Source organism: Brevundimonas sp. LM2 (assembly GCF_002002865.1).
GTDB lineage: Bacteria > Pseudomonadota > Alphaproteobacteria > Caulobacterales > Caulobacteraceae > Brevundimonas.
The window spans coordinates 1,959,731-2,851,829 of the sequence record NZ_CP019508.1 but is presented as its reverse complement, the minus strand read 5'-3'; the positions used below and the strand labels follow the sequence as shown (position 1 = coordinate 2,851,829).

882 protein-coding genes, 22 tRNA genes, 1 other RNA gene, 5 pseudogenes and 2 riboswitches (2 of these 912 cut by a window edge) are annotated in these 892,099 nt (G+C 68.7%); of the genes and pseudogenes, 523 read left to right on the top strand and 387 right to left on the bottom strand.

The window, feature by feature from the left end:
- The 7 genes from BZG35_RS14135 to BZG35_RS14105 form a co-directional block, all read left to right on the top strand.
- Window positions 1–517: the end of a GH3 auxin-responsive promoter family protein gene (locus BZG35_RS14135; RefSeq protein ID WP_077356475.1), read on the top strand. It extends 1,181 nt beyond the left edge of the window; only the last 517 of its 1,698 coding nucleotides appear in the window; its start codon lies beyond the left edge, outside the window; its stop codon occupies window positions 515–517.
- Window positions 489–1,562, top strand: a complete 1,074-nt coding sequence (locus tag BZG35_RS14130; RefSeq protein WP_077356473.1) for an enolase C-terminal domain-like protein — start codon at window positions 489–491, stop codon at window positions 1,560–1,562. Before BZG35_RS14135 ends, BZG35_RS14130 begins: the two co-directional genes overlap by 29 nt.
- A gap of 68 nt (window positions 1,563–1,630) precedes the next feature.
- The gene (locus BZG35_RS14125; protein ID WP_077356471.1) at window positions 1,631–2,017 is read left to right on the top strand and encodes a Uma2 family endonuclease; all 387 of its coding nucleotides are present in this window, start codon (window positions 1,631–1,633) and stop codon (window positions 2,015–2,017) included.
- On the top strand, window positions 2,004–2,204 hold the full coding sequence (locus BZG35_RS14120; RefSeq protein WP_371454806.1) for a hypothetical protein: 201 nt from the start codon (window positions 2,004–2,006) through the stop codon (window positions 2,202–2,204). The genes BZG35_RS14125 and BZG35_RS14120 overlap by 14 nt, the downstream gene beginning before the upstream one ends.
- Entirely contained in the window at window positions 2,201–2,773 is a 573-nt protein-coding gene (locus BZG35_RS14115; protein ID WP_150126053.1) for a Uma2 family endonuclease, read from the top strand. Before BZG35_RS14120 ends, BZG35_RS14115 begins: the two co-directional genes overlap by 4 nt.
- Before the next feature lie 90 nt (window positions 2,774–2,863).
- Window positions 2,864–3,880 (top strand): LacI family DNA-binding transcriptional regulator, encoded by a 1,017-nt coding sequence (locus BZG35_RS14110; RefSeq protein ID WP_077356465.1) that lies wholly within the window; start codon window positions 2,864–2,866, stop codon window positions 3,878–3,880.
- A gap of 104 nt (window positions 3,881–3,984) precedes the next feature.
- Complete coding sequence (locus tag BZG35_RS14105; protein ID WP_077356463.1) at window positions 3,985–6,366, top strand: TonB-dependent receptor; 2,382 nt, start codon at window positions 3,985–3,987, stop codon at window positions 6,364–6,366.
- A gap of 46 nt (window positions 6,367–6,412) precedes the next feature.
- Here BZG35_RS14105 and BZG35_RS14100 read toward each other — a convergent pair whose 3' ends face one another.
- Window positions 6,413–7,162 carry a M48 family metallopeptidase gene (locus BZG35_RS14100; protein ID WP_077358166.1) on the bottom strand — a complete coding sequence of 250 codons (750 nt, stop codon included), beginning with the start codon at window positions 7,160–7,162 and terminating at the stop codon, window positions 6,413–6,415.
- 71 nt (window positions 7,163–7,233) lie between these two features.
- Entirely contained in the window at window positions 7,234–10,464 is a 3,231-nt protein-coding gene (locus BZG35_RS14095; protein WP_253189186.1) for a PAS domain S-box protein, read from the bottom strand.
- 280 nt (window positions 10,465–10,744) lie between these two features.
- On the opposite strand from BZG35_RS14095, the gene cysK reads away from it, so the two are divergent.
- From cysK to BZG35_RS14080, 3 genes are all read left to right on the top strand, one after another.
- Window positions 10,745–11,731: a cysteine synthase A gene (gene cysK / locus BZG35_RS14090; protein WP_077356461.1), complete on the top strand. Its 987-nt coding sequence runs from the start codon at window positions 10,745–10,747 to the stop codon at window positions 11,729–11,731.
- 38 nt (window positions 11,732–11,769) lie between these two features.
- Window positions 11,770–13,002, top strand: a complete 1,233-nt coding sequence (locus BZG35_RS14085; RefSeq protein WP_077356459.1) for a DUF2336 domain-containing protein — start codon at window positions 11,770–11,772, stop codon at window positions 13,000–13,002.
- A 170-nt stretch (window positions 13,003–13,172) separates the two neighbouring features.
- Window positions 13,173–13,607 carry a MucR family transcriptional regulator gene (locus tag BZG35_RS14080; RefSeq protein WP_077356457.1) on the top strand — a complete coding sequence of 145 codons (435 nt, stop codon included), beginning with the start codon at window positions 13,173–13,175 and terminating at the stop codon, window positions 13,605–13,607.
- Between the two features lie 55 nt (window positions 13,608–13,662).
- Here BZG35_RS14080 and BZG35_RS14075 read toward each other — a convergent pair whose 3' ends face one another.
- The 8 genes from BZG35_RS14075 to BZG35_RS14040 all read right to left on the bottom strand — a co-directional run bounded on the left by BZG35_RS14075 (window position 13,663) and on the right by BZG35_RS14040 (window position 22,808).
- The gene (locus BZG35_RS14075; protein ID WP_077356455.1) at window positions 13,663–14,784 is read right to left on the bottom strand and encodes a DUF2336 domain-containing protein; all 1,122 of its coding nucleotides are present in this window, start codon (window positions 14,782–14,784) and stop codon (window positions 13,663–13,665) included.
- Window positions 14,781–15,680, bottom strand: coding sequence for a hypothetical protein (locus tag BZG35_RS14070; protein WP_077356453.1), 900 nt, complete (start codon window positions 15,678–15,680; stop codon window positions 14,781–14,783). The genes BZG35_RS14075 and BZG35_RS14070 overlap by 4 nt, the downstream gene beginning before the upstream one ends.
- A gap of 76 nt (window positions 15,681–15,756) precedes the next feature.
- The gene (locus tag BZG35_RS14065) at window positions 15,757–16,518 is read right to left on the bottom strand and encodes an ABC transporter permease (RefSeq protein ID WP_150126052.1); all 762 of its coding nucleotides are present in this window, start codon (window positions 16,516–16,518) and stop codon (window positions 15,757–15,759) included.
- On the bottom strand, window positions 16,515–17,288 hold the full coding sequence (locus BZG35_RS14060) for an ABC transporter ATP-binding protein (RefSeq protein WP_077356451.1): 774 nt from the start codon (window positions 17,286–17,288) through the stop codon (window positions 16,515–16,517). Before BZG35_RS14060 ends, BZG35_RS14065 begins: the two co-directional genes overlap by 4 nt.
- A 67-nt stretch (window positions 17,289–17,355) precedes the next feature.
- Complete coding sequence (locus BZG35_RS14055; protein ID WP_077356449.1) at window positions 17,356–18,396, bottom strand: ABC transporter substrate-binding protein; 1,041 nt, start codon at window positions 18,394–18,396, stop codon at window positions 17,356–17,358.
- Between the two features lie 39 nt (window positions 18,397–18,435).
- Entirely contained in the window at window positions 18,436–19,518 is a 1,083-nt protein-coding gene (locus BZG35_RS14050) for an energy transducer TonB (protein WP_171981967.1), read from the bottom strand.
- A gap of 659 nt (window positions 19,519–20,177) precedes the next feature.
- A complete protein-coding gene (locus tag BZG35_RS14045) occupies window positions 20,178–20,828 on the bottom strand; it encodes a DUF4760 domain-containing protein (RefSeq protein ID WP_077356445.1) in 651 nt (216 codons plus the stop codon).
- Window positions 20,829–20,987: 159 nt separating this feature from the next.
- Window positions 20,988–22,808, bottom strand: coding sequence for an ABC-F family ATP-binding cassette domain-containing protein (locus BZG35_RS14040; RefSeq protein ID WP_077356443.1), 1,821 nt, complete (start codon window positions 22,806–22,808; stop codon window positions 20,988–20,990).
- A gap of 144 nt (window positions 22,809–22,952) precedes the next feature.
- Between BZG35_RS14040 and BZG35_RS14035 the strand changes: the two genes are divergently transcribed.
- The 9 genes from BZG35_RS14035 (at window position 22,953) to BZG35_RS14000 (ending at window position 31,261) form a co-directional block, all read left to right on the top strand.
- Window positions 22,953–23,741 (top strand): AraC family transcriptional regulator, encoded by a 789-nt coding sequence (locus BZG35_RS14035; RefSeq protein WP_077356441.1) that lies wholly within the window; start codon window positions 22,953–22,955, stop codon window positions 23,739–23,741.
- Window positions 23,742–23,812: 71 nt separating this feature from the next.
- Window positions 23,813–24,385 (top strand): DUF1579 domain-containing protein, encoded by a 573-nt coding sequence (locus tag BZG35_RS14030; protein ID WP_150126050.1) that lies wholly within the window; start codon window positions 23,813–23,815, stop codon window positions 24,383–24,385.
- 46 nt (window positions 24,386–24,431) lie between these two features.
- Window positions 24,432–24,896: a YcgN family cysteine cluster protein gene (locus BZG35_RS14025; RefSeq protein ID WP_077356437.1), complete on the top strand. Its 465-nt coding sequence runs from the start codon at window positions 24,432–24,434 to the stop codon at window positions 24,894–24,896.
- Window positions 24,897–24,961: 65 nt separating this feature from the next.
- Window positions 24,962–27,709, top strand: coding sequence for a PAS domain-containing protein (locus BZG35_RS14020; protein WP_171981966.1), 2,748 nt, complete (start codon window positions 24,962–24,964; stop codon window positions 27,707–27,709).
- Between the two features lie 142 nt (window positions 27,710–27,851).
- Window positions 27,852–28,271 carry a hypothetical protein gene (locus BZG35_RS14015; RefSeq protein WP_077356433.1) on the top strand — a complete coding sequence of 140 codons (420 nt, stop codon included), beginning with the start codon at window positions 27,852–27,854 and terminating at the stop codon, window positions 28,269–28,271.
- 55 nt (window positions 28,272–28,326) lie between these two features.
- A complete protein-coding gene (locus BZG35_RS14010) occupies window positions 28,327–29,445 on the top strand; it encodes a DNA-packaging protein (protein ID WP_253189185.1) in 1,119 nt (372 codons plus the stop codon).
- Between the two features lie 21 nt (window positions 29,446–29,466).
- Window positions 29,467–29,748 carry a hypothetical protein gene (locus BZG35_RS14005; protein ID WP_077356430.1) on the top strand — a complete coding sequence of 94 codons (282 nt, stop codon included), beginning with the start codon at window positions 29,467–29,469 and terminating at the stop codon, window positions 29,746–29,748.
- A 25-nt stretch (window positions 29,749–29,773) separates the two neighbouring features.
- A complete protein-coding gene (locus tag BZG35_RS18000; RefSeq protein ID WP_171981965.1) occupies window positions 29,774–29,911 on the top strand; it encodes a hypothetical protein in 138 nt (45 codons plus the stop codon).
- Window positions 29,912–31,261, top strand: a complete 1,350-nt coding sequence (locus BZG35_RS14000) for an SGNH/GDSL hydrolase family protein (RefSeq protein WP_077356428.1) — start codon at window positions 29,912–29,914, stop codon at window positions 31,259–31,261.
- A 447-nt stretch (window positions 31,262–31,708) separates the two neighbouring features.
- Here BZG35_RS14000 and BZG35_RS18335 read toward each other — a convergent pair whose 3' ends face one another.
- The 3 genes from BZG35_RS18335 to BZG35_RS13990 all read right to left on the bottom strand — a co-directional run bounded on the left by BZG35_RS18335 (window position 31,709) and on the right by BZG35_RS13990 (window position 33,206).
- Complete coding sequence (locus tag BZG35_RS18335) at window positions 31,709–31,837, bottom strand: hypothetical protein (RefSeq protein WP_256364115.1); 129 nt, start codon at window positions 31,835–31,837, stop codon at window positions 31,709–31,711.
- A gap of 206 nt (window positions 31,838–32,043) precedes the next feature.
- On the bottom strand, window positions 32,044–32,703 hold the full coding sequence (locus BZG35_RS13995; protein WP_150126049.1) for an SGNH/GDSL hydrolase family protein: 660 nt from the start codon (window positions 32,701–32,703) through the stop codon (window positions 32,044–32,046).
- 197 nt (window positions 32,704–32,900) lie between these two features.
- Window positions 32,901–33,206, bottom strand: coding sequence for a hypothetical protein (locus BZG35_RS13990; RefSeq protein WP_150126048.1), 306 nt, complete (start codon window positions 33,204–33,206; stop codon window positions 32,901–32,903).
- A gap of 3 nt (window positions 33,207–33,209) precedes the next feature.
- Here BZG35_RS13990 and BZG35_RS13985 point away from each other — a divergent pair, with 3 nt between their 5' ends.
- The 8 genes from BZG35_RS13985 to BZG35_RS13950 all read left to right on the top strand — a co-directional run bounded on the left by BZG35_RS13985 (window position 33,210) and on the right by BZG35_RS13950 (window position 38,547).
- Window positions 33,210–34,382 (top strand): phage portal protein, encoded by a 1,173-nt coding sequence (locus BZG35_RS13985; protein ID WP_077356422.1) that lies wholly within the window; start codon window positions 33,210–33,212, stop codon window positions 34,380–34,382.
- A 151-nt stretch (window positions 34,383–34,533) separates the two neighbouring features.
- The gene (locus BZG35_RS13980) at window positions 34,534–34,761 is read left to right on the top strand and encodes a hypothetical protein (protein WP_077356420.1); all 228 of its coding nucleotides are present in this window, start codon (window positions 34,534–34,536) and stop codon (window positions 34,759–34,761) included.
- 113 nt (window positions 34,762–34,874) lie between these two features.
- Window positions 34,875–35,354, top strand: a complete 480-nt coding sequence (locus tag BZG35_RS13975) for an HK97 family phage prohead protease (RefSeq protein WP_253189184.1) — start codon at window positions 34,875–34,877, stop codon at window positions 35,352–35,354.
- A 175-nt stretch (window positions 35,355–35,529) separates the two neighbouring features.
- Entirely contained in the window at window positions 35,530–36,792 is a 1,263-nt protein-coding gene (locus BZG35_RS13970) for a phage major capsid protein (protein ID WP_077356418.1), read from the top strand.
- A gap of 189 nt (window positions 36,793–36,981) precedes the next feature.
- Complete coding sequence (locus BZG35_RS13965) at window positions 36,982–37,248, top strand: head-tail connector protein (RefSeq protein ID WP_077356416.1); 267 nt, start codon at window positions 36,982–36,984, stop codon at window positions 37,246–37,248.
- Between the two features lie 32 nt (window positions 37,249–37,280).
- Window positions 37,281–37,589, top strand: a complete 309-nt coding sequence (locus BZG35_RS13960) for a head-tail adaptor protein (protein ID WP_077356414.1) — start codon at window positions 37,281–37,283, stop codon at window positions 37,587–37,589.
- Window positions 37,586–37,993 carry a DUF3168 domain-containing protein gene (locus BZG35_RS13955; RefSeq protein WP_077356412.1) on the top strand — a complete coding sequence of 136 codons (408 nt, stop codon included), beginning with the start codon at window positions 37,586–37,588 and terminating at the stop codon, window positions 37,991–37,993. The genes BZG35_RS13960 and BZG35_RS13955 overlap by 4 nt, the downstream gene beginning before the upstream one ends.
- Before the next feature lie 143 nt (window positions 37,994–38,136).
- Window positions 38,137–38,547: a phage major tail protein, TP901-1 family gene (locus BZG35_RS13950; RefSeq protein WP_077356410.1), complete on the top strand. Its 411-nt coding sequence runs from the start codon at window positions 38,137–38,139 to the stop codon at window positions 38,545–38,547.
- On the opposite strand, the gene BZG35_RS13945 is transcribed toward BZG35_RS13950, so the two are convergent.
- Window positions 38,534–38,881: a hypothetical protein gene (locus BZG35_RS13945; protein WP_150126047.1), complete on the bottom strand. Its 348-nt coding sequence runs from the start codon at window positions 38,879–38,881 to the stop codon at window positions 38,534–38,536. The genes BZG35_RS13950 and BZG35_RS13945 overlap by 14 nt on opposite strands.
- A gap of 22 nt (window positions 38,882–38,903) precedes the next feature.
- Between BZG35_RS13945 and BZG35_RS13940 the strand changes: the two genes are divergently transcribed.
- The 11 genes from BZG35_RS13940 (at window position 38,904) to BZG35_RS13890 (ending at window position 50,467) form a co-directional block, all read left to right on the top strand.
- Entirely contained in the window at window positions 38,904–39,218 is a 315-nt protein-coding gene (locus tag BZG35_RS13940; protein WP_077356406.1) for a GTA-gp10 family protein, read from the top strand.
- Entirely contained in the window at window positions 39,211–39,390 is a 180-nt protein-coding gene (locus BZG35_RS13935) for a phage tail assembly chaperone (RefSeq protein WP_371454800.1), read from the top strand. The genes BZG35_RS13940 and BZG35_RS13935 overlap by 8 nt, the downstream gene beginning before the upstream one ends.
- A gap of 166 nt (window positions 39,391–39,556) precedes the next feature.
- Entirely contained in the window at window positions 39,557–40,087 is a 531-nt protein-coding gene (locus tag BZG35_RS13930) for a phage tail tape measure protein (RefSeq protein ID WP_077356402.1), read from the top strand.
- A 77-nt stretch (window positions 40,088–40,164) separates the two neighbouring features.
- Window positions 40,165–40,782: a DUF2460 domain-containing protein gene (locus BZG35_RS13925; protein ID WP_077356400.1), complete on the top strand. Its 618-nt coding sequence runs from the start codon at window positions 40,165–40,167 to the stop codon at window positions 40,780–40,782.
- Between the two features lie 85 nt (window positions 40,783–40,867).
- Window positions 40,868–41,509: a DUF2163 domain-containing protein gene (locus tag BZG35_RS13920; protein WP_077356398.1), complete on the top strand. Its 642-nt coding sequence runs from the start codon at window positions 40,868–40,870 to the stop codon at window positions 41,507–41,509.
- A gap of 203 nt (window positions 41,510–41,712) precedes the next feature.
- The gene (locus BZG35_RS13915) at window positions 41,713–42,138 is read left to right on the top strand and encodes an NlpC/P60 family protein (RefSeq protein WP_150126046.1); all 426 of its coding nucleotides are present in this window, start codon (window positions 41,713–41,715) and stop codon (window positions 42,136–42,138) included.
- A 156-nt stretch (window positions 42,139–42,294) separates the two neighbouring features.
- A complete protein-coding gene (locus BZG35_RS13910) occupies window positions 42,295–46,029 on the top strand; it encodes a glycoside hydrolase/phage tail family protein (protein ID WP_077356396.1) in 3,735 nt (1,244 codons plus the stop codon).
- 99 nt (window positions 46,030–46,128) lie between these two features.
- Window positions 46,129–47,049: a DnaJ C-terminal domain-containing protein gene (locus BZG35_RS13905; protein ID WP_077356394.1), complete on the top strand. Its 921-nt coding sequence runs from the start codon at window positions 46,129–46,131 to the stop codon at window positions 47,047–47,049.
- A gap of 1 nt (window position 47,050) precedes the next feature.
- Window positions 47,051–48,205, top strand: coding sequence for a phosphoserine transaminase (locus BZG35_RS13900; protein WP_077356392.1), 1,155 nt, complete (start codon window positions 47,051–47,053; stop codon window positions 48,203–48,205).
- A 78-nt stretch (window positions 48,206–48,283) separates the two neighbouring features.
- Window positions 48,284–49,579 (top strand): adenylosuccinate synthase, encoded by a 1,296-nt coding sequence (locus tag BZG35_RS13895; RefSeq protein ID WP_150126045.1) that lies wholly within the window; start codon window positions 48,284–48,286, stop codon window positions 49,577–49,579.
- 81 nt (window positions 49,580–49,660) lie between these two features.
- Window positions 49,661–50,467 carry a PleD family two-component system response regulator gene (locus tag BZG35_RS13890; protein ID WP_077356390.1) on the top strand — a complete coding sequence of 269 codons (807 nt, stop codon included), beginning with the start codon at window positions 49,661–49,663 and terminating at the stop codon, window positions 50,465–50,467.
- A gap of 19 nt (window positions 50,468–50,486) precedes the next feature.
- On the opposite strand, the gene rpoH is transcribed toward BZG35_RS13890, so the two are convergent.
- The 10 genes from rpoH to tkt form a co-directional block, all read right to left on the bottom strand.
- Window positions 50,487–51,374 carry an RNA polymerase sigma factor RpoH gene (gene rpoH / locus BZG35_RS13885; protein ID WP_077356388.1) on the bottom strand — a complete coding sequence of 296 codons (888 nt, stop codon included), beginning with the start codon at window positions 51,372–51,374 and terminating at the stop codon, window positions 50,487–50,489.
- 245 nt (window positions 51,375–51,619) lie between these two features.
- Complete coding sequence (locus tag BZG35_RS13880) at window positions 51,620–52,597, bottom strand: RluA family pseudouridine synthase (RefSeq protein WP_253189354.1); 978 nt, start codon at window positions 52,595–52,597, stop codon at window positions 51,620–51,622.
- 29 nt (window positions 52,598–52,626) lie between these two features.
- Complete coding sequence (fba, locus tag BZG35_RS13875; RefSeq protein WP_077356384.1) at window positions 52,627–53,712, bottom strand: class II fructose-bisphosphate aldolase; 1,086 nt, start codon at window positions 53,710–53,712, stop codon at window positions 52,627–52,629.
- 57 nt (window positions 53,713–53,769) lie between these two features.
- Window positions 53,770–55,596: a response regulator gene (locus BZG35_RS13870; protein ID WP_077356382.1), complete on the bottom strand. Its 1,827-nt coding sequence runs from the start codon at window positions 55,594–55,596 to the stop codon at window positions 53,770–53,772.
- Window positions 55,593–56,162 carry a heme NO-binding domain-containing protein gene (locus BZG35_RS13865; RefSeq protein WP_077356377.1) on the bottom strand — a complete coding sequence of 190 codons (570 nt, stop codon included), beginning with the start codon at window positions 56,160–56,162 and terminating at the stop codon, window positions 55,593–55,595. Before BZG35_RS13865 ends, BZG35_RS13870 begins: the two co-directional genes overlap by 4 nt.
- A 111-nt stretch (window positions 56,163–56,273) precedes the next feature.
- On the bottom strand, window positions 56,274–57,473 hold the full coding sequence (gene pgk / locus BZG35_RS13860; protein ID WP_077356375.1) for a phosphoglycerate kinase: 1,200 nt from the start codon (window positions 57,471–57,473) through the stop codon (window positions 56,274–56,276).
- A gap of 13 nt (window positions 57,474–57,486) precedes the next feature.
- Window positions 57,487–57,876 carry a hypothetical protein gene (locus tag BZG35_RS13855; RefSeq protein WP_077356373.1) on the bottom strand — a complete coding sequence of 130 codons (390 nt, stop codon included), beginning with the start codon at window positions 57,874–57,876 and terminating at the stop codon, window positions 57,487–57,489.
- 77 nt (window positions 57,877–57,953) lie between these two features.
- On the bottom strand, window positions 57,954–58,961 hold the full coding sequence (gene gap, locus BZG35_RS13850; RefSeq protein WP_077356371.1) for a type I glyceraldehyde-3-phosphate dehydrogenase: 1,008 nt from the start codon (window positions 58,959–58,961) through the stop codon (window positions 57,954–57,956).
- A 115-nt stretch (window positions 58,962–59,076) separates the two neighbouring features.
- The gene (locus BZG35_RS13845) at window positions 59,077–59,550 is read right to left on the bottom strand and encodes a group II truncated hemoglobin (RefSeq protein WP_077356369.1); all 474 of its coding nucleotides are present in this window, start codon (window positions 59,548–59,550) and stop codon (window positions 59,077–59,079) included.
- Window positions 59,551–59,598: 48 nt separating this feature from the next.
- Window positions 59,599–61,548 carry a transketolase gene (tkt, locus tag BZG35_RS13840; protein ID WP_216351929.1) on the bottom strand — a complete coding sequence of 650 codons (1,950 nt, stop codon included), beginning with the start codon at window positions 61,546–61,548 and terminating at the stop codon, window positions 59,599–59,601.
- Between the two features lie 141 nt (window positions 61,549–61,689).
- On the opposite strand from tkt, the gene BZG35_RS13835 reads away from it, so the two are divergent.
- The 4 genes from BZG35_RS13835 to BZG35_RS13820 all read left to right on the top strand — a co-directional run bounded on the left by BZG35_RS13835 (window position 61,690) and on the right by BZG35_RS13820 (window position 63,964).
- Window positions 61,690–61,944, top strand: coding sequence for a hypothetical protein (locus BZG35_RS13835; RefSeq protein WP_077356364.1), 255 nt, complete (start codon window positions 61,690–61,692; stop codon window positions 61,942–61,944).
- Window positions 61,944–62,270, top strand: coding sequence for a cell division protein ZapA (locus BZG35_RS13830; RefSeq protein WP_077356362.1), 327 nt, complete (start codon window positions 61,944–61,946; stop codon window positions 62,268–62,270). Before BZG35_RS13835 ends, BZG35_RS13830 begins: the two co-directional genes overlap by 1 nt.
- A gap of 302 nt (window positions 62,271–62,572) precedes the next feature.
- The gene (locus tag BZG35_RS13825) at window positions 62,573–63,133 is read left to right on the top strand and encodes a 5-formyltetrahydrofolate cyclo-ligase (RefSeq protein ID WP_077356360.1); all 561 of its coding nucleotides are present in this window, start codon (window positions 62,573–62,575) and stop codon (window positions 63,131–63,133) included.
- Between the two features lie 6 nt (window positions 63,134–63,139).
- A complete protein-coding gene (locus BZG35_RS13820) occupies window positions 63,140–63,964 on the top strand; it encodes a TIGR00282 family metallophosphoesterase (protein WP_077356358.1) in 825 nt (274 codons plus the stop codon).
- Window positions 63,965–63,967: 3 nt separating this feature from the next.
- On the opposite strand, the gene BZG35_RS13815 is transcribed toward BZG35_RS13820, so the two are convergent.
- The 5 genes from BZG35_RS13815 to purL all read right to left on the bottom strand — a co-directional run bounded on the left by BZG35_RS13815 (window position 63,968) and on the right by purL (window position 71,727).
- The gene (locus BZG35_RS13815; RefSeq protein WP_150126043.1) at window positions 63,968–66,142 is read right to left on the bottom strand and encodes a prolyl oligopeptidase family serine peptidase; all 2,175 of its coding nucleotides are present in this window, start codon (window positions 66,140–66,142) and stop codon (window positions 63,968–63,970) included.
- A gap of 79 nt (window positions 66,143–66,221) precedes the next feature.
- Window positions 66,222–66,647 carry a DUF305 domain-containing protein gene (locus BZG35_RS13810; RefSeq protein ID WP_077356354.1) on the bottom strand — a complete coding sequence of 142 codons (426 nt, stop codon included), beginning with the start codon at window positions 66,645–66,647 and terminating at the stop codon, window positions 66,222–66,224.
- Between the two features lie 109 nt (window positions 66,648–66,756).
- Complete coding sequence (locus tag BZG35_RS13805) at window positions 66,757–68,322, bottom strand: alkaline phosphatase (RefSeq protein ID WP_077356352.1); 1,566 nt, start codon at window positions 68,320–68,322, stop codon at window positions 66,757–66,759.
- A gap of 80 nt (window positions 68,323–68,402) precedes the next feature.
- Window positions 68,403–69,491, bottom strand: coding sequence for a glycosyltransferase family 4 protein (locus BZG35_RS13800; protein ID WP_253189183.1), 1,089 nt, complete (start codon window positions 69,489–69,491; stop codon window positions 68,403–68,405).
- Window positions 69,492–69,528: 37 nt separating this feature from the next.
- Window positions 69,529–71,727, bottom strand: coding sequence for a phosphoribosylformylglycinamidine synthase subunit PurL (gene purL / locus BZG35_RS13795; protein ID WP_077356350.1), 2,199 nt, complete (start codon window positions 71,725–71,727; stop codon window positions 69,529–69,531).
- 105 nt (window positions 71,728–71,832) lie between these two features.
- Between purL and BZG35_RS13790 the strand changes: the two genes are divergently transcribed.
- Window positions 71,833–72,012, top strand: a complete 180-nt coding sequence (locus BZG35_RS13790; RefSeq protein WP_077356348.1) for a hypothetical protein — start codon at window positions 71,833–71,835, stop codon at window positions 72,010–72,012.
- Here BZG35_RS13790 and BZG35_RS18265 read toward each other — a convergent pair.
- Together BZG35_RS18265 and BZG35_RS13785 are read right to left on the bottom strand one after the other, a co-directional pair.
- Window positions 72,009–72,233, bottom strand: a complete 225-nt coding sequence (locus tag BZG35_RS18265) for a hypothetical protein (RefSeq protein WP_253189182.1) — start codon at window positions 72,231–72,233, stop codon at window positions 72,009–72,011. The genes BZG35_RS13790 and BZG35_RS18265 overlap by 4 nt on opposite strands.
- A complete protein-coding gene (locus BZG35_RS13785) occupies window positions 72,215–72,820 on the bottom strand; it encodes a hypothetical protein (RefSeq protein WP_253189181.1) in 606 nt (201 codons plus the stop codon). The genes BZG35_RS18265 and BZG35_RS13785 overlap by 19 nt, the downstream gene beginning before the upstream one ends.
- Before the next feature lie 136 nt (window positions 72,821–72,956).
- Between BZG35_RS13785 and BZG35_RS13780 the strand changes: the two genes are divergently transcribed.
- Complete coding sequence (locus BZG35_RS13780; protein ID WP_077356346.1) at window positions 72,957–73,217, top strand: hypothetical protein; 261 nt, start codon at window positions 72,957–72,959, stop codon at window positions 73,215–73,217.
- Here the strand turns inward: BZG35_RS13780 and purQ are convergent.
- The gene (gene purQ, locus BZG35_RS13775; RefSeq protein ID WP_077356344.1) at window positions 73,214–73,876 is read right to left on the bottom strand and encodes a phosphoribosylformylglycinamidine synthase subunit PurQ; all 663 of its coding nucleotides are present in this window, start codon (window positions 73,874–73,876) and stop codon (window positions 73,214–73,216) included. The genes BZG35_RS13780 and purQ overlap by 4 nt on opposite strands.
- Window positions 73,877–74,136: 260 nt before the next feature.
- On the opposite strand from purQ, the gene BZG35_RS13770 reads away from it, so the two are divergent.
- Both BZG35_RS13770 and BZG35_RS13765 read left to right on the top strand, forming a co-directional pair.
- A complete protein-coding gene (locus tag BZG35_RS13770; RefSeq protein WP_171981963.1) occupies window positions 74,137–74,676 on the top strand; it encodes a DUF4142 domain-containing protein in 540 nt (179 codons plus the stop codon).
- 34 nt (window positions 74,677–74,710) lie between these two features.
- Window positions 74,711–75,805 (top strand): alpha/beta hydrolase, encoded by a 1,095-nt coding sequence (locus BZG35_RS13765; protein WP_150126042.1) that lies wholly within the window; start codon window positions 74,711–74,713, stop codon window positions 75,803–75,805.
- 55 nt (window positions 75,806–75,860) lie between these two features.
- Here BZG35_RS13765 and BZG35_RS13760 read toward each other — a convergent pair whose 3' ends face one another.
- Both BZG35_RS13760 and BZG35_RS13755 read right to left on the bottom strand, forming a co-directional pair.
- Complete coding sequence (locus tag BZG35_RS13760; RefSeq protein WP_077356340.1) at window positions 75,861–77,078, bottom strand: MFS transporter; 1,218 nt, start codon at window positions 77,076–77,078, stop codon at window positions 75,861–75,863.
- Window positions 77,079–77,186: 108 nt separating this feature from the next.
- Complete coding sequence (locus BZG35_RS13755) at window positions 77,187–79,058, bottom strand: methyl-accepting chemotaxis protein (RefSeq protein ID WP_171981962.1); 1,872 nt, start codon at window positions 79,056–79,058, stop codon at window positions 77,187–77,189.
- Between the two features lie 188 nt (window positions 79,059–79,246).
- On the opposite strand from BZG35_RS13755, the gene BZG35_RS13750 reads away from it, so the two are divergent.
- Window positions 79,247–80,440 carry a carbohydrate porin gene (locus tag BZG35_RS13750; RefSeq protein WP_077358151.1) on the top strand — a complete coding sequence of 398 codons (1,194 nt, stop codon included), beginning with the start codon at window positions 79,247–79,249 and terminating at the stop codon, window positions 80,438–80,440.
- Between the two features lie 3 nt (window positions 80,441–80,443).
- Here the strand turns inward: BZG35_RS13750 and BZG35_RS13745 are convergent, their stop codons facing one another.
- Genes BZG35_RS13745 through purC form a run of 5 tightly spaced genes read right to left on the bottom strand, consistent with a single transcriptional unit; the run spans window position 80,444 to window position 82,451 of the window.
- Complete coding sequence (locus BZG35_RS13745; RefSeq protein ID WP_077356333.1) at window positions 80,444–80,908, bottom strand: YbhB/YbcL family Raf kinase inhibitor-like protein; 465 nt, start codon at window positions 80,906–80,908, stop codon at window positions 80,444–80,446.
- Window positions 80,909–80,963: 55 nt separating this feature from the next.
- Window positions 80,964–81,197 carry a phosphoribosylformylglycinamidine synthase subunit PurS gene (purS, locus tag BZG35_RS13740; protein WP_077356332.1) on the bottom strand — a complete coding sequence of 78 codons (234 nt, stop codon included), beginning with the start codon at window positions 81,195–81,197 and terminating at the stop codon, window positions 80,964–80,966.
- Window positions 81,194–81,478 (bottom strand): virulence factor, encoded by a 285-nt coding sequence (locus BZG35_RS13735; RefSeq protein ID WP_077356330.1) that lies wholly within the window; start codon window positions 81,476–81,478, stop codon window positions 81,194–81,196. Before BZG35_RS13735 ends, purS begins: the two co-directional genes overlap by 4 nt.
- Window positions 81,478–81,672: a hypothetical protein gene (locus tag BZG35_RS13730; protein ID WP_077356328.1), complete on the bottom strand. Its 195-nt coding sequence runs from the start codon at window positions 81,670–81,672 to the stop codon at window positions 81,478–81,480. Before BZG35_RS13730 ends, BZG35_RS13735 begins: the two co-directional genes overlap by 1 nt.
- Window positions 81,673–81,692: 20 nt before the next feature.
- A complete protein-coding gene (gene purC / locus BZG35_RS13725; protein WP_077356325.1) occupies window positions 81,693–82,451 on the bottom strand; it encodes a phosphoribosylaminoimidazolesuccinocarboxamide synthase in 759 nt (252 codons plus the stop codon).
- Between the two features lie 304 nt (window positions 82,452–82,755).
- Here purC and BZG35_RS13720 point away from each other — a divergent pair, with 304 nt between their 5' ends.
- Window positions 82,756–83,079: a DUF1476 domain-containing protein gene (locus BZG35_RS13720; protein WP_077356323.1), complete on the top strand. Its 324-nt coding sequence runs from the start codon at window positions 82,756–82,758 to the stop codon at window positions 83,077–83,079.
- A gap of 135 nt (window positions 83,080–83,214) precedes the next feature.
- Here the strand turns inward: BZG35_RS13720 and BZG35_RS13715 are convergent, their stop codons facing one another.
- The 3 genes from BZG35_RS13715 to purB all read right to left on the bottom strand — a co-directional run bounded on the left by BZG35_RS13715 (window position 83,215) and on the right by purB (window position 85,741).
- Window positions 83,215–83,832 (bottom strand): fasciclin domain-containing protein, encoded by a 618-nt coding sequence (locus BZG35_RS13715; RefSeq protein WP_077356321.1) that lies wholly within the window; start codon window positions 83,830–83,832, stop codon window positions 83,215–83,217.
- Between the two features lie 105 nt (window positions 83,833–83,937).
- Window positions 83,938–84,426 carry a DNA-deoxyinosine glycosylase gene (locus tag BZG35_RS13710; protein ID WP_077356319.1) on the bottom strand — a complete coding sequence of 163 codons (489 nt, stop codon included), beginning with the start codon at window positions 84,424–84,426 and terminating at the stop codon, window positions 83,938–83,940.
- Between the two features lie 7 nt (window positions 84,427–84,433).
- On the bottom strand, window positions 84,434–85,741 hold the full coding sequence (gene purB / locus BZG35_RS13705) for an adenylosuccinate lyase (RefSeq protein WP_077356317.1): 1,308 nt from the start codon (window positions 85,739–85,741) through the stop codon (window positions 84,434–84,436).
- A gap of 154 nt (window positions 85,742–85,895) precedes the next feature.
- Between purB and BZG35_RS13700 the strand changes: the two genes are divergently transcribed.
- Window positions 85,896–86,564, top strand: a complete 669-nt coding sequence (locus BZG35_RS13700) for a glutathione S-transferase (protein WP_077356315.1) — start codon at window positions 85,896–85,898, stop codon at window positions 86,562–86,564.
- A gap of 77 nt (window positions 86,565–86,641) precedes the next feature.
- Complete coding sequence (locus BZG35_RS18330) at window positions 86,642–86,776, top strand: hypothetical protein (RefSeq protein ID WP_256364114.1); 135 nt, start codon at window positions 86,642–86,644, stop codon at window positions 86,774–86,776.
- A gap of 13 nt (window positions 86,777–86,789) precedes the next feature.
- Here the strand turns inward: BZG35_RS18330 and BZG35_RS13695 are convergent, their stop codons facing one another.
- The gene (locus BZG35_RS13695; protein WP_253189180.1) at window positions 86,790–88,556 is read right to left on the bottom strand and encodes a lytic transglycosylase domain-containing protein; all 1,767 of its coding nucleotides are present in this window, start codon (window positions 88,554–88,556) and stop codon (window positions 86,790–86,792) included.
- A 97-nt stretch (window positions 88,557–88,653) separates the two neighbouring features.
- Entirely contained in the window at window positions 88,654–89,436 is a 783-nt protein-coding gene (locus BZG35_RS13690; protein WP_077356313.1) for a uracil-DNA glycosylase, read from the bottom strand.
- Between the two features lie 192 nt (window positions 89,437–89,628).
- Between BZG35_RS13690 and BZG35_RS13685 the strand changes: the two genes are divergently transcribed.
- From BZG35_RS13685 to BZG35_RS13675, 3 genes are all read left to right on the top strand, one after another.
- Window positions 89,629–91,281, top strand: a complete 1,653-nt coding sequence (locus tag BZG35_RS13685; RefSeq protein ID WP_150126148.1) for an electron transfer flavoprotein-ubiquinone oxidoreductase — start codon at window positions 89,629–89,631, stop codon at window positions 91,279–91,281.
- A gap of 101 nt (window positions 91,282–91,382) precedes the next feature.
- The gene (locus BZG35_RS13680) at window positions 91,383–91,808 is read left to right on the top strand and encodes a hypothetical protein (RefSeq protein WP_077356309.1); all 426 of its coding nucleotides are present in this window, start codon (window positions 91,383–91,385) and stop codon (window positions 91,806–91,808) included.
- A 40-nt stretch (window positions 91,809–91,848) separates the two neighbouring features.
- A complete protein-coding gene (locus BZG35_RS13675; protein ID WP_077358147.1) occupies window positions 91,849–92,979 on the top strand; it encodes a mechanosensitive ion channel family protein in 1,131 nt (376 codons plus the stop codon).
- 26 nt (window positions 92,980–93,005) lie between these two features.
- Here the strand turns inward: BZG35_RS13675 and BZG35_RS13670 are convergent, their stop codons facing one another.
- From BZG35_RS13670 to BZG35_RS13645, 6 genes are all read right to left on the bottom strand, one after another.
- The gene (locus tag BZG35_RS13670; RefSeq protein ID WP_077358145.1) at window positions 93,006–93,392 is read right to left on the bottom strand and encodes an endonuclease domain-containing protein; all 387 of its coding nucleotides are present in this window, start codon (window positions 93,390–93,392) and stop codon (window positions 93,006–93,008) included.
- A gap of 68 nt (window positions 93,393–93,460) precedes the next feature.
- The gene (locus BZG35_RS13665; RefSeq protein WP_077356305.1) at window positions 93,461–93,880 is read right to left on the bottom strand and encodes a hypothetical protein; all 420 of its coding nucleotides are present in this window, start codon (window positions 93,878–93,880) and stop codon (window positions 93,461–93,463) included.
- Window positions 93,877–97,314, bottom strand: a complete 3,438-nt coding sequence (smc, locus tag BZG35_RS13660; RefSeq protein WP_077356303.1) for a chromosome segregation protein SMC — start codon at window positions 97,312–97,314, stop codon at window positions 93,877–93,879. The genes BZG35_RS13665 and smc overlap by 4 nt, the downstream gene beginning before the upstream one ends.
- Window positions 97,315–97,321: 7 nt before the next feature.
- Window positions 97,322–97,942 (bottom strand): thioredoxin domain-containing protein, encoded by a 621-nt coding sequence (locus tag BZG35_RS13655; RefSeq protein WP_077356301.1) that lies wholly within the window; start codon window positions 97,940–97,942, stop codon window positions 97,322–97,324.
- A gap of 19 nt (window positions 97,943–97,961) precedes the next feature.
- Window positions 97,962–98,603: a DsbA family protein gene (locus BZG35_RS13650; RefSeq protein WP_077358143.1), complete on the bottom strand. Its 642-nt coding sequence runs from the start codon at window positions 98,601–98,603 to the stop codon at window positions 97,962–97,964.
- Between the two features lie 698 nt (window positions 98,604–99,301).
- On the bottom strand, window positions 99,302–99,613 hold the full coding sequence (locus BZG35_RS13645) for a hypothetical protein (protein ID WP_077356299.1): 312 nt from the start codon (window positions 99,611–99,613) through the stop codon (window positions 99,302–99,304).
- 420 nt (window positions 99,614–100,033) lie between these two features.
- On the opposite strand from BZG35_RS13645, the gene BZG35_RS13640 reads away from it, so the two are divergent.
- Window positions 100,034–100,696: a hypothetical protein gene (locus BZG35_RS13640; RefSeq protein WP_077356297.1), complete on the top strand. Its 663-nt coding sequence runs from the start codon at window positions 100,034–100,036 to the stop codon at window positions 100,694–100,696.
- A gap of 19 nt (window positions 100,697–100,715) precedes the next feature.
- On the opposite strand, the gene BZG35_RS13635 is transcribed toward BZG35_RS13640, so the two are convergent.
- The gene (locus BZG35_RS13635; RefSeq protein ID WP_077356295.1) at window positions 100,716–101,273 is read right to left on the bottom strand and encodes a DUF721 domain-containing protein; all 558 of its coding nucleotides are present in this window, start codon (window positions 101,271–101,273) and stop codon (window positions 100,716–100,718) included.
- A gap of 201 nt (window positions 101,274–101,474) precedes the next feature.
- Here BZG35_RS13635 and mutY point away from each other — a divergent pair, with 201 nt between their 5' ends.
- From mutY to BZG35_RS13620, 3 genes are read left to right on the top strand one after another with little or no spacing between them, the layout of a single operon-like run.
- Window positions 101,475–102,500: an A/G-specific adenine glycosylase gene (gene mutY, locus BZG35_RS13630; protein ID WP_077356293.1), complete on the top strand. Its 1,026-nt coding sequence runs from the start codon at window positions 101,475–101,477 to the stop codon at window positions 102,498–102,500.
- A gap of 31 nt (window positions 102,501–102,531) precedes the next feature.
- Window positions 102,532–102,804, top strand: coding sequence for a BrnT family toxin (locus tag BZG35_RS13625; protein WP_077356291.1), 273 nt, complete (start codon window positions 102,532–102,534; stop codon window positions 102,802–102,804).
- Window positions 102,764–103,033: a BrnA antitoxin family protein gene (locus tag BZG35_RS13620; RefSeq protein WP_077356289.1), complete on the top strand. Its 270-nt coding sequence runs from the start codon at window positions 102,764–102,766 to the stop codon at window positions 103,031–103,033. Before BZG35_RS13625 ends, BZG35_RS13620 begins: the two co-directional genes overlap by 41 nt.
- 258 nt (window positions 103,034–103,291) lie before the next feature.
- Here BZG35_RS13620 and BZG35_RS13615 read toward each other — a convergent pair whose 3' ends face one another.
- From BZG35_RS13615 to BZG35_RS13605, 3 genes are all read right to left on the bottom strand, one after another.
- Window positions 103,292–105,439 (bottom strand): amylo-alpha-1,6-glucosidase, encoded by a 2,148-nt coding sequence (locus tag BZG35_RS13615; RefSeq protein ID WP_077356287.1) that lies wholly within the window; start codon window positions 105,437–105,439, stop codon window positions 103,292–103,294.
- Window positions 105,440–105,517: 78 nt separating this feature from the next.
- On the bottom strand, window positions 105,518–106,624 hold the full coding sequence (locus BZG35_RS13610; protein WP_077356284.1) for a glycosyltransferase family 4 protein: 1,107 nt from the start codon (window positions 106,622–106,624) through the stop codon (window positions 105,518–105,520).
- A gap of 133 nt (window positions 106,625–106,757) precedes the next feature.
- A complete protein-coding gene (locus BZG35_RS13605; protein WP_150126041.1) occupies window positions 106,758–107,837 on the bottom strand; it encodes a site-specific DNA-methyltransferase in 1,080 nt (359 codons plus the stop codon).
- A 116-nt stretch (window positions 107,838–107,953) separates the two neighbouring features.
- Here BZG35_RS13605 and murC point away from each other — a divergent pair, with 116 nt between their 5' ends.
- The 10 genes from murC (at window position 107,954) to BZG35_RS13555 (ending at window position 118,467) form a co-directional block, all read left to right on the top strand.
- The gene (gene murC, locus BZG35_RS13600) at window positions 107,954–109,399 is read left to right on the top strand and encodes a UDP-N-acetylmuramate--L-alanine ligase (RefSeq protein ID WP_077356280.1); all 1,446 of its coding nucleotides are present in this window, start codon (window positions 107,954–107,956) and stop codon (window positions 109,397–109,399) included.
- Window positions 109,396–109,842 carry a GFA family protein gene (locus tag BZG35_RS13595; RefSeq protein WP_216351854.1) on the top strand — a complete coding sequence of 149 codons (447 nt, stop codon included), beginning with the start codon at window positions 109,396–109,398 and terminating at the stop codon, window positions 109,840–109,842. Before murC ends, BZG35_RS13595 begins: the two co-directional genes overlap by 4 nt.
- Window positions 109,839–110,756, top strand: a complete 918-nt coding sequence (murB, locus tag BZG35_RS13590) for a UDP-N-acetylmuramate dehydrogenase (protein WP_077356276.1) — start codon at window positions 109,839–109,841, stop codon at window positions 110,754–110,756. Before BZG35_RS13595 ends, murB begins: the two co-directional genes overlap by 4 nt.
- Before the next feature lie 20 nt (window positions 110,757–110,776).
- Window positions 110,777–111,712: a D-alanine--D-alanine ligase gene (locus BZG35_RS13585; RefSeq protein WP_077356274.1), complete on the top strand. Its 936-nt coding sequence runs from the start codon at window positions 110,777–110,779 to the stop codon at window positions 111,710–111,712.
- Complete coding sequence (locus BZG35_RS13580; RefSeq protein WP_077356271.1) at window positions 111,700–112,581, top strand: cell division protein FtsQ/DivIB; 882 nt, start codon at window positions 111,700–111,702, stop codon at window positions 112,579–112,581. The genes BZG35_RS13585 and BZG35_RS13580 overlap by 13 nt, the downstream gene beginning before the upstream one ends.
- A 32-nt stretch (window positions 112,582–112,613) precedes the next feature.
- On the top strand, window positions 112,614–113,954 hold the full coding sequence (ftsA, locus tag BZG35_RS13575) for a cell division protein FtsA (protein WP_077356269.1): 1,341 nt from the start codon (window positions 112,614–112,616) through the stop codon (window positions 113,952–113,954).
- Window positions 113,955–114,165: 211 nt separating this feature from the next.
- Window positions 114,166–115,728: a cell division protein FtsZ gene (gene ftsZ, locus BZG35_RS13570; RefSeq protein ID WP_077356267.1), complete on the top strand. Its 1,563-nt coding sequence runs from the start codon at window positions 114,166–114,168 to the stop codon at window positions 115,726–115,728.
- A gap of 237 nt (window positions 115,729–115,965) precedes the next feature.
- Entirely contained in the window at window positions 115,966–116,865 is a 900-nt protein-coding gene (gene lpxC, locus BZG35_RS13565) for a UDP-3-O-acyl-N-acetylglucosamine deacetylase (protein WP_150126040.1), read from the top strand.
- A 64-nt stretch (window positions 116,866–116,929) separates the two neighbouring features.
- Window positions 116,930–118,372 (top strand): M28 family peptidase, encoded by a 1,443-nt coding sequence (locus tag BZG35_RS13560; RefSeq protein ID WP_077356263.1) that lies wholly within the window; start codon window positions 116,930–116,932, stop codon window positions 118,370–118,372.
- 10 nt (window positions 118,373–118,382) lie between these two features.
- Window positions 118,383–118,467 (top strand) — tRNA-Leu (locus BZG35_RS13555).
- Window positions 118,468–118,671: 204 nt separating this feature from the next.
- Here the strand turns inward: BZG35_RS13555 and BZG35_RS17715 are convergent.
- The 19 genes from BZG35_RS17715 to ispH all read right to left on the bottom strand — a co-directional run bounded on the left by BZG35_RS17715 (window position 118,672) and on the right by ispH (window position 135,620).
- Entirely contained in the window at window positions 118,672–119,010 is a 339-nt protein-coding gene (locus BZG35_RS17715; protein ID WP_150126039.1) for a hypothetical protein, read from the bottom strand.
- Between the two features lie 185 nt (window positions 119,011–119,195).
- Window positions 119,196–119,687 carry a hypothetical protein gene (locus tag BZG35_RS13550; protein ID WP_077356261.1) on the bottom strand — a complete coding sequence of 164 codons (492 nt, stop codon included), beginning with the start codon at window positions 119,685–119,687 and terminating at the stop codon, window positions 119,196–119,198.
- The gene (locus tag BZG35_RS13545; RefSeq protein WP_253189177.1) at window positions 119,684–120,298 is read right to left on the bottom strand and encodes a response regulator; all 615 of its coding nucleotides are present in this window, start codon (window positions 120,296–120,298) and stop codon (window positions 119,684–119,686) included. The genes BZG35_RS13550 and BZG35_RS13545 overlap by 4 nt, the downstream gene beginning before the upstream one ends.
- Window positions 120,295–120,654, bottom strand: coding sequence for a hypothetical protein (locus BZG35_RS13540; RefSeq protein ID WP_077356255.1), 360 nt, complete (start codon window positions 120,652–120,654; stop codon window positions 120,295–120,297). Before BZG35_RS13540 ends, BZG35_RS13545 begins: the two co-directional genes overlap by 4 nt.
- A gap of 7 nt (window positions 120,655–120,661) precedes the next feature.
- Window positions 120,662–121,210 carry a chemotaxis protein CheD gene (locus BZG35_RS13535; RefSeq protein ID WP_077356253.1) on the bottom strand — a complete coding sequence of 183 codons (549 nt, stop codon included), beginning with the start codon at window positions 121,208–121,210 and terminating at the stop codon, window positions 120,662–120,664.
- Window positions 121,210–121,599, bottom strand: coding sequence for a response regulator (locus BZG35_RS13530; RefSeq protein ID WP_077356251.1), 390 nt, complete (start codon window positions 121,597–121,599; stop codon window positions 121,210–121,212). Before BZG35_RS13530 ends, BZG35_RS13535 begins: the two co-directional genes overlap by 1 nt.
- On the bottom strand, window positions 121,600–122,631 hold the full coding sequence (locus tag BZG35_RS13525; protein WP_077356249.1) for a chemotaxis response regulator protein-glutamate methylesterase: 1,032 nt from the start codon (window positions 122,629–122,631) through the stop codon (window positions 121,600–121,602).
- Window positions 122,628–123,485: a protein-glutamate O-methyltransferase CheR gene (locus BZG35_RS13520; RefSeq protein ID WP_077356246.1), complete on the bottom strand. Its 858-nt coding sequence runs from the start codon at window positions 123,483–123,485 to the stop codon at window positions 122,628–122,630. The genes BZG35_RS13525 and BZG35_RS13520 overlap by 4 nt, the downstream gene beginning before the upstream one ends.
- Window positions 123,482–123,970 carry a chemotaxis protein CheW gene (locus BZG35_RS13515; protein ID WP_077356244.1) on the bottom strand — a complete coding sequence of 163 codons (489 nt, stop codon included), beginning with the start codon at window positions 123,968–123,970 and terminating at the stop codon, window positions 123,482–123,484. The genes BZG35_RS13520 and BZG35_RS13515 overlap by 4 nt, the downstream gene beginning before the upstream one ends.
- A gap of 3 nt (window positions 123,971–123,973) precedes the next feature.
- Complete coding sequence (locus BZG35_RS13510) at window positions 123,974–126,166, bottom strand: chemotaxis protein CheA (RefSeq protein ID WP_077356241.1); 2,193 nt, start codon at window positions 126,164–126,166, stop codon at window positions 123,974–123,976.
- A gap of 10 nt (window positions 126,167–126,176) precedes the next feature.
- Entirely contained in the window at window positions 126,177–126,542 is a 366-nt protein-coding gene (locus BZG35_RS13505; RefSeq protein ID WP_077356239.1) for a response regulator, read from the bottom strand.
- Complete coding sequence (locus BZG35_RS13500) at window positions 126,539–126,832, bottom strand: STAS domain-containing protein (RefSeq protein ID WP_171981961.1); 294 nt, start codon at window positions 126,830–126,832, stop codon at window positions 126,539–126,541. Before BZG35_RS13500 ends, BZG35_RS13505 begins: the two co-directional genes overlap by 4 nt.
- Window positions 126,832–129,138, bottom strand: a complete 2,307-nt coding sequence (locus BZG35_RS13495; protein WP_077356233.1) for a methyl-accepting chemotaxis protein — start codon at window positions 129,136–129,138, stop codon at window positions 126,832–126,834. The genes BZG35_RS13500 and BZG35_RS13495 overlap by 1 nt, the downstream gene beginning before the upstream one ends.
- Window positions 129,139–129,165: 27 nt before the next feature.
- Window positions 129,166–129,837: a TorF family putative porin gene (locus BZG35_RS13490; protein WP_171981960.1), complete on the bottom strand. Its 672-nt coding sequence runs from the start codon at window positions 129,835–129,837 to the stop codon at window positions 129,166–129,168.
- Between the two features lie 371 nt (window positions 129,838–130,208).
- Window positions 130,209–130,820: a response regulator transcription factor gene (locus tag BZG35_RS13485; protein ID WP_077356229.1), complete on the bottom strand. Its 612-nt coding sequence runs from the start codon at window positions 130,818–130,820 to the stop codon at window positions 130,209–130,211.
- Window positions 130,813–131,901, bottom strand: a complete 1,089-nt coding sequence (locus BZG35_RS13480; RefSeq protein WP_253189176.1) for a sensor histidine kinase — start codon at window positions 131,899–131,901, stop codon at window positions 130,813–130,815. Before BZG35_RS13480 ends, BZG35_RS13485 begins: the two co-directional genes overlap by 8 nt.
- A 188-nt stretch (window positions 131,902–132,089) precedes the next feature.
- A complete protein-coding gene (locus BZG35_RS13475) occupies window positions 132,090–133,847 on the bottom strand; it encodes a response regulator (protein WP_171981959.1) in 1,758 nt (585 codons plus the stop codon).
- Between the two features lie 167 nt (window positions 133,848–134,014).
- Window positions 134,015–134,422, bottom strand: coding sequence for a response regulator transcription factor (locus tag BZG35_RS13470; protein ID WP_077356225.1), 408 nt, complete (start codon window positions 134,420–134,422; stop codon window positions 134,015–134,017).
- A gap of 217 nt (window positions 134,423–134,639) precedes the next feature.
- Window positions 134,640–135,620 (bottom strand): 4-hydroxy-3-methylbut-2-enyl diphosphate reductase, encoded by a 981-nt coding sequence (gene ispH / locus BZG35_RS13465; protein ID WP_077356223.1) that lies wholly within the window; start codon window positions 135,618–135,620, stop codon window positions 134,640–134,642.
- Window positions 135,621–135,754: 134 nt separating this feature from the next.
- On the opposite strand from ispH, the gene BZG35_RS13460 reads away from it, so the two are divergent.
- The 6 genes from BZG35_RS13460 to BZG35_RS13435 all read left to right on the top strand — a co-directional run bounded on the left by BZG35_RS13460 (window position 135,755) and on the right by BZG35_RS13435 (window position 140,768).
- On the top strand, window positions 135,755–136,423 hold the full coding sequence (locus BZG35_RS13460; protein ID WP_077356221.1) for a Tat pathway signal sequence domain protein: 669 nt from the start codon (window positions 135,755–135,757) through the stop codon (window positions 136,421–136,423).
- Window positions 136,420–138,222, top strand: a complete 1,803-nt coding sequence (gene argS / locus BZG35_RS13455) for an arginine--tRNA ligase (protein WP_077356219.1) — start codon at window positions 136,420–136,422, stop codon at window positions 138,220–138,222. Before BZG35_RS13460 ends, argS begins: the two co-directional genes overlap by 4 nt.
- A gap of 130 nt (window positions 138,223–138,352) precedes the next feature.
- The gene (locus BZG35_RS13450) at window positions 138,353–139,066 is read left to right on the top strand and encodes an NYN domain-containing protein (RefSeq protein ID WP_253189175.1); all 714 of its coding nucleotides are present in this window, start codon (window positions 138,353–138,355) and stop codon (window positions 139,064–139,066) included.
- Between the two features lie 27 nt (window positions 139,067–139,093).
- Window positions 139,094–139,333, top strand: coding sequence for a hypothetical protein (locus BZG35_RS13445; RefSeq protein WP_077356215.1), 240 nt, complete (start codon window positions 139,094–139,096; stop codon window positions 139,331–139,333).
- Window positions 139,330–139,764 (top strand): type II toxin-antitoxin system VapC family toxin, encoded by a 435-nt coding sequence (locus BZG35_RS13440; protein ID WP_077356213.1) that lies wholly within the window; start codon window positions 139,330–139,332, stop codon window positions 139,762–139,764. The genes BZG35_RS13445 and BZG35_RS13440 overlap by 4 nt, the downstream gene beginning before the upstream one ends.
- Window positions 139,761–140,768, top strand: a complete 1,008-nt coding sequence (locus BZG35_RS13435) for an adenosine deaminase (protein ID WP_077356211.1) — start codon at window positions 139,761–139,763, stop codon at window positions 140,766–140,768. The genes BZG35_RS13440 and BZG35_RS13435 overlap by 4 nt, the downstream gene beginning before the upstream one ends.
- Window positions 140,769–140,981: 213 nt before the next feature.
- On the opposite strand, the gene BZG35_RS13430 is transcribed toward BZG35_RS13435, so the two are convergent.
- Window positions 140,982–142,019, bottom strand: coding sequence for an alpha/beta hydrolase (locus tag BZG35_RS13430; protein WP_077356209.1), 1,038 nt, complete (start codon window positions 142,017–142,019; stop codon window positions 140,982–140,984).
- A gap of 121 nt (window positions 142,020–142,140) precedes the next feature.
- Window positions 142,141–142,251: riboswitch (glycine riboswitch) on the top strand.
- Between the two features lie 4 nt (window positions 142,252–142,255).
- Window positions 142,256–142,357: riboswitch (glycine riboswitch) on the top strand.
- A 59-nt stretch (window positions 142,358–142,416) separates the two neighbouring features.
- Here BZG35_RS13430 and gcvT point away from each other — a divergent pair.
- The 5 genes from gcvT to BZG35_RS13405 all read left to right on the top strand — a co-directional run bounded on the left by gcvT (window position 142,417) and on the right by BZG35_RS13405 (window position 147,937).
- Complete coding sequence (gene gcvT, locus BZG35_RS13425; RefSeq protein ID WP_077356207.1) at window positions 142,417–143,532, top strand: glycine cleavage system aminomethyltransferase GcvT; 1,116 nt, start codon at window positions 142,417–142,419, stop codon at window positions 143,530–143,532.
- An 8-nt stretch (window positions 143,533–143,540) separates the two neighbouring features.
- A complete protein-coding gene (gene gcvH / locus BZG35_RS13420) occupies window positions 143,541–143,906 on the top strand; it encodes a glycine cleavage system protein GcvH (protein ID WP_077356205.1) in 366 nt (121 codons plus the stop codon).
- A gap of 122 nt (window positions 143,907–144,028) precedes the next feature.
- Window positions 144,029–145,381, top strand: a complete 1,353-nt coding sequence (gene gcvPA / locus BZG35_RS13415) for an aminomethyl-transferring glycine dehydrogenase subunit GcvPA (RefSeq protein WP_077356203.1) — start codon at window positions 144,029–144,031, stop codon at window positions 145,379–145,381.
- Window positions 145,378–146,955, top strand: a complete 1,578-nt coding sequence (gene gcvPB, locus BZG35_RS13410; RefSeq protein ID WP_077356201.1) for an aminomethyl-transferring glycine dehydrogenase subunit GcvPB — start codon at window positions 145,378–145,380, stop codon at window positions 146,953–146,955. Before gcvPA ends, gcvPB begins: the two co-directional genes overlap by 4 nt.
- A gap of 46 nt (window positions 146,956–147,001) precedes the next feature.
- The gene (locus BZG35_RS13405) at window positions 147,002–147,937 is read left to right on the top strand and encodes an SDR family oxidoreductase (protein WP_077356199.1); all 936 of its coding nucleotides are present in this window, start codon (window positions 147,002–147,004) and stop codon (window positions 147,935–147,937) included.
- Between the two features lie 28 nt (window positions 147,938–147,965).
- Here the strand turns inward: BZG35_RS13405 and BZG35_RS13400 are convergent, their stop codons facing one another.
- The 3 genes from BZG35_RS13400 to BZG35_RS13390 form a co-directional block, all read right to left on the bottom strand.
- A complete protein-coding gene (locus BZG35_RS13400; RefSeq protein ID WP_077356197.1) occupies window positions 147,966–148,553 on the bottom strand; it encodes a hypothetical protein in 588 nt (195 codons plus the stop codon).
- 155 nt (window positions 148,554–148,708) lie between these two features.
- Entirely contained in the window at window positions 148,709–149,110 is a 402-nt protein-coding gene (locus tag BZG35_RS13395; RefSeq protein WP_077356195.1) for a hypothetical protein, read from the bottom strand.
- 142 nt (window positions 149,111–149,252) lie between these two features.
- Window positions 149,253–150,785: a class I SAM-dependent methyltransferase gene (locus BZG35_RS13390; protein WP_171981958.1), complete on the bottom strand. Its 1,533-nt coding sequence runs from the start codon at window positions 150,783–150,785 to the stop codon at window positions 149,253–149,255.
- Window positions 150,786–151,128: 343 nt separating this feature from the next.
- Here BZG35_RS13390 and BZG35_RS13385 point away from each other — a divergent pair, with 343 nt between their 5' ends.
- Complete coding sequence (locus tag BZG35_RS13385) at window positions 151,129–153,120, top strand: ATP-binding protein (RefSeq protein ID WP_077356190.1); 1,992 nt, start codon at window positions 151,129–151,131, stop codon at window positions 153,118–153,120.
- 61 nt (window positions 153,121–153,181) lie between these two features.
- On the opposite strand, the gene BZG35_RS13380 is transcribed toward BZG35_RS13385, so the two are convergent.
- Window positions 153,182–154,147 carry a glutathione S-transferase family protein gene (locus BZG35_RS13380; RefSeq protein ID WP_077356188.1) on the bottom strand — a complete coding sequence of 322 codons (966 nt, stop codon included), beginning with the start codon at window positions 154,145–154,147 and terminating at the stop codon, window positions 153,182–153,184.
- 199 nt (window positions 154,148–154,346) lie between these two features.
- Between BZG35_RS13380 and BZG35_RS13375 the strand changes: the two genes are divergently transcribed.
- Window positions 154,347–154,817 carry a DUF6789 family protein gene (locus tag BZG35_RS13375; RefSeq protein ID WP_253189174.1) on the top strand — a complete coding sequence of 157 codons (471 nt, stop codon included), beginning with the start codon at window positions 154,347–154,349 and terminating at the stop codon, window positions 154,815–154,817.
- A gap of 37 nt (window positions 154,818–154,854) precedes the next feature.
- On the opposite strand, the gene BZG35_RS13370 is transcribed toward BZG35_RS13375, so the two are convergent.
- The 6 genes from BZG35_RS13370 to BZG35_RS13345 form a co-directional block, all read right to left on the bottom strand.
- On the bottom strand, window positions 154,855–155,325 hold the full coding sequence (locus tag BZG35_RS13370) for a chemotaxis protein CheW (RefSeq protein ID WP_077356184.1): 471 nt from the start codon (window positions 155,323–155,325) through the stop codon (window positions 154,855–154,857).
- A 277-nt stretch (window positions 155,326–155,602) separates the two neighbouring features.
- Window positions 155,603–156,115, bottom strand: a complete 513-nt coding sequence (locus tag BZG35_RS13365) for a F0F1 ATP synthase subunit B (protein ID WP_077356182.1) — start codon at window positions 156,113–156,115, stop codon at window positions 155,603–155,605.
- Window positions 156,115–156,678 carry a hypothetical protein gene (locus BZG35_RS13360; protein WP_077356180.1) on the bottom strand — a complete coding sequence of 188 codons (564 nt, stop codon included), beginning with the start codon at window positions 156,676–156,678 and terminating at the stop codon, window positions 156,115–156,117. The genes BZG35_RS13365 and BZG35_RS13360 overlap by 1 nt, the downstream gene beginning before the upstream one ends.
- A gap of 79 nt (window positions 156,679–156,757) precedes the next feature.
- Entirely contained in the window at window positions 156,758–156,982 is a 225-nt protein-coding gene (locus tag BZG35_RS13355; RefSeq protein ID WP_077356178.1) for a F0F1 ATP synthase subunit C, read from the bottom strand.
- 59 nt (window positions 156,983–157,041) lie between these two features.
- Window positions 157,042–157,830, bottom strand: a complete 789-nt coding sequence (locus BZG35_RS13350) for a F0F1 ATP synthase subunit A (RefSeq protein WP_077356176.1) — start codon at window positions 157,828–157,830, stop codon at window positions 157,042–157,044.
- 3 nt (window positions 157,831–157,833) lie between these two features.
- Complete coding sequence (locus BZG35_RS13345) at window positions 157,834–158,193, bottom strand: AtpZ/AtpI family protein (protein ID WP_077356175.1); 360 nt, start codon at window positions 158,191–158,193, stop codon at window positions 157,834–157,836.
- A 405-nt stretch (window positions 158,194–158,598) separates the two neighbouring features.
- Here BZG35_RS13345 and tgt point away from each other — a divergent pair, with 405 nt between their 5' ends.
- The 4 genes from tgt (at window position 158,599) to BZG35_RS13325 (ending at window position 162,777) form a co-directional block, all read left to right on the top strand.
- On the top strand, window positions 158,599–159,711 hold the full coding sequence (gene tgt, locus BZG35_RS13340) for a tRNA guanosine(34) transglycosylase Tgt (RefSeq protein WP_077356173.1): 1,113 nt from the start codon (window positions 158,599–158,601) through the stop codon (window positions 159,709–159,711).
- 2 nt (window positions 159,712–159,713) lie between these two features.
- Complete coding sequence (locus BZG35_RS13335) at window positions 159,714–160,001, top strand: hypothetical protein (RefSeq protein WP_077356171.1); 288 nt, start codon at window positions 159,714–159,716, stop codon at window positions 159,999–160,001.
- Window positions 160,002–160,126: 125 nt separating this feature from the next.
- Entirely contained in the window at window positions 160,127–161,617 is a 1,491-nt protein-coding gene (locus BZG35_RS13330) for a DUF1800 family protein (protein ID WP_077356169.1), read from the top strand.
- Window positions 161,614–162,777 carry a DUF1501 domain-containing protein gene (locus tag BZG35_RS13325; RefSeq protein WP_077356167.1) on the top strand — a complete coding sequence of 388 codons (1,164 nt, stop codon included), beginning with the start codon at window positions 161,614–161,616 and terminating at the stop codon, window positions 162,775–162,777. Before BZG35_RS13330 ends, BZG35_RS13325 begins: the two co-directional genes overlap by 4 nt.
- A gap of 79 nt (window positions 162,778–162,856) precedes the next feature.
- Here the strand turns inward: BZG35_RS13325 and BZG35_RS13320 are convergent, their stop codons facing one another.
- Window positions 162,857–163,030 (bottom strand): YdcH family protein, encoded by a 174-nt coding sequence (locus BZG35_RS13320; protein ID WP_077358139.1) that lies wholly within the window; start codon window positions 163,028–163,030, stop codon window positions 162,857–162,859.
- A gap of 125 nt (window positions 163,031–163,155) precedes the next feature.
- Here BZG35_RS13320 and BZG35_RS13315 point away from each other — a divergent pair, with 125 nt between their 5' ends.
- The 3 genes from BZG35_RS13315 to BZG35_RS13305 are packed head-to-tail and all read left to right on the top strand — an operon-like array spanning window position 163,156 to window position 164,555.
- A complete protein-coding gene (locus BZG35_RS13315) occupies window positions 163,156–163,776 on the top strand; it encodes a UbiX family flavin prenyltransferase (RefSeq protein WP_077356165.1) in 621 nt (206 codons plus the stop codon).
- Window positions 163,773–164,291 (top strand): TIGR02444 family protein, encoded by a 519-nt coding sequence (locus BZG35_RS13310; RefSeq protein WP_077356163.1) that lies wholly within the window; start codon window positions 163,773–163,775, stop codon window positions 164,289–164,291. Before BZG35_RS13315 ends, BZG35_RS13310 begins: the two co-directional genes overlap by 4 nt.
- Window positions 164,292–164,330: 39 nt before the next feature.
- Window positions 164,331–164,555: a YdcH family protein gene (locus tag BZG35_RS13305; RefSeq protein WP_077356161.1), complete on the top strand. Its 225-nt coding sequence runs from the start codon at window positions 164,331–164,333 to the stop codon at window positions 164,553–164,555.
- 179 nt (window positions 164,556–164,734) lie between these two features.
- Here BZG35_RS13305 and BZG35_RS13300 read toward each other — a convergent pair whose 3' ends face one another.
- Entirely contained in the window at window positions 164,735–165,310 is a 576-nt protein-coding gene (locus tag BZG35_RS13300; RefSeq protein ID WP_077356159.1) for a GGDEF domain-containing protein, read from the bottom strand.
- A 125-nt stretch (window positions 165,311–165,435) separates the two neighbouring features.
- Between BZG35_RS13300 and purE the strand changes: the two genes are divergently transcribed.
- The 5 genes from purE to BZG35_RS13275 all read left to right on the top strand — a co-directional run bounded on the left by purE (window position 165,436) and on the right by BZG35_RS13275 (window position 169,519).
- Window positions 165,436–165,927 (top strand): 5-(carboxyamino)imidazole ribonucleotide mutase, encoded by a 492-nt coding sequence (gene purE, locus BZG35_RS13295; RefSeq protein WP_077356157.1) that lies wholly within the window; start codon window positions 165,436–165,438, stop codon window positions 165,925–165,927.
- Between the two features lie 9 nt (window positions 165,928–165,936).
- Window positions 165,937–167,022 (top strand): 5-(carboxyamino)imidazole ribonucleotide synthase, encoded by a 1,086-nt coding sequence (locus tag BZG35_RS13290; RefSeq protein WP_077358137.1) that lies wholly within the window; start codon window positions 165,937–165,939, stop codon window positions 167,020–167,022.
- A gap of 233 nt (window positions 167,023–167,255) precedes the next feature.
- Window positions 167,256–167,738: a pantetheine-phosphate adenylyltransferase gene (gene coaD / locus BZG35_RS13285; protein WP_077356155.1), complete on the top strand. Its 483-nt coding sequence runs from the start codon at window positions 167,256–167,258 to the stop codon at window positions 167,736–167,738.
- A 6-nt stretch (window positions 167,739–167,744) separates the two neighbouring features.
- Window positions 167,745–168,626, top strand: coding sequence for a peptidylprolyl isomerase (locus tag BZG35_RS13280; RefSeq protein ID WP_150126037.1), 882 nt, complete (start codon window positions 167,745–167,747; stop codon window positions 168,624–168,626).
- On the top strand, window positions 168,626–169,519 hold the full coding sequence (locus BZG35_RS13275) for a peptidylprolyl isomerase (RefSeq protein WP_150126147.1): 894 nt from the start codon (window positions 168,626–168,628) through the stop codon (window positions 169,517–169,519). Before BZG35_RS13280 ends, BZG35_RS13275 begins: the two co-directional genes overlap by 1 nt.
- Here BZG35_RS13275 and BZG35_RS13270 read toward each other — a convergent pair.
- Window positions 169,486–170,601 (bottom strand): Ppx/GppA phosphatase family protein, encoded by a 1,116-nt coding sequence (locus tag BZG35_RS13270; RefSeq protein ID WP_077356151.1) that lies wholly within the window; start codon window positions 170,599–170,601, stop codon window positions 169,486–169,488. The two genes, BZG35_RS13275 and BZG35_RS13270, sit on opposite strands and share 34 nt — an antisense overlap.
- 149 nt (window positions 170,602–170,750) lie before the next feature.
- Between BZG35_RS13270 and hspQ the strand changes: the two genes are divergently transcribed.
- Genes hspQ through BZG35_RS13255 form a run of 3 tightly spaced genes read left to right on the top strand, consistent with a single transcriptional unit; the run spans window position 170,751 to window position 172,348 of the window.
- Entirely contained in the window at window positions 170,751–171,065 is a 315-nt protein-coding gene (gene hspQ, locus BZG35_RS13265) for a heat shock protein HspQ (protein ID WP_077356149.1), read from the top strand.
- 57 nt (window positions 171,066–171,122) lie between these two features.
- The gene (gene phhA / locus BZG35_RS13260; RefSeq protein ID WP_077356147.1) at window positions 171,123–171,998 is read left to right on the top strand and encodes a phenylalanine 4-monooxygenase; all 876 of its coding nucleotides are present in this window, start codon (window positions 171,123–171,125) and stop codon (window positions 171,996–171,998) included.
- A complete protein-coding gene (locus BZG35_RS13255; protein ID WP_253189173.1) occupies window positions 171,995–172,348 on the top strand; it encodes a hypothetical protein in 354 nt (117 codons plus the stop codon). Before phhA ends, BZG35_RS13255 begins: the two co-directional genes overlap by 4 nt.
- On the opposite strand, the gene BZG35_RS13250 is transcribed toward BZG35_RS13255, so the two are convergent.
- Window positions 172,345–173,568 carry an acyltransferase family protein gene (locus BZG35_RS13250; protein ID WP_077356145.1) on the bottom strand — a complete coding sequence of 408 codons (1,224 nt, stop codon included), beginning with the start codon at window positions 173,566–173,568 and terminating at the stop codon, window positions 172,345–172,347. The genes BZG35_RS13255 and BZG35_RS13250 overlap by 4 nt on opposite strands.
- 11 nt (window positions 173,569–173,579) lie before the next feature.
- Here BZG35_RS13250 and BZG35_RS13245 point away from each other — a divergent pair, with 11 nt between their 5' ends.
- Window positions 173,580–174,539, top strand: a complete 960-nt coding sequence (locus tag BZG35_RS13245) for a LytTR family DNA-binding domain-containing protein (protein ID WP_253189172.1) — start codon at window positions 173,580–173,582, stop codon at window positions 174,537–174,539.
- On the opposite strand, the gene BZG35_RS13240 is transcribed toward BZG35_RS13245, so the two are convergent.
- Window positions 174,540–175,814, bottom strand: a complete 1,275-nt coding sequence (locus BZG35_RS13240; RefSeq protein WP_305764354.1) for an MFS transporter — start codon at window positions 175,812–175,814, stop codon at window positions 174,540–174,542.
- 287 nt (window positions 175,815–176,101) lie between these two features.
- Here BZG35_RS13240 and BZG35_RS13235 point away from each other — a divergent pair, with 287 nt between their 5' ends.
- Window positions 176,102–177,304: an acyltransferase family protein gene (locus tag BZG35_RS13235; RefSeq protein ID WP_077356143.1), complete on the top strand. Its 1,203-nt coding sequence runs from the start codon at window positions 176,102–176,104 to the stop codon at window positions 177,302–177,304.
- A 16-nt stretch (window positions 177,305–177,320) separates the two neighbouring features.
- Here BZG35_RS13235 and BZG35_RS13230 read toward each other — a convergent pair whose 3' ends face one another.
- The 9 genes from BZG35_RS13230 to BZG35_RS13190 form a co-directional block, all read right to left on the bottom strand.
- Window positions 177,321–177,884: a GNAT family N-acetyltransferase gene (locus BZG35_RS13230; RefSeq protein WP_077356141.1), complete on the bottom strand. Its 564-nt coding sequence runs from the start codon at window positions 177,882–177,884 to the stop codon at window positions 177,321–177,323.
- Window positions 177,885–178,234: 350 nt separating this feature from the next.
- Window positions 178,235–179,569, bottom strand: coding sequence for an N-succinylarginine dihydrolase (astB, locus tag BZG35_RS13225; protein ID WP_077356139.1), 1,335 nt, complete (start codon window positions 179,567–179,569; stop codon window positions 178,235–178,237).
- A gap of 151 nt (window positions 179,570–179,720) precedes the next feature.
- On the bottom strand, window positions 179,721–181,187 hold the full coding sequence (gene astD / locus BZG35_RS13220; RefSeq protein ID WP_077356137.1) for a succinylglutamate-semialdehyde dehydrogenase: 1,467 nt from the start codon (window positions 181,185–181,187) through the stop codon (window positions 179,721–179,723).
- Window positions 181,188–181,398: 211 nt separating this feature from the next.
- The gene (locus tag BZG35_RS13215) at window positions 181,399–182,406 is read right to left on the bottom strand and encodes an arginine N-succinyltransferase (protein WP_077356136.1); all 1,008 of its coding nucleotides are present in this window, start codon (window positions 182,404–182,406) and stop codon (window positions 181,399–181,401) included.
- Window positions 182,406–183,656, bottom strand: coding sequence for a hydrolase (locus BZG35_RS13210; protein ID WP_077356134.1), 1,251 nt, complete (start codon window positions 183,654–183,656; stop codon window positions 182,406–182,408). The genes BZG35_RS13215 and BZG35_RS13210 overlap by 1 nt, the downstream gene beginning before the upstream one ends.
- Before the next feature lie 61 nt (window positions 183,657–183,717).
- Window positions 183,718–187,968, bottom strand: coding sequence for a translocation/assembly module TamB domain-containing protein (locus tag BZG35_RS13205; RefSeq protein ID WP_077356132.1), 4,251 nt, complete (start codon window positions 187,966–187,968; stop codon window positions 183,718–183,720).
- The gene (locus tag BZG35_RS13200; protein ID WP_253189171.1) at window positions 187,965–189,776 is read right to left on the bottom strand and encodes an autotransporter assembly complex family protein; all 1,812 of its coding nucleotides are present in this window, start codon (window positions 189,774–189,776) and stop codon (window positions 187,965–187,967) included. The genes BZG35_RS13205 and BZG35_RS13200 overlap by 4 nt, the downstream gene beginning before the upstream one ends.
- A gap of 81 nt (window positions 189,777–189,857) precedes the next feature.
- Window positions 189,858–190,112: a hypothetical protein gene (locus BZG35_RS13195; protein WP_077356128.1), complete on the bottom strand. Its 255-nt coding sequence runs from the start codon at window positions 190,110–190,112 to the stop codon at window positions 189,858–189,860.
- A 125-nt stretch (window positions 190,113–190,237) separates the two neighbouring features.
- Window positions 190,238–191,314, bottom strand: a complete 1,077-nt coding sequence (locus BZG35_RS13190) for a CaiB/BaiF CoA-transferase family protein (RefSeq protein ID WP_077356126.1) — start codon at window positions 191,312–191,314, stop codon at window positions 190,238–190,240.
- A 113-nt stretch (window positions 191,315–191,427) separates the two neighbouring features.
- Between BZG35_RS13190 and BZG35_RS13185 the strand changes: the two genes are divergently transcribed.
- Window positions 191,428–191,504, top strand: a tRNA-Lys gene (locus BZG35_RS13185).
- Between the two features lie 240 nt (window positions 191,505–191,744).
- A complete protein-coding gene (locus tag BZG35_RS13180) occupies window positions 191,745–192,428 on the top strand; it encodes an FkbM family methyltransferase (RefSeq protein ID WP_077356125.1) in 684 nt (227 codons plus the stop codon).
- A gap of 15 nt (window positions 192,429–192,443) precedes the next feature.
- Here BZG35_RS13180 and BZG35_RS13175 read toward each other — a convergent pair whose 3' ends face one another.
- The 3 genes from BZG35_RS13175 to BZG35_RS13165 all read right to left on the bottom strand — a co-directional run bounded on the left by BZG35_RS13175 (window position 192,444) and on the right by BZG35_RS13165 (window position 194,331).
- Window positions 192,444–193,016 (bottom strand): hypothetical protein, encoded by a 573-nt coding sequence (locus tag BZG35_RS13175; RefSeq protein ID WP_077356123.1) that lies wholly within the window; start codon window positions 193,014–193,016, stop codon window positions 192,444–192,446.
- Window positions 193,016–193,669 carry an SGNH/GDSL hydrolase family protein gene (locus BZG35_RS13170; RefSeq protein WP_077356121.1) on the bottom strand — a complete coding sequence of 218 codons (654 nt, stop codon included), beginning with the start codon at window positions 193,667–193,669 and terminating at the stop codon, window positions 193,016–193,018. Before BZG35_RS13170 ends, BZG35_RS13175 begins: the two co-directional genes overlap by 1 nt.
- A 209-nt stretch (window positions 193,670–193,878) precedes the next feature.
- Window positions 193,879–194,331 (bottom strand): hypothetical protein, encoded by a 453-nt coding sequence (locus tag BZG35_RS13165; RefSeq protein WP_077356119.1) that lies wholly within the window; start codon window positions 194,329–194,331, stop codon window positions 193,879–193,881.
- Window positions 194,332–194,438: 107 nt separating this feature from the next.
- Between BZG35_RS13165 and BZG35_RS13160 the strand changes: the two genes are divergently transcribed.
- The 3 genes from BZG35_RS13160 (at window position 194,439) to BZG35_RS13150 (ending at window position 197,925) form a co-directional block, all read left to right on the top strand.
- Window positions 194,439–195,347, top strand: a complete 909-nt coding sequence (locus BZG35_RS13160) for a LysR family transcriptional regulator (RefSeq protein WP_077356117.1) — start codon at window positions 194,439–194,441, stop codon at window positions 195,345–195,347.
- A gap of 209 nt (window positions 195,348–195,556) precedes the next feature.
- Entirely contained in the window at window positions 195,557–196,534 is a 978-nt protein-coding gene (locus tag BZG35_RS13155) for an MBL fold metallo-hydrolase (protein WP_253189170.1), read from the top strand.
- Window positions 196,535–196,551: 17 nt separating this feature from the next.
- Window positions 196,552–197,925, top strand: coding sequence for a M20/M25/M40 family metallo-hydrolase (locus BZG35_RS13150; RefSeq protein ID WP_150126036.1), 1,374 nt, complete (start codon window positions 196,552–196,554; stop codon window positions 197,923–197,925).
- Here the strand turns inward: BZG35_RS13150 and BZG35_RS13145 are convergent.
- Window positions 197,906–198,907, bottom strand: coding sequence for a LysR family transcriptional regulator (locus BZG35_RS13145; RefSeq protein ID WP_253189169.1), 1,002 nt, complete (start codon window positions 198,905–198,907; stop codon window positions 197,906–197,908). The two genes, BZG35_RS13150 and BZG35_RS13145, sit on opposite strands and share 20 nt — an antisense overlap.
- Window positions 198,908–199,087: 180 nt before the next feature.
- Between BZG35_RS13145 and BZG35_RS13140 the strand changes: the two genes are divergently transcribed.
- Genes BZG35_RS13140 through BZG35_RS13110 form a run of 7 tightly spaced genes read left to right on the top strand, consistent with a single transcriptional unit; the run spans window position 199,088 to window position 205,422 of the window.
- Complete coding sequence (locus tag BZG35_RS13140) at window positions 199,088–200,473, top strand: acyclic terpene utilization AtuA family protein (protein ID WP_077356111.1); 1,386 nt, start codon at window positions 199,088–199,090, stop codon at window positions 200,471–200,473.
- Entirely contained in the window at window positions 200,473–200,796 is a 324-nt protein-coding gene (locus BZG35_RS13135) for a DUF4387 domain-containing protein (protein ID WP_077356109.1), read from the top strand. Before BZG35_RS13140 ends, BZG35_RS13135 begins: the two co-directional genes overlap by 1 nt.
- A complete protein-coding gene (locus BZG35_RS13130; protein WP_077356107.1) occupies window positions 200,793–201,200 on the top strand; it encodes a thioesterase family protein in 408 nt (135 codons plus the stop codon). The genes BZG35_RS13135 and BZG35_RS13130 overlap by 4 nt, the downstream gene beginning before the upstream one ends.
- Before the next feature lie 13 nt (window positions 201,201–201,213).
- Window positions 201,214–202,227 (top strand): phosphoglycerate dehydrogenase, encoded by a 1,014-nt coding sequence (locus BZG35_RS13125; protein ID WP_077356105.1) that lies wholly within the window; start codon window positions 201,214–201,216, stop codon window positions 202,225–202,227.
- Window positions 202,224–203,531 (top strand): glycerate kinase, encoded by a 1,308-nt coding sequence (locus tag BZG35_RS13120; RefSeq protein ID WP_077356103.1) that lies wholly within the window; start codon window positions 202,224–202,226, stop codon window positions 203,529–203,531. Before BZG35_RS13125 ends, BZG35_RS13120 begins: the two co-directional genes overlap by 4 nt.
- On the top strand, window positions 203,528–204,637 hold the full coding sequence (locus tag BZG35_RS13115) for a tartrate dehydrogenase (protein WP_077356102.1): 1,110 nt from the start codon (window positions 203,528–203,530) through the stop codon (window positions 204,635–204,637). Before BZG35_RS13120 ends, BZG35_RS13115 begins: the two co-directional genes overlap by 4 nt.
- Complete coding sequence (locus BZG35_RS13110; protein WP_077356100.1) at window positions 204,637–205,422, top strand: class II aldolase/adducin family protein; 786 nt, start codon at window positions 204,637–204,639, stop codon at window positions 205,420–205,422. Before BZG35_RS13115 ends, BZG35_RS13110 begins: the two co-directional genes overlap by 1 nt.
- A 40-nt stretch (window positions 205,423–205,462) precedes the next feature.
- Here BZG35_RS13110 and BZG35_RS13105 read toward each other — a convergent pair whose 3' ends face one another.
- From BZG35_RS13105 to BZG35_RS13080, 6 genes are all read right to left on the bottom strand, one after another.
- Window positions 205,463–206,605, bottom strand: a complete 1,143-nt coding sequence (locus BZG35_RS13105) for an AMP-binding protein (protein WP_150126035.1) — start codon at window positions 206,603–206,605, stop codon at window positions 205,463–205,465.
- Complete coding sequence (locus BZG35_RS13100; protein WP_077358128.1) at window positions 206,602–207,261, bottom strand: AMP-binding protein; 660 nt, start codon at window positions 207,259–207,261, stop codon at window positions 206,602–206,604. The genes BZG35_RS13105 and BZG35_RS13100 overlap by 4 nt, the downstream gene beginning before the upstream one ends.
- Complete coding sequence (locus BZG35_RS13095; RefSeq protein ID WP_077356096.1) at window positions 207,258–208,391, bottom strand: AbrB family transcriptional regulator; 1,134 nt, start codon at window positions 208,389–208,391, stop codon at window positions 207,258–207,260. The genes BZG35_RS13100 and BZG35_RS13095 overlap by 4 nt, the downstream gene beginning before the upstream one ends.
- Before the next feature lie 9 nt (window positions 208,392–208,400).
- Window positions 208,401–209,750 carry a CitMHS family transporter gene (locus BZG35_RS13090; protein ID WP_077356094.1) on the bottom strand — a complete coding sequence of 450 codons (1,350 nt, stop codon included), beginning with the start codon at window positions 209,748–209,750 and terminating at the stop codon, window positions 208,401–208,403.
- Window positions 209,751–209,844: 94 nt separating this feature from the next.
- Window positions 209,845–211,953 carry a TonB-dependent receptor gene (locus BZG35_RS13085; protein WP_253189168.1) on the bottom strand — a complete coding sequence of 703 codons (2,109 nt, stop codon included), beginning with the start codon at window positions 211,951–211,953 and terminating at the stop codon, window positions 209,845–209,847.
- A gap of 186 nt (window positions 211,954–212,139) precedes the next feature.
- Window positions 212,140–212,901: a GntR family transcriptional regulator gene (locus BZG35_RS13080; protein WP_077356090.1), complete on the bottom strand. Its 762-nt coding sequence runs from the start codon at window positions 212,899–212,901 to the stop codon at window positions 212,140–212,142.
- 90 nt (window positions 212,902–212,991) lie between these two features.
- On the opposite strand from BZG35_RS13080, the gene BZG35_RS17995 reads away from it, so the two are divergent.
- A complete protein-coding gene (locus tag BZG35_RS17995) occupies window positions 212,992–213,165 on the top strand; it encodes a hypothetical protein (RefSeq protein ID WP_171981957.1) in 174 nt (57 codons plus the stop codon).
- A gap of 192 nt (window positions 213,166–213,357) precedes the next feature.
- Here BZG35_RS17995 and BZG35_RS13075 read toward each other — a convergent pair whose 3' ends face one another.
- A complete protein-coding gene (locus BZG35_RS13075) occupies window positions 213,358–214,041 on the bottom strand; it encodes an isoprenylcysteine carboxylmethyltransferase family protein (RefSeq protein ID WP_077356088.1) in 684 nt (227 codons plus the stop codon).
- A gap of 48 nt (window positions 214,042–214,089) precedes the next feature.
- Window positions 214,090–214,938 carry a DUF3313 family protein gene (locus BZG35_RS13070; RefSeq protein WP_077356086.1) on the bottom strand — a complete coding sequence of 283 codons (849 nt, stop codon included), beginning with the start codon at window positions 214,936–214,938 and terminating at the stop codon, window positions 214,090–214,092.
- 190 nt (window positions 214,939–215,128) lie between these two features.
- Between BZG35_RS13070 and BZG35_RS13065 the strand changes: the two genes are divergently transcribed.
- From BZG35_RS13065 to BZG35_RS13055, 3 genes are all read left to right on the top strand, one after another.
- Window positions 215,129–215,662, top strand: coding sequence for an RNA polymerase sigma factor (locus BZG35_RS13065; protein ID WP_077356084.1), 534 nt, complete (start codon window positions 215,129–215,131; stop codon window positions 215,660–215,662).
- A gap of 91 nt (window positions 215,663–215,753) precedes the next feature.
- The gene (locus tag BZG35_RS13060; protein WP_077356082.1) at window positions 215,754–216,725 is read left to right on the top strand and encodes a FecR domain-containing protein; all 972 of its coding nucleotides are present in this window, start codon (window positions 215,754–215,756) and stop codon (window positions 216,723–216,725) included.
- A 38-nt stretch (window positions 216,726–216,763) separates the two neighbouring features.
- Window positions 216,764–219,127 carry a TonB-dependent receptor gene (locus tag BZG35_RS13055; protein WP_216351853.1) on the top strand — a complete coding sequence of 788 codons (2,364 nt, stop codon included), beginning with the start codon at window positions 216,764–216,766 and terminating at the stop codon, window positions 219,125–219,127.
- A 343-nt stretch (window positions 219,128–219,470) separates the two neighbouring features.
- On the opposite strand, the gene BZG35_RS17710 is transcribed toward BZG35_RS13055, so the two are convergent.
- Window positions 219,471–219,803 (bottom strand): hypothetical protein, encoded by a 333-nt coding sequence (locus BZG35_RS17710; protein WP_150126033.1) that lies wholly within the window; start codon window positions 219,801–219,803, stop codon window positions 219,471–219,473.
- A 697-nt stretch (window positions 219,804–220,500) separates the two neighbouring features.
- Between BZG35_RS17710 and BZG35_RS13050 the strand changes: the two genes are divergently transcribed.
- Window positions 220,501–220,857, top strand: coding sequence for a helix-turn-helix transcriptional regulator (locus BZG35_RS13050; protein WP_077356078.1), 357 nt, complete (start codon window positions 220,501–220,503; stop codon window positions 220,855–220,857).
- Window positions 220,858–221,041: 184 nt separating this feature from the next.
- On the opposite strand, the gene BZG35_RS13045 is transcribed toward BZG35_RS13050, so the two are convergent.
- Together BZG35_RS13045 and BZG35_RS13040 are read right to left on the bottom strand one after the other, a co-directional pair.
- Window positions 221,042–222,217, bottom strand: a complete 1,176-nt coding sequence (locus BZG35_RS13045) for a zinc-dependent alcohol dehydrogenase (RefSeq protein ID WP_077356076.1) — start codon at window positions 222,215–222,217, stop codon at window positions 221,042–221,044.
- A 46-nt stretch (window positions 222,218–222,263) separates the two neighbouring features.
- Window positions 222,264–222,833 carry an SRPBCC family protein gene (locus tag BZG35_RS13040; protein WP_077356074.1) on the bottom strand — a complete coding sequence of 190 codons (570 nt, stop codon included), beginning with the start codon at window positions 222,831–222,833 and terminating at the stop codon, window positions 222,264–222,266.
- 112 nt (window positions 222,834–222,945) lie between these two features.
- Between BZG35_RS13040 and BZG35_RS13035 the strand changes: the two genes are divergently transcribed.
- Entirely contained in the window at window positions 222,946–223,752 is an 807-nt protein-coding gene (locus tag BZG35_RS13035) for an SDR family oxidoreductase (RefSeq protein ID WP_077356072.1), read from the top strand.
- A gap of 148 nt (window positions 223,753–223,900) precedes the next feature.
- Window positions 223,901–224,434 (top strand): hypothetical protein, encoded by a 534-nt coding sequence (locus tag BZG35_RS13030; RefSeq protein ID WP_253189167.1) that lies wholly within the window; start codon window positions 223,901–223,903, stop codon window positions 224,432–224,434.
- A 4-nt stretch (window positions 224,435–224,438) separates the two neighbouring features.
- On the opposite strand, the gene BZG35_RS13025 is transcribed toward BZG35_RS13030, so the two are convergent.
- On the bottom strand, window positions 224,439–225,104 hold the full coding sequence (locus tag BZG35_RS13025) for a DUF1013 domain-containing protein (protein ID WP_077356070.1): 666 nt from the start codon (window positions 225,102–225,104) through the stop codon (window positions 224,439–224,441).
- A 213-nt stretch (window positions 225,105–225,317) separates the two neighbouring features.
- Here BZG35_RS13025 and BZG35_RS13020 point away from each other — a divergent pair, with 213 nt between their 5' ends.
- Window positions 225,318–225,980 (top strand): beta/gamma crystallin-related protein, encoded by a 663-nt coding sequence (locus BZG35_RS13020; protein WP_077356068.1) that lies wholly within the window; start codon window positions 225,318–225,320, stop codon window positions 225,978–225,980.
- A 3-nt stretch (window positions 225,981–225,983) separates the two neighbouring features.
- On the opposite strand, the gene BZG35_RS13015 is transcribed toward BZG35_RS13020, so the two are convergent.
- Window positions 225,984–226,955: an NAD(P)H-quinone oxidoreductase gene (locus BZG35_RS13015; protein ID WP_077356066.1), complete on the bottom strand. Its 972-nt coding sequence runs from the start codon at window positions 226,953–226,955 to the stop codon at window positions 225,984–225,986.
- Between the two features lie 79 nt (window positions 226,956–227,034).
- On the opposite strand from BZG35_RS13015, the gene BZG35_RS13010 reads away from it, so the two are divergent.
- Window positions 227,035–227,241, top strand: coding sequence for a DUF1192 domain-containing protein (locus tag BZG35_RS13010; protein ID WP_371454795.1), 207 nt, complete (start codon window positions 227,035–227,037; stop codon window positions 227,239–227,241).
- A 97-nt stretch (window positions 227,242–227,338) separates the two neighbouring features.
- Window positions 227,339–227,866: a DUF1465 family protein gene (locus BZG35_RS13005; RefSeq protein WP_150126032.1), complete on the top strand. Its 528-nt coding sequence runs from the start codon at window positions 227,339–227,341 to the stop codon at window positions 227,864–227,866.
- 11 nt (window positions 227,867–227,877) lie between these two features.
- Here the strand turns inward: BZG35_RS13005 and BZG35_RS13000 are convergent, their stop codons facing one another.
- Together BZG35_RS13000 and rpmE are read right to left on the bottom strand one after the other, a co-directional pair.
- Window positions 227,878–229,422: a murein L,D-transpeptidase gene (locus tag BZG35_RS13000; protein WP_077356062.1), complete on the bottom strand. Its 1,545-nt coding sequence runs from the start codon at window positions 229,420–229,422 to the stop codon at window positions 227,878–227,880.
- A 146-nt stretch (window positions 229,423–229,568) separates the two neighbouring features.
- Entirely contained in the window at window positions 229,569–229,793 is a 225-nt protein-coding gene (gene rpmE / locus BZG35_RS12995) for a 50S ribosomal protein L31 (protein WP_077356060.1), read from the bottom strand.
- A gap of 136 nt (window positions 229,794–229,929) precedes the next feature.
- Between rpmE and BZG35_RS12990 the strand changes: the two genes are divergently transcribed.
- On the top strand, window positions 229,930–231,792 hold the full coding sequence (locus BZG35_RS12990; protein ID WP_077356058.1) for an ABC transporter transmembrane domain-containing protein: 1,863 nt from the start codon (window positions 229,930–229,932) through the stop codon (window positions 231,790–231,792).
- Window positions 231,793–231,841: 49 nt separating this feature from the next.
- Window positions 231,842–232,189, top strand: a complete 348-nt coding sequence (locus tag BZG35_RS12985) for a hypothetical protein (protein WP_077356056.1) — start codon at window positions 231,842–231,844, stop codon at window positions 232,187–232,189.
- On the opposite strand, the gene BZG35_RS12980 is transcribed toward BZG35_RS12985, so the two are convergent.
- From BZG35_RS12980 to BZG35_RS12955, 6 genes are all read right to left on the bottom strand, one after another.
- Window positions 232,186–233,205: a glycerophosphodiester phosphodiesterase gene (locus BZG35_RS12980; protein WP_077356054.1), complete on the bottom strand. Its 1,020-nt coding sequence runs from the start codon at window positions 233,203–233,205 to the stop codon at window positions 232,186–232,188. The genes BZG35_RS12985 and BZG35_RS12980 overlap by 4 nt on opposite strands.
- Window positions 233,206–233,395: 190 nt before the next feature.
- Window positions 233,396–234,199, bottom strand: a complete 804-nt coding sequence (locus BZG35_RS12975; RefSeq protein ID WP_077356052.1) for an inositol monophosphatase family protein — start codon at window positions 234,197–234,199, stop codon at window positions 233,396–233,398.
- A gap of 127 nt (window positions 234,200–234,326) precedes the next feature.
- Window positions 234,327–234,896 carry an elongation factor P gene (gene efp / locus BZG35_RS12970; protein WP_077356050.1) on the bottom strand — a complete coding sequence of 190 codons (570 nt, stop codon included), beginning with the start codon at window positions 234,894–234,896 and terminating at the stop codon, window positions 234,327–234,329.
- Window positions 234,897–234,988: 92 nt separating this feature from the next.
- Window positions 234,989–235,546 (bottom strand): tryptophan-rich sensory protein, encoded by a 558-nt coding sequence (locus tag BZG35_RS12965; RefSeq protein WP_077356048.1) that lies wholly within the window; start codon window positions 235,544–235,546, stop codon window positions 234,989–234,991.
- A 52-nt stretch (window positions 235,547–235,598) separates the two neighbouring features.
- Entirely contained in the window at window positions 235,599–235,844 is a 246-nt protein-coding gene (locus BZG35_RS12960; RefSeq protein WP_077356046.1) for a helix-turn-helix transcriptional regulator, read from the bottom strand.
- Entirely contained in the window at window positions 235,844–236,350 is a 507-nt protein-coding gene (locus BZG35_RS12955; RefSeq protein WP_077356044.1) for a DUF2975 domain-containing protein, read from the bottom strand. The genes BZG35_RS12960 and BZG35_RS12955 overlap by 1 nt, the downstream gene beginning before the upstream one ends.
- Window positions 236,351–236,440: 90 nt before the next feature.
- Between BZG35_RS12955 and BZG35_RS12950 the strand changes: the two genes are divergently transcribed.
- Window positions 236,441–237,376, top strand: a complete 936-nt coding sequence (locus BZG35_RS12950; RefSeq protein WP_077356042.1) for an ABC transporter ATP-binding protein — start codon at window positions 236,441–236,443, stop codon at window positions 237,374–237,376.
- Window positions 237,376–238,101: an ABC transporter permease gene (locus BZG35_RS12945; RefSeq protein ID WP_077356040.1), complete on the top strand. Its 726-nt coding sequence runs from the start codon at window positions 237,376–237,378 to the stop codon at window positions 238,099–238,101. Before BZG35_RS12950 ends, BZG35_RS12945 begins: the two co-directional genes overlap by 1 nt.
- A gap of 4 nt (window positions 238,102–238,105) precedes the next feature.
- Here the strand turns inward: BZG35_RS12945 and bfr are convergent, their stop codons facing one another.
- Window positions 238,106–238,606, bottom strand: coding sequence for a bacterioferritin (gene bfr, locus BZG35_RS12940; protein ID WP_077356038.1), 501 nt, complete (start codon window positions 238,604–238,606; stop codon window positions 238,106–238,108).
- Between the two features lie 30 nt (window positions 238,607–238,636).
- Window positions 238,637–238,822, bottom strand: a complete 186-nt coding sequence (locus BZG35_RS12935; RefSeq protein ID WP_077356036.1) for a bacterioferritin-associated ferredoxin — start codon at window positions 238,820–238,822, stop codon at window positions 238,637–238,639.
- 119 nt (window positions 238,823–238,941) lie between these two features.
- Between BZG35_RS12935 and thiE the strand changes: the two genes are divergently transcribed.
- The 5 genes from thiE to BZG35_RS17990 all read left to right on the top strand — a co-directional run bounded on the left by thiE (window position 238,942) and on the right by BZG35_RS17990 (window position 244,864).
- Window positions 238,942–239,580: a thiamine phosphate synthase gene (gene thiE, locus BZG35_RS12930; RefSeq protein WP_077356034.1), complete on the top strand. Its 639-nt coding sequence runs from the start codon at window positions 238,942–238,944 to the stop codon at window positions 239,578–239,580.
- 64 nt (window positions 239,581–239,644) lie between these two features.
- Window positions 239,645–241,330, top strand: coding sequence for an ATP-binding protein (locus BZG35_RS12925; protein ID WP_077356032.1), 1,686 nt, complete (start codon window positions 239,645–239,647; stop codon window positions 241,328–241,330).
- Between the two features lie 120 nt (window positions 241,331–241,450).
- The gene (locus BZG35_RS12920; RefSeq protein WP_077356030.1) at window positions 241,451–242,920 is read left to right on the top strand and encodes a cytochrome ubiquinol oxidase subunit I; all 1,470 of its coding nucleotides are present in this window, start codon (window positions 241,451–241,453) and stop codon (window positions 242,918–242,920) included.
- A complete protein-coding gene (gene cydB / locus BZG35_RS12915) occupies window positions 242,917–243,954 on the top strand; it encodes a cytochrome d ubiquinol oxidase subunit II (protein WP_077356028.1) in 1,038 nt (345 codons plus the stop codon). The genes BZG35_RS12920 and cydB overlap by 4 nt, the downstream gene beginning before the upstream one ends.
- Before the next feature lie 160 nt (window positions 243,955–244,114).
- On the top strand, window positions 244,115–244,864 hold the full coding sequence (locus BZG35_RS17990) for a hypothetical protein (protein ID WP_171981955.1): 750 nt from the start codon (window positions 244,115–244,117) through the stop codon (window positions 244,862–244,864).
- Between the two features lie 3 nt (window positions 244,865–244,867).
- Here BZG35_RS17990 and BZG35_RS12900 read toward each other — a convergent pair whose 3' ends face one another.
- The 5 genes from BZG35_RS12900 to BZG35_RS12880 all read right to left on the bottom strand — a co-directional run bounded on the left by BZG35_RS12900 (window position 244,868) and on the right by BZG35_RS12880 (window position 248,808).
- Entirely contained in the window at window positions 244,868–245,272 is a 405-nt protein-coding gene (locus BZG35_RS12900; protein WP_077356022.1) for a YkgJ family cysteine cluster protein, read from the bottom strand.
- Entirely contained in the window at window positions 245,269–245,613 is a 345-nt protein-coding gene (locus BZG35_RS12895) for a VOC family protein (RefSeq protein ID WP_077356021.1), read from the bottom strand. The genes BZG35_RS12900 and BZG35_RS12895 overlap by 4 nt, the downstream gene beginning before the upstream one ends.
- A 165-nt stretch (window positions 245,614–245,778) precedes the next feature.
- A complete protein-coding gene (locus tag BZG35_RS12890; protein WP_077356020.1) occupies window positions 245,779–246,792 on the bottom strand; it encodes an alpha/beta hydrolase in 1,014 nt (337 codons plus the stop codon).
- A 4-nt stretch (window positions 246,793–246,796) separates the two neighbouring features.
- The gene (locus BZG35_RS12885) at window positions 246,797–247,978 is read right to left on the bottom strand and encodes an acetyl-CoA C-acyltransferase (RefSeq protein WP_077356019.1); all 1,182 of its coding nucleotides are present in this window, start codon (window positions 247,976–247,978) and stop codon (window positions 246,797–246,799) included.
- 251 nt (window positions 247,979–248,229) lie between these two features.
- A complete protein-coding gene (locus BZG35_RS12880) occupies window positions 248,230–248,808 on the bottom strand; it encodes an SOS response-associated peptidase (protein WP_077356018.1) in 579 nt (192 codons plus the stop codon).
- A gap of 171 nt (window positions 248,809–248,979) precedes the next feature.
- Between BZG35_RS12880 and BZG35_RS12875 the strand changes: the two genes are divergently transcribed.
- Window positions 248,980–249,483, top strand: a complete 504-nt coding sequence (locus BZG35_RS12875; RefSeq protein WP_077356017.1) for a helix-turn-helix domain-containing protein — start codon at window positions 248,980–248,982, stop codon at window positions 249,481–249,483.
- Here the strand turns inward: BZG35_RS12875 and BZG35_RS12870 are convergent.
- The 6 genes from BZG35_RS12870 to BZG35_RS18260 all read right to left on the bottom strand — a co-directional run bounded on the left by BZG35_RS12870 (window position 249,480) and on the right by BZG35_RS18260 (window position 255,346).
- A complete protein-coding gene (locus tag BZG35_RS12870; RefSeq protein ID WP_077356016.1) occupies window positions 249,480–250,046 on the bottom strand; it encodes a hemerythrin domain-containing protein in 567 nt (188 codons plus the stop codon). The genes BZG35_RS12875 and BZG35_RS12870 overlap by 4 nt on opposite strands.
- Complete coding sequence (gene mnmA / locus BZG35_RS12865; RefSeq protein ID WP_077356015.1) at window positions 250,039–251,271, bottom strand: tRNA 2-thiouridine(34) synthase MnmA; 1,233 nt, start codon at window positions 251,269–251,271, stop codon at window positions 250,039–250,041. Before mnmA ends, BZG35_RS12870 begins: the two co-directional genes overlap by 8 nt.
- Window positions 251,272–251,371: 100 nt before the next feature.
- On the bottom strand, window positions 251,372–251,656 hold the full coding sequence (locus BZG35_RS12860) for a DUF1153 domain-containing protein (protein WP_077356014.1): 285 nt from the start codon (window positions 251,654–251,656) through the stop codon (window positions 251,372–251,374).
- A gap of 173 nt (window positions 251,657–251,829) precedes the next feature.
- Window positions 251,830–253,266 carry a flagellar hook protein FlgE gene (locus BZG35_RS12855; RefSeq protein ID WP_077356013.1) on the bottom strand — a complete coding sequence of 479 codons (1,437 nt, stop codon included), beginning with the start codon at window positions 253,264–253,266 and terminating at the stop codon, window positions 251,830–251,832.
- Between the two features lie 46 nt (window positions 253,267–253,312).
- The gene (locus BZG35_RS12850; protein ID WP_077356012.1) at window positions 253,313–253,981 is read right to left on the bottom strand and encodes a flagellar hook assembly protein FlgD; all 669 of its coding nucleotides are present in this window, start codon (window positions 253,979–253,981) and stop codon (window positions 253,313–253,315) included.
- 3 nt (window positions 253,982–253,984) lie between these two features.
- Window positions 253,985–255,346, bottom strand: a complete 1,362-nt coding sequence (locus BZG35_RS18260) for a flagellar hook-length control protein FliK (RefSeq protein ID WP_253189166.1) — start codon at window positions 255,344–255,346, stop codon at window positions 253,985–253,987.
- 372 nt (window positions 255,347–255,718) lie between these two features.
- On the opposite strand from BZG35_RS18260, the gene flgK reads away from it, so the two are divergent.
- From flgK to BZG35_RS12805, 8 genes are all read left to right on the top strand, one after another.
- Window positions 255,719–257,842, top strand: coding sequence for a flagellar hook-associated protein FlgK (gene flgK / locus BZG35_RS12840; protein WP_077356011.1), 2,124 nt, complete (start codon window positions 255,719–255,721; stop codon window positions 257,840–257,842).
- The gene (locus tag BZG35_RS12835; protein ID WP_077356010.1) at window positions 257,839–258,813 is read left to right on the top strand and encodes a flagellin; all 975 of its coding nucleotides are present in this window, start codon (window positions 257,839–257,841) and stop codon (window positions 258,811–258,813) included. Before flgK ends, BZG35_RS12835 begins: the two co-directional genes overlap by 4 nt.
- A gap of 56 nt (window positions 258,814–258,869) precedes the next feature.
- Complete coding sequence (locus tag BZG35_RS12830) at window positions 258,870–260,111, top strand: putative DNA modification/repair radical SAM protein (protein WP_077356009.1); 1,242 nt, start codon at window positions 258,870–258,872, stop codon at window positions 260,109–260,111.
- Window position 260,112: 1 nt separating this feature from the next.
- Window positions 260,113–261,555 (top strand): UdgX family uracil-DNA binding protein, encoded by a 1,443-nt coding sequence (locus BZG35_RS12825; RefSeq protein ID WP_077356008.1) that lies wholly within the window; start codon window positions 260,113–260,115, stop codon window positions 261,553–261,555.
- Window positions 261,556–261,654: 99 nt separating this feature from the next.
- A complete protein-coding gene (locus BZG35_RS12820; protein WP_077358120.1) occupies window positions 261,655–262,773 on the top strand; it encodes an ABC transporter permease in 1,119 nt (372 codons plus the stop codon).
- On the top strand, window positions 262,770–263,579 hold the full coding sequence (locus tag BZG35_RS12815) for an ABC transporter ATP-binding protein (protein ID WP_077356007.1): 810 nt from the start codon (window positions 262,770–262,772) through the stop codon (window positions 263,577–263,579). The genes BZG35_RS12820 and BZG35_RS12815 overlap by 4 nt, the downstream gene beginning before the upstream one ends.
- Window positions 263,580–263,589: 10 nt before the next feature.
- Window positions 263,590–264,528 (top strand): MlaD family protein, encoded by a 939-nt coding sequence (locus tag BZG35_RS12810; protein ID WP_077356006.1) that lies wholly within the window; start codon window positions 263,590–263,592, stop codon window positions 264,526–264,528.
- The gene (locus BZG35_RS12805) at window positions 264,525–265,133 is read left to right on the top strand and encodes an ABC-type transport auxiliary lipoprotein family protein (protein WP_077356005.1); all 609 of its coding nucleotides are present in this window, start codon (window positions 264,525–264,527) and stop codon (window positions 265,131–265,133) included. The genes BZG35_RS12810 and BZG35_RS12805 overlap by 4 nt, the downstream gene beginning before the upstream one ends.
- A gap of 15 nt (window positions 265,134–265,148) precedes the next feature.
- Here BZG35_RS12805 and BZG35_RS12800 read toward each other — a convergent pair whose 3' ends face one another.
- Window positions 265,149–266,936: a patatin-like phospholipase family protein gene (locus BZG35_RS12800; protein WP_077356004.1), complete on the bottom strand. Its 1,788-nt coding sequence runs from the start codon at window positions 266,934–266,936 to the stop codon at window positions 265,149–265,151.
- Between the two features lie 21 nt (window positions 266,937–266,957).
- Complete coding sequence (locus BZG35_RS12795; protein WP_253189165.1) at window positions 266,958–268,523, bottom strand: D-alanyl-D-alanine carboxypeptidase family protein; 1,566 nt, start codon at window positions 268,521–268,523, stop codon at window positions 266,958–266,960.
- Between the two features lie 283 nt (window positions 268,524–268,806).
- On the opposite strand from BZG35_RS12795, the gene BZG35_RS12790 reads away from it, so the two are divergent.
- The 3 genes from BZG35_RS12790 to clpA all read left to right on the top strand — a co-directional run bounded on the left by BZG35_RS12790 (window position 268,807) and on the right by clpA (window position 272,189).
- Window positions 268,807–269,331: a phasin family protein gene (locus BZG35_RS12790; RefSeq protein WP_077356003.1), complete on the top strand. Its 525-nt coding sequence runs from the start codon at window positions 268,807–268,809 to the stop codon at window positions 269,329–269,331.
- A 193-nt stretch (window positions 269,332–269,524) separates the two neighbouring features.
- Window positions 269,525–269,857, top strand: coding sequence for an ATP-dependent Clp protease adapter ClpS (clpS, locus tag BZG35_RS12785; RefSeq protein WP_077356002.1), 333 nt, complete (start codon window positions 269,525–269,527; stop codon window positions 269,855–269,857).
- Between the two features lie 13 nt (window positions 269,858–269,870).
- A complete protein-coding gene (clpA, locus tag BZG35_RS12780) occupies window positions 269,871–272,189 on the top strand; it encodes an ATP-dependent Clp protease ATP-binding subunit ClpA (RefSeq protein WP_077356001.1) in 2,319 nt (772 codons plus the stop codon).
- Window positions 272,190–272,421: 232 nt separating this feature from the next.
- Here the strand turns inward: clpA and BZG35_RS12775 are convergent, their stop codons facing one another.
- Window positions 272,422–272,730 (bottom strand): CsbD family protein, encoded by a 309-nt coding sequence (locus tag BZG35_RS12775; protein ID WP_077356000.1) that lies wholly within the window; start codon window positions 272,728–272,730, stop codon window positions 272,422–272,424.
- A gap of 90 nt (window positions 272,731–272,820) precedes the next feature.
- On the opposite strand from BZG35_RS12775, the gene BZG35_RS12770 reads away from it, so the two are divergent.
- Window positions 272,821–273,186 carry a phage holin family protein gene (locus tag BZG35_RS12770; protein ID WP_077355999.1) on the top strand — a complete coding sequence of 122 codons (366 nt, stop codon included), beginning with the start codon at window positions 272,821–272,823 and terminating at the stop codon, window positions 273,184–273,186.
- Window positions 273,187–273,192: 6 nt separating this feature from the next.
- On the opposite strand, the gene BZG35_RS12765 is transcribed toward BZG35_RS12770, so the two are convergent.
- Window positions 273,193–275,319 (bottom strand): DEAD/DEAH box helicase, encoded by a 2,127-nt coding sequence (locus tag BZG35_RS12765; RefSeq protein ID WP_077355998.1) that lies wholly within the window; start codon window positions 275,317–275,319, stop codon window positions 273,193–273,195.
- 233 nt (window positions 275,320–275,552) lie between these two features.
- Between BZG35_RS12765 and BZG35_RS12760 the strand changes: the two genes are divergently transcribed.
- From BZG35_RS12760 to BZG35_RS17985, 3 genes are read left to right on the top strand one after another with little or no spacing between them, the layout of a single operon-like run.
- A complete protein-coding gene (locus BZG35_RS12760) occupies window positions 275,553–276,698 on the top strand; it encodes a zinc-dependent alcohol dehydrogenase (protein WP_077355997.1) in 1,146 nt (381 codons plus the stop codon).
- Entirely contained in the window at window positions 276,695–277,243 is a 549-nt protein-coding gene (locus tag BZG35_RS12755; protein WP_216351852.1) for a hypothetical protein, read from the top strand. Before BZG35_RS12760 ends, BZG35_RS12755 begins: the two co-directional genes overlap by 4 nt.
- 58 nt (window positions 277,244–277,301) lie before the next feature.
- Window positions 277,302–277,469, top strand: coding sequence for a hypothetical protein (locus tag BZG35_RS17985; protein ID WP_171981954.1), 168 nt, complete (start codon window positions 277,302–277,304; stop codon window positions 277,467–277,469).
- 160 nt (window positions 277,470–277,629) lie between these two features.
- Here BZG35_RS17985 and BZG35_RS12750 read toward each other — a convergent pair.
- From BZG35_RS12750 to BZG35_RS12740, 3 genes are all read right to left on the bottom strand, one after another.
- Window positions 277,630–277,704: transfer RNA gene (locus BZG35_RS12750), tRNA-Val, on the bottom strand.
- 73 nt (window positions 277,705–277,777) lie between these two features.
- On the bottom strand, window positions 277,778–279,067 hold the full coding sequence (locus tag BZG35_RS12745; RefSeq protein WP_077355996.1) for a dicarboxylate/amino acid:cation symporter: 1,290 nt from the start codon (window positions 279,065–279,067) through the stop codon (window positions 277,778–277,780).
- Window positions 279,068–279,193: 126 nt separating this feature from the next.
- On the bottom strand, window positions 279,194–279,940 hold the full coding sequence (locus tag BZG35_RS12740; RefSeq protein ID WP_077355995.1) for an SDR family oxidoreductase: 747 nt from the start codon (window positions 279,938–279,940) through the stop codon (window positions 279,194–279,196).
- Between the two features lie 106 nt (window positions 279,941–280,046).
- Between BZG35_RS12740 and BZG35_RS12735 the strand changes: the two genes are divergently transcribed.
- On the top strand, window positions 280,047–280,460 hold the full coding sequence (locus BZG35_RS12735) for a helix-turn-helix domain-containing protein (RefSeq protein WP_077355994.1): 414 nt from the start codon (window positions 280,047–280,049) through the stop codon (window positions 280,458–280,460).
- A gap of 778 nt (window positions 280,461–281,238) precedes the next feature.
- Here the strand turns inward: BZG35_RS12735 and BZG35_RS12730 are convergent.
- Window positions 281,239–281,955: an HAD-IA family hydrolase gene (locus BZG35_RS12730; RefSeq protein WP_077355993.1), complete on the bottom strand. Its 717-nt coding sequence runs from the start codon at window positions 281,953–281,955 to the stop codon at window positions 281,239–281,241.
- 69 nt (window positions 281,956–282,024) lie between these two features.
- Here BZG35_RS12730 and glmU point away from each other — a divergent pair, with 69 nt between their 5' ends.
- From glmU to gor, 3 genes are all read left to right on the top strand, one after another.
- Window positions 282,025–283,377 (top strand): bifunctional UDP-N-acetylglucosamine diphosphorylase/glucosamine-1-phosphate N-acetyltransferase GlmU, encoded by a 1,353-nt coding sequence (gene glmU / locus BZG35_RS12725; RefSeq protein WP_077355992.1) that lies wholly within the window; start codon window positions 282,025–282,027, stop codon window positions 283,375–283,377.
- Between the two features lie 198 nt (window positions 283,378–283,575).
- Window positions 283,576–284,259 carry a ribose-5-phosphate isomerase RpiA gene (rpiA, locus tag BZG35_RS12720; protein ID WP_077355991.1) on the top strand — a complete coding sequence of 228 codons (684 nt, stop codon included), beginning with the start codon at window positions 283,576–283,578 and terminating at the stop codon, window positions 284,257–284,259.
- A gap of 145 nt (window positions 284,260–284,404) precedes the next feature.
- Window positions 284,405–285,799, top strand: a complete 1,395-nt coding sequence (gene gor, locus BZG35_RS12715; protein ID WP_077355990.1) for a glutathione-disulfide reductase — start codon at window positions 284,405–284,407, stop codon at window positions 285,797–285,799.
- Between the two features lie 4 nt (window positions 285,800–285,803).
- Here the strand turns inward: gor and BZG35_RS18325 are convergent, their stop codons facing one another.
- Window positions 285,804–286,133, bottom strand: coding sequence for a DUF5615 family PIN-like protein (locus tag BZG35_RS18325; protein WP_077355989.1), 330 nt, complete (start codon window positions 286,131–286,133; stop codon window positions 285,804–285,806).
- Window positions 286,130–286,357 (bottom strand): DUF433 domain-containing protein, encoded by a 228-nt coding sequence (locus BZG35_RS12705; protein WP_077355988.1) that lies wholly within the window; start codon window positions 286,355–286,357, stop codon window positions 286,130–286,132. The genes BZG35_RS18325 and BZG35_RS12705 overlap by 4 nt, the downstream gene beginning before the upstream one ends.
- Before the next feature lie 75 nt (window positions 286,358–286,432).
- On the opposite strand from BZG35_RS12705, the gene BZG35_RS12700 reads away from it, so the two are divergent.
- On the top strand, window positions 286,433–287,803 hold the full coding sequence (locus BZG35_RS12700; protein WP_077355987.1) for a class II 3-deoxy-7-phosphoheptulonate synthase: 1,371 nt from the start codon (window positions 286,433–286,435) through the stop codon (window positions 287,801–287,803).
- Window positions 287,804–287,806: 3 nt separating this feature from the next.
- Here the strand turns inward: BZG35_RS12700 and BZG35_RS12695 are convergent, their stop codons facing one another.
- Window positions 287,807–289,036 (bottom strand): FAD-dependent oxidoreductase, encoded by a 1,230-nt coding sequence (locus BZG35_RS12695; protein WP_077355986.1) that lies wholly within the window; start codon window positions 289,034–289,036, stop codon window positions 287,807–287,809.
- Window positions 289,037–289,163: 127 nt separating this feature from the next.
- Between BZG35_RS12695 and BZG35_RS12690 the strand changes: the two genes are divergently transcribed.
- Both BZG35_RS12690 and BZG35_RS12685 read left to right on the top strand, forming a co-directional pair.
- Window positions 289,164–289,745, top strand: coding sequence for a prephenate dehydratase domain-containing protein (locus BZG35_RS12690; protein WP_077355985.1), 582 nt, complete (start codon window positions 289,164–289,166; stop codon window positions 289,743–289,745).
- A 273-nt stretch (window positions 289,746–290,018) separates the two neighbouring features.
- Complete coding sequence (locus BZG35_RS12685) at window positions 290,019–290,789, top strand: chorismate mutase (RefSeq protein ID WP_077355984.1); 771 nt, start codon at window positions 290,019–290,021, stop codon at window positions 290,787–290,789.
- Here BZG35_RS12685 and BZG35_RS12680 read toward each other — a convergent pair whose 3' ends face one another.
- Both BZG35_RS12680 and panC read right to left on the bottom strand, forming a co-directional pair.
- On the bottom strand, window positions 290,790–291,305 hold the full coding sequence (locus BZG35_RS12680) for a c-type cytochrome (protein ID WP_077355983.1): 516 nt from the start codon (window positions 291,303–291,305) through the stop codon (window positions 290,790–290,792).
- Window positions 291,306–291,373: 68 nt separating this feature from the next.
- A complete protein-coding gene (gene panC, locus BZG35_RS12675; RefSeq protein WP_077355982.1) occupies window positions 291,374–292,237 on the bottom strand; it encodes a pantoate--beta-alanine ligase in 864 nt (287 codons plus the stop codon).
- A gap of 193 nt (window positions 292,238–292,430) precedes the next feature.
- Between panC and BZG35_RS12670 the strand changes: the two genes are divergently transcribed.
- From BZG35_RS12670 to metG, 13 genes are all read left to right on the top strand, one after another.
- Complete coding sequence (locus tag BZG35_RS12670) at window positions 292,431–292,979, top strand: SPOR domain-containing protein (protein ID WP_171981953.1); 549 nt, start codon at window positions 292,431–292,433, stop codon at window positions 292,977–292,979.
- 114 nt (window positions 292,980–293,093) lie between these two features.
- Window positions 293,094–293,948, top strand: coding sequence for a division plane positioning ATPase MipZ (locus tag BZG35_RS12665; protein ID WP_077355980.1), 855 nt, complete (start codon window positions 293,094–293,096; stop codon window positions 293,946–293,948).
- A 13-nt stretch (window positions 293,949–293,961) separates the two neighbouring features.
- The gene (locus BZG35_RS12660; RefSeq protein ID WP_077355979.1) at window positions 293,962–294,381 is read left to right on the top strand and encodes a molecular chaperone DnaJ; all 420 of its coding nucleotides are present in this window, start codon (window positions 293,962–293,964) and stop codon (window positions 294,379–294,381) included.
- Between the two features lie 219 nt (window positions 294,382–294,600).
- A complete protein-coding gene (locus tag BZG35_RS12655; protein ID WP_077355978.1) occupies window positions 294,601–296,193 on the top strand; it encodes a carboxyl transferase domain-containing protein in 1,593 nt (530 codons plus the stop codon).
- 4 nt (window positions 296,194–296,197) lie between these two features.
- Window positions 296,198–296,869, top strand: coding sequence for a nucleotidyl transferase AbiEii/AbiGii toxin family protein (locus BZG35_RS12650; RefSeq protein ID WP_077355977.1), 672 nt, complete (start codon window positions 296,198–296,200; stop codon window positions 296,867–296,869).
- Window positions 296,869–297,153, top strand: a complete 285-nt coding sequence (locus tag BZG35_RS12645; protein WP_077355976.1) for a hypothetical protein — start codon at window positions 296,869–296,871, stop codon at window positions 297,151–297,153. The genes BZG35_RS12650 and BZG35_RS12645 overlap by 1 nt, the downstream gene beginning before the upstream one ends.
- A gap of 50 nt (window positions 297,154–297,203) precedes the next feature.
- The gene (locus tag BZG35_RS12640) at window positions 297,204–298,100 is read left to right on the top strand and encodes an enoyl-CoA hydratase-related protein (protein ID WP_077355975.1); all 897 of its coding nucleotides are present in this window, start codon (window positions 297,204–297,206) and stop codon (window positions 298,098–298,100) included.
- A gap of 31 nt (window positions 298,101–298,131) precedes the next feature.
- Window positions 298,132–298,494: a hypothetical protein gene (locus tag BZG35_RS12635; RefSeq protein ID WP_077355974.1), complete on the top strand. Its 363-nt coding sequence runs from the start codon at window positions 298,132–298,134 to the stop codon at window positions 298,492–298,494.
- A gap of 52 nt (window positions 298,495–298,546) precedes the next feature.
- Window positions 298,547–300,553: a biotin carboxylase N-terminal domain-containing protein gene (locus BZG35_RS12630; protein ID WP_077355973.1), complete on the top strand. Its 2,007-nt coding sequence runs from the start codon at window positions 298,547–298,549 to the stop codon at window positions 300,551–300,553.
- Window positions 300,553–300,918, top strand: coding sequence for a hypothetical protein (locus BZG35_RS12625; RefSeq protein WP_077355972.1), 366 nt, complete (start codon window positions 300,553–300,555; stop codon window positions 300,916–300,918). Before BZG35_RS12630 ends, BZG35_RS12625 begins: the two co-directional genes overlap by 1 nt.
- A gap of 243 nt (window positions 300,919–301,161) precedes the next feature.
- Window positions 301,162–301,560: a DUF1489 family protein gene (locus tag BZG35_RS12620; RefSeq protein ID WP_077355971.1), complete on the top strand. Its 399-nt coding sequence runs from the start codon at window positions 301,162–301,164 to the stop codon at window positions 301,558–301,560.
- 110 nt (window positions 301,561–301,670) lie between these two features.
- Entirely contained in the window at window positions 301,671–303,011 is a 1,341-nt protein-coding gene (locus BZG35_RS12615; protein WP_077355970.1) for an MATE family efflux transporter, read from the top strand.
- A 98-nt stretch (window positions 303,012–303,109) separates the two neighbouring features.
- Window positions 303,110–304,813 (top strand): methionine--tRNA ligase, encoded by a 1,704-nt coding sequence (metG, locus tag BZG35_RS12610; RefSeq protein WP_077355969.1) that lies wholly within the window; start codon window positions 303,110–303,112, stop codon window positions 304,811–304,813.
- On the opposite strand, the gene BZG35_RS12605 is transcribed toward metG, so the two are convergent.
- From BZG35_RS12605 to rlmB, 4 genes are all read right to left on the bottom strand, one after another.
- Complete coding sequence (locus BZG35_RS12605) at window positions 304,814–305,044, bottom strand: type II toxin-antitoxin system HicB family antitoxin (protein WP_077355968.1); 231 nt, start codon at window positions 305,042–305,044, stop codon at window positions 304,814–304,816.
- A complete protein-coding gene (locus BZG35_RS12600) occupies window positions 305,041–305,292 on the bottom strand; it encodes a hypothetical protein (RefSeq protein ID WP_253189162.1) in 252 nt (83 codons plus the stop codon). The genes BZG35_RS12605 and BZG35_RS12600 overlap by 4 nt, the downstream gene beginning before the upstream one ends.
- An 87-nt stretch (window positions 305,293–305,379) precedes the next feature.
- The gene (locus BZG35_RS12595; protein ID WP_077355967.1) at window positions 305,380–306,222 is read right to left on the bottom strand and encodes a TerC family protein; all 843 of its coding nucleotides are present in this window, start codon (window positions 306,220–306,222) and stop codon (window positions 305,380–305,382) included.
- A gap of 75 nt (window positions 306,223–306,297) precedes the next feature.
- The gene (gene rlmB, locus BZG35_RS12590) at window positions 306,298–307,215 is read right to left on the bottom strand and encodes a 23S rRNA (guanosine(2251)-2'-O)-methyltransferase RlmB (RefSeq protein WP_077355966.1); all 918 of its coding nucleotides are present in this window, start codon (window positions 307,213–307,215) and stop codon (window positions 306,298–306,300) included.
- A 146-nt stretch (window positions 307,216–307,361) separates the two neighbouring features.
- On the opposite strand from rlmB, the gene BZG35_RS12585 reads away from it, so the two are divergent.
- The 3 genes from BZG35_RS12585 (at window position 307,362) to tuf (ending at window position 308,850) form a co-directional block, all read left to right on the top strand.
- A tRNA-Tyr gene (locus BZG35_RS12585) sits at window positions 307,362–307,445 on the top strand.
- An 88-nt stretch (window positions 307,446–307,533) separates the two neighbouring features.
- Window positions 307,534–307,607: transfer RNA gene (locus tag BZG35_RS12580), tRNA-Gly, on the top strand.
- Between the two features lie 52 nt (window positions 307,608–307,659).
- On the top strand, window positions 307,660–308,850 hold the full coding sequence (tuf, locus tag BZG35_RS12575) for an elongation factor Tu (RefSeq protein WP_077358114.1): 1,191 nt from the start codon (window positions 307,660–307,662) through the stop codon (window positions 308,848–308,850).
- A 190-nt stretch (window positions 308,851–309,040) separates the two neighbouring features.
- Here tuf and BZG35_RS17980 read toward each other — a convergent pair whose 3' ends face one another.
- Window positions 309,041–309,205, bottom strand: a complete 165-nt coding sequence (locus BZG35_RS17980) for a hypothetical protein (protein ID WP_171981952.1) — start codon at window positions 309,203–309,205, stop codon at window positions 309,041–309,043.
- Between the two features lie 143 nt (window positions 309,206–309,348).
- Between BZG35_RS17980 and BZG35_RS18395 the strand changes: the two genes are divergently transcribed.
- The 4 genes from BZG35_RS18395 (at window position 309,349) to rpoC (ending at window position 320,200) form a co-directional block, all read left to right on the top strand.
- Complete coding sequence (locus tag BZG35_RS18395; protein ID WP_077355965.1) at window positions 309,349–310,503, top strand: GNAT family N-acetyltransferase; 1,155 nt, start codon at window positions 309,349–309,351, stop codon at window positions 310,501–310,503.
- A gap of 11 nt (window positions 310,504–310,514) precedes the next feature.
- Window positions 310,515–311,444, top strand: a complete 930-nt coding sequence (locus tag BZG35_RS12565; RefSeq protein WP_077358112.1) for a cupin-like domain-containing protein — start codon at window positions 310,515–310,517, stop codon at window positions 311,442–311,444.
- A gap of 303 nt (window positions 311,445–311,747) precedes the next feature.
- Complete coding sequence (gene rpoB / locus BZG35_RS12560; protein ID WP_077355964.1) at window positions 311,748–315,863, top strand: DNA-directed RNA polymerase subunit beta; 4,116 nt, start codon at window positions 311,748–311,750, stop codon at window positions 315,861–315,863.
- A gap of 143 nt (window positions 315,864–316,006) precedes the next feature.
- A complete protein-coding gene (gene rpoC / locus BZG35_RS12555; RefSeq protein ID WP_077355963.1) occupies window positions 316,007–320,200 on the top strand; it encodes a DNA-directed RNA polymerase subunit beta' in 4,194 nt (1,397 codons plus the stop codon).
- Window positions 320,201–320,327: 127 nt separating this feature from the next.
- Here the strand turns inward: rpoC and BZG35_RS17695 are convergent, their stop codons facing one another.
- Genes BZG35_RS17695 through BZG35_RS12525 form a run of 5 tightly spaced genes read right to left on the bottom strand, consistent with a single transcriptional unit; the run spans window position 320,328 to window position 324,604 of the window.
- Complete coding sequence (locus BZG35_RS17695) at window positions 320,328–321,164, bottom strand: hypothetical protein (RefSeq protein ID WP_150126029.1); 837 nt, start codon at window positions 321,162–321,164, stop codon at window positions 320,328–320,330.
- Window positions 321,165–321,223: 59 nt separating this feature from the next.
- Entirely contained in the window at window positions 321,224–321,628 is a 405-nt protein-coding gene (locus BZG35_RS12540) for a DUF5990 family protein (RefSeq protein WP_077355961.1), read from the bottom strand.
- Window positions 321,621–322,337 carry an NUDIX hydrolase gene (locus BZG35_RS12535; protein WP_077355960.1) on the bottom strand — a complete coding sequence of 239 codons (717 nt, stop codon included), beginning with the start codon at window positions 322,335–322,337 and terminating at the stop codon, window positions 321,621–321,623. The genes BZG35_RS12540 and BZG35_RS12535 overlap by 8 nt, the downstream gene beginning before the upstream one ends.
- 44 nt (window positions 322,338–322,381) lie before the next feature.
- A complete protein-coding gene (locus BZG35_RS12530; RefSeq protein ID WP_077355959.1) occupies window positions 322,382–323,557 on the bottom strand; it encodes an MFS transporter in 1,176 nt (391 codons plus the stop codon).
- Between the two features lie 12 nt (window positions 323,558–323,569).
- Window positions 323,570–324,604, bottom strand: a complete 1,035-nt coding sequence (locus BZG35_RS12525; RefSeq protein WP_077358110.1) for an aldo/keto reductase — start codon at window positions 324,602–324,604, stop codon at window positions 323,570–323,572.
- Window positions 324,605–324,692: 88 nt separating this feature from the next.
- Here BZG35_RS12525 and BZG35_RS12520 point away from each other — a divergent pair, with 88 nt between their 5' ends.
- Window positions 324,693–325,604 carry a LysR family transcriptional regulator gene (locus tag BZG35_RS12520; protein WP_305764352.1) on the top strand — a complete coding sequence of 304 codons (912 nt, stop codon included), beginning with the start codon at window positions 324,693–324,695 and terminating at the stop codon, window positions 325,602–325,604.
- A 6-nt stretch (window positions 325,605–325,610) separates the two neighbouring features.
- Here the strand turns inward: BZG35_RS12520 and BZG35_RS12515 are convergent, their stop codons facing one another.
- The 4 genes from BZG35_RS12515 to BZG35_RS12500 all read right to left on the bottom strand — a co-directional run bounded on the left by BZG35_RS12515 (window position 325,611) and on the right by BZG35_RS12500 (window position 329,156).
- The gene (locus BZG35_RS12515) at window positions 325,611–326,027 is read right to left on the bottom strand and encodes a hypothetical protein (protein WP_150126028.1); all 417 of its coding nucleotides are present in this window, start codon (window positions 326,025–326,027) and stop codon (window positions 325,611–325,613) included.
- 85 nt (window positions 326,028–326,112) lie between these two features.
- On the bottom strand, window positions 326,113–328,455 hold the full coding sequence (gene rnr, locus BZG35_RS12510; protein ID WP_077355956.1) for a ribonuclease R: 2,343 nt from the start codon (window positions 328,453–328,455) through the stop codon (window positions 326,113–326,115).
- Window positions 328,456–328,911, bottom strand: a complete 456-nt coding sequence (locus tag BZG35_RS12505) for a type II toxin-antitoxin system VapC family toxin (RefSeq protein WP_077355955.1) — start codon at window positions 328,909–328,911, stop codon at window positions 328,456–328,458.
- Window positions 328,908–329,156 (bottom strand): type II toxin-antitoxin system Phd/YefM family antitoxin, encoded by a 249-nt coding sequence (locus tag BZG35_RS12500; protein WP_077355954.1) that lies wholly within the window; start codon window positions 329,154–329,156, stop codon window positions 328,908–328,910. The genes BZG35_RS12505 and BZG35_RS12500 overlap by 4 nt, the downstream gene beginning before the upstream one ends.
- Before the next feature lie 113 nt (window positions 329,157–329,269).
- On the opposite strand from BZG35_RS12500, the gene BZG35_RS12495 reads away from it, so the two are divergent.
- The 4 genes from BZG35_RS12495 to BZG35_RS12480 are packed head-to-tail and all read left to right on the top strand — an operon-like array spanning window position 329,270 to window position 332,525.
- Window positions 329,270–330,673, top strand: coding sequence for a cystathionine beta-synthase (locus BZG35_RS12495; protein ID WP_077355953.1), 1,404 nt, complete (start codon window positions 329,270–329,272; stop codon window positions 330,671–330,673).
- 34 nt (window positions 330,674–330,707) lie between these two features.
- The gene (locus BZG35_RS12490; protein ID WP_077355952.1) at window positions 330,708–330,935 is read left to right on the top strand and encodes a DUF4160 domain-containing protein; all 228 of its coding nucleotides are present in this window, start codon (window positions 330,708–330,710) and stop codon (window positions 330,933–330,935) included.
- A complete protein-coding gene (locus BZG35_RS12485) occupies window positions 330,932–331,363 on the top strand; it encodes a DUF2442 domain-containing protein (protein WP_077355951.1) in 432 nt (143 codons plus the stop codon). The genes BZG35_RS12490 and BZG35_RS12485 overlap by 4 nt, the downstream gene beginning before the upstream one ends.
- Before the next feature lie 4 nt (window positions 331,364–331,367).
- Window positions 331,368–332,525 carry a cystathionine gamma-synthase gene (locus BZG35_RS12480; RefSeq protein WP_077355950.1) on the top strand — a complete coding sequence of 386 codons (1,158 nt, stop codon included), beginning with the start codon at window positions 331,368–331,370 and terminating at the stop codon, window positions 332,523–332,525.
- Here BZG35_RS12480 and BZG35_RS12475 read toward each other — a convergent pair.
- The 5 genes from BZG35_RS12475 to BZG35_RS12455 form a co-directional block, all read right to left on the bottom strand.
- On the bottom strand, window positions 332,510–332,893 hold the full coding sequence (locus tag BZG35_RS12475) for a DUF1622 domain-containing protein (protein WP_077355949.1): 384 nt from the start codon (window positions 332,891–332,893) through the stop codon (window positions 332,510–332,512). The two genes, BZG35_RS12480 and BZG35_RS12475, sit on opposite strands and share 16 nt — an antisense overlap.
- A gap of 102 nt (window positions 332,894–332,995) precedes the next feature.
- Window positions 332,996–333,421: a fasciclin domain-containing protein gene (locus BZG35_RS12470; protein WP_077355948.1), complete on the bottom strand. Its 426-nt coding sequence runs from the start codon at window positions 333,419–333,421 to the stop codon at window positions 332,996–332,998.
- Window positions 333,422–333,586: 165 nt separating this feature from the next.
- The gene (locus BZG35_RS12465; protein ID WP_077355947.1) at window positions 333,587–334,180 is read right to left on the bottom strand and encodes a fasciclin domain-containing protein; all 594 of its coding nucleotides are present in this window, start codon (window positions 334,178–334,180) and stop codon (window positions 333,587–333,589) included.
- A gap of 117 nt (window positions 334,181–334,297) precedes the next feature.
- Window positions 334,298–335,008, bottom strand: a complete 711-nt coding sequence (locus tag BZG35_RS12460; protein ID WP_077355946.1) for a TorF family putative porin — start codon at window positions 335,006–335,008, stop codon at window positions 334,298–334,300.
- A gap of 10 nt (window positions 335,009–335,018) precedes the next feature.
- The gene (locus tag BZG35_RS12455) at window positions 335,019–335,951 is read right to left on the bottom strand and encodes a nitronate monooxygenase family protein (protein ID WP_077355945.1); all 933 of its coding nucleotides are present in this window, start codon (window positions 335,949–335,951) and stop codon (window positions 335,019–335,021) included.
- A 102-nt stretch (window positions 335,952–336,053) separates the two neighbouring features.
- Here BZG35_RS12455 and queF point away from each other — a divergent pair, with 102 nt between their 5' ends.
- Genes queF through BZG35_RS12440 form a run of 3 tightly spaced genes read left to right on the top strand, consistent with a single transcriptional unit; the run spans window position 336,054 to window position 338,649 of the window.
- Window positions 336,054–336,515, top strand: coding sequence for a preQ(1) synthase (queF, locus tag BZG35_RS12450; RefSeq protein WP_077355944.1), 462 nt, complete (start codon window positions 336,054–336,056; stop codon window positions 336,513–336,515).
- 5 nt (window positions 336,516–336,520) lie between these two features.
- On the top strand, window positions 336,521–336,949 hold the full coding sequence (locus tag BZG35_RS12445; RefSeq protein WP_077355943.1) for a thiol-disulfide oxidoreductase DCC family protein: 429 nt from the start codon (window positions 336,521–336,523) through the stop codon (window positions 336,947–336,949).
- Window positions 336,946–338,649: an SDR family oxidoreductase gene (locus BZG35_RS12440; protein WP_216351851.1), complete on the top strand. Its 1,704-nt coding sequence runs from the start codon at window positions 336,946–336,948 to the stop codon at window positions 338,647–338,649. Before BZG35_RS12445 ends, BZG35_RS12440 begins: the two co-directional genes overlap by 4 nt.
- Before the next feature lie 10 nt (window positions 338,650–338,659).
- Here the strand turns inward: BZG35_RS12440 and BZG35_RS12435 are convergent, their stop codons facing one another.
- Window positions 338,660–339,544 carry an oxidoreductase gene (locus tag BZG35_RS12435; protein ID WP_077355942.1) on the bottom strand — a complete coding sequence of 295 codons (885 nt, stop codon included), beginning with the start codon at window positions 339,542–339,544 and terminating at the stop codon, window positions 338,660–338,662.
- A gap of 142 nt (window positions 339,545–339,686) precedes the next feature.
- On the opposite strand from BZG35_RS12435, the gene BZG35_RS12430 reads away from it, so the two are divergent.
- Window positions 339,687–340,574 carry an AraC family transcriptional regulator gene (locus BZG35_RS12430; protein WP_077355941.1) on the top strand — a complete coding sequence of 296 codons (888 nt, stop codon included), beginning with the start codon at window positions 339,687–339,689 and terminating at the stop codon, window positions 340,572–340,574.
- A 48-nt stretch (window positions 340,575–340,622) separates the two neighbouring features.
- Here BZG35_RS12430 and BZG35_RS12425 read toward each other — a convergent pair whose 3' ends face one another.
- On the bottom strand, window positions 340,623–341,231 hold the full coding sequence (locus BZG35_RS12425; protein ID WP_077355940.1) for a nitroreductase: 609 nt from the start codon (window positions 341,229–341,231) through the stop codon (window positions 340,623–340,625).
- A 45-nt stretch (window positions 341,232–341,276) separates the two neighbouring features.
- On the opposite strand from BZG35_RS12425, the gene BZG35_RS12420 reads away from it, so the two are divergent.
- The 3 genes from BZG35_RS12420 to BZG35_RS12410 all read left to right on the top strand — a co-directional run bounded on the left by BZG35_RS12420 (window position 341,277) and on the right by BZG35_RS12410 (window position 343,049).
- Window positions 341,277–341,924 carry an NUDIX hydrolase gene (locus BZG35_RS12420; RefSeq protein ID WP_077355939.1) on the top strand — a complete coding sequence of 216 codons (648 nt, stop codon included), beginning with the start codon at window positions 341,277–341,279 and terminating at the stop codon, window positions 341,922–341,924.
- Window positions 341,925–341,944: 20 nt separating this feature from the next.
- A complete protein-coding gene (gene cysE, locus BZG35_RS12415; protein ID WP_077358106.1) occupies window positions 341,945–342,766 on the top strand; it encodes a serine O-acetyltransferase in 822 nt (273 codons plus the stop codon).
- A gap of 70 nt (window positions 342,767–342,836) precedes the next feature.
- Complete coding sequence (locus BZG35_RS12410) at window positions 342,837–343,049, top strand: DUF3126 family protein (protein WP_077355938.1); 213 nt, start codon at window positions 342,837–342,839, stop codon at window positions 343,047–343,049.
- A gap of 73 nt (window positions 343,050–343,122) precedes the next feature.
- On the opposite strand, the gene BZG35_RS12405 is transcribed toward BZG35_RS12410, so the two are convergent.
- A complete protein-coding gene (locus BZG35_RS12405) occupies window positions 343,123–343,587 on the bottom strand; it encodes a hypothetical protein (protein ID WP_150126026.1) in 465 nt (154 codons plus the stop codon).
- 10 nt (window positions 343,588–343,597) lie between these two features.
- On the opposite strand from BZG35_RS12405, the gene BZG35_RS17690 reads away from it, so the two are divergent.
- The 7 genes from BZG35_RS17690 to BZG35_RS12370 all read left to right on the top strand — a co-directional run bounded on the left by BZG35_RS17690 (window position 343,598) and on the right by BZG35_RS12370 (window position 348,841).
- The gene (locus tag BZG35_RS17690) at window positions 343,598–343,828 is read left to right on the top strand and encodes a hypothetical protein (protein ID WP_150126025.1); all 231 of its coding nucleotides are present in this window, start codon (window positions 343,598–343,600) and stop codon (window positions 343,826–343,828) included.
- 5 nt (window positions 343,829–343,833) lie between these two features.
- Window positions 343,834–344,703 carry a 50S ribosomal protein L11 methyltransferase gene (locus tag BZG35_RS12395; RefSeq protein WP_077355935.1) on the top strand — a complete coding sequence of 290 codons (870 nt, stop codon included), beginning with the start codon at window positions 343,834–343,836 and terminating at the stop codon, window positions 344,701–344,703.
- Between the two features lie 52 nt (window positions 344,704–344,755).
- On the top strand, window positions 344,756–345,238 hold the full coding sequence (locus BZG35_RS17685; RefSeq protein WP_150126024.1) for a hypothetical protein: 483 nt from the start codon (window positions 344,756–344,758) through the stop codon (window positions 345,236–345,238).
- Between the two features lie 50 nt (window positions 345,239–345,288).
- Entirely contained in the window at window positions 345,289–347,100 is a 1,812-nt protein-coding gene (locus tag BZG35_RS12385) for an aminopeptidase P family protein (protein WP_077355933.1), read from the top strand.
- 34 nt (window positions 347,101–347,134) lie between these two features.
- Window positions 347,135–347,392, top strand: coding sequence for a type II toxin-antitoxin system VapB family antitoxin (locus BZG35_RS12380; RefSeq protein WP_077355932.1), 258 nt, complete (start codon window positions 347,135–347,137; stop codon window positions 347,390–347,392).
- Window positions 347,389–347,790, top strand: a complete 402-nt coding sequence (locus BZG35_RS12375) for a type II toxin-antitoxin system VapC family toxin (protein ID WP_077355931.1) — start codon at window positions 347,389–347,391, stop codon at window positions 347,788–347,790. The genes BZG35_RS12380 and BZG35_RS12375 overlap by 4 nt, the downstream gene beginning before the upstream one ends.
- 61 nt (window positions 347,791–347,851) lie before the next feature.
- Complete coding sequence (locus BZG35_RS12370; protein ID WP_077355930.1) at window positions 347,852–348,841, top strand: aldo/keto reductase; 990 nt, start codon at window positions 347,852–347,854, stop codon at window positions 348,839–348,841.
- An 86-nt stretch (window positions 348,842–348,927) separates the two neighbouring features.
- Here BZG35_RS12370 and BZG35_RS12365 read toward each other — a convergent pair whose 3' ends face one another.
- From BZG35_RS12365 to ligA, 3 genes are all read right to left on the bottom strand, one after another.
- Complete coding sequence (locus BZG35_RS12365; RefSeq protein WP_077355929.1) at window positions 348,928–351,693, bottom strand: TonB-dependent receptor; 2,766 nt, start codon at window positions 351,691–351,693, stop codon at window positions 348,928–348,930.
- 250 nt (window positions 351,694–351,943) lie between these two features.
- On the bottom strand, window positions 351,944–352,369 hold the full coding sequence (locus BZG35_RS12360) for a DUF2147 domain-containing protein (protein WP_077355928.1): 426 nt from the start codon (window positions 352,367–352,369) through the stop codon (window positions 351,944–351,946).
- A gap of 64 nt (window positions 352,370–352,433) precedes the next feature.
- On the bottom strand, window positions 352,434–354,752 hold the full coding sequence (ligA, locus tag BZG35_RS12355; protein ID WP_077355927.1) for an NAD-dependent DNA ligase LigA: 2,319 nt from the start codon (window positions 354,750–354,752) through the stop codon (window positions 352,434–352,436).
- A 115-nt stretch (window positions 354,753–354,867) separates the two neighbouring features.
- Between ligA and BZG35_RS12350 the strand changes: the two genes are divergently transcribed.
- The 3 genes from BZG35_RS12350 to BZG35_RS12340 all read left to right on the top strand — a co-directional run bounded on the left by BZG35_RS12350 (window position 354,868) and on the right by BZG35_RS12340 (window position 357,132).
- A complete protein-coding gene (locus BZG35_RS12350; RefSeq protein ID WP_077355926.1) occupies window positions 354,868–355,821 on the top strand; it encodes a M20/M25/M40 family metallo-hydrolase in 954 nt (317 codons plus the stop codon).
- Window positions 355,822–355,907: 86 nt separating this feature from the next.
- The gene (locus BZG35_RS12345; protein ID WP_077355925.1) at window positions 355,908–356,498 is read left to right on the top strand and encodes an isoprenylcysteine carboxylmethyltransferase family protein; all 591 of its coding nucleotides are present in this window, start codon (window positions 355,908–355,910) and stop codon (window positions 356,496–356,498) included.
- Window positions 356,499–356,604: 106 nt separating this feature from the next.
- Window positions 356,605–357,132 carry a hypothetical protein gene (locus BZG35_RS12340; protein ID WP_077355924.1) on the top strand — a complete coding sequence of 176 codons (528 nt, stop codon included), beginning with the start codon at window positions 356,605–356,607 and terminating at the stop codon, window positions 357,130–357,132.
- Window positions 357,133–357,312: 180 nt separating this feature from the next.
- Here BZG35_RS12340 and BZG35_RS12335 read toward each other — a convergent pair whose 3' ends face one another.
- Window positions 357,313–357,762: a peptidylprolyl isomerase gene (locus BZG35_RS12335; protein ID WP_077355923.1), complete on the bottom strand. Its 450-nt coding sequence runs from the start codon at window positions 357,760–357,762 to the stop codon at window positions 357,313–357,315.
- 72 nt (window positions 357,763–357,834) lie between these two features.
- On the opposite strand from BZG35_RS12335, the gene BZG35_RS12330 reads away from it, so the two are divergent.
- A complete protein-coding gene (locus BZG35_RS12330; protein WP_077355922.1) occupies window positions 357,835–358,575 on the top strand; it encodes an RlmE family RNA methyltransferase in 741 nt (246 codons plus the stop codon).
- An 11-nt stretch (window positions 358,576–358,586) separates the two neighbouring features.
- Window positions 358,587–359,642, top strand: coding sequence for a DUF2332 domain-containing protein (locus tag BZG35_RS12325; protein ID WP_077355921.1), 1,056 nt, complete (start codon window positions 358,587–358,589; stop codon window positions 359,640–359,642).
- On the opposite strand, the gene BZG35_RS12320 is transcribed toward BZG35_RS12325, so the two are convergent.
- Window positions 359,643–360,179 carry a DUF2061 domain-containing protein gene (locus BZG35_RS12320; protein WP_077355920.1) on the bottom strand — a complete coding sequence of 179 codons (537 nt, stop codon included), beginning with the start codon at window positions 360,177–360,179 and terminating at the stop codon, window positions 359,643–359,645.
- A gap of 138 nt (window positions 360,180–360,317) precedes the next feature.
- On the opposite strand from BZG35_RS12320, the gene guaB reads away from it, so the two are divergent.
- The 7 genes from guaB (at window position 360,318) to BZG35_RS12285 (ending at window position 367,353) form a co-directional block, all read left to right on the top strand.
- Entirely contained in the window at window positions 360,318–361,775 is a 1,458-nt protein-coding gene (gene guaB / locus BZG35_RS12315; RefSeq protein ID WP_077355919.1) for an IMP dehydrogenase, read from the top strand.
- Window positions 361,776–361,779: 4 nt separating this feature from the next.
- Window positions 361,780–362,196: an MAPEG family protein gene (locus BZG35_RS12310; protein WP_077355918.1), complete on the top strand. Its 417-nt coding sequence runs from the start codon at window positions 361,780–361,782 to the stop codon at window positions 362,194–362,196.
- 24 nt (window positions 362,197–362,220) lie between these two features.
- A complete protein-coding gene (locus tag BZG35_RS12305; RefSeq protein WP_077355917.1) occupies window positions 362,221–363,636 on the top strand; it encodes an RsmB/NOP family class I SAM-dependent RNA methyltransferase in 1,416 nt (471 codons plus the stop codon).
- Window positions 363,633–364,289: a 5'-methylthioadenosine/S-adenosylhomocysteine nucleosidase gene (locus tag BZG35_RS12300; RefSeq protein ID WP_077355916.1), complete on the top strand. Its 657-nt coding sequence runs from the start codon at window positions 363,633–363,635 to the stop codon at window positions 364,287–364,289. The genes BZG35_RS12305 and BZG35_RS12300 overlap by 4 nt, the downstream gene beginning before the upstream one ends.
- Window positions 364,289–365,851, top strand: coding sequence for a glutamine-hydrolyzing GMP synthase (gene guaA, locus BZG35_RS12295; protein ID WP_077355915.1), 1,563 nt, complete (start codon window positions 364,289–364,291; stop codon window positions 365,849–365,851). The genes BZG35_RS12300 and guaA overlap by 1 nt, the downstream gene beginning before the upstream one ends.
- A gap of 154 nt (window positions 365,852–366,005) precedes the next feature.
- Complete coding sequence (locus BZG35_RS12290) at window positions 366,006–366,272, top strand: helix-turn-helix domain-containing protein (RefSeq protein WP_077355914.1); 267 nt, start codon at window positions 366,006–366,008, stop codon at window positions 366,270–366,272.
- Between the two features lie 145 nt (window positions 366,273–366,417).
- Entirely contained in the window at window positions 366,418–367,353 is a 936-nt protein-coding gene (locus tag BZG35_RS12285) for a Gfo/Idh/MocA family protein (protein ID WP_077355913.1), read from the top strand.
- Window positions 367,354–367,395: 42 nt separating this feature from the next.
- On the opposite strand, the gene BZG35_RS12280 is transcribed toward BZG35_RS12285, so the two are convergent.
- The gene (locus BZG35_RS12280) at window positions 367,396–368,382 is read right to left on the bottom strand and encodes a glycoside hydrolase family 43 protein (protein WP_077355912.1); all 987 of its coding nucleotides are present in this window, start codon (window positions 368,380–368,382) and stop codon (window positions 367,396–367,398) included.
- Window positions 368,383–368,482: 100 nt separating this feature from the next.
- Between BZG35_RS12280 and BZG35_RS12275 the strand changes: the two genes are divergently transcribed.
- The 3 genes from BZG35_RS12275 (at window position 368,483) to BZG35_RS12265 (ending at window position 373,604) form a co-directional block, all read left to right on the top strand.
- Window positions 368,483–369,628 (top strand): aldose epimerase family protein, encoded by a 1,146-nt coding sequence (locus BZG35_RS12275; RefSeq protein ID WP_077355911.1) that lies wholly within the window; start codon window positions 368,483–368,485, stop codon window positions 369,626–369,628.
- Window positions 369,629–369,660: 32 nt separating this feature from the next.
- The gene (locus BZG35_RS12270; protein ID WP_077355910.1) at window positions 369,661–370,854 is read left to right on the top strand and encodes a cellulase family glycosylhydrolase; all 1,194 of its coding nucleotides are present in this window, start codon (window positions 369,661–369,663) and stop codon (window positions 370,852–370,854) included.
- A gap of 62 nt (window positions 370,855–370,916) precedes the next feature.
- Window positions 370,917–373,604: a TonB-dependent receptor gene (locus BZG35_RS12265; protein WP_077355909.1), complete on the top strand. Its 2,688-nt coding sequence runs from the start codon at window positions 370,917–370,919 to the stop codon at window positions 373,602–373,604.
- A gap of 192 nt (window positions 373,605–373,796) precedes the next feature.
- Here BZG35_RS12265 and BZG35_RS12260 read toward each other — a convergent pair whose 3' ends face one another.
- Both BZG35_RS12260 and BZG35_RS12255 read right to left on the bottom strand, forming a co-directional pair.
- Complete coding sequence (locus BZG35_RS12260) at window positions 373,797–375,641, bottom strand: IlvD/Edd family dehydratase (protein ID WP_077355908.1); 1,845 nt, start codon at window positions 375,639–375,641, stop codon at window positions 373,797–373,799.
- 124 nt (window positions 375,642–375,765) lie between these two features.
- Window positions 375,766–376,539 carry an IclR family transcriptional regulator gene (locus tag BZG35_RS12255; RefSeq protein WP_077355907.1) on the bottom strand — a complete coding sequence of 258 codons (774 nt, stop codon included), beginning with the start codon at window positions 376,537–376,539 and terminating at the stop codon, window positions 375,766–375,768.
- A 178-nt stretch (window positions 376,540–376,717) separates the two neighbouring features.
- Between BZG35_RS12255 and BZG35_RS12250 the strand changes: the two genes are divergently transcribed.
- From BZG35_RS12250 to BZG35_RS12240, 3 genes are read left to right on the top strand one after another with little or no spacing between them, the layout of a single operon-like run.
- Window positions 376,718–378,292 (top strand): sodium/sugar symporter, encoded by a 1,575-nt coding sequence (locus BZG35_RS12250; RefSeq protein WP_077355906.1) that lies wholly within the window; start codon window positions 376,718–376,720, stop codon window positions 378,290–378,292.
- 1 nt (window position 378,293) lies between these two features.
- The gene (locus BZG35_RS12245) at window positions 378,294–379,199 is read left to right on the top strand and encodes a 2-dehydro-3-deoxygalactonokinase (RefSeq protein WP_077355905.1); all 906 of its coding nucleotides are present in this window, start codon (window positions 378,294–378,296) and stop codon (window positions 379,197–379,199) included.
- Entirely contained in the window at window positions 379,196–379,825 is a 630-nt protein-coding gene (locus BZG35_RS12240; protein ID WP_077355904.1) for a 2-dehydro-3-deoxy-6-phosphogalactonate aldolase, read from the top strand. Before BZG35_RS12245 ends, BZG35_RS12240 begins: the two co-directional genes overlap by 4 nt.
- 73 nt (window positions 379,826–379,898) lie before the next feature.
- Here the strand turns inward: BZG35_RS12240 and BZG35_RS12235 are convergent, their stop codons facing one another.
- The gene (locus tag BZG35_RS12235; RefSeq protein WP_077355903.1) at window positions 379,899–380,414 is read right to left on the bottom strand and encodes a 2'-5' RNA ligase family protein; all 516 of its coding nucleotides are present in this window, start codon (window positions 380,412–380,414) and stop codon (window positions 379,899–379,901) included.
- A gap of 3 nt (window positions 380,415–380,417) precedes the next feature.
- On the bottom strand, window positions 380,418–381,356 hold the full coding sequence (locus BZG35_RS12230; protein ID WP_150126141.1) for a histone deacetylase: 939 nt from the start codon (window positions 381,354–381,356) through the stop codon (window positions 380,418–380,420).
- Window positions 381,357–381,612: 256 nt separating this feature from the next.
- On the opposite strand from BZG35_RS12230, the gene galE reads away from it, so the two are divergent.
- Together galE and BZG35_RS12220 are read left to right on the top strand one after the other, a co-directional pair.
- Window positions 381,613–382,605: a UDP-glucose 4-epimerase GalE gene (galE, locus tag BZG35_RS12225; RefSeq protein WP_077355901.1), complete on the top strand. Its 993-nt coding sequence runs from the start codon at window positions 381,613–381,615 to the stop codon at window positions 382,603–382,605.
- A 29-nt stretch (window positions 382,606–382,634) separates the two neighbouring features.
- Entirely contained in the window at window positions 382,635–384,854 is a 2,220-nt protein-coding gene (locus BZG35_RS12220) for an AGE family epimerase/isomerase (protein ID WP_077355900.1), read from the top strand.
- 173 nt (window positions 384,855–385,027) lie between these two features.
- Here BZG35_RS12220 and BZG35_RS12215 read toward each other — a convergent pair whose 3' ends face one another.
- Together BZG35_RS12215 and folE are read right to left on the bottom strand one after the other, a co-directional pair.
- Window positions 385,028–385,462 carry a biopolymer transporter ExbD gene (locus BZG35_RS12215; protein ID WP_077355899.1) on the bottom strand — a complete coding sequence of 145 codons (435 nt, stop codon included), beginning with the start codon at window positions 385,460–385,462 and terminating at the stop codon, window positions 385,028–385,030.
- 145 nt (window positions 385,463–385,607) lie between these two features.
- Complete coding sequence (gene folE, locus BZG35_RS12210) at window positions 385,608–386,222, bottom strand: GTP cyclohydrolase I FolE (RefSeq protein WP_077355898.1); 615 nt, start codon at window positions 386,220–386,222, stop codon at window positions 385,608–385,610.
- A gap of 155 nt (window positions 386,223–386,377) precedes the next feature.
- On the opposite strand from folE, the gene cysS reads away from it, so the two are divergent.
- Window positions 386,378–387,787 (top strand): cysteine--tRNA ligase, encoded by a 1,410-nt coding sequence (gene cysS, locus BZG35_RS12205; RefSeq protein ID WP_077355897.1) that lies wholly within the window; start codon window positions 386,378–386,380, stop codon window positions 387,785–387,787.
- Window positions 387,788–387,957: 170 nt separating this feature from the next.
- Here cysS and BZG35_RS12200 read toward each other — a convergent pair whose 3' ends face one another.
- Entirely contained in the window at window positions 387,958–389,229 is a 1,272-nt protein-coding gene (locus BZG35_RS12200) for a lytic murein transglycosylase (RefSeq protein ID WP_077355896.1), read from the bottom strand.
- A gap of 174 nt (window positions 389,230–389,403) precedes the next feature.
- On the opposite strand from BZG35_RS12200, the gene BZG35_RS12195 reads away from it, so the two are divergent.
- The 3 genes from BZG35_RS12195 to BZG35_RS12185 are packed head-to-tail and all read left to right on the top strand — an operon-like array spanning window position 389,404 to window position 391,423.
- On the top strand, window positions 389,404–389,826 hold the full coding sequence (locus BZG35_RS12195) for a cupin domain-containing protein (RefSeq protein WP_171981951.1): 423 nt from the start codon (window positions 389,404–389,406) through the stop codon (window positions 389,824–389,826).
- A 45-nt stretch (window positions 389,827–389,871) separates the two neighbouring features.
- Window positions 389,872–390,987 (top strand): acyltransferase, encoded by a 1,116-nt coding sequence (locus tag BZG35_RS12190; protein WP_253189161.1) that lies wholly within the window; start codon window positions 389,872–389,874, stop codon window positions 390,985–390,987.
- Between the two features lie 16 nt (window positions 390,988–391,003).
- Window positions 391,004–391,423: a DUF1801 domain-containing protein gene (locus tag BZG35_RS12185; RefSeq protein ID WP_077355895.1), complete on the top strand. Its 420-nt coding sequence runs from the start codon at window positions 391,004–391,006 to the stop codon at window positions 391,421–391,423.
- Here the strand turns inward: BZG35_RS12185 and BZG35_RS12180 are convergent, their stop codons facing one another.
- Entirely contained in the window at window positions 391,424–391,684 is a 261-nt protein-coding gene (locus BZG35_RS12180) for a hypothetical protein (RefSeq protein ID WP_171981950.1), read from the bottom strand.
- Between the two features lie 90 nt (window positions 391,685–391,774).
- Between BZG35_RS12180 and BZG35_RS12175 the strand changes: the two genes are divergently transcribed.
- Together BZG35_RS12175 and BZG35_RS12170 are read left to right on the top strand one after the other, a co-directional pair.
- Window positions 391,775–392,758 carry a YafY family protein gene (locus tag BZG35_RS12175; RefSeq protein WP_077355894.1) on the top strand — a complete coding sequence of 328 codons (984 nt, stop codon included), beginning with the start codon at window positions 391,775–391,777 and terminating at the stop codon, window positions 392,756–392,758.
- 81 nt (window positions 392,759–392,839) lie between these two features.
- Window positions 392,840–394,297, top strand: coding sequence for a hypothetical protein (locus tag BZG35_RS12170; protein WP_077355893.1), 1,458 nt, complete (start codon window positions 392,840–392,842; stop codon window positions 394,295–394,297).
- A gap of 78 nt (window positions 394,298–394,375) precedes the next feature.
- On the opposite strand, the pseudogene BZG35_RS18440 reads toward BZG35_RS12170, so the two are convergent.
- From BZG35_RS18440 to BZG35_RS12155, 3 genes and pseudogenes are all read right to left on the bottom strand, one after another.
- A pseudogene (locus tag BZG35_RS18440) lies at window positions 394,376–394,609 on the bottom strand (type II toxin-antitoxin system RelE/ParE family toxin); the annotation flags it as partial.
- A 38-nt stretch (window positions 394,610–394,647) separates the two neighbouring features.
- Window positions 394,648–394,992, bottom strand: a complete 345-nt coding sequence (locus tag BZG35_RS17975) for a hypothetical protein (RefSeq protein WP_077355891.1) — start codon at window positions 394,990–394,992, stop codon at window positions 394,648–394,650.
- Between the two features lie 40 nt (window positions 394,993–395,032).
- Window positions 395,033–396,460: a short-chain fatty acyl-CoA regulator family protein gene (locus tag BZG35_RS12155; RefSeq protein WP_077355890.1), complete on the bottom strand. Its 1,428-nt coding sequence runs from the start codon at window positions 396,458–396,460 to the stop codon at window positions 395,033–395,035.
- Window positions 396,461–396,616: 156 nt separating this feature from the next.
- Between BZG35_RS12155 and aceA the strand changes: the two genes are divergently transcribed.
- Together aceA and BZG35_RS12145 are read left to right on the top strand one after the other, a co-directional pair.
- Window positions 396,617–397,897 carry an isocitrate lyase gene (aceA, locus tag BZG35_RS12150; RefSeq protein ID WP_077355889.1) on the top strand — a complete coding sequence of 427 codons (1,281 nt, stop codon included), beginning with the start codon at window positions 396,617–396,619 and terminating at the stop codon, window positions 397,895–397,897.
- Between the two features lie 11 nt (window positions 397,898–397,908).
- Window positions 397,909–398,118, top strand: coding sequence for a hypothetical protein (locus BZG35_RS12145; protein WP_077355888.1), 210 nt, complete (start codon window positions 397,909–397,911; stop codon window positions 398,116–398,118).
- A 5-nt stretch (window positions 398,119–398,123) separates the two neighbouring features.
- On the opposite strand, the gene BZG35_RS12140 is transcribed toward BZG35_RS12145, so the two are convergent.
- A complete protein-coding gene (locus tag BZG35_RS12140) occupies window positions 398,124–400,418 on the bottom strand; it encodes an ATP-binding protein (protein WP_253189160.1) in 2,295 nt (764 codons plus the stop codon).
- A 174-nt stretch (window positions 400,419–400,592) separates the two neighbouring features.
- Between BZG35_RS12140 and BZG35_RS12135 the strand changes: the two genes are divergently transcribed.
- The 6 genes from BZG35_RS12135 (at window position 400,593) to phoB (ending at window position 407,309) form a co-directional block, all read left to right on the top strand.
- Window positions 400,593–401,990 (top strand): cell wall metabolism sensor histidine kinase WalK, encoded by a 1,398-nt coding sequence (locus tag BZG35_RS12135; protein ID WP_077355886.1) that lies wholly within the window; start codon window positions 400,593–400,595, stop codon window positions 401,988–401,990.
- 157 nt (window positions 401,991–402,147) lie between these two features.
- Window positions 402,148–403,590, top strand: coding sequence for a phosphate ABC transporter permease subunit PstC (pstC, locus tag BZG35_RS12130; protein ID WP_077355885.1), 1,443 nt, complete (start codon window positions 402,148–402,150; stop codon window positions 403,588–403,590).
- On the top strand, window positions 403,583–404,878 hold the full coding sequence (gene pstA, locus BZG35_RS12125) for a phosphate ABC transporter permease PstA (protein WP_077355884.1): 1,296 nt from the start codon (window positions 403,583–403,585) through the stop codon (window positions 404,876–404,878). Before pstC ends, pstA begins: the two co-directional genes overlap by 8 nt.
- A gap of 142 nt (window positions 404,879–405,020) precedes the next feature.
- Window positions 405,021–405,857, top strand: coding sequence for a phosphate ABC transporter ATP-binding protein PstB (gene pstB / locus BZG35_RS12120; protein ID WP_150126139.1), 837 nt, complete (start codon window positions 405,021–405,023; stop codon window positions 405,855–405,857).
- The gene (phoU, locus tag BZG35_RS12115; protein ID WP_077355883.1) at window positions 405,854–406,594 is read left to right on the top strand and encodes a phosphate signaling complex protein PhoU; all 741 of its coding nucleotides are present in this window, start codon (window positions 405,854–405,856) and stop codon (window positions 406,592–406,594) included. Before pstB ends, phoU begins: the two co-directional genes overlap by 4 nt.
- A 25-nt stretch (window positions 406,595–406,619) precedes the next feature.
- Entirely contained in the window at window positions 406,620–407,309 is a 690-nt protein-coding gene (gene phoB, locus BZG35_RS12110; RefSeq protein WP_077355882.1) for a phosphate regulon transcriptional regulator PhoB, read from the top strand.
- 298 nt (window positions 407,310–407,607) lie between these two features.
- Here phoB and BZG35_RS12100 read toward each other — a convergent pair whose 3' ends face one another.
- Window positions 407,608–407,853 (bottom strand): hypothetical protein, encoded by a 246-nt coding sequence (locus tag BZG35_RS12100; RefSeq protein ID WP_077355881.1) that lies wholly within the window; start codon window positions 407,851–407,853, stop codon window positions 407,608–407,610.
- A gap of 41 nt (window positions 407,854–407,894) precedes the next feature.
- The gene (locus BZG35_RS12095) at window positions 407,895–408,803 is read right to left on the bottom strand and encodes an Hsp33 family molecular chaperone (protein WP_253189347.1); all 909 of its coding nucleotides are present in this window, start codon (window positions 408,801–408,803) and stop codon (window positions 407,895–407,897) included.
- Window positions 408,804–409,007: 204 nt separating this feature from the next.
- Between BZG35_RS12095 and BZG35_RS12090 the strand changes: the two genes are divergently transcribed.
- From BZG35_RS12090 to BZG35_RS12035, 13 genes and pseudogenes are all read left to right on the top strand, one after another.
- A complete protein-coding gene (locus tag BZG35_RS12090; protein ID WP_077355879.1) occupies window positions 409,008–410,453 on the top strand; it encodes an SDR family oxidoreductase in 1,446 nt (481 codons plus the stop codon).
- A gap of 51 nt (window positions 410,454–410,504) precedes the next feature.
- A pseudogene (locus BZG35_RS18435) lies at window positions 410,505–411,029 on the top strand (HAD-IB family phosphatase); the annotation flags it as partial.
- Window positions 411,030–411,137: 108 nt separating this feature from the next.
- On the top strand, window positions 411,138–412,394 hold the full coding sequence (gene serA, locus BZG35_RS12085) for a phosphoglycerate dehydrogenase (RefSeq protein WP_371454844.1): 1,257 nt from the start codon (window positions 411,138–411,140) through the stop codon (window positions 412,392–412,394).
- Between the two features lie 89 nt (window positions 412,395–412,483).
- Window positions 412,484–414,304 (top strand): autotransporter domain-containing protein, encoded by a 1,821-nt coding sequence (locus BZG35_RS12080; protein WP_077355877.1) that lies wholly within the window; start codon window positions 412,484–412,486, stop codon window positions 414,302–414,304.
- A 147-nt stretch (window positions 414,305–414,451) separates the two neighbouring features.
- On the top strand, window positions 414,452–414,673 hold the full coding sequence (gene infA / locus BZG35_RS12075; protein WP_013269122.1) for a translation initiation factor IF-1: 222 nt from the start codon (window positions 414,452–414,454) through the stop codon (window positions 414,671–414,673).
- 7 nt (window positions 414,674–414,680) lie between these two features.
- Window positions 414,681–415,271 carry a nucleoside triphosphate pyrophosphatase gene (locus tag BZG35_RS12070; RefSeq protein ID WP_077355876.1) on the top strand — a complete coding sequence of 197 codons (591 nt, stop codon included), beginning with the start codon at window positions 414,681–414,683 and terminating at the stop codon, window positions 415,269–415,271.
- Complete coding sequence (locus tag BZG35_RS12065) at window positions 415,268–416,296, top strand: hypothetical protein (protein ID WP_077355875.1); 1,029 nt, start codon at window positions 415,268–415,270, stop codon at window positions 416,294–416,296. The genes BZG35_RS12070 and BZG35_RS12065 overlap by 4 nt, the downstream gene beginning before the upstream one ends.
- A gap of 5 nt (window positions 416,297–416,301) precedes the next feature.
- Window positions 416,302–416,469: a DNA gyrase inhibitor YacG gene (locus BZG35_RS12060; protein ID WP_077355874.1), complete on the top strand. Its 168-nt coding sequence runs from the start codon at window positions 416,302–416,304 to the stop codon at window positions 416,467–416,469.
- A gap of 62 nt (window positions 416,470–416,531) precedes the next feature.
- Window positions 416,532–416,607, top strand: a tRNA-Phe gene (locus BZG35_RS12055).
- 407 nt (window positions 416,608–417,014) lie between these two features.
- Window positions 417,015–417,902: a MotA/TolQ/ExbB proton channel family protein gene (locus BZG35_RS12050; RefSeq protein ID WP_077355873.1), complete on the top strand. Its 888-nt coding sequence runs from the start codon at window positions 417,015–417,017 to the stop codon at window positions 417,900–417,902.
- 5 nt (window positions 417,903–417,907) lie between these two features.
- Window positions 417,908–418,345 (top strand): biopolymer transporter ExbD, encoded by a 438-nt coding sequence (locus tag BZG35_RS12045; RefSeq protein WP_077355872.1) that lies wholly within the window; start codon window positions 417,908–417,910, stop codon window positions 418,343–418,345.
- 14 nt (window positions 418,346–418,359) lie between these two features.
- Window positions 418,360–419,067 (top strand): TonB family protein, encoded by a 708-nt coding sequence (locus BZG35_RS18390; protein ID WP_077355871.1) that lies wholly within the window; start codon window positions 418,360–418,362, stop codon window positions 419,065–419,067.
- Window positions 419,068–419,217: 150 nt separating this feature from the next.
- Window positions 419,218–419,294, top strand: a tRNA-His gene (locus BZG35_RS12035).
- On the opposite strand, the gene BZG35_RS12030 is transcribed toward BZG35_RS12035, so the two are convergent.
- From BZG35_RS12030 to BZG35_RS12005, 6 genes are all read right to left on the bottom strand, one after another.
- On the bottom strand, window positions 419,273–420,166 hold the full coding sequence (locus tag BZG35_RS12030; RefSeq protein ID WP_077355870.1) for a hypothetical protein: 894 nt from the start codon (window positions 420,164–420,166) through the stop codon (window positions 419,273–419,275). The two genes, BZG35_RS12035 and BZG35_RS12030, sit on opposite strands and share 22 nt — an antisense overlap.
- A gap of 51 nt (window positions 420,167–420,217) precedes the next feature.
- Window positions 420,218–420,877: a 3-oxoacid CoA-transferase subunit B gene (locus tag BZG35_RS12025; protein ID WP_077355869.1), complete on the bottom strand. Its 660-nt coding sequence runs from the start codon at window positions 420,875–420,877 to the stop codon at window positions 420,218–420,220.
- On the bottom strand, window positions 420,877–421,281 hold the full coding sequence (locus BZG35_RS12020) for a carboxymuconolactone decarboxylase family protein (protein WP_077355868.1): 405 nt from the start codon (window positions 421,279–421,281) through the stop codon (window positions 420,877–420,879). Before BZG35_RS12020 ends, BZG35_RS12025 begins: the two co-directional genes overlap by 1 nt.
- Before the next feature lies 1 nt (window position 421,282).
- The gene (locus tag BZG35_RS12015) at window positions 421,283–421,987 is read right to left on the bottom strand and encodes a CoA transferase subunit A (protein WP_077355867.1); all 705 of its coding nucleotides are present in this window, start codon (window positions 421,985–421,987) and stop codon (window positions 421,283–421,285) included.
- 220 nt (window positions 421,988–422,207) lie between these two features.
- Window positions 422,208–423,077, bottom strand: a complete 870-nt coding sequence (locus tag BZG35_RS12010) for a DUF1365 domain-containing protein (protein ID WP_253189158.1) — start codon at window positions 423,075–423,077, stop codon at window positions 422,208–422,210.
- Window positions 423,078–423,160: 83 nt separating this feature from the next.
- Window positions 423,161–424,522, bottom strand: coding sequence for an NAD(P)/FAD-dependent oxidoreductase (locus BZG35_RS12005; RefSeq protein ID WP_077355866.1), 1,362 nt, complete (start codon window positions 424,520–424,522; stop codon window positions 423,161–423,163).
- 175 nt (window positions 424,523–424,697) lie between these two features.
- Between BZG35_RS12005 and BZG35_RS12000 the strand changes: the two genes are divergently transcribed.
- The 7 genes from BZG35_RS12000 to BZG35_RS11970 all read left to right on the top strand — a co-directional run bounded on the left by BZG35_RS12000 (window position 424,698) and on the right by BZG35_RS11970 (window position 430,870).
- Window positions 424,698–425,732: a cyclopropane-fatty-acyl-phospholipid synthase family protein gene (locus BZG35_RS12000; protein WP_077355865.1), complete on the top strand. Its 1,035-nt coding sequence runs from the start codon at window positions 424,698–424,700 to the stop codon at window positions 425,730–425,732.
- Between the two features lie 12 nt (window positions 425,733–425,744).
- A complete protein-coding gene (locus BZG35_RS11995; RefSeq protein WP_077355864.1) occupies window positions 425,745–426,155 on the top strand; it encodes a DUF2177 family protein in 411 nt (136 codons plus the stop codon).
- Window positions 426,156–426,247: 92 nt separating this feature from the next.
- Window positions 426,248–427,147 carry a peptidase gene (locus BZG35_RS11990; RefSeq protein WP_077355863.1) on the top strand — a complete coding sequence of 300 codons (900 nt, stop codon included), beginning with the start codon at window positions 426,248–426,250 and terminating at the stop codon, window positions 427,145–427,147.
- A gap of 113 nt (window positions 427,148–427,260) precedes the next feature.
- Window positions 427,261–428,124, top strand: a complete 864-nt coding sequence (locus BZG35_RS11985; RefSeq protein ID WP_253189157.1) for a DUF459 domain-containing protein — start codon at window positions 427,261–427,263, stop codon at window positions 428,122–428,124.
- A gap of 14 nt (window positions 428,125–428,138) precedes the next feature.
- Window positions 428,139–428,927, top strand: a complete 789-nt coding sequence (locus BZG35_RS11980; RefSeq protein WP_150126022.1) for a GDSL-type esterase/lipase family protein — start codon at window positions 428,139–428,141, stop codon at window positions 428,925–428,927.
- A 1-nt stretch (window position 428,928) separates the two neighbouring features.
- Window positions 428,929–430,332, top strand: coding sequence for an MBOAT family protein (locus BZG35_RS11975; protein WP_077355860.1), 1,404 nt, complete (start codon window positions 428,929–428,931; stop codon window positions 430,330–430,332).
- A 13-nt stretch (window positions 430,333–430,345) separates the two neighbouring features.
- On the top strand, window positions 430,346–430,870 hold the full coding sequence (locus tag BZG35_RS11970; protein WP_077355859.1) for a hypothetical protein: 525 nt from the start codon (window positions 430,346–430,348) through the stop codon (window positions 430,868–430,870).
- Between the two features lie 28 nt (window positions 430,871–430,898).
- Here BZG35_RS11970 and BZG35_RS11965 read toward each other — a convergent pair whose 3' ends face one another.
- The 6 genes from BZG35_RS11965 to BZG35_RS11940 all read right to left on the bottom strand — a co-directional run bounded on the left by BZG35_RS11965 (window position 430,899) and on the right by BZG35_RS11940 (window position 439,197).
- Window positions 430,899–432,593 (bottom strand): alkaline phosphatase, encoded by a 1,695-nt coding sequence (locus BZG35_RS11965; RefSeq protein WP_077355858.1) that lies wholly within the window; start codon window positions 432,591–432,593, stop codon window positions 430,899–430,901.
- A gap of 28 nt (window positions 432,594–432,621) precedes the next feature.
- Complete coding sequence (locus BZG35_RS11960) at window positions 432,622–435,189, bottom strand: TonB-dependent receptor (protein ID WP_150126021.1); 2,568 nt, start codon at window positions 435,187–435,189, stop codon at window positions 432,622–432,624.
- A 104-nt stretch (window positions 435,190–435,293) separates the two neighbouring features.
- On the bottom strand, window positions 435,294–436,847 hold the full coding sequence (locus BZG35_RS11955) for a DUF1501 domain-containing protein (protein ID WP_077355857.1): 1,554 nt from the start codon (window positions 436,845–436,847) through the stop codon (window positions 435,294–435,296).
- A 10-nt stretch (window positions 436,848–436,857) separates the two neighbouring features.
- Window positions 436,858–438,606, bottom strand: coding sequence for a DUF1800 family protein (locus BZG35_RS11950; protein WP_253189156.1), 1,749 nt, complete (start codon window positions 438,604–438,606; stop codon window positions 436,858–436,860).
- Between the two features lie 145 nt (window positions 438,607–438,751).
- Entirely contained in the window at window positions 438,752–439,033 is a 282-nt protein-coding gene (locus BZG35_RS11945; RefSeq protein WP_077355855.1) for a hypothetical protein, read from the bottom strand.
- An 88-nt stretch (window positions 439,034–439,121) separates the two neighbouring features.
- Window positions 439,122–439,197: transfer RNA gene (locus tag BZG35_RS11940), tRNA-Lys, on the bottom strand.
- A gap of 158 nt (window positions 439,198–439,355) precedes the next feature.
- Between BZG35_RS11940 and BZG35_RS11935 the strand changes: the two genes are divergently transcribed.
- Together BZG35_RS11935 and BZG35_RS11930 are read left to right on the top strand one after the other, a co-directional pair.
- Complete coding sequence (locus tag BZG35_RS11935; protein ID WP_077355854.1) at window positions 439,356–440,771, top strand: amino acid permease; 1,416 nt, start codon at window positions 439,356–439,358, stop codon at window positions 440,769–440,771.
- On the top strand, window positions 440,771–441,124 hold the full coding sequence (locus BZG35_RS11930) for an Hpt domain-containing protein (protein WP_077355853.1): 354 nt from the start codon (window positions 440,771–440,773) through the stop codon (window positions 441,122–441,124). The genes BZG35_RS11935 and BZG35_RS11930 overlap by 1 nt, the downstream gene beginning before the upstream one ends.
- On the opposite strand, the gene BZG35_RS11925 is transcribed toward BZG35_RS11930, so the two are convergent.
- From BZG35_RS11925 to BZG35_RS11915, 3 genes are read right to left on the bottom strand one after another with little or no spacing between them, the layout of a single operon-like run.
- A complete protein-coding gene (locus BZG35_RS11925; protein WP_077355852.1) occupies window positions 441,121–441,426 on the bottom strand; it encodes a DUF1330 domain-containing protein in 306 nt (101 codons plus the stop codon). The two genes, BZG35_RS11930 and BZG35_RS11925, sit on opposite strands and share 4 nt — an antisense overlap.
- A gap of 15 nt (window positions 441,427–441,441) precedes the next feature.
- The gene (locus BZG35_RS11920) at window positions 441,442–441,807 is read right to left on the bottom strand and encodes a chorismate mutase (protein ID WP_077355851.1); all 366 of its coding nucleotides are present in this window, start codon (window positions 441,805–441,807) and stop codon (window positions 441,442–441,444) included.
- Complete coding sequence (locus tag BZG35_RS11915) at window positions 441,779–442,594, bottom strand: ferredoxin--NADP reductase (RefSeq protein ID WP_077355850.1); 816 nt, start codon at window positions 442,592–442,594, stop codon at window positions 441,779–441,781. The genes BZG35_RS11920 and BZG35_RS11915 overlap by 29 nt, the downstream gene beginning before the upstream one ends.
- 268 nt (window positions 442,595–442,862) lie before the next feature.
- On the opposite strand from BZG35_RS11915, the gene BZG35_RS11910 reads away from it, so the two are divergent.
- From BZG35_RS11910 to BZG35_RS11890, 5 genes are all read left to right on the top strand, one after another.
- Entirely contained in the window at window positions 442,863–445,103 is a 2,241-nt protein-coding gene (locus tag BZG35_RS11910; protein ID WP_150126020.1) for a S9 family peptidase, read from the top strand.
- A 224-nt stretch (window positions 445,104–445,327) separates the two neighbouring features.
- On the top strand, window positions 445,328–446,908 hold the full coding sequence (locus BZG35_RS11905) for an amidase (protein ID WP_077355848.1): 1,581 nt from the start codon (window positions 445,328–445,330) through the stop codon (window positions 446,906–446,908).
- 147 nt (window positions 446,909–447,055) lie between these two features.
- Complete coding sequence (locus BZG35_RS11900) at window positions 447,056–447,892, top strand: N-acetylmuramoyl-L-alanine amidase (protein WP_077355847.1); 837 nt, start codon at window positions 447,056–447,058, stop codon at window positions 447,890–447,892.
- Between the two features lie 118 nt (window positions 447,893–448,010).
- Window positions 448,011–448,298, top strand: coding sequence for a SemiSWEET family sugar transporter (locus tag BZG35_RS11895; protein ID WP_077355846.1), 288 nt, complete (start codon window positions 448,011–448,013; stop codon window positions 448,296–448,298).
- 308 nt (window positions 448,299–448,606) lie between these two features.
- Complete coding sequence (locus BZG35_RS11890) at window positions 448,607–451,576, top strand: TonB-dependent receptor (RefSeq protein WP_077355845.1); 2,970 nt, start codon at window positions 448,607–448,609, stop codon at window positions 451,574–451,576.
- Window positions 451,577–451,646: 70 nt separating this feature from the next.
- On the opposite strand, the gene BZG35_RS11885 is transcribed toward BZG35_RS11890, so the two are convergent.
- Window positions 451,647–452,273 (bottom strand): type II secretion system protein J, encoded by a 627-nt coding sequence (locus tag BZG35_RS11885; protein ID WP_171981948.1) that lies wholly within the window; start codon window positions 452,271–452,273, stop codon window positions 451,647–451,649.
- A 32-nt stretch (window positions 452,274–452,305) separates the two neighbouring features.
- Here BZG35_RS11885 and BZG35_RS11880 point away from each other — a divergent pair, with 32 nt between their 5' ends.
- Window positions 452,306–453,061 (top strand): hypothetical protein, encoded by a 756-nt coding sequence (locus tag BZG35_RS11880; RefSeq protein ID WP_171981947.1) that lies wholly within the window; start codon window positions 452,306–452,308, stop codon window positions 453,059–453,061.
- A 193-nt stretch (window positions 453,062–453,254) separates the two neighbouring features.
- Here the strand turns inward: BZG35_RS11880 and BZG35_RS11875 are convergent, their stop codons facing one another.
- Genes BZG35_RS11875 through gspL form a run of 4 tightly spaced genes read right to left on the bottom strand, consistent with a single transcriptional unit; the run spans window position 453,255 to window position 457,508 of the window.
- On the bottom strand, window positions 453,255–454,478 hold the full coding sequence (locus BZG35_RS11875; protein ID WP_077355842.1) for a type II secretion system F family protein: 1,224 nt from the start codon (window positions 454,476–454,478) through the stop codon (window positions 453,255–453,257).
- Entirely contained in the window at window positions 454,478–455,965 is a 1,488-nt protein-coding gene (gene gspE, locus BZG35_RS11870; RefSeq protein WP_077355841.1) for a type II secretion system ATPase GspE, read from the bottom strand. Before gspE ends, BZG35_RS11875 begins: the two co-directional genes overlap by 1 nt.
- On the bottom strand, window positions 455,962–456,453 hold the full coding sequence (gene gspM, locus BZG35_RS11865) for a type II secretion system protein GspM (protein ID WP_077355840.1): 492 nt from the start codon (window positions 456,451–456,453) through the stop codon (window positions 455,962–455,964). The genes gspE and gspM overlap by 4 nt, the downstream gene beginning before the upstream one ends.
- Window positions 456,450–457,508, bottom strand: a complete 1,059-nt coding sequence (gene gspL / locus BZG35_RS11860; RefSeq protein ID WP_171981946.1) for a type II secretion system protein GspL — start codon at window positions 457,506–457,508, stop codon at window positions 456,450–456,452. The genes gspM and gspL overlap by 4 nt, the downstream gene beginning before the upstream one ends.
- Before the next feature lie 176 nt (window positions 457,509–457,684).
- Here gspL and gspG point away from each other — a divergent pair, with 176 nt between their 5' ends.
- The 5 genes from gspG to gspD are packed head-to-tail and all read left to right on the top strand — an operon-like array spanning window position 457,685 to window position 461,971.
- Entirely contained in the window at window positions 457,685–458,149 is a 465-nt protein-coding gene (gene gspG / locus BZG35_RS11855; RefSeq protein ID WP_077355838.1) for a type II secretion system major pseudopilin GspG, read from the top strand.
- Window positions 458,149–458,640 (top strand): prepilin-type N-terminal cleavage/methylation domain-containing protein, encoded by a 492-nt coding sequence (locus tag BZG35_RS11850; protein ID WP_077355837.1) that lies wholly within the window; start codon window positions 458,149–458,151, stop codon window positions 458,638–458,640. Before gspG ends, BZG35_RS11850 begins: the two co-directional genes overlap by 1 nt.
- Complete coding sequence (gene gspI / locus BZG35_RS11845; protein WP_077355836.1) at window positions 458,637–459,020, top strand: type II secretion system minor pseudopilin GspI; 384 nt, start codon at window positions 458,637–458,639, stop codon at window positions 459,018–459,020. Before BZG35_RS11850 ends, gspI begins: the two co-directional genes overlap by 4 nt.
- Entirely contained in the window at window positions 459,017–459,910 is an 894-nt protein-coding gene (locus BZG35_RS11840; protein ID WP_077355835.1) for a type II secretion system protein N, read from the top strand. The genes gspI and BZG35_RS11840 overlap by 4 nt, the downstream gene beginning before the upstream one ends.
- A 9-nt stretch (window positions 459,911–459,919) precedes the next feature.
- Window positions 459,920–461,971, top strand: a complete 2,052-nt coding sequence (gspD, locus tag BZG35_RS11835; RefSeq protein WP_077355834.1) for a type II secretion system secretin GspD — start codon at window positions 459,920–459,922, stop codon at window positions 461,969–461,971.
- On the opposite strand, the gene BZG35_RS11830 is transcribed toward gspD, so the two are convergent.
- Window positions 461,968–462,693 (bottom strand): hypothetical protein, encoded by a 726-nt coding sequence (locus BZG35_RS11830; RefSeq protein ID WP_077355833.1) that lies wholly within the window; start codon window positions 462,691–462,693, stop codon window positions 461,968–461,970. The two genes, gspD and BZG35_RS11830, sit on opposite strands and share 4 nt — an antisense overlap.
- 133 nt (window positions 462,694–462,826) lie before the next feature.
- On the opposite strand from BZG35_RS11830, the gene mntR reads away from it, so the two are divergent.
- Window positions 462,827–463,261: a manganese-binding transcriptional regulator MntR gene (mntR, locus tag BZG35_RS11825; protein WP_216351849.1), complete on the top strand. Its 435-nt coding sequence runs from the start codon at window positions 462,827–462,829 to the stop codon at window positions 463,259–463,261.
- A gap of 5 nt (window positions 463,262–463,266) precedes the next feature.
- On the opposite strand, the gene BZG35_RS11820 is transcribed toward mntR, so the two are convergent.
- The 3 genes from BZG35_RS11820 to BZG35_RS11810 all read right to left on the bottom strand — a co-directional run bounded on the left by BZG35_RS11820 (window position 463,267) and on the right by BZG35_RS11810 (window position 466,009).
- Window positions 463,267–464,796, bottom strand: coding sequence for a glycosyltransferase family 39 protein (locus tag BZG35_RS11820; RefSeq protein WP_171981945.1), 1,530 nt, complete (start codon window positions 464,794–464,796; stop codon window positions 463,267–463,269).
- A gap of 1 nt (window position 464,797) precedes the next feature.
- Window positions 464,798–465,904 (bottom strand): glycosyltransferase family 2 protein, encoded by a 1,107-nt coding sequence (locus tag BZG35_RS11815; protein WP_150126017.1) that lies wholly within the window; start codon window positions 465,902–465,904, stop codon window positions 464,798–464,800.
- Window positions 465,905–465,933: 29 nt separating this feature from the next.
- Window positions 465,934–466,009 (bottom strand) — tRNA-Thr (locus BZG35_RS11810).
- A gap of 65 nt (window positions 466,010–466,074) precedes the next feature.
- Between BZG35_RS11810 and BZG35_RS11805 the strand changes: the two genes are divergently transcribed.
- Window positions 466,075–466,425, top strand: coding sequence for a DMT family protein (locus BZG35_RS11805; RefSeq protein ID WP_077355829.1), 351 nt, complete (start codon window positions 466,075–466,077; stop codon window positions 466,423–466,425).
- Here BZG35_RS11805 and BZG35_RS11800 read toward each other — a convergent pair.
- Window positions 466,422–466,859 (bottom strand): HIT family protein, encoded by a 438-nt coding sequence (locus BZG35_RS11800; RefSeq protein WP_077355828.1) that lies wholly within the window; start codon window positions 466,857–466,859, stop codon window positions 466,422–466,424. The genes BZG35_RS11805 and BZG35_RS11800 overlap by 4 nt on opposite strands.
- Before the next feature lie 245 nt (window positions 466,860–467,104).
- Here BZG35_RS11800 and serS point away from each other — a divergent pair, with 245 nt between their 5' ends.
- The 9 genes from serS to BZG35_RS11755 all read left to right on the top strand — a co-directional run bounded on the left by serS (window position 467,105) and on the right by BZG35_RS11755 (window position 475,699).
- Window positions 467,105–468,385, top strand: coding sequence for a serine--tRNA ligase (gene serS / locus BZG35_RS11795; protein ID WP_077355827.1), 1,281 nt, complete (start codon window positions 467,105–467,107; stop codon window positions 468,383–468,385).
- A gap of 177 nt (window positions 468,386–468,562) precedes the next feature.
- Window positions 468,563–469,351: a 5'/3'-nucleotidase SurE gene (gene surE / locus BZG35_RS11790; RefSeq protein ID WP_077355826.1), complete on the top strand. Its 789-nt coding sequence runs from the start codon at window positions 468,563–468,565 to the stop codon at window positions 469,349–469,351.
- Window positions 469,348–469,992, top strand: coding sequence for a protein-L-isoaspartate(D-aspartate) O-methyltransferase (locus BZG35_RS11785; protein WP_077355825.1), 645 nt, complete (start codon window positions 469,348–469,350; stop codon window positions 469,990–469,992). The genes surE and BZG35_RS11785 overlap by 4 nt, the downstream gene beginning before the upstream one ends.
- Before the next feature lie 187 nt (window positions 469,993–470,179).
- On the top strand, window positions 470,180–471,268 hold the full coding sequence (locus tag BZG35_RS11780) for a peptidoglycan DD-metalloendopeptidase family protein (RefSeq protein ID WP_077355824.1): 1,089 nt from the start codon (window positions 470,180–470,182) through the stop codon (window positions 471,266–471,268).
- Between the two features lie 93 nt (window positions 471,269–471,361).
- Window positions 471,362–471,703, top strand: coding sequence for a preprotein translocase subunit YajC (gene yajC, locus BZG35_RS11775; protein WP_077355823.1), 342 nt, complete (start codon window positions 471,362–471,364; stop codon window positions 471,701–471,703).
- A gap of 30 nt (window positions 471,704–471,733) precedes the next feature.
- A complete protein-coding gene (secD, locus tag BZG35_RS11770; RefSeq protein WP_077355822.1) occupies window positions 471,734–473,338 on the top strand; it encodes a protein translocase subunit SecD in 1,605 nt (534 codons plus the stop codon).
- Window positions 473,335–474,297, top strand: coding sequence for a protein translocase subunit SecF (gene secF / locus BZG35_RS11765; RefSeq protein WP_077355821.1), 963 nt, complete (start codon window positions 473,335–473,337; stop codon window positions 474,295–474,297). The genes secD and secF overlap by 4 nt, the downstream gene beginning before the upstream one ends.
- Window positions 474,298–474,441: 144 nt before the next feature.
- Window positions 474,442–475,059, top strand: coding sequence for a hypothetical protein (locus BZG35_RS11760; RefSeq protein WP_077355820.1), 618 nt, complete (start codon window positions 474,442–474,444; stop codon window positions 475,057–475,059).
- A 7-nt stretch (window positions 475,060–475,066) separates the two neighbouring features.
- Window positions 475,067–475,699 (top strand): squalene/phytoene synthase family protein, encoded by a 633-nt coding sequence (locus tag BZG35_RS11755; protein ID WP_077355819.1) that lies wholly within the window; start codon window positions 475,067–475,069, stop codon window positions 475,697–475,699.
- Window positions 475,700–475,711: 12 nt separating this feature from the next.
- Here BZG35_RS11755 and BZG35_RS11750 read toward each other — a convergent pair whose 3' ends face one another.
- The 3 genes from BZG35_RS11750 to trmFO all read right to left on the bottom strand — a co-directional run bounded on the left by BZG35_RS11750 (window position 475,712) and on the right by trmFO (window position 477,960).
- On the bottom strand, window positions 475,712–476,281 hold the full coding sequence (locus BZG35_RS11750; protein WP_077355818.1) for a DUF1353 domain-containing protein: 570 nt from the start codon (window positions 476,279–476,281) through the stop codon (window positions 475,712–475,714).
- A gap of 69 nt (window positions 476,282–476,350) precedes the next feature.
- Window positions 476,351–476,551 (bottom strand): hypothetical protein, encoded by a 201-nt coding sequence (locus BZG35_RS11745; protein ID WP_077355817.1) that lies wholly within the window; start codon window positions 476,549–476,551, stop codon window positions 476,351–476,353.
- The gene (gene trmFO, locus BZG35_RS11740) at window positions 476,551–477,960 is read right to left on the bottom strand and encodes a methylenetetrahydrofolate--tRNA-(uracil(54)-C(5))-methyltransferase (FADH(2)-oxidizing) TrmFO (protein ID WP_077355816.1); all 1,410 of its coding nucleotides are present in this window, start codon (window positions 477,958–477,960) and stop codon (window positions 476,551–476,553) included. The genes BZG35_RS11745 and trmFO overlap by 1 nt, the downstream gene beginning before the upstream one ends.
- A 97-nt stretch (window positions 477,961–478,057) precedes the next feature.
- Here trmFO and BZG35_RS11735 point away from each other — a divergent pair, with 97 nt between their 5' ends.
- The 3 genes from BZG35_RS11735 (at window position 478,058) to BZG35_RS11725 (ending at window position 480,775) form a co-directional block, all read left to right on the top strand.
- Window positions 478,058–478,861, top strand: coding sequence for a hypothetical protein (locus BZG35_RS11735; protein WP_077355815.1), 804 nt, complete (start codon window positions 478,058–478,060; stop codon window positions 478,859–478,861).
- A gap of 136 nt (window positions 478,862–478,997) precedes the next feature.
- Window positions 478,998–479,771 carry a hypothetical protein gene (locus BZG35_RS11730; protein ID WP_150126016.1) on the top strand — a complete coding sequence of 258 codons (774 nt, stop codon included), beginning with the start codon at window positions 478,998–479,000 and terminating at the stop codon, window positions 479,769–479,771.
- A gap of 80 nt (window positions 479,772–479,851) precedes the next feature.
- Window positions 479,852–480,775 (top strand): CPBP family intramembrane glutamic endopeptidase, encoded by a 924-nt coding sequence (locus tag BZG35_RS11725; RefSeq protein ID WP_077355813.1) that lies wholly within the window; start codon window positions 479,852–479,854, stop codon window positions 480,773–480,775.
- 22 nt (window positions 480,776–480,797) lie between these two features.
- Here the strand turns inward: BZG35_RS11725 and uvrA are convergent, their stop codons facing one another.
- From uvrA to BZG35_RS11700, 5 genes are all read right to left on the bottom strand, one after another.
- Window positions 480,798–483,737: an excinuclease ABC subunit UvrA gene (gene uvrA, locus BZG35_RS11720; RefSeq protein ID WP_077355812.1), complete on the bottom strand. Its 2,940-nt coding sequence runs from the start codon at window positions 483,735–483,737 to the stop codon at window positions 480,798–480,800.
- A 146-nt stretch (window positions 483,738–483,883) separates the two neighbouring features.
- Entirely contained in the window at window positions 483,884–485,479 is a 1,596-nt protein-coding gene (locus BZG35_RS11715; RefSeq protein ID WP_077355811.1) for an EAL domain-containing protein, read from the bottom strand.
- Window positions 485,480–485,586: 107 nt separating this feature from the next.
- Window positions 485,587–486,027, bottom strand: a complete 441-nt coding sequence (locus BZG35_RS11710; protein ID WP_077355810.1) for a flagellar basal-body protein FlbY — start codon at window positions 486,025–486,027, stop codon at window positions 485,587–485,589.
- The gene (locus tag BZG35_RS11705; RefSeq protein WP_077355809.1) at window positions 486,024–486,338 is read right to left on the bottom strand and encodes a rod-binding protein; all 315 of its coding nucleotides are present in this window, start codon (window positions 486,336–486,338) and stop codon (window positions 486,024–486,026) included. The genes BZG35_RS11710 and BZG35_RS11705 overlap by 4 nt, the downstream gene beginning before the upstream one ends.
- Window positions 486,338–487,444 (bottom strand): flagellar basal body P-ring protein FlgI, encoded by a 1,107-nt coding sequence (locus tag BZG35_RS11700; RefSeq protein WP_077355808.1) that lies wholly within the window; start codon window positions 487,442–487,444, stop codon window positions 486,338–486,340. The genes BZG35_RS11705 and BZG35_RS11700 overlap by 1 nt, the downstream gene beginning before the upstream one ends.
- 183 nt (window positions 487,445–487,627) lie before the next feature.
- Between BZG35_RS11700 and BZG35_RS11695 the strand changes: the two genes are divergently transcribed.
- Window positions 487,628–488,053, top strand: a complete 426-nt coding sequence (locus BZG35_RS11695) for a flagellar assembly protein FliX (RefSeq protein ID WP_077355807.1) — start codon at window positions 487,628–487,630, stop codon at window positions 488,051–488,053.
- Window positions 488,054–488,233: 180 nt separating this feature from the next.
- Window positions 488,234–488,668 (top strand): RNA polymerase-binding protein DksA, encoded by a 435-nt coding sequence (gene dksA / locus BZG35_RS11690; protein WP_077355806.1) that lies wholly within the window; start codon window positions 488,234–488,236, stop codon window positions 488,666–488,668.
- A 201-nt stretch (window positions 488,669–488,869) separates the two neighbouring features.
- Here dksA and BZG35_RS11685 read toward each other — a convergent pair whose 3' ends face one another.
- From BZG35_RS11685 to rpsF, 6 genes are all read right to left on the bottom strand, one after another.
- On the bottom strand, window positions 488,870–490,357 hold the full coding sequence (locus BZG35_RS11685; RefSeq protein WP_077355805.1) for a replicative DNA helicase: 1,488 nt from the start codon (window positions 490,355–490,357) through the stop codon (window positions 488,870–488,872).
- A gap of 162 nt (window positions 490,358–490,519) precedes the next feature.
- Complete coding sequence (locus BZG35_RS11680; protein ID WP_077355804.1) at window positions 490,520–490,900, bottom strand: hypothetical protein; 381 nt, start codon at window positions 490,898–490,900, stop codon at window positions 490,520–490,522.
- A 209-nt stretch (window positions 490,901–491,109) separates the two neighbouring features.
- Window positions 491,110–493,521, bottom strand: coding sequence for a TonB-dependent siderophore receptor (locus BZG35_RS11675; protein ID WP_077358090.1), 2,412 nt, complete (start codon window positions 493,519–493,521; stop codon window positions 491,110–491,112).
- Between the two features lie 181 nt (window positions 493,522–493,702).
- Complete coding sequence (rplI, locus tag BZG35_RS11670) at window positions 493,703–494,287, bottom strand: 50S ribosomal protein L9 (protein ID WP_077355803.1); 585 nt, start codon at window positions 494,285–494,287, stop codon at window positions 493,703–493,705.
- A 1-nt stretch (window position 494,288) separates the two neighbouring features.
- A complete protein-coding gene (gene rpsR, locus BZG35_RS11665) occupies window positions 494,289–494,573 on the bottom strand; it encodes a 30S ribosomal protein S18 (RefSeq protein ID WP_077355802.1) in 285 nt (94 codons plus the stop codon).
- 15 nt (window positions 494,574–494,588) lie between these two features.
- Window positions 494,589–494,972 (bottom strand): 30S ribosomal protein S6, encoded by a 384-nt coding sequence (rpsF, locus tag BZG35_RS11660; RefSeq protein ID WP_077355801.1) that lies wholly within the window; start codon window positions 494,970–494,972, stop codon window positions 494,589–494,591.
- Window positions 494,973–495,217: 245 nt separating this feature from the next.
- On the opposite strand from rpsF, the gene fabD reads away from it, so the two are divergent.
- From fabD to BZG35_RS11615, 9 genes are all read left to right on the top strand, one after another.
- Complete coding sequence (gene fabD, locus BZG35_RS11655) at window positions 495,218–496,168, top strand: ACP S-malonyltransferase (protein WP_077355800.1); 951 nt, start codon at window positions 495,218–495,220, stop codon at window positions 496,166–496,168.
- Between the two features lie 10 nt (window positions 496,169–496,178).
- On the top strand, window positions 496,179–496,919 hold the full coding sequence (gene fabG / locus BZG35_RS11650) for a 3-oxoacyl-[acyl-carrier-protein] reductase (protein ID WP_077355799.1): 741 nt from the start codon (window positions 496,179–496,181) through the stop codon (window positions 496,917–496,919).
- Between the two features lie 16 nt (window positions 496,920–496,935).
- Complete coding sequence (locus tag BZG35_RS11645) at window positions 496,936–497,133, top strand: hypothetical protein (protein WP_216351848.1); 198 nt, start codon at window positions 496,936–496,938, stop codon at window positions 497,131–497,133.
- Window positions 497,134–497,293: 160 nt separating this feature from the next.
- Window positions 497,294–497,533 (top strand): acyl carrier protein, encoded by a 240-nt coding sequence (locus BZG35_RS11640; RefSeq protein ID WP_013270001.1) that lies wholly within the window; start codon window positions 497,294–497,296, stop codon window positions 497,531–497,533.
- A 105-nt stretch (window positions 497,534–497,638) separates the two neighbouring features.
- Window positions 497,639–498,919: a beta-ketoacyl-ACP synthase II gene (gene fabF, locus BZG35_RS11635; protein WP_077355798.1), complete on the top strand. Its 1,281-nt coding sequence runs from the start codon at window positions 497,639–497,641 to the stop codon at window positions 498,917–498,919.
- A gap of 1 nt (window position 498,920) precedes the next feature.
- Window positions 498,921–500,117, top strand: a complete 1,197-nt coding sequence (gene mltG, locus BZG35_RS11630; protein ID WP_077355797.1) for an endolytic transglycosylase MltG — start codon at window positions 498,921–498,923, stop codon at window positions 500,115–500,117.
- Window positions 500,114–501,013, top strand: coding sequence for a YicC/YloC family endoribonuclease (locus BZG35_RS11625; protein WP_077355796.1), 900 nt, complete (start codon window positions 500,114–500,116; stop codon window positions 501,011–501,013). The genes mltG and BZG35_RS11625 overlap by 4 nt, the downstream gene beginning before the upstream one ends.
- Complete coding sequence (gmk, locus tag BZG35_RS11620; RefSeq protein ID WP_077355795.1) at window positions 501,003–501,644, top strand: guanylate kinase; 642 nt, start codon at window positions 501,003–501,005, stop codon at window positions 501,642–501,644. Before BZG35_RS11625 ends, gmk begins: the two co-directional genes overlap by 11 nt.
- 3 nt (window positions 501,645–501,647) lie before the next feature.
- Entirely contained in the window at window positions 501,648–503,324 is a 1,677-nt protein-coding gene (locus tag BZG35_RS11615) for a formate--tetrahydrofolate ligase (RefSeq protein WP_077355794.1), read from the top strand.
- Window positions 503,325–503,327: 3 nt separating this feature from the next.
- On the opposite strand, the gene BZG35_RS11610 is transcribed toward BZG35_RS11615, so the two are convergent.
- The 7 genes from BZG35_RS11610 to BZG35_RS11580 all read right to left on the bottom strand — a co-directional run bounded on the left by BZG35_RS11610 (window position 503,328) and on the right by BZG35_RS11580 (window position 512,556).
- The gene (locus BZG35_RS11610) at window positions 503,328–504,458 is read right to left on the bottom strand and encodes a pyridoxal phosphate-dependent aminotransferase (protein ID WP_077355793.1); all 1,131 of its coding nucleotides are present in this window, start codon (window positions 504,456–504,458) and stop codon (window positions 503,328–503,330) included.
- On the bottom strand, window positions 504,455–505,264 hold the full coding sequence (gene rsmA, locus BZG35_RS11605; RefSeq protein ID WP_077355792.1) for a 16S rRNA (adenine(1518)-N(6)/adenine(1519)-N(6))-dimethyltransferase RsmA: 810 nt from the start codon (window positions 505,262–505,264) through the stop codon (window positions 504,455–504,457). The genes BZG35_RS11610 and rsmA overlap by 4 nt, the downstream gene beginning before the upstream one ends.
- A gap of 9 nt (window positions 505,265–505,273) precedes the next feature.
- Complete coding sequence (gene pdxA / locus BZG35_RS11600) at window positions 505,274–506,269, bottom strand: 4-hydroxythreonine-4-phosphate dehydrogenase PdxA (RefSeq protein WP_077355791.1); 996 nt, start codon at window positions 506,267–506,269, stop codon at window positions 505,274–505,276.
- Between the two features lie 4 nt (window positions 506,270–506,273).
- Window positions 506,274–507,617, bottom strand: coding sequence for a peptidylprolyl isomerase (locus BZG35_RS11595; protein WP_253189155.1), 1,344 nt, complete (start codon window positions 507,615–507,617; stop codon window positions 506,274–506,276).
- Between the two features lie 83 nt (window positions 507,618–507,700).
- The gene (locus BZG35_RS11590; protein WP_077355790.1) at window positions 507,701–510,190 is read right to left on the bottom strand and encodes an LPS-assembly protein LptD; all 2,490 of its coding nucleotides are present in this window, start codon (window positions 510,188–510,190) and stop codon (window positions 507,701–507,703) included.
- Between the two features lie 45 nt (window positions 510,191–510,235).
- Window positions 510,236–511,381 (bottom strand): LPS export ABC transporter permease LptG, encoded by a 1,146-nt coding sequence (gene lptG / locus BZG35_RS11585; RefSeq protein ID WP_077355789.1) that lies wholly within the window; start codon window positions 511,379–511,381, stop codon window positions 510,236–510,238.
- Window positions 511,378–512,556, bottom strand: coding sequence for an LptF/LptG family permease (locus BZG35_RS11580; protein WP_253189154.1), 1,179 nt, complete (start codon window positions 512,554–512,556; stop codon window positions 511,378–511,380). The genes lptG and BZG35_RS11580 overlap by 4 nt, the downstream gene beginning before the upstream one ends.
- 96 nt (window positions 512,557–512,652) lie before the next feature.
- Here BZG35_RS11580 and BZG35_RS11575 point away from each other — a divergent pair, with 96 nt between their 5' ends.
- The 4 genes from BZG35_RS11575 to BZG35_RS11560 all read left to right on the top strand — a co-directional run bounded on the left by BZG35_RS11575 (window position 512,653) and on the right by BZG35_RS11560 (window position 515,170).
- Window positions 512,653–514,125, top strand: a complete 1,473-nt coding sequence (locus tag BZG35_RS11575; protein ID WP_077355788.1) for a leucyl aminopeptidase — start codon at window positions 512,653–512,655, stop codon at window positions 514,123–514,125.
- Between the two features lie 3 nt (window positions 514,126–514,128).
- Window positions 514,129–514,590 (top strand): DNA polymerase III subunit chi, encoded by a 462-nt coding sequence (locus tag BZG35_RS11570; protein WP_077355787.1) that lies wholly within the window; start codon window positions 514,129–514,131, stop codon window positions 514,588–514,590.
- Window positions 514,591–514,652: 62 nt separating this feature from the next.
- Window positions 514,653–514,904, top strand: coding sequence for a hypothetical protein (locus tag BZG35_RS17970; protein ID WP_253189153.1), 252 nt, complete (start codon window positions 514,653–514,655; stop codon window positions 514,902–514,904).
- Window positions 514,895–515,170: a hypothetical protein gene (locus tag BZG35_RS11560; RefSeq protein ID WP_077355786.1), complete on the top strand. Its 276-nt coding sequence runs from the start codon at window positions 514,895–514,897 to the stop codon at window positions 515,168–515,170. Before BZG35_RS17970 ends, BZG35_RS11560 begins: the two co-directional genes overlap by 10 nt.
- A 42-nt stretch (window positions 515,171–515,212) precedes the next feature.
- Here BZG35_RS11560 and BZG35_RS18230 read toward each other — a convergent pair whose 3' ends face one another.
- Window positions 515,213–516,205: an RcnB family protein gene (locus BZG35_RS18230; RefSeq protein WP_253189152.1), complete on the bottom strand. Its 993-nt coding sequence runs from the start codon at window positions 516,203–516,205 to the stop codon at window positions 515,213–515,215.
- A gap of 154 nt (window positions 516,206–516,359) precedes the next feature.
- On the opposite strand from BZG35_RS18230, the gene BZG35_RS11550 reads away from it, so the two are divergent.
- Both BZG35_RS11550 and BZG35_RS11545 read left to right on the top strand, forming a co-directional pair.
- On the top strand, window positions 516,360–517,112 hold the full coding sequence (locus tag BZG35_RS11550; protein WP_077355785.1) for a glutathione S-transferase family protein: 753 nt from the start codon (window positions 516,360–516,362) through the stop codon (window positions 517,110–517,112).
- 152 nt (window positions 517,113–517,264) lie between these two features.
- The gene (locus BZG35_RS11545; protein ID WP_077355784.1) at window positions 517,265–517,573 is read left to right on the top strand and encodes a hypothetical protein; all 309 of its coding nucleotides are present in this window, start codon (window positions 517,265–517,267) and stop codon (window positions 517,571–517,573) included.
- A 173-nt stretch (window positions 517,574–517,746) separates the two neighbouring features.
- On the opposite strand, the gene BZG35_RS11540 is transcribed toward BZG35_RS11545, so the two are convergent.
- Window positions 517,747–518,472 (bottom strand): polysaccharide biosynthesis/export family protein, encoded by a 726-nt coding sequence (locus BZG35_RS11540; RefSeq protein WP_077355783.1) that lies wholly within the window; start codon window positions 518,470–518,472, stop codon window positions 517,747–517,749.
- Window positions 518,473–518,566: 94 nt separating this feature from the next.
- On the opposite strand from BZG35_RS11540, the gene BZG35_RS11535 reads away from it, so the two are divergent.
- Together BZG35_RS11535 and BZG35_RS11530 are read left to right on the top strand one after the other, a co-directional pair.
- Window positions 518,567–520,024: a chain-length determining protein gene (locus BZG35_RS11535; RefSeq protein ID WP_077355782.1), complete on the top strand. Its 1,458-nt coding sequence runs from the start codon at window positions 518,567–518,569 to the stop codon at window positions 520,022–520,024.
- 37 nt (window positions 520,025–520,061) lie between these two features.
- Window positions 520,062–520,763, top strand: coding sequence for a hfsB (locus BZG35_RS11530; protein WP_077355781.1), 702 nt, complete (start codon window positions 520,062–520,064; stop codon window positions 520,761–520,763).
- Window positions 520,764–520,838: 75 nt separating this feature from the next.
- Here the strand turns inward: BZG35_RS11530 and BZG35_RS11525 are convergent, their stop codons facing one another.
- The gene (locus BZG35_RS11525; protein WP_077355780.1) at window positions 520,839–522,620 is read right to left on the bottom strand and encodes an acyl-CoA dehydrogenase; all 1,782 of its coding nucleotides are present in this window, start codon (window positions 522,618–522,620) and stop codon (window positions 520,839–520,841) included.
- A 146-nt stretch (window positions 522,621–522,766) separates the two neighbouring features.
- On the opposite strand from BZG35_RS11525, the gene BZG35_RS11520 reads away from it, so the two are divergent.
- The 3 genes from BZG35_RS11520 to BZG35_RS17670 are packed head-to-tail and all read left to right on the top strand — an operon-like array spanning window position 522,767 to window position 524,818.
- Entirely contained in the window at window positions 522,767–523,318 is a 552-nt protein-coding gene (locus tag BZG35_RS11520; RefSeq protein WP_077355779.1) for a cytochrome b, read from the top strand.
- A 7-nt stretch (window positions 523,319–523,325) separates the two neighbouring features.
- Window positions 523,326–523,904: a YceI family protein gene (locus tag BZG35_RS17675; RefSeq protein WP_150126015.1), complete on the top strand. Its 579-nt coding sequence runs from the start codon at window positions 523,326–523,328 to the stop codon at window positions 523,902–523,904.
- Window positions 523,901–524,818, top strand: coding sequence for an L-threonylcarbamoyladenylate synthase (locus BZG35_RS17670; RefSeq protein WP_150126137.1), 918 nt, complete (start codon window positions 523,901–523,903; stop codon window positions 524,816–524,818). The genes BZG35_RS17675 and BZG35_RS17670 overlap by 4 nt, the downstream gene beginning before the upstream one ends.
- Before the next feature lie 200 nt (window positions 524,819–525,018).
- Here BZG35_RS17670 and BZG35_RS11510 read toward each other — a convergent pair whose 3' ends face one another.
- From BZG35_RS11510 to BZG35_RS11495, 4 genes are all read right to left on the bottom strand, one after another.
- A complete protein-coding gene (locus tag BZG35_RS11510; protein ID WP_150126014.1) occupies window positions 525,019–526,104 on the bottom strand; it encodes a patatin-like phospholipase family protein in 1,086 nt (361 codons plus the stop codon).
- 21 nt (window positions 526,105–526,125) lie between these two features.
- Complete coding sequence (locus tag BZG35_RS11505) at window positions 526,126–526,974, bottom strand: 3-hydroxybutyrate dehydrogenase (RefSeq protein ID WP_253189151.1); 849 nt, start codon at window positions 526,972–526,974, stop codon at window positions 526,126–526,128.
- Window positions 526,975–527,081: 107 nt separating this feature from the next.
- The gene (gene yaaA, locus BZG35_RS11500; protein WP_077355777.1) at window positions 527,082–527,846 is read right to left on the bottom strand and encodes a peroxide stress protein YaaA; all 765 of its coding nucleotides are present in this window, start codon (window positions 527,844–527,846) and stop codon (window positions 527,082–527,084) included.
- Window positions 527,847–527,917: 71 nt separating this feature from the next.
- On the bottom strand, window positions 527,918–529,324 hold the full coding sequence (locus BZG35_RS11495) for an FAD-binding oxidoreductase (protein WP_077355776.1): 1,407 nt from the start codon (window positions 529,322–529,324) through the stop codon (window positions 527,918–527,920).
- A gap of 67 nt (window positions 529,325–529,391) precedes the next feature.
- Between BZG35_RS11495 and BZG35_RS11490 the strand changes: the two genes are divergently transcribed.
- The 3 genes from BZG35_RS11490 to BZG35_RS11480 all read left to right on the top strand — a co-directional run bounded on the left by BZG35_RS11490 (window position 529,392) and on the right by BZG35_RS11480 (window position 531,407).
- Complete coding sequence (locus BZG35_RS11490; RefSeq protein WP_077355775.1) at window positions 529,392–529,832, top strand: NUDIX hydrolase; 441 nt, start codon at window positions 529,392–529,394, stop codon at window positions 529,830–529,832.
- A gap of 127 nt (window positions 529,833–529,959) precedes the next feature.
- Window positions 529,960–530,934: an SPFH domain-containing protein gene (locus tag BZG35_RS11485; RefSeq protein ID WP_077355774.1), complete on the top strand. Its 975-nt coding sequence runs from the start codon at window positions 529,960–529,962 to the stop codon at window positions 530,932–530,934.
- A gap of 14 nt (window positions 530,935–530,948) precedes the next feature.
- Window positions 530,949–531,407 (top strand): NfeD family protein, encoded by a 459-nt coding sequence (locus BZG35_RS11480; protein ID WP_077355773.1) that lies wholly within the window; start codon window positions 530,949–530,951, stop codon window positions 531,405–531,407.
- A gap of 1 nt (window position 531,408) precedes the next feature.
- Here BZG35_RS11480 and rnhA read toward each other — a convergent pair whose 3' ends face one another.
- Window positions 531,409–531,864: a ribonuclease HI gene (rnhA, locus tag BZG35_RS11475; RefSeq protein ID WP_077355772.1), complete on the bottom strand. Its 456-nt coding sequence runs from the start codon at window positions 531,862–531,864 to the stop codon at window positions 531,409–531,411.
- Between the two features lie 102 nt (window positions 531,865–531,966).
- Here rnhA and BZG35_RS11470 point away from each other — a divergent pair, with 102 nt between their 5' ends.
- The 4 genes from BZG35_RS11470 to BZG35_RS11455 all read left to right on the top strand — a co-directional run bounded on the left by BZG35_RS11470 (window position 531,967) and on the right by BZG35_RS11455 (window position 534,739).
- Complete coding sequence (locus BZG35_RS11470) at window positions 531,967–532,185, top strand: twin-arginine translocase TatA/TatE family subunit (protein WP_077355771.1); 219 nt, start codon at window positions 531,967–531,969, stop codon at window positions 532,183–532,185.
- A 26-nt stretch (window positions 532,186–532,211) separates the two neighbouring features.
- Complete coding sequence (gene tatB, locus BZG35_RS11465) at window positions 532,212–532,742, top strand: Sec-independent protein translocase protein TatB (protein WP_077355770.1); 531 nt, start codon at window positions 532,212–532,214, stop codon at window positions 532,740–532,742.
- 44 nt (window positions 532,743–532,786) lie between these two features.
- Entirely contained in the window at window positions 532,787–533,626 is an 840-nt protein-coding gene (gene tatC / locus BZG35_RS11460) for a twin-arginine translocase subunit TatC (RefSeq protein WP_171982033.1), read from the top strand.
- Window positions 533,627–533,719: 93 nt separating this feature from the next.
- Complete coding sequence (locus BZG35_RS11455; RefSeq protein WP_077355768.1) at window positions 533,720–534,739, top strand: amidohydrolase family protein; 1,020 nt, start codon at window positions 533,720–533,722, stop codon at window positions 534,737–534,739.
- Between the two features lie 120 nt (window positions 534,740–534,859).
- Here BZG35_RS11455 and glnA read toward each other — a convergent pair whose 3' ends face one another.
- Complete coding sequence (gene glnA / locus BZG35_RS11450) at window positions 534,860–536,269, bottom strand: type I glutamate--ammonia ligase (RefSeq protein ID WP_077355767.1); 1,410 nt, start codon at window positions 536,267–536,269, stop codon at window positions 534,860–534,862.
- Window positions 536,270–536,319: 50 nt separating this feature from the next.
- A complete protein-coding gene (locus tag BZG35_RS11445) occupies window positions 536,320–536,658 on the bottom strand; it encodes a P-II family nitrogen regulator (RefSeq protein ID WP_077355766.1) in 339 nt (112 codons plus the stop codon).
- A 118-nt stretch (window positions 536,659–536,776) separates the two neighbouring features.
- Here BZG35_RS11445 and BZG35_RS11440 point away from each other — a divergent pair, with 118 nt between their 5' ends.
- Together BZG35_RS11440 and BZG35_RS11435 are read left to right on the top strand one after the other, a co-directional pair.
- Window positions 536,777–537,595, top strand: a complete 819-nt coding sequence (locus BZG35_RS11440) for an NAD(P)H-hydrate dehydratase (RefSeq protein WP_077355765.1) — start codon at window positions 536,777–536,779, stop codon at window positions 537,593–537,595.
- The gene (locus BZG35_RS11435) at window positions 537,592–537,942 is read left to right on the top strand and encodes an arsenate reductase (RefSeq protein ID WP_077355764.1); all 351 of its coding nucleotides are present in this window, start codon (window positions 537,592–537,594) and stop codon (window positions 537,940–537,942) included. Before BZG35_RS11440 ends, BZG35_RS11435 begins: the two co-directional genes overlap by 4 nt.
- A 345-nt stretch (window positions 537,943–538,287) precedes the next feature.
- Here the strand turns inward: BZG35_RS11435 and BZG35_RS11430 are convergent, their stop codons facing one another.
- A complete protein-coding gene (locus tag BZG35_RS11430; RefSeq protein WP_077355763.1) occupies window positions 538,288–538,530 on the bottom strand; it encodes a hypothetical protein in 243 nt (80 codons plus the stop codon).
- Between the two features lie 84 nt (window positions 538,531–538,614).
- The gene (locus BZG35_RS11425) at window positions 538,615–539,106 is read right to left on the bottom strand and encodes a hypothetical protein (protein ID WP_077355762.1); all 492 of its coding nucleotides are present in this window, start codon (window positions 539,104–539,106) and stop codon (window positions 538,615–538,617) included.
- Window positions 539,107–539,262: 156 nt separating this feature from the next.
- Between BZG35_RS11425 and BZG35_RS11420 the strand changes: the two genes are divergently transcribed.
- The 8 genes from BZG35_RS11420 to BZG35_RS11385 all read left to right on the top strand — a co-directional run bounded on the left by BZG35_RS11420 (window position 539,263) and on the right by BZG35_RS11385 (window position 546,494).
- A complete protein-coding gene (locus BZG35_RS11420) occupies window positions 539,263–539,646 on the top strand; it encodes a DUF6249 domain-containing protein (RefSeq protein ID WP_077355761.1) in 384 nt (127 codons plus the stop codon).
- Between the two features lie 25 nt (window positions 539,647–539,671).
- Window positions 539,672–540,235: an RNA polymerase sigma factor gene (locus BZG35_RS11415; RefSeq protein ID WP_077355760.1), complete on the top strand. Its 564-nt coding sequence runs from the start codon at window positions 539,672–539,674 to the stop codon at window positions 540,233–540,235.
- Window positions 540,225–540,644, top strand: a complete 420-nt coding sequence (locus BZG35_RS11410) for a hypothetical protein (protein WP_077355759.1) — start codon at window positions 540,225–540,227, stop codon at window positions 540,642–540,644. The genes BZG35_RS11415 and BZG35_RS11410 overlap by 11 nt, the downstream gene beginning before the upstream one ends.
- A gap of 124 nt (window positions 540,645–540,768) precedes the next feature.
- Window positions 540,769–541,605 (top strand): 3-methyl-2-oxobutanoate hydroxymethyltransferase, encoded by an 837-nt coding sequence (gene panB, locus BZG35_RS11405; RefSeq protein WP_077355758.1) that lies wholly within the window; start codon window positions 540,769–540,771, stop codon window positions 541,603–541,605.
- 98 nt (window positions 541,606–541,703) lie between these two features.
- A complete protein-coding gene (locus BZG35_RS11400) occupies window positions 541,704–542,504 on the top strand; it encodes a tetratricopeptide repeat protein (RefSeq protein ID WP_077355757.1) in 801 nt (266 codons plus the stop codon).
- Between the two features lie 35 nt (window positions 542,505–542,539).
- Window positions 542,540–543,994 carry a PQQ-binding-like beta-propeller repeat protein gene (locus tag BZG35_RS11395; protein WP_077355756.1) on the top strand — a complete coding sequence of 485 codons (1,455 nt, stop codon included), beginning with the start codon at window positions 542,540–542,542 and terminating at the stop codon, window positions 543,992–543,994.
- A 32-nt stretch (window positions 543,995–544,026) separates the two neighbouring features.
- Entirely contained in the window at window positions 544,027–545,640 is a 1,614-nt protein-coding gene (gene der / locus BZG35_RS11390; RefSeq protein ID WP_077355755.1) for a ribosome biogenesis GTPase Der, read from the top strand.
- Window positions 545,641–545,768: 128 nt separating this feature from the next.
- Complete coding sequence (locus tag BZG35_RS11385) at window positions 545,769–546,494, top strand: hypothetical protein (RefSeq protein ID WP_077355754.1); 726 nt, start codon at window positions 545,769–545,771, stop codon at window positions 546,492–546,494.
- Window positions 546,495–546,534: 40 nt separating this feature from the next.
- Here BZG35_RS11385 and BZG35_RS11380 read toward each other — a convergent pair whose 3' ends face one another.
- The gene (locus BZG35_RS11380) at window positions 546,535–547,266 is read right to left on the bottom strand and encodes an SDR family NAD(P)-dependent oxidoreductase (protein ID WP_077358074.1); all 732 of its coding nucleotides are present in this window, start codon (window positions 547,264–547,266) and stop codon (window positions 546,535–546,537) included.
- A gap of 81 nt (window positions 547,267–547,347) precedes the next feature.
- On the opposite strand from BZG35_RS11380, the gene BZG35_RS11375 reads away from it, so the two are divergent.
- The 4 genes from BZG35_RS11375 (at window position 547,348) to eno (ending at window position 550,448) form a co-directional block, all read left to right on the top strand.
- Complete coding sequence (locus BZG35_RS11375; protein ID WP_077355753.1) at window positions 547,348–547,737, top strand: helix-turn-helix domain-containing protein; 390 nt, start codon at window positions 547,348–547,350, stop codon at window positions 547,735–547,737.
- Between the two features lie 367 nt (window positions 547,738–548,104).
- Window positions 548,105–548,287: a 50S ribosomal protein L32 gene (rpmF, locus tag BZG35_RS11370; protein ID WP_013269941.1), complete on the top strand. Its 183-nt coding sequence runs from the start codon at window positions 548,105–548,107 to the stop codon at window positions 548,285–548,287.
- A gap of 149 nt (window positions 548,288–548,436) precedes the next feature.
- Complete coding sequence (locus tag BZG35_RS11365; RefSeq protein ID WP_077355752.1) at window positions 548,437–549,063, top strand: hypothetical protein; 627 nt, start codon at window positions 548,437–548,439, stop codon at window positions 549,061–549,063.
- A 107-nt stretch (window positions 549,064–549,170) separates the two neighbouring features.
- The gene (gene eno / locus BZG35_RS11360; protein ID WP_077355751.1) at window positions 549,171–550,448 is read left to right on the top strand and encodes a phosphopyruvate hydratase; all 1,278 of its coding nucleotides are present in this window, start codon (window positions 549,171–549,173) and stop codon (window positions 550,446–550,448) included.
- Between the two features lie 55 nt (window positions 550,449–550,503).
- Here eno and BZG35_RS11355 read toward each other — a convergent pair.
- A pseudogene (locus BZG35_RS11355) lies at window positions 550,504–551,266 on the bottom strand (arginyltransferase); the annotation flags it as partial.
- 121 nt (window positions 551,267–551,387) lie between these two features.
- Complete coding sequence (locus BZG35_RS11350) at window positions 551,388–552,293, bottom strand: flagellar motor protein MotB (protein WP_077355749.1); 906 nt, start codon at window positions 552,291–552,293, stop codon at window positions 551,388–551,390.
- A 111-nt stretch (window positions 552,294–552,404) separates the two neighbouring features.
- On the opposite strand from BZG35_RS11350, the gene BZG35_RS11345 reads away from it, so the two are divergent.
- Window positions 552,405–552,489 (top strand) — tRNA-Leu (locus BZG35_RS11345).
- Window positions 552,490–552,545: 56 nt separating this feature from the next.
- Here BZG35_RS11345 and BZG35_RS11340 read toward each other — a convergent pair.
- The gene (locus BZG35_RS11340; protein ID WP_077355748.1) at window positions 552,546–554,204 is read right to left on the bottom strand and encodes an amino acid permease; all 1,659 of its coding nucleotides are present in this window, start codon (window positions 554,202–554,204) and stop codon (window positions 552,546–552,548) included.
- Between the two features lie 192 nt (window positions 554,205–554,396).
- Here BZG35_RS11340 and hrpB point away from each other — a divergent pair, with 192 nt between their 5' ends.
- On the top strand, window positions 554,397–556,850 hold the full coding sequence (hrpB, locus tag BZG35_RS11335) for an ATP-dependent helicase HrpB (RefSeq protein ID WP_253189150.1): 2,454 nt from the start codon (window positions 554,397–554,399) through the stop codon (window positions 556,848–556,850).
- Between the two features lie 54 nt (window positions 556,851–556,904).
- Window positions 556,905–558,194, top strand: a complete 1,290-nt coding sequence (locus BZG35_RS11330) for an MFS transporter (RefSeq protein ID WP_077355747.1) — start codon at window positions 556,905–556,907, stop codon at window positions 558,192–558,194.
- Window position 558,195: 1 nt separating this feature from the next.
- Here the strand turns inward: BZG35_RS11330 and BZG35_RS11325 are convergent, their stop codons facing one another.
- From BZG35_RS11325 to BZG35_RS11315, 3 genes are read right to left on the bottom strand one after another with little or no spacing between them, the layout of a single operon-like run.
- Window positions 558,196–558,996: an RNA methyltransferase gene (locus tag BZG35_RS11325; protein WP_077355746.1), complete on the bottom strand. Its 801-nt coding sequence runs from the start codon at window positions 558,994–558,996 to the stop codon at window positions 558,196–558,198.
- A complete protein-coding gene (locus BZG35_RS11320; protein ID WP_077355745.1) occupies window positions 558,993–559,898 on the bottom strand; it encodes a class I SAM-dependent methyltransferase in 906 nt (301 codons plus the stop codon). The genes BZG35_RS11325 and BZG35_RS11320 overlap by 4 nt, the downstream gene beginning before the upstream one ends.
- Window positions 559,899–559,916: 18 nt before the next feature.
- On the bottom strand, window positions 559,917–561,308 hold the full coding sequence (locus tag BZG35_RS11315) for a glycosyltransferase family 2 protein (RefSeq protein WP_253189149.1): 1,392 nt from the start codon (window positions 561,306–561,308) through the stop codon (window positions 559,917–559,919).
- A 131-nt stretch (window positions 561,309–561,439) separates the two neighbouring features.
- Between BZG35_RS11315 and BZG35_RS11310 the strand changes: the two genes are divergently transcribed.
- Genes BZG35_RS11310 through BZG35_RS11295 form a run of 4 tightly spaced genes read left to right on the top strand, consistent with a single transcriptional unit; the run spans window position 561,440 to window position 564,625 of the window.
- Window positions 561,440–562,084: a TetR/AcrR family transcriptional regulator gene (locus BZG35_RS11310; protein WP_077355743.1), complete on the top strand. Its 645-nt coding sequence runs from the start codon at window positions 561,440–561,442 to the stop codon at window positions 562,082–562,084.
- Window positions 562,081–562,881 (top strand): ABC transporter substrate-binding protein, encoded by an 801-nt coding sequence (locus BZG35_RS11305; RefSeq protein WP_077355742.1) that lies wholly within the window; start codon window positions 562,081–562,083, stop codon window positions 562,879–562,881. Before BZG35_RS11310 ends, BZG35_RS11305 begins: the two co-directional genes overlap by 4 nt.
- Window positions 562,878–563,873 carry an iron ABC transporter permease gene (locus BZG35_RS11300; RefSeq protein WP_150126012.1) on the top strand — a complete coding sequence of 332 codons (996 nt, stop codon included), beginning with the start codon at window positions 562,878–562,880 and terminating at the stop codon, window positions 563,871–563,873. The genes BZG35_RS11305 and BZG35_RS11300 overlap by 4 nt, the downstream gene beginning before the upstream one ends.
- A complete protein-coding gene (locus BZG35_RS11295; protein WP_077355740.1) occupies window positions 563,861–564,625 on the top strand; it encodes an ABC transporter ATP-binding protein in 765 nt (254 codons plus the stop codon). Before BZG35_RS11300 ends, BZG35_RS11295 begins: the two co-directional genes overlap by 13 nt.
- On the opposite strand, the gene BZG35_RS11290 is transcribed toward BZG35_RS11295, so the two are convergent.
- Window positions 564,619–566,661, bottom strand: coding sequence for a lytic transglycosylase domain-containing protein (locus tag BZG35_RS11290; RefSeq protein WP_216351847.1), 2,043 nt, complete (start codon window positions 566,659–566,661; stop codon window positions 564,619–564,621). The two genes, BZG35_RS11295 and BZG35_RS11290, sit on opposite strands and share 7 nt — an antisense overlap.
- A 114-nt stretch (window positions 566,662–566,775) precedes the next feature.
- Between BZG35_RS11290 and dapA the strand changes: the two genes are divergently transcribed.
- Together dapA and smpB are read left to right on the top strand one after the other, a co-directional pair.
- A complete protein-coding gene (dapA, locus tag BZG35_RS11285; RefSeq protein ID WP_077355738.1) occupies window positions 566,776–567,660 on the top strand; it encodes a 4-hydroxy-tetrahydrodipicolinate synthase in 885 nt (294 codons plus the stop codon).
- Entirely contained in the window at window positions 567,660–568,163 is a 504-nt protein-coding gene (gene smpB / locus BZG35_RS11280) for an SsrA-binding protein SmpB (protein ID WP_077355737.1), read from the top strand. Before dapA ends, smpB begins: the two co-directional genes overlap by 1 nt.
- A gap of 12 nt (window positions 568,164–568,175) precedes the next feature.
- Here the strand turns inward: smpB and BZG35_RS11275 are convergent, their stop codons facing one another.
- Window positions 568,176–568,382, bottom strand: a complete 207-nt coding sequence (locus BZG35_RS11275; RefSeq protein WP_077355736.1) for a hypothetical protein — start codon at window positions 568,380–568,382, stop codon at window positions 568,176–568,178.
- Window positions 568,383–568,510: 128 nt separating this feature from the next.
- Complete coding sequence (locus BZG35_RS11270) at window positions 568,511–569,158, bottom strand: uracil-DNA glycosylase (RefSeq protein ID WP_077355735.1); 648 nt, start codon at window positions 569,156–569,158, stop codon at window positions 568,511–568,513.
- Between the two features lie 114 nt (window positions 569,159–569,272).
- Here BZG35_RS11270 and folK point away from each other — a divergent pair, with 114 nt between their 5' ends.
- From folK to BZG35_RS11255, 3 genes are all read left to right on the top strand, one after another.
- Window positions 569,273–569,842, top strand: coding sequence for a 2-amino-4-hydroxy-6-hydroxymethyldihydropteridine diphosphokinase (gene folK, locus BZG35_RS11265; protein ID WP_077355734.1), 570 nt, complete (start codon window positions 569,273–569,275; stop codon window positions 569,840–569,842).
- Window positions 569,843–569,928: 86 nt separating this feature from the next.
- A complete protein-coding gene (gene rpoZ, locus BZG35_RS11260; protein WP_077355733.1) occupies window positions 569,929–570,288 on the top strand; it encodes a DNA-directed RNA polymerase subunit omega in 360 nt (119 codons plus the stop codon).
- Between the two features lie 119 nt (window positions 570,289–570,407).
- On the top strand, window positions 570,408–572,570 hold the full coding sequence (locus BZG35_RS11255; protein WP_371454843.1) for a bifunctional (p)ppGpp synthetase/guanosine-3',5'-bis(diphosphate) 3'-pyrophosphohydrolase: 2,163 nt from the start codon (window positions 570,408–570,410) through the stop codon (window positions 572,568–572,570).
- A gap of 21 nt (window positions 572,571–572,591) precedes the next feature.
- Here the strand turns inward: BZG35_RS11255 and BZG35_RS18225 are convergent, their stop codons facing one another.
- Entirely contained in the window at window positions 572,592–572,708 is a 117-nt protein-coding gene (locus BZG35_RS18225; protein WP_150126011.1) for a hypothetical protein, read from the bottom strand.
- Window positions 572,709–572,986: 278 nt separating this feature from the next.
- On the opposite strand from BZG35_RS18225, the gene dnaE reads away from it, so the two are divergent.
- Together dnaE and BZG35_RS11245 are read left to right on the top strand one after the other, a co-directional pair.
- Entirely contained in the window at window positions 572,987–576,439 is a 3,453-nt protein-coding gene (gene dnaE, locus BZG35_RS11250) for a DNA polymerase III subunit alpha (protein ID WP_253189345.1), read from the top strand.
- A 71-nt stretch (window positions 576,440–576,510) separates the two neighbouring features.
- Window positions 576,511–577,101, top strand: a complete 591-nt coding sequence (locus BZG35_RS11245; protein ID WP_077355731.1) for a DUF4142 domain-containing protein — start codon at window positions 576,511–576,513, stop codon at window positions 577,099–577,101.
- Window positions 577,102–577,179: 78 nt separating this feature from the next.
- Here BZG35_RS11245 and BZG35_RS11240 read toward each other — a convergent pair whose 3' ends face one another.
- Window positions 577,180–577,989, bottom strand: a complete 810-nt coding sequence (locus BZG35_RS11240; protein ID WP_077355730.1) for a M23 family metallopeptidase — start codon at window positions 577,987–577,989, stop codon at window positions 577,180–577,182.
- Complete coding sequence (locus BZG35_RS11235) at window positions 577,989–578,657, bottom strand: hypothetical protein (protein WP_077355729.1); 669 nt, start codon at window positions 578,655–578,657, stop codon at window positions 577,989–577,991. The genes BZG35_RS11240 and BZG35_RS11235 overlap by 1 nt, the downstream gene beginning before the upstream one ends.
- Window positions 578,658–578,895: 238 nt before the next feature.
- Here BZG35_RS11235 and rpsB point away from each other — a divergent pair, with 238 nt between their 5' ends.
- From rpsB to BZG35_RS11155, 16 genes are all read left to right on the top strand, one after another.
- Complete coding sequence (gene rpsB / locus BZG35_RS11230) at window positions 578,896–579,783, top strand: 30S ribosomal protein S2 (RefSeq protein WP_077355728.1); 888 nt, start codon at window positions 578,896–578,898, stop codon at window positions 579,781–579,783.
- A 235-nt stretch (window positions 579,784–580,018) separates the two neighbouring features.
- Window positions 580,019–580,963, top strand: a complete 945-nt coding sequence (gene tsf / locus BZG35_RS11225) for a translation elongation factor Ts (RefSeq protein ID WP_077355727.1) — start codon at window positions 580,019–580,021, stop codon at window positions 580,961–580,963.
- 98 nt (window positions 580,964–581,061) lie between these two features.
- Entirely contained in the window at window positions 581,062–581,832 is a 771-nt protein-coding gene (pyrH, locus tag BZG35_RS11220) for a UMP kinase (protein ID WP_077355726.1), read from the top strand.
- Window positions 581,833–582,390 carry a ribosome recycling factor gene (gene frr, locus BZG35_RS11215; protein ID WP_077355725.1) on the top strand — a complete coding sequence of 186 codons (558 nt, stop codon included), beginning with the start codon at window positions 581,833–581,835 and terminating at the stop codon, window positions 582,388–582,390. It abuts the gene before it with no gap.
- Between the two features lie 35 nt (window positions 582,391–582,425).
- Entirely contained in the window at window positions 582,426–583,181 is a 756-nt protein-coding gene (uppS, locus tag BZG35_RS11210; RefSeq protein ID WP_077355724.1) for a polyprenyl diphosphate synthase, read from the top strand.
- A gap of 5 nt (window positions 583,182–583,186) precedes the next feature.
- Entirely contained in the window at window positions 583,187–584,005 is an 819-nt protein-coding gene (locus BZG35_RS11205) for a phosphatidate cytidylyltransferase (protein WP_371454787.1), read from the top strand.
- Window positions 584,002–585,198: a 1-deoxy-D-xylulose-5-phosphate reductoisomerase gene (gene dxr, locus BZG35_RS11200; protein WP_077355722.1), complete on the top strand. Its 1,197-nt coding sequence runs from the start codon at window positions 584,002–584,004 to the stop codon at window positions 585,196–585,198. The genes BZG35_RS11205 and dxr overlap by 4 nt, the downstream gene beginning before the upstream one ends.
- Window positions 585,199–585,234: 36 nt before the next feature.
- Window positions 585,235–586,452 (top strand): RIP metalloprotease, encoded by a 1,218-nt coding sequence (locus tag BZG35_RS11195; RefSeq protein WP_077355721.1) that lies wholly within the window; start codon window positions 585,235–585,237, stop codon window positions 586,450–586,452.
- A 29-nt stretch (window positions 586,453–586,481) separates the two neighbouring features.
- A complete protein-coding gene (gene bamA, locus BZG35_RS11190; protein ID WP_150126010.1) occupies window positions 586,482–588,950 on the top strand; it encodes an outer membrane protein assembly factor BamA in 2,469 nt (822 codons plus the stop codon).
- 32 nt (window positions 588,951–588,982) lie between these two features.
- Window positions 588,983–589,561 (top strand): OmpH family outer membrane protein, encoded by a 579-nt coding sequence (locus BZG35_RS11185; RefSeq protein WP_077355720.1) that lies wholly within the window; start codon window positions 588,983–588,985, stop codon window positions 589,559–589,561.
- 7 nt (window positions 589,562–589,568) lie between these two features.
- On the top strand, window positions 589,569–590,570 hold the full coding sequence (gene lpxD / locus BZG35_RS11180) for a UDP-3-O-(3-hydroxymyristoyl)glucosamine N-acyltransferase (RefSeq protein ID WP_077355719.1): 1,002 nt from the start codon (window positions 589,569–589,571) through the stop codon (window positions 590,568–590,570).
- A 3-nt stretch (window positions 590,571–590,573) separates the two neighbouring features.
- Complete coding sequence (fabZ, locus tag BZG35_RS11175) at window positions 590,574–591,056, top strand: 3-hydroxyacyl-ACP dehydratase FabZ (RefSeq protein ID WP_077355718.1); 483 nt, start codon at window positions 590,574–590,576, stop codon at window positions 591,054–591,056.
- Window positions 591,053–591,835, top strand: coding sequence for an acyl-ACP--UDP-N-acetylglucosamine O-acyltransferase (lpxA, locus tag BZG35_RS11170; protein ID WP_077355717.1), 783 nt, complete (start codon window positions 591,053–591,055; stop codon window positions 591,833–591,835). The genes fabZ and lpxA overlap by 4 nt, the downstream gene beginning before the upstream one ends.
- Window positions 591,832–592,689, top strand: coding sequence for an LpxI family protein (locus BZG35_RS11165; protein ID WP_077355716.1), 858 nt, complete (start codon window positions 591,832–591,834; stop codon window positions 592,687–592,689). Before lpxA ends, BZG35_RS11165 begins: the two co-directional genes overlap by 4 nt.
- The gene (gene lpxB, locus BZG35_RS11160; RefSeq protein ID WP_077355715.1) at window positions 592,686–593,831 is read left to right on the top strand and encodes a lipid-A-disaccharide synthase; all 1,146 of its coding nucleotides are present in this window, start codon (window positions 592,686–592,688) and stop codon (window positions 593,829–593,831) included. The genes BZG35_RS11165 and lpxB overlap by 4 nt, the downstream gene beginning before the upstream one ends.
- Window positions 593,832–593,863: 32 nt before the next feature.
- Entirely contained in the window at window positions 593,864–594,316 is a 453-nt protein-coding gene (locus BZG35_RS11155; RefSeq protein WP_077355714.1) for a nuclear transport factor 2 family protein, read from the top strand.
- Window positions 594,317–594,322: 6 nt separating this feature from the next.
- Here BZG35_RS11155 and miaA read toward each other — a convergent pair whose 3' ends face one another.
- The gene (gene miaA / locus BZG35_RS11150; RefSeq protein WP_077355713.1) at window positions 594,323–595,192 is read right to left on the bottom strand and encodes a tRNA (adenosine(37)-N6)-dimethylallyltransferase MiaA; all 870 of its coding nucleotides are present in this window, start codon (window positions 595,190–595,192) and stop codon (window positions 594,323–594,325) included.
- 73 nt (window positions 595,193–595,265) lie between these two features.
- On the opposite strand from miaA, the gene BZG35_RS11145 reads away from it, so the two are divergent.
- Together BZG35_RS11145 and BZG35_RS11140 are read left to right on the top strand one after the other, a co-directional pair.
- On the top strand, window positions 595,266–596,333 hold the full coding sequence (locus BZG35_RS11145; protein ID WP_077355712.1) for an Mrp/NBP35 family ATP-binding protein: 1,068 nt from the start codon (window positions 595,266–595,268) through the stop codon (window positions 596,331–596,333).
- Between the two features lie 98 nt (window positions 596,334–596,431).
- Window positions 596,432–596,806, top strand: coding sequence for a hypothetical protein (locus BZG35_RS11140; protein ID WP_077355711.1), 375 nt, complete (start codon window positions 596,432–596,434; stop codon window positions 596,804–596,806).
- A gap of 93 nt (window positions 596,807–596,899) precedes the next feature.
- Here the strand turns inward: BZG35_RS11140 and BZG35_RS11135 are convergent, their stop codons facing one another.
- Complete coding sequence (locus BZG35_RS11135) at window positions 596,900–597,244, bottom strand: YciI family protein (RefSeq protein ID WP_077355710.1); 345 nt, start codon at window positions 597,242–597,244, stop codon at window positions 596,900–596,902.
- Window positions 597,245–597,437: 193 nt separating this feature from the next.
- On the opposite strand from BZG35_RS11135, the gene BZG35_RS11130 reads away from it, so the two are divergent.
- Entirely contained in the window at window positions 597,438–598,535 is a 1,098-nt protein-coding gene (locus BZG35_RS11130) for an NADH:flavin oxidoreductase (protein WP_077355709.1), read from the top strand.
- Between the two features lie 82 nt (window positions 598,536–598,617).
- Window positions 598,618–599,352, top strand: coding sequence for a sterol desaturase family protein (locus tag BZG35_RS11125; RefSeq protein WP_077355708.1), 735 nt, complete (start codon window positions 598,618–598,620; stop codon window positions 599,350–599,352).
- An 80-nt stretch (window positions 599,353–599,432) separates the two neighbouring features.
- Here BZG35_RS11125 and BZG35_RS11120 read toward each other — a convergent pair whose 3' ends face one another.
- From BZG35_RS11120 to BZG35_RS11100, 6 genes are all read right to left on the bottom strand, one after another.
- Window positions 599,433–599,759, bottom strand: coding sequence for a YbjQ family protein (locus tag BZG35_RS11120; protein ID WP_077355707.1), 327 nt, complete (start codon window positions 599,757–599,759; stop codon window positions 599,433–599,435).
- A 16-nt stretch (window positions 599,760–599,775) separates the two neighbouring features.
- Window positions 599,776–600,303, bottom strand: a complete 528-nt coding sequence (locus BZG35_RS11115; RefSeq protein ID WP_077355706.1) for a dihydrofolate reductase — start codon at window positions 600,301–600,303, stop codon at window positions 599,776–599,778.
- 9 nt (window positions 600,304–600,312) lie between these two features.
- Window positions 600,313–600,696 (bottom strand): hypothetical protein, encoded by a 384-nt coding sequence (locus BZG35_RS11110; protein ID WP_077355705.1) that lies wholly within the window; start codon window positions 600,694–600,696, stop codon window positions 600,313–600,315.
- Window positions 600,675–601,097 (bottom strand): DNA-binding protein, encoded by a 423-nt coding sequence (locus BZG35_RS17660; RefSeq protein ID WP_150126009.1) that lies wholly within the window; start codon window positions 601,095–601,097, stop codon window positions 600,675–600,677. The genes BZG35_RS11110 and BZG35_RS17660 overlap by 22 nt, the downstream gene beginning before the upstream one ends.
- 3 nt (window positions 601,098–601,100) lie before the next feature.
- Complete coding sequence (locus BZG35_RS11105) at window positions 601,101–601,961, bottom strand: thymidylate synthase (RefSeq protein WP_077355704.1); 861 nt, start codon at window positions 601,959–601,961, stop codon at window positions 601,101–601,103.
- Window positions 601,962–602,041: 80 nt separating this feature from the next.
- Window positions 602,042–602,764, bottom strand: coding sequence for a sterol desaturase family protein (locus BZG35_RS11100; RefSeq protein ID WP_077355703.1), 723 nt, complete (start codon window positions 602,762–602,764; stop codon window positions 602,042–602,044).
- 263 nt (window positions 602,765–603,027) lie between these two features.
- On the opposite strand from BZG35_RS11100, the gene BZG35_RS11095 reads away from it, so the two are divergent.
- Window positions 603,028–603,600, top strand: coding sequence for a TetR/AcrR family transcriptional regulator (locus tag BZG35_RS11095; RefSeq protein ID WP_216351846.1), 573 nt, complete (start codon window positions 603,028–603,030; stop codon window positions 603,598–603,600).
- 7 nt (window positions 603,601–603,607) lie between these two features.
- Here the strand turns inward: BZG35_RS11095 and BZG35_RS11090 are convergent, their stop codons facing one another.
- Window positions 603,608–604,153, bottom strand: a complete 546-nt coding sequence (locus BZG35_RS11090; RefSeq protein WP_077355701.1) for a DUF924 family protein — start codon at window positions 604,151–604,153, stop codon at window positions 603,608–603,610.
- A 22-nt stretch (window positions 604,154–604,175) separates the two neighbouring features.
- Here BZG35_RS11090 and ilvC point away from each other — a divergent pair, with 22 nt between their 5' ends.
- Window positions 604,176–605,177, top strand: coding sequence for a ketol-acid reductoisomerase (gene ilvC / locus BZG35_RS11085; protein WP_371454842.1), 1,002 nt, complete (start codon window positions 604,176–604,178; stop codon window positions 605,175–605,177).
- Here the strand turns inward: ilvC and BZG35_RS11080 are convergent.
- Together BZG35_RS11080 and BZG35_RS11075 are read right to left on the bottom strand one after the other, a co-directional pair.
- A complete protein-coding gene (locus BZG35_RS11080) occupies window positions 605,174–605,365 on the bottom strand; it encodes a hypothetical protein (protein WP_077355700.1) in 192 nt (63 codons plus the stop codon). The two genes, ilvC and BZG35_RS11080, sit on opposite strands and share 4 nt — an antisense overlap.
- A 49-nt stretch (window positions 605,366–605,414) precedes the next feature.
- A tRNA-Pro gene (locus BZG35_RS11075) sits at window positions 605,415–605,491 on the bottom strand.
- 157 nt (window positions 605,492–605,648) lie between these two features.
- Between BZG35_RS11075 and BZG35_RS11070 the strand changes: the two genes are divergently transcribed.
- Window positions 605,649–605,722 (top strand) — tRNA-Gln (locus BZG35_RS11070).
- Between the two features lie 47 nt (window positions 605,723–605,769).
- Here BZG35_RS11070 and BZG35_RS11065 read toward each other — a convergent pair.
- Window positions 605,770–606,372: a sensor histidine kinase gene (locus BZG35_RS11065; RefSeq protein WP_171981941.1), complete on the bottom strand. Its 603-nt coding sequence runs from the start codon at window positions 606,370–606,372 to the stop codon at window positions 605,770–605,772.
- 157 nt (window positions 606,373–606,529) lie between these two features.
- Here BZG35_RS11065 and BZG35_RS11060 point away from each other — a divergent pair, with 157 nt between their 5' ends.
- A complete protein-coding gene (locus BZG35_RS11060) occupies window positions 606,530–606,958 on the top strand; it encodes a response regulator (RefSeq protein ID WP_077355698.1) in 429 nt (142 codons plus the stop codon).
- Between the two features lie 4 nt (window positions 606,959–606,962).
- Here the strand turns inward: BZG35_RS11060 and BZG35_RS11055 are convergent, their stop codons facing one another.
- The 4 genes from BZG35_RS11055 to BZG35_RS11040 all read right to left on the bottom strand — a co-directional run bounded on the left by BZG35_RS11055 (window position 606,963) and on the right by BZG35_RS11040 (window position 611,526).
- Entirely contained in the window at window positions 606,963–608,384 is a 1,422-nt protein-coding gene (locus BZG35_RS11055; protein WP_077355697.1) for a hypothetical protein, read from the bottom strand.
- A 65-nt stretch (window positions 608,385–608,449) separates the two neighbouring features.
- Complete coding sequence (locus tag BZG35_RS11050; protein WP_077355696.1) at window positions 608,450–608,776, bottom strand: hypothetical protein; 327 nt, start codon at window positions 608,774–608,776, stop codon at window positions 608,450–608,452.
- 30 nt (window positions 608,777–608,806) lie between these two features.
- On the bottom strand, window positions 608,807–609,355 hold the full coding sequence (locus BZG35_RS11045; RefSeq protein WP_171981839.1) for a GNAT family N-acetyltransferase: 549 nt from the start codon (window positions 609,353–609,355) through the stop codon (window positions 608,807–608,809).
- Window positions 609,352–611,526, bottom strand: coding sequence for a S9 family peptidase (locus BZG35_RS11040; RefSeq protein WP_077355695.1), 2,175 nt, complete (start codon window positions 611,524–611,526; stop codon window positions 609,352–609,354). The genes BZG35_RS11045 and BZG35_RS11040 overlap by 4 nt, the downstream gene beginning before the upstream one ends.
- 83 nt (window positions 611,527–611,609) lie before the next feature.
- Here BZG35_RS11040 and BZG35_RS11035 point away from each other — a divergent pair, with 83 nt between their 5' ends.
- Window positions 611,610–612,419 carry a serine protease gene (locus BZG35_RS11035; protein ID WP_077355694.1) on the top strand — a complete coding sequence of 270 codons (810 nt, stop codon included), beginning with the start codon at window positions 611,610–611,612 and terminating at the stop codon, window positions 612,417–612,419.
- On the opposite strand, the gene BZG35_RS11030 is transcribed toward BZG35_RS11035, so the two are convergent.
- Genes BZG35_RS11030 through BZG35_RS11015 form a run of 4 tightly spaced genes read right to left on the bottom strand, consistent with a single transcriptional unit; the run spans window position 612,403 to window position 617,309 of the window.
- Window positions 612,403–613,350, bottom strand: a complete 948-nt coding sequence (locus tag BZG35_RS11030) for a glycosyltransferase family 2 protein (RefSeq protein ID WP_077355693.1) — start codon at window positions 613,348–613,350, stop codon at window positions 612,403–612,405. The two genes, BZG35_RS11035 and BZG35_RS11030, sit on opposite strands and share 17 nt — an antisense overlap.
- Window positions 613,350–614,285 (bottom strand): glycosyltransferase family 2 protein, encoded by a 936-nt coding sequence (locus BZG35_RS11025; RefSeq protein ID WP_077355692.1) that lies wholly within the window; start codon window positions 614,283–614,285, stop codon window positions 613,350–613,352. Before BZG35_RS11025 ends, BZG35_RS11030 begins: the two co-directional genes overlap by 1 nt.
- Entirely contained in the window at window positions 614,282–615,730 is a 1,449-nt protein-coding gene (locus BZG35_RS11020) for a lipopolysaccharide biosynthesis protein (RefSeq protein WP_077355691.1), read from the bottom strand. The genes BZG35_RS11025 and BZG35_RS11020 overlap by 4 nt, the downstream gene beginning before the upstream one ends.
- 13 nt (window positions 615,731–615,743) lie before the next feature.
- A complete protein-coding gene (locus tag BZG35_RS11015) occupies window positions 615,744–617,309 on the bottom strand; it encodes an exopolysaccharide biosynthesis polyprenyl glycosylphosphotransferase (protein ID WP_077358062.1) in 1,566 nt (521 codons plus the stop codon).
- 100 nt (window positions 617,310–617,409) lie between these two features.
- On the opposite strand from BZG35_RS11015, the gene BZG35_RS11010 reads away from it, so the two are divergent.
- The 4 genes from BZG35_RS11010 (at window position 617,410) to egtB (ending at window position 621,581) form a co-directional block, all read left to right on the top strand.
- Window positions 617,410–617,501, top strand: a tRNA-Ser gene (locus tag BZG35_RS11010).
- Window positions 617,502–617,687: 186 nt separating this feature from the next.
- Window positions 617,688–617,993, top strand: coding sequence for an SCP2 sterol-binding domain-containing protein (locus BZG35_RS11005; protein WP_077355690.1), 306 nt, complete (start codon window positions 617,688–617,690; stop codon window positions 617,991–617,993).
- A gap of 81 nt (window positions 617,994–618,074) precedes the next feature.
- Complete coding sequence (locus BZG35_RS11000) at window positions 618,075–619,289, top strand: acyl-CoA dehydrogenase family protein (protein WP_077355689.1); 1,215 nt, start codon at window positions 618,075–618,077, stop codon at window positions 619,287–619,289.
- 126 nt (window positions 619,290–619,415) lie between these two features.
- Window positions 619,416–621,581, top strand: coding sequence for an ergothioneine biosynthesis protein EgtB (egtB, locus tag BZG35_RS10995; protein WP_077355688.1), 2,166 nt, complete (start codon window positions 619,416–619,418; stop codon window positions 621,579–621,581).
- A 78-nt stretch (window positions 621,582–621,659) separates the two neighbouring features.
- Here the strand turns inward: egtB and BZG35_RS10990 are convergent, their stop codons facing one another.
- Entirely contained in the window at window positions 621,660–621,887 is a 228-nt protein-coding gene (locus BZG35_RS10990) for a general stress protein (RefSeq protein WP_077355687.1), read from the bottom strand.
- 99 nt (window positions 621,888–621,986) lie between these two features.
- On the bottom strand, window positions 621,987–622,133 hold the full coding sequence (locus BZG35_RS17965; protein ID WP_171981940.1) for a hypothetical protein: 147 nt from the start codon (window positions 622,131–622,133) through the stop codon (window positions 621,987–621,989).
- A 96-nt stretch (window positions 622,134–622,229) separates the two neighbouring features.
- Here BZG35_RS17965 and BZG35_RS10985 point away from each other — a divergent pair, with 96 nt between their 5' ends.
- Window positions 622,230–622,520, top strand: a complete 291-nt coding sequence (locus BZG35_RS10985; RefSeq protein WP_077355686.1) for a hypothetical protein — start codon at window positions 622,230–622,232, stop codon at window positions 622,518–622,520.
- Window position 622,521: 1 nt separating this feature from the next.
- On the opposite strand, the gene BZG35_RS10980 is transcribed toward BZG35_RS10985, so the two are convergent.
- Window positions 622,522–623,223: an MBL fold metallo-hydrolase gene (locus BZG35_RS10980; RefSeq protein ID WP_077355685.1), complete on the bottom strand. Its 702-nt coding sequence runs from the start codon at window positions 623,221–623,223 to the stop codon at window positions 622,522–622,524.
- A 90-nt stretch (window positions 623,224–623,313) separates the two neighbouring features.
- Between BZG35_RS10980 and BZG35_RS10975 the strand changes: the two genes are divergently transcribed.
- From BZG35_RS10975 to BZG35_RS10955, 5 genes are all read left to right on the top strand, one after another.
- Window positions 623,314–624,249 (top strand): polysaccharide deacetylase family protein, encoded by a 936-nt coding sequence (locus BZG35_RS10975; protein WP_077355684.1) that lies wholly within the window; start codon window positions 623,314–623,316, stop codon window positions 624,247–624,249.
- A 144-nt stretch (window positions 624,250–624,393) separates the two neighbouring features.
- Window positions 624,394–625,737 carry a trigger factor gene (gene tig, locus BZG35_RS10970; protein ID WP_077355683.1) on the top strand — a complete coding sequence of 448 codons (1,344 nt, stop codon included), beginning with the start codon at window positions 624,394–624,396 and terminating at the stop codon, window positions 625,735–625,737.
- A 48-nt stretch (window positions 625,738–625,785) separates the two neighbouring features.
- On the top strand, window positions 625,786–626,694 hold the full coding sequence (locus BZG35_RS10965) for a hypothetical protein (RefSeq protein ID WP_077355682.1): 909 nt from the start codon (window positions 625,786–625,788) through the stop codon (window positions 626,692–626,694).
- 84 nt (window positions 626,695–626,778) lie between these two features.
- The gene (locus tag BZG35_RS10960) at window positions 626,779–627,420 is read left to right on the top strand and encodes an ATP-dependent Clp protease proteolytic subunit (protein ID WP_077355681.1); all 642 of its coding nucleotides are present in this window, start codon (window positions 626,779–626,781) and stop codon (window positions 627,418–627,420) included.
- Window positions 627,421–627,492: 72 nt separating this feature from the next.
- The gene (locus tag BZG35_RS10955) at window positions 627,493–627,813 is read left to right on the top strand and encodes a hypothetical protein (protein ID WP_077355680.1); all 321 of its coding nucleotides are present in this window, start codon (window positions 627,493–627,495) and stop codon (window positions 627,811–627,813) included.
- Here the strand turns inward: BZG35_RS10955 and BZG35_RS10950 are convergent.
- Window positions 627,810–628,457, bottom strand: coding sequence for an HAD-IB family hydrolase (locus tag BZG35_RS10950; protein WP_371454786.1), 648 nt, complete (start codon window positions 628,455–628,457; stop codon window positions 627,810–627,812). The two genes, BZG35_RS10955 and BZG35_RS10950, sit on opposite strands and share 4 nt — an antisense overlap.
- A gap of 192 nt (window positions 628,458–628,649) precedes the next feature.
- Here BZG35_RS10950 and clpX point away from each other — a divergent pair, with 192 nt between their 5' ends.
- The 3 genes from clpX to BZG35_RS10935 all read left to right on the top strand — a co-directional run bounded on the left by clpX (window position 628,650) and on the right by BZG35_RS10935 (window position 632,795).
- Window positions 628,650–629,912 (top strand): ATP-dependent Clp protease ATP-binding subunit ClpX, encoded by a 1,263-nt coding sequence (gene clpX, locus BZG35_RS10945; RefSeq protein ID WP_013269160.1) that lies wholly within the window; start codon window positions 628,650–628,652, stop codon window positions 629,910–629,912.
- 286 nt (window positions 629,913–630,198) lie between these two features.
- On the top strand, window positions 630,199–632,601 hold the full coding sequence (lon, locus tag BZG35_RS10940) for an endopeptidase La (RefSeq protein ID WP_077358060.1): 2,403 nt from the start codon (window positions 630,199–630,201) through the stop codon (window positions 632,599–632,601).
- Between the two features lie 117 nt (window positions 632,602–632,718).
- Window positions 632,719–632,795, top strand: a tRNA-Val gene (locus BZG35_RS10935).
- Between the two features lie 66 nt (window positions 632,796–632,861).
- On the opposite strand, the gene BZG35_RS10930 is transcribed toward BZG35_RS10935, so the two are convergent.
- The gene (locus BZG35_RS10930) at window positions 632,862–636,041 is read right to left on the bottom strand and encodes an autotransporter domain-containing protein (protein WP_077355678.1); all 3,180 of its coding nucleotides are present in this window, start codon (window positions 636,039–636,041) and stop codon (window positions 632,862–632,864) included.
- 308 nt (window positions 636,042–636,349) lie between these two features.
- On the opposite strand from BZG35_RS10930, the gene BZG35_RS10925 reads away from it, so the two are divergent.
- The gene (locus BZG35_RS10925) at window positions 636,350–637,600 is read left to right on the top strand and encodes a glycosyltransferase (protein ID WP_077355677.1); all 1,251 of its coding nucleotides are present in this window, start codon (window positions 636,350–636,352) and stop codon (window positions 637,598–637,600) included.
- Window positions 637,601–637,611: 11 nt separating this feature from the next.
- On the opposite strand, the gene BZG35_RS10920 is transcribed toward BZG35_RS10925, so the two are convergent.
- Entirely contained in the window at window positions 637,612–638,910 is a 1,299-nt protein-coding gene (locus tag BZG35_RS10920; RefSeq protein ID WP_150126133.1) for a diguanylate cyclase domain-containing protein, read from the bottom strand.
- A 265-nt stretch (window positions 638,911–639,175) separates the two neighbouring features.
- Here BZG35_RS10920 and BZG35_RS10915 point away from each other — a divergent pair, with 265 nt between their 5' ends.
- On the top strand, window positions 639,176–640,048 hold the full coding sequence (locus BZG35_RS10915) for a YihY/virulence factor BrkB family protein (RefSeq protein ID WP_171981939.1): 873 nt from the start codon (window positions 639,176–639,178) through the stop codon (window positions 640,046–640,048).
- On the opposite strand, the gene BZG35_RS10910 is transcribed toward BZG35_RS10915, so the two are convergent.
- A complete protein-coding gene (locus tag BZG35_RS10910) occupies window positions 640,014–640,259 on the bottom strand; it encodes a sulfurtransferase TusA family protein (protein ID WP_077355674.1) in 246 nt (81 codons plus the stop codon). The genes BZG35_RS10915 and BZG35_RS10910 overlap by 35 nt on opposite strands.
- The gene (locus tag BZG35_RS10905) at window positions 640,256–640,750 is read right to left on the bottom strand and encodes a CinA family protein (RefSeq protein WP_077355673.1); all 495 of its coding nucleotides are present in this window, start codon (window positions 640,748–640,750) and stop codon (window positions 640,256–640,258) included. The genes BZG35_RS10910 and BZG35_RS10905 overlap by 4 nt, the downstream gene beginning before the upstream one ends.
- Window positions 640,751–640,838: 88 nt before the next feature.
- On the opposite strand from BZG35_RS10905, the gene BZG35_RS10900 reads away from it, so the two are divergent.
- On the top strand, window positions 640,839–643,139 hold the full coding sequence (locus BZG35_RS10900) for a fused MFS/spermidine synthase (protein WP_077358058.1): 2,301 nt from the start codon (window positions 640,839–640,841) through the stop codon (window positions 643,137–643,139).
- Window positions 643,140–643,147: 8 nt separating this feature from the next.
- Here BZG35_RS10900 and BZG35_RS10895 read toward each other — a convergent pair whose 3' ends face one another.
- Entirely contained in the window at window positions 643,148–644,284 is a 1,137-nt protein-coding gene (locus BZG35_RS10895) for a bifunctional 2-C-methyl-D-erythritol 4-phosphate cytidylyltransferase/2-C-methyl-D-erythritol 2,4-cyclodiphosphate synthase (protein WP_077355672.1), read from the bottom strand.
- 64 nt (window positions 644,285–644,348) lie between these two features.
- On the opposite strand from BZG35_RS10895, the gene dusB reads away from it, so the two are divergent.
- The 7 genes from dusB to BZG35_RS17960 all read left to right on the top strand — a co-directional run bounded on the left by dusB (window position 644,349) and on the right by BZG35_RS17960 (window position 652,465).
- Window positions 644,349–645,407, top strand: coding sequence for a tRNA dihydrouridine synthase DusB (dusB, locus tag BZG35_RS10890; protein ID WP_077355671.1), 1,059 nt, complete (start codon window positions 644,349–644,351; stop codon window positions 645,405–645,407).
- Entirely contained in the window at window positions 645,404–647,665 is a 2,262-nt protein-coding gene (locus BZG35_RS10885; RefSeq protein WP_077355670.1) for a PAS domain-containing sensor histidine kinase, read from the top strand. The genes dusB and BZG35_RS10885 overlap by 4 nt, the downstream gene beginning before the upstream one ends.
- Window positions 647,666–647,674: 9 nt before the next feature.
- Window positions 647,675–649,081 (top strand): sigma-54 dependent transcriptional regulator, encoded by a 1,407-nt coding sequence (locus BZG35_RS10880; RefSeq protein WP_077355669.1) that lies wholly within the window; start codon window positions 647,675–647,677, stop codon window positions 649,079–649,081.
- Window positions 649,081–649,944 carry a D-amino-acid transaminase gene (locus tag BZG35_RS10875; protein WP_077355668.1) on the top strand — a complete coding sequence of 288 codons (864 nt, stop codon included), beginning with the start codon at window positions 649,081–649,083 and terminating at the stop codon, window positions 649,942–649,944. The genes BZG35_RS10880 and BZG35_RS10875 overlap by 1 nt, the downstream gene beginning before the upstream one ends.
- A 186-nt stretch (window positions 649,945–650,130) precedes the next feature.
- A complete protein-coding gene (hfq, locus tag BZG35_RS10870) occupies window positions 650,131–650,376 on the top strand; it encodes an RNA chaperone Hfq (RefSeq protein ID WP_013269198.1) in 246 nt (81 codons plus the stop codon).
- A gap of 142 nt (window positions 650,377–650,518) precedes the next feature.
- On the top strand, window positions 650,519–651,814 hold the full coding sequence (hflX, locus tag BZG35_RS10865) for a GTPase HflX (protein ID WP_077355667.1): 1,296 nt from the start codon (window positions 650,519–650,521) through the stop codon (window positions 651,812–651,814).
- A gap of 378 nt (window positions 651,815–652,192) precedes the next feature.
- Entirely contained in the window at window positions 652,193–652,465 is a 273-nt protein-coding gene (locus tag BZG35_RS17960; protein ID WP_171981938.1) for a hypothetical protein, read from the top strand.
- A 99-nt stretch (window positions 652,466–652,564) separates the two neighbouring features.
- Here the strand turns inward: BZG35_RS17960 and BZG35_RS10855 are convergent, their stop codons facing one another.
- The 3 genes from BZG35_RS10855 to BZG35_RS10845 all read right to left on the bottom strand — a co-directional run bounded on the left by BZG35_RS10855 (window position 652,565) and on the right by BZG35_RS10845 (window position 655,437).
- Complete coding sequence (locus BZG35_RS10855) at window positions 652,565–653,218, bottom strand: hypothetical protein (RefSeq protein WP_077355665.1); 654 nt, start codon at window positions 653,216–653,218, stop codon at window positions 652,565–652,567.
- Window positions 653,219–653,296: 78 nt separating this feature from the next.
- The gene (mazG, locus tag BZG35_RS10850) at window positions 653,297–654,082 is read right to left on the bottom strand and encodes a nucleoside triphosphate pyrophosphohydrolase (RefSeq protein WP_077355664.1); all 786 of its coding nucleotides are present in this window, start codon (window positions 654,080–654,082) and stop codon (window positions 653,297–653,299) included.
- Window positions 654,079–655,437: an MFS transporter gene (locus tag BZG35_RS10845; RefSeq protein WP_077355663.1), complete on the bottom strand. Its 1,359-nt coding sequence runs from the start codon at window positions 655,435–655,437 to the stop codon at window positions 654,079–654,081. Before BZG35_RS10845 ends, mazG begins: the two co-directional genes overlap by 4 nt.
- A 96-nt stretch (window positions 655,438–655,533) precedes the next feature.
- Here BZG35_RS10845 and BZG35_RS10840 point away from each other — a divergent pair, with 96 nt between their 5' ends.
- The 4 genes from BZG35_RS10840 (at window position 655,534) to ygiD (ending at window position 658,303) form a co-directional block, all read left to right on the top strand.
- Window positions 655,534–656,406, top strand: coding sequence for a M15 family metallopeptidase (locus tag BZG35_RS10840; RefSeq protein ID WP_077355662.1), 873 nt, complete (start codon window positions 655,534–655,536; stop codon window positions 656,404–656,406).
- Window positions 656,403–656,864, top strand: coding sequence for a hypothetical protein (locus BZG35_RS10835; RefSeq protein ID WP_150126008.1), 462 nt, complete (start codon window positions 656,403–656,405; stop codon window positions 656,862–656,864). The genes BZG35_RS10840 and BZG35_RS10835 overlap by 4 nt, the downstream gene beginning before the upstream one ends.
- A 77-nt stretch (window positions 656,865–656,941) precedes the next feature.
- A complete protein-coding gene (gene wrbA, locus BZG35_RS10830) occupies window positions 656,942–657,544 on the top strand; it encodes an NAD(P)H:quinone oxidoreductase (RefSeq protein ID WP_077355660.1) in 603 nt (200 codons plus the stop codon).
- A gap of 3 nt (window positions 657,545–657,547) precedes the next feature.
- Window positions 657,548–658,303, top strand: a complete 756-nt coding sequence (gene ygiD, locus BZG35_RS10825) for a 4,5-DOPA dioxygenase extradiol (protein ID WP_077355659.1) — start codon at window positions 657,548–657,550, stop codon at window positions 658,301–658,303.
- A gap of 114 nt (window positions 658,304–658,417) precedes the next feature.
- Here the strand turns inward: ygiD and BZG35_RS10820 are convergent, their stop codons facing one another.
- The gene (locus tag BZG35_RS10820; RefSeq protein WP_077355658.1) at window positions 658,418–659,974 is read right to left on the bottom strand and encodes an AMP-binding protein; all 1,557 of its coding nucleotides are present in this window, start codon (window positions 659,972–659,974) and stop codon (window positions 658,418–658,420) included.
- 185 nt (window positions 659,975–660,159) lie between these two features.
- On the opposite strand from BZG35_RS10820, the gene lipA reads away from it, so the two are divergent.
- The 3 genes from lipA to BZG35_RS10805 are packed head-to-tail and all read left to right on the top strand — an operon-like array spanning window position 660,160 to window position 662,694.
- Window positions 660,160–661,122, top strand: coding sequence for a lipoyl synthase (gene lipA / locus BZG35_RS10815; RefSeq protein WP_077355657.1), 963 nt, complete (start codon window positions 660,160–660,162; stop codon window positions 661,120–661,122).
- A gap of 7 nt (window positions 661,123–661,129) precedes the next feature.
- The gene (locus tag BZG35_RS10810) at window positions 661,130–661,585 is read left to right on the top strand and encodes a type II toxin-antitoxin system RatA family toxin (RefSeq protein ID WP_077355656.1); all 456 of its coding nucleotides are present in this window, start codon (window positions 661,130–661,132) and stop codon (window positions 661,583–661,585) included.
- The gene (locus tag BZG35_RS10805; protein WP_077355655.1) at window positions 661,582–662,694 is read left to right on the top strand and encodes an NAD(P)/FAD-dependent oxidoreductase; all 1,113 of its coding nucleotides are present in this window, start codon (window positions 661,582–661,584) and stop codon (window positions 662,692–662,694) included. The genes BZG35_RS10810 and BZG35_RS10805 overlap by 4 nt, the downstream gene beginning before the upstream one ends.
- Here the strand turns inward: BZG35_RS10805 and BZG35_RS10800 are convergent.
- The 6 genes from BZG35_RS10800 to alr all read right to left on the bottom strand — a co-directional run bounded on the left by BZG35_RS10800 (window position 662,691) and on the right by alr (window position 668,631).
- A complete protein-coding gene (locus tag BZG35_RS10800; RefSeq protein ID WP_077355654.1) occupies window positions 662,691–663,446 on the bottom strand; it encodes an SDR family NAD(P)-dependent oxidoreductase in 756 nt (251 codons plus the stop codon). The two genes, BZG35_RS10805 and BZG35_RS10800, sit on opposite strands and share 4 nt — an antisense overlap.
- 39 nt (window positions 663,447–663,485) lie before the next feature.
- Entirely contained in the window at window positions 663,486–663,848 is a 363-nt protein-coding gene (locus tag BZG35_RS10795) for a VOC family protein (RefSeq protein WP_077355653.1), read from the bottom strand.
- Window positions 663,845–665,371 (bottom strand): amidophosphoribosyltransferase, encoded by a 1,527-nt coding sequence (purF, locus tag BZG35_RS10790; RefSeq protein WP_077355652.1) that lies wholly within the window; start codon window positions 665,369–665,371, stop codon window positions 663,845–663,847. The genes BZG35_RS10795 and purF overlap by 4 nt, the downstream gene beginning before the upstream one ends.
- 31 nt (window positions 665,372–665,402) lie before the next feature.
- A complete protein-coding gene (locus BZG35_RS10785; protein ID WP_077355651.1) occupies window positions 665,403–665,996 on the bottom strand; it encodes a CvpA family protein in 594 nt (197 codons plus the stop codon).
- 26 nt (window positions 665,997–666,022) lie between these two features.
- Window positions 666,023–667,387, bottom strand: a complete 1,365-nt coding sequence (gene radA / locus BZG35_RS10780) for a DNA repair protein RadA (protein WP_077355650.1) — start codon at window positions 667,385–667,387, stop codon at window positions 666,023–666,025.
- Between the two features lie 206 nt (window positions 667,388–667,593).
- Window positions 667,594–668,631, bottom strand: a complete 1,038-nt coding sequence (gene alr / locus BZG35_RS10775) for an alanine racemase (protein ID WP_077355649.1) — start codon at window positions 668,629–668,631, stop codon at window positions 667,594–667,596.
- Between the two features lie 128 nt (window positions 668,632–668,759).
- Here alr and gltX (BZG35_RS10770) point away from each other — a divergent pair, with 128 nt between their 5' ends.
- Complete coding sequence (gltX, locus tag BZG35_RS10770) at window positions 668,760–670,109, top strand: glutamate--tRNA ligase (RefSeq protein ID WP_077358056.1); 1,350 nt, start codon at window positions 668,760–668,762, stop codon at window positions 670,107–670,109.
- 46 nt (window positions 670,110–670,155) lie between these two features.
- On the opposite strand, the gene BZG35_RS10765 is transcribed toward gltX (BZG35_RS10770), so the two are convergent.
- Together BZG35_RS10765 and BZG35_RS10760 are read right to left on the bottom strand one after the other, a co-directional pair.
- Window positions 670,156–670,473: a hypothetical protein gene (locus tag BZG35_RS10765; RefSeq protein WP_077355648.1), complete on the bottom strand. Its 318-nt coding sequence runs from the start codon at window positions 670,471–670,473 to the stop codon at window positions 670,156–670,158.
- Between the two features lie 145 nt (window positions 670,474–670,618).
- Window positions 670,619–671,236 (bottom strand): TIGR00730 family Rossman fold protein, encoded by a 618-nt coding sequence (locus BZG35_RS10760; RefSeq protein ID WP_077355647.1) that lies wholly within the window; start codon window positions 671,234–671,236, stop codon window positions 670,619–670,621.
- Window positions 671,237–671,416: 180 nt separating this feature from the next.
- On the opposite strand from BZG35_RS10760, the gene BZG35_RS10755 reads away from it, so the two are divergent.
- From BZG35_RS10755 to paoC, 4 genes are all read left to right on the top strand, one after another.
- Complete coding sequence (locus BZG35_RS10755; protein ID WP_077355646.1) at window positions 671,417–672,052, top strand: hypothetical protein; 636 nt, start codon at window positions 671,417–671,419, stop codon at window positions 672,050–672,052.
- Between the two features lie 270 nt (window positions 672,053–672,322).
- Window positions 672,323–672,952, top strand: a complete 630-nt coding sequence (paoA, locus tag BZG35_RS10750) for an aldehyde dehydrogenase iron-sulfur subunit PaoA (protein ID WP_077355645.1) — start codon at window positions 672,323–672,325, stop codon at window positions 672,950–672,952.
- Window positions 672,949–673,899, top strand: coding sequence for a xanthine dehydrogenase family protein subunit M (locus BZG35_RS10745; protein WP_077355644.1), 951 nt, complete (start codon window positions 672,949–672,951; stop codon window positions 673,897–673,899). Before paoA ends, BZG35_RS10745 begins: the two co-directional genes overlap by 4 nt.
- Window positions 673,900–673,903: 4 nt before the next feature.
- A complete protein-coding gene (paoC, locus tag BZG35_RS10740; protein ID WP_077355643.1) occupies window positions 673,904–676,099 on the top strand; it encodes an aldehyde oxidoreductase molybdenum-binding subunit PaoC in 2,196 nt (731 codons plus the stop codon).
- A gap of 37 nt (window positions 676,100–676,136) precedes the next feature.
- Here paoC and BZG35_RS10735 read toward each other — a convergent pair whose 3' ends face one another.
- The 4 genes from BZG35_RS10735 to BZG35_RS10720 all read right to left on the bottom strand — a co-directional run bounded on the left by BZG35_RS10735 (window position 676,137) and on the right by BZG35_RS10720 (window position 679,236).
- Window positions 676,137–676,724, bottom strand: a complete 588-nt coding sequence (locus BZG35_RS10735; RefSeq protein WP_077355642.1) for an NTP transferase domain-containing protein — start codon at window positions 676,722–676,724, stop codon at window positions 676,137–676,139.
- Window positions 676,721–677,635 carry an XdhC family protein gene (locus BZG35_RS10730; protein ID WP_077355641.1) on the bottom strand — a complete coding sequence of 305 codons (915 nt, stop codon included), beginning with the start codon at window positions 677,633–677,635 and terminating at the stop codon, window positions 676,721–676,723. The genes BZG35_RS10735 and BZG35_RS10730 overlap by 4 nt, the downstream gene beginning before the upstream one ends.
- Window positions 677,636–677,750: 115 nt before the next feature.
- Entirely contained in the window at window positions 677,751–678,143 is a 393-nt protein-coding gene (locus tag BZG35_RS10725; RefSeq protein WP_216351845.1) for a LysR family transcriptional regulator, read from the bottom strand.
- Between the two features lie 109 nt (window positions 678,144–678,252).
- On the bottom strand, window positions 678,253–679,236 hold the full coding sequence (locus BZG35_RS10720; RefSeq protein ID WP_216351844.1) for an NmrA/HSCARG family protein: 984 nt from the start codon (window positions 679,234–679,236) through the stop codon (window positions 678,253–678,255).
- A 21-nt stretch (window positions 679,237–679,257) separates the two neighbouring features.
- Here BZG35_RS10720 and BZG35_RS10715 point away from each other — a divergent pair, with 21 nt between their 5' ends.
- Complete coding sequence (locus BZG35_RS10715) at window positions 679,258–679,671, top strand: helix-turn-helix domain-containing protein (RefSeq protein ID WP_077355638.1); 414 nt, start codon at window positions 679,258–679,260, stop codon at window positions 679,669–679,671.
- A gap of 66 nt (window positions 679,672–679,737) precedes the next feature.
- Here BZG35_RS10715 and glp read toward each other — a convergent pair whose 3' ends face one another.
- Genes glp through moaA form a run of 6 tightly spaced genes read right to left on the bottom strand, consistent with a single transcriptional unit; the run spans window position 679,738 to window position 683,767 of the window.
- Complete coding sequence (gene glp / locus BZG35_RS10710) at window positions 679,738–680,937, bottom strand: gephyrin-like molybdotransferase Glp (RefSeq protein ID WP_077355637.1); 1,200 nt, start codon at window positions 680,935–680,937, stop codon at window positions 679,738–679,740.
- Window positions 680,934–681,434 carry a cyclic pyranopterin monophosphate synthase MoaC gene (gene moaC / locus BZG35_RS10705; protein WP_077355636.1) on the bottom strand — a complete coding sequence of 167 codons (501 nt, stop codon included), beginning with the start codon at window positions 681,432–681,434 and terminating at the stop codon, window positions 680,934–680,936. Before moaC ends, glp begins: the two co-directional genes overlap by 4 nt.
- Complete coding sequence (gene moaB / locus BZG35_RS10700) at window positions 681,434–682,000, bottom strand: molybdenum cofactor biosynthesis protein B (RefSeq protein ID WP_077355635.1); 567 nt, start codon at window positions 681,998–682,000, stop codon at window positions 681,434–681,436. Before moaB ends, moaC begins: the two co-directional genes overlap by 1 nt.
- The gene (locus tag BZG35_RS10695) at window positions 681,997–682,455 is read right to left on the bottom strand and encodes a molybdenum cofactor biosynthesis protein MoaE (protein ID WP_077355634.1); all 459 of its coding nucleotides are present in this window, start codon (window positions 682,453–682,455) and stop codon (window positions 681,997–681,999) included. The genes moaB and BZG35_RS10695 overlap by 4 nt, the downstream gene beginning before the upstream one ends.
- Window positions 682,456–682,458: 3 nt before the next feature.
- On the bottom strand, window positions 682,459–682,713 hold the full coding sequence (locus BZG35_RS10690; RefSeq protein WP_077355633.1) for a MoaD/ThiS family protein: 255 nt from the start codon (window positions 682,711–682,713) through the stop codon (window positions 682,459–682,461).
- A 1-nt stretch (window position 682,714) separates the two neighbouring features.
- Window positions 682,715–683,767, bottom strand: a complete 1,053-nt coding sequence (moaA, locus tag BZG35_RS10685; protein WP_077355632.1) for a GTP 3',8-cyclase MoaA — start codon at window positions 683,765–683,767, stop codon at window positions 682,715–682,717.
- Between the two features lie 49 nt (window positions 683,768–683,816).
- On the opposite strand from moaA, the gene modA reads away from it, so the two are divergent.
- From modA to BZG35_RS10660, 5 genes are all read left to right on the top strand, one after another.
- Entirely contained in the window at window positions 683,817–684,578 is a 762-nt protein-coding gene (modA, locus tag BZG35_RS10680) for a molybdate ABC transporter substrate-binding protein (protein WP_077358054.1), read from the top strand.
- Window positions 684,579–685,274: a molybdate ABC transporter permease subunit gene (gene modB / locus BZG35_RS10675; protein WP_077355631.1), complete on the top strand. Its 696-nt coding sequence runs from the start codon at window positions 684,579–684,581 to the stop codon at window positions 685,272–685,274.
- Complete coding sequence (locus BZG35_RS10670; protein WP_077355630.1) at window positions 685,271–685,945, top strand: ATP-binding cassette domain-containing protein; 675 nt, start codon at window positions 685,271–685,273, stop codon at window positions 685,943–685,945. Before modB ends, BZG35_RS10670 begins: the two co-directional genes overlap by 4 nt.
- A 103-nt stretch (window positions 685,946–686,048) precedes the next feature.
- Window positions 686,049–687,434, top strand: a complete 1,386-nt coding sequence (locus BZG35_RS10665; RefSeq protein ID WP_077358052.1) for an Hsp70 family protein — start codon at window positions 686,049–686,051, stop codon at window positions 687,432–687,434.
- A 629-nt stretch (window positions 687,435–688,063) separates the two neighbouring features.
- On the top strand, window positions 688,064–689,329 hold the full coding sequence (locus BZG35_RS10660) for an integrase arm-type DNA-binding domain-containing protein (RefSeq protein ID WP_171981936.1): 1,266 nt from the start codon (window positions 688,064–688,066) through the stop codon (window positions 689,327–689,329).
- 47 nt (window positions 689,330–689,376) lie between these two features.
- Here the strand turns inward: BZG35_RS10660 and BZG35_RS10655 are convergent, their stop codons facing one another.
- A complete protein-coding gene (locus BZG35_RS10655) occupies window positions 689,377–689,592 on the bottom strand; it encodes a hypothetical protein (RefSeq protein WP_077355628.1) in 216 nt (71 codons plus the stop codon).
- A gap of 223 nt (window positions 689,593–689,815) precedes the next feature.
- Here BZG35_RS10655 and BZG35_RS10650 point away from each other — a divergent pair, with 223 nt between their 5' ends.
- From BZG35_RS10650 to BZG35_RS10635, 4 genes are all read left to right on the top strand, one after another.
- Entirely contained in the window at window positions 689,816–690,154 is a 339-nt protein-coding gene (locus tag BZG35_RS10650; protein WP_171981935.1) for a helix-turn-helix transcriptional regulator, read from the top strand.
- On the top strand, window positions 690,144–691,463 hold the full coding sequence (locus BZG35_RS10645; protein WP_077355626.1) for a type II toxin-antitoxin system HipA family toxin: 1,320 nt from the start codon (window positions 690,144–690,146) through the stop codon (window positions 691,461–691,463). Before BZG35_RS10650 ends, BZG35_RS10645 begins: the two co-directional genes overlap by 11 nt.
- 266 nt (window positions 691,464–691,729) lie before the next feature.
- Window positions 691,730–692,653 carry an alpha/beta hydrolase gene (locus tag BZG35_RS10640; protein ID WP_077355625.1) on the top strand — a complete coding sequence of 308 codons (924 nt, stop codon included), beginning with the start codon at window positions 691,730–691,732 and terminating at the stop codon, window positions 692,651–692,653.
- A gap of 346 nt (window positions 692,654–692,999) precedes the next feature.
- Window positions 693,000–693,581, top strand: coding sequence for a hypothetical protein (locus tag BZG35_RS10635; protein ID WP_150126007.1), 582 nt, complete (start codon window positions 693,000–693,002; stop codon window positions 693,579–693,581).
- A gap of 344 nt (window positions 693,582–693,925) precedes the next feature.
- Here the strand turns inward: BZG35_RS10635 and BZG35_RS10630 are convergent, their stop codons facing one another.
- From BZG35_RS10630 to BZG35_RS10580, 11 genes and pseudogenes are all read right to left on the bottom strand, one after another.
- Window positions 693,926–695,554 carry an MFS transporter gene (locus BZG35_RS10630; RefSeq protein ID WP_171981934.1) on the bottom strand — a complete coding sequence of 543 codons (1,629 nt, stop codon included), beginning with the start codon at window positions 695,552–695,554 and terminating at the stop codon, window positions 693,926–693,928.
- Entirely contained in the window at window positions 695,551–696,447 is an 897-nt protein-coding gene (locus BZG35_RS10625) for a phosphate ABC transporter substrate-binding protein (RefSeq protein ID WP_077358050.1), read from the bottom strand. The genes BZG35_RS10630 and BZG35_RS10625 overlap by 4 nt, the downstream gene beginning before the upstream one ends.
- A 24-nt stretch (window positions 696,448–696,471) precedes the next feature.
- A complete protein-coding gene (locus BZG35_RS10620) occupies window positions 696,472–698,019 on the bottom strand; it encodes an acetolactate synthase large subunit (protein WP_077355622.1) in 1,548 nt (515 codons plus the stop codon).
- Window positions 698,019–698,876 (bottom strand): HpcH/HpaI aldolase/citrate lyase family protein, encoded by an 858-nt coding sequence (locus BZG35_RS10615; protein WP_077355621.1) that lies wholly within the window; start codon window positions 698,874–698,876, stop codon window positions 698,019–698,021. Before BZG35_RS10615 ends, BZG35_RS10620 begins: the two co-directional genes overlap by 1 nt.
- A 64-nt stretch (window positions 698,877–698,940) precedes the next feature.
- Complete coding sequence (locus tag BZG35_RS10610) at window positions 698,941–699,801, bottom strand: amidohydrolase (RefSeq protein ID WP_077355620.1); 861 nt, start codon at window positions 699,799–699,801, stop codon at window positions 698,941–698,943.
- Between the two features lie 65 nt (window positions 699,802–699,866).
- Window positions 699,867–700,892 carry an amidohydrolase family protein gene (locus BZG35_RS10605; RefSeq protein ID WP_077355619.1) on the bottom strand — a complete coding sequence of 342 codons (1,026 nt, stop codon included), beginning with the start codon at window positions 700,890–700,892 and terminating at the stop codon, window positions 699,867–699,869.
- A 10-nt stretch (window positions 700,893–700,902) separates the two neighbouring features.
- Window positions 700,903–701,859 (bottom strand): ABC transporter substrate-binding protein, encoded by a 957-nt coding sequence (locus BZG35_RS10600; protein WP_216351843.1) that lies wholly within the window; start codon window positions 701,857–701,859, stop codon window positions 700,903–700,905.
- Between the two features lie 167 nt (window positions 701,860–702,026).
- The gene (locus BZG35_RS10595; RefSeq protein ID WP_077355617.1) at window positions 702,027–702,809 is read right to left on the bottom strand and encodes a LysR substrate-binding domain-containing protein; all 783 of its coding nucleotides are present in this window, start codon (window positions 702,807–702,809) and stop codon (window positions 702,027–702,029) included.
- Window positions 702,810–702,848: 39 nt separating this feature from the next.
- Window positions 702,849–703,445, bottom strand: a complete 597-nt coding sequence (locus tag BZG35_RS10590) for a zeta toxin family protein (protein WP_077355616.1) — start codon at window positions 703,443–703,445, stop codon at window positions 702,849–702,851.
- A gap of 64 nt (window positions 703,446–703,509) precedes the next feature.
- Window positions 703,510–703,926 (bottom strand): annotated as a pseudogene (locus BZG35_RS10585) (GcrA family cell cycle regulator); the annotation flags it as partial.
- Between the two features lie 345 nt (window positions 703,927–704,271).
- Window positions 704,272–704,346: transfer RNA gene (locus BZG35_RS10580), tRNA-Asn, on the bottom strand.
- 56 nt (window positions 704,347–704,402) lie between these two features.
- Here BZG35_RS10580 and BZG35_RS10575 point away from each other — a divergent pair.
- Window positions 704,403–705,224, top strand: a complete 822-nt coding sequence (locus BZG35_RS10575; RefSeq protein ID WP_371454785.1) for a TrmH family RNA methyltransferase — start codon at window positions 704,403–704,405, stop codon at window positions 705,222–705,224.
- 243 nt (window positions 705,225–705,467) lie between these two features.
- Here BZG35_RS10575 and BZG35_RS10570 read toward each other — a convergent pair.
- Window positions 705,468–705,541 (bottom strand) — tRNA-Cys (locus tag BZG35_RS10570).
- Between the two features lie 143 nt (window positions 705,542–705,684).
- On the opposite strand from BZG35_RS10570, the gene BZG35_RS10565 reads away from it, so the two are divergent.
- The 5 genes from BZG35_RS10565 to BZG35_RS10545 all read left to right on the top strand — a co-directional run bounded on the left by BZG35_RS10565 (window position 705,685) and on the right by BZG35_RS10545 (window position 712,410).
- Window positions 705,685–706,314 carry a protein-L-isoaspartate O-methyltransferase gene (locus tag BZG35_RS10565; protein WP_077355614.1) on the top strand — a complete coding sequence of 210 codons (630 nt, stop codon included), beginning with the start codon at window positions 705,685–705,687 and terminating at the stop codon, window positions 706,312–706,314.
- Between the two features lie 128 nt (window positions 706,315–706,442).
- The gene (locus tag BZG35_RS10560; RefSeq protein ID WP_077358046.1) at window positions 706,443–707,987 is read left to right on the top strand and encodes a TolC family outer membrane protein; all 1,545 of its coding nucleotides are present in this window, start codon (window positions 706,443–706,445) and stop codon (window positions 707,985–707,987) included.
- A gap of 120 nt (window positions 707,988–708,107) precedes the next feature.
- Window positions 708,108–708,725 carry a DUF2497 domain-containing protein gene (locus BZG35_RS10555; protein ID WP_077355613.1) on the top strand — a complete coding sequence of 206 codons (618 nt, stop codon included), beginning with the start codon at window positions 708,108–708,110 and terminating at the stop codon, window positions 708,723–708,725.
- A 77-nt stretch (window positions 708,726–708,802) separates the two neighbouring features.
- Window positions 708,803–711,679 (top strand): valine--tRNA ligase, encoded by a 2,877-nt coding sequence (locus BZG35_RS10550; protein ID WP_077355612.1) that lies wholly within the window; start codon window positions 708,803–708,805, stop codon window positions 711,677–711,679.
- A complete protein-coding gene (locus BZG35_RS10545; protein ID WP_077355611.1) occupies window positions 711,676–712,410 on the top strand; it encodes a TlyA family RNA methyltransferase in 735 nt (244 codons plus the stop codon). Before BZG35_RS10550 ends, BZG35_RS10545 begins: the two co-directional genes overlap by 4 nt.
- 311 nt (window positions 712,411–712,721) lie before the next feature.
- On the opposite strand, the gene BZG35_RS10540 is transcribed toward BZG35_RS10545, so the two are convergent.
- Complete coding sequence (locus BZG35_RS10540) at window positions 712,722–713,351, bottom strand: glycine zipper 2TM domain-containing protein (protein WP_150126006.1); 630 nt, start codon at window positions 713,349–713,351, stop codon at window positions 712,722–712,724.
- A gap of 146 nt (window positions 713,352–713,497) precedes the next feature.
- On the opposite strand from BZG35_RS10540, the gene BZG35_RS10535 reads away from it, so the two are divergent.
- Window positions 713,498–714,742 (top strand): class I SAM-dependent RNA methyltransferase, encoded by a 1,245-nt coding sequence (locus BZG35_RS10535; protein ID WP_077355610.1) that lies wholly within the window; start codon window positions 713,498–713,500, stop codon window positions 714,740–714,742.
- 3 nt (window positions 714,743–714,745) lie between these two features.
- On the opposite strand, the gene BZG35_RS10530 is transcribed toward BZG35_RS10535, so the two are convergent.
- Together BZG35_RS10530 and BZG35_RS10525 are read right to left on the bottom strand one after the other, a co-directional pair.
- Window positions 714,746–715,591, bottom strand: coding sequence for a S9 family peptidase (locus BZG35_RS10530; RefSeq protein ID WP_077355609.1), 846 nt, complete (start codon window positions 715,589–715,591; stop codon window positions 714,746–714,748).
- Between the two features lie 96 nt (window positions 715,592–715,687).
- On the bottom strand, window positions 715,688–715,864 hold the full coding sequence (locus tag BZG35_RS10525) for a DUF4169 family protein (protein WP_077355608.1): 177 nt from the start codon (window positions 715,862–715,864) through the stop codon (window positions 715,688–715,690).
- Window positions 715,865–715,990: 126 nt separating this feature from the next.
- Here BZG35_RS10525 and BZG35_RS10520 point away from each other — a divergent pair, with 126 nt between their 5' ends.
- The 3 genes from BZG35_RS10520 to BZG35_RS10510 all read left to right on the top strand — a co-directional run bounded on the left by BZG35_RS10520 (window position 715,991) and on the right by BZG35_RS10510 (window position 717,668).
- Entirely contained in the window at window positions 715,991–716,236 is a 246-nt protein-coding gene (locus tag BZG35_RS10520; protein ID WP_077355607.1) for a DUF2171 domain-containing protein, read from the top strand.
- 104 nt (window positions 716,237–716,340) lie between these two features.
- Window positions 716,341–716,736 (top strand): YccF domain-containing protein, encoded by a 396-nt coding sequence (locus tag BZG35_RS10515; protein ID WP_077355606.1) that lies wholly within the window; start codon window positions 716,341–716,343, stop codon window positions 716,734–716,736.
- Window positions 716,737–716,843: 107 nt separating this feature from the next.
- Entirely contained in the window at window positions 716,844–717,668 is an 825-nt protein-coding gene (locus BZG35_RS10510; protein ID WP_077355605.1) for an alpha/beta fold hydrolase, read from the top strand.
- A gap of 9 nt (window positions 717,669–717,677) precedes the next feature.
- Here BZG35_RS10510 and BZG35_RS18220 read toward each other — a convergent pair whose 3' ends face one another.
- From BZG35_RS18220 to fumC, 3 genes are all read right to left on the bottom strand, one after another.
- Entirely contained in the window at window positions 717,678–717,848 is a 171-nt protein-coding gene (locus BZG35_RS18220) for a hypothetical protein (protein WP_253189147.1), read from the bottom strand.
- Between the two features lie 124 nt (window positions 717,849–717,972).
- On the bottom strand, window positions 717,973–718,215 hold the full coding sequence (locus BZG35_RS10500; protein WP_077355603.1) for a type II toxin-antitoxin system CcdA family antitoxin: 243 nt from the start codon (window positions 718,213–718,215) through the stop codon (window positions 717,973–717,975).
- 37 nt (window positions 718,216–718,252) lie between these two features.
- Window positions 718,253–719,644 (bottom strand): class II fumarate hydratase, encoded by a 1,392-nt coding sequence (gene fumC / locus BZG35_RS10495; protein ID WP_077355602.1) that lies wholly within the window; start codon window positions 719,642–719,644, stop codon window positions 718,253–718,255.
- Between the two features lie 84 nt (window positions 719,645–719,728).
- On the opposite strand from fumC, the gene BZG35_RS10490 reads away from it, so the two are divergent.
- Together BZG35_RS10490 and BZG35_RS10485 are read left to right on the top strand one after the other, a co-directional pair.
- The gene (locus BZG35_RS10490) at window positions 719,729–720,343 is read left to right on the top strand and encodes a peptidylprolyl isomerase (RefSeq protein ID WP_077355601.1); all 615 of its coding nucleotides are present in this window, start codon (window positions 719,729–719,731) and stop codon (window positions 720,341–720,343) included.
- Entirely contained in the window at window positions 720,340–720,699 is a 360-nt protein-coding gene (locus BZG35_RS10485; RefSeq protein ID WP_077355600.1) for a RusA family crossover junction endodeoxyribonuclease, read from the top strand. Before BZG35_RS10490 ends, BZG35_RS10485 begins: the two co-directional genes overlap by 4 nt.
- Here BZG35_RS10485 and BZG35_RS10480 read toward each other — a convergent pair.
- The 3 genes from BZG35_RS10480 to ssrA form a co-directional block, all read right to left on the bottom strand.
- On the bottom strand, window positions 720,696–721,439 hold the full coding sequence (locus tag BZG35_RS10480; protein ID WP_077355599.1) for a C13 family peptidase: 744 nt from the start codon (window positions 721,437–721,439) through the stop codon (window positions 720,696–720,698). The genes BZG35_RS10485 and BZG35_RS10480 overlap by 4 nt on opposite strands.
- A 55-nt stretch (window positions 721,440–721,494) precedes the next feature.
- On the bottom strand, window positions 721,495–721,980 hold the full coding sequence (locus BZG35_RS10475) for an SspB family protein (protein WP_077355598.1): 486 nt from the start codon (window positions 721,978–721,980) through the stop codon (window positions 721,495–721,497).
- Window positions 721,981–722,047: 67 nt separating this feature from the next.
- Window positions 722,048–722,414: a transfer-messenger RNA gene (gene ssrA, locus BZG35_RS10470) on the bottom strand.
- 38 nt (window positions 722,415–722,452) lie between these two features.
- On the opposite strand from ssrA, the gene BZG35_RS10465 reads away from it, so the two are divergent.
- Window positions 722,453–724,147 carry a bifunctional protein-serine/threonine kinase/phosphatase gene (locus tag BZG35_RS10465; protein ID WP_077355597.1) on the top strand — a complete coding sequence of 565 codons (1,695 nt, stop codon included), beginning with the start codon at window positions 722,453–722,455 and terminating at the stop codon, window positions 724,145–724,147.
- Window positions 724,148–724,184: 37 nt separating this feature from the next.
- Here the strand turns inward: BZG35_RS10465 and gltA are convergent, their stop codons facing one another.
- Both gltA and gltX (BZG35_RS10455) read right to left on the bottom strand, forming a co-directional pair.
- On the bottom strand, window positions 724,185–725,486 hold the full coding sequence (gltA, locus tag BZG35_RS10460) for a citrate synthase (protein WP_077355596.1): 1,302 nt from the start codon (window positions 725,484–725,486) through the stop codon (window positions 724,185–724,187).
- 64 nt (window positions 725,487–725,550) lie between these two features.
- Window positions 725,551–726,969 (bottom strand): glutamate--tRNA ligase, encoded by a 1,419-nt coding sequence (gltX, locus tag BZG35_RS10455; protein WP_077355595.1) that lies wholly within the window; start codon window positions 726,967–726,969, stop codon window positions 725,551–725,553.
- Here gltX (BZG35_RS10455) and BZG35_RS10450 point away from each other — a divergent pair.
- The gene (locus tag BZG35_RS10450) at window positions 726,968–729,139 is read left to right on the top strand and encodes a ComEC/Rec2 family competence protein (protein ID WP_171981932.1); all 2,172 of its coding nucleotides are present in this window, start codon (window positions 726,968–726,970) and stop codon (window positions 729,137–729,139) included. The genes gltX (BZG35_RS10455) and BZG35_RS10450 overlap by 2 nt on opposite strands.
- A 213-nt stretch (window positions 729,140–729,352) precedes the next feature.
- Here BZG35_RS10450 and lexA read toward each other — a convergent pair whose 3' ends face one another.
- Window positions 729,353–730,045, bottom strand: coding sequence for a transcriptional repressor LexA (gene lexA / locus BZG35_RS10445; protein ID WP_077355594.1), 693 nt, complete (start codon window positions 730,043–730,045; stop codon window positions 729,353–729,355).
- 180 nt (window positions 730,046–730,225) lie between these two features.
- Between lexA and BZG35_RS10440 the strand changes: the two genes are divergently transcribed.
- Window positions 730,226–730,840 (top strand): DJ-1/PfpI family protein, encoded by a 615-nt coding sequence (locus BZG35_RS10440; protein ID WP_077358033.1) that lies wholly within the window; start codon window positions 730,226–730,228, stop codon window positions 730,838–730,840.
- Between the two features lie 2 nt (window positions 730,841–730,842).
- Here the strand turns inward: BZG35_RS10440 and trpC are convergent, their stop codons facing one another.
- The 3 genes from trpC to BZG35_RS10425 are packed head-to-tail and all read right to left on the bottom strand — an operon-like array spanning window position 730,843 to window position 733,257.
- Window positions 730,843–731,631 carry an indole-3-glycerol phosphate synthase TrpC gene (gene trpC, locus BZG35_RS10435; protein WP_077355593.1) on the bottom strand — a complete coding sequence of 263 codons (789 nt, stop codon included), beginning with the start codon at window positions 731,629–731,631 and terminating at the stop codon, window positions 730,843–730,845.
- The gene (trpD, locus tag BZG35_RS10430) at window positions 731,628–732,662 is read right to left on the bottom strand and encodes an anthranilate phosphoribosyltransferase (protein ID WP_077355592.1); all 1,035 of its coding nucleotides are present in this window, start codon (window positions 732,660–732,662) and stop codon (window positions 731,628–731,630) included. The genes trpC and trpD overlap by 4 nt, the downstream gene beginning before the upstream one ends.
- 4 nt (window positions 732,663–732,666) lie before the next feature.
- Window positions 732,667–733,257 carry an aminodeoxychorismate/anthranilate synthase component II gene (locus BZG35_RS10425; protein WP_077355591.1) on the bottom strand — a complete coding sequence of 197 codons (591 nt, stop codon included), beginning with the start codon at window positions 733,255–733,257 and terminating at the stop codon, window positions 732,667–732,669.
- Window positions 733,258–733,361: 104 nt separating this feature from the next.
- Here BZG35_RS10425 and BZG35_RS10420 point away from each other — a divergent pair, with 104 nt between their 5' ends.
- Window positions 733,362–733,553, top strand: a complete 192-nt coding sequence (locus BZG35_RS10420) for a peptidoglycan-binding protein (protein WP_077355590.1) — start codon at window positions 733,362–733,364, stop codon at window positions 733,551–733,553.
- Here BZG35_RS10420 and trpE read toward each other — a convergent pair.
- Window positions 733,550–735,070 carry an anthranilate synthase component I gene (gene trpE, locus BZG35_RS10415; protein WP_077355589.1) on the bottom strand — a complete coding sequence of 507 codons (1,521 nt, stop codon included), beginning with the start codon at window positions 735,068–735,070 and terminating at the stop codon, window positions 733,550–733,552. The two genes, BZG35_RS10420 and trpE, sit on opposite strands and share 4 nt — an antisense overlap.
- Window positions 735,067–736,986, bottom strand: coding sequence for a peptidylprolyl isomerase (locus BZG35_RS10410; RefSeq protein WP_077355588.1), 1,920 nt, complete (start codon window positions 736,984–736,986; stop codon window positions 735,067–735,069). The genes trpE and BZG35_RS10410 overlap by 4 nt, the downstream gene beginning before the upstream one ends.
- A 136-nt stretch (window positions 736,987–737,122) precedes the next feature.
- Here BZG35_RS10410 and tpiA point away from each other — a divergent pair, with 136 nt between their 5' ends.
- The 3 genes from tpiA (at window position 737,123) to BZG35_RS10395 (ending at window position 740,169) form a co-directional block, all read left to right on the top strand.
- Entirely contained in the window at window positions 737,123–737,905 is a 783-nt protein-coding gene (gene tpiA / locus BZG35_RS10405) for a triose-phosphate isomerase (protein ID WP_077355587.1), read from the top strand.
- Window positions 737,906–737,956: 51 nt separating this feature from the next.
- Window positions 737,957–738,376, top strand: coding sequence for a preprotein translocase subunit SecG (secG, locus tag BZG35_RS10400; RefSeq protein WP_077355586.1), 420 nt, complete (start codon window positions 737,957–737,959; stop codon window positions 738,374–738,376).
- Window positions 738,377–738,519: 143 nt separating this feature from the next.
- The gene (locus BZG35_RS10395) at window positions 738,520–740,169 is read left to right on the top strand and encodes a CTP synthase (RefSeq protein ID WP_077355585.1); all 1,650 of its coding nucleotides are present in this window, start codon (window positions 738,520–738,522) and stop codon (window positions 740,167–740,169) included.
- An 18-nt stretch (window positions 740,170–740,187) separates the two neighbouring features.
- Here BZG35_RS10395 and BZG35_RS10390 read toward each other — a convergent pair whose 3' ends face one another.
- From BZG35_RS10390 to BZG35_RS10380, 3 genes are read right to left on the bottom strand one after another with little or no spacing between them, the layout of a single operon-like run.
- On the bottom strand, window positions 740,188–741,411 hold the full coding sequence (locus BZG35_RS10390) for an NAD(P)/FAD-dependent oxidoreductase (protein ID WP_077355584.1): 1,224 nt from the start codon (window positions 741,409–741,411) through the stop codon (window positions 740,188–740,190).
- A 9-nt stretch (window positions 741,412–741,420) separates the two neighbouring features.
- Window positions 741,421–742,050, bottom strand: a complete 630-nt coding sequence (gene maiA, locus BZG35_RS10385; protein ID WP_077355583.1) for a maleylacetoacetate isomerase — start codon at window positions 742,048–742,050, stop codon at window positions 741,421–741,423.
- A gap of 8 nt (window positions 742,051–742,058) precedes the next feature.
- Window positions 742,059–742,751, bottom strand: coding sequence for a fumarylacetoacetate hydrolase family protein (locus tag BZG35_RS10380; protein WP_077355582.1), 693 nt, complete (start codon window positions 742,749–742,751; stop codon window positions 742,059–742,061).
- Between the two features lie 182 nt (window positions 742,752–742,933).
- On the opposite strand from BZG35_RS10380, the gene BZG35_RS10375 reads away from it, so the two are divergent.
- The 11 genes from BZG35_RS10375 (at window position 742,934) to BZG35_RS10325 (ending at window position 752,087) form a co-directional block, all read left to right on the top strand.
- Entirely contained in the window at window positions 742,934–743,119 is a 186-nt protein-coding gene (locus tag BZG35_RS10375) for a hypothetical protein (protein WP_253189146.1), read from the top strand.
- Between the two features lie 64 nt (window positions 743,120–743,183).
- The gene (gene glyA / locus BZG35_RS10370) at window positions 743,184–744,479 is read left to right on the top strand and encodes a serine hydroxymethyltransferase (protein ID WP_150126131.1); all 1,296 of its coding nucleotides are present in this window, start codon (window positions 743,184–743,186) and stop codon (window positions 744,477–744,479) included.
- 8 nt (window positions 744,480–744,487) lie between these two features.
- Window positions 744,488–744,964: a transcriptional regulator NrdR gene (gene nrdR, locus BZG35_RS10365; RefSeq protein WP_077355581.1), complete on the top strand. Its 477-nt coding sequence runs from the start codon at window positions 744,488–744,490 to the stop codon at window positions 744,962–744,964.
- Window positions 744,964–745,596 carry a RibD family protein gene (locus tag BZG35_RS10360; RefSeq protein ID WP_077355580.1) on the top strand — a complete coding sequence of 211 codons (633 nt, stop codon included), beginning with the start codon at window positions 744,964–744,966 and terminating at the stop codon, window positions 745,594–745,596. The genes nrdR and BZG35_RS10360 overlap by 1 nt, the downstream gene beginning before the upstream one ends.
- A 3-nt stretch (window positions 745,597–745,599) precedes the next feature.
- Window positions 745,600–746,190 carry a riboflavin synthase gene (locus BZG35_RS10355; protein ID WP_077355579.1) on the top strand — a complete coding sequence of 197 codons (591 nt, stop codon included), beginning with the start codon at window positions 745,600–745,602 and terminating at the stop codon, window positions 746,188–746,190.
- Window positions 746,187–747,323, top strand: a complete 1,137-nt coding sequence (ribB, locus tag BZG35_RS10350) for a 3,4-dihydroxy-2-butanone-4-phosphate synthase (RefSeq protein WP_077355578.1) — start codon at window positions 746,187–746,189, stop codon at window positions 747,321–747,323. Before BZG35_RS10355 ends, ribB begins: the two co-directional genes overlap by 4 nt.
- Window positions 747,320–747,781, top strand: a complete 462-nt coding sequence (ribH, locus tag BZG35_RS10345) for a 6,7-dimethyl-8-ribityllumazine synthase (protein ID WP_077355577.1) — start codon at window positions 747,320–747,322, stop codon at window positions 747,779–747,781. Before ribB ends, ribH begins: the two co-directional genes overlap by 4 nt.
- The gene (nusB, locus tag BZG35_RS10340) at window positions 747,778–748,308 is read left to right on the top strand and encodes a transcription antitermination factor NusB (RefSeq protein WP_077355576.1); all 531 of its coding nucleotides are present in this window, start codon (window positions 747,778–747,780) and stop codon (window positions 748,306–748,308) included. The genes ribH and nusB overlap by 4 nt, the downstream gene beginning before the upstream one ends.
- Window positions 748,309–748,312: 4 nt before the next feature.
- Window positions 748,313–749,302 (top strand): thiamine-phosphate kinase, encoded by a 990-nt coding sequence (gene thiL / locus BZG35_RS10335; protein WP_077355575.1) that lies wholly within the window; start codon window positions 748,313–748,315, stop codon window positions 749,300–749,302.
- A gap of 36 nt (window positions 749,303–749,338) precedes the next feature.
- Window positions 749,339–749,764 carry a hypothetical protein gene (locus BZG35_RS10330; RefSeq protein ID WP_077355574.1) on the top strand — a complete coding sequence of 142 codons (426 nt, stop codon included), beginning with the start codon at window positions 749,339–749,341 and terminating at the stop codon, window positions 749,762–749,764.
- Window positions 749,765–749,939: 175 nt separating this feature from the next.
- Window positions 749,940–752,087 (top strand): sodium-translocating pyrophosphatase, encoded by a 2,148-nt coding sequence (locus BZG35_RS10325; RefSeq protein ID WP_077355573.1) that lies wholly within the window; start codon window positions 749,940–749,942, stop codon window positions 752,085–752,087.
- 160 nt (window positions 752,088–752,247) lie between these two features.
- Here BZG35_RS10325 and BZG35_RS10320 read toward each other — a convergent pair whose 3' ends face one another.
- The gene (locus tag BZG35_RS10320) at window positions 752,248–752,727 is read right to left on the bottom strand and encodes an outer membrane protein assembly factor BamE (RefSeq protein WP_077355572.1); all 480 of its coding nucleotides are present in this window, start codon (window positions 752,725–752,727) and stop codon (window positions 752,248–752,250) included.
- Window positions 752,728–752,816: 89 nt separating this feature from the next.
- Between BZG35_RS10320 and BZG35_RS10315 the strand changes: the two genes are divergently transcribed.
- The 7 genes from BZG35_RS10315 (at window position 752,817) to BZG35_RS10285 (ending at window position 757,005) form a co-directional block, all read left to right on the top strand.
- On the top strand, window positions 752,817–753,356 hold the full coding sequence (locus tag BZG35_RS10315; RefSeq protein WP_077355571.1) for a ubiquinol-cytochrome C chaperone family protein: 540 nt from the start codon (window positions 752,817–752,819) through the stop codon (window positions 753,354–753,356).
- A complete protein-coding gene (locus BZG35_RS10310) occupies window positions 753,353–753,883 on the top strand; it encodes a DUF177 domain-containing protein (protein ID WP_077355570.1) in 531 nt (176 codons plus the stop codon). The genes BZG35_RS10315 and BZG35_RS10310 overlap by 4 nt, the downstream gene beginning before the upstream one ends.
- 56 nt (window positions 753,884–753,939) lie before the next feature.
- Window positions 753,940–755,061: a phosphate acyltransferase PlsX gene (gene plsX, locus BZG35_RS10305; protein WP_077355569.1), complete on the top strand. Its 1,122-nt coding sequence runs from the start codon at window positions 753,940–753,942 to the stop codon at window positions 755,059–755,061.
- Window positions 755,058–756,035, top strand: coding sequence for a beta-ketoacyl-ACP synthase III (locus tag BZG35_RS10300; protein WP_077355568.1), 978 nt, complete (start codon window positions 755,058–755,060; stop codon window positions 756,033–756,035). Before plsX ends, BZG35_RS10300 begins: the two co-directional genes overlap by 4 nt.
- A gap of 94 nt (window positions 756,036–756,129) precedes the next feature.
- Window positions 756,130–756,438 (top strand): integration host factor subunit alpha, encoded by a 309-nt coding sequence (locus tag BZG35_RS10295; RefSeq protein WP_077355567.1) that lies wholly within the window; start codon window positions 756,130–756,132, stop codon window positions 756,436–756,438.
- A complete protein-coding gene (locus BZG35_RS10290) occupies window positions 756,438–756,866 on the top strand; it encodes a MerR family transcriptional regulator (protein ID WP_077355566.1) in 429 nt (142 codons plus the stop codon). Before BZG35_RS10295 ends, BZG35_RS10290 begins: the two co-directional genes overlap by 1 nt.
- Before the next feature lie 62 nt (window positions 756,867–756,928).
- Window positions 756,929–757,005, top strand: a tRNA-Pro gene (locus BZG35_RS10285).
- Window positions 757,006–757,112: 107 nt separating this feature from the next.
- Here the strand turns inward: BZG35_RS10285 and BZG35_RS10280 are convergent.
- On the bottom strand, window positions 757,113–757,337 hold the full coding sequence (locus BZG35_RS10280; RefSeq protein WP_077355565.1) for a DUF2842 domain-containing protein: 225 nt from the start codon (window positions 757,335–757,337) through the stop codon (window positions 757,113–757,115).
- Window positions 757,337–757,594, bottom strand: coding sequence for a transglycosylase (locus BZG35_RS10275; protein WP_253189145.1), 258 nt, complete (start codon window positions 757,592–757,594; stop codon window positions 757,337–757,339). The genes BZG35_RS10280 and BZG35_RS10275 overlap by 1 nt, the downstream gene beginning before the upstream one ends.
- 141 nt (window positions 757,595–757,735) lie before the next feature.
- Between BZG35_RS10275 and BZG35_RS10270 the strand changes: the two genes are divergently transcribed.
- From BZG35_RS10270 to msrB, 6 genes are all read left to right on the top strand, one after another.
- Window positions 757,736–758,827, top strand: a complete 1,092-nt coding sequence (locus BZG35_RS10270; RefSeq protein WP_077355564.1) for a COX15/CtaA family protein — start codon at window positions 757,736–757,738, stop codon at window positions 758,825–758,827.
- Window positions 758,828–759,009: 182 nt separating this feature from the next.
- Window positions 759,010–759,486 (top strand): 50S ribosomal protein L13, encoded by a 477-nt coding sequence (gene rplM, locus BZG35_RS10265; protein WP_077355563.1) that lies wholly within the window; start codon window positions 759,010–759,012, stop codon window positions 759,484–759,486.
- 47 nt (window positions 759,487–759,533) lie between these two features.
- Window positions 759,534–760,013 carry a 30S ribosomal protein S9 gene (rpsI, locus tag BZG35_RS10260; protein ID WP_150126129.1) on the top strand — a complete coding sequence of 160 codons (480 nt, stop codon included), beginning with the start codon at window positions 759,534–759,536 and terminating at the stop codon, window positions 760,011–760,013.
- A gap of 72 nt (window positions 760,014–760,085) precedes the next feature.
- The gene (locus BZG35_RS10255; RefSeq protein WP_077355561.1) at window positions 760,086–760,337 is read left to right on the top strand and encodes a hypothetical protein; all 252 of its coding nucleotides are present in this window, start codon (window positions 760,086–760,088) and stop codon (window positions 760,335–760,337) included.
- Window positions 760,334–761,272 carry an N-acetyl-gamma-glutamyl-phosphate reductase gene (gene argC, locus BZG35_RS10250; protein WP_077355560.1) on the top strand — a complete coding sequence of 313 codons (939 nt, stop codon included), beginning with the start codon at window positions 760,334–760,336 and terminating at the stop codon, window positions 761,270–761,272. The genes BZG35_RS10255 and argC overlap by 4 nt, the downstream gene beginning before the upstream one ends.
- A gap of 55 nt (window positions 761,273–761,327) precedes the next feature.
- Window positions 761,328–761,834 (top strand): peptide-methionine (R)-S-oxide reductase MsrB, encoded by a 507-nt coding sequence (gene msrB, locus BZG35_RS10245; RefSeq protein ID WP_077355559.1) that lies wholly within the window; start codon window positions 761,328–761,330, stop codon window positions 761,832–761,834.
- Here the strand turns inward: msrB and BZG35_RS10240 are convergent.
- Together BZG35_RS10240 and phaC are read right to left on the bottom strand one after the other, a co-directional pair.
- Window positions 761,815–762,189: a hypothetical protein gene (locus tag BZG35_RS10240; RefSeq protein ID WP_077355558.1), complete on the bottom strand. Its 375-nt coding sequence runs from the start codon at window positions 762,187–762,189 to the stop codon at window positions 761,815–761,817. The two genes, msrB and BZG35_RS10240, sit on opposite strands and share 20 nt — an antisense overlap.
- Window positions 762,186–764,198 carry a class I poly(R)-hydroxyalkanoic acid synthase gene (phaC, locus tag BZG35_RS10235; RefSeq protein WP_150126128.1) on the bottom strand — a complete coding sequence of 671 codons (2,013 nt, stop codon included), beginning with the start codon at window positions 764,196–764,198 and terminating at the stop codon, window positions 762,186–762,188. The genes BZG35_RS10240 and phaC overlap by 4 nt, the downstream gene beginning before the upstream one ends.
- Window positions 764,199–764,269: 71 nt before the next feature.
- On the opposite strand from phaC, the gene BZG35_RS10230 reads away from it, so the two are divergent.
- The 10 genes and pseudogenes from BZG35_RS10230 to BZG35_RS10185 all read left to right on the top strand — a co-directional run bounded on the left by BZG35_RS10230 (window position 764,270) and on the right by BZG35_RS10185 (window position 769,996).
- Window positions 764,270–764,740, top strand: coding sequence for a hypothetical protein (locus tag BZG35_RS10230; protein ID WP_253189144.1), 471 nt, complete (start codon window positions 764,270–764,272; stop codon window positions 764,738–764,740).
- A 62-nt stretch (window positions 764,741–764,802) separates the two neighbouring features.
- The gene (gene glpX / locus BZG35_RS10225) at window positions 764,803–765,774 is read left to right on the top strand and encodes a class II fructose-bisphosphatase (protein ID WP_077355557.1); all 972 of its coding nucleotides are present in this window, start codon (window positions 764,803–764,805) and stop codon (window positions 765,772–765,774) included.
- A gap of 13 nt (window positions 765,775–765,787) precedes the next feature.
- A complete protein-coding gene (gene recJ / locus BZG35_RS10220; protein ID WP_077355556.1) occupies window positions 765,788–767,605 on the top strand; it encodes a single-stranded-DNA-specific exonuclease RecJ in 1,818 nt (605 codons plus the stop codon).
- Window positions 767,606–767,664: 59 nt separating this feature from the next.
- Window positions 767,665–767,739 (top strand) — tRNA-Glu (locus tag BZG35_RS10215).
- A gap of 200 nt (window positions 767,740–767,939) precedes the next feature.
- Window positions 767,940–768,497: pseudogene (locus tag BZG35_RS10210) on the top strand (cold-shock protein); the annotation flags it as partial.
- Between the two features lie 142 nt (window positions 768,498–768,639).
- Entirely contained in the window at window positions 768,640–768,996 is a 357-nt protein-coding gene (locus tag BZG35_RS10205) for a DUF192 domain-containing protein (protein ID WP_253189143.1), read from the top strand.
- Window positions 768,997–769,044: 48 nt separating this feature from the next.
- A tRNA-Pro gene (locus tag BZG35_RS10200) sits at window positions 769,045–769,121 on the top strand.
- A gap of 103 nt (window positions 769,122–769,224) precedes the next feature.
- The gene (locus tag BZG35_RS10195; protein ID WP_077355554.1) at window positions 769,225–769,530 is read left to right on the top strand and encodes an ETC complex I subunit; all 306 of its coding nucleotides are present in this window, start codon (window positions 769,225–769,227) and stop codon (window positions 769,528–769,530) included.
- 105 nt (window positions 769,531–769,635) lie between these two features.
- Window positions 769,636–769,712: transfer RNA gene (locus BZG35_RS10190), tRNA-Arg, on the top strand.
- Between the two features lie 23 nt (window positions 769,713–769,735).
- Window positions 769,736–769,996, top strand: a complete 261-nt coding sequence (locus tag BZG35_RS10185; RefSeq protein ID WP_077355553.1) for a hypothetical protein — start codon at window positions 769,736–769,738, stop codon at window positions 769,994–769,996.
- Here the strand turns inward: BZG35_RS10185 and metC are convergent.
- Window positions 769,993–771,159 (bottom strand): cystathionine beta-lyase, encoded by a 1,167-nt coding sequence (gene metC, locus BZG35_RS10180; RefSeq protein ID WP_077355552.1) that lies wholly within the window; start codon window positions 771,157–771,159, stop codon window positions 769,993–769,995. The genes BZG35_RS10185 and metC overlap by 4 nt on opposite strands.
- Before the next feature lie 100 nt (window positions 771,160–771,259).
- Here metC and BZG35_RS10175 point away from each other — a divergent pair, with 100 nt between their 5' ends.
- Window positions 771,260–772,372 (top strand): amino acid ABC transporter substrate-binding protein, encoded by a 1,113-nt coding sequence (locus BZG35_RS10175; protein WP_077355551.1) that lies wholly within the window; start codon window positions 771,260–771,262, stop codon window positions 772,370–772,372.
- A 47-nt stretch (window positions 772,373–772,419) separates the two neighbouring features.
- On the top strand, window positions 772,420–773,742 hold the full coding sequence (locus BZG35_RS10170; RefSeq protein WP_077355550.1) for a dicarboxylate/amino acid:cation symporter: 1,323 nt from the start codon (window positions 772,420–772,422) through the stop codon (window positions 773,740–773,742).
- A gap of 4 nt (window positions 773,743–773,746) precedes the next feature.
- On the opposite strand, the gene sseA is transcribed toward BZG35_RS10170, so the two are convergent.
- Entirely contained in the window at window positions 773,747–774,583 is an 837-nt protein-coding gene (sseA, locus tag BZG35_RS10165; protein ID WP_077355549.1) for a 3-mercaptopyruvate sulfurtransferase, read from the bottom strand.
- Between sseA and BZG35_RS10160 the strand changes: the two genes are divergently transcribed.
- On the top strand, window positions 774,582–776,159 hold the full coding sequence (locus tag BZG35_RS10160) for a cryptochrome/photolyase family protein (protein WP_077355548.1): 1,578 nt from the start codon (window positions 774,582–774,584) through the stop codon (window positions 776,157–776,159). The genes sseA and BZG35_RS10160 overlap by 2 nt on opposite strands.
- On the opposite strand, the gene BZG35_RS10155 is transcribed toward BZG35_RS10160, so the two are convergent.
- On the bottom strand, window positions 776,146–777,366 hold the full coding sequence (locus BZG35_RS10155; RefSeq protein ID WP_077355547.1) for a cyclopropane-fatty-acyl-phospholipid synthase family protein: 1,221 nt from the start codon (window positions 777,364–777,366) through the stop codon (window positions 776,146–776,148). The two genes, BZG35_RS10160 and BZG35_RS10155, sit on opposite strands and share 14 nt — an antisense overlap.
- A 33-nt stretch (window positions 777,367–777,399) precedes the next feature.
- Entirely contained in the window at window positions 777,400–778,863 is a 1,464-nt protein-coding gene (locus BZG35_RS10150; RefSeq protein WP_253189142.1) for a deoxyribodipyrimidine photo-lyase, read from the bottom strand.
- A gap of 116 nt (window positions 778,864–778,979) precedes the next feature.
- Here BZG35_RS10150 and kdsA point away from each other — a divergent pair, with 116 nt between their 5' ends.
- From kdsA to BZG35_RS10125, 5 genes are read left to right on the top strand one after another with little or no spacing between them, the layout of a single operon-like run.
- Entirely contained in the window at window positions 778,980–779,846 is an 867-nt protein-coding gene (kdsA, locus tag BZG35_RS10145) for a 3-deoxy-8-phosphooctulonate synthase (RefSeq protein ID WP_077355545.1), read from the top strand.
- Window positions 779,847–779,894: 48 nt separating this feature from the next.
- The gene (rfaE2, locus tag BZG35_RS10140; RefSeq protein ID WP_077355544.1) at window positions 779,895–781,355 is read left to right on the top strand and encodes a D-glycero-beta-D-manno-heptose 1-phosphate adenylyltransferase; all 1,461 of its coding nucleotides are present in this window, start codon (window positions 779,895–779,897) and stop codon (window positions 781,353–781,355) included.
- 8 nt (window positions 781,356–781,363) lie between these two features.
- Complete coding sequence (rfaD, locus tag BZG35_RS10135; protein ID WP_077358027.1) at window positions 781,364–782,353, top strand: ADP-glyceromanno-heptose 6-epimerase; 990 nt, start codon at window positions 781,364–781,366, stop codon at window positions 782,351–782,353.
- Complete coding sequence (locus BZG35_RS10130; protein WP_077355543.1) at window positions 782,350–783,462, top strand: DUF3089 domain-containing protein; 1,113 nt, start codon at window positions 782,350–782,352, stop codon at window positions 783,460–783,462. The genes rfaD and BZG35_RS10130 overlap by 4 nt, the downstream gene beginning before the upstream one ends.
- Window positions 783,462–784,220: a glycosyl transferase gene (locus BZG35_RS10125; protein ID WP_150126005.1), complete on the top strand. Its 759-nt coding sequence runs from the start codon at window positions 783,462–783,464 to the stop codon at window positions 784,218–784,220. Before BZG35_RS10130 ends, BZG35_RS10125 begins: the two co-directional genes overlap by 1 nt.
- Before the next feature lie 4 nt (window positions 784,221–784,224).
- Here the strand turns inward: BZG35_RS10125 and recG are convergent, their stop codons facing one another.
- Window positions 784,225–786,318 (bottom strand): ATP-dependent DNA helicase RecG, encoded by a 2,094-nt coding sequence (recG, locus tag BZG35_RS10120; RefSeq protein WP_077355541.1) that lies wholly within the window; start codon window positions 786,316–786,318, stop codon window positions 784,225–784,227.
- A gap of 99 nt (window positions 786,319–786,417) precedes the next feature.
- Between recG and BZG35_RS10115 the strand changes: the two genes are divergently transcribed.
- Genes BZG35_RS10115 through BZG35_RS10105 form a run of 3 tightly spaced genes read left to right on the top strand, consistent with a single transcriptional unit; the run spans window position 786,418 to window position 790,681 of the window.
- Window positions 786,418–786,738: a succinate dehydrogenase assembly factor 2 gene (locus tag BZG35_RS10115; RefSeq protein ID WP_077355540.1), complete on the top strand. Its 321-nt coding sequence runs from the start codon at window positions 786,418–786,420 to the stop codon at window positions 786,736–786,738.
- Entirely contained in the window at window positions 786,738–790,190 is a 3,453-nt protein-coding gene (gene mfd / locus BZG35_RS10110) for a transcription-repair coupling factor (RefSeq protein WP_077355539.1), read from the top strand. Before BZG35_RS10115 ends, mfd begins: the two co-directional genes overlap by 1 nt.
- Entirely contained in the window at window positions 790,187–790,681 is a 495-nt protein-coding gene (locus tag BZG35_RS10105; RefSeq protein ID WP_216351842.1) for a GNAT family N-acetyltransferase, read from the top strand. The genes mfd and BZG35_RS10105 overlap by 4 nt, the downstream gene beginning before the upstream one ends.
- Here the strand turns inward: BZG35_RS10105 and BZG35_RS10100 are convergent.
- The 3 genes from BZG35_RS10100 to BZG35_RS10090 all read right to left on the bottom strand — a co-directional run bounded on the left by BZG35_RS10100 (window position 790,662) and on the right by BZG35_RS10090 (window position 793,916).
- Entirely contained in the window at window positions 790,662–791,936 is a 1,275-nt protein-coding gene (locus tag BZG35_RS10100; protein ID WP_077355538.1) for a Coenzyme F420 hydrogenase/dehydrogenase, beta subunit C-terminal domain, read from the bottom strand. The genes BZG35_RS10105 and BZG35_RS10100 overlap by 20 nt on opposite strands.
- A 219-nt stretch (window positions 791,937–792,155) precedes the next feature.
- Window positions 792,156–792,232 (bottom strand) — tRNA-Asp (locus BZG35_RS10095).
- Window positions 792,233–792,329: 97 nt separating this feature from the next.
- Complete coding sequence (locus BZG35_RS10090; protein WP_077355537.1) at window positions 792,330–793,916, bottom strand: AbgT family transporter; 1,587 nt, start codon at window positions 793,914–793,916, stop codon at window positions 792,330–792,332.
- A gap of 198 nt (window positions 793,917–794,114) precedes the next feature.
- Here BZG35_RS10090 and BZG35_RS10085 point away from each other — a divergent pair, with 198 nt between their 5' ends.
- From BZG35_RS10085 to BZG35_RS09900, 38 genes are all read left to right on the top strand, one after another.
- Window positions 794,115–794,492, top strand: coding sequence for an NADH-quinone oxidoreductase subunit A (locus tag BZG35_RS10085; protein WP_077355536.1), 378 nt, complete (start codon window positions 794,115–794,117; stop codon window positions 794,490–794,492).
- Window positions 794,462–795,100, top strand: a complete 639-nt coding sequence (locus BZG35_RS10080; RefSeq protein ID WP_150126004.1) for an NADH-quinone oxidoreductase subunit B family protein — start codon at window positions 794,462–794,464, stop codon at window positions 795,098–795,100. Before BZG35_RS10085 ends, BZG35_RS10080 begins: the two co-directional genes overlap by 31 nt.
- 86 nt (window positions 795,101–795,186) lie before the next feature.
- Window positions 795,187–795,792 carry an NADH-quinone oxidoreductase subunit C gene (locus tag BZG35_RS10075; protein WP_216351922.1) on the top strand — a complete coding sequence of 202 codons (606 nt, stop codon included), beginning with the start codon at window positions 795,187–795,189 and terminating at the stop codon, window positions 795,790–795,792.
- 116 nt (window positions 795,793–795,908) lie between these two features.
- Complete coding sequence (locus BZG35_RS10070; protein ID WP_371454841.1) at window positions 795,909–797,087, top strand: NADH-quinone oxidoreductase subunit D; 1,179 nt, start codon at window positions 795,909–795,911, stop codon at window positions 797,085–797,087.
- Entirely contained in the window at window positions 797,084–797,482 is a 399-nt protein-coding gene (locus BZG35_RS10065) for a hypothetical protein (RefSeq protein WP_077355532.1), read from the top strand. The genes BZG35_RS10070 and BZG35_RS10065 overlap by 4 nt, the downstream gene beginning before the upstream one ends.
- On the top strand, window positions 797,479–798,141 hold the full coding sequence (gene nuoE, locus BZG35_RS10060; protein WP_077355531.1) for an NADH-quinone oxidoreductase subunit NuoE: 663 nt from the start codon (window positions 797,479–797,481) through the stop codon (window positions 798,139–798,141). The genes BZG35_RS10065 and nuoE overlap by 4 nt, the downstream gene beginning before the upstream one ends.
- Entirely contained in the window at window positions 798,138–798,437 is a 300-nt protein-coding gene (locus tag BZG35_RS10055; RefSeq protein ID WP_077355530.1) for a hypothetical protein, read from the top strand. The genes nuoE and BZG35_RS10055 overlap by 4 nt, the downstream gene beginning before the upstream one ends.
- Window positions 798,438–798,854: 417 nt before the next feature.
- A complete protein-coding gene (nuoF, locus tag BZG35_RS10050; RefSeq protein WP_077355529.1) occupies window positions 798,855–800,168 on the top strand; it encodes an NADH-quinone oxidoreductase subunit NuoF in 1,314 nt (437 codons plus the stop codon).
- Window positions 800,169–800,171: 3 nt separating this feature from the next.
- The gene (locus BZG35_RS10045; RefSeq protein WP_077355528.1) at window positions 800,172–800,945 is read left to right on the top strand and encodes a GDSL-type esterase/lipase family protein; all 774 of its coding nucleotides are present in this window, start codon (window positions 800,172–800,174) and stop codon (window positions 800,943–800,945) included.
- Window positions 800,942–801,436, top strand: coding sequence for a hypothetical protein (locus BZG35_RS10040; protein WP_150126003.1), 495 nt, complete (start codon window positions 800,942–800,944; stop codon window positions 801,434–801,436). Before BZG35_RS10045 ends, BZG35_RS10040 begins: the two co-directional genes overlap by 4 nt.
- Window positions 801,436–803,481, top strand: a complete 2,046-nt coding sequence (nuoG, locus tag BZG35_RS10035) for an NADH-quinone oxidoreductase subunit NuoG (RefSeq protein ID WP_077355526.1) — start codon at window positions 801,436–801,438, stop codon at window positions 803,479–803,481. The genes BZG35_RS10040 and nuoG overlap by 1 nt, the downstream gene beginning before the upstream one ends.
- A 3-nt stretch (window positions 803,482–803,484) precedes the next feature.
- On the top strand, window positions 803,485–804,555 hold the full coding sequence (gene nuoH, locus BZG35_RS10030; RefSeq protein WP_077355525.1) for an NADH-quinone oxidoreductase subunit NuoH: 1,071 nt from the start codon (window positions 803,485–803,487) through the stop codon (window positions 804,553–804,555).
- The gene (locus BZG35_RS10025; RefSeq protein ID WP_077355524.1) at window positions 804,552–804,770 is read left to right on the top strand and encodes a hypothetical protein; all 219 of its coding nucleotides are present in this window, start codon (window positions 804,552–804,554) and stop codon (window positions 804,768–804,770) included. The genes nuoH and BZG35_RS10025 overlap by 4 nt, the downstream gene beginning before the upstream one ends.
- Window positions 804,767–805,258 carry an NADH-quinone oxidoreductase subunit NuoI gene (gene nuoI, locus BZG35_RS10020; protein WP_077355523.1) on the top strand — a complete coding sequence of 164 codons (492 nt, stop codon included), beginning with the start codon at window positions 804,767–804,769 and terminating at the stop codon, window positions 805,256–805,258. Before BZG35_RS10025 ends, nuoI begins: the two co-directional genes overlap by 4 nt.
- Before the next feature lie 147 nt (window positions 805,259–805,405).
- The gene (locus BZG35_RS10015; RefSeq protein ID WP_077355522.1) at window positions 805,406–806,032 is read left to right on the top strand and encodes an NADH-quinone oxidoreductase subunit J; all 627 of its coding nucleotides are present in this window, start codon (window positions 805,406–805,408) and stop codon (window positions 806,030–806,032) included.
- Window positions 806,032–806,340 carry an NADH-quinone oxidoreductase subunit NuoK gene (gene nuoK, locus BZG35_RS10010; RefSeq protein WP_077355521.1) on the top strand — a complete coding sequence of 103 codons (309 nt, stop codon included), beginning with the start codon at window positions 806,032–806,034 and terminating at the stop codon, window positions 806,338–806,340. The genes BZG35_RS10015 and nuoK overlap by 1 nt, the downstream gene beginning before the upstream one ends.
- A 5-nt stretch (window positions 806,341–806,345) precedes the next feature.
- Window positions 806,346–808,451: an NADH-quinone oxidoreductase subunit L gene (nuoL, locus tag BZG35_RS10005; protein ID WP_077355520.1), complete on the top strand. Its 2,106-nt coding sequence runs from the start codon at window positions 806,346–806,348 to the stop codon at window positions 808,449–808,451.
- 1 nt (window position 808,452) lies between these two features.
- Window positions 808,453–809,940 (top strand): NADH-quinone oxidoreductase subunit M, encoded by a 1,488-nt coding sequence (locus BZG35_RS10000; protein ID WP_171981931.1) that lies wholly within the window; start codon window positions 808,453–808,455, stop codon window positions 809,938–809,940.
- Between the two features lie 7 nt (window positions 809,941–809,947).
- Complete coding sequence (nuoN, locus tag BZG35_RS09995) at window positions 809,948–811,393, top strand: NADH-quinone oxidoreductase subunit NuoN (protein WP_077355519.1); 1,446 nt, start codon at window positions 809,948–809,950, stop codon at window positions 811,391–811,393.
- Between the two features lie 4 nt (window positions 811,394–811,397).
- Window positions 811,398–812,144, top strand: coding sequence for a biotin--[acetyl-CoA-carboxylase] ligase (locus BZG35_RS09990; protein ID WP_077355518.1), 747 nt, complete (start codon window positions 811,398–811,400; stop codon window positions 812,142–812,144).
- 66 nt (window positions 812,145–812,210) lie between these two features.
- Entirely contained in the window at window positions 812,211–812,423 is a 213-nt protein-coding gene (locus BZG35_RS09985) for an AbrB/MazE/SpoVT family DNA-binding domain-containing protein (protein ID WP_077358014.1), read from the top strand.
- Window positions 812,423–812,794, top strand: a complete 372-nt coding sequence (locus BZG35_RS09980) for a type II toxin-antitoxin system VapC family toxin (RefSeq protein WP_077355517.1) — start codon at window positions 812,423–812,425, stop codon at window positions 812,792–812,794. Before BZG35_RS09985 ends, BZG35_RS09980 begins: the two co-directional genes overlap by 1 nt.
- Window positions 812,795–812,815: 21 nt before the next feature.
- Window positions 812,816–813,598, top strand: coding sequence for a type III pantothenate kinase (locus tag BZG35_RS09975; protein WP_077355516.1), 783 nt, complete (start codon window positions 812,816–812,818; stop codon window positions 813,596–813,598).
- Complete coding sequence (locus BZG35_RS09970) at window positions 813,595–815,274, top strand: ribonuclease J (protein WP_077355515.1); 1,680 nt, start codon at window positions 813,595–813,597, stop codon at window positions 815,272–815,274. The genes BZG35_RS09975 and BZG35_RS09970 overlap by 4 nt, the downstream gene beginning before the upstream one ends.
- Before the next feature lie 4 nt (window positions 815,275–815,278).
- Window positions 815,279–816,223 carry a hypothetical protein gene (locus BZG35_RS09965; protein WP_077355514.1) on the top strand — a complete coding sequence of 315 codons (945 nt, stop codon included), beginning with the start codon at window positions 815,279–815,281 and terminating at the stop codon, window positions 816,221–816,223.
- A gap of 7 nt (window positions 816,224–816,230) precedes the next feature.
- Entirely contained in the window at window positions 816,231–816,653 is a 423-nt protein-coding gene (gene mce / locus BZG35_RS09960; RefSeq protein ID WP_077355513.1) for a methylmalonyl-CoA epimerase, read from the top strand.
- Window positions 816,653–816,916 (top strand): DUF1467 family protein, encoded by a 264-nt coding sequence (locus tag BZG35_RS09955; protein WP_077355512.1) that lies wholly within the window; start codon window positions 816,653–816,655, stop codon window positions 816,914–816,916. Before mce ends, BZG35_RS09955 begins: the two co-directional genes overlap by 1 nt.
- A gap of 69 nt (window positions 816,917–816,985) precedes the next feature.
- Window positions 816,986–818,299, top strand: a complete 1,314-nt coding sequence (gene proS, locus BZG35_RS09950; RefSeq protein WP_077355511.1) for a proline--tRNA ligase — start codon at window positions 816,986–816,988, stop codon at window positions 818,297–818,299.
- Complete coding sequence (locus BZG35_RS09945; RefSeq protein WP_077355510.1) at window positions 818,296–819,597, top strand: lipoprotein-releasing ABC transporter permease subunit; 1,302 nt, start codon at window positions 818,296–818,298, stop codon at window positions 819,595–819,597. Before proS ends, BZG35_RS09945 begins: the two co-directional genes overlap by 4 nt.
- Window positions 819,590–820,291, top strand: coding sequence for an ABC transporter ATP-binding protein (locus BZG35_RS09940; protein WP_077355509.1), 702 nt, complete (start codon window positions 819,590–819,592; stop codon window positions 820,289–820,291). Before BZG35_RS09945 ends, BZG35_RS09940 begins: the two co-directional genes overlap by 8 nt.
- 20 nt (window positions 820,292–820,311) lie before the next feature.
- Complete coding sequence (locus tag BZG35_RS09935) at window positions 820,312–820,602, top strand: hypothetical protein (protein ID WP_077355508.1); 291 nt, start codon at window positions 820,312–820,314, stop codon at window positions 820,600–820,602.
- Between the two features lie 38 nt (window positions 820,603–820,640).
- Complete coding sequence (gene pyrE, locus BZG35_RS09930) at window positions 820,641–821,225, top strand: orotate phosphoribosyltransferase (protein ID WP_077355507.1); 585 nt, start codon at window positions 820,641–820,643, stop codon at window positions 821,223–821,225.
- Window positions 821,222–821,992: a pyridoxine 5'-phosphate synthase gene (locus BZG35_RS09925; RefSeq protein ID WP_077355506.1), complete on the top strand. Its 771-nt coding sequence runs from the start codon at window positions 821,222–821,224 to the stop codon at window positions 821,990–821,992. Before pyrE ends, BZG35_RS09925 begins: the two co-directional genes overlap by 4 nt.
- Complete coding sequence (gene acpS, locus BZG35_RS09920; RefSeq protein ID WP_077355505.1) at window positions 821,989–822,390, top strand: holo-ACP synthase; 402 nt, start codon at window positions 821,989–821,991, stop codon at window positions 822,388–822,390. Before BZG35_RS09925 ends, acpS begins: the two co-directional genes overlap by 4 nt.
- A gap of 214 nt (window positions 822,391–822,604) precedes the next feature.
- Complete coding sequence (lepB, locus tag BZG35_RS09915; RefSeq protein WP_077358012.1) at window positions 822,605–823,555, top strand: signal peptidase I; 951 nt, start codon at window positions 822,605–822,607, stop codon at window positions 823,553–823,555.
- Window positions 823,555–824,268 (top strand): ribonuclease III, encoded by a 714-nt coding sequence (gene rnc / locus BZG35_RS09910; protein ID WP_077355504.1) that lies wholly within the window; start codon window positions 823,555–823,557, stop codon window positions 824,266–824,268. Before lepB ends, rnc begins: the two co-directional genes overlap by 1 nt.
- On the top strand, window positions 824,265–825,212 hold the full coding sequence (gene era, locus BZG35_RS09905; RefSeq protein WP_077355503.1) for a GTPase Era: 948 nt from the start codon (window positions 824,265–824,267) through the stop codon (window positions 825,210–825,212). Before rnc ends, era begins: the two co-directional genes overlap by 4 nt.
- Window positions 825,213–825,286: 74 nt before the next feature.
- Window positions 825,287–826,525 carry a serine hydrolase gene (locus tag BZG35_RS09900; protein ID WP_077355502.1) on the top strand — a complete coding sequence of 413 codons (1,239 nt, stop codon included), beginning with the start codon at window positions 825,287–825,289 and terminating at the stop codon, window positions 826,523–826,525.
- A gap of 19 nt (window positions 826,526–826,544) precedes the next feature.
- On the opposite strand, the gene BZG35_RS09895 is transcribed toward BZG35_RS09900, so the two are convergent.
- Genes BZG35_RS09895 through BZG35_RS09880 form a run of 4 tightly spaced genes read right to left on the bottom strand, consistent with a single transcriptional unit; the run spans window position 826,545 to window position 828,352 of the window.
- Window positions 826,545–827,003, bottom strand: coding sequence for a VOC family protein (locus BZG35_RS09895; RefSeq protein ID WP_077355501.1), 459 nt, complete (start codon window positions 827,001–827,003; stop codon window positions 826,545–826,547).
- 14 nt (window positions 827,004–827,017) lie between these two features.
- Window positions 827,018–827,512 carry an SRPBCC domain-containing protein gene (locus BZG35_RS09890; RefSeq protein ID WP_077355500.1) on the bottom strand — a complete coding sequence of 165 codons (495 nt, stop codon included), beginning with the start codon at window positions 827,510–827,512 and terminating at the stop codon, window positions 827,018–827,020.
- Window positions 827,513–827,520: 8 nt separating this feature from the next.
- A complete protein-coding gene (locus BZG35_RS09885; protein WP_077355499.1) occupies window positions 827,521–828,021 on the bottom strand; it encodes an SRPBCC family protein in 501 nt (166 codons plus the stop codon).
- Window positions 828,005–828,352, bottom strand: coding sequence for a helix-turn-helix transcriptional regulator (locus BZG35_RS09880; RefSeq protein ID WP_077355498.1), 348 nt, complete (start codon window positions 828,350–828,352; stop codon window positions 828,005–828,007). Before BZG35_RS09880 ends, BZG35_RS09885 begins: the two co-directional genes overlap by 17 nt.
- A gap of 132 nt (window positions 828,353–828,484) precedes the next feature.
- Between BZG35_RS09880 and BZG35_RS09875 the strand changes: the two genes are divergently transcribed.
- The 11 genes from BZG35_RS09875 (at window position 828,485) to lpdA (ending at window position 839,334) form a co-directional block, all read left to right on the top strand.
- Entirely contained in the window at window positions 828,485–829,096 is a 612-nt protein-coding gene (locus BZG35_RS09875; protein WP_077355497.1) for a flavodoxin family protein, read from the top strand.
- 139 nt (window positions 829,097–829,235) lie between these two features.
- Window positions 829,236–829,730, top strand: a complete 495-nt coding sequence (locus BZG35_RS09870; protein WP_077355496.1) for a nuclear transport factor 2 family protein — start codon at window positions 829,236–829,238, stop codon at window positions 829,728–829,730.
- Window positions 829,730–830,461 carry a DNA repair protein RecO gene (gene recO / locus BZG35_RS09865; protein ID WP_077355495.1) on the top strand — a complete coding sequence of 244 codons (732 nt, stop codon included), beginning with the start codon at window positions 829,730–829,732 and terminating at the stop codon, window positions 830,459–830,461. The genes BZG35_RS09870 and recO overlap by 1 nt, the downstream gene beginning before the upstream one ends.
- 93 nt (window positions 830,462–830,554) lie before the next feature.
- Window positions 830,555–832,756 (top strand): DNA topoisomerase IV subunit A, encoded by a 2,202-nt coding sequence (gene parC / locus BZG35_RS09860; RefSeq protein ID WP_077355494.1) that lies wholly within the window; start codon window positions 830,555–830,557, stop codon window positions 832,754–832,756.
- Window positions 832,757–832,893: 137 nt separating this feature from the next.
- A complete protein-coding gene (locus BZG35_RS09855) occupies window positions 832,894–833,211 on the top strand; it encodes a septum formation initiator family protein (RefSeq protein WP_150126126.1) in 318 nt (105 codons plus the stop codon).
- A gap of 127 nt (window positions 833,212–833,338) precedes the next feature.
- The gene (gene pdhA / locus BZG35_RS09850; RefSeq protein ID WP_077355492.1) at window positions 833,339–834,403 is read left to right on the top strand and encodes a pyruvate dehydrogenase (acetyl-transferring) E1 component subunit alpha; all 1,065 of its coding nucleotides are present in this window, start codon (window positions 833,339–833,341) and stop codon (window positions 834,401–834,403) included.
- Entirely contained in the window at window positions 834,400–835,794 is a 1,395-nt protein-coding gene (locus BZG35_RS09845) for a pyruvate dehydrogenase complex E1 component subunit beta (RefSeq protein ID WP_077355491.1), read from the top strand. Before pdhA ends, BZG35_RS09845 begins: the two co-directional genes overlap by 4 nt.
- The gene (locus BZG35_RS09840) at window positions 835,791–836,093 is read left to right on the top strand and encodes a DUF5076 domain-containing protein (RefSeq protein WP_077355490.1); all 303 of its coding nucleotides are present in this window, start codon (window positions 835,791–835,793) and stop codon (window positions 836,091–836,093) included. Before BZG35_RS09845 ends, BZG35_RS09840 begins: the two co-directional genes overlap by 4 nt.
- Window positions 836,090–837,436, top strand: a complete 1,347-nt coding sequence (locus BZG35_RS09835; RefSeq protein WP_077355489.1) for a pyruvate dehydrogenase complex dihydrolipoamide acetyltransferase — start codon at window positions 836,090–836,092, stop codon at window positions 837,434–837,436. The genes BZG35_RS09840 and BZG35_RS09835 overlap by 4 nt, the downstream gene beginning before the upstream one ends.
- A gap of 10 nt (window positions 837,437–837,446) precedes the next feature.
- A complete protein-coding gene (locus BZG35_RS09830) occupies window positions 837,447–837,926 on the top strand; it encodes a glutathione peroxidase (protein WP_077355488.1) in 480 nt (159 codons plus the stop codon).
- A 1-nt stretch (window position 837,927) separates the two neighbouring features.
- The gene (gene lpdA / locus BZG35_RS09825; protein WP_077355487.1) at window positions 837,928–839,334 is read left to right on the top strand and encodes a dihydrolipoyl dehydrogenase; all 1,407 of its coding nucleotides are present in this window, start codon (window positions 837,928–837,930) and stop codon (window positions 839,332–839,334) included.
- 10 nt (window positions 839,335–839,344) lie between these two features.
- Here lpdA and BZG35_RS09820 read toward each other — a convergent pair whose 3' ends face one another.
- The 6 genes from BZG35_RS09820 to BZG35_RS09795 are packed head-to-tail and all read right to left on the bottom strand — an operon-like array spanning window position 839,345 to window position 843,643.
- On the bottom strand, window positions 839,345–839,527 hold the full coding sequence (locus tag BZG35_RS09820) for a DUF3606 domain-containing protein (RefSeq protein WP_077355486.1): 183 nt from the start codon (window positions 839,525–839,527) through the stop codon (window positions 839,345–839,347).
- A 52-nt stretch (window positions 839,528–839,579) separates the two neighbouring features.
- Entirely contained in the window at window positions 839,580–840,383 is an 804-nt protein-coding gene (locus BZG35_RS09815) for an MBL fold metallo-hydrolase (protein WP_077355485.1), read from the bottom strand.
- Entirely contained in the window at window positions 840,380–841,165 is a 786-nt protein-coding gene (locus tag BZG35_RS09810; protein ID WP_077355484.1) for a TatD family hydrolase, read from the bottom strand. The genes BZG35_RS09815 and BZG35_RS09810 overlap by 4 nt, the downstream gene beginning before the upstream one ends.
- A gap of 7 nt (window positions 841,166–841,172) precedes the next feature.
- Window positions 841,173–842,153, bottom strand: a complete 981-nt coding sequence (locus BZG35_RS09805) for a DNA polymerase III subunit delta' (protein ID WP_077355483.1) — start codon at window positions 842,151–842,153, stop codon at window positions 841,173–841,175.
- The gene (gene tmk, locus BZG35_RS09800) at window positions 842,150–842,776 is read right to left on the bottom strand and encodes a dTMP kinase (protein WP_077355482.1); all 627 of its coding nucleotides are present in this window, start codon (window positions 842,774–842,776) and stop codon (window positions 842,150–842,152) included. Before tmk ends, BZG35_RS09805 begins: the two co-directional genes overlap by 4 nt.
- 48 nt (window positions 842,777–842,824) lie before the next feature.
- Window positions 842,825–843,643, bottom strand: a complete 819-nt coding sequence (locus tag BZG35_RS09795; protein WP_077355481.1) for a septal ring lytic transglycosylase RlpA family protein — start codon at window positions 843,641–843,643, stop codon at window positions 842,825–842,827.
- A 70-nt stretch (window positions 843,644–843,713) separates the two neighbouring features.
- Here BZG35_RS09795 and BZG35_RS09790 point away from each other — a divergent pair.
- From BZG35_RS09790 to pelA, 4 genes are all read left to right on the top strand, one after another.
- Window positions 843,714–843,803: transfer RNA gene (locus BZG35_RS09790), tRNA-Ser, on the top strand.
- Between the two features lie 292 nt (window positions 843,804–844,095).
- The gene (locus BZG35_RS09785; RefSeq protein ID WP_077355480.1) at window positions 844,096–847,560 is read left to right on the top strand and encodes a TonB-dependent receptor domain-containing protein; all 3,465 of its coding nucleotides are present in this window, start codon (window positions 844,096–844,098) and stop codon (window positions 847,558–847,560) included.
- 89 nt (window positions 847,561–847,649) lie between these two features.
- On the top strand, window positions 847,650–849,284 hold the full coding sequence (locus BZG35_RS09780) for a family 43 glycosylhydrolase (RefSeq protein ID WP_077355479.1): 1,635 nt from the start codon (window positions 847,650–847,652) through the stop codon (window positions 849,282–849,284).
- On the top strand, window positions 849,281–850,342 hold the full coding sequence (gene pelA / locus BZG35_RS09775; RefSeq protein ID WP_077355478.1) for a pectate lyase: 1,062 nt from the start codon (window positions 849,281–849,283) through the stop codon (window positions 850,340–850,342). The genes BZG35_RS09780 and pelA overlap by 4 nt, the downstream gene beginning before the upstream one ends.
- Before the next feature lie 15 nt (window positions 850,343–850,357).
- Here the strand turns inward: pelA and BZG35_RS09770 are convergent, their stop codons facing one another.
- Together BZG35_RS09770 and bglX are read right to left on the bottom strand one after the other, a co-directional pair.
- Entirely contained in the window at window positions 850,358–851,389 is a 1,032-nt protein-coding gene (locus BZG35_RS09770; protein ID WP_253189141.1) for an SMP-30/gluconolactonase/LRE family protein, read from the bottom strand.
- Window positions 851,386–853,743 (bottom strand): beta-glucosidase BglX, encoded by a 2,358-nt coding sequence (bglX, locus tag BZG35_RS09765; RefSeq protein WP_077355477.1) that lies wholly within the window; start codon window positions 853,741–853,743, stop codon window positions 851,386–851,388. The genes BZG35_RS09770 and bglX overlap by 4 nt, the downstream gene beginning before the upstream one ends.
- Window positions 853,744–853,860: 117 nt before the next feature.
- Between bglX and BZG35_RS09760 the strand changes: the two genes are divergently transcribed.
- From BZG35_RS09760 to BZG35_RS09740, 5 genes are all read left to right on the top strand, one after another.
- A complete protein-coding gene (locus tag BZG35_RS09760) occupies window positions 853,861–855,168 on the top strand; it encodes an MFS transporter (protein WP_077355476.1) in 1,308 nt (435 codons plus the stop codon).
- A gap of 167 nt (window positions 855,169–855,335) precedes the next feature.
- The gene (locus BZG35_RS09755; protein WP_253189140.1) at window positions 855,336–855,899 is read left to right on the top strand and encodes an RNA polymerase sigma factor; all 564 of its coding nucleotides are present in this window, start codon (window positions 855,336–855,338) and stop codon (window positions 855,897–855,899) included.
- On the top strand, window positions 855,899–856,924 hold the full coding sequence (locus BZG35_RS09750; RefSeq protein WP_077355474.1) for a FecR domain-containing protein: 1,026 nt from the start codon (window positions 855,899–855,901) through the stop codon (window positions 856,922–856,924). The genes BZG35_RS09755 and BZG35_RS09750 overlap by 1 nt, the downstream gene beginning before the upstream one ends.
- Window positions 856,925–857,016: 92 nt before the next feature.
- Window positions 857,017–859,518 (top strand): TonB-dependent receptor, encoded by a 2,502-nt coding sequence (locus tag BZG35_RS09745; RefSeq protein ID WP_077355473.1) that lies wholly within the window; start codon window positions 857,017–857,019, stop codon window positions 859,516–859,518.
- A 71-nt stretch (window positions 859,519–859,589) separates the two neighbouring features.
- Window positions 859,590–861,002 carry an alkaline phosphatase gene (locus BZG35_RS09740; RefSeq protein WP_077355472.1) on the top strand — a complete coding sequence of 471 codons (1,413 nt, stop codon included), beginning with the start codon at window positions 859,590–859,592 and terminating at the stop codon, window positions 861,000–861,002.
- A 73-nt stretch (window positions 861,003–861,075) separates the two neighbouring features.
- Here the strand turns inward: BZG35_RS09740 and BZG35_RS09735 are convergent, their stop codons facing one another.
- On the bottom strand, window positions 861,076–861,486 hold the full coding sequence (locus BZG35_RS09735; RefSeq protein WP_150126002.1) for a hypothetical protein: 411 nt from the start codon (window positions 861,484–861,486) through the stop codon (window positions 861,076–861,078).
- 114 nt (window positions 861,487–861,600) lie between these two features.
- Between BZG35_RS09735 and BZG35_RS09730 the strand changes: the two genes are divergently transcribed.
- Both BZG35_RS09730 and BZG35_RS09725 read left to right on the top strand, forming a co-directional pair.
- The gene (locus tag BZG35_RS09730) at window positions 861,601–862,338 is read left to right on the top strand and encodes a Crp/Fnr family transcriptional regulator (protein WP_171981930.1); all 738 of its coding nucleotides are present in this window, start codon (window positions 861,601–861,603) and stop codon (window positions 862,336–862,338) included.
- Window positions 862,339–862,432: 94 nt separating this feature from the next.
- The gene (locus tag BZG35_RS09725; RefSeq protein WP_253189139.1) at window positions 862,433–862,819 is read left to right on the top strand and encodes a hypothetical protein; all 387 of its coding nucleotides are present in this window, start codon (window positions 862,433–862,435) and stop codon (window positions 862,817–862,819) included.
- 221 nt (window positions 862,820–863,040) lie between these two features.
- Here BZG35_RS09725 and BZG35_RS09720 read toward each other — a convergent pair whose 3' ends face one another.
- The 13 genes from BZG35_RS09720 to BZG35_RS09660 all read right to left on the bottom strand — a co-directional run bounded on the left by BZG35_RS09720 (window position 863,041) and on the right by BZG35_RS09660 (window position 889,339).
- On the bottom strand, window positions 863,041–866,073 hold the full coding sequence (locus BZG35_RS09720; RefSeq protein ID WP_077355469.1) for a hybrid sensor histidine kinase/response regulator: 3,033 nt from the start codon (window positions 866,071–866,073) through the stop codon (window positions 863,041–863,043).
- Window positions 866,073–866,993: a response regulator gene (locus BZG35_RS09715; RefSeq protein ID WP_077355468.1), complete on the bottom strand. Its 921-nt coding sequence runs from the start codon at window positions 866,991–866,993 to the stop codon at window positions 866,073–866,075. The genes BZG35_RS09720 and BZG35_RS09715 overlap by 1 nt, the downstream gene beginning before the upstream one ends.
- 2 nt (window positions 866,994–866,995) lie before the next feature.
- Window positions 866,996–868,333, bottom strand: a complete 1,338-nt coding sequence (locus BZG35_RS09710; RefSeq protein ID WP_077355467.1) for an HlyD family type I secretion periplasmic adaptor subunit — start codon at window positions 868,331–868,333, stop codon at window positions 866,996–866,998.
- Window positions 868,330–870,462, bottom strand: a complete 2,133-nt coding sequence (locus BZG35_RS09705; RefSeq protein ID WP_077355466.1) for an ATP-binding cassette domain-containing protein — start codon at window positions 870,460–870,462, stop codon at window positions 868,330–868,332. Before BZG35_RS09705 ends, BZG35_RS09710 begins: the two co-directional genes overlap by 4 nt.
- The gene (locus BZG35_RS09700) at window positions 870,459–872,144 is read right to left on the bottom strand and encodes an ATP-binding cassette domain-containing protein (protein WP_077355465.1); all 1,686 of its coding nucleotides are present in this window, start codon (window positions 872,142–872,144) and stop codon (window positions 870,459–870,461) included. Before BZG35_RS09700 ends, BZG35_RS09705 begins: the two co-directional genes overlap by 4 nt.
- A 10-nt stretch (window positions 872,145–872,154) precedes the next feature.
- Entirely contained in the window at window positions 872,155–877,320 is a 5,166-nt protein-coding gene (locus BZG35_RS17955; RefSeq protein WP_171981929.1) for a hypothetical protein, read from the bottom strand.
- Between the two features lie 1,414 nt (window positions 877,321–878,734).
- Window positions 878,735–880,168: an efflux transporter outer membrane subunit gene (locus BZG35_RS09690; RefSeq protein WP_077355463.1), complete on the bottom strand. Its 1,434-nt coding sequence runs from the start codon at window positions 880,166–880,168 to the stop codon at window positions 878,735–878,737.
- A 595-nt stretch (window positions 880,169–880,763) separates the two neighbouring features.
- A complete protein-coding gene (locus tag BZG35_RS09685) occupies window positions 880,764–882,026 on the bottom strand; it encodes a ComEC/Rec2 family competence protein (RefSeq protein WP_077355462.1) in 1,263 nt (420 codons plus the stop codon).
- An 86-nt stretch (window positions 882,027–882,112) separates the two neighbouring features.
- A complete protein-coding gene (locus BZG35_RS09680) occupies window positions 882,113–885,316 on the bottom strand; it encodes a TonB-dependent receptor domain-containing protein (RefSeq protein WP_171981928.1) in 3,204 nt (1,067 codons plus the stop codon).
- A gap of 239 nt (window positions 885,317–885,555) precedes the next feature.
- Window positions 885,556–886,566: a FecR domain-containing protein gene (locus BZG35_RS09675; RefSeq protein WP_077355460.1), complete on the bottom strand. Its 1,011-nt coding sequence runs from the start codon at window positions 886,564–886,566 to the stop codon at window positions 885,556–885,558.
- Window positions 886,535–887,137, bottom strand: a complete 603-nt coding sequence (locus BZG35_RS09670) for an RNA polymerase sigma factor (RefSeq protein ID WP_077355459.1) — start codon at window positions 887,135–887,137, stop codon at window positions 886,535–886,537. Before BZG35_RS09670 ends, BZG35_RS09675 begins: the two co-directional genes overlap by 32 nt.
- 358 nt (window positions 887,138–887,495) lie before the next feature.
- A complete protein-coding gene (locus tag BZG35_RS09665) occupies window positions 887,496–888,458 on the bottom strand; it encodes an NmrA family NAD(P)-binding protein (protein ID WP_216351841.1) in 963 nt (320 codons plus the stop codon).
- 26 nt (window positions 888,459–888,484) lie between these two features.
- Entirely contained in the window at window positions 888,485–889,339 is an 855-nt protein-coding gene (locus BZG35_RS09660) for an NmrA/HSCARG family protein (RefSeq protein WP_077355458.1), read from the bottom strand.
- A gap of 100 nt (window positions 889,340–889,439) precedes the next feature.
- On the opposite strand from BZG35_RS09660, the gene BZG35_RS09655 reads away from it, so the two are divergent.
- Complete coding sequence (locus BZG35_RS09655) at window positions 889,440–890,339, top strand: LysR family transcriptional regulator (protein WP_077355457.1); 900 nt, start codon at window positions 889,440–889,442, stop codon at window positions 890,337–890,339.
- Between the two features lie 440 nt (window positions 890,340–890,779).
- Here the strand turns inward: BZG35_RS09655 and BZG35_RS09650 are convergent, their stop codons facing one another.
- Entirely contained in the window at window positions 890,780–891,907 is a 1,128-nt protein-coding gene (locus tag BZG35_RS09650; protein ID WP_077355456.1) for an alpha/beta hydrolase, read from the bottom strand.
- Window positions 891,907–892,099: the 3' portion of a hypothetical protein gene (locus BZG35_RS09645; RefSeq protein WP_150126001.1), read on the bottom strand. The gene runs 155 nt beyond the window's last position; the window shows 193 of its 348 coding nt (coding positions 156–348); the start codon falls outside the window, past its right edge; it ends in the stop codon at window positions 891,907–891,909. The genes BZG35_RS09650 and BZG35_RS09645 overlap by 1 nt, the downstream gene beginning before the upstream one ends.

The following is an 892,099-nucleotide window of genomic DNA, read 5'->3' as shown; positions in this document are numbered from 1 at the left end:
GGCCCGCTATCAGCTGAACGACGTCCTGGCCGTCGGGCCGCGGATCGGGGCGACGCCCAGTCTGAAGTTCCTGCGCAAGGGGCGGGGCACCACCAGCATCACCGGCGAGAAGCTGACCGAGGACCAGGTCATGGGCGGCGTGGCCCGGCTGGCCCGGGCGCTGTCGGTGCAGGTGCCGTTCCACATGGTGCTGGCGGACGAGGCGACCGCCACCTACACGGCCTATCTGGAACTGGACGGTGAACCGGACACCCGCGATGCGGCGGCGGCGCTGGACCGGGCGCTGGCCGAGCTGAACATCGAATACGCGGCCAAACGGGCGACGGGGCGGCTGGGGCCGGTGCGGGTGGCGGTGCTGCGACCGGGGGCGGGGGCCGCCTATCGCTCGGCCTGCGTGGCGGCCGGTCAGAGGGACGCCCAGTTCAAGGTCCTGGCCCTGCAGCACGCCCGGGACTGCGCGTTCGACTTCACGGCATGGAGGCTGCCGGATGCGGGCCACCCGTCTGACCACGGCTAGTCTGCCGATCCCCTTCCGCGTCGCCTTCGCCCATGCCGCCGCCCGGCGCGGCGAGGCTGAGAACATCCTGGTCCAGGCGCGGGACGCGGATGGCGAGGCGGGATACGGCGAGGGGTGTCCGCGACTGTATGTGACCGGGGAGACGCCCCAGACGGCCGAGGCCTTTCTGGGCCGCCGGCGCGACGCCCTGCTGGCGCTGGATGGGCTGGATGCGCTGCGCGGCTGGCTGGAGACGCACCGGTCGGACATCGACGCCAATCCGTCGGCCGCCTGCGCGGCCGAGCTCGCCTTGCTCGACCTGTTCGCCCGCCAGCAGGCCGTGCCGCTCGATGCCCTGATGGGACAAAAGGCGGGGCCGGTCGTGGTCAGCGCCGTCTACGGCCTGGCGCCGGGCCCGGTGTTCGCTCTGCAGCGCCTGAGGTTTCGGCTGAACGGGATGACGGACGCCAAGCTCAAGCTGGGTGGGCCGCACGACCTGGCGCGGGCGCGCCGGCTGGCGAAAGGCGGACGCCTGCGGCTGGACGCCAACAATCTGTGGTCCGATCCGGACGTCGCCATCGCGGCCCTGAGGCCGCTCTTGGGTCACGCCTGGGCGGTCGAGGAACCCCTGGCGGCGCGCGATGTCGCCGGGATGCGGCGCGTGGCGGACGCGACGGGTCTGCGGATCGTCCTGGACGAAAGCCTGTGCACCCGGGCGGATCTGGACGCCGTGGCGGGAGATGACCGCTTCGTGCTGAACCTCAGGGTGTCCAAACAGGGGGGGCTGATCCGGACCCTGGCCCTGATCGCGGCCGCTCGCGCGGCCGGGCACCGCATTATCGTGGGGGCCCAGGTGGGGGAGACCAGTCTGCTGGCGCGCGCGGGTCTGATCGCATGCGCCGCGGCGGGGCCGTCCCTGGCGGCGGCCGAGATCGGCTATGGGCTGCATCTGCTGCGCCGGGACACCTGCGAGCCGTCTCTGACCTTCCGGGCCGGCGGCCGGCTGGCCGCGCCCGCCGCCGGCTTCGGCCCCTCGCGGCACCTGTGGAGCCTGTTCCCGGACTGAGGGCGGGCACCGATCCGGGCGAGACGGGGGCGTTCCAGCCCGGCCAAGGCTGGTGTACAAGAGAGGACATGAACGCCGCGCTCAAGCTGATGACGCCCGACGCCTTCCTGGACTGGTGCCAGTCCCAGGAGGATCGTTGGGAACTGGTCGACGGCATGCCTCGGATGATGACCGGGGCGACGCGTCGGCACGACCGGATCGTGGTCAACCTGATCGCCGACCTGCACAGTAAGCTGCGCGGCAAGCCCTGCCAGCCCAACACCGCCGATGTCGCGGCGCTGATGCTGCACGGCAATGTCCGGCGACCGGACGTAACAGTCGATTGCGCGAGCGCGCCCCGACAAATCCCTGAGCAGCACGGCGCCGACGGTCTTTTTCGAAGTGCTGTCGCCCTCGACCCGCACCATCGACCTGATGCGCAAGGCCGAGGAGTTCAAGCTGATGCCGACCCTTAGGCACATCGTGATCATCGAACCGGATCGGCCCCAGGTGCTGCTTTGGAGCCGGGCTGAGGAAACAGCCCCTTGGGTGGATCAGGACATCGAGCGCCTGGACGGGGTCGTGCCCCTGACGGCGATTCAGGTCAGCCTGCCGATGACGGCCATCTATGACAGCATCACGTTCGACGCGGACGCGGCGTGAACGTTGCGCTCAATTTAATGACGGCGGACGAGTTCCTGGTCTGGTGCCTGGATCAGGAGGACCGCTGGGAACTGGTCAACGGCATGCCGATCCGCATGATGACCGGGGCCACCCATGCCCACGACGACGTGGTGCTGAACCTGATCGTCGAACTCGGCAATCAGTTGAAGGGCAAACGCTGCAAGCCGAAGACAGCGAACATCGCCGCCCGGATGCCGGAGGGCAATGTCCGGCGGCCCGGCGTGACGGTCGATTGCGGGCCGGCCGATCGGACGGCGCTGGAAAGCGCGGCCCCGACGGCATTCTTCGAGGTGCTTTCGAAATCGACCCGCGCCTTCGACATCGCCCGCAAGCCCGAGGAATACAAAAGGGTGCCGAGCCTGCGTTCCATCGTGCTGATCGACCCCAACCTGCCGCGCGTGATGGTGTGGGAGCGGGCGGACGAGGCGACGCCCTGGACCTATCGGGACGTCGACGGTCTGGAGGGCCGAATCGAGCTGCCGGCGATCGAGGTCAGCCTGACGACGGCCGCCCTCTATGACGGCATCACGTTTGAGGCGGACTCCTGAGCCGACGCCGGTCGGCCTTGCCGAGTTGAACGTTTCACTTCGCCTTGTTAGTCCGGGGTCGGACAACGCCTTCCGACCCGAGGACCTTTTATGCCGGACCCATCCCTTCGCGCACGCCCTACGCTCAAGGAGGTCGCGCGCCTGGCCGGAGTCTCGATCGCCTCGGCCTCCTATGCCCTGCACAACCGCGGCTCCGTCGGGGAGGCCACCCGACAACGGGTGCGCGAGGCGGCCGAGACCCTGGGCTACCGGCCGAACGCGATCGCTCAGGCGATGAAGACCGGCAAGTCCGGGGCGCTCGGGCTGATCGTGCCGGACCTCAGCAACCCCCTGTTTCCCGCCCTGGCCCAGACGGTCGTCCATGCGGCGCGCGAGGCGGGGCACCGCGTGCTGATCGCCGACAGCCAGGGCTCGCATGCGGCCGAGATCGAGGCGGCGCGGGACCTGGCGGCCTTCGGGGCCGACGGCCTGATCTGGTTTCCGGTCAACGACACGGACTCTCTGGCCGGGGTGACGGCGGGTCTGCCGACGGTGGTGATCGACCGCGACGTGCCCGGATACGACCAGGTCCAGCCCGACTATCGGGCGGGCGGCCTGATGGGGGCGCGGCTGCTGACCAGCCTGGGGCACCGCGCCATCGGCATCGTGGCCGGGCCTGTGGATGTGCAGAACTCGCGTGTGCGGGCCGATGCGGCGGCGATGGAGCTGCAGGGCGAGGTCCGCCTGGCCTGGCGGGTGGTCAATCCCTATGCCCTGGATCTGGAGCCCGAGGTGATCGCGGCGCTGGAGTCCCGGACCGCCACGGCGATCCTGTGCGGGGCCGACATCATCGCCCTGGGGGTCATGCAGGCCCTGCGTGGCCTGGGGCTGGACGTGCCGGGCGATGTGTCGGTGCTGGGCTTCGACGACATCCATTGGTGCGAGCTGACGACCCCCACGCTCAGCAGCGTGCGGATTCCGATCGAGGAGATCGGCGCCGAGGCTGTGTCGCTCCTGCTTCAGCGGATCGCCGCGCCCCGGGATCCCCGCCGCCGGGTCTCGTTCGATGTCCGCATCGTGGAGCGGGGATCGGTGGCGGCCCCGGCCAAGGTCGTCGTCGAAGCCTGACGCGGGCGTCGCCAAACCGTAATCATCCGTCGATATGAAACGTTTCACTAGATTGCACCCGAGGGGGTGGATCGGGCTGCAACGGCTTCATTGGGGGATTTGCTATGGGTTATCGGGGATGGCTGCTGTCGAGCGCGATGGGCTCGATCCTGGGGCTGGTGAGCGGGGGGGCGCAGGCACAGAACGTGGACACCGCGCCGCAGGCCGCCGCGGCGGTGGACGAGGTGGTCGTCACCGGTCAGCGGTTCGGCTCCGGCCTCAGCCGCGCCACCTTCTCCCTGGGGCGCGAGGACCTGGACGACCGGCCGCTGGGGGCCGAGATCACCCAGAGCCTGCAGAAGATCCCCGGCGTCCAGGTCTCGACCGGCGACAGCCGGGGCGGCAGCTTCTCCTATGAGATCGCCCTGCGCGGGCTCAGCGACGAGCAGATCGGTCTGACCATCGACGGCATTCCGACGGGCGACTCGCGCTTCAACGGCGGTTCGCCGCCGATGCGGTTCATCGAGCCCAGCAACATCGGCCGGATCGACGTGTCGCAGAGCTCCGGCGACATCGGTGCGCCGTCGCGCTTCGCCCTCGGCGGCTTCATCGACTTCGTCACCGACGATCCGGCGGCCACGCCCGGGGCGAGCTTCGAGGGCGGGATCGGGTCGTTCGACTTCCGCCGCGCCTCGGTCCGCCTCGACAGCGGCGAGGTGGCTGACGGGCTCAGCGCCTATGTGTCGGCGTCCAGCCAGGACTATGACGTCTGGGCCGGCGAGGACAGCCGTTCGGCCAGCCGCGACCACTATGAGGTGAAGGCCGTCAAACGCTTCGCCAACGGATCTCGGGTCCAGGCCCGGGTGGCCTACAACGACCAGACCGACAACGATTTCAACGTCGTCACCCTGCAGGAGTTCGAGGCCGATCCCGACACCGACCGGGCGACGGACGCGATCTCGGGCATTCCCTCGCGCGACGTCGACTATGGCGGGGCCCTGGGCGGGACGCGCGAGGACCTGTTGGCCTATGTCAACATCGACCTGGCGCTGAGCCCGTCGGCGACCCTGTCGCTGAACCCCTACTACCAGACGCTGGACGGCGAATCCTTCCGCTATCAGGACCGCGCCCGCGACCTGACGGGTTCGGATCCCCGGGCGGTGACCGGCTACAACGCGAATGGCGGGGCGGTGCGCCCGGTGCTGGTAACGGCCCGGAACAGCAATGTCGTCGGCGGGCCGGCCGACATGCGGGTGACCCCGCGCGACCGCGAACGCTATGGCGTCACCGGCGAGTTCCGGGTGGAGGACCTGTTCGCCGGCCACACGCTGCGCGTCGGCGGCTGGTGGGAGGGCGGGGACTCCACCGAGCGCCGCAACTTCTATCGCATCACGGATTCGGCGACGAGCATCGCCTATGACCGGGCGGCCCTGAACTATGTCGAATACGAGCGCTCGGCCGAGGTCGAGACCACCATGCTGTATGTGCAGGACGCGATGGTCTTCCTGGACGGGCGGCTGAAGATCGATGCCGGCCTGACCTGGTTCGACATCGACTATGCCGCGCGCTCGCCGCTGGAATACCGGGCCGAGGTCGCCTTCTCGCAGCCCTCGGACGTCAATCCCAAGCTGGGCGCGGTCTATTCCCTGAGCGACGCTTGGGAGGTGTTCGGGGGCTATGCCCAGAATTTCGCCGGCATCCCCGAGGACGCCTTCCTGGGGTCGACCGCCGTCATCAATCCGGGCGACCTGGAGCCGGTCGAGACCGAGAATTTCGACCTCGGCCTGCGGTTCGTGCGCGACACGATGGCCCTGTCGATCCAGGCCTATAGCGTCGATCTGGCCAACAACGTCGGCATCGTGCCGCGCGATCCGGCCGCCCCGGTCGATCCGGACGAGGTGGTGCGCGGCAACGTCGCCACCCGGGCGGCCAACACCGCCGGGATCACCACGCGCGGGATCGAACTGACCGGCTTCACCGACTTGGGATCGGTGTCGCTGTATGGCTCCTACGCCTACCAGGACGCCAAGCATGACGATCCGGCGGTGGGCAGCCGGGCACGGCTCGACCTGGCCTCGGTCGGGGTCATCGGTGGGGCCCGGGTGCGGGACATCCCCGAACACTCGGCCTATGGCGAGATCAACTGGACCCCGCTGCCCCGGCTGAAGCTCCAGGCCAGCGCCCGTTACATCGGCGACCGGGTCGGGGGCCACATCCTGCGCTCGGGGACCTTCGAGGAGGTCGCGGTCGACGAGCTGGAGGCCTACACCCTGGTCGGGCTGAGCGGGCAGTACGACCTGGACTGCGGCGGCCTGTGCCAGGACGTGCGGCTGCAGCTCAACGTCGATAACCTGTTCGACGAGGACTATATCGCCTCGGTCTCGAGCGCGACGGCGACCCAGCCGGAGTTTGGCCTGACCGCCGGCAGCACCACGGGCCGGACCCTGGACCGCTATTTCATCGGCGCGCCGCGCACGGTGACGCTGTCGCTGCGGGCCCGGTTCTAGGTTTGAGGGGCGGGGTTCGGACGATCGGTCCGGACCCCGCGTCCGGTCAGGCCCAGCCGCGCTGCGCGATATAGCCTTCCAGCGCCTGGATTCGGGTCGCGTCCGACGGGTGGGTGGAGGCGAACTCGGGCTGGCCGGACTGGCGTTGCTGCGCCATCAACCGCCACAGGGCGATGGCCTGCGACGGGCGGAAGCCCGCGGCGGCCAGGTAGTCGACGCCCAGGCGGTCGGCCTCCAGCTCGTCGCGGCGCGAGTGGGGCAGGAGCAGGCCGTACTGGGCCGCGATGTTGCCGAAGGACCCGACCGCCTCGCCGCGCGAACCGGCCACGCCCTGGGCCACCGACAGGCCGATGCCGGCCAGGGCCGTGGAGGACGCCCGCTCGGCGGCGTGCTGGGCCACGACGTGGCCGATCTCGTGACCGATGACGGTGGCCAGCTGATCGTCGTTCTGCACGAGCGCCAGCAGGCCGCTGCTCACGCCGATCTTGCCGGACGGAAGGACGAAGGCGTTGGGGCTCTGGCTGTTGAAGACGGCGTAGTCCCAGGCGCGGTTGGTCAGGCCGGCGGCGCGCACCAGACGGTCGCCGACGGTACGGATCCGCTCGACCTGAGGTCCGCTGCGGGTCGGGCTCTGCGTCCGCAGCAGCTCGGCCCAGGCCGCGTCGGACTGCTGGTTGATCGCGGCCGGATCGCCCAGGATCAGCTGGTTGCGGCCGAGCGTGTCGTTGTAGGCGCAGGCGGCCAGGCTCGAGGTGGCGAGGAGGGCGGCGGCGAGGGCGGTCAGGCGGCGGGTCATGGCGGCTCCGGGGCAGGTTTGGCGGGTTGAACGGGGAAACTCGGCAGCGTCGCGGGCGGTTTCGGCCTTCGTCACCCCTCGATCATGTCGTGGACCTTGGCGGCCAGGTCGCCCATGACGAAGGGCTTGGTCAAGACCTCCATGCCGGGGGCCAGCAGGCCGTTGCCGACGGCGGCGTTCTCGGCATAGCCGGTGATGAACAGCACCTTCAGCTCGGGCCGGGTCACGCGGGCGGCGTCGGCGACCTGGCGACCGTTCAGGCCGCCGGGCAGGCCGACGTCGGAGACCAGCAGGTCGATGCGGCGGTCGCTGCGCAGGATCTCCAGACCCGACGGGCCGTCGGGCGCCTCGATGACGTTGTAGCCGGCCTCGCCCAGGACCTCTGCGACCAGCATGCGCACGGTTTCCTCGTCGTCGATGATCAGGACCGTCTCGCCGTGGCCGCCCTCCGCCACCGCGGTCGGGGCGACGTCCTCGCCCTCCTCGACGCCGGCCTGGTCGCGGGGCAGGTACAGGCACAGGGTCGTGCCCTTGCCGAGCTCGGAATAGATCCGGACCTGGCCGCCCGACTGGCGCACGAAGCCGTGGATCATCGACAGCCCCAGACCTGTGCCCTGGCCCTGGGGCTTGGTGGTGAAGAAGGGGTCGAAGGCCTGGGCCTGGACCTCGGGCGTCATGCCGGAGCCGGTGTCGGTGACGCAGAGCGAGATGTACTGCCCGGGGGCCAGGTCGCGCTCCGCGGCGGCGCGCTCGTCCAGCCATTTGTTGGCCGTCTCGATGGTCAGGCGGCCGCCGTCCGGGGCCATGGCGTCGCGGCCGTTGATGCACAGGTTCAGCAGGGCGTTCTCGAGCTGGGACGGGTCGACGCGCGTCGCCCACAGACCGCCGGCGCCGACGACCTCGACCTCGACATCCGGCCCGACGCTGCGCCGGATCAGGTCCTCCATGCCCGCGATCAGACGGTTCACGTCGGTGGGCTTGGGATCGAGGGTCTGGCGGCGCGAGAAGGCCAGGAGGCGCTGGGTCAGGGAGGCGGCGCGCTGGGCCGAGCCCTGGGCGGCGTCGATATAGCGCTCCATGCCGTTCAGCCGGCCTTCGGACAGGCGGCGCGACAGCAGCTCCAGCGAGCCCGAGATACCGGCCAGCAGGTTGTTGAAGTCGTGGGCGATGCCGCCGGTCAGCTGGCCCACCGCCTCCATCTTCTGGGACTGGCGCAAGGCCTCCTGGGCCAGAGCCAGCTGGCGCTCGCGGGCCTTGTCCTCGGTCAGGTCGCGGCCGACGGCGATGAAATGCACGCCGTCCGGCTCGGGCGAGACGGTCCAGCCCATCGGGGTCCAGACACCGGATTTGGACAGGATATTGTTCTCGTATCGCACCGCCTGGCCGGTCTCGCCCATCCGGGTCAGGGCCGCGACCGTGGCTTCCAGGTCGTCCGGATGGATGATGTCGGCATAGGGGTTGGTCAACAGCTCCTGTTCGCTCCAGCCCAGGATGGCCGTCCAGGCCGGGTTCACCGCCAGCAGGCCCCCGGCGTAGTCGGCGCGGGCGAGGGCGTCGGCGGACAGGGTCCAAAGCCGGTCGCGCTCGGCCTTGCTGCCCGCGAGCAGGATTTCGAGCTGCGCGTTAAGACGGCGGATGTCGTCGATGTCGCTGTTCGCCCCGACCCATCCCGTGATCCGGCCCTCGGCGTCCCGCACCGGCTCGGCCTGGACCCCGAACCAGCGCCAGGCGCCATCGGCGCGGCGGGCGCGGAACTCGGTGCGGTAGACCTCCCCGGTCTCCAGCGATCGGGCCCAGGCCGCGGCCGCGGCCGGCAGGTCGTCGGGGTGGACGATGTTCGCCCAGCCTTCCCGCCCGTCAAGCGCGCCTTCCGACAGGCCAACGTAGTGGTAGATCTGGCTGTTGAACCAGTAGAGGTGGCCGTCCGGCCGACTGGCCCAGACATGGTTGGGCACGGCCTCGGCGAAGGCCCGGAACTGAGCCTCGCTCTGGCGCAGGGCGGTCTCGGCGCGCTTCCGCTCGGTCAGGTCCTTGAACAGCACGGCAACCTGCCGGCGCGCGGCCGGCTCGAGGCGAAAGGCGGCGACCTCGAGCCAGCGCCCCGTGGACTGCAGCTCCCGCTCCAGGCGCAGCGGCTGGCCGGTCTGGAGCACAGGGCGATACAGCTCGACCCAGTCGCGGCCCTCGTCGCCCAGCATCTCTCTCACGCTGCGGCCGTCGAGATCGGAAAGGCCCGCCTGTTCGGCGGCGACGCGATTGACCTCGACATGGATGTAGTCGCTGTCGGGTCCCTCCGGGCCGTCCGTGAACTCGATGATGCAGAAGCCTTCGTCGATGGCATCGAACAGGGTGCGGTAGCGGCTTTCGCTGTCGGCGAGCTCGGCCGAGGCGCGGGCGCGCTCGGTCGCGGTGCGGACCCGGACGGTGAACTCGCGGATCAGGCTCAGCTCGGGCGAGGTCCAGTGGCGGGGGCGATCATTGCCGACGTACATCAGCGCGACGAGTTCGCCCTGCTCGAGCAGCGGAAGGTTCACGGTGGCGGCCACGTCCAGATGACGCATCGCCTCGATCGCCTCGGTGGTGCGGGGGTCCAGGGCGACGTCGTCGACGGCCACGACCCGGCCCTGCAGCAGGTCCGGGAACATGGCGCCATAGTCGGCGAAGGCCACGCTGCCGGTCAGGCTGATGCCGCCGGGTGGCGCATGGTCCTTCTGGATCTCGATGGTCGCCGTGGCGGCATCGATCAGACCATAGCCGGCCCGCGAGACCCCAAGGGCCCTGGCCAGGATGCTGGCCCCGGCGTGGGCGATCTCTCCGGCATCGGTCAGGTCCTGCAGCGTATCGTTCAGGTCGAGCAGGGCCTCCTTTCGGGCCCGCATGTGATGGCGGTCGGTGGTCTCGATGACGGTGCAGATGACGCCGGCCGGCCGGCCGTCCTCGTCCGCCACAGGCCAGTAGTTGAGGTCCATCCAGACCTGCTCCGGCCGTCCATGGCGATGCAGGGTCAGTTCCTGATCGCGATAGGCCAGGGTGCCGCCGGCCAGGCCCACCTTCATGACGTTGTCGTTGAAGTCGGCGACCTCGGGCCAGCCCTCGCGCACGTTCGAGCCGAGCAGCTGCGGATGACGCCCGCCCGCGAAGACCGAATAGGCGTCGTTGTAGATCATCACGCCCGCCGGACCCCACAGCATGACCATGGGCACGGGTGAAGCCACCAGCAGAGCCGTGGCCGTGCGCAGGCTCTGCGGCCAGAGGTCGATCGGCCCGAGCGACGTCGACGCCCAGTCGAAGGCGCGGATCAATCCGGCCAGCTCTCCATTTCCGCCGGGAAAGGCGGACGGAGGAGGGGCGTTGTAGGCTTGCTCAGTCAGTGGTCCGCTCCCCCAGCGCCGCGCCGGCGCGGTCCAGTGTGACCGAACGCGGTCAAGGTTCAAGGGTTTCACATGTCGGATCGCGCGACGCCAGACCCGGTGAAGCGTCTGGATCGACGACCGAATCTCGGGGCGGGGCGCAGCAAAGATGTCTTGTGCGGCCGGTCCCGGAGCCTATGTCTGAGGGCCCCGACCGAGACCGGAGCGCCCCATGTCCGACCTGCCGACCGCCTACGACACCGTCCGCCACGCGACCCACGGCCGCGGCAAGGTCTATGACAGCATCATCGACACCATCGGCGACACTCCGATCGTCGGCCTGCCGCGCCTGTCGGCCGAGCACCAGCCCAAGGCCCGCGTCCTGGCCAAGCTGGAGTTCTTCAACCCCACGTCGTCGGTCAAGGACCGCATCGGCGTGTCGATGATCGAGGCGCTGGAGGCGGCGGGCCGTCTGACGCCGGACAGCGTCATCATCGAGCCGACCAGCGGCAATACGGGGATCGGCCTGGCCTTCGTGGCGGCGGCGAAAGGCTATCGGCTGATCCTGGTCATGCCGGAAAGCATGTCGATCGAGCGGCGCAAGATGCTGGCCCTGCTGGGGGCCGAACTGATGCTGACCCCGGCCGAGAAAGGCATGAAGGGCGCCATCGCCATGGCGAGCGAGCTGCTGGAGCGCACCCCGGGCGCGGTTACGCCGTCGCAGTTCGAGAACCCCGCCAATCCTTCGATCCACCGCGTCACGACGGCCGAGGAAATCTGGAACGACACGGGCGGCACGGTGGACATCGTCGTGTCCGGCGTCGGCACCGGCGGGACCATCACCGGCGTCGGCCAGGGTCTGAAGGCCAAGAAGCCCTCCGTCCGCATGATCGCGGTCGAGCCGACGGCATCGCCCGTGCTGTCGGGAGGCGAGCCGGGTCCGCACAAGATCCAGGGGATCGGGGCCGGCTTCATCCCCGCCATCGTCGACCGGTCCGTCATCGACGGGGTCGAGCAGGTCTCCAACGAGGACAGTTTCGAGATGGCCCGCAAGGTCGCGCGGGTCGAGGGGATCCCGGTCGGCATCAGTTCGGGCGCGGCCCTGGTCGCGGCCTTCCGCCTGGCCGCCCTGGACGAGAACGCGGGCAAGACCATCGTGGTGATCATTCCCAGCTTCGCCGAACGCTACCTGTCGACCGCCCTGTTCGAGGGGCTGTAAGGTCTCGGTTAACCGGATCGGCCCTAGGTTGAGCGCCCATGTCCGAACCGGCCCTCGCCCAGACTTCAGAGCCTCTGGTGCCCGACGCCCCGCCGCCGGTCTTCCGCGCGCGCCATGCGTTGCTGAAGCGACTGGCGGACGTGGTGTCGCTGCCGGCCAGTCGGGTCAATGCGTTCGAGCGCTCCGTCGTCGGCGACCTGCTGGTCGAGATGCTGCGGCTGGCCGCGCCGCGAGAGCGCCACCGGGTGGCGCAGCGGCTGACCCCTTTGAGCGAACTGCCCAACAGCCTGGCGCGGATGCTGCTGCGCGATGATCCCACCATCGCCGGTCTGCTCATCGAGGGGTGCGCGTCATTGAGCGACGCCGATCTGGTCGCCTGCGCTCGCGATACGACCTTCGAACACCGCTTCCTGATGGCCAGCCGGCGCGGCCTGTCCGAGGTCGTGACCGAGACCCTGATCGCCTATGACGAGACGCCGGTCATCGAGGCGATCCTGCGCAACACCACCGCGCGGCTGTCGCAGTGCGGCGTCGAAGCCGTCGTCAATCTCAGCCGATCCTCGCCGACGCTGTGCGGCCATCTGCTGCGCCGGTCGGAACTGCGACCGTCCGGGGCCTATGTGATGTTCTGGTGGTGCGGCGCCGACGACCGCAAGACCATCCTGCAGCGTTTCGCCGTCTCGCGCGAAGTCATGCAGGAGGTGGTCGAGGACGTCTTCATCATGGCGGCGGCCGAGGGCTGGCAGGACCCCGTCGCGCGCAAGGCGCTGCAGTTCATCGAGCGTCGCCAGAGAAACCGCGCGGCGATCGAGAAGAGTCCGTACAAAAGTCTCGAACATGCGGTGAGCGAGGCGGCCAAGGAGGGACTGGACCGCGAGGTCGCGGCCGAGATCGCCTATCTGGCCGGCATCAAACCTCTGACCGGGGCCAAGATCCTGGGGGACGTCTGCGGCGAGCCTCTGGCCATCCTGTGCAAGGCCACCGGTCTTTCGCGCGTCGACCTTCAGAACCTCTGGCGCTCGATGCGACGGCCGGAAACAACCGTCGGTGGCGGCGTGCACCCGGACTGGGAGCGGGTCCAGATCACCTACGAGATGCTGGCCGTCGACCGCGCCCAGACGGTGCTGCGCTACTGGAACTGGTCCCTCTCCTCGGCGATGTCGCCGGCCTTGCTGAAGGCCATCCGCGAAGGCGAGGAGGAGGCGTTGGACGACTATTCGGCCCCCGAACGGGCGGCCAGGTTGATGCTGGCCGAGAACTTCGGACGCTGATCATAGACTGCCGTCCTAAGGACTATAGTCGCGCTGACCTTTGCCGTCGGCTGGATTGAAGAAGACATGACGATGCATTGCTTTCGTCACCGAATATCCTTATTCCCCAGACTCACAAGCGCGATAGTGCGAAAAGTCTAGGTAAGGAAAACCCCGTGGACGCGACAAGAGTGGACGACCGGTCTGAGCTTCTGGAAATGACCGCGGACATCGTATCAGCCTATGTCGGCAACAACAGCGTGTCGGCCAACGACCTGCCCTCGCTGATTTCCAATATCCATGCCGCGCTGAGCCAGGTCTCGACCGGCGTCGTGGAAGTCGAGCCGGAGGTCAAGGAACCGGCGGTGCCGATCCGCAAGTCGATCAGCCCCGACTTCCTGATCTGTCTGGAAGACGGCCGCAAGTTCAAGTCGTTGAAGCGCCACCTACGCACCAAGTACGACATGAGCCCCGAGGAATACCGCGCCAAATGGGGTCTGCCCAAAGACTATCCGATGGTCGCCCCGAACTATGCCAAGGCGCGTTCGGATCTGGCCAAGCAGATGGGTCTGGGCCAGGGCGGTCGCAAGCCGGCCCGCGCCCCGCGCGTCGCCGCCAAGAAATAGGCGTCACGCCAACTCTGAAGTCGAACAAACCCTCTCCCGACGGGAGAGGGTTTTTCTATGCCGCGGCCGAGCTGCGGCGCATGCGCCAGAAGCGCAGGGTGCGCAGGGCGGCGTCCCGGGTGAGCTCGGCATACATGCGGGCATAGCTGTGGGCCTTGCCCATGGCGTCGCCGTCGGTGTTCAGGATCACCACGGCGAAGGTCAGGAACAGGGCCCTATCCAGGTCGGCGGCCTTGCAGATCACCGCCAGGGCATCCAGCTCCCGGCGCTCGACGATCTGGTCGGCGGTGTGGAACTGCACGTCCGCCAACTGGGCCAGGGCGATCAGGAACGAGGTCTTGCTGCCCGAGCGCAGGAACCGGGCCAACATGGTCGGCGTGAGCTGATTGGCCGCGCGCAGTTCGTTCACATAGGCGAGGCATTTCGCATAGTCAGGCGGAAGGGTGCCGTCGTCGGCGGCCACGCGGGCGCGACCGGCGGCCAGGGCGCTTTCCAGCAGGACCGGGTCCATGGCGGCGTTCTGTTCCAGAATCCGCTGGCGCAGCCGGGCCTCGACCACGAAATACATGTCGTTCAGCAGGTCGGCGGGCAGCTCCTTGCGCTCGACGGTGGCGGCATGGAGGGTCGGATTGGCCTTGGCGCGCTCGACGGCGGTTTCGGACGCCGTCCGCGACAGTCGGGCGCCGTCATTGCGCAGGAGGGTGCCGAGGGTCTCGTCGTCGCCGCGTTCCACGATCACGTCGGAGACGGCTTCGGACACGCTGGCGCGTACCGAGACGGCGCGAAGGTGGCCCTGGCCCTGCGAGCGGACCACGCCCAGCAGATCTTCGTCGGTCAGGACGGTGGAGGCGCGCAGCACCGCATCGGCCACGGCGACCTCGTCATTGGCCAGTCGGCGGATGAGGCCGCGCGGGGCGTCCGGCGCCGAAGCGAAGCGCTCCGACAGCTCGGCCCGGACGGCGACCTCCATCTCGACGGTCAGGTCCGTGAGCACGGAATCGTAGAGGGCGTTCTCGGTCGACGTCCGCACGCCGCCACCGAAGAAATGGTCGGTCAGCTCGCGGAGCAGGGCGCGGCGCTTCTCGCTGGACGGCTCGTGCGCCAGGGCGATCAGGTCGGGCAAGCGCGAGCCGAGCTCGGCGGGTTCGCGGCGCGGGGGGACCAGGGTCTCGCTCATGGACGTTCCGGATCTTCGTCGCGGACGGGCGGCCGCAGGCGGCCCTGGGCATCCCGCTGAGGGAGCTCGGTCTCGGGCGGTTCGGCCAGGTCCAGGGCGACGCTGTCGTAGAACACGGCCTCGGGCAGGGGCGTGCGGTCCGGAGCGTGACCGGCCTCGCGGTGGACCGAATAGTAGCGGCTGGTCTGCTGCCCAGGGCGAGCGAGCGCCGGGACGGGCGCAGCCGCCTCGGCATAGACCTGAGGCGCCGCCGGGTCCGACGCCGCCGCGGGCTGCGGCTGCGGCAGCGCGGCCTGGGGGCGAAGGCGGAAGATCGGGGCGTCGGCGCGGGGGGCCATGGGATCGGCCACCGCCGCTGGGTCTGCGGGTCGCGGGGCGGCCGGGGCCGCAGACGGTACCGCCTGCGGACGATCTTCGGGCTGCGGCTGCAAGACCGGCGCGGAAGACCAGACCGGCTGGGTCGTGCTGTCCGCGGCGGCGGCCGGGGCGGGCGTCTCGCGGGTGTAGGCCAGCGGATCCGGAGCGCCAAGGGCGAAGGCGGGCACCGGCTGAGGATCCAGCCAGACGCTGGCGGGCGTCGGTCCGCGTGACACCCGCTGGGGCGTCGGGGTCGGCTGAAGCGCCGGACGCGAGACCGCCTGGGTCGGCGCGACCTGGCGCGGAATCATCGCTCTGCGGGTCGGGGCCGGGGCCGGCTCGGGCTCCGTTTGCGCCTTCGTCTCTGCCTCGGCGGCAATGACGCCGGCTGGTGTCGTGGTGGTGGGCCGGCCGGCCCAGGTCATGTAGCGGGGACCCGGACCCGCCGCGGTCGTCTGGGCCTGGACCGTGTCCATCAGCCCGCCGGCTACGCCCGTGGCCGCCAGCAGGATCGCGAATCGTGTGGCGCGGCTCGGCAAGGTGCGGCTCCGGTAAATCATATCGGCGCCAGCCTAGGTAGGGCGACTTAACCCGGGGCTAACGACGCCCGCGGTTTCACGTCAGGGCCGCGAGGACGCGCCGCTGGATCGCCGTCGTCAGGGCATTCAGCGCCAGCCCCATGGCGGCCAGACAGGCGAGGGCGGCGAGCAGGTCGGGCGTGCGCAGCCGGTTGCCGGCTTCCAGCAGGCGCCAGGCGAGACCCTGTGTGGCACCGGAGCCGGACACGAACTCGGCCACCACGGCCCCGACGATCGACAGGCCGGCCGCGACGCGGACGCCTTCCAGCACGAACGGCAGGGCCGACGGCAGGCGCAGACGAAACAGCCGCTGCAGGGGGGAGGCCCCGTGCAGGTCGAACAGGCGCTCCAGGTCGGGATCGGCGGACTTCAGCCCGGTCAGGACGCCGGAGAAGACCGGGAAGAAGGCCACCGCGGCCGCCAGGGCCGTCACCGCCCGATCGGCATGGTCCAGTCCGGCCCAGATCAACACCAGCGGAGCGATGGCCACGACCGGCGTGACCTGAAGCGTGACGGCCAGGGGTGCCACCGCACGCTCGGCCGTGCGGTTCAGCGACACCAGGACGGCGAGGCCGCCACCCAGGGCGACGGCGAGGACCAGGGCCTTGAACGCCATCCAGAAGGTCTGCCAGGCCGATCCGGCCAGGACGGGGGCGTTGTCGATCAGGGCCAGGATCACGGCGCTGGGCGGCGGCAGGACATAGACGGGGACATCGAACAGGCGGCTGGCGGCCTCCCATCCCGCCATCAGCAGGGCGGTGAGGAGCAGGGCGGGAAGGGTCTGGGTCAGGCGGGTCATGCCGTCTGTCCCATGCTGGCGGCGAGGGCGTCGGCGACCGTCTCGACGGCCGCGCGGAAGGCCGGATCGCCGCGCCATCCGGCCGGGCGGGGCAGGGGGCCGGGCAGGGCGAGATCGGCGACCGCATGGCCGTCGGCGGCGGACAGGACGACCACCCGCCCGGCCAGGTAGGCGGCCTCCTCCACGTCATGGGTCACGAAGACGATGGCGAGGGGGCGGCGGGTGGCGATGCGATGCAGATCCTCGATCAGGGCGCGGCGGGTGATCGAGTCCAGGGCGGCGAAGGGCTCGTCGAGCAGCAGCAGGTCGGGCTCCACGACCAGGGCGCGGGCCAGGGACACGCGCATGGCCATGCCGCCGGACAGCTGGCGCGGGCGCGCCGTGGTGCGGTCGCCCAGGCCCACGGCAGCGAGGGCGATGTCCGCGCGGCGGCGCGCCTCGGTCGCTGGGGTGCCGGACAGTTCCAGCGGCAGGGCGACATTGGTGCGGGCGTCGGCCCAGGGCATCAGGGTCGGAGCCTGGAAGACGAAGGCGGTCCGGCCGCCGGCCGGGCGGAGGGCCCGGCCGGACGCGGGCGGCTCCAGGCCGGCCAGCAGTCGCAGGGCGGTGGACTTGCCGGCCCCCGACGCCCCGACCAGGGCGACGATCTGACCCGAGGTCACCGTCAGGTCGAGCGGTCCGAGCCGGGGGCGGCCGGGGTAGCGGACGGTGACGCCCTGGAGCGCGAATACAGCCTCCGCGCCTACGGGCTCCGGTTGGGGGGCATCCATGCGGCCCGCCTCCCGCCGCTACGCGGCCTGTCTCCGCCCAGGGGGCGGAGAGCGATGCGGTTGCGACCTAGCCACGGCCGGGGAGGAAGTTGTCGGTGAAGGCGTCGCGCCAGTTCAGGTTGGGCGGATAGACGCCGGCCTGGCTGGTGACCTCGAAGAAGGCCTGCCAGCGTTCATCGGTCATGGCGCCAAGGCCGTACAGCGCCGCGTCGCCGGCATCGACGACGCCGTATTCGCTGAGCCGGGCCCGGGCCTGATCCAGGATGTCCTGGGTCATGTCGGGGTTCGCCGCCTTGATCAGGGCGTCGGCGGGCTTGGGGTCGCCGCGGATGTAGTCGCGCCAGCCCTCGGCCGAGGCGGCGATGAAGGCGCGCAAGGCCGTCGCGTTATCGCGGGCGAACCCGTCGGGCGACAGCACCATGGTGGCGTAGGAGGGATAGCCCTCGTCGGCCAGCAGGAAGACGCGCGGCTCGAACCCGCCGACCTTCTCGATCGTATAGGGCTCGGAGGTCAGATAGCCCTGCTGCACCGCCCGCTCGTCGGCCAGGAAGGGGGCGGGGTTGAAGGTGTATTTGCGCACCTGGTCGTCGGTGAAGCCGTATTTGGCCTTTAGCCAGACCCAGAAGGCGGTGATCGAGGCGTCGGCCAGAAGGAAGGGCCGGTCGGCCAGGTCGGCGATGCCGGTCAGGGTGTCGTCCGGGTGGGCGATCAGGACCTGGGGATCCTTCTGGAAGAAGGCGGCCACGGCCTTCACCGGAGCCCCCTCCGCGACGAGGTTCAGCGGGATGAAGCTGTTGGAGCCCATGCCAAGTTCGACGGCCCCGGCGGCCAGCAGCTGGGGCACGTTCACGCCCGGGCCGCCCTGGATGATCTGGACGTTCAGGTTGCGCCGTTCGTAGGCCCCCGAGGCCAGGGCCTGGTAGAAGCCGCCGTGCTCGGCCTGGGCCAGCCAGTCGGTCGCGAAGCGGATGCGGACCCGGCCCTGGTCGTCGACTGGGGCTTCGGAATTACCGCATGCGGCGAGCGCACCGGCCGACACGACCGCACCGGCACCGACGAGCAGCGTCCGGCGATCAAGGGTGGACGGACGAATCCAAGGCTCAGCCATGGCCGAGGTTTAAGTCGCGCGCTGACGCTTGGGAAGCGTTCAGAATGGCGCGGGAGGCGGCGTGTCGCCGTTGGAGGGAGCGTCCGTCGCGGTGGGCATGCGGAACTGCACCACCGAGACGCAGCGGATCGCTGCCTTGAAGGCTCCATCGCTCCGCCCCTGGGCAACGATCGCGTGCGCCGCGTCGCCGAAGACGGCCGACGGCTGGGCGTCGATGACCGCGACGTTTCCGACCTGCCCCCAGGGCGCGAGATCGTAGCGGACCCTGGCCCAACCCTCCACGCCGCGGGACTGCATGATGGTCGGGTAGTTCAGTCGACCGGGGCGGAACGCCTGTTCAATCTCCGAAGGACAGTCCTGCAGGGGGTCGGTCGGAAGGGGCGGCATGGCTGGGGCCGCAAGGGTGGCGCCGTGGCGGCCGAACCTGGTGAAGCAACCGGTGTCGGAGCCGCCCTCGAAGAAGCGGGTCTCGCCCACGGCCCTTCGGGTTTCGGCGTCGAAGGCGGGATCCCCGCTGGAGCCGGCCGTCTCCACGCGCGCCGTGGCACCGTCGGGGCCGATGTCGAACCGGGTCACGGACCACACCCTCTGTCCCGGGGTGGGAGATCCCGCGCGAGGGTCGGGATAGCTGGCCAGTCGAGGCCTGCGCCGCGTCGAGCAGTCCCCCCACTGCCCCACCAAGGCCGAACGAACGGCCTGGGTGCCCGGATCCTGACCTGACGAAGGACCGAAGGCCTGGACGAGCTGGGCGGGGGTGGCCTCGCTGATCGGCAGGAAATCGCGCTGGACCACCATGCGACAGTTCGCGCGCGCCTCGGCGGGAAAGCGCGACACCGCCAAGGCGGCCTGGGCTTCCTGGACAGAGGCCCGATCGCGGAAGTCGGACAAGGCGCGGCCGTCGTTCAGGGGGCGCAGATCGACCGGCCGGCCGTCCGGATCGATCGAGAACTGGATCGTGCGCTCGGCCTCGAACCGGGCCTGCGGGGAGGACGAAGACCCGTTCGAAACGAAACCCGGCGCGATGGGCTCCAGGGTCAGGGTCTCGACCGGTCCATCGGCGCAGACCACCGATCCCGTCGCGCGTAGGATCGCGAGGACACCCGGCGTTCCAGGAACGATCACGGGCGGCAACGGCGGCTCCAATTGGGCTCGCGCCTGCGCGGAGACTGTCAGCGCGACACAGACGACAGTCGAAAAAATCCGCATGATCCACCCCCGGCACAGCCGGACAGTGGAAGTCGGTGATCGGTCCGTCCATCCCGGATGTGTGAAATCTCGCGCCAGAATTGAGCGAGGGGACGCAAGTCCGGGCGAACCGGTGCTGGCGTCCCCCCACCAAGTCCGGGTTGGGACTTGGCCATTGAGGTGTCGGACCCTGGCGTCAGCGCCGGCGGGCGAACCCGGCGACGGTCGGCTGTATCCTGGCGGCTCCTGGTCCGTGGCGTTGCGTCCGGGCTTTTGACCCTTCCCTCGTCCACCGATCCCAGTCCGGTTCCCCGCGACCTTTCCCGCCGTAGCGTTCCGTGTCGGGAGCCTGGACCCTGCCCGGTCTTTCCAGGCCACCGAAGCGGCGTGGACCCCTTGGTCAGAGAGCCGGACCGACCCGCTTGAAACCCTGGTCTCCCTGGATTTCCGCGCCGCCGTGTCCCTCGGCCTGTTGACGTTCGCGCCAAATCGGTTAGACGGCAAGCGCCCCCTTCAGGCCCGCTGTGCATGACGCCAGGGGCCTCGGTGGACAAGCCTGTTAACCTCTGTGGACGGAGCGGATTTGCGGTTGCAGATCAGCGTTCTGGGTTTTCCACAGAATCTGCACCGTCTGGTTCGATGGGCTTGTCGAGCGGGGGGAGCGGGTCGTCCTCTCGACCGGGAGCGACAGTAGGGGGTGGACCAGAGCCGTCGGACAGGCGGATTGCTGAGCTGCTCCAGCTACAGGCCAGCCCTTCCAAGGCTTGAAGCAGGCTGGGGTCGTAGACCCACGTTCGTGTGTGCGGATCCCAGCCCCATCGTTCCCTTTGGACAAAGGTGGAAGCCGCGTTCCAGTCCCGTACCAAGGTCCCAATGATCCAATCCCTATAGGTCGGACCGTCGAGCACGCTCTTGCGGATGAACAGGGCGATCGTCTCGTAGTGGTTGAGGTAGCCCAGCACAGCGAACCGATCGCTTCTCAACGCATCGGGCGGATCGACCAGATCAAGGAAGGCCTCGCGACGACGATAGTCGGAGAATACACGCGTTACGCCAATGTAGTGCTCGGAGGATTCGGCCTTTTCGATCAGGTCCAAAGTAGCGCGCATCCGGGCAATGCCGCGCGCGGTCGACAACTGGGTCAAAGCGAGGCCCAAGGCGATGGATGCGGAGATCGATACGGAGACGACAGTCGCGATCGCGCCGACGTAGGGAGCCCAAGGCCCGGGATCTGGCGGGAAGGCCATCAGGACCGCGCCTGCGTCGAGGATCGCAAGGGCGTCACGATGATCAGGTCAGTCTCGGATGATGCCGCGCATGTCTCTCACCTTCGCGTTTTCAAATACGAGATAGGGACTCGAAAATCAAGATGGCAGGGTTCGACGGCGACTGGATACGGTCTCTCGTCACCCCACCATGGCCTCGCGCTTGCCTTCCAGTTCCAGCCATTCCTCTTCGGCGGCCGCGAGCTTCGCCCGTGCGCCGTCGAGCGCCTTCATGGTGCTGGCGAAGCCCGAAGGGTCGCGGGCGTAGAAGTTGACGTCCGCGAGGGTGGCTTCGTGGGCGGCGATGTCGGCGGGGAGGGCGTGGATCAGGGCGTCCAGTTCCTTCAGCCGGTGCTGGTCCTTGAAGGAGAGCTTGCCGGGCTTGGCGGCGGGCGCGGCCGGTTGCGGGGCGGGCTCAGGCACCTTTGCGGCCGGGGCCGAACCGGCGGCCTGGGGCTTCAGGAATCCAGGATTTTGGCGGATGAAGTCGGTCCAGCCGCCGGGGGTCTCGACGATGTCGCCGCGGCCGTTCATGCCGATGGTCGAGGTGGCCAGGCGGTCGACGAAGTCACGGTCGTGGCTGACCAGGATCAGGGTGCCGTCATAGGCCTCCAGCAGCTCCTCCAGCTTGTCGAGCGTGTCCATGTCGAGGTCGTTGGTCGGTTCGTCGAGGACCAGCATGTTGGCGGGCTTGGCCAGGGCGATGGCCAGCAGCAGGCGGTTGCGCTCGCCGCCCGACAGGGTCGAGATCGGCTGGCGCAGTTGGCCCTCCTGGAACAGGAAGTCCTTGGCGTAGGCGGCCACGTGTTTGGAGATGCCGCGCACGATGATGCTGTCGCCGCCGCCGGGGGTCAGGGCGTCCCACAGGGTCGTGTCGGACTTCAGGCCGTCGCGGGACTGGTCGAGGTAGACGGTCTCGAGGCTGGCACCCAGTTTGACGGTGCCTTCGGTCGGGGCCAGTTCGCCCAGCATGATCTTGACCAGGGTGGTCTTGCCCGCGCCGTTCGGGCCGACGATGGCGAGCCGGTCGCCGCGCAGGATGCGGCTGGTGAAGGGCTTGATGACCATGCGGTCGCCGAAGGACTTGGAGACGCCCTTCAGGTCGGCGACCAGCTTGCCAGAGGTGCCGCCGGAATCGACGCCGAGCTGCAACTCGCGCGGGCGGTCCTTGGCCTGTTCGGCGCGTTCGGCGCGCAGAGCGTCGAGCGACCGGGCGCGGCCCTCGTTGCGGCTGCGGCGGGCGGTGATGGAGCTGTAGAAGGTCGCCGTCTCGCGCTCGATGGTCTTGGTCAGCTTCTGGAAGGCGATGGCCTCCTCTTCCAGCTGTTTGGCGGCCCATTCGTCGAAGTCGTTGAAGCCCTTGTTCAGGGTACGGACGCGGCGGCCCTCCAGCCAGTGGCAGGACTGGGTCACGCGGTTCAGGAAGGCGCGATCGTGGGAGACGATCAGGGCGGCGCATTTGGCGTTGATGATCTCGGTCTCGAGAAGCTCGATCGCCAGGATGTCCATGTGGTTGGTCGGCTCGTCCAGCAGAAGCAGGTCGGGCTCCTCGGCGAAGGCCTTGGCCAGGGCGGCGCGGCGGATCTCGCCGCCCGACAGGCCCTTGGTGGACTTGTTGGGGTCCATGCCGAAGGTCTCGAGCCAGGCCTCGGCGGTCCAGCTCTCGGCGTCATTGGAGGTGGCGTAGTCCAGCAGGGTATCGCCGGCGATCAGCGGCTCCTGCGGCACATAGGCGAAGCGGACCGCGCCCTGGATGCTCCGGGTGCCCGAGTCCGGCTCGATCAGGCCCATGACCATCTTCATCAGGGTGGACTTGCCGGCCCCGTTGCGGCCGACCAGGCAAGAGCGGGTGCGCGGCTCGAGCGCGAGGTCGACGCCCTCGAACAGGGGGCGGGTGCCGTCCTGAAGACGGACGTCTTTCAAGGCGACGAGCGGGGGGCGGGGGGAGGAGCGGGGAGCCATGGGCCGGCGATATAGACCGCCGGACCCCGCTTCACCATGGCAGGGCGCACTTTGTGCACTGCACGGGCTGCCCGGCGCGAGCCTGGCGGTCGCCGAGGAGGATGGCGAGTCGCCAGGCCGGTGACAGCCGGCTCGCGGCGGGGCATGGTTCCGGTCGCCATGATCTATGAGGAATATACGCCAACCGCGGCGCTTCAGGGCGATGTGGAAGCCTTCTGGCGATTTCGCCTGGAGGCGCACGAACCCGAGCGGCTGAGGCATGTGATCCCGCCGGACGGGGCCGTGAACCTGGTCCTGGTCAAGCGCGGCGACGGGATGCTGACCGCAGGCGTGGCGGGGCCCAGCGAGACCGCCCATGTGGCTGAAGTGACGCGGGGGGCGGTGTCCGTCGGGGTCCGGTTGAGACCGGGAGGGCGGTTGAGGATCCCGGGAGCCGATCCGACGGCCCTGGCCAACGCCGGACGCTTGGAGGCGGCTCTGGATCCCGCGCTTGCAGCCTGGATCAAGGTCGCCTTGATGCCCCTGACCGACGGCCAGGTCGCGGGGGTCGATGCCGCCATGGCGGCCTGGCCGTTCACTCGTGTGGCGGAAGATTCAACGGTGGCCGCGGTGGCGGACCGGATCATCGCCACGCACGGGCGGGTGCGGATCGACCAGGCCGCGGCCGAGGCCGGGATCAGCGAACGCACGCTGAGACGGCGCTTCGCCATGGCGGTAGGCCTGTCGCCCAAGACCTTCGCCCGCGTTCGGCGGCTGCGTCGGGCCTGCGTGCTGAGCCTGGAGGCCGGGGCGCGGTTGGCCCCGGTCTCGGCCGAGGCGGGCTATGCCGACCAGGCGCATCTGTCGCGCGAGGCGCTGGTCAGCTTCGGGGCTCCGCCCACGGCCGTGACCGCCTACCTGCGCCAGATCCGCCACGCCTTCGCCGCGGGGTGAGGGCTGGCCGAAACGTTCAAGACCGACGCGCCGCGGCGGCGGATGGTACGCGCAGGGACAGGGAGGACGGCATGGGGATTCGAGGCAAGGGCCTGATAGCAATGGTGGCCGCGGCGCTGCTGGCGGGAACGGCGGCAGCCCAGGACGGGCCGGCGCGCGCCCCGCGACCGGAGATCACCGCGCCCTTGGCCATGTTCGACGGGGTCTGGATCGGGCCGGCGCGGATGACCCTGCCCGATGGGTCGGTCAGGACCTTCGAGCAGATGGAGCGGATCGGACCCATGCTGGGCGGGGAGATCCGGGTCATGGAGGGCAAGGCGCGCGGTTCGGACGGGGCCACCCTGTTCAATGCCTTCACGGTCTTCTCGGAGGGGACCGGGGGCGGGATCGAGATGCGTTCGCACGTCTGGGGCGACGAGTCGGCGCGGGCGATCACGATGAAGCCGGACGGCTATGTCTGGCGCATGGACACCCCGGGCGGGCCGATCACCTACGACATCACGGTGCGCGACGGGGTGTGGCACGAGACGGGGGTGATCACCCTGGCCAGCGGGGCCCAGGCCGCGTTTTTCGAGATGACCCTGACGCGTAAAGGCGACAGCGACTGGCCGGCGGCCAACGCCGCCTTCCCGACGACGGACTGATACGGCTGCGGTGGACGTCGGAGCCGGTGGGGCGTAGAGGCGCCCCATGGCACCGCCGACCCCGCCCTTCTGGCAGACCAAGCGTCTGGAGCAGATGACCGCGCCCGAATGGGAGAGCCTGTGCGACGGGTGCGGGCTGTGCTGTCTGATCCGGTTCGAGGACGAGGATACGGGCGACGTCTTCCCGACCAAGGTCCATTGCCAGTTGTTCGACGGGCAGCTGTGCGCCTGCACCGACTATGCGAACCGCAAGGATCATGTGCCGGACTGCATCAAGCTGACCCCCTGGAACATCGAGGCCTTGGGGTGGATGCCGCTGTCGTGCGCCTATCGCCGGATCCACGAGGGACGGGGGCTGGCGAACTGGCACCACCTGATTTCCGGGGACCGGGAAACCGTGCACACGGCCGGGGTGTCGATCCGGGGACAGACGATCAACGAGCTCGAACTGGACAAGCCCGAGGACGCGGTGGCGTACGAGGCACCGGAGTGGCTGGCCGAACGAGGGTGAAGCTTGGCTGTAACGCTTTGTTTGGGCTGGAGCATTAACGCTGCTGGCCTGAATGGAGTATGTTCGTGTCCGACAGTGCCGCGTTTGATCGTCTGACGGAGCTCGCCGCCGCGCTGTTTCAGGCACCGGTCGCCGCGATCACCGCCCAGGACGGGGACCGCGTGTGGTTCCGCTCCAACCGAGGCTTCGGCGACAAGGACGCGACCGTCGAGGAGTCGTTCTGCCGCCATCTGATCGGCACGGAGCCCGGTTCAACACTCGTGGTCGAGGACGCGACCAAAGATCCCCTGTTCGCGCAAAATCGCTGGGTGACCGACGAAGGCGTGAGGTTCTACGCCGGGGCCGTGATCACTACACGGGACGGGGGGCAGGACGGGGCCATCTGCGTGATCGACACGATCGCCCGTGGTACGCCCACCGAAAGCCAGATGCAGAGCCTGAGGCTGCTGGCCCAGCTGGTGGGTCAGGAGATCGACCAGGCGCGATCGCTACGCCGTCAGGCCGAACACCTGGCCATGCTGGAGATGTCCGAGGCCATGGCCGGGGTCGGGCACTGGAGCTGCGACCTGAAGACGGGCGTGATCACCTGGTCGGACGAGGTCTTCCGGATACACGGGATGGAGCCTGGGTCGGTCAATCCGAATTTCCAGAGCATCGGCGGACATTATCATCCGGACGATCGGGCGGTCGTCTGGGAGCTAATCCAGCGCGCTCGGCATACCGGCGAGGGCTATGACCTGCGTCTGAGGTTGATCCGGAACGGCGAGGAACGGGTGACGCGCACCCAGGCCCGGGCCGAGCGCGACGCGACCGGGACCGTGGTGTCCCTGTTCGGCGTGTTCCAGGACATCACCGACAGCGTCCGACTGGAGCGGGGCCAGGCCGAAATGGTCGAGACCCTGAGCATGGCGGAGGCCCTGGCCGGCGTCGGGTCCTGGCGTCTGGACGTCGCCACGGGGCGGGTGACCTGGTCGGACGAAGTCTATCGGATCCACGGCAAGACGCGGGAAACCTTCGATCCCAATCTGGGTAATGCGATCCTCTGCTATCATCCGGATGATCGCGCGGCGGTCGAGGCGTCGTGCGACCGATCGATCCGCACCGGCGATGCAGCCGAGTTCCAACTGCGGATCATCCGCGACGACGGGGAAGAGCGGATCGTCCGATCCCGCTGCCGGCCCGAGCGCCAGGCCGGCGTGACCACCGCCGTCTTCGGCGTCTTTCAGGACGTCACCGACAACGTGCTCAGCCGGGCGCGGATCGAGGCCAGCGAGGCCCGCTATCGCCTGCTGGCGGATCGGGCCAGCGACATCATCGTCACCTATGGGGTCGACGGGCGCATCCTGTACATCTCGCCCAGTATCGAGGCCGCGACGGGCCTTTCGCCCGAGGCCCTGAAAGGCACCCCCGTCACGGACCTGATCTTGAACGAGGACCTCCCGGGCCTGGCCGCGCGGTTCCGCGAGATGGTCAAGGCCGCGCCCGGGGAGGTCATGCCGGGCGTGACCAATCGCGCCCGGCTGGCCTCGGGCGAACTGCGCTGGATGGAGGCGCGGACGACGCTGGTCCGGGACCCCGACGGCAGGGTCGTCGAATTCCACGACGTCGTGCGCGACATCACCGAGACCAAACAGCTCGAGGACGATCTGATCGCGGCGCGCGATGTCGCCGAAGCGGCCGCCAGGGCCAAGGCGGAGTTCCTGGCCAACATGTCCCACGAACTGCGGACGCCGCTGACCAGCGTGATCGGCTTCGCCGGCCTGCTGCGGGAAAGCGCGGCCCTGCCCGAGGCGGAGCGGCGCTATGCCGACCGGATCGCGACCGCCAGCGACGCCCTGCTGGGCGTCATCAACGACATCCTGGACTATTCCAAGCTGGAGGCCGAGGCGGTCGACCTGGACCCGGTGGCCTTCGACCCCGCCGCCATGGCGCGCGCGGCGGCCGAGATCATCGAGACCCAGTGCGAGGCCAAGGGGCTGAGCCTGGCGGTCGACATCGCCTCCGACCTGCCGGCCGCCATCATGGGCGACGAGGGGCGGCTGCGGCAGGTCGCGCTGAACTTCCTGTCGAACGCGATGAAATTCACCGCCAGCGGCCAGATCCGACTGGACGTCGGCGCCGTCGGCGCGCGTCTGCGGGTGGCCGTGACCGACAGCGGCATCGGCATCGCGGCGGACAAGATCGACGGACTGTTCGATCGGTTCACCCAGGCGGACGCCTCCACCACCCGGGTGTATGGGGGAACAGGGCTGGGGCTGGCCATCTGCCAGCGGCTGATCGAGATGATGGGCGGCGAGATCGGGGTGACCAGCCGGCCGGGCGAGGGCTCGACCTTCTGGTTCGAGGTGCCGCTGATCGCGGCCGAGGCGGCCGATGCGCAGACGATCCAGACGGCCGGGGATCTGCCCGCCGGGCTGAAGGTGCTGATGGCCGACGATGCGCCGGCCAATCGGGAACTGGTCCGGATCCTGCTGCAGGCCTGGGGCGTGGACCTGCATACGGTGTGCGACGGGGCCGAGGCGGTGCAGGCCGCGGCGCGCGGGAGCTACGACCTGATCCTGATGGACGTCCACATGCCGGTGATGGACGGGATGAACGCGACCCGCGCCATCCGGGCCCTGGGCGGCACCGTGGGGGCCACCCCGATCCTGGCCCTGACGGCCAATGTCCAGCCGGAACAGGTCGCGGCCTGCCGGGCGGCGGGGATGGACGGCCATGTCGGCAAGCCGATCCAGATCGCCCAGCTGATCGGACAGATGACCGATCTGCTGAGCCGACCCGAGGACATGGTCCTGGCGCGGCGCGCGGTCTGAGGCGCGTCCGCAGCCCCGCCGTGTCGAACATCCATGCGCGAGTTGTCCGCACTCACGCTGGAAACCCCATAGAAATCAGGCATCGCTGGTTCGTTCGAGGCGTCGAACTCGCCTTGTGACGCTGGTGCCCTATAGTTTGGGCATGGCGGGAAAAGGGGATGAGGCGCGGGGCGCGGTGGCGGTTCAGGCCGCCTGGGTCGAGGCCCGGCTGCAGGACCTGCGCTCCATGATCGACGGGGCTTTCTCGGCCGTGGCGGCCTGGCCGGTGCCCGAGGGCGACCTGACGGCCATCGACAAGAAGACCCGCGCCATCACCAACCTGGCCCGCGCGGTGGCGGCCGTCGAGAGCGCCGCGCGACGGCTGATGGCCGCGGTCGGCTGCGAGGGCGACAGCGCAGAGGATGAGATGAACGACGGTGACAGACCCGATCCCGAGACGGTCGAGCGGTACAAGGCCGAACTGCTCGATCGACTGGAGCACAATCACGCGCTTGTTGAAGCCAAACGCCTCGCGGCAGATGCCCGCGACGGAGGGGGAGTGGAAACGGCTCTTCCACGCTAATCCCAAGCTGATCGACCATCAGATACCGCCCGTCCGAGCGTGGCGGACCTGGGTCATGCTGGGCGGTCGAGGCTCCGGCAAGACGTTCGCCGGGGCACACTGGCTGCATGGTCTGGCGGAGGCTTCGGACTTCACCTTCGCCCTGGTCGGGCCCGCGCTGCATGATGTGCGCGAGGTGATGGTCGAGGGCCCCTCCGGGCTGAAGGCCATGGCCTTGGGACGGGATCGGCCCCGCTGGGAGGCGGGGCGCAAGCGGCTGGTCTGGACAAGCGGGGCGGTGGCCTATGCCTTTTCGGCGGAGGATCCCGACAGTCTGAGAGGGCCGCAGTTCCATGGCGCATGGGCCGACGAATTCTGCGCCTGGCGCGAGCCGGGCCGGGTGCTGTCCAATCTGAGGTTCGGGCTGCGGCGGGGAGACAACCCGCAGCTGGTGATCACCACCACGCCCCGACCGATCGCGGCGCTGCGGACGCTGCTGGCCGAGCCGGGGACGGAGGAGTCGCGCGGGGCGACCCATGCCAACGCCGCCAATCTGCCGAAACTGTATCTGGAGCATCTGCGCGCCCTCTATGCCGGGACGCGGCTGGAGGCCCAAGAGATGGAGGGGCTGGTCGTCGAGGGCGAGGGGGCCCTTTTCCGGGCCGAGGACATCGCGGCGGCGCGGGGTGAGCGGCCCGAGCATCTGGAGCGGACGGTGGTGGCGGTCGATCCGCCGATCACGACCACGGGCGACGCCTGCGGGATCGTGGCGGCGGGACGCGCCGAGGGCCGCGCCTATGTGCTGGCCGACCGGTCGATCCGCGGGCTGACGCCCCTGGCCTGGGCCCGGCGCGTGGTCGAGACGGCGCGGATGGTCGAGGCCGACCAGATCGTGGCCGAGTCGAACCAGGGCGGCGAGATGGTGCGCACGGTGCTGCAGCAGGCCGGGTGCGACACGCCGATCCGGCTGGTGCAGGCGACGCGGGCCAAGCGAGCAAGGGCCGAGCCGGTGGCGGCGCTGTATGAACGCGGCAAGGTCGTCCACTGCGGCCGGTTCAACGCGCTGGAAGAAGAGTTGATGGGGCTGGGCAGCGAAGCGCCGGGACACAGTCCGGACCGGGCCGACGCCCTGGTCTGGGCCATCTCCCAGCTGCTGCTGGACCGGTCCGCCGGACCGCGCATCCGACTGATCTGAGCTGACAACCAGGAGGCCTTCATGCCCAACCCGACCGACGCCTATGCGTCGCGCGATCCCTCGCCCGCGTCGCCCGCGCGCCGCGCCGAGGCCGTGACGCCCAGCGATACGACCGACCTGACCGCCGTCGCCAAGGCGCTGTACCTCGGCGTGGCCGGGCATGTGCGGGTGGTGCCGGTCGCCGCGCCCGGCGGGGCGGCCGTGACCTTTTCCAACCATCCGGTCGGCTATCTGCCGATCCAGTGTAGCCGCGTGCTGCAGACGGGGACGACGGCGCAGAGCCTGGTCGCGCTGTTCGATTGACCGGGCACGAGACGGAGGCAGCGCCATGGGACTGAGCCTCGGACAGGCGCTGGGCTATGCGTCGCGGACGCTGACGCCCGGCCAGGGCGCGACCGTCCCCCGCGCCGACAGCACCGCGGTGCGCGCGGACACCACCACCTTCACCGCAGACAGGACGCTGTAGATGCCTCTTTCCCAAATCGCGTTGGGCTCGGTCGCCGACGACGGCACGGGCGACACCCTGCGCGCGGCCTTCGGCAAGGTGAACGCGGGCCTGTCCGCCATCGACGCCCTGCCGACCGATCCTCAGACGCGGGCGCGGCGGCTGCTGGCGCGCGCCGTGTCGGGGGTGCCGGCCAGCGTCATGACCTCGGCTCCCACGATCACGCAGGGCGCGCTGGGCGCGGCCTCCACGGTCAACGGCGCGACCACGACGACGCCGTCCATCCTGCCCAACTCGCCCAGGCTGCGATCCGTCGGCGGGTTCCAGTCGCAGGACGGCGGCGGCAACTGGTCGGCGCGGAGCGTGACCTATACGGCCACCCCGACCTATGGGGCGCATGCGGGCTTCGGCGTCCGGTTCGTGACCGATGCGCCTCGGTTCGACTACGCGACCTTCGCTCCCAGCTATGGGTCCAACGGCGGGTTCGTCGAGATCCGGGTCAACGGCCAGAAGGCGTCGGGCAGCGATCCCTTCTATGCCGCCAATGCGGGATCGGAGACCGGCCACGGGCGCTTCCGCTACACCGCGGTGGATTTCGGGTCATCGGCGGTGCGGACCGTCGAGCTGTATTTCGGCGGGCTGTCCGGGGGGCTGCCCCAGCTGCGCGGGCTGAACGTGCCCGCCCTCTATTCAGTGTGGCCCGCCGCCGCCCAGGACATGCCCCGGGCCCTGATCGTGGGCGACAGCTATGTGGCGGGGTCGGGCATGACCAACGCGCGCGGGGGATGGGCTTTCCAGTTCGGGGACCTGGCCGGATTCGGCGAGATGATCGGCGGCGGCATCGGCGGCACCGGCTACGTGGCCAACGGGACGGCCGGCTATCTGAACTTCGCCGAGCGCGACGCCTTTGGCGACTATGACCGGGACGGACAGGTCGATTGCGTGGTGATCGCGGGCGGGATCAACGACGGCGCGGCCCAGACGGCCGGCACCCTGAGCGCCGCCGTGACCGCCTTCATCCAGACGATCCGCGCCCGCCAGCCCAAGGCGTTGATCGCCGTCGTCGGCCCGTGGACCGCGCCGGGGTCGGTGGTCAACCAGGCCCGGTTCGACCTGATCAAGGCGGGCTTCGTCGCAGCGGCGGATCCGTTCTCGATCTATCTGGATCCTTCAGCGACCAATGCCCAGTCGGTCGCCTGGCAGTCGGGCACCGGTCGGATCGGGGCGACCAACGGAACGGGCAACTCGGACCTGTATATCTCGAGCGACACCCTTCACCCGTCGCCGGCCGGGCACGACTATCTGGCGCGTCGGGTGACGGACGAATACACGCGGCAGCTCAGGGCCCTGACGGGGCTGGCGTATGGGTGAGGGGAGCGGTGCTCTTGCGCGCCGTCCGCCGCGAGGCGATCACCAGGCGCGAGAGTCGATCCGAGCCTGTTCGTCTTCCAATTGTCGATCGGCGTCCGTCATCGCTGCGAGGCGACGACTTTCCTGGACCACAGGCCAAAAGATACCGGCAACCAACGCACCGACCAGCGTAACAGCGAAAACCCCGAACAACATTAAATTCCTCCGTCCGCGATCTATGTCGCGTGGCGGAGCTACGCACGACAACAGCGTTAGGTTGCAGCTCGTTCGCATAAAAAGGCAGAACTAAGCCGTCACACGCGGCGCGGCCGCTTCGGCCCCGACGTGGAGACCGGCAGCGGGTCGGGGTGTGCCACGGTACGGTAGTTTAGACCTGTGCAGGATCAATCTGATCCAGGGGTCCGGGGTCCGGGGAATGGAAGTCAGACAGGCGAAGCCGCGGCCGGCTCAGTCGATATAGCGGGGGTGTACGCGGCGGCGGCCATGCAGTTTTCGCGCGATCCAGCTTCGGGCCAGCCGGGTGGCGCGGCCCAGGGCGTCGAGCGTGGCGTTGGCGAACAGGTGCAGACGCGTCATCGGGGAGGCCTCTGGGATCGAACTCCACGGCCCTCCCGTGTGTGTCCTGACCGCAGAAACCTGTCACGCGCCAGCTTCACGGTAAATCGAGTCGGGCGTCTCGGCATGGCTTTCCTAACGAATATTAACCATAGTTTCCTTCATGCCACGGGGATGCCTGCGCGCGCCGGCCGGCACCCACTTTCCAGCTGTCGGCGTCTTCAGGATCAGCGCGCTGCGGCACCCAGATAGGCGCCGAACCGGTCGTGTTCGGCCGGGGTCAGGTGAACGCCGTCCACATAGCGGTCCTCATGGCCCGCGTAGGAGGGCAGGAAGGCGTCGAAGTCGATGTCCGTGCGCACCGCCTGGCGGTAACGCGTCGTGACGTCGGTTCGGCCCTGGTCGTTCCATAAGCGATGGGCCAGTCGCTTGGCCCAGCTGAGGGGGGTCCTGGCCCTGGGCGTGGGGGTGGTCCAAGGGATCTCGACGACGCGCACGTCATCGCTGATCGTGCGGGCGGCGGCGCGAAGATCGGCCATCCCGGCGGCGTACCGATCGGCGCCGACATGCTGCATGACGTCGTTGACCCCCGCGAGAAGGATGATCGTGCGCGGGGCCCCTGCGGCCGCCAGGGCCGTGGGCGGGAGCGTCCGTATCGTGTCGGCGATCTGGCGGGACGTACGGCCACGAAAGCCGATGCTGCAGAACCGCGCGCCGACGGCCGCCGCTCCGCTGCGGTCCAGAGCGCCCATCGAGGCCCAGGAATCGCCGATCACCAGCACGGCGGTCGGGCCGCTGCCCGCGCAGGTCGCCACCACGGGCTCCGAAGGCCTCGAAGCGCAGGCCGCCACGGCGCAGAGGGTGGCGAGCGGCCATAGTCTTTTCACGTGAGCCCCCGGACCGAGCCCCCATCATGCCGATCGGGCCGCGGGCTGTCCATCACGCCGCCCCGCCGCCGGAGCCTCGGGGCCCGAACGACCCTAGGGGTGGATGACGGTGGCGGCCATGCGGCCGACAGCCAGCAGCAGGACCAGGCCGGTGGCCAGGCGACGGTGGCGGTGCGCGAAGGCGATGAATTCGCCCATCACGCGGGCTCCGCGACGCGGAGGGTTCGCGACAGCGTGCGGGCCCGGGTGAGGGCATGGCACCGGGCCTCGGTCTGGTCCTGACCCCGGCCGCGCGCGATGACGGCGCCGTCCCGGTCGATGACCGACCAGTGCCAGGAGCCCAGGTCGGTGCGGCCGACCTGCACCGCAAATTGATCGAAGTCCGTCATGTCGCCGCCCTCCGCCATGCCTCGTTTCGAGACACCCGCGTTTCGCGCCGCAAGGTCCACGCCGTTCTTTCCCGCAGCCCGCCCGTGCCGGCGGCGCTGCCAACCCAGGATCATTCGATGGCAATTTCCAGCTGGTGGAAGCCGGGCCGGTCGCGGGCGGCCGCCACGGCGGGCGCGGACGAGACCAAGGCCAGCCGCGCGGGCCCCCTGATCGCCCTGACCGGCGCGGGGCGGCCCCGGTGGACGCCGCGCGACTATGGCAGTCTGGCGCGCGAGGGGTTCGCCAGGAACGCCGTGGCCTATCGCTGCGTGCGGATGATCGCCGAGGCCTGCGCGGCGACGCCCCTGGTGGTGTTCGCCGACGGGGCGCGGGACGACGACCATCCGGCCGCGCGGCTGCTGCGTCAGCCCAATCCCGAGCAGTCGGGGGCCGAGTGGTTGGAGGGCCTGTATGGCGCGCTGCAGACGGCGGGCAATGCCTATGTCGAGGCGGTGGGGGAGACCGAGCCCGAAGAGCTGTGGTCGCTGCGGCCCGACCGGGTGCAGGTGGTGCCCGGCCGGGCCGGGTGGCCGGACGCCTATGACTATGCGGTCGGCGGGCGGTCGGTGCGGATCGGGCGGGCGGCCGACGGCTGGATGCCGGTGATGCAGCTGAAGCTGTGGAACCCGACCGACGACCATTACGGATTTTCGCCGCTGGAGGCGGCGGCGGCGGCCATCGACGTGCACAATGCCTCGGGGGCCTGGAACAAGGCGCTGCTGGACAATGCGGCGCGGCCCAGCGGGGCCCTGGTGTTCAAGGGGGCGGACGGGGAGCGGCTGACCGAGGCGCAGTTCGCCCTGCTGAAGGCCGAGCTGGGCGAGGCGCACGCCGGGGCGGGCAATGCCGGCCGGCCCATGGTGCTGGAGGGCGGGCTGGACTGGAAGCCGATGTCGATGAGCCCGGCCGACATGGACTTCATCGCCGGCAAACACGCGGCGGCGCGCGAGATCGCCCTGGCCTTCGGGGTGCCGCCGCAGCTGCTGGGGATCCCCGGCGACGCGACCTACGCCAACTATCGCGAGGCCAATGCCGCCTTCTGGCGCGGGACGGTGGTGCCGCTGGCGCGGAAGACGGCCGGGGCGCTGAGCGGGTGGCTGGGCGGGCGGTTTTCGGGCGTGCGGATCGAGCCGGACCTGGACGCGGTGCCGGCGCTGCAGCCCGAGCGCGATGCCCTGTGGGCGCGGCTGTCGGGGGCGGGGTTCCTGACGGACGAGGAGCGGCGGCGGATGGCGGGGGTGGCTGGGTAGGGGTGGTTGGGTCAGGGGGTGGCTGGTGGCTGGTGGCTGGTGACTGCCTGTACGGCGACCGGCCTTGACGCCTGGCACCGCGGATGACGCGGACAGCCACCAGCCACCAGCCACCAGCCACCAGCCACCAGCCACCCGAGCGGAGCGAGACATGGACGACCTACGAAAACTCGCGACCGGCCTGGCCGTGGCGTTGGCGGTGCAGACGATCGGCGGCCTGGTCTGGGCCGGCGGGGCGGCGGCGCGGATCGCGTCGCTGGAGGAGCGCGTCGGGGAGCAGAGGCTGGTGGCTGAGCGGCTGACGCGGCTGGAGGAGCAGGGGATCGCGACGCGGGCGGCGGTCGAGCGGATCGAGAAGCGGCTGGAGGCGGGGGAATGAGGGATGCGGCGCGGTTTTCTCCCTCCCCCTCGGGGGCGCGGGCCGATCGTATACGATCGGCTCCGCACAGGTCGCGAAGCGACCGGGTGGGGGCGGCCGGGAAAGGCCGCACGATGGATCGCCGGGCCGTTCCCACCCGGTCTTCGCTGCGCTTCGACCACCCTCCCCCGAGGGGGAGGGAGAGCGACGGTGCCCTCCTGATCCAGGGCTACGCCTCCCTGTGGGGCGTGGCGGATCTGAACGGGGATGTGGTGGCCGCGGGGGCGTTCACGGACAGTCTGAGGCGCACCGGCGCGGCGGGGGTGCGGATGCTGCACCAGCACGAGAGCCGGGCGGTGGTCGGGGTCTGGGACGCGGTCGTCGAGGACGGGCGCGGGCTGTTCGTGCGCGGGCGCATCGCCGACTGGTCGGCTGAGGCGCGGTACGCGCAGGCGCTGAGCCGGGCAGGGGGGCTGGACGGGCTGTCGATCGGGTTCCGGGCGGCGAGGGCGCGGCGGGACGGGCGGCTGCGGGTGCTGTCGGGCGTCGAGCTGTGGGAGGTGTCGCTGGTGACGTTTCCGATGCTGCCGGGGGCGCGGTTCGAGGTGGTTTGATCACAGATTTTATCCCTCCCCCTCCGGGGGAGGGCGGCTCGCGAAGCGAGCGGGTGGGGGCGGCCCGGCGAGGCCGGACGAGGGGGTGCCGGCCGTTCTTACCCGGTCTTCGCTCCGCTTCGACCCCCCTCCCCCAAGGGGGAGGGAGAGGACTTCCTTTTATCCAGGAGACATCATGAAAGAGACCAAGACTGCATCCGGTTCGCCGGAAGCGCGCAGCGCCATGCACGAGATGATGGCGGCGTTCGAGGCGTTCAAAGGGGCGAACGACGCCCGGCTGGACGAGATCGAGAAGAAGGCCAGCGCCGACACGCTGCTGGAGGAGAAGGTGGCGCGAATCGATCAGGCGGTGGGGCAGGCGCAGGCGCGGCTGGACCGGGCGCTGAGCGAGGCGCGGCGGCCCAAGGTCGAGGGCGGAGTCGCCCCCTCCTGGTCGGCCAGGGCCGACCTGTCCTCCCCATCGCCCTTCGGCGATGGGGAGGTGAAAGCGGCCTTTGACGGCTATGTGCGGACCGGGCGGGAGCTGGGGCTGGAGATCAAGGCGGGGCTGTCGTCGGCGCCGACCTCGGGCGGCTATGTGGTGCCGGCCGAGACCGAGCGGGCGATCGAGCGGCGGCTGATGGCGACCAGTCCGATGCGCGAGATCGCCACCGTGCGGACCGTGGCCTCGGGCGTGTTCAGGAAGCCGGTGTCGACGGCGGGGATCGCTTCGGGCTGGGTGGCGGAGACGGCGGCGCGGCCAGAGACGGATCCGGCGACCCTGGCCCTGCTCGAGTTCCCGGCGGCCGACCTGTACGCCAATCCGGCGGCGACCCAGACCCTGCTGGACGACGCCCTGGTCGACCTGGACGAATGGCTGGCCGGGGAGGTCGAGGACGCCTTCGCGGCGCAGGAGACCACGGCCTTCGTCAGCGGCGACGGGGTCAACAAGCCCAAGGGGTTCCTGGCCTATCCGATCGTGGCCGACGCCAGCCAGGTGTGGGGCAATATCGGCTATGTCGCGGCGGGGGGTGCGGGGGCGTTCACGGCGACCAGCCCGACCGACCGGCTGCTGGATCTGATCTATGCACCCAAGGCCCAGTTCCGGCCGAACGGGCGGTTCGTGATGAACCGCAAGACGGTCTCAACCGTGCGCAAATTCAAGGATGCGGACGGCAACTACATCTGGGCCCCGGCGACGCGCCCGGGGGAGACGGCGTCGCTGCTGGGTTATCCGGTGACCGAGATCGAGACCATGCCGGACATCGCGGCCAACAGCCATGCGATCGCGTTCGGGGACTTCCAGCGGGGGTATCTGATCGTCGACCGGGCGGGGGTGCGTGTGTTGCGGGACCCGTATTCGGCCAAGCCCTATGTGCTGTTCTACACGACCAAGCGGGTCGGGGGCGGGGTGCAGAACTTCGATGCGATCAAGGTGATGAAGTTCAGCGTGAGCTGATGGCCTGACGACGACGATCTCCCTCCCCCTCGGGGGAGGGCAGGCGCGAAGCGCCGGGTGGGGGCGGCAAGGCAAGGCCGCACGATGGGTCGCCGGCCGTCCCCACCCGGTCTCCGCTGCGCTCCGACCACCCTCCCCCGAGGGGGAGGGAGAAGGGCGTGCGCAATCCCTGAAAATCGGAGAGTTCCCATGACCGCACCCGTGAGCCTCACGGAGGCGAAGCTGTTCCTGCGCGTCGCGCATGAGGCGGAGGACGGGCTGATCCAGACGCTGATCGATGCGGCCCGGGCGCGGGTCGAGGGGGAGGTGGGGCTTGCCCTGACCTCGACCTCGGCGGCGCCGCTGCGGCTGGCGATCCTGATGCTGGCGCTGAGGGCCTATGAGCGGGGCGAGGTGGAGATGTCGATCCGGCCCGTGGAGGCGTGGATCGCGCCGTATCGCGTGGTGCGGTTGTGACCTCCTCGTTACGCTACCCCCCTGCGGGCTACTTGAGCGCGCGCACGCTGGCGCAGCTGCTGGAGCCGGTCGCGGCGGAGACGCCCTATGGCGGGCGGGCGGTGTCGTTCGAGGCCCTGGGGTCGGTCTGGCTGAGGCTGGACGGGCGTCGGCGGCGGGAGCGGACGGAGGCCGGCGTCACCGCGTCGATTGAGACGGCGACAGCGGAGACACGGGCGGATCCGCGGCTGGGCGAGGGCCGGGTGGTCCGGTTCGGCGGGGCCGACTGGACGATCGCGGCGGTCGACGGGGATCCGGACCGGCCGGGACGCGTGAGCCTGAGCCTGGAGCGAAGCCGATGAGGGATCATGAGAGCGCGCTGCAGAAGGCGCTGATCGCGCACCTGCGGGCGGATGCGGCGGTGCGGGCCCTGCTGGGGGAGCCGGCCAGGGTCTGGGACGAGGCCCCCCGGGGGGCGATCTGGCCCTATCTGAGCGTCGGGCGGTGCGAGAGCCGGCCGGTGGCGGCGGACGGGTGCGGGGTGGAGCACACCCTGAGCCTGCGCTGCGCCTCGCGGTTCCTGGGCACGGAGGAGGCCAAGGCCATCCTGGCGGCGGTGCGGGCGGCGATCCACGAGGCGGCGCTGGAAGCGGACGGGGTCCGCACCGTGTCGATCCGGGCGACCTATGCCGACGTGTTCCGCTCGGCCGACCAGAAGCGGGTCTGGGGGCTGCTGCGGGTGCGGGCGGTGACGGAAGAAGTCTAGGCAGTAGGCAGTAGGCAGTAGGCAGTAGGCAGTAGGCAGTAGGGCGCAGTATCAGCCGGCACTTGGTCCCCGTTGACGCGCAGCGGGGAGGCATCGGCCACTACTGCCTACTGCCTACTGCCTCCAATCACGGGAGAACCAACATGGCGGCTCAACGCGGCAAGGATATCCTGCTGAAGATCGAGGGCGCGCCGGGCGTGTTCACGACGGTGGCGGGACTGAGGGCGCGGACGATCTCGCTGAACGCCCGGACGGTGGATGCGACCGATGCGGACTCGGCCGGGCGGTGGCGCGAGCTGCTGGGCGGGGCCGGGGTCAAGTCGGCGGCGGTGTCGGGGCAGGGCATCTTTCGCGATGCGGCCTCGGACGCGGCGATCCGCGAGGCCTTCTTCGATCAGGCGCTGAAGACCTGGCAGCTGATCGTGCCGGACTTCGGTGTGCTGCAGGGGGCGTTCCTGGTGGCGGCACTGGAATATGCCGGCGACCACGAGGGCGAGGCGACCTTCGCCATCAGCCTGGCCAGCGGCGGGGCGGTCGGGTTCAGCGCGCTGTAGCCAGCATGGCGGTGTTCCACCGCTCGGCGAAGGCATAGGCGCGGTCGGCGCGTTCGCGCTGGGCGTCGGTGGTGAAGCTGTCGCCGCCGGCGTCGATGACGCGGTAGCCGAGGCGGTCGGCGGCGACGGCGTCGGCCCCGGGGAAGACCAGCACGATGCCGATGAAGCCGATCAGGCGATGGTCGCCCCAGGCCGCGGCCTGGCGCGCGAGCGCGGGGGCCTCGGCGGGAAGTAGGTCGGCCAGGGCGTAGCCGTCCGGGCTGGATCCGCCGGTGTCGGGCGCCGGCGGGGTGGCGCAGGCGGCCAGGCTGAGGACGGCAAGGCAGGCGGTCAAGGTGCGGATCATGAGGGACAGGATGCCCGAGAACGGGATCGGTTGGAATGGCGCACGGGGCGAGGCGGTCGCCGTGCTGGCGGGAATCGAGCGGCGGCTGTGCCTGACCCTGGGGGCGCTGGCCGAGATCGAGACGGCGCTGGGGGTGTCGGGGGTCGAGGGGCTGGCGGCGCGGATGCGGAGCCTGTCGGCGCGGGACCTGACGGCGGTGCTGGCGGCCCTGCTGCGCGGCGGCGGCGAGGGGGCGCTGGCGGAGGGGCTGGACCGGTCGGCGGTGTCGCCGGTTGAGGCGGCAGAGGCGGTGGCGGCGGCGTTCGTGGCCGCGTCCGGTGACTGAGGCCACAGGCTGGGCGGCGATGCTGCGGACGGCGGTGTCGCTGGGGGTGTCGCCGGAGGGGTTCTGGCGGCTGTCGCTGAAGGAGTGGCGGATGCTGACGGCGCGGGGGCCGGAGGTCACGCCGATGGGGCGTGGCGAGGTCGAGGCGCTGATGCGGGCGTGGCCGGACTAGCATTTTTCTCCCTCCCCCTCGGGGGAGGGTCGTCATTGCGAAGCGATGACGGGGTGGGCAGGGCGCGCGATGCAGACACGGGTCTGTGGGGCCTGGCCTTGCCGCCCCCACCCGGCTTCGCTGCGCTCAGCCACCCTCCCCCGAGGGGGAGGGAGAAAGGGAATTGATGACCGACGAACCCTTGGACACCTTGCCCATGCGGGCGGCGGAGGCCGCCGTGGCGCTGGAGGCGTTGCGGGAGCCGGCGGAGCGGGCGGCGGCGAGCATCGAGGACGCCTTCGCGCGCGCGGGGGCCAGTCTGACCCAGTCGTTGGCGCGGGCGGCGGCGGACGGGGAGGTGTCTCTTTCGGAACTGGCGCGGGCGGTGCTGGGGGCGGCGGGGTCTGGTGTGGGCGGGTCCACCGGCTTGGGCGAGGCGATCGCCAGGGCGGTCTCGGGGGCAGTCTCGGGCGCGGCGGGGTTCGGCGGGGCGCGGGCGGATGGCGGCGGCGTGCGGGGCGGCGGGGCCTATCTGGTCGGCGAGCGCGGGCCCGAGGTATTTCGGCCGGCGGGGTCCGGGGCGATCGAGCCGGGCGGCGGCGGGGGCGTGACGGTCAATGTCAGCGTCGACGGCGGGGCTCCGGCCCTGCTGCGGTCCGAGGCGCAGATCGCCCAGATGCTGGCGCGTGCGACCGCGCTCGGCGCGCGAAGGCTTTGAAGGGAATGATCGATGAGCTTTCACGAAGTGCGTCCCCGCTTTCGCGGGGATGACAAGGGCGCGGATCGGGGGCGTCGATGAGCTTTCATGAGGTGCGCCTGCCCGCGCGGCTGGCGTTCGGGTCGACCGGTGGGGTCGAGCGGCGGACCGAGATCGTCACCCTGGCGTCCGGCCATGAGCGGCGAAACAGCCCGTGGGTCATGGGGCGCAGGCGCTATCTGATCGGGGCGAACCTGAGGTCGCTGGCCGACATGGCCGAGCTGACGGCCTTCTTCGAGGCGCGGCGGGGGCGGCTGTACGGGTTCCGGTTCCGGGACTTCGCCGACTTCGCCTCGTGTGCCCCGGGCGGGACGCCGGCGGCGACGGACCAGGACCTGGGGGTCGGGGACGGGGTGCGGGCGACGTTCGCCCTGGTGAAGGCCTATGGCGATCTGGAACGCCCGATCACCAAGCCGGTCGAGGGATCGGTGCGGGTGGCGGTCGGGGGCGTGGATCTGGCGGCCGGCGCGTTTGCTGTGGATGCGGCGACCGGGGCGGTAACGCTGGCGACGGCGCCTGCGGCGGGCGCGGCGGTGACCGCGGGCTTCCTGTTCGACACGCCGGTGCGGTTCGACGCGGACCGGCTGGAGATGACGCTGGAGAGCTTCGACGCGGGCCGGATGGCGGCGGTGCCGCTGATTGAAGTGAGGGCTTAGGGCTTAGGGAGTAGGGTCGAGGGTCGGCCGCGAGGCCACCGCTAAGCCCTAAGCCCCAAGACCTAAGCCCTCCAGAGGGCGGATCATGAGACACATTCCAGACGACCTGGCCGCCCGCATCGAGCGCGGGGCGGCGACGCTGTGTCATGCCTGGATCGTCACGCGGGCGGACGGGGGGCGGTTCGGGTTCACCGACCACGACCGGGATCTGACCGTGGACGGTGTGCTCTGTGTCGCCGGCAGCGGGTGGACGCAAGGGGCGATGGAGGGGGCGACAGGGCTGGCGGGCGGGACGCTGGCGGTCTCCGGCGTGCTCGAGGACGACCGGATCGCCGAGGACGATGTGGTGGCCGGGCTGTGGGACCGGGCGCGGGTGACGGTCTGGCGGGTGGACTGGATGCGGTCGGATCTGAAGGTGCGGCTGGGGGGCGGGACCCTGGCGCGGATCCGGCGTGAAGGGGCCGGGTTCATGGCGGAGGTCGAGGGCCCGCTGGCGGCGCTGGAGCGGGTGGTCGGGCGGACCTATGGGCGCGGCTGTGACGCCGTGCTGGGGGATGGACGGTGCCGGGGCGAGCCGATGGGTCGGACTTGCGACAAGCGGTGGGAAACCTGCGTCGGGGTGTTCGGCAACGGGATCAATTTCCAGGGTTTTCCGGGGATACCGGGGGACGACTTCCTGATGGCGCGGCCGGTGACCGGCGGGCGGCATGACGGGGGGGCGCGGTGAGGGGGGAGGCACGCTCGGTCGTCTCCCTCCCCCTCGGGGGCGCGGACCGATCGTATACGATCGGCTCCCCACAGGTCGCGAAGCGACCGGGCGAGGGCGGCCGGGCGATAGAGGGCAGGTCTGCGTCCGGGTTGCCGGGCCGGCCCCACCCGGTCTCCGCTGCGCTCCGACCACCCTCCCCGGACGGGGAGGGAGAAGCGGCGGTGGTGGTCGCTGCCGCCCGGGCCTGGCTGGGGACGCCTTATCGGCATCAGGCCAGCGTGCGGGGCGTGGGGGCGGACTGTCTGGGGCTGGTGCGGGGGGTGTGGCGCGAGGTCGTGGGCCAGGAGCCGGAGGGGCTGCCGGCCTATGCGCCGGACTGGGCCGAGGTCGGCGGCGAAGAGCGGCTGCTGACGGCGGCGGGGCGGTGGCTGGTCCAGAAGCCGGTGGCGCGGATGCAGCCGGGGGATGTGCTGCTGTTCCGCATGGCGGAGGGGGCGGTGGTCAAGCACTGCGCCATTCTGAGCGAGATGGGCCCGCCGGAGCCGAGGATCATCCACGCCTATTGGGGGCGGGCGGTGATCGAGAGCTGGATGGGGCCATGGTGGCAGAGGCGGCTGGTGGCGGCGTTCGGGTGGCCGGGGGCGTGAGGGGTGGATGAGGGGTGGCTGGTGACTGGTGACTGGTGACTGGTGACTGGTGGGGCGTGCGTGGGAATGACCGGTGTGGACGGTGACGACGGAATAGCCACCAGCCACCAGCCACCAGCCACCAAAACCCACCAACGAACTTTGGAGACCTAGATCATGGCGCAGGTGATCCTGAGCGGCGTCGGCGAGGCGATCGGGGGCGGGGTCGGGCAGGCGATCGGGGCGGCGCTGGGCAGCGCGGTGGATCGCAGTCTGGTGAACGCCCTGTCGCCGGCGCGGCAGGTCGGGCCCCGGCTGGAGACGCTGAAGCTGCAGTCGACGGCGGAAGGGTCGCCGATGGCCTGTGTGTTCGGGCGGGCGCGGGTGACGGGCCAGGTCATCTGGGCGGCGCGGTTCCGGGAGCGCAAGACCGGGGGCGGGGCGTCCAAGAGCGGACCCCGGACGGTCGACTACGGTTATTCGCTGAGCTTCGCCGTGGCCCTGTGCGAGGGGCCGATCGACGGCATCGGCCGAGTCTGGGCCGACGGTCAGCCGATGGATCAGGCGGGCGTGGCCATGCGGGTCTATCGCGGCACCGAGGATCAGACGCCGGATCCGCTGATCGAGGCGGTGGAGGGGGCGGCCCCGGCCTATCGCGGCACCGCCTATGTGGTGTTTGAGGATCTGGCGCTGGGGCCGTATGGCGATCGGCTGCCGCAGCTGTCTTTCGAGGTGTTCCGGCGGCCAGAGGCGGAGGGGCTGGAGGCGCGGCTGGAGGGGGTTTGTCTGATCCCCGGGGCGGGGGAGTTCGTGCTGGCGACCGAGCCGGTGATGCGGCGCGAGGGGCTGACAAGGACGGCGGCGGAGAATGTCCATCTGGGCGACGGGCGGACCGACCTGATCGCCTCGCTGGATCAGCTGGCGGCGCAGCTGCCGAACCTAAAACGGGTCAGTCTGGTGATCGGCTGGTTCGGGACCGACCTGAGGGCCGGCCACTGCGTCGTCCGGCCGGGGGTGGAGCGGCGCGACAAGCCGACGGAGCCCCTGACCTGGTCGGTGGCGGGGCTGGATCGAGGGAGCGCGCATCTGATTTCCGAGGTGGACGGGGCCTCCGCCTATGGGGGCACGCCGTCGGACGCGAGTGTGCGGCAGGCGGTGGCGGCGTTGAAGGCGCGGGGCTGGGCGGTGACCCTGTATCCCTTCGTCTTCATGGATGTGCCGGCGGACAATGCTTTGCCCGATCCTTACGGCGGGCTGCGGCAGGCGGCCTATCCCTGGCGGGGCCGGATCAAGGGCGCGGACGGGGCGGGGGCGGCGGCCGAGGTGGAGGCCCTGTTCGGGACGGCGGACGGCTGGGGGCTGAGGCGGCTGGCGCGCCACTATGCGGCCCTGGCGGCCGAGACCGGGTGCGACGGGCTGCTGATCGGGTCGGAGATGCGGGGACTGACCTGGACCCGCGACGCGGCGGGTGGCTATCCGGCGGTGGCGCGATATCGGACGCTGGCGGGCGAGTGCCGGGCGCTGGTCGGCCCGGACGTCACCCTGTCCTATGCGGCCGACTGGTCGGAATATGCGGGGCACCGGCCAAACGACGGGTCAGGGGATGTGATCTTTCATCTGGATCCGCTGTGGGCCGATGCGGCGATCGATTACGTGGGGATCGACTGGTATCCGCCGCTGGGGGACTGGCGCAGCGGTGCCGGCGGGGTGGATGGCGCGCGCTTCGCCGGGCCGGACGATGCAGCCTATCTGGCCGGTCAGGTCGCGGGCGGGGAGGGGTTCGCCTGGTTCTATGCCAGCGACGCCGACCGCGCGGCCCAGACGCGGACGCCAATCGTGGATACGGCGCATGGCGAGGACTGGGTGTTCCGGGCCAAGGACCTGAAGGGCTGGTGGGCAAACGCCCACCATGATCGGCCGGGCGGGGTGCGGGCGGCGACGCCGACGGCCTGGGCGCCGGGAATGAAGCCGATCCGGCTGACAGAGTTCGGCTGCGCGGCGGTCGACCGGGGCGGCAATGCGCCGAACCTGTTCCAGGACCCCAAGTCGAGCGAGAGCTTCCTGCCGCCCCATTCGACCGGGGCGCGGGACGATACGATGCAGCGGCGGGCGCTGGAGGCGGTGCTGGGGCATTTCGCGGTGGCGGAGCACAACCCGGTGTCGGCGGTCTATGGCGGGCCGATGCTGGAAGGGGCGGATGCGTGGTGCTGGGATGCGCGGCCCTATCCGGCGTTTCCGGGGCTGAGCGGCGTCTGGGCCGATGCCGGGGCGTGGCGGGCCGGGCACTGGCTGAACGGGCGGTTGGGCGGGGATGCGACGGGGCTGCTGGGAGCCATGCTGAGACGCGGGGGCCTGGCAGACGATGATGTCGAGATCGGGCAGCCGGTCGGGCGCGTCGCCGGCTATGTGATCGACCGGCCGATGCGGACGCGTGATGCGCTGGAGCCGCTGCTGGGGGCGTTCAACCTCGTGGCGGCCGAACGGGATGGGCGGGTGGCGCTGATTGCGGCCGAGGCGGCGGGCGTGGCGCTGACGCTGGACGGGCTGGCGCTCGGCGAGGCGGCGTCCGGGCCGCTGCGGGAGCGGGCGCTGGAGGCGCGGCCGGAGACGGCGCGGGTCCGCTTCATTGACGATGGGGCGGACTATCAGACCGGGGCTGTGGTCGTGCGCGCGGAGGCGGACGCGGGCGGGGGTGGAATCGATCTGGACCTGGCGGCGGTGTGCGGGGCGGGGCTGGCGCGGGCGCTGGCTGAGCGGACCCTGGCGACGGAGGGGGCGGATCAACTGACACTGCGGCTGGGGCCGCTGGAGTCGCTGCGGCTGGAGCCGGGAGATACGGTCACGGTCGAGGGCGAGGCCGGCGCGTGGCGGATCGGGCGAATCGCGCTGGACGAGGCTCCGACGGCGTCGCTGATCCGCCGGATCGACGTCGGCGCGCCGGAAGAAGACGGCCCGTCCCGCCCGGTGGGCGGGGTGGACCCGGTGGGTCGGCCGTTCGTGCGGGTGCTGGACCTGCCGGCGCTCCCAGGCGCCGAGGCCGAGACGCGGCCGATCGTGGCGGTGGCGGTCGATCCCTGGCGGCCGATGGCGATCCATGTCGGCGAGACGACGGGCGGGCTGACCCAGAGGGGGATCGTCGATACCCCCGCGACGGTCGGGCGCTTGGTCCAGCACCTTGGGGCGGGGCCAGTCGACCGGTGGGACGCGGTCAATACGGTGATGGTGGCGATGGAGGGCGCGGCCCCCGTTTCGGTCGATCCCGAGACGGCTCTGGGCGGCAGGACCCTGCTGGCGGTTGAGACGGCCGTGGGCTGGGAGCTGCTGTCCTTCGCCGAGGCGGCGGAAGTGACGCCGGGTCTGTGGCGGCTGAGGCGTCTGCTGCGCGGGCGTCAGGGCACCGAGTCGGAGGCGGCGGTCGGCGCGGCCGCCGGTGCGGTCGTGGTGGTCCTGGACGATCGCACGGCGCGTTTCGATCTGGGCCCGGCGGAGCGACACCTGGGACGCCTGGCGCGGGTGGGACCCGCTGGCTCGTCACCGGGCGGGGCCGGGTTCACGGAGGTTGGATTCCGGTTCGAGGGCGTCTTCGCGCGGCCGTGGAGCCCGACGGGGCTGAGCGCGGTGGCGGGCGAGGCGGGGATCACGCTGCGCTGGCTGCCGCGATCCCGCCTGGGCGGAGACGGCTGGGAGCTCGAGCCGGTCGAGGTCGATCCCCGCCGGTTCCGCGTCAGGATCCTGGACGGGATCGTCGAACGGCGCGTGTTCGAGGTCGAGGGCCTGGAGGGCGTCTATGCCGCAGCCGACGTGACGGCCGACTTTCCGGGCGGGCCGGGGGCGGGGGCGCGGGTCGCCGTGGCGCAATACGGGGCCGAATGGGGCTGGGGTCGGGAGGCGGTTCGCCCGCTGGCGGCCTGAAAAACATTGCGCCACGCGGTGCATGCCCTAACTGACAGGACAACGGCCCGGCTTGTTCAGCGCGGGGCCGACTGACCTGTTGATGGAGCGGCGAACGGCGTGGCGGGCGATCCCTATAAGGAACTGGGCGTGTCCCGTGGGGCGAACGCCGCCGACATCAAGGCGGCCTTCCGCAAGCTGGCCAAGGAACTGCATCCCGACAAGAACCCGGGCGACGCCAAGGCCGAGGAGCGGTTCAAGCGGGCTTCGGCGGCGTTCGACATCCTGAGCGATCCCGACAAGAAGGCTCAGTACGACGCGGGCCACATCGATGCCGACGGCCAGCAGAAATACGGCGGCGGCTATGGTGCCGGAACCCAGGGTGGCGGATCGACGGGCGGGTTCGGGGGCTTCGGCACCGGTGGCCCCGGCGGACGTGCGGCGTTCGACGATCTGGATCTGGAAGAGATCTTCGGCCGCTTCGGCGGGGCCGGCACGGCGCGGGGGCCCGGCCGGGGGATCGGTCGCGGGCAGGACGTGCGGGCGACTCTGGAGATCAGCCTGGAAGATGCCATCGGCGGAGCGACGCGGCGGATCCAGTTCTCGGACGGGCGGACGCTCGACGTCACCATCCCCAAGGGCGCGACGAGCGGCCAGGTGATCCGGCTGCGGGGCCAGGGCTCGCCCGGACGGACCGAAGCGGGCGACGCCCTGATCGAGCTGAAACTGGCGACCCACCCGATCTATAGGGTCGAGGGGGCGGATCTGATCATGGACCTGCCGATCTCGGTTCCCGACGCGGTCCTGGGCGGCAAGGTGGAGTGCCCGACGCCGGACGGGACCGTATCGGTGACGGTGCCCAAGGGGTCGAACTCGGGCCAGACCCTGCGTCTCAAAGGCCGGGGTGCCTTCGTCGGCGGCGCGCGGGGCGATCTGAAGGCGCGACTGATCGTGACCTTGCCCGAGACCGTCGATCCGATATTGCAGCGGATCGCGGAGGACTGGCGCTCGAGCCGGCCCTACAAGCCCGGGAAGAGCTGAAATGGACAAGCCGAGCGTCAAACCGGAGCGGCCGTGGTTCTCGGCCGGGCCGACGGCCAAGCGGCCGGGCTGGTCCTCGGAAGGCCTGCCGCAGGACCTGCTGGGGCGAGGCATCCGCGCGCCAGAGGTGGTGGAGCGGTTCGCCCATGGCCTGCGCCTGACCCAGGCCGTGCTGGAAGTGCCCGAGGACTGGGTGCTGGCCTATCTGCCCGGGTCGGACACCGGGGCGGTCGAGGCGGCGATGTGGAACATGCTCGGCCAGCGGCCGGTCCAGGTCATGGCGTTCGAGAATTTCGGCAAGCAGTGGGCGGTGGACGCGAGGGACCATCTGAAGCTGGAGGGTCTGGAGCTGCTGGAGGCGCCGTGGGGCGAGCTGCCGGACCTGGCGCGGGTCGATCCGGACAAGGATCTGGTGTTTCCGTGGAACGGGACGACGTCGGGCGTGCGGGTGCCCAATGCGGACTTCATCTCAAAGGACCGGACCGGGCTGGCGATCTGCGACGCGACCTCGGCCGCCTTCGCCATGCCGATCGATTTCTCGCGGCTGGATGTGGTGACCTTCAGCTTCCAGAAGGCGCTGGGGGGCGAGGCCGGGATCGGGGTGGCGGCGATGTCGCCGCGCGCGGTCGAGCGGCTGGACTCCTTCGTGCCGCCCCGGCCCGTGCCCAAGGTTTTGCGGCTGCGGGACGGCAAGGGGTTCGATCGGGCCCTGGCCACCGGGACGATGATCAACACCTTCTCGCTGTGGACGCTGGAGGACTGGATCGACGCCCTGGAGTGGGCGCAGTCGGTGGGCGGCCTGAGCGAGCTGATCCGGCGCACGGACGCCAATGCGGCGGCGCTGCAGGCCTGGGTCGAGCGGACCGACTGGATCGAAAGCCTGGCGGTCGATCCGGCGACGCGGTCGACGACCTCGGTCTGTCTGAAGATCGTCGATCCGCGCGTGACGGCGCTGGACGAGGCGGGGCGGCAGGGGTTCGTCAAGCGGATGAAGGGGCTGCTGGAGGCCGAGGGCGCGGCCTTCGACGTCGAGAGCCACCGCAATGCGCCGGCGGGCCTGCGGCTGTGGTGCGGCTGCACGGTCGAGACCGAGGACGTGGTGGCGGCGACGCCGTGGCTGGACTGGGCGTTTGGCGTGGCGGTCGGCGAGCTGTGACGCTTTAATCGTCCCGGTCGGGACGACATTCGTCCATTCCCCCGCTATAGCCCTCCCGCATTCAGCGGAGACGAAACTTTGGCGAACGTGGCGGTGGTCGGAGCCCAGTGGGGCGACGAGGGCAAGGGCAAGATCGTGGACTGGCTGTCCAACCGCGCCGACATGGTCGTGCGGTTCCAGGGCGGCCACAACGCGGGACATACGCTGGTCGTGGACGGCAAGGTCTACAAACTGGCCTTGCTGCCCAGCGGCGTGGTGCAGGGCAAGCCCTCGATCATCGGCAATGGCGTGGTCGTCGATCCCTGGCATCTGGTCGGCGAGATCGAGAAGATCGAGGCGCAGGGCGTTTCGATCAATCCGGATATCCTGACCATCGCCGACAATGCGTGTCTGATCCTGCCGATTCATCCTGCGCTGGACGTGGCGCGCGAAGCCGCCGCCAGCGCGCCGGGGGCCAAGATCGGCACGACCGGGCGGGGCATCGGCCCGGCCTATGAGGACAAGGTCGGGCGGCGCGCGATCCGGGTCTGCGACCTGGCGAACGCCGACGACCTGACCGTCAAGATCGAGCGGCTGCGGTCGCACCATGATCCGCTGCGCGCGGGCCTGGGGCTGGATCCGATCGATCCGGAGGCGCTGCTGGCGCAGCTGCTGGAGATCGCGCCCAAGATCCTGCCCTATGTGAAGCCGGCCTGGCGGGTGCTGGACCAGGCGCAGAAGGCCGGCAAGCGGGTGCTGTTCGAGGGTGCCCAGGGGGCCTTCCTGGACGTCGACCACGGCACCTATCCCTATGTCACGTCGTCGAACACGGTGGCCGGACAGGCGGCGGCGGGATCCGGCATCGGGCCGCGCGGGGTCGGCTATGTGCTCGGGATCGTCAAGGCCTATACCACCCGGGTCGGCGAGGGGCCCTTCGCCTGCGAGCTGAAGGACGAGATCGGGCAGCATCTGGCGACCGTAGGGCGCGAGGTCGGGGTCAACACCGGGCGGGCGCGGCGCTGCGGCTGGTTCGACGCCGTTCTGGTGCGCCAGTCGGTGGCCATCAACGGCATCGACGGCATCGCCCTGACCAAGCTCGACGTCCTGGACGGGCTGAAGACGCTGAAAATCTGCGTCGGTTATCGGGTCGGGGACGAGGTGCTGGACTATCTGCCGTCCAGCCTGAACGCCCAGGCGGCGGCCGAGCCGGTCTTCGAGGAGCTGGAGGGCTGGAGCGAGACGACGGCGGGCGCGCGCAGCTTCAAGGACCTGAATGCCAATGCGATCAAATACGTGCGCCGCATCGAGGAGCTGATCGGGGCACCGGTGGCCCTGCTGTCCACCAGCCCCGAACGCGACGACACCATCCTGATCCGGGATCCCTTCCTCGGCTGAGCCGAAGAATCCCGTTTCGGTTCAACGCGGCCTTAACCGGGTCTGGTCTAAGCAAGGGGTTCAGACTTCCCGGAGCCCCGCGTGTTCGCTGCCGATGCCAAGACCCTGAGCCGTATAGAGCCCGTCGTAAGACGGGTCCTGATCGCTGACCCCAACCAGGCGTCGGCGCGCCTTCTGCTCGACATCATGAAGAGCCTCGGCGCGCGCGAAGTGGTGACCGAGTCCGACGAGCACCGGGTCATGGAATATGCGCGCGAGATGGAGCCGGGCCTGATCTTCACCGAACGGGCCGGGCTGAAACTGGACGGCGAACAGTTGGCGCGCCGGATCCGTCGCTCCAACCTGGCCTGCCGCGGGGTGCCCATCATCATGATGACCGCGGACGCGACCGCCAGCTCCATCAAGGGCGCGAGAGACGCCGGTATCCACGAGTTCCTGCGCAAGCCGTTCACGACGGCCGACCTTTTCCGGCGGATCGAGAACGTGGCTCTGAAGCCGCGCGACTGGATCGAGGCAGTCGGCTATGTCGGTCCGGATCGGCGGCGCTTCAACTCGGGCGAATATGCCGGTCCGCAGAAGCGCACCGCCGACAAGCCGGCCACGCCGGCGGAGGCGGCTGTCGCCGTCAAGGATCAGGCGATGCGGATCCTGGCCTCATCGCTGGCTCAGTTCGACAAGGATCCCATGCAGGCCGTGCGGGCCATCAAACAGCAGGCCCAGACCCTGAAGGCCCTGGCGATGAAGACCTCGGACGCGCGTCTGGCGGTGGCGACCGCCGGACTGGAGGGTGTTCTGGCCCAGGGCGCACCCACGAAGGTCAGCCTGGACGCTCCGATCAACGCTCTGCTGGCCCTGGCCCCGCCCGAGCTCCTGGGGCGGACGGGATAGCCCTCCCAGCGCGGCGCCGTCAGGCGTCGACCAGGTTCCGCTCTTCGGCCGCGGCGCGCATGGCTTTCTGCAGCTTTTCGAACGCCCGCACCTCGATCTGACGGACGCGTTCGCGGCTGACGCCGTATTGGCCGGCCAGCTCTTCGAGCGTGACCGGGTCGTCCTTGAGGCGACGCTCGGTCAGGATGTGCTTCTCGCGCTCGGTCAGCTCGCCCATGGCTTCCTGCAGCAGGCCCATGCGCAGGGACTTCTCTTCTGAATCCGCCAGGGCGGTTTCCTGCGACACGGCCGTGTCATCCGACAGCCAGTCCTGCCACTCGCTCTCGCCGTCGACGCGCAGCGGCGCGTTCAGCGAGGCGTCGCCGCCGAGACGGCGGTTCATGTTCGTGACCTCCTCCTCGGACACGCCCAGCTTGGTCGCGATGGCCGAGAGGTGCTCGGGGTGCAGGTCGCCTTCCTCGAAGGCCGAGATCTGGCTCTTGGCCTTGCGCAGGTTGAAGAACAGCTTCTTCTGCGCCGCCGTGGTGCCCATCTTCACGAGCGACCAGCTGCGCAGGATGTATTCCTGGATCGAGGCGCGGATCCACCACATGGCGTAGGTCGCCAGGCGGAAGCCCTTGTCCGGATCGAATTTCTTGACGGCCTGCATCAGGCCGACGTTGCCCTCGGAGATGACCTCGCCGATCGGCAGGCCGTAGCCGCGATAGCCCATAGCGATCTTGGCCACGAGGCGCAGGTGGGACGTGACCAGGCGGTGCGCGCTCTCGGAGTCCTGATGCTCGGACCAGCGCTTGGCGAGCATGAACTCCTCGTCCTTGGTCAACATCGGAAACTTGCGGATTTCCGTCAGGTATCGCGACAGTCCCTGTTCAGGCGACATCACCGCGAGTGATTTCATTACAGCCATATTGGTCCCTCCGAACCTAGATAGAGCAGGCTCGACGCAGGCGGCCGCCGAACGCGCACCGTCTCCTCACCCCTCAACCGGACAAGTAGCGATGGGTTGCCGTCTTTGTCAGAGGCGGATCGTCACACAGATGCGTGACCGTGACCCCGGCGCCACTCGCACCGTTCTCGAGGATGTATAGCAGTCAGTGCGTAGTTAATCAATACGCACTATCGCCGAGGCGGGGCGGGGTTGCGGCCGAGGGGTCAGAGGTCGGCCAGCAAAGACGCCAGGCGGGCCATGTCGGGCGGCAGATCGGTCTCGAAGCGCAGGGCCTGGCCCGTCACCGGATGCACAAATCCCAGGACGGACGCATGCAGGGCCTGACGGATCAAGCCGGCTTCCGCGATGGCTTCGCGGACCGCGACGGCGGGGCTGCCGGAGCCATAGGTGGCGTCGCCCAGGATCGGGGCGCCTTTCGAGGCCATATGCACCCGGATCTGATGGGTGCGGCCGGTGTGCAGCGTGCAGGCGACGCGGGCGGCCAGGGGGGCGGCCCCGGACTTGGCCGGAACGGCGTAGCGGGCCTGGACGACATAGTCGGTGATGGCGGTGCGCCCGCCGGACTTCAGCACCGCCATCTTCTTGCGGTCGGACGACGACCGGCCGATCAGGGTCTCGATCCGCCCGATGGCCGGAGCGGGGGCCCCGCGCGTCAGGGCGGTATAGGTGCGCTCGATATCGTGGGCGGCGAACAGTTTGGACAGGCCGGCGTGGGCGCGATCGGACTTGGCGGCGACCATCACGCCGGAGGTGTCCTTGTCCAGGCGATGGACGATCCCCGGTCGGGCGACGCCGCCGATGCCGGACAGGGACGCGCCGCAGTGGTGCAGCAGGGCGTTGACCAGGGTGCCGTCGGGGGTGCCCGGGGCCGGGTGGGCGGCCATGCCTGCGGGCTTGTCGACGACGATCAGGTCGGCGTCCTCGAACAGGACGGCAAGGGGAATGGCCTGGGGCAGGGGCGTCGCTGAGGCCAGGGGGGGGATCAGGATGGCGTAGCTGCCGGCCTGGGCCTTGGCCGAGCCGCCGGTGAGCGGTCGGCCGTTCAGGCTGACGGCCCCCTCGGCGATCAGGGCCTGGAGCCGGGCGCGCGACAGGGTCGGCGCGGCGTCGGCCAGGGCCTTGTCCAGACGCGCGCCGGAAGCCTCGAGGACGATCTCGATGAGATCGCCCTCGTCGTCGATGTCTTCGACCGGAGACTCGATCGGCTCGATCAGGAGGCCGCTTTCAGCTCACGCCCGTAGACCGGATCGAGCGCACCCGAGGCATAGCGTTTGGCCATCTGGGCGGTGGACATCGGACGGATCTTGGACGCCTGACCCTCACAGCCGAACTGCTGGAAGCGTTCGGCGCAGAGTTTGCGCATGGCCTCCTTGGCGGGCTTCATCCAGTAACGGGGATCGAATTCGCCGGGCTTCTCGGCCAGAGCCTTCCGCACCGCGCCGGTCATGGCCATGCGGTTGTCGGTGTCGATGTTGACCTTGCGCACACCGTGCCGGATGCCGCGCTGGATCTCCTCGACCGGCACGCCCCAGGTCTGGGGCATCTGGCCGCCGTATTCGTTGATGATGTCCTGCAGGTCCTGCGGCACCGACGAGGAGCCGTGCATCACCAGGTGGGTGTCGGGCAGGCGGCGGTGGATCTCCTCGATGACGTTCATGGCCAGCACCTCGCCGTCCGGCTTGCGGGTGAACTTGTAGGCCCCGTGCGAGGTGCCCATGGCGATGGCCAGGGCATCGACCTTGGTGCGGCTGACGAAGTCGACGGCCTGGTCCGGATCGGTCAGCAGGTCGGCGTGGTCCAGCTTGCCCTCGAAGCCGTGGCCGTCCTCGGCCTCGCCCATGCCGGTTTCAAGGCTGCCCAGCACGCCCAGCTCGCCCTCGACCGAGACGCCGCAGCTGTGGGCCATCTCGACCACGCGGCGGGTGACGTCGACGTTGTAGTCGTAGTCGGCGGGGGTCTTGGCGTCTTCCTTCAGGCTGCCGTCCATCATCACCGAGGTGAAGCCGTACTGAATGGCGGTGGCGCAGGTCGCCGGGCCGTTGCCGTGGTCCTGGTGCATGCAGACCGGGATGTGCGGGTACAGCTCGGCCAAGGCGTCGATCAGCTTGGCCAGGACGATGTCGTTGGCGTAGCTGCGGGCCCCCCGGCTGGCCTGGATGATGACCGGGGCGTTGACCGCCTCGGCCGCCTCCATAATCGCCAGACCCTGCTCCATATTGTTGATGTTGTAGGCCGGCAGGCCGTAGTCGTTCTCGGCCGCGTGGTCGAGAAGCTGTCGCAGCGTGATGCGCGCCATGGGGTATCTCCTGAGCCCGATTGTTTAGCGGTGGTCTAGCGTCCGAGCTGCGCGAAGTCACGCAGTGTTACAGGACGAGGCCCCGGTCTCGGAGGTGGAAGCCTCTCCGCATCCGGCGAGAACCGCGAACAGCTGCGGCAACTGGATGGGTTTGGTCAGGACCCCGTCGGCACCGGCGGCCAGGTATTTACGCACATCGTCTTCAAAAGCATTGGCCGTCAGCATGTGGACCGGGGTTTCACCGGCCAGATTGCCCGCGCGGATGCGCGAGACCGCTTCGACCCCGTCCATGACCGGCATGTTGGCGTCCATCAGCACGAGGTCGAAGCGGGCGCGCTCCAGCGCTTCCAGCGCCTCTTGCCCGTTCTCCGCGAACGTCAATTCGACGCCGGCCGGGGCCAGCAAGACCGTCAGGACGCGCCGGTTGGCGGCGTTGTCCTCGGCCGCCAGGACCTTCAGGCCCGGTGCCAAGGGGAGGGACGGGGCCAAGGCGGTTGCGTCGTCCAGCGCCGTACCGACCGGACATTCGAACCAGAACCGGTTCCTTCCGTCGCGACACCGGTCACTTCCCATGTCCCCGGACAAAAGGCGCACGTTGCCGACGCAGATCGCCAGACCCAGGCCTGCGCCGCCTGCCGCGCGGCCGGCGGCGGTCTGTTCGAACGGCTGGAAGACGCGCTCGCGGTCCTCGTCGGCGAGGCCCGGTCCGCCGTCGATGACTTCAAGCCGCAACCGGTCGCCGACGCTGGACGCGCAGACCCTTACCTCGCCTCCCGCCGGGGTGAACTTGAGCGCATTCGAAATGAGATTGACCAGAGTCTGCTCGATCCGCCCCTCGTCGGAGCGCAGGCGTCGAAGCTCGAGGCCCGAGGTGTCGAGGGAGAGGGTCAGTCCCATTTCTACCGCTCGGGGGGTCCAGATCATGACCACGTCCAGAACCTTGGCCCCGATGTCGAACTCCGTCATCAGGGCGGTGGCCTGATCCGCCTCGATCTTGGACATGTCCAGCACGGCGTTGAGCAGCCGGAGCAACATGGCGCCCGAAGCCAGCACGCCGTCATTCAGTTCGTGCTGGGCGGGAGTGAGCGGCTCCCGCCGCAGGGCCTCGGCCAGGCCCAGCACCGCGTTCAGTGGGGTACGGACCTCGTGACTGGTGACCGCAAGGAAGGCCGATTTGGCGCGACTGGCGGCCTCGGCGGCGTCGCGTTCCACCTGCAGACGCTGGGCGTTGCGATAGCGTTCGACGACCCGGCCCAGCTGGATCCCGATCTGGCTCAGCGTGTCCAGGAGCTCAGCGTCCGGCGCGGCCGGCTGATGCTGGAAGAACTCGAGGACGGCCCCCACCTCGTCTCCGATCAGGGCGGGAAAGGCGAAGCCTGCTCTCAGGCCGCTGGCCTGGGCCGCCGCCGCACGGGGGAAGTTGACCTCGACTGTGACGTCCTCGAGCCACAGGGCCGCGCGGGACTCGAGCACACGGCCCGGCAGACCGACCCCCGATTCGAAGATGGTTTCGGCCGACGCGGCGCGGAAGGGCGCGTAGCGTTCGGGGTCGGCCCCAAACCAGATGCCCGATGAACTCAGGACGCGCCGCTCGCCGTCTGCGAAATTATACACATGTCCGGTCGGCCAGCCCGTGAACTCGCAGATGCGGGCCAGGGCCAGACGGAAGGCCTCTTCGGGTCGATCCGCCGAGTTCGCGGTCGTCGCGATGCTCTGCAGCAGTTCGAGGCGCTGTTGCTGCCGATAGAGGTTCAGGGTGCCCTGTTCGGCGATCGCCTCGGCCGCCGCACGGGCCTGACGCTCGCGCGCCAGTCGGCTCTCGAGCCGGGCGATGCGCGCGGCTGGGTCCTCCGGATCAGAAAAGGGGGCCGGCGCGGGAGTCACGCCGCCTGGGCCCGCCCGTCATCGACCTCTGCCGTCCACAGAATTTCGAAACGGCAATGCGCGTCCCCCTTGGTCTTGCAGGCGACATGACGAAATTCGACCCGCTCGCCGAACTGCGCCGCCGCGCCTTCCACAAAGCCCTGGGCGAGGGCGCACATGTTGCGGGACGACAGATAGTCCATCACCAGCCCGCCGTCCGAAGCGTCCCGCAAGCGGAAATGTGGACAGGCCGCGTCCGGGTACAGTTTGCGGACCTCGGAATGGATGATCGTATTGATGCCGGCGGTGAACGCCCGCGCCGATGACGGCCCGTCGAAGAAGGCGGGATAAAGCTCGTTCAGCACCGGAATGGCCTGCTGGCCGAACCACCGCAGAACCTGGTCGCGATCCAGCGAGAGGGCCTGCATCGCGGCGGCGACCAGTGCCTCGATCTCATCGTCCGGATAGTTGCCGAGCGAGGTGTAGGCGCCATGTACGCCGGACGTCTCGACCAGATGGTCCCAGGTGTCGGCCCCGAACGCCCGGGTCACCGTCTCTTCCAGGAGATTGAAAACCACGCCCTTCATCACGTCCCCCGCTGCTCGCGCGCACGTGTATCGACGTAATGCCAACAGCGTCTTAACGGGGTCGGTAAATCTGTGATGCGGCGCGGACGAGCGGGCGACGCGCCCCTCGTGTCAACCGACGTCCAGGGCCTCGACCCCCGGCAGGGGCTTGCCCTCCATCCACTCCAGGAAGGCGCCGCCGGCGGTGCTGACGAAGGTCATGTCGTCGACGACGCCCGCGTGATGCAGGGCCGAGACCGTGTCGCCGCCACCGCCGACCGCGACCAGGACCCCGGCCTTGGCGAGGGCCGCAGCATGATGCGCCACGGCGACCGTGGCGGTGTCGAAGGGCGGGACCTCGAACACGCCGAGCGGGCCGTTCCAGATCAGGGTCTTGGAGGCGGTCAGGGCCTCGACCAGACGGGCGACGGTGGCGGGGCCGGCGTCGAGGATCTTGTCGTCGGCCGACAGGGCTTCACCGGCCGTGACCGGCCGGCTGGCCGCGCCGGGCTTGACCTCGGTGGCGACGACGAAGTCGACGGGGAGCAGGATCTCGCAGCCTTTGGATTTCGCCTCGGCGATGATCTCCAGCGCGGTGTCGGCCATGTCGCGTTCGGCCAGGGAGCCGCCGATGTCGATCCCCTGGGCGAACAGGAAGGTGTTGGCCATGCCGCCGCCGATGGCCAGTCGGTCCAGCTTGCCGACCAGGTTCTTCAGCAGGTCCAGCTTGGTCGAGACCTTGGCCCCGCCGACGATGCCGATGACAGGCTTTTTCGGATTGCCGAGCGCCGCGTCGAGCGCGTCGAGCTCACGCCGCATGGACTCGCCGGCATAGGCGGGCAGGTGGTGGGCGATGCCCTCGGTCGAGGCGTGGGCGCGGTGGGCGGCGGAGAAGGCGTCGTTGACGTAGAGGTCGCCGAGGTCGGCCAGCTTCTGCGCGAAGACGGGGTCGTTGGCCTCCTCGGCGGCGTGGAAGCGGACGTTCTCAAGCAGGACGACTCCGCCGGCGTCGAGGTCGGCGATGGCGGCCACGGCATCGGGGCCGATGCAGTCGTCGGCGAAGCGGACGGGCGCGCCCAGCAGGTCGGACAGGGGCTGGACGACGGGGCGCAGGCTCATCGACGGCACGACCTGGCCCTTGGGTCGCTCGAAATGGGCCAGCAGGGCGACCTTGGCCCCGGCGTCGCGCAGCTTCTGGATGGTGGGAATGGCGACGCGCAGGCGGGTGTCGTCGGTGATCCGGCCATCCTCCATCGGGACGTTGAAGTCCACGCGGACGAGGGCGGTCTTGCCGACCAGAGAACCGGCGTCGTCTAGGGTGCGGAAGGTCAAATCGGTATCCAGCTCACGATGTGTGGGTGATGAAGGCGTAGGCGAAGAGCAGGTAGACGATGGGCGGAACTGCGAGTTGGATCGCTCCCAGAAACGATCGTCGCGTCCGGAATTGGGGCGATATCTTTTCCCGCTGCTGACGACACGTCGTGGCAATCCACCACGCTAGCGCGCCGACAACGAATCCACCCAATATGCATAGAGCAGCAACGGCAGGCCAGAAGACCGCTGTCCCGAGGCTTGGTCCGGTGTTCGAGGCAATCGTCACGACGGCGACAAACGTTGCAGCGGCGAGGGCTAGGGCCAGCAGACAAAGCAAAAGCAACGCTGCCAACTGAGTGGCAAAGACCAAACCTAGACCGAGAAACTCGCGGCGAACGGCGGTGTCGATTGCGCCGGCCATGTTTCCAACTCCGTTTCGTCGATCCGGCTTCGCGGTCCACCTCCCCATCGCCAAGCGGCGATGGGGAGGAGCGCGATCTACATCAGCTTCGCCATCACCATCGCGGTGTCGGCCATGCGCGTGGCGAAGCCCCATTCGTTGTCGTACCAGCTCAGCACGCGGGCCAGCTTGCCGTCGACGACCTGGGTCTGGGCCAGGGCGGCGGTGGAGGACGCCGCGATGTGGTTCAGGTCGCTGGAGACCAGGGGCTCGTCCGTGGTGAACAGGACGCCCTTCATCGGGCCGTCGGCGGCGGCCTGCAGGGCGGCGTTGATCTCCTCGACGGTGACCTCGCGGCCGGGCACGACCTTCAAGTCGATGACCGAGACGTTCGGCGTCGGGACGCGGATCGACGACCCGTCCAGCTTGCCCTTCAGCTCCGGCAGGACCAGGCCCAGGGCCTTGGCGGCGCCGGTCGAGGTCGGGATCATCGACAGGGCGGCGGCGCGGCCCCGGTACAGATCCTTGTGCATCGTATCCAGCGTCGGCTGGTCGCCGGTGTAGGAGTGGATCGTCGTCATATAGCCGCGCTCGATCCCGAACAGATCGTGCAGGACCTTGGCGACGGGGGCCAGGGCGTTGGTGGTGCAGCTGCCGTTGGAGACGATGATGTCGTCGGCGGTCAGGGTGTCGTGGTTGACCTTGTAGACGATGGTCTTGTCCGCGCCGTCGGCGGGGGCCGAGACCAGCACCCGCTTGGCGCCGGCCTTCAGGTGGGCCGAGGCCTTGTCCTTGGAAGTGAAGATCCCGGTGCATTCGAAGGCGATGTCGACCTTCAGCTCGGCGTGCGGCAGGTTGGCCGGGTCGCGCTCGGCCGTGACCTTGATCTTGCCCAGGCCCACGTCGATCCAGTCGTCGCCGTGCTCGATGGTGCCGGGGAAGCGGCCGTGGACGCTGTCGTATTTCAGCAGGTGGGCGTTGGTGGACACCGGCCCCAGGTCGTTGATCGCCACCACCTCGATGTCGCGGCGGCCGTGCTCGACGATGGAACGCAGCACAAGGCGGCCGATGCGGCCGAAGCCGTTGATGGCGACGCGGACAGTCATGATGGCTGATCTCCTGAAGCGGTGTTTTTCTGGTTGGCGCTTCAATGGAACCGAGAGCCGCAGGGATCAACCCCGCGTCTGTCACAAGCCGTGATCGAATGTGACGTGCGACCCGTCAGGTCTCCGCCGGTTGATAGGGACCGCCCGGCGCGCCCCAGGTCCATTGCGGCATCGGCGACGACGGCGGCAGAGCCACGCCGGGCTGTGAGTTGATCACCGCGAGACGCGAGCCCCACTCAAGATAGCCGACGAAGGCCGAACGGAACTCCGGGTCGTCGGCCAGACCGACGGCGTCGGCCGTGGTCAGCAGCAGGTCGAACCAGCGCCGGCGCTGGGTCTCGGTCAGATGGCGGTTCAGATGATGGCCGATCATCCGGACGTGGCCGTCCCCGGACGGATCGTAGAGGGTCGGGCCGCCCAGGATCTCGCCGATGAACTCCGCCACATGGGCCGGATGCTCCGGGTCCATATGGCCGAACACGGGGGCCAGGATCTCGTCCAAAGCCACCCGCCGGTAGAATTCGGTCGTAAGCCGCAGCAAGGCCTCGCGGCCGCCGAGCCAGTCGTACAGGGTTGGAACCTCGGTCACGCCATCACACTCCGCCCGGGGGCGAAGTGTAATCGCATTATTCCAGGATCAAAGCCGGGCCTTAGCCGCCGCCACCACGGCGTCGGCGGTGATGCCGAACTCGCGGTACAGGACGTCGGCGGGGGCCGAGGCGCCGAAGCCGGTCATGCCGACGAAGGCTCCATCCTCGCCGATGAACCGCTCCCAGCCCTGCTGGATGGCGGCCTCGACCGCCACCCGCACCGTGCCCCGGCCGATGACCGAGGCCTGGTAGGCGGCGTCCTGCTGTTCGAACAGTTCGAAACAGGGGGCCGAGACGACGCGGGTCGGGGTGCCTTCGGCCTCCAGGGTCGCGGCGGCCTTCAGGGCGATCGGGACCTCGGTGCCGGTGGCGAACAGGGTGACCCGGGCCTCGCCCGAGGCGGCTTTCAGCTCATAGGCCCCGCGACCCGACAGGTTCTCGTCCGCGGCGGTCAGGCGGACGGCGGCGGTCTTCTGGCGCGACAGGCACAGGGCCGACGGGGTGCCCTTGTGCTGCAAGGCCAGCTGCCAGCATTCGAAGGCCTCGACCGTGTCGGCGGGGCGGAAGACCAGCAGGTTGGGGATGGCGCGCAGGGCGGCCAGATGCTCGACCGGCTGGTGGGTCGGGCCGTCCTCGCCCAGGCCGATGGAGTCGTGGGTCAGGACGTGGATGACGCGGATGCCCATCAGGGCCGCCATGCGGATGGCCGGGCGGCTGTAGTCCGAGAACACCATGAAGGTGCCGCCGTAGGGGATGACCCCGCCGTGCAGGGCCATGCCGCTCATGGCCGCCGCCATGCCGAACTCGCGGATGCCGTAGTTGACGTAGCGACCCTCATAGGTCGGGGCGTCGAAGATCGGCGTGCCCTTGACGAAGGTGTTGTTGGAGCCGGTCAGGTCGGCCGAGCCGCCGATCATCTCGGGCACGGCGGCGAACAGAGTCTCCAGCGCGGCGCCGGAGGCCTGGCGGGTGGCCTGGGCCGGCTGGTCGACCAGCAGCTGGGCGATGCCGGCGTTCAGGGCGTCGAAGGCGCGTTCCGGCAGGTCGCCGGACATGGAGCGGGTGAACTCCAGCGCCTGGGGCGAGGATGCGAGGCGGTCTTCCCAGGCCTTGCGGTCCTTGCCGCCGCGCTTGCCGACCTTGCGCCAGGCCTTTTCGATCGGCTCGGGGATGACGAAGGGTTCGTGATCCCAGGCCAGGCCCAGGCGGGTGGCGGCGATCTCGGCCGCCCCCAGGGCCGCGCCGTGGGTCTTGTGGCTGCCCTCCAGGGTGGCCGCGCCGCGACCGATCTTGGTCTTGCAGGCGATGAGGGTGGGCCTGTCCTGTCTGGTCGCCCATTGCAGGGCGGACTTGATGGCCTTGACGTCGTGACCGTCGATCGCCTTGACGGCCCAGCCGGCGGCCTTGAAGCGAGCCTTCTGGTCGGTGGCGTCGGACAGGGATACCGCGCCGTCGATGGTGATGGCGTTGTCGTCCCACAGGACGGTCAGCTTGTTCAGCCTGTAACGGCCGGCCAGGGCGATGGCCTCCTGCGAGACCCCCTCCATCAGGCAGCCGTCGCCGGCGATGACCCAGGTGCGGTGGTCGACCAGGTCGTCGCCGTATTTCGCCGCCAGATGGCGCTCGGCCATGGCGAACCCGACGGAGTTGGCCAGGCCCTGGCCCAGCGGGCCGGTCGTGGTCTCGACGCCGGGCATGTGCCCGAACTCGGGGTGGCCGGCGGTCTTGGAACCCCACTGACGGAAGTTCGACAGCTCCTCGGTGCTGGCGGCCTTGTAGCCGGTCAGGTGCAACAGGGCGTAGATCAGCATCGAGCCGTGGCCCGCCGACAGGATGAAGCGGTCGCGGTCGGCCCAGTCGGGGCGGCTGGCGTCGAACTTCAGAAACTTCGAGAACAGCACCGTGGCCACGTCGGCCATGCCCATCGGCATGCCGGGGTGGCCGCTGTTGGCCTTTTCCACCCCGTCCATGGCCAGAACGCGGATGGCGTCCGCCATCTGTTTCACGGTGGCCTTGTTGGAGGCGATCTTGGCGTCGGCCACGGGCAAATCTTTCGTCTTGGGGCGGAAAAGGCAGGCGGCGCCGCTTTACCGCGCGACGCGGGCGGGTTCTATACGAAATCTGGAGGGATACGATCGATGGCCGATGCCACTACCGCCGCGCGCGACCGGATCGACCAGGCCCTGGCCCTGCTGGAGAAGCGGATCGACGACCTGAAGGGGGCGCCCGCCGCGCCTGACGACGACCTGTTCGCCCTGCCCACCTCGCCGGGCAGCCCGTCGGCCGAGAAGGCGCGGATCGCCGAGCTGGAGGCGGCGGGGCGAGAGGCCTCCGCGGCGCTGGCCCGGGCGGCCGAGGCGCTGCGCACCATCCTTGCCGGGACCGCCGACTGATGGCGACGGTGACGGTCGAGATCAACGGGCGCCCCTATGCGGTGGGCTGCGCCGACGGGCAGGAGGACCGGGTCCGCGTCCTGGCCCGACAATTCGACAACCATGTCCGCCAGGTCGCCGCCGATGTGGGCCATGTGGGGGATCTCCGGCTGTTCCTGATGGCGGCGCTGGTCCTGGCCGACGAACTGCACGAGGCGCGGCTGGCCGTGGGGGGCGAGATCACCCTGACCGCTTCAGCAGGCGCCGCTCCGTCGGCGGAGGCCGGTGTGGCCGAAGCGCTGAACGCGGTCGCGGCCCGGATCGAGAAGATCACGCGCAGTCTCTGATCGCAGGCCTTGATCGACGGGGACCCGCCAGCCATTGCCGAGCGGCCGCTCCGCGCCTATCTTGATCAGCGGCGGGTCCTGCTGTGGCTCACGTCGAAGGCAACACATCCTCGCGGCCTTAATTCACTCGAAGGGATCTGTCCCTGTCTGACCTCGTGGGGTCGGGTACACGGAGCCCACCTGGCTACCCAGGCTCGAGAGGATTTAAACCGTCCTTCACGGCTCTTATGGCGCCGCCAACCTCTTCCCTGTTCAGGGCGCTACCGCTCGCGATGCGGTCGCTCGCTGCTTGAGCCCTGCCCGTGGCCCCCTCGACCGACAAGGCTGCCCTTCGCGCCGAGGCCCGCGCCCGACGTCGAGGTCTGGCGGTTTCAGCTCCCGATGCGGCCTATCAAGCGGCCCTTTTCTCCGATGATCTTCCGCCCGGATCCCTGGTGGCCCTCTATCGCGCCATGGGCACCGAGTTCGATCCCGAGCCTCTGGCCGAGGCCGTGATCGTTGGCGGCCGGGCGCTGTGCCTGCCGGTGGTGCTGCGGACCGACGCTCCCATGGTCTTTCGGCGCTGGTCGCCGGGCGATCCGCTGGAGCCGGACGCCGCCGGTTGTCCGGCACCGCTGCCCCTGGCCGGGGTCGTCGATCCCGATCTGATCCTGACGCCGCTGCTGGCCTTCGACGATCTCGGGGGGCGACTGGGGCAGGGGGGCGGCTACTATGACCGGACCTTCGCCGCTCGACCGGAGGCCGTGCGCATCGGCCTGGCCTATGCGGGCCAGAGGGTCGAGCGCCTGCCCATGGAGTCGCATGACATCCGCCTGCATGGTGTTCTGACCGAGGTCGGCTATACCGCCGCCCGAAAGGTCTAACTCCTCATGCGTCTTGCCTTCTTCGGCGATGTGATCGGCAAGTCCGGTCGCGATGGCCTGTCCGACCACCTGCCGGGGCTGAAGCGGGTCCTGAAGCTCGACTTCGTCGTGGTCAATGCCGAGAACGCCGCCGGCGGGTTCGGCATCACCGAAAACACGGCCAAGGAGCTGTTCATGGCGGGGGCCGACTGCCTGACCCTGGGCAATCACTCCTGGGACCAGCGCGAAGCCCTGACCTATATCGTGCGCGAGCCGCGCCTGATCCGCCCGGCCAACTATCCCCGGCTGATGGACGCGCCGGGGGCGGGGGCCAATCTGTTCGAGACGCCGTCGGGCAAGACCGTCCTGGTCATGAACGTGCTGGGCCGGATCCATATGGACGCCGTCGACGATCCGTTCGGCGCGGTGGACCGCGAACTGAACGCCGCCCCCCTGGGCCATGTCGCCGACGCCGTGATCGTCGACATGCACTGCGAGGCGACGTCGGAGAAGATGGCCATGGGCCATTTCTGCGACGGGCGGGCCTCTCTGGTGATCGGCACCCACACCCATGTCCCGACCGCCGATGCCCAGATCCTGCCGGGCGGCACGGCCTATCAGACCGACGCCGGCGGCTGCTGCGACTACGACAGCGTCATCGGCAACGAGAAGGAAGAGCCGCTGCGGCGCTTCACCACCCGGATCTCGCAGGGACGTTACTCCCCCGCCCACGGACCGGCGACCGTCTGCGGCGTCTATGTCGAGACCGACGACAAGACCGGCCTGGCGGTCCGCATCGAGCCGATCCGCGTCGGTGGACGATTGAAGCAGACGATCCCCGAGGCGGCCTGAACGTCAGGCCGGCGCGAACTCGGGGTGATTGGTCCGCTGCAGGAAAAAGGCGTAGACGTCGGCGGTTTCCTGGTCCTGCTGGGTCCGCGTGGAGCCGAGGCCATGGCCGGCGTCGAAATCCACCCGCAGCAGGATCGGGCCGCTGTCGGTAGATGCCGCGGCTCGCAAACGCGCCGCCATCTTGCCCGAGTTCCAGGGCTCGACCCGGGGGTCGGTCATGCCGTGGGTCAGCAGGACGGCCGGATAGCGGGTGCCGTCGACGACATGATGCAGGGAATCCATCTCATACAGCCCCCGGAAACCCTCCTCGGTCGTCACGGTGCCGAACTCCTCGATGTTCGGCGGACCATTCTGGCTGAACTCGATGCGCAGAGTATTCAGGCATCCGACGGCCGGTACGACGAGGGCGAACAGGTCGGGCCGTTCCGTCAGGGCGCGACCCATGGTGATCCCGCCGGCTGACCCCCCGATGGCACCGAGTTTGGCGGGCGAGGTCCATCCCTGCGCCACCAGGTGTTCGCAGACATCGATCAGGTCGCGCCAGGTGTTGGGCTTGGTCAGCTTGCGGCCCGCCCGCCACCAGCGCTTGCCATACTCGCCGCCGCCCCTGACATGGGCGACCGCCTGGACGCCGCCCTTTTCCAGAAAGGCGATGCCGCGTGTGTCGAAACCGGGCGACGACACGGATTGATAGGCCCCGTAGGCCTCGACCATCGTCGGGTTCGAGCCGTCGCGCGGCGCGCCCTTCTTGGAGATGATCGAGACCGGCACGCGCGTGCCGTCCCGAGCGACGGCGAAGTCACGGGTCAGTTCGTAAGGCGTGGTGTCGATGTCCGGCTTGGGTGCCAGGCCGGTGTCGGTCACCCGCCCGTCGGCATCCAGATGCCATACGCCTGACGGCTCGAGCCAACTGGTAAGCCGAAGATAGGCTCCCGGCTGGTCGGTCGTGACGCTCAACTGCTGGATGCTCCCTTCGAAGGGGAGGGGGATCGGTTCCAACGCCCCACCGTCCTGGCTCCTGAAGAGCGTCTGATAGCCGCCATCGAGTTGGGTGACATACAGCGCATCGGCGGCGGCCCCCAGGTTCTCGATGACCAAGTCGCCTTGGGGCATCACCACGACGGCGCCCACCAGATCCGGTTCGGACATGCGGGTGCGCAACAGCTTGCCGTTGTCGGCGTCCTTCGTCGTCAGCAGCCAGAGGTCGTCGCCCTTGAAAGCAAAGTTGATGACTTCATCCGCAACGGTGGCGACAGGCTGCCATTTTGGCTGGCCGGCCAGCAGGTCGTCCAGTCGCGCGGTCCAGAGGGGGTTCTCGCGCCGGACCCCGCCGATCATGGCGACCAAGACATGGTCGGAACTTGGATCGATCACGACGAAGGGAAAGTCCGTCGGATCGCTCGGGACATCCGCATACTGGCCCCGTTGCAGGATGCGGACGTCGTCGTCGGCCGGCGTGTTCAGCCGATGCAGCCAGCAGACGCTGTCGAGGTAGTATTCGCGCGATCCCGGGGCCGCACCCGCGAGACGGATGTACAGGAAGCCCGATCCATCGGGCAGCCAGAAGGGAGAGGCGTACTGGGTGCGGTCGATCCGCTCGGGAAGGATCTCCCCGGTATCGACGACCATGATCTGGAGGACCGAGTTCTCGGACCCCGCCGGCGACAGGCCATAGACGACATGGCGGCCGTCGGGCGACGCTGACCACCAGTCCAGAGACACATGAGTTCCCCCCGCCTTCAGGGAGTCGGGATCGACCAGTACGCGATCGGCGGCGTCGAGGTGTTCGCGCACGAACAGGGCTGCGGTATCCTTTCCCTCTTCGCGCTTCTGATAGAACAGCCGGCCCCCCGCCACGGTCGGCGCGCCCGCGTTCGCGTTCGATCCGGTCAATCCCGAAATGCGCACTGCCAGCGCTTCGCGGCCTGGGATGGCGTCCAGAATGGCGCGGGCGTGGGCGGCGTTGCCGCGCATATAGGGTTCCCAGTCGGGATCGGTCGGTGTCTCCATCCAGCGGTACGGGTCCGTGACCGATCGGCCGAAGAAGGTCTCGGTCACCGGTTCGACCCGCGCCGTCGGTGGAACCGGACCATCAGCGGCGCTTGCAAGCACCCGATGACCCGAGGCGGCGACCAGCGCCAGGCCGGCCACGCCGCTGAGAAAGCTCCTCCGCCGCATTTTCATTGGCATCCTCCCAGGAAGGGATGAGCCCATGGCCGAGACTTCTTGTCAAACCGCGATACGCGAATTCATCGCGTCAGGTCCCGTTCGACGGCGACCAGGCGCGCATCTCGGCGATCTCGCGCGTCTGGGCCTCGATGACCGCCTGGGCCATGCGGCGGATCTCCGGGTCGGTGCTCTCGGCGAGCGCCACCTCGGCCATCGCCACCGCGCCCTGGTGGTGCGCGATCATCTTGGCGACATAGGCCTGGTCCACCGTCTCGCCGCTGGCGGCCGTCATCAACCGGTGCATCTCGGCCTCGGATTCGGCGAAGGCCGCGTTGCCGGCCATGGCGCCGTGGCCGGCGTGATCCTGAGGGCCGGACACCTCGCCCTCGACGACCGTCGCGGCGTGGTTCTTGGACGAGGTTTCCAGCAGGGCCTGCTGCACCGGATCTCCGCCCCCGTCGCACGCGGCGAGCAGAAACGGCAGGGTGAGGAGAGCGAGGCGCGGAAGGGTCATGCGAAGGCCTATAAATGCAGCGGTCGAGCCCGGTTTGCCTCAGGCGGACTCAGCTGTCCGCAGGAAACGGTGCCGCAGGCCGCGATTGAAGCGGCTGACGGCTTCGGGGTCAGGCGCTGACCAGCCGCGCATTCCCTGCCTCGATGGCGAACTTCGCTCGGGTGGTCAGCACGCCGTTGCGGTCGTGGATCTGGTCCAGCACCTTGAACTCGGTCTGCCAGCGCTCCGGCGTCACGTCGCAGATCACATAGCCGCGCTGGGCGTTGTTGAACTTGAGGATCGGGTTGACCGACTGGATGCGGGCCATGTCCGGGCGCTGATCGACGCCGTCGCCGCCGGAGCTGATCGAGGTCGAGACGAACTCCGTGGCGATGGGATCGCCCTCCGGATTGCGGCCGTCGATGAACAGCTCCCCGGCATAGTTCTGGTGCTCGTCGCCGGTTAGCACCACGACGTTGTCGATGCGCCGATCCTTGATGTGCTGCAGCAGGCGGGCGCGGGGCACGCGATAGCCGGCCCAGCTGTCGGTGTTGACGCCATAGTCCTCGCTGGGATTGCGATCCAGGTCCATGACCATGATCTGCTGCGCCAGCGCCTTCCAGGTGGTCTGCGAACGGTTCAGACCGTCGAACAGCCAGGCCTCCTGCGCCGAACCCAGAACCTGGGCCTCGCGGTCATTGATGCCGTCGCAGCCGGCGTTGAACTTGTCGTCACAGGGCTGGTTCGACCGGAACTGGCGGGTGTCCAGCAGGTCGATGTCCAACAGGTCGCCATAGGTCGCCTTGCGATACAGCTGCATGGCCGACCCGCGCGGGAACGCCGAGCGGCGCAGCGGCATGTGCTCGTAATAGGCCTGCATGGCCGCGGCCTTGCGCAGCATGAAGACTTCCGGCGGGGTGTTGTCCTGGTCCGTGTCGCTGACCCAGTTGTTGTCGATCTCGTGGTCGTCCCAGACGGTGAACCAGGCGGCCGAGGCGTGGCTGGCCTGCAGGTCCGTGTCCATCTTGTACTGGGCATAGCGCTGGCGGTAGTCGACCAGGGAATAGATCTCGCCGCCGACGTGCTGGCGCGGGTTCTCCTGCGGGCCGGCGGCGCTGTTGAAGACCCGGTTGCCCCGGCCCTCATAGATGTAGTCGCCGTAGCAGAAGATGAAGTCCAGATCCTCGCCCGCGATCTTGCGGTGGGCGGTGTAATAGCCCTGCTCATAGGCCTGGCAGCCGACGATCCCGAACTTGACCTGGGCGATAGAGGACCCGACCAGCGGCGTGGTCTTGGCCCGGCCGACGGCGCTGCGCTCCTTGCCGGCCGTGAAACGGTAGAAATAGGGGCGGGCGGCCTCCAGTCCCTCGACCTCGACATGCACCGCGTGTCCCAGCTCCGGACGGGCGACGACCTCGCCGGTGCGGACGATGGTCGCAAAGCCGGCGTCGGCCGCGACCTCCCAGGTCACGGCCATGGGCTGGGACGGCATGCCGTGGTCGGGCTCGAGCGGGCGGGGGGCCAGACGGGTCCAGATCACGAAGCCATCCGGCAGGGGGTCGCCGGCCGCCACGCCCAGCTGGAAGGGATTGGTCTCGAAGATCGCCTGGGCGAGGGCCGGACGCCCGAGGGCCACGGTGGCCCCGCCGAATCCGGCGACGGCGAGGAGGGAGCGGCGGGAGAGAAACAGCGACATCGGAAATCCTCGGAGCGACGCTCCCTACTAGGGTCGGCATGTAACAGTTCGGCAAAGCTCGCCCGGCGTATCCCCAGGTTTCAGGGCGGCGACGCAGCGCCCTCCACGATCCGGCGACGCAGCGCGTCCAGCTCGGCGGCGCGCCGGGCGGGGGTATGTTCCCGCGCCACATAGGCCTGCCCCTCGCGCGCCAGGGCGAGGCGACGCGCCGGGTCCGCGATCAGGGCGTCCATGGCCTCGCCCAGGGCCTCGGGCGTCAGCGGATCGACATAGAGGGCGTGCGGGCCCGAGGCGAGCCGGAGCCCGCCCCGGCCCGAGGAGATGACGGCGGCGCCGGCGGCATGCGCCTCCACCGCCGACAGGCCGAACGGCTCCTGCCAGACCGAGGGGACGACCGCGATGGCGGCGGCCTGCAGGCTTTGGCGCACCACCGACATCGGCTGGTTGGTCAGGACCTCGACCCGCGCCCCGAATTGCTGCAGCGGCACTAGATGGGGGGCGGCCCAGGCGCCGTGCATGTGCCAGTCGTTCAGCAGAAGGCGGACGCGCCAGTCGGGGCGACGCTCCAGCACGGCGGGCAGGGCCTGGCACAGCAGGTCCAGGCCCTTTTCGGGAAGGGCCCGGCCCGAGAAGACGATCAACGGCGCGCGCACCGCCGGATCCGCCGACCACGGGGCGACGTCGATGGGGTTGAGGACGGCGTGGGCGCGTTCGGCCAGGGCCGGGTAGTCGATCGCGAATTGATCCCGGACGACGTCGCTGACGAAGACCAATCCGGCCAGGGGACGGTAGCGGGCGTCGTAGCGCGCCCGCTGCCGCGCGGTCTTCGGGGCCGGCGTCGCATTGTGGCGATAGAGCACGGTCGGGATGTCGGCCATGGCCCGGGCGATGGCGGGGGCGCTGTGCGCGTGCTGATGCACCTCGACGTAGTCGGGGGCCCAGTCCCTGAGCGCGCGGATCACGCGCCAGGTCCGCAGCCAGCGTAGACGGCTGGGCTGGACCGTGCGCACGTCGAACGGCCCATGGTCGTCGGCCCCCGCGTCGCAGACGATCAGGGTCGTGTCCCGGTCGGCGCTCGCCTGGGTCATGGCCCGGACCACGGCCTCGATCGAGATCGGCCGGGCCTCCGAGAACAGGTAGCCGGCCGGCAGGACGACGGCGACCTTCATGCCACGCCTCGCCGGACCGGCTCGGCGCGGCGCATGGTCAGCCCTCGATCCAGCCGGGCATCCAGCCCTCGTGGATTTCGCGCAGGTGCTTGAGCGGGAGGCTGAAGAGGTCGGTGGAGGCGAAGGCCTCGCCCCTGGCATAGCCGACGACCGAGGCATGGAGCCCGGCCTCGCGCGCGGCGGCCAGCACCTCCTGAGGATTGGGCACGGCGACCAGGTAGCGGGCCTGGTCCTCGCCGAACAGAAAGACGTGAGCGTGTGCGGCGCTGGAGGCGTCCAGCACCACGCCGGTGTCCGAGGCCAAAGCCATGTCCGCCGCCGCCCCGATCAGGCCGCCGTCCGACAGGTCGTGGACGCAGGTCAGCCGCCCGGCCTCGATCTCGCCGCGGATGAAGTCGCCGGTCTTGCGTTCCAGCGCCAGGTCGACCGGCGGCGGGGCGCCGTCCTCGCGGCCCAGGACTTCGCGCAGATACAGCGACGCCCCCAGTTCGCCGACCGTGTCCCCGATCAGGATCAGGGAGTCGCCTTCGGCCATGGTCGAGAAGCCGGCCACGACGTCGTAGTTGGGCAGCAGGCCGACGCCGCCGACGGTCGGGGTGGGCGGGATCGCCGCCCCATTGGTCTCGTTGTACAGGCTGACGTTCCCGCTCACGACCGGGAAGTCCAGGACGCGGCAGGCCTCGGCCATGCCGTCGATGGCGCGGACGATCTGGCCCATGATCTCGGGCCGCTGCGGGTTGCCGAAGTTGAGGTTGTCGGTGATGGCGATCGGCCGGCTGCCGACGGCGGTCAGGTTGCGCCAGGCCTCGGCCACGCACTGTTTGCCGCCCTCATAGGGATCGTTCAGCACATAGCGGGGCGTGCAGTCCGAGGTGACCGCCAGACCCTTGTCCGTGCCGTGCACCCGGACGACGCCGGCGTCCGCCCCCGTCGACGAATCCTGCAGGGTGTCGGCCATGACGTGGCGGTCGTACTGCTCCCAGATCCAGCGCTTGGACGCCATGTCCGGGCAGGTCAGCACCTTCAGCACCGCATCGGGCCAGCTCTCGGGGGCGGGCACGTCGCCGGGCGACAGGCGCGGATGCAGCGCGGGCTGGACCCAGGGCCGGTCGTACAGCGGCGCGTCGTCGAACAGCGGCGCGAGCGGCACGTCGCAGACGACCGCGCCATGGTGGTTCAGCACCAGTCGGCCGGTCTCGGTGGTCATGCCGATCACGGCGGCATCCAGGCCCCATTTCTCGAAGATGCGGTGGCCGTCGGCCTCGCGGCCCGGCTTCAGCACCGCCAGCATCCGCTCCTGGCTTTCCGACAGCATCATCTCATAGGCGCTCATGCCCTCCTCGCGCTGGGGCACGGCGTCCATGTTCAGTTCGATGCCGACGCCGCCCTTGCCGGCCATCTCGACCGAAGACGAGGTCAGGCCCGCGGCCCCCATGTCCTGGATGGCGGCCACGGCCCCCGAGGCCATCAGCTCCAGCGTGGCCTCGATCAGCAGCTTCTCGGCGAACGGATCGCCGACCTGGACGGTGGGACGTTTCTCGTCCGAATCCTCGTCGAACTCGGCCGAGGCCATGGTCGCGCCGTGGATGCCGTCGCGCCCGGTCTTGGAGCCGAAATAGACCACCGACATGCCCGGCCCCGGCGCGGCCGAGTAGAAGATGGCGTCCGACTTGGCCAGGCCGACGCACATGGCGTTGACCAGGATGTTGCCGTTGTAGCCGGCGTGGAAGTTTGTCTCGCCCGCCACCGTCGGCACCCCGACGCAGTTGCCGTAGCCGCCGATGCCGCTGACCACGCCCTTGACCAGGCGTTTGGTCTTCTCGTGCCCGATGTCGCCGAAGCGCAGGGCGTTCAGCAGGGCCACCGGCCGCGCGCCCATGGTGAAGACGTCGCGCATGATGCCGCCCACGCCGGTCGCCGCGCCCTGATAGGGCTCGATGAAGGACGGGTGGTTGTGGCTCTCCATCTTGAAGATGCAGGCGTCGCCGTCGTCGATGTCGATGACGCCCGCGTTCTCGCCCGGGCCGCAGATCACGCGGGGTCCGGTGGTCGGGAACTTGCCCAGGTGGATCTTGGACGACTTGTACGAGCAGTGCTCGGACCACATGACCGAAAACACGCCCAGTTCCAGCTGGTTGGGCTCGCGCCCCAGCCGGTCCAGGATGACCTGATATTCATTGGGGGCCAGGCCGTATTCGACGGCGAGGTCGGCGGTGGACTTGTGTGGGGCGCTCATGGCGGGCTTCTAGCCGCGATCGGCGGGACTGTCAGCCCGGTCGCGTCGTGGGAACGCATCGGCGGCATGGTCGCTGTTCAGGCACACCCCTCACAGGAGCCTCCCATGACCGACCAGCCCATCGATCCCGCCGCCACCCCCGAGGACGACGACGCCCCCGAAATCGCCGCCGATGACGCCGGAGCCTCGGCCCTCGCCGAGCGGATGGGCAATACCGAGAGCCCCATCATGGCCGACCCGGTGGAAGACGAGGAAGAAGAAGGCCTGGACGGCGAGGGCGTCTAGCCCCCGCCGTGGATCACGCTGGGGTGGCGCTGCCGCAGCCCCAGCGTGATCAGCAGCGCCAGAGCCAGCAGAATGCCGCTGGCCGCCAGGGCCCCATAGGCCAGGGTCTCATTGCCCTTGGCGCGCTCGGCCACGAACACCCCCAGCAGCCCCCAGGACACGGGCAGAGGATAGGCCAGCAGACTGGTCCGCCAGGTCACGATCAGGGCGAACGCCACCACGCCGGCGATGGCCAGCAGGGCCCAGACGGTCGGGGGGAGGTCGCGGGCAGGTCACCGTTTCCGGTCGCCACGGTCAGCAGATTGACCGGCGAGGCGATGGTCAGCCATCCCGCCAACGCAGCCAGGGGCCAGATCACCAGCCACCGATCGCGGTCCTGACTCCCCAGGGCCCGAACGGCTGCGGCATTCTGCAGCAACGGGATCACCAAGACGCTCAGCGCGCCGAAGATCAGCACGATGGTCATCACCTCTGCGTCCACGGCCGCCGCCAGGATCCAGCCGCCGATCCCGAACAGCGCCAGCACCGAGGGCCATCCGAAGCGGCGGAGCGTCTCGCTCTCCGGGGTCCGGGGCAGGGCCTGACGGACCGCATAGGCCATCAGACCCAGATAGATCGGCCCCCAGATGGCGAAGGCCCAGCCCACGACACGCAAGGTGGCGTCGCTGTCGGCGGCGAACTCGGCCGGCGTCTGGCCGATACTGCCGAACTGCTGCAGCTGGCCGGCCACGACCGCGAAGACCGTCGCCAGAACGACCATCAGGCGGCGGAGGGTCGGGCGCGCAGCGCTTTGGGTATCGGCGGGCATGGGGGTCTCGCAAGGCTGACGCCGTAGCCAGCGCTGCCGCACCTTACGCGCGGCTTGCCGTTTCGTTCACCCCCTCGCCGGCGGAACCGCGCCGCCGGCCCCGGGTTGATCTGGCTCACCCCCTCAGGAGGCTCCAATGACCGACCAACCGATCAACGACGACGACCAGCCGCATTTCGAGACCAGCGACGTCGAGGCCAATGTGGCCATGGAACAGGGCCTGGGCGTCGGCGCCCGCGAACTGGCCGCACAGCGCGACGCCGGCGGCGTGGTGACCGCGGACGTGGATGACTCCGACGGCGAAGTCTATGGCGACGAAGACGAGGACGAAGAGGACGACGAGGTCGAGCCCATCGACCGCAACACCTCCGTTCTCGGCGAAGACCCCGAGGCCTAGGCCGCCGCGTAGATCGAGCGGAACAGGACCGCGCCGTCGGCCGAGCCCAGCTCGGCCTCGAAGGCCCGGTCCGGGTGCGGCATCATCCCGAGCACATTGCCGCGTGCGTTCTGCAGGCCGGCGATGTCGCCGACCGAGCCGTTCGGATTGTCGACATAGCGAAACACGACCTGACCCTCGCCCTCGACCCGGGCGAGGGTTTCGGCGTCGGCGAAATAGTTTCCGTCGCCATTGCCCTGGGTCATGATGACCTCGCGCTGCCCCTGGAAGCCCGCCGTGAACCGGGTCTGGCCATTGGTGACCTCCAGGCTGATCGGCTTGCAGACGTATTTCAGCCCGGCGTTCTTCAGCAGCGCCCCCGGCAGCATCCCGGCCTCGCACAGGATCTGGAAGCCGTTGCAGATGCCCAGCACGGCCACCCCGTCGTCGGCGGCCTTCTTTACCGCCTGCATGATCGGCGATTGCACCGCCATGGCCCCGCAGCGCAGATAGTCGCCGTAGGAGAAGCCGCCGGGCAGGACGATCAGGTCGAGGCCGTCGGGCAGCGTCGTCTCCTGATGCCAGACCATCTCGACCCGCTCGTTCGTCGAGCGTTCGATGGCGACCTTGCAGTCGCGATCACAGTTGGAACCGGGGAAGACGATGACGGCTGCGCTCATGGCGCGGGCGTTTAGCAGGGTTCGGACGGCTTGTCAGGGTGCAGGTTCCAAGACCTCCTCTGACTGGGCCGGTAGCTGCCACCACCGTTCGCCACAGCGGCCGCTCTCCCCCAAGCGACGCCCATCCTGCCGCGTCGGCCGCGCTTGCGGAAGCCGTTCCTGCGACCCGTGCTCACGGCTTTGTACCTGTGCCGTTTGGAACAACGACGATCGACGCTGGTTTGCACCGCCGGATGGGTTGCACTCTCAGGATCAAAAGTATGAAAACCAATATGATAACCGCCGTCGCGGTCGCGGTGATGGGCCTCGCCGGCGCGGCGCAGGCGCAGGACTATGCCTTCAACTGGACGCCGGCGGGGACGGTAAGTCCGACGCCGCCGGCCCCGGCCTTCCTCATGCTGGCGGGCGGGAGCGACCTCTATGAGATCGAGTCCAGCCGCGCCGTCCTTGAGACCACGGCCGACGCCGGTATCCGGACCTTCGCCGAGATGATGATCGCGCACCACACCAAGACAAGCGCCGACGCGACGGCCGCCGCCCAAGCCGCCGGTCTGACGCCGCCCGCGCCGATGCTCAGCGCGCCCCAGGCCGCCATGGTCGCGGCCCTGCGCGGCTATGAGGGCGTCGAGCGGGACCGTCTGTACCTGACCCAGCAGATGATGGCCCACAAGGAAGCCCTGGGTGTGATGCGCACCTATTCGGAGACCGGGGACACGCCGCAGCTGCGGACGGCCGCCGGGGCCACCGTGCCGATCGTCCAGCGCCACCTCTCCGAGGTCGAGCGCCTGGCCCGCCGCTGATCCGCACCCTCCTATTTTACAGAAAGACAAACCCATGAAATCGTTTCGACTGACGGCGCTCTGCGCCTCCACGGCCGCTGCCGTTCTGCTCTCCGGCTGCGGACCCACGATGATGGCGGACATGGGCGGCGCCAACCCGCCGTCCCCCCTGGCCCCCCGCGGCATGAGCGATCGGCCCGACGCCGACATGCAGGCCGTGCTCGACGCCCATGCGGCGCTGGGCGCCCGTCCGATCGAGTCCCTGACCGTGCCCCAGGCCCGGACCCAGCCCTCGCCCGCCGACGCCGTCATGCGGGTCAAGCAGATGCGCAATCTGCCGACCACGCCCGACGCCTCGGTCACCACCCAGGACCTGATGTATCCGGCCGGCATGGGCCAGCAGCCCGTCCGCGTCTACAAGCCCGCCAACGCCTCGGCCCGCGACCTGCCGGTGGTGGTCTATTATCACGGCGGCGGCTGGGTCATCGCCGACCTGGACGTCTATGACGCCACGCCGCGCGCCATGGCCAAGGCCCTGAACGCGATCGTGGTCTCGGTCGAGTATCGCAAGGGGCCGGAGAACAAGTTCCCCGCCGCCCACGAGGACGCCAATGCCGCCTGGCAGTGGGTGATTCAGAACGCCGCCTCCTGGGGCGGAAATCCGCAGAACATCGCGGTCTCCGGCGAAAGCGCCGGCGGCAACTTGGCCCTGAACGTCGCCATCGCGGCGCGCGACAACGGCTGGACCGCGCCCAAGGCCATCCTGGCCGTCTATCCGATCGCCAACGCCGATCCGATGCTGGCCTCCAAGACGATGAACACCGACAGTCTGCCGCTGCGCACGGCGACACTGGCGTGGTTCGGCCAGCACGCCCTGCGCGGGCCGGCCGACATGCAGGACCCCCGCTTCAATCTGGTGGCGGCAAATCTGCGTGGGCTGGCGCCGGTGACGATCGTCAACGCCGACATCGACCCGCTGCGCGACGATGGATCGACGCTGGAGACGGCCCTGCGTTCGGCCGGGGTCCAGGTTGCGCGCCGCAACTGGGAGGGCGCGGTGCACGAGTTCTTCTCGATGGGCGACGTCGTGGCCGATGCGCGCGAGGCTCAGGCCTGGTCGTTCGGCCGCCTGCGCACCGCTCTCCGCTAAGGACGACCGCCACCGAAGCAGAAGGCCCGCGAGCGATCGCGGGCCTTTTTGTCGTTCAGACGCCGCCGCTGCGTTTGGCGTCCCACATCGCCCAGACCCAGATCAGCAGGCCGCCGAAGGCCAGGGCCGCCCCGACCAGACCGGTCGAGGGCAGGCCGAATCCAGCCAGGATGGCCAGGCCGCTCAGGAACGGGCCCAGGGCGTTGGCCGTGTTGAAGGCCGAATGGTTCAGCGCCGCCGCCAGGGTCTGGGCGTCGCCGGCCACGTCCATCAGCCGGGTCTGCAGCAGCGGCCCGAGGCCCATGCCGGTCCCGATCAGCACGATGACCGCCAGCACGGCCCACAGGTGGGGAGCGGCGAAGGCATAGGCGATCAGGGCGAAGACGCTCCACACCAGCATGACGGCCCCGGCCTTCATGCCGAAACGGTCGGCCGCCCAGCCCCCGATCAGATTGCCCGCCAGCATGCCGCAGCCGAACACCGCGAACACCCAGGGGATCAGGCCGGGCCCCACGCCGGTGACCTCGGTCAGGGTCGAGGCCAGATAGGCGTAGACCGCGAACATGCCGCCGAAGCCGATCGCGCCGATGCCCAGCGTCAGCCACACCTGCCGACGCTTGAGCGCCCCCAATTCCCGCAGCGGGCTGGCCTCCGCGTGGGCGGGATCGCGCGGGGCGAACAGGGCGACCAGGGCCATGGTCACAAGGGCGAGAACCGACACGATGGCGAAGGTCCAGCGCCAGCCGAAGTCGTGGCTGATGGCCGTGGCCACGGGCACACCGATGACGGTCGCCACGGTCAGGCCGAGCAGGATCGAGGACACGGCCCGGGTCCGCCAGGCCAGGGGCACGATCGAGGCCGCGACCAGGGCCGCCACGCCGAAATAGGCCCCATGGGGCAGACCGCTGAGAAACCGGAACACCAGCATCCACTGGAAGTTCGGCGACAGGGCGCTGAGGCCGTTGCCGATGGCGAACAGGGCCATGAAGCCGATCAGCAGCTTCCAGCGTGCCACCCGCGCGCCCAGCACCGCCAGGACCGGGGCACCGATGACCACGCCCAGGGCGTAGGCGCTGATCGCATGGCCGGCGGTCGGCGTGTCGACGCCCAGGTCGGCGGCGAAGTCCGGCAGCACGCTCATGGCGGCGAACTCCGTCACCCCGATGGCGAAGCCCCCCATGGCCAGGGCGAGCAGCACCAGCGGAACGGCCTTGGGGGCGCGGATCGCCACTGCGGGCGTGGGCCCGGCGGGGCAGGTCGTGTCGGTCGGCATACAGAACTCGAATGGGTACAGAATTGCTGCACCGCAATATAAGTGATCGACCGTCACCTTCAACCGCAACGCCGCCGGTGCCCGATCACGCTTTGCTAACGCGCCTTCTCAGGCGGCGATCTTGTTCATCGCTTGGCGCGCGCGGGGCGCGCGCTGGCCGGTGCGATCCGACAGTTGAAACTGGCCGACCGAGCGGCTCAGCGTCTCGGTTTCCTGCGCCAGGGCGTGGCTGGCGGCGGTCGTCTCCTCGACCATGGCGGCGTTCTGCTGGGTCACCTGATCCATCTGGCCGATGGCGGTGTTGACCTCGCGCAGGGCCGTGGACTGCTCCTCGCTGGCGGCGGCCATTTCGTTGATGAGCGACCCGACGTCCACGACACGGCGGGCGATCCGGTCCAGGGTCGAGCCGGCCTCGCGCACCCGGTCGACGCCCAGCGTCACCTGGCGGCCCGAGTCCGAAATCAGGGTGTTGATCTCCTTGGCCGCCTCGGCCGAACGCTGGGCCAGGGCCCGGACCTCGGAGGCGACGACCGCGAAGCCGCGACCCGCATCCCCCGCCCGGGCGGCCTCGACCCCGGCGTTCAGCGCCAGCAGGTTGGTCTGGAAGGCGATCTCGTCGATCACGCTGATGATCTGGCTCATCTGGTTGGACGCCGCATGGATGGCATCCATGGCCGAGACGGCTTCGGCGACGACCCGCCCGCTCTTCTCGGTCTCCTTGCGGGTTTCTCCCACGGCATCGGCGGCGGCGCGGGCCCCCTCGGCGGAGCGGAGGACGGTGGCGGTGATCTCCTCCAGGGCCGCCGCCGTTTCCTCCAGACTGGCCGCCTGTTGTTCGGTGCGGCGCGACAGGTCGTCGGCGGCCTGGGCCACCTCTCCGGCTCCGCCCCGGATCGCCACGGCATTGGCGTCGACCGAGGACAGGGTCTGCTCCAGACCGGTCAGCGCCGCGTTGAAATCGTCCTTCAGCTTCTCATAGCCGTCGGGGAAGGCCTCGGCGATGCGATAGGTCAGGTCGCCGCGCATCAGGCGGTCCAGGCCTTCGGCCATGGCGGTCACCACCACGGCCGGTTGCTGGGCCGCGGCCTGCTGGGTCAGTTCGGCCAGCTGGCGCTGTTCCTCCTGCGCGGCCAGTTCGGCCTGCTCGCGTTCGGCCGTCGCCGCGCGCGCCTGGTTCTGCAACTCGGCTTCCTTGTGCGCCCGCTCGACGATCAGGGCCTGAAGGGCCACGACCGACCGGCCAACGGCCCCGATCTCGTCGGCCCGGTCCGCGCTGGTCAGGGCGACATCGGTCCGGCCCTCGGCCAGGGCCGCCATCTCGTCGTCCAGGGCGGCGATGGGGGCCGTGATCGCGCGCGCCGAAGCCCGCATCATCAGCAGGCTCATCACCACGCCCAGAACGATGACCCCGCCCATGACCACCATACCGCCAACGGCCATGAAGTCCGCTCTTGCCTTGGTCGACTTGAGGACAGTCTCGACCTCTTCCGAAATCTCGCCCATCCGGCCTTCCAGTTCGCTGAAGCGGGCGGTGAAGCCGGGCAGGGCCGCCGTGGCCGCCGCCGGGTCGGTGGCGGCGAGAGCAACGATGCTTTGCGCCGTGACGATATACTGCTCCAGGGGGCCGGCGACGGCGCCCAGGGCGCGGACGGTGGCGGGGTCGGCCGCCGTTTCCTTATTTCTGGCGACTGCGGCGCGGAAGTTTTCGGAATGCTCCTCGAGATCGGCCTGGATGGCCGGCATCTGGTCCGGACGGCCCTGTTGGGCGGCCAGCAGGGCGGCCAGCACGTCGCTGCGCAGCGCGTCATGCATCATGTCGGCCTCCATATGGTTGCGCATGACCGACGCGCCGATCGTCGACTTCGCCATGGCGCGGCCCAGGGCCCCGGCCACCAACAAGCCCGCGACCGGGCCCAAGGTACAAAGGATCACCATGAAAAGCCCGGCGAATTTCACCTTGGATCGGATTGTCAAAAGCATCTGTCGCCCCCGTTTCAAGAACATCTTGGAGTATCGATGTTAACAACGTTGTTATGTGGATTATAAGTGGTAATACCTACGCCGTTACAGGGCTGATGTTGATTGTATGTTCAACATTACTTGCAATACCGAACCTCTAATCGAAGAGGCGCAGCAAACGCCGCCTCAGGCCGGGGGAGGCGATGCCGATGGTCAGTCTCAAGGAATTTCGACAGTCGATCCAGGCCGTCCTGGCCTTGGCCGCGCTGGGGGTGAATGCGAGCCCCGCCGCGAGCCAGGACGCGACCACCGATCCGGCCTGGGTCTGGCAGGCCGCCTATACCGCCGATGTGATCGGGGTGGTGGCCGGAGACGCGCCGCGTGCCGGGCGCTATCTCGACGATCTCTCGGTCGGGCTCGACGGCGACCTGGAACGACAGTTCGGCTGGGCCGGCACGCGCGCGCATATCAGCCTGCTGGCCAATCACGGCGGTGAGCCGAACGCGGTGGGCGGCACCCTGCAGGGGTATGACAATATCGAGGTCGCCGCCCAGGGCGTGCGGTTGTACGAGGCCTGGGTCGAGACGGCTTTTGCCGGCGGTCGGGCTTCGGTGTTGGCGGGCTTGTATGACGTCAATGGCGAGTTCTATGCCACGGGCGCGTCGGATCTCCTGCTGTCTCCGCCGTTCGGCATCGGATCGGAGCTGGCGTCGACCGGGCCGAACGGGCCCGCGATTTTCCCTTCGACGTCGCTCGCAATGCGTCTGCGCATCGGGACACCCGAAACTACCTATGTCCAGGTCGCTGCGGTCAATGCCCGGGCGGGAACGATCGGGGACGTCGATGGCGTCGATGCGACGCTCGACGACGGAATCCTCTACCTGGCCGAGGCGGGCCGGTCGGGCCCGGTGCGGATCGCCGCCGGGGTCTGGCGCTATGGCGAGACCCAGGAGGACATCCGCCGCCTTTCTCTCTCGGGCGACCCCGCACGCAGCCGCGCCCAGGGCGCCTATCTGCTCGCCGAGGGCACGGTCCTGACCCTATCGGGGGGCGGCACCCTGGCGGCCTTCGGCCGCTTCGGCGTGTCGGACGGCGACACCACCGACTTCGAAGGGGGCTGGCAGGCCGGTCTGCGGCTGGACTCGGTCGTTTCGGGCCGGCCCGACAGCGCCCTGTCGCTGGGCATGCATCAGGGCCTTCTGTCCGACAAGGCCCGCGCCAACGCGATCGACGCGGGCACCCCCTTCGCCACGGCGGAGAGCGGCATCGAACTGACCTATGCCGACACCCTGGGGCCCTTCACGATCCAGCCCGACCTGCAGTGGATCCATCATCCGGGCGGCGAGCGCGACCGCGACCCCATCCTGATCGCGGGCGTTCGCCTGGTCTGGACGATCCGTTAGGCCTCAGCCCTTGTTCTCGTAGGTCGCGGTGATCGAGGCCTTGGCCAGGGTGTGGAAGAACAGGTTGAAGCCGTATTTGGCCCCCGAGTCCTCGGACGTGACCTCCAGCCGGTCGGTATCGACGGCGAAGACGGTGAAGACATAGCGGTGGGGCCCGTGGCCGGGCGGCGGGGCGGCCCCGCCGAAGCCGGGCTCGCCATAATCGGTCCGACCCTCGACCGCCCCGGCCGGCACGGGACCGCCGGCGAGGATTTCGCTGACCTCGGCCGGGATATTGGCCACGGTCCAGTGCCAGAAGCCCGAACCCGTCGGCGCATCCGGGTCGAACACGGTGATGGCGAAGGACCGGGTTCCCTCGGGCGCGCCGGACCAGGCCAGATGCGGTGAGGTGTTGCCCAGGGCCTGGACGTGGGCGTCCGGCAGGGTGTCGCCGTCGCTGAAGGCGTTCGAGGTCAGGGTGAAGGTCATGTTGGCTCCTCTGGGGTTGGATCCGAAACGACAGCCCACTGCGGCGGTTGCGCCCTCAGGCCAGCTCGACCCGGTAGCTTTCGATCACCGTATTGGCCAGCAGGCTCTCGCACATCTTCTTGGCCTCGGCGGCGGGATCCTCCACGCCCTCCAGGTCCAGTTCGATCAACTTGCCGACCCGGGCATTGGACACGCCGGTCCAGCCCAGGCCTTTCAGAGCGCCTTCGACGGCCTTGCCCTGGACGTCCAGAACGCCGGGCTTAAGGAATATGTGGACGCGGACTTTCATCGATTGCTCTTCATTAGGGGTGTGAAATCGGACCAGTCCTCGACCCGGAAGCCTCGGATGTCGGTAACGCACTCGGGAAACCACGGCATGGCCTTGAGGGCCGACATTGCCGCGAACAGATTGGTCAGATCGCCTTCCTCGGTCACATACACGCTCTGCTGAACGCGATGGAAGCCGTAGCGCCCCACCGTACGTTCGACATCGCGATAGGCCTCCCTCAGGCTTTTCAGGTGCAGCAGCGCCGTCTGGTGCCAGTCCAGATCCAAAGCGATCGCGAACATCAGGCGACGGGATCGCTCTCAACGTCGGCGAGGGCGAACTCGAACACATCGTCCTCGTCGACCTTCCGCGCGCGGACGACTTCGCCCTGAATGGATAGGACTTCATAGACGGGACCGATGCCGGCGATGCGGCGGAAACGGCTAGACGTCGTCAGGTCGACCGGCCGGCGAAAGCCGACGGCCTCTTCTTCCATTCCCACCGTCCCGCTCGCCATCAGTGCAGGCCGCCCTGAATCACGGTCGGCATGTCCTTCATGATGCCCAGGCGACGCGCGACCTCGGCATAGTTCTCGATCACCTGGCCCAGGTCGCGGCGGAACCGGTCCTTGTCCATCTTCTCGCCCGTGGCGGTGTCCCACAGCCGGCAGCTGTCGGGGCTGATCTCGTCGGCCAGGATGACGCGGCTGAAGTCGTTCTCCCAGATGCGGCCGAACTCGATCTTGAAGTCCACCAGGGTGATGCCGACGGCGCCGAACATGCCGCACAAATAGTCGTTGACCCGCACGGTCGTGGCCAGGATGTCGTCGATCTCCTGGGTCGAGGCCCAGTTGAAGGCGGTGATGTGCTCTTCGGTCACCATCGGGTCGTTGAGCTCATCCTTCTTGTAGTAGAATTCGATGATCGAGCGGGGCAGGGGTGTGCCCTCTTCCTGGCCCAGGCGCGTGGCCAGGGATCCCGCGACGATGTTGCGGCACACCACCTCCAGCGGGATGATCTCGACTTCGCGGATCAGCTGCTCGCGAAGGTTCAGTCGCTTGATGAAGTGGTTGGTGACGCCGATCCCGTTCAGACGTGTCATCACGAACTCGCTGATGCGGTTGTTGATGACGCCCTTGCCTTCCAGCGTCGCCTTCTTCTGGGCGTTGAAGGCGGTGGCGTCGTCCTTGAAATACTGGATCAGGGTGCCCGGCTCGGGCCCCTCGTACAGGATCTTGGCCTTGCCTTCGTAGATCTTCTTGCGCTTCGAATTCATTGTCTCGGTCCCTGACGGGATTTGGGCGTCGCCGGAAACGCCAATCACGCTGCCAGAGGGACGTCTGGGCGGCGCGATTCGGTCTCAAGCGAAGCTGGGATTTGGTCGTCCGTCCCATAGAGGAAATCGACATGCGACACAAACGGCCGAGGGATCCCCCCGGAGCGAGGGGCGAGTCGGCAAGGCCGGGCTCTCCGTTCACCACCCATGCGAGGCGATAGCCGTTGCGTCCGAACCCGGGGCGGCTGTAGATCACCCATGCGGGCCACCCCCACTCATCCCGCGACGGAGCGATTGACGACTGATGACGACCTTCAACGATCGGGAAAAGGGCTTCGAGTCCAAGTTCGCCCTCGATCAGGACCAGGAATTCCGCGCCATGGCCCGCCGCAACAAGCTGCTGGGTCTGTGGGCGGCCGAAAAGATGGGCCTCAGCGCCGAGTCCTCGGAGGACTATGCCAAGGCCGTGGTCCGCGCCGATTTCGAGCAGCCGGGCGAGGAAGACGTGTTCCGCAAGGTGGCGGGTGATTTCAAGGGCTCCGGTCTGACCGTGTCCGAGGGCGAGATCCGCTCCAAGATGGACGAGCTGGCCTCGATGGCCCGCGACCAGGTTCGCGCCGGCGATTAGGCAAAGGAAAAGGGCCGCAGTGGGGGAACTGCGGCCCTTCCTTATCGGGGGCTGGGGGGAATAGCCTCACCCGACGGTTTTGCGTGTTGAGCGCCCCATCCAAATGCGGGACCACGCAAAAGGTTCACCTTAAAATCAGCCCGGCATCACGACGGTGTCGATGACATGGACGACGCCGTTCGACTGCAGGACGTCGGCTTGGGTGACGCGCGACGTGCCGCCCTTTTCGTCGGTCAGGGTGACCGAACCGTCCGCGTTGACGGCGACCGTCAGCGCGTCGCCCTCGACGGTGGTCAGTTCGACCTTGCCGTTGTTGGCCTGGGCCTGGGTGGCCAGGTCGGCCGCGGTCAGACGACCCGGAACCACGTGATAGGTCAGGATCTCGGTCAGATCGGCCTTACCGGCCGGGGCCATCAGGCTTTCGCGCGTGGCGACCGGGATCTTCTCGAACGCGGCGTTGTCGGGCGCGAACACCGTGAACGGACCGGTGCCCGAAAGGGTCTCGGCCAGGCCGGCGGCCTGGACGGCGCTGACCAGGGTGGTCAGGTTCGAGGCCTTGGCGGCATTGGTCACGATCGTGTCGTTGGGGCTCATCGAGGCTCCGCCGACGACGGGGTCGGTGGTGGCGGGGGCCATGGCGGCCGTTTCGGTGGCGGGGGCGGCGGGTGCCTCGGTCTCGGCACCGCTGTTGCAGGCGGCCAGGCCCAGCAGGGCGGCCGAGGCGACGGTAAGGGTGAGGATGCGGGTGTTCATGGCGTCTTCTCCTGTGGGACCACCGCTTGAGACGCGGCGCCTCAGACAAAGACGGCTGACGCACATAAAGGATGCCTCCGCGATCACGTTTCGCGGCGCGACAGGTTACCGCAGCGTGATCGAAAGCTGGTCCCAGACGTCGGCCTTGGTCGCGAACGGCCGGGCATGAGCGGGGCTCGAAGAGGGCAGGTCGATCACGGTCAGTCCGCAGTCTTCACCCAGCAGACGCCGCCCGGTGCGGGCCGCCAGGGCCCCGTTGAAGGCGATGGCGCGGAGCTCCGGCAGGGTGGCGACCAGGGCGAGCAGGTCGGCCGCCTCGGCCCGTCGGATGGCGGCGTCCAGACTGCCGCGCCGCTCGCCGCTGACGATGACATCCCACAGCCCGACCCTCGCCATCCGCAGGGCGGCCAGACGCTCAGGGTAGGGCAGGCCGACCAGATCCACGGCCACGACCCGCCCGACCAGCCGCCAGAAGGCGTTCTGTGGGTGCGCATAATATTCCTGAGCCGCCAGCGAGGCATCGCCGGGCAAACTCCCCAGGATCAGCAGCCGGGTGCGGGCATCGACGACCGGGGCGAAGGCCCGCTTGGTCACCGCGCGATCAGGTCTGGGCCGGGCCGAACACGCGGGCGAAAACGGTGTCCACGTGTTTGGTGTGGTAGCCGAGGTCGAACAGGGCCTCCAGTTCGGCGTCCGGCACGATGACCTCCGGGTCTTCCTTCAGGAAGTCGAGGAAATTGCCCTCGCCGCGCCAGACCTTCATCGCATTGCGCTGGACCGCCGCGTAGCTGTCCTCGCGCGACTGACCCAGCTGGGTCAGGGCCAGCAGAACGCGCTGCGAGTGGACTAGGCCGCCGAGCTTATCCAGGTTCTTCTGCATGTTGTCCGGATAGACCAGCAGTCGCTCGATCACCCCGGCCAGGCGGTTCAGGGCGAAGTCCAGGTGGACGGTGGCGTCCGGCCCGATGCCGCGCTCGACCGAGGAATGGCTGATGTCCCGCTCGTGCCACAGGGCGACGTTCTCCATCGCCGGAGTCACGGCCGAGCGGACCAGACGGGCCAGGCCGGTCAGGTTCTCGGTCAGGATCGGATTGCGCTTGTGCGGCATGGCCGACGAGCCCTTCTGGCCCTTGTCGAAGAACTCCTCGGCCTCCAGCACCTCGGTGCGCTGCAGGTGGCGGATCTCGACCGCCAGCCGCTCGATCGACGAGGCGACCACGCCCAGGGCGGCGAAGAAGGCGGCGTGGCGATCGCGTGGGATGACCTGGGTCGAGACCGGCTCGACCTGCAGGCCCATCTTTTCCGCGACGTATTCCTCCACCGCCGGATCGACGTTGGCGAAGGTGCCCACGGCCCCGGAGATGGCGCAGGTGGCGATCTCGTCCTTGGCGGTGACCAGACGGCGGCGCGCCCGCTGGAACTCGGCGTGATAGCCGGCCAGCTTCAGGCCGAAGGTCACCGGCTCGGCGTGGATGCCGTGCGAACGGCCGACGGTCGGGGTGTATTTGTGCTCCTTGGCCCGCGCCTCGAGCGCCGCCAGCACCCGGTCGACCCCGGCGATCAGCAGGTCCGACGCCCGCGCCAGCTGCACGGCGAAACAGGTGTCCAGCACGTCGGAGGAGGTCATCCCCTGGTGCAGGAAGCGGGCCTCCTCGCCGACCGTCTCCGACACGTGGGTCAGGAAGGCGATGACGTCGTGCTTGGTCGTCCGCTCGATCTCGTCGATCCGGTCGCTGTCCCAGGCCGCGTGCTCGCCCTTGGCCCAGATGGCCTCGGCGGCCTCGGTCGGGATGACGCCCAGCTCGGCCATCTTGGTGGCGGCATGGGCCTCGATCTCGAACCAGATCTTGTATTTGGTCTCGTTGGACCACAGGGCGACGGCTTCGGGGCGGGAATAGCGGGTGATCATGGGCCGTGCGTGTCGGTCCATGGCCCGGCGGAGTCAAGGCGGCAGACCGGACGTCGTGTCCGCATGATCCTGGCTTATGCGTCCACAAGGGGGCTCCCCCTCGACCTCGGCCATGGCTGGGGCGCACCCTGCGCCGACTCAAGAGGAGGCGTGCGTGGAACTGATCGTCGGCAACATGGCCTTCTCGACCTGGTCGCTGCGGCCCTGGCTAGTGCTGAAGCGCTGCGGGGCGGACTTCACCACGACCGAGATCCCGCTCTACGGCCCCGACTCGGCGCGTCTGCTGGCCGAGCATTCGCCGACGGGACAGGTGCCGGTGCTCAAGGTCGAGGGCGAGACGATCTGGGACTCGATGGCGATCTCGGTCTGGGCGTCCGAGCGGTATCCCGACGCCGGTCTGTGGCCCGCCGACGCGCACGCGCGCTGGCTGGCCCGGTCGGTGACCTGCGAGATGCACGGCTCGTTCACGGCGCTGCGGACCCAGTGCAGCATGGGCCCGGACGCCGCCGGGGTGGTTCACACCCTGGTCGGACCGGACCGCGCACCGACGCCGACCTCGGACGCCGTCGCGCGCGATGTCCGCCGCCTGGTCGAGATCATGCGGACGATGCGGGCGCGGTTCGGCGGCGGGGGCCCCTACCTGTTCGGAGCCTGGTCGATGGCCGACGCCTTTCTGACCCCCGTCGCCGCGCGGTTCCGCCACTATCAGTTCGACCTCGCCGACTACGGAGATGATGGCACCGCTGCAACATATGTGGCGGAACTGCTGCGGCAGCCGGATTTCCTGGCCTGGTCAGACGAGGCGGTCACGAAGCTGCCTTAAGCGCCCCATTAACGAGACCCGCGAACCCGGCCTTAAGTGAACGCTGCTATCTTCCGTCGCGCAACGAGACCTCCGCCATGACCGCCCCGCCCGCCACCGTTCAGCCCGCCAGCCCGCCGGTCGGTCCGCGTCGCCCGTCGCTGATGAGCTATGGCGTCTTCATCCTGGTCGGTTGCTGCTTGTGCGCCTCGCTGGTCGCCAGTCTGCTGTAGGCCGTCTGCGGCGTCAGCGGGTGCCGGTCGGCTGGGCGGCCGAGGCCACCAGGATGGCCTCCAGCGTCATCGGCTGGGCCGGCATCGGTTGCGCCGGCATCGGCGGCGGCGCGACGTAGTCCAGGCTGATCGGAATCAGGGTCTGACCCCCGGCCACGGCGTCCAGCGTGTTCAGCGGTGCGCCCGTCATGCGCTGATAGATCCAGTAGGCGGCCACGACCTTTTCGACATATTCGCGCGCCTGGGGCACGTCGATCGTCTCGATCAGCAGCAGGGGATCGGCCCCCGGCCCCAGGCGGCGCAGCGCGCCCAGCATCGGACCCGGTCCGGCGTTGTAGCTGGACACCGCCCGCAGCAGGTCGCCCTCGAACTCCGGGCGCGCCAGCATGCGGTTCACATAGGTCTGTCCCAGACGGACGTTGGTCGAAGGCTGGAACAGGCGCTGGGGGTTGGCGATGAAGTCGCGCTCGCCGGTCATCTCGGCCGCCGTGGCCGGCATCACCTGCATCAGCCCATAGGCCCCCACCGGTGAGCGCGCCTCGGCGTTGAAGCTGCTTTCCTTGCGCGCGATCGCATAGACCAGCGACCGTTCCAGCGTCCAGCCACCCTCGGGGACGATCTCGGGCATGGGATAGCCGGCGGCATCGATGCGGCTGACGTCACCGCCGTTCGATCCCATGATCCGGGGCGCCAGGACCCTCGCCAGCCCGGTCCACAGGCGTCGCGTGTTGTCCGTGGCCGTGCGCAGGCCGTTGCGCAGTTCGTCCCGGGCATCGGCGCGGCGCCCGACCTCGAAGAAGGCCACGGTCCGCCGGGCGCGGGGATCGTTCTGGATGAAGGTGTCCAGCTCGCGCTGGTTGACCCCGGCGGGCTCGTCCGAAACGGCGACCGTCGGAACCATGGTGCCATAGGCCACCGGTCCGCCGCCCATGACCGGCGGCTCCTGACCAAGCTGCCGCAGGGCGATCTGGCCGTAGAAGGTGGCGGGCCAGCGCCCGGCCAAAGTCAGGAACTCCTGCACCCGGTCCTGTCGGCCCGAGCGGCTGGCGGCCCGTGCCGACCAGACCCCCGCCCCGGCGCGGGTCCAGGCGTCCTCGGTCGGATCGTTGGCCACCCGCTCAAAAGCAGACAGGGCGCGGGTGTAGTCCTCGGTCCGCCAGGCGGCGAGGCCGACCGTCCACCAGTCGCCGATCTGCTCGCCCAGGGTCAGGGCCGTCTGAAGGTCGTCGCGGTTCAGGGCGACGCGCGCGGCCTTGGCCGGGTCGGCCTCCGAGTTGCCGCCGCCGGCGGCCACCGCGTCCCAGGTCCGGCTGAAGAAGGTCCCGACCGGACGTCGCGGCTCTTCTGCGCCGTCGGGGCGGCGGCGCATGGCCAGGGCATAGACCCTCTGGGCGCTGGGCAGGTCGGCATAGACCTGCAGCCAGCCGGCCAGCTCGTCATAGGTGGCGGCATAGTCGGCGTGGAACAGGCGTTCGAACTCGACCTGTCCCATCAGAACCCGGTCACCGGCCCGTTGGGCCGACTCGCGCGCCAGGGCCAGGTCGCCGCGCCGCAGGGCGTCGAAGGCCTCCGTATAGCTCAGCCGGTCGGCGTTCGAGAGGGCCGTGGGGGTCAGGCGGCGACCCTCCTCGCTCTCGTCTCCGGCCAAGGCCGGGCCGACAACGCCCGAAACGACGGCCAGCACCAGGGCAAGGGTCGGCCCCAGATGGGCGCGGCTGCGGAAACTGAACAAGGCGGCGGCCCCCTCGTGCAACGCGTCCCCCGTTTCGGTCGGGATCAAACGCGCGGTCTGCGATCGGTCGTCAAGCCCGGACTATGCCGGAATCTTCGCACCGCATCAATCACATCGGCGTCAGAGCGTCGATAGCGTCGTTGCCTCAGTCAGCGTCCAGCCGCGCGGCGAGGGTCAGCATGTCGGCCCAGGCCGCGCGCTTGGCCTGCGGCTGTTTCAGCAGGAAGGCCGGATGCAGGGTCGCGATCACCGGGGCGCTGACGTCGCCCTCGGTCAGCCGCCAGTCCTGCCAGCGGCCCCGCACCTTCATGATGCCCTCCTCGGTCCGCAGCACCGACCGCGCGGCGGCGGCCCCCAGCAGCAGAACGGCGCGGGGTTTCATCAGGAACAGGGCGCGCTCGACGAAGGGAGCGCAGACGGCCTGTTCCTGCGGCGTCGGGGTCCGGTTGCCCGGGGGGCGCCAGAAGACGGTGTTGGTGATGAACACCCGGTCGGTCAGGCCCGCGGCCGCCAGCATGCGGTCGAACAGCTTGCCCGCCTGGCCCACGAAGGGCTGGCCCGCCGCGTCCTCCTCGGCCCCCGGGGCCTCGCCGATCACCAGGATCGGGGCCCGGGGATCGCCCCGCCCGAAGACGCAGCCCCGCGCCCCCATGCCGACGAGCTCACATCCCTTGAAGGCGGCCGCCGCCTCGGCCAGGGCCTCCACCGTGTCGGCCGCCCCGGCCATGCGCCGGGCGTCGGCCGTGGCGTCGCCCAGGTCCACCACCGGCATCACGGATTCCGTGGCCTTGGCGACGGCCTTCAGGGCCGGGGCGACGACGATCGTCCGGTCCTGGGGGGCCTCCTCGAAACAGGCGTCGACCCCCGCGTCGCGCCAGAAGGCGAGCAGGCTTTCGATCGCAGCGATATCGTGGGGCTGGGCGTTCATGGTCGGATGCGTCAGGGATAGGCCTTGACCGCCCTCGCGTCACCTTCCGATAAGCGGGGCACAGACAAAACCAGGGATTCCCGATCTATGGCCGAACAAGCCGTCGAAGGCGGCGCCGAAACGCAGGCGCAGGAAGCCATCCTCGACAACCTGCCCCCGCTGGAGGCCCTGCAGGGCGTCGAGCGCGAGGTCATGGAATACGACGTCGTCATCGTCGGCGGCGGCCCCGCCGGCCTGTCCGCCGCCATCCGGCTGAAACAGCGGGCCGAGAAGGACGGCCAGGAGATCACCGTCGCCGTGCTCGAGAAATCGGCCGAGATCGGGGGTCACATCCTGTCCGGCGCGGTGATCGATCCCCGGGCGCTGAAGGAGCTGTTCCCTGACTGGAAGGAACGCGGCGCGCCGCTGGAGACGCCCGTGACCAAGGACCGGTTCCTGATCCTGGGACCGCACGGCCAGGCCTCGCTGCCGATGTTCGCCCTGCCGCCGATGATGCACAACGACGGCTGCTACATCGCCTCCCTGGCCAATGTGTCGCGCTGGCTCGGCGAGCAGGCCGAGGCCCTGCGCGTCGAGGTCTATCCCGGCATGGCCGCCAGCCACGTCGTCTGGGACGAGCCCACCGGCCGGGTGAAGGGCGTCGTCGCGGGGGTCTTCGGCATCGACAAGCACGGCCAGCCGACCGGCGACTTCCAGCCCGGCATCGAGCTGCACGGCAAATACGTCTTCATCGCCGAGGGCGTGCGCGGCTCGCTGGCCAAGACCATCATCGCCCGCCACAAGCTGCAGGACGGCAAGGAGCCGCAGAAATACGGCATCGGCCTGAAGGAGCTGTGGCAGGTGCCGGCCGAGAAGCACCAGCCCGGCCTGGCCCAGCACACCACCGGCTGGCCGCTCGACGAGCACACCGGCGGCGGCAGCTTCATGTACCATTTCGGCGATAACTACGTGGCCATCGGCTACGTCGTGCACCTGAACTACAAGAACCCGTTCCTGTCGCCGTTCGACGAGTTCCAGCGCTTCAAACACCACCCCGCCATCGCCGAACATCTGGAGGGCGGCACCCGCATCTCCTACGGGGCGCGGGCCATCACCGAGGGCGGCTGGCAGTCGGTCCCCAAGCTGGCCTTCCCCGGCGGGGCCCTGATCGGCTGTTCGGCCGGCTTCGTGAACGTGCCGCGCATCAAGGGCAGCCACAACGCCATGAAGACCGGCATGCTGGCCGCCGACGCCGCCTATGAGGCCGTGATCGCGGGCCGGTCCGGCGACGAACTGGTTGAGTATCAGGCCGCCTATGAAGCCAGCTGGGTGTTCAAGGAGCTGAAGGCCGTCCGCAACGCCAAGCCGCTGCTGTCCAAGCTGGGCACGACCCTGGGCGGGGCTCTCGGCCTGTTCGACCTGTGGACCAACCACCTGACGGGCCTGTCGCTGTTCGGCACCCAGAAGCACGGCAAGACCGACGCCGCCTCGACCGAGCTGGCGGCGAAGCACAAGCCCATCGTCTATCCCAAGCCGGACGGGAAGCTGTCGTTCGACAAGCTGTCGTCGGTCTTCATCTCCAACACCAACCACGCCGAGGAGCAGCCCGCGCACCTCAAGCTGCTGGATCCGACGGTACCGATCCGGGTCAACCTGCCCAAATACGGCGAGCCCGCGCGCCTCTACTGCCCGGCGGGTGTCTATGAGGTGCTGTACGCGGACGAAGCGACCAAGTCGGAGCCGCGCTTCCAGATCAACGCCCAGAACTGCGTCCACTGCAAAACCTGCGACATCAAGGATCCGTCGCAGAACATCGTCTGGGTCACGCCCGAGGGTGGCGGCGGCCCGAACTATCCGAACATGTAGCGGGCGGCCGAGGTCGTGCCCCGCCCCGGTTTGGCCATAAGGGGACCCAATCCTCTCTCACGATCGCCAAGGCGCATCCTGGCGGATAGGAGGAAGGGGCCGTGAAGCTTCGGCAGCTGTCGGGGTACGTCGCCCTTTTCTCGGGCCTGGCGCTGGCGTCGTGCGTTCCCCCGCTCAGGACCGTCGTCGCGAACGAGAGCGGCTCGGCCGTGGTCATCCGGCCGCTGAGTGCCCAACCTGTTCCCGTGGCGCATGGGATGCAGTCCGGGCCTGTCATGTTCGCCGCCTATGTCGACCAGCAGGCCCTGATCGAGAAGCAGGGCTGCCTCTTCACCTATCCTGCTCCCAAGCCGGCACCCCGCGGGCTTCGATCCATATCGCCCCGAATACTCGTGGTCGTCGACCCCGACATGGTGCTGCACGTCCACGCGATGAACGCGGAAGGTGAGCGCGGCATAGAGATGACCGGGCCCGGGCTACCCCTCGTGCCGCAACGGTTCTGCGGCACTCCCGGTCCTGGGAGCTGATCGGCTCGAACCAACTTGGCCGTAAGGCGTTAGGATGCCGATGCCCCCCGAAATCCTAGAACTGACACATCGCATCGCCGAGTTGTGGCGGCAATTCTATTGGCTGCCGGAGTGGGCGGTGGTGGTCCTCGTGGTCGCCGTCTTCACCGGGGCCGGCTGGCTCGCGCATGGGATTGTCTTCGCGGTCCTGCGACGCATCGTGCGGGGACGAGACCTGTTCTGGCGCGGCGTCGTCGAGCGGGCCCGCGCGAAGCTGCGCATCCTGATCATCCTGATCGCGATCGGCTTTTCGATCACCGTCTCGCCGCTGGACCCTGACCCGTCCGCCAGCATTCGCGCCGTCATCCTGTTTTTGACCATCCTGGTGATCGGCTGGATCATCGCGGGCTCGGTCGAGATGTGGGCCGTCGTCTATCTGCGCAAATTCAACATGGCGGCCGAGGACAACCTCGTCGCCAGGAAGCACGTCACCCAGACTCGCATCCTGCAGCGCGCCGCCGTGATCCTGATCGGGGCGGTGACCGTGGCCCTGGCCCTGATGACCATCGGGGCGGTGCGGCAGTGGGGCGTGTCGCTCCTGGCTTCGGCGGGCGTGGTCGGCATCATCGCGGGCCTGGCGCTGCAGCCCGTGCTCAAGAACCTGATCGCCGGCATCCAGATCGCCACCGCCCAGCCGATCCGCATCGACGATGCCGTGATCGTCGAGAACGAGTGGGGCACGATCGAGGAGATCACCTCGACCTATGTGGTGGTCAAGCTGTGGGACTGGCGGCGCATGATCCTGCCGCTCAGCTATTTCATCGAAAAGCCCTTCCAGAACTGGACCCGCGAGACCTCCAGCCTGATCGGCACGGCCATGCTGTACGTCGATTACGAGGCGCCGATGGACCGGCTGCGGGCCGAGCTGGAGCGGATCTGCAAGGCCTCGCCGCTGTGGGACGGCGATGTCGTCAATCTGCAGGTCACCGACATCACCGAACGCGTCGCCCAGGTCCGCTGCCTCGCCAGCGCCCGCAGCGCCCCGGTCGCCTTCGACCTGCGCTGCGAGATCCGCGAGAAGATGCTCGCCTTCATGCGCGACGAATGCCCCGAGGCCCTGCCGCAGGACCGGCTGTCGCTGGAGCGGAATTCGGTCTCTCCCTCCCCTTCAGGGGAGGGTGGTCGAGCGTAGCGAGACCGGGTGGGGGCGGCCGCCACTCAATCTCCCTCCCCGTCCCGGGGAGGGGGGCCGCGCAGCGGCCGGGTGGGAACGGCCGCCTCTAGCTCTCGCAGGATGAATTCCATCACGTCTGGCAAATTGTCCCGCACGCTCGTGGCCGATATACGCAACGTCTTCAGCCCATATCGCGCCAGAGCCGCGTCCCGCTGTCGATCCCAAGCAGCGCGGCCCTCATGCGACCCGCCATCGACTTCCACAACCAGCGCGCGCGAGAGACAGACGAAATCCAGATAGTAGCCCAGCAGGGGATGCTGACGACGAAAGTGAAAGCCCTGCTCCCGTAGGCGGCGCAGCGATAGCCACAGCCGCGCCTCGGGCGGGCTCATGGCTTTCCGCATGGCTCTGGCCTTCGCGATCCTGGCCATTTTGAGCCGCCCCCACCCGGTCTCGCTCCGCTCGACCACCCTCCCCTGAAGGGGAGGGAGAGGCAAGATCACTCCCCCAACGCCGCCCGCCCGATCCTGACAGCCTCAGCCACCGTCGCCACGGCCCCCGCCGGTGCCCCCGTCCCGCAGGCCACCGCCAGCAGCTCTGCCGCATCCCCGCCCGGGGCCGCCGGATAGGCCGGCTGTCCCTCGGCCATCGCCGGCCCCTCGGTCCCCCCGACCACGACCGAGGCGAAGTCCAGCCGGTCGGCCAGCCCGGCCGCGCAGTCGAACCGCCACCACGACCAGCCGCCCCAGTAGCGGGTCGTGCCGACGGTGAAGTCGTCCTCCACCACCTGCAGCGACCGCATCCGCACCGCGTCGGGCCCTCGTTCGATCGTCGCCGCATCGGCGAAGAGGGCGAACCGGCCGACGCCGGTCAGGACCAGCTGATGCGGCGGCGGGGCGGGGGCGTCGGCCTGGATCATGCGACCAGGGTCTCCGCCTGTTTCAGGTCGACGCTGACCAGTTGCGACACCCCCCGCTCGGGCATGGTCACGCCGTACAGGCGATCCATCCGGCTCATGGTCACCGGGTTGTGGGTGATGACGATGAAGCGCGTGTCGGTGCGGTTGCGCATCTCGTTCAGCATCCGGCAGAAGCGGTCGACATTGGCGTCGTCCAGCGGCGCATCGACCTCGTCGAGGAAACAGACCGGGGCCGGATTGGCCAGGAAGACGGCGAAGATCAGCGCCGCCGCGGTCAGGGCCTGCTCGCCGCCGCTCATCAGGCTCATGACCGCCAGCCGCTTGCCGGGCGGGCAGGCGAAGATCTCCAGCCCCGCCTCCAGCGGATCGTCGGACTCGACCAGTTTCAGCTCGGCCTGGCCGCCGCCGAACAGGGCCTCGAACAGGCTCTTGAAGTTGTCGTTGATGACGTCGAAGGCGGCGGTCAGCCGCTCGCGACCCTCGGCGTTCAGCTCGTCGATGCCGTCGCGCAGTTTGGCGATGGCCCCGGTCAGGTCCGACCGTTCGATCCGCATGGTGTTCAGCCGCTCGCCGTATTCGGCGGCCTCGTCCTCGGCGCGCAGGTTGACGGCCCCCAGGGCCTCGCGCTCGCGCTCCAGGCCGAACAGCAGGCTCTCGGCCCCGGCGGCGTCCGGCGGGCGGGCGATGGCGTCGTCGGTCAGCTTCTGGCCCAGGTCCTGGGGCGACATCTGGGCCGTCTCGCGCAGATGGGCCTCGGCCTCGGCCAATTTCTCGGTCGCGGCCTCGGCCCGGGCGGACAGGCCGGCGCGGGCCTCGCGGGCCGAGGCGGCGGCGGTGTCGGCGGCGCGGGCGGCCCGGTCGGCCTCGGTCGCTGCGCCCTCCGCCACCGCCAGGGCGTCCGCGGCGGCCTTGCGTCGGGTCTCGGCGGCGGTCAGGGCATCCATCAGCGTCGCGCGCTGCGCCGCCAGGGCCTCCGGCGCACGGCGGGCCTGCAGCAACAGGGCGGCGACGCGCGCCGCGTCAGCCTCCAGCCCGGTCAGACGGCCCGTGCTGTCCTTTTGCCGCGTCGTCCAGCCGTCGCGTTCGCGCGTCAGGGCGGCCAGGCGCTGGTCACGGCCGACGCGGTCGCGGGCCTCGGCGTCGCGGTCGGCGCGGGCTGCGGCGGCGGCGGCGCGGGCCTGGTCGGCGGCGGCGCGGGCGGCGGTCAGGTCGGCCTTCAGCGTCTGCAGGGTCTCGGACGGGGCATCGACGGCGGCGGCCTCGGCGAGGGCCGCCTCGGCCGCCGCGACCTCGGTCGCCTGGCGCGCCAGGGTCTCGTCCAGGGCCTGGGCCCGCGCCTCGCGCCGCGCCTGGTCCCGACCCAGGGCCTCGACCCGGTCCCGCGCCGCCGTGACCGCCTTGTCGGCGGCGAAGGGCTGCAGCCGGGCCGCCTTCACCGCCTCTTCGGAAGCCCGGAAGGCATCGGTGGTGGCCTTGAGCGCCGCCTGGGCCTCGGCCAGGGCCGGCTTGCCGGCGTCGATCTCGGCCTCCAGCTCCGACAGGCGCGAGCGCTGGGCCAGGCGGAGGGCGGCGGGGCGAGGGGCCTCGGCCCGGCTGACGAAGCCGTCCCAGCGGAACAGGTCGCCCTCGCGCGTCACCAGCCGCGCCCCCGGCGGCAGGCCGGTGGCCAGACGCGGGGCCTCCGCCCGCTCGACGATGCCGCAGAAGGCCAGCCGCGCCGCCAGGGCCTGCGGGGCCTCGACCCGGTCGGCCAAGGGTTCGATCTCCGCGGGCCAGACCGGCGCGGTCGCCTCGGCCCCGCCCCAGTGCGCCGCGGCCTTCGGGTCCAGCGCCGCGTCCAGATCCTCGCCCAGGGCCGCCGCCAGCGCCGCCTCATAGCCCCGGTCGGCCGACACGCGGTCCAGCGCCGGCGCATGCTCGCGGCGGGTGGAGACGAGCAGCGACGCCAGCCCCCGCGCCTCGGTCTGCAGCCGCCCCAGCCGGTCCTCGGCCGCCCGCGCCGCCGTGCGCGCCGCCTGCTCGGCCCGGGCCAAATCACCTCGCCGCGCTTCCGCCGCCTCGACCGCCGCCCGCGCCTCGGTCAAGGCCGTCGTCGCGGTCTCAAGCGCCACGCGCGCCTGAGCCAGCTCGGGTGTTTCCAGCGGCCCCAAGGCCTCGCGTTCGCGCCGGGCGGCGTCCAGCGCCCCGTTCGCCCGCGCCACCCGGGCCTCGGCGTCGCGGCGGCGCGCGCTCTCGGCCTGGGCCCGGGCCTCGACCGCCGCCAGGGTGCCCGCCACGCGTTCGACCTCGGCATCGGCGGCGCGGCGCGCCTCCTCGGCCGTCGTCAGAGCCCGGTCCAGCTCCGGCCCGCGTTCGGGGGCCGCCGCGATCTCGCCCGTCAGGGCCTCCAGCGCCGCCCCGATCCGCGCCAGCTCGGCCCCGGCGTCTCCGGCCATGGCGATCTCGCGCCCGGTATCATTTTCGATCCGCTGCGTTTCGGCGCTCAGCCGGTCGACCTCGGCCCGGGCCTGCTGTTCGGCCATGTCCAGGCGGTCGCGTTCGAGACTGGCGCGGTGCAGCAGGGCCGCCGCCACCGCGTCCTCCTCGCGCGCGGGCTTCAGCCCCTCCTGCGCCGCCAGGGCCGCCGTCTGGGCCCGGGCGGCCGCGCCCGTCGCCTCGCTCACCGCCCGGTCCGCCCCGGCCAGCTCCGCCGCCGCCGTCTCCGCCGCCAGACGGGCGTCGTTCCAGCGCACGAACAGCAGGGCCGCCTGCAGGGCCCGGATCTCGGCCGAGATCTTCTTGTACTTCTCCGCCTGCCGCGCCTCGCGCCTCAGCCGGTTCAGCGCCGTCTCCAGCTCGCGGCCGATGTCCTCCAGCCGCTCCAGATTGGCCTCGGCCGCGCGCAGCCTCAGCTCGGCCTCGTGCCGACGCGTATGCAGGCCGGCGACCCCGCCCGCCTCTTCCAGGATCCGCCGCCGGTTCTGCGGCTTGGCGGCGATCAGCTCGCTGATCTGACCCTGACGCACCAGGGCGGGCGAGTTGGCCCCGGTCGAGGCGTCGGCGAACAGCAGCTGGACATCGCGCGCCCGCACCTCCTTGCCGTTGATGCGATAGGTCGAGCCCTGGCCCCGGTCGATGCGGCGCGAGACCTCCAGCAGCGGACTGTCGGTGAACGGCTGGGGGGCCTTCCGCTGGGCATTGTCGATGGTCAGGGAGACCTCGGCGTGATTGCGCGGCGGCCGGTCGGAGGCCCCGGCGAAGATCACGTCGTCCATGCCGGTGCCGCGCATGGCCTTGGCGGAGTTGGCCCCCATGACCCAGCGCATGGACTCCAGCACGTTCGACTTGCCGCAGCCGTTCGGTCCGACGACCCCCGTCAGTCCCGGCTCGATCTGCACCTCGGCCGCGTCGACGAAGGACTTGAAGCCGACGAGCCGAAGGCGCTGGAACTGCATCCCGTCGTCAGCGGCGGGGCAGGAGCGGGGTGATGGCCGCCGTCAGACCCTCGATCGAGCGATCGGGCGCGGCGCGCCCGTTGACGAAGAAGCTCGGCGTTCCCTCCACGCCGGCGGCGGTGGCGCCCGTCATCGAGGCCCGCAAACCGTTCAGCGTCGCGGGATCGGCCAGGCAGGCGTCGATCTCGGCCTGGGTCTTGCCGCTGGCGGCGACCCCGGACGCCAGCCAGGCCGGCACCGGGCCCCCCGCGAACAGAGCCTCATGGCCGTCGAAGAACGTGCCGATGACGGCATAGAAGCGGTCCGGCGCGGCGCAGCGGGCGATGCCGGCGGCGCGGGCGGCCACGGGGGCCGGACTGGTCGGATAGTCGCGGAACACCAGCCGGACCTGCCCCGTGTCGATGAAGCGCCGCTTCAGCTCCGGATAGACCGTGCGGTGCCAGTCGCCGCAGTGCGAGCAGACCAGGGAGGCGTATTCGATCACCGTCACCGGGGCGTCGGCGCGTCCCATCACCCGATCCCCGGCCGAGACGGCAGGCGGGCCGGCGCTTTCGGCCGGGACCGGAGTTTGGGCCGGGGCCGACAGGGGGGCCAGCAGCAGGCCGATGCTCAGGATCAGGGCGCGCATCGTCGGCTCGGCCTCGGCCTCAGCCCGCGGCCAGGGCCGCGTCGATCGCCTGGGACAGTCCGGCCATCGAGCTGTCGGCCACCTTCTCGCCGTTGACCATGAAGGTCGGGGTGCCGTTGACCCCGGCGTCCAGGGCCGTCTTGATCCGGGCGTCCATGGCCTTGATCGAGTTCTCGTCGGTCACGCAGGCCTGGAACTGCTCCTCGCTCAGGCCGGCCCCGTTGGCGATGCGCAGCAGGACCGCGCGCGGGGCCCCCGTGAACAGCTCCTGCTGGCTGGCCATGATCTCGTGGATGACGGGGAAATACTGGTCCGGTCCGGCGCAGCGGGCGACCAGGAAGCCGGCCACCGCCAGGGGAGCAGGGGCGGTCGGGAACTCGCGGAAGACGTAGCGGACCTGGTTGGTGTCGATGTATTTGGCCTTGAACGCCGGATAGACCTCTTCCTGCCAGGTGGCGCAGTGGCTGCAGGTGACCGAGGCGTATTCGACCACGGTGACCTTGGCCCCCTCGGGCGCGCCCAAGGCCATGTCGCCGTCCGCGGCCGCTCCCCCGCTCGCCCCGGAACACCCCGCCATGGTCAGCATGGCCATCAGGGCCGCGCCGGTCGTGGCCGCGCGGCGGCTCAGCAGGGCGTATTTGGACGAACGATCGGCGCGCATGGCGGCTTCCTTCAAGAACACGGGTCGGATCATCGCGCGATTCCTCGAACCGCACGATGTCCATGGTTGTCGAGAACAGGTGCGGCGAAGTTTTGTCAACCGGCCCGAGCCCCGATCGAGCGGTGGCGGGCGGCGCACAGCGCGGAGCCGCCTAAAGCGGACGCGGCGAACGTCCGCTATGGGTGGGAAGCGGACTCTGCGGGGACATCATCTCCTCCCCGTCGCCGCTTGGCGATGGGGAGGGGGACCGCGAAGCGGTGGAGGGGCTCTTGAGGCAGCACGGAGTCTGGGTTGAAGAACCCCTCCGTCACGGCGCAAGTGCGCCGCGCCACCTCCCCATCGCATCGCGACGGGGAGGAGACCCCGTGATCGTCTCCTATGGGTCGAGATCGGTCATAGCCTTCCGGGCGCACAACGGACCTTTTGGTCCGCCGCCGGGGGTCTCTGCGGACAAGGCTCGCCGGCTGACACCATCATTTCCTATTCAATCTTCGCCGTTAGGCATGGGCGCTCCGCGAAATACCCAAGCAGGCTCTACCGTTCCTGAACACTGGCCCGCGCGTCTCGACGATCTCGCTCAGTGTCGCCGACAGGTGCGGTCTCGCTAGGGGCGGTGAGCGGACAATTTCTCGACGTCGTATGAAGGGTAACCGCCATGAGCCACTGGTCTTGCACTCGCTCTATTGTTGAACCGCCACCTACAAGCTGGAGAAGATGTACAGGGTGATCAGGCCCGCGACTGGCAGCGCCGCCACGACAAGGATCAATACGGCCAAGATAAAGGCGACCCGCCTGTCGAAAAGCCACGTCACCCACGTCGCGATAGGCGCGCCTGCGAAGAACACTCCCCAGCAGGTCATGAACAGCACGATCCCGTCCCGCTCGTCCTGCGTCGCATTCCCCGAAAGCGCATAGGCCAAGAACATCGGTCCCAGCAGCATCAGAGCGAGTAGCGAGACGCCGGTGGCGGCGATAAAGATCGGCAAGCGATGCGCGTGAGGTCGGACCATAACGAATGCTCCAATCGCGCCTCTTTCAAGGCCATTAACGGTCCAGCTGCTACCTCCGCAATTGGTCGGAAGCGGGCCGTCTCGTCTAGCGGCAAACCGACACCCGACCCAGGAACGCGAGGTCTTCGCAGCGAGTGCGACGATGACCCTCAGGCCTTCCGGATCGTCATCAGCCGGCTCACGCGGCGGCGCAAGCCTCGGGGCAATGCCGCCATTGATGGTGGAACTCCGGGACATCGGGGCGGTTAGTGCGACCCTCACGCCCTTCGGCGATCCGTGTTAGGGTAAAACGTCCAGGCGGCAGACGGTACCCCGGGGGTCAGAGATGACGGCGGCAGCACATCCGGCGGGGGTTTCGGAACCTCCTGGGTCGGGGGATTTGTCGAACGGCATCCGGCCGACGCCGTCTTCTTTCCGGCCATGGTCGGGATCATCTGGCTGCTGATGTTGCTGGGCTTCGTGCCGGAGGTCATCCAGCGCGGCCTGTCCGACGCGCCGCCGTACCCGCTCATCATCCACGTCCATGCCGTCGTCTATTTCGGCTGGCTGGTCTTTCTGGCGCTGCAGGTGGGGCTGATCCGGACCCGGCGCGTCGACTGGCATATGCGGATGGGACTGGTCGGCCTCGCCCTGGCCCTGGCCGTCATCTTGGTCGGGCCCGCCGCGGGATTGACGATGCAGATCAACGGCCAGGCCAGACAACCGCCGCAGTTCCTGGCGATCCAGTTCGCCAGCGTGCTCGGCTTCACCGTCATGATCGCCGCCGGCCTGATGCTCCGCCGTCATGCCGCGGCGCACAAGCGGCTGATGCTGATCGGGACGCTCGCCCTGATCGGGGCCGGCTTTGGCCGCGTCATCCGGATGGTGACGGCGGCCCCGCCGCCGTGGACCCTGATCCCGGCGGTCTATCTCGCCGCCGACGTCCTGCTGGTGGCGATGGCGATCCACGATCTGAGGACGCGCGGACGGCTGCACCCGGTCTTCCTGCCGGCCGCCGTCGTGCTGCTTCTGACCCAGCTGTCGGCCGGCCTGCTGCTCCGTTCGCCGGCCTGGATCGACTTCACGACGCGACTGGTGAACTGAAGACGCCGGCGTTCGCCGCTCAGCGCCGTCGCTTCGCCTCATCCGACAGCACCGCCCGGCCCAGCCCGGCCAGGGCGGCTTTCAACGCATCCGGGGCCGTCTCGACCGACCGGGCCAGTTCCGCCTCCGCCGCCGCGTCGAGGGGGTCGATCCGGCGGCGCGCCCCGCGCGTCGAGGCGGCGGGGGTGGGCAGGGGCTTCACCGGGCCCTGGGCGATGCGCAGCTTGTCCACCGCCCCGGCGCCCAGGAACAGGTTCACCCGCGCCAGAATGTCGGCTGACTGATGCTGCACCAGCAGGGCGGCGGGGCCGGCGACGCGCAGCTCCAGGGTGCCGCCCGCGCCGGCCCGGCCCTTGGTCAGCTTCTGCGGCCGGGTGACGCGGGCCAGCTGGTCGCCGACGATCTCGCGCCAGCGCGGCTCCAGCGCCCCGGCCCCGCGTCCGAATTTCTCGTCCAGCTCCTTGATGAAGGGGGCCAGCGAACGGCCGGCCGGAGGTGTCGGCCGCGGCATCGGCCGGGTCCGTCGCCGCGACAGGATCTCGCGGGTCTCAGCGTCGGTGGGGAGGTCGCGCTTCACGGGGGGGAGGATAGCGCAGATGGCGTCCAACTTCACGCTCTCCCTCCCCCTCGGGGGAGGGCAGGTCGCGAAGCGACCGGGTGGGGGCGGCACGGCGACAGGGCACCGCCTGAGTCTGGCTTGCCTGGCCCTCCCCACCCGGTCTCCGCTTCGCTCCGACCACCCTCCCCCGAGGGGGAGGGAGAGGGTAAGGAACGCCCCATGTCTCCCCCTGACACGACAACTCTGCGGCAGACGCTGCTGGACTGGTACGACGCCCATGCCCGCACCCTCCCGTGGCGCGCGGCGCGCGGCGCAGTGAAGCGCACCGACCCCTACCGGGTCTGGCTGTCCGAAGTGATGCTGCAGCAGACGACCGTTCCGCACGCCACCCCTTATTTCGAGCGGTTCATCGCCCGCTGGCCGACCGTCAACGACCTGGCGGCGGTGGAGGATGGAGATCTGATGGCCGCGTGGGCGGGGCTCGGCTACTACGCCCGGGCCCGTAACCTTAAGGCCTGCGCCCGGGCGGTGGCCGGGGATCACGGCGGAGTCTTTCCGGACACGGAGGCGGGGCTGCTGGCCCTGCCCGGCGTGGGGGCCTATACGGCCGCCGCCGTCGCCGCCATCGCCTTCGACCGGCCCGCCAATGTGGTCGACGGCAATGTCGAGCGGGTGGTCTCGCGCCTGTTCGCGGTCCAGACCCCGCTGCCCGCCGCCCGGCCGGAGCTGAAGCGGCTGGCGGGCACCCTGGTCGCCGACGACCGGCCGGGAGATTGGGCCCAGGCCCTGATGGACCTCGGTTCCACCGTCTGCCGCCCGAAATCGCCCCTGTGCCTGATGTGCCCCGTCAGCGGCTTCTGCGCCGCGCGGGCCGAAGGCCAGCCGGACCTCTATCCGATCAAGGCGGCCAAGGCGGCCCGGCCGCATCGGCAGGGCATCGCCTGGGTGCTGCGGGACGGGCTGGGCCGTGTCGCCCTGGTCCGCCGTCCGGACAAGGGCCTGCTGGGCGGAATGGTCGGCCTGCCGACCGGCGACTGGCGCGAAGGCGAGCCGGACGCCACGCCGCCGGTCGCCGCCGATTGGGTCGACGCCGGGGCCGTCGAGCATGTGTTCACGCACTTCTCGCTGACGTTGGGGGTCCGGGTCGCCCAGGGCAGCGGCGACTTCCTCTGGACGTCCGAGGCCGAGGCGCTGAGTGCTCTGCCGACCGTGTTCGCCAAGGCGCTCATCCGGGCCTGTGGTTGAACGCAGGAACTTTTTGTAGTAACAGATCGGCGTGCGCATCACGTTCGATCCGGCCAAGCGTGATCGCACGCTCGCAGAGCGAGGACTGGACTTCACCCTGGCCGCCGAGGTGTTCGCCGCCCCGTTCTACACGGAGCAGGACAGTCGACAGGACTACGGCGAAACGCGTTGGATCAGCGCGGGTTGGCTACGCGGACGGATGGTGATGGTGGTCTGGACCGAGCGCGGCGACGCGGTGCACGTGATCTCCATGAGGAAGGCCAATGCCAGAGAGCAGAGACGATACGCAAAGTACCTGGGTTGATCCGGACGACGCGCCCGAACTCGACGACGCCTGGTTCGAGCGCGCGGAGCTCAGGATCGGCGATACCGTGGTTCGACCCGGTCGCGCCAAGGCGGGCGCAACCAAGGTGTCGACCACGGTGCGGTTCGACGCCGACATCATCGAAGCCTTCCGCGCGGACGGACCTGGCTGGCAGACGCGGATGAACCTTGCGCTGCGTCACTGGCTTGCAGCCCGAAAGGCCGCCTGACCGCATCGCGTGTCCCCGCTTCCGCCGGAGTCCCCAGGCATTGCCGCCACCTCTGGCCACAAGCAAGGCGGATGGAAGGAATCTATTCCTCACTTGGCCTTGCGATGGCGAGCGCCGCTCTCCACCTGATCGGGCGGGTCTTTGACATTGCTGCAGACCTCCCCCGCACGCGGCGATCGCGCAAACAGGTCGGACGGGTCGGTCGGGTCGGACGGTGTTTTTCAGACCGGGTCCGCCTATCCCTCCGTCCCCACGCCGTCAGCGCGTCGTGACGATCCTCAGGTCGCCGACCCGGTTTCGGGGCATGACCACGACTTGGTCGCCCAGCCGCTGGAAGGCCAGGTCGACGCTGGCCTCGCCGACCTGCAGGCGGCTGACGGTCAGGCGTTCGATGCCGTCGGGCAGGGTCGGGGCGTGGATGGTGATCGTCCGCGTCAGGGCGTCGATCGACAGGCCCAGCGCGGCCTGAAGCATCAGGAACACCGAGCCGGCGGCCCAGGCCTGGGGCAGGCAGGCGACCGGATAGGCGATGGGGCCTTCGCCGGCCTGGCGCTCGAAGCCGCAGAACAGTTCCGGCAGGCGCATGTTGAAATGGCTGGCGGCGGCATAGATCTCGCCCAGGATCATGGCGACGGCGTCGCGCTCTCCATAGTGGGCCATGCCCGCCACCCCCAGGGAGGTGTCGTGCGGCCAGACCGAGCCGTTGTGGTAGCTCATCGGGTTGAACCGCGGCTGGTCCCGCGCCAGGGTCCGGATGCCCCATCCGGAGCGGAACTCGGCCCCCAGCAGCCGCCGCGACACGGCCTCGGCGCGGGCGGCGGTCGGCAGGCCGGTGAACAGCAGGTGGCCGGCGTTGGAGCCAATGGCCTCGCAGGGGTTGCCGTCGCCGTCGAGGGCGATAGCGTAGAACTGTTCGTCCTCCATCCAGAACCGTTCCTCGACAAGCTGGCGGACCTCCTCGGCCCGCCTGTGCCAGGCCTTGGCCCGGCCGTCGGTCAGGATTTCGCCCAGTTCGGACATCGCGTGCCAGGCGGCATAGGCATAGCCCTGGACCTCCAGCAGGGCGATCGGCCCCTTGGGGAACCGCCCGTCGGCGTGGAAGATGGAGTCCTCGGAATCCTTCCAGCCCTGGTTCGACAGGCCGGTCTCGGCGGCGCGCGCATAGTCGATCAGACCGTCGCCGTTGGAGTCGCCGTAGTCGCGCATCCATTCGGTCGCGGCGACCAGATTGGGCCACAGCTGACGGATCAGGTCCAGATCGCCGGTCCGGCGCGCATAGGCCCCGGCCAGGGCCACGAACAGGCAGGTGGTGTCGACCCCGCCGTAGTACAGGCCGAACGGGACCTCGCGCAGGGCGCTCATCTCGCCCCCCCGGGTCTCGTGCATGATCTTGCCGGGCTGCGAGTCCTGGAAGGCCGAGGTCTCGGTGGCCTGTCGCGCCGCCAGATAGGTCAGGACGCCCTTGGCCAGGGACGGGTCCAGCCACAGCATCTGCCAGGCGCTGATGATCCCGTCCCGCCCGAACGGGGTCGAGAACCAGGGCGTGCCGGCATAGGGATAGGGGCCGGTCGGCAGGTCGGTGGTCAGCAGCGCGATGTCGGCGCGCGACTGGTCCAGCCAGGCGTTGAAGCGCGGGCTGCGCGGACCCCGCAGCGAGGCCCCCCGGCGACGGCGGCGGCGCATCGCCAGGCGCGCGGCCACGGCGTTCTGTCGCCAGCGCGCGGCCTCGGGCGTCGAACAGGCCTCGGCCCCGCACTCGATATAGAGCTCGAGCCGCTTGCCCATCGGCAGGCTGAACATGAACTCGGCGCGATTGGCGGTCAGGCGGGCAGGGGGCTCGGAAAAGGCCAGGCAGCTGGTGCGGACCACGTCGTCCAGGCCAGTGTAGCGGAAGGTGACCCGGCGGCCGTCGTGGGTCGGGGCCTCGCCCGTCCCGCGCTTCTCGCGCAGCGTGCCGCGCACCTGGAAAATGTCGGCGAAATCGGCCCCGAAGTCGAAGGCTAGCGGCAGCAGGACGTCTTCGATGCCGTGGTTGACCATGCAGACCCGCTCGAACATCCGGCGATCCCAGATGAAGCGCCGACGCTCGATGTGCAGCACGCCGGCGGGGGCCGAGCGCCCGCCCATCGGGGGCAGGGGACGGTTGGTCGTGTGGGCGGTGAAGAAGACGTTGTCGCGCGACACCCCGGAGCTCAGCCGCGACGGCCGGGCCAGGCCGACGGTCATGGTGAAGCGCGACAGGATTCGGGTGTCGTGGTCGAACAGCCCGTCCGCCCCGCCCTTCAGGTCGCCCCAGCTGTCGGCCACCAGAAAGGTGTCGCCGTCCTTCAGCGCCTGGAGGTTGTCCAGGCCGCCGACCTCGGCGCTCTCCGCCGCGGTTGTCTGCACAGAATAGCCGTCGTCCATGAAGCCTCGCTTCCCACCGTTCGCGAGCGCCGTCTAGCGATCGAATGCGAAGGGAAAATGGCCCTCGCGTCGTTTCCTTCAGGCGAGGGCGGCGAAGGTCCGGTCTTCGCGGAGCGGCACGACGACGTCGTCGAGCACCGTCTCGGCATAGGGCCGGTGGGCCAGCAGGTCGCCGTAGACGTCCAGATAGCGGCGCGCCATGGCCGTGGCCGAGAAGCGCAGCTCGAAGCGGGCGCGGATCGCCTCGCGGTCCAGCAGGCCGACGCGGTCGGCGGCGGCGATAGCCTGTTCCATGGTGTCGACCAGGAAGCCGGTGGCCCCGTCCTCGATCACCTCGGTGGTCGAGCCGCATCTGAAGGCGACGACCGGCGTGCCGCAGGCCATGGCCTCGATCATCACCAGGCCGAAGGGCTCGGGCCAGTCGATCGGGAACAGCAGGGCCTCGGCTCCGCCCAGGAAGGCGGACTTCTGATGGTCGCCGATCTCGCCGATGAACTCGATGAGCGGGTTGCCCTCGATCATCGGCTTGATCTTGGTCTCGAAATAGACCCGGTCGGCGGCGTCGACCTTGGCCGCCATCTTCAGCTGCTTGCCCAGTTTGGTGGCGATCTCGATGGCGCGGTCGGGCCGTTTCTCGGGCGAGATGCGGCCGAGGAAGGCTAGATAGCCTTCGGATTTCGGCGCGAACTTGTACTGTTCGGCGGGCATGCCGTGGTGGACCGTCGCCTTCCAGTTGGCGAAGGCCAGCGGGCGGCGCTGGTCGTCGGAGATCGAAACCAGGCCGAACTGGGGCCAGCGCTCATAGACCTCCGGCAGATCCTTCATGTCGAGGCGGCCGTGCAGGGTCGTGATCGTCTTGTCCGACATCCGCTCGAAGAACGGGAAGTGGATCATGTCGGTGTGGAAATGGATCACGTCGAAATCGTCGGCGCGGCGCAGGACCTCGGACAGCATCGACATGTGGGCGGCGAGGTCGGACTTGAACGGCGCGGGATCCAGCCGGATCGCCTGATCGCGGACCGGCACCAGCCGGGCCTTGGTCCGCGCCTCGGCCGAGGCGAACAGGGTGACGTCGTGGCCGAGCTCGACCAGGGCGTCGGTCAGGTGGGCGACGACGCGCTCGGTTCCGCCATAAAGCTTCGGCGGCACAGCTTCATACAGAGGCGTAACCTGAGCGATCTTCATGACGGTGTTCCCTCGCCCTCAACGGAAGGGGCGCAGGATCACAACCTTCGCCGTGGCGAATGGTTCCGCTTTGAAAGATCGATTTCTGGCTGTGTTTTCGGACGCTTACGTGCGCTGAACTGTACGCTGGCGCTCACTGCATGCCCGCGCGGACCTCCGCCCGCAAGGCATCGATCGACCGCAGGCCCGTGTCGCTGCGGAAACGCCAATAGGTCCAGCCGTTGCAGGCCGGGGCGTTCTCGAACAGGGCCCCCAGCTTGTGGATCGAGCCGCTGAGCGAACCGGAAACCAGCGACCCGTCGGCCCGGACGCGCGCCTCGCGCTCGCCCTTGGGGCAGTACAGGACGTCGCCGGGCGACAGCAGGCCGGCCTCGACCAGGGCTCCGAACGGCACCTTGACCTCGGCGCGCTTGGATCCGGTGACCACCACGTCCTCGGGGCGTGCGGCGATGACGGCCTTGATCCGGGTGGCGGCGACCTTGGCGTATTCGGGATCGCGCTCGATGCCGATGTAGTGACGCCCCAGACGCTTGGCGGCGGCGCCGGTCGTGCCGGTGCCGAAGAAGGGGTCCAGGATCACGTCGCCGGGACGGGTGGCGGCCAGGATGACCCGGTGCAGCAGGGCCTCGGGCTTCTGGGTCGGATGGGCCTTCTTGCCGTCCTCGCCCTTGATCCGCTCCTCGCCGGTGCACAGGGCGAAGGTCCAGTCCGAGCGCATCTGGGTGTCTTCGTTGAAGGCCTTCAGCGCGTCGTAGTTGAAGGTGTAGCGCTTCTGCTCGCGTGACTTGGCGGCCCAGATCAGGGTCTCGTGGGCATTGGTGAACCGGGTGCCCTTGAAGTTCGGCATCGGATTGGTCTTGCGCCAGACGATGTCGTTCAGGATCCAGTAGCCGATGTCCTGGATCGCCGTGCCGAGGCGGAAGATGTTGTGATAGCTGCCGATCACCCACAGCGAGCCCTCGTCCTTCAGCACGCGTCGGCATTGCTTCAGCCAGTCGCGGCAGAAGGCATCATAGGCGGCGAAGCTGTCGAACTTGTCCCAGTCGTCGTCGACGGCATCGACCTTGGAGTTGTCGGGCCGCAGCAGGTCGCCGCCCAGCTGCAGGTTATAGGGCGGATCGGCGAAGACCATGTCGACCGACTTGTCCGGCAGACCGCGCAGGATCTCGAGGCAGTCGCCCAGATGGATGATGTCGGTCTTCAGATCGGTCACGAACGCGGCCCCGCACAGCTTGAAGGCTGAACCGTGAATCATTGCGGTTAAGGGGCCGTAACCATGCCGATAAAGAGCGGGGTGCATTCCGATTTGACCCTCGCTATGACGCTGGGATGATCGCTCGCCTTCGCCCCGTTCCGTTCGACCTCGGTCCCGTCCACTTCGTCGGCATAGGCGGCATCGGCATGAGCGGCATCGCCGAGATCATGCTCAAGATCGGCTATTCGGTGCAGGGATCCGACGCCAAGTCGTCGGCCAATACCGAGCGGCTGATCGGCCTGGGGGCCAAGATCTTTATCGGCCACGACGCCGCCCACGTCAGCGAGGGCGTGTCGGCGGTGGTCTATTCGACGGCGGTCAAGCCGACCAATCCCGAGATGATGATCGCTCGCGAGCGGCGCATTCCGCTGGTCCGGCGGGCCGAGATGCTGGCCGAGCTGATGCGGCTGCAGTTCTCGATCGCGGTCGGGGGCACCCATGGCAAGACCACCACGACCTCGATGGTCGCGGCCCTGCTGGACGCGGCCGGGTTCGATCCGACCGTGGTCAACGGCGGGATCATCAATGCCTACGGGACCAACGCCAAGGTCGGGGACGGCGACTGGATCGTGGTCGAGGCGGACGAATCCGACGGCAGCTTCCTGCGGCTGAAGTCCACGGTCGCCATCGTGACCAATATCGATCCCGAGCATCTGGACCACTACGGCGACTTCGACGCGGTGCGGAAGGCGTTCTGCGACTTCGTCGAAAACATCCCCTTCTACGGCTTCGCCGCCGTCTGCCTCGACCATCCGGAGGTCCAGAAGCTGGTCGCGCAGATCGATAACCGCCGCATCGTCACCTATGGCATGAACCCCCAGGCGATGGTCCGGGCCGACAACTGCGAGATGAGCCCGGACGGGTGCCGTTTCGACGTGCTGATCCAGGGACGGGGCCTGGCCGCGCTCGACGAGCCGGTGCGGATCAAGGATCTGCACCTGCCGATGGCCGGCTGGCACAATGTGGCCAACGCCCTGGCCGCCATCGCCGTGGCGCGCGAGCTGGATGTGTCCGACGAGGCGATCCGCAGCGGCCTGGCCGCCTTCGCCGGGGTCAAGCGGCGGTTCACGACCACGGGCGTGGTCCGGGGCGTGCGGATCGTCGACGACTATGGCCACCACCCGGTCGAGATCGCCGCCGTGCTGAAGGCCGCCCGCCAGGTGGCGCATACGGCCGAGGGCGGGGGCCGGGTCATCGCCGTGGTCCAGCCGCACCGGTTCACCCGCCTGCGCGACCTGATGGACGAGTTCTCGACCAGTTTCTCGGACGCCGACAGCGTCTTCGTCGCCGACGTCTATGCGGCGGGCGAGGCTCCGATCGAGGGCGTGGACAAACAGGCCTTGGTCGACGGCATCCGCCGCTACGGCCATCTGCGGGTGTCGCCGCTGGAGAATGCGGCGGTCCTGCCGCGCGTGATCGCGGAGGAGGCGAAAGCGGGCGACGTGGTCGTGCTGCTGGGGGCGGGGGACATCACCGCCTGGGCTTATGCCTTGCCGGCGCAGCTGGAGGCGTTGGGGTGACCCCGCTGACGGGCGGCTGCCAGTGCGGCGCGGTGCGCTATTCCTTGTCGGCCGCGCCCTACACGGAATTTTGCCATTGCCGAATGTGCCGGCGGGCGACTGGCGGCGTGTTCGCAGCGCTGTCCGGGGTCCGCAAGGATCAGATCACTTGGACCCGGGGAGAACCGACCTATTTTCGCAGCTCGACGCTGTCGAAACGCGGCTTCTGCCCCTCCTGCGGAACGCCCCTGACCTTCGACTATGATCACAAGGAGACGATCGAGGTCACGACCGGCAGTCTGGACGATCCGGAGCAGGCCCCTGTCCAGTCGCACTTCGGCGTGGAATCCAAACTGTCCTGGCTTCGGCTCGGCGATGGCCTGCCTGAAAAGCGGACCGGTGAGAGCCCCGAGTCGCCCGTCAACCGTCCTGACTTTGAACCGCGGCAGGATCCTGATCGATGAACCGGGCCTGGTGTGACACCCTTCCATCCGTGCGCGGCAAGCTGCTGCGCAACGAACCGCTGGCCCCCTTCACCTGGTTCCGTGTGGGCGGGGCTGCGGACGTGCTGTTCATTCCCGCCGACGCCGACGACCTCGCCGACTTCCTGAAGACGCTGGACCCGGCCGTGCCGGTGACGGTGCTGGGGGTCGGCTCCAACGTCATCGTCCGCGACGGCGGGGTCGAAGGCGTTGTGATCCGGCTGGCGGGGCGGGCCTTCGCCGGGATTACGAGCGAGGGGCAGACGATCACGGCCGGCACCGGCGCGCTGGACGCCATGGTGGCCCGGGCCTCGGCCAAGGCCGGACTGGCGGGGCTGGAGTTCTATGCGGGTATCCCCGGCACCATCGGCGGGGCCCTGACCATGAACGCCGGGTGCTATGGGGCGGAGACGAAGGACGTCCTGGTCTCGGCCTGGGGGCTGACGCGGGCGGGCGAGCGGGTCGACTATGCTCTGGCCGACTTCGGCTACACCTATCGCCATTCCGAAGCCCCGGCCGACATCCTGTGGATCGAGGCCACCTATCGCGGCACGCCCGATGCGCCCGAAGCCGTCGCGGCCCGCATCGCCGAGATCACCGCGCGGCGAGAGACGACCCAGCCGATCCGCGAGAAGACCGGCGGCTCGACCTTCAAGAACCCGCCCGGCCATTCGTCATGGAAACTGGTCGACGAGGCGGGCTGGCGTGGGCGGCTGCACGCGGTCACCGGCGGCGGGGCGATGTTCTCCGACCTGCATTCCAATTTCATGATCAATCCGGGCGAGGCGACCGCCGCCGATATCGAGGATCTGGGCGAAACCGTCCGCGCCGAGGTACAAAGTAAACTCGGCGTAAACCTTGATTGGGAGATCAAGAGGATCGGCCGCCCCCTGTAGTCCACCGCCCCGAAGGCATCATGTCCCGACCCCTGTCAGAACTGCACGTCGCCGTCCTGATGGGCGGGCTGTCCTCCGAGCGCGAGGTGTCCCTGTCGTCCGGGCGGGAGTGCGCGAAGGCGCTGGACGGGCAGGTGGCCCGGGTCACCGCCATCGACGCCGGACGCGACCTGGCCCAGGTTCTGGCGGAGTTGAGGCCCGATGTCGTGCTGAACGCCCTGCACGGCGAATGGGGCGAGGACGGCTGCGTCCAGGGCATCCTGGAGACCCTGCAGATTCCCTATACCCACTCCGGCGTCCTGACCTCGGCCCTGACCATGGACAAGGACAAGACCAAGGCCGTCCTGAACGCCGCGGGCGTCGCGGTGCCGGGCGGAGGACTGTTCGACCGGCGCGCGGTCTCGGCAGGCCACGTGATCCCGCCGCCCTATGTGATCAAGCCGAACGCCGAGGGCTCTTCGGTCGGGGTCTATCTGGTGCGCGAGGGCGAGGCGCCGCGGCCGGAGCCGGGGTCTGAGGCCTGGACCTACGGCGAGCAGGTGATGGTCGAGCCCTATATCGCCGGCAAGGAACTTTGCGTCACCGTGCTGGGCGAGCCGACGGGGCCGCGCGCCCTGACCGTCACCGACATCACCCCGGTCAAGGGCTTCTACGACTACGAAGCCAAATACGCGCCGGGCGGATCCGTCCACAAGTTACCGGCCGACCTGCCGGCCCCCGTTTTCGAGGCGGCGCTGCGGGAATCCGAGCGGGCGCACACTGCCCTGGGGTGCCGGGGGGTGTCGCGATCGGACTTTCGTTATGACGATGTTAAGGACGTTCTCGTCTTGCTGGAGGTGAATACGCAACCCGGCATGACGCCGACCTCGCTCGTCCCCGAGCAGGCCGCCTACGTCGGGATGTCGTACCGGGATCTGGTCCGGTGGATGGTGGAGGACGCCTCATGCCCGCGGTAGTTCGCGGCGGTCGGCGCGCGAATGTCGCGTCGGCTCCCAAACGCAACGCGGGTCCCAAGGGGCAGGGGCGGGGCCGCGCCCCCGCGCGCAATGTCGGCGGCGTGCCGGGCAAGGTCGCGGCCCTGGGCCGTCTGGACCTGACGCCGCGCGCCGTGGTGATCTCGATCTGCGCCGGCGTCGCGGTGCTGGCCCTGGTGCTGGCCACCGGGGCACGGGCCGAGCGGATCGGCCAGTCGTTCGGCCGGGGCATGGACGGCCTGACCACCGCCATGGGGCTGACCCTCGACCGCGTGCACATCAGCGGGGCCTCGGCCGAGGCGACGCCGGCAATCCAGCGGGCGCTGGCGGTCCAGGCGGGCCAGCCGATCACATCGCTGGATCTCGACGCGCTGCGGGCCAATGTCGAACAGGTCGGCTGGGTCAAGTCGGCGCGGGTCGTCCGTCTGCTGCCCGATACCCTGATCGTCGACGTGGTCGAGCATGACCGCCTGGCCGTGTGGCAGACGAAGGGACAGGTCTTCGTCATCGACGGCGACGGCAAGGCGATCCCCGGGGCGGACGCGGGCCGTTATCCCGGCCTGCCTCTGGTCGTGGGCGCGGGGGCCGATACGGCGGCGGCGGCCATCCTGCCGCTGCTGGCCGAGCGGCCGCGCCTGATGAGCCGGATCGACGCCCTGGTGCGCGTCGACGAGCGACGCTGGGACCTGCGGCTGAAGGACGGCAGCCTGATCCAGCTGCCGGCGACCCAGCAGGAAGCCGCCCTGATCCAGCTGGACGCGCTGGACCAGCGCAAGCGGCTGCTGGAACTGGGTTTCACGCGCATCGACCTGCGCACGGAGGGCCAGGTCGCGGTGCGGCCCGGCACCTGACACGACAGTCTGAGTAGGGAAGCGGCGAGCGTATGGCGATCAAGAAGGGGGACACCTCCACGGACACCGGGCGGGGCGAGGCCGGACGCGCGGCGACGCGCGCGCCGGTCGTGGCCGCCCTGGACCTGGGCCAGTCGAAGGTCGCCTGTTTCATCATGAAGCCGGACGGCGTGCGACACGCCGACCGCACCATTCGCGTGGCCGGGGCCAGCCACGTCCAGTCCAAGGGCATCCGCGGCGGCTCCATCGTCAATATGGACGAGGCGGCCCAGGCCATCGGCCATGCGGTCGAGCGCGCCGAGCGCACGGCGGGGGCCCCCGTGTCCGGCGTCATCGTCACCACCGCCATCGGCCAGATGGCCAGCCACCGGGTCCAGGCCCGGGTCTCACTGGGAGCCAATCCCGTCGGCGACGCCGACCTGGCCCGCGCCATCGGCATGGCCCTGGCCCAGATCCGGCTGCCGAACCGGCGACCCATCCATGTCCTGCCCATCGCCTGGTCGGTGGATGGGGCCAAGGGCGTGCACGATCCGCGCTCCATGCGGGGTGGGTCGCTGGGCCTGGACCTGCTGGTCGTGTCGATGTCCGAGGGGGCGTTCGGTTCGTTGAGCCACTGTCTGGAGCTGGCGCACCTGGACCTGCAGGGCGTGGCGGCGGCCCCGGTGGTGTCGTCCCTGGCGGCGCTGGAAGAAGACGAGATGGACCTGGGCTGCGTCTGTATCGACATGGGCGGGGGCTCGACCAGCGCCGCCGTGTGGGGCGGGCGGTCGTTGCTGCATATCGAGTCGCTGAACGTCGGCGGCGACCACGTCACGGCCGACATCGCGCGCGGCCTGTCGACGTCCAAGATCGGGGCCGAGCGGCTGAAGACCCTGCACGGCTCGGCCATGGCCGGGGCCCATGAGGACCGCGAGATGCTGGAGGCCCCGCCGCGCGGCGAGGACGCCTCGGCCGGGCCCGTGATCGTCCCCCGCGCCATGTTGAAGACCGTCATCGCCCCCCGGGTCGAGGAGACGCTGGAACTGCTGCGCGATCGACTGCGGGCCGCCGGCGTTGGGCTGGAGCCGGGCACCGGCCTGGTCCTGACGGGCGGGGCCAGCCAGCTGAACGGCGTGCGCGAACTGGCCGTGCGCGTGTTCGACCGGCCGGTGCGCCTGGGCCGGCCGCAGCGCGCCCCCCACCTGGCCGACGCGGCTTCGGGACCCGCCTTCTGCTCGGCGGCCGGGGTCCTACTGCGCGCGGCCTATGGCCCCCGAGAGGCGGTCTCGGCCAGGAAGCTGATGTCGCGGCAGGTGACGGCGGCGGATGCGCCGAAGGTGCATCAGGGCAATCTGATCGGCCGGGCGGCCGGATGGTTGAGGGACAACCTCTAACCGCTCGCGGATCCGCGCTCCGTCCTCGCCCCACTAAGTATTTCTGCGGCTACGCTGTCGGAAAGCGGTTGGCTGCGTTCCGACTCACGCTATCCGGTAACCTTCTCTTAAGAGCGTTGGGTGATCCTTAACGCGCTCATAACCAATGCGGATCTGCGGGGACTTCGCGCTGGAGACTTAAGAGCAGGGTCGGAAGAAGGTCGGAAATTACATGTCTCTCTCGCTTGTGCGGCCCTCGGCCACGGAACTGAAGCCCCGGATCGTCGTGTTCGGCGTCGGAGGCGCGGGCGGCAACGCGGTTAACAACATGATCGACGCCGGCCTCGAAGGGGTCGAGTTCGTCGTCGCCAACACCGACGCCCAGCACCTGTCGTTCGCCAAGACCGACCGCCGCATCCAGCTGGGCGAGACGATCACCCAGGGCCTGGGCGCCGGAGCCCACCCCGAGGTCGGCATGAACGCCGCCGAGGAGAGCGCCGACGAGATCCATGCGCACCTGGAAGGCGCGCACATGGTCTTCATCACCGCAGGCATGGGTGGCGGCACCGGCACCGGCGCCGCGCCGATCATCGCCAAATGCGCGCGCGATCGCGGCATCCTGACCGTCGGCGTCGTGACCAAGCCCTTCACCTTCGAGGGCCGTCACCGCATGCGCCTGGCCGATGCGGGCATCGCCGAGCTGCAGCGCTACGTCGACACCCTGATCGTCATCCCGAACCAGAACCTGTTCCGCGTCGCCAACGAGCGCACCACCTTCGCCGACGCCTTCGGCATGGCCGACCAGGTCCTGCACTCGGGCGTCCGCTCGATCACCGACCTGATGATCCTGCCAGGCCTGATCAACCTCGACTTCGCCGACGTCCGCGCCGTCATGTCCGAGATGGGCAAGGCGATGATGGGCACGGGCGAGGCCTCGGGCGACGACCGCGCCCTGCTGGCGGCCCAGAACGCCATCGCCAACCCCCTGCTGGACGAGACCAGCCTGAAGGGCGCCAAGGCCGTGCTGGTCAACATCACCGGCGGTCTGGACATGACCCTGCTGGAAGTCGACGAGGCGGCCAACGCCATCTCGGCCGAGGTCGACGGCGACGCCAACATCATCTTCGGGGCCGCCTTCGACCCCGCCCTGGACGGCAAGATCCGCGTCTCGGTCGTGGCCACCGGCATGGACGAGGTCGGGGCCGCCCGCATCGAGCCGGTCGCCCCCGCCCAGTCCCCGCTGCACGACCCGCGCCGGAACGCGCCCCCCGCGCCGGCGTCGCGCGCGCCCGAGCCCACCTATCGCGAGACCGTTTCGCGCGAAGCCCCCCGCGCGGAGGCCTATCGCGCGCCCGAGCCCGCCCCGGTGGTGCCGAGCTTCCAGACGCCGACCTATCAGGCCGCCGCCACACAGCCGGTCGCTCGGGCCCCGGAACCCGTCATTCACGTGGCCGAAGAGCGGACCCTGGCTCCGATCATCGATCCCTGGGTCGAGGAGTTCGAAGCCGCGCCGGCGCGTCCCGTCGCCCAGGACCAGGGCGACCTCTATATGGACGCCGCTCCCCAGGCCCCCCGCGAATACGACGAGCCGGCCTATGACGACCGCGACCATCGCAAGTCGGGCTGGAGCCTGTTCGGCAAGAAGCCACGCGCCCAGACCGCCTACGCCCCGGTCCAGCCGACCACGACGCGCGGCCAGCCCCAGATGCGCGCCACGGCCCAGCCGGCGCCCGAAGCCAACGCGGCGGAGGATGATCTGGAAATCCCTTCGTTTCTTCGCCGGCTGGCGAACTAAGCCTAGGCAGTAGGCAGTCGGTAGTAGACAGGGGGCGGCCTTCAAGGTCGCCCCTTTTTCGTGGTGCCATGACGCCTGGGCCCGCACTGCCTGCCTACTGCCTACTGCCTACTGCCTTTGCCTCCGCGACCGAAACAATCCGAAACCCGACTTTGGTTTATGGTTTCCGAAGGGTTCGCTAGGACGGCATCGTCCCGGCCTGCGCGATCGATGCGCGGGTCTCCCTCGAGGTCTTTCTTGCCCCCACGCCACGATCATCGCGAACGGACCCTGGTCGCCCCGGCGATCTGTGCCGGCGTGGGCGTGCACACGGGCCAGCGGGTGCGGCTGGCCATCCGTCCGGCCCCGACCGGGACGGGCATCGTCTTCGTGCGCACCGACGTCACCGACCGCGACAACCGAATTGTCGTCTCGGGCGAGGCCGTGGTCGATGCGCGGCTGAACACCATGATCGAGAACGCGGCGGGCGTGCGCCTGTCGACGATCGAGCACCTGATGGCCGCCTTCTGCGCCCTCGGCATCTCCAACGTCGTGGTCGAGGTCGACGGGCCCGAACTGCCGATCCTGGACGGGTCGGCCCTGCCGTTCGTCCGGCTGCTGGACCGGGCCGGCTTCCGGCGTCAGGAAGCCCCCGTCCGCTACATCGAGATCCTGGAGCCGATCCACGTCACCGAGGGCGACAAGCACGCCGCCCTGTACCCCTGCGACCGCTACGAGATGCGGTTCGAGATCGACTTCAGCTCGCCCGTCGTCGGCAATCAGGTGATCGATTTCGTGGTCGACGAACAGACCTTCCGCGACGAGATCATGTCCGCCCGCACCTTCGGCTTCGCCCATGAGGTCGAGGCCCTGCGCCAGGCGGGCCTGGCCCGGGGCGGCAGTCTGGACAACGCGGTCGTGATCGACGGCGACGACATCCTGAACCCCGGCGGCCTGCGGATGGAACGCGAATTCGTGCGCCATAAAGCGCTGGACGCCATCGGCGACCTGTATGTCCTGGGGGCCCCGCTGCTGGGCCGGTACGAAGGCTACAAGGCCGGTCACGCGGTCAACAACGCCCTGGTGCGCGCCCTGCTGGCCGCCCCCCACGCCTGGCGCGAAATCGTGCTGGAGCCGGAACTGGCCCGCGTCGGCTAGGGGTTCCGGGCTTCTCCCGGGCGGGCGCAGCCTCTAGGGTCGATTCCTTTCCTGGAGCCTGCCCATGTCGCTATCCGCCCGCGTCTCGACCCTCTGCGCCCTGTCCGCCCTCGCTTTGGGGCTGGCGCTGCCGGGCGGGGCCCAGGCCCAGGACGAGGCGGCGATCGTCGGGGCCGAGAAGGCGCGCGACGCGGCGCTGGCCGCCAATATCGCGCTCGACTACGTCACCCAGTTGACCACCCGGTTCGGCCCGCGTCCGGCGGGATCGGCCAGCGAGACGGCGGCGGCCGAATGGGCGGCCGGCTACATGCGCGACCACGGCTTCCGCAATGTCCGCATCCAGGAATTTCCGCTGGTCGGCTGGGAACGGGGACAGGAGAGCGCCGCCATCGTCGGGGCCAACCCCCAGCCCCTGGTCGCCGCCGCCCTCGGCCATTCGCCGGCCACGCCCGAAGGCGGGATCGAGGCCGAGGTGGTGCGCTTCGCCACGCTGGAGGCCTTCCAGGCGGTTCCGGACGGCTCGCTGGCGGGCAAGGTCGCCTATGTCGACGCCGGCCAGCTGGTGCCGATGCAGACGGGGGCGGGCTACAGCCCCCTGAGCCGCATCCGCAGCGTCGGCCCGGGCGTGGCGGGGCGGAAGGGGGCCGTTGCCTTCATCATGCGCTCGGCCGGATCGGACGAACACCGGATGCCCCACACCGGGACCACCCGTTATGTGGACGGCGTCGTGCCGGTGCCCGCCTTCGCGTTGAGCGCGCCCGACGCGGATCAGCTGAGCCGCCTGGTCGGCTACGGCGCGCCCGTGCGGGTGCGGCTGAGCTCGACCGCCCGGACCTATCAGACCACCTCGCGCAACGTGATCGGCGACCTGCCGGGTCGGACGCGGCCGGACGAGATCATCGTCCTGGGGTCGCATATGGACAGCTGGGACCTGGGCACGGGGGCCATCGACGATGGAGCCGGCGGTGCCATCACCCTGGCCGCGGCCCGGGTCATCGCCGACCAGGGTCGCACCGCGCGGACCCTTCGCGTGATCCTGTACGGGTCGGAGGAGGTCTCCCAGCCGGTCGAGACCGGGAACGGCGGCGGCGCCTATCTGCGCAGCCTGTCGCCGGAGGACCTGGCCAACCACGTCTTCACCGGCGAGAGCGATTTCGGGGCGGACCGCGTGCATACGCTGCAACTGCCGGTCGGAGTCCAGACGGGGGCCTTCGCCGATGCCGCCAACCGGGTGCTGTATCCGATCGGTGTGCTGCGATCGGCCCAGCCGGAGCGGGAGGGCGGGGTCGACATCGGGCCGATCGTCCAGGCCGGGGTGCCCGTGTTCGGGCTAAAGCAGGACGGCCTGCGTTATTTCGACCTGCATCACACGGCCGATGATACCCTGGACAAGATCGATCCGGAGCAGTTGACCCAGAACGTGGCCGCCTGGGCCGGTCTGGTGTCGCTGGTGGCGAACTCGGACGTCGATTTCCGGGCCATGGCGCCGGCGACCCCGGCTCCCTGACCCCGAGACTGCGAGCGTGGCGAAACTGGTAGACGCAAGGGACTTAAAATCCCTCGGCCTCGGTCATGCGGGTTCGATCCCCGCCGCTCGCACCACCCATTTTTTCAGAGGGTTAGATAGCTGAAACCGCCTGAAAACCCAGGCGCGGCGTCTTTGGTCATTGACGTCGATTTTTCACAGCCAATCCCCCTCTCTGGCTCACTTCCCCACAAGCTCCGAGCTTCGCATGAGCGCCGCAAGGTTCCGATTTGGTTCCTGTCCGCTACACCCCCGCCGACCTGCTACGTCGGTTTGCGGACCTAGGAACTGGTGGCCGCATCGGACGCTGAAACTTCTTCAATGGAGGAAAGTTTTATGAAGACGATCGCAATCACAACCATGACCGCCGTTGCGGTCTTGGCACTGGCCGCCTGTGGCAATGCAAACGAAGCAGCTCCGGCAGCGAACGAAAGCGGCGTCGATGCCGCCGCTTCGGCCCCGGCTGAGGGGAGTGCTATGGCACCTGCTGCTCCTGTGGCTTCGGCCCCTGCTGAAAGTGCTGGGTCCGCCAGCAGTACTTCCGACGGTACAATGTCGGGCGGATCGACCGGTGCAGCCGTCTCCGGCTCATCGTCCAGAAGCTCCGGCGCGATGTCCACCGGGCAGGTCAGTCAGGGCGGTATGAACAACAGCTCGACGAGTGCGGGTTCGACGCCTTCCACTGAGCAGGTGCCCGGAGGGGCAGTTGCCCCTGGAACGCCTGTGCCGCCCGATCGCGGATATGCGCAGGCTGGGCCCCGCTCCAACTAGGCCTACAAGTTGGGCTTCGTACTGGGCCGCTGCCTCAAGGTAGCGGCCCTCGCTCCACTTGACGGGCGTGGGCGCTGATCTTGGCGGCGCACTGATCGATGCCCGTGATCAGGGCCGCGAGGTCTTGGGGGGCGATCGCGCCGCGTCGGACCAGGCGCAGCAGATTGACGGCGGGAGTCAGCGCCCCCTCGAGCCAGGACGCCGTCGCCATGAGCGCGCCGACGAGCCGACCGACGGCGTAAAGGGTCTCGACCAACCCATCGATTTGGAAGGTCGCGCAGCAGGCCAGCATCTCGTTGACCAGGGCATGGATCATGCGAAGTTCGGTCATCGATGGGCGCCGGCCAGGGTCGACTGTCATGTCCGCGATCAGCTCGAGGCAGGTGTCGATCCGCTCCAGGCATTCCGCCGCTAGACCCTCGAGGTTTTCGTCCGCCCTGGCGATCGCATCCTCGATCAGAATGCCTCCGGCCTTGCGGTACTCCCGCTGCAGGGTTGTTTTGATCCTGCGGATGACGACGCTCATATCGACAACCTCTGCGGCTTGACCAGGCCGTCGAGCTCTTCCTGACTCATATTGGCCCCGCTCGGCTCGCCCAGGGTGCTGCCGCCGTCGCTCTTGCGCCGCCCTTTCGCGAGCTCGGTCGGGACCCCCTCGAATTTGAAGCGCCGGTCGGGTCCGGTGTAGGTGTCGCACTCGACGAACGGACGGTCCGAACCCGCGACCCATAGGATGCGCTGCATCAGGACGGCCGGGGACAGGGGTTTGGTGATCACGAAACTGGAGCCGCAGTCGCGGGCGTTGATCACATCGGGTTCGAGTGCGTGTCCGGTGATGACGAACACCGGCGCATGGCAGTTGGGTTCCATCTGCGACAGCCTTAGCCAGCGGACGAAGTCGTGGCCGCTTTCCTCGCCGAGTTGGGCGTCGCACAGCACCAGGTCGATCGTGTCCTTCTTCAGGATGGCCTTGGCTTCGGTGACATTGGGCGCCCGGAAAATGCGATCGACGCCGAAGCCGAGCAGGGTCTGGCTAAGTATATCGAGGCCCTGGGGGTTCGAATCCACGCACAGGGCCTTCATCGTCCGCAGGTTGATGCGAACGGGCGTCGAGGCTGCACCGGGCGCCGTGGTCACCACAGCTCGCATTCCCCCGTCGATGCGGGCGCCATGGGGCGGCCTCCGGCATGGAAACGCTGGCTCAGGCCGCTGAGCGTCGACGCCTCGGCCGCCATCCTGACGCGACCGATATCCAGGACGCCGCCGTTGGCGGCGGCGGCCTCGGACAGTCGCCCGCAGAGGACCGCCATCTGCTCGATGTGCTGGACCAGGGCGTCCAGCTGTTGCACCTCGACCAGGGCATCCAGAGAGTTCGGATGACTGGACAGCAACTGGCCCGCCAGATGCTGCAGGCCTTCGCCGGCGAGGGCCCAGCAGGCCAGCTCGTCCGACAGTCCCAGGAACAGGTTTTCGAGTGTGCGGTCCGTGATCATGATGCTCTCAATCGAACAGTTCGACGGCGCCGGTGTCGCGCACGGGTGCGGCCACGATCACGCGTTCGCGGGCGACGACGGCGGCGTCCTGCACCAGATGCTGGGCGGCGGCCCCCGTCGACGGGGTGAAGTGGATGCGACGGGCCAGGGTCCCGCCCAGGCTGTGACTGACGATCGGGATCCCGTCTTCCTGCAGGAAGCGACGGACGAACTCGGCGTTCTTGCCGCCGATGTCGTTGAAGCTGGCGATCATGCGGGCACCGCCGAAGACCTTGGCCTCCAGCCGGTCGCGCCGCGCGCCGATCGCCAGCAGGCCGTTGATCAACAGCTCCATCGCCTGGGCGCCGTAGCGCCTGTCGCCGGCCCCGCCGCCGGGGGCTTCGGGCAGCAGGAAATGGTTCATGCCCCCGATCCCCGTGACAGGGTCGCGGATACAGGCGGCCACGCAGGACCCCAGGATCGTCGAAAAGACGACCGACCGGTCGCCCGTCACCTGATGCGAGCCCTGGCCGACGTGAACGCGGCGTTCGGGAAGTTCGAGCCGATCTCCGTTCATCAGGTCAACGCTCCGTAGACCGCCTCGATCTTCTGACGCAGGGTCGTCACGGTGAAGGGCTTGACCAGGTAGTTGTTGACGCCGAACTGCTGGGCGCGCTGCACCAGGTCCGAATCCGCGCGCCCGGTCAGCATGATGAAGCCGGTGTTCTTCAGCGCCGGCGTCGCACGCACGGCGCGCAGGAAGTTGAGCCCGTCCAGCTTGGGCATGTTGTAGTCCGAGATGACCAGATGGCTCTTGTGGACGAGCAGGGCGCGCAGTCCGTCCTCGCCGTCGACGGCGTCCTCGACATCGACGATGCCGATCTCCTTCAGTCCGATGCGGACCAGCGAGCGGATGGTTTGCTGATCGTCGACGACGAGGACGCGCAGGCTGGCGGCGGCGGGCATCTAGCGAGCTCCAGGAGTTGTCGAGGCGGCGGTGAGCGTCGCGGCGGCGATACGGGGGAGGGCGAGCTGACGCTGGACGGCACCGATCTCGAAGGCGGCGCGCGGCATGCCGAACACCACGGAGGTGTCCTGGTCCTGACCGATGGTGGCCGCGCCGGCCTCGCGCATCGACAGCAGGCCGGCCGCGCCGTCCTTGCCCATTCCGGTCAGGATCACGCCGACGGCCTTGGCCCCGACGGCCGCCGCGACCGAGGCGAACAGGGCGTCGACCGAGGGCTTGTGGCCGCTGATCGGGCCGTCGTCGGCCAGGGCGCACCGCAGGACGCGGCCGCCGTTGACCCGAAGGTGCCGGTCGCCCGGGGCCAGATAGACATGGCCGACCCGCAGCTCGTCGTCGTCCTGCGCCACGGACACCGAGGGGGCGCTGAGGCGGTCCAGGCGGGCGGCCAGGCTGGCGGTGAAGGTCACCGGCATATGCTGGGTGATCACGGTCGGCGGGCAGTTGGCGGGGAAGGTCGAGATGATCTTGATCAGCGCCTCCACGCCGCCGGTCGAGGCACCAATGGCCACGACGGCGCCGGAAGGCCGATAATCGGAGGCCGGGGGCGCCGGCGGCGCGGCGGCGGCGGCCGGTTGCATGCGGGCCTGGGCCGCGGCCTTGACCTTGGCGGCCAGCTCGCGGAAGCCCTCGCCGCCGCCGACGACCGGCTTGCCGATGCAGTCGATCGCGCCCAGCGCCAGGGCCGCGACCGAAATGTCCGCGCCGCGTTGGGTCAGGGTGGAGACCATGACCACGGGAATGGGCCGAAGCCGCATCAGCCGTTCGAGGAACTCCAGCCCATTCATGTTGGGCATCTCGATATCGAGCGTCACGACGTCGGGATTCAGTTCCTTGATGGCGGTGCGGGCCTCGATCGGATCGGCGGCCTGGCCGATGACCTGAAGGTCGGGATCGGAGCGCAGCACGTCGATGATGAGGGCGCGCATGGTCGCGGAATCGTCGACCACGAGGACACGGATGGGACGGCTCATGCGGCACCTTTCAGACGGTAGATCGTCAGCCCGGCCGACGTCAGTTGCGGGATCAGCGATCGCTCGGAATGGCCGATGTACAGGCGGCCGTCCGGCGTCAGGCGCTCGGCGAAGCGGGTGAACAGGCGCGTCTGGGTCGGCTCGTCGAAATAGATGGCGACGTTGCGGCAGAAGATGGCGTCGAACTTGCCGCGCATCGGCCAGTCTTCCATCAGGTTCAGCGAGCCGAAGCTGAGCAACTCCGTCAGGGCGGGCGCGACCTGCCAGCCGCTTCCGGCCCGGTTCATGAATTTCGAGCGCAGCGGCGCGGCGATCGGCTCGACGTCGCCGTCGTTGTACAGGCCGCGCCGGGCGTGTTCGACGACCAGGGGGTCGATGTCGGTGGCCAGGATCCGGATGTCGTGTCGGGCGGCCTCGGGGAAGGCGTCCAGCAGGGTCATGGCCATCGAATAGGGTTCGTGACCCGCCGAACAGCCGGCCGACCACAGCCGCACGCGTCCGCCGGCCCTGGCCTTGGCGATCAGCGGGGGCAGCAGGTCCGACGTCATGTGCTCGAAATGATGCGGCTCGCGGAAGAAGCGCGTCACATTGGTGGTGAGGGCGCTGAGCATGGCGGCGTGCTCCGGATGATCCGGGTCCGAGCGCAGCAGGTCACAATAGGCGCGAAAGCTTTCCAGGCGCAGTTTCCGCACCCGTTTGGCGATGCGCGAATAGACGAGCGTCGCCTTGGCGTCGGCGAGGTGGATGCCCGACGCCGCGTACAGAAGATCCGCGATCGCGCGAAAGTCCGCCGTGGTGAACGGGAATTCTCCGTCGTTGGTGGACTCTTCCGGGCTCCGGTGCGCCGCCGTCATGCCGCCTCCTGCACGATTTCCTCGGGCAGCAGGCCGTCGAGCGAGATCAGGCTGATCATCTCGCCGTCGATGGCGATGATGCCTTTGACGAAGGCGCGGACCGTCTCGCACGAGATGTCGGGCGTGGGCTGGATCAGCTCCTCGCCGACCGTGAGGATATCGGAGACGGCCTCGACCAGCAGACCGACGGTCTTGAGCCCGATGCGGGCGACGATGATGACGTGACGCGCCGAGGGCGGGGTCACGGGCAGGCCGAGCCGGGCCCCCAGGTCGATGATCGGCAGCACCGTGCCGCGCAGGTTGATGACGCCGCGGACGTAGGAGGGCGACTGGGGCAGGGGCGTGGCCGGGGCCCAGCCGCGGATCTCGAGCACCGACTGGATGTCGACGCAGTATTCCTGCTCGCCCATGCGGAAGGCGACGAGTTCACGTTCGGTGTTCGAGGAGGTCAGGCTCGAGGAGACCAGGGTCGAGGTGGCGGACATCGTTCAGCTCGCTATGGCAAGTTGGAAGGAGGGCGGCGGCGCTGTGCGCTTCCGAAGGCTGATGAGCGCGTCGACGTCGAGGATCAGCGCCACCCGGCCATCGCCGAGGATGGTGGCGGCGGCGATGCCCTCGACCTGCTGATAATTCAGTTCCAGGCTCTTGATGACGACCTGGCGCTGGCCCTGGATGGCGTCGACGCGCAGGGCGGCGAGACCGCCCGTGCCGCTCTCGACGAGCAGGGTCACGCCCGGCCCCGTCAGGTCCGGACTGGTCCAGCCCATGGATTCGGACACGTCGATCAGCGGGACGTAGGCCCCCCGGACCGACAGGACATGGCCCTCGGGGCCGAGCGCCTGGATGTCGCCGGGCTTGGGCTGCAGCGACTCGACGATGGCGGTGATGGGCACCACCAGGGTCTGCTCGCCCACCGTCACCACCATGCCGTCCAGCACCGCCAGCGTCAGCGGCAGGCTCATGGTGAAGGTCGAGCCGTGGCCCGGCTTGGACACGATGGTGATACGGCCGCCCAGGGCCTGGATCGAGCGTTTGACCACATCCATGCCGACGCCGCGGCCGGACACATCCGAAATGGTGGCCGCGGTCGAGAAGCCGGGCGCGAAGATCAGGTTGTCGATCTCCTCGTCGCTCAGGGACGCATCGGCCTCGATCAGGCCGCGCTTGATGGCGATCTCGCGCACGCGTTCGCGGTTGATGCCCTTCCCGTCATCGGAGATCTCGATGACGATCCGGCCGGACCGGTGCATGGCGGCCAGCTTGACCACGCCCTCTTCGGGCTTGCCGACGGCGCGGCGCTCTTCGGGGGTCTCCAGACCATGGTCGATCGAGTTGCGCAGCATGTGCGTCAGGGGTTCGGCGAGGCGCTCGATCACGGTCTTGTCGACCTCGGTGCCTTCGCCTTCGGTGACCAGGCGGACGCGCTTGCCGGTCATGGCGGCGACCTCGCGGGCCAGCCGCGGCATGCGCTGGAACACCGACTTCACCGGCTGGGCGCGGATGGCCATGACGCTATCCTGGATCTCGCGGGTCAGCTGTTCCAGGTCGTCGAGGCCCAGGGCGATGTTGGACGACCGGGCGACGCCGGACTCCATCACGCGCTGCGCCAGCATGGCCTGGTTGATGACCAGCTCGCCGACCAGGTCGATCAGGCGGTCGACGCGGTCGAGGTCGACGCGGATGGTCGGGGCGGCGGCCTCGCTGGCCCGACCATCGGCCGACGGCGCGTCGGCGGCACCAGCCGCGGCAGCCGCAGCCGGGGCGGCCGCGGCGACGGCAGGGGGAGCCGCAGCGTCAATGGGGGCCAGCGCCGGCTCCGCCAGCAGGGCCGGTTCCGGCTCGTCCGGAGCGGTCGGAATCAGGGGTTCGAGATCCGGCAGCACGAAAGACAGGTCGGGCAGCTCGGCCTGCACGGGCTCGACGCTGAACAGGCAGTCGCCGTCGACGAATTCGAAGACATCGAGGATGCGCTCGCGGGCCACGTCGGGGGCCGTCAGGATCACGTTCCAGGTCAGATAGGCTCCGAGCGGATCCAGAGCATCGAGCAGCGGGACCTGATCGACGTCGCACGAGACCACGACCGGCCCGAGCCGGGTCAGTTCGCGCATCAGCGGCAGGGCGTCGTTGGCATTGCGGTACATCACGTCCTTGGGCGTGAAGCTGACCGACCAGTCCGGGACGCCGGCGGGCGCTTCGTCCGGACCGTCGTCGATCGAGATCATCATCGGACTGAAACCGAAGTCCGGTTCGTCGTTCGCAGCCGCGGCAATCGAGGGAACCGGCGCGTCGCCGGTGCCGGCCCCGGACGACAGGGCCTCCAGTTCGGCCACCAGACCGTCTTCTCCGCCCAGGGCCGTGTCATTGCCCTTGGCCACGCTGACATGGTCCGCCAGATGGTCGGCGGCGCGCAGAAGCACCTTGATGACATCGGGATCCGGCGCCAGCGCACCGCTGCGCACCATGTCCATGGTGGTTTCGAAGACGTGGGCGAACCGGACCAGCGGCTCCAGGCCAAAGGCCCCCGCTCCGCCCTTGACCGAGTGCACGGCCCGGAACACGGCGTTGACCGTCTCCAGGTCGCCGTCGCCGGTCTCCAGCGTCAGCAGGCCGGCTTCCAGGTCGCCGAGCAGCTCGTCGCATTCCTGAAAGAAGGTGGCCTTGATGGCTTCCATCGGATCCATGACGCGATCCTCAGGCCGCGACGCGACGGATGGCGTCGATCAGCTTGACCGGGTCGAATGGCTTGACGATCCAGCCCGTCGCGCCGGAGTCGCGCGCCCGCTGCTTCTTCACGCTGTCGCTCTCCGTGGTCAGGACCAGGATCGGCGTCGAGCGGTGACGCTCGGTCCGGCGCACGCCCTCGATGAAGCCGAAGCCGTCGAGGTTGGGCATGTTGATGTCGGTGATGATGACGTCGGGCTCGTTGCGGCCCAGGACCTCCAGCCCGTCCAGGCCGTCGACCGCCTGGACCACCTCGAACTCGTCACCGGCCAGGGCCAGTCTCAGCATGTCCCGCATGGTGCGAGAGTCGTCGACCGTCAGGATACACATGGTCATGCGGCTATTTCCTCTTGCTGATCCAGGACAGGGGCGCAGCCCAGCTGGTCGAAGGCCGTCTTCACGGCGGGGCTGGGGTCCAGCAGGCGCAGACGGAAGCCGTCCTCGCGCCAGGTGGCGAAGCTGGACAGCATCAGCTGCAGGGCCTGGGCCCCGAAACGGTCCACCTGAGAGGCTTCGAGATCCAGATCCGCCCCCCGACGCCGCAGGAGATCGGCGTGGGTCTCCGTCAGCGTCGAGGCGTCCATCCGGCCGGGCAGGGCCAGGACGTCAGTGGCGTCGAGCGTCATCAGAACTGCTCCCATTGGGGTTCGTTGCTGAGGGCCATGGCGGCGCTGGCGCCCCCGCCGGCGGCGCGGCGAGCCGGGGCCGGGGTCGGGGCGGGGCTGGACTGCCGGGCGAAGTCGGCGATCCGGGACTGGGCCTGACGCACCGGATTGGGCTTGGCCTTGGCCGACCGGGCCGGGGCCCGGCCGTCCTCGGAGACGTGGAACTTGCCGACCAGGACGGCCAGCTCCTCGGCTTCCTGGGACAGGTTGTGGCTGGCCGCGGTCGACTGCTCGACCATGGCCGCGTTCTGCTGGGTCGTCTGGTCCATCTGGTTGACGGCCGTGTTGACCTGACTCAGCGCCGTGGCCTGTTCATGGGCGGAGGCGGTGATCTCGGCCATCAGGCCGTTGATCTCGGACACCCGCTCGACGATGGCGGTCAGGGCCTGGCCCGTCTCGCCGACCAGGCCGACGCCGTCCTTCACGTGGCCACTGCTGGCCGCGATCAGTCCCTTGATCTCCTTGGCGGCCTCGGCCGAGCGCTGGGCCAGGGCCCGGACCTCGGAGGCGACGACCGCGAAGCCGCGACCGGCATCGCCCGCCCGGGCGGCCTCGACGCCGGCGTTCAGGGCCAGCAGATTGGTCTGGAAGGCGATCTCGTCGATCACGCCGATGATCTGGCTGATCTGGTCCGAGGACCGTTCGATCTCGCCCATGGCGGCGACGGCGCGGCCGACGACGACCCCGCTCTGTTCGGCGGCGGCCTTGGCCCCCACCACGACGCTGCCGGCGCGCTCCGCGCCTTCAGCGGTGCGTTTGACCGTGGCGGTGATCTCGTCCAGCGCCGCGGCCGTTTCCTCAAGCGTGGCGGCCTGCTGCTCGGTGCGGCGCGACAGGTCGTCGGCGGCCTGGCTGATCTCGCCGGCCCCGGACTGCATGGCCGAGGCGTTGGTGCCGATGACGGCCATCGCCTCTTCCAGCTTGTCCATCGCCGCGTTGAAGTCGACCTGCAGGCGAGCATAGTCGCCGGGGAAGGTCCGCGTGATGCGATGAGCCAGGTCGCCGGCGGCCAGGGCGCTGAGGCCGGCGGCGGTTTCGTTGACGACTTCGGCCTGTTCACGGGCCGCAGCGGCATCGGTCTCGGCGCGCTTTTCGCGCTCCAGCTCGAGGGCGGTCTGATCCGAGGCGAACTTGACGATTTTGTAAGGCTTCCCGTCGGCTCCCACGATGGGGTTGTAGCGCCCATCCAGGATCACCTTGGTGCCGCCTCGGGCATAGCGCGTGAAGCGGTCGGAGAAGCCTTCGCCGGCCGCCAGCCTGCGCCACATCTCCGCGTATTCGGGCGAGGCCGCATAGTCGCGGTCGCAGAACATCCGGTGATGATGTCCTTGGACCTCGGCCAGGGAGTACCCCATGACATTCAGGAAATTCTCGTTCGCTCTCAGGACGTTGCCGGTCAGATCGAACTCGACGATGCCCATGGCGCGATCCGCGCCGACCATCATGTTCTTCCCGTCGACAACGGCGGCGGAGGAGGCCTCAAGGGCGATGGCCTGGTCCTTGAAGGTCTGGACCGCGCCGCTCATGGCCCCGATCTCATCCTTGCGGTCGCGGTTGCCGATCTCGACCGAGAGATCTCCGGCCGCCAGGCGTTCCATGATCCGGGTGAGGACGACGATGGGTTTGCTGATGGAGCCCGTCATAAGCCAGGCGGCCAAACCCGCTGCCAGCACAGAAGCGAGCGCGCCCAATAGAATATAAAGGCTCGCCGCCTTCACCGAGTCGGCCAGATCGAGACTGGTGACGTCACGCCGCGTCAGGGCGCTGTCGGTCAAGGCACCGATGGCATCCTCGGCCGGTCCGATGGCCTTATCGGCCACGCCGTCGTTGCCAACCAAGACGGCGGCGGCGCTCGTTTCGCCGCCCGCGATGATGGCCTTTCCGGCGTCTTCGACCAGGGTGTGCCAGGCCGTGGCCGCGGTCTTGGCGGTCTCGATCTGGGCCAGGGCGGCCGGGTCGCCGGCATAGGCCGCGCCAGCTTCGGCCATCTCCTTCTCGAAGTTCACGCGGTGGCTGTCCAGCCGCTCCAGATAATAAGGATCGCCGGTGACGAGATAGCCGCGGAAGCTGTTCTCCTGGCGTGCAAGATAGAATTTGGCGTCGCGCAGGGCGGATACCCCGGCCTGCACGTTATCGAGCGACGATCGGGCGGACTCGATCTGCCGCAACTCGACCATGATGAAGGCGTCGATGCATGCGGTGACCACCACCAGGGTTCCGAAGGCGGCGGCGAGCTTGTGCCCGATTTTCCAGTTGGCGAAGTTCATGGTGCTGATCCTGATGCGCGGCGTGGGCTAGAAGCTGAAGGCGATGGAGGCGACGAGGCGGCCGTCGTAGCGGCTGCCGAATTCGTGGCCGTCGGTGTCGTACCAGCGCAGGTCGCCCGACACGGCGGGGCTGAACTTGTGCTTCACGCCGATGTTCCAGGCGTCGTAGTCATTGCCGTTGTCGATGCGGCGCAGGCCGTAGGCGACGCTGAGCTTGTCCTTGGGCGTCAGCTTCAGGGTGCCCTGCGCCTCGGTCCACCAGGCCTCTTCGCCCGCCCCGTAGGTGTCGGCCGAATAGTTGACGCGGACGCGGGCGGACAGATGATCGGTCAGGTCGCGCGAGACGTCGCCCTGGTATTCGAAATATCCGCTATCGACGCCATTGGTCTCGTTCAGCATCTCGCGATACATGACCTGGCCGTCCAGGCCCCAGTCACCGATCTCACGCGCGTAGCCGCCGGTCAGGACCAGCTCGGCGTTCGCGCCCTTGGACGATGCCGCCTCGGAATAGAAGGCGTTGGCATAGGCACCGTTGGCTTCCCAGCGGACCGCGCCGAACAGGGCCGCATCCTCGTCGCTCTTGCCCAGGCCCTTGCCCAGGTATTCGGTGGCGACGCCGACCTGTCCCGTGACGGGATCGGCCAAGGCCTCGACCGACATGGAAGAGGCGGCCGCCAGCAGAAGCAAACAGCCAGCCATTCCGAAGCGGGCCGGATCTTTGCAAGTAGAAACGATCATTTTTATTAACCCCGAGCTCGCGGTCTGCCAGAGTTCTTCTGGCGACTCCGCGTCTGACCCGAGGTTTAGTGGCTATTGGTCACCAGGATGTTGATATTGCTGGGCTTTATACTAAGCGCTAATGCCTAGAGCCTGTCAGCGAAAGGCCTGCCCGGCTAAGCTTCATAGGGGCTAATACCTAGGTTGAATGCGTCGGGACGCGCGAATGCGTTGCACGTTCGCATTGGCGCGATGACGGGCCTGGCGCGGCTCGCGTGTCCGCGTCGTCGAACGATCGTCTTCCCCGGTGCCTTGGCCATCGCCGCGTGCGAGCGGAGAGGCGGGAACGGCGCTCAGGCGGCCAGGCCGCGTCCGACCAGGGTCGCGATCGCCGCGACATTGGGGGCCTGCATCTTGCGCAGGATATTGCCCCGGAAGACGTCGACCGTTCGGGGACTGATGCCCATGACCAGGGCGGTCACCTTGCTGCTGGCACCGTTGACCAGATGCGACAGAACCTCCCGCTCGCGGGGCGACAGGGTCTGATAGCGGCGGCGGGCCTCGTCGAAATCGGGGCTGGTGGGATCGACCGGCTGGGTCACCAGGAAGGCGTCGGAAATGGCCTGCACCAGGGCCCCGGACGCGAACGGCTTCTCGAGGAAGTTGGCGGCGCCGGCCTTCATGGCCTGAACCGCCATAGGGATGTCTCCATGGCCGCTCATCACGATCAGGGGCCAGTCCTGGCGACCGCTCTGCCCCAGACGCTCAACCAGGGCCAGGCCGGACATTTCCGGCATGCGGACGTCGGTCACGACGCAGCCGAAGGGCAGGGTCTCCAGGGCGGCGAAGAACAGCATGGGGGAGGCGAACAGCGTGACCTCGAACTCCGCGACCGTCAGCATGGCCTCGATCGAGTCCAGCACGGCGGCGTCGTCATCGATGACGATGACATGACCCTTAGACATTCGTTCTCCCGTCGTTCAGCGTGAAAGCGAAGGCGGCACCGCCGAGAGCGCTTCTCGAATAGGCGATCGTGCCGTTGTGGGCTTCGACGATGGTTTTGCAGATCGAGAGCCCCAGCCCCATGCCGCCGGGCTTGCTGCTGGACAGGGGATCGAACAGGCCGGCGGCGACGGTCTCCGCCACCCCGGGTCCGTTGTCCTCGACCACGATGCGATAGCCGTCGGGGGTCGGGCCGCCCGAAACCACGACCTGGCGACGCTCGTGATGCGTCGGCGCATCCAGGGCGTTGCGGACCAGGTTGAAGATGATCTGCTGGATCTGGACCCGGTCGCAACAGGTCACGTCATCGGGTGGGATCCGCACCGTGATGGCGGCGTCGTGCTCGCGGGCGCTCATGTGCAGGATCGGCACGATCTCGTCGATCACCTCGGCCACGTGGACCTGGGTGTGGAATCCCGTGTCACGGGCCATCAGGGTGCGTAGGCGGCGAATGACGTCGCCCGCCCGCTCGGCCTGTCCTCCGGCCGACTCGATGAATTTCAGGACCTTGGCCCGATCGATCTCGGGGCGGTCGACCAGGGTCCTGGCGGCGTCGAGGAAATTCAGGATGGCCGAGAGGGGCTGATTCAGCTCATGCGCCACCATCGAGGCCATCTCGCCCAGCGAGTTCAGTCGCCAGTTGTAGATGATCTGCTGCCGCAGATCCTGAACGGCCGCCTCGGCGGCCACCACGCTCGTCACGTCCTGGATGAACAGGGTCAGGAAGTCTTCGCCCCTGGCCGAGAAGCGGGCCGCCTGGACGTCGACCAGCCCGGGCGGGCGATCGTTCCGATTGGCCTGCAGGTGAACGCGATCGCCCGCGCTGCGGCTGAGGGCATTGAAGGCCTCAAGCCCTGGCCCCGTTTCCAGCGCCGCGACGTCAAGGCCCGGCAGCAGGGTCGAGATCTGAACGCCCCCGGAAAGGGGCTGCCCGAAATAGGCATCGGCCGTACAGTTGGAACTTCGAACCGTTCCGGCGGCATCGACCGCGACAACCGCCATGGGCGCGTCGACCAGGATGCTCCTGGCGAACGATGCTTCCAACGTCTCGTCCTCCCCGACGACTGACCTTCACATATTCCACTCGGTCCGTTCCGTTTCTCAGGCTGAATGGCGGCATTCAGCATTCGTCGGACAAAGTTCGCGTAACACTACAACTACAAATATACGAATTCAAACCCCTAATCTAGAAGACGGAGAGGAGCTTGCGAGCGAAATGCAATCGCAACTTATCACAGATCAGGTTTGGAGTGATTGACCGTGAAGCTTTGCACGCTCTTGTTCAGCGCCGCATGCATCGTCTCGAAGAGATTCGTCCCCTCCACGGGTTTGGGCACGCACAGCGTCATCCCCGCCTCGGCGTAGACCTGCAGCTGATGCGCCATCACATTGGCCGTGACGGCGATGATGGGCGGAGCGATGCGGCCCGCGGCCGCCGCCTCGTCTCGGATCCTGCGCGCGGCGGCGACGCCGCCCAGCACGGGCATCTGGATGTCCATGAGAACGAGGTCCCAATCCTCCTTGCGGCAGGCCTCGACGGCCTCGAGCCCGTTCTCGACCATGGTCGGGGCCACGTCGATCTGTTCCAGCAGCAGAGCCAGAACCCTGCGGTTCACGGGATGATCCTCGGCGACCAGGACGCGCATGGATCCCGGAAGCTGGACAGGCCGGGGCAGGGAAGGCGGAAGCGCGACCAGCGGTTCAGCGATCGCCAGGGGCAGGGTCGCGGTCAGACACAGGCCGTGCGGAATCCTGTGGGTGGCCGCGATGGAGCCCGCCATCCGCTCGACCAGCTTGTTGGCGATGAACAGGCTCAGGCCCAGACTTTCGGTGCCCCCCGGGGTTTGAAGGTCCGGCGCGAACTGCCTGTCGAAGACCCTGGCCAGCAGAGCGTCAGGCATGCCCGGCCCGGAATCGCAGACCGAAAGCCGGACGCCCTCGACATCGCGCGAAGCGGACACCAGGATCCCGCCGACTTGGGTCAGCTGCATGGCGTTCGACACGAGATTGTGGACCACCTGACGGATCCGCACGGGGTCGCCGATGTAGGCGGAGGCCAGACCGGGGCAGAGGCTGACGTCGATATCCAGTCCCTTGTCGTGGGCGACCGCCCGGAACGGTTCGATCGAACGCTGGACGAGGTCGCGCAGGTTGAAGGCCGTGGCCTGCAAGCTCAGCTGGTCGGATTCGATCCGACCCAGGTCCAGAACCTCGTCGAGCAATTCCTGGAGCCCGTTGCCCGAGCTGATGAGCGTATCGAGGCGATCGCTCTGGCTCGCGGTCAGCGCATCGTTCGCGAGCGACTGGGCCATGCCCATCACGCCGTTCAGGGGCGTGCGGATCTCATGGCTGATCATGGTCAGGAAGTCGCTCTTGGCCTGGCTGGCGTGGTCCGCCGCCCGCCGGGCGATGTGCAGGGCGCACATATCCTCCGCCACCCTGTGCCAGGCCCTGTAGGCCGCGGCGCACAGCAGCAGACCGGCGACGGTGACGACGAAGATACTGTACGGCGGGAGCCCGGTCGCGAGCATGATGGGTGGGAAGGCCGCGAGGACGATCAACGGCGGCAAGGCGGCGGCCCCGGCCATGAACCGCGACGACCCGGTGATGACCACGGCGTGGATCAGGGCTCCGGAAATGATCATCATGCCGACGGTGATGCCCAGCAGTCCGCCGTAGACGGCGATGGGCACGGCGAACAGGGCGAAGGTCAATTTGTTGGACAGAAACAGGGCGAGGGCCAGGCGACCGTCCTTCTCGCTACGAACCGCACCGTCGGGAAAGAGCAGGATCTCGATCCCCTGCAGGAGCAGGAACGCGGCCAGCCAGACCACGGTCATCGGCACGCCGGCCAGTCCCCCGAACGCCAGGGCGGTGGCGAAGGCGAAAAGGAAACGGGACAGGCGCTGCCCGACCCTGAGGGTCATCGTCGCCCCGACCGCGACCGCCAGCGATTTCCGGTCGTTGGGGCACGCCTCCTGAATGGTCATTGTCGGCTCCCGAGAGCGCAGTTCTGCGCGACGGACAAGACAGAAAAGTCTCATCCGTAGCAGAAGAACGCCGTTCGCGGTTGAAGGCGTGTTAACTAGTTGTCAGTACCTAGGCCGGCCTGGCGCGGACGTCCCATGAAGGTTGCGCGGGACGGTGTCACTAAGCGCTAATGCGCGCTTCCGGCCCCCTGGGGTTGGGGCCCGGGCGATGTCTCGCCGGACAAAAGGCCCCGGACGATGGTCAGCAGGCGTTGCGGCGCAAAGGGTTTGACCAGAAAATCGGCGGCCCCGGCCATCCGCGCCGCCTCCGCCTGGGCGGAATCGCCGTGACCGCTGATGACGACGACCGGCCATGGCAAGCCGCCGTTGGCCGTCAGATGATTGAGCAGAGCCAGGCCGTCCATGCCCGGCATCTTCAGGTCCGTGACGATGCAGGTCGGACCCGGAACAGCCGGTGTCATCAGGAAGTCCTTCGCCGACGCAAAGGCATGGACATCATAGTTCGACGACGTGAACAGAGCATCCAGCGACGCCAGGACCGCAGGGTCGTCGTCAATCACCACGACCGTGTCCATAGGGGCGATCTCCGGTCGTGATGACGCTGGGTAACGAGCGTTTTTCAACTCCGTTCTTGTACCTAGTCATTGCCGCCCCCTGCGAACAAGTAAGCACAAACACCTAGGGTTCAGCCGAGCGGACGGGCCCGCGCGACGCCGGCGGCCGGGCTTCACACAGGCAGGTTCGCCCGATCGCGAGGGTGGTGACTCAGGGCCTGGGGCTCGACCGCCGGGATCAGGCCGTCAGGGCGCGGGGGAGCTTGAAGGTAACGGTCTCGGGCTCTCCAGGATCATTGGCCAGGGTCACGGCGAAGCGGGCCTGGATCGCGCTCACGACCGACTGGACCAGAGGCTCGGGGGCGGAGGCCCCGGCGGTGAGGCCGACCACCTGGACGCCGTCGAACCAGGACCAGTCGATCTGGGTCGCATCGTCGATCAGACGGGCGTCGCGGGCCCCGGCGCGCAGGGCGACCTCGACCAACCGGACCGAGTTGGAGGAGTTCCTGGATCCCACCACCAGCACCAGGTCGGACCCGTCGGCCAGCTGTTTGACCGCTTCCTGGCGGTTGGTGGTGGCGTAGCAGATGTCTTCCTTGTGCGGGTCCGGCAGCTCGGGGAAGCGGGCCTTCAGCACGGCGAGAATCTCGGCGGTGTCGTCCAGCGACAGGGTGGTCTGGGTCGCATAGGCCAGGGGCATGGTGCCGGGACGCTGGACAGTGGCGGCATCCTCGACCGTCTCGATCAGGCTGATGGCCCCCTCCGGTAGTTGGCCCAGGGTGCCGACGACCTCGGGGTGGCCGGCGTGGCCGATCAGCAGGATGTGCTTGCCCTGGGCATGGTGGCGCTCGGCCTCGACATGGACCTTGGACACCAGAGGACAGGTGGCGTCGAGGAACAACAACTGGCGCGCCCGGGCCGTGGCCGGCACGGATTTCGGCACGCCGTGGGCGGAGAAGACCACCGGCCGGTCGTCCGGGCACTCGTCCAGGTCCTTGACGAAGACGGCGCCGAGCCCCTTGAGCCGGTCGACCACATGTTTGTTGTGCACGATCTCGTGGCGGACATAGACGGGTGCCCCGAACCGCTCGATGGCGCGCTCGACGATCTGGATGGCCCGGTCGACCCCGGCACAGAAGCCGCGCGGCGTCGCCATGCGCACCGTCAGGGCGCGCAGGGCGGGTACGGTGAGGGAAGGCGAGGGGGCGAGGGCGTCCATGGCGACAACCTAATCCTTCTGCGTCTTCATCGCCACTGCGCGGACGGTCACGGTTTGCGACGCCTCGCTTTAGCCGCTATCAGGCAGGAAGCCTGACCGCGTTCCGTCAGCGCCTAGATTTCCGGATTCCCTCCATGCGTCTTGCGACCCTCGCCCTCGCCACCCTGGCGGTCCTCGCCTCCGAGGGTGCCGCGTCCGCCCAGAGCAGCGGCTCGGATCGGTCCCAGCGCGGTCGCAGCCCGCAGGAACAGCAGGAGGAGAACGGCGGCCAAACCCGGGCCCCGCGCATCGCGCCACTGCGTTCCCGCCCGAACGCCGGACCGTGCCCGTTCGTGAAGGTGCTTTACGACGCGGCCCGCTACGTCGAGCTGGACGGCGGACGCGCGGCGGCCAGCGCCGTCGGATACACCGGCGAAATCCAGGGCGTGAACGCCGACTGCCGCTATCTGAACGACGACCCGATCACGGTGCAGATGAACATCCTGTTCGACCTGGGGCGCGGACCGCAGGCCCCGGACGGTCAGCATACCTATCGCTATTGGATCGCCGTCACCGAGCGGAACCAGGCCGTTCTGGCCAAGGAATATTTCGACCTTCCGGTGAATTTCGAAGGATCGAGCACCGCCTCGGTGACCGAGGAGCAGTCCGTGATCATTCCGCGCGCCGAGGACACGACCAGCGGCGGCAATTTCGAAGTCCTGATCGGGTTCGAGGTCACGTCTGAGATGGCCGAGTTCAACCGGTCCGGCAGCCGGTTCCGGGTCACGGCCGGCGCGGCGGCGGCGGCCCCCCCGGCCCAATGACCGATCTGAGAACCGCCCTGGGCGAAGCGGTCGCGACCGCCTTCGCCGCCGAAGGCGTGGACGCGGCCCTGGCCCGCGTCACGACCTCGGACCGGCCCGACCTGGCCGATTTCCAGTCCAACGGCGCCCTGGCCGCCGCCAAGGCGTTGAAGACCAATCCGCGCGAGCTGGCCGGCCGCGTCGCCGAGCGGCTGGGTGCCGATCCGCGTCTGTCCGCGGTCGAGGTGGCCGGGCCAGGCTTCATCAATCTGAAGGTCGCCGATGCCGCCCTTTCGGCGCGGGCCGCCGAGGTGGCGTCGGACGCCGACCATGCCGGAGCTTCGCCGGTCGCGACGCCGCGCAAGGTGGTGATCGACTTCGGCGGGCCGAACGTGGCCAAGCCGATGCACGTCGGCCACCTGCGCAGCGCCATCATCGGCGAGAGCCTGAAGCGGCTGTTCCGCTTCCGGGGCGACACCGTCTGGGGCGACGCCCATTTCGGCGACTGGGGCTTCCAGATGGGGCTGCTGATCGTGGCCTGCGGCGACGAAGGGCTGGCCGAACCCTTCATGGCCGAGGGCGAGGGGCCGTTCCCGGATCAGAGCCCGGTGACCCTGGCGGATCTGGACCGGATGTATCCGCTGGCGGCGGGCCGGGCCAAGGAAGATCCGGCGTTCCGCGACCGGGCGCGCAAGGCGACGGCCGAGCTGCAGGGCGGACGGCCCGGCTATCTGGCGCTGTGGCGACATTTCGTGGCGGTCAGCCGCGAGGCCCTGGTGCGGGAATACGGGACGCTGGCGGTCGATTTCGACCTGTGGAACGGCGAAAGCGATGCCGATTCCCTGATCGCCGGCATGGTCGCGGACCTGAAGACCAAGGGACTGCTGGTGGAGGACGACGGGGCCCAGGTGGTCCATGTCGCCAGGCCCGGCGAGACCCGCAAGAAGAAGCTGGCCGATGGATCGGTGGTCGAGGCCCCCAGCCCGCCGCCGCTGCTGGTGGTCAGCTCGGAAGGCTCGGCCATGTACGGCACGACCGACCTGGCGACGATCCTGATGCGGCGCAACGACATCGATCCGGACCTGATCCTGTACGTCGTCGACGAGCGCCAGGCCGAGCATTTTGAACAGGTGTTCCGCGCCGCCTATCTGGCGGACTATGCCCAGCCAGGCACGCTGGAGCATCTGGGCTTCGGCACCATGAACGGCACCGACGGCAAGCCCTTCAAGACCCGGGCGGGCGGGGTGCTGAAGCTGAACGACCTGATCACCCAGGCCACCGACAAGGCCCGCGAACGCCTGCGCGAGGCCGAGCTGGGGGCCGATCTGGACGAGACGACCTTCGAGGACACAGCGCGCAAGGTGGCGATCGCGGCGCTGAAGTTCGCCGACCTGTCGAACGGCCGGACCACCAGCTACGTCTTCGACCTGGACCGGTTCATGAGCTTCGAGGGCAAGACCGGGCCCTATCTGCTGTACCAGGTGGTGCGGATCAAATCCCTGTTACGCCGGGCGGGCGAGCAGGGGGCCGCGGCCGTTCCGGTCGCGGTCTCCGAGCTGGCGGAGCGGGATCTGGTGCTGACGCTGGACGCCTTTGACCAGGCGGTGGGCGAGGCCTATGACAAGCGCAGCCCGCATGTGATCGCCGAACACGCCTATCGGCTGGCGCAGGCGTTCTCGAAATTCTACGCCGCCTGTCCGGTGCTGGCGGCGGCCGATCCGGCCACGGTCGGGTCGCGCCTGACGCTGTCGAAGGCGGCGCTGGATCAACTGGTCATCGCCCTGGGCCTGCTCGGGATCGATTCACCCGAGCGTATGTAGCCTGAACGACACGGACTCCGCTGTTCTGCGAGGTTAACTGTTCTGCTTAAGGGCAGGACAAGGCCACCGGATGGCGCGGTCGGGAACGAAGGCGGGGCAGGTCGCTGCGATAGTCCGCGACGGCGTTCGCATGCCGCTGTTCCGCAAGCGGGCCCGGCTGTATGTCGACGGCTTCAACCTGCATCACGCCATCCTGGACCTGAAGCGGCGCGAACTGCTGTGGCTGGATCTGATGGCCCTGGGGCGGGCCCTGCTGCCCCCGCGCGAGCGCCTGACCGGCACCGTCTGGGTCAGCGCCCATCGTCCGCAGCGCAAGGACCGGATGCAGGCGCTGATGGCCTATGAGGCGGCACTCGGCGCGCGCGGGGTGCGCTGTCTGATGGGGCATTTCGTGGTGCACGGCGACCACTGCCACGCCTGCGGCCACAGCTGGATGGACGCCACGGAGAAACAGAGCGACGTCAACCTGGCCCTGTCGATCGCCGCCGACGCCGCCGCCGACCGGTTCGACACCGCCTATATCGTGACGACGGACGGCGACCATGCCGCCACGACCCGGTTCGTGCGCGAGAGCTATCCCGACAAGCGGATCGTCAGCGTCGCCCCGCCGGGTCGGGGCCACAACCGCCAGCTGCTGGAATGGGCCCACGCCCGGACCGAGATCGAGATCGCCATGCTGGAGCGCTGCGGCCTGCCGGATCGGATCCTGACGCGCTCGGGCTATGTCGAGCGACCGTCCGGATGGCGGGGCGGTGGGGAGGGGCCGCCACCACCGGATCCCGGGTCGCCGCCGGCGGACATCCAGCGCGGACACCTGCGGCTGGTCGTATCCAACGGCGGCTGATATATTTGCTAGCAGAGGAGACGGCCGATGCCTGTGAATCTGCATGTGCGCAACGTTGACGACGCAATCGCTATGGCGCTGAAGAAGCGCGCTGCCGAGAATGGCCGATCCGCGGAGGCGGAGCATCGTTACATTCTCGAACGCGCACTGATCGACAATCGACGCGCCGAAGCCATTCGGGCCATGGATGAGCTTCGCCGCGCGACCGCCGGAGTGCGACACACGCCAGCGGAAGTCCTCGTGCGCGAAACGCGTGACGAAAATTGAGGCTGGTTGTCGACAGCAGCGTCGCGGTCAAATGGTTCGTCACCGAGGCGCAATCCGACGAAGCGCAGGCCGTTCTCGATCACGAACTGATCGCCCCGCAGCTTCTCGTCGCGGAGTGCGCCAATGTCTTTTGGAAGAAGGCCCGGAAGCATGAAATGACGCCGGGGCAGGCCATGATCGCGGCCGCCAACGTTTCCGGGGTGGTCGAGCTGATGGGTCTGTCGAACCTGGTCATGAGGGCGGTCGATCTGGCAAACCGACTTCCGCATCCCGCCTACGACTGCTTCTATCTCGCTTTGGCTGAGATGGAGCGTTGCCCGCTCGTGACCGCCGATGACCGGCTGCGCCGGAAGTTGGATGAGGCAGGGGACATCTGTGCCGCAGAGATACTGACCCTGGACACGCCAATGTTCGCCAGAGGAATGCCATGACCGACCTGAACGCCTTCATCGACGGCCTGCCCAAGGCGGAGCTGCATCTGCATATCGAGGGCAGTCTGGAGCCGGAGCTGATGTTCGCCCTGGCCCAGCGGAACGGCGTCGCGATCCCGTTCGACAGCGTCGAGGCGGTGCGGGCGGCCTACGACTTTTCCAACCTGCAGGACTTCCTCGACATCTATTACGCCGGGGCCAATGTGCTGCTGACGCGGCAGGATTTCGAGGATCTGGCCTTTGCCTATTTCCAGCGGGCGGCGGCGGACAACGTCCGGCACGCGGAGATCTTCTTCGATCCCCAGACCCATACCGACCGCGGCGTCGACTTCGGCGTGGTGGTCGAGGGGCTGATCGCGGGCATGGACCGGGCGCGCGACGAACTGGGCGTGACCTCGGGCCTGATCCTCAGCTTCCTGCGCCATCTGTCGGAAGAAGAGGCCTTCGCCACTTTGGAGAGGGCCAAACCCTATCTCGACCATTTCATCGGGGTCGGGCTGGACTCGTCGGAGGTCGGGCATCCGCCGTCCAAGTTCGTGCGCGTCTTCGCGGCGGCGCGGGACCTGGGGCTGAAGCTGTGCGCCCATGCGGGGGAGGAGGGGCCGCCCGCCTATGTGCACGAGGCGCTGGACCTGCTGCATATCGACCGGATGGATCACGGCAACCGCGCGATGGAGGACGAGGGCCTGATCCAGCGGCTGGCGGCCGAGCAGATGACGCTGACGGTGTGTCCGCTGTCGAACCTGAAGCTGTGCGTGGTCGGAGATCTGAAGGACCACCCGGTGCCGGAGATGCTGCGCCGGGGGCTGCATGTGACCCTGAACTCGGACGATCCCGCCTATTTCGGCGGCTATGTGAACGAGAACTATCGCCAGCTGGCGGCGGCGGTGGAGCTGACGCGTGAGCAGGTCACCCTGCTGGCGCGCAACAGTTTCGAAGGATCGTTCCTGCCCGACGCGGACAAGGCGGCGCGGATCGCCGAGGTCGAGGCCTACGCCGGCTGAGGAGGTCTTGTCATCCCGGCCGCAGCGCAGCGGAGAGCCGGGACGGTCAAGCGTCTAGTTTCAGATGTCCCGGTCAGCGCAAGCTGAACCGGGACAAATGGAGAAGCATCGGCGGTGTCCCGGGTGAGCTGCGCTCTCCGGGACAATCTGTTTCTGCCTCTTGCGTCCCGGCTCTCCGCTTCGCTGCGGCCGGGATGACAAGAGGGACCGCCTCTAGATCGGCAGGATGGCCGTGCCGAAGGCGCGCTTCAGCTCATGGGCGGCGAAGGTCTGGGCGGCGGCGGCGTCGGGGACGACCAGGGCCATGCCGAAGAACTCGTGCGTCGAGCCGTGGAAGGTCTTGTGGCGGACATCCACGCCGGCCTGTTCCAGACGTTCGGCCAGGAGCTCGCCTTCCGAGCGCAGCGGGTCGATTTCGGCCAGGATCACCGTCGCCGAGGGCAGGCCGATCAGGTCGGCCTCGACCAGATTGATGCGCGGGTCCGAGGATTCCGACGGGTCGTTGAAGATGTGCTTCACGAACCATTCCATCATCGGCTTGTTCAGCGGCTTGGCGGTGGCGTTCTCGACGTAGGAGGGCGTGGTCATGTCGTTGCCGGCGACCGGATACACCAGGACCATATGGCTCGGGGCCTGGACGCCCTCGTCGCGGATGCGGATCGAGGTTGCGGCGGCCAGGTTGCCCCCGGCGCTTTCGCCCATGATGGCGATCCGCTGGGGGTCGCCGCCGAAGGTCTGGGCATTGGCGAGGGCCCACTGCCAGGCCGCGAAGGCGTCGTCGTGGGCGGCGGGGAATTTGTGCTCGGGAGCCTGGCGGTAGTGGACCGACAGGACGATGACGTCGGCGAAGCGGGCGACGCCGCGCGGGCCGCCGTCATAGACGTCCATGTCGGCGATGACGAAGCCGCCGCCGTGGAAGTAAACCACCACGGGCTTCAGCTTGTCCGACGTCTCGTCGAGGTCAGCAGCGTATAGGCGGGCCTGCAGCGGGCCCGCGGCGCCGTCGATGGTGATGTCGCGGGTCTGGATGCCCAGGCTGGGATCCTGGTCCTTGACCGTCTCGCGCAGGATCGCCTTGACCGCGTCGGTCGGCGTGGGCTGGAGGCGGGCCTCCTGCGGCGACAGGGTCTCGATCGGGGTGGGGTTCAGGGCCGCGAAATGGTCGAGCACGTTCTGCATCGGCATGTCGGGCTTGGCGGGGGAGGTCTTCGGCGCGTCGGACTGGCCGAGGATCTTGTCGAGGATGGACATGGGAAAGAGGGCCTTGCTGATTGAGAGAATAGGCGATGCGGTCCTGATGCTCTGATACGTCCCGGGGCGTTGCGCGGTTCCGGCGCACTTGACTTGACCGGGGAGTCGAGGCCTAGGTCATCGCGCTCTCGCGGGAGAGATCGGGCCGTCCAGCCTCCCACTTTCGGACGGACCCGGAGCCGAAGGCGCAACCGCCCCGGAAACGCTCAGGCAAACGGACCGCGAGGACATTCGGACGCTGGAAAGTCACCCCAGGAACGCAGGTTTCGAGGGGTGCGCCGACGGAGCAAGTCCTGGATCAGTTCCAGGGCGGAATCTCTCAGGCTCCACAGACAGCGGGGGCGCAGACGGCGGCGGAGCTCTCCGTGCCGAAACGCGACCCTCGAAAGCCGACCGCATGACCGATCAGACCCTCAAGACCACCGTCCTGAACGCCGCGCACCGGGCGCTGGGCGCGCGCATGGTCGGGTTCGGCGGCTACGACATGCCGGTGCAGTACGAGGGCGTACTGGCCGAGCACCGCTGGACCCGCGAGCACGCCGGCCTGTTCGACGTGTCGCACATGGGCCAGGCCCGGATCACGGGCACCGACGCCATCGCCCAGTTCGAACGGTTCGTGCCCGGCGACTATGCGGCGCTGAAGGCCGGCCGTCAGAAATACAGCCTGCTGCTGAACGAAGACGGCGGGATTATCGACGACCTGATGGCGGGCAAGCCGGATCACGACGGCCTGTATGTGGTCGTCAACGCCGGCAACAAGGACGAGGATTTCGCCTTCTGGCGCGCGCACCTGTCGGGTGACGCCATCCTGACCGTGCTGGACGACCGGGCCCTGATCGCCATCCAGGGGCCGGAGGCGGCCGAGGTCATGATCGCCCACGAGCCGGTGCTGGCCGAGTTCGGCTTCATGGACTGCGCCCGGCTGATGCTGTTCGGGGTGGACTGTTTCATCTCCCGCTCGGGCTATACGGGCGAAGACGGCTACGAGCTCTCGGTGCCGGTCGCGGACGCCGAGCGGGTCTGGAACACCATCCTGCAGGACGCCCGGGTCAAGCCGATCGGGCTGGGGGCGCGGGACTCGCTTCGCCTGGAAGCCGGCCTGCCGCTGCATGGCCACGACATCGACGCGACGACCAGCCCGGTCGAGGGGGCGCTGACCTTTGCCCTGTCCAAGTCGCGCCTGGAGGCGGCTGATTTCAACGGGGCCGAGCGTATCCTGAAGGAACGGGCCGAGGGTCCGGCGCGGGTGCGCGTGGGCCTGAGCGTCAAGGAAGGCGCACCGGCCCGCGAGGGGGCCGAGATCGCCGACGCCGACGGAAACGTCATCGGCACGGTCACCTCGGGCGGGCCGTCGCCGACCCTGGGGCGCAACATCGCCATGGGCTATGTGCCGCCGTCGCACGCCGCCCTGGGCACCGATCTGAAGGTCATCGTGCGCGGCAAGCCCGCCGCCGCCGAGGTCATCGACACGCCCTTCGTCCCCCAACGCTATTACCGCAAACCCAAGGCCTGAGGACCACCATGCATTTCACCAAGGATCACGAATGGGTCCGGCTGGACGGCGATGTCGCCACCGTCGGCATCACCAAACACGCCGCAGACCAGCTGGGCGACGTGGTGTTCGTCGAGACGCCGGAAGCCGGCAAGACCTTCGCCCAGAAGGACAGTTTCGCCGTCGTCGAGAGCGTCAAGGCGGCCTCGGACGTCTATGCGCCGGTGTCGGGCGAGGTGATCGAGGGCAATGCCGTCCTGGCCAGCGCCCCCGAGACCGTCAACGCCGACCCGGAAGGCGAGGGCTGGTTCGCCAAGATCAAGGTGTCGGATGCGTCGCAGCTCGAGGCCCTGATGGACAAGGCCGCCTACGACGCGTTTCTGACCACCCTCTGAATGTTATCCCGGTTCAGCCCAGCGGCTGACCGGGACAGACAATACCCCTTCCACCCCGTCCCGGCTCTCCGCTTCGCGGCGGCCGGGATGACAAGGCCTCCCCGCCGCCAGGTGAACTGACCATGCGCTACCTGCCCCTGACCCCCGACGATCGCACGGCGATGCTGGCCGCGATCGGCGTCCAGTCCATCGACGACCTGTTCGTGGACGTGCCCCAGCCGGCGCAGCGCGACGGCTTCGTCGACCTGCCGCGCGTGATGGGCGAGCTGGAGGTCGAGCGGGCGCTGAAGCATCTGGCCGGCAAGAACACGGCGGCGGGGGACGTGCCCTTCTTCTGCGGGGCCGGGGCCTATCGCCACCATGTGCCGGCGACGGTCGACCACATCATCCAGCGGTCGGAGTTCCTGACCAGCTACACGCCCTACCAGCCGGAGATCGCCCAGGGGACGCTGCAGTATCTGTACGAGTTCCAGACCCAGGTGGCGAACCTGACCGGGATGGAGGTGGCCAATGCCTCGCTCTATGACGGCTCGACCGCCACGGCCGAGGGCGTGCTGATGGCGACGCGGGTCACGCGCCGGAACAAGGCGGTCTTCTCGGGCGGGGTGCATCCCCACTATGTCCGGGCGTCGGAGACGGTGGTCCACGCCGTCGGCGTCGAGACCGTCAGCCTGCCGGCCGCGATCGACGCGGAAGACGCCGTGATCGCCGCCATCGACAAGGACACGGCCTGCGTCGTGGTCCAGACCCCGAACGTGTTCGGGACCGCCACCGACGTGACCAAGATCGCCGAGGCCGCCAAGGCCGCCGGAGCCCTGCTGATCGTCGTGGTCACCGAGGCGGTGTCGATGGGCCTGCTGAAGTCGCCGGGCGAGATGGGGGCCGATATCGTCGCCGCCGAGGGCCAGTCGATCGGCAATGCCCTGAACTATGGCGGTCCCTATGTCGGCCTGTTCGCCTGCCGCCAGGGCCTGATCCGCCAGATGCCGGGCCGGCTGTGCGGCGAGACGGTGGACGCGGATGGCGAGCGGGGCTTCGTCCTGACGCTGTCGACCCGCGAACAGCATATCCGACGCGACAAGGCGACGTCGAACATCTGCACCAACTCCGGCCTGTGCTGCCTGGCGTTCAGCATCCACATGAGCTTGCTGGGTGAGACGGGGCTGCGCAAACTGGCCCTGCTGAACCACGAGAAGGCGCTGGCCACGCGGGATGCCCTGGCCGCCGTGCCGGGGGTCGAGATCCTGACGCCGCGCTTCTTCAACGAGTTCGCCATCCGCTTGCCGAAACCCGCCGCCGAGGTGGTCGAGGCCCTGGGCAACCACCGCATCCTGGCGGGCGTGCCCTACAGCCGGCTGGCCCCCGGCGTCGGAATGGACGACGTCCTGCTGATCGCCGTCACCGAGACCACGCTGGATGCGGACATCCAGATCCTGGTCAAGTCACTGACCAAGGTCCTGGGAGCCGACCAATGAGCACGATGAACACCGTCGGCCGCCCGACCGCCCCCACGCCGGTCGATCACGACTACAAGCATCCGACCCTGACCGGCGGGCGCGGCCTGCTGCAGGACGAGGCGCTGATCTTCGAGACCGACGGCTGGTTCAAGACCGGGGTCGATCTGCCCGAGCCGGCGTCGGACGGCGGCGACCTGGGGGCCCTGGTGCGACGCGACCCGATCGGCCTGCCGGGACTCAGCGAGCCCGAGGCGATGCGCCACTACGTCCGGCTGAGCCAGAAGAACCATGCCATCGACCTGGCCCTGTATCCGCTGGGCTCATGCACGATGAAGCACAATCCGCGCCTGAACGAGAAGATGGCGCGCCTGCCCGGGTTCTCCGACATCCATCCGCTGCAGCCGATCTCGACGGTCCAGGGCGCGCTGGAGCTGATGGACACCCTGGCCCACTGGCTGAAGACCCTGACCGGCATGCCGGCGGTGGCCCTGTCGCCCAAGGCGGGGGCGCACGGAGAGTTGTGCGGCCTGATGGCCATCCGCGCCGCGCATGAGGCGTCCGGCGAGCACGCCCGGCGCCGCAAGGTGCTGGTCCCGACCTCGGCGCACGGGACCAATCCGGCCACGGCGGCCTTCGTCGGCTATACGGTGGTCGAGGTGGCCCAGACGGACGACGGCCGCGTGGACGTGGCCGACCTGGCCGCCAAGCTGGGCGACGACGTGGCGGCCATCATGGTGACCAACCCCAACACCTGCGGCCTGTTCGAGCGGGATATCCTGGAGATCAGCCGCCTGACCCATGAGGCCGGGGCCTATTTCTACTGCGACGGGGCCAACTTCAACGCCATCGTCGGGCGGGTGCGGCCGGGCGACCTGGGCGTCGACGCCATGCACATCAACCTGCACAAGACCTTCTCCACGCCGCACGGCGGGGGTGGCCCCGGCTCCGGTCCGGTGGTGCTGTCGGCCGCCCTGGCCCCGTTCGCCCCGGCCCCCTGGGTCGTGGCCGACGGCGACGGCTTCAAACTGCTGGAGCGCGCGGAGGACGAGGCGGCCCAGGCCTTCGGCCGGATGTGCGCCTTCAACGGCCAGATGGGCATGTTCGTCCGCGCGCTCAGCTACATGATGAGCCACGGCGCGGACGGGCTGCGCCAGGTCGCCGAGGACGCGGTGCTGAATGCCAACTACATCAAGGCGCGGCTGTCCGACGTGATGAGCGCGGCCTTCCCCGACGGCCCCTGCATGCACGAGGCCCTGTTCGACGACACCTGGCTGAAGGGCACGGACATCACCACGCTGGACTTCGCCAAGGCGATGATCGACGAGGGCTTCCACCCGATGACCATGTATTTCCCCCTGGTCGTCCACGGGGCCATGCTGATCGAGCCGACCGAGACGGAGTCCAAGGCCGAGCTGGACCGGTTCATCCACGCCCTGCGCCTGCTGGCCCAGGCGGCGAAGGCCGGCGAGGTCGAGCGGTTCAAGGGCGCGCCCTTCCACGCCCCGCTGCGGCGCCTGGACGAGACCCGGGCGGCGCGCTCGCCGAAACTGCGCTGGACCGCCCCCGAGGGCGCGAACATGGCGGCTGAGTAGAAGCGCCGCACTTGTGAAAGTCTGGAGGCCATGCCGATAAGTCGGCATGGCCTTTTTCACGACCGATGACATTCCCGATCTGACCGGCAAGCTCGCCATCGTCACGGGGGCCAACAGCGGCACCGGGTTCGAGACGGCGCTGGAACTGGCGCGCAAGGGGGCGGAGGTGGTGCTGGCCACGCGCAGTGCCGCGCGGGCCGAGGACGCCATCCGGCGGATCCTCGCGGCCGTGCCCGGAGCCAAGCTCAGGTTCGAGGCGCTGGATCTGGCGGACCAGGCCTCGGTGAATGCCTGCGCCGACCGGTTGCTGTCCCAGGGGCGGGCGATCGACGTTCTGGTCAACAATGCCGGGGTCATGGCGCTGCCGACCCGCGAGGTCACCATTGATGGGTTCGAGCGGCAGCTGGCCACCAACTATCTGGGCCATTTCGCCCTGACCGCGCGGCTGCTGCCCCTGCTGAGCGCCGGGCGGGCGCGGGTGGTCCAGCTGTCCAGCATCGCCCACCGGCAGGGCCGGGTCCGGTTCGACGATCTGAACTACACCACGGGCTACAGGGCCTGGCCCGTCTATGCCCAGTCCAAACTGGCCATGCTGATGTTCGCTCTGGAGCTGGACCGGCGCAGCACGGCTGGCGGATGGGGCCTGACCAGCGTCGCGGCGCATCCGGGCTATGCGCGGACCGGGCTGATCGCCAACGGGCCGCTGGTGAAGTCCCCGATCGCCCGGGCCGGTCTGAACCTGATCTTCCGGCCCTTGATCGAGCCCCTGGTCAGCCATTCGGCGGCAGCGGGGGCCCTGCCGATCCTGATGGCGGCGACGGACCCGTCCGTGGCCGGCGGGGCCTATGTCGGGCCGACGCGGATGCAGGAGCTGAAGGGGCCGCCGGGACCGGCCAAGGCCGAACCGCAGGCCCTCGACGCGGCGGCGGCGGCGCGGCTGTGGGATGCGACGGAGGCGATGCTGGGGGTCCGGTTCGGCTAGGGGAGGAGGCCTGGGGCGGCCCCGGGGCTCACGGCGGGCCGGTCTTGCGGGCCCGGGCGGCTTGGCGGCAGCGTTCGGCGCGGGACAGGGGCGAAACCGACTGCACATCCTGGACTTCCTGCACTTCTCGCGCTGAAGGCGGGTGCTCGGCCAGGTCGGCGACGTGGCCGACGACGCGGGCCGAGTGGACGATCGAGCGGGCGGTGGCGTTGATCTCGTTCAGTCTGTCGATCGAGGCGCGCGAGGCGGCCTGGGCGATCCGGGCCTCGAGCCGGGCGCGGTCGGCGATCTGGCGCAGGGCCATGTCGCGCAGCCGACCCCAGGCCAGGGCGCGGTTCAGACGGCCGCGGCGCGCCTCCACGCTCATCCGGCGAAAGGCGAGGTCGGCCAGGGCCGCGTCGTCGATGTCGGGCAGGTCGTCGTCGGGGGCCGGGTCTTCGGGGGGCGGATCGTCCTGATCGGCCCGCCGCCAGCCCTCCTCGCGCTTGCGCTTGTGAAAGGCGGATTCGCCCAGGTCGAAGCGGGCGCAGACCTCTTCGGCGGTCAGGCCGCCGAGATAGGCGCCGCGGGCGGCGGTCCAGGTCTCGGGCGACCGTTTGCGGTAGGGTTGGCTCATGGCGGGAGCCTGACACGCCGTTACGTCAAAAGCGGACGCAGCGGCGGGTCGGGTGTCGGGCGGGCTGTCTGCTCCCAGCCGGCGACCGAGAGTGTCTGCTTTGGGGTGGGGTGCGCACTTCGCACATCGACCCGTTTCAGACATGGGCTAGGTTCTCAAAAGATGGTCTGCATCGGCTTGCAGCCTAGTTCATCGTCCAAGGCTCCGCGCACTTCTAGCCTGTTGTTGTGTTGATTGATGGCCTCCATAAGAGCCCGGTTAACGACGATGGCGTCGCCGTCTAGAATAACCTGGACGAACTCATCCTTGGAACTGTCGCAACTCAGGCCCGGTATGGTCCACGCCCATCCCTCACTCGTCGCGGCGAGAAGTCCAATGGGTCGGCCCCGCCAATCCCCGCTCAGGGCAGCGTCCAGCGTCTCGATGTTAGGGATTGATGCCGCGCCAGCAATCTCTGGATCGTCGACGCCCGTATAGGTCGGAATGACGATGGCGGGCACGCGATTAGAGAACGGAGCGCCGCTCGCGGCTAGAAGCAGCAGCGTCAGGGTGATCAAGGCTGAGTATTTTCTTGCCATCACCCCACACCTTCGCATCAAAGCCGCATGCTATCTATCGGACGGCCTAGCCAACGTCCGCTTCCCACCCTTTAGCGGACGTCAGCACCGTCCGCTTCCCCCGCGCCTCTACCCCACCGGTTCAGACGATCGCCAGGGCGCGGAACAGCGGCAGGGTCTGGTCGAGGAACCGCTGGGCCATGGGGCCGAGGGCGTCGAGATTGTCGTCTTCCGACGTCAGGGTCTGGCCCCTGGCGACGGCGCGTTCCCCGGTCGTCTGGAAGACCGTCCAGACCGAGCGGGCGATGGCCTGGGGCGTGCGGTCGCCGGCCGTCCAGGCGCGCAGGAACAGCTGGGTCGAGCGGGGGGTGAGGACGGCCCCGCCCGTGACGGGGGAGGCAAGATGCATCAGATGCGGTCCGGTCAGGGCCCGGTCGAGCACCAGGCGGTTGTAGGCGTCGCAGCGGTGGCGCGCCTCGGTCGAAAAGGGCTGGGCGGGTCGCACGACGCCCATGCCCACCAGATTGATCAGGGCCGCGATCACGTCGCCGCGCCGGAGCGATGAGACGCCGGGGGCGGCCATGACCTCGGCGCCGGTTTTCGCGACGAAGCCGTCGGCGGCCAGGGCCAGGGCGATCGGACGGTAGGTCGCCTCGGGCAGGAGCAGGTCGCCCTGGGCCCCGGTCAGCTGGAAATCGATCTCGTCCAGGCCGCAGATCAGGCCGAAGGCCTGGGCCTCGAACCGCGCCGTGCGGTCGGCGTCCGACAGCCGGGGGGCCGGGCGGACGAAGACGTCGGGGCGGAACTGCTGATTGACCAGGAAGTCGCGGATCGACTCGCGCCGGACCGGATCGGTCTCGCGGTCCATCAGGGCCACCCCGGCCGGTGGCAGCTGGAGGGCGTTGACCCGGTCCAGCAGGCGGGCGGAACTCACGAACGCCAGATCCGCCCCGGCCATCGCCTCCGCCACGTCGGAGAACCAGGGGATGTGCCAGTCGGCGTTCAGATATTCGTGGCCAAGATACTGGGGCGTGGTCTTGCGCAGGGAGGCCAGATGGCTGGCCGCCGGCCGGTTGTCGGCGAAGAAGCGGCCGTCGGCGGCGGCGACCTCCTCGGCGAAGGCGAGGGCGGAGCGGACGCGGGCCTCGGGATCGCCCGGAGGGCTGGCGGCGTGGCCCAGCTTCATCAGGTGGCGGACCGGGCCGCGCGAGGCCCAGCCCGGCTGACAGTTGTAACTGACGTAGACCACGCCGCCCGGGGCCAGCCGGTCGCGCAGGATCTCGACGATGGAGCGACGGCTGGCGTCCGAGACCCAGCTCCAGACGCCGTGCAGGGTGATGACGTCGAACAGGGGAAGGTCGGTCCGGGCGGCGAAATCGGCGAAGGACGCCTCGACCAGGGTCAGGGGCGTGGCCACGGCCTCGGCCAGGGCGCGGGCGTTGGCGACGTGGGCGGGGTTGAGGTCGACGCCCCAGAAGTCCCCGTCATTGGCCGCCGCATGCGCCGCCAGCGACACGCCCTGACCCATGCCGAGCTCGAGATAGACCGGCTGGGCCGGGGCGGGCCGATCGATGCCGGCCACCAGGGCGCAGAAGGCCAGATGGGCCGGGCCGAGCTCGTGATAGTAGCCGGCGGTGTACTCCAGCTCGGAATAGGGCCTTTCGGTCACGCTCATCTGCCTGCCCTTGCGCGCGCAAGGGGGAGGGGACAAGCCCCCGGGGAACATTCATTCGGTCCGCCGAGGTGGCGGCCGGCTGGTGATCATCCCGGTTTCGGACGTCTCCCCAGCGCCGGCCGAGGCTTTTCGGCAGGACCAGACAAGACATCAGCATATCAACGGCCCAAACGTGGTTGGCACCCGTTAACAATGTCGCGCGCTGAAAATGGACCCTGCTGTGTTCGACTTCGCACAAACAGTATCCGTTCGACGCGCCGTATTGACGCGGCACTAAAGATTGTCGCTTTAAGCGCGATGAAACTTTTGGGTGGCATCAACGCGGTGCGCTCAGGAAGCCAGCATGATTATCGCGTCCCGTCCATCTGAGGAAGCCGCACGGCTGGAGGCGCTAGAGAGTCTTCGGATCCTCGATACCTCGCCCGAGGCCTTCTTCGATGAGATCACGGACCTCGCCCGTGCGCTTACAGGGGTAAAGGTCGCCATGATCGCCATGATCGACGGCGAGCGGAAATGGCTGAAGTCCTGCAGCGGCGGCGGGCTGGGTGAATCCCAGCGGGACGTCTCCTTCTGCTCGCACACCATCCTGCAAGACGATGTGATGTGGGTGGAGGACTCGCGCCTGGACGACCGCTTCTGGGACAATCCCCTGGTCACCGGGCCCAAACAACTGAACTTCTACGCCGGCGCTCCGATCATCGTCGGCGGGTACAAGGTCGGCACGCTTTGCCTGAACGACGAAACGCCCCGACCGCACGACGCGCACACCGCCGGCATCCTGACCCGTCTGGCGACGCTGGTCGGAAACCAGCTGGCCGGCCGTCGGATGGAACTGATGAGCGCAGGCATCCTCGCCGCTACGGGCGATGCCATCGTCAGTCTCGACTCGGATCAGCGCATCATCTTCTGGAATCCGGCGGCGGAAGCGCTGTTCGGGTACGCCGCGGTCGAGGCCGTCGGCCGAGCCGTCGATTTCATCGACGCGTCGACTTTGGCCGCCCTGACTGATCAGCGAACCTGCGAGACCACCGCCGTCCACAAGGACGGACGCTCTCTGATGCTAGAGATCACGGCGGCCGACTGGTTGGACGGCAACGCAATCGGGCTCAGCCTGATGATCCGTGACGCGTCGGATCGCCACCGTGCAGCCGAGGCGTTGCAGGTCGCCCTCGAGCGCGCCGAAGCCGCCAATACGGCGAAATCGGAGTTTCTGGCGGTGATGAGCCACGAAATCCGGACGCCCCTCAACGGCGTCCTAGGGATGGCGCAGGCCATGGAGGCCGGGGATCTCAGCCAAGCGCAGTCGGAGCGGCTCAAGGTCCTTAAGGATTCGGGAAAGATCCTGCTTGGGTTGCTCAACAACCTGCTTGATCTGTCCCGCATCGAAGCGGGAAGGGTTGAGCTCGAACTCGGCGATCTCGATATCCGCCGGCTGGCCGGTGAAGTGATCGCAGGTCTCGAAGGTGCCGCCCTGGCGAAAGGCATTCGCCTGGACCTAGCCGTCCAGGCCGACACGGATGGCGCGCTCCGCGGCGACGCCCTGCGACTGCGACAGATTCTCGGCAACCTCGTCTCGAACGCCATCAAATTCACCGAGCGCGGCCATGTGCGGATCGACATCGCGCATGGTGACGATCAGCTGTCGTTCCGCGTGGCCGATACCGGCGTCGGCATCGCGCAGGATCGCATCGGCGACGTGTTCGGCCGGTTCGTGCAGGCCGACGCCTCGACCACCCGGCGCTTCGGAGGGTCCGGACTGGGTCTTTCGATCTGCAAGGAACTGGTGGAGCTGATGGGGGGCTCCATCTCCGTGCAGAGTGCGCCCGCCAACGGCGCCGTGTTCACCGTCATCCTGCCGATGGCGGCTGTCCCGGTCCGGCAGCCGCAGATCGCCGAGGCGGGATCGTCCGTTGAGGCGCTTGTCGAGGACACGATCAGGGTGCTCGCCGCCGAAGACAACGCGGTCAACCAACTCGTCCTGAAAGCGCTGCTGGAACAGACGGGCGTCGAGCTGACGATCGTCGAGAACGGAGCCCTGGCGGTTCAGTTCTGGGACGAACAGTCCTGGGATCTGATCCTCATGGACATTCAGATGCCCGAGATGGACGGCGTGGCCGCGACCCGTGCCATTCGTTCCGGTGAGCGCGCGACCCTGCGGGACCGGACGCCGATCCTCGCGGTGACCGCCAATGCGATGGAGCATCAGCAGGCCGAGTACCGAAGCGCGGGCATGGACGGCATCGTCACCAAACCCATCGACGCCCACCAGTTGTTCGAGGCCATGAGCCGGGTTCTGGCCAGCCAGGATGACCCGGCGCTCTCTGCCTCAGCCTAGTCTCAGGTGGCCCGCAGCGGAGGACGACGGGATCTGCCCCGCCCCGTTTTCTCCAAGCCGATCAGGCGTCCGGGCGGCCCCAGGGCGGGATCGGGCCGGCGGGGACGATCCCCGACGGGTTGAGATCGCGGTGGCTGGCGTAATAGTGGGTCTTGATCGGGCCGAAGTGGACGGTGCCGGCGATGGCGGGGATGTCCATCATGCGCTTCAGGAACCGCGACAGGGCCGGGTAGTCGGCGATGCGGCGCAGGTTGCATTTGAAATGGGTGGCATAGACGGCGTCGAAGCGGATCAGGGTGGTGAACAGGCGGATGTCGGCCTCGGTCATCCGGTCGCCGACCAGCCAGTCGGCGGGGGTCAGCTGTGTTTCCAGCCCGTCGAGCGCTTCGAACAGGGGGAACACGGCGGCCTCATAGGCCTGCTGCGTCGTCGCGAACCCGGCCTTGTAGACCCCGTTGTTGACGGCGTCATAGACGCGCGCATTGACCCGATCGATCTCGACCCTGAGCATCAGCGGATACAGATCCAGATCCGTCGCGCCCAGACCGTCGAAGGCCCGGTTGAGGATGCGGAGGATTTCCGATGACTCATTGTTGACGATCCGGCCGTCCTTTCGGTCCCACAGCACCGGAACGGTCACCTTGCCGGAGTAGTCCGGTCGCGCCCGGGCGTAGACCTGCCACAGGAAGTCGAAGCCGTTTTCGAGGTCGCCGGTCGACTCGTCGTCCGTCTGGAAGGTCCAGCCGTCGTCCCGCATCAGGGGGTGGACCACGGAGACCGGCAGCAGGGGCTCCAGGTGTTTGAGCGCGCGGACGATCAGGGTGCGGTGCGCCCAGGGGCAGGCGTGGCTGATGTAGAGGTGGAACCGGTCGGCCTCGGCGCGGACCGCCGGCCGGCCCTCGGGACCGGGCGCGCCGTCCGCGGTGATCCAGTCGCGGAAGCCGCTGTCCTGCCGCTTGAAGTCGCCGCCCTTGCTGGCTTCGGTGGCTTCCCCCGCGTGCCACCGTCCGTCGATCATCTGTCCCATGGGCGTTCCTTACGTCTGCTCGGTTCAACGGGCGGGGGCCCCAGGTGATCCCGGGCGCGTCTGACTCAAAAGGCGGTTCTTCCGCAGTTGCGAAGCACGCCAATGTGAACGGCGGTCGGTGAATTCGTCGCCGAACAGGCGTATCCTGCCCTTGCGTTATCAAAGAACCATCAATGCGTTGGGAGGCGCTAAGGTCATGATGTCACGCGTACAAAAGGGCATGGTCGCGGGTTTCGCCGCCACCGTCGCCGTCTCGCTGATCGAGGCGGTCAATCTGTTCGCCGGCCCCTGGGTCGAGCCGTTCCCCCTCTTTCTCGCCGCCCTGATCGGTCAACCGGACAATCTGATGCTGGGCTGGGGCCTCCATCTGGTGGCGGGGACGGTGGTGCTCGGCGGCCTTTTCGGCCTGCTCTACCAGAGGCTTCCGGGAGCCACGCCCGAAAGCCGGGGCATCATCTTCGCCGTCGGGGCCTGGTCGGCCCTGATGGTCGCGGTCTTCCTGTTCGGCAGCTACCGGACGTTCAGCGGCACGGGCGGGTTCGGTCTGGTCGGCTGGATGCTGGTCAGCCACGCCGTGTTCGGGATCGTGCTGGGCAATGTCCACGCCCGGCTGCTCGGCCGCGAGAAGCGGGCGATGCGCAGCCTGGCCGGGACGATGCCCGCGCACTGAGGTCGGAGGAACGGCCGAACCCTGGCCGTTCCATCGCCTAAGCCGGCTCGAGCGCCTCGAACACCTGGAGCACCTCGGCCGGGAACAGGGAACCGACGACGAGCCGGCTCAGCATCCGGTGCTCGAGCGGGATGACGGCGTCGACCAGCCGGTCCTGGGGGGAACCGCCCATGGTGGGGGCCGCCTGCAGCAGGCCGGCGTCGACCTGGAAGGTTTCCTGCACGGCATCGACCAGAAGCCCGGCCGTCCGGGCGTCGTGCTCGATCACCACGATGACATGGCGCGCCGAGGGCTCGGTCGGGCCCAGACCGAGGCGGCAGCGCAGGTCCAGCACGGGGATCACCGTGCCGCGCAGGTTGATGACGCCCAGCATGTAGTCGGGCGTCTGAGGCATGGCCGTGGTCGGGCTCCAGCCGCGGATCTCACGCACCGACCGAACGTCGATGCAGTATTCCTGTTCGCCGATCTCGAAGGAGATCAGCTCGATCTGTTCGGCGGCGCCGCTCATCAGAGCGGCTTCCGCGCTTCGATGCCCAACGCCCTGGTGGGCGGGCGGCTTGGAAAGAAAACTCACGGGAGCGCGTCCTTTGGCTGGTCGTCGGACCCGCGAGGGGGTCCGATCCACCAGACGCGCAGATCGCGGTGAGTCGCCGATTAAGAAGCGAGTGGGTGCGCTCTATTGTCTCACCGGCGCGGATGACCGTGCGTCGACCGACGCGGCGGCCGGCGTGTTCCCAGCGCGGCTTGGCACCGGGCGCGCGGGGTGCCCGGGCCCGACCGTGGAATTAGTTCAGACGGGTGCCGATCTGGCCGATGGCGGCGTCGAGGAGGGGGTCGGACCCCTGGCCGGCCAGGCGGGCGGCCAGGATGGTCTCGGCGGCCTGGGCGGCGACGTCGGCGGCGGCGGCCTTGACGTCGGCGGAGGCCTGGGCCTCGGCCGAGGCGATGCGGCGTTCGGCCAGGGCCTGGCGACGGGCCAGGGTCTCTTCCAGCTTGGCCTTGGCTTCCGTTTCCAGGATGCGGGCGTCGGCCTCGGCGGCGGCCAGCATGTCGCGCGCCTGGATGTCGGCGGCGGCCTTCTCGGCGCGGATCTGGGTCAGCAGGGCCTCGGCCTCGGCGCGCAGACGCTGGGCCTCGTCCAGCTCGCCCTGGATCTTGGCGGCCTTGGCGTCGAGCGTGCCCGCGACCAGTTTCGGCACGCCGACGAAGGCCAGGATGGCGAAGAAGATGCCCAGACCGATGGCAACCCACAGCTCGGGGTTGGCGAAGTCGTAGAGATGCGAGTTGAAGAATTCCATCAGACGGCTCCTCCGGTGCGGGCCTGGGCCGTGGCGGCGTCGGCCTCGGCCTGGGTCGCGGCCACGCCGGTCAGGCGTTCGACGATCGCGCGGGCGGTGTCGGAGGCGATCGTGGCGACATTGGTCATGGCGGCGTCGCGGGTGCGGGCGATGGCGGTCTCGGCCTCGGCGATGCGGGCGTTGACGACGGCCTCTTCCTCGGCGGCGCGGCGGTTGGTCTCTTCGGTGATCCGGGCCTTGGCGGCGACGGAGGCGGCGCGAGCGTCGGCGCGGGCCTTGTCGACCTCGGCCTTGGCGGCGGCGGCCTGTTCGGCGGCCTCGGCCTGGACCTGGCGGGCGGTGGCGATGGCGGTGCCGATCGAGCCCTCGCGCTCATCCATCACGCGACGGATGCGGGGGGCGAAGACCTTGGAAATCAGCAGGTAGAGGGCGAAGAACAGGATCAGCAGATAGACGATCTGTCCGGCCCAGACGGTGGTGTCGAACTGGGGCAGGCCGCCCGACGCGGCTTCGGTCGAGGCGTGGGTCTCGCCGTGCGTTTCGGTGGTGGTGGGCTCGGCCATGGTGTCCGTCTTCGAAGTTTCAGCAAAGAGGCGACGCCCCCGTTTCCGGGGACGTCGCCGCTGTGACGCCTAGAAAGTCTTAGGCGTTGAGGATCAGGATGCCGAGCACGAAGGCCAGGATGCCCAGGGCTTCGGCCAGAGCCGCGCCCACGAACAGGTTGCCGACTTGCGAGCCAGCGGCCGACGGGTTGCGCAGGGCCCCGTTGAGGAAGTTGGCGAAGATGTTGCCCACGCCGATGGCGGAGCCGATCATGCCGAGGGTGGCCAGGCCGGCGCCGATGTACTTGGCGGCTTCAGCTTCCATGATTATATTCCTAGTTTTCTGAGGGGTTCAGGGTTGGGGTGAAAGGACTGGGACCGGCCTTAGTGGCCATGGCCCAGGTTGACCACATCATTGAGATAGATGGCGGCCAAAACGGCGAACACGAAGGCCTGCAGGAAGGCCACGAGGAACTCCAGGGCGGTCAGGGCGACGACCATGGTCATCGACAGGGCCGCGATCGGCAGGGCGAACAGGCCCAGGCCCTCGCCGGCGAAGGCCATGGCCCCCAGGCTGACGACGAAGCCGGCGAAGATCTTCAGCGCCACGTGGCCGCCCAGCATGTTGCCGAACAGACGCAGCGCCAGGGTCACCGGGCGGAGCAGGAAGGACAGGAACTCGATCGCGCCGACCACGGGGCGCAGCACCAGGGGCGCGCTGGACGGCCAGAACAGCAGGAAGAACTTCAGCCCGTGCTTGCCGATGCCGATGCCGACGACCAGCAGGATGGTCAGCAGGGCGAAGGTCATGGTCACGGCCAGCTGCGAGGTGGCGGTGAAGGACAGGAACATGCCCAGCAGGTTCATGCCCAGGATCAGGGTGAACAGGGTGAAGACGAAGGGGAAATATTTGCGGCCCTCATGGCCGATGATGGAGTCGGTGACGCCGTCGATCATGCCGAACATCTGTTCGCCCACGGCCTGGAGCCGGCCCGGGACGACCTTGGCCCCGGCGGTCACGACCTGCAGGAACAGGACCACGGCCACGAAGGCGATCGTCATCGCCAGGTGCGAATTGGTGAAGGCGATCTGCTGGGTGCCGATGAACGGCAGGGTGACCTGGCCGAAATCGACCAGAGGCACGACCTGGAACTGGTGGATCGGATCAGCCATGCGTCAGTCTTCTTCATCCTCGTCGAAGGGCACCGACTTCGGTTCCGCTCCGCCTGCCTTCGCCTTGGCCATGATCCGCTGAGCGGTGCGCCAGGCCATCCAAATCGAAATGGCGAAGCCCAGAAGGACCCCGCCGATCAAACCCCAGGGATTGGTCTTGAAGTACCAATCCACCACGGCTCCGAGCGCCAGCCCGACGAACACGCCGCCCAGAAGGTCGGCGATGATCCGCCACGCCTCACTGGCCGCCGCATGACCCGCCGTCTCCTGAGAAAACTCGCGGGTGGTCCTCGCCTCCAGAGCGGATGCGCTTTCGGTGAGGCGTTTGATCGCCTCTTCGCGCGATTCCGGGGGCAGGGACATGGGCTTTTTTTGACGTTCGACCCCGGCTCGGCCACGCATGGATTTGCGGGCCCCGACGGGGTCTGAATTCGGCGCGGAACCTATAGGCGAGGGGCGAGAAGGTCAAGGCGGGAGGACGGATTGCTAGCGCATTGAATTTGTGAAGTTTTATGCATGTCCAAGCGCGCGGGAGCGCGCGGCGTTTCATCACAGCGGACACGGCGAGGCACAACGAACACGGCGAGGACGTCGTTGCATCCGCAAACGGGCTCCCGCTGTGCCTTGCGTTGTGCTCGTTGTGATGAACCGGTGCACGCACAGCGTCAGATGGTTTGCCTTCGGCGCTGCGAAGCTGGGATGGTCGCGCCCGCTTTCCAGGCCCGAGCGCCAGGCCTATATGCGCCCCCTTTGCCGGAGCCGCCCGCCTTGCCCTTTCCCTTCACCCTGACGGCGACCGAAGGTCGCGCCCGCACCGGGGTGCTGACCACGGCGCGCGGCGACATCCGGACCCCCGCCTTCATGCCCGTGGGCACGGCGGCGACGGTCAAGGCGATGAGCGTGGACCAGGTCAAGGCGACCGGGGCCGACATCATCCTGGGCAACACCTATCACCTGATGCTGCGCCCGGGGCCCGAGCGGATGGAGCGGCTGGGCGGGCTGCACGCCTTCATGGGGTGGGACAAGCCGATCCTGACCGATTCGGGCGGGTTCCAGGTCATGTCCCTGGCCGGGATCTCCAAGGTGAAGGAGGAGGCGGTGACCTTCTCCAGCCATATCGACGGGTCCAAACACGTGCTGTCGCCCGAGCGGTCGATCGAGATCCAGGCCGACCGGATCGGGGCCGACATCTCCATGCAGCTGGACGAATGCGTCGCCTGGCCGGCCGAGGAGCCGCGCGCCCGTGCGGCGATGGAGCTGTCGGCCCGCTGGGGCGCGCGGTCCAAGGCGGCGTTCGGGACGCGGGAGACGCAGGGCCTGTTCGGCATCCAGCAGGGCTCGACGTTCGAGAACCTCCGCCGCGAGTCGTCCGAGCGGCTGATCGAGATCGGCTTCGACGGCTATGCCATCGGCGGCCTGGCGGTGGGGGAGGGGCATGCGGCCATGTGCGAGGTGCTGGACTATGCGCCCGACATGCTGCCCGCCGACCGGCCGCGCTATCTGATGGGGGTGGGCAAGCCGGTCGACCTGGTCGAGGCGGTGTGGCGCGGCGTCGACATGTTCGACTGCGTGCTGCCGACGCGGGCGGGGCGGCATGGCCAGGCCTGGACCTGGGACGGGCCGATCAATCTGAAGAACGCGAAATTCGCCGAGGACCGGACGCCGCTGGACCCGACGATCGACTGTCCGGCGTCGTCGCAGACGTCCAAGGCCTATCTGCACCACCTGATCCGGGCCGACGAGATCCTGGGCAAGACCCTGCTGAGCTGGCACAACATCGCCTTCTACCAGGCCCTGACGGCGGCCATGCGCCATGCGATCACCCAAGGCCGGTTCGAGGCCTGGCGGACCGAGTTTCACGCCCGGCACGTGTCGAACTGACCATGCGGATCGAGAAATCGGGCTTCCACGCCTACAATACCTATCTCGAGGAACCCCCCCGACCGGACGGCAACGAGACCGCGCTGCATCGGCACGTGATCATCATCGGCGGCGACAAATATTCGTTCTTCGCCCACTGGTCCGGCAAGTTCGCCCACAAGGGCGAGCGGGTCTCGTTCGACTGGGACTGGGACCGGACCGGCGAGTTCCGGAACATCGACAAGCCGTCGTTCGAGGCCCTGTCGAAGGATGGCACGGTGCACAGACGGGGCGATCGCACCGGCCGCTAGCGGTCGTCGGTGAGCCCGATGGCGGCTCCCTCCATGGGTCCGGGGAGCATCGCCTGATCCGGGCGGGCGACGGATTCCGGAAGGCGCGCCGTTGGAGGAGGCGGGGCGCAGATCGGACACGAGACATGTCGCAGGACTCCAAGACCCTGAACGCCGCCATCGCCGTGACGCGGTTCGGGATGGGCGCGCGGCCGGGCGAGATCGACCGTGTCGGCGCTGACCCGCGCGGGTGGCTGGAGGCGCAGATCCGGCCGTCGGGCGCGCCGGTCGCCGAGGGGCCCTTCCCCTCGTCGGACGATCAGGTGCGGGCCTATCTGGCCTATCGCCAGGTCAGCCAGGATCGGCGCATCCCCCGGCGCGAGGCCGGGGCCGCGTCGCAGCCCGAGGCGCCGGAGGCGCTGGAGGGCATGGCGATGCAGGGGCCGGCGGAGCCCTCACCGGCCGATCCGCGTCGTGAAAGCCGTCAGGCCCTGACCCGGACCGCCAACGCGGCCTTTCTGGCGCGGGCGCGGCTGGGGGCCACGACACCCGACGGGTTCGCCGAGCGCTGGGCCCTGTTCTGGGCCAATCACTTCACCGCGTCGGCGACCAAGTTCCAGTCGGCGATCTTTCTGGACGCCTATGAGCGCGAGGCGATCCGCCCGCATGTGTTCGGACGGTTCGAGACCCTGACCCTGGCGGCCGAACAGCATCCGGCCATGCTGCTGTACCTGGACCAGGCCCAGTCGATCGGGCCGAACAGCCTCGCGGGGCAGCGGCGCAACGCCGGGCTGAACGAGAACCTGGCCCGCGAGATCCTGGAGCTGCACACCGTGGGGTCGGCGGCCGGCTACAGCCAGGCCGATGTGACGGAGTTCGCGCGCGCCCTGACCGGCTGGTCGATCCCGGCGCCGCGGGACGGCGCGGGTGCCGGGCCGGGCCGGGGCCGGGCGCGCGTTGGTGCGGTGGCAGCGGGGCGCAACGGCTTCGTCTACCGCCCGGCGGTGCATGAGCCCGGCGCGCGGACGGTGCTCGGCCGGCCCTATCCGGAGACCGGTCTCGGGCAGGGCGAGGCGATCCTGAAGGACCTGGCCAACCACCCGGAGACCGGACGTCGTCTGGCGCGCAAGATCGCCGTCCATTTCGTCGCCGATGACCCGCCGCCGGGGCTGGTGACGGCGCTGGAGCGGGCGTGGACGACCTCCGGCGGCGACCTGGCGGGGGTCGCGCGCGCCCTCGTCGCGGCCCCCGAGGCCTGGGGGCCCGCGCCGGCCAAGATCAAGACCCCCTATGAGTTCGTCGTCTCGGCCCATCGCGCCTTCGGCAGCGAGCCCCGTCAGCCGCAACCCCTGCGTCAGGCCCTGGTCGCGATGGGTCAGGTGCCCCTGAGCCCGCCCTCGCCCGAGGGTTGGCCGGACACCGCCGCCGACTGGGCGGGGCCCGATGCCCTGGTCAAGCGGCTGGACTGGGCGCGGACGGCGGCCGCCCTGGTTCCGGACGTCGGCCCCAGCGACGTCGCCCTGTCCGCCCTGGGGCCGCGTCTGGGCGAGCGGACCCGCCTGGCCGTGGCCCGGGCCGAGAGCCGCCCCGAAGCCCTCACCCTGTTCCTCATGTCGCCGGAGTTCCAGCGCCGATGACCCGTTCCCTCGATCTCACCCGTCGTCTTCTGCTGGGGGCTTCGGCCGCCGGCGTCAGCCTGGCCTTCGCCGGGCGGGCCGGGGCGCAGAGCGCCGCCGGTCCCAGAAACAAGCTGGTGGTCGTCATCGCCCGGGGGGCCATGGACGGGCTGTCCGTCGTGGTGCCGACCAACGACCCCGACTATCGCCCCCTGCGCGCCGCCCTGGCGATCGAGGACAGCCTGGCCCTGTCCGACGGGTTCGGCCTGCACCCCGCCCTGGCCGGGCTGCACGCCCTGCATGGCCAGGGCCAGATGCGGTTCGCCCCGGCGGTCGCCATCCCGGTCCGCGTCCGCTCCCATTTCGACGCCCAGGATGTTCTGGAGAACGGCGGGGAGGGGCTGAGGTCGCAGACCGACGGCTGGCTGAACCGGGCGCTGGCGGCCACCGGCGGGCTGAAGGGCCTTTCGATCGGGGCGCAGACCCCCCTGATCCTGCGCGGGGCGTCGCCGACGTCCAGCTGGTCGCCGGGCGGCAGGACCGGCGCCGAGGATCGGCTCGCCTCCCTTCTGCAGGACCTCTACGTCGAGGACCCCCTGCTGGCCGGCAATCTGGCGGCGGGCCTGCAGACGGAGGCCCAGGCCATGGCGACGGGCGGCGAGACCCGCCTGGGTCGCAACGACGTCGCCGGTCTGGGCCAGGCGGTCGCCCGGCTGATGACGGGGCCGGACGGCGCCGATGTCGTCGCCCTGTCGATCGACGGCTGGGACACCCATGTGCGTCAGGTCGGCCAGCTGCAGGCGCGTCTGACCGGGCTGGATCAGGTGGTGTCGGGCCTGCGCACCGGTCTGGGCGAGAGCTGGAGCCGGACGGTGATGGTGATCGCCACCGAGTTCGGCCGCACCGCCCGGGCCAACGGCACCGCCGGCACCGACCATGGCACGGGCTCGGCCCTGCTGCTGGCCGGCGGGGCGCTGAAACCCGGCGGCATGATCGGCGACTGGCCGACCCTGGCCGAGCCGCGTCTGTTCGAGGGGCGGGACCTGGCCCCTACGCTGGATGTGCGCTCGGTGTTCAAGGGCGTGCTGCGCGATCACCTGGGGGTCGACCGGGCGGCGCTGGACGACCGGGTCTTCCCGACCAGCGGGGCCGAGGCCCCGACCCTGTCAGGGCTCGTTTGAGCCGGGCCGGGGCAGGTGTCGATATGAGAACGGCCCCGGATCGCTCCGGGGCCGTTCGACTTTCGGGTGGAGACCGGGGCTAGCCAGCCCGGGCCTCCAGGCTGGTGATTTCCTCCTTCAGGCGGAGCTTTCGTCGTTTGAGCTCCCTGACCTGCAACTCATCCACGGCCGGCCGTCCGAACTCCCGCTGGATGATCTCGTCCAGCTGGCGGTGACGATTTCCCAGTTCGCGGATACGAGCTTCGATGGTCATGGCTTGCGCCTCCATGTCTAAGGGACCACACAGTGAGCGCCCGGATTTGCGGTCTGTGAAATCACGGTTCGGTGACGTCAACGGACCGTTAAGATCCTCCGGACCTGCTCAGCCTGACCCCCAATATGGACCATGATGTGAACGGAGCCGTACAGGATCACCCTCGTCGCCTGGTGGTGGGAATTTCGGGGGCCTCGGGCGTCATCTATGGCGCGCGGGTGCTGGATGCCCTGAGCGAACTGGGGGTCGAGAGCCATCTGGTGGTGACCCGCGCGGCCCTGCTGACCCTGTCGCAGGAAACCGACCTGACGCCGGATCAGCTGACGGCCAAGGCCACCGTGCTGCACAGGCTGAACGACGTGGGGGCGACCATCGCCTCGGGCTCGTTCCGGACGTTGGGGATGATCGTGGCCCCCTGTTCGGTGCGGACCATGAGCGAGATCGCCACGGGCGTGACCTCGACCCTGCTGACCCGCGCCGCCGACGTGGTGCTGAAGGAGCGGCGGCCCCTGGTGCTGATGGTGCGCGAGACGCCGTTCCACCTGGGGCATCTGCGGACCATGACGGCCCTGACCGAGATGGGGGCGATCATCGCCCCGCCGCTGCCGGCCTTCTACGCCCGGCCAGAGACCATCGGCGACATCGTCGACCAGTCGGTGGGGCGGGCGCTGGACCTGTTCGGCCTGGACTGGGGCGCGGTGCGGCGCTGGGACGGGCTGAAGGGTCCGGCAGGCGAGGACGCATGACCAACGGCGCTCAAGCAGCGAGCGACCGCGTCGTGAGCGATAGCGCACCAAAGGGCCTCTGGGACTGGGCCCTGACGACCTATCGTGCCGAGGGCGTGTCGGAGGCCTGTCTGACGCTTCAGGACCAGTTCGGGCAGAACGTGCCGCTCCTGCTGTGGGGGGCCTGGGCGGCGGTGACGGGGCGGTCGCTGGACGAGGACACGGTGGAGGCCGGGTGCGACGCGGCGCGGGCCTGGGACTCGGTGGCGGTCACGCAACTGCGGGCCATGCGGCGGACGCTGAAACTGCCGGTGCCGGACATCGACGATGCGGCGCGGCTGGCGCTGCGGGACCAGATCAAGGCGGTGGAGCTGGCGGCGGAACGGTCGCTGCTGGCCGGGCTGGAGGCGCTGGTGCCCGTGCAGGGCGGAGTGCCCCGGCCGGCGATCGAGGGTCTGGTGGCGGTAGCGCGCGGCTGGAGCCGGGTGGTGCCGCGACCGGCGCTGATCGCCCTCGCCGAACGGCTTCCGGCCTGAGCGACGACGGGGTATAAGCCGCGTCCGCGGGGCCGCACCATGAACGACGATCAACCTTTTCTGAGCGACGAAGAGCGGGCGCTGCACGCCGAGGTCAAGGCCTTGCGCCTGGAGCATTCGGACCTCGACGCCTCGATCGAGGCCCTGTCGCACATGCCGATCCCGGACCAGCTGCTGATCGCCCGGCTGAAGCGCAAGAAGCTGCTGCTGCGCGACGAGATCGTGAAGATCGAGAGCCGGATCCTGCCGGATATCATCGCGTAGGGTTCCCTTCCCCCGCGCTTGCGGGGGAAAGCCGTCCGTCTTCGAGCGCAGCGAGAACAGGACGGATGGGGGAACTTGATCTTCTCAGCGCCAAGGCAAGCGAGACTTCCCCCATCGGCCCTGGATCGCTGCGCGATCGACGGGCCGCTTTCCCCCATGAAGGATGGGGAAGGGCTTTGCTACCGCCCCCGCTTCCTCACCCACATCGCCGCGTCGGCCTCGGCGAGCCAGGTCTCGACGTCGGGCTGGCCGGTGAAGGCGCGGACGCCGAAGGAGCCGCCCAGGGTCGCAGACTGGCCGTCCCAGGTGAAGTCGACCTCGGCCAGGGCGGCCGACAGGCTGAGGGCCTTTTCGCGGCCTTCCTCGAGGCCGGCGTTGAGCAGCAGCAGGGCGAACTCGTCGCCGCCCATGCGGCCGACGGCGTCGGTGACGCGGACATTGTCGAGCAGCAGCCGGCCGACGCGGACCAGGGCGGCGTCGCCGGCGGCGTGGCCGAGGCGGTCGTTGACGCCCTTGAACCCGTCCAGGTCCAGATACAGCAGGACGGCGGGCTCCTTGGACCGGGTGCAATAGGCCACGGCGCGGTGCAGGGCGGCGACGAAGCCGCGCCGGTTGAGGACCGGAGTCAGGACGTCGTGGTCGGCCGCCGCCTCGGCGGCTTCCGCCCGGATGCGCAGGGCCTCGACCTCGGCGCGGAGGCGCGCGATCTCGGCCTGGGGATCGGTCCCGATGGACAGTTCAGCCGTGTCGGTCACTGGGGCGGTGCCTCCGGGCGCGCGCGACTCAGGACGCCGCCGCACGGCACAGGCTAACGCCGTCAGTTGCGGGCGCAACGTGCGTGCTGTAACCGGCCGCTTTCGCGATCAAGGGCCCCCCGATCATGACGACGACGACCCCGCCGGTGGCGATCATCATGGGCAGCCGCTCGGACTGGCCGACCATGAAACACGCGGCCGACGCGCTGGACCGGCTGGGCCTGGCCTGGGAGGCGCGGGTGGTCTCGGCGCACCGGACCCCGAAACGCCTTTACGATTTCGCCACGGGGGCCAAGGCCGCCGGGATCAAGGTCATCATCGCCGGCGCCGGCGGGGCGGCGCACCTGCCGGGCATGGCGGCGTCGATGACGCCCCTGCCGGTGCTGGGGGTGCCGGTGGAATCCAAGGCGCTGAAGGGCATGGATAGTCTGCTGTCCATCGTGCAGATGCCGGGCGGGGTGCCGGTGGCGACCCTGGCCATCGGCGAGGCGGGGGCAAAGAACGCGGGCATCCTGGCGGCGCAGATCCTGGCCCTGTCGGACGAGGCGCTGGCCGGGCGGCTGGAGGCCTTCCTGGAGGCCCAGACCGAGGCCGTGCATCAGACGGTCGAGGACTGATTGAGCGCCGTGGCGGACTTCAAGCCTCTCGCTCCCGGGGCGACGATCGGCATTCTGGGAGGCGGTCAGCTGGGGCGGATGCTGTCGCAGGCGGCCTCGCGGCTGGGCTTCGACGTGGTCATCCTGGATCCGGAAGAGAACAGCCCGGCCGGGCGGGTGTCGCGCGGCCAGATCGTGGCTCCCTATGACGACCCGACGGCGCTGAGCGTGTTCGGTGACGTCTGCGACGTGGTCACCTTCGAGTTCGAGAACGTGCCGGCCGCCTCGGTCGAATTGCTGGCCGAGGCGGGGGCCCTGGTGGCCCCGGGGCCGACGGGCCTGGCGGTGGCGCAGGACCGGGTGGACGAGAAGACCTTTCTGAACGCCGTGGGCGCGCCGACGGTGGACTTCGTGGCGGTGGACGGGCTGGACGACCTGATGGCCGGGCTGGAGACGCTGGGGACGCCGGCCCTGCTGAAGACGCGACGCGACGGCTACGACGGCAAGGGCCAGGTCTGGATCAGGTCGGCGAAGGAGGCCGCGGCCGCCCTGGCCTCGCTGGGTGGGCAGCCGGCCATCCTGGAGGCGCGGGCCGATTTCACGCGGGAACTGTCGATCATCGCCGCGCGCGGGCGCGACGGGACGATCGCCGTCTATCCGCTGGGCGAGAACAGGCACGCAGGAGGCGTGCTGCGGACGACGCTGGCCCCGGCCGAGATCAGCCCCGCGATCGAGCGGCGCGCGCATGCCATCGCCACGGCGGTGCTGGACGGCCTGGCCTATGTCGGGGTGATAGGGATCGAGCTGTTCGATCTGGGAGACGGCGACCTGTTGGTCAACGAGATCGCGCCGCGCGTGCACAACACCGGCCACTGGACCCAGGACGGCTGCGTCTGCGACCAGTTCGAACAGCATATCCGGGCCATCGCCGGCTGGCCTCTGGGCCCCACGGCGGCGCACGCCCGGATCGAGATGACCAACCTGCTGGGCGACGAGGTCGGCCAGTGGGCCGGCGTCGTGGCCGAGCCGGATCAGCGCCTGCACCTGTACGGCAAGTCGGACGCCCGGCCGGGCCGCAAGATGGGTCACGTCAACACGGTGCGGCCGCTGAAATAAGCCTTCCCCCATCCTTCATGGGGGAAAGCCGTCCGTCTTCGAGCGCAGCTCGAACAGGACGGATGGGGGAACTTAATCTTCGCTTCTCAAAAGCGAACACGACTTCCCCCATCGGCCCTGGATCGCTGCGCGATCAACGGGCCGCTTTCCCCCGCAAGCGGGGGAAGGGCTGTTCGACTGGACCGCATCGGCGGACGGATGCTAGATCAGCCGGGCCGGGGAGAGACACACGTATGCGCATCGGGCTCTATCCGGGGACCTTCGACCCGGTCACGAACGGGCATCTGGACATCATCGGACGGGCGGTGAAGCTGGTGGACCGGCTGGTCATCGGCGTGGCCCAGAACGACGACAAGGGCCCGCTGTTCACCACGGCCGAACGCGTCGAGATGGTGCGGGCCGAGGTCGCGCGGCTGGACGCCGACATCGAGGTGCAGCCCTTCTCGACCCTGCTCATGCATTTCGCCGAACATCTGAACGCCAACGTCATCGTGCGCGGTCTGCGGGCCGTGGCGGACTTCGAATACGAGTTCCAGATGACGGCCATGAACCAGCGCCTCAATGACGACATCGAGACCGTGTTCCTGATGGCCGATCCGCGCCACCAGGCGATCGCCTCGCGGCTGGTCAAGGAGATCGCGCGGCTGGACGGCAATATCGACAGCTTCGTCAGCCCCGCCGTCGCCGCCGCCGTGCGCGACCGGGTCAAACGCTAACCCAGGATGCCCCGCTTGACGCTCACCCGCTTCGCCCTCGCCGCCGCCCTGTCGGTCCTGCCCGCGCTGGCGGTGGGCCAGACCGCGCCCGCTCCGGCGCCCGTTCCCGCCGCGGGCGACTGGCGCACGGTGGCTCCCGAGAACCTGCTGGTCATCGACACGTCCAAGGGTCGGGTGCTGGTCGAGATAGAGCCCCTGGCGGCCCCCAACCACGTCGAGCGCGTCCGCACCCTGGCGGACCAGGGCTTCTACGACGGCCTGACGTTTCACCGGGTCCTGACCGGCTTCATGGCCCAGACCGGCGACCCGCTGGGCACCGGGGCCGGCGGGTCCGAACTGCCGGACATCGCGGGGGAGTTCAGCTTCCGGCGCGGACGCGACGCCGGGTTCGCCCCGGTGCCGAATGGCGGCGAGGGCCTGGTCGGCTTCGTCCGTTCCATTCCGGTGGTGACCCAGCCCGACGCCCAGATGATGGTCACGGCGGACTTCAAGACGCCGGCCACCGGCCTGTTCTGCGGCGGTGTGGTCGGCATGGCCCGCGCCGGCAGCCCGGACAGCGCCAACAGCCAGTTCTTTCTGATGATGGCCCGCAACGACGTGCTGAACGGCAACTACACCGTCTTCGGTCGGGTGCTGTCCGGGCTGGAGGTCGTCACGTCGCTGAAGGCCGGGCCGGAAAGCGCGGACGGCAAGGTCGCCGAAAACCCCGATACCATGACGCGCGTGCGAACCGCCGCCGCCACGCCCGCCGCCGAGCGGCCATCGGTCCGGGTGCTGGACCCGCGCTCCGCCGCCTTCCAGGCCCATGTGGCCGAGGTGCGCGCGGACAAGGGCATGGCCTTCAGCGTCTGCGACGTGATGCCGGTCGCCGAGGTCGTCGCCCCGTGATCCGGTCGCTGACCCGGACCCTGGTTCTGTCGCTGTCTTTGGCGACGCCGGCCTTCGCGGCGGCGGCGCAGGACGCGGGCCCGGCCGCGGCCCCTATGGCCGTCGCCACCGACTGGCGGACGGTGCCGGCCGACAATCTGCTGGTGATCGACACCAACCGGGGACGGATTCTGGTCGAGATGACGCCGGACGTCGCCCCGTTGCATGTCGAGCGCATGCGGGTGCTGGCCCGGCGCGGCTTCTTTGACGGCTTGGTGTTCCACCGCGTCATCGACGGCTTCATGGCCCAGACCGGGGATCCGCTGGGCACGGGCGAGGGCCAGAGCCCCTATCCCGACCTGAAGGCCGAGTTCACCTTCCGGCGCGGGCCGGAGATGCCCTTCGCCCCGGTCGCGGCCCCGGCCGGGTCGGCGATGGGCTTTCTCAACAGCCTGCCGATCCAGACCCAGCCCACGGCCCTGATGGCGACGACCGCCGACGGCAAGGTGCACGGCTGGGGCACCTATTGCCCCGGTGTCGCCGGCATGGCGCGCGACGAGGCCAACGACAGCGCCAACAGCCAGTTCTTCCTGATGCGCCAGCCCTATCCGGCGCTGGACAAACGCTACACGATCTGGGGCCGGGTGGTGTCGGGGCTGGAGGTGGTGCGGGCGATCAAGGTCGGGGACGGCGACAACGGCATGGTCACGGCGGCCCCGGACCGGATGACGCGGGTGCGGATCGCCTCGGACCTGGCGACGACCGAGCGACCGGTGGTCCAGATCCTGGACGCGTCGTCGGCCGCCTTCCGCACCCTGGTGGACGGCGTGCGCACGGCGCGGGGCGCCGACTTCTCGGTCTGCGACGTGGATCTGCCGGTTCAGGTCTCGGGGCCGCCGGCTCCGCCCGCCTGAGACCGGCCCCGGTGGCGGCGACGCCGCACCGGCTTGCGCGCCTGACGCATCTGCTGAAGCAATAATCCTTCGCGCAGGCCGCGGTCGGCGACGCGCACCCGCTCGCTGGGCCAGGCGCGCTGGACCGCGTCCAGGATCGCGGCCCCCGCCAGCACCAGGTCGGCGCGGTCCGGTCCGATGCAGGACTCGGCCGCCCGGCCTTTCGGACCCAGGGCCTTCAGCCGCTCCGCCGCCGTCTCGCACTCGGCCCGGGTCATCCACAGGCCGTCGACGCGGTCGCGCTGATAGCGCCGCAGATTGAGGTGGACCCCGGCCAGGGAGGTGATGGCCCCCGAGGTGCCGACCAGATGGCCCTTGCCGCTCGAGAACAGGCGGCGGAACTCCGCGTCCTCGAACGGGCTGACCGCCAGGGCCGCGGTCATATCGGCGACCATGGCCTCGTACCAGGCCTCGCCGGAGATCGCGGGTTCGGGATGCCGCTCGGCCAGGGTGACGACGCCCAGGGGGGCCGACATCCAGGCGACGGTCTTCATCTCGGCCCCGGACTTGCGCAGCCAGGACAGTTCGGTCGAGCCGCCGCCCACGTCGATGACCAGCACCGCCTCGGCATCGGGGTCGAACAGGTTCAGACAGCCCTCGACCGACAGACGCGCCTCCTCGGCCGGGTCGATGATCCGGAGGTTCAGGCCCGTGCCGCGCCGGACGCGCTCGATGAAACCGGCCCCGTTCTCGGCCTGACGACACGCCTGGGTGGCGACGGCGCTCAGCCGGGCCGAATCGACTCCGCGTCGGACCACGCGTTCGGCGCACAGGGCCAGGGCTTCATAGGCCCGGTCCATGGCGGCGTCGTCGAGCCGACCCGTCCGCGACAGGCCTTCGCCCAGGCGGACGATCCGGCTGAAGCTGTCGACCACGCGAAAGCCGTCGCGCGCCGGACGGGCGATCAGCAGGCGGCAGTTGTTGGTCCCCAGATCCAGCGCGCCATAGACGGGACCGTCGCGACCCGACGTCTCCCCGCCCGATACCCGCTGCACCCGGGACCGTTCGTCGCGCCGTCGAGGCGCGCCGTCGGGTGCCGGCATGGGCCGAACTCTTCGCATGGGCGCAACCGAGACGGGCGCCCGTCGCGGACAACCTAGTGTGCGTTGATGATCCGCGCCAAGCCTATCTGACGCCAGGATGAACAGGTCGGACAGCGTCCAGGTCAGGCGCCGTCGCGTAGATTGGGTTCATGACCCAGTCCCTGACCGCCAAATTCGGCCTCGGCCAGATCGTCCGGCACCGCGAGGACTCCTTTCGCGGCGTGGTCGTCGATGTCGACGCCACCTATGCCGGACCCGCCAACGAGCCGGGCCCCGATCAGCGCGATCAACCCTTCTATCGGGTCCTGGCCATGGGCGAGGACAGCGGCTACCTGGTCTATGCCGCCGAGGCGGTGCTGGAGCACGACCCGGACATCGCGCCCATGGCACCGGCCGACCGGGCCCTGTGGTTCACCATCGACGAGGCCGGCCACCACGCCCCGAAGGCCACGCCGATCCACTGAGGTTCAGACTTGGACGCGCGGCGGACCGGCTCTAGGTTGAGCGCGAGGAGTATCGCCATGGCCGATTTCGAACACGTCTTTGAGCGCCCGCCCGAGGGGGCGGCCGCCGACTGGACCATCAGCCAGAACTGGCGCGCCTATACCCAGGTCGAGCACGACACCTGGGACACGCTGTATGCGCGACAAATGGAGATCCTGCCCGGCCGGGCCGCCGAGCCGTTCCTGAAAGGGCTGAAGGCACTCGATCTCAACACGGGCGGGATCCCGGACTTCGCCCTGATGAACGCCAAGCTGAAGGCCCTGACCGGCTGGACGGTGGTCTGCGTGCCCGGCCTGGTGCCGGACGCGGTGTTCTTCGACCACCTGGCCAACCGCCGCTTCCCGTCTGGTCAGTTCATCCGCAAGCCCGACCAGCTGGACTATCTGCAGGAGCCGGACATCTTCCACGACGTGTTCGGCCACGTCCCCATGCTGACCGACCCCGATTTCGCCGACTACATGCAGGCCTATGGCAGGGGCGGGCAGAGGGCCCAATCGCTGGGCATGCTGAAGAACCTGGCGCGACTGTACTGGTACACGGTCGAGTTCGGCCTGATGGATCAGGGCGACGGCCTGCGCATCTATGGGGCGGGCATCGTGTCATCGGCGTCCGAGAGCGTGTTCGCGGTGGAGGATCCCTCGCCCAACCGCATCGTCTTCGACCTCGAGCGCATCATGCGGACCGACTACCGCATCGACGACTTCCAGCAGGTCTATTTCGTCATCCCCTCGATCGAGGCGCTGAACGACGCCACGCTGGAGGATTTCGGCCCGATCTACGACCGGCTGAGGGGGCAGACCGACATCGGCATAACGGCGATCCAGCCGTATGACCGGGTCATCACGCGAGGCACGCAGGCCTATGCGGACAAGGGCGGGAGATTCGCGGCATGACGCGTCCGGGTCTGACGGTGGCGATGGCCGGGGTGGCGCTGGCCGCGGGGGCCTGTACCGACTCCAAACAGGCGGCGCGGGAGGCGACCTGGGGCGACAAGCCCGCCGACATCACCTGCTGGACCTATGGGACGCAGAACTATGCCGGACGGTCGACGGGCAAGGTCGAGTACGACGACGGCGGCCGCCTGTCCTTCGTCGACGCCGCCAGCGGCCGCTACACCACGATCGAGGGGGACTGCCGCGTGGTCTATGTGGGCGAGGGGGATGACGAGGCAACGGCGGCGGCCCCGGCACCGGGCGACGCGGGCGGCCCCGTCGCGCCGCCCGCCGCCGTGCCGGAAGCCTAGCCCTCGGTCTTTCGGGCGCGCGGACGCACCCCCAGCAGCAGGCCGAACCAGCCGATTCGCCGCGCGATCTCGTAGGTGGCGAAACAGGCGGCGAAGGTCGCGCCGATGATCAGTCCGCCTTCGAGCGGCAGCGGCAGGCGCAGCGGCATCAGATACCAGGCCGCCACGATGATCGCCGTCTGGTGGACGATGTAGAAGGGGAAGACGCCGACGCTGAGATAGCGGAGGACCGGCCCGCCTCGGTTCAGATAGCGCGCGCCATAGCCCAGGATGGCGGCGATCCAGGCCCATTGATCGATGGCATAGACGATCCGCATCGCATTGCGCAGCGTCTCGGACGGCATCGCGTCGTCGGCGCGATAGATCCAGGCATAGGCCGCCCATCCCGCCCAGGCCAGCAGGGCCAGAGCGGCGGCAGGCCGCCTCAGGCGGATGAATGTGGCTTTCAGCGTCTCCGAACGCGCGATCAGGAAGCCGAACAGATAGGCGCCGAACGACAGGGCGTGGTTGTACCAGTCGCCGGTGAGGTCGTGGGTGATCTCGAACAGGGGGGCGAGGGTGAAGCGCAGCAGAGCGAAGAACAGGATCGGCCAGACCAGCAGGCCCCATCCGGCGCAGGCGCGTTCCGTCCAGCGGCCGAGCGCGGCGAGAGGCTTGCCGGGAAGACCGACCAGCCCCGCGACGATCAGGCCATAGACCAGCAGATAGGCCACGAACCACAGGTGGTTCCAGGTCGGCGTCGTCACACACCCGTCCGCGTCGCACCAGTGGCCCGAGGCCGTCGCGTACTTGACCCAGAAGTCCTGCAGCACCCACGACTGGGCGGGATCCGCGACGCCCATGCCCTGAAGCGCCTGGAAGATTTCATAGTAGGTCTGGGGCGGGACGATCGCGAACATGCCGAACACCAGGGCAGGCAGAAGCCGCAGCGCCCGCGATCCGGCCAGCCGCCGTCCCGCCTTGCCGCCCTCCGCCGCGAAGCCATCGGTCAGGAACCGGGTCGCCGCGCCGGACACCAGGAACAGCAGGGTCAGCCGCCAGGGATTGGTGATCATCATCACCGGCTGCAGCGCCTCGACGATGCGCGGGCTTTTGATGTGAAAGTCCCAGGACACGTAGAGCATGCCCACGTGGTAGAGGATCAGCAGGAAGAAGGCGCCGACACGGATCCAGTCCAGGTCGTGGCGGCGGGCAAGGGGCGACAGGGTGGCATCCGACATGGGCGAACTCCGTGAGCAGTGAGGATGGGGCCACCGTCAGGGCCACGGGGCCGGGCGCGCAATCGCCCGGGGCCGCGCCGCGCGCCGGACGGGACGGCGGCTGCGTGGCCGGGACCAGTGGCGCGCAATCCGTGACGAGCGGGGTCCGCCAGCGATGGCGCGAGCGGGTCGGGCGCGCCGATGCGCGCGATCTGCGGACGGCCGGCCTGCTGATCATCCCCGTGACCGCGCTCGTCGTGGTCGTGAACGCCCTGACCAATCTGGCCGACATCCCCGACATCGCGGCCTGGGAGCCATGGAGCTGGGAGATCACCAGCGCGATCTCGATGATCGCCGCCCTGTGGATCCCGTGGCTGGCCCTCGCCCTGGCCCCGCCGGAGGAGGCGCTGGGCGCGGGTTGGCGACCCAAGCTCCGGTTCGCCGCGGTCCACGCGGTCAGCCTGCTGGCCCTGTCCGCCCTGCACGTCGCGGGGTTCGTGCTGCTGCGCCATTATATCTATGGGGTCATGGAGGCCGGTCCGTATGCATTCGGCGACCGGTTCATCTACGAGCTGCGCAAGGACGGCATCAGCTATCTGAACCTGCTCGGCGTCTTCTGGGCGGTGGGCTATCTGCGCCGGCGGCGCGACGAGCCGGTCCGTCCGGTCAGCTTCGACATCCGCGACGGCGTCCGCATCATCCGGGCCCCCCTGGCGGACATCGTCGCGGTGTCCTCGGCCGGCAACTATGTCGAGTTCTGGCTGGCCGACGGCCGGCGACCCCTGATGCGGGCGACGCTGGCGGCGATCGAGGTCGAGCTGGCGCGGTTCGGCTTCGTCCGCGCCCACCGGTCCTGGCTGGTCAATGCCGGTCGCGTCACCGGGCTTCGACCGGAAGGGTCCGGCGACTGGACGGTCGAACTCGGCGGGCTGGAAGCGCCCGTGTCGCGCCGCTATCCGCAGGCGCTGGACCGGCTGAGGGCCGGGGTCTGATCAGTCCTCGACGATCAGACTTTTCGTCCGCGTGTCGCGCATGAGGACATAGGTGATCAGCGACACCCCGATCATCCCGGTGACGTACCAGAAATACAGGCTCTCGCGGCCGTCCAGCTTGAACCACAGGGCAACATACTCGGCCGTGCCGCCGAATACGGCATTGGCGATGGCGTAGGGCAGGGCGACGCCCAGGGCGCGGATGTGGGCGGGAAACAGCTCGGCCTTCACCACGGCGTTGATGGCGGTGTAGCCCGAGACGATGACCAGGGCCGACAGGGACAGGGCGAAGGCGGTGAAGGCATCGGTCGTGACGGCCAGGGTGCTCATGATGGGAACTGTAAGAAGCAGACCCATTACCCCGAAGGCGATCATGACCGGTTTTCGACCGATCCGATCCGAAAGCGCCCCCACGGCGGGCTGCAGCAGCATGAACAGGAACAGGGCCGCCGCGCTGATCTCGGTCGCCTGGGCCTTTGAGAAGCCCGAGGTGTTGGTCAGGAATTTCTGCAGGTAGGTGGTGTAGGTATAGAAGGCGAGCGTGCCGCCGGCGGTCAGGCCGATGACGATCAGGGCCTCCTTGGGATGGCGCAGAACCAGCTCAAGGGCGCTGGACTTGGGCGCGGCGCGGGTGGCCGGATCGTTGAAGGCGCGGGTCTCGTCCAGGCCGCGACGCAGCCAGAAGACCACGACCGCCAGCCCGGCCCCGACGAAGAAGGGGATGCGCCAGGCCCAGTCGGACAGGGCCGCCTCGCCCAGGGCCCGCTGCAGCACGATCAGCAGCATCAGGGCCAGAAGCTGGCCCGAGATCAGGGTGACGTACTGGAAGCTGGACCAGAAGCCGCGGTGCCTGGGCGTCGCCATCTCGGACAGGTAGGTGGCGCTGGAGCCGTATTCGCCGCCGACGCTGAGGCCCTGCATCATGCGGGCCAGGAGCAGCAGGGCGGGGGCGGCGATGCCGATGGTGGCATAGCCGGGGGTACAGGCGATCAGCAGCGAGCCCGCGCACATCAGGCTGACCGACAGGGTCAGCCCGGCCTTGCGCCCCTTGCGGTCGGAATAGACCCCCATGACCCAGGCCCCGACTGGCCGCATCAGGAAGCCGACCGCGAAGATGGCGGCGGTGCTGAGCAGCTGGGCCGTCGTCTCGCCCGCCGGGAAGAAGACCGGGGCGAAATAGACGGTGAAGGCGGCATAGGCGAACCAGTCGAACCACTCGACCAGATTGCCGGCCGAGCCACCGACGATGTTCCTGAGGCGGCGGGCGGGGGTCATGGGCAGGGACTCCATACGATTGACTAACCCTCCGCTCATCCCGGCGAAAGCCGGGATCCAGGTCTTTCGCAGAAGATCGCGTTGGACCGGCATCATGAACGACGCCCGGCATTCGTCGCCCAAAGCACTGGGTTCCGGCTTTCGCCGGGATGAGCGGTCCGGGGAGGATGGGCATGCCCATGCGGATCAGGGGCACGGGGACGCCGCCGTCCGAGCCCCATCGCGCTTTGACTCCTGATATCCCATCCCCCATACGGAAATGACAGCGCTGTCAATTGGAGTGGGCGATGGGTGCCGCGCGGCCGAGACTGTTGTCGCTCGACGTCCTGCGCGGACTCGCCGTCGCGGGCATGATCGTGGTGACCAGCCCCGGCGACTGGAACCAGACCTATGGTCCGCTGCAGCACGCGGCCTGGCACGGCTGGACCCTGACCGACCTGATCTTCCCGACCTTCCTGTTCGCGGTCGGGCTGGCTCTGGGGCTGTCGTTTCCCCGCGTGATGCAAACGCGCGCGGATCGGACCGCCGCCTGGCGAACCGTGGCGCGGCGGGTCGTCCTGCTGATCGCTCTGGGGCTGGCGCTGGAGCTGATCTACACCGGGCTTCGGACCCTGGGCGCGCCGGGCGTGGGGCCCGGCGACCTGGCGCATCTGAGACTCCCCGGCGTGCTGCAGCGGATCGGCCTGTGCTACGGCCTGGTCGCCGCCCTGATCCTGGCGACCGGTGGGGACGCCGACAGCCGCTCCGTCCGGATTCGGCCGGGCGTGGTCCTCGCCGCCGTTGTCGCGATCCTGATGGCCTATGCCGCGCTGATGCTCACCGTTCCGGTGCCGGGGTTCGGGCCCGGGCAGCTCGATCCCGAGGGCAATCTGGCCGCCTGGATCGACCGGGCGGTGTTCACGCCCGACCACCTGTGGCCGCTGGGCTCGGTGGAATGGGGCGGGCCGGTGGTCTATGATCCGGAAGGGCTGCTCTCGACCCTGCCGGCCTGCGTCAACGTCTGCGCCGGTGTCCTGACGGCCTGGGTCTGGACCCGGGAGGGCGCGCGGTCGCTGCTCAAGGTCGCCCTGGTCGGCGCGGGGCTGATGCTGCTGGGCGGGACGCTGGACCCCCTGTGTCCGATCAACAAACGGCTGTGGACCAGCAGCTTCGCCCTGCTGAGCAGCGGGGCCTCGGCGCTGATCTTCGTCGCCGTCACGCTGCTGTTGCGAGGGGAGGTCGCGCACCGACTGTCCTGGCCCCTCCGGGTGCTCGGGGCCAATGCGATCGTCGCCTTCGTGCTCTCCATCCTGTTCGGCTATGTGCGCGACGTCCCGATCATCGCCGCCGAAAGCGGTCCGGTCGGTTTCCGGGCCTGGTCCAACGCGCTGACGGTCGGATTGATCGGGGACCCGAAGCTGGCGTCGCTGGCCGTGGCCCTGGCGGCGCTCGTCGCCATCGTCCTGATCGTCTGGCCGCTGCACCGACGCGGATGGCACCTGCGGCTCTGAGCGGGCGGCCCCTGGATCAGGCCGACAGCGGCTTGCCCATCCGGATCAGGGGCACCGGGACGCCGCCGCGGTCGTCCTCGAAGGCTTCGATGTCGGTGTAGCCGGCGGCGCGGTACAGGGGCTCGCCCCCCATTGTCGCGACCAGCTCGACCCGGTCGAAGCCGGCGTCGCGGGCGGCGCTCTCGCACAGGTCCAGGATCATCCGGCCGATGCCGCGCCGCAGGAAGGCGGGGTGGGTGTACATGGCGCGGACCCGGGCGGCGTCGACGCCGGGGGTCAGTCGGGCGGGCTCGCGGCCCGGGGTGTGGTCGCCGCCGTAGCTGGTGATCCGGTAGGACCAGCCGCCGCAGCCGGCCGGGACGCCGTCCGCCTCGATCAGGAAATAGGTGCGGTCGGTCACCAGCTGGCTATCCACGCCCATGATGGTCCGGCTCGCCTCGACCTGGGCCGGGGTCAGGAAGGCGGCGAGGGGGCCGGTGATGGCGGCCTCCATCAGGGCGTGGAGGGCGGGGATGTCGGCCTCGGTGGCGAGGCGGTGGGTCAGGGTCGCCGGCGCGTCGTCTAGCTGTGGATTTTGCATTGTCGCCTCCCCTTCAATGGCAGCCTAGACCGTTCGTCCGTCGAGTGAAATCGTCCGAGCACGGGGGCTGGAAGGTTCATCACAAAGGACACGAAGGACACAACGGGACCGATGCGGCGTCGGCACCGGTATCTCCCTCCGGGTTGCGAGATCGCGGCTTCGGCGCCTTGGTCTTTCGATCTCAACTGCTTTTACTGCGTCGGCGTCGGAATCCGTCACACGCACAAAAGCTGTCGTGTTCTCTGTGGATTCCTTCGTGTCCTTTGTGATGAACCTTCCAAGGCCGGGATCGGGCCTCTGAAAGTGGGTCTTCCCAGGCGACGATGCCGTTCGCAGGGTTCCGGGCCGCGTCAGCCCCGCTGGAACGGATAGAAGCCGGGCCCGAGATCCAGGATACCGGTCAGTTCGTCCAGGGCCCCGCGCGTTTCCGCGATCAGGGCGGGATCGGCCAGGTCGGCGGGGGGCAGGGCGTCGCGGTACCACTGGTTGGCCCAGTCGGACAGGCGGGCGTGCAGGGCGTCGGTCAGGCGCATGGCGGGGTTGGTGGCGGCCAGCTCGGCCTCCGTCAGGACGACGCGCAGGCGCAGGCAGGCGGGGCCGCCGCCGTTGCGCATCGACTGGCGCACGTCGACGTATTCGACCCGGCCGATGGGGCCGTTGGAGGCGGTCAGGCCCTGCGCCACGGCGTGGGCGCGGGGGTTGTCGCGGGTCTCGGTCGGGCAGATCAGGGTCAGGCGGTCCTCGCCGGGAATCTGCACCAGCATGGAGTTGAACAGATAGCTGGAGATGGCGTCGGCCAGGGGCAGGTCGGCGGTCGAGACCTCGACGAAAATGGGGTCGAAGCCTCGGGCCGCCGCGCGGATGGCGGCGTGGGTGGCGTCGGTGTCCTCGAAGGCCAGTTCGTGGTGGAACAGGGTGTCCAGCGCGCCGACGCAGACGACGTCATTGTGGAAGGTGCCGCCGGCGATGGCGGCGCGGGACTGCTGGGCCAGGACGGCGCCGCTCGCGGCGTGGCGGCGGGGCACGGCCTCGCTGGCCTGACGCGTCTGGCGGGCGGGGTAGGGGCCGTCCCAGGCCTCGAAGGCGTCGCGGCCCCAGACCAGCAGGTTGACGCCGGGCGCGCCATGCTCGGCGCACAGGCGGACGTGGTTGGCGGCGCCCTCGTCGGCCAGATGGGCGACCGCGGGCAGGGCGTCGTGGACCGCGAAATGCGCGAGGTCGGGGAAGAGGGCGCTCAGGGACCGCCGGGTCTGGGCGTGCTCCAGGCTGCGGTGCAGGTTGGTGTGCAGGTTGGCGGGGGTGAAGTGGACGCGGCCGTCGGCGGCGTCGGCTGAGGGCGTCACCGTCGCGGCATTGGCGGCCCACATCGGGCTGGCGGACAGGGCGGCGGCGGCGAAGGCGGGGGCATCCTTCCAGGCCATTTCCAGCACCCGGGCGTCGGAGCCGGTGAAGCCGAGGCTGCGCAGGAAGGCGATGTCGGGGCGCTCGTGCGGGGGCAGGACGAACTGGGGCAGGCCGAGATCGGCGAGCCGCTTCATCTTGTCGAGGCCCTGCAGGACGGCGGCGCGCGGGTTGGAGGTGTTCCCGGCATTGCCCATGGCGGCCAGATTGCCGGGGCTGAGCCCGGCATAGGAATGGGTCGGGCCGATCAGGCCGTCGGCATTGGCTTCGACGGCGAGGGTCATTTTTCTCCCTCCCCTTTATGGGGAGGGACGCCGGAGCGCAGCGAAGGCTGGGTGGGGCCGTGTGAAGGGTGCGCACTCACGACACTACCCCACCCGGATCGCTGCGCGATCGTCCCTCCCCATGAAGGGGAGGGAGAGGCGCCGTGCGCCATCACGCCCGCAGCCCCTTGATCTCGCCCTCGATATTCTTGACCGACCCGGCCTCGAAGCTGGCGACCGGATAGGCGCAGTAGTCGGCGGCGTAGTAGGCGCTCGGCCGGTGGTTTCCGCTGGCGCCGAGGCCGCCGAAGGGCATGTCGCCGGCGGCACCGGTGGTCGGGCGGTTGAAGTTGACCACCCCAGCACGAATGCGGCGGATGAAATGATCCCAGTGCGCGGGGTCGTCGCTGACCAGGCCGGCGGACAGGCCGTAGCGGGTGGCGTTGGCGGCGGCGAGGGCGGCCTCGAAGGTCGGGACGCGGGTGACGGACAGGAAAGGGGCGAACATTTCCTCGTCGGGGACGTCGACGCCGGTGACGTCGAGGATCGCGGGCTTGACGAAGGCGGCGGGCAGGTTGTCGACGGGGCCCGAGGCGCGGATGACCTTGGCTCCCATGTTGATCCGCTGCTGCAGGGCGGCCAGGGCCTGTTCGGCGGCGCGCTGCGAGATCAGGGGGCCGCCATAGGGTTCGGGGGTCGAGTCCCAGGGGGCGAAGATCAGGCGTTCGACCAGGGCGTCGACGGCCGCGATGATCGCGTCGCCCGCCGGGCCCTCGGGCACGATCAGGCGGCGGGCGCAGGAGCATCGCTGGCCGGTGGTGACGAAGGCGGACTGAACGACGAGGCCGGCCACGGCCTCGGCATCGGCGGCGTCCCAAACGACCAGCGGATTGTTGCCGCCGAGCTCCAGCGCCAGGATGACGTGGGGATCGTCGGCGAACTTCCTGCGGAAATGGGCCCCCGCCGCGCCCGAGCCGGTGAACATCAGGGCGTCGATCGGCTGGTCCAGGAGGGCGGCGCCGACGTCGCGGCCGCCCTGGACCAGGTTGAACACGCCGGCGGGCAGGCCGGCTTCCTGCAGGCATTCGGCCATCAGCTGGCCGGTGTGGGGCGTCTCTTCCGACGGCTTGAAGACCACGGTGTCGCCGGCCAGCAGGGCGGGGACGATGTGGCCATTGGGCAGGTGGCCGGGGAAGTTGAACGGGCCCAGCACCGCCGCCATGCCGTGCGGGCGGTGGCGCAGGGTGGCGTGGCCGAAGGCGGTCTCAGCGGTGCGCTCGCCGGTGCGCTCGTCATAGGCGCGGATCGACAGGTCGACCTTGCCCGCCATGGAGCCCAGTTCGGCGGTGGTCTCCCACAGGGCCTTGCCGGTTTCGCGGCTGATGGCCTCGGCGAAGGCGGGGGCGCGGGCCTTGAGCGCGGCCTGATAGCGTTTCATCGCGTCGATGCGGTCGGCGCGGGGACGGTCGGCCCAGTCGGGGAAGGCGGCGCGGGCGGCCTCGACGGCGGCCCCGACCTGTTGGGTCGAGGCTTCGTGGCCACGCCAGACGGCAGCCTCGGTGGCCGGATCGAAGGAGGCGAGGGCATCGCCGGAGCCCTCGGTCCAACGGCCGTCGATGTAGAGTTTTCCGTCAGTCATGATCGTTTCACGATGCTGCTCCCTTTCCCTGGAGGGGGAAGGGCCGGGGATGGGGTGGAGGCAACCGATTGAAGAGAGGCTTCGACACCCGGTCTCTCTTCGATCCGCGCGGAGACCGGGTGAACGTGGGAACCGGCAGCAGCGTGCCTCCACCCCATCCCAACCCTTCCCCCTCCAGGGGAAGGGCTCTGGTTTGCGACCCCGGGAGTGCTCAAGACTTCACCCTGACGACATCGCCCGTCCGCACCTTCAGGGCATCCGCGACCTCGGGGGTCAGGTGGACGGTGTCGCCGGCGATGGCGGCCCTGGCGCGGACGGCGCGGAAAGCCTGGACGCTGTCGGTGGAGACCAGGGAGGGCAGTTCGGCCTCGACCGTATCAACGATCTCGACCGTCAGACGGCGCGCGTCGCGGACGGTGCGGATATGGTCGCGGGGGCAGCTGACCGTGGGGCCGGCGTCGAAGATGTCGATCAGGCCGTTGGGACGGAAACCCTCGCTTTCCAGCAGGGCCATGGCGGCGACGCCCTGGGGGTGGACCTTGCCGATCACGGCGCGGGCGGCCTCGGGCAGCAGTTCGACATAGATCGGATGGCGGGGGGCGAGGTCGAGGATGAACTGTTTGTCGGTCGAGCCGGTCATCATGTCGGCCTGGTCGAACTCCATCGGGAAGAATTTGTGCGCGACATGGTCCCAGAAGGGGCAGGCCCCGTCGGGGGTGAAGACGCCACGCAGCTCGGCCAGGACGGTCTCGGCGAACAGGTCGGGCTGGGCCCCGATCAGCATGTAGCGAGACTGCGACAGCAGACGGCCGGCCCCGCCCTTCCTCCGGTCGGCCTTGAGGAACAGGGAGCCGACCTCGGACCAGCCGGTGCATTCGTTGACCAGCTGCAGGGTCTGATGCTCGAGCCGGATCTTCAGCGACGGCGACGACGAGGCGTTGTTGACCACTCGGAAGGAGAAGAAGGGGCGGTTCAGCCCGACCGCCGCCTTGACCGAGGCGATGCCGTCGACGTCGCCGGTGTCGGTCTCCTCCATCATCAGGGTGTACCAGCGGGCCTGGGGGTCGAGGGCGCCGGCGAAGCTGTCGCGGCTGAGGTCCAGGCGTTCGGACAGCTGGTCCGGGTCCTCGGGCAGGCTGGTGAAGCCCGGGCCGGACAAGATGGCCAGCTCCAGCAGATGGTCGAGGTCGTCGGGACCGGCGGGGCGGATGACGAGCATTACATCGTCTCCTGACGCAGCCGCTTGAGCGCGAACGCATCGATCTCGCCCGAGGCGATCTTGCACAGCATCAGGCAGGACAGCTGGGCGCGCTCGACGAAGCTTTCGGGCCAGGCGAACTCGTCCTGGGAGTGGATCAGGCCGCCGCGCACGCCCAAGGTGTCGATGTTGGGCAGGCCGGCGGCGTGCAGGTTGTTGCCCTCGCAGACCCCGCCGGACGGCGACCAGGCGATGGCCTGGCCCAGCAGGGCGCCGGTTTCGCGCACGGCCTCGAACAGGGCGGTCTGGGAGGCGTCCATCGGCTTGGGCGCGCGGGTCATGCCGCCGTGCAGGGCCAGGGTCAGGCCCTCGAACGGCGGCGTGGCGGCGAGGTCGGCGACGGCCTCGGTGATCCAGGCGGAGGCTTGGGCATCGGGGACGCGGACGTTGAATCGGACCACGGCCCTGTCGGCGACGACGTTCAGTGCCCCGCCGCCGCTGATCCGGGCGACGTTGACGGTGACGCCCTCGCGCTGGCCGTTCAGGCCGTGCAGGGCAGCGGCGATCATGGCGGCCCCGGCGACGGCGTTGCGGCCCTGGTCGAAGGCGCGGCCGGCGTGGGCGGCGCGGCCGGTGACGATCAGGTGGAAGTTTCCGCTGCCCTTGCGCGCCCCGGCCAGGGTGCCGTCAGCCAGGGCGGGCTCATAGGTCATGCCGACATGGCCGCGCCCGCCCAGTTCGGCCAGCAGGGGGGCGGAGGCGGGCGAGCCGATCTCCTCGTCCGGGGACAGCAGGACGGTCCAGCCGACGCCGTGGCGCTCGGGGTGGGTCTCGAACGCCGCCAGGGCGCCCAGCATGACCGAGATGCCGCCCTTCATGTCGGCGATGCCGGGTCCGTTCAGGGCCCCGTCGGCCCGGGTCCGGACGCTCTGGAACGGGCTGTCGGCGGGATAGACGGTGTCGTAGTGGCCGGTCAGGACGACCTGGATCGGGGCCTCGGGCCGGGCGGTGACCTTCAGGGCGTCGGCGCGGGCCTGGGGGCGGACGGTGCCGTCGTCGGCGACGGTGGAAAAGCCCTGGGTCGGCACCCGGGTGACTTCGGCCGGCAGGCGGCCCGCCTCAGCCTCCAGCCGGGTCAGGACCGTGTCGAGGCCCTCGGCATGGTCGCTGCCGGAGTTGATGTTCGACCAGGTGATGGCGCGATCGATCAGGACCGCCGCCCCCCGCCCGACCAGGTCGAGGGCGGCCTGATCCTGTTGAAGAATCCGCATCGGCAGACCTTAGCCGGGCCCACCGAAAAGGTGAAGGCTTCCGCGCCTTCACCCCATTTCGTCAGGGCCGGGCGCGGCTGTTGGGGCGGCGGTCGTCGTCGCCGGCGGCCGCGCCCGGGACCCGGGACTGTCGGCGCCAGCGGATCGACAGGGTGGCGTTGCCCTGTCCGCCGAACTCCGAGCTGATCGCCAGGTTGCGGCGCACCTGCCACTCGACGTTGACGGTCGCGCCCTCTTCGCCGCCACCGATGATCTCCAGATAGACATCGTCGGTGATGTAGCGGCCCCCCGCGACGGTCAGGGCCGAGGCCTCGCCGCCGAACGACAGCCGGTCGAGGCCGGCCAGCTCGCGCAGGTTGCCGATGACGTCGAAGCCGCCGCCGCCGGCCAGGGAGGCGACGCCCGCCGCCAGCTGGGCCGCCTCGAACGGCGACAGCTGGGAGGCGGAGCGCCCGAACAGCACCTGGGACAGGATCTCGTCCTGGGGCAGCTGGGGCGTGGAGGTCAGTTCGATGATCGGCAGGGCGGCGGTGCCGGTGACCCGGATGGTGGCGGTCAGGGCCGGGTCCTCGCGCACCGCCGTCAGGTTCAGCCGGATCGCCGCGGGGTCGGTGGACAGGGCGATGGAGCCCCGGTCGTCGAACACGAACCGCTTGCCCGCGAACTCATAGTCGCCGCGCACGATGCGGGCGTGGCCGCCGAGCAGCGGCTGGGCCACCGTGCCGCGCACCCGGGCATTGACGCTGAGCGAGACGTTAAGGCCGCGCCCGACGACGCGGACGTTGTCGCCCTGGGAGCGTAGGGCGATGTCGAGACCGATCTGCGGCCCGCGATGGACCGCGTCCTCGTCTTCGAGCACGGGATCGCCGCCGGGGCGATTGATCTCGACCACATCCATGGCGACGACGCCGTTGGCACCGGGGGGATTGGCCTCGATCCGGGCCTCGTCGATGATCATCTGGCCGGCCAGCTGGATATTGCCGTCGGCGGCGCGGGTGACGGTCAGGGGCCCCGAGGCCCGTCCCTGGGCGATGTCGTTGTCGATGATCTGGAAATTGCTCAGGGCCAGTTCGAAGCTGGAGCCCGAGCCCTGGCGCAGGCCGATGCGGCCGTCGCCCGACACCCGCCCGGCCCCGCCGTCGGTGGCGGTGAAGGTCTGGATCAGGGCCGTGGTGTCATCGAACCGGCTGGCCAGGGTGACGTCGTTCAGTACCAGACCCGTGCCGTTGTCGCGGAATCGTCCCTGGGCCAGGTTCAGCCGCCCGTTGATCAGGGGGGCGTTCAGCGTGCCGCTGAGGGTGGCGCGACCGTCGACCTGACCGGCCAGGGTCCGTTCGCCGCCGAAGAAGACGTCCCAGATCGGCTGGATCTGGCCCTGGACGACGACCTCGCCCGACATCGGCCGGGTGCGGGCGACGGCCAGGCGCAAGGGGGCGGCCGAGGCCTCGACCGGCAGGGTGACGTCGGCCGTGGCCTGGACCGCGTCGGTGCCGGCGGCATTGGCCTGGATCCGCAGGGTGTTGTTGACGAGCGTCGCATTGACCGCACCGTCGACCGAGAGGCCGCGCGGGGCGTCGACGCTGCGCAGACCGGCCAGGGTGACATTCGCCGAACCGGACAGATCGTCGCCCGCGCCCCGCAGCGAGACGCGACCCGTCACCCGTCCGCGCAGGTCGGGCGCGAGGGAGCCGAGCTCGACGCTGGTCAGATCGGCCTGGATCACGGCGGCGTCGGCGTCCTGGCGCATCTCGCCCATCAGCACCCCGCCGCCGACGTTCAGATCGACGCGAACCACGCGGCCGTCGCCGGCCAGTGCGATCACGGCCGGGCTGCGGGTGTCGAAGGCGATCTCGCGGACGCGGCCGTCGCCCGACAGGGTCACGCTCTGAGCCTCGCCACGGCGGGCGTAGACGCCGCTGCCGTCGAACGAGACCGGCGTCGGGCCGCCGACGTCGCCGACGACGGTGAAGGGCAGGCGCTCCAGCGTGCCGCGTCCGTCCAGCGCGATCCGACGGATGACGTACGGCGATCCGGCGAAGCGCAGGTCTCTGCCGGTGACGTCCAGGATGGCGCTCTCGCTGCCGGCCCCGTCGGTCAGGCGAACGCGGCCGTCGGCCGTGCCGGAGGTCAGGAAGGCCCCCGGGCGGGCCGTGAAGGTCAGGTCGGCGCTCGAGGGCGTGTTGTTGTTCAGGGCCAGCGACCCCTGGGCCGTGATTCCGCCGGCGTTCAGGTCGACGTCGGTCAGGCGCAGGCGGTTGCCGCCGAGGAAGAACTCGCCCGACGCCCGGGCCGGGCCGTAGTTGGAGCCGGCGGTCAGGACGACCGAGCCGTCCGAGGCATTGGCGCCCTTGCGGAAGCTGAGGACCAGACGGCTGTCGGTCAGGGTCAGGGGCCCGGCCGCGACGCGGGCGAAGCTGGCGATCAGGTCGGCGCGCGGCTGGGCCAGGGTGCCGGTCAGGGCCCCGTTGCCGCTCATGGCCCCGTCGATGGCCACCGGGCCGACGCCGAACGGCCCCTGGGCGTTCCAGTCGAGGGCCAGCCGAAGCCGGCCCGCGGGCTCGATCAGGCCCTTGGCGCTCGCGCGCCCGGCGGCTCCGGTCAGCAGACCCTGTTCGACCTCGATCCGGCCGCCGTTCAGCGCGCCGGCCAGCTGCAGGCGCGGCGTGGGGCCCAGCAGCCGGTCCAGCTCGGCCATGCCGGTCACCAGGCGCGCGGCGCGGCCGTCGAAGGCCAGACGCCAGGGCGCGCCGGCGCGGGCGGACGAGGCCTGGATCGGACCGCCGAAGGTGCCGCGGGCCCCGGGGCGGATGCGGCCGACGTCGGTGATCTCGGCCCGGCCGCGGAAGCCCAGGCCGCCCAGCAGGTTGCGACCGCCCGAGCCGGTCAGGGTCAGGGCCTGACCCCGCGCGTCGAGACGTTCGAGCAACAGGGCCCCGTCCCGGGCGCGGGCGGCGGCGAACTGGACCCTCGGCCGGGCCCCTAGCAGGGCCCCGACGATCCCCTCGCTGCGACCCCCGGCCACCGACAGGTCGCCGGTCAGTTCGTAGCGGCCGTCGCGGGCGGCGATGTCGAGCGGGCCGGACACGAGGCCGGCGGCGTAGCTGGCCAGGTCGGCATTGGCCAGCCGGACATCGCCGTCCAGGCCCCAGATCCTGGCGTCGCCTTTAAAGACACCGGAATAGGTCGCCCCGGCCCCGACCGGGGTGCCAACCAGTCGCGTCAAGGAGCCGGTCGAGACGGTCAGGGCCACGCCCGCATCCTCGACCGCCTGGGTCTTGATGTTGATCAGGCCCTGGGCGCTGGAGGTCAGATTGTCCGAGACCAGCCGCCAGGCCAGCCCCTGAACGTCCTCGTCATCGCGGCTGGGCACGGAGGCGAAGCCGAAGCGGGCGGTGCGGCCGATGCGCTGGACGAACGGCTCGAGCAGGTCCGAGCCGCTGAAGTCGAAATAGCCGGAGATGCGCGAGCCGGCCGCGCCGTAACGGCCCTGGATGGTCAGGGGGGTGAAGGTGCCGGTGCGGACGCGGGCGTTGACGATCTCGCCATTGACCAGGGCGACGGCCGAGAAGGGCTGGTCGGGGGAATAGCCGAGCGAACCGGCCAGGGGACCGCCCTGGGCCTCGTTGGCGCGCAGATCCAGGCGCAGGGCGTCGATCTGGTCGCCGAAGGTCCCCTTGATGCGCAAATAGTCGCCGGGGCGGTTCAGGCTGTTGGCGTTGACGGTCGCCGTCTTGTCGCCACGCCGCGGGATCAGGGCCTCGCCGGTCAGGCCCCAGCGGCCGTATTCCTTGGAGAAGCCTTCCAGAAGTTCGACATTGGCCGAGAAGCGGTCGATGTCGACGCTGATCGGGCTGGGCTGCGGCGGCTTGCCGTCGGGCGGGTCCAGGGTCGGGCGGCGCAGCAGGCGGATGGTCTCGGCGCTGATGTCGGTGGCGTGGAAGCGGCGGGTGATCAGGGGCCAGTAGTCCCAGTCGACGCGGACGTTGCGCGCCTCCAGCCAAACCCCGTCCACGTCGGTGACGGTGACGCGAGCCAGGGTGAAGTCGTCGAACAGGTCGCCCGACAAGCCCTCGACATTGATGCGGCCATAGCGGCTGATCTTCTTGCCGGCGACGAAGCTGGTGACCAGGTCGCGGCCGGGGCCGGAGACCAGATACATCCGGCCGCCGACCGCCAGGACCAGGGCCAGGGCGGCCAGGCCGGCCACGACCATGCCGGCGAAGAAGCCGAAGGCCTGCAGCCGCGTGCGACGGCGCTTCTCGGCCTTGGCCGGGGTCTCGACCTCGGGCGTGTCGGGGGTCGGATCGGTCAAAAGGCCTGGCCGATGCTGACATAGACCTGGAAGCTGGCGTCACCCTCGCGCTTGTCCAGCGGGATGGCGATGTCGGCCCGGATCGGCCCGAACGACAGATTATAGCGCGCCCCGATGCCGACGGAATAGCGCAGGTTGGAGAAGTCAGGAGCCTCGTCGAAGCCGATGGCCCCGGCGTCGACGAAGGCCACGGCCCCGAAATTGTTGCCCAGGTCGCGCCGCACCTCGGCCGAGACCTCGAACAGGGAGATGCCGCCGCGCGGCGTGTTGTCGGGCAGGCGCGGCCCGACGCCCTGATACTGGTAGCCGCGCACGGAGCCGCCGCCGCCGGAGTAGAACAGGCGGTCCGACGGGACGCTGATCTCGCCGCCGCCGACGATCGAACCCAGCCGCAGCCGCCCGGCGACCACCGTCTTGGCCAGCGAGTCGAGCGGCGTGTAGCCGGTCACCTGGGCCTCGGTGCGCAGGAACAGGATGTTGTCCTCGCCGGTCACGGCGGTCGGCTGGATGTTGACGGTCAGGCGATAGCCCTGGGTCGGATTCAGCGGGTCGTTCGACCGGTCGATATAGGCGCTGGCCCGGCCGGTCAGGATGGCCAGGTCGCGGTCGAGCGCGACCGGGGCCTGGGTGACGGGGTCGAACCGGTTCTCGCTGTAGCGACCCGCGTCCAGGCCGACGCCGTAGCTGTACCAGGAGGTCTTGCCCAGCCGCTGGCGCAGGTCGGCGGACAGGACGCCCGCGGTGCGGATATAGGCGTCGGTGTCCTCGTTCACGACGGCGGCGGACAGGGCCAGGGTCTGGCCCGGGGTGCGCCAGTGCGGCAGGGACAGGTCGGCCCCGATGCGGCTGTCGATCGTGGCGATCCGCGCCTGGAACCGCAGGGTGTCGGCGCGGCCGAAGCGGTTGTACCAGGTCCACAGCCCCTCGATGCCCGAGCCCTCGGCGGTCGAGAAGGAGGCACCAGCCTCGAGGATGCGGCGCGGCCGGTCGGTCAGGGTCACGACGATCGGGCGGTTGCCGTCGGGGGTCGCCTGGTCGGGCCCGGTCAGGGCCACGGCGATCCCGTCATAGACGCCGGTCTCCAGCAGCCGCAGCTCCAGCTCGGCGACCAGCTCCGGATCGTAGCGCGCGCCTTCCTGCCAGGGGGCGAGGTCGGCGACCCAGGCGGGATTGGTCGGGCCGCGCGTCTCGACCCGCACCCCGTCCAGCCGGACCAGGGACCCGGAGTTGATGTTGAAGGTGGGCTGTACCGTCAGGGCGGCGTGATCGACGACGACGCGGCGGGGCTGGGTCACCGCATCGGGATAGCCCTCGCGGCTGAGGCTGGCGATGATGCGACCCTCGGCGGCGATCACTTCGGCGGCGCGGCCCGGATCGCCCGGTGTCAGGTCCAGCTCCGCCTCGGCCGTGCGGATGACCCCGGCCTCGGGTTGGGGGGCGACCCACTGGATCGTCGCCGGCGCCAGGACGAAGCGGGGGCCGGGCCGGACGTCGACGATGGCGACCGGCGTCTCCTCGCCCTCGACCAGATCCTCGAGCATCGGCTGGTAATAGCCCTCGGAGCGCAGCAGGGCCTCGGCCGCCTCCATCGCCGTCCGGGCCCGACGACGCGCGTCGAACCGGTTGGTCGGGGGCGCGTCGGTCTCGCCGATGGCCTGGACCAGGCGGGTGCGCAGATCGGCCGGCAGATCACCGCGCACCTCGGCGCGTGGGTCGGCATGGGCCACGGTCGCGCCGGCCAGCCACAGGCCGCCGACCGCGATCGCGGCCAGGCTCAGCGGGACGGGGGAGAAGCGCAGAGACCTCAAGCTCGATCCTTCATCGACGCGCGCGGCGGTCGTGCAGCCGCGGCCCATGCCGTTGAATCAAGACGAGGATGGGGCAGCCGATCAATAGAACAGGGTTTCGCTTTCGGGCTGCACCGACTGCTCCGACGTCGGTTCTTCGGGCGGAGGCGGCACGGTCGTCGCGGTCTCATCCGGGGCGGCGGCGTCCACGACGGGCGCGGTCTGGTCGGTGGCGGCGGGCGCCACCGGGGCTTCCGTCTCGGCGGGGACGGTCTCGGCCTCTTCGCGATACGGCTCGTCGCACCCGGTCAGGGCCAGGGCGAGGCCGGCGGCGGCCAGGATCAGGATCGTTCTCATGGAGGGCCCCCGGGGTTCGGCGTCGAAACGCGCTGTGTTCAGAGCGGTTCCATAACGCGCCGACGCCGCGGGGTCACGCGCTTCAACCCCATACGGTGCGGCGGCGGTGGCGGACCGGGCGCCGTCTAGCGGTGGCCCCAGCGGCCCAGCATCTCCGCCAGGGAGGCGGTGGGGGCGGCCTCCGGCGCGACGACGGCACCGTCGAATCGCGGGGCGGGCGAGGGCTGGGGCGGCTGGCCCGCGATCGTCCGCCGGGCGGTGTTGTGCGGGTGCGCCGCCGCCTCGGCGAAGCTGAGCACCGGGGTGACGCAGGCCTCGGTGCCGGCGAAATGCGCGGCCCAGGCGTCGCGGGTGCGGGTCGCGAACAGGGCCTCGAACCGGGCGTGCAGGGCCGGCCATTCGCTGGCCGGAAACTGGGGCGCCTCGTCCGCCCCGATCGCCAGCCCGGCCAGCAGGGCGGCATAGAAACGCGGTTCCAGCGCCCCCACGGCGACGAAGCCGCCGTCCGCGCAGGCGTAGCAGCGATAGAAGGGGGCCCCGCCGTCCAGCAGGTTCGCGCCCCGCTCCGCCGACCACAATCCGCCGGCCGCCAGGGCGAAGAACAGGCTGGAGAGCAGGGCCGTGCCGTCGGTCATGGCGGCGTCCACCACCCGGCCCCGGCCGGTGCCCCGCGCCTCGATCACCCCCGCCAGCACGCCGACCACCAGCAGCATGGCCCCGCCGCCATAGTCGCCGACCAGGTTCAGCGGCGGGCGCGGCGGCCGGTCCGGCTCCCCCATCGCCAGCAGTGCGCCGCTCAGGGCGATGTAGTTCAGGTCGTGCCCGACCGTCGGCGCCAGCGGCCCGGTCTGGCCCCAGCCGGTGACCCGGCCGTAGACCAGCCGCGGGTTGCGCGCGGCGCAGACCTCGGGCCCCAGGCCCAGCCGTTCCATCACCCCCGGGCGAAACCCCTCGATCAGGGCGTCGGCCCCGGCGATCAGGTCCAGCACAGGGCCGCGATCGCTGTCGGCCTTCAGGTCCACCGGCACGGCGGCCCGGCCTCGGTGCAGCACCGCGCCGCCGACGTCGCCGAACGCGCCCGCGCCGTCGGACCGCGTCAGCCGCACGACCTCGGCCCCCAGATCGGCCAGCATCATGCCCGCGAAAGTGACGGGCCCCAGACCGTCGAATTCGAGGACACGCACGCCGGAAAGGGGTTTCATAAGTCCTGCCTAGAGCGAATGCCGCCTTCGGTCGAGCATCCGCCCTTGACCCGCGCGGCCCGATGCACCAGAAGGCGCAACCGCGAAACGGCCAGCCCGTTTCGCTGCGGTGCGCGTCCTTAGCTCAGTTGGTTAGAGCATCTGACTTTTAATCAGAGGGTCCTCGGTTCGAGCCCGAGAGGACGTACCACTTTTTCCCCGCCACCACTGGCTTTTCCCGGCAGTTCCGCGGAACCGATCAGGAACATTGGTGACTTTCCCGAAGTCACCATGGTGACTTTGCGCGTGGGCGGTTGATGATGTTCCTTCTCTGTTCCTGCAGCGTCGCGGCTGTCGCGGTCAGACCAGTCTCGCGCAACCGCACGTCATCTGGCTCGACAACCCGATACAGTCGTGGTGAGCTTGTCCCATATTTTACAGGGCTGAAATCATGCGAACGCCAACCAAGAAGTACGCGTTAAAACACCTGCAGCAGCGGGGTATCCCCGTCGGAACTGTGCTCGATGTCGGCGTGCTACACGGGACGCCCGAACTGGTCGACGCCTTCCCTGGCCATCACCACGTTCTGTTCGAGCCCGTCCGCGAGTTTTACCCGTTCATCGCGCGAGCGTACGAGTATGTGGAGCACACCCTCGTTGAGGTCGCCGTTTCGGACACGACTGGAACAGTGACCTTGAGCCTCGCCACCGTCATCGACGGTATGGACGTATCTCACGCACGCGTCGCCGAAGCTGGCAAAGAAGGACAGCGGGAAGTCGCCGCAACCACGCTGGACGACTATCTTGCAGGCAACACCACGCTCGCCAAGCCTTACCTATTAAAGGTCGATGTCGACGGCCACGAACTCAGCATCTTAAAGGGAGCGCGGCAATCGCTCGCGGATTGCTCGGTTATCATCGTCGAGGTGCAGCTCGATAACCTCAAAGCTCGAACTGACTTCCTGATCGCGAACGGCTTCCAGATCTACGACGTGGTCGACCTCTGCTACTACGGCGGCCAGTTGGCTCAGTTCGACGTGGTCTTCGTCAACGTCGAGGCCGCCAAGGCTGCGAAGGCTAACCTCTATGAGGACGGGCCGTTCGACTATTCGAAATGGGTGACCTACGAGGGGTAGCAGCCTCGTGTGATGTCAGGGTGTGGGGGTGACGATCAGGTTTTGGACGCGGGTGCGTAGGGTCTCGGGTGCCGGGGCGCGATAGATCCCGTTCTTCCAGTGCCCCGTCAGACCCGGCCAGCCCAGCGGACCGGCAAAGGTGACGATCTCGACGTTGTCACGCAACACCCGCAGGTGGCCCTTCTCGCCGGGATCGATGACCAGTTTGAGCCAGGCCCAGCGGTCGCGATCGAATGCCCCGTCATAGTGGCGGGTGTAAGCGCGCCGATTGCGCGACACCACGCGCAATCTGTCACCGGCCAGTTCTAGGGCGACAGTCGGTTCGCCCTGTTGCTGATATTGTCCAAGCACGACGAACTTGGACGTGTTCGGCCCCGCCTCGACAAGCTGGTCGAACTCAACGGTGAAGGCCGACAGCTTCTCGACAGTGCAGACCTCCGACCGCTCGTTCGAGGGCATGGTTGGCCAGACGTCGCCCGGCCTGACATCGAACCGCAGCTCTCCGTCGACCTGACGCAGCGCGCGAGGGTTGCCGCCGTTGTGCGCCCAGAAGGCACGGCCGTTGATGTCGAGTGTAGGGTTGGTCATCAGTTGAACAGCGCGGAACGGCCCGGGCAGGTCTCGCCGATGAGGCGATAGGCCCGGCCGGTGGGGTGGACGTCGGGATCGCCAGCGTCGCTGCAGAAGCCATGAGCCCACTTCTCCTCGTTGAGCGGGTGCTGAACGACGTTGCGGGCATCCAGAACCCCCGTGATCGTCGGCCCCGGCGTCTTGCCCGCAGACGCCACGATCAGCCCAGCACGGATCAGGCCGTTCAGGGTCGTGGCGATGGTTCCGGGCGTCCCCACCGTCTGGTCGCTGCCGTCCGCCAAAACCGTCGCGCCCGTCACGACGGGCAGCATGGTCATCTGATAGAAAGGCAGGGTCGGGAACAGGTTGCGGATGCGGATAAGCTCGGTCGCCGTGGACGCGGCGGCGGCGCTGCTGAGGCAATCGTTGACGCCGAAGTTCGATTTTACCCGGCTGGCGTACTGGGCAAGCGCAATGGTTCGGGGGCGGTTGGCCGCCGTGAACTGCGTCGCCAGAGTCGACGATCGGCCTGCATTGATCCCGCCAAAGCGACCGCGCGTCAGCCGCGCCAGAACGCCGAAATGGCCGCCGATGTCTCGCTGATCCGTGCCCGAGCCCTGCGCGATGCTGTCGCCGATGTCGAGATCGGAATGCTGATAGATCGTGTCCACGGTGCCGAGATAGCCGTGCCCAACCGCGCCCGGCGTGGCCGATCCGACCGTCAGATACGATGTGTCGAGTATTCGATCACGCCTCTAGGTCGTTCCTTGCAGACCCCGTGTCTGGCGTTCGCGCACTGGGTCGCCGAGCACTCCCTAGCCGTGTCGGAGGCCCAGGCGGAGTTCGACAGGCTGAAGCAGTCTGGGTGAAGCGACGGAGCTCACGATGATTGTGTAGAGCGGTCTGAGGTCCACGCACGCCATCCCTTGGCGAGGACGTATGCGATCAGCGTGACCACGACGAGCAGAAAGTCGTTCAACACGATGTTCAGGATCGTCTCGGCGGCCGACGCCCCCGCGTCTGCGTCGACGCCGATGTACTGGATCAGAAACGTGGCCGTCGCAGCCTTGTGGAAGAGGATCAATTCCCACACCCCCTTCATGCGTCTGGGAAACAGACCGACGAGCGTGAAGAGCCCCGCGAAGACGGCGTAGCCGAACATGCGCCAGGCCTCGACGGCCACGGCGGCCGGGGGAACCGAGCCGAAAGTCAGAGCCGCCTCGACACAGACGGCGACGCTTCCCGCCGCTAGGAGCAGCATCAGTACCATCGCGATGCGGTCGCGAAGCAGCGTGGCAGGCTTGGGCGGGATCGAGCGATCAAGAGCGGTCATCGTGTTTGGTCCTTTCGAGAAGCGGTCGTCTATCGCCGCACCGAAAGGATCGCAGATCGGTTACTGTAAGAAATTGGCAGCCTGCCTACAGCAGCTGGAGAAATCCTATGAGCAACGCCGTGTCCTGGGACGATCAACGCATCTTCCTAGCCGTATTGGAGGAAGGCAGCCTGTCCGGAGCCGGTCGTCGGCTGGGCCTTTCGCACCCGACCGTCCGCAGCCGACTGGAGGGCCTCGAGGCCGCGCTGGGAACATCGCTGTTCACAAGATCGGCCCGCGGCCTGACGCCGACCGATCTCGCCGAGTCGCTCCGTGAGCCGGCAAGGGCTATGGCGCTGTCGTCCGATGTCTTCATTCGCCAGGCCTCGGCACCGATCGGCGAGATCGCCGGAACCGTGCGGGTTAGCGTTTCCGACTTCATGGGCGTCGAGATGTTGCCGGGCATGCTGAGTGACGTGCGCGCGCTCCATCCCGATATCCAGATCGAGCTGTCGCTCGCCAACACGCCGGCGGATGTGCTGGGACAGGAGGTCGACATCGCGGTTCGCAGCTTCTTTCCCAAACAGGAGGCCTTAATCGCTCGAAAGGTGGCCGCCGTTGAAACCGGACTATTCGCGTCGCCGGCTTATCTGGAGGCGCGCGGCGTGCCCGCGACACTGGAAGACCTAGCGCAGCATGATCTGATCGGACCGGATCGTAGCCTCGCGGATCTGGCGATCGCTGACAGCCTGGGTCCCATGTTCGCGCGGTCGCGGTTCGCCATCCGAACCGATAGCCATCCCGCGCAACTGGCCTTGGCACGCGCCGGCGCCGGCATCGCAGTGTCCCAGGTTCCGCTGAGCGCTGCCGACCCACGGGTCGCGCGGGTGCTGCCGGACCTTGTGGTGGGGATGCTGGAGACCTGGATCGTCACTCACGAAAATCTGGCCCGCGTGCCGCGGGTACGCGCCGTCTTCGACGGTCTGGTGCGAGGCTTCGTGTCGATGGAGCCGAAAGCCGCGTCCCTACCCAGGTAGAGACCCTGAGAGCCGCTTGCCAGACGAGGGTAAGCCCCGTTGTTCTCTGGGCTCTTGTCCCTGGCCACCTTCCAAAATCACCGCGCATCGACCGCGGCCGTCCGCCGAGGCACCATCAACGACATCGATACCTGCCATGAATCCCAGAACGCTCCGCACACAAGGCTCCGGGCGCTAGATGAGGAGCCTTGAACGATCAGGAGCCTATCGTGCCCAAACCCCGTCTCGCCTTGGCGATCGCCGCTCTGCTGTTTGCATCGGTACCCCCGTCCTTCGCCCAGCCCGGCGAAAGCAGCCCCAGCATCGCCTTACAGGGCGCGGACTTCTACCGCTTTCAGATCGGGCACATAACGGTCACGGCGCTGTCTGATGGTACTGTTCCGCAGGATCTGCACCAACTGCTGACCGCGACGACGCCCACCCGAACCGATGGGCTTCTGGCCGCGGGCTTTCTCCGCAACCCGGTCGAGGCCTCGATCAACGCGTTCCTCATCGCGCTGCCGGATCGCCTTGTGCTGGTCGATACCGGTTCGGGAGAGCTGTTCGGCCCCGGGAACGGAGGCAAGCTCATCGATAGCCTGGCCGCAGCGGGTTACAGGCCGGATCAAATCACCGACGTGCTGATCACCCACGTGCACACCGATCACTCAGGCGGGCTTGTGGCCGATGGCCGTCGCGTCTTCGAGAATGCCACCGTCCATGTCGGCCAGCCGGACGTCGACTTCTTCCTCGATGCCGAAAACGCCGAGAGGGGCCAATACGATCGGCGCTATTTCGATGAAGCCGTCAAGACGCTGAAGCCCTATGTCGATGCCGATCGCGTTGAAGGTTTCGACGCCTCCAGCGAAGTCGTGCCCGGTATCACCGGCACCCTACACCCCGGTCACACCCCCGGCAGCGCGTTCTACACCCTGGTCAGCGACGGCGAACGCCTGGTCTTCGTCGGCGACATCATTCACGTCGCTGCCGTGCAGTTCCCCGAGCCCAGTGTAACCATCGTCTACGACGTCGATCCATCGGCTGCCGCCGAGACGCGGACGGAAGCCTTTTCCGAGTTTGCCGATGGGCGGGTCCTGATCGCGGCTCCGCATCTGTCATTTCCGGGCGTCGGACATGTCCGTCGCGATGGCGCGGGATTTCGGTGGGTTCCGATCGACTACGGCAACAGAGCCGGCGCGAGTCGATGAGGGGGCCGCGATGTCTCATGGGGATCGCTGCGTTCGCCTGCGTGGCAGGCGCGCAAGCTCCCCCCGCCGCTGATAACGCGGCGCGGGCGGCGGAGACTTGCGCGACAGGAGAGGCGACCGGCGCCTTTCCGCTGCTCCAGACGCTCGTCAGGCGGTTCGGCGCGCGTCCCACCGGCTCTCAAACGGAGCGCGATGCGGCTGAATGGATCGCCGGTCATCTCACGGCCCTCGGGTTCGAACAGGTGGCGATCGAGCCGTTCCCGATCCGGCTCTGGTCGCCCGGCCGATCGAGCGTGACAATGGCGGACCCCGAGCGCCGCACTTTGGTCGCGGTACCCCTTGGGGGGCTCGTCTCGGGGCCGGTCGTTGAAGCGCCGGTCGCGGCATTCGCGACCTACGACGCCTTTTTGCGCGCCCCGGAAGACGCGGTCCGCGACCGGATCGTCGCGATCCTCGAGCCGCTGCCACGAACGGTCGACGGCAGTGCTTATGTGCGCATGGTGACCATCCGTAATGCGGGGCCCGGCGAGGCGATGAAGCGGGGGGCGGTCGGCTTCGTCCTGCGATCATTGGCGACACATGATCTTGCCATGGCCAGCTCCGGGGGAACCGCTGTTCTGGATCGTCCCTTCTCCGCCTTCGCAGTGTCCCCGCCTGACAGCGAGCGTCTCGCGGAGCTTGCCGCGCGCGGACCGGTCATCCTGCGGCTCGAATCTTCGGCGGGCTGGACGGGGTGGGGGGCTTCGCAGAACGTCGTCGCGACCCTGCCGGGCCGAGACTCCGATGCTCCGGCCATTCTGATCGGCGCTCATCTGGATAGCTGGGAGCAGGGGACGGGGGCCATCGACGACGGCTTCGGGCTGGCCACGGTGATCGCCGCCGCTGAACAGGTCGCGCGTTCGGGGCCGCGGCCGCTCCGCTCGATCCGCCTCGTTCTCTTCGGGGCCGAGGAAGTGACCCAGCCGAGCCCCGTGAAAAACTTCGCGGGCGCGCGCGCCTATGTCGCGCAACACAGGCATGAACTGGGGACCATTGCCATGGCCAGCGAGAGCGACTGGGGCGGCGGTCGTGTGGTTCGGATGCTTTATCCGGCGTCTGCCAGCGACGCCGGCCTTCACGCGCGCCTCACGTACGCGCTCGCGCCGCTCGGCGTCGAGGTGGCGGTTGAGGCGCAACCGCCCGCTGGCCCCGATGTTGGAATCCTCAACCAGGCCGGCGTGCCGCTATTCCGGCTCGATCAGGACGCCGCCGATCTGTTCGACACCCATCACAATTCGGACGACACGCTGGAGCGGGTGGACCGCGCGGCGCTCAAGCAGAATGTCGCGGCCTGGACCGCTGCCCTACGCGTGCTGGCCGACGCCGATCCGGTCAGCGCCCCGTCGCGCTAGCCGCGGCGAAGACCCGCTCGCGCAGCCAACGATGCGCGAGATCTTCCTGTACGCGCGGATGCCAGTAGGCCGTCAGCTCGGCGGTTCCCAGGTTAAGCGGCGGCGCGAACAGATCCAGTCCAGCCTCAAAGCGTCGCAGGAAACGGCCGGGCAGGGTGCACAGATAGTCGGTGGCGCCGACGATGATGGGAGCCAGGCCATAGTTCTGGATCGACATGGCCACGCGGCGCTCGCGACCGATCGCGGCAAGCGCGGCGTCCACCTGACCGAAGAACCCGCCGCCATCGGCCGACACCAGCAGATGGTCGGCCGCGCAGAACGTGTCCAGGTCGATCTCGCCCGAGCCCCTCGGATGGCCCTTCCGCTGCGCGGTGAGGAAGGCATCCTGGAACAGGGAGCGGCTCATCCAGGCGTCTCGTTCCAGCGCGCGATTGCTTATGCAGAGGTCGATGGTCCCGTGTTCCATACTGGCGGCGATCGCCTCGGGACTTGGCGCCACGAAGACTAGGCGGACCGAGGGCGCCGAGGCGGCGATGCTGGGCACGAGGTCCGCGGCGAGCATGACGGCGGGGATTTCATGCAGCGCCACGACGAAGTTGCGCCGGGAGGTGGCCGGATCGAACTCTACCGCCGGTCGCGTCATCCGGGCGAGCAGGCCGAGCGCCTGGGCCAGATCCGGCTGAAGCGCCAGGGCACGTGGCGTGGCGATCATGCCTCGACCGTCCGGCGAGGGTACGAACAGACGGTCTTCAAAGATCCGTCGCAAACGCGTCAGTCGGGCGGACAGCGCAGACTGGTTGATCCCAAGTCGCCGCGCCGCATGGGTCACATTCCGATCTATCAGCAGGGCGTCCAGCGTATAGAGCAGGCTGGCGTCGAGACGCGGAATGGGATCACGGGCAGGAGCGGTGTGGCTTGTCATCGACGGTCGAAATGGGGATCCGGCTCTGTCGCGGCAACGTGAGCCGGTGCGATCGGGCACCCCGAGCGTCGCGACACGGCTTGTCTCCCTCACGAGCTATTTGGGTCGCGGTAGAGCCACCAACCACGCCCGACGCCAAGGCGCATTCTGCATCCAATTTGTTGACTGATTGCATTCAACCGATCTAAGCAAGGGGTCAGACGTCGCTCGAAAGCGGCGCGTGTGGTGCGAGGATCCAGGATGTCAGCCGGCCCGATCAAAATCATTGTACCTACGGGTTCGCTCGGCGCCGGCGCGCTTGAGGAGGAGGTCCGTTATGGCGTCGCCAGAGGTGCCCACGCCATCGCCACCGATGCAGGCTCCACCGACAGCGGCGCGGCGTATCTGGCGCTCGGGATTTCCAAGAACAACAAGGGGTCGGTCAAGCGCGACCTGAAGATCCTTATGAGAGCCGGCGCCGAGGCGGGCATTCCCGTCATCGTCGGCACCTGCGGCCAGGCCGGCGGCGACAAGAACCTGGACTGGACGCGCGACATCGCCGTCGAGGTGGCGGCAGAACTCGGCATCTCGCCGCGCATAGCCCTGCTTTATTCAGAGCAGGACAAGACGACCCTCAAGGTGCTGAACGCCGGCGGCAAGATCACGCCGCTGGCCCCCCTCGGCCCGCTGGACGACGCCACGATCGATGCCTGCGATCACATCGTCGCCGCCATGGGGCCTGAGCCCTACATGGCCGCCCTGCAAGGCGGGGCAGACATCATCCTGGGCGGGCGCACGACCGATACGGCGGTCCTGGCCTGTTTCGCCCTGTTGCACGGCGCGCCCGTGGGACCATCCTGGCATGCCGGCAAGGTCGCTGAATGCGGGGCCCAGTGCACCGTCTACCGCGATCGTGGATCCGGTGTGTTGATCTCAATCGGCCAGGACGGCTTCGAGGTCGAGCCGCTGACGCAGAACAACCGCTGCGACCCCGAAAGCGTCTCGGCCCACATGCTGTACGAGAACAGCGACCCGTTCCGACTGACCGAGCCCGGCGGCGTGCTGGACGTCACTGACGCGGTCTATACGCCGATCGACGACCGCACGGTCAAGGTGACTGGTTCGGTCTGGGAGCCCAAGCCCTATACGATGAAGCTGGAAGGGGCCGCCGCCAGCCGGTTCCAGACCGTCATGCTGATCGGCATCCAGGACCCGGAGGTCCTGGCGCGCGTGGACGAGTTCCACGACAGGATGCTGGGCGCTCTCTATCACCGCGTCCACAGCACCATCGGCGAGGCGGCGGGCGACTTCCATATCTCGCTTCGCATGTATGGCTGGAACGCGGTCTCGGGCGACAAGCCGCCGGAAGACACGCCGGCGCCGCGCGAGATCGGCGTTCTGTTCGTGGCCACGGCCGACAGCCAGGAGATGGCTTCGCAGATCGCCAAGGCCTGCAACCCCTATTTCTTCCACTTCCCGCTTTCGATGGACAAGGAGCTGCCGAGCTACGGCTTCGCCTTCACACCAGCTGATATCGACCGGGGTCCCGTCTATGAGTTCAAGCTGAACCACGTTGTCCACGTCGACGATCCGATGGAACTGGTCCGCACCGAATGGATCGACCTTCGCAAGGTGGAGGCCGCCTGATGCCGACCGTCAAGGATGTCTGCCACCACGTGCGCTCCAAGAACGCCGGACCCTACTGGGTCACTTTTGACCTCTTCTTCAAGGACGCGGAACAGTTCGCGCGTCACGCCGACAGCCCGGCTCTAGGGCCGCAGTTGATCGAGCGGTTGTTCGGAGCCGATCCGGCCCTGGTCAAGCGGTTCGCGGTGCCCAGCCTGCATGTGGTCAAAATCTCCTACGCCCGGTCCTCACCCCAGGGCGGGATGGTCGAGCGCGACATGCATTGCGGTCAGCAGTTCGTCCGGCTCCTGGATGTCGAGCTGGACGCTTCGGTCACCGCATGATCCCGGTGGCTGGGCTGAGCGGTGACTATGAGATCGGTGTCCGGCCCGCCGACATCGATCACATGGGTCATGTGAACAACGCCGTCTACTTGACCTGGGTCCAGGACGCGGTCGTCAGGCACTGGGAACGGTTCGCCGACGCCGACGCGGTGGCCCGCCATCTTTGGGTCGCGCTGAAGCATGAGATCACCTACCGCCGTCCGGCCTTTCTCGAAGACGGCATCACCGCCTCGGTGACGCTGGAGGCGGCGGCTGGTTCCCGCGCCCGGTTCCGCACCCTGATCCTGCGAGGCGAGGAGTTGATCGCCGAGGTCATCTCCGTCTGGTGCGCCCTGGACGCGGCCAGTCGCCGACCGATCCGCCTGCCGCCCGCGACCGTCGCCCGCTTCGCCGGCACCGCCTGAGCCAGGAGATCCAATGTCCGCCCCTAACCGCCGTGTCGTCGTCACCCAGCGCTTCTTCGACGCCGCGACCATCGCCTGGCTGGAAGAGAACGGTTGCGAGGTGATCGTCGCCGATCTGCCTCCGGGCAGGGCTGACGGCGATTTGAGCCCGTCCGAGCTGGAATCCCTGCTGGCCGGGGCGGCCGGCTGGATCGTCGGTCACGCCCGCGTCACGCGCGACCTGCTGACGGCGCTTCCGGATCTGCGCGTCATCTCGCGGCGCGGCGTGGGTTATGAGCGGGTCGATACGGTCGCCGTTCGCGATCTGGGCCGCGTCGCCTGTATCGCGGTGGGCGGCAACGATGCCTCGGTGGCCGACCATACGATCGCGATGATGCTCGCGCTGGGACGCCGCTTCCGGGAAAGCCAGGACAGGATGCTGGCCGGGGACTGGTCGATCCTGATGGGGACGGACCTCTTTCGAAAAACGGTGGGGATCATCGGCCTGGGCCGGATCGGCCGCAGTCTGGTCCAGCGGCTCCAGGGGTTCGAGGCCAGAATTCTTGTCCTGGACCGGATGGCGGACCGCGACTACGCGGACGCCCATCACCTGACCTGTCTCACCCTTCCCGAACTGCTGGGCCAGTCCGACTATGTCAGCCTCCACGCTCCCTTGACGCCGGAGACCCGGTTCCTCATCGACGCGGATGCCCTGGGCCGAATGAAGCCGACGTCCTTCCTGATCAACGCGGCGCGGGGCGGGCTGGTCGACGACATGGCCCTCCTTGAGGCGCTGCGTTCCGGAACCATCGCGGGGGCGGGTCTGGACACCTTCGTCAGCGAAAGCGATCCAGGCTATCGACCGACCTCCGACGCCCTTCTGGCGCTGCCCAATGTGGTCGCCACACCCCACGCCGCGGCCTCGTCGCGCGAGGGCCTGGACCGGACGAACCGGGTCGCAGCGATGTCTGTCGTCGATGTTCTGGACGGGCGAACGCCGCCGGCCGCCTGTGTGATCGCCGACGGGCGGGTTCGGACCCCGGCATGACCGAGGCGCGGCTCCGGACGTCCGGGAACCCGGAGACCGTCCTGCGGCAGCTGTTCGACGCCGCCGTCGCGTCTGCTCTGCCCGCCAGCTGCGTGGCAGCTCACCTTCCGGACATACCGCGCGGCCGGACCGTGATCGTCGGCGCCGGCAAGGCCGCAGCGGCAATGGCCCGGGCGGTCGAGGATGTCTGGTCAGGGCCTGTGTCGGGCCTTGTCATCGTTCCCTACGGACACGGCGTTTCGTGCCGCCATGTCCAGGTGGTCGAAGCGTCCCATCCGGTCCTTGACGAAGCCGGGCTCAAAGCCACCGAAACATTGATCGGCCATCTCGAGGGCCTGGCCGCCGACGACCTGGTGCTGTGCCTGCTATCGGGCGGAGCCTCGGCCCTGCTCGCGGCTCCGGTGCAGGGCGTGACGCTCGCGGACAAACAGGCTGTGACGCGAGCGCTGCTTCGCAGCGGGGCGACGATCGCGGAGATCAACTGCGTACGGAAGCACCTGTCGGCCGTGAAAGGCGGCCGCCTCGCCCGGCTCGCGGCTCCGGCCCGGGTCGTGACTCTCGCCCTCTCCGACGTGCCCGACGACGATCCCTCGACGATCGGTTCCGGTCCGACCGTGCCCGATCCGACGACCCGGGAGGCCGCCCTGACGATCCTGGAGCGCGATGTCCCGGAAATTCCTGACGTGATCCGGGACCATCTTCTGGATCCGGCGTCGGAAACCCCCAAGCCCGATCCGGACCATCCCCCGGACGTCCGCATCATCGCCACGCCGGCAAAGGCCATCGCCGCAGCGGCTGACCTGGCCCGCATCCTGGGCTATGAACCGCTTGTCCTCGGCAGCGATCTGGAGGGCGAGGCCGCCGTCGTCGCGCAGGACCACGCCGTCCTCGTTCGCGCCATCCTGGCGGGTGACGGCCTGATCTCTCCGCCCTGCGCCCTGCTGTCCGGCGGCGAGACGACGGTCAAGGTTCGGGGGTCAGGCCGGGGCGGTCGCAACGGCGAGTTCCTGCTGGCTCTCGCCATCGCCCTGGACGGGGCGCCCGGCGTGCACGCCCTGGCCGCCGATACGGACGGGATCGACGGATCGGACGACAATGCGGGCGCGGTCATCGGACCAGACGTTCTGGACGCCGCGGCCCGCCTGGGCATGTCGGCATTCGAACGGCTGGCAGACAACGACGCCTACGGCTTTTTCACGCGTGTCGGCGGCCTGATCGTGACCGGACCCACGCGCACCAACGTCAATGATTTCCGGGCTATCCTGATCGACCGGCCCGACGTCTCAAGTCAGGACCCCGCATGACCCAGGAACGCCATTACCGCATCGCCGTCATCCCCGGCGACGGCATCGGCAAGGAGGTCGTGCCGGAGGGGCTGCGCGCCCTGGAGGTTGTTGCGGCCGTGTACGGCTTCACCCTCGCCTTCGACCATTTCGATTTCGCCTGCTGTGACTACTACCTTGTCCACGGCCAGATGATGCCGGACGACTGGAAGGCCCGGATCGGCGGCCACGACGCCATCTTCTTTGGCGCGGTCGGCTGGCCCGAGACGGTACCGGACCACATCAGCCTATGGGGCTCGCTGATCCAGTTCCGGCGCGAATTCGACCAGTACGTGAACCTGCGGCCGGTCAAGCTGATGCCCGGCGTGCCGAGCCCGCTCGCCGGCCGCGAACCCGGCAACATCGATTTCTATGTCGTGCGCGAGAATACCGAAGGCGAATACTCCTCCATCGGCGGCCGGATGTTTCCCGGCACCGACCGCGAGATCGTCATGCAAGAAACGGTGATGACCCGCACCGGCGTGGACCGGATCCTGAGATACGCTTTCGACCTAGCCCGGCGGCGCGACAAGAAACACCTGACCTCGGCGACCAAGTCGAACGGCATCTCGATCACCATGCCGTATTGGGACGAGAGGGTTGAGGCGATGGCGGCCGCCTATCCCGAGGTGCGCTGGGATAAATACCACATCGATATTCTGACGGCCCATTTCGTCCAGCACCCGGACTGGTTCGATGTGGTCGTCGCATCGAACCTGTTCGGCGACATCCTGTCCGATCTCGGTCCCGCCTGCACCGGCACGATCGGCATCGCACCTGCGGGCAACATCAATCCCGAACGAACCTTTCCCTCGCTGTTCGAACCCGTGCACGGCTCGGCGCCCGACATCGCCGGCCAGGGCGTCGCCAATCCCGTCGGTCAGATCTGGTCCGCCGCCCTGATGCTCGACCACCTCGGCGAACACGAGGCGTCGGCCGCCATCGTCGCGGCGATCGAACGGGTGCTGGCGCAGCAATCTCTTCGCACACGCGATCTCGGCGGCCCTCTAGGCACCCGGGCCTGCGGCGAGGCCATCGCGGCCGCCCTGCTGGCGGCCGCTCCCCAGAATTCTCAAGGAGATCGATGATGACCATGACCATGTCCGCTGAAACAAAAACGGCCGCGCCGGGCGGCGTGTTGCCGGAGGAGTGGGCGTTGCGGGTGGACCTCGCGGCGGCCTACCGACTGGTCGCCCTCCATGGCTGGGACGACCTGATTTTCACGCATCTGTCGGCCCGCGTGCCCGGGCCCGAGCACTATTTCCTGATCAACGACTACACCCTGATGTTCGAGGAGATCACCGCCTCCAACCTGGTCAAGATCGACCTCGACGGGAACAAGGTCGGAGACGCTCCCGGCGCCGTGAACCGCGCGGGCTTCGTCATCCATTCCGCCATCCACGCCGCGCGCGAGGATGCCCAGGCGGTCATCCACCTGCACACCCCGCACGGTCAGGCCGTCTCCGCGATGAAGGAGGGGCTCCTGCCCCACACCCAGACGGCGATGATCGCCCATCATGACGTCGCCTATCATGACCATGAGGGCATCGCCGACGCCCTGGACGAGCGCGAGCGCATCGTCGCCGATCTGGGCGAGCGGAACGCCCTAATCCTCAGGAACCACGGCACATTGACGGTCGGATCCAGCGTTGCCGAGGCCTTCCTGCGCATGTATTTCCTGGAGCGCGCCTGCGAAGCCCAAGTGCTGATGCTGAGCGCCGGCCGTGGCGCTCTCAACGAGCCGCCCGCCGAGGCGGTGGAAACGGTCAAGGCCCAGGCGCGGTCGCCCCAGGCTAGAATGATCGCCGAACACGTCGCCTGGCCGGCCCTGCGGCGCAAGCTCGACCGGATCGACCCGAGCTACCGCGACTGACGCCGCCCGCAGACCCGCCGAACGTGGCGCGTCTGCGGGGTCAGGGCTCCGCGCCGCGCCCACCGTCTCTCGCGTCATCGATCCGGCGCAGCGACGGTTTGTGCACCTTGCCCACGGCCGTCAGCGGCATGACGTCGATCAGGTGCACGGCCTTGGGGCGGGCCGCCCGTTCATGAATTCGGCCTTCTGCATGTGCCGCCAGTTCGGCCGGCTCGGCGCTCGCTCCGGGTTTCAGCTGCACATAGACCACAGGCACTTCGCCGGCATGGGCGTCGGGTCGGCCGATGGCGGCGCACAGCTCGACCGCTGCATGACTGTAGAAGGCGTCTTCGATCATCGCCGGATCGATGTTGTGACCGCCGCGGATGATCACATCCTTTGAGCGTCCCTTTAGCCAGAGGAAGCCATCGGCGTCGACGAGACCAAGATCGCCCGTATCGAGCCAGCGTTCGCCCGCCAGTTCGATCCAGAGCCCCGCATCGTGGCGGACATCCGTATAGCCTTGGAAGATGTTGGGTCCGTTGAGCAGCACGGCGCCGATCTCATCGGCAGCGGCCGTTCGCTCGAAGCCGCCCCGCTCGTCCAGGATCGCGATCCTCACCGCCTGGAAGGGCAGCGGGATTCCGACCGATCCGATCTTCTGGACGCCGTCCAGGGCGTGGACCGAGGCGACGCAGGTGGCCTCGGTCAGGCCATAGCCCTCGAGCACCTTGACGCCGGTCGTCCGCTGGAACTGGTCCAGGAGCTCGGGCGACATCGGCGCCGCCCCACAGATTCCGAAGGCCAGACGGCTAAGGTCGTGTCCGGCGACCGGGCGCTGCAAAAGGGCCGAGAACAGTGTCGGCACGCCGCTGAAGGCGCTGACACGATGGTGGGCCGCGATCTCCCAGAACCGGTCGATCACACCCGCCCCGCGGAAGCCCTGAGGCGTGCCGATCAGGACATGGGTTCCCAAGAGGAAGGCCGAGAGGCCCGTCACCATGGCGCCGTTGACATGGAACAGCGGCAGTCCGGAAAAGAAGGTCGATCCGGCGCCGAGGCCCGAGACGATCATCCGCGACGCCATCCAGGCGTTCGCGACCTCATTGGCGTGGGTTCGTCGCGCTAGTTTGGGGGATCCCGTGGTGCCGCCCGTGCCGAAGATCGAGGCGATGTCCTGGGGCTGCGGGATGCGGCCGCTCACCAGTCGATCCGTCTTCGCGCGTCTGAGCGCGCGGCCGAAGTCGACGACCTTGAGGCCGGCGCGCACCGGGGCGGCCCTATGGCCCTTCCTGTACTGGATAACCTTCGCTGCCCAGCGCTTCGGCCCTCGCACGTACGGTGCGAGATCGACCAGCACGAGCGTCTCGACATTGGGGGCGCGTTGAGGGCGGCGACCACCTTGTCGTAGAGGTCTGCCCCGGGGAACGGTGCCAGGGTGACCACGGCCCTGGCCTGCGATCCCCGCAGGAGATCGGCGATGGCGTTGCCATCCATCAGAGGGTTGATCGGGAAGGCCACACCGGCTGCCTCTCCGCCCCAGAGACAGAGGTGGGTTTCGATCAGATTGGGCAGGACCAGGGCGACCACCTCAGTGGAGCCGACACCGAGGCCGTGGAACAGGTTGGCCGCGCCGGTCACCTTGGCCAACAGGTCACGATAGCTCAGGCTGTGGGGCCTGCGATGGCCGGAAGTCTCCAGAAAGAAGGACAACGCCGGCGCTTCGCCGAAGCGTTCTGCGGCGCTCTGCAGCAGGGCCCAGGTCGATCCGGGCAGATCGGTCGGCCAGCCGGCAGCCTCGAGGGCGTGGATATCGGACACGGACGCCAGCGGCGCCGGCTGAAGCAGGGGAGAGGTCATGGAGGACTGTCCGAAAGGGAGGAGTAAGGGGGAGACCCGTCGGGCGGGCTGGAGCGAAGCGGTTGGGCCGCGCGTCCGGCGAGCCAACACGCCAGCACCGGTCCCACCGCCAGGACCATCAGGAATCGCACCAGCTGCCCGCCGAGGATGAAAGGCAGATCGACGGGCGTCGAGGTGGCGATGATCAGGATGGTGTCGGTTCCGCCGGGGCTGGTCGCGAGCCAGGCCGACAGCAGGTCCACGCCGGTGATCGCGCTGACCGCTAGCGCGAGGAGGCCGCAGCAGACCAGCAGCGCCACGAGCGCCGCCAGGATTCGGGGCAGCATCCGGGCGCTGTAGAGGATCGCGGCCCGGGTGAAGCCCAGGCCGATGCTCCACCCGACCACGGCATAGGCCAGGGCGGTGATGAGGACCGGCAGTTCAAACCGCACCAGGCCCGAACCGTGCAGGGCCGATCCCAGCAGCATGGGGACGAGGAAGATCCCGGCAGGGATCCGCGAGACTTTTCCCACCCAGCCGGCGGCGGCGGTGAAGACCAGGGTCAAGGCGATGGCGCCCGGGCTTCCGAACGCCAGCCAGTCGGTCGGCGGGTGGCCGGGCACGGCGCCCTTCAGCTGGGCCAGGCCCATGGCGATCAGCGCGACCAGCAGGACGCGCAGATACTGGATCATTGCGACCAGGCGGCGATCCCCGCCGAAGGCCTCCGACATCAGGACCATGGCGGTCGAAGCCCCGGGTGCCAGGCCCCAGATCGCGGTGGTGCCGGGCAGCCAGCCCCGCGTCGTCAACGCCCATCCGAACCCCATGGTGAGGGCCAGGGTCGAGGCGGCCAGCCCCAGATAGACCGGCAGCTGACCCACGACGCCGGCGTAGAAACCGGGCGTGGCCGACAGGGCGATGACGCAGCCGACCAGGGCCTGCGCGCCACCGAACATCAGCGGAGCCGGCCGGATCGTCGCGCCCTTCAGACCGAAGGCGATACCCACGGCCATAGGCCCGAGCAGGAGGGCCGCGGGCGCGTGGATCGCCTGAAGCAGCAGAACCAGAAGGGCGGAACCCGCCACCAGGGCCGCCCATTGGCCCGGCGCGGCCAGCCTCATCGGGCCGCCGGCGACATCCTCGATCCGCACGGCCCTGGATCAGCCGACGCGGAACGGGAAGGCGCCAGACGCCAGGGCCGCGGCGATCAGCACCAGACAGGCCAGCACCGCCCATTTGAGCGAGAACCGCTGGGCGGCGCCGACATCGACCTTGAGCAGACCGCAGACCAGATAGATGGCGGCGATCAATGGGCTCATGGCGTGCACCGGGAGGGCGGTGAGGGAGGCGCGGGCGATCGCCTCGGGCGCGACGCCGTAGTGGGACGCGGTCTCGGCGATCACCGGCAGGATGCCGAAATAGAAGGCGTCGTTGGACATGAAGAAGGTCAGGGGCATGCTGACCAGGGCGGTGATGGGAGCGAAGTAGGGGCCCAGTTGCGGGGGAATGGCGGCGACCAGGGCCGTGGCCATGGCATCGACCATGCCCGTCCCCTGCAGTATGCCCGTGAACGCTCCGGCGGCGAATATCAGCAGGACGATGTTGACGACATTGTCGGCGTGGGCGGCGATGCGACGACGCTGTGACCTCAGGCTGGGGTAGTTGACGATCAGGGCGACGGCGAAGGCGCTCATCATCAGGACGGGCAGCGGCGCCAGGCCCAGCAGAAGTCCCGCCATCAGGGCCAGGGTGAGCGCCAGGTTGAAGAAGAAGAGCTTGGGGCGGCGGACGTCCGCATGGGGATCGGGATCGCCTTCGGCGGCGGCGACCTCGGTCTCTGGCGCCGGACCGAGCGGCAGGGGTTGCAGAGCCAGGACGCCCAGTCGTCGACGCTCGCCGAGGCCCAGCCGCCAGGCCACGAAGACGGCGAAACCGATGCCGGCCAACATGGTCGGCATCATCGGCAGGAACAGAAGCGCCGGATCGATGTTCAGGGCCGTTGCCGCGCGCGCGGTCGGTCCGCCCCACGGGATCAGATTGGTCGAGGCGGTGGCCAGACCAAGCAGGAGAGCCAGGATCAGGGGATTGAGGCCCAGGCGTCTATAGACCGGCAACATGGCCGAGATGGTCACCAGGGCGGTCGTCGCGCCGTCGCCGTCCAGAGAGACGATCGTGGCCAGCAGCGCCGTGCCGATGGTGACCCGCACGGGATCGTCCCCGACAGTCCTCAGCACGAACCGCACCAGGGGATCGAACAGCCCGGCATCGATCATGACGCCGAAGTAGAGCACCGCGAACGCCAGCATCAGGGCCGTCGGCGTCAGGGCCGTGACGCCTTCCAGCATCATCTCGCCCAACCCCGCCCCCGCCCCAGCCAGAAGGCCGAAGATCACCGGCACTAGGATCAGGGCGGTGATGGCCGACATCCGCTTGGTCATGATCAGGATCATGAAGGTCAGGATCATGCCCGCGCCGAGCACGGCCGGGGATTGCAGAGCGGCTAGGGTCACGAGGCGGCTTTCAAAAAGGCCGGCCTGCCGAGGCGTCGGCAGGCCGGTGATGGAACAACATGTTTCGTCCGGGGAGCGTCGGACGATCGGTCCGTCAGAGTGTCCAGTTCAGGGAAAGCCCATAGGTTCGGGGCGGGGCATAGGCCCCGAAATTGGCTCCCAGGAAGGCGCCCTGGAAGCTACGCGTGACTTCGTCGCTAAGGTTCTTGCCCCACAGCGACACGGACCAGCGGTCCGAGGCGTCCGTGTAGATCAGGCGAGCGTCATAAATATTTGTCGGCTCGCGACGCTCGGGCCCGGTGTTGGAGTTGTCTTCATAGATCAGACTTTCGTAGCGATAGTCCGCCGCAACGCGGATCGTGGCGCCGTTCGCCAAGGCCCAGTCATAGGAGGGTGACAGCACCAGCTTGTGCTCGGGCGCGCGCGCGATCCGGTTGCCGGCGTAGTTGGTCGTGTCATCGACGCGGTAGTCATCGAAGGTCGCGTCCGTATAGCCATAACCCGCGACGAGACGCGCGCCGTCAAAGGGCCGCCAGCTCAGATAGGTCTCATAGCCCTTGATCGTCGCGGCGCCGGCGTTGTCGGTCACCACCGCGCCGCTCGGAAGCGTCCGGCGCGTTTGCAGATCGGCATAGTCCAACAGGTAGACGGTGTTGTTCCAGGTCAATCGGCCCTCGAGCAAGACGCTCTTGTGGCCGATCTCGTACTGGGTGGCGTATTCCGGATCGAAGGGATCGGCGGCCTCGGCTGCGGTCGCGGGAATGTCCTGGAAGCCGCCGCTCTTGAAGCCTCGCGACACCATCGCATAGAGCAGGTGATCCTCGGACAGTTTGTAGTCGCCCCCGATGCGCCAGGTCAGGGCGTCGAACGACGCCGATGCCGTGACGTCGAACTCCTCTTCCGCCCGGAAGATCGTGTTCCCCGCGGTGTCCGAGACCCGATAGTCCTTTTCGTCATCGGAATAGCGCAGGCCGGCGATCAAGGAGAAACGCTCGCCGACCGGCACGGTGACATCGCCAAACACCGCATAGCTCGTCAGTTGGGCATCCTGGGTGAACACCTCGGTTCCCTCGCCTCCGATGTCGAGGATCAGCGTGTCGAGACGAAGGGTGTCCGCGCTGTAGTTGAACACGCCAGCGACCCATTGGACCGGGCTATCGGGCAGGGAAGACAGTCTGATTTCGTGGCTCGAGGTCTCGCTCTGCTCGTCATTGCCGCCCGAGATCTGGATGAAGTTGGTCGTCTCGTTGCCGCCGTCGAAGTCATAGGCGGTGCTGTAGTCGAGGTCGCGATACCCCCCGAGATAGGTCAGGGTCGCGAACGGCAGATCGACCTGGGCCTCGACGCGAGCGCCCCAGGTGTCCCGGTCCTGGAAGCCATCGGTCGAGCCGGCGAACTGCACACGATCGGGATTGGGCTCCCAGAACATCGACATCGGATCGCTTTCGTCCAGATCCAGGACCCGGTTCGCTGGACCGGCCGCCCGATCGCGGGTGGCGTCGACGGCGAGCGACAGGCGGACGGAATCCGACGGTTCGACGGCCAGCTGCAACCGGCCGCTACGGGTGTCCTGATCATCGACCTCGCCGCCGGTGAAACTGTTCTCGGTGTAGCCGTCATGGGTTCGCCAGCTGCCGCTGGCGCGGAATGCCGCCCGGCCGTCGGCGAAAGGGGCGTTCACGACGGCCGCCCCCTCCAACCGCCCGTAGTTGCCGATGGTGGCCTCGGTCGAGGCACCGAAGGCGTCCAAATCCGGCTTTTGGGTCACGATATTGATGGCCCCGCCGACGACATTCCGGCCATAGAGCGTGCCCTGAGGTCCCTTCAGGACCTCGATCCGTTCGACGTCGAAGGCGTCGAACGCGATCATCGCAGGGCGACCCAAGTAAATTTCGTCCAGGAACACCGCCGCGCTGGGGTCGCCGGCCGCGCCGCGATCGGTGGAGCCGATGCCGCGGATGGCGATGCGGGGTTGGGAGGCCGGGAAGGCGTCGAACTGCAGGCCCGGCGTGCGGGTGGCGACGTCGTCGATCTCCTTGATGCGAGCCTCCTCCAGTTCCTGGGCGTCGAAGGCGGTAACCGTGACAGGCACGTCTTGCAGATTTTGAGCCCGCCTCTGAGCCGTGACGATCACTTCATCGAGTCGAGCGACCTGCTCGTTCGGATTGGGCGTCGTCTGCGCCCAGGCCGATGCCGCAGTCATCAGCGCGGCCATCGCTACGACGGTTCTCAGCGCCCTTCGGCTGTTCGTATCCATTTCGCCCTCCCTGGGTCGTTTTTTTTCGCCGGTCAGACCGGTCAGCAGGGAAGTTATCCAGACTGGATGCGAGAGGTCAATCGATTGGATGCAATATGACTGGTTATTGGATACGAATTCTCGTCATCGTGGTTACCTGAGAGTCGCCATGGCGTGGACGCGCGCCTTCGTCGCCAGGACGTGAGCCGCCATCAGCCTTTCGGCAGCCGCCCCATCCTCCGATCTGATCGCTTCTACGATCGACTCATGGTCAGACTGCGACAGCCGTATGTGCTGCGGCGTCGTTGTCGGAATCTGACGCTGGCGTTGGGGTACATGAGCGGCGACGACGGGGGACGTGTGAATGACGTCTCCCATCACAGGACTTAGGATCGTCATCCGCATCGCATTGCGCAGCACCGGATTGCGCGCGGCGATATTGATCGCACGGTGGAAAACCCAGTTTAGTTCGTACCATTCGGCCTCGATCTCGACCGACCACGCGCCCCGATCGACGATCACCCGCCCCTTTGTCGCGCAGTCCTGCAGCAGTTCGAACTCGGACGCCGACCAGCCATGATCCACCGACAGACGCGCCGCCGTGCCTTCAAGGGCCGCGCGCACCTCGATGGAGGCGAGGATGTCGCCGATCGTCACCGAACGGACGGTATAGCCCCGGTTGACGCTGTACTGGACGACTCCCTCGGCCGACAGAACGGCCAGGGCGCTACGGATCGGCGTGCGCGAGACGTTCATTTCGGTCGCAAGCGCCTCGGCTCGAAGTCGTGCGCCTGGCGCGATCTGCCCGGTCAGGATGCGCTCGCGCAAAGAAGAGAGGACAGTATGCGTGGCGGGCTCGGTGCTGGGCGGATCGTTCAGGAATGCGGTCTGATCGGCGGAGGCAGCCTTGGGCATCTATGGAAACTCGGCAACGGATTCCTCCATCGTGGCGATTTGGGACCGCGGTGACAACCGCTCGAGCAAGATAGAAACTGCGGGCCGCAGGTGCGCTGCGTCGAGGATCCGATCGAAACTGTTGCGCTGCGCGGGACGACGCTGCCCGTCCAAGGTCAGACGGTCGACGACCTGGACATGGCCTCCGGTATCCCAAATCTCGGCGACGAGGTCGTTGCCGACGGCGTTGTTCCCAGCGGCTTTGTCCTCGCCGAATTCAAGTGATACGGACCAGCCCAGAGCTGCGTACTGTCGGGCGATATACGGACCGCAGGCGCAACTCGCGTTTCGGATCAGGACCCGACGCCTGCGGCCTTTATCCATTTGGACCTGCTCTTGATCGAAAATATAAACGCGACTTGACCATGGACACCGGGCAACCGAGGACACGAAAGCGCATGTCTTCGCCACGAGGGATCAGGGCCACCGCAGCAGCACCGGTAGCAAGCCGCCGCTTTGCAACGCGTCGATGCCCCCGAACAGCGGCCAAGCCAGGATAAAAGGCAGGCCGTCCGAAAGGGTCCTGAGGAACAGGGACGGGCGGACCGTAAGCTCCTCCGGAGTTCGCCACAGCGACGGGCGAGGCCATAGCAGGGGCGTCGCCCGTCGGTAGGCGTCGAACCGGCGCGGCATGGCGTAGTCCAGGAAACTCTCCTCACGGGCGATGAGAGGAAGGAAGATCGCCATCGCCGCCAACAGGAAAACCAGGCCGAGCAAAAGGCTGCCCGATTGCAGGCCGACGCCGAGCGATCCCATGAAACTGAAGCCGTATAGCGGGTTGCGGGAGATGGAATACGGCCCGGTGGTGACGAGTTCGGTCGCCTTGCGACCACCGATGTAAAGAGAACACCAGCCCCTCCCTACGATTGCGATTACGATCAGCACCAAGCCGATCGTTTCGATGGGGAGACGCGGCCAGCTGCCTTCACCCCAATGCGACCCCGTGAACAGGGCCAGGCCCAGCAAAACCGAAAGCCCCACGGCCACCGAACGACGACGACGATGTTGGAGGGCGCTGAGCGCCGCACGGCTGGAAACCCCTACGGGGCGCGGGTCCGCGGCCTGTTGTCGGGCAGTCGTCGATTTTAGATCCAGATGCATGCGGTCCCGTAGGTCTTGAAGATGGAAGGAGGGGCTGAGGCGCTCGGCTCAGGGTTGGGGTGCGCGCCGGCGCGCACCCTCGCCGGAGGCTTCCGGCGCATAGAGGTTGGTCGCCTGGCCAAAAATGAAACCGGCCGCGGTTCGTCCGAGGTTGCGACGCGGTCCGAATACGGCGCAGGGGTCGGGATTGGGGATGTCGTTGACCTTGCGCGCCTCGCTTGAGAAGGCGTCGCCGACCGCATCGCCCATTGGTTCGGCCATTTGAAGCGCGTCGCCGACACGGGACAGCGAAGCCGAGTCACGACCGACGTACTGGGCATTCCGCGCCCAGGCGATGGCGGCGATCTGACGACCGGTGCCGGCCTCCAGCAGTTCCGATTCGACCGCCAGGCCACCGGTGCTGGTCGGCGGGCGCAGGCTTACGACGGGGACGAAGTAACCCGCCGCTGCGCTCATCAGCGAGCCGATCCGGCCGGTCGGCTGAAGGCGTACGATTGCGGTTCGGATCGTCGCGGCGTCCTGGGAAGGCTCGGGCGTGACAGTGAAACGTTCGCTGACCTCGAAGCAGATTTGGCGATCCACCTCGGTCTGGACCATGGCGCGCTCGTTTTCGGACAGCCGGTCGCCGACTTGTGGCGCGAAGGCCGCGGGTTCGATATAGACAGCCCGCACCGCGTCCGAGGCCGCGTCGTCGCGTCGTCTTTGCAAAGCGACGACAGGGTTGCGACCCGCCCGGGCCATGCCGTCATAGCTGCTCAAATAGCCCGAGTTGGCTGCGGGCGTGGTTTGGCAGGCTCCGAGCGCGGACGCTGCCAAGATTGAGGCGATCGTCAACGATCGTCCGGCTTGCCCGGGGCGAAGAGCGCCATGAGCGCGGACTTGGGAAGGGTTGTGCATCGCTGAGGCCTCGACCTGACCGCGCCGAGATTGGCGCTCGGACAACGACGCCGCCGACGGCAGTACCTCCCAATCGATCCTCGATTTTTTTCTGCAGGCGGTGGAACAAGTTCTTGCTCCTTGTACGTCCGCGGCGGACAAGGCCGCGCGGCGTCGGATCGGCGCCCGTTCAACCGGGGACCTTCACGACGTGGCGGCGAGCGCGAAAGATGAGCTACTCGCGATCTATCTGGAACGCCGCCCGGCCCTCGTCCGTTCATTCGCCGCCCGGACCGGCTCGCAGGACCGAGCCGAAGACATCGTTCAGGACATCTATGTCCGGCTCCACGCCCTGTCCGACGCCAACGCCGCCGAGGTCCAGAACCCGATCGCCTTCCTCTATCGCATCGGAGGCAACTTGGTCTTGGACGCGGTCCGGCAGGGCAAGCGGATGACGGCGCGGGACCAGGCCTGGACGGAAACGTCCGGCGCCTCGCTGGACGGCGTCTCGATCGCCGACCAACCCTCGCCTGAAGAGGCCGCATGGGCGCGGCTCAAGCTCGACCAGGTGGCCCGCGCCCTGGAAGGCGTCCCTCCAAAGGCTCGGCAGGCCTTTCGACTGCATCGCCTGGACGGCCTGACCCATGGTCAGATCGCCGCCCGCCTGGGCGTGTCTACCAGTTCGGTCGAGAAGTATCTGAGCGCAGTGCTGGCCAGGCTGCTGGTCGAGGTGGGCTGGCCATGAGGACGAGATTTCGCCATTTTTACTTGTGGACGGCCCGCCTCGGCGGCGTCTCCTCATCTGGACGGCGTTTCGTGCGCCGGATCGAAACCCCATGACCCTGTCCGGCACTCCTTCCCAGTCGCTCATCGACCAGGCTTCGGCCTGGGTCGTCAGGCTGGGCGGTGATGACGTCACCGATGTCGACTATGAGGCGCTGGAGGCTTGGCTGAAGGTGTCGCCCGATCATCGCCCTGCCTTTGAACGGGCCCAGGGCCTGTGGGCCGCTCTCGATCAGGATCGCGCCGCCCTGGACGCCGCCCTGACCCGCGCCGCGCCACGCCTTGTCGCCACAGATCGCCGGTCCTTAGTCCGGCGTTGGCCTTGGGGCGTCGGCGGCTTGGCGGTCGCGGCTTTGGCCTGCGCCCTCTTGATAGGCCCGATCCTCTCGTCCAGGCCCGTGACCTATGTGACAGCGCCGGGAGAACAGAAGACCGTTAACCTGGCCGACGGCTCGGTGATTGTAATGAATGGCGACTCCACTCTGTCCATCCGTCTGTCGGGCGCTGAACGGCGGGTAGAGATGGGACATGCAGAAGCTGCCTTTGATATCACACATGACGTCGACCGTCCCTTCCGAATTACAGTCGGCGAAAGTCGGATCGAGGTGCTCGGCACCGCATTCGACGTCCGCCGCGACGCCGACAGCACCCGCGTGAATGTTGCTCGCGGCCTTGTCCGCGTGTCCGATCTGGCCGACGCGACGCACAACGTCCGTCTAGCTGCCGGCCAATCGGTTACTCGGCCAGATGCTACGGACGCGCTAACAGTGGCACCCGGGTCGACCGAGCCGCCCGGCTGGCGCGCCGGCCAACTGGTTTACGACGACCGGCCGTTGTCAGAGGTGGTCGACGATCTCAATCGCGCCTATCCGACACCGATCCGCGCGATTGGCGGCGCGGGCGCGCTTCGCTTCAGCGGGGTCCTGGCCCTGGACGGCCAGGACGAGACCTTGCGCCGCCTGGAAGCCTTTCTGCCGATCGTGGTCGCGCGGCGCGAGGGCGTCATCGAACTGCGCCCGCGCTGACGCCGAGAATGGCACGGCCATACCGTCATCGCCACTTGTTGGCTTTCCTGGCCTGGCTGGTGGGGGCCACCAGCGCCTCGGCTCAGGCCGCGCGGTACGTGTCCATTCCGGCGCAGCCCACTACCGCGGCGGTCCTTCGGCTCGGCGCGCAGATGGGGGTGTCGATCGGCGCGACCGAGGCCGCCGGCTGTGGTCGGTCCCGGGCCGTGGTCGGAACATACGATGTCGAAACCGCCTTGCGACTTATACTGGCCGACAGTCCATGTGGCTTTCGCCGCATCGATCGGCGCACCTATCTGATCACGCGACGAAGCGCGCCGCCCGCGCCCCGACGCCTGGACCCGCCGCCGCCCTTGGAAATCAACCGTCTGGACGACATCGTCGTCACGGCCACGCGGCGTGAGCAGAGCCTGGCCGACGCGCCCTATTCGCTCTCCGCGATTGAGGGCGCGGCCTTCGACGCCTCGGCCAGGCGAGACACCGCCGCCCTGGCGACGCGCCTGGCCGGACTGACCGTCACAAACCTGGGCTCGGGCCGTAACAAGCTGTTCGTCCGAGGCCTGGCGGACAGTCCGCTGACGGGTCAGACCCAGGCGATGGTGGGGCTCTATCTCGACGAGACCCGCCTGACCTACGATGCGCCGGATCCTGATCTGCGGCTGGTCGACCTGGAGCGGGTCGAGCTTCTGCGCGGACCACAGTCCACGCTTTACGGCGCGGGCACCCTCGGAGGGGTGCTGAAGTTGATCAGCCGTCCTCCGGTGCTTGACGACTATCAGGCGGAGATCGCGGCCGGCACGACGGTCGCGAATGATGCCGCGCCGGGACACTCGATCGACCTCGTCTTCAACACCCCTCTGGTTCGAGACCGGCTGGCGCTTCGGGCCGTTCTTTACGAGGAGGTCATCGAAGGGGCCGTCGACGATCCGGGACTTGGCTTGGCAAACACGGGGGGCACTGTCAGGAACGGCGTCCGGGCCTCGGTGCTGTGGCGCATCAACGATGTCTGGGACGCCCGGCTCGCGAGCGTTTTCCAAGTCCTGCATATCGACGACAGCCAGTACGCTTTCGAGTCCCTGCCTGCCTACGAAAGGTCGCTTGCGATACGAGAGCCCAGCAACAACGATTTCAACGGCGTGTCTTTGACAGGAGTCGGGACCTACGAGTGGGGCGTTGTGAAGTTAAGTGGTGTCTACCAGGGTCATGATCTGGATCGCCGATATGACGCTACCCGCGCCTCATTGGAATTGGGCGGCCAAGGCGCTCCGCTGGCCTATGATGAGGCGGACGATATTCGAGCCTTCGCGCTGGAAGGCTCGATCATCTCGCCCTCGCAACCACCTTTCACTTGGCTGGCCGGTCTGACCTTCTCGCACTATAGCCACGCGCGGACGAGCCGGATCGGGACTCTGGAGGCGGGGGCCCCCCTCTTTGTAACAATCAAGGATGACGACACGAACGAGGCGGCGATATTTGGCGAGCTCGCCTGGGCTCGCGACGACCTGAAAATCACCATCGGTGGCCGATACTTTAGAGCCGTCACCGAATCCGCCACGGAGGCGCGTCGGTCTGGCCAGCTGTCCGACGAATTTCAGGGCCAGTTGGATGATGACGATTTTTCGACCAAGGCGGTGATCGAATACGCCTATCGCGACGACGTCCTCGTCTATGCCCAGACCAGCCTGGGTTATCGAAAGGGCGGCTTCAACGGCGGGTCCGTGCTGGACGGCGTCTATGGCGTTCCCGGTGGCGCTCAACCCTATCGGACCTTCCGGCCCGATGACCTCCTGAGCCACGAGATCGGGCTGCGCTGGCGGACCGCAGATGAGCGAATGAGCCTGCGGGCCGCCGCATACCGGGTCGACTGGCGATCCGTGCAGTCGGACCGGATATCGCGTGACGGTCTGCCCTTTACGGCGAACATCGGGTCGGCCGACACGCGCGGAATCGAGGTGGAGGGCGTGTGGCGCGATGGTCCCTGGCGCATCGATGTCAACCTCACGGCGAACGATCCGCGGCTGACGGAAGAGGACGAGAGCTATCCATTAGGAAACGGCAGCGATCTTCCCGGGGTGCCGAGAATCCTTGGCGCGGTGACCGCCCGACGAGACGGTCTACTGTTCGGCCTTCCTGGATGGCTCAGCGGAACCGTTGGCTATGTCGGCCCCTCCAACCAACGGCTCACGCAAACGACGATTACGCAGATGGGCGACTATGTCACCTCCGAACTGGCGGGCTATCTTGTGCTTGGCTCCTGGACAGGCACCGTCAGGATCGACAACCTCCTTGGATCAGACGGCGATACTTTTGGGTACGGCAACCCTTTTCTGGTCGGTCGCGAGACCGTCATCACGCCCCAACGGCCTCGGGGCCTTTCGATCTCACTGGCAAGACGGTTTTAGGCCTCACGCTTCAGCGCAACGTTTGGAGAACATCGCCTAGGCGAAAGCGGCGAGGGCACATCAGCTCCTGATCTAGAATGTTGCAAAACTCTGATGCAACTGCCCAAAAATGGCCATCGCGTCCAAGTTGAAAGAGCGGTTCGCACCCCGTCCGGGGTGTGGGCGATTTGGCGAAAGCCGGTCACTGACGGACGCGTGTTGTGAGCTTGGGTTTAAAGCTTGCGGCCGGCAGTCTGGGCGTTCTCGCCGGGCTACAGGCCGCGACGCAATACATCGGCTGGACCTTTCAATGGGCTAGCATCCTGGGGGCTGGCTGGCGGTTAGGCCCCGATTGGGTCTTCTATCACCCCTGGTCAATCTTCGAGTGGCGTGCTCTGTTCGGTGCCGAAGAACCCCAGGCCTTTGCTGCGAGCACCGTCGTCTTGACCAGTGCCATGCTGCATCCTTGGAGAGTCTGCAGCGAAAGCTCGACCAAACGGCCTGCCCGGGAAACAGAAGAGAGGGTCAGCGCGATGCCGCCGCATCTTTTGCGATGCATGCTTCCCGGCACGCAATGGCCGCTTTCCGGCGCGGGGGTAGAGTCCGGTTTTGGCGCAATCCCGACCTGGTTCGAAAGCGTTGCAACTGAATCAACGACAGTGAAATTCTCAAATGGGTGAATCAGGGCCAGCGACATGCTTCATGATTCACGGAGAAACGCGGCTTCAAGATGCACAGCGTTTTCAGGCAAGTGGCTGCTAGAGTGAATCAGGCTTGGTGAAGCCCAACACAGCGGGGTCGGGTTTCACCGATAGCGATTCGGGTTTCACTCACGTGATCTGATCGCCGGCCATTCCAGGCTGAAATCGGCCGAACGGATCAGCTGTTGGACGCACCGATACCAAAGCGTGGATGCCCAACGCGATCTTACCCCGACCTTGATTGGGATAAGATCCATCCGCTCGATCAGTGAGCGCACGCCTGACGGGCGTCATCGTCGTCGCGCCGCGTCCCGGCTTCGGGTTCAACCATGTAGCGACGTTGCTTGAAAAGGGCTTTGGACACGTTAGAGGACGGTGTCATGTCGTCCGCTCACCCCCTCGCTTCCGATCGATGGCTGCCGGGCTTCAGCGGACAGACGCTAACCTGGCTGGAAGCGGATCGGCGGATCGACTGCGACACGCCTGAAACCTGGTCCGAAGCGATCAGCGCCCACTTCGTCCGACTGGCCCCGTCGGCGATCGAAGGCATGGCCTTCGCGGGCCGGCTTCAGCAGGTCACGCGCGGAGCACTTCGTCTGACGCGGGTCTCGGGATCGGCGCAGACCGTCTGTCGCGGTCCCCGACAGCGCCGTCGCGATCGTCTCGGCGCGCTCGGACGCGCATTCCGTCTCGATGGCCAGAGCCTTCGGCGTGAACGCCTACCTGTCCAAGGCGCAGCCGGTCGAAACCCTGGTCAATGCCGTCGGCGGCATTCTAAGGGGGGAATCGCTGTTCCCGGAAAACGCCCCCTCTGACCCTGTGGCGGTCGATTTCCACCGCCGCATCGCCAGTCTGTCGGCGGCCCAGCTCCGGGTCATGCGAGCCCTGGTCGACGGAAAGCTGAACAAGCAGATCGCGGGCGAGATGAACCTGACCGAAGGCACGGTGAAACAGCATGTCTCGGCCATCTTGCGCAAGCTGGAGGTCAACAACCGCAGCCAGGCCATCATCGCCGCCGCTCCGGCCTTGAAGAACGCCGCCGGAGGCTGACCCGGCCCGTCCGGCTGGGTCCTCCGTGGGTCTCGCCCGATGCGACCCCTGAGCGGCGTGAGCTCCGTGCCCTCGGTCGAGGCATCGGGACCGCGCAGGTTCGGGCAGGGCGCAAACATGCCGATGCCGGCGTCATTCACATGACGCCGGCATCGGTCGAAAGGACGGGGGCCGGGGCCCGCCGTCAGTGGGGCAGCAGAACGACCTTGGTCCATTCGTTCTGGTTGTCCTTGAAGTTCTTGTAGCCCTCGGCGGCCTGTTCCAGCGGCAGGCGGTGCGAGATCATGTCGGTGGTGTCGATCTTGCCGTCGAGGATCAGCTGCAGCAGGTCGGGCAGGTAGTTCTGCACGTGGGTCTGGCCGGTCTTCAGGGTCAGGCCCTTCTCCATGAAGGCCCCGACCGGGAACTTGTCGGCGAAGCCGCCGTAGACGCCAGGCACCGAGACCGTGCCTCCCTTGCGGACCGCCATGATGGTCTCGCGCAGGACGTGGGTGCGGTCGGTGCCGAGGCGGACGGTGGTCTTGATCGCGTCGACCACGTTGTCGGGCGAGAAGCCGTGGCTTTCCATGCCGACGGCGTCGATGCAGCTGTCGGGACCGATGCCGGCGGTCATCTCGGTCAGGGCCTCGCGGATCTTGACCTCATGATAGTTGAGGACCTCGGCGCCGTTGGCCTTGGCCAGTTCGAGACGGCGGGGGTGGTGGTCGATGGCGATGACCCGGCCCGCGCCCTGCAAGATGGCGCTCTTGATGGCGAACAGGCCGACGGGGCCGCAGCCCCAGATGGCCACGGTGTCGCCGGGCTGGATCTGGCAGTTCTCGGCCGCCTGCCAGCCGGTCGGGAAGATGTCGGACAGGAACAGCACCCGCTCGTCCTCGATCCCGTCGGGAATCTTGATCGGGCCGTAGTCGGAATAGGGCACGCGAGCGTATTCCGCCTGGCCGCCGGCATAGCCGCCCGTCAGGTGGGAATAGCCGAAGGCGCCGGTCATGGCGTAGCCGTAGGCGATCTCCGACGCGTCGGCCTTTTCGGCCGGGTTGGAGTTGTCGCAGGCGGCCGGCATCTTGTGGTCGCAGAAGAAGCATTTGCCGCAGGCGATGACGAAGGGGACGACGACGCGGTCGCCGACCTTCAGCGTCGTGTTCTCCTTGCCGACCTCCTCGACCACGCCCATGAATTCATGGCCCAGGACGTCGCCGTTGGACATGCCGGGGATGTAGCTGTCGTACAGGTGCAGGTCCGAGCCGCAGATGGCGGTGGCGGTGATCTTGATGATGGCGTCCCGGGGATTGACGATCTGGGGATCGGGGACCGTGTCCACCTTGACGTTGTGTTTTCCGTGCCAGGTCAGCGCGCGCATGAATAATCTCGTGAATTGAAGAGGGGGAGGGGGATCGGGGGACGGATCAGAAGTGGCGGTCGCCGCGAGGCGCGGCGTCGGGGGCCTTCGAGGTCGAGACCTCGCCCGTTTCCATCAGCTGTTTGAAGCGGCGCAGTTCGCGGCGGGCCTGGACGCGCGGCTCTCGCTGCAGGACCTTGGCCACCACCTTGCCGATCGCGCCGGCGGGCGGGTCGTAGCTGACGAAGACCCGCACCTCGGTGCCGCGTCCGAAGGCATTGTCCTTGAACTCGACGAAGCCCTCATGGTCGATGTCCGACCCTTCGCTGGAGGTCCAGGCGATCTTTTCGCCGGGGACGTCCTCGGTGATGTCCGAGACCAGCTCGACATCCTTTCCGGCCGGTCCGGCGATATGCCAGCGGGTCCGTCCCGACTCCAGGATCTCGACCGATTTCACGTTCTCCATGAAGCGCGGAAGGTTGGAAAAGTCCCGCCAGAAATCATACAGTTCCTGGCGCGGGCGGTTGATCATGACGGCCCGGATACTGGACGCGGCGTGGTCGCCCTCGACGTTGTCCTTATCCACGAATGCGGGTGAGGCCACATCCGCATCGGTTGAAAGTTGGTGATCGGACATAGGGTTAACTCCTCTGACGGTGTGTCCCGGAAAAGCCGCTGGCCGGGCTTCGTTCCGTCGGAACAGGATGGCGCGGCCCGCATTTTCAGCCCGACCCCCATGGAGCTGAGACATGTCCGACACCGACTTTCCCACCGCCGCCGAGACCGCCCGGCCGCTCGCCGTCGTCACCGGCGCCTCGACCGGGATCGGCTATGAGCTGGCCCGGCTTTTCGCCGATGACGGCTTCGATCTGATCGTCGCGGCCGACACGTCGCTGGCTGAGGCGCAGCAGACCTTCGAGGGCCTCGGCGCGCGGGTCGAGACCCTGCAGGCGGACCTGTCGACCGAGGACGGCGTGCAGTCCCTGTACGACCTGATCGGCGGTCGCCCCGTCGACGCCCTGGCCGCCAACGCGGGTCACGGGCTGGGCGAGGGCTTCCTGGATCAGGATTTCGCCGACATCCGCCACGTCATCGACACCAACATCACCGGCACCACCCAGCTGCTGCACCTGGTCGGCCGCGACATGCGCGAGCGCGGCCGCGGGCAGATCCTGCTGACCGGGTCCATCGCCGGCCTGATGCCGGGCACGTTCCAGGCCGTCTACAACGCCTCCAAGGCCTATGTGGACAGCTTCTCCTTCGCCCTGCGCAACGAGCTGAAAGACACGGGCGTCAGCGTCACCGTGCTGATGCCGGGGCCGACCGAGACGGAGTTCTTCGAGCGCGCCGGCATGGAAGACACAGCCGTCGGTCAGGGCAAGAAGATGGAGGCCAGCAAGGTCGCCGAGATCGGCTATGCGGCCATGAAACGCGGCGACGGCGACGTGGTCGCGGGGCTGATGAACAAGCTTCAGGCCGCGACCGCCGCGGTCACGCCGCAGACGGTGCTGGCGGAGATGCATCGCAAACAGGCCGAGCCGGGCAGCGGCACCTGAACCGGCTCAGGCGATCGAGAGGCCACGCGGCCGCCGTCCCCCCGGGGGCGGCGGCCGAAGCCTTTTGCGGGGCCGGGCCGCGCCGCGTGGACATCGCGGTGCGCGCCTTTATGGTCCCGGATCGAGGCGACAGAGGAGGCGGACGATCTTGATCAAGCGCAGCGTTGCCCTGCTGCTGGTCGGCCTGGGGCTGGCGGGCTGTTCGACCGCGTCCCAGGTCCGCGACGGGATGGGGGCGGCGGTGTCGGGTCCGCTGGACGACTTCAACGTGCGGCGGGAGGTCATCCCCACGGTCCTGCTTCAGGCGCAGGCCAATCCCTACGACATGCGCAATCTGAACCACTGCATGACGATCGGGGCCGAGGTGATCCGGCTGAACGAGGCGTTGGGTCCCGACAGCGACGAACCGGCGCATGACGACGGCACGCGGCTGAGCGAGCGGGCCCAGGACGCGGCCGCGCGGGCGATGCTGGACGCGATCCGTGACAGCGTGGCGGACTTCATCCCGGGCCGCAGCTGGATCCGGCGGCTGTCCGGGGCCGATCAGCACAGCAAGGCGGTGCAGTCCGCCATCCAGGCCGGCCGGCTGCGGCGCGCCTATCTGAAGGGGCTGGGGATGCAGCGGAACTGCGCGCCCCCGGCGGCACCGGCCTGGTATCGTCCAGGCCGGGCGGCGACGTAGAAACCTACTCGCGGTTGCCGAACACCGAGGCGGCGGTCGGTTCGGCGGAGCGGCGCTCGCGCTCCTCGGGCACGAACTCCGGCTCGACCGGCTCGGCGGCGATCGGCTCGAGGGCGGCGCCGCCCTTCTTGGCGTCGTCGCGGTTCTTCTTGTCGGCGGCCTTGGAGATCAGGTCGTCGAGCACCAGCTGGCCCACCAGTCCCAGCGTCACCGGGTCGACCGGCTTGATCTGGGGGCTGTTCCAGTGGGTGCGGTTGCGCACGCTGTCGATGGTGGACTTGGTGGTCCCCAGCAGTTTGGCGATCTGGGCGTCGGTGACCTCGGGGTGGTTCTTGACGAACCACATGATGGCGTCCGGACGGTCCTGACGGCGCGAGACCGGCGTATATTTCGGCGCGGGCTTGTGCGCCTTCATCAGCTCGGCGTGGCGGCTGACGATGGCCTTCATCCGGTAGTCGGCATTGTCCTGGGCCTTGTCCAGCTCGGCCCGGTCCAGCTGGCCGCCGGTGATGGGGTCGACGCCGCGGATGTCGCGTGCCACGTCGCCGTCGGCGATGCCGCGCACTTCCAGCGGGTGCAGGCCGCAGAAGTCGGCGATCTGCTCGAACGTCAGGGAGGTGTTGTCCACCAGCCAGACGGCGGTCGCCTTGGGCATCAGGATGTCGGTCATGGGTGTGGTCCCGGTCAGGCTTGGGCCCGGGCGTGTCGCCGGGCTCTGGATACGACGGCGCCCGACCTTTCGGCCGGGCGCTGATGATCTCGATATAGGCCGTTTCGCGCAAAAAGAAAACGCCGTCTAGCGGTGGCATACAGCTACGGTTCATCCAGGATGGGGAACACTGTCATTTCGGATGCGTCGGGCATCCTTTCGGGAGGAGAACTCATGAGAACGCTCGCGCTTTTCGCGGCCGGCACCCTTTTGGCGACGGTCGGCTCGACGTCCATCCCCGGGCCGGCCGAGGCCCAGTCGCGCGGCGTGCCGAACGGCAGCTATGCCCAGTCCTGTTCCAATGCCCGGGTGAACCAGGGCCGGCTGTATGCACAATGCCTGGATATCCGCAGACGGGCGCGCGCGACCTCGATCGCCCTGTCCGCCTGTTCGTCGGGCGACATCGGCAACGACAACGGCCTTCTGGTCTGCACGGGCGGTCGCGGCCAGTTCGAGAACGACAATGGCGGCGGTGGGAACAACGGCGGCTGGAACGGCGGTGGCAACAATGGTGGCGGCTGGGGCGGGAACAACGGCGGGGGCCAGAACGGCGGCTGGAATGGCGGCGGCGGTCGCAACAGCGTCACCGTCTTCACGGCCCGGGACTATCGCGGCGATTTCCAGACGTTTCGGGGCGAGGTCTACAACCTCGACAATACCCATCTGAACGACCAGATCAGCTCCATCCAGGTCAATGGGCCGTGGGAAGTCTGTTCGGACTCCGGCTTCCGCGGCGAATGTCAGATCATCGACGGCAACATCCGCAATCTGTCCAGCACGGGTCTGAACGATCGCATCTCGTCGATGCGACCGGTGCGCGGCGGCGGGCGCTGGTAGGCGTCAGAGCGTCAGGATGATCTTGCCGACGTGATCGCCCGCCTCCAGCCGGAGGTGGGCGCGCGCGGCCTGGTCCAGGGGGAAGGTGGCGTCGATTGGCGGCCGGACCTGGCCGGAGGCAACCCAGGGCCAGGCCCGGGCTTCGATGGCGGCGGTCAGCCGGGCCTTCTCGTCCGCCGGGCGGCGACGCAGGGTCGAGCCCGTCAGGGTCGCCTGTTTCATCATCACCCGGCCCAGGTCGACCTGGGCCAGGCCGCCGGTCAGGGTGGCGATGACGACCCAGCGGCCGGAGGGCTTCAGGGCGTTCAGGTTCAGCTCGGCATAGGCGGCCCCGACCATGTCGAGGATGACGTCGGCCCCGCCCGCCTCGGCGATGCCGTGGGCCAGGTCGCCTGCGGTCGCGTCCAGACTGACGTCGGCCCCCAGGGCCAGGGCCGCCGCCGCCTTGGCCGCGCCGCGCGAGGTGGCGATGACGCGGGCCCCGGCGGCCTTGGCGGTCTGGATGGCCATGACCCCGATGCCCGAGGTCGCGCCATGGATCAGCAGGGTCTCGCCCGCGCTCAGCCGGCCGGCCTCGAACACATTGGCGAAGACGGTGAACAGGGTCTCGGGCAGGGCGGCGGCCTGGATGAAGTCCAGGCTGTCGGGGACGGGCAGGGCGTGGCGGGCGTCGACCACGGCATGGTCGGCATAGCCGCCACCGCCCAGCAGGGCGCAGACCCGATCTCCGATCGACCAGCGGCTCACGCCATCGCCGACCTGATCGATCTCGCCGGCGACCTCCAGTCCCAGGACGTCCGAGGCTCCCGGCGGGGGTGGATAGGCCCCGAGGCGCTGCAGCAGGTCGGGGCGGTTGACCCCGGCCGCGCGCACCCGGATGCGGATCTCGCCCGGACCGGCCACGGGGTCGGGGCGCTCGCCCGGACGCAGGGCCTCAGCGGGGCCTGAGCCGCCCTCGATCTCGATCACCCGCATCCGAAGTCTCCCGTCTTGCAATCGTCCGTGTCCGGGCGTTCAGATGGGCTGTTTTCCGACCCCGGCCAAGGAGGCGACCGTGAGTTTCGACGATCTGGATCCGCGGCCCCAGCGCGGGGCCATGCTGAGCGCCCTCGGCCGGGAGGATCTCGACCTGTATTCGGTCGAAGAACTGAGCGAACGGATCGCCGCCCTAGCGGGCGAGATCGAGCGGGCCCAGGCGGCGATCGCGCGCAAGAACGCCAAGAAGTCGGCGGCGGACGCCCTGTTCAACTGCAAGCCCTGACGCTGTTCGCCGTTGCGGTCGTCTGGCATGGCCGTTGCACAGGGGGGCGCTGCGGTGCCGATCCGGCCCGACGAAACAGCGGACGTCGATCGTTTTCATGCGTATGGTTGAGGGGATGACGAACGAGACGGACGAGTCGGTGGTGCGGACCCGGGCGGGCGAGGTGCGGGATTTCGCGCGCTCCGAACTGTTCGAACGCACCTTCCAGGAAGGCATGGACCTCGTCGAGGAGACCGCCGCCTATCTGGACGGCGAGGGCCGGCGGGACTCCAAGCTGCTGTCACGCGCCGCCGCTCTGGCCTATGCGGGCGAAAGCATGACGCTGACCACCCGGCTGATGCAGATCGCGTCCTGGCTGCTGGTCCAGCGCGCCGTGCGCGAAGGCGATATGACGCCCGAGGCCGCCTGCGAGCCGCGCTATCGCCTGAACGAGCGTCCGGCCGAGGCCGAACCGACGCACCCGGAGATCCCGATCGCCCTGGTCGAATATCTGGTCCGGGCCGAGAAGCTGCACGACCGCGTGCTGTACCTGGACCGCCGCATGTACCTGGACGGCCCCGCCGAGCCCGAGGCCAATCCCGTGCTGAGCCAGATGGACCGGCTGGAAGCGGCGTTCAGGGCCTAGGGCTCGCGCCCCTACGGCCCGACGTCGTTGGCGACGCGGGCCCCGTCGTCGACCACGGTCGGCAGGCTGACGGCGATGCCGAGCGCGTCGGCCAGTTTGCTATCGCGGCGATAGACGTCCTCGCGGAAGGCGACGCGGCCCTGGCCGTCGACGAAGGCGGTCCAGTACAGCAGGCGCACGCTGATCTCGCGGCCGGTCTGGATGCGCTTGGTCTCGCGGCTGTCCTGCGCCTCGTCGAACTGGCCCAGCAGGGTCGGGTCCGGCGACAGCAGGATGCGGGCGAACTCGACGGCGTTCTGGACACGGACGCAGCCATGCGAGCGCTGGCGCACCGACAGGTTGAACGCCGCCTTGGACGGGGTGTCGTGCAGGAAGATCGCGTAGCTGTCGCGCAGCTCGAACTTCACATAGCCCAGGGCCGCCGTCGGCCCGGCGCGCTGGATGACCGTGCCGTTCTGGACGTACATGTTCTGGCTGGCCAGATAGGCGGGGCCGCGCGGCAGGATCTCGCGCCGGGCGATGCCCGCAGGCACGTACCAGGGGGGATTGGCTACGACCGAGGCGAAGGGTTTCTCGAGGCTGGGCGTCTGGTTTTCCAGCGAGCCGACGACGACGCGGTTGGAGTGGACCGGGCGGCCGTCCTTCCAGTAGACCATGATGGCGGCGGCGGTGTTGACCTCGATCCGCTCGGGATTGAGGTCGCGCTTGAGCCAGCGACGGCGCTCCAGGTTCAGGGCGATCTGGCGGGCCCGGTCGTCGGCCGAGGCTCCCAGCGAGCTCTGCGTGCCGGCGCCGATGCGGCCGTCGGGGGACAGGCCGTGACGGGTCTGGAAGCCCTGGACGGCCTGCTGCAGCTCGGGGCCATAGACCAGACCCTGGGCCGTCAGGCGCGCGCCGTCCGTCTCCGGCAGATCGCCCTCGGCGACCAGCCGCTGGATGAGGACGGGGACGCGGGTGTCGCTCTGGCCGGGCTCGATCGTCGCGCCGGCGCGGAAGCGGGGCCACCCGCCCGCGCCGATGATGCGGCGATAGCGGACATAGCCGGCCGACAGGTTGCTGTAGCCGATATCGGTCGGGGCCAGGCCGTCGAACCATTCCAGAATGGTGCTCTTGACCATGGCGTCGTTCAGCCCGGCGGGCAGATCGACGACGTTCTTCTGCATCTCCCACAGATCCTCGACCGTCTCGGGGCGGACGCGGCCGTTGGCCAGGACCGAGGCGTAGCCGAGCGCGGCACCGGTCGTGCGGACCTCGGCGCTGTCGGGGTCGGCCGCCAGGCCCATGAAGTCGAAGAAGTCGGACTTGGCCAGGCCGTGACGCTCGACGCGGTTCGACACATCGTTCAGCCGGCGCAGCCGGTCGGCGTTCCAGACGGGCCGCCATCCGTTGAGGTCGTAGAAGGCGCGGACGTCGGCCTGGATGGCCTGGGGCAGGCGACCGATCTGAGCGCTGTAGGCGGCGGCATAGGGGCTGTTCGAAGCGGTGCTGGTCTGGGCCACGGCCGAGCCCGCCATCGCTGCGGCCGCAGCGCCGAGGGCTAGTTCACGTCGATTCATGGTCGTTTCGCTCTGTTTCGACGCCGTGTTGAACCCGGCGTTCGCGTCCCGGTGTCGAACCAGCGCATGGTAACGATTTCCGCTCAAACAAAAAGCGCCGGTCGGGAGACCGGCGCCCTTCGTGACGTCTTTGCCGCAGTGCGAGCCTACTTCTTGATGAAGCCGCCGAACTTGTTGTTGAAGCGCGAAACGCGGCCGCCGCGATCCATCAGCTGCTGGTTGCCGCCGGTCCAGGCCGGGTGCGTCGACGGATCGATGTCCAGGTTCAGCACATCGCCTTCTTTGCCGTAGGTCGAACGGGTCTGATAGGTCGTGCCGTCCGTCAGGGTGACGGTGATGAAGTGGTAGTCGGGGTGCGTATCGGCCTTCATGGTCGTGTTCCAGTGTCTGTACGCGATGACGATGCCGACCGTCGGTGCGTGAAAATGACAAAACCCGCCAGAAGTCCGGCGGGAATGAGCGGCGGCGTTTACACCGGGGGCGCTTTGGGAGCAAGAGGCGCGCACCATGACAGACAGCGCCGCGCCGATCCGTAATTCCCTTTCAGGACAGGCGGAGGCGTCGGGCCGCCCGGGAGCCGGGGCGCTGCTGGTCGAACAGATGGGCGACGCCGGCAAGCGCCGCGCCAAGGCCCGCACGATCCGGCCGCTGTTCCGGCTTTGGCCCTATCTGGCGCGGCATCGGCTGAACGCCCTGTTCGCCGGCTTCTGGCTGCTGGCCTCGACCGCCGCCTCCCTGGCCCTGACCGGGACGGCGCGGGGCGCGATCGACCACGGGTTTGAGAACGGCGGCCAGGACATCAACCGCTGGTTCCTGATCCTGGGGCTGAACGCGGTCCTGCTCGGCGTGGCCACCGCCGTGCGCTATTTCTACGTGACCAAGACCGGGGAGCGGGTCGTGGCCGACCTGCGCAAGGGGCTGTTCGACCGGATCCTGACGCTGGATCCGTCCTTCTTCGCGGCCATGCGCACGGGCGAGGTGCTGAGCCGCCTGACGACCGACATCGCCCTGGTCGAGACGCTGCTGACGACCTCGGTGTCGTTCGCGCTGCGGAACTTCCTGACGCTGCTGGGCGGCGTGGCCCTGTTGTTCATCGTCAGCCCCAAGCTGACCGGCCTGGTGCTGCTGACCGCGCCCATCCTGATCGCGCCGATCTTCATCTTCGGCCGGTCCGTGCGCAAGCTGACGGTGCGGTCCCAGGACCGGTTCGCCAATGCCGTGGGTTTCGCCGGCGAGAGCGTCGACGCCATCGAGACGGTGCAGGCCTTCGGCCGCGTCCGCAGCGCCATCGACCGCTTCGGCGCGGTGGTGGAGGAGGCCTTCGGCGTGTCCCTGGTCCGTATGAAGGCGCGGGCCTGGATGACGGCGGTGATCATCGTGGTCGTGTTCGGCGGCGTGACCTTCGTGCTGTGGCTGGGGGCCCAGGACGTGGCCAACGGCCTCATGACGCCGGGAGCCCTGCTGCAGTTCGTGCTGCTGTCGGTCTTCACGGCCGGGGCGGTCGGAGCGCTCGGCGAGAGCTGGGGCGACGTGCAGAAGGCCTCGGGGGCCATGGAGCGGATCGACGAGCTGATGCGCGCCAGCCCCGCGATCTCAGCGCCCGACCACCCGACGGCCCTGCCGAGCCCGCCCGAGGGCCGGGTGGCCATGGCCGGGGTGCGGTTCGCCTATCCGGGGCGGCCGGACCTGCCGGCGCTGAAGGGGTTCGACCTGACCGTCCGCCCGGGCGAGACCGTGGCCCTGGTCGGACCGTCGGGCGCGGGCAAGTCGACCGTGTTTCGTCTGCTGCTGCGCTTCTATGACCCGCAGGAAGGCGCGGTCAGCGTCGACGGCGTCGATGTGCGCGCGGCCGATCCCGTCGCGGTCCGCGACCGGTTCGCCTGGGTGTCGCAGGAGGCCCCGCTGTTCTCGGGCTCGGCGCTGGAGAACATCCGCTTCGGACGCGAGGCGGCCAGCGAGGCCGAGGTGCGTCACGCGGCCGAGGAGGCCCAGGCCCTGGGCTTCATCGAGGCCTTGCCCGAAGGCTTCGGCACGGCCCTGGGCGAGCGCGGCAAGAGCCTGTCGGGCGGACAGCGCCAGCGTCTGGCCATTGCCCGGGCCCTGGTCCGCGACGCGCCCATCCTGCTGCTGGACGAGGCCACCAGCGCCCTGGACGCCGAGAACGAGCGCCTGGTCCAGGCGGCGCTGGACCAGGCCATGCAGGGTCGCACCACCCTGGTCATCGCCCACCGCCTGGCCACCGTGCTGCGCGCCGACCGGATCGTGGTGATGGAGGACGGGGCCGTGGTCGAGACCGGCACCCACCACGAACTGGTGGCCAAGGGCGGCCTCTACGCCCGGTTGGCGGAACTGCAGTTCCGCGAGGGGTGAACCGTTCGGGTTCGGACGGGTTTCCCTCGTCGAACCGAGGCCGAACCATATGCTCTTCGCGACCCTGACCGCCGCTCTGATGCTGCAGGCCGCGCCCACCGCCGCCGACCTGGCGCCGGCCTTCGGCAATACGCTGCTGTCGACCTATCCAGACGGTCGGACGGCGCGGATGTGGCTGCAGCCCGCCGGACGGTTCGAGGGGCGCGGCCGACGCGGCGGGCTCAGCAGCGGGGTCTGGCGCGTGCGCGACGGCCAGGTCTGTTTCAGCCAGAGGCGACCCGTGCCCCTGCCGGGATCGTTCTGCACCCCGATTGTCAAGGGCGGCGTGGGCACCGCCTGGACGGCCAAGGCGGTGACCGGCGAGACCATCCGGGTCCAGCTGGTGGCCGGCCGCTAGGGGGCGGTCCGCGCCGCGACCGCCACGCCCGGGAAGTCGCTGAACACGGCGTCGACGCCCAGGGCATAGAACCGACGGATCCACCCTGTCAGGTCACCGCGATAGTCGATGGGGACGAAGACGTCCTCCGCGCGGAAGGTCCAGGCGACGACCTTCAGCCCAGCGGCATGGGCGTCGACGACCAGGGTCGTCGGCGTGCCGGCGGTGCCTTGGGGCGTGCGCGGCAGGATCATCGCCGTCTCGACCCCGATCGCATCGGCATAGGTCGCGATCTCGGCCAGGCCCTCGGGCGTGGCCATGGCGGCGTAGGTCCGCTCCGGATGGTCGGCGGGGCCGTCGGAGAGCGACATCAGTTGCACCAAGGGCGCGTCGGTCTGGGCGTTCAGGGTCCGCAGGCACTCGATCTCGAAACACTGGACCATGATGGGGCTGTCGGCGGCCATCAGGGCGTTGGTGCGCAGCGCCTCGAGGAAGGGCGGCTCAAGCGGAAGGCCGATCGCGGCGAAATAGGTCGGGTGTTTCAGCTCTGGGGCGACGCCGATGGTTCGGCCGGTCCGGGCGGTGGCGGCGCGGGCGATGTCGACGACCGCCTGGAAGGTCAGGATCGTCTCGTCGGCGAAGGCGGTGTTGCCGGGGCGCAGCGTCGGCAGGCGTTCGCGGGCCCTAAGGGTCTGCAGCTCGGCCAGGGTGAAGTCCTCGGTGAACCAGCCGGTAGTCGATACGCCGTCGATGGTCCGGGTCGTGCGCCGGTCCGCGAACTCTGGGTGGTCGGCGACGTTGGTCGTGCCGGAGATTTCGTTCTCGTGCCGGACGATGAGCTGGCCGTCCTTGCTGATGACGAGGTCCGGCTCGATGACGTCCGCCCCCTGGTCGATGGCCAGCTCATAGGCGGCGCGGGTGTGTTCGGGGCGCTCGCCGGAGGCCCCGCGGTGGGCGATCACCAGAGGGTGGGGCGGGGTCTGGGCGGCGGCGGAGCTGGCGACGAGCATCAGGGCCGCGAGGATGATCCGGATCATGCCGGGAGGCTAGGGGAGGGGCATGACGGGTGGATGACGGGGTTCTCCCTCCCCTTCATGGGGAGGGACGCCGAGCCGTAGGCGAGGCCGGGTGGGGCTGTGTTGTGAGTGCGCACCCTTCGCACGGCCCCACCCGGGCTCCGCTGCGCTGCGCTGTCCCTCCCCATAAAGGGGAGGGAGAAGGTCGTGCCTACCCCCGCAACACCTTCGTCAGTTGCGGATGCAGTTCGGGATTGGTGGCCAGGATAGAGACGCCTGTCTTGGGGTCGCCGTCGAGGTCGATGGTGGTGACGATGCCGCCGGCCTCGGTGACGAACAGGATGCCCGCTGCCACGTCCCAGGGCTTCAGGTTGCGCTCGTAATAGGCGTCGTAGCGACCGCAGGCGACCCAGGCGAAGTCCAGGGCGGCCGAGCCCAGGCGGCGGATGCCGGCGACGCGCTGGCCGATGGCATGGATGTCCTTGATCGACTGGGCGTGGCCCGACTTGCCGATGAAGGGCAGGCCGGTGGCGATCAGGCTTTCGGACAGGTCACGCCGCCCGGCGACGCGGATGCGGGTGTCGTTCAGATAGCAGCCCTTGCCTTTTTCGGCCCAGAACAGCTCGTTCATGATCGGGTTGTAGGTGACGCCGGCGACGATCTCGGACGAGCCGTCGGGCGCATAGCGCTGCAGCCCCACGGTGATGGCGAAATGGGGCATGGCGTGCATGAAGTTGGTGGTGCCGTCGATCGGGTCGACGATCCAGGTGTGGGACTTGTCTGTCCCCTCGATCATGCCGCGCTCCTCGCCCAGGAAGCCGTAGCCGGGGCGGGCCTTCATCAGCAGTTCGTAGAGAGTGTCCTCGGCCTTGATGTCGGCGGCGGTGACGAAGTCGCCGGGGCCTTTGCGCGACACCTGCAGGTGCGCCACCTCGCCGAAGTCGCGCAGCATCGGGCGGGCGGTCTTGCGGACCGCGTCGATCATGACGGAAACGAGGGCGGAGGCGAGGGCCATGGGAAGCTCCTGGTCCGCAGATCCTGAAAAGGCGGTCAGCCCGGACAGACGGAGAAGTTCAAGGGGGTAGGTCTTGGGGCTTAGGGCTTAGAGGCGACTAAGCCCTAAGCCCTACTCACTAAGTCCTCTACTCAGCGCGGCGGACGTATTCGCCGGTGGAGGTGTCGACGACGATGCGCTCGCCCACGCCCATGTAGGGCGGGATCATGATGCGGACGCCGTTGTTGGCCTTGGCGGGCTTGTAGGAGGAGGAAGCCGTCTGGCCCTTCACGGTCGGCTCGGTCTCGACGACTTCCAGCGTGACCTGTTCGGGCAGAGACAGGCCGATGGGCCGGTCCTCGTGCATCTCGATCGTGACCTTCATGCCGTCCTGCAGATAGGCGACGCGATCCTCGCCGACCCAGTCCTTCTGCAGCTCGGTCTGTTCGTAGGTGGCGTCATCCATGAACACCAGGGCGTCGCCCTGTTCGTACAGATAGGAGAACTCCTTCTGTTCCAGCGTCACGCGCTCGACCTTGTCTTCCGAGCGGAAGCGTTCGTTCAGCTTGTTGCCGGTCTCGAGGTTCTTGGCCTCGACGTTGGCGAAGGCCCCGCCCTTGCCGGGCTTGACGTGGCTGGCCTTGGTGACGACCCACAGGCCCTTGTTGTGCTCGATCACCATGCCGGGCTTGATGGTGTTGCCGTTGATTTTCGCCATGGGATCACTGGGGTTTGAGGCGCAGCCGAACAGGCGCGCGAAAGTGGGCGTGACCCGTAGAGGAAGCCGGTCTCAAGGGCAAGCAGCCGGGGTCAGTGCACCGTGGGCTGGTCCACGCCGGCCTTGCGGCCCAGCAGGTTGGCGAAGGAGACCCCGCGCGCCGTGGGGTTCGCCAGCTTGCCGGCGGCGGGGTCCAGCTTGCGGGCCTCGTGGGCGAATGCGGCGGCCAGGCCGGCCGAGGTCATGGCGGCGGCGATCTGCATGCCGCGGCTGGCGGGACGCAGGGCGATCCACAGGGCGTTGATGGCCTGGGCTCCGGCCCACAGGACCATGGCGCTGGTCCGTTCGGGTCGCGCCGGGGCGTTCCAGACCCGCACGGCCGACAGGGTGGTGGCCGAGAAGACGGCGGGCAGGACCAGGCTGAAGGCGCCGCGCGGGCGCTCGGCCACGGCGGCGTGTCCGTCGCGGGCCTGGGCCAAAGTGCGCCGGGCCGGACGGACCGCGCCCGTGGCCAGGGCCGTCGCCACCAGGGCAAAGCCGACCGTGATCGCCACGCCCAGAGCCACGTGGCCCGGGCTGCGCTCGCCGGCGTTCAGGAAGTCGGCGGCGGCCTCGCGGACGTCGTCCAGGGTCTCTTCGATATCGGTCATGGCAGGCTCCCTCAGCGTGAGCGAAATGGGCGGCGAGCGGACGGGTTCCAGATCAGCCGGCGTCTTCGTCGCCGACGCGGATCATGTCCGCCGGATCGGCGTCGTAGTCCAGCAGGTCGCCGGGCCGGCAGCCCAGGACGGCGCACATCCGGGCCAGGGTCGAGAAGCGGATGCCCTTGACCTTGCCGGAGCGGAACAGGGACAGCTGGGTCTCGCTGATCCCCACCTCGGCGGCCAGGTCGCGGGCCTTCAGGCCGCGGGCGACGATCAGGGCGTCCAGCGTCACGCGGACCGGCATCAGATCATCTCGTCCAGCTCGGCCTGGATGCGGTCGGCCTGGTCCACGATCCGGCCCAGCAGGAACAGCGCCCCGCCGATCATGCCCAGGGTCATGCCGGCCACGTCGAAATAGCCGAAGCTGCCCTGCTCGCCGCCGATCAGGCGCGAGATGTTGGTGATGCCGAACACGCTGAGAAGGCCGCCGAGACCCAGGGCGATGCCGACGTGACGCAGGGCGCGCGCCAGAACGGGCTGGATCAGCCGGCCCCGCGAGACCGCGCCCAGCGCCGAGCCGATCGACCAGACCGCATAGAGATAGAAGATGTTGGGCGTGGCCCAGATCACCTTCTCAAGGAAACGGATAGGGGCGACCCCGGGGGCAAAGGTTCCGCGTGCCGCCGAGACCGCCGGAGCCACCACGAACATCAGGGCCAGCACTGCGCCCACGCTGCAGACCATGAACACGGCCAGCCAGCGGAACTGCCCGCACAGACGGCGGAATCGGGCGAGGTCGTCGGTCGGCATGGGCGGAATATCCTGTCTTTTCTTTAATCTTGACTTAAAGACGCACCCTTTGCAACTTGATGTCAGACTTAAACGTCAGGGGCGGTTCAGATGGTGGCGGCGATCGAGACGGAGGGGCTGACGCGGCGCTTCGGGCGTCATCTGGCGGTCGACGCGGTGTCGATGACCGCGCCGGAACGGGCGGTCTATGGCTTCCTGGGCCGCAACGGGGCGGGCAAGACGACGACGCTGAAGATGTTGCTGGGCCTGCTTAAGCCCAGCGCCGGTTCGGCGCGGCTGTGCGGCATCGACGTGACCTGCGACCGGATCGGGGCGGCGCGCAAGGTCGGCTCCCTGCTGGAGGCGCACGGCTTCTACGGGCACCTGACCGGGCGGGAAAACCTGGACCTGACCCGGGCCCTGCTGGGCCTGCCGCCCCCCGAGATCGACCGGGTGCTGGAGGTGGTCGACCTGACCGACAATGCCCGGCGGCGGGTGTCGGACTATTCGCTGGGCATGTGTCAGCGGCTGGGCCTTGCCCGAGCGATGCTGGGGGCGCCGCCGGTGCTGGTGCTGGACGAGCCGACCAATGGTCTAGACCCCGACGGGATCGCCGACATGCGCCGGTTCCTCAAGGCCCTGCCGGACCGCGCCGGGGCCACGGTGCTGCTGTCCAGCCACCTGCTGGGCGAGATCGAACAGACCGCGACCCATATCGGCATCGTCCACGAAGGCCGTCTGGTGCTGGAGGGCGAGCTGGCGCGGCTGAAGGCGGACCTGGCCCCCGAGATCGGTCTGCGGGTCGACGATGTCGAGCGGGCTCGGGGTGTGCTGCGCCGTCACGACCTGACGCTGAGCCAGGACGCGACCGGTCTGGTGGCGCGGCTGAGGCCGGGGGCCGACCATGACGCGGCGATCGCCGGCCTGAACCGCGACCTGGTCGAGGCCGGCGTCGCGGTTTTCGCCATCGGGGCCCGCACGCCCTCGCTGGAGAGCCTGTATCGCGGCGTCACGCCGTCCGCCGCCAATGCCCCGGAGACCGTCTGATGCTCGCCGTCCTGTCCGTCGAAGCCCGCAAGCTGAACCGGTCGCTGGCCGCCGTCCTGGCCCTGGCCGCGCCGACGCTGATCGCCATCTTCCTGTTCTTCAACATGCTGCGGGGCGAGGAACCGCAGCCTTGGGAGATGTACACCCAGGGTTCGGCCGCCATCTGGGCCTTCTTCATGCTGCCGATGAGCGTGACGGCCCTGACCGCCCTGGTCGCCCACATGGAGCATGGCCCGCGCGCCTGGGACCACCTGCGGGCCCTGCCGGTGCCGCGCTGGCAGATTTATGCCGCCAAGGCTCTGTGCGTGCTGGCGATGATCGCCGCGATGAGCCTGTTGAACCTGCTGCTGACCTGCGGCGCCGTGACCCTGGCGGCGACGCTCAAGCCGGTTCTGGCGCCGAGCGGGGTCTTCGATCCGTTCGCCCAAGCGGTCCTGCTGGGCAAGGTGCTGTTGGCCGCCCTGCTGATGGTCGCCATCCAGTTCTGGATCGCCCTGCGGTTCTCGAGCTTCGTGCCCGCCCTGGCCGTGGGCATCGGCGGGACCTTCTTCTCGGTGGTGGCGACCTCCGCCAAACAGGGGGTGTTCTTCCCCTGGCAGATGCCGATCAATGTGCTGGCGACCGAAGCCTGGCGGGCCCAGACCGTCTTGGGCCTGGGCTGCGGGGTGGGGCTTGTCGTGCTGATCGCCGCGGTCGCCCACCTCGGCCGGCGCGAGGTGCTTTAGCCCGTCAATTGCCGGTGGCGGACTTGTCCGGGGCGATCTCGGTCATGGCCGACTGCAGGTAGTTGGCCTCGCCCAGCTGTTCGATCAGCTTGAACTGGGCCTCGAGGAAGTCGATGTGCTCCTCGGTGTCCGACAGGATTTCCATCAGGATTTGGCGGCTGACATAGTCCGAAGTCGCCTCGCACTGGGCGATGCCGGCCAGCTGCGTGTCGCGTCCGCCGAGCTCCAGCTGCAGGTCGGCCCCCAGGCATTCGATCGCGGTCTCGCCGATCTTGAGCTTGTGCAGGTCCTGCAGGTTCGGCAGCCCGTCGAGGAACAGGATCCGCTTGATCAGCTTGTCGGCGTGTTTCATCTCGCCGATCGATTCGTCGTAGATGATCTGGCCCATATGCTTCAGGCCCCAGCTTTCGAACATGCGGGCATGCAGGAAGTACTGGTTCACGGCCGTCAGTTCGTTGGTCAGCACGGCGTTCAGCGTGCGGATGATCGCGGGGTCGCCCTTCATGGTCGTCGTCCTTCGTGTGGCCGGGCCAAACTATTCGGCGGCCAGGGCGAAGGCTTCGCGGCTGTCGTGAATCATCTGGCGCATCTCGCAGACGCATTTAGCACACTGCGCCGTGCATTGGTTGCGCTGGAACACGTCGCGCGGACGGGTCGCGCCCGCCTCGATCGCGCGGGCGACATCGCGTTGGCGAAGACCATTGCAGTTGCAGACATACACGGCAGGCGTTCCTGGCCAGTTGCGACTGGTTCTCTATAGCAGCCGCTTCGGCGATTGCAACGCGTTCGCAAGAGCGGTCGGCGGTTGACCCCTGCATCCGGTTGCCGCACCTCGGGACTATGACCCCACCCGCCTGCCAGCTGTATCTCATCACCCCGCCGCGGATCGCCGACCTGGACGCCTTCGCCGGTCGTCTGGCGCGCGCCCTGGAGGCCGGTCCGGTCGCGGCCCTGCAGATCCGGATCAAGCCGGCCGATGACGCCGAGATCGAGGCGGCGGTCCGGCGTCTGGCCCCCATCGCCCAGGACCGTGGCGTGGCTGTGCTGCTGAACGACCGACCCGATCTGGCGGCCGCCTCGGGCTGCGACGGGGTCCATGTGGGTCAGGACGACGCCTCGGTCGCCTCGGCCCGGCGGATCATGGGCAAGGGCGCGATGATCGGGGCCACCTGTCACGACAGCCGCCACCTGGCCATGGAGGCCGCTGAGGCCGGGGCCGACTATGTCGCGTTCGGCGCCTTCTTCCCGACCGCCACGAAGGCGACGTCGCACCGGCCCGACCCGGAAATCCTGACCATCTGGCAGGAGGTGATGGAGGTCCCCTCGGTCGCCATCGGGGGGATCACGGTCGACAATGCCGGGCTTCTGGTCGAGGCCGGGGCCGACTTCCTGGCGGTCAGCGGCGGGGTCTGGGCACACCCATCGGGCGAGGTCGAGGCGGTTCGCAGCTTTAACGCGATCTTTACAAACGGGCGATGACTTCAGGGGATATTAGGAAGCGGGCGATTACAGTGGCGTTCGCCTTCCGTCCGAGTTCCAACCCATGCCCACCGCCCGCGCTCTTGGTGCGATCGATTTGGATCTGAAAGAGGCCCCCGTCTCGGGCGCGCGTCCGGCCGCCACCACGGCGGCCAGCCTGTTCGCCCAGCCCCTGGCCCCGATGCTGACGGTGCTGGCGGTGGCCCTGCTGGTCATCCTGGCCATCACGACGGCGCGGACGGCGGGAATGGTCGCCATGGTGTGGGCTGCGAACGGGCTGGCGGTCGGTGTCTGGCTGCGCAGCGGTCGCGGCGTGAGCTTCGACCTGAGTTTCGGTGGCCTGATCGCCTTGGGGATCGTTGCGGGTCAGTTTTTGGCCGGCAATCCCCCGACCCTGGCGCTCGGCTTCAGCCTCGCCAACATGATCGAGATCGTGACGGCGGTGGCGCTGGCCCGCCGGTTCGCGCCGACATTGAACCTGGCGACCGTCAGCGGCGCGTGGCGCTTCCTCTTTTTTGTCGCCGTGCTGGCCCCGATCGTCGCCAGCCTGATGGTGGCCACCATGCTTCTGGGGGTGACCGGGGAGTCCTTCCTGGTCAGTTTCCGGACCTGGTGGCTGGGCCATACGCTCGGCCTGGCCGTTGTCGCGCCCTTCGTCCTGGCGTTCGAGCGGCGACAGATCGCGGCCTTGCTGAACCCCTTGCGCGCGGCCGAGACGGTCGGGCTGTTCGCTCTTCTGATCCTGTTGTGCCTGGCGGTGTTCTTCAGCCGCACCCTGCCGCTGATCTTCGCCCTCGTCCCCGTGCTGATCGTGATCGCGGCGCGATTGAGGGTGATCGGGGTCACGGCGGCGCTGATCGTCGTGTCCGTGGCCGCGGTCGCCGCCCTCGCCCTCGGGGTGGGGCCATCGCAGCTGGTGAGCGCCGACAACGCCGAGCGGACCCTGGTGGTTCAGGTCGCCATCCTGTTCGGCTTCCTGCCGATCGTTCTCATTGCGTCGCTGCTGGAAGAGCGCGACCGGCTGTCCGCGCGCGCCCGGGCGGGGCAGGCGCGCGCGGAGCGGGCCTCGGCCGCCAAGTCCCGGCTGCTGGCCAATGTCGCCCATGAGATCAAGAGCCCGATCGGTGGCGTGATCGGCATCGGCGAGCTGTGGGCCAGCGGCAAGCTGGGGCCGGTCACGGAAACACAGATCGAGATGGCTCAGATGCTGGTCAAGACGGCGCGTCAGGTCGAGGCCCTGGCCCACGACCTGCTCGACGTCGCCCGGGCCGAGTCCGGGGCGGTGAAGGTGGAACTTCGCCCCACCGATGTGCGGGGCATTCTGGAAGACGTGCGCAACGCCACCCTGCTGCGACCCGAGGCCCAGTCCTTGATCATCAGCGTGGTCTGTGAAGGCGACGGCCTGGTCGCCATCGCCGACTCTCAGCGTCTGGCCCAGGTCGTCGACAATCTGGCCACCAATGCGGTTAAATACGCCGGCGGGGGCGGGACGGTCGTTCTGCGCGCCCGCCGCGTCTATGACGGGGTTCGCATCGAGGTGGTGGATCGGGGGCCCGGCTTGAGCGCCGACAAACAGGCCCAGCTATTCGAGCCCTTCAACCGGCTGGGCCTCGAGCGCAGCGCGGTCGAGGGGCATGGCATTGGCCTGGCCCTGGCCAAGGGGCTGATCGAGCTGCAGGGCGGCTCGATCGGAGTCGAGTCGGAGCTGGGTCACGGCGCGACCTTCTGGGTCGAGCTTCCAGCGGCGTGAAGAAAATCATCATATAGTGAAATGATGCGGCGCACGGTCGCGCGGTGGGCTGTCGGATAGACTTGCGATAAAGGAGGGCGCACTGGCTGCGCCCTCAACGGTCAATAGGAAACTCCGCCCGTGGACCTCGACGCCCTGCTGCTGTCGCGCCTTCAGTTCGCCTTCACCATCGCCTTTCACATCCTGTTTCCCGCCTTCACCATCGGGCTGGCGGCCTATCTGGCCGTGCTGGAGGGGCTGTGGCTGTGGACCAAGCGGGAGGCGTTCAAGACGCTGTACCTGTTCTGGGTCAAGATCTTCGCCCTCAGCTTCGGCATGGGCGTCGTGTCCGGCGTGGTGCTCAGCTATCAATTCGGCACCAACTGGTCCGAGTTCATCCGCCTGACCGGCGGGGTGATCGGGCCACTGCTGGCCTATGAGGTGCTTACGGCCTTCTTCCTCGAGGCGTCCTTCCTCGGCGTGATGCTGTTCGGCTGGAAGAAGGTGGGGCCGAAACTGCACTTCACGGCCACGGTCCTGGTCGCCATCGGCACCACCATCTCGGCCTTCTGGATCCTGTCGGCCAACAGCTGGATGCAGACGCCGCAGGGCTTCCAGATCATGGCGGACGGGACGATGGAGGCCACGGACTACATGGCCGTGATCTTCAACCCCAGCTTCCCGACGCGGCTGGCGCACATGCTGCTGGCCGCCTTCCTGACCACCGGCCTGGTGGTCGGGGCCGCCTCTGCGTATCGACTGCTCAAGGACCGGGCCGCCGGGGTCGTCACCACGGGCTGGAGCGAGAGCCGCATCTCCCTGACCATGGCGGTCGGGCTGATCGCCGTCCTGGCCCCGCTGCAGCTGGTGGCCGGCCATGCCTCGGGCGAGGTGACGCACAAATATCAGCCGTCCAAGACCGCCGCGCTGGAAGGCTACTGGAAGACCCAGCCGAACCAGCCGTTGATCCTGTTCGGCATCCCCGACCGCGAGGCGCAGAAGAACCATCTGGAGGTGGCCCTGCCCGGCGTCGGCAACCTGATTCAGGGCGTTCCCGCCGAGGAGGTCATCAAGGGTCTGGACAGCTGGGCGCGCGAGGACCAGCCGCCGCCCTTCATCCCCTTCTTCGGCTTCCGCATCATGGTCGGGCTGGGGATGCTGATGATCGGTCTGGGCCTGTGGGGCGCGGTGCTGATCGCGCGCAAACGGCTGTTCGACAGCCCCTGGTTCCTGCGTTTCGCCCTGATCATGGGACCTTCGGGGTTCCTGGCTGTGCTGGCCGGATGGATGGTGACCGAGGTGGGGCGCCAGCCCTGGGTCGTCTATGGGGTGCTGAAGACCCGCGACGCGGTCTCGCCGGTGGTGGCCAGCCAGGTCGCGACCTCGCTGATCGCCTATATCGCGGTCTATTCGGTGGTCTTCACCGCGGGGGCCATCTTCATCCTGCGGCTGATGGCCGAGGGCCCGATCGCGGCCAAGACGGAGCCGGCCCCGCGCGGCCAGCGTCCGCCCGGCACGCCGATGGCCAAGGCCCCTGAGGACACCTCCCCCGACGACGACGACACCCCCGACGACACGGGTCCCGGTGGCGTGCGTGGAGCCGTGTCATGAGCCTGGACCTTCCCCTGATCTGGGCCGGGTTGATCGCCGTGGCGGTGCTGCTGTACGTCACCCTGGACGGGTTCGACCTCGGCATCGGCATCCTGTTCCCCTTCGCCAAATCGAAGGAGGAGCGGGACGTGATGATGAACACCATCGCTCCGGTCTGGGACGGCAACGAGACCTGGCTGGTGCTGGGCGGCGGGGGCCTGCTGGCGGCCTTCCCCCTGGCCTATTCGGTGCTGATGCCGGCCTTCTACCTGCCGATCCTGCTGATGCTGGCCGGGCTGATCCTGCGCGGCGTGGCGTTCGAGTTCCGCTTCCGGGCCCGCGACAAGGGCCGCAAGTTCTGGACCCAGATGTTCGCGGGTGGCTCGATCCTGACGACCCTGGCCCAGGGCCTGGTGCTGGGTGGCTTCATCCAGGGCGTGACGGTGCGCGAAGAGCGGTTCGCGGGGGGGCAGTTCGATTGGCTCACCCCCTATACGCTGCTGGTCGCGGCGGGTCTGGTGGCCGGCTATGCCCTGCTGGGCGGGGCCTGGCTGATGATGAAGACCAAGGACAACCTGCACGGCGACGCCAAGCGCTGGACCAGCGTCAGCGCGGTGATCGTCACCGTTCTGCTGGCGGCCGTCAGCCTCGCCACCCTGCTGATCCACCCGCGTATCGCGGCGCGGTGGGGCTTCGACCTGAAGGATGGCTTCGCCCTGGACTGGGGCGTGCTGATGCCGCTGCTGCCGATCCCGCTGCTGGGTCTCGCCGGCCTGGCCCTGGTGTTCGTGATGTCCCGCAGGGGCTCGCATCGCTGGCCCTTCGTCGGGGCCATGCTGGTCTTCCTGTCAGGCTATCTGGGGCTGGCGGCGGGCTTCGCCCCCTATATCGTGCCCTATGCGCTGAATTTCCGGCAGGCGGCGGCGCCGCTGAACGCCCTGGCCCTGATGCTGTGGGGCACGGCGGTGATCCTGCCGCTGATCCTGGCCTATACCGCCTGGGTCTATTGGGTGTTCCGGGGCAAGATCGACGAGGAGGCCGGCTATCATCATTGATCCCGTTCCCCCGCCCGAGGGCGAAGAGGCGTCCGGCCCCCTGTGGAAGAAGCTGGCGTGGTTCGTCGGCCTCTGCCTGGCCGGATCGATCAGCGTCGCCACAGTCGCCTACATACTGCGAAGCTTGCCGTTCAGCGGCTGAGGCGCGATGGTCCCGGCCATGTTGCACCTCCTCGCCGCCCTGACCCTGATCGCCCAGCAGGCCGCCCCTGCCGCTCCGCCCAGCAGTCTGACCCGGATGCTGAACGGTGCGCCGCCGGCCGCGACCAGCGCAGCGACGCCCGCTCCGGCGCCGCGTTCTGTTCCGACCCCTGCACCCGCCACGCGTCCGGCCCCTGCCACAGCGACCGCGACAGGGTCCAGGCCCGCCACGGTGCCGCCGGTCGTCGCGCCGACGACGACCGCGTCTTCCCCGTCGCCCGTCCCCACGACGGCGGTGCGGCCCGCTACGGCTCCGCCGGCCGCTCCGGCAGCGGCGACACCCGTCCCCGTCGAAGCCGCCGCGGAGCCGGCGGGGGCCGCGGTCGAGCCGCCGCCCCCGCCGCCGGTCGTGCTGGACGCCCCCGCGATCGCGGCCCTGCCGTTCACCGTGACCCTGCCGGCCGGCTTCAGCATCACCACCGGACGGCCGGGGCCGGACTTCAACATCTATACGATCCGCCGGGGCGGGCAGCCGTTCGTGATGGTCTATACGGGCCCAGCCTCGCAGTTTCCGATCTACTCCGGCGACATGGTCGAGGCGGGCGGCCGGGCCTCGGTGGTGGCGACCGAGACGGGACGGCGGGTGGCGCTGGAGCACCTGTTCAGCCGCGCGACCGCGCCCCGGGAGATCCACGTCTGGATCACCAGCCTGGACGGAGCCGACCGGGCGCTGGCCGAGCAGATCGGCCAGTCGATCGACGACCGCTAGGGGCTAGACCCGCCGCACCGCCGTATCGGGCGCGCCGAGCCGAACGCCGCGAGCGCCGGCGAAGACCAGCACCTCCTGCCCCTCGGCGGCGGCCCAGCGGCGCAGCTGGGCCTCATAGGGGGCGCGCCGCCAGTCGTGGGGGCGGGCGGCGTCGCATTCGACGATCAGACGGCGACCGCCGTCCTCGCTGTGCAGCACGAAGCCCGACGTCGAAGGCTTCCACGTCTCGTCCAACGCCTCGGTCAGCAGCCACAGGCAGTTGAACACCCGGCAGTCCGTCGGGCGGTCGTCATAGATGCCGCACCCTGTCGTCTTGCCGAAATGGCGGCACCAGCGGCCGGCCGGCTTCTGCAGGGCGGTGACGCCCATCAGCTTGCAGCACAGGCCGCAGGTGCCGCAGGCCTTCATCCGGCCTCGGACCAGACGGCGAGCTCGTTGCCGGACGGATCGCGAAAGTGGAAGCGTCGGCCGCCGGGAAAGGCATAGATCGGTTTGACAATCTCGCCGCCCGCCGCCTCGACCCTGGTCCGCATGGCCTCGAGGTCGTGGGCATAGAGGATGGGCAGGGGGGCCCTGGACCGGTCGGCCGCGTCGGCGTCGAACCCGCCGTCCAGGCCCTGGTCGAAGGCGGCGTAGCTGGGGCCGTAGTCCTGGAAGGTCCAGCCGAAGGCGGCCGTGTAGAAGGCCTTGGTCTCGGGCAGGGCCGTGGCCGGCATTTCCAAATAGTCGAGTTTTCCGTCGGTTCGCATCGTCATGATCCTGATTGAAGCCGCCGAAGGAAGGCTTGCCACCGCGATCGGCGCAGCGCAATCTTGCGAACGACTCTCAGTCGCAGGAGGTTTCGATGATTGTTCTCACCGCGGGCGGGGAAGCGCTGTTGCGATTGCTTCGGGCGGACGGACGACCGCCGGCGGTCAAGCCGCCGCTGGAGTCGCCGCCGAAACCGTGAGCCAGCCGTTGCGGGCCCCGAAGGCATGGACCAGGTCCGGCCACACCTCGGCGGGCTTGCCGGCGATCAGGCGGGTGCCGAAGCCGTGGCCGCCCTCCTGGAACAGGTGGGCCTCCGTGGTGACCGCGGCGGCCCGCAGACGGGTCAACAGGACCAGGCTGTTCTCGACCGGCACCGAGGCGTCGTCGAGGGCATGGATCAGGACCGTGGGGGCGACCCCGGACCAGTCCATCCGCTCCAGCGACCAGGTGGCAATCTGCTCCGGCGTGGCCTCGGCCCCCAGCAGATGCGTGCGCGACCCGACGTGGGCGAAGGGATCGGCCAGGGTGACGACCGGATAGAGCAGGACGTTCAGGTCGGGCCGGAAGGAGATGGCGTCGGCGGCATCGACGCGGTCGTAGGTGGCGTCGCGCCGGGCGGCCAGCAGACCCGCCAGATGCCCGCCGGCCGACGCCCCCAGGCTGGCGATCCGGGCCGGGTCGATGCCGTAGTCGGCGGCACCGGCGCGGATCAGGCGCAGGGCCCGCTGGGCGTCCTGCAGGGGGGCGTTCGGCCCGGCCGCCCAGCCGTCTGCGGGCAGGCGATAGCGCAGGACGAAACAAGTGACCCCGGCGGCGGCGAAGACCCGGGCCACGTCCATCCCCTCCTTGTCGACCACGGCCCAGCGATAGCCGCCGCCCGGGATCAGCAGCAGGGCCGCGCCATTGGGTCGCGCGGGCCGCATCACCGTCAGGATCGGGTCGGTGGTGTACTCGGCATAGCGGTCGTGGAAGGCCGGATCGGTCGATCGCTCGGGCACGATCGGGGTCACGGTCACGCCGTCACCGCCGGGAGCCCCGGCGGGCCAAAGGCGGATCACCTCGGTCGGGTCGGCAGGGGCAATCTGAGGCGTCTGGGCCGCGCCCGTCGCCGGGCTCAGCGCCGGTCCGGCCGAGGCCAGGGCGGCGACGCCCAGCAGGGTGCGGCGGTCCAGGCTCACCGGGTCAGGCCAGTTCGACCGCGAGGGCCACGGCCTCGCCGCCGCCGATGCACAGGCTGGCCATCCCCCTGGACCCGCCCCGCGCCTCCAGCGCCGCGATCAATGTGGTCAGGACCCGGGCCCCGGAGGCGCCGATCGGGTGGCCGAGCGCGGTGGCCCCGCCGTTCACATTCAGCTTTGCGTGGTCGATGCCCATCTCCTGCATGGCGATCATCGGCACGACGGCGAAGGCCTCGTTGACCTCCCACAGATCGACGTCCTCGACCGACCAGCCCGCCTTCTTCAGCGCTTTGCGCATCGCAGGCACGGGCGCGGTGGTGAACAGGCCGGGCTCATGGGCGTGGGCGGCGTGGCTGACGATGCGGGCGACGATGGGCAGGTTCATGGCCTTGGCCACGCTCTCGCGGGTCAGGACCAGGGCGGCGGCTCCGTCGGAGATGGAGGAAGCGTTGGCGGCGGTGATGGTGCCGTCCTTGCTGAAGGCGGGTTTCAGGGTCGGGATCTTCTCGGGCATGGCCTTGCCGGGCTGTTCGTCCTGGCTGACCGTGACGGTGCCCTTGCGGCCGGTGACCTCGACCGGGGTGATTTCGGCGGCGAAGGCCCCGCTCTCGATCGCCTTCAGCGCGCGGCTGAGGCTCTCCAGCGCATAGGCGTCCTGGGCCTCGCGGGTGAACTGATAGGTCTCGGCCGAGTCCTCGGCGAAATTGCCCATCAGCTTGCCGGGCGTATAGGCGTCCTCGAGACCGTCCATATACATGCTGTCGACGATGACATCGTGGCCGATGCGGGCCCCGCCGCGGTGCTTGGTCATCAGATAGGGGGCCCCGGTCATCGACTCCATGCCGCCCGCCACGATGATGTCGGCAGACCCGGCCGCCAGGCTGTCCGAGGCCATCATCACCGCCTGCAGACCCGATCCGCACATCTTGTTGACCGTCGTCGCCTCGACATGCTGGCCCAGACCGGCACCGATCGCGGCCTGGCGCGCCGGGGCCTGGCCCAGGCCGCCGGACAGGACGCAGCCCATGTAGATCTGGTCGACCCTGGCCGGATCGAGGCCGGCGCGTTCGACCGCCGCCTTGACGGCGGTGGCCCCCAGCTCGGTCGCCTTGACGCCGCTCAGCGCCCCCTGAAAGCCCCCCATCGGGGTGCGGGCGAAGGCGACGATGACGACGGGATCGGACATGGGAAGCTCTCGGTTTCGGTGGTGGGGATGTAGCGTCGGGGAGGGGGGATTGCGAGGGGGTGGGCGGTCGGCGGTGCACGCCGTTCTCCCTCCCCCTCGGGGGAGGGTGGTCGGAGCGCAGCGGAGACCGGGTGGGGGCGGCCGGGCGAGCCAGGCTCAGCGCCGTGCTTGTCGCCTTGCCGCCCCCACCCCGTCGCTGCGCGACGCCCCTCCCCCGAGGGGGAGGGAGAAGACTGTGCTGCGCCTGCCGACTACGCGCGCGCCGTCTCGAACACCCGGAAGCGCCCGGCCGGCGACGGCCACAAAGCGGGGGCGCGACGGCTTTCGTCCAGCCAGGCGGGCCAGTCGACCGGGTCGACGACGGCGGGCTGGCGGTCGTGGGTGGCGACGATGTCGGGACCGGCGTCGACGGTCAGCAGGCTGAAGCGCTGGCCCTCCGGGGTCGTCTTCCACAGGGCGGCGAAGGTGACGAAGCCCGCCTCCACTGGGGCGATCGTCCATTTGGTCTTCGGGTATTTTGTGCCGGTGTATTCGTAGAACCAGCTGGCCGGCACCAGGGCGCGACCGCTGGTGAAGCTGCGGCCCTCGCTGCGCATGTTGATCAGCAGCGGCCGTTTCGGCGCGGTCGGCGGCAGGCCCCAGCGGATCGTGGTCAGGGCGGCTTCGCCGGAGACGCTGCCCCGGATCAGCAGAGCCGGATCGGTCGGACGGACCGAGTCCGTCGGCTCGGCATTGGGCAGGCCGTCCGGAAACAGCATGGGCACGCCGGCCTCGGCGAAGGTGGCGATCAGCGTCGCAGGCGACACCTTCATCGCATAGTTGTTGCACATCTCAGGAGGCTCCTTCGGAGCGCGCTACCGCTCGGCTCGCGGAGCCTCGCTGCTTGAGCGCAGGATTGTAAGTGCTATCGCTGGGACCACGGTTCCTCGCTGCTTGATCCGGACCGGGTTCCTTTTGGCAACCCTCTTGCAAATCGCCTGACGCAGCGTCACCTTCAAGCCATGGGAAGAACAGCAGATTATTCGCGCCAGAGCTGCTCGATCGCGGCGACGCTAGAGGTCATCGGCGATCCGTGGACCCTGCTGGTCATCCGCGACGCCTTCCAAGGCGTGAGGCGGTTCGAGCAGTGGCAGGATCGGCTCGGCGTCGCGCGCAACGTCCTGGCCGCCCGACTGAAGACCCTGGTCCAGCATGGCGTGCTGCAGCCGCAGCTCTATTCCGAGCGCCCCCCGCGCAATGAATACGTGCTGACGGCCAAGGGGCGGGATCTGTCCGACGTTCTGGTCGCCCTGTACGGATGGGGATCCAAACACGTGTACGACAAGGAAGTCGCCGGGTTCGACATGATCCACGAGACCTGCGGCCACTCGCTGGAGCCGCGCATCGCCTGCGGCTGCTGCGGCGAGATCGTCAATCGCCGCGACATCAAGCTGACCCGCACCGAGAACTGCCCGACGGTGGGCGAGGTCATGCCGAAGACGGCGGCGTCGGAAGAGGCCGCCTAACTTCTGAACGCACTGGCGTGGCGGGTGATCAGGGGGACGACGATGTCCTCCTCGTCGTCCAGATGCCGCGTGAGCTGAGGGCCGGCGGCGTCGATGGCATCGGCCAGGCGGGCGGCGGTGTCGCCAGCGGTCGGGGCCTTGGCGGTAATCCCCTGATGGAAGGTCAGCCCCGCCTGGAACAGGGACTCCAGATGGCCGTGGATGGCGTCGTGGTCGCGGTCGAGCAGATCGATGCCGGCCCCGATGCGCGGCTCGACCCGCCGCATGGTCGGGAAATAGTGGTGGGTCTCGATATTGTGGTGGCCATCCAGATGCTGGAGGAAGCCCTGCAGGGTCGGCATCAGCTGGCGGTGCAGGTCGGGCAGGGCCAGGGCGCCGGTGCGCCACTGGCCGGTCAGGGTCTGCATCTGGGCCGTCTCGCGCCGAAAGCCGGCGTGCATCTGCAGCCAGAAGCGGGCCATGGCGGCGATGTCGTTGCCGTGCCAGCGATCGCGCGGCAGGTCAGCCAGCAGGTAGCGATAGGGTTCGGGCAGGCCCTGCCGCGTGGCGAGGGCGTCAGACAAGCGCGACCGCCGTCGTCGAGGCGATGAAGCCGCCCCCCAGCAGCCGATCCGGATCGGCGGGGTCGTACAGGGCGCAGGCCTGGCCGGGGGCCACGCCCTCTTCGCCCGTTTCGAACACGACCGAGACGATGCCGTCCATCAGCGACAGGTGGGCCGGGGAGGGCGGACGGGTCGACCGGACCCGGGCCAGGACGGGCGTCCCGGCCTCGGCCGCGGCTTCGATCGCGGCCTCGTCGCCCAGCCAGTTGGTCTCGTCCAGCGTCAGGGATGCCGTCAGCAGGGCCTCGCGCGGGCCGACGATCACGCGGCGGGCCTCGGGATCCAGTTTGGTGACGAACAGGGGCTCGCCCACGGCGACGTTCAGCCCCCGGCGCTGGCCGATGGTGTAGTCGGTAATGCCGGCGTGCCGGCCCAGCACCCGGCCGTCCATGTGCACGATCTCGCCGGCCTCCCGGCCCTGGGGGCGAAGGCGGTCGATCAGGGTGCGATAGTCGCCGGAGGGGACGAAACAGATGTCCTGGCTGTCCGGCTTGGCGGCGATGCGCAGGCCCAGTGCGGCGGCGACCCCGCGCACGGCGGGCTTCTCCAGACCGGCGAGGGGGAAGCGCAGATAGTCGAGCTGATCGCGGGTGGTGGCGAACAGGAAATAGGACTGGTCGCGCGAGGGGTCGATGGCCTTGCGCATCTGGACTTGCCCGTCCGTGCTCACGGACCGGCCGACATAGTGGCCGGTGGCCATGGCGGCGGCCCCCAGGTCGCGGGCCACGTCCAACAGGTCGCGGAACTTGACCGTCTGGTTGCACCGGATGCAGGGGACCGGCGTCTGGCCCTTCAGATAGGAGTCGGCGAACTGGTCGATGACGGCGTCGCGGAAGCGGCTCTCGTAGTCGAGGACGTAGTGGGGAATGCCCAGCATCTCAGCGGCCAGACGGGCGTCGTGGATGTCCTGACCGGCGCAGCAGGCCCCCTTCTTCTTCAGGGCCGCGCCGTGATCGTAGAGCTGCAGCGTCACCCCGACGACGTCATAGCCCGCTTTGTGCAGCAGGGCCGCGACGACGGTGGAGTCCACGCCGCCGGACATGGCCGCCACGACCCGCGATCCGACCGGCAGCCCGACCGCCGCCCGCGCCGAGGCGATCGCCGCCTCCATGTCGGGAGCGGCGATGTCGGGCAGGGCGCAGACGGGCTCGGCCAGGACGGCCGTGTGGAGGGTCATGGCGCGCATATAGAGCGGATGGGGGACGAATTCGAGGCCACCCCCAAACGACAACGGCCGCCCCCTGTCGCCAGGGAGCGGCCGCCGTCGTGGTCTCGGGGGAGAAAGGTTAGGAGCGGTAGTTCTGGATCCGCGTGGTGCGCAGGCCCTGCATGCCCCACTTGTCGATCGCCTTCTGCCAGGCGAGGAACTCCTCGGCCGTCAGGCGGTACTGGGTCAGGGCATCGTCCAGGCTCAGCAGGCCACCGCGCACGGCGGCGACCACCTCGGCCTTGCGCCGGATGACCCAGCGGTCGGTGTTCGCGGGCGGCAGGTCCCGAATCGTCAGGGGCGTGCCCGTCGGACCGACGACGTACTGCTCGCCTTCTTTGTTGACGCGCCGTTCTTGCAACATGGGCTTGTGCCTCATTCACCACCACCAATTGATGATGACTGTAGCGAGACGCGGCTAAGGGCCGGTTTAGCGTCGTGGTGAAGGAATGGATAATATCCGTTTTTCACCAAACGCCGGTTTGAGCCAGATTTTTGATTAACGTTCATTCAGTATATCGGTCTGTTGCTTCCAGATCAGCGTTTGATGCTGATCAGTTCGGCCAGCATCTCGTCGGCCGTCGTGATGATCTTGGAAGAGGCGGAATAGGCCCGTTGCGTGGTGATCAGGCCGGTGAATTCGGCGGACAGATCGACCGTCGACGCCTCGAGCTGAGAAGCCCCGATCATGCCCGATCCGCCCGCGCCCGGGGTCTTCAGGTTGTAGGTGCCGGAGCTCTGGCTGACCCGATAGGCGTTGCCGCTGGTGGGGGTCAGGCTGTCGGCGCTGGTGAAGGTGGCCAGGGCGACCTGGGCGATCCGGCGGGTCACGCCGTTGTCGAAGATGGCGGTGACGAAGCCTTCCTCGTCGATCTCGATGTTCGACAGGTTGCCGAAGGCGGTGCCGTTCGTCACGACCGCCTGGACGATCGAGTCTGAGTCATATTGAGTCAGCCCGCCCGCCGAAGCGGTCAGGTCGAACGACAGCGTCTGGTCGTCGATCCCCAGCGAGGTCTTCCATTTCGGCACGGTCGCCGTGCCCGCCGGCGCTTCGGATGAGGCCAGGGTCAGCGACGCCGTGGAGGGGTCGGCGAACAGCATCGAGCCCGGAACGGCCACGGCCCGCGCCTTCATGGCGTCGATGTCGAGGCGACCGTCCTGGGTAAACAGGACGAGGCCGGATTTCAGGATGCCATTGGGCGGGGTGGTGCCGTTGTCGACGTCGCTGGCCGGGATCACGTGGACCTCGGCCTGCCATTCGTTCGGGTTGGCGGTCTTGAGGAAGGAATAGGCCACGGTGCGCTGGCCGCCCTTGGAGTCCGAGACCGGGATGGTGATCTGGAAGTCGGGCTTGAAGCCGGTGCCGGTCGTGGCGTTGTAGGTCGACATCGACTTGGTGGCGGTCGAATAGGTGGCGATGTCGGCCGAGACCGCCTGGCTGGATTTCAGGTTGGCGTTCAGCTGCGCCCGGGTGGTCGCCTCGGCCGTGCCGCCGACGGAGCCGACGTTGATCGAGGTCAGTTTGTTCAGGTCCGACGGATCGGTCGGGATGTCGCCCTCGGCATTGACGGGCCAGCCCTGCAGATAGAGGCCGGCCGTGTTCTTCAGATAGCCGAAATTATCGACCCGGAAGGCCCCGGCGCGGGTGAACAGGCGGGCGTCGCCGGCGTCCAGGCCCTCGGCCTTTTCGGTCGTGACGAAGAAGCCCTGGCCGGCGATGCCCAGGTCGGTCGAGGTGGTCGTGCGCTGAAGCTGACCGCCCTGCGAGATGTAGTTGCGGGTGTTGGCCAGGACGCCGCCGGCCGAATAGCCCGCGCCCTGGCTCTGGGCGTTGACCACGGTCGAGAACTCGGCGGCGGTGCGCTTGTAGCCGACGGTGTTCACGTTCGCGATGTTCTGCGAGATCGCGGCCAGGGCGGCGGAGTTGGCGGTCAGGCCGGACACGCCGGCCAGAAGGGCAGAGTTGATGCTCACGACGTGGGCTCCTTACAGAAGGCGAAAAGGGGGAGGGTCAGGGCGGTCATGTCGAAGGGTGATCCTTCACGCCGATGACCGAGGACAGCGGCACGAGGGCCGCGCCGACGGACAGGTAGGGGACGCCATTGGCCAGTTCGACGCCGCTCACCGTGCCGCGCGTCAGGACCTGGGCCTCGATGGTGTTGATGCCGGCCTTGGCGGCGATCTGCAGGGAATAGACCCCGCCGTCGGGCAGCTGGCCGCCGGCGGTTGTCTTGCCGTCCCAGACGAAGTCGTGGGTGCCGGTCTTCCGGTCCGGGGCGGGGCCGGTCCAGACCGTCTTGCCCTGGCCGTCGACGATCTTGAGCGTCGCCTCGGAGGCCGAGGCCCCCAGTTCGTAGCTCCAGTTGGCCTTGCCGCCTTCCAGCTTGGTGGCCGACCACACCGCGGTGGCGTCCTTGCCGATATAGTTGGCCGCTCCGCCCAAGCCGCCGCCCTGCTGGGCCGCCAGCAGGCTGGTCAGCAGGTCGTTGGTCAGCAGCTGCTGCTCGACCCCCGACATCTGGGTCAGCTGCTGGGTGAACTGGTTGGAGTCCAACGGCGACAGCGGATCCTGGTTCTTCAGCTGCGAGGTGAGCAGCGACAGGAAGGTCTCGAAATTCGAGGTCAGGCTGGTCCGGGCCGCCGTGGTGCGGCTCGCCGCCTCGGTGGTGGTGGTGATGGCGTCGACCATGGGTCAGACCTTCAAATCGACGCGCTCGGGCGTCAGGGTGAGCGAAATCCAGTGGGGTGGGTTCAGCGCGATGTCCGCATCACGCGTCAGGCGGGACGCGGCCCCGAAGGCGCGGGCGGACTGGCGGTCGGATCCCCGGTCGAAGGCCCCGCCGTGGCCCGCCGACGGCTCGCGTTGGTCGAAGGACAGGGCGTCGTCGGCGACCGTGAAGCCCGCATCCGTCAGTTGACGACGCAGCTCCTCGACCCGACCCTTCAGGTCGGCGGCCGCCAGGGGATTGTCGAAGGCCAGACGCGCCGACAACTGGCCGTCGGCGTCGATGTCCAGGCTGACGTCGACCCGACCCAGGTCGTCCGGCGTCAGGGCCATCTCGAACCGGGTCGAACGCCCCTCCAGCTTCCGGACGATCTGGGCGGCGATCTGGGCGGTGGCGTCCAGCGCCGTGTGAGACAGGGTGGACAACCCGGTCGCGGCGGCGGCCGACGGCGCTCCGCCGGGCGCGGCGGCCGTGGGGGCCGTTGGCGACGGCTGGGCCGGCGCTGCGGCGCTGTCGAGTGGCGCGGGGACCGGGGCAGGCGTGTCCGTCGCGGGCTTGCCGACCGCCGGACCGGCCGAGGCCGGGTCGGCGACCGATGGCGTCGCGGTGAGGGACGGCGCGGCGTCCGCGGCCGGGCCTGCAGGGTCCGCATCGATCGGCAAGGCCGCGTTGCCCGCGCTGCGCGCGCCGACGGGCGAGGCCGCGGCCATCGGCGCGGGCGCCGATCCCGACAGCAGTGGCAGGGGCGTCTGGGCGGCTGCGGGCACATCGCCGGGTGTGGGCGTATCTACGGTCGGGTCGGGCTCGGACGCGGCCGACGGCACCGGCGTGGCTTCGGCCTTCGCGGCGGAGAGGGGCGGCGGTGCGACCGGGGCGGCAGACGGCGCCGGGATCATCGCTGAGGGCGGCGTCACGGCGGGCCGAGCGGAGGCCACGGCCGAACCGGTGGCCGGGGGCGCGTCCCCGAGCGCTTCCTGAGGGGCGGCGGGGACAGCGTCCGGACCGACGTCTTCGGGGGACTCGCCGTCCGGCACGGATGCGATCACGGGCGGCTGAAACAGGGGCAGCGGTGGGGCGGCCGGGGTCGTGTCGGCGGATGCGGCCGCATCGTCGGTCGTGGCCGGCTCTGCCTCACCCGCCTGGGCTGCGCTTTCGGCGCGGGGCGGGGCCTTGTCGGAGGTGACGGAAGGCGACGCCCCGGGCTGGGTCGTTTCCATCACGTCCGCGAAGGACGTCGGTTGCTCGGCGCGCGGCGTCGCCGGACGCCGGGGCGCGGCGGTCGGGGCCGTCGGGGGCACGATAACCGGGGCGGAGGCGGTGGGGGACATGCGGATCGCAGGCGTTTCGACTTGAGGACCAACGGCGCCTGCTGCGCCAAACATTCGAAAGCCTCGTCGCAAGCCCCGGGCCAACCGCACCGCTCGCTCTTAACGATCTGATCCTAATGGAGATTCTATGCCCGATCAGGCGAGGCGCGCGGCGCGCCATCCGTCGTTTCTTGCCGTGTCACGGTCGCTTTTTGCCCGGTGCCCAGTGGCCGGGTCGCGACTGGCCCGGCCCTTGCGGACCTTCATCCCCATGACCGATGCGTCGCGTGCCAATTTCAACGAATTCAGGGTCTTGCTCTGCGGCCTCAGGCGCAGGGCTGGGCAAGTCGCGCCCGGGCCTGGGCAGGCCTTGCCGAGTGGAGGGTTAATTTCATGAGTCTCAACTCCATCCTGAACATCGCCAACTCGGGGCTGCAGACGGCGCAGCAGCAGCTGCGCGTGGTCTCGGACAACGTCTCGAACGTCAACACGCCCGGCTATATCCGCAAGGTCGCGGAGCAGACCTCGCTGACGACGCAGGGCGTCGGGTCGGGCGTCGAGGTTTCGCGTATCCGCCTGGCCACCGACCGGTTCCTGCAGGCGGCCTCGCTGAATGCCGGGGCCGAAGCCGCGCGCCAGGGCGTCCGCTATGAGCTCTATGATCGGATCCAGTCGCTGTTCGGCGATCCGGGCGGGGATACCGGTTTCTTCTCGCAGATCGACGGGGTCTTCTCCGCCTTCGCCGCCTCGGCCGAGACCCCGACCTCCGGCCCCTCGCGCCAGGATGCCCTGTTCAAGGCCCAGGCCGTGTTCGATGAGGCGACGCGGATTTCCGGACAGATCCAGGCCGTGCGTCAGGATGCCGACGGACGGATTCAGACGGCGGTGGAGACGACCAACAGCCTGCTGCAGCAGATCGAGGCGCTGAACGTCGACATCTCCCGGGCCACGGTGATGAACGGCGACGCCTCCGGGGCCCAGACCCAGCAGGCGCGCCTGATCGACCAGCTGTCCGGGTTGCTGGACATCCAGGTGACCCAGCGTTCGGTCGGCGGCGTGTCGATCCGCACCGGGGAGGGGATCCAGCTGGCCGGCAACGGCGCCGCGACGCTGGACTATCGCCGCGCCGGCACGGTCAATGCCGAGACCAGTTTCAACAATATCTATGTCACCGAACGGGGTGGCACGCCGCGCGCCCTGGCCGACGGTCTGAAGTCGGGCGAGATCAAGGGGCTGCTGGAACTGCGCGACAACGAGGCCCCGGCCACGGCCGAGCGTCTGGCCGAACTGGTCACCCATGTCGCCGACGAGCTCAACCGCGCGCACAACGCCAACGCCGCGGTGCCGGCCCCGACCACGCTGACCGGTCGCAATGTCGGCCAGTCGCTGGAGACCGCCATCGCGGGCTTCACCGGCAAGACCACCGTCGCGGTGGTCAATCCGTCCACCGGCGTGATCGCCGGTCGGGCCGACATCGTCTTTTCCGGCTCGACGATGACCATCAACGGCGCGGCGTCGACGCCGACGAACTTCCTGGCCGACCTGAACACGGCCTTGGGCGGTACGGCGACGGCCAGCTTCGCGAACGGAAGTCTGAAGATCACGGCGGCGGGCGCGAATGGCGTCGCCATCGGAGACGACCCGACGTCCCCCAGTGGCAAGGCCGGGCGCGGCTTCTCCCATTATTTCGGGATGAACGACCTGGTCTCCAGCGAACGACCCGCGCTCTACGACATCGGGTTGACGCCCGGCTCGCAGCTGGGGTTCACGCCAGGCGAGACGCTGAAGTTCCGCTTCACCTCGGAGACGGGTTCGCGCCTGCGCGACATCCAGGTCGCGGTTCCGCCCGGCGGCACGCTCCAGGACCTGATGACGGCCCTCAACAGCACGACGAGCGGCGTCGGAGGCTATGGCAGCTTCACGCGGGACACGGTGTCGGGCGAGCTGACCTTCACGGGCATCGGCGATCCTCCGGCGAAGTTGAGCGTGCTGGAAGACACCACGACCCAGGTGCCGTCCGGCATCTCGGTGACCGAGCTGTTGGGCATCGGGGGCGGGGTGCGGGCGTCGCGCGGGGACGGGTTCAAGATCCGCACCGACATCCAGCAGAACACGTCCAGGCTGGCCCTGGCGCAGCTGAACGTCTCGGCCGCGGCCGGAGCCCCCGCCCTGAGCGCCGGTGACGGACGCGGGGCCCTGCGGCTGGCCGATGCCGGTCAGGTCGCGGTGAAGTTCTCGGCTGCCGGCACCAGCCCGGGCGGCACCCTGACGGTGTCGCGCTATGCCTCGGAACTGTCCGGCGAGATCGGCGGCACGGCGGCGGCGGCCAAGACGCGGCAGGCCAGCGCCCAGGCCCTGGCCACCGAGGCCGACGCCCGTCAATCGAACTACGAGGGCGTCAATCTGGACGAGGAACTGGTGCTGATGACCACCTATCAGCAGGCCTTCAACGCCTCCGCCCGTCTGATCCAGGCGGCGCAGGACATGTACGACACGCTTCTGGGGATGATCCGATGAGCCGCGTTTCAACGACCGGGAACTATCAGTCCGCCCTACTGAACCTGATGACGGCGCAGCAGCAGCAGGCCGACGCCTCCAAACGCGTGGCGACCCAGAAGAATGCGACCGACCTGACCGGTTTCGGTCGCGGGTCCGAAACCCTGACGGCCCTGAAGGCTGCGGCCAGTCGCGTGCAGGGCTTTCGCGACACCGGCGAGGCCGTCGCCGCGCGGCTCGAGACCCAGGACCTGGCCCTGACGCAGATCTCGGACGGCATCGGTGGCGCGCGCCAGGCCATCGCCGATGCCCTGGCTTCCGACACGACGCTTTCCCTGATGCTGGACCTGGGCAGCCACCTGCAGTCCATCGCCGGCGGACTGAATATGCAGCACCAGGGCGGCTACCTGTTCGGTGGGGCGAACTCGACGGAAATGCCCGCCCCGGTCAACACGATGAAGGCCCTGGGTGCCCTGGTCCTCCCCGACACGGTCAAAACCAGCTTCACCAACGACGGCATCAAACAGGTGTCCCGGGTGGATGAGAACACCTCGATCGAGACCGGTCATCTGGCCAGCGATTTCCTCTTCGCCGACCCGACCGCCGCGGATGGCACGGGGCAGAGCCACGTCTTCCAGATCTTCAGGGAGATCCAGAACTTCAATGACGACCCGGCCACCGGGCCGTTCGACAAGAAGCTGACCGCCGCGCAGAAGACTTTCCTGACCGGACAGCTCGAAAAACTGGACAAGGCCCGTGTGGTGGCGGTGGAAGCCACCGCGCGCAACGGCGCCCTGCAGAAGCGGATCGAACAGATCGGCGACAGCCAGGAGAGCCAGCAGATCTCGCTGGACGGGATGGTGGCCAAGCGGACCGATGCCGACATGGCTCAGGCGCTGACCGACCTGGAACAGTCCCAGATCGCCATCCAGGCCAGCGCCCAGGTCATCAGCCAGCTGCGGGACGTCAGCCTGCTGAATTATCTGAGGTAGGCCTGCGACCCATCGCCTCTCGACGGCGTTGCCAAACAAGAACATAATGGCAACATATGGCTCAGCTCGATCTTAAGAAGAAACTGTCGGTTCTGGCCGATGCCGCCAAATACGATGCGTCCTGCGCCTCGTCGGGGACGTCGAAGCGCGACTCCAAGGACGGCAAGGGGATCGGTTCGACCGAGGGCATGGGGATCTGCCACGCCTATACGCCCGACGGTCGGTGCGTGTCGCTGCTGAAGATCCTGCTGACCAATTTCTGCATCTACGACTGCGTCTACTGCATCAACCGGGCGTCCTCGAACGTGCAGCGGGCGCGGTTCAGCGTGGACGAGGTGGTCGAGCTGACGCTGAACTTCTATCGCCGCAACTATATCGAGGGCCTGTTTCTGTCGTCGGGCATCATCCGCTCGGGCGACTACACCATGGAGCAGATGGTGCTGGTGGCGAAAAAGCTGCGCGAGGAGCAGGGCTTCCGCGGCTACATCCACCTGAAGCTGATCCCCGAAGCGGATCCGAAACTGGTCGAACAGGCCGGTCTCTATGCCGACCGGCTGTCGGCCAATGTCGAACTACCGCGCGACGAGGCCATGAGCCGGCTGGCTCCGCAAAAGGACGTCGGCGTCATCAAGAAGGCCATGGCCGACGTGCGCCGCTCGGTGGAGGCGGCCAAACCGCAGAAGAACGACCGCGCCAAGCCGCCGAAATTCGCCCCCGCCGGCCAGTCGACCCAGTTGATCATCGGGGCGGACGGGGCGCCCGACACGGAGATCATCGACCGATCGGCCTCGCTGTACGGCGGTTACGGTCTGCGCCGGGTCTATTATTCGGCCTTCTCGCCCATTCCTGATTCCAGCGCCGCCCTGCCGCTGTCGAAACCGCCCCTGATGCGCGAGCACCGGCTTTATCAGGCCGACTGGCTGATGCGGTTCTACGGCTTCACCCCGCCCGAGATCGGCGAGGCCACCACCGGCGGCATGCTGGACCTCGCCATTGATCCGAAGCTGGCCTGGGCCCTGAACCGGCGCGAGCGGTTTCCGGTCAACGTCAACACCGCGCCGCGCGAGGATCTGCTGCGCGTGCCGGGGCTGGGGGTGAAGTCCGTCAACAAGATGATTTCCATCCGCCGCTACCGGACCCTGAGGCTGGAGGACGTGGCGCGGCTGTGCCGGGGCATCGACAAGGTCCGCCCCTTCATCACCGCTTTGGACTGGACGCCCGGGGGCTTGACCGATGCGGTCGACCTGCGCGCGCGCCTGGTCCCGGAACCGAAGGCGGTGCAACTGAGCTTGTTCTGAGATGGCGACGGCAGAACTGGCTTCAGAGACGGATTTCGACGGCTGGCGCACCGCGGCGCGCGCGTTCCGGCTGGCGGGGGTGGAGCCGGCGGCGGCGCGGTTCGTGGTGGCGGGCGGGGAGGGGACGGGGTCGCTGTTCGACGACGCGCCGGTCGCGCCCACCGGTGGTCAGGAGGTCGCCTTCACCGTGCCCAAGGCCTTCGTCGACGTGGCGCGCGAGGTCATCCTGCATCGCTCGGCCGACCGGTTCGATTTGCTGTACCGGCTGCTGTGGCGGCTGAGGGACGAGCCGGATCTGATGAAGGTCACCTCGGACGCCGATGTCGCCGACGCCCTGGAGCGGGCCAAGAACGTCAGTCGCGCCTCGCACAAGATGAAGGCCTTCGTTCGCTTCCGCCTCGTCGAGGACGCCGAGGGCGAGACCTATGTCGCCTGGTTCGAGCCGGCCCATCGTGTCCTGGAGAAGACCTCCGGCTTCTTCATGCGGCGCTTCGCCAGCATGCGCTGGTCGATCCTGACGCCGGAGGGTTCGGCCTTCTGGGACGGCGACAGCCTGACCTTCGGGCCTGGAGCCCGGGCCGAGGACGCGCCGCAGGACGACGAGATCGAGGCGTTCTGGAAGACCTATTACGCCTCGACCTTCAACCCGGCGCGGCTGAAGACCCAGACCATGCAGGGCGAGATGCCCAAACGCTACTGGAAGAACCTGCCGGAGGCGGCGCTGATCCCCGAGCTGATCGCGGCCTCGCGCGAGCGGACCGAGGGCATGGTCGAACGCGCCCCGACGCGGCCGAATGCCCGGCTGACCGCCGCCATCGCGCCGGACGCGCGCGAGAGCGGTCTGGACGATGCGCGGATCGTCTCCAACCTGGAGGAGCTCAGGCCCGCCATCCAGGGCTGCCGTCGCTGCCCCCTGTGGCGCGACGCGACCCAGGGCGTCTGCGGTCAGGGTCCGGTGGCGGCGAAGCTGATGATCGTCGGGGAGCAGCCGGGCGATCAGGAGGATCTGGCGGGTCTGCCCTTCGTCGGTCCGGCCGGACAGGTGCTGGACGCCGCGCTGGAAGAGGCGGGCATCGACCGGTCCGACGTCTACGTCACCAATGCGGTCAAGCATTTCAAGCATGAGCCCAGCGGCAAGCGCCGGCTGCACAAGACCCCGAATGCGGGCGAGGTCACGGCCTGCCGCTGGTGGCTGGATCAGGAGCGGGCGATCGTGCGGCCGGCCCTGACTCTGGCCCTCGGCGCGACGGCGGCCTTCGCCGTGCTGAACCAGAAGGTGGCGGTGATGAAGACGCGTGGGGAACCTTTGCCGTTGCCGGACGGTTCTCGCGCCATGGTCACTGTCCACCCCTCCTATCTGCTGCGTCTGCCCGATGAAGAGGCGCGGGTGCGGGAGCGGGCCGCCTTCGTGCGGGATCTGGTGCAGATTCGGGCCCTGCTCTGATCGCATGACAGGCACCGAACCCGAACGCGGGTCGATCCAGCTGTGTCTGCCTGCAAACCGGGCATGGGCGATTCAGCCGCGCTCGGCTATGGAGAAGCCATGAGCACGGCTGATTTCCAGATCGAGGATGCGCGCGGTGGCGGGTCTGTCCTGCGCCTGACCGGCGACTGGACCACCATGTCGCTGGGCCGGACCGCCGCGCGCCTTTCGGACGGGCTGGCCGGCCAGACCATCAAGACGATGGACCTGAGCCAGCTGGGCCGTTTCGACACCGCCGGGGCCCTGGCCCTGGTGCAGGCCGAGCACCTGACCCTGCCTGAAGATGCCTGGAGCTCTCGGCCGGAGGCCGGGCGCATCTACGCCATGGTCGAGACGCTGGAGCGCGAATCGGCCCCGCCGCCTAAGCAGCAGGCGTCCATGACTCGCATCTTCGCGCGCATGGGGCATGGCGTCCACGACGCCGCCGCCGAGGCCCTGCTGTCGATGGCCTTCCTGGGGCGGTTGATGGCGGCGACGGGCAATGCCGTGCGCCACCCGGGCGCGATCCGCTGGCCCGCCTGGGTCAGCCAGGCGGAACGGTCCGGCCTGGACGCCATGCCGATCATCGCCGTGACCAACTTCTTCATCGGGGCCGTGATCGCCTTCCTCGGCGCGGACCTGCTGACCCAGTTCGGGGCCGGGGTGTTCGCCGTCGACCTGATCGGGGTGGCGGTTCTGCGCGAGCTGGCGGTTCTGATCACCGCCATCCTGCTGGCCGGGCGGTCAGCCTCGTCCTTCGCGGCCGAGGTCGGATCGATGCGGATGAATCAGGAGGTGGATGCCATGCAGGTCATGGGGGTCGATCCCTTCCAGGCCCTGGTGATCCCTCGCCTTGCGGCCATGCTGGTCATGCTGCCGCTGCTGACCTTCGTCGGCATGATCGCAGGGCTGTTCGGCGGGTTGATCGTGACCTGGAGCCAACTGGCGCTCGGCCCCGCCTTCTTCCTGCAGCGCATGGTCGATACGCCCGACATGTTCACCCACATGCTGGTCGGCCTGTCCAAGGCACCGGTCTTCGCCATCGTCATCGCCGCCATCGGCTGCCGGCAGGGCCTGGCCGTGTCCGGCGACGTCGAGAGCCTGGGTCGGCGCGTGACGGCCGCCGTGGTTCAGGCCATCTTCGCCATCATCTTCCTGGATGCGGTCTTCGCCCTGGTCTACCTGCAGCTCGACCTATGACCGATCAGCCCCCCATCGCCCCCGCCAACGACGCGGCCACCCCGCCCGAGACCCTGATCGAGGTGCGCGGTCTGCGCAGCCAGTTCGGCGACCAGGTGATCCACGACAATCTGGATCTCGACGTCGTGCGGGGCGAGGTCCTGGGCGTGGTCGGCGGCTCCGGCACCGGCAAGACCGTGCTGCTGAACTCGATCATCGGGCTGAAGGAGCCCGAGGGCGGCAGCATCCGTATCTTCGGCCACGACACCGGCGACCTGTCGTCCGAAGACAGCGCCGACATCGAGCGGCGGACCGGGGTTCTGTTCCAGCAGGGGGCCCTGTTCAGCTCGCTGAGCGTGCTGCAGAACGTGGCCTCGCCGATGGTGGAACATACGAAGCTCCCCCGGGACACCATCCGCGAACTGGCCGAGATGAAGATCGCCATGGTCGGATTGAAGCCCGAAAGCCATCACCAGAAGCCGGCCGAGCTGTCGGGCGGCATGCGCAAGCGGGTCGGCCTGGCTCGCGCCCTGTCGCTGGATCCGGAGCTGCTGTTCCTGGACGAGCCGACGGCGGGTCTGGACCCGATCGGGGCCGCGGCCTTCGACGAGCTGATCCGCAGGCTGTCGGACGATCTGGGTCTGACCGTCTTCATGATCACCCACGACCTCGATAGTCTGTATGCCATCTGCGACAAGGTCGCGGTGCTGGCGGACAAGCATGTGGTCGAGAAGGCCACGGTTCAGGAGTTGGAGAAATCCGACCACCCGTGGATCAAGGAATATTTCCTGGGGCCGCGCGGTCGCGCGGCCACCAAGGCCGCCTAGGACGAGAACGATGGAACGAGACGCACATTACGCCGCCGTGGGCATCGCCACCGTCGCCCTGCTGGCGGCGCTGGCGATCTTCGCCATCTGGCTGGCCCGGTTGCAGTTCAACGACAGCTACGACCTGTACGACATCGTCTTCACCGGTCCGGTGAACGGGGTGTCCGAAGGCGGCGAGGTGCATTTTAACGGCATCCGGGTGGGTGAGGTCACCGACCTGAACCTGGACCCGACCCAGGGCGACCAGGTCATCGCCCGCGTGCGGCTGGACGCGACGACGCCGGTGCGCGTCACCAGCCGCGCCCAGCTGGAGCCGCAGGGCATCACCGGGCTGAACTTCGTCCAGATCACCGCCGGCACCGAGGGCAGCCCGCTGCTGAAGACCCAGTACGCCGACGACGTGGTGCCGGTGATCCAGAGCCAGGCCTCGCCCTTCGCCGAACTGCTGAGCGGCTCGGGCACCGTGCTGGCCCAGGCCGTGGACGCCCTGAACCGCGTCAACCGCGTCCTGTCCGACGACAACATCCGCAGCTTCTCGACCACGCTGAAGAACGTCGAATCCCTGTCCAACGAGCTGGAAGCCCGCAAAGGCATGTTCCAGCAACTGGAGGAGGCCCTGGCCCAGGCCAACGCCGCCGTGGCCGAGTATCAGGCCCTGGGGGCCGATGCCCGTCGCCTGATCAACACCGACGGGGCCGAGGCCGTGGCCAGCATCAATGCGGCGGCGGGCGACGCGCGCACCGCCATCGCCACAATCAACCGCACCGCGACGGGGCTGGAAGGCCCGGTCGGCGAACTGGCCACCTCGGGCATCCCGCAGATGCTGGAGGCCGTCCAGAACCTGCAGGAGGCGACCGCCTCGCTGCAGGGCCTCGTCGACGACGTGCGGGCCAGCCCGCGTGACTTTATCGGACGGGCACCGTCCCAGGAACTGGAGGTCCAGCCGTGATCCGTTCGATCCTCGCCACGGCGGCCGCCGCCGTCGCCCTCTCGGGCTGTGCCCTGCTGTCGTCGCCGGACCCGGTGCAGCTGTATCGCTTCGGCGACGCCGGTGCCCCAACCAACACCGCCGTCGCGGCGGAGCCGGTGCAGGTCAAGCTGCGCGCCGTCACCTTCCCTCAGGCGTCGCGGGGCGACCGGCTGCTGGGCGTCACCGGATCCGAAGCCGCCTATATCGCCGGCGCGCGCTGGGTTTCGCCGGCCGAGCAGCTTTATGACGCCAGCCTGGAGGCGGCCTTCTCGGCCCAGGCCCAGGGGATCCGCCTGATCGGCCGACGCGAGCTGACGCCGACGACGCGGCTGCTGGACATCGACATCAACCGGTTCGAGACCCGCTATGCGGCCGCCGGTGCCATTCCCGAGGTCGTCGTGACCGCCCGCGCGCGTCTGCTGCGATCGCCCGAGCGGACGGTCGTCGCCGAACGGACGTTCGAGGTCATCCAGCCGGCCAGCGAGAACCGCGTCGCGACCATCGTCGAGGCGTATGAGATCGCCACCCGCGATCTGAACACCCAGATCGTGGCCTGGACCGAGGCCAACGCCGCCGGCGGCTGATCGAGCCGTCTCCGATCAGGCGACGGCCTGCGCCTGGGCCTCGACCGCGGTCTCGTCGGTCGCCAGCGGATCGATGGTCAGCGGGGCCAGCCCCCGTTTGCGCAGCCGGTTGATCGGACCGTCCAGCCGGGCCAGGGCCTCCGTCGCTGCGGCATGGCCCGCGGCGACCACCGGGTCGTAGATCTTCCAGTCGCGGATGTCCGACCCCTCGGGCACCGGCAGGATCAGCAGGTCGGTCTCGGTGCGCGAGGTCTCCATCTCGGCATCGGTGGTGATGGTCGCCGACCGCATCAGGATCGAGACGATCGGCGGCCCCTTCTTCCAGGCCCCCGACGCGATCCAGCGCCACCAAGACGGCGGGTTCTCCAGCGTCCCGGGGTCGACGCCGCGCATCTGGGACATGTCGACGCCGATCACTGGCCCGGCGTTGAACTGGCGCATGACATCGGTGGGGAAGTTCTTGATCACCGCGCCATCGACTAGCACCTGGCCGTCGATGACCACCGGCGGCATGACGCCGGGGATGGAGATCGAGGCCCGCATGGCGCGGCGCAGCAGGCCCCGGCGGTGGACCTCGATCCGACCGCTGGTCAGGTTCGACGACACGGCGAAGAAGGGCAGGGGCATGTCGGCGATGTCGATGTCGCCATAGGCCTCCTCCAGCAGGCGCGCGACCTTGCGGGCCCGGGTCATGGCGATCATCGGAAAGGCCAGGTCGGACAGGGGGTCGGAGCGCACGAAGGCGCGTCGGATGCGGGCGTCCAGCTCGTCGTCCGACCAGTTCAGCGCCGGACCGGCGGCGATCACCGCCCCCATCGACGATCCGCCCAGGAAGTCGAAGCGGACCCCGGCCTCGCGCAGCGCCCGCACCGCGCCGATATGGGCATAGGCGCGCGCCCCGCCGCCGGACAGGACCAGGCCGACCGCCGTGCCCGTGATGATCCGGGCGATCCGCGCGGCGTCCGCGGCGTCGCTCTCCATGGCGTGGAACCAGCGGCCGGGATTGATCGCGTCCAGCCAGACGGCGGTGTTGGCGGGCCGCGACATGCGGGGATCGCGCAGCAGGATCAGGTCGGTGAACGGCTGCAGCCCATGGGCGGTCAGGCTGAGAACGGTGGCCGGCGGCATCATCAGGGCGTCGCCGACGACGAACAGCCGGTCGACCTGGCGCGCGCACAGGCTGGCCCAGGACGGCTCGTCCCGCTCGGCGACATAAAGGACGAAGTCGTGGGTGTCCTCCATCCGCGAAAACCATTCGGAGACCGAGCTCAGGGCCGACTGGTCGATGACCTGGCAGGTGAAGCCCTGGGCCTGGACCGCGGCCGCGACCCGCTCGACGAAGGCGCGGACGGGCCGGTTGCGCACCGAGACGAAGCCGAACACCGTGGGCTCGGTCACGCCGGGCGCGTGCTCGCGGGCGCGGTGCAGCATCAGCCGCGACAGCTCGATCATCACCTCGGGCTGGGTGCGAACGGCGTCGAAAAAGACCTCGGCCGGCAGGGCCAGGATCTCGGAATCGCGCAGGGCGACGACGCTGGAGGTGTGGGGCGTGCCCGCGATCAGGGCCATCTCGCCGACCGGCTCACCCGGCTTGACCACCCCCAGGAACTGGGGGGCCTGGTCGGGCTCCTGTCGAAACACGCCCAGCCGGCCGGACCGCACCAGATACAGGCTGTCGGGCGCATCCCCGGCCGCGAATAATTGCTCGCCGCCCGTGAGGGCGAACCAGCTGGCCTTGGTGTTCTGATCCTGGAACACGCGCGCCAGGGCGGCTTCCAGACTGTCGGTGCGGGGATGGCGCATCAGGAGCGGTCCGGGTCGGGGTTACGCCCCCGGGCGCACCACCATGCAGGTGACGTTGCGGGCGGACAGGGCCTCACACGCGCTTTCCGCCGAGGCCTGGGTCATGTTGACGAAGCGCGAGCGGTGCCAGCCGGCGGCGTCGACGACGGTGCGCTCGCTGGAGGCGAACTGGGCGCGGAAACGGCGCTGGACCTCGGTCAGCCAGTTGCGCGCGACCGTGGCGTCGCGGAAGGCCCCGACCTGGACGGCCCAGCGATCCCGGGCGGCGGGCGCGGCCGCGCGGGCCGGGCTGGCGTTCGAGGGGGCCGGGCGGTTCAGGGTGGAGGCGGCGGCGGGGCTGCCGCTGTTCAGGCTGGCGGTCAGATTGCCGCGCGACGGGCTCGCCTCCGCCCGCTGTACCGGGGCTTGACGCGCGGGCGGCGTCGGCGCGGGCGCGGGGGCCTGCGGACGCGCGGCCGAGGGACGGGGCGTCGGCGCGGCGGCGGTCTGATAGGGGACGGCATCGCCGGACGACGCCGCAGGGGTCGGCGCGGACCGGGACACCAGCGCGGCCGTGGCGGTGTAGGGTGTGCCGGTGGTCGCGGCCGCGGTGGCGGTCGCCGGAGCCGACTGGCCGTTCAGGGAGGCATAGGCGACCGCGGTCTCGCCCTCGGCCCCACCCTCGGAGCCGCCCAGGCCGAAGCCACGGTCCTCGAAAAAGGTCTGGGCCACCTGGATCCGCTCTCCGGCGGCGCGACGGCGCTCGACCTCGAACCCGGTGTCCATCAGGGCGGCGACGTGGGCGTTGCGCGAGACGCTGGAGCGGCCGCCGAGCACGATGGTGATCACCCGTTTGCCGTTTCGCACGGCCGAGGCCGCCAGATTGTAGCCCGAGGCGTTGGTGAAGCCGGTCTTGATGCCGTCATAGCCGTTGCCGCCCAGCAGCAGGCCGTTGGTGTTGCGGTATTCCCGGCCCTGGTAGTTCCAGTCGTGGATGCCGAAATAGCTGTAGTACTGCGGGTAGTCGCGCATGATGGCGCGCGACAGGATCGCCAGGTCGCGCGCCGAGGTCAGCTGGCGGCTGTCGGGCAGGCCGTTGGGGTTGACGTAGCGGGTCTGGGTCATGCCCAGCTCTCCGGCCTTCAGCGTCGAAAGCGCGGCGAAGCCCGCCTGGGATCCGCCGATGTGCTCGGCCAGGACCATGGCCATGTCGTTGGCCGACCGCACGGTGGTGGCCCGCATGGCGTCGTCCAGGCGGATGGTCTGGCCGGCGGCCAGGCCCAGTTTCGACGGAGGCTGGGAGGCGGCGAGCGGGGAGACGGTGATCACGTCGTCCAGCTTGACCTGTCCCTTCTCGAGCGCCTCAAACACCAGGTACAGGGTCATCATCTTGGTGACCGAGGCCGGGTAGCGACGGCTGTCGGCGTGGCGCGCGAACAGGACCTCGCCCGAGCCCGCGTCGACGACGATGGCGGCATAGCGGCTGTTGTCGCCCGACTGGGCCTGGACCCGCGTCGTCGCCAGGGGCACGGCCAGCCCGGCCAGCACCAAGAGGGTCAGGGCAAGGGCCAGCAGGCGCTGCGGCAAGGACAGACGGAGACGCATCATCGGCAAATCAAGCCTCATCCTTGTGTCGCGATCACGGCCCCCGGCGCGGCGCAGTTCGGATTCTAACATGATCGCGGCAGGTTTCACGGTGGTTAACCAGAGATCAACGCAGATTTGAATTGCCGAACGACGTGATCCCTGCCCGTACGCCTATGTTGCAGTGCACCAAATGCCCTTGACCGTCCTTCGCACTTGCACCATATCTGCCCTGTCGCCCGGACCCTCCCGGGACGAGAAACATTCTCGCGGGCCAACCGCGATCATCAGGTTCAGGAGACTTCACATGGCTGACAGCGCCGAGACCATCAAGAAGACCGTCGAAACCGCCGCCGCGACCGCGGTCAACATGGCCAAGACCCAGGGCGAGCACGCCAAGGTCCAGACCGAGCAGTTCAAGGCCCAGGCCGAGACCCTGCAGGCCACCAGCACCAAGGCCCTGCGCGACACGATGGAAAAGACCACCGCCTCGATGGCCGAGCTCTCGGCCCAGTCCAAGTCCAACCTCGAAGCGATGACCGCCTCGGCCACCGCCGCCCAGAAGGGCGTCGAGGCCCTGTCGGCCCAGGCGCTGTCCTACTCCAAGTCCAGCTGGGAAAACGGCGTCGCCGCCGCGCAAACCATCGCCCAGGCGCGTTCGATCCAGGAGCTGATCGAGCTGCAGACCAACTACGCCAAGTCGGCGATGGAGACCTACCTCTCGGAAGTCACCAAGATGACCGAGACCCTGACCGGCTCGGTCAAGGACAGCTTCAAGCCGATCAACGAGCGCGTCACCGCGACCGTCGAGACCTTCCAGGCCGCCCGCTAAGCCTGAAACGTCCGTTGCGTATCGAAGGGGCCCCGGCGGAAACGTCGGGGCCCTTTTGCGTTTGGATCCTCCCTCCCCCGCAGGGCCAGGGAGGGGACAATGCGTCGCTGCCTACCAGCAAGTGACTGGACGTCCCTTCAAATCAGGCCATCATCACCTATCTCAGCTCTCGAACACGCCAACCGGAACGTCCATGCCGTCAAGAAGGCCAGGTGAAGAGAACGGGGGTGGCCAGGGTGCCGCCACCATCACCGAAACAAAGCCCAAGCTTCAGAAGCCCTCGCTCTATCGGGTGCTGATCCTGAACGACGACTACACACCGATGGAGTTCGTCGTCTACGTGCTGGAGCGGTTCTTTCAGAAGAGCCGCGAGGACGCGACCCGCATCATGCTGCATGTGCACCAGCATGGCGTCGGGGTCTGCGGCGTCTTCACCTACGAAGTGGCCGAAACCAAGGTCGCCCAGGTGGTCGAGACGGCGCGCCGTCACCAGCACCCGCTACAGTGCACTATGGAAAAAGACTGAGAGGATCTCCCCTATGCCCTCGTTTTCCCGTCCTCTCGAAGAGACCCTGCATCGCGCGGTCTCCTACGCCAACGAACGCCGCCACGAGTATGCGACGCTCGAACACCTGCTGCTGGCCCTCGTCGATGACGCCGACGCCTCGGCGGTGATGAAGGCCTGCAACGTCGAACTGGTCGCGCTGAAGACCGCCCTGACGCTGTATGTCGACACCGACCTGGCCGCCCTCGCCACCTCCGACGGCGAGGACGCTAAGCCGACCGCCGGCTTCCAGCGCGTGATCCAGCGCGCGGTCATCCACGTCCAGTCCTCGGGCCGCGAAGAGGTGTCCGGCGCCAATGTGCTGGTGGCCATCTTCAGCGAGCGCGAGAGCCACGCCGCCTATTTCCTGCAGGAGCAGGACATGACCCGCTACGACGCGGTCAACTACATCGCCCACGGCATCGCCAAGAAGGCGGGGCAGGGCGAGCAGCGTCCGGCCAAGGCCACCGGCCCCGGCCCGTCGCCGGAGGAGTCCGAGGACGCCGCCGCCGTCAAGTCGGGCGGGGAGGCGCTGGAGGCCTATTGCGTCGACCTCAACGAGAAGTCGAAGAACGGCAAGATCGACCCGCTGATCGGCCGTCAGGCCGAGGTGGATCGCTCGATCCAGATCCTGTGCCGTCGGACCAAGAACAACCCGCTGCTGGTGGGCGAACCCGGCGTCGGCAAGACCGCGATCGCGGAAGGTCTGGCCCGCAAGATCGTCAATGGCGAGGTGCCGGACGTGCTGAAGGGCGCGACCATCTACAGCCTCGACATGGGCGCGCTGCTGGCCGGGACCCGCTACCGCGGTGACTTCGAGGAGCGGCTCAAACAGGTCGTCAAGGAGCTCGAGAACCACGAGGACGCGATCCTGTTCATCGACGAGATCCACACGGTGATCGGGGCGGGCGCGACATCGGGCGGGGCGATGGATGCCTCCAACCTGCTGAAGCCCGCCCTGGCCTCCGGCTCGCTGCGCTGCATGGGCTCCACGACCTACAAGGAGTACCGCCAGCATTTCGAGAAGGACCGGGCCCTGGTCCGGCGCTTCCAGAAGATCGACGTCAACGAGCCGACGGTCGAGGACACGGTCAAGATCCTGAAGGGGCTCAAGACCGCCTACGAAGGTCACCACAAGCTGCGCTACACCGACGGGGCGATCCGTTCGGCCGTGGAGCTGTCGGCCCGCTACATGACCGACCGCAAACTGCCGGACAAGGCGATCGACGTGATCGACGAGGCGGGGGCGTCGCAGATGCTGCTGCCCGAGAACAAGCGCAAGAAGGTCATCGGCCAGAAGGAGGTCGAGGCCGTCATCGCCAAGATGGCCCGCATCCCGCCGAAGTCGGTCTCCAAGACCGACACCGAGGGTCTGCGCGAGCTGCAGAAGGATCTGAACCGGGCCGTCTTCGGCCAGGACGCGGCGATCGAACAGGTGGCCTCGGCCATGAAGCTGGCCCGCGCCGGCCTGCGGGATCCGTCGAAGCCCATCGGCTCCTTCCTGTTCGCCGGCCCCACCGGCGTGGGCAAGACCGAGGTGGCCAAGCAACTGGCCTCCACCCTGGGCATCGAGATGCTGCGCTTCGACATGTCCGAGTACATGGAGCGGCACACGGTCAGCCGTCTGATCGGGGCCCCTCCCGGCTATGTCGGCCATGACCAGGGCGGCCTGCTGACCGACGCCGTCGATCAGCATCCGCACGCCGTGGTCCTGCTGGACGAGATCGAGAAGGCCCACCCCGACGTCTACAACATCCTGCTCCAGGTGATGGACAACGGGATGCTGACCGACGCGATCGGCAAGAAGGTCGATTTCCGCAACGTGGTCCTGATCATGACCACCAATGCGGGCGCGGCCGACAACGCCCGGGCCTCGATCGGCTTCGGCCGCGGCAAGGTCGAGGGCGAGGACGAGAAGGCCATCCAGCGCCTGTTCGCGCCGGAGTTCCGCAACCGTCTGGACGCGGTGGTCAGCTTCAAGCCGCTGGCGGCCGAGACCATCCGCCTGGTGGTGACCAAGTTCGTGCTGCAGCTGGAAGCCCAGCTGGCGGACCGCAACATCACCATCGAGCTGAGCGACGACGCGGCCGACTGGCTGGCCAAGAACGGCTTCGACGAACTGTACGGCGCGCGCCCCCTGGGCCGGGTCATCCAGGAGAACATCAAGAAGCCGCTCGCCGACGACATCCTGTTCGGACGTCTGACGCGCGGCGGGCACGTCAAGGTGGCCCTGGTCGACGGCAAGATCGCCTTCGACATCACCCCGACGACGGCCGCCCCGGTCAAGGAAACGGTGGACGGGGTGGCGGTTTAGGCACCGCCGTCTCCTCCCCGTCGCCGCAGGCGATGGGGAGGTGGCAGCGAGCCCTTCGCGAGCTGACGGAGGGGCTCTTCAAGCGCGCAAAGGTCGGTGGGGCGTCAAGAACCCCTCCACCCCCCGCCAAGCGGCGGGCGGTCCCCCTCCCCATCGCTACGCGACGGGGAGGAGACGAAACAAAAAAGGCCCGGGATCGCTCCCGGGCCTTTCGTTCATCTGAGGTCGAAACCTAGTAGCGGCGACGGCCCGAGCCGGCGATCAGGAAGGCGATGCCGGCCAGGATGCCGGTGGTCACCAGCGGCTTGCGGCGGGCGAAGTCCAGGCCCGTGTCGATCGGCTGGCGCAGGTCGGCCGGAGCGCGTTCCGACAGGGTTTCCAGCTTGTCGATGGCGCGGCCATAGGCGTCGAGCGCCTTGCCCTTCACTTCACCGAACTTGCCTTCGAGCTGCAGCTTGGTGTCGCCGGTCAGGTTGCCGAGGCCGGACTTGATCTTGCCGCCGGCGCCTTCGGCGGCGCCTTCGATGCGTTGGTCGGTCATGATGGAAATTCCTTATGCTCTGAGGGCCGGGGAGGCTGCCGTGATAGTGCACGGCCAAGGCTACGGTTCCGTCAAGGCAGGAGTGCGACGATGCTCAGATTCATCCTTCAGGCCGTGGTCACCGCGCTCGGGCTGTGGCTGTCCGCCTACGTCATCCCGGGGGTCTCGTTCGCCTCGACCGGCTCGCTGATCGCGGCGGCGGTGCTGCTGGGGATCGTCAACGCCGTGGTGCGGCCGATCCTGCTGTTCGTCACCTTTCCCCTGACGGTGGTGACCTTCGGCCTGTTCCTGCTGGTCGTGAACGCCGCCACCATCGGCCTGGTCGCGGCCTTCCTGGGCGGGTTCGCGGTGGAGGGCCTGTGGGCCGGGATCGGGGCGGCCGTGATCACCGGCGTGGTCAGCCTGGTGGCGGGCACCCTGATCCAGGATGACCCGCCCAAACGCCAGCGTCGATAGCCGAACTCAGCCGTTCGGCTTCTTCTTGCCCTTGAACGGCTTCTTGTCGCCGACAGGCTTGGCGGCCGGCTTGCCCCGCGCGTCCTTGGCGGCCCAGGGACGGTCGCCGCCCTTGGGCTTGCCCTTCCAGGCCGGTTCGCCCGAGGCGGCCGGCGGCGCGTCGCGTTTCACCCAGGGCTTCTTGCCTTCGGGAGTCGGGGCGTCCGCCGTGCGCTTGACCCAGGGCTTCTTGGCCGGCGCCGCGCCCGTATCGACCTTGCCGGCCCAGGGCGTGCGTTCCGCCGCCTCGGGGGCGTCGCGCTTGACCCAGGGTTTCTTCTCGCCGGTCGGCGCGGCGTCGCGCTTGACCCAGGGCTTCTTCTCGAAGGCCGGCTTGTCGCCGCGCGGGGTGCGGTCGCCCTCGGTCTTGTTGGCCCAGGGCTTGCGCTCGGGGCGCTCACCCCCGTCGCCGGCGGGCTTCTTGTCCCAGCGGCTGGCGGGCTTTTCCTTGGGACCGGGGGCCACGGCCTCCGAGACGGTCACGCCGTCTTCGCTCGAGGCGGCCACGGCGGCCTTGAACTTGGCCTCGGCCTCCTTGGTGATCTCGAACTTGGTCTCGCGGTCGAAGATCTTGATCGAGCCGATGTCGCGCTTGGTCACGTGACCGATGCGGCAGATGGTCGGCAGCAGCCATTTCGGGTCCGCGTTCTTGTCGCGACCGATGTTGATGCGGAACCAGGCCATGTCGCCGCCGCGGGCGAAATCCTGGAACGGCGCATCGGGCTGGCCGCGGTCGTTGACGCCCGAGGCCTGCTGACGCTTCATCCGGTCGTCGTCATAGACGTCCTCGGGGGCCGGCAGCTTCTGGCGGTACAGGCGGATCAGGGAGGCGGCGACCTGTTCCGGCGTGGTGCGCTCCAGCAGCAGACGGCCCAGCTCCAGGGCTTCGGCGTCCTCGACCGGGGCGGTCAGGGCCGGATCGGCCAGCAGCCGCTCGCGGTCCTTCTCCAGGATCATCTCGGCGGACGGCGGGCCCGACCATTCGGCGACGATGGCGGCCGACTGCAGCATCAGCTCGACCTTGCGGCGGCGGGTGTAGCTGACCAGCAGGACGGACACGCCCTTCTTGCCGGCGCGGCCGGTGCGGCCCGAGCGGTGCAGCAGGCCGGCCTTGTTGACCGGGATCTCGGCATGGATGACCAGGCCCAGGTCGGGCAGGTCCAGACCGCGCGCGGCCACGTCGGTGGCGACGCAGACCCGGGCGTGACCATCGCGCAGCGCCTGCAGCGCCTCGGAGCGCGCCCCTTGGGTCAGTTCGCCCGACAGGCCGACGACCGAGAAGCCGCGCTCGCGCAGGGAGGCGGTCAGATGCTTCACCCGCTCGCGCGTATTGGCGAACACCAGGGCCCCGGGGGCCTCGAAATAGCGAAGGACGTTGACCACCGCGAGTTCGATCTCGTTCGGCGCGACGCGGATCGCCTTGTACTCGATGTCGGCGTGCGACTTGTTGCCGGCGACGGTGTCGATACGGACGGCATCGCGCTGATAGGTCTTGGCCAGCTGGACGATGTCGCGGGCCAGGGTGGCCGAGAACATCAGGGTCCGGCGCGTCTCGGGCGCTGCGTCCAGGATGAAGGTCAGGTCTTCCTGGAAGCCCATGTCCAGCATCTCGTCGGCTTCGTCGAGCACGACGGCGCGGGCCTCGGACAGGTCGAGCGCGCCGCGTTCCAGATGGTCGCGCAGGCGGCCGGGCGTGCCGACGACGATATGGGCCCCGCGCTCCAGGGCCCGGCGCTCGACCTTGGGGTCCATGCCGCCGACGCAGCTGACGATGCGGGCCCCGGTCTGGGCGTAGAGCCAGGTCAGCTCGCTGGCGACCTGCTGGGCCAGTTCGCGGGTCGGGGCGATGACCAGGGCCAGGGGCGCGCCGAAGTCGGTGAATTTCTCGGCCTCGCCCAGCAGGGTGGGGGCCAGGGCCAGGCCGAAGGCGACGGTCTTGCCCGACCCGGTCTGGGCCGAAACCAGCAGGTCCCGTCCGGTCCCGTCCTCGGCCATGGCGGCTTCCAGAACGGCGGCCTGGACGGGGGTCGGCTCGGCATAGCCGCGTTCGGAGAGGGCGCGGTCGAGCGCGGGATGACTGGCAGGGAAGGGCATGGGCGTTCCGTAGGGCACCGCGCCCGGATTGGCGAGGTTGCGGGTCGATTCAGAAGGGCGGGGCTTCTGCGCCCCGAACAAGGCCGAATGGTGGTGGTGGCCGAAAGATGTCGGACTCTGACCCGGGTTCTTCGAGCCAAAGGGCAAGGCTTGCCCGCCAATGTCGGGTTTCCTGCACAGGAACCAACCGCCAGCCCTCCGGTTGGGTCTTCTCAAGCAGACTGGAGAAGACGATGCGGGCAATGGATTACCGAGGGCCTCGCCGCGTGCGCGTGGTGGACAAGCCGATGCCGAAACTGGAGCATCCGCGCGACGCCATCGTCCGCGTGACCCGGTCGTGCATCTGCGGCTCTGACCTGCACCTGTACCACGGCATGGTGCCCGACACCCGCGTCGGGATGACCTTCGGTCACGAGTTCTGCGGCGTGGTGGAAGAGGTCGGCTCGGGCGTCGAGAACCTGAAGGCCGGCGACCACGTCCTGGTCCCCTTCAACATCGCCTGCGGCCAGTGCCATTTCTGCAAACAGGGCCTGTTCGGCAACTGCCACGAGTCCAATGCCCAGGCGACCGCCGTCGGCGGCATCTTCGGCTATTCCCACACCGCCGGCGGCTATGACGGCGGCCAGGCCGAATATGTCCGCGTCCCCTATGCCGATTTCGGTCCGACGATCATCCCCGATTGGATGGACCCGGACGACGCGGTGCTGCTGACCGACGTGGTGCCGACCGGCTATCAGGCGGCCGAGATGGGCGGCATCCAGAAGGGCGACACCGTCGTCGTCTTCGGGGCTGGTCCCGTGGGCCTGCTGGCCGCGCGCTCGGCCTGGCTGTTCGGGGCCGGTCGGGTGATCGTCATCGACCATGTCGAATACCGGCTGGAGTTCGCCCGCACCTACTGCCCGGCTGAGGTCTATGACTTCCGCGAGATCGGCGATCCGGTGGTGTTCCTGAAGAAGATCACCGACATCGGCCCGGACGTCTGCATCGACGCCGTCGGGGCCGACGCCTCGGGCAACGCCTGGCACACCCTGTTCGGCAAGAAGCTGAAGCTGGAGGCCGGCAGTGCCGTACCGCTGCACTGGGCGATCAACTCGGTGAAAAAGGGCGGCGTGGTCTCCATCGTCGGCGTCTATGGCCCGACCGGCAACATGGTCCCGATCGGCAACGTCGTGAACAAGGGCATCACCATCCGCGCCAACCAGGCCTCGGTGAAACGCCACCTGCCCAAGCTGATCGAACACGTCCGCGAGGGCCGGATCGATCCCAAGGGCATCATCACCCACCGGGTGCCGCTCGAGGACGTGGCCGAGGCCTACCACCTGTTCTCCTCCAAGCTGGACGGCTGCATCAAGCCCGTCCTGATCCCGAGCGCGGCATGAGCAAGGACATCCCCATGACCCAGAGCGAACAGGCCGACGCCGCCGCCGACACGGCGCCCGACGCGAAACATCCCCGGATCGACCCCCAGACCGTGATCGGCTGGGGCGTCGACGCGGACCCCGAGAACGACCCGACCTATCCGATGCGGGACCGGTCCAAGGACGACGGCCCCGGCATGAACTGGACCCCGCCCGTGGCCCAGGTGGCCGATGTCGAGATCCTGCAGTCGGTCGAATATCTGCGCCGCCCCGCCACCGTCGGCCAGTCCACCCCGCCGTCGGGCCTGAGCGGTAAGATCCGTCGCGCGGCCTTTGCCTACAGTGAAAGCCAGTGGGGACACTGGCTGCTGCTGATGCTGGCCGACCGGGTCAATTTCGTCGAGGGCATCGTCGATGATCTGGGCAAGGGCACGCTCCCCAACCCGGTGGCCGAGATGGGTCTGGTCAAATCGTCGAACGCCCGCGTCGCCGGCGTCGCCACTCTGGCCGTCGCCGGCCTGGCCGTCTTCGGTCTGGTCACCCTGCTGCGCGGTCGCGACCGCTAGCGGCCCCGTCCACCCAACGGGCGGTCTCAGAGGACCGCCCTGCTATCGGAGAAGACCTATGGAAAACGCTGCCGAAGCCTGGCCCTGGGCCCTCGTCGTCATCGGCGGGCCGCTGCTGCTGGGCGGACTGCTCGCCCTGATCAAGATCCGCAGCGCCCGAGCCCCGGACAAGGACCCCGGTACCTCGTCCAGCGATCCGTCCAAGGGCATGACCGGTCATGACTGACCGCCCGTCCGACGGCGATCCTGCCGAGGCGGACCGCGGTGTCGGCCAGACGCGGGTCGGCGAGGCGGCGCCGGGTCCGGGCGGCGGACCGGTTCCCGGCAGCCAGGGTCCCGCGACCCCTGACGCAGAAGCGATCGACCGACCCGACACTGAAAGATGATGGTGGATGCTGCAGGGATTGAACCTGCGACCCCCTCGGTGTGAACGAGGTGCTCTCCCGCTGAGCTAAGCATCCATCTCGGGCCCCGCAGACATGTGTCGTTGCGGGGAGGCGGGGACATAGCCCGGTCGCCGCCGGGAGGCAAGAGTCAGATGCCCGCGCCCTGCACCGCCGCCGGGGTCTCCGCCTCCGGGTCGCCGGGCAGCCACGCGACGTGGCCGTCATAGATGCCCTCGTTCAGGATGCCTTCTTCCCTGGCCACCAGCACCGGGACCAGCATCTGGCCCGTGACGTTGGTGGCGGTGCGCATCATGTCGATGATCCGGTCGATGGCGACGATATAGCCGATCCCCTCCAGCGGCAGGCCGGCGGTGGACAGCGTCAGGGTCAGCATGACGATGCTGGTGCCCGGCACCCCGGCGGTGCCCAGCGAGCCCAGGACGGCCGTCAGCCCGATCAGGACGTACTGGGTCAGCGTCAGGTCGATCGAGAAATACTGGGCGATGAAGATCGAGGCGATGGCCGGATAGATGGCCCCGCACCCGTCCATCTTGACGTTGGCCCCCAGGGGCACGGCGAAGGCGGCATAGGCCTGGGGCACGCCCAGCCGCTCCACCGTCTGGCGCAGGGTGATCGGCAGCGTGCCCAGCGAGGACGATGTGGCGAAGGCGGTCTGCTGGGCCGCGAAGGCCCCGCGGAAGAAGCTGGAAGCCTTCAGTCCGTGCAGCTTCAGCAGGCCCGAATAGACGATCAGGATGTGGAACAGGCAGGCGGCGTAGATGGCCAGGATGAACTTGCCGAGCGGCAGCAGCGCCTCCCAGCCATAGCCGCCGACGACCGAGCCGATCAGGCCGAACACGCCGAACGGCGTCAGCTGGATGACCCAGCGGGTGATGCGGAAGATGATGGCCGCGCCCTCGTCGACCAGCCGCCGCGCCGTCAGGGCCCGGTCGCCGAGCGCGACGAGCGCCGCCCCGACCAGGGCCGAGAAGAAGATGATCTGCAGCACCTTGCCCTCGCTCAGCGCGGCGAAGGGATTGGTCGGGACGATCCCGAGCAGCACCTCCAGCGGGGTCGGGATGACCCGGTCCTTGACCTCGCCCAGCGGCAGGTTGGCCAGGCCCAGCCCCGGATTGATCAGATGGCCGAAGGCGAAGCCGACCAGCACCGCCAGCAGGGAGGTGATGGCGAACCACAGGATGGTCCGCGCCCCCAGTCGCACCGCCCCCGCGCCTGCGCCCAGCTTGGCGATCGAGGAGGCGATGGTGAACAGCACCAGCGGCGCCACCACCATCCGGATCAGGTTCAGATAGACGTCCCCGATCGGCTGCAGCCAGACCGTCGCCTGTTCCCTCAGGATCAGACCGGCCAGGATGCCGAGCGCGAACCCGGCGGCGGTGCGCTGCCACAGGGGAATGGCGAAGAAGCGGGCAAGCATGTCGGCGCGGCTTTCGGGAAGGAGGAGCCGCAACATGTTGGCTGGCGCGCCGGACCGCAACCGCCGTGGTGGCGAGCATTTCTATCGACGCGCCGAGACCCTCTCCTTCTGGGAGGGGGACGTAAGTCAGTGCGCCCCGTTCAACGCCTCATACACCGCCGCATAGTCCCCCCGCGCCTCGGCCCCGCTGAGGAACTTGACCCGCTCCACCAGCACCGCGTCATGCCCGGCCTCGAACAGCGACAGGCTCTCGGCGGTGAAGTCCGCCAGGGGCATGGACCGGGGGTCTTCGGCATGACCGGGCATCAGGTCGGTGGCCACCCCCGGCGGAGCCCATTCGATGACCCTGACCGAGGTGCCGGCCAGCTGGGTCCGCAGGGACTGGGTCCAGGAATGGATCGCCGCCTTGGTGGCGCTGTAGGTCGGGGTCGCGGCCAGGGGCACGAAGGCCAGACCCGAGGAGACGGTGACGAAGGTCGCCGAGGGCTGTTGCAGCAGATGCGGCAGGACCGCCGCCGCCAGCCGGATCGTGCCCAGCAGGTTGATCGCCACCGTCTCGTCCACCAGGCCGAGGTCGAAGGCACCGGCCGACAGGGTCTCCGCCCTCATGATCCCGGCATTGCTGATGACCGCGTTCAGGCCTGGATGGTCGGCGACGATCTGGGAGACGACGGCCGGGATCGAGGCCGAATCGGCGACGTCCAGCACCGCATGGGCCATGCCCGGGTTGGCGGCGCAGACCTCGGCCAGGACCTCGGGTCGGCGGCCGGCGATGATGACCTTGGTGCCCCTGGCGTGCAGGGCCTCGGCCATGGCGCGGCCGATGCCGGTGCCGCCGCCGGTGATCAGGACGGTGTCGTGTGCGGTGTTCATGTCTGGGCTCCTTCGAGGTTCCGACCTCGCGCCGACTGAGATAGAACGGTCACGCACTGATCGAAAGTAGGCACCTCAACGTGCCATACGCACCGAAGAGAAACCGATGTCCGCCACTACTCAACCAGTCGCCATCCGCCCCGCCGTCTTCGACCACCCGCCGGTCGATCCCCGCGTCGAGGCCCTGGTCAATGAGGTGATCGGCCGGGTCGCCGACAAGTGGACCATGATCGTGCTGGACGTCCTGGCCGAGCACGGGGAGCAGCGCTTCACCCGCCTCGCCGCCCTGTCCGGTGGCGTCAGCCAGAAGATGCTGACCCAGACCCTGCGCCAGATGGAGCGCGACGGCCTGGTGATCCGGACTGTCCACCCGGTGGTGCCGCCCAAGGTCGAATACCGCCTGACCGACATGGGCTTCAGCCTGGCCACGGCCTTCTGCGGGGTCTGGATGTGGGCCGAGGCGCACCTGGAGCGGATCGAGGCGGCGCGGGCGGCATTCGACGCGGCGAAAGCGAGATAGCGATCGAACCGACATCGACGCGCTTTCAGGTGACCACGCTATTTCGCCTGTCCTTGCGATCAGGCCTGGGAGGGGCTCACGCTGACGGCGGCCTCGTGCGTTGCCGGGTGCATCCCGCCTATCTTTGCGGGGGGCGCTGGTGGGGGCCAGCCAGGCCGTGATCGGTCCCCTGGCGGCCTTCCCCATGACCGCCGCAGCGGTCGACGGGCTGACCCGCTGACCCGACCGGGACGCGGCGGGCGGCCTCCGGGACGCGCGTCAGCGGTGGTGGCTGATCAGACTGAGTCCCGCGGCGAACATCGCCATGAGCGCGCCGGCGAAAGCGACACGATTGTGACGGTGCAGGTAGGCGACGACTTCTCCGAACATTCCGCGATCCTCTTCTGTAGAGACAGCTTGTCAGAATAGCCTGAATCAATAGTGATAAAACTGATCGGTAGAAACGACTAGGTATATCCACCTAATCGAAGGAGACGTGTTTGCCGGTCATGAACCATTTCCTTTAATGATCGGCGTCGGGAGACGGGCTGCAAGTATTCGGCGCGAAGGCCTTGATGGCCGCGCGATCGGCCGAAACAGGGTGAGCCGTCGACGCCGCGACGACCGAGATCATCGACAGGCGATCTGCACGATCAGGGATCGATCGTCTTGGTCCCTGAGATCTCCGGGCCGTGCTCCGGGCGACATGATCGCGGGCGGCGACGAAGAGCCCACGTCGTCTCTGCGGCAGGCGGCGCCACGGTTCTCCGGATCGGGAGTCTCGGCTCCGGCGCGCGCGTCAGACCCCCGCCATCGCCCGGGCCACATAGTGGTCCACCACGATCATATCGATAGCCTCTTCCACGTCCTCGAAGGCGTCGACGATGACGTCGGGGTCCAGATCCTCAACTGGGATCGGGGTGTAGCCGAAGCTGCACAGGATGCAGGGGATGTTCGCGTCCTGCGCTGTGCCCGCGTCGGGGGCGGCATCGCCGATCATGATGGCGCGGGCCGGATCGCCGCCGACCGATTGGATGGCCTCGATCAGGTGGGCGCCCGAGGGTTTCCTCGCGCTGACCCGGTCAGGGCCGACGATGGCGGCGAAATGGCGGGTCAGGTCGATCTTGCCCAGCAGCAGTTCGGACAGGTCCGAGCGCTTGTTGGTGACCACCACCAGGGTCGCGCCGCGGGCCGACAGGGTCTCCAGCGTCTCGACCACGCCCTCGAACGGCACCGAGTGGTCGGCGATATGTTCGATGTAGTCGGCGATGAAGGCCTCGAACAGCTGCGGGTCCTGCGCCCGCTCCAGCGGGGCGCCGGCCAGGGTGAAGCCGTGCTCCAGCAGGGCCCGGGCCCCGCCGCCGATCAGCTCGCGCGCCCCTTCCATGGGCACGGGCGGCAGGCCCTCGATCACCAGCATCCGGTTCAGGGTGCCGACCAGGTCCTGATGCGTCTCCACCAGGGTGCCGTCGAGGTCGAAGGCCAGGGTCCAGCCCTCAAGGTCGCGTTCGATCATGGCGTCTCTCTCCCTTCGGCCGTCCCGATGGGCTAGACCACCGCGCGTGACTAGACGCCGGACCGATTCATGACCACCCATTCCCCCGCCAGAGCCGCCATCATCCTCGCCGCCGGCCAGGGCACGCGGATGAAGTCGCCGCTGCCCAAGGTGCTGCATCCGGTCGGCCACCGCGCCATGCTGGACCACGCCATCGACGCGGCCGAGGCCCTGGGCTGCGAGCGGATCGTGGTGGTGGTGGGCAGCCATTCGCCCGAGGTCCGCGCCCATGTGGTGGCCCGCCTGGGCGAGGACGCCATCGCGGTCCAGGATCCGCCCCTGGGCACCGGCCACGCCGTCCGGGCGGCCGAGGCCGTGCTGGGCGACTTCGTGGGCCAGGTGGTGGTCACCTATGGCGACGTGCCCCTGCTGCGCGCCGCCGACATCGAGGCGGTGTTCGACACGCATGACGGGGTCACGGTGATCGGGTTCGAGGCCGCCGATCCGGGGGCGTACGGACGGCTCGTCATGGAGGGCGACGCCCTCGTCGCCATCACCGAGGCCAAGGAGGCCTCACCCGAGGTCCTGGCCCTGACCACCTGCAATTCCGGCGTCATGGCGGCCCCCGTGGGCCTGCTGTTCTCTCTGCTGGGCGAGGTCACCAACCAGAACGCCAAGGGCGAATACTATCTGACCGACGTGGTCGAACTGGCGCGCCGGCGCGGGGCCCCGACGCGGGCGGTCATGGCGGCCGAGGACTCCGTCATGGGCGTCAATGCCCAGGCCGAACTGGCGACCGCCGAGGCGCTGTTCCAGAAGGTCCAGCGCGAGACCTTCCTGGCCGCCGGGGTAACCATGAGCGCGCCCGAGACCGTGCATTTCGCCTGGGACACCCAGGTCGGGGCGGGGACGGTGATCGAACCCTTCGTGGTCTTCGGCCCCGGGGCCCGGATCGCCGAACGCGCCCGGATCCGAAGCTTCAGCCACATCGAGGGCGCGACCGTCGCGACGGGGGCCGAGGTCGGTCCCTATGCCCGGCTGCGCCCCGGCGCCGATCTGGGCGAGGACGTGAAGGTCGGCAATTTCGTCGAGGTCAAGAATGTGCGGATGGAGTTGGGGGCCAAGGCCAACCACCTGTCCTATCTGGGCGACGGATCGGTCGGGGCGGGGGCGAACATCGGCGCGGGCACGATCTTCTGCAACTACGACGGCTTCAACAAGGCCCGCACCGAGGTGGGGGCGGGGGCCTTCATCGGCTCGAACAGCGCCCTGGTCGCGCCGGTCAGCATCGGCGCGGGGGCCATCGTCGGCTCGGGCTCGGTGATCACCGAGGACGTCCCGGCGGACGCCCTGGCACTGGGGCGCGGGCGGCAGGTGAACAAAGACGGCGCGGGCAGGGTGTTTCGGGACAAGGCCAAGGCGAAGAAGGCGGCAAAGCCATGAGCTCGGCTTCTGCCCCCTTCCCCTGGAGGGGGAAGGGCCGGGGATGGGGTGGAGGCACCCTGTCGAAGGGACGCTTCGACACCCGATGGCCAGCGCTGCAAGGCGACGGTGTGAACGTGCGCGACCGGACGTTCCCTGCCGCCACCCCATCCCAACCCTTCCCCCTCCAGGGGAAGGGCTCTTCCTGCGGAGCCGTATGTGTCTGACCTCCAGAAACAGATTGCCGGAGAGGCCGCCGCCCTGCGGGTCGAGGCCGGCATGATCGTCGGTCTGGGCACCGGCTCGACCGCCGCCTGGTTCGTCAAGGCGCTGGCGGCGCGGGGTCTGACCGGCCTGCGCTGCGTGCCGACCTCCGAGAAGACCGCCGACCTGGCGCGCAAGCTGGGCCTGCCCCTGACCACGCTGGAAGACGTCTCCCGCATCGACCTGACCGTCGACGGGGCCGACGAGGTCGGGCCGGGCCTGGCCCTGATCAAGGGCGGCGGGGCGGCCCTGCTGCGCGAAAAGCTGGTGTGGGAGGCGTCGGACCGCTGCCTCGTCATCGCCGACGCCGCCAAGGTGGTGCCAGTGCTGGGCGCCTTCCCCCTGCCGATCGAGGTCGTCGCTTTCGGCCACAAGGCGACGGCCAACCGCATCATGGACGTGCTGATCGATCACGACATCGCCATGCCCGCCCGTCTGCGCCAGGCCGATCGCGGCGTGGTCCGCACCGACGGCGGCAATGTCATCTACGACGCCCGCTGCGCCGCCATCTACGACCCGGTGCGCCTGGCCGACGACCTGAAGCTGATCACCGGCGTGGTCGAGCACGGCCTGTTCCTGGATCTGGCCGACGAGGCGATCATCGGCCGGGACGACGGGGTCGAGGTGCTGGTGCCCTAGCGGCGCGGATTGGCGCAGGCGTCAAGCCTTGCCGCTGCGGACACGCGTGCCTAAGTCCCGCCTCTCCCGCGCGGCTCCCCATGGACGCAGGCGGTCGATCCGAACGGGTCGGACGGGTCGGACGGTATTTTTCGCGGAGCCCGGCATGGCCGACTACGACTACGACCTCTTCGTCATCGGTGCCGGGTCCGGCGGCGTCCGGGCGGCGCGGCTGACGGCCTTGGGCGGCAAGCGCGTGGCCATCGCCGAGGAACACCGGGTCGGCGGGACCTGCGTGATCCGCGGCTGCGTGCCCAAGAAATTCATGGTCATGGCCAGCGACTTCGCCCACCAGTTCGAGACCGCCGAGGGCTATGGCTGGACCATCGATGCCCGCTTCGACTGGCCGAAATTCATCGAGACCAAGGACGTCGAGATCGCCCGCCTGTCGGGCATCTATGCCGCCAACCTGGGCAAGGCCGGGGTCGACCTGATCCACGGCCGCGCCGTCCTGACCGACGCCCACACCGTGTCCATCGCCGGCAAGGGTGAGGACGGCGGCGACCGCATCATCACCGCCGAACGCATCCTGATCGCCACCGGTGGCCGGCCCTGGATGCCCGAGGGCCTGCCCGGCATCGAACACGCCATCACCTCGGAAGAGGCCTTCCACCTGCCGGAACTGCCCAAGCGCATCCTGATCGCGGGCGGCGGCTATATCGCGGTGGAATTCGCCGGCATCTTCGCCGGTTTGGGGGTCGAGACCACCCTGATCTATCGCGGCCCCAACATCCTGCGCGGTTTCGACGACGACGTCCGCGCCCACCTGGCCGGCGAGATCGAGAAGCGCGGCATCAAGGTCGTCCTGGGCTGTCAGCACACCGAGATCCGCAAGACGCCGACCGGCCTGCTGAACGTGCTGGGCAACGGCATGGAGCTGGAGACCGACGTGGTCATGTTCGCCACCGGCCGGGTTCCGCACGTCAAGTCCCTGGGTCTGGAGACCGCCGGGGTCCAGTTGAACGACAAGGGCGCGATCCAGGTCGACACCCTGTCCAGGACCACGGCCGACAACATCTGGGCCATAGGCGACGTCACCGACCGGATGAACCTGACCCCCGTCGCCATCCGCGAGGCGGTGGCCTTCCACGAGACCGTCTACAACGACAACCCCCAGCATTTCGACTACGAGGCCGTGGCCACGGCGGTGTTCAGCCAGCCGCCGGTCGGCGTCGTCGGCCTGAGCGAGAGCGAGGCGCGCCACAGCTGTTCCGGCGCGGTCGACGTCTACGTGACCCGCTTCCGGCCGATGAAATACGCCTTCACAGGTTCGGACGAGCGGGTGCTGATGAAACTGGTGGTCGACGCCTCCAACGACCGCGTGGTCGGGGTCCACATCGTCGGGCCGGAAGCGCCCGAGATGATCCAGTTGGCCGCCATCGCCGTGAAGGCCGGCCTGACCAAGGCCCAGTGGGACGCCACCTGCGCCGTCCACCCGACCATGGCCGAGGAGCTGGTGACCCTGAAGGTCAAACAGTCGCAGGACGTTAGCGCGGGTTGAGCGGCTACCAAACCTCGACGATGGGGGCGTCGTTGGCGAGGCGGTTCAGGACGCTCAGCCAGACCTTATCCAGATGCTCCAGCTGCGCGCGTCGTCTCAAGTTGCCGGTGCGCAGCCAGACGATCCTCGGGGCTGGGTCTCTGGACAAGGCCCACATGGCGAAGTCGGCGTCTTTCGTGATGACGACGGCGCCCCTTGCGAGGGCGGCATCCCAAATCGGACCGTCCGGGCTTTCGCGTAGACCGAGGTCCCTTACGGCGACCGCATCGTGTCCGCGCGATCTCAGCCAGTCGGCTATGTCCGGAGGCAGATTGGCATCGACGACAAACCTCACGCCACGACGATATCCCGCCCGGTGATCACGGCATTGGCGTAGGCAATGCAGGCTCGGATGTCATCGGGCTCGAGATCCGGGTAGGCATCGAGAACTTCCTCTGGCGGATCGCCCGCCGCCAACATCTCCAGCACGTCTTGCACACGGATCCGCATGCGCCGGATGCTGGGTTTCCCGAAGTTCTTGTCGGGCTCGATGGTGATGCGGGACAGAAGCTCATCCATGGCTGCAACATACCACGCTCCATTCTCGCCAGCACGTTCATTGTCTCAGGCGGCGGAGACGCCTATCCTATGCCAATGAATACGCGCTGGACCCCTGAAAGCTGGAGAAACAAGCCCGTCGTGCAGATGCCGACGGACTATCCGGACGCGCACGCCCTCGGCCTTGTCGAGGACGAGCTGCGCGCCCTGCCGCCCCTCGTCTTCGCCGGCGAGGCGCGGCGGCTGAAGGAGCGTCTGGCCGACGTCGAGGCCGGCAAGGCCTTCCTGCTGCAGGGCGGGGACTGCGCCGAGAGCTTCAAGGAGTTCTCGACCGACAACATCCGCGACACCTTCCGCCTGCTGCTGCAGATGGCCGTGGTCCTGACCTTCGCGGGGCGCAAGCCGGTGGTGAAGGTCGGCCGCATCGCCGGTCAGTTCGCCAAGCCGCGCAGCTCGGGCGTCGAGACCATCGACGGCGTCACCCTGCCCAGCTACCGCGGCGACATCATCAACGGCATGGGCTTCACCTCGGAAGAGCGGGTGCCCGACCCCCAGCGTCTGCTGAAGGCCTACAACCAGTCGGCCTCAACCCTGAACCTGCTGCGCGCCTTCGCCGGCGGCGGCTATGCCGATCTGTACAACATCCACCGCTGGACCCAGGGTTTCGCCGACAACGGCATCGGGGCCCAGTATCGCGAGCTGGCCGACAAGATCGCCGAGGCCCTGGCCTTCATGGAGGCGGTCGGCGTCACGCCCGAGACCCATCCGGATCTCAGCCGGGTCGAGGTCTTCACCTCGCACGAGGCCCTGCTGCTGAACGTCGAGAGCGCCCTGACGCGGCTGGACGGCGGGTCGGGCGAATGGTTCGACACCTCGGCCCACATGCTGTGGATCGGCGAGCGCACCCGCCAGCTGGACGGGGCCCACGTCGAATTCATGCGCGGCATCAAGAACCCGATCGGGGTGAAGTGCGGCCCGACCATGGAGCCGGACGATCTCCTGCCCCTGATCGACGCCCTGAACCCGGACAATACGCCCGGCCGTCTGACCGTCATCGGCCGCTTCGGCCACGACAAGGTCCACGACCGCCTGCCGCGCCTGATGAAGGCGGCCAAGGCCCACGGCAAGCGGGTGATCTGGTCGATCGACCCGATGCACGGCAACACCCTGATGGCCGCAAGCGGTTACAAGACGCGCCCGTTCGACCGGATCCTGGGCGAGGTGAAGGGCTTCATCGAGGTGGCCGAGCATGAGGGGGTCCACCCCGGCGGCGTCCATCTGGAGATGACCGGCCAGAACGTCACCGAATGCCTCGGCGGGGCCCAGGCGGTGTCCGAGGACGACCTGTCCAGCCGCTACCACACGCACTGCGACCCGCGCCTGAACGCCGACCAGGCGCTGGAACTGGCCTTCCTGGTGGCCGAGCGATTGAAGTCGGGACGGCTCAACCGGTCGCAGGCGGCCTAGGGTTCAGGCCTTGAAGCCGGCGGCCTCGAACAGGACGGCGGCCCGCAGGATCGCGGCCTCCGCCTCGGCGCGGTCGATCGTTTCCTTGGCGTCGCCGTAGCCGACCATGTCGCCGCCCCTGAGGGCCTGGACCCCAACGCCGTCGGGCCGCGAGATCAGGCCGACGCCGTCATAATAGACGCTGTACCGAACCTCGGGCTGGGGCGGCAGCCAGGTCATTTGACCCCGTACGGGCACCAGGCTGTCGTCGCCGAACAGGGCGCGGGCCCCATAGCCGGTGCAGTTGACCACGACCGGTTCGGCCAGGGCCGCCAGATCGCCCGGCGCGCGGAAGGTGCGAGGCTCGATCCGTCCACCTTCGGCCAGGAAGTCGGACATCAGCCTGTGACCCAGTTCGGCGATGTTGAACTGCATGTTCGGTCCCACCCGCGCGCCCTGGACCGGGAAGGGGTGCTGCAGCCGGTCCAGCGCATGCGGCTGAGGCACGATGTCGTTCAGCCGGCTGGCGTACTCGGCAAACCGGACCCGCGCCGGTCCGGCCGGAGTCGGCGCGGGGGCTGCCGCCGCCATCCGGCCTGAAACTTGGGGGCCGCCCTGCAGGGCATAACGGTCCAGGAAGGCGACCGGCTCGCCCGGAAGGCCGACATAGGTCTGGTGCATGGCCCATGACGACCGCGCCATCCGCTCCCACAGCGCCGGAAAGACCGGATCGACACGATCGAGGTCGGCGATCCGCGAGTCCGGCGTCCACAGCCCCGTCGCCCGCGCCGACCGCGCCTGGGCCACACGCTCGGCCGCATAGATGGTCACCTTGGCCCCCGCGCGCTGCAGTAGGGTCGCCGCCGTCAGGCCCAGGGCCCCGCAGCCGATCACCGCCACCTCCCGGGTGCCGCCCTCCAGCGCCAGGCCGCGCACGATCTCGGCCGAGCCCCAGGACAGGGACCAGCCGCTGCCGCCGTGGCCGTAGTTGTGCACCACCCGCTTGTCGCCGACGGTTTCCGCCTCGATGCGCGGGCCCTGGGGGCGGAAGGGGCGGGTGCAGACCGTGATCCGCGTGATCAGGGATGGGTCCAGCCGGTACGGCGCCAGCGGCGGCGCGACGAACCGCGGGCGTCGGGCGCGCGGCGCAGGCGGGGGAGCCGTGACGCAGCCGCCCAGCGATGGTCCGCCCAGGGCCAGGCCCCCCAGGCCCATCAGGACCGATCGGCGACTTCCAGGGCTCGAAGCAGGCATGCGGCGGTCTCATGGAAGGGCACGGTCGCGATCACTCTTGGCGTCTGGGACGGCACGAGGCAAGACGAGGGGCCTTGTTCGCGCCCCAGGTTCGAGGCATCTCCGGCGCGCAACGGCGAGAGAGCGAATGAACGAGATCGGCCGACCCGACAACGACGACCGGGGCGGGCGCACCGCCTTCCAGGGCGCGCCCGGGGCCTTCAGCCACGAAGCCTGCGTCGAACTGCGGCCCTGGGACGAGCATGTGCCGTTCGAGACCTTCGCCGAGGCGATCGAGGCGGTGAAGTCGGGCGCTTGCGACTGCGCGCTCATTCCGGTCGAGAACTCGACCATCGGCGCGGTCGAGCCGGCTGCCACCCTGGTCGCCTCGGCGAAACTGGAGCAGGTCGCCGATGTCTGGCGGCCGATCCAAATCGCCCTGATGGCGCTGGATGGGGTCGAAATCGGAGAGATCCGGACCGTCTCCAGCCATCCCGTCGCCCTGCGCCAGTGCGCGGGCAAGCTGGCCGCGATGGGGGTCGAGGTCGTCGAGGCCTTCGATACCGCGGGGGCGGCCCGCGCCGTGGCGGAGGGCGGCGATCGCAGCCACGCGGCTCTCGCGCCCCTGGCCGCGGCCGAGGTCTACGGCCTGTCGGTTCTGCGCCACGATCTCCAGGATTCGACCGAGAACCGCACGCGGTTTGTCCTTCTGGCGCGCGCGGCGGCTTGACGCCGCACGATCCTTGCGTGTCTTAGAGGGTACGGATCGCTGTCGATCCGGAACATCGGACTGACCCATGTCTCCGCTGCGCGCCTCGACCCAGACCCCGATGCCCCGTTCGCGCGCGGCCGACCTCTATTTCGGCTATCGTTTCTACGGCTTTCGATACGCCGGCTGAGGCCTCGAGCGGCATCCGCTCCTGCAGCCTCGCCGGCGACCGCCCCAGACGGGCGGCGGCGCACCCTTGCCCCTTATCGAACAATCCTTTGAAAGCCCTGATCCATGCCGAATGCCAACACCCAACCCGCCTGGCCTGACGTGACTCCCGAGGCGATGTCCCCCGAGCAGATGGCCCTGGCCGCCCTGCGTGCCGAGATCGACAGCGTCGATGACCAGCTGCTGGCCCTGTTCCAACGCCGCCTGGCCATTGCCGCGAAAGTCGGCCAGGCCAAGGACGCGCCCCACGGGCCCCACACCAAACTGCGCCCGGATCGCGAGCAGACCGTCCTGACCCGCATGCTGGACCAGGCCGAACCGGGCAACGCCGAGGCGGTGTCCGGTCTGTGGCGCGAGATCGTCGGCTGGGGTCTGGCGCGACAGGGCCAGCTTCAGGTCCAGGTCTGGGCCCCCACCGATCCGACCCGGGCCTTCGACGGGGCCCGCCACCGTTTCGGCATGGCCGCCGCCATCCGCATGGTGCGCGATCCGCAGGCGGCCCTGGCCTTTGCCGCCGAGGGCAAGGGCGTGGCGGTCCTGGCCGTCAACACCGATGACCCGTGGTGGGTCGGGCTGCGGCGGGACTGGTCATCGCTCAGCGTGTTCGACGGCTTCGGCCAGGCGGGGGGGCAGCCGACCGCCCTGGCCATCGGCAAGATCGATCCGGCCGCCCTGCCGAAGGGCCGCAGCGTCATCGTCACGGCCGGGGGCGACGCCGGCGACGGCGGCGGGGCGCGTCGCTGGGGCCTGAACACCCACCACGGCTGGACCCTGGCCCTGACCGACGCCGCCCTGACGCCGGGCGACGCCGAAGGCTGCGTGGGGGCGATCGGCTAATCAGCCCATCTTCACCGACGGACCGGACGGAGCGACGCCCGGCGGCAAGGCGGCCGGCGCGACTTCGCCGGCGTCGCCCGGCAGGGACTTGATGTAGCGGTAGACCGCGCGCTTGTCCGCATCGGACATGGCCTTGACGCTGGGCCAGGGCATGGGCGGGAGGCCGGTGCCCGTGGCCAGCGTCTCCACCCATTGGTCTTCGGTCATGCCGGCGACGGTCAGGCGAAGGTTCTTGGCGTAGCTGGTGCCCCAAGGGCCGGTGAAGCCCTCGATGCTGCCCTTCAGCCACTCGCTTTCAGGCGGTTGCGCGCCGCCGGTCTGGGCGTAGGCGGGCGTGTGGCAGTCGTTGCAGCCGCCGACCAGCACGATGTAGCGTCCCGCCGCGATGTCGGTGGCGGCGACCACGTGCGGATCGGTGTCGGCCTGAGCCTGGGCCGAGCTCGTCGCGGCCGGCTGACACGCCGTGAGCAAGACCAAGCCCGACGCGGCGGCGGCGAAAGTCCCAACCCTGTTCATTTCAAATTCCCCCGTTCTGCGAGCGGAGGGAAACATCAGGTCCGGGGCTGCGTCAAGCCGCCACAGCCCTAGATGGGCAGGTTGTCGATCAGTCGTGTCTTCCCGAGCCAGGCGGCCGCCAGGATTCGCGCCGGGGCATCGACCACGCCGTCGGGAAAGGCACCGAGATCGTCGGCCCGGCGCACGGCGACATAGTCGACCCGCTCGAATCCGGCCTTCAGCAGGTCCGTATAGGCGTCGCGCTCGACACCGGCGATCGGGCGGCGACCGGCCGCCTTGATGGCGGCCTCGGCCAGGACGCCGTTCAGGCGGCGGGCAATGTCCAGTTCCGCCTCGGACAGGTAGGCGTTGCGCGAGGACAGCGCCAGACCATGGCCGTCACGCATCGTGGCCACGCCGACGATCTCGGTCGGGATGTCGAGGTCGCGGGCCATGCGGGTGACGACCCGCAGCTGCTGGTAGTCCTTCTCGCCGAACATGGCGACGTCGGCCTGGACCTGGTTCAGCAGCTTGGCCACCACCACGGCGACGCCGCCGAAGAAATGGGGTCGGAAATCCGTCTCCAGTCCCCTGGACGGACCGCCGACGGTGACCGTGGTGACGAATCCGTCGGGGTACATCGCCTGCACGCTCGGCGCGAACAGCAGATGGCAGCCGGCTCCGGCCAACATCTCGGCGTCCTCGGCCTCGCGACGCGGGTAGGTGCCCAGATCCTCATGGGCCGCGAACTGGGTCGGGTTGACGAAGACGCTGGCGACCACCTTGTCGGCCCGCTGTCCCGCCTCGCGGACCAGGGTCAGATGCCCCTCATGAAGCGCCCCCATGGTCGGCACGAAAGACACGGTGAACCCCTGACGTCGCCAGTCGCGCACGGTCGCACGCAACGCCTCGACGTTTCGCGCGATGGGTAGGGGTGCAGTGGTGTCCGTCATGCTTACCCGATTAACCCTTCGACTTAAGCGTGTTTGTCCACGGGGCGGAAAACGGTCCCGGTCCAGAGTGCGGCTTATGACGCCCGGCACAACGCTTCGTCCAGTCCTTGTCCTCTGTCTCGTCGGCCTCGCAACCGCGTCGTGCGGTCAGGTCGAGGGCGATCCGCGTCGTTTCGAATCGCTGGCGGAGAGCGTGGCCAGCATCCCCCTCGGCGCTGAACCGGCCGCCCACGCCGAACGCCCGCGCCCGGTCGAGGTGAGCGCCGAGGCCGTCGAGAACCCCGGCGGGCTGCGGGTCGAGGTGATGGATCCGCACGCGCTCTGGGATGCCCGGGACGTCGGCCTGCGGGGCGCGATCGAACAGGCGCCGGCGATGGTCGCCGCCGCCGCGCCCGCCGTGACGAACGCCATGCTGCGCAGGGTCGTGGACCGGCCGCCCGTAGACCCACCGCTCCTGGACCGGCCGGTGCCCCTGCCGACACGGCCACCCTCGGCCCCGGAAGCCGCCCCGCGCGAGACGCTGCAACTGGGGGCCTTCGCCAGCCCCGCCGCCGCCCGCGCCGCCTGGACCCGGATCAGCTCTGCGGGCGGGGCGGTCTCCGTCCATCGCCCGGCCTTCGAGACGGTCGAGGTCGAAGGTCGCACCCTGACCCGGCTGAAGGTGACCGTGCCGTCCGACGACGCGCGCGCCGTGTGCCGCGCCGCCGACGCCGCCGCGCTGGGCTGCCTGCGCCGCGGGTGATCCACAGGCGTGGCTCAGGCTTCCGTTGACGGATGGGGCCGCGCGTCCGACTCTGGCGCACCATGATGACCGGCCGTGTGAGTCGGTGGTCGCCAGCATCCGGATCTCAAGGTCATGACGCAGCCCCATACCCATCAGGCTCAGGTCATCGTCGTCGGCAACGAGAAGGGTGGGGCGGGCAAGTCCACCCTGGCCATCCACATCGTCTGCGGTCTGCTGCATGCGGGCCGCAAGGTCGCCATCCTGGACCTTGATCTGCGTCAGCGCTCGATGGCGCATTTCTTCTCGCACCGGGCCGCCTGGACCGCCGCCAACGGCGTGACCCTGCCGATGCCGACGGAGCCGGATCTCGGCGACGGCAAGGCCCTGGCCAAGGCCGACGAAACCGAACAGCTGGCTCGGTTCGAGGCCGCCTTCGGCGAGGCCGTCGCCAGCGGGGCCGAGGTCATCCTGATCGACACGCCCGGGGGCGACACCGCCCTGTCGCGCGCCGCCCACGCCCGCGCCGACCAGATCGTGACGCCGATGAACGACAGCTTCGTCGATTTCGACATGCTGGGCACCGTCGATCCGGTGACCCTGGACCTGCTCAAGCCCTCGACCTATTCTGAGAGCGTGTGGGAAGCCCGCAAGCACCGCGCGATCAAGGAGGGCCGCCACGCCGCCATCGACTGGATCGTGGTCGTCAACCGCATGGCCGTGGCCGAGGCGCGCAACCGTCGCCGGCTGGAGGAGCGGATGCTGAAGCTGGCCAAGCGGGTCGGGTTCCGCGTCGGTCCGGGCCTGCGCGACCGGGTCATCTATCGCGAGCTGTTCCCCTTCGGCCTGACGGTCGCCGACCTGTCCAACGAGGTCCGGCCGGTGGCGGTGTCGCTGGCGCACGTCGCGGCGCGCCAGGAGATGCGCAACCTGATGCAGGCGCTCGGCCTGGACGACGTCAGCCTGCCCGCACTCGACGCCGCCGCTTGATCGGACATTTCGCATGGGCCTGATCTGGCTCGTGATGGCGGGCATCGTGGTCTGGGCCCTGATCCGCCTGGGCCGCCAGACCGAGGGACCGCGCCGGGGTCATTGGCGCGTGGCGGCGACCCTGGTCTCGGCCGCCTTGCTGGTGGGCGGGGTGCTGGCGCTGACCAAGGGGGCCTGGGTCAGCGGCGCGGGCCTGGTCGGGGCGGCGCTGTGGCTGGTGGTGGCGTCGCGGATGCGAACCGTGGCGGTGAAGCGCGAGGCGATCGACGACGCCGAGGCCCGGTCCATCCTGGGGGTGCCGGCGGGGGCGACGCCGGAGGCGGTGAACGCGGCCTGGCGCCGGCTGATGGGGCGGGCGCATCCGGATCAGGGCGGGACCGAGGGGCTGGCGGCGAAGCTCAATGCGGCGCGGGATCGGTTGTTGAAGAAGTAGCCCTCTCCCCTTGCGGGAGAGGGAGATCGCGCACGGCGGCGTAGCCGTCGTTCTGGCGCGGTCGGGTGAGGGGTGACACTCGATCTCACCCGTTAGGCAGAGAGACCCCTCACCCTTTCGCGCAAGTCCACTCGCTTCGCTCGCGGGCGCTCGAGCCCTCTCCCGCAAGGGGAGAGGGAAGCCTTTCCGACGACCTCAAACCCCCCTAAACCAACCGCCATGCCGAAGCTGACCTCCGCCGTCGATCCCGCCAGCGCCGCCTTCAAGGCGCTGCACGCCCACAACACCACCCTGAACGCCGAGCTGCGCGCGCGGGTGGCCCAGGCGGGGCGGGGCGGGTCGGACGCCAGCCGCGACCGGCACGTGGCGCGAGGCAAGCTGCTGCCGCGCGACCGGGTCGAGCGGCTGCTGGACCCCGGCTCTCCTTTCCTGGAGGTCGGCCAGCTGGCGGCCAACGGCATGTACAATGACGAGGCCCCCGGGGCCGGGATGATCTGCGGCGTCGGGCGCGTGTCCGGCCGCGAGGTCATGATCGTCGCCAACGATCCGACGGTGAAGGGCGGCGCCTATTTCCCGATGACGGTGAAGAAGCACCTGCGGGCCCAGGAGATCGCCGAACAGAACCGTCTGCCCTGCGTCTATCTGGTCGATTCCGGCGGGGCCAACCTGCCGCACCAGGCCGAGGTCTTCCCTGACCGCGATCATTTCGGCCGCATCTTCTTCAACCAGGCGCGGATGTCGGCCCAGGGCATTCCGCAGATCGCCTGCGTCATGGGGTCGTGTACGGCGGGCGGGGCCTATGTGCCCGCCATGTCGGACGAGACGGTCATCGTCCGCAACCAGGGCACCATCTTCCTGGCCGGACCGCCGCTGGTGAAGGCCGCGACCGGCGAGGTCATCTCGGCCGAGGAACTGGGCGGGGCGGAGACGCACGGTCGCAAGTCCGGCGTGGTCGACTATGTCGCCGAGACCGACGAGCACGCGCTGGAGATCGTGCGGGACATCGTCTGCCATCTGAATACCCTCAAACGCATCGATCTGGATGTGCGGGAACCCCGCGCCCCGGCCTTCGACGCCGAGGAGCTGTACGGCCTGATCCCCGACGACGTGCGGGCCCCCTATGACGCGCGCGAGGTGATCGCGCGGGTGGTCGACGGCTCGGAGTTCGAGGAGTTCAAGGCGCTGTATGGCCAGACCCTGGTCTGCGGCTTCGCCCGCATCTGGGGTTATCCGGTGGCCATCCTGGCCAACAACGGCGTGCTGTTCAGCGAGAGCGCGCTGAAGGGGGCGCATTTCATCGAACTGGCCTGCAAGCGGAAGATCCCGCTGGTGTTCCTGCAGAACATCTCGGGCTTCATGGTCGGCGGGAAGTACGAGGCGGGCGGGATCGCCAAGGACGGGGCCAAGCTGGTCACGGCCGTCGCCTCGGCCAATGTGCCCAAGTTCACCGTCCTAATCGGCGGCAGCTTCGGGGCCGGAAACTACGGCATGTGCGGGCGGGCCTATTCGCCGCGCTTCCTGTTCACCTGGCCCAACAGCCGGATCAGCGTCATGGGCGGCGAACAGGCGGCGGCGGTGCTGGCCACCGTCCACCGCGACGCCGACAGCTGGACGCCGGAACAGGCGGAAGCCTTTAAAGCGCCGGTCCGCCAGAAATACGAGGACGAGGGCAATCCCTACTATGCCACCGCCCGCCTGTGGGACGACGGGATCATCGACCCGGCGCAGACGCGGGACGTGCTGGGTCTAGCGATCAGCGCCAGCCTGAACGCGCCGATCGAGGACACGACCTTCGGCGTGTTCCGGATGTGATGGGATGGCCGGAACCTTCACGCCCCGGCTGACCAGTCTGCCTGCGGCTCAAAGGCGGCTATGGGCTGAGTTGTCGACCCTGCCGCCCGAGTATGTTCTTTACGGCGGGACGGCCATCGCGCTCCATCTGGGTCATCGCGACTCGATCGACTTCGACTTCTTCATCCCTCACGCGATCGACCCACGTCGCCTGCTGGAAGACCTGGCCATCCTGGACGGTGCGATCGTCACCCAGGTGGAGCCCGAGACGCTCAGCGTGACGCTTGATCGCGACGGTCCGATCAAGCTTTCGTTCTTCGGCGTCCCGAGACTGGGTCGGGTCCGGGAGCCATTGCGCGCCGACGACACGGGTCTGGCCGTGGCCGACCTGATCGACCTGGCCGGCACAAAGGTCTCCGTCGTCCAGGTGCGCGCCGAGGCGAAGGATTACATCGATGTCGGTGCCCTGCTGGGGGCGGGGTTGAGCCTCGCCGACATGCTGGCGGCGGGTCGGGCGATCTATGGACCCTCCTTTTCACCCCAGTCGGCGCTGAAGGCGCTGTCCTATTTCCATGATCCGATGCTCACCGCCCTGCCGATCGCCTTAAAGGACACATTGGGCCAAGCTGTCAGGGGCGTGGATCTGAGCACCCTGCCGGATCTGCAGGCCGTGGCACCCCGAAAGGCGGGTGTTTGATGCCCCTGCCGCTGAACGACGACACCCGGGCCGTAGCCAGTCGCGTGATCTGGTTCGAGGCACCTGAACAGGCGCTGGGGGATGCGAAGCGGTTCCTGGCCTATGCCTTTCGTTACGCAACCCATGAAGACATGCTGACCTTGCGCCGCTACATCAGCGACGACGGCTTGAGGGACGCGCTCGAGCAGGCACCGCCCGGCATCATCGACGGTCGGTCCTGGGCTTACTGGCACCTGATGCTCGACCTGCCGCCGCGCCCTCTGCCGACCCGCCAATTCGCCTGACACCCGGGCCCTAATGTGCTGCGGCGCGTTGGGGGCTCAAGGAGACCACCATGACCGACCCCACCGAGACCGACCTGAACGCCCTGGACATCACCGATGCCGAGGCGGCCGAGATGAACGCCATCGCCCATCCGCTGGTGCCCGATCCGGCCCCGGACGCGAACGACGATCTGGTCCAGATCGACTCCACCACGGGCGGGGTGGTGTTCATCACCCTCAACCGGCCGGCCAAGAAGAACGCCTTCGACGCCGCCACCGTCGCCGCCCTGCACGAGGCGTTCGAGACCCTGCATGGGGCCGACAATGTGCGCGCCGTCTTCATCCGCGGGGCGGGCGGGACCTTCAGCGCGGGGGCCGATCTGGGCTGGATGCGAGACGCCATCGGCTGGTCCGAGAGCGACAATCGCGACGACGCCATGATGCTGGCCAAGATGCTGAAGGCCCTGCACGATATCCCGGCCCTGACGGTCGCCCTGGTCGAGGGCGCGGCCATGGGCGGCGGCGCGGGCCTGGTCTGTGCCTGCGACATGGCGGTGGCCATCGAGGGCACGCGGTTCGCCTTCTCGGAGGTCAAGCTGGGCCTGATCCCGGCGACCATCGCCCCCTATGTGGTCGAGGCCGTGGGGGCGCGGCGGGCCCGGCAGCTGTTCATGACGGCCAACATCTTCGACGCCGACTATGCGGCCCACGCCGGGATCATCGACATGGTCCTGCCCGAGGGGTCGATGGACGAGTTCATCTCCATGTTGACCGACAGCCTGACCCAGAATGCCCCCGGGGCCATGGGCGAGGCCAAGCGGCTGATCAACGACGTCGTCGGCCAGAAGATCGACCGCGGCCTGATGGAGGAGACCGCCAAACGCATCGCCCGGGCCCGGGTCTCCGAAGAGGGGCAGGAGGGCGTCCGCGCCTTCCTCGACAAGCGCGCGCCGCGCTGGGCGGAGTGACCGACCGGCGGTTTTGCGCTAGGCTGCGGCCATGACCGTGCACCAGCCCGTCCATCCGGAATGGTCTCTCGAAGCGGAGAATGAGCTTTTCGAGATGGCGAACCTGTATCCCCGCGACACCGGTTTGCCGATGACCGTCTGGGTCAGCCCCAGGGGCAATGCTCGGCATGACGTGCGGGTGAAGGTGTGCCGCCCGCACGGAGATCGCATGATCGTCGAGGACACGGCGGTGGTTGGGGTGCGCCCCGAGCCGCGCGTCATCGAAGGGCCGCTGGCGACCGCCGATTTCCATCGCGTGGCGGCCTGGATCCGGCTGAATGAGGCGGCTCTGGTGGGCTATTGGGACGGCGATCTGAGCACGGGTCAGTTCGTCCGGGCGCTGCAGACCGTCTAGGCGCGCCGCTTCGACCCTCGACCCTCGCCCCGCGCGCCTCTAAACCGACGCTATGTTCACCTCCGTCCTGGTCGCCAATCGTGGCGAAATCGCCTGCCGCGTCTTCCGCACCGCCCGGCGGATGGGAATCCGCACCATCGCCGTCTATTCCGAGGCCGACGCCCGGGCCTTGCATGTGCGCGAGGCCGATGAGGCGGTGCTGATCGGGCCGGCGCCGGCGCGCGAGAGCTATCTGGATGCGGACAAGGTGCTGGCGGCGGCGAGGGCGACGGGGGCCGAGGCCATCCACCCGGGCTATGGCTTCATGAGCGAGAACGCGGACTTCGCCGAGGCGGTGATGGCGGCGGGGATCGTCTGGATCGGGGCCCCGCCGGCGGCGATCCGGGCCATGGGGCTGAAGGACGCGGCCAAAAAACTGATGGTCGAGGCGGGGGTGCCCGTGACGCCCGGATACATGGGGGCGGACCAGTCGCCGGAGCGGCTGAAGGCCGAGGCGGACGCGATCGGCTATCCGGTGCTGATCAAGGCGGTGGCGGGCGGCGGCGGCAAGGGGATGCGCAGGGTCGATGCGGGCGAGGCGTTCTTGGATGCGCTGGGGTCGTGCCGGCGCGAGGCGGCGTCGAGCTTCGGCGACGACCGGGTGCTGATCGAGAAATACATCCTGTCGCCGCGCCATATCGAGGTTCAGGTGTTCGGCGACGCCCACGGCGAGGTCGTGCACCTGTTCGAGCGCGACTGCTCGCTGCAGCGCCGCCACCAGAAGGTGATCGAGGAGGCCCCGGCCCCCGGCATGGACGACGCGACGCGGGCGGCGGTGACGGCGGCGGCGGTCAAGGCGGCCAAGGCCGTGAACTACGTCGGGGCGGGGACCATCGAGTTCATCGCCGACGGGACCGAAGGCCTGCGCGCCGACCGCATCTGGTTCATGGAGATGAACACCCGGCTGCAGGTCGAACACCCGGTGACCGAGGCCATCACCGGCGTCGACCTGGTCGAATGGCAGTTCCGGGCGGCGGCGGGCGAGCCGGTGCCGCTGAGGCAGGACGAGTTGAGCATCAACGGCTGGGCCATGGAGGCGCGGCTGTATGCCGAGGATCCGGCGAACGGCTTCCTGCCGAGCATCGGCAAGCTGGATCATTTCGTCCTGCCTGACGGGGTGCGGATCGACACAGGCGTGGAGCAGGGCGGCGAGGTCAGCCAGTTCTACGACCCCATGATCGCCAAGCTGATCGTCCATGCGGAGACGCGCGAGGCCGCCGCCGAGGGGCTGGCCGAGGCGTGCGGCGCGGTCGAGGTGTGGCCGGTGCGGACCAATGCCGGGTTCCTGGTGCGGTGTCTGGAGCATCCGCGCTTCGTGGTGGGGGATGTGGACACAGGGTTCATCGGGGCGGAGGAGGGGGGGCTGGTCGCAACCCATCCTTCGGGGCTGGTGCGCATCGCGGCTTTGACGCTCACGGCTGAGGATCAGCATCTCGGGTCAAGGCCTTGGGCGTCGGATCGCGAAACGCCTTGGGAAGCCGATGCCAATAATCCGGCCAGCGGCTTTCGGTTGAATGCCCCGCGTCGAGCGAGTTATCGCGCGGCGGTTGGCGGAGAGCACGTTTCGGGCATTGTGCTCTCGCGTCAGTCCGGTGATTTCTCGTGGGACGTCCAGATCGAGGACCAGGGATTCGTGAGCCGAAGCAAGCCCCGGCGCATTGAAGTCGAGGGGGTCGGGACGGTCGGGTATCGCGGGAGTTGGCGAGACACAGCCTGCCTTGTCTTTGATCGAGGGTGGGCGTGGCAAGTCACTGAGCCGCGGTTCAACTCCAGCATGAGCGCTGCCGCCTCCGACGGTTCCCTGCGCGCGCCCATGCCGGGCAAGATCGTGGCGACGCCGGCGAAGGCGGGGGATGTGGTGGCCAAGGGGCAGCCGGTCATCGTGCTGGAGGCCATGAAGATGGAGCATGCGCTGAACGCGCCGTTTGACGGGATGGTGGGCGAGGTGGCCTTCGCCGTCGGGGATCAGGTGGCGGCGGATGCGGTGCTGGCTATGGTCTTGAAGCAGGAGAGCGCGTGATGATGATCGAAATGTTCCTTGTGCTTGCCATGGCGGGCCAGGATCCAAGCGTCGCAGTCTCGCCAGAGATTGCTCCCGACCCTTCCGGCGCAGATCTCGAGTGCTCAAGTCTGATGGCGATCAGCCTAGGGACTGCCAACAGTGCAGATCAGGCGCGCAGCCTCACGGGAGGTCTGATGTATTTCCTGGGCCGCCTGGAGGCTCGGGTGCCGCATGAAGATTGGCCAGCGCGGATCGAAACGCATATCCGCGAGCGCGGGATCGACGGCGTCTTCGCCTCTGCAGATCGCTGCTCAGCGGAGCTTGCCCGGGCCGGGAACATGATCCCTGCCATCGGGCAAGGCGTGACCCGCGTATTGAATTAAACCAGCGCAAGACGTTCGCCAGCTCGGCCGGAGCCTTCGAGTTCGTGGGCAGGACGCGGCTGATGCCGCCAGCTGCGATGGTCTCGAAACCCGGATCCCGCTCATCCCGGCGAAAGCCGGGATCCAGTTCTTTCGCGGGGCAGTGCGTCCGGGATCGGCGGCAACGCGCTATCGGTGTGGCGGATCGCCCAAAGCACTGGATCCCGGCTTTCGCCGGGATGAACGGAAGGGTTAGAGCAGGGCATGCCTCTTCACATGATCAAGCTGTGCGTCGGTGTCACCGAGGTGGAGACGCTGGAACGGCGGGCGGGGAAGGGGGACTGGCTGACGGTCCATACCCGGATGACGCCCAAGCGGGCGGCCGAGATCGAGGACGGCGGGTCGCTGTTCTGGGTGATGAAGGGGTCGGTGACCTGCCGGATGCCGATCCTGGACGTCTCGACCAAGGGCGAGGGCAAGGCGTCGATGTGCCTGATTCAGCTGTCGCCCGAGGTGATCCGCACGGCCCCCCAGGCACGTCGGCCGTTCCAGGGCTGGCGCTATCTGGAACCCAAGGACGCGCCGGCGGACCTGTCGTCGATGGACGCGGGGGAGATGCCGGAGGAACTGGCGATGCAGCTGAGGGAGATGGGGGCTTGGTAGGGGGGCTGGGTGACTGGTGGTTGGTGGCTGGTGAGGTGCACCCGCGACCGTGTATAGCCGCCAGCCTTCGGTCTTGATCCCAGCCACCAGCCACCTAGCCACCAGCCACCATGCTCTCCCCCGCCACCCGAACCGCGACCCGCGATCTGCTGACCCTGGCCTGGCCGGTGGTGCTGGCGCGGATCGGGATCATGACGATGGGGCTGACCGACGCCATCGTGGTCGGCAACTATTCCAGCACCGAGCTGGCCTACAGCTCCCTGGCCCTGGCCCCGACGTCGATCATGGTGACGACGGCGGTGGGCCTGCTGCTGGGCGTGCAGGTGATGACGGCGCGGCGGATCGGCGAGGGCCGGCGCGACGAGGCCGGGGCCGTGCTGCGGCGCGGGCTGGTCTACTCGCTGCAGCTGGGGATCGCGGCGATGATCGCCCTGATCGTGGTCGGGCCGTGGGCCCTGACGCAGCTGAACCTGGCCGACGGTCTGGGCGAGGGGGCGCGACCGGCGCTGATCGTCTTCGCCCTGGGCATGCCGGCGTATCTGATCTCGGTGGCGGCGCAGTTCTTTCTCGAGGCCCTGGGCAAGCCCAAGCCGGGCATGATCGCCATGTGGGTCGCCAATGGCGTCAATCTGGCGCTGAACCTGCTGCTGGTGCCCGACATCCTGGGGATCGGGCTGTTCGGGGCGGAGGCGTCCGCCTGGGCCACCTTCTTCGCGCGGGGCTCGCTGGCCGTGTTCCTGCTGATCTATATCGCCCGCCTGCCCGAGGCACGGGCGCTGGGGGTGTTCAGCAAGGCCCCGAAGGACCCGCCGGCCGAGCGCGAGCAGATCAAGATCGGGGCCGGGTCGGGCGCGTCCTATTTCATCGAGGTCGGGGCCTTCGCGCTGATGACCTTTATCGCCGGACAGCTGGGGACCGAGGAGACGGCCGCCTGGGCCATCGTGCTCAATATCTCGGCCATCGTCTTCATGGTGCCGATGGGGCTGTCGTCGGCCACGGCCGTGCTGGTGGGCCAGGCCTACGGGGCCGGGGATGCGCGCGGGGTGCTGAGGAACGGCCTGGTCGGGATCGGGACGATCGCCGTCCTGACCCTGGTCGTGGCGCTGGTGGTGTGGCCGACCGCGCCCCTGCTGATCGCCGCCTACAACCGCGACCCTCTTCTGGCGGCGATCGCGGTGCCGGCCCTGGTGCTGGCCAGCCTGTTCTTCGTCGCCGACGGCATCCAGGTGGTGGCGTCCCAGGCCAACCGCGCGGCGGGCGACGTCTGGTGGCCGACGATCATGCATTTCTTCTCGTACGGGGCCGTGATGATGCCGCTGGGCTGGGTGCTGGCCCACCGGATCGGGGTCGATGGTCTGGTCTGGGCGGTGATCATCGCCAGTCTGGTGTCGGCGAGTTTGCTGACGGGGCGGTTCGTTCGGGTGGCGGGGAGATTAGGGCTTAGGGCTTAGGGCTTAGGTCATAAGGCCACCGGGGTTGCGGTAGGCGTCCGCACTCGCCACTAACCAAAGCTAAGCCCTAAGCCCTAAGCCCTAAGCCCTCGAGTTCCATGCCCCGCATCCTGATCACCTCGGCTCTGCCCTATATCAACGGCATCAAGCATCTGGGTAATCTGGCCGGGTCGATGCTGCCGGCCGACGTCTATGCGCGGTTCAAGCGGGGGCAGGGGCATGAGGTCCTCTACATCTGCGCCACCGACGAGCACGGCACCCCGGCCGAACTGGCCGCCGCCGCCGCTGGTCAGGACGTCCAGACCTATTGCGACGAACAGCACGAGGTCCAGAAGGCCGCCGGTGAGGCGTTCGGCCTGAGCTACGACTGGTTCGGCCGGTCGTCGCGCGCGCCCAACCGCCGCCTGACCGAGCATTTCGCCAAGGCGCTGGAGGCGAACGGGCTGATCGAGGAGCGGGTCGACCGGATGGTCTATTCGATCGACGACGCGCGGTTCCTGCCGGACCGCTACGTCGAGGGGACCTGCCCGCACTGCGGACACGTCGGCGCGCGGGGCGATCAGTGCGACAACTGCGGGCGGCTGCTGGACCCGACGGACCTGATCGCGCCGTATTCGGCCGTGTCGGGCTCGACCAACCTGGAGGTGCGCGACACCCGCCACCTGTATCTGTTGCAGACCAAGATCGAGGACCGGATCCGGGCCTGGATCGAATCCAAGACCGACTGGCAGACCCTGGCGAAGTCGATCGCGCTGAAGCACTTGGACGAGGGGCTGATCGACCGGGGCATCACGCGCGACCTGAAATGGGGCGTGCCGGTGGTCGGCGACGACGGCGGGCCGCGTCCGGGCATGGAGGGCAAGGTCTTCTACGTCTGGTTCGACGCCCCGATCGAATACATTGGCGCGACCGAGGAGTGGGCGCAGGCGAACGATGGAAACTGGGAGAGCTGGTGGCGTCTGGATCGTGGCGCAGACGACGTCCGCTACGTCCAGTTCATGGGCAAGGACAACGTCGCCTTCCACACCGTGTCCTTCCCCGCGACGATCCTGGGCTCGGGCGAGCCGTGGAAGACGGTCGACACGTTGAAGGCCTTCAACTGGCTGAACTGGTACGGCGGCAAGTTCTCGACCTCGCAGAAGCGCGGGGTCTTCATGGACCAGGCGCTGGAAATCCTGCCCGCCGACTACTGGCGCTGGCACCTGACGGCCTATGGGCCCGAGGGGTCGGACGCGGCCTTCACCTGGGAGCAGTTCCAGTCGACGACCAACAAGGACCTGGCCGATGTGCTGGGGAATTTCGTCAACCGGATCGTCAAGTTCGCGGAGTCGAAGTTCGAGGGCGTCGTGCCGGACGGCGGCGAACCGGGGCCGCTGGAGGCCAAGCTGGAGGCCGATGTGGCGGCGGGCATCGCCGAGGCGACGGCGGCCTTCGAGGCGATGGAGTTCAGGAAGGCCTGCGTGGCCCTGCGCGCCGTCTGGGTGCTGGGCAACGAATACCTGCAGGAGGCCGCGCCCTGGACCGCCTACAAGACCGATGTCGAACGCTCGGCGGTGGGGGTGCGGACGGGGTTGAACCTGGTCGCCCTGTTCGCCCGGCTGGCGGCGCCGGTGATGCCCTTCACCGCCCCGACGATCGCGGCGACGGTGGGGGAGAGCGACCTGTCCTGGCCGACGGCGGGCGAGGGGCTGCTGGACCGGCTGCCGCGCGGCCAGAAGGTGGCCTCGGCCGAGGTGCTGTTCAAGAAGATCGAGGACGCGCAGGTGGCCGAGTGGAGCGAGCGGTTCGGCGGCGCGGACTAGCTAGGAGGCGAGCTTCAGTTCGAGCGAGGGGGGCGGGACCGCGTGTCCGACGTCTTCTGCCGCCTCCATCCAGGCGATGATGGCGTCGCGGACATTGACGATGGCCTCTTCCGGCGTCTCGCCGTCGCTCATGCAGCCCGGCAGATCCGGCACCCGCGCGGCATAGCCGCCCCCGTCCGGCTCAGACAGGGGCTGGACGATGACCGGATAGGCGGACGGGTCGGCGTTCATTTCGGCAGCTCGTCGATGAACTTGATCAGGTCGCGAATGTACACCGGCTTGATCGGCCGCGCGACGGGATCGAAAGCTTCCGCCGCATCGCCGGATGCGCGATCTTGTAATGGGAACCGCCGCCTCTGGAGGGCTCGCAGAGAACGCCGTAGTGGCGACAGACCGTCTCGACATCCTGGATGCGCCATCTGCCATAGGGGTTGACGCGCATCTCCTCGAGCCGCTGCATCCTCGTCCTCGCTGGTCACCCCGGCTCCAGAGCAGGGCCCCGCCCAGAGGAAGCCCTTGTCCAGGGCGCTGGACAAGGGGATCGACAGCTCAGTGCGCCCGGGAACCTAAGCCGCGGGCGCGGCCGTCACGGGGGGCGGCGCGTCGGCGGGGGCGGTCGGGGTCGGCGGGGCGGGCAAGGCGCTGTCCTCGGTGCGCACGCCCTTCAGATGCTTGGCCGCCTCTTCCTCGCCGATGTCGAGGAAGGCCGGGGCCGAGGCGTTGAACGCCTCCGTCCGGTCGGTCCGCACGATCACCGAACGCGCGCCGTCCCAGATCATGTGCAGGGCGACGTAGAGGACGATGACCAGGCCGACGTAGCTGATCCAGCGGTATTTGTTCAGCAGCCTGGCGATGAAGGTGGCGGCCAGGCCCATCAGGGCGATCGACAGGATCAGGCCGAAGACCATGATCCAGGGGTGGTCGTGCGCCGCCCCGGCGACGGCCAGCACATTGTCCAGCGACATGGTGATGTCGGCGATCATGATCTGCAGCAGGGCGGCTCCGAAGCTCTTGCGCTTCAGGCCCAGCTCTTCCGGCGAGGGGCCCTTGCCGTGCTCGATGGCCAGGGCCAGTTCGAGTTCCTTCTGGGCCTCGGCCTGGTCGTGGGTCTTCTGCTCCTGGATCTCGCGCCACATCTTCCAGCACACCCAGAGCAGCAGCACCCCGCCGGCCAGCAGCAGGCCGACGATGGCCAACAGCTGGACCGTGACCAGGGCGAAACCGATCCGCATGACCACAGCGGCGGCCAGGCCGATCAGGATGGCCTTGCGGCGCTGATCGACCGGCAGGGCGGCGGCCGCCAGGCCCACGGCCACGGCGTTGTCGCCGGCCAGGACCAGGTCGATGGCCAGCACCTGACCCAGGGCGGTCAGCTGGCTTGAGAACTCGGGGGAGCTGAGAAATTCCATGGGGCGGTCTCTAGCGGGGAGGGGCCGGGGTGCCAAGTCTCCTCCCCGTCGGCGTCGCCGATGGGGAGGCGGGGGTCAGCCGCGTTGCTTCTTGGTCGCCTCATACAAGGCCACGGCGGCGGCATTCGAGACGTTCAGGCTCTCGAACCCGCCGGGCATGGGGATCTTCGCCAGGACGTCGCAGTGCTCGGCCACCAGGCGGCGGATGCCGTCGCCCTCGGACCCCAGGACCAGGACGGTCGGCCGCGGGTCCAGCGCATCTTCCAGCAACTCGTCCGAATCACCGTCCAGACCGACGGCGCGCCAGCCCAGGTCGGCCAGGGTCTCCAGGGCGCGCGACAGGTTGGTGACCCGGGCGCAGGGCAGGCGTTCGGTGGCGCCCGCCGCCGCCTTGGCCAGGGCCCCGGCCAGGGCCGGGGAATGGCGGTCCTGGACCACGATGCCGCGCGCGCCGAAGGCCAGGGCCGAACGGAAGATGGCCCCGACGTTCTGGGGATCGGTCAGCTGGTCCAGCATGACAATGATTCCCTCGGCCGGATCGGCGAAGTCCTCGAGCGCCACGCCCTCCAGCGGCTGGACCTTGAAGGCCAGGCCCTGGTGCACGGCCCCGATCGGCAGCATCCGCTCCAGGGCCTGGGCGTCGATGACCTCGATCGTGTGGCCATGGGCCAGCTTGTCGCGCTCGATCTCGGCGGCGCGGTCCTCGGTGGCTAGCAGGCGGCCCATGCCCTTGCGGGCCGGATTGGCCAGGGCGGCCAATACCGGATGGCGGCCCCACAGGAAGCCGTCGGCATCGACCTTGCCGCGACCGGCGCGGGCCGGGGCGCTGGAGAAGGCCTTGGCGGGCGGGTTGGGGTTCCAGCCGCCAGGTTTCGGCCCACGCGGTTCGGCCGAAGCGTCACCGGAGCGGGGCTTGAAGGGCGGTTTGCCGCCCGGTTTCGATGACGCTTTCGGACCTGATTTCCGGTCGTTGCGTTCTGGATTTCTCGACACTATAAGACGCCCTCCGATTTGGAGCCCTAGGGCTTTCGGGTCTGGCGCTCCCTCTATCTCAGGCGTGTCCCGACCTTGAAGCCTTTTGTTCCGGTAGCGGTCGAAAGACAGCTGACGGCCAGGGTTCGACGGTTCGAAACGCGCGAGGGGGAATGTCCCGAGCGGCAAAGGGGGGGGACTGTAAATCCCCTGCGTAAGCTTCGCAGGTTCGAGTCCTGCTTCCCCCACCACGCGGTTTCGACACGGCGAACGAGGTCTGCAGAACGGATCGACTGCGGAAGTTCTCTTGCAAAAACAAGGGACTGCCGTGGTTTCCGTGCGGGTATAGTATAATGGTAATACAGCAGCCTTCCAAGCTGAATATGTCGGTTCGATTCCGTCTACCCGCTCCAGGTTTTTGATAGCACCCAGCGCCCCTCAACCCGGGCCATCAGGAGTTTGGCCATGGCCAAGGAAAAGTTCGAACGTAACAAGCCGCATTGCAACATCGGCACGATCGGTCACGTGGACCACGGCAAGACGACGCTGACGGCGGCGATCACCATGACGCTGGCCAAGGCCGGTGGGGCCAAGGCCATGGCCTATGCCGACATCGACGCCGCGCCGGAAGAAAAGGCCCGCGGCATCACGATCAACACGGCCCACGTGGAATATGAGACGGCCAACCGTCACTATGCCCACGTCGACTGCCCCGGCCACGCCGACTATGTGAAGAACATGATCACCGGCGCCGCCCAGATGGACGGCGCGATCCTGGTCGTGTCGGCCGCCGACGGCCCCATGCCCCAGACCCGCGAGCACATCCTGCTGGCCCGTCAGGTCGGCGTGCCCGCCCTGGTCGTGTTCATGAACAAGGTCGACCTGGTCGACGACAAGGAGCTGCTCGAGCTCGTCGAGATGGAAGTGCGCGAGCTGCTGTCGTCCTACCAGTTCCCGGGCGACGACATTCCGATCACCATGGGCTCGGCCAAGGCCGCGACCGACGGCGTGAACCCGGAAATCGGCGAGCAGATGGTTCTGGCGCTGATGGAAACCGTCGACGCCTACATCCCGCAGCCGGAGCGCCCGGTCGACCTGCCGTTCCTGATGCCGGTCGAGGACGTGTTCTCGATCTCGGGCCGCGGCACCGTGGTCACGGGTCGCGTCGAGCGCGGCATCGTCAAGGTCGGTGAGGAAGTCGAGATCGTCGGCATCCGCCCGGTCCAGAAGACGACCTGCACCGGCGTGGAAATGTTCCGCAAGCTGCTGGACCAGGGCCAGGCGGGCGACAACGTCGGCGTGCTGCTGCGCGGCACCAAGCGCGAGGACGTCGAGCGCGGTCAGGTCCTGTGCAAGCCGGGCTCCATCACCCCGCACACCAAGTTCCTGGCGGAAGCGTACATCCTGACCAAGGAAGAGGGCGGCCGTCACACCCCGTTCTTCACCAACTACCGCCCGCAGTTCTACTTCCGCACCACGGACGTGACCGGCATCGTGCACCTTAAAGAGGGTGTCGAGATGATCATGCCCGGCGACAACGCCGAGCTGAACGTCGAGCTGATCACCCCGATCGCCATGGAAGAGAAGCTCCGCTTCGCCATCCGCGAAGGCGGCCGCACCGTCGGCGCCGGCGTCGTGGCCAAGATCATCGCCTAAGCGAAAACGCGGTCTCCCTCCCGCTGGTCGGGAGGGACGATCGCACAGCGATCCGGGTGGGTCCGAACGGGGCAGCGCGACCTCTACTTCACACAGCCCCACCCGCGCTCGCCTAGGCTCGCGGTCCCTCCCCATGAAGGGGAGGGAGACAGAAAGAGGCCCCCCGGTGCGAACCGGGGGGCCTTTTTCTTTATTCGTTCGGCTTGCCCGTCGCCGGATCGGTCGCGGTGTCGCCGGAGTTGCTGCTGCCTTCGGCGCCGCGCGGTTCGGTGGCGGGGCGGGGGCTGTTGCCGTCGCCGTCCGGGCGCTGGTTCTCGTTCTCGGTATAGCCGGGGGGGCGGTTGGGGTCGGTCATGGTCAGGCTCCGTATGGGCTAGGGCAACGCCGGCCGGGCGGCGAAGGTTTCGTTCACCATGCCGCTCAACCGTCGCGAAACGGCCCGGCGGTCATTGTGCGGCTGGAACGGCGCTTGCGGCTGCGGGCGTCCTGGAGACGCGCATGGCCGGAACGCTACAGATCGAGGTCGTCACGGCGGACCGGCTGACGGTCGCCGACGTCGCCCTGTGGCGGCGGATGACGGACGCCAATCCCGATCTGGCCAGCCCCTATTTCGCCTGGGAGTTCACCGAGATCGCGGCGCGGATCAGTCCGGACGCGGCGGTGGCGATCCTGAGGCGCGACGGGCGCACGGTCGGCTATTTCCCGCACCAGAGGCGCGGGTCGGCGATCCAGCCGCTGGGCGCGCCGATGAACGACTATCACGGCGTGATCGCCCTGCCCGGCGAGGCCCCGACCCTGGCCGAGGTGGCCGAGCGTCTGGGCGCGCCCCGGCTGAACGTCTCGGCCTGGGTCGGGCCGTCCGGGCTCGGGAGCCTGCGCGAGACCCTGATGACCGTGGTGCCCGAGGCGGGGGAGGGGTCCTACGACGGCTGGTACGCCGAGCGCCGCCAGACCTGGGGCAAGTATTTCAAGGACAAGGAACGCGCCCGCCGCAGCCTGGAGGCCGAGCAGGGGCCGATCCGGGTCGAGCATGGGCTGCGCGATCCGGCGCTGCTGGACCATCTGATCGGGCTGAAGCGCGATCAGTATGCGCGGACGGGGCGGCACGACATCTTCGCCTGCGGCTGGACCGCCGACCTGCTGCACGCCCTGATGGCGGAGACGCGGCCCGGGTTCGGGGCGTCGATGGCGGCGCTGTGGGCCGGCGACAAGCTGACGGCGATCGAATACTCGCTGCACGCGGGCGACCGCTACCATTTCTGGTTCCCGGCCTATGAGCCCGCTCTGGCGCGCTGTTCGCCCGGCATCCTGCTGACCATGGACACGATGCGGCTGGGCTGCGCGGCGGGGTTCCGCGTGTTCGACTTCGGCTTCGGGGGCGAGGGCTACAAGAAGTATTTCTGCAATGCGAGCCAGAGCGTGCGCGAGGCCGTGGTGCTGAGGCCCGGCCTGGGGGCCAGCCTGTCGGACGCGGCCGTCGGCCTGCTGGACGGGGCCTCGGGCGGGCGGGGCGAGCGGCTGCGGACCAGCGTGCGCCGCCGCTGGGCCGCCATCGAGGCCTGCGAGACCACGCCCGCCAACCGTTTCCGCGGCGTGGTCGCGGCGGCGGGCGTCGCCGTGCGCAAGGCGACCGGGCGACAGGCCGCGGCGTGAACGAGATGACGATGACCCAGTCCCACGCCCCCGATCCCGCCCGACGCACCCGCTATCCGGGCCCGATCGCCGAGGCGCGGAAGCATGCGCACGGCCTGGTGGAGCAGGGCTTCGCCTCCGACGAGGCGCTGGCCGAGATCCTGCATCGCTATCCGGCGCATCTGTTCGACATCAACCTGTATGACTACGACGCCGACGGGCAGGTCAGCCTGCGGACCGGCGCGCGCGGCGGCCTGTCGGGCGACCAGCTGCTGGCCGCCATCCAGGCCGGGCGGCTGTGGGTCAATCTGAGGCAGGCGGAACAGGGGTGTCCCGACCTGTGGAACGCCGCCATGGGCGAGTTCGCCAGGATCCAGGCCACCTATCCCGGGATGAAGGCGGTCACCAACGCCGGCCAGCTGATCATCTCGTCGCCCGTGGCCAAGGTGCCCTATCATTTCGACGCCGCCGGGGTGGTGCTGTTCCACCTGAGGGGGCGCAAGCGGCTGTTCATCTATCCGGGCGACGAGGCCCATCTGCCGGAAGCGGCGATGGAGCAGGTGGTGGCGCGCCAGACGACCGAGGAACTGCCCTATACCCGGGCGTTCGAGGCCGACGCCCAGGTCATGGACCTGGAGCCGGGCGAGGCCCTGACCTGGCCGCTGTATGCGCCGCACCGGGTCGAGAACCTGGACAAGTTCTGCGTCAGCCTGTCGATGGATTTCCAGACCTGGCCGACGCGGTTGCGCAACGGGGCCATCTATACCAATGCGGTGATCCGCAGCCGGGGCGGGCGTCCGCGCTTCACCGACGGCATGTCGACGCCCGAACTGGCGGCGCGCTGGGCCGCGTCGCTGGCGCTGCGTCGCGTGGGCGGGTTGAAGAGCCGGATCGCCCATTTCGAGCGCGACTTCACGCCCAACGTCGCGGCGACGGACGGGGCGGGCGCGCTGAAGGCCTAGGCCGGAGCGGTTCACCGAAAATCGTTCGCGAGGCCTTTATTTTGCCCGCGAAGGGCGTATATGTGCCGGCTCCGCAACACTCCACATGAGTCCGCGCGAAAGCGCCGAGGCCCGGTCCGTCGCCCTCCGACCGAGCGAAGGCGTGGCTCCTTCCCCAGGGAGCTTACCAGATTTCAGGCCTCCTGATGCGCGAAGGCGCATCGAGGGTGGAGGCCGAAACCGACTGTCACGGGACACCGCACGGTGCCCTGTGCCGCTGCATTTCACGCGCGTCTCCCCCGGCGCGCGTCATGGGAAAACAGAATGACTGACGTCCTGAACGGTCTCACCATCAACGGTCAGATCGCATCGGCCACGACCTTCACCGGCAAGAAGCGCATCCGCAAATCGTTCGGCCGCATCCCCGAGGCGGTGCAGATGCCGAACCTGATCGAGGTTCAGCGCGAATCCTACGAGCAGTTCCTGCAGCGCGAGGTCCGTCCGGGCGTCCGCAAGGAGCAGGGCATCGAGGCCGTGTTCAAGTCGGTCTTCCCGATCAAGGACTTCAACGAACGCGCCGTGCTGGAGTACGTCTCCTACGAGTTCGAGGATCCCAAGTACGACGTCGAGGAATGCATCCAGCGCGACATGACCTATGCCGCGCCGCTGAAGGTCAAGCTGCGCCTGATCGTGTTCGAGGCGGACGAGGAAACCGGCGCGCGCTCGGTCAAGGACATCAAGGAACAGGACGTCTACATGGGGGACATCCCCCTGATGACGGACAAGGGGACCTTCATCGTCAACGGCACCGAGCGGGTGATCGTCTCGCAGATGCACCGGTCGCCGGGCGTCTTCTTCGACCACGACAAGGGCAAGACCCACTCCTCGGGCAAGCTGCTGTTCGCCGCCCGGGTGATCCCGTACCGCGGCTCGTGGCTGGACTTCGAGTTCGACGCCAAGGACATCGTGTTCGTCCGCATCGACCGTCGCCGCAAACTGCCCGCCTCGACCTTCCTGATGGCCCTGGGCATGGACGGCGAAGAGATCCTGCGCACCTTCTACGAGACCGTGCCCTACGAGAAGCGCGGCGACGGCTGGGTCACCCCCTACAAGGCCGAGCGCTGGCGCGGTGTTAAGCCCGAGTTCGACCTGGTCGACGCCGACACGGGCGAAGTCATCGCCCAGGCCGGTCAGAAGATCAGCGCCCGCGCCGCCAAGAAGCTGGGCGACACCACGACTTCGCTGTCGCTGGCCGCCGACGCCCTGGTGACCCGCTACCTGGCCGCCGACGCCGTCAACTTCGAGACCGGCGAAATCTATGCCGAGGCCGGCGACGAGCTGGACGCCCCGACGATCGAGCTGCTGGAAGAGCGCGGCTTCACCACCATCGACGTGCTGGACATCGACCACGTCACGGTCGGCGCCTACATGCGCAACACCCTGCGGGTCGACAAGTCGACGGGCCGCGAGGACGCGCTGTTCGACATCTATCGCGTGATGCGTCCAGGCGAGCCCCCGACCCCGGAAGCCGCAGAGGCCATGTTCAACTCGCTGTTCTTCGACAGCGAACGCTACGACCTGTCGGCCGTCGGCCGGGTCAAGATGAACATGCGTCTGGAGACCCCCGAGGTCTCCGACGAGATCCGCGTCCTGCGCAAGGACGATGTGCTGAAGGTGCTGCAGATCCTGGTCGGCCTGAAGGACGGCCGCGGCGAGATCGACGACATCGACAACCTCGGCAACCGCCGGGTCCGTTCGGTCGGCGAGCTGCTGGAGAACCAGTACCGCGTCGGCCTGCTGCGGATGGAGCGCGCCATCAAGGAGCGCATGTCTTCGGTCGATATCGACACGGTGATGCCGCACGACCTGATTAACGCCAAGCCGGCCGCCGCCTCGGTGCGCGAATTCTTCGGCTCGTCGCAGCTGTCGCAGTTCATGGACCAGACGAACCCGCTGTCCGAGATCACCCACAAGCGCCGCCTGTCGGCGCTGGGACCGGGCGGTCTGACGCGCGAACGCGCGGGCTTCGAGGTCCGGGACGTGCACCCGACCCACTACGGCCGCATCTGCCCGATCGAAACGCCGGAAGGCCCGAACATCGGCCTGATCAACTCGCTGGCGACCCACGCCCGGGTCAACAAATACGGCTTCATCGAGAGCCCGTACCGTCGCGTGAAGGACGGCAAGGCCCTGGACGAGGTGGTCTACATCTCGGCCATGGAGGAGTCGAAATACACGATCGCCCAGGCCAACATCGCGCTCAAGGACGGGATGATCGTCGACGAGCTGGTCCCGGGCCGGATCAACGGCGACTCCCAGCTGCTGATCCGCGCCGACGTCGACATGATGGACGTGTCGCCGAAACAGGTCGTCTCGGTCGCCGCCGCCCTGATCCCCTTCCTGGAAAACGACGACGCCAACCGGGCCCTGATGGGCGCGAACATGCAGCGTCAGGCCGTGCCCCTGGTCCAGTCCGACGCGCCGCTGGTCGGCACGGGCATGGAAGCGGTCGTCGCCCGTGACTCGGGGGCCGTCGTGGTCGCCCGTCGTGACGGCGTGGTCGAGCAGATCGACGGCACCCGCATCGTGGTGCGCGCGACCAACGAGCTGGACGCCGGCCGTTCGGGCGTCGACATCTATCGCCTGTCGAAGTTCCAGCGCTCCAACCAGTCGACCTGCATCAACCAGCGCCCGATCGTGCGCGTGGGCGATGAAGTGAAGGTCGGCGACGTGATCGCCGACGGCCCGTCGACGGACCTGGGCGAACTGGCCCTGGGCCGGAACGCCCTGGTCGCCTTCATGCCCTGGAACGGCTACAACTTCGAGGACTCGATCCTGATCTCCGAGCGCATCGTGCGCGACGACGTCTTCACCTCGATCCACCTCGAGGAGTTCGAGGTGATGGCCCGCGATACGAAGCTTGGGCCTGAGGAAATCACCCGCGACATCCCCAACGTCGGCGAGGAGGCCCTGCGCAACCTCGACGAAGCGGGCATCGTGGCCATCGGGGCCGAGGTCCAGCCGGGCGACATCCTGTGCGGCAAGGTCACGCCGAAGGGCGAGAGCCCGATGACGCCGGAAGAGAAGCTGCTGCGCGCCATCTTCGGCGAGAAGGCTTCGGACGTCCGCGACACCAGTCTGCGTCTGCCGCCCGGCGTCGCCGGCACGATCGTCGACGTGCGCGTGTTCAACCGCCACGGCGTCGACAAGGACGAGCGCGCCATGTCGATCGAGCGCGACGAGATCGAACGCCTGGGCAAGGACCGCGACGACGAACTCGCGATCCTGGAACGCAACGTCTACGGCCGCCTGCGTCCGCTGCTGCTGAACAAGAACGCCGTCTCGGGTCCCAAGGGCCTGGGTCGCGGTGAAGTCACCGAAGCCAAGCTGGGCGAGCTGTCGCGCGGCCTGTGGTGGCAGATCGCCCTCGACGACGAGAAGGCGATGGGCGAGCTGGAGCAGATGAAGAAGTCGTTCGAGGACGCCCGCAAGGCCCTCGACCGTCGCTTCGAGGACAAGGTCGAGAAGCTGCAGCGCGGCGACGAGCTGCCCCCCGGCGTGATGAAGATGGTCAAGGTGTTCGTGGCGGTGAAGCGCAAGCTTCAGCCCGGGGACAAGATGGCCGGTCGTCACGGCAACAAGGGCGTCATCTCCAAGATCCTGCCGATCGAGGACATGCCGCACCTGGAAGACGGGACCTCGGTCGACGTCGTTCTGAACCCGCTGGGCGTGCCCTCGCGCATGAACATCGGCCAGATCTTCGAAACCCATCTGGGTTGGGCCTCCGCGGGCCTGGGTCGTCAGATCCAGGGTCTGCTGGAAGCCTGGCAGGGCGGCGGCCAGAAGCAGGCGCTGATCGATCACCTGACCGGCATCTACGGCGAGGACACCCCCCTGCCGCAGGAAGAGCACGAGCTGGTCGAGCTGGCGCAGAACCTGTCCAAGGGCGTTCCGTTCGCCACCCCGGTGTTCGACGGCGCGCACATCTCGGACATCGAGGACCTGCTGGAGAAGGCGGGGCTCGAGCGTTCGGGTCAGTCGATCGTCTATGACGGCACGACCGGCGAGCAGTTCAAGCGTCCGGTCACGGTCGGCTACATCTACATGCTGAAGCTGCACCACCTGGTCGACGACAAGATCCACGCCCGCTCGATCGGACCGTACTCGCTCGTCACCCAGCAACCGCTGGGCGGCAAGGCGCAGTTCGGCGGACAGCGCTTCGGGGAGATGGAGGTCTGGGCTCTGGAAGCCTACGGCGCCGCCTACACCCTGCAGGAGATGCTGACCGTGAAGTCCGACGACGTGGCCGGACGGACGAAGGTCTACGAGGCCATCGTGCGCGGCGACGACAGCTTCGAGGCGGGCATTCCCGAGAGCTTCAACGTTCTCATCAAGGAAATGCGCTCGCTGGGTCTGAACGTGGAGCTGGAGAACTCTTGAGGTCGTAGGGCTTAGGGCTTGGGGCTTTGGGACTGCCGTAGCGCGGTCCCGATGTGCCAAGCCCGAGCCCGGTCCTTCTCCTAAGCCCTAAGCCCAACTCACTAAGCCCTATTTCGCGGCCCCCGCCGCAGAAGGAACTCAAGATGAACCAGGAAGTCCTGAACATCTTCAACGCGGTCCCGGTCACCCCGACCTTCGACCAGATCAAGATCGCCCTGGCGTCCCCCGAAAAGATCCGCTCGTGGTCCTTCGGCGAGATCAAGAAGCCCGAGACGATCAACTACCGCACGTTCAAGCCCGAGCGTGACGGCCTGTTCTGCGCGCGGATCTTTGGCCCGACCAAGGATTACGAATGCCTGTGCGGCAAGTACAAGCGCATGAAATACAAGGGCATCATCTGCGAGAAGTGCGGCGTTGAGGTCACCCTGGCCCGCGTGCGGCGCGAGCGGATGGGCCATATCGAACTGGCGTCCCCGGTCGCCCACATCTGGTTCCTGAAGTCCCTGCCGTCGCGCATCTCGCTGATGCTCGACATGGCGCTGAAGGACGTGGAGCGCGTGCTCTATTTCGAGAACTACATCGTCACCGAGCCGGGCCTGACCCCGCTGAAGCAGAACCAGCTGCTGACGGAAGACGAGTTCTATCGCTACCAGGACGAGTTCGGCGATGACGGCTTCACCGCCGAGATCGGCGCCGAGGCCGTGCGCAACCTGCTGATGGGCATCGACCTGCACGCCGAGGCCGAGCGCCACCGGGGCGAGCTGGCCGACAGCCCGTCGGAAGTGAAGGCCAAGAAGGCCTCCAAGCGCCTGAAGCTGATCGAGGCCTTCCTCGAAAGCGGCAACAAGCCCGAGTGGATGATCCTGACGGTCGTGCCGGTCATTCCGCCGGAACTGCGCCCGCTGGTGCCGCTGGACGGCGGTCGTTTCGCGACCTCCGACCTGAACGACCTGTACCGCCGCGTGATCAACCGCAACAACCGCCTGAAGCGGCTGATGGAGCTTCGCGCGCCCGACATCATCATCCGCAACGAGAAGCGGATGCTGCAAGAATCGGTCGACGCCCTGTTCGACAACGGCCGTCGCGGCCGCGTCATCACGGGGGCCAACAAGCGTCCGCTGAAGTCGCTGGCCGACATGCTGAAGGGCAAGCAGGGCCGCTTCCGCCAGAACCTTCTGGGCAAGCGCGTCGACTATTCGGGCCGTTCGGTCATCGTGGTCGGTCCCGACCTGAAGCTGCACGAGTGCGGCCTGCCCAAGAAGATGGCGCTCGAGCTGTTCAAGCCGTTCATCTATGCGCGCCTGGACGCCAAGGGCCTGTCGGGCACGGTCAAACAGTCCAAGCGCATGGTCGAGCGCGAACAGCCCCAGGTGTGGGACATCCTCGAAGAGGTGATCCGCGAGCACCCAGTCATGCTGAACCGCGCGCCGACGCTTCACCGTCTGGGCATCCAGGCGTTCGAGCCCAAGCTGATCGAGGGCAAGGCCATCCAGCTGCACCCGCTGGTCTGCGCCGCGTTCAACGCCGACTTCGACGGCGACCAGATGGCCGTGCACGTCCCGCTGAGCCTCGAGGCCCAGCTGGAAGCGCGCGTCCTGATGATGTCGACCAACAACATCCTGTCGCCCGCCAACGGCAAGCCGATCATCGTGCCGTCGCAGGACATCGTCCTGGGCCTGTACTACCTGTCGCTGGTCAAGGACGGTGAGCCCGGCGAGGGCAAGCTGTTCGCCAACGTGGGCGAGATCGACGCGGCGCTCGACGCCGCCGTCGTGACACTGCACACGCGGATCAAGGCGCGCTGGACCGAGGAAGACAAGGACGGCAACGAGATCACCAAGGTGATCGACACCACGCCGGGCCGGATGAAGCTGGGCGCACTGCTGCCCAAGAACCCGAACGTCGGCTACCGCCTGCTCGAGAAGAACCTGACCAAGAAGGAAATCGGCAATCTGATCGACGTGGTCTATCGCCACTGCGGTCAGAAGGCGACGGTGATCTTCGCCGACCAGATGATGGGCCTGGGCTTCAAGGAAGCGGCGCGCGCCGGCATCTCCTTCGGCAAGGATGACATCGTCATTCCGGCCAAGAAGGTCGAGATCGTCGCCGCCACGCGGACGCTGGTCGAGGAATACGAGCAGCAGTACGCCGACGGCCTGATCACCAAGGGCGAGAAGTACAACAAGGTCGTCGACGCCTGGGCCAAGGCCACGGACCGGGTCGCCGACGAGATGATGGGCGAGATCGCGCAACCGCGCGTCCTGGCCTCGGGTCGGACCGCCGAGATCAACTCGGTCTACATGATGGCCAACTCCGGCGCCCGCGGTTCGCAGGCCCAGATGAAGCAGCTCGGCGGGATGCGCGGCCTGATGGCCAAGCCGTCCGGCGAGATCATCGAGACCCCGATCGTGTCGAACTTCAAGGAAGGCCTGACCGTCCTCGAATACTTCAACTCGACCCACGGGGCCCGTAAGGGTCTGGCCGACACCGCGCTGAAGACCGCCAACTCGGGTTACCTGACCCGTCGTCTGGTGGACGTGGCGCAGGACTCGATCGTCACCGAGGAAGACTGCGGTTCCACGCGGGGCATCACCCTGCGCGCCGTGGTCGAGGGCGGCGACGTCCTGGTCTCGCTGGGGCAACGCGTTCTGGGTCGCTACAACGCCGAGGACATCAAGGCCCCGGGGTCGGACACCGTCCTGTTCCCGGCCGACACCTATCTGGTGGAGGACGTGGTCGAGGTCATCGACCGCGAGGGCGTCCAGTCGGTCAAGGTCCGCTCGGCCCTGACCTGCGAGGCCGAGGCCGGCATCTGCGGCATGTGCTACGGCCGTGACCTGGCGCGCGGCACCAACGTCAACATCGGCGAAGCGGTCGGCGTCATCGCGGCGCAATCGATCGGCGAGCCGGGCACCCAGCTGACGATGCGGACCTTCCACATCGGCGGCACGGCCCAGGTGGCGGAGACCTCCTTCTACGAGGCGACCAACGCCGGGACCGTCAAGGTCGTCGGCCCCACCGTCATCGGCGCCCACGGCGATCCGGTGTCGATGAGCCGCAACGTCGTCGTCACCGTCATGGTCGATGGCAAGGATCGCGAAAGCTACAAGATCCCCTACGGCGGCCGCCTGCGCGTCAAGGAAGGCTCCGAGGTCAAGAAGAACCAGCGTCTGGCGGAGTGGGACCCCTACACCACCCCGATCATCACCGAGGTGGGCGGCACTGTCCGCTTCGAGGATCTGACCGAGGGCCTGTCGTTCCGCGAGGAAACCGACGAGGCGACGGGCATCGCCCAGCGCGTCGTCATCGACTGGCGCGCCTCGCCCCGCGGTTCGGATCTGCGTCCGGCCATGGGGATCACGGCGGGCGACGCCTACACCAAGCTGGCCTCGGGCTCCGACGCCCGATACCTGCTGCCGGTGGGGGCCATCCTGTCGGTCGCCAACGGCGACGAGGTCAAGCCCGGCGAGATCCTGGCCCGTATCCCGACCGAGGGTGCCAAGACGCGCGACATCACCGGCGGTCTGCCGCGGGTGGCCGAGCTGTTCGAGGCCCGTCGCCCCAAGGACTGCGCGGTCATCGCCGAGATGGACGGTCGCGTCGAATTCGGTCGCGACTACAAGAACAAGCGTCGCATCAAGATCACGCCGGAACTGAACGCCGATGGCGAACAGGGTGAACCCGTCGAGTTCCTGATCCCCAAGGGCAAGCATATCTCCGTCCACGACGGCGATCTGATCCAGAAGGGCGACTACATCATCGACGGCAACCCCGATCCGCACGATCTGCTGCGTATTCAGGGCGTCGAGGCGCTGGCCGAGTATCTGGTGAACGAAGTGCAGGAGGTCTATCGACTGCAGGGCGTGCCGATCAACGACAAGCACATCGAGGTGATCGTTCGCCAGATGCTGCAGAAGGTCGAGATCCTCGACTCGGGCGAAACCACCCTGATCCGTGGCGACACGGTCGAAGTGGCCGAGGCCGTGCTGGAGAACGAGAAGGTCGAGAAGCGTGGGGGCCGGATCGCCACCACCCAGCCCGTCCTGCTCGGCATCACCAAGGCGTCGCTGCAGACCCGCAGCTTCATCTCGGCGGCGTCCTTCCAGGAGACCACCCGCGTCCTCACGGACGCCTCGGTCAACGGCAAGAAGGACACGCTGGAAGGCCTGAAGGAAAACGTCATCGTCGGCCGGCTCATCCCGGCGGGCACGGGGGCCTACCTCCGCAGCCTGCAGAAGGTCGCCAACGCCCGCGACGCCGAGCTGACCTCGACCCGCGAAGCCGCCATCGAGCCGCTTCCGGCCGAGCTGCAGCTGGAGCTGGCCGAGAGCGAATAATCCCGCTCACACGGTCGAAGATGGAAGAGGGCCCGGTGCGACCGGGCCCTTTTTCTTTGGAGCGCGGACGTCCACGTCCGCATTTGACGGCGCGGCCCGATGCGGACCTGGAGGTCCGCGCTCCGGCCTAGTCCTGACCGGCGATCGGCCGCATCGGAGTCTGGTCGTTCGAACCGAGGCCGGGATTGGCGGTCGTGGTCGCGCCCTGACGGATCGCCGGGTCCAGATGGGCCCCCGCGCAGCCGACGCCGAGGTTCGACCCCGGGCAGTCGCCGGGCCCCAGGATACCAACTCCGCCCGACAGCCGCCGCCGCCGCGCCGCATGCTGCGCCAGGGCCTGGGCTCCGCCGCGGGCGAACCCGGCTTCGCGACGCGCCTCCGCCGCGTTGAGGGTGCGCGGCCCCAGGGGCCCGGCCTGGCCGGCGGCCGCATTGAACCGGTCGTCGCAAAGCTGTTGCTCGCTGGCCGTCAGCCGCCCGTCCATGGCGCGACAGCCCGCCGCCCCGGTGCGCAGGGACCGGGCCACGGCGGCGCTCTGGCTCTCGGGCGTCAGACGCCAGGCGTCGGCCGGGGCGGCGGGGGCGGATGCGGGCGCGCCGGCGGCGATGCGCGGGGCGGGGGTGGAAGGCGTCTCCTCGGTTCGACGCTGTGTTCCCGGCAGGATCGACTGGCCTGCACGCACCTGGTCCAGCGGCGCGACGGGGCCTGCGGGGCGTGCAACGGGAACGCGCGTCCGGGCGACTTCGCCTGGCAACAGTGGCCTGGGCTCGATGTCCAGATAGATCGGAATCGCGGGGTCCTCATCGCGGCGCGGCACCAGCGGCTCTTCGAAGAACCGCAGCGCCAGGGGCGTCAGGATGGCGATATGAAAGACGACCGAGCCGGCCAGCAAGGTCGCGCGACGACGCCGGTCGGGGCTCCAGCCCGGGCGTCGTCTGGTCCCCTGCAACGCCACGTCCGCCACGCGCTTTCCCCACCACTGCGGCGAAGCTGACCCGCGACCATGGCCGGATCAGGGCGGCCTCAGCCGACGGTGCGCCACGGCGTCAGGGGCCGCACGGTGGCGCAGGCCGGGGTGCCGTCCCGGCCCCGACCGGGAAGGGTAACTTCCAGCACCGCGCCCGGGACGCGCAGGGCGGCCGGGATGTCGTGGACGTCGATCTTGGCGCGCCGCCGGATCGGTTCGGGCACCTCGGCCACGCTGCCGGCCAGGACGATGTAGACGAAGCGCCGGACCGGCCCCTCGCGCCGCACGAAGGTCCCGCCCAGCTGGCCGTCCGGCCGTAGCGTCACCGGCACGTCGAAGCTGAGCGGCGCGCCGTCGGACAGACGGATGTCGACCGCCGCGTTCTTGGCGTCCTGCAGGCTGTAGTGCAGGCCTGCGAACGGGTCGGCGATGGTCAGGCGCAGGGTCAGGGTCTCAGTCATGGGTCACCCGGTGCTGGCCGCGGACCATGCGGACGAACGGCATCGGCCGGTCGGCCTGGCTCAGCCGCTCGGCCACCTCGGCCAGGACGAAGCGGGTGATGGACGGCAGGTCGAGCGCGCGCGCCGCGTCCAGGGGCAGCCAGGCGATCTCGTCCAGCTCGCCCGACCCGGCGGTGGGCTCGGGAGCGAGCAGGGCAGAGGCGTCGGCCATGAAGAACCGGGCGTCGAACCGGCGGGTGCGGCCCGGCGGGGTGATGGCGCGGGCGACGTAGGACAGGGCGGCGAGGTCGGGCAGGGCCCCGGCGGCGCGGAAGGCGCGCCACGGGCCGGCGACGGACGCGGGGGGCACCGCGCGGCCCAGGACCAGGCCGGTCTCCTCGAAGGTCTCGCGCACGGCGGTCAGGCACAGGGCGCGGGCGCGGTGGGGGGCCAGTTCGCTCTCCAGCCGGGCGCGGGTGGCGGCCCCCGGGTCGGTGGCGGCGGCGGCGGTGAAGTCGGCGCGATCGATCCGGCCGCCCGGAAAGACCCATTTGGAGGCCATGAAGACATGACCCGGCGCCCGGCGGCCCATCAGGACCTCGGGCGTCCGGCCGCCCCGCACGAGGATCAGGGTGGCGGCGTCCTTGGGTCGCTGGCGCGGACCAGGGGCGCGCGGGGCATCGCGGAGGTCCTGATCGGCGTCGAAGGGTTGGTGGGGGGAGGTCGGCACGGCGCGAGACTAGCACCGCGCCGTGCCGGGAGCAGGGGCGAAAATCAGCCTGCGGGACAAGCGATGAGGCGGGCGCGACGGTCGCTCCAGCGCAGCCACAGCAGCAGGGCCAGACCGGACGCCGAAGCCGCCGCGCCTGCAAGCGCCACGGCCGGGAGACCGAGGCCGGCGGCGATCACCGCCCCGCCCAGGGCGGCGCCGATGGCGTTGCCGAGGTTGAAGGCGCCGATGTTCATGGCCGAGGCCAGATTGGGCGCATCCGATGCGGCGGCCATGACACGAACCTGCAGCGGCGGGACCAGGGCAAAGGAGGCGACGCCCCAAAGGAAGATCAGCACCGCCGTCGGGGCCGCGAACGGCATGGCGAAGGCGAAGGCGATCAGCAGGACGGACGAGGCGATCAGGGTGACGATCAGGGTCCGGTCGACCGACCTGTCGGCGAACCGGCCGCCCAGCCAGTTGCCGAGCGTGAGGCCGAGGCCATAGGTGACCAGCATGGCGGTGACGAAGCCGAGCGAGGCACGGGTCACGTCCTGCAGGATCGGGGCGATGTAGGTGAAGACGGTGAACATGCCGCTGGCACCGATCACGGTCAGGGCGAGGGCGGCGAGGACGGGGCCGCGGCCGAGCACCTTCAGTTCCGCCAGGGCGTCGGCATCCTCGGGGGCGGGGAGTTTCGGCCGGGTCAGGCGCAGGGCGGCCATGACGAACAGGCCGATGGCGGTCACGCCCCAGAAGGAGGCGCGCCAGCCGAGCGCGTCGCCGGCCCAGGCGGCCAGGGGCACGCCGACGACGTTGGCGAGGGTCAGGCCCATAAACATGGAGGCGACGGCGCCCGCCTGACGGTTCGGGGCGACCAGGCCCGCAGCCACGATCGATCCGACGCCGAAGAAGGCTCCGTGGTTCAGGGACGTGATCACCCGGGCGGCCATCAGGGTCCCGTAATCGGGGGCGAGCGCCGACAGAAGGTTGCCGAGCGTGAAGATGGCGGCGAGCCCGATCAGCAGGGTGCGGCGGGGAACCTTGCCCGTCGTCAGGGTCATCAGCGGGGCGCCGAGGACGACACCCAGGGCATAGGCGCTGATCAACAGGCCCGCCGTCGGGATGGAGACGCCGAGGTCGGTGGCGATGATGGGCAACAGGCCCATCGGGGCGAACTCGGTCACGCCGATGCCGAAGGCACCCGCCGCGAGGGCGAGGAGGGGAGGGTTCAGTTTCATGGGAATTCTGACTCAGACCAGCGGCGGGTTGAGGCGGGCGAAGCCGGCCTGTTGCCGATAGGGGGTGTGGGGATAGGGGGGCAGGACGTCGCTGGCAGTGTCGAGAGCGGCGACCTGGGCCGGCGTCAGGCTCCAGCCGACGGCGCCCAGGTTCTGGCGCAGCTGTTCCTCGTTGCGGGCGCCGATGATGACCGAGGAGACGGTCGGACGTTGCAGCAGCCAGTTGATGGCGATCTGGGGCACGGTCTTGCCGGTCTCGGCCGCGACGACATCGAGGGCGTCGACAACGCGGTACAGATGCTCGTCGTCGACCGGCGGCGCGAACTGGGCCGTGTCGTGCAGGCGACTGCCCTCGGGGATCGGGGCGTCGCGCCGGACCTTGCCGGTCAGCCGGCCCCAGCCGAGCGGGCTCCAGACCAGGGCGCCGATGCCCTGATCCGCAGCGAGCGGCATCAGGTCGGCTTCATAGGCGCGGCCGATCAGCGAATAGTAGACCTGATGGGCGACGAAGCGGGGCCGGGCGTCGCGGTCGGCCGCAGCCTGCGCCTTCATCAGGGCCCAGCCCGGGTAGTTGGAGACGCCGGTGTAGCGGACCTTGCCGGAGGTCACGAGGGCGTCCAGCGTCGCCAGAAGCTCATCAACCGGCGTCGAGGCGTCGTAGGCATGCAACTGCAGCAGGTCGATCCGGTCCGTGCCGAGCCGCTTCAAGGCCGCCTCGACGGAGGCGATCAGGCGACCGCGCGAGACGCCCCAGTCGCCGGGGCTATCGCCCGTGGGCAGGCCGGTCTTGGTGGAGATGAGGACATCGTCGCGGCGGCCCTTGATCGCCTCGCCCAGCACCCGTTCGGACGCGCCGTCGGAATAGACGTCGGCGGTGTCGAACAGATTGACCCCGGCCTCGAGGCAGATGTCGATCAGGCGGCGGGCCTCGGCGGCGTCGCTGGTTCCCCAGGCTCCGAACAGGGGGCCCGTGCCGCCGAACGTTCCGGTGCCGAAGCTGAGGACGGGAACGCGAAGGCCGGAAGCGCCGAGTTGACGATAGTCCATGTCGAAATCCGTGGGGTTGCTGTCTGATGCATAGATGGACACCCCCCAAGACCATTGGTAGGAAGGCGACAGGCGAAGGATCTATGATTTGAACGCAAAGACGCCGTCAACCGCCGGGATGGACCGGGCGCGGGAGATGCAGGTGTTCGCGACGGTGGCGGACGCCGGCAGCCTGTCGTCGGCGGGGCGTCGGCTGGGGCTGACGCCGTCTGCGGTGAGCCGGACGATCGACAGGATCGAGGCGCGGCTCGGGGTGCGACTGTTGCTGCGGACCACGCGGCTGCTGACGTTGACGGCGGAGGGGCAGACCTATCTGGGCGCGGCGCGGCGGATTCTGGCGGATCTCGACGACGCGGAACAGGCGGTGGCGGATCAGGGGGCACCGAGGGGGCGGCTGCGGGTCAGCGCGGCCCTGGCGCATGGGCGACTGGTGGTCGTGCCGCTGCTCAAGGATTTTTTGGCGCTCTATCCGCACATCCTGGTGGAGATCAGCCTGACCGATGCCGTCGTCGATGTCGCGGCGGGGCAGGCGGACGTGGCGATCCGGTTCGGCCGGCTGGCCGACAGCGGCCTGACCGCGAGGAAACTCGGTGAGACGGGGCGGATCGTGGTCGCGTCGCCGGACTATCTGATGCGACGCGGGGAGCCGGCGGTCCCGGAAGACCTGCACAACCACGACTGCCTGAACTTCAGCTTCCGCCGGGCCGAGCCGGTCTGGCCGTTCCGGCGCGACGGGGTCGATTTCGCCCTGACCGTGCGGGGTCCGGTCGAGGCCAACAACGGCGAGACCCTGACCCAGCTGGCGCGCGACGGGGTGGGGATCACCCGCGTCGGGGCCTTCAGCGCCGAGGACGACATCCGCGACGGACGACTGATCCCCCTGCTGGAGGCGTTCAATCCGGGAGACCGCGAGGCGATCCACACCGTCTTCGTCGGCGGGGCGAACACCCCGGCGCGGGTGCGCGTGTTCGTGGATTATCTGGCGGAGCGGCTCGGGTAGCGTCGGTCAGCCGGCTTCCGTTTCGCTGCCGCCCTGGGCGATGGCCGCGATCTGAGCCTCGAGCGCCTGTCGGACTTCGGGCGAGCAGTCGCTGGCCGCAGTTGTAGCGCTGGTAGCGGGGCCGGAGGCCGGCGCGATGATCAGGTCCTCGACCAGGCTCGAGGCGGCGGCGCGGAGCGGGGGCTCCTCGATGCCGGACACCGCCGTCCGGGCCAGGCGCGCGGCGTCGACGTCTTCCCAGCCGCAGGTCGCGGCCGCCTGGCGCAGCGTCTGGGCCGCGCGCACGCCCTGCACGATCTCGGGATGGCTGGCCTCCAGCGCGGCCATGGCGGCGTTGCGACTGGCCGTCTCGACATCGACCTCGCCACAGGCGGCGACGGCCACGGCCGCGACGAGGGACAGGCCCAGAACCAGACGCGGCATGACGAACACTCCTTTGAAGTCCGGGCGGGTCATATCAGGCCGGGATGGCCCAGGATGGGCGACCGATTGGCCGAGGCGTCGTGCCCTACCGCCGCTTGCCTTTGCGCACGCCTTTCAGGCCGCCGGACGGGCGTCCGCCGCTGGGGGGCTTGGGACCGCCCGGACGACCGGAGCCGCGCTTGGGCGGGCCGTTGCCGCCGCCGGCGGGACCGCGACCGCGCAGGCCCAGGCGGGGGGCGGCCGCGTTCGGATCTCGGGCCTCGGGGTCGGACAGCATCTCGAACAGCAGGCCGCCGGTGATGGGCGTGGCCTCCTTCAGCTTGACCTCCACCGCCCGGCCCAGGGTGTAGCGCTGGCCCGAGCGTTCGCCGACCAGGGCATGGGCGCGGTCGTCGTGGGTGAAGTATTCGTTGCCCAGAGACGAGACGGGGACCAGGCCGTCGGCCCCGGTCTCGTCCAGACGGACGAACAGGCCGAAGCGGGTCACCCCGGTGATCCGGCCGGTGAAGGTGGCGCCGACACGGTCCTCCAGGAAGGCGGCGATATAGCGGTCCATGGCGTCGCGCTCGGCGGCCATGGAGCGGCGCTCGGTCAGGGTCACCTGGTCGGCGATGGCCGGCAGCTCGGCGATCTCGCGGTCGGTCAGGCCGTCCGAGCCCAGGTTCAGGGCCCGGATCAGGCCGCGGTGGACGATCAGGTCGGAATAGCGCCGGATCGGCGAGGTGAAGTGGGCGTAGCGATCCAGGTTCAGGCCGAAATGGCCGACGTTGTCCGGGCTGTAGATGGCCTGCATCTGGCTGCGCAGAACGACCTCGTTGACCACCTCGGCGTGGGGGCCGTCGCGGGTCTCGTCCAGCAGTTTGTTGAAGCGTTTGGTCGTCGGGGCCTCGCCCTTGTTCCAGGGCTTGCCGAGGGTCGACAGGAAGTCGGCCAGGTTGAAGACCTTCTCCTGGCTGGGGGTGTCGTGGACGCGGAAGATCAGGGGCGTCTTCTTGGCCTCGAGCGTCTCTGCGGCGCAGACATTGGCCTGGACCATCATCTCCTCGATCAGCCGGTGGGCCTCCAGGCTGACGCGTTTCTCGATGGAGGCGATGCCGCCGTCCGGCGACATGCGGATGCGGCGCTCGGCGCTGTCGATCTGCAGGGGGGCGCGCTTCAGCCGGCCCTTCAGCATGGTGTGGTAGGCGCTCCACAGGGGCGTGAGGATCGCGTCCATGATCGGGCCGGTAGTGTCGTCGGTGCCGCCGCCGTTCTCGACTCCGTCGATGGCGGCCTGGGCCTGTTCGTAGGACAGGCTGGCGTGGCTGCGCATCAGGCCGCGGTGGAACTTGTGGCCCAGTTTGCGGCCCTCCTTGTCGAAGACCATACGCACGGCCAGGGTCGCGCGGTTCTCGCCCTGTTTCAGGCTGCACAGGCCGTTCGACAGCCGCTCGGGCAGCATCGGCTCGACGCGGTCGGGGAAATAGGTGGAGTTGCCCTTGGCCCGGGCCTCGCGGTCCAGGCTGGTGTTGGGGCGGACATAGGCGGCGACGTCGGCGATGGCGACCCAGACGATCCAGCCGCCCTCGTTCTTCGGATCCTCGTCGCGCTGGGCATATACGGCGTCGTCGTGGTCGCGCGCGTCGGCGGGGTCGATGGTGACGAAGGGGATGTCGCGCAGGTCGTCGCGGCCCTTCAGCGTCGGCAGGTCCTGGTGCTCGGCTTCCTGCTCCACCGCCTCGGAGAAGCCCATGGGCACGCCGTGAGTGTGGATGGCGATCAGGGAGGCGGCGCGGGGGTCGTCCTCGCGGCCGACGGTCTCCAGGATCTTGCCGCGCTTGTGGCCATAACGCTGGTCGGACTTCTCGATCGCGGCCAGGACCAGGTCGCCGTCGCGCAGGTCGGTCGCCTGGACCGCGGGCACGATCAGGACGTCCTTGGAGCGGCGGTCGACGGGCTCGACCCGGGTCTCCTTGTTCGACTTGCGGATCACGCCGAGGACGCGATTGGCGTTGGTGTCCAGCGTCTTGATCAGCCGGGCTTCCCAGCCGTTGGAGCCCAGCTCGAACTTGGCCAGCACGCGGTCGCCCAGGCCGGGGGCGGGGCCGGGCTTGCCCTTGTCGGGGATCAGTAGGGCATTGGGCGCATCGGCCGAGGCCTCGACCAGGCGGACATACAGTTCGCCGTCGTTGTCCTTCTCGACCACATCGGCGACGCCGACGGGGGGCAGGGCGCCGGCTTCGGAAAAGGCCTTGCGGCCGCGCTTGCCCAGCTTGCCGGCGGCTTCGAGGCCGCGGATCATTTCGCGCAAGCAGCGGCGGTCTTCGCCCTTGAGGCCGAAGTGGCGGGCGATGTCGCCCTTTTCCGCGCTGCCGGCGTCGCGCAGGAAGGCCAGCAGGGTGGCCTCGTCCGGCAGGCCGGCGGCGGGGCGTTTGGGGGTCTTGGTCATTCAGTCTTTCGGATCGCCGGGCGCATCGGCCTCGGCGGGATTGTGAGATCGCACGCCCACCGCAATCGCGGCGGCGTGAAGATTGATATCGAGGGTGATCAGTCGAGCCTCCAGCCGCTCCGCCACCGCAAGGTGAAGGGCGTCCGGCGCTCGAAGTTTCAGGTCGAGGTTGCGAACAAGTTCGGTTGCGCGCAAGACGTCCTCGTTGACGGCCTCGCTGAGGTCGGCTGTCGCCTCAACCCATTTGTCGATGTCGAGCAGCAGACCCTCAGTCAACTCCCGCGACCGTTCTCTCATTCGAAACAGGCGCGAGACCGCCGAAGATGTCTCGGCGATGGCGAACTGACTGACGATGATATCGGCGTCGGACTGGTCGATTGTCGCGGCAACGCTTGCGCTGGAGCGTTCGTTCAAAATGATGGACACGATGACCGAGGCGTCGAGATAGTCGATCACCGCTCGGGCTCGTCATCCATATGAAGAAGCTCGACGGCGCTCATGGGCAAGGGCTTCTGCGCCTTACGTCGCTCAGCGAAATAGGCCTGGGCCGCGCGACGTTGTTCCAGCGTGCGTTTCGGCGGCGGGTTCATTTCCGCGATTGGCTTGCCGTGGCGGGTGATGGTGATCTTCTCTCCGCTCTGAACGCGGTCGAGCAGGTGGGTGAAGTTGTTCTTGGCTTCGGCGACGCCGTAGGTGGCCATGACCGCTCTCCCGGATTATGGCCATAAATATAGCCATAAATTGCGGCATCGGCAACGGGTTGTCCGGCCGGGGCGGCGCGCCTAGCTTCCGGCCTCGAAACCGGAGCCCGTTCATGTCCCTGTCCGCCCACCCGACCCTGAGCGCGCCCACCGGCTCGCTGCTGGACCTGATCGGCAAGACGCCGATGGTGGAGGTGACCAAGATCGACACCGGGCCGTGCCGGCTGTTCCTGAAGCTGGAGGCCCAGAATCCGGGCGGATCGATCAAGGACCGGATCGCCCTGTCGATGATCGCGGCGGCGGAGGCGGAGGGCTGGCTGAAGCCCGGCGGCACGATCGTCGAGGCTACGGCCGGAAACACCGGTTTGGCGCTGACGCTGGTCGGCCAGGCCAAGGGCTATAAGGTGCTGCTGGTCATCCCGGACAAGATGTCCAAGGAAAAGATCCAGCATCTGCGGGCCATGGGGGCGGACGTCCGCCTGACCCGGTCGGATGTGGGGCACGGCCATCCCGAATACTATACCGACATGGCCGAGCGGCTGGCGCAGCAGATCCCGGGCGGGTTCTTCGTCAACCAGTTCAACAACCGGGCGAACTCCGAGGCCCATGTGAAGACGACGGGCCCCGAGATCTGGGAACAGATGGGCCACAACATCGACGCCTTCGTGGCCGGGATCGGTTCGGGCGGGACGATCACGGGAATCGGCCAGTTCCTGAAGAGCCAGGGTTCCAACGCCCAGATCATCCTGGCGGATCCGGTCGGGTCGGTGCTGGCGGGGGTCGTCAACGACGGCGTCCCGGGCCCCGACGGCAGCTATACGGTCGAGGGCATCGGCCAGAGCTTCGTGCCCGAGACGGCCGACATGAGCCTGATCGACAAGGCCTATTCGATCCCGGACGCGGAGGCGATCGCGACGGTGCGCGAGCTGCTGCTGAAGGAAGGTATCCTGGCCGGCTCGTCGTCGGGCACGCTGATCGCCTCGGCCCTGCGCTGGTGCCGGGAGCAGACCGAGCCGAAGCGGGTGGTGACCTTCGTCTGCGACACCGGGGCGAAATACCTGTCCAAGGTCTACAACGACGCCTGGCTGGCGGACCAGGGCCTGGGCGAGCGCGAGCTGCACGGCGACCTGTCCGACCTGATCAGCCGCAAATACGAGAAGGGCGACGTCGTCACGGCCGGGCCGGACGATACCCTGGACACCGCCTTCAAGCGCATGCGCGGAGCCGACGTCTCGCAGCTGCCGATCATCCAGGAGGGCCGGCTGGTCGGGATTCTGGACGAGAGCGACATCGTACACATCATGAACACCGACGAGATCACCCGCCGCGAGCGTTTCGCCAAGCCGGTGGCCTCGGCCATGACGCGCGATCTGGACACGGTCCAGGTGTCCGAGCCGCTGGACGCGCTGATCCCGGTGTTCGACCGCGACCGGGTGGCGATCGTGCTGGATGGCGAGAAATTCGTCGGCCTGATCGCGCGCGTCGACCTGATCAACCACCTCAGCCTGAACCGATAGTTGGGTCGGTGCATCTGATGCACTATAACCCGGCATGGTGACGCTCCATCGAGCGCCAGCCTGGAAGATCGCCGTCTATGGGCGGGATCATGGTGTCCCGCATTTCCATGTTGAGGGAAAGGGATGGAGGTGTTCCGTGTCGATCGCCACGCTTGAGCTCATCATCGGTCAGCCGCCGAAGGACGCCCTGGCCGCAGCCATCGGCTGGGCCTCGGATCATCAGGCCGATCTAATGCGAACCTGGCGGGAGTTGAACCCGTGAGCGAGACCTTGCGCAGCCTGACGGCCGTCCGTCACCTGGATGGACACCGGCTCGCGCTGACCTGGGGCCCGGGCGAGGAAGCGACCGTAGATTTCGCCCCCATCGTCAAGATCCCCCCCTTTCGCCCGCTCGCCGACACCGCGGTATTCGCTGAGGTCGAGGTCGGCGACTGGGGGCACAGTCTGGTCTGGCCCGGGGAGATCGAGATCGGCGCGGACTCGCTGTGGCTCGACAGCCTCACCGCCTGGGGGCGTGATGATACGCGTGCCTTCCTCGAGTGGCGTCTTCGAAACGGGCTGTCGCTGAATGGAGCCGCCGAGGCGCTGGGCCTGTCCCGGCGCACCATCGCCTATTATTCCGGAGGGCGGACCGTGCCGCGCTCCATCCTTCTGGCCTGCAAGGGCTGGGACGCACTGAAAGCCGCCTGAACCCATGATCAAGAACAGCCAGGGTTTCTCGACCCGCGCCATCCACGCCGGTCAGCGGCCGGACCCGACCACGGGCGCGGTGATGACGCCGATCTACGCCACCTCGACCTATGCCCAGGAAAGCCCGGGGGTGAACAAGGGCTATGAGTACGCCCGGGGCAAGAACCCGACGCGCGAGGCCTTCGAGGCCTGTATCGCCGATCTCGAGGGCGGGGTGCAGGGCTTCGGCTTCGCCAGCGGCATGGCGGCGACCTCGACGGCGCTGGAGCTGCTGGATGCGGGCTCGCACATCGTGACGGGCGATGATCTGTACGGCGGGTCGTGGCGGCTGTTCGAGCGGGTGCGGCGGCGGTCGATGGGGCTGGATTTCGCCTATGTCGATCTGAGCGACGTCGCGGCGGTCGAGGCGGCGATCACGCCGAAGACGAAGATGCTGTGGGTCGAGACGCCCACCAATCCCCTGATGAAACTGGCCGACATCGCCGCCCTGTCGGCGGTGGCCAGGGCGCACGGCCTGCTGCTGGTGGTGGACAACACCTTCGCCACGCCCTGGAGCCAGCAGCCGCTGAGCCTGGGGGCCGACATCGTCATGCATTCGGCGACCAAATACCTGAACGGCCACTCCGACATCATCGGCGGGGTGCTGGTCGCCGGAAACGTCGAGATCGCCAAGGAGATCAAGTTCCTGCAGAATTCGGTCGGGGGGGTGATGGGGCCGTTCGACGCCTTTCTGGCCAACCGGGGGCTGAAGACCCTAGGCCTGCGGATGAAGGCGCACAACGAGAACGCCCTGGCCGTCGCGCGCTGGCTGGAGGAGCGGGCCGGGGTGTCGCGGGTGCTGTATCCCGGCCTGATCAGCCATCCCCAGCATGAGCTCGCCAGCCGCCAGATGAACGGTCGCTACGGCGGCATGGTCACCGTGGTGCTGGACGGCGACCTGGCCCACACGAAACAGGTGCTAGAGCGGTTCCAGGTCTTCACCCTGGCGGAATCGCTGGGCGGCGTGGAGAGCCTGGTGAACCACCCGGCCATCATGACCCATGCCAGCGTGCCGAAAGACGTGCGCGAGGCGGGCGGGATCACCGATAGCCTGATCCGGTTCTCGGTCGGGGTCGAGGATCTGGACGACCTGATCGCCGACCTGGATCAGGCGCTGGGCTGACGCCGCGGCTCGCCGCCGGCGTCGCGGCGACGCCAGGGCCAGACCCCCTCGATCTCGGTTTCCAGCGAGAAGCTGAGGAAGGTTCGGATCAGCACGACCAGGCCCAGCAGGCCGACGCTTTCGAACGTCAGCGGCGCGGTGATGGTGGCGATGATGTCCGCGCCGACCAGCAGTTCGAGACCCAGCAGGATGCCGCGTCCCAGATTGGCCCGGTAGTGGTCATAGGCCCTGGCCCCGTCGCGGGACTGGATCAGGTTCATCACGAAGACGAAGGTCGCCAGAACGGCACCGCCCAGGATGACGGCGACCCCCGCGAGTTCCAGGAGGCTGGAGAGCCGGTCGATAAGGGAGTGCAGATTGCCGACCATTCCCGGCAACGCTTGACGAGCCTGTGAGTTCGCGGCTTCGGCACCCGACAGAAAAAAAGGGGCAGCCCTCGCAGGCTGCCCCTGGTCGTACGACCGGACGGCTTAGCCCTGGGGCAGAAGCACCGTGTCGATGACGTGGATCACGCCATTGGTGCAGTCGATGTCGGCCGCGGTGACCGCAGCGCCGTTGACGGTGACGCCGTCGGTGCCGTCGACGTCGAGGGTCTCGCCGTTGACCGAGGCGGGGCTCAGCGTCTTGCCGGCGATGTCGGCGGCGTGGACTGCGCCGGACAGGACGTGCAGCGTCAGGATGGCCGTCAGCTTGTCCTTGTTCTCGGGCTTGACCAAATCGTCGACCGTGCCGGCCGGCAGCTTGGCGAAAGCGTCGTCTGTGGGCGCGAAGACGGTGAAGGGGCCGGCCCCCTTCAGCGTATCGACCAGGCCGGCGGCCGTGACGGCGGCGACCAGGGTCGTGAAGGAGCCGTTGGCGACGGCGGTATCGACGATGTCGTGAGTTTCGGTAGCCATGAGACGAAGTCCTTGTTGGAAGGACACGGCAGGTGGCGCTTTATTGGCGGCGATCAATAGATCTGCGGCGAAGTGCCAGTCGTGACACTATGACCCATAGCTGTCGATACAAAAATGCGGAGGGATTACAGTAATCCCTCCGCACAAAGACGTTAGCGACAGTAATTAGTTCGGCATGGAGATCGCGTCGGTGACGTGGATCACGCCATTAGACTGCAGCACGTCCGCCTGGGTCACGCGGGCGGTGCCGCCCTTTTCGTCGGTCAGGACGACGGTGGAGCCGTCCAGGCTGGCGGTCAGGGTGCCGCCTTCGACGGTGGTCAGGGCGGCCGAGCCGTTGCCAGCCTCGATCTGGGCGACCAGCTCGGCGGCGGTCACACGACCGGCGACGACGTGATAGGTCAGGATCTTGGTCAGGGTCGCCTTGTTGGCGGGTTCGACCAGAGTCTCGACCGTGCCGGCGGGCAGGGCGGCGAAGGCTTCATCCGTCGGGGCGAAGACGGTGAAGGGGCCGGGGCCCGACAGGGTCTCGACCAGGCCGGCGGCCTTGACGGCGGCGACCAGGGTGGTGTGGATCGGCGAGGCGACGGCGTTCTCGACGATGGTCTTGGTGGCGTACATGGGAGCGCCGCCGACCGTGACGGTGGCCTGAGCCGCGGGAGCCGCAGCCGGGGCGGCCATCGATTGGGCGAAGGAGGCGGGCGCGGCGGCGAGCAGGGCGGCGGCCGAGACGGCGCCGGCGAGGAGGGTGAGCTTCATGGGACGTCTTCCTGAGGCGATCGCATCAAGGCGACCGAGCGTAGAAACGATGAAACCCGCTTTCTGGATGCCCGCCACGGTGTCGCGCGGCATACGGCCACGCCTGGCCTGCCTGTCTCAGAAGGCGACGAGGACCGAGGCCACCAGGGCGTTCCCATAGGCGGAGCCCAGGTCCTCGGCGTCGGTGCCGTGCCAGCGCAGATCAAGATCGGTCGTCTCGGTCACGCCGTAGGCCAGGCCCGCGTTCCACCCCGTGTAGTCCGGCCCATTGTCCTGTTCGCGCCGACCCAGGGTGGTGCTGGCGCGGAGACGGTCGCTGACGGCCCAGCGCAGCCGGGTCTCGACCCAGGTGGTGCTCCGGGTCGAGCCCAGGCCGTCGGGCGAGTGCTCAAGCCGCAGCCGGGCGTCCACGGGTCCGAAGTCCCGGATCACGTCGAACTGATATTCCCAGGCGGCGTCATCCTGGCCTGCGTCGGCCCCCAGCCGCCATTTGTGAGAGACCGAGGTGTCGAACTCCAGCCCCACGGCCGCGAATTGCCAGCCGGCCTCCATCTCGGTCTCGACCCTGGACCCCGAGGCGTCGATCGTCTCGAACTCGGCGTCGGCATAGAAGCCGCTGGCGGCGTTCCACTGCACCTCGCCAAAGACATAGGGCTCGCCGTCGGTCTTGGACGCGCCCTTGGAGCGGTTGTCGGTCCCGGCCCCGGTCTCGAACGACCAGTGCGACGCCTCGTCGGCGCTGTAGCGGGCATTGTCGCGATCCTGAGCCATCGCCTCGACGGGCAGGAAGGTGCCGAGGACGGCGGCGGCGAGCAGGGGGCGGTTCATCCGCCTCGATCTAGGCGACTCCGACCTTCTTGGCGAACTGATCCGTGGCCTGCGCATATTCGTCGCGCAGGCGGGCCACCAGGGCGGCGGCCGGAACCACGTCGTGGACGGCGCCCGCGCCCTGGCCGGCGGACCAGACGGTCTTCCAGGCCTTGGCCTCGTCGCCCATGTCCAGCTTGTGCTCGGGCAGGTGTTTGGGATCGATGCCGTTGGCTTCCAGCGACTTGATCATGAAATTGGCCGGAATGCCCGAGACCGCCGGGGTGTGGACGATGTCGGTCGCGCCGCTGTCGATGATCATGGCCTTGTAGGCGTCGGCGGCCATGGCCTCGGTCGTGTTGATGAAGCGGGTGCCCATATAGGCGAAGTCGGCCCCCAGCATCAGCGCCGCCGCGACGTCCTGACCGGTCGACAGACAGCCGGACAGGATGATGGTGCCCTCGAAGAAGGACCGCACCTCATTTACCAGGGCGAAGGGGTTGATGATGCCCGCGTGGCCGCCGGCGCCGTTGGCCACCAGGATCAGGCCATCGACCCCGCTTTCGGCCGCCTTGCGGGCATGACGGACGTTGGCGATGTCGTGGAAGACCACCCCGCCATAGCCGTGCACCGCCTCGACCACGTCGCGCACGGCCCCGAGCGAGGTGATCACCAGCGGCACCCGGTGCTCGACGGTGACGGCCATGTCGGCCATCAGCCGGGGGTTGGTCGGGTGGACGATGTGGTTGACGCCGAAGGCCGCGGCGTCGGGGTTCAGGCGGGATTTGATCTCGACCAGCCACTCGGCATAGCCCTCGGTGGTGCGGGCGTTCAGAGAGGGGAAGGTGCCGATGACGCCGCTGTTGCAGCATTCGACTACCAGGTCCGGTCCGGAGACCAGAAACATCGGGGCCTCGATGACCGGCAGTTTCAGACCCTTCTGAAGGGACGCGGGAATGGCCATGGCGTTCGCTCCGTCTTGTTTCGCTACGCATAGCGGGCTGTCGCGGCGGAAGGCAAATCGGTCACGCGTGACGGGCGTGGCCGGGCGCGCTAAACCGCGTCCATGACCACCGACACCTCCGGCCTGAGCCAGCTCGGCCACCACACCGTCCAGCCCACCACGCCCGAGACGGCGGTGCTGGAGCGCGTGCCCAATCCGCACCCCGACACCCTGTACCTGGCCCGGTTCACCGCGCCCGAGTTCACCAGCCTGTGCCCCGTGACCGGCCAGCCGGACTTCGCCCATATCGTCATCGACTATGCGCCGGGCGAGTGGCTGGTCGAGTCCAAGTCGCTGAAGATGTACCTGACCGCCTTCCGCAACCACGGGGCCTTCCACGAGGACTGTACCGTGGCCATCGGCAAGCGGATCGCCGACCTGCTGAGCCCGAAATGGCTGCGCATCGGCGGCTACTGGTATCCGCGCGGCGGCATCCCGATCGACGTCTTCTGGCAGACCGGGGCGCCGCCCGAAGGCCTCTGGCTGCCCGACCAGGGCGTGCCGACCTATCGCGGGCGGGGCTGAGGTTCTTGGACCGCTGGCGGAACCGTCCGGCTGAGGATGCGCCGGACGGGCTGATCCTGTTCGATGGCGTCTGCCTGCTGTGTTCGCGGTGGGTGCGGTTCACCATCGATTGGGACCCCGAAATGCGGTTCCGCTTTCTGTCGATCCAGTCCGAGGCGGGACGTCGGTTCGCCGAGGCCATGGGCGTGTCGCCCGATGCGCCCGAGACCAATGTCGTGATCCTGCACGGGCGGGCCTGGTTCAAGTCGGACGCGGCCCTGACCGTTCTGGCCGAGTTGCGCTCGACCCGGCGGCTCGGACTGCTGAAGCGGGTGCCGCGCTGGATGCGCGATCCGGTCTACGACGTGATCGCCCAGAACCGGTATCGGCTGTTTGGACGCAGCGACGTCTGCATGGCACCGTCTCCGGCGGATCGCGCGCGCTTCCTGTCTTGACGAAAGTCCTGGTCATCGGCGGCGGCGGCGTCTTCGGGGCGCATCTGGTCGCGGGGCTCGTCGCCGCCGGTTTCGAGGTGGTGATCGCCGGACGGAGGTTGGAGCGGCTGGCCCCCTTGGCGGCGCGGCTCGGGGAAAGGGTGACCGCCGTGGGGCTGGACACCGCGACGGTGAGCCCCGCGGGTCTGCAGGCCACAGGCGCGGCGATCGTGGTCGATGCCGCCGGGCCGTTCCAGGGCGCAGAGCCCCGGGTGGCGCGCGCGACGATCGCTGCCGGTCTGCACTATGTGGACCTGGCCGATGCCCGCGATTTCGTCGCGGCCTTTCCTGTCCTGGATGAAGACGCGCGCCGGGCGGGCGTGGTCGCCCTGACCGGATGCAGTTCGACGCCCGCCCTGTCCAACGCGGTTCTGGACGACCTGACGCGCGGCTGGACCGAGATCGTCTCGGTCGAGGCCGGAATCTCGCCCGGCGCGCGGGCTCCCCGCGGCCTTTCGGTGATGCAGGCGACCCTGTCCTGGCTGGGTCGACCAGTGCGGGTATTCGAGGACGGAGGGTGGACGGTCCGGCCGGGATGGTCGGGGCTCCATCGAAGGGACATGGGGCGGGGCGGCCGGCGCTGGCTGTCCCTGTCCGAGACGCCGGATCTGGATCTGTTCGTGGAGCGGTTCCGACCACGCCGGAGCGCGCGGTTTCTGGCGGGTTTGCAACCGAGCGTGGCGCATCTGGCGACCTGGATGCTGGGTCGGGTCGTTCGGTTGGGTCTGTTGGACCCAAGGGGCTTTCCCGGCGCGCTCCTGAGCCTCGGCAGGCTGTTCTCCTGGAGCGGCGACGATCGCGGCGCGATGCGGATCAGCGCCTATGGCCGGGATGCGCAGGGGCGGGCGGCGATGGCGAGCTGGCGGCTGGTGGCCGAACCTGGCGAGGGGCCCGTGACGCCGAGCCTGCCCGCCCTGGCGGCGATCAAGGCCATCGCGGCGGGGCGGGTGACGCCCGGGGCCCGCGCCTGCGTCGGCCTCCTGTCGCTCGACGCCCTCGAGACGGAAATCGCCGCGCATCCGATCGCGACGGAGCGGATCACGACGCGCGGCGCGCTGTTCGCCCGCGCGATCGGCGCCGACTTCGACCGGCTGCCCCAGGCCATCCGCGACCTGCACGAGACGCCCGGCGACTCGCTCTGGCGGGGCGAGGCGGACGTCGTGGGCGCGGAGGGGCCGGTGGCCCGCCTGATCGCGCGCCTGTTCGGGTTCCCGGGCACCCGGCAGCGCTGCCCGGTGACGGTGGCGGTGTCCGCCGACGGGGACCGTTCGCTATGGCGGCGGACGATGGGCGATGCGCTGTTCTCGAGCATGCTGGAAAAGCCGCGTCCGGGCGGGCGTGTCACCGAACGGTTCGGTCTGCTCGCCTTCGACCTCATCCTGACGCCGTCGCCGACCGGGCTGCGGTACGACGTCGGCGGCTGGAGGATCGGGCCGATCCGCCTGCCGCCCGCGCTCGCGCCGCGCACGACGACTTCTGAACAGGTCGATGCCGAGGGGCGGTTCGTGTTCGACGTGGATCTCGGCCTGCCGTGGGGCGACCGGCTGGTTCATTATCGCGGCTGGTTGACGCGTGACGCGACGGGCGCGGGGCCCGAACAATGTCCGATGCCTGTCGCTCGAAGGTCCGGTAGGGCGGTCCTTTCGGACCGCCCCCGGTGATCCCAACGGATCACCCCCAGGCGCCGCCACCGGGCTCCGGCGTGAAGGCGAAATCGCCGTCCGTCGACAGGGTCAGGTCGCGCCAGGCGTTCAGCTCGGCCTGGAGGCTGTCGATCTTGCCCTGGACCAGTTTAAGCGCGTCCGAACCGGCGGCCCAGCGGGTCGGCTGTTGCGGTGTGTCGGCCAGGGCGACCAGGGCCCGACCCAGGCGGGCCGGATCACCGGCCTGGTTGCGGCTGCGAGCGTCGTAGAAGGTCTTCAGGGCGGCCGAGGCCTCGGCGTAGTCGGAGATCGCGGTCGTGCCGTGGCGGACCGAGGTCGGCTCCAGGAAGTCGGTGCGGAAGAAGCCGGGCTCGACGACGGTCACCTGGATGCCGAAGGGGGCGACCTCGTGCGCCAGGGATTCGGAGAAGCCCTCGACGGCGAATTTCGAGGCGCAGTACAGGGCCCCGCTGGCCCCGCCGACGATGCCGCCGACGGACGAAAGGTTGAAGATCCGGCCTGCGCGCTGGGCCCGCATGGCGGGCAGGACGGCGCGGGTCACCGCCATCAGGCCGAAGACATTGGTGTCGTACTGGGCCTGGACGTCGGCGGCGGTCGACTCCTCGAAGAGCGACAAATGGCCGTAGCCGGCGTTGTTGACGAGCACGTCGAGGCGGCCGAACCGGGCCAGGGCGGCGTCGACCGCCGGCTGGACAGCGCCTGGGTCCGAGACGTCCAGGGTCACGGACATCACGCGGTCCGAGTCGGGGCCGACGACCTGGACCAGGGCGTCGCGGTTCCGGCCGGCGACGACGACATTGTCGCCGGCCTCGAGGGCGGCCTGGGCGGTGGCGGCGCCGAGTCCGCGAGCCGCGCCGGTGATGAACCAGGTTCTGGGGGTGGGGGTGGTCATGGGAAGGTCTCCTGCGGTGAGGCCTGACCTATGCGCCCGGACCGCGCCGCAGGCGTAGCCGGATAGCGTCAGTCTCTTGCACGATCCCACCATGAAGCCAGATGCGGTTGCATATCGGTCCTGTCGCGGGTTGAGTACGGGGATGGATCTCTTGCACGAATTGGCCGAGAACGTCCGCCGTCACGCGGGCCCGGCCGCCACGACGATCGGCGGGCCGGACGCCATGCTGATCACCGCCGATGCGGTCGCCCCGCCGCAGCAGATCGTCTATGAGCCCATGCTGTGCGTGATCCTGGACGGGGCCAAGCGCACGACCCTGGGCGCGCATACCTTCGACTATCGGGCCGGCGACTGTCTGGTCGTCTCGGCCGATCTGCCGGTCAGCGGACAGGTGCTGGAAGCGCCCTATGCGGCGATTGGGATCGCGCTGGAGCCGGCGATGATCGCCGCCCTGACGCTGGAGGCGGGCGGTGCCGCGCCGGACGACGCGGCCCCGGGGCGGGGCCTGAGGGTCAGCCGGATGGACGCCGGGCTGATCGATGCGGTCGGGCGGCTGATCGCCCTGCTGGACCGGCCAAGTGACGCGCCGGTGCTGGCCCCGATGATCCGGCGGGAGATCGTCTGGCGGCTGCTGGCCGGAGAGCACAGTGCGATGGTGCGCCAGATCGGGGCCAAGGACGGGCGGTTGGGGCGGATCCAGCGGGTCATTGCCCGGCTTCGCGAACACTATGCCGAACCGATCCGGATCGAGGCCCTGGCCGCGCTGGCGGGGATGAGCGAGACCTCGCTGCACCGTCATTTCAAGGCCGTGACCGCGATGAGCCCGCTGCAGTTCCAGAAACAGGTGCGGCTGCAGGAGGCGCGCAACCGGCTGCTGAACGACGGTCGGGACATCGCCGGCGTGGGCTTCGCCGTCGGCTACGACAGCCCCAGCCAATTCAGCCGCGAATACAGCCGTCAGTTCGGCCGGCCGCCCGGGCAGGACCTGAAGCGATTGCGGTCCGAGCCCGTTTCGGCTCCGGTGCTGTGACCGAACTGCCTGAGAGGGTATCGCCGGTGCACCGGCCGGAGCCGGAGCCTAGGGCAGGATCGTCGTCAAGGCCGTGACGTCGGGGCGCTCGCGTTCCAGCACCGGCTCCACGGCCGTGCCGATGTGGATGAAGCCGGCCACCCGCTCGCCGTCGCGGACCCCGAACAGGGCGCAGGCCTCGGCGTCGTAGCTGTACCAGTCGGTAATCCAGCTGGAGGCGAACCCCAGCGCGGCCGCCGCGTGCTCCAGGTTCATGCAGACGGCCCCGGCGGACAGTTCCTGCTCCCACACCGGCTTGGAGGCCGGCGCGGCGGTCGAGATCACCAGGACGCTCGTCGGGGCGGCGGTCAGCTTGGCCAGGATGGCGACGGCCTTGGCGGGCAGGCCCTTCTGGACGGCCATGGCCGCGAGCTGTTCGGCGATTCCGGCGCGGCTCTGGCGGCCCAGGACGACGAAACGCCAGGGCGTCAGCTTGCCGTGGTCGGGCGTGCGGGCGGCCAGGGTCAGCAGGGTCTGGATCTCGCCCGCGTCGGGCCCGGGGTCGACCAGGGCCTGGGCCGGGGCCGAGCGGCGGGTGGCCAGGCGCGCCAGCATGTCGGGCGAGCGGATGGGAGTCGGCAGGGGCGCGCCGAGGGCGACGGGCGAGGGCAGGGTCATACGCCATAGCTAGGCGAGGCCAGGCTTTCGCGCCATAGCTGGGGAATGAGCGAGCGCGACCCCTTCGGCGATCCACGCCCTGTCCCCGCCTGGGCCGAGGGCCTGCCCGCGCCGGTGCCCTGGCAGGACCTGGGGCACCGGGTGGTTCACCAGACCGCCTGGATGAAGGTGACCGAGCACGAGGCCGTCGCCCCCACGGGCCGTGAAGCCCGCTATGGCGTGCTGCGATTCCAGAACGTGGCCACCGGGGTGCTGCCGGTGCATACGGACGGGACCGTGACCCTGGTCGGCCAGTCGCGCTTCGCCCGGGGCAACTATTCGTGGGAGATGCCGGAGGGGGGCGCGCCGTTCGACGAGGATCCCCTGGTCGGGGCCATGCGCGAACTGGCCGAGGAGGCCGGGCTGAAGGCCGGATCCTGGAAGCGGGCCCTGGCGATCGAGGTGTCGAACTCCATCACCGACGAGATCGGTCTAACCTGGATCGCCTGGGATCTCAGCCCGGTGCCGGTCGATCCGGACCCGACCGAAGCGATCGCGGTGGTGCGTGTGCCCTTCACCCAGCTGCTGGCCGAGATTGAGCGCGGGGCGGTGCTGGATTCCTTCACGGTGGCGACGGCCTATCGGGCCTACCATATGGCGCGAGAAGGCCTTCTGCCCGGCTGGCTGGCGCATGCCATGCTGACCCGGGTATAATGGAGCGCATGGAGCCGGTGATGCACAAGCTGGAAGTGGTGGCGTCCAAGGACGGCGTGTGGAGCCAGCTGCGCGCCTCGGCCGAGGCGGCGGCGCGCAGCGAGCCGCACCTGGGCTCGCTGATGAACGCGACCATCCTGTCTCACATCGACCTGTCGAACGCCCTCAGCTTTCAGATCGCGCGCAAGATCGGCGACGCCGAACTGGCGCCCATGAGCGTGCGCGAGGTGTGCGCCTTCGCCTACTGGTCCGATCCGGCCATCGTCGCGGCGGCCGAGGCCGACCTGCAGGCCGTGGCCGAGCGCGATCCAGCGATCAAGTCGCTGCTGCAGCCGTTCCTGTACTTCAAAGGCTATCAGGCGCTGCAGGCGTCGCGGGTGGCGCACTGGCTGTGGAAACAGGGGCGCGAGACCCTGGCTTTCCATTTCCAGAGCCGGATCTCCGAATTGTTCCAGATCGACATCCATCCCGGCGCGCGGATGGGGGCGGGGCTGTTCCTTGACCACGGCACGGGCATCGTCATCGGCGAGACGGCGGTGGTCGGCGATGAGGTCTCCATGCTGCACGGCGTCACCCTGGGCGGGACCGGGGCCGAGCGCGGCGACCGCCATCCCAAGATCGGCAAGGGCGTCCTGCTGGGCGCCGGGGCCAAGGTGCTGGGCAATATCGTGGTCGGGGACTACGCCAAGGTGGCGTCCGGCTCGGTGGTGCTGAAGCCCGTGCCCGCCGGCTGCACGGTGGCGGGCGTTCCGGCACGACTGGTCAACTGCCCGACCGACGCGGCCCCGGCCCGGACCATGGATCACACCCTGGCCGACATCGTTTATGACTTCGTGATCTGACGGCCGGGGTTTCCTTCGCGAGGCCGCTTCTCTAGGGTCCGCCGTCCATTCCAGACCCCCGAGGCCCGCCATGAACGACGCTGACATGAAGCGTATCGAAGCCCACCTGAAGCGCACCTTCAACACCGGTGGCATCATCGTGAAGGCCCGCGCCAAGGTGAACGACTCGGCCGAGGTCTATGTCGGCGACGAATTCATCGGCGTCGTCTTCGAAGACGAGGACGAGGACGGCAGCTTCATGTTCGAGATGGCCATCCTGGCCGAGGACCTGCCGGCCGACTGATCGTCTCAAATGTCGAAGACATGAAAACGCCGGACGGTTCGCACCGTCCGGCGTTTTGCGTTTCAGGCCGGGATCAGCGCTTGCCGAAGATCGCGTCGGCCAGGGTGTCGAAGAAGCCCTTCTTCTTTTCCGGCGCCTTGGAGGCCGCAGCGGTGGTCGCGGCGGCGGGCTTGGCGGCCGGGGCGGGGGCCGGCTTCGGCGCGGCCGCCGGGGCGGGGCTCGGGGCCGCGACGGGTTCGGCAGCCTTCACGGCGGGGGCCTCGGCCTTCGTCACAGCCGGTTTGGCCTCGGCCGGCTTGGCGGCGACCGGCTTCGGCGCCGGCTTGGGGGCAGAGGTCTTGGGTGGCGCGGCCGGAGCCTTGACGGCGGGCTTGGCCGCGGCCTTGGTAGCAGGGGCCGTGACCTTGGTCGCCTTGGCCGCCGGGGCCTTTGCGGGCACCTTCGCTGTCGTGGCGCTGGTGGCCTTGGCGGCGGGTGCCTTGGCCACGGTCTTGACGGTCGTCTTAGGCGCGGGGGCCTTGGTAGCGGCGGTCTTCACCGAGGCCGGCTTGGCGGCCGCGGCCTTGGCCGTTTCAGCGGTGTTCGCAACGGTGACGGTCTTCGCGACGCTCGACTTCGCCGCCGGTTTAGGCTTGGAAGCGGCGGACGCTTTCGGCGACGCAGTAGACGGTGACTTGGCCATGTATTCCCCGACCCCTCGGTTTGAACAATCGCGTCAGGAACAGAAGCGCCCCGACGCCTGTCTGGTGGTAGCGATTCGCAATGATACCGGCGTTTGAGCAGCATGTCCTATAATCCCGTCCAAGTCATAGCCCACGGGCCCCGCCAGGCTGCCGAGTCCGCCGCGGCCGACATCGACACCGACGTCATGCTGGAAGGCGCGACCTATTCCATCCTGGAAGAGGACGAGGATCGCGACGTCTGGCGCATCGACGCCTTCCCGACCTCGCAGGACGAGGCCGACCGGCTGGTCGCGCGCCTGGCCGAACACCCGGCCGTCACGGTCAAGGTCGAGGCCCTGGCCGACGCCGACTGGCTGGCCATGTCGCTGTCGGGCCTGCCCCCGGTGCGGGCCGGGCGGTTCTTCGTCTATGGCGCGCACGACCAGGGACGGGTGCCGCCGAACGCCGTCAATCTGAAGATCGACGCCGGCGCCGCCTTCGGCACCGGGCACCACGGCACCACCGTCGGCTGTCTGGTGGCCTATGACGAGCTGCTGAAGCGCGAACGGTTCGAGAAGGTCTTGGACGTCGGCTGCGGCACCGGCGTCCTGGCCATCGCGGCGGCGCGGACGGGGGCGGCCCTGGCGGTGGGCACCGACATCGACGCCCCCTCGGTGCGGATCGCCAACGAGAACGCCAAGCTGAACCAGGCCCATGCCAGGTTCGTCCACGCCTCGGGCCTGAACGACGTCAAGGTGCGGGCCGGGGCCCCCTATGACCTGGTGTTCGCCAACATCCTCGCCCCGCCGCTGGTGGCCCTGTCGCAGGACATCAAGATGAGCCTGCGGATCGGTGGGGTGGCCATCCTGTCCGGTTTGCTGCGGACCCAGGAGCGCCGGGTCTCGGCCGCCTATCTGTCGCGCGGCTTCCGGCTGGAGCGGCGGATCCACCGCGACGCCTGGAGCGCCCTCGTGCTCAGGCGGATGGGCTGACGGAACAACACCCAAGCGGGGCCGTTCCGCTGGCTCAATGGAGGGATTTCCCGTGAGCCAGTACGACCCGAACCAGCCCGAGCGCATCGTCGTCGCCGAGCCCGTCTATACCGAGACCGTCGTGGTCCGCCGCGAATCCAACACCGGCTGGTGGATCGCGGGGGCCCTGGCCGCCATCGTCCTGATCGCCGTGTTCTGGATCCTGAGCAACCGCGGCGGCGACCAGGCCACCGAGGCGCAGCTGGCCCAGGCCCAGGCCGACGCCATCGCGGCCCAGGCCGATGCCGACCGCGCCGTGCTGCAGAGCCAGATCACCGGGGCCCAGCAAAGCGTGGACATGGCCCGCATGGACGCCGCCCGCGCCCAGGCCGAGGCCGTGCGCGCCACCACCGAGGCGCGCGCCGAGACCGCCCGCGCCGCCAGCCAGCCGCCGGTCGTGATCGAGCGTCAGGTGGTGGTCCCGACCCCGGCGCCGTCGGCCGCCCCGACGTCGCCTGCCGTCGCCACCGTGACGACGACGACGCCCCAACCCTAGGTGACAAGTCTCCCTCCCCATGACGGGGAGGGAGATGCTATGCGGCGTTCATGCGCCAGACCTTCGACGAAACCACCGATCCGTCCTTCGGGGCGAAACATCTTCCTCTCGTCCGCGCCGCGATGGCGGAGCAGGGGCTGGACGGTTTCCTGGTCCCGCACGAGGACGAGCATCAGAACGAGTATCTGCCGGCCGCCAATGATCGGCTGGGCTGGCTGACCGGCTTCACGGGCTCCGCGGGCGCGGGGGTCGTGCTGACGGACCGGGCGGCCGTGTTCGCCGACGGGCGCTATACGGTTCAGGTCCGGGCGCAGGTTGACGCCGGGCAGTTCGAGATCCTGGATCTCGTCGACGGCGGCGTTCCCGCCTATCTGGAGCGGCTGCCGCGCGGGGCCGTGATCGGCTACGATGCCCGCCTGCACAGCCCCGACGCCCTGGCGACCTTGAAGACGGCGGCGGCGAAGGCCGGGGCGTCGCTCAGGCCCGTCGACCGCAACCCCGTGGACACCGCCTGGGGCGAGGCCCGCCCGGCCCAGCCCGCCGCGCCGGTGGTCGCGCACGAGGACCGCTATGCCGGCGAAAGCAGCGCCGCCAAGCGCGCGCGGATCGGCGAGGCGATCGCCAGGGCGGGGGCGGAGGCCTGTCTCCTGACCGCCCCGTCATCCATCGCCTGGCTGTTCAATGTTCGAGGCGGCGACGTGATCCGCTCGCCCCTGCCTCTGGCCCAGGCCATCGTCGCCGCCAACGGCACGGCCATGCTGTTCCTCGACCCGGCCAAGGTCACCAACGCCCTGCCGGCCTGGCTGGGCGACGACGTCACCCTGATGTCTCCCGACGAGCTGCCGCAGGCCCTCGAGGGCATGAAGGGCGTGCGCGTCCTGGTCGATCCGGCCCAGTCCTCGGCCTGGTATTTCGACCGTCTGGCGCTGGTCGGGGCGACGGTGGTCCGCGGCATGGATCCCTGCGCCCTGCCGCGCGCGGCCAAGAACCCGGTCGAGATCGAGGGCAGCCGCCAGGCCCACATCCGCGACGGGGCGGCTCTGGTGCGGTTCCTGCACTGGGTCGACACCGTGGCCCAGGTCGAGTTGCCGGACGAACGCCAGGTGGTCGAGGCGCTGGAGCGGTTCCGCGAGGCGACCGGCGCGCTGCAGGACCTGAGCTTCGACACCATTGCAGGCGTAGGACCCAACGCCGCCCTGCCGCACTACAAGCCCGTCACGCGCACGATCCGGCGGATGAAGCCGGGCTCCCTGCTACTGGTCGACGGTGGCGGCCAGTATCTGGACGGCACCACGGACGTGACCCGGACGATGGCCATCGGCGAGCCCTCGGCCGATCAGCGGCGCATGTTCACCCTGGTGCTGAAGGGCCATATCGCCATGGCCACGGTGCGCTTCCCGGCCGGGACCACGGGGCACCAGCTGGACGCCCTGGCGCGGCTGCCGATGTGGATGGCGGGGCTGGACTACGACCACGGCACCGGCCACGGCGTCGGATCGTATCTGGGCGTGCACGAAGGGCCGCAGCGGATCGCCAAACTGGTCAACACCCAGCCGCTGCTGACCGGCATGATCCTGTCGAACGAGCCCGGCTACTACCGCGAGGGCCACTGGGGCATCCGCATCGAGACCCTGCAGGTGGTCACGCCGCCGGAGGATGTCCCGGGCGGGGAGCGACCGATGCACGGCTTCGAACAGCTGACCTTCGCGCCGCTGGACCGGCGGCTGATCGACGTCGATCTGCTCACGCCGGGCGAGCGGGCCTATGTCGATGCCTATCACGCGGAGACCCTGGCCAAGGTAGGCCCGCTTTTGGATGACGAGGTGCGGTCCTGGCTGGAGGGGCAGTGCTCCCCGCTTTAAGCTCTGCGGCGTTTGTGGTAGGGGCTGCTCTCCCATGCTCAATATCAAGAACCCCATCGCGCATGAGTTGGCAGTGGAGGTCGCAGCAGCGACGGGCGAGAGCCTGACCGACGCTGTCATCGTCGCGTTGAGGGAGCGGCGTGATCGCCTGAAGGCCAATCCCCGCGGGATCGACATCGACAAGGTCGAGGCCATTCTGGCCGAGATGCGCGCGGCCCTGCCGAAAGAGTTCTTCGAGGAGGAAGACCCCAGCGCGTTTCTCTACGACCCGGAGACGGGTCTGCCGGCGTGATCGTGGACACGTCGGCGATCGTGGCGATCATTCGGAACGAGCCAGAAAAGGATCTGTTCTCCGGTCGGCTGGTCGGCGCTCGATCCGCCGGAGAAGCGACACGGATCTCGGCGGCGACCCTGGTCGAGCTGACCACCGTGGTGGATCGTTACAAGGAAGCAAGGGCCTCTCGTCTTCTCGACGCTCTCCTCGCGGAGCTGCGGCTCGAAGTGGTTCCGGTCGATGGCGCGCTTGCAGTGGTCGCCCGTGCCGCGAACCTCAAATTCGGAAAGGGCTTTCATCCCGCCCGCCTGAACCTCGGTGACTGCTTCGCCTATGCGCTCGCCAAACAGACTGGCGAGCGCCTGCTGTTCAAGGGCAGCGACTTTGCACAGACGGACATCGTTTCGGCCGTCTGACCTTGCGAATACGCCGCGCGACACCGACCTGAGCCGTTCCGCAATCCTAGGAGCATGCCCCATGAAGACCCGTCGTCTCGGACCGAACGGTCCCGAAGTCTCGGCCGTGGGGCTGGGCTGTATGGGGATGAGCGCCTTCTACGGCGCGCCCTCCGACGAGGCCACAGCCACGACGGTGCTGCACCGGGCGCTGGAGCTGGGCGTCACCCTGTTCGACACGGCCGAGATGTACGGTCCCTATACGAATGAGGAACTGCTGGGCCGCGCCTTCGCCGGGAAGCGGGACCGGCTGTTCCTCGCGACCAAGTTCGGCATCGGCTACAATGCCGACCGCACGGCCCTGACCGTCGACGGCAGCCCGGCCAATGTCCGGCGCGCCATCGAGGGCAGTCTGAAACGGCTGAACACCGACCATATCGACCTGTATTACCTCCACCGGGTCGATCCCGACACGCCGATCGAGGACACGGTCGGGGCGATGGCCGAGCTGGTGACCGAGGGCAAGGTCCGTTTCCTGGGCCTGTCCGAGGCGGCCCCCGAGACCTTGCGCAAGGCGCATGCGACCCATTCGATCACGGCGCTGCAGACCGAATACTCCCTGTGGTCGCGCGAGCCCGAGCAGGGAATCTTGGCCACCTGCGAAGAGCTCGGCATCGGCTTCGTGCCCTACAGCCCGCTCGGCCGCGGCTTCCTGTCGGGCGATATCAAGTCGATCGACGATCTGGAGGAAGGCGATTTCCGCCGGTCCAACCCGCGCTTCATGGGCGAGAATTTCCAGAAGAACATCGACCTGGTGACCGCCGTGACCGAGATCGCCACCGACAAGGGCGTGACCGCCGCGCAGCTGGCCCTGGCCTGGGTGCTGGCGCAAGGGGAGCATCTGGTGCCCATCCCCGGCACGCGCCGGGTCAAGACGCTGGAGGACAATGTCGCCTCGGCCGAGGTGGTGCTGACGCCGGAAGACCTGGCCCGGATCGAGGCGGTCTTCCCCAAGGACGCCGCCGCCGGCGAACGTTACGCCCCCGCCGGGCGGGCCGCGCTGAACCGCTAGGTCCGCGCGGCCGCCGGTAGGCTGGCGGACGCGGACTCCTCTCCATCGCGATCTGGCTCGCGATGGAGAGGCACCGGCGCGTGGGATCAGAACGTCGCGGTCAGGCTGACCTGGAACACCCGACCGGTCTCGAGATAGCCGCCGTTCCGGTCGTTGGAGATGTAGGTCTTGGACTCCCCGACCGTGGTCCAATAGGTCTCGGCGTCCAGCAGGTTCCGCACCGAGAACCCCATCTCCATGACCGGCGTCAGCGCATAGGCGACGCCGAGGTTCAGTTGGCTGAGCGGCTGAACATAGATGTCGGGCTGGCTGTCCTGGATGGCGGCCAGACGCTTGTCGGTGAAGTTGTACCATAGGTTGGCGCGCAGCCGACCCAGATCGTAGAACAGCTCGGCGTTGTAGATCAGGTCCGGGGCCTGGGGCAGGGCGCCGGTGCGGGTCGTGGTCCCGACGCGGTAGTCGGCCTCGGTCTCCTGGAGCGTGACGTTGCCGCCGATGCCGAAGCCCGACAGCCAGCCACCGTCCAGCCGCGAGGCCAGGCTGTAGCGCCCCGAGATCTCGATCCCCGTCGCGCTGCCGGTCAGGCCGTTCTCCGGCCGGCTGTAGACGATGCCGCCGACGGTCTGCTGACGGGTGGTGCTGGTGACCAGCAGGTTCTCCAGGTCCTTGCGATAGACCGCCGCCTGGAAGACCGTGCCGTCCCGGCCGTAGTATTCGAGACCCAGATCGTAGTTCCAGGACTCGACCGGTGCGAGGTCCGGATTGGGCTGGGAGATGGCGATGATCTCACTGGTGCCCGGGTCGCGGCTGATGCTGGTCGGACCGGCCAGCTGGTCGAACGACGGCCGGGTGTAGCTGGACCGCGCCGCGCCACGCACGACCAGAGTTTCGCTGGGCCGCCAGACCGCGAGCAGGGTCGGGTCCAGATGGTCGTAGTCCCGGTCGGCCGAGATGAAGCGGGCTCCGTCGGCGTCGTTAAGGTAGAAGCGGGCCTCGAAATGGTTCTGCTCGTACCGCAGTCCCGGGATGACCTCGAGCGCTCCGAGCTTCAGCGTCGCGGTCGCATAGGCCGCCGACCGGCTTTCCTGACCGTCGGTGAGGTTGCGGTTGACCGCGGCGGCCGAGGGGGTCTGGGGGGCGACGTACTGGGCGATCTGGGCCTCGATGAAGTCGCGGTCGACCAAGATCATCGGGCGGGCGATGGAGGTGCCCATGAACTGGTTCAGGCGCGTGCCGGGCACCTGGGCATAGGTGGGTCCGACCACCACCGCGCCGTTGTACAGGCTGCCGCCCTGGGTCGGCGTGCGGAAGCTGAAGGTCCGGTCGTCGCCCCGCAGCAGGCTGCCGTCGCGGGTCGAGTCCTCATGGAGACCCCCCACGGCGGCGCTGGTGACCAGGTCCGTGCCGACCCAAGTCAGATCGCCCTTCACGGTCGACTTGGCCTCTGACAGGTACTCATAGCCCTCGACGATATAGCGCTGGGGCTGGTTGTTCAGGTCCAGGGCATAGGCGGTGGCTCCGGCCGAGAGGACCGGCCGCGGGGCACGCGGGTCGGACAGATCCAGCACAAGACCTTCACGGGCCGCGCCCGTATTTCCGGGCGTGCCGATATAGGAGATCGCCCGCCACGCCGCCTCGATGCGACGTGGAGAATCGAAGCGGCCGTCGGCATAGGCCGCTTCCAGCGAGGCGGTCAGGTCGCCGAACCGATACTTGCCGCCGATCTGGGCCGAGAACAGCTCCTGCTCGACGTCCTCGGTGCGGAAATAGTTGGCCGGGTTGATGCCGTAGGGCGTGTAGTCGCCGGCGGCGTTGTAGGCTCCGCCACCAGGGTTCGGATTGGTCTGCACCACCACCGGCGTGACGCCGGCGATCGAGCTGGTCAGCTCGTTGCGCAGCCCCGACTGGTTCATATTGTTGGTGTTGTTGTAGACGGCGTAGTTGATGCGCGCGAACAACTCCATCGCCGCCGTCCGGTAGTCCAGCGCCGTGGTCACGCCGTAACGCTCGATCCGCGAGTTGAAGAAATTCCACTGCAGACCCACGCCCGAGAGATTGTCCCCATTGGCGCGGGCGGTGCCGACGTTGGCGCGGCTGGTGCGGTAGTCGCTCTGCACGGCGACGGACTCGGCCGCGCTGTCGCGCTGCTCGAAATAGGCGGCGCCATAGAAGCCGAACTGGTTCTGGTCGCCGAAGCGGCGGGCCAGGTCGGCGCCGATCGCGCCGCCGAACGCGTCCTGATCGCGGTCATGAGCCAATTCGGCGAACTGGCCGAGGCTGCGGACCCGGGTCAGGGGACCGGTGAAGTCGAAGGCGCTCGGGGTGGCCAGGTCGATCACGCCGGCGATGGCGTCGGCGTCCTTGGTGGCCCCCGGGGTCTTGTCCAGATTGATGCCGGCGACGGCAAACGGCGAGAACAGGTTCAGCGAGATCGAGCGCCCGCCCGAGGTCTGGGGCAGGCGCAGGCCGTCCAGGGTGTAGGCGTTATAGGCCGTGTCGAAGCCGCGGATGGTGGCGTACTGCGCCTCGCCCGTGGCGGTCTGGTTGCGCCCCATGTCGAAGCTGACGGAGACGCCGGGCAGGCGCCGGGCCAGGTCGGCGATATTGGTCTGGCTGTTCAGGGCGATGTCGCCGGTCGGGACGATGTCGATCACCCCCGGGTCCAGCCGCTCCTCGACGATCGTATCCACGACGCGATCGCCGGTCACCACGACGTCGTCGACCTGGGCCGCGTCCGCCGTCGTCCGCTGCTGGGCCTGGGCCGCAAAGGCGAAGCCGGCGAGCGCCAGGCCCGAGGTCGCGCCGAGAAGCGCCCGCGCGAAACTCGCGCCGGTGGCTGTGTTCGATTTCATGATGGTCCCCGTATCCCTACAGAGCCGGTCCCCCCGGCCTGGCAGGGGATTAGGAGGACGGGATGTCGCACCCGTGATGGGTATTTGAACGCCGCGTGAAATCGCCGTTTTTGGGCCGGTCTGACGCGGGTGGTTTCAAAGCGCGGCTTTCCTGCGACAGGGGCCTGCGGGTGCCGGCACGCCCCGCGACAGGATCCGTGCCGGCGGTCCGCGCTGACCGGTCAGGTCAGCGCGGTGAGTTGGACAGGGTTCAGCGCACGCGGGTCCAGGTCTGGTTGCGGCACAGGGGGGCCACGACGCAGCCGCGCAGCCTGAGGGTGTTGGCGTCGGTCAGGGTGATGGTCCCGCGATAGGTGCGGCCGTCCTCGGGATTATAGACCTGACCGCCGCGCCATTCGCTCGGCCCGCCGGTGAAACCGCTGAGCAGCTGGACGTTGCGGATGGTGCGGGTGCGCAGGGCGCGATTGGAGTTGTTCTCGTCCAGCAGGCCCGGGTTCGTCCGGATGTTGTTCGAGGTCACCAGGGTGCCGCACAGGGCCTGGCCGCATCGGGCGATGCGGACCTGGCCGCCGTTGGTAGGGGTCTGCCACAGGCCGGTCGGGTCGGCGGTCTGGGCCATGGCGGGGGCGGCGAGGGCGGTGACCGCGAGGGCGGCGAAGGCGAGGCGACGGATCATGAGGGGTACTCCAGGGACAGTATCGTCAGGTTGAACGCCGATCGGGCGCTTTTCGTGGCATCGGTCATCCGCCGATGAGAGCCAGCCAGTCGTCCTCGGTCAGGACGGCGACGCCATGTTTTTCGGCCTCGGCCAGCTTGGACCCGGCCCCGGGGCCGGCGACCAGATAGTCGGTCTTCTTCGACACCGAGCCGGACACCTTGGCCCCCAGGCTCTCGGCCCGGGCCTTGGCCTCGTCGCGGGTGAACCGCTCCAGGGCCCCGGTGAAGACCACGGTCTTGCCGGTGACGGCGGTGTCGGACTTGGGCCGCTCGGCGTCCTGGACCGTGGTCAGTTCGGCCAGCAGGGCGGCGACGACCGTCTGGTTGTGCGGTTCGTGGAAGAAGTCGGCGATGGCGCGGGCGGCGACGGGGCCGACCCCGCTGATCCCCGCGATCTCGCCCAGGGTCATCGACGGTCCGTCCTCGCGCGCGACGCGGGCCAGTTCGATGATGCCGGCCCAGTCGGTCGCCAGCGGCACCAGGGCGCGGCGGGCGGGGGCGGCGATGCCGGGGAAGGCGAGCGCCAGCTTCTGATCGATCGGGGCCTCGGGCCAGGGATCGGCGGGCGACAGGGCGGCGGCCGCCATGACCGACAGGGTGCGGGGCGAGACGCCCTGACCCTCTGCCAGGCGGGTCCATTCGGGTGAGGGAATGCCCGACGCCGCTTCCATGGCCGCGTTGTGGAAGCTGGACCAATCGCCGAAATGGCGGGCCAGCAGCAGGGAGGTCTGGTCGCCGATGTCGCGGATGCCCAGACCGAAGATCAGCCGCTCCAGGCTGATGACCCGGCGCGCGTCGATGCCCGCGACCAGGTTGCGCACGCTGGTCTCGCCATAGCCGTCCTCGGCGCGCAGGGCGTCCAGCTTTTCGGTGTCCCGGGCCAGACGGAAGATGTCGGCCGGCTCGTGGATCCAGCCCCACTCGTGGAAGGCGGTCAGCTGTTTCTCGCCCAGCCCCTCGATGTCGAAGGCGCGGCGCGAGACGAAATGCTTCAGCCGCTCGATCAGCTGGGCGCTGCAGATCAGCCCCCCGGTGCAGCGCCGCCGCACGTCGTCGCCCTCGCGCACCGCCTCGGAGCCGCAGACCGGGCAGTGGGTGGGGAAGACGTAAGGCAGGGCGTCGGCGGGGCGCTTGTCCAGCACCACGGAGACGATCTGGGGGATGACGTCGCCGGCCCGCTGCAGCACCACGGTGTCGCCGATGCGGACGTCCTTGCGGGCGATCTCGTCCTCGTTGTGCAGGGTGGCGTTGCGCACGACCACGCCGCCGACCGTGACCGGATGCAGCCGGGCCACAGGAGTGAGGGAGCCGGTGCGGCCGACCTGGATGTCGATGCCCTCCAGCACCGTGGTCGCCTGCTGGGCCGGGAATTTGTGGGCGATGGCCCAGCGCGGGCTGCGCGAGACGAAGCCGAGGCGGGTCTGCCAGTCCAGCCGGTCGACCTTGTAGACCACGCCGTCGATGTCATAGCCAAGGCCGGCGCGGTCGGTCTCCAGCCCGCGATACAGTTCGATCAGGGCCTCGGCCCCCTCGACGCGGGTCGAGCGCGGATTGACCGGAAAGCCCCAGCGTTCGAACGCTTTCAAGGCGTCTGCCTGCGTCTCGGCGAAAGCTTCCGACGTCTCGCCCCAGGCATAGGCGAAGAAGCGCAAGGGGCGGCCCGCCGTCACGGTCGGATCGATCTGGCGCAGCGACCCGGCGGCGAAATTGCGCGGATTGGCATAGGTACGGCGGCCTTCCGCCTCGGCCTTGGCGTTGAAGGTGGCGAAGGCGTCGTTGGGGGCATAGACCTCGCCGCGCACCTCGATCCGGGCGGGCCAGCCGGTGCCCTTCAGCCGGTGCGGGATGTCGGCGAGGGTCTTCAGATTGGCGGTGATGTCCTCGCCCGCCCGTCCGTCGCCCCGCGTCGCGCCCTGGACCAGAATGCCGTTTTCATAGCGCAGGTTGGCAGACAGACCGTCGATCTTGGGTTCGGCGGTGAAGGCGACCGGTTCGTCGGCGGGCAGGGCCAGGAAGCGGCGGATGCGGGTCACGAAATCGCTGACATCCGTCTCGTGAAAGGCATTGTCCAGCGACAGCATCGGCACGCCGTGCCGCACCTCCGTGAACTGGGCCGAGACCGGGGCCCCGACCTTCAGCGACGGGGAGTCCGGGCGGACCAGCGCCGGGAAGCGCGTCTCGATGGCCAGGTTGCGGACCTTCAACGCGTCGTAGTCGGCGTCGGAGACCGTCGGCGCGGCCTCGGCATAGGCGGCGTCGTGGGCGGCCATCTCGGCGGCCAGGCGCGCCAGTTCGGCCTCGGCTTGGGCTTCGGTCAGGGTGTCGACGGGGAGAACGGCCATGGGGCCGGTTTAGCATCGCCGGCCCCGGTCGCCAGCCCGTGCTGATGACAGGAAGTTAATCTGACGCCGGACGACCGTCCGTCTATGCCGATCCGGACCCACCGGAGCCGCCCGCATGATCCGCCTATCCCGCGCCCTCATTCTGACCGCCGTCGCCCTGACGCTGGCGAGTTGTGAAACGGTCGAGAACGCGGCGCCGCAGACGCCGGTCGCGGCTGTGAGCCATGATCAACTGTTGGCCGATGTCCGCATCCTGTCGGCGGACGACATGGAGGGGCGCGACACCGGCGCCGCCGGGGGCGAGCGGGCGCGGGCCTATATCGTGTCTCGGCTGGAGGCGCTGGGCATCGCCGCCCCGCCGGTCGGCCGGCTGCAGCCCTGGACGCTGGAGGGCCGCACGCGCCAGGGGCCCAAGACCTACAACGGCATCAACATCCTGGGCCTGGTCGAGGGCACCCGGGTGCCGGACCGCTACATCGTCGTCACCGCCCACTACGACCACGTCGGCATCAGCGAGGGCCAGATCTACAACGGGGCCGACGACAACGCCTCGGGCGTGGCGACGATGCTGGAGATCGCCACGCGGCTGAAGGCCGCCCCGCCCGAGCACAGCGTCATCTTCGTGGCCTTCGACGGCGAGGAGCACGGCCTGCTGGGGGCCAAGCATTTCGTCCAGGCCCCGCCGGTGCCGCTGTCGTCCATCGCCCTGAACCTGAACTTCGACATGACCGCCCGGGCCGAGACCGACGGCAAGCTGTGGGTCACCGGCACCTACCAGAACCCGACGCTGCGCCCGATGCTGGAGCCCATCCCGGCCAATGGGGCGGTGTCCCTGGCCTTCGGCAAGGACACGCCGCAGGACACGGGCGAGAACAACTGGGTCGAGGCGTCGGACCAGGGCCCCTTCTTCCGCGCGGGCGTGCCCTTCCTGTATCTGGGCGTGGACTACCACCCCGACTATCACCGGCCGTCCGACGATTTCGAGCGGATCACGCCGGCGGTCTTCATCAGCGCGACCGAACTGGCGGCGTCGGCGTTCCGGTCGCTGGATCGGTCGCTGGACCGCTGATCGCGGGCGATTTTCAGTCGCAAACATAGGCCTTGCACGGAGCGTCGGTTAAGCGCTCTCGTCCCCTCTCACGAGGGCGACGAGCCATGACCGCGACGACGACGAACGCGTTCGATCTTCAACGAATCCAGAAGATCCGCAAATGGGCCCTGGGCCTGGCCCTGCTGGTGGCGGTGGCCCTGGCCTTCGTCTCGGCCTCGCCCTGGATCAAACAGCCTTTCTCGGAAGGCGTTGAATCGTTCGGCCTGGGCGCCATCATCATCAGCATCGTCGGACGCGCCTGGTGCTCGCTCTACATCGGGGGGCGCAAGAAGGCCGAGGTGGTGGCGATGGGGCCGTATTCGATCAGTCGAAACCCCCTGTACGTCTTCAGCTATTTCGGGGCGTTCGGGGTCGGGGCGCAAACCGGCAGCGTGACCATGGGCCTGCTGTTCGTGCTGATCGCCGTGGCGGTGTTCCATTTCACCATCCAGCGGGAGGAGGCCTGGCTGACCGCCGAGTTCGGGCCGACCTATACGGCCTATACGGCGCGCACGCCCCGCTGCGGCCCGGACCTGTCCAAATGGCGCGACGAGGCCGAGTTGACGGTCAAGCCGCAGTTCTTCCTCGTCACCCTGCGCGACGGGCTGGTGTTCCTGCTGGCGGTGCCGATCTTCGAGAGCATCGACTGGGCCTAGGCCGTGGGTTGGCTTCCGGTCTGGATCCACCTGCCCTGACATTCGCGTGTCGCTGGACGGCCCCGGCCGGGCATGATCCTGTCGGACCGGTAAGCGGGGGGAATGCATGCGGCATCTGATCTGGATAAGCGCGGCCGCTCTGACGCTCGCGGGCTGCGATCGCCCGCCTGCCGGCGCGCCGCGGGAGGGTGCCGATGCGCCGGCTGCGCGCGACGCGGCCTTCACCCACAGCCAGACCGGCGACCTTTCGGGATATTACGTCCCCGGGGAGCGCATCGGCCCCGCGGACTTTCAGCTGGTGAATCTGTTCGTGGGGCAGGAGCCGGAGTTCCAGGCCTGGGAGGCCGACCGACGCAGCGCGACTTTCGCCCCGGTCATGATGGATTTTCGGGTGGGCGGGGAGATCGAACGGGTTCTGCCCGACAGCTATGCGATCAGCGACGACCGCATCCGCATGACCGGCACCAGCCGGGGCGGTGCCCGCATCCGCCTCGACGGACGGCTGGATCAGGGCGCGCTGGCGAATGCGCGGCGCAACCTGGGGGAGGGGGAGGCACCGGCCCTGACGGCCGCCGTCACGATCGACGGCCGCACCTTCAGCGGGGTGATGTTGGCCTGGTCCGGCGGGGATTAGAGAAAGACCTTCCCCCGCGCTTGCGGGGGAAAGCGGCCCGGCGCTGGCGCAGCCAGCCAGGGCCGATGGGGGAAGTCTGGTCTTTGCAGACGGAAGATCAGTTCCCCCATCCGTCCTGTTCTCGCTGCGCTCGAAGACGGACGGCTTTCCCCCGTGAAGCACGGGGGAAGGGCTTCGCCTTTAGTTGACCGTCGCCTTGACGATCTTGCCCGGGTTGCGGGGCGGCTCGCCCTTGGGCAGGGCGTCGACGTGGTCCATGCCCTCGATCACCTCGCCCCAGACGGTGTACTGGCCGTCCAGGAAGCCGGCGTCGTCGAAGCAGATGAAGAACTGGCTGTTGGCCGTGTCCGGTTGGTTGGTGCGGGCCATCGAGCAGACGCCGCGCACGTGGGGCTCTTTCGAGAACTCGGCCTTCAGGTTCGGCTTCTTGGAGCCCGAGGTGCCGGTGCCGGTGGGGTCGCCGCCCTGGGCCATGAAGCCCGGGATCACGCGGTGGAAGACCACGCCGTCGTAGAAGCCTTCGCCGGCCAGTTCGGTGATGCGGGCCACGTGGCCGGGGGCCAGGTCGGGGCGCAGCTTGATGACGACGTCGCCGGTTTCGAGGGTGAGGGTCAGGGTCTGGTCGGCCATCGGGCGCTCCAAGGGGTGGGGGAAGGGACGGGGGTCATAGCCCCTGAGGGCCGTGGGCGCTATGTGGGGGCGATGACCGACGATGAAAAGCCCCCGATCTCGCCCGCATTCGCTCCCGCAGAGCCGGAACGCCGGCGCATGGTCAAGCCCCCGACCGGGGGCACGGCCCAGGGCCGGGGCATGGGCACCCAGATCAAGACCGCCGACAAGAAGTCGATGTCCTCGATCCAGTGGATCAAGCGCCAGCTGGCCGATCCCTGGTCCGAACGCGCCCGCGCCGAGGGCTGGCGTAGCCGGGCCGCCTTCAAGTTCAGCGAGATCGACGACCGGTTCCACCTGGTCAAGAAGGGCTCGCGGGTTATCGACCTGGGGGCCGCGCCGGGCGGCTGGGTCCAGGTCTGCGTCAATCGCGGGGCGCAGGCGGTGGTCGGCGTCGACCTGCTGCCGATCGAGCCCATCCCCGGATCGATCCTGGTCCAGGCCGACTTCACCGACCCCGGCGTCGATCAGCAGCTGCTGGACCTGCTCGGCGGGGCCCCGGACCTGGTGCTGTCGGACATGGCGCACAACACCGTCGGCCACCGCCAGACCGACCACCTGAAGATCATCGCCCTGATCGAGATCGCCTCGGACTTCGCCATCCGCACGCTAAGGCCCGGCGGGCATTTCGTGACCAAGAATTTCCAGGGCGGCGACGCCGGCCGCGTCCTGGCCGAGCTCCGCGCCGCCTTCGAGGAGGTCAAATACGTCAAGCCCGCCGCCAGCCGGAAGGGCTCGTCGGAGGTCTATCTGGTGGCGCTGAACAAGCGATGAGGTGACGGGGGATGCGCGAAGCCGAGGTCCGGGCCGCCTTCGCCAAACAGGCGGCGATCTGCACCGCGTCGGGCGCCCCGTTCACCGGTCGGGTCTGCGGCCTGATCGGCGCGCGGGTGGATCGATCCGGCCCGATCGGGCGGCGTCTGCTGGACTGGCCGGGCAATCCTTCGCACGAGGGCGATGCCCTGCCGCTGCGCCTGGCGGGGGGGCTGCACGCCCTGGCGCGATCAGGCCTCGACCCCGCGTTGAGCGCCGTCTATCCGCCCCAGGTCGCGCCGTCCGCTGATGACCGTCTGTGGGCGGTGGTGAGCCGATCTCTCAAGGACCAGGCCGCGCGTATCGATCCTTGGCTGAACGGTCCGCCGCAGACCAATGAGGTCGGCCGCTGCAATGCCCTGATGGCGGGGCTGCTGGTGCTGGCGGACCGCTTTGGACTGCCGTTCGCCCTGTATGAACTGGGGGCCAGCGCCGGGCTGAACACCCAGCCGGACCGGTACGGCTATCGGCTGGGCACCACCCAGGCCGGCGATCCGGCCTCTCCGGTCCAGCTGAGGCCGGAATGGCGCGGGACCTCGCCACCCGGGGCCGAGGTCTCGGTGATCCGGCGCGCGGGGGTGGATCGCCGGCCGCTCGATCCCTCGGACCTGGAAACGCATGCCACCCTGAGCGCCTATGTCTGGGCGGACCAGGGCGAGCGCTTGGCCCGTCTGGAGGCGGCCCTGGCCATCGCCGCGGCGAACGACATGCGCATCGAGACGGGGGATGCCGCTGAATGGCTGGAGCGCACCCTGTCCTTAGACCCCGAGCCCGGTGTCTGCCGGGTCGTCATCCATACGATCGCCTTTCAGTATTTCCCGTCCGCCACCCAGGCGCGGGTCCGGGCCCGGATCGAACAGGCGGGGGGCGGTGCCCATCGCGCCGGTCCCCTGGCCTGGCTGCGCTACGAGGCGGAGGCGTCCGGGTTCGAACGACAGCCGGTGCTGCGTCTGACCCTCTGGCCCGGCGGGGAGGAGCGGGCTCTGGCGCACGGCCACCCGCATGGAACGTGGTTGGACTGGCTTTGATCAGGCCGGCTGGGTCGCGGCCGAGCGCCGGGCCTCGCGCTGCGTCCACAGCCGGTCGTGGATGGCGAAGAAGACCATCTGCACCAGAGGCTCGATGACACCCACCGTCAGGGCGACGCGGATGTCCTGGGTGATGGCGAAGGCCACCGACACCGCCACGACGAAATGCATCAGGCCGTAGGTCACGGTCTTGACCGCGATCTTCTTCAGCGAGGGCAGGGCGTGGCTGTGGCCGTGGTGGCCGTGGGCCCGGGCCTGTTCCTCGGCGTTCATCACGTCCAGGCGGGCCGTGACGGCCTCGCTGGCCTCCTCCATCCCGCTGCGGATGCGGCGGTGCTCGATCCGGTGCCAGATGCGGTCGTGGACCGAATAGGCGATGGTCTGGAAGAAGGGCTCGATCGCGCCGATGGCCAGGGCCATGCGCCAGTCGCGGGTGATGGCGAAGGCCACCAGCATCGCCACGACCAGATGCATCACGCCGTAGCTGGCGATCTTGAGCGCGAGGCTCCGGACGGATCTGGCAATCGTGACGACCATCGTGACCCTAAATGTTAGCTTCGGCTGAAAGTTTCAAGTCCGGCTGAAAAGACTTACGCGCGAGATGGCGTTTGGATGCGCGACGGTTGACTTCGCAGCCGCGAGAGAGGATAGGCGGCCCGCAAAACGGAGACTCCCATGGAGATTCGCGAAGGGCTCACCTTCGACGATGTTTTGCTCGAACCCGGCCCGTCCGAGATCATGCCCGCGGAAGCGGACGTCTCGACCCGTCTGACGCGCGACATCCGACTGAACATTCCCCTGACCTCGTCTGCCATGGACACGGTCACCGAGAGCCGGCTGGCCATTGCCATGGCCCAGGCCGGCGGTCTGGGCGTGCTTCACCGCAACATGACGGTGCAGGAACAGGCCGATCAGGTCCGCGAGGTGAAGCGGTTCGAAAGCGGCATGGTCATCAACCCGGTGACGATCCGCCCCGACACCACCCTGGGCGAGGTCCGCGAGATCGTGGCGCGGCGCAAGATCTCGGGCTTCCCGGTGGTCGACGACAGCGGCCGTCTGGTCGGCATCCTGACCAACCGCGACATCCGCTTCGACACCGACCCCAGCCGCAAGGCGGCCGAGCTGATGACCACCGAGAACCTGGTCACGGTGCGTGAAGGCGCGGGCCGCGACGAGGCGCGCTCGCTGCTGCGGACCCGCAAGATCGAACGCGTCATCGTGGTGGACGAGGCCTATCGCGCCACCGGCCTGATCACGATGAAGGACATCGAGAAGGCCCAGGCCCATCCCCACGCCGCCAAGGACGAGCAGGGCCGGCTGCTGGTCGGGGCCGCCTCGACCGTCGGCGACGCGGGCTATGAGCGCTCGATGGCCCTGGCCGAGGCCGGGGTCGACGTGGTGGTGATCGACACCGCCCACGGCCACTCGGTGCAGGTCAGCCGGGCCGTCGAACGCATCAAGCGCGAGAATAACCGGGTCCAGATCATCGCCGGCAACGTCGCCACCTATGACGGGGCCCGCGCCCTGATCGATGCGGGAGCCGATGCGGTCAAGGTCGGGATCGGCCCGGGCAGCATCTGCACCACCCGCATCGTGGCGGGCGTCGGCGTGCCCCAGCTGACCGCCATCATGGAGGCCGTGCGCGCGGCCAAGGACTCTGGCGCCCCGGTCATCGCCGATGGCGGGATCAAATATTCGGGCGACCTGGCCAAGGCCATCGCGGCCGGGGCCTCGGTCGCCATGATGGGGTCGATGTTCGCCGGCACCGACGAAAGCCCGGGCGAGGTCTTCCTGTACCAGGGGCGCAGCTACAAGTCGTACCGGGGCATGGGCTCGGTCGGGGCCATGGGGGCCGGCAGCGCCGACCGCTATTTCCAGAAGGAAGTCGAGGACAGTCAGAAACTGGTCCCCGAAGGCATCGAGGGCCAGACCCCCTACAAGGGGCCGATCGCTCCGGTGCTGCACCAGATGGTCGGGGGCCTGCGCGCCGCCATGGGCTATGTCGGGGCCGCCACCATCGCCGACTTCCAGGACCGGGCGCGCTTCGTGCGCATCACCGGCGCGGGCTTGCGCGAAAGCCATGTCCACGACGTGATGATCACGCGCGAGGCCCCCAACTACAGGCAGGGGTAGGACCATGAGCGACGCCTGGGTCCTGGTCACCACGCCCGAGCTGACCATGCTGGCCGCGACCCTGGTGCTGGCCTTCGTCCTGCTGTTCCTGCCCGCCGCCGGCCGGACGATGGCCAACGGCATCGACTGGAACGCCGGACCCCGCGACGGCGTGCCGGCCCGGCCGGGGATCGTCACCCAGCGGCTGGAGCGGGCCCAGGCGAACATGTGGGAGACCCTGCCGCTGTTCATCGGGGCGGTGCTGATCGCCCATGTGACCGGCGAGGACGGGCCCCTGACCTTCTGGGGCACTCAGGCCTTCTTCTGGGCGCGACTGGTCTATATTCCGCTGTACGCCTTCGGGGTGCCGTTCGTGCGCTCCTTCGTCTGGCTGATCGCCATGGGCGGTCTGGTCGCCGTCTTCGCCGCTCTTTTCACCTGAACAACCTGAACTGAACCTCCTGATTTGACCCCCGCCGCCCGTCTCGCCTCCGCCGCCGCCATCATCGACCGCATCAGCGCGGGCAAGGCTCCGGCCGAGGCCGTCTTGAAGACCTGGGGGACCGAGAACCGCTACGCCGGCTCCAAGGATCGCCGGGCCATCGCCGATCAGGTCTACAAGGTCCTGCGCGCGCGCGGCCGTCTGGTCTGGGCCATGGGCGGGCGCGAGGACGGCCGGGCCCTGGTCATCGGCGCCCTCAGCCTGATCGACGGCCTGTCGGTCGAAGAGATCGAGGCCCTCCATTCCGGCGACGGCTATGGGCCCAAGCCCCTGTCCAAACAGGAGCGCTCGCGCATCAGCATGACCGCCGACGAGGTGCCCGGCTGGGTCGCCGCCGGCCTGCCCGAGTTCGTGGTCGAGGACTTCAGGACCACCTTCGGCGATCGCTGGGCCGAGGAGGCCGCCGGCCTGATGGTGCCCCGGGCCCCGATCGACCTGCGGGTCAACGGGGCCAAGGCCACCGTCGCCGAGGTCGTGGCCGAGCTGCGCGAAGCGGGCCTGTCGCCCGAACGCACCCCCTGGTCCGCCTGGGGCCTGCGCCTCTCGGCCGAGCCCCCGCCCAACGTCCAGGCGCTGGAGGCCTTCAAGGCCGGCCGGATCGAGATCCAGGACGAGGGCAGCCAGATCGTCTGCTGGCTGGCGGGCGTGGAGCCCGGCATGGCCGTCGTCGACTATTGCGCCGGGGGCGGGGGCAAGACCCTGGGCCTGGCCATGCAGGGGCTGGCCTCCGGCGCCTCGCGCGTCGAGGCGGCGCCGGCCGATCCCGAGCGTATCTGGACCCCGACCGGCTGGGTCGATGCGCCGAAATCGAAGCCCAAGCCCGCGACGATCGCCCAGGCCGAGGGCCGGCTGATCGCCTGCGACGTGGTGCAGAAGCGGCTGGACAACATCCGGCCCCGCCTCGCCCGCGCCGGCGTCGAGGCCGAGCTGATCCACCTGGGCCCGAACGGCGGCGGGGTCGAGGACATCGTCGGCATCGCAGACGTGGTCTTCGTCGACGCCCCCTGCACCGGCTCCGGCACCTGGCGGCGCCGGCCCGAGGACGCCTGGCGGTTGAAGCCCGAGGAGGTCGACCGCATGCATTCGCTGCAGATGGCGATCCTGGCGCGGGCCGCGAAACTGGTGAAGCCCGGCGGCCGGCTGGTCTATGTGACCTGCTCGATGCTGCGGGTCGAGAACGAGGCCACGGTGGACCATTTCGAGGAGGACCATCCGTCCTTCGCCCCGGTCCCCATCGCCGAGGCCCTGGGCAGTTCGGCCCTGAGCGACGCGGGTCGCAACACCCTGGCCGGTCTGGCCCAGGGCCATCGCCTGCGGATGTCGCCGGCGACGACCGACACGGACGGCTTCTTCGTCGCCCTGTATGAGCGGCGGGCGTGAGCGGGACTTACGCCCTTGCCAACTTCGGCCCGCTGACGGCCCTGTGCGTCATGGCGGCCGAGGCCGAATACGGCCCGGCGCTGCGGACGCGCATCCAGCCCCTGATCACCGGCGTCGGCCCGGTCGAGGCGGCGGTCTCGACCACGGCCGCCCTGGCGGACCTGGCGCGAGAGGACCGTCTGCCCGACGTCGTCATCTGCCTGGGCTCGGCCGGGTCCCAGACCCTGGAGCACGGCCGCGTCTATTGGGTCGACGAGGTCGCCTATCGCGACATGGACGCCTCGGTCCTCGGCTTCCCGCCCGGGGTCACCCCCTTCCTGGACCAGCCCGCCGTCCTGACCCTGGCCAGCGGCCCGGCCGGCCAGCCCTATGCGCGGCTGGCGACCGGCGGCAGCGTGGTCTCGGGCGAGGCCTATGACGCCATCGACGCCGACATGGTCGATATGGAGACCTATGCCGTGGTCCGCGCCGCCGCCCGGTTCGACGTGCCGGTCCTGGGCCTGCGCGGCATTTCGGACGGCAAGGCCGACCTGACCGGCCTGTCCGACTGGACCGACACCCTGCACGTGATCGACGAGGGCCTGGCCGAGGCCCTGGACCTGCTGAAGGCTGAGTTCGAACGCCTGACCGCCCCCCTGCCCGAGGAGACCTGATGACCCACCCGACCCCGCACCAGAAGGTCCTCATCGTCGATTTCGGCAGCCAGGTGACGCAGCTGATCGCGCGCCGCCTGCGCGAGGCGAACGTCTATTGCGAGATCCACCCCTATGCGAAGGCGGAGGCCGCGCTGGCGGCGATGACGCCCGCGGCCATCATCCTGTCGGGCGGGCCCGAGAGCGTGCACGAGGCGGGCAGCCCGCGCGCCCCGCAATCCGTGTTCGAGGCCGGCGTGCCGGTTCTGGGCATCTGCTACGGCGAGATGACCATGTGCGAGCAGCTGGGCGGCAAGGTCGAGGGCGGCCACACGCGCGAGTTCGGCCGCGCCGAGATCACCGTGCAGAAGTCTTCGCCCCTGCTGGCCGACCTGGCCTCGGTCGGGGCGGACGAGACCGTCTGGATGAGCCACGGCGACAAGATCGTCGCGATCCCTCAGGGCTTCGACGTCGTCGCCACCTCGGCCGGGTCGCCCTATGCCGTCATCGCCGACGAGACCCGCCGCTTCTACGGCGTCCAGTTCCACCCCGAGGTGATGCACACCCCGCGCGGCGCGACCATGCTGAAGAACTTCACCCACGGCATCGCCGGACTGAAGGGTGACTGGACCATGGCCGCCTATCGCGACGAGAAGGTCGCCCAGATCCGCGAACAGGTGGGCTCGGCCAAGGTCATCTGCGGCCTGTCGGGCGGGGTCGACTCCTCGGTCGCCGCCGTCCTGATTCACGAGGCCATTGGCGACCAGCTGACCTGCGTCTTCGTCGACACCGGCCTGCTGCGCAAGGACGAGGCGACCCAGGTCACCACCCTGTTCCGCGAGCACTACAACATCCCCCTGATCCACGTGGATGCGTCCAAGGAGTTCCTCGGGGCCCTGGCCGGCCAGTCGGACCCCGAGACCAAGCGCAAGACCATCGGCCGTGTCTTCATCGAGATCTTCGACCGCGAGGCCGGCAAGATCGAGGGGGCCGAGTTCCTGGCCCAGGGGACCCTCTATCCCGATGTGATCGAGAGCGTGTCGTCCTCGAGTGGCAAGGCCCATGTGATCAAGAGCCACCACAACGTCGGCGGCCTGCCCGACTATATGAAGCTGAAACTGGTCGAGCCCCTGCGCGAACTGTTCAAGGACGAGGTGCGGGCGCTCGGCCGCGAACTGGGCCTGACCGACGCCTTCGTCGGCCGCCACCCGTTCCCTGGACCGGGCTTGGCCATCCGCATTCCCGGCGAGATCACGCCCGAGGCCGTCGAGACCCTGCAGCAGGCCGACGCCATCTATCTGGACGAAATCCGCAAGGCGGGTCTCTATGACAGCATCTGGCAGGCCTTCGCCGTCCTGCTGCCGGTCAAGACCGTCGGCGTCATGGGCGACGCCCGCACCTATGAGAAGGTCCTGGCGCTGCGCGCCGTCAGCTCCACCGACGGCATGACCGCCGACTTCTATGAGTTCCCCTGGGACGTCCTGGGCAAGTGCGCGACGCGGATCGTCAACGAGGTCCGGGGCGTCAACCGGGTGGTCTATGACGTGACGTCCAAGCCGCCTGGGACGATCGAGTGGGAGTGAGGCCCGGCGTCGCCTGACCGGGGGTCGCTGCGCCATGTCTGAGGGCCGCCGGCCCCGGAAGATGGCGTAATCTGATCTGGACCTTCCGTTTCCGGGTCACAACCCCGAGCTGCTCGCCCTGCTGACGCCCGCCCTGAGCCACGCGCTGGAGGCCATGCAGGTGCGGTCGCTGAGCGAGCGGACATTGCAGCGTCGGATCACCGAGGAAGGCCACAGCTTCCGCGAACTGCTGGTCGAGGCCCGGCTAGAGCTGGGACACCGGCTTCTCAGCGACGATAGGGTGGAGCGCGACGAGATCGGCTTCCTCCTCGGCTACCAGGACGCCACCTCATTTCATCGCGCGTTTCGCGAATGGGAAGGGGTCACGCCAGCCCGTTGGCGGGCCCTTTGTGCCGGTGATTCACCGGACGCGACGCGCTGACCTCGACGCCAAAGGGTTTGGCTGCCCGCCGCGCGTCGCGCGCCTGTAGCATTTGTTGGCTGTTGCGCCTCGAGCGCGGCGGCTACACCGGGCGGGAAGGAGGGCGGGCGCCCTCATCGTCTTATCTCTGGTGCCGGAGTCACTCATGGAATCTGTCCGTATCGGCGTGGTCGGAATCGGCAAGATTGCGCGCGACCAGCATCTGCCTGCCCTGGCCGCCAGTCGCGATTTCGAACTGGTCGCCGTCGCGACGCATCATGAGGGCGTCGAGGGGGTGCCGACCTATCCCAGCATCGAGGCGATGCTGGAGGCGGATCCGGCCATCGGCGCCGTCAGCCTGTGCACCCCGCCCGTGGGACGCCACGACATCGCCCGGGCGGCGCTCGAGGCCGGCCGTCACGTCATGCTGGAGAAGCCGCCGGGGGCCACGGTGGCGGAGGTCGACCATCTGGCGGGCCTGGCGGCTGAGCGCGGGCTGACGCTGTTCTGCACCTGGCATTCGCGGGAGGCGGCCGGGGTCGAGACGGCCCGGGCCTGGCTGAGCGAACGGACGATCCGGTCGGCGCAGGTCATCTGGAAGGAAGACGTCCGTCGCTGGCATCCGGGGCAGCAATGGATCTGGGAGCCGGGCGGCCTGGGCGTGTTCGATCCAGGCATCAACGCCCTGTCCATCCTGACCCGGATCCTGCCCGAGCGGGCCATTCTGCAGCAGGCCACCCTGGCCTTCCCGTCCAACCGGGCGGCGCCGATCGCGGCCGATCTGACGTTCCGCACCGTGTCGGGCGCGCCGATCTCCGCCGCCTTCGACTTCCGCCAGACGGGACCCCAGTCCTGGGACATCATCGTCGAGACCGACACCGGCACCCTGGTGCTGCACGACGGCGGCAGCCGCCTCGTCATCGACGGCGAGACTCATACGGTCGAGACGGGCGAGGTCGAGGGCGAGTACCCCAACCTCTACCGCCGCTTCGCCGACCTGATCCGTCGCGGCGAGAGCGACGTCGATCTGGAGCCGTTCCGCCACGTCGCCGATGCCTTCATGCTCGGCCACCGCACGGTCGTCGAGCCGTTCGACGACTGACCCGGCCGAACCGGGCGGCTCCGCGAGCCGCCCGGTCGCCGCTTAGCGCGCGGGCGCGACGGTCGGGCGGCCGTCGACCCAGTCGAGACGGTCGATGTACATCGACCGCTGACCCCAGCCGCCGTCGGTCAGGGGACGCCGCCAGCCGTGATAGGCGATCCACGTCCGGCCTTCGCGTTCGAACACGCTGACATGACCGGGTCCGACCAGGCCCCTGAGGCCGGGGGTCGAGCTCAGGATCGGGTTCTGGGGCGCATCCTGGCACGGACCGACCGGGCTCTGGCACAGGGCGTATCCGGTCCCATAGGCCCGGCCGCCGAAATCGTTGGCGCTGTAGAACAGGGTATAGACGCCGTCGCGCACGACCATCTGCGGGGCCTCGACCACCTTGCCTTCCCAGGCGGCGTCGTTGGTGAACCCCGGCACGGTCGCCGGCGCCCCGGTCAGGCTCAGACCGTCGGCGGACAGGCGCTGGGCCACCAGGGTGATCGGCACGTCGCAGCAGTTGCCGTCGCTCTTCACATAGAGCCACAGGTCCTCTCCGTCCCGGAACGGACTGGCGTCGATCACGCCCAGGGGCCCGCCGCAGGTCAGGGGCTCGGCTTGGGGCACGAAGGGGCCTCCCGGCGCCGCGGCGACGGCGGCGCCGACGCACAGGGTCAGGCCGTCGGGACGGGTCCGGGTGGCATGCCGCGCGCTGAAATACATCACGTAGCGGTCGCCGATGCGGATGGCCTCGGGGGCCCAGATGTCGGGCCGCCCGGGCCGGGCCCAGGGGGGCGCGACCGGCATGGCGTCCGCCGCCGCCGACCAGGACCGACCATCGGTGGAACGCGACATCTGCACATTCAGGAGCTTGCCGCGTTTCCGCGAGTTGGTGGCGTAGGCGACCAGCCCTGCGTCCGTCGACAGCACGAACGGGTCGGGGAAGTCGGCGTCCAGGACGGGCGCGCGGGGGCCTTCCTGGGCGGCGATCGGGGTCGCCAAAAGCAGGGCCGCGAGGGCCAGAGGGAGTGTGAATGCCGACATCGGAGCCCCATCGTTGCTTATTGCCAATGAAAACATGTTAACATATAAATCAGATAACGATCCAGTAGATGATCGACGGGCGTCAGCCCTGGGAGGTTCCATGCGTACTGCGGCGATCAGCTGTCTGACCCTCATTGCCCTGTCTGCGGGCGCGACCACGGCCTTGGCCGGGACGGCCCAGCGTGCCGAGTTCGGCCGGATGCCGGACGGGCGGGTGGTCGAGGCGATCACCCTGACCAACGACGCCGGCATGACCGTTCGGGTCATCGCCCTGGGTGCCGCGATCCAGTCGGTGATGGTCCCGGACCGCGACGGCCAGATGGCCGACGTGGCCATCGGCTATGCGACCCTGGACGGCTATCTCGCCATGCCCGAGTATTTCGGCGCGACCGTGGGGCGCGTGGCCAACCGCATCGCGGGCGGCCGGTTCGAGCTGGACGGCAAGACCTATCAGACCCCCGTGAACAACGGCCCGAACGCCCTGCACGGCGGCACCGCCGGCTTCGACAAGGTGCTGTGGGAGGTGGTGGAGATCGAGAGCGGCGACGCCCCCAGCGTCACGCTGCGCTACGTCAGCCCCGACGGCGACCAGGGCTATCCGGGCGAACTCACCACGACCGCCACCTATGCGCTGAACGACGCCAACGAGCTGTCGATCGACTACCGGGCCACCACGGACGCCCCGACCGTCGTCAACCTTTCGAACCATGGCTACTGGAACATGGCCGGTGACGGCGCGACCGCCGGCGCGCTCGGCAATCTGCTGACGATCCCGGCCGAGGAATATACGCCCACGGACGCCACCGCGATCCCCACCGGCGAGTTCCGCAAGGTCGAGGGCACGGTGTTCGACTTCCGTACCGCCACGGCCGTGGGCGACCGCGTGCGCGACGCCTCCGACGAGCAGATCGTCTTCGGGCGCGGCTACGACCACAATTGGGTGATCAGCCGCGAGCGCTCGGCCGAGCCGCGCATGATCGCCCGGCTGGAGGACCCCGTTTCGGGCCGCACGATGGAGCTGATCTCGGATCAGCCCGGGGTGCAGTTCTATTCGGGGAATTTCTTCGACGGGACGATCGTCGGCAAGTCGGACCGGATTTACCGGATGGGCGATGCGGTCGTGCTGGAACCCCAGATGTTCCCCGATACGCCGAACCAGCCCGCGTTCGGCTCGGTGCGGCTGGATCCCGGCCAGACCTACCGCAACCACATGGTGTTCCGTTTTTCGACCACCCCCCGCCGCTGAACCGACCCGACTTTCCGAGGAGTTTCCCGACCATGCGTCCATTCCGTCTGCTGCCGTACGTCCTTGGGGCCAGCCTGTGCCTGGCTCTGCCCGGCATCGCGGCGGCTCAGGAGCCGTCTCCGCGCGCGGTGAGCCGCGCGATCGCCGGCGACTCCGATCGGTGGACCGTCGCGAAGGCCGACGCCTGGTACGCGGCCCAGCCGTGGATGGTGGGCGCCAACTACACGACCTCCAGCGCCATCAATCAGCTGGAGATGTTCCAGGCCGAGACCTTCGACGCCGAGGCGATCGACCGCGAACTGGGTTGGGCGCATGAGAAGTTCGGCATGAACGTCATGCGGGTCTATCTGCACGACCTGCTGTGGCAGCAGGACTCGGCCGGTCTGATCCAGCGCGTCGACCAGTTTCTGGCCATCGCCGACAAGCACGGCATCAAGGTCATGCTGGTGCTGTTCGACAGCTGCTGGAACCCGGACCCGGTGCTGGGGCCGCAGCATCGGCCGATCCCCGGCGTGCACAACTCCGGCTGGGTGCAGAGCCCGGGCCGCACCGACCTGATCGACCCGCGCAACGACGCCCGCTTCCGGGCCTATGTCGAGGGCGTGGTCGGGGCCTTCGCCCAGGATCAGCGCGTGCTGGCCTGGGACATCTGGAACGAGCCCGACAACCAGGGTGGGGGCAGCTATCTCGACGAACAGCTGGCCGACGAGATGAAGCGGATCGAGGAACTGCTGCCCCAGGCGTTCGACTGGGCGCGCAGCCAGAATCCGATCCAGCCCCTGACCAGCGGCGTCTGGATCGGGCCGGACTGGTCTCCGGGGTCGCCGACCCTGAACGGCATCCAGCGCGCCCAGCTGGCCAACTCCGACGTCATCACCTGGCACAACTATGAATGGCCCGAGCAGTTCGAGGGTCGCATCGCCCAGCTGCGCCCCTATGGCCGGCCCATGATCGTCACCGAATGGCTGGCGCGCGGCAACGGCTCGAACGTCGAGACCATCCTGCCGATCGCCCGGCGCGAGAACATCGGCATGATCAACTGGGGCCTGATCGACGGCGACACCCAGACGCGCATGCCCTGGGACAGCTGGGAGCGGCCCTACACGCTGCAGGAGCCGACCATCTGGTTCCACGACCTGATGCGCCGCGACGGCACGCCCTACCGCCAGCGCGAGGCGGAGGTGTTCAAGCGGACGATCTCGGAACCGGCGCCCACGGCGCCTTGAGCGACCGGCGGCCAAGAGGGCGGCCGCCAATAACAACCAGAAAAGACAGGGGAGAAAACACTATGCAGACCCGGACCCGGATACTCTGTTCGGCCTCGATGCTGGCCACGCTGATGGCGGCGCCCGCGCTGGCCCAGACGGCAACGCCAGCGCCGGCGCCGGCACCGACACCGGCCGCGCCGGCGGCGCAGGTGCAGGTGCAGGATGACACCGTCCTGGAAGAAGTCGTCGTCACCGGCTTCCGCCGGAGCCTGCAGACCGCCCAGGCGCAGAAGCAGAACGCCGACCAGATCGTCGATTCCGTCGTGGCCGAGGACATCGGCAAACTGCCCGACGTCACGGCGTCCGACTCGCTGGCGCGGGTCACAGGAGTCCAGGTCGAGCGCGGCGGGGGCGAGGCGGGACGGGTGCTGGTACGCGGCCTGCCCGATCTGACGACCACCTACAACGGGCGGGACATCTTCACGGCCGAGGCCCGTTTCGTGGCCATCCAGGACTTCCCGGCCGGCGGCGTGGCCGCGCTGGACGTCTTCAAGTCCACCAGCTCCGACCAGGTCGAGGGCGGGATCGCCGGCCTGATCAACGTCCGCTCGCGCCGGCCTTTCGACTTCAGCGGGCTGGAGATCGCGGGCGGCGTGCGGGGGACCTATGCGGGCCAATCCGAGGAGTTCGACCCCAACGCCAACCTGCTGGTCAGCAACCGGTGGGACACCGGCATGGGCGAGGTCGGGGCCCTGCTGAACGTGTCCTACACCCAGCTGCGCTATCTCGACTCCGCCCGGTTCAACGGTGGCGGCTTCATCGCCGACATCAACGCCGGCCAGGTGGGCGGCAACCCCGCCCTGATCGGGGCCCGTTACCCCGACGCCGTCGGAATCTTCTACGGCCAGGGCGACCGGTCGCGCCCGTCGGTCAACGCGGCGCTGCAGTGGCGCCCCAGCGAGACCCTCGAGCTCTATGCGGACTTCCTCTATCAGGGCTTCCGCAACCAGGTCTCCGACCGCCAGCTGTTCGTGCCCCTGTTCGGCGGCGTCCAGTTCAGCAACGTGGTGCTTCAGCCCAACTCCAACCGCGTCCAGAGCCTGACGGCCACCGGCGCTGTTCGGCCCGAGCTGTTCCAGGGGGCCAGCGAGAACCAGACCGACACCTATCAGTTCGCGGTCGGTGGGGCGTGGACCTCCGGCCCGGTGCGGATCACCGCCGACCTGGCGATGACGGACAGCCAGTACGACTCGTCGATCTACAGCTACGACACCAACTTCGCGTCCGCCCCGCCGGTCAACGTCAACTTCGACGTGGACGAGGAGGACGGCGGCGTCGAGTTCGACTTCGGGTCGTTCGACACCGAGAACCCCGCCAACTACATCTACCGCGGCTTCTTCGACCGGCATCTGCTGGCCGAGGGCGACGACATCCAGTTCCGCACCGACCTGACCTGGGACACCGGCCAGAACGGGATCACCCAGTTCCAGACCGGCTTCCGCTTCGTCGATCGAAACGGCTCGTTCAGCAACGGCGAGCGTTACAGCTATCAGGAGCCCCTGGGCCTGAACCCGGCCCAGACGCCCGTCGATTTCCAGCTGATCAACGGCGGCTTCAACGGGAGCGACGTCCAGCCGGTCCGCACCTGGTACAGCCCGACCTACGACAGCCTGCGCGACAACATCGCCGGCATCCGCACCCTGGCCGGCTTCCCGGCCGGCGAGCCGCCGTTCGATCCCTTCCAGGCGTTCGAGGCCAACGAGAAGTCCTACGCCGCCTACGCCCAGGTCAAATACGCGCTCGAAACGGCCCTGCCGATCGACGGCGTGATCGGCATCCGCGCGGTCAGGACGGAAATCGCGGTCGACGGGACTCAGCGCCGCTTCGTCGACGGCGCGCCCACCGTCTTCTCGCCGATCTCGAACGAAAATGACTATGTCGACTTCCTGCCCAGCGTCAGCGGCCGGATCCACTTCACCGAACAGCTGCAGCTGCGCCTGACGGCCAACCAGACCCGCACCCGGCCGAACTTCAACCAGCTGAACCCGGGCCTCTCGGTCGACCCGAACATCGACCCTGGCACGGGACGCCGCAACGCCAATGGCGGCAACATCGACCTGCAGCCGATCTTCTCGACCAACTACGACGCCAGCCTGGAGTATTATTTCTCGAGCACCGGCTTCGCCTCCCTGGCCGTGTTCCAGCGCGATGTGTCCGGCTTCATCATCAACGGGCCGGAGGACGTGGACGACCCCGTCCTGGGACCGCTGCGGATCAACCGGCCGATCAACCTGACCGACCGGACGCTGAAGGGGGTCGAGGCCAGCTTCACCACCTTCTTCGACTATGCCTTCGTGCCGGACTGGGCCCAGGGCTTCGGCGTGCAGCTAAACGGAACCTATATCGACGCCGACGAGGACCTGCCGGGCATCTCCGAGTTCGCCTACAACGTGGTCGGGATCTACGAGCGCGGGCCGATCTCGACCCGCCTGGCCTGGAACAGCCGCGACCAGTATCTGAACGGCTGCAACACCGGCTTCAACCCGGGCTGCGAATACACCGACAGCGTCTCGCGCCTCGACTTCGCGTTCAACTACACGCCGGTCGAGAACGTGACGCTGACGTTCGACGCCTCGAACATCCTGGGCGAGCCCTTCACCAGCTACCGTGAGTTCCAGGACGGCAGTGGCGCCGTGCTGGGCAGCTTCCCACGGGACGTCCGCTTCGAAGAGAGCATCTATTCGCTCGGCGTGCGCTTCCGTTACTGATCCAGGGAGGGGCGCGCAGCGATGCGCGCCTCCCGCCCGCGGGGTTCGACCTGGCGGCTGAGGGCGCTGGGTCGGCCTGACGTGAAGCACTCGAAATTGAGAGCCGCCTGCGCCCGTGGCGCAGGCGGCTTTTCGTTGCCGCTCGATCGTCTTTGAAACGCCCGAACCGCCCCCTCGCGGGGACGGCCGAGGTCAGTGATTGTCGCGGGGCAGGCCAAACTTGTCGATGATGCGGTGGTACTGGACCGCGGGCTCCAGCACGGCCCCGGTCTCCAACTCGCCGACCAGGCTCCGCTGGATCTCCTGCCAGGGGGTCTGGGACGCCGGATAGGCATAGCCCCCCGCCGCCTCGAACGCCGCGCGCCGTTCCGCCAGCTCCGCGTCGGAGATCAGCACATTGGCCAGGCCGGTGTTGAGGTCGATCCTCACCCGGTCTCCCGTTCGAAGCAGGGCGATGGCTCCGCCGGTCGCGGCTTCCGGCGAGGCGTTCAGGATCGAGGGCGAGCCCGAAGTGCCCGACTGGCGCCCGTCGCCGATGCAGGCCAGGGCCGAGACGCCCTTCTTGATCAGGTAGGCGGGCGGCCGCATGTTGACTACCTCGGCCGCGCCCGGATAGCCGACGGGGCCCGCGCCGCGCATGAACAGCAGGCTCTGCTCGGTGATGCCCAGGCTCTCGTCGTCGATGCGGGCGTGATAGTCCTCGGGTCCGTCGAAGACCACGGCCGGACCCTCGAAAGCATTCAGATCGTCGGGGTTGGACAGATAGCGGTCCCGGAACTCGGGACTGATCACGCTCAGCTTCATGATGGCCGAGTTGAACAGATTGCCGCTGAACACGACGAAGCCGGCGTCGGCGACCAGGGGATCGGCGAAGGACCGGATGACGTCGGGCAGGACGATCTCCGCCCCGGCGCAGTTCTCGCCGATGGTCTTGCCGGTGACGGTCAGGGCCTGGGTCTGGATCAGTCCCTGTTTCATCAGCTCGTTGACGACGGCGGGCACACCGCCGGCGTGGAAATAGTCCTCGCCCAGATAGGCACCGGCCGGCTGCAGGTTGACCAGCAGGGGCACATGCAGACCGTGCGTCTGCCAGTCCGTCAGCGGCAGTTCGACCCCGGCATGCCGCGACAGGGCCGCCAGATGGATCGGGGCATTGGTCGATCCGCCGATCGCGGAGTTGACGACGATGGCGTTGCGGAACGCCTCGGGCGTTAGGATGTCCGACGGCTTCAGGTCCTCGTGGACCATCTCGACGATCCGCCGACCGGTCTCATAGGCGACCTGAGCGCGTTCGCGGTAGGGGGCCGGGATGGCGGCCGAGCCGGGCAGGGACATACCCAGGGCCTCGGCCAGCGAGTTCATCGTCGTGGCCGTGCCCATCGTGTTGCAATAGCCGACCGAGGGTGCCGACGACGCCACGAGCTCGAGGAAGCCCTCATAGTCGATCTCGCCGGCCGCCATCATCTGGCGGGCCTTCCAGATGATCGTGCCGGACCCGGTCCGCTCGCCCCGGTGCCAGCCGTTCAGCATCGGTCCGACCGACAGGGCGATGGCCGGCATGTCGACGGTGGCGGCCGCCATCAGACAGGCCGGCGTGGTCTTGTCGCAGCCGATGGTCAGGACGACGCCGTCCAGCGGATAGCCGTAGAGGCTTTCGACCAAGCCCAGATAGGCCAGGTTGCGGTCGAGGCCCGCCGTCGGCCGCTTTCCGGTCTCCTGGATCGGATGGACCGGAAACTCCATGGCGATGCCGCCCGCCTCGCGGATGCCTTCGCGCACCCGCTCCGCCAGGATGATGTGGTGGCGGTTGCAGGGCGACAGATCCGAACCGGTCTGGGCGATGCCGATGATCGGCTTGTTCGACTGCAGCTCACGCCGCGTCAGCCCGTAGTTCAGGTAGCGCTCCAGATAGAGGGCCGTCATGTCCGGATTGTCCGGATTGTCGAACCAGGCCCGGGACCGCAGGCGTTTGGACTTCGTCACGGATGCCTCGGGATCCGCGGTTCCGCGGGCGATATCCACAGCGTTGTCGACCATACTGACTCCTATCCCGGCCGGTCGGCGCCGGACCACGCCCTCGTGCGCGGCCTTTCATTGCTGAAAGCCATCGTTGCCAGCGAAAATGCCTTTCGCGCGGGATCAAGTCAATTGGTCACGGGCGTCAGGCCTGCGAGACGGCCCCGGTGGCCCCTGAGATCGCCGCCGCCGCCTCGCGCAGATGACCCATGCAGGCGATCATGTCGCAGGTCGGCGGGGTCTGCTGGATGAAGGGCGTGATCAGGGTGGCGATGATTCCGTCCGCGCCCATGATGGGGGCCACCAGATCGGTCACGCCCTTGACGAAGTCGCTGTCCCGCTCGACGTGCCCCTGGTCGCTCGCGGCCTCTGCCGCCTTGATGAAGCGGCCGGTCTTTTGCACGCCGAACCGTTCGGTCAATTGCATCGCCAGGCGTTCCCTGGCCGAGGCGGAGGCACAGCCGTAGAGCAGCAGGCCCGAGGTCGCCTCGATCAGGTTGCGCCGGTAGCCGATCCGCACCGAATAGCCGAGGTCGCCCGGGCTTTCGATGCGCGCGATCACGACGATCTGGTCGCCGGATGGCACCACCAGGTGACAGGACTGACCCGTCACCGTGGCCAGGTCACGCATGACCGGCAGGGCGATCTCGGACAGGGATTTGACCGGCGCCTGGGCCATGCCGAGGGTGAACAACCGGTTGGTCAGCCCATAGCCCTGCGCCGACGGCTCGATATAGCCCCGGAACTCCAGCACCTGGATCATGCGGAACAGTTCGCTGACCGAGCGACCCAGCTCGGCCGACATCTGAGAGGGGGTCATCGGCACGCCGTGCGCCGACAGCAGCTCCAGAACGTCCAGGCCCTTTTCCAGGGCCGGGGCCCGATATTTCCGATCCTCGGTGTCCGGCTTCTGCAGCATGCGTTGTCCCCCGTCGCCGTCCCAGTCTTACGGGTTGGCGCGCCCAACCAAAAGTGACCAGCGTTGCGGCACCTGTAAACAGCAATCCGCATATGAAAAATCATTGCTCATTGCGGGCCGGTCACCTAGCGTCCGACCATTCGAGCCCGCAAAGGGCCGCACTGGGGAGATTATCCACATGTCGCTGGCGACCGTCGATCTTGTGATCCTGGGCATCTATGCCGTCTTCATCTTCGGTCTGGCCCAATGGGTGTCGCGCGACAAGGGCGGCGAGAAGAAGACCTCCACCGACTATTTCCTGGCCTCCAAGAACCTGCCCTGGTGGGCCATCGGCGCGTCCCTGATCGCGGCCAACATTTCGGCCGAACAGATCATCGGCATGTCGGGCTCCGGCTATGTGATCGGCCTGGGCATCGCCTCCTACGAATGGATGGCCGCCCTGACCCTGCTGATCGTAGGCAAGTTCTTCCTGCCGATCTTCCTGCGCAACGACATCGTCACCATGCCGCAGTTCCTGCAGCAGCGGTACGGACCGACCATCCGCAACGTGATGGCGGTGTTCTGGCTGCTGCTCTACGTCTTCGTCAACGTGACCTCGATCCTGTGGCTGGGCTCCATCGCGGTGAACACCGTCACCGGCCTCGACCAGATGTACGCCATCGTCGCGATCGGCGTCTTCGCCCTGGCCTATCAGCTGTGGGGCGGGCTGAAGGCCGTGGCCCTGACCGACATCGTCCAGGTGGCCCTGCTGGTCGCTGGCGGCCTGATCATCGGCTACATCGCCCTCAGCGAGATCGGCGGCGCGTCGGGGGCCCTGCGCGGCTTCACCACCCTGCTGACGCGCTTCCCCGAAAAGTTCGACATGATCCTGTCGCCCGACAACCCCAACTTCAAGGAACTGCCGGGCATCGCCGTCCTGCTGGGCGGGCTGTGGATCATGAACATCAGCTACTGGGGCTTCAACCAGTACATCATCCAGCGCGCCCTGGCCGCGAAGTCGCTGGCCGAGGCCCAGAAGGGCATCGCCTTCGCCGCCTATCTGAAGCTGCTGATGCCGGTCATCGTCGTGCTGCCGGGCATGGCCGCCCTGGTCCTGGCCCCGACCCTGTCGGCCCCCGATCAGGCCTATCCGACCATGATGAACCTGCTGCCCGCGGGCCTGAAGGGGCTGGTCTTCGCGGCGCTGATCGCGGCGATCGTGGCGTCGCTGGCGTCCAAGGTGAACTCGATCTCGACCATCTTCACGCTGGATCTGTACGCCAAGGCCAACAAGGGGGCCTCGGAACAGCATCTGGTGCTCGTCGGGCGCATCGCCGCCTTCGCCGCCATGGTCATCGGTATCCTGGTGGCCCGCCCGCTGCTGGGGGGCTTCTCCCAGGCCTTCCAGTTCATCCAGGACTTCACCGGCTTCTTCACCCCGTCGATCGTGGTCATCTTCATCCTTGGGCTTTTCTGGAAGCGGGCCTCCGAGGCCGGGGCCCTGACCGCCGCCATCGGCGGCGTGGCCCTGTCGGGCTTCATGTGGTGGCTGGACCGCGAAGGGATCTTCACCCTGCCGTTCATGAACCGGGTCGGCGTCGTCTTCTTGGTGGCCCTGGTCGCCGCCGTGATCGTCTCCCTGCTGTCGCCGCCCAAGGCCGGGACCATGCAGATCAAGCTGGACGGCGTCAGCTACAAGACGTCGCTGGGCTTCAACATCGCCGGCGCGGGGGTCCTGGCCTTCCTGATCGCCGTCTATGCCATCTGGTGGTGACATGAGCGCCCGCGCAGCCGACGACGGAGCGGCGCTGATCGGGTGCGACTGGGGCACCAGCAACCTGCGGGTAATGCGTATCGCCCCCGGCGGCGCGGTCCTGGCCACCCGGTCCGATCCGCGTGGCGCGGGCGGTCTCGAGGCGGGCGCCTTCCCGGGCGTCCTGGCCGAGACGGCGGGCGAGTGGCTGGAGGACGGCCTGCCGGTCCTGGCCTGCGGCATGGCCGGCGCGCGCGCCAAATGGCGCGAGATGCCCTATCTGCCGACCCCGGCCACCGTCGGAGATCTGGCGCATGGTCTGGCCTCGCCGCCCGACCGGCCGGACGTGCGCATCGTGCCGGGCCTCAAGGCTTTGCGCGACGGACAGATGGTCGACGTCATGCGCGGCGAGGAGACCCAGGTCATGGGTCTGGACCTGGAGCCCGGCGATCACCGCATCGTCGCGCCCGGCACCCATTCCAAATGGATCGCGGCCCGCTGCGGTCAGCTGCTGTCCTACCGCACCTTCATGACCGGCGAACTGTTCGCGGCCATCCGCAAGGGCACCATCCTGGGGGCGGGCATGGGCGAACCGGGCGTCGACGCCGCGGCGTTCGTGACCGGCGTCCGGCGGGCCCTGACGGACCCGGCCCTGATGGCCACCCTGTTCTCGGTCCGGGTCGAGGCCCTGGCGGACCGGTTGAGCTCCGAGAGCGCGGCTGACTACCTGTCCGGCTTGCTGATCGGGACCGAGGTGTCCGCCGAGGCGCACGATCTCGCGGGTCCGGTGACCCTCGTCGGAACCGCGGTGCTGAACGACCGCTATGCCACCGCGCTCCGGATCGCCGGCTTTTCCGACGTCCGGATCGCCGACGGACCGGCCGCCACCGCCAGAGGGCTGTGGCGCATTCATGAGGCCAGCCAATGATCCAGACGCTCGACGCCCTGCCGCTGATCGCCATCCTGCGCGGTCTGGAACCCGAGGAGGCGGTGGCCGTGGGCGAGGCGATCGTCGCCGCCGGCTTCGTCTGCCTTGAGGTGCCGCTGAACTCGCCGCGGCCGCTGGAAAGCGTCCGCCGGCTGAGGGATGCGCTCGACGGTCGCGCCCTGGTCGGGGCAGGCACCGTCCTGACCGTCGAGGCGGCGCAACAGGTCGCCGACGCGGGTGGCCAGATCGTCATCTCGCCCAACACCAATGCGGCGGTGATCGCCGAGGCCAAGCGCCTGGGCCTGCTGTCCTTGCCCGGCTTCTTCACGCCGTCCGAGGCCTTCACCGCGCTGGACGCCGGCGCCGATGCGCTGAAGCTCTTCCCGGCGGAAATCGCCGGACCGCAGGGTTTGAAGGCCGTCCGCGCCGTGCTGCCGAAAGAGGCCCGCGTCTATGTGGTGGGCGGCGCCGACCCGGCCAGCGTCGGGACCTGGCGCTTGGCCGGGGCCTCGGGGTTCGGGGTGGGCTCGGCCATCTTCAAGCCGGGTCTGTCGCCGGCGGAGGTCGGATCGCGGGCTCGCGCCTTCGTCGAGGCCTGGGTGTCGGCCGGCCGCGCATCGACCTAGGTCGAGGTCGGACGCGGTTCGCCGGCGACTCCCGGGCGCCAGGATCGCCTGGCGGCGCCCAGCCGCCCCACGCTCATGGCGCGTCGAAGGCGAACCGTTCGACGAGGGCCCAGGGCCCGCCGAGATAGCGCCACAGCAGCAGGCCTTCGGCGAAGATGGGGAAGGGCTCGAACGCCATCTGCAGCTGCTCGAGCAGTTCGCGGGCCTCCTCCGGCTCGGCCTTGTTCTGGACGGTGATGTGGGGTCGATAGGGGGCCTGGTCCTGTCGCGTCAGCCAGGGCGAGAAGGCGTCCGCCAACTCCTGGCGCAGGTGATCCAGCTCGGGCGAGGCGAGCCGATAGGCGACGCCGCGCCCGAGGGACCAGGGTCCCCGCACGTCCAGACGGAGGGGTCGGTGCCGTCTACACGCCGTCCTCAGCGTCTGCGCCACGGCGTCCTCATGCTCGCCCGGAAGCGCGTGGAACAGCGTCACATGGGCGGGGACCTTGTTGCGGTGGCGCGGAAAGTGCGACTGGCGCAGGTCCTCGAACCAGGCGAAGGCCCCGTCATCCAGGGCGGCCGTGACGATCAGGGGCGGGGGGACGGTCATCGCTCAGGATCCCGGCCGGGCCAGGCCGTGGCGCCAGGCCTCAGCCGCCGCGCGGTGCAGGGTGGCGTGGCGGCGCGCCAGGCGGTCGATGTCGCTGTCATAGCCGCCGCCGATCACGCCGACGACGGGGGCCACGGGCAGGCAGGTCTTCAGCACATAGGCGTCGCGCGCCGCCAGGCCGTCGTCGCTCAGGGCCAGCCGGCCGAGACGGTCGCTCGCATGCGGATCGACGCCCGCGATGTAGAAGATCAGGTCCGGCCGGACGCGATCGAGCAGGGCCGGAAGCGTCGCTCGCAGTTGTGCCAGATAGGCTTCGTCGCCGGTCCCGTCCGGCAGATCGATGTCCAGATCGCTCGGTCCGCGTCGCACGGGAAAGTTCTTCTCGCCGTGCATCGAGAAGGTGAAGACGCGCGGCTCATGCTCGAAGATGAAGGCCGTGCCGTCGCCCTGGTGGACGTCCAGATCGACCACGAGCGCCTGCTGGATCTCGCCTGCGTCGATCATCGCGCGGGCGACCACGCCGATGTCGTTGAAGACGCAGAAGCCCGCGCCGCCCCCTGGTCCCGCATGATGGCTGCCGCCGGCCGTGTTGCAGGCCAAGCCATGGCGGAGCGCCAGGCGCGCGGCCATCAGGGTGCCGCCGACGGCCACCTGCACGCGATCCGAGACGTCGCGGGTCACCGCCATGCCGATGACCCGCTCGACGCCCGGCGGAACGGAGGCGTCCAGCACCTGTTGCACATAGTCGGGGTCATGCACGGCGGCGAGCATCGCGAAGGGGGCGGGGTCGGGCGTGTACAGCCCCTCCGGCCCGATCAGGCCTTCGTCCTCGAGCACCTGGGCCAGTCGCGCATACTTCAGCATGGGAAAGCGATGACCCGGCGGAAGCGAGGCGCTGTAGGCCGGGTGGTAGACGACCGGGGGAAGAGGGCGCGTGGGCATCTGCATGAGGGAATACACGGACGGCTGCGAGGCGATAGACGCCGCAGTGCTAACGCGAAGCGTCTGTTTTCCGGCCTTGCCCCGATGTCGCATGGACCGCGCCGGAGGCGGCAGTTTTTGAGGCGCCGTTCACCGGCGGGCATGCGCCCAATGGGTAACGTCGGTCTCAATATTTCGCTGATGGTGCAACCCAGCAGGTGACCCGCGCCCATACGCCCGCTAAAGGGGCAAATGCACGGAAAATGGGGGTGAGCGGTTGCAAAAGGTACTGGTAACCGGCGGAGCCGGCTACGTGGGGTCTCACGCCTGCCTTGCGCTGTCCGAGGCGGGGTTCGAACCCGTCGTGTATGACAATCTCACCAACGGGCACGCGGCGTTCGTCCAGTGGGGCCCGCTCGAGCAGGGCGACATCCGCGACGGGGCCCGGCTGGACGAGGTCATTGCGAAATACGCGCCCGTGGCCGTCCTCCACTTCGCCGCACTGATCGAGGTCGGCGAGTCCGTGAAGGAGCCGGGGCGCTTCTACGACAACAACGTCGGCGGCGCGATTTCCCTGATCGAGGCCGCGCGCCGCGGCGGGATCGAGGCCATGGTGTTCTCGTCGACCTGCGCGACCTATGGTGACCCCGTCGTCATGCCGATGGATGAGACCCATCCCCAGGCCCCGCTGAACCCCTATGGCCGATCCAAGCTGATGATCGAACAGGCCCTGGCGGACTATTCCAAATACGCCGACTTCCGTTCCGTCAGCCTGCGCTATTTCAACGCCGCGGGCGCGGACGAACAAGGCCGGATCGGCGAGCGCCATCACCCGGAGACCCACGCCATTCCGCTGGCGGTCCAGACGGCCCTGGGACAGCGCCAGGGCTTCAAGCTTTTCGGCAACGACTACGACACGCGGGATGGGACGGCGGTCCGCGACTACATCCACGTGCTCGACCTCGCCGATGCCCATGTGCGCGCCCTGAAATATCTGCTGGATGGCGGCGAGACCGCCGTGTTCAATCTGGGGACCGGGACCGGCACGACCGTGAACGAGCTGATCGACACCATTCGACGCGTGACCAACTACCCCTTCCCGGTGGAGGTCGTCGGGCGACGCGAGGGCGACGCGCCGCTTCTGGTGGCGAACAACAGCCGGGCCCGCGAGGTCCTGGGCTGGACGCCGCGCCGAAACCTGACCGATATCGTGAACACCGCGTGGCGCTGGCATGCCAGCGAACTGGAACGGGCCCAGGCCACGGCCTAGCCGTTCACGACGCCGGATCTGGAGGGACTATGGCGCTTTACCCTGTGATCATGTGCGGCGGGGGTGGAACGCGCCTGTGGCCGGCGTCGCGCCCGTCCCGGCCCAAGCAGTTCATGCCGATGCTGGGCAACCGCTCCCTGTTCCAGGACACGATCTCGCGGGTCGCCCCCCTCGCCGGCGACGGCGGTGCGCTGATCGTCGTCGCGGGCGTCGCCCACCGGCAATGGGTGCTGGAACAGCTCGACGAAGTCGATGTCCAGGCCGTCGTCCTGCTCGAGCCGGAAGCGCGGGACTCCGCCGCTGCCATGGCGGCGGCGGCGATCTGGACGCAGGCGGCCGACCGTCATGGGGTGAATGTCTTCGTCGCCTCGGACCATAGTATCCCGGACGCGGAAGCTTTTCGCGAGGCCGCGCGCGAGGCGGCGGCCAGCGCGGCTTCGGACGGCCGCATCGTGACGCTCGGCGTTCGACCGACGGCGCCGTCGGCGGCCTATGGCTACATCAAGGCCGCGGGCCACGGCCTGTCCGACGTCGAAGCCTTCGTGGAAAAGCCGGACGCCGCGCTGGCCGCCCACTACATCGCTTCGGGCTATCTCTGGAACAGCGGCAATTTCGTCGTATCGGCCAGGGTCCTTCTGGACGAGCTCAAATCCCATGCGCCGGCCGTGGAAGACGCGGCCCGGGCGGCCGTCACGGCCGGCGGACTGGCCGGCGTCCATGTGCTCGGCGCGGCCTTCAACCGATCGCCAAAGGTCTCGATCGACTATGCCGTGATGGAAAAGACCCACGCGGCTTCGGTTCTGGCGGTCGATTTCGCCTGGTCGGATCTCGGCGCCTGGGACGCGATCGCCGAAAGCGGCGAGGGGAACTCGGGTCTCCAGCTGTTCGAGGACTCGGAAGGCTGTCTGACCCGTGCACCCGACGGCGTCATCATCGCCGCCATCGGCGTCCGGAACCTCGCCATCATCGCCGAGCAGGACGCCGTTCTGGTCTGCGATCTGAGCCGCGCCCAGGATGTGAAGAAGGTGGTCGAGCGGCTCAAGCTGACGTCGCCGCGCCATCTGGACTTCGCGGCCGCCGAAGTCGAAGCCCTGGCCGCCGGAGCGGCGCGGTTCGCTGACTGGCTTCGCACGCGCGCCCTGCCCACCTGGTCCACGCTCGGACAATCGGAAGCCGGGGTGTTCCAGGAAAGCCTCAGCCTCGACGGCCGCAGTGCGCCGAGTTCCAGGCGGGCCCGCGTGCAGGCGCGCCAGATCTATGTCTTCTCCGAAGCGGGACGGCTCGGTTGGGCCGGCCCCTGGAGGCGGGCCGTGTCGACCGGGCTGGAGCGGCTGCACGTCGACTATCTGCGAAGCGATGGACTGTGCCGCACCCTGTTGTCAGCGGACGGCGAACCGCTGGACGAGACGGCCATGGTCTATGATCAGGCCTTCGTCTTGTTCGCCCTGGCCGCCGCCCGGCAGGCCGGCGTGCCGGGGGGGGCCTGGGGTGACCTGGACCAGGCCGCCGCGCGTCTCAGGGACGTGCTGCTGGCTCAGGCGCTTCCCAATGGGGCGCTGGTCGAGAGCGGGACCGATCCGTATCAATCGAACTGTCACATGCACCTGCTCGAGGCCAGCATGGCCTGGGAGGCCCTCACCGGCGATCCGGAGTGGGCCCAGATGGCGGATCGCCTGGTCGCACTGGCGTTCTCCCGCTTCATCGATCCGGCGGGTGGCTTCCTGCGTGAGTTCTTCGACGCCGACTGGGCCCCGGCCGAGGGCGAGGCCGGACGGCTGGTCGAGCCCGGTCACCAGTTCGAATGGGCCTGGTTGCTGGCGCGGCACGGCCGCGCCCGGGGCTCCAGCGCGGCGGTCGCCGCCGCCAAGAGCCTGTTCGCGTTCGGCCTTGGAGGGCTCGACGAGCGCCGCGGCGTGGCCCTGGACGCTCTGAATGACGACGGCTCCATCCGCAGCCGTCGCGCACGTCTGTGGCCACAGACGGAATGGCTGAAGGCCTCCCTGATCCTCGCGGAACTGTCGGAGGACGTCGAACGGGCGCAATATCTCAGGCAGGCTGCCGCCGCGCAGCGCGCTCTGTGGCTGTACCTCACCCCGGCCGGGCTATGGCATGACAAGAGCCTGCCGGATCGCAGCTTCATGGACGAACCCGCACCCGCCACGTCCTTCTACCATATCATGGCGGCCTTCGGTCAGCTGGTGTCCAGCTGGGAGCTCGCCGGTGGCGCAGGCCGCCTGGGTCTGGACTAGGCTTGATCGCGGCGAAGGCGTGCGGGCCGTCGCCGGGTCCAACGCTCTGCGTATGACCTGACCGGACAGGTGAGTGGCCTCGCGACCTTCGCGATCCTAAACCCCGACGCCATATGGAAAGGGCCGCGTCCCTTGCGAGACGCGGCCCTGACAGGTGCGTGGGCGCGAAGCTTTTAGGTGATGTCTTCGTTCAGCAGGCCGACCTTGTAGAAGCCGTTGTCCTGAAGCTCGTTCATCACTTCCATGAACTGGTTGTAGCTGACCTCGGCGTCGGCGCGGACGAACACGCGCTCCTGCTTGCAGCCGGGGTTGCCGCCGCCGAGGGCGGAGCAGACGTCTGGAATCAGGGTCTCAATCGTCGTCTGCTGCGAGGCGATGAAGATCGAGCCGGATTCCTGGATGGTGATGTAGACCGGCTCCTTGGGCTCGGCACCGGTGGGCGGGGTCGCCGGGGGCAGGTCAAGCTTGATGGAGACGGTGGCCAGCGGCGCGGCCACCATGAAGATGATCAGCAGCACCAGCATGATGTCGACGAACGGCGTGACGTTGATGTCCGCGTTCTGCTGGATGGTCTTGCCACCCTGCGATCCTCCGAGCTTGGCACCCATGTGATGTCTTCTCCATGCAGGCTCGGCGGCGGGGCGCGAGCATCGCGAATGTTCGAACGGTTTCTGGCGGCTGGCGCCCGGCTTGTAAAGCGGTCTCGGGCGCGATCCGGTTCCAGGGCTCCGGTTTTCGCGCCCGAGGGGAAGATCAGCCTTTGGCCAGCTTCAAAAACCGCTCGATCAGGGCCGGATCGGTCTTGAACGCCCCGGTGAAGCGGGTGGTGATGGTCGAGACGTGGCGGTGGTGAACGCCGCGCGTCGTCATGCACTGGTGCTCGGCGTCGATCAGGACGGCGACCCCGGCCGGCGACAGGTGGTCCTCCAGCGACCCGGCGATCTCCTGGGTCAGGGTCTCCTGGGTCTGCAGGCGTTTGGAGAAGATCTCCACCACGCGCGCGATCTTGGAGATGCCGACGACCTTCTCGGTCGGGATGTAGGCAACATAGGCCTTGCCCAGGAACGGGGCCATGTGGTGCTCGCAATGGCTCTCGACCTCGATGTCGCGCAGCAGCACCATGTCGTCATAGCCCTGCACGTCCTCGAACGTGCGGCTCAGCTCCTTGGCCGGATCGGCGGTATAGCCCTCGAACCACTCGCCATAGGCGTCGACGACGCGCTTGGGCGTGTCCAGCAGGCCCTCGCGATCGGGATTGTCGCCGGACCAGGCGATCAGGGTGCGGACGGCGGCCAGGGCCTCCTCGCGGGTCGGGCGGGACAGATGATCGTTGCCGACGAGCGTCGGCCTGGAGGCGTTGGCGTCCATGAGGTGTTTTCTTAGCGACCAGTAGCGCCGGGACGGGGGCCCCGGATTGACGCGCGTCGCTCTCCCTGTTCGATGCCACGGCTGTTCGCGGCGTCAACTCGGCTATATGGGACGCGCGCACCGTCCCGCAAGAAAACGAACTGCTACGCTTCAAAATGACGCTTTTCCTTCACGACACCCTGCAGCGCCAGAAGCGGGCCTTCGTGCCGCGCGACCCGGAGCGGGTGACCCTCTATGTCTGCGGCCCGACGGTCTATGACTATGCCCACATCGGCAATGCCCGGCCGCCGGTCGTGTTCGACGTGCTGGTCCGGCTGCTGCGCCGCGAATACGGGGCCGACAGCGTCGTCTATGCCCGCAACGTCACCGACGTGGACGACAAGATCAATGCGAAGGCGCATCGGGAAGGCGTGCCGATCGGCCAAGTCACGGAGCGCTACGAAGCCGCCTATCTGGCCGACATGACGGCGCTGAACGTCACCGCCCCCGACCTCGCCCCTCACGTCACCGACCACATGGCCGCCATCGTCGAACAGATCGGCCAAATCCTGGACCAGGGTTGCGCCTATGCCGCCGAGGGCCATGTGCTGTTCGACGTCTCAAGCTATCCGGCCTACGGGGCGCTGTCCGGCCGCAACCTGGACGACATGATTGCCGGGGCTCGGGTCGAGGTCGCGCCCTACAAGAAGAACCCGCACGATTTCGTCCTGTGGAAGCCCTCCAAGCCCGACGAACCCTCCTGGCCGTCGCCGTGGGGGCAGGGGCGGCCCGGCTGGCATATCGAATGCTCGGCCATGATCGAACAGACCCTGGGACTGCCGATCGACATTCACGGCGGCGGGATCGACCTGGTGTTTCCGCACCACGAGAATGAGATCGCCCAAGGGGTCTGCGCCCACGGCCATGCCCATGACGACGCCGCGCACGACGCCTACAGTCGCTACTGGATGCACAATGGCTTCCTGACGGTGGACGCCGAGAAGATGTCCAAGTCGGTCGGAAACGTCCTGCTGCTGCACGACCTGGTGCAGACCATGCCGGGCGAGGTCGTCCGCTGGGCCCTGCTCAGCGCCCACTACCGCCAGCCGCTGGACTGGAACCAGAGCCTGCTGGACCAGTCGCGCAAGAATCTGGATCGTCTGTACGGGGCCCTGCGCCGGGCCGAGACCGTCGCGGCGCTCGGCGACATGCCCTCGCCGGAGTTCCTGACGGCCATCTCCGACGACCTGAACACCCCGGGGGCCATGGCCACCCTGTTCGCCCTCTCCAGCGAGATCGAGCGCGCCATGACTGCCGGCGACCACCACGCCGTCGGCATCGCCAAGGCCGAGCTGCTGGCCTCGGGCCAGATCCTGGGCGTGCTGCTGTCCAGCCCCGATCAGTGGTTCGAGGGCGGAGCCGACGACGCGCTTAAGGCCGAGGTCGAGACCCTGCTGGCCGAACGCGTCACCGCCCGCGCGGAGAAGAACTGGCCCGAGGCGGACCGCATCCGCGACCGGCTGACGGCGCTGAACGTGGTCGTGATGGATGGCCCGACGGGCGCGACCTGGCGGCTGAAGGAGTAGGGCTCGGTCTTTTCCCTCCCCCCGCGGGGGAGGGGGGTCGGAGCGTAGCGGAGACCGGGTGGGGGCGGCCAGGCAAGGTCCTTCAGTTCGTCGCCACGTCGCCGGCCGTTCCCACCCCGTCGCTTCGCGACGACCCTCCCCCGAGGGGGAGGGAGAGGTCTCGCGCGGCCCTACATCCCCCGCATCAGCTCGTCGGCCAGGGCCGCCGTCAGATAGCCGTCCGCCACGCGTCCGTTGGCGACCTGCCACTGCTTCAAGGCCCGGCGGGTGCCCGAGCCGACCACGCCGTCGATCGTGCCGGGGTCGAATCCCATCCGCGCGAGGGCCGTCTGGGCCCCCAGCCGCTGCGCGCGCGAGATCGGGCCGTCGTCGGGCCAGGTGGCGACCACCCCCGGCTTGCCGGCGATACCGTCGGCGGTCAGCCCGATCGCCAGGGCATAGCTGACCGAGTTGTTGTAGCGGCGGATCACATAGTGGTTGGGCAGGGCCAGGAAGGCCGGGCCCCGCGCGCCCTGAGGCAGCAGGACGATGCCCGCCTCGGCCGCCTCGGCCGCGTTCGGGGCCCCGCCCTGGGCCAGGGTCACGCCTTGCCGCGCCCACTCGCTCCAGGGCCGGCCTTCGGCCTCGGCCAGGGCATAGTCGAAGCCGGCCGGCAGCACGATCTCATAGCCCCAGCCCTGACCCCGCTTCCATCCGGCCTGGGCCAGCAGGTTGGCGGCCGAGGCCAGGGCGTCGGCGTCCGAGCCCCAGATGTCGACCTTTCCGTCCTCGTTCTGGTCGATGCCGAGGCGCAGATAGTTGTCGGGCATGAACTGGGTTTGGCCCATGGCTCCGGCCCAGCTCCCCTTGAGCCCGGACCGGTCGCGTCGGCCGTCGATGACGATGTCCAGCGCGTGTTTCAGCTGGTCCTCGGCCCAGTCGCGGCGGCGGCCGTCATAGGCCAGGGTCGCCAGCGAGCGAATCACGTCGTTGTCGCCCTGGACCTGGCCGAAGCTGGATTCATTGCCCCAGATCGAGACCAGGATCTCGGCCGGCACGCCGAATCGCTGGGTCACGGCCCAGGGCACGGCGTCGATCCGGCGGCGGGCCTCAGCGATTCGGGCGGCGGAGGCGGCGTTGGCGATATAGGCCCCCGCCGGGCGGCTGAACTCGGGCTGGTTGCGGTCCAGGCGGACGACGTCCGGATCGGGCGTGAATCCCTCCAGCTGCTGCGCATACTGGGCGCGTCGGCCGCCGCCGTGCCGGGTCAGAAAGCCGTCCTTCCAGCTCGCCACGCTGGCGTAGCTTTCGGCCGGCGAAGGTGTCGGGCTGGCGGTCGGGGCGGCGGAGGGCAGGGGCTGCGGTCTGGCGGGTGCCACAGGGGTCACCGGTGGGGCGGCCGGAAGCATCGGCGCGCAGGCCGAGACGCAGGCGATCAGGACGAGGCGATAGTCTAGGCGCATGGCTCTGTAACGTCTCCGCAGCCTGTGGGGCCCAACCATGATCCCGACAAATAGCGCACCAGTAAGGCGAACCGTCGAGCCGTCTGAAGGAAGGACCCGTCAACCGTGTCCGTCGGGACACTTTCCACGGCCCGCCACCCTTCACGCCGGGACGAGTCAGAGTAGGCTGACGGCATGCTGACCGCCGCCGAAGCCATCGCCCTGTTGAACCTTCAGCCCCATCCCGAGGGCGGCTATTACCGTGAGACCTTCCGCGACCCGCGCGAGGTCGATGGGCGTTCGGTCGGCACGGCGATCTATTTCCTTCTGACCCGGGACGAGGCCTCGCGCTGGCATCACGTCGACTCCGCCGAGCTCTGGCATTTCTACGACGGCGCGCCGATGGAGTTGCGGATCGCCGACACCACCGAGCGGCGGCTGACCCTGGGCGACGACCTGCAGGCGGGGCAGAGGCCCCAGGCCGTGGTCCCGGCCGGGGCCTGGCAGATGGCGCGCAGTCTGGGCGACTGGAGTCTGGTCGGCTGCACGGTCGCCCCGGGCTTCGACTTCGCCTTCTTCAACATCGCCCCGGACGGCTGGTCGCCCCCGCCAGCTTGACGTCGGCTGTATCGCAACGCTTCAGACGGCGCTAACAGGCGGCGCGTGATCCCGCCTCTGCCCGCACCCCCGTTCTCGCCGCGCCGTTTCGAGGCCCTGGACTCCCTGCGTGGCCTCTGCGCCGTGCTGGTGGTGATGTTCCATATGCCGATCGCCAGCCACTGGCGCGACTGGGGCCTGGTCCAGCACGGCTATCTGTTCGTCGACTATTTCTTCGTCCTGTCGGGTTTCGTCATCGCCCATGCCTATGCCGGGCGACTGGCGACCCCGCGCGACGGCGGCCGGTTCATGGTGCGTCGTCTGGGCCGGGTCTGGCCCCTGCATGCTCTGATGCTCGCGCTCTTCGTCGGGCTGGAGCTGGCCCGGCTGTGGTTCAATGTCGACTCCGCGCCGCCGTTCACGCGCGATCGCTCGGTCGAGGCCATCGTCACCAATCTGCTGCTGGTCCAGGCCTGGCACGTGCACCCCTACCTGACCTGGAACGGGCCCGCCTGGACGCTCAGCGCCGAGGTCGCCTGCTATGCCGTCTTCGCCGGCCTGGTTTTGGTCGCGCCCCGGCGGTTTCGCGGGATCGGGGCCGTGCTGGCGGTGATCGGCGCGATCCTGGTGCTCGCCTATGCCCGGCGCTGGATGAACACGACCTACGACCTCGCCGTGCCCCGCGCCGTTTATGGTTTTTTCCTCGGCTGTCTGCTCCAGGGCGTCTGGACCCGGATCCCCAGACTGAAGGGCCACGCCGCCACGGCGCTGGAAGTCGCCGCCGTCCTGGCGATCTGCGGCTTCATCGGCTGGGTCACCGGGCCGGTGACTGTTCTGGTGTCGCTTCTCTTCCTCGGCGTCGTCTGGGTCTTCGCCGGCGAGGACGGCGCCCTGTCCCGGTGGCTCGACCATCCGGCCCTGGTCACGCTCGGCCGCTGGTCCTTCGCCATCTACATGGTCCACATGTTCGTCCTGACCGTGCTGATGATCGCGGCCCACAAGGTCGGATGGGTGCCCGGCGGTCGTCGCATCGACTTCGGCTCGGTCTGGATCAACGACCTCTTCGCCCTCGGCCTGTTCGGCCTTATCCTGGTCCTGGCCGTGGCCGCCCACCGTCTGGTCGAGACCCCGGCCCAGCGCGTGATCGACCACTGGACGGCCCGGCCGCGCGTCGGAAGCTGAACGGAGAGGTTGAGCCATGGTGGAAACGAAGACCAAGCCGACCGCCGGGTCGGTCGAGGATTTCATCACGGCGGTGGAGCAACCCGGACGGCGCGAGGACGCCAGGGCGCTGCTGGCTCTGCTGACCGAGACGACCGGCCATCCCCCGAAGATGTGGGGCCCGTCCATCATCGGCTTCGGCACCTATCACTACCGCTACGCCAGCGGCCATGAGGGGGATGCGCCCCTGGTGGGCTTCTCGCCACGCAAGGCCAATCTGGTCCTCTACCTTGCGGCCGATGATCAGGCCCGGGCCGACCTCCTCAGCCGGCTGGGCAAGCACAAAAGCGGTCAGGCCTGCGTCTATGTGAACCGACTGTCCGATATCGACCTCGACGTGCTGGCCGAGATGGCCCGCACCAGCGTCGAGACGCTGCAGGCTCGCTATCCCGCCTGATCAGGCCGCCATGCGGTAGTCGACCTCGGCCGCGAACGAGGGCCGCGCCTCGTCCCACAGGGCGTCCTCGTCCGAATAGCGGGCGGAGGCGCCGGCATCGATGACGTCTACCACCTGCTCCTCGAGCCGGTCCCAGATCACCGCCAGGTCAACACACCCCTCGGCCTCGCAGGGCACGATCAGATAGCGGCTGGCATTGATCCGGGCGGTCGGGGTCGAGGCGGCGAGGGCGGAAGGCGAGGAAGCGAAAGCGCGGGCCATGGTCAGTCTCCGATGTCTCGGCGGTTGCCGTTGAGCCTGTGATAAGGCACTGATGCGTCATTATCGGACGTATCAGATCTCGGGGCGCGTATGCGGCACGACAAGGCGGCCACCGTCATTGAACTGGCCCGTCGCATGGCGGCCTCGGCCGAGGGTCTGACCCTGGACGAGATGGTGCGTGACCTGGACGTCGGCCGGCGCACGGCCGAACGCATCCGTGACGCGGTCATCGCCCTGTTCCCCGCCACGGAGGAGGTCTCCGACTATCCGCACAAGCGCTGGCGCATTCGGGGCGGCCTGTCCGCCTTCGAACAGGCCCCGACCACCGTCGAGCTGATCGAGCTGACCCGCGCGGCCCAGGGTCTGCGGGCGGCGGGCGAAGCGGGACGGGCGGCGGCGCTGGAGGAGCTGGAGCGCAAGCTGAAGTCGGCGATGCGTTCGACGACCCTGAACCGTCTGGCCCCGGATCTGGAGGCCCTGGTCCGGGCCGAGACCATCGCCATCCAGGCCGGGCCCCGACCGGGGGCGGACGAAGGCGTCCTGGCCACCATCCGCAACGCGGTCCTGGCGCAGTCGCCGCTGGGCTTCACCTATTCCCGACCGGGGGCCGAGGCGCGCCGGCGCTCGGTGGCCCCTTGCGGCGTGATGTTCGGCCGCGCCAACTATCTGGTCGCCGCCGATCGGGACAGCGGCCGGATCCAGACCTTCCGGCTGGACCGGATGAGCGCGGTGGAGGCCCAGGACGGCTCCGCCCCGCCCCCCGCCGACTTCGACCTGTCGGTCTTCGCCAGCCAGTCGTTCGGCATCTATCAGGACGAGATCGAGGACGTGACCCTGCGCGTCTCGTCCCAGGGCGCGGCCGAGGCCAAGGGCTGGCGCTGGCACCCGACCCAGACGCTGGAGGACCAGGCCGACGGCGGCGTCCTCGTCCGCTTCCGCGCCTCGGGCATGCGCGAGCTGGCCTGGCACCTGTTCACCTGGGGCGAACAGGTCACCATCCTGGGCCCGCCGCGCCTGAAGGCGGTGATGGCCGGCGAGCTTGCGGCGGCGCAACGGGCTTTGAAACCAGGGTGATGGTCCCCGTTCATGAGCGATCCTTAAGATGATGGGCCGCCTCCGGATTGCTATCGGGCCGCGGACAGACCGGAGACACCGATGCGCACCTTGATGATGGCCCTGGCCGTGGCGACCACGACGGGCGGCTGCGCCCTGGCTGCCGCGACGCCTGCCGTTCAGGCCGTGTCGGTCGACGCCCCGGTCGCCGTGACCGTCGAGCGGGACGGCGACCGCTGGACCGCTGATTTCGTCCTGAACCGCGACGCCCCCGTCTGGTTCTTCCAGCGCTCGGCCCTGCTGCGGGTCGGCCGCACGCCCTGGCGACCCGCGACCTGGACGGTCGAGACCCCCGGCGTGATCCTGGACCGGCAGGGCCGGTACGATGTCCTTCGCACCGTCGACGGCGGTCCAGTTCCCCGCGAGGTGCGCGTCCGCCTGAGGCCCAGCGCGGGGGATCTCGAGGCCGACTACGACCCGGCCCTGATCTTCTCCGACGGGGCGGTGGCGCTTTACTCCGGGCAGTTCGACGTCTCGCCTCTGGCGTCGGTGGACCAGGTCCGGGCCCTGCCGCTGGACCTCAACGGGATCGACCTGCCGGGCGGCCCGGCCGAGGTGACCTGGCGCGACCGTGCCGGCCCGGTCCTGTTCAAGGGCGAGCGGCTGGCCGAGGTCACGGCCCTCGACGCCGACACCTATGTCCTGTTCGGCGACGCCCGCACGCGCGAAGGGCAGGGGGTCACCACCGTCATCGACCCCGGCCTGCCGACGTGGCTCGGCGACCAGCTGGGTGGATTCACGCCCCTGGTGATGGACTTCTACGCGTCGCGTCTCGGACCCCAGGCGGGGCCGAAGCCGACCCTGATGGTCAGCTGGACCGGCCCGACCGAAAGCCTGTCTAGCATGGGCGGCAGCGTCCTGCCGGGCCTGATCTCGATGAATTTCGAGGGCGAGGGGGTGCTCAATCCCGAACCCGCCGCCCTGGCCCGGGCGCGCTGGTTCATCGGTCACGAGAGCGCCCATTTCTGGCTCGGCTCCAGCGGGCTGAAATACCAGTACGCCCGCGACGCCTGGATCACCGAGGGCGGGGCCGACCTGATGGCGGTGCGCGCCATATCGGCCATCGATCCGTCCTACGACGCTCTGGGCGAGTTGCAGCGCGAGGTCGACGACTGCGTGTCCTTCGCGACGGGCCAGCCGATCGCCAGCGCCGGCGAGCGGGGCGACAACCGCGCCTACTATGCGTGCGGGGCGGTCTGGGCCCTGGCGCTGGAGGGGGCGCGGCGGGAGCGCTCGGGCGGCGACATCTTCGACGTCATCGCCGATCTGCAGCGTCGCAATGCCGACGACGGCGTCCTGACCCGCGAGGAATGGCTGGAGGCCTTGACCCGCGAATCCCGCGACCGGTCGCTGCGCATCGGCATCGAGCGGATGCTCGACGTCGGGTCGGACGCCCCGGCCAGCGAGATCGCCCGGCTGTTCGACCGCACCGGCGTAGCCTTCCGCATGTTCGAGGGCCGGGTGGTGCTGGAGCCGGAACGGCCGGGTCTGCGGGGCTGAGCGCGCTGATCGCCGCTGAATAGCGCCGCCCAAGGCGCATCAGCGGCGGACCGGGGGCATAAGACGGGTACGCAGCCCTTAGCGATGCTCACGCATGTGGAAGACGCGAGCGACGACAAGATGCTCTGCCTCGACCCGGTAGCGTACGACGTAGCCGCTGTTTCCGAAGGGGATCATAAGCTCCGGCAAGCCGTCCGCGCAGAGATGACCACTGAGGGGGTGGTCGGCGAGGGTGGATATGCCGGCGACGATGGCATCCACCGCTCGCATCGCGGCAGACGGGCTGTGCTCGGCGGCGAGGAAGGCAGCGAGCCTGACGCGATCGCGCTAGGCTGCCAACGACGTCAGGATCAGCAAACCCATCTCTTAGCTAAACGTGCCTCAACGTCAGCGCGGAACTCTGTCGCCCACTCTTCGAACGGGAAAGAGATGCCGGTCCGGTCGTACTCTTCCAGGGCCGCGAGAGACGCCGCGTGCTGAAAGGCGCGGGCTTCGGCTGTGCGGTCGTCTACCCATCCATCGACGCGGGCGTCCGCGTCGAACACGGCCGCATCCTCGTGCATCCCATGAGCCACGAGGGCGTCCGTAACCCTCATCGTCGCCCAGGCTTCCGCGGAAAGGCCGGCCAGCGCAGCGGCTGCCTCCACGCGGGTCAGAAGCGCGTCATCAAGCGTGAGGGTCAGCGGCTTGGTCATGGCGTCAGCCTACCACAGTCGATCGATGACGGAAATCGCCTCACCCCGCCCCGAACGGATAGGGGCTGACCGACTTGGACCAGTCGTCGACGGCCAGAACGCGGTCCACCGGCGGGGCGGCGCGCTCGGCGCAGGGGTGGCGGTGGCACAGGCGGCAGGCGGGGCCGATCGGCGTGACCTCCGGGGCGGTCAGGTCGAGGCCCCGGGCCTGGACCAGCCGGTGCGCGTCCTTTAGCTCGCAGCCCAGGCCGATGGCCAGGTCATAGCGCTCGCCATGGCCGTCGTGGCCCTGACGGTCCACCGTCCGGGCCAGGGTGAACCAGCGCCGGCCGTCCGGCGTCTCGATGATCTGGGTCACCAGGCGCCCGGGCGTGCGAAACGCCGAATGCAGCCGCCAGCGCGGACAGGCCCCGCCGAAGCGCGCGAACGGAAAGGCTCCGGCGGCATAGCGTTTCGACACATTGCCTGCCTGATCGACCCGTATCAGGAAGAAGGGCACGCCCCGCGCCGTCGGTCGCGACAGGGTCGTCAGCCGGTGCGCCACCTGCTCGAACGAGACCGCGAACCGGGTCTGCAGTCGGGCGATGTCATAGCCGGTGGCCTCGGCCATCCGCTGGAAGGCGGCGTAGGGCATCAGGATGGCGGCGGCGAGCGTATTGGTCAGCGACACCTTCAGCAGGGCCCGCGTCGTCACATCCGGCGGCCGGGCGGCGTCGGTCAGGGCGTTCAGCTCGCCGTCGTGCTCGGCCAAGGCCAGCTGATAGGCGATGGCAAAGGCGCGCGACGAGTGGTCCAGTGTCTCCGACAACAGCAGGCGGCGGCGGTGCGGATCGAACCGGCGGGTCCATTCCACCATGACCTCGGCCGGCATGACCTTGACCGCCAGATTGTGCCGGGCGGCCAGTCGCTGGCGGGCCAGGGCCTCGCATCCCTCGCCGGTCATGGTCGGATCAAGGGCCGCGTGCAGGGTCTCGCCCAGGCCGTCCAGCTCGGGAAAATAGTTGGAGCGGGCCTGCACATGGTCCCGCACCCAGTCGGCGGGGGAGGGGCCGTCGGCCGCCTGCCCCCCGTCGATCAGGGCGGCACGGGATTTGTCCCTTTGCGTGGCGAAGGCACGGTACAGCCTCAAAATCGCCTCCGCCGCCCCCGGGGCGTCGTCCACCAGTTGCAGCAGCTCGTGACGCGGCACGTCCAGCCCCTTGAACAGGGGATCGGCCAGGACCTCGGCCAGGTCGGCCTCGCCCGCCGCGCTGGCTTGGCCCAAAGACCTCAGATCGACATCGTAGGCCTCGGCCAGCCGCAGCAACAGCTGGGCCGAGACGGGTCGCTGGTTGCGCTCGATATGGTTGAGATAGCTGGGCGAGACCCCCAGGTCGCCGGCCATGGCCGTCTGGGTCAGGCCGCGATCCCGCCGCAGCCGCTTGACCCGCGCGCCCAGGAACAGTTTGCGATCGGCTGTGACGTCCATCGGCACAGCTTGTCACAGCGTGACCGTGAAGTCGAGGTCACATCGTGACATGATGACATCGCAGGAGGGCTGGAACCTGTATCAAAAATGACAGGTCCGTGTTTGATGGTCCGGTCGCTGCGACGTTCGCCGCGACCACGACCCGGAGCCCGCGCCATGACCACCTTCGCCGATCTCGTCCCCTCGCCCGCCGGCCGTTTCGACGGCATCGAGCGCCCCTATACGCCCGAGGATGTGCTGAAGCTGCGCGGCTCGGTGCCGATCACCCACACCCTGGCCGAGCGCGGGGCCAACCGCCTGTGGGAGCTGCTGCACAGCGAGCCCTATATCAACGCCCTGGGCGCGGTGACCGGCAACCAGGCCATGCAGATGGTCCGCGCCGGTCTGAAGGCCATCTATCTGTCGGGCTGGCAGGTCGCCGCCGACGCCAACACCGCCGGCGCCATGTATCCGGACCAGTCGCTTTACCCGGCAAACGCCGCGCCGGAACTGTGCCGCCGCATCAATCGCACCCTGCAGCGCGCCGACCAGATCGAGCATGCCGAGGGCGGGGCCAAGCGCGACTGGTTCGTGCCGATCGTCGCCGACGCCGAGGCCGGCTTCGGCGGTCCGCTGAACAGTTTCGAGATCATGAAGGCCTTCATCGAGGCCGGGGCCGCCGGCGTCCATTTCGAGGACCAGCTGGCGTCCGAGAAGAAATGCGGCCACCTGGGCGGCAAGGTCCTGATCCCGACTCAGGCGCATGAGCGCAACCTGATCGCCGCCCGCCTGGCCGCCGACGTCATGGGCGCGCCGACCATCACGGTGGCGCGCACCGACGCCGAGTCGGCCCAGCTGATCACGTCCGATATCGACGAGCGGGACCAGCCCTTCATCGATCGCGAGAACCGCACCCAGGAGGGCTTCTTCCGTCTGAAGGAAGGCACGGGCCTCGACCACTGCATCGCGCGCGGCCTGTCCTACGCCAACATCGCCGACCTGCTGTGGTGGGAGACCTCGCACCCGGACCTGGACGACGCCAAGAAGTTCGCGGAAGCGGTCCAGAAGCAGCACCCCGGCAAGCTGATGGCCTACAACTGCTCGCCCTCCTTCAACTGGAAGGCCAAGCTGGACGACGCCACCATCGCCAAGTTCCAGCGCGAGCTGGGGGCCATGGGTTACAAGTTCCAGTTCGTGACCCTGGCCGGCTTCCACGCCCTGAACAACTCGATGTTCGAGCTGGCCGACGGCTACCGCGACCGCGGCATGGCGGCCTATTCCGAGCTGCAACAGCGCGAGTTCGCCAACGAGGCCATCGGCTACACCGCCACGCGCCACCAGCGCGAGGTCGGCACCGGCTATTTCGACCAGGTCGCCACCGTCATTTCCAGCGGGCAGTCCTCGACGACCGCCATGAAGGAATCCACCGAAACCGCCCAGTTCGTGGCGGCGGAATAAGGAGAGACACCATGGACCCCATCAGCCGTCCCCAGGCCATCATCGACTTCTGCCTGGCCCCCCTCGACCTGGACCCCGGCTCGGAGTCGGAACGCGAGGTGCGCCGCCGCCTGGAGCACGTCATCAAGACCTTCCAGGCCAAGGCCGCCACGCCCGTCGCGGTCGACTTCTCGCGCATGCCGTCGCAGGTCATCAACGAAGCGGCCCACGGCTACGAATAGGCGGTTCAGGCGGCGAGGGCGCGTCTCTCGCCGCCGAGCGCGCTGACCAGGCTCAGCAGTTCGGCTGCGTCGAAGGGCTTGGACAGATGCCGGTCGGCTCCGGCCGCCTGGCCGGCCGCGATATGCTCGGGCAGGGCATTGGCGGTCAGCATGACGATCGGTGTGCGTGAAGCCGTCGTCGCTACCTCGTGCCGCCGGATTTCGCGCACGGCGGTCAGGCCGTCCATCACCGGCATCTGCATGTCCATCAGGATCAGGTCGAAGGGCTGGGCCATGGCCATGGCCAGGGCTTCGGCACCGTCCGCGACCGAGACCAGGTCGACCGGCGCGGACCCCAGGATCAGCTCCACGACCTTGCGGTTGGTCGGATGGTCGTCGGCCAGCAGCACCCGGATCCTCGGCCCTATCGTGTCAGACACCTCGGCGCTCGACGGCTTCGGCGCCGAAGGGGCGTCGGCCGGGACCATCGGCAGGGTCAGGATGAAGGCCGATCCGCCCCCGGCCTCGCTTTCGCAGTCGAGATCGCCCCCCATCATGCCGGCCAGCTGCCGACAGATGGCCAGGCCCAGGCCGGTGCCCCCGAACCGGCGGGTGATGGTGCCGTCGGCCTGTTCGAACCGGTTGAACAGCCGATCCTTGGCCTCGGAGTCGAAGCCGACCCCGGTGTCCTCGACGGTGAAGCGCAGGATGGCGGCCCCGGTGCGGTCGTGACCTAAGCCGGCAGTCAGGCTGACGAATCCCGTGCTGGTGAACTTGACCGCGTTCGATACCAGGTTGGTCAGCACCTGTTTCAGCCGCACCACGTCCCCCCGGACCCAGACGGCGGCCGCAGGCTCGATCTCGACGAAGAACTGCAGGCCCTTGTCCGCGGCCGGGGCGGCATAGAGGTGGGCCGCGTCGTTCACCGCGCGCGCCAGGTTGAAGGGCTCATCGGCGATCTCGAGCCGGCCCGACTCGACCCGGGCCAGGTCCAGAATGTCGCTCAACAGGGTCTGCAGTGTGTGTCCCGACGACTGGATCAGATCCAGCATCTCGCGCTGATCGTCGGCCAGCGCCGTCCGCGCCAGGGCCTGGGTCAGGCCGATGACACCGTTCAGCGGCGTGCGGATCTCATGGCTCATATTGGCCAGGAACTCGGACTTGGCGCGATTGGCCGCCTCGGCCGCGTCGCGGGCTTCCGCCAGAGCCTGGGCGTCGTGCTTCAGGTCGGTAATGTCGTTGACCACCGTCACCACCCCGCCCTGGGCCGTACGGCGGTCCTGGACGCGCAGCCAGCGCTGGCCGGCGATCTCCTGCTCCAACGTGTTCGAGAGGCGTCCGCGGGCGGCCAGCCGCTCTTCCAGCCAGGCCTGTTCCCGCCCGACGGCCTCGGGATAGAGGCCCTGGTCGATGCCCATCTGCAGCATCTCGCGGAACCGCACCCCGACCTTCAGCGCGCTGGCCAGTTCTGCGTTCACTTCCGAATACCGGGCATTCCAGATGACCAGGCGGTCATTGGCGTCGTAGAAGCCCAGCCCGTCCGGCATGGTGTCTATGGCCTCGCGCAGTTGCGACAGCGAGGTCCTGCGGCTCCACAAGCCCATGCCCGTGATGATGGCCGCGACGCCCACCACCAGGGTGACGCCGCCGACCACCCAGAGCATCAGTCCGCTCTCGCTGATCGTGGTCGTGGGGGCCGTCGCGCCGGTGTCCGCCACGACGCGCAGCGCCGCCATGGACCCGAAATGCAGGATGACGACGCTCAGCGTGGAGAACGCCGTATTCGCCAGGATGCGCCAACGCCGCAGGTGCTTCCGGCTCCACAGGGCGGGGCAGAGCGCCGCGGCGACGCTGAGCGAGACCGCGGCCGCGACGCCGACCGGATCCCAGGTCAGCACATGACCGTCGATGCGCACCGCCGCCATGCCGATGAAATGCATGGCCGTCATGCTGAAGGCTGTCACGGCGGCGGTCAGCAGGCGAGCCGCCCGTGACTTGTCCTTCAGGACCGCGCACGCGCCCAGGGTCATGGCGACGATCACGAGGGCGAGCGACGCCAGGGTCTCGCCGGCCTGATAGTGGACGGCCTGAGGAAACCGGTATCCCAGCATGGCCAGGAAGTGCGTGGCCCAGATGGACAGCCCGGCGACGACGCCGGCCAGGGCGGCCAAGGCACTGCGCCGCCGTCCGGACGAGCGATCGGCCATGCTGACCAGGTTGAAGGTCGTGGACGTACCGGTGACGCAAACGGTCAGGGCCAGCAGCATCAGCCGCCCGTCATGCAGTCCCGTCAGGCCGTTCACGATCCACTGCAAGGCCACTTCCCCGAAACGATGGAGGAGCCTTGGCAGGGAAAGGTAAAAAAACCGGTCGAATGTGACAAACTATAGCTTCGCGATACCCGTGTTCGTCATCATGCCGTGGTCGGATGATGCTAAGGCAGATTCGGCCAGCCGGCGTTGCGGACGGTCCAGATCAGGTTGCACCCGACCGAAATGCCGTTTGACGATTCGCCATCCCCCGTCGCCCCGCTGCCGTCCTCGCGCCTGTGGACCGCCGGGACCACCGGCGGCATCGCGGTCATCATCATGCTGGTGATCGCCGCCGCCCGGCCCGACATCTCCATCTGGCTGGTGGGCGGCGCGGCCGTCGTCGCCCTCGTGACCTGGCTCGGCAGTCGACAGGCCCCCACGATCGATCCGACGGCGAGCGCGCAAGCGCCGCAGGCGACCGGCGGTCTGGATGACGGGCGGCTGCTGGACAGTGTGTTCGAGGCGCTGGACGACCCCGTTCTCATCATCAGCGGCGGCGAGGCGGACGACATCGCCGGTCGCCGCATCGTGCTGGCCAACCGTGCGGCCCGCGAGGTCCTGCGGGTGCCGCGCGAGGGCATGCTGCTGGTTTCGGCGATGCGGGACCCCAATGTGCTCGAGGCGGTCGACGAGGCCCTGTTCGGCGGCGTCAGCCGCACGACCGACTATGCGGCGGGTGGCGCCCGTACCCGGCACTGGAAGGCCTGGGTCCGTCCCCTGCCGGCCCCCGAGGGGGCACCCCTGGCGCTTCTGGGACTGCGCGACGAGACCGACGTGCGCCGGATGGAGCTGATGCGCGTCGACTTCCTGGCCAACGCCAGCCACGAGCTGCGCACCCCCCTGGCCTCCCTGAGCGGCTTCATCGAGACGCTGAAGGGACACGCCCGCGACGATCCCGCGGCCCGGGACCGATTCCTGGACATCATGGCGGCCCAGGCCAATCGCATGAGCCGCCTCGTCGCCGACCTTCTGTCGCTGAGCCGGATCGAGCTGAACGAACACATCCCGCCGTCCGGCCGCATCGACCTGGGCCGGGCCGCGGCCGACGTCGTCGATGCGCTCAGCGTCCTCTCCCAGGACCGGGGGGTGTCGATCCATCTGGACGTGGCCAGCGAGGCCCGCATCACCGGGGACCGCGACGAGATCGTGCAGGTGATCCAGAACCTGACCGACAACGCGATCAAATACTCCACCCCGGGGGCGGCGGTGGAGATCGGCCTTGCCGTCGACCTGGACGCCGATGGCGCAACCCGCGCGCGGATGCCCGGAGCCACCCGCCTGTCATTGCTGACGCCCGATCGGGAGGTCGGCGTCCGCTATGCCGCCATCACGGTTCGGGATCACGGCCCGGGCATGGCGCGCGAGCATCTGCCGCGCCTGACCGAGCGGTTCTACCGCGTCGAGGGTCAGAAGAGCGGGGAACGGGCCGGCACAGGGCTCGGCCTCGCGATTGTGAAGCACATCGTCAACCGCCACCGCGGCGGGCTGATCGTCGAGAGCTCTCCGGGCGAAGGCGCTCTATTCACGGCCTATTTTCCGCTGGTCCAGGAGCGGTCGCGGCCCGAGGTTCGGGCGGCCTGACCGCATTTCGCGCCGGCTGGCTACGCCGTTGCAGAACTGTCATGCTTGCGTCGTAATCCGCTGACCATCCGAGGGCAGTTTCCGCCCCAATCCGCGCCGATCCTCGGTGCGGTCTGATTCTGGAGCCTCCGGTCCAGAGTTCGGTGTCTGGGGCACAATGATCTGGTTCCTTCTCCCCGTGCTGGCCGTCCTGGCGGCGATCGCCTATGGCCTGGGTCGCGCCCGGGCCCAGACGCTTGCGCGCGGCCTTCCGAAGCGGGACAAGCCGCATTCGCGCCCTGAACAGCACGGCTACTACGCCCTGATCTGGGTCGCGGTTCCGGCGCTGGTCGTGGTCATCGCCGCCGGCATCTTCTCCGCCCCGATCGAGCACAGCCTGATCGCCGCGGGCTCTCCCGACGTCGTCACCGCCCTGGAACCCTTCCGCCGCGAAGCGTTCATGAGCGACGCGCGGGCCGTGGGCGAGGGCGGCCGGGCGCTGCAGGCCTGGCCCGGCGAACTGGGTCAGGCCCTGGTGACCGAGGCGGCCCGGACCGCCCGTATCCATGCCACCCTGGTCTGGGGCGCGGTCGTGGCCGCCGTCCTCGCGGCGATCATGGGCGGGCTGTTCGCCTTCGGCCAGATCAAGCCGACGCTGCGGGCCCGAAACCGGGTCGAAGGATGGATAGGGGGCCTGCTGCTCGCCTGTTCGGCGGTGGCCATCCTGACCACGGTCGGCATCGTCTTCTCGCTGTTGTGGGACAGCTTGCGCTTCTTCCAGACCGTGCCCGTGACCGAGTTCCTCTTCGGCACCCAGTGGAGCCCGCAGATCGCCATCCGCGCCGATCAGGTTGGGTCAACAGGGGCGTTCGGGGCCGTGCCCCTGTTCGCCGGCACCTTCCTGATCATGCTGATCGCCATGGCGGTGGCCGCGCCGGTCGGCCTGTTCTCGGCCATCTATCTGTCGGAATACGCCAGCAGCCTGTCACGCGGAATCGTCAAGCCGCTGCTGGAGATCCTGGCCGGGGTCCCGACCGTGGTCTACGGCTTCTTCGCCGCCCTGACCGTGGGGCCGGCCTTCCGCGAATTCTTCAACGGCATCGGGGCCCTGCTGGTCGGCGGCCCACTGGACGGGATCGGCCAGTACCTGATGCTGGTCCAGAACCAGATGGCCCTGGTCGCCGGGGCGGTGATGGGCATCATGCTGATCCCCTTCGTCTCGTCGCTGTCGGACGACATCATCAACGCCGTGCCCCAGTCGCTGCGCGACGGCTCCTATGCCATGGGGGCGACCAAGTCGGAGACCGTCAAGCGGGTCCTGCTGCCCGCCGCCCTGCCGGGCATCGCCGGGGCCCTGCTGCTGGCCATGTCGCGCGCCATCGGCGAGACCATGATCGTGACCATGGCCGCGGGCCTGGCGGCCAATCTGACGCTCAACCCGCTCGACACCGTCACCACGGTGACGGTCCAGATCGTCACCCTGCTGACTGGCGACCAGGAGTTCGACAGTCCCAAGACCCTGGCCGCCTTCGGCCTCGGCCTGACCCTGTTCCTGGTGACCCTGATGCTCAACATCGTCGCCCAGCGCATCGTCCAGACCTATCGGGAACAGTATGACTGAGGCCACCCCCGACACCCTGGCCACTGGCGAGCGCGACAGCCTGCTGAAGCGCGGGCTCAAGGCGCGCTATGCTCGCGAAGGCCGGTTCAAGCTGTACGGCCTGCTGGCCATCTCGGTGGCGGTCGGCTTCTTGCTGCTGCTGCTGGCCCGCATCATCGAGCAGGGACACACGGCCTTTTATGCCAACGAGATCACGGTGCCGGTCTATATGGACCCGGCCCGCATCGATCGCGCCTATCCCCAAGGCACCAATTTCCAGCAGATGGTGGCCCAGCAGTCGCTGACTCGGATGGGCATCACCGACGACGCGAGCGGCAGCCTCAACACCGCCTATCGCGCTCTGCTGTCGTCGGAGCTCAAGTTCCGCGCCGCGGACCTCATTCGCGAGAATCCCGCCCTCATCGGCCAGACCGTCCAGGTCACCGCGCCGGTCTCCGACGAGGCCGACCTCTACTACAAGGGCGAACTGACCCGGGACATCCCCGCCGACCAGCGCCGGGTCACCAATCAGCAGATGGACTGGCTGGACGGTCTGAAGCGTGACGGGGCGGTGTCCACCAGCTTCAACACCCTGCTGTTCACCAATGGCGACTCGACCGAGCCGGAACTGGCCGGCGTGCTGGGGGCCCTGGTCGGGTCCGCCCTGATGCTGCTGGTCACCGCCAGCCTGGCCATTCCCCTCGGCGTCGGGGCGGCCGTCTATCTGGAAGAGTTCGCCCGCAAGGGCCGGATCACCGACCTGATCGAGGTCAATATCAACAACCTCGCGGCCGTGCCGTCGATCGTCTATGGGCTGCTGGGCGTGGCCCTGTTCATTAACTGGGCCCATCTGCCGCGCTCCTCGCCCCTGGTGGGCGGACTGGTTCTGGCCCTGATGGCCTTGCCGACCATCATCATCGCCACCCGGTCGGCCCTGAAGGCCGTGCCCCCCTCCATCCGCGAGGCCGCCCTGGCCATGGGGGCCAGCCGGACCCAGACCGTGTTCCATCACGTCCTGCCCCTGGCCATGCCCGGCGTCCTGACCGGCACCATCATCTCCATGGCCCATGCCCTGGGCGAGACCGCGCCCCTGCTGCTGATCGGCATGGTCAGCTTCGTGCCCGGCATTCCAAGCTCCCTGACGGAGCCGACCGGGGCCCTGCCGTCCCTGGTCTATATCTGGGAGAACGCGTCCGAGCGCGCCTTCCACGAACGGACGGCCGCGGCCATCCTGGTTCTCCTCGCCTTCATGATCGTCATGAACGCCGCCGCCATCCTGCTGCGTCGGCGCTTCGAACGCCGGTGGTAAGACAATGAAATTCCCCTTCTTCCGCGCGCCCGATGGCCGTGAGGGCGGCCCCGCCGACCCGACCGCCGTTCCGATGATGGGCGGCCAGGTCCTGCCGTCCGCGGCGACGTCGTCGAAGGCGGACACGTCCTCCGACGAATCGATGCTGACGCCTCAACCGGAGACGGGCGGAGCCCTGGCCGGTCGCGTGCCGCCGGTGAAGTCGCCGGCCGCCCCGGCCGGTCCGACCAAGATCGCCGCCCGCGACGTCTCGGTCTTTTACGGCGACAAACAGGCCCTGTTCGACGTCAGCCTGGACATTCCCGACAAGACGGTCACCGCCTTCATCGGCCCGTCGGGCTGTGGCAAGTCGACATTCCTGCGCACCATCAACCGGATGAACGACACCATCCAGGGGGCCAAGGTCACCGGCCAGATCCTGATGGACGATCAGGACATCAACGCCCGATCGGTCGACCCGGTGCTGCTGCGCGCCCAGGTCGGCATGGTGTTCCAGAAGCCGAACCCCTTTCCCAAGACCATCTATGAGAACGTCGCCTACGGCCCGAAAATCCATGGCCTGACGACGTCGAAGGCCGAGCTGGACGCCATCGTCGAGAGCTCGCTGAAGAAGGCGGGCCTGTGGGACGAGGTCGCCGACCGCCTGCACTCCGCCGGCACCGGCCTCTCGGGCGGTCAGCAGCAGCGTCTGGTCATCGCCCGAGCCATCGCGGTCAATCCCGAAGTCATCCTGATGGACGAGCCCTGCTCGGCCCTGGACCCCATCGCCACGGCGCGGATCGAGGAGCTGATCGACGAGCTGCGCGAACGCTACTGCATCGTCATCGTCACCCATTCGATGGCCCAGGCCGCCCGGGTGTCGCAGCGCACGGCCTTCTTCCACCTCGGCCGCCTGGTCGAGACCGGACCGACCGAAGAAATCTTCACGAATCCCCGGGAACGGCGCACGCTGGACTACATCACGGGACGCTTCGGTTGAACCAGCATACGGTCAAGGCTTACGGCGACGAACTGAACCAACTGACCGCCGAGGTCGCCCGCATGGGCGGCCTCGCCGAGGCTCAGGTGGCGGATGCGGTCGACTCCGTCGCGCGTCGCGACATCGCTTTGGCCCGCGCCGTCGTCGAGCGGGACGTCAAGCTGGACGCCATGCACCGCGACATCGAGAAGAAGGCCATCCGCCTGATCGCGCTGCGCCAGCCGGTCGCTTCCGACCTCCGCAAGACCCTGTCGGCGATGAAGCTGGCGACCGATCTGGAACGCACCGGGGACCTGGCCAAGAACATCGCCAAGCGGGCGCTCAGCCTGGCCGAGACCGAGCCGATGCAGCCCCTGACCCGCTCGATCGAGCGGATGGGCAAGCTGGTGTCGATGCGGCTGCGCGACGTGCTGGACGCCTATACTGCCTCCGAGATCGACCGGGCTATGGCGGTCTGGGCCTCCGACGACGAGGTCGACGAGCACTACAACGCCCTGTTCCGCGAGTTGCTGACCTACATGATGGGCGACCCGCGCACGATCAGCGCCTGCACCCATCTGCTCTTCATGGCCAAGAACCTGGAACGGATCGGCGATCACGCCACCAATATCGCCGAGGTCATCCATTACGAGATCACCGGCGACGAGATGACGGGGGAGCGGCCGCGCTGGACGCCTTCGCCCGGAGACTGGGATGCGGACACCAGTTATCTGACGACCCCGCCCCCCGCGACCTGACGCCTGAGCCGACGGAGACCACGACATGCAGCCCTATATCCTGGTGATGGAAGACGAGGACGCCCTGGCGACCCTGCTTCAGTACAACCTCGAAAAGGAGGGTTACGACGTCGTCGTCGCCGCCGATGGCGAGGAGGGGCTGGTCCAGATCGACGAGCGCCAGCCGGACCTGGTCCTGCTGGACTGGATGCTGCCCAAGGTCTCGGGCATCGAGGTCTGCCGCCGTCTTCGGGGTCGCCCCGAAACCCGCAACCTGCCGGTCATCATGCTGACGGCGCGGGGCGAGGAATCGGACCGTGTGCGCGGCCTTGACACCGGTGCCGACGACTATCTGACCAAGCCTTTCTCCATGACCGAGCTGATCGCCCGCATCCGCGCCGTGCTACGCCGCATCCGGCCGGGCCTCGCCGACGACCGCGTGGGTCACGGCGACATCGTCATCGACCGCGTCGCCCACCGCGTCCGCCGCTCGGGCAAGGAGGTCCATCTGGGGCCGACCGAGTTCCGTCTGCTGGACCATTTCATGCGCCACCCGGGCCGGGTCTTCAGCCGCGAGCAGTTGCTGGACGCCGTCTGGGGCTCCGACGTCTATGTCGAGGCCCGCACCGTCGACGTCCACGTCGGCCGGCTGCGCAAGGCGCTGAACGTCGAGGAAAGCGCCAACCCGATCCGGACCGTTCGCTCGGCGGGCTATTCGCTGGATCTGGAAGGGTAGGTCAGAACAGCTCTGGTCGCAGCAATCTGCCGCGATAGAGAAATCTCAGGACGTCAACCCGGCCATCGCCGATCAAGTAGGCGATGGTCACGCAGTTCTCGAATACGACCATGCGAAGCCCAGGCTTCAGATCGCTGCGGGCCCGCCCTCGTTGCGGCGCGTTCGAGCCGTTCGCTGTAGTCACGCAATCGCGCGATGACGCTATCAGCGACATCAAGGCCAGCTTCTCGCGCAATGTAGGCATAAATGCCGTAGAGGTCTGATCTGGCCGCTTACTCGTAAGCGACGACGTGACGGATCACGATGCGTCGCGGGCCAGATATCGTTCTCTGAGGCCCCCGAAGACCAGTTCCGACGTCAAGTTCGCAGGCCCGTCCCGCTCGATCCGTTCGATCGTGGGCAAGACCTCGGTGCGCAGCCAATGCTCGATGACGGGATCAATGCGAACGGCGTGTTCCAAGGCGTGTGCGATGACATCCGACGGATCGGTAAAATCGCCAGACGCGACCTGGCGGTCGATGTCCTCGGCGAGATGCTGCGGCAACTCGATTTAGATCTTGCGCATGGCGGCCATGCGCTAGCGTCTCATGACTCCGCTTCCGCCGCCAACGCCTCGGGGTCCAGCTTGTAGACGCTGGCGCAGTACTCGCACGTCACGTGGATCTTGCCGTCCGGCTCGACCATGTCTGCCCGTTCGGCTTCGGAGAACGATCCCAGCACCGACTGAATGCGGTCGGGCGAGCAGCGACAGATGGCCTTCAGCGCCCGCGCGTCTTCCAGCCGCACGCCATCCTCGTGGAACAGGCGGAATAGCAGGGTCTCCGGCGTGATGGTCGGGTCGATCAGCTCGTCGTCGCCCAGGGTCTGGAACAGGGCGCGCGAACGATCCCAGACCTCCTCGGTCGAGCCGCGCGCGTCGTCGGCGGCGATCAACTGGATCAGGGCCCCGCCGGCCCGCCAGGCCGTACCGGTCTCGGTGGTCACCGAGCCGACCGCCAGATGCACCTTGGTCGGGACCTGTTCGGACTGGACGAAATAGTGCTCGGCCGCCAGCGACAGGCTTTCGCCCTCGATCGGGGTGATGCCCTGGGTCCGCTCGAAGTCAGGACCGCGATCCAGGGTCATGACGAAGACGCCCTGGCCCAGCAGGGCCCGGGCTCCGGGCCGGACGAAGCCCTTCGACGCCTCGGCGACCTCGGCCTCGTCGAACCGGCAATAGCCGCGCAGATGCCCTTCGGTGTCGTAGTCGGCGACGACGTAGCGGACGGGCCCGTCGCCCTGGGCCTGGACGATCAGCCGGCCCTCGAACTTCAGCGCCGAACCAACCAGAGCCGCCAGGGCACAGGCCTCGCCCAACAGGGCGGCGACGGGCTCGGGATAGGCATGGGCCGACAGGATGGTGTCGATCGCATCGCCCAGCCGGACCAGACGGCCGCGCACGGGCCAGCCCTCGATCTGGAAGGCGGCGGCCAGGTCGTCGGCCGGATGACCCAGCGAAGCGGTGGCGTAGGGCGAGGCGGGCTCGTGATCGGTCACGGCGAGGTCCTTGGACGGGCGAAATGTGGATAAGGGGGCAAGATAGGAAACCGGAGGCCGCTTGGTAAGGGCCGGGGGCGGCGTGCTATCGGTCGGAACCGCCTGCAAAGCGACATCGTTTTCCCCGTGCTCCTTCGAAGCCGCCCCGCGCGAAAGTCCGAGATGCCCAATAAACCGACCCTCAAGCCGCTCGACCAGCAGGCCATCGTCATCACCGGCGCGACCTCCGGCATCGGCCTGTCGACCGCCCGGCGCGCCTCCGCCGCCGGGGCCTGCGTCTTTCTGATCGCGCGCGGCGAGCAGGACCTGAAGGCCCTGTGCGAGGAACTGCAGCGGGACGGGGGCCGGGTGGCCTATGCCGTCGCCGACGTCGCCGATCCCGACGCCCTGGCCCAGGCCGCCGACAAGTGTCGCCGGCTGTTTGGCGGGTTCGACACCTGGGTCAACAACGCCGGGGTCTCGATCCACGGCCCCCTGCGCGAGACCACGCTGGAGGATCAGCATCAGGTCTTCGAGACCAACTACTGGGGCGTGGTCAACGGCTCGCTGCTGGCGGCCGAGCACATGCGCGCGGTGCCGGGCGGGGGCACGATCATCAACGTCGGCTCGGTCCTCGGCGATTCGCCGATCCCGGTGCAGGGCGTGTATTCCGCGTCCAAACATGCCGTGAAAGGCTTCACCAACGCCTTTCGCATGGAGCTGATGCGCGAGAGGGCCCCCGTCGCCGTCAGCCTGGTCAAGCCGTCCGCGATCGACACGCCGTACAATCGGCACGCCCGCAACCTGACCGGCCAGCCCTTCCGCAATCCCCAGCCCGTCTACGCGACCCGTGTGGTGGCCGACACCATCCTGTGGTGCGCCACCCACCCAATAAGAGAGATCACCGTGGGCGGCGGCGGGCGGATCATCGCCAGTTTCTACGCCCTACTGCCAGGCTTGGCGGAACCACTTTTCGCTCGGTTCGCTCCTAGCCTCATGCGGGACAGGCGTTCCGCCTATCAGCCGTACGACGACGGGCTCTATGAGCCGACCGACGACGGCCTCGACGAAGAGGTTCATTATCCCATGGTTCGACAGTTCAGCGCTCTGGCCGAAGTTCGCAAACACCCCGGCATCACCGCCGGTTCGCTGGCGGTCGTCGCCACCGCCGCCCTGGCGACCTACCTGCTGACACAGCGCACCGGGCCGCGCCGCTATGAGACGCTGCGCAGCCGCGTGGATCCGCGCGGCTGGATCGACGCCGAATCCCTGCGGCATCGGTTCGAGGACATTTCGCGCGGTCTCAGCGCGCGCGCCGGCGAGCTCGGCGACAGCGTCGGCGAACTCAGCGACGACGCCCGTCATCAGGCCAAGAAATTGGTCAAGCGCAGCCAGCGCGCCATTTCGGACAAGCAGCGCCGCAAATACGCGCGCGAGGCTCGCCACTACGCCGAGCAGACCGGTCGCTCGGCCCGCCGCTACGCCGACGACGCGGGACGCTATGCCAAGGATCACGCCCGCGAAGGCGGCGCGCTTCTGGCCCTGGCAACCATCGCCGCCGCCATCGGGGCCGCCGCCCTGGAAAGCCAGCGTCCGGACAGCCGCATCCGTCGCGTCACCGGTCTCTGATCGGCCGACGAAACCCATTGCTGCGCTAGCGAAGGTCAGCGAAAGAGGGGTATGGCCGCTCCGACGCTGATCTTCGACTTCGACTCCACCCTGGTCCGCATCGAGACCCTCGAGGCGTTGGCGGATATCGCCTTGGAGGGCTCGGCCGATGCGGTCGCCGTCCGGGCCGAGATTGCCGCGATCACGGACCAGGCCATGTCGGGCCAACTGGACTTCGGGCAGTCGCTAAGGGCGCGTCTGGCCCTGATCCCCCTGACCCGGGCCAATGTTCTGGCTCTGGCGGACCGGATCCTGGAGGAGGGCACCCCCTCCGTTCGGCGCAATCTGCGCTTCTTCCATGACAACGCCGACCATCTCTACATCCTGTCCGGCGGCTTCCGCGAAATCATCGCCCCCATCGCCGAGCGGCTGGGGATCTCGGCCGATCGCGTCCTCTGCAACGACCTGACCTACGACGCCGAGGGCCGGGTGACGGGCGTCGACGAGACCAACCCCCTGTCGCGCGAGAACGGCAAGCCCACAGTCATCAAGGCGCTGGGCCTGACCGGCCCCGTCGTCATGGTGGGCGACGGCTGGAACGACGCCGAGGTCAAGCTGGCGGGAGCCGCTGACCGATTCTATGCCTTCACCGAGGTCGCGCGGCGCGAGACCGTGGTCGCTGTGGCCGACGGAGAGGCCTCGTCCATGGACGAGTTGCTGCACGCCGAAGGCCTGGCCGGCCGCTGGTCCTATCCGCGCAACCGGATTCGTATGCTTTTGCTGGAGAACATCCACCCCGCCGCCGTCGAGCGGCTGGAGGAGGCCGGCTATTCGGTGGAGACCCGCAAGGGGGCTCTGGACGAGGACGACCTGATCGCGGCCATCAAGGGCGTGCATGTTCTGGGCATCCGGTCCAAGACGAATGTCACCGAACGGGTCCTGGCCGAGGCGGATCGCCTGCTGGCCATCGCGGCCTTCTGCATCGGCACCAACCAGATCGATCTGGACGCGGCGGCGGCCCGAGGCGTGGCGGTGTTCAACGCCCCCTATTCCAACACCCGCAGCGTGGTGGAACTGGCCATCGGCCTAACCATCACCCTGATGCGCGACGTCGCCGACAAGTCCGCCGCCATGCACCGCGGCCAATGGAACAAATCGGCGGAGGGTTCGCGCGAGCTGCGCGGCAAGACCCTGGGCATCGTCGGCTACGGCGCCATCGGCTCTCAGCTGTCGGTGCTGGCCGAGGCCCTCGGCATGCGGGTCCTGTTCTACGACCTGTCTGAGCGGCTGGCGCTCGGCAATGCCCGCCGGATGCGCAGCCTCGACGCGCTGCTGGCCGAGTCGGACGTGGTCTCGATGCACGTCGACGGTCGGCGCGAGAACACCAATCTGATCGGCGCCGCCCAGTTCCAGACCATGCGGCCGGGCACCCTGTTCCTGAATCTGTCGCGCGGCCATGTCGTCGACATCGGGGCCCTGTCGCAGGCCATCGGGTCGGGACGGGTCGGCGGGGCCGCGCTGGACGTGTTCCCCGACGAGCCCCGCACCAATGCCGATCCGTTCGACAGCCCGCTGATGGGTCTGAAGAACGTCATCCTCACCCCGCACATCGGCGGCTCGACCGAGGAGGCGCAGGAGGCGATCGCCGAGTTCGCCGCCGAACGCCTGCTGGGCTACCTGAACCGGGGCGACACGACCTTCTGCGTGAATCTGCCGAACGTGCAGCTCAGCGACGTCTCGGGCGGGCACCGGATCCTCCACATCCACAGGAACCAGCCGGGCGTCATGGCCGAGTTGAACCGGGAGCTGTCGGCGGCCGGGCTCAACATCCTCGGCCAGCATCTGAAGACCGACGAGCGGACCGGCTACGTCATCACCGACGTCGACCGCGACTACGACCCCCAGGCGCTCCGTGTGCTGAAAAGTGTGGCCGGAACGCTGCGCTTTCGACTTTTGCACTAAAAGGCTGACCTTACGGCATCTTGCGTCCTGATTTCAGGGGCGCAGACTGCCCTCCAACGGTCGCAATCAGCCGACCGATGGGAGGTTTCATGTCACGCTTTCATCGCGGTGCAGCCCTGGCTGCGCTGACGCTTGCCGCATCCGCCAGTCTGGCCGGCGCGGCTTCGGCCCAGTCCTACAATCGCCTGGTCGTGTTCGGGGACAGCCTGAGCGACAACGGCAATCTGTTCGCCATCTCCGGCCAGCCGCCGGCCCCCTATTTCCAGGGGCGATTCTCGAACGGTCCGGTGTTCACCGAGCTGCTGGGCTTCACGGCCGGCCGCTTCACCGCCGGCGCCCCCGTGACGGGCAGCGTCAACTATGCGTTCGGCGGAGCCCGGACGGATTTCGCCGCCTCGCCGCCGGGCATGCGCGCCCAGCTGGCCGCCTATACGGCCGCCGGAGGCCGGTTCGGATCGGGTGATCTGGTCAGCGTGCTGGGCGGCGCCAACAACATCTTCCAGGCCTTTCCGGGTGCGGCCGCCAGCCCGGCCACGGCCCAGGCGACCATGGCCAACGTGGCCGTCGCGGCGGCGGGCGACATCAACCTGATCGTCAACACCGTGGCCCAGGCCGGGGCCGGGACGGTCCTGGTGACCAACCTGCCGCGCCTCGGCATCACGCCTCAGTTCGCCGCCAGCAACCCGCTGGTCGGAGCGCAGGGCTCGGCCCTGGCCGATTTCGCCGGCAGCACGTTCAACAGCGCCCTGTCGACCGGCCTGATGGCCACGGCGCCGAACCGGCCCGGCACCAACATCATCCTGTTCGACATCGCCAAGATCAGCGACACCCTGGCCTCGGACCCCGGTCGCTTCGGGCTGAACAACGTGACGGCGCCCTGTTTCAACGGCGTGACGCTGTGCGCGACCCCCGACACCTATCTGTATTTCGACGGCGTCCATCCGACGGCGGCCGGCCATCGCCTGTTCGCGGCCCTGGCCAACGACTACCTCTATTACGGCGATCTCGGCTCGGCCAGCACGCTGCAGGGCGAGACCGCCTTCCGGCATCACGAGGACACCCTGTCGACCGCGACCGACAGCCTGTCCGGTCGCGGCCCCTGGGAGGCCGGCACCCAGATTTCGGTGACGGGCGGCTATGACCGCACCAAGACCGACGCCCGCACCGATGTGGCCGAGGCCACGGCGGATGGCGCGATCGTCCGTGCGGCTCTGGAGTCCGGCACTGAAGCCCTGCGCTTCGGTCTGGCCGGCACCTTCCGCGAAGGCGATGTCGAGGCCGGCCCCAACCGCTTCGCCCTGCAGTCGATCGGGCTCGACGTCTACGCCGGCTATCGCTCGGGGTCGGCGTTCGTCAACGCGGCCGTCGGGTTCGCCGGCGACGATTACAACGACATCGAGCGCGTCTCCACGCTGTCGCCGGTCGTGATGATGGCGACGACGCGCGGTCAGAGCACCGGGGCGCGTGTGCAGGGCGGCGTCTGGATGGAACTGGGCGGCATCGCCGTCTCGCCGCGCGCCGCGGTCAGCTACGTCACCGCCAATGTCGACGGCTATCGCGAACAGGGCGTCGCCGCGGCCTATCAGTACGGCAACCGCACGGTGAAGGCCGTGACCGCCGAGGCCTCGGTCCGGGCCGAGGGCGAAATGGGCGGCTTCGGCGTCTTCGTCGAAGGCGGCTATCGCGACAGCCTCGATGACCAGAGCACCGATGTGCGCGTCGGCATCGCCAACAATCCGGCTCAGATCGTGGCGCGCGGGTTCGACGATCCCTTCGGCGGGCAGGTCCTGGCCTCCGCCGGTGTCTCCGGCGATCTGGGCCCGGTCAAGGTCGAACTGTCCTACAAGGGCCGGTTCGGGGACCGCGCCAACAGCAATATGGGCGGATTCACCTTCACCCTGCCGCTCTGACGATCGAACGATTCCCTCCTCGCTGATGTTTGGCGGGGAGGGAACTCGACGCGGCGCGCAATTTCGTGCATTAGCGCCGACTTCTTACGGCTCGCGCTTTCGCCCGGCGCGAGCCTTGATTCGTATTCACCGGGCGCGAGAGGCCGCATGGCTAAGGAAGAACTGCTCGAGTTTCCCGGCGTGGTCAGCGAACTGCTGCCCAATGCCACGTTCCGCGTGCTGCTCGAGGGGAACGACCACGAGATCATCGCCCACACCGCCGGCAAGATGCGCAAGAACCGCATCCGCGTCCTGGCCGGCGACAAGGTCCTGGTCGAGATGACGCCCTATGACCTGACCAAGGGCCGCATCACCTACCGCTTCAAGTAAGGGTCGCGTGCCGCGACCCGACCTCGTGCTGGCCTCGGCCAGCCCGCGCCGCATCGAGTTGCTGGCGCTGATCGGCATCACCCCCGATCGCATCGACCCCGCCGACATCGACGAGACACCGCTGAAGGACGAGACGCCGGCCCGCCTGGCCGTCCGTCTGGCGCGGACCAAGGCCGGCGCGGTCGCCGCGAGATGCCCCGACGCCGTCGTCCTGGCGGCCGACACGGTCGTCGCCGTCGGTCGCCGGCTGCTCGAGAAACCGGCGGACCCCGCCGAGGCCGAGCGCTTCCTGCGCCTGCTGTCCGGCCGCAATCACCGGGTCTTCACCGGGGTCGCCGTGGCCGTCGGCGAGCGGGTCACCCACCGCTGCGTCGACACCCGGGTCGCCTTCAAACGCCTGTCGGAGGCCGAGATCGCCGCCTATGTCGCCGGCGGCGACTGGCGCGGCAAGGCGGGCGGCTATGGCATCCAGGGCCCGGCGGCGGCCTTCGTGCTCCGGATCATCGGCAGTCATCCCGCGGTCATGGGCCTGCCGCTGCCGGAGACGGTCAACCTGCTGGCGGGCGCGGGCTGGCGACGGCCCGCGACGGACGCGTGAGCGCGCTCGAGGTCTTTCTGGACGACACGCCCGGCGAGGTTCGCGGGGTGGTCGCGCGGGAGGGCCGCTTCGAACGTCTTATCCTCCAGCGCGAGATCGACCCGCCCGCCCACCGCCTGGGGGCCGTATCGGTCGGACGGATCGCCCGCGTGGAGGGGGCTTTCCGCGCCGCCTTCGTTGATCTGGGCGGTGACGGGCCGATGGGATTCCTGCCGCTGACCAAGGGCCGGATGTTCGCGGAGGGCGAGGCGGTCGAGGTCGAGGTGACAGCCGAGCCGCGCGAGGCCAAGGGCCCCGTCCTGACCCTTCTCGGCGCAGGGCAGGGGGCACCGCGGCTGCTGGCCCCCGGCCCGACCGTCGAAGAGACCCTGGCCGCGCTCGCGCCCGGATGCACGCCGACCACCGGCGCCCACGCCATCCGCGCCGGACAGGAGGCCGAGGAGGAGGCCTTGGGCGATCGGCATCTTTTCCCCGCCTTCGCGCTGGACCTGGCGGTGGAGCGGACCCGGGCCCTGATCGCCGTCGATATCGACTATGCCCACCTCCCGGGTCGCGATCCCCGCAAGGGGCGGGAGCGGGCGAATCGCGAAGGCCTGCGCCAGGCGGCTCGGTTGATCGCCCTGAAGAGCTGGGGCGGTCTGGTGGCCGTCGATCTGGTGGGCACGGCCCTGGACCCGAAGGTCGTGGCGGATATGGCGAAGGCGGCATTCGGCGCGGACGTGACCCTGGGTCCGGTGAGCCGATTCGCGGTCCTGCAGCTGGCCTTGCCCTGGCGTGCCAGACCGGTCGAGGATCTGCTCCTGGACGGGCGGGGGCGCAGAACCCTGGCGACCCGTGCCCTGGACGCGACCCGCGCGCTGCGGCTGGCCTTGCTGTCGGACACGGCCTCGCCCCGGATCCGGATCCGCTGCGCGCCCGACGTCGTCGAGGCCGCCGGGCCCCTGGTCGCGCGGCTGGGCCCGCGCGCCGCTCTGCAGGCGGATCCCGGCCTCCCGCCGGACCAAACCCTTGTCGAAAGAGACTGACCGCCATGGCGACCTGTCCGATCTGCCGCCGGAACCCCACGGTGGAAGCCTATAAGCCGTTCTGCTCGAAGCGATGCGCCGACCTGGACCTGCAGCGCTGGCTGGTGGGGGCCTATGTCCTGCCGGACACCGGCGAGGGCCTGCCCGATGCCGATCCTGAAAACGACGACTGATCCCGGCTGGACACCCCGTTTCGGCTCGCCTATAGACCCCGCTCCCGCATTTCGATGCGTGCGCCTGGGTAGCTCAGTTGGTAGAGCAGCGGATTGAAAATCCGCGTGTCGGTGGTTCGAATCCGCCCCCAGGCACCACCTTTCCCCTGCGTAAGGCTTCGACTGCCAAGGTCACGCTTTGGGGTCGGTCAATCTAACGGCGAAATGCAGCAGTGGTACGACATTGCGAGTTTTCTCCCCATCGCTCGCCCACGGGGCGAAAAGCACCCTTGCGCCCTTGACGCTCATGTATGGGTTCGCCAAAGGAGCTTGAGCGCTTTCTTGGCGTGATCGGTCTGACGTTTGCCGGAATCTCGTCCGGCGTTCGTACGACCAACCGCCGAGGGGGCCGTTCCGGCAACCGGACGCGACAGAAGGCGTTCCGCTGTCGGGCCCATCAGGCCCAAGGCGGGATACAACCGAATTTCATCAGGAGCTGCAGCGTTCTGACGCGTTGCAGGTCTAGGGTTCCACGAGTCAGACCAAAAAGCAGGAACTGGCGACACATGCAAAAGACCAACATTCTTCTCGCCCTGGCCGGCGCTGCCGTCCTGATGGCAAGCTCGCCGGCTCTGGCCCAGACGCCAGCTCCGACGGCCGACGCTGCCGCTCCGGCCGCAACGACTGCCCCGGCTGCCGATGCCGCCGTCGCTCCCGCTCCCGTCGTCGATGAAGCCGCTCCGGCTGAAGAAGGCGCCGGTCACAGCGGTGGGATCACCCCGGTCTCCATGTTCATGGAAGCCACCCCGGTCGTTAAGGTCGTCATGATCGGCCTGCTTCTGGCCTCGGTCTTCTCCTGGGCCCTGCTGATCATCAAGCTGCTCGAGTACGGCAGCCTGAACCGCAAGACGGACCGCTTCCTGGAAGAGTTCCGCGGCGCCCGCACGATCGCCGACATGCGTAAGGTCGCGACCTCGGACGACTACGACGGCAACCCGCTGGCCGACATGGCCGCCGCCGCCACCGAAGAAATCGAACTGTCCCGCCAGGCCGGCCTCTCGGTCACCGGCGACCACCAGGACTCGGCTCTGTTTCGTGCCCAGCAAGCCGTCTCGGCCGTGCAGGCCGGTCTGGCCTCGCGTCTGTCGGGTGGCCAGCAGTTCCTCGCCTCGGTCGGTTCGACCGGTCCGTTCGTGGGTCTGTTCGGTACGGTTTACGGCATCATGAACTCGTTCATCGGGATCGTGGAATCCAACACCACCAACCTGGCGTCCGTCGCCCCCGGTATCGCCGAGGCGCTGCTGGCCACGGGTATCGGCCTGTTCGCCGCCATCCCCGCCGTGGTGTTCTACAACTACTTCAACACCCGCATCTCGGCCTACGGCACCCGTTCGGATGGCTTCGCCGCTGAACTGCTGAACAGCATCTCGCGTCAGCTCGACAAGGGAGCTTAAGCCAGATGGCCGCCAAACTCGGAGGTTCAGGCGGCGGTAAGTACCAAGTCGAGCAGACGGCTGATATCAACGTCACGCCTTTCGTTGATATCATGCTCGTCCTGCTGATCATCTTCATGGTGGCGTCTTCGGTCGCCACTGTGTCGGTGGTGGTGAAACTTCCCGTCGCGCTCGCCCCGCCTGCCGAGAACCCGCCCAAGCCGGTGTTCATCTCGGTTCAGCAGGACGGGCGGGTCTTCATCGGAGACGGTGAGACCAGTTTCGATAGTCTCGGTGCCGAACTATCCACGATGATCGGTCGCCGTGATCCGTCCAAGGAACGCATCTTCATCCGTGCGGACCAGCAGACGCGATACGGTGACTTCATGCAGGCGATGAACGCGCTACAGGATGCGGGCTTCTACAGCGTCGCGCTTGTCGGCGAAGACAAAGCTCCGGCGTAGGGACGGGAAATCACATGAGCGATACACCCGTCGAATATCACCGCAGTCGTTATGACGCGCCGCGCACCAAGGTCTCGCCGGTCACCTGGATCATCGTCCTCGGCGTCGTCTCGGTCCTGTTCGCGATCCTGTTCTTCTGGATCCAGCAGACCCGTTTCGAGCTGAAGAAGATCGAGTTCGTCGACGACGCCGTGGATGTCGAGATCATTGAGCCGATCCCGCCGCCCCCGCCGCCGCCGCCGCCTCCGCCGCCGCCGGACACGCCCCCGCCGCCCAAGCTGCAGGTGCGTCCGCCGGTGATCAACACCCAGGCTCCGCCGCCGCCGATCACCCTGCCGATCGAGCCGACGAAGAAGGAAGACCGCCAGGTCTATACGGGCCCGCCCGTGATCGTCCCTGGTCCTCCGCCTCCGCCGGCCCCTCCGGCGCCCGTTCGTCCGCCGGTGATCACCAACCCGACCTGGTCGCGCACGCCTTCGCCGACGTATCCGGACCGCGCGCTTGAGCGTGGCATCTCCGGCAGCGCCGATCTGAGCTGCCAGGTCCAGGCCAACGGCTCGGTGACCGGTTGCTCGATCGTCAGCGAGAACCCCGCGGGGGCTGGCTTCGGCCGCGCCGCCGTGGCCGCCGCCCGCAGCGCTCGCCTGTCGCCCCGCTCGGTCGACGGTGTGGCGACCGGTGGACAGGTTCGGTTCACGGTCCGGTTCAATCTGCCGGACTAGGCCCTGGGCTCTGTCAAACGTCAGGAAAGCGCCCCGGGGGAAACCCCGGGGCGTTTTTCGTCGGGTCGGTCTGATCGTCCCGAATGCGGTCTTGATCGCCCCGATCAGGACCGCTAGAGAACGCCCCTCGCGCTGCCCACGGGTCGCTGCGCCGCCTTAGCTCAGTTGGTTAGAGCGCCGGTTTGTGGAACCGGAGGTCCTCAGTTCAAGCCTGAGAGGCGGTACCATCCTTCGTCTCGTCCCCGGCCTCGGTACCCTGGCTGTCTGAGGGACGACGGTAGGCGGGGCTGAACCGCGCCGCCGCGCGCCGCGCCAACTCGTCCTTTCGCCGCAGGCCTTCGTCCAGCCCTGCATTCGCCCGGGCCAGGCGGTCGAGCAGGGTCGATCGGGCCGTCTCCAGACGGACTGCGTCCGGTCGACGCGTGCGCGCCCCGCGCGCCGTCAGACCCAGGGCGTCGTCCCATTCGGCCTGCCACGCCAGCACCCCGTCCCGGACCTCGAGCAGTTGGCCTGGGAGCACGTGCTCCGCGTTTCGCGCCGCGCGCAGGTCCGCCATCCGGCTCAGGGCGATCTGACGCTCGGTGGGCGCGTCTCCGTTCCCCGGATGGTCGTCCAGAGGGTCTGGCCGGTCCGGCACGACCAGAACTGCGGCCGGAGGCGGAGCGCTCGCCGTGACCGCGTCCCGCAGCGCCGTCCAGAGCCCGCTCAGGGCCTCGTGTCGCGCGGTGAGGGCCCCCGCTCCCCGCGAAAGGGCGTCGGCGAGCTCGGACATCCGGCCGGCGCTGGCGCGATAGGCGTCGCGGAAGGCCTTCGCACGCCGGGACCGGCTGTCGAACAGGCCGGCAAGACCTTGGCGCGGGATCAGGGACGCGGGGTCTAGCGCCGCCAGACGCCCCTCCAGCTGGCCCAGATGCGTCTGCAGGTCACGCAGGCCGCAGGCCCCCGCCAGCGACAGCGCCTGGGCCGACAGAGCGGTGAGCTCCGCTCCGCCCCGGTCCGCCGCCCGGAGCTTCGCTGCCTCCGACGGGGAAGGGACCGGGTCCGGCGGACCCTCGACGGTCTCCAGCCTGTCCCGCGACGGATCCCCTGCACCCATCATCGCCTTGCGCTCCCTCGTCCGGACCTCTGGCGGGTCCGGTAACGGGGGTCACTATGGCGCCGCTTCCAGCATTTGCGAAACGGTGTAGCTGGCCTCGGTCTTGGCGGCCACCTCGTCCAGGGTCACGCCCTCGGCCAGTTCGACCAGCTCCAGGCCGGTCCCGTCCGCCTTGACGTCGAAGACGGCCAGGTCGGTGATGATGCGGCTGACCACGCCGGCCCCCGTGAGGGGCAGGGTGCAGGCCTTCAGGACCTTGGACTGGCCGTGCTTATTGGCGTGCTCCATGACGACGACGACGCGCTTGACGCCGGCCACCAGGTCCATGGCCCCGCCCATGCCCTTCACCAGCTTGCCGGGGATCATCCAGTTGGCGATGTCGCCGTTCTCGGCCACCTCCATGGCCCCCAGGATGGACAGGTTGATGTGGCCACCCCGGATCATGCCGAAACTGTCGGCGGAGGAGAAATAGCTGCTCTCGGGGATCGCGGTGATGGTCTGTTTGCCGGCGTTGATCAGGTCGGGATCGACGTCCTCGTCATAGGGGAAGGGACCCATGCCGAGCATGCCGTTCTCGGACTGGAGGGTGACCTCCATGCCCTCGGGGATGTAGTTGGCGACCAGGGTCGGAATGCCGATGCCGAGGTTCACATAGAAGCCGTCCTGGAGCTCGCGGGCGGCGCGGGCGGCGAGCTGGTCGCGGGTGCGGGGCATCAGGTTTCTCCGGAAGGGGGCAGGGGGCTGACGCCCCGGTCGGCGAAGACGCGCTTGGCGATGCGCAGGCCGTTGGTGGCTGCGGGGAAGCCGGCATAAAGGGCCACCTGCATGATGGCCTCGACGATCTCGGCCGGGGTGACGCCGACGCTGAGGGCGCCGTTGATATGGCCCTTCAGCTGATCGACGGGGTGACCCAGCGCCGTCAGGGCTCCGATCGTGACCAGCTGGCGCGCGCGGGGATCCAGGCCCGGCCGGCTCATCATCTCGCCATAGCCGAACTGGACCATCATGTCGGCGAAGTCGGGGGCGATCGGGGCCATGCCCTTGCGCAGGGCGTCCTCAAGACCCGAATCGAGCGTCGCCATATAGGCCGCGCCCCGGTCGGCGCGTTCGGACGACATCCTAGGCGTCCGCGCGCTGGCGCACGGTGCGCTGTTCGATGCGCTTCTCGAACGTGCCGGCGAACAGGCGGTCGACGTAGATGCCGGGGGTGTGGATGGCGTCGGGGTCCAGGGATCCGGTCGGCACGATCTCCTCGACCTCGACCACGGTGACCTTGCCGGCCGTGGCCATCATCGGATTGAAGTTGCGGGCGGTCTTGCGGAAGACGAGGTTGCCGCGTTCGTCGGCCTTCCAGGCCTTGACGATGGCCAGGTCGGCGACCAGGCCGGTCTCCATCACATAGTCGCGGCCGTCGAAGGTGCGCACCTCCTTGCCCTCGGCGACCAGGGTGCCGACGCCGGTGGCGGTGAAGAAGGCGGGAATGCCCGCGCCGCCCGCGCGGATGCGCTCGGCCAGGGTGCCCTGGGGGTTGAATTCCAGTTGCAGCTCGCCGGCCAGGTACTGGCGTTCGAACTCCTTGTTCTCGCCGACGTAGGACGAGATCATCTTGGCGATCTGGTGGGTCTCCAGCAGCTGGCCCAGGCCGAAGCCGTCGACGCCCGCATTGTTGGAGATGACGGTCAGGCCCTTGACGCCGGAGGCCTTGAGACCGGCGATCAGGTTCTCGGGGATGCCGCACAGGCCGAAGCCCCCGGACATCACCGTCATGCCGTCGAAGGTCAGCCCCTCGAGCGCGGCCGTGGCGTCGGCGTAGATCTTGCGCATCGCATCCCCTTTTCACCGTCTAATGAATATCGCGGCGTCGCCCGCTGAATAGGGGGCGGCTGTCGGTTCGGCAAGATGCGCGGGTTTGCGGTCGGTTCGCCAGAAAAAAGGGGTCCGACCCGTCCGACCCGTCCGACCTGTCCGACCTGTTCGCCTGCTCCCCGTCGGCGAACCGCGATCTGGGGACGACCAAGACGGTCCGCAAGATCGTCGCTGGCGATCAGCGGGACTGACCGAGCGTGACGGGCGCGACCGGGGGGCGGTCCCGGTGCCGATAGCGCGCCCCCTTGAGCAGGCCGCGCAGCGCCTCCCAGTGGATGCCGGCGATGACTTTCCAGGTCAGGAGGGGATGGCGGAGCCAGGCACGGAGCAGGGCGCGGTCGGTGAGGGGACGGCGGTCCCCGGCGAAGGCGGCGGTCAGGATGGGCGTGTCGCCGCGGCGAACGGCGACGACCACGGACACGGCCTGGCCCGGGGCGTGGACGGTGAAGTCGTAGGTCAGGTCCATGTCCATGAACGGCGAGACGAAGAAGGTCTTGTCGGTCGTCTGGCGGGTCGGGCCGGGGGGCGCGTCGGCCGGGACGGCGACGAGATAGCTATGCCGCTCGTGGAAGGTGTTGGTCACCTCATAGAGCAGGGCGGCAAGGGTCCCGTCGGGGCGGTGGCAGAAATAGACGGCCAGGGGGTTGAAGCCGTAGCCGAGAATACGGGGCATGCAGAGCAGGTCGATCCGGCCTCCGGCGAGATCGATGCCCGCAGCGGCCAGATGGGTCTCGACCTGCTGGCGCAGCGGGGTGGCGGAGCGGTCGCCGTGGTCGCGGGCGCGCCAGCTCATCAGGCCGAAGCGGCCGTGGGTCAGCCAGCGCAGGGGGCGGATGGCGTCCTCGGCCGTGTCGATGTCGAGCAGCAGCATGAAGAGGCGGTAGCGCAGGGTGTGGCGAAAGCCGTGGACGCGGTGATGGACGACCTCGCCGACGTAGAGGGCGGATGGATCCTCCCCCGAGAAGCGCAGCGAAACGGGGGAGGGGGACCGCGAAGCGGTGGAGGGGGCGACCCCAGACGCGGTGCGTGCGTCCGCCCCCTCCACCACGCTTGGCGCGGTCCCCTCCTGGACACGGCTTCGCCGCGCCTGCGTCGACCCCCGCTGCGCGGGGGAGGATTGTTGGCCCGCCGTCACGCCGCCTCGGACAGCGCACCTGGTGCGCCAAGCACGATCCGCCCGCTCTCGTTCTCAACCGACCAGGGCCGGCGGACGCCGCCCAGCTGTTCCGCCACGGCCAGCCCGGCCTGCAGCCCGTCCTCGTGAAAGCCCGAGCCGAACCAGGCTCCGGCGAACCAGACGCCGGCCCGGCCCTGGAGCGACCAGAGCTCCGACTGTGCCCGGACGGCGGCGGTGTCGAAGACCGGGTGTTCATAGGCCCATTCGCCGATCACGAGGGCCGGATCCGGGTCGGTGGCGGGGTTCAGGCTGACAAACAGGGGCGGCCCGGGCAGGGACTGCAGCTCGTTCATCCAGTAGGTGACGCCGCCTTCGCCCGCGCGGTCGGAATAGCCCTTATGGGTCCAGGCGGCCCAGGCCTTGCGCCGATTCGGCATCAGGCCGGCGTCGCGGTGCAGGACGGCGCGGTTGGGGCGATAGCGGATCGCGCCCAGCAGGCGGTGCTCGTCGGCGCTGGGCCGGTCCAGCAGCCGCAGGGCCTGGTCGGAATGGGTGGCCAGGACCACGGCGTCGAACCGTTCGCTGCGTCCGTCGGCGAACCGCAGGCCGGCTCCCGTGGCGTCGCGGGTCACCCCGACCACCCCCGCGTTCAGGACCGTCCGGCCGGCGAAATCGGCGTGCAGGCGGCGGACGTAGGCCCGGCTGCCGCCGTCCACCGTGCGCCAGGTCGGCTTCAGGTCATAGGTCAGCAGATTGTGGTTCATGTAGAACCGCACGAAGGAGGCGGCCGGATAGCCGGTCATCTGATCCAGGGTCGAGGACCAGATGGCGGCGGCCTGGGGCAGCAGGTGGGCGTCGCGGAACAGGCGCCCATAGCCCTTGCGCGCCAGATATTTGTCCAGGGTCTCGCCCGACCGGTCCATCTCGGCCAGGTCCTTGGGGGCCTGTTTCTGGAACCGCAGCAGGTCGCCGATCATGCCCCAGAATTTCGGACTGGCGCAGTTGCGCTTCTGGGCGAACAGGGCGGCGATGCCGTGGCTGGAGTATTCGAACGCGCCGTCGTCCAGCGACACGGCGAAGGACATGTGGGCGGCCTTGGTCGGCACCGACAGGCGTTCGAACATCGCCTTCAGGTTCGGATAGTTGGCCTCGTTATAGACGATGAACCCCGTGTCGACCGCCACGGGGGCGGAGGGGCTGGGGGCCTCCACCGTGTTGGAATGGCCGCCGATCCGCTCGTCGGCCTCGTACAGGGTCACGTCGTGCGTCTTCGACATCAGCCAGGCGCAGGACAGGCCGGCGATGCCCGCGCCGACGACCGCGATGCGCCGCCGGGCCACCGGATGGTCGGTCGAGGCGACGAGATGGGCGCTCATGAGATCTCCAGACGGTCTGCGGTGGAACGGCGAAGCTACGGACCCAGATCGGCGACGGATGAGATCATCCGTCGCGCCCCCAGCCGCGTAGCTGGGTGGTCTTCGCCAGCGTAGCCGTTACACCTTGGACAGGCGTAAGCGGCCGTTCCCGCCCGCGCAACGTCAGGATCGTCGCATGAACGTCGCCAATGTCGCCATTCGCCAGCTGCAGGACGCCCCCTTTCCGGACTTCATCACCCGGCGCGCGATCGCCAGCCTGGTGACCGAGGCGCGCAAGAAACTGGATCGCGACGGTCCGCACGACAGTGCCGCCTTCGCGCGCGCGATGGCCGAGCGCGCGATCGCCGAGCACACCGACGCGGCCAACGACCAGCACTATGAGCTGCCGCCCGAATTCTTCCGCATCTGCCTGGGGGCGCGGCTGAAATACTCGTGCTGCCTGTATGGCGACGGGGCCGAGACCCTGGACCAGGCCGAGGACAAGGCCCTGGCCGAGACCTGCGCGAACGCCGGATTGGTCGATGGGCAAAACGTGCTGGAGCTGGGCTGCGGCTGGGGCTCGCTGTCGCTGTGGATGGCCGAGCGCTATCCGAACAGCCGCATCACGGCGGTGTCGAACAGCCACGGGCAGCGCGGTCACATCGAGGACCAGGCCCGGGCGCGGGGCCTAACCAACCTGACCGTCATCACCTGCGACATGAACGATTTCGAGGCCCAGGGCGCGGGGACCTGGGACCGGATCGTGTCGGTCGAGATGTTCGAGCACATGGCCAACTGGCGCGCCCTGCTGACCCGGGCGCGGGGCTGGCTGAAGCCAGACGGGCGGATGTTCGTCCATGTCTTCACCCACCGCGAGGCCCCTTACCGGTTCGATCACACCGACAACGGCGACTTCATCGCCCAGCATTTCTTCACCGGCGGGGTCATGCCCAGCCAGGCCCTGATGCACCAGTTCCCCGACCTGTTCGCGGTGGAGCGGCAGTGGACCTGGAACGGCGGCAACTACGCCCGCACGGCCGAGGACTGGCTGGCGCGGATGGATGCCGAGCCGGAACGCGTGATGGCCCTGATGCGCGAGACCTATGGAGCCGAGAACGCCCGGCTGTGGGTGCGGCGCTGGCGGCGGTTCTACCTCGCCACGGCCGGCCTGTTCGGCAACGACGAGGGCCGGACCTGGGCCGTCACCCACTATCGCCTGAAACCTGTCTGAAGGAGCCGACCCATGCTGAAATGGATCATCGCCTATGTGGCGACCGGCCTGTCGTTCGCGGCGGTCGACTTCGTCTGGCTGTCGACCATGACGGACCGGCTGTACAAGCCGGTTCTGGGGCCGATCATGGCCCCCAAGCCCGACATGGGCGCGGCCGTGCTGTTCTATCTGATCTATATCGGCGGGGTGGTCTTCCTGGCGGTCCAGCCGGCGCTGCGCGAGGGGGCGTGGACGCGCGCGGCGCTGAACGGGGCCGTGCTGGGTTTCGTCGCCTATGCCACCTACGACCTGACCAACCAGGCGACGCTGGCCGTGTGGCAGTGGAAGCTGACGATCATCGACCTGATCTGGGGCACGGTCCTCACCCTGGCGGCGGCGACCGGGGGCTATCTGGCGACCGCCGCCATCACCGCGCGCGGCTGACCATCCCCAAGGCCGTGATCCCAGACGGTTGTCTTTGACCAGCCGTTGATATCTGGTGCGCCCAGGGACGGAAGGTCCGGGGGAGGCGATTCATGACGCGGATGTGGATACTGGGTGGCGCGGCGGCGGTCTGTCTGGGAGCCGTCGCACCGGCGGCCCGGGCCCAACAGGTCGATGCCTCGGCGACGGCGACCTATGGCGAGATCGAGCTGAGCTCGGGGTTCGCCAACGACCCCTATCGCGTCACGGTCACCTCCGGAGGCACCATCGACGCGGCCTCGATCTCCAGCGGCTGCACCGGCATGGTGGCGTCCGCACCCGATTTCGAGGTGACCTATGAGGCCGACAGCCTGCCGTTGACCTTCGGGGTCGATGCCAGCGTGGACACCACCCTGGTCATCAACGGGCCCGACGGAGACTGGACCTGCGACGACGATTCGGGCGGCGGCACCGACCCGGAAGTGACCTATGCGCGGCCTCGTTCGGGCACCTACGACGTCTGGGTGGGGGCGTTCGGCGGCGACAGCGGGTCGGCCGAACTGTTCGTGACCGAGCTCGGCCGCGACGGCGCCGGAAGCGCCGCGTCCGGCGACGGTCATCCGGACGCCAGCGCGACGGCGGCCTATGGCGAGATCCGCCTGAGCACCGGGTTCAAGAACGATCCCTATCGGGTCGACGTGCTGGCCGGAGGCAGTCTGAATGCCTCCGCGGTCGACGACGCGTGCGCCGGCACGATCGCCACGGCTCCCGATTTCCAGCTGACCTTCGAGGCCGGCAGCCTGCCGCTGACGATCCGGGCGACCTCGGACGGCGACGTGACCCTGGTGGTCAATGGACCGGACGGCGAATGGCACTGCGACGACGATTCCGGCGGGGGCAGCGATGCGGAGCTGACCTTCCAGCGTCCGGCGTCCGGCGTCTACGACGTCTGGGTCGGGGCGTACGACGGCGACAGCGTGGCGGCCGAGCTGTCGATCACCGAACTGCGTTAACGTTTTCCCTCGCGCGTGGCGCGTGTGCCATGGCGGGACGCGGTCGGTCCGGGCTATAGACCACGGGTCGGTGGCGTCGGGGGACTGCAACAGTGAGGGCGGGCATCAATGCCGTGACAGCCGCGTTGGTCGTGGGCATCGGGATCGGACTGATCCTGACGCCGGACGGTCGCGACTGGCTGCGTCATCCGACCCTGATGCTGGGCGGCAGCGCCAATGCCTCGGCGGGGCGCGCGCCGGTCGCGCCCAGCGCCATGGCGGCCGCGCTCCCGCCCGTGCCCGTCCTGCCGGCCCCGACGCCTCTGCAGCAGAAGGTCGAACAGGGCGGCCTTCGCGTGGGCGTGTTCGGCGACTCCATGGCCGACGGTCTGTGGACGGCGCTCTATCGCGACCTGGACGGGCGGCCGGGCGTCACCGTGACCAAGTTCAGCGAGGTCTCCACCGGCCTGTCGCGCTACGACTATGTGGACATCCAGGCCAAGACGACGCGCCAGATCGCCGAGCAGCCGGTCGATGTGGCGGTGATCCTGTTCGGCACCAACGACGCCCAGCCCATCAGCCTGGACGGCACGATCCACGATTTCGGCACCGAGGGCTGGAAGGCCGCCTATGCCCGGCGTGTCGACGACCTGGTCACCCTGCTGCGCGGGCGCGGCGTCGCCGTCTACTGGGTCGGCCTGCCGCGCATGAAGCGGGACGGGTTCGACGCCAAGATGGTGCTGATCAACCAGGTGGTCTCGGCGCGGATGGCGGCGCTGGGCGTGCCGTGGATCGAGACCGAGACCGCGACCGAGAACGCGGCCGGCGACTATCAGGCCTATCTGCCCGAGAGCGGCACCGGGCGGCGGCGGCTGATGCGGGCCAACGACGGGATTCACATGTCGATGGCCGGCTATCTGCGGCTGGCCGAGCCGGTGGCCGCGCGGCTGAAGCGCGACGCCGGCCTGGCCGCCGCCGCCCCCGCCGCCGGGGCGTGATCCGGACCGTCCTGATGATGGGGAGCCTGGGGGTCCTCGCGGCCGCCAGTCCGGCCCAGGAGCGGCCCTATGCCCCCCTGGCGTCGCCGGTCAGCGCCCTCTGTCCGGACGGCCTGTGCCAGCCGCAGGGCCTGGCGTCCTTCTTCACCGCCCTGGACCGACCGGGGCCCCCGGTGCGGATCGTCCAGTTCGGCGACAGCCATACCGCCGCCGGGGACATCGAGGCCGCCTTCCTGTGGCGGCTGCGCGGGCGGTTCGAGCGCCGCGCCATCGAGCTGAGTTCCTACGGCCTGGTCGGGGTGACGCTGCGCGACCTGGCCGCCCGCGCGCCGCTGCTGTCGCCCGACGCGCCGGCGCCCGACCTGGTCGTCCTCGCCTATGGGACCAATGACGGGTTCGACGACGGGCTGGACGCGGTGGCCTACGAGGCCCTGCTGCGGGCGCAGGTCGAGCGCGTGCGTCAGGCCGCGCCCGGCGCGTCCCTCCTGATCCTCGGGGCGCCCGAGGCCCTGCGCGGGGCCGGCGAGGGGACCTGTCCGGGCGATCTGGAGCGTCGCTGGACGGCCCCGGCCGGGCTGGCGGTGGTGCGCGAGGTGCAGCACCGGGTCGCGGCCTCGGAAAGGGTGGCCTTCTGGGACTGGAAGGGGCGGATGGGCGGAGACTGTTCGGCCTTCGCCCTGGCGCAGGGGGAGACGCCCCTGATGCGCGGCGACGGCGTGCATTTCACCCGCGACGGCGGGGACTGGATCGGCGGCCTGCTGTTCGCCGACCTGATGACGGCCTACGCCCGGCGGGGGGGCTGAGATGCTGTTTCCGACCCTGGCCTTCGGCGTCTTCTTCCTGTTCGTCTATTTCACCGCCTGGTCGCTGGACCGGGAGAACGGGCGGCGGAAGCTGTTCCTGCTTCTGGCGAGCTGGTTCTTCTACGCCCAGTGGGACTGGCGGTTCGTCGCCCTGCTGATCGCCTCGGCGGTGCTGAACTGGGGCGTGGCGGTGCTGATCGCGCGGTCGGACCAGGACCGTCGGCGCCGCTTGCTGGTCGGGCTGGGCGTGGCGGCGAACCTGCTGATCCTGGGCTTCTTCAAATACTACGGCTTCTTCGTGGAACAGGCGGGAGAGCTGCTGGCCCGGGTCGGGTGGGAGCGCGACCTGCCGCTGCTGCAGATCGTGCTGCCGGTGGGCATCTCCTTCTTCACCTTCCAGGGCATCTCCTATGTCGTGGACGTCTATCGGGGAAAGACGCCGCTGGCGCGCAGCCTGCTGGACGTCATGCTGCTGATGAGCTTCTTCCCGCATCTGGTGGCGGGGCCGATCGTGCGGGCCTCGGACCTGCTGCCCCAGTTCGACCGCGTGCCCCGGCTCACGCGCGAGATGGCGGCGCACGGCCTGCTGCTGATCGTCTGGGGGCTGTTCAAGAAGACGGTGATCGCCTCGGAGCTGTCGGTGCGGCTGGTCGACCCGGTGTTCTTCGATCCGGCCGCCTATGGGGCGCTGGACCTGATGGCGGCGGTCTATGGCTATGCGGTTCAGATCTATTGCGACTTCTCGGCCTATTCGGACATGGCGATCGGGATCGCGGCCCTGCTGGGCTATTCGTTTCCGAGGAATTTCGACCAGCCCTACCGGGCGTCGTCGATGCAGGATTTCTGGCGGCGCTGGCACATCAGCCTGTCCAGCTGGCTACGGGACTATCTGTATGTGCCGCTGGGCGGGGGGCGGAAGGGGCTGGCGCGGTCGTGCCTGAACGTCTTCATCACCATGCTGCTGGGCGGGCTGTGGCACGGGGCGGCCTGGACCTTCGTGGCCTGGGGCGCGCTGCACGGCGCGGTGCAGGCGGTCGAGCGGCTGGGCCGGGCGGTGATGGGAAGTGAAAGGCGCGTACCGATATGGATCGGGACGCTCGTGACCTTCCACATCGTCTGCCTGGGCTGGATCCTGTTCCGGTCCGAGACGTTCCCGATGGCGATCGAAGTCTTGGCCGGTCTCGGCCGGTTCGAGGCGGCAACCCTGGTGACGCCCTTCCTGCTGGTGCTGATCGTCGGCGGGCTGGCCATGCATGTCCTGCCGCCGCGGGCCGTGGAGGGCGTGGCGACCTGGCTGACGCCGGCACCGTCCCTGACCATGGGGCTGCTGGTCGGTGCGGCCATCCTGCTGGTCGAGGCGGTGCGGCCGGACGGCGTGGCCCCCTTCATCTATTTCCAGTTCTGACGGAGGCGAGCCGATGACCGACCGTCCCGACGATCCCGAGATACCGCTGGCGCCGTTCCCCTTTGCGCCTGCGGGGTCACCGTTCCCGCCTCCACGACCAGCGCCGGTAGAGCCCCTTCGCGAACAGGTGCCGGCCGATCCGCCGGGCGACTGGATCGCGGCCGCCGATGCGCACGATCGGCCGATCACGGAAGCGCCTCGGTCTCAGACGGGTGCCCTGATCGCCCAGCCGCTGATCGCCCTGGGCCGGTTCGCCTTCCCGCCGGGGCCGCCGACGGACGACGAGGGCCTGTCGGCCCGCGACCGGCGCTGGGCCAGCCGGACGATCGTGATCGCGACGGGCTTTCTGCTGATCTTCAATGCGGTCTCGATCCAGAACTGGTCGCGGCAGCAGGCTCCGGGCTGGGTCACGACGACGGTCCGGCGGCTGGCCGATGTCTGGGTCGAGCAGATCTCGCAGCTTGGGGCGGACCAGCCGCGCGAGGCGGTGCGCGACGGCTATGAGGCGATGCGGGATGGGGGCAGGGCGGAGCGCTAGTCCTTCCCCCGCAAGCGCGGGGGAAGGACTAGCTCCGCACCGGTGCCGTGATCCCATCGCCGTCCCGCTTCACGGTCCAGGTCGAGCCCGTGGCCGCCGTATAGGGCTTGGCCAGGATGGTGGAGACGGTCTGCAGCCTGGCCTCGGCGGTGTCGGGCGTCAGGGTCAGCAGGATATAGCCCTTTCCCGTCTGGTCGCAGAAGACGACCTCGTCGTTGTTGGCGCTGAGCAGGGGACCCAGGGGCAGGGGAGCGACGGCGTCGCCGGGCGAGGGGCTGGTGATGCCGCTGGTGCCGAACTCGACCGCGCGGCGCGCGCCGGCGGCGTCCTTCAGCTCGTTGACCCAGAAGGCATGGCTGTCGCCGGCCAGGACGATGGGCTGGACCTCGGCGGCCTTGAAGGCCTGGTACAGGCGCTCGCGGCCAGCCGGATAGCCGTCCCAGCTGTCGAGGCCGAAGGGGACGCCCAGGGTATAGAGCTGGATCATCTGTCCGACGCCCGCGCGGACGTCCTCCGGCAGACCGGCCAGCAGGCCCTCGATCTGGGCCGGGGAGGCGATCTTGGTCACGTCGGGCCCCTTGACCCGGGCCATGACCACCTGGTTGCCGATCACCTGCCACGGACGGCCGGCGGCCTTGGAGGCGGCCAGGGTGCGCTGGATCCAGTCGCGCTGGGGGTCGCCCAGCAGGTCGCGGTCCGGGTCGTTCAGCAGGGCCCCAAAGGCCTCGAGGTCGGGCTTGCCGTCGACCATCGGCATGTCGGTGGCGTAGTCGAGCTGTTTCTGGCGCGCGACCAGCCGGGTCTCGACCATGGCCAGGGTGGCCAGGTCGCCGAAATCGAAGCTGCGATAGATGGCGTCCGGCGTCAGGCCGGCCCTGGGCTCGCGGATCGGCATCCATTCGAAATAGGCGCGCAGGGCCGTGGCCTTGCGGTCGGCGAAGGCCCCCTCGGTGGCGTCCGTATGGTTCTCGGCCCCCATGGACCAGGCGTCGTTGGCGACCTCGTGGTCGTCCCAGACGCAGATGAAGGCGGCGCGGGCGTGGGCGGCCTGCAGGTCCGGGTCGGACTTGTACTGGGCGTGACGCAGCCGGTAGTCCTCGAGCGTGACGATCTCGCGCGGCGGCTGGTGCAGGCGGCTGAGCTGGGCCCCCGTCGCGCCGCCGTAGTCGCTCTCGCGCGCGCCATACTCATAGATGTAGTCGCCGAGGTGGATGACGGCGTCGAGCCGCTCCAGCTTGGACATGGCGTCGTACGCGTTGAACAGGCCGCCCGGATAGAGCTGGCACGAGGCGACGGCCAGGACGACGTCGGGCGTGGCGCCCTCGGGCAGGGTGCGGACCCGGCCCGTGGGCGAGACGACGTCGCCCGCCTTGAAGCGATAGACATACTCCGTTCCCGGCTCGAGGCCCTGGCCGTCCAGGTCGTGCTTGACCGTGAAATCGCGGGCGGCGCGGGCGCGCAGACCGCTCGAGGTGCGGACAATGTCGGTGAAGCCGGCGTCGCGCGCGACCTCCAGCGTCACCTCGATGTCGGCCCCCGAGGCGTCGCCCGGGGTGACGCGGGTCCAGAACACGGCCGACCGGCTGTCGGGATCGCCGGAGGCGACTCCGTGCAGGAAGGCGACGGTCGCGGCCTGGTGGGGCGAAGAGGCGAAGGCCGGTCCGGAGACGACGGCGGCGCCGGCCCCGATCCCGCCCAGAAGGCCGCGACGGTCGATGATCATGGTCGGATCCCTTAAGCGCAGTCGAAGATCAGTAGCGGATGGTCAGGTTGACGCCGTAGGTCAGGGGCTCGCCGGCGATGAAGGTCGGCAGACCCAGGCTGTCGCCGGTGTTGCCCGCGTCCTTGAGGAAGGCTTCATCCGTCAGGTTGTCGCCGAAAGCCTCGACCTCCCAGTTCGCCCCGGTGGGCACGTAGCGGACGCGTAGGTTCAACAGGCCGTAGCCGTCCTGAACCTCGTCCACGAGGACGTCGGGCACGAAGCCGGTAGTCTGCAGGCTGGTGCGGTCGTTGTTGTCGTCGAAGAAGACCCGCGACTGCCAGCTGTAGGTCGGCTGCACCTCGATCGCGCCGCCGCTGACGGCCAGGGTCGCCAGGGCCCCGATCGAATAGCGGTGGTCGGGTGCCAGACGGAAGCTGTTCCCGTCCCGCGCGCCGGTCTTGAAGCGGGCGTGGTTGTAGGCATAGGTCGAGAACAGATCGAGCCAGTCGGTGGCGGCCCAGGAGGCCTGGCTTTCGAACCCATAGGCCTCGGCCTCGCCGGCGTTGGTGGTGATGAACTGGGTGCCGACCTGTTCCGTGGTCTGGAAATTTTCGTAGCTGTAGAAATAGACCGCGCCGTCCAGGCGGATGCGGCCGTCGTTCAGCACCGTCTTGAAACCGGTCTCATAGCTGTCGACCGTCTCGGCCGGCACCTCGGTGAAGACGGGCGCGCCGTAGGGGATGGTCGGAACCGTGACGGCGAGGACGGCGGGCCGGCGGCCACGGGCATAGGTGGCGTACAGGCTGGCGTCGTCGCTGAGCGCGTAGCGGCCGGTCAGACGATAGGTCAGTCCGTCGTCATCCAGATCGCGCGTGGTGACGTCGCCGTTGTTGGCCGTCGGCTGGAAGGTCAGGCCGAAGACAGGAATGACGGAGGCCGGGAAGTTGACCGCGCCGGGCGTGGCGAGCGCGGTCACCAGACCGTTGATCGTGGCGTTCAGGGCCTGGGCCTGAGCGAGGGCTGCGGGCGTGCCCTGGGCGGCGAGCGCTCGGGCCTGAGTGCCCAGCTGGACGACAGCCAGCAGGCCGCCGGCGATGGACCGTCCGTTCAGCACCGAGGAGCTGAAGCCGGTGGTCTTCTGGTCGGAGGTGTAGCGGACGCCGGCGGCGAACTCGAGCCGGTCGGTGGGCTTCCAGGTCAGGTCGCCGAAGACGTCATAGGATTCCAGCTCGCTCTCGGTCCCGGCCGTTTCGATGTGGCTGGCCTTCAGATTGCGCGAGATGCCGGGGATGGCAGCCGACGGAAGACCCAGGCCGGTCAGCAGCGGCGTCAGGAAGGCCGAGGAGCCGTAGGCCGCGAGCGGAAGGGCGGTCGGGAGGACGGCGAGGTTCGTGCCGTCCAGAACGCGGCCGAGCTGCGCCAAGGCCAGACGCTCGTCGATCTCGATCGGCGAGTCGGACTGGTTGTCCTCGCTGAAATAGCCGACGCCGGCGAAGCCCGACCACTGGCCGCCGTTGTCCCAGTTCAGCCGCAGCTCCTGGCTGAACTGCTCGCCGTCGGAGTTGCCGACGCCGTTCAGGATCGGCAGGGAGATGCCGTCCGGATCGAAGGTCTCGGACGTCTCGAACGTGCGATAGGCGGTGGTCGAGTTCAGCGTCAGGCTGTCGGACAGGTCGTAGCGGGCGATGCCGGTCACGCCCCAGACTTCGCGGTCGATGCCGAGGGTGCGGCCGCCGTCGATGTTGGTGCCGGGCGTCAGGGCCGCGCCGTCCTCGGGGTTGCGCCCGCCCAGGACCGCGCCCGTGGTCGGGTTCTGGGGGTTGTAGTAGATCGAGCGGAAGCTGACGCCCGAGGGGTTGTCCTGCTGGTAGTTGGCGATCAGGTCGAAGCGGAAGGCGTCGCTCGGGGCCCAGGCGAACAGGCCGCGGAAAGCCTGGGTGTCGATGCTGTTGTAATCCTTGCCGCCCAGCAGGTTCTCGACATAGCCGTCGCGGCTCTTCAGCCGGGTTGCGACCCGCACCGCCGTCGTGTCCGACAGCGGCATGTTCAGCATCAGCTCGGCCATGCGGTAGTCGTAGCTGCCGACGCCGGCGCGGGCCTCGGCGTCGAAGCCGGTGAGGTCGGCCTTGTTCTGGATCACGTTGACCGCGCCGATCAGGGCGCCCCGGCCGTAGAGGGTCGATTGCGGCCCCTTGGCCACCTCGACGCGCTCGATGTCGAACAGTTCGACGAAGGCCCCGGGGGCGCGCGAGATCGAGACGCCGTCCTGATAGATCGACACACGGGGCTCGTCCGACGAGCCGGTCGAGTCCGAGGTCAGGCCGCGGATCTGGAAGCCCGGGTTGTTCGGGGACTGGTTCTGCACCAGCAGGCCGGGCACGAAGGCCGACAGCTCCTCGAAGTCCTGCACGCCCAGGCGGTCCAGGAATTCGCCGTTGTAGGCGGTCAGGGCGAAGGGCACCTCGATCGGGTCCTGAGCGCGCAGCTGGGCGGTGACGATCACCTCTTCCAGCTGGCTTTCCTGGCCGGCGTTCGATTGGGCGTGCGCCACGTTGCCCAGCGCGCAGGCCGCCACGCAGCCCATCAAAAAGGTCTTGGTGTGGTTCGAACGGATCATGACAGCCCCCAGGTTGCTGTCATGCCCCTAGCGGCCGTCGGCGGCGGCCTGACGACGGTTGCGCGATGGACGGGTGACGCTTGAGCCGTGTTCGGAGCGTTGCCTCAGCCGAGGAAACCCAGCCCCCGCGCGGCGAAGCCGCTCAGATTGGGGAAGATGGTATCGAGGTTGAATTCCGAGACCCCCATCCAGCGCCCCATCGTGGCCCCGTACTGATCGACCGAGGTCGTCGGCACGAACGCCGAGCCCGCCATGTCCGGGTTGCGGAAGGTCCCGAGATCGGTGCCGACGGTGGGAAACTGGCCATAGATGTCGCCGCCCCGAACCGCGCCGCCCATGACGAAATGGTGGCCGCCCCAGGCGTGATCCGTGCCGTCGCCGTTGGTGGTGAAGGTCCGCGAGAAGTCGGAGGCGGTGAAGGTGGTCACCGCCTGGCGCATGTTCACTCCGCCCAGATTGCCGAGCACGCCGTCGAAATAGGCCATCGCATGGGCCACCTTGGCCAGGTTGTTGGCCTGGGTCGTGTTCTGGAAATCATGGGTGTCCCAGCCGCCCAGGCTGACGAAGAACACCTGGCGCTTGGTGCCCAGGGTCGGGCCGGCGGCGATCATCCGGGCGACGGTCTGCAGCTGGACGGCCAGCGAATTGGTCTCGGTCGCGCGGGTGATCGGATTCACATAGGCCGTGGCATTGGGGACACTGGTCACCGTGGAGGAGGCGAAGACCGAGTTCAGCGAGGTGGCCGCGCCGATCGACCGATCGGTCGTGGTCGCATAATCGGTCGCGAACAGGCTGGCCGAGGAGGTGTCCCGGACGATCTCGCGGACCCGGCCGGGGGCGACGGTCGAGCCGAACAGGCTGCTGCCCGACTGACCGGTGATGACCACGGCGGGCTGGGCCGAGGTCGTCATCTGATACTGGACCACGTTCTGGCCGGACAGGAAGACGGCGTTGCCCGCCGTGGAGATGGCGGTGAACAGGGATCCGTTGCCGTTCAGGCTGGACAGCAGGTCGCCGTAGCGACCGCCCCAGCCGACGCGCGCCCCTTCGCCCTGTCCGGCCTGCCAGGTCGACTGCTGATCGTTGTGGGAGAACAGGTTCGCGGGATAGGCGACCGTGCGACCCTGATACTGGGCCTTGGTGATCGGACGCACCAGGGTGCCGACATTGGCCACGACGGCCAGGCGATCGGCATCGAACAGCGTCTTCAGCGGGGCCAGCATCGGGTGCAGGCCGAAGGTGCGGACCGAGGCGTTGGTGCCCGCCGGGATCGGGTTCGGCGTGCGCGGCACGATCGGCAGAACACCGCCCCAGGCCTCGGGCGTATTGGCCCTGGCCACGCGGCCGGTGAGGGCGTTGGTGGCCCCGACGGGCGTGGGCGGGGTGCCGACCGGCATCAGGGCGATCGGGTCGCCGCCGGTGTTGCGCGCGGCGAAATACCGGCCCCAGGAGTCGGGATCCGTGGCCAGGACGGCGTTGTTGCTGTCGTTGCCGCCGAACAGGAAGATACAGACCAGGGCCTTGTAGTCCGGGGCGCTCTGGCTGGCGGCATTGCCGGCGGCGAGCAGCTGGGCCGCGAAGGGGCTGGCGGCCCCCAGCATCGACATGGCCCCACCGATGCGGAGCAGCTGGCGGCGGTTGTGGATTCCGTGGGTCATCGTCGCGTCCTCACCGCTGAACCAGATAATCGGGCGACACCATCGTCATGTAGACGGCCAGTTTGGATCGATTGAGCAGGGCCGTGTCGATCGTCGCCTGGTTGGTTCCCGTCGTCGCCGGGACGGTGACGCTGTTGAGGCTCTCGACCAGTCGGGCCCGCAGCGCGGTCGACATGGTGCCGTTCAGCAGCAGCCGGTTCATCCGGTCCGCGAGGGCGTTGGCATCGCCGGCGATCGCGATCTCGCGGGTATAGGCGGACCGGACATCGTTGCCGCTGCCGATCCCGTTGCCGATCGCGGCCTGCATGGTGTTGGCATAGCCGGCCACGGTCACCTCATCGACGATCTGCATTTCGGGCGCCGTCAGGTTCTGGGCGCTGAGCCGGGTGTTCGGCGGGACGTAGCCGGGCCGGAAGAAGTTGAAGACCGAGGACGACGCCAGCGCCGACTGGCCGAGCGAGGTGTTGGCGCTGGTGGAGTTCAGCAGGTAGTTGCCGCTGGCCGACGTGGCCCCGAAGGCGCGCATCCAGTGGGCCATGCGGACGACCGGTTCGCGCACCTTGCCGTAGGTCGTGACCGCGCTGGCCGAGGTGTCGCGGGCCTCGGCATCCAGCAGGATCGCGCGCACGACCGCCGCCAGATCCCCCCGCACGCCGGAGCCGTTGTTGACGAAGCTGGCCGAGCAGCGGCCGACGTAGGCGGGCGAAGGATTGGAGGTCACCAGCCGCTGGATCAGCTGTTTGCAGATGAAGGGCGGGACGTTCGGATGGGCGAAGATCGTGTCCAGGGCGATCTTCACGTCGGTGCCGGCGTCGTTGGATCCCTGCGGGATGGTCGTTCCCAGGAAGGTCTTGGCCGAGGTCGAATGGAAGCTGGGATAGGCGATCATGGGCCGCACATAGCTGTCCGGCGTCCGGCCTGCGCCGGAGAAGGTCGCGGTGGTCGGCGTCGCCGAATACCAGCTGAGTCCGGTGAAGACCCGGGCCAGGTTCGAGATGTCGGACGGCGTATAGGTCGGGATCGGGTTGTTGGCCCCATCGCGCCTGACCGTGCCGTCGGCGTTGAGTTCGTGGACGCCCAGCGACATCAGCTGCAAGACCTCGCGGGCGAAATTCTCGTCCGGATTCCGGCCGGTGCGGGCATCCTCCTTCTGATTGCCCATGAGGGTCAGGTAGACCCCCATCATCGGATGCAGGGCGACCTGCTCCAGCAGGGTCCGATAGTTGCCGAACGCATTGGCGCCGAGCATGTCGTAGTAGGAGCCCGCTCCGCGGACATCGATGTTGGCGTCGACGACGGAGATCACGAAGATCTCGGACAGGGCCAGTTTCATGCGCTCGCGCAGCTGCGCCGGGCTGGTGGCTGAATACAGCCAGAAACTCTCGTAGAAGTTGTTGGCCCCGAGGTTGGCATTGGCGTTCGTCAGCCGGAGCTGCGCCAGACGGTTGTCGAGGTAGGTCAGGTGGGACGACGACTGAGCGGCGATCTGCTGGTCGATCCAGCCGCTGTAACCCGTGGCCAGGACGGCCTCGATGTCGGCGTCGGTCGGTCCGAAGGTCGCCTGGGTCAGCAGACGACCGGCATCCGCCGCCGTCGGTCCCGCGGGCACAGGCGCCGGCGCCGGACCGGCGGGCCCGCCGCCCGACCCGCTACCCCCGCCGCCCCCGCCGCCGCCGCCGCCACAGGCGGACAGCGCGACCATCATGGCCAACGGCACGATCAGCCGTCTCGCACGATCGAAAGTCTGTGAGATGCGCACGCCCGTCCCCCGACACGCGGCCGATCCGCCGGCCTGTTCGACGGCACAACCTGTGGTCTATAAGGATGAACAAATTGCTTGCAAACAGCGTTCTATGGGTCACGCAATCGGGAGCAGCTTGACCTTAGGGGCTCCGCCGCGCGGCTCAGGCCGGGGGCGTCGTCACGGCATCACGCGGCTGCGGCGGGACGGGATTGGTCCCGTCCGGGTTGGGCGTCACGTCCGGCTGGGAGGCGTCGGGGACGCCGGCCCCCGGTTCGGCGGGAGACCCGACGCCGGGTTCGATTGCGCCCGTCGCCTCGTTCTGGCCTTCGGCCATCGTCGCCGCCGTCTCCGGCACGGTCTCGGCTGTATCGTTCGCTTGGGTACAGGCGGCCAGCGACAGCGCGACGGCACAGCCGATGAGCAGAACGGAACGCGTCTTCATGGCTGTGTCCTGGCCCGCGTGTCAGGCGGCGAGGTTGCCGCTCGTCTGGACAACCGCCGATCGGCCGGTCAGGTTCCAGGAGCGACGATGGTGGGTGATGTTGGGTTCGAACCAACGACCCGCTGATTAAGAGTCAGCTGCTCTACCAACTGAGCTAATCACCCGTACCAGTCGTCCTCGCGTGCGAGCCTCTACAGCGCGAAGGGGGCGAGATAGAGAGATCGGGCGGCGGATGCAAGGCTTTTCGGGGCGGTTCCGCATTACGGAAGGGCACGCTAGCATCGCGCCGGGATTCGCCCGGGTCGGGCGTGGGAGTGTGTGAATGGCCTTCTGGAACCGGCGCAAGTCGATCGACGCATTGCATCAGGCGTCGGATGGGCCGCGCCTGAAGGCGACGCTGAGCTGGCCGCACCTGCTGGCCCTGGGCGTGGGGGCCATCGTCGGGACGGGGATCCTGACCCTGATCGGGGTTGGGGCGGGGCTGGCCGGGCCGGCGGTGATGATCAGCTTCGCCCTGGCCGGATTGGTCTGCGCCTGCGCCGCCCTGGCCTATGCCGAGCTGTCGACCATGATGCCGCAGGCGGGCAGCGCCTATGCCTATTCCTACGCCGTGCTGGGCGAGGGGATCGCCTGGATCGTCGGGTGGAGCCTGATCCTCGAGTATTCGCTGGTGGTCTCGGCCGTGGCGGTGGGCTGGTCGGGCTATGCGGTCGGGTTCCTGACGGGGATGGGGATCGACCTGCCGACGGCCCTAACGGTTGGGCCGCATGTGGCGGGCGGGGTGGTCAACCTGCCGGCGGTGGCGATCATCGCCCTGGTCACCGGCCTGCTGCTGCTGGGCACGCGCGAGAGCGCGACGCTGAACGCCATCCTGGTGGTCATCAAGGTCGCCGCCCTGATCGGCTTCGTGGCCATCGCCCTGCCGGCCTTCGACCAGGCCAATTTCGTGCCCTTCATGCCCTATGGCTTCGGGGCGCCCTTCGTCCAGACCGGCGTGATGGCGGCGGCGGCGATCATCTTCTTCGCCTTCTACGGCTTCGACGCCATCTCGACGGCGGCGGAGGAGACCAAGAAGCCCGAGCGCGACCTGGCCATCGGCATCATCGGCTCGATGCTGATCTGCACGGTGCTGTATCTGGTGGTGGCGGCGGCGGCGATCGGGGCGCGACCCGTGGCCAGCTTCGCCGCCAGTCCCGAACCCCTGGCCCTGATCCTGCGCGAGCTGGGACAGGGGACGGCGGCCCAGTGGATCGCGGCGAGCGCGGTGATCGCCCTGCCGACCGTCCTGCTGGCCTTCCTGTTCGGCCAGAGCCGGATCTTCCTGGGCATGGCGCGCGACGGCCTGCTGCCGACGTCGCTGGCGAAGATTTCGACCCGGGGCGTGCCGGCGGTGGTGACGGTCTTCACCGCCATCGTCGTGGCGGCCCTGGCCGGGATCATGCGGCTGGACGAACTGGCCTCGCTGGCCAATGCCGGGACCCTGGCGGCGTTCGGGGCGGTGGGGGTGTGCCTGATCGTGCTGCGGCTGCGGGACCCGGCCCGCGAGCGCAAGTTCCGCGCCCCGCTGTTCTGGCTGGTCGGGGCGATCACGGTGGTGGGCTGCCTGGTCTTCTTCTTCAGCCTGCAGGCGCGCACACAGCTGTATTTCCTGTACTGGAACCTTGGCGGGCTGGTGATCTACCTGCTGTGGTCGGCCAAGAACGCGCGCCTGGCCAAGCACCCCGAACAGGCCGGCTGATGTCCCGGCGCGACCTGACCGGAGCCGTCGATTTCGCGGTGCTGGATCGCACGACCGGCGGCGACGACGCGGTGGCCGAGGAGGTGCTGGGTCTGTTCGTCCAGCAGGCCGGCCTGTGGTCGCCGATGCTGGATACGCGGCAGGAGGGCTGGCGCGACGCGGTTCACACGATCCGGGGGGCGGCGGCCGGCATCGGGGCGGGACATCTGGCCGCCGCCTGTCTGGAGGCCGAGGGGGCCGAGTCCGGGGTGGTGCCGCGTCGGCTGGACGAGGTCCGCGACGCCCTCAACGCGGCCCTGGCCGACGTCGCGGCGTGGCGGCACGAGCTGATGCTCCGATCGCTGAAGGGCTAGACGCCGTCGACGACATAGACCCGCGAGGTCGAGGCGGCCTCGCGGATGCGCAGGGCGGCCTGGTAGTCGGGCGAGGCGCGCCAGGCGAGGGCGGTCGGGCGGTCCGGGAACTCGAGCACGACGATGCGGGCCGCGGGCGGCTCGCCGACGAGGGCCTGGCCGGCGCCGCCGCGCACCATGTAGCGCCCGCCGAAAGCCTCCACCGTCGGCTTGGCCAGAGCCGCGTACTCGGCATAGCGGTCCGGGTCGGTGACGACGATCTCGTTGATGACATAGGCCTTGGCGGTCGGCGTATCGGTCATGGCAAGGCTCCGGGGCTAGGGGCGGGTGCGGTCGTAGGTCGCGAACTCGTGGGCGATGCAGCGGTCGATCAGGGTGCGCCAGACCGGCTCGGCGATGTCGGGCGACAGGTGGTGGGCCTGGGCCGCGGCCAGGACCTTTGTGACCACGTCCTCGATGCGGGCGTCGTCGTGGACGGCGTCGCGGTCCGGCTTGATGCGGGCGGCGGCGTCCATGTAGCGCTGGCGCTCGGCCAGCAGGGCGACCAGGGCGCGGTCGAGGGCGTCGACGCCGTGACGGACGTCGTCCATCGAGCGGCAGGCGGCGGGGTCGACGCGGGCGTCGACGGCGACGATCTGGGGCTTGTGCAGGGTCTCAGCCAACGAACGCGCGCTCCAGGACATAGTCGCCGGGTTCGGCGTTCGAGCCCTCCTTCAGGCCGAAGGTCTCCAGCAGTTCGCCGGCCTCCTTGATCATGGCCATGGAGCCGCACAGCATGACCCGGTCGCGCTCGGGCGAGAAGCCCTGCGGCAGGCCCAGGTCGGTGAACACGGCACCCGACTTGATCCGGTCGGTGATCCGGCCGGGCGTGTCGAAGGCCTCGCGGGTGACGGTGGGATAGTAGGTCAGCTGGGCCGCCGCCTCCTCGCCGATCAGGGGGTCGTCGTGGATTCCGGTGGTCAGGAAGTCGCGGTAGGCCAGGTCGGCGACGTTGCGCACCGTGTGGCAGACGATGACCCGGCCGAAGCGGCTGTAGGTGTCGGGATCGCGGGCGACGCTGAGCCAGGGGGCCAGGCCCGTGCCCGTGCCGATCAGCCACAGGGTCTGACCGCCGGTCAGGGCGTCCAGCACCAGGGTGCCGGTCGGCTTCTTGCCCATCAGGACGGTGTCGCCGGGCTGGATCCTGACCAGGCGCGAGGTCAGGGGGCCGTCCGGCACGGCGATGGAGAGGAACTCCAGCTCCTCGTCCCAGCCCGGACTGGCGATGGAGTAGGCGCGCAGGATGGGCTTGCCGCCGTCTTCGCCGGGCAGGCCGATCATCACGAACTCGCCGGAACGGAAGCGGAAATCGTCGGGACGGGCGATGCGGAAGCTGAACAATCCGTCGGTCCAGTGGTGGACGGACAGCACCTCCAGTTCATGGAAGGCGGAGGGCTTGGACGGGGGCGGGGCGAGGGGGACGTCGGTCATCACCGCGCTTTCTAGGCATTCGCGGACGCGGAAGAAAGGTGCGGAAATGTCGTCCCTCTCCCAGAGGGAGAGGGCTTGAGCGCCCGAGCGCCGTCAGGCGGTCGGTCTTGCGCGAAAGGGTGAGGGGTTATGCGCTCACTGGTTGGCACCGTAACCCCTCACCCTTTCGGCTAAGGCGCATCGCTGCGCTCTGCGAGCCTCAAGCCCTCTCCCTCTGGGAGAGGGAAGGGGAGTGACGGCGCAGGATTCGCCCGCTAGCGTCCCGCCCATGCGCACAATGCTTCTCGTCTCCGCCCTCGCCCTGACCGCCGGTTCGGCGCTCGCCCAATCCGCAAACCCCGCCGTGCTGACGCCGGAACGGGTGTTCGCCAACCCCGGTCTGAACGGACCCGTGGCCCAGGGGGTCAGTCTGTCGCCGGACGGCGAACTGGTCGCCTTTCTGCGGGCGCGCCAGGACGATGTCTCGGTGCTGGACCTGTGGGCCGCACCGACCGGGGCGGGCGAGCCGTTCAAGCTGATCGACGCCCGCGCCCTGGTGCCCGATGCCGGCGAGCTGTCGGAGGCCGAAAAGGCCCGGCGCGAGCGGATGCGGATCAGCCAGCGCGGCGTGGTCGAATATTCGTGGGACGAACAGGGCCGCTATATCCTGGCCCCGCTGGAAGGCGACATCTTCCTGGCCAGCCGGGAAGGGGGCGCCGTTCGCCGCCTGACCGAAACCGAGGCGGACGAGATCGACGCCAAGGTCAGCCCCAAGGGCAACTACGTCTCCTTCGTGCGGGACCAGGACCTGTTCGTCGTCAACCTGGCGACCGGGGACGAGACGCCCCTGACGACGGACGGCGACGCACTGCTGACGTGGGCCACCGCCGAGTTCATCGCCCAGGAGGAGATGGATCGCGACACCGGCTATTGGTGGAGCCCGGACGAGCGGTTCATCGCCCTGCAGCGGACCGATGAGTCCTCCGTCGACATCGTGCCCCGGCTGGACATCAGCGGCGGCGGGGCCAGCGTGGTCGAGCAGCGCTATCCCCGCGCCGGCCGCCCCAATGCGGTGGTCGAACTGTATGTGCAGGACGTGGCGGCCGCGCGCCGGGTCAAGGTCGACCTGGGCGACAACACCGACATCTATCTGGCCCGGGTCAACTGGTCCCAGGACGGGCGCACCCTGTACGTCCAGCGCCAGAGCCGGGACCAGAAACGTCTGGACCTGCTGAGCGTCGATCCCACGACCGGGGCGTCGCGCGTCATCGCCAGCCCGACCTCGCGCGCCTGGGTCGAGCTGACGGACGACTTCAAGCCGCTGAAGAACGGCGGCTTCATCTGGTCGGACGAGAGCACCGGCTGGCGGCACCTGTATCTGTACAATGCGGCGGGCCGGAAGGTGCGGGCCCTGACCGAGGGCGAGTGGCCGGTCCAGACCCTGGACGGGGTCAATGAGGAGACCGGTCAGGTCTTCTTCTCCGCCGCCATGCGCGACAACGTCGAGGCCCCGCTGGAGCGGCGGCTGTTCCGGGTCGATCTGGCGCGGCGCTCGCGCCCCGTGGCGGTGACCGAGACCAGCGGCGCGTTCAATCTGAACAACACCGCCACCGCCTATGTGACGACCTATTCCGACGTCGACACGCCGCCGCAGACCGCCCTGTACCGCGCGGACGGGACCTTCGTGCGCTGGATCGAGGAGAACAAGCTCGACGAGACCCACCCCTTCTGGCCCTACCGTGAGCGCCGCATGGATCCGGAGTTCGGCACGCTGGAGAGCCACGGCGAGACCCTGGTCTGGCAGATGACCAAGCCCTACGGCTTCGATCCGACCAAGACCTATCCGGTGATCATGCAGGTCTATGGCGGGCCGTCGGGCGGGGGCGTCCGCCCCAGCTGGCAGCCGGCGACAACCCAGCTGCTGACCGAGGCCGGCTACATCGTCTTCCGGCTCGACAACCGCGGCGAGGGCTATCGTTCGGCCGCGTTCAAACAGGCCCTGCATCTGAAGATGGGCCAGCCGGAGATCGAGGATCAGGTCCTGGGGGCCAACTATCTGAGATCGCTGCCCTATGTGGACGACGCCCGGATCGCGATGATGGGCTGGTCCTATGGCGGGTTCATGAGCCTGATGGCCCTGACCGAGCCGGAGATGGGGCTGGCGGCCGCCGCCGTCGGGGCCCCGCCGACCGAGTGGAGCCTGTACGACACCCACTATACCGAGCGGTTCATGTCGACGCCCCAGGCCAATGCCGAGGGCTATGCGGCGTCGGACGCCCTTCCGCGCCTGGACAACCTGACCGGCCGGATGCTGCTGATGCACGGGATGGCGGACGACAACGTGATCCTGGAGAACTCGACCCGGGTGATCGACGCGCTGCAGGCCAAGAGCATCCCGTTCGAGCTGATGCTGTATCCGGGCCAGCGTCACGGCGTGCGGGGGAATGAGCGCCAGCTGCAGCAGTGGCGGACCTATCTGGACTTCTTCGACCGGACGATCGGGTCGCGGGCTCCGGGCGTGTCCGACTAAACCTATCCGCTCATCCCGGCGACCCTGAGAGCGGCGCGCAGCAGCCAAAGCCGGGATCCAGTCCTTTCGCTCATGCACGGTGGTCCGGATCAATGTCGATGCAAAACGGGTGGCAGACTTCGCCCAAAGCACTGGATCCCGGCTCTCGCCGATATGCGCGGAGGGGCGTGGCGTGTGTAGGTCTGCTAACTGCGCTGTTGCTTGCTGGCTGCGCGAGTTCGACGTTGCCGGCATTATCCGACGAGTATGAAGGTCCACCCTCGACCCCTGCGCAGGCCGCTGCTGCTGCGAGAGTCGCTGCAGCCGCTGCGGCTGACGCGGATGCGGCAGCTTCTGACCGGCGAGCTGCTGCAGGTTTGTCGTCGTCGCTCGCAAAATGCGCGGGCGTGACCGCGGATCGCGTAGCCCAATGTGAAGATGACGCTAGAGGCATGAACGCCGTCATCGCGTGGTCGTCCGGCGGAGCGGCATCGCCCGATGGGATGCTCTCCGAGATGCCGATCTTCCTCAAGGACAACATCGAAACCGCCGACATGCCGACCACGGCCGGGTCGATGGCCCTGCTCGACAACGCCCCCGGTCGCGACGCGCCGCTGGTCGCTCGGCTGCGCGCGGCCGGGGCGGTCATCCTCGGCAAGACCAATCTGTCGGAGTGGGCCAATATCCGCTCGTCGGCCTCCGTCTCGGGCTGGAGCGGGGTGGGGGGCCAGACGCGCAATCCGCATGCGCTGGACCGGAACACCTGCGGCTCGTCCTCGGGCAGCGGCGCGGCGGTGGCGGCGGGGCTGGCCCCGGCGGCGATCGGGACCGAGACGGACGGGTCGATCGTCTGTCCGGCGGCGATCAACGGCATCGTCGGCTTCAAGCCCACGGTCGGCATGGTCAGCCGCACCCATATCGTGCCGATCAGCCATTCGCAGGACACGGCCGGGCCGATGACCCGCACGGTCGAGGACGCGGCCCTCGTGTTGTCGGTCATGGCGGGGACCGATCCGGCCGACCCCGCAACGGCGGAAGCCGATGCGCGCAAGGTCGACTTCCGCGCGGCGCTGGACGCCGCATCGCTGCGGGGCACGCGGATCGGGGTGGCGCGGTTCCTGACGGGCTATTCGGCCGGCACGGACCGGGTGTTCGAGACGAACCTGCAGGCCCTGCGTGACGCGGGCGCGGTGCTGGTCGAGATCACCGACGGGCCCGACATGAACGCCATCGGGGCGGCCGAGACGACCGTGCTGCACTATGAGCTGAAGGCCGATCTGAACGCCTATCTGGCCTCGACGGACGCGGCTCAGGTCAAGACCCGCACCCTGGCCGACGTCATCGCCTTCAACGCGGCCACGCCGCGCGAACTGGGCCTGTTCGGCCAGGAGACCTTCCTCAAGGCCGAGGCGACGACGGGGCTGGACACGCCGGAATATATCGCCGCGCGCGAGACCTCGCTGCGACTGGCGGGTGTGGAGGGGATCGACCGGATGCTGGCCGAGCACACGGTGGTGGCGCTGGTCGCCCCGACGGTGGGACCGGCCTGGTCGATCGATGCGGTCAACGGCGACCACTATCTGGGCGCGGCCTCGACCCTGCCGGCGGTGGCGGGATACCCGCATCTGACCGTGCCGATGGGCTTCGTGCAGGGGCTTCCGGTGGGGCTCAGCTTCATCGGAGCCAAGTGGGACGACGCGCGGATCCTGTCACTGGGCTACGCCTTCGAGCAGGCGACGCGGGCGATCCGTCCGCCGACCTTCGCCCGGTCGGCGGACGACCTGCCGGACCTGGCCCCGCTGCTGGCGCCGCTCCCGCGGGACTAGGGCGCCGAAAGCCCGGGCGGTCGGCCGGGTCTTCGCTCGCCTCCGGCCCGGCGCGTGCCTTGACTCGGTTGAACGAACGACGATATCTCAATCCTGAGGCGCGGGGTCGGCTGCTTATCCGGAGCGCGGAACACAGGGATATCACCCATGCTGACCGTCCGGGACGGCGTCCTGCTGAGCGGCATGGCCGCGGTCCAGCAGATCAAGTCGCCGAACCACGGCGGCGCCTTCGCCCCACCGCCCGGGATCGTCGTAATCCACTACACGGTGGGTTCGACGGCGTTGCTGACCGCCAAATGGTTCTGCAATCCCGCCAACACATCGTCCTCCGCCCATGTGGTGATCGACCGCGACGGTTCGATCATCCAGTGCGTCAACTTCGGCGTGGTGGCCTGGCACGCGGGCAAGTCGAGCTGGGACGGCCTGACCGGCCTCAACCGCTATTCCATCGGCATCGAACTGGCGAACTGGGGGCCCCTGAAGGGCTCTGGATCCCAATGGCTGAACGGGGCGGGCAAGGCGGTGGCCGATCCGTTCATCGGTGTTCACCGCAACGGCAATCCGAACGGGTCGCGGACACGGATCGGTTGGGAAGCCTATCCGGACGCCCAGGTCGACGCGGCGGTCGCCCTGACGCTTGCCCTGAAGGACGTCTATCCGATCAAGACCGTCGTCGGTCACGACGACATCGCCCCGATCCGCAAGTCCGACCCGGGTCCCGCCTTCGACATGGCCCGGTTCCGCAGCCGGGTCTTCGACGAGCGCAAGGATGACGGGGGCAATATCGCGGTCGTGGATGCCCCGGCGGGGCTGAACCTGCGGTCCGGACCGGGGCAGGACTACGCCGTGCTGGAACTCCTGAAGGACAAGACCGTCCTGGAGCCGCTCGGCCAAAGCGGGAACTGGCTGGAAGTGACGGTTCTGGACGCCGACCATAGGCCCATTCGGACCGGCTGGGTGCATACGCGCTACATCCGGACGTAGGGGGTCTGGCCGGGCCTGACGGCTCGATCCGATGGACGACACAGGAACCGGGAGGGCTGGGCCGGGGTTTGGCGGATATGCGTTTCCCGTCATCCCTGTCCGGCCGAAAGATCACCCCATGAGCGACTGGATCGCCACCGCCTTCGGCACGGCCGCGGCCCTGTGCTCGATCACGAGCTTCGCCCCCCAGATGATCAAGATCTGGAAGGAGCGCGACGCCTCGTCGGTGTCGCTGCGCACCTATGCGCTGACGGTGACCTGTTTCGTGCTGTGGGTCGTCTACGGCGTCCTGACCGAGGCCTGGCCGGTGACGATCGCCAATGCCTGCGCCCTGGTCATGGCGGCGGGGGTCCTGGGCATGAAGTGGCGGTTCCGCGACGGGGACCCGGAAGCGGCGAAAGCCTAGGGCGCCGGCCGAGCCGGCCCAACCGTCAGGTCAATCTCGCGCGGACATCACGCCGCAGGCTGCATCGTCGGCGGCGGCCCCGGTGCGTCTACCGCGGCAGTTGGTCCGCCCGCGCCAGAGCCGCCTAGCACCAATCGGCTTGCAATCCGACAGCGCATGGCCTTAGGTTCGCCATTGATACCGGTGTCAGTAAGCATTCCGGCGCCCAATGATACCGGTGTCAATCGCGGATCACGCGTGGATCTGCACCAAAACGACAGACCGGCGAGAACGTCGGCAGAGACATTGACCCCCTGGGAGGAGGCACCATGACCCATACTCACACAGGGCGCAGCCGCGCCTATCGCACTGGCCTGGTGGCCGGCACATCAGCCATGGCCATCGTCCTGACGCTGAGCATCGGCGCGGCCGCGGCCCAGACGGCGCCCCCGCAGGATGAGGCGACGGAGGTCGACGAGATCGTCGTCACCGGGTTCCGCGGCAGCCTGAACGCCGCCCTGAACATCAAGCGCAACGAGGCCGGCGTCGTCGACTCCATCGTGGCCGAGGACATCGCCGACTTCCCGGACCTGAACCTGGCCGAGTCGGTGCAGCGCATCCCCGGCGTCTCGATCGACCGCGACGCGGGTGAGGGGCGCTCGATCACCGTACGCGGCCTGAGCTCGGACTTCACCCGCACCCGCATCAACGGCATGGAGGCCCAGGCCACCACCGGCGGGACGGACTCCTCGGGCGGCGCCAACCGCGGTCGGGGCTTCGATTTCAACGTCTTCGCCTCCGAACTGTTCAGCTCCATCAAGGTCCGCAAGACGGCCGCCGCCGAGACCGAAGAGGGGTCTCTGGGGGCCACGGTCGATCTGCAGACGACGCGGCCGTTCGACTATGACGGCTTCACCATGGCCGCCTCGGTGCAGGGCGGGTACAACGACCTGTCCGAAAGCTACGATCCGCGCGCGGCCTTCCTGCTCAGCAACACCTTCGCCGACGGCACATTCGGGGCCCTGGTCTCGGTCGCCTACAGCGAGCGCAACTCGCTGGAAGAGGGGTTCAGTTCGGTCCGCTGGGCGCCGGCCGTCGGCAACAACAGCTCCGGCGGATTCTGTTCGCCCCTCGGCGTGACGCCGCAGAACGCCGCCAACAATACGGCCGCCGGATCGACGGCGGCCGCCTGCGCCACCGGCATCCCCCGCCCGGCCAATACGGCCGCCAATGTGACCGCCTACAACACCGCCAATCAGGCCGATGTCTTCGTGCCGCGCCTGCCGCGCTACGGCCGGCTCACGCATGAACAGGAGCGCCTGGGCGTCACGGCCTCGCTGCAGGCCCGGCCGCGCGAGGGCACGACCTTCTCGTTCGACCTGCTGTATTCCAAGCTCGACTCCACGCGGCAGGAGGACTTCCTCGAGGCCCTGTCCTTCAGCCGCAACGCCGCGGCCGGGGGCCAGACTCAGGTCATCGTCCGCGAGGCCGCCGTGGACAACGGGGCCCTGGTCTATGGTCTGTTCGACAATGTCGATCTGCGCTCGGAGCAGCGCTACGACGAACTGTCGACCGAGTTCACCCAGCTGAGCTTCACCGCCGAGCACCAGTTCACCGACCGGCTGAGCGGCAAGCTGTTCATCGGCCGGGCCGAGTCCGTCTACGAGAACCCGATCCAGACCACGGTCACCCTCGATCGCAACAACAGCCAGGGCTATTCCTGGGACTTCCGGGGCAATCCGGAAACGCCGGTGATCGACTACGGCTTCGACGTCACCGATCCGGCCAACTGGGCCTGGCGCGCGGCCGGCGCGACGCCGCGATCGGAAATCCGGATCCGGCCCAACGGCGTGACCACGGTGTTCGAGACCTTCGCGGGCGACCTGGCCTATGAGGCGACCGACTGGCTGACCCTGCGGGCCGGGGTCAACTACAAGACCTTCGGCTCGCGCTCCTACGAGTTCCGTCGGACCGACGAGACCGTCATTCCGGCCCTGCCGGCGGGCGTGACGGTGGCCGACATCTCGTCGGTGCTGACCGGGTTCGGCAAGGGACTGACGCCGGACGGCGTCGATACGTCCTGGCTGATCCCGGACATCAACGCCGTGGCGTCGCTGTTCAACATCTATTGCAACTGCAACACCGGGGTGGCGGGGGGTGACTTCACCCTGACCGGGATCTCCAACGGCAATGCGCGGGGCGGCAACCGCAACATCGAGGAGGAGGACTTCGCCTACTACGTCCAGGCGGATTTCGAGACCGACGTGTTCGGCATGCCCCTGCGCGGCAATGTGGGGGTCCGTCAGGTCAACACCCAGCTGCTGGCCGAGGGCTTCTCGTCCAGCGCCGGCGGGACGCCGGTCTCGGGCACTAACGAGTATGACGACACCCTGCCGTCGCTGAACCTGGCGCTGGAGCCGATCGACGACGTGGTGCTGCGCTTCGGAGCCGCCAAGGTCATGGCGCGGCCGCAGATCGGAAACGCCCTGGCGGGCACCAACTACCTCGTGCCGACCACGTCTCTGGCCGCCAGCGGCCCGAACTTCACCGCCAGCATCGGCAACGTCGATCTGGAGCCGTTCCGGGCCACGACCTACGACCTGGGCGTCGAATGGTATTTCGCGCCGGAGAGTCTGCTGTCCTTCGCCTATTTCTACAAGGACATCGACACATACATCCAGATCCTGCGCCAGGACCTGCCGTACTCCGACCTGACCGGCCTGAATCCGTCGGCCTTCGCCCCGGGCCTGTGCACCGGCGTGTGCTCGCCCTCGACCATCTTCCAGCTGACCTCGGCGGTGAACACCGAGGGCGGGCCGCTGAAGGGGTTCGAGGTCAGCTACCAGCAGCCGTTCGCCTTCCTGCCGGGCTTCCTCGGCAATACGGGCGTGCAGCTGAACTACACGCGCGTCGAGTCCGAGATCGACTATTGCTCGAACGCCCTGTGCACGACCTTCGTCACCGACGACCTCGCCGCCCTGTCGCCCACGGCCTACAACGGCACGCTGTACTATGAGGACGACACCTTCTCGGCGCGGGTCTCGGCCTCCTATCGCGAAGCCTATCTGCAGAACGTCCCCGGACGGAACGGCAATGCGAAAGAGGGCAAGCAGGAGACGCTGAACTGGGACGTCTCGGCCAGCTACAACGTGACCGAGCAGATCAGCCTGACCTTCGAGGGGCTGAACCTGACGGACGAGGAAAACCACCAGTACGTCGGCGACGACAGCCGGCAGTCGACCTCGGTCTATCACCACACGGGACGCCAGTTCTACGTGGGGGCCCGCTACCGCTACTAGATTCGTTCTCCCCGGAACGTACACCTGGGCCGGGGACGCGCGAGCGTCTCCGGCCTCTCTTTGTCCGGTCTCAGGTCGGAGGCGGGGGCGGGGGGGCGGATTGATCTTCCATCAGGGGGATCGACACCACGCGGCGCAGGGTGGCTCCGGCCTGGCCGTCCAGACCGGCCATGACGAGATCCAGCCCGATGGCCGTGATGCCCTGAGAGATCGCGGACGGCGCCGGCGGGGCGCCCGGTGCGGCGACCGGGGCGGGGATGGCGACCGGCGGCGCGGGCTGGGGCCAGGTGTCGAGCCAGTCGCCGTGCCGGCGGTGGAAGGTCCATCGCACCGAGCCGACGTCTTCCAGCAGAATCTGGGTCCGCGCGCCGGCCGCCCCGGACAGGGTGCGGGTCAGCCGGTCGCCGGTCAGGTCGTACTGGACATTGACGACGGCGCCCGACAGGTCGGTCTTCTGCAGCGCCAGGGCCGCCCCGGATCCCGCCAGCGAGCCCGTGACCTGGTTCAGATCGGTCGAGATCACCAGCATGGCGCGCTGGATCTCGGCCAGGCGGGACAGACGGGTCTCGGTCGCGCCCTGGGTGCGCAGGACCCCGTCCAGCAGGGTAAATCCCGCGACCCCGATCAGGGCGAACAGGGCCATGGCGATCAGCACCTCGACCAGGGTGAAACCCTGGCGCGACCGTGCGCGCTTCATGCTAAGCGGCGAGGATTGCCGGAGAGACCCCCATGCTGAAAGTCTGGAGAACACGCGATGGCGAGGAGGGCCGGGCAGGGGGCGCATTTCAGTTCGAGCGTCTGACGGTCAAGGTGACCCGCTGGCGGATGGTGCTGGCCGGTGTGGGCGTCGGGGCATATGTCCTGGGCCTGATCGCCCTGGCTCCGTCGGAGATCATCGTGAAGCCGTCGTCGAACGGCGAACGCCAGGCCGTGGGCACAGTCTGGGCCGGGGAGCGGGGCATGCCGGGCGGGTTCGGCGCGGGCTGGACCCTGATGCCCTTCGCCTCGATCCTGCACCTGTCGGCGGCCGAGCGGATCACCCTGCGGGGGCCGGACACCGACGCCTCGACCCAGGTGCTGGTGCGGCCGGGCCGGGTCCTGGTGCGCGATCTGGACGGGACGGTGTCGATGCGGATGCTGAACGCCGTGGCCCCCGGCCTGCCGTTCGCCTGTTCGCCGGTCATGCGGATGGAGGTCGAGCGCCTGTCGCTGAAGGGAGCACCGACCGGCGAGGGGCGGATCACGACGGGACCGGGCGAGTGCGCGGCGAACGGGCTTGGGGTGACGCCCCTGGCGGCCCTGACCGGGACCGTGACGGCCGACGAGGGGGCGTCGAACGTGGTGTTCACGCGCGCGGGCGGGACCGAGCCGGTGCTGAAGGCGCGGGTGCAGGCGGACGGGACGCTGACGGCCTCGGTCGAGCCGGGCGGCGTCGGGCTGCTGCCGGGCATCGGGGCCCCGATGTCGATCGACACGACGCTGTAGGGCTGAGCCCTTCCCCCGCGCTTCGCGGGGGAAAGCCGTCCGTTTTCGAGCGGAGCTCGAACAGGACGGATGGGGGACTCTGTTCTTCCGCGAAGCCAGACAGGACTTCCCCCATCGGCCCTGGATCGCTGCGCGATCGACGGGCCGCTTTCCCCCGCAAGCGGGGGAAGGACTTGTCTCGCGCCTTCGGCGCTCACAACCCCGCCAGGTTGTTGAGGTTCACGATCGGCATCAGGATGGCGAGCACCATCAGCAGCACGATACTGCCCATCACCAGCAGCACCCCCGGCTCCACGAGGGAGACGAGCGCCTGGACCAGACTGTCCAGCTCCTGCTCCAGATCCTGGGCGGCGCGTTCCAGGCCGTGACCCAGTTTGCCGGACTGCTCGCCGGCCGCGACGATGGCCAGCAGCAGGGGCGGGAAGACGTCGGCCTCGGCCATGGCGCGGCGCAGGGAGGTGCCCTCGCGCACCCGGGCGGCGACCAGGACGGCGCGCTCGCGGGCGAAACGGTTGGGGGTGACGGCGGCCGAGGCCTGCAGCGCCTCGACCAGGGGCACGTCCGAGCGCACCAGGGTCGCCAGGGAGCCGGCGAACCGGGCCGCGTTCAGATGCTGGACGAAGCTGCGGAACGGCGGGGTCTTCAGCAAAAACTCGGCGAAGCGGCGGCTGTTGGCGGGCACGGCCAGCCAGCGGTTCCAGGCGACGCCGGCGAGCGCCAGGGCGATCACCACATACAGGCCGAACGCCTGGACGAAGGCCGACAGGGCGATCAGGGCCCGGGTCAGAAAGGGCAGTTCGGCCCCGCGCGAGACGAACACCTTCACGATGTCCGGCACCACATAGACCATCATCAGGGTGATCATAAGCAACGACACCACCGCCAGCAGGGCGGGGTAGAGCAGGGCCAGCTGCACCTTGCGGCGGGCCTTTTCCTGATTGCCGACGAACTCGGTCAGGTGGGCCAGGACGGTCGACAGCTTGCCCGACTGTTCGCCCGCCGCGATCGAGGCGCGGTAGAATTCGGGGAAGACCTTGGGGTGGCGGCCCAGGGCCGAGGCGAAGCTGCGACCCTCCAGGATGGCGGCCCGGACGTCGGTCAGGACCACGCCGATCGGCTGGCCCTCGGTCTGCTGGGCGGCGATGCGCAGCGCCTCCTCGATGCGGATGTCCGAGCCGATCAGGGTCGAGAGCTGTCGGGTGACGGCCGACAGGGTCTTGGCGCTGATGCCCCGCTGGAAGATGACGATTCCTTTGGACAGGTCGGTCTTGCGGCGTTCGCCGGCCAGGGCGACGCCGGTGGGCAGCAGGCCCCGGTCGCGGACCAGCTGGCGCGCCCCGACGTCCGAAGCGGCCTCGATCGTGCCCTTGTGGGCCTTGCCCTCGGTATCGACCGCCTGGAAGGCATAAACCGGCATCAGACGTCCTCGCGGACCACGCGGGCGACTTCCTGCACGGAGGTCTCGCCGGCCAGGGCCTTGGCCGCGCCGTCTTCCAGCAGGCCGGGGCCGCGCTGGCGGGCCAGGCGGATCAGGTCGGCCTCGGCGGTGCCGTCGTGGATGGCCTGCTGCATGGCCTGGTCGATCTCGATGACCTCATAGACGCCCAGCCGGCCCTTGTAGCCTTCGCCCCGGCATTCGGGGCAGCCGACGGGGCGGAAGATGCGGGCCCCGATCGGCACCACGCCGCCGGTCATCTCCGAGTCGGCCTGGGTGGCCTCGGCCGGGGTCTTGCAGTGGGGGCAGAGGCGGCGGACCAGACGCTGGGCGATCAGGCCCGACAGCATGGGGGCCAGCAGGTAGCGTTCGACGCCCATGTCGATCAGCCGGGTCACGCTGCCGACCGCCGTATTGGTGTGCAGGGTCGACAGCATCAGGTGGCCGGTCATCGAGGCGCGGACGGCGACCTCGGCCGTCTCGTGGTCGCGGATCTCGCCGACCATGATGACGTCGGGGTCCTGGCGCAGGATGGCGCGCAGGCCGCGGGCGAAGGTCAGGTCGATGCGGGCGTTGACCTGCATCTGGCCGATGCCGTCCAGCGCGTATTCGATCGGGTCCTCGACCGTCATGATGTTGCGGCGGCGGTCGTTGAGGCGCGTCAGGGCCGAATAGAGGGTGGTGGTTTTGCCCGAACCGGTCGGGCCGGTGACCAGGATGACGCCGTGCGGACGGGTGATCATCCGCTCGAAGGTCTCGAGGTCGCGGTCGCTCATGCCCAGCTGGGCCAGGTCGAGCGAGGTCGAGCCCCGGTCGAGCAGGCGGAGCACGACCCGCTCGCCGTGCTGGGACGGGATGGTCGACACGCGGACGTCGACGTCGAGGCCGCCAATGCGCAGGGTGACGCGGCCGTCGTGGGGGACACGCTTCTCGGCGATGTCGAGGCGGGCCATGACCTTGATGCGGCTGACCAGCAGGGGGGCGAGGGCGCGGGCGGGCTCCAGCACCTCGCGCAGCACGCCGTCGATGCGGAAGCGGACGATCAGCCGCTTCTCCTCGGCCTCGATGTGGATGTCGGACGCCCCGTCGCGGATGGCCTGGAGCAACAGGGCGTTGATCAGGCGGACGACGGGGGCGTCGTCGCGGCTGTCCAGCAGGTCGTCGACGGCGGCGGCGTCCTCGGCCAGGGCGGCGAGATCGTCCTCGGAGGCGGCATAGTCGGCGGCGGGGGCGGCCTCGCTGCCGGTCTGTTCACGCAGGACGGCGTCGAACCGGTCGTCATCGACGGCCTCGAAGGCGATGTCGGATCCATTGACGCGGCGGACCTCCAGCAGGGTCTCCAGCGTGGCGCTGCGGCGGTGCAGACAGACGGGGCGGTCGCCGCCGCGCAGGATCATGGCCCCGCGACGCCGGGCGAAGCCGTAGGCGAGGGTGGCGGGGGCGGCGGTGATGTCTTCGGCGAGGCTCATGGCTGGACCCGCACAGATACGTTGACGGCGCCGGCCTGGCTGCCCCGGTCGATGCGAACGGACGACAGGGTGGCCCCGGAGGCTTCCAGGCCGGCCAGCCAGGGGACGACGCTGTCGTAGCGGGCTTCGGTCAAGGTCACGGTGGCGGCGTCGCCGTCGGGGGTGACGCTGGCCGGGATGATGCCGAAGGTGGCGGCCTGGGCCGGGATGGCGGTTTCCAGCGGACCCGACAGCGCGGCGGTGGTAGCGCCGATCGGACCGGCGGTGCGGACGCGCACCATGACCGTCTCATAGGCGGCGATGCGGCTGATGGCAGTGGCGCGGGCGTCCAGCAGGGGCCTCAGGACTAAGACCCACAGCAGGGCGACCGTCAGGAATCCGCCGAGCGCCGCCAGCAGGACCTGCTCGCGACGAGACCGGCCGGCGTACCAGGCGGTGGCGCTGTCGAGGGCCGGCGAGGCGCGGGTCAGCAGGAGAGGGGCCTTCATTCGGCGGCTCCCGCGGCGACGGTCAGGGTGGCGTTGAGACCGTTCGTGGCCGTGGCCGCCGCGACCCCGGCCGGCGCGCCGCGCGCGGTCAGGCCCGAGGCGTTCAGGGCCTGGACCGCCCGGTCCAGGGTGGCAGCATCGGAGACGACCACGCCGAGGTCGAGGCTGCCGGGGGTGTAGGCGGCGCTGTTGAAGGCCACGGCTCCGGCACCGGGCAGGGCCACGGACGTCTGGGCCAGCAGCCGGGTGAAGGGACGGACGCCGGAGCCCGCGCTCGGCACGATCCGGTCGGCGGCGGCGACGATGTCCTCGTTCGGCGTGGTGGCGGGGGCGACGGCTTGCAGCACGGCCCGCGCCTCGACCTCCTTCCTGTCCGCCATGCGATGCAGCAGAAGGGTGTCGAGGCCGAGCAGGGCGATGTGGGCGACGACCCCGATCCCGGCGACCCAGGCCAGGGTGCGCAGGGCCGAGGCGGCCGTCGCGCGGGTGGCGGCATAGGGGCCCTGGCGCAGGTCGAGCGGCGGCAGCACTACGGCGGGCTCGCCCATGTTGCCCAGCCGGGCGGTCTCGGCCTCGACGGCCTCGGCGAAGGTATCGGGCAGGGCTTCGCCCAGGACGGTCAGACGGGGGCGTCCGGCGGCGATCCAGGCTCCGTCGAGGGCGGAGAGCGGCAGGGCGAAGCCGGCGCCGTTGTCGGTGCGGACCAGGGCGCGATCCCCCTCGGCCTGCACGACCCAGACGCCCTCCGACGGCATCGCCAGGGCCAGGGCGTCGGGCATCAGGACGGCGGGCTCCAGGTCCGCCTCGGTCAGCAGGGCGATCCAGGCCTGCATGCGCGCATGGCGCACGACTCCGGCCACGTGGCGGCGCGGCGCGACCTCGGTGCCCAGGGCGAAATGCAGGGTCGCCAGAGGCTCGGCGACGGCGTCCTCCAGGGCGAAGGGCAGGGCGGCGAGGCGCTGGGCGCGCGAGGGGAAGGGCAGGTCGACGGCCAGGGTCAGGACGTCCTCGGACGGGACCAGAACCGTGGTCGGACCCGAATATGATCGGTCCACTGCCAAGATTCTGTCATCGACGATGCGCCATAAGCCACGGCTCGGAAGGTTCGAACGGACGGGGCGACCGAGCATCGGGGGGACTCTAGAGAATGGCGTGGCCGCAAGGAGCACCCCGGTCTATAGCAGCCAAAATCCGCCTGTCGCCACTGCCTGTATCGGTGAGAAAAAGTGTCATGATTTCTTTGTCCAAGCGTCACATTGCCGTTCGAGGCGTCGTCTCGCGTCGGTCCGGACTGACGCTGGTCGAGATGATCGTGGTGCTGGCCATCATCGCCGTGGTGGCCGTGCTGATCGTGCCCAACGTCATCGGCCGGCCGGACGAGGCGCGGGTGACGGTGGCCAAGACCGACCTGAAGACCATCGCCACGGCGCTGCGGGTCTATCGGCTCGACAACGGCGACTATCCGACGACGGAACAGGGCCTGGAGGCCCTGGTGACGCGGCCGACCGCGCCGCCCGAGCCGCGATCCTATTCGGCCGACGGCTATCTGCCCGAGGTGCCGACCGATCCCTGGGGCAAGGCCTATGTCTATCGCAGCCCCGGCACCGGCACGCCCTATGACCTGCTGTCCTTTGGCAAGGACGGCGAGGAAGGCGGCGAAGCGCTGGACGCCGACCTGAGCGACAAGAGCCGCTGATGCGCCGTGTCGGGGGACACATCGTCGGAAGACGCAGGCCGCACCGATCGGGGATGACCCTGGTCGAGATCATCGTCGTGCTGGCGATCGTGGGGGTCATGGCGGGCGTCGTCACCCTGGGGGTCGGCATCGGCGACCGGGGCCTGGGGGTCGAGAGCGAGGCCAACCGGCTGGCCGACCGGCTGCGGCTGGGGTCCGACGAGGTGCTGACCACCCGCCGTCCCCTGTCCCTGGCCTTCGACGCCGAGGGCTATGGTTTCGTGCGCGGCGACACCCAGGCCGGCGGCGTGGTCGAGGCCCTGGCCGAACGTCACCGGCTGCCGGACGGCGTCCGGATGACGGGTCTGGGCGTAGCTTCACCCGTGACGATCGATCCCGATGGAGCCCAGCCGGTGGCGGCCTTCGGCCTGGCCAAGGGCGACCGGCGCTGGCGCGTGGATTTCGACGGTCTGAACGCCGTGGCGGTCCCGGTCGCGGAGGCGGGCGCATGAGACACTCCCTTCGGATCCGGCCCGGCTACTCCCTGATGGAGGCGCTGGTGGCGCTGTTCATCCTGGCGATCGCGACCGTGGGCCTGACCCGCGCGACCCAGACCCACGTCGACGGCGTGCGCGGTCTGGAGCAGCGGGTGGTGGCGCAGTGGGTGGCTGAAAACCGATTGGTGGAACTGAATCTGGAAGGCGCGGCGACCTCGCCGGACATGGCGACGGTGCGGATGATGGCGCGCGACTGGGACGTGCGCGTGGCGCGCCGGGCGACGGACGATCCCGACCTGGTGGCCGTGGACGTGGCCGTCGGACCCGCCGGCGCGACGCAGGAGACGGTCCGGCTGTCGGGCTTCGTCGATCGCCTGTCGGGGCTGGCGTCGTGAGCCCGGATCGTCGCGACGAGATCGCGCTGCGGGTCGTCAGCGTCGCGGTCGTGGGGTCGCTGGCCCTGGTCCTGGCGGGCCTGACCTGGCGGCTGACCGGCTGGGACGACGGACGTTCGGAAGTGGCGGTGGCCGAGAGTCTGCCGCCGCTGGGGGCCCAGGCCGGCGGTCCCGATACGGAGGTGGCGCGCATCGTCGGCCTGGCCCCGTTCGGCGGGGGTGCCACCCAGGTCGGCGGCCTGCCCGCCTCCAGCCTCGGCCTGATCCTGAAGGGCGTGCTGATGGCCTTCCCGCCCAGCGCCTCGACGGCCCTGATCTCGCTGGGCGAGGGTCCGGCCACCATCTATGGCGTGGGCCAGTCGCCGACCGCCAATGCCGTGATCGAGGCGATCGGCATCGATCATGTGATCCTGAAGGTCGGCGAGGCCCGCGAGCGGCTAGACTTCCCCACGGCGATCGTCACCGCGCCGCCGGAGGGGTCCGCCGCGCCGGGGGCGGGGATCACCGTCGCGCCCGTCGCCACGCCTCTGTCGCCCCAGGCCCAGGCTGCTCTGGCGAGCGCCTCGCCCGTCTCGAGCGCCGCCGCCGCCAGCGCGGCCCAGCCGCCCGCGCCCGCGCCGTCCGGACCCGCGCCGAACGTCGGCCAGACGGCCGCGGCCATGGGCGCCACCGCCAGCGCCCAGGGCTATCGCATCGGGGCCAACCCCTCGGCCGAGCTGCGCCGCTTCGGCCTGCAGCCCGGCGACGTGATCGAGACCCTGAACGGCGAGGCCGTCGGCAACGGCGCCAGCGACCAGCAGCTGATCGAACGCGCCCGCGCGGCCGGTCAGGCCAGCGTCGTCGTGGTCCGCGGTGGTCGTCGCCTGACCCTCAACTTTCCCCTTCGCTAGGAGCCCGGCGTGACCAAGATCCTCCGCCTGTCCACCACCAGTCTCCTGGCCCTGACGCTCGTGGCCGGACCCGTCGCGCCGGTCAGCCTGGCTCAGACCGTCGCGCCGGCCCCCGTCGCCACCCAGGACGTCGTCATCAACATGCGCGGGGCCGACATCAAGGATGTCGCCGAACAGGTGTCGCGCATCACCGGTCGGACCCTGGTGCTGGACCCCCAGGTCCAGGGCCAGGTCAATGTCGTCTCGGCCGAGCCGCTGAGCCGCAACGGGGTGTGGGAGCTGTTCCTGTCGGTGCTGCGGACCTCGGGCTTCGCCGCCGTGCGCAGCGGCAACGTCTGGCGCATCGTGCCCCAGGCCACGGTGGTCCAGAGCGGGGCGTCCGAGACCGGGGCGGCGGTATCGAACCAGCAGATCATCACCCGGCTGGTCCGGCTGCGGAACCTGCCCAGCGACCAGGCCGTGCGGGCCCTGCGGCCGCTGGTGTCCTCGTTCGGGGCGATCGAGGCGATCACCGAGCCCAACGGCGTGGTGGTCACCGACTACGCCGAGAACATCCGGCGGGTGCAGCAGCTGGCCTCGACGCTGGACAGCGGCGGGGGCTCCAGCTTCGACAGCATCGCCCTGCGCTATGCCGATGCGACCGAGGTGGCCGCCTCGGTCGGGGCTCTGCTCGGCTCCGACGCCGGTGGTCCGCGGGTGACGGCCGACGCCAGGTCCAATGTGCTGCTGATCCGCGGCGACGCCGCCGACCTGGCCCAGGCCCGGTCGATCGTCCAGGCGCTGGACACGCCGGGCGGTGCGACGCCGGTCACGCGGGTGGTCCGGCTGCAGAACTCCGACGCCGAATCGATCACTGAAATCGTTCGCGGCCTGCTGGGCGGCGAGCCGTCTGCGACCAATCCCGTGGCCCGCTCGCTGCGCCAGGAGACCGGCCTGGCCAGTCTCAGCGCCAACAACCGCGACGTGGCGGCCCAGGCGGCCAGCGCCATCTCCTCGTCGGGGGAGGGCGGATCGACGCCTCTGCCGTCTTCGGGATCCAGCGCGCGGCCGGCCAGCTTCACCCTGGAAGGGGTGACGGTCCAGGCCTCGCCGGAGCTGAACGCGGTCGTCATGCGCGGTCCGCCGGCGACGGTGGACATGCTGCAGGAGCTGATCAGCCAGCTGGACCTGCGCCGCGCCCAGGTGAAGATCGAGGTCGCCATCGTCGAGATCACCGGCGAACTGGGAGAGCAGATCGGCGTGCAGTTGGGCCTGGGCGGGGCCGTGCCTGCGGACGGCGTCATCGGCGGGACCAGTTTCTCGAACGGCGGCACGGACCTGGGCACCGTCCTGACCACCCTCGGCTATCCGGCGGGGCGGCTGCTGGGGCAGGGGCTGTCGCTGGCGGCGGGGTCGGAAGGCGATTTCGGCCTGCTGCTGCGGGCGTTGGGCACCAACAGCGCGGCCAACCTGCTGTCGTCGCCGAGCATCACCGTGCTGGACAACAATCCGGCCGAGATCGTGGTCGGTCAGAACGTGCCGTTTCGGACCGGCAGTTTCGCCACCGACGGCAACTCCACCAACCCCTTCACCACCATCAGCCGGGAGGACGTCGGCCTGACGCTGCGGGTCATCCCCCGCGTGCACGACGGCGACGTGGTCAAGCTGGAGGTCAGCCAGGAGGTGTCGTCCCTGGTGACCACCAATGTGACCGGGGCGGCGGATCTGATCACCAACCGGCGCAGCATCCAGACCTCGGTCCTGGCTGACAACGGCGAGACCATCGTCCTGGGGGGACTGGTCACCGACGATCGCCAGTCGAACAACAGCCGGGTCCCGGGCCTGAGCAGCCTGCCGCTGGTGGGGGCCGCCTTCCGCTCGCGTCAGGACAGCCAGACGCGGCGCACCCTGTTCATCTTCCTGAAGCCGACCATCCTGCGCACCAGCGCCGACGTCGCCGCCTCGGCCCAGGAAAGCTTCGACCGGCTGCGGGCCAACGAGCCCGTCCGCAACGATCCGACCCAGCCGCCGCCGCTCTCGCGCGACCCGCGCCTCCCCTATGCGGTCGACGAGGTTTTCTAGACGCGCGGGCGGTTTTCGAACCTGGGGATGATCAGGTCGGGATCGCCCTCGGGCATCTCGATGCGCGGAGCCGGCGGGCGCTGGTCGGTCAGGCGCAGGGCCGGGGTCGGGGCCGACAGCCGCGCCTGGGCCTCGGCGCGGCGATAGACGGTCTGGCCGCCGAACAGGGCCGCGCCGCCGGCGAGCGCACCGGCGAAGAAGACGAGCAGGGCCCCCAGGGCCCCATTCCACCAGCGGGCCTGGCCATAGACGGCTGTCGGGGTCGGCTCGGCGACCGGCCGGACGGGGCCGGCCGGCAGAGCGGGGGTCGGCAGGGTCATCAGGACGCCGCCCCGGGCCAGCACCATCGGCACATTGGCGCGGGGGATCAGGGCATAGGCTCCCGGACCGGTCCGCATCAGGGCGATGTCCTGGTCCAGCAGGGCGCTGCCGAAATCCTGCAGCAGGGCCTGGCCGGAATAGAGTCCATTGGCCGAGAAGGTGACCAGGCCCTCGGCGGCGGGGTCGATCTCGAGCTCATAGCCGAGCGCCGAGCCGACCACGTCCTGGGCCGCCTCGGCCACGGGGGTCTCGGTGAAGCTGAACACATAGAACTGGACCGGCTCGGCCGCAGCCGGAACCGAGGACGGCGCGGCCGGGGTCGCGGAGGCGTCGGAGGCCGGGCCCATCGTCAGGCCCAGGGTCAGGCCGAGTCCTACGGCAGCGAGCGTGCGTCTCAACATGGCGATCTCGATAGCATGGTCTTCTCCTGACCGGCGATTGAGACAGGACGATGAAGGGGCGCTGCGCGATCTCTTCGGATCGGGTACAGCTATGCCGCAAGAGCGGCCGCGGCCGCGGTGGAGAGACGCGAGCGTGGTCCAGGTTCCCGGTGCTGCCCGACGCGCCGCCGCCTTCCGGCGGATGCGCGATGCCCGTTCCAGCGAGGTGGCGGAGGATTATGTCGAACTGGTCGGCGATTTGATCGTCGAGCATGGCTCAGCGCGTCTGACCGATCTGGCCGACTGCCTGGGCGTGGCCCCGGCGACGGCGGCCAAGGCGCTGCAGCGGCTGCAGCGCGACGGGCTGGTCGAGACCCGGCCCTATCGCGCCATCACCCTGACCGAGGCGGGCGAAGCCATGGCCGCGGCCTCGCGTGAGCGCCACCGGATCGTTCACGAGTTCCTCACGGCCCTGGGCGTCAGCGGCGAGACGGCCGAGGCCGACGCCGAGGGCATCGAACATCACGTCAGCCCCGAGACCCTGAGCCTGTTCGAGAAGATGACCGAGCGGCTGCGCCAGGACGGCTGATTCGTTCAGCCCGGGGCGCGCTGCCGCCAGCAGCCGCCGGAGACCGTCCGGATCGGCCGGGCCACGCGGAAGGCCGCATAGTCGACCCGGGCCTGCGGGTTCGGCTCGGTCGCGTTGCGCACGATGGGCGGCAGGGCCTCGACCTCGGCGAAACAGGTCCGCAGCGCCTCGGCCGTGATCCGGCGCGGCAGGTCGACGACCAGCCCCGGCCGGGCGAAGTCCGATGCCGCCATGGGGGGCAGATGGTCGTAGCGGGCGCGGTCGTTCAGCTGGACGATCGGCGCGGTCAGACCCGGCTCGGCCGCCAGCTGGGCGGCGAGCCCATAGCTGGCCGTGCCGACCCAGGCCGCCGGCGGCCGGCCGGCCGGGGTCTCGACCATGCGGGTCTGGACCGCGGCGGCGAAGGCGGGCCAGCCCCGCAGAGGCCGCATCGCCTTGCCCGACACGGCGTCGAGCGCCGGCACGGCCGCGAGGATCAGGGCGAGGGCGCACAGGCCGAAGCCCAGGACGGGCACGGCCCGTCGCCAGATCGACCCGGGTCGAAGCCGTTCGGCGGCGAGGGCGGCCAGGCCGACCAGGGCCGGATAGACGGGCACGGGCCAGTGGGCCTGGACCCGGTCATGCAGACTGTGCAGGACCAGATAGGCCAGGAAGGGCAGGCTGCTGAGCACCAGAACGGCGGCCGGCGTCTTCAGCACCGCCAGCCGGCCTCTGAACACCGCGATCCCGGCAAGCACGGCGATGATCGGGTTCAGCAGTGCGAACTGCCCCGCCAGCAGATCGCCGAGGTATTCGGGATCGAAGGTCTTGGGCTCGACCCGGCCGAACTGTTTGATCACCGAGACCCAGCCGTGTTCGGCGTTCCACAGGATGTGCGGGGCGACGATCGCCAGAGCCAGGACCGCCGCCAGCCACGGGCCGGGGGTCAGCAGCGGGCGCCGGTTTTCGGCCGTGGCGCACAGCCACAGCAGGATCCCGGGGGCCAGGAACAGGGCCGAATATTTCGACAGCACCGCCAGGCCGGCGGTCAGGCCGGCGACGACCCACCAGGCCGCCGTCCGACCGGGAGTCGCGGTGCGTCCGGGGGCGACCGCCCGGCTGACGGCCCACAGGCTGAGGGTCCAGAACAGGGCGGCCGGGGCATCCGGCACGGCCAGCATGGCGCCGGTTCCGATCAGCAGGGTCGCGTTCAGCCACAGCCCCGCGCGGAGCGCCGGCCGGTCGCCAGCGCCCAGACTCCGCAGGGTGTCGATCAGCAGGACGGCGATGGCCGCATTGGCCAGGACCGGCAGCAGCCGCGCGCCCAGGGCCGTGTCGCCCAGCAGCCCGCGCCCCAGCGCGATCCACCAGGCGATCATCGGTGGATGATCGAAATAGCCCCACTGCAACCGCATCGACCACAGCCGGTAGTAGGCCTCGTCCTCGGTCAGGGGGATCGTGGCCGCGAAGACCAGACGCACGCACAAGACGCCGACGATCGCCGCCGCGACCGCGCGGGGGGTCAGCTCAAGGCCGAAACGCCCGGTCGTCGCCATGTCAGCGCCAGACGGCGAGGGAGGAGGCGACATAGTTCCACAGGGCCCCGACCGCGGCCCCGGCGATGCCGGCCAGCCACCAGACCTCGCCGTGCTCGCTGACCAGGCTGGCGACCGTGACATTGGCGGCCAGGCCCAGGCTGCAGACGACGCAGAACCGGACGTAGCCGGTCAGAAGGGCGACCCCGCTCTTGCGCCGGTCGCGGTAGGTCAGGCTGTTGTTCAGCAGGTAGTTGGTGGTCATGGCGGTGGCGGCGGCGATGAATTGGGCCTGGGTGAAGCCCAGGAACAGCAGAGCCCGCAGCACCCCCAGATGCACGATGACGCCGCTGGCACCGACAGCCAGGAAGATCACCATCCGCGGCGCGATCAGGTCGCGGCTGAGCTTGGCCACCACAAGGCTGAGGTAGTCGAGCACGACGCGGCGATCCATCTTGCTCTGGCCCCCGCCGCGGTCGCCGAATTCATAGCCCATTTCAATGATCCGCAGGGGTTGAGGGGAGGAGGCGATGATGTCGAACAGCACCTTGAAGCCTTCGGGTGACAAACGCTCGGCGACGGCCTCCACCCGCGCGCGACGGATCAGGAAATAGCCGCTCATCGGGTCGTTGACCCGGGTCCGTAGCACGACGCGCCCCAGCAGGGTCGCCAGCCGGCTGCCCGCCAGACGGTAGGCGCTGAGGCCGCGGACCTTCGTCTCGGCGTCGAGAAACCGGCTGGCGATCACCAGGTCGGCGTCCTCGGCCTGGGCCCGGGCCAGCATCCGGGGCAGCAGGGTCTCGTCGTGCTGCAGGTCGCCGTCGATCACGGCGACATAGTCGGTCGCGCTGGCCAGCACCCCCTCGATCACCGCCCCGGACAGGCCGCGCCGCCCGATCCGCTGCAGGCACTGGATGTTGGGATTGCGCACCGCATGTTTGCGCGCCAGCCGGGCCGTGCCGTCCTTCGAATTGTCGTCGACGAAGACCACGCGCCACGACAGACCAGCCAGGGCCAGGGTCAGTTTCTTCAGCAGGGCGGTGACGTTGCCGCGCTCATTATAGGTGGGGACGACGACGGTCAGGCGCGCCGGGCCGGCCGATGCGGCATCGGGAATCGATGGTTGCACGCCCAATCCCCCCGAGGCCGCCAGAGGCGTGGTGCCGGCTGCAGGAATCGAACCCGCGACATCCAGTTTACAAAACTGGCGCTCTACCAACTGAGCTAAGCCGGCCCTCCACGGGGCCACGGGCGAGCGTTTAGCTGGCGTGGGCGGCGCGGCGCAAGCTATGAAACCGCATGCCGAACGCCTCCTACATCCTGCCCGTGGTCATGCTGGCGCTGTCCAATGTGTTCATGACGGTGGCCTGGTACGGCCATCTCAAGTTCGGGTCCAAGCCGCTGTGGATCGTGGTGATCGTCAGCTGGGGGATCGCCTTCTTCGAATACTGTCTGGCGGTGCCGGCCAACCGGATCGGGCATTCGGTCTATTCGGCGGCGGAGCTGAAGACGATGCAGGAGGTGATCACCCTGCTGGTCTTCGCGGTCTTCTCGGTGACGGTGCTGGGCGAGCGGCTGACGCTGAACCACGCCTGCGGCTTCGCCCTGATCTTCGCCGGGGCCTGGTTCGTGTTCCGGGGGCCGTTCTAGTCCAAAGCGGAAGCGATCTTTGCCGCCGTGGCCTTCAGCTGGTCCATGTCCGCCATGCCGGCCTGACCGTGGCCCGTCATCGGCCGGTCGGTCCAGCGCGGGATGATGTGGACGTGCAGGTGGAAGACGGTCTGGCCACCGGCCTCGCCGTTGAACTGCATGATCGAGAAGCCGTCGGGCGACAGGGCCTTGACCACGGCGCGGGCGGTCCGCTGGACGGCGGCGGTCAGGGTGGACAGGGTCTCGGGGTCGACCTCCAGCAGATTGCGTGCGGTCGACGTCTTGGAGATCACCAGCACATGGCCCTCGGACTGGGGGAAGACGTCCATGAAGGCGAGGACCTGGTCGTCCTCCCAGACGGTGACGGCGGGGATCTCGCCGCGCAGGATCCTGGCGAAGATGTTGGACGGGTCGTAGGGGGCATGGAGGGTCATGGGGGTGACGAATATCCCTTCTCCCCTTGCGGGAGAAGGTGGCCGAGCGAAGCGAGGTCGGATGAGGGGTGACTCCGGGGCGTCGAATGTGCGTTCCGCAGGCGGTCTACGGCAAGATCGGGAGTCACCCCTCATCCGCCCCTCCGGGGCACCTTCTCCCGCAAGGGGAGAAGGGACGTTTGCGATGACCTCCGGCGCCCGCTAGGACAGCCGCTCATCCCGACCGCCCATGAAGACCGCCCGCCATGCATGACATCCGCGCCATTCGAGAGACGCCCGAAGCCTTCGTGGCGGGCTGGTCGGCGCGGGGGGTGGACGATGCGGACGCGCTGGTCGCCGAGATCCTGAGCCTGGATACGGAACTGCGCGCGGCCCAGACGGCGGGGCAGGAGGCGCTGAGCAAGCGCAACGCCGCCTCCAAGCTGATCGGGGCCGCCATGGGCCGGAAGGACATGGCCGAGGCCGACCGGCTGAAGGGCGAGGTCGAGGGGCTGAAGGGCGAGATCGCGGCGGCGGAGGCCGTCGAGGCGGAGAAGGGCAAGGCCCTGCGCGACCTTCTGGCGGCGCAGAAGAACCTGGCGGCGGCCGACGTGCCGGAGGGCGAGGACGAGGCGGGCAATGTCGAGGTCTCGGTCTGGGGCGAACCCCGGCTCACGGGGCCGGCCAAGGACCATGCCGACCTGGGCGAGGCGCTGGGGCTGCTGGACTTCGAGGCGGCGGCGCGGATGTCGGGGGCGCGGTTCGCCGTGCTGAAGGGCGGGCTGGCGCGGCTGGAACGCGCCATCGGCCAGTTCATGCTGGACCTGCAGACGACCGAGCACGGCTATCTGGAGGTCAATCCGCCCTATCTGGTGCGCGATGAGGCGATGTTCGGGACGGGGCAGTTGCCGAAGTTCGAGGATGATCTGTTCCGCGTCGGCGAGCATCTTTTGATCCCCACCGCCGAAGTCTCCCTGACCAATCTCGTCCGCGAGCAGATCACGGCGGAGGAGGAACTGCCCCTGCGCCTCACCGCCCTGACGCCCTGTTTCCGGGCCGAGGCGGGGTCGGCGGGGCGGGACACGCGCGGGCTGATCCGCCAGCACCAGTTCCACAAGGTCGAGCTGGTCTCCATCACCCGGCCCGAGGACTCCGACGCCGAGCACGAGCGGATGACCACCTGCGCCGAGGCGGTGCTGCAGAGGCTGGAGCTGCCCTATCGCCGCATGCTGCTGTGCCAGGGCGACATGGGCTTCTCGGCGCGAAAGACCTTCGACCTAGAGGTCTGGCTGCCCAGCCAGGGGACCTATCGCGAGATCAGCTCCATCTCCAACTGCGGGGATTTCCAGGCGCGGCGCATGGACGCGCGGTTCAAGCGCTCGGGCGGCGGCAAGCCGGAGTTCGTGCATACGCTGAACGGCTCGGGCCTCGCGGTCGGTCGGACCCTGGTGGCGATCATGGAAAACTATCAGGACGAGGGCGGGCGGATCGCCGTGCCGGACGTTCTGGTGCCCTACATGCCGAGGGGAATGACCCATGTGGGGTGACGTACATTCCCCTTCTCCCCTTGCGGGAGAAGGTGGCGGGCGAAGCCCGACGGATGAGGGGTCCGAGGATGCGGAATCGCTGTTTCCAATGAGCCGCGCCGTCGAAATCGGGAGTCACCCCTCATCCGACCTCGCTTCGCTCGGCCACCTTCTCCCGCAGGGGGAGAAGGGAAGCTGATGCGTATCCTCCTCACCAACGACGACGGCATCGAGGCCGAGGGGCTGGCCTGTCTCGAACGCATCGCGCGGACGCTGAGCGACGACGTCTGGGTCGTGGCCCCGCATGAGGAACAGTCGGGCAAGGGGCGGGGCATGACCCTGACCGAGCCGCTGCGGGTCAACCGGTTCGGCGACAAGCGGTTCTCGGTCACGGGGACGCCGACGGACTGTATCGTGCTGGCGGTCGGGGACCTGCTGCCCGAGAAGCCCGATCTCGTGCTGTCCGGGGTCAACCGGGGGCACAATGTGGGCGAGGACTGCTCCTATTCCGGGACGGTCGCGGGCGCGCTGCAGGGCATGGCCTTCGGCATCCGCTCGATCGCGCTCAGCCAGTCGCTGGAGCGGTATCACGACGACGTCAGTCCCCACTGGGACACGGCCGAGGCCTTCGCCCCCGCCATCATCAGCCGACTGCTGGCCGAGACCTGGGAACCGGGCGTGGTGATGAACCTGAATTTCCCGGCCCGGTCGCCCGAGACTGTGACGGAAGTCGAGGTCACGGTGCAGGGCTTCCGCGGCATCGGCGAGATGCATGCGGTCAAGCGGACCGACATGCGCGGCCGCGACTACTACTGGATGAGCTTTCGCGGGGCGAAGCAGGACCATGCGCCGGGAACGGACCTGCGCGCCATGGACGACGGCAAGATCTCCGTCACGCCGCTGCACATCGACCTGACCCACAAGCCCAGCGTGCACGACCTGAAGGCCGTGCTGGGCGGGGCTCCGCCGAAGGCGCTGGCGGGATGAAACTCAACGACGACCGCGCGGGCCGGCTGATCCTGTCGCTGCGCCAGCAGGGGGTGACCGATCCCAAGGTGCTGGCGGCGATGGAGTCGATCGACCGCGCCGTCTTCGTGCACGAGAAATTCCTCGACCAGGCGTGGGAGGATCAGGCCCTGCCGATCGACTGCGCCCAGACCATCAGCCAGCCCTATATCGTCGGCCTGATGACCCAGGCCCTGCAGGTCGAGCCGCGCCACCGGGTGCTCGAGATCGGCACCGGCAGCGGCTACCAGTGCGCGGTGCTGAGCCGGCTGGCGCGCTACGTCTATTCGGTCGAACGCTATCGCAGCCTGATGGTGGAGGCGGAAGGCCGGCTGCGCACGCTGGGCATCGACAACGTCATCACCCGCCATACGGACGGCGGCCTCGGCTGGCCGGAACAGGCCCCGTTCGACCGGATCATGGTCACGGCGGCCTCGCCAACCGAGCCGACCGAACTGCTGAAACAGCTTAAGCCGGGCGGGGTGCTGGTCGCGCCCGTGGGCCGCACCTCGGTGCAGATGCTGCACCGCTATACCGGCCAGGACGACGGCTCGTTCCGCCGCGAGAGCCTGTGCGAGGTCCGGTTCGTGCCGCTGGTCGAGGGGACGGCCAAGGAGGGATGAGGGTCTAGGGTCTAGGGTCGAAAGCATAACCTCGGCTCTCTGATGAGGGGCGATGATGCATTCGTTCGACCCTCGGCCCTCGCCCCTCGACCCTCGCATTAACCTTCCCGCCCAACTTTCGTGCCGTTTGCCGGGTTGGTAGGGGCTGGGGTACGGGACACGGTGGATGCGTTTTACGGAGGGGCCTGTGCGGGTTTCGAATTGGCTGACGGCGGTGCTGCTCGTCGGCGGGGCTTTGGCGACGACGGCGTGTTCGACCTATCCGGAGGGACCGCGCTATTCGACGCGACCGATGACCGGATATGGAGCAGGTGCCGCGGCGGCCCAGCCGGCCTATCCGGCCCCCACTCCGCCACCGTATGAGGCGCCGCCGCCGTCCACTGCGCCCTATGCGAGCATCGAAGGTGGGGCCCTGCCGCCCCCGTCCTCAAACGCGACGACGGGAGCCTTGAACGGAGGCGGATACACGCCGCCGCCGCCCGCCTATGCGCCGCCCGCGTCTTCGCGGCCGGTCGCCGCCCCGGCCTACAATCCGCCCAGCGCGCCGGTCACGGTCAGCGCGGGCGCGGTCTATACGATCCGCAGCGGCGACACGATCTCCGGCGTCGGCCGGCGCTTCCAGACGCCGGTGCAGACCCTGATCGACCTGAACGGCCTGGGTCCGCGCGGCACCATCAGCGCCGGACAGGCCATCGTCCTGCCCGACAGCGCCGTCGACACCGGTCCGGACCCCTATGCCATGGGCCCCGCGCCGGTGGGCGTCATGGTGCCGGAATCCGGGGTGCTGCCGCCGCCCCCGCCGCCGCCCTCGGGCAATCCCGCCGCCCCGCCGCCCTCGAGGCAGCCCGCCGCCAGCGGCGTGGTCGGGTCGGCGCCCACCGCCTCCTCGGTCGCCCTGCAATGGCCGTTGCGCGGCGAGGTGGTGCGACGCTTCGGCCCCGTGGGCATGGGCGAGCGCAACAACGGGATCAACATCGGGGCCTCGGCGGGGGCGTCCGTCATGGCCTCGGCCGACGGCCGCGTGGCCTATGTCGGCGACGACCTGGTCGGGCAGGGGCTGACGGTCCTGATCGTGCACCGCGACGGCTGGCGCACGGTCTACGGTCATCTCGGCTCGGCGACGGTGTCGGACGGGTCGGACGTGCGCGCGGGCCAGCAGATCGGCACCGTGGGCCTGACCGCCGGCGACGGGCGACCGTCGATCCACTACGAGACCCGCCGGATGCAGGGCGACGAGCCGGTGGCGATCGACCCCCTGACCGTCTTGCCCCGCTAGCAGCGTTGCATTGTCGGAGGCCGAGCCCTAGGTATCGCGCCTTGTTTTCAAAGGGCGCCCGATCCGTGGCCGGCCCGCTTCGGGGAATGACCCATGCAACCTACCGCTGACGGCGGCCTGATGGCCATGATCGTGCAGTTCGTGCCTTTCGTGGCGATCTTCGTGCTGTTCTACTTCCTGCTGATCCGGCCGCAGCAGAAGCGGGCCAAGGAGCATCAGGCGCTGATCTCGGCGGTCAAGCGGGGCGACACCATCGTCCTGTCGTCGGGGCTGATCGGCAAGGTCACGCGCGTCGAAGAGGCCGAGGTCAATGTCGAGATCGCGCCCAGCGTCAACGTGCGCGTGGTCAAGGGCATGATCGCCGAGGTGCGCAACCGCACGGCCATCGCCGCCAACGACACCAAGGCCGACACCAAGGCCATCGCCAAGTCCTGATCCCCGACTGCTGAACCGGAAATCGCGTCCATGATTCAGCTGTCCCGCTGGAAAGTCATCGTCCTTGCCGTCGCCCTGTTCTTCGGCGTGCTGCTGGCCCTGCCGAATGTGCTGAGCCCGGCCCAGCGCGCGGCGCTGCCCGGCTTCATGCCCAAGAACGCGCTGAACCTGGGCCTCGACCTGCAGGGCGGGTCGTACCTGCTGCTGGAAGTCGACGTCGAGGCGATGCGCACCAAGCGCGTCGACAATCTGATCGAGGACGTGCGGGTGGCGCTGCGCGAGGCCGCTATTCCGACCAATCAGATCACGCGCGAAGCCGGCGGAGCGGTCATCACCCTGGCCGATCCGGCCCGTTCGGAAGCCGCCTATGAGGCGCTGCGGACCCTGGTCGGTGCCGCCGGGCCCAACGGCGCGCCCGAGCGGGTCGCGACCCGCCTGCCGGACGGTCGCGTCCGCCTGGCCTTCACCCAGCAGACGCTGGACGCCATGGGCCCCACGGCCGTGGACCAGTCGATCGAGGTGGTCCGCCGCCGCATCGACAGCCTGGGCACGCGCGAACCCTCGATCACCCGTCAGGGCGCCGAGCGGATCGTGGTGCAGGCCCCGGGCGAAAGCGATCCCGCGGCCCTGGAGCGCGTCATCGGCCAGACCGCCCAGCTGACCTTCCAGATGGTCGACAGCGAGAACTCGGTTCAGGACGCCGTGGCGGGTCGGGTGCCCCCCGACGCCGAACTGCTGCTGGCCGAGGACGGCGTCACGCCGTTTCTGATCAAGAAGCGCGTGCTGGTCTCGGGCGAGAACCTGACCCGCGCGGGCGTCGGGGCCGACCAGAGCGGCCGGCCGGCCATCGACTTCCGCTTCGACGGCGAGGGCGCGCGGCGATTCGGCGAGGCCACGGCCGCCAACATCGGCAAGCCCTTCGCCATCGTCCTGGACGGCAAGGTCATCTCCGCGCCGACCATCATCAGCCCGATCACGGGCGGCACCGGCCAGATCACCGGCAGCTACAGCATCGCCTCGGCCTCCGAGCTGGTGAACCTGCTGAACGGCGGAGCCCTGCCGGCGCCGCTGACGGTCGAGGAGCGTCGCGTCGTCACCGCCGAGCTGGGGGCCGACGCGGTCGAGAACGGCAAGATCTCGACCATCATCGGCTTCATCATCATCGTCGTCTTCATGATCCTGGCCTACGGCTTCCTGTTCGGAGGCATCTCCGTCATCGGCCTGGTTCTGAACGGGCTGCTGATCATCGCCGCCATGTCCCTGACCCAGGCGACCCTGACCCTGCCGGGGATCGCCGGACTGGTGCTGACCTTCGCCGTGGCCGTGGACGCCAACGTGCTGATCTATGAGCGGATGCGCGACGAGGCGCGGGCCGGGCGGTCCGTGATCGCCAGCCTGGACGCCGGCTTTAACAAAGCCATGGGCACGATCATCGACGCCAACCTGACGACCCTGGTGGCCGCCATGATCATGTTCATCTTCGGGGCCGGACCCGTGCGCGGCTTCGCCTGGACCCTGACCATCGGGGTGTTCACTTCGGTGTTCTCGTCGGTACTGGTGGCCCAGGTGCTGCTGGCCTACTGGCTGAAGATCAAACGGCCCAAGACCCTGCCGATCGCGGAGAGCGTGCGATGACCTGGTGGCCTCTGATCAAGGTTCTTCCGCAGAAGACCAATTTCCACTTCGTCCGCTATGCGCGGGTCGCGGCGGCCCTGTCGATCGTGCTGTGCACGGCCTCGATCATCGGCTGTTTCTACCCTGGCCTGAACATGGGCATCGACTTCCGCGGCGGGGCCGTGATGGAGCTGACCAAGCCCAACAATGAAGCGCTCGACATTGCCGCGGTGCGCGAGTCGGTGGCCGAGCTGGGGCTGGGCGACGTCGGGGTCCAGGGCATCGACAACGCCTCCAGCGCCATCGTCCGTTTCCAGGTGCCGGACGGTCAGGCCCAGGCCGCGGTGGTCAACCGCGTCCAGAGCACGATCAACGAAGCCGTCGGGCCGGTCACCTATTCGGGTGTCAGCGTTGTCGGGTCCAAGGTCTCGGGCGAGCTGTTCACCTCGGGTCTTCTGGCCCTGGGCGTCGCGGTCCTGCTGATGTTCGCCTATATCTGGTTCCGCTTCGAGCCTCAGTTCGGTTTCGGAGCCATCGCCGGCCTGCTGCACGACGTGATCCTGACCTTCGGGCTGATCGTGCTGTTCAAGCTGGAGTTCAGCCTGAACATGGTCGCCGCCATCCTGACCGTGATCGGCTATTCGATGAACGACACCGTCGTGGTGTTCGACCGCCTCCGCGAGAACCTACGCAAGTACAAGACCATGCCGCTGCGCGAGGTGATCGACCTGTCGCTGAACGAGACCCTGTCGCGGACGATCATCACGGGCGTCACCGCCGTCATGGTGCTGGCGGCTTTGGCGATCTTTGGCGGCGAGGCGCTGTTCGGCTTCTCCATCGCCCTGATGTTCGGCATCATCGTCGGCACCTATTCGTCGATCTACGTCGGCGCGCCGATCATCCTCCTGTGGGGCGTCAAGCGCGGCGAGCTCGCCGACGACGCCAAGCCGGTCAAGCTGGGCATGGCCAGCCGGCCTTAGGAAGCGGTGGCTGGTGGCTGGTGGCTGGTGACTGGTGTCGAGCAGATCCACCAGCCACTAGCCACCAGCCACCAGCCACCAGCCACCTTCTCCTCGCTGCCGATTGCCGCTAAGCGTCCGCTCCACGCGACCCGGGGGAACACCATGGCCAGTCTGCTTTCGAACTTCAGGACCACGCTGCTGCTCAGCCTGGTCTTGGCGGGGGTGATGATCTTCGCCTTCGCGCGGGTCTCCGACGTCGATGCCCTGACCTTCGGCCAGGCGGTGGCGCGCTGGGCCCATGTCGGGTTCGGCATTCTGTGGATCGGCCTCCTCTACTATTTCAACTTCGTCCAGATCCGCGTGATGCCCGGCATCCCGGCCGAGCTGAAACCCGCCGTGACGAAGCATATCGCGCCGGAGGCCCTGTTCTGGTTCCGCTGGTCGGCCCTGCTGACCGTGATCGCCGGCCTGGCCGTCATGGGCCTGAAGGGCCATGCCTATTCGGCCGAGGTGCTGAGCTTCGGCTTCGCCCAGGGTCTGGTCGAGGGCGATCAGGGCTACACGCTGATGGGGGTCGGCGTCTGGCTGGCCATCCTGATGTTCCTGAACGTCTGGGGCCTGATCTGGCCGAACCAGAAGCGGGCCCTGGGCATCGTCGTGGTCGACGACGCGAAGAAGGCCAAGGCCGCGCGCGTGGCCATGCTGGCCAGCCGGACCAACCTGCTGCTCAGCCTGCCGATGCTGACCTCCATGGCCATGTATCAGACCCTGTTCGGCTGACATCCCGGTGGACGGCGCGGCCGACAGTCTGGATGCCCAGGTCCGCGCCGCCGATCCCGATCGCTGGCTGTCCAGCCGCTTCGTCGGCGATCTTCAGGCGCGCGCAGACCTGATCGTCCTCTACGCCTTCGAGGCCGAGCTGATGGCCATTCCCACACGCGTGACCCAGCCGCTGCTGGCCGAGATGCGCTATGCCTGGTGGCGCGAGCAGCTGGACGGGGTCTGGGCCGGCATGGCGCGGAAGGGCCATCCGGTGCTGGAGGCCCTGACCGATCTGGTCACCCGCCATGCCCTGGACCGCGCGCCGTTCGAGGCCCTGATCGAAGCCCATATCGGCCGCGTCCACGGCGAGCCGCACGACCTGGACGCCTTCTACGTCGGGCCGATGCAGACAGCGGTGCGGCTTCTGTCGAAGACCGCCGACGTCGCCGCCGTCGTCGCGGCGGCCCGGGTCTGGGGTCAGGTGCAGACCGGACAAAGCGTGGACGCCGAAGCCCGTGCCGAGGCCAACCGTGGGCTGCGGTCCCTGCCGGCCGAGGCCTTTCCCGCCGTCGCACCGGCGGCCTTGAGGCGCGCGGATACGGCCGAGGGGCCCCGGCGGCTGCGACTGACCTGGGCGGTGCTGCGAGGCCGAATCTAGCTTAGGTCGCGGTTACAGATCGACGGTCGGGACGCCGGTGGGCCAGGCGTCGTCGAAGAAGGCCTCGCGCGCCGGCGCCGGGGTGGTCGTGCCGCCCGTGCGCCAGTCCATGAAGGCGGCGTTCCAATCGGCGCCGGCGCGGCCGTAAGCGCCGCCGCCACCCGCCCGCACGGCTGCGTGCATGACCGAGCGACGGGGTTGGCCGACCCCCAGTTCCTGCAGCGCCTCGCGGAAGATGTCGTCGGCCTCGCCCCGGCGGCCGGGCTGGCCGATCGTGTAGAGCCAGTCGTGCAGGACGGCCGCGATGGCGTGCCGCCCGAACGGGGGAATGATCCAGCGCGCGAGGCTTGGGATCGAGGCGAAGTCGGTCAGATAGGTGGGCGGCACCCGCACCGTTCGCGACCCGTCTGGCCGGGTGTAGGCAAACGGCCGCAGCACCACCACGGTCGTGCGTCCGTGCCGCTCCCGCGCGCGGTCATGATTGACGGCACAGACCAGCGGTTCCTCGACGCGGATCGCCCGGTTGGCCTCCGTCGCCCATCGGCCTTTGGCTGCACCGGTTGAGATCGCGTGAAAGGGCATAACGCCGATACTGCAGGCGTCGGAGCCATCGGACAAGTCGGTCGAACGCGGCCTCGACCCAGACGTCCGTCAGTGCAGCGTACGCTCAAGCCGTTCGAACCGCCGGTCGAGGTCGGCGACGACGGCGGTCAGACGGTCCTTCTCCGAGGCCATGTCGATCGGCGTGCCGTTCTCGTAGGTCAGCCGGGCGCCCTTGGCGATCAGGTCCAGCCGAAACAGGGTGGTGCCGCGCCGCGCCCTCAAGCGTTCCAATTCGCTGTCGTCCGCCATCAGGCCGCGTCCCGCCAGGCTTTCAGGTCGTTCAACGCCCGAATGCTCATCAACCGCTTCTTGGCCCGGCCGCGCTCCTTCAGCGGGATCTTGACCCCGGCCTCGTCGATCTTCGGTGCCTCCAGTGGGGGCAGGAGTCCATAGTTGATGTTCATCGGCTGGAACTTCGATCCCGCCAGATGGCCGCCGGTGATGTGTTCGACCAGGGCCCCGATGGCGGTGTGGGCGGCGGGCGCGTCCAGGGTCTGGCCCAGCCGTTCGGCGGCGGCCAGACGACCGACCAGCAGGCCGGTGGCGGCGCTCTCGACATAGCCCTCGACGCCCGTGACCTGGCCCGCGAAGCGCAGGCGCGGCATGGCGCGGAGCCGCAGCTGGCGGTCGAGCAGCTGGGGGCTGTTCAGATAGGTGTTGCGGTGCAGGCCGCCCAGGCGGGCGAACTGGGCGTTCTGCAGGCCCGGGATCATGCGCAGCACCTCGGCCTGGGCCCCGTGCTTCAGCTTGGTCTGGAAGCCCACCATGTTGAAAAGCGTCCCCAGGGCGTTGTCCTGGCGCAGCTGGACGATGGCGTGGGCCTTGACCAGCGGATCGCGTGGATTGGTCAGGCCGACGGGCTTCATCGGCCCGTGGCGCAGGGTCTCGCGCCCGCGTTCGGCCATGACCTCGATCGGCAGGCAGCCGTCGAAATAGGGGACGTGTTCCCAGTCCTTGAACTCCGCCTTGGGCCCGGACAGCAGGGCGTCGATGAAGGCCTCGTACTGGGGCTTGTCCATCGGGCAGTTGACGTAGGCGGCGGCGTCGCCGCCCGGGCCCTCCTTGTCGTAGCGCGACTGACGCCAGGCGATGTCGAAATCGATGCTGTCGGCGTGGACGATGGGGGCGATGGCGTCGAAGAACGACAGGCTTTCCTCGCCGGTCAGCGACAGGATGGCGTCGGCCAGGGCGGGGGAGGTCAGGGGGCCCGAGGCCACGATCACGCTGTCCCAGGCCTCGGGCGGCAGGCCGGCGATCTCCTCGCGCACCACGGTGACCAGGGGGTGGGCGTGCAGGCGCTCGGTCACGGTGCGGGAAAAGGCCTCCCGGTCCACGGCCAGGGCCCCGCCCGCCGGCACCTGGTTGACGTCGCCGCAGGCCATGATCAGCGAGTCCAGGGCGCGCATCTCGGCATGCAGCAGGCCGACGGCATTGTGCTCCCAGTCGTCGGAGCGGAAGGAGTTGGAGCAGACCAGCTCGGCCAGGCCGTCGGTCTGGTGGGCGTCCGTCTTGACGCCCGGCACGCCCCTCATCTCGTGGATCACGACGGGCACACCCGCCTGGGCGATCTGCCAGGCGGCTTCGGATCCGGCGAGGCCGCCGCCGACGACGTGGATGGGCGCCAAGGGGGGAGACAGGGTCGAAGAAAGCGTGGTCATGCGGCTTCTTAGCCACGCCCGGCCGCTTCGTCAGCAGGCGTCTGTCGGGCGTCGTCGTCGCGGGCTATAGAGGATGAATGCTCAGCGGGGGGGCTTGATGAGCCACAAGGATGTTCACGGCCGTCGATTGAACCTGCGCGTGGCCCTGGCCGCGACCGCGGCGGCGATGCCGCGTCTGTGGATCGGGGCGGGCGGCGTGCTGACCCTGGCGGTCATCATCGGGGCGTCGCCGCTGCTGCTCGGTGCGTGGTCCGCGCCCTGGGCCGCAGGGGTTGCGGGCATCCTGCTGCTGATGGCGACCGGTGCCCTGGCGCGCCTGGCCACCACGTCGGACACCGCGGAGGCCCGCGCCCTGGGACTGGGGCCGTCCGGCTTCCAGATCGGCTGGCCGGAGCTGCGCCTGGTCGGGGCCGCCCTGCTGAGCCTGATCTTCCTGACCATGATCGTCGCCCTGCTGGCCCTGGTGGTCCTGGCCATCTTCGGTGTGGCGGAGCTGGACGTGGCCGCCATCCAGGCGCGGGACTGGTCCGCCGTCGGGGCCCCCTGGAAACTCGGTATCCTGGCCATCGTCGCGGTCGGGGCTGTGATGATCCCCCTGTTGCTGGCGGTCCGGCTGTCGCTGTTCGTGCCCGCCACCCTGGGCCGGCGGCAGATGGTGTCGCTGAACAGCATGGGCATCGCCTACGGCAGTTTCTGGCAGATCCTGGGCGGATTGATCGTGACGGGCCTGCCCGCGATCGGCCTGGGCCTGGCGGGGGCGATGGCCGCGCTGGCCGGCGCGACCGGGACGATCGTGACCTGGATCGTTCTGATCGGCCTGCAGCTGCCGCTGACTCTGGGCTTCCTCGGGGCGGCCTACCGTCGGCTCGAATACTGGTCTCCGGACGTGCCGCTGAAATGAAGCGTCGCCAAGGCTGACGCCGGGGGCGGCGTTGCGCTAGAAGGCGCTTTGTTCGAGGCCCGACGGGATAGATGCGATGACGTTTTCGGCAACCGAGGCCGCGTTCGAGGGCTTTCGCGTCACAAAGGCCCGGCCCTTGCGGCTGCTGCTGTGGTCGCTGGTCTGGCTGGTCGGACTGGTGGCGATCGGATTGGTGATGATCCCGATCATCATGCCCTATGCTGGCGAGATCCAATCCGCCCAGGGCAATGCCAGCGCCCTGTCACCGCAGGCGTCCACGGCGATCGCGACGGCCATGTTCGCGGCCTTTCCGATCGGGCTGCTCGTTCAGTCGGTCCTGGCCCCGGCCGTGTATCGTGCCGTTCTGCAGCCCGATGCGGGTTGGTTCGGTGGACTGCAGCTGGGCCGAGACGAGCTGCGGATCCTTGTCGTGACCTTTGTCCTGGGCCTTCTTTCGCTCGCGCTGAACGCCGGCGGCGATCTGCTCAGCACCGCCGTCACGCGCGCGGCAGGCGGGCTCCTGGGCAGCCTCATCGGCCTGATCGCGTCGCTCCTCACCATCTGGGTGAGCGTGCGGCTGTCGCTGATCGCGCCGGAGACCTTCCGTCAGCACAGGATCAGCTTCGCGGCGGGCTGGGCGCTGACCGGCAAGCATTTCTGGCCGCTGCTCGGCATGATGGTCGTGACCATCATTATGGCGGCGCTGGTCGTCCTGCTGCTGGTGGTCGTAGCCTGGCCGCTGATGCTGGTGGTCAATGCGGCTGCCGCGAGCGGGGCCGGGGCGGCCGCAGGCGGTCTGCTCTCGGTGATCGTCATTCTGGCGCTGGTGCCGCTGGGAATGACGCTCGTTTCCGTCCTGCTGTGGGCGCCCTTCGCCGCGGCGGCGCGGGATATCGCGACCGGGCGCTGAGCCCGGCCAATCTGTCGAAGCCTTAACTTGGCCATAGCCGCGTCCGCCCTTAGGAGGGGTCTGCAACAGGGGATGGTGTGATGCCGGGACGGGAACTCTATGCGGCGGCGCCCAGCCACCAGCGCCGGACGTGGTCGGTCGCGGCCGTGATTCTGGCGCTGGTCTTCGTCGTCGTGGGCCAGCTCGCCGCCTTCCTGCCGATGCAGCTGACGCAGTTCCTGCCGCCGGATCAGAACCACTGGCCGACCCTGGCCTATATCCTGTTCGTGGCCTTCGGTCTGAGCGCGGTCCTGACCCTGGCCTGGGTCGTGCTGTTCGAACGGCGGCGGCTGGCGAATATCGGCCTGAACGGCGATGCCGGGCGACGTTTCGGTCGCGGCTTCGGCATCGGCCTGGCCTATCTGGCGGGCGTGGTCTGCATCATCTGGGCGACCGGGGCCTATCAGGTCGAGTCCGCCGGCATCTTCCAGACCGGCCTGTCGGCGGCGGTGCTGACCCCGCTGGTGGTTCTGCTGTTCGGCTTCATCGTCCAGGGCTCGACGGAGGAGATCGTCTTCCGGGGCTGGCTGATGGGCATCATCGCCTCACGCCACGGCCTGGTGATCGCCCTGACGGTGTCCAGCCTGCTGTTCGGCCTGGCCCACGGCGGCAATATCGCGCCGTCGCCGGAGCTGGCTCTGGCCCTGGTCAACATCGCCCTGTTCGGGCTGTTCATCGGCCTCTACGCGGCGCGCGAGGGCTCGATCTGGGGCGTCTGCGGCTGGCACGCGGCCTGGAACTGGCTGCTGGGCACCGGTTTCGGGCTCGAGGTCTCGGGCGAGGTGGTCAATGTCACGCCGTCGATCGTCGACCTGCAGGCCGTCGACGGCAGCGCCTGGTGGCTGACCGGCGGGGCGTTCGGGCCGGAGGGCAGCGTCGTGGTCACGGCCGTCCTGTTGATCAGCGCGGTCGTGCTGATCGTTCGCGGCGGGTTCGCGCGCCAGGGCGGGCTGGCGCCGGCCTGACCCGCCTATCAGTGAGGCTGGATCAGGCGCGCGCCTTCTTGCGCTCCGGCTTGATCTTGACCGTTTCGGCGGTCAGGACCGCGACCCGTGCCTTGCGGCGGGTCTCGTGCCGGTCGAGCACCTCCTTCAGGTAGCGGCCGGTCCAGCTGGCGTCATTGGCCGCGACCTGTTCCGGCGTGCCCACGGCGACGATCTCCCCGCCGCCGTCGCCGCCCTCGGGCCCGAAGTCCAGCAGGTAGTCGGCGACCTTGATCACATCCAGATTGTGCTCGATCACCACGATGGTGTTGCCCGCCTCGACCAGCTCCTGAAGCACCTCCAGCAGCTTGCGCGTGTCCTCAAAATGCAGGCCGGTGGTCGGCTCGTCGAGGATGTAGAGGGTCTTGCCTGTAGCCCGCTTCGACAGCTCCTTGGACAGCTTCACCCGCTGGGCCTCGCCGCCCGACAGGGTCGTCGCCGACTGGCCGACCTTGACGTAGTCCAGACCGACGCGGGTCAGGGTCAGCATCTTGTCGCGGATCGGCGGCACGGCCTTGAAGAAATGCCCGGCCTCCTCGACCGTCATATCCAGAACGTCGGATATGCTCTTGCCCTTGAAGACGATTTCCAGCGTCTCCCGGTTGTAGCGCCTGCCCTTGCAGACGTCGCAGGTGACGTAGACGTCCGGCAGGAAATGCATCTCGATCTTGATCAGGCCGTCGCCCTGACAGGCCTCGCAGCGGCCGCCCTTGACGTTGAAGCTGAACCGGCCGGGGCCGTAGCCGCGGGCCTTGGACTCGGGCAGGCCGGCGTACCAGTCGCGGATCGGTCCGAAGGCTCCGGTATAGGTGGCCGGGTTCGAACGCGGCGTGCGGCCGATCGGCGACTGGTCGATGTCGATGACCTTGTCGAAATGCTCCAGCCCCTCGATCCGGTCGAGGGCGGCGGGGGCGTCGGAGGCATTGTGCAGGCGGCGCGCGGCGGCCTTGTACAGGGTCTCGATCGTGAAGGTCGACTTGCCGCCGCCCGACACGCCGGTGACGCAGGTGAACAGGCCGACGGGGATCTCGCCGGTGACGTTCTTCAGATTGTTGCCGGTGGCTCCGCTGATCTTCAGCGTCTTCTTGCGGTTGATCGGGCGGCGGCCCTCGGGCGGCAGCTCGATCTCGCGCTCGCCGGTCAGGTACTTCCCGGTCAGGGACTTGGGATTGGCCATGACCTCGGCCGGGGTGCCCTCGGCGCAGATCTGGCCGCCGTGGACGCCGGCGGCCGGGCCCATGTCGATGACGTAGTCCGCGGTCATGATCGCCTCCTCGTCATGCTCGACGACGAGGACCGAGTTGCCGAGGTCGCGCAGCCCGCGCAGGCTTTCCAGCAGGCGGGTGTTGTCGCGCTGGTGCAGGCCGATCGACGGCTCGTCCAATACGTACAGCACGCCAGTCAGGCCCGAGCCGATTTGGGAGGCCAGGCGGATCCGCTGGCTCTCGCCGCCCGACAGGGTGCCCGACGACCGGGACAGGCTGAGATAGTCCAGCCCGACGTTGTTCAGGAACCGCAGACGGTCGGTGATCTCCTTCAGGATGCGGCGGCCGATCTCCAGCTGTTTGTCGGTCAGGCGGTCGGACAGGGTGGTGAACCACAGATAGGCCTTGGAGATCGACAGCCAGCTGATCTCGGCGATGTCGGCCCCGTCGATCTTGACGGCCAGGGCCTCGGGCTTAAGCCGCTTGCCGCCGCACGCCTCGCATGGGGTCTCGGACTGGAACCGGCCCAGCTCCTCGCGGACCCAGGCGCTGTCGGTCTCGCGCCAGCGGCGGTCGAGGTTGGGGATGACCCCCTCGAACGGCTTGGAGACCTCGTATTTGCGGGCGTTGTCGTCATAGACGAACTTGATCTTCTCGCTGCCGGTGCCCTGCAGGATGACCTTGCGGGCCAGGTCCGGCAGCTCGCGCCACGGCTTGTCCATCGAGAAGCCGTAGTGCTGGGCCAGGGCCTGCAGCGTCTGGGTGTAGAGGGGCGAGGGGCCCCGCGACCAAGGGGCGACGGCCCCCTTGTGCAGGGTCTTGTCCCGGTCGGGGATGACCAGATCGGCGTCGAACGTCAGCTTCAGGCCCAGGCCGTCGCAGGTCGGGCATGCCCCGAAGGGATTGTTGAAGCTGAACAGCCGGGGCTCGATCTCGCTGATCGTGAAGCCCGAGACCGGGCAGGCGAATTTCTCGGAGAACAGCAGCCGGCGCGGCTCCTCGCCCTCGGCGGCCGTTGCCCATTCCGCCACGGCGATGCCGTCGGCCAGGTTCAGGGCCGTCTGGATGGAGTCGGCATAGCGGGCCTCCAGACCCCCTTTGGTGACGATCCGGTCCACGACGATGTCGATGTCGTGCTTGAACTTCTTGTCCAGCGTCGGCGCGTCCTCGATGGCGTAGAACTCGCCGTCGATCTTGAGCCGCTGGAAGCCCGAGCGCTGCCACTCGGCGATCTCCTTCTTGTACTCGCCTTTCCGGCCGCGAATGACGGGCGCCAGCAGCAGCAGGCGCTCGCCGTCCGGCAGGGCGATGAGCTTGTCGACCATCTGGGAGACGGTCTGGCTTTCGATCGGCAGGCCGGTCGCCGGGGAATAGGGGACGCCCACCCTCGCCCAGAGCAGGCGCATATAGTCGTTGATCTCGGTCACCGTGCCGACGGTGGAACGCGGGTTCTTGGACGTCGTCTTCTGTTCGATGGAGATGGCCGGCGACAGGCCCTCGATCAGGTCGACGTCGGGCTTGCCCATCAGCTCCAGGAACTGGCGGGCATAGGCGCTGAGGCTCTCGACATAGCGCCGCTGGCCCTCGGCATAGATGGTGTCGAAGGCGAGCGAGGATTTACCCGACCCCGACAGACCGGTCATGACGACCAGCTGCTCGCGCGGGATGTCGACGTCCACGCCCTTGAGGTTGTGCTCGCGCGCGCCGCGCACGCGGATGAAGTTGTGCTTTTCGGTCATGTGTTCCGGAAACGCGGGAAGGCCGGACAGGTGTCCGGTGCAACATCGCTATATGGGCATTGATCCCGATGATTCAGCAAGAACAATGTGGGAACATTGAGGCTGCTGTCAGTCTGGGGACTCCGGCAGGCCCGCGGCAGACCCTGTCAGCCCCAGCCCACCACTTCGCCGAGGCGACGCGCGGGATCGTTGGCGGCCGGCAGGGTGCGCGGCTCGATCTCGGCCTTGCCGAACAGCCAGCCCTGGCCGAAATCGACGCCCAGATCGCGCAGAATGTCGGCGGTGGCCTGGGTCTCGATCATCTCGGCGATCGTCCCCAGTTTGAGGGAGGCGCAAAGCTCGACCAGATGACCGATCATGGTGCGGGCGCGCGGGTCGGTCTCCAGCCGCTTCATGAACCGGCCGTCGATCTTGACCGCATCGACCGACAGGCCGCGCAGGTAGTCGTAGCTCGCGGATCCCGCGCCGAAATCGTCGATACAGACCTTGATCCCAGCCGCTCGCAGGACGCCCAATCGGCGGTTGGCGGCGTCGACGTCGGCCAGGGCGGCCGATTCGGTGACCTCGACGATCAGGCGGCGGCGCTCCTCGGGGCGGGCGGCCGTCATCTGCAGGACCGATTGCACATAGCGATCGTCCGCGAGCGAGCTGCCGGACACGTTGATGGCGAACTTCAGCAGGCCGGATCCCTTGCGGCGCAGGTGGCCCAGGGCCTTTTCCGCCACGGCGATGTCGAAACTGTCGATCAGGGCCAGTTCCTCGGCCATGCGGATCGTGTCGGTCGGCCCGTTGGTGCCCCGGAAGCGGGCCAGGGCCTCGAAATGGTGGACGGCCTTGGTCTTCAGATCGACGATCGGCTGGTAGTGCAGGTCGAAGCCGCGCTCCCGGACCATGACGCGGAAGGCGTCGGCATTCCGGATGGTGCGCGACAGGGCGGCCGAGAAGGTCAGTTCGGGCCGCTCGAGGCCGCCGTCCTTCAGACAGGTCTCGATCGCGAAACGCAGCGCCCGCAGGGTGTTGCGGGACCCGCCGCCCAGCTCGATATCGACCTCGGACGAGCGGACGCCCAGTTCCAGACCCTCGCTCAGGCCGAGCTCGCGGACCTCGCCGGCCAGGTCGTTGTTGATGGATCGGTCGCGCAGCATGGCGAACCGTTCGGTGCCCAGCTGGCCGGTGCTGTTGCCCTCTATCGAGGCGGCCTGAAGCGCGGCCTGAACGCGCGCGTTCAGCCGCTCACCGGCTTCACCCAGCGCCTCGGCGGCCTGGAGGCCGAGGATGTCGACGAAGGCGACGGCCAGGCCATCGGGCGCTCCCGGGGCGGTCAGGACATTCCTGGCGCGATCCAGGAAGGCCGCCGGGCTCAGCGCCGCGCGGGCTTCGGGATCGTGCAGGCGGTAGGCAGGGCCTTCCCAATTGACCGACGCGGAAAGGTTGGGGGCCAGATCGGGGAGGGCGAACAGCCGGACCGAGGCGCGCCGGACGCGTCCTGTGCCGGCCGCGAAGAGGACCTCGATCGCCGGCGAGCGGGATCCCGGCGTCATGCCGGTCACCACCGACTCGATCGCCTTGGCGCTGGCCTTGCCCACCCCGGCGAACAGCGATGTGCCGACGAGGCTCTCGACGGGAAGCTCCGACACAGGGCCCGAGCCCAGGGCGAAGACCACGGTCCCGCGCGGCGTCAGCTCGACCAGCAGGTCGGACGCGGCGAAGGCAAAACCCAGCAGGCGCTTGTGGGACGTCATGATCCGACCCTAGGCCTTAGCTCTTAAGCTTCGCCTCAGACGTATCGTTAACGACGCTGTGATGTCCCGATCCCAAGCCCCTCGAGCCGGCGGAGGCGCGGCACCGATCAGGCCTTGCGGTTCAGCGTGACGGCGCGGCCGTCGCCGGCCGCCGCCCGACCGGAGGCCCCATAGCCCGTGCCCATCGCCCGTGCGCCGGCGACCTCCTGGGCAATGGTGCGCACCAGGCCTTCGGAGATGGTGCGCGCCGCCTCGACGGTGCGGGCATGGACCGCCAGCACCGCCTCGAAGGCCTCGGTGGCCTTGATCAGGCCCATGCGGTCGCTGGGCGGGGCCGCCGACAGCAGGCCGGGGTTCATCTTCAACTGAGTCGATTCACGGCGATACAGATTGGCCAGATCCTGCGTCTCGGCGAGGCCGGCGGCCACGTCCTGCGGCCGGTGCGCCGCGAAGGCCTGGGTCTCGGCTTCCAGGCGACCGGTCAGACGGACCGTCAGCGCGGTCAGGCGGTGCAGGTGGGCGGAGGCGGTGACGGTGTCATAGGTCATGCGCCGGCTCCGACCGACTGCTCGGCCTGCATGCGGACCATCTCGGCGACGACGGTGTCGGCCAGGCCGATGCCGCCGGCCTTGACCGTCTGCTTGGCCATGGCGTCGATCATGAAGCTGCGCCAGGTCCCCTCGGCCTCTCCGCCGCCGAACGGGCCGTCGGTCGAAAGGCCCTCGAACATCGGCTTGATCATCTGGGCCAGGAAGGAGGCCTCGAACGCCTCGGCCGTCTCCCGCATGCGGGCGGCATTGGCCCCGGGGGCCGTGGGGGCGGGGGCCAGCAGATCGGCGGAAACGGTCAGGTCGCTCATCACAGCACCTCGATTTCGGCCTGCAGCGCGCCCGCCGCCTTGATGGCCTGGAGAATGGAGATCATGTCGCGCGGCGAGACGCCGAGGGCGTTCAGGCCGGCGACCAGGGTCGATAGCGACGTCGCCCCGTTGACCAGCCGGATCTCGCGGCCCAGCTCTTCCTCGACGGTCACGTCGCTCTGGGGAACCACCACGGTCTGGCCCTGGGCGAAGGGGTTGGGCTGGCTTACCACCGGGCTTTCCTGCACCGAGATGGTCAGATTGCCCTGGGCGATCGCGACGGTGGAGATGCGGACGTTCTCGCCCATGACGATGACGCCGTTGACCTCGTCGATGATCACGCGGGCAGGGGTGTCGACGGCGACGGGCATGTTCTCGACCCGGCTGATGAAGGCCGCCATGCCCAGCTGGGTCGGGGCGCGCAGGGCGACGACCGAGCCGTTCTCGGCCAGGGCGGTGGAGGGAAAGCTGGCATTGATTGCGGCCGCGACGCGTTGTGCCGTGGTGAAGTCCGGATTGCGCAGCGTCAGCCGCACTTCCGGCAGGCTGTCGAGATTGAAGCCGGTCTCGCGCTCCACCGTCGCGCCCGAGGCGATGCGGCCGGCGGTCGGCACGCCGCGCGTGACCGACGACCCCGACCCGCCGGAGCCGGAGACGGCCCCCGTCTGGACCGAGCCCTGGGCCACCGCATAGACGTTGCCGTCCGCGCCCTGCAGGCTGGTGACCAGCAGCGTGCCGCCCAGCAGGCTCTTGGCGTCGCACAGGCTGGACACGGAGACATCGACCCGCGCGCCCGGCGTGGCGAAGGGGGGCAGGTCGGCCGTCACCATGATGGCGGCCAGGTTCTTGGAGTTGGCGTTGGCGCCGCGGATATTGACGCCCAGACGCTCGGTCATCCCTTCCAGCGACTGGCGGGTAAAGGGGCAGTTGCGCAGGGAGTCGCCGGTGCCGGCCAGACCGACGACCAGGCCATAACCGACCAGCTGGTTGGTGCGCACGCCCTCGATCGAGGCGATGTCCTTGATCCGCGACTGCGCCGCGGCCGGACCGGCGACGGCGACGGCCAGGGCCACCGGGGCGAGGAGGGCGGTCAGCAACTTCTGCATCGATCGGTCTTTCGGCGGTCGTATTCGGAGGTCTCGATGCGAAGATCATGCCGAAGGAAATGTTCAAGGATTACAGTGCGGGCTCGGTCGTGACGGCCGGCCTCCCGGCAAATCCTGCCGCGCCGTTAACTAAACGGTGACGCTCCTCTGACGAAGGTCGCTCATGCGTCGGAGTCCCCAGTCATGAAGGTCAACGGCCCCTCGGGCTCCAGCCCCATCGTCGGGCAGCGCGTCGCCCGGGACAGCGGCGGCTTTTCCGTCTCGAAGGGCGAGGCGGCACCGTCCACGGCCTCCAATCAGGCCGTCTCATCGACCTCCAGCGTCAGCGACGTTTCGGCCTTGATGGCCCTGCAAGGCGTCGAGACCGCGACCGAGCGGCGGCGGCGGGCCGTACGCCGTGGCGCCGGTCTGCTCGACCGACTGGACGAGCTGAAGCTGGCCCTGTTGTCCGGAGAGGCCGGCGAGGGCGCGCTGGAACGAATGGCGCGCGGCCTGCGCGAAGAGCGTCCGGACGATCCCGACGAGACCCTGACCGGACTCCTGCAGCAGATCGATCTGCGGGCGGCGGTGGAGCTGGCCAAGGCCGAAGTCCGCCGCACTGCAGCATAAACCCCGGAAAATCCGCCCGAATTCGCGTTTTAGGCGGTCGGGTGAGGAAGAATTGTCACGCTCGACACGCGATGCGAGCTTTACGGCGATCACGGACGCGCGATGGGTGTTGCCGCGACTCTCGCCCCTGCCTATAGGCCGTCTTGCGCCATGGGGGGCGTTGTTGTGAGCGTGAGTGCGATGACCGCATTGGCCTCTGTTCCATCGGACGAGCCGACCGGCTACCGGCCGTCGGACGATGAGCCGTTCATGAATGAACGGCAGCTCGCCTATTTCAAACACAAGCTGATGGCCTGGCGGGATGACATCCTGCGCGAGTCCAAGGGCACGGTCGTCAATCTGAAGGCCGAGACGGAGAACCACCCCGACCTGGTGGATCGCGCCTCGTCCGAATCGGATCGGGCGCTGGAGCTCCGGACCCGGGACCGACAGCGCAAGCTGATCTCCAAGATCGAAGACGCCATCCGTCGGATCGAGGACGGATCCTATGGCTATTGCGAGGACACCGGCGAGCCGATCGGCCTGGGCCGCCTCGAGGCCCGGCCCACCGCGACCCTGTCGGTCGAGGCCCAGGAACGCCACGAGCGCCGCGAGCGGGTGCATAGGGACGATTGAGTACGGTTTCCTTCTCCCCTTGCGGGAGAAGGTGGCTGAGCGAAGCGAAGTCGGATGAGGGGTGACTCTCGGTGCCGCAGATGAGCGACTCCGTCTGAACCCCGGCAGGGTGAGTCACCCCTCACCCGATCGCGCAAGGACGCCGGCTCCGCCGCCGTCCGCGATCTCCCTCTCCCGCAAGGGGAGAGGGAAGGTTCCGCACTACTCCGGAATATCCGCGAAGCTGGAGCCGTAGCGGCCATCCCGGGCCAGGTTGCCGAAGCGGGTCGTGTCGGCGTCGAAGCTGAGCTTGACGATGCCGATCGGGCCGTGGCGCTGCTTTCCGATCACGACCTCGGCCTGGTGCTGCAGGATGTCCATGTCCTCCTGCCATTTCAGATGCTCTTCCGTGCCCTCGCGCGGTTCGGTGCGGCCCAGGTAGTAGCTCTCGCGATAGACGAACATCACGCAGTCGGCGTCCTGCTCGATCGAGCCGGACTCGCGCAGGTCGGAGAGCTGGGGCCGCTTGTCCTCGCGGTTCTCGACCTGACGCGACAGCTGCGACAGGGCGATGATCGGCACGTTCAGCTCCTTGGCCAGGGCCTTGAGGCCGCCGGTGATCTCCGACACCTCCTGCACCCGGTTCTTGTTGCCGTTGCCCTCGCCGACGGTGATCAGCTGCAGGTAGTCGACGATGATCAGGTCCAGGCCCTGTTCCATCCGCTTCAGCCGGCGCGCGCGGGCGGCGAGCTTTGAAATGGCTAGGCCGCCGGTGGCGTCGATGTAGAGCGGGCTCTCGCCGATCTCGATGGCGGAGTCGCGCACCTTGCCGAAGTCCGAGGCATCGATCTCGCCCTTCCTCAGCCGGTCGGACGACACGCCCGACGCATCGGCCAGGATCCGCATGGCCAGCTGTTCGGCGCTCATTTCCAGCGAGAAGAAGGCCACGACCCCGCCGCTGACCGTCTTGCGGCCGTCCGGCGTCGGCTCCCAGCGATAGTTGCGGGCCACGTTGAAGGCGATGTTGGTGGCCAGGGCCGTCTTGCCCATCGAGGGGCGGCCGGCGAGGATCAGCAGGTCGGAGGGGTAGAGGCCGCCCAGCTTCTGGTCGAGGTCGTCCAGATGGGTCGCCAGACCCGCCAGCTTGCCGTCGCGCTGATAGGCCTCGCCGGCCATCTGCACGGCCCCGGCCAGGGCGGTCGAGAAGCTGACGAAGCCGGAGGAGGGGGCCCCGGTCTCGGCCAGGGAATACAGGGTCAGCTCGGCCTGTTCGATCTGTTCGATCGCGGGCGTTTCGGGGTCCGGGGCGTCCTTGATGATCTCACCGCCGATGCGGATCAGATCGCGGCGCAGGGCCAGGTCGTAGACCACGCGGGCATAGTCGGGCGCATTGGCTCCCGGCGGGGCCCGGTCCATCAGGTCGGCCAGATAGCGCAGGCCGCCGAACTCGGCGAAGGCCGGATCCTGTTTGAACCGCTCCATCAGGATGGTGGGTTCGGCCAACATGCCCTGGCGGATATGGTCCTCGATCGCGTCGTACAGCCGCTGATGGAAGGGCTCGTAGAAATGCGAGCCGCGCAGCCGGTCCGACAGGCGTTCGAAGATCGCGTTGTCGAACATCAGCGCGCCCAGCAAGGCCTGCTCGGCCTCGAGGTTGTGCGGCAGAGACGGCAGGGCGACGGAGTCGGCGAAGGGCGTGAAGGCGTTCATCGTCTTAACGCATACGCGTGGCAGCGCTGCGCAACATGCCTGGATGCGCCCGTCGCCGGGGATCGAATTGGACCACCTGTGGACCGCTGGAAAATCCCTAGACGGATCAGTTCGGGCTACGCTTCAGCCAGGCTCGAAGACAGAGTGTCCGTCCCGATCGGCTCAGGCGGGGCAGGGATAGCGGCTGGCCAGCCAGGCGCGGATGCCGTCGGGTACGGACATCCGCTGACGGCGCTCCTGCGGGATGGCGTTGAGGAAGCCCAGCAACTGCTCAGGACTGAGGCTGATCCGTTCGGGCGGGCAGGCCGGGGGCGTTCGTCCGGCGGCGCGGGCGGAGTCGATATCGCCGCGAACGGCACGGAACGCGCGCTCGACCTCGCCCTTGAGGCGGTGTGCGCTGGGGCGGAACGCCGCCGACGCATTGAGGGGGATGCGGTTGGCCTCGGCGACGAAGCCGTCGAGGGTGCGGGGCGCTTGAGCGGCGAGGGGGCTGGCCGTGACCAGAATGCCCATGGCGACCAGGGTCGATGCGAGTTTCTTCATCCAAGTTCTCCGAGGCCACCGCGCACCCTAGCAATCGGATCAGGCCCAAGCTTGGCTGAACAATGGATGAACGGTGCCCCTGCATCGCAGAGGCGCGGCGCACGCGCCCTGTTCGTCTTCAGCGCCCATGGCCGGTTCAAGGTCGGCAAACGCGAAGACGGCGCGGGGATCGCTCCCCGCGCCGCTGCGTCTATTCGGTCATCGCCGAACTAGAAGTCGTAGCTCAGCCTGACGTAGCCATAGCGACCGTTGAAGCCGTAGGGCGAATAGTAGGGGAAGCCGAGAACCCCGTTGCTGTTCAAGGCGGCGGGCGTCGCGTCCGGATATTCGTCGAACACGTTGTCGACGCCGATGGCCAGGGCGGCCTGGTCCGTGAACTGGTACCGGCCCTCCACGTCGATCAGGGTGTTGGTCCCGGTCGAATAGTCGGCGGCGGCGGTCGAGCCGGGCTGGGTCACATCGCCATAGTAGGTGGCGCGGATTGTGCCGCCCAGTCGATCGCGGGTCCAGTCGGCCGAGGCTGTGACCTTGGTGTCGGGCGTGCCCTGCTGGATCGTCTCGACCCGCGTGCGGGCGAACAGGGTCGGCACGGGGCTCAGCACGGACGAGGAGGTCGGCACCGCCTTGACCTCGACGTCGTTGAAGTTCGCCGCGACGGTGAAGTCGAAATCGCCTGCGGTCTCGGTCGCCCAGCGATAGCGGCCGACGACGTCGATCCCCTGAGTCGACGTCTCGACCCCATTGAGGAAGAAGCGCGCGGCCTGGATGCCCTGGGGGTCCAGCAGGGAGGCGACCTGGGGGCTGAAGCTGCGGTTGATCAGCTCGGACAGGACGATCTGATCCTGGATGTCGATCTGATAGGCGTCGACGGTCAGGTCGAACCCGCCGAAGCGGAGCACCGTGCCGATCGAATAGTTGGTCGAGGTCTCGGGCTCCAGCGCGCGGGCGCCCAGGACCTGGGCGACGGGACTGGTGGCGGGGAAGGTGCCGGTCTCGACCACCTGACCGTTCTGGATCACCGACGAGGTCGATGTGAAGAACGACTGCTGAAGCGAGGGGGCACGGAAGCCGGTGGAAAGCGAGCCGCGCAGGGCGACGCTGGGCGTGAAATCATACCGGGCCGACAGCTTGCCGGTCTGGGCGTCGCCGAAGTCGGAATAGTCCTCTACCCGCAGGGCGGCCTCGACGGTCAGCTTGTCGGTGAAGGGGATTTCGATGTCCGCATACAGGCCGACGGCCTCGCGATCCTGGTCCACCGCATTCGAGGGCTGCAGGCCGAAGAAGCCCTGGGCCCCGCCGGCCAGGGCGGGGTTCGATCCCAGCGGGCCGCGGTTGTAGCTTTCGGGCTGACCCGGCGTGATCTCATAGGTTTCGCGGCGCGCCTCCAGCCCGGCGGCGAGATTGATCGGGCCCGACAGGCCCACCTCGAACTGGCGGGTGAAGTCGGCGCCGAAGACCAGCTGGTCATAGATCAGCTCGCCGGAGTCGAAATCGGTCAGGGACGCCGCGCCGTAGGTGGCGTTCAGCGAGTTCTCGGTGGTGAACTCGATCGCGTTGCGGCCATAGACCAGGTTGAAGTCCGCGTTCCAGCCGCCGATGTCGCCGCGCACGCCCGTGCCGCCCGACAGATCCGTGCTGTGCACCCCGATGATCGGCAGGAAGCCGTTCGGGTAGATGGCCGGGACGTTGTTCGCATTGTTGGCCAGGCGCGGGAAGGCGGCGGCCTGCGTCTCGCGGTCCTGATAGCCGGCCCAGCCATAGGCCTCCCAGCCCGCCGACAGCGGCAGGCCGGCATTGGCGAAGACCGTCCACTGATCGACCTCGGGGTCGCCGAGGCGGGCGGTCACGGCATTGGGCGTGACCCGCGGATCGAGGTCGGAACGATTGGTCGGGTCGCGCTGCAGGTATTCGCCCGACACCGTCAGGAACCCTTCGTCGCCCAGGGCGAAGCCCTGCCAGAGGGACCCGGTGACGGTCTGACCGTCCTCTTCGTCGCGGCTGCCGCGGGCCGTGTCGACGCTGGTGAAATACTGGCCGTAGGTGACGCTGGCCCCGCCCCCGTCGCGGGCCTCGCGCAGCCGCAGATTGATCACCCCGGCGATGGCGTCCGAACCGTATTGAGCCGAGGCCCCGTCGCGCAGCACCTCGACCTGGGACAGGGCCGCGGTCGGAATGGTGTTCAGATCGACGGCGGCGGACCCGCGTCCGACCGAGCCGTTGACGTTGACCAGGGCCGAAGCGTGCCGGCGGGTGGAGTTGACCAGCACCAGGGTCTGGTCCGGGGACAGGCCGCGCAGGGTCGCCGGGCGGATCGCATCCGTGCCGTCGGTCGCCGAGGGGCGCTGGAAGGTCAGGGACGGAATGGACTGGGCCAGGGCGGCCGCGAATTCGGTCGTGCCCCGATTGCGCAGGGTCTCGGCCGAGACGACGTCGACGGGGGCCAGGGTGTCGAGACGCGACCGGGGCTGCACCCGCGTGCCGGTGACGACGATCTCCTCCAGCCGGTCATCCTGATTGGCCGTCGCGGGGCTGGTCTGGGCGTGAGCGGCACCGGTGGACAGTGCGAGCGCGGAGACGGCGGCCGCCAGGGCGGCGCGGTTCGCGGTCGAGGGTCGGATCATCAGGATGGCCTCAAGTCTGCCCCCCATGGGGCGGGCCCGGCATATCGCGCCCCGCCGCAGCGGCTTCAACGCCACGCGCGGCGATGATTTCTCGGTGCGTCCTTTAGAAAAACTATGGGTTACGGCCAGCAAAAAGGGCGCGCCCTGCGGACGCGCCCCTTCGGCAGTCTCAGGTCGGTGATCAGGCTTCGGAGCCGAGACCGTCCTGCTGGCCCGCGCCGCCGGCCACCATGTCGCGCGCCTGTTCGGCGGCGGCATTGCGGTCTTCGTCGTAGGCGGACTTGATGACGTCCTCGCCCTTGGCCTGACGCTCGGCTTCGTCGGCCGAACGCGCGATGTTGATCTTGACCGTGGCGGTGACCTCGGCGTGCAGGCGAACCAGCACTTCGTGGACACCCAGGGTCTTGATCGCGGTGTTCAGCACGACCTGCGAACGCTCGACCTTGCCGCCGTCGGCCTGGACGGCCTCGGCGACGTCACGGCCGGAGACCGAACCGTACAGCTGTCCGGTTTCGCCCGCCTGGCGGATCATGACGTAGGACTGACCGTCGATCTTGTCGGCGATCTTCTGGCTCTCGCCCTTGTTCTTCTCGTTGCGCGCCTCGATGGCGACGCGGTCGAGTTCGAACTTCTCGAGGTTCTTGGACGTGGCCCGCAGCGCCTTTTCACGGGGCAGCAGGAAGTTGCGCGCGAAGCCATCCTTGACGGTGACGACGTCGCCGATGGCGCCGAGGTTCTCGACGCGTTCGAGCAGAACGACCTTCATCTTATTTCACCACATAGGGCAGGAGGGCCAGATAGCGGGCGCGCTTGATGGCCTTGGCCAGTTCGCGTTGCTTGATCTGGGACACGGCGGTGATGCGCGAGGGCACGATCTTGCCGCGTTCGGAAATGTAGCGCTGCAGCAGCTTGACGTCCTTGTAGTCGATCTTCGGCGCGCCTTCGCCCGAGAACGGGCAGACCTTGCGACGACGATTGAACGGACGACGGCCGGAGCCGGCGCCGACGGGCATGCCGGGGGTGGAGGCGGCGTTGGAGGTGGTATCGGTCATGGGTTCAAATCCTCCTTACGCGGCCACTTCGGCGTCGTCGCGAGGGGTCCGTTCGCGATCGCGTTCACGCTCGCGCTCACGACGGGCCAGCAGCGGCGACAGCTCCAGGTCGAGCTCCTCGACGCGAACGGTCAGCCAGCGCAGCACGTCCTCGTTGATGCCGAGCTGACGCTCGACTTCGGCCATGGCGGGCGGCGGGCAGTCGATGGCCAGCAGGGAATAGTGCGCCTTGCGGTTCTTCTTGACCCGATAGGTCAGGTTGCGCAGGCCCCAGTACTCGATCTTGGCGACGGAACCGCCGCCGGCCACGATCAGGTCCTTGATGGTGTCGTTGAGGGCTTCGGCCTGTTGCGCGCTGATATCCTGGCGCGACATGACCGTGTGCTCGTAAAGAGCCATAGTGCAGTCTCCCTTGGAGGGCCTCGGCGCAGACGGACCGGGTAAGTCCGCACCACGATGGATCCTGCAGCGGCGGCCGGGATGACTTCCCGAACCCTTTGGTGTTCCGCGACAGGACCGAAGCCCTGGAAAGCGGGGGCGTATAGGGGAAAAGGGGGTGGGAGGCAACCGCAAAGGGCCATGCTTGCCCGCGCTGGCCAACCGGCTTACCCCTCCGCGCTTCTGACAATCATCACGGACCGGCCATGACACTCGCGCTTCTCTTCCCCGGACAGGGTAGTCAGGCGGTCGGCATGGGGGCGGCGCTGGCCGAGGCCTTCGGGTCGGCGCGCGAGGTGTTCGCCGAGATCGACCAGGCGCTGGGGCAGGATCTGTCCGGCCTGATGCGCGACGGACCCGAGGATCAACTGACCCTGACCGAGAATGCCCAGCCCGCCCTGATGGCCGTGTCGCTGGCGGTGATGCGGGTGCTGGAGAAGGAGTTCGGCGTCGGGGTGGATCGCGCCGGTTTCGTCGCTGGCCATTCGCTGGGCGAATATTCGGCCCTGGCCGCCGCCGGGGCGCTGTCGATCGCGGACACGGCCCGGCTGCTGAAGCTGCGCGGTCAGGCCATGCAGCGTGCCGTTCCGGTGGGCCACGGGGCGATGGCCTCGCTGATCGGGCCGAAGACGGATCTGGCCCTGGCGGAAGCCGCCGCCGCCGCCGGCTCCGAAATCGGGGTCTGCGTCGTGGCCAACGACAACAACAACGGCAATGTCGTCATCTCGGGCGACAAGGCCGCCGTGGATCGTGCCATCGAGAAGGCCAAGGAATTGGGCGCGCGGGCCATCCCGCTCAACGTCTCGGCGCCCTTCCACTGCCCGCTGATGCAGCCGGCCGCCGACGAGATGGCCGCGGCCCTGGCGGCGGCCAAGCTGAACGCGCCGTCGGTCTCGGTGGTCGCCAATGTCACCGCCCGGCCTGAGACCGACGCCGACACGATCCGCCGCCTGCTGGTCGACCAGGTGACGGGCCGCGTGCGCTGGCGCGAGAGCATGATGTGGATGGCGGGAGAGGGTGGTGTGACCCGCTTCGTCGAGATCGGCTCTGGCAAGGTGCTGACCGGCATGGCCAAACGGATCGCGCCGGATGCCGAGAGCCTGTCCCTGAACACGCCCGAGGACATCGAGGCTTTCGCGAAGTCGCTGGCCCAGTAAGGAGACACTCATGTTCGATCTGACCGGAAAGACCGCCCTCGTCACCGGAGCCACGGGCGGCATCGGCGGGGCCATCGCCCGGGCCCTGTATGCCCAAGGCGCCACCGTCGTCCTGTCCGGCACGCGCGAGGCGGTGCTGGCGGATCTGACCAAGGACCTAGGCGACCGGGCCCATTTCGCCACGGCCAACCTGTCGGACCCGGCCTCGGTCGATGCCCTGGTCGGGGTGGCGGAGGAGGTCGCGGGGGCGGGTCTGGACATCCTGGTGGCCAATGCCGGGATCACCAAGGACGGCCTGCTGCTGCGGATGAAGGACGAGGATTTCCAATCCGTCCTCACCGTCAACCTGGAGAGCTATTTCCGCCTGTCGCGCGCCGCGATGAAGGGGATGATGAAGCGTCGCTCGGGCCGGATCATCGGCGTCACCTCGGTGGTCGGGGTCACCGGCAACGGCGGCCAGACCAACTATGCGGCGTCCAAGGCCGGGATGATCGGCTTCTCCAAGTCCCTGGCCCAGGAGGTCGGGTCGCGCGGGATCACGGTCAACTGCATCGCGCCGGGCTTCATTACCTCGCCCATGACCGACGTGCTGAACGAGCAGCAGCGCGAGGGCATCCTGCGCAACATTCCGGCCGGCCGGCTGGGCACGGGCGACGAGATCGCGGCCGCCGCCGTCTATCTTTCGTCCGACGAAGCGGCTTACGTGACGGGCCAGACGCTTCATGTGAACGGCGGCATGGCGATGATCTGATCGCCCGGGGAACGCCATGATGATCGCCCTCCGCTACCTCGCCACCGTCCTGTCGGGCCCGCTGCTGCTGATCGGCGTCATCTGGGTGCTGCAGGGGCTCAACATCCTGCCGGGCAGCTTCATGACCGGCCAGATCATCTGGGCGATCTACGGGGCCCCGATGGCGGTGGCCGGCGGCGCGCTGCTGTGGTGGGTCAATCGTCGCCGGCGATAACGTCCCGTTACGCCCTATTTCCTCCGTCCGAGGCTGTGCTAAAGGCACGGCAACCGGTTGGTACAACGAGGCGTTGCCTCTTGCGCAATCGGGGCCGTCGTGAGACGGCAGACCAAGATTACAACGCCGCCCCGGGCGGCCCTAGAAGGCAGAGACACCCATGTCCGATACCCTGGAACGCGTCCGCAAGATCGTCATCGACCACCTGGACGCCGATCCGGACAAGGTCACCGAAAAGGCCAGCTTCATCGACGACCTGGGCGCTGATTCGCTCGACAACGTCGAACTGGTCATGGCCTTCGAGGAAGAGTTCGACATCGAGATCCCGGATGACGCCGCCGAGCACATCCAGACCGTCGGCGACGCGGTCAAGTTCATCGACGAGAAGACCGCGGCCTAACCGCCTTACGTCGAACGGCAGTCATGGCCGCCCGGCCCTCCTAGCGGAGAGGCCCGGCGGCCATTACTGTTTCTGAATCAGGAATCTGCTGGAGCGGGGGAAAGCATGCGCCGTGTCGTCGTCACCGGTCTCGGCCTCGTCACCCCTCTGGGCACCGGCGTCGAGCACAGCTGGAAAGGCATCGTCGAGGGCCGGTCGGGCATCCGTCCGATCACCGCCTTCGACACCGAAGGCTTCGGCTGCACCATCGCCGGCGAGGTGCCGAGCGTCGACGGTCGCGGCGGCGGCGGGCCCGATGTGCCCGGCAGCTTCGATCCCGACGTGATCATGTCGCCCAAGGAACGCAAGCGCGTCGACGACTTCATCCTGTTCGGCATCGCCGCCGCGGACGAGGCCCTGAACGATGCCGACTGGCACCCCCAGAGCGACGAGGACAAGGAACGCACCGGCGTCATCATGGGCGCCGGGATCGGCGGCCTGGGCCCGATCTCAGAGGCTTCCACGATCCTGAATGAGTCCGGTCCTCGCCGGATCAGCCCCTTCTTCATTCCCTCCGCCCTGATCAACCTGGCCAGCGGCCAGATCTCGATCCGGCACCAGCTGAAGGGCCCGAACCACGCGGTGGTCACGGCCTGCGCCTCGGGCGTCCACGCCATCGGCGACGCGGCCCGGATGATCGCCTTCGACGACGCCGACGTGATGGTGGCGGGCGGGGCCGAGAGCACCATCGTCCCCCTGGGCATCGCCGGCTTCCTGGCCTGCAAGGCGCTGTGCACCGCCTACAACGAAACGCCCGAAAAGGCCTCGCGACCCTACGACCGGGGCCATGCCGGCTTCATCATGGGCGAGGGCGCGGGCGTCCTGGTGCTGGAAGAGTACGAACACGCCAAGGCGCGCGGGGCCAGGATCTATGCCGAGGTCATCGGCTACGGCATGAGCGGCGACGCCTTCCACATCACCGCCCCGTCCGAGGACGGCGACGGGGCCTATCGCGCCATGAAGGCGGCGGTGAAGCGGGCGGGGATCGCCGTCACCGACATCGACTACGTCAACGCCCACGGCACCTCCACGATGGCCGACTGGATCGAGCTGCGGGCCGTCGAGCGGCTGGTGGGCGACCACGCCAAGAACCTGGCCATGTCCTCGACCAAATCGATGACGGGCCACCTGCTGGGAGCGGCCGGGGCCATCGAGGCCGTGTTCAGCATCCTGGCCATCCGCGACCAGATCGCCCCGCCGACCATCAACCTCGACGACCCGGAACACGAAACCGCCATCGACCTCGTGCCACACAAGGGCAAACCGATGGAGATCGACGTGGTCATGTCCAACAGCTTTGGCTTCGGCGGCACCAACGCCTCCGTGATCTTCCGCAAGGTCGCCTGAGATGCAGTTCCGCCGGGGGGCACGGGTACCAGGCACCAGGAAGTCGGGGTTGGTCACGGCGGCGCTGGCCGCCTCGGCCACCGTCAGCCTGTTTCTGATCGCCGGCCTGGCCTGGGCCTGGAGCGTGTATTACGCGCCGGGACCGTCGGCGCGAAGCGGAGACTCGACCGTCGTCACCCTGCCGTCGGGCTCGGGAGTCTCGGCCATCGCGGCGACCCTGAAGAGCGCCGGCGTGATCCGATCGGTCGATATGTTCAGGGCGGCGGCGACCCTGACCGGCGCGGACCGGCGGCTGCGCGCGGGCGAATACCAGGTCCCGACCCGGGCCTCGCTGAAGACCGTTCTGGCACTGCTGACCGACGGCCGCGTGGTCCGGCATTTCGTCACCATTCCCGAGGGCTGGTCCTCGGCCCAGGCCGTGGACATCCTGAACGCCGAGCCGGTCCTGACCGGCACGATCGCGGAGGTCCCCGACGAAGGGACCTTGTGGCCCGAGACCTATGAGGTCGCGCGGGGCGAGACGCGGGCGGCGGTGATCGCGCGGATGCAGCGGGCCGCGTCCGAGAACCTGGCTAAACTCTGGGCCCAGCGCGGCCCGACGACGGTGGTGCGGACGCCGGAGGAGGCCCTGATCCTGGCGTCCATCGTCGAGAAGGAGACCGGCATCGGAGCCGAACGGCCGCGCGTCGCCGCCGTCTTCTCGAACCGGATCCGCGTCGGGATGCGGCTGGAGAGCGACCCGACCATCATCTACGGCATCACCAAGGGCCGGCCCCTGGGGCGGGGCATCCGCCGGTCCGAGCTGGAACGCGACACCGGCTACAACACCTATCTGATCGACGGCCTGCCGCCGACGCCGATCGCCAATCCGGGCCGGCAGGCCCTGGCCGCCGTGCTGAACCCGCCGCGGTCGCAGGACCTGTTCTTCGTCGCCGACGGCACAGGCGGCCACGTCTTCGCCGAAACCTATGACCAGCATCTGGCCAATGTGGCGCGCTGGCGTGCGATCGAGGCCGGCCAGCCCGGGCCGCCCCCGGCCGAGACCCTCCCGCCCGGCACGGCACCGGTCACGCCGCCGCCGGTCACCGGCGAGGCCGTCATCACCATGCAGGCCCCGGGCACCCTGACCCCCTCGCGTCCGACGGCTTCGCCGCCGTCGGCCCCCACCGCCGCCGCGGCCCCGGCCGATGCCACATGAGCGGGCTGTCGGGGATGACCGGCTTCGGCCGGGCCGACGGCGCGCTGGACGGCTGGACCTGGTCGGTCGAGGCGCGATCGGTCAACGGACGCAATCTGGAAGTCCGTTTTCGCGGACCGAACGGGTTCGACAATCTCGAGCGGCTGGCCAAGGCCGCGACCCAGGCGCGCCTGAGCCGGGGTCAGGTCACGCTGGGGGTCAACGCCCGCCGCGCCGAGGGCGACGTCGCCACCCTGAAGGTCAATGAGGCTGTGCTGGCCCGCTATCTGGCGCTGGCCAATCAGCTGGCGGAAGAGGGGGCAACTCCGCCGTCCGCCGATGGCCTGCTGGGCCTGAAGGGGGTGATCGAGAGCGATGAGGCGGTCGATGACGCCGAGGCCCGGGCCGCCGTCGAGGTCGCCATGGCGGGCACCATCGAGCAGGCGCTCGACGCGCTCAAACTGTCCCGTGAGCGGGAAGGGGCGCAGCTGCGGCCGGTCATCGCCGACTTCGTCCACCGCATCGAGACGCTGATCGCATCGGCCGAAACCGAGGCCGTTGCCCAGACCGAGGCCGTGCGCGACCGTTTCGCCCGCCGCATGGCCGAGCTGGCCCCCACCCTTACCGAGACTGGCGCGCCGGGCCTGGCCGACCGTATCGTGCTGGAGGCCGCCGCCCTGGCGACCAAGGCCGATGTGCGGGAGGAGCTGGATCGGCTGACGGCCCACGTCGCCTCCGCCCGCACCCTGCTGGACCAGCCCCCCGCCGGTCGCAAGCTGGACTTCCTGATGCAGGAGTTCATGCGCGAGGCGAACACCCTCTGCTCAAAATCCGCGACGACCGCCCTCACCACCACGGGTCTCGACCTGAAGGCGGTGATCGAACAGCTTCGAGAACAGGTACAGAATGTCGAATGACCGCACCCCGCGTCGGGGCGTCCTGCTGATCGTGGCCAGCCCGTCCGGGGCCGGCAAGACCAGCCTCTGCCGGCGGCTGATGGCCGACCATGCCGGGCTGGAGCTTTCGGTCTCCATGACGACGCGGGGGATCCGGCCGGGCGAGGTGGCGGACCGGGACTACCATTTCGTCTCGCCGGAGGAATTCCAGCAGGGCATAGACGCCGACGCCTTCCTGGAATGGGCCGACGTCCACGGCAACCGCTATGGCAGTCCCCGCGCGCCGGTCGACAAGGCCCTGTCCGAGGGACGCGACGTGCTGTTCGACATCGACTGGCAGGGCGCGCGTCAGATCGCTGAGAAATGCCCGGGCGACGCCGTCCGGGTCTTCATCCTGCCGCCCAGCCTGGAGGAACTGCGCCGCCGTCTGGTGACCCGGTCGCAGGACGCCGACGACGTGATCGAGCGGCGCATCCGGAACGCCAAGGGCGAGATCGAGCACTGCGGCGAGTTCGACTATGTCTTCGTCAACGACGATTTCGACCGGTCCTATTCCGAGCTGGCCCACATCTACCACGCCGAGCGCAGCCGCCGGTTCCGCAACACCTGGGTCGACGCCTATCGGACGGGTCTGCTGTCGGAGGCCGTCTGAGCCATGCCGAGCGACATCGAGATCTCGCAGGCCGCGACGCTGGAGCCGATCCAGCAGATCGCCGCCAGGGTCGGCATCGGGCCTGACGACCTGGAGCCCTATGGCCGGCACATCGCCAAGCTGTCGCGCGAGGGTCTGGGCCGGTTGGCGGATCGTCCGGCCGGGCGGCTGATCCTGGTCACGGCGATCAATCCGACGGCGGCGGGCGAGGGCAAGACCACCACGACCATCGGCCTGGGCGACGCCCTGAACCGGATCGGGCGCAAGGCGGTGATCGCCCTGCGCGAACCCTCGCTGGGACCGGTGTTCGGTCGCAAGGGCGGGGCGACGGGCGGGGGCTATGCTCAGGTCGCGCCGATGGACCGGATCAACCTGCATTTCACCGGCGACTTCCACGCCATCGGCGCGGCGCACAACCTGCTGGCCGCCATGGTCGACAACGCCATCTACTGGGGCAACGATCGCGGTCTGGACGCGCGACGGGTGACCTGGCGGCGGGTCGTGGACATGAACGACCGGGCCCTGCGCCAGGTCGCCGTGGGCCTGGGCGGCATCAACGGCGCGGTGCGCGAGACCGGGTTCGACATCACCGTGGCCAGCGAGGTCATGGCGGTGCTGTGCCTGGCCGAGGGGCCCGAGGATCTGGCCGTGCGCCTGTCCCGGATCGTGGTCGGGCGCACCCGCGAGGGCGGGGCGGTGACGGCGGGAGACATCGGCGCGGCCGGGGCCATGGCGGCCCTGCTCAGCGAGGCCGTCCTGCCCAATCTGGTGCAGACGCTGGAAGGCACGCCGACTCTGGTCCACGGCGGCCCGTTCGCCAATATCGCCCACGGCTGCAACTCGGTGACCGCCACCCGCGCGGCCCTGGCCCTGGGGGAGTTCGCGGTGACGGAGGCCGGGTTCGGGGCCGATCTCGGGGCGGAGAAATTCCTCAACATCAAATGCCGGTCCAGCGGACTGGCCCCCTCGGCGGCCGTGATCGTGGCGACGGTGCGGGCGCTGAAGCTGCAGGGCGGGGTGCACAAGGACGCGCTGGGCGCCGAGGACGTGGCGGCCGTCCGGGCCGGGTTCGTCAATCTGAAGCGCCATATCCAGAACCTGCACGGCTTCGGCCTGCCGGTGGTCGTGGCCATCAACGCCTTCCACGGCGACACGGCCGAGGAACAGGTAGCGGTCGTCGACCTGTGCGCGGCGCACGGTGTGGAGGCCCATGTCTGCACCCACTGGGCCGAGGGCGGCGCAGGCGCGGAGGGGCTGGCGCATGCGGTCGCGGCCCTGGCCGAGGCCAATGCCGATCCGGGTCGCGCGCTCAAACTGACCTATGCCGCCGACCTGCCGCTGGAGCAGAAGATCCGCACCGTGGCCCAGACCCTGTACCGGGCCTCGGACGTGTCGTTCTCGGCGGCGGCGCGCAAGGATCTCGCCCGGTTCGAGGCCGAGGGCCGCGGCCATCTGCCGGTCTGCATGGCCAAGACGCCCTATTCCTTCACCGCCGACGAGCGGCTGTCCGGCGCGCCGCAGGGCTTCGTCCTGCCGGTCGATTCGGTGCGGCTGTCGGCCGGGGCGGGCTTCGTCGTCGCCCTGTGCGGGGCGGTCAACACCATGCCGGGCCTGCCGCGCGTGCCGTCGGCCGAGCGGATCGGCCTGGGCCCGAATGGCCGGATCACCGGTCTGGACTGAGCCTCAGTCGGCGGCGCGAGCCGCGAACCAGGGGATCATCCGGGCCAGGGCCTCCTCGATCTCCGGCGTCGAGACGGCGAAGCTGAAGCGCATGAAGCGGTGGCCGTCGATCGGATCGAAATCCACGCCCGGGGCCGTGGCCACGCCCGTGTCCTGCAGCAGCCGCTCGCAGAAGGCGACGCTGTCCTGGGTCAGATGGCCGATGTCGGCCCAGATGTAGAAGGCCCCATCCGGCGGCGCGATCGACCGCAGGCCCAGGGCGGGGAGGGCCTCCAGCATCCGAGACCGGTTGGCGCGATAGGTGTCGATATGACCCTCCAGCACCTCATGCTGATCCATCGCCACCAGACCGGCGTGCTGGCTGAGCGACGGCGGGGTCAGGAACAGATTGCCGATGAAGGCGCGGGCCCGCTCGGCATGGTCGGCCGGCACCAGCAGCCAGCCCAGTCGCCACCCGGCCATGCTCCAGTATTTGCTGAAGCTGTTGATCACCATGGCGTCCGGCTCGAACTGGAGCATCGACGGCTGGGCCCCGACATAGGACAGGCCGTGGTAGATTTCGTCGGAGAGCATTCGAATACGCTTGCGGCGGCAGACGGCGGCGATTTCTGAGAGTTCGGAGACGGCGATCACCGACCCGGTCGGGTTGGCCGGGCTGGCGATGATGACCCCGGCGGGCGGGGGATCCAGGGCGTCCAGGGCGGCGGCGGTCAGCTGATAGTGCTCGGCCGGACCGCAGGCGATCTCGACCGCCTCCAGGTTCAGCGCGCGCACCGTATTGCGATAGGCGACATAGCCGGGGCGGGCCATGGCGATCCGGTCCCCTGGAGCAAAGGTGGACGACAGGGCCAGTACCAGGGCAGGCGAGGCTCCGCTGGTCAGCAGCAACCGGTCGGGCGTGATCGCGACCCCGTATCGGTCCTGATACAGCTGGACGATCCGCGCCTTCAGCGGCGCGCTTTCCCAATAGCCCATGGCGTCTTGGTCCAGCACCCGGTGCGCCTCCGCGATCGCGGCGGGCGGGGCCCCGGTGGAGGGCTGGCCGAATTCCATATGGATCACGCTGCGGCCCTCCGCCTTCAGGGCGTGGGCCAGGCGGCTGATGGCGATGGCGCGGAACGGGTCGATGGTCACTGGACCGCTCCGGCCAGACGCAGGAAGCCCACGATGTCGATGGTTTCCGCCCGCGCGTCGGGGTCGATGCCCGCCGCCTCGCAAAGGGTGCCGCCGCCCAGCTGTTTCAGGCTGGAGCGCAGCATCTTGCGGCGCTGGCCGAAGGCGGCGGCGGTGACCCGCTCCAGACGCTTCAGCATCTCGCGGTCGGGCCGGTCGGCGCGGGGGATCAGGTGGACCACGGCCGAGGCCACCTTGGGCGGCGGCGTGAAGGCGGCGGCGGGCAGGTGCATGACGATGCGCGCCTCGGCCACCGCCTGGGCGATCACGGCCAGACGGCCATAGGCGTCGTCACCCGGCGCGGCCACGATCCGCTCGGCCACCTCCTTCTGGAACATCAGGGTCAGGGCTTGGGGCATCCACGGCCCGGTCAGCCATTTGATCAGCAGCGGCGTGCCGACATTGTAGGGCAGGTTGGAGACGACATGGGCCGGGCCGGTGACCAGATCGCCCTCGGCGACCTTCAGGGCGTCGGCCTCGATCACGGTCAGTCGGCCGTCGCCGGTGTCCAGCTCGGCCAGCAGGGGCAGGAAGCGCGGATCCTTCTCGACCAGCACCACGGGGCCGGCATCGCTTTCCAGCAGGGCGCGAGTCAGGCCGCCGGGGCCCGGCCCGACCTCGATCACCGCCCGGCCCTCGAACGGTCCGGCCAGGCGGACGATCTTGCGGGTGATGTTGAGGTCCAGCAGGAAATGCTGGCCGAAGCTCTTCTTGGCCAGCAGGCCGTGGGCTTCCAGCGAGTCGCGGAGGGGGGGGAGGTCGGTCACCCGCCCCGCTTAGCCCGCCGCGCGCGCCGCCGCCATGGTGGAGGCCAGTCGGATGGCGGCGATCAGACTGTCGGCCCGGGCGATGCCCTTGCCCGCGATGTCGAACCCCGTGCCGTGGTCCGGCGAAGTCCGCACGATCGGCAAGCCCAGGGTGGCGTTGACCCCAGCCCAGAAGTCCAGAGTCTTGACCGGGATCAGGGCCTGGTCGTGATACAGGCAGATGGCGGCGTCATAGGTCGTGCGCGCCTCGTCGTGGAACATTGAATCGGCCGGAATGGGATCGGTGATCCGGAGGCCCTCAGCCCGCAGCGAGGCCGCGGCCGGGCGCAGCACCTCGATCTCCTGCAGGCCCAGGGCACCGCCTTCGCCGGCATGAGGGTTCAGGGCGGCCAGGGCCAGACGCGGCTCCGCGATGCCGAAGTCGCGCTTCATCGCCTCGTGCACCACCCGCGCGGTGCGGCAGACCCGCTCGACGGTGAGCAGTTGCGGCACCTGATCCAGGGCGACGTGGATGGTGACCAGACAGGCGCGCAGGTCGCGCGCCGTCAGCATCATCACCGGACCGCGCGTGCCGGCGAACGGCGCGTCGGCGGTCAGTTCGGCGATGAACTCGGTATGGCCCGGAAATCGGAATCCGGCGGCGTACAGCGGGGCCTTGGCGATCGGGGCGGTGACCACGCCGGAGGCTTCGCCCGACAGGGCCAGGGCGACGGCGCGCTCGATCCAGTCGGCGACGACCGCCGCGTTCCGGGGGTCCGGGTGACCGGGCTCGACGGGAGCCGGGGCGGGGTGGTGCAGCACGGGCAGGGCCCGCCCGAACGCCGCCGTCGCATCGCCCGGCGCGCCGATCTCGACGACGGGAACGCCCTGGGCCGACAGCAGCCCAAGGTCGCCGATGACCGCGAACGGCGCCTCGCCCGAAAGCGCACGCCAGGCCTTGGCGACGATCTCCGGACCGATGCCGGCGGGCTCGCCCAGGCTCAGGACCAGAGGCGCGGGGGCCATCCGACTATTTCAGCTCGATCAGAGCGTCGGCGCGGAGATCCCGCAGGTAACGCCGAGCCAGCATGGCCAGGTTCTGGTTCTGCAGGCGACCCTCGACCTCGCGCGCCGTCGGCACGTCGGCCCCTCCGGCGCGACGACCGCAGACGGCCAGCAGATGGACGCCCAACGGGGTCCGCACCACGTCGCTGACGCTGCCGATCTCGGCCGAGCGGGCCACCTGCTGGAACTGCGGCGCCAGGTTGGCGACGTCGGCCTCGCCCAGGTCCGAACCCAGCAGCCCGGCTTCGGAGCTGGTGCGCTGCAGGATGTTGTCGCAGGTCAGCTCGCCCCGCAGCGACTGCAGCCGCGTGGTGGCGGCGGAGACCTCGGCGGGCGAAGCCGTTTCCGGCAGTTCGACCATGGCCTGTTTGAGGTTGACCAGGTTGATCGCGGCGCCGCTGCGCTTGTCGCGCATGTAAACGATATAGACCCCGCCCGAGACGGGGATCGGCCGCGACAGCTGGCCGACCTCGAGCGCCTCCAGCGCGGTCTGCAGCTCGGGCTGGACCGTGCCCTGGACGACCCAGCCGGCGTCCCCACCCCGTGCGGCGGTCGGGGCGGCGCTGAACTGGCGCGCCACGGCCTGGAACGGCGCGCCCTGGACCATCTGCTGGACCAGCTGCTCGGCTCCGGCCAGGGCCTGCTGCTGACCGCCCACGCGGGCGGCCTCAATATAGATCTCGCCGATCAGGTACTGGGGCTTGGAGGCCGCCTCGGTCACCTGGCGGACCGCCTGTTGAACCTGGGCCCGGCTGACCCGCGAGCGGCTGTTGAACCGGCCGCCGACCAGTTCGCGCCAGCCGATCTCGGTACGCAGCTGCTCGCGCAGGGTTTCAGGCCGGATGCCGCCGCCGGCCAGGAACTGGACATAGGCCTCGGGCGTCGTGCCAGCCTCCTGCGCCATGCGGGCGATCTCCTCGTCCACGTCCGCGTCGCTGATCTTCAGGGTCTCGTATTTGGCGATCTCGGCCGACTGGAGCCGTTCCTCGATCAGGGCCTGCAACGCCTGCTGCTGGATGGCGGGAATGTTTTCCTCGGTCGGCTCGACCTGGCTCATGGCGATGGTGGTCAGCATGCGCTGCCGCAGATCAAAGCCGGTGACGATCTGATCGTTGACGGTGGCGACGATGCCGTCGGCCATCTTGAACTCCGGCTGGCCGGCCAGGCGCGCCGTCGCCGGCTGCTGCTCCGCCGCCGGGTTGAGTGTCCCCGCAGCGGCCGGGGCCGGTGCGACGGTCTGGGGCGCCGTCTGGGCCATGGCGGACCCGGCGACCAGGGCCGCCATCGAGACAGCCGTCGTAATACGCATCAAACCCATGATCAGTCCTGAAGTCCTCAAGGCCGCGCGTCCCATCCGAAAACGGGTCTGGCACGCGCCGTCACGCGTCATGCCTAACGCAAGCCGTTTGATCCATAGCCTGACCCTCCAAAAGTGGCGAGGTTTAGACGAACATAGACCCCGTCGGACGGCCCGGTGGTGCTGACGCGCGTGTTGTCCCGCCGATAGCCGAGCTCGACGCGGAAACAGTCGTCGTCGAACAGAAGGCCCACTTCGGAACGGGTGATCAGATCGCGTTCCAGATCGGCGATCCCGGCGACGGCGACGCCCCAGTTGCCGTAGACGAACTGTTGAACCGCCAGCTGAACGAACTCATAGTTGCGATTGCCCGAAGCCAGCGGTGGGCCCGAGAGGTTGTTCGGATCCGTGCGACCGTCCAGCTGAACGGGGTTGGTGCGATCGATGATGTAGCTGACGGTCGCCAGGTTGCGGCGACTCCAGCGTCCGTCGACCGCGAGCTCCGCGCGGCGGACCTCACCGGACCCGTCGATGGTGGCGTGACCCCAGCCCCGGACGCGATCGGAGGGCTGGAAACTGCCCTGGACGACCCAGTCCGAGACCTTCTGTCCGAGCCCCGTGGGATCATAGAGCCGGCTGGGCACGTCGGGGATCGGCACGTCGAAGGCGGGTTGGTCGTCGTCGCGCAGACTGCGGCCGACGAACAGGCTGGCGCTGCGGTTGGTGTCCCATCGGAGGGTGGTGCGCACCCCGGCGGTAAGGCGAAGCCCCCCCTCCAGCAGGTCATAGCCGGGGAACCGATCGGTGCGGAACAGCGAGGACTCGTCCAGTTCCAGCGTCTCCGAATCCTCCACGGGAATCCTGGGATCGACGTCGGGGTCGTTGGACAGGGAGATCTGGCCGAGCGGCTCCACGATCAGGTCCGCGCCGTCGCCCAGGCGGCGGATCAGGGGATAGCTGACGTCCAGGCCGACCGTCGCGCGACCGCGGGTGATGGTCTCGTCGTCGAGGCCCAGGGCGGGGGGCAGGTCGGCGATCGAATAGACGTCGACCCGGCCGTCGACGAAGGGCTCGTAGCGGATGCCGGCGGCCGAGATCAGGGATCGGCGCCAGTCGATCTGTGTCGTGACCCGGCGCGTATCGACGCCCGGCAAGCCCACGGTGGAGCCGGTCGGGATCAACTCGGGCCTCAGGACCGGACTGCCGAGATATTCGTCGCGATAGAGCGAGACCGCCGACCCCCGCACGCGCAGGCGACCGCCAAGGATGGGGCGCTCGGGCTCCCAGCGGGCGTCGATCAGGGGCGCGACCAGGGGCAGGGTCCCGTCGTTCTCGAACTCGTTCAGCGCGGGGGTGATGTCGTTGAACCGCGACACCCGCAGGCTCTGGATCGTGAAGGCCGCCACCGACAGGTAGGACCGTTCGGTCTGACGCTCGGCATACAGCTGCGAGATCAGACGACGCTCGTCGCCGTAGTAGAGGCCGCTGTCCTGGTAGGGGTCGCTGATGCTGTAGCGGTCGAACAGGGTCTTGTCGGAGGTGCGCTCCGCCGTGAAGCCCCAGCGCCAGGGGCCGGAGGGATCGAACCGGCCCCAGGCCAGCAGGTAGCTGCGGCTGGTCTCGTCATCGAAATCGACATTGCTCTCGGCGCGGCCGTCGCCGTCGAGATCGAAGTCGCCGAAGTTCTGGGCGTAGGTGTAGCCGGTGCGGGCGACGATGGTGCCGTTCGAGAACCGCCGGCGCCACTGCAGGTTCAGGAAGGGGGCGACGCCGCTGTTGACCTGCGGGCTGATCAGCCAGTCCTCGGACGGCGAGACGACGTGCAGATAGGGTGCCTCGATCGAGACGCCGCGTCCCTCGTCATAGTCGACGGTGGGCACCAGGAAGCCGGAGGCCCGGTCCACGGTCGGATCCGGATGGGCGAAAACCGGCAGCCAGAAGACCGGCACGCCGCCGACCTTGAACACCGCGTTGCGGTACAGGATGGCCCGCAATTCCTCGTCCTGAACGACCTTTTCCGCCTGGATCGAAAGGCTCGGCTGTTTGGGATTGCCGTCGGTGTCGCAGATCGGACAGGGCGTGAAGAGGGCGTAGTTCAGCTCGTTGACATTGGCGGACCGCCGGACCGCCGTGGCCGCCATCAGGCTGGCCCCGCCCGCGAGGCGTGTCGCCAGGTCGACGACGACGCCCGCTTCCAGATCGGACCCGAGTTCCAGGCGGCTGGCGTGGACGACGTTGCCGTCCGGATCGACCAATTCCACGTCCCCGTCCGCCGTGGCGAGGCCCTGGGCGACATCGTAGGTGACGGCGCGACCGCGCAGGGCGTGGCCCCGGAACCGGGCATAGACGCGGTCGCGCTCGCCGCTGGCCGTGATGACGTCGCCCTGCCGGGTGGCCTGTTCGGCTTCGATATAGACGGCACCGGCCGGCAGGCCGTCGTTCACGACGGGCGCGGGGCTCGCCCGGGTCTGGAGCGGGGTCTGGGCCAGGGCCCCGCCGGCCAGCGCCCAGGCGGCCAGAACCGAACCGGCCAGCAATCGTGTCCGCAGACCGTGCCGGAAATGGGGGCCGCGATCAGCCTGCATCGGTCAGAACCGTATCCTTATGAAGGCCCCCGTCTCGGAGCCCGCTTAGCCGTCTTCGGTATAGAACAGCAAGGTGAGAGCCGCGAGCGCCGTCAGCACGGCCGGCAGCCAGGCAGCCAGGAAGGGCGGAACCACCTCGGCCGATCCCATGGCAGCGGAGAATTGATTGAGGAAGAAGAAGGCGAAGCCCAGGACCACGGCGGCGACCGCCATCCGCGCCAGATCGCCCAGCCGCATCAGCCGCAGGGAGAAGGCGGCGGCCAGGATGGTCATGGCGGCGAACGACAGCGGCGTCGAGAGCAGCTGCTGCAGCCTGAGCCGATAGGCCGTGGACGAGAAACCGGCGTCCTCGATTCGCTGGATCTGGCCGGGCAGGGACCAGAAGGGCGTCGACTGCGGCCGGGCGAAGCGTTCGAAGGCCTCGTCGTCGGCCAGGCTGGAGGGCAAGTCCAGGGTGGAATAGCGGGTGGCGCGCTGGCCGGTCTGGGCCCCCACTGCATCGATCAGCCGCCACCGTCCGGCCGCCAGACTGGCGGACTGGGCGTCGATTCGTTCCGTGAAGGCGCGTCGGCCCTGGGGGTCGGTGGCGTAGATGAAGAAGGTCACGTCCAGCAGGCGCGCGCTGGCGCGGTCCTGCCGGCCCGCCCGGATCACCATCTGCCGCTGGCCCTCGCCCTCGCGCAGCCAGATGGCCTCCTGCTCGCCGCCGCCGACCGATCCGGAAATGCGGGTCCGCTCGCGCTGGAACAGGCCGTCACCGGACGCGGCCAGGGGGCCGAGGATCGTCACGGTCAGTACGCCCGCGATCAGGGCGGCCCCCGCGGCCGGGAGCACGAACCGCCAGGCCGAGACCCCCGCGGCCCGCATGGCGATCAGCTCGCTGCGCCGGTTCAGCCCGACGAAGGCCGCCAGGGTTCCAAACAGGAAGACGAACGGCAGCAGCTGGACGATCACCGCCGGCGATTTCATCACCATCAGGCCGAGGATACGCACGGCCGACAGGTCGGTGTCGGACCCGAGGCCGCGGGAAATCTCCACGAAGTCGATCAGCATGACGAGCGCGCCGATCACCCCCAGGGCCACGGCCAGCGACCGCGCCAGCTGCGCCAGGATATAGCGCTCGATCCGCCCCAGCCGCATCGCGCTGAGCAGATGACGCGGCGCCGCCGCGAGATCGCCGAGGGCGCTCATGCCGCCCGGACCTTCAACCGACTCAGGCCCCGACGCGAGGCCTTTCGCGGCTTCAGGGCGCGGAACAGCAGACGCAGGGCCACGGCCGTGGCGACGAGGGGCAGAAGATACTGAAACAGGTTGAGCCAGCCGTTCCAGGCGCTGGCCGCCACGACCGCATAGCCCACGACCCGGATGACCAGGAACGCCGCCGCGGCCTTGGCGATGCGCGCGCCGTATCCCGTCCGGCTGAAGGCCCCGCCCAGGATCGCCGTCAGCGCCATGGCCATCGCCGTCAGGGCATAGAGGGGCGAGGACAGACGCGAGTGGGCCTCCGCGAGCAGTTCGCCGCGCGATCCCGAATCGCGGAGCTGCGCGGGCGTGGGGTTGAACAGCTGGGTCATCCACAGGTCGCCGGCCTTGTAGCGGACCTGCTGATCGTCGCTGACATAGGGGCCCAGCGGAAAGACGTAACCGTCGAACACCAGCTGCTGCAGCACGCCTGCAGAGCTGTACTGCTGCCAGGACCCCTGTTCCATGGTCAGGACCGGCTGGCCGTCGACCCGGCCGAACCGCGCTTCGGAGGCGTCCCAGGTGGTCACCTCGTCGCCCTTCTCGATATAGATGAAAAGGTTCTTCAGCAGGCCGTTTTGCTCGATCTGCTGGACATAGACCGTCAGTCCGTTCGGCCCCTGGACGAAACGCCCTTCCTCGACCAGCAGGGCGGCCAGGTCGGTGCGGATGGCGAACGTCTGGTCCCTCGTGGCCCGCTGGGCCCAGGGCTGCACGAGGACATTGGTCAGCAGCATGATCGCAGCCACCCCGACCGCGAGGGAGGCACCCGGTGCGATCATCTGCCAGCGGGTCATGCCGCTGGCATAGGCGGCGGTCAGCTCCTGTTCGCGCTGCAGCCGCGTCAGGGCGATCAGGGCCCCGACGAACAGGCCGATCGGCAGGATCACGCTGAACAGCTGGGGCAGGGCCAGCAGGCTGAGCTTCATGAGAACCCAGACGCTCTGGCCCCGCTCGACGATGATTTCCAGTTGATCCAGGGTTTGGCTCAGAATCCCGATCCCGCCCAGCGACGCGCAGGCAGCCGCGACGGGCAGGCTGATCTGGCGGAACAGGTATTTCTGAATCAGGGTCATGCGGGCGATGAAAATCACCCGGTTGCGGGCGCGGACGTTGCGGCGCATCTAATACACATCCGGGCGCGTCGCCGACAATGGCAGACGCGGCCACCGTCACCGTATCAAGGACCGGGCGCGAAACCCGGCTGGAGTCTCGAGTTCATGAATATCGTCTTCGTCGCCGAACCCGGCGTGTCCAAAGCCCTCGCTGTGCTCGTTCATGACGGCCGGGCCCTCGCCGGATCGGGCAGCGACCACGACGCCGCCACCTCGGGCAGCCTGACCCGGGCCATGACCAACAGCCGGTTCACCGGCGCGGCCAGCAGCAGTCTGGTCGTCGCGGCCCCGCAGGGCCTCCAGGCCGATACGGTGGTTCTGGTCGGCGCGGGCGAGACGGCGAAGTTCGACGACCTGGCGCTGGAGACGGCGGCCGGCACGGCCTATCACGCGGTCAAGCTGTCGGGGGCGGAGACGCTGACGATCGATCTGGGCCATCTGTCGGCCGAACAGGCCGCGCGCGCCGCCTTCGCCGTGAAACTGGCCGCCTATCGGTTCGACAAATACCGGACCACGGAAAAGCCCGACAAGATCCCGTCGATCACGACGGTCAACATCGTGACGCCGGATGTCGTGGCGGCCCAGGCCGCTTTGGAACCGCTCAACGCCGTCGCCGACGCCATCTACTTCTCGCGTGATCTGGTCGCAGAGCCTGCCAACGTCCTGTATCCGGCCGAGTTCGCGCGTCGGGTCAAGGCGCTGGAAAGCCTCGGCCTGACCGTCGAGATCCTGGGCGAAAAGGAGATGGAGGCCCTGGGCATGCATGTCCTGCTGGGCGTCGGTCAGGGATCGGTGCGCGAAAGCCAGTTGGCGGTGATCCAGTGGAACGGCGGCGCGCCCGGCGACCAACCCATCGCCTTCGTCGGCAAGGGCGTCTGTTTCGACACCGGCGGCATCTCGATCAAGCCGGCCGCCGGCATGGAAGACATGATCTGGGACATGGGCGGGGCCGCGGCCGTCGCCGGCCTGATGCACGCGCTCGCGGGGCGCAAGGCCAAGGTCAACGCGGTCGGCGTGCTCGGCCTGGTCGAGAACATGCCCGACGGCAACGCCCAGCGCCCGGGTGACATCGTCACCTCCATGTCCGGTCAGACGGTCGAGATCATCAATACGGACGCCGAGGGTCGCCTGGTCCTCGCCGACGCCCTTTGGTACACGCAGGACCGGTTCAAGCCGAAATTCATGATCGATCTGGCGACTCTGACCGGGGCCATGATCGTGGCCCTGGGCCTGGACTATGCCGGGGTGTTCTCGAACGCCGACGACGTCGCCGAGGCCATCCTGGCGGCTGGTCCCAAGGTCAATGAGAACGTCTGGCGCATGCCGCTGCCGCCCCAGTACGACAAGATCATGGACAGCGTGAACGCCGACGTGAAGAACTCGGCCGGCCGCGACGCCGGCTCGATCACGGCGGGCCTGTTCCTGCAGCGCTTCACCAACGGCGTGCCTTGGGCCCACATCGACATCGCTCCGGTGGCCTGGGTCAGCAAGTCGACCCGCGCGACCGTGCCGGACGGCCCCGTGGGCTGGGGCGTCCGTCTGCTCGACCGCATGGTGGCCGACACCTACGAGAGCTGATGCGTGGCTGAGACCTCGGGCGAGATCTGGTTCTATCACCTGGAGCGATCCACGCTGGACCAGGTCCTGCCCGAGTTGCTGGACCGCACCCTGCAACGGGGCTGGCGCGCCCGGGTCCGGGTCGCCGACGCGGATCGGCGCGCCGACCTCGACGAGTCGCTGTGGACCTGGCGGCCGGACAGCTTCCTGGCCCATGGTCTGGCCGACCAACCGCACGCCGAGCGCCAGCCGATCCTGCTGACGGCCGGCGACGAGAACCTCAACGGGTCTCAGGCGCTGTTCATCATCGACGGGTCAGACATGGCCGTCACCGAGGAGTTCGAGCGATGCTTCATTCTATTCGACGGGCGCGACGAGACGGCGCTGCACGGGGCGCGCGAGCGCTGGAAGGCGCTGAAGGGGCAGGGGGCCAATCTCGCCTACTGGAAACAGTCGGACGAGGGGCGCTGGGAAAAGGCGGCCTGATCGCCGCCCTGTTCCTGGCCGCCTGTTCCTCGACGCCGCCCGCCGCGGTCGATGCGCCGGCGGTGATCGAACAGGCCGAGGCCAATCAGCCCGTGGGAAGCAAGATGCCGGACGGCACCGAGGACCTCTGCAAGGCCGCGGACTTCCAGTACCTGGTCGGCCGCTCGCGCACCGAGATTCCCGTGCCGGTCGAGGTCGTCAGCCGCCGCGTGGTCTGCACCACCTGCCCGGTGACACAGGACTTCTCGGCTCACCGGCTGAACATCTTCTACAATGAACAGACGGATATCGTGGAGCAGGTCCGATGCGGTTGATCCTGGGCCTGACCCTGGCCGGCGGTCTGCTGGCCGGCTGCGCGGCGACTCCGTCCGCTCCGATGCCCGATGCGCCGAAACAGTGCGATGCTCAGGCGTCGCAGTCGCTGATCGGCAGTCACGTCGGCGCGGTCAGCTTTCCGGCCGGCGCCAATGTCCGGATCGTCTGCACCACCTGCGCGACCACGCGCGACTATCGCCCCGACCGCCTGAACATCCGCTTCGACGAGGCGACCGGCCTCATCCAGTCCGTCGACTGCGGTTGAGCCGGCCCCCGCGCCGTGTAAGCGGCGCGGGGAAACCGTGACCTACCAGCGCCAGGCGTCGTAGATCGCATCGACGATGTAGCCGTCGGCGCTGTCGATCAGATAGATCGTCGTATCGACGGAGACCCATTGGGTGCCCGGCGGCGGGTAGCCCAGGCCGTAGGTGCGGTAGTCGTCGAGCTGGTAGCGCCAGAACACCTGCGGCAGGTAGGAGCCGACGCTGTAGCGCTGGCCGAAATAGCTGCGCGGCACCGAGTAGTAGCCGTAGTTCGGCGCGAAATAGAAACCGAACCGCACCCCGCTGTAGCCGCGGAAGCCCCGGTCATTGCGCCACCAGTCGTATGACCGGCTGCGGTTGAAGCTGCGACGCCAGTCGTTCTGGTTCCAGCGATCGTTGAAACCGCCGTAGTCGCGGCGGCCGTTGCGATCGTTGTTCCAGTGGCGGCCGCCGCCGTTGCGGTCGCGGTTCCAGTCCTGACCGTCGTTGCCGTTGTTCCACCGGCCGTCGTTGCGGTCGCGATCCCGCCCGCGGTTCCAGTCCTGGGCATTTCCGCCGCTGGTCCAGCGACCACCGTCGCCCCGGTCCCTGTCCCGACCACCCCGATTGCGGTCGCTGCGGTCCTGGCCGCCGCGGTCTTCGGTCCCGCGCGGCGGGCGCGTCTGGCCTCCCCGATCACGGCCCCCGTCGGCCTGAGGCGTCGTCTGCGCCGGGGTCGAGGCGATCGGTGGGGTCGCCGAACCCGGGCGGTCCCGACCGACCCGGCCCTCGCCACCGTCGCGGCCGACGCGTTCCCGGTTCCCGAAGCGTTCGCCGTCGGGTCTGGCCTCGCCCCGGACCCGATCCCCACCGCCGCCACGCTCCGCGCCCGCACGTCGTTCGCCGCCCTCGGCGCGCACGGCGGCGCGCCGCTCCTGGTTGGCGGCGCGGCGTTCGGCGCGGTCTGTCTGTGCCTCCTGGGCGTGCGCCAGGCTGGGCAGGCTCGCCGGCAGGGCGAGCGCTGCGAGCGCGACGAGGGTCGTAAGGGTCGGTTTCATCTCAGGGTTTCCCGCACGCCGAGGTCGGCGGCTCGATCCGACGCTGGCGCTTGCGCCATGAACGCCGTCTGAACGGCGGGTTCGCTTGCGGGCGGCGGCCCCACCGCCCAGATGGAGATCAGACACGTCGCCTGCGGCGGCGACAGGAGACTCCATGACCGATCCGATCCAGCTCTGGTTCTGGCCGACGCCGAATGGCTGGAAGGTCTCCATCGCCCTCGAGGAGATGGAGATGGCCTATGAGGTCGTGCCGGTGAACATCGGCACGGGCGAGCAGTTCACGCCCGCCTTCCAGGCCCTCAGCCCCAATGGCCGCATGCCCGCCATCGTCGATCCCGACGGGCCGGACGGCCAACCCCTGTCCTTGTTCGAGAGCGGAGCCATCCTGCAGTATCTGGGCAACAAGTCCGGCCGCTACTATCCGACCGACGTCCGCGCCCGGGCCGAGGTGGACCAGTGGCTGTTCTGGCAGGTCGGGGGTCTGGGGCCGATGGCGGGTCAGACCCATCATTTCCGCCAATACGCCCCGGCCCTCATCAAGGACCAGCGCCAGATCGCCTATGGCGTGCGGCGCTATACCGACGAGACGCATCGCCTGTACGGCGTGATGGATCGGCGCCTGGCGGATCGCGACTACCTGGCGGGCGAGTACTCCATCGCCGACATGGCGGCCTGGCCCTGGATCCTGCCCGAGCACCAGGGCCAGAGCCTCGACGACTTTCCGCATCTGCAGGCCTGGATGGATCGGGTCGGGACCCGACCGGCGGTCATTCGGGGCCGGGCGGTCGGCGAGGCCCTGCGCAGCAACCTGGCCGCCTCGGGCCAGGCGGCGGAGGCGGCCCGCAAGGTGCTGTTCGGCCAGCGAGGCAAGTGGAAGCCTAACGGATCGTTCAAGTCTATTTCCTAGGTCTGAACGAGCTTCGCAGTATTCATTTTGCCTTTACTGAAAAGAATTTCGGCGCCTGTCCGCCGTTAACATTAACTTCAAACCGGAGGTATTTGATCGGGTCTCGAAAGGCGGGTCCAGAACGGACGGTCGCCATCGCAAGGAACAGGCTGATGAACGCGCCAGAAACCGCGCCGGAACTGCAAGACGAGACCGAGGCGACCCTGCCTCTACCCACGGTGGACATGGACGGCGACGCCCTGTTCCGTCTGGGCATGATGTATTCGGCCGGATCGGGCGGCTGCCCGATGGATCGGGTCTCGGCGCACATGATCTTCAATCTGGCGGCCATGAAGGGCTCGGTCGAAGCGCGCGTCTATCGTCGCGAGATGAGCGAAGAGATGGAACGCGAGGAAATCGCCGAGGCCCAGCGCGCCGCCCGCCGCTACATCGACGCGGGCGTGGTCAAGCTGGCGGCCTGATTTTCGCCAACGGAAAGCAGATCGGAGCGCGCTCAAGCAGCGAGGCTCCGCGAGCCGAGCGATAGCGCCCTTCGCACAATGCGCTCAAGCAGCGAGGCTCCGCGAGCCGAGCGATAGCGCCCTTCGCACAATGCGCTCAGGCAGCGAGGCTCCGCGAGCCGAGCGATCGCGCCTTAGAACTGCTGATACTGGCCGTTGATCGAATAGTTGAAGCCGATCGGCAGGGCCCCGCGGATCAGGGTGAAGAAGTTGGCCAGCTCGCCCAGGCTGCTGCGCGGCACGAACAGGATGTCGCCGCGCCGCAGGGCCACGGGCTCACCGCGTCGCGGCCGCACATCGACCACCCGCATCATCCGCACGCCACCCGGGCCGCGCCGGATCAGCGCCACCTGGCCGGGATTGGCCCCCGGCAGGACGTCGCCGGCCTGGATCACGGCCTGGTAGGCGTCGATGTCGCCGTTCATGTCATAGACGCCCGGCGTTCGGACCTCGCCGGCGACCCAGACCTTCATGGGACCCGCCGTCTTCAGGGTCACCTCGACCACCGGCCGGACCAGTTGGGACGCATAGGCGGCGCTGAGGTCGGACTCCAGGTCCGCCAGGGTCCGGTCCGCGGCCATGGCCTGGCCGATCAACGGCAGGGCGATTCGGCCGTCGGGACCGACCTTGATCGTGCGGGTCAGTTCATTCGCGGTGGGGGTCGCCACCTCGATCTCGTCGCCGGGGAACAGCAGATACTCGGGCTCGGCATCGCTCCAGTCGGCGAAGGCGACGTCGGCGAACCCTTCGCTCTGCAGCCCGGCGGCCCTCGAGGCCCCCGGGGCAGTGGCGCAGGCGGCGGTCGACGACGCCAGCAGGGTCGCGCCGAGGGTCCACAGAATCTGTCGGCGATGAAGCATGAAGCGGAGCCTCGCCCGTCATGGGTAATGACTGGTTAACGCCGAGCGGTGAAGGATCGGCGACGTTCACGATTACACGGATTCGCCAGTCACAATGCGTTCTGCCAGCGCGTCGACCTATGTCTCGGCCCGCCCCCGCTACGGGGTGCTGGATGTCATCGGCCTGCTGTTCCGCGAACTGCTGCTGATGGTGATCCTCTTTCTGGTGATTCTCGCCCTCGGGACCGCCGCCGTCCTGACCCTGAAGAAGACCTACACCGCCGGGGCCAGCCTGTTTGTCGGTGCCGGGCAGGAATACGTCTATCAACCGCGCGTCGGGCTGGGCGAGCGCCAGTCGACCCCGCCGGCCCCCGGCGAGGTCGCCCAGGCGGAGGCCAACATCCTCGGCAGCCGCGAGGTCAAGCTGCGCGCCGTCCGCGCCCTGGGGCTCGACTTCTTCCAGAAGCCCGGGCGGGCCTCGAACGATCCGGTGGCGAAACAGGAGGGCGATGCGATCAAGGCGCTGAACGACGGACTCAGCGTCTCCACCACGCCGCAGAGCTCGATCATCGGCCTGGGCTTCGAGAGCGACAGCGCCGAGAAATCGGCCCGGATCCTGAACGCCGTGCTGGACCAGTATCTGATCTACCGGCGCGAGGTGTTCCAGGACCGTTCGACGCCCGCCATCCAGTCCCAGCGCCGGGTATTCGAGGACGAACTGGCGGACGTCGACCTGACCTATGAGAGTTTCCTGATGTCCAACGACATCGGCGACTTCGCCGCGTCCAAGGTCGCCCTGGCCGCCGTCTATCAGTCGACCCTGACCGAGAAACTGTCCGTCGAGAACCAGCTGAACCAGGCCGCGCGCCGTCTGCAGACCCTGGTAGCGCAGCAGGCGGGTACCCCGGCCGAGGTCACCCTGCAGCAGGACCTGAACGTCTCGGCCCAAGACCAGATCCTGCAGCTGCGGACCGAGCGCGAGCAGTTGCTGGCCCGCTATCAGCCCGGCAGCCAGCCGGTGCAGGACATCGAGGCGCGCATCGCGGGGCTGCAGGCCTACGTCGCCTCGGGCACGACCGTGGGCGCCAAGGAGGTCCGGCTGGGGCCCAACCCGGTCTGGACCGAGCTGGAGACGACCCGCATCACCACCCAGGCGGAGCGTGACTCGCTGGCGGCGCGGCTGGGCTCGGTCAATCGCCAGCTGGCCGAGATCCAGGACCGTCAGGCGCGGATGACGCGGCTGGAGTCCGAGAACGCGACCCTGGCCTCCAACCGCGATGTCCTGACCGCCAACATCCGCGACTTCCAGCAGCGCGAGGCCCAGAGCCGCGCCGACGCCGGCCTGGTCCGCGCCGGGGCCGACAATGTGCGGGTCATCGAACGGGCCGCCGCCCCGACGCGCGGCACCAGCCTGAAAGCCCCGCTTCTGGCCCTCGTGATCCTGTTCGCCGGTTTCACCGCCCTGTGCGTCGGTCTGTTGCGGGTCTTCACCCGGCGCGGCCTCGCCACCCCGGCGATCGTGGGGCGGACGCTGGACATGCCCGTTCTGGCCGTCGCACCGATGAAGGCGTGATAGCCTTCCCCACGACAGGCACCGCGTAACCGATTCGATGGTCGATCTCACAAGCGAAATGGCGGGCCTCTGGGCGGCGCTGGGATCGGCTCCCGCCCATCGCGGACGGGTCATCCAATTCGTCTGCGCCGGGACCGGGGAGGGGGCCTCCACCGTCGCGCGCGAGTTCGCCCGGCTGGCCGCCGTCCGGGCCCGCAAGCCCGTCTGGCTGATCGACGCCGACCTGGCTCAGCCGGGTCAGCAGGAGGCGATCGGGGCCGACTGGGAGCGGTTCGGTCGCCTGGGCCCCGCCACCGCGTCCTCGCCGGACGGATCCTGCTTCTTCGTCGTCAGTCCGCCGGTCGTCGGCAAGGACCGCAAGCCGATCGCCCCCGCCCGTCTGATGACCGCCCGACCCTGCCTCGGCGGCCGGCTGTGGGTCAGCCGGTTCCGGGCCGAGGTGCTGCGCTCCGGCCAGCGGGCCGAGCCTCTGCCCGATCCCCGCTACTGGGACGCGATGCGCCAGCATGCCGACACCGTCATCATCGACGCCCCGGCGGCGGACCGCAGCGACCTGTCGATCACCCTGGCCCCGTTCGTGGACGCCACGGTGCTGGTGGTCGCCGGCGAGATGTCCGGAGCCAGCGAGCCCGTCATCCTGCGCGACGAGATCGAATCGGTCGGCGGCCGGATCGCCGGGGTCGTGGTCAACCGCTCGACCTATCGCCCGCCGGCTTTCCTGAAACGACTGACGGGCTGAGGAGCGCGGACCTCCAGGTCCGCCCTCTCTTTCGACGCCGCCAAGAGCGGACCTGGAGGTCCGCGCTCCCAAGCTTCAAACCCCCAGGGCTGCGCGATCCATGCGCCTCAGCAGGTCGCCGCCCTGGCCCACGGCCGCGAGGCGGCTGGAGGCATGGCCCAGGATGTTGGCGGCATAGATCTCGTACAGGGCGATCTTGCCTTCCAGCCAGGCCTGGTCGCCGTCGTTCGCCGCCAGCCGCGCCTTGGCGGCCAGCGCCCCCTTGGCCAGCATCCAGCCGCCGATGACGTCGCCCATCAGCTTCAGATAGGCGTCCGCCGCGGCCAGGACGTCGGCGGCGCCGTCCGCATCGGCCTTGCGATCCAGGATCCACAGGGTGGCGTCCTCGACCGCCGCGATGGCGGTGGCGAAGCGCTCGACCGGCTTGCCGGTGTACAGGCCGGCCAGGTCCTTCAGGGTTGCCTTCATCTCGGCGATGATGGCCTTGGCCGAGGCCCCGCCGTCCTGCGACAGCTTGCGCCCGACCAGGTCCATGGCCTGGATGCCGTTGGTGCCCTCATAGATCGGGGCGATGCGGGCGTCGCGATAGAACTGGGCTGCCCCCGTCTCCTCGACGAAACCCATGCCGCCGTGGATCTGCACGCCCTGGGACGCCACATCGACGCCGACGTCGGTGGACCAGGCCTTGGCGATCGGGGTCAACAGGTCCTCGCGGCCCTTCCAGTGAGCGCGTTGGTCGGGCGCGGCATGGCGGGCCATGTCGGCGGCCACGCCGGTCGACAGGCACAGCGCGCGGGCCGCCTCGATCCGGGCCTTCATCACCGACAGGGTGCGGCGGACGTCGGGGTGGTCGAAGATCGGCGCGCCCGACTCGCCGGTCCAGACCGAGCGGCCCTGAGGCCGGTCCAGGGCATAGGCCAGGGCGTGCTGATAGGCGCGGTCCGCGATGCCGACGCCCTCCATGCCGACCCCGACCCGGGCCGCGTTCATCATGACGAACATATGGGCCAGGCCTTCGTTGGGCCGGCCGACCAGTTCGGCGGTCGCGCCCTCATAGGCCATGGTGCAGGTGGGCGAGGCATGGATGCCCAGCTTGTGCTCGATGCCGACGGGCCGGAAGGCGTTGCGATCGCCCAGGGTGCCGTCGGGGTTCACCAGATATTTGTTGGCCAGGAACAGGCTGATGCCCTTGGGCCCGGCCGGGGCGTCGGGCAGGCGGGCCAGCACCATGTGGACGATGTTGTCCGTCGCGTCGTGGTCGCCCCAGGTGATGTAGATCTTCTGCCCCGTCAGGCTGTAGGTGCCGTCGGCATTGGGCACGGCCGTGGCCGTCAGGGCCCCCAGGTCGGACCCGGCCTGCGGCTCGGTCAGGCACATGGCCCCGGTCCATTCGCCCGAGACCATGCGGGGCAGATAGGCGGTCTTCTGGTGCTCGGTGCCGTGGGCCTCGATCGCCTCGATGGCGGCCAGCGACAGCATGGGGCACAGGCCGAAGGCCATGTTGGCCGCGTGCACCGTCTCGAAGGCGGCCAGCTCCAGCGCCTTGGGCAGGGCCTGCCCACCGGCCGAGGCGGGGGCGGCCAGGCCGGTCCAGCCCCCGGCCGCGAACTGGCGATAGGCGTCGGCGAATCCGGGAGCCGCCGTGACGGCCCCGTTCGCATATTTCGCCCCGGCCAGATCGCCCGGCCGGTTCAGCGGGGCCAGGACGCCTTCGGAGAATTGGCCCGCCGCCTCCAGCACGGCCGCCATGACGTCGGCGTCATAGTCCGGAAAGGCGCCGGTGGCGGCCAGGGCGTCGATGCCGGCGACGGCGGTCAGGCTGAAGGCCAGGTCGCGGACGGGGGCGCGATAGGTCATGGGAAGCTTCCTCGATACGTCGGAGCTTTAGGCCGCCCCGTTCATCGTCTTCATGTGACCATGCCGCGACGTCAGGCAAGGGATGGCTTGGAGTCCGGCCCCATGTGCGCCAAGCTGTCGCCGATCAATCCTTGGGGGAATGACGCATGGCCGAGCCACGCAATCGCTATTCGACCGTATCCCTGATCTTCCACTGGGGCCTGGCCCTGCTGGTCCTGACCCAGGTGCTGCTGATCACCGCGCATGAGGCGACCGAGGGGCCAGCGTCGCGCGAGTTCGTCGCTACCCACAAGGCCGTGGGCCTGACCATCCTGGTCCTCACCCTCGCCCGGATCGGCTGGCGGATCGCCAATCCGGCCATTCCCCTGCCGGCCGGGACCCCGGGCTGGCAGAAGATCGCCGCGCGGACGACGCATGTGCTGTTCTACGTCCTGCTGATCGGCCTGCCGCTGGGCGGATGGGCGGCGTCCAGCGCGGGCGGGCGCGACATCTCCTATTTCGGCCTGTTCAACTGGCCCCTGCTGCCCCTGCCGCAGAGCCGCGAGCTGGCGGGCACCTTCATGGATATGCACGAGCTGGGGGTGAAGGTGCTCTACGTCCTGCTGGCCCTGCACGTTCTGGCGGCGCTGAAGCACCATTTCGTGGACCGCGACAACGTCCTGCATCGGATGATCCCCTTCATCCCGCGCCGCCCCTGAGGCCCTGATGGTCAGCCGCCGGTCCCTGTCGGCCCTGATCCTGCTCGCGGTCGGGGTATGCGCCCTCGGCGGCCCGCCGGTGCTGGCCCAGGTCAGCCGGTGGTCGGTGGTGCCCGCGCAGTCCAGCATCACGATGCGGGTGGCCAGTCCCTTGGGCCATCGCAGCGGACGGTTCGAGCGCTGGGAGGCCGACGTCCGGTTCGATCCCGAAGCGCCCGAGGCGGCGTGGGTCGCCGTGACGGTGCAGGCCGCCTCGTTGCGCATGGACAACGCATCCCTGACCCAGCCAGCCATCGGCCCCGCCCTGCTGGACACCGCGCGGTTCCCCGACATCCGCTTTCGCCTGACGTCGCTGCGGCGGCTGGAGGGCGAGCGGTTCACCGCCGAGGCGGATGTGACGATGAAGGGCGTGACCCGGCCGGTCCGCTTTCCCGTGACCTTGCGCAGCGCAGGCCAGACGGTGCAGATGACCGGCGGCTTCTCGCTGGACCGGGCCGCCTATGGGATTGGAACGCAGGGATCGTGGAACAGGCTGATCGGCCGACAGGTCCGGGTGGACGTCTCGCTGGCGACTCGACCGGCCTGAGCGAGGATCTGGACGCGGCCGTCGCCGCGCTGCGCGCCGGCGCGCTGTTGATCCTGCCGACCGAGACCGTCTATGGCCTCGCCGCCGACGCCGGCCAGGCCGAGGCCGTGGCCCGCATCTTCGAGGCCAAGGGCCGGCCCCGGTTCAACCCCCTGATCGCCCATGTCGCCGACGCCGAGTCCGCCGAGGCCATCGCCGTGTTCGACGATGCGGCCCGAACCCTGGCCGCCGCCTTCTGGCCCGGCCCCCTGACGATCGTGGCTCCGGTCCGGCCGGGCGAGCGGGTCTGCGACCTGGCGCGGGCGGGTCTGGACAGCGTCGCGGTGCGGGTGCCGGGTCACCCGGTCGCGCGGGCCGTGCTGGCGGCCTTCGGCGGCCCCGTCGTCGCGCCCTCGGCCAACCGCTCCGGCCGCCCCAGCCCGACGACCTTCGCCGATGCAGTGGAGGAGACGGGGGCGTCCGCCGCCGCCGCCCTGGATGGCGGCCCCTGCGCCGTGGGGGTGGAGAGCACGGTCGTCTCGGTGCTGGACGGCCGCGTCGCCCTGCTGCGGCCCGGGGCCGTGACCCGCGACCAGATCGAGGCCCTGGTCGGCCCGCTCGATCGGGGCGGGGAGGGCCACCGCTCCCCCGGCCGCCTGACCACCCACTACGCCCCCGACGCCCCCGTCCGCATCGACGTGGAGGCCGCGCGGGAGGGCGAGATCCTGCTGGGTTTCGGCCCGGGCGTGGGGGCGGCTCGTTGGAGCCTTAGCCTGTCGGGCGACCCGCGCGAGGCCGCGGCGAACCTGTTCCGCCTGCTGCGCGAGGCGGACCGGCAGCATCCCGTTGGCATCGCCGTGGCCCCGGTGCCGATGGCGGGCCTCGGCGAGGCGATCAACGACCGGCTCAGGCGGGCGGCGGGGTTTGTGGGGTAACTTTTACGTCCTTCTCCCATTGGCAGAAGGTGGCCGCGAAGCGGACTGATCAGGGTCGGCTCTGTCCGCCGGCGTAAGCCGCCGCATCGACCTCGCCACGGCTTACGCCCACCCAAGCACCCGACCCTCACCCTTTCGCGCAAGACCGATCGCTCCGCTCTCGGGCGCTCAAGCCCTCTCCCAACGGGAGAGGGAGAGGCTCACCCAAACCGCGCCTGCAGATCGACGCTCGACCGCACGCCCACGTCGCCGAAACAGCTCCGCAGCCATTCCTCCGCCGCCGCCCGGCCGCGCGTTTTCAGGTCGTTGAGAAAGGTCCATTCGGTGTTGAACTTGGACCCCAGCGACAGGTCGCCCAGCCAGCTGTCGGCCTCGATGGCGTGCATCAGGACGTTGCGATAGCGGTCCTGGGCCGACGGCGTCAGGCGGCCCTGTTCGATCAGGTCCTGGACGAAAGCGACGGCGCGCAGTTCGGCCACCAGGGGGGCGTTGAAGACGACCTCGTTCAGCCGGTCCATGATGTCGCCCGGGGCCTTGGGCGTGTCGGCGCGCTCGAAGGCGTTCAGGGTGATCAGCAGAACGTCGTCGGGCGTGTCCTCATAGAACAGCGGCCACAGCGGTGGATTGGCCAGATAGCCGCCGTCCCAATAGGGCTCGCCGTCGATCTCCACCGCCTGGAACAGCTGGGGCAGGCAGGCGGAGGCCAGCAGGACCTGGTCGGTGATCTCGGTGTTTTTGAAGACCCGCGACCGGGCGTGGCGTACGGCGGTGGCGGCCACGTGCAGCTTGACGTCGGAGCCCTGAATCGCCTCGAAATCGAGGGTGGCGGCCAACACCCGGTTCAGCGGATGGTGATTGAGCGGATTGAACTCATAGGGCGACATCGACATCGCCAGGGTCTCGGACGCCCGCCACAAGGTGGTGTCCTTCAGCCAGGCCGGGGTCAGGGCGTTGGACCAGATCGAGGTGTCGCCGAACACGTTCTTGCCGCCCGACTGGTTGGTCTCGCGCCACAGCTTATCCAGCGTCCTGCGCGCGCCGTCGGCTCCTCCGGTGGCCAGGCCCGAGACCAGGGCCGCGCCGTTCATCGCTCCGGCCGAGGAGGCGGTCACGGCGCGGATGTCCAGCCGCCCGTCTTCCAGCAGTCGGTCGAGAACGCCCCACTGGAAGGCCCCGTGCGCGCCGCCGCCCTGCAGCCCCAGGCAGATCGGACGCGGGGCTGTCGGGGTCAAATCGACCGGGGCCGGCGCGGGTGCCGGGGTGGTCTTGCGTCTGAAAAGCGCCATCCGTCCCCCAGTGTGTGCCGTCTATTGCGCGGTCCAGCCGCCGTCGATCGGGAAGGCCGCCCCGTTGGCCGAGGCCCCCAGGTCGGAGATCAGATACAGGAACAGGCCCGCGATCTGATCGGTGGTGACGAACTGTTTCGTCGGCTGGGCCTCCAGGATCACGTCGGTGACGACCTTTTCCTTGGAGATGCCGCGCGCCCGGGCCTGGTCCGCGATCTGCGACTGGACCAGGGGCGTCTCGACATAGCCGGGGCAGATGGCGTTGCAGGTGATGTTGTCGCGCGCCAGCTCCAGCGCCACCGTCTTGGTGAAGCCCAGCACGCCGTGCTTGGCCGCGACATAGGCCGACTTGTACGGGCTGGCGACCAGGCCGTGGGCGCTGGCGATGTTGACGATCCGGCCGCGGCCCTGGGCCTTCATGATCGGGATGGCGGCGCGGGTGGCGTAGAAGGTCGAGGACAGGTTGATGGCGATGATCTGTTCCCACTTGTCGGACGGAAATTTCTCGACCGCCTCGACATGCTGGATGCCGGCGTTGTTGACCAGGATGTCGACCCGACCCAGCTGGTGCTTGCCGAAGGCGACCATGTCGGCGACCTCGTCGCCCTTCAGCATGTCGGCGGCGTGGTAGCGGACCCGGACGCCGCAGCTGGCCTCCAGCTCGGCCCGGGTGCGCTCGATCTCGGACGGGTCGCCCAGACCGTTCAGCACCACGTCGCCGCCGCGCGAGGCCACGGCGCGCGCCAGAGCCAGGCCGATGCCCGAGGTCGAGCCGGAGATGACCGCGACCTGACCCTTCAGGTCGTTGGGATCGCGATAGACGGGACGCTCGGTCGCTTCGCCATCCTTCTTGCCGGGCCACTGGAACATCGGGTCTCGTCCACTCTGGTTTCTTGGCGTCTGCCCGGGGGCGACGGTCTTTCGGTCGGGACAGCCTAGCGGGTCGCGTCGGTTAAGGCGACAGGCCGGGCGGAATTTCAGGATCGGGTGAATATCCAGTCGCTGTCGTTCGAGGCGGTCTTGTCGAAGCGATAGCCGTCCCGGTCGAACGCCTTCAGGTCCGTCGCGGTTTCGATGCGTTCGTCGATGGCGAACCGGGCCATCGCGCCGCGGGCCTTCTTGGCGAAGAAGGAGATGATGCGGCTTTCTCCGTCCTTGTTTTCGCGGAACTGCGGCGTGACGACCGCCAGCCTCAGAGCCTTGGCGTCGACCGCGCCGAAATATTCCTGGCTGGCCAGATTGACCAGCGTGGGGTCCGACTGGCTCTCGGCGTCGGCGTTGAGCTGTTTCGAGATCCGGTCGCCCCAGAAATCGTACAGGCTGGAGCCGCGTCGCGTCTTCAGCCGCACCCCCATCTCCAGCCGATAGGGCTGGATCCGATCCAGCGGCCGCAGCAGGCCATACAGGCCCGACAGGATCCGAAGATGGTCCTGGGCGAAGGCCAGCGCCGTGTCGTCGAGCGTGCGGGCCTCCAGTCCCTGATAGACGTCGCCGGCGAAGGCGAGGGCGGCCTGGACGCCGACCTCGGTCGCTGCGGGGTCGAAGGCCTGGAACCGCTCGCGGTTCAGTCGGGCCAGGTCGTCGGAGATGCTCATCAGCTTGCGCAGGTCAGCCTTGGTCTGCCGCTTGGCGGTCCTGGCCAGCTGGGCCAGGTCGTCGGTGAACCTCGGCTGGGTCGCGGGCACGGCCCGGTCGGGTTCGGAGAAGTCCAGCCGCTTGGCCGGGGACAGCACGATCAGCAAGGCAGGGCGCTCCGTTTGTCAGGCGCGGGGTCTAGGCCGGTTCGGTGACGGAATGAAGGTGGTCGTTCGCCTCAGAACAGGACCGCCGGATTCATGATCCGCTGGGGGTCGATGGCGGCGCGGATGGCCTGCATCGTGGCGATCTCCAGCGGCGATTTGTAGCGCCGGGCCTCTTCGGTTTTTAGCCGACCCAGGCCGTGCTCGGCGCTGATGGAGCCTTCGTATCGGGCGACGATGTCGTGGACGACCTCGGACCCGGCTTCCCACCGACCCAGGAAGGCCTTCAGGTCGGCCCCCGGCGGGCACAGGACGTCGTAGTGCATATTGCCGTCGCCGACGTGGCCGAAAGCGCTGACCCGGGCCCCCGGCTCGAACCGTTCGACGGCGGCCGTGGCCTCGTCGAGGAAGTCGGCGATGCGGCTGACGGGGACCGAGACGTCGTGCTTCCAGCCGCCGCCCTCGGGCTTCTGGGCCGCCGACTGCTCCTCGCGCAGCTTCCAGAAGTCGCGGGCCTGGGCCTCGTTCTGGGCGATGGCGGCGTCGGTGATCAGGTCCACCTCGAAGGCGGCGGTCAGGATCCGCTCCATCCCCGCCTCGGCCGCGCCGGGCTCGCCCGAGGTCAGCTCGATCAGGGCGTACCAGGGCTGGACGCTGTCGAGCGGCTCGCGGACGCCGGGGATGTGTTTCAGGGCGAAGTCGACGCCGACCCGTTTCATCAGCTCGAACGCCTCGACCCCGCCGCCGGTCTCTGACTTGGCGCGGGCCAGCAGCTGGATCGCGGCATGGGGATCGGCCAGGCCGACGACCGCCGTGGCGCGGCTGCGCATGATGGGGAACAGTTTCAACGTCGCGGCGGTGACGACGCCCAGCGTCCCCTCGGCCCCGATCAGCAGCTGTTTCAAATCGTAGCCGGTGTTGTCCTTGCGCAACCGCTTCAGCCCGTTGAACACCTGGCCGTCCGGCATGACCGCCTCCAGGCCCAGGACCAGGTCCCGCATGACGCCGTAGCGGATCACGGCCGTTCCCCCGGCATTGGTCGAGATCACGCCGCCGATCGTCGCCGTGCCCTCGGCCGCGAGACTGAGGGGGAAGAAACGGTCCGCCTTGGCCGCCAGCTGCTGCGCCTCCAGCAGGGTGACGCCGGCCTCCACGGTCATGGCGTCGTCCAGCGGTGTGACGTCGCGCACGGTACGTAGACGCCGCGTCGACAGCAGCACCTCGCCATAGGGGATCTGCCCGCCGACCAGGCCGGTATCGCCGCCCTGGGGCACGATAGCCACCCCGTGCCGCGCGCAGATGGCCACGGCCTGGGCCACCTCCGCCGTGGTCGCGGGCTTCAGCATCAGCGGCGTGTGGCCCTGCCAGCGGTTGCGCCATTCGGTCAGCCAAGGCGCGATCTCGGCGGCGTCCTCGGTCCAGCCGGAGGGGCCAAGCGCGCTCTTCAGTTCAGCGAGGACGGCAGGGGAGGGGTTCGACATAGGCCCTTGTCTCAAAGCGTCGCCGGGGATGCCACCCCAAACCGACCGAAGACGCTAAGGTGCGGCGATGGACGACACACCGACGCTGATCCCGATCCCCGCCGTGGGGATCGTCTGTCTGAAAGGGGATGAGGTGCTTCTGATTCGGCGCGGCACGCCGCCCCGGCTGGGCGAGTGGAGTCTGCCGGGCGGGCGAATCGAACCGGGCGAGCGCGCCGTCGATGCCGCCCTTCGCGAGCTGCGCGAGGAAACCGGCGTGACCGCCCGGATCCTGGGCCTGATCGATGTGGTCGACGGCCTCTTTCCGGACGAGGGCCGGCACTATGTGCTGATCGACTATCTGGCGGTGTGGTCGGCGGGGACGCCCGTCGCGGGAGACGATGCGACCGAGGCGGTCTTCGTGCCCCTGGCCGAGGCCGCCGAACGGGTCGCCTGGAGCGAAACCCGGCGCATCATCGCGGCGGCCGTCGCCTTGCGCGACGTCGGCCGACGATCCGATCCGGCCTGACCGGCTCGCGCCGAGCCGCGCTGCCGGGGCGGTCAAGGCGGGCTCGTCGTCTTTTACCGAAGCGGCGACCGGTTTCGATGGTGCCGCGCCTGGAGCGGCGGTAACGTGGGTCAACCGGAGGATCCGCATGAGTTATTTCGCCCTCGCCCTGGTCGCGCTCGCCATCGTGCTGCTGTTCAGCGTGGTCAAGATCGTGCCCCAGGGCCGCGAGTTCACCGTCGAGCGGTTCGGCAAATATACCCGAACCTTGGCCCCCGGCATCAGCCTGCTGACGCCCTTCGTCGAGCGGATCGGCCGACGCATGAACATGATGGAGCAGGTCCTGGACGTGCCCCAGCAGGAGGTCATCACCAAGGACAACGCCATGGTGAAGGTCGACGCCATCGTCTTCATCCAGGTGATGGACGCCGCGCGCGCGGCCTATCGCGTCGAGAACCTGCCCTACGCCATCACCCAGCTGTGCTCGACCAATCTGCGCACCGTGGTCGGTTCGATGGACCTGGATGAGGTCCTGTTCCAGCGCGACAACATCAACTCGCGCCTGCTGACCGTGATCGACGCGGCGACCGAGCCCTGGGGGGTCAAGGTCAACCGGATCGAGATCAAGGACCTGACCCCGCCGGTGGACATCACCAACGCCATGGCCCGCCAGATGAAGGCCGAGCGCGAGCGCCGCGCCGTCATCACCGAGGCCGAGGGCGAGAAACAGGCCGCCATCGCCCGCGCCGAGGGGGCCAAACAGGCCGCCATCCTGGAAGCCGAAGGCCGCAAGGAGGCCGCCTTCCGCGACGCCGAGGCCCGCGAACGCGCCGCCGAGGCCGAGGCCAAGGCGACCGCCATGGTCAGCCAGGCCATCGCGGCGGGCGACGTCAACGCCATCAACTATTTCGTTGCGCAGAAATACGTCGAGGCCTTCGCCGAACTGGCCCGCAACCCGACGGCCAAGACGGTCATCGTGCCGGCCGAGATGGGCAGCCTGGTCGGCACCATCGCGGGCATCGGCGAACTGGTCGGCCTGGCGCGCGACCAGCAGCAGGTCAGCCGCGCCGCGCCGCCCGCTCCGACCCGTTCGCGGGGCGGGACCGTCCCACCGACTGCCTGAACCGGAGCGTTGCCATGACCGCCCTCGCCGACATGTATGCCGCCCAGCCGTTCTGGATCTGGCTGGCGATCGGGGTGATTCTGCTGGCGGTCGAGGCGGCCTTCTCGACCGAATGGCTGCTCTGGCCCGCCGTCTCTGCCGGGATCGTCGCGGTCCTGACCGCGCTGGGACTGAAGCTCGGTCTGGCGGTCGAGGTCGGGGTGTTCGCCACCCTGACGCTGATCTCGACCCTTCTGTCCCGACGACTGATCCAGCGGGTCAATCCCTCCGACAGCCCCGACATCAATGATCGCGACGCCCGCCTGGTCGGTCAGCGGGCGCGGGTGGTGGAGTCGTTCGTCGGGGGGCGCGGTCGGGTGTTCGTATCGGGGGCGGAATGGCCGGCCGAGATCGTGGGATCCGCGCCGATCGTGGGCGAGGATGTGATCGTTGAAGCGACGCTGGGATCCGGGCTGAAGGTCCGCCCCGCCTAGGTCAGCCCGCCCGGACGCGTGCGGCCCGCATCTCCTCGATGCCCCGGTTGGCCAGCTGATCGGCGCGTTCGTTCAGGGCGTGACCGGCGTGGCCCTTGACCCAGTGCCATTTGACCTCGTGCCGGGCGCGGGCGAGGTCCAGCCGCTTCCACAGGTCGTCGTTCTTGACCGGCTTCTTGTCTGCGGTCTTCCAGCCCCGCGCCTTCCAGCCGTGGATCCAGCTGGTGATGCCGTCCATCACGTATTTGCTGTCGGTGTGGAGATCGATCCTGCACGGCCGGGTGAGGGCCTCCAGCGCCATGATGGCGCCGGTCAGCTCCATGCGGTTGTTGGTGGTCAGGGGTTCGCCCCCCGACATCTCCTTGGCCTTTTCGCCGAACTGGATGATGGCCCCCCAGCCGCCGGGGCCGGGGTTGCCCTTGCAGGCGCCGTCGGTGTGGATGATCACGTGACTCATTTGCGCGGACTTACAGGTTCGCTTGGCGCGTCGCCATCCGTTGGACTATATGCACCGTAGTTTTGGCGCGGGCCGCTTTCGGTTCGTTCGAGGAGAGTCGTCTTGGGCAGCTTCAGCATCTGGCACTGGGCCATCGTCATCGTCGTGGTCGCCCTGCTGTTCGGCGGCAAGGGCAAGATTTCCGGCCTGATGGGCGACGCCGCCAAGGGCATCAAGGCCTTCCGCGAGGGCCTGAAGGACGAAGACAAGAAGGACGGCCCGCATGACGGCGTGTCCAGCCTGCCGCGCACCGAGGCGGAAAAGGAAGAGCTGAAGCGCTAGGCCCGGCAGCGGAAAGAGCCTGACGCATGGGCGGCCTCGGCCCCGGGATCGGGGGCCTCGAATATGTTGTGATCGGCATCGTCGCCCTCGTCGTCGTGGGCCCCGAACGGCTGCCTGGCATGCTGCGCGCGCTCGGCAAGATGGTCGCCAAGGCGCGCGGCATGGCCAACGAGTTCCGCGCCAGTTTCGAGGATATGGCCCGCCAGTCCGAGCTGGACGAGCTGCGCAAGGAGGTCGATGCCCTGCGCACCGGCCAGATGGTGCCCCTGGGGGCCGCCGCCGACGAAGCCTTCAAGGACATCAAGGCCGAGCTGGACAAGCCCGCCTATGTCGAGACGCCCCCCAACGCCGTGATCCTGGACCAGCCGGAGTTCCCCGAACCCGTCGTGGCGCCGCCGGAGGCGGAACCCAAGCCCGTGCCGAAGACGCCGCGCAAACCGCGCGCGTCCGCGACCCGCGCCGCCGCTGACGGCACGACGACCAAGACGCCGAGCGCAAAAACCAAGGCCCAGGCCGCCAAGCCGCGCGCGCCTCGCAAGCCCAAGGCCACGGTGTGAGCGTTCGCGACGAGGACGAGATCGAGGCGTCGCGCGCGCCCCTGATGGATCACCTGATCGAGTTGCGCGGGCGGCTGGTCTGGTGCGTGGTCGCCTTCATCCTGGCCTTCATCCTGTGCTTCTTATTCGCGGCCCAGCTGCAGGTCGAGCTGATCAAGCCGTTCCAGGCCGCCGCCGCCGTCCATGCCGACGCCGTGGCGCGCGGCACGCACGGCAATCCGCTCGATCTGCTGGCCATCGCCGTCGGCCTGAAGCCGCTGCCAGCGGGTGGCCTGGCGGCGGTCGAGCTGATCGCCACGGCCCCGCTGGAGCAGCTGTTCACCAAGATGAAGATCGCCGGGTTCGGAGCCATCGTCCTGGCCTTCCCGATCATCGCCTATCAGCTGTACGCCTTCGTCGCCCCGGGCCTGTACCGCAACGAGAAGGGGGCCTTCCTGCCCTTCCTGATCGCGACGCCGGTGATGTTCTGCCTGGGCGGGGCGCTCGTCTATTATGTCATGCTGCCGTTCGTGATGCTGTTCTCGCTGAGCCAGCAGATCTCCAGCGAGGGCATCACCGTCCTGCTGACAACCAAGATCTCGGACTATCTGAACCTGGTGACCTCGCTGATCCTGGCTTTCGGCCTGTGCTTCCAGCTGCCGGTGGTGACGACCTTGCTGGGCATGGCCGGGCTGATCTCGTCCAAGCTGATGAGCGAGGGCCGCCGCTATGCCATCGTCGCCGTGGTGGTGCTGGCCGCCGTCGTGACCCCGCCCGATCCCATCAGCCAGCTGATGCTCGCGATCCCCCTGATCCTGCTCTACGAGGTCTCGATCTGGTGCGTCCGGCTGATCGAGCTGCGGCGGAAGACGGACGAGGACGCCGACGACCTGGCGGCGGCCTGAAGACGAGGGCCCGCCATCCGGCCGCCGCGGCGGCTGCTATCGACCCATTGCGGAATTTGGCACTCCCGTCATTGTCGACGCGGGGGACCCAAGATGCAGAAGCGCCTGATCGCTGCCTTGCTGATCTGCGCCGCTCCGGCGGCGGCGCAGAGCGCCCGCGCTCCGATTATTGACATGCACCTGCACGTCAGGTCAGCGCTCTATGCTGGAGCTCATCCCCCTCCGATGTGCGCTCCGTTCGAGATGATGCCGAGGTCCGAAAACAGACTGGGCGTCTATGCAGGCATGACCTTCAATCGCCAGCCCTGTTCCGATCCGATAGCGGCGTCCTCCACAGACGAACAGGTCATGCAGGATACGCTGGCGGCGATGGAACGGTTGAATATCTATGGGGTCGTCAGTGGCGAGCCCGAGGCCGTGGGGCACTGGGTCAGCGTCGCTCCGAGCCGGATCTTGCCCGCGGTGGACTATCGACTGCCCGGGACCCCCGGTTCCGCCCACGTCGGTATCCGGACCCTCGACGACCTGCGGCGCTTCCACGGGCAAGGCCGTTTGCGCGTGATTGGCGAGATCATGGCCCAATACGAGGGTGTCGGCGTCGATGATCCCCGCATGGAGCCGCTCTGGGCGCTCGCCGAGGAACTGGATGTGCCGGTCGCGATTCACATGGGACCCGGCGAACCGGGTCAGCCCTATTCAGACGGGGCTTATCGCGTAGGTCTGGGTGATCCGCTGTTGCTCGAGCCGGTGCTGATACGCCACCCGAGGCTGCGTGTGTCCGTGATGCACGCCGGCTACCCGATGGCGGAACGGATGCGCGCCCTGATGTTCAGCTATCCGCAGGTTTACGTCGACATCGGCAGCATCGTCTATACCGAGCCGCGTCCCAGCTTTTATGCCTTCCTGCGGGAGCTCGTCGAAGCGGGCTATGGAGACCGCATCATGTTCGGATCAGACCAGATGATCTGGCCGGGCGTGATCGAAGCGTCTGTGCGCGCCATCGAAGTCGCTCCCTTTCTGACGCCGGATCAGAAGCGCGACATCTTCTATAACAACGCCGCGCGCTTCCTTCGGCTCTCGGCGGCAGAGATGGCCGCCCAGCTCGGACATTGACGTCCGCTGTTCATACTGAGCGGCCATGCCGCGCGTCTGCTTCCGCAGAACGCCAGCGCAGACGCAAAAACCCCGGATGGCGGACCATCCGGGGCCTTGTCTATCCGCCGATCGGATCGATCAGCAGCTGTAGTACATGTCGAATTCGACCGGGTGGGGGTGGAGGGCCAGGCGCATGACCTCTTCCATCTTCAGCTCGATGTAGCTGTCGATGAAGTCGTCATCCATGACGCCGCCCTTCTTGAGGAAGGCGCGGTCCTTGTCGAGGTTCTCGAGCGCTTCCTTCAGCGAGCCGCAGACCTCGGGGATGTTGCCGCGCTCTTCGGGCGGCAGGTCGTAGAGGTTCTTGTCGGCGGGGCCGCCCGGATCGATCTGGTTCTCGATCCCGTCGAGGCCAGCCATCAGCAGGGCCACGAAGGTCAGATAGGGGTTGCCCATCGGATCGGGGAAGCGTGCTTCCAGACGCTTGGCCTTGGGGCTCGACGTGTGCGGGATGCGGATCGAGGCCGAGCGGTTGCGGGCCGAATAGGCCAGTTTCACCGGGGCTTCGTAGCCGGGCACCAGACGCTTGTAGGAGTTGGTGGTCGAGTTGGCGAAGGCGTTGATGGCCTTGGCGTGCTTGATGATGCCGCCGATGTACCAGAGGCATTCCTGGCTCAGACCGGCGTATTTGTCGCCGGCGAACTGGGGCTTGCCGTCCTTCCAGATCGACATGTGGACGTGCATGCCCGAGCCGTTGTCGGCGAACATGGGCTTGGCCATAAAGGTCGCCGACTTGCCGTAGGCCGCGGCCACGTTGTGGATCACGTACTTATAGAGCTGCAGCCGGTCGGCCATGGTCAGCAGGTCGCTGAACTTCAGGCCCAGTTCGTGCTGCGCCGGGGCCACCTCGTGGTGGTGCTTCTCGGGGTTGAGGCCCAGGTCGCGCATGACACCCAGCATCTCGCCGCGCAGGTCCTGGCCGCTATCGACCGGGTTGACGGGGAAATAGCCGCCCTTTGGCCCGGGGCGGTGGCCCATGTTGCCCTCGGTGTACTCCGAGCCCGTGTTGGCCGGCAGCTCGATCGAGTCATAGCTGTAGCCGGTGTTGTGCGGCTGGGTGGACCAGCGGACGTCATCGAAGATGAAGAACTCGGCTTCCGGGCCGAAATAGACCTGGTCGCCCACGCCCGAGGACTGGACATAGGCCAGGGCCTTCTTGGCCATCGAGCGGCTGTCGCGGTTGTAGGGCTCGCCCGTGTCGGGGTTCATCACGTCGCAGAACAGGAACATCGTGGTCTGCTGGTAGAAGGGGTCGATGTAGGCCGTGGTCAGGTCCGGCATCAGCAGCATGTCGGACTCGTTGATCGCCTTCCAGCCGGCGATGGACGAGCCGTCGAACATGGTCCCCTCGGTCAAGAACTCCTCGTCGACCAGGTCGATGTCAAAGGTGACGTGCTGCAGACGGCCCTTGGTGTCTGTGAAGCGGACGTCGACGTATTTGACGTCCTTGTCCTTGATCTCCTGGAGGATCTTGCTGGCGGCGCTCATGAGTTCGATGTCCTTCTCTTGCGTTTCTTCTGGGAGGAAGCTGGGTTGGCCTAGACGGCCTGGGCTCCGGTTTCGCCGGTGCGGATGCGGATGACCTCGGTGATGTCCGAGACGAAGATCTTGCCGTCGCCGATCCTGCCGGTGCGGGCGGCGGTCTGGATGGCCTCGATCACGGCCGGGGCCAGGTCGTCGGCGACCACCACCTCGATCTTGATCTTGGGCAGGAAGTCGATGACGTATTCGGCCCCGCGATAGAGCTCCGAATGGCCCTTCTGGCGGCCATATCCCTTGGCCTCGAGCACGGTCATGCCCTGGACGCCGATGTCCTGCAGGGCTTCTTTGACGTCGTCGAGCTTGAACGGCTTGATGACGGCTTCGATCTTCTTCATGGGCGCCCCCGAGGCGGCACAGGTCAGGCCAGACACTCAGGGTCCAAAAGGACACCGCATCGCAGCATAAGGCAAGGCCTGCGTTGCATTTTAGGGCGCTCCGTGCGCGGAAGGAGCGATGGTGAAAACGAACGATCCGGCGCTGTGGGCAGACGCCCTCCCTTGGCCGGGGGCGGAGACGCACAAACATCAGCGCGGGCGGCTGGGCGTCGTCTGCGGCGGGCCGCTGCGGACCGGGGCGGCGCGGCTGGCGGCGCGAGCGGGACTGCGGGCCGGTGCCGGGCTGGTGCGGCTGCTGTGCCCGCCCGACGCGGCGCCGATCGTGGCCGGGACTGTGGAGGCGATCATGGTCGACGCCTTCGACGGCCCGGAGGCGCTGGCGAGGCTGACGGAGCCGATGCAGGCCGTGGTGATTGGCCCGGCGGCCGGGCTGGAAGAGGGGACCGTCTTGAACCTGCGGGCGATCGTGGCGGGGGAGGCCGCGCTGGTCGTGGATGCGGATGCGCTGACGATCTTCGCGGGGCGTGCCGCCGACCTGTTCGGCCTGCTGGGCGAGGGCGATGTGATGACCCCCCACGAGGGCGAGTTCGACCGCCTGTTTCCAGGTGTGCTGGCTTTGGGGCGCGTGGCGGCGGCGGTTCAGGCGGCGGAAACGAGCGGCGCGGTCGTGGTGCTGAAGGGCAGCCGGACGATCATCGCCGCGCCCGACGGCCGTGTCGTGGTCCAGCCCCCGGCCTCGCCCTGGCTGGCGACGGCGGGTAGCGGCGACGTGCTGGCCGGGCTGATCGGCGGCTGGCGGGCGCAGGGGATGACGGCGTTCGACGCCGCCTGCGCCGCCGTCTGGATGCACGCCGAGGCGGCGGCCCGCTTCGGTCCCGGCCTGATCGCCGAGGACCTTTCCGAACAGATTCCTGCCGTCCTCCGGAGCCTGCGATGATCCCGACCCTTTATGGCATCAAGGCCTGCGACACGATGAAGAAGGCCCGCGCCTGGCTGGACGCTCACGACCGGGCCTATGGCTTTCACGACTACAAGACCGCCGGCATCGACCGGGCCACGCTGGCCGGCTGGGTGGCCGAGCACGGCTGGGAGACGGTGCTGAACCGCAACGGCACCACCTTCCGCGCCCTGCCGGCAGAGGCGAAGGCGGGGCTCGACGCGGAGGGGGCCATCGCCCTGATGCTGGCCCAGCCGTCGATGATCAAACGGCCGGTGCTGGATCTGGGGGACCGAACCGTGGTGGGCTTCAAGCCGGAGGTCTATGCGGCGAGGTTTGAAAGCTAGCTGTTGAAATACAGAGTGTTATCCGGCGATTCTTGACCGCGCGACCACACGGCCGTCTGGCGCCGAATAGACTCCGAAAAAATCGAGTCCAACGCGTGCAAAGCGTTAGTTTTCAAGGCGTTCTGTTGCATGCATTTGGACTCCCGGAGTCCAGCTAAGTTATTCGTTCCTTCCCCCGCGCTTACGGGGAAAGCGGCCCGTTGATCGCGAAGCGATCCAGGGCCGATGGGGGAAGTCTTGCTTGGTTTTGACGGCATATGAGTTCCCCCATCCGTCCTGTTCTCGCTCCGCTCGAAGGCGGACGGCTTTCCCCCGCGAGGCGCGGGGGAAGGGCTCAAGGCGGTCCTACCCTTCGACGACATCCGTGTCGGGGCGGTCGTGGCCGTCGGCGCGTTCGGTGACCCAGGTGCCGGAGCTGTCGGCGTACTCGATCGTCGCCGTCTGATCGGCCACGCGCTGTTCGCGGCTGGCGGCCACGGCGGCGGCCTTGGCCGAGTCGTGGGTGGGGTGGGTCTCCGAGAAGGTATCGCCGACCTTGTAGGCCCAGCCGCCGTCGTGTTCGACGATGCGATAGGTGACGTGGGACATGGAGGGCTCCGGGTCTGGGGGGATGACCCTTTCATTCGCACTTTCCGCGGCGCGGCGCATATGTTTCGCGTCCGGACGGCGGGATTATTGGCCGCGAAGGAAGGCGAGGCAGTCCGTTCGCACGTCCCGAAGCGCCGGATCGGCCACGCCCTCCACCGCCGCGATCATGTCGGGGTCCCCGGTGGCCCGGCAGATGCGGGGGCTGGCCCCGCCCGACGCCTGTAGCGCGGTCAGGACGCCGGACGGCTGCATCGGCAGGGCGCGCGCCAGGGCGTCGGCCAGTCCGTCCGCATAAACCCCGCCGACGACAGGCCGGAGCGAGGGCACCACCGACAGCCAGGCCGCGTCGCCGGTGGCGATGCCGGCGAAGATGGGATCCAGACCGGTCGGGTCGGCCGGGCCGGTGAGCACCGCCACGGTGTGGGCCGCCCCGTCGGCGGCGATCAGATCCGCCAGATGGGCGGCGGTCAGGGGCGTGGGCTCGGCCGCCAGCGCTTCGTCCCTCGGTGGGTCGGCGGGCACGCCACAGGCCGCCAGTGAGGCCAGCAGGGCGAATATCGTCAGGCGACGCTTCATGGCTTCTCCCGGTGCGCCCCGGGAAGGCGGGGGCGAGCCCCACCTTACGAAGATTTCACGTCCGGGGCCGCATCCGTTGCCCTGTGCCGCCGCCTCTTGTGATCAGACGGCCCGGGCATCAGGCTCGGGTCGGTACAACAAGAGGGGCTCACACCCATGGACGGATTCGAAGTTCTCATCCCGCTGGCACCTTTCATCATGGTGATCGCGATCGTCGTGGTTCCGGCCTTTTTGAGAAGCCGGGAGCGCCGGGAGATGCAGGCCACGTTGCGCACCGCCATCGACAAGGGGCAGCCGCTTCCGCCCGAAGTGATCGAGGCCCTGTCCAAGGACGGGGTCAAGGCGCCGGCGACGGCGGCGCGCGATCTGCGGGTGGGGGTCATCCTGCTGGCCGTCAGCATCGGCATCGCCATCATGGGCTATGGCGTCAGCTTCGAAGAGATGGACGCCCTGTACCCGATCGCGGGCCTCGCCGCCATTCCGGGCATGATCGGCCTGGCCTTCATCGTCCTGAGCTTCTTCAACAAGAACAAGGACTGAGCCCTGGACTGAGGGGGGAACAGTCATGGCCAAGTCCTTGATGGACCATCACGACGTCGAGCTCGCCGCCCTCGCGGCGGCGGGTGGGCGGCGCGAGTTTGGCGAACTGGCGCGCCGGCACGGCTCGGCGGTCCGCTACCTGCTGCGGCGGATGGGGGCGCAGGGGTCCGAGGCCGACGACGTGGCCCAGGACGCCTTTCTGCAGGCGTTCGAGAAATGCGCCGAGTTCCGGGGGGAGGGGACCTTCGCCGCCTGGGTCAAGCGGATCGCCGCCCGTCTGTACCTGAAGCGCCGGGCCAAGGAGGCCCGGTATGTCGCCGAGATCGCGCCGGAGCAGGAGGAAACGACACCCGCGCCGGATCAGGCGGGTCTGGTCGATCTGGACGAGGCGCTGAAACACCTCAGCGAGACGGAACGTTTGTGCGTCTCGCTCTGCCATGGCGCGGGGCTGTCTCATCCCGAGATCGCGGCCGCCATGAATCTGCCGCTTGGAACGGTGAAGTCTCATGTCAAACGTGGTCTGGATAAACTCCGTGCCCGGCTCGCGCCGGATGCCGGACAGTCGGGGAGGGCGACCCATGTCGGCTGACGAATTCGATCCCGCCATCGAGCGGCTGTTCGCCCGCGCCCCCCAGATGCCGGACGCGGCCCTGTTCGCCGCCGACGTCGAGACGAAACTGCAGTCCTCGACCCGGATCCGCACCCTGGCCCTGACCCTGGCGGGCTTGATCGGCGGCGTCATCGCCGTGCGCGAGTCGATGCATCTGGACCTGCGGATCACCGACTCCCAGGCCCCGGTCGCCGGGCGTGTGATCGGGCAGGGCCTGCAATCGGCCAGCCTGAACGTCCAGGATGCGGTGGCCGCGGGCCTGACCCAGTACGGTCTGGCGGACGTCGCGCTTGGCTCCATGGGCGGCATGTCGCTCTTCTGGCTGACCGCCGGCGCGCTGATCGCCCTGGCCGCCGCGGGCGTGGTGAAGCTGTCTCAGGAGATCTGAGGCGCGCGGACCTTCGGTGCGCCTCGGCGAAAGCGGACCTGGAGGTCCGCGCTCCATCTGGTGTCCAAGGATGACGAAGCGATGGGGTTGCTGTTAAATGCGGCGATCGATGTGAAGGCTCCCCATGTCCGCCCAGACCCAACCGCCCGTCAAACGCCTGACCGCCCCCGACATCATGAAGCGGAAGGGCGGCGAGCCCCTGGTCTGTCTGACCGCCTATGACGCGCCTACGGCGGCGCTGCTGGACGATCACTGCGACGTGCTGCTGGTCGGGGACAGCGTCGGCATGGTGGTGCACGGCCTGCCCAACACCGTCGGCGTGACGATGGAGATGATGATCCTGCACGGCCAGGCCGTCATGCGCGGCTCGCGCCGGGCCATGGTCGTCGTCGACATGCCGTTCGGCAGCTACGAGGGCGGGATGCAGGTCGCCTATGAGAATTGCGCCCGGATGATGAAGGAAACGGGGGCCCAGGCGGTCAAGCTGGAAAGCGGCCCGACCGTGCCCCAGACGATCGAGTATCTGGTCCAGCGCGGCATTCCGGTGATGGGCCACGTCGGGCTGCGGCCCCAGGCGGTGCTGACCGAAGGGGCGTTCAAGGCCAAGGGCAAGACCGACGACGAGCGCCTGCGGGTCATCGCCGAGGCCGAGGCGACCGCCGACGCCGGGGCCTTCGCCATCGTCATCGAGGGGACGGCCGAGGGCGTGGCCCGCGAGATCACAGAGACCATCGACAAGCCCACCATCGGCATCGGGGCCTCGGCCACCTGCGACGGACAGATCCTGGTGACGCCGGACATGCTGGGCCTGTTCGACTGGACGCCCAAGTTCGTGCGCAAATACGCCGATCTGCGCGGGGAAATCGACCGCGCGGTGGCAAGCTATGCCGCCGATGTGAAGGCCCGCCGTTTTCCTGCCGAAGTCGAGACCTACTTCTCCAGAAAGCCCGTCGCATCCTGACGCCTCCCGTGGGGCCAAGATGCGTTGCGGCGGAGGCACCGACTGTCTAGGGTCCGCGCCGATTGGCTTTGCAGCGATTTTTGGGGCGGCGTTTCACAGTGACTGATGTCTTCGAAGAGGTCGAGGAGGAGATCCGCTCCGAGCGCCTCAAGCGCCTGGCGCGTACCTGGCTGCCGGTCGTCGGCGGGATCCTGGCCATCGCCCTGGTCGCCGCCCTGGCGTGGTGGGGCTGGCAGAGCTTCCAGACCAGCCAGGCCAACAAGGCCTCCGTCGCCTATCAGCGCGGGCTCGAATCCCTGCAGTCCGGCGACACGGCCGGGGCCGAGACCGCCTTCGCCGAGGCCGAGAAGGCCGGCAACGGAGCGTACAAGTCCCTGGCCCTGCAGCAGCGCGCCGGGATCGCGGTCCAGGCCAACCGCATCCCCGACGCGATCCGTCTGTTCGACGAGGCCGCCAAGGCCGAGTCCGATCCGATCCTGGCCGATGCCGCCCGCTACAAGGCGGCCCTGCTGCTGATGGACAACGGCGGGACGCTGGCCGACCTGGAAACGCGGCTGGCCCCCCTGACCGAGGAGGACCGGCCGATGCGCCCGTTCGCCCAGGAGGCCCTGGGCCTGGCGCGGCTGCAGTTCAACAAGCCCGCCGAGGCGCGCGAGCAGTTCGTGCTGCTGACCCTGGGCCAGGACGTGCCCGACTCGGTGCGCCAGCGCGCCCAGGCGGCGGTCAGCATCATCGACGCCGGACTGGCCCCGGGCATCGCGCCCATCGTCGCGGCCCAGGCCCTGGTGCCCCCGGCGGCTCCGACCGCGCCCGTGGGCCCGGACGGCCAACCGATCGATCCCCGCGCGCTGGAGGCCGCCCAGGCCCAGGCGCAGGCGCAAGCCCAGGGCGCGAACTGACCGTGACGACCCGCCCCCTCATGACCGGAAACCCGATGACCCCTGTCTCGCGCGCACTGAAATCGGCCCTGGTGGTAGGGCTGGCGTTGGGCCTGGCGTCCTGCGCGAGCGCGCGGCGGATCCTGCCGTTCGGTCTGGGACAGGATGAGTCGCCCCAGGCGACCGCCAGCGAGGGGACCCGGGTCTCGATCCTGACGTTCGAACAGCAGCTGGCGCCGGCGGCGGGTCTGGCGGGGCGCGACTTCTTCCTGCCGGGACCGGTCGCGGCCACGGCCTGGCCCCTGCCGGGCGGGACCGCGACCAATTCGATCGAGCACTTGATCGCCGCGCCGGAGTTCGCCGTCGCCTGGCGTCGCAAGATCGGTTCCGGCTCCAGCAAGACGCGGCAGGTCATGTCGCCCGTCGTGGCGGACGGCGGGCGCGTGTTCGTGATGGACGGCGAGTCGACCGTCACGGCCGTCGATTCCGGCACGGGCGAGGTGGTCTGGAAGGTCGACGTCAAGCCGGACGGCCGCGAGACGCGCGGTGGGTCCAGCCTGTTCGGCCTGCCGGTGCCTTCGATCGGCGGCGGCGGTGGCGGCGAGCTGACCGGCGGGTTCGGCGGTGGCGTGGCCGTCGGCGGCGGCCGGGTCTATGTCGCCTCCGGCTATCGCACCATGTCGGCGCTGGATGCCGCCACGGGGGCCGTGGTCTGGAGCCAGCCGGTCGACGTGCCGCTGCACGGGGCACCGACCGTCTCGGGCAACCGCGTCTATGTCGTCGACGTCGACAACCAGATCATCGCCTTCAACGCCACGACCGGCCTGCAGGACTGGTCGTATCGCGGCATCATCGAGCCGGCCCGGATCATGCGGGCCTCCAGCCCCGCCGTCAGCGGCGACACGGTGATCGCGCCCTTCTCGTCCGGCGAGGTCGTCGCTCTGCGCGCCGGCAACGGCCAGGCGGTCTGGCAGCAGGTGCTGTCGCGCACCAGCCGCACCAGCGCCCTGTCCGAGATCCGCGACATCGCCGGACGCCCGGTCATCAGCCGCGGCTTCGTCTATGCCGTCAGCCATTCGGGCGTGCTGCAGGCCATGGACATCCGCACCGGTCAGCCGAGATGGAGCCTGCCGGTGGCCGGGGTGAACGCCCCTCTGCCCGCCGGCGACGTGGTCTATGTCGTGTCCAAGTCCGGCGAGCTGACCCTGGTCAACCGCGACACGGGCGCGGTCTACTGGACACGGAACTTGAACGAGGGCCGGATCCGTCAGGAAGGCGGCTTCCTCGGCTACTGGGACCGGACCGTCCGGCCGGAATGGTCGGGGCCGATCCTGGCCTCCAACCGCCTGGTCCTGGTCAACTCCGACGGCGATGCCGTGGCGTTCGATCCCAAGACCGGAGCCGAGACCACGACCCTGCGCCTCGGCGCGCCCGCCTATATCGCCCCCGCCGCCTACAACGGCGCGCTCTATGTCCTGACCGACGACGGCGACCTGGTCAGCATTCGCTGACCTTTCGCCCCAAAATACGCTAGAAGGCCGACATGGCACTGAAGCTCGCCATCGTCGGCCGCCCCAATGTGGGCAAGTCGACACTGTTCAACCGCCTGGTCGGCAAGCGCCTCGCGCTCGTCGACGATCGCCCCGGCGTGACCCGCGACCGCCGCTACGCCGAGGGCAATATCGGCGACATGGACCTGACCCTGATCGACACGGCCGGGTACGAGGACGTCAGCGACGACAGCCTGGAAAGCCGGATGCGCGAGCAGACCGAGCTGGCGCTGGAAGACGGCGACCTGATCCTGTTCATGATGGACGCCCGCGAGGGGGTCACCTCGCTGGACGAGATCTTCGCCGAGCGGCTGAGGAAACAGCACAAGCCCGTCATCCTGCTGGCCAACAAGTCCGAGAGCCGCGAATCGGGCGGCGGGGTGGGCGAGGCCTATTCCCTGGGCTTCGGCGAGCCGGTGGCCATCTCGGCCGAGCACGGCGAGGGGATGGCCGACCTGTATGCCGCCATCCGCGACGCCTCGGTCGACATCTTCGTCGAGGAGATCGACGAACCCGACAAGCCGATCCGCATCGCCATCATCGGCCGTCCCAATGCCGGCAAGTCGACCCTGATCAACCACCTGATCGGCGAGGACCGGCTGCTGACCGGGCCCGAGGCCGGGATCACGCGCGACTCGATCTCGGTCGACTGGGAGTACGAGGGCCAGAACATCCGCCTGGTCGACACCGCCGGCATGCGCCGCAAGGCCCGGGTGCAGGAGAAGCTGGAGAAGCTGTCGGTCGCCGACACCATCCGCGCCATCACCTTCGCCGAGGTCGTGGTGCTGGTGATGGACAAGGACAACGCCTTCGACGTCCAGGACCTGCAGCTGGCCGACCTGGTCGAGCGCGAGGGCCGAGCCCTGGTCTATGTCGCCGCCAAATGGGACCTGGAGGAGAACCCCCAGGCCAAGCTGGCCGACCTGACCCGCATGGCCGAGGACAAGCTGCCGCAGCTGAAGGGCTCGCCCTTCGTGGCCCTGTCGGCCCACTCCGGGCGCGGGGTCGACCGGCTGATGCCGGCGGTGCTGAAGGCCCATGCGACGTGGTCGGTCAAGGTCAAGACCAAGGACCTGAACGACTGGCTGGCCCTGGCGACCCAGAGGCATCCGCCCCCCGCCGTGGACGGCAAGCGGATCAAGACCAAATACATGGCCCAGACCAAGGCCCGGCCGCCGACCTTCGTCCTGTTCGCCAGCCGCGCCGCCAACCTGCCCGAACACTATATCCGCTACCTGACCAACAGCCTGCGCGAGAGCTTCGACCTGCCGGGCACGCCGCTGCGGCTGACCATCAAGGGCGGATCGGACAACCCCTATGCGGCGGGCGGGGCCAAGTCCGGACCGGAACGCTACAAGGGCGACGCCAAGACCGCGCCGCGCGCCGTGCGCAAGAAGTCGGAAGAGGAATCCCACCTGCCCGGCAAGGCGCTGGAGCAGAAGAAGGCCCGCGTGGCCAAGCCGCGCATCATCGGGGCGGTGAAGAACAGCGCGTCCAAGAAGGCGGGCTCTTCGGTGGCGGTGCAGAAGGGCGCGCGCGGCGGAGCGCGTCAGGTGTCGCGTTCGGGCCGGGTGCGGACCGGGCAGAAGCACGCGCCGAAGAAATAGGGCGGAGACTCTTCCGGCCAGGGCGTGTCGATTGACACCCTGCGTTCCTGCCCGGAAGAGTTGATTCGGCGCGGCACGCGGGTTGCAGTCCGGTTGCGCTGCTGTCCTGTAATGAGTCGCGTAGTTCGTTGCCGCTTCCTCTCCGCCAGTCACTCACGGCCCTGATCGAGGCCTATGACCAGGGTCTGGGACCCGTCGAGCGCGAAGCTCGCGCACGGCGGGCGGCCGACGCGCCGATGACCGATCGCGAGATCGCGGCGTTCGCGGACACCCGCTATCCGGCCGAGGTCCGAGCCTTCCTCTCGGCGCACGGCCAGCAGGCCCTGATGCGCGAAGATCTGGCGCGGGCCCTGGTGGTCAGCGCCCCGGTCGCGGCCCGCTCGGCGGTCTCGGGCCCCGCGCCGGTGGTCGACCGGGAGCGTTCCGAGCGACGCGCGGCACGAACCGCCAAGGGCCTGAGACTGGCGGTCCTCGCCCTGGCAGTGGCGGCCGGCGGGCTGATCCTCCACGTCGGCCTGCCGAAGATCCAGGCCGAGAGCGCGTCACCCAAACCCGTGCCGACGACGGTCGAGCCTGCGGTCGCGGTCACCCCGCCCGTGCGCCCTCCAGAGGACAGCCCGTGCCGGCAGGCGCTGCGCACCAATGCGGCGGCCTGGTGTGAAGGCGCCCTGACCGGCACGCGGGCGGCAAGCGCGGCGGCCGCGACGTGCGGCGACCGCCTGGGGACCAACAGCGACACGGTCCGCCGGGCGCTGAACGGGCTGCTCGATGACCAGGGGGAGGGGGGGCGCTACGATCCGGCTGAGGCGCGGGCGCGATGCGCGGCGGCGGCGGAGAGCGTGGTCCCCCGCTAGGCCGCGTCTGGCCTGAGCTGGTTTCCGGTCGCCTCCGGGATCACACCTGCCCCATGCCGCCGTCGACGTGCAGTTCGGAGCCTGCGATGAAGCTGGCCTCGTCGCTCAGAAGAAAGACCGCCGCCGCCGCGACCTCTTCGGGACGGGCCATGCGGCCGAGCGGGATCGGGGCGATCAGGCGCGCGCGAACGTCCTCGGGCACGACGGCCATCATGGCGGTGTCCGTCGGCCCTGGAGCCACGACATTGACGCGGATGCCGCGCGGGGCCAGCTCCAGCGTCCAGGTCCGGGCATAGGAGCGCAACGCCGCCTTGGTCGCCGCATAGGTGCCATAGCCCGACACGCCGATCATCCCGGCGACCGATCCGATCAACACCACCGCCCCGCCCTGACGCATGGCGGGCAGCGCCGCCTGAAGGCCGAAGACCGGGCCGCGCACATTGACCGAAAACAGGCCGTCGAAATGATCCGACGTCACGTCGCCGATCGCCCCGGGCTCGGAGATGCCCGCGTTCAGCACCAGGGCTTCGATGCGGCCATGCGCCTGAACGACGGTCTCGACGGCTCGGGCCAGATCGTCTTGCCGGGCCGCGTCGGCGACGAGACCGCGCGCGCCGTGGCCGATCGCGTCCGCGGCGCCCTCGACCTCGGTCCGGCTGCGGCCGGTGAGGAAGACCGTCGCGCCCTCCTGCGCCAGCGCCCGGGCCGTGGCGAGGCCGATCCCCTTGGCGCCTCCGACCACCAAAGCGATCTTGTCTGTCATGCGAGCCATCGTGCTGTCCTTTGTCATCGATGGCGGATCAGATATACTGGCTGTATCTGATATCAATAACGCACCTGGATTAGCCTAGATATGGCCGACGATACCGACCTCGACCTCCTGTGCACCGATGCGTTCACCCACATGGACGTGGTGCGACCCACGCTCGACCGGATCGCGGACAAATGGACCATTCTGATCCTGACGGTCCTCTGCCCCCGTCCGTCGCGCTTCAACGCGATCAAGCGTCGGCTGGACGGCATCACCCACAAGGCGCTGGCCGATGCCCTGAAGCGGCTGGAGCGGAACGGTCTGGTGACACGCACCGTCCTGCCGACCACGCCGATCGGCGTCGAATACGCGATCACGCCGCTGGGCCATTCGCTACGGCAGCCCTTCGAGGCCATCTGCGCCTGGGCGCTGGCAAACGCACAGGCCGTCGAGACGGCGAGCGCAGACTACGACCGGTCGAAAGCGAGCTGATATGCGGCGCGACAGGGGGCGAACCGCAGCCGATGCTGGCGAGCCGCCATCACGACCCGCGCCACGGGTCGACAAGGGCCGTTGGCACGGGGGCGAGACGCGGACGTCGACGCCCGCCGATCGTTGCCGATCTGAAAGCGAACCCTTGTGTGTCGATCGGCGTCGCGCGTGGGTCCGCCTTCCTGGCCGGGCCGTCGGCACCCCGCCATGGCCAGCCCGATCCAACCGGCCTCTTTCCCCTTGAACATCCCGCCCGACTCCGGCATAAGCCCCCGCTCGCAGGCGGCTCATCCGATGGGCCGCCGCATTTCGTTTTCGCGCTGCCGGGTTTCGATCCGTCGCGCCCGACCCTGAGATTGAGACGGACATGGCTGTTCCGAAGCGCAAAGTATCGCCCTCGCGTCGCAATATGCGGCGTTCGCACGATGCCCTGGGCACCAATGCATACACCGAGGACAAGGACACGGGCGAGCTGCGCCGGTCGCACCACATCGACCTGAAGACCGGCACCTATCGCGGCCGTCAGGTCCTGACGCCCAAGGAAGAGTAGGACTGGAGCGCGGACCTTCCGGTCCGCTCTTCTGCGTCTGATCTTGCGGACCTGCAGGTCCGCGCTCCTTCGAAGTTTGCGGCGCACGGTGTCCCCGTGCGCCGTTTTCGTGCGTTGATGAGGCATCTGTTTCCACAGGAGTGCCTTGCATGATCCGATCCCTGACCGCCGTCGCCGCCACCGCCCTGCTGCTCGCCGCCTGCGGAGAGCCGGAGCCTGCCGCCGCACCCGCCATCGAGACACCGGCCATCGTCCCGCCGGCCCCGGCCGCCGCCACGGCCCCGGCCGCGAATGTGCTGACGGCGCAGGGCTATGGCCCCCTGCGAATCGGCATGACCCGGGCCGAGGTCGTCACGGCTCTGGGCGATGACGCGAGCCCCAACACGGCGGGCGGGGCCGAGCCCGAGGTCTGCGACGTCTGGCGACCGGAACAGGCCCCGGAGGGCGTGCTGGTGATGATCCAGGACGGCGTCCTGACCCGGATCTCGGTCGCCAGGACCACGGCGTGGAAGACTGATCGCGGCTTCGGCGTCGGGGATACCGCCGCAGCGATCAAGGCCGCCTACGGCCCGCTGGTCGTGGCTCAGCCGCACAAATATTCCGCCCCGCCGGCCGAGGACCTGTTCGTCTGGCAGACGGGAGGGCCGGCGACGGCCGGCGAATATGTGCAGGACGCGGCGGCGCGCGGTATCCGCTATGAGATCGGCAGCGACGGCAAGGTCAGCATGGTCCATGTCGGCGGACCGGCGATCCAGCTGGTCGAGGGCTGTTCCTGATTCCATGGAGCGTGGACCTGGAGGTCTGCGGTCCGCGCGCCTTGGCGATTCGCGAGGGCCGGGCTAAACCCCGGCCCTGACTTCCCAGCATCCGCGAAGGCTTAGCCATGACCGACATCGCCGACATCGTCGCCCGCCAGATCCTCGATTCGCGCGGCAACCCCACGGTCGAGGTCGACGTCGTCCTGGACGACGGCAGCTTCGGCCGCGCGGCGGTGCCGTCGGGGGCCTCGACCGGCAAGCATGAGGCGGTCGAGCTGCGCGACGGCGACAAGGACCGCTGGGGCGGCAAGGGCGTGCAGAACGCCATCGACGCGGTCAACGGCGAGATCTTCGACGCCCTGTCCGGCATGGACGCCGAGGACCAGCGCCGCATCGACGAGGCGATGATCACCCTGGACGGCACCGAGAACAAGGGGCGCCTGGGGGCCAACGCCATCCTGGGCGTGTCCCTGGCGGTGGCCAAGGCCAGCGCCATCTCGGTCGGCCTGCCGCTGTTCCGCTATGTCGGCGGCATCTCGGCGCGCGTGCTGCCGACCCCGATGATGAACATCATCAACGGCGGGGCCCATGCCGACAATCCGATCGACATCCAGGAGTTCATGATCCTGCCGACCGGGGCCGAGAGCTTCTCCGAAGGCCTGCGGATGGGGTCGGAGATCTTCCACGCCCTGAAGAAGCAGCTGAAGGACGCCGGCCACAACACCAACGTCGGCGACGAGGGCGGCTTCGCCCCCAACCTGGGGTCGGCCGAGGAGGCGCTGAGCTTCATCACCAAGGCGGGTCAGGCGGCCGGCTATCTGGCCGGGGAGGACTTCCACCTGGCCCTCGACGTCGCCGCGACCGAGTTCTTCAAGGACGGGGCCTACAATATGACCGGTGAGGGCAAGATCCTGGGGGCCGAGGGCATGGTCGCCTATCTGGCCGACCTGTGCGAACGCTTCCCCATCGTCTCGATCGAGGACGGCTGTTCGGAGGACGATTTCGACGGCTGGAAGATGCTGACCGACACCCTTGGCGACCGGGTCCAGATCGTCGGCGACGACCTGTTCGTGACCAATCCGGCCCGTCTGGCGGCCGGGATTGGCGAGGGCCTGGCCAACTCCATCCTGGTCAAGGTCAACCAGATCGGCACCCTGTCCGAGACCCTGGACGCCGTCGATATGGCCCACCGCGCGGGCTATACCGCCGTGATGAGCCACCGCTCGGGCGAGACCGAGGATTCGACCATCGCCGACCTGGCCGTGGCCACCAACTGCGGACAGATCAAGACCGGCTCGCTGGCCCGCTCGGACCGGACGGCCAAGTACAACCAGCTGCTGCGCATCGAGGAACTGCTGGGCGACCAGGCGTCCTACTATGGCGACGGCATGCTGCTGAAATAGGGGCGGGGGAGCGCGGACCTTCAGGTCCGCCTCTTTGGCCCGGGGCAGTCAAGAGCGGACCTGGAGGTCCGCGCTCCCTGGGCCTAGCCGATGCGGGTCCAGCCGAGCGGCTTCAGGATCTCCATCGGCCGGAACTGGGCCTTGTAGTCCATCTTGGTCGAGCCCTCGACCCAATAGCCGAGGTAGACATAGGGCAGGCGCACCGTGTGGGCTTGGCGCACGTGGTCCAGGATGGCGAACACGCCCAGGGACCGCTTGGTCAGGGCCGGATCGAAGAAGCTGTAGACCATCGACAGCCCGTCCGAGAGCAGGTCGCACAGGGTGACCGCGACCAGATCGCCGGGGCCTTCGTCGGTCGTTGGCAGGCGGTATTCGATCAGATGGGTGCGCACGGCCGTGTCCTCGACCATGGCGATATAGTCGGGCCAGGTCATGTCGGTCATGCCGCCGCCGGGGTGGCGGGTCTCGAGATAGCGCTTCAGCAGGGCGAACTGCTCCTGCGTCGCCTCGGCCTCGACCAGGTCGCGCGACAGGTCGGCGTTGCGGGACAGGATCTTGCGCTGACCGCGCGAGGGGGCGAACTCGGGCACCGGCAGGCGGACCGAGATACAGGCGTCGCAACCCTCGCAAGCGGGGCGATAGGCGATGTTCTGGCTGCGCCGGAAGCCGGCGTGGGTCAGTTCGTCGTTGACGTGGGCCCCGTCCGAGAAGGGCAGGTTGGCGAACACCTTCCGCTCCGTCATGCCCGGCAGATAGGGGCAGGGGGCGACCGCCGTCATGAAGAAACGTAACTGACGCGTAGGGACATGCTGCGTCACGTCAGAGCGCCCGCATCCGTTTTCGTGACGACAGGGGCAGACGCGTGTTCATGCGCCGATTTGGCGTCATTCCGGTCCGCGCCGCAAGACCCTTCGCGCCGGAGGATGCCCGGCGCGCGCGTCAAAGGCTCGTGTCCGTCGGCAGGACCGGGGCTTCGCGCAGCAGGACGATGGCGATGCGCCGATTCCCGGCCAGTGAGGGGTCGTCCGGGTACAGAGGATCGGACCCCGCCTTGCCGGCGACGGAGTAGACCCGATCGGCATCGACGCCGGCCGCCTGGAGGATCTGGCGCGAGGCGTCGGCGCGCGAGGCCGACAGGGGCCAGTCGGTGGGGGTCGAGGCCCGTCCGGAGCCGGCGACCGCCGAGGTGTGGCCCGAGATCGACACGCGATTGGGCAGGCGGTTGACCACGCTGGCCACGGCGCGCAGCAGCACCTGGGCCCGGGCATTGGGGCGGGCCGAGTTCTGATCGAACATCGAGCGGCCCTCCTGGTCCACCAGCTGGATGCGCAGGCCCTCGGGGGTCTGGTCGATGATCAGCTGTTTGGACAGCTCGGCCAGCTCGGGGAGGCGCTGCATGGCCTGGCGCAAGGATTCTGCGGCCGAGGCGAACTCGGCGGCCTCGCGCGCGGCGATCTCCTGGCGCAGCTCCTCTTCGGACGCCGCGGCCAGGTTGGCGTTGGTGCCGACCTCTTCCGGGGCGTTCTCGGGGGCCTCGGGGGCCAGTTCCTCGAGCACCGACATCGAGCCTTCGGCCTTGGCCCCGTCCTCGCCCAGGGCGGTGCCGCCCAGGATACCGCCGGAGCCGGAGGTCGACTGCGACACGCTGGCCGGGGCGAAATATTCGGCGATGCCGCGCTTCTGTTCGGGATCGGTGGTGTTGATCAGCCACATCAGCAGGAAGAAGGCCATCATGGCGGTCACGAAGTCCGCATAGGCGACCTTCCAGGCGCCGCCGTGGTGACCCCCGCCGACGACCTTCTTGACCTTCTTGATGACGATCGGACGATCATTCATCGACGACATGCTGGCGGGCCCCGGATAACGACGGCCGACCGTGCGCGATCAAGGTTAAGGCCACGTATCTATCTGGGCGGTTGTCGCCGCCGCGACTTGCCCCTAAACCCACCGGCCAGTGCGGATGTGGCGAAACTGGTAGACGCACCAGATTTAGGTTCTGGCATCGCAAGATGTGGAGGTTCGAGTCCTCTCATCCGCACCAAAGCAAAAGCCCGGAGCCACGCTCCGGGCTTTTCCGTTCCAGGATCTCGGAGAGACCTAGTCCTTCTGGTTGTCGACGCCGGTGCCCATGGCCTCGGCGGGGGACGACATCGTGGTTTCCTCGGTGATGTCGATGCCCTTGGCGAGCTTGGAGTTCCAGAAGCCGTAGGCGGCATAGATGATCGCGCCGACGACGGCGTAGCCACCCAGCAGCATCAGGGGCAGGGGGTTGTCCTCGGCCGCGTGCTGGAACATCGGGATCAGGTTCTGGCTGGCCAGGAACAGGCAGGCCAGGATGCCTAGGACCGCCGTGAAGATGCCGCCGGGGACCTTGAAGGGCCGGGGCATTTCCGGGTGCTTGATGCGCAGGAAGATCACGCTCAGGCAGACGATCGAGAAGGCCGTGGCCGTGCCCAGGGACACCAGGTCGCCCAGGATCGAAATCGGCAGGAAGGCCGCCGCGATGGCGATCAGCAGACCCAGCAGGATGGTGCCGATCCAGGGCGTGCGGAACTTGGGATGGATGACGGCGAAGGCGCGCGGCAGCAGGCCGTCGCGCGCCATGGTGTAGAAGATCCGCGTCTGGCCGTAGCAGAGCACCAGCATGACCGAGCTGAGGCCGGTGATGGCCCCGATCTTGATCATGAAGCTGATCAGGTTCAGCGGCTCGCCGCTGGCCAGGATGATCGGCGTATCGGCCCATCCCAGGCTCATCCGGTCGATGGCGACGGCGACGGGGGCCGGGCTGGCCAGCTCCAGATAGGGCACCACGCCGGTCATGACGGCGGCCACGGCCATGTAGATCAGGGTGCAGACGAACAGGGCGCCCAGGATGCCGAAGGGCACGTCCTTGGAGGGGTTCTTGGCCTCGGCCGCGGCGGTCGAGACGGCCTCGAAGCCGACGTAGGCGAAGAAGATGATGGCCGCGCCCCGGAAGATGCCGCCGATGCCGAACTGGCCGGCGACGCCGGTCGGTTCAGGGATGAAGGGCACCCAGTTGTCCGGGTTCACATAGCCGATGCCGACCGCGATGAAGGTCAGCAGGACGATGATCTTGATGATCACGATGGCGTTGTTGATGTTGGCCGACTCGGACACGCCGAGCACCAGCAGGCCGCAGACCGAGGCGATGCCGATGGCCGCGACCAGGTTGAAGGTGCCGGTCAGGGGGAAGGAGGTGGCGCCGGCGCTCTGGACCAGCTGGACCAGGGGGGTGGCCCACTGGGGACCTTCGCCGCCGGCGTACTGGATGACCGGGAAGATCTGCTGGCTGATGCCGAAATCGCTGAGGATCGAAACCACATAGCCGGACCAGCCGACCGCCACGGTCGAGGCCGCGACGCCGTATTCCAGCACCAGCAGCCAGCCCATGATCCAGGCGAAGACCTCGCCCAGGGTGCCGTAGGCATAGGTATAGGCCGAGCCGGACACCGGCATGGTCGAGGCCAGCTCGGCGTAGCACAGGCCCGCCAGGCCGCAGGCGACGCCCGCGACGATGAAGGACAGCATGATGGCCGGGCCGGCGTTGGCGGCGGCGACCTGCCCGGTCAAAACGAAGATGCCGGCCCCGATGATGGCGCCGATCCCCAGACTCATCAGGTTCCATTTGCCGAGCGTGCGCTTCAACTCGCTCTTCGCGGCCTCCTTCTGAATTTGTGCGACGGATTTCTTGAGGAACAGACGGTTCCCCTTGGGCCTGAGGCCAGTTGCGGACATGAAGTCTCGCCCCCTGAATACGCGACGACCCTCCCCGGGCCGCCTTCCAGCGGCGGACGCTAGCGAGGGAAGCTCGCAGGTGCAACGCGGTTTCCGAACGATGAAGGCGGCACGACGCTTTCGTGACCGCCAAAGTGGCGTGGTGGACGCGGTTTCGTGGCGACATCGGACGGATCGGGTTAGGCAGCGGCCATGATCCTGCCGATCCACGCCGTTCTGGACGACCTGAAGGCCGCGATGGCGTCCAGCCCCGCCGTGGTCCTGGCGGCCCCGCCGGGCGCGGGCAAGACGACGGTCGTGCCCCTGGTCCTGCTGGACGCCCCGTGGCGCGGGGACGGGCGGATCCTGGTGCTGGAACCGCGGCGGCTGGCGGCCCGGGCGGCGGCGGAGCGGATGGCGGAGACGCTGGGCCAGGCGACCGGCGACGTCGTGGGCTATCGCACCCGGCTGCAGAGCCGGATCGGGCCGGGGACGCGGATCGAGGTCATCACCGAGGGCGTCTTCACCCGCATGATCCTGGACGATCCGGGGCTGGACGGCGTGGCGGCGGTGCTGTTCGACGAGTTCCACGAGCGCAGTCTGGACGCCGATCTGGGCCTGGCCCTGGCGCGGGACAGCCAGGGCGTGCTGCGCGAGGACCTGAAGCTGCTGGTCATGTCGGCGACGCTGGACATCGCCGGCATCTCCCGCCTGCTGGCGGGGCCCGACGGCGTCGGCGCGCCGGTGATCGAGGCCCAGGGCCGGGCCTTCCCGGTCGAGACCCTTTATCTGGGCCGCAACCCGGTCGAGCGGATCGAGGACGCCATGGCCCGGGCCTGTCTGACGGCGTTGGGCGAGCAGTCGGGCTCGGTCCTCGCCTTTCTGCCGGGGCAGGGCGAGATCCACCGCACGGCTCAGCGGCTGAACGAGCGTTTGCGCGACCCCGCCGTCGATGTCGTGCCGCTGTTCGGGGCGATGGAGAAGGGGGCGCAGGACCGGGCCATCGAGCCGTCGCCGCCCGGGCGTCGCAAGGTGGTGCTGGCGACCTCGGTGGCCGAGACTAGCCTGACCATCGAGGGGGTGCGGGTGGTGATCGACAGCGGCCTGTCGCGCGTGCCCCGGTTCGAACCGTCCAGCGGCCTGACGCGGCTGGCGACGGTGCGGGTCAGCCGCTCCTCGGCCGAGCAGCGGCGCGGCCGGGCCGGGCGGACCCAGCCCGGGGTCTGCTACCGGCTGTGGGACGAGGAGGCCACGCGGGGCCTGGTCCCGCATCAGCGGCCGGAGATGCTGGAGGCCGATCTGACGGGGCTGGCGCTGGATCTGGCGCGGTGGGGGGCACGCACGACCGAAGGTCTGGCCCTGCTGGACGCGCCGCCGAAGGGGGCCATGGCCGAGGCCAGGGCGGTGCTGACGCGGCTGGGGGCGCTGGACGCGGCCGGGGCGCTGACGCCGCATGGACAGCGGCTGACGCGGATGCCGCTGACGCCGCGCCTGGCGCATCTGGTGACGGTGGCGGCGGATGGGGGCGAGGCGAAACTGGGCGCGCGGATCGCGGCGGTGCTGAGCGAGCCCGGCCTGGGTGGAAACGCGGTCGACCTGCGCGACCGGCTGCGGGGCCTGGATCAGGACCGCAGCCCCCGCGCCAGCGACGCGCGCAAGCTGGTTGACCGGTGGGCCAAGGCGGCCGTGAGCGGGGCAGGGCCGAACCGTGACGGCGGGGTCGACGTCGGCACCCTGCTGGCCGAGGCCTTTCCGGAGCGGGTGGCGCGGGCGCGGGGCAAGGCGGGGGAGGTGCTGCTGGCGTCCGGGCGCGGCGCCTTTGTAGACCCGACCGATCCGCTGGCGGCCGAGCCGTGGCTGGCGGTCGGCGATCTGGGTGGCGGCGAGACCCGCGATCGCATCAGATTGGCGGCCCCGCTGGACCCCGCGACGCTGGAAGGGCGGATGACGACCGAGGACCGGCTGGCGCAGGAGCCCTCGGGTCGGCGGGTAGTGCGCCGGGTTCGTCGTCTGGGCGCGATCGTGGTGGACGAGCGGGTGGTCGGGGCCCCGGATCGGGCCATGGTCACCGCCGCCCTGAAGGCTGACATCGAGCGGGACGGGCTTTCGGCCCTACGCTGGGGCGAGCGGGCGACCGGTCTGCGTGCCCGACTGGCCTTCCTGCACGGTCTGGAAGAGGGCTGGCCGGATGTCTCGGACGCCGGGCTGTTGGCCGCGCGGGAGACGTGGCTGTGGCCGCTGCTGGCCCACGTGCAGTCGCTGGAAAGCATCGCAGACGGTCCGCTGGAGGCGGCCCTGCTGACGCTGGTGGCCTGGGACCGGCATCGCGACCTCGACGCCCTGGCCCCGCCGAGACTGGTCACCCCCCTGGGTTCGGCCGCGATCGACTATGCGGCGCACGGCGGTCCGAGGGTCGATATCCGGGTGCAGGAACTGTTCGGCCTGCGCGCGCATCCCACGGTAGGTGGCGGCCGCGTGCCCCTGACCCTGGCTTTGCTGTCCCCCGCGCGGCGGCCGGTGCAGGTGACCAAGGACCTGCCTGGCTTCTGGGCCGGGTCGTGGAAGGCGGTGCGGGCCGATATGCGCGGGCGCTATCCGCGCCACCCCTGGCCCGAGAACCCGGCCGAGGCCCCGCCGACCAACCGGGTCAAGCCACGCGGAACCTGAGCGTCACCGTTGGCGGCTTGACGGCACCGTCCCGGCCCCGCATCCCTTGGCCCCATGACCGACAGCGCGATCGAACCGTCCAGGACGTCCCACAGCCGGGTGCTGTTCGCCAGTCTGATCGGCACGACGATCGAGTTCTTCGACTTCTACATCTATGCGACGGCGGCGGTGCTGGTGTTCCCGACGCTGTTCTTCCCGGGCGGCGACGCGACCACGGCGATGCTGAGCTCGTTCGCCACCTTCGCCATCGCCTTCTTCGCCCGGCCGGTCGGGGCCGTGGTCTTCGGCCATTTCGGGGACCGGGTCGGGCGCAAAGCGACCCTGGTCGTGGCCCTGATGACCATGGGCGTCTCGACGGTCGCCATCGGCCTGTTGCCGACCTATGCCCAGGTCGGGGTCCTGGCCCCCCTGCTGCTGGCCCTGTGCCGATTCGGCCAGGGTCTGGGGCTGGGCGGCGAGTGGGGCGGGGCCGTGCTGCTGGCCACCGAGAACGCGCCCCAGGGCCGCAAGGCCTGGTTCGGCATGTTCCCGCAGCTGGGGGCCCCGATCGGCTTCCTGCTGTCGACCGGCTCCTTCATCCTGCTGACCGCCCTGATGGCGGAGGCTGACTTCCTGGCCTGGGGCTGGCGGATCCCGTTCGTGGCCAGCGCGGTGCTGGTGTTCGTCGGCCTGTGGGTGCGGCTGAAGATCCACGAGACGCCAGAGTTCGCCAGGGTCATCGCCCGGGCCGAGCGCGTGCGGGCCCCGATCCTGACCCTGTTCGCCCGCTACAAGGGCGCCCTGGCCCTGGGGGCCCTGGGCGGGACGACGACCTTCGTGATCTTCTACCTGCTGACGGTCTGGGCCCTGGCCTGGGCGACCAGCGAGATGGGGCTGTCGCGGGCCGACATCCTGCCGATCCAGCTGATCGGGGTGCTGTTCTTCGGGGCCTTCATCCCGATCGCGGCCCTGGCCGCCGACCAGTTCGGGCAGCTGAAGGTGCTGATGCTGGCCTCGATCGGCATCGGCCTGTTCGGCTTCGCCATCGGGCCACTGTTCGGTCTGGGCCTGAACGGGCTGCTGTTCTTCTTCGCCATCGGTTTCGCCCTGATGGGCTGCACCTACGGCCCGCTCAGCGCCGCCATGGCGCGGCCCTTTCCGACGGCGGTGCGCTATACGGGGGCGTCGATGGCCTTCAACCTGTCCGGCATCCTGGGCGCCTCCCTGGCCCCCTATATCGCCACGACCCTGGCGCGGACCCACGGCCTGGGCGCCGTGGGCCTGTATCTGACGGGGGCGGCCGTGCTGACCACGCTCGCCCTGTGGGCCATGACCCGGCTGAGGAACGAGGAAGAGTCCGCCTGAGCTACAGCCCGTCGGTCACGGCATAGGCCATGATCCCGGTGGCGATGGCCAGGTTCAGGCTGTCGGCCCGGCCGCGCATCGGGATCTTCACAGTGACGTCGCAGGCGGCGGCCAGGGCGTCGGTGAGGCCGGCCTGTTCATTGCCCATCAGGATCAGGGTCGGAGCGGTGTAGGGGGCGTCGCGATAGCCGGCGGTGGCGTCCAGCCGGGTGCCGACGACGCGGCCGGGCCAGGTCGCGCGCCAGGCCAGGAAGGCCTCGGCCGTGCAGCGGACCAGGGCGACGGCGAAGACACTGCCCATGGTCGCGCGGACGGCCTCGACCGAGAAGGGATCGACGCAGTCGCCGATCAGGATGACCCCCCCGCAGCCGGCCGCATCGGCGGTGCGGATGATGGTGCCGAGGTTGCCGGGATCGCGCACCTGTTCCAGGGCGATCCAGCAGGGGGCCGAGGCCGGGTCGATCTGGTCCAGGCGTGAATAGGCCTGATCGAACACGCCCAGCACCGTCTGCGGATTCTCGCGGCGGCTGATCTTCTCAAGAATGGGATGGGTGACGGTGACGATCTCGCCGCCGGCCTCCAGCGTCGCCGCGCGGGCGCGGTCCAGCAGCGGATGAGGCCGCGCCTCGATCCCGACCATCAGCAGGCGCGGGGCCCGGCCCTGGTCCAGGGCCTCGCCGATGAATTTCAGCCCCTCGGCCAGGAACTGACCCGTGGCCTCGCGTTCCTTGCGCATGTGCAGGGCGCGGACGGCCTTGACCGTGTCGTTGGTCAGGGAGGTGACGAGGCGCTCGTCGCTCATGACGCGCTCCACCGGGCAAAGAAGGACAGGCCGATGGCGCGCGCGTCCGGGCCGTCCTCCGACAGAGCCAGTTCGCCCCAGTCGACCCGACCGGACCGGTTCGCCGTCGCCTCGAGCATCAGATGGGCCAGGGACAGGCCCGACACCCGGGCGGCATAGGCGTTGAGCAGCAGGAAGTCCGCGTCGTCGGACAACAGGCTGGCGCAGTCTTTCAGCAAGGCGGGCATGTCCTCGAACAGCCGCCAGACCTCGCCCGTCGGGCCGCGACCGTATTTGGGCGGGTCCAGGATGATGCCGTCGTAGCGCGAGCCGCGTCGGACCTCGCGCGCCACCCATTTGCGGGCGTCCTCGACGATCCAGCGGATCGGGTGGTCGGACAGGCCGGAGAGCTCGGCGTTCTCGCGGGCCCAGGCGACGGACTTCTTGGAGGCGTCGACATGGGTGACCTCGGCCCCCGCCGCCGCGCAGGCCAGGCTGGCCACGCCGGTATAGCCGAACAGGTTCAGGATCTTGGGCGGGTTGGAGGCCCGGGCCCGCACGCGGGCATCCAGCCACTCCCAGTTGGCGGCCTGCTCCGGGAAGAAGGCCAGGTGGCGGAAGGGGGTGAACCGGCCCGTGAACCGAACGTCGCGCCAGGCCAGGGGAAAGGTGTCGATGGCCGGCCCCGCGAACCGCCAGCGGCCGTCGTCGTCCTCGTCTTGCGCCTGCGGGTCGAAGACGGCGTCGGGCCGGTCGAAGGCCGCGGCCTCGCGCGGCTGCCAGAAGCACTGGGGCTCCGGCCGGACGACGGTGTGAGGGCCGTACCGTTCCAGCTTCTTGCCCGCGCCGGAGTCCAGCAGAGCGTAGTCGGACCAGCCGCGGGTGAGCAGGGTCTGGGGTTCGGAAGCGAGGACGGCGGGCATGCGACAGGCCTTATGCCGTCAGGCGGCTCGGCGTCCAGCCATAGGGACGACAAGCCGTGGGCGCGCCGCGAGATCGACGGCGTCCGGCGCGTGGCGGGTCTTGTTCCAGGTGAAGGGTTCGTGGATCAGGCGGACCAGGGCGTGGCCGAAGGCCAGGGTCAGCATCGACCAGTAGAGGGGCGACTGGAGCGCATCGGTCAGCCGGTAGTCCAGGCCGGCCCGCCGGGCCCCGACCCAGGCATTGACCCATGCGGCCGCGATGCCGAGGCCGAGCACGCCCAGGGCTGCCACGGGCGCGCGGGGCGCCAGCCCGGCCGCCCCGGCGATCAGCACCAAAGCGGCCAGCCAGGCCAGGGACACCGCATGAAGGGCGGCCGCGATGACCGGGGCGGCGACCGTCATCATCAGGGCGATCAGACCCCGCCATCCCAGGCACCGGAGCGCGCGGGTGTGGACGCCGCAGGTCTGCATATAGCCCTTCAACCAGCGCGTCCGCTGCGGCAGCCAGGCCTCCAGACCGCCCGGCGGCGGCTCGTGCGTCGGGCAGGTCAGCACCCCCAGGGTCCCCCCGGCGCGCCACAGGCGGAAGCCGAGATCGGCGTCCTCGGTGACGTTGTGGGCGTCCCAGCCGCCGACGGTCCGCAGGCGCTCGGTCCGGAAGTGGTTGCTGGTGCCGCCCAGCGGAAAGGGGAGCCCCAGCCGCGCCATGGCGGGCAGGGTGACTTCAAACAGACCGGCGTATTCGAGCGCGAACTGCCGGTCCAGGAAGGGGGTCCGCGTCCGATCCGAAAGCCGGATGCGCAACGGGGCCTGCAGGGTCGCCAGGGTCGAGGCGCGATCGGCGGCGAAGCGCGCGGCCGCTTCGCGAAGCTGCAGCGGATGCGGATCGTCCTCGGCGTCGTAGACGGTGATCAGGTCTCCCGTCGCGCGGGCCAGGCCGACGTTCAGGGCTCGGGGCTTGGTGCGGGGCTCGCCGGGCGGCACCAGGACGATCGAGAGCCAGTCCGGGCGGTCGGCGTGCCAGGCCGCGTCGATCGTCTCGCGATCATGCGCCTCCAGCAGGAGAAAGGCCTCCAGCCGGTCCGGCGGATAGTCGATGGCGGCGAGGCGGCTGACGATCTGGTCGACGATCGCCGCCTCGTCGAGGAGGGCGACTAGGATGGTATAGCGCGGAAGGGCGGCGATGTCGGCGAGGGGGCCAGCATCCACCGGGAGCGCCACCATCATCACGATCCGCCAGGTGGCGACGGCGACGAAGATCGATTGGAGTGTCCCGATCAGGACCGCACCGGTCGTGATCGGCGCAGACCCGAGGCCTACCGCCGCGGCGACGACCATGGCGATCGCCGCCGCGGCCTGCGCGCGGGTCAGGCTGCGGCGCTTCGCCCACTCGTCGAATGGTCGGATCAACGGATCACGGCCCCCCAACCGCACGTCATCGTCATTCGTAGGTGGCCGGTGGCCTGCGGGCAAGACGTTGGCGTGGTCCGGAGATGGCGCTATGCAAACCGGCGGCGCCGCGCCGCGAAGGAGTCGTCTGCGTGTCGGAACAGCCAGCGAGCCCTGCCGTCGCTCCGGTCCGGGGCGGGCGCAAGCCCAAGGGCGAGGGTCATGCCCGGCGCGCCGAGATCCTAGAGGCGGCCGAGCGAGTCTTCGTCGAGGTCGGCTACGACGGGGCCACGATCCGGCGGATCGCGGACGAGGTCGGCCTGTCCTCGACCGCGCTCTACATGCACTTTTCGGAGAAGTCCGAGATCCTCCACGAGATCTGTCGCTGCACCTTCGCCCGGCTGCAGGCGCTGAACGAGTCGGTCATGGCGGAGCCGGGGTGTCCGCAGGAGCGGCTTCGCCGACTGATGGAGGCCTATGTCGCCTTCGGCTTCGACAACCCCAACGCCTATCGACTGACGTATCTGACGCGCCCGATCGAGGCGCGGGACGGGGCCCAGACGGCGGCCCAGAGCCTGGGCGGCGACCTGTTCCGGGCCTTCGAATCGGTGGTGGCCGACGTCGCGGCCGAGGGCCACCTCAGGGGCGACGCGAAGACGGCGGCCCAGACCCTGTGGGCCGGGATCCACGGCGTCGTCTCGCTGATGATCACCAAGCCCTATTTCGACTGGGTCGGCCGCGAGGCCCTGACCAAGTCGATGATCGACACCCTGATCGCCGGCCTGCTCCGACCATGAGAGGCGGGGCGCTGGTTCTGGCCGCGAGCCTGCTGGCCGCGACGGCCGCCCAGGCCCGGCCCCTGCGGGTCCTGTCGCTGGATCAGTGCGCTGACCAGTATGTGTTGGCGATCGCGCCGGATGCGGACCTGTTCCTGTCGCCGCGCGCCGACGATCCGGACTCGCGCCTGGCCTGGGCGGCGCTCGCCTATCCGCAAGTCCGCCCGACGCTCGAGACGGCCGTCGGCGTGCGCCCCGACGTGGTGGTCCGCACCTGGGGCGGCGAGCCGCGCCTGCTGGCGGCGCTGGCGCGACGCGGCGCGCGGATCGTCGATGTTCCGGACGCGACGGAGATGGCCGAGATTCGGACCAATATCCGCTCGGTGGCGGCGGCCCTGGACCGGGATGCGGCCGGGGCGCGGATCGTGGCGCGGATGGATGCGCGACTGGCGCAGGCCGCCCATCCCCCCGCGCCTGGCCGGACGGCGCTGTATCTGACCTCCGGCGGCTTCACCGCAGGCCAGGGCACGCTGATCGACTCCATCCTGCGCGCGGCCGGCTTCGCCAATCTGGCCGGGCTGACCGGGTTCGGGGCGGTCAGCGTGGAGCGGATCGCGTTGGAGCCGCCGCGACGCTTCCTGCTCGGCTTCTTCGATCAGGTGCGGGCCGACTGGCGCGGAGTCGGGCGTCATCCGGTGATCCAGACCGCCACCCGGGGGCGGGTCGCGGCGGCCCTGCCGGCCTCGGTCCTGACCTGCCCGGCCTGGTTCGCGGCGGATGCGGCGGTGATGCTGTCGCGGGGGCAGGGAGCGTCGTGAGCGGTGCCCGCGACACGCGGCTGATCGCAGGGCTGGCGATCGGCATTGCGCTGGCGCTGGCGCTGGCGGTGACCTTCGGCGAGACCGCATTCAGCGCCGGGCAGTATGTGGCCGGTCTGACGCGCTGGACCTCCGACGAGGCGCTGGTGCTGTGGCAGGTTCGGGCCCCGCGCGCGGTCTGCGCCGTGATCGTGGGGGCGGCGCTGGGACTGGCCGGGGCCGTGCTGCAGGGCCTGCTGCGCAATCCCCTGGCCGACCCGGGCGTGCTCGGCGTGTCGGCCACTTCGGCCTTGGCGGCGGCGACCGCGATCGTCCTGGGCCTGGCGGCCGTCCCCGGCGCGGTCGAGGTCGCGGCCCTGGCCGGGGCGGGGCTGGCGGCCCTGCTGCTGCTGGTCGTGGCCAGCCGTCTGACCTCGCCCGAGGGTCTGATCCTGTTCGGCGTGGCCCTGTCCAGTCTGGCGGGGGCCCTGACGGCCCTGATCTTCAACCTGTCGCCCTCGCCGATCGCCCAGGCCGAGGTGATGGCCTGGCTGCTGGGCTCGGTGCAGAACCGCAGCTGGATCGACGTCGGCTGGGTCGCGCCGCCGGTGCTGGTCGCGGGCGGGCTGGCCCTTGCGGCCTCGGGGGGCCTGCGCATGCTGTCGCTGGGCGAGGAGGCCGCCGCGACCTCGGGCCTGGCCATGGGGCGGATGAAGATCCTGGCCCTGATCGCCGCCGCCGTGGCGGCCGGGGCCGCCGTGGCCGTGGCCGGGATCATCGGCTTCGTCGGCCTGGCCGCGCCGCATCTGGTCCGGGCAGCCGTGCGGGGCGATCCGGCGCGACTGCTGCTGCCCTCGGCCCTGGCCGGTGGACTGATGTTGGTGGTGGCCGACCTGTTGGCGCGGATCATCCCGACCGATCAGGAGCTGAAGCTGGGCGTCTTCACCGCCCTCGTCGGCGCGCCCCTGTTCGCCCTGATCGCCTGGCGCGCGGCGCGGGAGTGGCGGTCGTGATCGGGTTGAAGGACGTCTCCGCGCGCCTCGACCGCCATCCGGTGTTGCAGGACGTTTCGCTGTCGGTGGCCCCGGGCGAACTCGTGGCCCTGGTCGGCCCGAACGGGGCGGGCAAGACCAGCGTGCTCAAGGCGATGCTCGGCCTGTTGCCGCCGAGCGCGGGCACCGTGGCGATCGGTGGACGTCCGCTGGCCGAGCTAGACCCACGCGCGCGGGCCGAGGCCATGGCCTATCTGCCGCAGGACCGGCGCATCGCATGGAACATGCCGGCGGTCGAGATCACGGCCCTGGGGCTGCCGTTCCTGTCCGGCGCAGAGGCCCGGACCCGGGCGCGTGAGGCCCTGGTCGAGGTCCAGGCGGGCGATCTGGCCGAGCGCGGCGTGGCGGAGATGTCGGGGGGCGAGCGGGCCCGGGTGCTGATCGCGCGGGTGCTGGCGACCGGGGCGAAGGCCCTGCTGCTGGACGAGCCGGTGGCCGGGCTGGATCCGGATGCGCAGTTCCTGCTGATGGACCGGCTGCGCGCCCGCGCGACGGCGGGGCAGGCGGTGGTCGTCAGCCTGCACGACCTGTCTATGGCGGCGCGCTACGCGGATCGGGTGGTCGTCATGGCCGGGGGGCGGGTCGTGGCCGATGCGCCGCCCGTCGAAGCCCTGTCGGCCCCTGTACTGGCCGAGGTCTTCGGCCTTCAGGCCGAGTGGCTGTCGACCCCGGACGGCCCCCTGCTCTCGGCCCGCCGCAACGCCCCCTACTGATAGGGGCGCGGGCCGTTGGCGCCGGCCGCGATGTCCTGCGACAGGGTCAGGGGGGCCGAGCCTCCGTTCAGTCGGGCCTTATAGACCGACATGTTCTCCATCACCCGCATCATGTAGTTGCGGGTCTCGGTGAAGGGCGCGCATTCGATGAAATCGATCGGATCGATCCCGCCGCCCGCCGCGCCGCCGCGGGGATCGCCGCAGCGGGCGGTCCACTGGGGCACGCGACCGGGGCCGGCGTTGTAGCCGACGGTGGTCAGCAGCATGGAGCCCGAGAACTGGCTCGTCAGCTCGCCCAGGTGATAGCTGCCCAGCGTCATGTTGTAGTCGGGATCCCACAGGCGGTCGGGCGAATAGGCCATGCCCAGGCGGCGCGCGACGCCAGACGCCGTCGCGGGGAGGAACTGCATCATCCCGCGCGCGTCGGCGGCCGATCGCGCGCGCGGATCGAAGCTGGATTCCTGGCGGGTGATGGCCAGGGTGAAGGCCAGGGGCGCGGCCCCGGCCACGGTCGGCGGGATGCGGATGGGGTATTGCCGTTCCGGCATCAGGAAGCCGCGCTGGCTGGCGGCTCGACCGACCATCATGGCCCCGAACCCGTCCCCATAGCCGCGCGCCATGTCCATCAACTGGGCCAGGTCAGCGGGGCCGGGCAGGGTGTCGTCCAGGGCATAGGCGAAGACGCGAAACAGGCTCATCTCGCCGGTCTCGCCCAGGATCCGGGTCGCGCGGACCAGTTCATTGGCCCCGAAACTGGCGACGTCGGCCTGGGTGATGACCGGGTCGGCGGGCAGGGTCAGGGTGGTGATCCCGGCCTTTTCGGCCGACAGCTGGCCATAGAAGGTCTGGATGTGGCGGCTGCCCTGCAGATACCAGGTCTGGGCCGCTGCCGTGTCGCCCCGCGCCTCGGCCGCGCGACCCAGCCAGTACAGGGCGCGCCCCTGGGTGATCGGGGTCAGCGACGACTGGCGCAGGGCCTCGAAATGCCGTGCGGCGTTGGTCGGATCGTTGAGCTTGGTCAGGGCGACCCAGCCGGCGAAGAATTCGGCATCGACCTTGCGTTCGCCCGCTGGAAAACCGTGGCCGGCCATGGCCGCATAGGCGGCGGCCCATTCGCGGCGCTCCAGGGCGTCGAGGAAATAGTTGCGGCGCTCGCTCCACAGCGTGCTCTGGGCCTCGCCGTTCAGGGGCGCGGGGGGCAGGGCGGCCAGCAGGGGGAAGCCCTCGGTCTGGCGATCGGCCGCGCGCAGGATCCGCACCCGCTCCAGCACCACGTTCGGATCCATGGCCTGGTTCGGCGACAGGCCGGCCACGACCGAATCGCCGCCGTAGGCGCTGCGCAGCGACAGAACCGCATTGGCGATGGTCTGGCGCTCGGGCGAGACCAGGGACACCATGGCCCGCGTCGCCGGGCCGTGCGGTCCGATCAGCAGCATATTCAGCCGCGCCTCGTGATCGCGCTGGGTCAGGGTCGAACCCCAGCGGGCCAGGATGCGGGCCTGGTTGGTCTCGTCGAAGGACTGGGTCTGCCACCACTCCTGGATCAGCAGCCGGGCCTCGTCCCGCCGGCCGCGCTGGTCCAGCGCCTCGGCCAGGGCGATGGCCCCCTCGACCGTGGTCGGCCGGTCGGCGCCGAAATAGGCCAGGGCGGCGTCCGGCCCCATGCCGGCCCGGTCCAGGGCCTTCTCGCCGGCCGCGACGCGGCTGTCGGCGCGGGGCCAGCCGGTCAGGGCGGCCTTGTCCTGCGCCAGTTCGGTGAAGGACAGCTGGTCGCCCGAGGTATCGACCAGGGCCCATTCGACCAGTTTGCGCGCGGTCGGATCGCTGATGCCGGAGATGGCGTTGCGGGTCCCGATGACATCGCGGGCGCGGGCGGCGGCCAATCCCTGACGGAACAGGGCGGTGTCGTTCTCGCTGAGCGTCCCCGTCTGATACGTGCCGCCGGAGACGTAGGGGGTCGACTGCCGGTTCAGGTCGGCGGTTTGCGGAATTGGGGCGAGCACGGCCAGAACGGCCGCCAGACTGGTCGCGATCATGATCTGTCCGATCCCCATTCATCCTGGTTGCGGCTTCGACCCCGGCAACCTACCCTCTCGCGTCTCGTTTCAGGCGCCCGTCGCCCATCCCCCACGCAAGGTATTCTTGTTTCAATGACCGCCCCCTTGTTCAAGGGTGTGATCACCGCCCTGATCACACCACTTCGTGACGGAAACGTGGACGAAGCCGCTTTCGAGACCCTGCTGGAACGCCAGATCGCCGCCGGCGTCCACGGCGTCGTGCCGATGGGCACCACCGGCGAAAGCGCCAGCCTGACCTCGGACGAACACCGGCGCGTGGTGGAGCTGTGCGTGCGTCTGTCGTCCGGCCGCGTGCGGGTCATCGCCGGGGCCGGTTCGTCGTCCACGGACAAGGCGATCGCCCTGGTGCGCCATGCCAAGACCGTCGGGGCCGACGGTGCCCTGGTCGTCACCCCCTATTACAACCGGCCGTCCCAGGCCGGGCTGAAGGCCCATTTCGAGGCGATCGCGGAGGCGGTCCAGCTGCCGCTGCTGCTCTACAATGTGCCGGGCCGGACCGGGGTCGATCTCGCGGATACGACCGTGGCCGAACTGGCCGACCATCCGAACATCGTCGGGCTGAAGGACGCGACCGGGGACCTGGGCCGGATCAGCTGGATGCGGGCCCATATCACCGGCCAGTTCGATCTGATCTCCGGCGATGACGCCAGCTTTCTGGGCTATGCGGCGCATGGGGGCGTGGGGGTCATCTCGGTGGTGTCGAACGTCGCGCCCGAGGCCATGGTGGCGCTGTACGACGCGCTGCAGACCGGCGACCTCGCGGCCGCCCGGTCGTGGCAGGACCGGCTGATCGGCCTGCATCAGGCCCTGTTCGCCGACGCCTCGCCGTCCCCGACAAAGTACGCCTTGGCGCGGCTCGGCCTGTGCGGGGAAGAGGTGCGATTGCCGCTGGTGCCGACGTCTGCAGAGGCGCGCACGCGGGTCGATGCCGCTCTGTCGATGGCGGGGATCGTCTGATGGCCACGACAAAGGAAAAGGCCGCCGCCGCCACCAAGGCCCCGATCACCAAGGCCAAGCTGATCGCCGAGAACCGCCGCGCGCGGTTCGACTATTTCCTCGAGGACAATCTCGAGGCCGGGATCATGCTGCTGGGCACCGAGATCAAGGCCCTGCGCATGGGGCGGGCCAATATCGCCGAGAGCTATGCGGCGGTGGAGGGGCGCGAGATCGTGCTGATCAACGCCGACATCCCGCCCTATGCCCAGGCCAACCGGTTCAACCACGAGCCGCGCCGCCCGCGGAAGCTGCTGCTGCACAGGAAGCAGATCGACCGGCTGATTGGGGCGGTCCAGAAGGATGGCCAGACCATCATCCCGCTGCGCCTCTATCTGAACGACGACGGCAAGGCCAAGCTGGAGATCGCCCTCGCCAAGGGCAAGAAGCTGCACGACAAGCGCGAGGCCTCGGCCGACCGCGACTGGGCCCGAGACAAGGCCCGGCTGATGCGGGACAAGGGCTAGGGCGCGCCGGGGCTAGAACGTGGCGGCGCGGCCCAGGGGCTGGGCGTCCACGACGCCCGGCATCTGCACGGCCTGGGCGCCGGATCCGTAGATGCCCAGCGGCGGCGAAAAGGCGCCTTCCGCGACGATCAGCGTCAGCGTCAGCGCGGCGGCGGCCAGCAGCGCCAACAGGCCGATTCGGCGCTCGCGGGCGGTGAAAAGCGAAGAACGGGTACGCATGAGCTGCCCCTCCCAAGGCGGCATTTCAACGCCGGCGGCACGGGGCTGTTCCGGCTTCAGGAGGGTACACCCGACGGGCTCTGATTCCTGTGTCTGGCGCACCACACTCGCCTTTTGGGCGAGGTGAATCAGGCCTTAGCGATGATCGCCCGGGCCCGCTCGAAGACGGCCTGGAACATCTCAGGCGTCAGCCGCCCCGTGTTCGTGTTCAGCCGCGAGCAGTGATAGCTGTTGAGCAGGACATAGCCGCCGACCTCGGCCTCCACGCCGTGGCCCGAGGCCATGGCCGAACCGGGCAGACCCAAGGCCTTCAGCACGCTGCGGCGCGAGACGTCGCCCAGGGTGACGATGACCTTCAGCCGGGGGAGGGCGGCGAGCCGGGCCTGCAGGAACGGGCGGCAGGTCGCCTCCTCGACCGGCAGGGGCTTGTTCAGCGGCGGGGCGCAGCGGACGGCGTTGGTGATCATGCAGTCCACCAGGGTCAGACCGTCGTCGGGCCGCGCGTCATAGGTGCCGGTGGCGAAGCCGGTCTTCAGCAGGGTCTGGTACAGGATCACGCCGGCGCCATCGCCGGTGAAGGGTCGCCCGGTCCGGTTCGCCCCCGTCCGACCGGGGGCCAGGCCGGCCACCAGGAGCCGCGCGTCGGGGTCGCCGAACGAGGGGGCCGGGCCGTTCCACCAGTCGGGGTTCTGACGCCGGTTCTCGGCGCGATAGGCGACCAGGCGCGGGCACAGCGGACAGTCGCGCGGCGGTTCGGGATCCGGTCGATCTGTCATGCCGGGAGCCCATTCGCGCGGATCGACGAGGCCTCTTCGCCCCCGATCACCGCCGTGTCATACTCGATCAGGTTCGATGGCCGGCGAAGGCGGCCGTCGTTCGGACAGGACGTCATGGGAATCACTCCGGAAACATCGACCTCGGACACCCAGGCGGGCCTCGTCAACATTGACGGCCCTCAGGGTCTGGACGAGGCCGTCTTCGTCGCGCTGGGGTGCAATGACAAGGGGGTCTGGGCCGACTGCCGCGAGGCGCTCGAGGCGGTCCTGGCACGATTCCGGTCGGAGGGGATCGATGTGGTCGCCCGGTCGTCCTGGTGGGCGTCCCAGGCCTGGCCCAACCCGAACGATCCGCCCTTCCTGAACGGCGTGGTTCTGGTCCGCACCGCCCACGACCCCCATGCCTTGATGGCGGCCCTGGGCCGGATCGAGGAGGCGTTCGGGCGCCGCCGCACGGCGCTCAATGCCCCCCGGACCTTGGACCTGGACCTGATCGCCTATGGGCGGGAACAGGGGGACTGCGGCGGCCTGATTCTGCCGCACCCGCGCGCGGCGGAGCGGCGCTTCGTCATGGGGCCGCTGGCGGAGATCGCGCCGGATTGGGTGCATCCTGTCGCCGGCCAGACGGCCACAGCCCTGCTGAGCGCGGCACAGGTGGGTCGGGATGCGCGCCCATTGGCCTGAAAACCCTATTCCGGCCCCTCTGGCGTTGCACAAACGGCTCTCCATCTGTATGCAACGCGGTTCTCCCCGCCGCCCGAGGATTCTGAATGGCTCGCGTCACTGTCGAAGATTGCATCCAGAAGGTGCCGAACCGGTTCGGTCTGGTCCTGCTGGCCGGAAACCGCGCCCGCGCGATCGCCAACGGCGCGGCCCTGACCCTGGATCGCGACAACGACAAGAACCCCGTCGTCGCCCTGCGCGAGATCGCCGACGAGACGGTGGTCCCCGCCGAGCTGCTGGAAACGGTCATCGTCGCCCTGCAGCGCGTCGACGAGCGCACCGAAGCCGAAGACGAGGCGGAGATCGTCGGTCTGCTGGCCGAGCCGCAACACATGAACATGGCCGAGGCCGAACTGATCCGCGCGCTGCAGAGCGACCGGGACGGCGGTCAGGAGGAGCGGTACTGACGGCTCAACCCGCCAACGGTATCACCATCCTCCCGGCGCGGTCCGGTCCGACCCCGCCGCCGACCCCCATTGCCAATGACGTCGTATCGCCGCCCGCATCCGTGCCGGCGGCGAAACGCATTCCGGTCTTGCGCCAGTTCGAGCTGATCGAGGCGGTCAAGGCCTATGATCCCACCGCCGACGAGGCCCTGCTGAACCGGGCCTATGTCTATGCGATGAAGATGCACGGCTCGCAGCTGCGGGCCTCGGGCGACCCCTATTTCGCCCATCCGATCCAGGTGGCGGGCATCCTGACCGACTACCGGCTGGACACGGCCACCATCGTCACCGCCCTGCTGCACGACGTGGTCGAGGACACCTCGGCCACGCGCGACGACATCGCCCGCATGTTCGGCGAGGAGGTCGCCGTCTTGGTCGAGGGCGTGACCAAGCTGTCGCGCCTTGAGCTGCAGGCCGAGCACACCCGCCAGGCCGAGAACCTGCGCAAATTCATCCTGGCCATCAGCCGCGACGTGCGGGTCCTGTTGGTCAAGCTGGCCGACCGTCTGCACAACATGCGGACGCTGAAATACGTCAAGCCCGAGAAGCGCGAGCGGATCAGCCGCGAGACGCTGGAGGTCTATGCGCCGCTGGGCCGGTCGATCGGCATCCATTCGATCGCGTCGGAGCTGGAAGAGCTGGCGTTCGAGCATCTGAACCCCACGGCCCGCACCGCCATCGAGCGGCGGCTGGAGGCGCTGAAGCTCGAGCACGGCCACGCCACAGAGGGTGTCGCCGCCGAGATCCAGCAGGTGCTGAGCGAGGCCGGGATCAAGGCCCGAGTCTATGGCCGGCAGAAGACGCCCTATTCGATCTGGAGGAAGCTGCAGCGCAAGTCGGTGGGCTTTTCCTCCCTGTCCGACATCTACGGCTTCCGCGTGCTGCTGGAGGTCGAGGACGACTGCTACCGCGCGCTGGGCGTCATCCACCGGTCGTGGCCGATGGTGCCCGAGCGGTTCAAGGATTTCATCTCCACGCCCAAGTCGAACAACTATCGCTCGCTGCACACCACGGTGGTCGGCCCCGGCGGCCTGCGCATCGAGATGCAGATCCGCACCGAGGCCATGGACCGGGTGGCCGAGGACGGCGTCGCCGCCCACTGGGCCTACAAGAACCAGTCCTATGGCTTCGACCAGGAGGCGATGGAGAAGGACGGCGGCCGCGACCCCCTGCAGAACCTGCGCCACCTCGTCCAGGTGATCGAGCACGGGGAGGGGGGCGAGGACTGGGTCGAGCACGCCAAGCTGGAGATGTACCTGGATCAGGTCTTCGTCTTCACGCCCAAGGGCCGGCTGATCACCCTGCCGCGCGGCGGCATGGCGCTGGACTTCGCCTATTCGGTCCACACCGAGGTCGGGGACACGGCCGTGGGCGTCAAGATCAATGGCGAGCTGAAGCCGATGCGCACCGCGCTGCAGAACGGCGACGTGGTCGAGATCATCCGCGGCAAGAAGCGCGAGGCCCCGGCCGACTGGCGCAGCCTGACCGTCACCGGCCGGGCCCGTTCGGCCATCCGCCGCCACATCCGCTCCTCCGAACGCGAGGAGTTCTACAAACTGGGCAAGACGACGCTGGAGCAGGCCCTGATCCGGGTCGGCAAGGCCCTGGCCGACGTGTCGCTGAAGTCCGTGGTCGAGACCCTGGCCACCGGCACCCAGGAAGACCTGTTCGACGCCATCGGCCGCGGTCGCCTGCCGGCCAACAAGGTCGTGGAGATGCTGTTCCCGGCCCTGAAGGGCACGCTGAACCTGGGCCAGGAACGCAAGAAGATCGCCGACGACAAGGCCCGTCTGTTCGTGCGCGGCGGCGGCCTGACCCCCGGCGTCAGCATCCATTTCGGGGCCTGCTGCACCCCCGTGCCCGGCGACCGCATCGTCGGCATCCTGGAGCCGGAAAAGGGCCTGACCGTCCACGTCATCGACTGCCAGCGCCTGGCCGATTTCGCCGACGACGATAGCGTCTGGCAGGATCTGCAGTGGACGCCCCAGGCCGAACAGGGAGCGGTGGGCATGGCGCGGCTGCGGGCCACGATGAAGAACGCCCCCGGCGTCCTGGGTCAGGTCGCCACCGTCATCGGCGAGGCCGGCGGCAATATCCTGAACCTGCGGATGGCGCACCGCCAGTCCGACTTCTTCGACCTGGACCTGGACGTCGAGGTGGCCGACGCCAAACACGCCACCAGCATCATGGCGGCGCTCCGAGCCAACCCGTCGGTCGACACGGTGGAGCGGTCGCGGGGGTAGTTCACCCCCGCGCGCGACGCCCTATTTCTTGCCGGGCGGCTGGGTGAAGGGCGAGGTCCCCACCGACACGGCCGGCTTGGGCTTCTCGGCCTTGGGTTTGCGGGTTTCCTTGTTCGACTTCACTTGACCCTTGGCCATGGCCGATACTCCAGACAGGCGCCGCCGGAAGGGCGATGCGCAGGGGTCGATCCTAGACATTTGCACAGCCGCCGTCGCCTCACATTCACAGGCTGTTGACGAGAACAAAAAGCCAACATAGAACAATGCCGGAACACGCAATCTGGGGATAAGCCGATGACACGGGTGGTTCGAGAGGGTCTGTCGCTTGCATCGTGCAGCGGCATTGTCTGGATGGTGTGGCAGGTCGCCCTGTTGGCGAGATGAGTCGCCTCCGGCCTGACATCGAGGTTCAGGCCATCACCGACGCCCCCGTCCAGACCGGTTTCGTCCACCTGAGGGTCCGCTCGGCCTATTCGCTGCTGGAAGGCGCGATCAAGGCGGGCAAGGTCGGCAAACTGGCGGCGGACGCGGGCATGCCGGCGGTCGGGGTGGCGGACCGGGTCAATCTGTTCGGGGCGCTGGAGTTCTCGGAAGCGGCCAAGGCCGTGGGCGTTCAACCCCTGATCGCCTGTGCCTTGCCGGTGACCGGGATCGGCGGCAGGCGGTCCGAGCGCTGGGCCAAGGTGCCGACCGTGGTGCTGATCTGTCAGGACGAGGCCGGCTGGCGCAACCTGTGCGCCCTGTCGTCGTCGGCCTATCTGGACGCCGGCGACGAGGAGCCGAACGTGGCCTGGAGCCAGGTGGTGGCGCGGTCCGAGGGGCTGATCCTGCTGTCCGGCGGTCCGGACGGCCCGGTTGACCCCCTGTTCGCCCACAACAACCCTATCGAGGGGGCCAGGGCCCTGGCGGCCATGGCGGAGGCCTTCGGCGACCGCTTCTATGTCGAGCTGCAGCGCCACGGCCTGCCGGACGAGGCGGCGGCCGAGCGGGGCCTGGTCGACTGGGCCTACGCCCACGACGCGCCGCTGGTAGCCACCAACGACGTCCACTACGCCCGGCGCGAGCAGGCCCGGTCGCACGACGCCCTGCTGTGCATCGCCGACGGGGCCTTCACCGGCCAGGAAGACCGCCGCCGCATCACCGACCAGCATTTCTTCCGCAGCGCCGCCGAGATGCGGACCCTGTTCGTGGACCTGCCCGAGGCCTGCGACAGCACGATCGAGATCGCCCGCCGCTGCGCCTTCCTGGTCAAGACCCACCCGCCGATTCTGCCCCGGTTCGACACCGGCGACGGCCGCACCGAGCCCGACGAGCTCATGCACCAGGCCCGCGAGGGTCTGAAGGCGCGGCTGAGGCTGGTGACGCCCTCGGCGCCGGAGTCCGAATACTGGACCCGGCTGGAGTGGGAGGTCGGGATCATCACCCAGATGGGCTTCCCCGGCTATTTCCTGATCGTGGCCGACTTCATCAAATGGGCCAAGTCGCACGGCATTCCCGTGGGACCGGGCCGGGGGTCGGGGGCGGGGTCTCTGGTGGCCTGGGCCCTGACCATCACCGATCTGGATCCCCTGCGGTTCGGCCTGCTGTTCGAGCGGTTCCTGAACCCCGAACGGGTCTCCATGCCCGACTTCGACATCGACTTCTGCCAGGAGCGGCGGGAGGAGGTGATCACCTATGTTCAGGAGCGCTACGGCAAGGACCGGGTGGCCCAGATCATCACCTTCGGTACCCTGCAGGCGCGGGCCGTGCTGCGCGACGTCGGCCGGGTGCTGCAGATGCCGCTGGGCCAGGTCGATCGTCTGGCCAAGATGATCCCCAACAACCCGGCCGCCCCGACCACCCTGGCCCAGGCGATCGAGATCGAGCCGCGCCTGCGCGAGGCGCGCGACACCGATCGGGCGGTGGCGACCCTGCTGGCGACGGCGCTGGAGCTGGAGGGGCTGTACCGTAACGCCTCGACCCACGCCGCCGGCATCGTCATCGGCGACCGGCCCCTGGTCGAGCTGACGCCGCTGTACCAGGACCCGCGCTCGGACATCCCCGCCACCCAGTTCAACATGAAATGGGTCGAGCCCGCCGGCCTGGTGAAGTTCGACTTCCTGGGGCTGAAGACCCTGACCGTGCTGGACCGGGCCCACGGCTATCTGTCGCGGCGCGGGGCGGCCCAGGACTTCAACCTGCTGCCGCTGGACGACACCCGGACCTATGAGCTGATGGCCTCGGGCCAGACGGTCGGGGTGTTCCAGCTGGAATCCCAGGGCATGCGCGACACCCTGCGCAAGATGCGCTGCGGCTCCATCGAGGAGATCACCGCCCTGATCTCCCTGTACCGGCCCGGGCCGATGGAGATGATCGACACCTATATCGACCGGAAATTCGGCCGGGCCGAGGTCGATTACCTGCACCCGACCCTGAAGGAGACGCTGTCAGAGACCTACGGCGTCATCATCTACCAGGAACAGGTGATGAAGATCGCCCAGGTCCTGGCCGGCTACAGCCTGGGCGAGGCCGACCTGCTGCGCCGGGCCATGGGCAAGAAGAAGAAGGAGGAGATGGATTTCCAGAAGGCGCGCTTCATCAAGGGCGCGTCCGAGAAGTCCGTGCCGGAGGCGCAGTCCGACTCCATCTTCGAACTGGTGGCCAAGTTCGCCGGCTACGGCTTCAACAAGTCCCACGCCGCCGCCTATGCGCTGATTTCGTACCAAACCGGCTGGCTGAAGGCCAACCACCCGGTCGAGTTCTTCGCCGCCTCGATGAGCCTGGATCTGTCGAACACCGACAAGCTGGCGGTCTTCTACCAGGACGCGCGCAAGTTCGGCGTGCCGGTGCGCGCGCCCGATGTGAACGCCTCCTCGGCCGATTTCGACGTCGCCTGGCGCGAAGGGGAGGGGGCCGTGCTGTACGCCCTGGGGGCGATCCGCAATGTGGGCCTGGAGGCCATGAAACACGTGGTCGAGGTGCGCGAGACCGGCGGGCGGTTCGCCGACATCTTCGACTTCCTCGAGCGGGTCGATCCGCGCGCCGTGAACAAGCGGGCGCTGGAGGGACTGGCCAAGGCCGGGGCCTTCGATTCCATCCACCCGAACCGGCGTCAGCTGTTCGAACAGGCCGACACCCTGATGGCCTATTGCCAGAGCGTGGCGGCCGACCGGTCCTCGTCCCAGGTCAGTCTGTTCGGGGCCGATCAGGCGGGGGCGGCCCGGCCCCGGCTCAAGAGCGTCGAACCCTGGGTCGGGCCCGAGCGGCTGGATCAGGAGCTGTCGGCCGTGGGCTTCTACCTGTCGGGCCACCCGCTGGAGGACATGGAGGGGGCGCTGCGCAGGAAGCGCATCACCTTCGTCGCCGAGGCGGTGCAGCGGGCCGAACAGGGCCACGACGCCTTCATGATGGCCGGGGTGGTGCGCCGCCGTCAGGAGCGGGCCAGCGCCAAGAACGGCGAGAAATTCGCCTTCGTCACCTTCTCGGACCCGACCGGCGAATTCGAATGCCTGTTCCCGCCGGAACAGCTGCGCAAATGCCGCGACCTGCTGGAGGTCGGCTCGGCCCTGATGGTACGGGTCCGGGCCAAGTCGTCGGACGGGGAGGTGCGGTTCTTCGGCGACGACTGTTCGAAGCTGGAGACCCTGGTGGACGACTCGACGGTCGGCCTTCGCGTTCACGTCTCGGCCCGCACCACCGATCCCGCCGCCATCCAGGCCCGGCTGGCGCGGGCGGTGGCCGCCGGGAAGGGCGGCGAGATCACCCTGATCGCCTCCCTGGACGGGCGGCGCGAGGTCGAGATGCGTCTGCCTGGACGCTATCGTCTGGACGGGGCGCTGCGCGGGGCGCTGAAGTCCGCGCCCGGCGTGCTGATGCTCGAGGAGGCGTGACGGCGAGCCGACACAGGAACCCCCGGAGGCGGTGACGGTTACGGTCGCAGAACCTCTGGAGGAATTCTCTCATGATCCGTCTGCTTCTCGCCGGCACCGCCACCCTTGCCCTTCTGGGCGCCTGCAGCCCATCCAACGAACCCGCCGACGACGCCGGCGCGGCCGTCAATGCGACCCAGGACGCGGCCTCCGTGCCGGTCGGCCAGGTCTCGGCCGCCACCCTGGGGGCCAATACGGCGGGCGGCTTCGTCACCGCGCTTGCCGTCTCGGACATGTACGAGCTGCAGTCCGCCGACATCGCCGCCGCCAAGTCCAGCACGGCCGGGATCGATGAACTGGCCGGCATGATCAAGACCGACCACACCGCCTCGACCGCGAAGCTGAAGGCCTTGGCCCCGACGGAAGCCGCCGACACCCCCCTGCCGACCACCCTCGACGAACGCCGCCAGGGTCTGATCGACAATCTCAACACGGCGACGCCGGCCGACTTCGACCGCGTCTACCTGACCCAGCAGGTCGCGGCCCACAACGAGGCCCTGACCCTGCTGAACGGCTTCAAGGACCACAGCGAGACCCCGGGCCTCGCCGCTCTGGCGACCGAGATCATCCCCAAGGTCACGATGCACCGCGACCACGCCCAGGAAATGCTCGACGCGATGTAACCGCGAGGGTCAACACGCGATGGATCAGGCGGCCCTCAAGGGTCGCCTTTTTCATGGGGCCTTGGTTCCGGTCCTGGATCAGGCCGTCGCGTTCAGCAGCTTCTGATAGGAGTCTTCCAGGCTGGTGTATGTCGGGACGAAGATGACGGCCGACGATCCGTTCGCGGTGACCGGAGCCTTGATCTCGAAATGCAGGTGGATGGTCGTCGCCGAGCCGCCGAACGCATCCGAGACCTTGCCGATCGGCTGGCCCCGGGTCACCCGCTGACCCTCGGTCAGAATGGTCTGCACATGGGCGGGGTCCATGTGCAGATAGCGATAGATCCGCCCGGAATCGCCCCGGATGAAGACCGAATAGCTCCCGATCGAGGTGACGACGCCCGCTTCGGCCGCGACGACGCCATGAACCTTTTTCACGCAGGTGGACGGGCGGATGTCCTGGCCCTGGTGCCCCTTGCCGGTGGGGCACATGGTGTTGGTCCAGCCGCGCGTCTCGCAGAAGTTGTCGCGCCATGGGTAGGCGTAGTTCCGCGCGTCGCACTGCCCCCCGGGGCCGGGGCCGGGAGCCGCGAAGCCGCCGTAGCCGTAGACCTGAGAGTTGGCATAGGCCGGGGCTGCCTCCATCGGGAAGCGCATGCCCGGAGCCCAGATGGTCGGGTCGGTCGCGCCGGTGCCAGAGCCGGGGACCAGGGCCCCGGCGGGTTCGTGCGGCCAGGTGACCGGTGTCGTCTCGGGTGCCGGCGGCTCCGGCACCGGCTCGGGGACCGGGTCACCGGCGGGGGCCACGGGATCGTCGTTCTTGGGCGTGGGTTCGGGACCGCCCGACGCGCATCCGTTCGGCGAACAGGCCGTCAGCAGCAGGGCAAGGGCGAGGCCGAGCTTGCGCATCACTGTCCTCCGCCGATCAGTTCGAGCTGCGAGGCGAACTGCACGGCCGCCGCGTTGGAGCATTCCAGACTGGTCTGATCGTCGCAGACAAAGGTCACGCTGTAGAGGGCGCCGAAGCGAACGAAACTGACGTCGACGCCGTATTCGGTCCGCTCGGTGCGGATGTCGGACAGGCCACGGCTTTCGCCCTGGGCGACGGCGGCGGCCAGGGGCGTCTGACGCGTGATACGCGCGGCTGCGGCGCGTCCATTGGCTTCCGGCGGCGGCAGCCGTGTTCCCTCGGGCGGCTGCAGGGCGCGGGTCGAGCCAAGGATTTCAACAATCTGGCCCGGGGGGCGCACGACCAGGGTGTACTGTCGATCCCCGGGATAGAACCGCGCCGTCTGCACCAGGCCGGGGTTGGGAGGCACCAGCACCGGAACGGCAGACCGCTGGGCCTGTCCCAGGATGCGCTCATAGTTCGGGTCATTGGCGAGGGCGATGCGCAGTCGATTGGCCAGAGGGTTCTGTCGCGCCGCGGCCAGGGTGGCCGCATCGACACGGCTCGGCTGCAGCGTCGTCTCGGTCGGTCCCCTGCCGGCCGCCTGATTGACCTGAGCGAGCGCCGTCGCCGCCACCACGGCCATGAGGGTAGCGAACGCCAGGATCGTCCACTTTTCACGCTGCATATCACGTCCCCCGACAGTGCCCTTTGTCTATAACGCCGATATGTGAGATTGGCGAGGGGGACCAGCGCGCGCCTGGGTCGGTCCACGCTTGCCTTTTGCGCGCCGTCCTCCTAAAAGCCCGCTCACTTCACACGCAGGCGTGGCGTGTTCGGGGAGACATCCCGGACGCGCCGTTCCGAGGGATCAGCCGATCCTTTCACCGTCTGCGGCGGATCAATCGGAAAAAGGACTTCCAATCATGGCTTTGCCAGACTTCTCCATGCGCACCCTGCTCGAAGCCGGTGCTCACTTCGGCCACCAGACGCACCGGTGGAACCCGAAGATGGAACGCTACATCTTCGGCTCGCGCTCCAACATCCACATCATCGACCTGTCGCAGACGATGCCGCTGTTCCACCAGGCTCTGGTGGCCGTGCGCGAAGTCGCCGCCAAGGGCGGCCGCGTCCTGTTCGTCGGCACCAAGCGCCAGGCCGCCGAGCCCGTCGCCGAGGCCGCCAAGCGCTGCGCCCAGTACTACATGAACAACCGCTGGCTCGGCGGCACCCTGACCAACTGGCGCACCGTGTCGGGCTCCATCGCCCGCCTGCGCGAGCTGGAAGGCCTGCTGGAGCGCGGTGGCGAGGGCCGGGTCAAGAAGGAACTGCTGAACCTCGAGCGCGAGAAGGAAAAGCTGGAGCTGTCCCTGGGCGGCATCAAGGACATGGGCTCCATCCCCGACATCATGTTCGTGATCGACACCAACAAGGAAGCGATCGCGATCCTCGAGGCCCGCAAGCTGAACATCCCGATCATCGCCATCCTGGACACCAACTCGGATCCCGACGGCATCACCTATCCGATCCCGGGCAACGATGACGCCGCCCGCGCCATCCAGACCTATTGCGACCTGATCGCCGACGCCGTCCTGGACGGCCTGGCCGCCGGCGCCGCCAACTCGGGCGTCGACCTGGGCGCGATGGAGAACCCCGTCGAGCCGATGCTGGCCGAGGCCTCGGCCCCGGTCGAGGCCGATGCGGCTCCGGAAGGCGCCGAAGCGGTCGCCGAGGAAATGCTGGCCGCCTCGGGCGAGGACTCGCCGGTCGAGACCGCCGCCGAGCGCACCGAGACCGAAGAAGCCAACGCCTGATCTTCTCCCTCCCCCGCGGGGGAGGGCAGGCGCGCAGCGCCGGGTGGGGGCGGCGAGGCGATGCACAGGCAATCTGAGTCTGACTTGCCTTGCCCTTCCCACCCGGTCTCCGCTTCGCTCCGACCACCCTCCCCCAAGGGGGAGGGAGATCAGCGGAAATGATCTGTCGACAAACTGACATCAGGCCGGGCTAACCCCCGGCCTCAATCGCATCGAATACCTCAGGAGACCAGAAATGGCCGAGATCACCGCCGCCCTCGTCATGGAACTTCGCGCCAAGTCCGGCGTCGGCATGATGGACTGCAAGAAGGCGCTTCAGGAAACCGACGGCGACATCAGCGCCGCGATCGACTGGCTGCGCGCCAAGGGCCTGTCCAAGGCCGCCAAGAAGGCCGACCGCGTCGCCGCCGAGGGCCTGGTCGCCGTCGCGTCGAAGGAAGACGGCAAAGGCGAGATCGGCGCCGCGATCGAGTTCAATTCGGAAACCGACTTCGTCGCCCGCAACGAGCTGTTCCAGAACGCCGCCAAGTCGTTCGCCGAGAAGGGCCTGGAGCACCACAGCGTCGAGGCCCTGCACGGCGCCGAGCTGGAAAACGGCAACACCATCCAGGCCGAGGTCACCAACATGATCGCGACCATCGGCGAGAACATGCAGCTGCGCCGCGCCGCCCGCCTGTCGGTCGATGAGGGCGTCGTCGCCTCCTACGTCCACAACGCCGTGGCTCCGGGCCTCGGCCGCATCGGCGTGCTGGTCGCCCTGCACGGCGGCGGCGACAAGGTCGCCCTGCGCGAACTGGGCCGCAAGATCGCCATGCACGTCGCGGCGACCGCGCCCCTGTCGCTGAACACCGACGACCTGGACCCGGCCGCGATCGAGAAGGAACGCTCGGTCCTGACCGAAAAGGCCAAGGAAGAGGGCCGTCCGGAAAACATGATCGCCAAGATCGTGGAAGGTCAGATCAACAAGTTCCAGAAGGACGTGGTGCTGACCAAGCAGCCGTTCGTCATGAACCCGGACGTGACCATCGAACAGCTGGTCGCCGACACGGGCAAGGAACTGGGCGCGCCCGGCCTGCACCTGGCCGGCTTCGTCCGCCTGGCCCTGGGCGAGGGCGTGGAGAAGGTCGAAGGACCGGACTTCGCCTCCGAGGTCGCCTCGATGATCGCGCCGCAGGACTGAGTTTAAGACAATCGTGACGATCCGGGCGCGTTCGGCTTTGAAGCCGGACGCGCCCTTCGTCTATAAGACCCCTACGAATCCCGTGAAAAGAGATCCCCATGCCCGCTGACAGCGCCCCGCTGCGATACAAGAAGGTGTTGCTCAAGGTGTCGGGCGAAGTCCTGATGGGCGAGCAGGGCTATGGCATCGACATGAACACCGTCGACGGCGTGGCCCAGGCCATCGCCAAGGTGGCCAAGGGCGGCACCCAGATCTGTCTGGTCATCGGGGGCGGCAACATCTTCCGCGGCCTGTCGACGGCGGCGGCCGGGATGGAGCGCGCCAGCGCCGACTACATGGGCATGCTGGCGACCGTCATGAACGCCCTGGCCATGCAGAACGCCCTGGAGAAGATCGGCGTCCAGACCCGGGTCCAGAGCGCCATCCCCATGGCCGCGATCGCCGAGCCCTACATCCGCCGCCGCGCCGTGCGGCACATGGAGAAGGGCCGCGTGGTGATCTTCGCCGCCGGCACGGGCAACCCCTATTTCACCACCGACACCGCCGCGGCCCTGCGCGCCGCCGAGATGGGCTGCGACGCCCTGCTGAAGGGCACCTCGGTCGACGGGGTCTATTCGGCCGATCCCAAGAAGGATCCCACCGCGACCCGCTATGATCACCTGACCTATCAGGACGTGCTGAGTCAGAACCTGAAGGTCATGGACGCCGCCGCCATCGCCCTGATGCGCGAAAGCGGTATTCCCATTGTCGTGTTCTCGATCCGCGAGGAAGAGTCGCTGCGCAAGGTGCTGAAAGGCAAGGGGACGTTCACCGTCATCAGCGATGCTGAACCCAAAGCCGCCAAAGAGAAGAAGACGCAGGAGACCTGAATGGCCAAGCCCGATCTGAAGACCTATCGCGACCGTATGGACAAGGCCGTGTCCTCCCTGAAAGAGGAATTCCAGGGCCTGCGCACCGGCCGGGCCAACGCCGGCCTGCTGGATCCGGTCCAGGTCCAGGCCTATGGCTCGACCTCGCCGCTGAACGCCGTGGCCGCCATCAGCGTGCCCGAGCCGCGCATGATCTCGGTCAGCGTCTGGGACAAGTCGATGGTGGGTCCGGTCGAGAAGGCCATCCGCGCCGCCGGTCTGGGGCTGAACCCGATCGTCGACGGCCAGACCCTGCGCATTCCCGTTCCACCCCTGACCGAAGAGCGCCGCAAGGACCTGGCCAAGCTGGCCGGTAAATACGCCGAGCAGCAGAAGATCGCCGTCCGCAACGTGCGCCGCGACGCCAACGACGATCTGAAGAAGGCCGAAAAAGCCGCCGACATCAGCCAGGACGAACAGAAGAAAATGGAGGCCGAGGTCCAAAAGGACACCGACGCCGCCATCAAGCGTATCGACGAGACCTTGAAGACCAAGGAAGTTGAGATCATGCAGGTTTGAGCGATCGCTCGGACCTCTGACAGAATGGATATCGGATGACGGCCCACCCCGCCGGTCTGCCCGGCCCGGATGCGGGCCCTCGGCATGTGGCCCTGATCATGGACGGCAACGGCCGCTGGGCGCAGGCCCGCGGCCTGCCCCGGACCATGGGCCATCGCGAGGGCGTCCAGGCCCTGAAGCGGACCGTTCAGGCGGCGCCGGAGCTGGGGATCGAATGCCTGACGGTGTTCGGCTTCTCGACCGAGAACTGGCGCCGGCCGGCCGAGGAGGTCTCGGACCTGATGGGTCTGGTCCGGGCCTATGTCACCAGCGACCTGAACCGACTGGCGCGCGAAGGCGTGCGGGTGCGCATCCTGGGGCGTCGCACGGGCCTGCCCAGCGACATCGACGCCATCGTCGAGCGGGCCGAGCGCACGACCGCCCACAATGACCGTTTCCTGCTGCAGGTGGCCTTCAACTATGGCGGGCGGGCCGACATCGTCGATGCGGCGCAGGCCCATATGGACCGGGTGCTGGCCGGGGAGGCGACCGGCCCGATCACCGAAGACGTGCTCGAAGCCGGGCTGTCCACCGCCGGGTCGCCGCCGCTGGATCTGATCGTCCGCACCTCGGGCGAGCAACGCCTGTCGAACTTCCTGCTGTGGGAAGCGGCCTATGCCGAACTGATCTATCAGGACATCCTGTGGCCCGACTATGGGGCCGAGGCCCTGGCCGACGCCGTACGTCAGTACCGGGCGCGCGATCGTCGTTTCGGTGCCGTCGCGGTCGCCCCAGCGCTCGCGGCCGGCTAATGGCGATGAGGGCGCGTGACATCGGCCTGCGCGCGGCCTCCGCCATCGTGCTGGCCCCGGCAGCGGGTCTGGCCACCTGGGCCGGCGGACCCTGGTTCTTGGCGCTGCTGATCGCCGCGGCGGCCCTCCTGTCCGCCGAATGGGCGATGATGAGCGCCCCCAAGGCCTGGCGCGCGACGGGCGCTTCGGTCTTTCTGGCCCTGCTGCTGGCCATTCTCGCCGTTCATGTCCAACAGCTGTCGCTGTCGCTGGTGCTGCTGGTGTTCGGCGCCGTCGCCGCGGCCCTCTATGCCCGGGCCCGGGGGCAGGAGCCGGTGGATGCCGCCTACGGCGTGCTCTATCTCGGCTGGCCGGCCGTCCTGGTGATCTGGCTGCGCAACGGCCAGGCGGACGATGCGTCCGGCCTGCACTGGACGGTGTTCGTGCTGGCGGTCACCTGGGCCTCCGACATCGCCGCCTATATCTTCGGCAGCCTGATCGGCGGACCCAAGCTGTGGCCGCGCTATTCCCCCAACAAGACCTGGTCCGGTTTCCTCGGCGGTCTGGCGGCGGGGGTGGCGGCGGGCGCGGCGATCGCCGGCTGGCTGGCGATGGACCCGCTGACGGTCGTCTGGGGCGGCGTGCTCGGGCTGGCCGGCGCGCTGGCGACCATGGCCGGCGATCTGTGGGAATCCGCCCTGAAGCGGCGCTTCGGCGTCAAGGACGCGGGCAAGCTGATCCCCGGGCACGGCGGCCTGCTGGACCGGGTGGACGGGCTGATGTTCGCCATCGTCGTCGTGGCGGCGGGACGGTTGGTCGTGCTGTTGTTGGAGCGGGCGGCATGATCCGGCGGCGCGTGACGGTTCTGGGCTCGACCGGTTCGGTCGGGACCTCGACCCTGGACCTGATGGAGCACGGCGAGGCCGCGGGCACGGCCGCCTTCCAGGTCGTGGCCCTGACCGGAGGGGCCAATATCGAACGGCTGGCCGAGCAGGCGCGGCGCTGGCGGCCCGAGATCGCCGTCACCGCCGATCCCGCGCGGCTGGACGATCTGCGCGCGGCGCTCGACGGCAGCGGCATCGCGGTCGCGGCCGGCGAACAGGCGGTGATCGAGGCGGCCACGCGTCCGACCGATCTGGTCATGGCCTCCATCGTCGGGGCGGCCGGGCTGAAATCCGCCTGGGCGGCGGCGGCGACCGGGGCGACCCTGGCCCTGGCCAACAAGGAAAGCCTGGTCTGCTGCGGCGCGGCCCTGATCGAGCGGGTCCAGTTCCACGGGGGGCGGTTGATCCCGGTCGATTCGGAGCATTCGGCGATCTTCCAGGTGTTTCCCGCCGAGACCCCGCACCATGTCGCCCGCCTGATCCTGACCGCCTCGGGCGGGCCGTTCCGCACCACGTCGCGCGAGGCCATGGCGTCCATGACGCCCGAACAGGCCGTGGCCCATCCCAACTGGAGCATGGGAGCCAAGATCTCGGTCGACAGCGCCACCATGGCCAACAAGGGTCTCGAGATGATCGAGGCGGCCTATCTGTTCGGCATGCCGGCCGCCCAGATCGACGTCGTCGTCCATCCCGAGTCGATCATCCATAGTCTGGTCGAGTTCGTCGACGGGTCGACCCTGGCCCAGATGGGCCCGCCGGACATGCGCACCCCGATCGCCTGCGCCCTGGCCTGGCCCGAGCGGCTGGCCTGGCCGGCCCCCCGGCTGGACCTGGCGGCCCTGGGGCGACTGACGTTCGAGGCCCCCGATCCGGAGCGCTTCCCGGCCCTGCGTCTGGCGCGCGCGGCGCTGGAGGCGGGGGGCGGGGCCCCGACCATCTTCAACGCGGCCAATGAGGTCGCCGCTCTGGCCTTTCTTGACCGGCGTCTGGCCTTTCTCAATATTGCCGCAGTCATCGCCGAAACGCTTGAGCGGATGACGAAGGCGGGGCCGATTGCCGGATATGACGATGCGTGCGCGGGGGCCCTGGCCCTGGACGCGGCCGCCCGTCGCCTGGCCGTCGACATCGTCAAGGATCTCGCGATCGCCGCCTGAGGCCTTCGCGCGCGGCAAGGTGGAGACGACAAGCGAATGCTGAACGCCCTGGCGCAGGCCCTGATCTATATCGTGCCCTTCCTGCTGGTGCTGACGGTCATCGTCACCATCCACGAGATGGGCCATTTCCTGGTGGCCCGCGCCTTCGGGGTGAAGGTCGACCGCTTCGCCATCGGCTTCGGCAAGGCGGTCTTCAGCCGGACGGACCGCCACGGCATCGAATGGCGCGTCGGTTGGATGCCCCTGGGCGGTTACGTCAAGTTCTCCGGGGACCTGGACGCCTCCAGCGTGCCCGACAACCGGGGGCTGGACGCCCTGCGTCGCGAGATCGTGGCCGAACAGGGCGTCGGGGCCGAGCGGGCCTATTTCCACTTCAAGCCGATCTGGCAGCGGATGCTGATCGTGGCGGCGGGGCCGGTCGCCAACTTCATCCTGGCCATCACCATCTTCACCGTCCTGTTCTCGCTGGTCGGGGTCGAGCTGCGTCCGGCCCGCGTCGCTCAGGTCGTGCCGGGCTCCCCCGCCGCGGCGGCGGGGTTCCAGAGCGGCGACCTGATCTCGTCCATGAACGGCCGGCCGGTGGAAGACGCCGGCGAAGTGGTGCGCAAGGTCAATCTGTCCAGCGGCGACCCGATCCGGTTCACCGTCGAGCGGGCCGGACAACCCGTTCAGATCTTGGCCACGCCCGCCCGGGTCACCAAGGAAGATCCCATCGCCGGGCGGGTCACCGTCGGGACCATCGGCCTGACGCTGGCCTCCTCCTCCGCCGAAAGCCGGCATGTGCGCTACAATCCGATCGAGGCGGTCGGGCAGGGGGTGCGCGAGACGGGCGACGTGCTGGGCACGACCCTGACCTATCTGGGCCGCATCTTCACGGGCCGCGAAAGCGGCGACCAGCTCAGCGGACCGCTGGGTATCGCCAAGGCCTCGGGGGCGCTGACGAACGCGGCGGTGGCGGCCAATCCGGATCCCACGGCCATGGCCATCAACCTGCTTCTGACGATGACAAGCTTCGCCGCCATACTTTCGATCGGAATCGGCTTTCTAAACCTGTTGCCCATCCCGGTTCTGGACGGCGGTCATCTGGTTTTCTACGCCTACGAGGCTGTGGCGAGAAAACCCGTGGCGGCCGGCGTTCAAGAGGCGGGGTATCGGGTCGGTCTTGCTTTGCTGGCGGGTTTGATGTTGTTCGCCACCTGGAACGACCTGCAGAAGTTGAACCTGTTCAAATTCCTGGGCGGGCTCGTCTCGTGAGCCGACGCCAGCCCTTAATGGTTTCCCGAATGATCCTGAACGAACGCCGCGCCGCTGATCTCCTGGGCGACCGAACCCTGCGCGGCGGCTTTGTGGCCACCGCCAGCCTGATCGCCCTGATGGCGGCTAGTCCGACCCTGGCTCAGACGGCGCCGCCGGCCCCGAATGTGCAGCCCGGTCAGCTCCAGGCTCCCGCCCAGGCCCCGACCGTTGCGCCGGCCGAGACCGGCGTGGTCAATCGGATCCTGGTGCAGGGCCAGCAGCGGATCGACCAGACCACGGTCCTGTCCTACCTGCCGATCCAGCCCGGCGACACGATCGATCCGGTGATCCTGGACGTCGCCATCCGCACCCTGACCCGGACCCAGCTGTTCGCCGACGTGCAGATCGGTCTGCAGAACAACGGCGACCTGGTGGTCCGCATCGTCGAGAACCCCATCATCAATCAGGTGGTGTTCGAGGGAAACAGCGCGATCAATGAGGAAAAGCTCAACGAGGAAGTGACGATCGCCCCGCGGGGCATCTACACGCGCGCCCGCGTCCAGGAGGACGTCGGCAAGATCATCGAGCTCTACCGCCTGTCGGGCCGAATCTCAGCGACGGTGACGCCCAAGCTGGTCCAGCTGGAGCAGAACCGCGTCGACGTGATCTTCGAGATCGACGAGGGCCCCGAGACCGGGGTCCAGGCCATCACCTTCCTCGGCAACACCGCCTACTCGGACTCCGAGTTGCGCGAGGTCATGGTGACCAAGGAGTCGGCCTGGTTCCGGCTGTTCACCAAGAACGACAACTACGACCCCGGCCGTCTCGACTACGACCGCGAACAGCTGCGGAAATTCTACACCAACCGCGGCTATTACGATTTCCGGATCACGTCGGCGGTGGCCGAGCTGGCACCCGACGACAGCGCCTTCGGGATGACACTGACGGTGGACGAGGGCGATCGCTACAATTTCGGGACCATCGACGTGGTCACCGAGAACGACCGTCTGAACGCCGACTTCCTGAAGCTGCTGCTGCCGATCCGCTCGGGCGATCTGTATGAGAGCGACAAGATCGAGACCTCGGTCGACGCCCTGACCTTCGCCGCCGGCTCGGCCGGCTATGCCTTCGTCGACATCAATCCGACCTATCGCGCCAATCCCGAGACCGACACGGTCGACGTGACCTTCAACGTGTCGGAAGGCCAGCGGGTCTATGTCGATCGCATCAACATCATCGGCAACACCCGCACGATCGATCCGGTCATCCGCCGCGAACTGCTGCTGACCGAAGGCGACGCCTTCAACCGCACCCTGGTGGAACGCTCGCGCAACAATCTGCGCGGCCTGGGCTTCTTCAAGGAAGTGACGATCGACGAGACGCGCGGGTCGGCCCCCGACCGGTCGATCGTCAACGTCAACGTCCAGGAGCAGCCGACGGGCGAGCTGTCGGTCGGTGCCGGGTTCAGCTCGGTCGACAGTTTCGTGGTCAACCTCGGCATTTCCGAGCGCAACTTCCGCGGCCGTGGCCAGAACGTCGTCGCCCGCACGGAATGGGGCTCGCTGCGTCAGCAGATCGATTTCCGCTTCACCGAGCCGCGCTTCCTGGGCCGGGACATCGGGGCCGGCTTCGACCTGTTCCACTCGCGCTACGACTTCCAGGAGGAGTCGTCGTTCGACTACCGCTCGACCGGGGCGGGCCTGCGCCTGACCTATCCGCTGAACGGCTACAGCCGCCTGTCGACGCGCTACTTCATCAAGGACGATGAGATCATCGTCCCGACCGGCTATTGCGGCGTCAACGGCAGCGGGTCGTCGGCCCTGTGCGACCAGGTCGGGTCGTCGCTGAACTCCTCGGTCGGCTATACGCTGCTGGTCGATCGTCGGAACGATCCGATCCGCGCGACGCGGGGCTGGACCGGCTCGCTGCGCCAGGACTTCGCCGGCATCGGCGGGGACGTGAACTATGTGAAGACCGAGGTCGACGCCTCGACCTACTACGGCATCACGCCGAACTGGATCGTCTCGGTCACGGGCTCGGCCGGCTATGTCGCGGGCTGGGCGGGCGATGCGATCCGCATCAACGACCGCTTCTTCCGGGGCGGCAACACGTTCCGCGGTTTCGAGAATGCCGGGATGGGTCCGCGCGACCTGAGAACCAACGACGCCCTGGGCGGCAATTTCTACGCCGTCGCCAGCGCCGAGCTGACCCTGCCCAACGGCCTGCCGGAACAGTATGGCATCAAGACCTCGCTGTTCGCGGACGTGGGGACCCTGGGCGTGCTCGACGATCGCTACACCCTGAATGCGTCGGGCCTGTCTAGCGCCTGCCCGGCCGACGCCGAGATCGGCGACTCCTGCGTCGCCGACGATCTGTCGCTGCGGGCCTCGGTCGGTCTCAGCGTGCACTGGAAGGCCCCGGTCGGACCCATCCGGTTCGATTTCAGCCAGATCCTGAGCTCCGAAGAGTACGACCGCACCGAAACCTTCCGCTTCTCCACCTCCACCCAGTTCTAAGCCGGGCCGTTCTGGCCTCCAAAGGTTCCTCCATGAAACTTCTCGCTCTCGGGGCTTTCGCCCTCGCCACGCTGACCGCCGGCGCCGCGACGGCCCAGACCGCAGGTCCGCAAAACCCCGGCCCGGCCATCCCGGGCGTCTGCGTCTATTTCAACCAGCGCCTGCTGGCCCAGTCGACCGTCGGCCAGGCCGTTCAGACGCGGATGGAGCAGCTGGCCACCGAAACCCAGGGTGAGCTCGCCCCCTATGGCTCGGCCATCCAGACCGAGATCACCGCCCTGCAGCAGGGAGGCCAGGCCGCCGATCCGGACGGCGCCCGCCGCACCGCCCTGCAGCAGCGCATCCAGGAAGCGCAGCAGTTGGAACAGACCCGTCAGGAAGAGCTGCGCTACACGCTGTCCGAACAGCGCCGCCTGATCTCGGCCGCCGTCGAGCCGATCCTGGTCGCCGTCTATCAGGAGCGCGGCTGCGGCATCCTGGTGGACCGTGAGAGCGTCTTCATCGTCAATCCGGCCATGGACGTGACCGACACGGTGATCGGTCGTCTGAACACGGCCCTGCCGACGCTCAGCTTCAACCGCCTGCCGGTGCCTGCACAACAAGCCCAGTAGGCCACTCATGTCGCCCGACGTCCGGTTCTTCACCCCGTCGGCCCCGATCGCACTGGACGACCTCGTGGCCCTGACGGGTGGCGAGGTCGTTCGTCGTTTCGAGGTCGTCATCGCCCGCGTGGCCACGCTGGCCGAGGCGGATGCCGAAGCGGTCGCCTTCATGGCCGATCGCAAATTCGCCGTCGCCCTGGCCGCCTCGCGCGCAGGGGTGGTCCTTGTGCCGCCCTCCGCCGTCGATCTGGCGCCCGCGGCGGCGGTCGTCATCGTGTCGCGTGAACCCCAGGCCGCCTGGGCCCGCGTCGCGGCGCACCTGCATCCCGAGGTCGTTCTGACGCCCGCCTCGGCGGACGCGGTTTGCGAGGACGAAACCGTCGTGCTGGAGCCGGGCGTGGTCGTGGGGCAGGGCGCGCGGATCGGTCGCGGCACCCGGGTGGGCGCCAATACGGTCATCGGTCCGGGCGTGCAGATCGGACGGGATTGCCGGATCGCCACCGGAGTCAGCATCAGCTTCGCCCTGATCGGCGACCGGGTGAAGCTCTATGCCGGGGCCCGGATCGGCGAGGCCGGCTTCGGCGCGGCGGGCACGGCGGGGGGGCCGGTGGACGTGCCGCAACTGGGGCGCGTCATCCTGCAGGACGGGGTCACGGTCGGGGCCAACAGCTGTATCGACCGCGGAGCCTATGGCGACACCGTCGTGGGCGAGAACACCAAGATCGATAATCTGGTCCAGATCGGCCACAACTGCATCATCGGGCGCAACTGCCTGCTCGCCGCGCATACCGGCATTTCCGGCTCCGTCACCGTGGGCGACAACGTCATGTTCGGCGGCAAGGCCGGCGTCGGCGATCACCTGACCATCGGGGACGGCGCCCGCGTGGCCGGGGGCGCGGGTCTGCTGGCCGACATTCCGCCGGGCGAGACCTGGTCCGGTTATCCCGCCAAGCCGATCCGACAGTTCTTGCGCGAGAGCGTCTGGCTTGCCAGACAGGTCAACCGCAAGAAGGACTAAGGCGTGACCGACCCGACGACGACGACTGACGACATCCGCATCGACTATGCTGAGGTGATGCGGCGCCTGCCGCACCGCTACCCCTTCCTTCTGGTCGATAAGGCCGAGGCCTTCGTGCCCGCCACCTCGATCGTCGGCATCAAGAACGTCAGCCACAACGAGCCCTTCTTCCAGGGCCATTTCCCGATCGACCCGGTCATGCCGGGCGTCCTGATCGTCGAGGCCATGGCCCAGACCGGGGCGTTGCTGATGTCCAAGACCCTGGACGTCGCCGTGGCCGACAAGGTCATCATGTTCATGTCGATCGATGGCGTCCGGTTCCGCAAGCCCGCCCGGCCGGGCGATCAGCTGCGCATGGAGGTCAAGGTCACCCGCGCGCGCGGCGACGCCTACAAATTCCGGGGCGAGACCTTCATCGACGGCAAGCTGGCCGCCGAGGCCGAGTTCATGGCCATGGTGGTCAAGGTCGACCAGCCCGCGACATGATCCATCCCAGCGCCATCGTCGATCCCTCCGCCGCCCTGGCCGACGACGTCGTCATCGGGCCCTGGTGCACGGTCGGGCCGGGCGTGGCGCTGGAGACGGGCGTCCACCTGGTCAGCCATGTCGTAGTGCAGCAGGACACCACCGTCGGGGCGCGCACCGTCATCCATCCCTTCGCCGTCATTGGCGGCGACCCGCAGCACAACGGCTATCGTGGCGAGCCCGTGCGGTTGGAGATCGGCAGCGACAACAGCATCCGCGAACACTGCACCTTCAACCGGGGCACGCCCCAGGGGACGGGCGTCACGCGCGTCGGGTCGCACGGCCTGTTCATGACCGGGGCCCACGTCGGCCACGACGCCGTCGTCGGCGATCATGTGGTCATGGCCAACAGCGCGACGCTGGGCGGCCATGCCCGGATCGGCGACAAGGTCTTCCTGGGCGGCCTATGCGCCGTGCACCAGAACGGCCGGGTGGGGCAGGGGGCGATCGTCGGTGGTCTGGCCGCCGTGACCCGCGACGTCATCCCCTATGGTTCGGCCTGGGGCAATCACGCGCGACTGCACGGGTTGAACCTGATCGGGCTGAAGCGGAAGGGCTATGGCAAGGACGCCGTGCGCCGCCTGCTGGCGGCCTATCGCGACCTGTTCGAAGGCCAGGAAGTCTTCGCCGACCGTCTGGACCGGGTCGAGGCCGCCTATGCCGACCTGCCCGAGATCATGGAGATCGTCGCCTTCATCCGCACCGACGCCAAACGCCCCCTGTGTCTGCCGGGCGAATGAGCGCCACGCCCGGCACGCTGGGCCTGATCGCCGGGGGCGGCGCGCTGCCCCATGCCATCGCCCGCCGCTGCGAGGCCGAGGGCCGGGCTTTGTTCGTGGTGCGACTCGACGGCTTCGCCGATCATCATCTGGACCGCTGGCCCGGCGCCACCTTCGGCATGGCCGAGATCGGCGGCATCCTGAAGGCACTGAAGCGCGAGGGCTGTACGGCGGTCTGCCTGGCCGGGACCGTGAGTCGACCCGATTTCAAACGGTTGAAGCCGGATCTGAAGGGCGCGTCAGTGCTGCCGGGCATCATCGCGGCGGCGACGAAGGGCGACGACGCCCTGCTGCGCAAGATCCTGTCGGTGTTCGAGGCGGAGGGCTATGCCGTCGAGGGGGCCGACGACATTCTCGGCGGCGATACGCTTCCGGCCGGGACGCTGGGAACGATCACCCCCTTGACCGACCAGCTTGCCGATCTCAGGAAAGCTCTGCATGTCGCGGAAAAGGCGGGTGAACTGGACATCGGCCAGGGGGCGGTCGTCTGCGACGGCCTGGTCCTCGCGGTGGAAGCTCAGGAGGGCACCGACGCCATGCTGAGCCGCGTCGCCGGCCTGCCGGCCGACCTGCGCGGCTCGGCGGCCAGCCGCAAGGGCGCGCTCGGCAAGGCCCCCAAGCCGATCCAGGACCTGCGCGTCGACATGCCGGTGATCGGCACCCGCACCGTCGAACTCGCGGCCGCCGCCGGTCTGGCGGGTATCGGCGGGGTTGCCGGACGGCTGATCCTGATCGACCGGGATGCGATCGTCGAGACGGCGGACCGGCTGGGCCTCTACGTCTGGGGCGAGCCTTTGCCGGAGACCGCGCCATGAAGATCATGCTGGTCGCGGCCGAGGCCTCGGGCGACGCCCTGGGGGCCGGTCTGGCCGCCGCCCTGAAGGCACGCGGCCCGGACATCGCCCTGATCGGCATCGGCGGCCCGCGCATGGCCGAGCAGGGCATCGTCAGCCCGTTCGACATCGCCGAACTGTCGGTCCTGGGCTGGCTGGAGGGCCTGCGGGCCTATGGCCGGGTCAAGGCGCGGGTCGCCGACACGGTCGCCATGGCGGTGCGCGAACGGCCGGACGCCGTGGTCCTGATCGACAGCTGGGGCTTCACCATCCGCGTCGCCAAGGCCCTCCGCGCGGCCCTGCCCGGGGTGAAACTGATCAAATACGTCGGGCCCCAGGTCTGGGCCTCGCGCCCGGGCCGCGCCAAGACCCTGGCCGCCGCCGTCGATCACCTGCTGGCCCTCTACGCCTTCGACGCGCCCTGGTTCGAAGCCGAGGGCCTGCCCACCACCGTGGTCGGGTCCCAGGCCCTGCACATCGACATGACGGGGGCCGATCCCGTCGCCTTCCGGTCCGCGCGCGGCATCGCCCCTGACGCCCCTCTGCTGCTGATCCTGCCCGGCAGCCGGCCCGGCGAAATCCGTCTGATGACCCCCGTCTATGAGGCGGCCGCCGCGCGGCTGAAGGCCGAGCGGCCCGATCTGCAGATCGCCGTCGTCGCCGCGGGCACCGTCGCCGCCGACGTCACCGCCCGCGTCGCCGCCTGGCCCTTCCGCGCCCATCTGGTGACCGAGGCCGACAAATACGCGGCGATGAAGGCCGCCACCGTGGCCCTGGCGACCAGCGGCACGGTCTCGACCGAACTGGCCCTGGCCGGGGTCCCCATGGTCATCGGCTACCGGTTCGCGCCGGTCAGCTATGCGATCATGAAGCCCTTCTTCACCGGCAAATACGCCACCCTGTTCAACCACGCCGCCGATCAGGAGATCGCCAAGGAGCTGATCCAGACCGAGGCGACGCCCGACCGGTTCGTGGCCGAACTGACCCGGCTGCTGGACGACCCCGCCGCCCGCGCCGACCAGTCCGCCCGCCAGACCGCTGCTCTCGACAGGATGGGCCGGGAAGGGCGGGATCCGTCGGAGATCGCGGCCGAAACTGTGCTAGGTCTGCTGCCGGTCGCTTGAACCGACCGACCACCCGCCCAGGCGAGGCCGCGATGCGTCAAATGCTTATCGGCGTGATGGGTCTTCTCCTGATGGGAGCAGCCGCGCCGGATCCGGAGCCGACCGAAGCCAGTCTGCGGGCGGCGGACGCCGAGCAAATGCGGATCATCGTCGAGGAAGACGCGGCCGCCCAACAGGCCTTCATGCACCCCAACTATATGATAAATGCCCCGGCCAATGCGGTGAAGCGCAAGGCCGAGGTGGTCGCCATGCTGGGACGCGGCGATATCGCTAGCGAAACCTTCGAGCGCTCGATCGAGGCCGTCGCCCTGACCGGTAATGTCGGCATCGTCATGGGACGAGAGGCGGTCACTCCGGCGCCGGCCAGCAATCTGGGGCGTCTCCATCCGGGCGAGACGCTGCAGCGTCGTTTCACCAATGTCTTCCTCTGGGAGGGTGGCCGCTGGATGTTCCTGGCCCGGCAGGCGTCGATCGTCGCGCCGTGATTTGCTTCACTGCCTGGGCCAGTCCGCGCACTGGTTTCTGAACCAGGTCAGCTGCCGCTTGGCGTAGTTCCGGGTCGCCTGCTGCAGGGCCGCGACGGCCTCCGCCAGCGTCGTGTCTCCGGCCAGATGGGCCGACAGCTCACGCACCCCGACGGCCTTCATCGCCGGCAGGGCCGGGTCCAGGTTTCGGGCAACCAGGGCTCGAACCTCGTCCAGCGCGCCGTCCCCCATCATCCGCACCACCCGCGCATCGCAGGCGGCGTAGAGGGCATGCCGGTCCGGCTCGATCACCTGCCGGTCGTAGGTCCCGGGCTCCAGCAGGGGTCGGGTCGAGGCGCGCCAGTCGCTGAGCGACCGCCCCGTGGCTCGGGCGACGGCATAGGCCCGGGTCAGCCGCTGGCGATCGCCCGCCTCGATGGCGGCCTCGGCGGGCGGATCGAAGGTCGTCAGGCGCAGGCGGAAGGCGGCCTCGCCCTCGGTATCGTACAGGGCCATGGCCTCTTCGCGAGCGGCCAGGGGCACGTCGGGGATGTCGGCCAGACCCTTGGTCAGGGCGCTGAAATACAGGCCCGTTCCCCCGACGATCAGCACCGGCCGACCCTCGGCCCGCAGCTCGGCCAGCAGCGGCATCACCGCCCGGGTCCACCGGCCGACCGACCAGGCCTCGGCCGCGTCGACCGTGCCGTACAGGTGGTGCGGAGCCTGGGCCTCTTCCTCGGCGGAGGGACGGGCGGTCAGGATCCGCAGGTCGGCGTACAGCTGCTGGCTGTCGGCATTGACGATGGCGGCGCCGGTCCGCGCGGCCATCTCCAGCGCCAGGCGCGACTTGCCCGAGGCGGTCGGTCCGGCGATCAGGGTGAGGGACGGTCGGGGCACGGGGCGCTCGCTTGCGGCAAGGGATGGCGATAGAACGCGCGTCCCGCCCTCGCAACCACGCCCAGAGTCTGCCTTGATCGATCGCGCCGCCGTCGAAGCCGTCCTCAACGCCATCCCGGACCCGGCCACCGGCCGGGGCCTGGTCGATGCCGGCGTGCCGAAAGGCCTGACCGTGTCCGAGGACCGCGCCGGCTTCGTCATCGAGGTGCCCGCCGACCGCACCGCCGCCTATGCCCCCGTGCGCGACGCGGCCGAGGCGGCGCTGAAGGCCATGCCCGGCATGGCCCGCGTCTCCGTCATCCTGACCGCCGAGACCGCCCCCGCCGCGCGCAAGGCCTCCCTGTCGCCCGCCGCCGTCGAACAGACCCGGGCCAGGGCTCCCGTGCCGACCGACCGCCCGGCCCATGTCCGCCGCGTCCTGGCCATCGCCAGCGGCAAGGGGGGAGTCGGCAAGTCGACCGTCTCGGTGAACCTGGCCGCCGCCCTCGCGCGCCGGGGCCTCCGCGTCGGCATCCTCGACGCCGACGTCCACGGCCCCAGCCTGCCGACCATGCTCGGCCTGTCGGGCAAGCCGGACTATGTCGACGGGGCCATGGTGCCGCACACGGCCCACGGGCTGAAGGCCATGTCGGTCGGCCTGCTGACCCAGGCCTCCGACGCCATGGTCTGGCGCGGGCCGATGGCGTCGCAGGCCCTGACCCAGATGCTGACCCAGACCCGCTGGGGCACGGAAGCCGAGCCGCTGGACATCCTCGTCGTCGACCTGCCGCCCGGCACGGGCGACGTGCAACTGACCCTGATCCAGAAGACCCCGCTGGACGGGGCCGTCATCGTCTCGACCCCGCAGGAGGTGGCCCTGGCCGATGCCCGTCGCGCCCACGCCCTGTTCGCGAAGGTGAACGTCCCGACCCTCGGCCTGATCGAGAACATGTCCGGCGACGTCTTCGGCCGCGGCGGCGGCGAGGCCGAGGCCGGCCGCCTGTCCATCCCCTACCTCGGCGACCTGCCCCTGGACGCCGCCCTGCGCCAGGGCGGGGACGCGGGCGTGCCGGTCGTGGTCGGCGATCCAGACGGGGAGATCGCGGCGCGGTTCGCGCGGTTCGCCGAGCGGGTCGCGGCGGTACTGCTGCCGACGGGCTGAAGGTCCGGAGCCGGCACCTGTGCGTGGGCCTGCGCCCAACTCTTATCGGACGTTGGAGAGTTCGCTACTGTGCCGCTCAGATCTGGAAAGCAAAGATTATGTTCGGATGGTTCAAGTCGAAGGGGAAATCGACGCCGAAACCCCTTTACCCTGAAAGCCGCTGGGTTGTCGCGGTGGACGATGCGGACATCCGTGTTCGTGACGACAAAGGTCAGGAAAAGTCTGTTCCTAAGGCGGCTCTTAGCTCAGTGATTATTGAAACGAACGATAGCGGGCCATGGGGCGCGGACGTTTGGTGGCTGTTGTTCGCAGACGATTACGCATTGGCGTGCTCATATCCCCAAGGTGCGACAGGTGAAGACGCTGCGCTTGGCTTCCTGTCCAGCCTTGCGGACTTTGATCATGGCCTGATGATCAAAGCGATGTCTTCAACCGGAAACGCCGCCTTCCCGGTCTGGCGAAGGCCCGTCTAGCGCTTGCTATCCGGCCTGATGCTTTTAGCCGGTCTTGACCCGTTGCAGACCCTGGTCGCTTCGGCCGGTCGGAAGTTAACACAGGGAGGCGCTTTAGGTTTTGGAGTCTGGAGTGGGGTTCAGTGGCCAGACCTCGACGACGCCTTGGGCCACGGCGCAGGGGCTGTTTGCCGCGATTTCGATGGCGGCTGACATATCGCTGGCTTCGATGAGAGCAAATCCCGCAATAGGTAAACCAGCCGATAGAAACGCACCGTCCGTGATTTCCACCCTAGTGCCGTTGTGATTACGCACTTGGACGGGCTTACCTGCGATACCCATCTGATCGCCTCGTCGAACTCGCTCCGCATCAGCTGCATGCGCGGCGTCGCGCACCGACTTATCTGTCCCGTCGTAGCCGACCTGATTGCCATAGCCGATCGTTATGAACTGGGGCATGACAGCCTAAGCCACTGGTCATTCTATCGTTCCGACGAGGTCTGCTACCCACCCCGAACGGATCATCGGCACGTCCGCTTTCAGCGCCGGTGGCCCAGACGGCCGGTGCAGCCCACAAATATCCCCCTTTTAGGGTTTTCAAACGCAACCCTGACCGCCACCTTGTCGGTTCCCGTCATCTTGCGAGCCGCCCATGTCCGTCGACACCCTGTTCCGACCCTTCACGATCAAGGGCCTGACCCTGCCCAACCGCATCGTCATGGCCCCGATGACGCGGTCGTTCAGCCCGGGCGGCATCCCCACCGACGACGTCGCCGCCTATTATCGCCGCCGCGCCGAGGGCCAGGTCGGGCTGATCATCACCGAGGGCACGGTCGTGGAACGCCCGGCCGCCCGCAACGACGCCGCCGTCCCCGTCTTTCACGGCGAGGCCCTGCCCGAGTGGCAGAAGGTGGTCGATGAGGTGCACGCCGCCGGAGGCCTGATCGCGCCGCAGATCTGGCACGTCGGGGCCGCGCGCGGGCAGGGCGCGGAGTGGCAGCCCCTCGGCCAGGTCGACAGCCCGTCCGGCCTGGTCGCCCCCGGCAAGCAGAAATACGAGCCGATGACCGAGGAGGACATCGCCGACACCATCGCCGCCTTCGGTCGCTCGGCCCGCGCCTCGCGCGACCTCGGCTTCGACGCCGCCGAGATCCACGCCGCCCACGGCTATCTGATCGACCAGTTCTACTGGTCCGGCGTCAACACGCGCGGTGACCGCTGGGGTGGCCCGACGATCAAGGAGCGCGCCCGCTTCGGGGTCGAGGTCGTCAAGGCGGTGCGCGAGGGCCTGGGCCCCGACATCCCCCTGATCATCCGCCTGTCGCAGTGGAAACAGCAGGATTTCACCGCCCGCATCGCCAATACGCCCGACGAGATGGCCGACTGGCTGCTGCCCCTGTCCGACGCCGGGGTCGATGTCTTCCACTGCTCGCAGCGTCGCTTCTGGGAGCCGGAGTTCGAGGGTTCGGACCTGAACTTCGCCGGCTGGGCCAAGAAGATCACCGGCAAACCCACCATCAGCGTCGGCTCGGTCGGGCTGGACGGCGAATTCATCGCCGCCTTCGGGGGCGAGGGCTCCAGGCCCGCCTCGCTGGATGGGCTGATCGCCCGGATGGAGCGCGAGGAGTTCGACCTGATCGCCGTCGGCCGCGCCCTGCTGGCGGACCCCCACTGGGTGCTGAAGATCAAGGACGGCCGCCAGGACGAACTCTCGGCGTTCGAGCGCGGGCATATGGCGGTGCTTCACTAGGGACAGTGGTTGTCGAGGTGATTAGTGGCTAGTGACTGGTGGCTAACGCGAACCAGCCACCAGCCACCAGCCACCCATCTCAATGACCCTCACCGCCGTCGCCCTTTCCACCCTGTGGCTCAGCCTGATCATCGGCGCGCGCTACCTGCTGGTCGCGGGCGGGGTGTGGTGGCTGACCTGGGGCCGGCCGCAGGGCATCGGCCAGCGGCTGAACCGCGAAACGCCTTCGCGCCGGTTGATCCTGCACGAGATCAAATACTCGCTACTGTCCACCCCGATCTATGCCTTCCCGGCCGCCATCGCCCTGGAGGCCTGGAAGGCGGGTGGCACCAGGCTGTACGTCGATCCGGGGGCCTATCCGCTGTGGTGGTTGCCTTTGAGCTTCATCCTGCTGCTGGTGGTGCAGGACACCCACTACTACTGGACCCACCGGCTGCTGCACGACCGGCGCATCTTCAGATGGGCCCATGCTGGTCACCATCGCGCCCGCGACCCCAGCCCGTTCGCCAGCTTCGCCTTCGACCCGTCCGAGGCGGCGATGACCGCCTGGCTGCTGCCGCTGCTGGCCTTTTTGGTCCCGCTCAACATCTGGATGCTGGCGGTGATGCTGACGGTGATGACCGCCACGGCGGTGATGAACCACTGCGGCTGGGAGATGTGGCCCGACCGCTGGGTGCGCGGCCGCGTCGGCTCGCACCTGATCACCGCTACCCACCACAGCCGCCACCACACCCATATGAAGACGAATTTCGGCCTGTATTTCCGTCTCTGGGACCGCTGGTGCGGGACCGATGCGATGCCGGAGGTGAGGGATTAGGTCTTAGGTCTTAGGTCTTAGGTCTTAGGTCTTAGTTCTTAGGACGAGCGCGTTTGCTTCTAAGCCCTAAGACCTACTCACTAAGCCCTCACTTCCTCAACCACCACCGCCGTCCCATAGGCCAGCACCTCGGTGATCCCGGGCATGATCTCATTGGACTCGTAGCGCATCGCCAGGACGGCATTGGCCCCGGCCGCCTCGGCGTGTTCGATCAGCTGTTCGAAGGCCTCCTGGCGCGACACCTCGGCCAGTTTCACATAGGCCCCGACCCGTCCGCCCAGGATCGACTGGATGCCGCCCAGGGCGTCCGACACGACGTTGCGCGACCGCACCGTGATGCCGCGCACCACGCCGATGTGGCGCACGATCCGGTGGCCGGCGATGTCATTGGTGGTCGAGGTCAGCATGGCGGCGATCTCCCCTTCAGATGCGATCCAGAATGCGGAAGACGAACGGATGGTCGTCCTTCTCGCCCGCATCATGCCGTTCGTTCAGCGTCTCGCGAAAGAGGCTTTCGTCGAAGGCCGGGAACAGGGCATCGCCCTCCGGCTCGGCCTCGACCTCGGTGATGTAGAGCCGCCTGGCGCGGGGCAGGGCGGCCTCAAACAGGGCCGTGCCGCCGATCACGCAGACCTCCTCGATCCCGTCGTCCTCAGCCGTTTCCCGCGCGATATCCAGGGCGTCGGCCAGATTGGAACAGACCACCGCCCCCTTCGCCTTGCCGCGCTCTTCATAGGACAGGTCGCGCGACAGGATCAGGTTTAGTCGGCCGGGCAGGGGTCGCAGCGGCAGGCTCTCCCACGTCGAGCGGCCCATGATGCAGGGCTTGCCCAGGGTGATCTCCTTGAACCGCTGCAGGTCGCTGCGCAGTTTCCACGCCAGGTCGCCGTCCCGGCCGATGACGCCGTTCCTGGCCCGAGCGACGACGAGGGCGATGTGGGGGATGGTCAATTTTTCGACTTAAGCGCTCAGACGGTAAATCAGCGCATCTTCAAGGTAGACGCCATTAATCCGATTATTGCTGAACCGCACACGGCTGTTTCCGTCCACGGCAATTATCCCCCTCAGCGCGGTGAAGATTGAGCGGTCGGGGTCAACGATGTCTACCCTGGAGAGGTCGAGCAGCCCTCCATTTTGTGATTTGGAGGTCGCCTTGGCCACGTCGAGATAGAACGAGGTGACATCTTTCCGCGCCTCGTGAAACGCAATCACGAAACGCCAACGCTCGGCGTCGCTGTCATAAAGCCAAAGCGCCCCTCTGACTTTGAGCCCGTGGTCGTCGAGAAAGGAGACTAGCCGCCCCGCTGCATCTATGTCTTCGTTTACCAGTGTGTTCTCAACCACTTAATCACTCCGGAATCTGAATCGCCGACGGCCGTCAACATCCGGTTGGCGGAGAAGGGATCGATTGTCTCATATCGCGAGGTTTCCTTCCATCCTGCCGCAAACGCCCAGTTTGCCTCAAGAGCCGGGTCACTTCGTCCGGCACCGTCCAGATCGTGTTTGAGCCCCGCTAGAGTGAGAAGAGAAACGAGATCGTGGGTGTGGACGGCGCTAACGAGTTTTGGCGACGGAATGACCGTGGCGCGAAATGACAACGCGATAATGGACTTCAAACCGCACTCGACTGAATAGCCGGCCAGATAGTAGGCCGCGCTGTGTCGCCCCGCTTCGAGCAGGACCACCGCATCAGCAAGTCGCATTTCGGCGAGCTTCTTGAGGTGATCTGCGCTTGGATCGGCCATAGCTTAAATCGCGACGGCCGCCTTGATGTGCGGATGAGCCTCATAGCCTGACAGGACGAAATCCCCCGGCTCGAACGCGAACAGGTCCCGCTTCGGCGCGATCGTCATGGTCGGCAGGGCCAGGGGCTGGCGGGTCAGCTGAAGTTCCCCCTGCTCGATGTGGTTCGCATACAGGTGGGCGTCGCCGAAGGTGTGGACGAAGTCGCCGGGCTCCAGCCCGACCACCTGGGCTACCATCATGGTCAGCAGGGCATAGGAGGCGATGTTGAACGGCACGCCCAGGAAGACGTCGGCCGAGCGCTGATACAGCTGGCAGCTCAGCTTGCCGTCGGCGACGAAAAACTGGAACAGACAGTGACAGGGCGGCAGGGCCATGTCCTCGATGTCGGCCGGGTTCCAGGCGCTGACGATGTGGCGGCGGCTGTTGGGGTTGGTCTTCAGCCCCTCGATCAGCCGGGCGATCTGGTCGATGCTCTGGCCGTTCGGCGCGGCCCAGGAGCGCCACTGCTTGCCGTAGACCGGCCCCAGCTCGCCGCTTTCGTCGGCCCATTCGTTCCAGATCGAACAGCCGTTGTCCTTGAGCCAGGCGATGTTGGTCTCGCCGCGCAGGAACCACAGCAGCTCGACGATGATCGAGCGCAGGTGCAGCTTCTTGGTCGTCAGCAGGGGAAACCCCTTCGACAGGTCGAACCGCATCTGCCGGCCGAACACGCCCAAGGTGCCGGTGCCCGTCCGATCGTCGCGCCGCACCCCGGTATCGAGGATGTCGCGCAGCAGGTTCAGATACTGCCATTCCGGATGGTCGGCGGGCGCGGCCCCTGCGGTTGAGGCCAGGCGGTCGATCGAGGGAGCGGTGGCGGTCATGGTGCGCAGTCTGGCCGATTCGCGGCCTTCCGTCAGAGGCCGCGAATCACTTGCCCACAATCTTGCGGTTCAGTCACCGGTCAGGCCAGCTTTTGGCCGATCAGCAGGGGCCCCAGCTTGCTCGAGGCGCCGTCAAAGAAACCGGCCTCCTTCGGTGCCTTCGGCGGGTTGTTCCAGGTGGCGAACACCATGTCGACCACGGGCAGGTCGCAGTAGTTGGAGCGATGGACGCCGCGCTCATGGTGCGCCGCGTGCATCTCGGGACGGGCGATGATCCAGCCGAGCCAGCGTGGCGTGCGGACGTTCGCGTGGGTGAACATGGCCATGAAGCTGTTGAACAGCACGATCGGGATGACCGCCTCGACCGACAGGCCGACGATCCACACCAGGGTCAGGCTGCCCTGGAGCGTCCAGGCGATCATGTCCAGCGGGTGGAACCAGAAGGCGCCCCAGACGTCGACGCGCTCGGCCGAATGATGGGTCTGGTGCAGGTGTTGCCACAGGAAGTCGACGCCATGCAGCATCCGGTGCCACAGGTACATCGTCAGCTGGAACGTCACGAGCCCGACGCCCAGCTGAAGCCAGAGCGGCGCGGACGTCAGGTCGATCAGCCGGTGCTCCGCGAGAAAGGCGTCCCACAGCAACGGGGCGAACAGGGCCACGGTCATGTAGAGGGCGAAGGCGGCCAGACCCTTCAATCGCCACCCGGGGGTCGAAGGGTAGTCGCGGGGCCGCCAGACGGTGTCGAGCAGGATGAAGCCGGCGAACATCGCCGTGATGGATAGGGTCACAACATTGAACATCTTTAACCTCCGTGGGGGACGATCTGGGGAGGCCGAAGTGATAAAAGACGACGCTGCGCACGGTTAGCCGTCGCATGGTCCAGTAATCGACGGGGCGTATTTCCCACTATCTTTCAACTCTGTATGAACGATAGCGGCGTCTTTGGCCGCCCGCTCATGTGGTCGAAATGAGGAAAACCGCACTCATGGTGCAGTCTCTACTCACGGAAAGACCCAGACTCCGCGTCTCTCGCGGCGATCAGACCCGAGACCGGATCCTGGACGTGGCCGAGGCCTCGGTCCTGGCCAAGGGCTTCGCGGCGACGTCGATCGACGAAATCCTGTTCGAGGCCGCGATCACCAAGAGCGGGTTCTTCTATCATTTCCGCGACCGGAACGATCTGGCGCTGGGCCTCATCGAGCGGTTCAGGTCGCAGAACCTGTCGATCTTCGAGGACATCTTCGATCGTGCGGCCGAGCTGAACGAAGATCCCCTGCACGCCTTTCTGGTCGGGCTGAAGCTGCTGGCCGAGACCCTGATCGATGTGCAGGCGACCCGCCCGGGCTGCCTCGTCGCCAGCTTCGTCTATCAGGACCAGCAGTATGACGCCCGGGTGCGCGCCGTGATCGTCGACCTTACCCTGGTCTGGCGGGCGCAGTTCGTCGCCCGCCTGGAGACCATCGCCGCCGTCTATCCGCCGCGCGTCGACATCGACCTGCGCGACCTGGCCGACATGCTGACCGTCATCATCGACGGCGGCATCATCCTGTCGAAGACCCTGCGCGAACCGCAGATCATGGCGCGCCAGCTGCTCGCGTACCGCGCCTTCGTCCGCACGGTCTTCCTGGGGGCCTGATCGGCGCTCAGCCGCTGAACCCGCCCTGATCCAGGAACGCCTGCTCCTCCACCGTCGTCTCGCGCCCCAGCGCCCGGTTGCGGTGCGGGAAGCGGCCAAAGCGGACGATGATGTCGCGATGGATCTTGGCGTATCTCGCCACCTCCGGCATGTCGTCGCCCAGCAGCGGGATCAGGGCGTCGTGGTCGTCCAGATCCTCGGAATGCTCGAACGGCGTCATGAAGAACTGGCGCAGGTCCGGATCGAAGGTGGCGGGATGGCCGAGGGCGAAGGCTCGCCGGGCGAACATCAATCCCAGGGGATCGGTCGCGAACTGATGCCCCGTGCCGCGGAAGCTGTTCCGGGGATACTGGTCGAGCAGGATCATCAGCGCCAGCGCGCCCTCGGCCGTCTCGATCCAGTCGTCCAACTCGCGTCGCGCCGCCGCCCAGTGCAGGGCATGCCCCGCCTCGCGGAAGGCGCGGTCGAAGGCCTCGTCCTTGGCATACCACCTGGCCTTTCCCGCCTCTTTCCAGAAGGCGACGACGGACGAAGGCGTTATGAGGGGCGTCATGACCCAGACCCTAGCCGCTCCCTTGCCCGTCTTCCATGATCGCGACTGCGACCTGTCGATCATTCGGGGAAAGCGCGTGGCCATAATCGGCTACGGCAGCCAGGGGCGCACCCATGCCCTGAACCTGCGCGACTCGGGCGTGACCGATATCGTCGTCGGGCTGAAGGCCGGCTCGGCCACGCGGGCGAAGGCTGAAGCGGACGGCTTTCCGGTGCAAACGGCGGGCAAGGCCACGGCCGGGGCCGACGTCGTGGCCGTGATGGTCTCGGACGAGGCCCACCGCGACCTGTACCGCGACGAGATCGAACCGAACATCCGGCCCGGAGCCGCGCTGATCTTCGCCCATGGCCTGTCGGTGCGATTCGGGCTGGTCGCGCCACGCGCCGATCTGGACGTCATCCTCGATTCGCCCAAGGGCATCGGCCCGCGCATTCGCGACCTGTACGAGGCCGGGGAGGGGGTGTTCTGCCTGTTCGGCGTGCACCAGGACGCCACCGGCACCGCCCACGCCCTGGGCCTGTCCTATGCGGCGGCGCTCGGCTGCGGCCGCAAGGGTATCCTGGAGACCACCTTCGCGGCCGAATGCGAGAGCGATCTGTTCGGCGAGCAGGTCGTGCTGTGCGGCGGGGTCGGCGAACTGATCGACGCGGCCTTCATCAAACTGGTCGAGGCCGGCTATCCGCCCGAGGTCGCCTGGTTCGAATGCTTCTACGAGGTCAAGCTGGTCACCGACCTGATGTACGAGCGCGGCATCGCCGGGGCCTTCGCCAAGATCTCCAACACCGCCGAATACGGCGCCTATCTGACCGGGCCTCGCGTGATCGGCGAGGCCTCGCGCACGGCCATGGACGCGGTGCTGGGCGAGGTCCGGGACGGGTCGTTCGTCAAACGCCTGATGGCCGACTACGACGCCGGCTCGCCCGAACTGCTGGCCCGGCGCAAGGCGCTCGGCGAGCGCACCATAGAGGCTGTGGGGGCCCGCCTGGCGGCCGTGGCCGGGTCGGCGACCGACCGACGATCCTAGCGGGGCAGGCGGCCGGTGCGCGCCCCGGCCGAGACCTCGACCACAGCGGCGACCGACAACAGGATGCTGCTGACCAGACCGGCGATGGCCAGAAGGCCGGCGGGTGTCACTTCGATCCGGCCGGCGACGGCGAATCGCTTGCCCTTGATTCGAAGGTTGGCGCGGTTTCTGGGGGGTGTCTGTTCCATCGGCGAACCAATGGCCGCGACGGCGGCCGGTTCCGGGAACCGGGAAAGATGGTCGGAGTGGCAGGATTCGAACCTGCGACCCCTGCGTCCCGAACGCAGTGCTCTACCAGACTGAGCCACACTCCGACTTGAGGACGGGGCTTATAGCGACGGGGTCGGGGGCCCGCAAGCACCGTTCATTCCGGACGCGAAATAGTCCGGAAAGCGGGTGTTGCATCGCCGTCGGGCTTGGCGTATTCGACCGCCTCCCCAAGGCCAAGGCCTCGGGGCGCACCGGGCCTGCTGGGGAATGGTGTAATGGTAACACTCCGGTTTTTGGTACCGTCATTCTAGGTTCGAGTCCTAGTTCCCCAGCCACCCCGCCCCGCCGCAGCTGACCGCAAAGCCGTCCGCGCCCTGACCGCTCAGTGGGTCGTGGTGCCCGGGATGGGCAGGCGGACGCGAATGCCGACCCCGGCCGCCGGGGCCGTCTCGATGGCGAACGTTCCACCCAGGTGCTCGACCAGGCCCTGCACCAGGGCCAGACCGTCGCCCGGTGCGATCCGCGGGGCCCCGACTCCCGTGTCGCGGATGATCAGGCTGATGCCGTCCGAGGCCCGGGCATAGGCCACGGCGATCGAGCCGCGCCGATCGTCGGGAAAGCCGTGGCGTACGGCATTCGACATCACCTCGTGCACGATGATGGCCAGGGGCAGGGCGTGGGTCTCGGGCAACAGGATTTCTACCGCACGGACGCTGATTTGGATCTCGCGCGTCTCGGCGACGCGCCGCCAGAAGCCGATCGCATCGTCCAGATAGGCGGCGAAATCGACGGGACCGTCCTCGCTGATCCGTCGGTTCAACAGGCCCATGGCCGCGACGACGTCGCTGAGCCAGGTCAGGTGGCGACGGCTTTCGGGATCCGTGACGCTGCGCAGACGTATTCCCACCAGCGCCTGCAGCAGACTGTAACTACCGGACAGGCGGCGCTCCAGCGCCGCGATCCGGACTTCCGCGCTTGCGGTCATTCGCCCCCCGGGCATCATAGACTGACGCTTTTCTTAGAGGGGGTGAACCCTTTATCCAAGCGCGCGTTTCCCGTGTGCGGTAACCGACACAGTAGCGGGTAAGGGCGGCGGCCGGCTTTGGGGTACGTGGGTGAATCAAGCTTCTGACCTTCGGGTCATGATCGTGGAAGACCAGGCCATTCTCGCGATGGAGCTGGAGCTCGTGCTCGGCGACGCCGGATGCGACGTGGTCGGCTGCGCCATGGATCGGGAGGGCGCGTTCCAGATCGCGGAGCGGGAGCGCCCGACGCTGGCCCTGGTCGACGTCAACCTCCTGGACGGCATGACCGGTCCTCAGATCGCCCACCGGCTGGTGACCGAGTACGGCACCGCCGTCGTCTTCCTGACCGCCAACCCCGAACAGATCCCCGACGGGTTCGCCGGGGCCCTGGGCGCGGTGTGCAAACCGTTCGACGAGCAGACCATCCGCGCGGTCGTCGCCTTCGCCGGCCAGTTCATCCTGAACCGTACCGTCGGGGACCCGCCCCGCAAGTTCCGTCTGGCGCCCTGGCTGTCCACGCCGCCGGCGACGATCGCGCCGCACTGAGCGACTAGTCGATCTTCAACCGCATGAAGATCATCCCGCCGTCTGGATCGCCCGCGTAGTCCGGCTCGAGATCATTCGGTACGAAGTTGCTGGCGTAGAGCGCGCCCAGCCCGAACGTTACGTGTTCGGCCACGCGCCAGTCTCGGATTGCGCCGATCGAGACCTTGCCGACAGTATAGACCGGGCCGTGGGCCCCGCCGGGCAGCTCTAGCAACTCGTCCGTTTCCGTCCGTTCGGCTCGTGCGAACACAGTCCAACGCGCGTTGGGGCTGAAGGCAGACTCAAACGCCAGCGCATTGGTCGCATCGTCGCCGCCGTGGGCCTTGGTGCCCCAGGCGAGCGTCGTGGACCACCAGCCCTCGGTCCCGATCCGGCGGGTATGGATGGCGCTGGCGGACCATTTCGTGTCGTCATCGTCGGGCGACAACTGCTCGGGCGATGTCACGTCGGCATAGGAGGCCTGCAGCGACCATTCTGGGGATGGGTTCCAGGAGGCGCGCACCGACCAGCTGTCGAACTCCGGCCGTTCGATATCGTAGCGATGCTGGTTCGGCTCGCGCCCTTTGAAGGTCGAGGCCTCCAGCTTGAAGGCATCGTGCACCCAGCCCAGGGTCGCCACGCCGAACACGATATGGGTCGAATCCAACCAGTGATGGGTGATGGGCGCTTCGGGCGAATCCATCGTGCTCATGCGGTGCATAAAGGCGGGTGGCCCGAAAGCCGGCTCGCCCGGCAGGCCGATGTAGCCGAAGACGCTGTCGGTGTCGGAAAGACGGCGCGCATAGCTGGCCGAAAGCTCCATGAACAGGTCGTGCGGGTGCTGGCGATCAACCAGCGTTTGAATCCCGTCGGCGGTTTCGCCGGCGGCGAGCAGCAGGGGATAGCCGCGCTTGCCCATAAGGGGATCGGGGCTGACCATGGCCCGAAGGTTCATCGTCGATCCGTCGTCGAAAGCGCGCCGCGCCGATGTCATGAGCATGCCGGAAACGAAGGTCTGCTTGTCGCCTCGGGGACCATTCTGGCCGTCATAGGTCAGGTTCAGCAAGGCATGGGTCATGAAGGACCAGTCGCCCCGCATCGTATGGATGCCGGCGTGCTCCGATACGTCCGGCTGCCAGCTGGTGCCCGAGGCATCCCGGCTCAAGGGCCATGGACCGAGGGCGCTGGTCATGGGCTGGTCGCCGTGATTCATCCCCTCCATGGACGACATGTCCTGCATCGAATGGTCCATGCCGGGCACATCGGGCTTCGGGCTAAGCGGCTGCGGCGCGGTCTGTGGGGTGGGTGCCGGCATCATGGCGTGATCGGCGTGTGGATCAGCCGGGGTCGGCGTTGTGTGCCCGGCATGGGCTTGCGCGAACGCAGGCTGGGCGAGAGCGAGCAGCGAAGCGCCGGCGCTGAGCGCGGCGAGAGATTGGGCAGCCATCAAGGGCTCCTTGCAAAGAGAGTTCGGGGTGGCGAGCGGCTCGCCGACGAATCTGTTCGGAAGGTTCAGCCCTTGGGCGGTCCGGTCTCGGGCGTTGTGAGCAGGCCATTGGGCAGGGCGCGGTCGAGCGCCACCGGACGCGCGCGAGGCAGCGCGACGGCCGACCGCAGGGGTGGAGGCACGCCCAGGGTGGCGATACAGGCGACACAGCAGGCCATGCTCTTCATGGGCCGTTCGGGCGTGGAAGTCGGCGTGCCGTGATCCATGCCGACCATGCCCGCCATCTCGTGGCAGGGCGGCGGGCCGGTTTCGGCCATGACCGGCGACGTTGCACCCAGCAGCAGGACACCCAGAGCGCCGAGCAGCATCAACAGGGTCCGAAATGTCGCCATGACCCTATCTAGGCGCGATGCAGGCTCGCCTCAAGCCAACCCGCCGCCGAGGTTCAGACCCGGCCCGGTCGGGGGGGACCCCTCGGGGGCGAGGTCCAGCTGCATCAGGTGGACGTCCAGCCAGCGGTCGAACTTCCATCCCACCTGGACATAGGCACCCACGCGCCGGAAGCCCAGGCGCTCGTGCAGGGCGATGGAGGCCTCGCTGGTGGCGCTGTCGCTGATGGCTCCGATGACGTGGCGCAGGCCGAGGGCGCGGGCTCGCTCGATCAGGCCGGTCAGAAGCGCGCGCCCGACGCCCCGACCTCGCGCCGCTTCCTCGACATAGATCGAGCCCTCGACCCCGTAGCGATAGGCCGGGCGCGGCCGGAACGGCGAGGCATAGGCATAGCCGGCGAACCTTCCATCGACCTCGGCCGCCAGCCAGGGCAGGCCCTTGCTTCGCACGGCCTCGAACCGGGCCGTCATCTCGGCCAGCGAGGGCGGCTCCAGCTCGAAGGTCGCCGTGCCGGTCAGGACCTCGCGGCCATACAGGGCCGTGATGGCCGGCAGGTCGGTCGCGGTCGCCTCGCGGATCACGCCGTCTCCCAGCCTCGCTCGATGGCCCAGACTGCGAAGGCATAGTCGTGGGCGACCTCCTTGAGATAGTCGAAGCGGCCCGAGGCTCCGCCGTGCCCGGCCTCCATATTGATCTTGAGCAGGACCGGATTGCCCGAGGTGGTCGCCGGCCGCAGCTTGGCGACCCATTTCTGAGGTTCCCAATAGGTGACGCGCGGATCGGACAGACCCCCCGTCGCCAGGATGGCCGGATAGGCCTTGGCCTCGACCTGATCATAGGGGCTGTAGCTCATCATATAGTCGTAGGCTTCGGGATCCTCGATCGGATTGCCCCACTCGGGCCACTCCGGCGGGGTCAGGGGCAGGCTGACGTCCGACATCGTGTTGATCACGTCGACGAAGGGCACCTGGCCGATGATGCCGGCCCACAGGTCGGGCCGCATATTGGTGACCGCGCCCATCAGCAGCCCGCCCGCCGATCCGCCCTGGGCCACGATCTTGCCCGCGCTGGCATAGCGGTTGGCGATCAGATGCTCGGCCGAGGCGATGAAGTCGGTGAAGGTGTTCTTCTTGGTCATCTTCCGGGCCTCGAGGAACCAGCCCCAGCCCTTGTCCGACCCGCCCCGGATGTGGGCGATGGCATAGATCCAGCCGCGATCGACCAGCGACAGCCGCCCGGTCGAAAAGCCGGCGGGCATCGGAATGCCGTAGGAGCCGTAGCCGTACAGCAGCAGCGGGGCCGAGCCGTCGACTGGCGTGGACTTGCGCCGCACGACCGTCACCGGGACCATCTGGCCGTCGGGGGCGGGCGCGTTCAGCCGCTCGACCACATAGTCGGCCGGATCGTGACCGGAGGGGATCTCCTGCACCTTCATCAGGGTGCGGGCCCGGCTGGCCATGTCGTAGTCGTAGGTCGAGGTGGGCGTGGACGGCGAGTTGTAACCGTAGCGGGTGACCGTGGTGTCGAACTCGGACGACCCGGCCAGCGACAGGGCGTAGGCCGGCTCGTCGGCGGCAATCTCGTGCTCGTCGCCGGCCTTGTCGCGGATCACGATCCGGGTGTTGGCCTCGGCCCGCTCCTGCCAGGCCAGATGGGCGGACGTCAGGTCGAAGCCCTCGATGAACCGGCCGGGCCGATAGGGGACCAGATCGCGCCAGGCCGCGCGCTCGGGCCGATCCGTCGGGGACGTCATCAGCTTGAAGTCGATCGCGTCGTCGTCGTTGGTGCGGAACACCCAGCCGTCGGGCCAGTGGTCGGCGTCGTAGCGGACCCCGACCCGACGGGCGGCCAGGACCGTCGGCGGGGCTTCGGGCGTGGCAGCCGGGATCGCCCAGGCCTCCGACGTCTCCTGGTTCTGGACGGTGATCAGGACGAAGGCGTCGTCCGCCGACCGTCCAACCCCCAGGAACATGCCGTCGTCGGCCTCGTCATAGACCAGCACCGTCTCGCCGCCCCGCGCGGGCCGGCGATAGATCTTGTCCGGCCGGCCGTTGTCGTCGCGGTTGGTCCAGAAGATGTGGGCGCTGTCGGGCGAGAAGGTGAAGTTGCCGGTCGCCGACGGGATCGGGTCGGGCAGCAGCTCGCCGCTGGCAAGGTCGCGGATGTAGATCTGGTGGACCTCCGAGCCCTGGGCGTCCTCGGCATAGGCGAACAGGCCGTGGTCGGGGCTGTGCTCGACCGCCGACACCTCCGAATAGGCCTTGCCCTCGGCCAGGGCGTTGGCGTCCAGCAGGATCGTCTCCGCCCCGCCGCCGCGCGGCCGGCGGCAGAACAGCGGATGCTGCATCCCAGTGTCGAAGCGGCTGTAGTACTCCCACGGTCCGTCCGCCGCCGGCACGGACGAATCGTCTTCCTTGATCCGCCCCTTCATCTCCTCGAACATCTGAGTCTGCAGCGGCAGGGTCGAGGCCAGCATGGCCTCGCGGTAGGCGTTCTCGGCGATCAGGTGCTCCTTGACGTCGGCCTTGATCAGGGTCGGGTCGCGCAGCACGGCCTGCCAGTTGTCGTCCTTCATCCACTGATAGTCGTCGGTCCGGGTCCGGCCCAGCTGTTCGATGGTCACCGGGATCTTCTTGGCGACGGGCGGGGTGGGCAGGGTCATCGGAACTCCGAACGGGCGGGCGAAAACGGGCGAGGCGGCGGCGACCAGCGCGGACGCAGCGGTGGTGGCGACGAACTGGCGGCGGTTCATGGCGGGGCCTTCCCTGTAGGACAGACCGACAGCTTGTGCGACGGGGCAGGCCTGCGTCAAATGCCGTGACCGGAGATCGAACGATGTTCCAAACCCCGCCCGTTCAGGAGGCCCCGCCGCCGGTCGCGCCGCCCGTCTGGGATCTGACGGTCGGCCTGATCGACGCGACGGTCCAACTGGACCAGCCGTCCGGGCCCGGCACCCGGACCGTCGGCACCGGCTTCCTGATCCAGGCCCCCCGGCCGGACGGGACGCCGCGCGTGGTTCTGGTGACGGCCGCCCATGTGCTGGAACAAATGCCGGAGCCTCAGGCGCGGATCGGCTGGCGCATCGCCCTGGCTGAGGGGGCCTGGCGGTTCGATCCGCAGCCGCTGTCGATCCGCGATGACGCCGGCGCCGCCCTATGGACACGGCATCCGGATCAGGACGTGGCGGTCATGGAGATCGTGGCCCCCGAACCCTTCGCCCGAGCGGCCATTCCCCTGGCCTGGCTGGCCGACCGGACGACGTTCGAGGCCCTGCAGGTCGGGCCGGGCGATGAGTTGCTGTCGCTCGGCTTTCCGCGCGGCCTGTCCGCCAACCGGGCCGGATTTCCGATCCTGCGGGTCGGGCGGATCGCCTCCTGGCCGCTGTCGCCCGTCGACGCCTTCCCGACCTTCCTGCTGGACTTCGCCGTCTTCCCCGGGAACTCCGGCGGTCCGGTCTTCTGGACGCCCAGCGCCCGCAAACGGCCCGGCACCATCGCGCCGGACACGGCCTTCATCGCTGGCCTGCTGAGCGAAGAGGTGTGGGTGAGGGACGAGGCGCTGGACATCGGCGTGGTCACCCATGCGGCCTACGTGCGCGAGGCGATCGCCCTGCTGGACGCCCCGGGGTCTAGGCCGGGGCCCTGAGCCCGTCCAGCCGGGCCAGTTCGCGCGCGCCATAGAAGCGGGGTTCGAACCCCTGGGTCCAGAACAGCTTGCCCAGGCCCCGCGCCGCGCGGTCCAACATCGTGGCGCGGGCCGGGTGGGCGACGACGGTCAGGGCGATCGCCGCCACGCCCCAGACCCCGGCCTGGGCGGCGCCGATCAGCATCCAGCGGGCCACGCCCGGCCAGTTTCCGGCCTTGGCCGCCGTCTGGCTCGGGCCTTGGCCATAGGCGAAGGCGCGCGACAGGGCATAGCGCATCGTTGCGCGGTGCGGCGGGGCGAACTCCTCGACCCGGGCCTCGGCGGCCCAGCCGAAACGCCCGCCGCGCGCGGCCAGGGCCGCGAACAGCACGTCGTCCTCGCCGCCGCTCTGGTCGGCGCGCGCATCGAGGGGGGCCGGGCCGGGCAGGGCGGTGGCGCGCACCAGCAGGGAGTTTCCACAGCCGTAGCTGTGGTTGATCAACCCTGTGGACGTCGGACACTCGCGGCCGAAGAACCGCTCGAGGTGGGGGGTGGCCCAGCCGGTGCCCTCGGGCACGCGACCGGTGATCGGTCCGAAGACGGCATCGGCCCCGGTCAGCGTCTGGGCGTCCAGCAGAGCCTTCAGCCACCCGGGCGAGGCCGCCTCGTCATCGTCCAGGAAGGCGATCAGGGGGGCCTCGGTGGCCGCCAGACCGGCGTTGCGGGCGGTGGCCACGCCGGGCTGCGGCGCGTGCCGATAGATCAGGGGGCAGGGACTGTCCGGCGCCAGACGCGCGACGCCTGAGGCTGCCGTGCCCGCGGGATCGTTGTCGACCACGACGATCGAGGTCAGCCGGTCGGCGACGCCGCTCTGCGCGAACAGCGACCGCAGCGCCCGTTCCAGACTATCCGGCCGGCGCATGGTCGGCACGATCACCGAGACGTCGCCCATCACACCGTCTCCGCGTAGAGGGCGGCGCGGTACAGGCGCAGCGAGAAGGCCCGCGCCCCGCTCGGCAGCCAGCCCGCGACGGCGGCGCGCCTGATCCACGGCCGGACCGACGCCAGGGCTGGGACGCGCTTCAGCAGTTTGGCCGCCTTGTAGCTGGGATAGCCGCTGACGATGTCGGGATGCCGGGCGACGACACGGGCGAAATTGACGGCCGACTGCTCGTATTTGCCGGCCAGGGCCTCGACGGTGTCCAACCCCATGTGGGTGGCCGGGTTGTCGACATGGACCACGGCGAAGCGGCGCGCGACCCGCATGGCCCACTCCACATCCTCCCAGCCCCAGCCGGTGAATTCGGCGTCGAAGGCCTCGGTCTCGAACACGTCGCGCCGGACCAGGAGATTGGAGGTGTAGACGTATTTCTCCGGCGTCTTGGCCCGCTCCTGGTAGGGCACGCACTCGCTGCGCGCGGCCATGGCCCGGTGGACCGCGAACCGGGCGTCGGTCGGGGCCTGCAGCAGCGAGAAGCCGCCGAAGGCCACGGCCGGGTTCTCGCGCGCCACCAGATCGGCCCAGGTCGACAGGAACCGGCCATGGTCGGGCCGCATGTCGCTGTCGAGGAACAGCAGACTGCCGCCCCGCGCGGCCTTGGCCAGGCGGTTGCGGCCCTTCGACCGGCCTTCGTTCATGGTCAGGGTGATCAGGCGGACCGGCAGGGCCATCGCCCGGATCGTCGCCTGCAGCCGTTCGGTCAGGACGGTGTCGCCCGTGCCGTCGTCCAGCAGCACGATCTCGACCGAACCGCCCAGTGCCCCGGCTTCCGCGTCCAGCAGACCCAGCAGGTCGGTCGGGTCGTCGCGCAGGAAGGGGATCAGCACCGAGACGGCGGGCGTGGCGGATGCCCGCGAGGCATTGTCGGTGACCAGGGGAAGGATCATGCGGCCGGCCTCGGCTCGGCGCGGGCGGCGATCAGCCGGGCCGCCAGATCCCGGACGCCCGCGGCGTTCAGGCTCCACGCCGCGGCCGCATAGACGAGCGCCCCGCCGCCGGCCTTGAGCCCCAGTTCCAGGATCCCGCCGGGGGCGGGCAACAGCAGCACCGCCGCGGCCATCAGGCCGGACGCCAGGCCGCAGCGCGACAGGGTGGTCCAGGGGATGGGCATGGCGACGATCCCGCGCCCCATGGTGATGGAGGCCAGGGCGCCGATGCCGAAGCTGGTGGTGGTGGCCACGGCCGCCCCCATCACCCCCATCCGCGGCACCAGGATCAGGTTCAGGATCACATTGGACAAAGCGGGAATGCACAGGGTCAGCAACAGCCGGTCGGTGCGCCGACCCAGCACGAAGGCCTGGCTGAGATAGTAGGACGTCAGGCCCGACAGCAGGGCCGACAGGGCGATCCAGGGCGTGACGGAAGCGGCCACGCCGCGCAGGTCTTCGCCGATCATGAAGTCGGCCAGGGGCCGGGCGACCAGGGCGACGCCCACGGCGGCGGGCAGGCCGATCAAAAGGAAGGTCGAGGCCTGTTCGCGGGCGGCGGTCATGAAGGCCTCGCGGCTGCCGCGCTCCCAGGCCCCTATCAGGGCCGGGGTCCCGGCCGCCCCCAGCCAGATGAACAGCACGTCCAGCGTCCGGCTCGAGAGGCTGTAGCCGGCGTGATAGGCTCCGACGGCGGCGGGCCCCATGAAGATCTCCAGCAGAAACCGGTCGGTGGAGGCCATGATCAGCGACAGGCCCAGCCCCGCCGCGATCGGATAGCCGTAGCGGGCATAGCCGAACAGCCGATCGCGGTGGTGGACCCCGCCGCGCGCCCGCCTCAGCTCGCCCGGCAGGACGAAGGGCAGGGCCAGCAGGGGGGCGACGGCCAGGCCGACCAGGGGCGAGGCGGCCCCGACGCCCAGCAGCGCGCAGCCGGCCCCGATCAGAAAGCCGGTCAGGGTGACGCCGATGTCCATGGTCGCCGACTTGCCGACCTCGCCGGCCGCGCGGAACCGTTCCTGCGCCAGCTTGGCCAGGGCCCGGATCGGGATACCGGCCAGTCCGATCCCGATGGCCAGCTTCAGCCCCTCGCCGATCGGGGCCAACCACAACCCGAGGGCCGCGAGCGGCAGGATCGCCGCCGTCATCAGGGCGGTGGCGCGATACAGGGTGGCGAAATGGTCGGCCAGGCCCTGGTCCTGCTCCGCCGCCCAGAAGCGCGCCATCGACGCCTCCAGCCAGCTGAAGGTTCCGACATGGACCAGGGTCATGACCGAAAAGGCGATGGCATAGCGGCCGAAATCCTCGGCGCTGAGCAGTCGGGTGAAGACGACGATGGCCCCGAACCCGACCAGCCCCTGGACGATATTCGCGGGCAGATAACCCCAGACGCCGCGCCAGAACATCAGCGACGCCCGATCATCGGACGGCCACCCGGTCGCCCAGCAGGACGGGCAGGGTCTTGGCCATGATATACAGGTCCAGCCACAGCGACTGGCGTTCGATGTAGTCGACGTCCAGCTGCACCCGCCGGCGCACGTCCTGGGCGCTGTGCAGCGGGCCGCGCGAGCCGTGGATGGCGGCCCAACCGGTCATGCCCGGTTTCATCCGGTGCCGATGGGCGTATTCGGCGACCAGACGCGCGCTCTCGACCGCGCCGGTCTTCATGCCGATGGCGTGGGGGCGGGGACCGACCAGCGACATCTCGCCCTTCAGCACGTTGAACAGCTGCGGCAGCTCGTCCAGGCTGGTGGAGCGGAGCAGACGGCCCAGGCGCGTGACCCGGTCGTCGTCGCACGTGACCTGCCGGCTGGCGGTGGCGTCGGCGACCTCGGGCCGCATCGAGCGGAATTTCCAGACCACGATCTCCTCGTGGTTGAAGCCGTGGCGACGCTGGCGAAAGAACACCGGCCCCGGGCTGTCCAGCGTGATCGCCAGGGCCGTCAGCAGGATGATCGGCGACAACAACACGACGGCGAGCAGCCCGATGACCAGATCCTGCATCCGCTTGTTGAAGGCGCGGCGGTCGTCGTCGACCGGGCCGTCCAGCGAGGCCAGGGGGGCGCGCGCCAGCCGGTCCAGCGCCGCGCTGCGTTCGCCCGCATCGACCGGGTCGATCAGCAGGGTGACCTCGTTCGGCAGGGCCGACAGGCGGGCGGTCAGTTCGCGGACCCGCTTCTCCGCCTTCGGGTCGATGGCCAGGACGATGCGGTCGACATAGGGCGTCATCCGGTGGGTCATCAGCGCCTCGGCGTCGCCCAGCACCGGCACCCCCTCGATACTGTCGGGCGAGCGCGCCAGACGGTCGTCGAACACGCCCAGCACGTTGATGTCGCGGCGCTGGAGGGCGTCGCGGATCAGCTGCTCGGCATGGCGCGTGGCCCCGACCAGGACGATGCTGGGGGTCAGGGCCCCGCTGCTTCGCCAGTCCAGAACCATGCGGCTCCAGCCCATGTGCAGGCCGTACAGCGCGATCATGAGCGCAGCCGTCCATGCCCCATAGTCGCCCAGCGCCGGGCCGGCGCCGGTCAGGGCGACCTCGAGCAGCATGGCGCACAGGCCGCCGCCCACGGCCACGCCGCACACCGCCGCCAGATGGGCGGCAACGCGTTGACCGCGCGCGAACCGGTAGAGGCCCAGCGATCGCATCAGTCCCAGGACGACGACCGCGCCGAAGGCCAGGGGCAGGGCCCGGGACAGGGGCATGGCCAGCAGACCCTGAGGGCTCATCCCCCAGCCCGCGCCGACGGTGATGGCCACGACCACGGCGATGTCGGCGCTGCGGAACCAGTGCACGGCCAGGCGCGACGCCCCCTTCTGCCGCGCGTTCAGCCACACCTCGGGGCGGAACGGACCGCGCCGCGCGACGCCCTGCGCGGGAACGGCCAGCGGCGGCGCGACCGGGGCTTGGGGCTCCGTCACATCCATGCTCGCAGCATCCCGCCGGGGCGCCGTCGCGCGATCCAGATTGAGGGCCTTGGTCATGCGGCCATCCTGCATGGCCCCCGTGGATGTCGCGTTAACGGACGATCCTGATTTCGCCGATTGCGCCGCCGCCCGGCCTCCGCTATCGAGCCGTCCTGCCGGAGACGTGGCCGAGTGGCTGAAGGCAACGGTTTGCTAAATCGTCATACCCTGTAAGGGGTATCGAGGGTTCGAATCCCTCCGTCTCCGCCATCCTGCTTCGCGCGAAACCGCGCTTCGCAGGACAGCCCATTGAACGCGCGCAGCAGGATGCCCGGCGAAGCCGCGGCGAAGCAGGGTTGCCTGCAGCGTCAAGCTCTCCGCTTTCCCCGACGTGATCTTGTGACCGCCGCCCGGGAGGGTTAGGTCTCCGGCTTCATCGCTTCCAGGAGAGCAAACATGGCCGATCTGGCTCAGGTTACCGAACACATCCGCGCTCGCGTCGGCGACAACTCCGGTCTGGGCAAGACCGTCAAGCTCGACATGGGCGACGCCGGCAAGATCTACATCGACGGGGCCTCGGTGCCGAACTCGGTCACCAATGAGGACAAGCCCGCCGACACCACCGTCAGCGTCTCGTGGGACGACTTCATCGCCATGTCCGAAGGCAAGCTGGACGGCATGATGGCCTTCATGCAGGGCAAGCTGAAGATCGCCGGCGACATGATGGTCGCGCAGAAGCTGATCCCGCTGCTCAAGCGCTAAGCGTGCCGAAACAATAAAAAGAACAGAGCGGCGCGGCCCCCCGGGGTCGCGCCGTTTGTGTGTCTCGGGAGGACACCGACGATGGATTTCAAACATTCGGATCACGCCCTGCACTGGCAGGAACGGGTCAACCGCTTCCTCGACGACAAGGTGCTGCCGCGCGCCGCCGACTACTGGGGCGAGGTCCATGCGGATCCGACAACCCCGTCCCCGACCATGGAGGCGCTGAAGGCCGAGGCGCGCGAGGCGGGGCTGTGGAACATGTTCCTGCCCGGCGAGCACGGCACGGGCCTGACCAACCTGGAATACGCGCCCCTGGCCGAGGCCATGGGCCGGGCGGGCCTGTGGACACCGGAGGTATTCAACTGCAACGCCCCCGACACCGGCAATATGGAGGTGCTCCATATGTACGGGAACGCCGCCCAGCAGGACCGCTGGCTGACGCCCCTGATGGCCGGCGAGATCCGCTCGGCCTTCCTGATGACCGAGCCCGCCGTGGCCTCGTCGGACGCCACCAACATCCAGACCTCGATCGTGCGCGAGGGCGATGAGTATGTGATCAACGGCCGCAAATGGTGGTCGACCAACATGGCCCACCCGAACGTCGCCATCGCCATCGTCATGGGCAAGACCGACACGGGCGCGGCGACCCACGCCCAGCAGTCCCAGGTCCTGGTGCCGACGGACACGCCCGGCTTCCGCGTCGAACGGATGCTGACCGTGTTCGGCTATGACGAGCGTCCGATCGGCCATGCCGAGGTCGTGCTCGACAACGTCCGGGTGCCGGTCGAGAACCTGATCGCGGGGGAGGGGCGGGGCTTCGAGATCGCCCAGGGGCGGTTGGGGCCCGGCCGCATCCACCACTGCATGCGCGTCATCGGGGCGGCCGAGAAGGCGCTGGAGCTGATGTGCGACCGGCTGCTGAACCGTACCGCCTTCCGCAAGACCCTGTCCGAGCATTCGGTCTGGGAGCAGCGCGTTGGCGAGGCCCGCACCAACATCGAGATGTGCCGGCTGATGGTGCTGAAGGCCGCCTGGATGATCGACCAGGCCGGGGTCAAGAACGCCAAGTCCGAGATCGCCCAGATCAAGGTCGCGGCCCCCAAGATGGCGCTGCAGATCATCGACGACGCCATCCAGGCGTTCGGCGGGGCGGGCGTCTCGGGCGACACGCCCTTGGCCGAGATGTACGCCACGGTGCGGACCCTGCGCCTGGCCGACGGCCCGGACGAGGTCCACAACCGCACCATCGCCCGCCTCGAATACGCCAAGCACGGCGGACGACCGGTCCGCTGACCGGGGAGGGCGCGGCGGTGCCCGGTGTCGCACCGCCGGATTGTGCGGCAACGAAAGCAGAACGTCCGTGTTAGCCTAAACTCGGATCGCCTCACGGGTTATCCCAGTAGGCACGGAGCAGGTTATATGTCGTCTTCCCCCTGGCTCGCGCCGCGTGAGACGTCCTCCGATATCGAACGGTTTCGCGCGGTCCGCGCCGCCATGCCCGGCCTTGCCGTCGGACTATCCGTCGAGGATCTGACGGCTCAGTCGATGTCCGACGCTAGTCCCGCCAAATGGCATCTGGCGCACTCCAGCTGGTTCTTCGAGGCGATGATCCTGGGCCGGGACCCGGACTATCAGACCGTCGACGGCCGCCTTCAGCAGCTCTTCAACTCCTACTACGAGAGCCTGGGCCGGCGCGTCGAGCGCGGCGAGCGCGGGCTGATGACCCGGCCGTCTCTCGACGCAGTGATGGCCTATCGCGCCGAGATCGACCGGCGCATGGAGGCGCGGCTGTCGCGGGGTCTGGACGAGACCGAGCGCTACCTGTTCGTCCTCGGCCTGCATCACGACCAGCAGCATCAGGAGCTGTTCCTGATGGACCTGCTGCACCTGATGTCGCGCTCGCCGCTGGACCCGGCCGCGTACAGCGTCGAACCCCGTCCCGGCGGCGCGCTTCAGCCCGCGCGCGGCGGGGCGACCCGGTTCGAGGGCGGCCTGGTCGATATCGGCCACGCGGGCGAGACCTTCGCCTTCGACAACGAAGGCCCCAATCACAGGGTCTGGCTGGAACCCTTCCAGCTGGATCACGACCTGGTCACCAACGGTCAGTGGCTGGCCTTCATGACCGACGGCGGCTATCGCCGCGCCGAGCTGTGGCTGGCCGACGGCTGGGCCACGGTGAAGGCCGAAGGCTGGACCGCGCCGGCCTATTGGCGCGAGGACCAGGGCACGTGGACGGTGCTCGGCCTGGCCGGCCGTCGGCCCGTCGATCCGGACGCTCCCGTCCGCCACATCAGCGCCTATGAGGCCGAGGCCTTCGCGGCCTGGTCCGGCAAGCGCCTGCCGACCGAGGCCGAATGGGAAAGCGCCGTCGCCACCGCGCCGGCCGTCTTCTCCAATCTGTTCAACGAGGTGTGGCAGCACACGGCGAGCGCCTATGCGCCCTATCCTCGCTTCCGCCCGACCGAGGGCACGGCGTCCGAATACAACGGGAAATTCATGGCCAATCAGCGGGTGCTGAGGGGCGGCAGCCTGGCGACGCCGCCCGGGCACGCCCGGGCCACATACCGCAACTTCTTCTATCCGCAGCAAAGGTGGGCGTTCATGGGATTGAGACTGGCCGCCGATGCGACCGCCGGGGCGCGCCCCCGGATCGAGGACATGGACACCGCGCGCTTCCGCGCCGAATTGCTGGCGGGGCTGTCGCTGCCGCAGAAGACCGTCTCGCCGAAATGGCTGTACGACGCCGCCGGCTCGGACCTGTTCGAGGACATCACCCGCCTGCCGGAATACTATCCGACGCGGCAGGAGGCGGCGCTGCTGCAGGCCATCGCGCCTCGACTGACCGCCGGTTTCGGCGACGACGCCGTGCTGGTCGAATTCGGATCGGGCGCCAGCGAGAAGACCCGCATCCTGCTGGACGCCGCCCCGACCCTGGCCGCCTATGTGCCGATCGACATCAGCCCCGACGCCCTGAACGCCGCGGCGGCGCGGATCGCCGAAGCCTATCCGGCCATCGAGGTCGTGCCCATGGTCGGGGATTTCCTCAACCTCGCCCCGCTGCCGGAGCTGGGCCGCGGACGTCGGATCGGCTTTTTCCCAGGCTCGACCATCGGCAATCTGGAGCCGGCGCAGGCGATCGGCTTCCTGAGTCAGGCGCGCGAGCGGCTGGGGCCGGGGGCGCTGTTCATCCTCGGCGTGGATCTGGTCAAGGCGGAAGACCTGCTGGTTGCTGCCTACGACGACGCCCAGGGCGTCACCGCCGCCTTCAATCTGAACCTGCTGACGCGCGCCAACCGCGAGCTGGGCGCGGACTTCGACGTCGCGGCCTTCCGTCACCGGGCACCCTGGAACGCTGCGGAATCGCGCATGGAGATGCATCTGGAAGCGACCACGCCCCAGACGGTCCAGATCGGCGAGCGCGCCTTCCACTTCGCGGCGGGCGAGACCATCCACACGGAAAGCTCGCGCAAGTTCACGCCGGAGAGCCTTCGCGCCCTGACCACAGCGGCGGGCTGGGCGATGACCGTGCTGGAGACAAGCGATCAGCCCTCGGTCGCCTTGGCCCTGCTGTCCAACTCGGTCTGAATACGGTCGGGGGGGCAACGAAAAGGGCGGCCGGTGATGCACCGGCCGCCCTTTTGTCTGTCTATGAAGCCGAAGCGACTATTCCGCCTGGCCCTCGACGTCCTCGGGACGACGGGTCCCGTGGGACGCTTCGCCGCCTTTGCGGCCCGCCTGGGCGGCCAGGCTGCGGTCCTGAGAAAAGCTGCGCTTCTCGCTCGGGACGCTGGCGCCGCCCTTGCGGGCTATCTCGCGCTGACGTTCCGGATCCATCGAGGCGAAGCCTCGCTTGGACACCCCTGAAGGGCGGGTGGGCATACCCTGTGCCATGCTGAATTTCCCTCTACTGGCTATCTGTTGGCTGCTGTCGGATTAACCCAAGCCGACCGCCAAGGTTCCCAAACACCCACGATTTCAAGCCCATGCGAATCAGTAGGTTCCGGGCTGCTCGAAACCGCCGTCGTTGTCGCCCGGTTGCGGCGGCATCTCGTCCGGTGTGCCGGCCGGATCGATTTCCGGCGGCATGGGCGAGGGGTCGATCGGGGGGATTTCGGGCTGGGGGGTCGGGTCTGTCATCGGGAGGTCTCCGGGACCGGAAGCGGCCTCTCAGGGGAACCGCCGGGAGGCCATTGGGTTCATCCGGCACCAGTCAACTTGCTCGAGGATCCTCCCATGACCGACATCAACACCAACCCCACTCTGGATGACATCGTCGACGATCTGGACAGCGACCGGGCCGATCTGGATCGGGCCGGTGATCGCTGGATGGAACAGGGCGAGACTAGAACGGAGGCGCGCGCCCAGGGTCTGCGTCAGGCCGTTCGCAACGACGTCGACGCGGGCCGCGACTGGGCGCGCGAGCAGGCCGCCGTGGCCCGCGGCCGTATCGAGGAGGAGCCGCTCAAGGCGTCCCTCTATGCGCTGGGGATCGGCGTGGTGATCGGGATCCTGCTGCGCCGCTAGGTTAGGCCGGGCCGGACGCCGCCCGTGTCGGCGGCGCTCCGGCCAGCGCCCGATCCGAGACGAACGGATTGGTGCGCCGCTCTTCGCCCAAAGTGGAAATGGGCCCGTGGCCGGGCACGAAGGTGACGTCGTCGCCCAGGGGCCAGAGCTTCTGCACCACCGACCGGATCAGGGCGTCGGGATCGCTTTGCGGAAAGTCCGTACGCCCGACCGAGCCCTTGAACAGAACGTCGCCGACCTGGGCGAAGCGCGCGGCGGCGTTGTAGAAGATCACGTGGCCCGGCGTGTGACCCGGGCAGTGGCGGACCTCCCAACGTGTGTGCCCCAGCGTGACGGTGTCACCCTCATCCAGCCACCGCGTCGGTGTGAAGCTGCGCGCCTCCGGCAGGCCGTACATCTGACCCTGGGCAGGGATGCCGTCGATCCAGAACTGATCCGCCGGATGGGGTCCGACGATCGGCGCGCCGGACTTCTCCGCCATCTCGGCCGCGCCCCCGGCATGGTCGAGATGGCCGTGGGTGATCCAAATCTGATCCATAACCAGGCCGCGCCGCCGAACCTCGGCCATCACCGCATCGACGCTGCCGCCGGGATCGATCACCGCCGCCTTCAAGGTCTCGGTGCACCAGACCGTGGTGCAGTTCTGCTGCAGGGGCGTGACCGGCGTGACGAAGACGCCGACGGGGGAGGGGGACTGGGTCATGGTCTCTCATACCCGTCTCGCTCGGGTCGCAAAAGCCAAGCGCGCGCCGCCGAAGGTCGATAGGTTGGCGCGAAGCACGGAGGGGGCGACATGATCGCGCGCAGACAGGTATTGACGGGGCTGGCCGCTGGGTCGGCGGTCGTGCTCGCCGGTGGGGCCAGGGCCTATTCGCCGTCCGATGGGCCGCGCTTCGCCATCACCCTGGATGATTTTCGCTTCGAGGACGGGCCGGGGCTGACGGGTGCGCAGCGCCACCGGGCCATCCTGGATGCGCTGGACGCGGGCGGGATCCAGGCCGCCGGCCTGATCACCGGGCGACACGTCGACAATCCCGCAGCCTCGGCCCACCTCGCGGCCTGGTCCGAGGCGGGGCACGCGATCGGCAACCACACCTATTCGCACGCCTCTTTCGGCCGTGCCGAGCCCGGTGATCTCGGCGGCGAGATCGACCAGACAGCGGTGCTGATCTCCGCCCATCCAACCTGGCGGCCCTGGTTCCGCTTCCCCTATCTGGCCGAGGGCCGGACGCCGACGCTGCGCGACCGGTTCCGCGCCGATCTGCGGCAGCGTGACCTCCACAACGCCTATGTGACCATCGATGCCTCCGACTGGTATGTGAACCAGCGACTGCAGGCGCGGTTGGCGCACGATCCTGGGGCCGACGTCACCCCCTATGGCGACTACCTGATCGCGCACCTGCTGGACCGCGCCCGGTTCTACGACGGGCTGGCGCGCGATGTGCTGGGCTCTTCGCCGCCGCACACCCTGCTCCTGCATCACATGCTGACGACCGCCCTGTTCCTGCCGCGCATTCTGGAGGCCTTCCGCCTGGCCGGTTGGACCGCCATCGACGCGGACGTAGCCTACGCCGACCCCGTGTATCGGTCCCAGCCGGACATCGCGCCCTGCGCCAACAGCCTGATCTGGCAACTGGCGAAGGCCGACGGGCGGTTCGATGCCCGACTTCGGTCACCGGGCGAGGACGGCCCGTACGAAGCCGCGGCCATGGATGCCCGGGGGCTTTAGTCTGCTTCGCGTTGACCTTTGACGCCCCTCTCGACATAAGGGCGGGCTTCGAGGTGCCGCTCCGATGGGGCGGCCCTTTCTGCTTTCTCCATCCTTTGCGCGCGTCCCGCCTGGGTCGCCGCCCCCAGAGCGTCAGATTCCGTCATGCAAGTCGTCGAAAAGTCCACCGAAGGTCTGAGCCGCGTCATCACCGTGACCGTGCCCGCCACCGAGCTGAGCGCCAAGCTGGACGCCAAGCTGGCCGAGTTCGCGCCGAAGATGAAGCTTAAGGGTTTCCGCCCCGGCAAGGTGCCGGTCTCGCACGTGCGCAAGACCTATGGCCGCGAGATGATGGGCGAGATCGTCAACGACACGATCAACGAGACCAGCCAGAAGGCCCTGGACGAGATCAAGGTCCGTCCCGCCGCCCCGGCCGACATGAAGCTGACCTCGGACATGGACAAGGTCCTGGCCGGGTCGGACGACCTGGCCTACGAAATGGCCCTGGAAGTCATGCCCGACTTCACTCCGGTCGACCCCAAGACCCTGAAGCTGGAGCGCCCGACCTATGAGGCCTCCGACGCCGATCTGGACGAGGCCCTGACCGAACTGGCCGGCCAGGCCAAGAGCTACGAAGACAAGAAGGGCAAGGCCGTGAAGGCCGCCGACGGCGACCAGCTGACCATCGACTTCCTGGGCAAGCTCGACGGCGAACCCTTCGAGGGCGGCGCCGCGGAGGACGCGGACCTGGTGATCGGCTCCAACCGCTTCATCCCCGGCTTCGAAGAGCAGCTGAAGGGCGCCAAGGTCGGCGAGGAGAAGACCATCGAGGTCACCTTCCCCGAAGACTACCAGGCCAAGAACCTGGCCGGAAAGCTGGCCACCTTCGACGTCAAGGTGAAGGCCATCAAGGTCGAGGCCCCGTCGGTCGTCGACGAGGACTTCGCCAAGCGCATCGGCCTGGAAAGCCTCGACAAGCTGAAGGACCTGCTGCGCCAGAACCTGAACCAGCAATACGCCGGCCAGGCCCGCTTCAAGCTGAAGCGCGGCCTGCTGGACGTGCTGGACGCCGCCCACAGCTTCGACCTGCCGCCCAAGATGGTCGACGCCGAGTTCGACGGCATCTGGCAACAGGTCGAGGCCGACAAGGCCGCCGGCAACCTGCCCGAGGACGACGCCGCCAAGTCCGACGAGGACCTGAAGGCCGAATACCGCAAGATCGCCGAGCGCCGCGTGCGCCTGGGCCTGGTCCTCGCCGAGATCGGCCGCGCCAACAACGTCGGCGTCACCGACCAGGAACTGAACAACGCCATCATGGCCGAGGCCCGCAACTATCCGGGCCAGGAAAAGATGGTGCTGGACTTCTATCGCCAGAACCCCAACGCCGCCGCCCAGATGCGCGCCCCGATCTATGAGGAAAAGGTCTGCGACCTGATCTTCAGCCTGGCCGAGGTGACCGAGACGCCGATCACGAAGGAAGATCTGCTGAAGGACGAAGACGAAGGTTAAGCGCCCACGTGCTATGATGCGGTTCTGACTCTCGGGGGAGAACCACTGATGGCGCTCATGTCCGCGTATATTCTGGCGGCGGCACTGATGCTGACGCCGCAGGCGCAGGATGCGCCCACCGAACTGTCGGACGTGTATGTGTCCGGCGATGCGAATGTGGTGGAGCAGAGCCGGGGCTTTCTGGAAGAACTCTCCGCTTCACCCCTCAATGCCCTGTCCCTGGCGACCTGGCAGAAGCCGCTCTGTCTGCAGATCGTCAATTTGCAGGACAGGGTGGCGGGGCAAATCGCCGCGCAAGTTCGGGTCCGCGCCGCCGAGGTCGGGGTCGAGGTTCAGTCGGCCGGGTGCGTGCCCAACGTCTCCATTCTGGCGACCTCGGATGGCCGGTTCACGGCGTCCGATCTGGTCGGGGCCTTCCGCAGTCGCTTCATAGCGTCCAGCGGCCCGACGCAGGGCGACGGTCGCGCCCTGGCCCGGTTTGCGACAGCCGATGTGCCGGTTCGATGGTGGCCGATCTCGGCTCTGGTCGATGACTTCAACGGCAGAGTGCTCGTTCCGATCTGGGGTGGCCCCGCCACGGTGAGCGACACCAATGGCGAGATGGCCCTGGGCCAGAATCGACGCGAGGCGTTTCTGACCACGCTCGTGATCCTGGATCTTTCCAAAACGGGCACCGTCAGCGCCGAGGCCCTGGGCGACTATGTCGCGATGGTGATCCTGGCCCCCGTCGACCCAGACGCTCGGGGCAATGGCCGTCCAACGATCCTCGGGCTTTGGGATGAGGGCAATGTCGAAAACGGGCTCACGGCCTGGGACCGCGCCTATCTGAAGGCGCTGTATGAAGCCCCGGTCAGGCTCAATGGCTCGGTGATGCAGACGCGGTCCCTTTATCAGCGCAGGGAAATGGCGCGAATCATGGCGCGTGAACTCAGGGGCGAAGCCGCGGACGCCCCCTGACTTGCGCAGCCGCCCAAGCAACGCGATATCAGGTAGGAACGGACGGCCCTTCGAGTCGTGCCGACCGACAATCAGCGAGACACAATGCGCGACCCCATCGATTTCATCTCGAACAACCTCGTCCCCATGGTGGTGGAGCAATCCAGCCGCGGCGAGCGGGCCTTCGACATCTTCTCCCGCCTGCTGCGCGAGCGGATCATCTTCCTGACCGGTCCGTTCGAGGACGGCATGGCCAGCCTGATCTGCGCCCAGCTGCTGTTCCTAGAATCGGAGAACCCGAAGAAGGAAATCAGCATGTATATCAACAGCCCCGGCGGTCAGGTGACCTCGGCGCTCGCGATCTACGACACCATGCAGTACATCAAGTCGCCGGTCTCGACCGTGGTCATGGGCATGGCGGCATCCGCCGGCTCGCTGATCCTGACGGCCGGCGCCGCCGGTCAGCGCATCGCCCTGCCGAACGCCCGCATCATGGTGCACCAGCCCTCGGGCGGCTTCCGCGGCCAGGCGTCGGACATCGAGCTGCACGCCGCCGACATCCGCTACACCAAGCGTCGCCTGAACGAGATCTACGTCCACCACACCGGCCGCAGCTACGAAGAGGTCGAGAAGACTCTCGACCGCGACCACTTCATGGACGCCGAGGCGGCCAAGGAATGGGGCATCGTCGACCACGTCTATGACAAGCGCGACCAGGCCGACGCCGACGGCATCAAGACGGTCTGAGGGCACTTCGAAAGCCAAGCAGAGGGCGCGCCATGATCGGCGCGCCCTTTCCGTTTGTGGTATCAGCCTCCGATGCAACACACACGAGACCTCAAGGGCGTCGTCACCGTCGACGGCGACGACTACGAATGGGAAGTCCGGCGGCAGCCCCAGCGGACCACGGGCAATGAGTGGCAGGGCATCGGCGTCGCCCTGAAGCTGGTCGACGGCCAGCGCGAGGCCCTGGTGCAGTTTCCGATGGTGATGCGCGCCAGCGGCATTCCCAATTTCGAACGCCAGCGCATCAACGTCGACAGCATCAAGAACGCCGTCACCTCCGCCATCGCGGCCGGCTGGAACCCGACCTCGCGCGGCAAGGTCGTGGTGTTCGACGTGGACGCCGACGGTCGCTAGCGGCGGTCCGGCCGGTCCCTGAAGACGCGAAAGCCCTGAATGTCCGCGATCGCCAGCATGTCGGCGTCGCCCGAGGTGTCCCCATAGGCGGCCGCCAGTCGGATATCCGGGCCATAGGCTTCGCGCAACCGTCGCACCTTCTCTTCCGCCCGGCAGTTCGGGTTGGAAAACTCACCCGTGATCCGGTCGTCCTGATCGAAGGCCAGATGGGTCCCCAGCAAGCCTTCGGCGCCGAGGCGTCGGGCGAACGGGGCGACGGTGAGGGAGGGGGAGGCGGTCACAATCACGCGATGAGCGCCGCGTCGACCCCAGTCGTCCCAGGTCGCCAGCGCGTCCGGCCGCATGAAGCGGTCCCAGACCTGGTCCGCAAAAGCCGCGGCGTCGCGCTCCAGCGCCGTGCGGGTGACGCCCTTCAGGAACACCGCCACGGAGGCGGCCTTGATCTCACCCCGATCCCGGTTCCGCGCATAGGCGGCGGTGGCGGGGGCCATGCGCACGAGCCCGAGGGCCCAGCCGCGCCGGCCGGCGCGCCAGCGCAGAAACTGGGTGAAACTGTCACGCACCGTCAGCGTACCGTCGAAATCGAAGGCCACGACGGGCTGACCGGCCTCCGCCGACTGGCGAAAACCCAGTGTGGTTCCCATGTCACCCATTCGCCTTGATCCTCATCCAGCGTGTACCGTCCACGGTCCGTCTCGCCCGCTTCGCTCTCGCGGGGTTGTCGCGGCGGTTCGGATGGGGGATTGTCATTTTTTGAATATCTTCGCGTCCATAGTGGTGGAATCAACGCGAAGACAGCGCGTTCCCTTTCTGGGGCGCGGGATTGAGAAGGGTCCATGACCAAAGCCGCCGGCACCGACGCCAAGAGCACCCTCTACTGCAGCTTCTGCGGCAAGAGCCAGCATGAGGTGCGCAAGCTCATCGCCGGACCGACCGTGTTCATCTGCGATGAATGCGTCGAACTGTGCATGGATATCATCCGCGAAGAGCACAAGATCGGCTTCGTGAAGTCCAAGGACGGCGTTCCGACGCCCAAGGAAATCCGCGAAGTCCTCGACGACTATGTGATCGGCCAGAGCCACGCCAAAAAGGTGCTGAGCGTCGCCGTCCACAACCACTACAAGCGCCTGAACCACGCAACGAAGAACAACGACGTCGAGCTGGCCAAGTCCAACATCATGCTGATCGGGCCGACCGGCTCCGGCAAGACGCTGCTGGCCCAGACCCTGGCCCGCATCATCGACGTGCCCTTCACCATGGCCGACGCCACCACCCTGACCGAAGCCGGTTACGTGGGCGAGGACGTCGAGAACATCATCCTGAAGCTGCTCCAGGCGTCGGACTACAACGTCGAACGCGCGCAGCGTGGCATCGTCTACATCGACGAGATCGACAAGATCAGCCGCAAGTCGGACAACCCCTCGATCACCCGCGACGTCTCGGGCGAGGGCGTGCAGCAGGCCCTGCTGAAGATCATGGAAGGCACCGTCGCCTCCGTGCCGCCGCAGGGCGGCCGGAAACATCCCCAGCAGGAGTTCCTGCAGGTCGATACCGCCAACATCCTGTTCATCGTCGGCGGGGCCTTTGCCGGCCTCGAGAAGGTGATCGCGGCGCGCGGCGCAGGCGCCTCGATCGGCTTCGGGGCCAAGGTCAAGGAAGTCGACGAACGCCGCACCGGCGACATCCTGAAGGGCGTGGAGCCCGACGACCTGATGCGCTTCGGCCTGATCCCCGAGTTCATCGGCCGTCTGCCCGTCCTGGCGACGCTGGAGGACCTGGACGAGAAGGCCCTGGTCACCATCCTGACCGAGCCCAAGAACGCGCTGGTCAAACAGTACAAGCGACTGTTCGAGATGGAGAACGTCGGCCTGACCTTCACCGACGACGCCCTCAACGCCGTCGCCAAGAAGGCCATCACGCGCAAGACCGGCGCGCGCGGCCTGCGCTCGATCCTGGAAGGCATCCTGCTGGAGACCATGTTCGAACTGCCGACCTTCGACGGTGTCGAGGAGGTGGTCGTCAATGCCGAGGTCATCGAGGGCAACGCCCAGCCCCTGCTGATCTATGCCGAGAAGAAGAAGGCCGACGGCGCGGCCTGATCGCGTCGCTCCGGCTTCGCGGCCGGACGGTCCAGACATTCAGCCCCGGGGTCGAAAGGCTCCGGGGCTGTTTCGTGTGGCACGGGCGCTGCACTCCGGGCGTGCGATACCGTACGCGGGGAGGCTTCCGTGGACGGAACGCCCGTCACGCTTGAACCGGGCGGGGTAGGGGCCACATACTCCCTCGAACGCCGTCGGAATCGACGGGCCGCTCCAGGGTGTCGCTGCATATCGCGGGGCGTCGGGGGTGGCGGGCCGGAGATCGTCAATGGCCCAGGAGTGCATCATGTCCGAGAGTAAAATCCTGCCCGTCCTGCCGCTGCGGGACATCGTCGTATTTCCCCACATGGTCGTGCCGCTCTTCGTGGGGCGCGAGAAGTCCGTGCGGGCGCTCGACGAGATCATGAAGGGCGAGAAGCAGATCCTGCTCGCCACCCAGAAGAACAGCGTCGACGACGATCCGTCGCCTGACTCCATCTATCCCGTCGGCGTGCTGGCCACCGTGCTGCAGCTGCTGAAACTGCCCGACGGCACCGTCAAGGTGCTGGTCGAGGGCAAGGGCCGGGCCCGCCTGACGCGATTCACCGACCGAGAGGAGTTCTTCGAGGCCGAGGCCGTCGAGATCGAGGATGAGGCCGGCGAGCCGTCCCAGGCCGAGGCCCTGCTGCGCGCCGTGGTCGAGCAGTTCGAGAACTATGTGAAGCTGAACAAGAAGGTCCCGCCCGAGGCCCTCAGCTCCATCCCCCAGATCACCGACGCGTCCAAGCTGGCCGACAGCGTCGCCGCCCATCTGTCGGTCAAGATCGCCGACAAACAGGCCCTGCTGGAGACCATCGCGGTCCCGGCGCGGCTGGAGAAGGTCTATGGCCTGATGGAGGGCGAGATCAGCGTCCTGCAGGTCGAGAAGAAGATCCGCTCGCGCGTGAAGCGCCAGATGGAGAAGACCCAGCGCGAATATTATCTGAACGAGCAGATGAAGGCGATCCAGCGCGAGCTGGGCGAGACCGACGACGCCCGCGACGAGGTGATGGAGCTGGAGAAGCGCATCCGCAAGACGCGTCTGTCCAAGGAAGCCCGCACCAAGGCCGAGGCCGAGGTCAAGAAACTGCGCAACATGAGCCCGATGTCGGCGGAATCGACCGTGGTCCGCAACTACCTCGACTGGCTGCTGGCCATCCCGTGGGGCAAGGCCAAGCAGAAGCCGATCGACCTGAACAAGGCCGAGGCGATCCTCGAGGAAGACCACTACGGGCTCGAGAAGGTCAAGGAACGGATCATCGAGTATCTGGCGGTCCAGGCGCGCACCAACAGCCTGAAGGGTCCGATCCTGTGCCTCGTCGGGCCTCCCGGCGTCGGCAAGACCTCGCTGGCCAAGTCGATCGCCAAGGCGACCGGGCGTGAGTACGTCCGGATGTCGCTGGGTGGCATGCGCGACGAGGCCGAGATCCGCGGTCACCGCCGGACCTACATCGGCTCGATGCCCGGCAAGATTATCCAGTCGATGAAGAAGGTGAAGACCACCAACGCCTTCATCCTGCTGGACGAGATCGACAAGCTGGGGGCCGACTGGCGCGGGGACCCGTCCTCCGCCCTGCTCGAGGTGCTGGATCCGGCGCAGAACAATGCGTTCGGCGACCACTATCTGGAGGTCGACTACGACCTGTCCAACGTCATGTTCGTGACCACGGCCAATAGCCTGAACATGCCCCAGCCCCTGATGGACCGGATGGAGATCATCCGGGTCAGCGGCTACACCGAGGACGAGAAGGTCGAGATCGCCAAGCGTCACGTCCTGCCCAAGGTCACGACCGAGAACGGCCTGACCCCGGCCGAGTTCATCGTGCCCGAGGAGACCATCCGCGACCTGATCCGCTACTACACGCGGGAGGCGGGCGTCCGTTCGCTGGAACGGGCCCTGGGCGGTCTGGCGCGCAAGGCCGTGCGCGAGATGTCCAAGGAGAAGACCCTCTCCATCACCGTCGACGCCGCCAAGCTGGCGACCTACGCCGGGGTTCAGAAGTTCCGCTTCGGCGAGACGGACGAGGAGGATCAGGTCGGGATCGTCACCGGCCTGGCCTGGACGGAGTTCGGCGGCGAGATCCTGACCATCGAGGCGATCAAGATGCCGGGCCGCGGTCGCATGACCGTCACCGGCAATCTGAAGGACGTGATGAAGGAGTCCATCTCGGCCGCCGCCTCCTACGTCCGGGCCCGGTCGCTCAGCTTCGGCGTCAAGCCGCCGGTGTTCGAGAAGATCGACATCCACGTCCACGTGCCGGACGGGGCCACGCCCAAGGACGGTCCGTCCGCCGGGGTCGCCATGACCGTGGCCATGGTCTCGGTCCTGACCGGCGTGCCGATCCGCAAGGACATCGCCATGACCGGCGAGATCACCCTGCGCGGTCGCGTGACCGCCATCGGCGGCCTGAAGGAGAAGCTGCTCGCGGCCCTGCGCTCCGGCGTCAAGACCGTGCTGATCCCGCAGGAGAACGAGAAGGACCTCGCCGATGTGCCCGACAATGTGAAGGGCGCGCTGGAGATCGTGTCGATCTCGACGGCCGACGAGGCCCTGAAATGGGCCCTGACCGGCTCGCTGACGGCGGTGGAATGGGACGAGGTGGCCGAGCCGCTGAACCCCGCCCCCGCCACGATCCCGCCGATCGACGGCACGACCGTCGTCAGCCACTGAGTCCAACCGTCTCCTCCCCATGCTCGTGCATGGGGAGGTGGCGCGGCCGTTCTTCACAGCCGTGACGGAGGGGTTCTGGACGCCGGCGCGATGTACAGGCAAACACACCCCCTGGATGGGCGGCTAGCTCAGCTGGTCAGAGCATCTCGTTTACACCGAGAGGGTCGGCGGTTCGAACCCGTCGCCGCCTACCACCCCCATCGAAAAGGCCGCCGGATCGCTCCGGCGGCCTTTTCTGTCTTGGGCCTCGACCCGTGCGGTCAGAAGCGGAAGCTGGCCCGCAGCAGCAGGCTGTAGCGGACGTAGTCCTCGATCTGTTCGGCATCGGCCGTGATCGACAGCTTGCCCAGGTCGTTGCCGACGCTGAGGTTCAGGCCGGCAATGGGGCCGCCGCCCTCGATCGATTCGGGCGTCAGGCGGAACGCCGATCCGGTCGAGATGAAGCTGGCCGAGGTCTCGCCGGCGTCGACCGAGATGTTCTGACGCCATCCCAGGCGCAGCTCGGGCCGAACCCAGCCGTTCTGACCGAAGCCATAGCCGATGTTGACGGCCGCCACGGTCGAGAACAGGTGGCCGTCGCGGCTTTCGATCTCGAGGTTGAAACTGTCGTTCGCGCCCTCTTCCGTGTGGCCGTCCTCGCTGAGCGAGAAATACTCGGCATAGACTTCCGGGCGCACGCTGAGACGGCCGAAGTTCCGCTCGTACGACGCGCCCCCGGCCAGGGCCAGGGTGAAGCCGTTCCAGCTCGACTCGTTCTGCAGGTTCAGGGTCTCGGTCACGATCTGGCGGGTCGAATCGAAGGTGGCGTAGCCGCCGGCGGCCCGCGCCCAGGTCGTCCAGGCCTGGCCCTGGGCCCGCCAGTAGAGCCCGAGCTCGACCAGATTGGCCGTCAGGATCTCCTCGGCCTCCGCCTCGGGGTCTTCGATGTCCGAGGAGGTGAAGGCCAGGGATACGCCCAGCGCGCCGAGCGAGGAGCCCCGTTCGAGGCCGCCGGCCACCCCGAACCCTTCGGACCGGAACCCGTAGGTGTCCGTCTTGTCCTTGTCGGCGTAGAAATTGATCTCCTGCATCCAGGCGCTGGTCTCGCCCGGTGCGACCGTGGCGTTTCGCCCGGTCAGGGCCCGCGTCACGGCATCCACGCCCGCCGACAGCGACAGCAGGGGACCGCCGGAGTGATCCGGCAGCATCTGTTCGTACAGTTCGACGAAGCCCTCGCGCGTTCCCTGGGCGATGAAGGCGTCCAGCAGGGCCCCACTGCCCGCGAGGCTGCCATAGACGGCGTCGAACGCCTGGGCCTCGACCGGGATCAGACCGGCCTCGTCTGCGGTGCGTCGCCGCGCATCGATATAGACGTCGCCGGCGGCCACGTCGGTGCCCGCGGTGACCACGAACAGATAGGGCGAGTTGGCCTGCACCGCCGTCTGGTCGATCGTGCCGCTGACCAGGGTGTCGGCGTCGATGACCGTGAACCGCTGGGGGGCCGCGAGCAGGGAGTTGAAGCGGATGCCCACGCCCGCGCCGTTGGCCAGGTTCGCCGTGCCGTTGACCCGGAACCCGGAGCTGGTCCCGGCCGCCGGGTCGGCCGTCAGGATCAGATCGCCGGCCGCGCCGATCGTCAGGCCGGTCACATTGGTGCGGCTGGTCTGACGGGCATCCAGCGTGCCGTTGCCGATATCGATCGTCAGCAGGCCATCCGTATCGGTCACGGCGCCCTGCAGACGGCCGCCGCCGCTGAGGGAAAGCCGGTCCGCGCCTGCGCCGAAGGAGACGTCGCCCACGACCACGCCGTTCTCGACCAGCAGTTGGTCCGCCCCGGAGCCGAAGCGCAGGGCGCCGACCGTGACGGGTTCCTGAGAGTCGAGCACGCCGTCGCCGTCGGTGTCCGGGTCGGTCGCGGTCGGCGTCCCGGTGACCCCGTACTGGCGATAGGTCACGCCCGTCGTATTGGCCGACACATCGACTGCCGTGGTCGCGCCGGTGAGGACCCCGGTCGTCTCGGCGGCCGCGAGCAGGGCCTGGATGGAGCGGGTGTTCGTGATCGAGGTCAGGGTACCGGACGCGTCGCGGATGGCGGTCGTCGAGGCAAGACCGCCCGTCGCCGTCGCCAGCAGCGAGCCGGTATTGTTGAACACCGGCAGACTGGCGCCCGCCGCGATGTCGACGCCCACGACGCTTTGCGCCGTCGTCGCGCTGGATCCCGAGGTCAGCTGGCCGGCGTTGTCGAAACGCGGCGAGACCGTGCCCTGTCCGATTCGCACCCCCGTGGTGGCCGCCTCGGTCCCGACGGCCAGAATGCTGCCCTCGTTGCGGATGCCGCCGGCGATGCTGACCGTCTGGCCACCCGCGACGCCGAGATGGACCGCCGTGGCGGCCACGCCGTCATAGACGCCGTTGGCGGTGATCGTGCCCCGGTTGATCAGGCCATAGGCGTTGTTGCCCGTGCCCGCGACGCCCAGAGCGATCCCGCGGGTCGCCGATCCGACGGTAAGGGCCGGGGCCGCGCCGAAGACCGAAACGTCGGCGTTGCCCTCGTTGGCGTCCAGAATGCCGTCGGCATCCTCATCGGTGTTGGCCGTATCGGCGTCGGCAGGCCGGATATCGAGCACGACCCCGCCGCCGACATTTCCACCGACGACGACCGCCGATCCCCCCTGCAACAGGTCGTCGGCCTCGAGCACGGCGATCTGAGCCGCGGTCGGCCGGGTCGTGTAGCGATAGCCGGTCGAAGCGATGGCGCCCTGCAGGTTCAGCCGACCGCCGACGTCCCCCTGAATGTTGACGGCATTGGCGTTCTGACCCTGGGCGTTCACCGAGCCCGAGACGTTGACGCCGCCCGAGACATTGGCGGTGGTCGACAGGGCGACGGCATCGGTGCCGACCGCCCGGACCGTGCCGAAATTCGTCACGTTGCCGTTCAGCGCCCGCTCGATCGAGATCCCCCGCGATCCCGCGCCCTCGACCAGGATATTGCCCGTCGATTCGACCAGGACGTTGCCGGTCAAAGCGGTCGGGCCGGTCAGCCTCACGCCATAGCGATTGGCCCCGTTGGCCAGCGGTCCGTCGAGATCGCCGTCGCTGTCGGTGTCGGGATAGGTCTCGAGATTGTCGGAGACGTTGACGGTCCCGCCGACGGTGACGCCGCCGGTCGTCGCGGCTGGACCGACCAGGATCGCTGTGCTCCCGTCGGCGCTGGAGGCCATGGTGATGGTCGAGCCGCTGTCCAGATCGACGCTGTTATTGGAATCGACCGTCACGGCCACGCCGCTGGCCAGGGTCAGGGTGCCGCCGCTGGCGAAGCGGATGTTGTCCGCGGCCGTGCCGGTGGCGTTAGAGGTTTGAATGGGTGTCGTGCGAGCCGTCGAGATCACGACCTCGGCCCGAGCCCCGGTGACGGCCAACAGGGGGGCTAGCGCCACCGCGGTCGCAAGCAGTCTACGCATTCGCAAATTCACCCTGGAAGGACACGCCGAAAAGCGCCGGGCCTCATAACAGGGCCGCCGCGACCTGTCTCAAGTTTCGCGAATTTGAGGCGATTGCAAGGCTAAAGCCGATGGCCGGTCGGCAGAGCCGGGGTTTGCCAGGGGGCGGTGCTAACAGGTGTCACTGCGGGTCTGGTATTGATCAACCCAACAGACTTGAGCTTGGCGGTCGCCGGGCGTAGGGGCGAGTCATGGCTTCGCGCAAATCGTCCGCACGCATCCGAAAGTCCGCGCTGGTCGTTCCTGGCAGGACGCAGGAAAGTGAATCTATGACCACGACCGATCTCGATGTGCAGGAGGGCGAGTTACGCCTCATTCCCGGACTCGACGAGGAGGTCGCCGAGACCTTGAGATCGCTCAAGGCGTCCACGGCGGATCTCCGTCCCCGAATGGTCGACACCACCATGCTGTACGCGCCGCGTTCGGGTGGGGTGAAGCGGTACCTGCTGTCGAAGAAGGCTTGGATCGAGGCGAACCGGCCGGGCGTGGCCCATTCGCTGGTGGTACCCGGGGCGCGGCATGAGGCCGGCAGCGACGGCATCATCAAGCTGCACGCCACCAAACTGCCCTTCGGCGACGGCTATCGCTGGCCCAGTTCGGTGAAGCGCTGGGGCGCCTGGGTCGCGGCCATGAAACCGGCTCTGATCGAGGCGGGCGATCCCTACACCCCGGGTCAGGGGGCGCTGGAAGCCGGGCAGCGCGCCGGCTGCCCGGTCGTAGGCTTCTGCCACTCCGACCCGGCCGCCCTGGCTGCCCTGCATTTCGGCGAATGGGCCAAGAAGCCGGTCGAGAAGCGCTGGGCGCGCCTGTTCACCCAGTTCGACCGGGTCATCTCGCCCAGCCGTTTCATCGCCCAGCGGCTGGAAGAAGCCGGCGTCAAGAACATCGTGATCCGTCCCCTGGGGGTGGAAATCAATACCTTCCGGCCCGACCGGCGGGACCGCGACGGCCTTCTGCGCAAGCTTGGATTGCCCCGGGAGGCCCGCCTGCTGTGCTTCGCCGGTCGCCCGGCGCGCGAGAAGAACATCGACGTCCTGATCGAAGCCGTGCAGCGTCTGGGCGCGCCCTATCACCTGGTTCTGGTCGGCGCTGGCGCCGGAATGCCGGCCGAGGACCGGGTGATCGCCCTGCCTTACGAACGCGACCCCCGCGCCGTGGCCCGGATCATCGCCTCGTGCGACGCCTTCGTCCATGCCAACGACAAGGAGCCGTTCGGCCTGATCGTGCTGGAGGCCATGGCCTGTGGCCGCCCGGTGGTCGGCGTCAATGCCGGCGGGGTCGCCGAGACGGTGACCGATGCGGTCGGTCAGCTGGCCCGCAGCGCCGATCCCGACGACTACGCCCAGGCCATCGAGGCCCTGTTCGAACGCGACATCGACGCCGTCGGCGCGGCGGCGCGGGTGCATACGGTCGAGCGCTTCGCCTGGCCCCGCGTGTTCGAGGACCTGTGCATGACCTATGCCGACGTCAGCGGTCGGCCCGAGTTCGTCCAGCCGGAAGACTCACTGCCGATCCACTGACGGCAGCGCGATCAGGCCCTGGCCGAGCGGGTGGAATGGAGGTCCGCGGACGCGCGCTCCAGAACCGCCGCCGCGCTCTCGCCCGGCATCAGCTCGGCCGAACCGACGTCGAACTCGGCCACGAAGGGGGACTGGTCCGGGCCAGCGTCGAACGCCGTGCAGCCGATCACGGCGGCGATCCTTTGGGCCGCCAGACGAGCCGCCGCCGCCGGCGTGGCCGGCAGGGCCAGGGCGAAGACGTGGGGTGCCAGCCGCGCCGCCGTGTCTTCGACCCGCACCAGGCGCGCCACCATGGCGCCGATCTGCGGCATCGCCCGATCCAGCCAGCCGCCGACGCGGGCGCGGGTCAGGGCGTTGGTCTCGCTGATCCGCAGCACGCAGATCGACAGGGGACGCCGGCGCGCCGTCGCGGCCTCGGCCACCCGACCCAGATGGCTGGCGAACAGGGTGCGGGTGAACAGACCCGTCGCCGGGTCCATGATCCCGGCGCCCCGCGCGCTCTCCAGGGCCCTGCGGATCGCCAGGTGACGGCGATGGGTCCGGGCCAGCGACAGAACCCGGGCGGCCGTGTCGGTCTCCGGCGTATCGGCGGCGGCGACCTCGGAGAAACCCCGGTTGAACAACTCGCTGAGGTTAATTTCGCCCTCGCTCCGCAGATGCAGCGCCAGCGGAATGTGAAACAGGCGGGTATTGCGCTTCATGCCCGAGGCGATCGACAGGGCCGGGGCATGGTCGGGGGCCCCCCACAGCACGGCGGCGTCGAAGGCCGCCTCGTGCAGATAGTCGAACGCCGTATAGGGCGTCGGGGCGGCGACGACTCTGGCCCCCGCCGCGGCGAGCGTGTTCGACAGGGCCAGGAACCGGTGATCCGGCGCGCCCGCGATCAGGATCTGCAGCGGCGAGGGGTCCGGCGCCCCGGCGTCGAGCGTCGCGCCATGCAGGGTGAAGGTCGCCTGCCGCAGCCGGAACTCCTCTTCGGCGATGGCGGCGCGGACCAGTTGCTCGATCCGCAGGGCGGCCTGGGCGGGGTGGGGCGTGGTCACCGCGACCATGTCCAGATCGCCGCCTTCGACCAGACCTTCGCCGATGGCCAGGATCGGCAGGCGCCGCGCGCCGGACGCGCGACGCAGCGCCTGCGGCAGGGCGTCGATCTCCGGGTGATCCGCGTCGAGGATGGCGACCTCGAGGGTGAAGTCGGTCAGGGCGGCCACGGCGGCGGCGCCGGTCCGGGCGGTCATCGTGCGCCAGCCCAGCGAATCGAGTCCCTGGCACAGGATCCCGATCCGTTCGTCGGTCGCGGCCACGACCAGCACACGCGGCTCCTGCACTTCCAAACGACGTCCCCCTCATCCGCCGGCCAGATGCCGTCGGGCCCAGCGTGGGCGCGCGGACCATAGTGATGCCCCACCGGTCGGTGCAACGGCGCTGACACGCTTCCGGCAAAAACAGCGGGCAGTGGACGGTCCCCCGCCGATTGTTTTACGGTAGGGTCACAAAACAGAGGCTGCGGCGGGAACCGGCTTGAACGCATATCGGTCAGAACTGACGTCTCCAGGGTTCTGGGGCGGGCTCTCGATGCGGGCCTTCTCCCGAAGCTGGGGCCGCGACGTCATGCTCTACACGGGCGGCGTGTCCTTCTTCGCCCTGCTGGCGGTGTTCCCGGCGATCGCCATCCTGATCGGCTTTTACAAGGCCGTGCTGTCGATCGCCCAGGTCGGGGAACAGGCGGCCGCCCTGGCGGACGTCATGCCCCACGCCGCCCGGGCCATTTTCAGGGCCGAGATCGAGCGCCTGTCCAACGCCTCGGCCCGCACCGTCTCGACCCAGAGCGCCTTCGCCCTGGTGGTCGGCGCCTATGCCGCGCATCGGGGGTTCAAGGCCTTGCTCGCCGGCCTGAACCTGATCCACGACGAAACCGAGCCGCATGGCTTCTTCAAATTCAACCTGCTGGCCTTCTTTGTCGCCCTGTTCGCCTTCGCCCTGTTCACGGTGGTGTCCGGAGCGGTCGTCACCTCGCGCCTGCTGGAACATGCCGGGCCGGTCGCCGCGGGCGGCGGCGGGCTGCCGCTGGACGGTCTGTGGCCGGCCCTCGGTCTGGGGATCGGTCTGACCCTGCTGTACCGGTACGCCATGTCGCATCGCGACCCGGTGGCATGGGGCCCCTCGATCGCGGGGGGCGTGGTGGCCACGATCATGTCGATGCTGTCGTCGTGGCTGTGCGCCATCTACGTCGAGCAGATCGCCCAGCTGGGGGCCACCTATGGGTCCGTGGGGGCCGTGGTGGTGCTGCTGATCTGGCTGTCGTGGAACGTCAACGCCATCTTCTACGGCGGGGCCTTCGCCACGGAGATGGAGATCTCGGCGCGTTCACAGGGTGCCCCCGACATCGCGCCGGAGATCAAGGGTTCGGTCGTCAATCTCTCGGAACGGCGCGCCTCGCGACGGTGAGGGCCAGCCCGTCCTCGGTCTCCTCGACCGAGACCAGGCGGCCCCCCAGCTCTCCCATCAGATAGGGCACGTCGATCCGCGCCATCGGGTCGGTGGCCAGCAGGACGAAGGCCTCGACGTCCGGCCGCGCTTCCAGCGCCTTGCGGAGCCGCAGGCTGGGGACCGGACAGCGGTGGCCCCGGGCGTCGACGATGACCGGATCGGTCGTCATCGCGCCTCCGCCGTGTCCCGCAGCAGCCGCAGGGCGACCCGGACGCTGTCCAGCCGCACCGCCTCGCGCCCGATGTCGCCGAACCGGTGCGCCGCGTGGATCACGCCTTGCCCGGTCGCCAGGGCGAAATGGACCAGCCCGACCGGTTTTTCGGCCGATCCGCCGCCGGGTCCCGCGATGCCGGTGATCGACACCGCCAGATTGACCCCGGCCCGGCTGCGCGCGCCCTCCGCCATCGCCCGCGCCACCGGTTCCGACACGGCGCCAAACTGGTCGAGCAGGTCGGCCGGAACCCCGAGCAATTCGCGTTTGGCCGCGTTGCTGTAGGTGACAAAGCCCCGGTCCACGGCGGTCGAGGATCCCGGAACCGCCGTCAGGGCCGCGGCCACGAGCCCGCCCGTGCAGCTCTCGGCCGTGGCCAGGGTCAGGCCGCCGGCCGTCGCGGCGGCGATCACGGCCTGCGCCAGCGCCTCGATATCCTCTGGAAACATCGCCCTATCCGCACCTGCGCCGAGTCGGCTAAGCGTGGGCCTCGCCAGCGGCCGTGTCGAGCCGACCCTGAGCCTGATCGGAGCGCCCATGTCCGAAACCGTGTTGCATCCGGGCGCGCCGGCCTCTGGGACACCGCGCGGCGATCGGCTCACGCCGCTGCTGTTCGCCGGGACGATCTTCACCTCGGCGGCCCTGGTGTTCGTGGTCCAGCCGATGGTGACCAAGCTGGTCCTGCCCATGCTGGGCGGCTCGCCATCGGTCTGGAACACCGCCATGGTGTTCTTCCAGACGGCGCTGCTGGTCGGCTATGCCTACGCCCATGCGCTGCAGCGCCTGAAAAGCCTGCGCGCCCAGCTGGGGGTGCATCTGGCCCTGCTGGCCCTGGCCGCCCTGTTCCTGCCGCTACAGATCAACGGCCTGCTGGGCGACCCCGACCCGGCCGCGCCGATCGGCTGGCTGCTCGCCACCCTGGTCCTGTCGGTCGGGGCTCCGTTCGCCGTCCTGTCGGCCACCGCCCCGCTGTTGCAGGCCTGGTTCGCGCGGGTGCGGGCCGGGCATGCGGACGGCCAGAACCCCTACGTTCTCTACGCGGCCTCCAACCTGGGCAGCTTCCTGGCCCTGCTGGCCTATCCGATCGTGGTCGAGCCGCTGCTGACCCTGTCGGGGCAGCGCGCGGCCTGGAGCGGCGGCTATGCCCTGTTCGTCGCGCTGGTGATCGCCCTGGCGGCCGTGACCTGGCGGCGGGACCCCGGTCTGGCCCTGGAGGCGGCCCCGGTCGCGCGCACCCCGGCCATCCCCTGGGCCGAAAAAGGCAAGATGATCCTGCTGGCGGCCGCCCCGTCCAGCCTGATGCTGGGGGTGACCCAGCACCTGTCGACCGACGTCGCCTCCGCCCCCTTCCTGTGGGTGGTGCCCCTGGCCCTGTATCTGCTGACCTTCGTCATCGCCTTCCAGGCGCGACCCTGGATCCCCCTGTGGGCGACCTTCCTGCTGCAGGGCGCCTTCGCCTCGGCCTGCATCGTCCTGCTGCCGTTCCGGAACGGCGACTGGCTGGCGATGTTCGCCCTGCATCTGATCACCTTCTTCCTCACCGCCCTGATGTGCCACCAGGTGCTGGCGGCCCGCAGACCGCCCCCGGATCGCCTGACCGAGTTCTTCCTGCTGCTGTCCATCGGCGGGGTGGCGGGCGGTGTCTTCAACGCCCTGATCGCCCCGGTCGTCTTCAACATGGTGTGGGAGTATCCGCTGGTGCTGGTCCTGATCGGACTGGCGCGGCCCTGGGGCCTGGACCGTCCGGTCCACCGGGCGGAGATCGCGCTGTTCCTGGCCGGGATCCTGCTGGCGCTCGTTCCTCCGATCGGCCTTGAGGTCATGCGGTTCGAGCCCGAGTTCCGCGCCCTGTTCACCCTGGAAAGCATTCTGCGCACCTCTCAGATGTTTTTCCTCGCGGTGGCCATCTGCGCCTTCCTGCTCCGCAACCGGGCGATCTTCTTCACCATCGTCCTGGCCGTCCTGGCCATGAGCGCCCACCACATCGCGCGGGGCTATGCCTGGGACCTCAGCGATCGCAGCTTCTTCGGCGTGATGCGGGTGGCCAGCCCGATCGACGACCGTCTGGGCGGGCGGGTGCATGTCCTGATGCACGGCACCACACTGCACGGGGCCCAGCCGGTGGATCCCCGGTTCGCCTGCATGCCGACCCTCTACTATGCGCCGTCGACGCCCCTCGGTCAGGTCATGCAGGGGCTCCAGCTCCGCAACGAAGGCCGCGGCGTGAACGTCGGCGTGGTGGGGCAGGGGGCCGGGGCCATGGCGGGCTACAAGCGCGCCGAGGACAGCCTAACCTTCTTCGAGATCGACCCGATGGTCGATCGACTGTCGCGCGATCCGCAGTGGTTCACCTTCATCTCCGACTGCGCCGACGGGCCGGTGCGGACCGTTCTGGGCGACGCCCGGTTGACGATGGCGGACGAGGCCGCGGGGACCTACGACTATCTGGTCATCGACGCCTTCTCGTCGGACGCGGTGCCCAGCCACCTGCTAACGGTCGAGGCCGTCTCGGCCTATCTGAAGCTGCTGAAGCCGGACGGCGTCCTGCTGCTCCATCTGTCGAACCGCAACCTGGACATCACCCAGCCGGCCCAGGCCGCCGCCGCGGCCCTGGGCGTGCCCTACCTGCATCAGATCTATGCGGAGGCGGCCACCGCGCCCGATATGGCCGAGGCCTCGACCGAGGCCATGCTCCTGTCCCCGACCGAGGCGGGCCTTGCCCGGTTCCGCGCTGACCGACGGTGGGGCACGCTACCTGAGACCGAGGTCAAGCCGTGGACCGACGACTATGTGAACCTGTTCGGATCGCTGTGGCGTCACTTCCAGGGGCGGAGCTGATCGCCTGATCAGCGCGGCAGTTCGATCGTCGCCACGGCCTGGGCCGCCAGGCCTTCGCCCCGGCCGGTGAAGCCCAGCGTTTCGGTCGTGGTCGCCTTCACGCTGACGGCGTCCAGCGGCAGGGACAGCAGTTCGGCCAGACGCGCGCGCATGGCCTGACGGTGCGGCTTCACCTTGGGCCGTTCGCAGATCAGGGTGACGTCGACATGGACGATCTCGCCGCCGCGGGCCTTCACCAGATCGGCGGCATGGACCAGGAAGCGGTCCGAGGCCGCGCCCTTCCATTGCGGATCCTCGGGCGGGAAGTGGTCGCCGATATCGCCCGCCCCCAACGCGCCCAGGATGGCGTCGGTCAGGGCATGCAGGCCGGCGTCGGCGTCGGAATGGCCGATCAGGGTCTGATCGTGCGGGATCGCGACGCCGCACAGCCAGACCGCGTCCCCGGGGCCCCAGCGGTGGACGTCGAAACCGGACCCCACGCGGGTCTGTCGGGCGATCAGAGCTTCGGCCATGGCGAAATCCTCGGGATAGGTCAGTTTCATAAGGCGGGGGTCGCCGGCGATCAGTCCTACCGTACCGCCGGCGCGCTCGACCACGGCGGCGTCGTCGGTCGGGGTCTCGCCCGCCGGCCAGGCGGCATAGGCGGCAAGCAGCCGGTCGACGCGAAACGCCTGGGGCGTCTGGGCGCGCCAGAGGCCGGCGCGGTCGACCGTGGCCTCGATCCGTTCCGCCTCGCCGCGCTTCAAGGTATCGGCGAGGGGCAGGGCGGCGATGGCACCGTCGACATCGGCCAGACCCGCGATCAGACGGGCGATCACGTCCGGGGACAGCAGCGGCCGCGCGGCGTCGTGCACCAGGACGATCCGATCGCCGGGGCCGGAGAGGGCGCGAAGCCCCGCCTGGACCGAATCGCTGCGGTCCGCTCCCCCGCTCACCGCCGTCCAGTTCGACAAACCGGCCAGGGCCTCGGCCGCTCTGCCGTGACCGTCCGAGGACACGACTACGACCACCTGTTCGGCTCCGGCGTTCAGCAGGGCCTCGACCGACCAGCGGATCACAGGCTTGCCGCCCAGCGGCCGCCACTGCTTGTCGCCCCCGGCCCGGGAACCCGTTCCGGCCGCCACCACGATCGCTGCAAAGCTCATGGCGGCCTTCTAGGGGCCATCTTCGCGGTTGACGAGAGCCTCTCTGTGGGATGGTGACGTACGGATGAGCGCAGGATTGCAGATCGGCGACGTGGTCATCCCCGGACGGGTACTGATGGCCCCCATGACCGGGATCACCGACCTGCCATTCCGTCAGCTCGCCAGCCGTCTGGGCGCGGCCTATGTGGCGACCGAGATGGTGGCCTCGGCCGAGCTGGCGCGGGGCCGGCCCGATGTGATGCGCCGGGCGGCGGTCGGCGATGGCCTGCCCCTGACGGTGATCCAGCTGGTCGGGCGCGATCCGGCGGCCATGGCCGAGGGCGCGCGCATGGCGGAGGCGGCGGGGGCCGACATCGTCGACCTCAATTTCGGCTGTCCGGCCAAGGAGGTGACCGGCTCGGCTTCCGGTTCGGCCCTGATGCGCACCCCGGATCTGGCCGGTCGGATCATGGCGGCTGTGGTCGCGGCCACCGCGCGACCGGTGACGGTCAAGATGCGGCTGGGCTGGGACGACACCAGCCGCAACGCCCCGGACATGGCCATGCGGGCCGAGGCCCTAGGCGTCCAGGCCGTGACCGTCCACGGTCGCACCCGCCAGCAGTTCTATACGGGCCACGCCGACTGGGACGCGATCGCGGCGGTGAAGACGGCCGTCGGCATTCCCGTCATCGTCAACGGCGACATCGTCACCGCCGAACAGGCGCGCGAGGCGCTGCGGCGATCGGGGGCGGATGCCCTGATGCTGGGCCGCGGTGTCTACGGCCGCCCCTGGCTGGCGGCGCACCTGGACCGGGCCCTGCAGGACGGCACGGTCCTGTCCGAGCCGGACCGAGACGAACGCTTCGACATCGTGGTCGCCCACCTGCGCGCCTCGGTCGCCTTCTATGGGGCCGGGCTGGGGTTGAAGATGTTCCGCAAACACCTCGGCTGGTACGTCGAACAGGCCCCATGGCCCGCCGCGCCCGAGGCCCGGCGCGCCGCCAAGGGTCAGATTTGCCGCCTGGACGACCCCGAACAGGTGATCGACGCACTCGCTTCGCTCTGGGACACGCCGATTACGAAGCATTTTCGCCACGACCCTGTTGATATCTCGCCACAGGGGGCAGAAGCTATCGGGATATGAGCGACACCCCCGTCCAGCCCAGCGCGACCGAAGGCGAGCCCTCCCTCTGGGGGCGGTTCGAAGCCGGCCGGGCGCGTGCGGCCTTCGGGGCGGCCTATGTGCTGGCCATTCTGATCGCCGGGGCGGCCATCTGGCTGGTGGCGGTCGCGCCGGGCGGCACGGCGGGCGGAGACGCCCGGGGCACCGCCAGTGTGGCGGTCCTCTATATCCTGGTCGGCAATCTGGTTCTGATCCTGGGCCTGGCGGCGGTGATCGGCAGTCGGGTGCTGAAGCTGTCGCAGAACCGCCAGGACGACCCCGGCGCGCGCCTGCACCTGCGCTTCGTGACCGTCTTCTCCCTGGTCGCCGTGGTGCCGGCCGTGCTGATCGCCCTGGTGTTCGGCCTGCTGGTCAACCGGGGCGTGGACCAGTGGTTCAGCCAGAACGTCCGCTCGGCGGTGGAGAACGGCGCCACCATCGGGCGGGCCTATGTCAACGATGTCGGCGACGGCCTGGACCGCGACATCGGGACCATGGCCAATGAACTGGGCGGGATCCGCGACGTCTTCGACAACCGCATCCAGTTTTCCGGCGCCCTGACCCAGATCGCCGAGTTCTTCGGCTATCCCGCCGTCTATATCCTGAACGGGGAGGGGGAGGTGCTGGCCCAGGGCGTCCTGGCGGGCGCGCCCCCCTATGTGGCCCCGCCGCGCGAGGTGTTCGAGACCGCCTCGGAGGGTGCCGTGGCTCCCGTGACGGTGACCGAGAACCCCGACACGGTGCGCGCCGTCTATCCGTTGCCCGCCTATGGCGACGCCTATCTCTATATCGTGCGGCCGCTGGCCCCCGGCATCGTGGCCCAGATGCGCAACGGCGAGGAGTCGATCCAGGGCTATCGCGTGGCCGAGGAAAGCCGGGCCCGGCTGCAGGCCGCCTTCGCGCTCAGCTATCTGGAGACGGCGCTTCTGGTGCTGGTCGGGGCCGTCTGGCTCGGCATGTCCGCCGCCAGCGCCATCTCCGCCCCCATCGGCCGGCTGGTCAAGGCGGCCGATCAGGTCGCCGGCGGAGACCTGTCCGCCCGGGTCGAGGCCGACGGCGCGCCGGGCGAGATCGCGACCCTGTCCCGCGCCTTCAACCGGATGACGGGCGACCTCCAGGCCCAGCAGGCCGCCCTGAAGACCGCCAGCGACGAGGCCCAGGATCGCAGCCGCTTCATCGAGACGGTGCTGTCCGGTGTCAGCGCCGGAGTCATCGGCCTGGACAAGCGGGGTCGAATTTCGGCCATCAACGACAGTGCCTTGCAGCTGCTTTCGATCTCGGAACTCGAGGTTCGAGGCCAGAATCTCGCGGACGTCGCGCCCGAGCTGGGCGAACTGGTGCATCGGGTCGAGGCGCATATCGAGGAGGACATCGACGTGTCGCGCGAGGGCGAGATGCGCCGTCTGCGGGTCCGCATCGAGGGCGGGGTCGGCGGCGAGATGGTGCTGACCTTCGACGACATCACCCGTCTGGTCACGGCCCAGCGCAACGCGGCCTGGCGCGACGTCGCCCGCCGCATCGCCCATGAGATCAAGAACCCCCTGACCCCGATCCAGCTGTCGGCCGAGCGGCTGCGGCGCAAGTTCCGCGGAGCCATCACCGAGGACGTCGAGATCTTTGATCGCTGCACCGACACCATCATCCGCCAGGTGGGCGACATCGGCCGCATGGTGGACGAGTTCTCGTCCTTCGCCCGGATGCCGGCGCCCCGGTTCACCAACGTCAATCCCGCTGAGATCCTGCGCGAGGCGGTCTTCGCCCAGCGCGTCGCCGCCCCCGACCTGGTCGTCGACCTGGTCGAGCCCTTGCCCAGGGCCAAGATGAAGGCCGACGGTCGCATGGTCGGCCAGGCCCTCGCCAACATCCTCAAGAACGCCGGAGAGGCGGTGGCCGCGCGCCGCCTCGGCACCCCCGTCGACGAGGGCCAGGTGGCCATCCTCGCCCGGCTGGACGTCGAAGGCGGGGTCGCCACCTTCGTCATCGAGGACGCCGGCAAGGGCCTGCCGGTCCGCGACCGCGACCGCCTGATCGAGCCCTATGTCACGACCCGCGAAAAAGGCACCGGCCTGGGGCTCGCGATCGTCAAGCGGATCTGCGAGGACCATGGCGGCGATCTGAAACTGGCCGACGCCGACACTCTCGGCGGCGCCAAGATCTGCCTGATCTTTCCCCTCATCCCCCCCGGCAAAGCCGACCGTGCGCCCGAGCCTCAAAGCTCGCGCTCGCTGGCGGCCGAATAGCGAGGCGACATGCGTTCAAACGGTGCCGATATCCTGGTCGTCGACGACGAGGCCGACATCCGCGACCTGGTGTCCGGGCTGCTGGAGGACGAGGGCCATTCGGTCCGCGTCGCCTCCAGTTCGGAGGAGGCGCTGGCGGGCATTCGCGCCCGCAAGCCCAGCCTGATCGTCCTCGACATCTGGATGCAGGGCGGGGGCATGGACGGGCTGGAGCTGCTCGACCTGGTCAAGACCCTCGACGCCGACCTGCCGGTGGTGATGATCTCGGGTCACGGCAATATCGAGACCGCGGTCAGCGCCCTGAAGCGGGGGGCCTATGACTTCATCGAGAAGCCCTTCAAGTCCGACCGTCTGGTGGTGGTCATCGAGCGCGCGCTGGAGGCCGCGTCGCTGAAGCGCGAGAACCGCCGGCTGCGCGCCCAGGCCATGACGCCGACCGGCCTGATCGGCCATTCGGCGGCGGCCCAGGTGCTGCGCACCACGATCACCAAGGTCGCCCCCGCCAACAGCCGGGTCCTGATCTCCGGCCCGCCCGGCTCGGGCAAGGAACTGGTCGCGCGCCAGATCCACGAGGCCAGTCCGCGCGCCAAGGGCGAGTTCGTCGCCATCTCGGCCGCCGGCATGACGCCCGAACGTCTGGACCTCGAACTGTTCGGCGAGGAGAGCCACGACGGTCGTCCGCGCAAGATCGGCGTGTTCGAGCGGGCCCACAACGGCACCCTGTATCTGGACGACGTCGGCGACATGCCCCGCGAGAGCCAGAGCCGCATCCTGCGCGTCCTGGTCGAGCAGCGGTTCCGCCGCGTCGGCGGCGAACAGGACGTCCAGGTCGACGTCCGGGTCGTCACCTCCACCTCGCGCGACCTCAAGACCGAGATCACCGAGGGGCGGTTCCGCGAGGACCTGTTCCATCGCCTGAACGTCGTCCCCATCCGGGTGCCGCCGCTGTCCGAGCGGCGCGAGGACATCGGCGAACTGGTCGAGTATTTCATCGAGACGCTCAGCGCCTCGCAGGGATTGCCGCGCCGCCGGCTGGGCGACGACGCCATCGCCGTGCTGCAGGTCCATCCCTGGCCCGGCAACGTCCGCCAGCTGCGCAACAACGTCGAACGCCTGCTGATCCTGGCCACCGGCGACCTGAACGACCCGATCTCGGCCGACATGCTGCCCCAGGAGGTGGCCTCGACCGGCAACTCGGGAATGGGCAGCGAGCGCACCATCGCCCTGCCGCTGCGCGAGGCGCGCGAGGTGTTCGAGCGCGAATATCTGGCCGCGCAGATCATGCGGTTCGGGGGTAATATCTCGCGTACCGCCGCCTTCATCGGCATGGAGCGGTCAGCGCTGCACAGAAAGCTGAAGTCGCTGGGCGTGTCGCCCTCGCGCGGCGGGGACGAAGACGAAGGGAGTGTCGACTGATGTCGCGGGTCGCCTATGTGAACGGGGTCTATCAGCGCCACGCGGAGGCGACGATCCACGTCGAGGATCGCGGCTTCCAGTTCGCCGACGGGGTCTATGAGGTGTGGTCGGTGTTCGACGGCCGCATGGCCGATTTCGAGGGTCACATGACCCGGCTGCACCGCAGCCTGACCGAACTCCGCATCGACATCCCCATGTCGGCCGAGGCCTTGACCCGGGTCCTGAAGGAAACCATCCGCCGCAACCGGGTGCGCAACGGCATCGTCTATCTGCAGGTCACGCGCGGCACCGCCCGGCGGGACCATCCGTTCCCGGCCCCGGGCACTCCGCCCAGCGTGGTCGTAACCTCGAAATCGCTCAGTTCCACCCGCTCGGACGCCCAGGCCGCCAAGGGCGTCGCCGTCGTGACCCACCCCGACATCCGGTGGGGTCGCTGCGATATCAAGACCGTGGGCCTGCTTCCGAATGTGCTGGCCAAACAAGCGGCGCGCGACAAGGGGGCCTATGAGGCCTGGATGGTCGACGAGATGGGCCTGGTCACCGAGGGCTCCTCGACCAATGCCTGGATCGTCGACAAGGCCGGCAAGCTGCGCACCCGCGACACCCAGGCCAATATCCTGAAGGGCATCACCCGCACCGCCCTCATGGCCATGATCGAGGCCGAGGGCATCGAGCTGGACGAGCGCCCCTTCAGCGTCGAGGAGGCCAAGGAGGCGAAGGAGGCCTTCTTCACCGCCGCCGGCGCCTTCGTCATGCCCGCCGTCTCGATCGACGGGGTGAAGATCGGCGACGGCACCCCGGGCCCGATCGCCACCGGACTGCGCGCCCGTTATCTTGAAGCGGCGAAGCGCGAGGCCATCTAGAGAGGAGCGCGGACCTCCAGGTCCGCCCTTCATGGCCAGGATGCGGTCCTGGAGGTCCGCGCTCCCTCGACAGCGATTCGACGTTGCGACGCGGCGACCGCGCCGTCTAAGCTGACAAGGTCGGGCTCAACCGGCCCCGCGTCCTTCCCCGACGCGGCGAACAACAAAGAACAGGACAAACCTGCCATGTCGCAAGACAAGCGTCAGAACCTTCAGGACACCTTCCTCAACTCGGTCCGCAAGACCAAGACCCCCCTGACCATCTTCCTGGTCAACGGCGTGAAGCTCCAGGGTATCGTCACCTGGTTCGACAATTTCTGCGTGCTGCTGCGCCGCGATGGCCAGTCGCAGCTCGTCTACAAACACGCCATCTCCACCATCATGCCCTCCGCGCCGGTGCAGCTGTACGAGCCCGAGGCCGACGAGGACTGAGGTCGGTGGCTGGTGGCTGGTGGCTGGTAATGGGTAGGCGGTAGCGACTGATGCGCTGGACGGGGCGAGCACCTACATGTGACCTCGCGCGCGTCCCTTCACCAGCCGCCAACCACCAACCACCAGCCACCCGGAACTCCCCCTGACCACCAAACTCATCGACCACTCCGTCCCCCTGATCCGGGCCGTCGTCATCCACCCCGACATGGGCGAGCGCTCGTCCCGCCCGGCCGAGGAGCGCCTGGAAGAGGCCGCCGGCCTGGCCCGCGCCCTGGACCTCGACGTCCGCGCCGAAGAGGTCGTGCGCCTGCGCAAGACCACGCCCGCCACCCTGTTCGGCACCGGCAAGGTCGAGGAGCTGGCGTCCCTGATCCGCGCCGCCGAGGCCGAGGCCGCCGTCATCGACGACGACCTGACCCCGGTGCAGCAGCGCAATCTGGAAAAGGAATGGGACTGCAAGGTCATCGACCGCACCGGCCTGATCCTCGAGATCTTCGGCCGCCGCGCGCGGACGAAAGAAGGCCGCTTGCAGGTCGAACTGGCCCGGCTGGACTATGAGAAGTCGCGCCTGGTCCGCACCTGGACCCACCTGGAGCGGCAGCGCGGTGGCACTGGCTCGACCGGCGGCCCCGGCGAGACCCAGATCGAACTCGACCGCCGCCTGATCGCCGACCGCATCGTCAAGCTGAAGGGCGAGCTGGAGGAGGTCCGCCGCACCCGCGGCCTGCACCGCAAACAGCGCAAGAAGGCCCCGTTCCCGGCCGTTGCCCTGGTCGGCTACACCAACGCCGGCAAGTCGACCCTGTTCAACCGGCTGACGGGGTCCGAGGTCCTGGCCAAGGACCTTCTGTTCGCTACCCTGGACACCACCCAGCGCACCATCCGCCTGCCGCAGGGTCGCCCCGCCATCATCGCCGACACCGTGGGCTTCATCTCCGACCTGCCGCACGAACTGGTCGAGAGCTTCCGCGCGACCCTGGAGGAGGTGGGCGAGGCCGACCTGATCCTCCACGTCCGCGACATCGCCTCGGCCGACACGGCGGCCCAGGCCAAGGACGTCGAGGACGTCCTGAAACAGATCGAACAGCCCGACGGAAAACCCCGCCGCATCCTCGAGGTCTGGAACAAGACCGACCTCCTCGACCCCGAGACGCGCGAGGCCATCGAGGGCCAGGCCGCCCGCTCCGGCAACGCCGCTGTCGCCGTCTCCGCCTGGACCGGGCAGGGGATCGAGACCCTGCGCCAGGCCATCACCGACCTGATCGACGACGACCCCGAGACGGAACTGGTGCTTCAGCCGTCACAGGGGGAGGCGTTGGCCTGGCTTTACGAGCACGGCCGGGTGACGGCGCGCGACACGGACGATCAGGGGCGGATGCGGCTGACGGTGCGGCTGGACCCGCAGGCCATGGGGCGGTTCGAGCGTCAGTTCGGTTAGGGCGAGCCAGTCCTTCCCCCATTCTTCATGGGGGAAGGCGGTCCATCGCCGAGCGAAGCGAGGCCAGGACCGATGGGGGAAATCTTACTTCGCTTGCCCGCCTCGCCGCCGACAGGAAAGTTCCCCCATCGGTCCTGTTCGGCCTTCGGCCGAAGACGAACCGCTTTCCCCCGCCAAACGCGGGGGAAGGCCTTGGCCGTCTCACGCCGCCCGCACCCCCAGCGTCACCCCCGACGCCGTCTGCAGATGCCCGATCACGGCGAACAGTTTTGCCGCCGTCGGATTCCCGCCGGTCCCCAACATCCGCATCAGGCTCTTGGCCGGCGTTCCCGTCGCCGCGGCCAGGGCATGGGCCGGGCGTCGGAGGCCTCGACCTGGATGCGGGTCTACGACAAGCTTTGCGACCGCGCCCGCGCCCAGGTCATGGCCGACCTGCCCGACCTCGCTCCGCCCGCGATCGAGTCCAGACGCGAGCCGCTGAGGCTGGTCGGGGAGGGGGAGGGGAATGTCAACGAATTGAAGGCGTTGGGCGTCCGTTCGGAGGCTGAGCCGCAGGATTTGGACGCCTTGCACCCGGTTTTTTCGGAGCCCAAACCAGTCTCCTCCCCGTCGCGTAGCGATGGGGAGGTGGCACGCAGCGCAGCGGAGTGACGGAGGGGTTCTTCGCGCACGCAGAACCCCTCCGTCTGCTCGCAAGGGCTCGCATCCACCTCCCCATTCGCCAAGCGGCGAACGGGGAGGAGACCGATCTCACGCCGCCGCCATCTCCCGCCGCCCGATCGGGTTCAGACTGTACCAGACGACGAAGCCGACCATGGCCACCATGCCGATCGCCGAGGGCAGGACCTGGCTGAGGGGCTGCCACTGCTCCAGCAGGTTGCCGGCCCGGGCCGACAGCATGGCGAAATAGAAGCCGATCATCTTGACCCCATGGTCCAGCGGCCGGACCTGCCGCCGCCAGAGCCCGATCCACAGGTGCCGGCTCAGGTCATAGACGATCACGGTGGCGATGAAGCCGATGGTGGCATAGCCGATCGCCGGCGGCCATGACGCGGTGCCCGACCCCATGTGCAGCCCCAGCAGGGTGACCAGCCCCAGGCCGGTCAGGGCCAGGGCGACGTCCGGCCAACCCGGCCCGGCGCGCTTCAGGGCCAGGGTCCGAAGGCCGCTCAGATACTGGTAACCGGCGCTCAGGGTCGCCGCGACCAGCGGGGCGGGGGGATCGAACAGGACGTCGGCGATCACCGCGCTGGCCAGCACCACGGCCCCCAGCCCCACGGTCGCCCGTCCCGACCACCGGTGCAGCGGCCCGCCCTTGCGGCTGAACAGCGGCACCAGGCCGATCAGCAGCGCCAGGGCCCCGGTCCCGACGTGGCTCGCGACGTTGAGTTGGTGCGCGTCCATGGTCAGCCCCCCGGTCCCGATGGCGAACTATGAGCCCCGATCCGGACCGAAGGCAAACGGCCTCGCGCCCGGCGGTGCCTAGGCCCGCTCCGCCGCCTTGGCCGCGTCCCACAGACCGTCCATCTCGGCCAGGTCCGACTGCTCCGGCGTCCGCCCGTCCTTCGCCAGTTCCGCCTCGATGAAGCCGAACCGGCGCACGAACTTGGCGTTGGCCCCGCGCAGGGCGTCCTCCGGCTCGACCCCCAGTTTGCGGGCCAGGTTGGCGACGACGAACAGCAGGTCGCCGACCTCCTCGCGGGCCTTGTCCAGGTCGCCGGCGGCGATCTCGACCTTCAGCTCGGCCACCTCCTCGTCCAGCTTGTCGAACACCTCGTCCGTCGACGGCCAGTCGAACCCGACCCGCGCCGCCCGCTTCGTCAGCTTGGCCGCCCTGTGCAGGGCCGGCAGGCCCACGGGCACGTCGTCCAGCACGCCGTGCTGCGCCTTGCCCGCCCGCTCGGCCGCCTTGATGTCCTCCCAGCGCAGCTTCTGGGCCGGACCGTCGGCCTTCGCCGCCTCGTCGCCGAACACATGGGGGTGCCGCCGGATCAGCTTGTCGGACATGGCGTCGGCGACGTCGTCGAACGCGAACAGCCCCTGTTCCTCGGCCATCCGGGCGTGGAAGACGACCTGGAACAGCAGGTCGCCCAGCTCGCCCTTCAGCTCGCCCATGTCGCCCCGGTCGATGGCGTCGGCGACCTCATAGGCCTCCTCGATCGTATAGGGGGCGATGCTCTGGAAGGTCTGCTCCACGTCCCAGGGGCAGCCGCCCTGGGGGTCGCGCAGCCGCACCATGATGTCGCGCAGGCGTTCGGTCGGGGTCATGGGGCGGTGTCCTTCTCGGCCAGGCCGGCGCGAACCTGGGCATGGCGGGCGGCGGTCAGGGGATAGGCTCTCAACACGACGGCCGACAGCACCAGCAGCCCCGTCGGCAGCGCCAGGAACAGCAGGGTCAGGGTCGTCAGGGCGGTCGGGCTGTTGGCCGCCCCCGGGGCCTGGTCGAACCCGACCCAGGCCAGCAGGATCAGGACGCCGACGCTGATGGCATAGCCCAGCTTGGTCGTCAGGCTGAGGAAGGAGAACAGCAGCCCCATCCGGTCCTCGCCGGTCTCCAGCCGCACCTCGTCGGCCACGTCGGCCATCATGGCCCGGCTCAGCAGCAGACCGGCCGCATAGGGCAGACCGGCGATGAACAGGCCGATGGCCGTGACGGTGAAGTTCCCCGCCGGCAGGAAGCCGATCAGGGCGTACAGGGCCGCGAAGGCGATCGAGGCGATCTGCAGCGCGCGATCCTTGCCGACCCGCACCGCCAGCCACGACCAGAACGGGGCCGCCATCAGGCCGGCGACGAAATACAGCACCATGAAGATCTGGCTCTGGCCCCGGTCGAACCCCTTGATGCTCTCGAAATAGAAGAACAGCAGGGCCCCCGTGATGCCCGGCGCGATGCCCAGGAACAGGTCGCACCACAGCACCTTGCGCACCACTGGCCGCGCGAAGAGGGCGATCCAGGCCTTGAGCGCGCCGTGGGTCTCGCCGCGCGCCACCTGGGGCTCCGGCGCGATCAGGACGGCGACCAGCAGGGTGACCGGCAGGCTGATCAGGATGAACAGCCCCATGGCCCGCACCCCGTCCTCATAGGTGCCCCAGCCGGCCTGCAGCACGATGGTGGGGATGAACAGGGCGATCAGGACGCCGACGATATTGGCCGACTGCCACCAGCCGTACAGCCGGCTGCGCTCGTCGTACTGCGGCGCCAGGACCGCGCCCCAGGCCAGCTGGGCCAGGGTGGTGATCGAGAAGCCGACGTAGAGCACCAGCAGCCAGACGAACAGGTATCCGAACCCCGCGCCCGGCTGGACATAGAAGATGAACCCCACGGCCAGCATCAGGATCGGCGTCCCCGCCGCCATCCAGGTCCGATAGGGCCCCCATTTGGACTTCGTCCGGTCCATGCCCCAGCCGACGACGGGGTCGAAACAGATGTCGAGGCAGCGGACCAGCAGGAAGGCGGTTCCTACCGCCGCCAGGTCCAGCCCGACATACTGGCTGTAGAAGGCCGGCAGGCTCACGGCCAGCGGCAGGCCGATCGCCGAATAGGGCAGGCCCGGGGCCGAGAAGGCGGCCAGCACCCGGTTGGAGCGGCGGCCCGGGGCGGGGGCGGGCGGGGCGTCGGTCATCCGGCGGTCCTGGACGCGCCGCGAGGCTTGAGTCGGCGCCGGACGACCATGCCAGACTTGGGCGCGGCGGAAGAGGGCCTTGCCTGGATCGCTCCCATGAGGCTTGCTGGGGCGATGCGGATGGCGGTGCTGATCGGAATACTGGCGGGGGTCTTCGGCCTGACGACGCCCGCCCGTGCCGAGGCGCGGTGCGATAGCCAGCAGGCCCAATGGGCGGGCGCGGCCTTCGCCAATGCCATCTCGGAATATTCGCTGGAGTGGTCGCCGTTCGGCAGCACCGAGTGGGGCTGGGTGACCTACGTGCCCCTGTTGCAGCAGGAGATCGGGACCGACTGTCCGGCCAACTCGCCCGATTTCGCCGCCGCCCTGGCCGGGTTCCAGTCGCGCCATGGCCTGGCCGCGACCGGCATCTTCGACCAGCCAACCTTTCAGATCCTGAGGGGCCTGCTTCAGGAACGCAGACCCTTCGTCATGGCCCGGGTCCGAGACGAATGCCCCGACCCGCCGCCGATCCGCGAGCTCGGCTATCTGGTCGAGTCCGAGGAACACGCCGATCGCCTGACGCGGCTGCTGCGCCGCGACGTGCTGGACGCCTATCGCCGCCTGGTCGCCGCCGCGCGGGCCGAGGTGCCGGAGGTCCGAAACGATCCCGAGCTGCTGCAGATCTTCTCCGGTTTCCGCGATCCGGAGGCGGACGCGGCCCGCTGCGCGGCCTCCGGCAACTGCGATGGGCTGCGACGCGCGGTCTGTTCACCGCACCGCACCGGCACGGCGGTCGATCTGTATGTCGGTGAACTGCTGGGGATGGGGGTGGACTCCACCCACCCCGCCAGCCGCCTGCACATGAGCCAGGGGGCCACCTATCGCTGGCTGGTCAAGAACGCCGGTCGCTTCGGCTTCGTCCCCTATCTCTATGAGCCCTGGCACTGGGAATGGGTGGGCCCGAGCACGCCGTACGGAACGCCGTGAGAGGCTTGACGGCGGGGGAGCGGCGGCTGATCCGGGGAGAGTTCGGCGAGACCGTGGCGCTGGATGCCGTGCGTCTGGTGGGCACGCCGTGGCCGTTCGACCGGGCCTTCGTGCCGGGCCACTGGGTCGGTCGGGATTGGATCCTGTGGCCGGCGCGCGGCCTGCCGGAGGATTTCTCCGTCGCGCCGGTCTCGCTTCAGGCCGTGCTGATCCACGAAATGGTTCACGTCTGGCAGGCCCAGAGCGGCGTCAACCTGCTGGCCGGAAAGATGAAGGCCGGGGACGGGCCGGCGGCCTACGGCTATCCGGCGGCTCGCTGCGACTGGACGGCGCTCAACATCGAGCAGCAGGCCATGGCGGTCGAGCACCGGTTCCGGGCCGGTCGCGGCCACCGCGTCCCGGCGGACGCGGCCTTCTATGCGGCCGCCTGTCCCATCGTCGGATCGAAAACGGCCTGAGGCCCTTGCGCCCCTCAAGTGAACCCCTACATCTGCTACCGCAGTTGTTGCAGTATCGCATTTGACAGGAGCGTCCCATGACCAAGGTGCTGGTTCTCTATCACTCGACCTACGGCCACATCGAACAGATGGCGGAAGCCGTCGCCGAAGGCGCGGCCTCGGTGGAAGGCGTGACGGTCGACATTCGCCGCGTGCAGGAGACCGTGCCCGAGGAATTGGCCATCCAGTCGCACTACAAGCTGGACCAGAAGGCTTCCTTGGCCAACGTCAACGAGCTGGAAAACTACGACGCCATCATCGTCGGCGCGGGCACCCGTTTCGGCACGGCCGCGGCCCAGATGCGCAATTTCTGGGATCAGACCGGGGGCGTCTGGTTCCAGGGCAAGCTGGTCGGCAAGGTCGGTGGGGCCTTCACGTCCTCGGCCAGCCAGCACGGCGGCAATGAGACGACCCTGATCGGCCTGATCCAGACGCTGATGCACCACGGCATGGTCGTGGCCGGCCTGCCCTATGCCTTCCAAGGCCAGCTGACGCTTGAGGAGATCTCCGGCGGCTCGCCCTACGGCGCGACCACCATCACCGGCGGCGACGGCTCGCGTCAGCCCAGCGCCAACGAGCTGGATGGCGCCCGTCACCAGGGCCAGTACATCGCCGGTCTGGCCAAGAAGCTGGCGGCCTGATCCATGCGCCAGCCGGCGGTCTTCTTCGGGCACGGCTCCCCCATGAACGCCCTAGGCGGTCCGCACGCGGACGCCTGGCGCGCGGTGGGGCGTGATCTGGGTAAGCCCGCCGGCGTGGTTATGGTTTCGGCCCACTGGGAGACCCGAGGGCTGGGCGTGACGGCGCAGGCGATTCCTGAGACCATCCACGATTTCGGCAACTTCGGGCCGGAGCTTCATGCGTTCCAGTATCCGGCCCCGGGGTCGCCGGCGCTGGCGGCGCGCGTTGCCGCCCTGACGGGAGCGCAGCCGGTCGAGGCCTGGGGGCTGGATCACGGGACGTGGTCGGTGCTGGCTCATGTGTGGCCGGACGCGGCTGTGCCGGTCGTGCAGCTGTCGCTGAACCGCGATCTGAATGCGCGGGGCCACTACGACCTGGCGAAGCGGCTTAAGCCGCTGCGAGACGAGGGCATCGTCATCGCCGGCAGCGGCGACTTCGTCCACAATCTGCGGACCTGGAAGCGGGACGGCGGCGAGGCCTATCGCTGGGCGACCGGGTTCAACGCGGCCGTCAAGTCGGCGCTGGAGCGCGGCGATCACGACGCCCTGATCGACTGGGTCGGTCTGGCCGAGGACGCCCAGCTGAGTGTCCCGACCGACGAACACTATCTGCCCCTGCTCTACGTCGCCGCCCAGGCCGAGCCGGGCGATGCCGTCAGCTTCTTCAACGACGTGATCGAGGGTGGTTCGATCTCGATGACGGGCGTGCGGATCGGCTGATCAGGCCGCTTGCCGCTGACGTCCTGCCGCGGTTGGTCCAGGTTCTACCGAAGACGTAGATCCCGAGAACCGTCGGTCCACCCAGTGCCTGCCGTAATCCTCGCGCCCGGTGGGTCAGGCCGTCTCGGCCGCGTCGACTAAGGCCTGGATGGCGACATAGTCGGTCTTGCCGGTGCCCAGCACCGGAAGTTCGCCGACCTTGACGATCTTCTTGGGCACGGCCAGCTCGGGGGCACCGTGCTCGCGGGCCCATTCGGCCAGTTGTCCGACGTCGGCGTCGACCCGTTCGGTGATCAGAACGAGCTTCTCGCCCTTGCGGCTGTCGGCGATAGCGATGACCGCGTGGCCTTCCTCCGGCCAGACGGACTGGACCAGACCCTCGACGGCGCTCAGCGACACCATCTCGCCGCCGATCTTGGCGAACCGCTTCACCCGGCCGAGGATGGAGATGTAGCCGTCGGCGTCCAGGTCGACGATGTCGCCGGTGTCGTGCCAGCCACCGTGCAACGCCTCGACCTTCGTCGGGTCCTCGGGTGTCATATAGCCCGCCATGACGTTCGGGCCGCGCACATACAGCCGGCCGCCCTCGGTGATGCCCTCGACCGGCTCGACCCGCGCCTCCATGCCCGGCATCAGCTGGCCGACAGTGCCCGGACGGTTGCGGTCGGGATGGTTGACGGCGACCACGGGCGCGGCCTCGGTCGCGCCGTAGCCCTCGAGCAGCTTCACCCCGCCGAACTTGGTGTTGAACAGGTGATGGGTCTCGTCGCGCACCCGCTCGGCCCCGGCGACCACGAACTGGACGGTGCGGAAGTCGTCGGGCTCGGCCACCCGGGCCCACTGGTTCAGGAAGGTGTCGGTGGCGAACAGGACGGCGGTGTTGACCTCGGCCAGCAGGGCGACGATCTGCTTGCCGTGCAGGGGAGAGGGGTACTGGAAGCTCTTCAACCCGTTGAGCAAGGGCAGGATCACGCCGCCGGTCAGGCCGAAGCAGTGGAAGGTCGGCAAGGGGTTGAACATGACCCAGGCCGGATCCAGCGGGATGTGGGTCGCCACCTGACGGGCGTTGGCCACCAGGTTCTTCTGGCTCAGAAGCACACCCTTGGGGGCGCCGAAGCTGCCGGAGGTGAACAGGACCACGCCCGGGTCATCGGGCTTCGTCGCGACGCGGAACCGCTTGGGAGCCAAACCCGCCATCAGGCCGAACAGCTTGTCCTGCAGGCCGACGGTGGCGCGGACGTCGTCCAGCCAGACGAACTCGGCCACCGTCGCCAGTTCCTCGATCAGGTCGTCGATCTTGGCCTGCTGGACGAAGCGCCGGGCGCACAGGATGCGCTTGACCCCGGCGGCCTTGATCGCTGCCTTCAGGTTCAGCTCGCCGGCGGTGAAGTTCAGCATCACCGGCACGCGGCCATAGGCGTGCAGGCCGAAGAAGGTGACGACCGTTCCCATGGAGGCGGGCAACAGGATGCCGACCCGCTCGGCCGGCCGAGTCATGTCGGCGATCTTGCGCCCCAGCACGAAGGCGGCGCGGATCAGACCGGTATAGGTCAGGGGCTTGCGATCCTGATCCTCCAGAATCTCCTTGTCGCCATAGCGGGACCGGGCGGCGATCAGGGCGTCGAAGAGGGACTCTTCGCCCGCGGATGGATCAAGACCAGGTCGAAACACGCATATCCTCCGGAGAGCTTATCGCTGCCCTCTCGCTGTTGAGGGGGCAAACTAGTTAAGCCGACGCCCGATGAAAAGATGCGTTACGCGGCGCGAGCGACGGACTGCGACACAGGGCGTGACTTGCCTTCCGGTGACGGAAAGACGACATACCGGCCTGTCCCCGCTGGAGCCCGGCCGCCTCGATGGTCACCCTCATCGACACCCTGATGCGATCCCCTGCGGAGCTGCGTCACCCCGAGAAGCAGAACCGGCCCGAGACGGCGGTGCTGCGCAAGCCCGACTGGCTGCGGGTCAAGGCCCCGGGATCGGGCCAGTACAACGCCACCAAGGAGATCGTTCGCTCCAAGGGACTGGTCACGGTCTGCGAGGAAGCCGCCTGCCCGAACATCGGCGAGTGCTGGAGCCAGAAGCACGCGACCCTGATGATCATGGGCGACACCTGCACCCGCGCCTGCGCCTTCTGCAACGTCAAGACCGGCCTGCCCCAGGCCTTGGACCCGGAAGAGCCGGCCAAGGTCGGCATGGCCGTCGCCCAGCTGGGCCTGAACCACGTCGTTATCACCTCGGTTGATCGCGATGACGTGGCCGACGGCGGCGCCGCCCATTTCGCCGAGGTCGTGCGCCAGATTCGCATTCAGGCACCGCTGACCACGATCGAGATCCTGACGCCCGACTTCCTGCGCAAGGACGGGGCGGCCGAGGTGATGATCGACGCCCGGCCCGACGTCTTCAACCACAACCTCGAGACCGTGCCGCGGCTGTATCTGAAGATCCGCCCCGGCGCCCGCTACTTCCACTCCCTGCGGCTGCTGCAGCAGGTCAAGGAGCGCGACCCGAACCAGTTCACCAAGTCCGGCATCATGGTCGGCCTGGGCGAGACCAAGGAGGAGGTCATGCAGGTGATGGACGACATGCGCTCCGCCGGCGTCGACTTCATCACCATCGGCCAATATCTGCAGCCGACCCGCAAACACGCCGCCATCGACCGGTTCGTGACGCCCGAGGAGTTCAAGGCCTATGAGGCCATCGCCCGGGCCAAGGGCTTCCTGATGGTCTCGGCCTCGCCCCTGACCCGGTCGTCGCACCACGCCGGCGATGACTTCGCCCGGCTGAAGGCCGCGCGCCTGGCCCAGACCGGACGCTGACGCCCGCTTGGCCGTTCACCGCGTCACCCGCATCCTGCCCTACGCCCCCGCCCAACTCGCCGAGATGGTCGCGGACGTGGAGTCCTATCCGCGGTTCGTCAAATGGGTGACGTCGATGCGGGTGTGGAACCGGCGCGAGGAGGCCCCCGGCGTCGATCTGCTGGATGCGGAGGCGCAGGTCGGGTTCTCGTTCCTGAAGGAACGTTTCTCCACTTGGGTCCGGCACGACCGCAACGCGCCGCGGGTCGAAGTTGGACTTTTGCGCGGTCCGTTCCGGCACCTGAAGAACCGCTGGGAGTTCCATGAGGACCCCAGGGGCACCCGGCTGGAATTCATGATCGACTTCGCCTTCAAGTCGCCGCTGTTGAACGCCGCGCTTCAGGCCAATTTCGAGCGGGCCGTGTCGCTGTTGATCGGCAGTTTCGAGGCGGAGGCCGCGCGGCGGTTCGGACCGAAGCCGTGACCGAGTTCGACTTCGACGCAGTCGTGGTCGGAGCCGGGGCGGTCGGCCTCGCCTGCGGCCGGGCCCTGTCGAAGCGGGGACTGACCGTGCTGGTGCTCGAAAAGGCGCCGCACATCGGCCAGGGCGTGTCGTCGCGCAATTCCGAGGTGATCCACGGCGGGCTCTACTATCCGAGCGGGTCGCTGAAGGCGCGGCTCTGCGTCGAGGGGCGGCGGGCGCTGTATGCCTATCTGGACAGCCACAAGATCGATCATCGCAAATGCGGCAAGCTGGTCGTGGCGACGCAGGAAGACGAGGTCGTCCTGATCGAGCGCATCTTCGAACAGGCGGTCACCAACGGGGTCGAGGGATTGGCTCACCTGAGCGGCGCGCAAGCCCGGGCCCTGGAGCCGGAACTGACCGCCCACGCCGCCCTCCTGTCGCCCGAGAGCGGCATCTTCGCCAGCCACGACTACATGCTGTCGCTGCAGGGCGAGATCGAGGACGCGGGCGGGTCGGTGGTGGTCTCCACCCCTTTCGAGCGGGCCGAGCCCCTGCCGGGCGGCGGTTTCCGGATCACGGCAGGCGGGGAGAGAGGCGCGAGCCTGACAGCGCGGCTGCTGGTCACGGCACCAGGCCTTGGCGCGCAGGACGTCGCCGCGTCGATCGAAGGTTTTCCGGTCGATCGCATTCCTGCCGGCCACTTCGGCAAGGGGGTCTATTTCCGGCTGATGGGCAAGGCCCCGTTCGACCGGCTGATCTATCCCCCGCCGATCCCGGGTGCCCTGGGCACCCACTATCGCAAGGACCTGGGCGGGCAGGCCGTGTTTGGGCCCGATCTGGAATACGTCGCGACCGAGGACTATTCGGTCGATCCGGCCAAGGCCGAGGGATTCGCCGCCTATATCCGCCGCTTCTCGCCCGGCTTGCCCGATGGGGCGTTGACCCCGGACTATGCGGGAATCCGCCCCAAGCTGCACGGACCGGGGGAGCCCCAGCCGGATTTCCAGCTGGATGGGGTCGAGGTGCACGGTCTGGTCGGGCTGATGGCCCTGTTCGGCATCGAGAGCCCGGGTCTGACCAGCTCGCTGGCGATCGGCGAGGCGGTGGCCGACCGGTTGCTGACCTAGATCAGGGCAGCGGTCGGCAGGCCTGCCGACCAGTCCTTGAAGCTGACCTTCATCGGCGGCGTCAGGTCGGGACGGGCCAGTTCGACGATCAGGGGGCCAAGCTCGGACGGATGGGGCAGGGTCTGCGGGTCCTCGCCGGGGAAGGCCTGGGCGCGCATCTGGGTCCTCATGCGGCCGGGGTCGAGGACGCAGACGCGGATCGGGGTGCTCTCGATCTCATCGCCCCAGGCCAGCATCATGGCCTCGGCTCCGGCCTTGGTCGCGGCATACAGACCCCAGAAAGCCTCTGGCTCGCGGGCCAAACGGGTGGTCAGGTGGATGACCCGGCCGGCGTCCGATCCGCGCAAAAGCGGCTCCAGCGAGCGGATCAGGCGGTAGGTGGCGGTGAAATTGGTCTTCTCGATCTTGGCGAAGCCCCGCGGATCGATGTGGCTGACCGGGGTCAGACCCTGGGCGCCGAGCGTGGCCGCCGCATTGACCCAGATGTCCAGCCGGGCGAACCGCTCGAAGATCGCGCCGCCCAGACGGTCGATGCCGCCGCCGTCGACGAGGTCGAACGGGACGAGCGTCGCGTGCTGGCCGGTGGCGGCATAGATGGCGTCGTCCAGCGCCTCCAGCCCGCCCTGGGTCCGGGCGGCGGCCACGACATGGGCCCCGGCACGCGCGAGGGCCAGGGCGCTCTCATAGCCGATGCCGCGCGAGGCTCCGACGACGAGGGCGATACGGTCTTTCAGGGGGGCGGCGTCGATCATGCGGGCTGATAGCGCGGGGCGTGGCCCCGGGCCAAGCGCCTAATCGACCAGGCCGGGGGCCGGCTGCCACAGGCTGATGCTGACGCCCTGGTCGTCGCAGACGTGGACCGAAAGGCCGGTGTCGCTCCGGGCCGGCATGGAGGCGCGACCGCCCAGCGCATGAACCTTGGCGCACATGGCCTGGATGTCGTCGACCTGCACATACAGGTTGGCGAAGTCCTTGTGCTCGCCCTTGCGGAGGCCGAACGGCACCTCCCCGGGCGCGCCGGTGGCCGTGACGTGGGCGTAGGTCGGGCTGGAGTTGGCCTCCTCGAACGTCCAGCCCAGCAGGGCCGAGTAGAAGGCTTTCGCCTTGTCGAGGTCCGGGGTGTCGATCGTGAAATAGCCGAGACGGTGGGTCATGCCGTCACCAGCAGCGACAACTGCCGGCCGATGGTCTCGCGGCCACCCTCCTCGATCTCGCGATCGACGAGACGGGTGGGATAGTCGCCGGTGAAATAGTGATCGGTAAACTGGGGCGCGGCGTCGTTGCGGCCCGTCTCTCCCATGGCCTTGTACAGGCCGTCGACGGACAGGAAGCCCAGCGAATCGACTTCGAGCAGGTCGCGCATCTCCTCCATGGTCTTGTTGGCGGCGATCAGCTGGTCCCGCTCGGGCATGTCGATGCCGTAGAAGTCGGGCCACAGGATCGGCGGACTGGCCGAGCGCAGGTGGACCTCCTTGGCCCCGGCGGCGCGCACGGCACGGACCAGCTTGACCGAGGTGGTGCCGCGCACGATCGAGTCGTCGATCAGCACGACCCGCTTGCCTTCGATCACGGCGCGGTTGGGGCTGTGCTTCATGGCCACGCCCTTCTGGCGCGCGCCCTGGCTGGGCTGGATGAACGTGCGGCCCAGATAGTGGCTGCGGATGATCCCCATCTCGTAAGGGATGCCGCTTTCCTGCGCATAGCCCAGTGCCGCGGGGACGCCGGAGTCGGGCACCGGCACCACGACGTCGGCCTCGATCGGAAACTCGCGGGCCAGACCCTCGCCCATGCGCTTGCGCACGCCATAGACCGAGCGTCCGTTCACGACGCTGTCGGGGCGCGAGAAATAGACGTATTCGAACAGGCAGGGACGGGCGGCGCGAGCGGGGAAGGGCTTCAGCGAGCGCAGGCCTTCGTGATCGATGACGATCACCTCGCCATGCTCGACGTCGCGCACGAAGGTCGCGCCCATCGTGTCCAAGGCGCAGGTCTCGGACGCCAGCACCCAGGCGTCGCCCAGCTGGCCCAGCACCAGGGGCCGGATGCCGAGCGGATCGCGGGCCCCGATCATCTTGGTGCGGGTCTGGGCGACCAGGGCATAGCCGCCCTCGATGCGCGCCAGGGCGTCGATGAAGCGATCGACGATCTTGGCCTTTCGGCTGCGGGCGATCAGGTGGAGGATGACCTCGGAGTCGGAGGTGGACTGGAAGATCGAGCCCTCGCCAACCAGCTGATTCCGCAGGAAGTGGAAATTCGTCAGGTTGCCGTTGTGCCCCAGAGCGATGCCGCCCTGGTCCAGATCGGCGAACATCGGCTGGATGTTTCGCAGGAAGCTGCCGCCCGCCGTCGAATAGCGGGTGTGGCCGACGGCGGCCGTGCCCGGCATGCGTTCCGGCAGGTCGGTACCGCCGAAGGCCTCGCCGACATGGCCCATGTGGCGTTCGGTGTGGAACCGGGTCTGGTTGACCGAGGCGATGCCGCAGGCCTCCTGACCACGATGCTGCAGAGCGTGCAGGCCCAGGGCGACGATGGCCGACGCCTCGTTCGCCAGGGCGCCCCAGACGCCGCACACACCACATTCCAGGCGCGGACGATCATCGTCGGCGTCGCGGACATGCTCCCGGTGGACGACCGGGGGCTGGATGACATGAGCGAGGGTGGGGCTCAGGCTGCGCATCGACGGGGCTCCGATGACAGGCGAAAACGAACTAGGGGGCGATGGGGCGCGAGGTAGGGCCGGATTGGGTCGGGGGCAAGGCACGTTCGTCCGAAAACCCTCGGCGAACGGACGAATCGACCACCGGGCTGATGGCGTCGGCACCGCGACCGATGCCGGGCAGGATGATCTGGATGGCGCGCGCGGCCCCGGCGCTGAGCGGCCGCAGGGTCGCTTCGCTGAGCCAGCGGGGGGTCCGCTCGCCGGGCATGGCGGCCACCACGACCAGGTGGATGGCCCCCAGCAGCACCAGGGCCCGGCCCGCCCCGACCAGGATCCCGACCAGCCGGTCGACGCCGCCGAGCTGCGGATGGGCCTGGGCGCGTTTCGACAGGATGGAGCCGAAGATGCGGATGCCGAAATAGACAATGAGGAAGGCGGCGATGGCGGCGGTGATGGAGCCGGCCCAGTCCGGGTCGATCAGGGCTCGGCCCAGGGGCGCGGTCAGCGGCAGGGTGACCAGAGCCAAAAAGGCCGCAAGGACGAAGCTGAGCAGGGTGATCAGCTCGCGCGTGCCGCCGCGTACCCAGCCGGCCGCGGCCGAAGCGAGGATGACCAGGAGGGCGAAGCCGTCGAAGCCGGTCATTGAGTTCTCGTGCGCCGCATCTGACCTCAATACCTGTTCTGGGAGATTCGTTCGACCGCTTCGGTCAATCGACTGATCCCTGTGATCAGGACGCCACCGCCCTTGACCATCAGCGGCGGGGACAGGGCCTGGTCGAAGCCCAGTTTCTGGGCCTCGCGCAGCCGGGCCTCGGCGCGGCCGACGGCGCGGACCTCGCCCGACAGGCTGATCTCCCCGAAGACGATACAGCCCTGGGGCAGAGGCATGTCGGTGGCCGAGGAGATCAGGGCGGCGGCGGCGGCCAGATCGGCGGCGGGCTCGTTGATTCGCAGGCCGCCGGCGACGTTCAGATAGACGTCCTGATCGCCGAAGCCGAAGCCGCAGCGCGCCTCCAGCACCGCCAGCACCATGGCCAGACGACCGGTCTCCCAGCCGATCACCGCCCGGCGGGGCGTGCCATAGGCCGACTTGGACACCAGGGCCTGGATCTCGACCAGCACCGGCCGGCTGCCCTCGATGCCGGCGAAGACGGCGGCGCCGGGGGCCCGGTCCTTGCCCTCGCCGAGGAACAGGGCCGACGGATTGGCCACCTCGCGCAGGCCCGAATCGCCCATCTCGAACACCCCGATCTCGTCGGTCGCCCCGAAGCGGTTCTTGCCGGCGCGCAGGATGCGGAACGGATAGCCGCGCTCGCCCTCGAAGCTGAGCACCGCGTCGACCATATGCTCGACCACCCGGGGCCCGGCGACCGAACCGTCCTTGGTGACGTGTCCGACCAGGACCACGGCGGGACCGCCGGACTTGGCCAGGCGCACCAGTTCACCGGCGCAGGCGCGGACCTGTGTCACCGAGCCGGGCCCGGCCTCATGGGCGTCGGACCACAGGGTCTGGATCGAATCGACGATGACGATGTCGAACTTCTCGCGTTTCAGCGTGCCGAGGATGTCGCGGAGCGCCGTGGCCGAGGCCAGCTGGACCGGGGCCTTTTCGAGCCCCATCCGCTTGGCCCGGGCGCGGATCTGCTCGATCGCCTCCTCGCCGGAGATATAGGCCACCCGGGCCCCGGCCAGGGCGGCGCGCCCTGCCACGTCCAGCAGCAGGGTCGACTTGCCCACGCCGGGATCGCCGCTGAGCAGGATGGCCGAGCCCGGCACAACGCCCCCGCCGCAGACGCGGTCGAATTCGGTGACGCCGGTGACGATGCGCGGCGGCTCGGGCGTCTCGGACAGCAGGGACTCGAACTGCAGCCCCCGCGCCCTCGCATTGCCGGCCGGCTTCAGGGCTCCCGGCGGGGTGGCGCGGCTCTCCTCGACGATCGTGTTCCACTGGCCGCAGGCATTGCACTGACCGGCCCACTTGCCGTGCACCGCCCCGCAGGACTGACAAACATAGATCGCACCGTCTCTGGCCATGGGGAGGGGGTTACAGGAGTCAGGCGCGGCAGGGCAGGGGGAGGCAAGACGGCTACGACCGATTTTGACGTGCTTCGTTGTTCTCGGGCGGATCGGGGCGAGAGTGGATGACGGCTGAGCGGCACTCGCCTTTTCTCCCTCCCCTTCATGGGGAGGGACCGCTGCGCGGTCGTCCCTCCCCATAAAGGGGAGGGAGAGGCGGTGGATCAACCGACGTAGAGCCGCGGCACACGGGCCGTAACCGACGTCAGCAGCTCGTAGCCGATCGTCCCGGCCGCCTTCGCCGCCTCGTCCAGCAACCGGTTCGGGCCGAACAGCTCGACGCTGTCGCCCAGCGCCACGTCCAGACCCGTCACGTCCACCGCGATCACATCCATCGAGACGCGACCCAGGACCGGGCGCAGCGTGCCCGCCACCCAGACCTGGCCATCCGGGGAGGTGCTGCGAAGGACTCCATCGGCATAGCCCGCCCCGCAGGTGGCGATGCGGCGGGGCGTATCGGCGACAAAGCCGCGCGAATAGCCGATGCTCTCCTCAGCGGGCACGTCGCGGATTTGAAGGATCTCGGCGCCCAGGGTGGCGACGGCCTTGAGGCGGGTATCCGGTCGCCCTTCGGGGCCGCCGCCGTAGAGACAGATCCCAGGCCGTACCGCGTCGAACCCAAAGTCGGGGCCGAGAAAACAGCCGCCGGAATTGGCGAACGACCGCACCGTGCCCGGATAGCGGGCGCCGACCCCGGCGAAGGCGTCGCGCTGGCGGCGGTTCATCGGCTGGGCGGGATCGTCGCCGCAGGCCAGATGGCTCATGACCAGGGCCAGACCCTTGAACGGCTCCGGCGCGTCTTCCACCCGGAAGCCCAGGCGGTTCATGCCGGTGTCGATCTGCAGGCCGCAGGGGCCGCCCCCCGCCGCCCGCCAGGCCGCAAGCTGTTCGCCGTGGTTCAGGATGGGACGCAGATCGGCGGCCTTGAGGACTGCTGCGGCATCGCCGACGCAGCCGTCCAGGACATAGATGAGAGGCTCGGCATCGAGCGCCTCACGCAGGGCCAGCCCTTCCGCCAGACGCGCGACGAAGAAGGTCCGCGCGCCTTCGCTCATCAGCCGCCGGGCCACGGGAACGGCCCCAAGGCCATAGGCATCGGCCTTGACCACCGGATGGACCTCGACGCCCGTCACGGCTTCCAGGGCATGGAAGTTGTGCGCCAAGGCATCCAGGTCGACGGTGAGGGTGGCGGGGGCGGTCATCCCCGCCTTATGCCGCAAGATCGTTGCGCGGGAAGCCCAAAAGCGCGGCGCGAGGGGTGCGTCGGTGTCCTTGACTTGGCGGGCGGCGTGACCGACCTGTGCGCCCCGTCTTCAAGGTCGTCGTTTCCATGTCCATCAAGGTCCGTTTCGCCCCGTCCCCCACCGGCAAGCTGCACGTCGGCAATGTCCGCACCGCCCTGGTCAACTGGATGTTCGCCAAGGGGCAGGGCGGGTCGTTCGTGCTGCGCATCGACGACACCGACCTGGCCCGGTCGACGCCGGCGTTCGAACAGGGGATCGAGGACGACCTGACCTGGCTGGGGCTGGTCTGGGACGAGCGCTACAACCAGTCGAAACGGTTCGACCGCTACGACGACGCGGCCGAGCGGCTGAAGGCGGCGGGGCGACTGTATCCGGCCTGGGACACGTCCGAAGAGCTGGACCGCCGCCGCAAGGTGCAGCTGTCGCGCGGGCTGCCGCCGATCTACGACCGCGCCGCGCTCAGCCTGACGGATGAGGAGAAGGCCGCCTTTGAATCCGAGGGGCGCAAGCCGCACTGGCGCTTCAAGCTCAACGGTCGCCGCGTCGCCTGGGAGGACCTGTCGCGCGGCCACGCCGAGGTCGACACCGCCTCCATGTCCGACCCGGTCCTGATCCGCGAGGACGGCCTGTATCTTTACACCCTGCCGTCGGTCGTCGACGACATCGACATGGGCATCACCCACGTCATCCGGGGCGAAGATCACACGACCAACACCGGGGCCCAGATCGAGATCTTCGAGGCCCTGATCGCCGCCGGCCTGGGCACGACGGTGCCGAACTTCGCCCACATGCCGCTGCTGGTCGGGGCCGACGGGGCGGCCTTGTCCAAGCGACTGGGGTCGCTGTCGGTCGCCGACATGCGCGACCAGGGCTATGAGCCGATCGCCATCACCAGCCACCTGGGCCGGATCGGGACTTCTGACGCGCTGGAGGTGGCCGACAGCGTCGAGGCCCTGGGTCAGGGCTTCAGCTTCGACAAGATGGGGCGGTCTCCGGCCCGCTACGACACCGAGGATCTGGACCGGCTGAACGCCCAGGCCCTGCATGCCATGCCCTATGCGGCGGCGCAGGATCGGCTGGCGGCCCTGGACTGCGACCTGGGCGAGGCCTTCTGGGACGGGGTGCGCGCCAATCTGTCCAAGTTCGGCGACGTGGTCGATCTGGCCCGGATGGTGCGGGGCCCGGTGACGCCGGTGATCGAGGATCCCGCCTTCGCGGCGGCCGCCCTGGCGGTGCTGCCGGAGACGATCGGGGCCGACGCCTGGTCGCTGTGGACGGCGGCCGTCAAGGCGGCGACGGGGGCCAAGGGAAAGGCCCTGTTCATGCCGTTGCGGCACATCCTGACGGGCGAGGCGCACGGGCCGGACATGGCCACGCTGGTGCCGCTGATCGGACGCGCGCGGATCGAGCAGCGTCTGCGCGGCGAAGTCGCCTGACGCAGCGCGTCGCCCCGACGCGGGTCGGGGCGACGGTTCGAGACGATCAGCCGGCGGCGGCCTGGTTGCAGGTCGCCAGGTCCGCGGCGCTCAAGGTCGTGCCCCGGTAGGTGAAGCTGGCCAGGGGCGTGCCGAGACGCTGGGCCACACGACGGCAGGCGCGGGGCGCGGGCTGCGACGGCGTGCCGGCACCCGTGCAGATATTCTCGGCGTTGCAGCGCCAGTTGACGCCGTCCAGCAGCAGGGGCGCGCGGGGCGTCTTGGCGACGTCCTGAACAGTGAAGGCATTGGAGGGCGCCGACTGGGCCAGGCTCGCCGAGGCGGGCGCGAGCAGAAGGGCGGCGGTGAACAGGACAGCGCGCATGGGTGGGCTCCAGGGTTTGGGCTGGGCCGATCGGCCCGAGACGTCAGCGCCGGGAATAGTGCGTATTGAAAAGAAACTGTCAACCCGCGTTTTCAAAGCAGATGGACGTCCGCGCCAGGGCCACCGATGACTGAGCGATGATCACTTATCGCTGATCATGTTTCAAGGGGGCCCGGGCCGGCATCGCCGACGCCGGTGGGATCATCTGGGCCATGACGTCCTCGACGGTGTCGGCGACGGTCCAGGCCTCGAGGAAGGAGGACGGGGTGAAGCCGGTGGCGACGCTGTGCCGCATCAGGGCGAAGAACGGATCCCAGAACCCGTCGATGTTGAGGAAGATGACCGGCTTGCCGTGCAGATCGAGCCGTTTCCACGACAGCAGTTCGACCACCTCCTCCAGCGTGCCGATCCCGCCGGGGGCGACGACGAAGGCGTCGGACTGATCGTACATGATCTGCTTGCGTTCGTGCATCGAGGTGACGACCAGTGTCTCGACCTCGTCGAATAGACGTTCGCGGCTGCGCAGGAAGGCGGGCATGACGCCCAGGACCCGACCTCCGGCCGCGTGCGCCGCGCGGGCCGAGGCCCCCATCAACCCGACGCCCCCGCCGCCATAAACCAGCCGCCAGCCCGCCCGGGCGGCGGCCTGGCCGAAAGCCGCGGCCGCGGCGGTGTATTTCGGGTCGGCGGCGTCCGAAGAGCCGCAGAACAGGCAGACGGAGGGGCCGTCGAAAGCGGCGATGCGGGGTTCGGGAACGCTCATGGCTTCTCTGGGGTCAGGCGATGCGAGACAGTCGGTCGGTGGACAGGCTATCGGGAAGGCAGTCCTATAGTCGCGGCGAGCCGGATGAAACGACCCTTTAGAATTTGGCCGGTGATCGGCGTGGTCCTCGCGCTCGGCGCCTGTGGGAAAGGGTCAGAAACCCGCCCGGACGTCGCAGCCGTGCCCGACGGATGGGCCTCCAGCCCGCGGGTCGAAGGCGTCATCCGCACCGGCGGCATGCTGGTGGTCGGCGGACGGACCGAGCCGCTGGGCCGGGTCGTTCTGACCGGAGCGGACGGCGTGGCCTATGCCGCCGGGGCGGACGCGGGCGGCCGGTTCGACGTGCGCATCCCGGCCTGGACCCAGGATGTAGTCCTGGATGTGAAGGCGCAGGTCGGTCAGATCGCCTATCCGGCGCCCTACAGGCTGCTGGTCGCGGCGGACCCGCGCGGGCCGATCGCCCTGCTGGCCATCGGCGCGCCGACGCGACGCCTGGGGCCGGCCCCGGCCCTGGATGCGATCGACACCGACGGCCGGGCGACCTTGCTGTCGGGGCGCAGCGCCCCGCAGTCGGAGGTGTCGGTCGGAATGGCGCAGGGCCGGCCTGTGGCGACCGATGCCATGGGCCGATGGACGACGAGCGTCAGCGGGGCCGCGGGCGCACCCGTCCAGGTCGGGAACGCCACGTTCGAGCCGCCGCCCCTGAGCCTGGACGGCGAAACCCGGCTGCGACGGCTCGGCGGGGGATGGGTCATCGCCTGGGGCGGCGCGGGCGGCGCGCGCCAGACGACCTGGTTCCCCGACCCGCCCGCCTAGCGCAGCCCGCCGGCGACGGTGCCTTGCGGGACCGTCGGTCCGCGCCGCGGCCATGAGCGATCCTGAACGGCAAGTATAGCCGAGGGCGGAGCGATATAGTTCGCAGGCTATAACGGTGGAGCGGCCGGCGATCGCCAGTTACCGCGTCATCGAAATCTTGATGCGACCGGGAACGCAAGCGGGCCGTCCGGATTGCCTAGTCCTAACGCAAACGCGCGCGCTCGACCGTCTTCGGACGGTGGCGCTGACCTGCAAACCACGGAGGCCGCTATGGTCGGCGAACTCGATCTCTCACGCCGCGGTGTCCTGATGGTGGGAGGCGCGGGCGCGGCGATGGCCACCGTGTCGCCGGCCGGGGCCCAGACGTCGTCGCCGGACGCGGCGCCCAGCCTGATGACCGTGTCGCTCGAGGTGAACGGGACCGATCGCACCCTGGAGCTGGACACCCGGACCACCCTTCTGGATGCGCTGCGCGAGCATCTGCAGCTGACCGGCACCAAGAAGGGCTGCGACCACGGCCAGTGCGGGGCCTGTACCGTCATCGTCGACGGCCAGCGGATCAACTCCTGCCTGAGCCTGGCCGTGATGAACGAGGGCGCGAAGGTGACGACCATCGAGGGCCTCGGCACGCCGGACGATCTGCACCCCATGCAGGCGGCCTTCATCAAACATGACGGCTATCAGTGCGGCTATTGCACGCCGGGCCAGATCTGCTCGGCCGTCGCCGTGCTGGAGGAAATCCGCAAGGGTCTGCCCAGCCATGTCTCCGCCAGCCTGACCGAGCGTCCCCGCGCCTCCACCGAGGAGATGCGCGAGCGGATGAGCGGCAACATCTGTCGCTGTGGGGCCTATTCGAATATCGCCGACGCCATGGCCGACGTCGCGGGGACCCGGGCATGAGACCCTTCACCTACGAGCGCGCGACGAGCCCGGCGGCGGCGGCCCTGGCGGCGCGCGCGAAACCGGGCGCGAAATTCATCGCCGGCGGCACCAACCTGCTCGACCTGATGAAGCTGCAGATCGAGACGCCGCAGCATCTGATCGACGTGGGGGCGCTGGGGCTCGACACGATCGAGGAGACGCCGGAAGGCGGGCTGCGCATCGGCGCTTTGGTGACCAATGCCGACCTTGCGGGTGATCCGCGCGTTCGGCGCGATTATGGCGTTCTCAGCCGCGCGCTGCTGGCCGGGGCCTCCGGTCAGTTGAGGAACCGGGCGACAACGGCCGGCAACCTGCTCCAGCGGACGCGCTGTCCCTATTTCTACGACACCGCCCAGGCCTGCAACAAGCGCGAGCCCGGGTCGGGCTGTTCGGCCATCGGCGGCTTCAGCCGCCAGCTGGCAGTCATCGGCGTCAGCGACCACTGCATCGCCACCCATCCCGGCGACATGGCCATCGCCATGCGGGTGCTGGATGCGCAGGTCGAAACGGTGAATGCCGCCGGAGACACGCGGACCATACCGATGGCCGAATTCCATCGTCTTCCGGAGGACCGACCGGACATCGATACCGTCCTGCCGCCCGGCGACCTGATCACGGGCGTGACCCTGCCGCGGCCCCTCGGTGGCCTTCATGTCTACCGCAAGGTCCGCGACCGGGCGTCATACGCCTTCCCCGTGGTTTCGGTGGCGGCCGTTCTCCAGCGGGACGGGACCGGCCGGGTCGCCTTCGGCGGTCTGGCGCACAAGCCCTGGCGCGTCGAGGCGGCCGAGGCGGCCCTGCCCCAGGGCACCAAGGCCGTGGCGGCGATCGCCCTGGCAGACGCCAAGCCGACGCACGAGAACGCCTTCAAGGTGACCCTGGCGGAGCGGACGCTCGCCGCCGTCATCAGCGACGCGAGAGGATAGGGCGATGAAGTTCGACACGCCGGCGGGCCAGAACGCGATCGACCAGCTGAAGGTGGTGGGCAAGCCGATCGACCGGATCGACGGCCCCCTGAAGGTCACGGGGCGGGCGCTTTACGCCTATGAACGCCACGATGTTCAGGCCCGGCCCGCCTATGGCTATATCGTCGGCGCGACGATCGCCAAGGGACGGATTCGTCGCCTGCGCACGGACGAGGCCCGTTCGTCGCCGGGCGTTCTGGCCGTCGTGACGGCCGAGACTGCCGGGACGGTCGGCAAGGGCGACTACAACACCGCCAAGCTTCTGGGCGGCCCCGATATTCAGCATTATCACCAGGCGATCGCGGTGGTCGTGGCGGAGACGTTCGAGCAGGCGCGGGCCGCGGCCGAAATGGTCAAAGCGGACTATGTGAAGGCCAAGGGTGCCTTCGACCTGGAGGCGGCCAAGCCCGGCGCGGGCGATCCGAAAGGGGGCCCCGAACAATCGTCGGCAGGCGATTTCGCGGGCGCTTTCGCCGCCGCGCCCGTCACCCTGGACGAGACCTATACGACCCCCGACCACAGCCACGCGATGATGGAGCCGATGGCGACCATGGCGTCGTGGGAGGGTGACAAGCTGACCCTGTGGACGTCCAATCAGATGATCGCCTGGGGCAAGGGCGAGATCGCCAAGATCTTCGGCATTCCGCCCGAGAACGTCCGGCTGGACTCGCCCTATATCGGCGGCGGGTTCGGCGGAAAGCTGTTCGTGCGGTCGGACGCCGTTATGGCCGCCCTGGCGTCGAAGGCGGCGGGCCGGCCGGTCAAGGTGGCGATGCAGCGGCCGCTGATGATCAACAACGCCACGCACCGGCCGGCTACGATCCAGCGGATTCGCATCGGCACCGAGCGGGACGGACGGATCACCGCGATCGGCCACGAGAGCTGGAACGGCGACCTGGAGGGCGGCCAGACCGAGGTGGCGACCCAGCAGACCAAGCTGCTCTACGCCGGGGCCAACCGGATGACGTCGCAGAAACTGGCGGTCCTCGACCTGCCCGAAGGCAACGCCATGCGCGCGCCGGGCGAGGCCCCGGGCCTGATGGCGCTGGAGATCGCCATGGACGAAATGGCGGAGAAGCTGAACATGGATCCGGTGGCGTTCCGCATCCTGAACGACACCCAGGTCGATCCGGAGAAGCCGGAGCGGCCGTTCTCGACCCGCCAGTTCGTCACCTGTCTGGAGACCGGCGCGGAGCGGTTCGGCTGGTCGCGCCGTAATCCGACCCCGGCGAGCGTGCGCGACGGACGCTGGATGGTCGGGCTCGGCATGGCGGCGGGCTTCCGCAACAACACCGTCATGAAGTCCGGGGCCCGGATCCGGCTGGACGGCCAGGGCATCGTCACCGTCGAGACCGACATGACCGACATCGGCACTGGCACCTATACGATCGTCGCCCAGACGGCGGCCGAGACCCTGGGGATCGACGTCGACCGGGTGGTAGTGAAGCTGGGCGACTCCGACTTCCCGGCCGCGGCGGGCTCGGGCGGGCAATGGGGTGCCAACAGTTCGACCGCCGGGGTCTATGCGGCCTGTATGAAGCTGCGCGAGCAGATCATCCAGAAGCTGGGCTATCCCGCCGACGCGACCTTCACCGGCGGCCGCGTCCGGGCGGGTCGTCGCAATGTCACCCTGGCCTCGACGGCGTCCGACGGGCCGCTGGTGGCGGAGGACTTCATCGAGTTCGGTGACCTGTCCGAACGGTATCAGCAGTCCACCTTCGCAGGGCATTTTGTCGAGGTAGGGGTCGATCGCTTCACCGGCGAGACGCGCATCCGACGCATGCTGGCCGTCTGCGCGGCCGGTCGGATCCTGAACCCGAAGACGGCGCGAAGCCAGGTCATCGGAGCCATGACCATGGGCGTCGGGGCCGCCCTGATGGAGGAGCTGGCCGTCGACAAGCGGCACGGTTTTTTCGTCAACCACGATCTGGCCAGCTACGAGGTGCCCGTCCACGCCGATATTCCCGATCAGGAGGTGATATTTCTCGACGAGGTGGACGACAAGTCCTCGCCGATGAAGGCGAAGGGGGTGGGCGAGCTCGGCCTGTGCGGCGTCGGCGCGGCCATCGCCAACGCGGTCTACAACGCAACCGGGGTCCGGATCCGTGACTATCCGCTGACGATGGACAAGTATCTGGACCGACTGCCGGCGACGGCCTGATCCTCGCGCCGACAACCTTGGTCGCGTACCGGTCTGTTCATCGCCCGGCCTGACGGCCGAGATCCTCCGGGCGATCGACGTCGAACACGGCCCCGTCGTCCGTGGTCGTGAAGACGGCGACGGCGTCGCGATCGATCAGCAGGGGCCGCGCCCCCCGATCGCCCCGGGTTCGCAGCAGGTCCGGAAAAAGGCTGTGTCCGAAGACGATGGGATGGGCCGGGCCGTCGGCGTGGTCGAGGCGCGCGGCGACCGCCCCGGCCTCGACGGCGTCGATCAGGGGGCCGACCGAGGCGGGGTCGACGAGGGGCATGTCGCCCAGGAAGATGGCCAGGCTTGCAGCCTCCGGGGGCAAGGCCGTGACCCCGCACCTCAGGGAGGCGGACAGCCCGTCCTCCCAGTCCGCAGCCTCCACGATCCCCAGTCTCGGATCGCTCAGGTCGGCGAGGGCGGAACGAACCTCCGCGGCGCGGCTCCCGACCACGACGACCACGCCGTCGACCGGCGCCGCCAGCGCGATCTCGACCGCCCACACCACCAGCGGTCGCCCGCGCCAGTCGGCCAGGAGCTTGGCGCCGCCGAACCGTCGCCCCGCGCCCCCGGCCAGGACCAGCGCATGCCGGCTCACGCCCGCGCGCCGATGATCTCGGCGATGACGGCCGCAGCGACCTCGTGCGGGGCGCGCGCGGCGATCGGCAGGCCGATCGGGGCATGCAGCCGCTTCAGGGCCTCGGGCGTCACCCCCTCCGCCTCCAGACGCGCCAGACGTTCGGGCAGACGTCGTCTCGCCCCGAGCACCCCGACATAGCCGGTGTCCTGTCGAAGCGCCGTCGTAAGGGCCTCGTGGTCGAGATCGGCGTCATGGGTGGCCACGGCGACGGCGGTCCATCGGTCCAGTTCGAGCGCGGACAGGGCGGCGGCGGGATCGTCGCGTCGGTAATCGATGGCCAGCGGCGGCGGGGTGTCGGGGCCCTTGGGGCGGACCAGGGTGACCTCCCAGCCCTGGGCCTGACCCGCCGCGGCCATGGCCAGGGCGAAGGCGTCCGAGCCGATCACCACCAGGCGCTGCACAGGGACATAGTCGCGCAGCCGGTCGGGATGCTCCGCCGGGCCGTTCACGACCGCGCGGCGCTCGCCGTCGGAGAGGAGGGTGACGAGCCGCCGATCATCACGCGCCCGTCTGAGCGCTTCGAGGGCCGGATCGTCCGGCGCGATGGCTTCGACGAGAAGATCGAGCCGGCCGCCGCAGGGCAGGCGGGTGTCGACATAGGGGCTGCCGCGCCCATAGACGACGCGCCTCGGCGCGCCGGTCGAGAGGACCTCCCGGCCGTGCAGGGCCACGTCGGCCTCGATGCACCCGCCGGACAGGAACCCGCCCATGTCATCGGCGGTGACGACCATCTGGGCCCCGACGCCCCGCGGCCCACCACCCTCGGCCGCGGTGATCGTGATAAGGGCGAAGGGCTGTCCGCGGTCGCCGGCGGCGATCATGCGCGGGCGCATGTCGTCCTCAAGCCCGGCGCTGTACCAGTCGCTCATCCATCATCCTGCAGCGCGGCCTGTCCGCGCCCGGCCCGCACACGGCCGGTGCCGGTGGGGCCGTTATAGCGCTCCATATACATCGGTGGGCATCCGCCACAACATCGGAGCGCTGTCAGGCCGTCGCCGCCGGAAGCGGCGTTTCCCGCAGGTTGTCGACCAAGATCGCATAGGCCGGGTCGTCCCGGGTGGCCGCCGCCAGATGGTGTTCGAGCGCGCGGAAGGCGGCGAGCACCCGGGCGCCCTCCTCGGTCAGCAGGGCGCCTTGCGTCGGCCCGCCCCGGACGGCGGTGACCAGCGGCGCCCGCCAGCATCGGTTCATCTCGTCCACCAGGGCCCAGCAGCGCTTGTAGCTCATGCGCAGGGCGCGACCTGCGCCGGAGATCGAGCCGTGCGTCTGGATCGCCTCCAGGACCGCCGCCTTGCCCGGGCCCATGGCCCCGGTCTGGGCGCTCATCACCTGGAGTCTCAGTTTCACCGGTCCGACCCGCGCCAGCATCTCAGCCACTCCCTTTGCCGGATCGTCGTATACGTCCGGATGGCTGGGCACCGAAACGGCGAAACTCAAGGACACCAGCGTCCGGTCGGCAACCTTTAGGCCCGGGGGCGGGGGTGCCTCACTGGCTGTAGGCCCAGTTTCCCGAAGCTTTGAGTGCCGCAACGAACTGGGGATTGCCCGAACCGGCGAGCCAGGACTCAAAGGACAGCAGATCGGGGACGAGGGCGCGGAGCGCGTCCAGATCCGCCGATCCAGCGAGGCTCCCTTGGTCCTGCAACGCCGTTAGCTTCTGAAGGAAGGGGTTGGCCGCGAGCACCTCGTCACTGAACCGGGCGTAGGGAATGGGCCGGCCGGCGGTTGCGCTGAAAACGCGTTCGAGATCGCGACCCGTGGCGCGATCGCCGGCGATGTCGAAGGTCTGGCCGACGAACCGCTCGCGATCGGCGAACACTGCGGAGACAAGCTTGCCGATGTCCTCGACGGCTATGAACTCCATGGACTGGTCGGGCGTCATGAAGAAGCTGAAGCGCCCTTCATCGAGGCCGAAGCCCGGCATCATCAGCATCTCCATGAAGACCGTTGGCCGTACGATGGTCGCGGCGATGGGCAGGGCCCGGATGTGCGCCTCGATCTGCATCTTGCTGTCGAAATGGCCCATGCCGGTCGGCCGATCTCCGACCGCAGCGCCGGAGCTGTAGACGAGGTGGCGCACGCCGCATTCGGCCGCCAGATCGGCGACGAGGATGCCCCAGGCGATCTCCTGGGCGTCGGTGATCTCGCCGCCGGGCGAACTGGTCTGGACGCTGAAGACGCCGTCGGCGCCCTGCATCGCCCGCCGGATCGACGCCGGGTCCTCGAAATCGCCTTGGAAGACCTTGGCGCCGGCGGTGCGGAGGGCCTCGGCGGCGGGCGCTGCGGGATTGCGCGCCAGGATTCGCACCGCGCGACCGGCCTCGAGCAGGGCTCGGGCGACCGAGCCGCCCTGCTGGCCGGTGGCACCAAAGACTAGGATCGGTCCCGTTGAATTCGTCATTGCAAAACCCTCATCATCGTTGAAGGTTACGCATATATACCGCTGCAGACGCGCCGGAAGACGGCACAAATTCAAGCCTAAGGCACATCGGTGACACCGACGCTCAAGTCCATTCACGGCCGGTCCTATGAGGAGACGGCCGACGGCCCCCGGTTTCGCGCCTGCGCGCCCAATAGCGTCCTGGCCCGGCTCGGCGACAAGTGGACGATCCTGGTGATGTCGCATCTGGCGGTGGCGCAGGGCCATCGTCTGCGCTTCTCGGAGCTGAAGGCCGGGATCGAAGGCATCACCCAGCGGATGCTGACCCTTACCCTGCGCAATCTCCAGCGGGACGGCCTTCTGGTGCGGCACTATTTTCCGGAAGTGCCGCCGCGCGTCGAATACGAACTGACCGAGATGGGCGCGAGCATGCTGCCTGCGCTCGAAGGATTCACGGGCTGGATCCGGGACAATTGGCCGAACATCGACGCGTGTCGACGGGCCTATGACCAAAACGGTCTATAGGTGGGGTTCTGTCGGCGAGAGCGCCGCGTCCAGCTTTCCGGACTAGGCCGGTTCGCCTGAGGCACCTCAGCGTGCGGGAATTAGAACCCCGACGTCCGCACCGGCTTGAAGCCCCTGGGCGCCGGGAAGGCGGCGCACGAGCCCGTTGGCGGCGGCCATGACCGTGACCAGGGACGAGTCCTGGTCGGTCATCGGACGCACGCGACGGACGCCGTCGGACCCCGTCGTGAGGACGGCGCGCATATAGTGTTCGCGCGCTCCGTTCGCAGCGAGCGGACCCTCTAGAACCGCCGGGACGGTCTCGACATCCGCCGACCCGCCCTGGAGGGCGGCGATCAGAGGTGCCAGAAACAGCTCGGCGCAGACGAGGGCGGAAGCGGGATTGCCGGGGAGGCCCAGCAACGGGCGACCATCGGCCAGGTGCGCGAACCAGACGGGCTTGCCGGGACGCACGGCCACGCCCTCTACCAAAAGCACGCCGCCGATCGACCGGACCGCCGGCTTGACGCGATCGTGGTCGCCGACCGAGGCGCCGCCGACCGTCACCAGAAGATCGAAGGCTCCGCTGTCGATGGCGGCAAGGATCGAGGCCTCGTCGTCCCGGGCCGGGCCGAGGTGGACAGGCGTTCCGCCGCTGCGCCGGACGAAGGCGGCCAGGGCCGGGGCGCAGGCGTCGTAGATCTGGTGCGGACCGGCGGCCGATCCAGGCGCGACCAGTTCGTCGCCGGTCGACAGCAGGGCGATCACGGGGCGACGGCGGCAGGTCACCGTGGCGCGGCCCGCCGAGGCGGCGAGGGCCAGACGCCAGGGGTTGAGGCGCGTTCCTGCCTCGAGCAGGACCTGACCGGCGCGGAAGTCGCAGCCTTGCGGGCGGACCCAGGTGGGGGCGTCCGGGGCGGCCGCCAGGACGACCGTGCCGCCGTCGCATCGGGCCTCTTCCTGGATCACCACCCGATCGGCGCCGGGGGGCAGGGCCGCCCCGGTGAAGATGCGGGCGGCCTCGCCGGGTTCGACCGTCAGACCGGCGTCGTGGCCTGCCGCGCTCTCGCCGACGACGACGAGCCGCGCATCCGGCCGGACGTCGGCGCCGCGCACGGCCCAGCCGTCCATGGCCGAGGCGTGGAACGGCGGCTGGTCGCGTCCCGCCGTGACGGGTTCAGCCAGCCAACAGCCGTCCGCTTCCATCAGCGGCATGGCCTCCGTGCCCAGCGGGCCGATCCCCGCCAGCATGGTCGCACGGGCGGTCTCGACCGACGGCAGGCTCATGCCCGCCTCCAGTCGCCGGAGGCCCCGCCGGACTTCATCAGCAGGCCGAGGCCGGTGATGACCATGCCGCGATCGACCGCCTTGAGCATGTCGTAGAGGGTCAGGAGGGCGACGGACGCGGCCGTCAGGGCCTCCATCTCGACCCCGGTCTGGCCCTGGGTCCGCGCCGTGGCGGTCGCCTCAAGACCCGAGCCGTCCTCGCTCGGCCGGACGGAGACCTTGACCGAGGTCAGCATCAGGGGATGACACATCGGGATCAGCTCGGACGTGCGCTTCGCGGCCATGACGCCGGCGATCTCGGCCACGGCGCGGACGTCGCCCTTCTTGCCGCCGCCCGACAGGGCCAGGGCGAGCGTCTCGGGGGCCATGAGGATGCGGCCGTGCGCCGTCGCCTCGCGCGTCGTCGTCGCCTTGTCCGAGACGTCGACCATGCGGACGCGGCCGTCGGCGTCGATATGGGTCAGGTCCGTCCCGGGCGGCGCGTTCGGATCCGACATCACCGCTCCAGCAGCCGGGGCATCAGTTCGACCATGTTGCAGGGCTTGTGACGGCTGTCGAGTTGCCAGCGGATGACCTTGTCCCAGCCGTCGCGGACCGCGCCGTTGGAGCCCGGCAGGCAGAAGACGAAGACGCCGTCGATCAGGCCGGCCGTCGCCCGCGACTGCAGGGTCGACAGTCCGATGGTCTGGTAGCTGACCTGATGGAAGATGACTGAAAAGCCGTCGATCCGCTTGTCGAACAGGGGCTCCAGGGCCTCGGGCGTGACGTCACGGCCGGTCAGGCCGGTTCCGCCCGTGGTGATGACGACGTCCACCGCGCCGTCCGCGATCCAGCTCCGGACCCGGGCCCGGATGGCCTCGACGTCGTCGGGCACGATGTCGCGCAGGACGGGGCTGTGGCCGGCTTCGACGATCCGGTCGGCGAGGATCTTGCCGGAGGTGTCGCTCTCCTCGTCGCGGGTGTCGGAGATCGTCAGGACGGCGATCCGTACGGGGGTGAAGGGGAGGTCGACGAGGCGGCCGCCGGGGGCGGGGGGCTGCAGGTCGGCGAGCGGGTCGGTCATGGAGTCTCCTCGGCCCAGCGGGTCAGATCGGCGTGGTCCTGGTCGCGGGGCTCGATCCAGCGGCGGCCGTCGGGGCCGTCCTCCCGCTTCCAGAACGGCGCCCGGGTCTTGAAATGGTCCATCAGGAAGTCGGCGGCCTCGAAGGCGGAGCGGCGATGGGCGGCGGCGACGGCGACGAAGATCACCGGCTCGCCCACCGCGATGGTGCCCCAGCGGTGCACGGTCAGGGCGTCCTGGATGTCGAAGCGGGCACGGGCGTCGGCCTCGATCTCTTCCATCACCCGCTCGGTGAAGCCGGGGTAGGCTTCCAGGGTCAGGGCGTCGACCGTGCGGTCGCCCGTGCGGCCCCGGGTCAGGCCGGTGAAGGAGACCACCGCCCCAGTGTCGAGACGGTCCTGGCAGAAGCCGCGCAGCAGTTCGGCCGCGTCGATCGGATCCTGGGTGATGCGGATCATGGCTCAGCCGCCGCCGACCGGGGAGCCGAAGGCCACCTCGTCCTCGGGGGCGATGGCGAGCGCGTCGCTGCGGAGGCTGTAAGGGGTCAGGGCGGTGTTGAGGATGACCAGGGTGGACGGATGATCGAGCCGCTCCGCGAGGCGCGCATTGTCGCGGGCCGCGGCGGCCTTGATATCGCCCAGGGTGGCGCCGTCGAGCCGGGCTTCGGACCAGCCGGCGATGTCGCCGATCGTGCCGAACAATTTTACGACCGCCATCTCAGCCTCCGGTCATCGACATGGTGCGCATGACCGCCGGCGCGGCGCCCGGGCGGTCGATCCTGAAATCGTGCCCCTTGGGCTTGTGGGCGATCGCGGCGCGGATCGCCGCGCGAACCGGTGCGTCGTCACCCGCGTGATCGCGCAGCACCTGACGCAGATCCGCCTGATCGTCCTGTCCGAGGCAGAGGAAGAGCTGGCCGGTGCAGGTCACGCGCACCCGGTTGCACGCCTCGCAGAACTGATGGCTCATCGGGGTGATGAACCCGAGCGTCCCTCCGGTCTCCTCCACCTTCATATAGCGGGCGGGGCCGCTGGTGCGCCGGGTCGAGGGGGTCAGGGTCCAGAACCGGCCCAAGGCCTCGCGGACGGTGGCGAGGGACAGGTACTGGTCGGTGCGATCGGCGCCGATCTCGCCCAGCGGCATGGTCTCGATCAGGGTGAGGTCCATGCCCAGACCGTGCGCCCAGCGGATCAGGTCGGGCAGTTCGTCGGCGTTGTCGCCCTTCAGGGCGACGGTGTTGATCTTGAGCTTCAGGCCCGCCTGCCGCGCCGCGTCCAGCCCGTCCATCACGACCCGCAGATCACCGCCGCGGGTGATGCGCCGGAACTTGTCCGGGTCCAGGGTGTCCAGCGAGACATTGATGCGGCGCACGCCGTAACCGGCCAGGGTCTCGGCGTGCCGCGCGAGCTGGGTGCCGTTGGTGGTGAGGGTAATCTCTTCCAGATCTCCGGCCCTGAGGCGGCGGGACAGGGCGGCGACCAGATCCATCATGCCCTTGCGGACCAGGGGCTCGCCGCCGGTCAAGCGGATCCGGCGACAGCCCAGATCGATGAAGGCCCCGCACATCCGCTCGAGCTCTTCCAGACTGAGAAGGTCGGCCTTGGGCAGGAAGACCGGGGTCTCGGCCATGCAGTAGAGGCAGCGCAGATCGCAGCGGTCGGTCACGGAGATGCGGACGTAGTCGATCATCCGGCCGAACGGATCGACCAGCGGCGGCTGAGCGCCGAGGCCGAGCGGCATCGCCTTGTCAGATTGATAGAGGACCGTCATGTTCGAAGGACTATATCGGGTCCTGGCCGATGGGTGCGCATTTTTTCTCATGAACCGACACGCTCTGACGGCCGCGTTCGTCGGTCTGGCCCTGGTCGTCCTCGCCGCATGCGCCCCCGCCGCGCCGGGACGAGACCGGACCGTGACGGTTTTCGCCGCCGCCTCCCTGACCGACGCGCTGACCGAGATCGCTGCGGACTATGAACGGGAGGCGGGGACGGCCGTCGTTCTGTCGTTCGGCGCCACTGGAGGCTTGGCGCGTCAGGTCCAGGCCGGCGCACCGGCCGATGTGATCATCCTGGCCGATCCCGCCTGGATGGATCGCCTCCAGGCGGCGGAACGGCTGGGGGCGGAACCCGTCGACCTGCTGCGCAACGACCTGGTCGTGATCGCGCCGAAGGGGACCGACGGGGAAGGCGATCCGTTCGCGGCGCTCGGCGGCGGCGACCGCCTGGCGATCGGCGACCCGGAGAGCGTGCCGGCGGGCGCCTACGCCCGCGCCTGGCTGCAGCGCTCGGGACGATGGGACGCGGTCAAGGATCGCCTCGTGTTCGGGGCCGACGTCCGCGCCGTGCGCGCCTTCGTGGCGCGCGGCGAGGCGGCACTCGGCGTGGTGTATCGCAGCGACGCCGTCGGCCGGACGGATGTCCGCATCGTGCTGGCCCCCCCGGCGGCGGAGCAGCCCATCATCCTCTATCCTGCGGCCAAGGGGGTGGACGGCGGCCCGGAGGCGACCGCCTTCCTGGCCCATCTGTCCTCGCCTATGGCGGCGGCGGTGTTCCGGCGCCGCGGGTTCGAGCCGGTGGGCTGAATGTTCGCGCCTCTGTCCGATTTCGAGCTCCAGGCCCTGGGGCTGTCAATCAAGGTGGCGGCCGTCGCCCTCGTCGTCTGCCTGCCGCTGGGGCTGGCCGTGGCGATGCTGCTGGCCCGCGGGCGCTTCCCAGGACGCTGGATCCTCGAGGCCGCCGTGAACCTGCCCCTCGTCCTGCCGCCGGTGGTGACGGGGCTGATCCTGCTCAACCTGTTCGGCGTCCAGGGGCCGATCGGCCGCGTCCTCAATGAGGCCTTCGGGGTCACGCTCGCCTTTCACTGGACCGGGGCGGCCCTGGCCGCGACGCTGATGGCCCTGCCGCTGGTGGTGCGCCCGCTGCGGCTGGCGATCGAAGGCGTCGATCGGGGGCTGGAAGACGCGGCCTCGGTCCTCGGGGCGTCGCGGCTGGCGGTGTTCGCCCGAATAACCCTGCCGTTGGCGGCACCCGGTCTGGTGGCGGCGGCCCTGCTGGGTTTCGCGCGGGCGTTTGGTGAGTTCGGGGCCACGGTGACCTTCGCGGGATCCATCCCCGGCGAGACCCAGACCCTGCCCGTCGCCATCTATTCCGCCCTGCAGCGCGCCGAGGGGGAGGGGGCGGCGATGCGACTGGCCGTCATCGCCGTGCTCGTGTCGGTGCTCGCCGTCGTGGGCTCGGAGGTCTGCAATCGGCGGCTCCTGCGGACGCGCGGCGCATGAGCCTGACCTGCCACGCCGCCGGCCGCCGCGGCGACTTCATCTTCGACATCGGGTTCGAGAGCGCGGCGCGGACCGTGGCGGTCGTCGGGCCGTCCGGCTGCGGCAAGACGACCTTCCTGCATGGGCTCGCGGGCCTGCTGGCGGACTGCACGGCGCAGATTCGGATCGACGGCACCGTCGTGCTGGATGACGCTGTGACATGCCTGCCGACCCACCGACGCGCGGTCGGTTATGTGTTCCAGGACATCCGCCTGTTTCCGCATCTGACGGTCGAGCAGAACATCGCCTTCTCGCGCCCCTATGGCGGGGACGCGATGACCGTGGCCCAGGCGCTGGAGCTGATGGACCTGCGCGGCTACGAGCGCCGCCGGCCCGCCGGCCTGTCGGGCGGGGAGGCGCGCCGGGTGGCGCTCGCCCGGGCTTTGGCCGCCCGCCCGCGACTGCTGCTTCTGGACGAGCCGTTCACGGGTCTGGATCCGCAGCGCCGTGAGCGGCTCGCGCCCTATCTGCTGCGACTGCGCGACGAGATCCGATTGCCGATGGTCCTGGTGTCCCACGATCCACGCGACCTCGACCTGATCGCTCAGGAGGTCGTGACCGTCGCGGGCGGCCTGGTCACGACGGCGCGCGACGTCCCGCCTTCCGGGGATGGGCAGGACGCCGGCTTCTAGGCCGGACGAAACCTTGGGGGCGGGGAGACAAGGCGTGCGTTTTGAAGCGCCCCGAACCGCGACCTGCGCTAGTCAGGCCGGCCCCGTGGATCTTGAGACCGACATGACGCCTGATGCCGCCCCCACGCCTGAAACGACCCTGGGCATCGATTTCGGCACCACCAATACCGTGGTCGCGATGACCCGGGCCGGAGGCACGGTCGCGGTGCTGCGCTTCGCCGCCCCGGGGGGTGAGGTGACCGCCTTCCGCTCCACGCTCAGCTTCCGGATCGAGGAGGCGGGCGAGGGCCCACCGGCGCGGGTGGTCGAGGCGGGCCCGTGGGCGGTGGACTCCTATCTGGAGGATCCGCTCGACACCCGCTTCATCCAATCCTTCAAGACCTTCGCCGCCAGCGCGGCCTTTACCGAAACGGTCATCGACAACCGCCGCTATCGTTTCGAGGACCTGCTGGCCGCTTTCCTGCTGCGGCTGCGCCACCACGGGGGCGCGCAGATGAGCGCCCTGCCGGGACGGGTGATCGTCGGGCGGCCGGTGACCTTCGCCGGCGGCTCGGACGCGGAGCTCGCCCTGCAGCGTTACGAGACCGCCTTTGCCCGTCTGGGGTTCACCGACATCCGCTACGCCTACGAGCCGGTCGGGGCCGCCTTCTTCTTCGCCCGGACCCTGACGGCCCCCGCCAACGTCCTCGTCGCCGACTTCGGGGGCGGCACCAGCGACTTCTCGATCGTCCGCTTCGAACCCTCGCCGTCAGGCCTGCGGTCGACAGCCCTGGCGCGCTCGGGCGTGGGCGTGGCCGGGGATGCCTTCGACTTCCGCATCATCGACGCCCTGGTGTCGCCGGAGCTCGGCAAGGGCGGCGCCTATCGCAGTCTCGACAAGCTCCTCCCCATCCCCCAGCGCTACTATGCCGCCTTCGCGCGGTGGGACCAGTTGGCCCTGCTGCGGGCGTCGCGCGACATGAAGGACATCCGGGACATCGCCCGGCACGCGCTCGAGCCCGAAAAGCTGGTCCGGCTGATCGAGATCCTTGACGACAACCACGGCTATGCCCTCTACCAGGCGGTCACGCGTCTCAAGGTCGACCTGTCGACCGCTGAATCGACGACCTTTGTATTCGCCGCAGGGTCCGTTCGAATCGAGCGCCGCGTCGCCCGCTCGGAACTCGAGCAGTGGATCGCCCCCGAACTGGCCGCCATCGAGGGTGCGGTCGAAGAGGCGATCAAGGCGTCCGGTCTCGCGGCGGATCAGATCGATCGGGTGTTTCTGACGGGAGGCTCATCGTTCGTGCCGGCCGTGCGCGCGATTTTCACGCGGCGGTTCGCGTCGTCGCGAATCGAATCAGGGGGTGAGTTCGAGTCCATCGCCTCGGGACTGGCGCTCATCGGACGCGAAGCCGATCTCGATCTATGGAGCGAACGCAGGCCCCAGGGCGAAACCGGGCTGCAAAGGCCTGAGCATGCTGACCCGGGAAGCCACGTCCGCGTCTGATGCGCCTGAAGGGGAGGATCTCTGGTGCTTCGGCCGAAAAGGCCGGTATATCAGCACCTTCAAACGCCGAGTGGCTCCGCGGGTAGAGGCTTTTAGCCGAATCCCACGACTTGTCACCTCTTGTCTCCATGTCCAAAATTCACTCGTAACATCAAAGGGATGTGGAGCGCCGAGCGCTTCAGCGCGCTTCGCGGCGTTTCATCATGGTTTTGTCTGGGTGAGGGTAAGGGTGAGGGTAAGACCGGCCGAATTGAGGTAAAAGTGCCTCGGGATCAGGAGCCACTCGAACCGCTCTTACCCTCATCAAAATTGGGCGGTTTGCTCTGGCGTCGGGAGCCATCTCACCCCTAATCCATGGCTTACCCTCACCGCTTACCCTCAGTTCGCCCGCTTCCCTTTTCTGTTCAGGGGCTTGCGGCAACGGCTGACTGGGTTTCGAGACGGATGAGCGGTCTCCAGGTCCGGACTGTCGCCCGTCATCAGCGACCTCGAAATCGTGATGCCGGGCCATGACAGTGCAGGCCTTCGCAGGGCTGTGCGGCGATGGCGCGGCCTGTCGCGGGGACCTTGGCGGGCATCCCGGACCTTCGGTAGAATCTGGATCCGGGTTTGATTTGCGTGAGGCGCGCATGGCCAAGGTGTCCAGGAAACTGACGGATCGCGGCGTTCGCGGGGCCCTGGCCGAGGGACGCCATGCGGACGGCGACGGTCTGTATCTCGTCGTCGCGGCCTCGGGCGCCCGCAGCTGGATTTTCCGCTACATGTATCAGGGGCGGCGCCGGGACATGGGCCTCGGGTCGCTTTCGGACATCTCGCTCGTTGAAGCCCGCGACGCCTGCGACGCAGCCCGCCGGTCGATCAGGTCCGGCGTCGATCCGCTCCAGGCGCGGCCCGCAGCATCAACCGCCACGGCATCTCGATCCCGTCCAGTGCGAACGGCGTCGGCGCAGGGCGCGCCGGCGCCGACGGCGCGCACATCCGGCGAGCCGACGCTGCTGGAGTGCTGGACGGACTATGTGACCGCGCAGGAGGGCGGCTGGCGCGGACGCAAGACGAAGGCCGGCTGGATGCGGTCGATCAACCGGCACGCAGCGCCGATCAAGGACCGACCCGTCCGGTCGATCGACGTCGATGCCGTCATGAGCGTGGTCGAGCCGTTGTGGCTGACCAAGGCCGAGTCGGCCGGCAAGCTGCGCGAGCGGATCGAACGGGTGCTCGACTACGCCCGCGTCCGGGGCCACCGCGACGGGGCGAACCCGGCGGTGTGGAAGGGCAATCTCTTCTATCTCCTGCCGCCGCGCCCCAGGCTCCAGCGGGGCCATATGCCGTCCATGCCCTATGAGGACATCCCCGGCTTCATGGCGCGGCTGGCCAGGAGCGGAGGGATGTCGGCGCGGGCCCTGGAGTTCACGGTCCTGACCGTGGCGCGAGAGACGATGACCCTGGAGGCGACCTGGGGCGAGATGGGCGTCGACCTGTGGGTCCTGGGCGCGGCCCGGATGAAGGAGCGTCCGTTCCGTCAGCCTCTGTCCAGCGGGGCCCTGGCGGTTCTGGACGCCCTGCGCCCCGAGAGGCCGCGACCGAACGACCTGGTCTTTCCGGGCCAGAAGGGCGGCGTCATGTCGAACATGGCCATGGACATGCTGCTGAGGGATCTGGCTCCCGGCTATACGCCGCATGGGATGCGGTCTTCCTTTCGGGACTGGGCCGGCGACGAGACGGAGTTCGCCAAGGAGGTCATCGAGGAATGCATGGCCCACGCTGTCGGCGACGAAACGGAGCGGGCCTACCGTCGCCGTGACGCGCTCAGGAAACGGCGGGACGTCCTGCAGGCCTGGTCCGACTACTGCCTGTCCGAGGTGCGGGTTCCGGAGGCGACGGCGGCGGCCGCGTGATGCGCACGCCCGTCAGCGCCCATTTACCGGGCGGAAGGTCGGGTGGTTCAGGCCGCCCTGGTCGCTTCGGGTGCGGACAGGGCCGCGAACCGGGCGCGGGCCTGGGTCTCGTCGTAGAGGACTTCGGTCTGCCGGGGCGGGGCGAGCAGGTAGAACTGTGTGACCGGGAAGGGGTCCGACCGGTCGCGCCGCCACAGCGCCAGGCCGTCCGCAGCGTCGAGGCGGCTCCATTTTCCCGGTTCATTGGGGTGATCGAGCTTCATCCAGAAAAGGTATCGCCGGGGACGCAGACTTTCCAGCACCGGAGTGTCCGGCCAGGACGGAAAACCGGGTATTGATGCCCGGATGATCTGGAATGGTCTATGGGTCGATCACATGGATTGGATATGAGCCATGTATCGAGCAGAATCTTGACATCGCGGTGGAATGAGGCAATATGATCGATGTATCGGACCTATCCTTCCGATATGAACGATGGGTCGATCAATGCCAGCCTCGAAGAAGCGAAGCTACGCCCGCTACACCCTGTCCGCCGTCAGCCTGCTGGGGCGGATGGTCGAGCTGGAGCGCAAGTCCCGGCGGATGACGGCCAAGGACCTGGCCGAGCGCCTCGGCGTATCCCGCGGCACAGTGCAGCGGCTGGAGGCGGGCGATCCCAAGGTCGAGCTCGGCCTGGCCTTCGAGGCCTGCGCCCTGATGGGCGTCCGCCTGTTCGACGAGGACCCCGCGAGCCTGACCGCCCGTCTGGACGAGGCGGGCAAGCGTCTCGCCCTGCTGCCCAAATACGCCCGGCCTCTGAACGCGGTCGTCGACGATGACTTCTGAACCGATCCCGACGCCGCGCGAGGCCTTCGTCTGGGTCTGGCTGCCCGGCGGCACGGAGCCGGTCGTGGCCGGCCGCCTCGTGGCGGAGGGCGGCGAGATCGCCTTCGTCTACGGACGCTCGTACCGCGCCCTGCCGGGCGCGATACCCCTCTACCTGCCCGAACTGCCGCTGCGGGCGGGCCTCATCCGGCCGCTGAACGGCCTGCCCATCGCCAGCGCCATACGCGACGCCGCGCCGGACGCCTGGGGGCGCCGCGTCATCCTCAACCGCGCCTTCGGGCTGAAGGGGCCGGCGCTCGACGGCGTCGAACTCGACGAACTGAGCTTCCTGCTTCAATCCGGATCTGACCGGGTGGGCGCGCTCGATTTCCAGACCTCTGCGACAGACTATGTCCCCCGCGGCGGCGCCCACGCCTCGCTGGCTGATCTCCTGGCCTCGGCCGAGAAGGTGGAGAAGAACCTGCCGCTCAGCCCCGAGCTCGACCAGGCGCTTCACCACGGCAGCTCCATCGGCGGCGCGCGGCCCAAGGCCCTGATCAGCGACGGGCCGGCGAAATATGTCGCCAAGTTCTCCAGCGGCAACGACACCTACAGCGTCGTGAAGGCCGAATACATCGCCATGCGGCTGGCGGCTCTCGCGGGGCTGAACGTCGCGCCGGTCCGGCTGGCGCGCGCCTCCGGCAAGGACGTCCTGCTGGTCGAACGCTTCGACCGGGAGGCGGACGGGGCGGGATGGCGTCGCAGGGCCATGGTCTCGGCCCTGACGATGCTGGGTCTGGACGAGATGCAGGCCCGGTACGCCAGCTATCAGGATCTTGCCGAGATCGTCCGTTTCCGCTTCACCCGGGCGCCGGAGACCCTGCGCGAGCTGTTCGCCCGCATCTGCTTCAACATCCTGGTCGGCAATCTGGACGACCACGCCCGCAACCACGCCGCCTTCTGGGATGGCGAGCACCTGACCCTGACGCCCGCCTACGACATCTGTCCGCAGGGGCGGGCGGGGGAGGAGGCCAGCCAGGCCATGCTGATCGTGGACCAGAACCGCGCGAGCCAGATTGCGACCTGTCTGGTAGCGGCGCCCCACTTCCAGCTGGACGGGCCGTCGGCGGTCGGCATCGTGGAGCGACAGATCCGGGCCATCGGCGACCACTGGACCGCGATCTGCGACGAGGCCGCGCTCGGGGAGGTCGACCGGACCCTGTTCTGGGGCCGCCAGTTTCTCAATCCCTACGCCTTCTACGGGCTGGAGGGCGGACCGGGCGAGGCGCTCGCGGCGCTCGCGGGCGATTATCGGCGCGACGTCGCCTGATCCTGGAAGCCCGATCCTGGAGGAATGGGCAGGTTATTCGCAGCTTGCGGCATGGGAGGCGGCGCGGGGCCCGGCGATAAGGCGACGTCGCGACGCTCGGCAGCGTGAGTACGTCGGGCAAGCAAGAGGCGCGGGCGCGCCGGCGCCCCTTGCTTGCCCGGCGCCGGGAGGCCGCCGTTAAGTCTGGCGGCCTGATGACGTCCGGACGCGCTCTCCCCAACTCGCCAGGCGCGGCGCGGTTTAGGAACCACGGAAGGACAGGCGGCATGAGACGGGTTTCATTCAAGAGCAGGACCCTCGACATCGCCGGGGCCCTCCATCTGCCGCCGGACTTCGATGAGACGCGGACCTGGCCCGCGCTGGTCCTGACCACCCCGGGCAGCAGCGTGAAGGAGCAGATCGGCGCCATCTACGGCGAGCGGATGGCCGCGCGCGGCTTCGTCGCCCTGGCCTTCGACCCCTCCTACCAGGGCGAGAGCGGGGGCGAGCCCCGTCATCTCGAGGACCCCTCCTCGCGGATCGAGGATATCCACTGCGCCGTCGACTTTCTGATGACCCTGTCCTTCATCGACGAGGCGCGGGTGGGACTGCTCGGAATCTGCGCCGGCGGCGGGTACGGGATCGCCGCGGCGGTCACGGAACATCGCTTCAGGGCGATCGGAACCGTGGTCGCCAGCAATATCGGCTCGGCCTTCCGCGGAATGCAGCCCGATGGCGACGTCGTCGGGACCCTGAGGGCCGTCGGAGCCCAACGCACGGCCGAGGCGCGGGGCGCGCCGGCCAAGGAAGACCCCTGGATTCCGGACAGTCTGGCGGAGGCCCACGCCCAGGGCGTCACCGACCCGGACCTTCTGGAGGCGGTCTGGTTCTATCGAGAGTCGCTATACCGCCATCCGAACTCGACCAACCGGTTGCTGTTCAGGAGCAACGGCTATCTCCTCGGCTTCGACGCCTTCCACCTCGTGCCGGACCTCCTTACCCAGCCGCTCCAGATCATCGTCGCCGGACGCCGCAGCGCGACCGGCCAGTACGAGAACGGCCAGACGCTGTTCGACCGGTCGCCCAGCAGAGACAAGGATTTCTTCGTCGTCGAGGGCGCCGGCCACTACGACATGTATTTCAAGCCGGAATATGTGGATCAGGCGATCGAGAGGCTCACCCCCTTCTTCGTGACACGCCTCGGCGCCTGAACGGTCGTGCGCCTGGATGGAGATGGGTGCGGCGGCTTCCGCCTCGCAGCATGGCGGCACGGTCGTGTGGGTTAAGGCCGCGCCCTATTCCGTCGGCGCAGCCGAAAGCGTCGAGGCAAGCGATGCGCTTTTAGTTTTATCAAACCCAAGCGGTGGCAGGGCCCGCGCTTGGACAGCATTGCGTTTGTCGTTCAGACGCACAGAGTCGACCTGACCGAAATCGCCGACAAGCCGTCGGCTCGAGGCAGCGCCGAGCTCCATCGTCTGCAATCCCGAAGCGCGCCCGTCCGACCCGGACGGCTTCGGCCTCGCGCTCCAGTTCGGCGGAGCCTCCGGGGCGGGGTTCATGAGTTTTCCGGAACGCCGCCAGGCAATGAAGGAGATGGCGTCGACCGGATCCTTCGTGGGGCCGGAATACCATAGCCCGGACGGGAAGAAGGTCTGGACCCTCAATGCCGTCTGGGAGCACGTGTTCGGTCGCAAACTTCTGTACCCGCGGCCCCGGTATGCAGCCCCCATCATCGCCGACCCGGAGAACTTCAACTGGATTCCCGTGAGGGGCGCCAAGGGTGTTGAACGCAAGTTCCTGGGTTCCTTTTCGGAGAGGGGTGTCTGGATTGAATTCCTGATGCTTGAATCGGGGGCGACTTGGGTGTCGACCGACGAGCGGGCGACACGCCTCTTCCTGGTTCTGGAAGGCGAGGGTCATGTCGTCGAGCGTGATGGGTCAGATCAGCGGATCGAACGGTTCACGGGCATTCAGGTCAACCCCGGCGAGACCTTCAGCGTCACGGCCTCCGCGAAGACGGAAATCTTCCACATCGGGCTGCCGCCCGTGGAACTGCCGGCGGCGGCGTCCGAAAACTTCGACGAGGAAGAGATATTCCTCGGAGACGATGCAGACGAAGGAGTTGAGATCGCCGCTTAAAGGCGGGGCGGCGATGGCCAAGGATCTCGTTCTTCCGCACGGGCTCGGCGCAACACGCGCTGTCTGGGAGCCGGCCGCGTCGTAGTTGCCGCCTCACGACGACAGTGCCGTCAGCCGCAACTCCGTGAACCTGAAAAAAGTCTTCGCCAGATCGAGCCCGACGACAGCGATGGTCTGCATGATACCGCTCCTAGACGTGACGTCCCTGATGACGACACCCCAGAGAAGCTGGTCAGGTGGAGGTCGTCCACACCATCACGTCACCTTCCGCCCGCCGATTTCGAGGATATCGCTCGTGATCCGATCAGCCGGCAGCTCGACGCCGGGCGTCCCGGGGGCGACGGTCAGGTTGACAGTTCTGTTTCCGCCCTCGTGCGTGGCGCTTTCAAAAAGCGCCGGACGACGGGGCCTTCCGGGCCGCAGCCCAAGCGGAGCAGGGCGTCGGAATTTTCTCGATCGGCCACTGTCCGACGCGAATTGTGACGTACGTAGTCAGCCCAGGTCGGGACGCGATAGGATTCGATCCAGCGCGAGCTATCGCCGAGATCTTGCCAAAGGCCCCAATCCTTTGCGCCGTCTCGAACCCGGATCCGTCGCCGCTCCGCCATAGCGCCAATAAAGCCGGGTACGTTGTCCTCGGCCACCGCATATTCGAGCTCAACCATCACCGGGCCTTCATCCGGCCCGATGTTTTTGGTCAGCGTCGGGGTGCGCCAGCGATCAAGCGGATCAACGCGTAAATCCTCGAACCGAGGCAAGGGCAGAAACAGCCCCACGATGGCCGTCACGGCCTGACCCGCGCCGGCGACGAACAGGGCGGCGGATACGCCGTTGTGCTGAGCGATCCATCCAAAGAGGGCGCTGCCGACGGCCATGCCGGCGAAGGTCGCGGTTTGGTAGGTTGCGAGAGACCGGGCCGTGACCCAGGCCGGCGCCGATAGCTGCACGGTCGTATTATAGGTCGAATGAACAAGGACCCATCCGCCCCCGCAAAGGGCCGCCCCGATCCCGGCGAGGAGGGCAACGGGAGCCCAACCCAGCACGAAAAGCCCCGCCGCAAGGCAGGCGACGGCGAAGAACACGATCTGGTCCGGTGCGACCCAGCTGCGGAGTCGTCCTCCCACCCATGCGCTGACAATGGCTCCGCTTCCGAAGGCCGCCAACAGCAGGCCGTAGGTCAATGCGCTGCCGTTCATCTTCTGGCGCGCCACGACCGGGAGGAGGGCGAAGACGGCGCTGGCGGTCAGGCCGGATAGACCGCCTCGCACCACGGCGTTGCGGATGTGGGGCGCCAGCGCGGCGTAGCGAATGCCTGCGATCATGGCTGGGATTATGCGCTCGCGCGGGGTGGTTCGGACCGTGCGGCTCGGAGACCAGCGCAACAGGGCGACAATGAAGAACAGGAAGCTGATCGCGTTGATGACAAAGGCGGAGGCCACACCGGCGACGGTGACGATGGCGCCGCCCAATGCGGGCCCTGTGGTGCGCGCGAGGTTGATGCTCATGCTGTTGAGCGCCACGGCGCGGCTGATCATCTCGCGCGGCAGGATGTCTCTGACCGACGCCTGCCAGCAGGGATTATTGACCGAAGAAAAGCTCGAAATGATGAAAACCAGCGTCAGCAGCGACCAGGGCGCGATCAGGTCGAACATCGTCAGGACAGCCAGCAGCCCCGCCGTCGTCAGCATCGCGAACTGGGAGACGAGCATGATCAGCCGACGGTCATAGTTGTCAGCCAGAGCTCCTCCGAACAGGATGAACAGCACCGTGGGCAGGGCGATCGCGGTCTGGACCAGGGCGATGATCTGAGGCGAATGCGTCAGGCTGGCCATCAACCAGGACGCGCCGACCACCTGGACCTGACCGCCAAAGTTCGACGCTACGTTGGCGGACCACAGTTCGCGGAACTGACGATAGCCGAGCGGGGACTGCGGCCCGATCTGCGCGTCAAGGTGTTCCGCGGCGTGCGTCAATTCAGAGCTGCTGTCGTCTCGTCGAACAGTTCGTCCACGCTGAGCCGGCGTGGAATGATCTTCTGCTCGTAGGACCACTGGATGGCCAGTTCCAGTCCCTTGCGGTTGGCCTCCAGCCCCATCGGCGGGAAGGGGTCCGGCAGGCCGCCCTCGGTCAGATCGCGGCTCTCGCCAATCATCCGGTAGATTTCACGAACCACGTCCGGCCGCTTCCTGGCGATATCCTCGTGGACGACGAACAGATGATTGATCGGCACGACCTGTTCACGGGCGTACCAGGCCTTGGCCGCCTCGAACGGATCGGGGACCAGCCGCTGGACTCTGGGATCCTTGGGCAGATCGACCCCCTGAAGCGTCGCGGCGAGTTCGCCGTCGAGCATCATCTGGCCGATGTCCGACCCCTTGGGCAGGCGCACGCAGTTTGGGGGATCTGTATACTCCTCCAGATGTCCGTCTCCGACGGTCATCCAGGTCACCTTGTCGAGGTCGACGCCGCACTCGTGCTGAAGAACCCCGCGCACCCATAGACCCGTTGTCTGGGCGTAGGTGCGCACGCCGACCTGCTTGCCCTCGATGTCCTTCGGATCTAGCCAGCCCAGCTCCTTGTTGAAGCCGGCGCAGTGATGCTGGAAGCGGCCCGAGATCGGCGCCGGCAGGGCGATATAGGGCTTTCCGTAGCATTTGGCCTGAAGGTAGGTGACGATCGCCAACTCGCCCGCGTCATACATGTTGCGCCGGACCATGTCCTTGAAGCCGTTGTGAGCCTGCTCGGGGCCTTGGAAGTCAAGGCGGACGATATCGGAGGTCACGCGACCGTCCTTGATCGCCAGGGTCTGCGGATAGTCGGCCAGATTGGTGCGCAGCGTCAGCACGTCATCGGCGAGATCGCTCATGGTCATCGGCTCCCGTTCCCTGTCTCAGAGTTTGACTTCGATCAGCACTGGCCCGGCCTCGCGGGTGGAGTTGATCATGGCCTGGGTGAAGTCCTCGGCGTTGGTGACGCTGGTCGCGGGGACGCCCATGCTCTTGGCCATCGCGACCCAGTCGATGGTCGGATTGTCGATGTCGATCATCGACAGCGCGCGTGGACCGGGCGCCGAGCCCGCGCCCATGTTCGAATACTCCGCCTTCAGGATCGCATAGGTGTTGTTGGCGAAGATGATGGTGGTGACGGGCAGACCTTCCCGGGCCTGGGTCCAAAGCGACTGGATCGTGTACATGGCCGACCCGTCGCCGACCATGCAGAAGGTCCGCCGGTCGGGACAGGCCAGGGCCGCGCCCGTGGCCACCGGCGTACCATAGCCGATCGAGCCGCCCATGTTCTGGACCGTATCGTGCGGCCGGGCGCCGGCGGTTAGCCCCATGGATTCGCGTCCCGTGGTCAGGGACTCGTCGACGAGGATGCAATTCTCGGGCATGGCGTGGCTGAGCGCGTGGGCGATGCTGGTCGGGTTCAGCGCGCCTTGGGGCATGGGCGTGTCGGAATACGCCTGCAGCGCCGGTTCGGCCTTGGATGCGCTCAACGCCTCGACCAGCATCTCAAGGCCCAGGATGCTGTCTTCGTCCCTGGCGATCAGTTCGTGGACCTGACACCCTGCGGGCTTGAGCAGGCTGGGCTTGTCGGGATAGGCGAAGAAGGCGATCGGCTCGCCCGTCTCGACCGTCACGATATGTTTGAACGCGCTGAGGAACTGAAGCGCCTGCGGGACGGCATAGGGAATCCGCTCCAGCGGCGTCCGGCCCGCGCCGCGCTCGATCCGAACGCTGAAGAACTGGGTCGCGATGCGGCAGCCCGTCGAGGCCGCGATGCGCCCAGCGAGTTCCAACGAAGCCCCGCGCATGGACTTGCCGGCAAAGATGATCAGCGTCGGCTCGCCCGACTTGAGCACCTTGGCGATGTGGTCGACCTGTGCGGCGTCGGGAGCCCGGCGGACCGGCTCGGGCTTCTCCAGCTTGGGCAGATCGCCGGCGTCTCCCCAACTCGCATCGCCCGGCAGGATCAGGGCGGAGATCAGGCCGGGATGTTCGCTGGCTTTCTGCACCGCGGCAGCGGCGTCACGGGCAATGGACTGGGGGCCATCGGTCGTCCTGATCCAGTGGCACAAGGGGCGCGCCAGACCCTGAATATCGGACGTCAGAGGGGCGTCGTACTTGAGATGGCGCGTGGAGTGTTCGCCGATGACGTTGACCATGCCGATGCCGGCCCGCCTGGCGTTGTGGATATTGGCCAGGCCGTTGGCGAGCCCCGGGCCCAGGTGCAGAAGGGTCGAAGCCGGCTTGTCCTTCATCCGGGCCCAGCCGTCGGCTGCCCCTGTCGCCACGCCTTCGAAGAGGCACAGCACGCTGCGGATTCTCGGGTTCTCGAGCGCCGCCAGGAAATGCATTTCCGACGTGCCCGGATTGGCGAAGCAGACCTCGACCCCTTGGTCGGCCAGGGTCTCGACGAGGGTTTCGGCGCCGTTCATCAGTAGCTCGCCCCTTCGCGCGCCTGACCGACGACGCCGTAGGATTTCTGGGGCGCCACCATCAGATAGCGATAGCCCTCCTCCACCAGACGGTCGTGGTTCTTGGCGTTGGTGTGAGGATTGCCGACCTGAACGCCGTGGCGAACACAGGTCTCGGCGATCTTCTTCATCGCATCGCGAACATCGGGATGATCGTACTGCCGCGGAAAGCCCATTTCCTGGCTGAGGTCGCCTTCGCCGATCAGGCAGAACCCGATGCCCGGAACCTCCTTCAGGATTTCATCGAGATTCTCGACGCCCTTGACGCTTTCGATCATCAGGCCGACGAGCAGTTCGCCCTGTGGCGCCAAGGGCCAGACGTCGGCCTTTTCGTAGTACTCCGCCGTCGACAGGCCCCAGTAGCGCGCCGCCGTCGTCGGCGCGTCGCCCCGCACGCCACGCGGCTCGTAGAGCGGCGCATTTTTCGGCCGCCCGTAACGGCAGGACGCCACGGCATTGTAAGCTTGCGCCACGTCGTTGATGTGCGGCCAGACGATGCCGTAGACGCCGCGGTCCAGGGCCTGTTTTGCGTAGGCCTGGTTCATCTCGACGCCATTGGCCGGGATCCGCACGATCGGGGTGACGGCGGGGGCCAGGGTCTCGGCGCTGTGAACCTGTTTGCGGTTGAGGAGGTACTGGAGCGAATCCTGCAGCGCCGCCATGTCCCACGGATTGTGCTCCATCTCGAACATCAAAGCGTCGTAGGGCGACTCCGACAGGTCGATCGCCGACTGCTTGTCCGCCTTGGCGAAGCAGGAATAGGCGACCTTGCCCGCTTCCCAGGCCCGGATGACGCCGTTCAGACGGGTGCCGCTCATTGGTCTCTCTTTTCGTTCTCGGTCGGGAAGACCTGATGCCGGACGCCGGGATCTGGGACCGCGATCATGGCTGGGCGATCAGGCGCGGGTACAGGGTCGCCGCGGTCCGCTGAAAAATCCATTCGCGGTCGTCGTCCGACAGCGAGACGAGCCGCGCCTGCGCTGTCGCCAGGATATCGGACAAGGCGCCGGGGGAGGTCGGGAAGTTCGAGCCCCAGGCCATGCGACTGGCGCCGAACGCTTCGACCAGTTTCGGAAACAGGGTTTCTGGCGTCGCGGAGCCGCTGACGCTGTCGCCCATGATCCGGGGAGTCAGCTTCAGATAGATCGAAGGAACGTCCACCAGATCGAACAGGCCCTGGGCCTTCGCGTACGGCGGGCCATCGGTGACGTCGGGTCGCCCGAGGTGATCCAGGATGATCGGCACGTCCGGAAACCGTTCGGCCAATGCCCGGACGGCCGCGAGACCCACCGGGCCTGTCTGGATGCACATGGTCAGACCCAGTTCGCCGCACAGGTCCCAGGCTGGATAGGCGCGCGGATCATCGAGTTCGCTAGGATCGAAATCCTTCGTCGATCCCCCGGTGAAAAGGCGCAGGCCGCCCAGACCGCGGTCCACCCAGCCGCGAATGGCGTCCACCGCGTCGGGTTGCAGCACGTCGACCGACCCGACTGCCAGCAGACGCCCCGGATAGCGGTTGCAGGCGTCCACGACATAGCTGTTGTCGAAGCCATAGGTGGTCGACGAATGAACCACGGCCGCCCGATCCACGCCGGCCTTGTCCATCTCCGCGATCAGCACCTCGACCGGGCATGGCCGCTCCTGTGACCAGTCCGAGCGCTTTCCGAAGAGGGGCGCCGGCGGATAGCGGACCTCGTCGTCGGAAATGACGTGCGGATGAATGTCGATGATGCGCGAGGGCATGGTTTCAATGTTTCCTTTCGGAGGCCGACTGGCCTCCGCTTCACAGCGGGTTGGCGGATCGCCGTTCAGAGGCCCTTGGCTTTCAGCAGGGCGTCGAGGCGCGGATAGACCCGCCGCGCATTGCCCTCGTAGATGTTGAACCGGTCCTCGTCGGTCAGGCTGACGCAGGCATCGACGTAGCGTTTGGTGTCATCGAAATAGTGGCCCGTGTTGGGGTCCTTGCCCCGCACCGCGCCGATCATTTCCGAGCCGAACAGCACGTTCTTCGACGGAATGACCTTCGTCAGCAGATCGACGCCCGGGTGGTGGTAGACGCAGCTGTCGAAGAACATGTTGTCCAGCAGGCCTTCGAGCGGCCGGTTGGCCATCTCCAGCGACATGCCGCGATAGCGACCCCAGTGGTAGGGCACCGCGCCGCCGCCATGCGGAATGACCAGACGCAGGGTCGGGAAATCCTTGAACAGGTCGCTCTGCAGTATCTGCATGAAGACCGAGGTGTCGGCGTTCAGATAGTGGGCGCCGGTGCCGTGGAAATTCGGATTGCAGGAAGCCGCCACATGGACCATGGCCGGCACGTCGAGGTCGCAAAGCGCCTCGTACAGCGGATACCACTCGCGATCCGTCATCGGCTGGCCGGTCCAGTAGCCGCCCGTCGGATCCGGGTTCACATTGGCGCCGACGAAGCCCATTTCCTCGACGCAGCGACGCAGTTCGGGGATCGAGTTGGCGGGCGGCGCGCCGGGAGACTGCGGCAGCTGACAGACCGGTACGAAATTGTCCGGGTACATGTCGGCCACCCGGCGCACGAGGTTGTTCGACACCTCGGCCCATTCCAGGCTCGTGCGCTCATTGCCCAGATGATGGCTCATCAAGCCGGCGATCGGTGAGAACAGCGTGAGGTCCGATCCCCGCTCCTGCTGGAGCTTGAGCTGACCGTTGCCGACACCCTCGCGGATCTCATCATCCGTGACATGCGCCTCGGCGACCGGAGGCGAGTTGGCCGGATCGTTGGCGGCGTCCACCTGACGCTGGCGCCATTCCCGGAATGACTTGGGAACGGTGGTGAAATGGCCGTGGCAATCGATGATCATTGGACTATCCTCACGCGGTACGCGGATCGACGAACAGTTCGTCCATGGTCATGCGTCGCGGCGTCAGGCCCTGGGCGAAGGCGGTCTGCTCCAGCGCCTCGATGGTCGCGCGGTTCTCCTCCACGCCATAGGGCAGCGGGTCGGGTCCCACGATGTCCATCAGCTTGACGTATTTGAGTTCCGTCTTGTCCTGCGGACCGTTGACGCGAACGCGTTCCAGCCATTCGTTCTTGGCGCGGTCGAACGCGTCGTAGAGCGACTTCGCCACCCACGGATGCTCGGCGAGGACCGAGTCCTTGACCACGATGGTGCCATGCATCGGGTAGACCCCGGTGCGCCGGTAATAGTCGGCCTCGAGTTCCGCCGCATTCGGCAAGAGGTCGGGATAGTCGGCCTCGACCTCCTGCCATCCGCTGGTCGGATTGCCCGTACGGCCGATGCCGGCCGCGCCCGCCACTCCGGCGGAAAGCTCTCCCGACGCCATCATCTCGGCCAGCGAGGATCCTTCGGGGGCGTGGATGACGTTCCCGGGCAGTTGAAGCTGGGTGACATGCTCTTCGTCGTCCACGACCCAGGTGACCTTGGACGCATCCAGGCCGCAGTCGTCCATCAGGGCCTGGCGCAACCAGACGCCGGTCGTGACCGAATAGGCGCGAACGCCGACCTTCTTCCCCTCGAGGTCCTTGGGCGTCTTGATGCCGGCGTCGGGCCGCACCAGCAAACCGCTGTGATGGAAGCGACGGACGACGAAGATCGGCAGGGCCACGAACGGCGCTCCATAGGCCCGGGCGATGATGTAGGTCGTCGGTGCGATTTCGCAGACGTCGAATTCCACATCGCGCACCATGCGGCGGAAGGCGCCGATCTGCGGCTTGATTGTCAGGATCTCCGCTTCGACGCCCTCAATGGGGATTTCACCGCTGCGGATCGCTGATGTGTGCGGGTGTTCCGCGATCGCGAGTGTCAACTTAACCTTGTTCGGCACTGTGAGCCTCCCCTATTTTATTTCGTCTGACTGAAGCGAACGGCGACGACGCTCGCAATCGAGGCGGTCGTAAACCTGCCGCCCGCGAACCAAATCTTATGACGCGGCGCGGACCGAGAAGGACTGAAGCGGGCGCCGATCCACGGTGATCAGCTCGCATGGACATTCTCGTCATCCTGAACTTGTCGCCGGACCATATGAATGAAGTCGCGATGGATCTGGGTTGGCAGCCACCCCTTCCGCGTCGTGATGCCGACAGCCGGTCGTCCCGGAACCGACGGGAACCGAATATCGGTCAGAGCGTGCGACTCGTGGCGGAGCTCGTACGTCGTCATCAGGGTGAGGCGATCGCTGTCGGCCATGAGCTGCCTGATGATCGACAGGGTGGAGATCGCGAGGGGAGCCTTGGGCAGGGCGTGGCGGGCGAAGAGCGTGTCGAAGCAGGCTCTCCGACTGGACCCTTCCAAGCCTATGATCCAGTCATAGGACGCCAGTTCCTCCAGACCGACCTCGGCTCGACCTGTCAGCGGATGTCCTTTCCGGCCTACAATCCTGAACTGGGTGTGCGCGAACGCCATGTTGTCGAGATCGCTGTTCTCCGTTTCCTGGATGATGCCGACGACCAGATCCACATCGCCGAAGCGGAGGCGATGCATCATCTCGTTCGCGCCTTCCGTGACGATCCGAACGAGGGTTTTCCCGTACCGCTGTGTGAACTCATCGAGGACCGAAGCCAGCAGCATCGATCCTCCGTAAGGGAGGGTCCCCAGAATGATTTCACCGGATTCCACGCCGCGCGCTTCGTCGAGCTCCCGCAGACCCATTTCGATCTCTTGCCCGGCGAGTTTGAGCCTGCGCCCCAACTCATTGGCCTCGGGCGTGACGTCGACGCCCGTCGCCCTGCGGTGAAAAAGACGCGTGCCCGGCGCCAACGGCCAGGCCCTGACGGCCGACGAGGGCGAAGGACCTGCCTAGAGCGGCACGAGATGTCGAAGCGCCGGCCGCGCCCAATCCGGAATGGGCGGTGCGAGCGTGATCTTGCCGTTCGTCAGATCGCAGAAGGGGCGCAGCAGGGCGGGGGCCCCGTGGGTGTTGTCGAACAGAACCGCGAGGTCCGCCTGGTCGAGAGCCTGCGGAAGCAGATCGAGCGTTCTGACGTAGCGCTGACGGATCCGATCCTCGGGCACGTCATGCCCGCCCAGTCGCACGCGCTGGGCGACCCGCGCGACGTTCAGGGACGGCGACTCGGTGGCAACGAAATACAGCGCCGTCCGGAACCCCAGGGCCCGGGCCTCGCGAAGGACCTCGAACTTGGACGGATGGGACATCACCGTTTCGAACGAGAAGCTTCTGCGCTCGCGAACGCAGGTCTGCCGTTCGGCGGCTGCGATGCCCTGAGCCGCCCTGACGCGGTCCTCGTAGGAGCCGCTCAGGGCCTTGGCGATCTCGTCGGGATTGATGTAGTGGCCCAGATCGACGCCGTCAGCCCGCAACTGGGTGGTGAGGGTGGTCTTTCCCGAACCGTTCGGGCCGGCGATCATCAGGACGAAGGGCGGATCAGAGGCCAAGCCGGCGTCGCACTTCGATCTGAACAGCCTCGGCGGCGAAAAGCGGCGTCACCGTGCCCACGCCCCGCGGCTTCGACTCTGGGATGAGCGATGCTTCGGATTTGCGACCTGAGGTCGCCGGCGAATAGGCGACGCGTGCGTGCTCGACGCAGTAGACGCCCTCGGCGGCCCGCCGGCCGCAGAAGGTGAACTCCGCCGACGACGGATCGCCGATGGGCCATTTGCACATGTGGGCGCCGAGCGTCAGGACGGTCGCCGTTCCATCCGCACGGACCCGCGCCAGGGCATGCCGGCCCGAGGGTCGTTCGCTGGACAGGCCAAGGCGGCGCACCTCTCCAATCACCTTGTTACGGGTCACGCCCCCAAGCCGCATCGCGATCTGGGTCGCGCTGAGGCCGTCGAGCCACAACTTCTTCAGGAGGTCCCGGCGCGCCTCGTCCCAGGGCGGGGGCGTGACCGGCTCGGCCTCGAAAGCCGCCAGCGGGACGTCGGCCCGCTTCGCCTCGTCGGCGGCCGCGCGGGCGGCCTTGACGCCCGCCTCGACGAGGTCCTCGAAACTAAGATCAAACGGCGTGCGGCCCATGTCGGAAATATAGCGGCAACGTGGGCCGACCGATAGGTCGCCGTTCCGAGGCGCGGTGTCGGCTCCTCCCTGGGGTCCGGCCCTTCCGACAAAAGATTCGTTTCCGGTCCCGCGAGGCCCCTGAACAGGCGTGAAAAGCCTTGGTGGCGCTATCGCGCCAATGTCTGGGTGAGGGTAAGACTGAGGGTAAAGCCACCTGGGCAAGAAAAAAGGCGTTGCAAAACAACGCCTTTTGATCCCGAGTGGCTCCGCGGGTAGGATTCGAACCTACGACCAGCCGATTAACAGTCGGCTGCTCTACCACTGAGCTACCGCGGAACAGAGGCTCGGGAGGCGGGCCTATAGCAGCGGCCGTGACGGCGGCGCAACGGGAAATGTCGACCATGGACCTCAGGGCGATCGAAGATCCGGCGGATCACCGGATCGCGGCCTATCGCGATATCCGCGAACGCGACCTGACGGGCCGCGAGGGCCTGTTCATCGCCGAGGGGGAGGTCGTGCTGCGGACCCTGCTGTCGTCGGCCTCCCTGTGCCGCCCGCGCTCCCTGCTGATCGCGGCGAACCGCATCGAGGCGCTGCGGCCGATGCTGGAGACGGTGCCGGCCGGCGTTCCGATCTATGCCGCGGCGCAACCGGTGCTGGACCGGATCGCCGGCTTTCCGCTGCACCGGGGCATTCTGGCCCTGGGCGAGAAGCCGGTGCCGCAGACGGTGGAGCGCCTGCTGGACGGCCTACCGGACCAGGCCGTGGTCCTGGCGGCGTCGGAGATCGGCAATCACGACAACATCGGCGGCCTGTTCCGCAACGCCGCGGCCTTCGGCGCCGCCGCCGTCCTGACCGATGACCGGTGCGGCGACCCCTTTTACCGCAAGTCGATCCGCGTCTCGGTGGGGGCGGTGCTGCGGGTGCCTTCGGCTGCCGCCGTGTCGCTGGTGGCCCTGGTGACGGCGCTGGAGTCGGCGCGGTTCGAGGTCATCGCCCTGTCGCCCGGGGCGACCGAGCCGCTGACGGGCTTGCGGCCGGGGGGGCGGCGGGCGCTGCTGCTGGGGTCCGAAGGTCCCGGTCTGCCGGCCCCCGTCCTGGCCCGCACTCGGGCGGTGGGGATCCCCATGGCCGGGGGCTTCGATTCGCTGAATGTCGCGGTGACCAGCGCCCTGGCCCTGCACCAACTCACCGCCGACCGACCGGAAGCTTGACCGTTACCAAAAATTCAAGCGGTTAACGCTTCGTCCACCTTGATGAACGGCGTGATCTGTGGCGCTGTGTGGGTCCGGGGGAGGGGACGCCATGGCCGGTATTCTGCAGTTCGTGAGCCGCAATCTTCGCCTCGCCGTGGCGGGCGCGATCGTCGCCGGCTGCGTCGGCGCGGCCGGGGCAATCGGCTGGATCACCGCGCCCATCTGAAACCCCGGGGTCGATGCCATCCCTAAGGATCGCGATGGAGGCCTGACCGGGAATCGAACCCGGGTGCAAGGATTTGCAGTCCTCTGCGTCACCACTCCGCCATCAGGCCGTAGGGCTTTTTGAAAGGCCCCCAGATCGCGAGGGGCGGTTGCTATCAGATCGATCCGGCGCCTGCAATGATTGTCCCGTGCGGCGCGCGGACCTATAACGCGGCACACATCCGGCGCGGCCGGAGCCAGGGACGATCGAACGATGGATTTCGCTGCCGCACGCAAGGTCATGGTCGATTCCCAGGTACGGGTGAACGACGTCACCGACCGGGGCCTTCAGGCGGCTTTGCTGGGGGTCGTGCGCGAGCGCTTCTGCGCCGCAGACCGCGCCTTCGCCTGCTACGGCGAGGTCGAGGTCGAGATCGCCGGGGATCGCCGCCTGATGCAGGCGCGCGAGGTCGCCAAACTGCTCCAGGCCCTGGACGCCCGGCCGGGCCAGACGGCCCTGGCCATCGCCGCGCCCTACGCCGCCGCCGTGCTGGCCGCCCTGGGCCTGACGGTCACGGCTCAGGAGAGCGATGCCGCCGTGGCGGACGTGGTGCGCCCGGCCCTGGAAGAGGCCGGCGTGACGCTGGAGCTCGCCCCCCTGACCCAGCCCACCGGGGCCGACTGGGACGTGATCATCAGCGAGGGCGCCGTGGCGGTGCGGCCGACGGCCTGGCTGGAACGGCTGCGGATCGGCGGTCGTCTGGCGGTCGTCGAGCGCAGCGGACCGAACGGTCGGGCCGTCCTGTATGTGCGGGGCCAGGAAGGTTTCTCTCGGCGCGAACTGTTCGACGCCGCCCCTCCGGTCCTGGCGGAAATGACACCCGCCCCCGCATTCGCGCTTTGACTCGCGGCGAACGCGGATAGGCTCGGGCGTGCGGGTGAAAAAAACTTAACTGGCGTCAGGGACGGGACGCCCTCACTACCCCGTTCCAGAGGATACTGCTCCGTTCGCGGCGCCATCAGGATATGACCATGTTCAAACGCTCCAGCGCGCTCGCCACCGTCGCCCGGATTTCGCTGGTCACCGCCGTCACGGCCGGTCTGGCCGGACCGTCCTGGGCCGAAACGCTGCAGGAAGCGATCGCCCTGGCCTATCGCACCAACCCGACCCTGCAGCAGCAGCGCGCCAACCAGCGGGTTCTGGACGAGGTCGTGCCGCAGGCCCGTGCCGGGCTGCGGCCGGAAGTGAGCATTTCAGGCTCGGCCAGCTACAGCCGCATCGACGGGCCCGGTTCGGCCGCGCTTGACACCAATGGCGACGGCGTCATCGACTTCGCCGGCACTTCGGGCGTGACGGAAAGCGATTCGGGCGGGGCCAGCATCGACCTGTCCCAGACCCTGTACACCGGCGGGCGGATCGCCCACGGCATCGACGCCGCGACGGCCGACGTGCTCAGCGGCCGGCAATCGCTGCGGTCGATCGAGCAACAGGTGCTGGCCTCAGTGATCCAGGCCTATGTCGACGTGCAGCGCGACGTCGAGATCCTGCGTATCCGCGAGGCCAATGTCGCGGTCCTGCGCCGCCAGCTGGACGAGTCCAACGCCCGGTTCGAGGTCGGCGAGATCACCCGCACGGACGTGTCCCAGGCCGAGGCCCGCCTGGCCCAGTCCGACGCCGACCTGGCCGGGGCCCGCGCCCAGCTGTCCGTGTCACGCGCCGCCTATGCCGCCGTCGTCGGCCAGGCCCCCGCCAATCTGGAAGCGCCGCCCGTCCTGCCGGGCCTTCCCAACGATTTCGAAGTGGCGCTGGACATCGGCCTGGCCGAGAACCCGGGCATCGTCGCCGCCGAATACGACCTGCGGGCCGCAGAGGCGCGCCATGCCCAGGCCAAGTCGGCCTTCTTCCCCACCGCGCGGGCCACGGCCTCCTATGGCGGGTCAGGCGATCTGACCGACTTCGATCTGGCCGACCGGCGCAGTTTCCAGGCGGGCGCGTCGATCTCGTTTCCGCTGTTCACCGGCGGGTTGAACCGGTCGCGCGAGGTCCAGGCCCTGGAACAGGCCAACGCCGCCCAGATCGAGATCGAGCGCCAGCGCCGCGCCGTGCTGCAGGACGTTTCCAGCGCCTATGCCCAGGTCCTCTCCACGGCCTCGCAGCTGACCGCCGGTCAGTCCGGCGTGGCCGCCGCCACCGTCGCGGCCGAGGGCGTCCGTCAGGAGCAGCAGGTCGGTCTGCGCACCACGCTGGACGTGCTGAACGGCGAGCTGGAGCTGCGCAACGCCGAGATCAATCTGGCGAGCGCGCGCCGCAACCAGTATGTGGCCCAGGCCCAGCTGCTGGCCGCCATGGGCCGCCTGAGCGGACGGACGCTGGACCCGACGCTGGAGCTTTACGATCCGGCCGTGAACGGCGACCGGGTGCGGTCGCGCGGGGCCCTGCCCTGGGACGGGATCATCGAGACCCTGGACCGGATCGCCGCCCCGCCGGTGAGCCCCGCGACCGATACCGAGGACGCCCCGATCGACACCCAGCTGAAGTCCGAAATCGTTTCCACCGCGCCGTCCGGGGCCCTTTAACCAAGACTCGGAAAAGCCCCGTTGATTCCCCGGGGCGTTGATGCGACGAACTAGGCGGGCCTGGCACACCCCGGCTCCCCCGTTCCCGCCCGCGTCCGCAGGTTCTTCGAAGGCCAGACCATGACCGACACGACCGCTCAAGAACCGACGATGGAAGAGATCCTGGCGTCCATCCGCCGGATCATCTCCGAGGACGACGCTCCCGCCGCCGAGGCCGCGCCCGCAGCGCCCGAGCCGGCTGCCCCCGTGGCGACCCCGCCAGCGCCGGCCCCCGCCGCGCCCGCGGCCCCGGCCATGGAACTTATGCCGTCCGACCCGTCGGACCCGGAGCCGGTCGAGGACGAAGAGATCCTGGACCTGACCGACCGGTACGAGGCTCCGGCCAGCGAGACCATCGGCGACCTGGATGTCGCCACCGCCGAGCCCGAGCCCTTCCCCGCGCCTCTTTCGGAGCCCGATCCCGTGAGCCACGACCCCGCCCCGTCCGAATCCTCAGTGGACTATGACGCCCTGGTCAGCGACGCGACCTCGGCCAGTGCCGCCTCCGCCTTCGCCGGTCTGGCCGCCAGCTTCCGTCCGCAGGAGCCGATCCCGACAGGCGGCACCGGTCCGACCATCGACGACCTGGCCCGCGCCCTGCTGCGCCCGATGCTGAAGGAGTGGCTCGACGCGAACCTGCCGGGCATCGTCGAGACGGCGGTCAAGAAGGAAGTCGAACGGATTTCCCGCTCCGCCTAGCCCTTCGCGCCACCAGTCCCTAAGACCACCAGGGGCGGCTCCGACGGGGCCGCCCCTTTTCGTTCCGGACCATTCTGATGCTTGAGAAGACCTTCGATCCCACGGCCGCCGAGCCCCGTCTTTACGCCCAGTGGGAGGCGTCCGGTGCCTTCGCGCCCAAGACCGACGGCGCGGCCGAGGCCTATTCGATCGTCATCCCGCCGCCGAACGTGACCGGGTCGCTGCATATCGGCCATGCGCTGAACAACACGCTGCAGGACATCCTGGCCCGCTATCACCGGATGAAGGGCAAGGCCGTGCTGTGGCTGCCCGGCACGGACCACGCCGGCATCGCCACCCAGATGGTGGTGGAGCGGCAGCTGGCGGCGGCGGGCAACGTCGGCCGCCGCGACATGGGCCGCGAGGCCTTCGTGCAGAAGGTCTGGGACTGGAAGGCCGAGAGCGGCGGGACCATCGTCCAGCAGCTGCGGCGGCTGGGCGCGTCGTGCGACTGGAGCCGCGAGCGGTTCACCCTCGACGAGGGGCTGAACGCAGCGGTGCGCAAGGTCTTCGTGGAGCTGCACCAGGACGGCCTGATCTATCGCGACAAGCGGCTGGTCAACTGGGACCCGCAGTTCCAGACGGCGATCAGCGACCTGGAGGTCGAGCAGCGCGAGGTCGAGGGGGCCTACTGGCATTTCGCCTATCCGCTCGCCGACGGCGTCACCTATGAGCACCCGGTCGCCTTCGACGATGAAGGCACCGCGACCGAGTGGGAGACGCGCGACTTCATCGTCGTGGCGACGACCCGGCCGGAGACGATGTTGGGCGACACGGGCGTGGCCGTGCATCCTGACGATGCGCGCTATGCGGCGCTGGTCGGCAAGTTCGTGTCCCTGCCGATCGTCGGCCGGCGCATTCCGATCGTCGCCGACGACTACGCCGACCCGACCAAGGGCTCGGGCGCGGTGAAGATCACGCCCGCGCATGATTTCAATGACTTCGGCGTCGGAAAGCGTGCAGGACTTGAAGCCCTGAATGTCCTCGACGCCTTCGCCCGGATCACCCGCGCCGACACGCCCGACGTGCCCGCTGAGTACGACGGCCTGGACCGCTTCGCGGCGCGCAAGGCCATCGTCGCTCGCGCCGAGGCCGAGGGCTGGCTGCGCGAGATCGAGAAGACCAAGCACGTCGTGCCGCACGGCGACCGCTCCGGCGTCGTCATCGAGCCGTGGCTGACGGACCAGTGGTACGTCGACGCCCACACCCTGGCCCAGCCGGCGCTGAGGGCCGTGGAGCAGGGTGACACGGTGTTCGAGCCGAAGTCGTACGAGAAGATCTATTTCGAATGGCTGCGCAACATCGAGCCCTGGTGCATCAGCCGCCAGCTGTGGTGGGGTCACCGTATCCCCGTTTGGTATGGCCCGCGCCTCACCGAAACGGGTAACTTCAGCGTAGACGTCCAACGAAATGATCCTGTTTCAGGGATGACAAAAACGCCCCAACAGTTCGTCGCGGAAACGCCTGAGGAAGCACTTCAGCAGGCTCGAGAATACTACGGCCGAGACGTCGTCTTGATGGATGGGCCTGGCAACCAAGTGCATGAAATCTTACAGAGCGCCTTCGATAGGAGGGCGTCGGCCGTCGGTATCTGGCAAGACCCCGACGTCCTGGACACCTGGTTCTCCTCGGCCCTGTGGCCGTTCTCGACCATGGGCTGGCCGGAGAAAACCGACGACCTTGCCTGGTTCTATCCCACCAGCGACCTGGTCACGGCGGCGGACATCATCTTCTTCTGGGTCGCCCGGATGATGATGATGGGGCTGCACTTCATGGGCGAGGCCCCGTTCAAGCGCGTCATCATCAATGGCCTCGTCCGCGACGAGAAGGGCCAGAAGATGAGCAAGTCCAAGGGCAATGTGATCGATCCCCTGGTCATCATCGACGAACTGGGGGCCGATCCCCTGCGCTTCACCATGGCGATCCTGTCGGGCACGCGCGACATCAAGCTGAGCCGCCAGCGCATCGAGGGCTATCGCAACTTCGGCACCAAGCTGTGGAACGCCGCCCGCTTCAGCCAGATGAACGACTGCGCCCGGGTCGAGGGCTTCGATCCGTCAATGGTTGATCAGACCATCAACCGCTGGGTCCGGGGCGAACTGACCAAGGCCGAACGCCAGGTGTCCGACGCCATCGAGGGCGGCAGGTTCGACGACGCGGCCTCGTCCCTGTACCGGTTCGTCTGGAACGTCTTCTGCGACTGGTATCTGGAGCTGGCCAAGCCGGTCTTCCAAGGCTCGGACGAGGCCGCCAAGGCCGAGACCCGGGCCATGACGGCCTGGACGCTGGACCAGACGCTGAAGCTGCTCCACCCGGTCATGCCCTTCATCACCGAGGAGCTGTGGGCCGAGCTGGGCAATGAGGGCGCGGCCCGGGCCGAGCCCATGCTGATCGGGGCCGAATGGCCGGTGCTGCCGGACGGCTTCATCGATGCCGGGGCGGAGGCCGAGATCGGCTGGCTGGTCGATCTGGTGACCGACGTTCGGGCCCTGCGCGGCGAGATGAACGTGCCGCCCGGGGCCAAGCCGCCCCTGACCTTCGTCGCGCCGGATGGGGTGACGGCCGAGCGGGCGACGCGCCACCGCGACCTGATCCTGACCCTGGCGCGGGTGTCGGAGGCCACGACGGCCGAGGCGGCCCCGAGCGGGGCGGTGACCTTCGTGTCCGGCGGATCCGGCGTGGCCCTGTCCCTGGCCGGGATCATCGACCTGACGGCCGAACGCGCCCGTCTGACCAAGGACATCGCCGCCTTCGACAGCGACATCGGTCATTTCAACAAGAAGCTGGGCAATCCGAACTTCGTCGAGCGCGCGGCCGCGGCCGTGATCGAGGAACAGCGGGCCAAGCTGGCCGAGGCCGAGGCCGGCAAGGCGCGGCTGGAGGCGGCCCTGGAACGGCTCAGCGCCCTGTCATGAGCATGACCCGTCTGGACCAGCTGCTGGTCACGCGCGGCCTGGTCGACAGCCGGGCCCGGGCCAAGGCGGCGATCCAGGCCGGGGGCGCCACCGTCGACGGCGTGGTGATCACCAACGCCTCGCGCACCTTCGCCGACGACGCGGTGCTGGCCGTGGTCGAGGCGCACGATTGGGTCGGGCGCGGGGCTTTGAAGCTGGACCACGCCCTGACCCTGTGGCCGGTCGCGGTCGAGGGTCAGGTGGTGCTGGACGTCGGGGCCTCGACCGGGGGCTTCACCGAGGTTTGTCTGAAGCGCGGCGCGAAACGGGTGTTCGCGGTCGACGTCGGTTTCGGCCAGTTGCATCCCCGGATCGCCGACGATCTCCGCGTCGTCAGTCTGGAACGGACGGATGCCCGGACGCTGGACGAGACCATCATCACGGAGCCCCCGGGCCTGATCGTGTGCGACGCCAGCTTCATCGGCCTGGCCAAGGTCCTGCCGGTGGCGCTGGAGCTGGCAGAGCCTGGGGCCGACCTGATCGCCCTGGTCAAGCCGCAGTTCGAGGGCGAGGGCCCGTCGGCGATCGGCAAGAAGGGGATCGTCAAGGACCCCGAGGCCCATGCGGCGGCCGTGGCGGGCGTGTCGGACTGGCTGGCCGGGATCGGCTGGACCGTCCAGGGCACGACCGAAAGCCCGATCACCGGCGGGGACGGCAACGTCGAGTTCCTGCTGTGGGCGAAGAAGCCGTGACATCTCCCTCCCGCCTGTCGGGAGGGACGCCGAGCCGAAGGCGAGGCCGGGTGGGTCTGAAAGCGGGTGAGCCGGCTTCATACGGCCCCACCCGCGCTCGCTCTGCTCGCGGTCCCTCCCCATGAAGGGGAGGGAGAGAATAACAGCGCCACTTCAATCTCGGGCTCAAGCCGCAGGCGACTGCGTCGTGCGCGTCAGCCGCCAACCAGACAAGTGAAAGCCGCCGATGGATCACTCCACCAGCGGCTTCCGTCACGTCGTCGGTCGACAGGGGGGCTGAAAACTAACCGACGCCGCGATCTCTTTGACCGTTACCGGGGCAGCCAGCCGCGGCGGGGGTCGTAAACGTATCGGCCGTCGGGGCTGACCTGATAGCCATTCCCATAGGCACCCTGGCGGTTGTCGTAGCCGCGGTCGCTGTAGCCGCGGTCGCTATAGCCGCGCTGCTCATACCGGCCACCGCTGTAGGTGCGGTCGTCATAGCGTTCCTGACGGTCGTAATAGGTCGCCGGCGGGGCGTAGGTGGACCCGTGATAGCCCTGCGACGCGTAACCGTTGGACCGATAGTCCGAGCGGCAGTCGTCGTTGCTGGCGCGGCCGACCTGGGATCCGATGACGGCCCCGAGAACGCCGCCGATGATCGAGCCTTCGGTCCGGTTGCCGCGACCTGCTACCTGCGACCCTGCGACGGCTCCGATCCCGCCCCCGATCAAGGCACCCGCGCCGGTCCTGCCCTGACCCAGGGTCTGACAGCGATCCCGATAGCCGTTGCCGTAGCTCCGGTCGTAGCCGTAGCCCTGGTTGTAGCCCTGGCTCTGGTACTGACCCTGGTAGCCGTTGCCGTAGCCATAGGACTGGGCCGAAGCGGCGGCGGGCATCAGGGCGACCGCACCGACGAGGGCGGTCAGGGCGGCGGCGGAGGATTTGATCGAAACGGACATGGGGCGGACCCTCGTGGATGGAGACGCGGGGTGCGGCTCCGACTTGATGCCCCGGTTATGGGCCTGCGAACCTGAACGCCCTTTGAGTGGGTCGTTCATCTTCGTTCAGGTTTCGCGATGACGGCTGGCCCGTCTAGAAGGCGGCGATGACGACGACGCTGACGATTACCCGGATGGCCGGGCAGGGGGATGGGGTGGCCGAGGGCGAGGCCGGACCGGTCTTCGTGCCCCTGAGCCTGCCGGGCGAGACGGTGCGCGGCGAGGTCCGCGATGGGCGCATGGACGGTGCGGAGATCCTGCAGCCCAGCCCCGATCGGATCGCGCCGGTGTCGCCCCAGTACGGCGACTGCGGCGGCTGTTCCCTGCAGCACTGGGCCGCTGGGCCCTATCTGGCGTGGAAGCGCGATCAGGTCGTGGCCACCCTGGCCCGCGAGCGGATCGAGACCGAGGTCGAACCGACCGTGGCCGTGCCGCCCGGGACGCGCCGGCGGCTGGCCCTGCATGCGCGGCGGCTGGAGGACGGGCGGGTCGTGCTGGGATTCAAGGCACGCAAGTCCTGGCGGCTGGTCGAGGTCAACACCTGTCCGGTGGCCGATCCGCGGCTGGAGGCGACGTTCCCGCTGCTGGCCCGGCTGGCGGGGGCCTTTCTGGAGCATCCGAAATCGGCCCCGACCCTGCACGTGACCTGGACCCTGGACGGGCTGGACGTCGATGTCACCGGGGTGGAGCGACGCTCGGGCGGGCTGTCGGCGGACCGTCAGATGCAGGCCATCCGGGTGGCGGGGGAGGGCGATCTGGCCCGACTGAGTCTGGCCGGTGAGACCCTGGTTATGGCGCGCCAGCCGCGCGTCGCCTTTGGGCCCGCGACCGTGCCCCTTCCGGCGGGCGCTTTCCTGCAGGCCGTGCCGGAGGCTGAGGCCGCGATGACGTCGCGCGCGGTGGCGGCGGTGAAGGGGGCGAAGACGGTCGCCGACCTGTTCTGCGGGGCCGGCACCTTCACCTTTCCGCTGGCGACGGTGGCGCGGGTGATCGCGGCCGATGCCTCGGTGGCGGGGATCGCGGCGCTGAAGGTCGGGATCGGCTCCGCCAAGGGCATGAAGGCCATCGAGGCCCAGGCCCGCGACCTGTTCCGCCGGCCCCTGACGCCGTTCGACCTGAAGGCCTGCGAGGCCATCGTCTTCGACCCGCCGCGCGCCGGGGCGATCGAACAGACGGCCCAGATCGCGGCCAGCAAGGCCTCGGTCGTGGTCGGGGTCTCGTGCAACCCTCAGACCTTCGCCCGCGACGCCCGGGTGCTGATCGAGGCCGGCTTTCGGCTGGAGAGGGTGACGCCCGTCGACCAGTTCCTGTGGTCGGCCCACGTCGAACTGGTAGGCGTTTTCCGGCGCTGAGGCTCAGCCGCCCGCCAGGGCCGCTGAGACGCGCGCCTGATAGTCGGGCTGTTCGCCGACGTCGTTATGCCCGGCCTCCGGGAAGACCAGGGTCTCGACCGTATGGCCCCGCGCCCGCAAATCGCGGGCCAGGCGCTGGCTGAGGGCCGGCGGCAGGGTGTCGTCCTGCCCGGCTTCCAGCACCAGGATGCGGCCTTGATAGCCGTCCAGCGAGGCCGGCACGTCGACCGCCGCCAGGGCCGGGGCCATGTTCACCCGCAGAAGGGGGCGTGCCAGGCCGACCATCTCATCGACGGCGGCGCGGGCGGTCGGTGTGGTGGTCTCCAGCACCAGAGTCTCGGCATTGACCTCATTGGCGATGGCGGCGCACACGACACCGCCCAGGGAATGACCCCAGGCGATCAGGGGGCGTCCCTCGGCATCGGCACGGGCGCGGGCCTCCTGGGCCACCACCCGCCCGACCGCGTCGAAGCCGGCGAAGTCCGCCTTGCCGGCGGTCTCGCCATAGCCGGGATAGTCGAACATCAGCACGTCGCCGAACGGGCTGAGATCGCGCGCCGCCGCGGCCCCGCCACTGGATCGCCGAAACAGATTGCCACCGCAGAACAAGATCAGGGGCCGAGGCGCTTCGCTGACGTGCACCCGCGTCACGCCGATCGGACCGGCCGCATAGGCGAGAGTCAGCTTCTCCGACCCCTCGGGCGGTGGGGCCGAGGGCAGCTCCATATGCTCGGCCTCAACCCGGGTATCCGGGAAGAAGAAGTTATCCTCCGGGATGTCGAGCGAAATACAGCCTCCCAGCCCCAGCAGGAGCGCGACAGCAGCAGAATACAGACTGGACTTCGGCATGGCTAAGCTTCCGGTTCGCACCGGATAGATCAGAACGCCAGATTTCTGTCCAGTCGCGGCCCCTGATTCACCGAAGGCCCGAGGCGGCAGCGGCGGTCAGTCCTCGAGACGGGCCTGGTCCAGCACCCGCGCCAGCCGCTCGCGTTCTGCCCTGGCCAGGGCGCGCTCGGATTTCGTGAGGCCGTGGCTCACCCGGTTGGCAGCGGCCGTCGCCTGGTCTGTGGCCCGGGCGCGGGCCTTCCGCACGGATTTAAGGTTGACGATGTCGGCCATAGGGTCGGTCCGGTGGGCGGGATCGGCGATCGGGGAGTCAAGGGCAGGGCGCGGACCGCGTCAAGTCAGGGCAACCCCGCCGCCGCGTCGGCGTTTGGCTTTCTCACCCAGACAGGAGACCACCCCATGGTAGACGTGACGCTCATCAAGGAACATTTCGAAGTCGTCGGTTCGGACGGCGGCCACGTCGGTCGCGTCGACCACGTGCTGGGCGATCAGATCGAACTGGCCAAGCTGGATCTGGCCGGCGGGTTCAAGCACCACATGATCCCGATCAGCTGGGTCGAGTCCGTGGACGACGACAAGGTCCGCCTGTCGCTGACCAAGGATCAGGCCAAGGACCAGTGGTCCGAGAAGCCCTCCGACCACTAACACCGTCAAAGGTGGATGCGAATTCATGGAGGCCCCGCTGCTATCAGCGGGGCCTTTGGCCTATCTAGGGTCTGTCGGTACGGAGCCGACGGGGAGACACGCGCGTGATCAGACTGATCCTGAACATCCTGTGGTTCATCTTCGGTGGCTGGATCAGCGGCCTGCTGTGGCTGCTCGGCGGCGCGATCCTGGCGATCACCATCGTCGGCCTGCCCTGGACCTTCGCCGCGTGGCGGATCGCGAGCTACTCCTTCTGGCCGTTCGGACGAGAGGTCGTCTGGCGCGAGCCGGAGTCGACCGAGCTGGGGTCAGGCTGTTTCGGCATCGGCCTGAACGTCATCTGGTTCGTCTTCGCCGGATGGTACATCGCCCTGTCGCACGTGATCATCGCCGTGGCCGAGGCCATCACCATCATCGGCATCCCCTTCGCCATCAAGGATCTGGAACTGGCCAAACTGGCCCTGGCCCCGATCGGGCGGACCATCCGCGACAAGCCCTGAGCCGTCGCCAAACTGTGACTGGAAGCGCGGGGCAAGACTGATAACGTCGATTTCTCACGGTCGTTCGCCCATGCGGATGGCGGAAGAGCAGCGGCGGAGCGCGGACCATGGCGACCATCCTGACGGCGGACGGCACGGAAATCTTCTACCGGGACTGGGGCAGCGGTCAGCCGATCGTCTTCCACCACGGCTGGCCGCTGAGCGGGGACGACTGGGACGCCCAGATGCTGTTCTTCCTCGGTCAGGGCTATCGTGTCATCGCCCACGACCGGCGCGGGCATGGCCGCTCGGGCGAGAGCTTCGACGGCAATGAGATGGACACCTATGCCGCCGACGTCGCGGCCTTGGCGGCGCATCTCGACCTGCGCGATGCGATCCACGTCGGCCATTCGACCGGCGGCGGCGAGGTCGCGCGATACGTGGCGCGGCACGGGGCCGGACGCGTGGCCAAGGCCGTCCTGATCGGGGCGGTGCCGCCGATCATGCTGAAGACCGAACAGAACCCCGGTGGTCTGCCGATCGAGGTGTTCGACGGCTTTCGCGCCGCTCTGGCCGCCAACCGCTCAGTCTTCTATCGCGACGTCGCTGGCGGGCCCTTTTATGGCTTCAACCGGCCGGGGGCCAAGGTGCTGGAGCCCGTGATCGACAACTGGTGGCGGCAGGGCATGGCCGGCTCGGCCAAGTCCCACTACGACTGTATCAAGGCCTTCTCAGAAACCGACTTCACCGAGGACCTGACGTCCATCGACGTGCCGGTTCTGGTCCTGCACGGCGAGGACGACCAGATCGTGCCGATCGATGATTCCGCCCGGATCGCCATCACCCTGTTGAAGCACGGCACACTGAAGACCTATCCGAGCCTACCCCACGGCATGTGCACGACCGACGCCGAGACAATCAACGCCGACCTGCTGGCCTTCTTCAAGGCGTAGGCCGGACGATCAGTCGGGCTTCAGCAGCACCTCCAGCATCATCTCGCGCCGGGTCAGGAAGTTGCGGGTGACCTGATAGTGGTCGGTGTCCTCGTAGGCGACGCGCTCGAAGCCAAACTCGGACGCCTGATAGATCCAGGCGTTCGGGTAACCCAGCAGGATCGGCGGCAAGGCTGTCATTGACGAGCGGAGCCACTACGGCGTCATCGAAGCCGACGATCAGGTGGGACGACAGGACGACGACGTACGGCGCGAAGCGTCGTGCTTCCGCTGACGGGTTCTCGTAAACGTCGAACTGACGCACTCACCAGGTTCGAAGGTAGTCGGACAGAACGCCCCTTTCGGCGATGCGGCGATTGTGATCCTTGATCGCCTCAGCGTTCTCTTCGGCCCAGCGTTTCGCGCGCGCTTCGGCACCGGCCGGATCGACCTTTTGCAGGTGAAGACGCAGGGCGCGTTCGTCCATGCCGGCAATGGAGATGCCAAGCCGCTGGGCTTGTTCGACCAGCTCCGGATCGATGCCGATGTTCAGTTCGACCTTGCCCATGGCGTCAGCCTAACCTCGAACATTGGCACCGCCAAGTTTACCCCGGCGAGATCATCTTCTCCGGCCGCACCGCCTCGTCGAACTCGGCGTCGGTCAGATAGCCGCCGCCGACGGCTTCCTCGCGCAGGGTGGTGCCGTTCTTGTGCGCGGTCTTGGCGATCTTGGCGCAGGCGTCGTAGCCCAGCTTGCCGTTCAGGGCGGTGACCAGCATCAGGGAGTTGTTCAGGCCGCGTTCGATGTTGTCGATGCGGGGCTCGATGCCGACGACGCAGTTCTCGGTGAAGCTGACGGCCGCGTCGGCCACCAGCCGGACCGACTGCAGGAAGTTGTAGGCCATCACCGGGTTGAAGACGTTCAGCTCGAAATGCCCTTGCGATCCCGCGAAGGTGATGGCGGCGTTGTTGCCGAACACCTGGACGCAGACCTGGGTCAGGGCCTCGCACTGGGTCGGGTTGACCTTGCCAGGCATGATCGACGAGCCCGGCTCGTTCTCCGGCAGGGCCAGTTCGCCGAGGCCGGAGCGCGGACCGGAGCCCAGGAAGCGGATGTCGTTGGCGATCTTGAACAGAGAGGCGGCGACGGTGTTGATGGCCCCGTGGCTCATGACCATGGCGTCGTGGGCGGCCAGGGCCTCGAACTTGTTGGGGGCGGTCGTGAAGCTCAGGCCGGTGATGGCGGCGATCCGGTCGGCCACGCCCTCGGCGAAGCCCACGGGCGCGTTCAGGCCGGTGCCGACGGCGGTGCCGCCCTGGGCCAATTGCATCAGGTCGGGCAGGGTCGACTGAATCCGTTCGATGCCCTTGGTGACTTGCTGAACATAGCCCGAGAATTCCTGGCCGAGCGTCAGGGGGGTGGCGTCCTGGGTGTGGGTGCGACCGATCTTGATGATGCCCTTCCAGGCCTCGGCCTTGTCGTTCAGGGCGTTGCGCAGTTGCTGCAGGGCCGGCAGCAGGCGGTGGACCACCTCCTCGGCGCAGGCGACGTGCATCGCCGTGGGATAGGTGTCGTTGGACGACTGGCTCATGTTGACGTGGTCGTTGGGATGGACCGGCGTCTTGGACCCCATGGCCCCGCCCAGCATCTCGATGGCGCGGTTCGAGATGACCTCATTGGCGTTCATGTTCGACTGGGTGCCCGAGCCGGTCTGCCAGACCACCAGGGGGAAATGGTCGTTCAGCTTGCCCTCGATGACCTCATTGGCCGCCGCGACGATGGTGTTGCCGATGGCGGGGTCCAGCCGACCCAGCGCCATATTGGTCTCGGCGGCCGCGCGCTTGACGATGCCCAGGGCGCGCACGATCGGCAGGGGCTGTCTCTCCCAGCCGATCTTGAAGTTGCCAAGGCTGCGCTGCGCCTGGGCTCCCCAATAGCGATCGGCCGCGACCTCGATGGGGCCGAAGGTGTCGGTTTCGGTGCGGACGTCGGTCATGTCTCGGAAGCTCTTCTGGACGTGGCGGGGAGATGCGCGCGGGTGTAGCACCTGTCCGGCGCGGAGCAAGAACGGGAGACGGCGATGATCGGCATGGCGATGGTGATGGCGGCGGGACTGGTCGCGCCCGATGTGCAGATGCCGCCTGTCTATGCCCGGATCCTGACGGATCAGGGGGAGATCACCCTGTCCCTGGATGCGGAACATGCACCGGTCTCGACCTGCAACTTCGTCCGCTACGTTCAGGCCGGACGCTATGAGGGCGCGCGGTTCTTCCGGACCGTCGTGCGGGAGACGAACGACAACCCCCATCCGATCGACGTCATCCAGGCGGAGACGACGGCGGGCAGCGACGATCCGGGGTTCGGTCCGATTCGGCTGGAGCGGACGCGGGACACCGGTCTGCGCCATCTGGCCGGCACGATCTCGATGGCGCGCGACGGCCCCGACACGGCCACGTCCAGCTTCTTCATCGTGACCCGAGACACGCCGGCGCTCGATTTCGGCGGCGGTCGAAATCCCGACGGCCAGGGGTTCGCCGTCTTCGGCCAGGTCGTTCAGGGGCTGGAGCTGGTCCGCGCCATCCAGCGCCAGCCGGCCGTCGACGAACAACTGGCCACGCCGGTGCCGATTGCGAACATCGAGCTGCGCAGCCCTGTCCCCGCGTCGTGCGAGGCCCCGAGCACCGAGGCCGAATGACTGGCGACTGGGTCATTTCCGGCAAGGTCCGGGCGCGCGAGGAGGGGGAGGCGGTCGTCATCATGATCGACGGCCTGACCACCCAGGCCAAATACTACAAGCCGCTGGTCTATGAGTTCTTCCGCAAGGAATGGCGCGGCTCCCGGCCGGCCTACGGCGACTATGTCGTCGAGATCGTCATGGAGCACATCGGCGAGCCGCCGTGGATGGATCTGGACAACCTGGCCAAGGCCTTGCTGGACGCCATCAAGGGCTATCTGTTCCATGACGACGCCCAGGTGGCGCGCCTGCTGGTCGAGCGTCGCGAGGGCGAGCGCGAGCGGATCACGATCCGCACCTATCCCCGCAAGGCCTAACCGGGCGGACGGTTGAAGCGCAGGGTCGGGAGCAGCAGCTGCATGTTCGCGCCGATAGAGACCTGGGGCTCGGAAGCGGGGGTCAGGCCCTCGGCCGATTCGCGAGCCTTGACGCAGGTGCGGGTCGCGTTGGCCAGGGCGATGAAGTCGCCGGCCGTGGGCAGGCTCTGGATCACGCAGCCATCGAAATAGGGATAGACGGCGTCCTCGCTGCACCCGAACGACGAACGGTCCCGGCGGGCGGCGGTCAGGATCATCCGGTTGGGGCCGGACAACGCGTCTAGGAAGACGCCGGAGAAACAGGCGGAAACGACCACCACCGTCGGCCGCCGACCGCAGGCGTCGCGGACGAGGCGGGCCATGGTCGTGGGAGTCATCTGCGACGCGAGCCCGAAGTTGATCCCCTGCGGAGAGCCGTGGGAGCTGAAGTAGAGGAGACAGCCGCGGGTCGCCCTGGACGCTGTCGCGACGATGCCGGCGACCGCGGCCTCGGGCGTCGTGACTGGATCGGCGTCCGGGCGCAGCGTGTAGTCGACCATGTCGGCGCGGGAGAACCCCGCGGCCAGGAACCCGGCCGTCAGGTCTCGCCGGGCGTTGTCGAAGGCCTGGATCGGCCGGCCGTCGCTGGTGCGCCAATCGGCGGCGACGATGGCGGAGGCCCAGCCGTCGAAACGGCTCTGCGCCGCTGCCGGCGACGCGCCCAACCAGACGAGAAGAACGATTAGAGCCGCGCGCGCCAAACGGTACCTCCTTCGGGCTGTCGACAGCTTAGCGAAGGGCCGTGGGGCGGCCAGCCTATTTCTTGCGGAACTGGTCCAGGGAGACGACCTTGGGACCGTCGTCGCCCGAAGTGGACGGGTCGGGACGCTTCGGCGCGGGCAGTTCGGCGACCGGCTCGGCCACGGGCTCGGGAGCCTCGAACTGGAGCAGGAACTGGACGCTGGGATCGTAGAAGCGGGTGACGGCCGTATAGGGCACGGTCAGGACCTTCGGCATGCCGCCGAACTTCAGCATGACCGAGAACAGCTCGGGCTCGACGGCCAGATCCCAATACTGGTGCTGAAGCACCACGGTCATCTCGTCGGGATATTTCGCGACGACGTCCGGCGGGACCGTGACCCCCGGCGCGCGGGTCTTGAACGTCACGTAGAAATGGTGGGCCCCCGGAATCCCTCCGGGACTGGCGGCGCGTTCGAGCGCGGCACGGATCACCCCGCGCAGGGCATCCTGCGCCAGCTTCTCGTACTGCATCTCATCGATCGGCGGCGCGTCTTCAGCCATGGAAACCCTCACTCGCGCGACAGATAGCCGGGCCGGACGATGCACGGAAGATGGCAAATTGAAGGAAAGTGCCGGGATTCTGTTGCCAGGCTCCCGACAGGCCCCGCCCGAGGATCTGAACCCCCGGGACTTAAGTCACGAAATCAACCGAACCGCATTACGCGGCGAGGCGGACTTCTCCAGCGAAGTTATCGTTCGCAGTTAGAAAATGGCCCGATACGGTGGGCCAGGACGAGCGAAAGCAGTCTTCTTTACACGTCCGTCGATGCTAGTCGGCCCCATACGCTTCCGCCGATAACGCGGGAGAAGAATGGTGGAGCCGCCGGGAATCGCACCCGGGTCCGGTCCGCTTATTACAAGCGCGTTTATCGCCATATCCGGAGCAAGCCCCGGCAAGGACCAATATAGGCTCGGACGGCCTTGCATCCAAGGCACGAAGTGAAGTCTGTTTCCCAGCGAGGGGGATCAAGGCATGGAGACCGACGACAGGCTTCAGATCGCGGCCGGATTCGCCACGGCCCAGGGGCCGCGGAAGGACAACCAGGACTTCGGCGCCGTCCACATCGGCCCCCCCTCGGAGCAGGCGCTGCACGGGATGGTCGCCCTGGTCGCCGACGGGGTCTCCGGCTCCAAGGCCGGGCGGGTGGCGTCCGAGCTGGCCGGGCGCAGCTTCATCGACGCCTACGTCGACCAGAACCCGCTGAAGGGCGTGGCGGCTGCCGGGATCGGGGCCCTGTCGGGCTATAACCGCTGGCTGCACGCCAAGGGGCGGTCGGACCCCGACATGACCGGGGCGGCGACCACGTTCACGGCGCTGGTGATGCGGGGGCGCGAGGCGACGGCCCTGCATGTCGGGGACAGTCGCGCCTGGCATTTCCGCGACGGCGCCCTGACCCAACTGACCGAAGACCACGTGCTGAGCCAGCCGGGTCTCAGCCACGTGCTGTACCGCGCCGTCGGCATCGAGCCGGACCTGCGGCTGGATACTCGCGCCGTGCCGCTGAAGGCGCACGACCGGCTGTTGCTGACCACGGACGGAGTCCACGGCGTGGTGCCGGAGGCGGCGCTGATTCGGCTGTTGGGGCGTCGAGCCTCGCCCGAGGCGGACGCCCAGGCCATCGTCGATGCCGCCACGGCGGCGGGCACGCACGACAACGCGACTGCCATCCTCATCGACGTCATCCGGATAGGGGCGGTCGATCAGGACGCGATCGGGGCCGAGGCGGCGGGCCTGCCGATCCTGCCGGCCCCCAAGGTCGGTGAGATCGTCGATCATTTCCGCCTGGAGCGGCTGCTGTCGGATGGCAAATACACCCGGGTCTTCGTCGCCCGCGACGCCGACGGCGGGCCGCCCGTGGTGCTGAAGTTTCCCAAGCCGAAACTGCTGTCCGAAAGCGGGGCGCGCGGGGCCTTCCTGCGCGAAAGCTTCATCGGACGGCGGATCGACAGCCCGTTCGTCGGCAAGACCCTGACCCTGGATTCGGGGCGTCAAAGCCGGCTCTACATCGCCCAGCCCCTGTATGTCGGCCGGACCCTTCATGCCCGAATCGCCGAGGCCACGTTCCAGATCCCCGAGGGGGTCGATCTGTCGATCCGGCTCGCGCGCGGGGTCGCCGCCCTCCATCGGCTGGGCGTGACCCATCGCGACATCAAGCCTGACAATGTCATCCTGGAAGCGAACGGCGGGGTGAAGCTGATCGACCTCGGGGTGGCGCGCCTGCCGCGGATCGAGGAGTTCGCCGAGGCCGAGGCCCCGGGGACGCCGGGCTATAAGGCCCCGGAGATGTTCGCGGGCAATGCCGGTGACGCCCTGGCCGACCAATATGCCCTGGGCGTGACGCTGTACCGGCTGTTCACCGGCGACTATCCCAGCGGACAGGAGACGGATTTTAACCGCATCCGTTTCGACAAGCCGACTCGTCCGACGACCCACCGGCCCGACATGCCCGCCTGGCTGGAGGCGGCGATAATGCGGACGCTGGCCGTCGATCCGGCCGACCGGTTCGCCGACGTCGAGGAGCTGATCCACGTGCTGGAGGGGGGCAGCGCGCAGGCGGTGCCGCTTCGGCGCGACCTGTCGCTGATGGAGCGCGAGCCCGTGCGGTTCTGGCAGGGGGTCAGCGCGGTGCTGCTGGTCCTGCTGCTGGTGTCGTGGATGGTGCGCTGAGGGGGACGACGACGGCCGTCCCCCTCGGGCGCGCGGATCAGCCGCGCGACTGGATCGGCACGTAGTCGCGCTGGGTCGGGCCCGTGTACAGCTGACGCGGACGACCGATTTTCTGCGCCGGATCGGCCAGCATCTCTTCCCACTGGGCGATCCAGCCGACGGTGCGGGCCAGGGCGAACAGCACGGTGAACATCGAGGTCGGGAAGCCCATCGCCGACAGGGTGATGCCCGAATAGAAGTCGACGTTGGGGAACAGCTTGCGCTCGATGAAATATTCGTCGTTCAGCGCGATGCGCTCCAGTTCCTTGGCGACCTGGAACAGGGGGTCGTTCTTGTCGCCGACCAGCTCCAGGATCTCGTCCGCCGATTCCTTCATCACCGTGGCCCGGGGATCGTAGTTCTTATAGACCCGGTGGCCGAAGCCCATCAGCTTGTATTTCTTGGCCTTCACGCCCTCGATGAACTCGGGGATCTTATCGGGCGTGCCGATCTCCTTCAGCATCGTCAGAGCCTCTTCATTGGCCCCACCGTGCGACGGGCCCCACAGGCAGGCGATGCCGGCGGCGATACAGGCGAACGGGTTGGCACCCGACGAGCCGGCCAGACGCACGGTCGAGGTCGAGGCGTTCTGCTCGTGGTCGGCGTGCAGGGTGAAGATCCGGTCCATGGCCTTCGCCATCTTGGGATCGACGACGTAGTCCTCGGCCGGCACGGCGAAGCACATGCGCAGGAAGTTCTCGGCGTAGTTCAGGTCATTGCGGGGCGACACGAAGGGCTGGCCGATGTGATATTTATAGGCCCGGGCGGCGATCGTCGGCATCTTGGCGATCAGGCGGATAGCTGAGATGTCGCGCTGTACCGGATCATGGATGTCCAGGCTGTCGTGGTAGAAGGCCGACAGGGCCCCGACGGCACCGACCATGATCGCCATCGGGTGGGCGTCGCGGCGGAAGCCGTCGAAGAAGCGGTCGAACTGGGCGTGCAGCATGGTGTGGCGCGTGACCACGTTCTCGAATGCCTCGTATTCGGCTGCGGTCGGCAGTTCACCCTTCAGCAGCAGGTGGCAAACCTCGATGAAATTCGACTGGGAGGCCAGCTGTCCGATCGGATAGCCGCGGTGAAGAAGCACGCCCGCGTCGCCGTCGATGAACGTGATGGCGCTCTCGCAGGCGGCCGTGGAGGTGAAGCCCGGGTCGAAAGTGAAGGCGTCGGTGGCGGCGTACAGCTTCCGGATGTCGATGACGTTGGGACCGGTGGAACCCGCCAGCACGGGCAGGTCGACCGATTTGTCGCCATAGGTCAGGGTCGCCGAGCCGGCGGAGTTGGAAGCTTCAGTCATCAGGCGCCCTTGCGAAGGTGTTCGGACCGGACGGGAAGACCCGGGCCGCGATGGTGATCCGCGATCATCTAGTCTGTTGCAACGCATCATCCAAGCGCCCCAGCGCCTCATCGCGTCCGAGGGCCGCCAGGGTCTTGGCGATGTCGGGCGAGACGCCGTCGCCGGTCAAGGCGGCTCGGACGGCCGGACCGATCTTGCCGAAGCCGACCGCTTCCTCTTCGGCGAAGGCCTTGAGCTCGGCCTCCAGCGCGAAGACGTCCCAGCTGGCGAACAATCGCAGCCGGTCCCGCAGGCGCGCGATGCGCTCGCCGGATTCCCCCACGAGCAAAGGCAAGGCCTTCTCGAAGATCGTCAGGGGCCTCTGGCGCAGGACGAAGCCGGTCTGATCCGCGAGTTCAAGCGCGGTCCGGGCCCGGTCCTTGACGAAAGGCATCGCGCGCAGAAGGCGCACCTCATCATGCTCGGCCAGGGCATGGCCGCGCGCCAGATGGATATCCAGCACCACCTTGGACAGGCGATCGTCGTCGGCCAGGCGGATCCAATGGGCATTGACGTGGGCCAGTTTGTCGAAGTCCAACCGGGCCGGGGCCTTGCCGACGCCGGCCAGGTCGAACCATTCGCGCGCCTGGTCGTCGCTGAACAGTTCGTCGTCGCCGTGGGCCCAGCCCAGGCGGGCAAGGTAGTTGCGCATGGCCTCGGGCAGATAGCCCATCTCGGCATATTCATGGACGGCCTGGGCCCCGTGGCGCTTCGACAGTTTCGCGCCGTCCGGCCCGTGGATCAGGGGGATGTGGGCGAAAGTCGGCCGGACCCAGTTCAGCGCGTCGTAGATGAGGGACTGACGCGCGGCGTTGTTCAGATGGTCGTCGCCGCGGATGACATGGGTGACGCCCATGTCGTGGTCGTCGACGACGACGGCCAGGTTGTAGGTCGGGGCCCCGTCGGAGCGGAGCAGGACCAGGTCATCCAGATCATCATTGCCCCAACTGACCTCGCCCTGCACCGCGTCGGCCACGCCCACACGGCCGGGAAGGGGGCGGCGAAAGCGCACGACGTGCGGTAGCGACAGGTCGTCGACGGTCGGTTCGCGGTCGCGCCAGGGGGACTCGAAGGTCCGGCGCTCGGCCTTGGCGGCGTCACGCAGCCGGCCCGTCTCCTCGGCCGAGGTGAAATCGCGATAGGCCGCGCCGCGCTCCAGCAACTGATCGACCACCTCGCGGTGGCGATCGGCGCGGGCGTGCTGGAACACCGGCTCCTCGTCGGCGAACAGTTCCAGCCAGCTGAGGCCGTCGAAGATCGCCTTGACGGCGTCGTCGGTCGAGCGCTCGCGATCGGTGTCCTCGACCCGGACCAGGAATTTGCCGCCGCGGCCCTTGGCGTAAAGCCAGTTGAAAAGCGCCGTTCTTGCACCGCCTATGTGCAGGGAACCGGTGGGCGAGGGGGCGAAGCGGGTGACGACGTGGGGGTCGGAAGAGGAGGTCATGAGGGGCGTGTCCGGACGGGCGGCCCTTATACCGCCGGATGCCGCAAAGCCCAGCCCGCGCGAAAGGGTCGTCACCTGGGTCGTCGACGAGGTGCGGGCGCAGGCGCTGCGCTGGCGGCTGCTGGCCCCGGTGGCGTTCGGCGGCGGGGCGGGGCTCTATTTCGCTCTGAAGAGCGAGCCGCCGCTGTGGCCCCTGATGCTGACGGCTGCCTTGATGCTGGCGCTCTGGCTGGGTGCGAAGCGGCGGGGGCTGGGACGGCGGTTCAGTCTGCCGCTGATGCTGCTGGCTTGCATGGCGTGCGGCCTGGCGGGGGCCAAGCTGCGCAGCGACCGGGTGGCCGCTCCGATCGCCCCGGTCCTCACCGCGCCGACCGTGATCGAGGGCTGGGTGGTCGATGTCGACAGCCCGGGCGACCGGGGGCATAGGGTCGTCGTGGCCCCGGTCCGGATCCGGGGGCTGGCCCCGGAGGCGACGCCGATCCGGGTGCGCGCGACCGTGCAGGGCGCGCCACCGGCGCCAGGGACCGCGATCCGCCTGTTCGCCATCCTCAATCCGCCGCCGCCGCCGGCCAGCCCGGGTGCCTATGATTTCGGCCGGGGGGCCTGGTTCGAGCGGATGGGGGGAACGGCCGTCGCCCTTGGGGAGACGCGCCCGGCCGTCCTGCCCCTGCCGCCGTGGCAGTTGCGGATGGCGATGCGGGTCAACGCCGCCCGATTCGGCCTGGCCCAGCGGATCGTCGACCGGCTGGGGGCGCGGACGGGCGGGATCGCGGCGGCCATGACGACGGGGCACGAGACCTGGATCCAGCGCGAGGACCTGGACGCCATGCGCGATTCCGGACTGGCGCACATCCTGTCGATCTCGGGCCTGCACATGGCGATCGTCGGCGGGTTCGCCTTCTTCCTGGTCCGGTTCGGGGTCGCCGCCTGGCCTTTTCTGGCGCTGCGGGTGTCCGGCAAGAAGGTGGCGGCGGTCGCGGGTCTGATCGCGGTGTGGAGTTATCTGGTGCTGTCGGGGTCGCCGGCCCCGGCCGAGCGGGCGGCGGTCACGGCGTCGATCGCCTTTGCCGGCATCCTGCTGGATCGGCCGGCCATCAGCATGCACGGGCTGGCGGTGGCGGCCATGGTGGTGCTGATGCTGCAACCGGAGGCCGTCGTGACGCCGGGCTTTCAGATGTCGTTCGCGGCCACGGCCGCCCTGGTCGCCCTGGCCGAGGCCTGGCCGCCCCGGACGCGCGAACTGTCTGTGCCCTGGCCCATCGCCATGGCGCAGTCGGCGCGGCACTGGCTGGTCGTGGCGGTGACGGCCAGTGCCGTGGCCGGGGCCGCGACCGGGCCGTTCGCGATACAGCATTTCAACCGGACCGCCGTGTTCGGCCTGATCGCCAACCTGGCCACCGCCCCGATCGCCGACTTCGTCCTGATGCCGGCCCTGGCGCTGGGCGTCCTGCTGGGGCCGGAGGGGCTGGGCGCGCCCTTCCTGTGGGTGGCGGGGCAGGGCGTGGAGGCCATGCTGGCGGTGGGGCACTGGACCGCCGGCCTGCCCGGCGCGGTGCGGACCATCGCCAGCGCGCCGGACGATGTGCTGCCGATCTCCTTCCTGGGCGTGCTGTTCGTGGCCCTGTGGGAGGGGCGGCTGCGTTGGCTTGGGTTGCCGTTCGTGTGCGCCGTGCTGCTGTGGCCGCGCGCGCCGACGCCGACGGTCTGGATCGGCGATGGCGGGACGAATGCGGCCTATAGCGAGGACAAACGAGCGGTCATCGTGCGGCCCGGCGTGCGGACCTTCGCCACCGACCTGTGGTCACGGCGGCGCGGTCTGACGGCGACGAATCGCGGCGAGGACGGCTGGGTCTGCGAGCGTTATGCCTGCGCGCCGGGGACCGGGACGGATGCGCCCATCGCCCTGTGGTGGGGCCAGACCGCGCCGGGCCTAGAGGCGCTGGCGGACCTGTGCGCCTCGGCTCCCCTGGTCAGCGTGCGGGCGACGGTGACGGTCCTGCCGGAGGAGTGCGCCGACACCCTAGTGCTGGACGGCGTTGATTATGCGCGGGGCGGGGCGGTTGAGCTGTGGCAGACGCCGCAAGGCTGGCGGGCGGTCTGGTCGGCGGAGGCGAGGGGCGACCGGCCGTGGAGCCGCGTTGGCGATCCGGACGCAGCTGACGTGCCATAGACACGCCTTTTGGAGCGCGGGAATTTCAGCCTCCACTCATCCCGGCGAAAGCCAGGATCCAGTGCTGGCGCGGGGCACGGCCTGGACCGCCTTCGCAACCAACCTCCGACGTGGAGCGCCCAAAGGACTGGGTCCCGGCTTTCGCCGGGATAGGCGGGGAGGAAAAGCGGGCTCTTTGCTCCTCCGCCGGGATCAGCGGAGCCGGGCGTGCCGTCAGTGATACTGGCGGATCAGGCCGACCAGCTTGCCCTGGACCTCGACCTGGTCGGGGCCGAAGATGCGGGTCTCATAGGCGCGGTTGGCGGGCTCCAGGGCGATGGAGTTGCCCTTGCGGCGCAGCCGTTTGAGGGTGGCTTCCTCGCCCTCGACCAAGGCAACGACGATCTCGCCGGAGGAGGCGGTGTCGACGCGTTTGATGACCACCAGGTCGCCGTTGAGGATGCCGGCCTCGATCATCGAATCACCCTCGATCTCGAGCATGTAGTGCTCGCCCGCGCCCAGCATGGCCTCGGGCACCGAATAGCGGCCGTGGTCCTGCTGGATGGCCGCGATGGGCACGCCGGCGGCGATCTTGCCGACCAGCACCAGTTCGCGAGTGTCGTTGGCGGGCTCGACCGGGCGGGGTCGTCCGCCGCCCTCGATGACGTCGGGGCGGAAGGGGGCACGGCCCCGGACCGGTCCAGTCGTGGCCTGTTCCGGGAGTTTGACGACCTCGAGCGCCCGAGCGCGGTGGGCGAGACGGCGGATGAAGCCGCGTTCCTCCAGCGCCGTGATCAGCCGATGGATACCCGACTTGGACGCCAGGTCCAGCGCCTCCTTCATCTCGTCGAACGAGGGGGAGACGCCGGTCTCCTTGATCCGTTCATGGATGAACATCAGGAGTTCGTGCTGTTTTTTGGTCAGCATGGTGGGGATCGCCCTCAGAACAAGTCGTGAACCGTTGTCGATGTTCTGTAAGTGTTCTTGCCTAATGTCAACTTAACGGTGGCCGGCGGTTTTTCACGTGCATTGCGGCCCCGCTTGGCCTCTCATCCACGGGTCGCGAGCGTCCCCGTGCCGGGAGACCGCGCCCTTATGGAGCGCACCGTGCGCATCGCCATCCTCACCTTCGACGGCTTCAACGAGCTGGATTCCTTCATCGCCGCCGGCATCCTGAACCGGATGCGCGCCAAGGGCTGGGAGACGCGCATCGCCGCTCCGACGCTGGAGGTGACCTCGATGAACGGGGTCACGATCCAGCGGCAGGAGCCGCTCGAATATGCGGCCGAGGCGGACGCGGTCCTGATCGGCAGCGGCATTCGTACGCGCGAGGTCGCAGCCGACCCGGCGATGCTGGCGCGAATCACGCTCGATCCAGCGCGCCAGCTGATCGGGGCCCAATGTTCGGGCACGCTGCTGTTGGCGAAATTGGGGCTGATCGGCCGGCTGCCGGCCTGCACCGACTTGACCACCAAGCCCTGGGTGATCGAGGCCGGGGTCGAGGTGCTCGACGCGCCGTTCGTAGCGCATGGCAATGTCGCCACCGCGGGGGGGTGCCTGGCGTCGCAATATCTGGCGGCCTGGACCATCGCGCGGCTGGCCTCGCTGCAGGACGCCGAAGAGGCGATCCACTATGTCGCCCCGGTGGGAGAGAAGGCGGCCTATGTCGACCGGGCGCTGGGCGTCATCGCGCCGTTCATGGAGCAGTCGCTGGCCGCCTGATCTCAGGCCAGCAGAGTGCGCGTCGCTTCTTCCACATCGCTCTGACGCATGAGAGATTCTCCAACAAGGATCGCGCGTGCACCCGCCGCCGCGACCTCGGCCACGTCGGCGGCCGTGAAGATGCCGCTCTCGGCGACCAGCAGGGCACCGGAGGGAGCCATGGCGGCGTAGCGGGCGGTGGCCCCCAGATCGACTTCGAAGGTGCGCAGCGACCGGTTGTTGATGCCGATCAGGTCGCCGCCCAAGGCCACGGCGCGGGCCATCTCGGCCTCGTCGTGAGTCTCGATCAGGGCGTCCATGCCGAATCGACGCGCCTCGGCCAGCAGGTCGGCGGCGAGGGCGTCGTCGACCATCGACAGGATGATCAGGATGGCGTCGGCGCACAGGGCGCGGCTTTCGGCCACCTGCCAGGGATCGACCAGGAAGTCCTTTCGCAGACAGGGCAGGGCGGTCGCGGCGCGCGCGGCGCCCAGATAGGCGTCGTGGCCCTGGAAGCTGGGCTCGTCGGTCAGGACGGACAGGCAGGTCGCGCCGCCCACCTCATAGGCGCGGGCCAGGGCCGGTGGATCGAAGTCGGCGCGGATCAGGCCCTTGGACGGGCTGGCCTTCTTGATCTCGGCGATCAGGGCCGGACGGCCGTCGTGCGAGCGGCGGCGCAGGGCCGCCAGGAAGCCGCGCGGCATGCCGGCGACCAAAGCCAGAGATTCGACCTCGGCCAAGGGGCGGGCGGCCTTGCGCTCGGCGACCTCGACCCGCTTGTAGGCGGCGATCTGTTCCAGGATGTCGGTCATGTGGCCTCGACCGGTTCGGGGGCCGAGGTGACGGCGGCCAGGGTCGTCAGAGCGGTGCGGGCGGACCCGTCATCGATGGCGCGGGCGGCCAGGGCCACGCCCTCTTTCAGGTCGGCGGCGTGGTCGGCGACGATCAGGGCGGCGGCGGCGTTCAGCAGGACGACGTCGCGATAGGGTCCGGCGGCCCCGTCCAGCAGGGCGGTCAGGGCGGCGGCATTGGTCTCGGCGTCGCCGCCGCGCAGGGCCGCGAGGTCGGCGCGGGGCAGGCCGGCGTCCTCGGGGGTGACGGTGAAGCGGTGGACGGCACCGTCCTTCCATTCCGCGACCGCGGTCGGGCCGGTCGTGGTCAGTTCGTCCAGGCCTTCGCCGTGGACCGTCCAGGCCCGGGCGGCCCCCAGATTGCCCAGCACCTGGGCGAGCGGCTCGAGCAGCCGCGGATCATAGACGCCCATGACCTGACGCCGCGCCAGGGCCGGGTTGGACAGCGGCCCGAGCAGGTTGAACACGGTACGGAAGCCGATCTCGGCGCGGATCGGCCCGACGTGGCGCATGGCCCCGTGATAGTGGGGGGCGAACAGGAAACAGATCCCTGCTTCGTCCAGCGCCCGCTTCTGGCGCTCCGGCCCTGCGGTCAGGTCGACGCCGAGGACGGACAGCACGTCGGACGAGCCGGAGCGAGAGCTGAGCGCGCGGTTGCCGTGTTTGGCGACCTTCAGGCCCGCCCCGGCCAGGACCAGGGCGGCGGCGGTGGAGATATTCCAGGTGTGCTGGCCGTCGCCCCCTGTGCCGCAGGTGTCGATGACCTCATACGGCTGATCGAAGGGGGTGGCGGCGGCGCGCATGGCGCGGGCGAAGGCGGTGATCTCGTCGACCGTCTCGCCCCGGATGCGCAGGGCGGTGACGGCGGCGGCGACCTGGGCGGGGGTCGGCTCGCCCCGCAAGCAGGCGGCGAAGAAGTCGCCGGCCTCGGTTTCGCTCAGCGTCTGGCCGTCGACCAGCCGGGCGAGCAGCGGCTTGAACCCTTCGGACATGGCCTCAGACCATGGCCAGGCGTTTGACGCCCGCCAGATCGAGGAAATTGGCCAGCAGGGCATGGCCGTGTTCGGTGGCGATCGACTCGGGGTGAAACTGGACCCCGTGTATCGGCCGGGCGTGGTGCTGGACGCCCATGATCTCGCCGTCCTCGGTCCAGGCCGTGACGTCCAGACTGTTGGGCAGGGTGGCGCGGGCCACGGCGAGGCTGTGATAGCGGGTGGCTGTGAAGGGGGTCGGCAGGCCGGCGAACAGGCCCCGGTCGTCGTGGGTGATGGGCGAGGTCTTGCCGTGCATCAGCGCCTTGGCCCGCACCACGTCCCCGCCGAAGGCCTGGCCGATGGCCTGATGACCCAGGCAGACGCCCAGGATCGGCATGTCGTCGGGGGCCGTGGTGATCAGGGGCAGGCAGATGCCGGCCTGGTCCGGGGCGCAGGGGCCGGGCGACAGCAGCACCGCCTCGGGCTTCAGGGCCCAGGCCTCCTCGACGGTCAGGTCGTCGTTGCGAATGACGTGCGTCTGCGCGCCCAGCTCCGCGAGGTAGTGGACGAGGTTGTAGGTAAAGCTGTCGTAGTTATCGACGACGAGGATCATCCGCCGCTTCTAGAGACTGGTTCGGCCCGCGCCAAGCGACGCGTGCGCACACGGATCTTTAACCGCTGCGGTCGGAAACGAGTCCCGAAACGGAGCACTCGTCCATGACCCCGCAAGCGCAGATCGAAGAGGCGCGACGGCTGCTCGTCGAGGATGTCCGCCGGTCGAACCCGATGGCCACCCTGGGTGCGGCGGCGCTGGCGGCGACGTCGGCGGTGCTGCTGGCGGGGGTGATGATCCTGGGGCCCGGGGTGGCGATCGACGACCGGCCCCCAGCGGTCAGTCAGCCGGTCTAGATCCCGCCCGGGTCGTTGACCGGGGCCCCAAGTTCGAAACGCCAGGCGTCCTCGGCGGCGCGCATCGGGGCGCGGGCCTTGGCCTCGGTCTCGGCATATTCGGCGGCCGGTTCGCTGTCGGCCACCACGCCGGCCCCGGCCTGGACGAAGACCTGACCGTCGGCGAACAGGGCGGTGCGCAGGACGATGCAGATGTCGGCCTCTCCGCCCGCCGAGATATAGCCGACGCCGCCGCCATAGCCGACGCCGCGCTTGACCGTCTCCAGCTCGTCGATGATCTCCATGGCCCGGACCTTGGGCGCGCCGGAAAGCGTGCCGGCGGGCAGGGCGGCCAGAAGGGTGTCGACAGCGTCGAGTTCGGGGTGGGCGCGACCCTCGACATTCGAGACGATGTGCATGACCTGGCTGTAGCGTTCGACCACGAAGCTCTCGGTCACGCGCACGCTGCCCGGCGCCGCCACGCGGCCGACGTCGTTGCGGCCCAGGTCCAGCAGCATCAGGTGCTCGGCGCGCTCCTTGGGATCGGCCAGAAGCTCGGCCTCAAGCGCGCGGTCGGCCTCCGGCGTCGCGCCGCGCGGGCGGGTGCCCGCCAGGGGGCGGATGGTGACGCCGCCGTCCTTCAGCCGCACCAGGATCTCGGGGCTGGATCCTGCCAGCTGGAAGTCGTCGAAATTGAGGAAATACAGGTAGGGTGACGGGTTCTGGCGGCGCAGCGACCGATAGAAGGCGAACGGGTCGCCCGCCCAGGGCGCGCTGAAGCGGTGGCTGAGCACGACCTGGAAGATGTCGCCGGCGGCGATGTAGTCCTTGGCGGCGGCCACCAAAGCGGCATAGGCCGCGCCGTCGACCGGCGAGGCGAAGGGCACGGCTCCCGAGGGCTCGGCCGGAAGACGGCCCAGCAGAGGGCGGCGCAGGCGGGCCTCGAAATCGTCCAGCCGCACCTCGGCGGCGTCTACGGCGGCCTCGGCCTCCGCTCCGGGCCAGATCGGGGCCATGACGACGATCTCGTGCTGCACCGAATCGAAGACGGCGATGACCGAGGGGCGGGTCAGGACGGCGTCGGGCAGATCCAGCGGATCAGGGTTGGGCGCGCCCAAGGGCTCCAGCAGCCGGACCATGTCGTAGCCGAACACCCCGAACAGACCGGCCGCCATGGGGGGCAGGCCATCCGGAAGGTCGAAGCGGGTCTCGGCGATCAGGGCGCGCAGGCTGTCCAGCGCGCCGCCCGGCTGGTCGACATAGGCCTTGGCGGCGATGTCCGCGCCCCGCGCCAGGGCCGGCACGCCGTCGCGGCAGCGCCAGACGACGTCGGGATCGAGGGCGATGATCGAATAGCGGCCGTTTAGGGCACCGCCCTCGACCGACTCGAGCAGGAAGGCGTGAGCCCGGCCCCAGCCGACCTTCAGATAGGCCGATACCGGGGTCTCCAGGTCGTCGATGATCCGCCGCACCGCGATCTGCGGTGTGCCGGCCTTCAGTCCCTTGACCAGGGCGTCCCGGTCGGTGGCCTGGCTCATTGGGCCGGTGCGGGCGCGGTCGTCGCTGGGGTGCCCGGGGCGGTCACGCCGAGGGCTTCCAGGGCGGCGGCCGGATCGTTCTCGGCCTTGGAGCGTCGGGCGGCGGCCGTCACCAGCTGTTCGACGCCGGCGTTGACGATGTCGGAAGCCAGGCGGCTGCGAACCCCGTCGGCCAGGGGGGCGGACGTGGCCGCCACAGCGGGCCGGACAGCGTCGACCCGGCCGACGACGAAGGTGGTCTCGCTCCCGGGGCCGGTGAAGATCTGGCCCCGGCTCTGACCGAACAGGCCCTGCAGGACCCCCTGGCTCAGGCCGGCCTCGGCGTTCTGCTGCAGACCGGTGCGGGTCTCGAGACGGGCCCCGGACGCGGCGGCGACGGCGGCGATGTCCTGGCCGTCCCGGACCCGCTTGGCCAGTTCCTCGGCCTTGGTCGACAGTCGGCGCGCGTTCTCGCGCAGGGTCCACTGCTGGGCCAGGGGGGCCCGGACCTCGGCCAGGGTCGGCAGGGCGGCGGGACGGACATCGTCCAGGCGCAGGACGAAATACTGGCCCTGGCCGGCGTCGATCAGGTCGCTTTCGCCCCCCTTGGTCAGGGCGTAGGCGCTCTGGATGATCTGCGGCGGCGCGTTCATCGGCTGACCATCCGGCAGACGGCCGTCCTGGGTGAAGGGCGGTAGCTGGACGAAGCGGGCCCCGACCTGTTCGGCCGCGGCCTGCAGCGAGCGTCCGTCGGTCCGGGCCTTTTCATAGGCCTCGACGCGCCCATAGACGCGAGCCTTCATGTCTTCTTCCTGCAGTTCGGCGGTGACGGCCTCGCGGACACTGTCGAGCGTCGCCGGCGCGCCGGGCTGGACCGCCGTGACCTTGGCCACGGTGAAGCCGACACGGCCCTGGATCGGGGCCGAGACCTGGTTGGCGGCGAGGCCGAACACGGCGGTCGCGACGGCCGGGTCCGGCAGGGCGCTTTGCGGCTGAGCCTCGTAGACGGCGGGTTCGATCCGGTTGGCCTCGGCCACGGCCTGGGGAGTCTGTCCACCGCGCAGGGCGGCCGCGATCCGGTCCGCGGCGGCGCGGGTCGACACGGTCAGGGTGGCGAAGGTCCGGCGTTCCGGCGTGGACAGGGCGTCCTTGCGGAAGTTGAAGCGTTCGACGACGCGGGCATCGGGGACGGCGGGTGCCGTGAAGCCGGGGGCGTCGTTGAACAGCAGGACCGTGGCGATGCGGAACTCGGGCCGCCGCAGCTGGGCGGCGTTTTCGTTCAGAAAGGCGGTCAGCTGCGCGTCGGTCGGAGCCGGAGCGCTGCCGGCCATGGCCTGGGTCACGGTGAACCAGCGGCCATCGCGAACCTGGAAGGCCTGGGCGGCCAGGAGGGCGCCGTACACGCGCGGTGTGCGCAGGCCGGCCTGGATGGCGGTGCCGAAATGCTGGCTGACGGCCGTGTCGCGGAACTCGTCCTCCAGCTGAACCGGGGTGACGTTCTGGGCCGCCAGGGCCTGCTCGTATTGGGACTGGTCGAACTGACCGGTGACCTGGTTGAAGAAGGCGGGGATCTCGCGGATGCGCGTCAGGACCAGTTCCTCGCTGACCCGGATGCCGACCTTGTGAGCCCAATTCAGGAAGCCGAGGCGATTGGTCTGGCCTTCCAGATAGCGCAGGTGGACGTTTTCCTTGACCAGGTCCTCGTTGGTGATGGGGCGGCCAGCCTCCTGCTGCATGCCGGTGCGGACGCGTTCGAACTCGGCGCGGAATTGGGCCGCGTCGACGGAGCGATCGCCCGCTGAAATGACGTGTTTCGGACCCAGATTTCCCAGCACGTCCGTCTGGCTGCCGCCGACGATCAGGAAGCTGAGGATCAGCAGGACGAACAACCCCGCCGCCCATTTGGATTTGGCGAAGTTGCGGAACACGGAGATCATCGGAGCGAGCCTGCGGGTCGGACGGCGAGAAGCGCCAAGGGGGGCGTATAGGGGAGGGGACCCATCGGCTGCAAGCCGCCGGCTCCCGCAAGCGTTGGGCTTGGCACCGCGCCAGACGCTGCCTAGACAGGGTCGCATGAAACAATCCGTGAAGATGATCGTCGGCAATTGGAAGATGAACGGCCTGACGGCCGACCTCGGCGAGGCGCGCGCCCTGACCGAATCCCTGTCCGACGCGCCGGCGTCCTGTCGCGTCGCCCTGTGCCCGGCTGCGACCCTGGTCGCGCAGATGGCCTGGGCGCTGAAGGGGCAAGGGGTCGAGATCGGCGGACAGGACTGTCATGCCGAGCCCAAGGGAGCCTTCACCGGATCGATCTCCGCCGCCATGCTGGTCGACGCCGGTGCCCGGCTCGTCATTCTGGGCCATTCGGAACGCCGTCAGGGTCTGGGCGAGACCGATTCCCTGGTGGCCGCCAAGTTCGAGACCGCCGTGGCCGCCGGGCTGGAGCCGATCGTCTGTGTGGGCGAAACCCTGACCCAGCGCGAGACGGGTCAGGCCGTGCCCCTGGTCACCGCCCAGGTGCTGGGTTCGCTGCCGGACGCCGCCGCCAGCCACGCCTTCGCGGTGGCCTATGAGCCGGTCTGGGCCATCGGCACGGGCCTGACGCCGACCGTGGCGCAGATCGCCGAGGTGCACGAAGCGATTCGCTCGGCTCTGGTTCAGCGGCTGGGACCGGCCGGGACCCGCGTGCCAATCTTGTATGGCGGCTCGGTCACCCCGGCGAATGCCGGCGAAATCCTGCAGGTGGCGGAGGTCGGTGGGGCCCTGGTCGGGGGCGCCTCGCTGAAGGCCGCCAGTTTCCTGGCCATCGTCCGGGCGGCCGAGCCGGCGCGCGTTGCCGCTGACGCTCAAGGATGATAGACGCCGCCGCTTGATCGGCGGACCGCCCCGCCACACATGTAAGCGACCATGCTCCAGACCATTCTCCTCGTCGTCATGATCCTGATCTCGCTGGCCCTGACCGGCGTGATCCTGCTGCAGCGCTCCGAGGGCGGGGCGCTCGGCATGGGCGGCGGGCCTTCGGGCTTCATGACCGCGCGCGGTGCGGGCAACCTGTTGACCACGACGACCTGGTGGCTGGGAGCCGGCTTCGTGATCTGCGCCATCAGCCTGACCATCGTCGGCAATATCGAACGATCGAACCGGTCGGTCGTGGATGCCGACGCGGTGGGGTCCATCGCTCTGGACGGCGCGCCCGCCACGACGACGGCCCCCGCGGCCGATCCGGCGGTGCCGGCCCAGCCCGCCGCGCCGTCGCTGGACGACCTGGAAGCCAGCCTGCCGACGGCGGGCGCGGCTCCCGCCCCGGCTCAAGCCCCGGCCAACTGAGGATGACGGCGGGGGTCCCTCCGCCGCTTCCACCCCGCCCTCGCTTCCCGCTCCCGCCATTGGCGCGGGCGGACGCGTGTTATCAACAGAGGGATCGTCGAACGATCCGAACAAGCGCCGAATCGGCGCTAAGGTGATGCCCCGTGGCTAGATATGTCTTCATCACGGGTGGCGTGGTTTCCTCGCTGGGCAAGGGGCTGGCGTCGGCGGCCCTGGGCGCGCTGCTGCAGGCGCGGGGCTACAAGGTCCGTCTGCGCAAGCTCGACCCCTATCTGAACGTCGACCCCGGCACGATGAGCCCCTATCAGCACGGCGAGGTCTTCGTGACCGACGACGGGGCCGAGACGGATCTGGACCTCGGCCACTACGAGCGGTTCACCGGCGTGTCGGCGGCCAAGTCCGACAACATCACCACCGGCCGGATCTATTCGACCATCATCGAGAAGGAACGCCGCGGCGACTATCTGGGCGCGACGGTTCAGGTGATTCCGCACGTCACCGACCAGATCAAGTCCTTCTGCCTGACGCCCGCCCTGACCGACGACGGCGAGGACGTCGATTTCGTTCTGGTCGAGATCGGCGGCACGGTCGGCGACATCGAGGGCCTGCCCTTCTTCGAGGCGATCCGTCAGCTGGGCCAGGATCTGGAACGCGGCCAGAGCTGCTTCGTCCACCTGACCCTGCTGCCCTTCATCAAGACGGCCGGCGAGATGAAGACCAAGCCGACGCAGCACTCAGTCAAGGAGCTGCGCTCCATCGGCATCCAGCCCGACATCCTGCTGTGCCGCTGCGAATTCCCGATCCCGCCCGAGGAGAAGCGCAAGATCGGCCTGTTCTGCAATGTGCGCGAGAGCGGCGTGATCCAGGCGATGGATTCGGCCGACATCTATGCCGTGCCGCTCGACTATCATGAGCAGGGGCTGGACGCCGAGGTCCTGGCCCATTTCGGGATCACCGACGCGCCGGCCCCCGACCTGTCGATGTGGCAGGAGATCGCCCGCCGCCGGCTGCAGCCGGACGGCGAGGTGACCGTGGCCGTGGTCGGAAAATACACGGTCCTGAAGGACGCCTACAAATCTCTGATCGAGGCCCTGCATCACGGCGGGGTGGCAAACAACGTCAAGGTCAACATCGACTGGGTCGAGGCCGACACCTTCGAGGGCGACCGCGAGCTGTGCGAACAGCGGCTGCAGGACGCCCACGCGGTGCTGGTGCCCGGCGGCTTCGGCGAGCGTGGCGCCGAGGGCAAGATCGAGGCGGCGCGCTTCGCCCGCGAGCGCAACATCCCCTATTTCGGCATCTGTTTCGGCATGCAGATGGCGGTGATCGAGGCGGCGCGGAACCAGGCGGGGCTGGCCAAGGCCTCCTCCACCGAGTTCGGCCCGACCGACGAGCCCGTCGTCGGGCTGATGACGGAATGGACCCAGGGCAACCAGCGGGTGCTTCGGACCCAGGGCGGCGACCTGGGCGGGACGATGCGGCTGGGGGCCTATGACTCGACCCTGTCGCCGGGGTCCCGGATCGCCGAGATCTACGGCACCACGGCGATCAGCGAGCGGCATCGTCACCGCTACGAGGTCAACATCAACTACCGCGACGCGATCGAGGCCAAGGGCCTGAGGTTCGCCGGCCTGTCGCCCGACGGCGTCCTGCCCGAGACGGTCGAGCGCATCGACCACCCCTGGTTCATCGGCGTCCAGTATCACCCCGAGCTGAAGAGCCGGCCGTTCAAGCCCCACCCCCTGTTCGCCAGCTTCATCGAGGCGGCGATGGTGCAGAGCCGGCTGGTCTGACGCCTTTCGGCGGCCGATCTAGGCGGCGACGTCGGCCGCCACGGCCTTCATCGAGACGGCCGTATTCGCCAGCTTGCCGACATCGACCCGTGTCCGCTTCTGGATCAGCTGCTTGCCGGCCATGAACTCGGGCGGGGCGTTGACGGCCTCGACACAGACGATGCGATCCCCGGCGAGATGGAACACGGCGAAGCGGCCTTCAGCGGGGTCGCCGCGAACCAGAGTGCGGTCGCCCTCCAGCGGCAGGCCCGCGATCTGCAGCTTCACGTCGTACTGGTCCGACCAGAACCAGGGCACTTCCGGCGCCGACTGGGCGCGCCCAACGATGGCATGGGCGGCCTGACGGGCCTGCTCCAGGGCATTGGGCACGCTCTCCAGCCGCAGGGTGCAACCGTGGACCGGGATCGGGCGCACGGTCACGTCGCCGATGGCGAAGATGGCCGGGTCCGAGGTGCGGGCCGATTCATCGACGATGATCCCGCCGGAGCCCGCGTCATCGCAGACCAGCCCTGCCGCGCGGGCCAGACCGTCGTTGGCCAGGGCACCGACGCCGACGAGGATCACATCGGCCGGGACGAGGGTCCCGTCCGCCAGCCGGACACCGTCGTCCTCGAAGGCCGCCACCTCGACATCCAGGCGGATATCGACGCCCTCGGCCCGATGGCGCGCGGTGAAATAGGTCGAGAGGGGCTCGGAGGCGACCCGTTTGAGCACCCGATCCAGCCGTTCCAGCAGGACCACCTCGGCCCCCAGGGCGCGGGCGGAGGCCGCCGCCTCCAGACCCACGTAGCCGCCGCCGACGATGACCAGCCTCCGGTCGGGCCCGAGCCGGGCCTTCAGCCGTTCGGCGTCGGCCATGGTGCGCAGTTCGATCAGATCGGGCCGGTCCGCGCCGGGGATCGGCAGTCGGCGGCCGGTCGATCCGGTGGCCAGGATCAGGGCGTCATAGGTCTCGACGGCACCGTCCGACAGGCTGACGGTGCGGCCGGCCGGATCCAGCGCGGTCGCCGTCACGCCGGTGCGCAGGTCGATGGCGTGGTCGGCATAGTATTCGAGGGGGCGCAGCAGCAGGCCCTCGAGGTCCGTCTCGCCCTTCAGCCAGGCCTTGGACAGGGGCGGGCGCTGATAGGGGGGCACCGGTTCGTCGCCGATCAGGACGATTTCGCCCTCGAAGCCCGAGACCCGCAGCAGGGCGGCGGCAGACCCGCCGGCATGACCCGCGCCGATGATCACCACCTTCATGACGCGCCCCTATTCCGCATCGGGCTGGCGGTCCGGATGGGTCTCGGCGAAGGCGGACAGGTCCAGGCACGCCGCCTCGATCGCGTTCAGCCGGGGCCAACGCAGGTCCACGCCGAAGCGCCGGGCATTGGCCATCTGGGGCACCAGGAAGACATCGGCCAGCGAGGGCCGATCACCAAAGGCGAAGGGGCCAGTGCGATCGGTGGCGAGCGCCTCCAGGGCGTCGAAGCCGCGGGCGATGACCTCGGCCGCCCAGGTCTGGGTGTCTTCGGCCGTCTGGCCGCGCGCCTGCAGGGCCTTCAGCACCCGCAGGTTCTGCACCGGGTGGATGTCGCAGGCGATGGCCTGGGCGAAGGCCCGGACCCGGGCGCGGGAGACGGGATCGCCGGGCAGCAGCGGCGGCTCGAGACGGACCTCGTCCAGATATTCGCAGATGGCCAGGCTCTGGGTCAGGACGGTGCCGTCGTCGAGGACCAGGCTGGGCAGCAGGCCCTGCGGATTGAGCGCCAGATAGCCGGGCGACAGCTGCTCGCCCTTGCGCAAGTGCTGATAGCGATGTTCGACCGTCAGGCCCTTCAGATGCAGCGCGATACGGACCCGCCAGGCGGCGGAAGAGCGGAAATAGCCGTGCAGGATCATGCCGTGTCTCAGAGCGCGGGCGGGCCGACGGTGACGGTTAGGGCCCCGAGCCCGTCGATCGTGGCGACGATGACGTCGCCCTCGACCACCGGGCCGACCCCGGCCGGGGTGCCGGTGTAGATCAGATCGCCCGGCTGCAGCCGGTAGAAGGTGGACAGATGGGCGATGACCTCGGGCACCGACCAGATCATGTCTGACAGTTCGCCGGTCTGGCGGGGCGCGCCGTTGACGGTCAGGGCGATGGTGCCCGTTGATGGATCGAGGTCGGCCTTCGGATGGATCGGACCCAGAGGTTTGGACTGTTCGACGTTCTTGGCCGCGTCCCACGGCCGGCCGGCGTCTTTGGCCTCGGCCTGGACATCGCGGCGGGTCATGTCGAGGCCGACGGCATAGCCGTAGATCATCGCCGGTGCCTGTTCGGCCGTTACATTGCGCCCCGAAGCGCCGATGGCGACGACCAGCTCGGCCTCGTAGTGATAGTCGGCGGTGGCCTGGGGATAGGCGATGACGCGGCCGTCCGGCACCACGGCCTCGGCCCAGGCGGTGAAGAAGAAGGGTGGCTCGCGATCCGGGTCATTGCCCATCTCGCGGGCATGGGCGGCATAGTTGCGGCCGATGCAAAACAGACGACGGACGGGAAAGTGGTCGCCGGTCGTTGTCGCAGCCAGGACGGGCGGGGCCGGTTCGAAGGTCAGGGTCATTCGCGTTTCTCCCATCAGCACCGCGCCCGATCCTGCACACGGCCGGTGCTGTATAGACGCTTGATGCCGGACGGTGCCACATCCATCCTGGGGCTGTGCAGCGATGAGCGGGAGACGATGCTGGGGCCCAGGCGGAATGATTTGACAGCGACGCCTCCCGCGCGCTCGGCCCAGTCCGGTGCGTGGCTGTGACGGCCGACCTGGGGGAGGTCATCGTGGAGTCGGTGCGCAACGGCCTGTATCTGAAGGTCACGGCCGTGCATGTGGCGACCGGAACCGAGGCGACGGCGGTTGGGCCGGCGGCCGAACCCAAGGCCGTGGAACGGCTGGCCGTGGCCAAGCTTCGGCGTCTGATCGCCACGTCCTGACACAAGATGTTGTGGCTAACGCCGGCTGGGACTAGAAGTGCGCCTCCCGTTCCGCCAGCCCCGGATGCCGCCCGTGACCGCCCATTTCATCCATGACGCCTATTTTTCGCGCGGTCTGGCCCAGACCGACCCGGACGTGTTCGCCGCCATCACCGGAGAGCTGCACCGTCAGCAGGAACAGATCGAGCTGATCGCCTCGGAAAACATCGTCTCGAAGGCGGTGCTGGAGGCGCAGGGGTCGGTGCTGACCAACAAATACGCCGAGGGCTATCCGGGGCGTCGTTACTACGGCGGCTGCGAGTATGTCGACGTGACCGAGGACCTGGCGCGCGAGCGGGCCAAGGAACTTTTCGGCGCGGCCTTCGCCAACGTCCAGCCGCACTCGGGGGCCCAGGCCAACCAGGCGGTCTTCCTGGCCCTGCTGCAGCCCGGCGACACCTTCCTCGGCATGGATCTGGCGGCCGGCGGACACCTGACGCACGGCAGCCCGGCCAACCAGTCCGGCAAGTGGTTCCGGCCGGTGACCTATCAGGTGACCGAGGACACGCACCTGATCGACTACGACCACGTGGCCGAGATGGCGCTGAAGGAGAAGCCCAAGCTGATCGTGGCCGGGGCCAGCGCCTATAGCCGCCACATCGACTTCGCCCGCTTCCGCGAGATCGCCGACAGCGTCGGGGCCTATCTGATGGTCGACATGGCCCACTATGCGGGTCTCGTGGCGGGCGGCGTCTATCCGAACCCGGTGCCCCACGCCCACGTCGTGACGACGACGACGCACAAGACGCTCCGCGGGCCGCGCGGCGGGCTGATCCTGTCCAACGACGCCGAACTGGGCAAGAAGTTCAACTCCGCCGTCTTCCCCGGTCTGCAGGGCGGACCGCTGGAGCATGTGATCGCCGCCAAGGCCGTGGCCTTCGGCGAGGCGCTGAAGCCCGAGTTCAAGGCCTATGCCAAACAGGTGGTGCTGAACGCCCAAGCCCTGGCGGCCGTGCTGGTCGAGCGGGGTCTGGCCATCGTCTCCGGCGGTACCGACAGCCATCTGATGCTGGTGGACCTGCGACCCAAGGGCGTGACCGGCAAGGCGACCGAGCTTCAGCTCGAGCACGCCCTGATGACCTGCAACAAGAACGGCGTGCCGTTCGACACCGCCCCCTTCACCATCACCTCGGGCGTGCGTCTGGGGACCCCGGCGGGCACCACGCGGGGCTTCGGCGTCGCCGAGTTCCAGTCGGTCGGCCACTGGATCGCCGATGTGGTGACCTCGATGAACGGCGGCGACGAGGCCGATCCGGCCGTCATCGCCGAGGTCGCCGGCAAGGTGCGCGAACTGACCGGCCGCTTCCCGATCTACGGCTAGGCCTTCGCATGAAATGCCCGTTCTGCGGCAATATGGACAGTCAGGTGAAGGACAGCCGCCCGTCGGACGACGGCGCGGCCATCCGGCGTCGCCGGTCCTGTCCGAACTGCAACGGGCGTTTCACGACCTTCGAGCGGGTGCAGCTGCGCGAGCTGGTCATCCTGAAGCGCAACGGGCGGCGCACGCCGTTCGACCGCGACAAGCTGGAACGCTCGCTGGCCATCGCCCTGCGCAAACGGCCGATCCAGCCCGAGCAGGTCGAGCAGATGGTGAGCCGGATCGTTCGCCAGCTGGAGAGTCTGGGCGAGACCGAGATCCCCTCCAGCGTCGTCGGAGACTTCATCATGAAGGCGCTGAAGGGCGTCGATGAGGTCGCCTATGTCCGCTACGCCTCGGTCTACAAGGATTTCCGGGCGACCGGCGACTTCGCCCGCTTCCTGGGCGACGAGGGTCTGGACGACGATCAGGGACCGTCCGGCCGCTGATGAGACCCCGGATCACCTGGAAGGTCGCCACGTCGCTGGACGGGCGCATCGGCACATCGACGGGCGAGAGCCAGTGGATCACAGGCCCGCAGGCGCGCGAGCAGGGCCACCGCCTGCGGGCGGCCCATGACGCGGTGCTGGTGGGGGTCGAGACAGTTCTGGCCGACGATCCCCGGCTGACGGTGCGCCTGCCCGACGGGGAGTCCGGGCGCGACCCGCTGCGCGTGGTGCTGGACAGCCGGCTGCGCACGCCGGCCTTCGCGCGCCTGGCCACGGCCGGCACCTTGATCCTGACCACGCGCGAGCCCGTTCCGGTCGGCGAGGCGGAGGTGGTGCGGGTCACCGGAGATGCCAGTGGGCGTCCGGCGGTCGCGGCCGTGCTGGCGACCCTGGCCGAACGCCGCATCGACTCGCTGATGATCGAGGGGGGTGGCCGGGTGGCGGCCGGTTTCGTTACGGCAGGGGTGGTCGACGCGATCGAATGGTTCCGCGCGCCCATCCTGCTGGGTGGAGACGGCCGCCCGGGCGTCGCGGCCCTGGCCCTGGCGCGGCTGGCGCATGCGCCGCGGTATCGACGCCTTGCGGCGGAGCCCCTGGGTGACGACCTGTGGGAACGCTACGAAAGACTCTGATCCATGTTCACAGGCATCATCACCGATATCGGCCGGGTTCGCGCGGTCGCCCAGACCGTGCGCGACCGGCGCTATGAGGTCGAAACGGCCTGGGATGTCTCCGGCATCGACCTGGGGGCCTCCATCAGCCACGCGGGCTGCTGCCTGACTGTGGTCGAAAAAGGCGACCACTGGTTCGCGGTCGAGGTCTCGGGCGAGACGCTGGACAAGACGACCCTGGGGACCTGGGCCGCGGGCACGCCGATCAATCTGGAGCGGGCGACCAGGGTCGGCGACGAACTGGGCGGCCATATCGTCTCGGGTCACGTCGACGGCCTGGGGCGGGTGATCGAGATCACGCCGGAGGGCGGGTCGCATCGCCTGATCATCGAGGCCCCCGCGCCGCTGCATCGCTTCATCGCGGCCAAGGGCTCGATCACGGTCGACGGCGTGTCCCTCACGGTGAACAGCGTCGAGGGGCAGACCTTCGGCCTGAACATCATCCCCCACACCTGGGACGCCACGACCCTGGGGCGGCTGTCGGTCGGCGATCCGGTCAATCTGGAGATCGACATGCTGGCGCGATACCTCGCGCGGTGGCAGGAGACGGCATGATGCACCTGGCCGCCAGTACGACCGACAGTCCCATAAGCCCCATCGAGGACATCCTGGAGGATGCCCGCAACGGCCGGCCCTATATCCTGGTCGACGCCGAGGACCGAGAGAATGAGGGCGACGTCATCATCCCGGCCCAGTTCGCCACGCCCGACCAGATCAACTTCATGGCCCGTCACGCGCGGGGCCTGATCTGCCTGGCCATCACGTCCGAGCGCGCGCGCCAGCTGCGCCTGCCGCCGATGGCCGCCGAGAACCGCGAAAGCATGGCCACGGCCTTCACCGTCTCGATCGAGGCGGCCGAGGGGGTGACCACGGGCATCAGCGCCGCCGACCGGGCCCGTACCGTCCAGGTGGCGTCCGACCCGACCAAGACCGCCGACGACATCGTCTCGCCGGGCCATGTCTTCCCGCTGGTGGCGCGCGACGGCGGGGTCCTGGTCCGCACCGGCCACACCGAGGCGGCCGTGGACATCAGCCGCATGGCCGGCCTGACCCCGGCGGGCGTGATCTGCGAGATCATGAACGACGACGGGACCATGGCGCGACTTCCGGACCTGATCGGCTTCGCCCAGCTGCACGGGCTGAAGATCGGCACCATCGCCGACCTGATCGCCTATCGCCGCCGCACCGAGCGCTTCGTCGAGCGGGTCATGGACCAGCCGTTCGAGAGCGTGCACGGCGGACCGTTCCGGCTGATGCTGTACCGGAACACCATCGAGGGTGCCGAGCACGTCGCCCTGGTCCACGGCCGGATCGAGCCGGACAAGCCGACCCTGGTGCGGATGCACCAGGTCGATTTCGCCGCCGACCTGCTGGGTCACGTCGAGGACCGCCAGAGCTATATCCCTCGGGCGCTCCAGGCGATCACGGCCCACGACGGCCCGGGCGTGGTGGTCTTCCTGCGCGACCCTGCCCTGCAGGGGCTGGCGGAACGCCTGGCCGGCGCCGACAAGCCCGCGGCGGTCGACCGCTCGCTGCGCAACTATGGGGTGGGGGCCCAGATACTGCTGGATCTCGGTGTGCGCGACATGATCGCCATGAGCTCCACGCGACCGGAACCGGCGGCGATCGAGGGCTATGGCCTGCGCATCGTCGGCTGGCGTGACATGGACGGAGAAGACCAATCCTGAGCGATCCCCCCCGCGTCCTCGTCGTCGAGGCGCGCTTTTATGACGACCTGGCCGACGCTCTGCTGGACGGGGCGAAGGATGCCTTGCAGGCGCAAGGCGTGGACTTCGACGTGGTCACCGTGCCCGGCGCGCTGGAAATCCCGCCGACCATCGCCCTGGCCGAGGAGGCCGGGCGTTATCCGACCGCGCCGCGCTACGACGGCTATGTGGCGCTGGGCTGCGTGATCCGGGGCGAAACCTATCATTTCGAGATCGTCTCGGACCAGTCGGCGGCTGGGATCATGGCCTTGGGGATCAAGGGCCTGATCATCGGCAATGGCATTCTGACGGTCGAGGACGAGGACCAGGCCTGGGCCCGGGCGCGGCGGTCCGAGGGCGACAAGGGCGGCGGGGCGGTGCGCGCCTGTCTGGATCTGATTGCCTTGAAGAAGCGATTGCGCCTAGGGCTCGGGTCATGACCGAACCCAACAGCATCCAGGCCGTCCTGGCCCAACTGGCCGAGAAAGAACGCGCCGAGGCCGAGCCGCAGCTGACCAGCCGCCAGCGTCGCGCGCGGACGGTCGCCCGTTTGGCGGCCGTCCAAGCCCTGTATCAGATGGAACTGGCGGGGGAGGGGGTCGAGACCGTCATCACCGAGTTCTCGAACCATCGCTTCGACGGCGACATCGAGGGCGAACCGCTGGCCGAGGCGGACGAAGCCTATTTCGCCGACGTGGTGCGCGGCGTGATCGAGAGCCAGCGTGACATCGACGCTGCGGTCAAGGCGCGTCTGGCCTCCAACTGGCGGATGGAACGGCTGGACGCGACCCTGCGGGCCCTGCTGCGCTGCGGGGCCTGGGAGCTGGCGCACAAGACCGATGTCCCCAAGGAAATCGTGATCGACGAATATGTCGAGCTGGCCAAGGCCTTCTTCGACGAGGCGGAAGCCAAGTTCGTCAACGCCGCCCTGGACGGGGTCGCGCGCGACGTGCGGCCTGCGGCCTGAGCCCGTGGCCGCCGTCGATGTCGCCGGCGAGTTCGAGACCATCCGCACCCTGCTGGCTCCGCTGGCGCACCCGGACTACGCCCGGGGACTGATGGACGACGTGGCGGTGCTGCCGTCGCGGCCCGGGTTCGATCTGGTCCTGACCAAGGACGCCCTGGTCGAGGGCGTGCATTTCCTGGCCGAGGACCCGCTGGACACCGTGGCGCAGAAGCTGCTGCGCGTGAACCTGTCGGACCTGGCGGCCAAGGGCGCCGAGCCGTTCGGCTATCTGCTGGCCTGCCATTGGTCGCCGCGTTGCGGCTGGCCCGAACGCGAGGCCTTCGTGGCGGGGCTGGCGGCGGATCAGGCGATGTTCGGCATCGCCCTGCTGGGCGGCGACACGGTGGCGACGCCGGGGCCGGCCTCCTTCTCGGCCACCATGCTCGGCTGGGTGCCGAAGGGAGAGGCGGTGTCGCGGGCGGGGGCCCGACCCGGGCACGCCGTCTATGTCACCGGGACGATTGGCGACGGCTGGCTGGGGCTGGAGGCGGCGCGCGGACGGTTGACGCTGGAGCCGGAACGGGTCGCGACCCTGGCCGAGCACTACCGCCGGCCGGTGCCCCGGGTGGCCTTCGGTCAGGCCGTGCGCGGCCTGGTCGGTGCGGCGCTGGATGTGTCCGACGGGCTGATCGCCGACCTGGGGCATATGGCCGAGGCCAGCGGGGTGAAGATCGAACTGGACCTGGCGGCGACGCCGGTGTCGGTCGCCGGCCATGGCTGGCTGGACGCGCGGATCGACGCCCAGACCGCGCTCGAGACCCTGGCCACGGGGGGCGACGACTATGAGATCGTTCTCAGCGTGCTTCCGCAGGACGAGGCCCGGTTGAAAAAGGCGGCCGATCGCCTGCATCTGCGCCTGACCCGGATTGGTGAGGTGACCGCGGGTGAGGGGGTGGCCGTCCGGTATCGGGGACAGGCCGTTACGATCGCCCGGCCGGGCTGGACCCACGACTGAAACGGAATCCTAATCGGTTCCGCCCATGATCGCGGGATGCTGCGCAGAGATCTTTTCGCCCTTGGAACCCTGGCCGTCGCGGCGGTTGCGGCCGGCGACGCCTCGGCGTCCGAAGAGGCGCCGGCCGGCGTCGCGCCGCTGAACATCGGCGGGGTCGCCGTTCCGATCATCGTCGGCGGGCGCATTCGCAACTACGTCTTCGTCACGGTGCAGTTGACGCCGGGGGCCGGCCAGACGCTCGAGACCCTGCGGGCCAAGGAACCCTATTACCGCGACGCCCTGGTCAAGGCGGCGCATCTGACGCCGTTCGTGCTGGAGAACGACTGGACCCAGGTCGATTCGGCCGCGATCGGCGCCATGCTGGTGCGGGCGGGCAACCGCATCTCCGGGCCCGGCGCGGTCGCCCATGCCGCGGTCACCCTGCAGACCCCACGCCGACGGACGGGCATGCGCCACGGCTGACGCCGAAATGGCCGGTTGCGTCCTCCCGACGCATTTGGCACCGTTTGCCGGCAATTCCCGAAGGGCGCGCTGATGCGTCCAGACCGCGCTCGGGGGAGCCGGAAGGCGGACAGAGGCGGCAAACGCCCACCGCGCCAAGGTCCGTGCGCCTAATGCCTTAGGTATGGAAACGCCGATGACCAATGTTCTGTGGCTGGTGATAGCCGCCGGTGCGCTGGGGGTCCTCTATGGACTCGCCCAGACCGCCACTCTGATGAAGGCCGAAACCGGCAACGACAAGATGCGAGAGATCGCCGCCGCGATCCAGGAGGGCGCCTCCGCCTATCTGAGGCGGCAATACACAACGATCGCCATGGTCGGAGCGGTTATCCTGATCGCCGCCTGGCTCCTGATCGGGCCCTATGCGGCGACCGGCTTCGTGATCGGGGCGGTCCTGTCAGGGCTGGCCGGGTTCGCCGGCATGCTGATCTCGGTCCGGGCTAACGTCCGGACCGCCCATGCGGCGTCTCAGAGCCTGTCGAAGGGTCTGGACCTGGCTTTCCGATCCGGGGCCATCACCGGCATGTTCGTGGCCGGCGGGGCCCTGCTGGGCGTCGCGGGCTATTACGGCGCGCTGACCGAGGGTCTGGGTCTGGAGCCGACGGGGCGCGAAGTCATCGACGGCCTTGTGGCCCTCGGCTTCGGGGCCTCGCTGATTTCCATCTTCGCCCGTCTGGGCGGGGGTATCTTCACCAAGGGGGCCGACGTCGGCGGCGACATGGTGGGCAAGGTCGAGGCCGGCATCCCCGAGGACGATCCCCGCAACGCCGCCACCATCGCCGACAACGTCGGCGACAACGTCGGCGACTGCGCCGGCATGGCGGCCGACCTGTTCGAGACCTATGCGGTGACCACGGTCGCCACCATGGTGCTGGCGGCCATCTTCTTCCGCGGCCAGCCCTATGTCGACGTGATGATGCTGCTGCCGCTGGCCATCTGCGGCATCTGTATCGTGACCTCGATCATCGGGTCGTTCTTCGTGCGTCTGGGCAAGAGCCAGAACATCATGGGGGCCCTGTATCAGGGTCTGATCGTCACGGGCGTCCTGTCGATCGGGGCGGTGTACTGGGTGATCAACACCCTGGTGACCGGGCCGGTCGTGACCACCAGCGGCCTTCAGATCGAGCCGATGAGCCTGTTCTGGTCGGGCCTGGTCGGACTGGCGGTGACCGCCGCGATCGTGGTGGTGACGGAATACTACACGGGCTCGAATTTCCGGCCCGTTCGGTCTGTCGCCAATGCCTCGGTCTCGGGCCACGGCACCAATGTAATTCAGGGTCTGGCCGTGTCTCTGGAGTCGACGGCCCTGCCGGCCCTGACCATCATCGTCGGCATCATCGTCAGCTTCCAGCTGGCCGGTCTGTTCGGGATCGCCATCGCCACCACGACCATGCTGGGCGTGGCGGGGATGATCGTGGCCCTGGACGCCTTCGGACCCGTGACCGACAACGCCGGGGGCATCGCCGAGATGGCGGGGCTGCCGGCCGACGTGCGTCACGTCACCGACGCCCTGGACGCCGTGGGCAACACCACCAAGGCGGTGACCAAGGGCTATGCCATCGGCTCCGCCGGCCTGGGGGCCCTGGTCCTGTTCGCCGCCTATACGTCGGACCTGCAGTATTTCGCCGCCAATCCGGTCGACTACCCCTTCTTCGCCAACATGGGTCCGATCGCCTTCGACCTGACCAACCCCTATGTCGTCGTCGGCCTGCTGTTCGGCGGGCTGCTGCCCTTCCTGTTCGGCGGCATGTCGATGATGGCGGTCGGCCGCGCGGCCGAGGCCGTGGTCGCGGAGGTCCGGCGTCAGTTCCGCGAGAACCCGGGCATCATGACCTATCAGGTCAAGCCCGAGTACGGCCGCGCGGTCGACATCCTGACCAGGGCGGCGATCCGCGAGATGATCGTCCCCAGTCTGCTGCCGGTGCTGTCGCCGATCGTGCTGTTCAGCGCCATCCTGTTCATCTCGGACAAGGCCAATGCCTTCGCCTCGCTGGGGGCCATGCTGATGGGGGTGATCGTGACGGGCCTGTTCGTGGCCATTTCCATGACCTCGGGCGGCGGGGCCTGGGACAATGCCAAGAAGGTGATCGAAGAGGGCTTCACCGACAAGAACGGCGTCGTTCACGGCAAGGGCTCCGAGGCCCACAAGGCCGCCGTGACCGGCGACACCGTCGGGGATTCCTACAAGGACACCTCGGGCCCTGCGGTGAACCCGATGATCAAGATCACCAACATCGTGGCCCTGCTGCTGCTGGCGGTGCTGGCGAGCGGGACAATCGGCTGAAGGCGGCTCCCCCTCCCCCTCGGGGGGAGGGGGGGGCTGAGCGCAGCGAAGCCGGTGGGGGCGGTGAGGCGACGGCACAGGTCTGATTCCGGACCACCGGCCGTTCCCACCCGTCGCTTCGCGACGACCCTCCCCGTTCCGGGGAGGGATAAGCTCGTGCCTAGTCCGGGCGGCGCTGGCCGGGGACGTCTTCGTCGGTCCGGGGCAGCTGGCCGCGGCCGACGTTGCCCAGCAGCTGTTCCAGCACGGTCAGCTGGCGGCCCCGGGTCGGGGTCTCGCGGCTTTCCATGGCGATTTGCTGGCCGTCTTCGAGGCCCAGGTTGCGGACCTCGGCGACCTTGCTGTCCGCTTCGTTGAAGGTGATGGCGGTGATGCTGCGCTGGGACACCTGCGGCAGGTTGTAGGTGTAGCGCTGGGTCGTCTGGGACACGTAGTACCAGATGTTGTCCTCGAACGTGGACACGGCCGAGGGCGAGCCCAGCTGGGCGACCACGGTCTCCTTGGTGTCCTCGCCGACCTTCATGTCCGCGGGCTTGACGTCGACGACCTGAAAACCATGTACGCCGACGGTGGGCGCACAGGCCGCGGCCAGGGCGGCCAGGGCCGTCAAAACGGCCAGACGAGCGACGATTTTATGCATGGAGCGGGCGCCTGCGACGAAACAAGGTCTTTGACCTAACCGGACCCGCGTCCTAGTTCAACGTCGCGGCAGAAAAGGGGCCGCAAGACATGCTGAAGAACCTGTTCCGATCGCGCGAGCGCGCCCGTCCCGGCCTGGCCCTGTATGAGGCGGCGGTGGCCCAGGCGCGCCAGCCCGGTTTCTACCAGATCCTGCGCGTGGCCGACCGGATCGATGCGCGATTCGAGCTCTACACCCTGCATGTGCTGCTGCTGGTCATGCGGCTGCGCGAGGAGCCGGAACCGGACACCCAGGCCGGGGCCGAGATCGGCCAGGACCTGTTCGACGTCTACGTTTCGGCGCTGGACAACTCGCTTCGGGAACTGGGCGTCCACGACGTCACCATCTCCAAGAAGATGCGCAAGCTCGGCGAGGCGCTCTACGGCCGGATGACCGCCTATGAGCCCGCGATCCGCAACGCCGATGCCGCCACCCTGTCCGAGGGGTTGGCCCGCAACGTCTACGAGAGCGGCGATGCGGGCGTCGCCCAGGGGCTGGCCGCCTATGCGCTGAAGGCGCGGGCGGGCCTGGCCCAGCAGACGATGAAGGCCGTGATGACGACCCCGCAATGGCCGGAGATCCACGCATGAACCCCGAACGCATCCTGCCCTTCAGCGAGATCGTGCGGATCAACGAGATCGGTGCCGGCCTGACCCGGCATCTGGTGCCGGATGCGGCGGCCCGCGCGCGGATCATTCGGGCGCTGGACCTGGCGACGCTCGCCAGCCTGGAGGCCGAGATCACCGTGGCGCCCTCTCGCGGTACATGGACCCTGTCCGGACGCGTGCGCGCGGTCGCCGAGCAGGTCTGCGGCATCACCCTGGAGCCGCTGCCGGTCACCGTGGACGAGCGATTCGCGATCGAGCTGGTGGAGCCGACCGAGCGTGAGGCGGACGAGGTCGAGGTGGAGGTGTCGCTGGACGACGACGCCCCCGATGTGATCGAGGACGGCCGCATCGACCTTGGTCAGTATGCGGTCGAGCAGTTCGCCCTGGCGCTGGACCCCTTTCCCCGCAAGCCTGGCGCCGAGTTCGTCCAGCCGGAGGAACCGGCGGAAATCTCGCCCTTCGCGGTGCTGAAGGCCTTCAGAAAGCCCGAAGAGACCGGAAATACTTGACCTTGCGTCGCGGTCGATTGCATCCACCCGGCACGACGGTATCCTGACGGCACAAGATGAGCGCCGCCCTGACGCGCGCGCCCGGAGCGAACGACCCCTTGCCAACCCCCACGCTGATCTCTCTGGACGCCATGGGTGGCGACCATGGCCCCTCCGTCGTCGTCGGCGGTATCCGCGACTATATCCGCCGCCACGGCGGCCAGGACGTGCGCTTTGTCTTGCACGGCGACGCGACCGCGATCGGTGCCGAGCTGACACGGTTCAACCTCAGCGCGGATGTTTGCGAGGTCCGCCACACCGACAAGAAGATCGCCTCCGACGAAAAGCCGGCCCAGGCCATGCGGCGCGGCAAGGGCTCCAGCCTGTGGAACGCCATCGAGGCGGTAAAATCCGGTGAGGCCGGAGCGATCGTCTCCGGGGGAAATACCGGGGCCCTGATGGCCATCTCCAAGCTGCTGCTGCGGATGTCGGCCCCCGGCCTCGAGCGACCGGCCATCGTGGCCAGCTGGCCGACGCTGCGGGGGGTCACCGCCGTGCTGGACGTCGGGGCCAATGTCGAGAGCGACGCCGAGCAGCTGATCGAATTCGCCATCATGGGCGAGGCCTTCCACCGGGCGGTGCACGGCGTGCAGAACCCGACGGTCGGGATCCTGAACGTCGGTTCCGAAGACATGAAGGGCCATGACGAGGTCCGGGAGGCGTCGCGGATCCTGCGCGAGGGCGGCCTGGGCCTCAATTATCACGGCTTCGTCGAGGGCGACGACATCGCCAAGGGCACGGTGGACGTGGTCGTCACCGACGGGTTCACCGGCAATATCGCGCTGAAGACCGCCGAAGGGGTGGCGCGCTTCATCTCGGCCCTGCTCAAGGAGGCCCTGACCTCCAGCCTGCAGGCCAAGATGGGCGGCCTGATCGCGATGCCGGCCCTGAAGGCGATGCGTCAGAAGATCGACCCCAGCGCCATCAACGGCGGGCCCCTTCTGGGTCTGAACGGGATCGTGGTCAAAAGCCACGGCGGGGCCGACGCCAAGGGCTTCGGCAACGCCATCCGGATCGCCGTCGACCTGGCGCGCAGCGACTATATGACGACCGTCGGGGCCAATCTGGGCCGCCTTGGCGCCGTTCTGGAAAACCTGCCCCCTGTGTCCGCCGCCCCCCGAGAAGAGAGCGTTTCGTGAGCGTCATCCGCAGCGCCGTGACCGGCGTCGGCTCCTACCTGCCGGAGCAGATCGTCACCAATGAGGAATTGTCGAAGACGGTCGACACCTCCGACGAATGGATCATCGAGCGGACCGGCATCCGCCAGCGTCATAAGGCGCGCGACGACGAGCCGACCAGCGACCTGGCCACCGAGGCCGCCCGCCGCGCCCTGGCCGATGCCGGGCGGACGCCGGCGGACGTCGACATGATCATCGTGGCGACGACGACGCCCGACCTGACCTTTCCCGCCACCGCCTCGATCGTGCAGCGCAAGCTGGGGGCCCCGGTCTGCATCGCCTTCGACGTCCAGGCGGTCTGTTCCGGCTTCGTCTATGCGCTGAGCGTCGCCGACGGCTTCGTGGCGCGGGGCCTGTCGAAATGCGCCCTGGTCATCGGCGCCGAGGAGATGACCCGGTTGATGGACTGGACCGACCGGACCACCTGCGTCCTGTTCGGCGACGGGGCCGGCGCCGTGGTGGTCGAGCCGCGCGAAGGGCAGGGCACTTCGGCCGATCAGGGGCTGCTGGGGTTCGCCCTACGCTCCGACGGGACCAAGACCGACCTGCTGTATGTGGACGGGGGCCCCTCCAGCACCGGCACCGTGGGTCATCTGCGCATGCTGGGCAACCAGGTGTTCCGCCATGCGGTCGTCAACATCGCCGAGGCCATCACGGCCGCCTGCGCCGCCTCGGGCATCACGGTGCCAGAGGTCGACTGGTTCGTGCCGCACCAGGCCAATCAGCGCATCATCAAGGGCGTCGGCGACCGGCTGGGGCTGGACGAGAACAAGGTGATCTCGACCGTGGCGCTGCATGCCAACACCTCGGCCGCGTCCATTCCCCTGGCGCTGGACACGGCGATCCGCGACGGCCGGATCCAGCGGGGCGACCTGGTCCTGCTGGAGGCCATGGGCGGCGGCCTGACCTGGGGGGCCTGCGCCTTCAGACTGTAACGGCGGCGGTGCGCTTTGACTTCGCGCGCTTTTCGCTTTCTAAGATGCGTTGGGAGCGGGGCCAGATTTGGCCTCGAAGTTAAGGGGCAAGCACTTGGCCGACGTACAGACCTTGACGCGAGCGGACCTCTGCGAGGCCGTCGTCGAAGAAGTCGGCCTGTCCCGCCAGGAATGCTCGAGCCTGGTTGAACGCACCCTGGAGCTGATCGTCGAGAGCCTGGAACAGGGGCAGACGGTCAAGCTGTCGGGTTTCGGCGTCTTCCAGGTGCGCGAGAAACGGGCCCGGATGGGCCGCAACCCCAAGACCGGCGAGCCGGCCGCGATCAATCCCCGCCGGGTCATCAGCTTCCGCGCCTCGCAGATCATGAAGTCCCGGGTGCACGGCGCGGTCAACGGCGCCTGATGGCCAAGAGCCCCAACGCCTTTCGGTCAATTTCCGAGGCGGCGGAGGCTGTGGGCGCGCCCCAGCATGTGCTGCGGTTCTGGGAAACGAAGTTCCCCTTCATCGCTCCGGTCAAAAGGGCGGGCGGTCGTCGATTCTACCGGCCCCAGGACATCGTCCTCCTGAAGGCCATCCGTCGCCTGCTGCACGACGAAGGCCTGACCATCCGCGGCGTCCAGCGTTTGCATAAGGACCAGGGGCTGGCGCGGCTGGCGGCCTATGGCGACCCGGAAGGGATCTTCGTCATGGCTGCGGCCCCGAGCGCGGAGCTTGACGACGTGGATGGCGGGTCGGCCGAGCCGACGGGCGGCGCGGACGTTCGCCTGCGGGCCGTTCTCGCTGATCTGGAGGCCGCCCGGGCGCGTCTTGACGCCGTTCTGACCGCCTGATCACGATTGCCGCCTTTTAGGGTTTGCGGCGGCGGCGAGCCGCCGCTATAGGACCGGCCTCTCGGAGCGTGGCGCAGCCTGGTAGCGCACTTGACTGGGGGTCAAGGGGTCGCAGGTTCGAATCCTGTCGCTCCGACCATCTTCCCTTGACCCGGTCACATTCACCCATCGTTCGTCGCGGGGCGGCTCTCTGGAAGAGGGCGATTGCGCGCCTGTCGCCGGTTGGGCCTTCGCGAGCCAGACGCCCTAGTCCGGCCGGGACCGCCTAAGACCGAACGGCTTGCCCTCGGCCCAGGAGAGCAGCGGCAGCAGGGGGATCCCCCAGGCGGTGCCGGCGATGCCGTAGAACAGCAGCTGGACCAGCGGATGGTCGGGCAGGCGGGCCCCCAGGCTGATGGCGGCCCAGACGTAGCCGGTCAGGAACACCACGATCCCGAGCGCGGCGACGGCGCGGCGCGTGCGCGGGCCCATCAGCGCGTGTTCCGGAACAGGTAGAAGGCGCTCAGGCAGAGGACCGCACCGCCGACGGCCCAGACCGTCCAGAGGAATCCGTCCATCGTCGCCGCCCCGAACACCCGCACCGCCAGGAACCAGCCGCACAGGGCACCGACGCCGGCCACCAGAGAGGCGGCGAAAAGGCCCCGGCGACCGGTGAGCAGGTCGGCGATCCAGGCGATCACGAAGACCCCCACCGCGGCCGCGACGATATCGGCATATTCCAAGGCCATCTCCTGAAGCCTGCCGATCCGGCGAAGGCTGCGTCATCAAACCCGACTCGATCTTGCCGCGGCGGTGGAGCATACCGCCCCGGTCGCCGGGCCCGTCTTCGGACACGGCGCCAGTGTATCCGTCCTATCGACAGGCGTCGAATGAAGCGTTTCGGAAATCCCGATCAATCCCGGCCCGTGGCCCTCTGGCTGTTCTTCACCGCCGCCATGGTGTTCGCCATGGTGGTGATCGGCGGCATCACACGCCTGACGGGGTCGGGGCTGTCGATCACCGAATGGAAGCCGATCATGGGGGCGCTGCCGCCCCTGAACGCCGCCGACTGGACCGAGGCGTTCGAGAAATACAAGGCCATCCCCCAGTATGCCCAGGTCAACGCCGGCATGAGCCTGGCGGAGTTCCAGGGCATCTTCTGGTGGGAGTGGGCGCACCGGCTGTTCGGGCGACTGATCGGCATGGTGTTCGCCCTCCCGTTCTTCGTCTTCCTGGCCTGTCGCCTGCTGCCGCCGCGCTCGGTCCTCGGCCGGCTGGCGCTGCCGACGCGGCTGATCTGGCGCTGCGCCCTGCTGCTGGGGCTGGGCGGCCTCCAGGGGCTGATCGGCTGGTGGATGGTGTCCTCGGGCCTGTCCGAGCGGGTCGACGTGGCTCCGGAACGGCTGACCACCCATCTGGGCCTGGCCCTGATCATCTTCGCCGGCCTGATCTGGACCGGGCTGGAGGCCTGGTCGGGCGAAGAGCACAATCGCGCGTCCACCGGGTGGAGCCGGGGCGCCGCCGTCCTGCTGGGCGCGGTCTTCGTGCAATGCCTTCTGGGGGGCCTGGTCGCAGGGGCCAAGGCGGGCTTCATCTACAACGACTGGCCGCTGATGAACGGGGCGCTTCTGGCGCCGGTGGACTGGGGCAGGGGCGGCTGGGCCTTCCTGCACGACCAGGCGCTGGTCCAGTTCAATCACCGCATCTGGGCCTACGGCCTGCTGATCGGCGGGACGGTCTATGCGGTCCAGGCCTGGCGCTGGAAGCTGGCCGAGGGGCTGGGAACGTCGGCCTTCGTCGTGGGCGGGGCGCTGTGGCTCCAGGCGGTGCTGGGCATCGTGACGCTGGTCAGCGTCGTGCCTCTGTGGCTGGGTGGGCTGCATCAGGCGGGGGCGGCGATCGTCCTGGCCCTGGCGACGGCCAATCTGTGGATGGTGCGACGCTCGCAATCCCGACTTTTCGTGTCCGGACCACGCCGGTAGCCACCCGACTCATGCGGTATTTTAGTACCGTTATGGAAAAATGACGTGAGAACAGCAGGTTAGGGCGCGGTTCGCCTCAAGGTGGCCATTGACGCCTGTGGACCCTTCCTCTACTGACGCGCCTTCGCTCGCTTCGGACTTTCCGGGGTGACCCGTTTCGCCCCTGTTTCAGGAAACACCTCATGCTGAAGAGCACCACGGCTGCGTTGAAGCCGTCCGAGGTCGACAAGAAGTGGATCGTCATCGACGCCGAAGGCGTCGTGGTCGGCCGTCTCGCGACCTTCATCGCCATGCGCCTGCGCGGCAAGCATCTGCCGACCTACACCCCCCACGTTGACTCGGGCGACCACGTCGTCGTCGTCAACGCCGACAAGGTGGTGTTCACCGGCAAGAAGCTGACCGACAAGGTCTATTATCGCCACACCGGCCACCCGGGCGGCATCAAGTCGACCACCCCGCAGAAGGTGCTGAACGGCCGCTTCCCCGAGCGCGTGCTCGAGAAGGCCGTCGAGCGCATGCTGCCCAAGGAAAGCCCGCTGGCGCGTCAGCAGATGACCCACCTGCGCATCTTCTCGGGCCCCAGCCACACGCACGAAGCCCAGCAGCCGGAAGTCATCGACTTCAAGGCGCGCTCGTCCAAGAACTCGCGGAGCCTCTGATCATGACCGACGTGCAAAACGAAGCCCCGGCCGCCGCTCAAGAAAAGATGGGCGGTTTCGACGCCCTGGCGGGCCTCGGCACCACCTCCAGCAACGGCTACGACAACTCGGCTCCCGTCTATGTCCAGAAGCTGGACGCCCAGGGCCGCGCCTATTCGACCGGCAAGCGCAAGAACGCGATCGCCCGCGTCTGGGTCATGCCCGGCACCGGCAAGTTCACCATCAACGGCAAGGATCAGTTGCAGTATTTCGCCCGCGAAATCCTGCGCATGATGATCGCCCAGCCCCTGGTCGTCTGCGGTCGCGAGACCGAGTTCGACGTGGTCTGCACGGTCGAAGGCTCGGGCCTGTCCGGCCAGGCCGGCGCCATCCGCCACGGCCTGTCGCACGCCCTGACCCACTATGAGCCGGCCCTGCGCCCGGTCCTGAAGCCGCACGGCTTCCTGACCCGCGACAGCCGCGTCGTCGAGCGCAAGAAGTACGGCCGCGCCAAGGCCCGCAAGTCCTTCCAGTTCTCGAAGCGCTAAGTCGCGACCCGCGACTGGGATTACAAAGGCGCTTCGGGGAAACCTGGAGCGCCTTTTTCTTTGGAGCGAGCCATGCTGGATTGGGCGCTGGTCGGACTGTGGACGTTGTTCGCCGCCTATTGTGGCGTTCGACTGATCAGAGACATTCGGTCCGGGATAGCCAGTCCGGACAACATCTATTGGCCCAAACAGATTCATCGTCGCCACCAGCCGATCACCTACTGGTTTGTCACTATCGGTTGGCTTGTCGGCCTGGTTGCCAGCGGATCACTCGCCATCTTCATGGCCATCGATCCTGAGGGATTTCGGGAGTTGTTGCGTTGACCCACACCATCTTCATCGACGGCGAGGCCGGGACCACGGGGCTGGAGATCCGGCAGCGGCTGGAGGGGCGCGCCGATCTCGACTTCATCTCCCTGACCGGCGATCGCCGAAAGGACCCTGCCGCGCGGGCCGAGGCGCTGAACGCGGCGGATGCGGTGATCCTGTGCCTGCCGGACGAGGCGGCGAAGGAGGCCGTCGCCATGATCGAGAACCCGGACGTACGGGTCATCGACGCCTCCACCGCCTTCCGCGTCGCCACCGGCTGGACCTATGGCTTTCCGGAGATGGACGCGGTCCAGCGCGGCGAGATCTGCGGCTCGCGCCGGGTGTCGAACCCCGGCTGCTATCCCACTGGCTTCATCGGCCTGATGCGGCCGCTGGTGAAGGCCGGGCTGGTGCCCGCCGACTGGCCGGTGACGGTCAACGCCGTGTCGGGCTACTCCGGTGGCGGAAAATCAATGATTGCCGAGTTTGAACAGGGCGGCACCACCCAGGCCTTCCGCGCCTATGGGCTGTCGCTGCAGCACAAGCACGTGCCCGAGATGACCAAGCACACCGGCCTGCGCCATCCGGTGCTGTTCGCGCCCGCCGTCGGGGCCTATCGCCAGGGCATGCTGGTCGAGGTGCCGCTGCAGCTGGCGGCCCTGCCGGAGACGCCGTCGATCGACCGTCTGCACGGGGCCCTGGTCGAGGCCTATGACGGCAGCCGCTTCGTCGAGGTGGCCGGGCTGGACGAGACCGAGGCCATGTCCGGGCTGGATCCCGAGGGGCTGAACGGCACCAACCGGATGCGGCTGCACGTCTTCGGTCATCGCGACGGCTCACAGGCGCGGCTGGTGGCTCTGCTGGACAACCTGGGCAAGGGGGCGTCCGGAGCGGCGGTGCAGAACCTCAATCTGATGCTGGGGCTGGACGAGGAAACCGGCCTGGTCTGACGCGCGCGATGTGCCGCCTTGAAACTTCGCCGGTCATGCCGACGTATGTAGCATCATGACCCAGACCCTCACGACCTCGCGCCGGACGCTGCTGCTCGGAGCCGCCGCGAGCGGGCTCGCCGCCTGTTCCGCGCCCGGAGACGCCGACGCGTCCGAGGCGCAGTACGCGAACTCTCCGTTTCGCCGGATCACCGATGCCCAGTGGCGCGCCCGCCTGCCGGCGGCCAGCTACACCGTCCTGCGCCGCGAGGGCACCGAACGGCCCGGCACCAGTCCGCTGAACAACGAGCATCGCGCCGGGACCTTCGTGTGCAAGGGCTGCGAGCTGCCGCTGTTCCGGTCGCAGACCAAGTACGACAGCCGTACCGGCTGGCCGAGCTTCTACGACTACATTCCGGGGTCGCTGGGCTTCAAGACGGACCTGGCCATCGGTTTCCCGCGCACCGAGTATCATTGCGCCCGTTGTCTGGGACACCAGGGCCACGTGTTCGACGACGGGCCCCGGCCGACCGGGAAACGCTACTGCAACAACGGCGTCGCGCTCAGCTTCCAGCCGGCCTGACGCGCATTGCCGACCGCACCGTCAGTCCGAAGAAGACGGTGCAGACGATCACGAGCAGGGCGAAGTCCCGCCCCTGCAGGATCACCGGCGCGGCCGCCGACAGCAGGACAAACGCCGGAATGAACGCCGCCCACGGCAGGCTGCGCACGTCGCGCGACACCATCGGCTCGGGCGGGGCAGCGGCGCGGCGCTCGATGACCGTATTCAGCGCGACGTAGCAGGCCGAAAATCCGATCGCGATGACGGAATAGCGGAACAGATAGTCCGGCCGGCCGAAGGTGCCCGCCGTCAGCACCAGAAGGATCAGCGCCGTGCCGGTGGCGACGGCGAGCAGCAGGTTGGGCTCGAGCTTCAAGACTTGACCTTCACATAACGTCCAGGCGCGGGTTCGAGGGGCGCCAGGGGGCCCTTTTTGCGATCGCGGGCCTCGACCCAGTCGCCCGATCGGTCGTGCAGCCAGGCGGCCCAGTGGCCCCACCAGCTGCCGGGGTGCTCCACCGCGCCCGCCTGCCAGTCGCTCAGGGAGGGGGGCAGGGCGGCATTGGTCCAGTGCTGGTACTTGTTGGCCGAGGGCGGATTGATGACGCCCGCGATATGGCCCGAGCCGGCCAGGGTCAAGGTGACGTCCGCCTGGGTGAAGGCGCGGGCCGAGCGATAGACCGAACTCATCGGGGCGATGTGATCCTCCCGGCTCGCCTGGAAATACAGGGGGATGGTCACCTTCGACAGGTCGACCTTGATCCCGCCCAGGGTGAACTCGCCCTGGGACAGAAGGTTCTGCCCGTACATGGAGCGCAGATAGTCCAGGTGCAGCCGCTTGGGCATGCGCGTCTGATCGGCGTTCCAGAACAGCAGGTCGAAGGCGGCCGGCGACTTGCCCATCAGATAGTTGCTGACGAAGAAGGACCAGATCAGGTCGTTGGCGCGCAGGGCGTTGAAGGTCTCGGCCATGGCGGCCCCGGGCAGGACGCCGCCCGCCGCGTCCATCTGCTCCTCGACCTGTTTCAGCCAGTGCGAGTCGGTGAACAGCAGCAGGTCGCCCGCCTCGGCGAAGTCGTGCTGGGCCGCGAAGAAGGTGGTGGCGGCGACGCGGGTGTCGCCCCGGGCGGCCATATGGGCCAGGGCCGCGCCCATCAGGGTGCCGCCGATGCAGTAGCCGACAGTGTTCACCGTCTTCGACCCGGTCTGCTCCAGCGTCTTTTCGACGGCGCGATAGATGCCCTTTTCCAGATAGTCGTCGAAGCCGAAATCGGCCTTGTCCTTATCCGGGTTGACCCAGGAACAGACGAAGACGGTGAACCCCTGGGAAGACAGCCAGCGGATCAGCGAGTTCTCCGGCTGCAGGTCCATGATGTAGAACTTGTTGATCCAGGGAGGGAAGATCAGAAGGGGCATGGCCCGCTGCCGGTCCGTCGCGGCATCGTACTGGATGAGTTCGAACAGCTCGTCGCGCCAGACCACCTGGCCGGGCGCGGTGGCCACGTTCTCGCCGACGACGAACTGGGCGTAATCCGCCTGGCTGATCTTCAGCTTGCCCAGACCGCGCTCCAGGTCCGCGGCGAAATTCTGCATCCCCTTGACCAGCGATTCGCCGTTGGTCTCGGCCATGGCCTTCAGGGCGGCGGGGTTGGACGCCAGGAAGTTCGACGGCGAGAAGGCGTCGGTCAGCAGCTTGGTGAAGAACGCGGCGCGGCGCTTGACCAGCGGATCGACGTCCTCGACCGAGGCGACCAGGCCGTTCATCCAGTCCGAGGTCACCAGGTAGGACTGGCGCATCATGTCGAACATGGGGTTGTCGGACCAGGCGGGGTCCTTGAACCGCTTGTCCCGCGACGGCTCCTGCGGCGCTTCGCCAGCCGCGCGGCGCGCCGTGGCGGCCCACAGGTCCATATAGCGATTGAACAGATCGGCCTGGGCCGCAAACAGCTTGTCCGGACGGCTGGCCAGGCTGGTGATCACCGAGTTCATCGCCGGGCCGACATTGAACGGGTCGGGCGACAAGGCGGCCGGGCGGTCGGCCTGGGCCAGGGCGGCCTCGGCGATGGCGGACTGCGCCGTCATGGCCGCGCGGGCCAGGTTCAGCGACAGGGTCTCGATCATCTGGCGCTGGTCGGGTGCGAGATCGGGAAGGGAGAAGGGAAAGCCGGTATGCGCCGCCGCGGCGGCGGCCGCGGGCTCCGCCGGATCAGGCCCCGGGCCGGCCACGGGTTCCGATTCGGTCAGCGCGGCCGTGGACTCCGCGATCTGCGTCGGGGCCGCCTTCGGCTTGGGCACCCGGGGTTTGGCGGAACTCGGTCGACCGGACTTCCGCGGGCCCTTGGCGGCGGCCAGTGTCGGGGGCGGGGGGGTCGGGGTCCGGGCCATCGGGTCCTTGCGCGCTTCCTGTTCGGCCGGTGACGTGTGCTCCGCCCTTCCGCCGGTCATGATCATGGCATATGACCACCCTCGACATGAACGCGTATCAGGCGAAAAAGATTGGCGGGCTGCTGCTGGCCGCCACCGGCGCGATGCTGGGGGCCGGCTGCGCCGGGACCTCTCGCCCCTCGGCCGATTCGAGTGCTCCGATCGCGCCGCGGATCCAGGCCCTGGTGGACGCCAACCGCACCTATCCGCGCTGGGCGGACTTCCCCAAGACTTCGTCTGACACGCTGCGGCCCGTCGAGGTCGCGGCCCGGGTCAATACGCTGCGGGCCTCCGCCGGCGCACTGGCGGGCGAGGCGTCGCGGATCGAATGGACACTGGACGATTCGGTCGCCTTCGCCGCCGGGATCAATGCGCGCATCGACGCCCAGGCGATCGCGCCGGTCACGGCCGAGACCCAGGCCGAGGTCGAGGCGTTCGCCGCCGACCTGCGCCGACGCGGCGCGGCCCCACCGCCGATCGATCGGACACCCGCACCGCGCTGATCCGCGAAACCTGTCGCCCGGACGATAGAATCCGGGGATCATCCCCTCCCAGGAGTATATCCATGGCTGACTCGGCCCCCTTCGCCTCGACCGCCTTTGCCTCGACCCTCGCCGCCGACGCCGCCATGGTCACCGAACTGGCCGCGATCGCGTCCTGGGCCCAGATCGGGCGCGGCGACGAGAAACACGCCGACCAACTGGCCGTCGACGCCATGCGCACGGCGCTGAACCGCCTGGACATCGACGGCAAGATCGTCATCGGCGAGGGCGAGCGCGACGAGGCGCCGATGCTGTACATCGGCGAGAAGGTGGGCACGGGCAAAGGGCCGGCCATCGACATCGCCCTGGACCCTCTGGAGGGCACCACATTGACGGCCAAGGCCATGGCCAATGCCCTGACCGTGCTGTCCATGTCTGCCGGTGGCGGCATGCTGCACGCGCCCGACACCTATATGGACAAGATCGCGATCGGCCCCGGCTACGCGCCCGGGACCGTCGACCTGGACATGACGCCGGGCGACAACGTTCGCTCCCTGGCCTCGGCCAAAGGTGTGCGTCCGGAGCAGATCACCGTCTGCGTGATGGACCGTCCACGGCACGAAGCCCTCATCGCCGCCCTGCGCGAGGTCGGGGCCAAGGTCATGCTGATCACCGACGGCGACGTAGCCGGCGTGATCCATACGGCCGAGCCCGAGACCGGGATCGACATGTACCTGGGCTCCGGCGGGGCTCCCGAGGGCGTCCTGGCGGCCTCGGCGCTGAAATGCGTCGGCGGGCATTTCCAGGGCCGGCTGCTGTTCCGCAACGACGACGAACGGGCCCGGGCCCAGCGCACCGGCGTGACCGACTTCAACCGCAAATACGACCTGCACGAACTGGTCTCGAAGGATGCCGTCTTCGCCGCCACCGGGGTCACCAAGGGCGCGATGCTGGACGGGGTGCAGATGGGTGCCGCCTTCGTCACCACCCACACCGTGGTGATGGACTCCTCGACCCGCACGGTGCGCCGCATCCGCACGACGCGCCCGCTTTGACGGAGCGGGGCTGATGGCCGACGGACCTCCGGCCGCGCCACTGACGCCGGGGTTCCTCGGCGTCTCGCGCTCGCTCTCGGACAGAGCCTGGCGCCAGCGCCCGGCCGAGACGCCGGTGATTCGCGCCCATATGCAGGGTCTGGGCCTGGCCGAACCTCTGGCTCGAGCCTTGGCGGCCCGCGGCGTGAAACCGGAGGAGGGGGCTGACTTCCTCGAACCGACGCTGAAGGCCCTGTTCCCAAACCCGTCCTGCTTCATGGACATGGATATCGCCGCCGCGGCGATCGTCTCTGCGATCGAGGCCGGCGAGCGCATTCACGTCTTCGCAGACTATGACGTCGACGGGGCCTCCAGCGCGGCCCTGCTGGTGCGCTGGTTCCGGGCCCTCGGTCGCGACCTGCCGATCTATGTTCCCGACCGACTGACCGAGGGCTACGGCCCCAGTCCGATGGCGTTCGACCGGCTGAAGGCCTCCGGCGCCGACCTGGTCATCACCGTCGATTGCGGAGCCGCCGCCAACGAGGCCATCGCCTATGCCTGCGGCATCGGGCTTGGGGTCGTGGTCATCGACCACCACCTGATGCGCGAGGAGCCGCCGGCCTGTATCGCCGTGGTCAATCCGAATCGGCCAGGGGATACCTCCGGTCAGGGCAATCTGGCGGCGGCGGGCGTGGTCTTCGTGCTGCTGGCCGCCCTGAACCGCGAGGCGCGTCAGCGGGGGCTGTTCTCCGAGACGAAGGAGCCGGACATCCGCCAGTGGCTGGATCTGGCGGCCTTGGGGGCGATCTGCGACGTCACCGGTCTGACGGGCTTCAACCGGGCCCTCACGAGTCTGGGGCTTAAGGTCATGTCCAGCTGGGGGAACCCCGGCCTGAGGGCCCTGCTGGCCGTCGCCGGCGGTGAGCCGGGCCCGGCCAAGTCCAGCCACGCCGGCTTCATCCTGGGCCCGCGAATCAATGCCGGAGGGCGAATCGGCCGCGCCGACCTGGGCGCGCGCCTGCTGTCGACCGACGATCCTGATGAGGCGCGGGCGCTGGCCGAGGAGCTGGACGCCCTGAACATCGCGCGCCGCGAGGTCGAGCGCCAGGTCACCGAAACAGCGACCCGGCGCGTCGAGGCGGCCGGGCACCATGTCGACGGCTCCGCCGTCGTCGTCGTCTCGGGAGAGGACTGGCACCCCGGCGTGGTCGGGATCGTCGCCGGGCGACTGCGCGAGCGCTGGCGCAAGCCCGTCGTGGTGATCGGCATCGACGCTGTGGCGGGGGTCGGCAAGGGCTCCGGACGGTCTCAGCCGGGCATGAACCTGGGCCGCGCGATCCAGGCGGCCTGGCGCGAGGGACTGCTGCTCGCCGGGGGCGGTCACGCCATGGCGGCGGGGCTGACGGTGCGTCCCGACGGCGTCGAGGCTCTGCGCGACTTCCTGAATGCGACCATGGCGGGCGAGCAGGCGGACGCCGAGGCGCTGGACTGGGTCGAGGTCGACGCCCTGATCGAACCGGCGGTGGCGACGCGGGCCCTGTTCGAGGGGTTCGAACGTCTGGCCCCCTTCGGACCGGCCAATCCCGAGCCGCTGTTTGCCTTGTCCGGCGTGCAGGCGCGCGAACCGATGGCCATGAACGGCGGCCATGTCCGGTGCCGTCTGGTGGGGGCCGACGGGGCCTCGATCAAGGCCATCGCCTGGCGTTGCGCCGACCTTCCCTCGGGCAAGGCTCTGCTGGCGGGGCAGGGTGGACTGAGCGTGGTCGGTCGTCTGAAGGCGGACGACTGGAACGGTCGCAAGGGCGTGCAGTTCGAGATCGAGGACGTCGCAGACCCACGTATGGCCAGTTAGTTCGAAAGGCCGCTTGCGCCCCCCGAAATCGCCCGCTATATCGCCCGCTCTCGCGCAGCGGTCCCTTCGTCTATCGGTTAGGACGTCAGGTTTTCAACCTGAAAAGAGGGGTTCGACTCCCCTAGGGACTGCCACGCGGGATTGTCTCCCAAAGCCTCAGAATCGCTTGATCCGCACCGGCTAGGGGTGGGTGGTCATCATCGCATGACGCGTGTCCTCCACGACCCACTTGCGTATTTGTGCTTAAAAAACCGACATTTTTGCCTTTTCATGGCTTCGTAGAACCGTGTTAAACAAACACCGTCCCGCTTAGAGTGCGGACGGGGGGCTGTACGTGTCTGACTTTGAGAGCCTGGAGGCGACCGACGCGGTCCGTGTCGCCGGGCATGTAAAATGGTTCGATCCGGGCAAGGGCTACGGCTTCATCGTGCCCGAGGATCCCAGTCGCACGGGCCACCAGGACGTGCTTCTCCACATCAGCAGCCTGCGCGAGCTCGGCCGCGAAGCCGCCCAAGAGGGCGCGGCCATCGAGTGCGACTGTGCCCGACGCGCCAAGGGGTGGCAGGTGGTTCAGATCCACAAGCTGGAAGAGGGCACCCCGGACGCGCCCGCGCCACGCCGTTCGGGCTATGAGGCCCTGCGGGCGGACGAACGAAGCCTGTCCGCGCTGGGCGCGTCGGTCGGCACGCTGGAGCCGGCGATCGTGAAATGGTTCAACCGCACCAAGGGCTATGGATTCGTGGTGCGTGAAACCGATCCGGGCGATATCTTCGTCCATATCGAAACGCTTCGCCGCTGTGGACTGGACGATCTGGTGCCGGGCGAGGTGGTCGCGGTACGATTCGCGTCGGGTCCCAAGGGGCTCGTCGTCGCTGAAATCAACCGGGCGGGTGATGCCGCCCGAAAGGGCGGACATGCTGTCGAGACGTTTTCTGATCACCCTGGGTCTGAGCCTGTCGCTGATGGTGGCGGGCTGCGCCAAGGAGCCCCCTCCGACAGACGCCGCCGGTCGGCCGCTGGAAGCCCTGACCATCGTGACCGCCAGCGGCGAGCACGCCTTCCTGGTCGAGATCGCCGATGACGCCGCCGAGCAGGAGCGCGGCCTGATGTTCCGTCCGCCGCTGGCGGATGACCGCGGCATGCTGTTCCAGTTCCCCGTGGCCGAGGAGCAGGGCTTCTGGATGAAGAACACGCCCAGTTCCCTCGACATCATCTATATCGACCCGACGGGCCGCATCGTCTCGATCGCGAGCCACGCCGTGCCCTATTCGGAGGTCACCCTGCCGTCCAACGGCGCCGCCAACGGCGTACTGGAGCTGCGCGCCGGTCGCGCGGAGGAGATCGGGGCCGTGCCTGGCGCGAGGGTGAAACACCCTTTCTTCAAGCCGTAGGACGATCGGACGTTGCAGCGGCGGACGGTTGCTGGCAGACACCTCCGCCGGAGTGTAGCGCAGCCTGGTAGCGCATCTGGTTTGGGACCAGAGGGTCGGAGGTTCGAATCCTCTCACTCCGACCATGACCCTTTTTTGGGGCTACCGCTCGACGCGCGGCGTCTCGCTGCTTAAGCCCCGCCGGTGGGTTCGCGTCGAACCGGGCCTCACCCAACGATGAGACCACCCATGCTGGCCCGCATCTATCGCCCCGCCAAGACCGCGATGCAGTCCGGTAAGGCCAAGACCAAGGATTGGCGCCTGGATTTCGAGCCGGCCTCGGCTCGGACCATCGATCCCTTGATGGGCTGGACCAGTTCGACCGACATGAACGGTCAGGTCCGCCTGTCCTTCGAAACCCGCGAGGAAGCGATCGCCTATGCCGAGCGCTATGGCATCCCCTTCAGACTGCATGAGCCGCAGGAGCCACCGGTGATCCTGAAGGCCTATGCCGACAACTTCGCCACCGGCCGCAAACAGCCCTGGACGCATTGAGCGAAGGGGCGGCTATCGCTCGACGCGCGGCGTCTTGCTGCTTGAGCCGCAGGAAGGCCAGGCGCTTGAGCCGGGGCGCGCTTTGCGGCTAACCGTTCCACCCGAGCACCCATAGCTCAACCGGATAGAGCACCCGCCTTCTAAGCGGGATGTTGCAGGTTCGAGTCCTGCTGGGTGCGCCACCTCGTCCTCGAAGGATCAACCGATGTCAGACGTCCGTAACCAGACCCTGCAAGGCCGCCTGACCCTGGACGGCAAGACCTTCACTGACTGCGAGTTTCAGAACGCGCAGCTGGTCTACAAGGGCGGGGTCCAGCCCGCCTTCGTCAACTGTCGCTTCACCCAGAGCCAGTTCGTGTTCGAGGACGAGGCGGCCAATACGGTAAACTTCCTGCGCGGCATGCTTCGGCCGCAAACGGGCCTGCGCGGCTTCGTCACCGGCATGATGCCGGAGATCGGCGGCTAGGCGTTCGGCCAGCCGTCCAGTCCGGCGGCGAGATCGGCGATCAGATCAGCCGGATCCTCAAGGCCGATGTGAAGCCGCAGCAGAGGTCCCTCGAGCACAGGTGCGGTCTCGCGCCAGGCCATCTGCGGCGTTTCAAACGTGATCAGGCTTTCGAACCCGCCCCACGAATAGCCGAGCCCGAACAGGCGCAGCCCATCCAGCAGGGCGTGGGCGGCCGCCGCGTCGCCGCCACGCATCACCACCCCGAACAGGGAGGCCGCGCCCGTGTAGTCCCGCGTCCAGAGCCCATAGGATGGATCGCGAGCCAGGGCCGGGTAGAGGACGCGCGACACCTCGGGCCGGCCGGCCAGCCAGTCAGCGACCCGGAGCGCTGATCGCGCCTGTTCCGCGTAGCGCAGCGGCAGGGTGCGCAGCCCGCGCAGGGCCAGCCAGGCGTCGTCGGGCGAGACGCACAGCCCCAGGTCCTCGACCGTATCCGCGATCGCCTTGCGGATCGCCGGATCGCGGGCTGTCGCGGCCCCCAGCATCAGGTCGGAGTGGCCTCCGAAATATTTGGTCAGGGCCTGGGTGCTGACGTCGACGCCGTGCATGAGGGGCTTGAAGGCGAGCCCCGCCGCCCAGGTGTTGTCGATCACGGTCAGAACACCGCGGGCCCGCGCCGCGGCCACCAGAGCCGGTACGTCGATCATCTCGAACGTCAGCGAGGCCGGCGATTCGATCAGCATCACTCGGGTCCGCTCGCCGATTCGGGCGGCGACGCTGTCCGCGGGTTCGCCCGACGGATGGAAGCGGGTGGTCACGCCCCGCGCCGCCATATGCCGGGTCAGGAACCGACGCACCGGCCCGTAGACGGCGTCCGTGGTCAGGATTTCGTCGCCAGGGCGGCTCAGAGCGAGCAGGGGAAGGGTGACGGCCGAAAGCCCCGACGGCGTCAGCCACGCCTCCTCGGCGCGCTCCAGATCGACCAGGGCCTGTCGCAGCGCGGTCTGGGACGCCGTCCCCTCGATCCCGTAGAGCGGCCCCAGCGACCCGTCGCGCATCTCGGCGACCGAATCGGACAGCAGGGTCGAGGCCCGTTCGATCGAAGGATTGACGGGTCGGCGTCCGCCGCCGCGACGGGTGGCGGGGGCGATCAGGCGGGTACGGTCGGAAAGCGGCTCCATGGGCCTCTCCATGGGTTGCGAACAGATCGCCAAAGGCCTCTAAAGCTTCGGGGGCGCAAGGGGCGGCAAGGTCGTCGTCACGGCAAGGCGCGGAGAGACCATGGGCGTGCGAGCCACGGCTTTTCTGAAACGGTCGGCGATCCTGGGCCTGATCGGTTTTATGGCGGCCTGCGGCGGCGGCGAAGACGAGGCGACCCCGCCCGATGCTCCCCTTTCCACGCGTCCAACGACCCCCACGGGGACCGTCCCCGTCAGCCCCACCCTGACCGCCGTCAAAAAGCGCGGCCGCCTCAATTGCGGGGTGAACGAGGGTCTGGTCGGGTTCGCCTACACCGACAACCGGGGCGAATGGCGGGGGTTCGACGTCGACTTCTGCCGCGGTCTGGCCGCCGCCATCTTCGGCGATCCCGAGGCGGTGCGATTCGTGCCCCTGACCGCTCAGAACCGGTTCCAGGCGCTGGAAGACGGGCGCATCGACGTCCTGTGGCGCAATACCTCCTGGACGATGGAGCGCGATACGGCGGGTGTGCATAGCTTCGCCGGGATCAACTATTACGACGGCCAGGGCTTTCTGGTCCGCCGGACCCTGGCGCTGAACAGCGCCGTCGAGCTGAACGGAGCCCGGGTCTGCGTTCAGTCGGGCTCGACCAGCGCCCTGAACGTCGATGACTTCTTCCGCAGCCGCGGCATCGAATACCGCGCCGTCGTGCTGCCGACGGAAGAGGCCGCCCGTCAGGCCTATGGGCGAGAGGATTGCGACACCTTCTCCGCCGACGTCTCGGCCCTGGCGGCGGCCAGGACAACGCTCTCCGATCCGGCGCAACATGTGATCCTGCCGGACGTCATCTCCAAGGAACCCCTGGGCCCGGTGGTTCGGCGCGGCGACGAACAGTGGACCGCCATCGTGCGCTGGACCCAGAACGCCCTGATCCTGGCCGAGGAGATGGGCGTCACGCAAGCCAATGTGGAGGCCCAGGTCGAAGAGGCGCGCGATCCGCGGGTCCGTCGCCTGCTGGGGGCGGAAGGCGATTTCGGAACGCGGATGGGCCTGTCGAACGCCTGGGCGCGCGACGCCGTCGCCGGGGTGGGGAACTACGGAGAGATCTTCGACCGAAATCTGGGGTCGCAATCGGCGCTCGACCTGGCGCGTGGTCTCAATGCACAATGGAACGCGCGACCGGCGGGCCTGATCTACGGCCTGCCGGTGCGCTGAAATCCGGTCGGCCTGCCGACGCTGCGGCCGACACCTCTGAGGGACGAATGAACACGACGAAAAAGGGCGGCATCGCCCTCCACTGGCTGATGTTGATCGGCTTCACGATCGGCCTGGCCGGGGGACTGTTCGTCAATCAGGCCGTCGGGCCTGATGACTACTGGGTCCAGTTCGTCACCTCGAACATCACGGGACCGGCCGGGCAGATCTTCCTGCGCCTGCTGTTCATGCTGGTGATCCCGCTGCTGTTCTCCGCCCTGGTGGTCGGCGTGGCCGAGATGGGCGATCTGAAGTCGCTGGGTCGGGCAGGGATCAAGACCCTGCTGCTGACCATCGTGGTGTCCGGCATCGCCGTGCTGATCGGCATCGGCATGGTCAACTTCTTCCGGCCGGGCGACGGCGTCGATCCCGTCCTGGCCCAGCAGCTGCTGGCGCAGGGGGCCGAGGGCGCTTCCGCCATCGTCGAGCGGGCCCCGGAGACCATCCAGTTCGGCCAGTTCTTCCTCGACCTGATCCCCTCCAACGTCTTCACCGCCGCGTCGGAGAACCAGATCCTGCCGGTGATGGTCTTCGCCCTGTTCTTCGGGATCGGCCTGGTCATGGCCAAATCCCCGGCGACGGACCGGCTGCAGCAGGTGATCGAGGGGATCCTCGAGGTCACGATGAAGCTGATCAACCTTGTGATCAAACTGGCTCCGATCGCCATCGCCTGCCTGATGTTCAATCTGGCGGCCCTGTTCGGCTGGGACCTGCTGGTGCGGCTGGCGGCCTTCGTCGGGGTGGCCGTGGGCGCCATGGCGATCCACATGTTCGTGGTCTATCCGATGGTGGTCTGGATCGGCGGCGGGATGAACCCGGTGACCTTCTTCCGCGGCGTGCGCGCACCCATGGTCGTGGCCTTCTCGACCGCCTCGTCCAACGCCGCCCTGCCGGTCGCCCTGAAGGCCGCCGACGAACAGCTGCACCTGCCGCGCAAGATCGCCCGCTTCGTCCTGACCGTCGGGGCCACGGCCAACCAGAACGGCACGGCCCTGTTCGAGGGGGTGACGGTGCTGTTCCTGGCCCAGTTCTTCCAGGTCGACCTGACGATCACCCAGCAGGTGGTGGTGATGCTGGTCTGCATCCTCGGCGGCGTCGGCACGGCGGGTGTGCCGGCGGGATCGCTGCCGGTCGTGGCCATGATCCTGGTCATGGTCGGGGTGCCGGCCGAGGGGATCGGCCTGATCCTCGGCGTCGACCGCTTCCTGGACATGTGCCGCACGACGCTGAACGTCACCGGTGACCTGGTGCTGGCCACCGTGGTGTCGCGTGGCGAGACGGACGACGTCGTCGCCAAGACCGCGCCCTATCCGGCCGCGCCGTCCGTCTGACGCGTCAGGGGCCGGTCACGACCGCCGTGTCGGCCCGACCGCCCCATTCGGCCCAGGAGCCGTCGTAGAGGACGCTGTCCTGGCCCAGCTCGGCCAGGGCCAGGGTCAGGATGGCGGCCGTCACGCCCGAGCCGCAGCTGGTAATGATTGGCCGGTCGAAGGCCACGCCCGCCTCGGCGAATCGCGCTCGCAGGGCGTCGCGCTCCAGCAGGCGTCCGTCGTCGCCGAGCACGGACAGGAAGGGCAGGTTCAGGGCGCCCGGCATGTGTCCGGAGCGCAGGCCGGCGCGGGGCTCGGCCGCCTCACCCGCGAATCGCGCCGCCGGTCGGGCATCCAGAATTTGCGCCTCGCCACCCAGGGCGGACAGGACCAGGGGCAGGTCGGCGACCGCGCCGTCCCACCTCGAGGCGGCAAAGCGGGCCGGGGTCGGCGACGCTGCGGGGCCGGTGTCCAGGCGGCGGCCTTCGGCCCGCCAGCGCGGCAGGCCGCCGTCCAGCACGCGGACGTCGGCGGCGCCCATCAAGCGAAACGTCCACCAGACCCGCGGCGCGGATCGCAGGCCGACCGTGTCATAGACGACGATCGTATCGGTCTCCGCGATGCCCAGGCCACCCGCCGCCTCGGCGAAGGCTGCGGCAGTCGGAAGCATGTGCGGAAGGTCGCTGCTGTGGTCTGAGACGGCCTCGAGGTCGAAGAAGACCGCGCCGGGCAGCCGGGCCTGGTCGAAATCCGCGCGGGCGTCGCGGCCGTCCAGATGCCAGGACCCATCCACGATCCGCAGCTTCGGATCGTTCAGTCGTCCGGCGAGTTCGGCGGTAGAGATCAGGGGACGATCGGTCATGACCGAACCTAACACGCAGGCGGCAGGGACGGGCAGGGGGATGCTGCGGCTGGTCCTGGGCGACCAGCTGTCGGACGGGCTCTCGGCGCTCGCCGGACTGGACGCCGCGCGCGACGTCGTCCTGATGGCCGAGGTCCGGGCCGAGGCCACCTATGTCGGTCACCACAAGCAGAAGATCGCCCTGATCTTCGCCGGCATGCGCGGCTTCGCGCTGCGGCTGGAGGCCCGCGGCGTCACCGTCCGCTACGTCCGCATCGACGATCCGGCCAACCGCCACAGCATCGCCGGCGAGCTGGAACGTGCGCTGGAGGATCAGCCGTTCGATGGCGTGGTGATGACCGAATGCGGCGAGTGGCGGCTGGCCGAGGCGCTGGCGGCCTTCGCCAGATCGACCAAATCGCCCGTAGACTTTCGCCCGGATGATCGGTTCATCTGTTCGCACGACCGGTTCCGGCATTGGGCCTCCGGCAAGTCGCAGCTGCGGATGGAGTTCTTCTATCGCGAGATGCGCAAGGAGACCGGCATCCTGCTGGATGACGGGCAGCCGGTCGGCGGCAAGTGGAACTACGACGCCGAGAACCGCAAGGGCCTGACCCGGGGCGTGCGGCCGCCGGAACGGTTGCGCATCCCGCCCGACGCCGTCGCCATCGAAGCGCTCACCGACGTCGAACGCCTGTTCCCCGGCCATTTCGGCACCACGGACCGGTTCGGCTGGCCCACGACGGCGGAACAGGCCGAGTCCGTGCTGGCCGACTTCCTAAACGAGGTCCTGCCCCGCTTCGGCGACTGGCAGGACGCCATGGCGCTGGGCGAGCCGTGGATGTGGCACGGGCTGATCTCCACCTCGCTCAATCTGGGTCTGCTGGACCCACTGGACATCTGCCGCCGCGCCGAGATCGAGTTCCGGGCCGGCCGCGCGCCGCTGAACGCCGTCGAGGGCTTTATCCGCCAGATCCTGGGATGGCGCGAGTTCGTGCGCGGGATCTATTGGCTGAAAGTGCCGGAGTATCGCCAGCGCAACTTCCTCGACGCGGATCGGGAGCTGCCCTGGTTCTACTGGTCGGGCGAGACCGACATGGCCTGCGTGGCCGATGTCGTGGCGACCACGCGAGACAACGCCTATGCCCACCATATCCAGCGGCTGATGGTGACGGGCAACCTGGCCATGCTGCTGGGCGTGCATCCCGACCCGGTCGATGACTGGTACTTGAGTGTCTATGCGGACGCCTATGAGTGGGTGGAGATGCCCAATACGCGCGGCATGGCGACCTTCGCCGACGGCGGGATCATGGGCTCCAAACCCTATGCGGCGTCCGGGGCCTATATCGACCGGATGAGCGACTACTGCGGTCCGTGCCGCTATGATGTGAAGGCCAAGACCGGTGAGAATGCATGTCCGTTCAACCGGTTGTACTGGGGTTTTCTCGAGCGGAATCGGGCGCGGCTGCGCGACAACGTCCGCCTCGCCATGCCCTATCGGACCCTGGAGAATTTCGGCCCCGAGCGCCGCGCCGCCCTGCTGACCGAGGCGGAGGCGACCCGGCTGGAGCTCGGAGCCGTGGTCAGGTCCGAGTGAGCGCCAGCTGGATCACATCGGTACGGCGCGAGCGGAAGCCGGCCTCGCAATAGGCGAGGTAGAACCGCCACAGCCGTCGGAACCGGGCGTCGAAGCCGCCCATCCGACGGATGTCGCCCCAGGCCGCCTGGAAACGCTGGTCCCAGGCCTGCAGGGTATCGGCGTAGTCGATCCCGAACCGATCGACGCTGTCCCAGCCCAGGCCCGCCGCTTCCACCACCGGCCGCAGCCGGGTCTCGCTCGGCAGCATGCCGCCGGGGAAGACGTATTTCTGGATGAAGTCGGTCCGGGCGTTGTACTCCTCGAACAGCGCATCCTGGATGGTGATGATCTGCAGCCCGGCGCGGCCGCCCGGCTTCAGCACGTCGTGGACCTTGTCGAAATAGGCCCCCCAGTATTCTTTCCCGACCGCCTCGAACATCTCGATCGAGGCCACACGGTCGAAGGTGCCGGTGACGTCGCGATAGTCCATCAGCCGGATGTCGACCCGGTCCGATAGACCCGCGTTGAACAGCCGCTGACGCGCCAGGTCGTGCTGCTCCTGCGAGATCGTGACGCCCGTGACCGTGGCCCCGACCTCGCGCGCGGCGTAGTCGGCGAATCCACCCCAGCCGCAGCCGATCTCGAGCACGCTCATGCCGGGCTTCAGCGCCATGGCCCGCGCCAGGGTCTCGTATTTGCGCCTCTGGGCCACCTCCAGGGGTTCGGATGGGCTGGAGAAACGCGCCGCTGAATAGGTCATCGTGCCGTCCAGCCATGCGGCGTAGAAGGCATTGCCCAGATCATAGTGGGCGGTGATGTTCTTCTTCGAGCCGCTGCGACTGTTGCGATTCAGCTTGTGCCCGATCCAGTTGACCGCCAGCATCAGCACATTGCCGTCGAACAGCCGGCGGATATGATCGTAGTTGCTGGCCAGGGTCTCCAGCAGCACCGCCAGATGCGGACTGTCCCATTCCCCGGCCATATAGCCCTCGGCATAGCCGATATCGCCATTGGCCAGGACCCGGGCGGCGAACCGGTAGTCGAGCACGGTCATGACGGCGTTCGGTCCCGGGGTCTCCCCCTCCAGCCGGTGCACCTCGCCATTCGGCAGGGTCAGGGTCAGACGGCCATAGGTCCAATTGGCCGACAGCAGACGGATCAGCAGCGAGAAGACACGCGGCGTCCGGTCGAGGGCAACATGGGTCTGGGCGGTCTGTACGGTCATCGACGCAAGCCTGAAGCCAAGCTTGAAGCGCCGTCAATCGCCTGCGGCATCGTGTCTTTCGGCGGACACGGTCTTGAGGGCGGCCAGGGCGCGCAGTCGAGCCTTGGCGTGATCCACGATCGGACGGGGGTAGGTTGTCCCCAGTCGGACGCCGGCGTCGCGCAGGACCTCGGGCGGGGCCTCCCAGGGCGCGTGGACCCAGCGGGCCGGAAGCTGAGCCAGCTCCGGGCACCAGCGTTTGACGTAGAGACCGTCGGCATCGAACTTCTGTCCTTGGGTGACCGGATTGAAGATTCGGAAATACGGTGAAGCATCCGCGCCGGATCCCGCCACCCACTGCCAATTCTGCGAATTGGACCCCAGATCGGCGTCCACCAGGGTGTCCCAGAACCATTCCTCACCCTGGCGCCAGTCGATCAGCAGGTCCTTGATCAGGAAGGAGGCGACGATCATCCGGACCCGGTTGTGCATCCAGCCCGTGGTCCACAGCTGGCGCATCCCGGCATCCACGATCGGATAGCCCGTTTGGCCGCGTGTCCAGGCCGCGAAGCCGGGCGCGTCCTCACGCCAGGGCAGTGCGTCGAACTCGGGCCGGAAGGCCTTTTCGGGCAGGGTGGGGAAATGGTGCAGGAGGTGGGCCGAGAAATCGCGCCAGATCAGTTCGGCGATGAACTTGTCCGCCTCGTTCGACGGCACCTTGCCCGCATCGGCCGCGTCGCGCGCCGCGCGCCAGGCCTGCCAGGGGCTGATCTCGCCGAAATGAAGATGGGGTGAAAGCCGGCTGGTCGCCGCCACCGAGGGGCGGTCTCGACCGGCAGCGTAGTCGCTGAGGCCGCCGGCGACGAACCCCTTCAAGGCCTCGGCCGCACCACGCTCTCCGGGTGTCCAGTCGAAACCCTTTGACCAGTCCGGGTTCGTAGGGCTGAGCCGCCAGGCCTTCAGATCGTCGCTGGCGAGGGCCGGAGTACCCGCGAGATCGCGCGGCCCGGTCGTATGGGCGGGCAGCTCGGCCTGGGCGCGCAGGGCCTTCATGAAAGGTGTGAAGACCTTGTAGGGGCCGCCTGAGCCGTTCAACAGGCTGCCTGGCCGCGCCAGGAGTTTGCCGTTGAATCCGCGACATTCGACGCCGTCGCCTTCCAGGGCATGGGCGATGTCCGCGTCGCGAGACCATGCGTCCGGCTCGAACAGGCGGTTCATGAAGACGGCGTCGGCTCCGGTCTCGGCGATCAGCCGGCGAAGTTCGGCCTCCGAATCGCCCCGGCGCAGGATCAGGGTCGCGCCACGCTCTTGCAGCGACGCCGCCAGCGCGGGCAGTGACCGGTCCAGCCACCAGAGCGAAGCGCCACCCTGGGCGCGCAGCCCCTTGCCCTCATCATGGATATAGACCGGCACCACGGACCGTCCGGTGGCGTGGGCCTGGTCCAGGGCCGGGTTGTCAGCCAGACGCAGGTCGCGGCGGAACCACAGGATGACGGGGGTCGCGCTGTCGGTGGCCACGCCTTGAAGCTCCGTGATAGGTTGCGGTCGGAAGCGGTCGGGACCACCTGATCGCCGCATAGGCGGCGCAAGCCAGCGACGCCAGCCGTCAGATTGTCTCTCTCGAAAGCCCGACCATGAACGTTCCTAACGCCGTCATCACCCTGTCCGGTTCCGGCATCACGACGCCCGTCGTCATCGGCGGCGGCGCGCGCATCGCCTTCATCGCCGGCCCCTGCCAGTTGGAAAGCCGCCAGCACGCGCTGGAAATGGCCCATGCGCTCAAGGAGATCGGCCAGCGTCTGAACGTCGGCATCATCTACAAGACCAGTTTCGACAAGGCCAACCGCACCAGCGCCAGCGCCGCGCGCGGGCTGGGCCTGAAGGACTCCCTGCCGATCTTCGCCGAGATCCGCGAGGTCACCGGCCTGCCGGTCCTGACCGACGTCCATTCCGAGGATCAGGCGCGCGAGGCGGCCCAGGCCGTCGACGTGCTGCAGATTCCGGCCTTTCTCAGCCGCCAGACCGATCTGCTGCTCGCGGCCGCCGCCACCGGCAAGGCCATCAACATCAAGAAGGGTCAGTTCCTGGCCCCCTGGGACATGAAGAACGTCATCGCCAAGGTGGTCGGGGCCGGTAATCCCAATGTCATGGCCTGCGAGCGCGGGGCCAGCTTCGGCTACAACACCCTGGTCAGCGACATGCGGTCCCTGCCGATCCTGCGCGAGATCGGCTGCCCGGTCGTGTTCGACGCGACCCACAGCGTGCAGCAGCCGGGCGGGCAGGGGACCTCCTCGGGCGGCCAGCGCGAGTTCGTGCCGGTCCTGGCCCGCGCCGCCGTCGCCGTGGGCGTCGACGCCGTCTTCATGGAGACCCACCAGGACCCGGACAACGCTCCCTCCGACGGCCCCAACATGGTCCCCCTGAATCAGTTCGAGGCCCTGGCCGCCGAACTGCTGGCCTATGACGACCTGTCGAAGGCGCGGATGGCCAGGGCGGCCTGATGTCGGACGCGGTTGTGTCCCAGGCCGCCGCGCTTTAGCTGGGACATCATGGCGGAACGCACTCTCGATCTCGGCACCCTGCAGGCCCTGCTGGAGCGGGCGCACGGACAGACCGTGGCCTGTGTCGGCGACCTGATGCTGGACCGCTATGTCTATGGCGACGTCAGCCGCATCTCGCCCGAGGCCCCCATCCCCGTGCTGCGCGCCCGGCGCACGGTGACCATGCCCGGCGGAGTCGGCAACGTGGCGCGCAACGTCGCGGCTCTGGGCGGCACCGCCCGGCTGGGGGGCGTGGTGGGTGAAGACGCCGCCGGGGCCGAGCTGACCGCCCTCGTCGCCGCCGAGGCCGGGATCGAGGACTTCATCGCCCGCACCGGCCCGGCCGGCACCATCGTCAAGACCCGCTATGTCTCGGGCGGCCAGCAGTTGATGCGATTGGACGAAGAGGAGACTCTGGTCGGAGCCTTCGAAAACGACGACGTGTTTTCAGGCGCTTCCGCCATTCTCCTGTCGGACTATGCCAAGGGCGTGATCTCCGAGCGACTGATCCGATCGGCGCTCTGGCAGGCGCAGAACGCGGGCATCCCCATCATCGTCGATCCCAAGGGCCGCGACTTCGCCCGCTATGGGGCCGTCGACGTCATCAAGCCCAATGCCTCCGAGCTGGCGGGGGCCACCGGCCTTCCCGTCGGGACCGACGCGGAGATCGAGGCGGCCCTGACCGCGCTCCTTGCCGCCACGACGGCGAAGGCCATCGTCGTCACCCGGGCCGGCAAGGGTATGAGCCTGATCCGGCGGGGCGAGCCGGTGCAGCATTTCCCCGGACGGGCGCGCGAGGTGTTCGACGTCTCCGGAGCCGGCGACACCGGTCTGGCGGCCCTGGGTCTTGCGCTGGGGGCCGGGGCCTCGCTGGAACAGGCGGTTCAGCTGGCCATCCTCGCCTCGGGCGTCGTGGTCGGGAAGAGCGGCACGGCCGTGGTGACCCCGGCCGAGTTGATCGAGGCCGAGGTCAGCCAGCACGCGGGGGCCGCTCTCGCCAAGGTCACGGGGCTGGACGATCTGGCGGGCGAGGTCGAGGCCTGGCGGCGTCAGGGGCTGAAGATCGGCTTCACCAACGGCTGTTTCGACATCCTGCACCGGGGCCATGTCGCCTACCTGGCCCAGGCCCGATCGTGGTGCGACCGGCTGGTGGTGGCGCTGAACACCGACGCCTCGGTTCGGCGACTGAAGGGGGAGGGGCGACCCGTCAATGATCTGGACAGCCGCGCCGTCGTCATCGGCGGCCTGGCCAGCGTCGACCGGGTCACGGCCTTCGACGATCCCACCCCGATCCGGCTGATCGAGCGGCTGCGGCCGGACGTGCTGATCAAGGGGGCCGACTATACGCGCGAGGGCGTGGTCGGCGGCGATCTGGTCGAGAGCTGGGGCGGGGAGGTGCGGCTGGCCGCCTTCACCGACGGCCATTCCACCACTGGCACGATCGCGAAGATGCAGGGCGGAGCGGGCTGATGCGGCGCATGATCGTGGTCACCGGCGGGGCCGGCTTCATCGGCTCCAACATCGTCTCGCGCCTGTGCGCCCAGGATCGCTGGGACGTCGTCGTCTGCGACCGTCTGGAGCAGGCCGATCTGGGCAAGTGGCGCAACCTGGCCAAGTCCGCCGTCGCCGACTTCTGGCAGCCGGAGGAGCTGTTCGCCCGGCTGGACCGCCACGCCGGCCAGGTCGACGCCGTCGTCCATATGGGGGCGATTTCCTCGACCACGGAGTCCGATGCCGACCTCATCCTCCGCACGAACTTCAGCCTGTCCCGCGACCTGTGGGACTGGTGCGCGGCGCACGAGGCGCGGCTGATCTATGCCTCCTCGGCCGCCACCTATGGCGACGGCACAGCGGGCTTTCAGGATGACGAATCACTGGAAGCCATCTCCAAGCTGCAGCCCCTAAACGCCTACGGTTATTCGAAAAAACTGTTCGACCAGTACGCTGTGCGCGAAGCCAGTCGCGCCCATGCTCCCAGGCAGTGGGCCGGGCTCAAGTTCTTCAACGTCTATGGGCCGAACGAGGGCCACAAGGGCGGAATGAAGTCGGTCGTCGCCCAGATCTGGCCCAAGGTGTCGGCCGGCGAGCCCGTCAGCCTGTTCCGCTCTCACCACCCGGACTATGCCGATGGGGGCCAGCTGCGCGACTTCGTCTTCGTCGATGATGTGGTCGACATCGTCGACTGGCTGCTGTGCACGCCGACCGTCAGCGGCATCTTCAACGCCGGTTCGGGCCAGGCGCGATCCTTTCTGGACCTGGCCCACGCCACCTTCGCCGCCGCAGGGCGCGATCCGGCCGTGACCTATATCGACATGCCGGAAGGCATCCGCGACCGGTACCAGTATTTCACCGAGGCTCGAATGGACCGGATCCGGTCCCTCGGCTTCGGTGGCCAATCCACGCCGCTGGAGGAGGGGGTTCGCCGCTACGTCCAGACCTATCTGTCCCAGCCGGACCCCTACCGGTGAGACTCGCGCGGCTCAGCCTGCGTCAGACCATCGGCTGGCTGGGCATTGGCCTTGTCGTGCTGATCGCCCTCGCCGTCGCCATCTGGCAGGGCGACATCCTGGAAGCGAGCCTCGATCCGGAGATTCCCTTCCAGACCTACACGCCCCCGCCCGCGCCCGACTACAGATCGGCCGACGCCTGGATCATGCGCGACATGAAGGTGCCCGGCGCGGGCGGCGCCGCGGTGTTCTTTGTGCACTCCACCACCTTCGACGGCGGTCGGGACTGGAACAGTCCGATCGGAGACTCCAAGGCCGAGGCCTATCTGAGACGGGTCGTGCTGCCGAACTATGCCGGGCCGTTCGCCCGCGCCGGGGCCATCAGCGTGCCGCGCTATCGTCAGGCCTCGCTGTATACGCGCCTGACGCTGCGCGACGACGCCCGCGATGCGCGCGCCTTCGCCTACCGGGATGTGGAACAGGCCTTCGACGCTTGGATCGCGACCCATCCGGACGGCCCCATCGTCGTCGCCGGGGTCGAGCAGGGCGCCGAATTGGCGGAACGCCTGCTGCACGATCGCTTCGACGGCGACCCAGTCCTCCGCGATCGGCTCGTGGCGGCCTATCTGATGGACAGTCTGATTCCGGTCGCGCGTTTCAACCAGGTGCCGCTCTGCGCCGAGCGAGACCAGGTCGGCTGCGCGCTGGCCTGGCGCGCGGTGCGGGCGGATGACGCGGCGGCGGCGCGTCGTCTGGTGCGCCGGGCCCTGACCTGGGACCAGTACGGGGCGCTGGTGAGCACGGAGGCGGCGGCCCTCGCCTGCGTCAATCCGGTGACCGGGTCGACGGAGATGCCGTCCGCGACCATGAGACAGAGCCGCGGCGCGACCAATGCCACCAATCTGGAATGGGGCGCGCGGCCCGCGTTTCAGAGCCGGATCGTTTCGGCCAAATGCCAGGATGGGGTGCTGTGGCATACCCAGCCGCAGGGCGAGTCCTTCCGCGATCGCGGAACCTGGGCCGAACGGCGAAAAATTCCCGCCTACAGCCTGTTCTACGCCGACATCGAATCCGACGTCGCCGAACGTCTGAAGCATTGGACAACGGTCAGTGCGGGGGCAGCGGCCTGATGGGCGACGCCGGGATCGACGGAATCATCGTCATCAATCTGGATCGCCGACCCGATCGTTGGGCAGAGTTCCAGGCCGACTGGCAGGAGATCCTGCCCTGGGCGCGCGTCGTTCGGCTGTCGGCATCCGACGGGCGTTCGATCGCCGGCTTCGGCCAGCGGCCCTGGTTCCGGGGGCGAAAGCGCGATCTCACCTGGGCCGGGCGGGCGGGGTGCGCCCTGTCGCACGGCCGGGCCCTGCGCGAGGCGCAGGCCCGAGGCTGGCGACGCGTCCTGATCCTCGAGGATGACGCCGTGCCGGCGGTCGGCGGCCGACTGCCGGCGATCCTGGCCCAGGCCGACTGGGACATGCTGTATCTGGGCGCGAGCAAGCCGCAGAATGCGGACCGGCATCCGCGCGCCGGCGTCGCGAGGATATCCGGGGCGCTCGACACCCATGCCTATGCCGTGACGGCCCCGTTGCGAGACTGGCTGATCGAGCAGCTGCCGACCGAGGCGACGGTCTGGGCCTGGATCGCGCGGGAGGGCGCGGTCGATCGCTGGATGCGCCGGGAGATCGGCCGGCGGTTTTCCATCGCCCTGTGCCAACCCATCTATGCCGGCCAGCGGATCGGTCCTTCGGACATCACCCAGAGGGTGCAGACGGTCTATGGCGGCGATGACGCCGTCGCAGGCGAGCGGTCCAATGCCTTGATCCGCAACGGGGAGCGTCTGATGAACGCCCTGAGATCGGCTCGTCGCCACGCGGTGGGCTTCTAGACCCTCAATCCAGCCCCTCGCCGAGACGGTGGCTCCAGTCGAACAGGGCCTCCAACGTACGGATCGCCTGGCCCCTGGCCGACACCAGATCAGGGTCGCGTCCCAGGACAAGCCGCGCATCGTCGGAGGCCGCCAGCATCAGGGCGCGGTGGCGGACAGGGTCGGCGAAGCGGTAGGCGGGAAAGCCGCTCTGCTTCAGGCCCAGGGGATCGCCGCCGCCGCGCAGGCGGAAATCCTCCTCGGCGATCTCGAACCCGTCCTCGGTGCGCCGCAGGGTCTCCAGCCGCTCGCGCGCCGTCTCCCCCAGGCCCCCGTCCTGCCCGCCGTACAGAAGGATGCAGGCGCTGGACTTGGCCCCGCGCCCGACCCGGCCGCGCAGCTGGTGCAGCTGGGCCAGACCAAAGCGGTCGGCGTGTTCGATCACCATGATGGTGGCGTTGGGCACGTCGACCCCGACCTCCACCACGGTCGTGGCCACCAGCACCGGCAGCCGGCCGTCGGCGAACTCGGCCATCACCGCCTCGCGCTCGGCTCCCGGCATCTGGCCGTGGGCCAGGCCGATCTCGATGCTCAGGATGCGCCGGAGATCGCGCGCCCGCTCCTCGGCCGCCGCCAGATCGCTGATCTCCGATTCGGCCACAAGCGGACAGATCCAGTAGGCCTGGGCCCCGGCTTCGACGGCTGCCTTCAGCCGCTGCGCCACCTCGCCGATGCGGGCCAGGGGCAGGACGGCGGTCGCCACCGGCGTCCGACCGGGGGGCTTTTCGGTCAGGCGGCTGACCTCCAGCTCGCCGTACTGGGTCAGTTCCAAAGTGCGCGGGATGGGGGTGGCGGACATGGTCAGCAGATGAACGCCGCCGATGCGCGGATCGCCCTTGGCCTGCAGCCGGGCGCGCTCCTTGACCCCGAACCGGTGCTGCTCGTCGATCACGGCCAGGGCCAGGCGGTCGAAGCGGACCGCGTCCTGGAACAGGGCATGGGTGCCGATGGCGATCCGGGCGGTGCCCGAGGCGAGATCGGTCAGGCGCTGGCGACGCTCGGCCGGCGTATCGCGGCCGGTCAGCAGGATCGTCGGGCACCCGGCGGCTTCCAGCATGGGGCCCAGGCGCTGGAAATGCTGGCGGGCCAGGATCTCGGTCGGGGCCATCAGCGCCGCCTGGAACCCGGCGCCGGCGGCGTCGGCCATGGCCAGGGCGGCGACCGCCGTCTTGCCGGAGCCGACGTCGCCCTGCAGCAACCGCCCCATCTGCTCGCCCGAGGCGAGGTCGCGGCGGATCTCGGCGAGGGCCTGGCTCTGGGCTCCGGTCAGGGAGAAGGGCAGGGCCTCGACGAGCGATCGCGAAGCCGCGCCGGGCGCGAACACCGGGGCCGGGGTGATCTGGCGCGCCCGCCGGCGACGGGCCAGGGCCAGCTGGTGCGCGAACAGTTCGTCATAGGCCAGCCGCTCGCGCGCCGGGCTGTCCGGCGACAGATCGGCCTCTCCGGTCGGGGCGTGGAGCGCCTCCACGGAGGCCTTCCAGCCCGGCCAGCCGCGCCGCGCGAGCCAGGCCGGGTCCTGCCACTCGTCCAGGTCCGGCGCGGCGGCCAGGGCCCCCAGGGCGATCTTGCGGACGTGGCGCGAGCTGAATCCCGCCGTGGCCGGATAGACGGGTTCGACCGTGGGGATCTCCTCGGCCTTGTCGAGCGGCACGATCCAGTCGGGGTGGACGATCTGGACCTCGCCGTTGAACCGCTCGACCTTGCCGGACACCAGCCGACGTTCGCCCTGCGGCAGCTGGCGGTCGATGTGCTGGGGGCTGCCGCCGAACCAGATCAGGTGGACGAAGCCGGTCTCGTCGCTGGCGCGGACCTTCAGCGGCACGCCGGGACGGCCGGGGGCGATCATGCGGTCGACGACGACGTCGAAGATCCCGATCTCGCCCTCGACGGCGTCGGCGGCCAGGGTCCGGCGACGGGTGATGACGCCAATCGGAGCCAGGAACAGCACGTCGCGCACCAGCGGCCCGGCCAGCTTCTGGACCAGCGGCAGGGTGCGCGGCCCCACGCCCTTCAGGCTGGAGACTTCGGCGAACAGGGGAAAGAGAATCTGGGGCCGCATCAGTGCGACAGCTTAGACGGTGCCGTGGCGCTGGCGAAACGCCGTGCAGAGCGCTATCTGCTTCATCCTTACGAATGACAGGACCGGGCAAGGATTCTTGTGGCCGATAACAATGCGCGTGCCGAGACCGATCTTCGCCAGCAGCGGCTGGGCCGGATCACCTTCCGCGCCTGGCGGCGCGGCTTCCGCGAGGCGGACCTGGTGCTGGGCCCGTTCATGGAGCGCGAGGGCGCGGGCCTGAGCGACGCAGACCTGGACCAGCTCGAGGCCCTGCTCGCCGAGGACAACGACCACGAGCTGTACGCCTGGATCATCGAGACCCAGCCCACGCCGGCTGAACATGACACCCCCCTGATGCAGAAGCTGCGTACCTTCATGCGCGCCCACGTGGCGGCGGCCGTGGCCGAGGGCGCGGGTTGATGGACGGAGCCGGCCCGGAGCGGCGCACCGATCACGAGCTGGGCGGGGCGCCGGAGGGGCTCGACGCCCTGATCGTCGCCGAGCGGTTGAAGGCGGCGGGCGGGATCGGCGTCTTCGTGGCGCGCGACTTCTCGCGGTCCAGCGCCTTCGTCCAGGCCTTCCGGTTCTTCGCCAAGGACGTCGAGATCCTCGAGTTCCCGGCCTGGGACTGCCTGCCCTACGACCGGCTCAGCCCGACGTCCGGTGTCTCGGCGGAGCGGATGGCGGCGTTGACGACCCTGGCCCGGCGCGATCCCAGCGACCGCACCCCCCTGCTGCTGGTCACGACCGTGGCGGCGGCGATGCAGCGGACGCCGCCGCGCGAGGTGACCACCTCGGCCGGCTTCGATGCGGTCGTTGGGCGGGAGCTCGATACGGTCGCTCTCGAGCAGTATTTCACCACCAACGGCTATATGCGGGCCTCCACCGTCAACGAGCGGGGCGAATACGCCGTGCGCGGCGGGGTCATCGACGTCTTTCCGCCGGGCTTCGAGGAGCCGGTGCGCCTCGACATGTTCGGGGCCGAGCTGGAATCGATCCGCACTTTCGACCCCCTGACCCAGCGCTCCACCGGACAACGCCGCGACGTGGCCCTGTCGCCGGTGTCCGAGGCGCTGCTGAACCCCGACACGATCAGCCGCTTTCGCACCGGCTATCTGAACCTGTTCGGGGCCGCGGGCGACGATCCGCTGTATGCCGCCGTCAGCGAGGGCGCGCGGCGTCAGGGCATGGAGCACTGGCTGCCGCTGCTCTATCCGAACCTCGAGACCCTGTTCGACTACCTGCCCGACCGGGCCGCGATCTTCCTGGACCATCAGGTCGAGGCGGCGCGGGGCGAGCGCTGGGCCCTGACGCGCGATGCGGCCGAGGCGCGGCGCGAGGCGTCCAAGACCAAGGGCGGGGCGGCGAACCGGGCCCTGGCCCCGGAACGCCTGTATCTGCCCGAGGCGGACTGGAACTCGGCCCTGGCCGGCCGGGCCGTGCGCCGCCTGACCCCGTTTGACGGGGCTGCCGAGGATGCCGGGGGCCGGCTCGGCCGGACCTTCGCCGCTGAACGCGCCCAGGACAGCGTCAACCTGTTCGAGGCCGTGGCTCATCATGCCGCCGCGCTCAAGGCGGACGGCAAGCGGGTGGTGTTCGCCTCCTGGACCGAGGGGTCTTCGGATCGGCTGGGCGTCATGCTGGCCGACCACGGCCTGGATCACGTGGTGCCCGTCCGCGACTGGGCCGATGTGCAGGCGGCGTCCAGGGACCTGTATCTGCGGGCCATCCTGCCGGTCGAGCACGGCTTCACCACGGCCGACGTCGCGGTCATTTCCGAGACCGACATCCTGGGCGACCGGCTGGCGCGGCCCAAGCGCAAGCGCAGGGCCTCGAATTTCCTGGCCGAGGCCTCGGCCCTGACGACCGGGGATCTGGTGGTCCACCTGGACCACGGCATCGGCCGCTATGAGGGGCTGAAGACGCTGGACATCCAGCAGGCCCCGCACGACTGCCTCGAGCTGCTGTATGCGGGCGAGAGCAAGCTCTATCTGCCGGTCGAGAACATCGACCTGCTGACCCGCTACGGGTCCGAATCCGACGGGGTCCAGCTGGACCGGCTGGGCGGGGCGGCGTGGCAGGGACGCAAGGCCAAGGCCAAGGCCCGCCTGCGCGACATGGCCGAGGGACTGATCGCCCTGGCCGCCAAGCGCGCCCTGCGGGTCGGAGAGGCCATCACCCCGCCGCACGGCCTGTTCGACGAGTTCTGCGCCCGCTTCCCCTATGAGGAGACGGACGACCAGCTGAACGCCATCGGCGACGTGCTGGAGGATCTCGGCAAGGGCGTGCCGATGGACCGGCTGATCTGCGGCGACGTCGGCTTCGGCAAGACCGAGGTCGCCATCCGCGCCGCCTTCGTCGTCGCCATGACCGGGCAGCAGGTGGCCATCGTCTGCCCGACGACCCTGCTGACCCGCCAGCATTTCAAGACCTTCAGCGAGCGCTTCGCCGGCTGGCCGATCAAGGTCCGGCACCTGTCGCGCATGGTCACGGCCAAGGACGCGGGCGAGACCCGGGCGGGGCTGAAGGACGGGACGTTCGAGATCGTCGTCGGCACCCATGCGGTGCTGGCCGAACAGGTGGGGTTCAAGGACCTTGGCTTGGTGATCGTCGACGAGGAGCAGCATTTCGGGGTCAAGCACAAGGAGAAGCTCAAGAGCCTGCGCGCCGACGTGCATCTGCTGACCCTGACCGCCACACCGATCCCGCGGACCTTGCAGATGGCCCTGTCCGGCATCCGCGAGATGTCGATCATCGCCACCCCGCCGGTCGATCGTCTGGCCGTCCGGACCTATGTCGCGCCGTGGGATGCGGTGATGGTGCGCGAGGCCCTGCTGCGCGAGAAATACCGCGGCGGTCAGGCCTTCTACGTCTGTGCGCGCCTGTCCGACCTGCCCGAGATCGAGCGGTTCCTGCGCGAGCAGGTGCCGGAGATCAAATTCGTGGTCGGTCACGGCCAGATGAGCCCGACCCAGCTGGAGGACGTGATGAGCGCCTTCTACGACGGCAGTTATGACGTGCTGGTCTCGACCACCATCGTCGAAAGCGGCATCGACATTCCGACCGCCAACACCCTGATCGTGCACCGGGCCGACATGTTCGGCCTGGCCCAGCTGCACCAGATCCGGGGCCGGATCGGGCGCTCCAAGGCCCGCGCCTTCGCCTATCTGACGACCGACGCCACCAAGCCGCTGACCCTCTCGGCCGAGCGGCGGCTGCAGGTGCTGCAGTCGCTCGACAACCTGGGGGCCGGGTTCCAGCTGGCCAGCCACGATCTGGACCAGCGCGGCGGCGGCAATCTGCTGGGCGACGAGCAGTCGGGCCACATTCGCGAGGTCGGGGTCGAGCTGTACCAGCAGATGCTGGAGGACGCGGTGGCCGAGCTTCGCCAGAACGGTAGCGAGGGCGTGGTCGACCGGGGCTGGTCCCCGGCCATCAACGTGGGGGCGGCGGTGCTGATCCCCGAGGACTATGTCTCGGACCTCAACGTCCGGCTCAGCCTGTATCGCCGGCTGTCGGACGCCGAGAACAATCAGTCCCGCGAGGCCCTGGCCGCCGAGCTGATCGACCGGTTCGGCCCGCTGCCGGACGAGGCCAAGCAGCTGCTGCGGATCGTCGGGATCAAGGCCAACTGCAAGACGGCCTGTATCGAGCGGATCGACATCGGGCCCAAGGGCTGCGTCCTGACCCTGCGCGACAACCGCTTCCCCAATCCGGCCGGTCTGGTCGGGCTGATCCAGAAAAACCATGCGACCTGGAAGATCCGGCCGGACCAGAAGATCGTCGTCAAGGGCGACTGGCCGACCTCCGAGGACCGTCTGAAGGTCGCGGAGCGAATCACCACGGACCTGGCCCGGGTCGCCGGGGCGTGAGCCAGATCGTCGTCCGGCCCGCGACCGACGCGGACTGGCCGGCGATCTGGCCGATCGTCGAGGCCGTCGTGCGGGCGGGCGAAACCTATACCTGGCCCCGCGACCTGGCGGAAACCGATGCCCGCGGCCTGTGGATAATCCCGCCGCCGGGCTTAACCCTGGTGGCCGTCGACGGCGAGCAGGTGCTGGGCACCGCCAAGATCACGCCCAACCAGATGGGGCCGGGCGCGCATGTGGCCAACGCCAGCTGCATGGTCGACGCCGACGCCAGGGGCCGGGGTTTGGGCCGTCTGCTGGGCCAGACTGTGCTGGACCGGGCGCGCGACGCCGGCTTTCGGGCGATGCAGTTCAACGCCGTGGTCGAGACGAATGTCGCCGCAGTGACCCTGTGGGCCTCGCTGGGATTCGACATCCTCGCCACGGTGCCGGAGGCGTTCGATCATCCCACGCGAGGCCTGGTGGGCCTTCACATCATGTATCGCCGCCTCTGAGCGATCGGCCCTTTTCCACGTCGGAACGGCGCTCGCCATCCGCCGGCGTCAGGCCGTAGGGCGCGACCAGGCTCCAGAGGTGGTCGGGGATCATGGACTTCATCCGGCGCGGTTCCTCGCGTCGCAGGTGGATCACGGTCTCGGCCGCCTTCATCTCGACCCGGGTGCGGGCGAACTCCAGGCCGCGCGGGCCGGTGCGCGGCTGCAGCCAGCTGACGATCGGCCGGACCCAGTCGGGCATGCGACGCAGCGGCAGGCCGCCGGCTGCGCGTTCGACGTTGGCGATGAAGCCCGCCACGGCCGCCTTGCGTTTTCCCTTGTCTCCGGGAGCCGACAGCCGGACCTCATCCCCCAGCAGGTCCAGCAGAGCCTCTCCGCGCGCATTGCGGACCAGCAGCCACTGCTCTCCCTCGCCAGCCATATAGCCGACCGTGATGTCGGCCAGGGCATTGGTGTAGTCGACGCAGGTCCGGCAGGTGAGCGGGAAGAAGTCCGGGGCCAGCTGCGAGATCGGCAGGGACAGGAAGGGGATGGTCCTCACCCGTCCGTCGGTAAAGCGCAGCTCGACGTGATAGTCGGCGCGGAACTCCAGATAGGTGATGGTGTCGGGATGCTCCGACAGCAGGGCCAGGAATTCGTGGAACCGCTCGGTCGTGGTGTTGTCCGAACAGGGCGTGCCGATGACGTAGAGGGCGTCCAGCCCCAGATCGGCCTCCAGGCTGCGCAGGGCATAGATCTGGCAGGGGATGCCGATGACGGCGAGGCGACGATAGCCCTGGGCCCGGGCGTCCTCCAGCAGAGCCAACAGGGGCGCATAGCCCATCCGCATGCCCCGCACCTCGGCCATCGCCGAGGCCTCGGTCACCAGCACCGGCATGGGGCGCCACTTGTCGTCCGGGTCCGGGGCCATGGTCAGGACGGCATCGACGGTCCCGCTCTCCAGCAGTCGCTCGCCGATTCGGGTGGTGATGCCCGTCCACTGGGCGCCGGGGGCAGGGGCTTTCAGCGTCGCCCGCACCATGCGGCGAACCGGGCCGAAGAACAGCTCGTCCGGCGTCTGCGCAGGATCGCGCGGTCGCCCGTGGATGCGGGTCTCCAGCGCCGGATAGTCGGGCTTGATGAATTGGCAGGCCTTGCCGCAGAGGCTGGGGTCCTCCATCCGCGACACGCCGCAGTCGGTGCAGAGGTTACGTGGAACGGGCGGACGCACCGGCGGGGCCCAGATCGGCGCTGTGGGGTCGGCGGAGACAGGCAAGAGCAGCGTCCCGAAGCGTCGGCCTCAGAGAACCGAACCGCGAGAAACCCATGCTTGGAGTCAGCCGTCAACCACGCGCTCAGGCAGCGACCGACCGCGTCGCGAGCATTTGCGGACAATAGGAAACCGCGCTTAAGCGGCAAGCGACCGCGTCGCGAGCGTTAGCGAACTAAAAAGAGAGAGAGGGGGAGCGCGCCATCCCTTCTGCTTCAGAAGAGATGGCGCGAGTGACGGGACTCGAACCCGCGACCTCCGGCGTGACAGGCCGGCACTCTAACCAACTGAGCTACACCCGCGTTTCCCGCTGCGGCGTTTCCTCCGCAGCGAGGGGCGTCGTTTAGGCGGGGGCTCGCGGGTGTGTCAAGCGACGATCGAGAGCATATTCAAACTTCTTCATCGGACTGCGATCGCCGAACCGGACATCATCGGCGGCGGCTCGTAGTGCACCCCGACGCCCGGCCCCAGCGGCAGGTCCAGCGCCACCCAGGCCGCCACCATGATCAGCCCGGCCACCAGAAAGGCCCCGGCGTAGGGCAGCATGGTCGCCATCAGCGAGCCGAGACCGAAGCGCGGATCCCAGCGCTGGGCGAAGGCCAGGATCAGGGGGAAATAGCTCATCAGCGGCGTGGCGATGTTGGTGACCGAATCCCCCATCCGGTAGGCGGCGGTGGTCATCTCGGGGCTGATGCCCAGCAGCATGAACATCGGCACCACGATCGGGGCCAGGGCCGACCATTTGGCCGAGGCCGAGCCGATGAACAGATCGAAGACGCAGGAGACCAGCACCACCACGATCAGCAGCAGCGGGGCCGGCATGGCCAGTTCGCGCAGCGAGGCGGCCGCATTGACCGCCAGGATCGGCCCCAGTCCCGACCAGTTGAACATGGCGACGAAGTGGGCCGCGAAGAACACCAGGACGATGTAGGGGGCCAGAACGGATATGCCCTCGCCCATCATCCGCACCAGGTCGCGATGGCTGCGGATCGTGGCCGCGCCGACGCCATAGGCGGCCCCGGTGACGAAGAAGGTCACGGCGAAGAAGGCGGCGAGGGACCGATAGAGCGGATTGAACCGCTGTGCGGGCTCGGCCTCGGCATCGATGAAGGGCGAGGCGGGGAGGGTGGCGATGAGCGTCCACAAGGCGATCATGGCCAGCAGCGCCAGGCCGGCATAGGCCAGGCCCTTCTTCTGCGGTCCAGTCAGCGGCTGACGTTCCTCGAGCGCCGGCGGGGCCACCCCCTCGGCCGGCCGCCATACGCCCAGGCGGGGCTCGATCACCCGGTCGGTCAGGAACCAGACGATCGGGGTGAAGACGATCACCACGCCGACGATGAAGAACCAGTTGCCGGCGATGCTCACCTGATAGGTCGGGTCGATCAGGTGGGCGGCCGGTTCGGTGATGCCCAGGATCAGGGCGTCCGAGGCTCCCGGAAACAGATTGCCCGCATAGCCGCCCGACACGGCGGCGAAGCCCGCCGCCAGCCCCGCCAGGGGGTGGCGCCCCGCCGCCGCGAAGATGACGGCCGCCAGGGGGATGACCACGACATAGGAGGCGTCCGACGCGTGGTGCGACACCATGCCGACGATGACCACGACAGGCGTCAGGATCATCTTGGGCGCGTTCAGCAGCGCGCCGCGGATCGCCGTGGTGAACAGGCCCGTCCGCTCCGCGACCGCGGCCCCGTAGATGATGATGATCACGATCCCCAACGGCGGGAAGTCGGCCAGGGTCCGCGGCATGCCGATGATCAGGTTCGACAGGTTTTCCGACGACAGCAGGCTCTGGGCGACCAGGGTCTCGCCGGTCACCGGATTGACGGCCGACCAGCCGAGCGCGCACCCGATCATACTCAGTACGATCAAGCCCAGGATCAGCCAGAGGAACAGGAAGGCGGGATCGGGCAGGCGATTGCCGATGCGTTCGACAAGGCCGAGAAAGCCCCGGCCGGGGGGAAGGCTGTCGGGCGTCACGTCGCTCATGGGCTGGCGCGGTCCTTCGAAATGACGGAGCCGTGCATATGGCCAGAGGCCGGCCGGGGAGGGCAAGCTGAGCCGTCAATCCTTGCGAGCCATTCTCAATGAAAAGCCTTTCGTCGCATGGGTTTGAACCGCCGCGATCTTGGGTCTAGAAGACCCCGAATCCGCCGCCACTCCCCACCGCGGCAGGGACCTGTCCTGATGAATGCATTCCTTCTGCAATACCTGCCCATCGTGATCTTCCTCGGGATCGCGACCGTGCTGGGTCTCGGCTTCATGATCGCCGCCTGGGCCCTGGCCCCGTCCAACCCGGACAGCGAGAAGCTGTCGGCCTATGAGTGCGGCTTCAACGCCTTCGACGACGCGCGGATGAAGTTCGATGTCCGGTTCTATCTGGTCTCGATCCTGTTCATCATCTTCGATCTCGAGGTGGCGTTCCTGTTCCCCTGGGCCGTGTCGATCTTCGACCTGGCGCAGGGCACGATGGTGTTCGCCTTCTGGTCGATGATGGCCTTCCTGGGCGTGCTGACGGTCGGCTTCATCTACGAATGGAAGAAGGGCGCGCTGGAATGGCAGTGATCGCACCCCCGTCGACCGGTTCGACCGGCGGCCTGATCGGCGCCTCGTCGCCGCTGCCGACCGCCTATGGCCAGGGCGGTCGCTCGACCGTCGAGGGCTATGACCCCAAGATTCACGACAAGTTCTTCGAGGCCATCAACACCGAGGTCGCCGAGCAGGGCTTCCTGACCGCCTCAATGGACGACGTGATCAACTGGGCCCGCACCGGCTCCCTGATGTGGATGACGTTCGGGCTCGCCTGCTGCGCCGTGGAGATGATCCAGGCCTCGATGCCGCGCTATGACCTGGAGCGGTTCGGCATGGCCCCGCGCGCCAGCCCGCGCCAGTCGGACCTGATGATCGTCGCCGGCACCCTGACCAACAAGATGGCTCCGGCCCTGCGCAAGGTCTACGACCAGATGCCGGACCCGCGGTATGTCCTGTCCATGGGCAGCTGCGCCAACGGCGGCGGCTATTATCACTACAGCTACAGCGTTGTGCGCGGCTGCGACCGGATCGTGCCGGTCGACGTCTATGTGCCCGGCTGCCCGCCGACGGCCGAGGCCCTGATCTACGGCCTGCTGCAGCTGCAGAAGAAGATTCGTCGCACGGGGACGATCGAGCGATGAGCGAGTTCGCCCAACCCGCCTATGCGACCGGCCATCGCGCCGCCGTCGCCGCCAACACCGCCGTCCTGACCCCGCTGGGCCAGGAGATGGTGGCCGAGTTGCAGGTCGATGCGACCGTTTCCTATGGCGAGCTGACCCTGACCTGCCACCGCGACCGGATCGTTTCGGTCCTGACGGACCTGCGCGACCGCTTCGGCTTCCAGCAGCTGCTGGACGTCTGCGGCGTGGACTATCCCGACCGGGTCGAGCGGTTCGACGTCGTCTACCACCTGCTGTCCCTGACCCGGAACGCCCGGGTCCGGGTCAAGGTCACGACCGACGAGATCCAGCCGGTGCCCAGCGTCATCACCGTCTACCCGTCCGCCGAATGGTTCGAGCGCGAGGCCTTCGACATGTACGGCATGCTGTTTTCGGATCACCCGGACCTGCGCCGGCTGCTGACCGACTACGGTTTCCAGGGGCATCCGCTGCGCAAGGACTTCCCGATGACCGGCTATGTCGAGGTCCGCTACGACGAGCAGCAGAGACGGGTGGTCTATGAGCCCGTCAAACTGACGCAGGAGTTCCGCCAGTTCGACTTCCTGTCGCCCTGGGAAGGCGCGGAATATCCGACCGACGTCCTGCCCGGCGACGAGAAGGCCGCCCAGGCCATCGCGGTCGGCACGACCGCCCCTTCGGGAGGGAAAGCCTGATGGCCGACGGACACCCCATCGCCAAGGCCACGCCCACCCGGGCCGCGCTGGACGTCGTCAGCGACGACCTGGGGCACATCGCCTTCGACGACGGCCGCACCGCGCACGCGCGGGAAATGGACGACCGCAAGTTCACCATCAACTTCGGCCCGCAGCATCCGGCGGCGCACGGCGTGCTGCGGCTGGTGCTGGAGCTGGACGGCGAGATCGTCGAACGCGTCGACCCGCACATCGGCCTGCTGCACCGCGGCACCGAGAAGCTGATGGAGGCCCGCACCTATCTGCAGAACGTGCCCTATCTGGACCGCCTCGACTATGTCGCGCCGATGAACCAGGAGCATGCCTTCTGCCTGGCCATCGAGCGGCTGATGGAGATCGAGGTCCCGTACCGGGCCCAGCTGATCCGGGTGCTGTATTCGGAAATCGGCCGGATCCTGTCGCACATGCTGAACGTGACGACCCAGGCGCTGGACGTCGGGGCCCTGACCCCGCCGCTGTGGGGCTTCGAGCAGCGCGAGAAGCTGATGGTCTTCTACGAGCGGGCCAGCGGGGCCCGACTGCACGCCAACTATTTCCGACCCGGCGGCGTGCATCAGGACCTGCCGATGGCCCTGATCGACGACATCTGGACCTGGTGCCAGGAGTTCCCGGCCGCCCTGGCCCAGATCGAGGCCCTGGTCACCGAGAACCGAATCTTCAAGCAGCGCAACGTCGACATCGGCATCGTGTCCAAGGAGCAGGCCCTGCAGTGGGGCTTCTCCGGCGTGATGCTGCGCGGATCCGACATCGCCTGGGACCTGCGCAAGTCGCAGCCCTATGAGTGCTATGCCGAGCTGGATTTCGACGTGGTCGTCGGCAAGAACGGCGACTGCTGGGACCGCTATCTGGTCCGCGTCGAGGAGATGAAGCAGTCGGTGCACATCATGGAGCAGTGCATCCACAAGCTGCGCAACTGCCCCGGCGATCCGGTCATGGTCGAGAACAACAAGATCGTGCCCCCGACGCGCGGCGAGATGAAGCGGTCGATGGAAGCCCTGATCCATCACTTCAAGCTCTACACCGAAGGCTTCCACACCCCGGCCGGCGAAGTCTATGCCTGCGTCGAGGCGCCCAAGGGCGAGTTCGGCATCTATCTGGTCTCTGACGGCACCAACAAGCCGTACCGCGTCAAGATCTCGGCCCCGGGCTTCCGCCACCTGCAGGCCATGGACTGGATGAACCGCGGCCACATGCTGGCCGACGTCTCCGCCATCCTGGGCTCCCTCGACATCGTGTTCGGCGAGGTCGATCGGTGAGCGCCTTCCCCGTCGATCCGGTCTTCACGCCCCTGCAGGGGATCGCCTTCGCGGGCTTCCTGCTGTTCAGCCTCGCGCTTCAGTACGCCTTCTCGCCGCGTCGTCGGGCCATCATGGGCCGCGCGAAATTCGTTTTGGCCTCGGTCCTGATCGCCACGCCCGGCATCGCCGGCGTGACCCTGGTGCGGGGGGCCTATCGCGCCGGCTATCTGGAAGAGGGGCGGGGCTTTCTGGAAGCCAATCTGCGCTCCATCGTCTGGATGAGCGGCTTCATTTTTCTGAGCCAGATGGCCGTGCGGTTCCTGCCGCCGCTGTCGTGGCTGTCGCGTGATCTCGATCGGGCCGGCAAGGCCGTGTGGGGCGCGCGCCTGAACCGTTGGATGGGGAAAGCATGAGCGTTCGTCGTCTCGCCAAGGACCAGCCCGCCTCGTTCGCCTTCTCGGCCGAGACGATGGCCAAGGTCGACTGGTGGATCGCCAAATATCCGGCCGATCGCGCCCGTTCGGCCGTGATCCCGATGCTGTGGCTGGTCCAGAAACAGGAGGGCTGGGTTTCGGAGCCCGCCATCCGCGCCATCGCCGACCGTCTGGACATGGCTTATATCCGGGTGCTGGAGGTCGCGACCTTCTACACCATGTTCATGCTGGAGCCCGTCGGCTCGGACGCCCTGATCCAGGTCTGCGGCACCACGCCCTGCATGCTGCGCGGCTCGGGCGAGCTGATGAAGGTCTGCAAGAGCCGTATCGGCCCGAATCAGACCCTGTCGGCCGACGGCAAGTTCTACTGGGAAGAGGTCGAATGCCTCGGGGCCTGCGTCAACGCGCCCATGGCCATGATCAACGACTACTATTTCGAGGATCTGACCGCCGCCGACATGGACCAGATCATCGACGACTTCGCCGCCGGCAAGACGCCCGAGCGGGGCACGCGCGTCGATCGGGTCAATTCGGCCCCCGAGGGTGGGGCCCTGACCCTGACCGATCCCAAGCTGTATGACGGCTCGGCCGCCCAGCCGATCGCCAAACTGCCGAACACGGAGCCGGTGCCCGCGTGACCGCCGCCCCCGACCTCGAGACCGAAGCCGGCCGCGCCGCCTATCGCAAGGAGTTGCGGCAGGTGGCCCTGCCGCTGCGCTGGGGCGGGCTGGCCCTGATCATCCTGGCCGCGCTGTTCTGCGTCGCCGCCTCGCGCGGGCTTCTGGGCCTGTCCGAGGAAACGATCGTCGTCGGCTATGCGATGCTGGCGGCCGGCTGGGCCCTGGTCATCGCCACCACCTTCCTGCGCACCCGCCACCATCGCCGTCGCATGGCCGAGATCGACGCCATCCGACGGGAGGGCGCGTTTCAATGAGCGCCGCTGTTCCCGCCGCTGGCGAACCGTCGCGTGACTGTCGGACAGGCGGTGCAGTATCGTTGATCTCAAGGCGTTCGGGGGTCCGTCATGGCATCAAGGAAATCAGACGACCGAACCGCGCGGCGCAGCGTCGCCGGCGCCTTCCTGGCCAATCTGATGGGGGCCAGCGCCCTGCCGCTCGGCGCGCAGCCACAGCCGCCACAGCCCGCCGCTCCGTCACCCTCTCCGTCGCCCGCCCCGTCCCCTTCGCCTGTCTCACCCGGTTCCCCGAATGCGCCTGATCGTTCAGCATCTCCCCTCGGCGAGCGGACGCCTCCGCCCAGCGAGCGCTCGCCCGGCGATCGCCGCAGCGAACTGTCGCGCCCGCGGGGCAGCGGCACCGGCCGTCGCGGCCGGGGCGGGGGAGGCGGTCTGATGGTCGGTCTGCTGGAAGACAAGGATCGCATCTTCACCAACCTGTACGGTCTGCAGGACTGGGGTCTGGACGGGGCCAAGCAGCGCGGCTGCTGGAACGCCACGCCGGACATGCTGGCCATGGGCCGCGACTGGATCATCACCAACGTCAAGAACTCCGGCCTGCGCGGGCGCGGCGGCGCGGGCTTCGGCACCGGCCTGAAGTGGTCCTTCATGCCCAAGGAGGTAAAGGACCGGCCGCACTATCTGGTCGTCAACGCCGACGAGTCGGAGCCCGGCACCTGCAAGGACCGGGAGATCATGCGCCATGATCCCCACCTGCTGATCGAGGGCTGCCTGATCGCCTCCTTCGCCATGCAGGCCCACGCCTGCTATATCTATCTGCGCGGCGAATACGTGCTGGAACGCGAGCGGATGGAGGCGGCGGTCAAACAGGCCTATGAGGCCAATCTGATCGGCAAGAACAACGTCCATGGCTGGGATTTCGACGTCTATATCCACCACGGCGCCGGGGCCTATATCTGCGGCGAGGAGACCGCCCTGCTGGAGAGCCTGGAGGGCAAGAAGGGCCAGCCGCGGCTCAAGCCGCCGTTCCCCGCCGGCGCCGGCCTGTACGGCTGCCCGACCACGGTGAACAACGTCGAGTCGATCGCCGTCGTCGGCACGATCCTGCGGCGCGGGGCCCAGTGGTTCGCCGGCTTCGGCCGTCCGAACAACACGGGCACCAAGCTGATGAGCATCAGCGGCCACGTGAACCGGCCGTGCAACGTCGAAGAGGCCATGTCGATCCCGCTGCGCCAGCTGATCGAGGATCACTGCGGCGGCGTGCGCGGCGGCTGGGACAATCTGAAGGCCATCATCCCGGGCGGCGTGTCCGTGCCGCTGATCACCCGCGAGATGTCGGAAACCGCGCTGATGGATTTTGACAGCCTGCGCGAGATGAAGTCGGGCTTGGGCACGGCGGCGGTCATCGTCATGGACCAGTCGACCGACCTGGTGAAGGCGATCGCCCGCATCAGCTATTTCTACAAGCACGAGAGCTGCGGCCAGTGCACCCCGTGCCGCGAAGGCACCGGCTGGATGTGGCGGGTGCTGGAACGCATGGCCGTGGGCGAGGCGGATCCCGGCGAGATCGACATGCTGCTGGAAGTCTCCACCCAGATCGAGGGCCACACGATCTGCGCGCTGGGCGACGCGGCCGCCTGGCCGGTCCAGGGCCTGATCCGGCATTTCCGCCACGAGATCGAGGACCGCATCTCGCAGTACCGCAGCCGCCGCGCGAATTTCGCCGGCCATGCGATCGCGGCGGAATAGGCGATGCGGCGCGTGACGGGAATCCTGGCGACGATGGCCCTGGCGGCCAGCCTGTCCGCCTGCGCGACGGCCCAGCCTGCGGCTGCGTCAGCGGTCCAGGCCGCGCCGGTCGCTGCGGCCGATCCGTTCGCCGCCCAGCGGCCGACAGCGGCCGGCGTGGACGTCGTCCAGCCCGCCGCCTTCGCACCGGGCACCTGGATGAACAACTCCTACATCGACCACGTGACCCAGTTCGCGACCCTGCCGTCCGAGCCGGGCGGCATCGCCTTCGTCGGCGATAGCATCACCGAAGGGTTCCGCTGGAGCGAGGCCTTCCCCGGCCGAAACATCCGCAACTGGGGTATCGGCGGCGACACCAGCTTCGGGGTCCTGGCCCGTGCGCGGCAGGTCATCGCCACCCGCCCGGCCAAGATCTTCCTGCTGATCGGGACCAACGACCTGGCCAACTACGAGCAGACGCCGGATGCGGTCGCCGCCAACGTCGCTGCGGTCGTGGCGCTGTTTCGCGCCGAACTTCCCGAGGCCGAGCTCTACGTCCAGTCCGTGATGCCGCGCCAGCCGGACTTCCGCGCGCGGATCGAAGCCCTGAACGCCCAGCTCGCGACCATCGCCCAAACCCATGATGCCCGCTTCATCGATGTCTATACGCCGATGCTGGCCGGCGATCGGCTGGATCCGACGCTGACGGTCGACGACCTGCATCTGACCGGCCAGGGCTATCAGCGCTGGCTGTCGATCATCGGCGGCTGCGTGACGGGGCAGGGGCGTTGCGGATGAGGCGCGCCTTGATCCTCGCCTTGCCGGTCGTCCTGGTCGGGGCCTGCCAACGCGCGCCGGACGCGGCCCCGACGCCGTCGGAGCAGGTCGCGGCCACGGCCCCGGTCTCCGACGCCGTGGCCGAGTCGCCAGCCGTGCTGACGGCTGTCGACCTGCGGCGCGTCTGCCGCGCGGGTCTGGCCGCCATCCACGGCCAGCAGGTCGCGGCCATCGAACTGACGGGGCTGGAAGGTCAGGTCGTCAACGCCGAATGGCGCGCCCCCGTTGACGGCGGGCGGATGAAGGCCCAGTGCCGCGCCGGGGACGGTCTTGTGGTGTGGAAGCCGCTGGACCTCCCCGATCCCGCCTCCATCCGCTGGATGGACCGGGCCGACGACGCCGTGGTGCGCTACGTCATCCGCGGCGAAGAAATCGAGATCACCCAGACACTGCCGGATGGCACGACGCAGCAGGCGATGATGCCTGTCCGCGCTGAAGAAGAGGTAAGCTGATGCCCGTCGCCAAGGTCAACGGCGTCGAAGTCGAGTTCGAGGCCGGGATGACGGTGCTGCAGGTCGCCGAGCGCGCCGGGCACGAGATCCCGCGCTTCTGCTATCACGAGCGGCTGTCGATCGCCGGTAACTGCCGCATGTGCCTGGTCGAGGTGAAGCCCGGACCGCCCAAGCCGCAGGCCAGCTGCGCCCTGCCGGCCGCAGAGAACCAGGAAATCTTCACCGACACGCCGATGGTCAAGAAGGCCCGCGAGGGGGTGATGGAGTTCCTGCTCATCAACCACCCGCTCGACTGCCCGATCTGTGACCAGGGCGGCGAGTGCGACCTGCAGGACCAGGCCATGGGCTATGGCCGCGACGGCTCGCGCTATGCCGAGAACAAGCGCGCGGTCGAAGACAAATACATGGGTCCGACCATCAAGACCTTCATGACGCGGTGCATCCAGTGCACCCGCTGCGTGCGGTTCGTGTCGGAAGTAGCGGGCGTGCCGGACATCGGCATGATCAGCCGCGGCGAGGACGCCGAGATCACCACCTATCTGGAAGGCGCGGTGAACTCCGAACTGTCGGGCAACGTCAACGACCTGTGCCCGGTCGGGGCCCTGACCCACCGGCCGTGGCAGTACCACTACCGCCCGTGGGAGCTGAAGAAGACCGAGACCATCGACGTCATGGACGCCCTGGGCTCGAACATCTCGGCCCAGTCCAAGGGCACCGAGATCATGCGGATCCTGCCGCGCGTGCACGAGGGCATCAACGAGGAGTGGCTGTCGGACAAGAGCCGCTATGTCGTCGACGGCCTGCAGGCGCGCCGCCTGGACCGGCCCTATGTGCGCGAGAACGGCAAGCTGCGCGTCGCCTCCTGGGACGAGGCGCTGAATGTCGTGGCGTCCAAGCTGAAAGCGGCCTCGGCCGATCGTATCGGCGTCATCGCCGGCGATCTGCAGGACGCCGAATCGATGAAGGCGGCGCTGGACCTGTTTCGCGCCCTGGGTTCGGCCAACACCGACTGCCGCCAGGACGGTTCCGCCCTGGGCCATGGCCCGCGTGAAGGCTGGCTTTTCAATACGGGCCTGCAAGGGCTGGAAGAGGCGGATTCGATCCTTCTGGTCGGCGTCAATCCGCGCACCGAAGGCCCGCTGCTGAACCAGCGCATCCGCAAGAGCTGGCTGGCCGGCAAGACCCGCGTCGGCGTGATCGGCGAACAGGCCGACCTGACCTATGACTACGACTTGGTCGGGCGCGGCACCCGCACCCTGGCCAAGCTGCCCAAGGCGGCGGCCGAGGCCCTGTCGAACGCCGAGCGTCCGGCCTTCGTCGTCGGCACCGGGGCCCTGTCGGGACCGGACGGTGCCAAGGTCCTGAACACCCTGGGCAAGCTCGCGGCCAAGCTGGGCGTCGTCAAGGACGGCTGGAACGGCTTCAACGTGCTGCACTCGGCGGCGGCGCGCGTGGGGGGTCTGGATATGGGCTTCGTGCCCGCGTCCGGCGGCCTGTCGGCGCACGAGATGGTCCAGCCGGGCGCGCTGGACGTCCTGTTCCTGCTCGGGGCCGACGAGATCGACACCGGCCCCTCCAAGGCCTTCAAGATCTATCTGGGCAGCCACGGCGACCGCGGGGCCCACACGGCCGACGTCATCCTGCCGGGCGCCGCCTGGACCGAGAAGTCGGGCCTGTACGTCAACACCGAAGGCCGTGTGCAGATGGCCGAACGCGCCGTCTTCCCGAAGGGCGAAGCGAAAGAAGACTGGGCCATCCTGCGCGCCCTGTCCGAGCGGGTCGGTCATACCCTGCCGTACGACACGCTGGACCAGCTGCGCACGCGGCTGATGGGCGAGCATCCGACCTTCGGGCGCATCGACTATCTAGCCCCGGCGGCGTCGTTCGACGTGGCCGCTCTCGGCCAGAAGGGCGACCTGGGCGACGTCGCCCTGGTCGCCGCCGTGGTCGATCCGTATCTGAACAATCCGATCGCGCGCGCCAGCGCGACCCTGGCCGAGCTCAGCGCCCTGCGCATGGCACCGGCCCTGCTGGCGGCGGAGTAGAGCATGACCGAGAATTTCTGGACGAGCCCCGTCGGCTGGACCCTGATCACCACCGGCGGCATCCTGGTCGTCACGGTCGGGATCCTGCTGTCCCTGGCCTTCCTGCTGCTGGCGGATCGCAAGATCTGGGCGGCGGTCATGATGCGCAAGGGCCCCAACGTCGTGGGCCCGTTCGGCCTGCTGCAGTCGTTCGCCGACTTCTTCAAATTCGTGCTGAAGGAGATCGTCGTGCCGGCCGGGGCCGACAAGGCGGTGTTCCTGCTGGCCCCGCTGATCACCTTCGTCCTGGCCTTCATCGCCTGGGCGGCCATTCCGTTCGCCCCCGGCTGGGTGGTGTCGGACCTGAACGTCGGCATCCTCTACATCTTCGCGATCAGCTCGCTGGGTGTCTACGGCATCATCATGGGCGGCTGGGCCTCCAACTCGAAATACCCGTTCCTGGGGTCGCTGCGTTCCGCCGCGCAGATGGTGTCTTACGAGGTGTCGATCGGCCTGATCATCATCAACGTGATCCTGCTGGCCGGGACCATGAACCTGACCGGGATCGTGACCCAGCAGGAGGGCTGGATCTGGAACTGGTTCGTCTTCGGCGGCGGGGCCGACACCTGGCCTCTGGTCGTGGTGATGATTCCGGTCGCGGTGATGTTCTTCATCTCGGCCCTGGCCGAGACCAACCGCCCGCCGTTCGACCTGCCCGAGGCCGAGTCCGAGCTGGTGGCCGGCTATCAGGTCGAATATTCGTCCACGCCCTACCTGCTGTTCATGATCGGCGAATACGCCAACATCGTCTTCATGTGCGCCATGACCAGCCTGCTGTTCTTCGGCGGCTGGAACCCCGGCTTCCCGATCGACTTCGCCGCCGACTGGCCGCCCTTCCTGGTCAACCTGCTGCTGTTCCTGGTCCTGGCCGTGAAGATCGTAATCGTCTTCTTCATGTTCGCCATGGTGAAGGGGTTCGTGCCCCGGTACCGCTACGACCAGCTGATGCGGCTGGGCTGGAAGATCTTCCTGCCGACCTCGCTGGTGGCCGTGGTGATCGTGTCCGCCTGGCGGGTCTTCGTGGTCGGGGCATGATCCGCATGATCGCCCTGTCCATCACCGCCGTCGGCCTGAGCGGTTGCCTGCCGCCCGCCTATGAGGCCGAGCCCGCCTCGGTCTATCAGTGGCAACGCCGCCAGGAAGCCGTCGAGCGACAGGAGGCCGAACGCGTTCGCCTGTGCGCCATCATGAGTACCGACACGGATCGCTATCGCCGCGACTGCCGTCGTCCCGGAGACCCCGTCCGATGATTACCCGTATCGCCCAGGCCGCGAAGGGCGCGATGCTGATCGACATGGTGGGGGCCTTCGCCCTGACCCTGCGCGAATTCTTCCGCCCCAAGCACACCATCAACTATCCGTTCGAGCGCAATCCGCAGTCGCCGCGCTTCCGCGGTGAGCACGCCCTGCGCCGTTATGCCAACGGCGAGGAACGCTGCATCGCCTGCAAGCTGTGCGAGGCCATCTGCCCGGCCCAGGCCATCACGATCGAATCGGAACCGCGCAGCGACGGCAGCCGCCGCACGACCCGTTACGACATCGACATGGTCAAATGCATCTATTGCGGCCTGTGCCAGGAGGCCTGCCCGGTCGACGCCATCGTCGAGGGACCGAACATGGAGTTCACCGTCGAGACGCGCGAGGAACTGCTCTACGACAAGGCGCGCCTGCTGGACAACGGCGACCGCTGGGAACGCCAGATCGCCAAGAACCTGGAGCTGGACGCGCCGTATCGGTGACGGGAGCGCGGACCGTCAGGTCCGCATGTGTGAGCTTGTGCGGACCTGAAGGTCCGCGATCCATTTGGTCGCTTCATTTTGGGGCGAACGGTGTCTAAGAGGTGCGGCGATTGCGCCGCACCAATTCGGAAAGGGCGAAAGCCTCCCATGCTGCAAGGCATAGCCTTCTATCTGCTCTCGGCCGTGGCCGTGGCGTCCGGCCTGCTGGTCGTGACCGCGCGCAACCCCGTGCACTCGGTGCTGTGGTTGATCCTGGCCTTCTTCTCCTCCGCCGGACTGTTCGTCCTGCTGGGGGCGGAGTTCCTGGCGATGCTGCTGGTGGTCGTCTACGTCGGCGCCGTGGCGGTGCTGTTCCTGTTCGTCGTCATGATGCTGGACGTCGACTTCGTCCGCCTGCGCGAGGGCTACGCCACCTACCTGCCCCTGGCGGCCATCGTCGCCGGCGTGCTGCTGGCCGAGATGATCATGATCTCGATCGTGGTCGTGCAGGGCGGGGCGGCCTCGGATGCCCTGGCCCCGGCCGTCGCCACCGCCGACGCGTCCAACGTCGAGACCATCGGGCGGGTGCTCTACACGGACTACATCTACTTCTTCCAGGCGGCGGGCATCGTGCTGCTGATCGCCATGATCGGGGCCATCGTCCTAACCCTGCGCAAGAAGCCTTCGGTCCGTCGCCAGGACCCGGGCGAACAGACCAACCGCGACCGCAAGACCTCGGTCGAGATCAAGGGCGTCGTCACCGGCGTCGGCGTTTCGGGCGAGGAGCTGCGCTGATGGACGTCGGTCTGCAACACTATCTGGCGGTCGCCGCCATGCTGTTCACCATCGGGGTCTTCGGCATCTTCGTGAACCGCAAGAACGTCATCGTCATCCTGATGTCGGTCGAGCTGATCCTGCTGGCGGTGAACATCAATTTCGTGGCCTTTTCCGCCTATCTGAACGACGTCCAGGGGCAGATCATGGCCATGTTCGTCCTGACGGTGGCGGCGGCGGAGGCCGCGGTCGGCCTCGCCATCCTGGTGACCTTCTTCCGCAATCGCGGGGATATCGCCGTGGATGATGCCAGCGTGATGAAGGGCTGATCGGCGTGTCTCTCGAACTGCTCGTCACCCTGGGCGTCTTCGCGCCCCTGCTCGGCGCGGCGATCGCCGGCTTCTTCGGCCGCCGCATCGGCGACATCCCTTCGCAGACCGTCACGACCGGCCTGCTGTTCTTCTCCTGCGCCGTAGCCTGGACGGTCTTCGGCCAGTGGACCTGGGGCCATCTGGAGCCCTTCACCGTCTCGGTCGCCCCCTTCATCAATGTCGGCGACTTCCAGTCGGCCTGGGCGATCCGCATCGACGCCCTGTCGGCGGTGATGCTGGTGGTGGTGACCAGCGTCTCCTCGCTCGTGCATCTGTATTCCTGGGGCTATATGGCCGAGGACGACAGCCGGCCGCGCTTCTTCGCCTATCTGTCGCTGTTCACCTTCGCCATGCTGGCGCTGGTCACCGCCGCCGACTTCATGCAGCTGTTCTTCGGCTGGGAAGGGGTGGGCCTGGCCTCCTATCTGCTGATCGGCTTCTGGTACAAGAAGCCCACCGCCAGCGCCGCCGCCATCAAGGCCTTCGTGGTCAACCGGGTCGGCGATTTCGGCTTCGCGCTCGGCATCATCACGGTCTTCTGGATGTTCGGCACGATCCAGTTCGCCGAGCTGTTCCCGCTGATCGCGGCGCAACAGGGGCAGGGCTGGGAGTTCCTGGGCTACACCTGGTCGGCGCTCGATCTGGCAGGGGTGCTGCTGTTCATCGGGGCCATGGGCAAGTCGGCCCAGTTCTTCCTGCACACCTGGCTGCCCGACGCCATGGAGGGCCCGACCCCGGTCTCGGCCCTGATCCACGCCGCGACCATGGTCACCGCCGGCGTGTACATGGTGTGCCTGCTCAGCCCGATCTATGAGTACGCGCCGACGGCGTCGCTGCTGATCGCCATCGTCGGCGCGGTCACGGCCCTGTTCGCGGCGACGGTCGGTCTGATGCAGAACGACATCAAGCGGGTCATCGCCTATTCGACCTGTTCGCAGCTGGGCTACATGTTCTTCGCGGCGGGCGTCGGCGTGTACGAATCCGCCATGTTCCACCTGTTTACGCACGCCTTTTTCAAGGCCCTGCTGTTCCTGGGAGCCGGCTCGGTGATCCACGGCATGCATCACGAGCAGGACATGCGGAAGATGGGCGGGCTGTGGAAGCTGCTGCCCGTCACCTATGCCGTGATGATGATCGGCACGATCGCCATCACCGGCCTGGGCATCCCGGAAATCGGCGGCTTCGCCGGCTTCTATTCCAAGGATTCGATCATCGAGAGCGCCTATGCGGCGGCCACGACCGGCCATTCCGCGGCGGGGTATTTCGCCTTCTTCGTCGGCATCTTCGCGGCGGGCCTGACCAGCTACTATTCGTGGCGGTTGATCTTCATGACCTTCCACAACAAGCCCGCCTGGAAGGACGACGCCCACGCCCACGCCCACGCCCACGGGCACGACGACCATGCCACCCATCCGGCCCAGCTCGAGACCCATTCCGAGCCGCTCGACGATGGAAACCATGGCGCGCACAAGCATGACGATCATGGCCATCATGGCCCGTTGAAGCCACATGAGAGCCCCTGGATCATGCTGGTGCCGCTGATCCTGCTGTCGGTCGGCGCGGTCGCCGCCGGCTTCGTCTTCGCCCCAAGCTTCATCGGTCACCACGAGGCCGAGTTCTGGCGCGGCGCCATCTTCAACGGGCCCGACAACCACGTCCTGCACGACAGCCACGAAGTGCCCACCTGGGTGAAGTGGTCGCCGCTGCTGGTCACCCTGCTGGGAGCCGCCATCGCCGCCTACTACTACGTGCTGCGCGAGGGCCTGGCGAAGCGGATGGCCGACCGGGAAGGGCCGCTGTGGACCTTCCTGTACAACAAGTGGTTCTTCGACGAGATCTACGGCTTCGTCTTCGTCAAGGGGGCCAAGGCGCTGGGTGACTTCTTCTGGAAGGTCTGCGACGTGCGGATCATCGACGGGCTGGGGCCGAACGGCGCCGCCTGGGGGTCGCTGAAATCGGCCGGCTGGCTGTCCAAATTCCAGTCCGGCTATGTCTATTACTATGCGTTCGTGATGCTGATCGGCGTGGCCGGTCTGCTCGCCTTCGCCATCTACGCCTGGGGCGCATAAGATGGGTGCGATCCCCAATATCCTGAGTGTGGTCACCTTCCTGCCGCTGGTGGGGGCGCTGCTGATCCTGATCGGCCGCTTCATTGATCCGGGCGCGCGCGACGGCATCGCCCGCTGGGGCGCGCTGGTCACGACGCTGGTGACCCTGGCGGTCTCGACCGTGCTGGTGCTGGACTTCGACAGCGCCAACCCGGCCTATCAGTTCGTCGAGAACTACGTGTGGTTCGCGGGCGCCAGCTATCATCTGGGCGTGGACGGGGTGTCGATCCTGTTCGTCCTGCTGACGGCCTTCCTGATGCCGATCTGCATCCTGGCCAGCTGGAAATCGATCGAGACGCGCGTCGTCGATTACATGATCGCCTTCCTGGTGCTGGAGACCCTGGTCATCGGGGTGTTCACCTCGCTGGACCTGTTCCTGTTCTACATCTTCTTCGAAGGCACCCTGGTGCCGATGTTCATCATCATCGGGGTGTGGGGCGGGGCCAACCGGATCTACGCGGCGTACAAGTTCTTCCTCTACACCCTGCTGGGGTCCGTCCTGATGCTGCTGGCCATGCTGTGGATGGCCAACAAGGCCGGCACCACCAGCATTCCGGAGCTGAAACAGTTCGCCTTCTCGGCCCAGGCCCAGTCGGTGCTGTGGCTGGCCTTCTTCGCCTCCTTCGCGGTCAAGATGCCAATGTGGCCGGTCCACACCTGGCTGCCGGACGCCCACGTCCAGGCCCCGACGGCGGGGTCGGTCATCCTGGCCGGCATCCTGCTGAAACTGGGCGGCTACGGCTTCATCCTGTTCAACGTGCCGATGTTCCCGGACGCCTCGGTCCTGTACCGGCCGCTGGTCTTCACCCTGTCGGTGATCGCCATCGCCTACACCTCGCTGGTCGCCTTCCGCCAGACCGACATCAAGAAGCTGATCGCCTATTCGTCGGTGGCCCACATGGGCTTCGTCACCATGGGCATCTTCGCCGGCAACGCCCAGGGCCTTCAGGGCGCCGTTTTCCAGATGCTGAGCCACGGCCTGATCTCGGGCGCGCTCTTCCTGTGCGTCGGCGTCGTCTATGACCGGATGCACACCCGCGAGATCGCCTTCTACGGCGGCCTGACCAGCCGGATGCCCTGGTACGCCGCCATCTTCCTGATGTTCACCATGGCCAACGTCGGCCTGCCGGGCACCTCGGGCTTCATCGGCGAGATGCTAACCATGACCGGCGTCTACCAGGCCTCGACCTGGGCCGCCTTCGTGGCCGCCACCGGCGTCATCCTGTCCGCCGTCTATGCCCTGACCCTGTACCGCAACGTCATGTTCGGCGAGATCGTCAACCCGGCCCTGGCCACGATCAAGGACATCGACCGACGCGAGCTGCTGATCTTCGTGCCCCTGATCGTCGGCACCATCTGGCTGGGCGTCCAGCCGGGTCTGGTGCTGGACTACACTTCTGCTTCCGTCGACGGCGTGATCAACGCCTGGCGCCTCGCGACCGGCGGGTGAGACCCTGATGCCTGATCTGTCCCATGCCCTGACCCTGGCCGCCTCCGAGCTGACGCTCGCGATCGGGGCCCTCGTGCTGCTGCTGCTCGGCGCCTTCATCGGCGAGAAGTCGGCGCGGCTGGTGTCCATCCTGTCGGTGGCCCTGCTGGTGGCCGCCGCCGCCGTCGCCGCGACCGGCCCCCTGGGCACCGCCTTCAACGGGGCCTATGTCGCCGATCCCCTGGGCATCTATGCCAAGGTCGCCATCTACCTGGCCTCGGCCGTGGCCGTGGTGCTGGGCGGGGGCTGGATGCAGCGCGCCGGCATCGCCCGGTTCGAATTCCCGATCCTGATCGTCCTGGCCGCCGTCGGCATGGGCATGATGGTGTCGTCGGGCGACCTGATCTCCCTCTACGTCGGGGTCGAGCTGCACTCCCTGGCCCTCTACATCCTCGCCGCCTATCACCGCGACGACCTGAAGGCGTCCGAGGCCGGGCTCAAATATTTCGTCCTGGGCGCCCTGTCGTCCGGCCTGCTGCTGTACGGCTCCAGCCTGATCTACGGCTTTTCCGGCTCGATGCGGTTCGACGACATCGTCGCCTATGCCACCGCCAACCCCGGCCCGGGCCTGATCTTCGGCCTGGTCTTCCTGATCTGCGGCCTGGCGTTCAAGGTCTCGGCCGCGCCGTTCCACATGTGGACGCCGGACGTCTATGAGGGCGCGCCCACGCCGGTCGTGGCTTTCTTCACCACGGCCCCGAAGATGGCCGCCATGGTGCTGTTCGCCCGCGTCCTGTCCGAGGGCTTCCTCGGTGCCCACGACCAGTGGGCCCAGGTGCTGATCCTGATCGCCCTGGCCAGTTTCGTGGTCGGCGCCTGGGGCGGTCTGGCGCAGAAGGACATCCAGCGCCTGCTGGCCTATTCGTCGATCGCCAACATCGGCTACGCCATCCTGGGCATCGCCGCGGGCACCGAACAGGGCCTGCAGGCCATGGTGCTGTTCATGACCCTGTACATGATCGACACCATGGGCTTCTTCGCCATCCTGCTGTCACTGAGCCGCAACGGCCGGCCGATCCGCAAGATCGCTGATCTGGCCGGGCTGAAGACCGACCGGCCGGTGACGGCCATCGCCATCACCGTGCTGTCGCTGTCGGTCCTGGGCATGCCGCCGTTCTCGGGCTTCTGGGGCAAATACTACGTCTTCGGCGCGGCGGCCTCGGCCGGCTACTGGATGGTGGCGGCGGCGGGCCTGGTGGCCTCGGTCGTGGCGGCCTTCTACTATCTGCGCATCATCAAGCTGATGTGGTTCGACGCGGCCCCCGAGGGCACGGTGGCGACCGACAAGGCCCCGGTGGAGAGCCAGTGGATCGGCTGGGCCTGCGCGGCCTTCTCCTTCCCGCTGGTCATCGTCGGCCTGACCTGGCTGGAGCCGCTGACCCGCATGGCGGCGACGGGTTTCGGAGCCCAGTAGGGCGGTGACGCCCCCCATCGACCTGATCGATGACATCGATTCGACGAACGCCGAGGCCCGCCGACGGGCCGAGGCTGGAGAGACCGAGTCCCAGTGGATCGTGGCCCGCCGCCAGTCCGCAGGGCGCGGTCGTCGGGGCCGGGACTGGACCAGCGACACGGGCAACCTGTTCGGCACCCTTCTGACCCTGACGCGTAAGCCTCCGGCGGAGGCGGCGCAGGCGACGTTCGTCGCGGCACTCGCTGTGGCCGACCTGCTGGACGCCTTCGCCACGCCCGGTGCGGTCTCGATCAAATGGCCCAACGACGTGCTGATCGCGGGTGCCAAGGCCTCGGGCATCCTGATCGAGTCCGGCGTCCATGCGAACGGCGCCCTTTGGCTCGCGATCGGCATCGGGGTCAACCTGGCCCATGCGCCCGATGGGACCGAGCGGCCCGCGACCAGCCTCGCCGCCCATCTTCGGTCCGGCATCGCCTATCCGCCGTCCATCGACGCCGCCGCAACCGTGCTGGCCGAGGCATTCGACCTCTGGCAACACCGCTGGGAGCAGTTCGGTTTCCAACCTGTCCTCGACGCCTGGACCGCCCGCACGAAAGGCCTCGACGGCCCCTGCGTCGCCCGCCTCGGGCATGAGACGGTCACCGGCGTCGCCGACGGCGTGGCCCCGGATGGGGCGTTGAGACTGCGCACGGCGGATGGATCGTTGCGGCTGATCTCCGCAGGCGACGTCTTCTTTGGCGAGGAGGCTTGACGCCTTGCGCTGAACGGCGGCGGGGCGCATCTTACGTTTTGCTGATCGATCGAACCGGGTATGGTCATGTCTGTCACCACAACTCTGTCGTCCAAGTTCCAGATTTCCGTTCCCAAGGCCGTTCGCGACGAACTCGGCTGGAAGCCAGGCCAGAAGCTGGTTTTCGTTCCGAAGGGCAAAGGCGTGGTCCTGGTGCCCGTGCCGGAGTTGAAGGAGCTGTTCGGCCTCGCCAAAGGCGCGGACACGACCGACTATCGAGACCGCAACGACCGCGACTGATGCGGCTTGTCGATACGTCAGCCTGGATCGAATTTCTTGCAGGTACGCCGACAGGCGCTAGCCTGGCTCCGGCCATGCCTGGGGTCGAAGACTGGCTGGTTCCCACGATGGTCCAGCTCGAACTGACCAAATGGCTGATGCGATATCAGGCAGACCTTCTCGATCCGACGCTCGCGCTCAGCCGGACTTGCATCGTCGTTCCGCTGACGATGCGGATCGCGGTGACCGCTGGAGAGATTTGCGTCACCCACAAGCTGGCCACGGCCGACGCGGTCATCTATGCCACCGCTCAGGAATACGGCGCGGACCTGCTGACCTGCGACGCCCACTTCCGCGACCTGCCGGGCGTTATCCTGGTCGAGAAGAATTGACCTGATGCACGGATCCGACACCTGATGCTGCTCGCCATCGAACAGGGCAACACCAATACGCTGTTCGCGGTGCATGACGGCGAGAGCTGGATCGCCCAGTGGCGCACGGCGACCGAGGCCAGCCGCACGGCGGACGAATACGCCGTCTGGCTGACGCAGCTGCTGTCGATGCGCAGGATCGACCTGGCCTCGCTGACCGGCTGCATCATCTCCAGCGTCGTGCCGCAGTCGATCTTCAACCTGAAGAACCTGTCGCGCCGCTATCTGAGCGTCGAACCCCTGGTGATCGGGGACAATGTCCAGATCGGCATTCCGGTGCGGATCGCCAAGCCCAGCGAGGCGGGGGCCGACCGGCTGGTCAACGCCATCGGGGCGCATCTGCTCTATCCCGGCGACCTGATCGTCATCGACAGCGGCACCGCCACCACCTTCGACGTCGTCGCCGCCGACGGGGCCTTCGAAGGCGGGGCCATCGCCCCCGGAATCAACCTCAGCCTCCAGGCGCTGCACGAGGCGGCGGCCATGCTGCCGCGCATCGCCATTCAGCGGCCTGACAGGGTGATCGGCAAGGACACCGTGTCCAATATGCAGTCCGGGGTCTTCTGGGGCTATGTCAGCCTGATCGAGGGCATGGTCTCGCGAATCAAGGCTGAGTGGGGGGCACCCATGACCGTCGTCGGCACCGGAGGCGTGGCCTCCCTGTTCGAAGGCGCCACCGAAAGCATCGACCGGTTCGATCCGGACCTGACCATCCGCGGCCTTCTCGAAATCTGGCGCCGCAATACCCATCTGACGGACACATGACAAACATCAAAGCCAACGACGAACTCGTCTTCCTGCCGCTCGGTGGCTCGGGCGAGGTCGGTATGAACCTCAACTGCTACGGCTACGGCCCCGAAGACGATCGTCAGTGGATGATCGTCGACGTCGGCGTGACCTTCGGCGACCAGTCGACGCCCGGCGTCGACATCATCGTGCCGGATCCGTCCTTCCTGGAGGGCGAAAATATCCGCGGCATCGTGCTGACCCATGCGCACGAGGACCATATCGGGGCGCTGGGCTGGCTGTGGAGCCGGATCAAGGCCCCGCTGTACGCGACCCCCTTCACCGCCTTCCTGATCCGCGAGAAGCTGCGCGACGCGGGCATTCTGAAGGACGTCAAGATCATCGAGGTGCCGCTGGGCGGCCATGTCGATCTGGGGCCGTTCCAGGTCGACTTCATCACCATGACCCATTCGATCGCCGAGCCGAACGGGCTGAAGATCGCCACGCCCCTGGGCACGGTGTTCCACACCGGCGACTGGAAGCTGGATCCCAACCCCGTCATCGGCAAGCCGACCGACATCGCCGCCATCGAGACGATGGGCGACGAGGGCCTGCTGGCCATGGTCTGCGATTCGACCAACGTCTTCGTCGAGGGCGAGGCGGGCTCGGAGCTGGAGGCCCAGGAAGGCCTGATCGCACTGATCGGCAGCCTGAAGAAGGGCAAGATCGCGGTCGGCTGTTTCGCCTCCAACGTCGCCCGCATGGTCAGCGTCATCAAGGCGGCGGACAAGGCCGGACGCCGCGTCGCCCTGGCCGGGCGTTCGATGCACCGGATCACCGCCGCCGCCAAACACGTCGGCCTGTTCAACGAAAGTCGCGCCATCCTGTCGGAAGACGAGGCCCGTCACTGGCCGGCGGACGAGATCCTGTATCTGTGCACCGGCAGCCAGGGCGAGGACCGCGCGGCCCTGTCGCGCATCGCCGACGGATCGCACCCCTTCATCAAGCTGGGCGCGGGCGACCACTGCCTGTTCTCGTCGCGGGTCATCCCGGGCAATGAACTGGCCATTGCCGACCTGCAGGACCGGCTCGCCGACCGGGGCGTGCGTCTCTACACCGAGAAGGACCACCCGGGCATCCATGTCTCGGGCCACCCGTGCCGCGACGAGATCCGCAAGATGTACGGCTGGGCCCGGCCGCGCGTCGCCATTCCGACCCATGGCATGCGCCGCCACCTGATGGAGCACGCCGCCCTGGCCCGCGAACTCGGGACGCCGGAGACCCTGACCCCCCGCAACGGCGACCTGGTGCGTCTGGCCCCGGGCGCGGCCGCCATCATCGACGAGGTGCCGAACGGCCGCCTCTATGTCGACGGCGGCATGGTGGTGACCGAGAAGGGCGAGGCCCTGCGCGAGCGTCGCCACGCCTCGACCAACGGCGTGCTGGTGGTCAGCTTCGCCATGGACAAGCGCGGCAAGATCGTCAGCGACATCGACGTGCGCGGCATCGGCCTGCCGGGCGACGAGGTCACCAGCCTGGGCGATTCGCTGGACGACCTGGCCGAGCGCGTCGAACAGGCGGTCAACAGTCTGAAGGGCGAGGCCCGCGACGACGACATGGTGGTCGAGGCCGCCGTCGGGCGCGTGCTGAAGAAGGCGTCGCAGCAGATCTGGGATCGGCGTCCGATCGTCGAGACCGTGATCCTGCGGCTGTAGGGTCGTGGCGGGCCCGGTTTCGGACAGGGTTCGGGACCGGGCGCGGCGGCTGCGCGAACGCGTGCGCCACGCCCGCCACCCCCTCAGCGGCTGGCGCAAATGGGCGGTGATCGCGGGGCAGGGGGTGGGGGGGTTGGTCGTCCTGTTCGCCGTGGTCAATCTGGCGCTGAGCCTGTCGACCTTCCGTGGCGAGGACCCGGCGGCGCGCACCGCGCATGAGCTGGGCGTGCTGTGGTTCAGCGTCCCGGCCGGGCGTCCGACCTCGGAGGAGGCCTTCGAGGTGATCTACGGCGGCGAGCTCGGACCCGACCCCACCCCGGCTGCGATCCGCGGGCATTTCGAGGACGCGCTGGAGGGGGGCACCTTCCTGTTGGATCAGGTCATGGTCGACCGGATCCAGGCGGTGAACGGGCGGATCGACGGCCGGGTCCTGCCGCCCGGCGTCTATGTCGGGGCCCATGCCCTGGGGCCGGACGAGGCCCCGCTGGTCTGGGTGACCAAATGGATGGCGCAGTATCTGCTGTTCCCGCGCCACGCCTATATCCTGGTGGTGCCGGAGGAGGGGGAGGCGCTGGTCTTCTCGGCCAGCCAGGAGGGCAAGTTTCCCGGCGACACGGACGCCCCGGACCGGCTGTCGGCGCGGCTGACGCCCTATGACGACGCCGCCTATGACTTCCCCAGCTCGGGCGAGGCGCTGCACGAGATGACCCTGGTCAGTCGTGACCCCGAGGTGGTCGCGGCGGCGCCGGCCGCGCTGGACGCGGCGCGGCAGAGGCTGGAGGCGCTGGACCAGCCCTATGGCCTTCTGGCCCCCAACTCGAACACCGTGGTGGGCTGTATCCTCGACGACGCCGACCTGATGGCGGCCGAGGTGCGACGATCGATCCTGCTGGCCCTGCGGGCGCCGGGACTGGGCGCGGCTTGCCCGGGGGCGGTCGAGGGGTCATAGGCTGCGCATGATCGGAAGACTGAACCATGTCGGCATCGCCACGCCGTCCATCGAGACCAGCGTCGCCCTGTACCGCGATCTGCTCGGGGCCACCGCGGCCGGCGCGCCGTTCGACCTGCCGGCCCAGGGGGTGCGGGTCTGTTTCATCGACCTGCCCAACAGCCAGATCGAACTGATCGAGCCGCTGGGCGACGACAGCCCGATCCACGGCTTCCTGGCCAAGAACCCCAGGGGCGGGCAGCACCACGTCTGTTTCGAGGTCGAGGACATCCTGGCCGCGCGCGACGCGCTACGGGCCAAGGGCGCGACCCTGCTGGGCACCGGCGAGCCCCGCCTCGGGGCCCACGGCACGCCGATCCTGTTTCTGCATCCCAAGGACATGGGCGGAGTCCTGGTCGAGCTGATGGAAACCCCCAAGGAGACCCACTGATGCCCATCGGTCCCGTGACCATGTTCGCCATCTATGTCGTGGTCTGGTGGGTGGTGCTGTTCGGCATCCTGCCGCTGGGCACCTCGGCCGAAACCCACGAGCCGCCGACCGATGGCAGCCAGTGGGGGGCGCCCAAGACGCCGAACCTGAAGAAGAAATTCTTCACCACCACCTGGGTCGCCCTGATCGTCTGGGCCTTTGTGATGTTCCTGGTCTTCATCGGCTGGATGCCGCTGCCGGACCTGGCGCCGCCGGGCGTCTGAGCGCCTAGCTTTTGCCCCGTGGTCCCGGCTAAAGCTGGTCGCCCCGAAGCTTTACGATCCGAGACGCTCATGCGCCTGTCGCGCTATTTCCTGCCCACGCTCAAAGAAGCGCCCTCGGACGCCCAGATCATCTCGCATCAGCTGATGCTGCGCGCCGGCATGATCAAGCAGGAGGCCGCGGGCATCTATGCCTGGCTGCCGCTGGGCCTGCGCGTGCTCAACCGGATCGAGCAGATCGTGCGCGAGGAGCAGGAGCGGGCCGGGGCCGTCGAGGTGCTGATGCCGACCCTGCAATTGGCGGACCTGTGGCGGGAATCGGGGCGGTACGACGCCTATGGCCCCGAGATGCTGCGCATCACCGACCGGCACGAGCGCGAGCTGCTGTACGGCCCCACCAATGAGGAGATGATCACCGACATCTTCCGCAGTTTCGTCAAGAGCTACAAGGCGCTGCCGCTGAACCTGTTTCACATCCAGTGGAAATTCCGCGACGAGCGCCGGCCCCGGTTCGGGGTGATGCGCGGGCGCGAGTTCCTGATGAAGGACGCCTACAGCTTCGACATCGACGAGGCGGCGGCGCGGCGGGCCTATAACCGGATGTTCGTGGCCTATCTGAACACCTTTGCCCGGATGGGGCTGAAGGCGGTGCCGATGCGGGCGGACACCGGTCCGATCGGCGGCGATCTGAGCCACGAATTCATCGTCCTGGCCGAGACCGGCGAGAGCCAGGTGTTCTGCGATCGCCAGCTGGTCGAAATGCCCGCGCCCGGCGCGGACGTGGACTGGAACGACCTGCAGTCAATCGTTGATCAGCGGACGTCGCTCTATGCCGCGACCGAGGAAATGCACGACGCCGCCCAATTCGACAGCCAGACGGCCGAGGCCGACCGGCTGACCGCGCGCGGCATCGAGGTCGGCCACATCTTCTATTTCGGCACCAAATACTCTGCCCCGATGAAGGCCAAGGTGGCGGGGCCCGACGGGCAGGACACCGAGGTGCACATGGGCAGCTATGGCGTCGGGGTGTCACGTTTGCTGGGGGCCATCATCGAGGCCAGTCATGACGACGCCGGCATCATCTGGCCCGACTCTGTCGCGCCGTTCGACGTCGTGGTCATCAACCTGCGCGCCAACGACCCGGCCGTCTGCGAGGCCTGCGAGGCGGCGGTCGAGGCCCTGGAGGCGGCGGGCAAGTCGGTCCTGTACGACGACACCGACGAGCGGCCGGGCGGCAAGTTCGCCACCGCCGACCTGATCGGCATCCCGTGGCAGCTGGTCATCGGTCCCAAGGGCGTGGCCGAGGGCGTGGTCGAGCTGAAACGCCGGGCCTCGGGCGAGAAGTCGACCCTGCCGCTGGACCAGGCGATGGAGCGTATCGGTTGACCACGACGCCGCTGGGGGCCCCGCCCAAGCCCGCCGGGGCCTTCTCCGCCTGGGAGATCGGCCTGGCGCTCCGCTACCTGCGCGCCAAGCGCAAGGAGGGCGGGGTGGCGACCATCGCCATCATCAGCTTCATCGGCATCATGCTGGCCGTCGCCGTGCTGATCAGCGTGATGAGCATCATGGCCGGGTTCCGCAACGAACTGCTGGGCCGGATGCTGAGCTTCAACGGGCATATGTATGTGCAGGGCCAGGTCCTGACCGCGCCCGATCGCGACGCGGTAGTGGATCGGCTGCGCGGCGTGCCCGGCGTGGTCAGCGTCAGCCCCCTGACCGAATCCCAGGCCCTGATTCGGGCCGGTGGCCAGACGACCGGAGCCTTCGTGCGCGGGCTGCGTCCGGCCGACATCGACACCATGTCCTATGTCTCGTCCAGCATGTCGGCCGAGGCCCGGGCCAGCTTCGGCCGAGGGGCCTATGGCGGCGACAACATCCTGATCGGCCAGGCCCTGGCGGACCAGCTGGGGCTGCGCGTCGGGGATCCGATCCAGATCTATTCGCCGTCCGGGGCCGACTCGGCCTTCGGCAATTTGGGCGGGCTGGAGAAGACCTATATCGTCGGCGGCACCTACACCTCGGGCGCGGCGGACTACGACCGGGCCTTCATCTTCATGCCCCTGGAACAGGCCCAGCTGTTCTTCGGCAAGGAGGGCGTCTGGGACGTCATCGAGATGAAGGTCGACGATCCCGACCGGGTCCAGGACTATCTCGAGCCCGTCGCCACAGCCGCCGGACCGGGGGCCTTCGTCCAGGACTGGCGCGACCGTCTGGCCGCCTTCTGGGGTGCCCTGCGGGTGGAGCGGGTCGCCATGTCGATAATTTTGGGACTGGTCGTGGCCATCGCCGCCATGAACATCATCTCCGGCATCGTCATGCTGGTGAAGAACAAGGGGCGCGACATCGCCATCCTGCGCACCATCGGGGCCAGCCCGGCCGCGATCCTGCGCATCTTCTTCATGGCCGGGGCGACCATCGGCGTGGCCGGCACCCTGGCGGGCCTGACCCTGGGCCTGCTGTTCTGCCTGAACATCGGCCCGATCCAGCATTTCCTCGAGGCCATCACCGGGGTCCAGCTGTTCAACGCCGACGTCTATATGCTGGACGCCATCCCGGCCGAGGTCGATCCCGTCGACGTCTTCTGGGTCGCCGTCTGGTCCCTGGTCATGAGCTGCGTCGCCAGCCTGCCGCCGTCGTGGTCGGCGTCCCGCATCGATCCGGTCGAGGCCCTGCGTTATGAGTAGCCCCGTCCTGAGCCTGCGCGGCGTCACCCGCACCTATACGACCGGGCAGGGCGGTCTGACGGTCCTGAAAGGCGTCGATCTCGACATCTTCCCGGGCGAACTGGTCGGGCTGATCGGCCCGTCGGGGTCGGGCAAGTCGTCGCTGTTGCACGCCGCCGGCCTGCTGGAGCGCCCGACGTCCGGCGAGGTCCGGATCGACGGAGAGGACGTCGGCAATCTGGACGAGCGGGCGCGCACGCGACTGCGCCTGTCGCGGATCGGCTTCGTCTATCAGTTCCACCATCTGCTGCCGGAGTTCGACGCGCGCGACAACGTCGCCCTGCCGATGCGAATCGCCGGCTATCCCGAGGCCGAGGCCCGAGCCCGGGCCGAGACGGCCCTCGGGTCGCTGGGTCTGGCCGAGCGCACCCTGCACCAGCCGGCGCAGATGTCGGGCGGCGAGCAGCAGCGCGTGGCCCTGGCCCGGGCCCTGGCCAACAGCCCCCGCCTGTTGCTGGCCGACGAGCCGACCGGCAATCTGGACCCGACCACCAGCCAGACGGTGTTCGAGGCGCTGCAGAAACTGGTCAAGGACACCGGGGTCGCGGCTCTGATCGCCACCCACAACATGGAGCTGGCGGGCCATATGGACCGGGTCTTCGCCCTGAAGGACGGCCATCTGGAGGAACGACCCGCCGAGGGGCGGGCATACTGACGTACGGAAGGGAGCGCCCTGTGGACGATCTGGAACACGCGCATGACCTGCGCCATCGGTCGGACGCGGCGCGCCTGGCGGGCCGCGCGGTCGAGGCGCTGTCGCTGGCGACCGAAGCCGTCGGCATCTATGCCGGACAGTCCACCCATCGGCTCGATCTGGCCAATGCATTGCGGCTGAAGGCCCTGGCGCTCGACGATCTGGACCAACCGGGGGAGGCCACGCTGGACTGGACCGAGGCGCGGGGCCTCTACGCCGAACTCGGCATCGCCGCCGGTGTGACGGAATGCGACGCCCGATTGGCACGGTGACGCTTCCCGTCGCGCGCGCTTGGTCCTAAGACCGGCGCATGACCTCCGAAGACGTCCTCAACGAATTCCGCGCCGCCCACGCCCTGCGCGAGGGCCATTTCGTCCTGTCCTCCGGCCTGCACAGCCCGGTCTTCCTGCAGAAGAACCTGGTGTTCATGGACGGGGCCCGCTGCGCGCGTCTGTGCCAGGCCCTGGCGGAGAAGATCGTCGCGACCGTGGGACCGGTTGACGTCGCCATCTCGCCCGCCGTCGGGGGCATCATCCCCGGCTATGAGACGGCGAAACACCTCAAGGTGCGGTCGATGTACGTCGAGCGCGAGGACGGGGCGTTCAAACTGCGGCGCGGCTTCCACATCGCGCCGGGCGAGAAGGTCGTCATGGTCGAGGACATCGTCACCACGGGCCTGTCCAGTCGCGAATGCATCGCCGCCATCCGCGAGGCGGGCGGCGATGTCGTGGCGGCCGCCTGTATCGTCGATCGCTCCGGCGGCCGGGCCGACGTCGGCGTGCCGCTGATCGCCCTGGCCACCCTGGATGTGCCGGCCTATCCGGCCGATTCCCTGCCGCCCGAGCTGGCGGCCCTGCCGGTCGAGGATCCGGGCAGCCGGCGGCTGGCAAAATGATCTCGTCCCGCATCCGGCTGGGGGTCAATATCGACCACGTGGCCACCGTGCGGAACGCGCGGGGCGGTCTGTCGCCAGACCCGGTGCGGGCCGCGCGAGAGGCGCTGGCGGCCGGGGCCGACGGCATCACCGCCCATCTGCGCGAGGATCGCCGCCATATCTCCGACGCCGATCTGGACGGGCTGTCGGCCCTGTTGCGGGAACAGGCCCAGCCGCTGAATCTGGAGATGGCGGTGACGCAGGAGATGCTGGACATCGCCCTGGTCCATCGTCCGCACGCCGTCTGTCTGGTGCCCGAGAAGCGCGAGGAGCGCACCACCGAGGGCGGTCTGGACGTCGCCGGCGGCCACAACTGGATCACGCCCGTGGTGGCGCGGCTGAACGACGCCGGATCGCGCGTCTCCCTCTTCATCGGGGCCGACCCCGCCCAGATCGACGCCGCCCATCGCAGCGGCGCCGCCGTGGTCGAACTGCACACCGGGGCCTATTGCGACGCCGTACGCGAGGGTGATGCCGAGCGCGCCGCAAGCGAACTGACGGCCCTGCGGGCGGGGGCCGCCCGGGCCAGCGGCCTGGGGCTGGAAGTCCACGCCGGGCACGGCATCGACTACGACACCGTCGCGGCGATCGCGGCCATCCCCGAGGTGATGGAGCTGAACATCGGCCATTTCCTGATCGGCGAGGCCATCTTCGTCGGCCTGGGTCCGGCCATCGCGCGGATGCGGGGATTGATGGACGCGGCCCGGGGGCTGGAGACGGCGGCGTGATCCTGGGGGTGGGGGCCGATCTGACCGACATCCGGCGCATCCAGGCCTCGCTGGACCGGTTCGGCGACCGGTTCCGCAACCGCTGCTTCACCGAGACCGAGCGCGTGCGGTCCGAGCGCAAGCCGGATGCGGCCTGGAGCTACGCCAAGCGGTTCGCCGCCAAGGAGGCCTGCGCCAAGGCCCTGGGCACCGGCATGCGTCGCGACGTCTACTGGAAGGACATGGGGGTGGTGAACCTGCGATCGGGCCAGCCGACCCTGGCCCTGACCGGCCCGGCCGCCGACCATCTGGCCCGACTGACACCGCCGGGCCACACCGCGCGCATTCATCTGACGCTTTCGGACGAGCACCCCTATGCACTCGCCTTCGTGGTGATCGAAGCCTTGCCGATGGCGTAATCGGGATATACCCGTGCGACGAAGAGACCGCAGCCAGCGGCCGGGGACAGGCTTCCACACGATGAGCAACGAGCAGGCCAGCGCGACGACGCCCGCACAGCACCCCCCGCTGGGGGACTACGACCCGTCGGCAGAGCCCTTCGTCTGGTCCGATCCCGATCTGGACCAGCCGACCGAGATCGACGGTCAGGCGGTCGAGGTCGAGCGCGACGCCATGCCGGACGCCTCGATCGAGCCGACCGCGGCGGCGGCGTCGCCCGCGCTCGCCGAACCCTCCGCACCGACGGCCACGGCCTCCGGCTCGGGCTCTGCGACTCCGCCGCCGATCTGGAGCGACAAGGGCGACGCGCCGTTCGACGACCGCAAGGAAACGATCCCCCCCGGGGCCCGCGTCTCGGCCAAGGATGACGACGACGATGGCGGTTCCGCCGCGTCGGAGACCCTGGAGATCGTCAAGACCATCGTCGTGGCGCTGGCCATCGCCTTCGTCCTGCGGGTCCTGCTGTTCCAGCCCTTCACCATTCCCTCGGCCTCGATGGAGCCCAACCTCTACGAGGGCGACTACATCGTCGTGTCGAAGTGGGCCTATGGCTATTCCAAATTCTCGTCCGGCCTCCCGATCAACCTGCCGCTGGGCGAGGATCGCGTGCTGGGCCGCGCACCGGCGCGGGGCGACATCGTGGTGTTCAAACTGCCGCGCGACGACAAGACCGACTATATCAAACGCGTGATCGGCCTGCCGGGCGATCAGGTGCAGATGATCAACAACAGGCTGCACATCAACGGCGTCGCGGTTAAGGACGTGGTCGTCGGGGCCTCGGAAGTGGTCGACGTCTTCGGCCCGCGTCCGGTCACCAAGGTCCGCGAGACCCTGCCCAACGGCCGCACCTTCGAGACCCAGGACTTCGGTCCCGGGGGCGATCTGGACGACACCGGCGTCTATGAGGTCCCGCTCGGCCACTATTTCATGATGGGCGACAACCGCGACAACTCGATCGACAGCCGGGTCCAGGCCTCGGCCGGCGTCGGCTTGGTGCCGGACGAGAACCTGGTCGGCAAGGCCGAGATCATCATGTTCTCATGGGAGCCCGGAGCCTCCCTGTGGAACCCGATCAGCTGGTTCGCGAACATCCGTCTCGACCGGTTCTTCAAGATTCTCGACTGATGGCGAACGTGAGGGCAGAGGCGGTGACCGCTCTGGTCGAACGCCTCGGCCACGATTTTCGGGACCCCACCCTGCTGGAGCGGGCCCTGACCCATTCCAGCGTGGGGGAGGGGGCCGACAAGGCCGCCGGCAAGCCCGCGCGCCACAACGAGCGGCTGGAGTTCCTGGGGGACCGGGTGCTGGGCCTGCTGGTGGCCCAGCGGCTGCATCAGGACTTCCCGGCCGCCGACGAGGGCGAACTGTCGTCGCGCCTGCACGCCCTGGTCGACAAGCACGCCTGCGGCAGGGTCGGCGAGCGACTGAAGGTCGGCGACGCCCTGCGGCTGTCGCCCGGCGAGTCCAAGACCGGCGGTCGGCGCAAGGAGGGCGTGGTCGCCGATGCCATGGAGGCCCTGCTGGCCGCCGTCTTCCTGGATGCCGGGCTGGACGCGGCGCGGGCCGTGTTCGATCGGGCCTGGGCTGAGGAACTGGCCTCGCCCCCGCCGCGGGCCCTGAACAACCCCAAGTCCGCGCTGCAGGAATGGGCCCAGGGGCACGGCCGACCCCTGCCCACCTACCGCGTCGTGGCCCAGACAGGCTCCGACCATGCCCCGACCTTCACGGTCGAGGTTTCCATCGAGGGCGTCGAACCCTTGACCGCGCCGGGACGTTCGCGTCAGGACGCGGAAAAGAAGGCCGCGACGGCCATGCTCCAACGTGAAGGCGTGATTTGACCGAACCCACCAACCCCCGCGCGGGCTTCGCCGCGATCATCGGCGCGCCGAACGCCGGCAAGTCGACGCTGGTCAACCGGCTGACGGGGTCCAAGGTCTCGATCGTGACCCAGAAGGTGCAGACCACGCGGTTCCCCGTGCGCGGCATCGCCATGGAGGGCGAGAGCCAGATCGTGCTGGTCGACACGCCCGGCATCTTCACCCCGCGCCGCCGGCTGGACCGCGCCATGGTCGCCTCGGCCTGGGGCGGGGCCAACGATGCGGACGTGGTCGTGCACCTGATCGACGCCGCCTCCCACATCGCCTCGGAAGGCAAGTCGGGCGAGGCCGCGGATCGCCGCTCGGCCGAGGACACCGAGACCATCATCGCCAATCTGAAGTCGACCGGGACCCAGGTGATCCTGGCGCTGAACAAGATCGACGGCATGCGCCGCGACACCCTGCTGGCCCTGTCCCACGCCCTGTTCGAGACCGGCGTCTATTCCGAGGTCTATATGATCTCGGCCCTGTCGGGCGACGGGGTCGACGACCTGAAGCAGCGCCTGGCCCGGTCGATGCCCGAGGGGCACTGGCTGTACCCCGAGGACCAGTCCGCCGACGTGCCGATCCGGGTGCTGGCGGCCGAGATCACGCGCGAGAAGGTCTATCTGCGGGTGCACGAGGAACTGCCCTATTCGGCGGCGGTGGAGACCACCGCCTTCGACGAGAAGGCCGACGGCTCGGCCCGCATCGAACAGACCATCTATGTCGAACGCGAGAGCCAGCGCCCGATCGTGCTGGGCAAGGGCGGCCAGACGCTGAAATGGATCGGCCAGAAGTCGCGCGAGGAGTTGACCGAGCTGCTCGACCGGCCGGTGCACCTGTTCCTGACCGTCAAGGTCGATCCGAAATGGCAGGACAGCCGCGCCCTCTATGCCCAGTTCGGCCTGGACTTCGACGTCTAGGCCCTTTCGCGCAGAGTTGATCGCGATTTGACCCGGAAGGGATGACGAATCGCGCGGAGTCGCTACCAAGGCCCATGTTTCATGTACCGCGTAACTCGGGGGGGCATCCCCGACTGACCCTCGGCCTGATCGCCGCCGTCGTCCTGATCGGCGGGGCCGGTCTGGCCGCCGGCCTGACCACCCGGGCCCTGCCCACCGCGTCGTCGCGCGAGGCCCCTTTGCCACCGCGCCCGACGGTCGAGGTGGTCGAGGCCCTGCCGCAGCTCGCCACCCGCCTGCGCCGCGAGGCCGACGCCGGCCGCTTCATGGGAGCGGTCCTGGTCGCGCGCGGCGATCAGGTCCTGTTCCGCCAGGCCTACGGCCCCGCCGACGTCGCCACCGGCGACCCGACCCGGATCGACTCGCGCTTCCGCCTCGCCTCGGTATCGAAACAGTTCACCGCCGCCGCGATCCTGAAGCTGCAGGACGACGGCAAGCTCACCATCGGTGATCCGGTCTGCCAATGGATCCAGCCCTGTCCGGCGGCCTGGCAATCTCTCCGTCTCAGCCATCTGCTGTCGCACACCTCGGGTATTCCCGATCTGATGGCGCGCCCGGCCTGGGGCAGTCGTCGCGTGACCCCGGCGACGCTCGACCAGCTGACCGAGGACTCCAAGGCCTTCCGCTTGGCCTTCGCGCCCGGCAGCAAGCTCCGCTACAACAACGCCGGCTTCAACCTGGCGGCCGCCGTGGTCGAGAAGGCCAGCGGCATGGCGTTCGGGGACTATCTGCAGACGGCTTTCTTCAAGCCGCTCGGCATGGCCGACACCGGGCTGGAGACCGACGCCAGTCAGGACATCATCACCGGCCACGCCAACTTCCCTGCAGGCCTGACGGCGCAGCGCCAGCCGAACGTCTCGATCGTGGTGGGGGCGGGGGCCTTGTACTCGACGTTGGACGACATGCTGGTGTGGGAGCGCGCCCTGCACGGGGGACAGGTCCTGACCCCCTACAGCTATGCCCAGATGGTCGCGGATCACTCGCCGGTGGATCAGCCCAACGAGCGGGGCGGGCGGCCGCATCGGCTGTGGGGGTACGGGCTGATGTCCAACCGTCTGGGCCAGCGGGTCTCGCCCGCCTTCGAGGACCTGCAGATCTACCACACCGGCAGCTGGTCGGGGTTCCGCAACCTGGTGACCTGGCAGCCGGATGCCCGCGTGGCGGTCATCGTGCTGTCGAACAACTACCACCAGCAGCAGCAGGTCCTGCTGATCTCTCAGCAGGCCATGGCTGAGGCGCTCGGGAAGGATTTTCCGACCGGGCTCGAACGCTAGCTAGCCCCCGGTCGGGTCGTCAGGCTTCCGAGGCTCTCTCGTGCGCCGGTTTCCAGTCGGGGCCCGCGACGACATTGACCATCCAGGGCACGCCGAAGCGGTCCGTCAGGCCCCCGAAACCGGGCGACCAGAAGCTTTCGGCGAAGGGCATGCGGACCTCGCCGCCGTCGGCCAGGGCCTCGAACAGACGTCGCCCCTCGTCCACGTCCGCTGCATGCAAGGTCACGTCGAACCCGTCTTTGGGCCTGTGCATGTCGGGGGTGTAGTCGGGGTGCATGTCGGACCCCATCAGGGCCTGATCGCCGACCTCCAGCCAGCAGTGCATCAGCCAGTCCCGGATCTGATCCGGCACCGGCATTTCGGGCGGGGCCTCGCCATAGGTAAGGGTGGTCGTGATGCGGCCGCCGAGGGCCCGGGCATAGAAATCGAACGCCTCGCGGCAGGTGCCGGGAAAGCTGAGGCTGGTCACGATCTTCATCTTCGGTCTCCCTTTCAAAATGTCCGGTTTTGCAGCCAGCCGTCGAGCCGGCCGAAGGTCGAGGTCCAGCCGTGGGTATGCCCCTCCAGGCTGCGTTCGGATTTCAGGCCCTCGTGGACGAAGACCATGCGGGTCCGACCGTCGGGGAGGGCGTGCAGGTCGATGGTGACCAGGGTGTCGGCCGGCGGGCCGTCCTCGTGGCTCTCGTCCCATCGGAAGGTGAAGACCAGCCGCTGGGGGGCGACCACCTCGCGGTACATGCCCCCCTGCCACAGCACCTCGTCGGTCGTGGCCGAGCCCAGACAGGCGCGCCACAGGCCGCCGACCCGCAGGTCGTTGGTGCCGGACAGCATCGGCCACTCGACCGGGCCGATCCACTGGACGCGCATCTCCGGCCGGGTCAAGGCCATCCAGACCAGCTCCCTCGGCGCATCGAAGATGCGCTCCATCTCCAGCCGATGCGGCAGGAGCGTCGGCAGGTCGGGCAGGCGGGCTTCGGTCATCGACATCGGCGCGCTCACAGCGTCTTGAGCAGATCGGCCAGCTGATCGGCGGCGGCGTTCCAGCCGGCCTCGAAGCCCATCTGCTCGTGCTGTTTCATCGTTTCGGCGTTCCAGTGCCGGGCCACGGCGACATAGTCGGTGCCGCCGTCGGCGGTCGGCGTCAGGGTAACCTCGGCGACCATGAAGGGGACCCCGGTCGGTCGCCAGTCAGGGGTGAAGGCGTCGGTCGTCACCAGCCTGCGGTTCGGCTCGATGGCCAGGATGATGCCCGAATTCGGCATGACCTCGCCGTCGGGGCCGTTCATCACGGTGTTGAAGACGCCGCCCGGACGAGGGTCGATGACGGCCTCCGAGACGAACCAGGGCTTGGGGCAGAACCACCGTTTCAGGAGATCGGGCGTGATCCACGCCTGCCAGACCTTTTCCGGGGGCGCGTCGAAATGGCGCTTCAGCGTCAGGTCGAAGCCGTTCGCCTCACCGGGCGTATGGCAGGGGTTGTCAGTTTCGTGGGCCATTGGGGTCTCCCTTCTGGATTTTCTTCAAATAGGTCTCGAGACGGTCGAAGCTGGAATCCCAGTACCGGCGGTAGTGTTCGAGCCAGTCCGCGACGCCCTTCAGCGCCATCGGCTCCAGCCGGGCGGGCCGCCATTGGGCCTCGCGACCGCGCGAGATCAGACCGGCCTTCTCCAGCACTTTCAGATGCTTCGACACGGCAGGCAGGCTCATGTCGAACGGCGCGGCCAGATCGTTCACGCTGGCCTCGCCCTCGGCCAGCCGCGCCAGGATCGCCCGACGGGTCGGGTCGGCCAGGGCGGCGAACTTGGCGGAGAGAGGGTCGGGTTGCATCGGGCCGCTTCGTGTTGAACTGATCGGTTAAATGCCAGCCCTCCGACGTGCTGTCAACCCTGCGGTTAAATACAAAGCCGGAACGTGGCTCGCGCTCGGTCGTTTGGCTGGACCAACCCGTCGGAGACCCCCATGCGCGCCGTCGTCCTGAACTGCACCCTCAAGCCGTCCCCCGAAACCTCCTCCACCGAGGCTCTCGCCCAGGTCCTGGTTGAGGAGCTGGAGCAGGGCGGCGCCCAGGTGGAGACCATTCGGCTGGTCGACCTCAACATTCGCCCGGGCGTCGAGAACGACATGGGCGAGGGCGACGAGTGGCCGGCGGTGAACGCCAAGCTGAAGGCGGCCAACATCGTGATCATCGCCACCCCCATCTGGCTAGGCCAGCAGTCCAGCGTCTGCATGCGCGCGCTGGAGCGGATGGACGCCTGGTTCGGCGACACCGACGACAGCGGCCGGCCCGTCGCCTTCGGCAAGGTCGCCGGCGTGGTCGTCACCGGCAACGAGGACGGGGCCCACCACATCGTCGGAACCGTGTGTCAGGGCCTGATCGACATGGGCTTCACCATCCCGGGGCAGAGCTGGACCTACTGGCACCTCGGCCCGGGACCGGGGCCGGACTATACCGAGACCGATCAGGGGCACGACTATTCCGACCGCGTCGGCCGCAACGCCGCCCGGAATCTGCTGGCCCTGGCCAAGGCTATCACGCCGGAGACCTATCCAGTGCCCGAGAGCGGCGAATAGCGAGCCGTCGGGGCCCCGACGGAAGGGAGATGGCGGTCGTCCGGGTGACGCGATAGACCCACGAGTGGGCCCGGTCGCCAGGGTGGCCGTGCCCGTCGCACCGGAGCCTGTCCGGGGCGACCACCAAGGGGAGGGATGCATGTTCGCTGCAATCATGATGGCCGCGTCGCTGCAGGCGGCCGCGACGCCGGAGAGCGAAATCGCCGCCGTGCTCGATCGGCTGAACGCCGCCTCGGCGGCCGCCGATACCGAGGCCTATTTCGCCCTCTACACCCCCGAGGCCCGGTTCGTCGGCACCGACGCCGGGGAGCACTGGACCGTCGAGCAACTGCGCGCCTTCGCCAAGCCGTATTTCGACACGGGCCAGGGCTGGTCCTATCCGGCCACGGCCCGGACCATCACCCTCGCCCCGATCGACTGCCGCTGCATCGCCTGGTTCGAAGAAAAGCTGACCAACGAGACCTATGGGCGCACGCGCGGGTCCGGCGTCATGCGCCTGACGGACGGCGGCTGGAAGATCGAGCAGTACGTCCTCAGCCTCGCGGTGCCGAACGATCTGGCCAGTCCGCTCGCGCGCATCATCGCGACGTATGAGGCCAAGGCCGAGGCGGTCGCTGCGGTCCCCACGCCCTGATGGAGTTCCACGAGGAAGCCTTCGTTCTGTCGGCGCGATCCCACGGCGACACCGGCGTCGTCGTCGACCTTCTGACCGAGACCCACGGCCGGCATGCCGCCTATGTGGCCGGCGGGGCGTCGCGCCGGATGAAGCCCTTCCTCCAGGCCGGGGCCCGGGTCATCGCCGACTACCGCGCGCGCACCTCCGACCATCTGGGCTCGGCCCGGCTGGAGCCGGTGGGGGAGGGGCCCAGCGCCCTCTTCGACGACGGCCTGGCGCTGGCCGGCCTGGCCGCCGCCGCCGCCGTGGCCCAGGGAGCCCTGCCGGAGCGCGAGCCGCATCCCGGGGCCTTTCTGGCCTTCGATGCGCTGATGGCCGCCTTCGTCCTGCCGGAGGTCTGGCCGGCGATCTTCATCCGCTTCGAGGCAGGCCTGCTCGATGATCTGGGGTTCGGTCTCGACCTGTCCCGCTGCGCCGTGAGCGGGACGATGGACGACCTGGTCTGGGTCAGCCCCCGAACCGGGCGCGCCGTCAGCGCCGGCGCCGGCGCCCCCTATGCCGACAAACTGCTGAAGCTCCCGCCCTTCATGCTGGGGGCCCAGGCCGGTCTGGCCCCCGGGGACGTGGGCGATGGCCTGGCGCTGACCGGCCACTTCCTCGAGCAGTTCGTCTTTCATCCCCAGAACCGGCCGATCCCGCCGGCGCGCGTCTGGATGGTCGATCAGTTGCGCGAACATAATCGGCTTTAGACCCCGGCGGCCAAGCGTAGTCGTACGTCGCCCCGCGCCTTCCCACGGTCAAGCCTCTAGACTCGGGGCCCAAACCAGCCGATTCGCACATCCATGACCGTTCACACCCCTCCGCCGGAAGGCGGCCGTATCGTCGACGAGCCGATGGGCGAGGCGCTGTCGCGCCGCTACCTGGCCTATGCCCTGTCGACGATCACCAACCGGGCCCTGCCGGACGTGCGCGACGGGTTCAAGCCGGTGCACCGGCGCATCCTGTACGCCATGCATCAGATGCGGTTGAACCCCCAGGCCGCGGCGCGCAAATGCGCCAAGGTCGTGGGCGAGGTCATGGGCGGCTATCACCCGCACGGCGACGCCTCGATCTATGACGCCCTGGTGCGCCTGGCCCAGGACTTCGCCCAGCGCTATCCCTTGGTCGACGGCCAGGGCAATTTCGGCAACATCGACGGCGATAACGCCGCCGCCATGCGCTACACCGAGTGCAAGCTGACGGCGGCCTCGGTGCTGCTGATGGACGGAATCGATCAGGATTCCGTGGACTTCCGCCCAACCTATGACGATCAGGATGAGGAACCGGTCGTCCTGCCGGCCGGGTTTCCCAACCTGCTGGCCAATGGCTCGTCGGGCATCGCCGTCGGCATGGCGACTTCGATTCCGCCGCACAACGTCGGGGAGCTGATCGACGCCTGCCTGCTGCTGCTGGACCGACCCGAGGCGACGACGGCGGAGCTGGCCGAGATCGTCCCGGGGCCCGACTTCCCGACGGGCGGCGTCACGGTCGAGGGCCATGCCTCCATCCTCGACGCCTATGAGACGGGCCGGGGCGGGGTGCGGCTGCGCGCCCGGTGGGAGCGGGAGCCGCTGGAGCGCGGCGGCTACCAGATCGTCATCACCGAGGTCCCCTATCAGGTCCAGAAGGGCAAGCTGATCGAGGCCCTGGCCGAACTGATCGAACAGAAGAAGGCGCCCCTGCTGGGCGACGTCCGCGACGAGTCGGCGGAAGACATCCGCATCGTCATCGACCCCAAGACCCGCAACATCGACGCCGACAGTCTGATGGAAAGCCTGTTCCGGCTGTCGGACCTGGAGGTGCGCTTCCCCGTCAACATGAACGTGCTGGACGCCACCGGCACGCCGCGCGTCATGGGGCTGAAGGCCTGCCTGCAGGCCTTCCTGGATCACCGGCGCGAGGTGCTGAACCGGCGCTCGCAGTGGCGGATCGAGCGGGTCGAGAAGCGACTGCATCTGCTGGAAGGCCTGCGCATCGTCTTCCTCAACCTCGACGAGGTGATCCGGATCGTCCGCGAGGAGGAACAGCCCAAGGCCGTCCTGATCGCCCGCTTCGGCCTGTCCGAGGTCCAGGCCGACTTCATCCTCGACACCCGCCTGCGTCAGCTGGCGCGGATCGAGGAAATCACCATCGAGAACGAATACAAGGCCCTGTCCGACGAACTCGCGGCGCTGCAGGCGCTGTCGTCCTCGCCGGCCAAACAGTGGAAGAAGATCGGCCAGGAGCTCGCGGCGACGCGCAAGGTGATGATCTCCCCGCGCCGGACCACCATCGCCGAGGCTGTCGACGCCTCTACCTTCATGCCCGCCGAGGCCTTCATCCCGCGCGAGGCCATCACGGTCGTGCTGTCGGAGCGCGGCTGGATCCGCGCGGTCAAGGGCAAGGTCGAGGATCCGTCGGAACTGAAGTTCAAGGAGGGGGACGCCCTCGGCTTCCTGGTGCCCGCCTTCACGACCGACAAGCTTCTGGTCGCGGCCTCGGACGGCCGCATCTTCACCGTCGGGGCCGACAAGCTGGCCTCCGGTCGCGGCCATGGCGAGCCGCTGCGCCTGATGGTCGAGCTGGAAGAAAGCGCCGGCATCGTCGCCGTCCTGGCCCATCAGCCGGGCGCGAAACTGCTGATCGCGTCCAAGGCCGGCTATGGATTCATCGCGCCGGAAGACGATCTGCTGGCCCAGAAGCGGAGCGGCAAACAGGTGCTGAACGGCGAGCTCCTCGCCGTCCTCCGGGTCACCGGCGACCATGTCGTCACCATCGGCGAGAACCTGAAGACCCTGATCTTCAAGGCCGACGAACTGCCCGAGATGGGCCGCGGCAAGGGCGTCAAGCTGCAGGCGTTCAAACAGGGCGGTCTGACCGACATCGCCCTGTTCGACGGGGCGCATGGGCCGGAATGGGTCGACGGGGGCGGACGACGCCGCAACTGGCCCGACTGGAAGGACTGGCTGGGCCGTCGGGCCGGGGCGGGGCGAATGGGGCCGAGGGGCCTGCGCAAGTTCCGCTGAGCCTGGCCGCGTTCGCGAGGCCCGTGCGCGATTCGCGGCACGCATCTTACGGTGAAGCTAGGGTTTGTTAGGCATTTTCCGTTACCAAGGCTCAACAGTATCCACGCTCAGAAGGAGCGTTCGTCGTGTTCGAACGGATGAAGCCTTACTCCCTGTCCGCCTTCCTGCTGCTGCTGGTCGTCTATCTGGGCGTGCAGGCCCTGACCGGGGAGCGCGGCCTGCTGAGCGGCTCGGCGCGTGACGCGCGCCTGGTGCAGCGCGAGACCCAGCTGGCGGCCCTGACCGAACAGCGCGCGGACCTCGAGGTCCGCGTCCGATATCTTCGCACGGGCAGTCTGTCGCGCGATCTGCTGGAAGAGCGCGCCAGCGCCGTGCTGGGCTTTTCCGATCCCCGCGACTATGTGATCCGCGTCGCTGCGGCCCCGGCCCGGCCTGCGTCCATCACGCCCTCCTGAACTCTTGTTACAGGCGGCCCGGCGTGCTTTGCCTTTCAGGAACGAAGGCTGCTACAGCCGCTTTCCGTAACGAGAAGAAGCCCCGGCGGCGCGTATCGCCCAGGGGCTCATACCCGGGAGATGCCGGATGGCGAGAGCCGCCCAAAAGACCACGGATTCCAAAGCTCCGGCCAAGGTTCCCAACGCCCCGACCGCGACCAAGGACGAGCTGCTCGCCTACTATCGCGAGATGGTTCTGATCCGCCGCTTCGAGGAGCGGGCGGGCCAGCTGTACGGCATGGGTCTGATCGGCGGCTTCTGCCACCTGTACATCGGCCAGGAGGCCGTGGCGGTCGGCGTTCAGGCCAGCGTCAAACAGGGCCACGACAAGATCATCACCGGCTACCGCGACCACGGCCACATGCTGGCCGCCGGCATGGACCCGAAAGAGGTCATGGCCGAGCTGACCGGGCGCTCGGGCGGATCGTCCAAGGGCAAGGGCGGGTCGATGCACATGTTCGACGTGCCGACTGGCTTCTACGGCGGCCACGGCATCGTCGGGGCCCAGGTGGCACTCGGCACCGGCCTGGCCTTCGCCGGCAAGTACCGGGGCGACGATTCGGTCGCCTTCATCTATTTCGGCGATGGCGCGGCCAATCAGGGCCAGGTCTATGAGAGCTTCAACATGGCCCAGCTTTGGAAGCTGCCGGCCATCTACATCATCGAGAACAACCAGTACGCCATGGGGACCAGCATCGAGCGCTCATCCTCCACGACCGACCTGGCCCAGCGCGGGGCCAGTTTCGGCATCCCCGGCGAACTGGTCGACGGCATGGACGTCCTGGCGGTCAAGGACGCGGTCGAACGCGCCGTCAAACGGGCCCGCGAGGGCGGCGGCCCCTTCATCCTCGAAGTGAAGACCTATCGCTATCGCGGTCACTCCATGAGCGATCCCGCCAAATACCGCACCAAGGAAGAGGTCGACGAGGTCAAGAAGACCCGCGACCCGATCGACCACGTCAAGATGCTGCTCGAACAGGCCAAGGCCACCGAGGACGAGCTCAAGGCCATCGACGCCGAGATCAAGCAGATCGTCGCCGAGGCCGTCCAGTTCGCCCAGGAAAGCCCGGAGCCGGATCCGTCCGAGCTCTATACCGACGTCTATCTCGAGACCCCGCAAGTGGAGACCCCCGTCTTGGAGAACGCCCAGTGACCGACATCCTGATGCCGGCGCTGTCGCCCACGATGGAAGAGGGCAATCTGACCAAATGGCACGTCAAGGCGGGCGACGTGGTCAAGGCGGGCGACGTGATCGCCGAGATCGAGACCGACAAGGCGACGATGGAGGTCGAGGCTGTCGATGAGGGCGAGATCGCCGAGATCCTGGTGGCCGAGGGCTCCGAGGGCGTGAAGGTCAACACCCCCATCGCGCGCCTGGCGGGCGAGGCGGGGGCCTCCGCCGCCCCGGCGACCCCGGCGACCCAGGCCGCCTCGGTCGCGGCCCCGGTCGCCAAGCCTGACGCCGCCGAGTCCGAGTCCGGCGAGCCCGAGAAGGCCCCGGCCCAGACCGGCACCCCGACCCCGAAACCGGCGCTCCGCGACCCCGAGATCCCGGCCGACGCCAAACTGGTCAAGACGACCGTGCGCGACGCCCTGCGCGACGCCATGGCCGAGGAAATGCGCCGCGACGAGGCCGTCTTCCTGATCGGCGAGGAGGTTGCCCAGTACCAGGGGGCCTATAAGGTCAGCCGCGAACTGCTGCAGGAGTTCGGCGACCGCCGCGTGGTCGACACCCCGATCACCGAGCACGGCTTCGCCGGCCTGGGCGTCGGCGCCGCCATGGCGGGTCTGAAGCCGATCGTCGAGTTCATGACCTTCAACTTCGCCATGCAGGCGATCGACCACATCATCAACTCCGCCGCCAAGACCCTGTACATGTCGGGCGGCCAGATCCGGGCCCCCATCGTGTTCCGCGGTCCGAACGGCGCCGCCAGCCGGGTCGGCGCCCAGCACAGCCAGGACTATTCCGCCTGGTACGCCCAGGTGCCCGGCCTGAAGGTCGTCGCTCCCTATGACGCCGCCGACGCCAAGGGCCTGCTGAAGTCCGCGATCCGCGACCCGAACCCCGTCGTCTTCCTCGAGCACGAGATGATGTACGGCATCGAGTTCGACGTGCCCGAGGTCGAGGACTATCTGGTCCCCATCGGCAAGGCCAAGGTCCGCCGCGAGGGCACCGACGTGACCATCACCGCCCATGCCCGCATGGTCGGCTTCGCCCTGCAGGCCGCCGACCAGCTGGAGGCCGAGGGCATCTCGGTCGAGGTCATCGACCTGCGCACCCTGCGCCCGCTGGATCACGAGACCATCGTCGAGAGCGTCAAGAAGACCAGCCGCCTGGTCTCGGCCGAGGAAGGCTGGGGCCCCATGGGCGTCGGGGCCGAGGTCGTAGCCCGGGTCATCGAACACGCCTTCGACTATCTGGACGCCCCGCCGCTGCGGGTGCACCAGGAGGACGTGCCGCTGCCGTATGCCGCCAATCTCGAGATCCTGTCGCTGCCCGGCGTCGACAAGATCGTCAAGGCGGTCAAGGCGGTGATGGCATGAGCCACCCCTATGCCCTGCCCGAACCCGACGGTATCGCGACCGCGGCCACCGACGGCTCTGTGCTGGAACTGACCCGCGTCTGGATCGGACCGAACGGGCCCTCCATTTTGTGTCGTCCGGCCTATGAGGATCCGCGCGCCATGGGCGAGATGCTGGCCGAGCTGTGCTGGCATTTCGCCCACGCCTATGAGCAGCGCGGCGGCGTCACCCATCGCGACGCGCTGGAGGCCCTGAAGGCCGGCTGGAGCCAGGGTCAAGCCAATGGCGAGGCCGCGGCACTCAAGAGGGCTGCCCAATGACCGACATCCTGATGCCCGCCCTGTCGCCCACGATGGAGGAGGGCGTGCTGGCCAAATGGCACGTCAAGGTCGGCGACGTGGTCAAGGCGGGCGACGTGATCGCCGAGATCGAGACCGACAAGGCGACCATGGAGGTCGAGGCCGTCGACGAGGGCCAGATCACCGACATCCTGGTCGCCGAGGGCTCCGAGGGGGTGAAGGTCAACACCCCCATCGCCCGTCTGGCGGAGGAGGGCGGCTCGGCCGCCCCCGCGCCCAGGGCGGCGGAACCGGCGAAGGCCGCCGCGCCGGCCAAGACCGAGGCCCCCAAGGCCGAGCCCGCGCCCGCGGGTCATGAGAGCGGCGACGCCGTCGCCACGCCGGACGGGATCAAGTCGGCCGTCGCCCTGCTGCCGAACGCCGCCGCGACCCCGGCGAAGGCGTCCGGTGAGGCCCGCATCTTCTCCTCGCCCCTGGCGCGTCGTCTGGCCAAGGCCGCCGGCCTGGATCTGGCCACGCTCAAGGGCACCGGTCCGCACGGCCGCATCGTCAAGGCCGACGTCGAGGCCGCCGGCAAGGGCGGCGCGAAGCCGGCTGCCGCGCCGGCGACGGCCCCGTCCTCCGGCATCGAGGCCCGCAAGGTCCAGTCGCTGGCCGACATGGGCATCCCGGACGGCAGCTACGACCTCATCCCGCTGGACGGCATGCGCAAGGCGATCGCGCGCCGCATGGTCGGTGCGATCCAGAACGTGCCGCATTTCCCGCTGTTCATCGACGTCGAGATCGACGCCCTGCTGGCCGCCCGCGCCCGGGTCAACGCCCTGCTGGAGCCCAAGGGCATCAAGGTCTCGGTCAACGACTTCGTCATCAAGGCCGCCGCCATGGCCCTGAAGGCCGTGCCGGAGGCCAATGCCAGCTATTCGCCCGAGGGCATCGCCATGCACCACAACGCCGACGTGGCGATGGCGGTGGCGATCGACGGCGGCCTGATCACCCCGATCGTGTTCAAGGCCGAGACCAAGTCGCTGTCGCAGATCGCGGTCGAGGCCAAGGATCTGGCCAAGCGCGCCCGCGACAAGAAGCTGAAGCCCGAGGAGTTCCAGGGCGGCACCTTCAGCGTCTCCAACCTGGGCATGTTCGGCATCAAATCCTTCAGCTCGATCATCAACGAGCCCCAGGGCGCGATCATGAGCGTCGGGGCCGGCGAGCAGCGGGCCGTGGTCAAGAACGGCCAGCTGGCCGTGGCCACGGTGATGACGGTGACCCTGACCTGCGATCACCGCGTGGTCGACGGGGCGACCGGGGCGCGGTTCCTGCAGGCCTTCAAGCCGCTGATCGAAGACCCCGTCACCATGCTGGCCTGAGGCGGACGCCATGACCTCGGTCTATGACTTCGCCGCCACCGGCATCGACGGGACCGAGGTGCCGCTGGAGCGGTTCCGGGGCCAGGCCCTGCTGATCGTCAACACCGCCTCAAAATGCGGCTTCACGGGCCAGTATGCGGGGCTGGAGGCGCTGCATCGCCAGTTCGCCGACCAGCCGTTCGAGGTGCTGGGCTTTCCCTGCAACCAGTTCGGCGGCCAGGAGCCCGGCAAGGCGTCGGAGATCGCCTACTTCTGCAGCGCCACCTATGACGTCGACTTCCCCCTGTTCGACAAGGTCGAGGTCAACGGCCCCGACCGGCACCCCCTCTATGCCTGGCTGACCGAGCAGAAGAAGGGGTTCCTGGGCAGCCGGGACATCAAGTGGAACTTCACCAAATTCCTGACCGACCGGGAGGGCAGGGTGGTCGCCCGCTACGCCCCCCAGGTCGAACCCGCGGCCATCGTGCCCGATATCGAGAAGCTGATCTGACATGGCCGACACCCTGGATCTCGTCGTCATCGGTTCCGGCCCGGGCGGCTACGTCGCCGCCATCCGCGCCAGCCAGCTGGGGCTGAAGGTCGCCATCGTCGAGCGCGAACTGCTGGGCGGGATCTGCCTGAACTGGGGCTGTATCCCGACCAAGGCCCTGCTGAAGTCGGGCGAGAAGTTCGAGGCCCTGTCGCACCTCAAAGAGTATGGGCTGTCGGGGGAGGGGTTCGCCTTCGACTTCCCGGCCATCATCGCCCGTTCGCGCGGCGTGGCCAAACAGCTGAATCAGGGCGTCGGATTCCTGATGAAGAAGAACAAGATCGAGGTCATCGAAGGCACGGCGAAGCTCGAGAAGGCCGGTGCCGCCCCAAAGGTGGTCATCGCCCTGAAGGCCGGCGGATCGCGCACGGTCGAGGCCAAGGCAGTCATGCTGGCGGTCGGGGCGCGGGCGCGGGCCCTGCCGCAGATCGGTCTGGAGGCCGACGGCGACCGGATCTGGGCGTATCGCGAGGCCATGGCCCCGAAATTCCTGCCCAAGTCCATGATCGTGATCGGCTCGGGGGCCATCGGCATCGAGTTCGGCAGCTTCTATCGCGCCCTGGGCGTCGAAGTCACCGTGGTCGAGGCCCTCCCGCGCATTCTTCCCGTCGAGGATGAGGAGGTCTCCACCGCTGCGCGGAAATCGTTCGAGAAACGCGGCTTCAAGTTCCGCGTCGGGGCCAAGGTGACCAAGGTCAGCAAGAGCGCCACAGGCGTCCAGGTCGCCATCGAGGCCGACGGCAAGGCCGAGACCCTGGAGGCCGAGGTCTGCATCTCGGCGGTCGGCATCACCGCCAATACCGACGGCATCGGTCTGGAGGCCCTGGGGGTCGAGCTGGACCGCGGCCACATCAAGATCGACGGCCACTGCCAGACCAATGTGAAGGGCCTGTATGCCATCGGCGACTGCGCCGGCGCGCCCTGGCTGGCGCACAAGGCCTCGCACGAGGGCATCCATGCGGCGGAATACATCGCCGGATTCAAGACGCCGAAGATGAACAGCCCGATCGCCGGCTGCACCTATTCCCAGCCCCAGATCGCCTCGGTCGGGGTCACGGAGGCGGGGGCCAAGGCCGACGGGCGCGCGGTCAAGGTCGGCCGCTTCCCCTTCAAGGTGAACGGCAAGGCCATCGCCTCGGGCGACACCGACGGCTTCGTCAAGACCATTTTCGACGCCGAGACCGGGGCTTTGATCGGAGCGCACATGATCGGCGCCGAGGTCACCGAGATGATCCAGGGCTATGTCACCGCCATCACGATGGAGGCGACGGAGGAGGAGATGCACGGCATCGTCTATCCGCACCCGACCATGTCCGAAGCCATGCACGAAGCCTCGCTGGACGCCTACGGACGGGTGATCCACATCTGAGGCGAACGGCTCAGCGCTTCTTGCCGAGCTCGGCGGCGATGTCCTTGACCATGCGGCCGGCCTTGCGGTGGGCGGCGGTGAGCTGGTCGCGGGTCACGCCCCAGCGCTTCATCCAGTATTCGACGGCCTGACGCTCGGAGAGGTCCAGACGGTCCTTGTCGATGAAGCCGCGTTTGTCCTTGAGACCGGCCATGGGTGCATTTCCTTTTATCGCCTAAGATATATTATGCGAAATCGTAGAGGGGTTAGATTGAGGCCGTCGCGTTCCAGCCGTCATGCGCGATCTCCACATGGGCCGGAACAAGCGCGCGCAAGGCGTTGTAATCCAGGTCGATATGCAGGTTCGTCAGCACCGCCTTGCCGACATCGGCGGCGGCGATCCATTCCAGCGCCTGGTCCACATGGGCGTGCGTCGGATGGCGCGTCCAGCGCAAGGCGTCGAGGATCCACAGCTCCGAACCGGCCACGGCGCGCAGCGCCGCTTCGTCCAGGGCGTCGACGTCGCTGGAATAGCTAACGCCGCCCAGCCGGTATCCGACCGACCGGATCGGCCCGTGCCCCTGGTCGAAAGTCACGACCGGGACCGCGCCCCCCGGTCCCTCAATCGCCCAGCGAACGCCGTGATCGGGGATATCCTGCGCCTCGAGAATGGCCGGATAGCCCTGTTTGGTCTCGAAGATATAGTCGAAGCGCTGGGTCAGGGCGGCCCGGGTCGCGGCGTCCATCCAGGCGGGGATGCGCTGACGCCGTCGCAGGGCGAAGACGCGCAGATCGTCGATGCCGTGGGTCTGGTCCGCATGGTCGTGGGTGATCAGGACGGCGTCGACTCGCGTCGCCTTGGCCGCCAGCATCTGCTGACGCAGGTCCGGCGAGGTGTCGATCAGCACAGCGGTCTCGCCCTCGGGCCCTCGCCGCCGCGCCAGCATCGAACAGCGGCCGCGCAGATTCTTCGGCTCGCCCGGGTCGCAGACGCCCCAGTCGCCGTCGCCGCGCGGCACCCCGCCGGACGATCCGGACCCCAGGATGGTGATCTCCAGCGTCCCGCTCATCCGACCGGCCTCGGAATCCGGTCGAAAAGGGCGAAGAAGGCGTCGGTCGTCCGCGCCTCGGCCGCCTCCAGCGACCAGCCCCGGATGTCGGCCAGGGCCTGGAGCACATGGCCGACATAGGCGGGCTCGTTGCGGCGGCCACGATGCGGCACGGGGGCCAGATAGGGGCAGTCGGTCTCGACGATGATCCGGTCCGCCGGCATGGCGCGGATGACGGCGCGCACATCCTCGGCCGCCTTGAAGGTGGCGATCCCGGAGATCGAGAACCAGGCCCCCATTTTCGTCGCCTGTTCAGCCAGTTCCGCGCCGCTGGTGTAGCAGTGCATGAGGAATTTGAACGGCCCTTCCCCCTGCTCTTCCCGCAGTATCGCGGCCATCCGGTCGTCAGCCTCGCGCGTATGGACCACCAGCGGCAGGCCGGTCCGGCGCGCCGCCGCGACATGGGTGCGGAACACCGCCTCCTGCTGGTCGCGGGGGCTGAGATCGTAGTGGAAGTCCAGGCCGCATTCGCCGATCCCGACCACGCGGGGTCGCCCGGCCCGCTCGATCAGGTCGGCGGCGGTCATGTCCAGATGGTGCCGCGCCTCGTGCGGATGGGCCCCCACGCTGCACCAGATGTCCGGATGGGCCACGGCTAGGGCATGGGTCGCCTCGAAGGTCGACAGAGAATCCGAGATCTCGACCATCATCCCGACCCCAGCGGCGCGGGCCCGGTCGATGACCGCCTCGCGGTCCTCATCGAACTGGGCGGCGTGCAGGTTGACGTGGCTGTCGATCAGCACGGCGGTCTCATCGGGCGGACGCAGCCTTGACCCGCGCCAGGTCCGCCAGGGCCCCGGACAGCACGTCGGCGCGATCCAGATTGATGGCGGCGGTCCGGTCCGGCAGGTCGCTGAGCCGGGTCCACAGATCGGCCCAGGCCGCGCCGTCGGAGGCGCCCAGCGATCGCGCCTTCACCGCCGCGCTCAGCCGGTCCATCAGGGCCTCGAACCGCGCCGGTCCTTCGCCACCCCGGAAGGTGTCGGACATGGCCATCTGCTCGGCCCGGTCCAGGCCGGGTTCCTCGACCCATCGGCGGGCCAGAAGGTCGAGGGCGAGGTTGGCCTCGGACGCCAGGGCCAGAGCGGCCCCGGGCGAGCCCCGCGCCATGCCCGCGATCCGAAGGGCCTCGTCCGGCTCCAGATCCGTCTGCCGCCCGATCAGGGTGGCGACAGCCTGATCGGTCCAGGGCGCGAAGGTCAGGCGGCGGCATCGCGACCGGATGGTGGCCAGCAGCCGACCCGGCGCGTGGGTGACCAGCAACAGTACGCCCCGCTCCGGCGGCTCCTCAAGAATCTTCAGCAAGGCATTGGCCGCATTGGGATTCAGGTCGTCGGCGGAATCGATGATGGCGACCCGGTAGTCGGCCTGGGACGGGCTCTTGGAGAAGAACTCCGGCAGGTCGCGGGCCTGGTCGACCGAGATCGATTTCTTGACCTTGCCGCCTTCGGACAGGCGTTCCAGCACCAGCAGATCCGGATGGGACTGGGCGGCGATCAGCTGGCTGACGGGATCGTTGGGCGATGCGCCCAGCGGGCCCCGCGTGTCGTCGGGCCGGGCCCCCAGCAGGCGCCGGGCCGCGCGATAGGCGAAGGTCGCCTTGCCCAGCCCTTCCGGCCCGCACAGCAGCCAGGCGTGATGCAGCCGGCCGCGATCGAACGCGTCGAGAAAGGCCCGCTCGGCCGCCGGCGCTGGAACCAGGTCGTAGCGATCCTTGGGCGCGGTCGTCACGGCAGCAGCGCCTCGACGGCGACCCAGACCCGGGCCTCGACGGCTTCGATCGGGCCCGCCGCGTCGATCAGCCGGCACCGGTCGGGATGGCCCTCGGCGATCGCGCGGAATCCCGCCCGCAGCGCGTCGTGGAAGGCCAGCCCCTTGGACTCGAACCGGGTCTCGCCCCCCGCCCGGCTTAGCGCCCTGGCCAGGCCGATGTCCGCCGGCAGATCGAACACCAGGGTCAGGTCGGGCTGGTCCTCGCCGACCACGTGCCGATCGAGCGCCTCGACGAAATCGGCCGCCGCGCCCCCGGCGGCCCCCTGATAGGCCCGGCTCGAATCGGCGAACCGGTCGCAAACGACCCACTGGCCGGCCGCGAGGGCGGGCCGGATGGTCCGTTCCAGATGGTCGGAGCGCGCCGCGAACATCAGCAGCAATTCGGTCCGCGCGGACCAGCGGTCGGAGGTTCCCGAGACGACCAGGGCCCGTATGGCCTCGCCCCCGGGCGAGCCGCCCGGCTCGCGGGTGCGCACCACGTCGATCCCGGCCGCCTTCAGGCGATCGACCAGCCGGCCGACCTGGGTCGACTTGCCGGTCCCCTCCCCGCCTTCGAATGTGATGAACCGACCGCGTGCCACGGCCGCACCATGACGAACCCGGCCGCCCGGGCCAAGGGCGCTGTCGCCCTATCGCGCCGATATCAACAGGGCGTCGGCGAATCCGCGCGCCAAGACGCCCTGCCGAGCCTGTTCCGCCGCATTGGCGTCCGGCCACGGCCCCAGCAGGACGCGGAACATGGAGTTGTCGGTCGCGGCCTGGACCCGCGCCGCCTGCCCCAGCCGACCGGCCGTCGCCCGCGCCTCGGTCTGGGCGGGATAGGCGGCGACCTCGATCCAGTAGTCGGCCGCCGCGGGCGCGGGGGCGCGCGGGACCGGCGCGACGGGCGCCGGCCGTTCGGCCTGGGCATACTGAAGCACCGTTCCGCCGCCCAGCCGGGGCGCGCGGCCGAGGTAGCGCACCCGCACCTCGCCGACGCCCCGCTGGATCAGATCCAGGGCCTCGGCCGCGCCGCGCGACAGATCGATGATCCGGTCGTCGGAGAACGGGCCGCGGTCGTTGATGCGAACGACCACGCGGCGCCCATTGGCCATGTTGGTGACCTCCACCAGACCGGGCAGCGGCAGGGTCTTGTGCGCCGCGGTCAGGGCCCGCATGTCGAAGCGCTCGCCCGTCGCGGTGGGCCGCCCGTCGAACTGGGCCCCATACCAGGACGCCATTCCGACCGCGTCATAGGTGGGCTGCTCCTCGGGCCGGTACCAGCGCCCGCGGACCTGATAGGGCCGCATGGTGCCGGACACGATCGGGGCCGGATCGGTCACGACCGGCAGGGCTCCGCGCCCCGGGCGGCCGGGCGCGCCGGAGCTGGCGCAGGCTGCGACCAGCGACACCGCGCCGGCGATCAGACACAGCCGCACGATTCGGCAGAGAGAAGGACGGGCGATCATGGCGGCAGGATCGGCGAGACGATTTCCGTTTTGGTTAACGCCGCTTCCGCTGCTAAGCGTCCGTCCGCACGGACAGGTGGCCGAGGGGTTTAAGGCAGCGGTCTTGAAAACCGCCGTAGGTGAAAGCCTACCGTGGGTTCGAATCCCACCCTGTCCGCCAGCCGCGTCGATTGGATTGCTGACCTCACCTCCGCCTACTCATCGAGACTGGGAACGCGGCATGGGATCGACCGGGACGTCGCCGGTCCTTCCCCACTGGCGACGGCGCGTCGGCCCTCGCGACCCGCCCCCTCGGGACGGCACCCAACATCCTTCGATAGCGAGCCTTCCACCGAGCGCCGCGAAACCGCCTTGACACCGGTGTCAGCCACCGTCTTACTGGCATGGCCGGCAAACGGCGAATTCTGCTCAGGCCCCACAGAGGGTCAGGCAAACTTGGGAGGAGATGAGACATGACCACGTTCCGCGTGCGCGCCCTGCAGTGCGTTTCGGCCACGGCCCTGCTGGTGGGCACCCTGTCCGCCGGACCCGGCTGGGCTCAGTCCGCCCCGGCGTCCGCGCCGCAGGACGACGCCAGCGAGGTGGACGAGGTCGTCGTCACCGGCATTCGTGGCGCGCTGCGCAGCGCCCTGGCCACCAAGCGCACCGCCAACGTCATGGTCGATGCGATCAATGCCGAGGACATCGCCGACTTCCCCGACGCCAACCTGGCCGAATCGCTGCAGCGCCTGCCGGGCGTCTCGATCGATCGGGACAACGGCGAAGGACGCACCATCACCGTCCGCGGCCTGGGCAGCGACTTCACCCGGGTCCGCCTGAACGGCGTGGAAGCCCTCTCGACCGCCGGCGCCTCCATCGCCGGTGACAGCCCCAACCGCAGCCGCGGCTTCGACTTCAATACGTTCGCGTCCGAGCTGTTCAACTCGCTGAAGGTGCAGAAGACCGCCTCGGCCGAGACCGAAGAGGGGTCGCTGGGCGCCACGGTCGATCTGCAGACCGGCCGCCCGCTCGACTATTCCGACCGTCGCTTCGCCTTCTCGGCCCAGGACGCCTATTACGAGAACGGCGAGACCCACAATCCGCGCGTCGCGGCCCTGGCGTCGAACCGCTGGACCGTCGACGGCCTGGGCGACTTCGGCCTCCTGGCCTCGGCCGCCTTCAATACGCGCGACCAGACGATCGACAGCTATCAGCGCCAGGCCGGCCAGTCGGACTATACCTATCGCCAGGCCACCTTCGCCGGCACGCCGAACCTCGCGGCCGGCCGGGAGATCCAGACCCGCCAGGGCTTCGCCGCGCCGACCAACACGAACTGCAACGGCACGCTGCCGGGCATCGTTGGCGTCATCCCGGGCGTCAACATCACCAACACCTCCTACTGCGACGCGCTTCGGGGCTCGAACGCGGCCGCCTATGCGCTGATCAACAGCCCGATCGGCTCGACGCTGCGAAACAACGCCGCGACCGGCACGGCGGCGGGAACCACGATCGCGCCCGGTTCCCTGGTCCGCATCCCTGCGCTTCCGACCCTGAACCAGCAGGACCTGCATCAGGAGCGCACCGGCCTGACCTTCTCGGCCCAGTGGCGGCCGACCGAGCGCACGACGCTCAGCTTCGACGGCGTCTATTCCCAGCTGGACCAGATCTCGACCAACTATCAGATCGTCCCGGTCGGGCTGAACCGGAACAACACCCAGGGCACGGCCAACCAGGCCACCTTCCAGCTGTCGAATGCGACGGGCGTGGGGACACCGGCCCAGCGGCGGGCGCTGTATGCCTCCTGCAACGCCCGCGCCGAGACCGCCATCGTGGCGGGCATCGACTGCGGCCAGCAGATCTACGGCAACACGCCTGTCCCCCTGGCCGCCGGTGCGTCGGGCTTCAGCTTCAACCCGAACAATCTCGAGCCGTTCGACTATTACAACAACCGGGCCTCGGTCGGTTACGTGCTCGAACCGAACGGCCTGGCCGTGCGCAACGCCCTGATCGGGCGGCCTTCGGTCCGCCTGATCGACGCGGCCCTGAGCCCGACCGGGGCCAACGCCGACTATCTGGTCGTCGGCAATGTCGACATGCGCTCCGCCGCGGACGAGGCCCGCTACACCACCTTCTTCCAGCAGGGCACGCTGAACCTGCAGCACGAATTCAGCGACACGCTGCGGATGCAGGCCGTCTATGGCGAAAGCCGCTCGGTCAACAAGTCGCAAGGCTCGCTGGTCGAGTTCACGCGCCTGAACTCGGGCTCGGGGACGGCGGGCGACGGCTATTTCGTCTATGACGCGCGCGGCGGCGGCGACATGCCGTCGCTGGATTTCGGCTTCGACGTGGCCAATCCGGCCAACTGGGACGTGGTCAAGGGTTTCTCCGCCATCCGCTATTTCGAGCGGACCGTCGACAACCACTACGAAGGCGGCAATGTCGACTTCGCCTGGGACGCCAGCGAGTACCTGACGCTCAAGGCGGGCTACCAGCGCAAGCGCTACACCTTCTTCACCACCGCCCTGCAGCGGGAGTCGGCGCGCGAAACCCTGAACCCCAGCCTGCGCGAAGCCGGGACCACGATCGATCAGGTCGGGACCCTGCGCAGCTTCGGCCAGGGGCTGGAGCTGCCGGAAGGGACGCCGACCAGCTTCTACGCGCCGGACCTGGACGCCTTCCGCGACCTGTTCGATTTCGAGTGCAACTGCGTCAACAAGTGGAACGACTGGCGCATCTCGGAGAAGTTCAACTTTGCCCAGACGTTCGAGATCACCGAAACGGACGAGGCCTATTTCCTGCAGGCGGACTTCAATGTCCCCGTCTTCGGTCGCGACCTGCGCGGCAACATCGGCGTGCGCCAGGCCAACACGGTCGTGGACTCCAACGGCTTCACCAACCGGGGTCGCGCGATCAGCGCTGGCAATGACTACGACAACACCCTGCCGTCGATGAACCTGGCCTATGAGATCACCGACGACGTGATCATCCGCCTGGGCGTGGCCAAGGTCATGGCGCGTCCGCTGCTCGGCAACCTGGCTCCCAGCGTCACGGCCTTCTCGGTTCCGAACGGACTGGGCGCCACGAGCGGCGGGTCCATCACCATCGGCAACCCGCAGCTGTCGCCCTTCACCGCCACCAACTATGATCTGAGCGTGGAATGGTATTTCCAGCCCGACGCCCTGTTCTCGGTCGCGATCTTCGACAAGGAGGTCGAGTCCTTCCCGCAGACCCTGGTCGGCGAAGGCACCCTGTCTTCGATCCTGGACAGTTCCGCGATCGCCGAGCTGCGGGCCGAGTTCGAGGCCCTGGCGGCGGACACCACCCTGACCGCCGCGGCGCGGGCCCAGGCGCAGAACCAGGTCGACTACATCAATGCCGACAAGCCGTTCGGCATCCGCCAGTTCCGCGATGCGCCGGGTGGCTACATCCGCGGCGTGGAGGTCAACTATCAGCAGAACCTGACCTTCCTGCCCTGGTATTTCGAGAACCTGGGCGTCCAGGCCAACTACACCCACCTGGAATCCGAGCTGAACTACATCCTGACGCCGGCTCCGCTGGTCACGGGCGTGGGCCCGTTCACCGGGGCCTCGCCGGACGCGTTCAACGTGACCGTCTTCTATGAGGTGCCGAAATTCTCGGCGCGGGTCTCGGCCGCCTACCGCGCCGACTATGTGACCCAGTATCCGATCGCCTCGGGCACCACCGATCCGGGCTTCTCGGACTCGCCCCTGGTCAACGACTTCCTGGGCAGCGAGAAGACGCTGAACGTGGACGCCTCGGTCACCTACAAACTGACCGAGATCGTCACCCTGACGGCCGAGGCCCTGAACCTGACGAACCAGACGACCAACCGCTGGGGGTACGCCGACGACCGGGTGACCACCAACTACGGCTCGACCGGACGCCAGTTCTTCGTCGGCGCCCGCGCCGTCTTCTAGGCCGATCCGACGGCTCGAGGAGCCGGCGCATCTCACCGATGCTCCGGCCTCTTCCCGGCCGGCCCCTGTATCCAGTCAAGGACATCCCCATGAAACTGACACGACGCGGCGCTTTCGGACTGGCGGCGTTGGGCGTGACGGTCCCGCCGGCCGCCAGCGTCGCCCAGACGGCACCCGCCTGCACCGGGCGCGCCACGGGCGACTGGAGCGCCATGACGTGGGGCACCGGGATCGAAGGCCAGCGTCGGGCCGATCTCGGCGACGGTAGCTATCTGAACCCGATCATGGCGGGCGACCGGCCCGACCCGTCGATCCTGAAGGACGGCGACACCTACTACATGACCTTCTCGTCGTTCGAGTCGGTCCCGGGCATCGTCATCTGGCGCTCGGTGGATCTGGTCAACTGGACGCCGGTCGTGGCCGCCCTGACCCAGAACATCGGCTCGGTCTGGGCCCCGGAGCTGTGCAAGCACGACGGGCGCTATTTCGTCTACATCCCGGCCCGGTTTCCCGAATACCGCTCCAGCTACGTCATCCATGCCGATCGGATCGAGGGGCCCTGGAGCGCGCCCATCGACCTGAAGCTGCCCGATCACATCGACCCCGGCCATGTCGTGGGCGAGGACGGCAAACGCTATCTGTTCCTCAGCGGCGGCGACATGATCCAGCTGGCCGACGACGGGTTGTCTACCGTGGGCGCGGTGCGCCACGTTTACGACCCCTGGCGCTATCCGGCCGACTGGGACGTCGAGGGGTTCTCGCCCGAGGGCCCCAAGGTCATGCGGCGCGGCGACTGGTTCTACATGATCACCGCCGTCGGCGGCACCGCCGGTCCCCCCACCGGCCACATGGTCATCGTGGCCCGCGCGAAGTCCGTCTTCGGCCCCTGGGAGGATCATCCGCGCAACCCCATCGTCCGCACCACCGACCGCCGCGAGAAATGGTGGTCGCGCGGCCATGCGACCTTCATCGAGGGCCCGACCGGAGATTGGTGGACGGTCTACCACGGCTATGAGAACGCCTTCTGGACCCTGGGCCGCCAGACGCTGCTGGACCGCATCGTCTGGGGTGCCGACGACTGGCCCCAGGCCGCGGGCGGCGATCTGTCAGAACCGGCCGCTAAGCCCGCCGAAATCGCGGACCAGCCGCACGGCATGGCCCTGTCGGACGACTTCAGCACCGACAAGTTCGGCATCCAGTGGAGCTTCTACAATCCGGACGCCAGCGACAGCGGCCGGTTCCGGCGCCGCGACGGCGTGCTGCACATGGCCGCCAAGGGCACCTCGCCTAAGGACTGCTCGCCCCTGACTTTCGTCCAGGGCGAACACGCCTATTGCTTCGAGGTCGAAGTCGAGATCGACGAAGGCACCACGGCCGGCGTCCTGCTGTTCTACGACAACGCCCTTTATGCCGGCCTGGGTTTCGATGGCTCCCGCTTCGTCACCCACCAGTACGGACTGGAGCGCGGCCGGCCAGGCCATCCCCATGGGCGGCGCATGCATCTGCGCCTGACCAACGACAACCACATCGTCACCTTCCACCACTCGGCGGACGGCCAGACCTGGACCAAGTTCGACCGCCAGATGGAGGTCTCGGGCTATCATCACAATGTGCGCGGCGGCTTCATGATGCTGCGGCCCGGCCTCTACTCGGCAGGCACCGGCGAGGCCCGCTTCCGAAACCTGCGCTACACCGCCCTGCCCGCTTCGAGGACGCCCGCATGACCCGCCTGAGATCGCTTGTGCTGGGCGCAGCGCTTTCGCTGCTCGCCTCGTGTGCCCTGGCCCAGACGGAGTGGAACAGCCGGATCCTGAAGCAGGACACCGGCTGGTACGCCACGCCGGAGGCCTCGGCCATCGCCGACAGCGTGATCCTGTATCAGTCGGCCGAGGGGGGGTTTCCCAAGAACACCGACCTCGCCGCGCCGCCGACCGGGCCGCTGGACGCCGATGTGGCCAACACCATCGACAACGACGGCACCACCCTGCCCATGCAGTTCCTGGCCCGGGTGATCGAGGCGCGGGGCGAGACCGAGACGGCGGCCTATCGCGCGGCCTTCCTGAAGGCGCTCGACTATCTGCTGGCCTCCCAGTCGCCCAATGGGGGCTTCCCGCAGTTCTATCCCCGGCGCGGGGGCTACTACGACCGCATCACCTACAATGACGACGCCATGGCGCGTGTGCTGACCCTGCTGCGCACGATCTCAAGCGACGGTGCGCATTACGCCTTCGTCGATCCCGCGCGGAAGGCCCGGGCCGCCGAGGCCGTAGCGCGCGGAACCGAGCTGATCCTGAAGACCCAGATCGTCCAGAACGGTGCTCCGACCGTCTGGTGCGCCCAGCATGACGAGGTCACCCTGGCCCCCGCCTGGGCCCGCCGGTTCGAACCGCCGTCGCTGTCGGGCAACGAGAGCGCCGGCCTGGTCCGCTTCCTGATGGCCATTCCCGATCCCGATCCCGAGGTCGTAGCCGCGATCGAAGGCGCCGTGGCCTGGTATCGGCAGACCGCCATTCCCCATCTGAGGATCGACAACGCGCCCGGGGCGGACGGCCTGCCGGACCGGCGCGTCGTGGCGGATCCCGCCGCGGGCCCCCTGTGGGCGCGCTTCTATGAGCTGGAGACCAACCGTCCCATCTTCATGGGCCGGGACTCCGTCGTGCGGTATGACTTCGCCGAGATCGAACGCGAGCGCCGGGTCGGCTACAACTACTACGGCGACTGGGGTGCCCGGCTGATCGCGGTCGACTACCCCGCCTGGCGCGCCCGCGTCGGCCGGAGCTGACGCGCAGACGGTGCCTCAGCCGCGCGTCCGGGTCCGCAGGCGCGCGAGGAACGGCCCGGAGGTGATGAACAGGGTGCGGCCGTCCTCCCCGCCGAATTTGCAGTTGGCGGCGGCCGTGCCGGTGTCGATCCGGCCCAAGGATCGACCCTCGGGCGTCAGCACATGGACGCCGCCCGAGCCCGTCGCGAACAGGTGACCCTCGGCGTCGACGGCCAGTCCGTCGGGCAGGCCCGGGGCCGAAGCGCCGACCGTGGCGGTGAAGTCCCGCAGAACCCGACCGCCAGAGACCTGCCCGTCCGCGCCGAGGTCATAGGCCATGATGACGGCGCGGGCCGGGTCGGACTGGGCGACGTAGAGGGTCCGCTGATCGGGCGACAGGGCCACGCCGTTGGGGAAGGTCAGGTCGTCGACGAGCAGGGTCACCGTGCCGTCGGGGTCCAGCCGATAGACGCCGTTGTGCGGCTGCTCCTTCAGCGGCGACTCGTTCATGTCCTTCAGGCCATAGGGCGGATCGGTGAAGAAGATCGCGCCGCTGCGGGCCTGCACCAGGTCGTTGGGCGAGTTGAACCGCTTGCCGCCGTAGCGGGTCGCCAGCAGGGTCTTGGCGCGCGTGGCCAGATCGACCCGGGCGATGGCGCGATTGCCATGGTCGGCCATCAGGATCGATCCCGCCGGCCCCGCGATCAGGCCGTTCGAGCCGGGCTCGCGAAAGCCCGAGGGGTCCGGTCCGTCATAGCCCGAGGGGGCCAGGAACACCGCGGCACCGTCGGCCTCCGACCACCGATGGATGCGGTTCTGGGGCACGTCGCTGAACAGCAGATAGCCGCCGTCGGCGATCCACACCGGCCCCTCGGACCAGGTGAAACCCTCGGCCAGTTTCTCGATCCGGGCATCGGGCGCGATCAGGCGATCCAGGGCCGGGTCGTCGCGCACGATGCGGCCGACGGAGGGGTAGACCTGGGCGGCGACGGGCATGGGCACGCTCTGGCAGGCGCCGATGGACAGGGCGGCGGCCCCGGTGATGACGGTGCGGCGGGACAGGGTCAAGCGACGGGCTCCTCGGAGGACGGGGTGGCGATGGCGGCGGCGGGGATGTCGCTGACACCCTCGGAGGTGATGGTGAAGGCGGCGCGCGCCCGAATGTCGGCGGAGGAGGCCCCGACCATGACCTGGATCTCGCCGGTCTGGATACGCCATCCGTCGGGGTCCCAGAAGGCGACCTGCGCGGGGGTCAGGGTGAACCGCACCCGCTTGGCCTCGCCCGGGACGAAGGCCACGCGGCGGAAGCCACGCAGCTCCTGCACCGGGCGGGACACGGCGGCGACCGGATCCCGGACATAGAGCTGGACCACCTCGTCGGCGGCGACGTCGGACACATTGCGCACCGTGACGCTGACCTCGACCGAGCCGTCGGCGGCGACCTCGGTCGTGCTTAGCCGCAGGTCCGAGTAATCGAAGCTGGCGTAGCTGAGGCCGTGGCCGAAGGCGAACAGCGGGGTGATCGGCTGGTCCCGGTAGCGGGCGGTGTCGCGCACCAGGTCTTCGGCCGCCGGGCGTCCGGTCGGCAGGTGGGCATAGGTCAGGGGCGCGGCCCCGCTGGCGCGAGGGAAGCTGATCGGCAGGCGGCCGCCGGGCGAGACGCGGCCGGTCAGGACGTCGGCGATGGCCGGGCCGGACTCGACGCCTAGAAACCAGGTCTCGAGGATGGCCGGCGCACGCTCCGCCAGTTCGGGGATCGCCAGCGGCCGGCCGTTCATCAGCAGGACCACGACCGGCTTGCCGGTGTCGAGCACGGCGGCGGCCAGGGCGTCCTGCGCGGCGCTGAGGCCGATGTCGGTATAGGAGCGGGCCTCGCCCGAGCGGTCGAAATGCTCGCCGACCACCAGCAGGACCAGGTCGGATGCGCGAACCACGGCGACGGCCTCGGCCAGGGCATCGGCGTCGGAGATCTCGACCACCGCCTGGGCCCCCTCCCCCGAGGCGGTCACGGCGATGGCCTGGGCCGCCTCGGGCCGATAGCCCTGGGCATAGGTCAGGGTCGCCTGCGGCAGGGCCTCGCGCAGGGCGGGCAACAGCGGCCGGACGTCCTCGACCTTGCCCTGGGCGCGCCAGCTGCCCAACGAGGAGTTGGCGTCCTCGGCCAGGGCCCCGATCACGGCGATGCGGCGCACAGAAGCGGCCAGGGGCAGCAGGCCGCCGTCGTTCTTCAGCAGCACGATCGAGCGCCGCGCCGCCTCGCGGGCGACGGCGCGGTGTTCGGGGGTCAGCATGGCCGCGGCCTCGCGCGCCGGGTCGGTGCGGCCATAGGGGGCGTCGAACAGGCCGAGACGCTCCTTGGCCGTCAGCACGGCAATCACCGCCTGATCCAGCATCGGCAGCAGGGCCGAATCGGCCTCGACGGCCCCCTTCAACTGGGCTGAATACAGATTGCCGGCCATGTCCATATCGACCCCGCCGCGCAGGGCCAGGGCCCCGGCCGCCTGCGGCGTGGCGGCGATGCCGTGGTTCAGCAGTTCGGGGATGGCGTTCCAGTCGCTGACGATCAGGCCGTCATAGCCCCACCGGTCCCGCAGCACGCCGCGCACCAGGGCCGGATGAGCGGTCAGGGGCACGCCGCCGATGTCGTTGAAGGCGGTCATCATCGATCCCGCCCCGGCCTTGGCCGCCGCGTGGAAGGGCGGCAGGTAGACCTCGTGCAGGGTGCGGTCGGTGATGTCGGCGCTGTCGTAGTCGCGCCCGCCCTCGGCCGCGCCATAGCCGACGAAATGCTTGGCGGTGGCCAGGATCGAGGTGGGATCGGCCAGCGACGTTCCCTGATAGCCGCGCACCTGGGCCGTCGCCAGGACGGAGCCGAGATAGGGGTCCTCCCCCGCCCCCTCGACGACCCGGCCCCAGCGGGGGTCCCGGGCGATGTCGACCATGGGCGAGAAGGTCCAGTTCAGCCCGGCGGCGGTGGCCTCGACCGCCGCGACCCGCGCGGTCTGCTCCATCAGCGCCGGATCCCAGCTCGCGGCCAGGGCCAGGGGGACCGGAAACAAGGTCTTGTAGCCATGCACCACGTCCATGCCGAACAGCAGGGGCACACCCAGGCGGGACTCCTCGACCGCCATTCGCTGCAGCTCGCGGAGCTGGGCGGCACCCGCCACGTGCAGGAAGGAGCCGATCTCGCCCCGGCGGACCCGGTCCAGGGCGGCGGCGTCCAGACGCGAGTTCAGCGCCCGCTGGCGTCCCCCGGGGATCTGGTTCAGCTGGCCGATCTTTTCGTCCAGCGTCATGCGGCCGAGCAGGTCGCGGACACGCGGTGACGGCCCGGCGGGCGTCTGGGCCCCTGCGGAACCGGCCATCGACAGACACAGTCCGACCACGGCGGCGACCAGGGCGACACGGGGGCGTCTCAGCATGGCGAAATCTCTGACAGCGTTGTCAACGGGGGTCGGTTACCCCTAAGCCAAGCCCGGGCCGTCGCAAAGCCGGGATCGCCGGCGGTGGCCATCGCGCAGGAAGTTAGGGAGAACGGGATGACACAGGACCTGGGCGCGGCGACGCTGCGGCGGATCACGGCGCGGCTGATGCCGCTGTTCTGTCTGATGTATCTGATCGCCTATATCGACCGGCAGAACGTCTCCTACGCCAAGCTGCAGATGGCCGACGCCCTGGGCATGAGCGAGGCGGTCTATGGCCTGGGGGCCGGGCTGTTCTTCATCGGCTATTTCCTGTTCGAAGCCCCCGCCAACCTGGTGCTGGCCAAGGTCGGGGCCCGGGTCTGGTTCACCCGGATCATGGCCACCTGGGGCCTGATCACCATTGGCCTGGGCTTCACCAGCAGTCCGGCCATGTTCTACATCCTCCGCTTTTTGCTCGGCGCGGCGGAGGCGGGCTTCTTTCCCGGCGTCCTCTATGTCCTGACCCTGTGGTACCCCCAGGCCCATCGCGGGCGGATGATCGGCGCCTTCATGATCGCGAGCGCCGTGGCCAATGCGGTCGGGGCCCTGATCGGCGGGGCCCTGCTGGATTTGGACGGGCTGATGGGTCTGGCGGGCTGGCAGTGGGTCTTCATCGCCACCGGCATCCCGGCCGTGCTGCTGGCCCCCTATGTGCTGTGGCGGCTGCCGAACGGGCCGGACACGGCCCCCTGGCTGGCGGCGGACCAGAAGGCCTGGATCGCCCGCACGCTGCAGGCGGAGGCGGACGCCAGCCCCGATCCGGGTCACACCTCGGCCTGGCGCGCGATCCTGGACCGCCGGGTCCTGCTGCTGGCCCTGATGTACGTCGGGTTTCCCCTAGCCGCCTATGGGCTCAGCTACTGGCTGCCGACCGTGGTGCGGGGCTTCGGCGTGTCCAACACCGTCAACGGCATGCTGAACGTGATCCCCTGGGTCCTGGTGGGGTTGGCCCTGTGGTGGCTGCCGCGCCATGCGGCGCGGGTCGGGCACAGCGCCTGGCATATCGCGGGTCCCGCCCTGATCGGGGCGGCCTGTCTGGTGTTGAGCGTGATCGCCTCGGACCCGGTGGCCCAGTTCGCCCTGCTGTGCATCGCCGCCCCGGCCATCTTCGCGGCCCAGCCGGTGTTCTGGAGCCTGCCGCCGACCTTCCTGCGCGGGGCCGGGGCGGCGGCGGGGATCGCGGCGATCAACTCGATCGGCAACCTGGGCGGCTTCGTCGCCCAGACGGTCGTGCCCGCGATCAAACAGGCCACGGGCAGCGACATCCTGCCGATGCTGTTCCCGGCCCTGTGCCTGACGATCGCGGCGGGCCTCGTCTTCGTCGTCCTGCCCCAGCTGACGCGGGGGGCGGGTAGCGGCGAGGGTTCGAGACGCGCAAGCTGAGCTCGGCCTTCAGCGTTGCGCGGAGAAAATCGCGAGACAGGACCCGAAGACGGATGCGGGTCCGGGGATGCCCTGCGTTAGACCCTGAGGGCGAGCCATCGTCGCAGGGCAGCGCGCCCCGGCGAGGCTGACATCAAGGGGTTATGACTGTGTGGCATTCGGCGCGGGTGAGCGAGATTTCCGACGCAGATCTGTCCCTGACCGCGCCGGCCCTCACGGCCTCGGCCGGGTCCGAGGCCTTCGATGCCCTGTCTCGACGTCTGCGCCCCGCGCTGATGCGGTATTTCCAGCGGCGGACGGAGTCGGCGGCTGACGCGGAGGAGCTGGTCCAAGAACTCTTTCTGCGGCTGCTGCGGCGCGCCGACCTGTTCGCGCTGCAGAATCTAGACGGCTATGTGTTCGAGGCCGCCGCCAACCTGGCGCGCGACCGGGCGCGGCGGCAACAGGCGCGCGGCGGGCGCCACATCGATATCGACGACATCGAGCCCGCGGCCGACGAGCCCTCGCCCGAGCGCGTCGTGGACGGCCGCAAACGTCTGGATCTGATGCTGTCCGCCCTCGACCGCCTGCCGCCGCGCGCCCGGACCATCGTCATCCTGCGCCGGTTCGAGAGCCTGACCTACGGCCAGATCGCGGACCGCCTGGGGATCTCGGTCAGCGCCGTGGAAAAGCACATGGTCCGGTCCATGTCCGCCCTGCGGGCCGCGCTCGCGCAGATCGCCGACACCTGATGCCCGAGGAGCGCCCTTCCCTGACCCAGACCGCCCTGAACGACAACGACGACGATAGCGACGCGGCCGATCTGTGGTTCGCGCGGATGAACAGCGGCGACCCGGTATCGCCGGACCTGGAGGCGGCGTTCGACGCTTGGATTCAGGCCGATCCGGACCATGCCCGCGCCTATCGCGACTGCCAGATGGCCTGGATGGAACTGGGTCTGGGCAGTTGCGCGCCCCCGGTGCTGGCGATGCGCGCGCGCGCCCTGCGGACGGCGGCGGGCCCCAGCCGTCGCCGGCTTCTGTTCGGCCTCGGGGGAGCCGCCGTGGCGACGGGGATCGGCGGGGCCGTGTGGCTCGGCGCCGCCCCTTCCCCCGCCCGCGCCCTGATCGTCACGACCTCGGGCCAGCGCCTGACCGCGCCCCTGCCCGACGGGTCACGGGTCACCCTGGCGCCGCTCTCGCGCGTGCGTCTCGACTTCGACGATCGGCGCCGAGGCCTTCGTCTCGAGGCCGGACAGGCCTTTTTCGAGGTCGCCCACGACGCGGCGCGGCCCTTCGTGGTCGAGGCCGGCGACCGCCGCGTGACGGCCACGGGAACGCGGTTCCAGGTCACGCTGGCGGGGGGCCGCACAGACGCGGAGGTCGTGCTGGAACAGGGCGAGGTGATCGTCGCCTCGCGCGACGCCGCCTTCGGGGTCCCGCGCCGCCTGGCCCCCGGCCAGCGGTTGTCGGCCGCGAAACGGGCGCGCGTCGAACCGGTCGACGTCGAGACCGCGACCGCATGGCGCGTGGGTCGCCTGGTGGTGCGAAACCGTCCGCTGAGCGAGGTGGTGGCGGACTTCAACCGATACTCCGGCGACCGGCTGATCCTGGGCAGCCCGGACCTCGGGCCGATCCGTATTTCCGGGTCGTTCCGTTACGACGGCGCGCGCGAGTTCGCCCTGGCGCTGGAGGGCAGTTTCGGCCTCAGGGTGAAGGGGGTTGAGCCCGGCGTCTGGCGCATCGATTTCCCTGACGGAGTGACTACGGTTCCGTGAAATTTCCGAGACGGGATGGGGATCGTCATCGTCGCCCGCGTTCCTGAGAGCGAACCGGCCGGGACCGGGCACATCGATTTCAGGGGCATATCATGATCGTTTCTAAACCGCGCCGCGGCGCCATCCGACGCGGCCTGTTCGCCTGCTGCGCCGTCGCGGCCCTGGCCGCGGGCGCACCGGCGCTGGCGCAGTCGACTGCCCAGCCCGTCGCCTTCTCCATCGAACGCCAGGCGCTGGAGACGGCGCTGACCCGCTTTGCCGGCGCGGCCGACGTCCAGGTCCTGTTCTCGCCGGATCTGGTCCGCGACAAGCGCGCCAACGCCGTCACCGGCCTGTTGTCGCCCGTCGAGGCCCTGCGCCAGCTGCTCCAGGGTTCGGGTCTGACCGCGACCCAGGTCGGCGAGCGCACCTTCTCGCTCTCGGCGGCGAACGCCAGGGCCGGTGAAGCCGTCGCGGTCGACGACGTGATCGTGACCGCCCAGAAGCGCGAAGAGCGGATTCAGGACGTGCCGCTGGCGGTGACCGTGGTCGATGGCGAGGACGCCGCGCGCCGGGGCATTTCCAGCGTCGTCGGCCTGGTTGACGAGGTTCCGGGCGTCTCCATCAACTACGCCTTCGGCGGCACCAACTATGGCCTGATCAGCATCCGCGGCATCGGGGGTGCCGACGACTACAAGCCCAACGGCAACCCGTCCGTCGCCCTGCACGTCGACGGCGTCTACCAGACCTCCAACGCCTATCTGGGCCTGCCCCTGTTCGACCTGGAGCGGGTCGAGATCCTGAAGGGACCGCAGGGGACCCTCTACGGCCGCAACACCACGGCCGGCGTGATCAATGCGATCACCCAAGGGCCGACCGAGCAGCACGAGGGCACGGCGCGGGTCGAATACGGCAGCTATGACTACACCGCCTTCGAAACCGCCTTCGGCGGCCCGGTGTCGGACCGCGTCGGCGTGCGGGTGGCCATCCTGGCGGAACAGGGCGGCGGCTTCATGGACGGCGCCGGGGCCGGCGATCTGGCCGGTTTCCGCCTGTCGGTCGGGGGGGTGGTCCAGAACCAGATGCCGCCGATCCTCGACCCGGGTCGTCGCGAAGGGTTCGGCGACAAGAACCTGATCGCCGGTCGGGGGACGGTCGCGATGGCGCTGGGGTCCGAGACCGATCTGACGCTCAAGCTGTTCGGCAGCCGCGACCGCGGCGAGACGCGCCAGTACGACCGGATCTCTGCCGCGCTGGACACCAATGTCGCCAACGCCGGGGAAAACGATGACCCGTTCGAGTTCTACTCCGCCGAATATCCGACCCAGGACATCGACATCTACGGCGCCTCCGCCACGCTGGAGCACGCGCTCGGCGACAATCTGAACCTGACCGTCGTGGCGGGGGCCCAGGGCACGACCCGCGCCGTCCAGGGTAATGGCGACGGCTCGCCCTATCCGGCCTCCCGCTTCGACGCCGACGAGAAACTGAGCCAGGCCTCGCTCGAGATCCGGCTGGGCGACGACACCGGCGGGCGCTTCGACTGGATCGTCGGGGCCTTCGCCGTGTCCGACGAGATCGATTTCGACACCCGCTGGACCAGCTATACGGCGCGCACGATCTACGACAACCTGCACGAACAGACCCGCGACAGCCTCGCCGCCTTCGGCCAGGTCGACGTCCGCGTCACCGATCGGCTGCAGCTGTCCGGCGGCCTGCGCTATACCCGCGACGAGGCGACCTTCAGCGGCCGCAACGACGACCTGAACCCGTGGCGCATCTCGACCTTCACCACGACCTTCGCCACGACCAACCCCTTCATCTGGGATCGCGCGTTCGAGGACGACAACGTGTCGGGCCGCATCACCGCCAAATACGACGTCACCTCCGACCTGAACGTCTTCGTTTCGGCGGGAACCGGCTATCGCGCGGGCGGCTTCGACGGCACCTCGATCTTCACCCAGGCCGAGACCCTGCCGTTCGAGTCCGAAACGGTCACGTCCTATGAGGCCGGTCTGCGGTGGACGACCGGGCGGTTCCGGCTCTCGCTCGACGCCTTCGCCTACGACTTCGAGGAACTGCAGGCCACCACCCGCCTCGCCAACGACACCAACGGCCGGGCCAATGTGGGCGAGGCCGAGACCTCGGGCATCGATGTCGCGATCAACGCCGTGGTGTTCGAGACCCCGACCCAGACCCTGGACGTCGATCTGTCGGCGGCCTTCCTCGAATCCGAGATCATCTCGTTCAGCTCGGCCCGCGTGGCCGACGTTCTGGCCACGGTGGGCGACCCCCTGCCCGGCGCCCCGGACGTCACGGCCACCCTGTCGATCAACCACGGCCTGACCTTCGCCAACGGCTGGGCCCTGCGCTCGCGCCTGGGCGTCTCGCACCATGGCGAGGAGTCCAACCGCCTGAACGCCATCCCCGGCAATACGGCCGAGGCCTATACGCTGGTGAACGCCCGGTTGGACCTGGCGACCCCGGGGGACTGGTCGGTCTATGCCTATGGGCGCAACATCACCGACGAGGTCTATTTCCCCGAGTTGAACGGGGCCTCGCGCCTGGTCGGTGCGCCCGCGACCTACGGCGTCGGACTGCGCTACGACTTCTGACGACCCTCGCGCCGCCGCCCGGCCCGGCGGCGGCGCGACCCTTTCCGTCCGGGCATCCAAGTGAGGCCGTCATGCCGGTGAATCGCCGAACCGTCCTCGCCACCGCCTTGGCGAGCGCGACGCCCGGCCTGGCCCTGGCCCAGTCCAACCTCGACTGGGTCGGCATCAAGCGGCTGATGCAGGGCCCCGTCCTGGGGTGGTGCGCGTCCGAACGCGCCGTGGTCTGGACCCGGGCGAGCGGGCCCTGGCCCGTCTGTATCGAGTACGACCGGGACCCCCTGTTTTCCGCTCCGCGGCGGACCGCCGCCATGCCGGCCGATCCGGCCCAGGACCATGTCCAGGTCCACACCCTGTCCGATCTGGAACCGGGCGCGACCTATGCCTATCGCGTCATCGTCGACGGCAAGCCCAATCCGGACGACGCGGGGCTCGAGCCCTGGCGGCTGACCACCCCGTCCGTCGCGGCCGCGCGCTTCCGCCTGGCCTTCGGGTCGTGCGCGCGCCGGGCCCGCTATCCGGTCCAGCCGATCTGGGGGGCCATCGAGACGGCGCGACCCGATCTGTTCGTCTGGGCGGGCGACGCGGTCTATGCCGACAGTCTGGAGCCCGAGATCCTCGCCGAGGAATACCGGCGGCAGCGCGACCTGCCCGAGATCCGTCGCTTCATGGCGACCACGCCGCAGTTCTGCATCTGGGACGACCACGACTACGGCCTCAACGACCAGGACCGTCGGCATCCGGGCAAGGCCGCAGCGCTGGAGACCTTCAAACGCTACTGGCCCAATCCCGCCGCCGGCCTGCCCGACACGCCCGGAGCCTTCTTTCGCTGGTCCCAGGGCGGAATCGATTTCTTCTTCCTCGACGTCCGCTATCACCGCGACCCCAACGAGGCCCCGAACGTGGCGGGCAAGACGATGCTCGGCACCGCGCAGCGTGACTGGCTGCTGCAGGGACTGAAGGCCAGCCAGGCGCCGTTCAAGGTGCTGATCTCCGGCTCGGGGTGGAACGACGGCAAGGTCGAGGGCGCGGATTCCTGGGCCTCGTTCACCCACGAACGGGACGCCGTCTTCGCCGAGGTCATGCAGGCCGGGGTGACCGGCGTCGTGCTTCTGTCCGGCGACACCCATTTCGGCGAGATGAACTGCCTGCCCTGGTCGCAGCGCGGCGGCTACGATCTCTACGAGTTCGTCAGTTCGCCCCTGGCCCAGGACACGGTCGATCTGTACCTGACCGGCCGGCCCGTGATGCGGGTGCGCCAGGCCTTCTCGGCGGACGTCAATTTCGGCGTCGTCGACTTCGATCTGACCGCGGCCGATCCGACCATCCGGTTCGAACTGCGCGACGAAGCCGGCCAGGCGACCTGGCCTGCCGTCCTGCTCCGGGCCTCGGAATTGCGCCCCGGCGTGACCTCGTGGCCGACGAAGCTGGATAACCTGTCCGCGAGACGATGGGCCGCAAGCCAGGCCGGCGCGGGCTACTACTGAAGCGGCGGTGTCGCGGCGGAAGGTCCGCGGCGCGGCCCGCCCTTGCGCCGACTCGACATGCGCAACGCCATTGTCAAAACACGCTGTGGAGATCCGCCAGCCCCGAGGCGAGGATCAGGGCCAGGGCGTCGTGCGACGCAGCCAGCGGACGGGTGAACCGCAGGGTGTCGCAATCGGCCAGACGCGCGCGCCGCACGGCTTCGTCCAACAGGGCTTCGGCGATGGGTCGGGGCTGGGTGAGATCGAAGGCCACGAGGCGGGCGATCTCCAGCACCGGAAGCCGGTCCGGAACGGCCAAGATCCGGTAGAGGATCAGGCCGCAGGGCCGACCCGCGTCCTTTCGGGCGATGAGCGCGCTGCCGTGTCCCGCATTCGTCGCATCGGCCCCGAGATCGCGGCGCCACTCCGCTTCGTCGAAGCGCGCGTAGCCGAGCCTGGCCAGAACGAGGGCGTCGTCCAGCTCATCGCATCGCAGCGGGGTCACGATGAAGGCCATCCGGCCATGGGCGTTTGAACCGGCACCGCGCCTTGATCTGGCGCAATCGTTTGTTTCGAAACCGCGAAAGGCCTAGCTTGCGACCATTGTCAGGATGACCCGATGCTCGAGCTCAAGGCCCTGCCCGCCGGATGTGCCGACCGCCGTCCCAGCAACGCCTGCGACGCCTGCGGGGCGCGACCCCTGAGCGTGTGCGCCAGCATCGATCCTGCCGATCTCACCCGCCTCGACTCTCTGGCGGAGCACGTGGTCCTGAAGGCGGGAGCCACCCTGACCCGCGCCGAAGACCCGGCGCTGCATGTGTTCAACATCACCTCGGGGTCGGTCAGGGTCTACAAGCTGCTCGCCGACGGGCGTCGCCAGATCGTCGGCTTCCTGTTCACGGGCGATTTCCTGGGGCTGGCGACGGGGGACGCCTACGTCTTTTCGGCCGAGGCGATCGAGCCGGTCACGGCCTGTCGCTTCCGCAAAAGCGACTACCGGACCCTGATCCGCGAGACGCCCGCGCTCGAGACGGCGCTGCTGGATCGCGCCAACCACGAACTGGCGGCGGCCCAGAACCAGATGCTGCTGCTGGGTCGCAAGACCGCACTCGAGCGCGTCGCCACCTTCCTGATCGACCTCCCCAGCCATGATCCGGCGCGGCGGGGCCCGGAGGGCGTCGTTCATCTGCCCATGACGCGGGCCGAGATCGCCGACTATCTGGGTCTGACCATCGAGACGGTCAGCCGGATCCTCACGCGGCTCAAGACCCAGGGGGTGATCCGCCTCCTGTCCCTGACCGAACTGCGGGTCGAGCGCCCCGAGGTCCTGCGGGCCCTGGCCGAGGGCGAGGCCTGAGCCCGCGGTTTGACCGAGGTCAAAGACGTCGGCGAGGTCCGTCCCTAGTCGGATCGAGACGTGGATAAGGCCGATCGGCGTCTCGGAGCCCGCCATGTCCCTCGTCGCCCTCGCCTGCGCGGAAACGCGCAAGACCCTGCGCACGGCCGCTCTGATCGCCCGCTACGACGCCAACCTGCCGCGCTACACCAGCTATCCGACCGCCGCCCATTTCACGCCCCAGGTCGGGGCCGCCGACTGGGCCGACTGGCTGGGCCGGGTGCCGGCCGAGGAGGCCGTGTCGCTCTATGCCCACATCCCGTTCTTCCGGACCCTGTGCTGGTACTGCGCCTGCAACACCCGGGCGGTGAATCGGGCCGAGACGATCCGCAGAGTGAGCCAGCGCCCGATGGCCGACCGGACGCCCCTGCTCGAGGGCGGCGCGGTCACGCCGAACGCAAAGCGCCGCCCCTGGAATACAGGGGCGGCGCTTTGTCGGTGATTTGGGTGCGGGAGCCCGCACTGGCCATCATAGTATGTTGCGGACGGTGGAAGTTCCGGCGTGAGAACGGCTTCGGTCAGGTGAGACGCAGTGCTTCGCGACTTCGCCGGACGATGGCCGTTAGAGGTCGAGCGCCTGACATCGCCCTATACCTCGGAACTCGGCAAGTCAGGACACACCATGGCTCGTCTCGAATGGTACCGCCGCCTCTTTCGCCGAAATCACGACGCCAGGGCGAGAGACACCTCCATCCGTCGGTCGATCTGAACGAGGGTGGCTGCGAAAGCCTGACCCATCCTGGATCGAAGGTCTTCGAGTTCACTCGCCTCGATCCGACGACCAGTCCTCAGGCGCGTTTCCATGGCTTCCGCGAGAGCCGCAAGGCCGGTAGCACCCACGATCCGGCTGCCACTCTTGATGGTGTGTGCGGGAAGAATCCCGTCGGCGATGTTCCCCATCGAGAGCGCTCTCTGCAGAGCCTCGAGATGGCCTGCGGTATCGGTTCGGTAGATGGCGATCAAGGTGCCGAAAGCGCGCACGGTTCTGCGCGTCTCATCGAAGGCCTCAGGATCGAACAGGGCGATCGGCTGGCGCGTCGCGGCCGATGCTGCCGATGCCGCCAGTGCCGCCGCCACGGTCGACACCGGGCCGCCCTCATTGCCCGCCGCCGGGCTCGGCCGGACCCCCTCCGGGCCGGATGGCACAGTCCGGACTTTCAACGCTGCGGCTCGGGCCGGGGCGATCTGCCCAGGCCTCTCCACCGGCTGTCTTTGCCTCTCCATAGGTTCAGGGGGAGACGGGATCGCGTCGATGGCCAAGCCCGGTTTTGGTGCCAGCCCCGGGAGCTTGTTGAGCACCGCCACGAGATCGCGCTTGCTGATGGGCTTGGCCAGGAAGTCGTCCATTCCCGCGGCCAGGCACGTCTCCCGATCGCCCTTCATCGCATTCGCCGTCAGGGCGATGATGGGCACATCGCGCAGACGGCCAGCCCCCATCAGGGACTTCAGGGTTCGCGTGGCCTCATAACCGTCCATCACCGGCATCCGACAGTCCATCAGGATGACATCGAAATTCCCCCCGTCGGCCGCGGCGATGGCCTTGCGGCCGTCCCTGGCCGTGGCGACCTCGAACCCGAGATCCTGGAGCAGTTCCGAGGCGACGATCAGGTTGACGTCATTGTCATCCACCAGCAGTAGCCGGCGGCCCGTGAACATAGGGGCGCTCGCCACCGGGGCGGGGGGTACCGCGACCGGCAAGGCCGATACAGGGCGCGCGGCGCTCAGATCCATTGCCGCCTGGCCCAGGGCTTCAGGCAGGAAGGGTTTGATCAGCACGCGGTCGAACGAGGGATAGGACCGGTGGGTCTGGCGGTCCGCCAGGAGGATGGACCAGGCCGATCCCTCGCCGGTCAGGGCTGCCCGGACCGACAGCCAGCCCTCGCGGGCCTCATGAATGTCGTTGGCTTCGTCGATGACGATACCGGCCAGAGGGGGGGCGACCCCGCTCTGCAGAGCCTCGGCCAGGGCGTCGAAGGAGGCATAATGCACCACGGCGAAGGCGGCGCGCTCCAGCGCGGACCCGGCGATCCGCCTGACCGTGGCGGACGCGCCGACCAATCCGACCGTGCCCTGCTGGACGACGGCGGGCGCGCCCCTGTCGCAGCGCGCGATCCGGACGGTGGCCACGAAGGTCGACCCCCGGCCGAGTTCGCTCTCACAGCTCACGCCCCCGCCCATCAGGCCGCAAAGCTGCTGGCAGATCGACAGCCCGAGGCCGGTGCCGCCGTGCGTCCGGGTGATGGAGTCGTTGGCCTGGACGAACCGTTCAAACAGCCGCTTCTGCTCTTCGGGCCCGATGCCCAGGCCCGTGTCCGTGACCGCGATCCGCAGCGTCGCCGAGCCGGAGGCATCGGACTCGCAGCGGGCCCCGATGGTCACCTCGCCGTTTTCGGTGAATTTGATGGCGTTCGAGACCAGGTTGCCGATGACCTGGCGCAGACGCGTCGGATCGACCAGGCCAAACCGAGGGACCGACCCGTCGAGGTCCAGCATCAGGGTGTTGCCCCTCTGGCCCGCCTGCCCGTTGTAGAAGGTGCCGATGTCCTGCAGCAGTTGCGGGATGTCGGTCTCGACCGGATCGACGGCCATCATGCCGTCCTCGAGCTTGGAGACGTCGAGGATGTCGTTGAGGATCGCCAGCAGGGACGATCCCGAGGCGGCGATCTGCCCGGTATAGAGGGCCTGCTGTTCGGTCAGGTCGGTCCGCGACATGAGCTCGGCCATGCCCAGGACTCCGTTCAGCGGCGTACGGATCTCGTGGCTCATATTGGCCAGGAAGGTACTCTTCGCCTCATTGGCCCGTTCAGCCTGGTCTACGGCGTTGCGAAGCCGTGCGGCCTGCTCGACGCGTCGTCTTTGCGAGCGAAGGACCACCATGGCCAACAGGAGGAAGACCGCCAGCAGTCCGGCGGTCACCATGATCAGCGGCCCCGTCTGTTTCGAGGTATGGGAAAAGGCGAACACGGGCGAATAGTCGCGCGCGAAGCGGACGGCGATCTGCCTGTCGCGCGCCGGTACGAGTCGGTCGGACCAGGTCGGGCGCGAGTTGGCGCGCCATGCGATGGGCATGCCGTCGCTCTCGGCGGTGATGGACGACAGGGCGGCGCTGTGGGTTTCGGCGCTGAGCTCACGCGCCAGAAGGGCCAGGGAAAGCCGACCATAGTAGATTCTGACCGCCTGATCCGCCTGGGCGGCGGGCCCGGTCTGGGCGAAGACCAGGTCGAGGGGGTCGGCTGAAGGGAAGAGAAGCGGGTAGCGCGAGGCCGGGAAGACCGCGATCAGGCCTGGGCTGCGGAGCAGGTCGCGGGCGATCTGCTCGCGATCGGACGCTGCCGGTCCGATCGCGCCCCGACCCGCCATGAAAGACCGGCCGACCGTCGAGCGGGTTTCGAAATAGCCGAGGTCCGTCAGGTAGGGACTGGTGCGGCTCGCCGTCTTCAGCTTCTCGGCCACCCTGTCTTCCGCGCCGGCTTCACTGAACGCGACCAGATCCTTGACCCGGACCAGGACCACGCTGGAGGCCGCCTCGCCCTGGGCCGCCAGGACTTCGGCTTCGTGATCGAAAGCTTCGCCGCTGGTCGCGATCGTCCTGAACCAGAGCCAGCCCACGAGGGCCGCGATGAGCACGAAGGCGGTCGCGAAGGCGAAGTCGATCGATGCAAGACGAAAGAAGCGCAGAAAGTTCGATCTATTCATCACCAGGTCTCCGTTTTCTCGTGTCGCATCAGACCGGCCACGGCATTGCCGGCGGCGTTGTAGGCCAGGGTGTCGAAGAGCACCGCCGCCCGGGCCACTCCCCGGCCGCCCTTGCTTCGGGCGGTCGACGGGTCTGCGCCGATCCGGGTGCGCCAGGCGAAACCCGGGCCGGGATCCTTGACCAGATAGTGGATCCCTTCGGCCTTGCGGGTCCCGCTCGCCTCGACCGTCCCGCTGACGCCGGAAGCCCGGCGCTGGAGCTCCGCCTGGAACGCCCCGCGGGCCGTGAGCTCCTCCTTGGCGGTCCGGCCGATCTGATACAGACCGTGCTCGATGGCGTTGCCGATCAGGGCATTCAGCCCCTGGAAGGCGCGCTCGGGGTCGGGTGCCATGCTGGCCAGAAGGCTGGCGACGCCCTCGACCTCGTCCGGCCGGTCGAGGGTGAACTGGGCCACCTGCAGATTGGCGAAGGCGGTCTGGTGTGTGCGCAGCGTCTGGCGGATGCGCTTCTGGCTGTCGTGTTCCTGCATCGCCGCACCGATGACCCGGTCCAGCAGGGCGTCGTCCACCGGCTTGGGCAGGTAGTAGAAGGCGCCCGCCGCCAGACCCTCGGCCTGGTCGCTCGGTGCGGAGGCGCCGGTCAGGAGAATGACCGGGAGCAGCCGCGTCGCCACCTCCCGCTTCAGCCGGCGGGTCAGGGCCAGGCCGTCCATGATGGGCATCATCCGATCGGCCAGCACGACATCGGCCCGATCGGGTCGCTCGCGGATCATCGCATAGGCCTCGGCCCCGTTCTGCGCCGTCTCGACCGAATGGCCGAGACGCTCGAGAACGTCCGTCATCATCATCAGGACGAGCCGGTCGTCATCGACCAGCAGGACGCGCCGCGCGCCGATCGACCCGGTGGAGGGGGAGACCATCGCTAGCGCTCCGAAAAGCTGGAATCGAGACCGCGACGGACCGGGCTCAGGAGATAGTCCAGAACGGTCTTGCGGCCTGTGATCAGATCGACCCTCAGCTCCATGCCGGGCAGCAGCCGGGCCCCCGACCGTCGCGGAAGGGTATTGGACTCCAGGGCCACGCGCGCGCGATAGAAGCGCAGTCCCTGGTCGTTGACGAAGGAAGACGGGGAGATGAACTCCAGCCTGCCCCTGGCCCAGCCGTACCGGGTGAAGTCGAAGGCCGTGACCTTGACCCGCGCCTCTTGCCCGACCTTCAGATAGCTGACCTGATCGGCCGGGATCTCCACCTCCGCGAAGAGCGGGGACGTCACCGGCACGATCGTGGCGAGCCGCCCCCCAGCGGGGATGACCTCTCCAAGCGAGTCCGGGATGATGTCCTTGACGATGCCGTCCACCGGGCTGCGCAGGACAAGATTGGCGTTGCGCTCGGTCGCCTTGGCCAGATCCCCCTCGGCTTCCGCCAGCCCCTCCCTCAGGACGCGGATCTGTTCGCCCAGCTCGAGATCCGATCTCGCGCTGAACGAGCCCATCGCGCGGCGGCTTTCCGTGAGGCGAGCGCGGGAGCCGTCGAGTTGCCGCGACAGAACCTGGACACGCCCCTCGGCCGCCACCCGCGCCCGCTCCTTCTCCGCCACCGTGATCCCGGCGACCAGGCCCTGGTCGGCCAGCCGCCGATACCGGTCGTACTCCTGCCGGACGAGCTCGAGATCACGGCGCGCGGTGGACAGTTCGATCGCGGCCGATGCCGTCGCCTCGGCCACCTGCGCGGACTGGGCCGCCAACTGGGCGCGTTCGAGGTCCAGCGCCTGGCCGCGCACAACGGCATTGGCCGCGCTCATCGCCGCCGCCCCGACGGCCTGCGGACCGGTGACCGGCCGCGACCCGGACCGCAAGGCCTCCAGCGCGTCGATCTGGGCCTGGATGTCCGCCGCCCTGCTGCGGGCCACCTCGAGGTCCTGCGGCGTGGCCCCGTCGGCAAGGCTCACGACTGCCTGTCCCGCCTTAACGATCTCGCCTTCCCGGACCATGATGGCGGCGACCCGCCCGCCCTCGAGATGCTGGAGCGCGCGTTCGCGAAGGGTGGGCACCAGCACGCCGGTGCCGCGGGACACTTCGCTGACCTGAGCCACGGCGCTCCAGCCCACGGCAAAGACAACGGCCATGGAACCGATCAGGGTGGCCCGCCGCACCAACCTCTGGGGGTAGGTTTCGGTGACGTTCAACGGACGCACGAGGCTGCGTGTCGCCTCGCTGTTGACGCGCAGCGACGGCACGCTGTGGACGGCGGTTTTCATCATGCGACACTCTCGAACAGTTGAGCAGGCGTGCTGACGCGCGGAACCTGCCCGTAGCGAAGCGCGACGATCCGGTCGGCGAGGCCGAGGAAATCGGACCGGTGCGAGACGAACAGGACGGTTCGCCGCCCCCTGGCCGCCCGGAGAATGCGCTTGAGATCGTCGCCCAGTCCGCCGTTCAGCAGGGCGTTGGGCATCTCGTCGATCAGCCACACTCGGCTGTCGATGAGCAGCGCTTGGGCGATGGCGAACCGGAAGCGAAACTCCGCGCCCTGGGTGCTGGCCGGCGGGATCCGCGCATCGAGGATGTCGGCGGCCCAGCCGATGCCGGTCAGCGCGAGCGCCTTGTGCAGTTGCGCCTCGCTGGCCAGCGGATTGGCGAAGGCCAGATTGGTGCGCAGCGAGCCCGGCAGGAAGCTGGGATCCTGCGGGATGTAGGCCACCCGGCGGCGGAGTTCTGCGGCGGAGAGTTGGCGCACGTCGACGCCCTCAACATGCAAAGCCCCCATCTGCGGGATGATCATCCCGTGGGCAAACTTCAGCAGGGTCGTCTTGCCCGAGCCGTTGCCGCCGGAGATGCCGATGACCTCGCCGGCGCGGATCGACAGATCCAGCCCGACGAAGACGGGGCGCGTGTCGGCGGTCCGGAATGTGGCGTTCAGGAAGGCGATATTGCCGAGAACCTCGGGCAGCCGCCGCTCGCTGGTGTCGTCGTCCTCCGTCGGGGTCTGCATGAAGGCATCGATCTGGGCGATACTCTTCCTGACCTGTTCCATCCGCGGCACCGCCAGACACAGGCCGTGGAACGGGGCCAGAGACACCATGCTGGCCAGCAGCAGCCCAAGCAGGTAGGCCGGCGCCAACCGGCCGGCCCAGATCTCGTGTACCGAAGCCACGAAGATGAACATCAGGCCGGCATTGAGCAGCACGCCGGCGATCGACTCGCTGGAGGCCCCCAGGAGCCTGAGACGCGCCTGGGCATTCTGGTCGGCGGCGATCTTGCGGATCTGAAGGTCCGCCCAGCGGTCCTGCAGTCCGCATTCCCGGATCAGCGACCGCTTCTCGAACGTCTCGATCATCATGCGTTGGGTTTCGGTCGCCTGATCGGCGACAACGCTGGTCTGGACGCGCACCCTGCCCCAGATGATCCAGAACAGCAGGCCATGGGCGGCCACCACCATGGCCAGGGCCCCGGCGATCGGGGGGGAGACCAAGGTCAGGACGATGATGACCGCCACCGCAATCGGCAGGTCCAGCAACATCACCGCGATCGGCCCGGACAGAAAGTCCCGCACCCCCTCGAAGGAGCGCAGCCGCGCCGCCTGGTTGCGCGCATTGGCCCGCTCGGAGACCTGGGGCGGCAGGGCCAGAAGCCGGGCGAAGGTGGCGGTGCTGACCAGATAGTCGAGCCGGTTGGCCACCCAGGCCAGCGTCCGCGTGCGGAGGGCGAACAGCTGGGTCTTCAGCAGGATCACCGCGACGCAGGCGACGGTGAAGAAGGGCACGGGCGTGAAATCGGCGAGGGCGAACACCTGGGCGTAGAAGGTCGAGGCCAGCAGCGGCAAGGCCAGGGCCGTGGCCACGATCAGCACGCTGATCAGGGCCAGAAGCAGCGGCACGTCGGTCAGATGGGCCGCGAGCGCCTGCATCCAGCCAAAACCGGTATGCTGCCGCTGCTCCGCGGCCGTGGCATGTCGGTAGCGTTCGGAGCGGAAGGCCCAGCAGGCCCACGACTGCGGTGTGTGGCGGGCCGAATAGACCCGGACCGTGCCGTCCGCATCATGCTCCCACAGGCCACCCGCATAGTCCTGGGTCACGATCCGGGGCGCCTCGTCGCGAGGGCCCGTCAGAAGCCACGGCCCGGTCGCCTCGCCGGGGACCTTCACCCGATGCGCCTCGAATCCCAGGTTGGCGACCGTCGCGAGAAGGGCTTCCCCCATCGGCATGCCGGGATCGGTGGGCAGGGCCCCGAGCAGATCCTTGAGCGCCGCGTCCTGGCCGGAATGTTCGCACAGGACGCTCAGAAGATGCGCAAACGCCGGCGCATCCGCCACGCGCGGAGCGTTGGCGCGGATCGCACCCGCCAGCGGAGAGTCCGCGCCGGGCCGGACGCTGACCGCCAGGGCGCTCATAGCTTCAGGGTCGAATAGGCACGGCTCCGTGCGGTGAAATCGTCGCGCAGCGTCAGGCCGCGCCCGTCAAGGCCGTAGGTGGCGTCCGCCAGCGCCGCCAGATTGGCGTCGTCGGTGGCCAGGACGATCGTGGCGCTGTGACGGATCCGGGCGAAGAACTGCACCATCCGGGCATAGGCGTCGCGGTCCAGGCCCCGATCGGCATTGTCGAACAGGATCACCCGCGGCCGCAGGACGAGCGCGCGCAGCAGGGCGATCTGCTGCTGCAGCCCCGGCGGCACGGCCTCTTCGCCCGGGCCGCCGACCACCGTCTCGACGCCGCGCGGAAGCTCGTTGAAGCGGGCTTCCATATCGAGCAGTCGGGCGACCGCCATGGCCTCCGTCAGGGACACCTCGCCGAACCGGGTGATGTTGTCCCGGATCGTCCCATCGAACAGTCGGGCATCGGGAGACAGATAGGAGACGAGCCGGTTGCGGTCAGACTGGGCGATATGGGCGATGTCGCGACCGTCGATCGTGACGAGGCCGCTTCTCGCGGGGACGATCCCGGCGATCGCGCGCAGGAGGGCCGTCGTGAGGATTTCACTGCCTGGAGCGATCGCGATCGTCCGTCCCGCATCCGTTGAGAAGCTGATCGGCCTCGCCCCGAAAGCCCCGGTCGCATCGTCGCTCGTGTCCAGCTCCACCGCATCAAGGACAAGATCCCCGCGCGCGCCCGCAACGCCGACCGGCGCGATCACGGCGTCGACCACCCCGGCCGAGAACGCCGCGATGGTCTCCTCCGCCTTGCGCAGATCCCGGGCCTGGACGAAGATGAAGACCGCCCTCTGCGTCGGTTCCACAAGCCGGCCCGCCAGCAGGATGATCGCCGAGGCCGCGCCGAGCGTCATGCCCTCGGTCACCAGCGTGGCGCAGACCACCAACAGAGAGGCGGTGAGCACCTGATTGGCGAGCTGGGCCTGGTTCATGATCCGGCCGACGAGGTCCGCCGTGGCCGTATTGGCGCGCGCCACCTCCGCCTGAAGCCGCTCGTAGTCCCGTGCCATGCGGTGCTCGACGCCCAGCCCCTTGACCGAGCGAACGGCGCTGAAGACCGAAAACAGGAATTCGTACCGCCGCTCCGTCGTGCGAAAGTTAGCTTCGGAACAGTCAGGCAGGCGGCGCGCGTGCCGATAGGTCAACGCGGCACTACCGATCACGATTAACGTTACTGTAAGACCGCAAATCCAGGAGATGTAATAAATCAGCAAGACGATCACGGGCGCGAAGAGCAGCTCGGCGCGCGCGACGATAAGCTGGCCGTTGATGCGGTCCTTCGTCTTGCTGAGGCTCGTCGCCAGTTCCAGACTGGCTGCGGCGGGCGATGCCACGACGAACTCTTGTCTGCGGACGACCCGGTCGCACAGCCAGTGGAGGCGTCGGGTCATGAACTGCCGGTCGACCGTGCTCATGATGTAGCCGCGCCCGAACCGGAGCCCGCCCTCGAGCACCGCGCACACCAGCACCAGGACGATCAGGACGTTGAGCGTACCCGTCTGGGGCTCGCGGATGACCCGCCCGAAGATCTGCTGAGCCGCCACGGGGAGGGCCAGGCCCAGGATGTTGATCGCCACGGTGGCGCAAAGGAGGGTCACGGCCGCATGGGCCGCGAGTCCATCCTGTTTCTGTATGGCCTGGTTCACCGACGGCTCTCTAGAACAGGCGCGAGCCGAACGACCGCAGGGCAGAGGTCGCCGCGGTGAGACTGGTGGTCACCGGGGCCGTCACCGCGTCGATCAGGGCTGTGCCGACGAGGGCCGTGGGCGGCTCCACAGTGGTCGACAGCGTGAGCATATTGGCTGGGCTCGACAGCACAGGGACCGAAGCGACCTCTGTGACCGGAGCCGCATCAAAGTAGTCCTGAGACAGGCTTGATCCGCTGACCAGGCTGGCGCTGTCCAGCAGCTGGGACAGGGTCAGGTCGCTCGTCGGCAGATCGCCGAGAGTGGCGAACAGGTCCGGCTCGGGCACGACGCTCGACAGATCGCTCAGGCCTCCCGCCAACTCGAACAGGTCAGCCGTGGACGAATCGCCCTGCAGCGGTGCCCCCGACTGCGGCACCGACGCCAAACCGAGGATGTCGGCGTCAAGCCCGAGGTCCAGATCCAGATCGATGTCCAGCAACGATTCGACCGGATCCAGGGACACGTCCAGGCCCGTGTCGACCAGGCCGAGACCCGCATCGACCGTCAGGTCCGTGTCCGGGGCCGTCGAGGGTGCCGGTGCCGGCGTGACACCGGCCACGACGCCGCCCAGCAGCCCCGTTCCGGTCTCGATGACAGGCGCGAGGTCGAGATCGACGTTCAGGTCGACGTCGGTGCCGAGCACCGTCTCGACGGGGTCGAGACCTACATCCAGACCGGCATCGACAAAGCCGAGGCCCGCGTCCACCGTCAGGTCCGTGTCCGGGGCCGTCGAGTGTGCCGGCACCGGCGCCGGCGTGACTCCGACCGCGACGCCGTCCATTACCCCGGTCGCAGTGCCGATGACCGGCGCGAGATCGAGATCGAGGTCCAGATCAAGGTCGATATCGGTGCCGAACACCGTCTCGACGGGGTCGAGGCCCACGTCCACCGTCTGCTCCGTGTCCAGGCCGGTCGAAGGCGTGAGAGCGGGCGCGGGCATAGCGCCGCCCACGACGTCGCCCAGCAAACCAGTTTCGGCGTCGATGACAGACGCGAGGTCGAGATCGACGTCCAGGTCGAGGTCGATATCGGTGCCGAACACCGTCTCGACGGGGTCGAGACCCGCGTCCAGACCCATGTCGACCAGGCCGAGGCCCGCATCGACCGTCAGGTCCGTGTCCGGGGCCGTCGAGGGTGCCGGTGCCGACGTGACACCGGCCACGACGCCGCCCAGCAGACCCGTTCCGGTCTCGATGACAGGCGCGAGGTCGAGATCGACGTCCAGATCAATGCCAGTGCCGAGCACCGTCTCGACGGGGTCGAGACCCACGTCCAGACCGGCATCGACAAAGCCGAGGCCCGAGTCCGCCGTCAGGCCCGTGTCCGGGGCCGTCGAGGGTGCCGGCGTTACACCGGCCACGACGTCGCCCAGCAGACGCGGTCCGGTCTCGATGACAGGCGCGAGGTCGAGATCGACGTCCAGGTCGAGGTCGATGTCGGTGCCGAGCACCGTCTCGACGGGGTCAAGACCCACGTCCAGACCGGCATCTACCAGGCCGAGGCCCGCATCCACCGTCACGTCCGTGTCCGAGCCCGTGGAAGGTGCCGGCGTTACACCGGCCACGATGTCGCCCAGCAGGCCCGTTCCGGTCTCAATGACAGGCGCAAGGTTGAGATCGACGTCCTGGTCGAGGTCGACGTCGATGCCGAGCACCGTCTCGACGGGGTCGAGCCCCACGGCCAGACCCGTATCGACCAGGCCGAGGCCCGCATCCAGCGTCAGGTCCGTGTCGGGGCCGGTCGACGGCACAGGTGCCGGTGTGACACCGGCCAAGACGTCGCCCAGCAGATCCGTTCCGGCCTCGACGACAGGCGCGAGGTCGAGACCGACATCCAGATCGATATCCGTGCCGAGCACCGTCTCGACGGGGTCGAGACCCGCGTCCAGACCCGTATCGACCAGGCCGAGACCCGCATCCACCGTCAGGTCGGTGTCGGGGCCGGTCGACGGCACAGGTGCTGGTGTGACACCGGCCAAGACGTCGCCCAGCAGATCCGTTCCGGCCTCGACGACAGGCGCGAGGTCGAGAGCGACGTCCAGATCGATGTCGGTGCCGAGCACCGTCTCGACGGAATCGAGCCCCACGGCCAGACCCGTATCAACCAGACCGAGGCCCGCATCCAGCGTCAGGTCCGTGTCGGGGCCGGTCGACGGCACAGGTGCCGGTGTGACACCGGCCAAGACGTCGCCCAGCAGATCCGTTCCGGCCTCGACGACAGGCGCGAGGTCGAGAGCGACGTCCAGATCGATGTCGGTGCCGAGCACCGTCTCGACGGAATCGAGCCCCACGGCCAGACCCGTATCGACCAGGCCAAGACCCGCATCCACCGTCAGGTCCGTATCGGGGCCGGTCGATGGCGCGGGCGCGACGCCGGCCACGACGTCGCCCAGCAGACCAGTTCCGGTATCGATGACAGGCGCGAGATCGAGATCGACGTCCAGATCAACGTCGGTGCCGAGCACCGTCTCGACGGGGTCGAGACCCACGTCCAAACCGGTATCGACCAGGCCGAGCCCCGCATCCACCGTCAGGTCCGTGTCCGGGCCGGTCGATGACGCGGGCGCGACCCCGGCCACGACGTCGCCCAGCAGACCAGTTCCGGTATCGATGACAGGCGCGAGATCGAGATCGACGTCCAGATCGATATCCGTGCCGAGCACCGTCTCGACGGGGTCGAGACCCACGTCCAGGCCCGTATCGACCAGACCGAGACCCGCATCCAGCGTCAGGTCCGTGTCGGGGCCGGTCGACGGCACAGGTGCCGGTGTGACACCGGCCAAGACGTCGCCCAGCAGATCCGTTCCGGCCTCGACGACAGGCGCGAGGTCGAGAGCGACGTCCAGATCGATGTCGGTGCCGAGCACCGTCTCGACGGAATCGAGACCCACGGTCAGACCCGTATCGACCAGGCCAAGACCCGCATCCACCGTCAGGTCCGTGTCGGGGCCGGTCGACGGCGCGGAAGAGACGCCGGCCACGACGTCGGCCAGCACACCGGTCGCAGCATCGATGACGGGCGCGAGATCGACGTCCAGATCGATATCCGTGCCGAGCACCGTCTCGACGGGGTCGAGACCCACGTCCAGGCCCGTATCGACCAGGCCGAGCCCCGCATCCACCGTCAGGTCCGTGTCCGGGCCGGTCGATGACGCGGGCGCGACCCCGGCCACGACGTCGCCCAGCAGACCAGTTCCGGTATCGATGACAGGCGCGAGATCGAGATCGACGTCCAGATCGATATCCGTACCGAGCACCGTCTCGACGGGATCGAGCCCCACGGCCAGACCCGTATCGACCAGGCCGAGACCCGCATCCACCGTCAGGTCCGTATCGGGGCCGGTCGATGGCGCGGGCGCGACGCCGGCCACGACGTCGCCCAGCAGACCAGTTCCGGTATCGATGACAGGCGCGAGATCGAGATCGACGTCCAGATCAACGTCGGTGCCGAGCACCGTCTCGACGGGGTCGAGACCCACGTCCAGACCGGTATCGACCAAGCCGAGCCCCGCATCCACCGTCAGGTCCGTGTCCGGGCCGGTCGATGACGCGGGCGCGGGCCCGACGCCGGCCACGACGCCGTCCACCACACCGGTCGCGGCACCGACCACGGGCGCGAGGTCCAGATCGACGTCCAGATCGATATCCGTGCCGAGCACCGTCTCGACGGGGTCGAGACCCACGTCCAGGCCCGTATCGACCAGGCCGAGACCCGCATCCAGCGTCAGGTCCGTGTCGGGGCCGGTCGACGGCACAGGTGCCGGTGTGACACCGGCCAAGACGTCGCCCAGCAGATCCGTTCCGGCCTCGACGACAGGCGCGAGGTCGAGACCGACATCCAGATCGATATCCGTGCCGAGCACCGTCTCGACGGAATCGAGCCCCACGGCCAGACCCGTATCGACCAGGCCGAGACCCGCATCCACCGTCAGGTCCGTGTCGGGGCCGGTCGACGGCACAGGTGCCGGTGTGACACCGGCCAAGACGTCGCCCAGCAGATCCGTTCCGGCCTCGACGACAGGCGCGAGGTCGAGACCGACATCCAGATCGATATCCGTGCCGAGCACCGTCTCGACGGGGTCGAGACCCGCGTCCAGACCCGTATCGACCAGGCCGAGACCCGCATCCACCGTCAGGTCCGTGTCCGGGCCGGTCGACGGCGCTGAAGAGACGCCGGCCACGACGTCGGCCAGCACACCGGTCGCAGCATCGATGACAGGCGCGAGATCGAGAGCGACGTCCAGATCGATGTCCGTGCCGAGCACCGTCTCGACGGGGTCGAGACCCACGTCCAGACCCGTATCGACCAGGCCGAGGCCCGCATCCACCGTCAGGTCCGTGTCGGGGCCGGTCGACGGCGCGGGAGAGAGGCCGGCCAGCACACCGGTCGCAACATCGACGACAGGGGCGAGATCGAGAGCGACGTCCAGATCGATATCCGTGCCGAGCACTGTCTCGACGGGGTCGAGACCCACGTCCAGACCCGTATCGACCAGGCCGAGGCCCGCATCCACCGTCAGGTCCGTGTCGGGGCCGGTCGACGGCGCGGGAGAGAGGCCGGCCAGCACACCGGCCGCAACATCGACGACAGGGGCGAGATCGAGAGCGACGTCCAGATCGATATCCGTGCCGAGCACTGTCTCGACAGTGTCGAGACCCGCGGCCAGACCTGTATCGACCAGGCCGAGACCCGCATCCAGCGTCAGGTCCGTGTCGGGGCCGGTCGACGGCGCGGGAGAGAGGCCGGCCAGCACACCGGTCGCAACATCGACGACAGGGGCGAGATCGAGAGCGACGTCCAGATCGATATCCGTGCCGAGCACTGTCTCGACAGGGTCGAGACCCACGGCCAGACCTGTATCGACCAGGCCGAGACCCGCATCCAGCGTCAGGTCCGTGTCGGGGCCGGTCGACGACGCGGGAGAGAGGCCGGCCAGCACACCGGTCGCAGCATCGATAACGGGCGCGAGATCGACGCCCAGATCGATGTCCGTGCCGAGCACCGTCTCGACGGGATCGAGACCCACGGCCAGACCCGTATCGACCAGGCCGAGGCCCGCATCCACCGTCAAACTCGTGTCAGCGTCCGTTCGCGGGCCGGTCGCGGACGACGCCGCCTCGGTCGACGGCGGCATGCCCTGCTGGCCAACCGACGTCGTAGAAGTCGGGGACAGCGATGATCCCGGCGCCGCAAGTCCGGGTCCGGCTCCGACGCCGGCCTCAACGCCGGGGCCCGGAACGACCGGGTCCGTCACAACAGGGGATGGCGCGGGTTGCGATGGCGTGATCCCGGGCTCGGCCCCAGTGTCAGAATTTGTCCCCGGCCCCGCGACGACAGGCGACGGTGTTGGTTGCGGTGTCGTGACTTCGGGTTCGGCACCGACGTCGGGATCGACTCCCGGCGCTGGCGATCCAGGCCCCGGCGGCACCGGCCCCGTCACGGCGGGAGGCACGGTCGGTGCCGATGGCGAAACCCCAGGGTCGGCACCAACGTCAGGATCTGCTCCGGGGCCTGAAACGACCGGGCCCGCCACAACAGGCGGGAGCGTCGGTTCGGGCGGCGTGACCCCGGGGTCGCCCGCGATGTCAGGTTCGGTCCCCGGCCCGGGCGGCACGGGCCCGGTCACGGCGGGAGGCATGGTCGGCGCTGGTGGCGAAACCCCAGGGTCGCCACCGACGTCGAAATCTGCTCCGGGGCCCGGAACCACCGGCTCCGCAACTACGGGGGGGCCCGGCAGGCCAGGGACTGGGGTATCAGGCGTTGGGGGATCTGACAGGGCGGGCAACGGCCCGTCAGGTGCACCAGCCACGCCGGGGACCACGTCCGAACCGGGCAGGACAACTTCACCGTCCGGCTGCGGCGTCAGCAGGTCCGGAAGAACCGGCCGAGCGCCCTCCCCTGCAACGTCGACGGGTCTGGCGGCGATGTTTGTCGCCGTGGCGGGGGTGCCTTGGGCTTCCCCGCCTCCCGTCGGGTTCGTCGGGGCAGAATCCACGGCGGGCGCAGCCGTGAGCGAGAGGTCCGCCGTCCCCGACAGTGTCAGACCGGAATCGGCCGAGGTCGCCGGCGAAATCTCCTGCCGCCGAAAGGCTGTGGCGACACCGCTGTCAGCGTCAGCGGAAACGGCATTCTCGGCGTCCGCGACGCGAAGACCCTGCACGGCGCCCTGACCGGCCAACCGGTCGGCGGCCTCGTAGAGTTTGGACTCGAGGCTGTTGAGCGCATCCTGCGCCATGGGGCGTCTCCCGTACTCGGACTGATGTTCCTTTGTTCGCCGAACGTCTCCCGATCGCGGTTTATAAGTGTTGAAGCAGACTCTCGCTGCGCAACCTCGCGCGGACGAGGCATTCTTCAAACGTCTGAATTTCCTGGATTCTATTCAGGCGCGACATAGCGCCGTAAGAAATACTACTTATGCCGTTAACGATGTTGCGACGCCCCTGCCACCGGGCGGCAATGCCGATTGTCCTGTCCTGTCCGGAATCAGCCTCTTGCGACCGACGTCGGGTCTCGCCGCTGCCCGAAGCGCGTGCGCGTGAAAACGGTCGTCAGATTTCCGGCTGCCAGCCGCCCGCGAGCGCTCGAAACAGGGCGATCTGATAGGTCGTCACAAGCGCGTCCGACTGAGCGAGGGCCGAGTCCGCCGCGGCCAGGGTCCGTTCAGCGTCCAAAACCACGAGGAAACTCTCGACGCCCGCGTCGAAGCTCTGACGCGACAGGCTCGCGGCCCGGGCGGCCTGATCGCGAGCTTCGTTAAGGGTCGCGCGCCGGTCCAGCTCATGGGCGTAGTTGCTAAGCGCCGTTTCCGTTTCCTCGAGAGCCGTGAGTACGGTCTGGTCGAAGGTGGCCAAGGCCGCGTCCGATCGGCTGTCGGCGGCCCTGATCTGGGCGCGGGCTGCGAGAACATTCGGAAACGACCAGTCGATCAGCGGTCCGAGGCTGAAGCGGAAACCCTCACTGTTTGCCAGTTCGCCCAGTCCGGATCCTGCGACCCCGGCAGATCCGCCGAGGCTGATGCGCGGATAGAGGCTGGATGTGGCCACGTTGACACGGGCGGCGGCCGCGGCGAGGTTCGCCTCGGCCTGACGCACATCCGGACGACGCGCCAGCAGGGCGGCACCGTCGCCAACCGGGATCGGACGGCTTAGTCGCGGCGGGCGGACGCAGGCTGCGGCCGCGTCGCTGGCTTCGCCGGGCGTAACGCCCGTCAGGGTCGCAAGGCGGAACAACGCCGCGTTTCGGGCGGCGCGCAGGGTCGGCAGGTTCGCCTCCGTCTGCGCCAGCGCGGCGCGGGCTCCGGCGACGTCCAGCTCCGTGCCCACGCCTTCGGCAAGCAGCGCCCGCGTCGTTCCGACCGTGTCGCGCTGCAGATCGAGCGTTCGGTCCACGACGGAGATCTGGGCGTTGGCCGAACAGATGTCGGCGTAAGCGCGGGTGGTCTCGGCCGCGACCGTCACCTGGACTGTGGCGAGCGCCGCTTCGGCCGCCCGTGCGTCTGCCCGGGCGGCGCGGACGGTCGCCTCGATCCGGCTGAACAGATCGATTTCATAGCCGGCCTGGATGCCAAGGTCGGCCGTGTCGACCGTGGGCAAGACGCCGCCCGATGCCAGGCCGGACACCGTTCCGGCCGACCCGCGGCCCCGCTCCAGCCGACCGCTGACCGACGTCGCGGGAAGACGTGCGACGCGCGTCTCGGACAGCGAGGCGCGCACCGCCTCCAGATTGGCGACAGCGGCTTCAAGCTCATTGTTACGGGCGAAGGCCTGGCGGATGAGGCCGTCGAGGGTCGGATCGTCGTAGAGCCGCCACCAGTCGTCTCGGGCCTCCACCGCGGCGACCGCCGGGTTGACGGCACCGACGAAGGGACCCGTGCCGGCGGATGGGATCTTCACCTGCGGGGCTTCGGGTCCCACCGCACAGGCGACGTACAGCGGGGCGGTGGCTGCCAGGATCAGACCGGTCAGCGTTCCGGCATGACGCATCGACGTTCCCTTTCTCGCGACCATCACGGACCGGAGATCCGGGGTCCGGCCCATCAGGGCGGCTCGAGCATAAAGACTGGTCTGTCCCCGGCAATCGTCCACGATTACCTAAGCACCCGGACGTCCGCCGGCGATCGACAGGCATCTGATGGCCGCTTCGCGGTGCGCTCGGGGGACCGACCCGGAGACATGCGCACCGCAAGCCGGGTCCGTACATTGCGAGGCTGCGGCTGAGGCTTTGGACCCCGAACGCAAAAAGCCTCCCGTGAGGGAGGCTTTTCGTGATCTGGGTGCGGGAGCCCGCACTGGCCATCGTAGTATGTTGGGGACGGTGAATGTTCCGGCGTGATCAATGGGTCCGATTTGCGCCAGAAGCGGACATTCACCTTCGGCCGCCCAGCGGACATTGAGCCCACATTCGAAGGGCGGTTGGCAGCGGGGCCACACACGAACTGCGTTCCATGGCTGGGGTGCTAACCTCGCCGAGAGCTGACTTCTCGCAGTCCGCTCTCGCTAAAGGCGCTCGGATTCGAAGCATTGATCGCGCCGTCGCTTCAGCTTGAGGGTCCTCATGGCTGGTTCAGATCCGCATGCGTCAGCGGCTCAAGTAGGGGCCGAAGGCAGCATTGACGCGCATGTCTTCCGTCGCATCGTCCAGCACGAAAACGCGAAAGCTGGCACCGCCCTCATCCACACGGATGACGACATGGCCCTGGGTGCTCTTGGCCGTCTCGGCGATGCCGTAGGTCGTCGTGGCGGTCGCTGTCGAGACATTGGTGACGAAGATGTCGCGGTCACCCGGCCACACTCTTCGCGAGGTCATCCGCCGCCAAGTGTTTACGGACGGGTGCCCATCGGCCCGAGATCCGATGACAATCACCCTGGGACGAAGCGCGGCGAGAAATGGGATGCTGTTGGAATCCCAGCTTCCGTGATGGTTGGCCTTCATGGCATCGACGGGACCGGCGGCATGTCCAACCAGCGGCTCCACATCGCCCCACGCCGGCGGGGCCAGCGCTGTCTCCTCATTGATTGAGGATAGGTCGCCGCCGGTAAAATAGTCGAACGGGCCGTAGCTGATGCGGAAGGCAATGCTGAACTTGTTCTCGTCAGGCTGATCGTCTTCAGGCCAGGTCTCGACGGGCGGAAACAGGTTGCGCGTCGCGTCGCCCTGCCCGGTCCACAGAACTCCGTTTGCATAGAGATTGCGGATCTGGAACTGGGGATAGACACGGGCATCGTACTTCAGCACCAGTTGATCGGCGCGGCCAGGCTGAAATCGCTCGACCTCTAGACCGGTGTGCTGGGTCTGCCAGGCAAGGAAGGCGCGGTAATTGTTCACCGTGCGGTCCGCAATCGGGCGGGGATAGTCGTAGTCAGGCCAGGCTCGGTCGATCACCTTCGCGATCGGCAGATGCTCTGCAATGTCGGTGATACCGCTCAAGCGATAGGCTCTGTTTGCGGCCCAGGGCGAATCCTCGACGATCGCGCCCATGTGGTCGCCGTGGAAATGGCTGATCAGGGCATAATCGACGCCCTCCGCCTCTGGCGGCAGGACGCGCCGCACATAGCGCGCCACCCACTCACCCGGAGCGCGGGAACTGTCCGGCCGGGTCGGCAGCGAGAAGGGCGGTCGTTCCGGGGTCTTGCCGCTCATATCCACCAGGAGGCTGGTGCCGTCGGGCAGGATCAGCAGCTGAGCTTCTCCCCGTCCCGTGTTGATGTGGTGAATATCGATCTCGCCCTCCCGCCAAGGTCGCAGAGGTGCGCCGATTTGGGAATCGAGAGCCTGGGCCCACGCGGGGGCGGCCATGCCGGCGAGAAGAAGGGAAATTAGCGGAAGTGTTTGGGGTGTCATCTCGGCCTCGGGAGTCGGACGATCGCGCCTGTGGTGCGCGGGCTTGGAGGGCGGGCCGTACAGACCCGCCCGGGCGAGAGTCGCAATCAGAACCGGGCGCGGAAACCGAAACTGGCCTTCTGTCCGCTGTAGATGTCGATCTGGCTGTGATGCCCCTTGGATCCCGGCCAGACCTCGCCGTTGTCGTACCAAGTGCCGCGATGGTTGCCGAAGATGTTGTTGGCGCTGAAATAGGCCTCCAGCCCCATGAAGCTGTTACGGGTCTTCCTGATCAGAGTGTAGCTGCCCGACAGGTTCACCTCGAGATACGGGATGAAGGGCTGGGATTGAGTGATGGTGCCGTTCGACGTGGCGATGTTGCCGGTCTGGCCGCGGTCCTTCTCGTTGGACCAGACGCTGTTCAGGTTCAGCCGCGCTGGACCCTGTCGCCAGCTCAGACCGAACTGTCTCACCTGCGTGGCGACGCGTTCCTGAACGATGTCCGGATCGCTGTAGAGCCAAGAACCTCGTACCGACAGACCCCGCAGCGCCCCGGGGAGGTAATCCATGGCGTGGTTGAACTCGAGCTCGTAGCCATTGATGCCGATTTCCTGGTCGGAACGATTGATGTAAGACTCGAAGGTCGCGTCGGCGTATTCCGTGCCCTCGTAGCCAAACTCGTCGGCCGTGAAGCTGCGCGATATGATTCCGTTGCTGATGCGGTTGCGATAGTAGTTGATCGCTAACAGGCCGACGGGCTCAAAATATTTGACCAGACGTACGGAGATGTTGTCCGAGTACTCCGGTTTGAGCTCAGCGTTGGGTGCCGTGACCACGGTGCCCTCGTCGGTCAAGGCTGTCGACCACACGCCCGCAAGCAGGCTTACGTCTGGCCGTTGGATCGTTCGACTATAGCCGACGATAAAGTCGATGTTGCTCTCGAACCTGTAACGGACAGACGCGCTCGGGAAGACGTCGGTGTAGCGCCCTTCCCTTTCGACCTTGGCCCGGGTCAGATACTGATACTCCAACCCGGCGATGGTGGTGGCACGGCCGGTGGCGGCGTTGACCGCATAACCGGCCTTGACCACCTCCTGCGCGCTCAAGGGGTCGAAATCGGCGCTGCGGCCAGTCGTCTCTTCGGCCCGCAAGCCCGCCCGAAGGGTCAGGCGATCCGTCAGTTCGGCGGTTGCCATCAGATAGGCGGCACCGATGTCTTCCTCGTATTCGCGCGTGTTGACGATATAGGCGTTGTACCAGTTGTTCGCCGTGATGGCGTTCGTCCACTGGTCCGGATTGGCCTGCATCATGTCGTAGATCTTGGTCAGGCTGGGTATATATAGATCGCCCCCGTTCAGGGTCGTGACCCTCAGCCCGCTGTTTGCGAAGGAGGCCTGATTGGCGCTCTGAACGGCGCGCAGGAACTCCGTGTTGGTCAGTGGGCCGCCGTAGATCCATTGCAGGGCTTCGCTGTCGTTGGCGTAGTCGTAGGTATTGCGAGCCAGCTTAACGCCCGTCTTCCAGGTCACGGGCACGCGGCCCAGCGTTGCATCGAACTCCAGGTTCAGGCCGCCGCCCAGCATTTCGGCTTCGATCGAGGAGCCCAGTGTGGTGCGAATCTGAGGCCGATTGGAGCCGTTCACGGTGCTGAGCGTGAAGCTGGCGGGATCGGCCCAATCGAGGCCGCTGACCTGCTGGATCTTCCAATCCTGATCAAGGAGATTGCTGCGCGCCGCGCTGAAGTTGCCCCGCGACTCCACTGCATTCAGCAAGGTGGAGACCTGACCTCTCGCCGGTGAGTCATAAAGGCTGCTGGAATCCGAATAGGCGGCGTAGCCATCCATTCGAACGCGAGCACCGGTCCATTCGAAGCTGGGAACGACGCTCTTTGTCTCGCCGATCTTGTAAGTGAAGGTATTGGCCATCGACAGGGTTGTCGCGGTCGCTGCGGCGTTGGTGGTGAAGTCCAGCGCCGGATCGCCGCCGCCGACGACGCCGCGGCTGCGGGCCAGGGTCGTGAATGTCGGCGTGAAGGTACTGGGTTCAATGTCGCCGCGATTGTAGGTGCTGATCAGTGACAGGATCAGATTGTCGGCGGCTTTGAAGTCGAGGCCGAGGGTGGCGGATTTCCGATTGTATTCCCGGTCGTAAAAGGCGCTGCCGATCGAGGTCACGGCATAGGGCTCAGGGCTAACCGCGGTGGGTACGTAGTTCCGCCCCGCCGTGGTCTGAACGTGTTCGATCAGGGTGGTCGAGTCGCTGAGACCTGCGGTGACGCCGAGCCGCCCGTTCAGAAAGACGTCTGCATAGGTGATCTGGGCCATGGGCAGAAACTTGCGATCACCATAGCCGCCCTCCTGCCACCCGGTTCTGTAGTCGTCCCAAAGGCCTGTATGGGTGGAGGCCCCCAGTTGAACAGTGACGCTGCGTCCACGGCGATCGAAGGCTTTGCGCGTGCGGATATCGATGGTGCCGGCCGGGGCGTTTGCGTCCATGTCGGCGCTGGTGGTCTTGGATACGCTGATGGTGTCGATCCCCGTCAGGGCCAGCTGCTCGAAACTGTATTGGCGCGACGTCGGAGAGGTGGTGCTGGTGTTGGCGTCGGCCCCGCCAGCCAAAGACCGGCCGTTGACCGTGATGCCGGTGTAGCGGGCGGGCAGGCCGCGCAGCGAGATGTTGCGGGGGACGTCGTCCGCCACCACGTCGAAATCCACGCCCGGCATGTATTTCAGGAACTCGGCCGGATTGCCGTCGCCGATTTCGCCGAAGCTGTCGGCCGATAGAGTGTTGACGATATTCATGGACGCGCGTTGCTCCATGATCGCGCGGGCGTCGCCCTCTCGCGCCCCGACGACGACCACCTCGGCGACCTCGATGGCGGAAGGATCGGCGGCCGCAGTCAGGGAGCTGCGCAGCTCGACGTCTCGTCTTGCCACCCCGCCTGCCGGCACTCGGACAACGGCGCGTTCGGTAACGTAGCCGGTGTACTCCACCGTCATCTCAACGTCCCCGGCGGGAACGCCGTTGACCCTGTATTCCCCGCGTTCGCCCGAGGTGGCGACATGACGGCCGTCGATCTTGACGATGGCGTTGCGAAGATAGTCGCGCGTGGCTGGATCCGAGATCGTGCCGGTCAGGACGCCCGCAGCCGCCGATGTTCTGGCCGATCGCAGCGTGATCAACGATCCGGTGTCCGTCGCCACGCGCAAGGGCGATCCGGCGATCAGCCGCTCCAAGGCCTCACGGACGTTCAGCTCGCCGACCACGGTCGGGGTGCGCACCCCCTCCAGATCGCGCGCCGAGGCGACCACCTGGACGCGCGCCTGGCGGGCGAACTCGGGTATGGCCGTGACGGCAGGCTGAGCGGGCACGTTGAAGTCGCGGGTCTGCGCCTGCGCCGGACCGTAGGCGCAGACGACGGATGCGGCTACGCCGCAGGCCAAAAGGGCCTTGTAAGACATCATGATCTATCCCCGAGTACCGCTAGGAGTGCGGCCTTTGACGGAGAGAGGCGTCGGCGGATCGGCTTCCGCCATACGTCATGAAACTTTTATGCGCCGGCCTGCGGCATGCCGACGACCACGCGATCCGGCTCGACCCTGACCGGGGCACCGAACAGATCGGCGACGGCGCGGCCGAAGCCGACCGGATCATTGGCTGAGAACAGGCCCGTGACCGGTTCGCGCGCAAGGGTCGGATCAGCGATGATGATCCGCACGTCGCTGTAGCGGCGAAAGGCGGAAGCCGCCTGATCGAGGCTTTCTCCCTCGAAGGCGATCTTGCCATCTCGCCAGGCCAACTCTCTGTTGATCACTCCCGGAGACACATGGCGTGGCGAAGAGTCTCCGGCACCGCTTTGCGCTTCCGCTAAAGTTATCCGTGTGTCCGATCCCAGCACGGTACCGCGACCAGTTTGAGCACGGCCGACCTGAACCACGCCCTGATGAACCAGCAGATCGATCGGCGCGCCTCCAAGTTTACGAAGCCTGAAACCGCCGCCGTCTGCAGTTTCGACCTGTCGATCACCGACCTGGACCACAAACGGACGCGACTGATCGCTGAGGACGGTGAAGTCGGCTTCCCCCTCCACCAAGCGGACCAGGCGGCGCGTCTCGCTATAGCGGACCGTGATGCGGGACGCCGTGTTCAAAAGTACCGTGGATCCGTCTGGCAAGGGCACTAAACGCATCTGGCCGCGCACGGTCGCATGGGCAGTAGGCGCGGTAAGCGTCAGGCTGACGCCTGCGGCCACGGCGACGCAGGCCGCAAGTCCACCGCCCCACGCTGTGAGCTCGCGACGGGACGCGCCGATCTGCTGGAGCCGAGGCCGCCCGGGACTGGTGAACCGCGTCGGATCGAAATCCTCACCTAGAGCTGATGCCGCCTCGCTGCGCAGGCTGATCGCGCGCGCTCGCAGGAAGGCACCGGGATGGCGCGGATCGGCGTGCAGCCACGCGTCCAGCGCCGCCTGGTCCGCTGTGGACAGCGCGCCGCGATCCTCCCGGGCGACCCAAGCCGCCGCAGCGTCATCAACGTTCTGACTTGTCGTTCTTGCGACCATAGGGGACGCCGTTCTCCGTCTTCAGACGTCTAGAGCGTTGGGGCACGCCTTTTCCGCCATCTGCGTACCAGTCAATCAGCAGGCGCACGCCCCGTGCGATATGTTTTTCAACCGTACTCTCCGACAAGCGCATTCGTTGAGCGGTCTCACGCTGTGAATGACCGTGCACCCGGCGCAGAATGAAGGCCTGACGCGTTTGGCCTGGCATCGCGGCGATCGCCTCCGCCAAACGGCGCAACTCGTCACGATCAATCAGGGTCTGCTCCAGCGAGGCAGCCCCATCAATCGGATCGAACTCTTCCATCTCCTCGATCGCCTGGAACGATACGACCGTGGCTTTGCGGATGTGACGCACCACGACCGAATGGGCGACCGTAAAAAGATAGGCGCGAGGGTTCCGAATGTCGTCCACGCGCTCACGCGCGGCTAGAACGGTGTAGGTTTCCTGGATCACGTCATCGACATCGATGCTCGCGTGCCGTTTGCGTCCCAACCAACCCCGCAATCCGGCCTCATGAGGCAAAACGTGGTGGAGAAACCACCTCGCCTTATCTTCCGTAAAAACGAACATTACAGCCGACCCCTGAGGCGGGGACCCGTAGACGACGCTCTTAACGGCGGCGTGACGGGTGCGTGACGTCTTATGGCCTGAGGCGACCCGTACGACGGAAGGTTGTCTCCCCGCCGATGAGCCATGCGCGTCAGATTCGACTCTTCAAGTTTGCTGATGCCGATATCGTTGGCCGCACAGCGCCAGTAGCGGACCTTCGGAGCCGCACCGTAAGCGGACTTTCTGGACGTCACAATCCGATGTCGGCTTTGGTCTCGGCGTGCCACGCTGTCGTAATTCCGGTGAAAACTCGTCATCAGACCTTCTCTCACCTTGATCGTAACCCTTCACGCTGTGCCGGGTCGGGATCGTCTCTGGCTTAAGTGGCGTGACGCTTGGTGCCGCCGGCCTCGGCGTCGGAAGTGCCGGCGGCGGCCAGCACCTCGCGCGCGCCCGTCCAACTGAGACCGGGGTAGCGATCGTTATCCAGCGGATGGAGCTTGCCGCGACCCTCCATCATGTCGCGCAGATACTGCATGCCCTGCCAAGCCGGAAACACGGCACCCGTCTGCGGGGCCAGGGTGCGCGCCAGCCCGATCATGCCGCTGAGCACCGCGGTCCCGCCCGGGCGGACCAGGCGGAAGCGGCGGCCGGTCAGGCCCTGCATTGTGGTGGCGAGGTCGCGCGGCGTCACGACATCGCCCGCGATCCGCAGGATGCGCGGTGTGGTGGGGTCGAGGGCGGCGGCGGCCGTATAGGCGGCGACATCGTCCTTGGTGGTGAAATCGAGCGGCTGGTCCGCGCTGCTCCAGTGGATGACCACCCCGGGCCCGCGCAGCACGATAGGGGCCTGGCCCGCCAGCAGGTCCGCGAACGCGCCGTTGAGGATGGAGGTCGCCCGGATCGGCGCGGCATCGACCCGCTTCATGAACCGGCGTCGCAGGTCCAAATTGCGGTTCCGGCCCGGCCGGGTCCGGGTGAAGTCAAGCGAATAGTCGGACGGGACGAAGCGCGGCACCCCGGCCGCGACGGCGGCGTCCAGCACCCGGCCCTGCAGATCGATGACGGCCTCCTCCAGACCGTTCACCGCCGAGACCACGCAGGCCGCGCCGCTCAGGGTCCGCTCCAGCGCCAAGCTATCCTGGAAATCAACCACCGCGATGCGGGACCCGGTGCCCGCCAGCGCCGTGGTGTCGCTGCCGGGCCGGGCCAGGGCCGTCACCTCGGCCCCGCGGGCCACAAGCGCGCGGGCGATCCGCAGGCCCAGGTCCCCCGTACCGCCGACCAGGGCGATGCGGTCCGCCTTCGCCATATCATGGGGCGTGGTCTCAAGGGTGTTCACGGTGTCACTCCTGGCCCGGAAGCCGCTCACGGGGTCGTCGATTTCGCCGACCACGACGCGAGGGTCAGCAGAGCCGGGTGGTCGCGTTTCAGCGCCGGCAGGTCGGCTCGGAAGCCTTCGCGCGCGATCCACTCGAACATCAACCGAAAATCCTCCGGCAGCCGTTTGCGCAGAAGTTTCGGGATCTTGAAGTCGACCACCGGGCCGAGATCCGCCCGGCGCAGCGTTTCGACGGCCTGGCGCCGGGTGACGCTGTCTCCGGCGATCTCCATCGCGCGCCCCAGATGATCGGCCGGACGATCGAAGGCCTCGGCGGCGAACCAGCCGATGTCGCGGGCGGAGATCATCTGCATCGCCTGGTCCGGCGCGAGATAGGTGCGCATCATCGACAGCATGGTCGTGCGAAAGGCGAAGCCCTGGAACATCTCCATGAAGGCCGCCGGGCGCAGAATCGTGGCGGGCAGGCCCAGGGCGTGAATGTGCGCCTCGATCTCCCGCTTGCTCTCGAAATGCGGCACGCCGCTGTTCCGGTCGACGCCACCGGCCGAACAGTAGACATAATGCCGGACGCCCGCCTCGGCCGCCAGGGTGGCGAGCCGCCTGCCCTGCCGGGCTTCCCCCTCCGGACCCTGCTCCATGGGCGTCTGCACGGCCAGGACGCCATACACCTTCGCCAGCGCGGTCCGGAGCGTGTCCGCGTCGTTCAGGTCGCCGCGCGCCAATTCCACCCCGCGCCGGGCGAGGGCCGCTGCCTTCGGCGAGGCCGGGTCGCGCACCAGGGCGCGCAGCTGCCAGTCGCCGGCGCGGCGCAGCAGTTCATCGATGGTGGCACCGCCCTGGTTTCCCGTCGCGCCGGTGATGAGGAGTATGGGCTTGGTCATGTCTCGGCTCCGTTCTTGCGGCCCTCATGTCATGCGTTCCTCTGCACTCCACTAGAGGGCGGATGCTGGACAGTGCGTTCCACGTCTGGAACATGGCCGAATGGAGCTCGCCGACATCCGCGCCTTTGTTCGCATCACCGACGAAGGCGGCGTTTCGGCCGCGGCGCGCGCGCTCGGCATCCCGAAGTCGTCGATCAGCCGTGGGCTGGCGCGGCTCGAAATAGGCGTCGGCGCGATCCTGATCGAGCGGCACACGCGGCAACTGCGCCTCAGCGATGCCGGCCGCCTGTTCCTGCCGCACGCCCGGCGCATCCTGTCGGACGTCGAGGAGGCGGGCTCGGCGCTGGAGGGCCTGACCGGGGAGCCTCGCGGCACGCTCCGCATCAATGCGGCCGTCACCTTCGCGGTCGGTCTGGTCGCGCCCATGCTGCCGGCCTTCATGCGCCGCTATCCGAACGTGCGGATCGTGCTGGACACCGAGAACCGGCTGGTCGACCTGGCCCGCGAGGAGGTCGATGTCGCCATCCGTGTCGGCCAGCTGGCGGACTCCGACCTGATGGCCCGCAAGCTTGGCACGGTCGCCCTCTGGCCCTGCGCCAGCCCGGCCTACCTGGCCGAGCGCGGGGTCCCGACGACGCCGGACGCCTTGTCAGGCCACGCGCTGCTGGGCTGGCTCGATCGCCCCAGCGAATGGGTGTTCGGGGGAGCGGACGGGACGCAGCACCGGACGCCCGTCCCGGTCGGCACCGTCGCGCCCGAGCCCGCCGTGCTGCAGATGCTGCTGATGGGCGGTGCCGGCATCGGCCGGCTGCCGGACTTCCTCGCGCGTCCGCGCGTCGCGGCCGGCGAATTGGTCCGCCTGTTGCCCGACTACAGGCCCGAATCCGTGGACGTCCACGCGGTCTATCCCGCGCACCGCAGCCTGTCCGCCAAGGTGCCACTCTTCGTCGACGCGCTCCGCGCGCACGTGGTCCGCGCTCAGGACAACGAGCCCCCTTAGGCGGGAAAACTAGAACATGAGCTCCAGACCCATAGGCTGGGTGTAGGATCGTATAAATTAAAGCAGCATGCGAAATGCCGGCTGCACCAAAGCCCGCCAGCTTGGGTCTCCAGCTCTTCGACATTAAATATCACAGAAAGAACTGCGTTCGATTTCCGCTCAGCGCTAGGAGGCGATATTGGCTTCCGTACCACCAGGCGATCTTCGAACGACGGCAAGAAGCGGTCCTGAACCGTCTCAGATGCGCAAACAGACCCAGAAAGACTCCCTGACCTGTTGGGGGATCGTGTTCGTCATCACCCCGCCGCCGGCCTCATGAGACGACCGGCTGGTGCGGGGGTGGCCAAACTCGAGCCAGGCGAACCCGGGCCACCGAGCCTTGACAGTCTGGCTGCCACCCGAAGCCCGAGCGCGGTGCCAACGGGAGACCGCTCTTCAACCTAATCCGAAAGCTGCGCGACTCCGAGGCCAAGCGTCACGATGACGGCGCCCGCCAGCTCTCCGATCGGCGTCCGCTCGTTCGTGGCCTGGGCGTTCTGTTCCATCGTGCGGCGGGCGAAATCGAGCATCTCCGCGCTTCCGGAGAATTTGGAATGACGCGCCGCGTCGGTGCCCGCGACCTCCGACAGATCGATGACGGCGACACGGGGGGTCGCCTCGATGCGCGACCGAAAGGGTTCCTCGGAGGGGTCGATCGAACCCAGGCGCTGCTCGCGGCCCGCCAGCAGTCTGGACAGGCCGAGCGCCCGGTCGTCGCGCGAGACCAAAAAGGTGAAGTACGGTCGTTCCTCACCGAGCGCCAGGAACTGCTGTTCGAAGACGTCGATGTCGAGGTCCGGCGCGGCGAGGACGACATCGACGATCTTGTCCGAGAGACGACCGTTGCGGATGCTCATCTGGCGCAACGTCTCCATGGTGATCCAGCTGCCCATGGAGTGGGCCAGAATGGTGATCTGCGAGACGTTTTCGCTTTCGACCGCTTCGGTCAGGACCATCTCGAACGCGTCCCGGGCGAAGGTCGCGCTTTCCCGATCATAGAGGTAGCCGAGCAGGGCTCCGCGAGACGGCCACGAGAACAGAACGGGCGCGGCGACGACCGGAAGATCCTCGGTGATCTGCGCCAGGCTGAAGACCGCGTCGGCGAAACGCACATTGTAGCCATGCACGAAGATCAGCAGGCGGCCGTCGGTTTCCTGCGCCTCGAACCAATCCCAGGCCTGTTCGGGTGTCGCGGTTTCCACACTCACAGCCGCGAACTCCGTTTCCGGATCGGGGTTGGGCGACGAGGGAAGCTCCACGCGGCCTCGTTGATGGACGGGCGGAATAGAGACCTCGATGATGCGACCGGAGACGTCGCGGCTGCGCTCTCCGGAATAGATTTCACCGGGCACCTCTGAGGGGGCGCGGGTCGTGATCGCCAGCAGGTCGACCGTCGTGGCCCCCGCCGGCGCCTGGCCGATCGGAATCAAGAGGGACGGCGACTGGGTCGCGCATCCTCCGAGAAGCAAAAGGGACAGGGTTGCGAGCAGGACGGGCGTCCGGCGCGACGTCGAGCGGGTGCAGATCATCACGCGCCTCCCTCGTCCGCGTTCGCGGTCGTCCCGACCAATCCGCAGGTTTGCCGGATTTCCTGCACGCGGGCGGTCAGCTCCCCTGCGGTGCGCCCCGTCAGGACCGCGGCCCGGTCGCGGTAGGATCCGGTCGCCACCCCCGCCACCACGCCGACGGGCGTGAACGTCTGGACGACGGACCGGGCCCGT

Excerpts from the sequence above, each read along its gene's own strand:
- BZG35_RS12660 (WP_077355979.1), top strand. The coding sequence starts at position 293,962 with ATGGGCCTGATCTGGCTCGTGATGGCGGGCATCGTGGTCTGGGCCCTG.
- BZG35_RS10420 (WP_077355590.1), top strand. The coding sequence starts at position 733,362 with ATGACCCCGCAAGCGCAGATCGAAGAGGCGCGACGGCTGCTCGTCGAG.
- panC (WP_077355982.1), bottom strand. The coding sequence starts at position 292,237 with ATGACGGACACCACTGCACCCCTACCCATCGCGCGAAACGTCGAGGCG.
- secF (WP_077355821.1), top strand. The coding sequence starts at position 473,335 with ATGACCTGGTGGCCTCTGATCAAGGTTCTTCCGCAGAAGACCAATTTC.
- BZG35_RS11875 (WP_077355842.1), bottom strand. The coding sequence starts at position 454,478 with ATGCCGGTTTATGCCTTCCAGGCGGTCGATACCGAGGGCAAGGCCCAC.
- trpC (WP_077355593.1), bottom strand. The coding sequence starts at position 731,631 with ATGACCGACATCCTGGAACAGATCGCCGCCTACAAGCGGGTCGAGGTC.
- BZG35_RS10195 (WP_077355554.1), top strand. The coding sequence starts at position 769,225 with ATGCTGGCCCGCATCTATCGCCCCGCCAAGACCGCGATGCAGTCCGGT.
- purF (WP_077355652.1), bottom strand. The coding sequence starts at position 665,371 with ATGCGCAGCCTGAGCCCCACCCTCGCTCATGTCATCCAGCCCCCGGTC.
- BZG35_RS12705 (WP_077355988.1), bottom strand. The coding sequence starts at position 286,357 with ATGGATGAGCTTCTGTCCCGCATCACCATCGAGCCCGACAAGAACTTC.
- BZG35_RS10530 (WP_077355609.1), bottom strand. The coding sequence starts at position 715,591 with ATGCCGAAGTCCAGTCTGTATTCTGCTGCTGTCGCGCTCCTGCTGGGG.
- metC (WP_077355552.1), bottom strand. The coding sequence starts at position 771,159 with ATGGAGCCGCTTTCCGACCGTACCCGCCTGATCGCCCCCGCCACCCGT.
- BZG35_RS13975 (WP_253189184.1), top strand. The coding sequence starts at position 34,875 with ATGGATCGCCGGGCCGTTCCCACCCGGTCTTCGCTGCGCTTCGACCAC.
- BZG35_RS13760 (WP_077356340.1), bottom strand. The coding sequence starts at position 77,078 with ATGCCGACCGACACGACCTGCCCCGCCGGGCCCACGCCCGCAGTGGCG.
- BZG35_RS13445 (WP_077356215.1), top strand. The coding sequence starts at position 139,094 with ATGCCTGTGAATCTGCATGTGCGCAACGTTGACGACGCAATCGCTATG.
- tatC (WP_171982033.1), top strand. The coding sequence starts at position 532,787 with ATGGATCACCTGATCGAGTTGCGCGGGCGGCTGGTCTGGTGCGTGGTC.
- BZG35_RS10745 (WP_077355644.1), top strand. The coding sequence starts at position 672,949 with ATGAGACCCTTCACCTACGAGCGCGCGACGAGCCCGGCGGCGGCGGCC.
- BZG35_RS10695 (WP_077355634.1), bottom strand. The coding sequence starts at position 682,455 with ATGATCCGCATCACCCAGGATCCGATCGACGCGGCCGAACTGCTGCGC.
- BZG35_RS13360 (WP_077356180.1), bottom strand. The coding sequence starts at position 156,678 with ATGGCCGAGCCCACCACCACCGAAACGCACGGCGAGACCCACGCCTCG.
- BZG35_RS10310 (WP_077355570.1), top strand. The coding sequence starts at position 753,353 with ATGAACCCCGAACGCATCCTGCCCTTCAGCGAGATCGTGCGGATCAAC.
- BZG35_RS12080 (WP_077355877.1), top strand. The coding sequence starts at position 412,484 with ATGTCACGCTTTCATCGCGGTGCAGCCCTGGCTGCGCTGACGCTTGCC.
- BZG35_RS11365 (WP_077355752.1), top strand. The coding sequence starts at position 548,437 with ATGATCCGATCCCTGACCGCCGTCGCCGCCACCGCCCTGCTGCTCGCC.
- BZG35_RS10090 (WP_077355537.1), bottom strand. The coding sequence starts at position 793,916 with ATGAGCGACGTGACGCCCGACAGCCTTCCCCCCGGCCGGGGCTTTCTC.
- BZG35_RS12345 (WP_077355925.1), top strand. The coding sequence starts at position 355,908 with ATGACCGCGACGACGACGAACGCGTTCGATCTTCAACGAATCCAGAAG.
- pstC (WP_077355885.1), top strand. The coding sequence starts at position 402,148 with ATGATCTGGTTCCTTCTCCCCGTGCTGGCCGTCCTGGCGGCGATCGCC.
- BZG35_RS10615 (WP_077355621.1), bottom strand. The coding sequence starts at position 698,876 with ATGAGCGGCACCCGTCTGAACGGCGTCATCCGGGCCTGGGAAGCGGGC.
- rpmF (WP_013269941.1), top strand. The coding sequence starts at position 548,105 with ATGGCTGTTCCGAAGCGCAAAGTATCGCCCTCGCGTCGCAATATGCGG.
- BZG35_RS11625 (WP_077355796.1), top strand. The coding sequence starts at position 500,114 with ATGAGCGGGCTGTCGGGGATGACCGGCTTCGGCCGGGCCGACGGCGCG.
- BZG35_RS10660 (WP_171981936.1), top strand. The coding sequence starts at position 688,064 with ATGGCCAAGGTGTCCAGGAAACTGACGGATCGCGGCGTTCGCGGGGCC.
- BZG35_RS10610 (WP_077355620.1), bottom strand. The coding sequence starts at position 699,801 with ATGCCCTCGCGCATCATCGACATTCATCCGCACGTCATTTCCGACGAC.
- BZG35_RS11705 (WP_077355809.1), bottom strand. The coding sequence starts at position 486,338 with ATGAGCGACCTGACCGTTTCCGCCGATCTGCTGGCCCCCGCCCCCACG.
- BZG35_RS10355 (WP_077355579.1), top strand. The coding sequence starts at position 745,600 with ATGTTCACAGGCATCATCACCGATATCGGCCGGGTTCGCGCGGTCGCC.
- BZG35_RS13115 (WP_077356102.1), top strand. The coding sequence starts at position 203,528 with ATGACCCAGGAACGCCATTACCGCATCGCCGTCATCCCCGGCGACGGC.
- glmU (WP_077355992.1), top strand. The coding sequence starts at position 282,025 with ATGACCACCCATTCCCCCGCCAGAGCCGCCATCATCCTCGCCGCCGGC.
- BZG35_RS10270 (WP_077355564.1), top strand. The coding sequence starts at position 757,736 with ATGAAGCGTTTCGGAAATCCCGATCAATCCCGGCCCGTGGCCCTCTGG.
- BZG35_RS10670 (WP_077355630.1), top strand. The coding sequence starts at position 685,271 with ATGAGCCTGACCTGCCACGCCGCCGGCCGCCGCGGCGACTTCATCTTC.
- BZG35_RS10280 (WP_077355565.1), bottom strand. The coding sequence starts at position 757,337 with ATGGGCCCGCGCACGCGCCGCGCCGTCGCCGCGCTCGGGATCGTGGTG.
- BZG35_RS13080 (WP_077356090.1), bottom strand. The coding sequence starts at position 212,901 with ATGCCCAAGGCTGCCTCCGCCGATCAGACCGCATTCCTGAACGATCCG.
- guaA (WP_077355915.1), top strand. The coding sequence starts at position 364,289 with ATGACCCACCCGACCCCGCACCAGAAGGTCCTCATCGTCGATTTCGGC.
- BZG35_RS13865 (WP_077356377.1), bottom strand. The coding sequence starts at position 56,162 with ATGAAGGGCGTGGTTTTCAATCTCCTGGAAGAGACGGTGACCCGGGCG.
- purC (WP_077356325.1), bottom strand. The coding sequence starts at position 82,451 with ATGAATTCGAAGCGCAAGAAGATCTACGAAGGCAAGGCCAAGATCCTG.
- BZG35_RS10650 (WP_171981935.1), top strand. The coding sequence starts at position 689,816 with ATGCCAGCCTCGAAGAAGCGAAGCTACGCCCGCTACACCCTGTCCGCC.
- rplM (WP_077355563.1), top strand. The coding sequence starts at position 759,010 with ATGCTGAAGAGCACCACGGCTGCGTTGAAGCCGTCCGAGGTCGACAAG.
- BZG35_RS13910 (WP_077356396.1), top strand. The coding sequence starts at position 42,295 with ATGGCGCAGGTGATCCTGAGCGGCGTCGGCGAGGCGATCGGGGGCGGG.
- BZG35_RS11640 (WP_013270001.1), top strand. The coding sequence starts at position 497,294 with ATGTCCGATACCCTGGAACGCGTCCGCAAGATCGTCATCGACCACCTG.
- BZG35_RS13215 (WP_077356136.1), bottom strand. The coding sequence starts at position 182,406 with ATGCTCGTCATCCGCCCCGCCGGTCCCGACGACCTCGACCATCTGCTG.
- BZG35_RS11245 (WP_077355731.1), top strand. The coding sequence starts at position 576,511 with ATGATCCGTCTGCTTCTCGCCGGCACCGCCACCCTTGCCCTTCTGGGC.
- recO (WP_077355495.1), top strand. The coding sequence starts at position 829,730 with ATGGAGTTCCACGAGGAAGCCTTCGTTCTGTCGGCGCGATCCCACGGC.
- BZG35_RS13075 (WP_077356088.1), bottom strand. The coding sequence starts at position 214,041 with ATGCATCTGGATCTAAAATCGACGACTGCCCGACAACAGGCCGCGGAC.
- tsf (WP_077355727.1), top strand. The coding sequence starts at position 580,019 with ATGGCCGAGATCACCGCCGCCCTCGTCATGGAACTTCGCGCCAAGTCC.
- BZG35_RS10915 (WP_171981939.1), top strand. The coding sequence starts at position 639,176 with ATGCGGGCCTTCTCCCGAAGCTGGGGCCGCGACGTCATGCTCTACACG.
- BZG35_RS12795 (WP_253189165.1), bottom strand. The coding sequence starts at position 268,523 with ATGATGCGTCTCCGTCTGTCCTTGCCGCAGCGCCTGCTGGCCCTTGCC.
- BZG35_RS11725 (WP_077355813.1), top strand. The coding sequence starts at position 479,852 with ATGCCGGGACGGGAACTCTATGCGGCGGCGCCCAGCCACCAGCGCCGG.
- BZG35_RS13305 (WP_077356161.1), top strand. The coding sequence starts at position 164,331 with ATGAACGACGATCAACCTTTTCTGAGCGACGAAGAGCGGGCGCTGCAC.
- gspI (WP_077355836.1), top strand. The coding sequence starts at position 458,637 with ATGAGACACTCCCTTCGGATCCGGCCCGGCTACTCCCTGATGGAGGCG.
- BZG35_RS10990 (WP_077355687.1), bottom strand. The coding sequence starts at position 621,887 with ATGGCACAGGGTATGCCCACCCGCCCTTCAGGGGTGTCCAAGCGAGGC.
- BZG35_RS10125 (WP_150126005.1), top strand. The coding sequence starts at position 783,462 with ATGGGCGACGCCGGGATCGACGGAATCATCGTCATCAATCTGGATCGC.
- BZG35_RS11125 (WP_077355708.1), top strand. The coding sequence starts at position 598,618 with ATGACCCTCACCGCCGTCGCCCTTTCCACCCTGTGGCTCAGCCTGATC.
- mfd (WP_077355539.1), top strand. The coding sequence starts at position 786,738 with ATGGACGGAGCCGGCCCGGAGCGGCGCACCGATCACGAGCTGGGCGGG.
- parC (WP_077355494.1), top strand. The coding sequence starts at position 830,555 with ATGACCGTTCACACCCCTCCGCCGGAAGGCGGCCGTATCGTCGACGAG.
- BZG35_RS10015 (WP_077355522.1), top strand. The coding sequence starts at position 805,406 with ATGCTGCAAGGCATAGCCTTCTATCTGCTCTCGGCCGTGGCCGTGGCG.
- BZG35_RS09760 (WP_077355476.1), top strand. The coding sequence starts at position 853,861 with ATGACACAGGACCTGGGCGCGGCGACGCTGCGGCGGATCACGGCGCGG.
- BZG35_RS13470 (WP_077356225.1), bottom strand. The coding sequence starts at position 134,422 with ATGGACACGGTCGTGGTGATTGACGACGACCCTGCGGTCCTGGCGTCG.
- BZG35_RS13755 (WP_171981962.1), bottom strand. The coding sequence starts at position 79,058 with ATGCTTTTGACAATCCGATCCAAGGTGAAATTCGCCGGGCTTTTCATG.
- BZG35_RS12835 (WP_077356010.1), top strand. The coding sequence starts at position 257,839 with ATGAGCCGCGTTTCAACGACCGGGAACTATCAGTCCGCCCTACTGAAC.
- BZG35_RS12330 (WP_077355922.1), top strand. The coding sequence starts at position 357,835 with ATGACCGACGATGAAAAGCCCCCGATCTCGCCCGCATTCGCTCCCGCA.
- BZG35_RS13715 (WP_077356321.1), bottom strand. The coding sequence starts at position 83,832 with ATGAACACCCGCATCCTCACCCTTACCGTCGCCTCGGCCGCCCTGCTG.
- BZG35_RS12285 (WP_077355913.1), top strand. The coding sequence starts at position 366,418 with ATGGAATCTGTCCGTATCGGCGTGGTCGGAATCGGCAAGATTGCGCGC.
- serA (WP_371454844.1), top strand. The coding sequence starts at position 411,138 with ATGGACGAGTTGCTGCACGCCGAAGGCCTGGCCGGCCGCTGGTCCTAT.
- BZG35_RS10315 (WP_077355571.1), top strand. The coding sequence starts at position 752,817 with ATGCTGAAGAACCTGTTCCGATCGCGCGAGCGCGCCCGTCCCGGCCTG.
- BZG35_RS10520 (WP_077355607.1), top strand. The coding sequence starts at position 715,991 with ATGGTAGACGTGACGCTCATCAAGGAACATTTCGAAGTCGTCGGTTCG.
- BZG35_RS11080 (WP_077355700.1), bottom strand. The coding sequence starts at position 605,365 with ATGGAACAGACACCCCCCAGAAACCGCGCCAACCTTCGAATCAAGGGC.
- BZG35_RS12955 (WP_077356044.1), bottom strand. The coding sequence starts at position 236,350 with ATGCCGACCGACGACCTCGCCCGATTCCGCCGTCTGTGCGGGCAGTTC.
- BZG35_RS11240 (WP_077355730.1), bottom strand. The coding sequence starts at position 577,989 with ATGCGCAAGCTCGGCCTCGCCCTTGCCCTGCTGCTGACGGCCTGTTCG.
- bglX (WP_077355477.1), bottom strand. The coding sequence starts at position 853,743 with ATGCTGAGACGCCCCCGTGTCGCCCTGGTCGCCGCCGTGGTCGGACTG.
- murB (WP_077356276.1), top strand. The coding sequence starts at position 109,839 with ATGAACCGGGCCTGGTGTGACACCCTTCCATCCGTGCGCGGCAAGCTG.
- clpS (WP_077356002.1), top strand. The coding sequence starts at position 269,525 with ATGCCGTCAAGAAGGCCAGGTGAAGAGAACGGGGGTGGCCAGGGTGCC.
- glnA (WP_077355767.1), bottom strand. The coding sequence starts at position 536,269 with ATGAGCGCCGCCAGCAAGATCCTCCAGGAGATCAAGGACAAGGACGTC.
- BZG35_RS12800 (WP_077356004.1), bottom strand. The coding sequence starts at position 266,936 with ATGCGCCATCCCCGCACCGACAGTCTGGAAGCCGCCCTGGCGCGCGTG.
- dxr (WP_077355722.1), top strand. The coding sequence starts at position 584,002 with ATGATCCGGCGGCGCGTGACGGTTCTGGGCTCGACCGGTTCGGTCGGG.
- BZG35_RS11525 (WP_077355780.1), bottom strand. The coding sequence starts at position 522,620 with ATGACCTATCGCGCCCCCGTCCGCGACCTGGCCTTCAGCCTGACCGCC.
- gspE (WP_077355841.1), bottom strand. The coding sequence starts at position 455,965 with ATGAGCCTCGCCGAAGACATCACCGCCGCCCCCGCCACCCTCGCCTAC.
- BZG35_RS13510 (WP_077356241.1), bottom strand. The coding sequence starts at position 126,166 with ATGGATCCGATGGAAGCCATCAAGGCCACCTTCTTTCAGGAATGCGAC.
- BZG35_RS13430 (WP_077356209.1), bottom strand. The coding sequence starts at position 142,019 with ATGTCCATCCTCGACAAGATCCTCGGCCAGTCCGACGCGCCGAAGACC.
- BZG35_RS10640 (WP_077355625.1), top strand. The coding sequence starts at position 691,730 with ATGAGACGGGTTTCATTCAAGAGCAGGACCCTCGACATCGCCGGGGCC.
- BZG35_RS11290 (WP_216351847.1), bottom strand. The coding sequence starts at position 566,661 with ATGATCGCGACCAGTCTGGCGGCCGTTCTGGCCGTGCTCGCCCCAATT.
- lpxD (WP_077355719.1), top strand. The coding sequence starts at position 589,569 with ATGTCGCCCGACGTCCGGTTCTTCACCCCGTCGGCCCCGATCGCACTG.
- BZG35_RS12880 (WP_077356018.1), bottom strand. The coding sequence starts at position 248,808 with ATGTGCAACAACTATGCGATGAAGGTGTCGCCTGCGACGCTGATCGCC.
- BZG35_RS10800 (WP_077355654.1), bottom strand. The coding sequence starts at position 663,446 with ATGATCGACGCCGCCCCCCTGAAAGACCGTATCGCCCTCGTCGTCGGA.
- BZG35_RS09840 (WP_077355490.1), top strand. The coding sequence starts at position 835,791 with ATGAGCCACCCCTATGCCCTGCCCGAACCCGACGGTATCGCGACCGCG.
- BZG35_RS10320 (WP_077355572.1), bottom strand. The coding sequence starts at position 752,727 with ATGCATAAAATCGTCGCTCGTCTGGCCGTTTTGACGGCCCTGGCCGCC.
- BZG35_RS13690 (WP_077356313.1), bottom strand. The coding sequence starts at position 89,436 with ATGAACGCCCAGCCCCACGATATCGCTGCGATCGAAAGCCTGCTCGCC.
- BZG35_RS13380 (WP_077356188.1), bottom strand. The coding sequence starts at position 154,147 with ATGGGACAGATGATCGACGGACGGTGGCACGCGGGGGAAGCCACCGAA.
- BZG35_RS12420 (WP_077355939.1), top strand. The coding sequence starts at position 341,277 with ATGAGCGAGCGCGACCCCTTCGGCGATCCACGCCCTGTCCCCGCCTGG.
- BZG35_RS10565 (WP_077355614.1), top strand. The coding sequence starts at position 705,685 with ATGGATTTCGCTGCCGCACGCAAGGTCATGGTCGATTCCCAGGTACGG.
- bfr (WP_077356038.1), bottom strand. The coding sequence starts at position 238,606 with ATGAAGGGCGACCCCGCGATCATCCGCACGCTGAACGCCGTGCTGACC.
- BZG35_RS12530 (WP_077355959.1), bottom strand. The coding sequence starts at position 323,557 with ATGAAACTGAACCCTCCCCTCCTCGCCCTCGCGGCGGGTGCCTTCGGC.
- frr (WP_077355725.1), top strand. The coding sequence starts at position 581,833 with ATGGCCAAGCCCGATCTGAAGACCTATCGCGACCGTATGGACAAGGCC.
- BZG35_RS12280 (WP_077355912.1), bottom strand. The coding sequence starts at position 368,382 with ATGTCGGCATTCACACTCCCTCTGGCCCTCGCGGCCCTGCTTTTGGCG.
- BZG35_RS11745 (WP_077355817.1), bottom strand. The coding sequence starts at position 476,551 with ATGGCGGACGACAGCGAATTGGAACGCTTGAGGGCGCGGCGCGGCACC.
- aceA (WP_077355889.1), top strand. The coding sequence starts at position 396,617 with ATGACCACCTTCGCCGATCTCGTCCCCTCGCCCGCCGGCCGTTTCGAC.
- BZG35_RS11990 (WP_077355863.1), top strand. The coding sequence starts at position 426,248 with ATGACGCGGATGTGGATACTGGGTGGCGCGGCGGCGGTCTGTCTGGGA.
- BZG35_RS10635 (WP_150126007.1), top strand. The coding sequence starts at position 693,000 with ATGAGTTTTCCGGAACGCCGCCAGGCAATGAAGGAGATGGCGTCGACC.
- BZG35_RS09670 (WP_077355459.1), bottom strand. The coding sequence starts at position 887,137 with ATGTTCGTTTTTACGGAAGATAAGGCGAGGTGGTTTCTCCACCACGTT.
- flgK (WP_077356011.1), top strand. The coding sequence starts at position 255,719 with ATGAGTCTCAACTCCATCCTGAACATCGCCAACTCGGGGCTGCAGACG.
- BZG35_RS17660 (WP_150126009.1), bottom strand. The coding sequence starts at position 601,097 with ATGGCCGATCCAAGCGCAGATCACCTCAAGAAGCTCGCCGAAATGCGA.
- recG (WP_077355541.1), bottom strand. The coding sequence starts at position 786,318 with ATGCGGCCCCAGATTCTCTTTCCCCTGTTCGCCGAAGTCTCCAGCCTG.
- BZG35_RS13675 (WP_077358147.1), top strand. The coding sequence starts at position 91,849 with ATGCCCCCCGAAATCCTAGAACTGACACATCGCATCGCCGAGTTGTGG.
- BZG35_RS11995 (WP_077355864.1), top strand. The coding sequence starts at position 425,745 with ATGCTGAAATGGATCATCGCCTATGTGGCGACCGGCCTGTCGTTCGCG.
- BZG35_RS11060 (WP_077355698.1), top strand. The coding sequence starts at position 606,530 with ATGATCGTGGAAGACCAGGCCATTCTCGCGATGGAGCTGGAGCTCGTG.
- BZG35_RS09720 (WP_077355469.1), bottom strand. The coding sequence starts at position 866,073 with ATGAATAGATCGAACTTTCTGCGCTTCTTTCGTCTTGCATCGATCGAC.
- lpxB (WP_077355715.1), top strand. The coding sequence starts at position 592,686 with ATGAAGATCATGCTGGTCGCGGCCGAGGCCTCGGGCGACGCCCTGGGG.
- yajC (WP_077355823.1), top strand. The coding sequence starts at position 471,362 with ATGCAACCTACCGCTGACGGCGGCCTGATGGCCATGATCGTGCAGTTC.
- der (WP_077355755.1), top strand. The coding sequence starts at position 544,027 with ATGGCACTGAAGCTCGCCATCGTCGGCCGCCCCAATGTGGGCAAGTCG.
- BZG35_RS10535 (WP_077355610.1), top strand. The coding sequence starts at position 713,498 with ATGACGACGACGCTGACGATTACCCGGATGGCCGGGCAGGGGGATGGG.
- lepB (WP_077358012.1), top strand. The coding sequence starts at position 822,605 with ATGCCGGACGCCTCGATCGAGCCGACCGCGGCGGCGGCGTCGCCCGCG.
- rpmE (WP_077356060.1), bottom strand. The coding sequence starts at position 229,793 with ATGAAGGCCGATACGCACCCCGACTACCACTTCATCACCGTCACCCTG.
- BZG35_RS12860 (WP_077356014.1), bottom strand. The coding sequence starts at position 251,656 with ATGTTGCAAGAACGGCGCGTCAACAAAGAAGGCGAGCAGTACGTCGTC.
- BZG35_RS09795 (WP_077355481.1), bottom strand. The coding sequence starts at position 843,643 with ATGATCGCCCGTCCTTCTCTCTGCCGAATCGTGCGGCTGTGTCTGATC.
- BZG35_RS13230 (WP_077356141.1), bottom strand. The coding sequence starts at position 177,884 with ATGCAAAATCCACAGCTAGACGACGCGCCGGCGACCCTGACCCACCGC.
- ispH (WP_077356223.1), bottom strand. The coding sequence starts at position 135,620 with ATGGACGCCCTCGCCCCCTCGCCTTCCCTCACCGTACCCGCCCTGCGC.
- gcvPB (WP_077356201.1), top strand. The coding sequence starts at position 145,378 with ATGAGCACGATGAACACCGTCGGCCGCCCGACCGCCCCCACGCCGGTC.
- BZG35_RS13650 (WP_077358143.1), bottom strand. The coding sequence starts at position 98,603 with ATGCGCGCCGATCGTTCGTCCAAATACGCCCTGCTGAGCCGCCGCGCG.
- BZG35_RS13040 (WP_077356074.1), bottom strand. The coding sequence starts at position 222,833 with ATGTCCGATCACCAACTTTCAACCGATGCGGATGTGGCCTCACCCGCA.
- phoB (WP_077355882.1), top strand. The coding sequence starts at position 406,620 with ATGCAGCCCTATATCCTGGTGATGGAAGACGAGGACGCCCTGGCGACC.
- BZG35_RS10475 (WP_077355598.1), bottom strand. The coding sequence starts at position 721,980 with ATGGCTGAAGACGCGCCGCCGATCGATGAGATGCAGTACGAGAAGCTG.
- BZG35_RS10160 (WP_077355548.1), top strand. The coding sequence starts at position 774,582 with ATGACCGAACCTAACACGCAGGCGGCAGGGACGGGCAGGGGGATGCTG.
- BZG35_RS13235 (WP_077356143.1), top strand. The coding sequence starts at position 176,102 with ATGGGTGCCGCGCGGCCGAGACTGTTGTCGCTCGACGTCCTGCGCGGA.
- BZG35_RS12735 (WP_077355994.1), top strand. The coding sequence starts at position 280,047 with ATGTCCGCCACTACTCAACCAGTCGCCATCCGCCCCGCCGTCTTCGAC.
- BZG35_RS11000 (WP_077355689.1), top strand. The coding sequence starts at position 618,075 with ATGGATTTCAAACATTCGGATCACGCCCTGCACTGGCAGGAACGGGTC.
- BZG35_RS13490 (WP_171981960.1), bottom strand. The coding sequence starts at position 129,837 with ATGGCTGGCTGTTTGCTTCTGCTGGCGGCCGCCTCTTCCATGTCGGTC.
- BZG35_RS13150 (WP_150126036.1), top strand. The coding sequence starts at position 196,552 with ATGGGGATCGCTGCGTTCGCCTGCGTGGCAGGCGCGCAAGCTCCCCCC.
- BZG35_RS10905 (WP_077355673.1), bottom strand. The coding sequence starts at position 640,750 with ATGTTTCCAGAGGATATCGAGGCGCTGGCGCAGGCCGTGATCGCCGCC.
- hfq (WP_013269198.1), top strand. The coding sequence starts at position 650,131 with ATGTCGCAAGACAAGCGTCAGAACCTTCAGGACACCTTCCTCAACTCG.
- BZG35_RS10925 (WP_077355677.1), top strand. The coding sequence starts at position 636,350 with ATGACCACGACCGATCTCGATGTGCAGGAGGGCGAGTTACGCCTCATT.
- lpxA (WP_077355717.1), top strand. The coding sequence starts at position 591,053 with ATGATCCATCCCAGCGCCATCGTCGATCCCTCCGCCGCCCTGGCCGAC.
- serS (WP_077355827.1), top strand. The coding sequence starts at position 467,105 with ATGCATGACATCCGCGCCATTCGAGAGACGCCCGAAGCCTTCGTGGCG.
- BZG35_RS11680 (WP_077355804.1), bottom strand. The coding sequence starts at position 490,900 with ATGAAGAAACTCGCATCGACCCTGGTCGCCATGGGCATTCTGGTCACG.
- moaA (WP_077355632.1), bottom strand. The coding sequence starts at position 683,767 with ATGACGGTCCTCTATCAATCTGACAAGGCGATGCCGCTCGGCCTCGGC.
- BZG35_RS14035 (WP_077356441.1), top strand. The coding sequence starts at position 22,953 with ATGGTTCCGGTCGCCATGATCTATGAGGAATATACGCCAACCGCGGCG.
- BZG35_RS13435 (WP_077356211.1), top strand. The coding sequence starts at position 139,761 with ATGACCGACCTGAACGCCTTCATCGACGGCCTGCCCAAGGCGGAGCTG.
- BZG35_RS11895 (WP_077355846.1), top strand. The coding sequence starts at position 448,011 with ATGAGCGACTGGATCGCCACCGCCTTCGGCACGGCCGCGGCCCTGTGC.
- BZG35_RS09970 (WP_077355515.1), top strand. The coding sequence starts at position 813,595 with ATGACAAACATCAAAGCCAACGACGAACTCGTCTTCCTGCCGCTCGGT.
- pyrE (WP_077355507.1), top strand. The coding sequence starts at position 820,641 with ATGACCTCCGAAGACGTCCTCAACGAATTCCGCGCCGCCCACGCCCTG.
- BZG35_RS12565 (WP_077358112.1), top strand. The coding sequence starts at position 310,515 with ATGACCCAGTCCCACGCCCCCGATCCCGCCCGACGCACCCGCTATCCG.
- BZG35_RS10410 (WP_077355588.1), bottom strand. The coding sequence starts at position 736,986 with ATGATCTCCGTGTTCCGCAACTTCGCCAAATCCAAATGGGCGGCGGGG.
- astB (WP_077356139.1), bottom strand. The coding sequence starts at position 179,569 with ATGACCCTCGCCGTCGAAGCCAATGCCGACGGCCTGATCGGCCCGACC.
- BZG35_RS14040 (WP_077356443.1), bottom strand. The coding sequence starts at position 22,808 with ATGGCTCCCCGCTCCTCCCCCCGCCCCCCGCTCGTCGCCTTGAAAGAC.
- BZG35_RS13375 (WP_253189174.1), top strand. The coding sequence starts at position 154,347 with ATGTCACGCGTACAAAAGGGCATGGTCGCGGGTTTCGCCGCCACCGTC.
- BZG35_RS12145 (WP_077355888.1), top strand. The coding sequence starts at position 397,909 with ATGGACCCCATCAGCCGTCCCCAGGCCATCATCGACTTCTGCCTGGCC.
- BZG35_RS09660 (WP_077355458.1), bottom strand. The coding sequence starts at position 889,339 with ATGACCAAGCCCATACTCCTCATCACCGGCGCGACGGGAAACCAGGGC.
- BZG35_RS12365 (WP_077355929.1), bottom strand. The coding sequence starts at position 351,693 with ATGAAATCGAACACAGCCACCGGCGCGAGTTTCGCGCGGGCGCTTCTC.
- BZG35_RS10025 (WP_077355524.1), top strand. The coding sequence starts at position 804,552 with ATGATCCGCATGATCGCCCTGTCCATCACCGCCGTCGGCCTGAGCGGT.
- BZG35_RS10185 (WP_077355553.1), top strand. The coding sequence starts at position 769,736 with ATGTCAGACGTCCGTAACCAGACCCTGCAAGGCCGCCTGACCCTGGAC.
- BZG35_RS12760 (WP_077355997.1), top strand. The coding sequence starts at position 275,553 with ATGCGGGCAATGGATTACCGAGGGCCTCGCCGCGTGCGCGTGGTGGAC.
- cydB (WP_077356028.1), top strand. The coding sequence starts at position 242,917 with ATGAGCCTGGACCTTCCCCTGATCTGGGCCGGGTTGATCGCCGTGGCG.
- BZG35_RS13785 (WP_253189181.1), bottom strand. The coding sequence starts at position 72,820 with ATGCCCGCCGATACCCAAAGCGCTGCGCGCCCGACCCTCCGCCGCCTG.
- BZG35_RS10985 (WP_077355686.1), top strand. The coding sequence starts at position 622,230 with ATGACCGACATCAACACCAACCCCACTCTGGATGACATCGTCGACGAT.
- BZG35_RS12025 (WP_077355869.1), bottom strand. The coding sequence starts at position 420,877 with ATGCCCCGCACCCGCGACCAGCTCGCCGCCCGCGCCGCCCGCGAGCTC.
- BZG35_RS12220 (WP_077355900.1), top strand. The coding sequence starts at position 382,635 with ATGGCGCTTTACCCTGTGATCATGTGCGGCGGGGGTGGAACGCGCCTG.
- BZG35_RS09820 (WP_077355486.1), bottom strand. The coding sequence starts at position 839,527 with ATGGCCGGTCTCAAGGACAAACGCGGCTTCATCGACAAGGACCGTCTG.
- BZG35_RS13035 (WP_077356072.1), top strand. The coding sequence starts at position 222,946 with ATGTCCGACACCGACTTTCCCACCGCCGCCGAGACCGCCCGGCCGCTC.
- BZG35_RS13855 (WP_077356373.1), bottom strand. The coding sequence starts at position 57,876 with ATGGCCGGCGCAATCGACACCGCCGTTCGCCGCGAGTTTCTCGGTCTA.
- secG (WP_077355586.1), top strand. The coding sequence starts at position 737,957 with ATGCTCCAGACCATTCTCCTCGTCGTCATGATCCTGATCTCGCTGGCC.
- cysE (WP_077358106.1), top strand. The coding sequence starts at position 341,945 with ATGCACAAGCTGGAAGTGGTGGCGTCCAAGGACGGCGTGTGGAGCCAG.
- BZG35_RS10975 (WP_077355684.1), top strand. The coding sequence starts at position 623,314 with ATGATCGCGCGCAGACAGGTATTGACGGGGCTGGCCGCTGGGTCGGCG.
- gor (WP_077355990.1), top strand. The coding sequence starts at position 284,405 with ATGGCCGACTACGACTACGACCTCTTCGTCATCGGTGCCGGGTCCGGC.
- BZG35_RS10170 (WP_077355550.1), top strand. The coding sequence starts at position 772,420 with ATGAACACGACGAAAAAGGGCGGCATCGCCCTCCACTGGCTGATGTTG.
- BZG35_RS12990 (WP_077356058.1), top strand. The coding sequence starts at position 229,930 with ATGACAGACAGCGCCGCGCCGATCCGTAATTCCCTTTCAGGACAGGCG.
- secD (WP_077355822.1), top strand. The coding sequence starts at position 471,734 with ATGATTCAGCTGTCCCGCTGGAAAGTCATCGTCCTTGCCGTCGCCCTG.
- BZG35_RS09750 (WP_077355474.1), top strand. The coding sequence starts at position 855,899 with ATGCCCGAGGAGCGCCCTTCCCTGACCCAGACCGCCCTGAACGACAAC.
- BZG35_RS13250 (WP_077356145.1), bottom strand. The coding sequence starts at position 173,568 with ATGTCGGATGCCACCCTGTCGCCCCTTGCCCGCCGCCACGACCTGGAC.
- BZG35_RS10425 (WP_077355591.1), bottom strand. The coding sequence starts at position 733,257 with ATGATCCTCGTCGTCGATAACTACGACAGCTTTACCTACAACCTCGTC.
- BZG35_RS18225 (WP_150126011.1), bottom strand. The coding sequence starts at position 572,708 with ATGGCCAAGGGTCAAGTGAAGTCGAACAAGGAAACCCGCAAACCCAAG.
- BZG35_RS12395 (WP_077355935.1), top strand. The coding sequence starts at position 343,834 with ATGTCCTATAATCCCGTCCAAGTCATAGCCCACGGGCCCCGCCAGGCT.
- glyA (WP_150126131.1), top strand. The coding sequence starts at position 743,184 with ATGCCGCCCGTGACCGCCCATTTCATCCATGACGCCTATTTTTCGCGC.
- BZG35_RS13750 (WP_077358151.1), top strand. The coding sequence starts at position 79,247 with ATGGTCAGTCTCAAGGAATTTCGACAGTCGATCCAGGCCGTCCTGGCC.
- BZG35_RS09900 (WP_077355502.1), top strand. The coding sequence starts at position 825,287 with ATGTTTCATGTACCGCGTAACTCGGGGGGGCATCCCCGACTGACCCTC.
- BZG35_RS12265 (WP_077355909.1), top strand. The coding sequence starts at position 370,917 with ATGCAGACCCGGACCCGGATACTCTGTTCGGCCTCGATGCTGGCCACG.
- purE (WP_077356157.1), top strand. The coding sequence starts at position 165,436 with ATGACGACGACGACCCCGCCGGTGGCGATCATCATGGGCAGCCGCTCG.
- lipA (WP_077355657.1), top strand. The coding sequence starts at position 660,160 with ATGGTCACCCTCATCGACACCCTGATGCGATCCCCTGCGGAGCTGCGT.
- BZG35_RS13730 (WP_077356328.1), bottom strand. The coding sequence starts at position 81,672 with ATGGAAGAAGAGGCCGTCGGCTTTCGCCGGCCGGTCGACCTGACGACG.
- BZG35_RS13540 (WP_077356255.1), bottom strand. The coding sequence starts at position 120,654 with ATGATCACGGACCGCACACTCGAAAACCTGTTCCTGGGACTGTCGGAC.
- BZG35_RS12640 (WP_077355975.1), top strand. The coding sequence starts at position 297,204 with ATGACCGACCCCACCGAGACCGACCTGAACGCCCTGGACATCACCGAT.
- BZG35_RS13665 (WP_077356305.1), bottom strand. The coding sequence starts at position 93,880 with ATGATCCAGGCCGACGCCCCCGCCCCGCCGCCGCATCAGCTGGTCCTG.
- BZG35_RS14015 (WP_077356433.1), top strand. The coding sequence starts at position 27,852 with ATGGCGGGAAAAGGGGATGAGGCGCGGGGCGCGGTGGCGGTTCAGGCC.
- smpB (WP_077355737.1), top strand. The coding sequence starts at position 567,660 with ATGGCCACGACAAAGGAAAAGGCCGCCGCCGCCACCAAGGCCCCGATC.
- BZG35_RS10490 (WP_077355601.1), top strand. The coding sequence starts at position 719,729 with ATGATCGGCATGGCGATGGTGATGGCGGCGGGACTGGTCGCGCCCGAT.
- BZG35_RS18220 (WP_253189147.1), bottom strand. The coding sequence starts at position 717,848 with ATGACAGCCTTGCCGCCGATCCTGCTGGGTTACCCGAACGCCTGGATC.
- infA (WP_013269122.1), top strand. The coding sequence starts at position 414,452 with ATGGCTAAGGAAGAACTGCTCGAGTTTCCCGGCGTGGTCAGCGAACTG.
- BZG35_RS11955 (WP_077355857.1), bottom strand. The coding sequence starts at position 436,847 with ATGACCCACGGAATCCACAACCGCCGCCAGCTGCTCCGCATCGGTGGG.
- BZG35_RS12755 (WP_216351852.1), top strand. The coding sequence starts at position 276,695 with ATGAGCAAGGACATCCCCATGACCCAGAGCGAACAGGCCGACGCCGCC.
- glp (WP_077355637.1), bottom strand. The coding sequence starts at position 680,937 with ATGAGCCTGCCGTCGGTCGAGACCGCCCGTGCGACCATGCTGGCGGGG.
- BZG35_RS11885 (WP_171981948.1), bottom strand. The coding sequence starts at position 452,273 with ATGAAGCGCGCACGGTCGCGCCAGGGTTTCACCCTGGTCGAGGTGCTG.
- BZG35_RS13320 (WP_077358139.1), bottom strand. The coding sequence starts at position 163,030 with ATGACCATCGAAGCTCGTATCCGCGAACTGGGAAATCGTCACCGCCAG.
- BZG35_RS12380 (WP_077355932.1), top strand. The coding sequence starts at position 347,135 with ATGCTCAATATCAAGAACCCCATCGCGCATGAGTTGGCAGTGGAGGTC.
- pyrH (WP_077355726.1), top strand. The coding sequence starts at position 581,062 with ATGCCCGCTGACAGCGCCCCGCTGCGATACAAGAAGGTGTTGCTCAAG.
- BZG35_RS11830 (WP_077355833.1), bottom strand. The coding sequence starts at position 462,693 with ATGTTGAGACGCACGCTCGCTGCCGTAGGACTCGGCCTGACCCTGGGC.
- BZG35_RS17990 (WP_171981955.1), top strand. The coding sequence starts at position 244,115 with ATGTTGCACCTCCTCGCCGCCCTGACCCTGATCGCCCAGCAGGCCGCC.
- BZG35_RS10540 (WP_150126006.1), bottom strand. The coding sequence starts at position 713,351 with ATGTCCGTTTCGATCAAATCCTCCGCCGCCGCCCTGACCGCCCTCGTC.
- BZG35_RS12685 (WP_077355984.1), top strand. The coding sequence starts at position 290,019 with ATGCCGAATGCCAACACCCAACCCGCCTGGCCTGACGTGACTCCCGAG.
- BZG35_RS12370 (WP_077355930.1), top strand. The coding sequence starts at position 347,852 with ATGAAGACCCGTCGTCTCGGACCGAACGGTCCCGAAGTCTCGGCCGTG.
- BZG35_RS18000 (WP_171981965.1), top strand. The coding sequence starts at position 29,774 with ATGGGACTGAGCCTCGGACAGGCGCTGGGCTATGCGTCGCGGACGCTG.
- ygiD (WP_077355659.1), top strand. The coding sequence starts at position 657,548 with ATGCGCCAGCCGGCGGTCTTCTTCGGGCACGGCTCCCCCATGAACGCC.
- modA (WP_077358054.1), top strand. The coding sequence starts at position 683,817 with ATGAACCGACACGCTCTGACGGCCGCGTTCGTCGGTCTGGCCCTGGTC.
- BZG35_RS10390 (WP_077355584.1), bottom strand. The coding sequence starts at position 741,411 with ATGAAGGTGGTGATCATCGGCGCGGGTCATGCCGGCGGGTCTGCCGCC.
- BZG35_RS12385 (WP_077355933.1), top strand. The coding sequence starts at position 345,289 with ATGCGCCAGACCTTCGACGAAACCACCGATCCGTCCTTCGGGGCGAAA.
- BZG35_RS12620 (WP_077355971.1), top strand. The coding sequence starts at position 301,162 with ATGCCTCTTCACATGATCAAGCTGTGCGTCGGTGTCACCGAGGTGGAG.
- BZG35_RS12275 (WP_077355911.1), top strand. The coding sequence starts at position 368,483 with ATGCGTACTGCGGCGATCAGCTGTCTGACCCTCATTGCCCTGTCTGCG.
- BZG35_RS17960 (WP_171981938.1), top strand. The coding sequence starts at position 652,193 with ATGCGGGTCTACGACAAGCTTTGCGACCGCGCCCGCGCCCAGGTCATG.
- BZG35_RS13615 (WP_077356287.1), bottom strand. The coding sequence starts at position 105,439 with ATGGACGACGGCTATTCTGTGCAGACAACCGCGGCGGAGAGCGCCGAG.
- BZG35_RS09880 (WP_077355498.1), bottom strand. The coding sequence starts at position 828,352 with ATGCAACCCGACCCTCTCTCCGCCAAGTTCGCCGCCCTGGCCGACCCG.
- BZG35_RS12250 (WP_077355906.1), top strand. The coding sequence starts at position 376,718 with ATGTCGCTGGCGACCGTCGATCTTGTGATCCTGGGCATCTATGCCGTC.
- BZG35_RS11930 (WP_077355853.1), top strand. The coding sequence starts at position 440,771 with ATGTCCCGGCGCGACCTGACCGGAGCCGTCGATTTCGCGGTGCTGGAT.
- BZG35_RS12595 (WP_077355967.1), bottom strand. The coding sequence starts at position 306,222 with ATGGAATTTCTCAGCTCCCCCGAGTTCTCAAGCCAGCTGACCGCCCTG.
- BZG35_RS10230 (WP_253189144.1), top strand. The coding sequence starts at position 764,270 with ATGACCACCCTCGACATGAACGCGTATCAGGCGAAAAAGATTGGCGGG.
- BZG35_RS10000 (WP_171981931.1), top strand. The coding sequence starts at position 808,453 with ATGGGTGCGATCCCCAATATCCTGAGTGTGGTCACCTTCCTGCCGCTG.
- BZG35_RS13135 (WP_077356109.1), top strand. The coding sequence starts at position 200,473 with ATGCCGACCGTCAAGGATGTCTGCCACCACGTGCGCTCCAAGAACGCC.
- BZG35_RS11065 (WP_171981941.1), bottom strand. The coding sequence starts at position 606,372 with ATGACCGCAAGCGCGGAAGTCCGGATCGCGGCGCTGGAGCGCCGCCTG.
- BZG35_RS12030 (WP_077355870.1), bottom strand. The coding sequence starts at position 420,166 with ATGATGGGTGCAGGGGATCCGTCGCGGGACAGGCTGGAGACCGTCGAG.
- hrpB (WP_253189150.1), top strand. The coding sequence starts at position 554,397 with ATGATCCTGCCGATCCACGCCGTTCTGGACGACCTGAAGGCCGCGATG.
- BZG35_RS13520 (WP_077356246.1), bottom strand. The coding sequence starts at position 123,485 with ATGACGGCGGCGCACCGGAGCCCGGAAGAGTCCACCAACGACGGAGAA.
- BZG35_RS11195 (WP_077355721.1), top strand. The coding sequence starts at position 585,235 with ATGCTGAACGCCCTGGCGCAGGCCCTGATCTATATCGTGCCCTTCCTG.
- pstB (WP_150126139.1), top strand. The coding sequence starts at position 405,021 with ATGCTGACGCCTCAACCGGAGACGGGCGGAGCCCTGGCCGGTCGCGTG.
- BZG35_RS12950 (WP_077356042.1), top strand. The coding sequence starts at position 236,441 with ATGGTGGCGGCGATCGAGACGGAGGGGCTGACGCGGCGCTTCGGGCGT.
- pdxA (WP_077355791.1), bottom strand. The coding sequence starts at position 506,269 with ATGGCCCCCGCGCCTCTGGTCCTGAGCCTGGGCGAGCCCGCCGGCATC.
- BZG35_RS13475 (WP_171981959.1), bottom strand. The coding sequence starts at position 133,847 with ATGACCATTCAGGAGGCGTGCCCCAACGACCGGAAATCGCTGGCGGTC.
- BZG35_RS13685 (WP_150126148.1), top strand. The coding sequence starts at position 89,629 with ATGGAATACGACGTCGTCATCGTCGGCGGCGGCCCCGCCGGCCTGTCC.
- rfaD (WP_077358027.1), top strand. The coding sequence starts at position 781,364 with ATGATCGTGGTCACCGGCGGGGCCGGCTTCATCGGCTCCAACATCGTC.
- BZG35_RS12255 (WP_077355907.1), bottom strand. The coding sequence starts at position 376,539 with ATGCTGCAGAAGCCGGACACCGAGGATCGGAAATATCGGGCCCCGGCC.
- BZG35_RS12060 (WP_077355874.1), top strand. The coding sequence starts at position 416,302 with ATGGCGACCTGTCCGATCTGCCGCCGGAACCCCACGGTGGAAGCCTAT.
- BZG35_RS11120 (WP_077355707.1), bottom strand. The coding sequence starts at position 599,759 with ATGCTGACCTCGACCACCAATGACATCGCCGGCCACCGGATCGTGCGC.
- BZG35_RS10930 (WP_077355678.1), bottom strand. The coding sequence starts at position 636,041 with ATGCGTAGACTGCTTGCGACCGCGGTGGCGCTAGCCCCCCTGTTGGCC.
- BZG35_RS13980 (WP_077356420.1), top strand. The coding sequence starts at position 34,534 with ATGGACGACCTACGAAAACTCGCGACCGGCCTGGCCGTGGCGTTGGCG.
- BZG35_RS10785 (WP_077355651.1), bottom strand. The coding sequence starts at position 665,996 with ATGACCGGCTTCGACGGCTTCGCCCTCCTGGTCATCCTCGCTTCGGCC.
- egtB (WP_077355688.1), top strand. The coding sequence starts at position 619,416 with ATGTCGTCTTCCCCCTGGCTCGCGCCGCGTGAGACGTCCTCCGATATC.
- BZG35_RS12495 (WP_077355953.1), top strand. The coding sequence starts at position 329,270 with ATGTCCCTGTCCGCCCACCCGACCCTGAGCGCGCCCACCGGCTCGCTG.
- BZG35_RS13535 (WP_077356253.1), bottom strand. The coding sequence starts at position 121,210 with ATGAACGGAGATCGGCTCGAACTTCCCGAACGCCGCGTTCACGTCGGC.
- BZG35_RS12790 (WP_077356003.1), top strand. The coding sequence starts at position 268,807 with ATGGCTGACAGCGCCGAGACCATCAAGAAGACCGTCGAAACCGCCGCC.
- BZG35_RS10510 (WP_077355605.1), top strand. The coding sequence starts at position 716,844 with ATGGCGACCATCCTGACGGCGGACGGCACGGAAATCTTCTACCGGGAC.
- rpoC (WP_077355963.1), top strand. The coding sequence starts at position 316,007 with ATGAACCAGGAAGTCCTGAACATCTTCAACGCGGTCCCGGTCACCCCG.
- BZG35_RS13330 (WP_077356169.1), top strand. The coding sequence starts at position 160,127 with ATGTCGCAGGACTCCAAGACCCTGAACGCCGCCATCGCCGTGACGCGG.
- fba (WP_077356384.1), bottom strand. The coding sequence starts at position 53,712 with ATGGCGCGCATCACGCTGCGACAGCTTCTCGACCACGCGGCCGAGAAC.
- BZG35_RS17965 (WP_171981940.1), bottom strand. The coding sequence starts at position 622,133 with ATGACAGACCCGACCCCCCAGCCCGAAATCCCCCCGATCGACCCCTCG.
- BZG35_RS10665 (WP_077358052.1), top strand. The coding sequence starts at position 686,049 with ATGACGCCTGATGCCGCCCCCACGCCTGAAACGACCCTGGGCATCGAT.
- BZG35_RS13110 (WP_077356100.1), top strand. The coding sequence starts at position 204,637 with ATGACCATGACCATGTCCGCTGAAACAAAAACGGCCGCGCCGGGCGGC.
- BZG35_RS12730 (WP_077355993.1), bottom strand. The coding sequence starts at position 281,955 with ATGATCGAACGCGACCTTGAGGGCTGGACCCTGGCCTTCGACCTCGAC.
- BZG35_RS10175 (WP_077355551.1), top strand. The coding sequence starts at position 771,260 with ATGGGCGTGCGAGCCACGGCTTTTCTGAAACGGTCGGCGATCCTGGGC.
- BZG35_RS13345 (WP_077356175.1), bottom strand. The coding sequence starts at position 158,193 with ATGTCCCTGCCCCCGGAATCGCGCGAAGAGGCGATCAAACGCCTCACC.
- BZG35_RS12480 (WP_077355950.1), top strand. The coding sequence starts at position 331,368 with ATGATCAAGAACAGCCAGGGTTTCTCGACCCGCGCCATCCACGCCGGT.
- BZG35_RS12175 (WP_077355894.1), top strand. The coding sequence starts at position 391,775 with ATGCGGCACGACAAGGCGGCCACCGTCATTGAACTGGCCCGTCGCATG.
- BZG35_RS11915 (WP_077355850.1), bottom strand. The coding sequence starts at position 442,594 with ATGACCGACGTCCCCCTCGCCCCGCCCCCGTCCAAGCCCTCCGCCTTC.
- BZG35_RS11140 (WP_077355711.1), top strand. The coding sequence starts at position 596,432 with ATGTTCGGATGGTTCAAGTCGAAGGGGAAATCGACGCCGAAACCCCTT.
- BZG35_RS12635 (WP_077355974.1), top strand. The coding sequence starts at position 298,132 with ATGACCGTGCACCAGCCCGTCCATCCGGAATGGTCTCTCGAAGCGGAG.
- gap (WP_077356371.1), bottom strand. The coding sequence starts at position 58,961 with ATGACTGTCCGCGTCGCCATCAACGGCTTCGGCCGCATCGGCCGCCTT.
- BZG35_RS13160 (WP_077356117.1), top strand. The coding sequence starts at position 194,439 with ATGAGCAACGCCGTGTCCTGGGACGATCAACGCATCTTCCTAGCCGTA.
- folK (WP_077355734.1), top strand. The coding sequence starts at position 569,273 with ATGGGAATCACTCCGGAAACATCGACCTCGGACACCCAGGCGGGCCTC.
- BZG35_RS13560 (WP_077356263.1), top strand. The coding sequence starts at position 116,930 with ATGTCGCTATCCGCCCGCGTCTCGACCCTCTGCGCCCTGTCCGCCCTC.
- maiA (WP_077355583.1), bottom strand. The coding sequence starts at position 742,050 with ATGATCCTGCACGGCTATTTCCGCTCTTCCGCCGCCTGGCGGGTCCGT.
- BZG35_RS13450 (WP_253189175.1), top strand. The coding sequence starts at position 138,353 with ATGCCGCTGTTCCGCAAGCGGGCCCGGCTGTATGTCGACGGCTTCAAC.
- BZG35_RS12155 (WP_077355890.1), bottom strand. The coding sequence starts at position 396,460 with ATGGACGTCACAGCCGATCGCAAACTGTTCCTGGGCGCGCGGGTCAAG.
- BZG35_RS11455 (WP_077355768.1), top strand. The coding sequence starts at position 533,720 with ATGCAGAAGCGCCTGATCGCTGCCTTGCTGATCTGCGCCGCTCCGGCG.
- BZG35_RS09675 (WP_077355460.1), bottom strand. The coding sequence starts at position 886,566 with ATGGTCGCAAGAACGACAAGTCAGAACGTTGATGACGCTGCGGCGGCT.
- BZG35_RS11330 (WP_077355747.1), top strand. The coding sequence starts at position 556,905 with ATGACCGACAGCGCGATCGAACCGTCCAGGACGTCCCACAGCCGGGTG.
- dusB (WP_077355671.1), top strand. The coding sequence starts at position 644,349 with ATGAGCGCAGGATTGCAGATCGGCGACGTGGTCATCCCCGGACGGGTA.
- rpsB (WP_077355728.1), top strand. The coding sequence starts at position 578,896 with ATGGCTTTGCCAGACTTCTCCATGCGCACCCTGCTCGAAGCCGGTGCT.
- BZG35_RS12320 (WP_077355920.1), bottom strand. The coding sequence starts at position 360,179 with ATGGTCGTCACGATTGCCAGATCCGTCCGGAGCCTCGCGCTCAAGATC.
- BZG35_RS13015 (WP_077356066.1), bottom strand. The coding sequence starts at position 226,955 with ATGCGGGTGATCGAGATCGAGGGCGGCTCAGGCCCCGCTGAGGCCCTG.
- phaC (WP_150126128.1), bottom strand. The coding sequence starts at position 764,198 with ATGGCCCGGACCCCGACCCCCCCGCCCCCGACACTGGCCGCCGCCAAG.
- BZG35_RS11005 (WP_077355690.1), top strand. The coding sequence starts at position 617,688 with ATGGCCGATCTGGCTCAGGTTACCGAACACATCCGCGCTCGCGTCGGC.
- gcvH (WP_077356205.1), top strand. The coding sequence starts at position 143,541 with ATGCATTTCACCAAGGATCACGAATGGGTCCGGCTGGACGGCGATGTC.
- BZG35_RS12740 (WP_077355995.1), bottom strand. The coding sequence starts at position 279,940 with ATGAACACCGCACACGACACCGTCCTGATCACCGGCGGCGGCACCGGC.
- BZG35_RS11410 (WP_077355759.1), top strand. The coding sequence starts at position 540,225 with ATGTCGGCTGACGAATTCGATCCCGCCATCGAGCGGCTGTTCGCCCGC.
- BZG35_RS13370 (WP_077356184.1), bottom strand. The coding sequence starts at position 155,325 with ATGAGCGGCGCCGCCGAACAGATCGAGCTGATCTCCTTCGAGATCGGC.
- fabF (WP_077355798.1), top strand. The coding sequence starts at position 497,639 with ATGCGCCGTGTCGTCGTCACCGGTCTCGGCCTCGTCACCCCTCTGGGC.
- rplI (WP_077355803.1), bottom strand. The coding sequence starts at position 494,287 with ATGAAGGTCGTTCTGCTCGAACGCGTCGAGAACCTCGGCGCCATCGGC.
- BZG35_RS12815 (WP_077356007.1), top strand. The coding sequence starts at position 262,770 with ATGACCGATCAGCCCCCCATCGCCCCCGCCAACGACGCGGCCACCCCG.
- thiE (WP_077356034.1), top strand. The coding sequence starts at position 238,942 with ATGACCCCACCCGCCTGCCAGCTGTATCTCATCACCCCGCCGCGGATC.
- BZG35_RS18390 (WP_077355871.1), top strand. The coding sequence starts at position 418,360 with ATGAGCGATACACCCGTCGAATATCACCGCAGTCGTTATGACGCGCCG.
- BZG35_RS10380 (WP_077355582.1), bottom strand. The coding sequence starts at position 742,751 with ATGACCCTGACCTTCGAACCGGCCCCGCCCGTCCTGGCTGCGACAACG.
- BZG35_RS09985 (WP_077358014.1), top strand. The coding sequence starts at position 812,211 with ATGTCTGTCACCACAACTCTGTCGTCCAAGTTCCAGATTTCCGTTCCC.
- BZG35_RS10655 (WP_077355628.1), bottom strand. The coding sequence starts at position 689,592 with ATGAAGCTCGATCACCCCAATGAACCGGGAAAATGGAGCCGCCTCGAC.
- BZG35_RS10360 (WP_077355580.1), top strand. The coding sequence starts at position 744,964 with ATGAGACCCCGGATCACCTGGAAGGTCGCCACGTCGCTGGACGGGCGC.
- BZG35_RS10855 (WP_077355665.1), bottom strand. The coding sequence starts at position 653,218 with ATGGACGCGCACCAACTCAACGTCGCGAGCCACGTCGGGACCGGGGCC.
- BZG35_RS11965 (WP_077355858.1), bottom strand. The coding sequence starts at position 432,593 with ATGATCATCGACCGTCGCGGCCTTCTGGGCGGGATCGGGGCCGGCGCC.
- BZG35_RS11445 (WP_077355766.1), bottom strand. The coding sequence starts at position 536,658 with ATGAAGAAGATCGAAGCCGTCATCAAGCCGTTCAAGCTCGACGACGTC.
- BZG35_RS11880 (WP_171981947.1), top strand. The coding sequence starts at position 452,306 with ATGCTGAAAGTCTGGAGAACACGCGATGGCGAGGAGGGCCGGGCAGGG.
- fumC (WP_077355602.1), bottom strand. The coding sequence starts at position 719,644 with ATGACCGACGTCCGCACCGAAACCGACACCTTCGGCCCCATCGAGGTC.
- gltX (WP_077358056.1), top strand. The coding sequence starts at position 668,760 with ATGTCCATCAAGGTCCGTTTCGCCCCGTCCCCCACCGGCAAGCTGCAC.
- BZG35_RS13670 (WP_077358145.1), bottom strand. The coding sequence starts at position 93,392 with ATGGCCAGGATCGCGAAGGCCAGAGCCATGCGGAAAGCCATGAGCCCG.
- BZG35_RS10555 (WP_077355613.1), top strand. The coding sequence starts at position 708,108 with ATGACCGACACGACCGCTCAAGAACCGACGATGGAAGAGATCCTGGCG.
- trpD (WP_077355592.1), bottom strand. The coding sequence starts at position 732,662 with ATGTCCGAAGGGTTCAAGCCGCTGCTCGCCCGGCTGGTCGACGGCCAG.
- surE (WP_077355826.1), top strand. The coding sequence starts at position 468,563 with ATGCGTATCCTCCTCACCAACGACGACGGCATCGAGGCCGAGGGGCTG.
- BZG35_RS10625 (WP_077358050.1), bottom strand. The coding sequence starts at position 696,447 with ATGAGCGATCTCGCCGATGACGTGCTGACGCTGCGCACCAATCTGGCC.
- BZG35_RS18395 (WP_077355965.1), top strand. The coding sequence starts at position 309,349 with ATGGCCGGAACGCTACAGATCGAGGTCGTCACGGCGGACCGGCTGACG.
- BZG35_RS13620 (WP_077356289.1), top strand. The coding sequence starts at position 102,764 with ATGCCAGAGAGCAGAGACGATACGCAAAGTACCTGGGTTGATCCGGAC.
- BZG35_RS12650 (WP_077355977.1), top strand. The coding sequence starts at position 296,198 with ATGGCCGGAACCTTCACGCCCCGGCTGACCAGTCTGCCTGCGGCTCAA.
- BZG35_RS12965 (WP_077356048.1), bottom strand. The coding sequence starts at position 235,546 with ATGACCGATATCGAAGAGACCCTGGACGACGTCCGCGAGGCCGCCGCC.
- gltX (WP_077355595.1), bottom strand. The coding sequence starts at position 726,969 with ATGACCTCCTCTTCCGACCCCCACGTCGTCACCCGCTTCGCCCCCTCG.
- rnr (WP_077355956.1), bottom strand. The coding sequence starts at position 328,455 with ATGACCAAGACCCCCAAACGCCCCGCCGCCGGCCTGCCGGACGAGGCC.
- BZG35_RS12135 (WP_077355886.1), top strand. The coding sequence starts at position 400,593 with ATGCCGTTTGACGATTCGCCATCCCCCGTCGCCCCGCTGCCGTCCTCG.
- BZG35_RS13070 (WP_077356086.1), bottom strand. The coding sequence starts at position 214,938 with ATGCACAACCCTTCCCAAGTCCGCGCTCATGGCGCTCTTCGCCCCGGG.
- BZG35_RS13190 (WP_077356126.1), bottom strand. The coding sequence starts at position 191,314 with ATGAAACCCCTTTCCGGCGTGCGTGTCCTCGAATTCGACGGTCTGGGG.
- BZG35_RS14130 (WP_077356473.1), top strand. The coding sequence starts at position 489 with ATGCGGGCCACCCGTCTGACCACGGCTAGTCTGCCGATCCCCTTCCGC.
- BZG35_RS13385 (WP_077356190.1), top strand. The coding sequence starts at position 151,129 with ATGATTATCGCGTCCCGTCCATCTGAGGAAGCCGCACGGCTGGAGGCG.
- lpdA (WP_077355487.1), top strand. The coding sequence starts at position 837,928 with ATGGCCGACACCCTGGATCTCGTCGTCATCGGTTCCGGCCCGGGCGGC.
- BZG35_RS11505 (WP_253189151.1), bottom strand. The coding sequence starts at position 526,974 with ATGTTCCAGTGGCCCGGCAAGAAGGATGGCGAAGCGACCGAGCGTCCC.
- BZG35_RS13325 (WP_077356167.1), top strand. The coding sequence starts at position 161,614 with ATGACCCGTTCCCTCGATCTCACCCGTCGTCTTCTGCTGGGGGCTTCG.
- BZG35_RS12465 (WP_077355947.1), bottom strand. The coding sequence starts at position 334,180 with ATGAAGCTCACCCTCCTCGCCGGCGCCGTCTCGGCCGCCGCCCTGCTC.
- BZG35_RS13530 (WP_077356251.1), bottom strand. The coding sequence starts at position 121,599 with ATGCCCGCCGCCGCCAGCCTGCGCGTCCTCGTCGTCGACGATCAGCAA.
- ftsA (WP_077356269.1), top strand. The coding sequence starts at position 112,614 with ATGGCGATCAAGAAGGGGGACACCTCCACGGACACCGGGCGGGGCGAG.
- BZG35_RS13350 (WP_077356176.1), bottom strand. The coding sequence starts at position 157,830 with ATGGCTGATCCGATCCACCAGTTCCAGGTCGTGCCTCTGGTCGATTTC.
- BZG35_RS12615 (WP_077355970.1), top strand. The coding sequence starts at position 301,671 with ATGCTCTCCCCCGCCACCCGAACCGCGACCCGCGATCTGCTGACCCTG.
- BZG35_RS18230 (WP_253189152.1), bottom strand. The coding sequence starts at position 516,205 with ATGAAACCGACCCTTACGACCCTCGTCGCGCTCGCAGCGCTCGCCCTG.
- BZG35_RS09745 (WP_077355473.1), top strand. The coding sequence starts at position 857,017 with ATGATCGTTTCTAAACCGCGCCGCGGCGCCATCCGACGCGGCCTGTTC.
- BZG35_RS11945 (WP_077355855.1), bottom strand. The coding sequence starts at position 439,033 with ATGAAGACGCGTTCCGTTCTGCTCATCGGCTGTGCCGTCGCGCTGTCG.
- BZG35_RS13390 (WP_171981958.1), bottom strand. The coding sequence starts at position 150,785 with ATGAGCGTGACCGAAAGGCCCTATTCCGAGCTGGAGTACACCGCCGGC.
- BZG35_RS10965 (WP_077355682.1), top strand. The coding sequence starts at position 625,786 with ATGGCGCTCATGTCCGCGTATATTCTGGCGGCGGCACTGATGCTGACG.
- lon (WP_077358060.1), top strand. The coding sequence starts at position 630,199 with ATGTCCGAGAGTAAAATCCTGCCCGTCCTGCCGCTGCGGGACATCGTC.
- BZG35_RS10070 (WP_371454841.1), top strand. The coding sequence starts at position 795,909 with ATGGACGACCGCAAGTTCACCATCAACTTCGGCCCGCAGCATCCGGCG.
- BZG35_RS13780 (WP_077356346.1), top strand. The coding sequence starts at position 72,957 with ATGACCGACCAACCGATCAACGACGACGACCAGCCGCATTTCGAGACC.
- BZG35_RS12215 (WP_077355899.1), bottom strand. The coding sequence starts at position 385,462 with ATGGGTGCCAAGCTCGGAGGATCGCAGGGTGGCAAGACCATCCAGCAG.
- BZG35_RS12090 (WP_077355879.1), top strand. The coding sequence starts at position 409,008 with ATGCCCAATAAACCGACCCTCAAGCCGCTCGACCAGCAGGCCATCGTC.
- BZG35_RS11480 (WP_077355773.1), top strand. The coding sequence starts at position 530,949 with ATGACCGCCCTCGCCGACATGTATGCCGCCCAGCCGTTCTGGATCTGG.
- phhA (WP_077356147.1), top strand. The coding sequence starts at position 171,123 with ATGGCCGATTTCGAACACGTCTTTGAGCGCCCGCCCGAGGGGGCGGCC.
- BZG35_RS10550 (WP_077355612.1), top strand. The coding sequence starts at position 708,803 with ATGCTTGAGAAGACCTTCGATCCCACGGCCGCCGAGCCCCGTCTTTAC.
- BZG35_RS11805 (WP_077355829.1), top strand. The coding sequence starts at position 466,075 with ATGCCGAACGCCTCCTACATCCTGCCCGTGGTCATGCTGGCGCTGTCC.
- BZG35_RS12245 (WP_077355905.1), top strand. The coding sequence starts at position 378,294 with ATGAGCGCCCGCGCAGCCGACGACGGAGCGGCGCTGATCGGGTGCGAC.
- rfaE2 (WP_077355544.1), top strand. The coding sequence starts at position 779,895 with ATGGCGGAACGCACTCTCGATCTCGGCACCCTGCAGGCCCTGCTGGAG.
- BZG35_RS11975 (WP_077355860.1), top strand. The coding sequence starts at position 428,929 with ATGCTGTTTCCGACCCTGGCCTTCGGCGTCTTCTTCCTGTTCGTCTAT.
- BZG35_RS10155 (WP_077355547.1), bottom strand. The coding sequence starts at position 777,366 with ATGACCGTACAGACCGCCCAGACCCATGTTGCCCTCGACCGGACGCCG.
- BZG35_RS13315 (WP_077356165.1), top strand. The coding sequence starts at position 163,156 with ATGGACCATGATGTGAACGGAGCCGTACAGGATCACCCTCGTCGCCTG.
- BZG35_RS17955 (WP_171981929.1), bottom strand. The coding sequence starts at position 877,320 with ATGCCGCCGTCGACCGAGGCGGCGTCGTCCGCGACCGGCCCGCGAACG.
- nuoE (WP_077355531.1), top strand. The coding sequence starts at position 797,479 with ATGAGCGTTCGTCGTCTCGCCAAGGACCAGCCCGCCTCGTTCGCCTTC.
- rpsF (WP_077355801.1), bottom strand. The coding sequence starts at position 494,972 with ATGGCTCTTTACGAGCACACGGTCATGTCGCGCCAGGATATCAGCGCG.
- gspM (WP_077355840.1), bottom strand. The coding sequence starts at position 456,453 with ATGAAGGCCCCTCTCCTGCTGACCCGCGCCTCGCCGGCCCTCGACAGC.
- BZG35_RS13165 (WP_077356119.1), bottom strand. The coding sequence starts at position 194,331 with ATGACCGCTCTTGATCGCTCGATCCCGCCCAAGCCTGCCACGCTGCTT.
- BZG35_RS10980 (WP_077355685.1), bottom strand. The coding sequence starts at position 623,223 with ATGACCCAGTCCCCCTCCCCCGTCGGCGTCTTCGTCACGCCGGTCACG.
- BZG35_RS09955 (WP_077355512.1), top strand. The coding sequence starts at position 816,653 with ATGCCCATCGGTCCCGTGACCATGTTCGCCATCTATGTCGTGGTCTGG.
- kdsA (WP_077355545.1), top strand. The coding sequence starts at position 778,980 with ATGAACGTTCCTAACGCCGTCATCACCCTGTCCGGTTCCGGCATCACG.
- BZG35_RS13925 (WP_077356400.1), top strand. The coding sequence starts at position 40,165 with ATGAGCTTTCATGAGGTGCGCCTGCCCGCGCGGCTGGCGTTCGGGTCG.
- queF (WP_077355944.1), top strand. The coding sequence starts at position 336,054 with ATGACCACCGACACCTCCGGCCTGAGCCAGCTCGGCCACCACACCGTC.
- BZG35_RS11305 (WP_077355742.1), top strand. The coding sequence starts at position 562,081 with ATGAGAGGCGGGGCGCTGGTTCTGGCCGCGAGCCTGCTGGCCGCGACG.
- sseA (WP_077355549.1), bottom strand. The coding sequence starts at position 774,583 with ATGACCGATCGTCCCCTGATCTCTACCGCCGAACTCGCCGGACGACTG.
- BZG35_RS11025 (WP_077355692.1), bottom strand. The coding sequence starts at position 614,285 with ATGATCCTTCCCCTGGTCACCGACAATGCCTCGCGGGCATCCGCCACG.
- nuoK (WP_077355521.1), top strand. The coding sequence starts at position 806,032 with ATGGACGTCGGTCTGCAACACTATCTGGCGGTCGCCGCCATGCTGTTC.
- BZG35_RS09730 (WP_171981930.1), top strand. The coding sequence starts at position 861,601 with ATGCTCGAGCTCAAGGCCCTGCCCGCCGGATGTGCCGACCGCCGTCCC.
- ribB (WP_077355578.1), top strand. The coding sequence starts at position 746,187 with ATGATGCACCTGGCCGCCAGTACGACCGACAGTCCCATAAGCCCCATC.
- BZG35_RS11035 (WP_077355694.1), top strand. The coding sequence starts at position 611,610 with ATGTTCCAAACCCCGCCCGTTCAGGAGGCCCCGCCGCCGGTCGCGCCG.
- BZG35_RS13130 (WP_077356107.1), top strand. The coding sequence starts at position 200,793 with ATGATCCCGGTGGCTGGGCTGAGCGGTGACTATGAGATCGGTGTCCGG.
- BZG35_RS17985 (WP_171981954.1), top strand. The coding sequence starts at position 277,302 with ATGGAAAACGCTGCCGAAGCCTGGCCCTGGGCCCTCGTCGTCATCGGC.
- BZG35_RS13400 (WP_077356197.1), bottom strand. The coding sequence starts at position 148,553 with ATGAGCCAACCCTACCGCAAACGGTCGCCCGAGACCTGGACCGCCGCC.
- fabD (WP_077355800.1), top strand. The coding sequence starts at position 495,218 with ATGACACTCGCGCTTCTCTTCCCCGGACAGGGTAGTCAGGCGGTCGGC.
- BZG35_RS14125 (WP_077356471.1), top strand. The coding sequence starts at position 1,631 with ATGAACGCCGCGCTCAAGCTGATGACGCCCGACGCCTTCCTGGACTGG.
- metG (WP_077355969.1), top strand. The coding sequence starts at position 303,110 with ATGCCCCGCATCCTGATCACCTCGGCTCTGCCCTATATCAACGGCATC.
- BZG35_RS13210 (WP_077356134.1), bottom strand. The coding sequence starts at position 183,656 with ATGCGGATTCTTCAACAGGATCAGGCCGCCCTCGACCTGGTCGGGCGG.
- BZG35_RS09705 (WP_077355466.1), bottom strand. The coding sequence starts at position 870,462 with ATGAGCGCCCTGGCGGTCAGCGTCCGGCCCGGCGCGGACTCTCCGCTG.
- BZG35_RS14120 (WP_371454806.1), top strand. The coding sequence starts at position 2,004 with ATGCCGACCCTTAGGCACATCGTGATCATCGAACCGGATCGGCCCCAG.
- BZG35_RS10040 (WP_150126003.1), top strand. The coding sequence starts at position 800,942 with ATGAGGCGCGCCTTGATCCTCGCCTTGCCGGTCGTCCTGGTCGGGGCC.
- rnc (WP_077355504.1), top strand. The coding sequence starts at position 823,555 with ATGGCGAACGTGAGGGCAGAGGCGGTGACCGCTCTGGTCGAACGCCTC.
- BZG35_RS13640 (WP_077356297.1), top strand. The coding sequence starts at position 100,034 with ATGGTCGGGATCATCTGGCTGCTGATGTTGCTGGGCTTCGTGCCGGAG.
- pelA (WP_077355478.1), top strand. The coding sequence starts at position 849,281 with ATGACCCGCCTGAGATCGCTTGTGCTGGGCGCAGCGCTTTCGCTGCTC.
- BZG35_RS09980 (WP_077355517.1), top strand. The coding sequence starts at position 812,423 with ATGCGGCTTGTCGATACGTCAGCCTGGATCGAATTTCTTGCAGGTACG.
- BZG35_RS12885 (WP_077356019.1), bottom strand. The coding sequence starts at position 247,978 with ATGTCCGATCCCGTCGTCATCGTCGCCTTCGCCCGCACCCCGATGGGG.
- BZG35_RS12425 (WP_077355940.1), bottom strand. The coding sequence starts at position 341,231 with ATGACCCTGCCCTCGCCCGTCGCCCTCGGCGCGCCCCTGCCGACTCCC.
- BZG35_RS12900 (WP_077356022.1), bottom strand. The coding sequence starts at position 245,272 with ATGAAGGCCTGCGGCACCTGCGGCCTGTGCTGCAAGCTGATGGGCGTC.
- BZG35_RS12765 (WP_077355998.1), bottom strand. The coding sequence starts at position 275,319 with ATGCCCTTCCCTGCCAGTCATCCCGCGCTCGACCGCGCCCTCTCCGAA.
- BZG35_RS11050 (WP_077355696.1), bottom strand. The coding sequence starts at position 608,776 with ATGGCGACATTTCGGACCCTGTTGATGCTGCTCGGCGCTCTGGGTGTC.
- BZG35_RS12335 (WP_077355923.1), bottom strand. The coding sequence starts at position 357,762 with ATGGCCGACCAGACCCTGACCCTCACCCTCGAAACCGGCGACGTCGTC.
- mnmA (WP_077356015.1), bottom strand. The coding sequence starts at position 251,271 with ATGCGCGCCATGACCCTCCACACGGCCGTCCTGGCCGAGCCCGTCTGC.
- BZG35_RS12810 (WP_077356006.1), top strand. The coding sequence starts at position 263,590 with ATGGAACGAGACGCACATTACGCCGCCGTGGGCATCGCCACCGTCGCC.
- BZG35_RS14100 (WP_077358166.1), bottom strand. The coding sequence starts at position 7,162 with ATGACCCGCCGCCTGACCGCCCTCGCCGCCGCCCTCCTCGCCACCTCG.
- BZG35_RS11785 (WP_077355825.1), top strand. The coding sequence starts at position 469,348 with ATGAAACTCAACGACGACCGCGCGGGCCGGCTGATCCTGTCGCTGCGC.
- BZG35_RS11185 (WP_077355720.1), top strand. The coding sequence starts at position 588,983 with ATGAAACTTCTCGCTCTCGGGGCTTTCGCCCTCGCCACGCTGACCGCC.
- rnhA (WP_077355772.1), bottom strand. The coding sequence starts at position 531,864 with ATGAGTCACGTGATCATCCACACCGACGGCGCCTGCAAGGGCAACCCC.
- BZG35_RS12925 (WP_077356032.1), top strand. The coding sequence starts at position 239,645 with ATGCCCACCGCCCGCGCTCTTGGTGCGATCGATTTGGATCTGAAAGAG.
- BZG35_RS09830 (WP_077355488.1), top strand. The coding sequence starts at position 837,447 with ATGACCTCGGTCTATGACTTCGCCGCCACCGGCATCGACGGGACCGAG.
- panB (WP_077355758.1), top strand. The coding sequence starts at position 540,769 with ATGTCCGCCCAGACCCAACCGCCCGTCAAACGCCTGACCGCCCCCGAC.
- BZG35_RS10730 (WP_077355641.1), bottom strand. The coding sequence starts at position 677,635 with ATGAGCGACTGGTACAGCGCCGGGCTTGAGGACGACATGCGCCCGCGC.
- BZG35_RS09780 (WP_077355479.1), top strand. The coding sequence starts at position 847,650 with ATGAAACTGACACGACGCGGCGCTTTCGGACTGGCGGCGTTGGGCGTG.
- BZG35_RS12340 (WP_077355924.1), top strand. The coding sequence starts at position 356,605 with ATGCGGCATCTGATCTGGATAAGCGCGGCCGCTCTGACGCTCGCGGGC.
- mutY (WP_077356293.1), top strand. The coding sequence starts at position 101,475 with ATGTCTCCCCCTGACACGACAACTCTGCGGCAGACGCTGCTGGACTGG.
- BZG35_RS18335 (WP_256364115.1), bottom strand. The coding sequence starts at position 31,837 with ATGACGCGTCTGCACCTGTTCGCCAACGCCACGCTCGACGCCCTGGGC.
- BZG35_RS09650 (WP_077355456.1), bottom strand. The coding sequence starts at position 891,907 with ATGATCTGCACCCGCTCGACGTCGCGCCGGACGCCCGTCCTGCTCGCA.
- BZG35_RS13920 (WP_077356398.1), top strand. The coding sequence starts at position 40,868 with ATGAGACACATTCCAGACGACCTGGCCGCCCGCATCGAGCGCGGGGCG.
- BZG35_RS11015 (WP_077358062.1), bottom strand. The coding sequence starts at position 617,309 with ATGACCAAGGCCCTCAATCTGGATCGCGCGACGGCGCCCCGGCGGGAT.
- BZG35_RS11510 (WP_150126014.1), bottom strand. The coding sequence starts at position 526,104 with ATGGCGCTTTTCAGACGCAAGACCACCCCGGCACCCGCGCCGGCCCCG.
- BZG35_RS13930 (WP_077356402.1), top strand. The coding sequence starts at position 39,557 with ATGACCGACGAACCCTTGGACACCTTGCCCATGCGGGCGGCGGAGGCC.
- BZG35_RS12695 (WP_077355986.1), bottom strand. The coding sequence starts at position 289,036 with ATGCCTGCTTCGAGCCCTGGAAGTCGCCGATCGGTCCTGATGGGCCTG.
- BZG35_RS14060 (WP_077356451.1), bottom strand. The coding sequence starts at position 17,288 with ATGGATGCCCCCCAACCGGAGCCCGTAGGCGCGGAGGCTGTATTCGCG.
- BZG35_RS11560 (WP_077355786.1), top strand. The coding sequence starts at position 514,895 with ATGCGGTTGATCCTGGGCCTGACCCTGGCCGGCGGTCTGCTGGCCGGC.
- gmk (WP_077355795.1), top strand. The coding sequence starts at position 501,003 with ATGTCGAATGACCGCACCCCGCGTCGGGGCGTCCTGCTGATCGTGGCC.
- BZG35_RS12690 (WP_077355985.1), top strand. The coding sequence starts at position 289,164 with ATGAACGAGATCGGCCGACCCGACAACGACGACCGGGGCGGGCGCACC.
- eno (WP_077355751.1), top strand. The coding sequence starts at position 549,171 with ATGACCGACATCGCCGACATCGTCGCCCGCCAGATCCTCGATTCGCGC.
- BZG35_RS11695 (WP_077355807.1), top strand. The coding sequence starts at position 487,628 with ATGAAGGTCAACGGCCCCTCGGGCTCCAGCCCCATCGTCGGGCAGCGC.
- BZG35_RS11675 (WP_077358090.1), bottom strand. The coding sequence starts at position 493,521 with ATGATCCGACCCTCGACCGCGAACCGCGCCGCCCTGGCGGCCGCCGTC.
- BZG35_RS17980 (WP_171981952.1), bottom strand. The coding sequence starts at position 309,205 with ATGACCGACCCCAACCGCCCCCCCGGCTATACCGAGAACGAGAACCAG.
- BZG35_RS13505 (WP_077356239.1), bottom strand. The coding sequence starts at position 126,542 with ATGACCATGTGTATCCTGACGGTCGACGACTCTCGCACCATGCGGGAC.
- BZG35_RS10525 (WP_077355608.1), bottom strand. The coding sequence starts at position 715,864 with ATGGCCGACATCGTCAACCTTAAATCCGTGCGGAAGGCCCGCGCCCGG.
- nusB (WP_077355576.1), top strand. The coding sequence starts at position 747,778 with ATGACCGAACCCAACAGCATCCAGGCCGTCCTGGCCCAACTGGCCGAG.
- astD (WP_077356137.1), bottom strand. The coding sequence starts at position 181,187 with ATGACTGACGGAAAACTCTACATCGACGGCCGTTGGACCGAGGGCTCC.
- BZG35_RS13950 (WP_077356410.1), top strand. The coding sequence starts at position 38,137 with ATGGCGGCTCAACGCGGCAAGGATATCCTGCTGAAGATCGAGGGCGCG.
- tatB (WP_077355770.1), top strand. The coding sequence starts at position 532,212 with ATGGGCGGCCTCGGCCCCGGGATCGGGGGCCTCGAATATGTTGTGATC.
- BZG35_RS12500 (WP_077355954.1), bottom strand. The coding sequence starts at position 329,156 with ATGGCCACCTACGGCGTCGCCGAAGCCAAGAACAACTTCACCCACCTG.
- BZG35_RS17975 (WP_077355891.1), bottom strand. The coding sequence starts at position 394,992 with ATGACCAAGCCGCTGACCCTCACGCTTGATGACGCGCTTCTGACCCGC.
- BZG35_RS13655 (WP_077356301.1), bottom strand. The coding sequence starts at position 97,942 with ATGCGCGCCCTGATCCTGAGCATCGGCCTGCTGCTGGCCCCCCTGTCG.
- BZG35_RS09895 (WP_077355501.1), bottom strand. The coding sequence starts at position 827,003 with ATGAAGATCGTGACCAGCCTCAGCTTTCCCGGCACCTGCCGCGAGGCG.
- folE (WP_077355898.1), bottom strand. The coding sequence starts at position 386,222 with ATGGACGCCAACGCCTCCAGGCCGACGCTCGTCGGCAACGATCATCTG.
- BZG35_RS13025 (WP_077356070.1), bottom strand. The coding sequence starts at position 225,104 with ATGACCGACATCCTGATGCCCAAGGCGACCGCCGTCTGGCTGGTGGAC.
- purB (WP_077356317.1), bottom strand. The coding sequence starts at position 85,741 with ATGATCACCCGCTATTCCCGCCCCGAAGCCGTCGCCCTGTGGTCCAAC.
- BZG35_RS10955 (WP_077355680.1), top strand. The coding sequence starts at position 627,493 with ATGCAACACACACGAGACCTCAAGGGCGTCGTCACCGTCGACGGCGAC.
- dksA (WP_077355806.1), top strand. The coding sequence starts at position 488,234 with ATGACCGCATTGGCCTCTGTTCCATCGGACGAGCCGACCGGCTACCGG.
- BZG35_RS11430 (WP_077355763.1), bottom strand. The coding sequence starts at position 538,530 with ATGTCCCACGTCACCTATCGCATCGTCGAACACGACGGCGGCTGGGCC.
- BZG35_RS11090 (WP_077355701.1), bottom strand. The coding sequence starts at position 604,153 with ATGACGCCCCTCATAACGCCTTCGTCCGTCGTCGCCTTCTGGAAAGAG.
- BZG35_RS10075 (WP_216351922.1), top strand. The coding sequence starts at position 795,187 with ATGGTGGCCGAGTTGCAGGTCGATGCGACCGTTTCCTATGGCGAGCTG.
- BZG35_RS11435 (WP_077355764.1), top strand. The coding sequence starts at position 537,592 with ATGATCCCGACCCTTTATGGCATCAAGGCCTGCGACACGATGAAGAAG.
- proS (WP_077355511.1), top strand. The coding sequence starts at position 816,986 with ATGCGCCTGTCGCGCTATTTCCTGCCCACGCTCAAAGAAGCGCCCTCG.
- BZG35_RS12235 (WP_077355903.1), bottom strand. The coding sequence starts at position 380,414 with ATGACCGTCCCCCCGCCCCTGATCGTCACGGCCGCCCTGGATGACGGG.
- BZG35_RS12945 (WP_077356040.1), top strand. The coding sequence starts at position 237,376 with ATGCTCGCCGTCCTGTCCGTCGAAGCCCGCAAGCTGAACCGGTCGCTG.
- murC (WP_077356280.1), top strand. The coding sequence starts at position 107,954 with ATGATCGCTCGCCTTCGCCCCGTTCCGTTCGACCTCGGTCCCGTCCAC.
- BZG35_RS12180 (WP_171981950.1), bottom strand. The coding sequence starts at position 391,684 with ATGGCCCGCGCTTTCGCTTCCTCGCCTTCCGCCCTCGCCGCCTCGACC.
- BZG35_RS11890 (WP_077355845.1), top strand. The coding sequence starts at position 448,607 with ATGACCCATACTCACACAGGGCGCAGCCGCGCCTATCGCACTGGCCTG.
- BZG35_RS12050 (WP_077355873.1), top strand. The coding sequence starts at position 417,015 with ATGCAAAAGACCAACATTCTTCTCGCCCTGGCCGGCGCTGCCGTCCTG.
- alr (WP_077355649.1), bottom strand. The coding sequence starts at position 668,631 with ATGACCGCCCCCGCCACCCTCACCGTCGACCTGGATGCCTTGGCGCAC.
- BZG35_RS12645 (WP_077355976.1), top strand. The coding sequence starts at position 296,869 with ATGCCCCTGCCGCTGAACGACGACACCCGGGCCGTAGCCAGTCGCGTG.
- gltA (WP_077355596.1), bottom strand. The coding sequence starts at position 725,486 with ATGACTGAAGCTTCCAACTCCGCCGGCTCGGCGACCCTGACCTATGGC.
- BZG35_RS11380 (WP_077358074.1), bottom strand. The coding sequence starts at position 547,266 with ATGGCTCGCATGACAGACAAGATCGCTTTGGTGGTCGGAGGCGCCAAG.
- BZG35_RS12655 (WP_077355978.1), top strand. The coding sequence starts at position 294,601 with ATGCCGAAGCTGACCTCCGCCGTCGATCCCGCCAGCGCCGCCTTCAAG.
- BZG35_RS13335 (WP_077356171.1), top strand. The coding sequence starts at position 159,714 with ATGCGGATCGAGAAATCGGGCTTCCACGCCTACAATACCTATCTCGAG.
- BZG35_RS13610 (WP_077356284.1), bottom strand. The coding sequence starts at position 106,624 with ATGAAGATCGCTCAGGTTACGCCTCTGTATGAAGCTGTGCCGCCGAAG.
- BZG35_RS11900 (WP_077355847.1), top strand. The coding sequence starts at position 447,056 with ATGCTGACCGTCCGGGACGGCGTCCTGCTGAGCGGCATGGCCGCGGTC.
- BZG35_RS12435 (WP_077355942.1), bottom strand. The coding sequence starts at position 339,544 with ATGACCACCCCCACCCCCAGAACCTGGTTCATCACCGGCGCGGCTCGC.
- BZG35_RS13790 (WP_077356348.1), top strand. The coding sequence starts at position 71,833 with ATGACCGACCAGCCCATCGATCCCGCCGCCACCCCCGAGGACGACGAC.
- BZG35_RS10290 (WP_077355566.1), top strand. The coding sequence starts at position 756,438 with ATGGCCAAGAGCCCCAACGCCTTTCGGTCAATTTCCGAGGCGGCGGAG.
- BZG35_RS13020 (WP_077356068.1), top strand. The coding sequence starts at position 225,318 with ATGAGAACGCTCGCGCTTTTCGCGGCCGGCACCCTTTTGGCGACGGTC.
- BZG35_RS12350 (WP_077355926.1), top strand. The coding sequence starts at position 354,868 with ATGATCCGCCTATCCCGCGCCCTCATTCTGACCGCCGTCGCCCTGACG.
- purL (WP_077356350.1), bottom strand. The coding sequence starts at position 71,727 with ATGAGCGCCCCACACAAGTCCACCGCCGACCTCGCCGTCGAATACGGC.
- tkt (WP_216351929.1), bottom strand. The coding sequence starts at position 61,548 with ATGGCGGACGCCATCCGCGTTCTGGCCATGGACGGGGTGGAAAAGGCC.
- BZG35_RS13720 (WP_077356323.1), top strand. The coding sequence starts at position 82,756 with ATGACGACCTTCAACGATCGGGAAAAGGGCTTCGAGTCCAAGTTCGCC.
- BZG35_RS12470 (WP_077355948.1), bottom strand. The coding sequence starts at position 333,421 with ATGGCTACCGAAACTCACGACATCGTCGATACCGCCGTCGCCAACGGC.
- trpE (WP_077355589.1), bottom strand. The coding sequence starts at position 735,070 with ATGAGCCAGGCCACCGACCGGGACGCCCTGGTCAAGGGACTGAAGGCC.
- BZG35_RS12230 (WP_150126141.1), bottom strand. The coding sequence starts at position 381,356 with ATGCCCACGCGCCCTCTTCCCCCGGTCGTCTACCACCCGGCCTACAGC.
- BZG35_RS11395 (WP_077355756.1), top strand. The coding sequence starts at position 542,540 with ATGACCCCTGTCTCGCGCGCACTGAAATCGGCCCTGGTGGTAGGGCTG.
- BZG35_RS14005 (WP_077356430.1), top strand. The coding sequence starts at position 29,467 with ATGCCCAACCCGACCGACGCCTATGCGTCGCGCGATCCCTCGCCCGCG.
- BZG35_RS12360 (WP_077355928.1), bottom strand. The coding sequence starts at position 352,369 with ATGATCCGTCGCCTCGCCTTCGCCGCCCTCGCGGTCACCGCCCTCGCC.
- BZG35_RS11750 (WP_077355818.1), bottom strand. The coding sequence starts at position 476,281 with ATGCCCTTTCACGCGATCTCAACCGGTGCAGCCAAAGGCCGATGGGCG.
- BZG35_RS10450 (WP_171981932.1), top strand. The coding sequence starts at position 726,968 with ATGAGGGGCGTGTCCGGACGGGCGGCCCTTATACCGCCGGATGCCGCA.
- BZG35_RS10620 (WP_077355622.1), bottom strand. The coding sequence starts at position 698,019 with ATGAACGGCGCCGAAACCCTCGTCGAGACCCTGGCCGACCAAGGGGTC.
- BZG35_RS14025 (WP_077356437.1), top strand. The coding sequence starts at position 24,432 with ATGGCACCGCCGACCCCGCCCTTCTGGCAGACCAAGCGTCTGGAGCAG.
- purQ (WP_077356344.1), bottom strand. The coding sequence starts at position 73,876 with ATGAGCGCAGCCGTCATCGTCTTCCCCGGTTCCAACTGTGATCGCGAC.
- BZG35_RS12455 (WP_077355945.1), bottom strand. The coding sequence starts at position 335,951 with ATGGCCATTCCCGCGTCCCTTCAGAAGGGTCTGAAACTGCCGGTCATC.
- BZG35_RS10910 (WP_077355674.1), bottom strand. The coding sequence starts at position 640,259 with ATGACGACCGATCCGGTCATCGTCGACGCCCGGGGCCACCGCTGTCCG.
- BZG35_RS12270 (WP_077355910.1), top strand. The coding sequence starts at position 369,661 with ATGCGTCCATTCCGTCTGCTGCCGTACGTCCTTGGGGCCAGCCTGTGC.
- BZG35_RS12325 (WP_077355921.1), top strand. The coding sequence starts at position 358,587 with ATGCGCGAAGCCGAGGTCCGGGCCGCCTTCGCCAAACAGGCGGCGATC.
- BZG35_RS11530 (WP_077355781.1), top strand. The coding sequence starts at position 520,062 with ATGGTCGATCTCACAAGCGAAATGGCGGGCCTCTGGGCGGCGCTGGGA.
- BZG35_RS10690 (WP_077355633.1), bottom strand. The coding sequence starts at position 682,713 with ATGGCGGTCGTAAAATTGTTCGGCACGATCGGCGACATCGCCGGCTGG.
- BZG35_RS13280 (WP_150126037.1), top strand. The coding sequence starts at position 167,745 with ATGCCCCGCTTGACGCTCACCCGCTTCGCCCTCGCCGCCGCCCTGTCG.
- BZG35_RS11490 (WP_077355775.1), top strand. The coding sequence starts at position 529,392 with ATGGACGACACACCGACGCTGATCCCGATCCCCGCCGTGGGGATCGTC.
- rpsI (WP_150126129.1), top strand. The coding sequence starts at position 759,534 with ATGGGCGGTTTCGACGCCCTGGCGGGCCTCGGCACCACCTCCAGCAAC.
- BZG35_RS11850 (WP_077355837.1), top strand. The coding sequence starts at position 458,149 with ATGCGCCGTGTCGGGGGACACATCGTCGGAAGACGCAGGCCGCACCGA.
- BZG35_RS13585 (WP_077356274.1), top strand. The coding sequence starts at position 110,777 with ATGTCCCGACCCCTGTCAGAACTGCACGTCGCCGTCCTGATGGGCGGG.
- BZG35_RS12630 (WP_077355973.1), top strand. The coding sequence starts at position 298,547 with ATGTTCACCTCCGTCCTGGTCGCCAATCGTGGCGAAATCGCCTGCCGC.
- BZG35_RS11700 (WP_077355808.1), bottom strand. The coding sequence starts at position 487,444 with ATGCAGAAGTTGCTGACCGCCCTCCTCGCCCCGGTGGCCCTGGCCGTC.
- BZG35_RS13765 (WP_150126042.1), top strand. The coding sequence starts at position 74,711 with ATGAAATCGTTTCGACTGACGGCGCTCTGCGCCTCCACGGCCGCTGCC.
- BZG35_RS13550 (WP_077356261.1), bottom strand. The coding sequence starts at position 119,687 with ATGAGCGTCGTCATCCGCAGGATCAAAACAACCCTGCAGCGGGAGTAC.
- BZG35_RS11580 (WP_253189154.1), bottom strand. The coding sequence starts at position 512,556 with ATGCGCCGCAACGTCCGCGCCCGCAACCGGGTGATTTTCATCGCCCGC.
- plsX (WP_077355569.1), top strand. The coding sequence starts at position 753,940 with ATGAGCGCCGCCCTGACGCGCGCGCCCGGAGCGAACGACCCCTTGCCA.
- BZG35_RS11970 (WP_077355859.1), top strand. The coding sequence starts at position 430,346 with ATGACCGACCGTCCCGACGATCCCGAGATACCGCTGGCGCCGTTCCCC.
- BZG35_RS12290 (WP_077355914.1), top strand. The coding sequence starts at position 366,006 with ATGCAGGTGCGGTCGCTGAGCGAGCGGACATTGCAGCGTCGGATCACC.
- coaD (WP_077356155.1), top strand. The coding sequence starts at position 167,256 with ATGCGCATCGGGCTCTATCCGGGGACCTTCGACCCGGTCACGAACGGG.
- BZG35_RS09725 (WP_253189139.1), top strand. The coding sequence starts at position 862,433 with ATGTCCCTCGTCGCCCTCGCCTGCGCGGAAACGCGCAAGACCCTGCGC.
- BZG35_RS12770 (WP_077355999.1), top strand. The coding sequence starts at position 272,821 with ATGCTCAGATTCATCCTTCAGGCCGTGGTCACCGCGCTCGGGCTGTGG.
- BZG35_RS10575 (WP_371454785.1), top strand. The coding sequence starts at position 704,403 with ATGTCGACCATGGACCTCAGGGCGATCGAAGATCCGGCGGATCACCGG.
- BZG35_RS13140 (WP_077356111.1), top strand. The coding sequence starts at position 199,088 with ATGTCAGCCGGCCCGATCAAAATCATTGTACCTACGGGTTCGCTCGGC.
- BZG35_RS10895 (WP_077355672.1), bottom strand. The coding sequence starts at position 644,284 with ATGAGCTTTGCAGCGATCGTGGTGGCGGCCGGAACGGGTTCCCGGGCC.
- BZG35_RS13965 (WP_077356416.1), top strand. The coding sequence starts at position 36,982 with ATGACCGCACCCGTGAGCCTCACGGAGGCGAAGCTGTTCCTGCGCGTC.
- BZG35_RS11800 (WP_077355828.1), bottom strand. The coding sequence starts at position 466,859 with ATGACCCTCCATGCCCCCTACGACCCGTCCAACATCTTCGCCAGGATC.
- nuoG (WP_077355526.1), top strand. The coding sequence starts at position 801,436 with ATGCCCGTCGCCAAGGTCAACGGCGTCGAAGTCGAGTTCGAGGCCGGG.
- pdhA (WP_077355492.1), top strand. The coding sequence starts at position 833,339 with ATGGCGAGAGCCGCCCAAAAGACCACGGATTCCAAAGCTCCGGCCAAG.
- nuoI (WP_077355523.1), top strand. The coding sequence starts at position 804,767 with ATGATTACCCGTATCGCCCAGGCCGCGAAGGGCGCGATGCTGATCGAC.
- BZG35_RS09815 (WP_077355485.1), bottom strand. The coding sequence starts at position 840,383 with ATGAGCGGGACGCTGGAGATCACCATCCTGGGGTCCGGATCGTCCGGC.
- BZG35_RS11420 (WP_077355761.1), top strand. The coding sequence starts at position 539,263 with ATGGACGGATTCGAAGTTCTCATCCCGCTGGCACCTTTCATCATGGTG.
- BZG35_RS13770 (WP_171981963.1), top strand. The coding sequence starts at position 74,137 with ATGAAAACCAATATGATAACCGCCGTCGCGGTCGCGGTGATGGGCCTC.
- lptG (WP_077355789.1), bottom strand. The coding sequence starts at position 511,381 with ATGAGCGCCCTCGGCGATCTCGCGGCGGCGCCGCGTCATCTGCTCAGC.
- BZG35_RS10275 (WP_253189145.1), bottom strand. The coding sequence starts at position 757,594 with ATGGCCTTGGAATATGCCGATATCGTCGCGGCCGCGGTGGGGGTCTTC.
- gcvPA (WP_077356203.1), top strand. The coding sequence starts at position 144,029 with ATGCGCTACCTGCCCCTGACCCCCGACGATCGCACGGCGATGCTGGCC.
- BZG35_RS13485 (WP_077356229.1), bottom strand. The coding sequence starts at position 130,820 with ATGTCTAAGGGTCATGTCATCGTCATCGATGACGACGCCGCCGTGCTG.
- BZG35_RS10330 (WP_077355574.1), top strand. The coding sequence starts at position 749,339 with ATGCTGCGCAGAGATCTTTTCGCCCTTGGAACCCTGGCCGTCGCGGCG.
- wrbA (WP_077355660.1), top strand. The coding sequence starts at position 656,942 with ATGACCAAGGTGCTGGTTCTCTATCACTCGACCTACGGCCACATCGAA.
- BZG35_RS12525 (WP_077358110.1), bottom strand. The coding sequence starts at position 324,604 with ATGGACTATCGTCAACTCGGCGCTTCCGGCCTTCGCGTTCCCGTCCTC.
- BZG35_RS14030 (WP_150126050.1), top strand. The coding sequence starts at position 23,813 with ATGGGGATTCGAGGCAAGGGCCTGATAGCAATGGTGGCCGCGGCGCTG.
- nrdR (WP_077355581.1), top strand. The coding sequence starts at position 744,488 with ATGAAATGCCCGTTCTGCGGCAATATGGACAGTCAGGTGAAGGACAGC.
- paoA (WP_077355645.1), top strand. The coding sequence starts at position 672,323 with ATGGTCGGCGAACTCGATCTCTCACGCCGCGGTGTCCTGATGGTGGGA.
- paoC (WP_077355643.1), top strand. The coding sequence starts at position 673,904 with ATGAAGTTCGACACGCCGGCGGGCCAGAACGCGATCGACCAGCTGAAG.
- BZG35_RS12625 (WP_077355972.1), top strand. The coding sequence starts at position 300,553 with ATGATGATCGAAATGTTCCTTGTGCTTGCCATGGCGGGCCAGGATCCA.
- BZG35_RS11575 (WP_077355788.1), top strand. The coding sequence starts at position 512,653 with ATGAATATCGTCTTCGTCGCCGAACCCGGCGTGTCCAAAGCCCTCGCT.
- BZG35_RS11910 (WP_150126020.1), top strand. The coding sequence starts at position 442,863 with ATGCGCACAATGCTTCTCGTCTCCGCCCTCGCCCTGACCGCCGGTTCG.
- BZG35_RS11375 (WP_077355753.1), top strand. The coding sequence starts at position 547,348 with ATGGCCGACGATACCGACCTCGACCTCCTGTGCACCGATGCGTTCACC.
- BZG35_RS13005 (WP_150126032.1), top strand. The coding sequence starts at position 227,339 with ATGCGTATGGTTGAGGGGATGACGAACGAGACGGACGAGTCGGTGGTG.
- BZG35_RS09890 (WP_077355500.1), bottom strand. The coding sequence starts at position 827,512 with ATGTCGATGACCGAAGCCCGCCTGCCCGACCTGCCGACGCTCCTGCCG.
- BZG35_RS11020 (WP_077355691.1), bottom strand. The coding sequence starts at position 615,730 with ATGTTCTGGCGCGGCGTCTGGGGTTATCTGCCCGCGAATATCGTCCAG.
- BZG35_RS09870 (WP_077355496.1), top strand. The coding sequence starts at position 829,236 with ATGTTCGCTGCAATCATGATGGCCGCGTCGCTGCAGGCGGCCGCGACG.
- BZG35_RS12430 (WP_077355941.1), top strand. The coding sequence starts at position 339,687 with ATGGATCTCTTGCACGAATTGGCCGAGAACGTCCGCCGTCACGCGGGC.
- BZG35_RS13805 (WP_077356352.1), bottom strand. The coding sequence starts at position 68,322 with ATGTCGCTGTTTCTCTCCCGCCGCTCCCTCCTCGCCGTCGCCGGATTC.
- BZG35_RS13310 (WP_077356163.1), top strand. The coding sequence starts at position 163,773 with ATGACCAACGGCGCTCAAGCAGCGAGCGACCGCGTCGTGAGCGATAGC.
- BZG35_RS13500 (WP_171981961.1), bottom strand. The coding sequence starts at position 126,832 with ATGACGCTCGACGCCACTGACGTCCTGGCCCTGCCCGGCCGGATGGAC.
- BZG35_RS11760 (WP_077355820.1), top strand. The coding sequence starts at position 474,442 with ATGGCCAGTCTGCTTTCGAACTTCAGGACCACGCTGCTGCTCAGCCTG.
- BZG35_RS12260 (WP_077355908.1), bottom strand. The coding sequence starts at position 375,641 with ATGGTCGACAACGCTGTGGATATCGCCCGCGGAACCGCGGATCCCGAG.
- BZG35_RS10605 (WP_077355619.1), bottom strand. The coding sequence starts at position 700,892 with ATGATCATCGATTGCCACGGCCATTTCACCACCGTTCCCAAGTCATTC.
- tuf (WP_077358114.1), top strand. The coding sequence starts at position 307,660 with ATGGCCAAGGAAAAGTTCGAACGTAACAAGCCGCATTGCAACATCGGC.
- BZG35_RS14065 (WP_150126052.1), bottom strand. The coding sequence starts at position 16,518 with ATGACCCGCCTGACCCAGACCCTTCCCGCCCTGCTCCTCACCGCCCTG.
- BZG35_RS13255 (WP_253189173.1), top strand. The coding sequence starts at position 171,995 with ATGACGCGTCCGGGTCTGACGGTGGCGATGGCCGGGGTGGCGCTGGCC.
- BZG35_RS12515 (WP_150126028.1), bottom strand. The coding sequence starts at position 326,027 with ATGCCGCGTCTGGTTCTGGGCCTGTCCCTCGTCGCGGCCGTGGCCGTC.
- BZG35_RS13100 (WP_077358128.1), bottom strand. The coding sequence starts at position 207,261 with ATGACCTCTCCCCTGCTTCAGCCGGCGCCGCTGGCGTCCGTGTCCGAT.
- BZG35_RS11270 (WP_077355735.1), bottom strand. The coding sequence starts at position 569,158 with ATGACAGATCGACCGGATCCCGAACCGCCGCGCGACTGTCCGCTGTGC.
- ftsZ (WP_077356267.1), top strand. The coding sequence starts at position 114,166 with ATGTCTCTCTCGCTTGTGCGGCCCTCGGCCACGGAACTGAAGCCCCGG.
- BZG35_RS13955 (WP_077356412.1), top strand. The coding sequence starts at position 37,586 with ATGAGGGATCATGAGAGCGCGCTGCAGAAGGCGCTGATCGCGCACCTG.
- BZG35_RS12045 (WP_077355872.1), top strand. The coding sequence starts at position 417,908 with ATGGCCGCCAAACTCGGAGGTTCAGGCGGCGGTAAGTACCAAGTCGAG.
- BZG35_RS13240 (WP_305764354.1), bottom strand. The coding sequence starts at position 175,814 with ATGACCCCCGCCCGCCGCCTCAGGAACATCGTCGGTGGCTCGGCCGGC.
- rpoB (WP_077355964.1), top strand. The coding sequence starts at position 311,748 with ATGACTGACGTCCTGAACGGTCTCACCATCAACGGTCAGATCGCATCG.
- BZG35_RS12975 (WP_077356052.1), bottom strand. The coding sequence starts at position 234,199 with ATGGCCCTCGCCTCCGCCCTCGTTTCCGTCATGATCGACGCGGTCCGC.
- moaB (WP_077355635.1), bottom strand. The coding sequence starts at position 682,000 with ATGACCGACCCGCTCGCCGACCTGCAGCCCCCCGCCCCCGGCGGCCGC.
- BZG35_RS10960 (WP_077355681.1), top strand. The coding sequence starts at position 626,779 with ATGCGCGACCCCATCGATTTCATCTCGAACAACCTCGTCCCCATGGTG.
- uppS (WP_077355724.1), top strand. The coding sequence starts at position 582,426 with ATGACGGCCCACCCCGCCGGTCTGCCCGGCCCGGATGCGGGCCCTCGG.
- BZG35_RS14055 (WP_077356449.1), bottom strand. The coding sequence starts at position 18,396 with ATGGCTGAGCCTTGGATTCGTCCGTCCACCCTTGATCGCCGGACGCTG.
- BZG35_RS11520 (WP_077355779.1), top strand. The coding sequence starts at position 522,767 with ATGGCCGAGCCACGCAATCGCTATTCGACCGTATCCCTGATCTTCCAC.
- BZG35_RS11275 (WP_077355736.1), bottom strand. The coding sequence starts at position 568,382 with ATGCGTACCCGTTCTTCGCTTTTCACCGCCCGCGAGCGCCGAATCGGC.
- mazG (WP_077355664.1), bottom strand. The coding sequence starts at position 654,082 with ATGACCCCGACCGAACGCCTGCGCGACATCATGGTGCGGCTGCGCGAC.
- BZG35_RS13815 (WP_150126043.1), bottom strand. The coding sequence starts at position 66,142 with ATGCGGCGGAGGAGCTTTCTCAGCGGCGTGGCCGGCCTGGCGCTGGTC.
- BZG35_RS14110 (WP_077356465.1), top strand. The coding sequence starts at position 2,864 with ATGCCGGACCCATCCCTTCGCGCACGCCCTACGCTCAAGGAGGTCGCG.
- BZG35_RS12460 (WP_077355946.1), bottom strand. The coding sequence starts at position 335,008 with ATGAACCGCCCCCTGCTCGCCGCCGCCGTCCTCGGCACCTTCCTGCCC.
- BZG35_RS13000 (WP_077356062.1), bottom strand. The coding sequence starts at position 229,422 with ATGAATCGACGTGAACTAGCCCTCGGCGCTGCGGCCGCAGCGATGGCG.
- BZG35_RS10325 (WP_077355573.1), top strand. The coding sequence starts at position 749,940 with ATGACCAATGTTCTGTGGCTGGTGATAGCCGCCGGTGCGCTGGGGGTC.
- BZG35_RS11980 (WP_150126022.1), top strand. The coding sequence starts at position 428,139 with ATGATGGGGAGCCTGGGGGTCCTCGCGGCCGCCAGTCCGGCCCAGGAG.
- BZG35_RS09710 (WP_077355467.1), bottom strand. The coding sequence starts at position 868,333 with ATGATGAAAACCGCCGTCCACAGCGTGCCGTCGCTGCGCGTCAACAGC.
- BZG35_RS11595 (WP_253189155.1), bottom strand. The coding sequence starts at position 507,617 with ATGCGTATTACGACGGCTGTCTCGATGGCGGCCCTGGTCGCCGGGTCC.
- BZG35_RS13085 (WP_253189168.1), bottom strand. The coding sequence starts at position 211,953 with ATGACTGCGGCATCGGCCTGGGCGCAGACGACGCCCAATCCGAACGAG.
- BZG35_RS11155 (WP_077355714.1), top strand. The coding sequence starts at position 593,864 with ATGCGTCAAATGCTTATCGGCGTGATGGGTCTTCTCCTGATGGGAGCA.
- BZG35_RS11135 (WP_077355710.1), bottom strand. The coding sequence starts at position 597,244 with ATGCCCCAGTTCATAACGATCGGCTATGGCAATCAGGTCGGCTACGAC.
- BZG35_RS10645 (WP_077355626.1), top strand. The coding sequence starts at position 690,144 with ATGACTTCTGAACCGATCCCGACGCCGCGCGAGGCCTTCGTCTGGGTC.
- BZG35_RS13820 (WP_077356358.1), top strand. The coding sequence starts at position 63,140 with ATGCGTCTTGCCTTCTTCGGCGATGTGATCGGCAAGTCCGGTCGCGAT.
- msrB (WP_077355559.1), top strand. The coding sequence starts at position 761,328 with ATGACCCAGACCCTCACGACCTCGCGCCGGACGCTGCTGCTCGGAGCC.
- BZG35_RS10880 (WP_077355669.1), top strand. The coding sequence starts at position 647,675 with ATGCGTTCAAACGGTGCCGATATCCTGGTCGTCGACGACGAGGCCGAC.
- BZG35_RS18330 (WP_256364114.1), top strand. The coding sequence starts at position 86,642 with ATGACCGCCCCGCCCGCCACCGTTCAGCCCGCCAGCCCGCCGGTCGGT.
- BZG35_RS13195 (WP_077356128.1), bottom strand. The coding sequence starts at position 190,112 with ATGAGAACGATCCTGATCCTGGCCGCCGCCGGCCTCGCCCTGGCCCTG.
- BZG35_RS11550 (WP_077355785.1), top strand. The coding sequence starts at position 516,360 with ATGACCGATCCGATCCAGCTCTGGTTCTGGCCGACGCCGAATGGCTGG.
- purS (WP_077356332.1), bottom strand. The coding sequence starts at position 81,197 with ATGAAAGTCCGCGTCCACATATTCCTTAAGCCCGGCGTTCTGGACGTC.
- glpX (WP_077355557.1), top strand. The coding sequence starts at position 764,803 with ATGGCTGACTCGGCCCCCTTCGCCTCGACCGCCTTTGCCTCGACCCTC.
- BZG35_RS14105 (WP_077356463.1), top strand. The coding sequence starts at position 3,985 with ATGGGTTATCGGGGATGGCTGCTGTCGAGCGCGATGGGCTCGATCCTG.
- BZG35_RS13835 (WP_077356364.1), top strand. The coding sequence starts at position 61,690 with ATGGCCGATGCCACTACCGCCGCGCGCGACCGGATCGACCAGGCCCTG.
- BZG35_RS14010 (WP_253189185.1), top strand. The coding sequence starts at position 28,327 with ATGCTGGGCGGTCGAGGCTCCGGCAAGACGTTCGCCGGGGCACACTGG.
- gcvT (WP_077356207.1), top strand. The coding sequence starts at position 142,417 with ATGACCGATCAGACCCTCAAGACCACCGTCCTGAACGCCGCGCACCGG.
- BZG35_RS10950 (WP_371454786.1), bottom strand. The coding sequence starts at position 628,457 with ATGGGAACCACACTGGGTTTTCGCCAGTCGGCGGAGGCCGGTCAGCCC.
- BZG35_RS10795 (WP_077355653.1), bottom strand. The coding sequence starts at position 663,848 with ATGACCCACCGTCTCGGCTATTTCACGATCGACACCCCGGACCTCGAC.
- clpA (WP_077356001.1), top strand. The coding sequence starts at position 269,871 with ATGCCCTCGTTTTCCCGTCCTCTCGAAGAGACCCTGCATCGCGCGGTC.
- BZG35_RS11495 (WP_077355776.1), bottom strand. The coding sequence starts at position 529,324 with ATGTCGAACCCCTCCCCTGCCGTCCTCGCTGAACTGAAGAGCGCGCTT.
- BZG35_RS13125 (WP_077356105.1), top strand. The coding sequence starts at position 201,214 with ATGTCCGCCCCTAACCGCCGTGTCGTCGTCACCCAGCGCTTCTTCGAC.
- BZG35_RS12820 (WP_077358120.1), top strand. The coding sequence starts at position 261,655 with ATGAGCACGGCTGATTTCCAGATCGAGGATGCGCGCGGTGGCGGGTCT.
- BZG35_RS13365 (WP_077356182.1), bottom strand. The coding sequence starts at position 156,115 with ATGGAATTCTTCAACTCGCATCTCTACGACTTCGCCAACCCCGAGCTG.
- BZG35_RS13830 (WP_077356362.1), top strand. The coding sequence starts at position 61,944 with ATGGCGACGGTGACGGTCGAGATCAACGGGCGCCCCTATGCGGTGGGC.
- BZG35_RS12195 (WP_171981951.1), top strand. The coding sequence starts at position 389,404 with ATGCTGACCGCCGCCGAAGCCATCGCCCTGTTGAACCTTCAGCCCCAT.
- BZG35_RS11130 (WP_077355709.1), top strand. The coding sequence starts at position 597,438 with ATGTCCGTCGACACCCTGTTCCGACCCTTCACGATCAAGGGCCTGACC.
- BZG35_RS11960 (WP_150126021.1), bottom strand. The coding sequence starts at position 435,189 with ATGATCCGTTCGAACCACACCAAGACCTTTTTGATGGGCTGCGTGGCG.
- BZG35_RS11040 (WP_077355695.1), bottom strand. The coding sequence starts at position 611,526 with ATGAACCGCCGCCAGTTCGTCGCCACCACCGCTGCGTCCGCGCTGGTC.
- BZG35_RS12540 (WP_077355961.1), bottom strand. The coding sequence starts at position 321,628 with ATGACTGAGACCCTGACCCTGCGCCTGACCATCGCCGACCCGTTCGCA.
- moaC (WP_077355636.1), bottom strand. The coding sequence starts at position 681,434 with ATGTCGGATCCGAACGCGCCGCCCGGGACGGACCTGACCCATATCGAC.
- BZG35_RS12310 (WP_077355918.1), top strand. The coding sequence starts at position 361,780 with ATGAGCGACGCCTGGGTCCTGGTCACCACGCCCGAGCTGACCATGCTG.
- BZG35_RS14000 (WP_077356428.1), top strand. The coding sequence starts at position 29,912 with ATGCCTCTTTCCCAAATCGCGTTGGGCTCGGTCGCCGACGACGGCACG.
- BZG35_RS13405 (WP_077356199.1), top strand. The coding sequence starts at position 147,002 with ATGGCCTTTTTCACGACCGATGACATTCCCGATCTGACCGGCAAGCTC.
- radA (WP_077355650.1), bottom strand. The coding sequence starts at position 667,387 with ATGGCCAGAGACGGTGCGATCTATGTTTGTCAGTCCTGCGGGGCGGTG.
- BZG35_RS11205 (WP_371454787.1), top strand. The coding sequence starts at position 583,187 with ATGAGGGCGCGTGACATCGGCCTGCGCGCGGCCTCCGCCATCGTGCTG.
- BZG35_RS12005 (WP_077355866.1), bottom strand. The coding sequence starts at position 424,522 with ATGAGCGCCCATCTCGTCGCCTCGACCGACCATCCGGTGGCCCGGCGG.
- BZG35_RS11055 (WP_077355697.1), bottom strand. The coding sequence starts at position 608,384 with ATGGCTGCCCAATCTCTCGCCGCGCTCAGCGCCGGCGCTTCGCTGCTC.
- BZG35_RS12665 (WP_077355980.1), top strand. The coding sequence starts at position 293,094 with ATGACGCAGCCCCATACCCATCAGGCTCAGGTCATCGTCGTCGGCAAC.
- BZG35_RS10545 (WP_077355611.1), top strand. The coding sequence starts at position 711,676 with ATGAGCATGACCCGTCTGGACCAGCTGCTGGTCACGCGCGGCCTGGTC.
- BZG35_RS12680 (WP_077355983.1), bottom strand. The coding sequence starts at position 291,305 with ATGAACAGGGTTGGGACTTTCGCCGCCGCCGCGTCGGGCTTGGTCTTG.
- BZG35_RS09685 (WP_077355462.1), bottom strand. The coding sequence starts at position 882,026 with ATGACACCCCAAACACTTCCGCTAATTTCCCTTCTTCTCGCCGGCATG.
- BZG35_RS11340 (WP_077355748.1), bottom strand. The coding sequence starts at position 554,204 with ATGTCCGCAACTGGCCTCAGGCCCAAGGGGAACCGTCTGTTCCTCAAG.
- BZG35_RS13045 (WP_077356076.1), bottom strand. The coding sequence starts at position 222,217 with ATGCGCGCGCTGACCTGGCACGGAAAACACAACGTCAAGGTGGACACG.
- efp (WP_077356050.1), bottom strand. The coding sequence starts at position 234,896 with ATGGCGAAAATCAACGGCAACACCATCAAGCCCGGCATGGTGATCGAG.
- BZG35_RS12895 (WP_077356021.1), bottom strand. The coding sequence starts at position 245,613 with ATGCGAACCGACGGAAAACTCGACTATTTGGAAATGCCGGCCACGGCC.
- hspQ (WP_077356149.1), top strand. The coding sequence starts at position 170,751 with ATGACCCAGTCCCTGACCGCCAAATTCGGCCTCGGCCAGATCGTCCGG.
- BZG35_RS12605 (WP_077355968.1), bottom strand. The coding sequence starts at position 305,044 with ATGAACGCCGACCCGTCCGCCTATCCGGTCATCGTCCAGCCCCTGTCT.
- BZG35_RS13800 (WP_253189183.1), bottom strand. The coding sequence starts at position 69,491 with ATGAAGGTCGCCGTCGTCCTGCCGGCCGGCTACCTGTTCTCGGAGGCC.
- BZG35_RS13990 (WP_150126048.1), bottom strand. The coding sequence starts at position 33,206 with ATGATCCTGGGTTGGCAGCGCCGCCGGCACGGGCGGGCTGCGGGAAAG.
- BZG35_RS10500 (WP_077355603.1), bottom strand. The coding sequence starts at position 718,215 with ATGGGCAAGGTCGAACTGAACATCGGCATCGATCCGGAGCTGGTCGAA.
- BZG35_RS17675 (WP_150126015.1), top strand. The coding sequence starts at position 523,326 with ATGGTCAGCCGCCGGTCCCTGTCGGCCCTGATCCTGCTCGCGGTCGGG.
- trmFO (WP_077355816.1), bottom strand. The coding sequence starts at position 477,960 with ATGACCACGCTTTCTTCGACCCTGTCTCCCCCCTTGGCGCCCATCCAC.
- BZG35_RS11715 (WP_077355811.1), bottom strand. The coding sequence starts at position 485,479 with ATGACGTCCCACAAGCGCCTGCTGGGTTTTGCCTTCGCCGCGTCCGAC.
- BZG35_RS12830 (WP_077356009.1), top strand. The coding sequence starts at position 258,870 with ATGGCTCAGCTCGATCTTAAGAAGAAACTGTCGGTTCTGGCCGATGCC.
- BZG35_RS11325 (WP_077355746.1), bottom strand. The coding sequence starts at position 558,996 with ATGAGCGACGAGCGCCTCGTCACCTCCCTGACCAACGACACGGTCAAG.
- BZG35_RS11100 (WP_077355703.1), bottom strand. The coding sequence starts at position 602,764 with ATGTTCAATGTTGTGACCCTATCCATCACGGCGATGTTCGCCGGCTTC.
- BZG35_RS13735 (WP_077356330.1), bottom strand. The coding sequence starts at position 81,478 with ATGTTCGCGATCGCTTTGGATCTGGACTGGCACCAGACGGCGCTGCTG.
- BZG35_RS10465 (WP_077355597.1), top strand. The coding sequence starts at position 722,453 with ATGGAGACCGACGACAGGCTTCAGATCGCGGCCGGATTCGCCACGGCC.
- BZG35_RS12960 (WP_077356046.1), bottom strand. The coding sequence starts at position 235,844 with ATGCCGGTCCGCGTGACGCTGGACGCCCTGATCGTCGCCCGCGGCCTG.
- recJ (WP_077355556.1), top strand. The coding sequence starts at position 765,788 with ATGGCCGACGGACCTCCGGCCGCGCCACTGACGCCGGGGTTCCTCGGC.
- BZG35_RS11440 (WP_077355765.1), top strand. The coding sequence starts at position 536,777 with ATGGTGAAAACGAACGATCCGGCGCTGTGGGCAGACGCCCTCCCTTGG.
- BZG35_RS10485 (WP_077355600.1), top strand. The coding sequence starts at position 720,340 with ATGACTGGCGACTGGGTCATTTCCGGCAAGGTCCGGGCGCGCGAGGAG.
- clpX (WP_013269160.1), top strand. The coding sequence starts at position 628,650 with ATGACCAAAGCCGCCGGCACCGACGCCAAGAGCACCCTCTACTGCAGC.
- BZG35_RS11235 (WP_077355729.1), bottom strand. The coding sequence starts at position 578,657 with ATGCAGCGTGAAAAGTGGACGATCCTGGCGTTCGCTACCCTCATGGCC.
- BZG35_RS10885 (WP_077355670.1), top strand. The coding sequence starts at position 645,404 with ATGAGCGACACCCCCGTCCAGCCCAGCGCGACCGAAGGCGAGCCCTCC.
- BZG35_RS13460 (WP_077356221.1), top strand. The coding sequence starts at position 135,755 with ATGCGTCTTGCGACCCTCGCCCTCGCCACCCTGGCGGTCCTCGCCTCC.
- BZG35_RS11590 (WP_077355790.1), bottom strand. The coding sequence starts at position 510,190 with ATGCAGGCTGATCGCGGCCCCCATTTCCGGCACGGTCTGCGGACACGA.
- BZG35_RS14075 (WP_077356455.1), bottom strand. The coding sequence starts at position 14,784 with ATGAGCGAGACCCTGGTCCCCCCGCGCCGCGAACCCGCCGAGCTCGGC.
- BZG35_RS11165 (WP_077355716.1), top strand. The coding sequence starts at position 591,832 with ATGAGCGCCACGCCCGGCACGCTGGGCCTGATCGCCGGGGGCGGCGCG.
- BZG35_RS10560 (WP_077358046.1), top strand. The coding sequence starts at position 706,443 with ATGTTCAAACGCTCCAGCGCGCTCGCCACCGTCGCCCGGATTTCGCTG.
- BZG35_RS11645 (WP_216351848.1), top strand. The coding sequence starts at position 496,936 with ATGATGATCGCCCTCCGCTACCTCGCCACCGTCCTGTCGGGCCCGCTG.
- BZG35_RS13940 (WP_077356406.1), top strand. The coding sequence starts at position 38,904 with ATGCCCGAGAACGGGATCGGTTGGAATGGCGCACGGGGCGAGGCGGTC.
- BZG35_RS12170 (WP_077355893.1), top strand. The coding sequence starts at position 392,840 with ATGCGCACCTTGATGATGGCCCTGGCCGTGGCGACCACGACGGGCGGC.
- BZG35_RS12185 (WP_077355895.1), top strand. The coding sequence starts at position 391,004 with ATGGTGGAAACGAAGACCAAGCCGACCGCCGGGTCGGTCGAGGATTTC.
- BZG35_RS11545 (WP_077355784.1), top strand. The coding sequence starts at position 517,265 with ATGAACGCGCCAGAAACCGCGCCGGAACTGCAAGACGAGACCGAGGCG.
- nuoH (WP_077355525.1), top strand. The coding sequence starts at position 803,485 with ATGACCGAGAATTTCTGGACGAGCCCCGTCGGCTGGACCCTGATCACC.
- BZG35_RS13515 (WP_077356244.1), bottom strand. The coding sequence starts at position 123,970 with ATGTCCGCCACCTCGACCCTGGTCTCCTCGAGCCTGACCTCCTCGAAC.
- BZG35_RS09655 (WP_077355457.1), top strand. The coding sequence starts at position 889,440 with ATGGAGCTCGCCGACATCCGCGCCTTTGTTCGCATCACCGACGAAGGC.
- BZG35_RS13495 (WP_077356233.1), bottom strand. The coding sequence starts at position 129,138 with ATGAACTTCGCCAACTGGAAAATCGGGCACAAGCTCGCCGCCGCCTTC.
- BZG35_RS11350 (WP_077355749.1), bottom strand. The coding sequence starts at position 552,293 with ATGTCGTCGATGAATGATCGTCCGATCGTCATCAAGAAGGTCAAGAAG.
- BZG35_RS10760 (WP_077355647.1), bottom strand. The coding sequence starts at position 671,236 with ATGAGCGTTCCCGAACCCCGCATCGCCGCTTTCGACGGCCCCTCCGTC.
- BZG35_RS11920 (WP_077355851.1), bottom strand. The coding sequence starts at position 441,807 with ATGTCCTGGAGCGCGCGTTCGTTGGCTGAGACCCTGCACAAGCCCCAG.
- BZG35_RS11485 (WP_077355774.1), top strand. The coding sequence starts at position 529,960 with ATGAGTTATTTCGCCCTCGCCCTGGTCGCGCTCGCCATCGTGCTGCTG.
- ligA (WP_077355927.1), bottom strand. The coding sequence starts at position 354,752 with ATGGCCGTTCTCCCCGTCGACACCCTGACCGAAGCCCAAGCCGAGGCC.
- uvrA (WP_077355812.1), bottom strand. The coding sequence starts at position 483,737 with ATGACCGAAAAGCACAACTTCATCCGCGTGCGCGGCGCGCGCGAGCAC.
- BZG35_RS13985 (WP_077356422.1), top strand. The coding sequence starts at position 33,210 with ATGGCAATTTCCAGCTGGTGGAAGCCGGGCCGGTCGCGGGCGGCCGCC.
- BZG35_RS10875 (WP_077355668.1), top strand. The coding sequence starts at position 649,081 with ATGTCGCGGGTCGCCTATGTGAACGGGGTCTATCAGCGCCACGCGGAG.
- rpoH (WP_077356388.1), bottom strand. The coding sequence starts at position 51,374 with ATGGCTGTAATGAAATCACTCGCGGTGATGTCGCCTGAACAGGGACTG.
- BZG35_RS12410 (WP_077355938.1), top strand. The coding sequence starts at position 342,837 with ATGAACGACGCTGACATGAAGCGTATCGAAGCCCACCTGAAGCGCACC.
- BZG35_RS14085 (WP_077356459.1), top strand. The coding sequence starts at position 11,770 with ATGTCCGAACCGGCCCTCGCCCAGACTTCAGAGCCTCTGGTGCCCGAC.
- BZG35_RS09885 (WP_077355499.1), bottom strand. The coding sequence starts at position 828,021 with ATGGCCCACGAAACTGACAACCCCTGCCATACGCCCGGTGAGGCGAAC.
- BZG35_RS09940 (WP_077355509.1), top strand. The coding sequence starts at position 819,590 with ATGAGTAGCCCCGTCCTGAGCCTGCGCGGCGTCACCCGCACCTATACG.
- BZG35_RS10080 (WP_150126004.1), top strand. The coding sequence starts at position 794,462 with ATGGAAGAAGGGCGCGCTGGAATGGCAGTGATCGCACCCCCGTCGACC.
- BZG35_RS11105 (WP_077355704.1), bottom strand. The coding sequence starts at position 601,961 with ATGACCGCCACCGCTCCCTCGATCGACCGCCTGGCCTCAACCGCAGGG.
- BZG35_RS11540 (WP_077355783.1), bottom strand. The coding sequence starts at position 518,472 with ATGCTTCATCGCCGACAGATTCTGTGGACCCTCGGCGCGACCCTGCTG.
- BZG35_RS11685 (WP_077355805.1), bottom strand. The coding sequence starts at position 490,357 with ATGAACGCCTTCACGCCCTTCGCCGACTCCGTCGCCCTGCCGTCTCTG.
- cysK (WP_077356461.1), top strand. The coding sequence starts at position 10,745 with ATGTCCGACCTGCCGACCGCCTACGACACCGTCCGCCACGCGACCCAC.
- BZG35_RS12985 (WP_077356056.1), top strand. The coding sequence starts at position 231,842 with ATGCTCTTCGCGACCCTGACCGCCGCTCTGATGCTGCAGGCCGCGCCC.
- BZG35_RS13645 (WP_077356299.1), bottom strand. The coding sequence starts at position 99,613 with ATGGTCCGACCTCACGCGCATCGCTTGCCGATCTTTATCGCCGCCACC.
- BZG35_RS09835 (WP_077355489.1), top strand. The coding sequence starts at position 836,090 with ATGACCGACATCCTGATGCCCGCCCTGTCGCCCACGATGGAGGAGGGC.
- BZG35_RS12850 (WP_077356012.1), bottom strand. The coding sequence starts at position 253,981 with ATGGTCGACGCCATCACCACCACCACCGAGGCGGCGAGCCGCACCACG.
- nuoF (WP_077355529.1), top strand. The coding sequence starts at position 798,855 with ATGGTCGGTCTGCTGGAAGACAAGGATCGCATCTTCACCAACCTGTAC.
- BZG35_RS12240 (WP_077355904.1), top strand. The coding sequence starts at position 379,196 with ATGATCCAGACGCTCGACGCCCTGCCGCTGATCGCCATCCTGCGCGGT.
- BZG35_RS13175 (WP_077356123.1), bottom strand. The coding sequence starts at position 193,016 with ATGACCAACCCTACACTCGACATCAACGGCCGTGCCTTCTGGGCGCAC.
- mltG (WP_077355797.1), top strand. The coding sequence starts at position 498,921 with ATGCAGTTCCGCCGGGGGGCACGGGTACCAGGCACCAGGAAGTCGGGG.
- BZG35_RS11820 (WP_171981945.1), bottom strand. The coding sequence starts at position 464,796 with ATGGCGACGACCGGGCGTTTCGGCCTTGAGCTGACCCCCCGCGCGGTC.
- BZG35_RS14045 (WP_077356445.1), bottom strand. The coding sequence starts at position 20,828 with ATGGCCTTCCCGCCAGATCCCGGGCCTTGGGCTCCCTACGTCGGCGCG.
- BZG35_RS09875 (WP_077355497.1), top strand. The coding sequence starts at position 828,485 with ATGCGCGCCGTCGTCCTGAACTGCACCCTCAAGCCGTCCCCCGAAACC.
- BZG35_RS11615 (WP_077355794.1), top strand. The coding sequence starts at position 501,648 with ATGCCGAGCGACATCGAGATCTCGCAGGCCGCGACGCTGGAGCCGATC.
- BZG35_RS10765 (WP_077355648.1), bottom strand. The coding sequence starts at position 670,473 with ATGCGCGCTGTCCTGTTCACCGCCGCCCTTCTGCTCGCGCCCGCCTCG.
- BZG35_RS11710 (WP_077355810.1), bottom strand. The coding sequence starts at position 486,027 with ATGACCTATGACACCGTCACCGCCTCCGCCCACCTGCACCGCCTGACC.
- guaB (WP_077355919.1), top strand. The coding sequence starts at position 360,318 with ATGGAGATTCGCGAAGGGCTCACCTTCGACGATGTTTTGCTCGAACCC.
- tig (WP_077355683.1), top strand. The coding sequence starts at position 624,394 with ATGCAAGTCGTCGAAAAGTCCACCGAAGGTCTGAGCCGCGTCATCACC.
- BZG35_RS17710 (WP_150126033.1), bottom strand. The coding sequence starts at position 219,803 with ATGTCGCTGGCCCTGATTCACCCATTTGAGAATTTCACTGTCGTTGAT.
- BZG35_RS09855 (WP_150126126.1), top strand. The coding sequence starts at position 832,894 with ATGAAGCCTTACTCCCTGTCCGCCTTCCTGCTGCTGCTGGTCGTCTAT.
- BZG35_RS10085 (WP_077355536.1), top strand. The coding sequence starts at position 794,115 with ATGAATGCATTCCTTCTGCAATACCTGCCCATCGTGATCTTCCTCGGG.
- BZG35_RS11925 (WP_077355852.1), bottom strand. The coding sequence starts at position 441,426 with ATGACCGATACGCCGACCGCCAAGGCCTATGTCATCAACGAGATCGTC.
- BZG35_RS13745 (WP_077356333.1), bottom strand. The coding sequence starts at position 80,908 with ATGACCTTCACCCTGACCTCGAACGCCTTCAGCGACGGCGACACCCTG.
- BZG35_RS18260 (WP_253189166.1), bottom strand. The coding sequence starts at position 255,346 with ATGTCCCCCACCGCCTCCGCCCCGGTTATCGTGCCCCCGACGGCCCCG.
- BZG35_RS10900 (WP_077358058.1), top strand. The coding sequence starts at position 640,839 with ATGTCCGAAACCGTGTTGCATCCGGGCGCGCCGGCCTCTGGGACACCG.
- BZG35_RS12020 (WP_077355868.1), bottom strand. The coding sequence starts at position 421,281 with ATGTCGTCCGAACGCGCCGACCGGGGCGCGGCCTATATGGCGACGCTC.
- BZG35_RS12775 (WP_077356000.1), bottom strand. The coding sequence starts at position 272,730 with ATGACCGACCAACGCATCGAAGGCGCCGCCGAAGGCGCCGGCGGCAAG.
- cysS (WP_077355897.1), top strand. The coding sequence starts at position 386,378 with ATGACGCTTTTCCTTCACGACACCCTGCAGCGCCAGAAGCGGGCCTTC.
- BZG35_RS12875 (WP_077356017.1), top strand. The coding sequence starts at position 248,980 with ATGGGAAGAACAGCAGATTATTCGCGCCAGAGCTGCTCGATCGCGGCG.
- dapA (WP_077355738.1), top strand. The coding sequence starts at position 566,776 with ATGACCGCCCCCTTGTTCAAGGGTGTGATCACCGCCCTGATCACACCA.
- BZG35_RS13180 (WP_077356125.1), top strand. The coding sequence starts at position 191,745 with ATGCGAACGCCAACCAAGAAGTACGCGTTAAAACACCTGCAGCAGCGG.
- BZG35_RS13810 (WP_077356354.1), bottom strand. The coding sequence starts at position 66,647 with ATGACCCTTCCGCGCCTCGCTCTCCTCACCCTGCCGTTTCTGCTCGCC.
- argS (WP_077356219.1), top strand. The coding sequence starts at position 136,420 with ATGACCGATCTGAGAACCGCCCTGGGCGAAGCGGTCGCGACCGCCTTC.
- BZG35_RS13060 (WP_077356082.1), top strand. The coding sequence starts at position 215,754 with ATGACCCTGTCCGGCACTCCTTCCCAGTCGCTCATCGACCAGGCTTCG.
- BZG35_RS10045 (WP_077355528.1), top strand. The coding sequence starts at position 800,172 with ATGCGGCGCGTGACGGGAATCCTGGCGACGATGGCCCTGGCGGCCAGC.
- BZG35_RS09715 (WP_077355468.1), bottom strand. The coding sequence starts at position 866,993 with ATGGTCTCCCCCTCCACCGGGTCGATCGGCGCGCGGCGCGTCCTGCTG.
- bamA (WP_150126010.1), top strand. The coding sequence starts at position 586,482 with ATGATCCTGAACGAACGCCGCGCCGCTGATCTCCTGGGCGACCGAACC.
- BZG35_RS11935 (WP_077355854.1), top strand. The coding sequence starts at position 439,356 with ATGGCCTTCTGGAACCGGCGCAAGTCGATCGACGCATTGCATCAGGCG.
- BZG35_RS09690 (WP_077355463.1), bottom strand. The coding sequence starts at position 880,168 with ATGCGTCATGCCGGAACGCTGACCGGTCTGATCCTGGCAGCCACCGCC.
- BZG35_RS12700 (WP_077355987.1), top strand. The coding sequence starts at position 286,433 with ATGAATACGCGCTGGACCCCTGAAAGCTGGAGAAACAAGCCCGTCGTG.
- rpoZ (WP_077355733.1), top strand. The coding sequence starts at position 569,929 with ATGGCTCGCGTCACTGTCGAAGATTGCATCCAGAAGGTGCCGAACCGG.
- BZG35_RS11030 (WP_077355693.1), bottom strand. The coding sequence starts at position 613,350 with ATGGGCGACGTCTCGGTGATCGTGCCGACCATGCGCCGGCCGGATAGT.
- BZG35_RS12745 (WP_077355996.1), bottom strand. The coding sequence starts at position 279,067 with ATGCTTGCCCGCTTCTTCGCCATTCCCCTGTGGCAGCGCACCGCCGCC.
- nuoN (WP_077355519.1), top strand. The coding sequence starts at position 809,948 with ATGCCTGATCTGTCCCATGCCCTGACCCTGGCCGCCTCCGAGCTGACG.
- BZG35_RS11320 (WP_077355745.1), bottom strand. The coding sequence starts at position 559,898 with ATGCCCGCCGTCCTCGCTTCCGAACCCCAGACCCTGCTCACCCGCGGC.
- BZG35_RS09925 (WP_077355506.1), top strand. The coding sequence starts at position 821,222 with ATGATCTCGTCCCGCATCCGGCTGGGGGTCAATATCGACCACGTGGCC.
- BZG35_RS13525 (WP_077356249.1), bottom strand. The coding sequence starts at position 122,631 with ATGAGCCGTCCCATCCGTGTCCTCGTGGTCGACGATTCCGCGACCATG.
- BZG35_RS12980 (WP_077356054.1), bottom strand. The coding sequence starts at position 233,205 with ATGATCCGGATCATCCTCGCGGCCCTGATGCTCGTCGCCAGCTCCGCC.
- BZG35_RS09740 (WP_077355472.1), top strand. The coding sequence starts at position 859,590 with ATGCCGGTGAATCGCCGAACCGTCCTCGCCACCGCCTTGGCGAGCGCG.
- smc (WP_077356303.1), bottom strand. The coding sequence starts at position 97,314 with ATGCAGTTCCAGCGCCTTCGGCTCGTCGGCTTCAAGTCCTTCGTCGAC.
- BZG35_RS09785 (WP_077355480.1), top strand. The coding sequence starts at position 844,096 with ATGACCACGTTCCGCGTGCGCGCCCTGCAGTGCGTTTCGGCCACGGCC.
- BZG35_RS11415 (WP_077355760.1), top strand. The coding sequence starts at position 539,672 with ATGGCCAAGTCCTTGATGGACCATCACGACGTCGAGCTCGCCGCCCTC.
- fabG (WP_077355799.1), top strand. The coding sequence starts at position 496,179 with ATGTTCGATCTGACCGGAAAGACCGCCCTCGTCACCGGAGCCACGGGC.
- mce (WP_077355513.1), top strand. The coding sequence starts at position 816,231 with ATGATCGGAAGACTGAACCATGTCGGCATCGCCACGCCGTCCATCGAG.
- BZG35_RS13120 (WP_077356103.1), top strand. The coding sequence starts at position 202,224 with ATGACCGAGGCGCGGCTCCGGACGTCCGGGAACCCGGAGACCGTCCTG.
- BZG35_RS13270 (WP_077356151.1), bottom strand. The coding sequence starts at position 170,601 with ATGCCGGCACCCGACGGCGCGCCTCGACGGCGCGACGAACGGTCCCGG.
- BZG35_RS13580 (WP_077356271.1), top strand. The coding sequence starts at position 111,700 with ATGCCCGCGGTAGTTCGCGGCGGTCGGCGCGCGAATGTCGCGTCGGCT.
- BZG35_RS10845 (WP_077355663.1), bottom strand. The coding sequence starts at position 655,437 with ATGACCGACGCCCCGCCCGCCCCCGCCCCGGGCCGCCGCTCCAACCGG.
- BZG35_RS10255 (WP_077355561.1), top strand. The coding sequence starts at position 760,086 with ATGCTGGATTGGGCGCTGGTCGGACTGTGGACGTTGTTCGCCGCCTAT.
- rpsR (WP_077355802.1), bottom strand. The coding sequence starts at position 494,573 with ATGACCGATACCACCTCCAACGCCGCCTCCACCCCCGGCATGCCCGTC.
- BZG35_RS12475 (WP_077355949.1), bottom strand. The coding sequence starts at position 332,893 with ATGGTCGGCAATCTGCACTCCCTTATCGACCGGCTCTCCAGCCTCCTG.
- BZG35_RS13970 (WP_077356418.1), top strand. The coding sequence starts at position 35,530 with ATGAAAGAGACCAAGACTGCATCCGGTTCGCCGGAAGCGCGCAGCGCC.
- modB (WP_077355631.1), top strand. The coding sequence starts at position 684,579 with ATGTTCGCGCCTCTGTCCGATTTCGAGCTCCAGGCCCTGGGGCTGTCA.
- BZG35_RS12490 (WP_077355952.1), top strand. The coding sequence starts at position 330,708 with ATGGTGACGCTCCATCGAGCGCCAGCCTGGAAGATCGCCGTCTATGGG.
- lexA (WP_077355594.1), bottom strand. The coding sequence starts at position 730,045 with ATGCTGACCAAAAAACAGCACGAACTCCTGATGTTCATCCATGAACGG.
- BZG35_RS13355 (WP_077356178.1), bottom strand. The coding sequence starts at position 156,982 with ATGGAAGCTGAAGCCGCCAAGTACATCGGCGCCGGCCTGGCCACCCTC.
- BZG35_RS13900 (WP_077356392.1), top strand. The coding sequence starts at position 47,051 with ATGGACAAGCCGAGCGTCAAACCGGAGCGGCCGTGGTTCTCGGCCGGG.
- BZG35_RS11735 (WP_077355815.1), top strand. The coding sequence starts at position 478,058 with ATGAGCCACAAGGATGTTCACGGCCGTCGATTGAACCTGCGCGTGGCC.
- gspG (WP_077355838.1), top strand. The coding sequence starts at position 457,685 with ATGATTTCTTTGTCCAAGCGTCACATTGCCGTTCGAGGCGTCGTCTCG.
- BZG35_RS12825 (WP_077356008.1), top strand. The coding sequence starts at position 260,113 with ATGGCGACGGCAGAACTGGCTTCAGAGACGGATTTCGACGGCTGGCGC.
- BZG35_RS12000 (WP_077355865.1), top strand. The coding sequence starts at position 424,698 with ATGAACGTCGCCAATGTCGCCATTCGCCAGCTGCAGGACGCCCCCTTT.
- BZG35_RS12015 (WP_077355867.1), bottom strand. The coding sequence starts at position 421,987 with ATGCGCAAGATCTACGCCGACGCCACGGCCGCGCTCGAGGGGCTGACC.
- BZG35_RS11425 (WP_077355762.1), bottom strand. The coding sequence starts at position 539,106 with ATGAAGCGTCGCCTGACGATATTCGCCCTGCTGGCCTCACTGGCGGCC.
- BZG35_RS12200 (WP_077355896.1), bottom strand. The coding sequence starts at position 389,229 with ATGCGCCTAGACTATCGCCTCGTCCTGATCGCCTGCGTCTCGGCCTGC.
- tpiA (WP_077355587.1), top strand. The coding sequence starts at position 737,123 with ATGAAACAATCCGTGAAGATGATCGTCGGCAATTGGAAGATGAACGGC.
- pstA (WP_077355884.1), top strand. The coding sequence starts at position 403,583 with ATGACTGAGGCCACCCCCGACACCCTGGCCACTGGCGAGCGCGACAGC.
- BZG35_RS10840 (WP_077355662.1), top strand. The coding sequence starts at position 655,534 with ATGAGGCTTGCTGGGGCGATGCGGATGGCGGTGCTGATCGGAATACTG.
- BZG35_RS13050 (WP_077356078.1), top strand. The coding sequence starts at position 220,501 with ATGGCCAGAGCCTTCGGCGTGAACGCCTACCTGTCCAAGGCGCAGCCG.
- BZG35_RS11535 (WP_077355782.1), top strand. The coding sequence starts at position 518,567 with ATGCGTTCTGCCAGCGCGTCGACCTATGTCTCGGCCCGCCCCCGCTAC.